The sequence below is a fragment of the Brevundimonas subvibrioides ATCC 15264 genome, from assembly GCF_000144605.1.
GTDB lineage: Bacteria > Pseudomonadota > Alphaproteobacteria > Caulobacterales > Caulobacteraceae > Brevundimonas > Brevundimonas subvibrioides.
This window is the reverse complement of sequence record NC_014375.1, coordinates 497,209-1,390,443: the sequence shown is the minus strand read 5'-3', so window position 1 is coordinate 1,390,443 and position 893,235 is coordinate 497,209. Positions and strand designations below refer to the sequence as shown.

Annotated in this window: 897 protein-coding genes, 9 tRNA genes, 1 other RNA gene, 1 pseudogene, 1 riboswitch and 1 other annotated feature (1 of these 910 only partly in view); of the genes and pseudogenes, 437 read left to right on the top strand and 471 right to left on the bottom strand. The window is 68.6% G+C overall.

Annotated features, from left to right (window positions below):
- Positions 1-90: 90 nt before the first annotated feature.
- From BRESU_RS06910 to BRESU_RS06760, 34 genes are all read right to left on the bottom strand, one after another.
- Positions 91-1,563, bottom strand: coding sequence for an SGNH/GDSL hydrolase family protein (locus BRESU_RS06910; protein ID WP_013268815.1), 1,473 nt, complete (start codon positions 1,561-1,563; stop codon positions 91-93).
- On the bottom strand, positions 1,563-1,718 hold the full coding sequence (locus tag BRESU_RS17355) for a hypothetical protein (protein ID WP_013268814.1): 156 nt from the start codon (positions 1,716-1,718) through the stop codon (positions 1,563-1,565). The genes BRESU_RS06910 and BRESU_RS17355 overlap by 1 nt, the downstream gene beginning before the upstream one ends.
- Positions 1,715-2,350 (bottom strand): hypothetical protein, encoded by a 636-nt coding sequence (locus BRESU_RS06905; protein ID WP_013268813.1) that lies wholly within the window; start codon positions 2,348-2,350, stop codon positions 1,715-1,717. The genes BRESU_RS17355 and BRESU_RS06905 overlap by 4 nt, the downstream gene beginning before the upstream one ends.
- Before the next feature lie 2 nt (positions 2,351-2,352).
- Positions 2,353-2,985 (bottom strand): hypothetical protein, encoded by a 633-nt coding sequence (locus BRESU_RS06900; RefSeq protein ID WP_013268812.1) that lies wholly within the window; start codon positions 2,983-2,985, stop codon positions 2,353-2,355.
- Between the two features lie 51 nt (positions 2,986-3,036).
- Complete coding sequence (locus BRESU_RS06895; RefSeq protein WP_013268811.1) at positions 3,037-3,312, bottom strand: hypothetical protein; 276 nt, start codon at positions 3,310-3,312, stop codon at positions 3,037-3,039.
- Complete coding sequence (locus BRESU_RS06890) at positions 3,309-3,746, bottom strand: hypothetical protein (RefSeq protein WP_013268810.1); 438 nt, start codon at positions 3,744-3,746, stop codon at positions 3,309-3,311. The genes BRESU_RS06895 and BRESU_RS06890 overlap by 4 nt, the downstream gene beginning before the upstream one ends.
- A 185-nt stretch (positions 3,747-3,931) precedes the next feature.
- Positions 3,932-5,782, bottom strand: a complete 1,851-nt coding sequence (locus BRESU_RS06885) for a hypothetical protein (RefSeq protein ID WP_013268809.1) — start codon at positions 5,780-5,782, stop codon at positions 3,932-3,934.
- Positions 5,775-6,167 carry a DUF6950 family protein gene (locus BRESU_RS06880; protein WP_013268808.1) on the bottom strand — a complete coding sequence of 131 codons (393 nt, stop codon included), beginning with the start codon at positions 6,165-6,167 and terminating at the stop codon, positions 5,775-5,777. Before BRESU_RS06880 ends, BRESU_RS06885 begins: the two co-directional genes overlap by 8 nt.
- Positions 6,167-6,763 carry a hypothetical protein gene (locus BRESU_RS06875; RefSeq protein WP_013268807.1) on the bottom strand — a complete coding sequence of 199 codons (597 nt, stop codon included), beginning with the start codon at positions 6,761-6,763 and terminating at the stop codon, positions 6,167-6,169. The genes BRESU_RS06880 and BRESU_RS06875 overlap by 1 nt, the downstream gene beginning before the upstream one ends.
- On the bottom strand, positions 6,753-7,382 hold the full coding sequence (locus BRESU_RS06870; protein ID WP_013268806.1) for a hypothetical protein: 630 nt from the start codon (positions 7,380-7,382) through the stop codon (positions 6,753-6,755). The genes BRESU_RS06875 and BRESU_RS06870 overlap by 11 nt, the downstream gene beginning before the upstream one ends.
- Positions 7,382-9,724: a hypothetical protein gene (locus BRESU_RS06865; protein ID WP_013268805.1), complete on the bottom strand. Its 2,343-nt coding sequence runs from the start codon at positions 9,722-9,724 to the stop codon at positions 7,382-7,384. Before BRESU_RS06865 ends, BRESU_RS06870 begins: the two co-directional genes overlap by 1 nt.
- Positions 9,721-9,861: a hypothetical protein gene (locus BRESU_RS17350; protein ID WP_013268804.1), complete on the bottom strand. Its 141-nt coding sequence runs from the start codon at positions 9,859-9,861 to the stop codon at positions 9,721-9,723. Before BRESU_RS17350 ends, BRESU_RS06865 begins: the two co-directional genes overlap by 4 nt.
- Before the next feature lie 251 nt (positions 9,862-10,112).
- Entirely contained in the window at positions 10,113-10,571 is a 459-nt protein-coding gene (locus tag BRESU_RS06860) for a hypothetical protein (protein ID WP_013268803.1), read from the bottom strand.
- Positions 10,568-11,533, bottom strand: a complete 966-nt coding sequence (locus tag BRESU_RS06855) for a phage tail tube protein (protein WP_013268802.1) — start codon at positions 11,531-11,533, stop codon at positions 10,568-10,570. Before BRESU_RS06855 ends, BRESU_RS06860 begins: the two co-directional genes overlap by 4 nt.
- Positions 11,534-11,789: 256 nt before the next feature.
- A complete protein-coding gene (locus BRESU_RS06850) occupies positions 11,790-12,032 on the bottom strand; it encodes a hypothetical protein (protein ID WP_013268801.1) in 243 nt (80 codons plus the stop codon).
- Positions 12,033-12,093: 61 nt separating this feature from the next.
- On the bottom strand, positions 12,094-12,567 hold the full coding sequence (locus BRESU_RS06845; protein WP_013268800.1) for a hypothetical protein: 474 nt from the start codon (positions 12,565-12,567) through the stop codon (positions 12,094-12,096).
- The gene (locus tag BRESU_RS16885; RefSeq protein ID WP_013268799.1) at positions 12,564-13,292 is read right to left on the bottom strand and encodes a DUF6441 family protein; all 729 of its coding nucleotides are present in this window, start codon (positions 13,290-13,292) and stop codon (positions 12,564-12,566) included. Before BRESU_RS16885 ends, BRESU_RS06845 begins: the two co-directional genes overlap by 4 nt.
- Positions 13,289-13,633: a head-tail joining protein gene (locus tag BRESU_RS06835; protein WP_013268798.1), complete on the bottom strand. Its 345-nt coding sequence runs from the start codon at positions 13,631-13,633 to the stop codon at positions 13,289-13,291. The genes BRESU_RS16885 and BRESU_RS06835 overlap by 4 nt, the downstream gene beginning before the upstream one ends.
- A 64-nt stretch (positions 13,634-13,697) precedes the next feature.
- Positions 13,698-14,777 carry a major capsid protein gene (locus BRESU_RS06830; protein WP_013268797.1) on the bottom strand — a complete coding sequence of 360 codons (1,080 nt, stop codon included), beginning with the start codon at positions 14,775-14,777 and terminating at the stop codon, positions 13,698-13,700.
- A 99-nt stretch (positions 14,778-14,876) separates the two neighbouring features.
- The gene (locus BRESU_RS06825) at positions 14,877-15,275 is read right to left on the bottom strand and encodes a head decoration protein (RefSeq protein WP_013268796.1); all 399 of its coding nucleotides are present in this window, start codon (positions 15,273-15,275) and stop codon (positions 14,877-14,879) included.
- 56 nt (positions 15,276-15,331) lie between these two features.
- Positions 15,332-16,894 (bottom strand): S49 family peptidase, encoded by a 1,563-nt coding sequence (locus BRESU_RS06820; protein ID WP_013268795.1) that lies wholly within the window; start codon positions 16,892-16,894, stop codon positions 15,332-15,334.
- A gap of 9 nt (positions 16,895-16,903) precedes the next feature.
- A complete protein-coding gene (locus tag BRESU_RS06815) occupies positions 16,904-18,580 on the bottom strand; it encodes a phage portal protein (protein ID WP_013268794.1) in 1,677 nt (558 codons plus the stop codon).
- An 8-nt stretch (positions 18,581-18,588) separates the two neighbouring features.
- Positions 18,589-18,801, bottom strand: a complete 213-nt coding sequence (gene gpW, locus BRESU_RS06810; RefSeq protein ID WP_013268793.1) for a gpW family head-tail joining protein — start codon at positions 18,799-18,801, stop codon at positions 18,589-18,591.
- Positions 18,801-20,888, bottom strand: a complete 2,088-nt coding sequence (locus BRESU_RS06805) for a phage terminase large subunit family protein (protein ID WP_013268792.1) — start codon at positions 20,886-20,888, stop codon at positions 18,801-18,803. Before BRESU_RS06805 ends, gpW begins: the two co-directional genes overlap by 1 nt.
- A gap of 2 nt (positions 20,889-20,890) precedes the next feature.
- Positions 20,891-21,523 carry a hypothetical protein gene (locus tag BRESU_RS06800; RefSeq protein ID WP_013268791.1) on the bottom strand — a complete coding sequence of 211 codons (633 nt, stop codon included), beginning with the start codon at positions 21,521-21,523 and terminating at the stop codon, positions 20,891-20,893.
- A gap of 225 nt (positions 21,524-21,748) precedes the next feature.
- Positions 21,749-22,315 carry a transcription termination/antitermination NusG family protein gene (locus BRESU_RS06795; RefSeq protein ID WP_013268790.1) on the bottom strand — a complete coding sequence of 189 codons (567 nt, stop codon included), beginning with the start codon at positions 22,313-22,315 and terminating at the stop codon, positions 21,749-21,751.
- Positions 22,316-22,558: 243 nt separating this feature from the next.
- Complete coding sequence (locus BRESU_RS06790; protein ID WP_013268789.1) at positions 22,559-24,403, bottom strand: hypothetical protein; 1,845 nt, start codon at positions 24,401-24,403, stop codon at positions 22,559-22,561.
- Positions 24,400-25,641, bottom strand: coding sequence for a DUF7146 domain-containing protein (locus tag BRESU_RS06785; protein ID WP_013268788.1), 1,242 nt, complete (start codon positions 25,639-25,641; stop codon positions 24,400-24,402). The genes BRESU_RS06790 and BRESU_RS06785 overlap by 4 nt, the downstream gene beginning before the upstream one ends.
- Positions 25,641-26,033 carry an ASCH domain-containing protein gene (locus tag BRESU_RS06780; protein ID WP_013268787.1) on the bottom strand — a complete coding sequence of 131 codons (393 nt, stop codon included), beginning with the start codon at positions 26,031-26,033 and terminating at the stop codon, positions 25,641-25,643. Before BRESU_RS06780 ends, BRESU_RS06785 begins: the two co-directional genes overlap by 1 nt.
- Positions 26,033-26,791, bottom strand: a complete 759-nt coding sequence (locus BRESU_RS06775) for a hypothetical protein (protein ID WP_245528613.1) — start codon at positions 26,789-26,791, stop codon at positions 26,033-26,035. Before BRESU_RS06775 ends, BRESU_RS06780 begins: the two co-directional genes overlap by 1 nt.
- A 56-nt stretch (positions 26,792-26,847) precedes the next feature.
- The gene (locus BRESU_RS06770) at positions 26,848-27,519 is read right to left on the bottom strand and encodes a hypothetical protein (RefSeq protein ID WP_041761395.1); all 672 of its coding nucleotides are present in this window, start codon (positions 27,517-27,519) and stop codon (positions 26,848-26,850) included.
- Positions 27,520-27,548: 29 nt separating this feature from the next.
- Positions 27,549-27,674 carry a hypothetical protein gene (locus tag BRESU_RS17740; RefSeq protein WP_013268784.1) on the bottom strand — a complete coding sequence of 42 codons (126 nt, stop codon included), beginning with the start codon at positions 27,672-27,674 and terminating at the stop codon, positions 27,549-27,551.
- 204 nt (positions 27,675-27,878) lie between these two features.
- Positions 27,879-28,223 (bottom strand): hypothetical protein, encoded by a 345-nt coding sequence (locus BRESU_RS06765; protein ID WP_013268783.1) that lies wholly within the window; start codon positions 28,221-28,223, stop codon positions 27,879-27,881.
- The gene (locus tag BRESU_RS06760) at positions 28,220-28,672 is read right to left on the bottom strand and encodes a hypothetical protein (RefSeq protein ID WP_013268782.1); all 453 of its coding nucleotides are present in this window, start codon (positions 28,670-28,672) and stop codon (positions 28,220-28,222) included. The genes BRESU_RS06765 and BRESU_RS06760 overlap by 4 nt, the downstream gene beginning before the upstream one ends.
- 53 nt (positions 28,673-28,725) lie before the next feature.
- Here BRESU_RS06760 and BRESU_RS06755 point away from each other — a divergent pair, with 53 nt between their 5' ends.
- Both BRESU_RS06755 and BRESU_RS06750 read left to right on the top strand, forming a co-directional pair.
- Entirely contained in the window at positions 28,726-28,965 is a 240-nt protein-coding gene (locus tag BRESU_RS06755) for a hypothetical protein (RefSeq protein ID WP_013268781.1), read from the top strand.
- 215 nt (positions 28,966-29,180) lie between these two features.
- Positions 29,181-30,131: a LexA family transcriptional regulator gene (locus BRESU_RS06750; RefSeq protein WP_245528612.1), complete on the top strand. Its 951-nt coding sequence runs from the start codon at positions 29,181-29,183 to the stop codon at positions 30,129-30,131.
- Here the strand turns inward: BRESU_RS06750 and BRESU_RS06745 are convergent.
- A complete protein-coding gene (locus BRESU_RS06745; RefSeq protein ID WP_013268779.1) occupies positions 30,128-31,198 on the bottom strand; it encodes a type I restriction endonuclease in 1,071 nt (356 codons plus the stop codon). The genes BRESU_RS06750 and BRESU_RS06745 overlap by 4 nt on opposite strands.
- 204 nt (positions 31,199-31,402) lie before the next feature.
- On the opposite strand from BRESU_RS06745, the gene BRESU_RS06740 reads away from it, so the two are divergent.
- The 12 genes from BRESU_RS06740 (at position 31,403) to BRESU_RS06690 (ending at position 39,526) form a co-directional block, all read left to right on the top strand.
- Entirely contained in the window at positions 31,403-31,837 is a 435-nt protein-coding gene (locus BRESU_RS06740) for a hypothetical protein (RefSeq protein ID WP_013268778.1), read from the top strand.
- Positions 31,834-32,385 carry a hypothetical protein gene (locus tag BRESU_RS06735; RefSeq protein WP_013268777.1) on the top strand — a complete coding sequence of 184 codons (552 nt, stop codon included), beginning with the start codon at positions 31,834-31,836 and terminating at the stop codon, positions 32,383-32,385. Before BRESU_RS06740 ends, BRESU_RS06735 begins: the two co-directional genes overlap by 4 nt.
- A gap of 103 nt (positions 32,386-32,488) precedes the next feature.
- Positions 32,489-34,918 carry a ParB/RepB/Spo0J family partition protein gene (locus tag BRESU_RS16880; RefSeq protein ID WP_013268775.1) on the top strand — a complete coding sequence of 810 codons (2,430 nt, stop codon included), beginning with the start codon at positions 32,489-32,491 and terminating at the stop codon, positions 34,916-34,918.
- 92 nt (positions 34,919-35,010) lie between these two features.
- Positions 35,011-35,346, top strand: a complete 336-nt coding sequence (locus BRESU_RS06725) for a hypothetical protein (protein ID WP_013268774.1) — start codon at positions 35,011-35,013, stop codon at positions 35,344-35,346.
- A complete protein-coding gene (locus tag BRESU_RS17535) occupies positions 35,343-35,489 on the top strand; it encodes a hypothetical protein (protein WP_013268773.1) in 147 nt (48 codons plus the stop codon). The genes BRESU_RS06725 and BRESU_RS17535 overlap by 4 nt, the downstream gene beginning before the upstream one ends.
- A gap of 67 nt (positions 35,490-35,556) precedes the next feature.
- Positions 35,557-35,811, top strand: coding sequence for a hypothetical protein (locus BRESU_RS06720; RefSeq protein ID WP_041761394.1), 255 nt, complete (start codon positions 35,557-35,559; stop codon positions 35,809-35,811).
- A complete protein-coding gene (locus BRESU_RS06715; protein ID WP_013268771.1) occupies positions 35,804-36,073 on the top strand; it encodes a hypothetical protein in 270 nt (89 codons plus the stop codon). The genes BRESU_RS06720 and BRESU_RS06715 overlap by 8 nt, the downstream gene beginning before the upstream one ends.
- Positions 36,073-37,200 carry a DUF5131 family protein gene (locus tag BRESU_RS06710; RefSeq protein WP_013268770.1) on the top strand — a complete coding sequence of 376 codons (1,128 nt, stop codon included), beginning with the start codon at positions 36,073-36,075 and terminating at the stop codon, positions 37,198-37,200. The genes BRESU_RS06715 and BRESU_RS06710 overlap by 1 nt, the downstream gene beginning before the upstream one ends.
- Positions 37,197-37,472 carry a hypothetical protein gene (locus BRESU_RS06705; protein WP_013268769.1) on the top strand — a complete coding sequence of 92 codons (276 nt, stop codon included), beginning with the start codon at positions 37,197-37,199 and terminating at the stop codon, positions 37,470-37,472. Before BRESU_RS06710 ends, BRESU_RS06705 begins: the two co-directional genes overlap by 4 nt.
- Positions 37,469-37,738, top strand: coding sequence for a hypothetical protein (locus BRESU_RS06700; RefSeq protein WP_013268768.1), 270 nt, complete (start codon positions 37,469-37,471; stop codon positions 37,736-37,738). The genes BRESU_RS06705 and BRESU_RS06700 overlap by 4 nt, the downstream gene beginning before the upstream one ends.
- 223 nt (positions 37,739-37,961) lie before the next feature.
- Positions 37,962-38,336, top strand: coding sequence for a helix-turn-helix transcriptional regulator (locus BRESU_RS06695; protein ID WP_013268767.1), 375 nt, complete (start codon positions 37,962-37,964; stop codon positions 38,334-38,336).
- Positions 38,318-39,526, top strand: a complete 1,209-nt coding sequence (locus BRESU_RS06690) for a tyrosine-type recombinase/integrase (protein WP_013268766.1) — start codon at positions 38,318-38,320, stop codon at positions 39,524-39,526. The genes BRESU_RS06695 and BRESU_RS06690 overlap by 19 nt, the downstream gene beginning before the upstream one ends.
- Positions 39,527-39,614: 88 nt before the next feature.
- Here BRESU_RS06690 and BRESU_RS06685 read toward each other — a convergent pair.
- A tRNA-Lys gene (locus BRESU_RS06685) sits at positions 39,615-39,691 on the bottom strand.
- 73 nt (positions 39,692-39,764) lie between these two features.
- Positions 39,765-41,507, bottom strand: coding sequence for an ATP-binding protein (locus BRESU_RS06680; RefSeq protein ID WP_013268765.1), 1,743 nt, complete (start codon positions 41,505-41,507; stop codon positions 39,765-39,767).
- Between the two features lie 149 nt (positions 41,508-41,656).
- Here BRESU_RS06680 and BRESU_RS06675 point away from each other — a divergent pair, with 149 nt between their 5' ends.
- The 3 genes from BRESU_RS06675 (at position 41,657) to BRESU_RS06665 (ending at position 48,047) form a co-directional block, all read left to right on the top strand.
- Positions 41,657-41,911, top strand: coding sequence for a hypothetical protein (locus tag BRESU_RS06675; RefSeq protein ID WP_013268764.1), 255 nt, complete (start codon positions 41,657-41,659; stop codon positions 41,909-41,911).
- Between the two features lie 125 nt (positions 41,912-42,036).
- Positions 42,037-43,803, top strand: coding sequence for an autotransporter assembly complex protein TamA (locus BRESU_RS06670; protein ID WP_013268763.1), 1,767 nt, complete (start codon positions 42,037-42,039; stop codon positions 43,801-43,803).
- Entirely contained in the window at positions 43,800-48,047 is a 4,248-nt protein-coding gene (locus tag BRESU_RS06665; protein WP_013268762.1) for a translocation/assembly module TamB domain-containing protein, read from the top strand. Before BRESU_RS06670 ends, BRESU_RS06665 begins: the two co-directional genes overlap by 4 nt.
- A 102-nt stretch (positions 48,048-48,149) precedes the next feature.
- Here BRESU_RS06665 and BRESU_RS06660 read toward each other — a convergent pair whose 3' ends face one another.
- Positions 48,150-48,668: a hypothetical protein gene (locus BRESU_RS06660; RefSeq protein ID WP_013268761.1), complete on the bottom strand. Its 519-nt coding sequence runs from the start codon at positions 48,666-48,668 to the stop codon at positions 48,150-48,152.
- A gap of 94 nt (positions 48,669-48,762) precedes the next feature.
- Between BRESU_RS06660 and BRESU_RS06655 the strand changes: the two genes are divergently transcribed.
- The 6 genes from BRESU_RS06655 to BRESU_RS06630 are packed head-to-tail and all read left to right on the top strand — an operon-like array spanning position 48,763 to position 55,725.
- On the top strand, positions 48,763-50,013 hold the full coding sequence (locus BRESU_RS06655) for a hydrolase (protein ID WP_013268760.1): 1,251 nt from the start codon (positions 48,763-48,765) through the stop codon (positions 50,011-50,013).
- Positions 50,013-51,020 carry an arginine N-succinyltransferase gene (locus BRESU_RS06650; protein ID WP_013268759.1) on the top strand — a complete coding sequence of 336 codons (1,008 nt, stop codon included), beginning with the start codon at positions 50,013-50,015 and terminating at the stop codon, positions 51,018-51,020. Before BRESU_RS06655 ends, BRESU_RS06650 begins: the two co-directional genes overlap by 1 nt.
- Before the next feature lie 7 nt (positions 51,021-51,027).
- Positions 51,028-52,491, top strand: a complete 1,464-nt coding sequence (gene astD / locus BRESU_RS06645) for a succinylglutamate-semialdehyde dehydrogenase (protein ID WP_013268758.1) — start codon at positions 51,028-51,030, stop codon at positions 52,489-52,491.
- On the top strand, positions 52,488-53,819 hold the full coding sequence (astB, locus tag BRESU_RS06640) for an N-succinylarginine dihydrolase (protein ID WP_013268757.1): 1,332 nt from the start codon (positions 52,488-52,490) through the stop codon (positions 53,817-53,819). The genes astD and astB overlap by 4 nt, the downstream gene beginning before the upstream one ends.
- Before the next feature lie 44 nt (positions 53,820-53,863).
- Positions 53,864-54,439: a GNAT family N-acetyltransferase gene (locus BRESU_RS06635; protein ID WP_013268756.1), complete on the top strand. Its 576-nt coding sequence runs from the start codon at positions 53,864-53,866 to the stop codon at positions 54,437-54,439.
- Complete coding sequence (locus BRESU_RS06630) at positions 54,436-55,725, top strand: MFS transporter (protein WP_013268755.1); 1,290 nt, start codon at positions 54,436-54,438, stop codon at positions 55,723-55,725. Before BRESU_RS06635 ends, BRESU_RS06630 begins: the two co-directional genes overlap by 4 nt.
- Here BRESU_RS06630 and BRESU_RS06625 read toward each other — a convergent pair.
- From BRESU_RS06625 to hspQ, 3 genes are read right to left on the bottom strand one after another with little or no spacing between them, the layout of a single operon-like run.
- On the bottom strand, positions 55,722-56,087 hold the full coding sequence (locus tag BRESU_RS06625) for a hypothetical protein (RefSeq protein ID WP_013268754.1): 366 nt from the start codon (positions 56,085-56,087) through the stop codon (positions 55,722-55,724). The genes BRESU_RS06630 and BRESU_RS06625 overlap by 4 nt on opposite strands.
- Entirely contained in the window at positions 56,084-56,959 is an 876-nt protein-coding gene (phhA, locus tag BRESU_RS06620; protein WP_013268753.1) for a phenylalanine 4-monooxygenase, read from the bottom strand. The genes BRESU_RS06625 and phhA overlap by 4 nt, the downstream gene beginning before the upstream one ends.
- A gap of 58 nt (positions 56,960-57,017) precedes the next feature.
- Positions 57,018-57,332 carry a heat shock protein HspQ gene (gene hspQ / locus BRESU_RS06615; RefSeq protein ID WP_013268752.1) on the bottom strand — a complete coding sequence of 105 codons (315 nt, stop codon included), beginning with the start codon at positions 57,330-57,332 and terminating at the stop codon, positions 57,018-57,020.
- A gap of 148 nt (positions 57,333-57,480) precedes the next feature.
- On the opposite strand from hspQ, the gene BRESU_RS06610 reads away from it, so the two are divergent.
- Positions 57,481-58,596, top strand: coding sequence for a Ppx/GppA phosphatase family protein (locus tag BRESU_RS06610; protein ID WP_013268751.1), 1,116 nt, complete (start codon positions 57,481-57,483; stop codon positions 58,594-58,596).
- Here BRESU_RS06610 and BRESU_RS06605 read toward each other — a convergent pair.
- The 5 genes from BRESU_RS06605 to purE form a co-directional block, all read right to left on the bottom strand.
- On the bottom strand, positions 58,563-59,453 hold the full coding sequence (locus tag BRESU_RS06605; protein ID WP_013268750.1) for a peptidylprolyl isomerase: 891 nt from the start codon (positions 59,451-59,453) through the stop codon (positions 58,563-58,565). The two genes, BRESU_RS06610 and BRESU_RS06605, sit on opposite strands and share 34 nt — an antisense overlap.
- Positions 59,450-60,331 carry a peptidylprolyl isomerase gene (locus tag BRESU_RS06600; protein ID WP_041761391.1) on the bottom strand — a complete coding sequence of 294 codons (882 nt, stop codon included), beginning with the start codon at positions 60,329-60,331 and terminating at the stop codon, positions 59,450-59,452. Before BRESU_RS06600 ends, BRESU_RS06605 begins: the two co-directional genes overlap by 4 nt.
- Positions 60,332-60,338: 7 nt before the next feature.
- Positions 60,339-60,821: a pantetheine-phosphate adenylyltransferase gene (gene coaD / locus BRESU_RS06595; protein ID WP_013268748.1), complete on the bottom strand. Its 483-nt coding sequence runs from the start codon at positions 60,819-60,821 to the stop codon at positions 60,339-60,341.
- A gap of 69 nt (positions 60,822-60,890) precedes the next feature.
- Complete coding sequence (locus tag BRESU_RS06590) at positions 60,891-61,985, bottom strand: 5-(carboxyamino)imidazole ribonucleotide synthase (protein WP_013268747.1); 1,095 nt, start codon at positions 61,983-61,985, stop codon at positions 60,891-60,893.
- A complete protein-coding gene (gene purE / locus BRESU_RS06585) occupies positions 61,986-62,477 on the bottom strand; it encodes a 5-(carboxyamino)imidazole ribonucleotide mutase (RefSeq protein ID WP_013268746.1) in 492 nt (163 codons plus the stop codon). It lies immediately after the preceding gene.
- Between the two features lie 129 nt (positions 62,478-62,606).
- Between purE and BRESU_RS06580 the strand changes: the two genes are divergently transcribed.
- Complete coding sequence (locus BRESU_RS06580) at positions 62,607-63,203, top strand: GGDEF domain-containing protein (protein WP_013268745.1); 597 nt, start codon at positions 62,607-62,609, stop codon at positions 63,201-63,203.
- A 156-nt stretch (positions 63,204-63,359) separates the two neighbouring features.
- On the opposite strand, the gene BRESU_RS06575 is transcribed toward BRESU_RS06580, so the two are convergent.
- From BRESU_RS06575 to BRESU_RS06565, 3 genes are read right to left on the bottom strand one after another with little or no spacing between them, the layout of a single operon-like run.
- Complete coding sequence (locus tag BRESU_RS06575) at positions 63,360-63,584, bottom strand: YdcH family protein (protein ID WP_013268744.1); 225 nt, start codon at positions 63,582-63,584, stop codon at positions 63,360-63,362.
- A 39-nt stretch (positions 63,585-63,623) separates the two neighbouring features.
- Positions 63,624-64,154 (bottom strand): TIGR02444 family protein, encoded by a 531-nt coding sequence (locus BRESU_RS06570; RefSeq protein WP_013268743.1) that lies wholly within the window; start codon positions 64,152-64,154, stop codon positions 63,624-63,626.
- Positions 64,151-64,771, bottom strand: coding sequence for a UbiX family flavin prenyltransferase (locus BRESU_RS06565; RefSeq protein WP_013268742.1), 621 nt, complete (start codon positions 64,769-64,771; stop codon positions 64,151-64,153). Before BRESU_RS06565 ends, BRESU_RS06570 begins: the two co-directional genes overlap by 4 nt.
- A 125-nt stretch (positions 64,772-64,896) precedes the next feature.
- Here BRESU_RS06565 and BRESU_RS06560 point away from each other — a divergent pair, with 125 nt between their 5' ends.
- Entirely contained in the window at positions 64,897-65,070 is a 174-nt protein-coding gene (locus BRESU_RS06560) for a YdcH family protein (protein ID WP_013268741.1), read from the top strand.
- Positions 65,071-65,128: 58 nt separating this feature from the next.
- Here the strand turns inward: BRESU_RS06560 and BRESU_RS06555 are convergent, their stop codons facing one another.
- Together BRESU_RS06555 and BRESU_RS06550 are read right to left on the bottom strand one after the other, a co-directional pair.
- Positions 65,129-66,256: a mechanosensitive ion channel family protein gene (locus BRESU_RS06555; RefSeq protein ID WP_013268740.1), complete on the bottom strand. Its 1,128-nt coding sequence runs from the start codon at positions 66,254-66,256 to the stop codon at positions 65,129-65,131.
- Positions 66,257-66,312: 56 nt separating this feature from the next.
- On the bottom strand, positions 66,313-67,965 hold the full coding sequence (locus BRESU_RS06550) for an electron transfer flavoprotein-ubiquinone oxidoreductase (RefSeq protein ID WP_245528629.1): 1,653 nt from the start codon (positions 67,963-67,965) through the stop codon (positions 66,313-66,315).
- A gap of 195 nt (positions 67,966-68,160) precedes the next feature.
- Here BRESU_RS06550 and BRESU_RS06545 point away from each other — a divergent pair, with 195 nt between their 5' ends.
- Positions 68,161-68,946: a uracil-DNA glycosylase gene (locus BRESU_RS06545; protein WP_013268738.1), complete on the top strand. Its 786-nt coding sequence runs from the start codon at positions 68,161-68,163 to the stop codon at positions 68,944-68,946.
- 146 nt (positions 68,947-69,092) lie between these two features.
- Positions 69,093-70,838 carry a lytic transglycosylase domain-containing protein gene (locus BRESU_RS06540; RefSeq protein ID WP_013268737.1) on the top strand — a complete coding sequence of 582 codons (1,746 nt, stop codon included), beginning with the start codon at positions 69,093-69,095 and terminating at the stop codon, positions 70,836-70,838.
- On the opposite strand, the gene BRESU_RS17735 is transcribed toward BRESU_RS06540, so the two are convergent.
- Both BRESU_RS17735 and BRESU_RS06535 read right to left on the bottom strand, forming a co-directional pair.
- Entirely contained in the window at positions 70,839-70,973 is a 135-nt protein-coding gene (locus tag BRESU_RS17735) for a hypothetical protein (RefSeq protein WP_013268736.1), read from the bottom strand. It lies immediately after the preceding gene.
- Between the two features lie 84 nt (positions 70,974-71,057).
- Positions 71,058-71,726 (bottom strand): glutathione S-transferase, encoded by a 669-nt coding sequence (locus BRESU_RS06535; protein WP_013268735.1) that lies wholly within the window; start codon positions 71,724-71,726, stop codon positions 71,058-71,060.
- 140 nt (positions 71,727-71,866) lie between these two features.
- On the opposite strand from BRESU_RS06535, the gene purB reads away from it, so the two are divergent.
- From purB to BRESU_RS06515, 4 genes are all read left to right on the top strand, one after another.
- Complete coding sequence (gene purB / locus BRESU_RS06530; RefSeq protein WP_013268734.1) at positions 71,867-73,162, top strand: adenylosuccinate lyase; 1,296 nt, start codon at positions 71,867-71,869, stop codon at positions 73,160-73,162.
- Between the two features lie 13 nt (positions 73,163-73,175).
- Complete coding sequence (locus BRESU_RS06525; protein ID WP_013268733.1) at positions 73,176-73,514, top strand: hypothetical protein; 339 nt, start codon at positions 73,176-73,178, stop codon at positions 73,512-73,514.
- 120 nt (positions 73,515-73,634) lie between these two features.
- Positions 73,635-74,123 carry a DNA-deoxyinosine glycosylase gene (locus tag BRESU_RS06520; protein WP_013268732.1) on the top strand — a complete coding sequence of 163 codons (489 nt, stop codon included), beginning with the start codon at positions 73,635-73,637 and terminating at the stop codon, positions 74,121-74,123.
- A gap of 103 nt (positions 74,124-74,226) precedes the next feature.
- Positions 74,227-74,850, top strand: a complete 624-nt coding sequence (locus BRESU_RS06515) for a fasciclin domain-containing protein (RefSeq protein WP_013268731.1) — start codon at positions 74,227-74,229, stop codon at positions 74,848-74,850.
- A 152-nt stretch (positions 74,851-75,002) separates the two neighbouring features.
- Here the strand turns inward: BRESU_RS06515 and BRESU_RS06510 are convergent, their stop codons facing one another.
- Positions 75,003-75,326 (bottom strand): DUF1476 domain-containing protein, encoded by a 324-nt coding sequence (locus BRESU_RS06510; RefSeq protein WP_013268730.1) that lies wholly within the window; start codon positions 75,324-75,326, stop codon positions 75,003-75,005.
- A gap of 300 nt (positions 75,327-75,626) precedes the next feature.
- Here BRESU_RS06510 and purC point away from each other — a divergent pair, with 300 nt between their 5' ends.
- From purC to BRESU_RS06490, 4 genes are all read left to right on the top strand, one after another.
- Positions 75,627-76,385 carry a phosphoribosylaminoimidazolesuccinocarboxamide synthase gene (gene purC, locus BRESU_RS06505; protein WP_041762193.1) on the top strand — a complete coding sequence of 253 codons (759 nt, stop codon included), beginning with the start codon at positions 75,627-75,629 and terminating at the stop codon, positions 76,383-76,385.
- Complete coding sequence (purS, locus tag BRESU_RS06500) at positions 76,385-76,621, top strand: phosphoribosylformylglycinamidine synthase subunit PurS (RefSeq protein ID WP_013268728.1); 237 nt, start codon at positions 76,385-76,387, stop codon at positions 76,619-76,621. The genes purC and purS overlap by 1 nt, the downstream gene beginning before the upstream one ends.
- Positions 76,608-77,096: a hypothetical protein gene (locus BRESU_RS06495; protein ID WP_013268727.1), complete on the top strand. Its 489-nt coding sequence runs from the start codon at positions 76,608-76,610 to the stop codon at positions 77,094-77,096. The genes purS and BRESU_RS06495 overlap by 14 nt, the downstream gene beginning before the upstream one ends.
- Positions 77,097-77,169: 73 nt before the next feature.
- Complete coding sequence (locus tag BRESU_RS06490) at positions 77,170-77,634, top strand: YbhB/YbcL family Raf kinase inhibitor-like protein (RefSeq protein WP_050762479.1); 465 nt, start codon at positions 77,170-77,172, stop codon at positions 77,632-77,634.
- Positions 77,635-77,636: 2 nt separating this feature from the next.
- On the opposite strand, the gene BRESU_RS06485 is transcribed toward BRESU_RS06490, so the two are convergent.
- On the bottom strand, positions 77,637-78,830 hold the full coding sequence (locus tag BRESU_RS06485) for a carbohydrate porin (RefSeq protein ID WP_013268725.1): 1,194 nt from the start codon (positions 78,828-78,830) through the stop codon (positions 77,637-77,639).
- 188 nt (positions 78,831-79,018) lie between these two features.
- Here BRESU_RS06485 and BRESU_RS17690 point away from each other — a divergent pair, with 188 nt between their 5' ends.
- From BRESU_RS17690 to purQ, 3 genes are all read left to right on the top strand, one after another.
- The gene (locus BRESU_RS17690) at positions 79,019-80,890 is read left to right on the top strand and encodes a methyl-accepting chemotaxis protein (protein ID WP_013268724.1); all 1,872 of its coding nucleotides are present in this window, start codon (positions 79,019-79,021) and stop codon (positions 80,888-80,890) included.
- Between the two features lie 107 nt (positions 80,891-80,997).
- Positions 80,998-82,215 carry an MFS transporter gene (locus tag BRESU_RS06475; RefSeq protein WP_013268723.1) on the top strand — a complete coding sequence of 406 codons (1,218 nt, stop codon included), beginning with the start codon at positions 80,998-81,000 and terminating at the stop codon, positions 82,213-82,215.
- 134 nt (positions 82,216-82,349) lie between these two features.
- Positions 82,350-83,012, top strand: coding sequence for a phosphoribosylformylglycinamidine synthase subunit PurQ (gene purQ, locus BRESU_RS06470; RefSeq protein ID WP_013268722.1), 663 nt, complete (start codon positions 82,350-82,352; stop codon positions 83,010-83,012).
- Here purQ and BRESU_RS06465 read toward each other — a convergent pair.
- Positions 83,009-83,227, bottom strand: coding sequence for a hypothetical protein (locus BRESU_RS06465; RefSeq protein ID WP_013268721.1), 219 nt, complete (start codon positions 83,225-83,227; stop codon positions 83,009-83,011). The genes purQ and BRESU_RS06465 overlap by 4 nt on opposite strands.
- A 145-nt stretch (positions 83,228-83,372) precedes the next feature.
- On the opposite strand from BRESU_RS06465, the gene BRESU_RS06460 reads away from it, so the two are divergent.
- Both BRESU_RS06460 and purL read left to right on the top strand, forming a co-directional pair.
- Positions 83,373-84,182, top strand: a complete 810-nt coding sequence (locus BRESU_RS06460; RefSeq protein ID WP_013268720.1) for a hypothetical protein — start codon at positions 83,373-83,375, stop codon at positions 84,180-84,182.
- Positions 84,183-84,231: 49 nt separating this feature from the next.
- Complete coding sequence (purL, locus tag BRESU_RS06455; protein ID WP_013268719.1) at positions 84,232-86,430, top strand: phosphoribosylformylglycinamidine synthase subunit PurL; 2,199 nt, start codon at positions 84,232-84,234, stop codon at positions 86,428-86,430.
- Between the two features lie 3 nt (positions 86,431-86,433).
- Here purL and BRESU_RS06450 read toward each other — a convergent pair whose 3' ends face one another.
- Complete coding sequence (locus BRESU_RS06450; RefSeq protein ID WP_013268718.1) at positions 86,434-86,865, bottom strand: hypothetical protein; 432 nt, start codon at positions 86,863-86,865, stop codon at positions 86,434-86,436.
- Between the two features lie 131 nt (positions 86,866-86,996).
- Complete coding sequence (locus tag BRESU_RS06445) at positions 86,997-87,449, bottom strand: hypothetical protein (protein ID WP_013268717.1); 453 nt, start codon at positions 87,447-87,449, stop codon at positions 86,997-86,999.
- Positions 87,450-87,746: 297 nt separating this feature from the next.
- On the opposite strand from BRESU_RS06445, the gene BRESU_RS06440 reads away from it, so the two are divergent.
- Positions 87,747-89,309: an alkaline phosphatase D family protein gene (locus tag BRESU_RS06440; protein ID WP_013268716.1), complete on the top strand. Its 1,563-nt coding sequence runs from the start codon at positions 87,747-87,749 to the stop codon at positions 89,307-89,309.
- Here the strand turns inward: BRESU_RS06440 and BRESU_RS06435 are convergent.
- Entirely contained in the window at positions 89,299-89,550 is a 252-nt protein-coding gene (locus tag BRESU_RS06435; protein WP_013268715.1) for a helix-turn-helix domain-containing protein, read from the bottom strand. The two genes, BRESU_RS06440 and BRESU_RS06435, sit on opposite strands and share 11 nt — an antisense overlap.
- A complete protein-coding gene (locus BRESU_RS06430; protein ID WP_013268714.1) occupies positions 89,550-90,158 on the bottom strand; it encodes a DUF2975 domain-containing protein in 609 nt (202 codons plus the stop codon). The genes BRESU_RS06435 and BRESU_RS06430 overlap by 1 nt, the downstream gene beginning before the upstream one ends.
- A gap of 46 nt (positions 90,159-90,204) precedes the next feature.
- On the opposite strand from BRESU_RS06430, the gene BRESU_RS06425 reads away from it, so the two are divergent.
- Together BRESU_RS06425 and BRESU_RS06420 are read left to right on the top strand one after the other, a co-directional pair.
- Positions 90,205-91,170, top strand: coding sequence for an MBL fold metallo-hydrolase (locus tag BRESU_RS06425; protein WP_013268713.1), 966 nt, complete (start codon positions 90,205-90,207; stop codon positions 91,168-91,170).
- Between the two features lie 81 nt (positions 91,171-91,251).
- Positions 91,252-91,701 (top strand): DUF305 domain-containing protein, encoded by a 450-nt coding sequence (locus BRESU_RS06420; RefSeq protein ID WP_013268712.1) that lies wholly within the window; start codon positions 91,252-91,254, stop codon positions 91,699-91,701.
- 3 nt (positions 91,702-91,704) lie between these two features.
- Here the strand turns inward: BRESU_RS06420 and BRESU_RS06415 are convergent, their stop codons facing one another.
- From BRESU_RS06415 to BRESU_RS06395, 5 genes are all read right to left on the bottom strand, one after another.
- Positions 91,705-92,529, bottom strand: coding sequence for a TIGR00282 family metallophosphoesterase (locus tag BRESU_RS06415; protein ID WP_013268711.1), 825 nt, complete (start codon positions 92,527-92,529; stop codon positions 91,705-91,707).
- A 6-nt stretch (positions 92,530-92,535) separates the two neighbouring features.
- Positions 92,536-93,069 carry a 5-formyltetrahydrofolate cyclo-ligase gene (locus BRESU_RS06410; RefSeq protein ID WP_280990778.1) on the bottom strand — a complete coding sequence of 178 codons (534 nt, stop codon included), beginning with the start codon at positions 93,067-93,069 and terminating at the stop codon, positions 92,536-92,538.
- A gap of 20 nt (positions 93,070-93,089) precedes the next feature.
- Positions 93,090-93,311, bottom strand: coding sequence for a hypothetical protein (locus BRESU_RS06405; protein ID WP_013268709.1), 222 nt, complete (start codon positions 93,309-93,311; stop codon positions 93,090-93,092).
- Between the two features lie 361 nt (positions 93,312-93,672).
- Positions 93,673-93,993, bottom strand: coding sequence for a cell division protein ZapA (locus BRESU_RS06400; RefSeq protein WP_013268708.1), 321 nt, complete (start codon positions 93,991-93,993; stop codon positions 93,673-93,675).
- Positions 93,993-94,247 (bottom strand): hypothetical protein, encoded by a 255-nt coding sequence (locus BRESU_RS06395; RefSeq protein WP_013268707.1) that lies wholly within the window; start codon positions 94,245-94,247, stop codon positions 93,993-93,995. The genes BRESU_RS06400 and BRESU_RS06395 overlap by 1 nt, the downstream gene beginning before the upstream one ends.
- A gap of 138 nt (positions 94,248-94,385) precedes the next feature.
- Between BRESU_RS06395 and tkt the strand changes: the two genes are divergently transcribed.
- The 4 genes from tkt to BRESU_RS06375 all read left to right on the top strand — a co-directional run bounded on the left by tkt (position 94,386) and on the right by BRESU_RS06375 (position 98,074).
- Positions 94,386-96,335 carry a transketolase gene (gene tkt, locus BRESU_RS06390; RefSeq protein WP_050762545.1) on the top strand — a complete coding sequence of 650 codons (1,950 nt, stop codon included), beginning with the start codon at positions 94,386-94,388 and terminating at the stop codon, positions 96,333-96,335.
- A gap of 3 nt (positions 96,336-96,338) precedes the next feature.
- Positions 96,339-96,815: a group II truncated hemoglobin gene (locus tag BRESU_RS06385; RefSeq protein ID WP_013268705.1), complete on the top strand. Its 477-nt coding sequence runs from the start codon at positions 96,339-96,341 to the stop codon at positions 96,813-96,815.
- Positions 96,812-97,198 (top strand): VOC family protein, encoded by a 387-nt coding sequence (locus BRESU_RS06380; protein WP_013268704.1) that lies wholly within the window; start codon positions 96,812-96,814, stop codon positions 97,196-97,198. Before BRESU_RS06385 ends, BRESU_RS06380 begins: the two co-directional genes overlap by 4 nt.
- Positions 97,199-97,270: 72 nt before the next feature.
- On the top strand, positions 97,271-98,074 hold the full coding sequence (locus BRESU_RS06375) for a hypothetical protein (protein ID WP_013268703.1): 804 nt from the start codon (positions 97,271-97,273) through the stop codon (positions 98,072-98,074).
- A 14-nt stretch (positions 98,075-98,088) separates the two neighbouring features.
- Here BRESU_RS06375 and BRESU_RS06370 read toward each other — a convergent pair whose 3' ends face one another.
- Together BRESU_RS06370 and BRESU_RS06365 are read right to left on the bottom strand one after the other, a co-directional pair.
- Positions 98,089-99,384, bottom strand: a complete 1,296-nt coding sequence (locus tag BRESU_RS06370) for a S41 family peptidase (RefSeq protein WP_050762478.1) — start codon at positions 99,382-99,384, stop codon at positions 98,089-98,091.
- Positions 99,385-99,436: 52 nt separating this feature from the next.
- The gene (locus BRESU_RS06365) at positions 99,437-100,087 is read right to left on the bottom strand and encodes an EF-hand domain-containing protein (protein WP_013268701.1); all 651 of its coding nucleotides are present in this window, start codon (positions 100,085-100,087) and stop codon (positions 99,437-99,439) included.
- A 126-nt stretch (positions 100,088-100,213) separates the two neighbouring features.
- Between BRESU_RS06365 and BRESU_RS06360 the strand changes: the two genes are divergently transcribed.
- From BRESU_RS06360 to fba, 5 genes are all read left to right on the top strand, one after another.
- Complete coding sequence (locus BRESU_RS06360) at positions 100,214-100,933, top strand: response regulator (RefSeq protein WP_013268700.1); 720 nt, start codon at positions 100,214-100,216, stop codon at positions 100,931-100,933.
- On the top strand, positions 100,930-102,513 hold the full coding sequence (locus tag BRESU_RS16875; protein WP_013268699.1) for an ATP-binding protein: 1,584 nt from the start codon (positions 100,930-100,932) through the stop codon (positions 102,511-102,513). The genes BRESU_RS06360 and BRESU_RS16875 overlap by 4 nt, the downstream gene beginning before the upstream one ends.
- Before the next feature lie 105 nt (positions 102,514-102,618).
- Positions 102,619-103,626, top strand: a complete 1,008-nt coding sequence (gap, locus tag BRESU_RS06350; RefSeq protein ID WP_013268698.1) for a type I glyceraldehyde-3-phosphate dehydrogenase — start codon at positions 102,619-102,621, stop codon at positions 103,624-103,626.
- A gap of 184 nt (positions 103,627-103,810) precedes the next feature.
- Complete coding sequence (locus tag BRESU_RS06345) at positions 103,811-105,007, top strand: phosphoglycerate kinase (RefSeq protein WP_013268697.1); 1,197 nt, start codon at positions 103,811-103,813, stop codon at positions 105,005-105,007.
- A gap of 77 nt (positions 105,008-105,084) precedes the next feature.
- Complete coding sequence (gene fba / locus BRESU_RS06340) at positions 105,085-106,167, top strand: class II fructose-bisphosphate aldolase (protein WP_013268696.1); 1,083 nt, start codon at positions 105,085-105,087, stop codon at positions 106,165-106,167.
- A 72-nt stretch (positions 106,168-106,239) separates the two neighbouring features.
- On the opposite strand, the gene BRESU_RS06335 is transcribed toward fba, so the two are convergent.
- Positions 106,240-107,952 (bottom strand): alkaline phosphatase D family protein, encoded by a 1,713-nt coding sequence (locus BRESU_RS06335; protein ID WP_013268695.1) that lies wholly within the window; start codon positions 107,950-107,952, stop codon positions 106,240-106,242.
- A 73-nt stretch (positions 107,953-108,025) separates the two neighbouring features.
- Positions 108,026-110,362: a TonB-dependent receptor gene (locus BRESU_RS06330; RefSeq protein ID WP_013268694.1), complete on the bottom strand. Its 2,337-nt coding sequence runs from the start codon at positions 110,360-110,362 to the stop codon at positions 108,026-108,028.
- A 102-nt stretch (positions 110,363-110,464) separates the two neighbouring features.
- Here BRESU_RS06330 and BRESU_RS06325 point away from each other — a divergent pair, with 102 nt between their 5' ends.
- Together BRESU_RS06325 and rpoH are read left to right on the top strand one after the other, a co-directional pair.
- Positions 110,465-111,469, top strand: coding sequence for an RluA family pseudouridine synthase (locus tag BRESU_RS06325; RefSeq protein ID WP_041761384.1), 1,005 nt, complete (start codon positions 110,465-110,467; stop codon positions 111,467-111,469).
- A 291-nt stretch (positions 111,470-111,760) separates the two neighbouring features.
- Positions 111,761-112,648, top strand: a complete 888-nt coding sequence (gene rpoH, locus BRESU_RS06320; RefSeq protein ID WP_013268692.1) for an RNA polymerase sigma factor RpoH — start codon at positions 111,761-111,763, stop codon at positions 112,646-112,648.
- A 28-nt stretch (positions 112,649-112,676) separates the two neighbouring features.
- Here the strand turns inward: rpoH and BRESU_RS06315 are convergent, their stop codons facing one another.
- The 8 genes from BRESU_RS06315 to BRESU_RS06280 all read right to left on the bottom strand — a co-directional run bounded on the left by BRESU_RS06315 (position 112,677) and on the right by BRESU_RS06280 (position 122,670).
- Complete coding sequence (locus tag BRESU_RS06315; RefSeq protein ID WP_013268691.1) at positions 112,677-113,483, bottom strand: response regulator; 807 nt, start codon at positions 113,481-113,483, stop codon at positions 112,677-112,679.
- 76 nt (positions 113,484-113,559) lie between these two features.
- On the bottom strand, positions 113,560-114,855 hold the full coding sequence (locus BRESU_RS06310; protein ID WP_013268690.1) for an adenylosuccinate synthase: 1,296 nt from the start codon (positions 114,853-114,855) through the stop codon (positions 113,560-113,562).
- 80 nt (positions 114,856-114,935) lie between these two features.
- Positions 114,936-116,090, bottom strand: a complete 1,155-nt coding sequence (locus tag BRESU_RS06305) for a phosphoserine transaminase (RefSeq protein ID WP_013268689.1) — start codon at positions 116,088-116,090, stop codon at positions 114,936-114,938.
- Between the two features lie 2 nt (positions 116,091-116,092).
- Positions 116,093-117,010 (bottom strand): DnaJ C-terminal domain-containing protein, encoded by a 918-nt coding sequence (locus tag BRESU_RS06300; RefSeq protein ID WP_041761380.1) that lies wholly within the window; start codon positions 117,008-117,010, stop codon positions 116,093-116,095.
- 101 nt (positions 117,011-117,111) lie between these two features.
- Complete coding sequence (locus BRESU_RS06295) at positions 117,112-120,801, bottom strand: baseplate multidomain protein megatron (RefSeq protein ID WP_013268687.1); 3,690 nt, start codon at positions 120,799-120,801, stop codon at positions 117,112-117,114.
- Positions 120,801-121,259 carry an NlpC/P60 family protein gene (locus BRESU_RS06290; RefSeq protein WP_013268686.1) on the bottom strand — a complete coding sequence of 153 codons (459 nt, stop codon included), beginning with the start codon at positions 121,257-121,259 and terminating at the stop codon, positions 120,801-120,803. The genes BRESU_RS06295 and BRESU_RS06290 overlap by 1 nt, the downstream gene beginning before the upstream one ends.
- Positions 121,256-121,897, bottom strand: coding sequence for a baseplate hub domain-containing protein (locus tag BRESU_RS06285; RefSeq protein WP_013268685.1), 642 nt, complete (start codon positions 121,895-121,897; stop codon positions 121,256-121,258). Before BRESU_RS06285 ends, BRESU_RS06290 begins: the two co-directional genes overlap by 4 nt.
- Positions 121,898-122,031: 134 nt before the next feature.
- A complete protein-coding gene (locus tag BRESU_RS06280; protein ID WP_013268684.1) occupies positions 122,032-122,670 on the bottom strand; it encodes a DUF2460 domain-containing protein in 639 nt (212 codons plus the stop codon).
- 89 nt (positions 122,671-122,759) lie between these two features.
- Between BRESU_RS06280 and BRESU_RS06275 the strand changes: the two genes are divergently transcribed.
- Entirely contained in the window at positions 122,760-123,446 is a 687-nt protein-coding gene (locus tag BRESU_RS06275) for a DUF805 domain-containing protein (RefSeq protein WP_013268683.1), read from the top strand.
- 6 nt (positions 123,447-123,452) lie between these two features.
- On the opposite strand, the gene BRESU_RS06270 is transcribed toward BRESU_RS06275, so the two are convergent.
- The 3 genes from BRESU_RS06270 to BRESU_RS06265 all read right to left on the bottom strand — a co-directional run bounded on the left by BRESU_RS06270 (position 123,453) and on the right by BRESU_RS06265 (position 124,625).
- The gene (locus tag BRESU_RS06270) at positions 123,453-123,989 is read right to left on the bottom strand and encodes a phage tail length tape measure protein (RefSeq protein WP_013268682.1); all 537 of its coding nucleotides are present in this window, start codon (positions 123,987-123,989) and stop codon (positions 123,453-123,455) included.
- A gap of 152 nt (positions 123,990-124,141) precedes the next feature.
- Positions 124,142-124,318, bottom strand: coding sequence for a phage tail assembly chaperone (locus BRESU_RS17125; protein WP_013268680.1), 177 nt, complete (start codon positions 124,316-124,318; stop codon positions 124,142-124,144).
- The gene (locus BRESU_RS06265; RefSeq protein ID WP_013268679.1) at positions 124,311-124,625 is read right to left on the bottom strand and encodes a GTA-gp10 family protein; all 315 of its coding nucleotides are present in this window, start codon (positions 124,623-124,625) and stop codon (positions 124,311-124,313) included. The genes BRESU_RS17125 and BRESU_RS06265 overlap by 8 nt, the downstream gene beginning before the upstream one ends.
- Positions 124,626-124,635: 10 nt before the next feature.
- On the opposite strand from BRESU_RS06265, the gene BRESU_RS06260 reads away from it, so the two are divergent.
- On the top strand, positions 124,636-124,995 hold the full coding sequence (locus tag BRESU_RS06260; RefSeq protein WP_013268678.1) for a hypothetical protein: 360 nt from the start codon (positions 124,636-124,638) through the stop codon (positions 124,993-124,995).
- On the opposite strand, the gene BRESU_RS06255 is transcribed toward BRESU_RS06260, so the two are convergent.
- From BRESU_RS06255 to BRESU_RS06235, 5 genes are all read right to left on the bottom strand, one after another.
- Complete coding sequence (locus tag BRESU_RS06255; protein WP_013268677.1) at positions 124,992-125,402, bottom strand: phage major tail protein, TP901-1 family; 411 nt, start codon at positions 125,400-125,402, stop codon at positions 124,992-124,994. The genes BRESU_RS06260 and BRESU_RS06255 overlap by 4 nt on opposite strands.
- Positions 125,403-125,559: 157 nt before the next feature.
- Positions 125,560-125,967, bottom strand: a complete 408-nt coding sequence (locus tag BRESU_RS06250; protein WP_013268676.1) for a DUF3168 domain-containing protein — start codon at positions 125,965-125,967, stop codon at positions 125,560-125,562.
- Entirely contained in the window at positions 125,964-126,275 is a 312-nt protein-coding gene (locus BRESU_RS06245; protein ID WP_013268675.1) for a phage head completion protein, read from the bottom strand. Before BRESU_RS06245 ends, BRESU_RS06250 begins: the two co-directional genes overlap by 4 nt.
- The gene (locus tag BRESU_RS06240) at positions 126,272-126,538 is read right to left on the bottom strand and encodes a head-tail connector protein (protein WP_013268674.1); all 267 of its coding nucleotides are present in this window, start codon (positions 126,536-126,538) and stop codon (positions 126,272-126,274) included. Before BRESU_RS06240 ends, BRESU_RS06245 begins: the two co-directional genes overlap by 4 nt.
- Before the next feature lie 202 nt (positions 126,539-126,740).
- Entirely contained in the window at positions 126,741-128,003 is a 1,263-nt protein-coding gene (locus tag BRESU_RS06235) for a phage major capsid protein (protein WP_013268673.1), read from the bottom strand.
- A 160-nt stretch (positions 128,004-128,163) separates the two neighbouring features.
- On the opposite strand from BRESU_RS06235, the gene BRESU_RS06230 reads away from it, so the two are divergent.
- A complete protein-coding gene (locus BRESU_RS06230) occupies positions 128,164-128,715 on the top strand; it encodes a hypothetical protein (protein ID WP_013268672.1) in 552 nt (183 codons plus the stop codon).
- Between the two features lie 489 nt (positions 128,716-129,204).
- Here the strand turns inward: BRESU_RS06230 and BRESU_RS17120 are convergent, their stop codons facing one another.
- The 5 genes from BRESU_RS17120 to copM all read right to left on the bottom strand — a co-directional run bounded on the left by BRESU_RS17120 (position 129,205) and on the right by copM (position 133,597).
- Positions 129,205-129,519 carry an STAS-like domain-containing protein gene (locus BRESU_RS17120; protein WP_169308013.1) on the bottom strand — a complete coding sequence of 105 codons (315 nt, stop codon included), beginning with the start codon at positions 129,517-129,519 and terminating at the stop codon, positions 129,205-129,207.
- Between the two features lie 14 nt (positions 129,520-129,533).
- Positions 129,534-130,598, bottom strand: coding sequence for a hypothetical protein (locus BRESU_RS17345; RefSeq protein ID WP_156796123.1), 1,065 nt, complete (start codon positions 130,596-130,598; stop codon positions 129,534-129,536).
- 310 nt (positions 130,599-130,908) lie between these two features.
- Positions 130,909-131,577, bottom strand: a complete 669-nt coding sequence (locus tag BRESU_RS06225) for an MBL fold metallo-hydrolase (protein ID WP_013268669.1) — start codon at positions 131,575-131,577, stop codon at positions 130,909-130,911.
- A gap of 10 nt (positions 131,578-131,587) precedes the next feature.
- Positions 131,588-133,027: a YncE family protein gene (locus tag BRESU_RS06220; protein ID WP_013268668.1), complete on the bottom strand. Its 1,440-nt coding sequence runs from the start codon at positions 133,025-133,027 to the stop codon at positions 131,588-131,590.
- 3 nt (positions 133,028-133,030) lie between these two features.
- A complete protein-coding gene (gene copM / locus BRESU_RS06215) occupies positions 133,031-133,597 on the bottom strand; it encodes a CopM family metallochaperone (protein WP_280990774.1) in 567 nt (188 codons plus the stop codon).
- On the opposite strand from copM, the gene BRESU_RS06210 reads away from it, so the two are divergent.
- Complete coding sequence (locus BRESU_RS06210; protein ID WP_013268666.1) at positions 133,547-134,425, top strand: LysR substrate-binding domain-containing protein; 879 nt, start codon at positions 133,547-133,549, stop codon at positions 134,423-134,425. The two genes, copM and BRESU_RS06210, sit on opposite strands and share 51 nt — an antisense overlap.
- 138 nt (positions 134,426-134,563) lie before the next feature.
- Positions 134,564-135,760, top strand: a complete 1,197-nt coding sequence (locus BRESU_RS06205; RefSeq protein WP_013268665.1) for a TDT family transporter — start codon at positions 134,564-134,566, stop codon at positions 135,758-135,760.
- 311 nt (positions 135,761-136,071) lie between these two features.
- Here the strand turns inward: BRESU_RS06205 and BRESU_RS17340 are convergent, their stop codons facing one another.
- From BRESU_RS17340 to BRESU_RS06200, 3 genes are all read right to left on the bottom strand, one after another.
- On the bottom strand, positions 136,072-136,689 hold the full coding sequence (locus tag BRESU_RS17340) for an MAE_28990/MAE_18760 family HEPN-like nuclease (protein ID WP_013268664.1): 618 nt from the start codon (positions 136,687-136,689) through the stop codon (positions 136,072-136,074).
- Positions 136,690-136,694: 5 nt separating this feature from the next.
- Positions 136,695-137,753 carry a DUF262 domain-containing protein gene (locus BRESU_RS17115; protein ID WP_013268663.1) on the bottom strand — a complete coding sequence of 353 codons (1,059 nt, stop codon included), beginning with the start codon at positions 137,751-137,753 and terminating at the stop codon, positions 136,695-136,697.
- A gap of 297 nt (positions 137,754-138,050) precedes the next feature.
- On the bottom strand, positions 138,051-138,323 hold the full coding sequence (locus tag BRESU_RS06200; RefSeq protein ID WP_156796122.1) for a hypothetical protein: 273 nt from the start codon (positions 138,321-138,323) through the stop codon (positions 138,051-138,053).
- A gap of 51 nt (positions 138,324-138,374) precedes the next feature.
- On the opposite strand from BRESU_RS06200, the gene BRESU_RS06195 reads away from it, so the two are divergent.
- Complete coding sequence (locus BRESU_RS06195; protein ID WP_041761376.1) at positions 138,375-138,680, top strand: hypothetical protein; 306 nt, start codon at positions 138,375-138,377, stop codon at positions 138,678-138,680.
- Complete coding sequence (locus tag BRESU_RS06190; RefSeq protein ID WP_013268661.1) at positions 138,641-139,609, top strand: hypothetical protein; 969 nt, start codon at positions 138,641-138,643, stop codon at positions 139,607-139,609. Before BRESU_RS06195 ends, BRESU_RS06190 begins: the two co-directional genes overlap by 40 nt.
- 401 nt (positions 139,610-140,010) lie before the next feature.
- Here the strand turns inward: BRESU_RS06190 and BRESU_RS06185 are convergent, their stop codons facing one another.
- Positions 140,011-140,583 (bottom strand): recombinase family protein, encoded by a 573-nt coding sequence (locus tag BRESU_RS06185; RefSeq protein ID WP_013268660.1) that lies wholly within the window; start codon positions 140,581-140,583, stop codon positions 140,011-140,013.
- A gap of 146 nt (positions 140,584-140,729) precedes the next feature.
- Here BRESU_RS06185 and BRESU_RS06180 point away from each other — a divergent pair, with 146 nt between their 5' ends.
- On the top strand, positions 140,730-141,005 hold the full coding sequence (locus tag BRESU_RS06180; protein WP_156796120.1) for a hypothetical protein: 276 nt from the start codon (positions 140,730-140,732) through the stop codon (positions 141,003-141,005).
- A gap of 324 nt (positions 141,006-141,329) precedes the next feature.
- Here the strand turns inward: BRESU_RS06180 and BRESU_RS06175 are convergent, their stop codons facing one another.
- From BRESU_RS06175 to BRESU_RS06130, 9 genes are all read right to left on the bottom strand, one after another.
- A complete protein-coding gene (locus BRESU_RS06175) occupies positions 141,330-142,907 on the bottom strand; it encodes a primase-helicase family protein (protein WP_013268659.1) in 1,578 nt (525 codons plus the stop codon).
- Positions 142,908-143,149: 242 nt separating this feature from the next.
- On the bottom strand, positions 143,150-143,722 hold the full coding sequence (locus BRESU_RS17110) for a bifunctional DNA primase/polymerase (RefSeq protein WP_083777531.1): 573 nt from the start codon (positions 143,720-143,722) through the stop codon (positions 143,150-143,152).
- A 271-nt stretch (positions 143,723-143,993) separates the two neighbouring features.
- The gene (locus BRESU_RS06165; protein ID WP_041761368.1) at positions 143,994-144,452 is read right to left on the bottom strand and encodes a hypothetical protein; all 459 of its coding nucleotides are present in this window, start codon (positions 144,450-144,452) and stop codon (positions 143,994-143,996) included.
- Between the two features lie 7 nt (positions 144,453-144,459).
- On the bottom strand, positions 144,460-144,699 hold the full coding sequence (locus tag BRESU_RS06160) for a hypothetical protein (protein ID WP_013268656.1): 240 nt from the start codon (positions 144,697-144,699) through the stop codon (positions 144,460-144,462).
- A gap of 203 nt (positions 144,700-144,902) precedes the next feature.
- Positions 144,903-145,262: a hypothetical protein gene (locus BRESU_RS06150; protein WP_013268655.1), complete on the bottom strand. Its 360-nt coding sequence runs from the start codon at positions 145,260-145,262 to the stop codon at positions 144,903-144,905.
- Positions 145,263-145,514: 252 nt separating this feature from the next.
- Entirely contained in the window at positions 145,515-147,218 is a 1,704-nt protein-coding gene (locus BRESU_RS16870; RefSeq protein ID WP_013268654.1) for a recombinase family protein, read from the bottom strand.
- Between the two features lie 17 nt (positions 147,219-147,235).
- The gene (locus tag BRESU_RS06140) at positions 147,236-147,628 is read right to left on the bottom strand and encodes an HK97 family phage prohead protease (protein WP_041761362.1); all 393 of its coding nucleotides are present in this window, start codon (positions 147,626-147,628) and stop codon (positions 147,236-147,238) included.
- Between the two features lie 62 nt (positions 147,629-147,690).
- Positions 147,691-147,918: a hypothetical protein gene (locus BRESU_RS06135; RefSeq protein ID WP_013268652.1), complete on the bottom strand. Its 228-nt coding sequence runs from the start codon at positions 147,916-147,918 to the stop codon at positions 147,691-147,693.
- Positions 147,918-149,087, bottom strand: coding sequence for a phage portal protein (locus BRESU_RS06130; RefSeq protein ID WP_013268651.1), 1,170 nt, complete (start codon positions 149,085-149,087; stop codon positions 147,918-147,920). Before BRESU_RS06130 ends, BRESU_RS06135 begins: the two co-directional genes overlap by 1 nt.
- Positions 149,088-149,491: 404 nt before the next feature.
- On the opposite strand from BRESU_RS06130, the gene BRESU_RS17105 reads away from it, so the two are divergent.
- The 4 genes from BRESU_RS17105 (at position 149,492) to BRESU_RS17730 (ending at position 151,047) form a co-directional block, all read left to right on the top strand.
- Positions 149,492-149,671, top strand: coding sequence for a hypothetical protein (locus tag BRESU_RS17105; protein WP_013268649.1), 180 nt, complete (start codon positions 149,492-149,494; stop codon positions 149,669-149,671).
- A gap of 233 nt (positions 149,672-149,904) precedes the next feature.
- The gene (locus BRESU_RS06125) at positions 149,905-150,084 is read left to right on the top strand and encodes a hypothetical protein (protein WP_013268648.1); all 180 of its coding nucleotides are present in this window, start codon (positions 149,905-149,907) and stop codon (positions 150,082-150,084) included.
- Positions 150,085-150,187: 103 nt separating this feature from the next.
- Positions 150,188-150,814, top strand: coding sequence for a class I SAM-dependent methyltransferase (locus tag BRESU_RS06120; protein WP_218915402.1), 627 nt, complete (start codon positions 150,188-150,190; stop codon positions 150,812-150,814).
- A gap of 98 nt (positions 150,815-150,912) precedes the next feature.
- Positions 150,913-151,047: a hypothetical protein gene (locus BRESU_RS17730; RefSeq protein WP_013268646.1), complete on the top strand. Its 135-nt coding sequence runs from the start codon at positions 150,913-150,915 to the stop codon at positions 151,045-151,047.
- Here BRESU_RS17730 and BRESU_RS06110 read toward each other — a convergent pair.
- The 4 genes from BRESU_RS06110 to BRESU_RS06095 are packed head-to-tail and all read right to left on the bottom strand — an operon-like array spanning position 151,044 to position 153,486.
- Entirely contained in the window at positions 151,044-151,763 is a 720-nt protein-coding gene (locus BRESU_RS06110) for a hypothetical protein (protein ID WP_013268645.1), read from the bottom strand. The two genes, BRESU_RS17730 and BRESU_RS06110, sit on opposite strands and share 4 nt — an antisense overlap.
- Before the next feature lie 2 nt (positions 151,764-151,765).
- The gene (locus BRESU_RS06105; RefSeq protein WP_013268644.1) at positions 151,766-151,948 is read right to left on the bottom strand and encodes a hypothetical protein; all 183 of its coding nucleotides are present in this window, start codon (positions 151,946-151,948) and stop codon (positions 151,766-151,768) included.
- A 25-nt stretch (positions 151,949-151,973) separates the two neighbouring features.
- A complete protein-coding gene (locus BRESU_RS06100; RefSeq protein ID WP_013268643.1) occupies positions 151,974-152,255 on the bottom strand; it encodes a spike base protein, RCAP_Rcc01079 family in 282 nt (93 codons plus the stop codon).
- A gap of 22 nt (positions 152,256-152,277) precedes the next feature.
- Complete coding sequence (locus BRESU_RS06095) at positions 152,278-153,486, bottom strand: DNA-packaging protein (RefSeq protein ID WP_245528610.1); 1,209 nt, start codon at positions 153,484-153,486, stop codon at positions 152,278-152,280.
- Here BRESU_RS06095 and BRESU_RS17335 point away from each other — a divergent pair.
- Positions 153,485-153,943: a hypothetical protein gene (locus BRESU_RS17335; protein WP_156796119.1), complete on the top strand. Its 459-nt coding sequence runs from the start codon at positions 153,485-153,487 to the stop codon at positions 153,941-153,943. The genes BRESU_RS06095 and BRESU_RS17335 overlap by 2 nt on opposite strands.
- Before the next feature lie 74 nt (positions 153,944-154,017).
- Here BRESU_RS17335 and BRESU_RS06085 read toward each other — a convergent pair whose 3' ends face one another.
- The 3 genes from BRESU_RS06085 to BRESU_RS06075 form a co-directional block, all read right to left on the bottom strand.
- A complete protein-coding gene (locus BRESU_RS06085) occupies positions 154,018-154,401 on the bottom strand; it encodes a response regulator transcription factor (protein ID WP_013268641.1) in 384 nt (127 codons plus the stop codon).
- A complete protein-coding gene (locus BRESU_RS16865; protein WP_013268640.1) occupies positions 154,398-157,145 on the bottom strand; it encodes a PAS domain-containing protein in 2,748 nt (915 codons plus the stop codon). Before BRESU_RS16865 ends, BRESU_RS06085 begins: the two co-directional genes overlap by 4 nt.
- Before the next feature lie 69 nt (positions 157,146-157,214).
- Positions 157,215-157,664 (bottom strand): YcgN family cysteine cluster protein, encoded by a 450-nt coding sequence (locus BRESU_RS06075; protein ID WP_013268639.1) that lies wholly within the window; start codon positions 157,662-157,664, stop codon positions 157,215-157,217.
- Between the two features lie 81 nt (positions 157,665-157,745).
- Here BRESU_RS06075 and BRESU_RS06070 point away from each other — a divergent pair, with 81 nt between their 5' ends.
- The 7 genes from BRESU_RS06070 (at position 157,746) to BRESU_RS06040 (ending at position 165,291) form a co-directional block, all read left to right on the top strand.
- Complete coding sequence (locus BRESU_RS06070; RefSeq protein ID WP_083777583.1) at positions 157,746-158,006, top strand: endonuclease domain-containing protein; 261 nt, start codon at positions 157,746-157,748, stop codon at positions 158,004-158,006.
- 197 nt (positions 158,007-158,203) lie between these two features.
- Positions 158,204-160,024, top strand: coding sequence for an ABC-F family ATP-binding cassette domain-containing protein (locus BRESU_RS06065; protein ID WP_013268637.1), 1,821 nt, complete (start codon positions 158,204-158,206; stop codon positions 160,022-160,024).
- Between the two features lie 646 nt (positions 160,025-160,670).
- Positions 160,671-161,705, top strand: a complete 1,035-nt coding sequence (locus BRESU_RS06060; RefSeq protein WP_013268636.1) for an ABC transporter substrate-binding protein — start codon at positions 160,671-160,673, stop codon at positions 161,703-161,705.
- Positions 161,698-162,447 carry an ABC transporter ATP-binding protein gene (locus BRESU_RS06055; RefSeq protein WP_013268635.1) on the top strand — a complete coding sequence of 250 codons (750 nt, stop codon included), beginning with the start codon at positions 161,698-161,700 and terminating at the stop codon, positions 162,445-162,447. Before BRESU_RS06060 ends, BRESU_RS06055 begins: the two co-directional genes overlap by 8 nt.
- Positions 162,444-163,205, top strand: coding sequence for an ABC transporter permease (locus BRESU_RS06050; protein ID WP_013268634.1), 762 nt, complete (start codon positions 162,444-162,446; stop codon positions 163,203-163,205). Before BRESU_RS06055 ends, BRESU_RS06050 begins: the two co-directional genes overlap by 4 nt.
- A 77-nt stretch (positions 163,206-163,282) precedes the next feature.
- Positions 163,283-164,179, top strand: a complete 897-nt coding sequence (locus tag BRESU_RS06045) for a hypothetical protein (protein ID WP_013268633.1) — start codon at positions 163,283-163,285, stop codon at positions 164,177-164,179.
- A complete protein-coding gene (locus BRESU_RS06040; RefSeq protein WP_013268632.1) occupies positions 164,176-165,291 on the top strand; it encodes a DUF2336 domain-containing protein in 1,116 nt (371 codons plus the stop codon). Before BRESU_RS06045 ends, BRESU_RS06040 begins: the two co-directional genes overlap by 4 nt.
- Here the strand turns inward: BRESU_RS06040 and BRESU_RS06035 are convergent.
- The 3 genes from BRESU_RS06035 to BRESU_RS06025 all read right to left on the bottom strand — a co-directional run bounded on the left by BRESU_RS06035 (position 165,288) and on the right by BRESU_RS06025 (position 166,944).
- Positions 165,288-165,710, bottom strand: coding sequence for a hypothetical protein (locus BRESU_RS06035; RefSeq protein ID WP_013268631.1), 423 nt, complete (start codon positions 165,708-165,710; stop codon positions 165,288-165,290). The genes BRESU_RS06040 and BRESU_RS06035 overlap by 4 nt on opposite strands.
- A gap of 113 nt (positions 165,711-165,823) precedes the next feature.
- Positions 165,824-166,570 (bottom strand): DUF6456 domain-containing protein, encoded by a 747-nt coding sequence (locus BRESU_RS06030; protein ID WP_013268630.1) that lies wholly within the window; start codon positions 166,568-166,570, stop codon positions 165,824-165,826.
- The gene (locus tag BRESU_RS06025; protein WP_013268629.1) at positions 166,567-166,944 is read right to left on the bottom strand and encodes a helix-turn-helix domain-containing protein; all 378 of its coding nucleotides are present in this window, start codon (positions 166,942-166,944) and stop codon (positions 166,567-166,569) included. Before BRESU_RS06025 ends, BRESU_RS06030 begins: the two co-directional genes overlap by 4 nt.
- 287 nt (positions 166,945-167,231) lie before the next feature.
- Between BRESU_RS06025 and ctrA the strand changes: the two genes are divergently transcribed.
- Positions 167,232-167,945, top strand: a complete 714-nt coding sequence (gene ctrA / locus BRESU_RS06020) for a response regulator transcription factor CtrA (protein ID WP_013268628.1) — start codon at positions 167,232-167,234, stop codon at positions 167,943-167,945.
- An 86-nt stretch (positions 167,946-168,031) separates the two neighbouring features.
- On the opposite strand, the gene BRESU_RS06015 is transcribed toward ctrA, so the two are convergent.
- Positions 168,032-168,670 (bottom strand): SOUL family heme-binding protein, encoded by a 639-nt coding sequence (locus BRESU_RS06015; RefSeq protein ID WP_013268627.1) that lies wholly within the window; start codon positions 168,668-168,670, stop codon positions 168,032-168,034.
- 98 nt (positions 168,671-168,768) lie between these two features.
- Positions 168,769-168,939, bottom strand: a complete 171-nt coding sequence (locus BRESU_RS17330) for a hypothetical protein (protein ID WP_013268626.1) — start codon at positions 168,937-168,939, stop codon at positions 168,769-168,771.
- A gap of 134 nt (positions 168,940-169,073) precedes the next feature.
- Here BRESU_RS17330 and BRESU_RS06010 point away from each other — a divergent pair, with 134 nt between their 5' ends.
- Positions 169,074-169,637, top strand: a complete 564-nt coding sequence (locus BRESU_RS06010) for an ATP-dependent Clp protease proteolytic subunit (RefSeq protein ID WP_041761353.1) — start codon at positions 169,074-169,076, stop codon at positions 169,635-169,637.
- Here the strand turns inward: BRESU_RS06010 and BRESU_RS06005 are convergent.
- From BRESU_RS06005 to BRESU_RS05985, 5 genes are read right to left on the bottom strand one after another with little or no spacing between them, the layout of a single operon-like run.
- Positions 169,634-170,686: an endo-1,4-beta-xylanase gene (locus BRESU_RS06005; protein WP_013268624.1), complete on the bottom strand. Its 1,053-nt coding sequence runs from the start codon at positions 170,684-170,686 to the stop codon at positions 169,634-169,636. The genes BRESU_RS06010 and BRESU_RS06005 overlap by 4 nt on opposite strands.
- Positions 170,683-171,093 carry a flagellar FliJ family protein gene (locus BRESU_RS06000; protein WP_013268623.1) on the bottom strand — a complete coding sequence of 137 codons (411 nt, stop codon included), beginning with the start codon at positions 171,091-171,093 and terminating at the stop codon, positions 170,683-170,685. Before BRESU_RS06000 ends, BRESU_RS06005 begins: the two co-directional genes overlap by 4 nt.
- A gap of 13 nt (positions 171,094-171,106) precedes the next feature.
- A complete protein-coding gene (gene fliI, locus BRESU_RS05995) occupies positions 171,107-172,447 on the bottom strand; it encodes a flagellar protein export ATPase FliI (protein WP_013268622.1) in 1,341 nt (446 codons plus the stop codon).
- A 50-nt stretch (positions 172,448-172,497) separates the two neighbouring features.
- Positions 172,498-173,799: a sensor histidine kinase gene (locus tag BRESU_RS05990; protein WP_425358218.1), complete on the bottom strand. Its 1,302-nt coding sequence runs from the start codon at positions 173,797-173,799 to the stop codon at positions 172,498-172,500.
- A gap of 51 nt (positions 173,800-173,850) precedes the next feature.
- Positions 173,851-177,102, bottom strand: a complete 3,252-nt coding sequence (locus BRESU_RS05985; RefSeq protein WP_013268620.1) for a PAS domain S-box protein — start codon at positions 177,100-177,102, stop codon at positions 173,851-173,853.
- Between the two features lie 336 nt (positions 177,103-177,438).
- On the opposite strand from BRESU_RS05985, the gene cysK reads away from it, so the two are divergent.
- The gene (cysK, locus tag BRESU_RS05980; RefSeq protein ID WP_013268619.1) at positions 177,439-178,425 is read left to right on the top strand and encodes a cysteine synthase A; all 987 of its coding nucleotides are present in this window, start codon (positions 177,439-177,441) and stop codon (positions 178,423-178,425) included.
- 183 nt (positions 178,426-178,608) lie between these two features.
- On the opposite strand, the gene BRESU_RS05975 is transcribed toward cysK, so the two are convergent.
- Entirely contained in the window at positions 178,609-179,022 is a 414-nt protein-coding gene (locus tag BRESU_RS05975) for a hypothetical protein (RefSeq protein ID WP_013268618.1), read from the bottom strand.
- Between the two features lie 155 nt (positions 179,023-179,177).
- On the opposite strand from BRESU_RS05975, the gene BRESU_RS05970 reads away from it, so the two are divergent.
- Positions 179,178-180,395, top strand: coding sequence for a DUF2336 domain-containing protein (locus tag BRESU_RS05970; RefSeq protein ID WP_013268617.1), 1,218 nt, complete (start codon positions 179,178-179,180; stop codon positions 180,393-180,395).
- Between the two features lie 170 nt (positions 180,396-180,565).
- Complete coding sequence (locus BRESU_RS05965; protein ID WP_041761350.1) at positions 180,566-180,997, top strand: Ros/MucR family transcriptional regulator; 432 nt, start codon at positions 180,566-180,568, stop codon at positions 180,995-180,997.
- A gap of 145 nt (positions 180,998-181,142) precedes the next feature.
- On the opposite strand, the gene BRESU_RS05960 is transcribed toward BRESU_RS05965, so the two are convergent.
- Positions 181,143-181,568 carry a SufE family protein gene (locus tag BRESU_RS05960; RefSeq protein WP_013268615.1) on the bottom strand — a complete coding sequence of 142 codons (426 nt, stop codon included), beginning with the start codon at positions 181,566-181,568 and terminating at the stop codon, positions 181,143-181,145.
- Positions 181,569-181,757: 189 nt separating this feature from the next.
- Between BRESU_RS05960 and BRESU_RS05955 the strand changes: the two genes are divergently transcribed.
- Positions 181,758-183,500, top strand: a complete 1,743-nt coding sequence (locus tag BRESU_RS05955) for a sensor histidine kinase (RefSeq protein WP_013268614.1) — start codon at positions 181,758-181,760, stop codon at positions 183,498-183,500.
- Positions 183,501-183,703: 203 nt separating this feature from the next.
- Entirely contained in the window at positions 183,704-184,150 is a 447-nt protein-coding gene (locus tag BRESU_RS05950; RefSeq protein WP_013268613.1) for a BLUF domain-containing protein, read from the top strand.
- Between the two features lie 28 nt (positions 184,151-184,178).
- Here the strand turns inward: BRESU_RS05950 and BRESU_RS05945 are convergent, their stop codons facing one another.
- Entirely contained in the window at positions 184,179-185,051 is an 873-nt protein-coding gene (locus BRESU_RS05945) for a hypothetical protein (RefSeq protein WP_050762476.1), read from the bottom strand.
- Between the two features lie 56 nt (positions 185,052-185,107).
- Here BRESU_RS05945 and BRESU_RS05940 point away from each other — a divergent pair, with 56 nt between their 5' ends.
- Positions 185,108-185,440, top strand: a complete 333-nt coding sequence (locus tag BRESU_RS05940) for a DUF1491 family protein (RefSeq protein ID WP_013268611.1) — start codon at positions 185,108-185,110, stop codon at positions 185,438-185,440.
- Positions 185,441-185,546: 106 nt separating this feature from the next.
- Positions 185,547-185,927 carry a hypothetical protein gene (locus BRESU_RS05935; RefSeq protein WP_013268610.1) on the top strand — a complete coding sequence of 127 codons (381 nt, stop codon included), beginning with the start codon at positions 185,547-185,549 and terminating at the stop codon, positions 185,925-185,927.
- A 57-nt stretch (positions 185,928-185,984) separates the two neighbouring features.
- Here BRESU_RS05935 and BRESU_RS17525 read toward each other — a convergent pair whose 3' ends face one another.
- Positions 185,985-186,143: a hypothetical protein gene (locus BRESU_RS17525; RefSeq protein WP_013268609.1), complete on the bottom strand. Its 159-nt coding sequence runs from the start codon at positions 186,141-186,143 to the stop codon at positions 185,985-185,987.
- Positions 186,144-186,324: 181 nt separating this feature from the next.
- Between BRESU_RS17525 and BRESU_RS05930 the strand changes: the two genes are divergently transcribed.
- Together BRESU_RS05930 and BRESU_RS05925 are read left to right on the top strand one after the other, a co-directional pair.
- A complete protein-coding gene (locus BRESU_RS05930) occupies positions 186,325-187,971 on the top strand; it encodes a peptide chain release factor 3 (protein ID WP_013268608.1) in 1,647 nt (548 codons plus the stop codon).
- Between the two features lie 53 nt (positions 187,972-188,024).
- Positions 188,025-188,747 (top strand): hypothetical protein, encoded by a 723-nt coding sequence (locus BRESU_RS05925; RefSeq protein ID WP_013268607.1) that lies wholly within the window; start codon positions 188,025-188,027, stop codon positions 188,745-188,747.
- 37 nt (positions 188,748-188,784) lie between these two features.
- Here the strand turns inward: BRESU_RS05925 and BRESU_RS05920 are convergent, their stop codons facing one another.
- On the bottom strand, positions 188,785-190,962 hold the full coding sequence (locus BRESU_RS05920) for a putative bifunctional diguanylate cyclase/phosphodiesterase (RefSeq protein WP_156796118.1): 2,178 nt from the start codon (positions 190,960-190,962) through the stop codon (positions 188,785-188,787).
- A gap of 206 nt (positions 190,963-191,168) precedes the next feature.
- Complete coding sequence (locus BRESU_RS05915) at positions 191,169-192,266, bottom strand: alkene reductase (protein ID WP_013268605.1); 1,098 nt, start codon at positions 192,264-192,266, stop codon at positions 191,169-191,171.
- Positions 192,267-192,449: 183 nt separating this feature from the next.
- Here BRESU_RS05915 and BRESU_RS05910 point away from each other — a divergent pair, with 183 nt between their 5' ends.
- Entirely contained in the window at positions 192,450-193,700 is a 1,251-nt protein-coding gene (locus BRESU_RS05910) for a hypothetical protein (RefSeq protein ID WP_041762161.1), read from the top strand.
- A 17-nt stretch (positions 193,701-193,717) separates the two neighbouring features.
- Here the strand turns inward: BRESU_RS05910 and BRESU_RS05905 are convergent, their stop codons facing one another.
- From BRESU_RS05905 to cysQ, 3 genes are all read right to left on the bottom strand, one after another.
- Positions 193,718-194,080, bottom strand: coding sequence for a response regulator transcription factor (locus BRESU_RS05905; RefSeq protein ID WP_013268603.1), 363 nt, complete (start codon positions 194,078-194,080; stop codon positions 193,718-193,720).
- A complete protein-coding gene (locus BRESU_RS16860; protein WP_013268602.1) occupies positions 194,077-195,651 on the bottom strand; it encodes a PAS domain-containing sensor histidine kinase in 1,575 nt (524 codons plus the stop codon). Before BRESU_RS16860 ends, BRESU_RS05905 begins: the two co-directional genes overlap by 4 nt.
- Positions 195,652-195,813: 162 nt before the next feature.
- Positions 195,814-196,596, bottom strand: a complete 783-nt coding sequence (cysQ, locus tag BRESU_RS05895) for a 3'(2'),5'-bisphosphate nucleotidase CysQ (RefSeq protein WP_013268601.1) — start codon at positions 196,594-196,596, stop codon at positions 195,814-195,816.
- Between the two features lie 64 nt (positions 196,597-196,660).
- On the opposite strand from cysQ, the gene chpT reads away from it, so the two are divergent.
- From chpT to recA, 8 genes are all read left to right on the top strand, one after another.
- A complete protein-coding gene (gene chpT, locus BRESU_RS05890; RefSeq protein ID WP_013268600.1) occupies positions 196,661-197,329 on the top strand; it encodes a histidine phosphotransferase ChpT in 669 nt (222 codons plus the stop codon).
- 91 nt (positions 197,330-197,420) lie between these two features.
- Entirely contained in the window at positions 197,421-197,792 is a 372-nt protein-coding gene (locus BRESU_RS05885) for a response regulator (protein WP_013268599.1), read from the top strand.
- Between the two features lie 32 nt (positions 197,793-197,824).
- Positions 197,825-198,640, top strand: coding sequence for a CheR family methyltransferase (locus BRESU_RS05880; RefSeq protein ID WP_013268598.1), 816 nt, complete (start codon positions 197,825-197,827; stop codon positions 198,638-198,640).
- A gap of 81 nt (positions 198,641-198,721) precedes the next feature.
- The gene (locus BRESU_RS05875) at positions 198,722-200,608 is read left to right on the top strand and encodes a M20/M25/M40 family metallo-hydrolase (RefSeq protein WP_013268597.1); all 1,887 of its coding nucleotides are present in this window, start codon (positions 198,722-198,724) and stop codon (positions 200,606-200,608) included.
- Between the two features lie 45 nt (positions 200,609-200,653).
- Positions 200,654-201,346, top strand: a complete 693-nt coding sequence (locus tag BRESU_RS05870) for a class I SAM-dependent methyltransferase (RefSeq protein ID WP_013268596.1) — start codon at positions 200,654-200,656, stop codon at positions 201,344-201,346.
- Positions 201,347-201,418: 72 nt separating this feature from the next.
- Positions 201,419-202,198, top strand: a complete 780-nt coding sequence (locus BRESU_RS05865) for a DUF1223 domain-containing protein (protein ID WP_013268595.1) — start codon at positions 201,419-201,421, stop codon at positions 202,196-202,198.
- An 80-nt stretch (positions 202,199-202,278) separates the two neighbouring features.
- The gene (locus BRESU_RS05860) at positions 202,279-203,088 is read left to right on the top strand and encodes a DUF4344 domain-containing metallopeptidase (protein WP_013268594.1); all 810 of its coding nucleotides are present in this window, start codon (positions 202,279-202,281) and stop codon (positions 203,086-203,088) included.
- 194 nt (positions 203,089-203,282) lie between these two features.
- On the top strand, positions 203,283-204,365 hold the full coding sequence (gene recA, locus BRESU_RS05855) for a recombinase RecA (protein WP_041761345.1): 1,083 nt from the start codon (positions 203,283-203,285) through the stop codon (positions 204,363-204,365).
- A 282-nt stretch (positions 204,366-204,647) separates the two neighbouring features.
- On the opposite strand, the gene BRESU_RS05850 is transcribed toward recA, so the two are convergent.
- Positions 204,648-204,944 carry a hypothetical protein gene (locus BRESU_RS05850; protein ID WP_013268592.1) on the bottom strand — a complete coding sequence of 99 codons (297 nt, stop codon included), beginning with the start codon at positions 204,942-204,944 and terminating at the stop codon, positions 204,648-204,650.
- A 152-nt stretch (positions 204,945-205,096) separates the two neighbouring features.
- Positions 205,097-205,465: a thiol-disulfide oxidoreductase DCC family protein gene (locus tag BRESU_RS05845; RefSeq protein ID WP_013268591.1), complete on the bottom strand. Its 369-nt coding sequence runs from the start codon at positions 205,463-205,465 to the stop codon at positions 205,097-205,099.
- A gap of 132 nt (positions 205,466-205,597) precedes the next feature.
- Between BRESU_RS05845 and BRESU_RS05840 the strand changes: the two genes are divergently transcribed.
- The 3 genes from BRESU_RS05840 to BRESU_RS05830 all read left to right on the top strand — a co-directional run bounded on the left by BRESU_RS05840 (position 205,598) and on the right by BRESU_RS05830 (position 210,359).
- A complete protein-coding gene (locus tag BRESU_RS05840) occupies positions 205,598-205,789 on the top strand; it encodes a hypothetical protein (protein WP_013268590.1) in 192 nt (63 codons plus the stop codon).
- A gap of 81 nt (positions 205,790-205,870) precedes the next feature.
- The gene (gene alaS, locus BRESU_RS05835; protein WP_013268589.1) at positions 205,871-208,516 is read left to right on the top strand and encodes an alanine--tRNA ligase; all 2,646 of its coding nucleotides are present in this window, start codon (positions 205,871-205,873) and stop codon (positions 208,514-208,516) included.
- 61 nt (positions 208,517-208,577) lie between these two features.
- On the top strand, positions 208,578-210,359 hold the full coding sequence (locus BRESU_RS05830; RefSeq protein WP_013268588.1) for a DUF885 domain-containing protein: 1,782 nt from the start codon (positions 208,578-208,580) through the stop codon (positions 210,357-210,359).
- Between the two features lie 18 nt (positions 210,360-210,377).
- On the opposite strand, the gene BRESU_RS05825 is transcribed toward BRESU_RS05830, so the two are convergent.
- The 6 genes from BRESU_RS05825 to BRESU_RS05800 all read right to left on the bottom strand — a co-directional run bounded on the left by BRESU_RS05825 (position 210,378) and on the right by BRESU_RS05800 (position 218,021).
- Positions 210,378-210,920 (bottom strand): DUF2939 domain-containing protein, encoded by a 543-nt coding sequence (locus BRESU_RS05825; protein ID WP_013268587.1) that lies wholly within the window; start codon positions 210,918-210,920, stop codon positions 210,378-210,380.
- Positions 210,917-211,501: a DUF2939 domain-containing protein gene (locus tag BRESU_RS05820; protein WP_013268586.1), complete on the bottom strand. Its 585-nt coding sequence runs from the start codon at positions 211,499-211,501 to the stop codon at positions 210,917-210,919. Before BRESU_RS05820 ends, BRESU_RS05825 begins: the two co-directional genes overlap by 4 nt.
- Before the next feature lie 117 nt (positions 211,502-211,618).
- The gene (locus BRESU_RS05815; protein ID WP_013268585.1) at positions 211,619-212,839 is read right to left on the bottom strand and encodes an NADP-dependent isocitrate dehydrogenase; all 1,221 of its coding nucleotides are present in this window, start codon (positions 212,837-212,839) and stop codon (positions 211,619-211,621) included.
- Positions 212,840-213,945: 1,106 nt separating this feature from the next.
- Entirely contained in the window at positions 213,946-216,321 is a 2,376-nt protein-coding gene (locus BRESU_RS05810; RefSeq protein WP_013268584.1) for a TonB-dependent receptor, read from the bottom strand.
- A gap of 91 nt (positions 216,322-216,412) precedes the next feature.
- Complete coding sequence (locus BRESU_RS16855) at positions 216,413-217,369, bottom strand: FecR family protein (protein ID WP_013268583.1); 957 nt, start codon at positions 217,367-217,369, stop codon at positions 216,413-216,415.
- A gap of 97 nt (positions 217,370-217,466) precedes the next feature.
- A complete protein-coding gene (locus tag BRESU_RS05800) occupies positions 217,467-218,021 on the bottom strand; it encodes an RNA polymerase sigma factor (RefSeq protein WP_013268582.1) in 555 nt (184 codons plus the stop codon).
- Positions 218,022-218,274: 253 nt separating this feature from the next.
- Between BRESU_RS05800 and BRESU_RS05795 the strand changes: the two genes are divergently transcribed.
- From BRESU_RS05795 to BRESU_RS05785, 3 genes are all read left to right on the top strand, one after another.
- Positions 218,275-219,237 (top strand): glucosamine inositolphosphorylceramide transferase family protein, encoded by a 963-nt coding sequence (locus BRESU_RS05795; protein WP_013268581.1) that lies wholly within the window; start codon positions 218,275-218,277, stop codon positions 219,235-219,237.
- 1 nt (position 219,238) lies between these two features.
- Positions 219,239-220,402, top strand: coding sequence for a glycosyltransferase family 4 protein (locus tag BRESU_RS05790; protein ID WP_013268580.1), 1,164 nt, complete (start codon positions 219,239-219,241; stop codon positions 220,400-220,402).
- A 67-nt stretch (positions 220,403-220,469) separates the two neighbouring features.
- Positions 220,470-221,060: a class I SAM-dependent methyltransferase gene (locus tag BRESU_RS05785; RefSeq protein ID WP_050762473.1), complete on the top strand. Its 591-nt coding sequence runs from the start codon at positions 220,470-220,472 to the stop codon at positions 221,058-221,060.
- A gap of 5 nt (positions 221,061-221,065) precedes the next feature.
- On the opposite strand, the gene BRESU_RS05780 is transcribed toward BRESU_RS05785, so the two are convergent.
- The 3 genes from BRESU_RS05780 to BRESU_RS05770 form a co-directional block, all read right to left on the bottom strand.
- Positions 221,066-222,355 carry an MFS transporter gene (locus tag BRESU_RS05780; RefSeq protein WP_013268578.1) on the bottom strand — a complete coding sequence of 430 codons (1,290 nt, stop codon included), beginning with the start codon at positions 222,353-222,355 and terminating at the stop codon, positions 221,066-221,068.
- The gene (locus BRESU_RS05775) at positions 222,355-223,797 is read right to left on the bottom strand and encodes a dicarboxylate/amino acid:cation symporter (protein ID WP_013268577.1); all 1,443 of its coding nucleotides are present in this window, start codon (positions 223,795-223,797) and stop codon (positions 222,355-222,357) included. Before BRESU_RS05775 ends, BRESU_RS05780 begins: the two co-directional genes overlap by 1 nt.
- Positions 223,798-224,239: 442 nt before the next feature.
- Positions 224,240-224,917, bottom strand: a complete 678-nt coding sequence (locus BRESU_RS05770; RefSeq protein ID WP_013268576.1) for a sugar transferase — start codon at positions 224,915-224,917, stop codon at positions 224,240-224,242.
- 645 nt (positions 224,918-225,562) lie between these two features.
- Here BRESU_RS05770 and rfbC point away from each other — a divergent pair.
- Entirely contained in the window at positions 225,563-226,180 is a 618-nt protein-coding gene (gene rfbC, locus BRESU_RS05765; protein WP_013268575.1) for a dTDP-4-dehydrorhamnose 3,5-epimerase, read from the top strand.
- A gap of 11 nt (positions 226,181-226,191) precedes the next feature.
- The gene (rfbB, locus tag BRESU_RS05760; protein WP_013268574.1) at positions 226,192-227,250 is read left to right on the top strand and encodes a dTDP-glucose 4,6-dehydratase; all 1,059 of its coding nucleotides are present in this window, start codon (positions 226,192-226,194) and stop codon (positions 227,248-227,250) included.
- Between the two features lie 104 nt (positions 227,251-227,354).
- Here the strand turns inward: rfbB and BRESU_RS05755 are convergent, their stop codons facing one another.
- From BRESU_RS05755 to BRESU_RS05715, 10 genes are all read right to left on the bottom strand, one after another.
- Complete coding sequence (locus BRESU_RS05755) at positions 227,355-228,629, bottom strand: hypothetical protein (protein WP_156796117.1); 1,275 nt, start codon at positions 228,627-228,629, stop codon at positions 227,355-227,357.
- 81 nt (positions 228,630-228,710) lie between these two features.
- Positions 228,711-229,832, bottom strand: coding sequence for a hypothetical protein (locus BRESU_RS05750; RefSeq protein ID WP_156796116.1), 1,122 nt, complete (start codon positions 229,830-229,832; stop codon positions 228,711-228,713).
- Positions 229,833-229,939: 107 nt separating this feature from the next.
- A complete protein-coding gene (locus tag BRESU_RS17100) occupies positions 229,940-231,058 on the bottom strand; it encodes a glycosyltransferase (RefSeq protein WP_013268571.1) in 1,119 nt (372 codons plus the stop codon).
- A 5-nt stretch (positions 231,059-231,063) separates the two neighbouring features.
- Complete coding sequence (locus BRESU_RS05740; protein ID WP_013268570.1) at positions 231,064-232,176, bottom strand: glycosyltransferase; 1,113 nt, start codon at positions 232,174-232,176, stop codon at positions 231,064-231,066.
- Entirely contained in the window at positions 232,177-233,322 is a 1,146-nt protein-coding gene (locus tag BRESU_RS05735) for a glycosyltransferase family 4 protein (protein WP_013268569.1), read from the bottom strand.
- Positions 233,319-234,338: a glycosyltransferase family 2 protein gene (locus tag BRESU_RS17095; RefSeq protein ID WP_013268568.1), complete on the bottom strand. Its 1,020-nt coding sequence runs from the start codon at positions 234,336-234,338 to the stop codon at positions 233,319-233,321. The genes BRESU_RS05735 and BRESU_RS17095 overlap by 4 nt, the downstream gene beginning before the upstream one ends.
- Before the next feature lie 79 nt (positions 234,339-234,417).
- Positions 234,418-235,542 carry a DUF1972 domain-containing protein gene (locus BRESU_RS17090; RefSeq protein WP_013268567.1) on the bottom strand — a complete coding sequence of 375 codons (1,125 nt, stop codon included), beginning with the start codon at positions 235,540-235,542 and terminating at the stop codon, positions 234,418-234,420.
- On the bottom strand, positions 235,539-236,405 hold the full coding sequence (gene rfbA, locus BRESU_RS05725) for a glucose-1-phosphate thymidylyltransferase RfbA (protein WP_013268566.1): 867 nt from the start codon (positions 236,403-236,405) through the stop codon (positions 235,539-235,541). Before rfbA ends, BRESU_RS17090 begins: the two co-directional genes overlap by 4 nt.
- Positions 236,402-237,304, bottom strand: a complete 903-nt coding sequence (rfbD, locus tag BRESU_RS05720; RefSeq protein WP_013268565.1) for a dTDP-4-dehydrorhamnose reductase — start codon at positions 237,302-237,304, stop codon at positions 236,402-236,404. Before rfbD ends, rfbA begins: the two co-directional genes overlap by 4 nt.
- The gene (locus BRESU_RS05715; RefSeq protein WP_083777528.1) at positions 237,297-237,728 is read right to left on the bottom strand and encodes a GDP-mannose 4,6-dehydratase; all 432 of its coding nucleotides are present in this window, start codon (positions 237,726-237,728) and stop codon (positions 237,297-237,299) included. The genes rfbD and BRESU_RS05715 overlap by 8 nt, the downstream gene beginning before the upstream one ends.
- Positions 237,729-238,254: 526 nt before the next feature.
- Here BRESU_RS05715 and BRESU_RS05710 point away from each other — a divergent pair.
- Positions 238,255-239,076, top strand: a complete 822-nt coding sequence (locus BRESU_RS05710) for a metallophosphoesterase family protein (protein ID WP_013268563.1) — start codon at positions 238,255-238,257, stop codon at positions 239,074-239,076.
- Positions 239,077-239,248: 172 nt separating this feature from the next.
- Here the strand turns inward: BRESU_RS05710 and BRESU_RS05705 are convergent, their stop codons facing one another.
- The 7 genes from BRESU_RS05705 to BRESU_RS16845 form a co-directional block, all read right to left on the bottom strand.
- Positions 239,249-240,361 (bottom strand): cell wall hydrolase, encoded by a 1,113-nt coding sequence (locus tag BRESU_RS05705; RefSeq protein WP_013268562.1) that lies wholly within the window; start codon positions 240,359-240,361, stop codon positions 239,249-239,251.
- Positions 240,362-240,485: 124 nt separating this feature from the next.
- Positions 240,486-241,781 (bottom strand): O-antigen ligase family protein, encoded by a 1,296-nt coding sequence (locus tag BRESU_RS05700; protein WP_245528608.1) that lies wholly within the window; start codon positions 241,779-241,781, stop codon positions 240,486-240,488.
- 79 nt (positions 241,782-241,860) lie between these two features.
- The gene (locus BRESU_RS05695; RefSeq protein ID WP_013268560.1) at positions 241,861-244,116 is read right to left on the bottom strand and encodes a GumC family protein; all 2,256 of its coding nucleotides are present in this window, start codon (positions 244,114-244,116) and stop codon (positions 241,861-241,863) included.
- A gap of 40 nt (positions 244,117-244,156) precedes the next feature.
- Positions 244,157-245,437 (bottom strand): outer membrane beta-barrel protein, encoded by a 1,281-nt coding sequence (locus BRESU_RS05690; protein WP_245528607.1) that lies wholly within the window; start codon positions 245,435-245,437, stop codon positions 244,157-244,159.
- A 90-nt stretch (positions 245,438-245,527) separates the two neighbouring features.
- Complete coding sequence (locus BRESU_RS05685; protein ID WP_013268558.1) at positions 245,528-246,004, bottom strand: hypothetical protein; 477 nt, start codon at positions 246,002-246,004, stop codon at positions 245,528-245,530.
- A 170-nt stretch (positions 246,005-246,174) separates the two neighbouring features.
- Positions 246,175-246,732: a hypothetical protein gene (locus BRESU_RS05680; protein WP_013268557.1), complete on the bottom strand. Its 558-nt coding sequence runs from the start codon at positions 246,730-246,732 to the stop codon at positions 246,175-246,177.
- A 24-nt stretch (positions 246,733-246,756) separates the two neighbouring features.
- Positions 246,757-247,785: a transglutaminase-like cysteine peptidase gene (locus tag BRESU_RS16845; RefSeq protein ID WP_013268556.1), complete on the bottom strand. Its 1,029-nt coding sequence runs from the start codon at positions 247,783-247,785 to the stop codon at positions 246,757-246,759.
- Positions 247,786-248,003: 218 nt separating this feature from the next.
- On the opposite strand from BRESU_RS16845, the gene BRESU_RS05670 reads away from it, so the two are divergent.
- Positions 248,004-248,588, top strand: coding sequence for a polysaccharide biosynthesis/export family protein (locus tag BRESU_RS05670; RefSeq protein ID WP_013268555.1), 585 nt, complete (start codon positions 248,004-248,006; stop codon positions 248,586-248,588).
- 285 nt (positions 248,589-248,873) lie between these two features.
- A complete protein-coding gene (locus BRESU_RS05665) occupies positions 248,874-249,362 on the top strand; it encodes a VanZ family protein (RefSeq protein WP_050762541.1) in 489 nt (162 codons plus the stop codon).
- Positions 249,363-249,440: 78 nt separating this feature from the next.
- On the opposite strand, the gene BRESU_RS05660 is transcribed toward BRESU_RS05665, so the two are convergent.
- Positions 249,441-250,424 (bottom strand): NAD-dependent epimerase/dehydratase family protein, encoded by a 984-nt coding sequence (locus BRESU_RS05660; RefSeq protein WP_013268553.1) that lies wholly within the window; start codon positions 250,422-250,424, stop codon positions 249,441-249,443.
- Positions 250,425-250,729: 305 nt separating this feature from the next.
- Here BRESU_RS05660 and BRESU_RS05655 point away from each other — a divergent pair, with 305 nt between their 5' ends.
- From BRESU_RS05655 to BRESU_RS05645, 3 genes are read left to right on the top strand one after another with little or no spacing between them, the layout of a single operon-like run.
- Positions 250,730-250,942 carry a hypervirulence associated TUDOR domain-containing protein gene (locus tag BRESU_RS05655; protein ID WP_013268552.1) on the top strand — a complete coding sequence of 71 codons (213 nt, stop codon included), beginning with the start codon at positions 250,730-250,732 and terminating at the stop codon, positions 250,940-250,942.
- A 36-nt stretch (positions 250,943-250,978) separates the two neighbouring features.
- The gene (locus tag BRESU_RS05650) at positions 250,979-252,079 is read left to right on the top strand and encodes a DUF1176 domain-containing protein (protein WP_013268551.1); all 1,101 of its coding nucleotides are present in this window, start codon (positions 250,979-250,981) and stop codon (positions 252,077-252,079) included.
- Entirely contained in the window at positions 252,076-252,987 is a 912-nt protein-coding gene (locus BRESU_RS05645; RefSeq protein WP_013268550.1) for an NAD(P)/FAD-dependent oxidoreductase, read from the top strand. The genes BRESU_RS05650 and BRESU_RS05645 overlap by 4 nt, the downstream gene beginning before the upstream one ends.
- Before the next feature lie 14 nt (positions 252,988-253,001).
- On the opposite strand, the gene BRESU_RS05640 is transcribed toward BRESU_RS05645, so the two are convergent.
- On the bottom strand, positions 253,002-254,843 hold the full coding sequence (locus BRESU_RS05640) for a M61 family metallopeptidase (RefSeq protein ID WP_013268549.1): 1,842 nt from the start codon (positions 254,841-254,843) through the stop codon (positions 253,002-253,004).
- 48 nt (positions 254,844-254,891) lie between these two features.
- Positions 254,892-256,721: a DUF885 domain-containing protein gene (locus tag BRESU_RS05635; protein WP_013268548.1), complete on the bottom strand. Its 1,830-nt coding sequence runs from the start codon at positions 256,719-256,721 to the stop codon at positions 254,892-254,894.
- 359 nt (positions 256,722-257,080) lie between these two features.
- Between BRESU_RS05635 and BRESU_RS05630 the strand changes: the two genes are divergently transcribed.
- A complete protein-coding gene (locus tag BRESU_RS05630) occupies positions 257,081-257,956 on the top strand; it encodes a LysR substrate-binding domain-containing protein (RefSeq protein ID WP_245528606.1) in 876 nt (291 codons plus the stop codon).
- Here BRESU_RS05630 and BRESU_RS05625 read toward each other — a convergent pair.
- On the bottom strand, positions 257,953-258,411 hold the full coding sequence (locus BRESU_RS05625) for a DUF3617 domain-containing protein (RefSeq protein ID WP_013268546.1): 459 nt from the start codon (positions 258,409-258,411) through the stop codon (positions 257,953-257,955). The genes BRESU_RS05630 and BRESU_RS05625 overlap by 4 nt on opposite strands.
- A 268-nt stretch (positions 258,412-258,679) precedes the next feature.
- On the opposite strand from BRESU_RS05625, the gene rpmB reads away from it, so the two are divergent.
- Both rpmB and BRESU_RS05615 read left to right on the top strand, forming a co-directional pair.
- Complete coding sequence (rpmB, locus tag BRESU_RS05620) at positions 258,680-258,976, top strand: 50S ribosomal protein L28 (RefSeq protein WP_013268545.1); 297 nt, start codon at positions 258,680-258,682, stop codon at positions 258,974-258,976.
- A 100-nt stretch (positions 258,977-259,076) separates the two neighbouring features.
- Positions 259,077-260,765: a M1 family metallopeptidase gene (locus BRESU_RS05615; protein WP_013268544.1), complete on the top strand. Its 1,689-nt coding sequence runs from the start codon at positions 259,077-259,079 to the stop codon at positions 260,763-260,765.
- A gap of 3 nt (positions 260,766-260,768) precedes the next feature.
- Here the strand turns inward: BRESU_RS05615 and BRESU_RS05610 are convergent, their stop codons facing one another.
- From BRESU_RS05610 to BRESU_RS05585, 6 genes are all read right to left on the bottom strand, one after another.
- Positions 260,769-261,569 carry a transglutaminase-like domain-containing protein gene (locus BRESU_RS05610; protein WP_013268543.1) on the bottom strand — a complete coding sequence of 267 codons (801 nt, stop codon included), beginning with the start codon at positions 261,567-261,569 and terminating at the stop codon, positions 260,769-260,771.
- Between the two features lie 109 nt (positions 261,570-261,678).
- Positions 261,679-263,019 carry a sulfite reductase subunit alpha gene (locus BRESU_RS05605; protein ID WP_013268542.1) on the bottom strand — a complete coding sequence of 447 codons (1,341 nt, stop codon included), beginning with the start codon at positions 263,017-263,019 and terminating at the stop codon, positions 261,679-261,681.
- Positions 263,016-263,999, bottom strand: a complete 984-nt coding sequence (locus tag BRESU_RS05600) for an FAD:protein FMN transferase (protein ID WP_013268541.1) — start codon at positions 263,997-263,999, stop codon at positions 263,016-263,018. Before BRESU_RS05600 ends, BRESU_RS05605 begins: the two co-directional genes overlap by 4 nt.
- Before the next feature lie 86 nt (positions 264,000-264,085).
- The gene (locus BRESU_RS05595; RefSeq protein ID WP_013268540.1) at positions 264,086-264,922 is read right to left on the bottom strand and encodes a DUF4198 domain-containing protein; all 837 of its coding nucleotides are present in this window, start codon (positions 264,920-264,922) and stop codon (positions 264,086-264,088) included.
- Positions 264,923-264,933: 11 nt separating this feature from the next.
- Entirely contained in the window at positions 264,934-265,452 is a 519-nt protein-coding gene (locus BRESU_RS05590) for a DUF2271 domain-containing protein (protein ID WP_013268539.1), read from the bottom strand.
- A gap of 11 nt (positions 265,453-265,463) precedes the next feature.
- Entirely contained in the window at positions 265,464-266,129 is a 666-nt protein-coding gene (locus tag BRESU_RS05585) for a PepSY-associated TM helix domain-containing protein (RefSeq protein ID WP_013268538.1), read from the bottom strand.
- 293 nt (positions 266,130-266,422) lie between these two features.
- Between BRESU_RS05585 and BRESU_RS05580 the strand changes: the two genes are divergently transcribed.
- The 21 genes from BRESU_RS05580 to BRESU_RS05480 all read left to right on the top strand — a co-directional run bounded on the left by BRESU_RS05580 (position 266,423) and on the right by BRESU_RS05480 (position 287,005).
- Positions 266,423-266,806 carry a response regulator transcription factor gene (locus tag BRESU_RS05580; RefSeq protein ID WP_169308012.1) on the top strand — a complete coding sequence of 128 codons (384 nt, stop codon included), beginning with the start codon at positions 266,423-266,425 and terminating at the stop codon, positions 266,804-266,806.
- Positions 266,807-267,105: 299 nt separating this feature from the next.
- A complete protein-coding gene (locus tag BRESU_RS05575; protein WP_050762471.1) occupies positions 267,106-268,758 on the top strand; it encodes an ATP-binding protein in 1,653 nt (550 codons plus the stop codon).
- A gap of 223 nt (positions 268,759-268,981) precedes the next feature.
- On the top strand, positions 268,982-270,049 hold the full coding sequence (locus BRESU_RS05570; protein ID WP_013268535.1) for a sensor histidine kinase: 1,068 nt from the start codon (positions 268,982-268,984) through the stop codon (positions 270,047-270,049).
- Positions 270,042-270,653, top strand: coding sequence for a response regulator transcription factor (locus BRESU_RS05565; RefSeq protein ID WP_013268534.1), 612 nt, complete (start codon positions 270,042-270,044; stop codon positions 270,651-270,653). Before BRESU_RS05570 ends, BRESU_RS05565 begins: the two co-directional genes overlap by 8 nt.
- Positions 270,654-270,918: 265 nt before the next feature.
- On the top strand, positions 270,919-271,629 hold the full coding sequence (locus BRESU_RS05560) for a TorF family putative porin (protein ID WP_013268533.1): 711 nt from the start codon (positions 270,919-270,921) through the stop codon (positions 271,627-271,629).
- Positions 271,630-271,659: 30 nt separating this feature from the next.
- Entirely contained in the window at positions 271,660-273,954 is a 2,295-nt protein-coding gene (locus BRESU_RS05555; protein ID WP_013268532.1) for a methyl-accepting chemotaxis protein, read from the top strand.
- On the top strand, positions 273,954-274,247 hold the full coding sequence (locus BRESU_RS05550) for an STAS domain-containing protein (RefSeq protein WP_013268531.1): 294 nt from the start codon (positions 273,954-273,956) through the stop codon (positions 274,245-274,247). The genes BRESU_RS05555 and BRESU_RS05550 overlap by 1 nt, the downstream gene beginning before the upstream one ends.
- Positions 274,244-274,609 carry a response regulator gene (locus BRESU_RS05545; RefSeq protein WP_013268530.1) on the top strand — a complete coding sequence of 122 codons (366 nt, stop codon included), beginning with the start codon at positions 274,244-274,246 and terminating at the stop codon, positions 274,607-274,609. Before BRESU_RS05550 ends, BRESU_RS05545 begins: the two co-directional genes overlap by 4 nt.
- Before the next feature lie 11 nt (positions 274,610-274,620).
- Complete coding sequence (locus BRESU_RS05540; RefSeq protein WP_013268529.1) at positions 274,621-276,762, top strand: chemotaxis protein CheA; 2,142 nt, start codon at positions 274,621-274,623, stop codon at positions 276,760-276,762.
- A 2-nt stretch (positions 276,763-276,764) separates the two neighbouring features.
- Positions 276,765-277,241: a chemotaxis protein CheW gene (locus BRESU_RS05535; protein WP_013268528.1), complete on the top strand. Its 477-nt coding sequence runs from the start codon at positions 276,765-276,767 to the stop codon at positions 277,239-277,241.
- Complete coding sequence (locus BRESU_RS05530) at positions 277,238-278,098, top strand: CheR family methyltransferase (RefSeq protein ID WP_013268527.1); 861 nt, start codon at positions 277,238-277,240, stop codon at positions 278,096-278,098. Before BRESU_RS05535 ends, BRESU_RS05530 begins: the two co-directional genes overlap by 4 nt.
- The gene (locus tag BRESU_RS05525) at positions 278,095-279,126 is read left to right on the top strand and encodes a protein-glutamate methylesterase/protein-glutamine glutaminase (RefSeq protein ID WP_013268526.1); all 1,032 of its coding nucleotides are present in this window, start codon (positions 278,095-278,097) and stop codon (positions 279,124-279,126) included. The genes BRESU_RS05530 and BRESU_RS05525 overlap by 4 nt, the downstream gene beginning before the upstream one ends.
- Complete coding sequence (locus BRESU_RS05520; RefSeq protein ID WP_013268525.1) at positions 279,126-279,515, top strand: response regulator; 390 nt, start codon at positions 279,126-279,128, stop codon at positions 279,513-279,515. Before BRESU_RS05525 ends, BRESU_RS05520 begins: the two co-directional genes overlap by 1 nt.
- Entirely contained in the window at positions 279,515-280,063 is a 549-nt protein-coding gene (locus BRESU_RS05515) for a chemotaxis protein CheD (protein ID WP_013268524.1), read from the top strand. Before BRESU_RS05520 ends, BRESU_RS05515 begins: the two co-directional genes overlap by 1 nt.
- A gap of 7 nt (positions 280,064-280,070) precedes the next feature.
- The gene (locus BRESU_RS05510; RefSeq protein ID WP_013268523.1) at positions 280,071-280,430 is read left to right on the top strand and encodes a hypothetical protein; all 360 of its coding nucleotides are present in this window, start codon (positions 280,071-280,073) and stop codon (positions 280,428-280,430) included.
- Positions 280,424-281,035 (top strand): response regulator, encoded by a 612-nt coding sequence (locus BRESU_RS05505; RefSeq protein ID WP_013268522.1) that lies wholly within the window; start codon positions 280,424-280,426, stop codon positions 281,033-281,035. Before BRESU_RS05510 ends, BRESU_RS05505 begins: the two co-directional genes overlap by 7 nt.
- Positions 281,032-281,514, top strand: a complete 483-nt coding sequence (locus BRESU_RS05500) for a hypothetical protein (protein WP_013268521.1) — start codon at positions 281,032-281,034, stop codon at positions 281,512-281,514. Before BRESU_RS05505 ends, BRESU_RS05500 begins: the two co-directional genes overlap by 4 nt.
- Before the next feature lie 713 nt (positions 281,515-282,227).
- Positions 282,228-282,959 (top strand): hypothetical protein, encoded by a 732-nt coding sequence (locus tag BRESU_RS05495; protein WP_013268520.1) that lies wholly within the window; start codon positions 282,228-282,230, stop codon positions 282,957-282,959.
- A gap of 218 nt (positions 282,960-283,177) precedes the next feature.
- Positions 283,178-283,744, top strand: coding sequence for a hypothetical protein (locus BRESU_RS05490; protein WP_013268519.1), 567 nt, complete (start codon positions 283,178-283,180; stop codon positions 283,742-283,744).
- A gap of 59 nt (positions 283,745-283,803) precedes the next feature.
- Entirely contained in the window at positions 283,804-284,283 is a 480-nt protein-coding gene (locus tag BRESU_RS17325; RefSeq protein ID WP_013268518.1) for a hypothetical protein, read from the top strand.
- 67 nt (positions 284,284-284,350) lie between these two features.
- Complete coding sequence (locus BRESU_RS05480; protein WP_013268517.1) at positions 284,351-287,005, top strand: fimbrial biogenesis outer membrane usher protein; 2,655 nt, start codon at positions 284,351-284,353, stop codon at positions 287,003-287,005.
- On the opposite strand, the gene BRESU_RS05475 is transcribed toward BRESU_RS05480, so the two are convergent.
- From BRESU_RS05475 to BRESU_RS05460, 4 genes are all read right to left on the bottom strand, one after another.
- Complete coding sequence (locus BRESU_RS05475) at positions 287,006-287,461, bottom strand: hypothetical protein (protein WP_013268516.1); 456 nt, start codon at positions 287,459-287,461, stop codon at positions 287,006-287,008.
- Positions 287,462-287,624: 163 nt separating this feature from the next.
- Complete coding sequence (locus BRESU_RS05470) at positions 287,625-288,185, bottom strand: HNH endonuclease (protein ID WP_013268515.1); 561 nt, start codon at positions 288,183-288,185, stop codon at positions 287,625-287,627.
- A gap of 128 nt (positions 288,186-288,313) precedes the next feature.
- Entirely contained in the window at positions 288,314-288,982 is a 669-nt protein-coding gene (locus BRESU_RS05465; protein WP_013268514.1) for a trimeric intracellular cation channel family protein, read from the bottom strand.
- A complete protein-coding gene (locus tag BRESU_RS05460; protein ID WP_013268513.1) occupies positions 288,979-289,671 on the bottom strand; it encodes a DNA-3-methyladenine glycosylase family protein in 693 nt (230 codons plus the stop codon). Before BRESU_RS05460 ends, BRESU_RS05465 begins: the two co-directional genes overlap by 4 nt.
- 93 nt (positions 289,672-289,764) lie before the next feature.
- Here BRESU_RS05460 and gluQRS point away from each other — a divergent pair, with 93 nt between their 5' ends.
- Entirely contained in the window at positions 289,765-290,613 is an 849-nt protein-coding gene (gene gluQRS, locus BRESU_RS05455; RefSeq protein ID WP_013268512.1) for a tRNA glutamyl-Q(34) synthetase GluQRS, read from the top strand.
- A 29-nt stretch (positions 290,614-290,642) separates the two neighbouring features.
- Here the strand turns inward: gluQRS and BRESU_RS05450 are convergent, their stop codons facing one another.
- Positions 290,643-291,266 (bottom strand): HAD family hydrolase, encoded by a 624-nt coding sequence (locus BRESU_RS05450; RefSeq protein WP_013268511.1) that lies wholly within the window; start codon positions 291,264-291,266, stop codon positions 290,643-290,645.
- Between the two features lie 138 nt (positions 291,267-291,404).
- On the opposite strand from BRESU_RS05450, the gene BRESU_RS05445 reads away from it, so the two are divergent.
- On the top strand, positions 291,405-292,307 hold the full coding sequence (locus BRESU_RS05445; RefSeq protein ID WP_013268510.1) for a DMT family transporter: 903 nt from the start codon (positions 291,405-291,407) through the stop codon (positions 292,305-292,307).
- A gap of 29 nt (positions 292,308-292,336) precedes the next feature.
- Here the strand turns inward: BRESU_RS05445 and BRESU_RS05440 are convergent, their stop codons facing one another.
- On the bottom strand, positions 292,337-292,540 hold the full coding sequence (locus tag BRESU_RS05440) for a cold-shock protein (protein ID WP_013268509.1): 204 nt from the start codon (positions 292,538-292,540) through the stop codon (positions 292,337-292,339).
- 175 nt (positions 292,541-292,715) lie between these two features.
- Complete coding sequence (locus BRESU_RS05435; RefSeq protein WP_013268508.1) at positions 292,716-293,510, bottom strand: extensin-like domain-containing protein; 795 nt, start codon at positions 293,508-293,510, stop codon at positions 292,716-292,718.
- A 121-nt stretch (positions 293,511-293,631) separates the two neighbouring features.
- Between BRESU_RS05435 and ppk2 the strand changes: the two genes are divergently transcribed.
- The 4 genes from ppk2 to BRESU_RS05415 are packed head-to-tail and all read left to right on the top strand — an operon-like array spanning position 293,632 to position 297,619.
- Complete coding sequence (gene ppk2 / locus BRESU_RS05430) at positions 293,632-294,378, top strand: polyphosphate kinase 2 (RefSeq protein WP_013268507.1); 747 nt, start codon at positions 293,632-293,634, stop codon at positions 294,376-294,378.
- Positions 294,379-294,430: 52 nt separating this feature from the next.
- Positions 294,431-295,315: an alpha/beta hydrolase gene (locus tag BRESU_RS05425; RefSeq protein ID WP_156796246.1), complete on the top strand. Its 885-nt coding sequence runs from the start codon at positions 294,431-294,433 to the stop codon at positions 295,313-295,315.
- A gap of 55 nt (positions 295,316-295,370) precedes the next feature.
- Entirely contained in the window at positions 295,371-297,269 is a 1,899-nt protein-coding gene (uvrC, locus tag BRESU_RS05420; RefSeq protein WP_013268505.1) for an excinuclease ABC subunit UvrC, read from the top strand.
- Positions 297,270-297,307: 38 nt separating this feature from the next.
- Positions 297,308-297,619, top strand: coding sequence for a YdeI/OmpD-associated family protein (locus BRESU_RS05415; protein WP_013268504.1), 312 nt, complete (start codon positions 297,308-297,310; stop codon positions 297,617-297,619).
- Between the two features lie 34 nt (positions 297,620-297,653).
- Here the strand turns inward: BRESU_RS05415 and BRESU_RS05410 are convergent, their stop codons facing one another.
- The gene (locus BRESU_RS05410) at positions 297,654-298,394 is read right to left on the bottom strand and encodes a single stranded DNA-binding domain-containing protein (RefSeq protein WP_156796115.1); all 741 of its coding nucleotides are present in this window, start codon (positions 298,392-298,394) and stop codon (positions 297,654-297,656) included.
- A gap of 142 nt (positions 298,395-298,536) precedes the next feature.
- On the opposite strand from BRESU_RS05410, the gene BRESU_RS05405 reads away from it, so the two are divergent.
- The 4 genes from BRESU_RS05405 to BRESU_RS05390 all read left to right on the top strand — a co-directional run bounded on the left by BRESU_RS05405 (position 298,537) and on the right by BRESU_RS05390 (position 301,011).
- Positions 298,537-299,160 carry a carbonic anhydrase gene (locus BRESU_RS05405; protein ID WP_013268502.1) on the top strand — a complete coding sequence of 208 codons (624 nt, stop codon included), beginning with the start codon at positions 298,537-298,539 and terminating at the stop codon, positions 299,158-299,160.
- A gap of 38 nt (positions 299,161-299,198) precedes the next feature.
- On the top strand, positions 299,199-299,834 hold the full coding sequence (gene pgsA, locus BRESU_RS05400) for a CDP-diacylglycerol--glycerol-3-phosphate 3-phosphatidyltransferase (RefSeq protein WP_013268501.1): 636 nt from the start codon (positions 299,199-299,201) through the stop codon (positions 299,832-299,834).
- Between the two features lie 173 nt (positions 299,835-300,007).
- Positions 300,008-300,721 carry an EAL domain-containing protein gene (locus tag BRESU_RS05395; protein WP_245528604.1) on the top strand — a complete coding sequence of 238 codons (714 nt, stop codon included), beginning with the start codon at positions 300,008-300,010 and terminating at the stop codon, positions 300,719-300,721.
- 74 nt (positions 300,722-300,795) lie between these two features.
- Positions 300,796-301,011 (top strand): DUF4287 domain-containing protein, encoded by a 216-nt coding sequence (locus BRESU_RS05390; protein WP_013268499.1) that lies wholly within the window; start codon positions 300,796-300,798, stop codon positions 301,009-301,011.
- A 1-nt stretch (position 301,012) separates the two neighbouring features.
- On the opposite strand, the gene BRESU_RS05385 is transcribed toward BRESU_RS05390, so the two are convergent.
- From BRESU_RS05385 to BRESU_RS05375, 3 genes are all read right to left on the bottom strand, one after another.
- Positions 301,013-301,558, bottom strand: a complete 546-nt coding sequence (locus tag BRESU_RS05385; protein ID WP_013268498.1) for a GNAT family N-acetyltransferase — start codon at positions 301,556-301,558, stop codon at positions 301,013-301,015.
- Positions 301,555-303,678: a S46 family peptidase gene (locus BRESU_RS05380; RefSeq protein WP_013268497.1), complete on the bottom strand. Its 2,124-nt coding sequence runs from the start codon at positions 303,676-303,678 to the stop codon at positions 301,555-301,557. The genes BRESU_RS05385 and BRESU_RS05380 overlap by 4 nt, the downstream gene beginning before the upstream one ends.
- 185 nt (positions 303,679-303,863) lie before the next feature.
- Entirely contained in the window at positions 303,864-305,948 is a 2,085-nt protein-coding gene (locus BRESU_RS05375; RefSeq protein ID WP_013268496.1) for a S46 family peptidase, read from the bottom strand.
- A 180-nt stretch (positions 305,949-306,128) separates the two neighbouring features.
- Between BRESU_RS05375 and BRESU_RS05370 the strand changes: the two genes are divergently transcribed.
- The 3 genes from BRESU_RS05370 to BRESU_RS05360 are packed head-to-tail and all read left to right on the top strand — an operon-like array spanning position 306,129 to position 309,131.
- On the top strand, positions 306,129-307,301 hold the full coding sequence (locus BRESU_RS05370; RefSeq protein WP_013268495.1) for an ABC transporter permease: 1,173 nt from the start codon (positions 306,129-306,131) through the stop codon (positions 307,299-307,301).
- A complete protein-coding gene (locus BRESU_RS05365; RefSeq protein WP_013268494.1) occupies positions 307,298-308,092 on the top strand; it encodes an ABC transporter ATP-binding protein in 795 nt (264 codons plus the stop codon). The genes BRESU_RS05370 and BRESU_RS05365 overlap by 4 nt, the downstream gene beginning before the upstream one ends.
- Positions 308,093-308,114: 22 nt before the next feature.
- Positions 308,115-309,131 carry an HlyD family secretion protein gene (locus BRESU_RS05360; protein WP_013268493.1) on the top strand — a complete coding sequence of 339 codons (1,017 nt, stop codon included), beginning with the start codon at positions 308,115-308,117 and terminating at the stop codon, positions 309,129-309,131.
- Positions 309,132-309,196: 65 nt separating this feature from the next.
- Here the strand turns inward: BRESU_RS05360 and BRESU_RS17520 are convergent, their stop codons facing one another.
- Entirely contained in the window at positions 309,197-309,349 is a 153-nt protein-coding gene (locus BRESU_RS17520; RefSeq protein ID WP_013268492.1) for a hypothetical protein, read from the bottom strand.
- Between the two features lie 151 nt (positions 309,350-309,500).
- Between BRESU_RS17520 and BRESU_RS05355 the strand changes: the two genes are divergently transcribed.
- Together BRESU_RS05355 and BRESU_RS05350 are read left to right on the top strand one after the other, a co-directional pair.
- The gene (locus tag BRESU_RS05355) at positions 309,501-309,716 is read left to right on the top strand and encodes a DUF1289 domain-containing protein (RefSeq protein ID WP_013268491.1); all 216 of its coding nucleotides are present in this window, start codon (positions 309,501-309,503) and stop codon (positions 309,714-309,716) included.
- Between the two features lie 105 nt (positions 309,717-309,821).
- Entirely contained in the window at positions 309,822-310,343 is a 522-nt protein-coding gene (locus tag BRESU_RS05350; protein ID WP_245528603.1) for a TIGR02281 family clan AA aspartic protease, read from the top strand.
- A 125-nt stretch (positions 310,344-310,468) separates the two neighbouring features.
- On the opposite strand, the gene BRESU_RS05345 is transcribed toward BRESU_RS05350, so the two are convergent.
- From BRESU_RS05345 to dusA, 3 genes are all read right to left on the bottom strand, one after another.
- The gene (locus BRESU_RS05345; protein ID WP_013268489.1) at positions 310,469-310,882 is read right to left on the bottom strand and encodes a hypothetical protein; all 414 of its coding nucleotides are present in this window, start codon (positions 310,880-310,882) and stop codon (positions 310,469-310,471) included.
- 404 nt (positions 310,883-311,286) lie between these two features.
- Positions 311,287-311,988, bottom strand: coding sequence for a hypothetical protein (locus BRESU_RS05340; protein ID WP_013268488.1), 702 nt, complete (start codon positions 311,986-311,988; stop codon positions 311,287-311,289).
- A gap of 38 nt (positions 311,989-312,026) precedes the next feature.
- The gene (dusA, locus tag BRESU_RS05335) at positions 312,027-313,052 is read right to left on the bottom strand and encodes a tRNA dihydrouridine(20/20a) synthase DusA (RefSeq protein WP_013268487.1); all 1,026 of its coding nucleotides are present in this window, start codon (positions 313,050-313,052) and stop codon (positions 312,027-312,029) included.
- Between the two features lie 238 nt (positions 313,053-313,290).
- Here dusA and thrC point away from each other — a divergent pair, with 238 nt between their 5' ends.
- Together thrC and BRESU_RS05325 are read left to right on the top strand one after the other, a co-directional pair.
- The gene (thrC, locus tag BRESU_RS05330) at positions 313,291-314,691 is read left to right on the top strand and encodes a threonine synthase (protein WP_013268486.1); all 1,401 of its coding nucleotides are present in this window, start codon (positions 313,291-313,293) and stop codon (positions 314,689-314,691) included.
- A 403-nt stretch (positions 314,692-315,094) separates the two neighbouring features.
- Complete coding sequence (locus BRESU_RS05325) at positions 315,095-315,421, top strand: endonuclease domain-containing protein (RefSeq protein ID WP_050762539.1); 327 nt, start codon at positions 315,095-315,097, stop codon at positions 315,419-315,421.
- 78 nt (positions 315,422-315,499) lie between these two features.
- Here the strand turns inward: BRESU_RS05325 and thrB are convergent, their stop codons facing one another.
- A complete protein-coding gene (thrB, locus tag BRESU_RS05320) occupies positions 315,500-316,438 on the bottom strand; it encodes a homoserine kinase (protein WP_013268484.1) in 939 nt (312 codons plus the stop codon).
- 3 nt (positions 316,439-316,441) lie between these two features.
- A complete protein-coding gene (locus BRESU_RS05315; RefSeq protein WP_013268483.1) occupies positions 316,442-318,178 on the bottom strand; it encodes an amino acid kinase family protein in 1,737 nt (578 codons plus the stop codon).
- Positions 318,179-318,611: 433 nt separating this feature from the next.
- A riboswitch (SAM riboswitch) is annotated at positions 318,612-318,729 on the top strand.
- 78 nt (positions 318,730-318,807) lie between these two features.
- Between BRESU_RS05315 and metX the strand changes: the two genes are divergently transcribed.
- Positions 318,808-319,845 carry a homoserine O-succinyltransferase MetX gene (gene metX, locus BRESU_RS05310; RefSeq protein WP_013268482.1) on the top strand — a complete coding sequence of 346 codons (1,038 nt, stop codon included), beginning with the start codon at positions 318,808-318,810 and terminating at the stop codon, positions 319,843-319,845.
- Entirely contained in the window at positions 319,842-321,035 is a 1,194-nt protein-coding gene (metB, locus tag BRESU_RS05305) for a cystathionine gamma-synthase (protein WP_013268481.1), read from the top strand. Before metX ends, metB begins: the two co-directional genes overlap by 4 nt.
- Before the next feature lie 65 nt (positions 321,036-321,100).
- Here the strand turns inward: metB and BRESU_RS05300 are convergent, their stop codons facing one another.
- From BRESU_RS05300 to BRESU_RS05280, 5 genes are all read right to left on the bottom strand, one after another.
- Positions 321,101-321,319 (bottom strand): DUF5961 family protein, encoded by a 219-nt coding sequence (locus BRESU_RS05300; protein ID WP_013268480.1) that lies wholly within the window; start codon positions 321,317-321,319, stop codon positions 321,101-321,103.
- A gap of 115 nt (positions 321,320-321,434) precedes the next feature.
- On the bottom strand, positions 321,435-322,421 hold the full coding sequence (locus tag BRESU_RS05295) for a protein-L-isoaspartate O-methyltransferase family protein (RefSeq protein ID WP_013268479.1): 987 nt from the start codon (positions 322,419-322,421) through the stop codon (positions 321,435-321,437).
- Positions 322,418-324,997 (bottom strand): hypothetical protein, encoded by a 2,580-nt coding sequence (locus BRESU_RS05290; protein WP_013268478.1) that lies wholly within the window; start codon positions 324,995-324,997, stop codon positions 322,418-322,420. Before BRESU_RS05290 ends, BRESU_RS05295 begins: the two co-directional genes overlap by 4 nt.
- A complete protein-coding gene (locus tag BRESU_RS16840; RefSeq protein WP_013268477.1) occupies positions 324,994-325,881 on the bottom strand; it encodes an alpha/beta fold hydrolase in 888 nt (295 codons plus the stop codon). Before BRESU_RS16840 ends, BRESU_RS05290 begins: the two co-directional genes overlap by 4 nt.
- A 311-nt stretch (positions 325,882-326,192) precedes the next feature.
- Positions 326,193-327,014: an LD-carboxypeptidase gene (locus tag BRESU_RS05280; protein ID WP_013268476.1), complete on the bottom strand. Its 822-nt coding sequence runs from the start codon at positions 327,012-327,014 to the stop codon at positions 326,193-326,195.
- 43 nt (positions 327,015-327,057) lie between these two features.
- Here BRESU_RS05280 and BRESU_RS05275 point away from each other — a divergent pair, with 43 nt between their 5' ends.
- Together BRESU_RS05275 and BRESU_RS05270 are read left to right on the top strand one after the other, a co-directional pair.
- Positions 327,058-328,467 (top strand): UDP-N-acetylmuramate--L-alanine ligase, encoded by a 1,410-nt coding sequence (locus BRESU_RS05275; protein WP_013268475.1) that lies wholly within the window; start codon positions 327,058-327,060, stop codon positions 328,465-328,467.
- Positions 328,468-328,472: 5 nt separating this feature from the next.
- A complete protein-coding gene (locus tag BRESU_RS05270; protein ID WP_013268474.1) occupies positions 328,473-330,494 on the top strand; it encodes a TonB-dependent receptor in 2,022 nt (673 codons plus the stop codon).
- A 174-nt stretch (positions 330,495-330,668) separates the two neighbouring features.
- Here BRESU_RS05270 and BRESU_RS05265 read toward each other — a convergent pair whose 3' ends face one another.
- The 11 genes from BRESU_RS05265 to BRESU_RS05215 all read right to left on the bottom strand — a co-directional run bounded on the left by BRESU_RS05265 (position 330,669) and on the right by BRESU_RS05215 (position 344,055).
- On the bottom strand, positions 330,669-331,349 hold the full coding sequence (locus BRESU_RS05265; RefSeq protein ID WP_013268473.1) for a Fe2+-dependent dioxygenase: 681 nt from the start codon (positions 331,347-331,349) through the stop codon (positions 330,669-330,671).
- A gap of 1 nt (position 331,350) precedes the next feature.
- The gene (locus BRESU_RS05260) at positions 331,351-333,645 is read right to left on the bottom strand and encodes a TonB-dependent receptor (RefSeq protein WP_425358224.1); all 2,295 of its coding nucleotides are present in this window, start codon (positions 333,643-333,645) and stop codon (positions 331,351-331,353) included.
- 322 nt (positions 333,646-333,967) lie between these two features.
- Positions 333,968-334,744 carry a proteasome-type protease gene (locus BRESU_RS05255; RefSeq protein WP_013268471.1) on the bottom strand — a complete coding sequence of 259 codons (777 nt, stop codon included), beginning with the start codon at positions 334,742-334,744 and terminating at the stop codon, positions 333,968-333,970.
- Positions 334,745-334,831: 87 nt separating this feature from the next.
- Complete coding sequence (locus tag BRESU_RS05250; RefSeq protein WP_013268470.1) at positions 334,832-335,674, bottom strand: transglutaminase family protein; 843 nt, start codon at positions 335,672-335,674, stop codon at positions 334,832-334,834.
- Between the two features lie 4 nt (positions 335,675-335,678).
- A complete protein-coding gene (locus tag BRESU_RS05245) occupies positions 335,679-336,617 on the bottom strand; it encodes an alpha-E domain-containing protein (protein ID WP_013268469.1) in 939 nt (312 codons plus the stop codon).
- Positions 336,617-338,020: a circularly permuted type 2 ATP-grasp protein gene (locus tag BRESU_RS05240; protein WP_013268468.1), complete on the bottom strand. Its 1,404-nt coding sequence runs from the start codon at positions 338,018-338,020 to the stop codon at positions 336,617-336,619. The genes BRESU_RS05245 and BRESU_RS05240 overlap by 1 nt, the downstream gene beginning before the upstream one ends.
- Before the next feature lie 130 nt (positions 338,021-338,150).
- Positions 338,151-338,945 carry an exodeoxyribonuclease III gene (locus BRESU_RS05235; RefSeq protein WP_013268467.1) on the bottom strand — a complete coding sequence of 265 codons (795 nt, stop codon included), beginning with the start codon at positions 338,943-338,945 and terminating at the stop codon, positions 338,151-338,153.
- Positions 338,946-339,341: 396 nt separating this feature from the next.
- The gene (locus BRESU_RS05230; RefSeq protein ID WP_013268466.1) at positions 339,342-339,977 is read right to left on the bottom strand and encodes a LolA family protein; all 636 of its coding nucleotides are present in this window, start codon (positions 339,975-339,977) and stop codon (positions 339,342-339,344) included.
- A gap of 233 nt (positions 339,978-340,210) precedes the next feature.
- Entirely contained in the window at positions 340,211-342,613 is a 2,403-nt protein-coding gene (locus BRESU_RS05225; protein WP_013268465.1) for an FtsK/SpoIIIE family DNA translocase, read from the bottom strand.
- Positions 342,614-342,669: 56 nt separating this feature from the next.
- Positions 342,670-343,203 carry a group I truncated hemoglobin gene (locus BRESU_RS05220; RefSeq protein WP_013268464.1) on the bottom strand — a complete coding sequence of 178 codons (534 nt, stop codon included), beginning with the start codon at positions 343,201-343,203 and terminating at the stop codon, positions 342,670-342,672.
- Positions 343,204-343,206: 3 nt separating this feature from the next.
- The gene (locus tag BRESU_RS05215; RefSeq protein WP_245528602.1) at positions 343,207-344,055 is read right to left on the bottom strand and encodes a DUF3034 family protein; all 849 of its coding nucleotides are present in this window, start codon (positions 344,053-344,055) and stop codon (positions 343,207-343,209) included.
- Positions 344,056-344,425: 370 nt separating this feature from the next.
- Between BRESU_RS05215 and BRESU_RS05210 the strand changes: the two genes are divergently transcribed.
- The 15 genes from BRESU_RS05210 (at position 344,426) to BRESU_RS05140 (ending at position 359,573) form a co-directional block, all read left to right on the top strand.
- On the top strand, positions 344,426-344,929 hold the full coding sequence (locus BRESU_RS05210; protein WP_218915401.1) for a cupredoxin domain-containing protein: 504 nt from the start codon (positions 344,426-344,428) through the stop codon (positions 344,927-344,929).
- A 1-nt stretch (position 344,930) separates the two neighbouring features.
- Positions 344,931-347,237 carry a putative bifunctional diguanylate cyclase/phosphodiesterase gene (locus tag BRESU_RS05205; protein ID WP_013268461.1) on the top strand — a complete coding sequence of 769 codons (2,307 nt, stop codon included), beginning with the start codon at positions 344,931-344,933 and terminating at the stop codon, positions 347,235-347,237.
- Positions 347,238-347,294: 57 nt separating this feature from the next.
- A complete protein-coding gene (locus BRESU_RS05200; RefSeq protein ID WP_013268460.1) occupies positions 347,295-347,615 on the top strand; it encodes a YerC/YecD family TrpR-related protein in 321 nt (106 codons plus the stop codon).
- Positions 347,616-347,625: 10 nt separating this feature from the next.
- Positions 347,626-348,507, top strand: a complete 882-nt coding sequence (hisG, locus tag BRESU_RS05195; protein WP_013268459.1) for an ATP phosphoribosyltransferase — start codon at positions 347,626-347,628, stop codon at positions 348,505-348,507.
- Positions 348,507-349,829: a histidinol dehydrogenase gene (hisD, locus tag BRESU_RS05190; protein WP_013268458.1), complete on the top strand. Its 1,323-nt coding sequence runs from the start codon at positions 348,507-348,509 to the stop codon at positions 349,827-349,829. Before hisG ends, hisD begins: the two co-directional genes overlap by 1 nt.
- Positions 349,830-349,995: 166 nt before the next feature.
- On the top strand, positions 349,996-351,423 hold the full coding sequence (gene hisB, locus BRESU_RS05185; protein WP_013268457.1) for an imidazoleglycerol-phosphate dehydratase HisB: 1,428 nt from the start codon (positions 349,996-349,998) through the stop codon (positions 351,421-351,423).
- Positions 351,420-352,022: an imidazole glycerol phosphate synthase subunit HisH gene (hisH, locus tag BRESU_RS05180; RefSeq protein ID WP_013268456.1), complete on the top strand. Its 603-nt coding sequence runs from the start codon at positions 351,420-351,422 to the stop codon at positions 352,020-352,022. Before hisB ends, hisH begins: the two co-directional genes overlap by 4 nt.
- Positions 352,019-352,753: a 1-(5-phosphoribosyl)-5-[(5-phosphoribosylamino)methylideneamino]imidazole-4-carboxamide isomerase gene (hisA, locus tag BRESU_RS05175; protein ID WP_013268455.1), complete on the top strand. Its 735-nt coding sequence runs from the start codon at positions 352,019-352,021 to the stop codon at positions 352,751-352,753. Before hisH ends, hisA begins: the two co-directional genes overlap by 4 nt.
- The gene (gene hisF, locus BRESU_RS05170; protein ID WP_013268454.1) at positions 352,750-353,517 is read left to right on the top strand and encodes an imidazole glycerol phosphate synthase subunit HisF; all 768 of its coding nucleotides are present in this window, start codon (positions 352,750-352,752) and stop codon (positions 353,515-353,517) included. Before hisA ends, hisF begins: the two co-directional genes overlap by 4 nt.
- A complete protein-coding gene (gene hisIE / locus BRESU_RS05165) occupies positions 353,514-354,140 on the top strand; it encodes a bifunctional phosphoribosyl-AMP cyclohydrolase/phosphoribosyl-ATP diphosphatase HisIE (RefSeq protein WP_013268453.1) in 627 nt (208 codons plus the stop codon). The genes hisF and hisIE overlap by 4 nt, the downstream gene beginning before the upstream one ends.
- 37 nt (positions 354,141-354,177) lie before the next feature.
- Positions 354,178-355,632 (top strand): glucose-6-phosphate dehydrogenase, encoded by a 1,455-nt coding sequence (gene zwf, locus BRESU_RS05160; RefSeq protein ID WP_013268452.1) that lies wholly within the window; start codon positions 354,178-354,180, stop codon positions 355,630-355,632.
- Positions 355,625-356,326 (top strand): 6-phosphogluconolactonase, encoded by a 702-nt coding sequence (gene pgl, locus BRESU_RS05155; RefSeq protein ID WP_013268451.1) that lies wholly within the window; start codon positions 355,625-355,627, stop codon positions 356,324-356,326. Before zwf ends, pgl begins: the two co-directional genes overlap by 8 nt.
- Positions 356,326-358,215, top strand: a complete 1,890-nt coding sequence (edd, locus tag BRESU_RS05150) for a phosphogluconate dehydratase (RefSeq protein ID WP_013268450.1) — start codon at positions 356,326-356,328, stop codon at positions 358,213-358,215. Before pgl ends, edd begins: the two co-directional genes overlap by 1 nt.
- Positions 358,212-359,198, top strand: a complete 987-nt coding sequence (gene glk / locus BRESU_RS05145; RefSeq protein ID WP_013268449.1) for a glucokinase — start codon at positions 358,212-358,214, stop codon at positions 359,196-359,198. Before edd ends, glk begins: the two co-directional genes overlap by 4 nt.
- Positions 359,199-359,282: 84 nt before the next feature.
- A complete protein-coding gene (locus BRESU_RS05140; protein ID WP_013268448.1) occupies positions 359,283-359,573 on the top strand; it encodes a hypothetical protein in 291 nt (96 codons plus the stop codon).
- 64 nt (positions 359,574-359,637) lie between these two features.
- Here the strand turns inward: BRESU_RS05140 and BRESU_RS16835 are convergent, their stop codons facing one another.
- Complete coding sequence (locus tag BRESU_RS16835; protein WP_013268447.1) at positions 359,638-360,309, bottom strand: glutathione S-transferase family protein; 672 nt, start codon at positions 360,307-360,309, stop codon at positions 359,638-359,640.
- Between the two features lie 5 nt (positions 360,310-360,314).
- On the bottom strand, positions 360,315-360,878 hold the full coding sequence (locus BRESU_RS16830) for an ester cyclase (protein WP_013268446.1): 564 nt from the start codon (positions 360,876-360,878) through the stop codon (positions 360,315-360,317).
- Positions 360,879-360,999: 121 nt separating this feature from the next.
- On the opposite strand from BRESU_RS16830, the gene BRESU_RS16825 reads away from it, so the two are divergent.
- A complete protein-coding gene (locus tag BRESU_RS16825; protein WP_013268445.1) occupies positions 361,000-361,575 on the top strand; it encodes a TetR/AcrR family transcriptional regulator in 576 nt (191 codons plus the stop codon).
- Between the two features lie 4 nt (positions 361,576-361,579).
- On the opposite strand, the gene BRESU_RS05120 is transcribed toward BRESU_RS16825, so the two are convergent.
- Positions 361,580-362,386: a DUF1295 domain-containing protein gene (locus BRESU_RS05120; protein ID WP_013268444.1), complete on the bottom strand. Its 807-nt coding sequence runs from the start codon at positions 362,384-362,386 to the stop codon at positions 361,580-361,582.
- A 355-nt stretch (positions 362,387-362,741) separates the two neighbouring features.
- Here BRESU_RS05120 and BRESU_RS05115 point away from each other — a divergent pair, with 355 nt between their 5' ends.
- The 7 genes from BRESU_RS05115 (at position 362,742) to BRESU_RS05090 (ending at position 368,469) form a co-directional block, all read left to right on the top strand.
- Positions 362,742-363,875 carry a CobW family GTP-binding protein gene (locus BRESU_RS05115; RefSeq protein WP_013268443.1) on the top strand — a complete coding sequence of 378 codons (1,134 nt, stop codon included), beginning with the start codon at positions 362,742-362,744 and terminating at the stop codon, positions 363,873-363,875.
- Between the two features lie 11 nt (positions 363,876-363,886).
- Complete coding sequence (locus BRESU_RS05110) at positions 363,887-364,570, top strand: SDR family NAD(P)-dependent oxidoreductase (protein ID WP_013268442.1); 684 nt, start codon at positions 363,887-363,889, stop codon at positions 364,568-364,570.
- 10 nt (positions 364,571-364,580) lie between these two features.
- Positions 364,581-365,567: a WD40 repeat domain-containing protein gene (locus tag BRESU_RS05105; RefSeq protein WP_013268441.1), complete on the top strand. Its 987-nt coding sequence runs from the start codon at positions 364,581-364,583 to the stop codon at positions 365,565-365,567.
- 54 nt (positions 365,568-365,621) lie between these two features.
- On the top strand, positions 365,622-365,753 hold the full coding sequence (locus BRESU_RS17725) for a hypothetical protein (protein ID WP_013268440.1): 132 nt from the start codon (positions 365,622-365,624) through the stop codon (positions 365,751-365,753).
- Positions 365,750-366,460 carry a monofunctional biosynthetic peptidoglycan transglycosylase gene (gene mtgA / locus BRESU_RS05100; protein ID WP_013268439.1) on the top strand — a complete coding sequence of 237 codons (711 nt, stop codon included), beginning with the start codon at positions 365,750-365,752 and terminating at the stop codon, positions 366,458-366,460. Before BRESU_RS17725 ends, mtgA begins: the two co-directional genes overlap by 4 nt.
- A gap of 129 nt (positions 366,461-366,589) precedes the next feature.
- Complete coding sequence (locus BRESU_RS05095) at positions 366,590-368,263, top strand: TadE/TadG family type IV pilus assembly protein (protein ID WP_169308010.1); 1,674 nt, start codon at positions 366,590-366,592, stop codon at positions 368,261-368,263.
- Entirely contained in the window at positions 368,260-368,469 is a 210-nt protein-coding gene (locus tag BRESU_RS05090) for a hypothetical protein (RefSeq protein ID WP_013268437.1), read from the top strand. Before BRESU_RS05095 ends, BRESU_RS05090 begins: the two co-directional genes overlap by 4 nt.
- Before the next feature lie 324 nt (positions 368,470-368,793).
- Here the strand turns inward: BRESU_RS05090 and BRESU_RS05085 are convergent, their stop codons facing one another.
- Entirely contained in the window at positions 368,794-369,489 is a 696-nt protein-coding gene (locus BRESU_RS05085) for a winged helix-turn-helix transcriptional regulator (protein WP_013268436.1), read from the bottom strand.
- 99 nt (positions 369,490-369,588) lie between these two features.
- Here BRESU_RS05085 and BRESU_RS05080 point away from each other — a divergent pair, with 99 nt between their 5' ends.
- From BRESU_RS05080 to BRESU_RS05060, 5 genes are all read left to right on the top strand, one after another.
- Positions 369,589-370,020: a VOC family protein gene (locus BRESU_RS05080; protein ID WP_013268435.1), complete on the top strand. Its 432-nt coding sequence runs from the start codon at positions 369,589-369,591 to the stop codon at positions 370,018-370,020.
- Between the two features lie 119 nt (positions 370,021-370,139).
- Positions 370,140-370,487 carry a DUF1428 domain-containing protein gene (locus BRESU_RS05075; protein ID WP_013268434.1) on the top strand — a complete coding sequence of 116 codons (348 nt, stop codon included), beginning with the start codon at positions 370,140-370,142 and terminating at the stop codon, positions 370,485-370,487.
- A 109-nt stretch (positions 370,488-370,596) separates the two neighbouring features.
- Positions 370,597-372,747 (top strand): TonB-dependent receptor, encoded by a 2,151-nt coding sequence (locus BRESU_RS05070; RefSeq protein ID WP_013268433.1) that lies wholly within the window; start codon positions 370,597-370,599, stop codon positions 372,745-372,747.
- A gap of 4 nt (positions 372,748-372,751) precedes the next feature.
- Entirely contained in the window at positions 372,752-373,861 is a 1,110-nt protein-coding gene (locus tag BRESU_RS05065; protein WP_013268432.1) for a PepSY-associated TM helix domain-containing protein, read from the top strand.
- Positions 373,858-374,061 (top strand): hypothetical protein, encoded by a 204-nt coding sequence (locus tag BRESU_RS05060; RefSeq protein ID WP_013268431.1) that lies wholly within the window; start codon positions 373,858-373,860, stop codon positions 374,059-374,061. Before BRESU_RS05065 ends, BRESU_RS05060 begins: the two co-directional genes overlap by 4 nt.
- Positions 374,062-374,077: 16 nt before the next feature.
- Here the strand turns inward: BRESU_RS05060 and BRESU_RS05055 are convergent, their stop codons facing one another.
- The 3 genes from BRESU_RS05055 to BRESU_RS05045 form a co-directional block, all read right to left on the bottom strand.
- Entirely contained in the window at positions 374,078-375,559 is a 1,482-nt protein-coding gene (locus BRESU_RS05055; protein ID WP_013268430.1) for a SulP family inorganic anion transporter, read from the bottom strand.
- A gap of 34 nt (positions 375,560-375,593) precedes the next feature.
- Positions 375,594-375,656, bottom strand: a sequence feature (sul1 is cis-regulatory element that is thought to sense ions involved in sulfur or methionine metabolism; They are found in Alphaproteobacteria).
- A 174-nt stretch (positions 375,657-375,830) separates the two neighbouring features.
- Positions 375,831-376,109, bottom strand: coding sequence for a hypothetical protein (locus BRESU_RS05050; RefSeq protein WP_013268429.1), 279 nt, complete (start codon positions 376,107-376,109; stop codon positions 375,831-375,833).
- A 381-nt stretch (positions 376,110-376,490) separates the two neighbouring features.
- A complete protein-coding gene (locus tag BRESU_RS05045; RefSeq protein ID WP_013268427.1) occupies positions 376,491-377,321 on the bottom strand; it encodes a hypothetical protein in 831 nt (276 codons plus the stop codon).
- A 337-nt stretch (positions 377,322-377,658) separates the two neighbouring features.
- Between BRESU_RS05045 and BRESU_RS05040 the strand changes: the two genes are divergently transcribed.
- The gene (locus BRESU_RS05040; protein ID WP_013268426.1) at positions 377,659-378,165 is read left to right on the top strand and encodes a hypothetical protein; all 507 of its coding nucleotides are present in this window, start codon (positions 377,659-377,661) and stop codon (positions 378,163-378,165) included.
- A 235-nt stretch (positions 378,166-378,400) separates the two neighbouring features.
- Here BRESU_RS05040 and rpoD read toward each other — a convergent pair whose 3' ends face one another.
- Positions 378,401-380,359 (bottom strand): RNA polymerase sigma factor RpoD, encoded by a 1,959-nt coding sequence (gene rpoD, locus BRESU_RS05035; RefSeq protein ID WP_013268425.1) that lies wholly within the window; start codon positions 380,357-380,359, stop codon positions 378,401-378,403.
- A 92-nt stretch (positions 380,360-380,451) separates the two neighbouring features.
- Positions 380,452-382,323, bottom strand: coding sequence for a DNA primase (gene dnaG / locus BRESU_RS05030; protein WP_013268424.1), 1,872 nt, complete (start codon positions 382,321-382,323; stop codon positions 380,452-380,454).
- A gap of 103 nt (positions 382,324-382,426) precedes the next feature.
- Here dnaG and BRESU_RS05025 point away from each other — a divergent pair, with 103 nt between their 5' ends.
- Both BRESU_RS05025 and BRESU_RS05020 read left to right on the top strand, forming a co-directional pair.
- Positions 382,427-383,560: a patatin-like phospholipase family protein gene (locus tag BRESU_RS05025; protein ID WP_013268423.1), complete on the top strand. Its 1,134-nt coding sequence runs from the start codon at positions 382,427-382,429 to the stop codon at positions 383,558-383,560.
- 185 nt (positions 383,561-383,745) lie between these two features.
- A complete protein-coding gene (locus tag BRESU_RS05020; RefSeq protein ID WP_013268422.1) occupies positions 383,746-384,012 on the top strand; it encodes a hypothetical protein in 267 nt (88 codons plus the stop codon).
- Between the two features lie 6 nt (positions 384,013-384,018).
- On the opposite strand, the gene BRESU_RS05015 is transcribed toward BRESU_RS05020, so the two are convergent.
- The 6 genes from BRESU_RS05015 to BRESU_RS04995 are packed head-to-tail and all read right to left on the bottom strand — an operon-like array spanning position 384,019 to position 389,422.
- On the bottom strand, positions 384,019-385,158 hold the full coding sequence (locus BRESU_RS05015) for a patatin-like phospholipase family protein (protein WP_013268421.1): 1,140 nt from the start codon (positions 385,156-385,158) through the stop codon (positions 384,019-384,021).
- A 44-nt stretch (positions 385,159-385,202) separates the two neighbouring features.
- Positions 385,203-386,159: a hypothetical protein gene (locus tag BRESU_RS05010; RefSeq protein ID WP_013268420.1), complete on the bottom strand. Its 957-nt coding sequence runs from the start codon at positions 386,157-386,159 to the stop codon at positions 385,203-385,205.
- Between the two features lies 1 nt (position 386,160).
- Positions 386,161-387,330, bottom strand: coding sequence for a glutamine-hydrolyzing carbamoyl-phosphate synthase small subunit (gene carA, locus BRESU_RS05005; RefSeq protein ID WP_013268419.1), 1,170 nt, complete (start codon positions 387,328-387,330; stop codon positions 386,161-386,163).
- 45 nt (positions 387,331-387,375) lie between these two features.
- Positions 387,376-388,548, bottom strand: a complete 1,173-nt coding sequence (locus BRESU_RS05000; RefSeq protein ID WP_280990777.1) for an amino acid permease — start codon at positions 388,546-388,548, stop codon at positions 387,376-387,378.
- A 3-nt stretch (positions 388,549-388,551) separates the two neighbouring features.
- Positions 388,552-388,713: a hypothetical protein gene (locus BRESU_RS17685; RefSeq protein ID WP_245528600.1), complete on the bottom strand. Its 162-nt coding sequence runs from the start codon at positions 388,711-388,713 to the stop codon at positions 388,552-388,554.
- A 10-nt stretch (positions 388,714-388,723) separates the two neighbouring features.
- The gene (locus BRESU_RS04995) at positions 388,724-389,422 is read right to left on the bottom strand and encodes an SDR family NAD(P)-dependent oxidoreductase (protein ID WP_013268418.1); all 699 of its coding nucleotides are present in this window, start codon (positions 389,420-389,422) and stop codon (positions 388,724-388,726) included.
- A 199-nt stretch (positions 389,423-389,621) separates the two neighbouring features.
- Here BRESU_RS04995 and BRESU_RS04990 point away from each other — a divergent pair, with 199 nt between their 5' ends.
- Positions 389,622-390,317: an HAD family hydrolase gene (locus tag BRESU_RS04990; protein ID WP_013268417.1), complete on the top strand. Its 696-nt coding sequence runs from the start codon at positions 389,622-389,624 to the stop codon at positions 390,315-390,317.
- A gap of 61 nt (positions 390,318-390,378) precedes the next feature.
- Here the strand turns inward: BRESU_RS04990 and BRESU_RS04985 are convergent, their stop codons facing one another.
- Positions 390,379-393,360 (bottom strand): TonB-dependent receptor plug domain-containing protein, encoded by a 2,982-nt coding sequence (locus tag BRESU_RS04985; protein ID WP_169308009.1) that lies wholly within the window; start codon positions 393,358-393,360, stop codon positions 390,379-390,381.
- 509 nt (positions 393,361-393,869) lie between these two features.
- Between BRESU_RS04985 and BRESU_RS04980 the strand changes: the two genes are divergently transcribed.
- From BRESU_RS04980 to BRESU_RS04960, 5 genes are all read left to right on the top strand, one after another.
- Positions 393,870-397,034, top strand: a complete 3,165-nt coding sequence (locus BRESU_RS04980) for a TonB-dependent receptor domain-containing protein (protein WP_013268415.1) — start codon at positions 393,870-393,872, stop codon at positions 397,032-397,034.
- A 222-nt stretch (positions 397,035-397,256) separates the two neighbouring features.
- Positions 397,257-397,532: a ribonuclease E inhibitor RraB gene (locus BRESU_RS04975; protein WP_013268414.1), complete on the top strand. Its 276-nt coding sequence runs from the start codon at positions 397,257-397,259 to the stop codon at positions 397,530-397,532.
- A 12-nt stretch (positions 397,533-397,544) separates the two neighbouring features.
- Positions 397,545-400,847, top strand: a complete 3,303-nt coding sequence (gene carB, locus BRESU_RS04970; RefSeq protein WP_013268413.1) for a carbamoyl-phosphate synthase large subunit — start codon at positions 397,545-397,547, stop codon at positions 400,845-400,847.
- A gap of 1 nt (position 400,848) precedes the next feature.
- Positions 400,849-401,139: a DUF1294 domain-containing protein gene (locus tag BRESU_RS04965; protein ID WP_013268412.1), complete on the top strand. Its 291-nt coding sequence runs from the start codon at positions 400,849-400,851 to the stop codon at positions 401,137-401,139.
- 176 nt (positions 401,140-401,315) lie between these two features.
- On the top strand, positions 401,316-401,792 hold the full coding sequence (locus tag BRESU_RS04960) for a hypothetical protein (RefSeq protein ID WP_156796113.1): 477 nt from the start codon (positions 401,316-401,318) through the stop codon (positions 401,790-401,792).
- Between the two features lie 61 nt (positions 401,793-401,853).
- On the opposite strand, the gene BRESU_RS04955 is transcribed toward BRESU_RS04960, so the two are convergent.
- Positions 401,854-402,330 (bottom strand): hypothetical protein, encoded by a 477-nt coding sequence (locus tag BRESU_RS04955; RefSeq protein WP_156796112.1) that lies wholly within the window; start codon positions 402,328-402,330, stop codon positions 401,854-401,856.
- Positions 402,331-402,518: 188 nt separating this feature from the next.
- Here BRESU_RS04955 and BRESU_RS04950 point away from each other — a divergent pair, with 188 nt between their 5' ends.
- From BRESU_RS04950 to BRESU_RS04935, 4 genes are all read left to right on the top strand, one after another.
- Positions 402,519-404,396, top strand: coding sequence for a vWA domain-containing protein (locus tag BRESU_RS04950; RefSeq protein ID WP_013268410.1), 1,878 nt, complete (start codon positions 402,519-402,521; stop codon positions 404,394-404,396).
- 218 nt (positions 404,397-404,614) lie between these two features.
- The gene (locus BRESU_RS04945; RefSeq protein ID WP_013268409.1) at positions 404,615-404,962 is read left to right on the top strand and encodes a hypothetical protein; all 348 of its coding nucleotides are present in this window, start codon (positions 404,615-404,617) and stop codon (positions 404,960-404,962) included.
- Positions 404,963-405,007: 45 nt separating this feature from the next.
- Positions 405,008-405,646, top strand: coding sequence for a hypothetical protein (locus tag BRESU_RS04940; protein ID WP_013268408.1), 639 nt, complete (start codon positions 405,008-405,010; stop codon positions 405,644-405,646).
- Between the two features lie 290 nt (positions 405,647-405,936).
- The gene (locus tag BRESU_RS04935) at positions 405,937-407,343 is read left to right on the top strand and encodes a PAS domain S-box protein (RefSeq protein ID WP_013268407.1); all 1,407 of its coding nucleotides are present in this window, start codon (positions 405,937-405,939) and stop codon (positions 407,341-407,343) included.
- Positions 407,344-407,891: 548 nt separating this feature from the next.
- Here the strand turns inward: BRESU_RS04935 and BRESU_RS04930 are convergent.
- Positions 407,892-408,743, bottom strand: a complete 852-nt coding sequence (locus tag BRESU_RS04930; RefSeq protein ID WP_013268406.1) for a DUF6065 family protein — start codon at positions 408,741-408,743, stop codon at positions 407,892-407,894.
- Positions 408,744-408,867: 124 nt separating this feature from the next.
- Positions 408,868-410,169 carry a dicarboxylate/amino acid:cation symporter gene (locus BRESU_RS04925; RefSeq protein WP_013268405.1) on the bottom strand — a complete coding sequence of 434 codons (1,302 nt, stop codon included), beginning with the start codon at positions 410,167-410,169 and terminating at the stop codon, positions 408,868-408,870.
- A gap of 78 nt (positions 410,170-410,247) precedes the next feature.
- Here BRESU_RS04925 and BRESU_RS04920 point away from each other — a divergent pair, with 78 nt between their 5' ends.
- Positions 410,248-411,552, top strand: a complete 1,305-nt coding sequence (locus BRESU_RS04920; RefSeq protein ID WP_013268404.1) for a glycosyltransferase — start codon at positions 410,248-410,250, stop codon at positions 411,550-411,552.
- 154 nt (positions 411,553-411,706) lie between these two features.
- Here the strand turns inward: BRESU_RS04920 and mnmH are convergent, their stop codons facing one another.
- Both mnmH and selD read right to left on the bottom strand, forming a co-directional pair.
- Complete coding sequence (gene mnmH, locus BRESU_RS04915; protein ID WP_013268403.1) at positions 411,707-412,771, bottom strand: tRNA 2-selenouridine(34) synthase MnmH; 1,065 nt, start codon at positions 412,769-412,771, stop codon at positions 411,707-411,709.
- Entirely contained in the window at positions 412,768-413,811 is a 1,044-nt protein-coding gene (gene selD, locus BRESU_RS04910) for a selenide, water dikinase SelD (RefSeq protein WP_013268402.1), read from the bottom strand. The genes mnmH and selD overlap by 4 nt, the downstream gene beginning before the upstream one ends.
- Before the next feature lie 93 nt (positions 413,812-413,904).
- Between selD and BRESU_RS04905 the strand changes: the two genes are divergently transcribed.
- The 5 genes from BRESU_RS04905 (at position 413,905) to BRESU_RS04885 (ending at position 416,731) form a co-directional block, all read left to right on the top strand.
- Positions 413,905-414,126 carry a hypothetical protein gene (locus tag BRESU_RS04905; protein WP_013268401.1) on the top strand — a complete coding sequence of 74 codons (222 nt, stop codon included), beginning with the start codon at positions 413,905-413,907 and terminating at the stop codon, positions 414,124-414,126.
- A 65-nt stretch (positions 414,127-414,191) separates the two neighbouring features.
- Positions 414,192-414,857, top strand: a complete 666-nt coding sequence (locus tag BRESU_RS04900; protein WP_013268400.1) for a glutathione S-transferase family protein — start codon at positions 414,192-414,194, stop codon at positions 414,855-414,857.
- Positions 414,858-414,904: 47 nt separating this feature from the next.
- Positions 414,905-415,135 (top strand): hypothetical protein, encoded by a 231-nt coding sequence (locus BRESU_RS04895; protein ID WP_013268399.1) that lies wholly within the window; start codon positions 414,905-414,907, stop codon positions 415,133-415,135.
- A 139-nt stretch (positions 415,136-415,274) separates the two neighbouring features.
- Positions 415,275-415,748 (top strand): transcription elongation factor GreA, encoded by a 474-nt coding sequence (greA, locus tag BRESU_RS04890; protein ID WP_041761297.1) that lies wholly within the window; start codon positions 415,275-415,277, stop codon positions 415,746-415,748.
- A 47-nt stretch (positions 415,749-415,795) separates the two neighbouring features.
- A complete protein-coding gene (locus BRESU_RS04885) occupies positions 415,796-416,731 on the top strand; it encodes a mitochondrial fission ELM1 family protein (RefSeq protein ID WP_156796111.1) in 936 nt (311 codons plus the stop codon).
- Here BRESU_RS04885 and BRESU_RS04880 read toward each other — a convergent pair.
- Positions 416,728-417,102 carry a hypothetical protein gene (locus BRESU_RS04880; protein WP_013268396.1) on the bottom strand — a complete coding sequence of 125 codons (375 nt, stop codon included), beginning with the start codon at positions 417,100-417,102 and terminating at the stop codon, positions 416,728-416,730. The genes BRESU_RS04885 and BRESU_RS04880 overlap by 4 nt on opposite strands.
- A gap of 92 nt (positions 417,103-417,194) precedes the next feature.
- On the bottom strand, positions 417,195-417,518 hold the full coding sequence (locus BRESU_RS16820) for a hypothetical protein (protein ID WP_013268395.1): 324 nt from the start codon (positions 417,516-417,518) through the stop codon (positions 417,195-417,197).
- Positions 417,519-417,582: 64 nt separating this feature from the next.
- Between BRESU_RS16820 and trxB the strand changes: the two genes are divergently transcribed.
- Positions 417,583-418,590 (top strand): thioredoxin-disulfide reductase, encoded by a 1,008-nt coding sequence (trxB, locus tag BRESU_RS04870; protein WP_013268394.1) that lies wholly within the window; start codon positions 417,583-417,585, stop codon positions 418,588-418,590.
- A gap of 28 nt (positions 418,591-418,618) precedes the next feature.
- Here the strand turns inward: trxB and BRESU_RS16815 are convergent, their stop codons facing one another.
- From BRESU_RS16815 to BRESU_RS04845, 5 genes are all read right to left on the bottom strand, one after another.
- On the bottom strand, positions 418,619-419,122 hold the full coding sequence (locus tag BRESU_RS16815; RefSeq protein ID WP_013268393.1) for a BLUF domain-containing protein: 504 nt from the start codon (positions 419,120-419,122) through the stop codon (positions 418,619-418,621).
- The gene (locus tag BRESU_RS04860; RefSeq protein ID WP_013268392.1) at positions 419,119-419,526 is read right to left on the bottom strand and encodes a response regulator; all 408 of its coding nucleotides are present in this window, start codon (positions 419,524-419,526) and stop codon (positions 419,119-419,121) included. Before BRESU_RS04860 ends, BRESU_RS16815 begins: the two co-directional genes overlap by 4 nt.
- 72 nt (positions 419,527-419,598) lie before the next feature.
- Positions 419,599-421,134 (bottom strand): sensor histidine kinase, encoded by a 1,536-nt coding sequence (locus tag BRESU_RS04855; protein WP_013268391.1) that lies wholly within the window; start codon positions 421,132-421,134, stop codon positions 419,599-419,601.
- 76 nt (positions 421,135-421,210) lie between these two features.
- Complete coding sequence (locus BRESU_RS04850; RefSeq protein ID WP_013268390.1) at positions 421,211-422,425, bottom strand: cell wall hydrolase; 1,215 nt, start codon at positions 422,423-422,425, stop codon at positions 421,211-421,213.
- A gap of 97 nt (positions 422,426-422,522) precedes the next feature.
- The gene (locus BRESU_RS04845) at positions 422,523-423,005 is read right to left on the bottom strand and encodes a Dps family protein (RefSeq protein ID WP_013268389.1); all 483 of its coding nucleotides are present in this window, start codon (positions 423,003-423,005) and stop codon (positions 422,523-422,525) included.
- 216 nt (positions 423,006-423,221) lie between these two features.
- On the opposite strand from BRESU_RS04845, the gene BRESU_RS16810 reads away from it, so the two are divergent.
- Entirely contained in the window at positions 423,222-426,827 is a 3,606-nt protein-coding gene (locus BRESU_RS16810; protein WP_050762467.1) for a PAS domain S-box protein, read from the top strand.
- Between the two features lies 1 nt (position 426,828).
- On the opposite strand, the gene BRESU_RS04835 is transcribed toward BRESU_RS16810, so the two are convergent.
- Entirely contained in the window at positions 426,829-427,188 is a 360-nt protein-coding gene (locus BRESU_RS04835; RefSeq protein ID WP_013268387.1) for a DUF6481 family protein, read from the bottom strand.
- A gap of 229 nt (positions 427,189-427,417) precedes the next feature.
- Positions 427,418-427,600, bottom strand: coding sequence for a hypothetical protein (locus BRESU_RS04830; RefSeq protein WP_013268386.1), 183 nt, complete (start codon positions 427,598-427,600; stop codon positions 427,418-427,420).
- 513 nt (positions 427,601-428,113) lie between these two features.
- Here BRESU_RS04830 and BRESU_RS04825 point away from each other — a divergent pair.
- On the top strand, positions 428,114-429,178 hold the full coding sequence (locus tag BRESU_RS04825; RefSeq protein WP_013268385.1) for a cell wall hydrolase: 1,065 nt from the start codon (positions 428,114-428,116) through the stop codon (positions 429,176-429,178).
- Here BRESU_RS04825 and BRESU_RS04820 read toward each other — a convergent pair.
- From BRESU_RS04820 to nadA, 5 genes are all read right to left on the bottom strand, one after another.
- Entirely contained in the window at positions 429,151-429,384 is a 234-nt protein-coding gene (locus BRESU_RS04820; protein WP_013268384.1) for a hypothetical protein, read from the bottom strand. The genes BRESU_RS04825 and BRESU_RS04820 overlap by 28 nt on opposite strands.
- 120 nt (positions 429,385-429,504) lie before the next feature.
- On the bottom strand, positions 429,505-430,374 hold the full coding sequence (gene nadC / locus BRESU_RS04815) for a carboxylating nicotinate-nucleotide diphosphorylase (RefSeq protein WP_013268383.1): 870 nt from the start codon (positions 430,372-430,374) through the stop codon (positions 429,505-429,507).
- The gene (locus tag BRESU_RS04810; protein ID WP_013268382.1) at positions 430,371-431,882 is read right to left on the bottom strand and encodes an L-aspartate oxidase; all 1,512 of its coding nucleotides are present in this window, start codon (positions 431,880-431,882) and stop codon (positions 430,371-430,373) included. Before BRESU_RS04810 ends, nadC begins: the two co-directional genes overlap by 4 nt.
- On the bottom strand, positions 431,879-432,724 hold the full coding sequence (locus tag BRESU_RS16805; RefSeq protein ID WP_013268381.1) for a metalloprotease: 846 nt from the start codon (positions 432,722-432,724) through the stop codon (positions 431,879-431,881). The genes BRESU_RS04810 and BRESU_RS16805 overlap by 4 nt, the downstream gene beginning before the upstream one ends.
- On the bottom strand, positions 432,721-433,797 hold the full coding sequence (gene nadA / locus BRESU_RS04800) for a quinolinate synthase NadA (RefSeq protein ID WP_013268380.1): 1,077 nt from the start codon (positions 433,795-433,797) through the stop codon (positions 432,721-432,723). Before nadA ends, BRESU_RS16805 begins: the two co-directional genes overlap by 4 nt.
- Before the next feature lie 210 nt (positions 433,798-434,007).
- On the opposite strand from nadA, the gene ilvA reads away from it, so the two are divergent.
- Positions 434,008-435,528: a threonine ammonia-lyase, biosynthetic gene (ilvA, locus tag BRESU_RS04795; protein ID WP_013268379.1), complete on the top strand. Its 1,521-nt coding sequence runs from the start codon at positions 434,008-434,010 to the stop codon at positions 435,526-435,528.
- A 59-nt stretch (positions 435,529-435,587) separates the two neighbouring features.
- Here ilvA and BRESU_RS04790 read toward each other — a convergent pair whose 3' ends face one another.
- The 6 genes from BRESU_RS04790 to BRESU_RS04765 form a co-directional block, all read right to left on the bottom strand.
- On the bottom strand, positions 435,588-436,187 hold the full coding sequence (locus BRESU_RS04790) for a methylated-DNA--[protein]-cysteine S-methyltransferase (RefSeq protein WP_013268378.1): 600 nt from the start codon (positions 436,185-436,187) through the stop codon (positions 435,588-435,590).
- A complete protein-coding gene (locus BRESU_RS04785; RefSeq protein WP_013268377.1) occupies positions 436,168-437,274 on the bottom strand; it encodes a bifunctional transcriptional activator/DNA repair enzyme AdaA in 1,107 nt (368 codons plus the stop codon). The genes BRESU_RS04790 and BRESU_RS04785 overlap by 20 nt, the downstream gene beginning before the upstream one ends.
- A 182-nt stretch (positions 437,275-437,456) precedes the next feature.
- Positions 437,457-438,605, bottom strand: a complete 1,149-nt coding sequence (locus BRESU_RS04780) for a DUF1700 domain-containing protein (protein ID WP_013268376.1) — start codon at positions 438,603-438,605, stop codon at positions 437,457-437,459.
- A gap of 25 nt (positions 438,606-438,630) precedes the next feature.
- Positions 438,631-438,930: a PadR family transcriptional regulator gene (locus BRESU_RS04775; protein WP_050762537.1), complete on the bottom strand. Its 300-nt coding sequence runs from the start codon at positions 438,928-438,930 to the stop codon at positions 438,631-438,633.
- Between the two features lie 114 nt (positions 438,931-439,044).
- A complete protein-coding gene (locus BRESU_RS04770) occupies positions 439,045-439,254 on the bottom strand; it encodes a helix-turn-helix transcriptional regulator (RefSeq protein WP_013268374.1) in 210 nt (69 codons plus the stop codon).
- A complete protein-coding gene (locus tag BRESU_RS04765; RefSeq protein WP_013268373.1) occupies positions 439,247-439,927 on the bottom strand; it encodes a hypothetical protein in 681 nt (226 codons plus the stop codon). The genes BRESU_RS04770 and BRESU_RS04765 overlap by 8 nt, the downstream gene beginning before the upstream one ends.
- A 123-nt stretch (positions 439,928-440,050) precedes the next feature.
- Between BRESU_RS04765 and BRESU_RS04760 the strand changes: the two genes are divergently transcribed.
- Positions 440,051-442,732 carry a M14 family zinc carboxypeptidase gene (locus BRESU_RS04760; RefSeq protein WP_013268372.1) on the top strand — a complete coding sequence of 894 codons (2,682 nt, stop codon included), beginning with the start codon at positions 440,051-440,053 and terminating at the stop codon, positions 442,730-442,732.
- 154 nt (positions 442,733-442,886) lie between these two features.
- Here BRESU_RS04760 and BRESU_RS04755 read toward each other — a convergent pair whose 3' ends face one another.
- Positions 442,887-443,066, bottom strand: coding sequence for a hypothetical protein (locus BRESU_RS04755; RefSeq protein WP_013268371.1), 180 nt, complete (start codon positions 443,064-443,066; stop codon positions 442,887-442,889).
- A gap of 97 nt (positions 443,067-443,163) precedes the next feature.
- Between BRESU_RS04755 and BRESU_RS16800 the strand changes: the two genes are divergently transcribed.
- A complete protein-coding gene (locus tag BRESU_RS16800; protein WP_013268370.1) occupies positions 443,164-444,072 on the top strand; it encodes a hypothetical protein in 909 nt (302 codons plus the stop codon).
- A gap of 70 nt (positions 444,073-444,142) precedes the next feature.
- Here BRESU_RS16800 and BRESU_RS04745 read toward each other — a convergent pair whose 3' ends face one another.
- The gene (locus BRESU_RS04745) at positions 444,143-444,889 is read right to left on the bottom strand and encodes an extensin family protein (protein ID WP_013268369.1); all 747 of its coding nucleotides are present in this window, start codon (positions 444,887-444,889) and stop codon (positions 444,143-444,145) included.
- 155 nt (positions 444,890-445,044) lie between these two features.
- Here BRESU_RS04745 and uvrB point away from each other — a divergent pair, with 155 nt between their 5' ends.
- Positions 445,045-447,420: an excinuclease ABC subunit UvrB gene (gene uvrB, locus BRESU_RS04740; RefSeq protein ID WP_013268368.1), complete on the top strand. Its 2,376-nt coding sequence runs from the start codon at positions 445,045-445,047 to the stop codon at positions 447,418-447,420.
- 40 nt (positions 447,421-447,460) lie between these two features.
- Here uvrB and BRESU_RS17785 read toward each other — a convergent pair whose 3' ends face one another.
- Both BRESU_RS17785 and BRESU_RS17080 read right to left on the bottom strand, forming a co-directional pair.
- On the bottom strand, positions 447,461-448,063 hold the full coding sequence (locus BRESU_RS17785) for an RloB family protein (RefSeq protein WP_013268367.1): 603 nt from the start codon (positions 448,061-448,063) through the stop codon (positions 447,461-447,463).
- Positions 448,060-449,370 carry an AAA family ATPase gene (locus BRESU_RS17080; RefSeq protein ID WP_013268366.1) on the bottom strand — a complete coding sequence of 437 codons (1,311 nt, stop codon included), beginning with the start codon at positions 449,368-449,370 and terminating at the stop codon, positions 448,060-448,062. Before BRESU_RS17080 ends, BRESU_RS17785 begins: the two co-directional genes overlap by 4 nt.
- A 165-nt stretch (positions 449,371-449,535) precedes the next feature.
- On the opposite strand from BRESU_RS17080, the gene BRESU_RS04735 reads away from it, so the two are divergent.
- Together BRESU_RS04735 and BRESU_RS04730 are read left to right on the top strand one after the other, a co-directional pair.
- Positions 449,536-449,778 carry a DpnI domain-containing protein gene (locus tag BRESU_RS04735; RefSeq protein ID WP_013268365.1) on the top strand — a complete coding sequence of 81 codons (243 nt, stop codon included), beginning with the start codon at positions 449,536-449,538 and terminating at the stop codon, positions 449,776-449,778.
- A gap of 517 nt (positions 449,779-450,295) precedes the next feature.
- Positions 450,296-450,820, top strand: coding sequence for a hypothetical protein (locus BRESU_RS04730; protein ID WP_013268364.1), 525 nt, complete (start codon positions 450,296-450,298; stop codon positions 450,818-450,820).
- 227 nt (positions 450,821-451,047) lie between these two features.
- On the opposite strand, the gene bamJ is transcribed toward BRESU_RS04730, so the two are convergent.
- Positions 451,048-451,575 carry a BamJ family beta-barrel-assembly machinery protein gene (bamJ, locus tag BRESU_RS04725; RefSeq protein ID WP_013268363.1) on the bottom strand — a complete coding sequence of 176 codons (528 nt, stop codon included), beginning with the start codon at positions 451,573-451,575 and terminating at the stop codon, positions 451,048-451,050.
- Positions 451,556-452,758 (bottom strand): threonine ammonia-lyase, encoded by a 1,203-nt coding sequence (locus BRESU_RS04720; RefSeq protein ID WP_013268362.1) that lies wholly within the window; start codon positions 452,756-452,758, stop codon positions 451,556-451,558. Before BRESU_RS04720 ends, bamJ begins: the two co-directional genes overlap by 20 nt.
- Before the next feature lie 118 nt (positions 452,759-452,876).
- Between BRESU_RS04720 and BRESU_RS04715 the strand changes: the two genes are divergently transcribed.
- The 3 genes from BRESU_RS04715 to BRESU_RS04705 all read left to right on the top strand — a co-directional run bounded on the left by BRESU_RS04715 (position 452,877) and on the right by BRESU_RS04705 (position 454,279).
- Positions 452,877-453,383, top strand: a complete 507-nt coding sequence (locus BRESU_RS04715) for a hypothetical protein (protein WP_013268361.1) — start codon at positions 452,877-452,879, stop codon at positions 453,381-453,383.
- Between the two features lie 48 nt (positions 453,384-453,431).
- Positions 453,432-453,956, top strand: coding sequence for a BA14K family protein (locus tag BRESU_RS16795; RefSeq protein WP_013268360.1), 525 nt, complete (start codon positions 453,432-453,434; stop codon positions 453,954-453,956).
- A 125-nt stretch (positions 453,957-454,081) separates the two neighbouring features.
- Entirely contained in the window at positions 454,082-454,279 is a 198-nt protein-coding gene (locus BRESU_RS04705) for a hypothetical protein (RefSeq protein ID WP_013268359.1), read from the top strand.
- Here BRESU_RS04705 and BRESU_RS04700 read toward each other — a convergent pair.
- The 3 genes from BRESU_RS04700 to rplU form a co-directional block, all read right to left on the bottom strand.
- A complete protein-coding gene (locus tag BRESU_RS04700) occupies positions 454,276-454,809 on the bottom strand; it encodes a GNAT family N-acetyltransferase (protein WP_013268358.1) in 534 nt (177 codons plus the stop codon). The two genes, BRESU_RS04705 and BRESU_RS04700, sit on opposite strands and share 4 nt — an antisense overlap.
- 166 nt (positions 454,810-454,975) lie before the next feature.
- Entirely contained in the window at positions 454,976-455,260 is a 285-nt protein-coding gene (gene rpmA / locus BRESU_RS04695) for a 50S ribosomal protein L27 (RefSeq protein ID WP_013268357.1), read from the bottom strand.
- 64 nt (positions 455,261-455,324) lie between these two features.
- Positions 455,325-455,870 carry a 50S ribosomal protein L21 gene (gene rplU, locus BRESU_RS04690; RefSeq protein ID WP_013268356.1) on the bottom strand — a complete coding sequence of 182 codons (546 nt, stop codon included), beginning with the start codon at positions 455,868-455,870 and terminating at the stop codon, positions 455,325-455,327.
- A gap of 202 nt (positions 455,871-456,072) precedes the next feature.
- Between rplU and BRESU_RS04685 the strand changes: the two genes are divergently transcribed.
- From BRESU_RS04685 to BRESU_RS04665, 5 genes are all read left to right on the top strand, one after another.
- Positions 456,073-457,398, top strand: a complete 1,326-nt coding sequence (locus tag BRESU_RS04685) for an SAM-dependent methyltransferase (protein WP_013268355.1) — start codon at positions 456,073-456,075, stop codon at positions 457,396-457,398.
- A 27-nt stretch (positions 457,399-457,425) separates the two neighbouring features.
- On the top strand, positions 457,426-458,886 hold the full coding sequence (locus BRESU_RS04680; RefSeq protein WP_013268354.1) for an alpha/beta hydrolase: 1,461 nt from the start codon (positions 457,426-457,428) through the stop codon (positions 458,884-458,886).
- Positions 458,887-458,978: 92 nt separating this feature from the next.
- Positions 458,979-460,568 carry a hypothetical protein gene (locus BRESU_RS04675; protein WP_013268353.1) on the top strand — a complete coding sequence of 530 codons (1,590 nt, stop codon included), beginning with the start codon at positions 458,979-458,981 and terminating at the stop codon, positions 460,566-460,568.
- A gap of 18 nt (positions 460,569-460,586) precedes the next feature.
- Complete coding sequence (locus tag BRESU_RS04670; protein WP_013268352.1) at positions 460,587-461,246, top strand: hypothetical protein; 660 nt, start codon at positions 460,587-460,589, stop codon at positions 461,244-461,246.
- 10 nt (positions 461,247-461,256) lie between these two features.
- The gene (locus BRESU_RS04665; RefSeq protein WP_013268351.1) at positions 461,257-462,246 is read left to right on the top strand and encodes a cation diffusion facilitator family transporter; all 990 of its coding nucleotides are present in this window, start codon (positions 461,257-461,259) and stop codon (positions 462,244-462,246) included.
- Positions 462,247-462,250: 4 nt separating this feature from the next.
- On the opposite strand, the gene BRESU_RS04660 is transcribed toward BRESU_RS04665, so the two are convergent.
- Together BRESU_RS04660 and hmgA are read right to left on the bottom strand one after the other, a co-directional pair.
- The gene (locus BRESU_RS04660; RefSeq protein ID WP_013268350.1) at positions 462,251-462,610 is read right to left on the bottom strand and encodes a hypothetical protein; all 360 of its coding nucleotides are present in this window, start codon (positions 462,608-462,610) and stop codon (positions 462,251-462,253) included.
- Positions 462,611-462,612: 2 nt separating this feature from the next.
- A complete protein-coding gene (hmgA, locus tag BRESU_RS04655; protein ID WP_013268349.1) occupies positions 462,613-463,920 on the bottom strand; it encodes a homogentisate 1,2-dioxygenase in 1,308 nt (435 codons plus the stop codon).
- Positions 463,921-464,034: 114 nt separating this feature from the next.
- On the opposite strand from hmgA, the gene BRESU_RS04650 reads away from it, so the two are divergent.
- Genes BRESU_RS04650 through BRESU_RS04635 form a run of 4 tightly spaced genes read left to right on the top strand, consistent with a single transcriptional unit; the run spans position 464,035 to position 466,032 of the window.
- A complete protein-coding gene (locus BRESU_RS04650; protein WP_013268348.1) occupies positions 464,035-464,562 on the top strand; it encodes a 6-pyruvoyl trahydropterin synthase family protein in 528 nt (175 codons plus the stop codon).
- A 47-nt stretch (positions 464,563-464,609) separates the two neighbouring features.
- A complete protein-coding gene (locus BRESU_RS17680; RefSeq protein WP_013268347.1) occupies positions 464,610-465,290 on the top strand; it encodes a DUF4870 family protein in 681 nt (226 codons plus the stop codon).
- A gap of 9 nt (positions 465,291-465,299) precedes the next feature.
- Entirely contained in the window at positions 465,300-465,692 is a 393-nt protein-coding gene (locus BRESU_RS04640) for a membrane protein (RefSeq protein WP_013268346.1), read from the top strand.
- A gap of 55 nt (positions 465,693-465,747) precedes the next feature.
- Positions 465,748-466,032 carry a GNAT family N-acetyltransferase gene (locus BRESU_RS04635; protein WP_013268345.1) on the top strand — a complete coding sequence of 95 codons (285 nt, stop codon included), beginning with the start codon at positions 465,748-465,750 and terminating at the stop codon, positions 466,030-466,032.
- Here the strand turns inward: BRESU_RS04635 and BRESU_RS04630 are convergent.
- The gene (locus BRESU_RS04630; RefSeq protein ID WP_013268344.1) at positions 466,029-467,018 is read right to left on the bottom strand and encodes an SDR family oxidoreductase; all 990 of its coding nucleotides are present in this window, start codon (positions 467,016-467,018) and stop codon (positions 466,029-466,031) included. The genes BRESU_RS04635 and BRESU_RS04630 overlap by 4 nt on opposite strands.
- Positions 467,019-467,107: 89 nt before the next feature.
- Between BRESU_RS04630 and BRESU_RS04625 the strand changes: the two genes are divergently transcribed.
- Complete coding sequence (locus BRESU_RS04625; RefSeq protein WP_013268343.1) at positions 467,108-467,758, top strand: DUF4126 domain-containing protein; 651 nt, start codon at positions 467,108-467,110, stop codon at positions 467,756-467,758.
- Here the strand turns inward: BRESU_RS04625 and BRESU_RS04620 are convergent.
- From BRESU_RS04620 to BRESU_RS04605, 4 genes are all read right to left on the bottom strand, one after another.
- A complete protein-coding gene (locus tag BRESU_RS04620) occupies positions 467,730-468,047 on the bottom strand; it encodes a hypothetical protein (RefSeq protein ID WP_013268342.1) in 318 nt (105 codons plus the stop codon). The two genes, BRESU_RS04625 and BRESU_RS04620, sit on opposite strands and share 29 nt — an antisense overlap.
- A 116-nt stretch (positions 468,048-468,163) precedes the next feature.
- Positions 468,164-470,020: a monovalent cation:proton antiporter-2 (CPA2) family protein gene (locus tag BRESU_RS04615; RefSeq protein ID WP_013268341.1), complete on the bottom strand. Its 1,857-nt coding sequence runs from the start codon at positions 470,018-470,020 to the stop codon at positions 468,164-468,166.
- A 65-nt stretch (positions 470,021-470,085) separates the two neighbouring features.
- A complete protein-coding gene (locus BRESU_RS04610; RefSeq protein ID WP_013268340.1) occupies positions 470,086-470,859 on the bottom strand; it encodes an exodeoxyribonuclease III in 774 nt (257 codons plus the stop codon).
- Between the two features lie 5 nt (positions 470,860-470,864).
- A complete protein-coding gene (locus BRESU_RS04605; RefSeq protein WP_013268339.1) occupies positions 470,865-471,689 on the bottom strand; it encodes an alpha/beta hydrolase in 825 nt (274 codons plus the stop codon).
- Between the two features lie 47 nt (positions 471,690-471,736).
- Here BRESU_RS04605 and BRESU_RS04600 point away from each other — a divergent pair, with 47 nt between their 5' ends.
- From BRESU_RS04600 to BRESU_RS04590, 3 genes are all read left to right on the top strand, one after another.
- Positions 471,737-471,991, top strand: coding sequence for an Lrp/AsnC family transcriptional regulator (locus BRESU_RS04600; RefSeq protein ID WP_013268338.1), 255 nt, complete (start codon positions 471,737-471,739; stop codon positions 471,989-471,991).
- A 71-nt stretch (positions 471,992-472,062) separates the two neighbouring features.
- Positions 472,063-473,241: an acyl-CoA dehydrogenase family protein gene (locus BRESU_RS04595; RefSeq protein WP_013268337.1), complete on the top strand. Its 1,179-nt coding sequence runs from the start codon at positions 472,063-472,065 to the stop codon at positions 473,239-473,241.
- 4 nt (positions 473,242-473,245) lie between these two features.
- Positions 473,246-474,367 carry an acyl-CoA dehydrogenase family protein gene (locus tag BRESU_RS04590; RefSeq protein WP_013268336.1) on the top strand — a complete coding sequence of 374 codons (1,122 nt, stop codon included), beginning with the start codon at positions 473,246-473,248 and terminating at the stop codon, positions 474,365-474,367.
- Positions 474,368-474,394: 27 nt separating this feature from the next.
- On the opposite strand, the gene folB is transcribed toward BRESU_RS04590, so the two are convergent.
- The 3 genes from folB to BRESU_RS04575 all read right to left on the bottom strand — a co-directional run bounded on the left by folB (position 474,395) and on the right by BRESU_RS04575 (position 476,134).
- The gene (folB, locus tag BRESU_RS04585) at positions 474,395-474,778 is read right to left on the bottom strand and encodes a dihydroneopterin aldolase (protein WP_013268335.1); all 384 of its coding nucleotides are present in this window, start codon (positions 474,776-474,778) and stop codon (positions 474,395-474,397) included.
- 2 nt (positions 474,779-474,780) lie between these two features.
- Positions 474,781-475,551: an SDR family oxidoreductase gene (locus BRESU_RS04580; RefSeq protein ID WP_013268334.1), complete on the bottom strand. Its 771-nt coding sequence runs from the start codon at positions 475,549-475,551 to the stop codon at positions 474,781-474,783.
- 262 nt (positions 475,552-475,813) lie between these two features.
- Positions 475,814-476,134 (bottom strand): hypothetical protein, encoded by a 321-nt coding sequence (locus tag BRESU_RS04575; protein ID WP_013268333.1) that lies wholly within the window; start codon positions 476,132-476,134, stop codon positions 475,814-475,816.
- A 49-nt stretch (positions 476,135-476,183) separates the two neighbouring features.
- Here BRESU_RS04575 and BRESU_RS04570 point away from each other — a divergent pair, with 49 nt between their 5' ends.
- The 5 genes from BRESU_RS04570 to BRESU_RS04550 are packed head-to-tail and all read left to right on the top strand — an operon-like array spanning position 476,184 to position 479,515.
- A complete protein-coding gene (locus BRESU_RS04570; RefSeq protein ID WP_013268332.1) occupies positions 476,184-476,654 on the top strand; it encodes an NUDIX domain-containing protein in 471 nt (156 codons plus the stop codon).
- A gap of 10 nt (positions 476,655-476,664) precedes the next feature.
- On the top strand, positions 476,665-477,114 hold the full coding sequence (locus BRESU_RS04565) for a DMT family transporter (protein ID WP_013268331.1): 450 nt from the start codon (positions 476,665-476,667) through the stop codon (positions 477,112-477,114).
- Positions 477,115-477,172: 58 nt separating this feature from the next.
- A complete protein-coding gene (locus BRESU_RS04560) occupies positions 477,173-477,628 on the top strand; it encodes a YkgB family protein (RefSeq protein ID WP_013268330.1) in 456 nt (151 codons plus the stop codon).
- Positions 477,629-477,660: 32 nt separating this feature from the next.
- Positions 477,661-478,683: a UbiA family prenyltransferase gene (locus tag BRESU_RS04555; protein ID WP_013268329.1), complete on the top strand. Its 1,023-nt coding sequence runs from the start codon at positions 477,661-477,663 to the stop codon at positions 478,681-478,683.
- Positions 478,684-478,696: 13 nt separating this feature from the next.
- Positions 478,697-479,515 carry a DUF3298 and DUF4163 domain-containing protein gene (locus BRESU_RS04550; protein WP_013268328.1) on the top strand — a complete coding sequence of 273 codons (819 nt, stop codon included), beginning with the start codon at positions 478,697-478,699 and terminating at the stop codon, positions 479,513-479,515.
- A gap of 1 nt (position 479,516) precedes the next feature.
- Here the strand turns inward: BRESU_RS04550 and BRESU_RS04545 are convergent, their stop codons facing one another.
- The 4 genes from BRESU_RS04545 to BRESU_RS04530 all read right to left on the bottom strand — a co-directional run bounded on the left by BRESU_RS04545 (position 479,517) and on the right by BRESU_RS04530 (position 481,533).
- Positions 479,517-480,455: an alpha/beta fold hydrolase gene (locus BRESU_RS04545; protein WP_013268327.1), complete on the bottom strand. Its 939-nt coding sequence runs from the start codon at positions 480,453-480,455 to the stop codon at positions 479,517-479,519.
- Between the two features lie 32 nt (positions 480,456-480,487).
- The gene (locus BRESU_RS04540; protein WP_013268326.1) at positions 480,488-480,685 is read right to left on the bottom strand and encodes a helix-turn-helix transcriptional regulator; all 198 of its coding nucleotides are present in this window, start codon (positions 480,683-480,685) and stop codon (positions 480,488-480,490) included.
- Positions 480,685-481,086, bottom strand: coding sequence for a hypothetical protein (locus tag BRESU_RS04535; protein ID WP_013268325.1), 402 nt, complete (start codon positions 481,084-481,086; stop codon positions 480,685-480,687). Before BRESU_RS04535 ends, BRESU_RS04540 begins: the two co-directional genes overlap by 1 nt.
- Positions 481,087-481,164: 78 nt before the next feature.
- Positions 481,165-481,533 carry a lysozyme inhibitor LprI family protein gene (locus tag BRESU_RS04530; RefSeq protein WP_013268324.1) on the bottom strand — a complete coding sequence of 123 codons (369 nt, stop codon included), beginning with the start codon at positions 481,531-481,533 and terminating at the stop codon, positions 481,165-481,167.
- Positions 481,534-481,602: 69 nt separating this feature from the next.
- Between BRESU_RS04530 and BRESU_RS04525 the strand changes: the two genes are divergently transcribed.
- Positions 481,603-482,049 carry a fatty acid desaturase gene (locus tag BRESU_RS04525; protein ID WP_083777522.1) on the top strand — a complete coding sequence of 149 codons (447 nt, stop codon included), beginning with the start codon at positions 481,603-481,605 and terminating at the stop codon, positions 482,047-482,049.
- 78 nt (positions 482,050-482,127) lie between these two features.
- Here the strand turns inward: BRESU_RS04525 and BRESU_RS04520 are convergent, their stop codons facing one another.
- Complete coding sequence (locus tag BRESU_RS04520) at positions 482,128-483,681, bottom strand: M61 family metallopeptidase (RefSeq protein ID WP_013268323.1); 1,554 nt, start codon at positions 483,679-483,681, stop codon at positions 482,128-482,130.
- A gap of 211 nt (positions 483,682-483,892) precedes the next feature.
- On the opposite strand from BRESU_RS04520, the gene BRESU_RS04515 reads away from it, so the two are divergent.
- The 3 genes from BRESU_RS04515 to BRESU_RS04505 all read left to right on the top strand — a co-directional run bounded on the left by BRESU_RS04515 (position 483,893) and on the right by BRESU_RS04505 (position 486,321).
- Positions 483,893-484,237, top strand: coding sequence for a hypothetical protein (locus BRESU_RS04515; protein WP_013268322.1), 345 nt, complete (start codon positions 483,893-483,895; stop codon positions 484,235-484,237).
- Between the two features lie 96 nt (positions 484,238-484,333).
- Positions 484,334-485,626, top strand: a complete 1,293-nt coding sequence (locus BRESU_RS04510; protein WP_218915400.1) for an ABC1 kinase family protein — start codon at positions 484,334-484,336, stop codon at positions 485,624-485,626.
- Positions 485,627-485,658: 32 nt separating this feature from the next.
- Positions 485,659-486,321 carry a class I SAM-dependent methyltransferase gene (locus BRESU_RS04505; RefSeq protein ID WP_013268320.1) on the top strand — a complete coding sequence of 221 codons (663 nt, stop codon included), beginning with the start codon at positions 485,659-485,661 and terminating at the stop codon, positions 486,319-486,321.
- Here the strand turns inward: BRESU_RS04505 and BRESU_RS04500 are convergent.
- Complete coding sequence (locus tag BRESU_RS04500; RefSeq protein WP_013268319.1) at positions 486,314-486,916, bottom strand: type 1 glutamine amidotransferase domain-containing protein; 603 nt, start codon at positions 486,914-486,916, stop codon at positions 486,314-486,316. The genes BRESU_RS04505 and BRESU_RS04500 overlap by 8 nt on opposite strands.
- A gap of 101 nt (positions 486,917-487,017) precedes the next feature.
- Between BRESU_RS04500 and BRESU_RS04495 the strand changes: the two genes are divergently transcribed.
- The 4 genes from BRESU_RS04495 (at position 487,018) to BRESU_RS04480 (ending at position 490,743) form a co-directional block, all read left to right on the top strand.
- Positions 487,018-487,368, top strand: a complete 351-nt coding sequence (locus BRESU_RS04495) for a hypothetical protein (protein ID WP_156796107.1) — start codon at positions 487,018-487,020, stop codon at positions 487,366-487,368.
- Positions 487,369-487,444: 76 nt separating this feature from the next.
- Positions 487,445-488,299, top strand: coding sequence for a KPN_02809 family neutral zinc metallopeptidase (ypfJ, locus tag BRESU_RS04490; protein ID WP_013268317.1), 855 nt, complete (start codon positions 487,445-487,447; stop codon positions 488,297-488,299).
- A gap of 42 nt (positions 488,300-488,341) precedes the next feature.
- Complete coding sequence (proB, locus tag BRESU_RS04485) at positions 488,342-489,481, top strand: glutamate 5-kinase (protein WP_041761286.1); 1,140 nt, start codon at positions 488,342-488,344, stop codon at positions 489,479-489,481.
- Positions 489,481-490,743 (top strand): glutamate-5-semialdehyde dehydrogenase, encoded by a 1,263-nt coding sequence (locus BRESU_RS04480; protein WP_013268315.1) that lies wholly within the window; start codon positions 489,481-489,483, stop codon positions 490,741-490,743. Before proB ends, BRESU_RS04480 begins: the two co-directional genes overlap by 1 nt.
- Here BRESU_RS04480 and BRESU_RS04475 read toward each other — a convergent pair.
- The 3 genes from BRESU_RS04475 to BRESU_RS04465 form a co-directional block, all read right to left on the bottom strand.
- The gene (locus BRESU_RS04475) at positions 490,740-491,684 is read right to left on the bottom strand and encodes an aspartyl protease family protein (protein ID WP_013268314.1); all 945 of its coding nucleotides are present in this window, start codon (positions 491,682-491,684) and stop codon (positions 490,740-490,742) included. The genes BRESU_RS04480 and BRESU_RS04475 overlap by 4 nt on opposite strands.
- A 60-nt stretch (positions 491,685-491,744) precedes the next feature.
- Complete coding sequence (amaB, locus tag BRESU_RS04470) at positions 491,745-493,241, bottom strand: L-piperidine-6-carboxylate dehydrogenase (RefSeq protein WP_013268313.1); 1,497 nt, start codon at positions 493,239-493,241, stop codon at positions 491,745-491,747.
- A 98-nt stretch (positions 493,242-493,339) separates the two neighbouring features.
- Complete coding sequence (locus BRESU_RS04465) at positions 493,340-493,744, bottom strand: hypothetical protein (protein ID WP_013268312.1); 405 nt, start codon at positions 493,742-493,744, stop codon at positions 493,340-493,342.
- A 213-nt stretch (positions 493,745-493,957) separates the two neighbouring features.
- On the opposite strand from BRESU_RS04465, the gene BRESU_RS04460 reads away from it, so the two are divergent.
- From BRESU_RS04460 to BRESU_RS04450, 3 genes are all read left to right on the top strand, one after another.
- Positions 493,958-494,353, top strand: coding sequence for a CBS domain-containing protein (locus BRESU_RS04460; protein ID WP_245528599.1), 396 nt, complete (start codon positions 493,958-493,960; stop codon positions 494,351-494,353).
- 90 nt (positions 494,354-494,443) lie between these two features.
- Positions 494,444-495,028, top strand: a complete 585-nt coding sequence (locus BRESU_RS04455) for a hypothetical protein (protein WP_013268310.1) — start codon at positions 494,444-494,446, stop codon at positions 495,026-495,028.
- 121 nt (positions 495,029-495,149) lie between these two features.
- Positions 495,150-497,528 (top strand): PAS domain-containing sensor histidine kinase, encoded by a 2,379-nt coding sequence (locus BRESU_RS04450; RefSeq protein WP_013268309.1) that lies wholly within the window; start codon positions 495,150-495,152, stop codon positions 497,526-497,528.
- 6 nt (positions 497,529-497,534) lie between these two features.
- Here the strand turns inward: BRESU_RS04450 and BRESU_RS16785 are convergent, their stop codons facing one another.
- From BRESU_RS16785 to BRESU_RS04365, 17 genes are all read right to left on the bottom strand, one after another.
- Complete coding sequence (locus BRESU_RS16785; protein WP_013268308.1) at positions 497,535-498,059, bottom strand: periplasmic heavy metal sensor; 525 nt, start codon at positions 498,057-498,059, stop codon at positions 497,535-497,537.
- Positions 498,056-498,484, bottom strand: a complete 429-nt coding sequence (locus BRESU_RS04440) for a hypothetical protein (RefSeq protein WP_013268307.1) — start codon at positions 498,482-498,484, stop codon at positions 498,056-498,058. Before BRESU_RS04440 ends, BRESU_RS16785 begins: the two co-directional genes overlap by 4 nt.
- 20 nt (positions 498,485-498,504) lie before the next feature.
- Complete coding sequence (locus BRESU_RS04435; RefSeq protein ID WP_013268306.1) at positions 498,505-499,065, bottom strand: RNA polymerase sigma factor; 561 nt, start codon at positions 499,063-499,065, stop codon at positions 498,505-498,507.
- A 60-nt stretch (positions 499,066-499,125) separates the two neighbouring features.
- Complete coding sequence (locus BRESU_RS04430; RefSeq protein ID WP_013268305.1) at positions 499,126-499,764, bottom strand: EF-hand domain-containing protein; 639 nt, start codon at positions 499,762-499,764, stop codon at positions 499,126-499,128.
- A gap of 97 nt (positions 499,765-499,861) precedes the next feature.
- The gene (gene arsC, locus BRESU_RS04425; protein WP_013268304.1) at positions 499,862-500,287 is read right to left on the bottom strand and encodes an arsenate reductase (glutaredoxin); all 426 of its coding nucleotides are present in this window, start codon (positions 500,285-500,287) and stop codon (positions 499,862-499,864) included.
- Positions 500,287-503,178, bottom strand: a complete 2,892-nt coding sequence (locus BRESU_RS04420; RefSeq protein WP_013268303.1) for a bifunctional [glutamine synthetase] adenylyltransferase/[glutamine synthetase]-adenylyl-L-tyrosine phosphorylase — start codon at positions 503,176-503,178, stop codon at positions 500,287-500,289. The genes arsC and BRESU_RS04420 overlap by 1 nt, the downstream gene beginning before the upstream one ends.
- Positions 503,175-504,587, bottom strand: coding sequence for a sensor histidine kinase (locus BRESU_RS04415; protein WP_013268302.1), 1,413 nt, complete (start codon positions 504,585-504,587; stop codon positions 503,175-503,177). The genes BRESU_RS04420 and BRESU_RS04415 overlap by 4 nt, the downstream gene beginning before the upstream one ends.
- Before the next feature lie 9 nt (positions 504,588-504,596).
- Positions 504,597-505,268, bottom strand: a complete 672-nt coding sequence (locus BRESU_RS04410) for a response regulator transcription factor (protein ID WP_013268301.1) — start codon at positions 505,266-505,268, stop codon at positions 504,597-504,599.
- Positions 505,269-505,337: 69 nt separating this feature from the next.
- Entirely contained in the window at positions 505,338-506,900 is a 1,563-nt protein-coding gene (locus BRESU_RS04405; protein ID WP_041762047.1) for a Do family serine endopeptidase, read from the bottom strand.
- Between the two features lie 108 nt (positions 506,901-507,008).
- A complete protein-coding gene (locus tag BRESU_RS04400) occupies positions 507,009-507,518 on the bottom strand; it encodes a cytochrome c-type biogenesis protein (RefSeq protein ID WP_013268299.1) in 510 nt (169 codons plus the stop codon).
- On the bottom strand, positions 507,515-509,509 hold the full coding sequence (locus tag BRESU_RS04395) for a heme lyase CcmF/NrfE family subunit (RefSeq protein WP_013268298.1): 1,995 nt from the start codon (positions 509,507-509,509) through the stop codon (positions 507,515-507,517). Before BRESU_RS04395 ends, BRESU_RS04400 begins: the two co-directional genes overlap by 4 nt.
- On the bottom strand, positions 509,506-509,997 hold the full coding sequence (ccmE, locus tag BRESU_RS04390) for a cytochrome c maturation protein CcmE (protein WP_013268297.1): 492 nt from the start codon (positions 509,995-509,997) through the stop codon (positions 509,506-509,508). The genes BRESU_RS04395 and ccmE overlap by 4 nt, the downstream gene beginning before the upstream one ends.
- Positions 509,998-510,067: 70 nt before the next feature.
- Complete coding sequence (gene ccmI, locus BRESU_RS04385; RefSeq protein WP_013268296.1) at positions 510,068-510,880, bottom strand: c-type cytochrome biogenesis protein CcmI; 813 nt, start codon at positions 510,878-510,880, stop codon at positions 510,068-510,070.
- A gap of 17 nt (positions 510,881-510,897) precedes the next feature.
- Positions 510,898-512,286, bottom strand: a complete 1,389-nt coding sequence (locus BRESU_RS04380; protein WP_013268295.1) for a hypothetical protein — start codon at positions 512,284-512,286, stop codon at positions 510,898-510,900.
- Positions 512,287-512,366: 80 nt separating this feature from the next.
- Positions 512,367-513,797, bottom strand: coding sequence for a sensor histidine kinase (locus tag BRESU_RS04375; RefSeq protein ID WP_013268294.1), 1,431 nt, complete (start codon positions 513,795-513,797; stop codon positions 512,367-512,369).
- The gene (locus BRESU_RS04370) at positions 513,794-514,474 is read right to left on the bottom strand and encodes a response regulator transcription factor (protein ID WP_013268293.1); all 681 of its coding nucleotides are present in this window, start codon (positions 514,472-514,474) and stop codon (positions 513,794-513,796) included. Before BRESU_RS04370 ends, BRESU_RS04375 begins: the two co-directional genes overlap by 4 nt.
- Before the next feature lie 15 nt (positions 514,475-514,489).
- Positions 514,490-514,777: a hypothetical protein gene (locus tag BRESU_RS04365; protein WP_013268292.1), complete on the bottom strand. Its 288-nt coding sequence runs from the start codon at positions 514,775-514,777 to the stop codon at positions 514,490-514,492.
- A gap of 200 nt (positions 514,778-514,977) precedes the next feature.
- Between BRESU_RS04365 and BRESU_RS04360 the strand changes: the two genes are divergently transcribed.
- Complete coding sequence (locus BRESU_RS04360; protein ID WP_013268291.1) at positions 514,978-515,343, top strand: hypothetical protein; 366 nt, start codon at positions 514,978-514,980, stop codon at positions 515,341-515,343.
- A gap of 61 nt (positions 515,344-515,404) precedes the next feature.
- Here the strand turns inward: BRESU_RS04360 and BRESU_RS04355 are convergent, their stop codons facing one another.
- The 17 genes from BRESU_RS04355 to ybgC form a co-directional block, all read right to left on the bottom strand.
- Positions 515,405-516,211 (bottom strand): PhzF family phenazine biosynthesis protein, encoded by an 807-nt coding sequence (locus BRESU_RS04355; RefSeq protein WP_013268290.1) that lies wholly within the window; start codon positions 516,209-516,211, stop codon positions 515,405-515,407.
- Positions 516,211-516,792, bottom strand: a complete 582-nt coding sequence (locus BRESU_RS04350) for a nucleotidyltransferase family protein (RefSeq protein WP_013268289.1) — start codon at positions 516,790-516,792, stop codon at positions 516,211-516,213. The genes BRESU_RS04355 and BRESU_RS04350 overlap by 1 nt, the downstream gene beginning before the upstream one ends.
- A complete protein-coding gene (gene thiD / locus BRESU_RS04345; protein WP_013268288.1) occupies positions 516,789-517,598 on the bottom strand; it encodes a bifunctional hydroxymethylpyrimidine kinase/phosphomethylpyrimidine kinase in 810 nt (269 codons plus the stop codon). Before thiD ends, BRESU_RS04350 begins: the two co-directional genes overlap by 4 nt.
- Positions 517,595-518,404: a dihydropteroate synthase gene (folP, locus tag BRESU_RS04340; RefSeq protein ID WP_013268287.1), complete on the bottom strand. Its 810-nt coding sequence runs from the start codon at positions 518,402-518,404 to the stop codon at positions 517,595-517,597. The genes thiD and folP overlap by 4 nt, the downstream gene beginning before the upstream one ends.
- Positions 518,401-519,000 carry a YdeI/OmpD-associated family protein gene (locus BRESU_RS04335; protein WP_013268286.1) on the bottom strand — a complete coding sequence of 200 codons (600 nt, stop codon included), beginning with the start codon at positions 518,998-519,000 and terminating at the stop codon, positions 518,401-518,403. Before BRESU_RS04335 ends, folP begins: the two co-directional genes overlap by 4 nt.
- 77 nt (positions 519,001-519,077) lie before the next feature.
- The gene (gene ftsH, locus BRESU_RS04330; protein ID WP_013268285.1) at positions 519,078-521,018 is read right to left on the bottom strand and encodes an ATP-dependent zinc metalloprotease FtsH; all 1,941 of its coding nucleotides are present in this window, start codon (positions 521,016-521,018) and stop codon (positions 519,078-519,080) included.
- A 58-nt stretch (positions 521,019-521,076) separates the two neighbouring features.
- Entirely contained in the window at positions 521,077-522,411 is a 1,335-nt protein-coding gene (gene tilS, locus BRESU_RS04325) for a tRNA lysidine(34) synthetase TilS (protein WP_425358223.1), read from the bottom strand.
- Positions 522,408-523,265, bottom strand: coding sequence for a tetratricopeptide repeat protein (locus BRESU_RS04320; protein ID WP_013268283.1), 858 nt, complete (start codon positions 523,263-523,265; stop codon positions 522,408-522,410). The genes tilS and BRESU_RS04320 overlap by 4 nt, the downstream gene beginning before the upstream one ends.
- 45 nt (positions 523,266-523,310) lie before the next feature.
- Positions 523,311-524,417, bottom strand: a complete 1,107-nt coding sequence (locus BRESU_RS04315) for a DUF3667 domain-containing protein (protein WP_013268282.1) — start codon at positions 524,415-524,417, stop codon at positions 523,311-523,313.
- Between the two features lie 288 nt (positions 524,418-524,705).
- A complete protein-coding gene (gene pal, locus BRESU_RS04310) occupies positions 524,706-525,260 on the bottom strand; it encodes a peptidoglycan-associated lipoprotein Pal (protein ID WP_013268281.1) in 555 nt (184 codons plus the stop codon).
- Positions 525,261-525,342: 82 nt separating this feature from the next.
- Positions 525,343-526,743: a Tol-Pal system beta propeller repeat protein TolB gene (tolB, locus tag BRESU_RS04305; RefSeq protein ID WP_013268280.1), complete on the bottom strand. Its 1,401-nt coding sequence runs from the start codon at positions 526,741-526,743 to the stop codon at positions 525,343-525,345.
- Positions 526,744-526,885: 142 nt separating this feature from the next.
- Positions 526,886-527,089 (bottom strand): hypothetical protein, encoded by a 204-nt coding sequence (locus BRESU_RS17515; protein ID WP_013268279.1) that lies wholly within the window; start codon positions 527,087-527,089, stop codon positions 526,886-526,888.
- A gap of 77 nt (positions 527,090-527,166) precedes the next feature.
- Positions 527,167-527,718: a hypothetical protein gene (locus BRESU_RS17600; protein ID WP_041761279.1), complete on the bottom strand. Its 552-nt coding sequence runs from the start codon at positions 527,716-527,718 to the stop codon at positions 527,167-527,169.
- 2 nt (positions 527,719-527,720) lie between these two features.
- Complete coding sequence (locus BRESU_RS04290; RefSeq protein WP_013268278.1) at positions 527,721-528,182, bottom strand: ExbD/TolR family protein; 462 nt, start codon at positions 528,180-528,182, stop codon at positions 527,721-527,723.
- A 1-nt stretch (position 528,183) separates the two neighbouring features.
- Positions 528,184-528,951 (bottom strand): protein TolQ, encoded by a 768-nt coding sequence (gene tolQ, locus BRESU_RS04285; RefSeq protein ID WP_013268277.1) that lies wholly within the window; start codon positions 528,949-528,951, stop codon positions 528,184-528,186.
- A 92-nt stretch (positions 528,952-529,043) separates the two neighbouring features.
- Positions 529,044-529,454 (bottom strand): hypothetical protein, encoded by a 411-nt coding sequence (locus tag BRESU_RS04280; protein ID WP_245528598.1) that lies wholly within the window; start codon positions 529,452-529,454, stop codon positions 529,044-529,046.
- A gap of 89 nt (positions 529,455-529,543) precedes the next feature.
- Positions 529,544-529,990 (bottom strand): tol-pal system-associated acyl-CoA thioesterase, encoded by a 447-nt coding sequence (ybgC, locus tag BRESU_RS04275; RefSeq protein ID WP_013268275.1) that lies wholly within the window; start codon positions 529,988-529,990, stop codon positions 529,544-529,546.
- A 98-nt stretch (positions 529,991-530,088) separates the two neighbouring features.
- Here ybgC and def point away from each other — a divergent pair, with 98 nt between their 5' ends.
- The 3 genes from def (at position 530,089) to BRESU_RS04260 (ending at position 531,641) form a co-directional block, all read left to right on the top strand.
- Entirely contained in the window at positions 530,089-530,673 is a 585-nt protein-coding gene (def, locus tag BRESU_RS04270; RefSeq protein ID WP_013268274.1) for a peptide deformylase, read from the top strand.
- Complete coding sequence (locus BRESU_RS04265) at positions 530,673-530,891, top strand: hypothetical protein (RefSeq protein ID WP_013268273.1); 219 nt, start codon at positions 530,673-530,675, stop codon at positions 530,889-530,891. The genes def and BRESU_RS04265 overlap by 1 nt, the downstream gene beginning before the upstream one ends.
- A 78-nt stretch (positions 530,892-530,969) precedes the next feature.
- On the top strand, positions 530,970-531,641 hold the full coding sequence (locus BRESU_RS04260) for a bifunctional 4-hydroxy-2-oxoglutarate aldolase/2-dehydro-3-deoxy-phosphogluconate aldolase (protein ID WP_013268272.1): 672 nt from the start codon (positions 530,970-530,972) through the stop codon (positions 531,639-531,641).
- Positions 531,642-531,791: 150 nt separating this feature from the next.
- On the opposite strand, the gene BRESU_RS04255 is transcribed toward BRESU_RS04260, so the two are convergent.
- Both BRESU_RS04255 and BRESU_RS04250 read right to left on the bottom strand, forming a co-directional pair.
- Positions 531,792-534,632 (bottom strand): M16 family metallopeptidase, encoded by a 2,841-nt coding sequence (locus tag BRESU_RS04255; protein WP_013268271.1) that lies wholly within the window; start codon positions 534,630-534,632, stop codon positions 531,792-531,794.
- Between the two features lie 84 nt (positions 534,633-534,716).
- Positions 534,717-535,259 (bottom strand): OmpA family protein, encoded by a 543-nt coding sequence (locus tag BRESU_RS04250; RefSeq protein WP_041761277.1) that lies wholly within the window; start codon positions 535,257-535,259, stop codon positions 534,717-534,719.
- Positions 535,260-535,544: 285 nt separating this feature from the next.
- Here BRESU_RS04250 and BRESU_RS17510 point away from each other — a divergent pair, with 285 nt between their 5' ends.
- On the top strand, positions 535,545-536,423 hold the full coding sequence (locus BRESU_RS17510) for a hypothetical protein (protein ID WP_013268269.1): 879 nt from the start codon (positions 535,545-535,547) through the stop codon (positions 536,421-536,423).
- Between the two features lie 2 nt (positions 536,424-536,425).
- On the opposite strand, the gene BRESU_RS04240 is transcribed toward BRESU_RS17510, so the two are convergent.
- The 4 genes from BRESU_RS04240 to BRESU_RS04225 all read right to left on the bottom strand — a co-directional run bounded on the left by BRESU_RS04240 (position 536,426) and on the right by BRESU_RS04225 (position 541,500).
- Positions 536,426-537,130 (bottom strand): hypothetical protein, encoded by a 705-nt coding sequence (locus BRESU_RS04240; RefSeq protein ID WP_013268268.1) that lies wholly within the window; start codon positions 537,128-537,130, stop codon positions 536,426-536,428.
- Between the two features lie 120 nt (positions 537,131-537,250).
- Positions 537,251-537,790 (bottom strand): YcxB family protein, encoded by a 540-nt coding sequence (locus BRESU_RS04235; protein ID WP_013268267.1) that lies wholly within the window; start codon positions 537,788-537,790, stop codon positions 537,251-537,253.
- A gap of 41 nt (positions 537,791-537,831) precedes the next feature.
- Positions 537,832-541,173 carry a S41 family peptidase gene (locus tag BRESU_RS04230; RefSeq protein ID WP_013268266.1) on the bottom strand — a complete coding sequence of 1,114 codons (3,342 nt, stop codon included), beginning with the start codon at positions 541,171-541,173 and terminating at the stop codon, positions 537,832-537,834.
- A gap of 81 nt (positions 541,174-541,254) precedes the next feature.
- Positions 541,255-541,500 (bottom strand): hypothetical protein, encoded by a 246-nt coding sequence (locus BRESU_RS04225; RefSeq protein WP_041762034.1) that lies wholly within the window; start codon positions 541,498-541,500, stop codon positions 541,255-541,257.
- 123 nt (positions 541,501-541,623) lie between these two features.
- Here BRESU_RS04225 and BRESU_RS04220 point away from each other — a divergent pair, with 123 nt between their 5' ends.
- From BRESU_RS04220 to BRESU_RS04210, 3 genes are read left to right on the top strand one after another with little or no spacing between them, the layout of a single operon-like run.
- A complete protein-coding gene (locus BRESU_RS04220; protein ID WP_218915399.1) occupies positions 541,624-542,163 on the top strand; it encodes a TetR/AcrR family transcriptional regulator in 540 nt (179 codons plus the stop codon).
- Positions 542,160-543,851, top strand: a complete 1,692-nt coding sequence (locus BRESU_RS04215; RefSeq protein WP_013268263.1) for an MFS transporter — start codon at positions 542,160-542,162, stop codon at positions 543,849-543,851. The genes BRESU_RS04220 and BRESU_RS04215 overlap by 4 nt, the downstream gene beginning before the upstream one ends.
- Positions 543,852-543,867: 16 nt before the next feature.
- Positions 543,868-544,980, top strand: coding sequence for an HlyD family secretion protein (locus tag BRESU_RS04210; protein WP_013268262.1), 1,113 nt, complete (start codon positions 543,868-543,870; stop codon positions 544,978-544,980).
- Between the two features lie 15 nt (positions 544,981-544,995).
- Here the strand turns inward: BRESU_RS04210 and BRESU_RS17630 are convergent, their stop codons facing one another.
- Positions 544,996-545,709, bottom strand: a complete 714-nt coding sequence (locus BRESU_RS17630; RefSeq protein ID WP_218915398.1) for a hypothetical protein — start codon at positions 545,707-545,709, stop codon at positions 544,996-544,998.
- A 167-nt stretch (positions 545,710-545,876) separates the two neighbouring features.
- The gene (locus BRESU_RS04200) at positions 545,877-547,628 is read right to left on the bottom strand and encodes an ATP-binding protein (RefSeq protein ID WP_013268260.1); all 1,752 of its coding nucleotides are present in this window, start codon (positions 547,626-547,628) and stop codon (positions 545,877-545,879) included.
- 217 nt (positions 547,629-547,845) lie between these two features.
- Here BRESU_RS04200 and BRESU_RS04195 point away from each other — a divergent pair, with 217 nt between their 5' ends.
- The gene (locus BRESU_RS04195; protein WP_245528597.1) at positions 547,846-548,778 is read left to right on the top strand and encodes a protein NO VEIN domain-containing protein; all 933 of its coding nucleotides are present in this window, start codon (positions 547,846-547,848) and stop codon (positions 548,776-548,778) included.
- 512 nt (positions 548,779-549,290) lie between these two features.
- Here BRESU_RS04195 and lepA read toward each other — a convergent pair.
- Positions 549,291-551,099: a translation elongation factor 4 gene (lepA, locus tag BRESU_RS04190; protein WP_013268258.1), complete on the bottom strand. Its 1,809-nt coding sequence runs from the start codon at positions 551,097-551,099 to the stop codon at positions 549,291-549,293.
- Between the two features lie 223 nt (positions 551,100-551,322).
- Here lepA and BRESU_RS04185 point away from each other — a divergent pair, with 223 nt between their 5' ends.
- Together BRESU_RS04185 and BRESU_RS04180 are read left to right on the top strand one after the other, a co-directional pair.
- A complete protein-coding gene (locus tag BRESU_RS04185; protein ID WP_013268257.1) occupies positions 551,323-552,468 on the top strand; it encodes an efflux RND transporter periplasmic adaptor subunit in 1,146 nt (381 codons plus the stop codon).
- Positions 552,469-552,471: 3 nt separating this feature from the next.
- A complete protein-coding gene (locus BRESU_RS04180) occupies positions 552,472-555,681 on the top strand; it encodes an efflux RND transporter permease subunit (RefSeq protein ID WP_013268256.1) in 3,210 nt (1,069 codons plus the stop codon).
- A gap of 361 nt (positions 555,682-556,042) precedes the next feature.
- Here BRESU_RS04180 and BRESU_RS04175 read toward each other — a convergent pair whose 3' ends face one another.
- Both BRESU_RS04175 and nhaA read right to left on the bottom strand, forming a co-directional pair.
- On the bottom strand, positions 556,043-558,655 hold the full coding sequence (locus BRESU_RS04175; protein ID WP_013268255.1) for a TonB-dependent receptor: 2,613 nt from the start codon (positions 558,653-558,655) through the stop codon (positions 556,043-556,045).
- A gap of 216 nt (positions 558,656-558,871) precedes the next feature.
- Positions 558,872-560,101, bottom strand: a complete 1,230-nt coding sequence (gene nhaA / locus BRESU_RS04170; protein WP_013268254.1) for a Na+/H+ antiporter NhaA — start codon at positions 560,099-560,101, stop codon at positions 558,872-558,874.
- 205 nt (positions 560,102-560,306) lie between these two features.
- Between nhaA and BRESU_RS04165 the strand changes: the two genes are divergently transcribed.
- Together BRESU_RS04165 and BRESU_RS04160 are read left to right on the top strand one after the other, a co-directional pair.
- Positions 560,307-561,710 (top strand): protein adenylyltransferase SelO, encoded by a 1,404-nt coding sequence (locus tag BRESU_RS04165; RefSeq protein ID WP_013268253.1) that lies wholly within the window; start codon positions 560,307-560,309, stop codon positions 561,708-561,710.
- Between the two features lie 269 nt (positions 561,711-561,979).
- The gene (locus BRESU_RS04160; protein WP_013268252.1) at positions 561,980-562,426 is read left to right on the top strand and encodes a DoxX family protein; all 447 of its coding nucleotides are present in this window, start codon (positions 561,980-561,982) and stop codon (positions 562,424-562,426) included.
- On the opposite strand, the gene BRESU_RS04155 is transcribed toward BRESU_RS04160, so the two are convergent.
- Positions 562,386-562,589: a DUF2256 domain-containing protein gene (locus BRESU_RS04155; RefSeq protein ID WP_013268251.1), complete on the bottom strand. Its 204-nt coding sequence runs from the start codon at positions 562,587-562,589 to the stop codon at positions 562,386-562,388. The genes BRESU_RS04160 and BRESU_RS04155 overlap by 41 nt on opposite strands.
- A gap of 81 nt (positions 562,590-562,670) precedes the next feature.
- On the opposite strand from BRESU_RS04155, the gene BRESU_RS04150 reads away from it, so the two are divergent.
- The 3 genes from BRESU_RS04150 to BRESU_RS04140 all read left to right on the top strand — a co-directional run bounded on the left by BRESU_RS04150 (position 562,671) and on the right by BRESU_RS04140 (position 566,281).
- Positions 562,671-563,153, top strand: a complete 483-nt coding sequence (locus BRESU_RS04150; RefSeq protein WP_013268250.1) for a MerR family transcriptional regulator — start codon at positions 562,671-562,673, stop codon at positions 563,151-563,153.
- Between the two features lie 4 nt (positions 563,154-563,157).
- Complete coding sequence (locus BRESU_RS04145; protein ID WP_013268249.1) at positions 563,158-564,939, top strand: acyl-CoA dehydrogenase C-terminal domain-containing protein; 1,782 nt, start codon at positions 563,158-563,160, stop codon at positions 564,937-564,939.
- Between the two features lie 178 nt (positions 564,940-565,117).
- Complete coding sequence (locus BRESU_RS04140; protein WP_013268248.1) at positions 565,118-566,281, top strand: acyl-CoA dehydrogenase family protein; 1,164 nt, start codon at positions 565,118-565,120, stop codon at positions 566,279-566,281.
- A 72-nt stretch (positions 566,282-566,353) separates the two neighbouring features.
- On the opposite strand, the gene BRESU_RS04135 is transcribed toward BRESU_RS04140, so the two are convergent.
- Positions 566,354-566,689, bottom strand: coding sequence for a GIY-YIG nuclease family protein (locus BRESU_RS04135; protein WP_013268247.1), 336 nt, complete (start codon positions 566,687-566,689; stop codon positions 566,354-566,356).
- A 126-nt stretch (positions 566,690-566,815) separates the two neighbouring features.
- On the opposite strand from BRESU_RS04135, the gene BRESU_RS04130 reads away from it, so the two are divergent.
- Together BRESU_RS04130 and BRESU_RS04125 are read left to right on the top strand one after the other, a co-directional pair.
- On the top strand, positions 566,816-567,529 hold the full coding sequence (locus tag BRESU_RS04130; protein WP_013268246.1) for a 16S rRNA (uracil(1498)-N(3))-methyltransferase: 714 nt from the start codon (positions 566,816-566,818) through the stop codon (positions 567,527-567,529).
- 1 nt (position 567,530) lies between these two features.
- Positions 567,531-567,971: an ion channel gene (locus tag BRESU_RS04125; protein ID WP_013268245.1), complete on the top strand. Its 441-nt coding sequence runs from the start codon at positions 567,531-567,533 to the stop codon at positions 567,969-567,971.
- A 59-nt stretch (positions 567,972-568,030) separates the two neighbouring features.
- Here the strand turns inward: BRESU_RS04125 and BRESU_RS04120 are convergent, their stop codons facing one another.
- On the bottom strand, positions 568,031-568,624 hold the full coding sequence (locus BRESU_RS04120) for a hypothetical protein (protein WP_013268244.1): 594 nt from the start codon (positions 568,622-568,624) through the stop codon (positions 568,031-568,033).
- Between the two features lie 76 nt (positions 568,625-568,700).
- Between BRESU_RS04120 and BRESU_RS04115 the strand changes: the two genes are divergently transcribed.
- The 7 genes from BRESU_RS04115 (at position 568,701) to BRESU_RS04085 (ending at position 575,424) form a co-directional block, all read left to right on the top strand.
- Positions 568,701-570,056: a glutamate--cysteine ligase gene (locus BRESU_RS04115; protein WP_013268243.1), complete on the top strand. Its 1,356-nt coding sequence runs from the start codon at positions 568,701-568,703 to the stop codon at positions 570,054-570,056.
- A gap of 73 nt (positions 570,057-570,129) precedes the next feature.
- Positions 570,130-570,777 (top strand): hypothetical protein, encoded by a 648-nt coding sequence (locus tag BRESU_RS04110; RefSeq protein WP_013268242.1) that lies wholly within the window; start codon positions 570,130-570,132, stop codon positions 570,775-570,777.
- Entirely contained in the window at positions 570,774-571,844 is a 1,071-nt protein-coding gene (locus BRESU_RS16780) for an OmpA family protein (protein WP_013268241.1), read from the top strand. Before BRESU_RS04110 ends, BRESU_RS16780 begins: the two co-directional genes overlap by 4 nt.
- Complete coding sequence (locus BRESU_RS04100; RefSeq protein WP_013268240.1) at positions 571,841-572,590, top strand: DUF72 domain-containing protein; 750 nt, start codon at positions 571,841-571,843, stop codon at positions 572,588-572,590. Before BRESU_RS16780 ends, BRESU_RS04100 begins: the two co-directional genes overlap by 4 nt.
- Positions 572,591-572,663: 73 nt before the next feature.
- Positions 572,664-573,722 (top strand): NAD(P)-dependent alcohol dehydrogenase, encoded by a 1,059-nt coding sequence (locus BRESU_RS04095; protein ID WP_013268239.1) that lies wholly within the window; start codon positions 572,664-572,666, stop codon positions 573,720-573,722.
- Positions 573,723-573,858: 136 nt separating this feature from the next.
- On the top strand, positions 573,859-574,584 hold the full coding sequence (gene phbB, locus BRESU_RS04090; protein ID WP_013268238.1) for an acetoacetyl-CoA reductase: 726 nt from the start codon (positions 573,859-573,861) through the stop codon (positions 574,582-574,584).
- Between the two features lie 159 nt (positions 574,585-574,743).
- Positions 574,744-575,424 (top strand): DUF4908 domain-containing protein, encoded by a 681-nt coding sequence (locus BRESU_RS04085; protein ID WP_245528596.1) that lies wholly within the window; start codon positions 574,744-574,746, stop codon positions 575,422-575,424.
- Here the strand turns inward: BRESU_RS04085 and gloB are convergent, their stop codons facing one another.
- The gene (gloB, locus tag BRESU_RS04080) at positions 575,425-576,153 is read right to left on the bottom strand and encodes a hydroxyacylglutathione hydrolase (RefSeq protein WP_013268236.1); all 729 of its coding nucleotides are present in this window, start codon (positions 576,151-576,153) and stop codon (positions 575,425-575,427) included.
- A gap of 47 nt (positions 576,154-576,200) precedes the next feature.
- Between gloB and BRESU_RS04075 the strand changes: the two genes are divergently transcribed.
- From BRESU_RS04075 to BRESU_RS04055, 5 genes are all read left to right on the top strand, one after another.
- On the top strand, positions 576,201-576,965 hold the full coding sequence (locus BRESU_RS04075; protein WP_013268235.1) for a class I SAM-dependent methyltransferase: 765 nt from the start codon (positions 576,201-576,203) through the stop codon (positions 576,963-576,965).
- 11 nt (positions 576,966-576,976) lie between these two features.
- Positions 576,977-577,489, top strand: coding sequence for a SixA phosphatase family protein (locus BRESU_RS04070; RefSeq protein WP_013268234.1), 513 nt, complete (start codon positions 576,977-576,979; stop codon positions 577,487-577,489).
- Complete coding sequence (locus BRESU_RS04065) at positions 577,486-577,836, top strand: DUF952 domain-containing protein (RefSeq protein WP_013268233.1); 351 nt, start codon at positions 577,486-577,488, stop codon at positions 577,834-577,836. Before BRESU_RS04070 ends, BRESU_RS04065 begins: the two co-directional genes overlap by 4 nt.
- Positions 577,833-578,864, top strand: coding sequence for a quinone-dependent dihydroorotate dehydrogenase (locus BRESU_RS04060; protein WP_013268232.1), 1,032 nt, complete (start codon positions 577,833-577,835; stop codon positions 578,862-578,864). Before BRESU_RS04065 ends, BRESU_RS04060 begins: the two co-directional genes overlap by 4 nt.
- 70 nt (positions 578,865-578,934) lie before the next feature.
- On the top strand, positions 578,935-580,866 hold the full coding sequence (locus BRESU_RS04055) for an ATP-binding protein (RefSeq protein ID WP_041761272.1): 1,932 nt from the start codon (positions 578,935-578,937) through the stop codon (positions 580,864-580,866).
- A gap of 56 nt (positions 580,867-580,922) precedes the next feature.
- On the opposite strand, the gene BRESU_RS04050 is transcribed toward BRESU_RS04055, so the two are convergent.
- Positions 580,923-581,408, bottom strand: coding sequence for a peroxiredoxin (locus BRESU_RS04050; RefSeq protein ID WP_013268230.1), 486 nt, complete (start codon positions 581,406-581,408; stop codon positions 580,923-580,925).
- A gap of 137 nt (positions 581,409-581,545) precedes the next feature.
- On the opposite strand from BRESU_RS04050, the gene BRESU_RS04045 reads away from it, so the two are divergent.
- Positions 581,546-582,115: a YqgE/AlgH family protein gene (locus BRESU_RS04045; RefSeq protein ID WP_013268229.1), complete on the top strand. Its 570-nt coding sequence runs from the start codon at positions 581,546-581,548 to the stop codon at positions 582,113-582,115.
- 15 nt (positions 582,116-582,130) lie between these two features.
- Here the strand turns inward: BRESU_RS04045 and BRESU_RS04040 are convergent, their stop codons facing one another.
- The 11 genes from BRESU_RS04040 to coxB form a co-directional block, all read right to left on the bottom strand.
- Positions 582,131-583,798 carry a putative bifunctional diguanylate cyclase/phosphodiesterase gene (locus BRESU_RS04040; protein WP_013268228.1) on the bottom strand — a complete coding sequence of 556 codons (1,668 nt, stop codon included), beginning with the start codon at positions 583,796-583,798 and terminating at the stop codon, positions 582,131-582,133.
- A 16-nt stretch (positions 583,799-583,814) separates the two neighbouring features.
- Entirely contained in the window at positions 583,815-584,411 is a 597-nt protein-coding gene (locus BRESU_RS04035) for a GNAT family N-acetyltransferase (RefSeq protein WP_013268227.1), read from the bottom strand.
- 79 nt (positions 584,412-584,490) lie between these two features.
- Complete coding sequence (locus BRESU_RS04030) at positions 584,491-585,702, bottom strand: M16 family metallopeptidase (RefSeq protein ID WP_156796104.1); 1,212 nt, start codon at positions 585,700-585,702, stop codon at positions 584,491-584,493.
- A gap of 50 nt (positions 585,703-585,752) precedes the next feature.
- Positions 585,753-586,469: an SURF1 family protein gene (locus BRESU_RS04025; RefSeq protein WP_013268225.1), complete on the bottom strand. Its 717-nt coding sequence runs from the start codon at positions 586,467-586,469 to the stop codon at positions 585,753-585,755.
- On the bottom strand, positions 586,462-586,857 hold the full coding sequence (locus BRESU_RS04020; protein ID WP_013268224.1) for a DUF983 domain-containing protein: 396 nt from the start codon (positions 586,855-586,857) through the stop codon (positions 586,462-586,464). The genes BRESU_RS04025 and BRESU_RS04020 overlap by 8 nt, the downstream gene beginning before the upstream one ends.
- An 8-nt stretch (positions 586,858-586,865) precedes the next feature.
- Positions 586,866-587,735 (bottom strand): cytochrome c oxidase subunit 3, encoded by an 870-nt coding sequence (locus tag BRESU_RS04015; RefSeq protein ID WP_013268223.1) that lies wholly within the window; start codon positions 587,733-587,735, stop codon positions 586,866-586,868.
- Between the two features lie 60 nt (positions 587,736-587,795).
- Complete coding sequence (locus BRESU_RS04010) at positions 587,796-588,356, bottom strand: cytochrome c oxidase assembly protein (protein WP_013268222.1); 561 nt, start codon at positions 588,354-588,356, stop codon at positions 587,796-587,798.
- On the bottom strand, positions 588,356-588,535 hold the full coding sequence (locus BRESU_RS17300; RefSeq protein ID WP_156796103.1) for a hypothetical protein: 180 nt from the start codon (positions 588,533-588,535) through the stop codon (positions 588,356-588,358). The genes BRESU_RS04010 and BRESU_RS17300 overlap by 1 nt, the downstream gene beginning before the upstream one ends.
- Entirely contained in the window at positions 588,517-589,503 is a 987-nt protein-coding gene (gene cyoE / locus BRESU_RS04005; protein WP_013268220.1) for a heme o synthase, read from the bottom strand. Before cyoE ends, BRESU_RS17300 begins: the two co-directional genes overlap by 19 nt.
- A 67-nt stretch (positions 589,504-589,570) precedes the next feature.
- Positions 589,571-591,253 (bottom strand): cytochrome c oxidase subunit I, encoded by a 1,683-nt coding sequence (ctaD, locus tag BRESU_RS04000; RefSeq protein ID WP_013268219.1) that lies wholly within the window; start codon positions 591,251-591,253, stop codon positions 589,571-589,573.
- An 18-nt stretch (positions 591,254-591,271) separates the two neighbouring features.
- Positions 591,272-592,282, bottom strand: coding sequence for a cytochrome c oxidase subunit II (gene coxB, locus BRESU_RS03995; RefSeq protein WP_013268218.1), 1,011 nt, complete (start codon positions 592,280-592,282; stop codon positions 591,272-591,274).
- Positions 592,283-592,544: 262 nt separating this feature from the next.
- On the opposite strand from coxB, the gene BRESU_RS03990 reads away from it, so the two are divergent.
- The 4 genes from BRESU_RS03990 (at position 592,545) to tldD (ending at position 595,893) form a co-directional block, all read left to right on the top strand.
- On the top strand, positions 592,545-592,901 hold the full coding sequence (locus BRESU_RS03990; RefSeq protein ID WP_013268217.1) for a PadR family transcriptional regulator: 357 nt from the start codon (positions 592,545-592,547) through the stop codon (positions 592,899-592,901).
- Positions 592,898-593,491, top strand: a complete 594-nt coding sequence (locus BRESU_RS03985; protein WP_013268216.1) for a DUF1700 domain-containing protein — start codon at positions 592,898-592,900, stop codon at positions 593,489-593,491. Before BRESU_RS03990 ends, BRESU_RS03985 begins: the two co-directional genes overlap by 4 nt.
- A complete protein-coding gene (locus BRESU_RS03980) occupies positions 593,488-594,276 on the top strand; it encodes a GIN domain-containing protein (protein ID WP_013268215.1) in 789 nt (262 codons plus the stop codon). The genes BRESU_RS03985 and BRESU_RS03980 overlap by 4 nt, the downstream gene beginning before the upstream one ends.
- Positions 594,277-594,462: 186 nt before the next feature.
- A complete protein-coding gene (gene tldD, locus BRESU_RS03975; protein WP_013268214.1) occupies positions 594,463-595,893 on the top strand; it encodes a metalloprotease TldD in 1,431 nt (476 codons plus the stop codon).
- A gap of 110 nt (positions 595,894-596,003) precedes the next feature.
- Here tldD and BRESU_RS03970 read toward each other — a convergent pair whose 3' ends face one another.
- Entirely contained in the window at positions 596,004-596,939 is a 936-nt protein-coding gene (locus BRESU_RS03970; RefSeq protein WP_169308008.1) for a TraB/GumN family protein, read from the bottom strand.
- Between the two features lie 187 nt (positions 596,940-597,126).
- On the opposite strand from BRESU_RS03970, the gene BRESU_RS03965 reads away from it, so the two are divergent.
- From BRESU_RS03965 to BRESU_RS17295, 3 genes are all read left to right on the top strand, one after another.
- Positions 597,127-597,612, top strand: a complete 486-nt coding sequence (locus tag BRESU_RS03965) for a hypothetical protein (RefSeq protein WP_013268212.1) — start codon at positions 597,127-597,129, stop codon at positions 597,610-597,612.
- A 137-nt stretch (positions 597,613-597,749) separates the two neighbouring features.
- Positions 597,750-599,804, top strand: coding sequence for a TonB-dependent receptor plug domain-containing protein (locus BRESU_RS03960; RefSeq protein WP_013268211.1), 2,055 nt, complete (start codon positions 597,750-597,752; stop codon positions 599,802-599,804).
- Between the two features lie 122 nt (positions 599,805-599,926).
- Positions 599,927-601,960 carry a TonB-dependent receptor plug domain-containing protein gene (locus BRESU_RS17295; RefSeq protein WP_013268210.1) on the top strand — a complete coding sequence of 678 codons (2,034 nt, stop codon included), beginning with the start codon at positions 599,927-599,929 and terminating at the stop codon, positions 601,958-601,960.
- 42 nt (positions 601,961-602,002) lie between these two features.
- Here the strand turns inward: BRESU_RS17295 and BRESU_RS03950 are convergent, their stop codons facing one another.
- Complete coding sequence (locus BRESU_RS03950; protein ID WP_013268209.1) at positions 602,003-603,937, bottom strand: peptide MFS transporter; 1,935 nt, start codon at positions 603,935-603,937, stop codon at positions 602,003-602,005.
- A 313-nt stretch (positions 603,938-604,250) separates the two neighbouring features.
- On the opposite strand from BRESU_RS03950, the gene BRESU_RS03945 reads away from it, so the two are divergent.
- The gene (locus BRESU_RS03945; RefSeq protein WP_013268208.1) at positions 604,251-605,372 is read left to right on the top strand and encodes a hypothetical protein; all 1,122 of its coding nucleotides are present in this window, start codon (positions 604,251-604,253) and stop codon (positions 605,370-605,372) included.
- A gap of 65 nt (positions 605,373-605,437) precedes the next feature.
- On the top strand, positions 605,438-606,208 hold the full coding sequence (locus BRESU_RS03940) for a hypothetical protein (protein WP_156796101.1): 771 nt from the start codon (positions 605,438-605,440) through the stop codon (positions 606,206-606,208).
- Between the two features lie 12 nt (positions 606,209-606,220).
- Here BRESU_RS03940 and mscL read toward each other — a convergent pair whose 3' ends face one another.
- The 5 genes from mscL to aroA all read right to left on the bottom strand — a co-directional run bounded on the left by mscL (position 606,221) and on the right by aroA (position 611,051).
- Entirely contained in the window at positions 606,221-606,634 is a 414-nt protein-coding gene (gene mscL, locus BRESU_RS03935; RefSeq protein WP_013268206.1) for a large-conductance mechanosensitive channel protein MscL, read from the bottom strand.
- Positions 606,635-606,651: 17 nt separating this feature from the next.
- The gene (locus BRESU_RS03930) at positions 606,652-606,942 is read right to left on the bottom strand and encodes an integration host factor subunit beta (RefSeq protein WP_013268205.1); all 291 of its coding nucleotides are present in this window, start codon (positions 606,940-606,942) and stop codon (positions 606,652-606,654) included.
- A gap of 230 nt (positions 606,943-607,172) precedes the next feature.
- A complete protein-coding gene (rpsA, locus tag BRESU_RS03925; protein ID WP_013268204.1) occupies positions 607,173-608,876 on the bottom strand; it encodes a 30S ribosomal protein S1 in 1,704 nt (567 codons plus the stop codon).
- 152 nt (positions 608,877-609,028) lie between these two features.
- The gene (cmk, locus tag BRESU_RS03920; protein ID WP_013268203.1) at positions 609,029-609,685 is read right to left on the bottom strand and encodes a (d)CMP kinase; all 657 of its coding nucleotides are present in this window, start codon (positions 609,683-609,685) and stop codon (positions 609,029-609,031) included.
- 49 nt (positions 609,686-609,734) lie between these two features.
- The gene (gene aroA / locus BRESU_RS03915; RefSeq protein WP_013268202.1) at positions 609,735-611,051 is read right to left on the bottom strand and encodes a 3-phosphoshikimate 1-carboxyvinyltransferase; all 1,317 of its coding nucleotides are present in this window, start codon (positions 611,049-611,051) and stop codon (positions 609,735-609,737) included.
- A gap of 133 nt (positions 611,052-611,184) precedes the next feature.
- Here aroA and BRESU_RS03910 point away from each other — a divergent pair, with 133 nt between their 5' ends.
- From BRESU_RS03910 to BRESU_RS03895, 4 genes are all read left to right on the top strand, one after another.
- The gene (locus BRESU_RS03910) at positions 611,185-611,646 is read left to right on the top strand and encodes a TIGR02300 family protein (protein ID WP_013268201.1); all 462 of its coding nucleotides are present in this window, start codon (positions 611,185-611,187) and stop codon (positions 611,644-611,646) included.
- 171 nt (positions 611,647-611,817) lie between these two features.
- Positions 611,818-611,893 (top strand) — tRNA-Ala (locus tag BRESU_RS03905).
- A gap of 146 nt (positions 611,894-612,039) precedes the next feature.
- Positions 612,040-612,453 (top strand): Hsp20 family protein, encoded by a 414-nt coding sequence (locus BRESU_RS03900; protein WP_013268200.1) that lies wholly within the window; start codon positions 612,040-612,042, stop codon positions 612,451-612,453.
- Positions 612,454-612,554: 101 nt separating this feature from the next.
- Positions 612,555-612,809 (top strand): DUF1150 family protein, encoded by a 255-nt coding sequence (locus BRESU_RS03895; protein WP_013268199.1) that lies wholly within the window; start codon positions 612,555-612,557, stop codon positions 612,807-612,809.
- 19 nt (positions 612,810-612,828) lie between these two features.
- Here the strand turns inward: BRESU_RS03895 and BRESU_RS03890 are convergent, their stop codons facing one another.
- The 3 genes from BRESU_RS03890 to rpoN all read right to left on the bottom strand — a co-directional run bounded on the left by BRESU_RS03890 (position 612,829) and on the right by rpoN (position 615,624).
- Entirely contained in the window at positions 612,829-613,293 is a 465-nt protein-coding gene (locus BRESU_RS03890) for a PTS sugar transporter subunit IIA (RefSeq protein WP_013268198.1), read from the bottom strand.
- Positions 613,294-613,390: 97 nt separating this feature from the next.
- On the bottom strand, positions 613,391-614,050 hold the full coding sequence (gene hpf / locus BRESU_RS03885) for a ribosome hibernation-promoting factor, HPF/YfiA family (RefSeq protein ID WP_041761266.1): 660 nt from the start codon (positions 614,048-614,050) through the stop codon (positions 613,391-613,393).
- Between the two features lie 71 nt (positions 614,051-614,121).
- Positions 614,122-615,624, bottom strand: coding sequence for an RNA polymerase factor sigma-54 (rpoN, locus tag BRESU_RS03880; protein WP_013268196.1), 1,503 nt, complete (start codon positions 615,622-615,624; stop codon positions 614,122-614,124).
- Between the two features lie 168 nt (positions 615,625-615,792).
- Between rpoN and BRESU_RS16775 the strand changes: the two genes are divergently transcribed.
- Both BRESU_RS16775 and lepB read left to right on the top strand, forming a co-directional pair.
- Positions 615,793-616,530, top strand: a complete 738-nt coding sequence (locus BRESU_RS16775; RefSeq protein ID WP_013268195.1) for a DUF805 domain-containing protein — start codon at positions 615,793-615,795, stop codon at positions 616,528-616,530.
- Between the two features lie 89 nt (positions 616,531-616,619).
- Complete coding sequence (lepB, locus tag BRESU_RS03870; RefSeq protein ID WP_013268194.1) at positions 616,620-617,387, top strand: signal peptidase I; 768 nt, start codon at positions 616,620-616,622, stop codon at positions 617,385-617,387.
- Here the strand turns inward: lepB and BRESU_RS03865 are convergent.
- The gene (locus BRESU_RS03865; protein WP_013268193.1) at positions 617,384-617,716 is read right to left on the bottom strand and encodes a hypothetical protein; all 333 of its coding nucleotides are present in this window, start codon (positions 617,714-617,716) and stop codon (positions 617,384-617,386) included. The genes lepB and BRESU_RS03865 overlap by 4 nt on opposite strands.
- 108 nt (positions 617,717-617,824) lie before the next feature.
- Positions 617,825-618,886, bottom strand: coding sequence for an SDR family oxidoreductase (locus BRESU_RS03860; protein WP_013268192.1), 1,062 nt, complete (start codon positions 618,884-618,886; stop codon positions 617,825-617,827).
- A 184-nt stretch (positions 618,887-619,070) separates the two neighbouring features.
- Here BRESU_RS03860 and BRESU_RS03855 point away from each other — a divergent pair, with 184 nt between their 5' ends.
- Complete coding sequence (locus BRESU_RS03855) at positions 619,071-619,646, top strand: manganese efflux pump MntP (protein WP_013268191.1); 576 nt, start codon at positions 619,071-619,073, stop codon at positions 619,644-619,646.
- Positions 619,647-619,655: 9 nt separating this feature from the next.
- Here BRESU_RS03855 and lptB read toward each other — a convergent pair whose 3' ends face one another.
- The 5 genes from lptB to BRESU_RS03830 all read right to left on the bottom strand — a co-directional run bounded on the left by lptB (position 619,656) and on the right by BRESU_RS03830 (position 622,395).
- The gene (lptB, locus tag BRESU_RS03850) at positions 619,656-620,447 is read right to left on the bottom strand and encodes an LPS export ABC transporter ATP-binding protein (protein ID WP_013268190.1); all 792 of its coding nucleotides are present in this window, start codon (positions 620,445-620,447) and stop codon (positions 619,656-619,658) included.
- Positions 620,448-620,469: 22 nt separating this feature from the next.
- Positions 620,470-620,964, bottom strand: coding sequence for an LptA/OstA family protein (locus BRESU_RS03845; protein WP_013268189.1), 495 nt, complete (start codon positions 620,962-620,964; stop codon positions 620,470-620,472).
- Position 620,965: 1 nt separating this feature from the next.
- A complete protein-coding gene (lptC, locus tag BRESU_RS03840) occupies positions 620,966-621,625 on the bottom strand; it encodes an LPS export ABC transporter periplasmic protein LptC (RefSeq protein WP_013268188.1) in 660 nt (219 codons plus the stop codon).
- On the bottom strand, positions 621,622-622,236 hold the full coding sequence (locus BRESU_RS03835; RefSeq protein WP_013268187.1) for a ribonuclease D: 615 nt from the start codon (positions 622,234-622,236) through the stop codon (positions 621,622-621,624). The genes lptC and BRESU_RS03835 overlap by 4 nt, the downstream gene beginning before the upstream one ends.
- A gap of 72 nt (positions 622,237-622,308) precedes the next feature.
- Positions 622,309-622,395 (bottom strand) — tRNA-Leu (locus tag BRESU_RS03830).
- Between the two features lie 201 nt (positions 622,396-622,596).
- Between BRESU_RS03830 and BRESU_RS03825 the strand changes: the two genes are divergently transcribed.
- The gene (locus BRESU_RS03825; protein WP_013268186.1) at positions 622,597-623,586 is read left to right on the top strand and encodes a complex I NDUFA9 subunit family protein; all 990 of its coding nucleotides are present in this window, start codon (positions 622,597-622,599) and stop codon (positions 623,584-623,586) included.
- Between the two features lie 34 nt (positions 623,587-623,620).
- Here BRESU_RS03825 and BRESU_RS03820 read toward each other — a convergent pair whose 3' ends face one another.
- Entirely contained in the window at positions 623,621-624,562 is a 942-nt protein-coding gene (locus tag BRESU_RS03820; protein ID WP_041762015.1) for an isopenicillin N synthase family dioxygenase, read from the bottom strand.
- A gap of 232 nt (positions 624,563-624,794) precedes the next feature.
- On the opposite strand from BRESU_RS03820, the gene BRESU_RS03815 reads away from it, so the two are divergent.
- The 3 genes from BRESU_RS03815 to BRESU_RS03810 all read left to right on the top strand — a co-directional run bounded on the left by BRESU_RS03815 (position 624,795) and on the right by BRESU_RS03810 (position 626,895).
- Positions 624,795-625,469, top strand: a complete 675-nt coding sequence (locus BRESU_RS03815) for a YiaD family glycine zipper/OmpA-like lipoprotein (protein WP_013268184.1) — start codon at positions 624,795-624,797, stop codon at positions 625,467-625,469.
- 91 nt (positions 625,470-625,560) lie between these two features.
- Complete coding sequence (locus BRESU_RS17290) at positions 625,561-625,728, top strand: hypothetical protein (RefSeq protein ID WP_013268183.1); 168 nt, start codon at positions 625,561-625,563, stop codon at positions 625,726-625,728.
- Positions 625,729-625,767: 39 nt separating this feature from the next.
- Positions 625,768-626,895 carry a DegT/DnrJ/EryC1/StrS family aminotransferase gene (locus BRESU_RS03810; RefSeq protein ID WP_013268182.1) on the top strand — a complete coding sequence of 376 codons (1,128 nt, stop codon included), beginning with the start codon at positions 625,768-625,770 and terminating at the stop codon, positions 626,893-626,895.
- 7 nt (positions 626,896-626,902) lie between these two features.
- Here BRESU_RS03810 and BRESU_RS03805 read toward each other — a convergent pair whose 3' ends face one another.
- Positions 626,903-628,456: a capsule biosynthesis protein gene (locus tag BRESU_RS03805; protein WP_013268181.1), complete on the bottom strand. Its 1,554-nt coding sequence runs from the start codon at positions 628,454-628,456 to the stop codon at positions 626,903-626,905.
- 411 nt (positions 628,457-628,867) lie between these two features.
- A complete protein-coding gene (locus tag BRESU_RS03800) occupies positions 628,868-630,016 on the bottom strand; it encodes an OmpA family protein (RefSeq protein ID WP_013268180.1) in 1,149 nt (382 codons plus the stop codon).
- A 196-nt stretch (positions 630,017-630,212) separates the two neighbouring features.
- Here BRESU_RS03800 and BRESU_RS03795 point away from each other — a divergent pair, with 196 nt between their 5' ends.
- Entirely contained in the window at positions 630,213-631,118 is a 906-nt protein-coding gene (locus BRESU_RS03795) for an SDR family NAD(P)-dependent oxidoreductase (RefSeq protein ID WP_013268179.1), read from the top strand.
- Positions 631,119-631,221: 103 nt separating this feature from the next.
- Positions 631,222-632,424: an acetyl-CoA C-acyltransferase gene (locus tag BRESU_RS03790; protein WP_013268178.1), complete on the top strand. Its 1,203-nt coding sequence runs from the start codon at positions 631,222-631,224 to the stop codon at positions 632,422-632,424.
- 171 nt (positions 632,425-632,595) lie between these two features.
- Here BRESU_RS03790 and BRESU_RS03785 read toward each other — a convergent pair whose 3' ends face one another.
- Positions 632,596-633,297 carry a helix-turn-helix transcriptional regulator gene (locus BRESU_RS03785; protein WP_013268177.1) on the bottom strand — a complete coding sequence of 234 codons (702 nt, stop codon included), beginning with the start codon at positions 633,295-633,297 and terminating at the stop codon, positions 632,596-632,598.
- 107 nt (positions 633,298-633,404) lie between these two features.
- Here BRESU_RS03785 and BRESU_RS03780 point away from each other — a divergent pair, with 107 nt between their 5' ends.
- The gene (locus tag BRESU_RS03780; protein ID WP_013268176.1) at positions 633,405-634,019 is read left to right on the top strand and encodes a glutathione S-transferase family protein; all 615 of its coding nucleotides are present in this window, start codon (positions 633,405-633,407) and stop codon (positions 634,017-634,019) included.
- 6 nt (positions 634,020-634,025) lie between these two features.
- On the opposite strand, the gene BRESU_RS03775 is transcribed toward BRESU_RS03780, so the two are convergent.
- Genes BRESU_RS03775 through otsB form a run of 3 tightly spaced genes read right to left on the bottom strand, consistent with a single transcriptional unit; the run spans position 634,026 to position 638,019 of the window.
- The gene (locus tag BRESU_RS03775; RefSeq protein WP_013268175.1) at positions 634,026-635,450 is read right to left on the bottom strand and encodes an alpha,alpha-trehalose-phosphate synthase (UDP-forming); all 1,425 of its coding nucleotides are present in this window, start codon (positions 635,448-635,450) and stop codon (positions 634,026-634,028) included.
- The gene (locus tag BRESU_RS03770) at positions 635,447-637,249 is read right to left on the bottom strand and encodes a glycoside hydrolase family 15 protein (RefSeq protein WP_013268174.1); all 1,803 of its coding nucleotides are present in this window, start codon (positions 637,247-637,249) and stop codon (positions 635,447-635,449) included. Before BRESU_RS03770 ends, BRESU_RS03775 begins: the two co-directional genes overlap by 4 nt.
- Positions 637,246-638,019, bottom strand: a complete 774-nt coding sequence (otsB, locus tag BRESU_RS03765) for a trehalose-phosphatase (protein WP_013268173.1) — start codon at positions 638,017-638,019, stop codon at positions 637,246-637,248. The genes BRESU_RS03770 and otsB overlap by 4 nt, the downstream gene beginning before the upstream one ends.
- Positions 638,020-638,153: 134 nt before the next feature.
- Here otsB and BRESU_RS03760 point away from each other — a divergent pair, with 134 nt between their 5' ends.
- Entirely contained in the window at positions 638,154-639,131 is a 978-nt protein-coding gene (locus tag BRESU_RS03760; protein WP_041762011.1) for a KpsF/GutQ family sugar-phosphate isomerase, read from the top strand.
- A gap of 157 nt (positions 639,132-639,288) precedes the next feature.
- The gene (locus tag BRESU_RS03755; RefSeq protein WP_013268171.1) at positions 639,289-640,557 is read left to right on the top strand and encodes a glycosyltransferase family 4 protein; all 1,269 of its coding nucleotides are present in this window, start codon (positions 639,289-639,291) and stop codon (positions 640,555-640,557) included.
- On the opposite strand, the pseudogene BRESU_RS03750 reads toward BRESU_RS03755, so the two are convergent.
- Together BRESU_RS03750 and ppa are read right to left on the bottom strand one after the other, a co-directional pair.
- A pseudogene (locus tag BRESU_RS03750) lies at positions 640,558-641,558 on the bottom strand (LLM class flavin-dependent oxidoreductase).
- Positions 641,559-641,592: 34 nt separating this feature from the next.
- Positions 641,593-642,171, bottom strand: coding sequence for an inorganic diphosphatase (gene ppa, locus BRESU_RS03745; RefSeq protein ID WP_013268170.1), 579 nt, complete (start codon positions 642,169-642,171; stop codon positions 641,593-641,595).
- Positions 642,172-642,277: 106 nt separating this feature from the next.
- Between ppa and BRESU_RS03740 the strand changes: the two genes are divergently transcribed.
- On the top strand, positions 642,278-642,979 hold the full coding sequence (locus BRESU_RS03740) for a DUF599 domain-containing protein (RefSeq protein ID WP_013268169.1): 702 nt from the start codon (positions 642,278-642,280) through the stop codon (positions 642,977-642,979).
- Between the two features lie 260 nt (positions 642,980-643,239).
- On the opposite strand, the gene BRESU_RS03735 is transcribed toward BRESU_RS03740, so the two are convergent.
- The gene (locus tag BRESU_RS03735) at positions 643,240-644,115 is read right to left on the bottom strand and encodes an N-formylglutamate amidohydrolase (RefSeq protein ID WP_013268168.1); all 876 of its coding nucleotides are present in this window, start codon (positions 644,113-644,115) and stop codon (positions 643,240-643,242) included.
- Positions 644,116-644,240: 125 nt separating this feature from the next.
- Between BRESU_RS03735 and cpdR the strand changes: the two genes are divergently transcribed.
- Both cpdR and BRESU_RS03725 read left to right on the top strand, forming a co-directional pair.
- Entirely contained in the window at positions 644,241-644,600 is a 360-nt protein-coding gene (cpdR, locus tag BRESU_RS03730) for a cell cycle two-component system response regulator CpdR (protein ID WP_013268167.1), read from the top strand.
- 112 nt (positions 644,601-644,712) lie between these two features.
- A tRNA-Val gene (locus BRESU_RS03725) sits at positions 644,713-644,787 on the top strand.
- A gap of 40 nt (positions 644,788-644,827) precedes the next feature.
- On the opposite strand, the gene BRESU_RS03720 is transcribed toward BRESU_RS03725, so the two are convergent.
- The 3 genes from BRESU_RS03720 to BRESU_RS03715 form a co-directional block, all read right to left on the bottom strand.
- Positions 644,828-645,619: a tryptophan 2,3-dioxygenase gene (locus BRESU_RS03720; protein ID WP_218915410.1), complete on the bottom strand. Its 792-nt coding sequence runs from the start codon at positions 645,617-645,619 to the stop codon at positions 644,828-644,830.
- Between the two features lie 122 nt (positions 645,620-645,741).
- Positions 645,742-645,888 (bottom strand): hypothetical protein, encoded by a 147-nt coding sequence (locus BRESU_RS17285; protein ID WP_013268165.1) that lies wholly within the window; start codon positions 645,886-645,888, stop codon positions 645,742-645,744.
- Positions 645,889-646,027: 139 nt separating this feature from the next.
- A complete protein-coding gene (locus BRESU_RS03715) occupies positions 646,028-648,823 on the bottom strand; it encodes a TonB-dependent receptor (RefSeq protein WP_013268164.1) in 2,796 nt (931 codons plus the stop codon).
- A gap of 232 nt (positions 648,824-649,055) precedes the next feature.
- Here BRESU_RS03715 and BRESU_RS03710 point away from each other — a divergent pair, with 232 nt between their 5' ends.
- Entirely contained in the window at positions 649,056-650,492 is a 1,437-nt protein-coding gene (locus BRESU_RS03710) for a CehA/McbA family metallohydrolase domain-containing protein (RefSeq protein WP_013268163.1), read from the top strand.
- 9 nt (positions 650,493-650,501) lie between these two features.
- Here BRESU_RS03710 and BRESU_RS03705 read toward each other — a convergent pair whose 3' ends face one another.
- From BRESU_RS03705 to BRESU_RS03695, 3 genes are read right to left on the bottom strand one after another with little or no spacing between them, the layout of a single operon-like run.
- Positions 650,502-651,128, bottom strand: coding sequence for a hypothetical protein (locus BRESU_RS03705; RefSeq protein ID WP_013268162.1), 627 nt, complete (start codon positions 651,126-651,128; stop codon positions 650,502-650,504).
- Positions 651,125-652,657, bottom strand: coding sequence for a succinyl-CoA:acetate CoA-transferase ScpC (gene scpC, locus BRESU_RS03700; RefSeq protein WP_013268161.1), 1,533 nt, complete (start codon positions 652,655-652,657; stop codon positions 651,125-651,127). Before scpC ends, BRESU_RS03705 begins: the two co-directional genes overlap by 4 nt.
- Before the next feature lie 30 nt (positions 652,658-652,687).
- Positions 652,688-653,521, bottom strand: a complete 834-nt coding sequence (locus BRESU_RS03695; protein WP_013268160.1) for a universal stress protein — start codon at positions 653,519-653,521, stop codon at positions 652,688-652,690.
- A gap of 117 nt (positions 653,522-653,638) precedes the next feature.
- On the opposite strand from BRESU_RS03695, the gene BRESU_RS03690 reads away from it, so the two are divergent.
- Positions 653,639-654,013, top strand: a complete 375-nt coding sequence (locus BRESU_RS03690) for a c-type cytochrome (RefSeq protein WP_013268159.1) — start codon at positions 653,639-653,641, stop codon at positions 654,011-654,013.
- 103 nt (positions 654,014-654,116) lie between these two features.
- The gene (locus tag BRESU_RS03685) at positions 654,117-654,878 is read left to right on the top strand and encodes a helix-turn-helix domain-containing protein (RefSeq protein WP_013268158.1); all 762 of its coding nucleotides are present in this window, start codon (positions 654,117-654,119) and stop codon (positions 654,876-654,878) included.
- 83 nt (positions 654,879-654,961) lie between these two features.
- Here BRESU_RS03685 and BRESU_RS03680 read toward each other — a convergent pair whose 3' ends face one another.
- Positions 654,962-655,267: a hypothetical protein gene (locus BRESU_RS03680; RefSeq protein ID WP_013268157.1), complete on the bottom strand. Its 306-nt coding sequence runs from the start codon at positions 655,265-655,267 to the stop codon at positions 654,962-654,964.
- 129 nt (positions 655,268-655,396) lie between these two features.
- Here BRESU_RS03680 and BRESU_RS03675 point away from each other — a divergent pair, with 129 nt between their 5' ends.
- Positions 655,397-656,455 carry a sensor histidine kinase gene (locus tag BRESU_RS03675; RefSeq protein WP_013268156.1) on the top strand — a complete coding sequence of 353 codons (1,059 nt, stop codon included), beginning with the start codon at positions 655,397-655,399 and terminating at the stop codon, positions 656,453-656,455.
- A 2-nt stretch (positions 656,456-656,457) separates the two neighbouring features.
- Entirely contained in the window at positions 656,458-657,144 is a 687-nt protein-coding gene (locus tag BRESU_RS03670; protein WP_013268155.1) for a VIT1/CCC1 transporter family protein, read from the top strand.
- A gap of 57 nt (positions 657,145-657,201) precedes the next feature.
- On the opposite strand, the gene BRESU_RS03665 is transcribed toward BRESU_RS03670, so the two are convergent.
- The 3 genes from BRESU_RS03665 to BRESU_RS03655 all read right to left on the bottom strand — a co-directional run bounded on the left by BRESU_RS03665 (position 657,202) and on the right by BRESU_RS03655 (position 659,151).
- Entirely contained in the window at positions 657,202-657,852 is a 651-nt protein-coding gene (locus tag BRESU_RS03665; RefSeq protein ID WP_013268154.1) for a YoaK family protein, read from the bottom strand.
- Positions 657,853-658,105: 253 nt separating this feature from the next.
- Positions 658,106-658,501, bottom strand: a complete 396-nt coding sequence (locus BRESU_RS03660) for an ArsR/SmtB family transcription factor (RefSeq protein ID WP_013268153.1) — start codon at positions 658,499-658,501, stop codon at positions 658,106-658,108.
- A complete protein-coding gene (locus tag BRESU_RS03655) occupies positions 658,498-659,151 on the bottom strand; it encodes a peroxiredoxin (RefSeq protein ID WP_041761261.1) in 654 nt (217 codons plus the stop codon). Before BRESU_RS03655 ends, BRESU_RS03660 begins: the two co-directional genes overlap by 4 nt.
- A gap of 259 nt (positions 659,152-659,410) precedes the next feature.
- Between BRESU_RS03655 and BRESU_RS03650 the strand changes: the two genes are divergently transcribed.
- The 6 genes from BRESU_RS03650 to BRESU_RS03625 all read left to right on the top strand — a co-directional run bounded on the left by BRESU_RS03650 (position 659,411) and on the right by BRESU_RS03625 (position 664,138).
- The gene (locus BRESU_RS03650; protein WP_041762001.1) at positions 659,411-660,337 is read left to right on the top strand and encodes an MBL fold metallo-hydrolase; all 927 of its coding nucleotides are present in this window, start codon (positions 659,411-659,413) and stop codon (positions 660,335-660,337) included.
- Positions 660,337-660,780, top strand: coding sequence for a YeeE/YedE family protein (locus tag BRESU_RS03645; protein WP_013268150.1), 444 nt, complete (start codon positions 660,337-660,339; stop codon positions 660,778-660,780). Before BRESU_RS03650 ends, BRESU_RS03645 begins: the two co-directional genes overlap by 1 nt.
- Positions 660,777-661,229, top strand: a complete 453-nt coding sequence (locus BRESU_RS03640; RefSeq protein ID WP_013268149.1) for a DUF6691 family protein — start codon at positions 660,777-660,779, stop codon at positions 661,227-661,229. Before BRESU_RS03645 ends, BRESU_RS03640 begins: the two co-directional genes overlap by 4 nt.
- A 218-nt stretch (positions 661,230-661,447) precedes the next feature.
- A complete protein-coding gene (locus BRESU_RS03635) occupies positions 661,448-661,642 on the top strand; it encodes a YgaP family membrane protein (RefSeq protein ID WP_041761259.1) in 195 nt (64 codons plus the stop codon).
- A gap of 37 nt (positions 661,643-661,679) precedes the next feature.
- Entirely contained in the window at positions 661,680-663,338 is a 1,659-nt protein-coding gene (locus BRESU_RS03630; RefSeq protein WP_013268146.1) for a bifunctional protein tyrosine phosphatase family protein/NAD(P)/FAD-dependent oxidoreductase, read from the top strand.
- Positions 663,335-664,138: a sulfite exporter TauE/SafE family protein gene (locus BRESU_RS03625; RefSeq protein WP_013268145.1), complete on the top strand. Its 804-nt coding sequence runs from the start codon at positions 663,335-663,337 to the stop codon at positions 664,136-664,138. The genes BRESU_RS03630 and BRESU_RS03625 overlap by 4 nt, the downstream gene beginning before the upstream one ends.
- 228 nt (positions 664,139-664,366) lie before the next feature.
- Here the strand turns inward: BRESU_RS03625 and BRESU_RS03620 are convergent, their stop codons facing one another.
- Positions 664,367-665,419 carry a mechanosensitive ion channel family protein gene (locus BRESU_RS03620; RefSeq protein ID WP_013268143.1) on the bottom strand — a complete coding sequence of 351 codons (1,053 nt, stop codon included), beginning with the start codon at positions 665,417-665,419 and terminating at the stop codon, positions 664,367-664,369.
- Between the two features lie 94 nt (positions 665,420-665,513).
- Between BRESU_RS03620 and BRESU_RS03615 the strand changes: the two genes are divergently transcribed.
- On the top strand, positions 665,514-667,289 hold the full coding sequence (locus BRESU_RS03615; RefSeq protein ID WP_013268142.1) for an SLC13 family permease: 1,776 nt from the start codon (positions 665,514-665,516) through the stop codon (positions 667,287-667,289).
- Between the two features lie 126 nt (positions 667,290-667,415).
- Positions 667,416-668,429, top strand: a complete 1,014-nt coding sequence (locus BRESU_RS03610) for a 2-hydroxyacid dehydrogenase (RefSeq protein WP_013268141.1) — start codon at positions 667,416-667,418, stop codon at positions 668,427-668,429.
- Positions 668,430-668,493: 64 nt separating this feature from the next.
- Here BRESU_RS03610 and BRESU_RS03605 read toward each other — a convergent pair whose 3' ends face one another.
- From BRESU_RS03605 to BRESU_RS03595, 3 genes are all read right to left on the bottom strand, one after another.
- Entirely contained in the window at positions 668,494-668,940 is a 447-nt protein-coding gene (locus BRESU_RS03605; protein WP_013268140.1) for an OmpA family protein, read from the bottom strand.
- Between the two features lie 417 nt (positions 668,941-669,357).
- Positions 669,358-669,630 carry a hypothetical protein gene (locus BRESU_RS16765; RefSeq protein WP_013268138.1) on the bottom strand — a complete coding sequence of 91 codons (273 nt, stop codon included), beginning with the start codon at positions 669,628-669,630 and terminating at the stop codon, positions 669,358-669,360.
- Positions 669,631-671,467: 1,837 nt separating this feature from the next.
- Positions 671,468-671,544: transfer RNA gene (locus tag BRESU_RS03595), tRNA-Arg, on the bottom strand.
- Between the two features lie 169 nt (positions 671,545-671,713).
- Here BRESU_RS03595 and BRESU_RS03590 point away from each other — a divergent pair.
- A complete protein-coding gene (locus tag BRESU_RS03590; protein ID WP_013268136.1) occupies positions 671,714-673,468 on the top strand; it encodes a gamma-glutamyltransferase family protein in 1,755 nt (584 codons plus the stop codon).
- Here BRESU_RS03590 and BRESU_RS03585 read toward each other — a convergent pair.
- Complete coding sequence (locus BRESU_RS03585; protein WP_013268135.1) at positions 673,465-674,958, bottom strand: sensor histidine kinase; 1,494 nt, start codon at positions 674,956-674,958, stop codon at positions 673,465-673,467. The genes BRESU_RS03590 and BRESU_RS03585 overlap by 4 nt on opposite strands.
- Entirely contained in the window at positions 674,955-675,677 is a 723-nt protein-coding gene (locus BRESU_RS03580; RefSeq protein ID WP_013268134.1) for a TVP38/TMEM64 family protein, read from the bottom strand. Before BRESU_RS03580 ends, BRESU_RS03585 begins: the two co-directional genes overlap by 4 nt.
- Positions 675,678-675,812: 135 nt before the next feature.
- Here BRESU_RS03580 and rpmH point away from each other — a divergent pair, with 135 nt between their 5' ends.
- The 6 genes from rpmH (at position 675,813) to BRESU_RS03550 (ending at position 681,877) form a co-directional block, all read left to right on the top strand.
- Positions 675,813-675,947 carry a 50S ribosomal protein L34 gene (gene rpmH / locus BRESU_RS03575; RefSeq protein ID WP_013268133.1) on the top strand — a complete coding sequence of 45 codons (135 nt, stop codon included), beginning with the start codon at positions 675,813-675,815 and terminating at the stop codon, positions 675,945-675,947.
- 168 nt (positions 675,948-676,115) lie between these two features.
- Positions 676,116-676,532, top strand: coding sequence for a ribonuclease P protein component (rnpA, locus tag BRESU_RS03570; protein ID WP_013268132.1), 417 nt, complete (start codon positions 676,116-676,118; stop codon positions 676,530-676,532).
- Positions 676,533-676,537: 5 nt separating this feature from the next.
- Positions 676,538-678,382 (top strand): membrane protein insertase YidC, encoded by a 1,845-nt coding sequence (yidC, locus tag BRESU_RS03565; protein ID WP_013268131.1) that lies wholly within the window; start codon positions 676,538-676,540, stop codon positions 678,380-678,382.
- Positions 678,379-679,020, top strand: a complete 642-nt coding sequence (gene yihA / locus BRESU_RS03560; protein WP_013268130.1) for a ribosome biogenesis GTP-binding protein YihA/YsxC — start codon at positions 678,379-678,381, stop codon at positions 679,018-679,020. The genes yidC and yihA overlap by 4 nt, the downstream gene beginning before the upstream one ends.
- 32 nt (positions 679,021-679,052) lie before the next feature.
- A complete protein-coding gene (gene cobT, locus BRESU_RS03555; RefSeq protein ID WP_013268129.1) occupies positions 679,053-680,936 on the top strand; it encodes a cobaltochelatase subunit CobT in 1,884 nt (627 codons plus the stop codon).
- Positions 680,933-681,877 carry an esterase-like activity of phytase family protein gene (locus BRESU_RS03550; RefSeq protein ID WP_013268128.1) on the top strand — a complete coding sequence of 315 codons (945 nt, stop codon included), beginning with the start codon at positions 680,933-680,935 and terminating at the stop codon, positions 681,875-681,877. The genes cobT and BRESU_RS03550 overlap by 4 nt, the downstream gene beginning before the upstream one ends.
- Here the strand turns inward: BRESU_RS03550 and BRESU_RS03545 are convergent, their stop codons facing one another.
- The 6 genes from BRESU_RS03545 to hppD all read right to left on the bottom strand — a co-directional run bounded on the left by BRESU_RS03545 (position 681,878) and on the right by hppD (position 686,576).
- Positions 681,878-682,885, bottom strand: coding sequence for a fumarylacetoacetate hydrolase family protein (locus tag BRESU_RS03545; protein ID WP_013268127.1), 1,008 nt, complete (start codon positions 682,883-682,885; stop codon positions 681,878-681,880).
- Positions 682,886-682,930: 45 nt separating this feature from the next.
- Positions 682,931-683,647, bottom strand: coding sequence for a hypothetical protein (locus tag BRESU_RS17595; RefSeq protein WP_013268126.1), 717 nt, complete (start codon positions 683,645-683,647; stop codon positions 682,931-682,933).
- A 122-nt stretch (positions 683,648-683,769) separates the two neighbouring features.
- The gene (locus BRESU_RS03535) at positions 683,770-684,048 is read right to left on the bottom strand and encodes a hypothetical protein (protein WP_013268125.1); all 279 of its coding nucleotides are present in this window, start codon (positions 684,046-684,048) and stop codon (positions 683,770-683,772) included.
- Entirely contained in the window at positions 684,045-685,109 is a 1,065-nt protein-coding gene (locus BRESU_RS03530) for an isoaspartyl peptidase/L-asparaginase family protein (RefSeq protein WP_013268124.1), read from the bottom strand. Before BRESU_RS03530 ends, BRESU_RS03535 begins: the two co-directional genes overlap by 4 nt.
- A gap of 167 nt (positions 685,110-685,276) precedes the next feature.
- Complete coding sequence (locus tag BRESU_RS17720) at positions 685,277-685,411, bottom strand: hypothetical protein (RefSeq protein WP_013268123.1); 135 nt, start codon at positions 685,409-685,411, stop codon at positions 685,277-685,279.
- A gap of 52 nt (positions 685,412-685,463) precedes the next feature.
- Positions 685,464-686,576, bottom strand: a complete 1,113-nt coding sequence (gene hppD / locus BRESU_RS03520) for a 4-hydroxyphenylpyruvate dioxygenase (RefSeq protein ID WP_013268122.1) — start codon at positions 686,574-686,576, stop codon at positions 685,464-685,466.
- A gap of 147 nt (positions 686,577-686,723) precedes the next feature.
- Between hppD and BRESU_RS03515 the strand changes: the two genes are divergently transcribed.
- The 6 genes from BRESU_RS03515 to BRESU_RS16760 all read left to right on the top strand — a co-directional run bounded on the left by BRESU_RS03515 (position 686,724) and on the right by BRESU_RS16760 (position 690,889).
- The gene (locus BRESU_RS03515) at positions 686,724-687,365 is read left to right on the top strand and encodes an exopolysaccharide biosynthesis protein (RefSeq protein ID WP_013268121.1); all 642 of its coding nucleotides are present in this window, start codon (positions 686,724-686,726) and stop codon (positions 687,363-687,365) included.
- Positions 687,366-687,407: 42 nt separating this feature from the next.
- Positions 687,408-687,938 carry a disulfide bond formation protein B gene (locus tag BRESU_RS03510; protein WP_013268120.1) on the top strand — a complete coding sequence of 177 codons (531 nt, stop codon included), beginning with the start codon at positions 687,408-687,410 and terminating at the stop codon, positions 687,936-687,938.
- Positions 687,916-688,500, top strand: coding sequence for a demethoxyubiquinone hydroxylase family protein (locus tag BRESU_RS03505; RefSeq protein WP_013268119.1), 585 nt, complete (start codon positions 687,916-687,918; stop codon positions 688,498-688,500). The genes BRESU_RS03510 and BRESU_RS03505 overlap by 23 nt, the downstream gene beginning before the upstream one ends.
- A 72-nt stretch (positions 688,501-688,572) precedes the next feature.
- Positions 688,573-689,115, top strand: coding sequence for a CcdC protein domain-containing protein (locus BRESU_RS03500; protein ID WP_013268118.1), 543 nt, complete (start codon positions 688,573-688,575; stop codon positions 689,113-689,115).
- Positions 689,116-689,149: 34 nt separating this feature from the next.
- Positions 689,150-689,938, top strand: coding sequence for an energy transducer TonB (locus BRESU_RS03495; protein WP_050762459.1), 789 nt, complete (start codon positions 689,150-689,152; stop codon positions 689,936-689,938).
- A gap of 135 nt (positions 689,939-690,073) precedes the next feature.
- Positions 690,074-690,889 carry a hypothetical protein gene (locus BRESU_RS16760; protein ID WP_169308007.1) on the top strand — a complete coding sequence of 272 codons (816 nt, stop codon included), beginning with the start codon at positions 690,074-690,076 and terminating at the stop codon, positions 690,887-690,889.
- Here BRESU_RS16760 and BRESU_RS03485 read toward each other — a convergent pair.
- Positions 690,873-691,919, bottom strand: a complete 1,047-nt coding sequence (locus BRESU_RS03485; RefSeq protein ID WP_013268115.1) for an LLM class flavin-dependent oxidoreductase — start codon at positions 691,917-691,919, stop codon at positions 690,873-690,875. The genes BRESU_RS16760 and BRESU_RS03485 overlap by 17 nt on opposite strands.
- Positions 691,916-692,854, bottom strand: a complete 939-nt coding sequence (locus BRESU_RS03480) for an ATP-grasp domain-containing protein (protein WP_218915396.1) — start codon at positions 692,852-692,854, stop codon at positions 691,916-691,918. Before BRESU_RS03480 ends, BRESU_RS03485 begins: the two co-directional genes overlap by 4 nt.
- Before the next feature lie 229 nt (positions 692,855-693,083).
- Here BRESU_RS03480 and BRESU_RS03475 point away from each other — a divergent pair, with 229 nt between their 5' ends.
- On the top strand, positions 693,084-693,998 hold the full coding sequence (locus BRESU_RS03475; protein WP_013268113.1) for a hypothetical protein: 915 nt from the start codon (positions 693,084-693,086) through the stop codon (positions 693,996-693,998).
- A gap of 30 nt (positions 693,999-694,028) precedes the next feature.
- Here BRESU_RS03475 and BRESU_RS17275 read toward each other — a convergent pair whose 3' ends face one another.
- Both BRESU_RS17275 and BRESU_RS03470 read right to left on the bottom strand, forming a co-directional pair.
- On the bottom strand, positions 694,029-694,175 hold the full coding sequence (locus BRESU_RS17275) for a hypothetical protein (protein ID WP_013268112.1): 147 nt from the start codon (positions 694,173-694,175) through the stop codon (positions 694,029-694,031).
- A 163-nt stretch (positions 694,176-694,338) separates the two neighbouring features.
- Positions 694,339-694,686 (bottom strand): hypothetical protein, encoded by a 348-nt coding sequence (locus BRESU_RS03470; RefSeq protein WP_013268110.1) that lies wholly within the window; start codon positions 694,684-694,686, stop codon positions 694,339-694,341.
- A 230-nt stretch (positions 694,687-694,916) separates the two neighbouring features.
- Between BRESU_RS03470 and BRESU_RS03465 the strand changes: the two genes are divergently transcribed.
- From BRESU_RS03465 to BRESU_RS03450, 4 genes are all read left to right on the top strand, one after another.
- A tRNA-Leu gene (locus tag BRESU_RS03465) sits at positions 694,917-695,001 on the top strand.
- Positions 695,002-695,080: 79 nt separating this feature from the next.
- Complete coding sequence (locus tag BRESU_RS03460; RefSeq protein WP_013268109.1) at positions 695,081-695,392, top strand: energy transducer TonB; 312 nt, start codon at positions 695,081-695,083, stop codon at positions 695,390-695,392.
- Positions 695,393-695,475: 83 nt separating this feature from the next.
- Positions 695,476-696,726 carry a multidrug effflux MFS transporter gene (locus BRESU_RS03455; RefSeq protein WP_013268108.1) on the top strand — a complete coding sequence of 417 codons (1,251 nt, stop codon included), beginning with the start codon at positions 695,476-695,478 and terminating at the stop codon, positions 696,724-696,726.
- A gap of 53 nt (positions 696,727-696,779) precedes the next feature.
- Positions 696,780-698,750 carry a M1 family metallopeptidase gene (locus BRESU_RS03450; protein WP_013268107.1) on the top strand — a complete coding sequence of 657 codons (1,971 nt, stop codon included), beginning with the start codon at positions 696,780-696,782 and terminating at the stop codon, positions 698,748-698,750.
- A gap of 186 nt (positions 698,751-698,936) precedes the next feature.
- Here the strand turns inward: BRESU_RS03450 and BRESU_RS03445 are convergent, their stop codons facing one another.
- Positions 698,937-699,368 (bottom strand): DUF488 domain-containing protein, encoded by a 432-nt coding sequence (locus tag BRESU_RS03445; RefSeq protein ID WP_013268106.1) that lies wholly within the window; start codon positions 699,366-699,368, stop codon positions 698,937-698,939.
- A gap of 105 nt (positions 699,369-699,473) precedes the next feature.
- Here BRESU_RS03445 and BRESU_RS03440 point away from each other — a divergent pair, with 105 nt between their 5' ends.
- The gene (locus BRESU_RS03440) at positions 699,474-701,141 is read left to right on the top strand and encodes an amidohydrolase (RefSeq protein WP_013268105.1); all 1,668 of its coding nucleotides are present in this window, start codon (positions 699,474-699,476) and stop codon (positions 701,139-701,141) included.
- Between the two features lie 58 nt (positions 701,142-701,199).
- Here BRESU_RS03440 and BRESU_RS03435 read toward each other — a convergent pair whose 3' ends face one another.
- The 3 genes from BRESU_RS03435 to BRESU_RS03425 form a co-directional block, all read right to left on the bottom strand.
- A complete protein-coding gene (locus BRESU_RS03435) occupies positions 701,200-703,875 on the bottom strand; it encodes a TonB-dependent receptor domain-containing protein (RefSeq protein ID WP_013268104.1) in 2,676 nt (891 codons plus the stop codon).
- 80 nt (positions 703,876-703,955) lie between these two features.
- A complete protein-coding gene (locus BRESU_RS03430) occupies positions 703,956-705,455 on the bottom strand; it encodes a hypothetical protein (RefSeq protein WP_013268103.1) in 1,500 nt (499 codons plus the stop codon).
- 271 nt (positions 705,456-705,726) lie between these two features.
- Positions 705,727-706,557, bottom strand: coding sequence for a type II secretion system minor pseudopilin (locus BRESU_RS03425; RefSeq protein WP_013268102.1), 831 nt, complete (start codon positions 706,555-706,557; stop codon positions 705,727-705,729).
- A gap of 103 nt (positions 706,558-706,660) precedes the next feature.
- Here BRESU_RS03425 and BRESU_RS03420 point away from each other — a divergent pair.
- Positions 706,661-706,734, top strand: a tRNA-Gly gene (locus tag BRESU_RS03420).
- Between the two features lie 89 nt (positions 706,735-706,823).
- A complete protein-coding gene (locus BRESU_RS03415; protein WP_013268101.1) occupies positions 706,824-708,203 on the top strand; it encodes a DUF6880 family protein in 1,380 nt (459 codons plus the stop codon).
- Between the two features lie 18 nt (positions 708,204-708,221).
- Here BRESU_RS03415 and BRESU_RS03410 read toward each other — a convergent pair whose 3' ends face one another.
- The 3 genes from BRESU_RS03410 to BRESU_RS03400 form a co-directional block, all read right to left on the bottom strand.
- A complete protein-coding gene (locus BRESU_RS03410; RefSeq protein ID WP_013268100.1) occupies positions 708,222-709,211 on the bottom strand; it encodes a TerC family protein in 990 nt (329 codons plus the stop codon).
- 71 nt (positions 709,212-709,282) lie between these two features.
- Entirely contained in the window at positions 709,283-709,474 is a 192-nt protein-coding gene (locus BRESU_RS03405; RefSeq protein WP_013268099.1) for a DUF465 domain-containing protein, read from the bottom strand.
- 206 nt (positions 709,475-709,680) lie between these two features.
- Positions 709,681-710,535 carry a LysR substrate-binding domain-containing protein gene (locus tag BRESU_RS03400; RefSeq protein ID WP_013268098.1) on the bottom strand — a complete coding sequence of 285 codons (855 nt, stop codon included), beginning with the start codon at positions 710,533-710,535 and terminating at the stop codon, positions 709,681-709,683.
- Positions 710,536-710,649: 114 nt separating this feature from the next.
- On the opposite strand from BRESU_RS03400, the gene BRESU_RS03395 reads away from it, so the two are divergent.
- Positions 710,650-711,621 carry a sodium-dependent bicarbonate transport family permease gene (locus tag BRESU_RS03395; RefSeq protein WP_013268097.1) on the top strand — a complete coding sequence of 324 codons (972 nt, stop codon included), beginning with the start codon at positions 710,650-710,652 and terminating at the stop codon, positions 711,619-711,621.
- A 24-nt stretch (positions 711,622-711,645) separates the two neighbouring features.
- Here BRESU_RS03395 and BRESU_RS03390 read toward each other — a convergent pair whose 3' ends face one another.
- Both BRESU_RS03390 and BRESU_RS03385 read right to left on the bottom strand, forming a co-directional pair.
- Entirely contained in the window at positions 711,646-712,323 is a 678-nt protein-coding gene (locus BRESU_RS03390) for a DUF2490 domain-containing protein (protein WP_013268096.1), read from the bottom strand.
- A gap of 72 nt (positions 712,324-712,395) precedes the next feature.
- Positions 712,396-713,007: a hypothetical protein gene (locus tag BRESU_RS03385; RefSeq protein WP_013268095.1), complete on the bottom strand. Its 612-nt coding sequence runs from the start codon at positions 713,005-713,007 to the stop codon at positions 712,396-712,398.
- 166 nt (positions 713,008-713,173) lie between these two features.
- On the opposite strand from BRESU_RS03385, the gene BRESU_RS03380 reads away from it, so the two are divergent.
- From BRESU_RS03380 to BRESU_RS03365, 4 genes are read left to right on the top strand one after another with little or no spacing between them, the layout of a single operon-like run.
- Entirely contained in the window at positions 713,174-714,265 is a 1,092-nt protein-coding gene (locus tag BRESU_RS03380) for a sensor histidine kinase (RefSeq protein ID WP_013268094.1), read from the top strand.
- Between the two features lie 2 nt (positions 714,266-714,267).
- Positions 714,268-714,888, top strand: a complete 621-nt coding sequence (locus BRESU_RS03375) for a response regulator (RefSeq protein WP_245528595.1) — start codon at positions 714,268-714,270, stop codon at positions 714,886-714,888.
- Positions 714,885-716,816: a sensor histidine kinase gene (locus tag BRESU_RS03370; protein WP_013268092.1), complete on the top strand. Its 1,932-nt coding sequence runs from the start codon at positions 714,885-714,887 to the stop codon at positions 716,814-716,816. Before BRESU_RS03375 ends, BRESU_RS03370 begins: the two co-directional genes overlap by 4 nt.
- On the top strand, positions 716,813-717,247 hold the full coding sequence (locus tag BRESU_RS03365; RefSeq protein WP_013268091.1) for a response regulator: 435 nt from the start codon (positions 716,813-716,815) through the stop codon (positions 717,245-717,247). Before BRESU_RS03370 ends, BRESU_RS03365 begins: the two co-directional genes overlap by 4 nt.
- A 109-nt stretch (positions 717,248-717,356) precedes the next feature.
- Here the strand turns inward: BRESU_RS03365 and BRESU_RS03360 are convergent, their stop codons facing one another.
- The 5 genes from BRESU_RS03360 to BRESU_RS03340 all read right to left on the bottom strand — a co-directional run bounded on the left by BRESU_RS03360 (position 717,357) and on the right by BRESU_RS03340 (position 720,922).
- The gene (locus BRESU_RS03360; RefSeq protein WP_013268090.1) at positions 717,357-718,325 is read right to left on the bottom strand and encodes a TraB/GumN family protein; all 969 of its coding nucleotides are present in this window, start codon (positions 718,323-718,325) and stop codon (positions 717,357-717,359) included.
- A 59-nt stretch (positions 718,326-718,384) separates the two neighbouring features.
- Positions 718,385-718,975: a hypothetical protein gene (locus BRESU_RS03355; protein WP_013268089.1), complete on the bottom strand. Its 591-nt coding sequence runs from the start codon at positions 718,973-718,975 to the stop codon at positions 718,385-718,387.
- Positions 718,972-719,175, bottom strand: coding sequence for a helix-turn-helix transcriptional regulator (locus BRESU_RS03350; protein WP_013268088.1), 204 nt, complete (start codon positions 719,173-719,175; stop codon positions 718,972-718,974). Before BRESU_RS03350 ends, BRESU_RS03355 begins: the two co-directional genes overlap by 4 nt.
- A gap of 4 nt (positions 719,176-719,179) precedes the next feature.
- On the bottom strand, positions 719,180-719,590 hold the full coding sequence (locus BRESU_RS03345; RefSeq protein ID WP_245528594.1) for a hypothetical protein: 411 nt from the start codon (positions 719,588-719,590) through the stop codon (positions 719,180-719,182).
- 108 nt (positions 719,591-719,698) lie between these two features.
- Positions 719,699-720,922 carry a DNA recombination protein RmuC gene (locus BRESU_RS03340; protein WP_013268086.1) on the bottom strand — a complete coding sequence of 408 codons (1,224 nt, stop codon included), beginning with the start codon at positions 720,920-720,922 and terminating at the stop codon, positions 719,699-719,701.
- 147 nt (positions 720,923-721,069) lie between these two features.
- On the opposite strand from BRESU_RS03340, the gene BRESU_RS03335 reads away from it, so the two are divergent.
- Positions 721,070-723,046: a hybrid sensor histidine kinase/response regulator gene (locus BRESU_RS03335; protein WP_169308006.1), complete on the top strand. Its 1,977-nt coding sequence runs from the start codon at positions 721,070-721,072 to the stop codon at positions 723,044-723,046.
- 70 nt (positions 723,047-723,116) lie between these two features.
- Here BRESU_RS03335 and BRESU_RS03330 read toward each other — a convergent pair whose 3' ends face one another.
- Positions 723,117-725,288 (bottom strand): M3 family metallopeptidase, encoded by a 2,172-nt coding sequence (locus tag BRESU_RS03330; protein WP_013268084.1) that lies wholly within the window; start codon positions 725,286-725,288, stop codon positions 723,117-723,119.
- A 194-nt stretch (positions 725,289-725,482) separates the two neighbouring features.
- On the opposite strand from BRESU_RS03330, the gene BRESU_RS03325 reads away from it, so the two are divergent.
- Positions 725,483-726,334 (top strand): glutamate racemase, encoded by an 852-nt coding sequence (locus BRESU_RS03325; protein ID WP_041761252.1) that lies wholly within the window; start codon positions 725,483-725,485, stop codon positions 726,332-726,334.
- Here the strand turns inward: BRESU_RS03325 and ahpD are convergent.
- Together ahpD and BRESU_RS03315 are read right to left on the bottom strand one after the other, a co-directional pair.
- The gene (ahpD, locus tag BRESU_RS03320; RefSeq protein ID WP_013268082.1) at positions 726,331-726,864 is read right to left on the bottom strand and encodes an alkylhydroperoxidase, AhpD family; all 534 of its coding nucleotides are present in this window, start codon (positions 726,862-726,864) and stop codon (positions 726,331-726,333) included. The genes BRESU_RS03325 and ahpD overlap by 4 nt on opposite strands.
- Positions 726,865-727,071: 207 nt before the next feature.
- The gene (locus BRESU_RS03315) at positions 727,072-727,626 is read right to left on the bottom strand and encodes a peroxiredoxin (RefSeq protein ID WP_013268081.1); all 555 of its coding nucleotides are present in this window, start codon (positions 727,624-727,626) and stop codon (positions 727,072-727,074) included.
- 152 nt (positions 727,627-727,778) lie between these two features.
- On the opposite strand from BRESU_RS03315, the gene BRESU_RS03310 reads away from it, so the two are divergent.
- Positions 727,779-728,666 carry a hydrogen peroxide-inducible genes activator gene (locus BRESU_RS03310; protein ID WP_013268080.1) on the top strand — a complete coding sequence of 296 codons (888 nt, stop codon included), beginning with the start codon at positions 727,779-727,781 and terminating at the stop codon, positions 728,664-728,666.
- Positions 728,667-728,726: 60 nt separating this feature from the next.
- On the opposite strand, the gene acnA is transcribed toward BRESU_RS03310, so the two are convergent.
- A complete protein-coding gene (acnA, locus tag BRESU_RS03305) occupies positions 728,727-731,420 on the bottom strand; it encodes an aconitate hydratase AcnA (RefSeq protein ID WP_013268079.1) in 2,694 nt (897 codons plus the stop codon).
- A 196-nt stretch (positions 731,421-731,616) separates the two neighbouring features.
- Here acnA and ccmA point away from each other — a divergent pair, with 196 nt between their 5' ends.
- Entirely contained in the window at positions 731,617-732,240 is a 624-nt protein-coding gene (gene ccmA / locus BRESU_RS03300) for a heme ABC exporter ATP-binding protein CcmA (protein ID WP_013268078.1), read from the top strand.
- Positions 732,237-732,902, top strand: coding sequence for a heme exporter protein CcmB (ccmB, locus tag BRESU_RS03295; protein ID WP_013268077.1), 666 nt, complete (start codon positions 732,237-732,239; stop codon positions 732,900-732,902). The genes ccmA and ccmB overlap by 4 nt, the downstream gene beginning before the upstream one ends.
- A gap of 6 nt (positions 732,903-732,908) precedes the next feature.
- Here the strand turns inward: ccmB and BRESU_RS03290 are convergent, their stop codons facing one another.
- Complete coding sequence (locus tag BRESU_RS03290; RefSeq protein WP_013268076.1) at positions 732,909-733,220, bottom strand: hypothetical protein; 312 nt, start codon at positions 733,218-733,220, stop codon at positions 732,909-732,911.
- 189 nt (positions 733,221-733,409) lie between these two features.
- Here BRESU_RS03290 and BRESU_RS03285 point away from each other — a divergent pair, with 189 nt between their 5' ends.
- From BRESU_RS03285 to BRESU_RS03275, 3 genes are all read left to right on the top strand, one after another.
- On the top strand, positions 733,410-735,470 hold the full coding sequence (locus tag BRESU_RS03285) for an AsmA family protein (protein WP_013268075.1): 2,061 nt from the start codon (positions 733,410-733,412) through the stop codon (positions 735,468-735,470).
- Positions 735,471-735,553: 83 nt separating this feature from the next.
- Complete coding sequence (locus tag BRESU_RS03280; protein WP_013268074.1) at positions 735,554-736,426, top strand: alpha/beta hydrolase; 873 nt, start codon at positions 735,554-735,556, stop codon at positions 736,424-736,426.
- 116 nt (positions 736,427-736,542) lie between these two features.
- Complete coding sequence (locus BRESU_RS03275; RefSeq protein WP_425358222.1) at positions 736,543-737,988, top strand: AMP nucleosidase; 1,446 nt, start codon at positions 736,543-736,545, stop codon at positions 737,986-737,988.
- Positions 737,989-738,035: 47 nt separating this feature from the next.
- On the opposite strand, the gene BRESU_RS03270 is transcribed toward BRESU_RS03275, so the two are convergent.
- Complete coding sequence (locus tag BRESU_RS03270) at positions 738,036-738,782, bottom strand: SAM-dependent methyltransferase (RefSeq protein WP_013268072.1); 747 nt, start codon at positions 738,780-738,782, stop codon at positions 738,036-738,038.
- Between the two features lie 109 nt (positions 738,783-738,891).
- Here BRESU_RS03270 and BRESU_RS03265 point away from each other — a divergent pair, with 109 nt between their 5' ends.
- The 5 genes from BRESU_RS03265 to BRESU_RS03245 are packed head-to-tail and all read left to right on the top strand — an operon-like array spanning position 738,892 to position 742,535.
- Positions 738,892-739,464 (top strand): hypothetical protein, encoded by a 573-nt coding sequence (locus BRESU_RS03265; protein WP_013268071.1) that lies wholly within the window; start codon positions 738,892-738,894, stop codon positions 739,462-739,464.
- Positions 739,465-739,486: 22 nt separating this feature from the next.
- A complete protein-coding gene (locus BRESU_RS03260; protein WP_013268070.1) occupies positions 739,487-740,110 on the top strand; it encodes a hypothetical protein in 624 nt (207 codons plus the stop codon).
- 2 nt (positions 740,111-740,112) lie between these two features.
- On the top strand, positions 740,113-740,418 hold the full coding sequence (locus tag BRESU_RS03255) for a winged helix-turn-helix domain-containing protein (RefSeq protein ID WP_013268069.1): 306 nt from the start codon (positions 740,113-740,115) through the stop codon (positions 740,416-740,418).
- A gap of 42 nt (positions 740,419-740,460) precedes the next feature.
- The gene (locus BRESU_RS03250; protein ID WP_013268068.1) at positions 740,461-741,240 is read left to right on the top strand and encodes a tyrosine-protein phosphatase; all 780 of its coding nucleotides are present in this window, start codon (positions 740,461-740,463) and stop codon (positions 741,238-741,240) included.
- Positions 741,237-742,535 carry an anthranilate synthase component I family protein gene (locus BRESU_RS03245; RefSeq protein WP_013268067.1) on the top strand — a complete coding sequence of 433 codons (1,299 nt, stop codon included), beginning with the start codon at positions 741,237-741,239 and terminating at the stop codon, positions 742,533-742,535. The genes BRESU_RS03250 and BRESU_RS03245 overlap by 4 nt, the downstream gene beginning before the upstream one ends.
- A gap of 4 nt (positions 742,536-742,539) precedes the next feature.
- On the opposite strand, the gene BRESU_RS03240 is transcribed toward BRESU_RS03245, so the two are convergent.
- Genes BRESU_RS03240 through BRESU_RS03230 form a run of 3 tightly spaced genes read right to left on the bottom strand, consistent with a single transcriptional unit; the run spans position 742,540 to position 744,046 of the window.
- Positions 742,540-743,085: a TadE/TadG family type IV pilus assembly protein gene (locus BRESU_RS03240; RefSeq protein WP_013268066.1), complete on the bottom strand. Its 546-nt coding sequence runs from the start codon at positions 743,083-743,085 to the stop codon at positions 742,540-742,542.
- Positions 743,082-743,621, bottom strand: coding sequence for a TadE/TadG family type IV pilus assembly protein (locus BRESU_RS03235; protein ID WP_013268065.1), 540 nt, complete (start codon positions 743,619-743,621; stop codon positions 743,082-743,084). Before BRESU_RS03235 ends, BRESU_RS03240 begins: the two co-directional genes overlap by 4 nt.
- Positions 743,622-743,626: 5 nt before the next feature.
- Complete coding sequence (locus BRESU_RS03230; protein ID WP_013268064.1) at positions 743,627-744,046, bottom strand: pilus assembly protein N-terminal domain-containing protein; 420 nt, start codon at positions 744,044-744,046, stop codon at positions 743,627-743,629.
- A 356-nt stretch (positions 744,047-744,402) separates the two neighbouring features.
- Here BRESU_RS03230 and BRESU_RS03225 point away from each other — a divergent pair, with 356 nt between their 5' ends.
- From BRESU_RS03225 to BRESU_RS03180, 10 genes are all read left to right on the top strand, one after another.
- Positions 744,403-744,570 carry a Flp family type IVb pilin gene (locus tag BRESU_RS03225; RefSeq protein ID WP_013268063.1) on the top strand — a complete coding sequence of 56 codons (168 nt, stop codon included), beginning with the start codon at positions 744,403-744,405 and terminating at the stop codon, positions 744,568-744,570.
- 223 nt (positions 744,571-744,793) lie between these two features.
- The gene (locus BRESU_RS03220) at positions 744,794-744,961 is read left to right on the top strand and encodes a Flp family type IVb pilin (protein ID WP_013268062.1); all 168 of its coding nucleotides are present in this window, start codon (positions 744,794-744,796) and stop codon (positions 744,959-744,961) included.
- A 131-nt stretch (positions 744,962-745,092) separates the two neighbouring features.
- Positions 745,093-745,605, top strand: a complete 513-nt coding sequence (locus BRESU_RS03215; protein WP_013268061.1) for an A24 family peptidase — start codon at positions 745,093-745,095, stop codon at positions 745,603-745,605.
- Between the two features lie 107 nt (positions 745,606-745,712).
- Positions 745,713-746,645: a Flp pilus assembly protein CpaB gene (gene cpaB / locus BRESU_RS03210; protein ID WP_013268060.1), complete on the top strand. Its 933-nt coding sequence runs from the start codon at positions 745,713-745,715 to the stop codon at positions 746,643-746,645.
- 8 nt (positions 746,646-746,653) lie between these two features.
- Complete coding sequence (locus BRESU_RS03205) at positions 746,654-748,231, top strand: type II and III secretion system protein family protein (RefSeq protein ID WP_050762456.1); 1,578 nt, start codon at positions 746,654-746,656, stop codon at positions 748,229-748,231.
- An 8-nt stretch (positions 748,232-748,239) separates the two neighbouring features.
- Positions 748,240-748,908 (top strand): CpaD family pilus assembly protein, encoded by a 669-nt coding sequence (locus tag BRESU_RS03200; RefSeq protein ID WP_013268058.1) that lies wholly within the window; start codon positions 748,240-748,242, stop codon positions 748,906-748,908.
- A 6-nt stretch (positions 748,909-748,914) separates the two neighbouring features.
- Positions 748,915-750,435 (top strand): CpaE/TadZ family protein, encoded by a 1,521-nt coding sequence (locus BRESU_RS03195; RefSeq protein ID WP_013268057.1) that lies wholly within the window; start codon positions 748,915-748,917, stop codon positions 750,433-750,435.
- 3 nt (positions 750,436-750,438) lie between these two features.
- Positions 750,439-752,070, top strand: coding sequence for a TadA family conjugal transfer-associated ATPase (locus tag BRESU_RS03190; RefSeq protein ID WP_013268056.1), 1,632 nt, complete (start codon positions 750,439-750,441; stop codon positions 752,068-752,070).
- A 5-nt stretch (positions 752,071-752,075) separates the two neighbouring features.
- Entirely contained in the window at positions 752,076-753,056 is a 981-nt protein-coding gene (locus BRESU_RS03185) for a type II secretion system F family protein (RefSeq protein ID WP_013268055.1), read from the top strand.
- Positions 753,057-753,080: 24 nt separating this feature from the next.
- Complete coding sequence (locus BRESU_RS03180; protein WP_013268054.1) at positions 753,081-754,082, top strand: type II secretion system F family protein; 1,002 nt, start codon at positions 753,081-753,083, stop codon at positions 754,080-754,082.
- Between the two features lie 3 nt (positions 754,083-754,085).
- Here BRESU_RS03180 and BRESU_RS03175 read toward each other — a convergent pair whose 3' ends face one another.
- Together BRESU_RS03175 and BRESU_RS03170 are read right to left on the bottom strand one after the other, a co-directional pair.
- On the bottom strand, positions 754,086-754,514 hold the full coding sequence (locus BRESU_RS03175; protein WP_013268053.1) for an SRPBCC domain-containing protein: 429 nt from the start codon (positions 754,512-754,514) through the stop codon (positions 754,086-754,088).
- Between the two features lie 86 nt (positions 754,515-754,600).
- Positions 754,601-755,908, bottom strand: coding sequence for an MFS transporter (locus BRESU_RS03170; RefSeq protein WP_013268052.1), 1,308 nt, complete (start codon positions 755,906-755,908; stop codon positions 754,601-754,603).
- A 119-nt stretch (positions 755,909-756,027) separates the two neighbouring features.
- Between BRESU_RS03170 and BRESU_RS03165 the strand changes: the two genes are divergently transcribed.
- Positions 756,028-756,420, top strand: a complete 393-nt coding sequence (locus tag BRESU_RS03165) for an SRPBCC family protein (protein ID WP_013268051.1) — start codon at positions 756,028-756,030, stop codon at positions 756,418-756,420.
- A gap of 3 nt (positions 756,421-756,423) precedes the next feature.
- On the opposite strand, the gene BRESU_RS03160 is transcribed toward BRESU_RS03165, so the two are convergent.
- Positions 756,424-756,777 carry a hypothetical protein gene (locus BRESU_RS03160; protein ID WP_013268050.1) on the bottom strand — a complete coding sequence of 118 codons (354 nt, stop codon included), beginning with the start codon at positions 756,775-756,777 and terminating at the stop codon, positions 756,424-756,426.
- A 96-nt stretch (positions 756,778-756,873) separates the two neighbouring features.
- On the opposite strand from BRESU_RS03160, the gene BRESU_RS03155 reads away from it, so the two are divergent.
- Entirely contained in the window at positions 756,874-758,187 is a 1,314-nt protein-coding gene (locus BRESU_RS03155) for an amidohydrolase (protein ID WP_013268049.1), read from the top strand.
- Between the two features lie 2 nt (positions 758,188-758,189).
- Positions 758,190-758,408, top strand: coding sequence for a hypothetical protein (locus tag BRESU_RS03150; RefSeq protein ID WP_013268048.1), 219 nt, complete (start codon positions 758,190-758,192; stop codon positions 758,406-758,408).
- A 257-nt stretch (positions 758,409-758,665) separates the two neighbouring features.
- Here BRESU_RS03150 and dapE read toward each other — a convergent pair whose 3' ends face one another.
- Complete coding sequence (gene dapE, locus BRESU_RS03145) at positions 758,666-759,853, bottom strand: succinyl-diaminopimelate desuccinylase (RefSeq protein WP_013268047.1); 1,188 nt, start codon at positions 759,851-759,853, stop codon at positions 758,666-758,668.
- Between the two features lie 48 nt (positions 759,854-759,901).
- Here dapE and BRESU_RS03140 point away from each other — a divergent pair, with 48 nt between their 5' ends.
- Positions 759,902-760,378 (top strand): cupin domain-containing protein, encoded by a 477-nt coding sequence (locus BRESU_RS03140; protein ID WP_013268046.1) that lies wholly within the window; start codon positions 759,902-759,904, stop codon positions 760,376-760,378.
- 13 nt (positions 760,379-760,391) lie between these two features.
- Positions 760,392-761,657 carry an MFS transporter gene (locus BRESU_RS03135; protein WP_013268045.1) on the top strand — a complete coding sequence of 422 codons (1,266 nt, stop codon included), beginning with the start codon at positions 760,392-760,394 and terminating at the stop codon, positions 761,655-761,657.
- 152 nt (positions 761,658-761,809) lie between these two features.
- Here the strand turns inward: BRESU_RS03135 and BRESU_RS03130 are convergent, their stop codons facing one another.
- The gene (locus tag BRESU_RS03130) at positions 761,810-762,832 is read right to left on the bottom strand and encodes a 2'-deoxycytidine 5'-triphosphate deaminase (protein ID WP_013268044.1); all 1,023 of its coding nucleotides are present in this window, start codon (positions 762,830-762,832) and stop codon (positions 761,810-761,812) included.
- Positions 762,833-763,005: 173 nt separating this feature from the next.
- Between BRESU_RS03130 and apaG the strand changes: the two genes are divergently transcribed.
- Positions 763,006-763,410, top strand: coding sequence for a Co2+/Mg2+ efflux protein ApaG (apaG, locus tag BRESU_RS03125; protein WP_013268043.1), 405 nt, complete (start codon positions 763,006-763,008; stop codon positions 763,408-763,410).
- A 382-nt stretch (positions 763,411-763,792) separates the two neighbouring features.
- Here apaG and gcrA read toward each other — a convergent pair whose 3' ends face one another.
- Both gcrA and BRESU_RS03115 read right to left on the bottom strand, forming a co-directional pair.
- Positions 763,793-764,308: a cell cycle sigma 70 cofactor GcrA gene (gene gcrA / locus BRESU_RS03120; RefSeq protein WP_013268042.1), complete on the bottom strand. Its 516-nt coding sequence runs from the start codon at positions 764,306-764,308 to the stop codon at positions 763,793-763,795.
- Positions 764,309-764,495: 187 nt separating this feature from the next.
- The gene (locus BRESU_RS03115) at positions 764,496-765,722 is read right to left on the bottom strand and encodes a PQQ-dependent sugar dehydrogenase (RefSeq protein WP_013268041.1); all 1,227 of its coding nucleotides are present in this window, start codon (positions 765,720-765,722) and stop codon (positions 764,496-764,498) included.
- Between the two features lie 180 nt (positions 765,723-765,902).
- On the opposite strand from BRESU_RS03115, the gene BRESU_RS03110 reads away from it, so the two are divergent.
- Positions 765,903-765,979 (top strand) — tRNA-Met (locus BRESU_RS03110).
- 10 nt (positions 765,980-765,989) lie between these two features.
- On the opposite strand, the gene BRESU_RS03105 is transcribed toward BRESU_RS03110, so the two are convergent.
- The 4 genes from BRESU_RS03105 to BRESU_RS03090 all read right to left on the bottom strand — a co-directional run bounded on the left by BRESU_RS03105 (position 765,990) and on the right by BRESU_RS03090 (position 767,737).
- The gene (locus BRESU_RS03105; protein ID WP_013268040.1) at positions 765,990-766,364 is read right to left on the bottom strand and encodes a helix-turn-helix domain-containing protein; all 375 of its coding nucleotides are present in this window, start codon (positions 766,362-766,364) and stop codon (positions 765,990-765,992) included.
- Positions 766,351-766,623, bottom strand: a complete 273-nt coding sequence (locus tag BRESU_RS03100; protein WP_013268039.1) for a hypothetical protein — start codon at positions 766,621-766,623, stop codon at positions 766,351-766,353. The genes BRESU_RS03105 and BRESU_RS03100 overlap by 14 nt, the downstream gene beginning before the upstream one ends.
- A 402-nt stretch (positions 766,624-767,025) precedes the next feature.
- Complete coding sequence (locus tag BRESU_RS03095) at positions 767,026-767,403, bottom strand: MarR family transcriptional regulator (RefSeq protein WP_013268038.1); 378 nt, start codon at positions 767,401-767,403, stop codon at positions 767,026-767,028.
- Positions 767,390-767,737: a hypothetical protein gene (locus BRESU_RS03090; RefSeq protein WP_013268037.1), complete on the bottom strand. Its 348-nt coding sequence runs from the start codon at positions 767,735-767,737 to the stop codon at positions 767,390-767,392. Before BRESU_RS03090 ends, BRESU_RS03095 begins: the two co-directional genes overlap by 14 nt.
- A gap of 228 nt (positions 767,738-767,965) precedes the next feature.
- On the opposite strand from BRESU_RS03090, the gene BRESU_RS03085 reads away from it, so the two are divergent.
- Positions 767,966-768,289 carry a hypothetical protein gene (locus tag BRESU_RS03085; RefSeq protein WP_245528592.1) on the top strand — a complete coding sequence of 108 codons (324 nt, stop codon included), beginning with the start codon at positions 767,966-767,968 and terminating at the stop codon, positions 768,287-768,289.
- A 19-nt stretch (positions 768,290-768,308) separates the two neighbouring features.
- Here BRESU_RS03085 and BRESU_RS03080 read toward each other — a convergent pair whose 3' ends face one another.
- Positions 768,309-768,866: a TlpA family protein disulfide reductase gene (locus tag BRESU_RS03080; RefSeq protein WP_245528591.1), complete on the bottom strand. Its 558-nt coding sequence runs from the start codon at positions 768,864-768,866 to the stop codon at positions 768,309-768,311.
- 157 nt (positions 768,867-769,023) lie between these two features.
- Between BRESU_RS03080 and argH the strand changes: the two genes are divergently transcribed.
- The 4 genes from argH to BRESU_RS03060 are packed head-to-tail and all read left to right on the top strand — an operon-like array spanning position 769,024 to position 772,155.
- Entirely contained in the window at positions 769,024-770,391 is a 1,368-nt protein-coding gene (gene argH / locus BRESU_RS03075) for an argininosuccinate lyase (RefSeq protein WP_013268034.1), read from the top strand.
- Entirely contained in the window at positions 770,388-770,627 is a 240-nt protein-coding gene (locus tag BRESU_RS03070; RefSeq protein WP_013268033.1) for a hypothetical protein, read from the top strand. Before argH ends, BRESU_RS03070 begins: the two co-directional genes overlap by 4 nt.
- Before the next feature lie 13 nt (positions 770,628-770,640).
- Positions 770,641-771,915 carry a diaminopimelate decarboxylase gene (gene lysA, locus BRESU_RS03065; RefSeq protein WP_013268032.1) on the top strand — a complete coding sequence of 425 codons (1,275 nt, stop codon included), beginning with the start codon at positions 770,641-770,643 and terminating at the stop codon, positions 771,913-771,915.
- Between the two features lie 33 nt (positions 771,916-771,948).
- Entirely contained in the window at positions 771,949-772,155 is a 207-nt protein-coding gene (locus BRESU_RS03060; protein ID WP_013268031.1) for a hypothetical protein, read from the top strand.
- Between the two features lie 30 nt (positions 772,156-772,185).
- Here the strand turns inward: BRESU_RS03060 and BRESU_RS03055 are convergent, their stop codons facing one another.
- Positions 772,186-773,076 carry an alpha/beta fold hydrolase gene (locus BRESU_RS03055; RefSeq protein WP_013268030.1) on the bottom strand — a complete coding sequence of 297 codons (891 nt, stop codon included), beginning with the start codon at positions 773,074-773,076 and terminating at the stop codon, positions 772,186-772,188.
- A 99-nt stretch (positions 773,077-773,175) separates the two neighbouring features.
- Here BRESU_RS03055 and BRESU_RS03050 point away from each other — a divergent pair, with 99 nt between their 5' ends.
- On the top strand, positions 773,176-773,688 hold the full coding sequence (locus BRESU_RS03050) for a surface-adhesin E family protein (protein WP_013268029.1): 513 nt from the start codon (positions 773,176-773,178) through the stop codon (positions 773,686-773,688).
- Between the two features lie 66 nt (positions 773,689-773,754).
- On the opposite strand, the gene BRESU_RS03045 is transcribed toward BRESU_RS03050, so the two are convergent.
- From BRESU_RS03045 to BRESU_RS03030, 4 genes are all read right to left on the bottom strand, one after another.
- A complete protein-coding gene (locus BRESU_RS03045) occupies positions 773,755-775,932 on the bottom strand; it encodes a 3-hydroxyacyl-CoA dehydrogenase NAD-binding domain-containing protein (RefSeq protein ID WP_013268028.1) in 2,178 nt (725 codons plus the stop codon).
- Positions 775,933-775,945: 13 nt separating this feature from the next.
- On the bottom strand, positions 775,946-777,151 hold the full coding sequence (locus tag BRESU_RS03040) for an acetyl-CoA C-acetyltransferase (RefSeq protein ID WP_013268027.1): 1,206 nt from the start codon (positions 777,149-777,151) through the stop codon (positions 775,946-775,948).
- A gap of 168 nt (positions 777,152-777,319) precedes the next feature.
- Complete coding sequence (locus BRESU_RS03035) at positions 777,320-777,823, bottom strand: YciE/YciF ferroxidase family protein (RefSeq protein ID WP_013268026.1); 504 nt, start codon at positions 777,821-777,823, stop codon at positions 777,320-777,322.
- A 77-nt stretch (positions 777,824-777,900) separates the two neighbouring features.
- Complete coding sequence (locus BRESU_RS03030; protein WP_013268025.1) at positions 777,901-778,608, bottom strand: Crp/Fnr family transcriptional regulator; 708 nt, start codon at positions 778,606-778,608, stop codon at positions 777,901-777,903.
- 102 nt (positions 778,609-778,710) lie between these two features.
- Here BRESU_RS03030 and BRESU_RS03025 point away from each other — a divergent pair, with 102 nt between their 5' ends.
- Positions 778,711-778,911 (top strand): hypothetical protein, encoded by a 201-nt coding sequence (locus tag BRESU_RS03025; protein WP_013268024.1) that lies wholly within the window; start codon positions 778,711-778,713, stop codon positions 778,909-778,911.
- On the opposite strand, the gene thrS is transcribed toward BRESU_RS03025, so the two are convergent.
- From thrS to BRESU_RS03015, 3 genes are read right to left on the bottom strand one after another with little or no spacing between them, the layout of a single operon-like run.
- Positions 778,912-780,831, bottom strand: a complete 1,920-nt coding sequence (thrS, locus tag BRESU_RS03020; protein ID WP_013268023.1) for a threonine--tRNA ligase — start codon at positions 780,829-780,831, stop codon at positions 778,912-778,914. It abuts the gene before it with no gap.
- Positions 780,828-781,115, bottom strand: coding sequence for a membrane protein insertion efficiency factor YidD (gene yidD / locus BRESU_RS17065; RefSeq protein ID WP_013268022.1), 288 nt, complete (start codon positions 781,113-781,115; stop codon positions 780,828-780,830). Before yidD ends, thrS begins: the two co-directional genes overlap by 4 nt.
- Positions 781,112-781,567, bottom strand: coding sequence for an iron-sulfur cluster assembly scaffold protein (locus BRESU_RS03015; protein ID WP_013268021.1), 456 nt, complete (start codon positions 781,565-781,567; stop codon positions 781,112-781,114). The genes yidD and BRESU_RS03015 overlap by 4 nt, the downstream gene beginning before the upstream one ends.
- 145 nt (positions 781,568-781,712) lie before the next feature.
- Here BRESU_RS03015 and BRESU_RS03010 point away from each other — a divergent pair, with 145 nt between their 5' ends.
- Positions 781,713-782,282 (top strand): DUF4168 domain-containing protein, encoded by a 570-nt coding sequence (locus tag BRESU_RS03010; protein ID WP_013268020.1) that lies wholly within the window; start codon positions 781,713-781,715, stop codon positions 782,280-782,282.
- Between the two features lie 3 nt (positions 782,283-782,285).
- On the opposite strand, the gene BRESU_RS03005 is transcribed toward BRESU_RS03010, so the two are convergent.
- On the bottom strand, positions 782,286-783,113 hold the full coding sequence (locus tag BRESU_RS03005) for a tetratricopeptide repeat protein (RefSeq protein ID WP_013268019.1): 828 nt from the start codon (positions 783,111-783,113) through the stop codon (positions 782,286-782,288).
- Positions 783,114-783,193: 80 nt separating this feature from the next.
- Between BRESU_RS03005 and BRESU_RS03000 the strand changes: the two genes are divergently transcribed.
- A complete protein-coding gene (locus BRESU_RS03000; RefSeq protein WP_013268018.1) occupies positions 783,194-784,591 on the top strand; it encodes a leucyl aminopeptidase family protein in 1,398 nt (465 codons plus the stop codon).
- On the opposite strand, the gene BRESU_RS02995 is transcribed toward BRESU_RS03000, so the two are convergent.
- Complete coding sequence (locus BRESU_RS02995; RefSeq protein WP_013268017.1) at positions 784,555-785,058, bottom strand: hypothetical protein; 504 nt, start codon at positions 785,056-785,058, stop codon at positions 784,555-784,557. The two genes, BRESU_RS03000 and BRESU_RS02995, sit on opposite strands and share 37 nt — an antisense overlap.
- A 137-nt stretch (positions 785,059-785,195) precedes the next feature.
- Between BRESU_RS02995 and BRESU_RS02990 the strand changes: the two genes are divergently transcribed.
- Positions 785,196-785,993, top strand: a complete 798-nt coding sequence (locus BRESU_RS02990) for a C40 family peptidase (RefSeq protein WP_013268016.1) — start codon at positions 785,196-785,198, stop codon at positions 785,991-785,993.
- 54 nt (positions 785,994-786,047) lie between these two features.
- Here BRESU_RS02990 and BRESU_RS02985 read toward each other — a convergent pair whose 3' ends face one another.
- Positions 786,048-786,761, bottom strand: a complete 714-nt coding sequence (locus BRESU_RS02985) for a c-type cytochrome (RefSeq protein WP_245528590.1) — start codon at positions 786,759-786,761, stop codon at positions 786,048-786,050.
- Between the two features lie 172 nt (positions 786,762-786,933).
- Here BRESU_RS02985 and BRESU_RS02980 point away from each other — a divergent pair, with 172 nt between their 5' ends.
- The gene (locus tag BRESU_RS02980) at positions 786,934-787,668 is read left to right on the top strand and encodes a 3-deoxy-manno-octulosonate cytidylyltransferase (RefSeq protein WP_013268014.1); all 735 of its coding nucleotides are present in this window, start codon (positions 786,934-786,936) and stop codon (positions 787,666-787,668) included.
- Positions 787,669-787,877: 209 nt separating this feature from the next.
- Here BRESU_RS02980 and nudC read toward each other — a convergent pair whose 3' ends face one another.
- Positions 787,878-788,798, bottom strand: a complete 921-nt coding sequence (gene nudC, locus BRESU_RS02975; protein WP_013268013.1) for an NAD(+) diphosphatase — start codon at positions 788,796-788,798, stop codon at positions 787,878-787,880.
- A gap of 75 nt (positions 788,799-788,873) precedes the next feature.
- Here nudC and ffs point away from each other — a divergent pair.
- From ffs to recR, 6 genes are all read left to right on the top strand, one after another.
- An RNA gene (gene ffs / locus BRESU_RS17030) (signal recognition particle sRNA small type) lies at positions 788,874-788,967 on the top strand.
- Positions 788,968-789,195: 228 nt separating this feature from the next.
- Positions 789,196-790,050, top strand: a complete 855-nt coding sequence (locus BRESU_RS02970; protein WP_013268012.1) for an oxidoreductase — start codon at positions 789,196-789,198, stop codon at positions 790,048-790,050.
- Positions 790,051-790,114: 64 nt separating this feature from the next.
- Positions 790,115-790,522 (top strand): DUF3597 domain-containing protein, encoded by a 408-nt coding sequence (locus BRESU_RS02965; RefSeq protein ID WP_013268011.1) that lies wholly within the window; start codon positions 790,115-790,117, stop codon positions 790,520-790,522.
- A gap of 47 nt (positions 790,523-790,569) precedes the next feature.
- Positions 790,570-792,408 carry a DNA polymerase III subunit gamma/tau gene (locus BRESU_RS02960; protein ID WP_013268010.1) on the top strand — a complete coding sequence of 613 codons (1,839 nt, stop codon included), beginning with the start codon at positions 790,570-790,572 and terminating at the stop codon, positions 792,406-792,408.
- Positions 792,409-792,440: 32 nt separating this feature from the next.
- Complete coding sequence (locus BRESU_RS02955; RefSeq protein WP_013268009.1) at positions 792,441-792,770, top strand: YbaB/EbfC family nucleoid-associated protein; 330 nt, start codon at positions 792,441-792,443, stop codon at positions 792,768-792,770.
- 1 nt (position 792,771) lies between these two features.
- Complete coding sequence (gene recR, locus BRESU_RS02950; protein WP_013268008.1) at positions 792,772-793,374, top strand: recombination mediator RecR; 603 nt, start codon at positions 792,772-792,774, stop codon at positions 793,372-793,374.
- Positions 793,375-793,377: 3 nt separating this feature from the next.
- On the opposite strand, the gene ppc is transcribed toward recR, so the two are convergent.
- Entirely contained in the window at positions 793,378-796,086 is a 2,709-nt protein-coding gene (ppc, locus tag BRESU_RS02945; RefSeq protein WP_013268007.1) for a phosphoenolpyruvate carboxylase, read from the bottom strand.
- 286 nt (positions 796,087-796,372) lie between these two features.
- Between ppc and ffh the strand changes: the two genes are divergently transcribed.
- The 3 genes from ffh to rimM all read left to right on the top strand — a co-directional run bounded on the left by ffh (position 796,373) and on the right by rimM (position 799,135).
- Entirely contained in the window at positions 796,373-797,929 is a 1,557-nt protein-coding gene (gene ffh, locus BRESU_RS02940) for a signal recognition particle protein (protein WP_013268006.1), read from the top strand.
- Positions 797,930-797,950: 21 nt separating this feature from the next.
- A complete protein-coding gene (gene rpsP, locus BRESU_RS02935; RefSeq protein WP_013268005.1) occupies positions 797,951-798,538 on the top strand; it encodes a 30S ribosomal protein S16 in 588 nt (195 codons plus the stop codon).
- 72 nt (positions 798,539-798,610) lie between these two features.
- Entirely contained in the window at positions 798,611-799,135 is a 525-nt protein-coding gene (rimM, locus tag BRESU_RS02930; RefSeq protein ID WP_013268004.1) for a ribosome maturation factor RimM, read from the top strand.
- A 43-nt stretch (positions 799,136-799,178) separates the two neighbouring features.
- On the opposite strand, the gene BRESU_RS17060 is transcribed toward rimM, so the two are convergent.
- Positions 799,179-799,355, bottom strand: coding sequence for a YegP family protein (locus BRESU_RS17060; protein WP_013268003.1), 177 nt, complete (start codon positions 799,353-799,355; stop codon positions 799,179-799,181).
- 152 nt (positions 799,356-799,507) lie between these two features.
- Between BRESU_RS17060 and BRESU_RS02925 the strand changes: the two genes are divergently transcribed.
- Complete coding sequence (locus tag BRESU_RS02925; RefSeq protein WP_013268002.1) at positions 799,508-800,212, top strand: glutathione S-transferase N-terminal domain-containing protein; 705 nt, start codon at positions 799,508-799,510, stop codon at positions 800,210-800,212.
- Between the two features lie 56 nt (positions 800,213-800,268).
- Positions 800,269-800,700 carry a pyridoxamine 5'-phosphate oxidase family protein gene (locus BRESU_RS02920; protein WP_013268001.1) on the top strand — a complete coding sequence of 144 codons (432 nt, stop codon included), beginning with the start codon at positions 800,269-800,271 and terminating at the stop codon, positions 800,698-800,700.
- Between the two features lie 33 nt (positions 800,701-800,733).
- Here the strand turns inward: BRESU_RS02920 and BRESU_RS02915 are convergent, their stop codons facing one another.
- Positions 800,734-801,531: an enoyl-ACP reductase FabI gene (locus tag BRESU_RS02915; RefSeq protein WP_169308033.1), complete on the bottom strand. Its 798-nt coding sequence runs from the start codon at positions 801,529-801,531 to the stop codon at positions 800,734-800,736.
- 199 nt (positions 801,532-801,730) lie between these two features.
- Between BRESU_RS02915 and BRESU_RS02910 the strand changes: the two genes are divergently transcribed.
- Complete coding sequence (locus BRESU_RS02910) at positions 801,731-803,383, top strand: M28 family peptidase (RefSeq protein ID WP_013267999.1); 1,653 nt, start codon at positions 801,731-801,733, stop codon at positions 803,381-803,383.
- 53 nt (positions 803,384-803,436) lie between these two features.
- Here the strand turns inward: BRESU_RS02910 and fabB are convergent, their stop codons facing one another.
- The 3 genes from fabB to BRESU_RS02895 all read right to left on the bottom strand — a co-directional run bounded on the left by fabB (position 803,437) and on the right by BRESU_RS02895 (position 805,926).
- Entirely contained in the window at positions 803,437-804,666 is a 1,230-nt protein-coding gene (fabB, locus tag BRESU_RS02905) for a beta-ketoacyl-ACP synthase I (RefSeq protein WP_013267998.1), read from the bottom strand.
- 53 nt (positions 804,667-804,719) lie between these two features.
- Positions 804,720-805,253, bottom strand: coding sequence for a 3-hydroxyacyl-[acyl-carrier-protein] dehydratase FabA (gene fabA / locus BRESU_RS02900; RefSeq protein ID WP_013267997.1), 534 nt, complete (start codon positions 805,251-805,253; stop codon positions 804,720-804,722).
- A 97-nt stretch (positions 805,254-805,350) separates the two neighbouring features.
- The gene (locus BRESU_RS02895; RefSeq protein WP_245528589.1) at positions 805,351-805,926 is read right to left on the bottom strand and encodes an SH3 domain-containing protein; all 576 of its coding nucleotides are present in this window, start codon (positions 805,924-805,926) and stop codon (positions 805,351-805,353) included.
- Between the two features lie 63 nt (positions 805,927-805,989).
- Here BRESU_RS02895 and BRESU_RS02890 point away from each other — a divergent pair, with 63 nt between their 5' ends.
- Entirely contained in the window at positions 805,990-806,976 is a 987-nt protein-coding gene (locus BRESU_RS02890; RefSeq protein WP_013267995.1) for a 2-hydroxyacid dehydrogenase, read from the top strand.
- Between the two features lie 132 nt (positions 806,977-807,108).
- Positions 807,109-807,600 carry a hypothetical protein gene (locus BRESU_RS02885; protein ID WP_013267994.1) on the top strand — a complete coding sequence of 164 codons (492 nt, stop codon included), beginning with the start codon at positions 807,109-807,111 and terminating at the stop codon, positions 807,598-807,600.
- A gap of 68 nt (positions 807,601-807,668) precedes the next feature.
- Here the strand turns inward: BRESU_RS02885 and BRESU_RS02880 are convergent, their stop codons facing one another.
- Entirely contained in the window at positions 807,669-807,923 is a 255-nt protein-coding gene (locus BRESU_RS02880) for a GlsB/YeaQ/YmgE family stress response membrane protein (protein WP_013267993.1), read from the bottom strand.
- A 194-nt stretch (positions 807,924-808,117) separates the two neighbouring features.
- Here BRESU_RS02880 and BRESU_RS02875 point away from each other — a divergent pair, with 194 nt between their 5' ends.
- Both BRESU_RS02875 and hisN read left to right on the top strand, forming a co-directional pair.
- The gene (locus BRESU_RS02875) at positions 808,118-808,504 is read left to right on the top strand and encodes a helix-turn-helix domain-containing protein (RefSeq protein WP_013267992.1); all 387 of its coding nucleotides are present in this window, start codon (positions 808,118-808,120) and stop codon (positions 808,502-808,504) included.
- A 94-nt stretch (positions 808,505-808,598) separates the two neighbouring features.
- Entirely contained in the window at positions 808,599-809,384 is a 786-nt protein-coding gene (gene hisN, locus BRESU_RS02870) for a histidinol-phosphatase (RefSeq protein ID WP_013267991.1), read from the top strand.
- 4 nt (positions 809,385-809,388) lie between these two features.
- Here the strand turns inward: hisN and BRESU_RS02865 are convergent, their stop codons facing one another.
- The 3 genes from BRESU_RS02865 to BRESU_RS02855 all read right to left on the bottom strand — a co-directional run bounded on the left by BRESU_RS02865 (position 809,389) and on the right by BRESU_RS02855 (position 812,242).
- Positions 809,389-810,399, bottom strand: coding sequence for an alpha/beta fold hydrolase (locus BRESU_RS02865; protein ID WP_013267990.1), 1,011 nt, complete (start codon positions 810,397-810,399; stop codon positions 809,389-809,391).
- Complete coding sequence (locus tag BRESU_RS02860) at positions 810,396-811,259, bottom strand: class I SAM-dependent methyltransferase (protein ID WP_013267989.1); 864 nt, start codon at positions 811,257-811,259, stop codon at positions 810,396-810,398. Before BRESU_RS02860 ends, BRESU_RS02865 begins: the two co-directional genes overlap by 4 nt.
- Positions 811,260-811,417: 158 nt before the next feature.
- Entirely contained in the window at positions 811,418-812,242 is an 825-nt protein-coding gene (locus tag BRESU_RS02855; protein WP_013267988.1) for a class I SAM-dependent methyltransferase, read from the bottom strand.
- 250 nt (positions 812,243-812,492) lie between these two features.
- On the opposite strand from BRESU_RS02855, the gene BRESU_RS02850 reads away from it, so the two are divergent.
- Positions 812,493-812,957 (top strand): Hsp20 family protein, encoded by a 465-nt coding sequence (locus BRESU_RS02850; RefSeq protein WP_013267987.1) that lies wholly within the window; start codon positions 812,493-812,495, stop codon positions 812,955-812,957.
- A 57-nt stretch (positions 812,958-813,014) separates the two neighbouring features.
- On the opposite strand, the gene BRESU_RS02845 is transcribed toward BRESU_RS02850, so the two are convergent.
- The 3 genes from BRESU_RS02845 to BRESU_RS02835 all read right to left on the bottom strand — a co-directional run bounded on the left by BRESU_RS02845 (position 813,015) and on the right by BRESU_RS02835 (position 817,766).
- On the bottom strand, positions 813,015-814,262 hold the full coding sequence (locus BRESU_RS02845) for a pentapeptide repeat-containing protein (protein WP_169308005.1): 1,248 nt from the start codon (positions 814,260-814,262) through the stop codon (positions 813,015-813,017).
- Between the two features lie 2 nt (positions 814,263-814,264).
- Positions 814,265-815,536 (bottom strand): pentapeptide repeat-containing protein, encoded by a 1,272-nt coding sequence (locus BRESU_RS02840; protein WP_013267985.1) that lies wholly within the window; start codon positions 815,534-815,536, stop codon positions 814,265-814,267.
- 109 nt (positions 815,537-815,645) lie between these two features.
- Positions 815,646-817,766 carry a M13 family metallopeptidase gene (locus tag BRESU_RS02835; protein WP_013267984.1) on the bottom strand — a complete coding sequence of 707 codons (2,121 nt, stop codon included), beginning with the start codon at positions 817,764-817,766 and terminating at the stop codon, positions 815,646-815,648.
- A gap of 163 nt (positions 817,767-817,929) precedes the next feature.
- Between BRESU_RS02835 and BRESU_RS02830 the strand changes: the two genes are divergently transcribed.
- Both BRESU_RS02830 and BRESU_RS02825 read left to right on the top strand, forming a co-directional pair.
- Positions 817,930-819,762 (top strand): cation:proton antiporter domain-containing protein, encoded by a 1,833-nt coding sequence (locus BRESU_RS02830; RefSeq protein ID WP_013267983.1) that lies wholly within the window; start codon positions 817,930-817,932, stop codon positions 819,760-819,762.
- 178 nt (positions 819,763-819,940) lie between these two features.
- Positions 819,941-820,597, top strand: coding sequence for a TetR/AcrR family transcriptional regulator (locus BRESU_RS02825; RefSeq protein ID WP_013267982.1), 657 nt, complete (start codon positions 819,941-819,943; stop codon positions 820,595-820,597).
- A 155-nt stretch (positions 820,598-820,752) separates the two neighbouring features.
- On the opposite strand, the gene BRESU_RS02820 is transcribed toward BRESU_RS02825, so the two are convergent.
- Positions 820,753-821,865, bottom strand: a complete 1,113-nt coding sequence (locus tag BRESU_RS02820) for an aromatic ring-hydroxylating oxygenase subunit alpha (protein WP_013267981.1) — start codon at positions 821,863-821,865, stop codon at positions 820,753-820,755.
- Positions 821,866-821,999: 134 nt separating this feature from the next.
- Between BRESU_RS02820 and BRESU_RS02815 the strand changes: the two genes are divergently transcribed.
- The 3 genes from BRESU_RS02815 (at position 822,000) to BRESU_RS02805 (ending at position 825,806) form a co-directional block, all read left to right on the top strand.
- Entirely contained in the window at positions 822,000-822,983 is a 984-nt protein-coding gene (locus BRESU_RS02815; RefSeq protein WP_013267980.1) for an alpha/beta fold hydrolase, read from the top strand.
- Positions 822,980-823,588 (top strand): class I SAM-dependent methyltransferase, encoded by a 609-nt coding sequence (locus tag BRESU_RS02810; RefSeq protein ID WP_013267979.1) that lies wholly within the window; start codon positions 822,980-822,982, stop codon positions 823,586-823,588. Before BRESU_RS02815 ends, BRESU_RS02810 begins: the two co-directional genes overlap by 4 nt.
- 136 nt (positions 823,589-823,724) lie before the next feature.
- Positions 823,725-825,806, top strand: coding sequence for a transglycosylase domain-containing protein (locus BRESU_RS02805; RefSeq protein WP_013267978.1), 2,082 nt, complete (start codon positions 823,725-823,727; stop codon positions 825,804-825,806).
- Between the two features lie 22 nt (positions 825,807-825,828).
- On the opposite strand, the gene BRESU_RS02800 is transcribed toward BRESU_RS02805, so the two are convergent.
- Positions 825,829-827,991 carry a primosomal protein N' gene (locus BRESU_RS02800; protein WP_013267977.1) on the bottom strand — a complete coding sequence of 721 codons (2,163 nt, stop codon included), beginning with the start codon at positions 827,989-827,991 and terminating at the stop codon, positions 825,829-825,831.
- Between the two features lie 30 nt (positions 827,992-828,021).
- Between BRESU_RS02800 and fsa the strand changes: the two genes are divergently transcribed.
- The 4 genes from fsa to BRESU_RS02780 all read left to right on the top strand — a co-directional run bounded on the left by fsa (position 828,022) and on the right by BRESU_RS02780 (position 831,383).
- Positions 828,022-828,675, top strand: a complete 654-nt coding sequence (gene fsa, locus BRESU_RS02795) for a fructose-6-phosphate aldolase (RefSeq protein WP_013267976.1) — start codon at positions 828,022-828,024, stop codon at positions 828,673-828,675.
- A 31-nt stretch (positions 828,676-828,706) separates the two neighbouring features.
- Positions 828,707-829,420 carry a DUF484 family protein gene (locus BRESU_RS02790; protein ID WP_013267975.1) on the top strand — a complete coding sequence of 238 codons (714 nt, stop codon included), beginning with the start codon at positions 828,707-828,709 and terminating at the stop codon, positions 829,418-829,420.
- Complete coding sequence (locus BRESU_RS02785) at positions 829,402-830,346, top strand: tyrosine recombinase XerC (protein WP_013267974.1); 945 nt, start codon at positions 829,402-829,404, stop codon at positions 830,344-830,346. The genes BRESU_RS02790 and BRESU_RS02785 overlap by 19 nt, the downstream gene beginning before the upstream one ends.
- 65 nt (positions 830,347-830,411) lie before the next feature.
- On the top strand, positions 830,412-831,383 hold the full coding sequence (locus BRESU_RS02780) for a retropepsin-like aspartic protease (protein ID WP_013267973.1): 972 nt from the start codon (positions 830,412-830,414) through the stop codon (positions 831,381-831,383).
- Here the strand turns inward: BRESU_RS02780 and BRESU_RS02775 are convergent.
- On the bottom strand, positions 831,380-831,718 hold the full coding sequence (locus BRESU_RS02775) for a hypothetical protein (RefSeq protein WP_013267972.1): 339 nt from the start codon (positions 831,716-831,718) through the stop codon (positions 831,380-831,382). The two genes, BRESU_RS02780 and BRESU_RS02775, sit on opposite strands and share 4 nt — an antisense overlap.
- Positions 831,719-832,054: 336 nt before the next feature.
- Between BRESU_RS02775 and BRESU_RS02770 the strand changes: the two genes are divergently transcribed.
- Positions 832,055-832,882, top strand: coding sequence for an aspartyl protease family protein (locus tag BRESU_RS02770; RefSeq protein ID WP_013267971.1), 828 nt, complete (start codon positions 832,055-832,057; stop codon positions 832,880-832,882).
- 7 nt (positions 832,883-832,889) lie between these two features.
- On the opposite strand, the gene lpdA is transcribed toward BRESU_RS02770, so the two are convergent.
- The 5 genes from lpdA to BRESU_RS02745 all read right to left on the bottom strand — a co-directional run bounded on the left by lpdA (position 832,890) and on the right by BRESU_RS02745 (position 839,799).
- On the bottom strand, positions 832,890-834,314 hold the full coding sequence (lpdA, locus tag BRESU_RS02765; protein WP_013267970.1) for a dihydrolipoyl dehydrogenase: 1,425 nt from the start codon (positions 834,312-834,314) through the stop codon (positions 832,890-832,892).
- 127 nt (positions 834,315-834,441) lie between these two features.
- Positions 834,442-834,945, bottom strand: coding sequence for a hypothetical protein (locus BRESU_RS02760; RefSeq protein WP_013267969.1), 504 nt, complete (start codon positions 834,943-834,945; stop codon positions 834,442-834,444).
- 43 nt (positions 834,946-834,988) lie between these two features.
- The gene (locus BRESU_RS02755; RefSeq protein WP_013267968.1) at positions 834,989-835,480 is read right to left on the bottom strand and encodes a hypothetical protein; all 492 of its coding nucleotides are present in this window, start codon (positions 835,478-835,480) and stop codon (positions 834,989-834,991) included.
- A 64-nt stretch (positions 835,481-835,544) separates the two neighbouring features.
- A complete protein-coding gene (locus tag BRESU_RS02750; protein ID WP_013267967.1) occupies positions 835,545-837,386 on the bottom strand; it encodes a PAS domain-containing sensor histidine kinase in 1,842 nt (613 codons plus the stop codon).
- Between the two features lie 187 nt (positions 837,387-837,573).
- Positions 837,574-839,799, bottom strand: coding sequence for a TonB-dependent receptor plug domain-containing protein (locus tag BRESU_RS02745; protein ID WP_013267966.1), 2,226 nt, complete (start codon positions 839,797-839,799; stop codon positions 837,574-837,576).
- Between the two features lie 232 nt (positions 839,800-840,031).
- On the opposite strand from BRESU_RS02745, the gene BRESU_RS02740 reads away from it, so the two are divergent.
- The gene (locus BRESU_RS02740; RefSeq protein ID WP_013267965.1) at positions 840,032-841,132 is read left to right on the top strand and encodes a phytase; all 1,101 of its coding nucleotides are present in this window, start codon (positions 840,032-840,034) and stop codon (positions 841,130-841,132) included.
- A gap of 32 nt (positions 841,133-841,164) precedes the next feature.
- Complete coding sequence (locus tag BRESU_RS02735) at positions 841,165-841,578, top strand: hypothetical protein (protein ID WP_013267964.1); 414 nt, start codon at positions 841,165-841,167, stop codon at positions 841,576-841,578.
- 100 nt (positions 841,579-841,678) lie between these two features.
- On the opposite strand, the gene BRESU_RS02730 is transcribed toward BRESU_RS02735, so the two are convergent.
- Both BRESU_RS02730 and BRESU_RS02725 read right to left on the bottom strand, forming a co-directional pair.
- A tRNA-Gly gene (locus BRESU_RS02730) sits at positions 841,679-841,753 on the bottom strand.
- Positions 841,754-841,873: 120 nt separating this feature from the next.
- Entirely contained in the window at positions 841,874-842,656 is a 783-nt protein-coding gene (locus BRESU_RS02725; RefSeq protein ID WP_013267963.1) for an SDR family NAD(P)-dependent oxidoreductase, read from the bottom strand.
- A 56-nt stretch (positions 842,657-842,712) separates the two neighbouring features.
- On the opposite strand from BRESU_RS02725, the gene BRESU_RS02720 reads away from it, so the two are divergent.
- The gene (locus tag BRESU_RS02720; protein WP_013267962.1) at positions 842,713-843,123 is read left to right on the top strand and encodes a YkvA family protein; all 411 of its coding nucleotides are present in this window, start codon (positions 842,713-842,715) and stop codon (positions 843,121-843,123) included.
- 43 nt (positions 843,124-843,166) lie between these two features.
- Here BRESU_RS02720 and BRESU_RS16755 read toward each other — a convergent pair whose 3' ends face one another.
- The 3 genes from BRESU_RS16755 to BRESU_RS02705 are packed head-to-tail and all read right to left on the bottom strand — an operon-like array spanning position 843,167 to position 845,648.
- Complete coding sequence (locus BRESU_RS16755; RefSeq protein WP_013267961.1) at positions 843,167-843,928, bottom strand: 2OG-Fe(II) oxygenase; 762 nt, start codon at positions 843,926-843,928, stop codon at positions 843,167-843,169.
- Complete coding sequence (locus tag BRESU_RS02710; protein ID WP_013267960.1) at positions 843,925-844,650, bottom strand: 2OG-Fe(II) oxygenase; 726 nt, start codon at positions 844,648-844,650, stop codon at positions 843,925-843,927. The genes BRESU_RS16755 and BRESU_RS02710 overlap by 4 nt, the downstream gene beginning before the upstream one ends.
- Positions 844,647-845,648 (bottom strand): NADPH:quinone oxidoreductase family protein, encoded by a 1,002-nt coding sequence (locus tag BRESU_RS02705; protein WP_013267959.1) that lies wholly within the window; start codon positions 845,646-845,648, stop codon positions 844,647-844,649. The genes BRESU_RS02710 and BRESU_RS02705 overlap by 4 nt, the downstream gene beginning before the upstream one ends.
- Positions 845,649-845,789: 141 nt before the next feature.
- Between BRESU_RS02705 and BRESU_RS02700 the strand changes: the two genes are divergently transcribed.
- The 3 genes from BRESU_RS02700 to BRESU_RS02690 all read left to right on the top strand — a co-directional run bounded on the left by BRESU_RS02700 (position 845,790) and on the right by BRESU_RS02690 (position 850,975).
- Positions 845,790-846,680, top strand: coding sequence for an isoaspartyl peptidase/L-asparaginase family protein (locus BRESU_RS02700; protein WP_013267958.1), 891 nt, complete (start codon positions 845,790-845,792; stop codon positions 846,678-846,680).
- A gap of 77 nt (positions 846,681-846,757) precedes the next feature.
- The gene (locus BRESU_RS02695; protein WP_013267957.1) at positions 846,758-849,592 is read left to right on the top strand and encodes a M16 family metallopeptidase; all 2,835 of its coding nucleotides are present in this window, start codon (positions 846,758-846,760) and stop codon (positions 849,590-849,592) included.
- A gap of 192 nt (positions 849,593-849,784) precedes the next feature.
- Complete coding sequence (locus BRESU_RS02690) at positions 849,785-850,975, top strand: acyl-CoA dehydrogenase (protein WP_013267956.1); 1,191 nt, start codon at positions 849,785-849,787, stop codon at positions 850,973-850,975.
- Positions 850,976-851,307: 332 nt separating this feature from the next.
- Here the strand turns inward: BRESU_RS02690 and BRESU_RS02685 are convergent, their stop codons facing one another.
- Together BRESU_RS02685 and BRESU_RS02680 are read right to left on the bottom strand one after the other, a co-directional pair.
- Positions 851,308-851,766 (bottom strand): nuclear transport factor 2 family protein, encoded by a 459-nt coding sequence (locus tag BRESU_RS02685; RefSeq protein WP_013267955.1) that lies wholly within the window; start codon positions 851,764-851,766, stop codon positions 851,308-851,310.
- A 73-nt stretch (positions 851,767-851,839) separates the two neighbouring features.
- Complete coding sequence (locus BRESU_RS02680; RefSeq protein WP_013267954.1) at positions 851,840-852,619, bottom strand: DUF3313 family protein; 780 nt, start codon at positions 852,617-852,619, stop codon at positions 851,840-851,842.
- 104 nt (positions 852,620-852,723) lie between these two features.
- Between BRESU_RS02680 and BRESU_RS02675 the strand changes: the two genes are divergently transcribed.
- The 4 genes from BRESU_RS02675 (at position 852,724) to BRESU_RS02660 (ending at position 857,054) form a co-directional block, all read left to right on the top strand.
- Positions 852,724-853,563, top strand: coding sequence for a response regulator transcription factor (locus BRESU_RS02675; RefSeq protein ID WP_013267953.1), 840 nt, complete (start codon positions 852,724-852,726; stop codon positions 853,561-853,563).
- 4 nt (positions 853,564-853,567) lie between these two features.
- Entirely contained in the window at positions 853,568-855,001 is a 1,434-nt protein-coding gene (locus BRESU_RS02670) for a sensor histidine kinase (RefSeq protein ID WP_013267952.1), read from the top strand.
- A 28-nt stretch (positions 855,002-855,029) separates the two neighbouring features.
- Entirely contained in the window at positions 855,030-856,364 is a 1,335-nt protein-coding gene (locus BRESU_RS02665; protein WP_013267951.1) for a trypsin-like peptidase domain-containing protein, read from the top strand.
- A gap of 351 nt (positions 856,365-856,715) precedes the next feature.
- Entirely contained in the window at positions 856,716-857,054 is a 339-nt protein-coding gene (locus BRESU_RS02660; RefSeq protein ID WP_013267950.1) for a DUF2794 domain-containing protein, read from the top strand.
- A gap of 60 nt (positions 857,055-857,114) precedes the next feature.
- On the opposite strand, the gene BRESU_RS02655 is transcribed toward BRESU_RS02660, so the two are convergent.
- Entirely contained in the window at positions 857,115-857,864 is a 750-nt protein-coding gene (locus BRESU_RS02655; protein ID WP_013267949.1) for a Bax inhibitor-1/YccA family protein, read from the bottom strand.
- A gap of 144 nt (positions 857,865-858,008) precedes the next feature.
- Here BRESU_RS02655 and thpR point away from each other — a divergent pair, with 144 nt between their 5' ends.
- The 4 genes from thpR to mmcB all read left to right on the top strand — a co-directional run bounded on the left by thpR (position 858,009) and on the right by mmcB (position 860,173).
- Complete coding sequence (gene thpR / locus BRESU_RS02650; protein WP_013267948.1) at positions 858,009-858,545, top strand: RNA 2',3'-cyclic phosphodiesterase; 537 nt, start codon at positions 858,009-858,011, stop codon at positions 858,543-858,545.
- An 8-nt stretch (positions 858,546-858,553) separates the two neighbouring features.
- The gene (locus BRESU_RS02645; RefSeq protein ID WP_245528588.1) at positions 858,554-859,090 is read left to right on the top strand and encodes a GNAT family N-acetyltransferase; all 537 of its coding nucleotides are present in this window, start codon (positions 858,554-858,556) and stop codon (positions 859,088-859,090) included.
- A 68-nt stretch (positions 859,091-859,158) separates the two neighbouring features.
- Entirely contained in the window at positions 859,159-859,686 is a 528-nt protein-coding gene (locus tag BRESU_RS02640) for a lipocalin family protein (RefSeq protein WP_013267946.1), read from the top strand.
- A gap of 43 nt (positions 859,687-859,729) precedes the next feature.
- Complete coding sequence (gene mmcB, locus BRESU_RS02635) at positions 859,730-860,173, top strand: DNA repair putative endonuclease MmcB (protein ID WP_013267945.1); 444 nt, start codon at positions 859,730-859,732, stop codon at positions 860,171-860,173.
- Positions 860,174-860,231: 58 nt separating this feature from the next.
- Here the strand turns inward: mmcB and BRESU_RS02630 are convergent, their stop codons facing one another.
- Both BRESU_RS02630 and BRESU_RS02625 read right to left on the bottom strand, forming a co-directional pair.
- Positions 860,232-860,798, bottom strand: a complete 567-nt coding sequence (locus tag BRESU_RS02630) for an ActR/PrrA/RegA family redox response regulator transcription factor (protein WP_013267944.1) — start codon at positions 860,796-860,798, stop codon at positions 860,232-860,234.
- Between the two features lie 77 nt (positions 860,799-860,875).
- On the bottom strand, positions 860,876-862,342 hold the full coding sequence (locus BRESU_RS02625) for an ActS/PrrB/RegB family redox-sensitive histidine kinase (protein WP_050762453.1): 1,467 nt from the start codon (positions 862,340-862,342) through the stop codon (positions 860,876-860,878).
- 55 nt (positions 862,343-862,397) lie between these two features.
- Between BRESU_RS02625 and BRESU_RS02620 the strand changes: the two genes are divergently transcribed.
- The 3 genes from BRESU_RS02620 (at position 862,398) to BRESU_RS02610 (ending at position 865,220) form a co-directional block, all read left to right on the top strand.
- A complete protein-coding gene (locus tag BRESU_RS02620) occupies positions 862,398-863,021 on the top strand; it encodes an SCO family protein (RefSeq protein WP_013267942.1) in 624 nt (207 codons plus the stop codon).
- Positions 863,022-863,260: 239 nt separating this feature from the next.
- Positions 863,261-864,541, top strand: coding sequence for a polyhydroxyalkanoate depolymerase (locus BRESU_RS02615; protein ID WP_013267941.1), 1,281 nt, complete (start codon positions 863,261-863,263; stop codon positions 864,539-864,541).
- On the top strand, positions 864,495-865,220 hold the full coding sequence (locus tag BRESU_RS02610; RefSeq protein ID WP_013267940.1) for a M48 family metallopeptidase: 726 nt from the start codon (positions 864,495-864,497) through the stop codon (positions 865,218-865,220). Before BRESU_RS02615 ends, BRESU_RS02610 begins: the two co-directional genes overlap by 47 nt.
- On the opposite strand, the gene ligD is transcribed toward BRESU_RS02610, so the two are convergent.
- The gene (gene ligD / locus BRESU_RS02605) at positions 865,217-867,796 is read right to left on the bottom strand and encodes a DNA ligase D (RefSeq protein ID WP_013267939.1); all 2,580 of its coding nucleotides are present in this window, start codon (positions 867,794-867,796) and stop codon (positions 865,217-865,219) included. The two genes, BRESU_RS02610 and ligD, sit on opposite strands and share 4 nt — an antisense overlap.
- Positions 867,797-868,048: 252 nt before the next feature.
- Here ligD and BRESU_RS02600 point away from each other — a divergent pair, with 252 nt between their 5' ends.
- Positions 868,049-870,898 carry a M16 family metallopeptidase gene (locus tag BRESU_RS02600; protein ID WP_013267938.1) on the top strand — a complete coding sequence of 950 codons (2,850 nt, stop codon included), beginning with the start codon at positions 868,049-868,051 and terminating at the stop codon, positions 870,896-870,898.
- A 128-nt stretch (positions 870,899-871,026) separates the two neighbouring features.
- A complete protein-coding gene (locus BRESU_RS02595) occupies positions 871,027-871,254 on the top strand; it encodes a DUF3072 domain-containing protein (RefSeq protein WP_013267937.1) in 228 nt (75 codons plus the stop codon).
- Here the strand turns inward: BRESU_RS02595 and BRESU_RS02590 are convergent.
- On the bottom strand, positions 871,251-871,673 hold the full coding sequence (locus BRESU_RS02590) for a metallopeptidase family protein (protein ID WP_013267936.1): 423 nt from the start codon (positions 871,671-871,673) through the stop codon (positions 871,251-871,253). The two genes, BRESU_RS02595 and BRESU_RS02590, sit on opposite strands and share 4 nt — an antisense overlap.
- Positions 871,674-871,724: 51 nt before the next feature.
- Between BRESU_RS02590 and BRESU_RS02585 the strand changes: the two genes are divergently transcribed.
- The 6 genes from BRESU_RS02585 (at position 871,725) to BRESU_RS02560 (ending at position 881,299) form a co-directional block, all read left to right on the top strand.
- On the top strand, positions 871,725-874,088 hold the full coding sequence (locus BRESU_RS02585; protein ID WP_013267935.1) for a sensor histidine kinase: 2,364 nt from the start codon (positions 871,725-871,727) through the stop codon (positions 874,086-874,088).
- A 117-nt stretch (positions 874,089-874,205) separates the two neighbouring features.
- Positions 874,206-875,066 carry an HAD family hydrolase gene (locus BRESU_RS02580; protein WP_013267934.1) on the top strand — a complete coding sequence of 287 codons (861 nt, stop codon included), beginning with the start codon at positions 874,206-874,208 and terminating at the stop codon, positions 875,064-875,066.
- Positions 875,067-875,087: 21 nt separating this feature from the next.
- Positions 875,088-876,038: a glutathione synthase gene (gene gshB, locus BRESU_RS02575; RefSeq protein WP_013267933.1), complete on the top strand. Its 951-nt coding sequence runs from the start codon at positions 875,088-875,090 to the stop codon at positions 876,036-876,038.
- Between the two features lie 295 nt (positions 876,039-876,333).
- Positions 876,334-877,923, top strand: coding sequence for a YifB family Mg chelatase-like AAA ATPase (locus BRESU_RS02570; RefSeq protein ID WP_013267932.1), 1,590 nt, complete (start codon positions 876,334-876,336; stop codon positions 877,921-877,923).
- Positions 877,924-877,982: 59 nt separating this feature from the next.
- Positions 877,983-879,557, top strand: coding sequence for a response regulator (locus BRESU_RS02565; RefSeq protein ID WP_013267931.1), 1,575 nt, complete (start codon positions 877,983-877,985; stop codon positions 879,555-879,557).
- Between the two features lie 53 nt (positions 879,558-879,610).
- Positions 879,611-881,299: an AmpG family muropeptide MFS transporter gene (locus BRESU_RS02560; protein WP_013267930.1), complete on the top strand. Its 1,689-nt coding sequence runs from the start codon at positions 879,611-879,613 to the stop codon at positions 881,297-881,299.
- Between the two features lie 4 nt (positions 881,300-881,303).
- Here BRESU_RS02560 and BRESU_RS02555 read toward each other — a convergent pair whose 3' ends face one another.
- Entirely contained in the window at positions 881,304-883,670 is a 2,367-nt protein-coding gene (locus BRESU_RS02555) for an NADP-dependent malic enzyme (RefSeq protein ID WP_013267929.1), read from the bottom strand.
- A 214-nt stretch (positions 883,671-883,884) separates the two neighbouring features.
- Here BRESU_RS02555 and BRESU_RS16750 point away from each other — a divergent pair, with 214 nt between their 5' ends.
- Positions 883,885-885,018, top strand: coding sequence for a hypothetical protein (locus BRESU_RS16750; protein ID WP_013267928.1), 1,134 nt, complete (start codon positions 883,885-883,887; stop codon positions 885,016-885,018).
- A 116-nt stretch (positions 885,019-885,134) separates the two neighbouring features.
- Here the strand turns inward: BRESU_RS16750 and pyrF are convergent, their stop codons facing one another.
- Positions 885,135-885,869: an orotidine-5'-phosphate decarboxylase gene (gene pyrF / locus BRESU_RS02545; RefSeq protein ID WP_013267927.1), complete on the bottom strand. Its 735-nt coding sequence runs from the start codon at positions 885,867-885,869 to the stop codon at positions 885,135-885,137.
- Between the two features lie 85 nt (positions 885,870-885,954).
- Between pyrF and BRESU_RS02540 the strand changes: the two genes are divergently transcribed.
- The gene (locus tag BRESU_RS02540) at positions 885,955-886,653 is read left to right on the top strand and encodes a MarC family protein (protein WP_013267926.1); all 699 of its coding nucleotides are present in this window, start codon (positions 885,955-885,957) and stop codon (positions 886,651-886,653) included.
- Between the two features lie 11 nt (positions 886,654-886,664).
- Here BRESU_RS02540 and neuB read toward each other — a convergent pair whose 3' ends face one another.
- The 6 genes from neuB to BRESU_RS02510 all read right to left on the bottom strand — a co-directional run bounded on the left by neuB (position 886,665) and on the right by BRESU_RS02510 (position 890,431).
- Positions 886,665-887,687: an N-acetylneuraminate synthase gene (neuB, locus tag BRESU_RS02535; protein ID WP_013267925.1), complete on the bottom strand. Its 1,023-nt coding sequence runs from the start codon at positions 887,685-887,687 to the stop codon at positions 886,665-886,667.
- Positions 887,684-888,352, bottom strand: a complete 669-nt coding sequence (locus BRESU_RS02530) for an acetyltransferase (protein WP_013267924.1) — start codon at positions 888,350-888,352, stop codon at positions 887,684-887,686. Before BRESU_RS02530 ends, neuB begins: the two co-directional genes overlap by 4 nt.
- Positions 888,353-888,399: 47 nt before the next feature.
- Entirely contained in the window at positions 888,400-888,612 is a 213-nt protein-coding gene (locus tag BRESU_RS02525) for a helix-turn-helix transcriptional regulator (RefSeq protein ID WP_013267923.1), read from the bottom strand.
- Entirely contained in the window at positions 888,605-889,030 is a 426-nt protein-coding gene (locus tag BRESU_RS02520) for a hypothetical protein (RefSeq protein WP_013267922.1), read from the bottom strand. The genes BRESU_RS02525 and BRESU_RS02520 overlap by 8 nt, the downstream gene beginning before the upstream one ends.
- Positions 889,031-889,110: 80 nt before the next feature.
- Entirely contained in the window at positions 889,111-889,911 is an 801-nt protein-coding gene (locus BRESU_RS02515) for an SDR family NAD(P)-dependent oxidoreductase (protein WP_013267921.1), read from the bottom strand.
- A gap of 25 nt (positions 889,912-889,936) precedes the next feature.
- Complete coding sequence (locus BRESU_RS02510) at positions 889,937-890,431, bottom strand: Rrf2 family transcriptional regulator (RefSeq protein WP_050762451.1); 495 nt, start codon at positions 890,429-890,431, stop codon at positions 889,937-889,939.
- Positions 890,432-890,610: 179 nt separating this feature from the next.
- Here BRESU_RS02510 and BRESU_RS02505 point away from each other — a divergent pair, with 179 nt between their 5' ends.
- Together BRESU_RS02505 and BRESU_RS02500 are read left to right on the top strand one after the other, a co-directional pair.
- The gene (locus BRESU_RS02505) at positions 890,611-892,569 is read left to right on the top strand and encodes a potassium transporter Kup (protein WP_013267919.1); all 1,959 of its coding nucleotides are present in this window, start codon (positions 890,611-890,613) and stop codon (positions 892,567-892,569) included.
- A gap of 10 nt (positions 892,570-892,579) precedes the next feature.
- Positions 892,580-893,235, top strand: the 5' portion of a protein-coding gene (locus tag BRESU_RS02500; protein ID WP_013267918.1) for an RsmB/NOP family class I SAM-dependent RNA methyltransferase. Its footprint extends 736 nt past the window's final position; only the first 656 of its 1,392 coding nucleotides appear in the window; the start codon lies at positions 892,580-892,582; its stop codon lies off the right edge, out of view.

The window sequence follows — 893,235 nt, the reverse complement described above, 5'->3', positions numbered from 1 at the left end:
GCTTGCACCCGGGAATTGTCGGACATGGTTAAGGTGAGTCCTGACAGGAGAGAGCCACACCCCCCCACATTTGGATCAGGGGCGTGGGGTCTAGCTCTTCCGCATTATGGCGGCGCGGCTGATGTCCACGGTGACCGAACCGCCCGCTTCCAGGAACACCCGGACGCTGGCGTGCAGGTAGCGAACCGGCTCCGTCAGGGTCGGGATCACCAGATCGGGCGTCTTGAGATGGAGAAGCGGCGGGGCGAAGTCCGAGCCGACGCCATAGGTGCCATTCGTCGGGAAGTTCAGGGCCGTGGCGTACTGAGGCTGGAGGGTCGTCGTGTACAGTTCGAGAATGAGCAGCGCGCCCATCCCCTTACCGGCCGTCAGGGCTGAGAACTCAAGGTCGGCTTCCGCGAAGAACACGTCCCCCGCCGCCGGCATCTTCTGACACAGCCAGATGGCCGTGCCGCCGTCGACGACCGTACCGCCCTCCGTTGTCGGCCAGGTCGGTTCGGTGTTGCTGGACGTGCCGGGCTTGACGCAGAGGTAGATGAAGCCGTTCGGCGTGGTCGGAAGGCGGCGCTCGCCCAGAACGCGCGTGGCGGACGCGTTCCAGGTCAGGTCGTAGCGACCCGCGCTGAGCGTGTTGCCGATCCCTCCGAAGTAAAAGTATCCGGCGTCATAGTTGGCCGCCGCCGTGATCTCCATTCGGGCCTTGCTGTCGCGCCGCCACGAGCCGGTGCGAGCGACCTTGGACGCGACGACGGTGGCGGTGTTTCGGCGAATGATCTGGCAGGCGTCCGGCCCGGTCCCGCTGATCCCCGACGCCGCAGGAAACGCAAAGCCGTTCGTCCCGCTGGCATTGTCTCCGTTCATCGTCGGGTTGGCGCTGTAGTTCGTCCAATCGCGCGCCGTGGCGGGGTAGATAACGGGCGGTGGCGCGATCTTCGCCAGGACGTCCGCATAGCAGCGCCCTGCGATCATCGCGCCGCGCGCGTTCATGTGAAGGGTGTCGGCCGAGGCGTCGGCGTACATATAGCCTGTTGCCGGGTCGGTCAGCGCGAACGCCAGATCGACCAGATAGACGCCGCGCGTGGTCGCAACGTACTGCTTCAGCAGCCGGTTGATCGTGCTCTTGCGCGTGATCTCGGCATCGGTTTCGCTGCCGGACGTTCGGAGGAAGACGGTCGAGAGGACCACGACGCTGCCGTTGGCCTTGTGGGCCTCGCACATGGCAATGACCGTCGCGGCCGTGACCGTGGCCAGGGTTGGTTGGCCCGTCCCAGCGTCCGTGCTCTGATTTTGACCCGCAAGCAGGCAGACGACGTCCGCCTTGTAGGCCAGAGCGGCGCTCAGGCGCATCGCGATCTGCTCAGCGCTCTCGCCTGCGACGCCGAGGTTGGCCGCGATATTGAACGGGTGGCCCAAAAGCGAGTTGGCGACTTCGAAGAACCCCTGCGCCGTCGTTTGGCGATAACCGGCCGCGTTCGCTTGGCCGAGGGCGGTATGACTGTCGCCCTCCAGCAGAACGCTCAGGCCCAGGCGGTAGTCGGTCGGCGAAATCAGGCGTCCGGCCATCAGGCCCTCCCATAGAGATACTGGCCGTCACGGCCTTGAAGCGGCGCGCTGTCGCGACCGAAGAGCAGGGTGAGCGTCTGACCGCTGACGATGATGGTGTCTGGAGCCCCCCCGCCCTTGTTCAGGGTGGCAACACGTCGGGTCAGTCGGCTCATGCCACGCCTCCGCCCAGAACGGCTGCAGCGGCGGTGCCGCCGATATTGGCGCGCACGCGCAAGCTCATCTCGCCCCATTGACCGGGCGATTTCAGACCAGCCTGGGCATTCACGGTCGCGCCTGCGCCGGCGGCCACGGTCACCAGCCCGGCCCCTGTCTGCGACAGGATGCAGTTGAACCCGACCGCCAGCGTGTTGGGCACGGTGACCGTGACGGCGGCGGCGTTGTTCAGCTCGACCACCTTGCCGGCGTCACTCGCCTGCAGCGTATAGGCCGTGCCGGTCTGGGTGTTGATCGTGTCGAGGATGGCCGCCTTGGTCCCGACCGTGGTCACCAGGGCCGCCAGCGCGCCTTCGTCGGCGGCCAGGGCGTCCGCAATCTCCTTGAGGGTATCCAATGCCCCCGGCGCGCCGTTGACCAGGGCACTGATGGCCGTGGTGATCGCCGTCGACACGTCGGCACTCGACGGCTTGGCGGCGATCAGGTCGCTCAGCTTCTTCAGCGTATCGCCGCTGCCGGCGACGCCGCCTTTCAGTGCGGTGATCGCAGCGGCGATGGAATCCGCCACGGCCGTAGCGTTCGGAACACCGAGGGCGTCCAGGGCTTCGGATAGCTGGATGGGATCGGCCATTCTTAGATCTCCGCGATGACGGGCTGGCTGCCGAAGAAGATCGGCGCGCCTGAAAACTGCACGAAGCCCAGGCCCAGCTGGGCCAGCACCACGGCATAGAGGGAGGCGATGGCGTCGTTGACGTTGTCCGCGCCCAGTTGGGTCGCCGTGTCGTCGAAACTGACCAGGGCGGCCTCGTTCGGGCCCTGAGGGCCCACCGGCCCCGCCCCGCCCCTCACGACGCTCACCACGCTCTGCCGGCTGACGACCACGCTGCCGACTGCGGACCCATCGCCCACCAACACCGGCCCGGAGGCTGGCTCGGCGACCAGGTCGCTGACGCCCCGGACGAGCCTCAAGCTGAACACCGCAGCATCGTCGATGGCCGCATCGTCGATCCGGCGGACCTGGGCGGAATAGGTTCCGATCGGTCGGTCCGCCCATGCGCCTGCCGGGATCCGGATGGCGCAGGCCGCTTCCGACGTTGGCGAAGCCGCGATGACTTCGAAGGTGCAGACCGGGGCCCCCTGCCGGGCAAAGGCGATACGGACCTCGGATCCCGTCCAGTCCTCGGCCGGGAACATCAGATCGAAGGCCCAATCCGCATCGGTCCGGGCGACGGGCACGAGGGTCGAGGGAATCAGGGCAGCCGACATCGACGTCTCCGGGTCAGAGTGTTTCGGGGCCCGGCGCACGGCGTGCGCCGGTTACTCGGCCGGCTTCTGGGCCAGCTTCAAGGCCTCGTCCGCCCGGGCATTGGCTTCGCTGGCACCCTTCGATGCGTTGAACAGGAACCCGATCGCGGCGAGGAACCCGGTCAGGACGACGGCCTGGGCGATGGCCTTGAAGAACTCGCTGGGCTCCTGACCGAGAGCAGGCCGCGACCACCAGAGGATGGCGGCCGTCAGAACGAACAGGCCGATCAAGGCACCGCCTCGCGTGTCCGGCCACCACCAGGGGGCACGAGAAATCGGGTCGGTCATGGGTGGCTCACCTTTACATCGCCGTCGGCCATCTCGATCAGGGCTCCCGACAGAACACCGCCCGGCCGGGTGGCCTGGGGATCGCGCAGCTGGCGCATCAGACTGTCCAGCTTCTGCTCGAGCTGGCGGGCGGCCTGGCGCAGAGCTTCGCCCTCCGCGCGGCATTCGACGTTTTCGGCCTTCAGGTTCTCGATCTCGGCTTCCAGCCGCTCCTGATTGGCGATCAGATCCGCCACCGTTCCCTTGGCCGCATCGTTCAGGGCGACCTGAAACGCGGCAGCGGCGGTCACAAGGTCAGCCGCGTCCTTGGTGGACGAGGGCCGCCCGGCCCGCTTCTCGATCCAGATCTGCGCGACGCGGAACGCCAGCGCACCGACGCCTCCCCCGATGCCGACCAGGGTGAGGCCCTCCGCCAGGGGAGCAGTGTTGGGCATAAGGCGATACTCCGCGCCTGGGTCACAGGAAGGATTGGGCGGCCGACGCGCGTGGTTGGGCGGGCCGAGCGTGATAGTGGGACCGGGTCGGGCGAGACATTTTCGTTCGCCGGGGCCTGTGCGCCGCGAGGGGGTGACGCCCCACCGCCCGACACGGCAATCGGACGCGAAGGCGCGGGCGAGGCCTAGGGGGCGTTCATCGTGATCTCGCCAGAACCGCCCCAACCTCCGGGCGGATCGGCCGGCGGATCGAACACGCCGCCGCCGTCCGGCGTGGTCTGGAAGCCGATGAACAGCCAGCCGCCCGAAGCCTTGTAGTCCGGCACGTCGGCCAGAGGGACGGCGGTATAGCCGTCACCGTCCCGGTAGAAGACGCCATAGGCGGTCGATGGGTCCAGACCGGCGATGTCCTCGGCCGGAAGCGTCTTCACAGAACCGTCCGGCAGCACGGCATTGAAGGCCGACACGCTGATCGTGTCGCTCAGGGCCGAGGTCGGGAAGGTTACGTCGCGCGAGATCGGCGTGATGGCGGGCTGCTGGCGGCCCGGCACGAACGAGGGCGCGCCAATGGTCGGCGGCGGGGTTGCCTCGACTGTCTCGTCGTCGTCGATGGTTGGATCAGCCAGGATGACGTCGAAGACGACCTCGGCGTTGGCGAAATCGACCTCGACGTTCATCACCTCGACCACGACGTCGGCCATGGACGACAGCTCCGGGTTTTGCACCCGGATGAACCGTTGCCCGAGGCCGTTCAGACCATAGATGCTTGCGCGCACCGATCCTCGCCGCGGGGCGGCCAGCCGGATCATCTTGCGGCGGGCCAGGCGCATGGCCTGCGTCGGGCGGTCCACCCAGGTCAGCTGCAGGGGTTCCGATCGGACCTTGCCCCGGGCCGCGATGTCGCCGTCGTCGGTATATGTCCCGGCCTCCACCTCGGTGAAGTCGTGGTCGGGCGAGACGTAGGACACCACCAGTTCGTTGATGGCCTCTTCGTCGGTCTGGAACGCCCGCCAAGAGTAGCCGCGGATATGCTCCGGCGGCAGGGTGAAGGTGGGGGCTTCGTAGCGCCCGGCCTTGATGACCAGGCAGCCCTTGCCATCGACCGACAGCCAACCGTCGAAGGTGGCCAGCAGCGCTTCACGGACCGCCTGGGGCTCCAAAGTGATCGGATAGTTGCCGGCGCAGCGGTAGCGGGTCTCTCCGTCCACCGTCCCGTCGCAATAGTTCGCCTCGGCCGTCAGGTCGGACAGGACCGGGGCGATGCATCGATCCCAGTTCCGGCCGTGCCGATACCATTCGACGAACACCAGCCAGACGACCGGGTTGGCACAGGCCTGCCAAGTCGAAGGATCTTCTCGATCCTGCCCGGTGTCGCGCCAGTCGTAGCAGACCGGCGTCCCGACGACGGACGGGATCGGCTCGCCATTGCGGAAGTGGCGTGAGAAGCTCTCGCGGCTACGGTGTTGCGCCAGAAACGCCAGCGATGCGATCCCGTCGCCGCGCGAAGTTGTCGGCCACACGGAGCCGAAGTCGGCCGTCAGAAAGCTGTAGTGCGTCTCGGTCGGCTCCCCCAGCCGCGTCTCCAGCCGCACCAGATCGCCGGAGCCGTACAGCTCCCCATCCATGCCCTGGACGAACCCGCCGGACACGGTGACGACGTCGTCGTGCAGATAGACGGCGTCGATCGACGCCAGCCGGCCGTCACACAGGGCGATAACCACGCCCAGCTTGTTCCCCTTCGACTCCCTCAGCATGTAGGGCCCCGACATCCGCGACGGACCTCCGATGGCGTGATAGCGGACCGGGCGAGGCTGTTTCCGCGTGACCTTCTGGCCTTCGACGTTCGGAACCTGAGACTGCGCGACGGCTGTCAGCCCCACAGTGATGGCGGCCGAAATCCCGACATAGGCGGCCGCATATGCAATGGCGTACACGGTCTGGGCGACGACCAGACTGGTGGTGCTTGTGGCGGTGATCGTCGCTGCAGTCGCCCAGGATGCGAAAGCGGCTGCGGCAGCACTGATCGGATCAGCCATGGGGCACCCTCCAGGCAAAGATCACGGAGTCGGGGAAAAAGACGTCGACGCCACGAGACGATTTCACGGCCCAGCGCTGACCGGTACAGATCCCCGCCAGCACCTGGCGGCCCATTCTCAGCGTGCCGACATCGCCCCGCGCCGGCTGTGAAGCCGGACGGAGACCGGCCAGAAGGGCGCATTCGGCCACAACGGCATGCAGCCCGCCTTTCGCACGCACCAGTCGCTCGCGCTGTAGGGCAGTGCTGTAGCGCCCTCTCAGGTGGGAGGCCGGGTCAGGAAACCCCGTGGCGACCATTACCCAGTCGGCCAGCGTGAGGGCGCAATCGCTCTCGCCGTCGACGAAGGGCGTTGCGGCCATGGTCTCCAGAAATGCGTCCAGCATCAGGTCGGGGCGGGCCAGGTGATGGTGCTCTCGACGGTGTAGCGGGACACGCGAGTGCAGAAGGTGTCGGTCGGGGACCGGCGGCGCTGGTCCGCGTCCGTGTAGTACGACAGCTGCGGCCGGGTGCGGTCTGTGAAGGCAGACCCGACCGACAGGCTCACGCGACGGGTGATCTGTTCCTCGCTGGCCTGACGGTCGACGGCCGGCACGTCGGCGGTCCCGTTCCACAGCCAGGCGACCGGATCGACGGCCTGCCAGTCCGTCCCGAAGAAGACGATCCCGACGTGAACCGGGGCGTTCCGGACCTCCTCGGCCGATCCGTCTGCGAGCGAAAGGGTCTGCTCGTCCGCTCCGTTCAGCGTGAACTGGACGCGTTCGGCCAGCCCGCCCACCAGCTGGCTCAAGGCCGGGATGTCACCGACCAGGCCGATGCCCAGATAGGTGCCGCCGACCGTGTCTACATCGTCCGCCGGCAGCGGATAGTCGCCGACGCCCAGCCAGGCCCGCACCGGTCCGGACGCGGCCTCCATGTAGAAGAACAGCGAATAGTAGGGCGCGCCCATCGCCGACATCGCCGCTGCCTGATCAGGCAGCATCGAAGCTCTCCACCCAGACGGGATTGGCGACGCTGGTGTGCAGTCCGTCGATGGCGTCGAGGAAGTCGTCCGGATTGGCCAGACGCATCTGACAGGCGGGCGTGTCGAACTGGGCCGAGACGTTAGTAAGAACCGCCTCTCGAAGGGGCGGCCGGATGGTGACGGTTTGGACGCCGCCGACCGCCGACACGATCGAGGCGACCCGATAGAGCCGATACCCTTTGCCGGGGTGGAACATGGAGAAGTCTTCGCCGCCCTTTAGGTTTTGGGTGGTGACGTTGCCGTAGTTCTTCAGGACCAAGGTCGTGGCGCGGAGGGCGGCCGGGGCGTCGGTGAAATAGCTGTGCGACCCCGGTCCCGGCTTGGTGGCACCGGTGAAGGCGAACACGATGGCCGGACGAGAGCCGCCGTCCAGCGCCGCCATCAACCGTCGGGCCTCCTTCAGCTGCTCGGTTTCGTAGAGGTCGATCTCCGTCTGTTCGCAGACCCAAAAGCCGCCGCCGTCTGTCCGGGCAAGGCCGGGCGCTCCCGCGACAGGCACGCCGCCGCCGATCGTGCTGCCCGCGATGCGCCAGCGCTCTTTGGTGGGCACGAAGAGGTAGGGATTGAAGACCTCCATCAGGTAGTACCCAGGCGACGCTGCCGCCCCTGAAGACCCGGGGCGGAGCGACGGGCGATGTCCGTAGCTTGTGCAACGGCCTCCTGGCGCGCCCTGTTCGCCCGGGCATCCATGCCCGCCATGAACTCGGCTGTCGTCACGGCTCCTGCGAAGTCGTTGTGGTAGTGATGTTGGTGCACCGTCGTGGAACCGGCTCCAGTACCGCCGTCGCCCATTCCCTGCAGCATCGCGGCCGTGTCACGCGCGTTGAAGACCTGACCGCCCGTGCCGAACAGCGCCAGCTCGGGGCCATGCTCCGCCATGCCGTAGCGGTAGCCTGATTGCAGACTTCCGCCGGCGGCGCGGCCGCCCCCGAAAAGGGTCTTGCCGAAGCTGATGGCGGCGCTCAGGTACCCGCCTCCTCCGCTGCCCTGGCCGCTGCCCGCGCCACCCATCATGTTGAACAGGGCATCCAGCGCGCCATCGAGGAGGCGCTGCTTCAGCTGATCGCCAATGTATTCGCCGATGCGCCCATCTTGGATCGCGTCCACGACCTCGCGACCATAGTCCTTGAACTGTTCGCGAAGCCGATTCTGCTCGTTCACATCAAATAGTGCGACCTCGGCCGCCTGACGCTGATCGAGCCGCGCGAGGCCGTTCCGCTCATAGCCGGTGACTTTGCCGTCAACCTTCGCTTCGGCCGCGAGCGTGGCCCGCTCAAGCGCCTGCTCGGCAAGGAGGATGCGGCGGCCGATCTCGAATCGCTCGCGCGCCGTCGTCGCCATCTGCTCTTGGATGGACAGAAGGTCGATCGCGCTCTGGTCGGCGGATTGCTCATCCTTCAAACGCTCAGCCGCCAGCCGACGACGCTCTTCGAGGATCACAGCCCTGTCTCGGTTCGCCGCCAGTTCGTCCTGAGCGTCTTTCAGTTCGTTGAGCCGTACTTCGACGATCTCATCCAAGGCACCGGCCTTCTCGAGCGAAGCACGAAGGGCCCCGCGAGCAGCCTCCTGAGCCGCTTGCGCGATTTCGATGTTGGCGAGTTCCAGATTGGCGGCGTTCTCCTCGGTGCCCCCGGGGCCAAAGCGGGCGCGGATACGGTCACGTTGGGCGTCGAGCTCCTGACGTTGGAGGTCGCTCAGCGCGCGCTCGCGTTCGCGCTGCCGCTGTTCCGCCGCCCGCGCGGCCTGTGCCGCGGCCGTCGATCGCGAGGTCGATCCGCTCCGGGTCGTATGGCCCTGCGTTTCAAAGCCGGGACGGGTGTCGGATTGGCGAAGCCCCGCCAGAAAGGTCTCGCTGCTGATCGAGACAGGCGCGGGGGCGGCCCCTCGACGGCCTCCGCCGGTGACGATACCGGCTACGGTCCCGGTGAGCCCACCGGCATTGAAGGCGGTTTGGCGAATACTCGAGGCGAGGGCCCCGCCCACGGACTGCAGAGCTCTCACCCAGCCAGGCGCATCAGCCTCGACCTTTCCGAACTCAACGATCAAGGCTGTGACCGAGGCGGCCGCATCGCCCAAAGCTTCTGCCAGCGGTGACAGGGAGACCAGCCTCAGGGTGTCCATCTGCTGGCCGGTGATCTCCATCTGCCGGTCGGCCGCGTCCAGCTGGGCCCGGACTTCGTCATCCAGCACGATGCCCAGCTCGCGGCTGCGGTCCCGGAGATCCGCAATCCCGTCGGAGCCAAGCCGCAGAAGCGGGAGCAACTCCTCGATCCCGAGGGACCGGGACAGCTTCACCTGTTCGGTCCGGTCTCTGACCTGACCGAGGGTATCGGCCAGCCGGTCCAACAGTTGATCGGACGTCTCGACGTTCGCCAGCTGCTCAGCCGTGATGCCCAGCTCTTCGAAGACCGGGCGAAGTTTCGCGTCACCGATCCCCAGCTTGAATGCCCCGAGGACACCGTTCAACTTTTCGAGGCCGGCGTCGAGGCTGCCGGCCGACACCCCCGCGTCTTCCGCGGCGAACCGCCACTCCTGCAGGGCCTCGGCGTTCACGCCGATGCGATCCGCCTGGTCCGTCAGGTCTGCGGCGTCACGCATGGCCTGAAAGGCTCCGGTGGCCGCGATCGCAACCGCCCCGAGAACGGCCCCCACGGCTACGCCCGCCGCGCCAAAGGCCCCCAATACGGCGCCGGCCGAGCCGGTCTCGGAGGCCAGACCGCGAATGCCGGATTTCGCCTCACCCACGCCAACCGAAAGGGCCCGGATGGCGGGGTTGGCAGCCCTGTCGCCGAGGGCGATCTGGGCCCACATCTTCTTGCCGCTGTCGGCAACCTGATCGAACGTCCGCCGGACGACTTCGCCGCCCTGGACGAAAAGCCGGATCCCGACACCGCTCTTTCCTCCGCTTGCATCCGTCATTCGGGATTGTCCTCGGCTTGGCGGTTGGCCCGGCTGGCGGGCTTCCTTCGATCCTCAGCCACCCGCGCGGCATCCAGGGCGGCGGGCTCGAAGGCGTCGATCAGACTGTCCACGATCCAGCCGGGCGCATCCGGCATCCTCGCCCTCACCGCAGATCGATCGACCCGACGGGGCGACATGCCGCCACCGGACCAACCGCCCGACCGTGAGACGGCATCCCAGACCGCCCGGCCTTCGAACGTCGAACACGCGTGCTCGACCTGGGGGCATTGTTTGCCGGCGACCGTCAGTCCCCTTGCGCAGGGCTGGTTCGTCTTCACACAGTTGCTGCAGTACTCGGGGCCCACGCCATCGTCCCGGGCCCCGAAGAGCCAGGTGGCGAGGCCCCTTAGCGCTCCCCCTCGACGAAAAGGATCCTCGCGGCTTGATCCAGTTGGGTCGTGATCTGGTGGCTCAGCGCCTCGTCCAGCATCAGGGTCTCGATGATCTCGCGCTCGACCGCCGCGGGCTTGCCATCTTCGCCCAGGATGCCGGTCCATTCGGAAATCCCACGGACAGCGCACTCGACCGCGCCCAGCCAGACGCCGATGCCGGACAGGAAGGCGGCGTACGCCATCACGTCCTTGTCCTTCATCCGCTTCCAGGCCTTCACCCCGCCCTCGGGCAGAAGGTCGTGCTTGACCAGCAGGTTCAGCAGCTCGGCATCGTTCCGCAGGATCGCCTGGGCCGCCTGTTGGGCCTCTCCATAGTGGGAGGTGGTCAGGCGTTTCAGGGTGACGGTCACGTCGCCATAGGGAGGACGGAGCGTGACCGTCACGGGCTCACGGTTCGTGCCGATGCGGATCATGCGTAGGCCGTCACGTCGTTGACGATGGCGATGGTCAAGGCAGGGGTAGAACCCGTCTGGAACGGTGCCCAGTTCAGCGTCCGCTCGATCGTGCCCGGTCCAGAGATCGGTAGCGGGCTCGGCTGCAGCAGGGCCGTAGCGTGCTCGAACCGGATGAAGTGATCCGCCACGACCCCGTAATAGTTCAGCTGGGCGCTGAACACCGTGTCGGCCTCTTCCATCGTGTCGAAGACGGCGCCGATCGCGCGGAAGGTCGCCGAGCCCGAATGCGAGCCGCCGTTCGGACGCAGCGACGACACCGTCGGCGCGGCGCTCAGGAACACGCCCTCCTGCAGCTGGCGATCCCAGCTGAGGGACGACGACAGCATGTTGCCGGCGGCGACGTTATCGACCGAGAAGATCGCCCTCAGGATCGGTGCCTCGGCCGGACAGGCGGTAACCGTGCCGGTCGGCCAGGACGTTGCCTTGGCGCGGCTGAGGCCCAGCAGGCTCAGGTTGATGTTGAAGTCCTGCGTGTTCTCGCCGGTGTTCTGGATCGAAAGCTGCGAAAGCGTCAGCCCCTGATAGATCCGGAAATCGCTGGCCCCGACCTTCACCACGATATCGAAATACTGCTCGGTCTTCGCTCCCGACGCGAAGGTGTGAAGGAAGAGGGCAGATGCCGTCGTGGTCGTCGGCGAGCCCATGGCATGACGCAGCCACAGCGGCAGGGACCGGGTGTCGGCATCCAGAACGACCTCGGCGCTCTCGCGGTAGAAGCCCTTGCGCGGCTTGATCGGATCCAGCGTGTTCACCCGGGCGGCCGGGTTGCCCAGCTTGGGCCGGTCGCGCCATTCCTGCGTCGGGTTGACGGTCAGGCTCATGAACTCGACGGACTGCCAGGTCGTGGGCGGGGTCGTCGCGTTCGCGCGCTTCCCGATCCGCGTCTCGCAGTCGGCACCGTACCAGATATCCGTGGGCATGGGGGTTCGCTCCTCGGCGAGGGTGGATCAGAGAGAGCCGCTCAAGCAGCGTGCGAGCGCGTCGCGCGCGGTAGCGGCAAGGGATGCAGCGCACGGCGTGCGCCGCCAGATTGGGGAAAGGTCAGGAGCCCGCCGGCGCGCGGGGCTAGACGCACCGGCGGGAAACACCGCCGTCGGAAAGCCGGAAACGACGGCGGCGAATGATAGCCCTCAAGCAGCGCGAGACCGCGTCGCGGGTGTTAGGGCACAAACAGCTTCAGCGTTCGTCCTCGTGGACGCCCGCGATCTCGAAATCGCGCTCGGTAGCGGCCCGAGCTTTCCCGGCATCGATGGCTGAGCGCCCCTTGGTGGACGCGACGCGCTCCAGGCCGGTCAGCGGACGGACGATCCAGATGGGCTTCTGCGCCTTCGGACGGCGGGCCCGGTTGGGTTTGGGGGCACCGGCGGACGCTGCGCTGGCGACAGGCTTGGCAGCGGCAGTAGTGGGCGCGTCAGTCATCGGTTTCTCCTCAGAAAGGTGCGTTGCGGCAGCAACCTGCCGCGTAATGAGGCGTCTCGGCCTACTCGCTCATGCCCAGAGGATCGCCGGAACGGACCCTCAGGACGAAGGTCAGGAAAGTGGCAATGCCGTTCGGCGGCAGATCCTCGTCGGTCATCTCGCCCATCAGAAAGCGCTCGACCGTGCCGCCCAGCGTCGGATCCTGCTCGGGCAGCATCGCCAGGGCAGACAGGGTCTCGAGATCGACGGCCAGCCGGGCTTCGCGGTTCGGCCCGGCCAGAGCCAGCTCCAGGCGGCATTCCCGCTCGACGACGTAGCGCCGCGCGCCAGCCGGGCGACCGACAGCCTGTCGCGCGACATAGGTCCGGACCTTAACGAGGGCGGCGGCGCTGACACGATCCGTCTCATCTCCGGACGGTTCGAAGGGCGATTCCGGGTCGATCTCCAGCACCGCCGTGTCGGGCATGAACAGGGTGGCCCGCAGCGTCTGTTCCAGCCGTTCGGCCAGGGTGGCATAGGCGGTTTCGATGCTCATGCCTGCGACGGGCCTTCCAGCTGAAGCGGCAGATCCGGCTGCGCAAAGTATCGGACGAACCGCTGCTCGACGCCCCGGTCGGCGTTCTGCCGCGCGCGGTCCCGGATCACCCGACCGCGAAGCAAGCGAGGCAGACGCGCCTCGCGTACTAGGAAAAAGACGACGATTGTGACCAGGCCGCGCCCCGTGCGCTGGGCCGTGGCGCTGGCCCGGCGGAACGTTCCGGGACGGGCAGCGCTTTCGCGCACCTCCGCGACCAGCAGCGACGCCTTTCCGGGGCGATAGACGAAGCGCAGCTTTCCGAACCTCTGCTCGGCCAAGGCGATGGTGTTGGATCTTTGCCCGCCATTCCGCTTCGGCCGGGCGACCCGTCCGCCGGGCCAGACGTCCGGGTTTGGAATGGGCAGATAGAAGCCGCTCTTGGAACGGATCACGGTGTTGGCCTCAAAGGCCCGCTGAATGATCGGAAAGTTCGAATAGACCAGGACGGCGGGGTTCAGCCCCTGGTTCTTGTACCTGCGCAGCCGGATGGTCTTCGTCAGCGCACCGGCGTTCCGAAGGCCGGACTGGCCGATGTCCTGACGCCACTTGCCCTGCACTTCGTCGGCCGCGAAATCCCATAGGGCGGCCTGCACCGATCGCTCGACCCGCGTTAGCGCTGCCCGCTCCTCGCGGTCGAAATCTCCCTGCAGTGCGGCGCGCAGCTGGAGCCCGAGCTCACTCACGCGTCAACGAGTCCCAAAGGCTCCACCTCCGCCCGCCAATGACGGCCATCGCCTGGCCGCTTGGGCGCTTCCGCGATCCGCCATCCCGTGAAGGGAGCCACGGCACCGACCAGGACACAGTCGCCCTTGACCAGAACCGGAACCGAAGAAATTGAAATCTCGACCCACGGCCGGGAGCGCTCGATCCCTGCCCCGATCAGCCGATCGGTCTCGCTGGGATGCTCGATCGCGATCCGCGCGGACACGTCCGGCCCGCCCGCCTTCGGACGAATCCACCCGTCGTCGCGCAGGTGGGCGTCGATGGCGGCGTCGAGCCCAGCCAGATGGCGGGAAAAGTCCATCACGGCCCCCTGTCATAGCCAAAACGGCACCGGGGCGCACACCGTGCGCCCCGGCTTATCATAGTCAGGGTGCGGCGGCAGCGGTCACCTTGACCAGGGTCGCCGGGCGACGCCACAGAGGCAGGGCGTTCATCTGACCCGACCATTCAAGGCCACGACCGTGCTTCAGCATTTCCTCGCTGATGTGGATCAGGTCTTCGTCCGAGCCGCCTTCGGCCGGTTCGCCGTCCAGCTCGCGGATGTCGAGCGGCGGGGCGGCATAGGTGACGTGGCTGTCCAGCGTGCCATCGGGATAAGCGATACCGGTGTCGCCGGGGAAGGGCGTGTAGAGCGACTTGTCCGCCATCGGAATCTTGGCGTTGTACTCGCGGAACAGCACCCCGCCATGCGCAAATTCGCGGGGGCGGTACTGCCCGTCGTCGCTGCGCACGATCGCCGCCAGGGCCAGGGCGTTCGCCGTATTCAGGTACAGTTCCCTGACGGACTTGTGCGCGACCAGCTTGTTGAAGAACCCCGGCGAAACCCGCGCCACGACGCCGTTCATGCTTTCGTCGTTCAGGTTCTGACCGATGATGTCGATGACCTCACCGCACTTCGCGTTCACGTCGGTGTTGGCATTGGCGAGGTCGAAATAGACGATCGACTGGACGACGTTGAAGGCGGTGAACAGATCGTAGACCTCGCCGCCGCCCCCATCGACGATCTTGCCCGCAAGGGCGGAGACGCGCAGCAGCTCGAGCGTCAGGTCGAACTTGCGACGGAGCTTCTCCAGACGCTTGTTGACCAGGTTCACCAGCGTCTCGGGCCGACGGGTGCGCTGGGCCGCGGCCAGCCAGTTTCGGATGTCGTTGGCCAGCACACTGTCTTCGTGGGTGATGTTCGGGATCTTGAAGATCAGCGACTGGCCCTTGTCGCGGCGGGCGATCGTGGCCGGCCGACCCTCGTCGGTGATCGGCAGGGCGTAGATCGCGCCGCCTTCCGACACGATCTCGATATAGGCCGAAGCCAGCGGCTCGATCGGGAACATCCCGTCACGCGCCATCTGCCCGAACTGGGGCGGCAGGGTGTTGATGGACTGGGTCAGTTCCACCGCCGTGAACGGCAGGCGCAGGCCGGAGTCTTGGTTGACGACGGTCGTCGGCATGGGTCGATTTCCTTTTCGGGGTTTCGGTCGCGGGCCGAGGGCCGTCAGCGAACCGGTGAGTTCAGTCGGTGAACGCCGGCCCGCTTCCGGGCCGCTGAGTTAGATGCCGGTCTTGGCCAGGATGCCTTGAGCCAGGAGGGCGGCGAGCGCCGTGGCCTTCTGGTTGTCAGTGGCACCCGCAGGCCAGACCAGGCTTTCGGCGTGGATGATCGCGGGGCCGCGTCGCAGGTACTTGATCTCGCCGTCGACGCCATCGGCCGCTTGGGCAGGCAACAGGCTGACGCCATAGGCGACGTTGGCACCGCCCGATCCTGCGAAGTCGATCGTCTGCAGCTTCTTGCTCGCCGTGACCTGTGCGATGACGGTGAACTGGTCGATCACCCGCGCGCCGCCGGAGCCGGCCAGCAGCACGCCGTCTTCGGTCGTGAAGGTCGGATTGACCTCCCAGTGGATCAGATCGCCGAGCGTGCCCGGCTGGTTCGTTTTGATGACCTGCATGGCAGGATCCTTTCAGAGAAGCGCCGGTGCCGACCCGGCCAAAAGGCGAGGAGAGGTCAGCGACCCCGCTTGGAGGCGTCGCGGCGGCGCTGGGCGTCCGCGACCAGGGCGCCGCCCATGCCCTGGCTCCCGGCTACGGGAGCGTCCGGGGTCAGGCGGCGAGCGCCGGTCATGGCCGCGTCGAGACGCGACGGCCGATGGGCGGGACCGGCCGCGCCGGCGGAGGCCTTGAACTGGCTCAGGCTCATCCCGCTGCGAATGGCGGCCAGCGCCAGCGCCGGATGGGACGCCGCCTCGGCCGATGCCGCGATGGCCTTCGCCTCGTCGTCGTCCTCATCATCCGCATCGGGATCGGTTTCGTCGCCGGGCTCGTCTTCGCCAGGCAGCGCTGCCTCGTCGGTGCCGCTCTCGGGCGCATTGTCGTCTTCATCCTCAGCCGGGTCGGCCGCGTCCGACGCCTGCACCCTGGCCAGATTGGCCTGAGCGAGTTTCATCGCCTTTTTCGCCTGAGCGACTTGAGCGGCGCGGGTCGGCTTGCCGCCCGCATGGGTTTTCGTGGCCATTGGCCTCTCCTTCGGGGTGGAAGCCGTGCGCGCCCCTGGCGCAGCGGCGAGGGCAGGATCCGCAGGGGCGGAAACGTGATCGACCAGGGCGGCGAACGCCGCCTCCTCGGTCGCGATCTCATCGGCGAGACCGAGTGTGACGCCCGATCGAGCGGGGTCCGTGTGTTCAGCCATGAAGGCGTCGGCGCGCATCGCCAGCATAGCTTCCCGGTCCAGACCGGGCCGACCGGCCGCGACGTCCGCCAGGAACATCTCACCCACCTGGTTGATGTCGGACTGAAGCGCGGTGCGGCCACCCTCGCTGAGCGCCTTCCACCAAGCCCCCTCGGTCTTCACCCCGCCATCGGGAAACTCGATCGACGTGATGGCGACGCCATCCTGCTCAAGAGCGCCCGACCAGTCCTCGTGGACCATCACGGCACCGATAGAACCGACGTAGCCGACGCTGGGTGCCAGGATCCGGTCGGCTTGCGCAGCGATCCAGTAGCCAGCCGAGCAGGCCATGTCCGCGTAGACCCAGATGGGCTTGCCCCCGGCGCTTTCGCGGGCCTCGCGCATGAACTGGGCCAGGGCGGGTAGTCCGCCGCCGACCACTCCGCCCGGCGTGTCGAGGCGCAGGAAGATCCCGCGCACGCGGGCGTCGGCCATCGCCTCGCGCATTGCGATCAGCAGCGTGTCGTAACCGTGCCAGACCATGCCGCAGAATTCGTCACCCCGCTCAACCAGCGGCGTGTCGCAGCAGATGAGCGCGACACCATCCTTCAACGACCAGCAGAACCCTGTGTCTTCGACGTCGCCGAGCCAGCGCGGCGAATAAGCGAGCTGTTCGTCCATCGGAACGGCGGGGATGCCATCGTCGTCCATCGCCGAGATTCGAGGACGCTTGCCACCGTCGGCGAGGCCGACCCGGCGCAGGAAGGCACCGACGCGGGAAGGGCGTTCGAACGCGCGGCTGTCGATCTGCCGGACCCGGTTCGCGAGGTCGCGTGCCGCTGTTGGCGTCAGCAGAAGGGGACGTCCCGCATAGCGGGACGCCAGAAGCTGGACATCTTGCATGGTTTGTCCTCAGGCGCCGGAGCGCTGGTCGAGAAAGGCGGCGTGCTCGGGCGACCGGGCCGTCGAACGCACCCTGGCCAAAGCCCCGGGTCGGGCGTTTGCGGCGTCTTCCGCTTCGGTCTGGGTCAGCGGCGCGGTCTCGGGAGGAGCCGCTGGGTCGGGAAGTTTGAGATCGATCCGACGCTGACGCTCGCGCGCCTGTTGGTCGAGAACCTCCTCCCAATCCTTGCCCTGGTCGGCGCATTCGTCTTCCAGGGTCGAGAGGCCCGCCTCGATGCGCGCGGCGGCGGCGTCGATTTCCTTGACTGGATCGATGTAGCCACGGCCGGGGCCGATCCACTTGGCCTCGGCGTAGGCGTCGACGGCGTCGTAAAAGTCCGGTGCCCCGGCGGGCATCGACAGATACCCCCGGTCGAACGCCTCCTCGAGGAATGCGACGTAATAGGGCCTGACGATCTGGGCCTCGACGATTGAAGACAGTGACTGCGTTTCGGCCCACGCATGAACCATGGCGGCGCGCGCGGACGAATAGTTCGTCTGGCTGTAGTCCATCGACAGCTCTTCGTAGGTCACGCCTAGGGAAGCGGCGATCAGCCGGATGTTGGCGCGGACGAAGGCGTCGAAGCTGGCCACATCACGTGAGGCCGTCTGCATCTCGATCTCGTCGCCGAACGGCAGAACGGGCATGCGCGCCCCGCCGGCGAGGGAGACGGGATTGGATTCGTAGAAGCTCTCGCGCGAGGTCTCGAAGCCTTTCAGGTCGTCGACCTCCAGGAACTCGCTGACCGCTTCCGGCCCGGCGCTCGACTTCACGAACGCGACCATCAACGCGTTGATGGTCGCCGCCTGCAAGGTGGCGTCGGAGAACTTCGCCAGCGACCGGAAGCTCTTCAACGAGGCCGCGAAGCGCGAGACGCCACGGGTCTGTTCCGCGCGCTGCGGGTCGAAGGCGTGAAGCACCTGGGGGCGACCCCAGGCGGTGAAACGATCATAGCCGGTCCAGGTGAATCGCCGGCCATCCACCCCCAGGTCGGCCGGATGCCGTTCGCGGAACCAGTATCGAACCGGGACGCCGACCTCGTTGCGTTCAATGCCGCCGCGCAGGTACCGGTCATCCATCCGACCTGTCGGGTTGGAGAGCCTGTCGGGATCGACAAGCCGCAGGCGGGTCGAGTAGCGAGTGCCCTCGCCCTCGGCCCATTCGACCAGGGCGGGGCCGTCGCCGTCAACCATCAGGTGGGCCGTCGTGACGCGCAGCAGCTGCCCGAAGTTCAGTCGGCGCTCCGCATCGATCTCGAATGCGTGGCCATAGGCATGCGACCGGAACTCGACCTCCATGGCAGCGCCCAGCTCGCGCGCGACGATGGGATCGATGCCGAGGGCCCGGGCATTCGGGCGGGCCGACAATCGCCAGCCTCTGCCGATCGCCGCGTTCTGGCGGCGAGCGACGGCCGAGGCCCCAATGGGATCGTTACGAACCACGTCTCTGGCGCGCGCGACCGAGGGGTTTCGGTTCGGCAGCCACTCCATGTCCGCTGAACGGATCTGGGCGAACCAGTCCGCCATGATCGGCCCGCAGGCTCCGCCTGAATCGTAGGACCCGAAATCGAAACCTCCAGCCAGGGCGTTGGCGCGGGGCTTGTGCGAAGAACTGATCGGTCGTCCGGTGGCGTCGAGCAAGGTCATGCGGTCTCCTAGAACGTGAAGCCGATGGCTCCGCCGCGGCGGCGGCGGCTGCGCCGCTCGAGGCTGGCGATCGTCTCCTCGACGCGTGACAGACTGGCCTGGTTGAACTCTACCGAGCGCCCGCCCGAGGTCACTTTCGAAACTTTTTGTCCCGAGATCAGGTCCAGACGGACGCTCTTGAGGAGCACGAGCTCAGCCGTCTCTTCTGGAGTCAGCGCCATCACAAAACCTTCCGCATGGAATGCCAGCCCAGATCAGCGGGCGGCTCGGCTTCTTCAGGGCGCACGGCGTGCGCCGGTCGGGGACTTGCCGCGAAGATGTCTGCCTGGTTGCTCTGCGGGGCGCGGTTCGTGGAGAGGGCCTCCCAGTCGCAGGCCTCGCCAGTTCCATCTTTCCTCGGAACGCCCACGCCGAGGTTGAAGGCAAGGGCTCGGCATCCGACCCAGATGTCGACCCACTCGTTGCGTTCGCGCAGCTTTTTCCACCAGCGCTTCGTTTCGCCCGTGCGCTTGTCCTTCTCCTCGGCCAGACCCTCGGCCGTGATCTGCATGGCCCAGGCTTCGGTCTCGTTCTGGGACCAATGACCCCGACCCGACAGCGGCGTGGCGTAACCGGCCTCGACCGAAATCTTGAGCGACCAGGCCAAAGCGGCCTTCAGCTCCCAGGTGCCGGTCGGATAAAGTTTGACCCTGCCCTTGACCCGCCCGTTCTCGATCACGCGTTGCGGCTTGGGCTTGCCGAGCGCCGGCTTCTTCCAGCCTGGCTGGCCGTCCATCGCCTTGACGTTCGGCCGCCCGCGGCAGAAGGCATAGACTTTTTGGGTCCTGAACCCGGTATCGACGCCCCACTCAACGTCCAGCTCGCCGCCATCCTGATGCGGATAGGTTTTGCGGGTGATGACGTCCAAGGCCTGCCAGACCAGATCACCGGAGGTGTCGCCTTCGACGATGCCGCGATCGACCACCCACCATTCCGCGCCGGGGCCCCAGCCGATCACGCCCCATTCGAGGTAGCCGCCCTGGACGTCGCAGAAGCCGGTCAGGACCCCCGCGCGAGTTGGGACGGTCCCGAGGTCGTAATCCTCGCGGATCCGGTGCAGATCCTCCCAGGCCATGGCCTCGACTGACGGATCCCAGGCACGACCGTAGACCTGCTGCTCTAGCGCCTTCAGGTCGGCCGGCGTCTTCGCATCGGCGATCGTGCCCGCGATCTTCGACCAGCTGATGAGGCCGCACATGGCCTGCCAGATGTAGTAGCTGGGCTCGCGGCCCTCGCAGTCCCGCGACGACACCCGGTAACGACCATCGTCCGACGGCAGCAGCCAGCGGTCCAGCGCCTCTCGCGTGACGAACGCTGCGGGCGCGGGGTTATCCGGATCGTCCGACGGGAACGTCGGCAGCCAGAACCCGGCCTTGCGGAAGGCGGGCATGTCCGCCTCTTCCAGGACGCCGCCGCAGCCGCCGCCCTCTGGCGGACAGACGAAGTGGTGCGGGGTCCCTGCCCGGTCGCCGGTCTTGAAACCCTCGGGCGTCAGATTGAAGTGGCCGAAACACTGCTGGCATTCGCCATAGAAGCGCCGGCGGTCGCCTGCCTCCTCGGCCTTGGTGATTTCGCAGTCGCCCAGCTCGGCCGGGGTGGAAAGCATGGCCTCTTTGGAGCCCAGGACCGAATAAGCCGCCTGGCGTTCGCGGGCTTGTTTGACCGGAGCGCCGCGGGTGCCGACTTCCTTCAGGGCGTTCCCGACTTCCTCGAGGACCAGGTTGCCCGCCGAGATCATCTGAAGCTCTTTGGGCGAGGCCAGGTTGAACAGGGCGATCGTCGCCCCTGTCATCAGCCGTTTCTTTCGCATGCTCGAGCCTTCGCTCGATTTGGTCGAGACCGGCTTCACGCGGCGGCGCAGCTCCGGGCTGTCCTCAATGATCGGCGCAAGCTTGGCGTCGTCGTATTTCGGAATCTCGGCCGCCGACGGCAGGCCGATGGCGAAGGGTGCCGGACGGTTCACGATCGACCAGGCGATCCACAGTTGCCCGATCGAGGACTTGGCCGACTGGGCCCCTCCCCTGACCGCCACGCGCGTGCAGGGATCGTCTGGGTGAAGCCGGTCCAGCGGCTCCCGCAAGTATTCGACGCCGTCGAAGCCGAACGGCACGGGGCCATTCTGAGCCAGCGGGGAGCCGGTCCTGGCCGAGAGCATCACATGCCCCTGCTCGACCCATTCCGAGATGCTGACATCGGCCGGCGGCGCGAAGTCTTGGGCGACCGAGGCGACCACCAGCAAGGCGGCCGCCGAGAGTGGCGACGCGAACATGGTCAGGCGGCCTGGACGTCTTCGTCGACGGACGGACCGGGGTCCATTTGCTGGCCTGCAGCCTCGATCATGCGGTTGACGGCGGCCATGCGTGCCGCCCGATGGGCCTTGCGGATCTGCATGCCGATTTCCCGGCCCAGTTTCGCGGTCAGCTGGCCCTCCTGACGCGCCAGCTCGGCGGCGTAGGCTTCCAGCATGCCGGTGCAGATCGTCCGGACCTCCTCGGCGTGCACCAGCGCGCCGGTCTCGAGGGCTTCCTCGCGAAGCCGCTTGCGCAGTTCGATCTGCTTGAGCTCGAGGTTTGCGTTCGCGATGGCCGAGCCACCCGACACGGGGGCATCTTCCTCAAGATCCGCCATCTGGACGACGGCGCGACCGAGCGGAACGTGCTCGGGCGCATCGAGGTCGCGCGCTTGGCGCTTGTCCGCGACGTACAGCGACGTGTTCCGGTGCGCCTTCAGTGCGACCAGATCGACGTAGCGAAACTTTCCGACCTTCTCCTGCCCAATGTCAGGGTTGCGGGCCAGATATCGCGACACGTTCGACGCATCGATCCGATCTCCTGCCTCGGTCAGCGCCGCCGCAGCTGCGACGACGGTCACCCACCCCTGACGGGGCGCGTTCCGTGCGCTCATGCATGCAGTTCCGTGCGATGAAGTCTAACCGTGCGCGGTCCGTGCTACGCCGCAGGATTAGGCTGATTTTTGAACGTACACGCCCAGAGTTGCCGTATACGGAAGCGACCCCCCGGAAGGACCCGTGGCTTCGCAAGCTACTGATAGGTAAAGACAAACCCGCCGAGCGCGAGGCTGGCGGGCTTCTCAAGAATGGCTGGGGCTGGATGGCTACCGCACTGCGCGTCAGTCGTCTGACGGCAGCGAAATCACCTGGCGCGAATCAACGCCCATGAGCGTGAATACGACCTCCGCACGATTCCCGTCAACCATCTGCTGGAACACCACCTCGTAGTCGGCGGTCGGGCCATGCCAGCGCAGCTTGTCGCCCTTCTTGAACCGGCAGGCCACGGGCGCAGGCCCGGCCTTGCGCGCTTCCGGCAGGATCACCAGGCCATTGACCTCCCGCGCGCGGATCTCTTCGATGAAGCGGGTCGGGATCGCCCGAGGCCGACGCCCTTCACCAGTGCCCGACGAGATGACCTCGCTCACGCCGAACGTCGAATAGATCGCAGGCCAGCCCGGCTGGTCCAAGTCGACCTGGACGAACAGGTAGCGCGGGATCATGGGCCGGACCGAAGGCGGCACCCCGTTGCGCATGCGGGCGCGAGGCGACGGCGGCACCATCGGCATGTAGACCGCATGGCCCTGGCGCTCGAGCTGGTACTTGGCCAGCTTCTCCTGGTTCACGTGAGTGATCACCACGAACCAGGGCGCGGCGGGCTTCGTGTCTTCGACCATGAGGGCGGTCACAGGCGGGGTCCTTTCAGGGCAAGGGTCCGCCCAGTCAGGCCAGAGCGCGCCGTCCCGCCCTGTCCCGGTTTGGCGTCCCGGTTATTTCTTTGGTTCACTTGAGAAAAAGAGAGAGTGGGACGCGTGGGACGCATGGGATGCACCTGTGGCGTCATGTGCATCCACGGGTGCGCGCCTGCACAGGAGGGCGGCGGATCAAGCGTCCCAACCGTCCCATCGTCCCGAATCACCCTGAAAGCCCCGTCAGTCATGGCTTTCCTCATGGGACGCAGGACGGGACGCAGGGCCGAACCGGGCGTCCCAATCGGGTTCGTCGAAGGGGGACGCAGCCCTGGGGTCCACCCCCACGGCGACGGGCTTCCCTAACCAGGGGGTCAGGGGGACGGCGATCGCGCGGCTCTGGTGAAGCCCGAACCGCTTGGCCGTCGGCAGATGTCGTGGCGCATAGGCGTCGCCCAAGTCGGCCAGGTGCTCGAGCACCCCGCGCCAGTTGGCGTACTGGGTCCCCGCCAGCCCCTTCACGAGGGCGGGATGATTGGTCGAGATCAGTAACCACGGCCCCGGCCGCTCGGCATTCGCATGCCCATTCTCGACGATCAGCCCGAACGTCTTCAGGACCTTGTCGTGATACCCCGGAGAGGTTGCCTCTTCTTCGATCATCTCCCCGATCGTCAGGTGTCGATCTTTGACATGCTGCCCAGAGTTCATGGCCCAGATCCGCGAGATACAGCCCTGCCCCGGGTTCTGCGCCGACGACGTCTCCTCCCGCCCCTGGATCAGTGCTGACCACAGGCGCACCTCGTCTCGCGCCCCCTCGAGCGACAGAGCCTCGTCGCTAAGCAGAAGCCTTCGCCCGGCCGCCAGGGCCGCGATCAAGTCGGCCGCGCGCGGCAGCGAGCCACCCTCGCCCAACGCCGTCTTCAGCATCCCGGCATCGGCCTTGAAGCGATCAGCCAGGCGCACGGCGCGCGCCAGCAAAGCGGGCGACGCCTCCCGCGCCCAGTCGATGGCGGCGCTTAAGTCGCCGTCCGCGCCGCCCTTCGCCTTGCCCAGCGGCCTCAACCGGACCTCGACCATACGGGTGGCCATGGCGTCGCCTAAGGCCACCGGGAAGATGCTGGCCAGATAGGCGCAGCCCACGGCCGTGGTCGCGACGGTCCTGCCGCCGACGTCGCCCTTGCGCCCCGACGACCCGTCGCCGGTCGACATCCGGCGTAGCACTTCCATGACCCGCTCGACCGGCCCCTGTCCGTCCGGACTGGGCTCGGCCTCGTCCATGTAGAGGCCCCTCGCCTCCCCGGTCAGGCTGTTCTTGATCCCCGCCTCGGTGAAGGTGTCGAGCAACTCGCCGGCATTGGCGCTCCCCGCTGCCTGCATCAGGCGCGACAGGGTCGTCTTGCCCGTCCCTGCCCCGCCGCTGACCGAGATATGCGGTCGGAAACTCGGCACCCCGCCCAGCAGCGCGACCCCCTGCCAGCCCATCAGGACGTCGGCCTCCGACAACCCGCCAGACCCCATGGGCGCGAAGGCCCACCGGTCCAGATGGCCCCTCAGGGTCTCGCCGTCCGCGACCGTCGCGGGCTTGCCCGGGCGGGGGACCGGGGGCCGCAAAAGCCAGATGGGTCCCGATCCGGTTTCGCGCAGCGCCGTCGCGACCGGCTTCCAGTCGTCCTTTCGGAACGGGGCCCGGCCGACCGCGTCGCCGGCGTGGACGATCGGCCCCTCTGCGCTGGGCCAGACGCCGTATCCACGCTTCGGCCGGTTGTCGTCCCATCGCCCGGCTTCGCGACAGGCGTTCACGAACCACTGGGCCGCAAAGTCCCGCTGAAACCTACCCTCGCTGTCGCGCCAGTGGATCAGGAACTGTCGCCCGGCCTTGGAGACGTACAGGTCGGTCTTCAGCATCGCCGGGATCTTCGCCGCCGGCTCCTCGCGCAGCTCGCCCTCAGGCAGGGCGAAGACGACCTTGCCGCCATAGAAGCCCAGGGGGATCACGGGCGAGGTCGCCGGATCCACCTCGACCCACAGCGAACCGGCCTTCAGCTCGGTGTCCGGATCCGCATCCGGCATGTCATAGGATTCGCTCACGCCATCGCCCCCGTCTCGCCCGAGGCCGTCGCCTTCAGCACATCATTGAAATCCAGCCCCAGCGGCGACCGCGTCGCCTTGACGACCGTCCCGCTGTCCGGGGCCAACCGCCGACGCCAGCCTGCGACCCCCAGGGCACCACACACCCGCGCCCGTTCGGCCGAATGCCGCTCGAACGTCGTCAGCTTGGTCTTTTTCTTTCCGGCCCAGCCCTTGACCTTGACCGGGCTCATGTCCCCGTCGGTCGCGACCTCGACCAGGCCGAACGGGTGGGCCGGATCTTCCGGCCAGGTGAAGGGCGGGCGCAGCGGGTCAGGCGTCACCGACCAGACGTCCCGCGCGCCCGTCTTCGGATCGGTCACCTCGAACCCGGCCAGCCGGTCTAGCGACCCTGCGGCCGCGGCTCGCACAGGCAGACTTAGATCACCGGCCAGCAGCATCGCCCGTGACAGGGCGTTTTCGATCCCCTCCGCGACCACCAGAGGACCGGGCGCGTCCGGGCGCGTCAGCCAGATCCCGCCGGGCACGGACATGGTGTCGTCGCCGACCGCGACGCGGACGCCCTGCGGACCCCACATGCGCTTGGCGGGGTCCCGGTGCGTCTTCCGCTTCCCGTCTGGGCTCAGATAGGTGACGTGCACGCCGCCTGTCGGACCGAACTCGGTCATGATCAGACCGATCATCGCAGGCAGGCGCACGCCGTGCGTCGGGTCGCCGCTGTGATAGGCGGCGGGGTGGAACCTCAGCAGGGCCAGGGCCCGCGCCGCCACTGGCCCGCGGATCGCCCGCGCCTCGAGATAGGTCTGCGCCGGAGATCCCAGCGCCGCCCCGGCTTCCCGCCACAGGCTCCGCGCCAGCTCCGTCTTCCAGGCCGCATCGGCCATGGCCTCTTCTTCGGCCTGTGCGCGTGCCTTCGATCGACGCTCGCGGCTTTCCGCGCTCTCTTCCTGGGCCACCCCGCCGACCAGACGCCGGGCAGCATCGGCCAAAGTATCAGAGCCGCTGGAATACAGACGATGCTCCAGATCGACGACGTCGCCACCCTTGGGATCGCAGGACCAGCACTTCCAGCGGCGGCCGCTGTCCAGCACCGCGAAGGGCTGAGCCTTCGAGTTCGCGCCGCAGCCGTTCAGCGGACACACGCCGCGCCCCTTGCGCAGCACCGTGCGCCCGCCCCGTTCCGCCACGTCTTCGCAGGACACGGCGGCGCTGGCGCGATCGAACAGGCTGGCGTCCATCAATCCATCACCAGGCTGTCGGCCGTCCACTGGATCAGGATGCCCTCAAAGGCATCGAGACCGGGATGCTCCTTGGCCCAGAACGCAGCCAGGTCACCCCAGTCCGCGAACCCGTCGGATCGCGCAAAGTGATCAAGGCCGCCGGGACAGGTCGTCACCCCGATACCATGCAGATCGATCGACGGATCCTCACCGAACCGGAAGCGGATCGTCGACACCTTCAGGCAGGTCGCCGTGGCCAGCAGCTTGCACGACCGCGTCCGCATGCCGGTGTAGAGCTGCAGCGTCTCCCCGGCCCGCGCATGCCGCTTGCGGTCGGCCCGCACCGTCTGCGTCTTCACGCCCGACCGGATCAGAGGTCCGAACCGCGCCTTGAACGAATACGCGACCATCAGCTCAGCCCCGCCAATTCAAGCTGGGCCGACGGAGCCTCGCCGGCGAACGTCTCACGATCGTGGGGGCGCGAAAGCCGATCGCATGTTCCCGGCGGGATGAGCCGCTCGAGGGTCGCGTCCATCGCCCAGGCGGCCTCGATCGCGTGGCGGAACGGGCTGTCCGCCAGCGCGACAGGATGCATCCAGACGAACCAGGCATAGGCGGTCGCCGAGGACAGGTCGGGGTCCCAGCTGCCCAGCTGCATCGGGACCCGCTCGGCGAACGGGGCGGTGACCGCCTTGCGCAGCATCAGCGGGTATCGGCCAACACTCTCAGTGAACGCCAGACGGCAAAGCACGGCGACGCCCCGTCGCGCCACCTGCAGACCACGCTGGACGAAGGCTTCGGCCTTGGCGAACGGAGGGTTCGTGACCACCCAGTCGACACCTGCACCCTTCACGGACGGCAGGGCGCCGCCAATGGCTGACGGATCGAGAAAATCCCGCACGACGTTCCGGCCATAGGCGTGCACGTCCGAAGCGAACACGTGATCGAAATAGGCCTCGAGCGGCAGCGCCATGTGCAGCTCGCCGCAGGCGGGCTCCCAGACCGTCAGGGGTTCGGCTGGGGACGGGTCCAGCATCCGGACCAGTTCGCCGCCGGCCCGCGCCGCCCACGGCGGTGTGGGGAAGAAGTTCAGCTCGCGATACAGCGCCGTCTGCGGATCATCGCCTGCGATCAGCGCTCCGGCCCGACCCTCCATCCCAAAGGGCAAAGAGGGCGCCGACGGCGCCCCATGTCTCGGATGCTTGGCCCCTGTGATCGCCCGGCTCATGCCGCCACCGCATCGATCAGGCCGTCGGGATGCACGCCGAACAGATCCGCGACCTCCTCGGCCGTCCAGATAGGCGAGGCCAGGAACCAGCGGGCCCAACGGGCGATGTCCGTCGTCACGGGCTTCAGGCGCACGACGTGCGCAGGCTTCATCGGCTTCGGCTGCGCCGACGGAGGCCGCGGTGCTGGCAAGGGCCGGGCGGCCCGATCCGGCGTCGGATGCGGCCTGGACCGCGCGCAGCTCAGGTTGTCGGGCAGTCCGACAGGGCGGGGCGCGCTGGCCTTCGGAGCCTTGCGCTCCCGCGGAACGAAGGGCGGGGGCGCGGCCGGGTTGAGGCCCCCCGTGATGGCCCGGACAGGCGCGGGCGGCGACATCGGCCGGACTTCGACAGTGGCATCTACACCGTCCAGCGCCTCGACCACGCTCAGCATGTCGTCGGTTGTGATCCCGGCTTTCGCGAGCATCGACGGAGCCAGTTCCGGGCCGTGAAGGGTCAACCGTTCGGCCAAGGCCAGGTTCGCGGTCCCGAACCGCGCATGCAGGGCGGCACCGGCCAGCTGACGCGCACGACGGCCATCCAGACCCCTGTCGTTGACCTTGCTGGCATCGACGCCGCGCAACCGGCAGGCGGCCGTCACGGCAGCCGCGACGATCGCGTCTGACGGCATGACACCGCGACCGGGTTTCACGGCGCCGCTCACAGTTCGGCCTCCGACAGCATGCGCGCGATCCGCGCCGGACCGGGCGGCGGCGGCTCGCCGCTGAGAAGATCGAACTCGTCGCGCAGCGCCTCCACCCTCTGCCGCTTGACGGCCTCCCTCACCGGACACACTCCCGGGCTTCGGGCTTCGGGCTTCGGGCTTCGGCGCGGCCGCTTCGACGGCCTGAACCGGGGGCGTGGGGGCCGCGCCTTCCAGGTCGCGCCGCATTCGAACGACCCATCCGACCGAACGCCCCAGGATCAGGCCGCAGCTGGCGTCGCTCATGCCGGACGTCAGGGCGCCCATCTGCTGATCGGTCAGACCCCTCATCCGTCGATGTCCTTGCGAAAGGCCGGGGCATTGGCCCCTTCGTGCGCGGTCAACGCCGTGTCGGCACGCCGCGCGGCGGAGGCCAGATCGCCCTGGATGTCACTCCGGCTGGCGGCGTTCGCCTCAGCATAGCGGCGGGCTGTCTGGCCCAGCACGAAGAAAGGATTGCCCGCCGCTTCCGCACCCGGCGCAGGCACCTTGGCCGCGCGCTTGGCCTGCCGCGCCAGCCCGGGCGCGGGCTGCACTGCGGGCCCGCGCGCCGCACGCTCGGCCAGCCGGATCAGGCCGCGCCAAAAATCGAGATCCTCCGGCGTGATGATCGCCCGTTTGGCCCGGTTCATCCTGCACCCCGCGAACCGGTTTTGCCCGGTTTAAGGCGGGCGGCCGCGTCGGCCGCCTCCTGGATCTCGCGCAGCGCCTTCTGGGTGACGTGCTGGACGTTCCGGATTTCCGCCTCGGTCCGCTCGCCGTCGGCCTCCATGGCGTGGACGGCCCCCAGGGCCTCGGCCGCGGCCTGGACGGCGTCGACGACGGCCGCCGACAGGGTCTCGTCTTCCTCGCCCTCGATGGCGCGCGCGGCAGCGCCCGTCACGATCGGCGAACCCGCCACCGCCTCCAGCGTCAGGATCTGGCGGAAGCTGGGCATGTCCGGCGCGTTGATGTTCTGCAGCAGGCTGACGCGCTGATGCTTGCAGGCAAGCTCGACCCCGCACGCCTCGACCCCGCCGCAGGCCTTCACCAGCTGGCGGAACAGGGCCTTGATCTCCCCGTCGGTCAGGGCGCGGCTCATTGCAGCGCCTCGCCGACTCGGGCTTTCGTTTCGGCCCAGGAAACGGACAGCGCATGCCACAGTCGGACAATCAGCGGATCGCGGACCTCGAGCGCCGCTTGGGCACGCTCGAAGAGGAAGCGGGCGCACTGTGGCTCATCATTCGGGTGTTGGCCCAGCGCCGGACAACCGAGACATCCCTTGAGCTCGCGTCCGTTATTCAGGCCTGTGCCGCAGCGTCTGCACCATTCCCGGTCGCCTACGACGCGCTCACCAACCTGCTCGACAGCATCGAGAACGCCCCCCGGCTGTAAGGGGCCAACATCTCCCTTCCGGCAGGTCAGCCTCACGTCCACAGAGACAAGATCGAGCTTTGCCCCTACCCCGCGAGCACCGGGCTTTGGAAGGAAGCGGACATCCAGCGCCCGCACTTCGGCCGCGATTGTCATTGCAAGGCTCCGGATTTTGCACCGGCGCCAGCGGGCTCGGTCGGCGCCATGGATGGGGCCTCACCAGAAGGGGCCGCCTCATGCTCACGACGCTCAACCCGACTAGCAGCGGCGACCGCCAGATCGCTCAACGTGGCGACCCCCTGCTCGGCCAGAGCCTTCCAATAAGGGGCTGGAATGCTGTCGTTTCGACGCCATTGCTTGATCGTCCCGGCCGAGGCCGAGACGATTTTGGAAAGAGCGGATGGCCCGCCGGCGTCGCTGATGATCGAGGCATGAGTTCGCATGGTGGCGAACGGTATGAATTATACCCGATTCGTGTCAACTCATCTGGCAGGTCTTATACCCAATCGGGCGGTATCTTTTGTGCCATGTCCGAACGACACGACCGACTCCGCAAGGCCCGTATCGACGCTGGATTTGTTTCCCAGGCAGAAGCGGTGCGTCGGTTCGGCTGGAACGCCAACACCTACAAAAGCAACGAGAATGGCAACGCCCCCTTCTCGTTTGATCAAGCCGTCATTTACAGCAAGGCATTCAAGGTCCGGGCGGAATGGCTCTACTCCGCGCACGGGTCCATGAGGGCCGACAGCCAGATTCCCATAATCGGGCGGGTCGGCGCAGATCCAAACGGTCGCATTATCCGCACCGCGGGTCAGGCCGCTAACGACACGGTACCGCAGCCAGTCGGGGCTACGTCCGATTCAGTCGCAGTGGAGGTGGATGGTCACTCCATGCGAGGTTTTGCCGACGATGGTGCCCTGGTCTACTTCGAAGATCAAAGCACACCACCCACAGAGGACATGATCGGCGAGATCGTGGTGGTTCAGGTTGCAACGGGCGAAGACCCCAGCGACGACGAAGACATCCTCATCAAGCGCCTGCAGCGCGGCAGCCGGGACGGTCTCTTTGACCTCGAGAGCATCAATGGCCCGCCGATGCGGGACGTGAGGATCCGCTGGGCGGCCGAAATCATTCAGATCACGCCTCCCCGACAGGCGCGTCGCCTGATCCGCCGAGGACTGGCCTAGCCTCCGCCCGCGTCGAGTTCGGCGATCCGCGCTTCGATCAACGTTGCGAACTGGTAGATTTCGGTCAGGTCGCTGATGAGGTGGCGCTCTTCCGCCTTATCCTTGAACGTGCCGATATACTTGGCCGTCAGCCCGTTGAAGTGCAGGCGCGCCAGAGTCTTTCGATTGTTGTCGTCGAGCAGGATCGCGCAATAGGACTTGGCATCCCGCATCACTACACGCTTGGGCGATGTGACCTTGGACGCGATAGCCTGGATGATGTGAAACCCCGACACCTCTTCGGCTGTGGTCACCACTGCGTCCTGCCCATCGGCCTCGGGCGGAACGCCATCATCGGCATTGGCCACGGCCGAGGTTGCGTTGAGCGCAGACGAAAGCCGATCGTTTACGGAGTCGCGGACGATCGCAGAGAAGGTCGCGGCGATCATTTTCCCAAAGCTGTCACGAACCTGCGCAGTGATCCGCCCTTCGTGCACACGGGGTGCCAGGAGCTTGACGAGATCGTCTGACGGCTCGGCCATCTCCCGCTCGAGCTCCTTCCGCAGGAGCGACTGGGTTTTCAAGTGGCCGGCTTCGCGCACGATGTTCTCGATGTCGAAAGCGCCTTTAGTGAACTTCTCGATGGTGCGCGCGTCGCCGGGACGAATGCTGTCCATGCTGAAGGTGAAAAACGGACGCTCGTCCATGCGGTTGGCCGCTTCTACGTCGGTATAGAACTGATAGACCACGCCATTCGTGAGCACTGCCAGGCGAGCGTCGGTGACGCCGAAATATCGGAACAACTGGCTGGCGTGGTTGACGTTAAGGGCGACCGAACTCGGTTTGCATTCGATCAGTATCTTGACCTTGCCACCCTCGCAGATGGCGTAATCAACCTTCTCACCCTTCTTGGTTCCAACGTCGGCCGTAAACTCTGGAACCACCTCGGCAGGATTGAAGACGTCGTACCCGAGGGCTTGGATGAACGGCATCACCAGCGCCGTCTTGGCGGCCTCCTCCGTGAGTAGCACTTCCCGGTGCTGAGCCGTCCGCGCTGCCAGTTCCGTCAACTTCGCCTGAATGTCCACTTAGCACCCTCCCTGATTGCCGAGACGCTACGGGGGCAACCCCGGTTGTGTCGAGAGTCATCCGGCCTTCGGACCAATCGGGTATTATTTGTACCTTTCTTATTGACGTAATAAGGTATGTTTTATACCCTTATGCCGTCCCGCACCGGTCGGGGCGATGAGCGAGCCGATCGGTGCGGGCGCCCTTTTCACAGGAGCGCCCGCGTGTCCCAGACCCCCATCCCCCTGTCCGCCGACCCGGCGCACGCCGTGCGCCGTCCTATTCTTCACCCCGCCGACGACCTGTTCGCCGAGATCATCCACGCCCTGAAGGCCGGCCCCCTGCTGGGCTTCGACATGGGCTCCGCCGCCGTCGTCGGGGCTTCGGGCGTCGAGGGTCGCGTCTGGATCCGGGTCGGCGATGCCCGCGCTCAAGCAGCGAGCGGCCGCGCCGCGAGCGATAGCGCACTGCCCATGCGCACATTCACCCTGACGACGCTGGACGCGTCCCTGCTGGCTCTGCTCATCCGGCTGGACGCCATGCGCGGCGCAGACCTTTTCGCCGATGCCTTGGTGTGCGGCTCGATCGATGCCGAGCGCCGGGTCGAGGCCATCCACCGCTGGTCCGGCCGGATCCGCCCGACCGAGGACGCGGAATGAGCACCGCGACCACCCACGTCTCGACCGTGCGCACCCTCGCGCCACCGGCGACGGTTGATGTCGATGCCTTCGGCGATCAACCCGCCGGGGCCGACGCCTTCCGGCCACTGGCCGAACAGCTGGCCGACCCCTGCGTCATCACCGAGTACCGGCCGGGGTCGTGCAGCACGGCCCGCACCGAATCCTTCGGCGGCCCCATGGGGCCCCTGCCGGTCGAGGTCGCCAAGACGATCCTGCGCTGTCTGGACCGGCGGCCCGAGGCGGTCCTGTGCGACCCCGACCCCGCGGGCGTGCCGAACCGGGCCTATGTCACCGACGGCCAGGGCGCGCCCTTGGCCCGCGTCACCGGCCTGACCCCCGACCAGTTCAACGACGCCCTGCTGTCCCTGGCCGTCGGCGGCTGGGAGCCCGGCCGCAATCGCGAGGTCGTCCGCCCGATGACGGCGATCGCCGCCGACCGCATGCCCGCCGGGCGCGTCGGACCGGGAGGTCCGGAACGGCCGACGACCGCGCCCCACCAGCCAGCCCGTCAGTCGAGGTTCCTGTGATGCGGCGCGGCCCCCTGCTGTCCGACCGTGGCCGCCAGTGGGCGGCCGTCATCCTGACCGCCCTCGCCGCCCTGGCGATGGCCCTGCTTTGCGGAGATCCGTCGTGATCGAACCCAACATCCTCGCTTTCCAGAACGCCGAGCTCCTGCAGGCGATCGAGGACGCACCCCTCGGCCAATGGACCAAGCGCGGCCTGGCCGAGCATCTGAAACGGGACGAGTCCAACCTCGGTAAGACGCTCACGCGCCTGACCAGCGAGGGCATCCTCGCAGATCCGCCGCTCTCTGGCCTGACCGACGAAGGCCGCGCGCAGCTGGCGGCGTTCAAGCGGGCCCGGCACGGCGGCGAGCGCCGGAAGGCGAAGGGGCGCTGGCCTCTGGACAAGTTCCGGCGCAACCCGTCGAACCGCCGCATCGATCCGGAGGCCGTGCTGGGGCTCGCCGACGCCATCGCCGGCGTGGGCGACATCCTGGTCCCGCTGATCGCATCCATGCCCGACGACGACGGCATCCGCACAATCTGGGCGGGCGAACGCCGGTGGCTGGCGGCCACGCGTCTGGCCCAGACCGATGGCCTGCCCTCCGCCCTGCTGGAAGGCCTACCCTTCAACGAACGCGAGGCCGACGCCGGCGAGGCCGCGCTGATCACCCTGGTCGAGAACGGGGCCCGGTCGGACCTGACGCCTTGGGAAGACGCGAAACAGCTGCGCCTCGCCGCCGACGCCACGGGCCTGAACGGCACCGAACTGGCCCGCCGCATCGGCCGGGCCCGCGAGGGCGATCGCGGTGGGGTCCGCGACGTCCAGACGAAGCTGAAGGTGGCCCGAGAAGCGAGACCCGACGCCATCGCCGCCTATGAGGCCGACCCCGCGGCACCCGGTGCCTGGGAGACCTTGCGCAACAGCGTCGTCGACCGCTCGGGCAACAGCATCGTCACGACCAAGGCCCAGCGCCTGGCGCTGGCCGAGCTGCTGCACAAGGCGGGCGGCCACTCCGGTCAGGCCGTCGCCATCCTGCCGGCAGGCCACGCGGGCGACGGGCAGCGCCTTGTCCAGTACGGCCTTGCCATCCTGACCCGCGCGGTCACTGGCGACACCGCCCAGGTGACCCGGGTAGGCGTCGACTATCTGCAGGCCGAGGGCCTGACCGGAGGGATCGAGTACGCCCGCGAGAAGCTCGGCTTCCCGGGCGGCTACGGCATCGCCCGCTATCGCACAGAATGGCTGAACACGGCGGCGGCGACGACGGCACCATCGACCCGTCCGGATCCCGAGGTCGCAGCGCTGGCGGGCATCGAGCCGATCACCGTCAGCCCGCTGATCGGCTACACGCCAGGCCAACCCTACCCCCGGCGCTTCGATCGTCACAATCCGGCGACGAGGGTCCGCGACTTCGTCCCCGCCTTCGATGATGCCCTGCCGCTGTCAGAGCAGATCGACCAAGGCTCGCTGGAAATCTTCACCCTTCCCCATTCGTCCGCGAAACAGGCGCAGTACGCGAATGGCTATCCCCGGGCGCAAATCAAGATCGCGCGTTTGGCGGGTGGCGACGCCTGGATCTATCGCGCGGGGTACAGCACGACCGCTGCCGGCCATCACGAGGACCTGGAGCGGGTCTGGGCCAGCCAGGAGGCTTTCCCCGATCGACGCACGGCGCTCGAGGCCGGCGTCGACCTGATCGCCGACTCCCTCGGCAGCATGATGCGCGGGACGCTCCCGGTCGACATAGCGACATGGCTCGCTAACCCAAAGGTCGCCAGCCCGCATGTCGTCCGGGGCGTCGATCATCTGAACGCCGCGCGGGCGGGCGAGGCGAGGCGTGCGGCTGGACTTGAGAAAACGCACGCCAATTATGGCAGCGGCGACAGCGCACGCCGTGCGCCGAGCCAGCAGGGCGTCCTTCAGGAAATGACCCGGGCCGCCATGGCCGAGGGCGAGCAACCCAGTGCGGACACCCCCTCGCTGGAACAGCCGGAACCAGAAGCCGCAGACGCAGACGCCGGCAAGGCGGCCGAGACCCTTGCCCAGGTCCGCGCCTTCGTCGCCGAGGACGGCTTGCGCCAGGCCTTCGGCGGCTGGCGTTTCCGCCAGCTCGCAACGCCAATCGGGCTCACGGGCCCGTTCGTCTCCTCCGGATCCGGCGGATCAGATGACCCCGAGGAAGCTGGTATCGTCTGGACCTGCGATGGGTCCGCGATCGCGACCTGCGACCCGACGGGCGAATGGGCCGTCGACCATGCCGAGGCCCAGGCCGAACTGGTCGCCTATGCCCTGAACGTCGCCGGGGCCATGGCGCCCAGCCTGGTCCCTGACTTCGCGATCGACTGGCCGGACGAGCCGAAGGACGAAAGCCCGGATCAGGCCCTTGCGAGGATCGGCAACCTGGTCCTGCAGGTGCTGTCCCACAACGCCACGACCGTGGCGGGCAGCGAGGATGTGCTGGTCGAGATCGCTCGCCAGTTCACCCGGACCGTCCGCGCCGCCGAGGACCGCCTGCGCCGCGCCGTCGATAGCAGCACCCAGGACGCCGCCTGATGCCTCGGCCCTGGATCGAATCCGCCGCCCTGCTCGCCTTTACCCCGCCGGGGCCGCCGCCCCGCCCCCGCCTCAAATATCGGAGACCCCGCATGAACGACCTTCGCTTCGCCCTGATCCGCCAGGGCCCGGCCGACCTCGACACCACCCCGATCGGCCAGCCCGACCTGTCGTCCCTGGCCCGCGCCATCGAGCGCGAGCGCAAGGGCCGCACGATCGAGCTGGTGCAACGCGACGACTTCGAGTTCGAGACCGATCGCGAACTGCACACCGTCGTCGAGGTCTGGACCCTCGACATGGGCAACAGCCGCGACAGCCGCATCGCCGTTGCCTGGCTGAACGAAGGCGGCCGCGAGAGCCTCGAGCCCGCCCTGCTGGCTGCCCGCACCGACCGCCCGCGCGCGCAGCCCCGCCAGAGGGCCGCATGACCGCCTTCGATCCCATCCCCGGTCGCCACCCGCGCCTGCCTGTCTGGGCCGCCCACTTCCGGCGCAGCGGATGGTCGCTCGCCCGGGTCGCCGCCCTTTTCAACATCGACACCATAGAGCTGACCGATGCCGGAGTGCGCTGATGCTGGTGCGGATCGGCGACGCGATCCACCGCCTGCTCCTCAGGGCGCGAGGCTGGGCGCGCCTGCTGTGACCGACCTGATGCCCGAGGGCCGCTGGGCGAAGATCCTCGACCTTGCGTCCGATCGCGCGGTCCGTCGGCCCGAGATCTACCACGCCACCCGCAGCGGGCGTCACCCGGGCAAGCTCGAGCGCGTCAAGATCTGGCGCGCGATCGGCAACCTGACCCGCGCCGGCCTTCTCACCCACACCCGCCAGGGCTTCCTCGCGACCGACGACGGCCGCCGGGCCCTGCGCGAAGCCCACCGAGGCCAAAATGGCTGAACCGATCGAGCCCCAGCACCACAAGATGATGAACGATCTCGCGCACGAGCTCGACGGCCGCTTCAACCCGCCGATCCTGCCCGGCCTTCCACGCGGCGAGCGCAAGACCGGCTTCTTCCTCGCCGTCTTCGACTTCAACACGAACGGCGAAGGTGGCCGCTTCAATTACATCAGCAACGCCGACCGGCTCGATGTCCGCGTCCTGCTTCGAGAGATGCAGGCCCGGTTCGAGGGTCAGGCCCAGACCTCAGGGAGGGCCTGATGGCCGACAGCACCCACATCGAATGGACTGACGCGACCTGGAACGTCGTGACCGGCTGCAGCGTCGTCTCGCCTGGATGCACCAACTGCTACGCCATGCGCCTCGCCGGCGGCCGGATGCAGCACCATCCAAGCCGCGCGGGCCTGACGATCGAGACCAAGGCCGGGCCCGTCTGGAACGGCCAGGTGCGGTTCAATGAGGCGTGGCTCTATCAGCCGCGTTCCTGGAAGACGCCCCGACGGATCTTCGTGGCCGCCCACGGCGACCTCTTCCACGAAGGCGTGAGCGACGGCCAGCTGATGCGCATCATGTCGGTGATCGCCGAGACGCCCCACCACACCTATCAGATCCTGACCAAGCGCCCGGAGCGGGCCCGTGATTTTCTCCGGCAGTTCGCGGACGTCGCCGAAGGCAGTGGGTTCGTGGGCGCACGGGGACCGGAAGCGACCCGGGCGGCGCACAAGGATGGCAGGGGCCAGCTCTTCGCCGACATGCTCGAGGCCATGGGAACGCCGCCGGAGGGCTGCGCCTATCCGACCTACGACTGGATGAACGGGATGCAGAGCCTGCCCGACTTTTTGCCGAACATCTGGCTCGGAGTTAGCGTCGAGGATCAGGTCCGGGCCGATGAACGCATACCGATCCTGCTCGACACGCCGGCAGCCGTCCGCTGGATCTCGGCCGAGCCGCTGTTGGGGCCGGTCGATATATCGAAATGGCTGTTCGGTCGATCCGAGCCATGTGCGCAATGCCCAAAGGATCTGGACTGTGAATGCGGCTGGGCTGGACGCCAGATCCTGGAGGGCGAGGCCGCGTTACATTGGGTGGTCGTGGGCGGAGAGAGCGGGCCCGGCGCGCGCCCCATGCACCCGGACTGGTCTCGTCAGATCCGCGATCAGTGCGCGGCGGCCGAGGTCCCCTTTCTGTTCAAACAGTGGGGAGCCTGGGAGCCACGCGCCGCGTGGTCGCCCGGGCCCGTCACCCAGCGCGCGATCATGCTCGATGGCTCGCCGTGCCCCGACGATGTCGCTCCCCAGGACGTCGGCGCGCACCGCTTCGTCTCGGTCGGCAAGAAGGCCGCGGGCCGCCTTCTCGATGGCGTCCAGCACGACGGCTATCCCCAATGACGGCCGTCAACGAACCCGTTCGCCGGGAACTCTTCATGCAGTTCCAGATGGTCGCCACCGGGCACCCGGCGATCGACGCCCTGGCCGCGTGCTACGACCTGACCGGAGCCCTGACCGCCTTTTGCTGCGACACGCCCGAAGAGGCGGAGCGCGTACTGCGACAGACGGCCGACGACATGATCCGCGACGTCCGGGCGAACTGGGCGACCTCGCGCGAACAGCGTGCGCAGAGCTTCGTTTCCTTCAACGGCGGAAGGACGGCCCGGGTATGATCGTCGTCAAGGTCGAACTCTGGAGCGCGATCGACGGCTCGAAGACCGAGCTCGCGCGCATGCACATCTGCAATGACGGCCGCCGGACAATCGCGAACCCACGTCTCGGCGACTACACCGGCCAGACCTTCGTCGGCCGCGACACCGCCACCCTCGACAAAGGCCGCGTCTCGAAGTCGGGCGAGGTCCGAGACTGGCACCGTCACGACTTCCACGTCTGGAACCTCGTTCGACGCATGCTGGCCAGCATGGGGTACGACAAGTGACCCGCCCCAGCTGCAGATCCTGCCTCTTCGCTGGCCTCGAGCCCGCGACTGAGGCCGACGCCTGGCGGCGCGGCGGTCGCTTCATTCGGACCTGCGCCTTGGGCAAACGCCCGGCCGCCTGCCCCCAGGGCTGCGCCAGCTGGGCCGCGGATCCCGGCGAATCCATGCCGCCCGCCGCCTTCACCCGCGCCGTCCACCACGCAAGACAGCTCCGCCCCGGACCATGACCGCCTCGCCCACCGCCGGAGATCCGCGACGCATCCCGGAGGCCTGGCCTCTGATGCTCAGCCGCGACCAGCTGTGCGCCTATATCGGCGTCTGCGAGTCGACGCTGATCCGGATCTGCCCGGTTCGCCCCCGCGACCTGGGGGCGAACGTCGTGCGCTACGACCGCCGGCAGATCGACGCCTGGGTCGAAGGCCTGCCGCCCCGGTTGATGACGCCCCGGACAGCGGCCTTGCCCAGTGAGACCCAACCGAGTCAGGATGAGGCCGCGCCCGATCCGGCGCAGGATCAAGAGGATCGCGCCGCCGCCGCGCTCGAGCGGGCCAGGGCGCGAGCCTCCGGAGGGCGAAGCCAATGGCGCAGGACGGGGTGAAGGACGATCCGGAGACTGTCCGCGTCCCCTTCGTCCAGCGCGTCCGCAAGCCCAATGGAGACGTCCACCTCTACTTCCGTCGGGGAGCATTCCGCGAAGGACCGCTGAAGAGCCCGGACGGGTCGCCCGAGCTCAAGGCCGAGATCGACGCCATCCTCGAGCGGGTCCGCAAGGCCAGCGACGCGATCGCCCGGCCTGCCGCCGGCACGGTCGGCGGAATGCTCAAGGCCTACAACAAGTCGGCCGAGTTCCTGTCGCTCGCCCGGATCACCCAGCGCGGCTACCAGGACTATATCGACGAGCTGATCGCCGACACCGGCGACCTCTTGCTGTCGGAGGTCACGCGCAGCTGGGTCATCGGCATGCGCGACGCCTGGGCGTTGCGCGGCCACAACGCCGCGAACAAGCGGATGCAGGTGCTCAAGAACGCCCTGATGCCGGCGATCGAGGACGACACCGACCAGCGCATCCAGGGCGACCCGTTCCACAAGGTGCGCAAGGTCCGTCGGCCGCACGACGCCGGCGAGGCGCATCCCGCCTGGGAACTGGCCGAGGTCGAGATCGCCATCGAGGAAGCCATCCGTCGCGACCAGCCGGGGCTCGCGCGCGCGATCGCGCTCGGCCGGTATGGCGGCTTCAGGCGCGGCACGATCGTGTCGATCCCGCTGAACGCACGCACCCTCGGCCGCGACGGCCGGGGCGAGCCGGAGACCCGCCTCGTCTGGATCACGTCCAAGCGCCAGGTGCTGTCCGACAAGCGTGAGGATGCCCGGCTCGCGGCCGTCATCGCTCGGACCCCGAACCGCGCCCTGACGATCGCCTACAACAAGCGGGGCGATCCGTTCAGCGTCCGCCAGTTCGACCAGGCGCTCGAGCGCCTCCTCGATCGCCTGGCGGCCGACGGGAAGATCCGCGCGACGATCAAGCGAACGTCGGACGGCCGCGACGTCGTCGTCTGCCCGCTGACCATCCACGGCCTGCGCCACGCCCGGGGCGTCGAACTGGCCGAGGCAGGCGCGTCGGATGCCGAGATCATGGCCCAGCTCGAGCACGCGTCCGACGCCGCGGCGAAGATCTACCGCCGCCAGGCCCAGCGCCGGAAGATGGCCGACGCCGGCCAGGACCGGATCGACAATGTGGTGAAGCTGAAGGCGCGTCAGGCGGCCCGAAAGGCCCGGAACGGCGCATGAACGCCGACTGTAAACCGGGGTGTAAATCGGCTGTAAACGCCCCCGGATGCAGCGGCCTATGCTGCCACCTAAGGCATTGAAAAGGCGATGGTACGTCCTCTCGGGCTCGAACCGAGGACCCTCTGATTAAAAGTCAGATGCTCTAACCAACTGAGCTAAGGACGCATATCGCGGCTGAACGGCTTGCCGTTTCGCGGTTGCGCCTTCTGGTGCATCGCGCCCGCCGGGTCAAGGGCAGTCAGGCCACGTTCTGGACGACCGTGTCGTTCACGGCTCCGGAACAGGCCTCCGCCAGGGTTTCGGCCAGCAGGACCGGGTCGATCGGCTTGGTCAGGAAGGCGTGGACGCCCGTCGCGTCCCAGGCGGCCCGATGAACGTCCATGGCGTTGGCCGTGAGCGCGATCAGGGGCGTCTGGCGGTTCAGCCCGTGGAGACGGATCTGGGCCGAAGCTTCCAGCCCGTCCATGACCGGCATCTGCATGTCCATGAGGATGGCGTCGAACCGCTGGGCCGCGGCCGCCTCGACCGCCTCGGCGCCGTTTTCGACAAGGACGATGCGGCAGCCGTGCGGCTCCAGCAACAGCGTCAGGATCCGGCGATTCACGGCATGATCATCGGCGGCCAGGATCACCTTGCCCGCCAGGGCGTCATCAGCCATCGCCCGCCGTTTCGGTTCGACGACCGACGCCTCGGCGACCTCGACCGGCAGGCTCAGGGTGAAGACGGAGCCCTCGCCCTCGACGCTTTCGGCCGTCAGGCGACCGCCCATGATCTCGGCCAGGCGTCGACTGATGGCCAGGCCCAGGCCTGTGCCTCCGTATTTGCGCGTCGTGCCGGCGTCGACCTGTTCGAAACTGTCAAAGATGTGCGCGAGCCGATCAGCGGGAATACCACAGCCGGTATCCGCCACGGAGACGATCAGGCGACCGTCCTCGGCCCGCCAGTCGACGGCGATCGAGATCGTGCCGTCCTCGGTGAACTTCACGGCGTTGGACAGCAGGTTGAACAGCATCTGTTGAAGGCGCAGCGGGTCCGTGCGGATCCGGGCGGGTGCCGCGTCGTCGATCAAGACTTTCAGGCGTACGCCATTGGCGCTGGCCTTGGGCTCCCACAGACGGATCAGCGATCCGATCTTGTCGCGCAGATCGATGTCCTGGGCTTCCAGCTGCATCTTGCCGGCCTCGATCTTGGAGAAGTCCAGAACGTCGTTCAGAAGCCCCACCAGCACATCGCCGGCGTCCAGCAGCATCGACACGTGCTCGCGCTGTTCGCGGTCCAGCCGCGTCCGTCGCAACAGGTTGGCGGCCGAGATGACGGCATTCATGGGCGTACGGATCTCGTGGCTGACCACCGCCAGGAAATCGGACTTGGCCGCGCTGGCCACTTCGGCCTTTCTCCGCTCGGCTCGCGCCTCGTCGTTGGCGTCCTGCAGGGCGCGCGTGGTCATCGAGCTCTGACGAACCGCGACGATCAGATGGGTCATGTAAAGAACGCCGCCGATCGCGATCAGCACGTCCTGCGGCTGACCGTCCAGAACCGCGCCCATGATCGGTAGGCCCAGAAAATAGAGGCTGTGCGGAACGACCGCCGACAGCAGCAACGGGCGCACATGGTGCATGTGCAGGCTGACGTGCAACAGACCGCCCGCGACCTGGATGATGGCGAACAGCCGCCCGGCCTCCCCGCCCGTCATCCAGAGGTAGGCCGAGATGGCCGAGTACACGACCACGTTCAGGGTGGTGGTGAGGCACATGACCACCCGATACGCCCGTGACAGCGGCATCTGAGTGTTCAGGCGCGTGGGGCGAAACACCAGCCAGTCGATGAACTGCGTGACCACGACGACGGCGAACCAGCCGATGGGCCAAAGCCCTTTGGTCAGAAACCAGGCTGTTCCGGCAATGAACAACGCCAGTCCGACGCGCGTCTTCAGTTCGCGAAAGCGAACCTGCGCGATCATGGCATAGCCGTTGGTGGTCATGGGTGCCCCTCTTCACCGAACAGCATGCGCCGAAGAAACAAAGGATTGGTTTCCGTCAGGCCGATCCGACGTGACCACGCGCGTGTGGCGCGTTATGGAACGGCGAGGCGCACGGTGCGTTCGAACGCCGGATCCCGGGGGAGATGTAGATGAAGTCGTTGATGATTGTTGCAGCCGTCGGCGCTGCCCTCGCGCTGTCGGCCTGCGACGAGCCCTATCAGGAGCAGACGGAAATCGCTCCGCCCCCGATCGAAGAACCCGTGGCCCCCTCGGCAGCGGATCAGACTGCGCCGGTTGCCGACACGACCGCCCCCACGACGGCCCCGTCGACCACGACCCTGCCGGCCGATGAGCGGTCTTCTGAACAATCGGTCCAGCCGGAAAGCGAAACCCTGTTCTATTGAGCCCTCGCCCCAACCTCGTCGTGATTGGGTCGCACAAGCCGCGCCCGTCGGTCATCGGGATCGATGATGAAGGATCGGGAGTGAGGGTGCGTCGTTACCGTTGCGCCTCGTTTGGTCTGGCTGCGATGGGCGCTGCCTGCCTGTGGCTGGGTCATCCGGAGGCCGCCAGGGCCGATCCGCGTGCCGAGGTCCGCGGCGATCTTTCCGCCGATCTGCGCACGCGTCTCGTGCAGGCGATCGGCGAGACCGACGATCCGCCGGCGAACCGCTTCGAGGCGCGACGCCGCGCCCGGGCCGCGATGGAATCGGCCGAGGCCGTGCTGCGGTCGGAGGGCTACTACCAGTCCATCCTCGAGGACATCGTCGAGGGTGAGGAAACGCCCGTCGCCATCGTCAGCGTTCAGTCGGGCACCCGCTTCGCCTTGGCCCCGGCCACGATCCAGTGGGTCGCGCCAGAGCCGGAGACCGAGGTCATCCAGACCGCCCAGGCCGACATCGGGCTGACCCCCGGCGATCCAGGGCGCGCCGCAGAGGTCGTCGCCGCCGAGGGGCGGATCATCGCGAGCCTGACACGGGAAGGCTATCCGGACGCCGCGACCCGGCCCCGGCGCGTCGTGGTGGATCACGCCGCCATGACGGTGCAACCGACCTTCAACATCAGCTCCGGCGCCCTTGTGCGACTGGACGGCGTGCGCGTGCAGACCCGCGGACCGACCAACCCCGACTGGGTCGCCAATCTGGCACCCTGGAGCCCGGGGCAGCGCTACGACCCCGAACTGGTGGGCGAACTGGAACGGCGTCTGCTGGAGACCGGCGTCTACGACGGGGTCGCGGTGGCCCTGACCGGCCCGGACCAGACCACAGCCGACGGCAACCGCCCGATCGTGGTGACCCTGACGGATCGACCCCGCAAGATTCTGGAGGCGGGTGCCACCTTCTCGACCGCCGACGGGTCGGGCGTCGAGGGTCTGTGGACCTGGTACAACCGGTTCGGCCGGGCCGACACCCTGCGATTCCAGGCGCGTATCGCCAACATCGACAGCCGGATCGGGGCCGACCTTTCCCTGCCCCACTGGCGCGCGCCGGGCCAGACCCTGGCCCTGTCGTCCGCCGTGGTGAACGAGGATACCGACGCCTACATCCGCACCGCCGGGGTGCTGTCGGCCGACCTGCGACAGCGTCTGGGCAAGACGTCCTGGTACAGCTACGGCGTCGGTCTGGATTTCGGGCGGTATAACGAGAGCCGTTTCGATCCGGTGACCCAGCTGCCAGTCAGCCTGGACCGCGATCTGGCCATCTTTACCGGTCGCGCCAGCGCCTACATCGACCAGTCGAACGACCCGCTCAACCCGACGAACGGCTGGCGGCTGACGGTCAACATCCAGCCGACCGCCGTGGCGGGCGAAGACACCATCCTGTTCCTGCGCAGCGAGGCCCAGGCCACGACGTATCGGTCCCTCGACTCTCGCGCCAGGACGGTCCTGGCCGGACGCATTCGGCTGGGATCGATCATCGGGGGCAGCGAGCTCAGCGTGCCGTCGGACCGCCTGTTCTATTCCGGCGGCGGCGGATCCGTCCGCGGCTATCAGTACCAGGGTGTGGGCCCGCGTCTGCCCGACAACACTCCGCGCGGCGGCATCTCCCTGTTCGAGGTGTCCGCCGAGGTGCGGCGGGATCTGGGCAGGAACTTCGGGGCCGTGGCCTTCGTCGACGCCGGTGCGATCGGGTTCGACGAAACGCCAGACTTCTCGAACCTGCGTTACTCCGTGGGCATCGGCGGGCGCTACAACCTGTCCTTCGGCCCGATCCGCGCGGACATCGCCATTCCGCTGGACAAGCGTGACGGCGACGCCAGCTTCCAGGTCTACGTCAGCATCGGCCAGGCGTTTTGACCGACCCGACCCCCGACACAGCCGAGGTCGAAACGCCGGCGAAGGCCGAGAAGCGCCGTCGCACGCGACTGCAGGCCTTCGGCTTCATCGCCGGTTTCGTGCTGGTCGGACTGGCCGCCCTGGCCCTGATCCTGGCGATCGGCGGGCGGATGTATCTGGTCTCGGGTCCGGGCCGCGACCTGGTCACCAGCTTCATCGCCGGCAAGAAGATCAGCCGCTACGGCCGCATCAATGTCGAAGGCCTGTCGGGGGACCTGTTCGACGACTTCACCCTGGCGCGCGTGACGATCACCGATCAGGACGGCGTATGGCTCGAGGCGCGCAACGTCCGGGTCGACTGGGACTACTGGCCGCTGGTCACCCGGCGTTTCCACGCGACCGACATCAGCGCGCAGTCCATCCGCCTTCTGCGCCGTCCCACGCTGGATCCGCCGGACGGCAAGCCGCCCCAGCCCAGCCCGATCAGCGTCGACATCGACCGCTTCTCCGCCAACGTCGAACTGCTCGAGGGATTCTCGAAGGAATACGGCAAGTGGCGGTTGACGGGTGACGCCCTGATCCCTCGTTTCGGCAACAAGACCGCCTCGCTGAACGCCTACAGCCAGAACCGGCCCGGCGACTATCTGCGGGTGACGACGACCTTCGGCGGGAAGGTCGAGGACCTGCGCCTGAACCTCCAAGCCAGCGAAGCCCAGGGCGGCCCCCTGGCGGGATCGCTGGGCTACTCGCCGGACCAGCCCTTCTCCGCCGTCGCCCTGGTGAACGGCGAGATCGTGAATGCCACGGTCCGGACGGGCGAGTTCGTGCCTCTCACCGTGCGCGGCCGGTATGGCGTGGGCGGCTCGCGCATCTCCGGCTATTTCGACTTCAGCGGCTCGGACCTGCTGGAACCCTTCGTCCAGCGCATCGGCCGGACGGCCCGGTTCGGTTTCGCGTCCGTGCCCACGGCCGACAACAAGGATGTTCAGGGCCTCGCCTGGCGGCTGATCTCGGACAATCTGACGTCCAGCGCGCGCGGGGTGATCGACCTCAAGAACCAGACCGCCGACGACGGCGTCGCGGTGTCGGTCTCCACGGGATCCGTGACCCGGCTGGTCGGGACACCGGTCGGCGGCGCGGCGACCTACTCTGCCATCTTCAAAGGCTCTGCGAAGACCTGGTCCCTGGAGGGAGACATCCGCCTGTCGAACGCCGACGTCGCCAGCTATGCGGCCAGCCAGGTATCCGGCCCGCTGAATCTTTCCGCCGACGATGGACGGTTCGCGCTGAGCGGCGACCTGTCGGTGGCGGGCGGTCGCAGCGCCGGAATCATCGGGGCCCTGCTGGGGGCCCAGCCCCGCTTCAAGTTCGCGGCCGCCCGGGCGAAGGACGGCGCGCTCCTGCTGGAGGACATCGACGCACGGGGGCAGGCCCTCACCCTGACCGGGTCGGGAGGGCGCAATCTGCTGGGCGGTCTGGGTTTCCGGGGTCGTGCCGAGATCACGGACGTCAGCCGGATCCGGCCCGGCGCGCGCGGGACCTTCGGCGGACCAATCCAAGCCTCGATGGCCCGGACCGGAGCCCCGTGGCGACTGACCTTCGACGGCCGGGCGGCGCGTCTGGCCACCGGCATGGCCGAACTGGATCGCCTGCTGGGAGCCACCCCTCGCCTGCAGCTGGCCGGGGCGCTGAACGGCGGCCGGATCGAGGTCGAGCAGGGCCTGCTGACCGGTGCCGCCGGCCGGGCCAGCGCCCGCGGCCTGATCGAGCCCGCCGGTCGCCTGCGGCTGGCGCTCGACTGGAATGCGCAAGGCCCCTTCGGCGTCGGACCGGTGGCGATCGACGGTGCCATGACGGGCAACGGAGCCCTGACGGGAACCCTGGCCCAGCCCCGCGCCGACCTGACCGCCACCTTCGCCAGCGTCGCGGCCGGTCCGCTGACCCTGACCGACACGAACCTGATCCTCAGCTTCCGGAAGGGCACGGACGCCTCTGACGGCCGGGTCGTCCTGACGGCCGGATCGAACTATGGTCCCGCGACCGCATCGGGGAACTTCTTCCTTGGCGGCAACGCCCTGCGCCTGACCGATGTCGATCTGAACGCGGGCGGGATCACCGCCCAGGGCGCGCTGGCGCTGAACAACAACACACCGTCCAGTGCAGACCTGACCTTCACCGCACGCCCCGGGGCCTTCCTGACGTCGGGGACGGCAGACGGCCGCATCCGCCTGACCGACGGCCCGGGCAACGAGAGCGCGATTCTGGACGTCACCGGGCGGGACCTGCGGTTCTCGGGTTCGCCCTATGTGATCCGTCGCATCAGCCTCGACGGGCGCGGCACGCTGGACCGCCTGCCCTTCAGCATCGTGGCCGATGTCGGGGGACCGACCCCGGTCTCGTTCGATGGCACCGGCGTCTACGCGCGCCAGGACACGGCCCAGAGCGTGACTCTTTCGGGCAACGGTCGCGTACGGGAAGTCGCCTTCGCCACCCGCAGCCCGGCCGTCGTCGCCCTGGCCGGGGACGGTCGCGTGGTCCGGGTCGACATGACGGTCGGCGGCGGAGTCCTGCTGGGCGAGATGCGTCAGGACGCCGACGCCGCCGTGATCCAGGCCGACCTGACCAGCGTCGAGCTGGGCTCAATCGCGCCCGATCTCAGCGGTCGCGTCACGGGGCGGGTCTCCCTGCGCGGATCGGGCGACGACCTTTCGGGGTCCGCCAACGTGACCCTGGCCCAGCTGCGCAGCGTCGACGCCCCGCGCGGCCTGTCCGTGGACGGCACCGTCAACGCGACCCTGGTCAACAACACCCTGCGCATCCAGGCCAATGCCGCCGGCACCGACGCCGTGCGCGCGACGGCCGACGTGACGCTTCCGGTCGAGGCCTCCGCAGCGCCGTTGCGGCTTGCCATCAACAAGACGCGGCCCATGTCGGGCGAAGTCGTGGTCAATGGCCAGATCCAGCCGATCTGGGATGTCTTCTTCGGGGGTGAACGCACACTGGCGGGTCAGGTCGACGGCCGGGCCATCCTGAACGGCACGATGAACGCGCCCCTGATCACCGGTCGCCTGAACCTCGCCCAGGGCCGTTTCCGTGATAACGGGACCGGTCTGGTGCTGAACGACGTGACCCTGGCCAGCCGGTTCGACGACACGACCGCCCTGATCCAGACCTTCACCGCCACCGACGGCTCGGGCGGCACCGTGTCCGGCGACGGCCGGATCGGCCTGCGTCAGGGATCGGGATCCAGCTTCGAGCTGGCCCTGACCCGCTTCCAGATCATCGACAACGACATCGCCCAGGGGCGCGCCACCGGCCCGCTGACGGTCACACGCGGCACCGACGGCAACATCCAGCTGGCCGGTCAGATGACGATCGACGAAGCCCGGATCGAGGCCAACCCCCCGGTGCCCAGCGGCGTGACGGCCATGGACGTTGTCGAGATCAACCGCCCGGGCGGCGACCCGGCCGAGACCGAAGAGGCGACGAGCAGCCGCGGTCCCCAGATCGGTCTGGATATCCGCCTGCGCTCGACCGGCAACGATGTCCGCGTGGTCGGCCGCGGCCTGAATGTCTATCTGAGCGTCAACGCGCGCGTCCGTGGCACGGTGGCGCAGCCCGTCCTGAGTGGGACGGCGCGCATCGTGCGCGGCGATTACGATTTCGCCGGCAAGCGCTTCGTGTTCGACGACCGGGGCACCGTCGCCCTGTCCACCGATCCGACCCGCATCCGGCTGAACCTGTCGGCGGTGCGCGAGGACCCGGCCCTGACCGCCACCATCCGGGTCACCGGCACGGCCGCCCTGCCCGTCATCGTTCTGACCTCGACGCCGCAACTGCCCCAAGACGAGATCCTGTCCCAGGTGCTGTTCGGCCGGTCGGCCTCCCAGCTGTCGCCCTTCGAGGCGGCGCAACTCGCGGCGGGGGTCGCTTCACTGGCGGGCGGTGGGGGCTTCGACGTGATCGGCAACCTGCGCGAACTGGCCGGTCTGGACCGTCTGTCGTTCGGTGGAGAGGCCTCGGCCCTGACGGTCGCGGGCGGTCGCTACATCACCGACGACGTCTATCTGGAGATCATCGGCGGCGGAGAGGGCGGAGCCGCCGTCAACGTCGAATGGCAGGTCCGCAGGAACGTCGCCATCAGCTCGCAGTTCGGCGGTCAGGGCGACGCCACCCTGTCCATCCGTTGGCGGCGGCAGTCCCGGGTGCCGGGCGCGGCCGCCGGTGAAGACGACCGCCGCCCGAACCGGCGCGCGACGCCCTGAAGCCTGATCGGCACGAAAAGGATCAGGCTCCGGGAACAGGCGAAGGCTTGATTGACGCTTTCGGTGGACCCACGGAGTGGGTCCACCTCAAACGATCCAGCTCTAGCGGGCGCCTTCCATCTGCAGCCGGTCCAGCCGGCTGATGCCGCGCAGGCCCGCGATCAGCAGGATCAGCTGCACGGCCATGACGACCAGCGAAAGCGCGATCTGCCACATCGGCGTCACCGGGATGTTCGGCATCGCGCCGGCGATCAACGGGGTGGCCGCGGTCGACACGATGCCGAACAGCACGAGCACCAGGAACAGGATCGCCAGCAGCTTGCCGGGGTTGCGCCACTGGACCAGGCCTAGGATCAGCTGAAGTACCGCCAGGCCCCCGGCCAGCCACAGTCCGACCTGGGCACCCGCCGCAGCGGCGGCGGCGGCGTCGGGATTGGCCTGGTTGACGCTGTCGAGCGCCGCCTGGATCTCGCCCGGATTGGCCAGCGTCCACACGACGCTGACGACGCCGACGGCGGCTCCGATGAACATCGCGACCGCACTGGCGCGGGCCGCGCCCTCGGCCTCCGCCTCTGTGGTGATCGGGCTGGTGGGGTTAAAGGCCTTGATCCAGTCGCTCATCGTTCGTCCTCCCAAAATGACAAGCAGGCTTTACACTCAGTCCGGGCGTACCGCAAGCCTTCACCTTTCCGGTCGACCCGTCTAAGGTCTCACAATGCGGATTCTCCCACAGGATCATGCCGCCCTCGACCTGGTCGGGCGGGGCGAGGCGATCCTGATCGACCGCGCGGTTGCCTGGTCGAACGTTAATTCCGGCAGCGACAACCCCGACGGCCTGAACGCCATGCTGGACCTGCTGGAGGCCGAGGCCGCCCGCCTGCCCGCCGAGGTGATCCGGGTCCAGACCCAAGGCTTCTCCACCGTCGCCGACGACGGCACCGTCCGTCCCCAGTCGCGCGCGGATGCGTTGAAGGTCACGGCCCGGCCTGACGCCCCCATCCAGGTCGTCCTGACCGGCCACTATGACACCGTCTATCCGGCCGACAGCGCCTTCCAGACCGTCGCCCACCGCCTCGACGGGGCCCTGAACGGCCCGGGCATCGCGGACATGAAGGGCGGCATCTCCGTCATGCTCGGCGCGCTCGAGGCGTTCGAGACGCATCCCGACCGTGCCAATGTCGGCTGGACGGTCCTGCTGTCTCCCGACGAGGAGATCGGATCGCCCGCCTCTGCCCCCCTGCTGGCCGAGTTGGGCGCGCGCGGCCATGTCGGCATGACCTATGAACCCGCCCTCGCCGACGGCACCCTCGCGGGGGCGAGAAAGGGCAGCGGCAATTTCCACCTCATCGTCAGGGGTCGGGCCGCCCACGCGGGTCGCGCTTTCCACGAGGGCGCCAATGCCGTCGCCGGGGCAGCGATCGTCGCGGCGGCCCTGCACGGCCTGAACGGGCGTCGCGAGGGCGTGACCGTCAACGTCGCGCGCATCTCCGGCGGTGGAGCCCTGAACGTTGTGGCCGACAACGCCGTGGTCCGCTTCAACGTCCGCGTTCCGGACGCCCAGGCGGCCGCCTGGATCACGGACGCAATTGCAGAGATCGCCGCGACGCCCCCGTTCGACGGGCTGATGCTGGACCTGCACGGCGGCATGACCCGCGCGCCCAAGCCCATGGACGCCTCCCAGACCGCCCTGTTCGAGGCCGTGCGCGAGACGGGGGCCCTGCTGGGCCAGACGATCGCCTGGTCGCCCAGCGGCGGCGTCTGCGAGGGCAACAACCTGCACGCCGCCGGCCTGCCCAACATCGACACCCTGGGCGTGCGGGGCGGCCTGATCCATTCCCCCGAAGAGTTCGCCTGGCCCGAGAGCTTCGTGGAGCGGGCCCGGCTGTCCACCCTCATGCTGTGCAAGATCGCCTCGGGCGAGATCGACGCGCAGCGCCTGAAACGCCTGCGTCTGGAGACCCTGTAGTGCTCGTCGTCCGCCCCGCCGGCCCCGCCGACCTGGATCACCTGCTGGAGCTGGCCATCCTGTCCGGGCCCGGTTTCACCAGCCTGCCGGAAGACCCGGACCAGCTGTCCGAGCGCCTCGACATCAGCCGGGACAGCTTTGGCGGGACCCTGGCCCCGCAGGCCCGCTGGTACACCCTGATGATGGAGGAGACCGACACCGGGGACGTGGACGGCATCGCCTCGGTCAAGGCGGCGGTGGGCCTGAACCGCCCCTTCTTCTCGTTCCGCGTCGTGAACAACGCCTCGTCCTCGCCCTCGCTGGACATCAAGCTGGAGCACCAGACGCTGCAGCTGGTCAACGAATGCACGGGCTGGACCGAGGTCGGCTCGCTGTTCCTGAAGGCGGACCGGAGGAAGGGCGGCGCGGGGCGGCTGCTCAGCCAGTCGCGCTACATGCTGATCGGGGCCCAGCCCGATCTGTTCGCCGAAACCGTCTTGGCCGAGCTGCGCGGCGTCTTCACGCCCGACGGGGCCTGCCCCTTCTGGGACCACGTCGCGCACAAGTTCTTCCCCATGCCGTTCGACCAGGCGGACATGATGACGGGCTCGACCGACAAGCAGTTCATCCTCGACCTGGCTCCGCGCCATCCCATCTACATCGAGCTGCTGCCCGAGCCCGCCCGCGCCGTGATCGGCAAGGTCCATCCGCAGGGAGTCGCCGCCATGGCCCTGCTGGAAAGCGAGGGATTCCGGCCGAACGGACTGGTGGACATCTTCGATGCGGGGCCGACGGTCAGCTGCCCTCGCGACCATATCCGCACCGTCCGCGACGCCCGTCGGCTGACCGCATCCATCGTCGAGGACGTCGAGGCGGAACTGCCGTCGCTGGTCTCGACCGACAGTCTCGACGGCTTCCGGGCTGTTCGGGCCAAGGCCGCGATCGACGGCGACACCGTGCGCCTGCCCGCCGAGGTGGCCGACGCCCTGAAAGTTCGCACGGGCGACACCGTGCGCGTGAAATCCTGAGGCACCCATGACCGACGGCAAACTTTACATCGACGGCCGCTGGACCGACGGCGAGGGCGACGGCTTCGCCTCCTTCGACCCGGCGACCGAGGCCCGCGTCTGGCGCGGCAACGAAGCCTCGACCGGCCAGATCGGCGCCGCCGTGGAGGCCGCCCGCGCCGCCTTCCCCGACTGGGCCGACCGCCCCCGCGCCGACCGTATCGAGGCGATGAAACGCTATCAGGCCGCGCTCAAGGCCCGCGCCCCCGCCTTCGCCGAGGCCATCTCCAGAGAGACCGGCAAGGCCCTGTGGGAGACGACCGCCGAGCTGGGCTCCATGGCCGGCAAGGTCGACCTGTCGATCCGGGCCTATGACGAGCGCACTGGCGAGCGCACGGCCGAGACCGCCTTCGGCCACGCCACCCTCCGCCACCGCCCGCACGGCGTGGCGGCCATCCTCGGCCCGTTCAACTTCCCCGGCCACCTGCCCAACGGCCACATCGTCCCCGCCCTGCTGGCCGGCGACACCGTGGTGTTCAAGCCGTCGGAGGAGACGCCCCACACCGGCCAGCTGATGGCCGAGGCGCTGCAGGAGGCCGACCTGCCCGCCGGCGTCTTCAACCTGGTCCAGGGCGGCCGCGACGTCGGGGCCGCCCTGCTGGACCAGCCGATCGACGCCCTGATGTTCACCGGCTCGGGCGCAGCCGGGGCCCATTTCCGCAGGAAGTTCGCGGACGATCCGCACGTCATCCTGGCGCTCGAGCTGGGCGGCAACAATCCTCTGGTGGTCTGGGATGCTGCGGATGCCGAGGCCGTCGCCAGCATCGTGGTTCAGTCCGCCTTCGTCACCACCGGCCAGCGCTGCTCCTGCGCCCGTCGCCTGATCGTGCCGGAAGGTCCTGCCGGGGACGCCGTCCTCGAGGCGGTCATGGCCCTGATGGACCGTCTGACCATAGGCCCATGGAACAGCACGCCCGAGCCCTACATGGGTTCGCTGATCTCGGAACGCGCTGCCGACCTCGTCCTGGGTCAAGCCGTCGAGCGCTGCAATGCCGGGGCCCGCGTCCTCAAGACCTTCGGTCGGGTGGATATCCACAGCCGCGCCTTCGTCCACCCCGGCCTGATCGACGTGACGGGCGTGGATGTCCCCGACGAGGAGATCTTCGGCCCCATCCTGTCCGTCACCCGCGTCCCGACGTTCGAGGCCGCCATCGCCGCCGCCAACGCCACCCGCTACGGCCTGTCCGCCGGCCTGGTCAGCGACAACCCGGCGAACTGGGATCACTTCATCCGCCGCATCCGCGCGGGCGTCGTCAACTTCAACCGTCCGACCACAGGTGCCGCCGGCGACATGCCCTTCGGCGGCCTCGGCGCCAGCGGCAACCACCGCCCCAGCGCCTACTACGCCGCCGACTACTGCGCCTATCCGGTCGCCAGCTTCGAGGCCGGGGCGGTGAGGAACATCGAGGGCGAGATCCGGGGGCTCAAATGAGCGCCGTCGAAGCCAATGCCGATGGTCTGATCGGGCCGACGCACTCCTACGCCGGGCTCAGCCCCGGCAATCTCGCCTCCAGTCTGAACAAGGGCGAGGCGTCGAACCCGCGCGCGGCGGTCCTGCAGGGGCTCGACAAGATGAAGCGGCTGGCCGACCTCGGCCTGCCGCAGTTCGTCCTGCCCCCGCACGAACGCCCCGACATACCGTTCCTGCGCTCGCTGGGTTTCACCGGCTCCGACGCGCGCGTGCTGGAACAGGCATGGAAGGAGGCCCCCAGCTTCGCCGCCGCCGCATGCTCGGCCAGCCCCATGTGGGCGGCCAATGCCGCCACCGTGACGCCCAGCGCGGACAGCGCCGACGGCCGCGTCCACTTCACGCCCGCCAACCTGCACACCAACCTGCACCGCAGCCTCGAGCACGCCCAGACGAAGCGATCGCTGGACGCCCTGTTCCCCGATCCGGCCCGCTTCGCCGTCCACCATGCCCTGCCGGCAGTGGGTCACCTGGCCGACGAGGGGGCCGCCAACCACGTTCGCCTGTGCGCCGAACACGGCGCGCCCGGCGTCAACCTGCTGGTCTGGGGCCGTGATGCGTTCGAGGCCTGGGATGGGTCGTTCCCCGCCCGCCAGACGCGTCAGGCTTCCGAGGCCGTCGCCCGCCGCCACGCCGCTTCGGGTGCCGTCCTGGCCCAGCAGTCCCGCGCGGCCATCGCCGGAGGCACCTTCCACAACGACGTGGTCTGCGTGGGCGCGCTGGACACCCTGTTCCATCACGAGCTGGCGTTCGAGGACACCGCCGCCACCCACACCGCGATCCGCGCGGCGGCGCAGGGCTTCGAGCCGATCTTCGTCGAGGTCTCGTCTGGCGACCTGCCCCTGGCCGACGCCATCTCCAGCTATCTGTTCAACTCCATGCTGGTGCAGATCCCGGGCGAGGACCGCCTGACCCTGATCTGCCCGACCGAGACCCGCGACAACCCCCGCGCCCACGCGGTCGCGCAAGGGCTGACCGCCTCCAACGGCCCGATCGGCCGAGTGGAGTACGTCGATGTGCGCCAGTCGATGCGTAACGGCGGCGGCCCCGCCTGTTTGCGCCTGCGCGTCGTCCTGACGGAGGCGGAACTGGCTGCGACCAACCCCGCCATGCGCCTGACCGACGCCCTGCACGCCAGTCTGTCGGAATGGGCGAACAGGTGGTACCGCGACACCCTCGCCCCCGCCGACCTCGCCGATCCGGCCCTGATCGACGAGACGCGTGGGGCCCTCGACGCCCTGACCGGTATCCTGGATCTCGGTCCCGGCTTCTATCCCTTCCAGCGGGGCTGACGCGGTTCCGAAGCCTGCTAGGCTGTCCCCCAATGGAGGCGATCATGGATGACTCACGGCCGGACATCGCGCGAGCGACCCTGAGCCACCGCCTCGCCACCGAAGCCGACATCCCCGCCCTGCACGCCCTGATGGAGGCTGCCATCTCGGGCCCTCTGGCTGCCTTCCTGACCCCGGAGCAGGTGCAGGCGAGCCGTGCCATCATGGGCGTCGACAGCCAGCTGGTCACCGACCGCACCTATTTCCTGATCATGGCAGACGGCGTCCCGGCCGGCTGCGGCGGCTGGTCCCACCGGATCACCAGCTACGGGGGCGACCACACCCCGGGCCGCGAACCCGCCCGACTGACCCCCGGCGTGGACGCCGCCCGGGTGAGGGCCATGTACACCCACCCCGCGTTCGTGCGGCGCGGCATCGGCCGGATGATCCTCGACCTGTGCGAAACCGCCGCCCGCGACGCCGGCTTCGACCGGGTCGAACTGGTCGCGACCATGGGCGGCGAGCCCCTGTACCGCGCCGCCGGCTACACCGACATCGAGGCCTTCGAGGACGACCGCGGCGGCGTCCCGGTGCCGCTGATCCGCATGGGCAAGCCCCTGTCCAAGGGATTTCCTGCATGACCGACGTCCCCATGACCCCTGCTCGGCGCCTGAAGAACATCGTCGGCGGCTCTGCCGGCAATCTGGTCGAGTGGTTCGACTGGTTCGCCTATGCCGCCTTCACCGTCTATTTCGCCCCGGTCTTCTTCCCGGCGGGCGAGCCGACGGCTCAGTTGCTCAGCACCGCCGCCATCTTGGCGGTCGGCTTCCTGATGCGCCCCGTCGGGGCCTGGGTCATGGGGGTCTATGCCGATCGCAAGGGGCGCAAGGCCGGCCTGACCCTGTCGGTCAGCCTGATGTGCGCCGGGTCGTTGCTGATCGCCTGCACCCCAGGCTATGCGACCATCGGCCTGCTGGCCCCCGCCCTGCTGCTGCTCGCCCGCATGATGCAGGGCCTGAGCGTCGGCGGCGAATACGGCTCCAGCGCTACCTATCTGTCCGAGATGGCCACCGCGAAGCATCGGGGCTTCTGGTCCAGCTTCCAGTACGTCACCCTGATCTCGGGCCAGCTGCTGGCCCTGATGCTGCTGATCGTCCTGCAGCGGACGCTGGGCGAAGACGCCCTGTCCGACTGGGCCTGGCGCATCCCCTTCTTCGTCGGGGCGGCTCTGGCGGTCGTGGTCTTCTGGCTGCGCCGGGGCCTGGACGAGACCCGCGCCTTCAACGATCCGGCAACCCGCGCCGCGCCCAAGTCCAGCGCGCTGGAGCTTATCCTGCGCCATCCGAAGGAGGCACTGATCGTCATCGGTCTGACCGCCGGGGGGACCCTCGCCTTCTATACCTATACGACCTACCTGCAGAAATTTCTGATCAACACCTCCGGCTTCACCAAGGCCCAGGCGACCGAGATCTCGGCCGCCGCCCTGTTCCTGTTCATGCTGCTTCAGCCTGCCGTGGGAGCCCTGTCGGACCGGGTCGGCCGAAAGCCCGTGATGATCACCTTCGGCGTCCTGGGGGTGGTCTGCACCGTGCCGATCATGAGCGCGCTCGCCGTCACGACCGATGCCTTGACCGCCTTCGCCCTGTCCCTGTCGGCGCTGGTGATCGTGTCGGGCTATACCGCCATCAACGCCGTGGTGAAGGCCGAGCTCTTCCCGGCCCACATCCGGGCGCTGGGCGTCGCCTTGCCCTACGCCCTCGCCAATGCGGTGTTCGGCGGCACGGCCGAATACGTGGCCCTGTGGCTCAAGGACCGGCAGGTCGAGAGCCTGTATTTCTGGTACGTCACCTCCATGATAGGGGTGTCGCTGATCACCTATGTGCTGATGCGCGACACCCGGACCAAGAGCCTGATCGTCGAGGACTAGGCGGCCGGCGGCGTCTTCTCGGGCAGGGCCTCGTCGGCATCCGCAGACGGAGACGGCGGCACGGTTGATGGGACCTCCGCAGGGGTCGCGGCATCCTCGTCGTCGGCCAGATAGACCACCCGGCACTCACCCTCGACCGTGGTGTAGCGGCCGTTGGCGGCATCGACGAACGAGACCCGTCCGCCGTCGTCGTACTCGACCTTGCCGGTCGAGCGACCCCGGAAGTTCTCGGTGCCATAGGTCCAGCAGGTGATGTCCGCGGGCTTGTCGCCCCAGGTCGCGGCGTTACGCGCCCGCTTGCTGTCGGTGCAGCCGGCCAGAGCGAGGGTCGAGAGGGCCACAGCCCCGATGATCATCTTCATGCCGCGAATCTCCCGCCCTTGTCCGCATAGGTCTGGGTACCGCGGGTTATGACCCGGTCATAGGGCTGGATCGCCGTTATCCCGATGTCGCTCTGCCCCTTGAGCCGGTCGTAGATCGGGCCGAAGTCCTCCAGCGTCGCGTCATTCAGTGCCTCGATCGAGGGGATGACGAAATAGACCTGCTGGAAGTCGTCGATGCGGTAGTCGGTGCGCATGATCCGCTCCAGGTCGAAGGCGATGCGGTTGGGCGACGGATCCTCGACCGCGAACACGCTCTCGGAGGCCGACGACACGATTCCCGCGCCATAGATGCGCAGGCCGTCGCCCTGGTCGATCAGGCCGAACTCGACCGTGTACCAGTACAGCCGGGCCAGATTTTTCAGCATGCCCAGCGACTGGGCCCGCTGCCCGCCCTTGCCGTAGGCCTGCATATAGTCGGCGAAGTCGGGGTCGGTCAGCATCGGCACATGGCCGAAGACGTCGTGGAAGATGTCCGGTTCCTGCAGATAGTCCAGCTGGTCCGGGCGGCGGATGAACTGGCCCGAGGGGAAGCGACGGTTGGCGAGGTGATCGAAAAAGACCTCGTCCGGCACCAGGCCGGGCACGCACACCACCGTCCAGCCGGTCAGGGCCTTGAGTTTCGGATTCATCAGGGCGAAGTCGGGGATGCCGCCGGTGTTCAGGTCAAGCGCCGACAGTCCCTTCAGGAAGGCGTCCGAGGCCCGGCCCGGCAGGATCTCCATCTGGCGCGCATACAGGGTGTCCCAGGTGTCGTGCTCGACCTGGGTGTAGGCCCGCCAGTTCTGGCTGATCGTCCAGTCGGCGGCCGCGCCCTCGGGCGGGCTCTGAAAGACGTGCTCGAAATCGGCCATGGCGATACTCCCTTGGCGTCAATCTAGAGGCGGCCCGCCGTCTGTCCAAGCGCGAACGTCAGTGGATCGGCTGGGCCCGGGGCGCGCGGTGGCCCGCATCGTCCATGGTGAACCACTGTGCCTGGTCCGCGTCCGTCAGGGGCGCGACGTCGGGGTCGTGCTCCAGCACGGCCTCCGCCGCGTAGACGAGGAAGCCGGTGTCCTCCCCCATCGCCAAGACCCGGTAGAAGGGCTGGTCGCGGTGGTCCGGGCCGGGCTCGTTGGACGGGCCGGCATAGGTGGCATCGACGTCGACGACCACGCCGCGGAAGGAATCCTCGCGATGGCGGACGATCTGGCCGAGGCCGAATTTGGCAGTCAGGGACTGGGTCATGGCGAACGATTACGCCCCCGGGCCTGAGCGGGACGCCGTACGACCTGTTCATCTTCGCGTCAGATAGGCTTGGCGCGGACGATCAACGCGCATTAGGTTGATCGGGACGGGCGCCCGTCCCGGTTGCGCCCATGCGAAAGTTCGGCCCATGCCGGCACCCGAGGGCGCGCCCCGGCGGCGCGACGAACGGTCCCGGGTCCAGCGGGCGTCGAGGGGGGAAACGTCGGGTCGCGACGGTCCCGTCTATGGCGCGCTTGATCTGGGGACCAACAACTGCCGCCTGCTGATCGCGCGCCCGGCGCGGGACGGCTTTCGTGTGGTCGACAGCTTCAGCCGGATCGTGCGCCTCGGCGAAGGCCTGTCGCGCACGGGGCTTCTGGACCAGGCCGCCATGGACCGGGCCTATGACGCCCTGGCCCTGTGCGCCGAGCGGGTCGTCCGGCGCGGCGTCGACTCGACCCGGCTGAGCGCCGTCGCCACCCAGGCCTGTCGGCAGGCCGAGAACGGGGCCGCCTTCGTCGAGCGGGTCCGCATCGGCACCGGTTTGAAACTTCGGATCATCGACCCGGTCGAGGAGGCCCGTCTGTCGGTCGAGGGGTGTCTGAACCTGTTCGATCCGGGGGCCGAGGCCGTGCTGGTCATCGACGTCGGCGGCGGTTCGACCGAACTGTCCTGGTTGCGCAAGTCAGGGGCCGAAATGAAGACCGTGGCCTGGCTGTCGGTGCCGCTGGGCGTCGTCACCCTGGCCGAGCGCCACCCCGAGCCGGAAGCCTCGGGCGAGGCCTGGTACGAGGCGATGGTCTCGGACATGACGGCGGCCCTGGCCGCAGGCAGCTTCAACGACCCGGAGTTCCGCCGACTGTATTCAAGCGGCAGGGGCCATCTGGTCGGGACGTCGGGCGCGATCACCTCGCTGGCGGGCGTGCATCTGAACCTGCGCCGCTATCAGCGGGATCTGGTCGACGGTCTGTGGATGACGCGGGACGAATGCGACGCCGCGGCCGCCCGGCTGAAGGCCATGGGCCCGAGGGGCCGCGCCGCCGAATCCTGCATCGGTCCGGACCGCGCGGATCTGGTGCTGGCGGGCGCGGCCATCCTCGATGCCGTGCAGCGGGCCTGGCCCAGCGACCGGGTCCGCGTCGCCGATCGGGGGCTGCGCGAGGGACTGCTGCTGCAGCAGATGCGTCAGGCCCGGCGGCCGGTCCGCCGCCGTCGCGGACGCAACCGGTCTCAGACGGCCGGGGCGGCCGGTCCCGAGACCTGAACGGGCAGGTCCACGTCGCAGATCGAGAAGTCCGCGCCGCGCGCCGTCCGCACGCCGTCGACCAGGGTGCGGAACGCCGCCGAGGACGCATCCATGACCTGGATCACCGGCCGCTCGGTATCGGGCAGGTCCGAGGCGATCCGAACCCGCGTCATGCGGTCCGGATCGGCGGTGACCATGCCGTTCTCGCCGTCGCCGACCTTGATCGCCCGCACCACGTCCAGCCCCGACACGACGCGACCCCAGATGGTGTAGCGCTTGTCCAGCGCGGGATAGGGCTGGCGCATCAGGAAGAACTGGCTGTTGGCGCTGTCGTTCGCCTCGTCGCGCGCCATGCCGGCGACGCCCGGACAGTAGGTGCCCCAGCCGTGGACCTTTCCGTCGGCCGTGGTTGCCATAAGCGCCGTCGGCTGGGTCTGGATCGGCAGGCTGTTGAGGAAGCCCAGCGCCGCCCCGGCCGGGGCCGCGACCTCGGCGAACGGGGTCTCGGGCGCCCGCCGGAAGGTGAACTCGGCCTTCAGGTCGGGGTACGGGCTCTGACCCTCGCCGGTGCCCAGCGGATCGCCGGTCTGGGCCATGAAGCCGTCGATCACGCGGTGGAAGACGATCCCGTCGAAGAACCCGCGGCGGGCCAGCACCCGCATCCGCTCGACATGCAGGGGCGCGGCCTCCGGCGTCATCTCGACCAGGATGCGGCCCCGGTTCGTGTCGATGACCAGCAGGTTCTCGGCCGGGACCGTGCGCCAGTCCGTGGCGACGGCCATCGGCGCGTCGGCGGCCAGGGTCGCCGCCTCCTGGGCCTGGGCGGTCGACGCCCCGGCCAGCAACAGCAGCGCGAGCGCCGACAGACGGATCATGGCGCGACCACCTCGGTTACCGGCTGGACGTCGCAGACGCTGAAGGCCGTGCCCTTGGCCGCCCGGGTCTCGGCCACATGGGCCTGGAAGGCGGCCGAGCGCGGATCCAGCACCCGGACCGACGGGCGTTCGGCGTCCGGCAGGGTCGAGGCGGTGCGGACACGGGTCATGGTGTCGGGGTTTGCGCCCACCTTGCCGTCTTCGGCCTCGGGGCCCGACTTCAGGCGCGACACGACGTCGAGCCCGGACACGACCCGACCGAAGATGGTGTAGTTGCCGTTCAGCGTGTCGTTGCGTCCCATCATCAGGAAGAACTGGCTGTTGGCGCTGTCGGGGCTGCCGGCGCGGGCCATGCCCAGGACACCGCTGCAGAACAGGCCCGTGGCCGGGGTCTTGAAGTCCGCCGTGACCATCATCTGGGCGTCCGGCTGGGTGACCACCGGGATCGAATGGATGAAGCCCACCAGGCCGGTGCCCCCGCCCTCGACCGGGGCGAAGCCGGCGTCGCGTCCCCGGCGGAAGGTGAACTCGGCCGGGACGTTGGGCAGCTCGGAGCCGCCCGCGCCGGTGCCCAGCGGATCCCCGGTCTGGGCCATGAAGCCGGTCAGGACCCGGTGGAACGTCAGCCCGTCGTAGAAGCCCTGGTCCGCCAGGGTGCGCACGCGCACGACATGGTTCGGGGCGACCAGCGGATCCAGCTCCACCAGGATGCGGCCCTTGGACGTGTCGATCACCAGCAGGTTCTCGGGCGCGATCGTCCGCCAGTCGGTCGCGGCGGGCGCGGTCTGGGCGGTGGCGGTCAGGCCGGGCGCCAGGGCGGGCATCAGGACCGACAGGGCGGCGGCGACGGCGAACGGCGTGAGCTTCAAGCGGGGCATCCTGGGGTTAGCGTTTGACTCTGGCGCGCACGGCGGCGGCGACGGCGGGGCTGACGAAGCTGTCGATGTTTCCGTCCAGCCGGGCGATCTCCTTGACCAGCCGCGAGGCGATGGCCTGGTGGCGCGGATCGGCCATCAGGAACACGGTCTCGATGTCGTCATTGAGGCGCTGGTTCATGGCCGTCATCTGGAACTCGTACTCGAAGTCCGCGACGGCGCGCAGGCCCCGGACGATGACGTTGGCGTCCAGATGCTCGGCGAAATGCATCAGCAGGGTCGAGAAGGGCTGGACGTCGATGTCGCTTCCCAGTCCGGCGACCTCGGCCCGCACCATCTCGACGCGCTCGGCGGTGGTGAACAGGGGCCCCTTGTCGTCGTTCTGGGCGACGCCGATGACCAGCCGGTCCACCAGCTTCACGGCCCGGCCGATGATGTCCAGATGCCCGTTGGTGACGGGATCGAAGGTGCCCGGATAGAGCCCGATGCGCATGGCGTTATGTTCTCCCCGGACAGGCTGATCTAGCACCCGCCCGCCGATCCGGTCCAGATGAAGACGAGGTCAGCCGAGCGGCCGCACCCGGTTGACGTGACCCATCTTGCGGCCGGGCCGGGCGTCGGTCTTGCCGTACAGATGCAGGCGCTGGTCCGGCCGGGCGGAGACCCGGGACCACTGCTCGACCTCGTCGCCCAGCAGATTGGTCATCTCGACCCGGGCATGGGCCGCCGTCGGCCCCAGCGGCCAGCCCGCGATGGCGCGGATATGCTGCTCGAACTGGTCGCAGACGCAGCCGTCCTGGGTCCAGTGTCCGGTGTTGTGCACGCGGGGCGCGATCTCGTTCACCAGAAGCCGGCCATCGCCGAGATCGAACAGCTCGATGCCGATGACCCCCACATAGGCCAGCCCGTCGAGCACGGCGGCGGCGATGGCCTTGGCACGACGCTCGGTCTTCGCATCGATGACGGCCGGGGCCTGGGTAGTCCGCAGCACGCCGCCCGCATGGCGGTTCTCGCCCAGCGGATAGACCGCCACCGATCCGTCCCGCCCGCGCGCCGCGATGATCGAGAGCTCGCGGATGAACGGGGCTTTAGCCTCCAGGATCGCGGGGCGCCCGCCCAGCGACGCCAGCGCGGCCCCGGCCTGTTTCGCCGACTTGATCCAGACCTGGCCCTTGCCGTCGTAGCCGTCGCGGCGGGTCTTCAGCAGCGCGGGCAGGCCCAGCGCCTCCAGCCCCGCCGTCAGGTCGTTCAGCCCGTCGACGGCGACGAAGCCGACGGTGGGCGCGCCCACGGCGTTCAGGAAGGTCTTCTCGTCCACCCGGTCCTGGGCCACGGCCAGGGCCGTCGGGCCCGGCGCGACCAGGGCCCCGGCCTCGGCCAGCCGTTCGACCGAGCTGGCCGGCACGTTCTCGAACTCGAAGGTGACCACGTCGCAGACGCGGCCGAAGACGGTCAGGGCCGTGGGGTCATCGTAGGCGGCGACGATCTGGCCGCGCGAGACCCGTCCCGCCGGACTGTTCTCCTCCGGGTCCAGGATGACCACGTCGAAGCCGAGGCGCGAGGCGGCCTGCGACAGCATCCGGCCCAGCTGTCCGCCGCCCAGGATGCCGATGGTCGACCCGGGGGCCAGGGGGGAGACGTCAGCCACGGCGCGCAATCAGTCCTCGACCGTTTCGTGCACGGCCTCGGTCTGGGCCTCCAGGAAGGCCTCGAGCCGACCGGCCAGCCCTTCGTCGGACAGGGCCAGGATCTGGGCCGCGAGGATGCCGGCGTTCTTCGCGCCCGCCTCGCCGATGGCCAGGGTCGCCACGGGCACGCCGCCCGGCATCTGGACGATGGACAGCAGGCTATCGAGCCCCTTCAGCGCCTTGGACTGGACCGGCACGCCCAGCACCGGCAGGGGCGTCATCGAGGCCGCCATGCCGGGAAGGTGCGCGGCCCCGCCGGCGCCCGCGATGATGACCTTGTAGCCCGTCGCCCTGGCCGTGGTCGCGAAGTCGAACAGGCGTGCGGGCGTCCGGTGCGCGGAGATCACGCGCGCGTCCCAGGCGACCCCCAGACGGTCCAGCGCGTCGGCCGCGTGTTTCATCGTCGGCCAGTCCGAGCGGCTGCCCATGATGATCGCCACCGGCGCGGTCGTCGTCGTCATGGTCTGGAAGGCCCTTGGCTACGAAAGCGGCCGGTTACAGCACGCACGTTGCGCCCGCAACTCACGGCGTTAGCCTAGCGGTGTGCCTCACCTGTGTGAGTCGCGCACCCCCCGGAGCCCACGCCCCTCGTGACCGACGCCGCCGAAATCCACAGCGCGAGCGATCCCCATGCCGAGATCGCGCGCCTGCGCGCCGAGGTCGAGGCCCTGCGGGCCCAGACGATTGACCTTGCCAGGAGGGCCGAGGCGGCCGAGGCCGCGGCCGATCACGACGTCCTGACGCCCGTCCTGAACCGGCGCGGCTTCGTCGCGGCCCTGCAGCGGGCCATGGCCTACTGCACCCGCTACAAGGTGCCCGCGGTCCTGCTGTATCTCGACCTGGACGGGTTCAAGGGCGTCAACGACAGCCTGGGCCATGCGGCCGGCGACGCCGCCCTGGTCCGGGTGGCCGAACTGCTGCTGGAGAATGTGCGCGCCACCGATGCCGTGGGCCGGCTGGGCGGCGACGAGTTCGGCCTGCTGCTGCTCAACGCCGGGATCGACGAGGGGCGGGAGAAGGCCGCCGGTCTGAAGGCGGCGCTGGCGCAGGCAGACTTCCGCTACGAGGGCCAGCCCGCGCCCCTCGGGGGGTCGTTCGGGGTGCGGGCCTTCACCGGCCAGGCCGATGTCGAGACCTGGCTGGCCGAGGCCGATGCGGCGATGTGGGTGCGCAAACGCGGCCGATAGTCTTTGTTTATCAGATGGATAGCGACGCTAGTGGCGTTTTCGCCCGAGGTCGCCGACGCGTCGAAATGGACTCTGAAAAACCGAGTCCAACGTGTGCAATGTCAAAGATTTCAATCGCTTCTCTGAAATCCGTTGGACTCATGGAGTCCAACGGGTTCAGGCGATGATGTCGGGCAGGATCCGGCTCTCGATCTTCACGATCTCGTCGCGCAGAAGCAGCTTCTTGCGCTTCAGGCGCGCGATCAGCAGCTGGTCCGGGATGGGCATGTGCGAGAGGGCCTCGATCGAGGCGTCGAGGTCCGAATGCTCCAGCCGCAGCAGCTTGACCTGGGCCTGCAGCGCCAGTTCGTCTTCGGACAGAAACGGTTGGTCGTCGTTCATCGGATACCCTGCGCGCGCCGGCTTATACCGCTTCGCCCCTCACGCCGGAAGCCGTTCGGCGAGCGCGATCAACGCGGGCCGGGGCACCACGCGGCTCCAGACCCGGGCCACGGCGACCAGGCCTTCGATCGCCGGACGGCGCGGGCCGTCCGGCGTCGGCGTCAGGGCCTCGAGCCCCGCCAGCAGATGCCGTTCGGCGGCCAGTTCGACGGCCTTGACCTGATCCCGCAGGGTCTCGCGCGCGGCATCGTCGATGTCCGGCACCGGCAGTTTCAGCGTCCTGCGCATGGCGCGCAGCGGGGTCACCGCGACCCGGTCCCAGGCCCGGGCGGCATCGCAGCCCGCCTCGATCGTGTCCTCGTCCAGCGACCGGCCCGAGGTCGCGGCCCAGGCGGCCCAGAGCAGCAGCGGGACGTTCTGGCCGTTCACGTCCTGGAGACTGAGGCAGACGTCCGCCACGCCCTCTGCGCGGTAGGCCTTCAGGGCCCAGGGCCAAAGGGCCTGTTGGGCGCTATCGCTCGCGACACGGTCGCTCCCTGCTTGAGCGCGGCTCGGGGCGTCTTCGCTCATGCGGGGTCGGTCGCCGGGCCCTTGAGCCCGTCCCAGCGCCGGACCGATCCCCAGTCGAGACCGAACAGGTCCAGCGCCCGGCCCACCGACTGGTCGACGATGTCGGCGATGCTCTCGGGCCGCGCATAGAAGGCCGGCAGCGGAGGCGCGATGATCGCCCCCATCTCGGTCAGGGCCGTCATGGTCCGAAGGTGGCCCAGGTGGAACGGGGTCTCGCGCACCATCAGGACCAGCGGCCGGCGCTCCTTCAGCACCACGTCGGCGGCGCGGGTCAGCAGGGTCGAGGTCACGCCCGTGGCGATCTCGCTCATGGTCCGCACCGAACAGGGGGCCACGATCATCCCCAGCGTCCGGAACGAGCCCGAGGCGATGGTCGCGCCGACGTCGTTCAGCTTGTGAACCACGCTGGCCCGGGCCGTCAGCTGGTCGGGCGTGAGGTCGGTTTCCTGCGACAATGTGAGCAGGGCCGCGCGGGTGACCACAAGGTGGCTTTCGACCCCGAGTTCGTTCAGCGCATCCAGCACGCGGGCGCCGTAGATCACGCCCGATGCCCCCGCAATGCCGACCACGAGGCGGCTGGGCGGGTTCCGTACGGCTCCGTTCACATCATGGTCCATATTGGTGGTCAGGCTGCCCGCGTGTCCGGGAAATTAACGGTCCGTTGACGTCACCGAACCGTGATTTCACAGACCGCAATTCCGGGCGCTCACTGTGTGGTCCCTTAGACATGGAGGCGCAAGCCATGACCATCGAAGCTCGTATCCGCGAACTGGGAAATCGTCACCGCCAGCTGGACGAGACGATCCAGCGGGAGTTCGGACGGCCCGCCGTGGATGAGTTGCAGGTCAGGGAGCTGAAACGAAGGAAGCTCCGCCTGAAGGAGGAAATCACCAGCCTGGAGGCCAGGGCAGGCTAGTCCCGGTCTCCGCCAAAGAAACGAACGGCCCCGGGAGCGATCCCGGGGCCGTTTTTCGTCAGGCGGGGCGGGGCGACCCGGCGGTCTCGAGGGCCCGGGCCCGGTCCAGCGTCATGCGATCCCGCGGCAGGGCTTCGGGGCATTCATCGCGCATGAAGGCCAGCATCTTCTCGCGGATCTCGCAGCGCAGATCGAAGGCGACGGGGGCCGAGCGCGCGCTGGCCAGGCAGCGGACCTGGGCGACGCGGTCGGTGATGTCGGTGACCTGCAGGTTGACGACGTCGCCGTCCCAGAGAGGCGACGCGCGGCAGATGCGTTCCAGCTCGGCGCGGAGCCGGTCCATCGGGGCCTCGTAGTCGACGTACAGCATGGCCGTGCCGATCAGGCGTGAGGTCTCGCGCGTCCAGTTCTGGAACGGGGTCTCGATGAAGTAGCTGAGCGGCAGGATCATCCGCCGCCAGTCCCACAGCTTGACCACCACATAGGTCGAGGTGATCTCCTCGACCGTGCCCCACTCGTTCTCGACGATGACGGCGTCCTCGATGCGGATCGGCTGGGCGGTGGCGATCTGGATGCCGGCGATCAGGTTCTTCAGCACCGGCTGCAGGGCCAGACCGGCGATGATGCCGACGACCCCGGCGGAGGCGAGCAGCGAGATCCCCCACTGGCGCACCGCCCCGATGGTCATCAGCGCCAGGGCCACTGTCACCGCCCCGATCAGGATGATGGCGGCGCGCTGCAGGATGCGGGTCTGGGTGATGTGCTTCCTGGCGACGAGGTTGTCCTCGGCCGCCATGTTGAACTTCCGCATGTAGACGATCGCCCACATGTCGACCGCGCCGGCGACGATCCAGCCCAGCACCAGGATGGTCAGGAACAGCAGGACGGCGCGGACGCTGGCCGAGGGGTCCGGGTCCAGCGGCGAGACGGTGATCGAGAAGCCGATGGCGATCAGGATGATCAGGATACGCAGCTTCTGGCGCGCCCGTTCGACCACGCCACGCCAGAACAGGTCGCGGTTCTTCACCAGCCGACGCAGGATCGAGAACACCACGCGGTGCACGAGCCATCCCGCGCCGGTGAAGACCGCCACGACGATGGCCACGACGGCCCATTCGGGCAGCCAGTAGAACTGTCGCCAGAGGACGGCGATCCGGTGGGTAAGGTCGACGATTTCAGGGGGCATCCGGTCACAAACGCACGGCCACGCTTATGGTTCGAACGCGACCGCCGACGTGTCCCCTACATGTTCGGGTAGTTCGGGCCGCCGCCGCCCTCGGGCGTGGTCCAGACGATGTTCTGCGACGGATCCTTGATGTCGCAGGTTTTGCAGTGGACGCAGTTCTGGGCGTTGATCTGGAAGCGCGGGTCCGACTTCGTCGCCTCGTCGGCGTACAGCACCTCGTACACCCCGGCCGGGCAGTAGAGCCGCGCGGGTTCGCCGTATTTCGGCAGGTTCACGCGGATCGGCACGGACGGGTCCAGCAGCTTCAGGTGCGCGGGCTGTTCCTCGGCGTGGTTGGTGTTGGAGATGAACACCGACGACAGCTTGTCGAAGGACAGCTTTCCGTCCGGCTTCGGATAGGTGATCGCCGTGTGCTTCGAGGCCAGTTCGGTCGAGGCGGCGTCGGTCTTGCCGTGCTTCTGGGTGCCGAAGACCGACAGGCCGAACAGGTGGTTGGTCCACAGGTCGAAGACGCCGAAGGCTCCGCCCAAGGTCGTGCCGAACTTCGACAGCAGGGGCTTGGCGTTGCGGACGCCCTTCAGCTCCTTGAACACCCAGCTGGCCTCGTAGGCGGCCTGGTATTCGACCAGTTCGTCCCCGCTGCGGCCCGCGATGACGGCGTCATAAGCGGCGTCGGCGGCCAGCATGCCGGTCTTCATGGCGTTGTGGCTGCCCTTGATCCGGGGCACGTTCACGAACCCGGCCGAACAGCCGATCAGGGCACCGCCCGGGAAGGCGAGCCTGGGCACCGACTGCCAGCCGCCCTCGGTGATCGCGCGGGCGCCGTAGGAGATGCGGGTGCCGCCCTCCAGATGCTCGGCGATGGCGGGGTGGTGCTTGAAGCGCTGGAACTCGTCGAACGGCGACAGGAACGGGTTCTTGTAGTTCAGGTGCACGACGTAGCCGATGGCCACGTAGTTATCGCCGAAATGGTACATGAAGCTGCCGCCGCCGGTGTGCTCGTCCAGCGGCCAGCCGGTGGTGTGCTGGGCGAGGCCCGGCTGGTGCTTCTCGGGCGGGACCTGCCACAGCTCCTTCAGGCCGATGCCGTATTTCTGCGGCTCCTTGCCGTCGGCCAGCTTGTGGCGGGCGATGATGGTCTTGGCCAGCGAGCCGCGGACGCCCTCGGCGATGAAGACGTACTTTCCGTGCAGCTCGATCCCGGGCTGGAAGTCGCCGGTCGGCTGGCCGTGCTTGTCGATGCCGAAGACGCCGGCGACGACGCCCTTCACCCGGCCGGTCGGCTCGTCCCAGACCACGTGGCTGGCGGCCATGCCGGGATAGACCTCGACGCCCAGGGCCTCGGCCTGCTCGCCCAGCCAGCGGGCGACGTTGGCCAGGGAGGCAATGTAGCAGCCGTCGTTGTGCATCATGGGCGGCAGGGCGAACATGGGCAGGCTGACCTGGCCCATCGGCCCGAGCACCATGAACCGGTCCTTGGTGACGGGCGTCTCCAGCGGTGCGCCGCGTTCCTTCCAGTCGGGGAACAGCTCGCGCAGGGCCTTCGGATCGATCACGGCCCCGGACAGGATGTGCCCGCCGACCTCGGCCGATTTCTCGAGCACGGCGACGCTGATCTCCTTGCCGTCCTTTTCCGCGCGCTGCTTCAGCCGGATGGCGGCGGACAGGCCGGCGGGGCCGCCGCCGACGATGACGACGTCGTATTCCATGACCTCGCGCTCGACGCCCTGGAGCGCTTCCAGCGGCGGCAGGTTGTCGATGATGGCTTCCTGCGCCGCGGTTTCGGCGCCGCCTTCGACAGCTTGTTCGGCCATGGGGTCGGGAATCCTTGGTTTTGTCTGTGCACCCGCCTTATCGGAAGGTGACGCGAGGGCGGTCAAGGCCTATCCCTGACGCATACGACCATGAACGCCCAGCCCCGTGAAACCGCTGCGATCGAAAGCCTGCTCGCCTTCTGGCGCGACGCGGGGGTGGACGCCTGTTTCGAGGATGCGCCGCAGGACCGGACGATCGTGGTGGCCCCGGCGCTCAAGGCGGTCACCAGGGCCACGGCCTCGGTCATGCCCGTGGTCGACATGGGCGACGCCACGGCCGACGCGCGCCGACTGGCGAACGGCGCGGACACGATGGAGGCCCTGGAAGCCGCGGCGGCGAGCTTCAGGGGCTGCGAGCTGGTCGGCATGGGCGCGCGGGGCTGCGTCTTCGGGCGCGGCGACCCGCATGCCCCGGTGCTGGTCATCGGCGAGGCACCCGGCGCGGAGGAAGACGCCACGGGCCAGCCGTTCGTGGGACAGCCCGGCAAGCTGCTGGACAAGATGCTGGCCGCGGCGGGTCTGGCCGACAAGGTGTTCATCACCAACACCGTCTTCTGGCGGCCGCCCGGCAACCGGACGCCGACGCCGCAGGAACAGGCCGCCTGCGCGCCGTTCGTGGAGCGGGCCTTCTTCCTGATGAAGCCGCGGGCGGTGCTGCTGCTGGGGGCGGCCGCAGCGCGGTCGGTGCTGCGCACCGAGGACGGAATCATGAAGGTCCGGGGCCACTGGCGCGAGTGGCGGCTGACCGAGGGCGATGTGACCGCCCCCGTCATCGCCACCCTGCATCCCGCCTTCCTGCTGAAACAGCCGCAGGCCAAGCGTCAGGCCTGGGCGGACATGCTGGAACTGGCCGCGCGGCTGGAGGCGGACGCCTGAGGAACCGGCGTGTTCTGACGGCTGACGTCGATGTGATTGATGCAGCGCACGGATTCCGGCATAGTCCCTGCTTGACGACCGATCGCAGACCGCGCGTTTGATCCCGAATTGAAACGGGGGACGCGTCGCACGAGGGGGCCGCCGCCTTGTTCAGTTTCCGCCGCCGCGCGTACCTCGCGCCGACGTTCGCCCTCGTTCTGGCCGCCCTGTCAGGCGTCGCAGCGCCGTCGCTGGCTGCCACGGACGCCGCTACAGGACCTGAAGGCGCCGCATCCGGCGCGGATGACGAGAACGGCCCGCGCATCACCCCGACCGCGCTGTCGAACGCCGACCGGCTGAGCTACACCACCGCCTTCGACGCCCTGCGGCGCGGCGACCTGGCCACCGCGCGGGCCGCGGCAGCGGCCGCGGGCGACCACGTCCTGGTCGGTCAGGTCGAGTTCGAGCGCCTGTTCCACCCCGACTATACCGCCACCTACGAAGAGCTGGCGACCTGGCTGCAGACCTATGCCGACCTGCCCTGCGCCCAGAGGGTCTATGCCCTGGCCATGCGGCGTCGTCCCGACGGGGCCGAGGAACCGCGCCGTCCGACCGGCACCTTCTTCAGCCGCACCTGGGATGCTGTGGCCGCAGGCGGGGGAAACTCCGAGGCCGATCCGGCCAAGGCCGCGCGCGTCGCCCTGAACCACGACGACCTGACGAGCGCGCTGACGCTGGGCGAACAGATCGGCGACTGGTGGACGGTGGGGCTCGCCGCCTGGCGAACCGAGGATTATTCGCGCGCCTTCACCGCCTTCGAGCGCGTTGCCAACGATCCGACGGAGGACGCCTGGACCCGCTCCGGAGCCGGCGTCTGGGCCGCGCGCGCCGCCAGCCGGTCCGGCCGCCAGGACCGGGTCCGCGAGTTTCTCACCGTCTCGGCCCGCTGGCCGGCGACCTTCTATGGCCAGATCGCCCTGCGTCAGCTGGGCGAGGAGCCCGCCGTGCTGAACGGCGGCCCGGTCCCCTACTCCGCCGTGGCCCAGGCCATCTCGGTCTCGGACGAGCCGGTCGGCATCAACCAGCGCGAACTCGACAACTTCGTGCGGAACGACCCGCGCGCGCGGCGCACCGTGGCCTTCTTCGAGATCGGCCGTCGCAGCGACGCCCAGGACGAGCTTCGCAACGGCCTGCGCACGGCGACCGACCGCTCGCGCCGGCTGTGGACGGGCCTGGCCCGCGTCATGGCACCCCGGATCATGGGATCGAACGGCGGCGACGTCAGCCGGATCAATGCCGAGAACTATCCGATGCCGGACATCGTGCCGGAAGGCGGATGGACGCTGGAACGCTCGCTCGTCTATGCGATCGCGCGCAAGGAAAGCGGGTTCAACGCCCAGGCGAGGTCGCCCGTGGGGGCCTACGGCCTGATGCAGGTCATGCCGACGACGGCGGCCGAGATGACCGGCGACCGCAGCTTCGTGTCCAGCCCGCAACAGCTGTTCCAGCCGGCGACCAATGTGCGCCTCGGCCAGACCTATGTGAACCGGATGCTGGCGCGACCCGAATTCCAGGGCGACCTGCTGCGCGCCGTGTCCAGCTACAACGCCGGGCCGGGTCCGATGCTGGGCGCGCTGCGCCGGCTGGGCCCGGATGCGGATCCGCTGCTGCTGATCGAGATGATCGACGTGCCGCAGGCCCGCGAATACGTCGAGAAGGTCGTGGCGGCCTACTGGATCTATCAGCGGATGACGGGCGGGCCGCTGAACACGCTCGATGCCCTCGCCGGCGGCCAGACCCTGATCCCGATCAGCCTGGACTATGTGGCACCGCCGCCCCAGCCCCTGGCCCCGCCGACGACGCTGGAGGCCGTGCTGATCGCCTCGGCCAACACGCCGACCGGAACGCGCTGACTACAGCAGGCTGCCGACCAGCGAGGCGCACAGGCAGCAGCCGACAAGAATGAACATCGCATAGCTCATCAGCGTCGGACGACGCTGGGCGACCGGCGGGCTCAGGTTCGGAACGACGGACGACGGCGCGGACATGAGAACATCTCGTTGAGCGGCACACGATAACGGCGTTCCCTTAAGGTCGGGTTCGCAGGTCTCGTTAATGCAGGTGACGTCCGCTCAAGGCTGCTTCGTGGCCGCCAGTTCCGTCCACTCCAGGAAATCCGGCTGTCGTAGCAGTTCGGCCACATAGCTGGCCGCCGTGCCGTCGTCGCCGAAGGCGGACAGGTCGAACTGGTAGTGACGGAAGCGGGTCGCCACCGGGGTCAGGAACGCGTCGGGCATCGACCATTCGCCGAACAGATACGGCCCGGCCGCGCCGAACCGGCCGCGCATCGTGCGGATGATCTCGACCAGCCGTCGCACATCGGCCGCGACCGCCTCCGACGTCGGGGTCGGGGCCCGGTCGGGGCCGACCATGGTGTGGATGACGCCGCCGGCATCGGGCCCCATGCCGCATTCGGTGCGCAGGGCCATGAAGGACGAATGCATCTCGCAGGCCACCGAGCGGGCGAGCCAGCGGGCGTGACGGTCGGACGGCCAGAGCGCGGCGTCCGGAAACATCTCCGACGCCCAGACCGAGATCGCCATCGAATCCCAGATCGTCTCGCCCTCGACCTTCAGCACCGGCACCTTGCCGGTCGGCGAGTGCTGGGCCAGCAGCCGCGCCGAGTCGGGGCCGTAGAGCGGCACCTCGGTGGTGGTGAAATCCGCCCCGCAGCGCTTCAGCACCAGCCAGGGCCGCAGCGACCAGGTCGAGAAGGCGATGTTGCCGACGATCAGTTCCATGGACGCTCTCTTCCTGTGAGTGTGGCCCCATCCTGTACCCCGGAAACGACCGGGGTCGAGAGGGAGCCCCCTTGTCGCGCGATAAGGAGAGTTGCCGCGCGGCTTGACTCCCATGCCGGTGCGACCGACACGCACGGCCCATGATCACGCGCTATTCCCGCCCCGAAGCCGTCGCCATCTGGTCCTCCGAGACCAAGTACAAGATCTGGTTCGAGATCGAGGCCCACGCCGCCACCAAGATGGCCGAGCTGGGCGTGATCCCGACCGAGGCCGCCGAGGCCATCTGGGCCAAGGGCGAGCACGCCGCCTGGGACAGCGACCGGATCGACGAGATCGAGCGCACCACCAAGCACGACGTCATCGCCTTCCTGACCCACGTCTCCGAGACCGTCGGTGAGGAAGCCCGCTTCCTGCACCAGGGCATGACGTCGTCGGACGTGCTGGACACCTGTTTCGCGGTCCAGCTGGCGCGGTCGGCCGATCTGCTGATCGCCGGCACGGACCGGGTCCTGGCCGCGCTGGAAGCCCGGGCGAAGGAGCACAAATACACCCCGACCGTCGGCCGCAGTCACGGCATCCACGCCGAGCCCGTGACCTTCGGCCTGAAGCTGGCCGGCTATCACGCCGAGTTCCAGCGGGCAAAGCGCCGCCTGATCACCGCCAGGGAAGAGATCGCCACCTGCGCCATCTCGGGCGCCGTCGGCACCTTCGCCAACGTCGATCCGGCGGTCGAGGAATACGTCGCGGAGAAGATGGGCCTTCAGGTCGAGCCGGTCTCGACCCAGGTGATCCCGCGCGACCGCCACGCGGCCTTCTTCGCGGCCCTGGGTGTCGTCGCCTCGTCGATCGAGCGGCTGGCGGTCGAGATCCGCCACCTGCAGCGCACCGAGGTCCTCGAAGCCGAGGAGTTCTTCGACAAGGGCCAGAAGGGTTCGTCGGCCATGCCGCACAAGCGCAACCCGATCCTGACCGAGAACCTGACCGGCCTGGCCCGTCTGGTCCGCTCGGCCGTGACTCCGGCGATGGAGAACGTCGCCCTGTGGCACGAGCGGGACATCAGCCATTCGTCGGTCGAGCGCGGCATCGGCCCGGACGCCACCATCCATCTGGACTTCGCCCTGAACCGCCTGGCCGGGGTGATGGAGCGGCTGCTGGTCTATCCGGACAACATGCAGAAGAACCTCGACAAGCTGGGCGGCCTTGTCCATTCGCAGCGCGTCCTGCTGGCCCTGACGCAGCTGGGGCAGTCGCGCGAGGACAGCTATGCAGCCGTCCAGCGCAACGCGATGAAGGTCTGGCGCGGCGAGGGGAACTTCCTCGACTTCCTGAAGGAAGACCCGGAGGTCATCGTGCCCGACGCCGACCTGGAGGCCCTGTTCGATCTCGGCTACCATACCAAGCATGTGGACACCGTGTTCCGGCGGGTGTTTCCCTAGATAAGGAACCGCGATGCTAAGCCTGGCTGCCATCCTGCTGGCGTCGCTCTTGCACCCCGCTCAGGACAGCCAAAGTCCCGAAGAAGGCATTGAGCTGACCCGGGACATCAACTCCGCCGAACTGACCCGCTGCATGGGCAACATGGTCGGGTTCCGGAACATCCGGGTGACGTGCGTCGTCGGGCCGGACGGCGTACCCGAACAATGCCAGGTCGTCTCGACCAATCCGACGGTGCTGCGATATCGAAGCCGATTCGAATGCATGGGCAGGGCGATGCGGATCACGATGCCCGACGGCTCGTCTGCCGCCGGCCGAAGGTTTTCCTTCAGACTGCAGGGCAGATCGGGATGACGACGCCTTGCCGAACCGCATGAGTCGGATCACGGGTGGCCCGGATAGGTCCCTGCGGTCAGGACAGACGAGACGCGCTAACCGACCCTGCTTTCCCTGCGCCCCCTGCCCGGGCGTCGTATGATCAAACGGGCCTTCCCCCCGGTCGTCGACGCCGACACGCGCCTGCTGATCCTGGGCAGCCTGCCCGGCGACGCCTCCCTGGCCGCACAGCAGTACTATGCCCACCCGCAGAATGCCTTCTGGCGGCTGGTCGGGCGGGTCGTCGGGCGGGATCTGGTCGCCCTGCCCTATCCCGAGCGTCTGGAGGCCCTGCAGGCGGCCGGCATCGGGCTGTGGGATGTCATCGCGGGCGGGGAACGCAGAGGCAGTCTCGACGCCGCGATCCGGAACGCCGAGCCCGCCGACCTGAAGGCCCTCATCAGCACGCTGCCAGCGCTTCGCGGCGTGGCGTTCAACGGGGCCCTGTCGGCGCGGAACGGGCGGCGGTTGCTGGGCGAACGCGCCGACCTGACGCTGATCGACCTGCCCTCGTCCAGCCCCGCCCATGCCCGCCCGTTCGAGCAGAAGGCGGCGATCTGGGACCGTCTGGCGGTCACGCTGCGGTAACCTGTCGCGCCGGAAAACGTGATCGGGCAGGCATCCTTTATGTCCCCCAACCGTCTTTACCCCGGAGCCGCGACGCAAGCGGCAATCCTCAGGAGAAGACGCCATGAACACCCGCATGCTGACCCTTACCGTCGCCTCGGCCGCCCTGCTGGGCCTCGCCGCCTGCAACAGCGGCGCCGAGACCGAAGCCCCGGCCGCAGACGCCACGGCCACCGACACCGCCGCCATGGCACCCGCCACCACCGACCCGATGGTCGGCGGCGCGTCCATGAGCCCCAACGAAACCATCGTCGCCAACGCCGCCAAGGCCTCCAACCTGACCACCCTGGTCAGCGCCGTCCAGGCCGCCGGTCTGGCCGAGACCCTTTCGGGCACCGGCCCGTTCACGGTCTTCGCGCCTGACAACGCCGCCTTCGAGAAGATCCCGGTCGCGACGCGCGAATCGCTGATGGCCCCGGCCGGCAAGGCCGATCTGACCAAGATCCTGACCTATCACGTCGTCCCGGGTCGCCTGACCGCGGCTGATCTGGCCACCCAGGCCCAAGCCAACGGCGGCAAAGTCGCGCTGAAGACGGTTGAAGGCGACGAGCTGACCGTCACGGTCAACGCCGATGGCTCGGTCACCCTGACCGACGAGAATGGCGGTTCGTCCAAGGTCACGCAGGCCGACGTGCTGCAATCGAACGGCGTCGTGCACGTCATCGACACCGTGGTCATGCCGGACTGATTTTCCGGTGAACCTTTCGCGTCGTCCCGCATTCTGAAGGGGCGCTCAACACGCGAAGCCGTCGGGTGAGGCTATCCCCCCAGCCCCCGACAAAGGAAGGGCCGCAGTTCCCCCACTGCGGCCCTTTTCTTTTGGCTGGTTTTCGAGGCGGCCTATTCGCCGGCGCGGACCTGGTCGCGGGCCATGGATGCCAGTTCGTCCATCTTGGAGCGGATCTCGCCCTCGGACACCGTCAGGCCGGAGCCCTTGAAGTCGCCGGCGATCTTGCGGAACACGTCTTCCTCGCCCGGCTGCTCGAAGTCGGCGCGGACGACGGCCTTGGCGTACTCCTCGGACGAATCGGCGCTCAGACCCATCTTCTCGGCCGCCCAGAGGCCGAGCAGCTTGTTGCGGCGGGCCATGGCCCGGAATTCCTGGTCCTGATCGAGTGCGAACTTGGACTCGAAGCCCTTTTCCCGATCGTTGAAGGTCGTCATCAGTCGTCAATCGCTCCGTCGCGGGACGAAACACAGGGCATCCCGCGTCGGTGATCTACAGCCGCGCCCCGTGCGAACGCAACGAATAACGGCGCGTGTCGTGCTCGCCCGCGACGGGAAGTTCGGCCCTGTGGCTGCGATGCGCCTGCGGCCTGCCGTTTGTGTCGCATGCCGATTTCCGTTATGGGACCAGCAACAAATCTCCGCTCAGCTCGAGGCCGGATCGCGCCGCCCAGACGTCCCTCTGGCAGCGCGATTTTCGTTTCTGGCGAAGGCCTCATCCCGTCAGGGACCACGATGATGAATTCGAAGCGCAAGAAGATCTACGAAGGCAAGGCCAAGATCCTGTACGAAGGGCCGGAGCCCGGCACCCTGATCCAGTACTTCAAGGACGATGCCACCGCCTTCAACGCGCAGAAGAAGGCGACCCTGGAAGGCAAGGGGGTCATCAACAACCGCATCAGCGAGTTCGTGATGAGCCGCCTGAACGGGATCGGCGTCACCAACCACTTCATCAAGCGGCTGAACCTGCGCGAGCAGCTGATCCGCGAAGTCGAGATCATCCCGCTGGAAGTGGTGTGCCGCAACATCGTCGCCGGATCGCTGGCCACGCGCCTGGGACAGGAAGAGGGCACGCCCCTGCCCCGCTCGATCATCGAATTCTATTACAAGAAGGATGAGCTCAACGATCCGATGGTGACGGAAGAGCACATCACTGCCTTCAACTGGGCTAACACCCAGGAGATCGACGACATCCTGGCCACCACCGTGCGCGTGAACGACTATCTGTGCGGCATGTTCGGCGCCGTCGGCATCACCCTGGTGGACTTCAAGATCGAGTTCGGCCGGGTCTGGGAGAACGACTTCAGCCGGGTCATCCTGGCCGACGAGATCAGCCCGGACAGCTGCCGCCTGTGGGATACGGCGACCGGCGAGAAGATGGACAAGGACCGCTTCCGCCGCGACCTGGGCCAGGTGATCGAGAACTACACCGAGGTCGCGCGGCGTCTGGGAATCATGAAGGACATGCCGACCGTCATCCAGGGGGGGCTGCACTGATGGCCAAGGTCAAGGTTCACGTCTTCCTGAAGCCCGGCGTGCTGGACGTTCAGGGCAAGGCCGTCGAAGGCGCGCTGAAGGGTCTCGGCTGGGCCGGCGTCGCCAACGCCCGCGTCGGCAAGCTGATCGAACTGGACCTGGATGGCGTGGACGATCCCGCCGCCGAGGCGAAGAAGATGTGCGAAACGCTGCTGGCGAACACGGTGATCGAGAGCTACCGGGTTGAAGTGGCCTGAGGCGGTCATTCTTCTGACGATCGGCGGGGCCGCCGCGCTCGGCGCGTGGTCGGCTGAGAGACCCGGCGTGCCGCTGCATGAGTGGCAGTCGCTGGATTGCTCCAAGGGCTTCGAAGCCTTGGTTGCCAAGATCAAATCAGAACCTGGCACGCTGGACTGGGGATCTGACGATGAACCGACCCGACTGATTCAGCAGTTCGGCAAGGAGCAATACTACATCGTCACCAACCCCACCCACCCGGCCCATCCCGCGATCATTCACCGCGGGCCGCTCGTCTATTCGGAAGGGGTCGGGATGATCCTCGAAGGCTGTGCCTTCGGTGACCGGGCGGCGCTGGACGACGACTTGCGGGCCTACGAGCGCATGGACCAGGCGATGGATGCGGAGTTCAGCTGCGCTCTCTGCTCCCCGCGATGGCGTTCCCCCGCACTCCTGCGCAATATCGAGTCCCACGCGACCCCGCCGCCGCTCTAGGGCCTTCGCTTTGCATAAGGCGCAACGGCGTCGCGCACGACGCGTTCAAATGCCCTGTCTTGAGGAGCGCACCATGACCTTCACCCTGACCTCGAACGACTTCAAGGATGGCGACACCCTGCCGGATGCGCAGGTGCAGTCGAAGGGCGATACCTCGCCGCATCTGGCCTGGTCCGGCGCACCGGAGGGCACGAAATCGTTTGCCATCACCGTCTTCGACCCGGACGCGCCGACGGGCTCGGGCTTCTGGCACTGGACCGTGGCCAATATTCCCGTCGACGTCACCGAAATCCCGGCGGGCGGCCCGCTGCCCCAGGGGGCCGTGGAGGGTCGCACCGACTATGGCGAGCCCGGCTTCGGCGGGGCCGCGCCGCCGCCCGGCCATGGACCCCACCGCTATGTCTTCACGGTCTTCGCCGTGGACACGGACCGGCTGGAGGTGACGCCGGAGGATTCGGGCGCGAAGTACGGGTTCAACCTTCATTTCCACACCCTGGCCAGGGCGTCGATCACGGCGACCTACGAGAACAGGGGCTGAGGCTAGCGGACCGTCCAGATGAACCGCACGCCGGCGATCAGGATGGGGTCGCGGTCCTGCTCGCCCCCCGGATGATGGATCCACTGCAGGTCCGGCTGGATGGTGAACGGACCGAGGGTGTCGGCATAGGTCAGTTCGATGCCGCTTTCGGCGCGGGCGAAAGCCGTGCCCGCGTCGACGGCGTTGGCGCGGGCCTTGTCCGACAGAAGGCCCTGGTGAACGCCCAGGGACAGGGCGCTGTCGGGTCGCCCGGGCATGACCGAGTCCAGTCGCAGGCCCGCCTGCCAGCCGCCCCTGAAGTCGGTGGTGTCGCCATCCGAGACACCGACACGGGCGAAGGCTCCGAGCGTGCCGCCCTGGGGCAGGGTCACGACCGTGCCCTCGGCGAGCAGATAGGCTCCCTGGGCCCGGCTTCGCGCGGGATCGCCCGAGGGCGCGAGACGGCGGATATCCGGCTGGGTCTCGCCATAGCGCCAGACGCCGGCGGCGATCCGCACCGGACCTGACCGGCCCGCCTCGGCCAGATACAGAAGCCCGTCATCGAGCGTCGTATCGACGCCATCGACATCCCCGATCGTTCCGGCGCGGGCATTGACGGCCGCCACCTGAACATAGGTCGCGTCGGCCGCACCGACCCGCAGCCGGACGGCGAGCGCCGTGGACGGGAAGATGGCGGGGCCGTTGGGACCGGTCGAGGCCAGTTCCGACCCTGTGCCGAAGGGTGGCGCCAGAAGCAGGTCGGAGGTGCCGGTGACGTAGAACTCGCTGTTGACGTCGTAGAGCCCCGCCAGCACCGACCCCGCCCCGGCGACGTCGTGCTCGACCCAGGCCTCGTAGAGCCGCACCTTCTGGGCGGCGACCTCGATGTTGTCATAGCCCTGAAGGGTGCCGGCGACCGCGTTCGGCTCGCCGCCGTGGTTGGCCAGAAAGCTGAAATGCACGCGCGTGCCGGTCCAGCCGAACTGGCGTTCCAGATCGCCGTCCACGCCCACGGAGAGATCGTCGAGGTACCGGCCCGCGCGCGGCGCGTCGCCGGCCACGACCCCGATCACGTCGGCCGTATAGGCGGCGTCCCAGACCCAGGCGGGATCGATCCCGGCGTCCTGGCCCCCGGCCAGAGCGGGGCTCGCTGCGGCCCCGACCGACATCGCACCAAACCAGATCAGACGCCGTACGTCATCAAGCCTGAACATCATGTCAGCCTCTACTGCCGCCCGTCGCGGCATCGCTCCGCGCCCTCGTGAAGCGTTCCCATTGTCGACAGCAGGTCTGAACAGCCCATCAATAACAACACCCCTATATCATAGGTATTACCACGTACTAGAGACTTGATATTGTTGTTAACACTGGATTGCCATGATGACAGCTGAACCGGGAGCCAAAGATGCTTTTGACGATCCGATCCAAGGTCCGTTTTGCCGGACTGTTCATGGCGATGCTGTGCACCCTCGGCCCCGTTGCAGGCCTGTTGGTGGCCGGGGCCCTGAGCCAGGCCATGGAGGACTCCGCGGCCGGCGCATCGATCATGCGCAGCCATATGGAAGCCGACATGATGCACGACGCGCTGCGCAGCGACGTGCTGGCGGCCCTTCTGGCGGCCCAGCAGGGCCGGCAGGATCAGATGCCGGCCATCCAGACGGTTCTCGACGAGCACTCCGAGACCTTCCGCGCGGCCATCAGGCGCAACCAGGAAACGGCCGTCGATCCCGACATGGTCGAGGCACTGCACACGGTCGATGCGCCCCTCGAGCAATACATCGTGGCAGCGCACGCCCTCGTCGATCTCGCCGGGCGCGACGGGGCGGCGGCCGAGGCGGCCCTGCCGGGTTTCACCGCCGTCTTCACCGAACTGGAAGGCCGGATGGCCGCGGTGTCGGAGCGGATCGAGGGCGCCCTCGCGGCCAGCAAGGCCCGCGCCGATTTCCTGGCCGTGGCCGGGATGGTCGTCATGGCGGGGGTCATCCTTCTGGGCGTCGTGATGAGCCTGGTCATGATGCGGGTCTCGGTCCGCGCGGTCACGGCCCCCATCGGCGTCCTGGATGACGAGATGGCCGCCCTCGCCGAGGGCCGGACCGACGTGGTCCTGACCAGCGCGGACCGGGCCGACGAACTGGGCGCGGTCGGCCGTTCGGTCGTGGCCCTGCAGGCCCTGATCGTCGAACGGGCGCTGAAGGAGGCCCGGCAGCAGGACCATGCACGCGCCGAGTCGGCCGAGCGCGACAGGGCCGAGGCTGCGGCGCGGGAGGAGCAGCGACAACGGACCGAGGAGGCCCAGCAGGCCGCCGCGCGCCAGCAGGCCCTGGTGGTCAACGCCATGGCCGAGGGGATGGATCATCTGATGCGGGGCGACCTGACCCACCGCATCACCGAAGCCTTCCCCCACGGCTACGAAAAACTGAGGGACGATTTCAACGCGGCCCTGCAGGGCCTCGAGCAGACCCTGGCGTCGGTCGACGCCAATGCGGTGGCGATCCGTACGGGCGCCGGAGAGGTGGCCCAGGCCGCGGACGACCTGTCGCGCCGCACCGAGCAGCAGGCGGCCAGCCTGGAAGAGACGGCCGCCGCCCTGGAAGAGATCACCGCGACCGTGCACCGGTCGGCCGAAGGGGCCAGGGCCGCCGCCGATGCCGTGGGCGAGACCCGCAAGGAGACTGAAACCAGCGGCCGTGTGGTCGGCGAGGCGGTCTCGGCCATGGACGCCATCCATGCGGCGTCGAACCAGATGAGCCAGATCATCAGCGTGATCGACGAGATCGCCTTCCAGACCAATCTGCTGGCGCTGAACGCGGGGGTGGAGGCGGCGCGCGCGGGTGACGCCGGCCGCGGGTTCGCCGTGGTCGCGTCCGAGGTCCGGGCCCTGGCCCAGCGCTCGGCCGAGGCGGCCAAGGAGATCAACACCCTGATCTCCGACTCCGGCCGTCAGGTCACCCTGGGCGTCGATCGCGTGCGCGAGGCCGGCTCGACCCTGGACCGGATCGCCCGCCGCGTGGCCGACGTGGGGGCCCTGATCACGGAGATGGCCGCCGCCAGCGCCGAACAGTCCACCGCCCTGCGCGAGGTCAACACCGCCATCGGCCAGATGGATCAGGTCACCCAGCAGAACGCCGCCATGGTCGAGGAAACCACGGCCGCCAGCCACGCCCTGGCCCAGGAGACCGAAACCCTGAGCCGCTCGGTCGGTCGGTTCCGCCTGTCGGACCGTGGCGGCCAGCGGTCCAATCGCCTGCGTTCATCGATGCCGCAGGTTGCCGCCTGACGAGTCCCGTTAGCAAAGCGTGATCGAGCACCGGGGACGTTACGGTTGAAGGTAACCGGCGATAACCTATCTTGCAGTGCAGCAATTCTCTGCCCTTCGAGATCCCCATGCCGACCGATACGACCTGCAACGCCGGGCCACCGCCCGCGCTGACGATCCGCGCGCCCAAGGCCGTCCCGCTCGTTCTGCTGGCCCTGGCCATGGGCGGGTTCGCCATCGGGGTGACGGAGTTCGCGGCCATGAGCGTGCTGCCGGACTTCGCTACGGACCTGGGCGTCGATACCCCGACCGCCGGCCATGCGATCAGCGCCTATGCCCTGGGCGTCGTCATCGGCGCGCCGGTTCTGGCCGTCCTGGGCGCGCGGGTCGCGCGCTGGAAGCTGCTGATCGGCTTCATGGCCCTGTTCGCCATCGGCAATGGCCTCAGCGCCCTGTCGCCGAACTTCCAGTGGATGCTGGCGTTCCGCTTTCTGAGCGGCCTGCCGCACGGGGCCTATTTCGGCGTGGCGGCCCTGGTCGCCGCGTCGATCGTGCCCCTGGCCTGGCGGACCCGGGCCGTGTCCTCGATCCTGCTGGGGCTGACGGTGGCGACGGTCATCGGCGTGCCCGTGGCCACCGCCATCAGCCACAGTTTCGGCTGGCGCTGGACCTTCGCCATCGTCTCCGTCCTGGCCCTCGTGACCATGGCCCTGGTCGCCCTGTTCGCCCCGCGTGATCCAGCCCTGGCCGACGCCAGCCCGATGCGGGAACTGGGGGCCCTGAAGCGCCGACAGGTCTGGTTGACGCTCGGCATCGGCGCGATCGGCTTCGGCGGCATGTTCGCGGTCTATGCCTATCTGGCCTCGACCCTGACCGAGGTCACGGGCGTGGGGCCGGCATTGATCCCCTGGGTCTTCGCCGTGTTCGGTTGCGGCATGCTGGCGGGCAACCTGATCGGCGGCTGGGCGGCGGACCGGTTCGGCATGAAGGCCGGGGCCGTGATGCTGGTGTGGAGCGTCTTCGCCCTGATCGGCTACTTCTTCGCCGCTCCGCACCTGTGGGCGGTGCTGGCGGTGATCGTCCTGATCGGCACCGGCATGGGCCTGGGGCCGCTGCTGCAGACCCGGCTGATGGACGTGGCCGGCGACGCCCAGACCCTGGCGGCGGCGCTGAACCATTCGGCCTTCAACACGGCCAATGCCCTCGGTCCCTTCCTGAGCGGCCTGGCCCTCCTGGCCGGGTTCGGTCTGCCCTCCACCGGCCTGGTCGGGGCGGCTCTGGCCTTTGGCGGCCTGCTGATCTGGGCCTGGGCGATGTGGGACGCGCGACGCAACCCCGCGGCATGAGCGACAGACGGCCCGCGAGCGCTCGCGGGCGTCCACTCTTCAGCGGATCGCCCTGGCGCAGGGTGGTGCGCAGGCGGCCAGGCGGCGCAGGTGGGTCCTGACATCCGGCGCGAACCCTGCTAGACGCCCGCCGCATGAGCGCAGCCGTCATCGTCTTTCCGGGGTCCAACTGTGATCGTGACTGCAAGGTCGCGATCGAACGCTCGACCCACGAGCGGGTCGAGATGGTCTGGCACCAGGAGACGACCCTGCCCGACGGGCTGGACCTGATCGTGCTGCCGGGCGGTTTCTCCTACGGCGACTATCTGCGCTGCGGGGCCATGGCGGCCCAGTCGCCGGTGATGCAGGCGGTCAAGAAGGCGGCGGACGACGGCGTGGCCGTGCTGGGCATCTGCAACGGCTTCCAGATCCTGTGCGAGGCCGGCATGCTGCCGGGCGCCCTGCTGAAGAACGCCGGGCTGAAATACGTCTGCAAGCCGATCAGCCTGGAAGTCGCCAACGGCCAGACCCGGTTCACCGCCGGCTATCAGGGCCAGCGCGAGGTGGTCATGACCCAGGGCAATGGCGACGGAAACTACTTCGCCGACGCCGAAACCCTCGCCCGGATCGAGGGCGAGGGTCAGGTCGTGTTCCGCTATGTGGACAATCCGAACGGCTCGGTCGGCGACATCGCCGGCCTGCAGAACGCGCGGGGCAATGTGCTGGGCATGATGCCCCACCCGGACCGCGCCTTCGAGGCCGAACTGGGCTCGGCCGACGGCGCGGTCCTGTTCCGCTCGATCTACGCGGCCGCCTAGATCGAGGGATCCCCCTGGACCGCCGTGTCGCGGTCGATGGGGTCTTCGTCGCCCTCGCCCTCATCCTCGTCCGGCGTGACGATGCCGCCGGGATCGCGCTGGGCGGCCAGTTCGCGCGCGCCGACGCCCAGGCCCTGTTCCATGGCCAGATTGGCCTCGACGTCGCTGGTCTCGAAGTGGGGGGTTTCGGTCGGGGTCTTGGCTTCGTCGGCCATGGTCGTCTCCTGGGTTGAACCAGAAGAACAGGGGCCGGGCCGCGCGGTTCCGCCGCGACGATTTCCGGTGAACGATCCCGCCGTCCGCGCGTACTGTCGGCTGCAATGCTGAAGCTGGACTTCAGCGACCTGTCAGAGACCGCTCATGTCCTCCATCGTCCGGGCCACGCCCGCCCAGAAGACCCGCCGCCTGATCGTCCTCGGCGCGACCGCCTTTGCCGTGATCGCGGGCCAGCTCCAGCAGTTCGGCAACATCGGCCAGAGCCCGGCCGAGTTCTCGGCCGACAGCGACGCGACGCTGCGGGTCGTGGGTTGGGCCTTCGCCATCTGGGGACCCATCTATCTGGGGCTGATCGCCTATGCGATCCGTCAGGTCCTGCCCCAGACGGGCGAGAGCGACATGATCAACCGGTTCGGCTGGCCCTCGATCCTGGCCCTGTTCGCGATCGGCGGCTGGATCCTGGCGGCCGCGGTCGACGCGGAGCTGGCGACCATCGTCCTGATCTTCGGGGCGCTGAGCGTGCTGATCATCCCCCTCCTGACCAATGCGCGGCTGATTCGAAGCCTGCCGCGCTGGGACCGCGACCGCTGGCTGGTGGCCTGGCCGCTGGGCGCCCTGGCCGGCTGGCTGACGATCGCCTCGCCGGTCAATCTGCTGACCGTCGCCACCGGCAATGGCGACCTGCCCGCGACCCTGGCCCCGACCGTCTGGGCGCTGATCGCCGTGGTGGCCGTCGCCGCCTTCGCTCTGTTCGTGACCTGGGCGACGCGCCTGCTGGCCTACCCCCTGCCGGTCGCCTGGGGCCTGCTCGGCGTGTTCGCGGCCGAGCAGGAGAAGGGCAATGTGACCTTGGCGTTCGGTGCCCTGGCGTTCTCGCTGATCGTGCTGGGTGCCGCGCTGTGGATCACGCTGGGCCTGCGGCGGGACATCGCGCGAGAAACCGTAGCCGCCTGATCCGGGGGCGGGCTGACAGTCCGGCCGATCACGGCTAGAAGCGCGGCCCATGAGCGCCCCGCAAAAGACCACCGCCGAACTCGCCGTCGAATACGGCCTGGCCCCCAACGAGTATCAGGTGATCCTGGACCGGCTGGGGCGCGAGCCGAACCAGCTGGAGCTGGGCGTCTTCTCGGTGATGTGGTCCGAGCACTGCTCCTACAAGTCGTCCAAGATCCACCTCGGCAAGTTCCCGACCACCGGGCCCCGCGTCATTTGCGGCCCGGGCGAGAACGCCGGCGTCATCGACATCGACGACGGCGACGCCTGCATCTTCAAGATGGAGAGCCATAACCACCCGTCCTTCATCGAGCCCTATCAGGGCGCGGCGACGGGCGTGGGCGGGATCATGCGCGACGTCTTCACCATGGGCGCGCGACCGGTGGCCCTGCTGAACGCCCTGCGTTTCGGCGATGTCGGGCACGAGAAGACGAAGCGGCTGGTCAAGGGCGTGGTGTCCGGGATCGGCGGCTACGGCAACTGCGTCGGCGTGCCGACGGTGGCCGGGGAGACCAATTTCCACAAGGGATACAACGGCAACATCCTGGTCAACGCCATGTGCGTGGGCCTGGCCAAGTCCGACAGCATCTTCTACTCGGCCGCGCCGGGACCGAACATGTCGGTGGTCTATTTCGGCTCCAAGACCGGCCGCGACGGCATCCATGGCGCGACCATGTCCTCGACCGAATTCGACGACGAGTCGGAATCGAAGCGCCCCACGGTGCAGGTCGGCGACCCCTTCGCCGAGAAGCTGCTGATCGAGGCGACGCTGGAGCTGATGGCCTCGGGGGCCGTGGCCGCCATCCAGGACATGGGCGCGGCCGGCCTGACCTCGTCGTCGGTCGAGATGGCCGGCAAGGGCGGCGTCGGCATCGAGCTCAACATGGATGCGGTGCCCCAGCGCGAAGAGGGCATGTCGGCCTATGAGATGATGCTGTCGGAAAGCCAGGAGCGGATGCTGGCGGTGCTGAAGCCGGGCCGCGAGCAGGACGGCTACCGCATCTTCGAGAAATGGGGTCTGGACGCCGCCGTCATCGGCATGACGACCGAGACGGGCCGTCTGGTGCTGAACCACCATGGTCAGGTGGTCTGCGACGTGCCGCTGGCCCCGCTGTTCGACGACGCGCCGCTGTACGACCGGCCCTGGGTCCAGCCGGACCTGCATCCCCGCCTGTCACCCGGAGAGGTGCCGGCCCCGACCGTGTGGGAAGACGCGGTGCTGAAGGTGCTGGCCTGCCCCGACATGGCGTCCAAGCGCTGGATCTGGGAGCAGTACGACCGTCACGTCATGGCCGACACCCTGCAGGATTCGGCCACCGGCGCCGATGCCGGCGTGGTCCGGGTCCACGGAGCCGACAAGGGTCTGGCGGTCACATCCGACTGCACGCCCCGCTACGTCCAGAACGACCCCTATGAAGGGGGCAAGCAGTGCGTCGCCGAAGCGTGGCGCAACCTGACCGCCGTCGGCTCGCGTCCGATCGCCATCACCGACAACCTGAACTTCGGCAATCCGCAGCGGCCAGAGATCATGGGCCAGATCGTGCGCGCCATCGACGGCATGGCCGAGGCCTGCCGCGACCTGGACTTCCCGGTCGTGAGCGGAAACGTGTCGCTCTACAACGAGACCAACGGCGTCGCGATTCCGCCGACGCCGACCGTGGGCGCGGTCGGCCTGCTGCCGAACTATGACGTCGTGGCGGGATTCTCGACGATGGCCGAGGGCGACACCCTGGTGCTGATCGGCGAGACGGTCGGCGAGCTGGGCGCGTCGCTGTACCTGCGCGAGGTGCTGGGCCGCGAGGACGGCGCGCCCCCGCCCGTGGACCTGAAGCTGGAGCGCCGCACCGGCGACTTCATCCGCGGCGAGATCGAGGCCGGGCGGCTGACCTGCGTCCACGACCTGTCCGACGGCGGCCTGATCGGGGCGGCGGCGGACATGGCGCTGGCATCGGACGCCGGCGTGGTGCTGGACGCGAGCAGCGAGGCCCACGCCCATGTCTTCCTGTTCGGAGAGGACCAGGCCCGGTATCTGGTCGCGGTCCCCAATCCGCAGGAGGTCCTGGCGGCGGCGCGCGAGGCCGGGCTGCATGCCTCGGTGGTCGGGCATGCGAAGGGCGACGCCTTCGCCTCGACCGGCCTGTTCAGCATTCCCCTGAAACACCTGCGCGAGATCCACGAGGGGTGGATGCCCGGCTGGATCGAGGGCTAGGCCCTATTCCATGAAGGCGACGACGACCGGGACGCCCTGGGCCGCATCGCCGACGGCCCCCACGTGGATCCTGTAGGTGCCGCTCTGGGCCGTGTTCCAGTTCACCCGGGGGTTCAGCCCGTCGGTGTCGTCATTGCAGTACCAGCGACCGTTCGGGGCCTGGACCACCAGGCTGGTGTCCATCTCCGAATAGGCGCTGATGACCAGCGGGCCGCCATAGGCGGTGAAGGACAGCGTCACCTGGGGCGTCTCGCCCACCATTCCGGCGCATGTGGTGGCGATGGATGAGCCGTCGATATCCCCTCCGGCATAGGCCGTGACATTGTGCGACTCGGGACCGAAGCCGCCGGTCAGTTCCACATATTCCTGGGCGGCGGCCGGGCTGACGAGGCAGAGCGCAAACGCGACTCCGCAGATGGCGGTGACGTAGCTCACAGGGGATCTCCTGCCTGTTGGTTGAATGCGGCCATAGCCACCCCGGTCGATCCGCGCCGACGTTGCGACGGCGCGGACCGGACGGACCTGAACCGTCACCCGCCCGGGGCGGGGGACGGTCCGCGGCCGGATCAGGGCGTCTCGGTGATGTAGAGGGTCGCCGACGCGGCATCGCCGACGGCACCGACCCAGATGTCGTAGGATCCGCTGCCGGGACGGCCCCAGGTCAGTTCGGGGTTCAGGCCGTTGGTGTCGTCGTCGCAGTACCAGCGGCCGTCGGGGCCGTTGATGATCAGGCTGGTATCGCCCTGCGACCGGACCTGGAAGCTCAGCGGGAACGACCCAGCGGTGTAGGTGAACTCATAGTCCGGCGCGCCGGCGATCATGCCGACGCAGGAGCCTCCCAGGGTATCGGATGCGTCGATACCACCACCGGAATAGACGTTGACCGTGATCGGATCGGGCGTGAAGCCGGCGTTCTTGCGGCTGGCCCCGCCGGCATTGGCGCTCGGGTCCTGGGCGGCGGCGGCGCCGGCGGCCGAGAGGGCGGCGATGACGGCCACGATGGAAAGCACGTTACGCATGGAAATCTCCTGACGATTTTCAGCCCGCTCGGCGCTGAGGCGGGATGCGGTGTGGTGGGTTTGAAAGACGAGCTTCAGGCGGACGCGGAACCACCGCATCGCATCGGCGCGACACCGAAAGCGATTGAAAAACAGTCGTTTCTCATTGGCCCCTCCCAAGGCAAAGCAGCCCCCGCTGCCGTCTGTCGAACATGACTCGGTCAAGCCCGGGCACACAACCCTCTTATTTCTGACGCGCCTTCGACGAACCGTCACAGGCAGGCGATAGTCAGGTCATCCGATCCCGTGAGGCCCGATATGTCGCTATTGCTTTCCCGACGCTCCCTGCTGGCCAGTGCCGGTCTCGGTGGAGCGGCCTTCGCCGTCGGTCGCCCGGCCCTGGCCCAGGCGGTGTTCGAAACCAACCCGTTCCAGCTGGGCGTCGCCGCGGGCGATCCCCTGCCCGACGGCTTCGTGATCTGGACCCGGCTGTGCCCGCGCCCCCTGGAGCCCGATCACGGCATGCCGTCCCAGCCCATGGCCGTGACCTGGGAGGTCGCGGCCGACGCCGGCTTCGGCACCATCGTCCGCACCGGCGAGGTGGTCGCCCGGCCCGAACTGGGCCATGCGGTCCATGTCGAGGTCGCGGGGCTGGAACCCGCCCGTCCCTATTTCTATCGCTTCAGGGCGGGCAGCGAGCGCAGCGGCGTCGGCCGGGCGAAGACCACGCCTCTGGTCGGGGCCTCAACGGCACAGGTCAAATTCGGCGTCGTCGGCTGCCAGGCCTTCGAGAGCGGTTACTACACCGCCCACCGCAAGATCGCGGCCGAGGACCTGGATTTCATCTTCTTCTACGGCGACTACATCTACGAGGGTCGCGGCAACCGGATCTACGGCACCACGACGCCGAACGAGAACCTGCGGGTCCACGAGGGCGGCGAGGTCTACACCGTCACCGACTATCGCCAGCGCTATGCCCAGTACACGATGGACGCCGACCTGCAGGCGTCGCGCCAGTCGGCCGCCTGGTTCACCGTCTGGGACGACCACGAGATCGACAACAACTGGGTCGCAGACCTGGACCAGGACGGCACCGATCCGGCGGTCTTCGCCCTGCGCAAGGCCGCGGCCATGCAGGCCTTCTACGAGCATATGCCGCTGCGGCGGTCGTCCTTCCCGCGGGGATCGGCGATGCAGCTGTATCGACGGGCGACCTATGGCGACCTGCTGGACGTGCATCTGCTGGACACCCGCCAGTACCGCAGCGACCAGCCCTGCGGGGACCAGTTCAACGCCGGCTGCGACGCCATCAACGCGCGTGAGGCCCAGGTGCTGGGCGAGGCGCAGCAGGCCTGGCTGTTCGACGGCCTGAACCGGTCGCAGGCCACCTGGAACACCCTGGCCCAGCAGATCATGGTCATGGATCTGGACCGGAACCCGGGTGATGACTACGGGGTCAATCCCGACAGCTGGGCCGGCTACCGCGTGCCCCGCGCGCACCTGCTGGAGCACATCCGGGACCGCCGCATCGACAACGTCGTCGTCCTGACCGGAGACGAGCACCAGAACTATGCCGGCGAGCTGCATATCGACGGGCGCAATCCCGAGGGCGAGCCGATCGCGACCGAGTTCGTGGCGACCTCGATCAGCTCGGGCGGGGACGGGGTCGACCAGCGCCCGGACATGGCGCGCATCCAGGCCGCGAACCCGCAGCTGAAGTTCAACAACTCCCAGCGCGGCTATGTCCTGTGCGACGTGACGCCGGAACGCTGGCAGACCGAGTTCAAGGTTCTGGACCAGGTCCAGAACCGCAACGGGGTCCTGACGACGCGCGCGAAATACGCGGTGGAGGCGGGCAAGCCGGGGCTGGTCAGCGCCTGACGGCCGCCTTCGCGGGCACGACCTGCTCCACCTCGCCGTCGGGGACGAACTCCAGGATGTCCGCCGGCGCGCAGTCCAGGTAGCGGCAGATGGCGTCGAGGGTGGCGAGGCGCAGCCCCCGCACCTTGCCGGACTTCAGGAGGCTGAGATTGGTCTCGGAGATGCCGATGGCGCGCGCCAGCACGTTCGAGCGCACCTTGCGCCGGGCCATGACGACGTCGAGGCGGACGATGATCGGCATCAGACGAACCGCGAGGCGTCGTCGGCGACCTCGGCTCCCCAGCGCATGACCCGGGCCATGACGAACAGCACCAGGCCGAGCCCCAGCGCCTGCAGGCTGTCGAGCCTCAGCCATCCCTCGTCGTCGAACCCTGCCGCCTCGACGACATAGTGTCCGAGGGTCGGGGCCACGGCATAGGCCACCAGCCAGCCCGCGATCAGGCCGATGATCCGCGCGTTCTCCGACCCGAGGATCGTCCCTGATCCATAGAGCCGGAACAGTCGCCGCAGCTGCCACAGGATTGCCAGCGCCGGCACGATCATCAGGCAGGCAGAGGTCGCCAGGGCGATCTTCCGGATCGGGGGAATGACGCCGACCGTGGTCCAGCCTGGCGGAGGGGGCGGCACAACGGCCTCGACATAGATCTGCATGCCACCGGGCCGGATTTGCAGCCTGTCGCCGGCGTAGGCCAGCACGGCGACCACGGCGATCGCCAATAGCACGGCCCCGACGACGAACAGGCCCGTGAACAGCCACTCCAGCGGCCGACTCAGCCGCCGGATACGTCCCAGCAGGGGAGCGTCCCCGGGAAGAGGCGGCGGGAACGGGATCACCTGATTGACAGACATATTTTTATGTATTTCGATATGACCATTCTGGCAAGCGGGGTGAGCGATGCGACCGATCCTTTCACGACGCACAGGCCGTGTCGCCCTGTGCGCTGCGGTTCTGGCCAGCGTCCTCTCGGCCTGCGCCACCCCGGCCAGCCACCATCCGACCCTGCCGTCCGATCTCGGCGTCGCGTCGACCGCAAGCGCGCTGGAGCCCAGTCTGGCGAAGCCGGGCCTCGTGACCTTTCGACGAATCCGGTTCGCCACCTGGACCGGGGGCCGGGGCAGTTTCATCGACCGCGACGATCCGCGAACGGCGGCGGTTCCGGCCGGGACGGAAGAAGCCACGATCTATGCCTACGTCATCGATCACCCCACCCGGGGACGGTATCTGATCGACGCGGGCGTCTCGGCCGGGCTGGAGCCGCAGCTCAACTGGGTCATGCGCCGGGGTCTGGCCGAGATGAACGTCCGCATCGCCCAGACCACCGCGGCGTGGCTGACAGGCCAGGTCCAGCCCCGGGGCGTCTTCCTGACCCATCTGCATTTCGACCATATCGGCGGGCTGATCGACCTGGAGCCGGGCGTCATGATCCACGGGGGTCCCGGCGACGCGGCCGAGCGAAGCTGGACCAACACCCTGGTCGGGCATCCGGCGGACGTGATCCTTCGGGGCCATGGGCCGCTGAGGGAATGGGCGTTCCGGGCCGATCCCGACGGGCGGTTCGCCGGCGTCCTCGACATCTTCGGCGACGGATCGGTCTGGGCCCTGCACGTGCCCGGGCATTCGCCGGGTTCGACGGCCTATCTGGTCAATGCGATCGACGGACCAAGGCTGGTCGTCGGCGACGCGGTCTCGACCCGGCTGGGCTGGGACGACGCCATGCCCCAGCCGGTCCCGGCGGCGGCGCGGGCGGATGCGGAGACCTCGGCCGAACGGCTGCGCCGGTTCGCCGCCGACCATCCGGCGGTGGAGGTCTTCCTCGGCCACCAGTCGCGCGCGGGACAGGCCGAGGCGGAGATACGCTGACCGCTGCGGCATCATCAGGGGCAGACCGGCGACGGGCTTTGCGGCAAAGGAAGTGCCTCGCCTTCCCTTCGGACCCTGCCCATGACCCTGCGCCGCCTCGTCGTCCTCGCCGCCCTGCCCCTTCTGCTCGCCGCCTGCGACGGCGGGGGGGATCCGGTGCAGCAGGCCCTGCTGGAAACGTCGTCCAAGAACCAGTCCGCGACGGTCGTGGAAGGAGAGGTGTCGGGGCCGAAGGACCATTCGGCGCACGGCTCCGCGACGCCGGGCGCGACCCCGGGCGCGGGCGATGAGGCCTTCGCGGCCTCGGAGGCGGAGATGCATCGACTGATGGGCGCGGCGTCCGGCGCGACGGTCGACGAGGCCTATGTCGCCAAGATGATCGCCCATCACCAGGGTGCCATCGCCATGGCCGAGGTCGCCCTGCGCGAGAGCCGCGACCCGGAGGTCCATCGCATGGCCCAGGGCGTCGTCGCCGCCCAGACCGCCGAGATCGCCGAGATGCGCGACTGGCGGCCGGCCACCGCCGACTGAGCGTCAGGCCGCTTCCGGGATCGCCTGTTTCAGCCGTCCGCCGACCCGGATGGGCTCGATGCGCACCGCCAGACCGGTCTTGTCGTCGGTCTCGACATAGACGCCGCAGATCGTGGCGGGGCCGTGGGCCGGCGTGTAGCGCCCCTGCGAGATGCGGGTGGTGAACCGGCGCAGCGGCTCTTCCTTCTCGTTGCCGATCACCGAGTCATAGTCGCAGCAGCCGCCCGCGTCGGTCTGATAGGCCGTGCCGCCAGGAAGGATCTGGGCGTCGGCGGTCGGGACGTGGGTGTGGGTGCCGACCACCAGCGACGCGCGGCCGTCGCAGAAATGGCCCATGGCCATCTTCTCGGAGGTGGCCTCGCAGTGCATGTCGACGATCACGGCGTCGGCGACGTGACCCAAGGGGGCGGCGTTCAGCTCGCGGTCGACCGCCCCGAACGGATCGTCGACAGCGTCCATATGGATGCGGCCCAGCACGTTCATGACCAACACGGTCTTGCCCGACGGGGTCTCGAACAGATTGGCCCCCGCCCCCGGCGCGTCCATCAGCCGGGGATAGTTGGCCGGGCGGATCAGGCGGGGTTCGCGCACGATATAGGTCAGGGCCTCGCGCTGGTCCCAGGAGTGGTTGCCCAGCGTCAGGCAGTCGGCCCCGGCCATGAACAGCTCCTTGGCCGTGTTCTCGGTGATGCCGAAGCCGCCGGCGGCGTTCTCGGCATTGACCACGACGAAGTCGAGTTTCAACACCCGCTTGAGGCCGGGCAAATGGTCGGACAGGCCGTCGCGACCGGACTTGCCGATCACATCGCCGAAGAAGGCAAGACGCATGGGGAGTTAGACCTTTCGGGCGGCGGTATAGCCGACCTCGGTCAGAACGCCATGCAGGCGCACGTCGTGCGACTCCATGGGCAGCCGCTCCACCCGCTGACCGGAATAGCCAAAGCCGATCCGGATGACGCCAGGGCGGGCCGCAAAGGTGCGATCGTAGAAACCCCCGCCCTGTCCCAGCCGGCCGCCGTAATCGTCGAAGGCCAGCAAGGGCGTGAGGATCAGGTCGGGATCGACGACCTCCGCCAGAGGCAGGGGGGCAGGGCACCCGGCGGCATCCTCTTCCAGAGGCTCGCCCGGCGACCAGCAGCGAAAAATCATCGGGGCGTCGCGCTCCAGCACCACCGGCAGACAGGTTTTGACGCCGGCAGACCAGAGGGCCTGAACGAGCGGTTCGGGATCCATCTCCGATCCCATGGCGCGGTATACGGCGACGACAGTGGCGGGCGGCAGCTCGGCGGCAAAGACTGCGGCACGCTCGGCGGCCAGCGGTTCGCACCCGGCGAGACGACGGCGGGCGTTGCGCGCTTCTGCGCGCAGAGTGGGTTTGTCAGGGAGGGTCAGACGCCTGTCCGGGCGTTCTTGTCGTAGGTCCGGGCGATCACGACCAGCAGGAGCGCGATCTCGACCAGCATGAGGGCCCAGCGCCAGACTGGATCATCCACCAGATAGCCCGTCACGCCCATGGCCAGAACGAACACGCCGATGACGGCCCAGCCCTCCGCAGTTGCAGGCGATGCGCCCCAACCCCACCGCTTCGGACCGAACCAGCCGCGCTTCATGGCCTGCTCCTATCTGCATCGCAGACTAGGCCCGCAGTCTCGCGCGCTCAAGCAAAACCGGCGGCGCACTCCACGCGCTCGATCAGTCAGCGACCGCGTCTGGAGCTCTGATGAGGGAAGAGGTTGGCGGCGCCGTAAGAGCCGTGAAGGACGGTTTAAATCCTCTCGAGCCTGGGTAGCCAGGTGGGCTCCGTGTACCCGACCCCACGAGGTCAGACAGGGACAGATCCCTTCGAGTGAATTAAGGCCGCGAGGATATGTTGCCTTCGACGTGAGCCACAGCATGACCCGCCGCTCAGCAAGATAGGCGTCCCATCGCGCTTCGGCAATGGCGGCCCATCGCGCCTTGCGCATCCGGCCTCTAGATCGCCTGCGCGATCTTCTCGATCCGGGCCGCGACCGCGTTCAGCGCCTCGGCCACGCCGGTCTCAGAGGCCGCCGCGGCCGGGGTCGGCAGCGCGACCTCTCCAGCCGTGCCCAGCCGGGCCTCGTGCAGTTCGTCGGCCAGGACCAGCGCCGCCATCAGGAAAAGACGCAGGTCGCCGACATGACCGACGTCGGCCGCGACCTGCCGGACATTGTTGTCGAACTGTCTGGCGAGGACGCGAACACGGTCTTCCTGACCGTCGGCACAGCCCACCGCATAGGGGCGTCCGTTGATCTCGACCGTGACCGTGGCCATCAGTCGGCGCTCTCGGAAAGAACGGCCCGAACCGCTTCGGCGGCCTGCGCCAGAGCGCGCGACGCCTCCTGCCCGGCCGCCTCCAGTTCCGCGATGCGGGCCTTGTCGGCGGCCAGTCCAGCGGGCGACGGCGGCAGGGCGAACAGATCGTCTTCCGGCGCGACGGGCGCGCCCTTCAGGTCGTTGATCCGGCGTTCGAGCAGGGCCAGGGCCTGATCGATCCGGTCGCGCGCGGCGGTGGTGGCGTCGGCCATCGGTCGCTTCCTCCAGTTTTCGTATAGAACCCGCCCACGCCGCGCGGTAAAGCGCAGCGCCCGCCTTTTCCGCCCCCAGACGAAAGATTTCCCGTGGCCGAAGCCAAGACCGCCCCCGACAAGGCTACCGTGAAACAGATGGCCGACGCCATCCGCGTTCTGGCGATGGACGGCGTGGAGAAAGCCAACAGCGGCCACCCCGGCATGCCCATGGGGATGGCCGATGTGGCGACGGTCCTGTTCTCGAAGTTCCTGAAGTTCGATGCGAGCCGCCCGGACTGGGCCGACCGGGACCGGTTCATCCTTTCGGCGGGCCACGGCTCGATGCTGATCTACGCCCTGCTGCACCTGACCGGCTACAAGGCCGCGACCGCCGAGCAGCTGTCGAACTTCCGCCAGTGGGGATCCAAGACCGCCGGCCACCCCGAGTACGGCCATATGCCGGGCGTGGAGACGACCACCGGCCCCCTGGGTCAGGGCCTGGCCAACTCGGTCGGCTTCGCCATGGCCGAACGGCATCTGGCGGCGAAATACGGTGACGATCTGGTCGATCACCGGACCTGGGTCATCGCCGGCGACGGCTGCCTGATGGAAGGGGTCTCGCAGGAAGCGATCGCCCTGGCCGGTCGCTACGGGCTGAACAAGCTGACCGTCCTTTGGGACGACAACGCCATCACCATCGACGGGGCCGTGGCCCTGTCGGACGCCACCGATCAGAAGGCGCGCTTCAAGGCCGCCGGCTGGGCCGTCAAGGCGATCGACGGTCACGACACCAAGGCCATCAAGTCGGCGCTGCAATGGGCGACGAAGCAGGACAAGCCGACCCTGATCGCCTGCCGGACGAAGATCGGTCGCGGCGCGGCGACGATGGAAGGCAGCCACAAGACCCACGGCGCGGCACTGGGCGCGGCCGAGATCGCCGCCACCCGTCTGGGCCTGGCCTGGGACCACGAACCCTTCGTCATCCCCGAGCCCGTCGAGAAGGCTTGGCGCAAGGTCGGCAAACGCGGCGGCAAGGATCGCAAGGCCTGGGAGGCGCGCCTCGCTGCCTCGTCCCAGGCCCTGGAGTTCACCCGCGCGATGGCGGGCGACCTGCCGGAGCGGGCCTTCGACGCCCTGAACGCCGGCATCGCCCAGCTGGTCGTGGACCAGCCCGCCCAGGCGACGCGGCAGTCGTCCGGCGCGGCTCTGGAGACCCTGTTCGGCGCGGTACCGGAGATGATCGGCGGCTCGGCCGACCTGACCGGATCCAACAACACCTTCGTCAAGGGCACGCCGATCTTCGACGCGCCCGGCTATGAGGGGCGCTATGTGAACTGGGGCATCCGCGAGTTCGGCATGGCCGCGGCCATGACCGGCATGGCCCTGCACGGCGGGATCATTCCCTACGGCGGCACCTTCATGGTGTTCTCGGACTACAGCCGCCCGGCGATCCGGATGGCGGCCCTGATGGGCGTGCGGGTCATCCACGTTCTGACCCACGACTCGATCGGCCTGGGCGAGGACGGCCCGACGCACCAGCCGGTCGAGCATCTGGCGGCCCTGCGCGCGATCCCCAACCTGCTGGTCTTCCGCCCCGCCGACACGGTCGAGGCGTTCGAGTGCTGGCAGCTGGCCCTGCAGCACAAGACCACGCCCTCGGCCATGGCCCTGTCGCGCCAGAAGACGGCCGCCGTGCGCACGACCGCCTCGGACGACAACCTGTCCGCCCGGGGTGCCTACGAACTCAAGACGGCATCCGGAGAGGCCCGGGTTACCCTGTTCGCCACCGGCACCGAGGTTCCCCTGGCCCTGAAGGCGGCGGCGACGCTGGAGGGCGAAGGCACGCCGACTCGTGTCGTTTCGGTCCCCTGCTTCGAACTGTTCGAGCAGCAGGACGCCGCCTACCAGGCCTCGGTCATCGGGCGGGGTACGGTGCGTGTCGCCGTCGAGGCGGCCATCCAGCAGGGCTGGGAGCGGTTCATCGGCGAGGACGGTGCCTTCGTCGGCATGACCGGCTTCGGGGCCTCGGCCCCCGCGGAGACACTCTACCGCGAATTCGGCATCACGGCGGACGCCGTCGTCGCCGCCGTCAAGGCACGGCTCTAGGCGATGGCGGGCACCCCCAGCCTCTACGACTGGCTGGGGGGCCGCGACGCCCTCGTGACGCTGACGACCGAATTCTATCGCCGGGTCGCGCTGGACGAGGTCCTGTCGCCCGTCTTCGCGCACATGGATGCCGACCATCCGGACCACGTCGCGGACTTCATCGGCGAGGTGCTGGGGGGACCTGCGCTCTATGACCCCTCGGGCGACGGCCACGTCCGGATGATCGGGCACCATCTGAACCGGCACCTGAACGAGGCGCAGCGACGCCGCTGGTTCGACCTGCTGCTGACGACTGCCGACGACGTCCATCTGGCCGACGATCCCGAGTTCCGCTCGGCCTTCGTGGGCTATCTGGAATGGGGATCGCGGCTGGCGGTGATCAACTCCCAGCCCGGCGTGCCGCTGCCGTCGTCCTCGCCCATGCCGAAATGGACGTGGGGCGCGCCGGGCGGCCCCTATATCGCGGGGGCGGAAGGATGAGCCGTCTCGGCTCGGTCAGCCTGCTGGTCCGCGACTATGACGAGGCCATCGCCTTCTTCGTCGGCAAGCTGGATTTCGGCCTCGACGAAGACACCGACATGGGCGGCGGCAAGCGCTGGGTGCGGGTCACGCCGCGCGGTGGCGACACCTCCCTGATCCTGGCGCGGGCCACGACGCCCGCCCAGATCGCGGCCGTCGGCGCGCAGGCCGGAGACCGCGTCTGGCTGTTTCTCGAGACCGACGACTTCGCCCGCGACCATGCGGCCTGGCGGGCGGCCGGGGTTCACTTCCGCGAAGCGCCGCGCCACGAACCCTATGGCACCGTCGCGGTGTTCGAGGACCTGTACGGCAACGCCTGGGACCTGATCCAGCCCGCCGGCTGACGATCGTCAGGTTCGAAGACTGGCGATGATCGGCCACAGGGACCAGGGTCGACCCCTGTACCGGGGGACCCCATGACCGTCAGAACGACCACTGCGCTCGGCCTCACCGCCCTCGCCGGCCTCCTGCTCGCCGCCTGCGGTTCGGGCGATGCGGCCCGCGCCGGCGCCCCGCCGACCCAGACCACTGACGCGGTCACCTTCGTGGCGAAGCCGGCCCTGTCGCCGATGGCGGAGGCCCTGCCCCGGCTGGCCGGCGACAGCATCCAGATCCGCAGCATCAACGCCGACCTCGACACGGTCGACGCCCTGGACGCGGGCAATCTGACCGACTGCGATGGCGGAGACGGCGAGTGGAACCGCGCCGTCCTGAAGCCCATGACCGGCCCGGGCTACGTCACGTTCTCCATCGCACAGGACTGGTATTGCGGCGGAGCCTATCCGGCGAACAGCCAGACCGCCCTGACCTATGATCTGGCCACAGGACAGCGGATCGACTGGGCCCGGGCGATCCCGGGGCTCAACCTGACGACCGACGCGCTGGAAGGGCTGCCGGACGGCTATGTCGTGAATGTTCACTCGGCCGCCCTGGCGGGGTGGTACGGGCCGAAGATGCTCGCCGGCTCCGATCCGGAATGGGTCGAACAGTGCGCCTCGACGTTCGCGCCGGACATGCTGGCCGATCAGGGCTTCAAGATCTGGGCGGATGCGGAGAATGGCGGCGTTTCGGTCGCCCCCGACTTCCCGCATGTCTCGCAGGCCTGCGCCGAGACGGCGACGATGACCGCGGACGACCTGAAGGCCTTCCGCGCCGATCCGAAGCTGATCGAGGCCATAGACGCAGCACATGCGGCGCAAAACTGGGTCAGCGCGGAATAGGCGGAGGCGCTGGACTACAGGTCGGGTCGCCGGGCGGCGGCCTGGGCGCGCTGCACCGCGTCCGGCTGGGCCAGGGCATGGATGGCGGCGTCCAGCGCGGGGTCGCGTCCGGCGCGGAGGTCTTCGGTGGAGCGCCGCGCCACGATGTCCGGCTCGACGCCGTTCTTCTCCAGGCGCACCCCGCCCGATGTGATGTAGTCGGCCCGACTGAGGGTCAGCCGCCCGCCGTCCGGAAGCCGCATATCCTGTGAGATCAGGACCGCCCCCGCCGTGTGCTCCCCGATCACCAGGGCCCGCCCGGCCTCCTGCAGGGCGGCAGGCGTCAGCTCGGCGGCGCTGCGGCTGTTGCCATCCACCAGCAGGGCCACATCGTTGGCGATCGGGGCCTGCAGGGGCCCGCATCCCGGCATGACCGACAGCGTTACCGGCCGCCCCGATCGTGAAATCCGCGTCGCCCAGTCCTGCCGCGCGGGCAGGAAGCACGACAGGGTCGCGTCGGCCTCGAGCAGAAGGCCGCCGGGGTTGCCGCGCAGATCGAGGATCACATCCGTCTCGGGTGACAGTCGGGCCAGTTGCTCGCCCAGCCAGCGGCCCAGGCCGGGTTCGAAACCCTCGGCCCGCAGCACGACCACGCCCGGTCGGCTGTCGTCCAGGCTGAAGGCCGGAATAGGCTCCATCTCGCGCGGGACGACGGTGACGGTGTGCAGCGCGCCCGCCTCGTCGGTGAGGTCCAGGCGCAGCGGACGACCGTCCTCCACGGCGAAATCGACGCCCCAGGACTGGCCATCCACGCTTTGCAGCCGCCATCCCGGCTGGATGCCGGCCTCCTCTGCCGGCGACCCGGCGCGAACCGTATCGACGCGCCAGACATCCGAGGTCTCGCGCGACAGCACGACCCCCATCACCGCCCGTCGCGTCCGGGCCACGTCCTGACGCCGGGCCATGGCGGGAGAGATCGCGCCCGCGTGCTGGTCATCCAGCAGATCCAGCATCTGGCCGATCGCGCGGTACAGCAGGCGATCGTCCGTCGCGGCCAGGGCCATCGGCCGATAGGTCCCGCGCGCCTGGTGCCAGTCCACCCCGTGCAGCCCGGGGTCGTAGTACTGGCGACGGACCGTATTCCAGACCGTGTCGAACACCCGGGCGTTCATCCGCGCCCGTGCGCGCGGCATCGGCACCGGAGCTGCGACCACCTCATCGACCGCGACGTGCGCCGATGCCGGGACAGCGGCCGTCAGGCCGAAGGCCAGCGCCAGCGCCACGGCGAGACCTCTGGCTGTCGAACGCGGGTGGCGGGCGGGGAGCGTCATCCCCGCCAGCCTAGACCGGGGCAAGCCCGCCTCTCAAGTCGTGATGCCGCGCTCAGTTCGCGGGGGCAGGCGGCGGTGGCGGCGGGCCGTGCGGCTCTTGGCGGTCGTCCAGCGCGCCGTCACGATCTTCGTCCATCGAACGGAAGGCCTCCCGCATCGGGGCGAGGAACTCGTCCTCCGAGACCTTTCCGTCGTTGTTGGCGTCCATCGACCCGTGGCCGTCGGGGCCGCCGAAGCGCCGGATCTCGATGCGTCGCTCGCCGGGTCCACCGGGACCGGGCGGCGGACCGCCCTCGGGGCCGCCCTCGCGGCGGAACATGAAGACCCGGGCGTCGTCGCCTTCCCGTCCACCCCTGAAAACCATGGGACCACCACCCGGGCCACCCGGTCCGCGCATGGTCATCACATGAACCCCGGGCCCATCAGGGCCCTCTTCACCGGGACCCGCCGCCAGTTCCTCGGTCGTCAGACGCCCGTCGCGGTCGGCGTCCAGGCGATCGAAGGCCGTCGCCATGGGCGCGGAGAACTCCTCGCGCGTGACCACGCCGTCGCTGTCGGCATCGAGACGCCCGGGACCGTGGCCCTCCGGTCCACCCAGGGTGACGATGCGGACATCCGCGCGCGTCTCGGTGCGCGGCGCGTCCTGGTGCAGGACGGGAATGCCGCTCAGGGCGGCGACAAGGGCGATGGCGGCGATGGTCATGGAGGCGGGTCCTCGTTTCTGGTTCCCCGCTTGGACCATGCGAGGCTTGCAGCCGTATTTCACGCCGCGTGCGGATTGTTTCAGCGTTGAAATGACGCGGCGCCGTTGGGATGGCATCAAGGCGGTATGAGCGACACGCCCGCCCGCATCCTGGTCGTCGACGACGACCCCGGCATCCGCGAGGTGCTGTGCGAATACCTCGGCCAGCACGGCTATGAGGCGCGCGGGGCCGCCTCCGCCGCCGAGATGGACCGGGCCCTGGCGTCCGGGCCCACGGATCTGATCGTGCTGGACCTGATGATGCCGGGCGAGGACGGCCTGTCGGTCGTGCGCCGCCTGTCGGGCACCCCGCCGGTCGTCATGCTGTCGGCCATGGGCGAGGACACGGACCGGATCGTGGGGCTTGAGCTGGGGGCCGACGACTATCTGGCCAAGCCCTGCAATCCGCGCGAGCTGCTGGCCCGGATCCGGGCCGTGCTGCGCCGCCCCCGCGACGACGACACGCCGGCCGAGGCGGCCCTGACCTTCGACGGCTGGACCCTGGACCTGGTGCGGCGCGAACTGAAGCGGTCCAACGGCGAACCCGTCCAGCTGTCGGCCGGGGAGTTCGGCCTGCTGCGGGCCTTTGTCGAGCGGCCCGGCCGGGTCCTGACCCGCGACCAGTTGCTGGAGGCGGCCCGCGGCACCGAGGCCGACGTCTTCGACCGCGCCATGGACGTCCAGATCAGCCGCCTGAGAAAGAAACTCGACGACGGCTCCGGCCGCGACCTGATCACCACCATCCGGGGCGAGGGCTACCGGTTCGACGCCCGCGTGCGAAAGGCCGAACGCGGTGGCCGGGCATGAAGAACCCCCTGTCGTCCCTGTCGGTCCTGGTCCAGGTCGCCTTGCTGGCCGTGTTCGCCGTGATCGCGACCCAGGCCGTGACCTTCGCCGTCGTCCTGCTGGCCCCGGCCCCGCGACCGGCCGGGTTCAGCATCTCCGCAGCCGCCGATGCGCTGCAGGGCAAGCCGGCGGAAACGTCGGACGGGCGCACGCTCAGGCGATCGGTGTCGGCGCAGCCGGGCGTGACCGAGGTCGGCCCGGGACCGATCGAAACCGGCATCACCATGGCGCTCGCTCAGCGGCTGGGGGTCCCTGTCAGTGCCGTAAAGGTCCGCCTGGCCCCCGAGCGCACCGAATTCGGCAATCAGAGGCGAGGCCCCGGCCCCCGATTGCTGGACGGTCAGCGCGACGGACGGGTCGAGATCGGCGAACGCCGCATGGAACGCTTCGTCATCACTCAGGCACCGGGCCAGGTGCCGCCCGGACCGCCGCCGACGCCCCCCGACCGTCGGGCCCTGGAAGAAGCCCTGGGACGCGCCCTGATCCGGTTGGAGCCTCTTTCGACGGGCCAGGCCGGGCCAAACGCGACGCCGCCGGAGGTTACGGTTCAGTTGGCCGCACCGGGCGATCGCCAGACCCGGTTCACGGTTCTGGCCGACCGGCTGACCTTCACGCCCTTCGCCGCCTCGCTGCGCCTGCCCGACGGGCGCTGGGCGACGGTGGAGCCGCCGCATGGCCTGATCGATCCCTGGCAGATGCGTCTGCTGATCGCGCTCGGCATCACCGCCCTGCTTCTGGCCCCGCTCGTCTGGCTGATGGCGCGTCGGCTGACCCGGCCGATCCGCGTGTTCGCCCAGGCGGCCGAGCGTCTGGGGGCCGATCCCGATGCCCCGCCCCTGACCCCCGCCGGGCCCAGCGAGGTCCGCACCGCCATCACCGCCTTCAACGACATGCAGGCCGCGATCCGTGGTCATATGCGCCAGCGCACCCAGACCATCGCCGCCATCGCCCACGACCTGCGCACTCCGCTGACCCGTCTGAGGTTTCGCGCCGAACAGGCACCCGATGCCCTACGCGACAAGATGGCGTCGGATGTCGAAGAGATGGACGCCCTGATCGCCCAGGCCATGGCCTTCGTTCGCGGCGAGGCCCAGACCGAGCGCCGCGAGCCGCTGGACCTCGCCGCGATCGCCGAGACCTGCGCCAGCGGGTTTGCCGAGACCGGAGCCGCGGTCGCGTTCGTCGGCGGCAAGTCCCTGCCGGTCACGGGCGACCCGGCCGCGCTGCGACGGGCCGTCGCCAACCTGATCGACAATGCCGTGAAGTTCGCCGGCACCGCGCGCGTCGAGGCCAGTCGACAGGGCGACCGTGCGGTCATCACCGTCTCCGATGGCGGCCCCGGGCTGGCCGACGACGAACTGGACGCCGTGTTCGAGCCCTTCCACCGAGGGGAACGCTCGCGCAATCGCCAGACGGGCGGCGCGGGTCTGGGTCTGGCCGTGGCGCGTCAGGCGGCGCGGGCGGCAGGGGGCGACGTGACCCTGTCAAACCGGCCGGGCGGGGGTCTGGAGGCCAGGCTGTCGGTGCCGCTGACCGGCTGAGCGATACAATCCTTCACGCCATGTGACGCCTGCGGGGTTGATCCCCGCGCCCTTGGGTTCCATTGAAGCGCCAACCGGAAAACACCGCTTCAGGAGACCTCGCCCATGACCGTCCGCGTCGCCATCAACGGTTTCGGCCGCATCGGCCGCCTCGTCCTGCGCTCCATCGTCGAGCATGGCCGTCGCGACATCGAGGTGGTGGCGATCAACGACCTGGGCCCGGTGGCGACCAACGCCCACCTGCTGAAGTACGACAGCGTCCACGGCCGCTTCCCCGGCGTCATCAGCCACGGCGACGACTGGATCGACGTGGGCCTGGGCAAGATCAAGGTCACGGCCGAACGCGATCCGGCCAACCTGCCGCACAAGGACCTGAACGTCGACATCGCCTTCGAGTGCACGGGCATCTTCACCGCCCGCGACAAGGCCGAGGCGCACCTGAAGGCCGGCGCCAAGCGCGTCCTGATCTCGGCCCCCGGCGACAACGCCGACAAGACCATCGTCTACAAGGTCAACCACGACACCCTGACGGCCGAGGACATCATCGTCTCGAACGGCAGCTGCACCACCAACGCCCTCGCGCCCGTCGCCAAGGTCCTGCACGACCTGTTCGGGATCGAGCGCGGCTACATGACCACGATCCACTCCTACACCGGCGACCAGCCGACGCTGGATACGATGCACAAGGACCTGTACCGCGCCCGCGCCGCGGCCCTGTCGATGATCCCGACCTCGACCGGTGCCGCCAAGGCGCTGGGCCTCGTCCTGCCGGAGCTGAAGGGCAAGCTGGACGGCTCCTCGATCCGCGTCCCGACCCCGAACGTCTCGGTCGTCGACCTGAAGGTCGTCGCCGGCCGCGAGGTCACGGTCGAGGAAATCAACGCCGCGCTCCAGGCCGCCGCCGACGGCCCGATGAAGGGCGTCCTGGCCACCACCGACGAGCCCCTGGTCTCCCACGACCTGAACCACATCGCCGCCTCCTCGACCGCCGCCCTGCCCCAGACCCAGGTCGTCGACGGCAAGCTCGCCCGCGTCCTGACCTGGTACGACAACGAGTGGGGCTTCGCCACGCGGATGGCCGACACCGCGCTGGTGATGGCGAAGCTGATGTAGACCGCGTCTCCTCCCCGTCGCCTCCTGGCGATGGGGAGGGGGACCGCCGCGCGCTTGCGCGGGGGTGGAGGGGCTCTTGACGCCTCTCCGAACTCCGGGGTGAAGAACCCCTCCGTCACGGCGCAAAGGGCGCCGCGCCACCTCCCCATCGCCTGCGCCGACGGGGAGGAGACAGGAGCAGACCATGACTTTCCGCACCCTCGATGACGCCGGGTCCCTGGCCGGCCAGACCGCCCTCGTCCGCGTGGATTTCAACGTCCCGATGGAGGGCGGCAAGGTTACCGACGACACCCGCCTGCGCGTCGCCCTGCCGACGATCAACAAGCTGCGCGATCTGGGCGCCAAGGTCGCCCTGCTGGCGCATTTCGACCGGCCCAAGGGCAAGGTCGTCCCGTCGATGAGCCTGCAGCCGGTCGTCGACGACCTCGAGCACCTGCTCGGCGCTCCCGTCCGCTTCGCCACCGACTGCATCGGCGACGAGGCCAAATCGGCTATCGCCGACCTCGACGCCGGCGGCGTGGTCCTGCTGGAGAACGTCCGCTTCCATGCGGGCGAAGAGGCCAACGACCCTGCCTTCGCGCAACAACTGGCCGACCTCGGCGACCTCTACGTCAACGACGCCTTCTCCGCCGCGCACCGGGCCCACGCCTCGACCGAGGGCCTCGCCCGCCTGCTGCCCGCCTATGCCGGCGAATCCATGCGCCGCGAGCTCGAGGCGCTGGACGCTGCCCTGGGCAATCCGAAGAAGCCGGTCATCGGCATCGTCGGCGGGGCCAAGGTCTCGACCAAATTGGATCTGCTGAAGAATCTCGTCGGCAAGCTGGACCGGCTCGCCATCGGCGGCGGCATGGCCAACACCTTCCTGTTCGCACAAGGGGTCGACATCGGCGGCTCGCTGGCCGAACGCGACATGGCCGACACCGCGCTGGAGATCATCGCCGAGGCAAAGACCAAAGGCTGCGAGATGCTCCTTCCCGTCGACTTCGTCGTCGCCACCGAGGTCAAGCCGGGAGCCGCCAGCCGCGTCTTCATGGCCGGTGATGCCCTGTCCGCCGACGACAAGATCCTGGACGCCGGTCCCGCCACCGTCGCCCGCCTGGTCGAGGCCCTGACGGCTTCGAAGACCCTGATCTGGAACGGCCCGCTGGGCGTGTTCGAGGTCCCGCCCTTCGACACCGCCACAGTCGCCGTCGCCCATCACGCGGCGGCCCTGGCCAAGGCGGGCGTGCTGGTCGCGGTCGGCGGTGGCGGCGACACCGTCTCGGCTCTCAACCATGCGGGCGTCGTCGACGACATGACCTTCGTCAGCACCGCGGGCGGGGCCTTCCTGGAATGGATGGAGGGCAAGCCCCTGCCCGGCGTCGAGGCGCTCCGCGCCTGAAACGCATGTAACACGGCGTGACTTGAGCGCGTGCGCCCGCTAAAGGCTGGGCAAAACACAGTCTCAGGGGATTTCTCATGGCGCGCATCACGCTGCGACAGCTTCTCGACCATGCGGCCGAGAACGACTACGGCCTGCCGGCCTACAATATCAACAACATGGAACAGGGCCTGGCGATCATGGAGGCGGCCGAGGCCGTCAACGCGCCGGTCATCATCCAGGCCAGCCGCGGGGCGCGCTCCTACGCCAACGACATCGTCCTGGCCAAGCTGATCGACGCCCTCGCCGAACTCTATCCGCACATCCCGGTCTGCATGCACCAGGACCATGGCAACGGCCCCGCGACCTGCGCCACCGCCATCCAGTACGGCTTCACCTCGGTGATGATGGACGGCAGCCTGAAGGAAGATGCCAAAACCCCCGCCGACTACGACTACAACGTCGACGTCACCCGCCGCGTGGTCGAGATGGCCCACAGCTGCGGTGTCTCGGTCGAGGGCGAACTGGGCGTGCTCGGCAGCCTTGAAACGGGCATGGGCGAGGCCGAGGACGGCCACGGCTTCGAGGGCGTTCTGGATCATGCCGCCCTGCTGACCGACCCCGATCAGGCCGTCGATTTCGTCAGCCGCACCAAGGTCGACGCCCTGGCCATCGCCATGGGCACCTCGCACGGGGCCTACAAGTTCAGCAGGAAGCCCGACGGCGAAGTCCTGGCCATGCACGTCATCGAGGAAATCCACCGCCGCCTGCCGGACACCCATCTGGTCATGCACGGCTCGTCCAGCGTGCCTCAGGACCTGCAGGACATCATCAATGAGTACGGCGGCCAGATGCCCCAGACGTGGGGCGTGCCGGTCGAGGAAATCCAGCGTGGCATCAAGCACGGCGTGCGCAAGATCAACATCGACACCGACAACCGCATGGCCATGACCGGCGCGATCCGGAAGGTGCTGGCCGAAAAGCCCGGCGAGTTCGACCCGCGCGCCTATCTGAAGCCCGCCAAGGAAGCCATGCGCAAGCTCTGCGCGGAACGCTTCCAGCAGTTCGGCTGCGAAGGCCAGGCCTCCAAGATCCGCCCCATGTCCACCGCCCAGATGGCCAAGCGCTATGCCTCCGGCGCGCTCGATCCCGTCTATGGTCGCGAGACCGTCGCGGCCTGATCCAAAAACACGAAAGGCGGCCGATTTCGCATCGGCCGCCTTTTTCCTGAACGCCTCGCGTGTGTCGGACCGTCAGACCTGGACCAGATCGCCGAACTGGCCCCGGCCCTCGGCCCGGACCTCGTACCGGCGCACCACCGTGGTCGTGTAGGGCTTGGAATCGATCGTCGAGACGCCGATCAGTTCCGCCCGGACGGTTTCGGGCGTCAGGGTCAGGGCGATATAGCCGCGCGGTCCGAAATCGACGTACTCGACCTCTTCGTTCTGGGCCGCCATGACCTGAGCCAGCTGGGCCTCGGGCAGTCCCAGGAAACCGGCGGGACTGGGGCTGGTCACGCCCGTCGTGCCGAACTCGATCCCGGCCTTGGCCCCTGACGCATCCTTCAGCGCATCGACCCAGAAGGTGTGGCTGTCACCGGCCAGAACCACCGGGCGTGCCCCTGCCCGCTTCAGGGCGGCATACAGCCGCTCGCGCTCGGCCGGATAGCCATCCCAGGCGTCCAGATTGAAGGGCACGTCCTGACCAAACAGGGCGACGATCTGGCGTACCCTTGTCTGGATGCCGGGAGCCAGGGTGGAGATCGCCGCCTCGATGGTCTCTGCCGGGACCATCGCGCCGATGTTGGGGCCCTTGACCCGCGCCATCACGACCTGATTGCCGATCAACTGCCAGGCGCAGCCCGCATCGACAGCGGCCTTGGCGTCACGCTCGATCCAGCTCAGCTGTCGGTCGCCCAGCAGACGTCGCTCGGGGTCGTTCAACCTGGCGAAGAAGGCGTCGCGGTCCGGGGTCGGCTTGCCGTCCGCGCCCGGCACATAGAAGTCGGCCGCGTAATCCAGCTGTTTTGTGCGGGCCAGCAGGCGCGTCTCCACCATGTGCAGCGAGGCTGCGCGCCCGAAGCGGAAGCTGCGTTCCGTCGCCTCGGCCAGGCCCTTGCCGGCCTCGGGTTCGCGGATCGGCATCCATTCGAAATAGGCCTGAAGCGCGACGGCCTTGCGCGTCGACCAGTCGGCCTCGCCTGCCTCGTTGTTTTCGGCCCCGCCGTCATAGCTGTCGTTTGCGGTCTCGTGATCGTCAAAAACCACGATCCACGGTGCCCGCGCATGGGCGGCCTGCAGGTCCGGGTCGGCCTTGTACTGGGCGTGACGGGCCCGGTAGTCGGCCAGGGTCAGGATTTCGTGGGCGGGCTCGGGGATACGGTTCAGCCTGCGGCCGTTAGCCATGCCGTAGTCGTTCTCGCCCGCACCATATTCGTAGATGTAGTCGCCCAGGTGCACGACGGCATCCAGACGTTCCATGTTCGCTATGGCGTCATAGGCGTTGAACAGGCCGTTGGGATGCAGGGAGCAGGACGCCACCGCCAACACAACCGGGGCGACCGATGATGCGGCCGGCAGGGTCCGCGTTCGACCGACCGGCGAGGTTTGGCCGCCGTCCGACACGAACCGATAGAAATAGTCCCGGCCGGGCTTCAGCCCCCCGGCAATCACCTTGACCGTGTGGTCTCGCGCCGCCGACGTGGTCGTCGTGCCGCGCGCGACGATCGTTTCAAATCCCTCGTGCTCGGCGACCTGCCAGTCCAGATCCAGGGACGGCCGCTCCGTTCCGACCCGCGTCCACAACAGCACCGAGGTTTCGGACGGGTCCCCCGAGGCCACGCCGTGGTCGAAGGTGACGGTCTCGGCCTGGCCGCCCGCCATGGCCGACGCGCCGGTCGCGGCATAGCCGGAAGCCCCCGCTCCGACGCCCAGCAGACGAAGGACTTTACGGCGATCAATGGCCATGACGGAGCTCCACAGAATAGATGTCGGTGTGTCGTCCGCGACCGGTCCGTGCGGACCGGTCGCGGCCGTGGCGTCAGTAGCTGACGGAGAAGCCAACGCCGTAGTAGCGCGGCTCACCGGCGATGAAGGTGGCGATACCGAACGCATCGCCCGTATTCCCGGCGTCCTTGATGTACTCTTCGTCCAGAAGGTTCGATCCGAAGGCCGATACCTGCCAGTTCGCATTGTCCGGCGTGTAGGTCAGGCGCAGGTTCATCAGACCATAGGCGTCCTGGAACTCGTCAACGATCCGGTCCGCGCTCTGCAGATCGGTGCGGTCGTTGTTGTTGTCGAAGAAGACCTTGGACTGCCACGTATAGGTCGGGGTTGCCGCGAACTCGCCTCCGAGAGCCTTGGCCGATACCCGGGCACCGACCGAATAGGAGTGATCGGGCGAGAGCCGGAACCGGTTGCCCTCAAACGCCCCGCTGTCGAACCGCGAGTGGTTGTAGGCATAGGTGGCGAAGGCGGTGAACATGTCGCTCGGCCGCCAGGAGCCCTGACCTTCATAGCCGTAGGACGAGGCTTCACCCGCATTGATGGTGATAAACTGCACGCCGTTGCGGCCCGTGGTCTGGAAGTTGGAGTAGTTGTAGTCGTAGGCCGAGCCCTCGATTGTGAGGGTACGACCGAAGAACTCGCCCTTGGCTCCGATCTCCAGGCTCTCGACTTCCTCGGCGGGCAGTTCAGTGAACCGGACATTGCCCCGAGGTGCCGTAGGGCCGGCCACCGACAGAACCTTCGGCCGACGCCCCGTCGCATAGGACGCATAGACGTTCAGCGTATCGGCCAGCTCATAGCGGGCCACGGCGCGATAGGTCACACCGTCGTCCTCGAGCGACTGGTACTGGGCCAGCCCGTTGAGAGTGGGCTGGATGATCAGGCCCCGCGCAACCGTGGACGTGCTTCCGCCGGCCACCGAGCCACCGTTGTTCAACTGGGCTCCGTATCCGGATTCCTTGTCCTCGCTCGTGAACCGCACACCGGCCGTCAGCTCCAGCCGGTCGGTCACAGCCCACGTGGCGTCGGCAAAGAGGTCGATCGCCTTGGTCTCACCGTAGTTTGTGTAGGTCTCGGTGTGGTTCGTCTTGAGCGGTGCCAGGGTGGGGATTCCGTTGACGAACGGCATCGACAGACCATTCGGCCGCGGCAGGCCACCGCTATTGAGCAAGGCGAACAGCCGCTCATTGGTCCGCAGCGGCACGCTCTGCGAACCTTTTTCCCAGAAATAGCTGGCACCGGCGAAGGCCGTGATCGTGCCGCCGTTATCGTAGTTCAGGCGCAGTTCCTGGCTGGCCATCTCGGCCTTGGCCGTTTCGGCGAAGACCAGAACCGGCAGGGAGAAGCCGTCGGGATCGAACACCTCAGTCCCGTCGAACTGGCGGAAGGCCGTGATCGACGACAGGCTGAAAGCGTCGTTGATCTCAAAATTCAGCAGCCCGGTCACGCCATAGACCGAACGGTCCAGTCCCAGCGGCTGGTCGTCCTCGAAACCGGCCGCCGTTGTCAGCGCCGCTCCCGAATTGCGTCCCAGGTCGCCGATCACCGCACCCGTATCGGGATTGGTCGGAGCGTAGGTCAGAGATTTGAACGACGTGCCGCTTGGGTCGTCGAACTGCACGTTGACGATGACGTCGGCCGTCAGACGGGGTCCCAGCTGTCCCCGTAAGGCGGCGCGAAACGCCAGCGTGTCCGTGGAGTTGAAGTCCTCACCGCCCAGCAGGTTCTCGACAAAGCCGTCGCGCTCTTTGACGCGGCCGGCCAGCCGCAGCGCCAGGCCCTCGCCCAGCGGTACGTTCACCGCTCCGCCCATCATGTAGTAGCCGTAGTTGCCGACCTCGGCTTCAGCGTTCCCGCCGAGCTCATCCAGCTGCGCCTTGTTCTGCACGACGTTGACCGCGCCGATCAGGGCGCCACGGCCGTACAGGGTCGATTGAGGGCCCTTCGCAATCTCGATCCGTTCATTGTCGAAAAGCTCGATGTAGGAGCCGCGCGAACGCGAGATCGATACGCCGTCCTGAAAGACCGACACGCGCGGCTCGTTCGTAGCCTCGCCCGAATCCGAAGTGATGCCTCGGATCACGAAGCCGGGGTTGTTGGGCGACTGGTTCTGAACCTCGAAGCCGGGGACGAACAGCGACAGTTCCTCGAACTCCTGAACCCCGATTTCCTTCAGGAACTCGCCCGAATAGGCGGTCAGGGCGATCGGCACCTCTTGCGACGACTGCTCGCGCTTCTGGGCGGTCACGATGATCTCGGCCAGATTGGTAGGGTCCTGATCGGTGGCCTGCGCCATGGCAGGAGCCGCGGTTGAGAGGGTCAGAAGGCTGGCGAAGGCCAGCAAACCGGATTTCGAGTTCTTGACGATCATGGCGTATGGTTCCCCAGCCCGGATGGGCTCCAACGGCGCCGCTTAGGGGCTGGCCACGTCACGCACACGACGCATCGATGAACTCAAGACGAACGATTGACGATGGATTTGCCCGATCTTGATCCCATTACAGATGATCAGGTGATCGTCGTTCACCTCGACGCTGGCATGGTCGGCGACCGGCTGGACAAGGCATTGGCGCGTGCCCTGCCCACCTTGTCCCGGGGGCGGCTCCAGGCCTTGCTGGCCCAGGGTGCCGTGTCACATGACGGCGCTGTCGTCACGGACGGGTCGTCGCGGGCGATCCCTGGCGACTATGACATCACCGTTCCGCCGGTCATGGCGGCCGAACCCCGGGCCCAGGCCATCCCGCTGACGGTCCTCTATGAAGACGCCGACCTCATTGTCATCGACAAGCCTGCCGGCATGGCCGCGCACCCCGCGCCGGGCACGCCCGATGGCACTTTGGTCAATGCCCTGCTCCATCACTGCGGCGCGACCCTGTCGGGAATCGGCGGCGTGGCGCGGCCCGGCATCGTCCACCGGCTGGACAAGGACACCTCCGGCGTCATGGTCGCCGCCAAGTCCGACCGCGCCCACGCTGGACTGTCCGCCCTGTTCGCGACCCATGACATCGAGCGCACCTATATCGCCCTGACCCGTGGTGCCCCGTCCCCCACCCTGGGCCGAATCGAAACCCTGATCGGCCGCTCGTCATCCGACCGAAAGAAGATGGCGGTGCTGAAGTCGGGCGGCCGAAATGCCATCACCGACTATGTGGTCCAGGCACGATACGCCGTGCCCGCCAAGCCGGGTGCCGCTCCGCTCGCCGCCCGTGTCGCCTGCACGTTGCAGACCGGCCGCACCCATCAGATCCGGGTGCACATGGCCTCGAAGGGGTCTCCCATCCTCGGGGATGCGACCTACGGATCGGGCAGTCCGGCCCTCAGCGTACGCGCCGCGATCGAGCAGTCGGGACTGACCCGCCAGGCCCTGCACGCGGCTGTGCTGGGCTTCGTCCATCCCGTGACGGACGAGGCGCTGCGTTTCGAGACCTCGCTGCCGGCGGACATGGCCCGGCTTGAAGGATTGCTGGCGGCCCTCTGAATGCCACGCGCCGCCGGTAACCGGGGCGACGGCGCCGGCGAACATGACTTCGGAACAGGTCGCGCAGACCGGACGGCCTAGTAAGTCTTGATTAAGGACGGACTATCCGCTATACGAGCCTTCGAACGGTGCAAGTGGCGCCTGGGTCACGGTCGCAGGTCTCTGTGACGATCCGCCTCTGACAAGTGCGGCAACCCATCGCTATCTGTCCGGTTGAGGGGTGAGGAGACGGTGCACATTCGGTGGCCGCCTGCGTCGAGCCTGCTCTTTCTAGGTTCGGAGGGACCAAACATGGCTGCAATGAAATCACTCGCGGTGATGTCGCCTGAACAGGGGCTGTCGCGCTATCTGACGGAAATCCGCAAGTTTCCGATGCTGACCAAGGACGAGGAGTTCATGCTCGCCAAGCGCTGGTCCGAGCATCAGGACTCTGAAAGCGCCCACCGCCTGGTCACATCCCACCTTCGTCTCGTCGCCAAGATCGCCATGGGCTATCGCGGCTACGGCCTCCCGATCGGCGAGGTGATCTCCGAAGGCAACGTCGGCCTGATGCAGGCCGTGAAGAAATTCGATCCGGACAAGGGCTTCCGCCTGGCGACCTACGCCATGTGGTGGATCCGCGCCTCGATCCAGGAATACATCCTGCGCAGCTGGTCGCTCGTGAAGATGGGCACCACCGCCGCGCAGAAGAAGCTCTTCTTCAACCTGCGCAAGGCCAAGAGCCAGATCTCGGCCTTCGAGGAAGGCGACCTGCGCCCTGAGCATCTGGCCGCCATCGCCACCAAGCTGGGCGTGTCAGAGGAAGAGGTCACCAACATGAACCGCCGCCTCGGCGGGGACGCGTCGCTGAACGCGCCCCTGCGGGTCGACGGGGAAAGCGAATGGCAGGATTGGCTGTCGGACGACAACGCGGTGTCCCAGGAAACGGCCCTGGCCGATTCCGAGGAGAAGTCGCTGCGCATGGGACTGCTTCAGGAAGCCATGGGCGAGCTGACCGAGCGCGAGAAGCACATCCTGACCGAGCGCCGTCTCAAGGACGACCCGGTTACTCTGGAAGAGCTGGCCGGCCAGTATGGCGTCAGCCGCGAACGCGTGCGTCAGATCGAGGTCCGGGCCTTCGAGAAGCTGCAAAAGGCCATGCGTGCCGCGGCCGAGGAACGGAACCTCGTGGACGCCTGACAGCGTCCAGGCAGCGGATGAAACCTGCCTAACCCGCCCGGGCCAGCGTCTCGGGCGGGGCCAGCGCCAGGATCGCGCTGATCGGCGCGGCGAGACCGGCCTTGGTCGGGGCCCCTTGCGCCAGATAGCCTTCGAGTCCGGCGGCCGCGACCGCGAGGCGCGCGTCCGACGTCTTCATGGCCAGCGCCTTGAGCGTCTCGGCCTGCTGCTTGACAGCCCTGGCCGCCTGCATCGGGTCGTTGTCGAACTGGGCCAGCGACGCTGCCAGAATGCGAAATGCCTGGTCCTTCACGGCGACAGCCGCCTGGGCCGCCGTCGCCGGCTTGTCCGCCGTCCGCTTCTGGGGTCCCGCATATTCGCCCGAGTTGAATCGGCGCCGGTCCGGCCCGACATAGCCCACCGCCTCGATCCAGTCGCGCGGCTTCAGCGCCACGTTCTCGACCCGCTTGAACAGGTCGGCGCTGGTGAAGGGCTTGCGCAGAAACTCGTGAATACCGGAATCGCGCGCGCCCTTGATCGAGCTGGCGGTGGCATCGGCCGTCATCATGATGATCGGCGCCCGGCGACAGGCCAGGTTCGAGCGGCGGATCCGCCTCGCCAGCTGCTCGCCGTCCAGTCGCGCGCCGCTGCGCTCGGTGAAGATGAGACCCGGTTCCATTTCGCGCGCGTGGTCCATCACCCGGTTCTCGTCGGACTCGGTCACGACCTCGCGAGCCCCCAGGCTCTTCATGATGTCCAGCAGCAGGCGAGCGGAGGCCATGTTCGGATCGGCGATCAGCACGCGGCGCACCACGGGCTCGATCCGGCTCAAGGTCTTGGCGTCAGCAGCGAACACTCGGCGGCTCCGGAAAGTCTGGAGCCAAGTACGTAAACGGTGCCGGTTAAGGCCACGTTGAACCGAAACGGGATTCTCAGCCCAGGAACGGGTCCCGGATCATGATGGTATCGTCACGCTCGGGGCTGGTCGACAGCAGGGCCACCGGTGCCCCGATCAGCTCCTCGATCCGCCGCACGTACTTGATCGCATTGGCGTTCAGGTCCTTGAAGCTGCGCGCCCCCGCGGTCGTCTCGCTCCAGCCCTCCAGCTCCTCGAACACCGGCTCGGCGGCCGCTTGGGCGTGGAGGCTCGACGGCAGGTAATCCAGCACCTCGTCGCCGACCCGGTACCCGACGCAGATCTTCAGCGTCTTCAGCCCGTCCAGAACGTCCAGCTTGGTCAGGGCGATGCCGTCGATGCCGTTGATCGCCACAGACTGGCGCACCAGCACCGCATCGAACCAGCCGCACCGCCGCGCCCGTCCCGTGTTGACGCCCACCTCGCGCCCCACGGTCGCAAGATGCACGCCGACCTCGTCGCTCAGCTCGCAGGCGAACGGCCCCTCTCCGACCCGCGTCGTGTAGGCCTTCACGATCCCCAGCACATAGCCGACGCCGCGCGGCCCGATTCCGGACCCCGCCGCCGCCTGCCCCGCCACCGTGTTCGACGATGTGACATAGGGATAGGTGCCGTGGTCGACGTCCAGGAACGCGCCCTGCGCGCCCTCGAACAGGACCCGCTTGCCGGCCTTCTGGGCCTGGTCCAGCACCCGCCAGGCAGGCTTCACATAGGGCAGAATCTTCGGCGCGATCTCCAGCAGTTGCGCCAGAAGCGCTTCCGGATCGATCGGATCCAGACCCAGACCCGCGCGCAGCGGATCGTGATGCGACCGAAGCCGGTCGATCTTGACCCTTAGGTCATCGGCATTGGCCAGATCGCAGACCCGGATGGCCCGGCGGCCCACCTTGTCCTCATAGGCCGGACCGATGCCCCGCCCCGTCGTCCCGATGCGCGCGCCCACGGCGTTCGCCGCCGCCTCGCGCGCCACATCCAGAGCCGGATGAATGGGCAGGATCAGGCAGGCATTGTCCGCGATGGTCAGGATGTCCGGATTGATCGACACGCCCTGCGCCTCGATCTTCTCGATCTCCCCGACCAGATGCCAGGGATCCACGACGACGCCGTTGCCGATGATCGAAGGTTTGCCCTGCACCACGCCCGAAGGCAGCAGGGCCAGCTTGTAGACCTTGCCGTCCACGACCAGCGTATGGCCTGCGTTGTGCCCGCCCTGGAACCGCACGACCATGTCGGCGCGGTTCGACAGCCAGTCGACGATCTTGCCCTTGCCCTCGTCGCCCCACTGGGCTCCGACCACCGCCACGTTCGCCAAAGGATTCGTCTCCGCTGAATGCGGGGAGGGCTATAGCCGGGGAATGGGCGAATGTCGTCCCGGCCGGGACGATTAAACCGTCACAGCTCTGCGGCCGCCGCCTTGAACGCCCAGTCCAGCCACGGCGTCGCGGCCACCACGTCCGCAGTCTCGACCGTGCAGCCGCACCACAGCCGCAGCCCCGCCGGCGCGTTCCGATGGCTCTCGACGTCGAACGCCGCGCCCTCGGCCTCCAGCAGCCCCTTCATCCGCTTCACGAAGGCCTGCCGCCCGGCCTCGTCCAACGCGGTGACGCGGGGGTCGACGATCTTCAGGCAGACCGACGTCGTCGACCGTGTCGCCGGGTCGACCGCCAGGCTTTCGATCCAGTCCGTCCGCTCGACCCAGGCCTGCAGCGCCGCGGCATTGGCGTCGGTGCGCCGGATCAGCTCGGTCAGGCCACCGACACGTTCAGCCCACTCCAGCGCGTCGATCCAGTCCTCGAGCGTCCACAGCGAGAAGGTGTTGATCATCGACCCCGTGGCCAGAGCCCGGTCGAACCCCTTGCCGTCCCGCAGCCGCAGCACCTTGGGCACGGGTCGGGGGGGGACATAGCTGTCGAGCCGCTCGACCGCCCGCGGCGACAAGGCCGCCACGCCGATCCCGGCCTCTCCGCCCAGCGCCTTCTGGAAGCTGAAGGTCACCACATCCAGCCGTGAATAGTCGATCGGCATGGCGAACGCCGCCGAGGTCGCGTCGCAGATCGCCAGTCCCGTCCGGTCCTTCGAGATGAAGTCCGCGTTCGGCACCCGCACGCCCGACGTCGTGCCGTTCCACGGAAACACCAGGTCCTTGTCCGGATCGACCCGGCCCAGGTCCGGCAGCTCGCCCCACGGCGCTTCCAGCAGCTCAAGGTCGTCCAGCTTCAGATGGTCCTTCGCGTCGACCGCCCATTGCTTGCCGAAGTTCTCGAAGGCCATGACCTGGACCGGCCGCTGACCCAGCATCGACCACATCGCGGCTTCGACGGCGCCCGTGTCCGACCCCGGCAGGTAGGCCAGCACCCAGTCCTCGGGCACTTCCAGCACGGCCTTGGTCAGGCGCAGGCCATGCGCGAACCGCTCGACCACCTCCGGCGCGCGGATCCCGCGCCCCAGCAGGTTCTGGGGCAGCCCTTCAGACGACCAGCCCGGCCGCTTGGCCGTCGGCCCGGCCGAGAACCACGGCCGCTCGGGCTTCACACTCGGCTTGTCCACGTTCAGCTCTTCCCGGGCCTGTAGGGACGGCTGTTGCGCCAGTCCTCCGCGATCCGTTGCAATATCGGATCGACGGTCTCGGGCAAGGTCACGATCAGTCGCGCCTTCAGGTCGCCGCGCGATCCGCCCGCAAAGGCCCCCTTGCCCTTAAGCCTCAGCGTCTGGCCCGAGTTCGAACCCTTGGGCACCGTCACCGACACCGTCCCGTCCGGCGTCGGGCACTCGACCTTGCCGCCCAGCACCGCGTCGGGCACCGAAATCGGCAGGTCCATGGTCAGGTCCGCACCGTCCACCTTGAAGACCGGATGGGTCGCGATCTTCAGTTCGATCAGGGCATCGCCCGCCTCGGTCCGTCCCGGCGCGCCCTGTCCGCGCAGCCGGATCGTCTGGCCGCTGGTGGCTCCCTTCGGGATGGTGACGTCCAGCGTCCGCCCGTCCGAGAACTGGATCCGGCGCGTCGCCCCGCCGATGGAGTCCTCCAGGCTGATCTCCAGGGTGGCGCGCACGTCCTGCCCGCGCCCCATCCCGCGACCCGGTCCCCGCGCGGTTCCACCGCCGCCGAACCGGCCGAAGATTTCCTCCAGGTCGATGTCCTCGAACGCGGCCCGTCCGCCGGGTCCGCCTGCGCCGAAGCCGCCGAAACCGCCGCTCGATCCGCCCGGAGCGCCGCCGCCATAGCCGCCGCCGTATTTCTGCTGACCGTCGGCATCGATCCGGCCGGCGTCGTACTGCGCCTTCTTCTCGGGATCGCTCAGGATGTCGAAAGCCGCCGACGCGCGCTTGAACCGTTCCTCGGCCTTGGCGTCGCCGGGGTTCTTGTCGGGATGCAGTTCCTTGGCCAGCTTGCGGAACGCGGCCTTGATCTCGGCGGCGCTCGCCCCCCTGGACACGCCCAGTTCCTTGTAGGGATCACCCGCCACGCCGTTCGCCGCTCCGTCCGAGAGTAAATGACGGCCCCGCCGCACCGCGCCGAGGCCTCTTCCTGTCAGTTAGGGCATGGACCGCGCTGCGCAATCGTTTTTCAGGGCGCGAGGCTGCAAACCGCCTCCCGGCCCCAGCCCCAGGCGGCCCCGTATTGCGCCACGGCCAGCCTCGCGCCCGCCCCCGGCCCGTCCGGAAAGTCCGCCGTCAGATCCGCCGCGGCGTAGAGCGTCGACAGCCCCTCGACCTCGAACACCCGCCGTTCGACGCCACTGTCCAGCACGCGCACCCGGAACCGGCGGACGTCCACCTCGGCCGGCTCGATGTCCCACCGGTCGCCCCCGATTCGCACGCGCGGCAGCCAGCTGACCCTCAGCCCGCCCTCGGCCGGCGCGACCTGCAGGCCTGCCGGACTCCAGGGTCGATCGGACACGCCCTCGAACCGGAACGCCACCTCGGCAAAGGCCGTGCCGCCGCTCGCCGCCCCCACCGGCCCGACCCGTGCCACGCGATCCAGCCGGCGCTCGGCGGAGTCCAGATCGAACCGCGCGGCCTCCCCCTTCAGCATGACCACCGTCCCGCCGGCCTCGGCACCCGCCTCGGCCTCCTGTTCCGTCCCCTGCCGCCCCCGCAACAGTCCGCCCAGACGCCACACCCCGGGTCCGACCAGCGCCGCCTCGCGAAACGACAGGATCTCCCAGCCCGCCGGGCCCTCGACCGCCAGCAGGTTTGCGCCGCCCAGGACCGCCGCCTCACTCGTCGCCATCGGCGCGGTGCCCTCCAGCGCCACGACCAGCGCATTCACCTCGTCCCACCGATCCACCGGGCCTGCCCCCAGGGGCGCGACCAGCCGACCGACGGTCGCGGGCGTCTCGATGACACCGCGCTGCGTCACCGACTCGGCTGTCTCGCCGACATGAACCGCCATCGGCCGCCAGGGATCGCCCGCCGCGATCACGACCGGTCGTCCATCGGTCTCGGCCCCCGGCAGTCCGGGCAGATCGAGGATGCGCACGCACGGTGCCCCCGGCGGTTCGATACCCTCGGACGGCCGCGTGGGCCCGTCGTCTTCGTCCACGACGCCGACCGCCCGCCGCATCAGCCTTGCCGACGGCGTCTCGTCCAGCGACAGGCGCTCGACTCGCCACGCCCCGGTCTCGCCCTCGACCGCGACGGTGTCGCCCGGCTCCAGCCGCAGCGCCTCCAGCGGCCCGATCGCCAGCGTCAATCGGTCCGCCCCGTCCGCCGCCAGAATCCGTCCTGCCAACGCCCCCGCCAGCCCCGACCCGCTTACCGCCGGCAGGTCCAGATCGACCCCGCCACCCCCGGTCGCCTGATCGGCGCGCACGACGACGGTACCGGTCTGGTAGTCCGCACCCTCGTCGATGAAGCGCACCCGCGCCGCTTCGGGCGGTGCGTCCAGCACGCGCTCGCGTACCGGCCCCGACGCGTCGTCCCCCAGCGCCAGCGCCTCCAGCCCGAGGGTCGCGCTCGCCGCCTCGACACCGATCAGCGCCACCTGCCCGTCCCGTTCCGCCCCGACCATGTCGAAGGCGTCCAGAAGCGGCTCCAGGGCATCGCGCGTCCGCATCGGCCGGTCGATCACATAGCCGGCCAGATGGCCCACCGGCTGCCCGACGTCGAATGCAGCCTCGTCCAGCCCGCCCCGCCGCAGGATCGCCGACAGCAGCCCCTTGGCATCGCCGCCCAGCCTGCCGTTCAGCCAGTGGCCGGCCCGCCAGCTCCCCGCATCGGCCCAGACATCGCGCAAGCCCGGAAACGCCGGGTAAGGCCGAGCATCCCAGCACCAGGCATCCGCGGCCTCCAGCATGGGCCCGCCATAGACGTCCGACACGGGATTGTTCTCAACCGTTGCGAAATGCCCCAGCAGCGCCTCCAGCGCCCGCCGCTGCATGACGTCGTCCCGCGCCGCCGTCGAAAAGGGTGGCAGCGCACTCTCAGCTGACTTCGGATCCTGGAACAGGTTCGGCGCATTGCCGCCCCGGTCCACGGCGGCACAGCCGAACTCCGCCAGCCGGATCGGCTTCATCCCCGGCACCCAGGCCGTCGGCGTCGCCGACCGCACGCCGCCCGGCCGGTCATGGTGCGCATTCGCCCACCAGCCCTTCAGGTCCTTGGCGCGAAACACCCAGTTCTCGCCGTGCGCCGTGTCGACGATCGGCGTCCGGACCTGGTCCGCCCGGTCCGCCTCGCCCGCATAGAACCAGTCGAAGCCGTCTCCACCGGCAACCTGCGCCGCCAGATAGGCGGGATCGTCCGGCCCCGCGAACGCCTCCGCATCCACGCCGCCGTCCCCGTCCCTCCAGTCCCCCAGCGGCGGATACCAGTCGATGCCGACGCAATCGATCGCTGCGTCAGCCCACAGGGGATCGAGGTGAAACACCACGTCCCCGGACCCGTCGTCCGGTCGATGCCCCGAATACTCCGACCAGTCCGCCGCATAGGACAGGGCCACATCCGGCCCTGCGACCGCCCGGCATTCCGCCGCCAGCGTGCGGTACTGCGCCACCGCGGGGTATCCGCCGGCCGCGTCCCGCGTCCAGGTCAGCCCCCGCATCTCCGATCCGATCAGCAGGCCGTCGCATCCGGTCTCGGCCGCCAGCCCGGCATAGTGCAGCGCCAGCCGACGCAGACCCCAGTCCTCCGCCGTCCCGAACACCGCCGCGACCTCGGCCGCCGCGCCGGCTCCATCCTCGCCCTTCACCCGCCCGCGCCACGGATAGCCTTCGATGTCCATGAAGAGGAAGGGATACAGCGTCACCGCCCACCCCCGCGCCTTCAGGGCCGCCACCGCCTGCCGCACCGTGTCGTCCGTCGGCGTGCCGCCATAGGCGGGCGCTCCATCGACCTCCGAGATCAGGTGCGCATCCTCCCGTCCCAGCCCGGCGACCGACCAGGTCAGCGGCTCGGTCGGCTTGTCGCGCCGCTCCACCCCCGGCTTGACGACACAGTGCCCGGCCCTCAGGTCCGTCCCGAACCAGCCGATCACCAGACTGACCCGCTTCAGATTCGGCAGCTGCGCCGCCAGTTGGTCCAGCGAGGCGATCAGGTCCGTCCGCCCGTCCCCCAGATGCACATTCTCGGCCTTCGTTCGCGTCAGCCCCTCGCGCCGCATCACCGGCTCGGTCGCCAGCACGAACTCCCCGGCCCCGGGGATCAGGCAGACCCCCTCCAGCATCGTCTCCAGCCCTTCGCCCCCGGGCCGGCGAAACACCTCGAAACCCAGCTGCGGCATCCGATCGCCCCAGGGGCCCAGCAGCAGGTCCTCGAACACCACATAGGCCGTCCCGCGATAGGCCGGTGCTGCCCCATCCACGGCTTCGATCAGCGGATCCGGCGTCTGGTCTTCGGTTCCTCGATAGACGCGCATCGCCACGCCCGTCTGGTCCATCGGCTGCCCGTCGGCCCAGATCCGCCCGATCCCGTCGATCGGCCCCTCGCACAGCGCCACGGCGAAGCTCAGCGAATAGCCGTAGTCGACCGTCCCTGGCCCACCCTTGCCGCTCCCGCTCCGGTTCCGCTGCTCCAGGAACCGCGCCGCCCAGATCACCTGCCCCGTCACCCGCGCCCGCCCGAATACGCAGGCCATGGGCGCGCCTTCCGCCGTCGACTGGATCTTCAGCGTTTCCAGCCTCGGGCCCACCTGCCGGGCAGGGGTCAGCGCCCCGAGCAACGCCCGGTCTGCCACGCCCCCCAGCGCCGCGCCGATGCTGCGCCCCAGACCGCCGCCGATCGCCTGTCCGATCCCGCCGAGAACGACCTGCGCCATCAGTGATCCCCCTCTCCACCCCGGCCTTGAGCCGGGACGGGCCAGCCGAAGACGGCCACCAGCCGCCTCCGCCACCACGGCCCCATCCAGCTTTCGACCACCGCCCGCCCCCAGTAGGCATGGATGATCCGGGGCTCCGGCGGCCCCAGCGCGCTCAGGATCGCGCAATGCTTGACCATCGCCCCGTCCGCCATCCGGAACAGCAGGACGTCGCCCGGCTGCATCTCGCCCGGCGGCTTGGCCACCAGCCACCGCCCCGCCGCCTCGAGCAGCGTCTCGACCCCGCCGACTTCGGCCCAGTCCGGCGCATAGGCCGGCAGGGCCTCGGGCTCCTCCCCCACCACTTCGCGCCAGACCCCGCGCACCAGGCCCAGACAGTCCGCCCCTGCGCCCTTCGTGCTCGCCTGATGCCGGTAGGGCGTCCCCAGCCAGCCGCGCGCCGCCTCGACCGGCGTCACCTTTTGCCCCCATCGTTCCGCGCGCCCGTCGCCGGATAGGCGGTCAGGAAGTCGTCGCCCGGAATCGCCGGAAAGCCCTGGAAGTTGATGCCGTTGGCGAAGACCCCGACGCAGGTCGCCCACCGCTTGTCGCAGGTCCGCCCCGCCGGCTCGGCCCGACAGCGCCCGTCGCCCAGCACCGCGTCGCAGCTGCGCCCATAGGTCCGCCCCACGACCCGCTCCAGCGCCGCCAGAGGCCCCTCGACCTCGGCCGTGAAGCCCGCTCCTTCGCGACGGATCGTGCCCAGCGTCCCGACCCCCAGCCTCACCTTCAGGTCCGGCCGCCGCCAGTTCACGCGCCACACCTCGACCCGCGCCCGGTCCCACAGCCCCGCCGCGATATCGGCGTCCGCGATCCGGTCGTCGTCCAGCACGCCGGCGACCGCCAGCGTTCCGCCGCCCAGCCCCGTCGAGGCGTCCATCGCCCCTTGCGTCCAGCCGCTCCCGGCCGCGCAGACCACGCCATCGACGTCCAGGTCGCGGTCATGGTCGCTGAACCCCATCCGCGTCCCGTCCGCCCGCGCCACGATCCAGGCATGGCACAGCGTCGCCGCCCCGCTCTCGATGCGGGCGGCCAGTTCTGTCGGTATGTCCCTCATAATCCTCCCCCGTTGGGGGAGGGGGACCGCGGAGCGGTGGAGGGGGCCAGCCCCAGACACCCTGCCCGCCGCAGGCCCCCTCCGTCACAGCGCGAAGCCACGCCGCGCCCCCTCCCCCAAGGGGGAAGGATTTCTCAGATCCTGATCTCGATCAGCGGCACGGCCGCCATCCGCCCGGCATCGAAGCTCTCCAGCGTCATCTCCAGCCGGTCCGCGTCGAACCGCACGGGCGTGTCGAACAGAAAGCCCGCCGTCACCGTCGCGCCCCCGCCCGGCGCGACGTCCAGTGTGACAAGGCCCGTCGTCGCGTCGACCGAAAAGCCGCCCGACACCTCGACCCCATCCACGGCGAGCCGCACCGACCCCTCGACCGGCTTGGCGATGGGCCGTTCCACAGCCTGCCCCGGACCCGATCCGGGGTCTCCGTAAGCCTTCATCAGGGGAAACACCGTCCGCACCCCGTCGCCGGTTCCCAGCGGCTGGTCGGTTGCCGCCGGTGTCCCGCCCGGCGCGCACGAAGCGAAGTCCGCGAAGTCCCGGAACCGGAACCCGAACAGCCGCCCGCGCCGCGCCTCGAAGAAGGCGGTCAGCTCAGCCATGTCCGCCAGCGACCTCAGGTTCGCCCCGATCAGATACCGCCTGCGCCCCATCGCCCAGGGACTGTTCCGCCGCTCGAATCCGGACGCCAGCGTCACGATCGCGGTCCGCCGCTCCACCCCGCCCGTGGACCCGAACGCCAGCCGCGCGGGCAGACGCACCTCGTGAAAGGCCATCACCTGTCTCCTGTTTAACTTGTCGCCAGCCGCCGCCTCGTCCAGTTTGCAGACGGGCCGGTTCAGGGCCCGGGCAGGGGAACCAACGGATGCGCGGTCAGATTCTCAGTTTCGATCCGACGGCGGGTTCCGGCCTCATCAGCGGCGACGACGGCATCCGCTATGCGTTCAACGCCGACCAGGTGACGCCGCCCTCGAGCATCACCGCCGGTCTGCGGGTCGATTTCGTGCCTGTGGCCGGCGAGGCGACCAACATCATGCTGCTGGCCGCCGCCATCCCGGCCTCCGGCCCCTCGGCCACGCCGGGCGTGCCGGTCGACACCTTCGATTTCCAGAAGGTCCTGTTCTCGTTCGAGGGCCGCATCCGCCGCCAGCATTTCTGGCTCGGCTGGCTCATCTGCCTCGGCATCGGCGTGGTGCTGGGCTGGATTCCCTTCTTCGGCGCGCTGCTCTCCATCGCCCTGATCTGGCCGAATCTCGCGATCACCGTGAAGCGGCTGCACGACATGGGGCACACCGGCTGGCTCGCCGTCATCCCCTGGATCGCCGGCGTCGTCGGTATCGGGGCCTTCATCGCGACAGTGGGCCTGACCGCCATCGCCAACAGCGGCAACTGGGAGTCGGACGACCCGGCCATGGTCTGGGCGATCATGGCCCCGGGCTTTGGCATCTTCGCGATCGTCTGCCTCATCCAGCTGGGCTTCCTGCTCTGGATCGGCATCGCCGAAGGCCAGCCCGGCGACAACCGCTTCGGACCGAACCCCAAGGTCCGCTAGGTTTCCTCACAACCGCCGCGCCCCAAGCGCGGCGGCCCGGGCCAGCATCTGCGCGATCTGCGCCTCGGACCTGAGCAGGGCCGGGGCCCCGCCGTCGACGCTGACGTTCACCGTCACGCCCGTCCCGCCAGCGCCGCCTTCGATCACGCCCGCGCCGGCAGGCCGGAACACCTCCGGCCCCCGCTCCCCGACCAGATAGGCTCCGCCGCCCAGCACCGGGCCGCCGTCGGCCCGCGCGCCGCCGAACCCCGCCGCGCCGGCCACCGCCTTGGCGATGGCTTCGCCCAATCCTCCGGAAAGCGGGCCCCCGGATCCTCCGACCCCCGCACCGACCGCGCCCAGCACCGCCCGCGCCAGTTCGGACAGCGAAACCTCTCCGTCCGCCGCCGCCCGCGCCAGCGACCGCGTCAGACTGGCCCCCGCCCGCCCGAACGCCTCCTCGATGCTCGTGGCCGCCCGCTCCGCCGGCTCCCGCAGGGCCTCCAGCGCCGCCCCCGCCTCGGCCGCCTTCACGGGGATAATGTCCAGTGTGTCGTCAGTCATAAGTCCTCTCCAGAAGCGAAGCGCACGGGGGAGGGGGACCGCGACGCGCCTGCGTCGTGGTGGAGGGGGCGACCTTGGACCCGGTGCCCGCTTCCGCCCCCTCCACCGCTTCGCGGTCCCCCTCCCCCGCCAGGCGCGGGGGAGGATTCATCTCAATCCGGCCACGCCGTCATCAGCGCCTCGACCTCGCGTCGCCCCATCGGCACCGCACCCGGTGCCACGGCCGTCAGCATCCGCCATTCCTTCAGCGACAGGCGCCAGAAGCGGTCGGGCGATACGCCCAGCGCCACCGCCGTGCGCAGCATCGCGCCCCAGCCCGTCTCAGCCATCGGCCGACGCCACGAACGCCGCCGCCACCGCCTCGGCCGCATCGACCGGCGACACCGCCGCCCCGTCCAGCGCCCGCGCAAAACGGCCCTCGCCCCCGCCCCGCAACAGGGCCGCCAGCACCGCCATCAGATCCCCCGCCGACAGGGTCCGCATCCGCGCGCCCAGCGCCTCGATGCCCGCCGCGCCCAGGGCCGTCTCGATCTCCGCCAGCGCCCCCAGGGTCAGGCACAGCCGTCGCGGTTCTCCCGCCAGCACGGCCACCGCCTCGCCACGGGCCGCGTTACAACCGATCCGGCGTTCAGGCATTCTCGTCTCCATGACCCGCACCCTGACCGCCCTCGCCGTCGTCTGCAGCCTGGCCGCGTGCGCCACGCCGCCTGCGCCCGATACCGTCGGATCCGACCCGAACGGCTACGCCCTCGCCGATCATGTCCCGTCGGACGCACCGGCCCTGGCCCGCGAGGCCGCCGCCGGTGGCGACCATCGCCTGATCGGGTTCATCGGTTTCGCGCTGGTCTTCCCCGGAGCCGACTCCGCCGCCGCGGACCGTCTCGGCTATCGCGTCATCGATGCCGGCGGCGACAGTTTCACCACCGAGGAACAGCGTCTGCGCTCGGACCGCGCCTACGGCTTTGCCGAGCAGTGGAACACCACCATTCTGGCCGTCAGTCCCTAGATCGCGCTGAAGGCGACCGCCCCCGCGCTGGCCAGGCTGATCGCGAACGTCGCCTCGCCTTCATGGTCGCCGGCATACTCCAGCGCCGAGACCAGGAACGGCCCTTCCAGCACGCCGAAGTCCGGAACGATCAACCGCCAGGTCTTCAGCCCCTGATCGAAGAAGGCCTCGCGGATCGCTGCGTCGGACGCGGCATCGCGAAAGATGCCCTGCCCCGACACCGCGGCCGACTTGACGCCGGCCCCGCCCAGCAGTTCGCGCCACCGCCCGGCCGAGTCCGCGTCGGTCGCGTCCACCGTCTTCGCATTGAGAGAGATCGTCCGAGCCCTCAGACCCGCGACGGTCGTGAACACGCCCGGAGCCCCCTCGATTTTCAGCAGTATGTCCTTGCCCCGTTGAGCGGCCATGTCGTGATCCTCCCTCGTGAAGCGCAGCGAAACGGGGGCGGGGGAACGCGACGCGTTTGCGTCGTGGTGGAGGGGGCGACCTCAGACCTGGTGCCCGCTTCCGCCCCCTCCACCATGCTGCGCATGGTCCCCCTCCCCCGCCAGGCGCGGGGGAGGATCAAATCTCTTCCGTCACCGCGCGCACCCGCACGACGCCCCAGATCCGCTTCTGGTCGTTCGACCGGAACACGTCGGCATAGATCGCCCGGATCGACACGGTGCGAACCCCGTCCGCCTCCAGTGTCGCCTCGTGCAGCGCTGCCCGCACCGCGGCCAGAACGGCCCTGGCCTCTTCCGTCCCCGAAAACAGCGAGGCGCAGCGCAGGCTGAGCGTATGCTCCACGCCGCATCCGTCGGCCGCCACCGGCCGGCTTTCCGACCGCCCGACGGCCAGCCACGGCCAGTCCACGTCCCGGGGGGCCTGGTCCCAGACCCTTGCCGGCTCGCCCAGCAGGGCCCGGATCGCCGAATCCGCCCGCAGATGCGCGATCAGCGCCTGCTGCAGCGCGCTCTCGTGATCCCTCATCGGCTGCGCTCCAGGCCCAGGCGCGTGCGCCCCGGTCGTTCCGGGTCGGCATCCACCGCCGCGATCGTCCAGTCCGCCCCGCCGAACCGGATCACCCGCCCCTCGGTCAGCCGCGGATCGGTCCGCGTCTCGCCCGTGGCCACCTCGATCGCCGAGGTCACGCCCGCCTCGGTCCGTTCCCGCCGCCGCCGTCCTTCCAGCCTCAACCAGACCGACCCCAGCGGCTCGAACGACACCGATCGGCCGCCATACGGCGTCTCCGCCTCGATCGGCTCCAGCAGCTGGGCCAGGACGCGAAACCCGCTCACAGCCGGACGACCCGATAGGGCGCGATCCAGGCCTCGACCGGCCGGATCGACATCTCCACCTCGCCCCGCTCATAGGCCCGCAGCGCCAGCATCAGGATCGCCAGCCTCAGCGGCGCCGCCGACGTCGAGGTCAGGCCCAGACCCACCTCCCCCTCGACCCGCGCCTGGGCGGCATCGATCAGCGTCTGGATCAGACCGTCCTCCGCCGCGTGCTCGACGCGCAGGAACAGCTTCGCCTCCGTGAGCGTCACGGGTGCGGTCATGGGAAATCTCCGATGTCAGATGATCAGGTCTCCTCCCTGTCGCGCAGCGATCGGGAGGTGGCGCGGCCCTTCTTCAGGGCCGTGACGGAGGGGTTCTTGACGCAGAGTCGATGTCGGGGCGTCTAGAGCCCCTCCGTCTCTCCGCTACGCTTCGAGCCACCTCCCCATCGGCCAAGCGGCCGACGGGGAGGAGACCGTGAGCTCAGCTCACGCTGAACTTCATCACCTTGATCGCGTCAAAGTTCTGCACCCCGCCGCCGACCCGCTTGGTCGTGTAGAACAGCACATAGGGCTTGGCCGAATACGGGTCCCTCAGCACCCGCACCCCCGCCCGGTCGACGATCAGATACCCGCGCTGGAAATCGCCGAACGCGATCGCATAGCTGTTGGCCGCGATGTCCGGCATGGTCTCGATCTCGGTCACGGGATAGCCCAGCAGGCTCGCCGTCTCGCCCGGCCGCGTGGCCGGCACCCAGATGTAGTTGCCGTCCGCGTCCTTGAACTTGCGCACGGCCGAGACCGTCTTCCGGTTCATCACGAACCGCCCGTTCGGCCGGAACTGGGCCTTGGGCGCATAGATCAGGTCCAGCAGCCTGTCCGTGGGACTGGAGGCCGAGAACGCCCCGGCCGCGCCCGACGCCACATAGCCGATGTCGCCCCAGGCATGGCCCGCGTCCGCCACGATCGAATAGCCCAGAAAGCCCCTCGGCTTGTTCGTCCCGTCGCCGTTGACGAAGGCCTGGGTCTCCTGCGCGGCGAAGGCGTCCTCGACCTCGCCCGCCAGCCATTCGTCCAGATCGACCAGGGCGTCGTCCAGCAGGGCCTGGGTCGCTGCCGGATTGGCGTAGAGATCCGCCGCCGGAAACTCGAGCAGGGCCAGCGTCGCCGGATCCGTCTCCGGCCGCGCGGCCGTCTCCGCCACCCAGCCGCTCGCGATCCCCGCCGTCGACACGGGCTTTCTGAACACGCCCGAGGCCACGGTCCGCACCGTGGCGATCTCGCGCATCGGACTGGTCGCCATCAACCGCCGCTCGATCGCCCGCTCCGTCTCGGTCGGCACGATGTAGCCGCCCGAGGTCGGCGCCGAACTCAGCCCCGCCTTCAGCTCCAGCCCCAGTTCACGCCCGGTCCGCACATAGCCGTCGAACGCCGATTTCGTCTCCTCCCCGTCGCGCAGCGATGGGGAGGTGGCTCGACCGAAGGGAGAGACGGAGGGGTTCTCGACGCCGCCGAGCTGCGGCCGCCGCGCCTCGCTCAGCGCCCGGTCCAGACGCGCCTGCGCCTGCCCCACCGCCTGGTCGATCCGCGCCACCTTCTCCTCCAGCAGCGTGTCGGCCGAGGCCTTCTTCTCGATCTCGTCCAGCCGGGCGTCGTTGGCCCCTTTGAACGCCTCGAACGCCGCCATCATCTCGTGCATGGCAGCGCGCGCCTCCGGCGAACCGGACGCGGTCTTGGTCTCTTTCATGGTGTTCCCTTCATGATCCCCTCTCCCGGCGGGAGAGGGCTTGAGCACACGACCGCCTGCGGTCGTCCCTTGTGCGAAAGGGCGAGGGGTCGGCCCTGCCGGCTTCCCCCGGACACCCGTTCGCGCCACTCTCCCGGTCGCAACCTCGGAGATGTCTTCAATGCGCCCGACGATCCTCGCCGCCGCCCTGCTGCTGTCCTGCGCCGGTCCAGCTTTCGCCCACACCCCGCCCCCGGCGGGCCAGACCGCACAGGCCCCGGCCGCCACCGACGTCGCGAGCTCCGACGCGATCGTCGCCGCCCTCTACGACGTCATCTCCGGTGACGCGGGCGTGCCCCGCGACTGGAACCGCTTCCGCAGCCTGTTCCATCCATCGGCGAAGCTGATCCCGATCGGTACGCCCGCCGAAGGCCCGTCCACGGCCACCTATCTCAGCCCGGACGACTACATCGCCCGCGCCGAGCCCTTCCTCATGCGCGGCTTCCACGAGCGCGAGGTCGTCCGCCGGGTCGAGACCTTCGGCCACATGACCCACGTCTTCTCCACCTACGAAAGCCGTCACGCCGCCCCCGACGAAGCCCCCTTCGCCCGCGGCATCAACTCCATCCAGCTGTTTGACGACGGCACCCGCTGGTGGATCGTCAGCGTCTACTGGCAGGGCGAAACGCCCACGATCCCGCTGCCGGCGGGGTATCTGACTACCAGATACTAAACTGTCTTGAGCTCAATGACCGGGTTATTTTCCACGTTCATGACTATAAAGCCGCCACGACCATAGGTCGTCTGCGATTCGGTGAACGTGCTGATGCAATCGGATCTCTGATGCTCGCATTGCATCTATTTCTCCCTGGCTTATCGGCACACCGAAATGGGGATCAGCAAATCTCAGGTTGAGCGCATATAGAGCGAATGTAGTTTCAAGTGCAGAAAACTGTGCATGCCCCCCAATCGCTCGCCTCAACTTAAGTATAATTGACGAACGATCGGCCATAACGGTTGCCGCTTTTCCAATGTCAGGCACACCGCGAATGATCGTGTGCATTACACCCTCAGCATCATGAGAAGTGGTGTCTATCAGAGATAGGGCTGATCGAATATCGGAAGCTCGACCGGAAAGACGGCCCAAAAACCATTTGAGCCCGAAGCCTGCACTAGCAAAAAACAGTGCCTTCGTGATTTCAATCGAGAGCGACACTTTTCGTTAATGAATGACGGCCTTGGCCGCATCCTCGATATAAAACCATACCTCAGACACCAAAGAAGAATCGGTATTCGAAACAACCTTCAGCAGCCGCCTCAGTTCTTCCACGGACAGCCCTTCACGAACCAGCCCCCCAAAAGCTTCTTCCAAAAAAGACGCCGCAAGGCCGCGAGCATCAGACAGATCGACCAAAACTGACTGACCATTCAAAAGAAGCGGTAGGAGTTTTTCGTTTCGAAAGCGCGCACCATTAAATGGGCCGTGCGATTCATAACGTCCGAACGGAAACTCGCTGAAATCTTTGGCGATGTTCACAACAGCGTCCATTTTCAAGCCTCTGCCGGCAGCAAGCTAGACCGTCCAACCTTCCAAAGTATCAACGTCCCCGCCGCTTTCGATCGCAGGGGTATAATCATTTCGTTTATCATGCGTTCCCCAGGCCGCGTAGCGTCCTTGTCTAGCAGATAGATCCCGTTTCCTGACACGATCCACAGTGTCCCGCTTTTTGCCCGATCACGGATCAAGGACACCATCGTGGGCATGCCCTTTCCGTGCTGAGGCAGCCCTGTTCTGCTTCGACCTTCTTGGGAGATGACGTGCCATATAATCATGGCGTCATTCCGTTGCACTGGCGTGGCGAGATAGGCTTGAAGGCCTTTGTTTTTGGCGGGAGCACTCACTGGGATTCCGACCCCGAGATCCAAGGCAAGAAACCATGCCTCTCCAGATCCGGCCTGTGAGAAACCCGCAACCCACCACCGTCCGCTCTCGCATGCCTCGCCAGCGTTCTGCGTCAGATTAGGGTCGTAGGCGTGCATCAGAACATTGGTCATCGCCTCATTCAGCGCGCCATGTATCCGGTCAGTGAAAGCTTGGTCATGCCAAAGCTCCAGTGTAAGCCCGGCCACCTCTCCGAGCTTTGATGAGAGGTTCTCGGTTTCGCCTGTACCGGTCTGGATTTGCACCACGCCACGCTGAGGCAAGATACTCTCTTCGACCTCGACCCCAATAGCTTGGTGAAACCCGAACATAGACAGAGTCCGAAGAGCGACTGGGTTCGTAGGGCTGTAGCCCGACACATGGTCTGGTTTCACAAAGTTGCATCGCTCGATTTCGGCTGCGAGCAACAAAACTCCAACAGCTCCCACCCTACGGCACATGCGCAGATCGACGATTACCTTCTGGCCGAGCAGTATAGTCCTAAATCGAAGCTCTTCGAAAAAGGCGTACAAGGCGTTGATGTCGTCGATCGGCCCAAAATCTAATATCGACGGTGCCTGCAAAACAAACTCCTGCAGTGCTGCTGGGAGGTTAGGTTGAGACGTGGCTCTTGCAATCTGGGCAGGGCGTTTCCAGCGTTTTGCCTTTTGCGGCGGCATTTGTTTTCGAGCCATCCCGCCAAGTTAAGGGGTTTGGCGGCCCGCGCTAGTGATCAAAGACCACCCTGAACCGCGCCCCCGGCAGCATCGGAAACGTCACCACGTTTCTACGGCTAATACACATTCAGGCACCGCCTAAAGCGGACTCTCCGAACTTCGGCTGAGGGTGGTTAGCGGACATTGCCTTTGCAGAGGCGCAGCGGCCCTCAGAGCGCCAGAAGCGGAAGTTGAACTCGCGCCAGGAAGGCGACGTCACATGTGCAACTGACCAAGATAAATCTGCGTGGTCAGGCGAAGCCGATGGAGACGGAGGCTTCGTCAATCGTCATTGGTCGGCGACGTCAAACCCGTCTCCGGGCGTCATCGGCCGGTGCAGCTTAATCCCGACTTTGTCCAGATAGGGCTCGTAGACGTCGTAACGCTGCTTGAGGAAATAGTCGCGCGCGTAGCCGTCATGGACCGGCATGACAGATTTCGGCTTCATCCGCTTGGCGAAGGCATGGACGGTGAGCTCGGTCAGAAAGGGCGCCATCACCGGAAGGGCCAGCACCTCCACGCCCACGAATCGATCCAGACGGCTGTCGAAACTGTCGCCCGGGTTGAGGAAAACGTCATTGACGAGGAAGGCGGTCAATTGCGGGCTCTCGTCCGACAGGATGGGCTCATGCGCGACCGCCTGAGCCTGCAGTCGGAACGCGCCGAAGATCCGTTCACCCTCCTCGAAGACCGTGACCGACAGGCCCTTCTCGCTGAGCTTGTTGGCGACCTCGCCGTTGCCGACGAGCGTTGCGCCACTCGCCTGCACGATCCTGCCCAACGCATCAGGGTCGATGTGATCCGGATGGCCGTGCGTCAGGACGATCGTCGAGACGTCCGAAAAGACAGCGGGATCGACCCGTCCGTCGACGAACGAGAATTTGCCCGGATCGAAGAGCAGTCGATCTGCACCGACCGTCAGGCGCAGGCAGCTATGGACGAACTTGTCGATACGCATGCGGCCGGTCCTATTCCGACTGTCTCTGGACGACCGGGCCGATCGCCTCGGGCGAGCCCGAGGCGATGACCAGCCAACGGCGGGGTGCGCCGGCGTCGGCGGCGACCACCTGACGGATCGGGCCCACGGCATTGACGACCGCGGACCCGGCCGGATTGGTCATGAACTTCGCCAAAGGCTGCAGCATCCCCGATCCGTCCGCCGTCTCGGCGAAGGCGATGACATAGGGCTTGCCGGGTTCGAGGCCTGCGGCGGCGATCTGCAGCATCTGCACCTGCCCCTGCTCGAACAGGGTAGCCTGCGACCGGGCGTCACCGTCGCCCGTCAGGACGAGTTGACGCGAGGCGCGGGCGGTGCCCAGGGGCATGAGGTTGGCCTTGCCGTCACCCTCGGTGACCGCACGCGGCACATAGGTGACGCCCTGCGGTCCTTGGCCGATCGGCACGGTGGCGATCACGCGGTTGGCCAAGGTGTCGATGACCGCCACGCCGTCGCCATTCTCCAGCCCGACATAGATCCGCGAGCCGTCGCCGGAAGGCCACAGACCATGCGGCAGCGACCCCACCGCGATCTCGGTCACGGGGTCGAAGGTGTCGGTGCGGAAAACCTTGACGACGTTCTCGGTCCCCACGGTGACATAGGCGAACTGACCATCCCGATTTCGCACGATGTTGACGTGGTTGGTCAGCGGGCCGGTGTCGAGCGTCTGAAGCACGGCGAATGGCGGACGGGCGTCGAACACCATCGTCTTGCCCACGTCCTTCAGCGTCATCCAGACCTGGCTCCCATCGGGCGTGGCGGCGATGTCTGGGCAGAACGGACTGGCCTGGGCCACCCGACCGACGATCTCACGGGTCGCAGTCTCGACCACGACTGTCTCGGGGCTGAAGCTGGAGCAGATGTAGGCATAACGGCCGTCCGGCGAGAAGATCGTCATGCCCGGCCCGTTGGGCGTCTCGACCCGGGCGGTCTCCTGATAGGTCGCGGCGTCCAGCACCGAAACGTAGGCCTCGCCCCGCACCGTGACCCAGACCTCTTTGCCGTCCGGTGTGAAGAAGGCCTCGTGCGGAGAGCGTCCGACATAGGTCGTGTGTTTGACGGTGTTGGTGGCCGTGTCGATGAAGCTGACCGAGTTGGACCCGATCGAGACCACGGCGATCGTCTTGCCGTCCGGCGCCGCGCCGATGCCGTGGACCAGCAGCTGACCCCTGTAGAGCGGGCTGAGGTTGGCCGGGGTCGGCTCACCGAGGGAGATCACGCCCAGAAGGCTGTTGGTCGAGGGATCAACCACCGAGACCGTGTTTGAGAACTGGTCGGCCGAATAGAACCGGTCCTGCCCGGTGATCGGGATCGCGGGCGCCGCCGCCGCGCCCGGAACCTGATCGGCGAGAACCGGGGACGCCATCAAGGCCAGGGCCATGGCGAAGGGCGTTTTCGAAACGAAAGTCATGGGTCAGTGTCCGATATGAGGTGCGGCGGGCGCGTTGGGCGTCGGGCGGGTGGCCGAGCGGTCGAGGAAGCCTTGCATTAAGGCGATCTCCTGGGTCTGTTCGACGATGATCCCCTGGGCCAGACGGCGCATCGGCTCGTCCTTGCCGTAGGCGAGTTCGATCCGCGCCATGTCCACCGCGCCCTGATGATGGGGGATCATCATGGCGGCGAAGTCCCGGTCGGGATCGCCGATCGGCGCGATCATCATCGCGGCGTGCATGCGCGACATGGCCTCGGCCATTTCCGTATTGAAGGGGGAGCGGGGTGCCTGGGCGAAGGCCATAAGCACAGCCCCGGCGAGGGCTGATCCGGCCATGAGCGCAATGAGTTTCAGCGGTGAGGTCATGCGGCGGTCATCCATGATCGCTTGATCCTGGACGCCGTTCACGCCCGCCGCCAACGCGAAGTTCCGCTCGGAACGTTCGTCGCCATCGAACGATCCCTGTGCTTGGACCGGCGGACGCCTTAGGCTTCCGATATGACGCTCGACCAGCTCCGCATCTTTGTCGCTGTCGCCGAGCGGCAGCACGTCACCCGCGCGGCCGAGGCTTTGAACCTCACCCAGTCGGCCGTCAGTTCGGCGATCACTACGCTGGAGGGGCGGCATGGCGTGGCCCTGTTCGACCGCGTCGGCCGCAGCATCGTCCTGAACGCGGCGGGACAGGTCTTTTTGGAAGAAGCGCGCGCCGTCATCGCTCGCGCCTCGGCGGCAGAGGATGCGCTGGATGATCTCGGCGCGCTGAAGCGGGGCCGGCTGTCGATCCAGGCGAGCCAGACCATCGCCGGCTGGTGGCTTCCCGCCCGTCTGGCAGACTTCCACGCTCGACATCCCGGCATCCGCATCGACGTCGCCATCGGCAATACCCGGGACGTGGCCCAGGCCGTCATCGACGGACGGGCGGAACTGGGGCTGGTCGAGGGCGAGGTGGACGAAGCGGTCCTGACACGCACGGTTCTGGATCACGATGAACTGGTGCTGGTCGTCGCCGCCGATCATCCCATGGCCCAGGACGGCGCCGGTCCGCCCGACCTCAAGACCCTGTCCTGGGTCCTGCGCGAGCCCGGCTCGGGCACCCGTTCGGCCTTTGAGGCGGCTCTGGCCGAACGCTGCCTGACGGTAGAAGATTTGGACATCTCCATGACGCTGCCGGGCAACGAAGCGGTGGCCGCCGCCGTCGCGGCTGGTGTCGGGGCGACCGTCGTATCGCGAACGGTCGTCGCCGCCCGATTGCGCTCAGGCGAGCTGGCGTTATTGCCGCTCGATCTGCCCGCGCGCCCTTTCTGGCTGCTACGCCACAAACAGAGATATCGGTCAAAGGCGGGCGAGACCTTTCTTGGCCTGCTCCCGACCTCTTGAGCTGCCGAAAACCGTTCGCTCTGGCCGATCAATCAATTCGCATCATTCCGTTGGAACACCCGAGCGCTGGCGCTCATTGTCGGCTGGCAGCGCACGCTCCTGATCGAGGACGCGGGTCGCGCTTCGGAGTTCTGCCCAATGGTTCACGACACCCACGCCCGCGACGTCGCCTTCGGCCTTCATCCGTTCGCAAATCTGCAGTCCCCTGCCGAGGTCGTGCGTCAATTCACGCCGAACTGGTTCGCCGCCACCATGGGAACCGGGATACTGGCGCTGGCGCTGAACCAGCTGCCCGTCACGATCCCCGGCGTGAAGATCGTGGCGGAGGGGCTGTGGCTGTTCAACATCGGACTTTTCGTCCTGTTCAGCGGTCTCTATGCGGCCCGCTGGATCTTCTTCTTCGACGGCGCGCGACGGATTTTCGGCCACTCGGTGGTGTCTATGTTCTTCGGCTGCATCCCCATGGGGCTGGCGACGATCATCAACGGGCTGATGGCGTTCGGCCTGGCGCGCTGGGGCGACGGGGTCGCGCCCTGGGCCGAAACCCTGTGGTGGATCGACGTGGCAATGGCCGTCGCCTGCGGGATCGCCATCCCCTTCATGATGTTCACGCGCCAAACCCATACGATCGACCAGATGACCGCCGTCTGGCTCCTGCCCGTCGTCGCAGCAGAGGTCGCCGCCGTGACGGGAGGGTTGATCGCGCCGCATCTGGCCGATCCTTCTTCGGCGCTGGATGTGCTGGTGGTCAGCTATGGCTTGTGGGCCCTGTCGGTGCCGCTGGCGATGAGCATACTGGTCATCCTGGTGCTGCGCATGGCCGTCCACAAACTGCCGCACGCCAGCATGGCGGCATCCAGCTGGCTGTCTTTGGGTCCAATCGGGACCGGCGCTCTGGGGATGCTGGTGCTGGGTCAGGCCGCGCCCGCCATCTTCGCCGCAAACGGCCTTGGCCAGTATGGCGACGCTGCGCGCGGGATCGGGCTGATCGGCGGACTTCTGTTGTGGGCATATGGCCTGTGGTGGGCGGCGATGGCCGTCCTGATTACCCTGCGCTACCTGCGCCAGGGTCTGCCGTTCAACCTGGGTTGGTGGGGCTACACATTCCCACTGGGCGTCTTCTCCGTCGCGACCCTGAAGCTGGGGACGCTGCTGCCGATTGCGGCCTTCAACATCCTCGGCCTCGGACTGGTCGGGGCGCTGTTGGTTCTCTGGCTCGTCGTCGGCGCTCGAACCCTGCGCGGCGCCTGGAGAGGCGACCTGTTCGTCGCGCCCTGCCTGTTGGACGCCGCCTCGCGAGACATTCCCTGCGAACGGTCGGCGCCTCCGGCTTGACGCAGGTGTCAGACCAATCTTCGTTTGAAGCCGGTAAGCAGACGTTCCGGAGGGCTGAGATGAGCCAGACTCGGACTTAGAGACTCAAGACTGCGAATGTCCGCAATGGGTCGGAAGCAGTCATTGTTTTAAGACCCGAAAGCGGGCTTCGGGCAACGCTGGAAACGTAACGACGTTTTTGCGCCTAATACACGGGGACTCGCCCCCACCTTGAACCGTTGACCGCCGTTTGACTGTCAAGGACGCTTGACAATGGAACGCGTTCACCTCGCCATTCCGTCTACGGCAGGCTTAATGCATTTGTTGGCCGCTTAGTATTTTGACGCTCTGTCGACAATAGCAAGGGCAAGTTCATACATAAGTGCACTAGTGGCGTCCTCATACTCCCGGTAATAGGTGAGGTCTTTGATGAACACCTTCTGCCCATGAGCAATATCATTTCGACGAGCGACCAGGGTCTTAATTAAAACTGGACTTGGCACGACGTCGTAAGATTGAAGATCAAGATCACTAAGAATATTCTGTAGCAAATCGGGCCACAGGTTACTTTTTGTCTCGACGATACCCACAGGAGGCGGGGCCTGCCTTAAGGCCTCTACGGTTACTCGAAAGAATTCATATGCCTCGGCAGTAGCCATAGATTTGGCCTGTCGCATACTTTTATCATGAACAAAGAGAAAAGTACTGTGAGGAAGCGAAGCACAGTCGGGAAGTCCCTGAAGGAATTCAGCCATCAGCTGAAGGGAATACTTACAGAATCCTTCATAGTGCGCGTATAGGATCGCCCATGCGCCCCGGAATAGCACGCGACGGCGAATGCCAGTTCCGGCATCACGCGTGAGCAAATCCCGGAACACGGCCAACTCAGCATGACGCCAATCCAAATCTGCTTCGATCTGGCTGGAGAGTTGGGCGACAGTCAGAGCCATGGAGGCTACGCCAAGGCGGCAGCTACGAGATCGATCCGACCGTTCAACTTAGGTATTGTGTTAGCTCCGGGCCCCGTTACTTCCTTGAACGCCTCAGAGGCATAGACGCCGTAAAGGCGCCGCTTCAGCTCGTCAGCATCAAAAGCAGCGGCTCCAGGTAGTGAGCGCAGCGTCCCGCCGACAGCTGCTTCGAAATACGCCGGAGCGAGCCGTCCTGTTCCTTCGCCGTTCTTGGTCCGAGCAAAAGCATCTCTACCAAAATTTGCAGCTATAAAATCAAAGACATCTTGGAATGACTGTGTTTCGGCGGCAGTATCAAAGGCCATCCTGCCAAAAATTACCTGTTCCATATAGGCGTCGAGCCACTCCTCGACGTTACCCTTATATCCATCTTTAAAGTTCTTCACTGCGAAGAACCGGAGAACCAACTCCTCATCGCCCTTCTGTGCCTTATAGGCATCTGGAAGCCTGTCGATCGCTGCTTGGAAAGAGGGATAGGCTGCTAATCCCTGAATTGTTCTATAGAATTCTTCCCCGCCAGCGATCATTCTAGATGAGCAATTTCTGATTTCCTGAGGAGAAAGAAGCGCGCCTCCGGTGTTCAGACGCTTGAACAGCTCATACTTTACAAGTTCTTCGCCGGACTTTCTTATGATCACCGCTCGTATAGCAGTCCTCTTAATCCGAAGTCGATCAGTCAGCGAAAGGTCGTCAAAACACTTTCCATTCAATTGAGGTATAAGATCACATCCTGCGAGAATAAGCGGGTCTTTGCCTATGTCTGCCGGGCTTAGGAATTGTATAACAGAACTTACGCGCTGAAGACCGTCAATAAGTTCTAGTATCCCGTCCTCTCCCTCGATAAGAAAGATTGGCGGGATGGGGAGTTCAACTAAAATTGACTCAATCAACCGAGACTTTTGCTCATCGCTCCAGCGAAATAACCTCTGATATTCGGGGGAGATGATGATCTCCCGGTCATTATGCAGATTTACGATCTCGCCGAATGAAAAATCGACTGCATCCGTCCGCAGTTGCCGACTCAGAACTTCCTGATTGACCATCCCTATACCCTTGCAACCTCGACGGCGCCGCACAAGTCGTCAGCGCTCTCATATCGGCGTGCTTACCATGCCTTCCCATCCTAAGGCGATGCAACGATTGCGGGCGCGGGAGAAGCCGGTGTCGCCGAACGTTAGTTTTTGACCATCCGATCAACAAGCCGATGCTCGGAGGCAGGCACGACCAGCGTGTCGTCGGCGGGAACCAGAGCGTCGAGGTCCGCACGCTCGCGCGAGTGGACGATCGTCACATGCAGTTCTTTCTAGGCACCCTGGAGAATCGTTAGGGAGTAGCTCGGGTTAGTCGCGCGTCTCAGCGCAGACCGCCAAGCCGGCTCCCCTGTCATACCGACAAGCACGGCCGCACTCATAGGCCCCCACGCCTACGCGGCCGAAGGCGGCCAAGGTCTTCACGGCGCCGGCCCTGCATTGCTCGAAGGTTTCGAAGCGGCCGATCTCAGCACTGACGGTAAGGGTGTCGGCGTCGGGATAGACGAAGGCGGTCCACGGAGCCGGACGCTCGCAGCCCGCCAGCAGCAAGACCACCGCGCCCAGGATCATGCGTCTCGCCATCGTCATTCCCTGCCCTTGTCTGTTAGGTTTCCTCGATAACACGGGATTCCCATGACGCGCTTTCAACGTCTCCTCATAGTGCTGGCGGTCGCCAACGCCGCGACGACCTGGTGGGTCATCAGCACCGGCCGACAGGCCCAGGCGGCGCGCACCGATCTCCTCGCACATCTAAACCGAACATACGGGTCGCCGCTGGCCGAAACTGCGATGTCGAGCCGTGAGGCAATGTGGGTCAACTCAACCGCAGCTTGGGAAGCTAATGCACTGCGCTGGGCGTTGATCGGATATGCGGCGACCGCCGCCATCCTGATTATCGCATGGGTCGCGCGCGGCCGGCCTTCGGCGATGCCGACATGATCCTTACCGCGCAGGACGCTGGGCCGGGCTCCCACGTCTGGTACGGCAACATGGTGGCGCCAGATGTTTCAGAGGCGGGCGCCGAGTTCCGGGACAGGTGCGAGAACGCCTATGCGCAGCTTGCCCCGTGGCTCGATGCGAACTTCGTCAAACGCTTCCGCACCACGACGCCCGACGCGGTGTCAGAGATGTTCTTCGCGTTAGCGCTTCAGCATTCAGGTTGGACTTTGACGCAGGATCGCGCCCGTCGCTTCGACTTCGCCTTCACGCGGCCCGATCACCCAGGCCGTCTTTTGGTCGAGGTCGTCACGCCGTCCGTCACTGACTGGACGGCATGGGAGGAGAGTGAGTTCGGTGATGGCGGTGTAATCCGTAGCTTCGATGAGCGGAGCCGAGACGCGGCCATGCTCCGTCTGTCCAGCGCCCTTCACGACAAGGCCAAGGTCATCGGGGAGTCCATCGCCTTGGGTGATGTTCGGCCCGACGACTACCGCGTGGTGGCGATTTCTGGGGTCAGGCTCTCCCAGGAGATGCACCTTTCCCTCTCTGCCGGTGGAATGCCCCCCGACTACGCCAGGGCGTTTCTGCCGATCGGCCCAATGGCGGTCTCAGTCACGGTGCCAAAGGACTACAGCCGGCCGCCGGAGTTCGGCGAAGCCCACCACGTGCAGAGCGATACGATGACGAAAACGACCGGCGCCCAGGTCCAGCGGGCGGCATTCGCAACCGATGCCTACCCTCACGTCGATGCTGTGATGTTCTCGCCGGTCTCGATTGCCGGCTTCGAGCATCCGGCAGCTCAGACCACCGCCCTCCACAATCCATACTCGGACTATTCCGGGCCGGTGGTGCGTACCGGGCTCGCAGCAGACTACCGTCTCGCCATCTGCGACACGCACCTGACCCTGTCTATCGACAAGTCCGGCTAGGTAGACTGAGAGACATTCCCAACGGCTTTAGCTTAACTCGCTGTCATAATGGCAGAGCCAAAGTATTGAGGATCTCGGCGGGCCGGCTCTATAAAAAAATGTGAATTAAAAAATTTCGACCTAGCTTTACTCAGTTTCCAGAACGCGACCTGGAAACATAACTCGGCTTCAAGTCGAAGCCCTGTTGCTCAATTTGGTCCGCAGACGGCAGGCACCCAGTCCGTTAACATTAACAACAGGGGGCCTTGGGTCCCATTCCCTTACAAATCGGAGGGGACCGGCGGGGGCTTTGGCTCGGATGGGGTCTGAACGATTGCTTGTGGTTTCGTCATCAACGCCGAACGGTGGTCACATCAAGAGGGCGATCACCACCACCGCGACGACGACGCCGATCCACCGGCTCATGACGGAGCCGGTTCGGCATCCGCCAGGATGCGATAGACCGAAGCCCTGCCGATCCCAAGGTCTCGGGCAATGGCGGCGGGCTTCGCACCTTCCGCCTTCAGACGGCGAACCTCGCCGGCCTGCTTAAGCGCAGTCGGCGCGCGGCCCTTGTAGCGCCCAGCCGCCTTAGCGGCTGCAATACCGGCACGTTGGCGTTCGAGCATGAGTTCGCGCTCGAACTTCCCCACGGCCGCTAGCAGGGTCAACATGAGTTCGCCGGTTGCCGTGGAAGTGTCTATGTCCATCGACAGTATCCGCACTGTCACGCCGCGCGCCTTGAGGTTGCTGACGATCTGCAAGAGGTCTGCCGTAGAGCGCGCCAGACGGTCAGGCTTCGTAACCACAAACGTATCGCCTTTACGGCAGTAATTGAGGGCCTCGGCTAGCTGAGGCCGGGCGGCATCTACCGCCGAAACTTGTTCGGAGAAGACCTGAGTGGCCCCGGCGCGCTCAAGTTCTGCAATCTGATCGGCGAGACCCGCTTGCTGGTCTTGGGTGCTGGTGCGGCCATAGCCGACGATCTCGGACATTTTAGTCTCCCTAGGTTCTTAGGACATTGTAAGAATATCTAGTGTTCTGTCTCATACGGAGTCAACCCTACTTGTGTGAGACACTTTAGAGGTGGTGCATCCGATCCCACGAGGGCTTGCCTGTGTGAGACGATGATCTGAGCTCGGTGCCTGCCCTGAACGGCGACCGTGCGACATCCAACGACCACCAGGACGGCGGCGCCGATCTGGGCGGCGAGGCTCACGGCGGTGCCGGCGGTCCGGATCAGGTCCACGGCGGCGCCGATCTGGGCGGCGCGGGTCAGGTTCACGGCGGCGTCGGTCTACCGGATGATGTCCACGGCGGCGACGATCTCGCCCACTCCCGCTGCAATACGCAATCCAGTCTAATCGCTCGCGCGCTCATATCGAGACGAGTCAAGGTTGAATCTAAAATGACCTAGCGTTGAATCAAGTCGCGCGTGGTTCAACGTCGATCCGCTGGTGTCCAGGATGTCCAGGTGTCCAGGTTCCGAACCCACTTTAGCGGACTCTCGGATTTCGCGCCTGGAATGGGCCACCCAAAGGCGGGGATCCACCGTTTGTACCCGTGTTTCCTTCTCTCAAACGAAAGTGAGAAATAACCGGGACAACCTGGACAATAGCCGAAAAAGCCAACGGTGGCAGGGATTTGCGGTGTCCACGTAGCCAGCGCCAAACCAGGACGCCACCGGGACACCGGGACAGGTGTCCAGGTTCCCGGAAAGAGCACCTGGACACCAGAGGCCCTAGATCGGCAGGGACACCGCGTTGGCGGCGCGGTGCGCGACAAGGTCGTAGACGTCAGCCGGGCCGATCACCGGCGGCTTGGCGGCGGGCGCGTCGGCCTCTGCGTCGAAGGCCTCAGCTTCCGGCACCAGCTCAAGGCCGGGGTGCGCCTTCATCATCAGCGCCAGCGCCTCGCGTCGCGGCGGCAGGCGATAGCAGTTCACACGGCCACGGAACGGCACCGTCACCTTAATCGATTCCAGGGCCTCACCAGCGAGGGCCTTGCGGAGGAAGCGCCCCAGCCCCTCGGGCGACGTGGGGCCGCCGAAGGTCCGCCCTGCCGCCTGCTGGAGCGACGCCAGCAGATGCGCGCGCTCGACGGTGAACGGCGAATCGAGGTTCCACTCGGCGTCTGCGCCCTCGGCGGTGCCGGCCGGTGCGTGGGTGAAGGGGATCACGCCCGTGGTCAGGATCGACGACCACCACCGCTCATCCGGCTTCAGTGACAGGCGCACCTGATCGGCGAGGCCACGGGTCACAGGCGGCTTAGACCAGTCGCGCTTCGTCAGGTCACGCTTCAGAAGGTCCAGGAGGAGAGTCTTGAACCCCCCCGCCTCAAGTTCCTTCCACATGTCGGCGAAGAACTCGCTATCGCCCTTCCGGTGGTCGGCAACATCAGCGACGGCGAAGCGACGTTCGCCAGGGCCGCTTGGCACGACATGCTCAGCATTAGCCGTCATGCAGATGCGGAAGTACGCCGGCTGCATGGTCGTTGCGCCGTGCTTCTCCTCAACCGGGAGTCGTGGCGAAGTGACAAGGGACTTGAGACGCGCCTCGGATGCTAGGTCGCCTGCGAAGTAGGCTTCTTCGACCACCAGCAGCATGGCGCGAGAGAAGGTCTGACCTGCGAAGCGGCCCGTCAGGCCTTGTGCGGAGTCGATGACGGGACAGTATTGCTCTCCGATCAGCCGCGCCAGCACGTTAGAGAACGTGCTCTTGCCCGAACCCTTGCTCCCGCGAAGGATCAGCATCACGGGCGGGCGCTTCGTCGGGTTCAGGAAGATGTCGGCCATGAAGTCCCACATCCATTCCGAAAGTTCCACGTTACCGCCGGCAAGATTCTGGTTCACGTGTTCCTTGAACTTACTGTAGTCGCCGCCGAATGCCGTCTTGGTCGTGAAGCCCTTGAACAGGTTCAGAGCGCCATCTGGAAGGCCGAGAGCCTGACCACCGGGACGGAAGGGGAGGAAAACCTTCTCCGTATACTGGCGACGGTCTGACTGTGCGCACCACCAGCGGAACAGCGGAACCGACTTTGCCACCGGGACGCGCTTGCCATTCTGAAGTTCGTACGCCAGAAGCAAAACAGACTCATGCGCCATGATAGTCGCCATGTCGTCCTTATGGTAGAGCATTACATCGCGGTCGGTCTCGTCGATGAAACGGACCTTACCGTGATCCTTAAGCTGAGCAATTCGGCCGTTTGCATACTGCATGGCCTTCTGTTGTGAACCAGCGATCTCACGAAAAAGCTTGGGATGGCTGTCGCGAATCTTTAGTAGCGGGGACTCGATTCCCGTGTTATTATTGTAGGTCATAGATACCTTGTGAGCCTCGGCCGTCTCAGCGGTCGGGGCTTCTTCTTGTGATTTAAGGATACAGGCGCGTATTCTCGCGCCCGGCGGGCTGCTACTGCTAAGCTAAGTCTAGGAACTAACGCCCGGCCTGTAGGGCAGCGGGACTTGCTAAGCCGGCTTCGGTGGCGCCGGTGGTCGTGACACCCGGTGTCGCGGAGGCTTACGCCGATGGCGGTCGTGCCCGGCCGGGGCCGCGCGTCGCCTTAGTGGAACCGGCGAACGGTAGGCGTTGGCGATGCGGCGGCGGCCTGCGCAGCCGCCTGTACGGCGACGACCCACGTCGGGCTGATCAGCATGAAGTCGAAGCGGTCATCGTCCGGGGGCTGCGTCCAGGCGCTAAGGCGGGCGTAGGCACCATCGGCGAGAAGGCGGACGCCGGGCGCGATGTCGAGGCACGTCGGAAGGCTGCGCAGGCCCGCAGGGACACGCATCCACAGGCGCAGGCGGCCCTCGCGCGACAGACTGCGCACCGTCGCGGCGGGGAGCGCTCCGAACGCCTCCTCTGCGGCCGCGAGAGCGTCGTCATCGTCGGCCTGAACGACCACCAGACCGGTGCTGACGCCAGTGCGCAGCGCGAGGTCCGCATGGGGATATGACCGCGCCCATGCGGCGAACGCGGCAGGCGAATCGGACGCGCGGCGCTTCCAGTTGTTCGGAGCCCGCCCGCCGCCGCCTGACATCGCAAACGCCCGCAGACGGCCACGGAGAGACGAAGGTGCCGCAAGCGTCGCCAGCGTCCGGCGATACGCACAGGGCGACGACATCGTCGGCGCCATCGGCGAGGGTCCGGTCGGCAGCGGGGCGTAGTCCACGGCCGCTACCACAGACGACACCACGCCATGGGGAACGAGCCATCGCCCTCCAGGACCTCCTCTAGGCGCGTCGGGAGGGGGCGACCGGTAGGGGCCACGGGCGGCGAGATGATCGGCGCGGGCGACGGCGATGGCGCAACCGGCGGCGAGCGGTCGCCCGGCACCGGCCAGGTCCAGCACCAGCGCGATCCGCGACGGCCGCAAGCGGTCACGCCCGGCGGCAGGCGACGCGTCCTCACGAGCGAGGACCCGTGCGGCGATCAGGCGCCGGCGGGGCGGTAACGACGGCGGCGAGCGCGGAGGCGAGAACCTCAACGATACGGCGTCCGGCGCTGTCGATCTCCAGGGGAGTCACGTTACCGGAGATGCGAAGGGCGCGGGGCGTCATGCTTACGGCGATCTCCACCGTGCTGCGCGGGTTGCTCACCAGGATCGCCAGGGGAAGGCCTTCCGCATCCACATCCAGGCTGACGCTAAGGCCGACGTGAAGACGGCCCAGGGCCACGTCGGCGACCTGGATCAGGGCTTCCAGGCGGCGCTCAGGCGAGCACAGGCCGCCAAGCCAACGCCCGCTGAGATCGCCCAGCGATTGGCGATGCCAGTGATGCTTCCACGCAGACGTGATGCCGTCTTCGATGGCGCCAGCGGCGGCGGTGAAGGTCATCGGCAGCTTGCCGTCGACGTCCAGGGTCAAAGGGTTGTCAGTCGAAGGAGTCATTAGTCGTTGAGGTCTCTTCTTGGGTTTCGGGTTGGCGCGAGGCCTTGGCCTTGCGCAGGATGTTGACGACGGCGGCGCGCTTCCACTTGGGGGCACCGGGCCATGCGTAGACGGCGGGCGGGGCCTCGGCGGCCCACTCCTGCGGGGAGAGGCCGGCGGCGGCGAGCAACGCTGCCAGTTCGATCCGGCCGACGTAGCGGGTCTTGCCTACGGAGCCGCTCATGCGGGCACCTCCAGCGGTGCCCACAGGCGGTCAAGGTGCTCTTGAACCTTCGCCGCAGGCCAGACCATGCGAGAGGACTTCGAAAAGCGAGTCCCCGCCGGAAAACGGCCAAGCTGGGATTCGCGAACCACCGTTCTGTAAGTGACCCCCGGCAGGCGCTCTTTGAAGTCCTCGAACTTCCAGAGTTGCTGATCCTGCATAGCTTAGGCCTTGCCAGCCGGGCGGCGGAACGGGGCGTGGCCGTTCGCCAGCGACAGACGCTCATCGGCAGACAGGCTCTTATCGACCGGGGCCTTTGCCTTGGCGACGACGGGGGTCGGCGTAGCCGGCGGCGAGAACAGATGCTCTGCCGTGGGATCGGCCTTCAGCGCTTCCAGCCAGTCGCGGACGCCGGTTCCGCTGGGCATGGTCAGCAGTGGCACGCCGCCCGTGACGAGAACCGCCGTGCCGCCCTCGTCGCTAAATCGACGCGAGAGATCAACGCTGACGGCATAGCCGAAGCCAGCGGCCATGAAATGGTTTGATGCGGCGAGGCTAGCAGCCTCGGCGTCGTTGATAGTCATGTTGACGAATTGTCCTGAGTGGTAGGCGCGGCTTGAAAGCCTCGGCGGATTTGTAAAGGAATGGGCTTGCGCTATCTGGTGAACCTGCTAGAACGGGCTCATAAGGGAAGCTACGCCTAAGCCCTTGCGGTTAACGCGCAGGCTCGTCGGTGTTAACCTTTTTAGCCCGCTTTGTCAACATCCACCGCGTGGTTCGGCGCGTTAATTTTGCATGGTCAGTGGGCACACAGCCAATCGGCTAAGTATGCTTTGCTATCCCTGGACCGCGACCAGATTGCCGGGCGCGACCCGCACCTGACCGAAGTCGGGCGCGCCGGCTGTCATCTCCCACCGGATCAGACCGCCCTCGGCACCATAGTAGAGAGGCTTCCTCTTCCCGCCTTTAGGATCGGTGGTTGAGAAACGAGCCGTGAGATACCCCTCGTCCAGGGTGAATCCACCGGGCACGGCCTGTCCGATCAGGACGTTCAGACGCGAACGCAACTCGTATAGTGCGCTGCCTTCAGCGGCCTGCATCTGGGCTTCAATCTGCGCCAGTCGGGCGCGCCAGTCCGGAGCCGCTGCAATAGCCCGCTCGCGCGCCGCCTCGGCCTTCAGGATCGTTATCCTGTCAACCAACGCAGCCCGCTCGCCCTCGCGCTGGCGTAGACGTTCTCCGACGCTCTCGCTCTTATCTCGCTGGTCCTGTCCGCTTTCTAGGTGATCCACCAGGAGGCCGATCCGGCGTTCAAGGTCTATAAGAGCGGTTTCTGCTACGGCTAGAGCCACCGCCGCGTCCGTGGGCGCTGATGACTCAGTCGCTGGCAACCCCGCCAGAAACGGCAGCAGTTCCGCCTCGACCCTTCCATAGTTCAGCCGACTACGGTTATCGCAAGTGCCCCGATAGACGTTCGGACAACGCAGTGCGGCGGATCGCTGCCCGTCTCGCAGGCGACCCGACGCCAGATAGCCGACAACTCCGCCACAACGACAACGAACGTGGCCAATCAGCAGGTTTCGGAACTCAGATGATCGCGGTTTGGCGTTCGGGTTCTGACGCAGAGCGATGGCGGTGTGCACCCGGTCGAACTGCTCAGGCGTGATAATCTGCGGGTAGAACCCCGCAATCGGCGCGCCATCTGGAATTCGTGGGCCCGCTCTACGGTGTCCGACGTGTGGCGCATACTCGCCAAGAACCGTTCGGCTTGCGATCAACTCGCCCACGGTGGCCTCGGTCCAGATGCTGGTCGGACGGCCCTCTGCATCGCGCCGTGGACGCGGTGTAGTTTCGCCGCGCGAGTTCAGCCGGCGACAGATGGCGGCATAGCCCAGGCCTTCCTCCTTGGCGTCAAATATCTCCTGCACCACCGCAACACGCTCAGGTATCTTGACCCAGCGACCACCTGCCCGCCGGCCGGCGTCGTCGCGAAGCGGCTCCAGGCGCAGCCAATGTGGTCCAACTGGTGTGAACGGCGTGAGGTCCTCGCGGGCGCGGTGACGCTCCCGCGCTCGGGCCGCGCCGACCTTCCGGCCTTTCTCTCGGCTCTCCTCATGGCTCCTACTAAGTTCCATGAGCGCGTACATGAGCTCCATAAGGCCGGCGGAGGCGTCCTCGTAGCGCCGGCCATCGTTGAGGGTCACCACGACGACGCCTCGCGTCATGATACCCGTAAGTAGGTGGATGGCCCGAGTGACGCGCTCACGCGTCAAACGATCGAAGCTGTCGATCAACAGGTAGGAGCCGGGAGCGATCTCGTCGGCATCGATCTTCGCCAGGAACGCCCCTAGGGCACCGTCCTCCCTATGGCGCCCCCTGAATGCGCTGACGCCTTCGTCGCGCATCGTGTCGTCGAGGATCAGGCCGTGGGCTGCGGCGTACTCTGCGGCGGCGGTGGTCTGCCGACGCCTCGAGTCCCCCGCCGCCTGCGTAGGGTTGGAGAACCGCAGATAACTGAATGCCGTCGGAGATGAGCTCATCACCCCGCGATAATGTATTATCCCGGAAAGGTCACAAGCGACACCTCCCACAGCTCCACGCCCGACAGCACCCGCAGCCGCCCGTCCCGCCTGGCCCGCGCCGCCCGGAAGCCGATCGAAAGCCCGTCCAGCGCCCCGGCCCGGCTCAGCGCCCGGGCATAGCGGGCCTCGGCGGACCAGTCGGCGATCCGGCCCCGCACGAACAGGCCGCGGTCGTCCTCGACCATCTCGTCCCACACGCCCACGACCGCCCGGCTTTCGTGCTGGTGCAGCATCCCCACCCCACCGGCCCCGGTCCGCATCAGGCTGTCGGCGAACGCGCCCTTCGCCACCACATCCCCGTTCAGGTCCGCCACGCCCCACAGGGAGGCGTAGCCCTGGATGGTCAGGGTCGACGGCCGAGGGTCCATGGTCGAAAGCGACCCGTCCTCGTCCTTGCTTCCCTCGGCTCTCGTCCCTCGACCCTCGACCCTCACGTCTTATCCTCCAGCCGCTTCTCGATCCGTTCGACCGCCGCCCGGGTGGCGATGCCCTGTTCCTCCAGCCGCGCCAGCCGCTCGGCCACCAGCCTCTGCTCCCCGACCCGGTCCTCCAGCGTCGCGATCCGCGCCGCCGCGCCCCCGGCCCAGACCAGCCCGCCGATCGTCTGCACCACCAGCGCCACCGCCAGACCCGCGGCCATCTTCTTCAGATCGTCCATCACGCCCCCACCCCTGCCATCCGCCGCCGTTCCTCGTCGGTCAGGAACCCCGCCCCGGACAGCCGTGCCCACAGGGCGTCGCGCTCGGGCTGCAGGGCCGGCACCGCGTCCAGGTCCGGCTCGATCCGCACGTCCGCGAACCGCCCGCCCAGCCAGCCGCCCAGCGCCCCGGCCGTCTTTCGGGCCAGCGGCACCACCGTCCCGCGCCAGAAGGCGGCATTGGCCTCGCGATAGTTGGCGTAGGTCGCGTCGCCGGGGATCCCCAGCAGCTGCGGCGGCACCCCGAAGGCCAGGGCGATCTCGCGCGCCGCCGCATGCTTCCCGGCGATGAAGTCCATGTCCGCCGGGCTCATCGACATCGGCTTCCAGTCCAGCCCGCCCTCCAGCACCATGGGCCGTCCAGCGTTCCCCGCCCCCGCATGCGCCTCGCCCAGCTCGGCCTTCAGCAGGGCGAACTGCGCCTCGGTCAGCCGCTCCCCGTCCACGCCCCTGAACACCAGCGCGCCCGAGGGCCGGGCCGCATTGTCCAGCAGCGCCTTGTTCCAGGCCCCCGAGGCATTGTGCACGTCGATGGCCGCAGCCGCCGCCTCGAGGGGCGAAAACCCGTAGTGGTCGTCGGTCGGGTTCCACAGCTTCAGCTGCATCACCGGCATCCAGCCGTCGGCCTCGCGCCCGATCCGCACCGAGCGACCGCCGACGGAATACTCATAGGCTTCGGGCCACCCCGCCCGCCCGGGCACCACCTGCACCCGATCGGGCCGCAGCGACCACAGCTCCCCGGGCCCGGCCTCGTCCCCCCGATCCGGGCTGACCGCCTCGACATAGGCGTTGCCCGCCGTCTGCAGCGCCCCGTACAGCCCCTCCAGCCACTCGGCCCCCGACTGTTCGGGATTGGGCCGGCGCAGCAGACGGGCCACCGGATGGTCGTCGGCGCGGACCCCGCCCGCGAACACCGCCAGGGGCGTCGCCGCGCAGGCCTCGGCGATCATCCGCACGCAGCGATAGGCCACCGCGTTCCGCGCGAACCCCTCGCGCGCCAGGTTGCCATAGTCCCGCGGCGTCCACCGCGGTCGCCCCGCCGCCGTCAGGGCGATCAGCGGCCCCGCGCGGCTGTCCTTGGTCTCGGACACAGGGGTTCGCCGGCCGAACAGCCGATCCTGCCAGTTCATGATCGTATCCTTGTGAAATCGAGCCGGTCGCCCGGCCGGCCTCCCCGCCTCCGGATCGGGGGCTTGGGGTGACGGCCCGCATTTGATCCAGGGTGGGACGTGAATTTCGGCGCCTGACGTGGCATAATACAGGCGGCTCTCCCCAGCCGCAGGATCTCTCATATGCTGTACGCTGCGCTCGGCCTCTGTGCCGTGATCGCCATGTCGTTGGCTTGGATGGGCCTCGACGAATGGCTGAACCTCTCGGACCGACTGCGCCGACTGTTCCGGCGCAAACGGCGCAAGGCCCGGAGTTGGGAGACATGATCCAGGCCCCGATGTCGCGGATCGCCGCCTGAGGCGTCTTCCTTCCCCCGAATAGGGCGTGGGCTGGCGCGCCTGCGGCGGCGGTGTAGGTTCGCCTTATGCTGAAGCTGACCTGTATTCTGATCGCCGCCGGTGGCCTCCTGCTGGCCTACTGGGGTCTCGACGCCCGGTTTCACCTGGGACACAGGCTCAGGAAATGGCGGCACCGTCGCTTCTGGCGACAGCGGAACGCGCGCGAACAGCGCCACCGCAAGCTCGCCCCCCGGGCACCCGACTGACGCAGCGGCCTGTGCGATCCGCATGAGGCGACCGCCCCCCCCGCGACGTCGTTCCAATGTCGGACCGGGGGGTGAAGATGTTTGGCCAGGTTATCCATGCTGCGCACCGGGCACGACGCCTCCTGGTCGTCGCCATGCCTGTCGCCGCCTTCGTCATCTTCGCCGCCTTGCGAAGCTAGGGTGGCACCGGTCATGACCATGGCGCGCGCCCCGCGGCGGCTTGGGCTCGCCTCATGCTGACGCTGACCTGCCTTCTGATCGTCGCCGTTGGCGTGGGGCTGGCCGGCTGGGATCTCGACGCCCGGTTCCGCCTGAGACGCAAACTCAAGAAATGGTGGCACCGTCGCGCCAGGCGACAGCGCCCCGCGCGCGCCCAGCATCGCCGGAAGATCGAGGCCAGGTTACCGGACTGATGCAGGGGCGTGGGGGGGCAAAGTAGGCTCTCGCCAAGGGGTGAAAGTCTTGACTTGCTGGCTACGAACTTCCCAATGGCGCAGAGCCTCGGGGAACGCGGATATGGTCGCAGCTTCGGATTTCCTCCCGCCTATCTTGGCGAAGGCCGCCCGAAAACTGGTGTCGCCGGCTAAGCCCGCGTCGCTGTTCGATGGGTCGGACGAGATGTTCAGACGCGAGGCCAGCAGATCGAGGGTCTACGGCGAGTACGGCATGGGCGCTTCCAGCCGATGGGTCTTGTCAAACACCGATGCCCTGGTGCTTGCGGTGGATACATCAGAGGAGTGGGTGTTGTCGGTGCGAAGCGCCTTCGCTGACGAGCCTCGGCTCAGAGCGCAATGGGTTGATGTCGGCCCGGTTGGTGAATGGGGCCGACCAGTCAGCATGGCCAAGCGAGACGCTTTTCCAAGCTACCTGTCGTCGATCTGGGATCATGCCGAGCAGCCGGACCTCGTTTTGGTAGACGGCCGGTTCCGGGTCGCCAGCTTTCTGACCAGCCTCCTACGGGCGAAGCCCGGCACACGCATCATCTTCGACGACTACATGAACAGGCCGCATTATCACGTGGCAGATGAGGTTCTGCCGTCCATTGAGCACTGCGGAAGGCAGGCGCTCTTCGTCGTGCCAGAATGGATCGACCGACCGGTAATTGACCGGCTGCGCGACCGATTTATCTTTGTAATCGACTGAACCGGCCCCGTGGGGGGCGAGATCACAAGATCGGGCGTCTTGAGATGCCGGGCCGTGGGAGGGTCGTCCCTCGCGTACCGCCGTGCTACGGGTGCGCCATGATGTTCGGCAGCGAGAATGATTTCGAGGGCGAGCCTCACGAAACCAACCGGGATCGCGGGGGCCTGCCGGTCATCGCTATCGCGGCCCTGCCAACGCTTATTGGCGTGGTTGTGCTGATCCTGCAGCGCTAGGCCAGTTCAAACACCCCGACGAACCAGATGTTCGAGCCGGGATAGTTGCTGTCGGAAATCTCCGGCGCGGTGATGATGCCTCCCGGCAACGTGCGAGTCAGCGCAGCCTTCATTTCAGTGGACGCTGTCGTTTGCTTTACTCCGGTCGCTCGGTCGAAGAATGAGAGGATGGTTTGGGCGGGCGCAATCGACGAGCCAGCCGAGCTGAACCCGGCGTCCAGCACGTCGGAACGGGAAGTCACCGACCCAACGACGTTGCCGGTGTTGGCGTGGGTGAGCGTCAGGTTTCCGCTGGTGAAGGTGCCGATCGTGAACTTGTTGAGCAGGCTAGTGAACGCCGAGCCGCTGTAGCTAATGTAGTCAGCGATAGTCTGATCAGCCCTAGCCATCCGCAGCGTTGCGGCTGTCGGCGTGACAGTAGCTCCGACAGTTAGCCCTGCCTGGGCAAGAACCTCATCAGGCCCGGCTACGAACGAAATAACCTTCACAGCGCCCAGCGTGGCGTAGTTGATAACGATCTCGCCGCTTAGGCTACTGACGCTATCAACGTTCATCTCGGTATGGGTGGCGTTGATAATCAGCTCCCAACCAGAGCCGGCGTTTTTGATGACGCCAGCAACTATGCCGTAGCGCTTTCCGGTTTCGCCCTGAAAGGCACCAAAGGCCTTCTGGACAATCGCGCGGTCTGCGGGAGCGTCGGTAAAAAGATCAGCCATGGTCAGGCCCCCGTAGGAATGACGATGCGCGGCGCGAAGCTGTCGCTGCCGACACGCACGAGTTGATTGGATGAGGCGGAGCCGATGCGGAGGAAGCCATAACCGGCAGGTGCCACCCCCCCGCCCTGCGTCAGCGCCAGCGCGGCTGATGCATAGCTCAGCGGCTGGCCAAGGCTCAGTCCCATGACGCGCCCTCCTCGATCCCCGCCATCAGTCGAACAGCGCGACCAGGCTCTGCGCCGTCGTCCCGGTCTGCAGCACACGGCTGCACTGGATCGGCAGATAGCCGACCGGATGATTGGAGAAGGTCACGGCGGCCCCGCCGGGCGCGGCCACGGGCACCACCCGCACATGGCCGGCGACGCCGACATACAGCGCCTTGGCCACCGCGTTCAGGTCGGTCGTGTCGCTGGGCGTCACCGCCTCGGCCCGCCGGGCCGGGGACGCGGGCGAGGGATCGCGCGACGCATAGGCGTCGGTCGGGTTGGGCATCACGGCCTCCTTGTTGGTGAACTCAGACCAGCCGGATGCGCGGCCCCGCGGGCCGGTCCAGCAGCAGTTGCGAGACGGCCCAGACCAGGGCGTCGGCCCGGTCCGGACTATGTCCGGGCGCTTCGCTGCCCAGGCTCATCAGCTCTTCTTCCAGGGCGTTGAACCGTCCGCAGTGGACGACCCGGCCCTGTTCGTACAGCGCCGCGACCGGCTCGGCCCGGGCCCGCTTGCCGCGCGTGGCGTGCACCAGCTTGATCCGGGTCTCGCACCCGGCCTGCTGCAGCACGGTGCGCACCATTTCCCCGCCCTGGTTGGCCTCGGCCACGATCTGGTCGGCCTCCACCAGCCGCGCGGTCTCGACCACGCGCCGGGCCCAGCCCAGCGGCGTCAGACCCCGCGCCGACCGGTCGGCCAGCACACAGGCGATGGCGACGTCGGCATTCCCGCGCAGGCGGGACCGCCCGGCCGCCACGATGCCACAGGCGTCGCCCGTGGCCGTGACCGGCGGATCGACGGCGACGATGATCTTCTCCAGACGCTCCGGCCGTTCGCCCCGCGCCGCGGCGATGTCCTCGGCCCGGAACAGGGCCCCCTCGCCCTCGACGACCAGCCCCTCCATCTCCTGCGCCTCCAGCCGCGTCCCGGCATAGAGATCGCGCAGGTGGTCCAGATAGATCGGCGGCAGGTTCGCCGCATTGTCCCGGGTCGCCCCGCGCGTGGTCCGCGTCCCCGGCTCGGCCAGCAGCGTCCTCAGCGCCGCGATCGGCCGGGGCGTCGTGGTCACCACCAGCTGCGGGTCCGGCCCGCGTCTCAGGCCGAACCTCAGGTTCGACAGCACCCGCTCCGGCGCGCGCCAGGCACAGAATTCGTCGGCCCAGGCGGCGTGGAACTGCGGGCCCCTCAGACTGTCCGGATCCTCGGCCGAGAACGCATAGGCCACCGCCCCGCTGTACGGCCAGACCAGCCGCTTGCGCCCGGCCTCCCAGCGCGGCCGGTCGGCGCCCTCGGCCATGGCCTTCAGCCCCGACGGCCCCTCGACCATGACCTCGCGCACGTCATGCAGCGCGGGTCCGACCAGGGCGAAGGTGAAGTTGTTCCGGATCGCCAGACTGTGAAGCCAGAACGCTCCGGCGAAGGTCTTGCCCGATCCCCGCCCACCCAGCATCACCCAGGTCCGCCACGGCTCTTCCGGCGGATTCTGATGGAGCGCCAGTTTCGACATCGCCATCATGATGGTCTTCCAGCCGTTCTCCGGCGCGTACGTCGCGATGAAGGCCAGTCGTTCCTGCCATGACCTGCAGTCGGTCCATGCGGCGGGACAGTTCGGCCCGGTATCGATCGACGATCGCGGGGTCCGGTCTGGCATCGTCGTCCCCCTCGTCGCCGCGCGTGTCGTCCCGCCGTGCGTCCTTCAACATCCGCTGTGCCGCGGCCTCAACGGCGGCGACCGCGCGGGCCAGGCTGGTGATCATCCGCGTTTTCCGGTCGGCGGCCGCGACGTCGCCCGGGGCGACCGTCACCGCGCGGACGAAGTCGAACTGTTCGTCGGCCATGCTCCGCAGGTCTTCCATGCGCGCATCGATCCAGGCGGTGTGCGCCGCCACCCCGCCCCGCCGTTCTTCGCCATTTCCCGCCATGCCCAAACTATAGGGGACCAGCGTCACAAGGCGCGTTCGGACGCTCGTTAAACACCACGCCCCTTGATCGGAAACGGCTTTTCAGCGCCGTCGCGGACAACTCGGGACCGCCGGGCGGACACCGGTCAGATCATCAGGGGGGACATGGGCTGCTTCAGGGCCCGGCGGACGCGGTCCACCAGGCTCCCCGGGCTGAACGGCTTGGCGACATAGCCGACGCACCCCAGCGCCACGGCCTCGCGGACGGTTCGGCTCTGGCTGTCGGCCGATACCATCAGCACCGGCGGGGCCTCGACCAGTCGCCTCATGGCGGCCATGACGTCCAGCCCGCCCATCCTGGGCATGTGGACGTCCAGCAGCATCAGCGCGAAGCGCGACCGTTTCACCATGGCCAGGGCCGCCTCGCCGCTCGACACCACCGCCACCTGGAACCCGGCCTGGGTCAGGATGGCGTGGATGACCTCGCGGATGTTCTCGTCGTCGTCGACGACCAGGATCGAGGTCTTCATGCAACGGCCCTTGCGTTGGAGGGGATGGAGGGGTGGAGCGCTTTCGTCATGGCCTCGATCAGGGCGGCGACCTCGATCGGCTTGCCGACGTGGCCGTCCATGCCCGCGGCGTGGCAGGCCTCGACCTGCTCGGGCTGGACGTTGGCGGTCAGGGCCAGGATCGGCGTCGTCGCCGCCTTGCCGTCCAGGGCGCGAATGGCGCGACAGGCGTCCATCCCGTCCATCACCGGCATGTGGATGTCCATCAGGATCAGGTCATAGTCGCCGGCGACCACCGCCTGGACGGCCTCGGCTCCGTCGCACACCGTCGTCAGATCGACCCCCCAGGCGTCCAGCAGCACCCGCACCAGCTCGCGGTTGGCCGGGGCATCGTCGGCCATCAGGACCCTGAGCCCCTCGGGCAGGCCCTCCACGGCGTCCTCGACCATGGCATCCAGCGGCTCGGCCGCGATCATCGGGACCTCGAACCAGAAGGTCGATCCGTGCCCCGGGCGACTGGTCGCCCCGATCTCGCCGCCCATCATCTCGATCAGGCGCCGGCAGATCGCCAGCCCCAGCCCCGTCCCGCCATAGACCCGCGTGGTAGAGGCGTCGGCCTGTGTGAACCGCTCGAACAGGGCGTCGATCTTGTCCGCCGCGACGCCGATGCCGCTGTCGGTCACCGCCACCCGCATCCGCCCGTCGACGCTGCCGACATCCAGCCGGATCTCGCCCGTATTCGTGAATTTGACGGCGTTCGACAGGAAATTCAGCGTCACCTGCCGCAGCCGCCCCTCGTCGCCCATGATCGCTCCGGGCAGGTCGTCCGCGGTCGTGATCACCAGGCTCAGCCCCTTGGCCTCGCACTGGGTCTCGACGATGGAGGCGGTCGCCCGCGCCATGGCCGTCGGATCGAAGGCGACGGGGTCCAGCCCCACCGCGTCCGCCTCCAGCTTGGAATAGTCCAGGATGTCGTTGATGACGCTCAGCAGGGCCTCCGACGAGGTCGCGATCCGGTCGGCATAGCGGCGCTCCGCCGCGGGCAGGGCCTCGCTGGACTGCAGCAGGCCCGAAAAGCCGATCACGCTGGTCAGGGGCGTCCGCAGCTCGTGGGACATGTTGGCCAGGAACTCGGACTTCGACCTCGCCGCCGCCTCGGCCACGTCGCGCGCGGCGATCAGTTCGTCCTCCAGCCGCTTGGTCTCGTTGATGTCGCGCACCACGTCGTGGAACTGGACGACGCGGCCGTGGTCATCGCGGATCAGCGTGGTGCGCGCCTCCATCCAGCGGATCTCCCCCGACGCCATCCGCGCCCTGTAGACGACTCCCGGCTGGACGGTGCCCGGCCCGGCCCGGACCATCTCGCGGAAACGCTGCGACAGCGCCGGCACGTCCTCGTCGAGGATCAGATGCGTGACGGGACGCCCGACCAGATCGCCCGGCGCGATCCCCGTCGCCGCCTCGACGCTGGGCGAGATGTACTGGATGAGTCCGTCGACCCCGTAGGTCACGATCACGTCGCTGGCCCGGTCCGCCAGCAGCCGGTAGCGCGCCTCGCTGGCCTCGATCCGCTTCTGGCTGCGGACGCTGTCGGTGACATCCTGAAAGACGCCGAACAGCGCCGTGGTCACCCCCGCGTCGTCGCGCTCGGGACGGCAGCGCGACCGGACGATCCGCTCTTCCCCGTCCTCGCGGACGATCCTCAGCTGGAATTCCTTCGCGTCGCCGGTCCGGATGGCCTCGTCGCACGACGCCGCGACGGCCGCCCGGTCGTCGGGATGGTAGCAGCTCACGGCGTCGTGCAGGCTGGGATCGAAGGTCTCGCGGGTCTTGCCGTGGATCCGGTACACCTCGTCCGACCAGGTCACCCGGCCGGTGGCGACGTCCAGACGCCAGCACCCGACCCCGGCGAGGGCCTCCGCCATGCCCAGGGTCTCGACCAGCTCGGTCTGGGCCCGCGTCGCCCGCGCGGCCTCGGTGACGTCCTGGAAGACCCCGAACAGGGCCACCACGGCCCCGGTCTCGTCGCGTTCGACCCGGGCCTGGGTCCGCGTCACCCGCTCCTCGCCGTGCCGCGTCAGCCGCATCAGCCGGTCATAGCCCTCGCCGGTTTCCCTGGCCCGCTGCGCCAGCGCCCAGCCGGCCGCCTGGTCCTCGGGATGGTATTGTGCGCTCAGGCTGTGGAAGGTGGGATTGACCGATCCCGGCTCCAGGCCGTGGATGCGGAACACCTCGTCGGACCAGGTGATGACGCCGGTGGTCAGGTCACAGTGCCAGTGCCCCACCCCGGCCATGGCTTCGGACATCTCCAGCATGTCCGTGTGTTTGGCCTGTTGCCTCAGCGTGCGCGTACGATCGATTTCCTGGCCCGCCAGCCGCGCCAGCAGCCTCAGGCTCTCCATCTGCGCCGGGGTCGGGGCATCGCGCGGCACGGTGTCGAGCACGCACACGGCGCCATCCTGCCCCCCGTCGGCCGTCGTGATCACCGCCCCGGCATAGAACCGCACACCTTCTTCGGTGACCAGGCGATTGTCGGCGAAGCGGCCGTCCCGGGTCGCATCCTCGACCACCAGGGTCGTCCCGGCCTCGGACCCGACCATATGGCGACAGAAGGACTCCCCGGGCGTCGTCTGATCGGCCCCGAAGCCCTGGTTGGATCGGAACCACTGGCGCTGGTCGTCGATGGCCGTGATCAGGGCGATCGGAGCGTCGAACACCGCCGCCGCCAATTCGGTCAACCGATCAAACGCGTTACTCTTCGGCACGACCGATCTCCACTCAGGAGCTCACGGTTAATCAGCCCTTCCGAACAAAGGATTACCGTGTAATCGGTTTCAACCGCGCTCCTCCAGCCACTCGATCGCCTCGTACTCGACCGCGTCCTCGGGCCGGGCCAGATCCAGTTCGCTGATGGTCTGTCCGCGGATCGACACGCCTGCCGTGTGCACGGTCTCCGGATCGCCCGAAATCAGGGGATGCCAGTTCGCAAGCCCTCTTCCTTCATGCAATCGGCGATAGGCGCACGACAGCGGCATCCATCCCAGCGCCTCGATGTTCCACGGCGTCAGCTTGATGCAATCCGGCACATGATCCTTCCGATTCGCATAATCGGTGCAGGCGCATTTCTGCCCGTCGAACAGCTTGCAATGGACCTTGGTCGGGAACACCTCGCCCGTATCCTCGTCCTCGAACCGGATCAGGCAGCACAGTCCGCACCCGTCGCACAGGCTCTCCCATTCGGCACGGGTCATCTGCTCCAGACGCTTGGTCTGCCAGAATGCCATCACTCCTCCCCCGCCACTTCGCGGGGGAGGGGGACCGCGCGAAGCGTGGTGGAGGGGGCGGAAGCGTGCGAGATTTCAATCATGAGAGCGCCTGTCCTTACCCAGAAACGCGCAAGAAGTCTCCGTAAGGATATGACACCCCCCGAAGCCGCCATGTGGCTTCGCCTTCGCCAGCGTATTCACGGCAGGCCGAACTTCCGGCGTCAGCACGCCGTTGGACCGTTCGTCCTCGACTTCTATTGCTCCGCCCTGAAGCTGGCGGTCGAGATCGACGGCCAGATCCACTCCCTTGATGACAATCCGGACAGGGACGCCCGTCGAACCGCCTGGCTGAACGCTTAGGGCATCGAGGTCCTTCGCCTTCCGGCCGCCTCGGTCCTTCAAAATGCTGACGAAGCCGCAGACTACATCTGGCACGTCGTGGCGACACGTCTGGCAAGTCGGCCTCAAATACCCTAGATCAACGCCGCTTCCGCCCCCTCCACCACGCTTCGCGCGGTCCCCCTCCCCCGCTTCGCGAGTGAGGATTTAGGTATTCCATGGCTCCCCGCTCTTCTCCGAGACCCCCTCTCGTCGCCCTGAAAGACGTCCGTCTGCAGGACGGCACCCGGCCCCTGTTCGAGGGCGTCGACCTGGCCATCGAGCCCCGCACCCGCTCCTGCCTCGTCGGCCGCAACGGGGCCGGCAAGTCGACCCTGATGAAGATGGTCATGGGGCTGATCGAACCCGACTCAGGCACGCGCTCGATCCAGGGTTCGGTGCGCTTCGCCTATGTGCCGCAGGAGCCGCTGATCGCGGGCGACACCCTGCTGGACTACGCCACCTCCAACGACGCCGAGAGCTGGACCGCCGAGGCCTGGCTCGAGACCTTCGGCATGGACCCGAACAAGTCCACCAAGGGCCTGTCGGGCGGCGAGATCCGCCGCGCCGCCCTGGCCAAGGCCTTCGCCGAGGAGCCCGACCTGCTCCTGCTGGACGAGCCGACCAACCACATGGACATTCTGGCGATCGAACTGCTGGAAAACGAGATCATCAGCGCCAAATGCGCCGCCCTGATCGTCTCCCACGATCGCGCCTTCCTGAATCGCGTGACCCAGTCCTGCCACTGGCTGGAGGGCCGCCGCGTCCGCACCCTGAACAAGGGCTTCGACGATTTCGACGAATGGGCCGCCAAACAGCTGGAAGAGGAGGCCATCGCCTTCCAGAAGCTGACCAAGACGATCGAGCGCGAGACCGCCACCTTCTACAGCTCGATCACCGCCCGCCGCAGCAGGAACGAGGGCCGCGCCCGCTCCCTCGACGCCCTGCGCGCCGAACGCGCCGAACAGGCCAAGGACCGCCCCCGCGAGCTGAACCTCGGCGTCGATTCCGGCTCCACCTCCGGCAAGCTGGTGGCCGACCTGAAGGGCGTCACCAAATCCTTCGGCGACCGCATGGTCATCAAGCCCTTCACCAGCCGCATCCTGCGCGGCGACCGGCTCGCCATCGTCGGCCCGAACGGCGCCGGCAAGACCACCCTGGTCAAGATCATGCTGGGCGAACTCGCCCCGACCGAAGGCACGGTCAAGCTGGGGGCCAGCCTCGAGACCGTCTACCTCGACCAGTCCCGCGACGGTCTGAAGTCCGACACGACCCTGTGGGACGCCCTGACCCCCGGCGGCGGCGACTCCATCCTGGTGCGTGGCATCTCCAAGCACGTCGCCGCCTACGCCAAGGACTTCCTGTTCCAGGAGGGCCAGCTGCGCCAGCCGATCTCGACCCTGTCGGGTGGCGAGCGCAACCGCCTGCTCCTGGCCATCGCCCTGGCCAAGCCCGCCAACATGCTGGTCCTCGACGAACCGACCAACGACCTCGACATGGACACGCTCGACAAGCTGGAAGAGCTGCTCGAGGCCTATGACGGCACCCTGATCCTGGTCAGCCACGACCGCGACTTCGTCGACCGCCTGGCCACCTCGACCATCGGCATGAACGGCCGCGGCGACATCGTCGAGACGCCCGGCGGCTGGACCGACTTCATCCGCCAGAACCCCGGCTTCCTGAAGCCCCAGGCCGCCGGTTCCGCCCCCGCGCCCAAGGCCCCCGAGCCCGCCCCGCAACCGGCGGCCCCGGCCACCAGGCCCGGCAAGCTCTCCTTCAAGGACCAGCACCGGCTGAAGGAGCTGGACGCCCTGATCCACGCCCTGCCCGCCGACATCGCCGCCCACGAGGCGACCCTCGCCGACGTCAACTTCTACGCCCGCGACCCCTCGGGCTTCGCCAGCACCATGAAGGCGCTGGACGGTGCCCGGGCCAAGCTGGAAGCCGCCGAAGAAGAATGGCTGGAGCTGGAAGCCAAGCGCGAGGCGATGGCCGGCTGAAGAGATTCTGTGGACAAGCCATATGGCTGATCGAAAAGCCGTAATCTCATCCGTCCACAGAGGTTAACGGCCTTGTCCACCGAACGACGGTCCATGTTGCACAGCGGCAGGGAATCCACCGCTTGCCGCATCCGGAAATCGGAGCGAACCTGATTTTGCCGAGGGACACGGCGGCGCGGAAATCCAGGGAGACCGGGATTTCAAGCGGGTCGGTCCGGCTCTCTGACCAAGGGTTCCAACCCCACTTCGGTGGCAGCGGAAAGACCGGGCAGGGTCCAGGCTCCCGACACGGAACGCTTCGGCGGGAAAGGTCGCGGGGAACCGGACCGGGACTGTGGACTACGGAAGGGTCAAAAGCCCGGACGAGACGCCAGGGTTCAGGGGTCGCCAGGATACAGCCGACCGTCGCCGGGTTCGCCCGCCGGCGCTGACGCCAGGGTCCGAAACCTCAATGGCCAAGTCCCAACCCGGACTTGGTGGGGGGACGTAAGCACCGGTTCGTCCGGACTTGCGTCCCCTCGCTCAATTCCGGGGTGTCGCTACCGCTCGCAACGCGGTCGCTCACGGCTTGAGCCCCGTTTCGCGGTGTTTCCCTGCGGCGACGCTCCGCTTCCCATCCCTCCGTCATCGCCCTAGTTTGCCGCGCATGAAGCCTTGCGCGACTCAACCCGTCGTCAGCCGCCGTCTCGTCCTGGCGGGGGGCGTCGCCGTCACCGCCATGGGGCTGGCGTCGTGCGGCAGTTCCGAGGCTCCCGTCGACGACCAGGGCCGGGTCCGGATCCGTTTCGCCACCGACTGGCGCGCCCAGGCCGAGCATGGCGGCTTCTACCAGGCCCTGGCGTCGGGGGCCTACGCGCGGCGCAATCTGAACGTGGAGATCATCCAGGGCGGCCCGGGCGTGAACGTGCCCCAGCTGCTGGCCGCCGGCGCGGTCGAGCTGGGCATGGGGTCCAACTCCTTCATCCCCCTGAACCTGGTCGCCGAGGGCGCTCCGGTGAAGGCCGTCGCCGCCTTCTTCCAGAAGGACCCCCAGGTCCTGATCGCCCACCCCGACGACGCCCTGACCGGCATCGCCGATCTGGCGGGCCGCCCCTTCCTGCTGGCCGACGCCTCGATCACCGCCTTCTGGGTCTGGCTGAAGGCCCGCTACGGTTTCACCGACGACCAGGTCCGGAAATACAACTTCAATCCCGCCCCCTTCATCGCCGACGAAAGGGCCGTCCAGCAGGGCTATCTGACCTCCGAGCCCTACACGATCGAGAAGACGGCCGGGTTCGAACCGCGCGTCTTCCTCCTGGCCGACGAGGGCTATCCCTCCTACGCTACCATGGTCCTGTCGCCCGACGGCTTCGCCCGGGACAACGCCGCGGCGCTCCGCAGCTTCATCGCCGCCTCGGCCGAGGGCTGGCGCGACTATATGCGTGGCGATCCCAAGCCGGCCGATGCCCTGATCCGGACCGCCAACCCCGACATGACCCAGGACATCCTGGACCAGGCCCGCGCCAAGCTGAGCGAATACGGCATCGTCGATGCGGGCGACGCCGCCCTCTATGGCCTCGGGGCCATGACCGAGGAGCGCTGGAAGGCCTTCTTCGACGTCACCAGCCAGGCGGGCGTCTATCCCCCGAACCTGAACTGGCGCGACGCCTTCACCGACAACTTCCTGCCCGGCCGTGGGTGAAGCGGCGGTCGCGGGCCTCTCCGGGGCCGTTGTCCAGTACCCCGGCCGCCCCGCCCTCGGCCCCCTCGACCTGACGGTCGCTTCCGGCGAGATTCTCGCCCTCGTCGGAGCCTCCGGCGCGGGCAAGTCGACGGCGCTGCGGCTGCTGGCCGGACTGGAACGCCCCGCCTCCGGCCGGGTCGAGCGGCCCGCCGGCACCCGCACCGCCTTCGTCTTCCAGAGCCCGACCCTGATGCCCTGGGCCGATGCCCGCACCAACGTCGCCCTGCCGCTGGAACTGTCCGGTGTGCCCGCCCCTGAGGCCCGCCGCCGCGCCGATGTCGCCCTGGCCGCCGTCGGTCTGGGCGAGCGCACCACCGCCCGGCCGCGTCAGCTGTCCGGTGGCATGGCCATGCGCGTCTCCCTCGCCCGCGCCCTCGCGGTCGAGCCCGACCTGCTGCTGCTGGACGAGCCGTTCGCGGCGCTCGACTCCATCACCCGCCGGGGCCTGATCGAGGACCTGCACCGCATCGCCACGACCCGCTCAATCGCCATGGTCTTCGTCACCCACGATGTGGAGGAGGCCGCCTATCTGGCCAGCCGCGTCGTCGTCCTGTCGGCCGCGGACGGCCGCGCCGTCGGCGATGTCGCCATGCCCGGCCCCCTGCCCCGCCCCGAGGGCTGGCGCGCCGACCCCGCCTACCGCACGGCCGTCGAGACCGTCGCCGAGGCTCTGGCCGCGTCGATGCGGGTCGCGGCATGAAGCGGCTGACCGACGCCCTGCCCGCCCTCCTGCTGATCGCGCTGCTGCTGGCCGTCTGGGAGGCCGCCTGCCGCCTGATGGAGGTGCCCGTCTATTTCCTGCCGCCGCCCAGCGCGGTGGTGCTGGCCCTGATTGACAATGCCCCGGTCCTTGCCGGATCGGCGGCGCAGACCTTCTGGATGGCGTTCAAGGCCCTGATGGTCGCCGTGGTCCTCGGCGGCGGCCTCGCCGTCGCGGTCTCGCTGAGTTCCACCGCCGAACGCGCCGTGGCCCCGCTGGCGGTCACGCTGCAGGTCACGCCCGTCGTGGCCATCGCCCCCCTCGTGCTGATCTGGGCGGGCCTCGACCACGCCGACCGGGCCGTGACCGCGCTCGCCGCGGCCGTCGCCTTCTTCCCGGTCTTCTCCGGTGTGCTGACCGGCCTGAAGTCCGCGGATCCCGATCTGGAGCGGCTGTTCGACCTGCACGGGGCCTCGGCCCTGCAGCGGCTGTGGCGGCTGCGTCTGCCGTCCGCGCTTCCGTTCATGCTGGAGGGGATCCGGGTCGCGGCGGGGCTGTCCATCGTGGGGGCCGTGGTGGCCGAGTTCGTCTCCGGATCGGGGGCGACGCAAGGTCTCGCCTGGCGTCTGCTGGAGGCCGGCAACCGGCTGCGCACGCCCGACCTGCTGGCCGCCCTGCTCTGCCTGGCCGCCATGGGGCTAGCCCTCAACGCCGTCACCACCACGATCCAGCGACGGATTCTCAAGGCCCTGTCCTGAACCTTTATCGGGCGTTAGCGCGGGGTTAAGCCGCGCCGACCTAGGCTTCGCCGGAACGATCCACCGGAGCCGCGCCCTTGTCGACCCGCGCATCAAAAGCCGTGATCCTGCTGTCGACCGCCGCTGTCGCCTGCGGGCTGGCCGCTGCCGCACAGGCCCAGACGGCCGCAGGTCCGCGCTACATGTCCTGGGCCGGTCGCCCCGCCAACACCACCCCCGCCGATGTCGCCGCCGGTGCCGCTGTCGAGGCCCAGGCGCAGGCCCAGGCCCAGGCCCGCAGCGGCATGATCCCGCGCCGTGTGGCCCCCAGCCAGGCGGTCTCGCGTCCAATGATGCAGCCCGCGCCCACGTTCCAGCCCGCCTCGCGCGGCCTGACCCCCGCCAGCGCCTGGCTGGGTCCGCAGCCGGTGTCCGGCTTCGCCCCCGGATCGCCCGATCCCCTGGCCTATACCCGCGAGATGACAGCCCCCGTCATGGCCCCTGCCCTGCCTCCGGTCATGGCTCCGGCCCCGGTCGTGGCGGCCCAGCCGAGCCCGCCACCATCCCCCCGCCGGCTCCAGGCGGCGGACTTCATGTCCGACGCCGACGCCCCGCCGATGACCGCGGCTGTGCCCGTCCAGCCCGCGCCGGCCACCGTCGCCGATCCCATGGCCCCGCGCGCCGACGCCCTGATCTTCCGCCTGCGGCCGCAAGGCCCCACCCCACCGGCTGTCGGGGCCGCCCAGCCCGCGCCCCAGGTCTATGCCGAGGCCGCCGCGCCGACGGAGGCCCAGCCGGGCCAGCAGAGCAGCCGCTACTATTCGGTCCACCGCGACGCCGGCCGCACGCCCGACCGCACGCCCCTGCCCGAAGCCGTCTTCTTCGACAGTGTTGCGCTGGATCTGGCCGAACCGCCGGAGACCCAGGTGCCCCAGCGCGACGCCCAGGGCCGCCTGCGCGCGCCCGTCCGCAGCGACGATCCCGAACGCCCATGAGCGAGACCCTGACCCCGCCCGCTCCCGCCGATATCGGCTCGCGCCTGCCTGACCTGATCGCCCTGGCGCAGGAGACGTCCAGCGAAAAGCGCCGCGCCCTCCTGCGCGAACTGACCGACCATTTCTTCGGGGGCGCCGTCCGCACGGCGGGCGAGGACGCCCTGTACGATTCCGTCCTGACCGACCTGACCGCCGAGATGGAGACCGCCGTCCGCGCCGAACTGTCGGCCCGGTTCGCCCTGTCGCCCGACGCGCCGCGCGGTCTGATCCGGCGACTGGCCAATGACGAGGTCGCCGTGGCCGACGCGGTGCTGCGCGCGTCCACCGTCCTGACCGACGACGACCTGCTGGGCGTCGTGCGCTCCAAGGGACAGGGCCATCTGCGCGCCGTCTCCGAACGCGCCAGCGTGTCCGAGGCCGTGTCCGACGTCATCGTCGAACGCGGCGACGACGTGACCCTGGGCACCCTGCTGCGGAACGACGGCGCCATCCTGTCGCGCGCGGCGTCGGAGACCGCCGTCGAGCGGGCGAAGTCGAACCCCGCGCTGCACGCCCCCACGGTCGAGCGTCAGGCCCTGCCGGCCGACCTGCTGAACGACATGTATTTCGTGGTCGAGGCGCGTTTGCGTCAGCGCATCCTGGAACAGAATGCCGCCATGGACCCGGTGCTGCTGGAGAGCGCCCTGGCCGCCGGTCGCGCCCGGGTCGCGTCCAACGACGGGGCCCTGCCCGCCGACTATTCGGAATGCCTGGCCTATGTCGAGGAGCTGAAGGCCGCCAACCAGCTGACGCCGACCATGCTGGCCCGCTTCCTGCGCTCCGGCTCCAGGACGTCCTTCCTGATCGCCCTGGCCCAGCTGGCCGATGTGGATTTCCATACCGCCAGCCAGATCGTCGAGCGCCGCGAGCTGGACGCCCTGTCGGTCATCTGCAAGGCGGCAGACCTGGACCGCGCCCTGTTCCTGACTTTCGCCGTGGTCATTCTGGGGTCCGAGGATAATGCCATGGGCAAGGCCCACGGCTATGCCAAACTCTACGCCGACCTGACCCGCGAGGCCGCCATGCGGACCCTGCGGTTCTGGCGCATGCGTCGCGGCTCGGCGGCGGCCTAGGGCCCCAGGTCCGCGATCGCCGCCTCGATCCTGGCGGCATCCTGCGGGCGCCGGGCTTTCAGCGCGTCGCCATCGGCGACGACCGTGTCGCACCGGTTGTCTTCGAACGCCTGGTCGATCTGGGCCCGGCGTGCGTCGTCGAAGGGCTCCTCGCCGCCAAAATGGATGCAGATTTCGGCGCGCTCGATCACGCCGGCCACGGGATCGGCGGCCGCGCGCGCCCTCTGGGCCGCCAGCTCCTGCTGCTGAATCTCTTCCATCTCTTGGGCCTGGCCCGGCGACGCGGCGTCGACCTCGTTTGCCGGGGCGACCTGCGCCGATCCTGCCGACGACGGGTCAGCCGTCTGATCGGCCTGTCCGCATGCGGACGCGGAGGCTCCGGCCGCGACAATGAGAAGTGCAACGACGGCGGACTTCATGGGGCGGGCCTTCGGTTCAGCGTTGAAAGAGCAGCCAGGATCGGCAGACCACTCCAGGCCGTCAGGCGCAACCGTCGAAACCTGTCGGTGCGGAGGCCGACAGAGCGGCGGCGTCACCCGATCCCGTAGTGCTTCGCCAGCGCCTGCAGACCCGCCTTCAGCAGCCACTTGCCTTCCCGCCGCGGCACGCCCAGCGCGCGTTCGGCCGCCTGCAGCGCCGTGTCGTGGATACAGGCCTGTTCGACGAAGGCGCGGCAGCGGGGCCCGCAGGCGTCCAGCGCCCGGGCCACGCGGCCGCCGGCCGCCAGGACGCGGTCGCCGGGCTCCATCCTCGCCGCCGAGCCCCCGCGCGCGCGCGGCAGGGCGTCCCATCGCATGGTCAGCGACGGGCCCGATCTCGCCAGTTCCGCGTCCGCCCTCAGGCGCAGGGCCGCCGCCAGCTCGGCCGGAGACAGCCAGGGCCGGCCCTCCGAATCCTTGCGCCGCGCCAGCCAGGCGATGGGGCTTTCGGTGAGGTTCGCCCGGAAGGTCAGCAGGCGACCGTCCGTCGCCATCACGGCGCGTTCGCCCACGATCCGGCCGGGCACCGCCGGCGGGGCGGGGGTCGGGGCGGCCTGCACCCGTCGCGCGGTCCAGCCGCCGCCCGGACGCGCACGCAGGCCCGGGACCTCGACCAGAGCCCGGAAGGCGGCTTCCTCCAGCATCAGGATCGGCCGCGTCCGGCGATCCGCCGTCAGCCGCAGCCCGTATCGACCGGGCGCGATCTCGCCCAGCCAGGCCCCGGGCCGGGCGAGGATCCGCCGGGCCCGCGCCACCAGAGCCGAGTCCCCGGAGACCGTCTCCTGACGCCCGCCGCTCATGCCGCCACCGTCGCGCCCGGTGCGTCCGTGTCGGGCTCCGGCTCGCCCACGATGGCGTGGATGGCCCCCTCCAGCTCGTCGAGCAGGGCATTCAGTTCGGCGTTGTCCCGCGCGTCCTCGATCCGGCGACAGGCCGTCGAGGCGGTCTGGCGGTTGACCGCGAAGACATGCCCGACCCGCTCCTGCGCCCAGCCGAACGACACATAGGCCAGGTACATCGCCACGCGACGCGCCCGAAGGGCCTTGGGCGCCGGCCGCGTCTCGTGGGTGATCGCCGCCACGGGCACCCCGAACCGCAGGGCGACGATCTGGATGACCAGATCGGCCCGCTTGCGGTCCTGCTCCGACACGACGACGCGATACCCGCTCCGCATGATGATCTCCCCTGCCTGGTCAGGGTATGGCCACCCTTCCGAATCTAGGAACTTAGTCCTACGTTACGTCAGGATCGGTCGCAGGGTCCGGCGGGCATCGAACCCTTCCAAAATAATTCGAATCGTTGACTCGCGGACTCTCGACGCCGAATCGCAAATCAGCCTAGATTCGCCTTCATGGGGTGCTGTTAACGGTTCTTAAGGTTTTGGCCGGTTAACTCTCGAACAAGGTTACCCGGAACTGTTAAACCGGGCCAAATGGTCAAGCTTAGCCTGGAGGGGCTCGAATGCGCGTTCTGCTTATCGAAGATGATCACGCGACCGCGCAGAGCATCGAGCTTATGCTGAAGTCGGAAGGCTTCAACGTCTACACGACCGACCTGGGCGAAGAAGGCATCGATCTGGGCAAGATCTATGACTACGACATGATCATGCTGGACCTGAACCTGCCGGACATGAGCGGTCTGGAAGTCCTGCGCCAGCTGCGCGTCGGCAAGATCAACACCCCCGTCATGATCCTGTCGGGCTCGACCGAGATCGAGACCAAGGTGAAGACCTTCGGCGGCGGCGCCGACGACTACATGACCAAGCCCTTCCACAAGGACGAGCTGATCGCGCGCACCCACGCCGTGGTCCGTCGCTCCAAGGGTCACGCCCAGGCCATCATCCACACCGGCGAGATCGCCGTGAACCTGGACGGCAAGACGGTCGAGGTGCACGGCCACCGCGTCCACCTGACGGGCAAGGAATACCAGATGCTGGAGCTGCTCTCGCTCCGCAAGGGCACGACCCTGACCAAGGAAATGTTCCTGAACCACCTGTACGGCGGCATGGACGAGCCCGAGCTGAAGATCATCGACGTCTTCATCTGCAAGCTGCGCAAGAAGCTGGCCACGGCCGCCGGCGGCAAGCACTACATCGAGACCGTCTGGGGCCGCGGCTACGTCCTGCGCGATCCGTCGGAAAGCACCATGCCCTCCCCGGTCAGCGCCGCCGCCTGAAAGGGCGAGGACGGCTAGACATTCAGACGCCCGCCGGGAAACCGGCGGGCGTTTTGCTGTTCGCGATCCCGGCGTCCGGAGATGGCCTATCTGGGCTCGACCCTGACGGCCACCTCGTTGCGCCGGAGCGGCGGCAGCGTCCAGGGCGGGTCGTAGAACCAGACGACCGGTTCGGCGACCGCCCGCCACGGGCCCGGTGCCAGCTGTGTCATCAGAGTCTGCTTGTGGGCCTCAACCGCGCCGGTCGATCCCACGCCGCTGAAGCGCAGCACGGCGAAGGTCTCTCCGGGAACCGCGACCAGTTGCACCGTCGGGTCATTGGGAACGGGCAGATCGGCCAGCGCGTATTCTGCCGGCATGAAGAACTGAATGGTCCAGCGATCCGGTCCGGCCGGCATCTGGGCCACAGGGGCGGTCATGGCGATCTTTTCCGAGCCGGGCGCACTGGCCTGGGCGACCGGGGCCGTCATGGCGATCGAGGCCCGGGTCGCATTGCCGCCGAAGATATATCCGGCCAGCCTCTGGAAGCCGCGATTGCGGGCTGCGCCGTCGTCGCCGGAGACGACCGTCTGGGCCGCGATCCTGTCGCCGTAGCGCCGAACCTCCAGATCGTCGACGCGGCTCACCACCTGGTACGACGGTTCCTCCGTCCCGGTGCGCACACCCACCGTTGAGCAGGCGGCCGACATCAGGGCCGCCCCCATCCCCACAAGCGCCTTCATCATGATCGCTCCCTTCGCAGGCCGATTGGCCCGGTCCGCCTGTCAGAGATGATGAGACGACGCTTCAGGCGCAATGCCCGCGTCCAGGCGCGTCCCTCCGCTCACTCGCCGTCGGTTACGAGCGCCTCGGGCGCGCGGCCGACCGGCGGCCCGCTGGTGATCTTGCCGATCAGGGTGACACCCGACTCGGCCAGGGCCCGGGCGAGGTTTTCCTTGCGCTCGAACTCGGCCTCGGCGGCGAGAATGGCGTTCTTCTGGTCCTTGTCGATCATCGCGCCTGAGATGCGACGCCCGCGCGCAACCTTCAAGCGAGACCATTGAAAAATGGGGTGAAAAGGTGTCGCAGCACGGAACCGCCCGGCCCGGCCCGCGCTGACAGCAGCCCACAGCCACTTTGATGCCGCCCATGCCCGACCTGACCGCCCGCGACTTCGCCCGGCCCGCCATCCTGCTGGGCGGAGACGTCGACTACGCCATGTACTGGAACTTCCGCGCGCAGCTGGACCAGGCACCGGCCACGGGGCTGATCGTCGTGGAGCTGTCGACCCTGGGCGGGGATCCGGAGGTCGCGCGGATGATGGGCGAGGACATCCGCTTCCAGTCGGACATGAACCAGGAGCGCCGGTTCGTCTTCCTGGGCAAGGCCATCGTCTATTCGGCGGGCGCGACGCTGATGAGCTTCTTCGCCCCGGAAAACCGGTATCTGACCCGCGGCACGCGGTTGATGATCCACGAGCGCAAGATGGACAAGATCCTCGACATCAAGGGCCCGCTGACCAGCTGCGTCGCCACGGTGACGGCCATGCTGCACGAGCTGGAACATTCCATCCAGATCCAGCGCGAGGGGTTCCAGAACCTGATCGTCGGGTCGTCGGTGAGCCTCGAGGAACTGGAGCGCCGCGCGCCCGCGAACTGGTACATCGAGGCCGCCGAGGCCGTCGAACTCGGCCTCGTCACGGCCGTGATCTAGGCGGGCCGGATCGCCCCGGCCACCGCGGCGAACATCGGGTTCGGCAGGCCGCCGGCATCGAACAGCAGGGGGCTGTCCTTGCCGTCGTCGCGCGCATCGCGCCGCAGCCAGCTGTCGGTGTCGCGCATCCCCCAGACGGTGAAGGCGAACCGCTGGGCCGGCGGCAGGGACACGAAGGCCTCGGTCAGTTCCGTGACGCGGGCGGTCTGCTGGTCGATCTTCTGGCGGGGCGAGCGGGTGTCGATGCGGCCCTCAGCACGCAGGGATGCGTCCAGCTCCGACACATGGATCGGCAGGCCGAACTGCGCGGCCTCGCGGAAAAAGGCGCGGGTCTGGTCGGCGGGGATCTCGATGTCGAGGTGCGACTGGGTGCCGATGCCGCCGACGGGGACGCCCGCCTTCAGCAGACGCTCGATTAGCCGCAGGAAGGTCGCGCCCTTCACCGGATTGTTCTCCAGATTGTAGTCGTTCAGGAACAGGACCGCGTCCGGATCGGCGATCTTCGCCTGCTCGAACGCGCGGGCGATATAGCCTTCCTGCCCCAGGGCGTCGGACCACAGGCAGGACCGCAGGCCGTTGCCGTCCTCGGCCACCGCCTCGTTGACGACGTCCCAGCCCGTGGCCCGGCCGCGGTAACGTCCGGCGACCTCGGCGATATAGCGGTCGTACTCGCGCCGGAACCGCGCGGGGTCCAGCGACCGGAAGAAGGCACTGTCCTGGGAGTACCAGATCAGGGTGGTGCCGAAGAGTCGAAGCTCATGGGCGGTGCAGAAGTCGGCGATCCGGTCGGGGGCGTCCCAGCGATAGTCGCCGGTCTCCGACAGGATGTACTCCATCTTCATCTCCCACTCCGGCGTGAGCTGGGAGACGTGCGTCAGGGCCAGGGTCACCCAGGCCGGATCGTCGAACTGACCGCTCATGGCGGCCGTCCCGATGGGGAAAGGCGCGATGGATTTCAGGGGCGTGGCGTCGATCGCCGACGCGGCCTCGGTCTTCCCGCAGGCGGCCAGGGCGAGGGAGGAGGCGAGAAGGGCTCGCCGGTCGATCACCCGGCCCGCTTCCTCAGACCCATCTCGTCGAACGCCGCCGTCTCGCGCTTGCCGGCGGCGATGAGGGCGTTGAGGCGGGTAGTCTCGGCGACGTGCTCGAATTTCTTCAGCTCGGAATAGGCGCCGGTCAGGGCGTCGCGAGCCCCCTCCTCCTCGGCGTCCAGCGTGACCAGGTCGCCCTCGGCGGCGCCCTTCCTGGCCTTCCAGCCGGCCAGATAGGCCTGCAGCATCATGCCGGCCTCGGCGTCCATGCGGGCGCGCTCGCGCTCGACCTCGGCCTCGGCCTCCAGCACAGCCAGCCGCATCTCGGCCGACGCCTTCTTGGAGGTGATCTCGGCCAGGCGCTTCTGCAGCGTCTCGACCTCGTAGTTGGAGATACGGATCAGGGAATGGGCCCAGGCGGTCATCGATAGTCTCCGGTCACTGCAGCAGACCTTGGTTCAGAATGCTTTCCAACCGGTTGAAGGAATCGGCCATCCGCGTGACGTCGTCCTTGTCCTGGCCGAGGAAGGCTTCCAGCGCCGGATTGAGGGCGATGGCGCGGTCGGTGATGGGGTCGGCCCCGGCGCGGTAGGCCCCGATCTTGATCAGTTCCTCCATGCTGGAATAGGCGCTCAGGCACTGGCGGGCCCGCCGGTTCAGCTCGCGCTCCGGCGGCGTCTGACAGCCCGGCAGGGTGCGGCTGACGGACTTCAGCACGTCGATGGCGGGGAAGCGGCCGCGCTCGGCGATCTTGCGATCCATCACGATATGGCCGTCCAGGATCCCGCGCACGGCATCGGCGATCGGCTCGTCGTGGTCGCCGCCGTCCACCAGCACGGTGAACATCGCCGTGATCGGCGCCGCCGTCGTGCCATCCGGCCGGATCGGACCGGGGCCGGCCCGCTCCAGCAGCTTGGGCAGTTCGGAAAAGACGGTCGGGGTATAGCCCTTGGTGGTCGGCGGTTCGCCCGCCGCCAGCCCGATCTCGCGCTGGGCCATGGCGAAACGCGTCACCGAGTCCATCAGGCACAGCACCTCCAGATCCTGATCGCGCAGGTATTCCGAGATCGCCATGGTCATATAGGCCGCCTGGCGCCGCTTCAGCGCCGGCTCGTCCGAGGTCGCCACGACCACGATGGCGCGCCGCAGCCCCTCCTCGCCCAGGGTCTCCTCGATGAACTCGCGGACCTCGCGGCCCCGTTCGCCGATCAGTCCGACGACCACGGCATCGCAGGTTGCCTGGCGCGCCAGCATCGACAGCAACACGGACTTTCCGACGCCCGATCCCGCAAAGATGCCCAGCCGCTGGCCCCGGCAGGTGGTGGTGAAGACGTCCATGGACCGCACGCCCAGATCCAGCCTTTCGCCCACCCGGCCGCGCGAGTGGGCCGCGGGTGGAGCCGCGCGCAGCGGATAGGGGGCAGGCCCCTGGGGCAGCGGTCCCTTGCCGTCGATCGGCTGGCCGAAGGCGTCGATGATCCGGCCCAGCCAGGCCGTGGTCGGATAGACGGCGGCCGCCTGGCCGATGATGTGGATGTCGGCCCCCGGGGCCACGCCCTCGACCGGCCCGAACGGCATCAGCAGGGCCTTGGAATCGCGGAAGCCTACGACCTCGGCAGGCAGCGGCGTCGTCCCCCGCCGCCCGATCTCGGCCCGGGCCCCGACGGCCAGCCGGCTGAGCCCGCCCTTGGCCTCGATCAGCAGCCCGGACACGCCCGCGACCTTGCCGGTGACGACCAGCGGATCGATGGCTTCGACGGCGGCGACCAGGTTGCGCATCGAAAGAGGGATGCGGGATCGTGGTTAACGAGCGGTGAAGCCGGCCCGGTTCATCCCCCGCCGGGCGCTGTGATCACCAGGCGCGTGCCGGGGCCGACGGGTCGGTTCTCCAGCGTGCCGTCGATCTGGCGCACCAGGCTGTCGATGACCCTCAGGCCGAGGCTGCGGCTGGTTCGGGCCGTGTCGAGGTCGAAGCCGCGGCCCTGGTCGCTGATGGTGACCTCGATCCGGCCGTCGCGGACGCGGCCCTCCACCGATACGGGCCCGCCTTCGTCGCCATAGGCGTACTTCAGCGCGTTGGTGACCATCTCGTTGACCACCAGTCCCAGAGGGATGGCGATGTCGGCCGGGACCGCGACGTCGTCGGCCTCGCAGCGCACCGTGTGATTGGGACTGCCGTCGGCCACGGCGTCCACCAGGCTGCACAGGAAGTCCGACAGCATCACCGACTGGACGTCGGCCCCGCGCCACAGCTGGTCGTGCACCTTGCCGATCGCCAGAATGCGCGCCCCGGCATCCGTCAGGGCCGCCTTGACCTCGTCCGAGGACGACCCCCGCGCCTGCATGTTCAGCAGGCTGGAAATCAGCGTCAGGCTGTTCTTGACCCGGTGGCTGACTTCCCGGGTCAGGAGGGCCTGATGCTCGATGGCGGCCAGCAGACGGGCCTCCGTCGACTGCCGGGCCAGGGCCGCGCCCAAGGCGGCGGCGAAGGCATCGAGGAACAGGGCGTCGCGGGCATCGAACTGGCCCTCGTCGGGACTGTCGACCTCAAGCACCCCGAAGGGTTCGCCGTCGATCTCGGGACGGATCAGGACGTTGATGGCCCGGCGGATGCCGTGATCGGCCAGCAGTTTGGGCGTGTGGAACTGCTGTTCGTTCTCCAGATGGTTCGAGATCAGCGGCTTGCCGGTCTGGAAGGCATAGCCGGCGGGCGAGTCCAGCTCGACGCTCAGGGACGCCTTGCCCTCAACGTCCCCGCGCCAGCCCACGCCGGCGAGCAGGACCAGGCGATCGCGCGCCTCGCTGTGCACCAGCACCTTGGAAAAGGGCGTCTCCAGTCCCTCGGCGCAGAGGGCACAGGCGGTGTCCAGCAGCATCTGCCTGTCCCGCTCGCGCAGGGCGAACTCGCCGAACCGGGCCAGCAGGGACTGCTGTCCCAGACGGTATCGCAGTTCCTCGGCCAGCGGCCGGCCGGGTGTATCGGCGTGCCCGGGCGGGGTTTCGACCTTCGGAGGCACGACGACGTCCATCTGCGTGCGGGTGGGCGCTTCGGCGTCCGCACGCACCTCCGCGACCAGCTCGGCGATGTCGGGGGTGAGGACGATTTCGGATTCAGGCGTCTGGGACAACACGGCTCGTTCGGTCTGGGTTGGAGGCCTAGTTAGGTGGCTGCACCCGGAAAGTTAAGCGCCGCCCGGCCCTTCGATCATGTCGTGGACCTTGGCGGCCAGGTCGCCCATGACGAAGGGCTTGGTCAGGACCTCCATCCCCGGCGCCAGCAGGCCGTTGCCGACGGCGGCGTTCTCGGCATAGCCGGTGATGAACAGCACCTTCAGATCCGGCCGGGTCACGCGGGCGGCATCCGCCACCTGTCGCCCGTTCATGCCGCCGGGCAGGCCGACGTCCGAGACCAGCAGGTCGATGCGGCGGTCGCTGCGAAGAATGTCCAGGCCGGACGGTCCGTCGGGCGCCTCGATGACGTTGTAGCCCGCCTCGCCCAGGACCTCGGCGACCAGCATCCGCACCGTCTCCTCGTCGTCGATGACCAGTACGGTTTCGCCATGGCCGCCCTCGACGACGGCGGTGGCGGCGACATCCTCTCCGGCCTCCACGCTGCCCTGATAGCGGGGCAGGTACAGGCACAGCGTCGTGCCCTTGCCCAGTTCGGAATAGATGCGGACCTGCCCGCCCGACTGGCGCACGAAGCCGTGGATCATCGACAGGCCGAGCCCCGTCCCCTGCCCCAGCGGCTTGGTGGTGAAGAAGGGGTCGAAGGCCTGGGCCTGGACCTCGGGGGTCATGCCCGATCCGGTGTCGGTGACGCACAGGGACACATACTGGCCGGGGGCCAGCTCGCGTTCACGCGCCGCCCGTTCGTCCAGCCACTTGTTGGAGGTCTCGATGGTCAGTCGGCCGCCGTCCGGAGCCATGGCGTCGCGCCCGTTGATGCACAGGTTCAGCAGGGCGTTTTCCAGCTGCGAGGGATCGACCCGCGTGGCCCACAGCCCGCCCGCGCCGACGACCTCGACCTCCACGTCGGGACCGACGCTGCGCCGGATCAGGTCCTCCATGCCGTTGATCAGACGGTTCACGTCCGTCGGCTTGGGATCGAGGGTCTGGCGACGCGAGAAGGCCAGCAGTCGCTGGGTCAGCGACGCCGCCCGCTGGGCCGAGCCCTGCGCGGCGTCGATATAGCGCTCCATGCCGTTCAGACGGCCCTCGGACAGCCGCTTGGACAGCAGTTCCAGCGCCCCGGAGATCCCGGCCAGCAGGTTGTTGAAGTCGTGGGCGATACCGCCCGTCAGCTGGCCCACCGCTTCCATCTTCTGCGACTGGCGAAGCGCCTCCTGGGCCTGGGCGAGGGCGGCCTCGCGGGCCTTGTCCTCGGTCATGTCCCGGCCCACGGCGATGAAGTGGACGCCGTCGTCTTCGGGCGTGACCGTCCATCCCATCGGGGTCCAGACGCCGGATTTCGACAGGATGCGGTTCTCGAACCGGATCGCCTGCCCGCTCTCTCCCATCCGGGTCAGGGCGGTCAGGGTCGCGTCCGCGTCATCGGGATTGATGAGGTTGGCATAGGGATTGGTCAGCAGTTCCTGCTCGCTCCATCCCAGGATGCTGGTCCAGGCCGGGTTCACGGCCACCAGCCCCCCGGCATAGTCCGCCCGCGCCAAGGCATCGGCCGACAGGGTCCACAGCCGGTCGCGCTCGGCCTTGCTGCCCGCCAGCAGGATCTCGAGCTGGGCGTTCAGGCCACGGATGTCGTCGATGTCGCTGTTGGCGCCGACCCAGCCGGTGATCTGGCCGTCCGCGTCCCGGACCGGCGTGGCGCTGACCGTGAACCAGCGCCACGCGCCGTCCGCACGGCGTATCCGGAACTCCGCCCGATAGGGCTGGCCCGTGGTCAGGGCAACCCACCACGCCTCGGCTGCGCCGGGCGCGTCATCCGGATGCAGGACGCCGGCCCAGGCATCGGTGCCGTCCAGGTCTCCGATCGCGTGGCCGGTGTAGGCGTAGACCTGGTCGTTGTACCAGTAGATCTCGCCGTCGGGACGGCTGGCCCAGACATGGTTGGGCACGGCCTGGGTGAAGGCGCGGAACTGGGCCTCGCTCTGGCGCAGGGCCGTCTCGGCGGCCTTCCTGGCGGTCAGGTCCTTGAACAGGACCGCGACCTGAAGCCGTTCCGGCGGTTCGATACGGAAGGCGGCGACCTCCAGCCAGCGACCGGACGCCTTGAGCTCGTGCTCGACCCGGATGGGTCGGCCGGTGCGCAGAACCTCTTCATACAGGGCGACCCAGTCTGCGGCCTCATCCCCCAGAAGGTCGCGCACGCTGCGGCCCTCCACGCCGGCCAGACCCGCGTGTTTGGCCGCGGCGCGATTGGCGGTGATGTGGACATAGTCGCTCAGAGGTCCGTCCGGGCCGTCGACGAACTGGATGATACAGAAGCCCTCGTCCATGGCGTCGAACAGGGTGCGATACCGGCCCTCGCTGTCGGCGAGTTCCGCAGCGGTTCGCGCCCGTTCCGTCGCCGTACGGACCCGGGCCTTGATTTCCCGCATCAGGGCCAGTTCGGCCGGGGTCCAGTGCCGGGGCCGGACGTCGCCCACGTACATGATGGCGACCAGCTCGCCCTGCTCGATCAGGGGGATATTGACGGTGGAGCCGACGCCCAGGTGGCGCATCGCCTCGAGCGAACCGGCCGTGCGGGGATCGGTCGCCACGTCGTCGATCACGACGGCCTCCCCCTTCAGCAGTTGCGGAAAGAAGGTGCCGTAATCGGCCAGAGCCACCACCCCGGTCAGGCTGACCGCATCGGCCGGCCTGTAGTCCCTCTGGATATCGACCGTCCCCGCCGCCGCGTCGACCAGGCCATAGCCCGCGCGGGTGGTGCCCAGGGCCCGGGCGAGGATACTGGCCCCCGCATAGGCGATCTCGCCGGCGTCGGTCAGGTCGCGAAACGCGTCGTTCAGTTCCAGCAGAGCCGCCTGCCGGGCCTGCAGATGGTTGCGCTCGGTGGTTTCGGTCACGGTGCAGATGACGCCGGCGGGCGCGCCGCTTTCGTCGGGGACGGGCCAGTAGTCCAGGTCCATCCAGACCTGTTCGGGCCACCCGTGCCGATGCAGGGTCAGGGCTTGGTCGCGATAGGCCAGGGTGCCGCCGGCGAGTCCCACCTTCATGACGTTGTCGTTGAAGTCGGCGACCTCGGGCCAGCCTTCGCGGACCTTCGAACCCAGCAGATCCGGATGCCGTCCGCCCGCGAAGACGGAATAGGCGTCGTTGTAGATCATGACGCCGTCCGCCCCCCACAGCATGACCATGGGGATGGGCGAGGCGACCAGCAGGCCGGTGGCGGTCCTGAGACTCTGCGGCCAGGCGGAGATCGGACCCAGAGGGGTCGCGGCCCAGTCGAAGGCGCGGATCCGCCCGGCCATCTCGCCGGACCCACCAGGAAACGCCGCCGTCGATCCGGACAGGGAAGGCTGTTCAGTCAGTGGTCCGCTCCCCCCGGCCCGATCTGTCGCGGTCCGATTTGACCCAACGCGGTGACGCTTGAAGGGTTTCACGCAAAACCTTAGCCGTTTCCCCGCGAAGATCGACGACGAAATCTTGGGGCGCGGCCCAGCAATAATGCCTTGTGCGTCCGGGTGCCGGACCTATGTCTTTCGTGCACGCCCGCATCCGCCTCGCCGCATCCCGGCGATCCGCGAAATCGGCACGATGTGCACGCAGTGCCCTCTGCTTCTATGCGACCAACCGGAGCCGCCCCGATGTCCGACCTGCCACCCGCCTACGACACCGTCCGTCACGCCACCCACGGCCGGGGCAAGGTCTATGACAGCATCGTCGACACCATCGGCGACACGCCGATCGTCGGCCTGCCGCGCCTGTCGGCCGAGTATCAGCCCAAGGCCCGCGTCCTGGCCAAGCTGGAGTTCTTCAACCCGACCTCGTCGGTCAAGGACCGCATCGGCGTGTCGATGATCGAGGCGCTGGAGGCGGCGGGCCGCCTGACCGCCGACAGCGTGATCATCGAGCCCACCTCGGGCAACACCGGCATCGGCCTGGCCTTCGTGGCGGCCGCCAAGGGCTATCGCCTGATCCTGGTCATGCCGGAGTCGATGTCGATCGAGCGGCGCAAGATGCTGGCCCTGCTGGGGGCCGAACTGGTCCTGACCCCCGCCGAGAAGGGCATGAAGGGAGCCATCGCCATGGCCGCCGACCTGCTGGCCCGCACGCCCGGGGCCGTCAGCCCGTCGCAGTTCGAGAACGCCGCCAACCCTTCGATCCACCGCGTCACCACAGCCGAGGAGATCTGGAACGACACGGCTGGCACCGTCGACATCGTCGTCTCCGGCGTCGGCACCGGCGGCACCATCACGGGCGTCGGTCAGGGCCTGAAGGCCAAGAAGCCGTCGGTCCGCATGATCGCGGTCGAGCCGACAGCCTCGCCCGTGCTGTCGGGCGGCGAACCCGGTCCGCACAAGATCCAGGGCATCGGCGCGGGCTTCATCCCCGCCATCGTCGACCGCTCGGTCATCGACGGCGTCGAACAGGTCTCGAACGAGGACAGTTTCGAGATGGCCAGGAAGGTCGCCCGCGTCGAGGGCATCCCGGTCGGCATCAGTTCCGGTGCCGCCCTGACCGCCGCCTTCCGCCTGGCCGCCCTGGACGAGAACGCCGGCAAGACCATCGTCGTCATCATCCCCAGCTTCGCCGAACGCTACCTTTCCACGGCGCTGTTCGAGGGGCTGTAAGGGACAAAGCGGGCTGACGGTCGAACGGTCGGGGGCCCAGAGCTCATCGGCCCAGTCGGAAGGGTTTCCAAACGCTTCAGCAGCGGCGTCAGCGCTCGACATTCGACTGACGGGATCAAGAACGCGTCCCATCTATGCCTCTCGGTCGCACCTCCAAAGTCGACCGTCGCGGCCGAGAAGTCCTCATTCCCGCCCAACCTGCATTTCGTAGGGGTCAGGGTACCGGGCCAGCTGCCCTTCATGCCAGAAGGCCGACACGCTTACGGGGCCATCGATCTGGGTTCTCGTGCCCTGAATTTCCAGATTCTCGCTGTTACCCCGGCAAACGAAGCGCTGGGCCACCATCCTGCGCATGGGTGCCAGCCAGGTGTTCCACCGTGCCAGTTGTTCTGCCGAAGCCTGACCCGCCGCCCCCGAATAGGACAGGATCGACACTCGATCATCATCGACGCGAACCCTGAAGAGAACCTCCTGCTCTCCGCAGACAAAGCGCGACTGGGTCTCGCCCGATTGCGCCGGCAGATAATGGATCAGCGGGGCGGGCGGAGTTTGCGGACCGGTCACACCAAGAAAACCGAGAAGGATAATCAGGGACATGCCGCACCTAGGGTTTAGTCGCCCGACTCCTGCGTGCCCACGGAATCCAGGTCGGCCCTTAGGGTCGGATCCGCAAACATTCCCGTCAAGCGGGTCGCGAAATCTTGCGGTTGCGTCACCGCCGGTTAACCCGCTGACGGCTAGTCTGGCCCTGCATGTCCGATCCGGCACCCGTTCCGTCGCCTGACGCCCCGCCGCCGGTGTTCCGCGCGCGTCATGCGCTGCTGAAACGACTGGCCGACGTCGTGTCCCTGCCGGGCAGCCGGGTGAACGCCTTCGAACGGTCGGTGGTCGGTGATCTGCTGGTCGAGATGCTGCGGCTGGCGGCCCCGCGCGAGCGTCAGCGCGTGGCCCAGCGACTGGCCCCGCTGGCCGAACTGCCCAACAGCCTGGCGCGCATGCTGCTGCGCGACGAACCGGCCATCGCCGGCTTGCTGATCGAGGGCTGCGCCTCCCTCAGCGATGCGGACCTCGTCGCCTGCGCCCGCGACACCGGCATCGACCACCGCTTCCTGATGGCCAGCCGCCGCGGCCTGTCGGAGGTCGTGACCGAGACCCTGATCGCCTTCGACGAGGCCCCGGTGATCGAGGCCGTGCTGCGCAACACCACGTCCCGTCTGTCCCAGAACGGCGTCGAGGAGATCGTCAGCCTCAGCCGGAACGCCCCCGAACTGTGCGGCCACCTGTTGCGCCGGTCCGAACTGCGTCCGTCGGGGGCCTATGTGATGTTCTGGTGGTGCGGGGCCGAGGACCGCAAGACCATCCTGCAGCGCTTCGCCGTGTCGCGCGAAGTCATGCAGGAGGTGGTCGAGGACGTCTTCGCCATGGCCGCCGAGGAAGGCTGGCAGGACCCGGTGTCCAGGAAGGCGCTGCAGTTCATCGAGCGTCGCCAGCGGAACCGCGCGGCCATCGAGAAAAGCCCCTACACCAGTCTGGAACACGCCATCGCCGAGGCCGCCAAGTCCGGCCTGGGGCGCGAGGTGGCGGCCGAGATCGCCTATCTGGCGGGCATCAAGCCCCTGACCGGGGCCAAGATCCTGGGCGACGTCGGCGGCGAACCCCTGGCCATCCTGTGCAAGGCCACGGGCCTGTCGCGCGTCGACCTGCAGAACCTGTGGCGTTCGGTGCGCCGGCCCGAGACCCGGGCCGACGGCACGGTGCATCCGGACTGGGAGCGGGTCCAGATCACCTATGAGATGCTGGCCGTCGACCGGGCCCAGACCGTTCTGCGCTACTGGAACTGGTCGCTGTCGTCCGCCCTGTCGCCCGCCCTGCTCAAGGCGATCCGGGACGGCGACGATCAGGACCTCGACGACTATTCGGCCCCGGAACGCGCGGCGATGATGGCGCTGGCCGAGAACTTCGGCCGCTGATCTCTGACGACGCCGGCCGCGACTATAGTCAAGAGCGATCCCGGACAGCTTGTCTCATCAAGATGACGGGCCGATGCATTGCTTTCGGTACGGAACATCACTATTCCCCGGAATCACAATCGCCAAAGCGCGACAAGTCGAGGCAGGGAAAAACGATGGATACGACAAGAATGGACGAACGGTCCGAGCTTCTGGAGATGACGGCAGACATCGTCTCGGCCTATGTCGGCAACAACAGCGTCTCGGCCAACGACCTGCCGTCGCTGATCTCCAATATCCACGCCGCCCTGAGCCAGGTTTCGACCGGCGTCGTCGAGGTCGAGCCCGAGGTCAAGGAACCGGCCGTGCCGATCCGCAAGTCGATCAGCCCCGACTTCCTGATCTGCCTGGAAGACGGCCGCAAGTTCAAGTCGCTCAAGCGTCACCTGCGCACCAAGTACGACATGAGCCCCGAAGAATACCGCGCCAAATGGGGTCTTCCGAAAGACTATCCGATGGTCGCCCCCAACTATGCCAAGGCCCGTTCGGACCTGGCCAAGCAGATGGGTCTGGGCCAGGGCGGTCGCAAACCCGCCCGCGCGCCGCGCGCCGCCAAGAAGTAACAATCCTCCCCCGCTTCAGCGGGGGAGGGGGACCGCGATGCGCTTGCGTCGGGGTGGAGGGGGCGACCCCGGACACGGTGATTGATTTCGCCCCCTCCACCGCTTCGCGGTCCCCCTCCCCCGTGAAGAACGGGGGAGGATTTCTTTATTCAGCCGCCAGGGCCTCCTGACGGATGCGCCCGACCATGGCGTTCAGCCCGTTGGCCCTCTGGCGGGTCAGGGCCTGGGGCAGCCCGAGACGATCCAGCGCGGCCTTGGCGTCGAAGGCCAGGATCTGGTCGGCAGGACGACCGGAATAGAGTTTCAGCAACAGCGCCACATTCCCCTTCGAGATCGCGCTGTCGCTGTCGGCGCGGAACGTCAGCCGGTCTCCGTCCTGCCCGCTGGCCAGCCAGACCTGCGCCGCGCAGCCCGGCACCTTGTTCGCCTCGAGGCGGTCGGCCTCCGGCAGCGGGGCCAGGTCCTTGCCCAGGTCGATGACGTAGGCGATGCGTTGTTCCCAGTCCTCCAGGACGTCGAAGTCCTCGATCAGCTCAGCCAGGGTGTCGTCGATCGTGCCGGATTCGGTCATGGCGCGCAGATAACCCCGGCATGGGTTAAGGACAACGGGGCGGATCGTCCCCAGAAGCGCGCATCATCGTCCCCTCAAGCGTTCGCCCTACGCGGGTGCGGGCTTTGGACGACTCAAGCGGGGGGCTAGTATCCGGGCCGGTGCGCCTCCCCTGCTCCCGCCTTTCGCCCGAAGGCTTCGGACCCACGCTTGACCTCTCCCGCCTCCTCATCGTCGCCCGACGCGAACGGGCCGGTCAAGGACACGGCGTCTCGCCCGGCCGTCGCCGAAGGCGTGCCGGCTCTGGCGGCCTGGCACGGCGCGTGGACGGCCGCGGTGATGGTCTCGACCCTGGGCGGCATCTGGCTCGGGGCGCTGAGCGGACCCGCGGCGTTCGGAAGCCTGGCCATGCTGGTGCCCGGCCTGGCGGGACTGGCGCTGATCCGCCGGGACGGCACCGGCGAGCGGGCCCTGGTGCTCGTCGTCTGGACCGTCTGCGCCCTCGCCGCGGCCGTGCTGTCAGGCGGGCTGGGCGGGCCGCTGACCGGCTTCGTCACCATGCCCTTCGTGGCCGGACTGGCCCTGGGCGGCCCCCGGCACGGGGTCAGACTGGCGCAGGGTGGTGCCCTGGGCGCGGCCATCGCGGCGGGCAGCGGGCAGTTGTCGGCCTGGCTGATCGGAGCCCCTCGCACCGTTATCGGCATGGCCACTGTCTCGGCCGTGCTGGCGGCGGTCGCGGCCGTGCTGGCGGTGCGTCTGGCCTGGCGCATCCGGGAGACGCGACTGGCGATCGCCGAGGAAACGACCCGGCGAGTCGAGGCCCTGCTGTCGAGCCAGCCCGGACTGACCCTGGTGCTGGACGCCTCGGGCCGGGTTTACGGGGCCTACGGGTCCGCGCCGCCCGCGCTTCTTGTCGATGCCCTGTTCGAGCAGGGACTGATCGCGGCCGTGCATGCGCCGGACCGCCGACCGATCCTGGACGCGTTCGACGCGGCCCTGAAGGGACAGCCGGCCCAGATCAGTTTCGCCCCCCGGCAGGCGCTCGACCGCCGCGTCACCCTGATCGTGCGCCGGGCCGACGACGCCGCCGGCCATCCACGCCTGATTGCCCAGGCCTTCGACGGCACCCGCCAGTTCGCTACGGAGATCGGTCTGGAGGCCGCCCGCGCCGAGGCCGAGGCCCAGAACGCGGGCAAGACCCGCTTCCTCGCCAATATGAGCCATGAACTGCGCACGCCGCTGAACGCGGTGCTGGGGTTCTCGGACGTCATGCGCCAGCGCCTGTTCGGGCCCCTGTCGCCCAAATACGCCGAGTACGCCGACAACATCCACGAAGCAGGATCCCATCTGCTGGACCTGATCGGCGACGTGCTGGACGTGTCCAAGATCGAGGCCGAACGCTATGAGCTCAGCCGCGAACCGTTCGACGCGCGCGAGGTCGTGTCGGCCGCTGTCGCCCTGGTGCGGGGCACGGCGACGGACGGGGGCGTAACCCTGGCCAGCCTGCTGCCGGACGATCCGCTGGCCGTCGAGGCCGACCGCCGGGCCTTGAAGCAGATCACGCTGAACCTGCTGTCCAACGCCATCAAGTTCACGCCCTCGGGCGGGTCGGTGACCCTGACGCTGGAGACGATCGGGCCGTATCTGGAAATGGTCGTAGCCGACACCGGCGTCGGCATCGCCGCGCGCGACCTGAAGCGCCTGGGCCGTCCGTTCGAACAGGCGGGCGAGGCCGACCAGCGGGCCAAGGGCACGGGTCTGGGCCTTTCGCTGGTCCGCGCCCTGGCCGAGCTGCACGGCGGCCGGATGAGCATCGAGTCGACGCTCGGGGAAGGCACGGCGGTCACGGTTCGTTTGCCCGTGGTCGCGGTCTCGCAGGCCGCAGCCGTCGACGGCGGGGCAGAGATCATCCAGCTGAACGCCGGGGGCGCAGGACCGTCGCCGACCGTCTGATCGTCGGACCCGGCCGACGCGTTCCGGCATCCGGCGAGCGATCGTTCCGGAAATGACTATTTCCGCCTCGACGACCTTTGTTCGTGCTACGGTTTCGCCAAGGCCCGCAAGGTTTTGGTTTCATCGCCCCTGCGTCGGTCCCGGATGCCTCCCCGAATGACCGATCAGCGGACCGCGTCGCAGCGCCCGGCGCGCGTACGCCCGTGAGCGCCGCAAACCTGGAGCAGCTGGTCTACGTCAGCACCTCGGCGGTGCCGCTGCGCTCGATCATGGATGTGTCGGACATTCTGGAGGAATCCGCCCGGCACAATCCCGCGAACAACATCACCGGCGCCCTGGCCTTCACCCAAACCCGGTTCGTCCAGCTGCTGGAAGGCTCCGCAGGGTCGATCGACGTGCTTCTGCTGCGGTTGATGATCGACCCCCGGCACGCCGACCTGGTGGTGATAGACCGCATTCCGGTCGAGACGCGGAGCTTTCCCGACTGGCACATGATCTCGCCGCTGTTCACGCCGTCAGGTCAGGCGCGGCTGGATGTCCTCGTGGCCAATGAAATGCTGCCGATCGAGGCCTTCCGGCTCCTGCTGCTGGAGATGATCGCCGAGCAGGCGCTGCCCGCGATCGCGCCGCGGCGACGGCGCAGGACCTGACGCAGGGCCCTTGTGCCGCAGAAGGTCGTCAGACCGTTCCCAGCCCCACGAACGCCCGCGCCGCGGCGAAGTCCCCGGCCTCGAAGGTCGTGGTCGCGACGCTGCCGTCGCGGAACAGGAACTGGACCAGGAAGGGCTCGCGCGGGTCGAGCGCGGCGAGCGCATCGGACCCGGTCTGGGGGAAGCGCCAGATCTCGCCCTGGCGACGGTCGGCGGCCAGAAGGGTCGGAGCGGCGGGCGCGGTGCCGGCGGACCAGATTTCCTTCCTCGCGCTTTCGGGCGGCAGGACGGCCGATCCCGCGGCGGTCAGCCAGGGACGCGGGGCCAGCGCCGGATCGCGCATGACGATCCGCGCCGCATAGGGACGGGGTCGACCGACGAAGGACACCACGGCCGACAGGGCGCTGTCGGCGTTCGGCATGGCGCTGAGACCGAACCGGACGGGCGAGGCCCCGACCACCGAGGGCTGGACCAGACGCCACGCGGCGTCCTCGCGCCGGACGCGGTCGGCGGTCCAGGTGGCGCGGTCGCCGATGAAATCCATACGCGGGATGCGCTGCCAGCCGGCGAAGGCATGGGCGACCCGGTCCCGGACCGTTGTCAGTTCGGGGTTGGCGCAGTCGACCCGCGCGGCGCGGTACCGGGCCCGGGCGGCGGTGGCGTTCAGCGTCGCCTCGGCCACGCCGCCCCGCAAGGCGGCCCCCCGCGACTGCAGGGTGGCGGCGTTCAGGGCCCCGGCCACCGGGCCCCGGAACAGGCCGCATTTCTGGTCGGCGGCGAGGACGAAGGTCCGGTCGTAGTAGGTCCCGCCGCCCTCGGCCGAGGCCAGGACGGGCGACAGGGCCATCACGGCACCGATCATGACGGCGCTGGCGATACGGGGGAAACGGCCTATCCTCATGCGACCGACCGTAGCGCCCTGACGTTCCGGTCCCGTTTCCGAGCAGGGTTACCGATTTGCTTCTGAACTCAGACCTGTGGGTCGGTGCCCTGATCCGCCGCGCCCAGATCGAGGGGGCCAGCGCGACCGTGGTCCGCCGGGGCGACGCGCGCGCGGGCACCGTGATCGTGAAGGCCTACAACACCTCGGAACGCTCGGCGCGCGCCTATGCGGAGGCGTTCGGCCAGGACGGCGATCGCCTGTGGATCCAGCCCGTGACGGGTACGGAGAGCGACATCGACGCCTACATCCAGCGCCAGGCCGGCTACGACCCCGACATCTGGGTCGTCGAGATCGAGGACCGCCAGGGTCGGCATTTCATCACCGAGAAGGTCGCCGACGAGGCCTGAGCCCCGGTCGCAAATCCTTAAGGACGTTCGGACACCGAACCGAAAACCAACCGGGTGCATGGTCCGGATGTCGACAGAACCGTCGGCGCCACCGGGTGCCTTCCCTATGCTCTTTCTCCTGAACGACGTGGTGTTCGACCTGGACGAGGCCTCTCCGGTCACGTCGGCGGATGCGCGCCGTTTCGAGAAGCTGGGGTTCGATTACCTGATGGAGCTGGGTTGCGAGCTGTTCGCCGAGGACCCGCTGCTGCACCGGAACGATCCGGAACGGGCGCGTCGCCTGGCCTGGCTGATCCACGACCGGTCGCCCGAGGTCAACGCCGCCCTGTTCGCCGCGCCGGAGTTCGATTGCGACCCCGCCCTGGTGGAGCCGCGCTTCTGCGTGCTGCCGGAGGCGGTGCTGAGCCGGCTGAAGGTCAAGAGCGGCAAGGGCCGTCTGGACGCCGTCGCGGCGGACCGCGCCGTCTGGGGCCGCATGGCCGCCTGATCGCCCGGCTCCCGACGGTAACGCCGCGACGCGAGCGGCCGTCGCTCTGGGGTCTGACTAGAGCAGCGCCGCCATGGTGACGTGCACCAGCAGCGCCATCGCGACGATGAACCCGAAGCCCGAAACCAGGCAGATCGACGGGTGAATGCCGCTCTTCGTTGCCGTCCGCTCCTGCCGGGCGGCCGAAACGCGGTGTGCTGAATCCAGCAAGGCCATGGTCGTCTCCTTCTTCCCTGCGGCGTCAGGCTCGCGTCCATGACGTCTCGCGAAAGGAGGATGACTCCGATAGTCCCGGTTGGCGAGGGGTTTCTGCGGCGTTTATCGACACTTCTTCGAGAGCGCGTGCCTCCGGCGTCCACGTGACTTTGCGCCCCGCCCGCGCTACCTCCGCCGCCGCATGTCCAAACTGACCCTGAACGAGGAGGCCGCCCGCCGGCGGACCTTCGCCATCATCGCGCACCCGGATGCGGGCAAGACCACCCTGACCGAGCATATCCTGCTGTCCGGCGGGGCCATCCGCGCGGCCGGGGCGGTTCGGGCGCGCGGCGAGAACCGGCGCACCCAGTCCGACTGGATGAAGATCGAGAAAGAGCGCGGCATCTCCGTCTCCGCCTCGGTCATGACCTTCGAGCACACGCCGGCGGACGGCATCGCCCGGATGTTCAACCTGCTGGACACCCCGGGGCACGAGGACTTCTCGGAAGACACCTATCGCACCCTGACCGCCGCCGACTGCGCCATCATGGTGCTGGACGCCGCCAAGGGCATCGAGCCCCAGACCCTGAAGCTGTTCGAGGTCTGTCGCCTGCGCGACATCCCCATCATCACCTTCATCAACAAGCTGGACCGCGAGGCCCTGGACCCGCTGGAACTGCTGGACGAGATCGCCTCCAAACTGCAGCTGGACCCCGCCCCCGTCTGGTGGCCGGCCCAGAGCGGCAACCGGCTGCGCGGCATGGTCGAGATGGGCACCGGCCGGTTCCAGCCCTATGCCCGCAAGGTCCCCGGCGCGGTCGAGGACGCGGGCCATCCCCCCGCCCTGCCCCTGTCGGAGGCGGCGCAGTATTTCGAGCCCGGCGAGCAGGAAGAGCTGATGGAGGCGGCCGAACTGGTCACCGGCGGCTATCCCGCGTTCGACCGCCAGTCCTTCCTCGAGGGCCATATGACGCCGGTGCTGTGGGGCTCGGCCCTGCGCCACTTCGGCATCGACGAGCTTCTGGCCGCCATCGGCGAATGGGCGCCCCCGCCGAAGGTCATGCCGGCCCGCAAGGAAGCCCCGCCCGAGACCCGCAACGCCCCGGCCCCGGTCGAACTGTCGATCCAGCCGGGCTCGGACGAGGTCACCGGCTTCGTCTTCAAGGTCCAGGCCAATATGGACCCCAACCACCGCGACCGGATCGCCATGTTCCGCATGGCTTCGGGCAAGTTCCAGCGCGGCATGAAGCTGAAGGTGCAGAACACCGGCAAGTCGCTGTCGGTCAACGCCCCCATCATGTTCTTCGCCAGCGATCGCGAACTGGCCGAGGACGCCTTCGCCGGCGACGTGATCGGCATCCCCAACCACGGGGTTCTACGCGTGGGCGACAGCCTTTCCGAAAGCGGCATGATCCGCTTCGCCGGCCTGCCCAACTTCGCGCCCGAGATCCTGCAGCGCGTCCGGGTCAAGGATCCGCTCAAGGCCAAACACCTGAAGAAGGCGCTGGACGGCCTCGCCGAGGAAGGCGTGACCCAGCTGTTCCGCCCCGAGATCGGCGCGGACTTCATCGTCGGGGCCGTCGGTCAGCTGCAGTTCGAGGTCATGGCCGACCGGCTGGGCGAGGAATACGGGCTGGAGGTCATCTTCGAGCACAGCCCCTATGCCGAGGCCCGCTGGATCGACGGCGACAAGGCGGACGTCGAGGATTTCATGGGCAAGTACCGCGGCCAGATGGCCCGTGACATCGACCAGGCCCCTGTCTTCCTGGCCAAATCGAGCTGGGAGACCGGATATGTGACCGAGCGCTTCCCCAAGGTCGCCTTCACCAAGACGAAAGAGCGCGGCTGACCGTCAGATTTCGTGCCATTGTTCTGTCGCGTCCGCGTGGTCCAACGGCGATCATGAACGCACGATCGCACGCTCTCGCACACGTTTTGACCCTGGCCGGCGGAGCCCTTCTGATCGCCGCCGGAGCTTCGGCCCAGGACCAGGGCAATGCCACGACCCGGTCGCTGAACACCGGCCCGGCGCAGTCGGTGATGACGCCGCGGCCCAATGCCCAGCCGCCGCTGGCCACGCCTCCGCAGGCCAAGCCCCCGCAGGCCCGACCCGCACCGCCGCCGTCGCGGACCCTCGAAGACCTGCTGGGCGAGACCGACACGCCGGACGACGCCGGGCCGACCACGGATGAGGCCCCGACCGAGGGCGTGATCCTGGCCGAAGGCGAGACCGAGCCGGAGCCGATCCCGCTGGCGCTGGGCTATTATGCCCGGGGCGACACGGACTGCGCCCAGGTCTGGCCGGGCGACGGGGATCTGGCCTTCGCCACGCCGACCTCCTTCACCATCGACTTCGGGGGCTGCGAGCCCGGCCAGTGGCTGCAGACCGGGCCGAACCGCTGGCGCGAGGACCAGCGCTGCCAGACCGAGCTGGGCGGCGACGCCGGGGCCTATTCGATCACCTACGAGGTGATCGACGCGGGCACCCTGAAACGCACCGCCCGCCTGGCCATCGATGGCAGCGTCGAGGAAGACCAGTGGAAACACTGCGAGGCCGACACCGTGCCGGAGAACGCGCGGTTCGCCTCCGATGGGGACACCGGCAGCGCGCAGGACGACGGCTAGACCCTGCTGACCGGGCCGGAGGTCGCCCGGCGCCGGATCAGGCCGCGGCCATCCGGTGCTCGGGCGCGAAGCGGGCGTCCTGGCCCACGACCTCGACCCGCTCGCCGGCATAGATGCGGTCGATGACGTCGGCCGACACGGGACGGCTGGCAAGGTAGCCCTGGAACTCGTTGCAGCCGACCGCGGCCAGCCGCAGCCACTGGTCGGGCGTCTCGACGCCTTCGGCGATGACCCGCATGTTCAGCGAACGGCCCAGCTGCAGGATGCTGGAGACCAGCACGTCGGCGCATTGGGAGCGGCCCATGTCCACGACGAAGGACCGGTCGATCTTGATCTTCCCGATCGGGAAGCGGCTGAGGTACGAGAGGCTCGAATAGCCAGTCCCGAAATCGTCGATCGCGATCGAGAAGCCGGCGTCCTTCAGGGCCGCCAGACGGGTCGAGGCCCCCTTGCCCCGGTCGATCAGAACGCCTTCGGTCAGTTCGAGCTCGATGCCGGACGGGCTGACGCCGGTCTCGGCCGCGATCGCCAGGATGCGGTCGGGGAAGCCCGGATCGCGCAACTGGAGGGCCGAGATATTGACCGCGGTCTTCAGGTCGGGCCAGCGCAGGCTGTCCTCGAACGCCCGCCGGAGCGTGAAGGCCCCCAGAGCCTCGATCATTCCGCACTCTTCGGCCAGGGGCACGAACACGGCGGGCGAGACGGGTCCGAACTCGTCGGAGTCCCAGCGGACCAGGGCTTCGACCCCGGTCATGGTGCAGTCCCGGTCTACCTGGGGCTGGTAGACCATGTGAAGGGCGCCGGCCTGCAGATCCCGGCGCAACGCGACCTGAAGACCACGACGCCGGCGCAGCGTCTCGTCCATCGCCGGGTCGTAGATGGCGAAGCGCGCCCGGCCCTCGCGCTTGGCCGAGACCAGGGCGAGATCGGCCCGGCGCAACAGATCGCCGGCTTCGTGATCCGCCGCGTCCTGAAGGCTCGTGCCGATACTGCCCGTCAGGGTGAAGCGGCCGACCGAGAGCGCATAGCGCTTCGCCAGCGTCTGGAGCATCTGCTCGGCGAAGGGCACCGCCTCGTCGCCGGTCGTGATCGGCTGAAGGACCGCGAACTCGTCGCCATCGAGGCGGAAGCACATCTCCGAACTGCCGGCGATCCGGCGCAGTCGCCGGGCCGCAATCCGCAGCAGCTCGTCGCCGACCGCGTGACCGCTGATATCGTTGACTTCCTTGAAGTTATCCAGGTCGATGCAGTGCAGCGCATAGCGCGGACCGCCGGCCGACCCGGGCTCGAAAAGGCGGTCCAGTCGTTCCTCCAGGGCGCGACGGTTGCCCATTCCGGTCAGCTTGTCGTGATAGGCGATGTGCACGGCGCGCTGCTCGCTGGCCACCACAGCCCGGGTCGCGGCATGGGCCTTGCGGTAGGCCAGAAGCGCGAGGGCCAGCAGACCGGCCAGGAGCGCCAGGGTCATCGGCATGAACTTGCGCAGAAGCGAGCCGCCCGGGCGCTGGGGCGTCCAGTCCAGGGTCGCCACGACCGCGCCGGCCGGGTTGGCGATGCCGACGTGGGCCTGATCCGGCTCCGAGCGGGCGTCGACCATGTGGAGATGGGCGTCGCCGAGCATGTAGCGCTGGCCGAAGCCGTCGATGAAGGTCTGATCCACCCTGTATCCGGTGACGACGACCGGCGCGCGGCGGCCCTGGATCCGGGCCTTGCCGAAGTCAGGCTGCACCAGGGTCGCGGAGAGGACATAGAGGTCGGACCCGACCAGATCGGTCGTGTTGGCGACGATCGCCGACTGAGGTGTCGTGGCCTCGTCGGTGGCTGCGGCCGCGCGGATGGCCTCCCGCTGTCGCACCGTGGCGAGAATGCCGGATACGGACTTATCGAGGACACCGTAGGCGGATGGCGGCGCGTCTGCGCCCTCGACCATCCCGTAGACTGGCCGGTTTTCGGCATCGAGGACCCACGACAGCTGGAACCCGTTCGTGACCTGCAGATAGGTGCCGATGTTGTCGCGGGCCCAGGCCCTGTCGAACCGGTTGTCCAGATTGACGACCGCGTCGTCCCAGACGACCTGGGGCACGACAGAACGGCCGATCTCGTCGACGCGCGACGCCAGGCCGTTGTCGACGACGACCTGTTCCCGCTCCAGCGCGACCCGGTCGAAGTCGTCCGACATGCGCAGCAGCGTCGCGCCGAGCAGCGCGATCGCCACGCCGCCGCCCGCCGCGACCGCCCAAAACAGATTTCTCGCCTTTGCGCGCTGCGGCAACGGCCTTCCCCCGGATTCGAGAGATACCGTAGCGCTTGAGGCCTAACGCCGTTCTTTCAGGAATGGTGAACGGAAAGAAAAGCTCCGCATCCGCGGCGGGCGGGTCGGACGCTGACCGCTCGCAAGGCGCGAGCGATCAGCATCGGACGTCAGGCCGGGGCGCTCTCCAGCGCCGGATAGTCCGTGTAGCCCCTGGCCCCGCCGCCGTAGAATGTATCCTTGTCGGGTGCGTTCAGAGGCGCGTCGGTCCGCCAGCGCTCGACCAGGTCGGGGTTGGCCAGGACCGGCACGCCCGAGCTGACCAGGTCGGCGCGTCCGTCGTCCAGCGCCTGCTGCGCCAGCGCCTTGGTCAGACCGCCGTTCAGCATCAGGGGTCCGCCGAAGGCCGCCCGGATTTCGGCGGCCAGTTGCGGGGCGTCGAACTTGATCGACATCGGCGTGCCCGGCTCGCCCTCGATCAGGTGCAGGTAGGACAGGCCGAACGGCTTCAGCGCCTTCGCCACGTACAGGAAGGTCGAGGCGGGGTCGCTGTCGCGCGATCCGTTGGCCCCGTTCGAGGGCGAGATGCGCACCCCCACCCGGTCGGCGCCCCAGACGGCGACGACGGCGGCGACGACCTCAAGCAGGAACCGCGCCCTGTTCTCGACCGATCCGCCATAGCGATCGTCGCGCTGGTTGGAGCCGTCCTTCAGGAATTGGTCGATCAGATAGCCGTTGGCGGCATGGACCTCGATGCCGTCGAAGCCGGCCTTTTTGGCCATCTCGGCGGCGTGGACATAGTCGGCGACGATGCCGGCGATCTCGTCGGTGGTCAGGGCCCGGGGCACCTGGAACGGCGTCATGCTGAAGTCCGGCTTCATCGCCTGGCCCTCGGCGGCGATGGCGGACGGGCCGACGGGCGCGCCACCGTCGGGCTGATAGTCGGAGATGGAGATCCGGCCGACGTGCCACAGCTGGGCGACCATCTTGCCGCCCCGGGCATGGACGGCGTCCAGGATCGGCTTCCAGCCGGCGACCTGGGCATCCGTGAAGATCCCCGGCGTGTTCGGATAGCCCTGGCCCTGACGGCTGATCTGGGTAGCCTCGGAGATGATCAGGCCGACCGAGGCGCGCTGGGCATAGTATTCGACGGCCAGCGGGTTCGGCACTTCGCCCTCGACGGCCCGGCTGCGGGTCAGGGGGGCCATGGCGATCCGGTTGCCGGCATGGATCGCGCCGAGGTCGATGGGGTCGAAAAGAGACGTCATTGGAAACACCTGGTGTTGCGGTCACGATCAGGTGGGGACGGCACCCGGCGACCGCCAGTGGTCCAGCGCGTTGAACTTTTCGCGACGGGGCTGGAACGCCCGGGCGGCGTCGTGCTTGCTAGGAGGGGTGCAGAAGCGATGGATCGGTCCCGGAGCGGGACGGATGGAGACAGCGACGTGGCCATGTTCGAGTTCGGCAGGGATCTTCGGAAACTCTTTGGCGAGGCGCGCGACAGCGACGATCTCGGCTGGCTGGAGCTGATCGGCGTCGAACTGCTGGCCGTCGAGGCCCGGGCCCTGACGACCGACGGCGGACGGGTGTCGTGCCGGCAGCCCGCGCGGACCTGGCTGCGGGCCTCCGCCCTGTGGCGCGAGCATGCGCGACGGACGGGACAACGGGACAGCATCGCCAAGGCCCTGGCCACCGCCGACGACGCCGCAAGAGCATCGACCGCCGACGACGATCTGGCCCGGGCGGGTCTGGCGCGCGCCTCGGCGCTGCTGACATCGTTCGACCTGTTCGGGGACCGTGACGCCTTGGACGAGGCGGCTTCGGCCGCGCGTGAAACCACCCCGCGGCGTCTGGCTGTCCTGGCGACCAGCGCGGGCGTCCATGCCCGCATCCGGGCCCGGCAGGCGCGGCTGAGCGAGACCACCGCCGACCGGCTGGACGCCGCCGCGCTGATGGATGCGGCCCTGCATGCGATCACGAAACACAATCCGGTCGAGGCCGACGATCTCCGGCTCGACAACGCCGCCCTGGCCCTGGAAGGCGGCATCGTCCAGCGCGACCCCCGTCTGCTGGACCAGGCCGGCCGCGATCTGAAGGCTCTGGTCGAGGCGTCCTCTGCCGATACCCGGCCCCTGACCCGCGCGCGCGCCCTGGCCCTGTGCGGGGCCGGGCTGTCGGCGCTGGCGGCCATGGCCGACGACGCCGGGGCCGTCGAGGCGGGTCACGCGATGTTCGACGCCGCCGCCGACCAGTTCACCCCCGACCACAGTCCGATGGACTGGGTCGCCATCCAGGTCGCCCGCGCGATCGATCCGGCCAGCCCGATCGAGCCCCTGATACGGGCCGAGGCCCTGACCGGCGGTCACGGCACCCTCCTGGGCGGGCTGGCCCGGGACCTGCTGGTGGCGCGCGAGATCGAGCGGGCGCTGGATACGGGCGACCTGATGGCCCTGACCCGGATCGAGACCCGCGTCCGGCGTCGCCTGGCCGAACGCGTCGGTCCGCCGTCCGCCGTCGAATGGGCGGTCGACCAGCTCGGCATGGCACGCGTCATGATCGCGCGGGGCCAGTTGATGGACAGCGCGCCCGATCAAGCGGCCTTCGTTCTGTCGGAGGCCGCCGAAGCCGCCCGCGACCACGGCGTTCCGGTGCTGGCCGACCGGGCCAGGGCGCTGATGCTGGGGCTGTCCCTGCGGGTCTGATCGACCGCCAGACGACGCTAGTAGGCGAGGCCGACAAGCACCTCGATCAGGCGCTGCGGCGCGAACGGCTTTTCCAGAACCAGCATCGCGCCGGCCTCCGTCGCGCGCGCGACCAGGTCGCGGTCGGCGTGACCGGTGACCAGGATCACGTGGACGGGCACGACCCGCGCCCGCAGGGCCCGCGCCACCTCGATGCCGCTCAGGCCCGGCATGCGGATATCGCACACCACACAGGCCGGCTGGTCCTCCGGAAGGGCGAGCAGGAAGGCCGCCGGATCGCCGTGGCTCGTGACGTCGAAGTCATGCGCCATCAGAGCGAAGGCCAGGCTGTCGCGGAACGGCGCGTCGTCGTCGACGATGTGAATGGCCAGTCCGGTCATGACGCGTCCGATTCCGTCGCCGCCAGCGGCAGGGTGAAACTGAAACAGGCACCGCCGGCCGCAGCCGGTTCAACCCAGATCCGCCCATGATGGGCTTCCACGATCGTCCGGCAGATCGCCAGTCCGACGCCCATGCCCTGGGTGCCCTTGCTGCTGACGAAGGGCTCGAACAATCGGCCTTCAACGTCCGGCGCTATTCCAGGGCCGTTGTCGGATATGGAGATCATCACCATTCCGCCGTCATGCGGTCCGGTCGTGACGTGCAGGCGTGGCTCGGTGACCAGTGCCGTCGCGTCCAGCGCATTGCGGATCAGATTGTGGATGACCTGGTTGATCTGGACCGCGTTTACGCTGACGACCAGATCGAAATCCTGATGCTCAGTGGTCAGGCGAACGTCTTTCGACAGGGCCCCGAGCATCGCAAAGGCGCACGCCTCGTCGACGAGGGGAACCAGGGTCATGGGCTGACGGACATTGTCTTCCGTCGAGACGAACGACCGCAGATGGCGGATGACATGGCCGGCCCGCAGCGCCTCCTCGACCGCCTTGTCCAGGTGCGGCAGCAACGGGCTGTCCGGTGTCTGTCCGGCCAGCATGCGTCGACAGCCATGCAGGTAGTTGACGATCGAGCCGAGCGGCTGGTTCAGCTCGTGGGCGAGGGCCGCGGCCATCTCGCCCATGGCCGACACGCGTGAATCGCGACGAAGCCTTGCCTCAAGCTGCTTTCGCTCGGTGATGTCGACGGACATGCCGACCAGCCCGGTGACAGCCCCTTCCGCATCCCGCATCGGCGTCTTGGTCGACAGCCACACGCGGACGCCCTTCACGGGGTGTTCCACGACTTCTTCCAGTTCCAGCGCCGCGCCGCCGTCCATGACAAGGCGATCATGTCTCATGATCGTCTCGGCATTGGCCGCGTGATTCAGGAACTCGGCGTCCGTCCTACCCTCCACCTCGGCCCACGGCTTGTGGATCAGGTCCAGGGTGGCCTTGTTGGCCAGCAGCACCCGGCCGGCGAGGTCCTTGGCATAGATGAGGCCGGGCGCCGTTTCGACGATGGTGCGCAGCAAGGCGTTCGACCGCTCCTGCTGCTTCATGGCGATGCGCAGTTCGCTTTCGGTATCCTCGACCCGCACCGCCAGCGCCGCCCGCGCGGCGTCGAGCTCGTCGACCGTGCGGCGGTGGGCCTCGATCTCGGCCTGCATCGCCTGGGGCGAGGGCAGGAAAATCAGCTTGGGCACCAGCCGATACAGGGCGATTGCCGTCAGGACCAGGATCACGGCCGCGGCGACCTTCAGCCAGCTTTCGGTGAGGTACAGCGGAACCCAGAGGACGAGGATGCTGGCCACATGGGTCAGGCCGCAGAACCCGATGAAGGCCGCAAACAGAAGGGCGACGCGCCGATGGCCATCTTCCAGATCCGGCCGTCCCCCGACGAACCGCACGATCCCGAAGGGAATGACGAAATAGGCGGCCGCGATCGCGGCATCCGAGGCGATGTGGAGGAACATCAGCTCCGGTCGCGACAGTAGGTCCACGCCGTGCGGCATGACCTCCCCGATCTGGGCCATCCAATCCATAAGTCGCCCCGTCAAGCGCCGACCCCGTATCGGGCAAACCACAGACAGGGGCCGGAGGAGACAATGGCGGTCGACGCACGCGGAATGCAACCGATGAGGCGCGAACCCCCGGCGTGCCGGCGTGCAGACCCCGGTCGTGACCGGCTTATAGTCCTAGCCCCCCATCGCCACGAAGCCGCCGTTGGCAAAGCCCGGCTTGCCGTAGGCCAGGGGCGACCCGTCCGCCGCGAGAACACGCCCCCCGGCCGCCTCCAGCACCGCCTGACCGGCGGCTGTGTCCCACTCGGACGTCGGGCCGGTGCGGGGGTAGGCGTCGAATCGACCCTCGGCGATCAGGCAGAACTTCAGCGATGAGTCCGTCCCCTGCCATCGGGTGCAGCCGTGGCGGGCGGCGAGGCGGGTCGCCTCCTCGTCGGTGACGCTGTGGCTGAGCAGGGCGATGCCTTCGTCGGGCCGGTTGCGGACCTTGATCGCCCGCCACGGCTCGCCGAAGCGGCGCATCTCGGCCCCGCCGCCGACAGCGGTGCGCCAGGTGGTCGCGGTGGCCGGGGCGGTGACCACCCCGGCGACGGGGCGGTGGTCCTGGATCAGGGCGATGTTGACGGTGAAGCTCTCCTTGCCCGCCACGAAGCCCTTGGTGCCGTCCAGCGGATCGATCAGCCAGAACACCGCCTCGGCGCTGGCGGGGCGACCCTCCGCCTCGGACTGTTCCTCGGCCACGGCCTGGACGTCGGGATACAGGGCCGAAAGCCGCGACAGGATCAGGGCCTCGGCCTGCTGATCGGCCAGGGTGACCGGGCTGGCGTCGGCCTTGGTGAACACCTCGCCGCCCGCCCGCCAGTAGGGCAGGATCACGCGGGCCGCGTCCTCGGCGATCTCGGCGATGTGGTCGTGCAGGGCGCCGGAGGCGAGGTCGGCAATCAGGGAAGCGGTCATTTCGCGGGGGATAGACCATGGGGGGTGGTTTCGCGAAGGGGCAAATCACCCCAGCTTCGCGCCCATGACCGATGCCGCCTTCGACACCCCGCTCGACAGCCTGCCGATGGACGGCCCCGAACTGGCCAGTCTGATCGCGGCCAAGCTGTGCCACGACTTCATCAGCCCGTCGGGCGCGATCGTGTCGGGCCTGGATTTGCTGAACGACCCGACCGCCCAGGACATGCGCGACGACGCCATCAGCCTGATCACCGACAGCGCGAAGAAGATGGTCGCCCTGGTCCAGTTCTGCCGCGTCGCCTTCGGGGCCGCGACGACGGCCGAGCGGTTCACGGGCGAGGAGCTGAGGGCCTTGGTCGACGGCGTGACCCACGGCGGGCGGGCCACCCTGGACTGGCGGCTGGAGGTCGCGGACTTTTCGAAGCCCCAGGCCCGGGCGATGGTGAACCTGGCCTATCTGACCGTGGCGGCCCTGCCGATGGGCGGACAGGCCGTGGTCACGGCACGAACGCAGGGCGCGGGGATCGTCCTCGAAGGTCTCGCCGAAGGGGCCCGCGCGCGGCTGAAACCCGAGGCCGCGACCGGTCTGGCCGGACAGCGGCTGACCGAGGGACTGGCCGGTCAGTGGGTGCAGCCCTACTGGCTCTGGCTCACGATCCGGCAGGCGCACGGGACCTTGAACGTCGAGGCCGTGGAGGGACGCGTCGTTTTGACGGGCACGATCCCGTCTTAATCCAACCCACCAACGAGTCGTTAACCGCCCGAGCCTGATTATGGGGTCGAAACGGCGAGCCTGATTCCGACCGTTGGGAGAACGACACACCGTGGATGTCCGGACCTGCCTCATTGTGGACGACAGCCGGATCATCCGGAAGGTCGCGCGCCGCATCGTGGAAGGTCTGGGATTCGAGGTCGACGAGGCGGCCGACGGCGTCGAGGCCCTGTCCTACTGCGCCGGCCTGATGCCCGATGTGATCCTGCTGGACTGGAACATGCCGGTCATGGACGGTCTGACCTTCCTCAGGCGTCTGCGCGCCCAGACCGGCGGCGACCACCCCAAGGTCCTGTTCTGCACCATCGAGACCGCGCCCGAACGGATCTCGGAAGCCCTGAGCGCCGGGGCCAATGACTACATCATGAAGCCGTTCGACGGCGAAATCCTCCATTCCAAGCTTTCGGAAGTCGGAGCCGTCTGAAGCCCAGCCATGCCCACCCCTGTGACCCGGCCATGACCCAGGACGACTTCGATCGTCTGCAGGCGTTGCTCGTCTCGCGGGCCGGCTTTCGGCTGGGTCGTGACCGGATCCATCTGGCCGAGCATCGCCTGGCACCGGTCGCCCGGCGCGAGGGCTTCGACAGCGTCGATGCCCTTCTGGCCACCCTGTGGGTCAAGCCGGTGGCCTCGCTGGGCTGGGCGGTGATCGAGTCCCTGCTGAACCCCGAGACCTGGTTCCGTCGCGACCGCGCCGTCTTCGACACCTTTGCCCGCGAGCTGCTGCCCGCCATCGGCCGCGTCCGGCCCGAAGGCCGCATCCAGGTCTGGTCGGCCGGCTGCTCCAGCGGCCAGGAGGCCTATTCGCTGGCGATGGCCGGTCTGGAGTCCGGGGCCAACATCGACATCGTCGCCACCGACCTGTCGCAGCGCGCGCTGGACAAGGCACGGGCGGGAGTCTTCAGCGCCTTCGAGGTCCAGCGCGGCCTGTCGGCCCACACCATGCTGCGCTGGTTCGAACCGGCCGAGGATGCGTGGGCCGTGCGACCCGAGCTGAAGAACGCGGTGCGCTTCGCCCGCCACAACCTTCTGGACGCTCCCACCGACGACGCCCGGTTCGACATCATCGTGTGCCGCAACGTGCTGGTCGAGATGGACCCGGCCCGGCGCGGTCAGGTCGTCGACTATCTGGAACGCCGCCTGGTCGACGACGGGGTTCTGGTGCTGGGTGCCGACGAACGCATCGAGGGCGACACCATCGCCTTCCGCCCCGTCGGCGGTCGGCGCGGCCTGTATGTGAAAGCCCCCTCGGCGCTGAGCCGGGCGGCCTAGGGCTGACATCGCCCGCGCGTTTGAGCATCGACACCGGCCGGTTTCGCCCCCTATCCTGACCGCGTGTCGGGGATGACAATCATGCGGTGGGCTCTGTTTCTGGGATCCTTGGCGCTGGCTCTGGCGATCGGGGTCTGGGCCCTGCAGGTGCCGGCGCCGCGCGACACGGGCACGCCCGCCACGGAATTCTCGGCCGCGCGCGCCATGGCCGACGTGCGCCAGATCGGGGTCCGTCCCCACCCCGTCGGATCGGCGGATCACGCGCGGGTCCAGAGCCATCTGGTCCAGCGGATGACGACCCTGGGGCTGAACCCCGTCCTCCAGTCCGGTGCCTTGTCGCCCGAGGCCATCGCGCGCCTGACCCGCTGGGGCGGCGATCCCGCCGCCGCCGGCAACGCCGCCGTGGACATCGTCGGCGTTCTGCCCGGGCGCGATCCGGGCGCGGCGGCGGTCGTGCTGATGGCCCATTACGACAGCGCCTGGGACTCGCCGGGCGCAGCCGACGACGGCGCGGGCGTGGCGGCGGTGCTGGAGGCGGTCCGGGCCATCAAGGCGCGCGGCCCGGCGGAGCGGACCCTGGTCGTCCTGCTCACGGATGCGGAGGAACTGAACCTCGACGGGGCGCGCCTCTTCTTCTCCGAAAACCCCCTGCGCGACCGGATCGGGGCCGTCGTCAATCTCGAGGCGCGCGGCGGGGGCGGCCGGGCCATGATGTTCGAAACCGGGCGCGGCAATGCCGAGACCATCCGCCTGTTCACCCAGGCCGTCAGGAAAGCGGACGGCGGGGCGACGTCCAATGCCCTGTCGATCTTCGTCTATGAAAACATGCCCAACGGCACCGACTTCACCATTCCGAAGAACCGGGGCATCGGCGGGGTGAATTTCGCCTTCATCGGTCGCCCGTCCCAGTATCACTCGCCGACCGCCACGCCCGACAACCTGGATCAGGGCGCGCTGCAGCACATCGGATCCCAGGCGCTGGAAGCGACCGACGCCCATCTGCGCGCCGACGCCCTGCCCGTCGCGGGATCCAACGTTGTCTATGGCGACATTCTGGGGCGGGTCTTCATCGTCCATTCGACCGGACTGGGCTGGACCCTGCTGGTCCTCGCCGCTGGCCTGCTGGCCTTCGCCGCCTGGGGCGCGCGCCATGCCACGGGGCTCAGCGCCGCCGACGTCGGGCGGGGCCTGCTGTCGGGCCTGTGGCTGCTGGCCATGGGGATCGTGGTCACGCACGGGGTCCGCGCCCTCGCCGGACCCTCAGCGGCGCGGGCCGAGTCGGCCGAGGTCTACTACACCCTGCTGCGCCGCCTGCCCTGGATGGAGGCGGGCGCGGGTCTGGCGGTCGTCGCGGTCGCCCTGGCCGCCCTGGCCGGACGCGCGGCCCTCGGCCCCCGGCTGCTGGCCGGCGTGGTGATCGCCAGCGTGGCGGCCATCCTCGTTCTGGGCGGCCCCGACTATGCGCTGCTGGGCGCGGGGGGCGTCGCCATCGCCCTGTCGCTCTGGAGCCAGACGGCCCCGAAGACCGTCTGGGGCGGATGGCTGGGGCTGATCGCCCTGGTCCTTGTTCTGGGCTGCGTGGCCCAGGCCCTTGCCCCCGAAGCGGCCCTGATCTTCGTCTGGCCCGGCCTGCTCGCCGCCGGTGCGGCCGCGGCCTGCGCCCTCGTCGGGGCCCGCCTCCACAGCGCGCCGTCGCTGGTGCCGGCGGCGCTGGCTACCGTGCTGGGAGGGGCCTGGATCGTGACCCTCGCCCACCCCGTCTTCCTGGGCGTCGGCATGGAGCTTCCCGGCGTGCTGGTCCTGATGGCGCTTCTGGTGCTGCTGTTCGCGCGACCGCTGGCACCGGAGCACACCCGGGCGACCCTAGCGGCGGGCGCGGCGGCCTGCCTGATCCTGGCCTGCGGGGTCTCGCTGACCGCGCGCTATGCCGAGCCGATGGGCGTGCCGGCCGTCGGCGGGCCGACCTGATGCGCCCTTAACCGGGCAGCAAACCCGGGCGTGTAGCGTCCGTCCATGAACCTGATCCACGCCCTGCAGGACTCCACCGATCCGAACTCGCTGGTGTCGCGGTTCCGCCGTGCCCGCGCGCGCCGCATCGTCGGCCTGATCGAGCGTACCCACGCCGCGAAGGGGTCGGTCCGCATCATCGATCTGGGCGGAGAGCCGGACTACTGGAACCTGTTCGACCGGGCCTTCCTCGACGCCTCGAAGGTCCACATCACCGTCGTGAACCCCGGCGGCGTGGACGAGGACTACGATCCCGCCCTGTTCGAGGTGATCGACGGCGATGCCTGCGACCTGCCGCAGTTCGCCGACCACGCCTTCGACCTGGTCCATTCCAACTCGGTCATCGAGCACGTCGGCGACTGGGAGCGGATGGAGGCCTTCGCCGCCGCCTGCCGTCGCCTGGCCCCGGCCTACTACGTCCAGACGCCCTATTTCTGGTTCCCGGTCGAGCCGCATTTCAGCGCGCCCTTCTTCCACTGGCGCTCGGAGCAGAGCCGGGCGCGGGCCCTGCTGAAACGCGGCCACGGCTTCTCGCCCAAGGCTCCCGACATGGGCCAGGCCATGCGCGACGTTCAGCACGCCCGACTGCTGGACAAGGGGCAGTTCCGTTTCCTCTATCCCGATGCCGTCCACCACGACGAGGTCGTCGCCGGCCTGACCAAGTCGCTGATCGCCGTGCGCGAGCCGACATCGCACTGACATCGACCCCGCGGTAACCTCCATGGCGGTCCCGGCGAAGGCCGGGGCAGATCGTTCACGGAGATATCCGCCATGGCACGCCCTGCCCGCACCGCCGTCCTGAACCCCGACGTGCGTCGTCGCCTGGCGCTGTTCGCCAGTCTCGGTGTCGTCGCCGCCGCCCTGCTCGCCGGTCGCGGCACGGCGCGTCCGGCGGACGCCGCCCCCATGCCCTCCGCTCCTCCGGCCGCGTCGGGACTGACGGTCGTGGAGCTGTTCACCAGCCAGGGCTGCAACTCGTGCCCGCCCGCCAACGCCAATCTGGTCACCCTGTCGACCCGGCCCGACATCCTGGCCCTGAGCTGGAACGTCACCTACTGGGACGGCCTGGGCTGGAAGGACACCTTCGCCCAGGACGCCTTCACGCGTCGCCAGCGCGACTATCAGCGCGGCCTCGGCACCGACAACGTCTGGACGCCCCAGGTGGTCGTCGACGGCCGCGACCACGTCGTCGGCCAGCGCATGGCCCAGATCCAGGGCCTGATCGACCGGCACCGCCGGTTCTCCGGGCCGGCCGTGGAGTTCCGCGACGGGGCCGTGGGTTTCGCCGGCGGTGCCGCGCCTTCCGCCCCCGCCGACGTCTGGCTGGTGCGTTATGAGCCCCGCCCCATCGATGTGCCGGTCGAGCGCGGCGAGAACGGCGGCCGCACCCTGCCCCACGCCGCCGTCGTGCGCGAGCTCGTCCGTCTGGGCGACTGGCGCGGGCGGACGGTCGGCTATCGCCTGCCCGCCGCGACCCGCCCCGGTCTGGCCACGGCCGTGCTGGTCCAGGCCCCCGACGGCGGCCCGATCCTCTCCGCCGCCAGGGCCTGATCTGACGTCGTCTGACGCGGTGCCTCGGAGCCGTTGCGGACCGCTCCGCCACGGCTAAGGTTCGCGTCAGGGGGACGTATATGAACCAGACCAACACGAGCCGCACCCGCGGCATCGGCCTCGCCATTGTGGCCGCCGCCATCATCGCGCTCGGCGCGTGCACCAGCGCGAGCGAGGCCGCATCCAGCGAGGATCGGGGCGACTTCGTCGTCCGCCCGGCCGAACTGACCAGCGACGACTACACCGAACTGGCGGCCCAGCTGTCCGAGGAACGCTGGCTGGAAGACGTCGCCGATGTGCTGAACGAGAGCCTGATCCTGCCGGTCGATATCGGCCTGCGCTTCGCGGAATGCGGCGAGAACAACGCCTACTATGTGCCGGACGATCGCGAGATCCAGATCTGCATCGAGATGTTCGAGGGGGAGCGCGAGACCTTCGCCGCCTATTTCGAGACCGATGAGGAGATCGAGGAGGCGGTCAACGGATCGTTCCTCTTCACCGTCTTCCACGAAGTCGGGCATGCCCTTGTGGACGTCCTGGAGATCCCTTTCACGGGCCGGGAAGAGGACACCGCCGACAGCCTGGCCGCCTGGTGGCTCATCGACGGCGACGATGGCGAGGAATCCGCCATCTCCGGTGCGCTCAGCTTCTATACCGACCCGTCCGAGGCGGGCGATCTGGAGGAGAGCGACTTCGCGGACGAGCATTCCCTCAGCCAGCAGCGGTACTACACCCTGACCTGCCTCGTGTACGGATCCGACCCGGACAAATACGCCAACCTTCTCGAGGAGGAATGGCTGACCCCCGAGCGCGCCGAACAGTGCCCGGGCGAGTTCGAGCGGCTGACCTCCACCTGGTACACCCTGCTGGACGCCCATCTCAAAGACTAGACGCCCCGGAGGCGGTACGTCAGAATCGGACGTACCGCCCTCGCCGAACCGCGCGTTCCGGAAAGAACATATTGGCAACCGGAACAAACCGTGCACATAGTCCGGCTCACAGGGAGCGGGTCACGGTCATTGGACCGAAGGCGGGCCTCTCCCCAAAGGCTTAATCGGGAATCATGGCAAGGGAGAGTGGCAAGGTGGCATCGCAGGCGGCATTGAAATTGGTGGGCAAGGACGACGGCGACAAGCAGCGCGCGCTTGAGGCGGCGATCGCACAGATCGATCGCGCCTTCGGCAAGGGCTCGGTCATGAAGCTGGGCAAGGGCGGGATCGCGGACGTGATCCCCTCGGTGTCCACCGGATCGCTCGGCCTCGACATGGCGCTCGGCATCGGCGGCCTGCCGCGCGGGCGGGTGATCGAGGTGTTCGGTCCGGAATCCTCGGGCAAGACCACCCTGGCCCTGCACACCGTGGCCGAGATCCAGAAGTCAGGCGGCACCGCGGCCTTCGTCGACGCCGAGCATGCGCTCGACCCCGGCTATGCCCAGAAGCTGGGCGTGAACCTGGACGATCTGCTGGTCTCCCAGCCCGACACGGGCGAACAGGCGCTCGAGATCGTCGACACCCTGGTGCGCTCCGGGGCCGTGGACATCGTGGTGGTCGACTCCGTCGCCGCCCTGACGCCCCGCGCCGAGATCGAGGGCGAGATGGGCGACAGCCTGCCCGGTCTTCAGGCCCGCCTGATGTCCCAGGCCCTGCGCAAGCTGACGGCCTCCATCTCCAAGTCCAACTGCATCGTCCTGTTCATCAACCAGATCCGTCACAAGATCGGCGTGATGTACGGCAGCCCCGAGACGACGACGGGCGGCAATGCGCTGAAGTTCTACGCCTCGGTCCGTCTCGACATCCGCCGCACCGGCGCGATCAAGGACCGCGACGAGGTCGTGGGCAACACGACCCGCGTCAAGGTCGTCAAGAACAAGGTCGCCCCTCCGTTCCGCGAAGTCATCTTCGACATCATGTACGGCGAGGGCATCTCCAAGCTGGGCGAGATCATCGACCTGGGCGTCAAGGCCGGGATCATCGAGAAGTCGGGCAGCTGGTTCTCCTACGACTCGACCCGCATCGGCCAGGGCCGCGAGAACGTGCGCGCCTTCCTCAAGGCCAACCCCGACATGGCCGCGGCCATCGAGGACAAGGTCAGGAAGTCCACCTCCAAGATCGCCGATGAGTTGCTCGGCACGCCGGAGCCGGACGAAGGCCAGGATCTCGAAGGCTGATCGGACAATCCTCCCCCGCCGCTTGGCGGGGGAGGGGGACCGCGAAGCGGTGGAGGGGGCGACCCCGGACACGGTGCGTGGTTCCGCCCCCTCCACTCCGCCGCAAGCGCGTCGCGGTCCCCCTCCCCCGTTCGCTTCGCTCCTGGGGAGGATTTCAGGACACTCCGCCCGGCTGGTCCCTGCGACCCGCCGCCGACCCCCGCGGGGATCGGGCCGGACGGAGTCGGGCCGCCCGGTGAAAACCGGGCGGCCCATTTTGCCGTTTCGCTGTGGCGGTGTGTCTCAGAAGTCCGGCGGCAGGTAGGGCCCTCCGCCCGAGCACACGAAGATCTGCGTCTGATCGTAGTAGGGCGTGGGGATGTAGGGGCGGATCACATAGACATAGCTCCCGCTCTGTCCGCATCGATCCGAGGCGTAGCCAAGGACCTCAGTCTTCGCCTCATCCGCATAGTACACATAGGAATAGGCGATCAGGTCCGGATCGTAGGACTGCACCGCCAGGGCCTGGGCCGGGCCGATGGCGGCAGAAAAGGCCGCTGCGGCGGCCAGTGACAGTACAGCTCGCTTGAAAGTCTTCACTTTGAACGCTCCCTCTACTCATGCGCGGGACTGCGCTCTCAAACGATGCAGCGCGCAACTCCGGGTCGCAACTCACAAATCCGTGCAATCTCAAGGTAAACGCGCCGGAAACCGTAACGCGCGCATCGCAACCGCGCTGGCCCCGGCAACGGCTAGCCCGTGCGAGCCGTCCCGGATCCCCGCGCCCATCGCTGCAGCGCGGGCCGCACCTTCAGAAAGGCCAGATAGAGTCGCTCCATCACCCCCAGCACGTGGCGATTGCGCGCCAGTCGCCCGAACGGGGCCAGCACGGGGATGGCCCGCCACATGGCCGCGAACGCTTCCGCGCCCGACACCATCCGGCCGTCCTCGCGCGCGTGAAACCGCGCCAGCAGTTCGGCCCGGTCCATCGGGCAACTGCCCTGACCGGAGGCGACATCGGTGAAGACGATGGCGCCCCGCCGGTCGAGCCTGCGCATCAGGTCGATCTCCCGCCGACACAGCGGGCAATCTCCATCGAACCAGACTTCCACCTCGGCCATGGCCCGTCATAGACTGCCAGAGCTCCGCCGTCCCCGCGCTCCGACGCCGCGCATCGCGCGCCTTGCCGCAGTCGCGCCCCCTTCACGCGCTTCATGCGTTGAATCGCCCTCTCTCCCACACGGAACCCTCCCATGGCCGAAGACGACATCCAGACCCTGACCCAGTTCAACCTGGCGGAAACCGACCACGGCTACGTGCTCGAGATCGGCGGCGACGCCGGCGGTCTTCTGCGCGTCGCGGCCAGCGCCGAACAGCTCGACGCCATCATCGAAGCCCTCGACGCCCTGCTGTCCGACGAGGACGACGCCGTCGACGATGCTTGATGCCGCGCGGGTGATGCCAGCGCCCGCGAAAGCCTATATGAGGCCCCTTCCCGTTCGCCGCTCGCCTGAAGACTGATCGCCATGTCCAGCCTGAAACAGATCCGTTCGACCTTCCTCGACTTCTTCGCGGCCGACGGCCACACGAAGGTCCACTCGGCCCCGCTGGTGCCGCAGAACGATCCGACGCTGATGTTCGTCAACGCGGGCATGGTGCCGTTCAAGGACTATTTCACCGGCGCGGCGACCCCGCCGTATCCCCGCGCGACCTCCTCGCAGAAATGCGTGCGCGCGGGCGGCAAGCACAACGATCTCGACAACGTCGGCTACACGGCCCGGCACCTGACCTTCTTCGAGATGCTGGGGAACTTCAGCTTCGGCGACTATTTCAAGGAACACGCCATCGAGCAGGCGTGGAAACTGGTCACCGAAGGCTACGGCCTCGACGCCAAACGCCTGCTGGTCACCGTCTACATCGACGATGATGAAGCGGCCGCGATCTGGAAGAAGGTCACCGGCTTCGGTGACGACAAGATCATCCGCATCGCCGGCTCCGACAACTTCTGGGCCATGGGCGACAACGGACCCTGCGGCCCCTGCACCGAGATCTTCTGGGACTACGGCGACCATGTCGCGGGCGGCCCTCCCGGATCGCCGGACGAGGACGGCGACCGCTACGTGGAGATCTGGAACAACGTCTTCATGCAGTTCGAGAAGGAGAACGACGAGATCGTTCGCAGCCTTCCCAAGCCCAGCGTCGACACCGGCATGGGCCTGGAGCGGATGACCAGCGTGCTCCAGGGCAAGAACTCGGTGTTCGACACCGACCTGTTCCAGACCCTGATCGCCGCCTCGGAAGACGCCACCTCGACGAAGGCCGAGGGGGACCGCGCCGCCAGCCACCGGGTCATCGCCGACCACCTGCGGTCCTCTTCCTTCCTGATCGCCGACGGGGTCACGCCGTCGAACGAAGGCCGGGGCTATGTGCTTCGCCGCATCATGCGCCGCGCCATGCGCCACGCCCACCTGCTGGGGGCCGCTGATCCCCTGATGCACCGCCTCGTCCCCACGCTCGTCTCCGAGATGGGCGAGGCCTATCCCGAACTGGCGCGCGCCCAGGCCTCGATCGAGGAAACCCTGAAACAGGAAGAGATCCGCTTCCGCACGACGCTGGGCCGCGGCATGGGCCTGCTGGAGGACGCCACGCGCGACCTCGGCGAAGGCGGCGTCATCCCCGGCCAGACCGCCTTCACCCTTTACGACACCTATGGCTTCCCGCTGGACCTGACCCAGGACGAAGCGCGGCGGCGCGGCTTCACCGTTGATACCGACGCCTTCGATGCGGCGATGGAGCAGCAGAAGACCCGCGGCAAGGCCAACTGGAAAGGCTCGGGCCAGACCGCCTCGACCGGTGAATGGCTGGCGTTGAAGGACCGTCTCGGGCCGACCGTCTTCACTGGCTACGACGCCGTCGACGGCTCGGGCGAGGTGCTGGCGATCCTGAAGGACGGCACGGCTGCCGACAGCGTGGAGACCGGCGAAACGGCCGAGGTCCTGTTCGACCAGACTCCCTTCTATGGCGAGGGCGGCGGCCAGGCCGGCGACAAGGGCGAGATCGAGTGGGCGGGGGGATCGGCCCGCGTCCTCGACGTGCTCAAGCCGACCGGCGACCTCTATGCCCATACGATCGAGGTGACCTCGGGCACCCTGGCCATCGGCACGCGCGCCCAGCTTCGCGCGGCGCCCGACGCCCGCCTGACCACCCGCGCCAACCACTCCGCCGCCCACCTGGTGCATGCGGCGCTGAAGAATGTGCTCGGCCCCCACGTCGCCCAGAAGGGCCAGCTGGTTGATGCCGAACGCATGCGTTTCGACTTCAGCCACAACGCCCCCCTGACCGAAGATGAACTGGCGCGTATCGAGACGGAAGTGAACGCGGTCATCCGCCAGAACCTGCCGGCCGAGACCAAGCTGATGGGCCCGCAGGAGGCCATCGAAGCCGGGGCCGTCGCCCTGTTCGGCGAGAAGTACGGCGACGAGGTCCGCGTCCTGACGCTCGGCAAGTCGCTGACCAGCGACAAGCCCTATTCGGTCGAACTGTGCGGCGGCACCCACGTGGCCCGCACGGGGGACATCGGCCTGTTCAAGATCACGTCCGAGACGGGCATCGCCGCCGGCATCCGCCGCGTCGAGGCCCTGACCGGCGAGGCGGCCCGCCAGTTCCTGCTGGCCCAGGCCGGCGTCGCCAGATCCCTGGCGCAGACCTTCAAGGTCCAGCCGCTGGACGTCCCCGCCCGCGTCGAGGCCCTGAGCACCGAACGCAAGGCGCTGGAGAAACAGGTCGCCGAGCTGAAGAAGCAACTGGCCCTCGGCGGCGGCGGCTCGGCCAATGCCGCGCCCGAGGAGATCAACGGCGTCAAGCTGATCGCCCGTGTGCTGGACGGCGTCGACGGCAAGGGCCTACGCGGCGTGGCCGAGGATTTCCGCAAACAGGTCGGCAGCGGCGTCGTCGCCCTGATCGGCGTGACGGACGGCAAGGCCGCGGTCACCGTGGCCGCGACCTCGGACGTCACCGACCGGGTGAACGCGGCCGATCTGGCGCGCGCGGCGGTCATCGCCATGGGCGGACAGGGCGCGGGCGGCAAGGCTGACTTCGCACAAGGCGGCGCGCCGGACGGATCAAAGGCCGAGGCCGGCCTGGCGGCGGTGCGGGCGGCGCTGGCAGTCTGATCGCCGCTTGACGGACGGGGTGGTCTGTCGCCCCATGCGGCCCTCGTTTCGGGGGCACGCCATGAAGACCATCACCGCCGGGCTCGCCGCCCTGCTGCTGTCAACGGCGGCCCTGTCGGCAGCCGCCCAGACCCCGTCGGCACCCCCGGCGGCCGAAACGTCCAACCCGGTCCTGACCGGCCTGCTTTCCGACTACGAGGCCTTCCTCAAGGCCAATGACCCGATTTCGGCCGGGCTGGAGGGCGATCAGGCCGCCAAGTCGCGCCTCCCGGACGCCTCGCGCGCGGCCGAGGTCGCTCGCCGGGCTCCGCTGCAGGCGTTTCTGGACCGCGCCCGGGCCCTGCCGTCCGACGGCCTGTCGTCCGAAGACGCGCTGAACCGCGACTTCCTGATCTGGGTACTGAACCGCTCGATCGAGGCGATCGGCTACGATTCGGGACGCCTCGCCTTCGACTCGGAGGGCGGGCCGGGCCAGACGGCCAACTACCTGGCCTCGGTCACGCGGATCGCGACGGCTGCCGACGGCGAGGCCTGGCGGTCGCGGCTGGAGGCCCTGCCTAAATTCTATGACGACCAGCTTGCCAACGCCCGGCGCGGGCTGGAGACCGGCTTCACCCAGCCGACCTCGGTGGTCGAGAGCCTGCTCGTCGCGCTTCGGAACGAGGTCGCCTTCACGCCCGAGACCGACCCGCTGCTCAAGCCGTTCGCCGCCCTGCCCGCGTCGATGCCTGCTGCGCAGCAAGCCGACCTGAAAGCGCGGGCCGCGGCGATCGTGGCGACGCAGATCGTGCCGCGCCGGCAGGCCTGGTTGGCGTTCGTCCAGAACGACTATCTGCCCGCCGCCCTGCCCGAAGTGGGGATCGGCTCGCGGCCGGGCGGGCGCGACTACTACGCCTTCCAGGCCCGCAGCTACACGACCACCGACCTGACGCCGGATCAGATCCACCAGATCGGTCTGGCCGAGGTGGCCCGCATTCGTGCGCGCATGGAGGACGAGATGCGCGCCTCGGGCTGGACCGGAGACTTCGCCGGCTTCCTGACCCACCTTCGGACCGACCCGCGCTTCTACGCCACCTCGCGCGAGGACATGATCGAGAAGGCGTCCGAGATGGCCAAGCGGGCCGACGGCGGTCTGCCCGCCCTCTTCCGCACCCTGCCGCGGCTGACCTACAACGTCCGACCCGTGCCGCTGGACATCGAGGACACCTATACGACCGGCCGGTACAACGGCGGCTCGCTGACCGACGGGGTGCCGGGCGGCTACATCGTCAACACCGGGCGGCTGGATCAGCGGCCGCTCTACGAACTGCCCGCCCTGACGCTGCACGAGGCGGTGCCCGGGCACCATCTGCAGATCGCCCTGCAGCAGGAGGCCAGCCAGGGCCCGTATTTCCGACGCAACGTAGACGTCACCGCCTTCACCGAGGGCTGGGGTCTGTATTCGGAGTTCCTGGGCGAGGAGATGGGCTTCTACCGCACCCCCGAGGAGCGGTTCGGTCGGCTGTCCTACGAGATGTGGCGCGCCTGCCGCCTGGTCGCCGACACCGGCATGCACTCGATGGGATGGACCACCGAACAGGCCCGCCAGTGCTTCACCGAAAACTCGGCCCTGTCGCCGCACAACATCGAGACCGAGTTGCAGCGCTACATCGGCTGGCCCGGTCAGGCCCTGGCCTACAAGATCGGCGAAATCCGGCTGAGGGCGATCCGGACCCGCGCCGAAACCGCTCTGGGCGACCGGTTCGACGTCCGGACCTTCCACGACGCCCTGCTGGTCGACGGCCCCCTTCCGCTGCACCTGCTGGACCAGCGGATGGATCGCTGGATCGCCGGCCAGCGCTAGGGCCGACCGGGCCTGGGCCTAGCCCTCGGGCAGATCGATGCCCGTCAGCTTCCAGTCGAACATCCCCTGCCGCGTCAGCAGCAGCTTCAGCGTCTGGTTCGGACGCTCCACATCGGTCAGGCGGACCGCGAAGGTGTTCATGTCGCGATAGCCGTAAGTCTGGCGGATATCGGCACCGCGGTCCTCGGCCGCCGGCGTGGGCTCCCGATCCGTCGGATCGGGCACTTCGGCCGTGCGGACCATGGCCGCGACCGTCGGCGCATTGACCAGGGCATCCACAGCCCCGCCCACCAGCATGGGACCGAAGATCATGCCGAGACCGCCCAACCCGCTGTCGCGCACGCGGGGATCGGCCTGGGCCTCCGCCATCAGCCGGGCAGTCAGTTCGTCCTTCAGGCTGTCGCGAAACGCCGGAAAGTCGACCAGCCGCTCCAGTGCCGGCTCGTCGCCCGTCTCCGCCGCCGCGACCAGCGCCCGGACGGTCAGGAAGGGCGAGCCGAAATAGGCGACCAGAAAACCGAGGATGGCCAGGCCGATCAGCCCCTTGAACAGGCCCTTCATCGTTTCGTCTCCGGCGTCGTCGTGGGGGTGGGTGTCGTGGGCGGGGTGGAGCCGTCTGGCAGGCCGACGTGGACCAGTTTCCACTCGAACGGCCCCCTGCGCTCGAAGGTGAAGACGGTGGCGGATCCGCCCTCATCCGTCACGGCCATGCGGGCGCGGTTGACGCCCCAGTAGGCGGGCCGGGGCCATGGCGCGGGCGTGGCGTCGCTGCCCGGCGCGGGCATCCGGAGGGCGGCATAGCGCCCCTCGCCCCGTGTCAGGCCGTCGATCGCGTCGGGAGTCAGATAGGCGTCGGGGTTCGGGCCCTGGGGCGCGACCGTGTCCTCGAACTGGCGGCGGAAGGCCCCGATCGGGTCGTTCATGAAGGACGGCGGCGGGGTCATGGCCTCGGGCCGGTTCGAGAGCTGGGGCCGCAAGGACGCGCGCACCGCGTCGAAATCCACCAGCCGCTGCAGGCCCGCGACGTCGTCCGACTGCGCGGCCGAGCGTATGCCGAAGAACGCCACGGCCGGTGCCGCGAAGAACGACACGACCGTCAGCGCGATGGCGACCAGCACCAGCCTGCCCAGAATGTTCTTCACGCGGTGGTCTCCCCTCCTCCGGCGCAGGCCGCATCATGCACGCTCGGAGCCACGGCTCAAACGAAACCCCGCCGGAGAAGCTCCGGCGGGGTCGAAATAATCCGGACGCTGTTGGCTTTAGCCGAGGTCGGGCAGTTCAGCCTTCAGGTTCTCGGCCACCTTGTCGAGGAAGCCCTCGGTGGTCAGCCAGCCCTGCTGGTCGCCGACCAGGAGCGCCAGGTCCTTGGTCATGAAGCCGGCCTCGACCGTCTCGACCACGACCCGCTCCAGGGTGGCGGCGAAGGTGGCCAGTTCGGCGTTGTCGTCCAGCTTGGCCCGGTGAGCGAAGCCGCGGGTCCAGGCGTAGATCGAGGCGATCGAGTTGGTCGAGGTGGCCTCGCCCTTCTGATGCTGGCGGTAGTGGCGCGTCACGGTGCCGTGGGCGGCTTCGGACTCCAGCACCCGGCCGTCCGGGGTCAGAAGGACCGAGGTCATCAGGCCCAGCGAGCCGAAGCCCTGGGCCACGATGTCGGACTGGACGTCGCCGTCGTAGTTCTTGCAGGCCCAGACGAAGCCGCCCGACCATTTGATGGCCGCGGCCACCATGTCGTCGATCAGGCGGTGCTCGTAGGTCAGGCCCTTCGCCTTGAATTCAGCGGCGTAATGCTCGTCGAACACGGCCTGGAAGATGTCTTTGAAGCGGCCGTCATAGGCTTTCAGGATCGTGTTCTTGGTCGACAGATAGACCGGGTAGTTGCGCTGCAGGCCGAAGGCGAAGCTGGCGTGGGCGAAGTCGGTGATCGAGTCGTCGAGGTTGTACATGCCCATGGCGACGCCCGCCGAGGGGAAGTCGAACACCTCATAGTTCTGCTCTTCGCCATTCGCGCCGACCCACTTCATGGTCAGCTTGCCGGGACCGGGGACCAGGAAGTCGGTGGCCTTGTACTGGTCGCCGAAGGCATGGCGGCCGACGACGATGGGCTGGGTCCAGCCGGGCACCAGGCGCGGCACGTTCGAGCAGATGATCGGCTCGCGGAAGACCACGCCGCCCAGAATGTTGCGGATCGTGCCGTTGGGCGACTTCCACATCTTCTTGAGGCCGAACTCCTTCACCCGGGCCTCGTCCGGGGTGATGGTGGCGCACTTCACGCCGACGCCGTGCTTCTGGATCGCGTGGGCGGCGTCGATCGTCACCTGGTCGTCGGTGGCGTCGCGATTCTCCATCGACAGGTCGTAGTAGTCGAGCTTCAGGTCGACGAACGGGAAGACCAGCTTGTCCTTGATCCACTGCCAGATGATGCGGGTCATCTCGTCGCCGTCGATGTCCACGATGGGATTGGCGACCTGGATCTTGGCCATGGGAAGGGTCCTTGGATGCTGGATAGTCAGGGAGGTGGCGGGCGGTATAGCGACGCGAAAGCCGGGTGGCAAAGGTGCCAAACCGAAAAGGCTCTTCCTAGATACAGCAGCGCCAAAGTTCTGCGTACTGGCCAGCCGCACCAGCCTTGATCGAGGCCGGTGCGACACATGGCGAAGGGTCTCTGCCCACGCCCCCCCGAGCCAGCAGGCCCAGCCACAATCTGAGCAGTTCAGCCTCCACCATGGAGGCTGTCCTTTGCCGGTTTCCGGGGTTCTGGGGCTCGGTTATCAGTGGGCCCGCAGCGTCTTTCTCTTGGGTGACGCGAGAAGAATTGAACGCCACCTCCGCCTAATACACCAAAACCGGGGAAACCTTCCCGCGCTCGCCTGACAGCGCCGCCTCTCGACCGCTACGAATGCAACCAAGATCCCATTCGCCGTGCAACTTTTGAGAAACCAACAGCTTGTTGCGAATTTTCGGCGGCAGTCCGAATCTCGATCACAACAGCTTGGCCGGAACCCCGATCTGGAATTAAACTGACGGGGTCAGGTAGAGGATAACGCCGCTCTAGTCATTATTGGATCTAATCCGAAACGGGCTAAGGATTTTAGCGAGCCAGTATTTGAGAAAGCCTTGGCTTGATTTGCCGCTCCAGACTATCGGACTGTGATAATATGCCGAAGCACATCGACGAACCGCAGCGACGCTCCGGAATGTGGCGTCGTCCCCCGCGATGCTAAAGAAGCTGCCTCCTGGGTTGAGGCTGGAGCGCTTGCATCCTTGGGGATCCCAGCGCGATGACACGTCGTAGTCACGAGCAACGATCTTAAGGACATGCCTGTCTCCGTGACGACCAACAAATGTGCCGGTTTCGACTGTCACACCCGCGTAGTCACTCATCGCCATCCCGCACGCCCCCCCACAGAGTATCTAAACATTAATGAGAATTCAGGATGACTTCAACGTTTACTATTCTGCGTGATGCCGCTCCTGGGCAGGGTGTTTTCGGGTCACTGCGCCAGGTCCCAAAGGCCCATATCCCGCATGACCTGGGGCAACGCAGGCAGTTCTGATGGATGTTGTTGCCGGCGAAGGCCGATTCCTCTTACCGCCGCAAGGTCAGGGTCACGCCCCCGGTGATCGGCCGGAGCGGGGTGCTGGCCAGGGCCTCGGGCAGGCGGAACGGATCGCCGTAGGAGAAGGTGTTGGCCTCGGTGTCGAAGGGGTTTTCGACATAGGCTGTCGCCGACCAGCGCCTGGACTCCACACCGATCGACGCGCGGCCGGTGACGTATTCGCCCATCCGGTAGCGCCGGGCCGCGTCGAAGGTCAGGCGGGATTCCCCGACATAGGCCACGGTCGCCTGGCCGATCAGGTCGAGCCCGAGACCGATTGGCCGGCGGTAGTCGGCAGAGAGGTTGGCCGAGCTTTCGGGCACGCCGGGCAGGCCGGCGTTAAGGCGCGAGTTGAACCCGGGGCTTGGGCTGGTGACCTCGGGACGGGCAAACAGGCCATTGGCGTGGATGCGCAGATGGTCCGTGGCCTGCCAGTTGACCTCCACCTCCAGCCCCGCGTTCCGCCCGTCACCCACATTGACCGCATACGACAGGCCGCTGGGCAGGAACTGGTCGCTCTGGATGTCGCCCCAGTCGGCGAAGAACAGGGTCGCCCGCGCCTGGACCCGGCCGTCCCAAAAGCGGCTTTTAGCCCCCAACTCGTAGTTGGTCAGGGTGTCCGGCGAATACCGCCGTGCCGGATTGCCGGCGAGTCCGTCGAACCGCTGGCCAAAGGGGCCGGCTGTATTGAAACCCCCGGTTCGCCGGCCCTGGCTGACGAGGCCGTAGAGATTCAGGGTGTCGTCAGGCTGCCAGGTGATGGAGATCATGGGCGACACCGTCGTCGCGCGGTCGTCACCCTCGAACGGGCGAAACGTCCCCCTGTGGCCGACCACAGACGCGACCTGATGGTCGAACGTGGAGACCCGGGCCCCGCCGGTCAGGGACCAGGCGGGTGTCAGCTGATAGCTGGCCTGGCCATAGGCGGCGATCTCGCTGGACCGGTCACGCCGGATTTCACGGTAGATGGTGGTCTCGACCGTGCGCAGGGCCTGCACCTGGCTGTCGGCGCGGGTCGTGCCACTGGAGTAGAAGGCACCGCCCGTCCAGCGCCAGCGACCGAGCGGCCGCGACGCATAGGTGACGTCCACCGTCGTCAGGTCGGTGTCCTGAACATCGTCGAGTGCGCCCAGGGTAGCGCCGGACCCGAACGTGCGCAGCGCGCTGGAGGCGTCGTATCGGCTCATGAACTTGTGGCGAACCGTCGCCACGGTCGCATCGAGCTGGCCCCAGTCCCCCGTCCCGCTGACGCCCGCGTGCAAGACCTCGAAGGTGTTCCGGTGCGGTTCGCGCACCAGGTTGGCGCGCGTCAGCCCGCCCAGGGTGCGATAGATGTAGTGGGTGTCCTCGGTCTGGATCGTCTGGCGGACCATACCGATGGTGGCGGACCAGTCGTCGTTGAGGCGACGGGTCAGCGACAGCCGCCCTCCCCGCCGCGCGCCCTCGTTGACCCGTGGCATGGCCAGGCTGATGTCATTGATGTAGCCGCCGAACCGCTCCTCGTAGACGACGCCGCGAAGAGCCAGATCGCCATCGAACAGCGGCAGGTTGGCGAAGAGCGACTCGTCGCGGTTCTCCCCGCCCTGACGCGTCCACGACCGGCTGAGCGACAGCCCCAGGTCGAAACGGGAGGCGTCGGGGCTCCGCGGCACGATGCGGACGATGCCGCCGATCGGGCCGGTCCCATAGAGTGTCCCCTGCGGTCCCCGCAGGACCTCGACGCGATCGACGTCGATCAGCTTCAGGTCCGGATCCGGCGCGCTGTAGGTCAGTGGAACCCGGTCGAGGTAAAGGCCCACGGTCGAATGGGTCAGGCCGGTGAAGGTGCCGTCCGACATGCCGCGCAACAGGATCTTGTTGCGGCCCGACCCCAGGTTAGTGACCGTCATGCCGGGCACCAGCGCATCCAGACCGATCATGTCCGTCACCCCGGCCAGACGCAGTCGATCCTCGTCAACGGCACTGAGACTGGTCGCGGAGACCTGGGCCCGGCCGATCCGGCGTTCCGCCGTGACGACGACGTCCGACACCGCGACCTCTGTCTCCAAGGGTGCGGGCGCCGGCGCCGTCGGCGGTGGCGGCGACGGGCGCGGCGGCCGGGGCGGCACGCCGGGGACGTCGGCGGCCGACACCCGGCGGATGATGACGGCGCCGCTGGATGTCAGGGTCCAGCGACAGCCCGAACCCTGCAGCACACGGTTCAGCGCCTCTTCCAGCGTCATCCGGCCCTGGATGCCGGGACTCACGGACCGGCATGTCGCGATGTCGCCGCCCAAGGAGCGACGCGACTGGAGGGCCAGTTGCATCAGGGCGTCGCCGACCCTCTGGCTACGGATGTTGAACGTATGGACAGGACTGGGCCGCAAGGAGGCCTGCGCGGACACCGGCCCTGCGACCGATGCGGTCAGGAGGACGGTGAGACCGAAAACCCGGGCGATCGGGCGTGCACCCCTGCCCTCAGCCCTCGCCACGCGCGGTCAGGCGGACCTCGGTCGAGGACCGGCTGACGCGGATCGGTAGAAGATCCTCCAGCTGCCTCGCCATCGTCGCCTCGTCTCCGACCTGCAGCACCCCGGTGAACATCACGCGTTTTGCAGGATCACCAACGATAACAGGCTTGTCGAGATAACGCGACAGGTCGTCGGCGACGGTCGAAAGAGACGCATTGCGGTAGATAAGCGTACCCTGGGTCCAGCTCGTCGCGGCGTCCGGCGATATCGTGGACAGCACCGGCGGCGCCAGCCCCACACGCTCGATCGACTGTCCGGCTCGCAGCCGGGTGTCGTCATGCCCCGCCCCTGCATCGACGGCCACGGCACCGCGCTGGACCGCGACGCGGTAGCGGCCCTTGTGGCTCAGGACATCGAAGGCTGTTCCCAGCACCCGCACGGACTGCTCGCCGGACCGCACGACGAAGGGACGGTCCGGCCGGTGCACCACGTCGAAAGCGGCTTCGCCCTCGTCCAGGGTGACCATGCGCTGGTCGTCCGTCATGCGCACCGACATCCGGCTGTGACGATTGAGATGCACGCTGGATCCGTCGTCCAGCACCACCACGCGCGTCGCATCGGTGGTGACGAAGGTCTGCGGCCGGCCGGACAGGTTCAGCCACAAGCCCGCGGCCAGCACCAGCGAGGCCGCGATGGCGAACGCCGGGACCAGGCGTCGCGTGACGGACGGGCGTCCGGACGGGCGGGCCCGACGGGGGGACGGCGACGGCGCGACAACGTCCGGCGCGGCCTCAGCCTCGTCGAGATCCAGCCACATCCGTTCGACGGCATCATATGCGCGCGGATGATCCGCGTCGGCTTCCAGCCAGCCCTGGAAGGCCAGCCACTGGCCTTCGTCGGCGGACTCGTCGCGAAGGGCGACGAACCACCGGATAGCCTGGTCGTGGACGGAGACGTCGGTCATGGGTGCCGTGGGCTGGGGAGACGGCCGGATGGCGTTCGTTGGTAGGACGTCACCGCACAGCGGCAACCTCCAGAGTTTGCATCGGCGAGCATCGACATCATGCTCCGCGCCCCGACGCCAGCCGCCGCAACGCTTCCATCATGTGTTTTTCAACCGAACTGCGCGAGATGCCAAGTGTCGCAGCCACTTCGGCATAGCTGAGCCCGTCGAACTTGTGCATGCGGAAGATCGATCGTGTCCGCTCCGGCAGTGTGTCCAGGGTTGTGAGAAGACCCCGCAAGCGCTGGCGATCCATGACCGCCGTTTCCGCCGAGGGGCTGTCGTTGACGTCTTCGGCCCCCTCGCTGTGATGGGCGACCTGTCTCCAGGCCGTGTCCCTGACACGGGCGCGGCGGCCCGATCTGGCCCGGTCCAGGAGCAGGTTCGAGGCCAGCCGATACAGGAAGGCGCGGGGTTCAGTGACCGCGTAGTCGGGGTCCAGGGACACGATCTTCAGATACAGATCCTGAAGCAGGTCCTCGATGTCGGTGTCGCTGCCGAGGCGGGCGCGCAGAAAACGGGCCAGGGCATCGCGCTGTTCCAGATAGACCGGGATCAGGACATGCTCGGGCTCGGCGGCCAAATCTTTTGTTCCCAAGGGCGCGGCGACCACGGTCGGACGGCCTGCACGATGAACATGGGCGGTTAATGCCGCGTGCGCGTGGGCCACGCAAGTACGCGCAACCCGCTGGATTCCCGTCGATATGACCCTGCGGCGCTCTCCGGCTCCGGCAGACCGGTGAGGTTAAGCCGCACCGGAGGCGTCTCACCTTCAGACCGCCTTCAAGGCGGCGGGGGTTAGCGTTTGCGTCACGGCCGTCTCCATGACCCGTCGAACAGCACACTCGCGCGGGGGATCTCGCACGATGTTTGACCTGTGGCGTTCGGGCTTCGTGCGCCGGTCGCTGACCAGCGTGGCGGCGTCGGGTCCCACGGCGGACGAGATCGTGTGGCTGCCCGACGATCCGGCGGGGTTCCGTTATGTCGCCGATCCGTTCGCGATCCTGCGCGACGGTCGCGTCACGGTCTTCGTCGAGGCCTTCGACTATCGCACCCGTCGCGGGGAGATCCATTACTTCCAGTATGACGAGGGGGACCGGCTGGTCGGCCAGGGTCAGGCTCTGGCCGAGCCGTTCCACCTGTCCTACCCCTGCCTGATCGCCGACGGCGACGACCTGTATATGCTGCCCGAGGGGCACAAGAGCGGGTCGCTGAACCTGTATCGCTGCGTGCGCTTTCCAGACCGCTGGGAGAGGCTGCCCGAGCCCATCATGCCGGTACCGGCCATCGATGCCTCGGTGGTGCGTCACGGCGGCCGGTGGTGGATGTTCCATGCCCTTCCCGGCCCCGGCGACCGCGCCATGCGCGAACTGCACGTGGCCCATGCCGACGCCCTGACCGGACCGTGGACGTCGCACCCGGCCAACCCGGTCGCCAGCGGTTTCGACAAGGGTCGGCCGGGCGGCACGGTGTTCGAGGCCGATGGTCACCTGCATCTGCCGATCCAGGACTGCGCGCACACCTATGGCGCTGCCATCAATCTGATGCGTATCGACACCCTGACCCCGGAGGCCTTCGGGGCCACGGTCGTGAAGCGGTTTGAGCCCGGCGGTATCCTGACTGGATATGGCGACGGCCTGCACACCCTGTCGGGGGACGACACGGTCGCCTGCATCGACGTGAAATCCATCCGCACCTCCCCCGCCGAGGGGTGGATCAAGGCCCAGTTCAAGGTGCGCCGACTGCTGGGCCTGAACAGGCCGGGTCGGGCCGCGCTGCGGTCCTCCGGGCCGAAATTCCCTTCCTCCCTCGTCGCTGGAGCCGCCTGAGATGCGCGTCGCCGTCGTCATGCCCCGTGGGTGCGCCATGTCGCTCGACAGGGCGAACTCCATGGAGACCGTCGCCCGCACCCTGGCGGAAAGCAGCCGCTGGAAGGGCTCGCTGAAGATCATCTGCGACGAGGGGACCGCGCCCGTCCCGCATCTGGACCTGCTGACCGTACCCGCCGACCTGGGGCGCAAAGCCCGCACCGAAGCCGTCGCCCGCGCCATCGCGGCCTTCGATCCGGAGATCATCGAATATCATCAGCAACTCGGCCCGGCCGAGCTGCTGGCCCGCCGGTTCCCGGACCGGATCAACGTGCTGCACCGCCACACCCGCATCAAGCCGCCGACGAACCCGCTCGATCGCTATCGCTACCGGCATCGACTGTCCGCGTTCGACCGCCTGATCTTCGTCAGCGCGGCGGCAGAGCGCGAGTTCGCCGCGGACTATCCATCGCTGGCCAACCGCGCATCGGTGGTCTGCAACCCGCTGGACATGGCCGGATGGAAGAACCCGGCGGGTCCGCGCGAGAACCTGATCCTGTTTTCGGGTCGCGCCATGGCCGAAAAGGGTCTGGACAGCTTCTGCGCCGCCCTGGGCCAGGTGCTGGACGAACGCCCCGACTGGCGCGGGGCCCTGCTTTTGGGCGACTGGGACCGGCATGCGGACTGGGCCGCGCCTCACGTCGCGGCGCTGGCGCGGTTCGGCGATCGCGTCGAGGTCCATGCCTCGGCCGGCATGGACAGGGTGCGGTCGGTGACCCGTCGCGCCGCCATCGCCGTGACGCCGTCGCGGGTGGCCGAGGCCCTTGGCCTGACGGCGCTGGAAGCCCATGCGGCCGGGGCGGCCCTCATCTCGTCCGGACGCGGAGGGCTTACCGAGGCCAGCGGCGAGCACGCCCTGTACAGTGATCCCGACGACGTCGGCGGAATGGCCGAGGCCATGAAAGCGCTGATCGATCAGCCGAAGCTTCGTCTGCGAATGGCGCGGGCGGCGCAGGCCCGGGTCGAGACCGACTATGCGCCCGGCCTGTGGTCCGGCCGGCTGGACGATCTGCGCGAACGTCTGGTCGATCGGACGATGACGATCGGGCCCGGGCCCAAACCCCGACTTGGGGACCTCATGGCCGGCCTGCTCTCGCGCCCGCGCGAGACCCCCGTCGCGAACTGACGCCCTCCCCGCGGGCCGCCGCGGTTGGCCTTGAACTGGGCCCCGAAACGGGAGCAAAGACGTGGCTATGCCGCCTTTTCTGGCCAGACTGTTGTTCGGGGACAAGGCCGCGCCGCGGATCCGGTCGCGCGGGGCCAATGCGATCGTCGGCCTGCCCGACCGCGTGCTGATGGCCCAGGCCTATATCCCCGCCTTCGCCGCCGACGGCGGGCGCATCCTGGCGGTCGGGGTCCGCGCCTATAATCTCGAGGACCATGCGCCGCTGCAGGCGCAGGGGGCCGAGCTGTGGACCACGGACATCGACCCCCGCGCGGCCCGTTGGGGGATCGCCGGGCGCCACCGGACGGGCGACGCCTGCGACCTGGACACGGTCTTCGGCGACATGACGTTCGACGCTGTCCTGTGCAACGGCGTCCTGGGCCATGGGGTCGATGCGCCCGACCAGCAAAGGCGCACGCTCGACGGGATCGCGGCTATCCTGCGGCCCGGCGGACGCCTGCTGCTGGGCTGGAACACCGGGCGCATCGACGATCCGGTCGCGGCCGGACTGACCCGCGCCTTTCGGTCGGAGCCCTATGCGGGTCATCCGGAACGCGTGCAGTTCGATACCGTCGATCACGTGTACGACCTGATGGTGCGCGTCGGCCCGACATCCTGATCGGTTCAGCCGGGGCTGGACCTCCGGGGCGCGGTCTCGGGCGACAGCCAGAAGATGGGCACGACGGCCAGCGCGACGAGCGCGATCAGGGCCCCGGGTGCTACGTCCCACCCCGTCCGCGCGACCAGAAGTTCGGCCACCCAGGGCGTAAAGCCGCCGAAGACGGCCGTCGCAGCCGTCGCCCCCAGCGCCAGCCCGGTCAGGCGCCCTTCCCCTGGAAACTGCTCGGCCGTCGCCACGGCCCCCACGGCGCTGACCCCGCCTGCGACGCCAGCCAGAACGACCGCCCCCAGCAGCGCCCGTGCGGTCGAACCCTCTCCCATCAGGGCGAACATCGTCATGGGCAGGACAGCGGCACACACAGCCAGACCGATCAGTACGGGCTTTCTGCCGATCCGGTCCGAAAGCATGCCCGCCAAAGGCGTCACGGCGATGACCACGACCGCCGCGATGGTCGCCAGCCAAAGCGCCTCGGTCTCCCCGAACGCTCCGACCGAGGTCAGGAAGGCCGGCACATAGGTGATGCCGACATAGTAGGTGATCGACCCGAGGGCGGAGATGGCGAAGGCCCGCGCGATGCCGACCCGGTGGTGGGTCAGGGTGTGCAGGATCGGTCGGGTCGGCACGGTGCCTTCCGCCTTTTGGCGCTCGAAATCCGGAGACTCCTGCATCGTCGACCGCGCGATCCAGACGCTGCCCGCCAGGGCCGCCCCGACCAGGAAGGGAATCCGCCAACCCCAGCCATCGAGGTCCACCGGGCTGAGAAGGTGGACCGTCAGGGCCGAGACGCCCACGGCCAGCAGGGCCCCGATCTCGCTGGCGGCGGACGCCGACGAGGCGATCAGGCCGCGGCGATGCGTCGGTGCGCCTTCCAGCAGATACGCGACGACGCCGGTGTATTCGCCACCGACCGAGAACCCCATGACGCAGCGGATCAGGAGCAGCAGGAGACCGGCCGCCGGGCCGATCTGGGCATAGGTGGGCAGGATCGCCGTCGCCAGCATGGCCGCCGTCATCAGGGCGACCGACAGCAGCAGGGCGCGCCGTCGGCCCAGCCGGTCGCCGATATGGCCGAACACCAGCGCCCCGATCGGACGCATCAGATAGGCCACGGCGAAGCCGCCCAGGGTGACCAGCAGCGAACCCTCTCCGCCCCCGAAGAAGACCCGCGAAAGGACGGTGGCCAGATAAAGATAGAGGGTGAAGTCGTACCATTCGACCACAGTCGAGAAGGCCGCGATGGCCATCGACCCGCGCGACATGGGCCGCGTGACATGAGGAACGGTGTCGGCCATCAGTCTTTCGCCACCACCAGATCGTCCCCCGGACCGGCGGCCGGATCGGGCACGGCGGCCAGGGCGCGGGGTTGGCCGTCGAGGGCCTCGCGCAGGGCGTCGCGGTCCAGCTCGCCCTCCCAGCGCGCGACCACCAGGGTGGCCACCGCATTGCCGATGAAGTTGGTCAGGGCCCGGCATTCGCTCATGAACCGGTCGATGCCGAGGATCAGCGCCATGCCCGCGATCGGCACCGAGGGGACCACCGCCAGCGTCGCCGCCAGGGTGATGAAGCCTGCGCCCGTGATGCCCGCCGCCCCCTTGGAGCTCAGCATGGCCACCAGCAGCAGCAGGATCTGGTCCTGCAGGCTCAGGTCGATGTTCAGCGCCTGGGCGATGAACAGGGCCGCCATGGTCATGTAGATGTTGGTGCCGTCCAGATTGAACGAATAGCCGGTCGGCACGACCAGCCCGACCACCGACTTGGACGCCCCGGCCCGCTCCATCTTCTGCAGCAGGCTGGGCAGGGCGGCTTCCGACGAAGAGGTGCCGAGCACCAGCAGCAGTTCCTCCTTCAGATAGCGGATCAGCTTGAAGATCGAGAAGCCGTTGGCGACCCCGACCAGACCCAGCACCCCGATCACGAAGATGGCGGCGGTCAGATAGAAGGTGGCGACAAGCGCGATCAGATTGGCGACCGTGGCGATCCCGTAGGCCCCGATGGTGAAGGCGAAGGCCCCGAACGCCCCGATCGGCGCGGCCTTCATGACGATGGCGACCAGCTTGAAGAAGGCGCTCGAGACGGCCTCGAGGAAGGTCAGGACCGGCTTGCCCGCGTCGCCGACGCCGGCCAGGGCGATGCCGAACAGCACCGAGACGAACAGCACCTGCAGGATGTTGCCGGTCGAGAAGGCGCTGACGAAGGTGTCGGGGATGACGCCCAGCAGGAAACCGATGATCGTCGTCTCGTGGGCGGCGGTCGAATACTGGGCCACGGCGGCCGGATCCAGGCTGGCCGGATCGATGTTCAGGCCCCGGCCTGGCTGGACCAGATTGCCGACCACCAGACCCACGATCAGGGCCAGGGTCGAGAACACCAGGAAATAGCCGAAGGCCTTGGCCGCCACCCGGCCGACCCGGCCCAGATCGCGCATGCCGGCGATGCCGGTGACGATGGTCAGGAAGATCACCGGGGCGATCACCATCTTGACCAGCTTGATGAAGCCATCGCCCAGCGGCTTCAGGCTCTCGCCGAACGCCGGGAAGAAATGGCCGATCAGACCCCCCAGCAGGATCGCGCCCAGAACCTGAACATACAGGTGGCGGTACCAGGCGCGTGGCGGGACAGGGGCTGCAGGTGGCGCTGGCTGGGAGGGCGAGGGCGGCGGCGTCGCGGCGGCGCTGGCCCGTGGCTTGCGAACGCGTTTCACCGGGGACGCGGCGTCCGGGATGGGTCGTGCCAAGGGGGTCTCCTGATCGTCTGACCCTTTTGGAACACGATCCGTGGCGAAAGCGCCATGCTCTTCCGCAGAAAGATCAGCCTCGCGTCAGCTCCGCCCGGTGCCAGGCCAGGGCGCTCCATTGCTGCCGATCCCGCTTTGCCACCACGCCGCAAGGCGGGGAATGCCGTGGGCGAGGTGGATCTCCGGCTGGTAACCGGCCCAAGCATCCCGCTTGCCGAGGCCTGACACGACGCTTCCTTCTCGTGGGAACGGACACGACTGAGGCTGCAGGACCGGATCGCTGTGACTGTGGTGGTTTCAGCTGAGCAACGCGCGCAACGCGAAGCGGCCGCCGTGATGATTTATGCGGTCGATGCCGCCCGATCGGAAGACGGCTCTGGCATCCGTGCCCCAAAAACGACGATCAACAGCTGAGGCCAACCAGGCCAGGCGGGCCGCCCATTCAATAGGCGTTGGTCCGGGATATGAGAACCGGCAAGGTCCGCAAGATGATCGCCAGGTCGTCGGGGAACGACCACCCCTTGGCATAGTCGACGTCGGCCGAGACCCGTCGCGACATGCACTCCAGCTGATGGATCTCGCCCCGATGGCCCTGGACCTGAGCCAGACCCGTCAGACCGGGGCGGACGGCGAAACGGTCACTGTATTGAGGGATCAGCGCGCCGTAGTGGAGGTCATGCGCCACCGCGTGCGGTCGCGGGCCCACCAGTGACATGTCGCCCCGGATCACATTCAGCAGCTGTGGCAGCTCATCGAGGCTGGTTTCGCGAATGAAGGCTCCGACCCGGGTGATGCGGGCATCGGCGCGCGTGGCATGAACGATGGTGTCGCCGTCCTCGGCGACGAACATGCTGCGGAACTTGTAGATGGTGAAGATCTTGCCGTTCAGGCCCGTGCGCCGCTGGCGGAACAAGACCGGACCGCGCGTCTCCACCACGATGGCGAGGGCGATGAAGGCATAGGCCCAGGCCAGGAGGACCAGGATTGCAGTGGCCACCACGATGTCGAAGGCCCGCTTGAGCGAGCCGCACACCGGTGTACGCCGAACCATGGGAAACCAGCCGCCGCCTGCGCTGGAGTCCGCCACTACGGGGCGGCGCTCGTGATAGCTGTCGAACATCCCCGAGCCCCCACCAGGCCTGACAGAGCCCTTAACGAGAGGTAAACCGCGAGCGCTGCCGCAGCGCAACAGAAATCGACCGGCGTTACTTTGCCGTTGGAAACCTAGTAGCCAAACCGCAACAGTTACGCTTGTGACGTGCGTTGTTAACCGCGCGTGTTCATCGATCGCTGAGATCGTTGCGCGATGGTTGCGCCATGGCCTTCACCCCTCCCGTCTCCGCTGGTTTCAGTTCGGCCGCCAGGCGTCGCTCTGTCTCGCATGCCAAGCGAGCCGCGCCTCCTCGAGTGGTGGCTTATGCCTTGGCCGGTGCGTGCTCGCTGGCCACATGGATAGCCTTGATTTCATGGCTGATGAGGGTCGCCGCCTGATTTGAGCGGCGTGCCAAGCTCTCGCTGCTCCTGATCGGGGCCCGAGGCTTCGCTGTCCCAGCGCCGTTAGACGAAAGCGAACTTGCTCGTGCGGTCAATGGCCACGATCGTCAGCGACTTAACCCGTCGCATCCTGATCGAGGCGATGTCGACGTGGAAGGCTCGTTCGCAAACGAAAGCCGCCCAATCGAAAAACCCCCTGCCTTGTGCATTGCAATATACGCCGGCCTGACTTCAAGGTAGAGCTCTTCGCCGACGGGGGTCGAGCGCATGTATGGCGTTCATCCCCGAGTCCATGTCTCAGAGGTCGGGCTTGCAACAACCATCCTCACCGTTCCTGTACGAAAGCCGTCGGTTCGGCGACGATCGAGGCTGGTTCACGGAAACCTATTCAGAGCGTGCCCTGGCGGACCGCGGCGTCTCCGACAGGTTCGTGCAGGACAATCAGTCCCTTTCGATCGCTCCCGGCACCGTGCGAGGCATTCATTTCCAACGACCGCCATTTGCCCAGGCGAAGCTGGTCCGCTGCTTGCGGGGTCGGATCATGGACTATGCAGTGGACCTTCGGCGGGGCTCGCCTACCTACGGCGATTGGGTGTCGGCAGAGCTGACGGCTGACAACGGCTTACAGCTGTATGTCCCTGTGGGCTACGGCCACGCCTTCGTCACGCTAGAGCCCCGGACGGAGGTCGTGTACAAGGTCAACGCGGTATACGCTGCCGATTGCGATGGCGGGATCGTTTGGGATGACCCGGACATCGGGATTGAATGGTCCCTTCCGCCTTCGGGGCCCTTGCTTTCCGAAAAGGACCGGCAGTTGCCGCGACTGGCCGACTTCGACAGTCCTTTTGACTATGACGGTCGGCCGCTTGAGCCGCTGCCCCCCCTCTGACGGAGACGATCATGCGCATCCTGGTCACTGGCGGTGCCGGTTTCATCGGCTCGGCCCTGGTCCGACGGTTGATCGAACATTCCGATCATGAGGTCCTGGTCTTCGACAAGCTGACCTATGCCGGTGTGCTGAGCTCCCTTGAGCCGGTCGCTGCCAGCGACCGCTATGCCTTCGTGCAGGCCGACATCTGCGATCCCGACGCCGTCGCAAAAGCATTGAAGGACTTTCGTCCTGACGTCGTCGCGCACCTGGCGGCTGAAAGCCATGTCGATCGCTCGATCGACGGCCCGGGCGCATTCGTGCAGACCAATCTGGTCGGCACCTTCGTCATGCTGAACCAGACGCTGGGCTATTGGCGCGGTCTGCCCGATGTCGAGAAGGCCGCGTTTCGGTTCCATCATATCTCGACCGACGAGGTGTTCGGCTCGCTCGGCGAAGATGGTTTCTTCACCGAGACCACGCCCTATGATCCGCGCTCGCCCTATTCGGCTTCCAAGGCGGGATCGGATCACCTGGTTCGCGCCTGGGGCCATACCTATGGGCTGCCGGTCTTGGTGACCAACTGTTCCAACAACTATGGTCCCTACCATTTCCCTGAAAAGCTCATCCCACTCATCATCATCCGGGCACTGAACGGCGAGCCCCTGCCCGTCTATGGCGATGGCTCCAATGTGCGCGACTGGCTGTTCGTCGACGATCACGCCCGCGCCCTTCAGGCCGTATTCGAGACCGGTACGCCGGGTGAAACCTACAATGTCGGCGGCAACGCCGAGCGAAGGAACATCGAGGTCGTGACGGCGATCTGCACGATCCTGGATCGCCTGAGGCCGAGGGCGGACGGCAAGGCTTACGCCGACCAGATCACCTTTGTCGCAGACCGCCCGGGCCACGACCACCGCTACGCCATCGACGCGTCCAAGATCCGCAACGATCTGGGCTGGACCCCGTCGGTGACCTTCGAGCAGGGCATCGAGCAGACGATTGCCTGGTACCTCGAAAATAAGACGTGGTGGCAGGATATTCTGGACGCTCGCTATGCGACCCAACGTCTGGGCGTCGCCGTGGGCTGAGCCGGGACACATCCTGGTTCCAGGCGGTGCCGGCCAGGGTGGTCTCGAACGGCAGTCCATCGCTCGGCCCGCGGTCGTTCACCGGCACTCGGCGCGGATGATTTCTAGCCCGCGGCTGAATAGCCAGGTTCACGCGTGACTCGGTGGAGCTGGGACGTCTGTCGCTGCGAAATCCACCCCACGAATGATCCGACGAACAGCGCCCCAAGCGCACCACTCGTGGCCCCGACATAGCTTGGCGCGAAAACGCTCCATACCGCCATCGCGCTCGCAGTGAGTGTTAGCGCTTGACCAACAGGACCCACGAACGGCGTCCGATCAAAGCGGTCCATCGCGATCAATCCGGCGATTGTAGTCAGGCAGTAAAAAATGACTCCGCCCACCCCATAGACGAACACCACCCCTACCAGCCCAATATCCGAAGGATAGAATGTCCGGCTGCTTGTCATGGCGACATAGCCAGCCCCGCCACTGGGAACGCCGGCGCCGAAAAGCCAGAAGTCACCAATCTTGGCTTGAGCGATATCGAATGATTGGGCGCGCACACGCTCGGAGGTGTCCCGAGCAATCGGGCTTAGAAGGTCGAAGTCGGGGTTGAATGCCACAAGCATCGAGACAACCATGATCACGCCAAAGGCTGCCAGCGCTCCGCGTGCCACGAGCGTAGAACTTCTGGTCAGTAGAAATGCGATGGCAGTGACGACCGTGATCGCCGATATGAGTCGGCTGTCGGCAAGAACAAGACACGTCGCAAAGAGCGCCAGCGCAGCGGCGGGAGCCAGACCCGGCTTGCGCAATAGCTCGGCAAGGGCCCACATCAGTCCGAAAACGATATAGGTCGTTGCGAGGGTAAGCCTCACCTTCCTGCCTATCAGGTCGTCCGCACCGATAGCGATAAAGGTCTGCTGCGTAATCCTCAGTATTCCAGCCTGCATGGCCAATGCAGCGATAATGTAAATCACGCCATATATGAGCGTTAGAATGTACAATTTGTGGATCACAGCCGGCAGCTGGCCACTTTTATAGACCAGCAAAAACAGCGCAGGTAGCCCGGCTGCAAAATACAAGCCTCCGGCTGTTACAACAAACGGCTGACCAAATCGGAAAGAGTATACAGCCAGGGACAGCCAGATCGAAGCCAGAATGGTCGTGGATGCTAAGGCGGAAAAAAAGTATCCTCTGACAAAACATCCTGCAATTCCCAATATGGCGCACATAAGCACGATTATGATCGCTACTGCGCGGATGGCTTCCCCTCCTGGAAGGAGCTCGATAAGGCGCCCGAATATCATCAGATGGGCCGTCAGTGCTATAAGCGCGCCCCAGGCGAACAGGTCGAGCCTATTCCCCCTGGACATATCTGATGCCAACGACTTCATACGATTGCCCGATACTGGCTGAATACGAGGTAGTGATGATTGAACCATAGAAGTGAGCTTCGGCGATTGAGATCCACGACTCTATATCCCGCCGGCGAGCATCAAGATACACAACGCCAAGCCAACGACCGACACGATGACCAAGCCTCGTGTCCGGAGACCAATGCCGCACCAAGCGGCGGTCAAGAACTGTGAGCACATGAGGGCGGCAAGATAGTTGGAAACCGAGGGGCTTCGCGAGAGCATGACAAACGCCCCGAGGCTAACCAAAACGTCCGTGACACTTTTGCCGATAATCGTTCGATGGAGCCTCAAAGCGTTGACTTCACGCAGCGCGATGGGCGGAGCTCCAATGGTTAGCATCCAGGCCAGACCCAAGACGACATCCGCCGCGGGGCCTTCGGGCGACACTCTCGCAATCAGCTGGGCGCAAAAAACCAAAACAAGGCCAATGGCCATCGCAATGGTAACGGCCGGGATCCACGAAGAGCGTTCTTCTCCCCACTGATAACGCTTGATCAGAACGGCATTGATGCCAAACCCGACGACGGCATTACCGATGCGGGTAATCAGGAACAGAAAGGTCGTCGTGCCGGCTGCAAGGCTCGACATTATGCTCAGGTACAGCGGGGGTATCAACGTGGAGGTTATCGCTCCGATGCCCAGACCCAGAGCATGCAGCGCGAATGTGCGAGGGGCTTCCGGCCGCTGGACATCGGCGGCGACCCGCAGCGCGTCGAAGCGCGTCCTCGGCAGGATGACGGCCATACATAGGTTCGCTACGGCCCATAGTAGCGAGGGCGCGACGAGACCGATGGGAGGCAGCGAGACCAGCCGCGTCAGCGCAATCCCCAAAAGGATTCCCAGGCTACCAGGGACACTGATGGCCACCAGCCAGTAGGCATTCCCCGCCAGAGCCTTCCGCACCGCGAATACGCCCGCATAAGCGAGACCTGCTCCACCGATTGCGCAGGCACCAAAAACACCCAGGGCAAGATGATTGCCGTCGCTGAGCTGCGGATAGGTCACAGCCGCGATAAAGGTTATAATGAGGGATGCCATCGAACATAGCAGCGCTGCCGTTCGCCACTTAGAGAAGCGCGGACGTCCGACAAGCAGGGTGTAGAGAACCCCGCTGACAATGCCGGCGAATGCGCTGCTTCCAGCCTGAAGACCGACGGCATAGATGTCGGAGACAGCCAAGCCCAACAGCGATAGGGCGAACAGGGAAATGGCGGAGATCGCTTGGGAGATTGCTGTCGCAAGGACGACACCCCCGTACTTCCTTCCGACCTCTGCAATGCGTGGATTTAGCCGAACCACATCCACCTCGCAGCCTCAAGGCGTCCGTCCTTCAGTGGCAACGTGGAACGTATTGTCTCGTGTCGGTCCTCTCTGGTGACAGCGTATGTCAGAGCAGCGACAAAGTCGGCGTCCGGCTGGTCCGCGTGAAGGACGGCGTGACCGCGCTGACTCAACCACGCCGCCAGACCTGTGTCCGAAGTGGTGACGATTTCACACCCGTGAGCAAGCCCTTCGAGGATCGGGAGGCCGACCTGCTCTTTCCAGAAGCCTTCGCTCTGCGAGAGCATGACGACCACCTTGGCCCGGCTGAGCAACGCATCAATCTCTTGCTTGGAGCGCTGTCCCATAATCGATACATCGGTGCGATCTGCGCTCCAGCGCGCAACGTCTTGCTCCATCTCACCACTGCCGACGATCGAGAGGCAGGTCCCAGTATTCAACGAGACCGTCGGCCAGATTCGCATAAGTCGGCGCAGTCCCTTCCGCCCCTCTAGAGCTCCAACAAACACAACGCCGCTTCGGTCACCGGAAGGGCGAGGTCCTGTATAAGGCGGCTGCAGGAATTCGAAGACCCGCACTTTCGATCCGGACATCGCATTGCCGAATGCTCTCATGTAGTTGTCGAGCGCATCCTGGGTCCCGAAGGCCATTCTTTCCGTATTGCTCAGGATGTAACGCCCCACCGCTCGAGCCACTGCACAGTAGAATGGTCCGGCGATGACCGACCTTCGATGGAGCAAACGATAGACGTCAGCGTTTTCGATCGCATAGCTGACGATTTCGGGTTTTTTGGCAAACAACCCCCGGATGTTAGCCGCGGCCAAGGCGACTAGGATCCTCGGATAGGCCCGCAAAAACAGCGGCTCATTTATTTCAAGAATCTCATAATCTCGCTTCAAGACGCAGACGAACGTGCCAAGGAGGCCTGCGATCTTATAGCGAACTCGAGGAGGTATTTCGCAGTCGGGGTAACGATCTGCAAATATCAGCTCAGTCCTCGCATGGAATCGATCGAACCGCTCCATGTCCGCTGTTCGCGCGCCCGTATAGACCGCCAGAACGGCCACGCGATTGGTGGCCGTTAGCTTCTTAACATTGTCGCGTGCAGGCACTTTATCAACCAATGACACTAGCTCCATAGCCAGCCAGATGCCGCGACACGGCCATCCAGGTTGGGGAGAGAGTCCAGTATGATTTTCACGCGGCTCGGACGATCGAGTGCTTCGACGACGGCTGAGACAATCTCAACGTCCGAGTTTCGCATATCGAGCACCTGGTGGCCTTGGTCACTCAGCCAAGGCGCTATCGACGTGTCTGTCGACGCAACGACCTCGCACCCGTGAGCCAACCCTTCTAGCAGCGGCAGCCCAATTTGCTCTCTCCAAAACCCATCGGGCTGAGAGAGAAGTATGAGCACCTTGGCCCTGCTGAGTATTTTGTGAACCTCGGCTTGGGGAAGCTGCCCGTGGATCCGGACATTTTCATAATTGCTGCCCCAGCGCAGGACTGAAGGCTCGAGATATCCTCCTCCTATGATGTCGAGACTGGTATCTGTTGCCGCGGACACCGAAGGCCAGATCGACATCAGGCGTTCTATGCCCTTTCGAGGTTCCAGCGCGCCCAGGAAAACCGCTCCCGTCCGGTCTCGATCAAGCGCACAGGACCGACACGCCGAATTTAGCGGAGAAAATAGCCGCTGCGCCTTGCCTGCCGCCTGATCCTTGAAGAGCCGACGATAGTTGGCCAGTGCGGCATCGGAACCGAATGCCGTCTTGTCCATGCTCCGGAGAGCGACCGTGGCGACGAGAGCGATAGCCGATCGCGCCAGCCAACCGAGCGAGCCGCCTTTCAGCTCAGCGATTGCGAACACGTCGGCGTTCTCTATAGCATAGGTGACAAGCCTCGTGTTGCGGCCCATCAGGCGAGCAAGTACGACGGCCAATATACTAGCGAAAATCCGAGGCAGAGCGCGAACAAAGAGGGGCTCGTTAACCTCGACGACATCGTACCGATTGGCCAGGATATGGATTGTTGATCCAAAGGGGCTCCGCTGGAACGTCTTGACATCTGCGCCCCCCTCAAAATCAGCATATGTGCGCCCGTACAGCATTGTGCATTCGACGCCGCTTGCTTTGATCCGATCGACATGCGCGGTGCGGGCGACTTCGTAGTTGATCAAGACTCTGCGGGGATTAGACGAATGATCAACTTCTTCGGCTTCCGCAGCCAGGTCAGGGCGCATCTAGTGCTCCCGTCTTGCGGTTGCAGCGTCGTAGAGGCGAACCGTATCGGCGCCAATCTTCAGCCAACTCCTATCAGAGAGCACTTTGCGCCGCGCCCGCTGGCCTAATTCGTCCAAATTCACATGTGTCTGGACCAGGCGGTCGAGCGTTACTGCCAAATCGACTGGATCTTTTGTCCTGAAACTTACGCCTTCGGTACCGACAGTTTCCAGCAACGGAGGCAGGTCGCTGTAGACCACGCACCGTCCAAATGTCATGGCCATGATGGCGACGCCACTTTCGTATATTCTAAGGTACGGAAGGACAACGATATCAGCGGCCGCGTAGTAATCCGCGATAGCGTTGTCGTCGATCCATCCGGCGTCGATCCTTAGTCGCCCTGCGAGCTCACCCGCTTCTAAGGCGCGGAGCCCCGCTAGATCATTCTCTTCGATGCGACCTGCCACCAGAACGAGCAGGTTTTTGTTTTGTACAAGCCGCAGCGCCTCAAGAAGAATGTCGAGGCCCTTTTCGCTCCTGGGGTTGCCGAAAAACAGCGCTACTGTCCGGTCCCCAGGAAGGCCGAGACTTGTCCTGGCCGCTGCACGCGACACGCTGTCCCCCCAGCGATCGGCATAGTGACCGTGGGGAATGACTGCGACCGGAGCGCGCCCCGGCGGCGCGCCGGCCGGGTTCAGAGCCACGCGGGAAAACTCATTGTGCACGACCAGCCCGTCGGCAAGGGCCGTGATCGCTGACCTACCGGCCTTTCCAGACGAAGAACCGAAACTATCGATATCGTGCAGAGTGACGACGAGTTTGAACCCCAGCAGCCGGCTTAGACAGGCGGCAATGAGTTCACGCGCGTCGTAATGGAACGAGTGCATGTGGACGATTTCAAGCCGTCGGGCCCGCGCATCGACAAGGGCCCTCGTCAGAAATCCTAGATACCGCAAAGCCCGCAGCCATTTACTCGCCGGTCCGTACAGGTCTTTGAAGGCGCTTTGGCGCAGATATTTGGCCGTGGGTTTCGGCGCCAGATCGTAGCCATAAAGCACGACCCGGCGGCCCGCGTGAGCAACTCCCTCCGCCAGGCCGTCGGTGTAATAGTGGAACCCGCCATGACTGCCCAAGGGGTCCAGAATGGCTATTCCCTCGCGCTTCACTGATCACCCCCAGAGGGCATTGGTCTGACTGCGCGCTCACCACGGGCCCAATCGACGACCGCTGAGACCACCGCCTTTGCGCCGGCCCGGTCCCGTGCCGCCAGATATCGGGTGCCCCGCGCCACGACCCTGCCAAGAGCCGTGACCAGCGAGAGCGGCTTGTGGATTTGCGAAAATCGCAGCATCGCCCTGTTCATATAGTAGATCGAGGCGTCGCCTGGACGACCGCGACCCTTGGTGCCTATGGATCCGCCTTCCTTATGGTAGACGACCGATTGGCTCGTGAATGCGATATCGAAGCGACCTGCCGAGCGCAGGGACCAATCCATCTCCTCGAAGTAGAGGAAATACTCTTCGCACATAGGTCCCACCGTCTCGTAAAATGGTCGACTTACCAACATTGATGCTCCGACTACGTAGTCGATATCGTGAGAACCAATGGTGCTATCCACTGAACCAGCCGTTAGACCATTGCCGACTTCGCGGCCTTTGTGCGTGAGAAGCGAATACTTCCCGCCGCACGCTTGAACAGTGTCGGGATCGTCATAGTAGAGAAGCATCGAACCCGTCAGGCCCGGCCGCAACTGCTGGTTTGAAAAAGCCTCCAAGGACGAAAGCGCGTCTGGGTCGACAATCGTGTCGCTGTTCAAGAGCCATGCTGCGGATACAGACGGATCCGCGAACGCCTTCGCCATTCCAACATTATTCGCTGCGGCGAAGCCCGCGTTCGTACCTAACGGGCACCAGTACACCGATCTGCTTTCCAGCGAGATCTCGGCTGAACCGGCCTTCAGGTTTCGGCGGGTCGCAGTTCTGATCGAAGACCACGCTGTGCCGTTCATTGGAGCATCCAGCCGATGGTCGATCCACTGGAATAGCTTTTCACGCGTTCCATCCCGCGAGTCGTTGTCGCAAATTATGACGCAAAACGACTCGTGCTGAAGGCGTGAGAGTGATTCGAGACACTCAATCAAATCACCAGCGCTGTTCCATGTAACAATGATAACAGCAATCATGACTACTTCAGGCCTCAAGAAAGACTGGCTAAGAGAACTCTTTTACGAAATCGGAATATGTGCGAGCCGGGTTCAATGGCTAATTGACGCCGGATGCCGTGTCGGCACGCACCAAAACGTCTTGATACTGGCCTAATACACGACCCCAAGTCAGTTCGTTTCTAAATCGATCTCTGGCCCGGAAGCTCATATTTGCACGACCCTCCGGTTCGGATTGGATTAATTCTATTAGCCCACCAAACTCGTCTTCATCTGTAAAGTACAGCTGATCTTCACCCGCAACCCATCGATTGTATTTGTTTTCGTGTGCTATGACGCAATTCCCCGCCCCCAAGGCTTCGACTAAGGAAGGATTGGTGCCCCCCACGGTGTGACCGTGACAGTAGGCGATAGCATGGAAGCGAAGAGCGCGAAGAATATTTTGATCATAAACTGGGCCAAGAAACACGACATCGGGGCTGGCGGCATCCAGGACTGCCCTGTGGTAATCATTCTCTTGTGGATTTAACTTGCCGACACAGACAAATTTTAGATTTCTCTTCGCCCTTGAGAACCCTCTGATCATGGTCAGCGTGTTGTTTTCCGGCTCTACGCGACCGACGGAGATGACGTAAGAGCCAGGAACCAGCCGCAATCCTCTAACTGCATCGTCAGCTTCAGCAACAACTTCGTCCGCTCCGTACGGGATCATTACAATATCGCGGGCATTGCGCCGCCGTGAAAGATGCACGGCGATTTCCGGGTGATCCGCAATCAGAAGATCAGACGTTAGTGATCCAATCCATTCATTCAGATAAAGCCACAGCCTGCCATGCCAAGGCCATTTGGCTCGCTTCCACTCAATACCATCCATGTTAGTCAGCAAGGGGTTTGAGGTCAGTCTTAGCGCCGCAGTAAAAATTGCTGTATTATATCCTAATGCAAGCATCACGCCGCGCTCTTTCATCGCGTGACTGACACAGGCAAAATCGAACCGCATCGTGCCAAGTGCGTCAAATCCTGCGCCGAAGGTGACGCGCCTGACGCCTCTCCAATCATCGATCACAGGCGCACTCGCGGGACGATCTGATTGACAATAGACTGTAACTGACCAGCCTTTCTCCACCATATGTAGGGCAAGGCGTTCTGCGAACGTTTCGAATCCCCCGTGTTCTGCTGGTATGCCTCTTGTGCCGAGAATGTATAAAGCTCGGCTCCCGTTCATTTCAGCACCGTGGTGCGCAGGTACCGACCGTAGTCGCTCTTGCCCAGGGCCGAGACGATCGCCTCCAGCTGGGCGGTGTCGATGAAGCCCTGGTCGAAGGCGATTTCCTCGGGGCAGGCGATCTTGAAGCCTTGGCGCCGTTCCAGCGTGCGCACGAACTCGGCGGCCTCCAACAGGCTGTCCGGCGTGCCCGTGTCCAGCCAGGCGAAGCCGCGTCCCATGATCTCGACCGACAACCGGCCGCGTTCCAAGTATGCGCGGTTGACGTCGGTGATCTCGAGCTCTCCGCGCGGCGACGGCCTCAGGTTGGCGGCGATGTCCACAACCTGCTCGTCATAGAAATACAGGCCTGTGACGGCCCAAGGCGATTTCGGGACGGGCGGTTTTTCCTCGATCGACACGGCGCGCATGTCGGCGTCGAACTCGACGACGCCATACCGTTCGGGGTCGTTGACGTGATAGGCGAAGACGGTCGCGCCCGTCGGCCGTGTCATCGCACTCTTGAATAGGTTGCTGATGCCGTGGCCATAGAAGATGTTATCGCCCAGGATCAGCGACGACGGGCCGCCGGACACGAAGTCCGCGCCGATGACATAGGCCTGGGCCAAGCCGTCGGGGCTGGGCTGGACGGCATACCGGATGTCCATGCCCCATTTCGATCCGTCGCCAAGCAGGGCCTGAAACGAGGGCGTATCGCGCGGGGTGGAGATGATCAGCACCTCGCGGATGCCGGCGAGCATCAGGGTCGACAGCGGATAGTAGATCATCGGCTTGTCGTAGACCGGCATCAGCTGCTTTGACGTGACCAGTGTCATCGGATGCAGGCGGGTGCCCGACCCTCCGGCGAGAATGATGCCCTTCATGGCGTAGGCTCCTGATGGAGTTCGGCGACAATCTCGGCCACGGCATCCTGCCAGGGCCGAGGCGTCACGCCGTAATCTCGGGTGATCTTGAAGGTAGAGAGGCGTGAGTTCGCAGGGCGGAGCGCGGGCGTCGGGTACTGGGCGGTCGTGATGCCCTCGACCTCGGCGGACGGACCGCCAAGCACGGCGCTGAGCGTGAAGATCTCACGCGCCAATCCGGCCCAGGTGGTCGAGCCGGCGTTGACGAAATGATAGACGCCGGTCGGCGCCTCTGGGTCCGCGATCATCTTCAGGGTGATGGTGGCCAGGGTGTCGGCTATGTCCCTGGCGGAGGTGGGGCTGCCGGTCTGGTCATCGACGACGCGCACGAGCGGACGATCGGCGGCGAGACGCAGCATGGTCTTGAGGAAGTTGGCGCGGTGCGGGCTCAGCACCCAGGCGGTTCGCAGGACGACCGAGCGCGGGTTGCCGGTGCGGACGGCGACTTCGCCGGCCAGTTTCGATGCACCGTAAACGCCCAGCGGACCGACCGGATCGCTTTCGGCGTAGTGGGCCTCGCCCAAACCGTCAAAGACATAGTCCGTCGAGACCTGGACCAAGGGAATGCCCGCCGCCTTGGTGACCTCGGCCAGGATCGCGGGTCCCATGGCATTGGCGGCGAAAGCGTCGGCGACCTCGCTCTCAGCCTTATCCACGGCCGTGTAGGCACCGGAGTTGATCACCGCCTTGAACGGCGTCGCGGCGAACAGGGCGCGCACGGCGTCCGCATCGCCCAGATCGAGTTCGCTGCGCGTCGGCATGTAAAGGCACACGCCGCCCGGCCACGAGGTTCGGGCCAGCTCGCGGCCTACCTGCCCTGCCCCCCCTGTTACCAGAATGTCTACGATGTCCTCAGCCATGGGCAACGACGGGCCGTTCCGTCTTGTAGCGGCCGTCCAGCATCGCCTGCCACCAGCCGCGGCTTTCGAAGTACCACCGCATCGTCGTCTGGATGCCCTCTTCGATCGTCGCCGGTGGGGTCCAGCCTAGCCCGTCACGGATCTTGGTCGCGTCGGTCGAGCGGTTGACGTGACTCTTGGCGGACAGGTGCGTGATCACATCGGGCCTGGAGTCGGCCAGCGCCGCCGCGACCGCCACCGGATCGCAGATGTCGGCCTGGACGACGCCATGAGGGTTGCTGGTCGAGGCTGGCTCAAGCGAACACGGGAGGCTCGCAGAAGTCAGCTTGTCGAACACCGGGACCTCCTCGCTGGTGGCGCGAATGAGGCGACGAACCAGCGCCGAGCCGATGAATCCGGCAGCGCCGGTGACCAAAACAGGCACCTTATGGCTTCAACAGCGCTGTGGGATGACGCAGGAGGAATACCAGGGCCAATGACGAGCCTCGGCTCGCTTGAGACCGATCAGCACGGACTGTTGACGAAAAAATCTCGAAGCGCGTGCGACTAAGACGCGGACCGTTGACCCCGACCATCTGCCCCCCGACAGCTCAAGCGTAACCGTTCGCACCCTACAGCAGCTAAGCTACCCAAGCGAGAAAATTGTGCAGGCGCGAACAAAGTCGTCATCTGCAGCGTCGTGGCCCTCAAACCCACGGTCCTGATACGCGGCTTGCCGAACGCGCCATCAACTCAGCCGTCCCAGCTCTGAGGGCTTGCCCCTTCTTCCGACGGCGATCCGGTCAGGTGGGGGCTGTCAGCCGAAAAGCTTATGCGCCGTCTTCCACGCGCCGTATCGCTCCGGCAGATCCCTGCCAAGGGTCCTGCCGCTCGGTACCGCTCTTTGATTTACCGCGATGAACCCGCGCGCCCGACTTGAATGACATGCGGCCACAAGGCATGGATTGACGATGTTTTCGCGCCTGTTCGCCAAACGCACCGAACGGCCCCCGTCACGCACACCGCCGGACTGCGTGATCTGGGCGGTCGGTGATATCCACGGCCGATCAGACCTGGTGGACCGTCTGATCCAGGCCATCCGCGCGGATCTTGCGGCGAGCCAATCCGCCCGAAAGGTCATCGTCTTTCTTGGCGACCATATCGACCGCGGTCTCGACTCCAAAGGCGTGCTGAATCAGCTCTGCAATTTGGAGGCGGATCCGTCGCTCGAAGTACACTTCATCCGCGGCAATCACGAAGATCGGATGGAAGCCTTCCTCGTCGATCCATCTGTCGGTCCTGGCTGGTGCGAGTACGGCGGCCGCGACACTCTCGTCTCCTATGGGGTCAGCCCGCCCCAGATGCGCGGTGACATGGACGGATGGGCTGAGACGTCGCGTGCCCTGGGCGAGGCCCTCCCCGACAACCATCGCCGCCTTTTGAACCTCCAGAAGCATTCTGTGAGCATCGGAGATTATTTCTTCTGCCATGCAGGAGCGCGCCCTGGCGTCCTTTTGGCAGAGCAATCGCCCGAAGACCTGATGTGGATCCGCCAGGCCTTCCTCGATCACCCCTCACCCTTCGAACAGGTTGTGGTGCATGGACACACCCCGACGGACACGGTTGTGTCCGACGCGCGCCGTATCGGGGTGGATACAGGTGCCTATGCCACGAACATTCTGTCGGCGGTTCGGCTTGCCGACGAGACGCGCGTCATCCTCCAGGCTACGGGTCGATCCGGTCGCGTCATGCTCTCGACGGCCTCGCCCCAGGCGGGACCGCGTCGGATCTGAGCCCGCTCCGCCACCGGCGCACCGTCCACGCCCTGCTTCAAAATGAATGACGTATGGGCGTACGAAATCACTGAAGCCCTCATAGGCTCGCGCGTCTTCCCAGCCTCGAAAACCTCGCAGAGCACTCACAAGTCTAGTGATCTAGTTTACGGCGAGCAGATCAGTCCTTCGTCTAGTTGCGCGGCACGGCAAGCCGAGACCGCCGCGTCGGCGCCGAAACGCTGACCGGGGCCAACGGATTGGCCATGACAGGCGGCGGTGCCGGCGGAGAAACCACGGCCGTCTGGACCGGCACCTGAGGCTCAGGTTCTGGAACGGGGGCTTCGGTCGCAATCTTGGGCGCCGGCGCGAGGTCGATTGGCGGGCCGACCTCAAGCGGGGTCAGGACCAGGTCGACGAGCGGGGGTGGAAGTTCTTCGACATAGGTCGCCAAGCCCGCCAGTTTTTCGATGATTGGCTCGTCCCCTGTATGCTGGCCGGTAAAGGCTCCGGGCAGGCCCCACCCCCCCGTCCAGCGGTAGAAGATGTGGGTCCCGATTTGGCGCATCTTGACCAGGCGCTCCGCCCAGTAGGGTGCGACCCAGTCAGTATGATAGTGGGTGGCCATGCCGACCTCGGCCGCCACGGATCCGTTCAGCGCACTTGCCGCCACGGCGCGGGCTCGAGCCCAGCCCCCTGCCGACGGGAGGCGCGCCAGGGCACCGTCGCACGTGAAGCTGAACTGACAGCCGGTCGTGCGTTCCTGGCCCTGAAACACGACGCCGCAGACCGTCTTTGGGAAGGCAGGATGACGCATGCGATTGAGAACGACCTGGGCCACGGCCGCCTGACCCGGCCCTGTCTCTGAGGCTGCCTCGTAATAGACCGCCGCCGTCAGGCAATCGAGCGCCCGTGCATAATCGGCCAGCTTGTCGGGGGCCATGATGAAGGGCCGCGCCACCTGGATCGGAAGGGTCGAAAAGGGAATGCCCGCGTTCCAGATCCGGGCCTCGTCCATCGAAATCGGACGAACTGCGTCCGGTGACAAGGTAAAGTCCAGGGGGGCTACGACGGGCGGACCGGTCGATGCCGAAACAGCGGACGCGGCAAGCGCACGGGCCTCAGCCAACTCGGCCAGCCGTGCCTGAACAATCAGACCGCCACTGGTCGCCAGAATCCCGATGACGGCAAAGATGGCGATGAGGCTCGGCGTCCAGGTGCTGAGGGCTGCCGCCAGGGCATAGGCGCGGATCTTCGCCAAGAGGCGAAGCCCTTGCGGCCACATGGGCACGGTCTCGGCCGTCATGACGAAGCCTTGCCGCTTGGCGACGGAGATGTTCCGAGGACCTTGAGGCCCGGCCAAGCGTAATGCGGGGCCACACGGGTCAGCGGCGGGCTCTCAAAGCGGGACATACCAAAGCATGTTGCCATCACGCCCCCCTTCCCTGTCCGAATGCGAACTGCAGCCCAAGAAGAAAGGCCCAGAAGCCTGCGATCGATGGGACCTGAAGGGCATAGTCGGTCAGGCCGTGCAGGAGAATGACAAGATTGGCGCATAGGAGCCCGTGCTGCAAGGTTCGTGCCCGCCCCCCAAACCCCCGGCGCAAGGCGAAGCCAAGGACGACGGCCATCAAGGCGAACATGGGCATGGCCCCGATCAGTCCGGCCTCCTCCAGCCATTGCAGGTAGACGTTGTGCGTCGCACGTATCGGCCACAAGGCGGTGGCAGAGTCCGACGTCATGGCCTGAACATTCACGGTGTCGAAACTGCCGAGCCCGTACCCAAACAGAGGCGAAGCCAGGAACGCGTCCCAATGCACCGAAAATATCTGGGCGCGCACATCCACATCGCCATCGAGACTGCCCACGCGGGTCCATAGCAAGCTGTTCCCCCCTATCGCCAGGCCGCCGGCCAAACCCAATAGAAGCAGAGCGGCTATACCGATCGCCATACGCCCCCTGGATGCCGATCCCAGTTCCCAAACGAGGAGGACCGCCACACCCGACAAGGTGGACACGACCCCCATTCGCGATGCGGTCAAAAGCAGGCAGACGGTCGTCAGGGCCAGACAGGCCAGGGGTGCGGCGACGGCGGTGACACGTTGTGAGAACCCCACTCCGCTCTTTCGGCGCCACGCCCGCAGAAACACCGCCAACCCAAGGACCGTCAGGACGCCGAAGACGGTGGCCCCATTGTTGAAGCTCATGAATCCACCCGAGAGGCGTCCGCCTCCCTGAGCGACCTGGGCTCCTGACAAGAAGGCCAGCAGGGAGATCGCCGCATAGACGCCGCCGGCCCAGACCACGGCTTCGACTGTCGCTTGGGCGCGATCGCGGCCGACCCCCTGGAGTGCACCCACGAGAAACACACAGGCAAAGGCCAGGAGCTTGACCAGCTCGATGAGGGTCGCGCTGCGATCGATGGTCAGCGATCCAGGAGCGATCCCGGCCCAGGCCCAGATCGGATGGGGCCCACCCAGTCCCCAAGGGGTCAGGCTCAGGAGACCGACGCCAAGGATAATCAAGAAGAGCCCCGCCAGGGGCCAGACGGGCGTCACGTCATGAAGTCCGGCACGAAGACGCGTAAACAAGACCACGGCCAGCGAGACGGCGAACATGGCCGACAACCAAAGCGCGGCAGCCGGCTGGTTTGCTCCGAACGCGAGATGGGCCAGACAGAAAAGCACTGGCAACACGGCCAAGCCCGCGCGCGTCCCCAGTGACACGCGCGCTCCACGGGCCCCGCTCGGGCCGAACGAGGAGCTGCGCCGGCGACGGGTCTCCACGACCGGAGCGCTCATCGGATCAGGCCGCGTAGTATTTCTTGTAGTCGCCGTAGTAGTAGCCTGCGTCGCCATAGCCGTAGCGGGCCTGGGCCTTCATATCGACCTGGGTCATACCCACGCCCGCGATATGGGCTCCGGACTGCTCGAGGATGCGGATGCTCGCTGAAATCGCCTTCTCGGGCGTCTTGCGCCAACGGGCCAGGAAGACGACGGCATCCGACTTGGCCGCCACCAGACGCGTGTCGGAGACCGCCAGCACTGGCGCGGTGTCGAGGATCACGAGATCAAACTGGGCGCGTAGATGCACCAACAGTTCATCCATGGCAGCAGTTCCGAACACGTCCTTGGGTGTGAAGCTGTTCTTGGCCAGGGGAAGAATCCGTGCACCCGAGGGCTCGTCGAGCAGCGTGGCCTGATCCAGGCTGACGGTACGGTTCAGGACCTCGACAAGCCCCGACTCGGGCTCCACGCCCAGTAGCCGATTGACGTTGCGACGGCGCAGATCGCAATCGACCAGAATAACCCTCAGCCCAGACTGGGCGGCGACCCGGGCCAGGCAGAGCGCCGTCGTGGTTTTGCCTTCTGAGGGAAGGGCCGAGGTCAGGGTGATGACCTGGATGGTGTGACCGATCCGGGAGAACAGGATGGAGGCGCGCATGGCCCGTACCGCCTCGGCGAAGCTCGAAAGCGGCTTCTGTATGATGTAGTCCGCCGGTGTTTCGTCACGGTCCTGCGGATCGGCGACCGAAGACAGCAGCGGCACCGAGCCCAGGTGGGGCAGGCCGAACTTGTGCTCGATGTCTTCGCCCGTGATGATGCCGGTGTCGAGCATGATGGCCAGAACAACTGCGGCGAAGCCGGCCCCCATGGCCAGGACAAGACCGAGCGTCAGATTGAGCGGCACATTGGGAGAACTGGCCCGCGTCGGGATCGCGGCGGGCGACACGATACGGGCGTCGGACTCCTCGATTCCTTCGGAACCGGAGGTTTCCTGAAAGCGACCCAGGAAGCTCTCATAGAGGGTCTTGACCGATTCCGCATTGCGTTGAAGTTCGTTCAGCCGAACGCCGGCCGCATTGTTGGCCGCCAAGGTGCCACGGGCAGAGCCGAGGCTTCCCGCCATGGAACCCGTACGCTCGCGCGCAACCTGCACCTGAGCTTCGAGGTTGGAGATGATCCGGCGAATCTCGGCCTGGATCTGCGCGTCGATGTCGGCCAGCTCCCGCTCAGCCCGCAGCATGTCCGGATGGCGCGGTCCGTAGCGGCTGGTCAGATCGGCCACGCGGCCGGACACCTCGGCGCGCTGGGCCCGCAGCTGCTGCACCACTTGCGAGCCGAGCGCCTCGCCGACGTCGTCGCCGTTCGATCCGGCGGACAACTGCGCGCGCGCCGTACGCAGACGCGCCTCAGCCTCGGCCTGGGTCGCGCGAACTGTCGCCAGTTGCTGGTTGTAGGTCGAAATTTCCTGCTCGGTCAGAGTGGCACCCGACGCGCTGAGAAGGTTGTTGGCTGTGCGATATTGTTCGACGGCTGCCTCCGCCTGCTGCACTTCGCCGCGCAGTTCGCCCAACCGGGTGTTCAGCCAGCTGTTGGCCTGACGGGTTGCATCGAACTTGGCCTCGAGCTGCTCCAGCAGATACCGCTCAGCGAAAGTATTGGCGATGCGTGCCGCCTTGGCTGGATCCCTCGAAGTGAAACCGACATTCATCACATAGGTCAGCCCTGAGCGCCGGACCGACAGGCGGCCCAGTACATTGTCGACGACCCGTTCTTTCTGTTTCTGGGCCTGGACCGCAGTCAGCTGAGCGCGCGCGGCGTCGGGTGCTGCGGCCCCGAACAGGGTGCCGATGCCGCCGACGACCGAGGCGATCGGCCCGGGCTCGGCGAGGGCGGGGTTGAACTCAGCGTCGTCTTCGAGCTTGAGAGTTTCGACCACGCGCTGGGCGAGTTGGCGCGACTTCAGGATCTCGATCTCTGTATCGACCACGCCGGTGTCCGCCGACAGTCCGGACAACACCGCCTGAGCGTCGACCACGGTCTCGGTCCGGGTGTTGATCATCAGGCTGGAGGTGGCGGTGTAAAGCGGCGTGGAGCGCACCGTGACGATCACTGCCCCCACCATGACCACCAGGCCGACAGCCAGAAACAGCGGCAGTCGACGCCGGAACAGGGCAATCAAGCGCTGCAGATCGACTCCCTCTGGAGCCGCGCCGTCCATGTCACCGGATTGGGCCGGACGAGCGCCGGGAGCGCGAATGGGCATCAGATTGTTCATCGCACTCTCAAGCGTACACGGTCGGGATGGCGTCCCACCCCTAGAATTGCGCGACCAGGGATAGGCTTACCCGGTTCACATCGAAGTCGCTGCCACCGGCCACGCCGTCCGACGCCTGCTCGAAATGGCTGGCCGACAGTGTTACGCCCAGGTTTCGATTGACCAGATAGGTCCCGCCAGCCGACACCTGCAGCCGATCGTCGTTGCGATCGATGCCTTCGTACTCGTCCTGGGAATACGTCAGGTTCGCGTTCAGGAGGACGTTGCGAAGAAGCTCGTGGTCGACCCGCACACCGACCGCCGACGACAGATAACCGCCCGAGCCGGCGATACCTGCATCCTCGATGGTTCGCGACGCGGTGCCGGTTACCGTCGTTAGCTGGGTGGGGAACCACTCCAGTTGGGCCCGCGTCCCGAAACCGCTGATCTCGTCATAGGCGGCGGCATCGAAGGTTTGAGAAATATAACCCACGGCGACCTCGCCGCGCGCCACGGCACCAAGCTCGAAGTTGGCGCCCGCGAGGAACTCGTAACCGTCGGAATCGCGCGCAGGAAGCAGAACCGACGTGGCTGTGTCGTAGTCGCGCTTGTTCCCTGTCACCTGAGCGAAGACGGCCGTCGCAGGGCTGACCGCATAGTCGCCCCGCGCCGTCAGGCTGGTAATGGTCCGGTCCCGATTGTCCTGATCGACAACGACCCCGCCAAGCGTCAGGCCGTCTTCATAGTTGTATTCGCGAATGTCGGCCCGCCCCGACAGCTTGACCCGCCCCCCGACCCGCGTTCCCGCGACGAACCCGGACGTCAGTTCGTACTGGATCGGTTCGCGCGTGGACGCCGGCGCATTGGAAGAGGTCCGAGGCTCCGTGACGCTGGCGTAATCTACACCACCCGCAAGGTTGGCCGCACGGGTGAAGTCCAGCCGGCCAGAAGCCCCCACCCCGTAGTCTTCGAAGTTCTCGTTGCTGAAATCCTGGTAGCGCGCGATGTCGGCGCGGGCGTAGGCCGCCAGGGCGTGGCGCGACCAGCCGGACTCAAGCTGAACTTCCGGCTTGACGTGAACGATCCAGTCACCGTCCGCTCCGTTCGACACCGCAAAGACATTGTCGGTGTACTCGGCGTCGATCTGCACGCTGGGGAAGGCGGTGAAGGTCCCGACCGGCATCCCCAGGGCCTCGTAGTCGGGCCGCGGCCGATCCCGGACCGGGATACTCCGGTCGCGAGCGAAGAGGTCGCCAGACTGGGCCGCGGCCTGGTTGAGCGATCCCGTTGTCGACTGGGCATGTGCAGCGCCGGCAACCGCAGAAGCGCTCAGGGCAATCATACAGGCCAGACGCGTCTTAAGATTGGACATAGATCCCCCGTGGGGCGAACTGGCCGACCCCGTTATTCAATCGCAGTGAAACGCCGGCCGTCAGGTCGCCGGACGATAATCCGAACCGCCACCACCGCCGCCGCCCGACGACGCGGGAGCGCCCAGAGGCGCGCCGCCGGTCTGTCCGCCGGAGGCGGGAGCCCCGCCCGGGTTCGAGGCCGAGACGACTGACTGGACATTACCAACGGCTGCGGCGGCAGCGGGCGATAGCTGGCCGTTAGCCGTTAGGTTCGCGCGGGCTGCAGCCAGAGCCTGGGCGACAACCGCCGGCGACTGACCACTGCTGGCGACGACAGCCTGGATGGCAGCCTGGATGACCGCGGCAGGGTCCGACGCGCCGGAAGCGGCTGCCTCGGCCTGAGCCTGAACGATCGCCGCCTGAAGGCTGGCGGTCAACGCTGCAGTTGCGTCCTGCACGGCAGCCTGTGCCACGACGGGAACAACGGCGGCGGTCGACAGCACGCCGAGGGCGACCGCAGCACGGCAGACCGCACCAAGAAACGTCGTCTTCAACATGGAAAGCCCTCCTGAAAGATGAACCAAGCGTTTACATTGCAGAGCAGCAAAAGCAAAGCTTGGCTTCCTCCATGGTCGAGAGTCAGCGTTTTTTGACGTCCGGTGTGCTGATTGAGTGACGCTCGGCTACGCTTTCGGCATGTTTGTGATCCAAAACACCCCAACGAGCGTCACTTATCCGGTTCAGCAATGACCGCTTGCCGTGTGAGGGCGAAGGCGAGCCGACCGGCGGGGTCGGTGATCTCCCGCTCCGCGGCATAGACAACCCCCGGTCGATCACGGATCGCGACCCGCAGCTCCGCGGTCGCCTGGCGCCGCAGGTCCGGCGTGAGCGCGGCCCAGCGGCCGTAAGCAAACCGCAGTCTCCAGGCCGTAATGTCCGGCCCATAGGGCGCGACCACATAGGTCCGGTCGAGGGCCACAAGGGCATCCGCCACGCGCCCTTGCCGGTCGGCAATCCAGGCCAATCGTCCCCACGCGGCGGCGTCGCCCGGCTTCTGGCGCAATGTCTTCAGGGTTTCTGCGCGGACCTTGTCGAGGCTCGGGGGTTGCACCTCTGCCGCCGCTTCGGCACGGCCCTCCGATACGGCTACGAGCGGGATCCGGTCGGCGAGGCTTTCGTTGGGAGAACTCAGGGAGACGGCGAACGCCCCGGCAACGACGAGCGTCGCGGTCGCCAGCACGACCGCGCCTGCTAGCCGGAAACGATAGATCTGGCGAGCGGACATGGGCAGAACCTCCGGGCCAGGTGACTAGAGGGCGGTCGCCACCCAGTCAAAGGGCTGGCCCGGCAGCTGACGCTCACGCCAGGCATAATCCACGCGGTCCCAGCGAGACACCCAGGGGGTCAGGCTGTCCAGAACGTATTCGCCCTGGTCTGACGCCAGGAGCAGCACAGCATGGGTTTCGCCCCAGCGGGTCTCGACGATGGCGATGGACAAGGCCTTGGCCGGCACGCCCTCGGCGATCAGCGCCTGGCGTTTGGCCAGAACATAATCCTCGCAGTCACCCCGAGCCCGGTTCCCGTCAGGCACCGACCAATAGTCATCGACCCCGTACTGACGCACATCCGCCAGCTGCCGGATCGACCGGTTGATCCGTCGATTGACGGCGTTGACGACGGTCCAACCTCGCCGGTCCAGAGCAAACACGCTGGGAGCAACAAGGAGGGAGGCGTCCGTTTCGGCCGTCACGATCGCTTCGGCTCCGTCGTCCGCGACCTCGCCAGCCGCCTCGGTCCATCCCGCCCTCAGGGCCCCGCCCCCCGTCTCGATGGCCGGGGCAGCCGCATCGTCCGCCGCCATCGCTCCCATTTCGCTCGCACCCGCGATGAGGGCTGGCACCGCGGCCATAGCAACCGGCGGCGGGACGGCGTCGTCCGACCGGCCCCGCTCGGGGCGCGCGAGGCGAAAGATCGGCGCGGACGGCGCTGTCCGCCGCGAGGCGGCAAAGACTTGGGACCAGTCATAACGGGCGTCGGCCGCCCCAGCCGCGGGTGCCGAGGCGCGCCGGGCAAAGGCGTCGGCCCAGAAGCGCTCCATGGCGGCGGCACGAACCTTTACCAGATCTGGCATGGGGGCACCCGGCACCGCGCACACGGCCGGCGAGCGTTCGCAAACATCCAGAAAGGCCACGGGTGGCGCGGCGCGCGCGCTCATCCGCATGATCGGGGCGGCCTCACTTCGTTCGCCGGGCGCGGCCTGTGCCACGCCGGCCTGGCACGCCAGCACCAGAGCGGCCGCGATGGGCCCGATCCGGACAATGGTTTGACTGTTGAGCATGACGCCCCCTCTTCATGGGAGCATCATGCTGATCAGCTGGTAATATCACTTCTACAGACACAGTTGCTGAAGACTTGAGCAACGCGGTTTCTATGCCGGTAAGGTTAACGTCAGTAAAGCCGATTTTCTCCGATCACCGGCACCACCGTTCGGCGAACCCTCTGGATTGTGCGATGCATTATAGGGTAGATGAGCCCTCAACTCTCGGGGAGCGATCCATGTTCATCGGCTTGCGGACTTTGCTGGCTTGCCTCGCCATCGCCTTTGCCATCTTCGGGTGCGCCCAGGCTCCGCTCTCGGTGGATCCCGCGGTCGCTCTTCAGGAGGGTGCGGTGCGCACCGTGCCCGAATACCGACTGGGACCGGCGGACAAGGTTCGGGTCAATGTGTTTGGCGAGGAGGCCCTGACAGGCGAGTTCACGGTGGGCGGTTCCGGCCGCATCTCCCTGCCCCTGATCGGTGAGGTGCAGGCGCAAGGCCTGACCATAACCCAGCTTCAGGAAAGCATCGCCCAGGCGCTGCGTCAGGGCTTCATCAATGAGCCGCGCGTCAATGCCGAGGTTCTGAACTACCGGCCGTTCTATATTCTCGGCGAGGTCAACAAACCCGGCGAGTATCCGTACACCGCCAACCTGACGGTCCTGAACGCCGTCGCCACCGCCGAGGGCTTCACCTACCGGGCCGACACCCGTCGGGTCTACATCAAGCGGGCAGACGGGGCGTTCGAGCAGGCCTATCCCCTGACCACAGCGACACAGGTCGCTCCGGGCGACACAATTCGCATTGGCGAACGCTTCTTCTGACGACAGAAGACCGCCATCTGGAAGGCGGTCAGACCGGTCCATTTCGCGATACGGGCGGCGCTTCCGTTGCCGCAGGTGCATCTGTGCGGATTGACGTGACAGCGGCCCGCCCCCTGGCGACGCCAGGTGAAGCGCTGTTCGTCCCCGCCGGCCGGAGCCCTTGCGAAAGATCTCGCACGGGCGCCGGAAGGTTGGGGGGAACTTGAGAGTTTGGATACCGTGTCCCTTCATCGGGCCTTGGGGGGTGTGGGCTAACGGTCAGGCTTCGCTATGGAGCCTTCCATCTTGTCCACGCCTCGCCAACTGGTCTTCTGGTTTCGCATCGTCGCCGCGCTGGCCCTGGCGGCGCTGACGGTCGTGCTCCTGGGCCCGTTCCAGGGGCTCGAGCGCGTCGTGCATCTCAGCGACAAGGAGGCCCACGCCCTCGCCTTCTATGGCGTTACCCTGGGGCTGTTCGCGACGCTTCCGGGATGGCGGCGAACGGACCTCGCGCTCGCCGCGCTGAGCTTCGGCGCACTGATCGAGATTGGCCAGGGGCTGACCGGGCGCAGCCTTTCGCTTGCGGATTTCGGATGCGACTCCCTGGGAATCCTGGCCGCCGTGTGCCCCGGCCTGATCGAGCGCCTTCGCCATCACTGGCGGACCTGCCCCGACATCGGGTTCGCCGCCCTCAGGGAGCAGGATCGTCGTCGCAACGGCGTATGGCCAAGCCTGGTTCGCATGGCAGCCTCGCCCCCGGCACGCGCCGACGCACCGCCTGTCTCCGGCGTTTGAAGCGAAACTCGGCCGGTTCGTTGAACGGCAAGCTCGCCGCGCCGGCGCCGCCGGTCATCCGCGCGGCGTGCGGGTCGGTCAGGGACGCCCTGCGGCACCGCCGTTCCAGGTGCGCCACCAGTCCACGAAGCGGGGCAGGCCGTCGGCGAGTTCGACCTTCGGCTGATACCCTGTCAGGGCGTGCAGCTTGCTGATGTCGGCATAGGTGGCCGTCACGTCGCCGGGTTGCATCGGACGCATGATCTTGATGGCCTCGCGACCCAGGGCCTTCTCCAGCAGGTCGATCATCTCCATCAGGCCGACGGGTCTGGAATCGCCGATGTTGTAGATCTCGTGGCCCCCGGCGGTCGGGGGATTGACGAGCACGCCCAGAATGCCGTCGACGATATCGTCGACATAGGTGAAGTCCCGCGCCATTCGACCCTCGCCGTAGACCTCGATCGGATCGCCGCGCATGATCTTCTCGGTAAAGCCGAAATAGGCCATGTCCGGGCGGCCCATCGGCCCATAGACGGTAAAGAACCGCAGGCCGGACTGGGGAAATCCATACAGCGAGGCATAGCTGTGGCTGAGCAACTCGCAGGAACGTTTGGTGGCGGCATAGAGCGACACCGGGGAGACCGCGGGGTCGTCCTCGCGAAAGCCGCGGCCATCCAAGGGCCGGTCGCCGTAGACCGAGCTGGACGAGGCATAGACGAGGTGTTCGACCCCGCCGTGACGGCAGGCCTCCAGGATCGACAGATGCCCGGCCAGGTTGGACCGCTCATAGGCGAAGGGATTGTCGATCGAATACCGCACACCCGCCTGGGCCGCCAGATGGATGACCTGTCTGATACCGTGGTCTCGCACGATCGCGGACATCAGCGCGGGGTCGGCGATATCGGCTTCGATCATGCGGAAGCCACCGTGGGTCGCGAGACGCCGGGCCCGGAGCCGTTTCAACGCGGGATCGTAGTAGGCGTTGAAGCTGTCGATGCCGATCACGGCCTGGCCCTCGTTCAGCAGCCGTTCTGCGACATGCATGCCGATGAAGCCTGCGGCCCCGGTGACGACAACCGTCATTTATCCCTCAAGAAGAACTCAGCGCGCGCACCTGCGGCCCGCGACAGTAGCGGGGAATCGCGGCGCGGACGACACGCTAGACCCGGAGACGTCCGTGTTCTGCCAAAAAAAGGGTCCGTTGATCTGCCGCCAAGCTGAACCCGGACCGCCGGAATCGGTTGTTGCACCATGTCCGTTACAACGACCGATGACACGAATGAACTGATCCAGCGGTGGATCGTCGCCTTCTGCGAAATGCCTGTTCTGATCGATCCCGACCTGATGCGAGCGGTTCTGGATGACAGGCCCCAACCCGGAGAAACGCCATGACGGAAAAGACGTTCAAGGCCGGCGATACGGTCGCATGGGACCACAGCCAGGGCACCTCAACGGGCAAGGTCGTCCGCAAACTGACGTCGCCCACAAAGATCAAGACGCACAAGGTTGCGGCATCGAAGGATAACCCTGAATATCTGGTCGAGAGCACCAGGACCGGTGCCAGGGCGGCTCACAAGCCGTCGGAATTGCGCAAGGCCTGACGGCGGCCTGCGCCTTTCCTCTTGGGGGGGGTGACAATGCGGCTGTTCGGACTTGTGGTCACGGCGATCGCCGTGACGGCGTGTGGCGAGGGATCGGCGGCGAAGAGCCCCGAACCGGATGTCGGCAGGACGGACGAGGCGAAGGCCAGTCCGATCCCGGATCGACCCGGCGAGCGCACGTTCCGGGACTGGTATGCCGTCTGCGACAACGCCAACGGCTGCTACGCTTTCGGCCGGGCCAGTGAAGGCGTCGGTTGGGTGCGTATCGCGATTGCGGCCGGGCCCGATGCCCAGCCCGGGGTCGTCGTCGGATTCTGGCCCGAGAACGGCAGTTTCGGCGGACCGCTCACGGCCCGGGTCGACGGCACGGACCTGATCGCGGCGACCGATGCGGTCGGCGACGAGGACGACTATCCGGCGGCCACCGTTCGCGCAGATCAGGTCACCCGGCTGATCGATGCCATGGGCCAGGGCGAGGCGATGACGCTCGCCGCGGGCACCGAGACGGTGACCATCTCGCTCAGCGGCGCTGCGGCCTCCCTGCTCTGGATCGACGAACGTCAAGGACGCCTGGGGACGTCCATGGCCCTGATCCGCAAGGGCGATCGCACGGCGTCCAGTGTGCCGGCCGGACCCACGGTGCCAGAGGTCACGCCCGCGCCCGCCGTGTCGCAGGGGCGGTATGGCGACCAGGAAGGCCAGACCCTGCCGGCGGCCGTCGCGGCCCTGCCCGACGTCGTCCAGTGCCGCGCGGACACCGATTTCAATCCCGACCTGCAGGCCGCGATCGTGTCGGCGAAGCTGGATGCCAACACCGTGCTGTGGGGTGTCCCCTGCGGAGCCGGGGCCTACAATTTCGCCAATGCCTGGTTCACCACCCGGCCCGACGGGTCCAACCCGCGCCGCCTGACCTTCCCCAGCACCGGCGAGCCGCTGGATCTGCTGGTCAACGCCGCCTACGACCCGGCCACGCGCGTGATCGATGCCTTCGACAAGGGCCGCGGTCTGGGGGATTGCGGCACGGCGTCCAGCTGGACCTGGACCGACCGGGGCTTCGTCCTGAGGTCCAGCACGGCCATGCCCGACTGCTACGGCGTGCCCAGCGAGTACTGGCCGACCTTCTGGGTGACGCGTTGAATCGCGACGCGGTCGATGTGCTGATCGTCGGCGCAGGCCCGGCCGGTCTGACGGCGGCCACCTATCTGGGCCGGTTCCGGCGCTCGGTCCTGGTCGCGGACGGAGGTCAGCCGCGCGCCAGCTGGATCCCGCTCAGCCACAACATGCCTGGCTTTCCGGCGGGCATAACGGGCGATGCGATCCTGACGCGGATGCGCGAACAGGCGCAGGAGTACGGCGCGGTCATCGAGCCCGGACGCGTCGAGGCGCTGAGCGCCGTCGACGGGGGTTTCGAGGCCAGCCTGAACGGTCGGACCATCACGGCGCGCGCGGTCCTGATGGCGACCGGGGTGGTGGACAACCACCCCGAGCTGCCGGGGGTGGAACGGGCGATCGAGCGGGCCCTGATCCGCATCTGTCCGATCTGCGACGGGTTCGAGGCCACGGACCAGCGCATCGCGGTGATCGGCGACAGCGACATGGGCGTGCGCGAGGCCGCATTCATGCGCTCCTATTCCGACCGTGTGACCCTGATCCACACCGGTCCGGCCGAGGCGCTGACCGAGCGTGCGGCGCTCGAGCGGCTGGGCATCCAGCTGGTCGAGACTGCGATCGAAAACGTCCGGCTGGAGGGCGACCGGGTGACCGCCCTGTGCTGGAACGGCGAATACAGTGCCTTCGACACGGTCTATTCGGCGCTGGGCACGGTGGCCAACGCCGACCTGCTGTCCGCCATCGGTGCCCGCCTGTCCGAAGAGGATGGGCGCGTCGAGACCGACCTGCACCAGCGCACCAGCATCGACGGCCTCTATGCCGCCGGCGACGTCGTGCGGGGGCTGAACCAGATCGCCGTTGCGACGGCCGAGGCCGCCGTGGCCGCGACCGACATCCACAATGCCCTGCGGCGTGAGGAAGGCCTGACGCTGTAAGCCGACCCCGGCCCCTATTCGGCGCCGAGCCAGGCCTCACGGAAGGCCTTCTGGCCGTCTGTCAGGGTGCCCCCGGCCGCCTCGGTGCGAACGATCTGCAGGGCGGGATCGGCGGCGAGGCGTACGGGTGCCGTACGATCGACGCCACGCTGGCGGAAGCGGATCTGGACCACATCGCCCGGCCTGTGGGCCTGAAGCATCCCGGCCCAGGCGGCGTCGGACTCCATCGCGGTCCCGTCGACACTGACGATCTGGTCACCGCGATCCAGCCCGGCTTCGTAAAGCGGCGTCTGCGGTGCCGGGGCACCCGCCACCATCAGCGCCGTCCCCGTGGCACGAACCTGCGCTGAGCCGGCCCAGGCCGCCTCCGGCCGGGCCGGCTTCAGAACGAGCCCGGCCTGGGCCAGCAGAGGCGCGAAATCCGGCAGGGCGCTGCCGTCGATACTGGTCGCGAAGAAGGTGTCGGCAAAGGCCTGGTCGCCTGTCACGGCTCCGAGCGCGAGACGCAGGTCATCGGGCGTATAGGGCCGCTCGGTGACCCCGTGGACCTGCCACATCCGGCGCATGTAATCGTCCAGCGTCACCCCCGGGAACCGCTCGCGCAGGGTCAGGTCCAGCGCCAGGGCGATGATCTGGCCATACGGATAGTAGGAGGTGAAGATGTTGGGATTGGTCGGATCGATGGCCGTCGCGGCGTCCACGAACGGGGCACGCAGGCTCATCTCCTGCGGAGACCCGTAGGCTCGCCCCGGCGCATTGACGATCCCGTTCAGCGTGCCCGAAAAATCTGCCAGAAAGGCGTCGACGGTGGACTCACCGGCCCGCCGGATGGCCAGGGGTCCATAGTAGCTCGTGAACCCTTCGGCGAACCACAGCGAGGGCGTGGGATTGGCGCGGGTGAAGTCGAACGGCTCCAGCTCGGCCGGGCGGATCCGCTCCACGTTCCAGGCGTGGAAGAACTCGTGGCTGAGCGTGCCCAGCTGGCTGAAGTTCGCCTCCTGGAAGGACCGGGTGTTGCTGATGATGGTGGAGTTGCGATGTTCCATGCCGTCGCCGCTCACATGCGGCAGGTAGTCGGCGATGAAGGTATAGGTGCCGTAGTCGAAGTCCGGCACATCCCCGAACACGGCGATCTGCTGGTCGACCACCTTCCTCGCACTGGCGGCAAAGGTATCGACCTCGGCGTCCGTGCCGGCGTGGTGCACGGTCAGCCGCATCGTGCGCGCCACACCGGCGTCGTCGACCTGCCACTCGCGCAGCGCGTGGCCGCTGAGCTCGGTCGGGCTGTCCATCAGATACTGCAGGCCCGGGGCCGTGAAGGTGTCGGCCGCGTCCGTCGGGGCCAGCTGGGTCGCGATGGTCCAGTCCGGCGAATAGGGCCGGAAGCGCAGCCGGACCGGACGGTCGTCGAAGCCCGTCGCCCACATCAGGGTCGCCGGCATGTTCAGATGGGCGTGGGTCGCGTCGATCTGGGAATAGGTCCCATCCGCCCGATCCGCGTACAGGGTGTAGGTCAGCACGACCGTGCCGTCGTGTCCCGGAACCGTCCAGCCGTAGGGATCGGTCCGCTCGAGGGACAGCGCCCGTCTCGCCCCGTCCGTGGCCGAGACGGAATAGACGTTCTTGGCGAACTCATGCAGCGCGTAGCGGCCGGGCGAGGACCGCGACATCTGCACGCGAAGCGGCTGGTCGCCGATCCCGCGCCAGGTCGCCGTGATCCGCGCCTCATGGTGCACGGCATTGTCGAACCGCAGGTCATATTCGACGGGCGCGCCCGCCCCCGTGGTCTGGGCCTGGGCCACACCGCTCCAGCCCGCCAGAATTGTCGCCGCCAGCGCCCATGCGGTGGTTCGCATCGTACTCATCTCCTTCAGGGCCTGCCGGCCGCGGATTTCATTGGCCGGTCAGGCCGCCTGCGCCGCGATCCATTCGGTCATGACCCGGTCCAGCACCGTCAGCGGCACGCCGCCGGTGTTCATGCCGGCATCATGGAAGGCCTTGATGTCGAAGCGGTCACCCAGCGTCGTCTGGGCGCGGTTGCGCAGCTCGACCCATTTGTTGTGCCCCAGCTTGTAGGAGCAGGCCTGGCCCGGCCACACGCAGTAGCGCTCGATCTCGGTGGTCACGGCCGAGGGTGAATCGCCCAGCGCCGTGGTCATGAACTCGATCGCCCGTTCACGGCTCCAGCGTTTGGCGTGCATGCCACTGTCCACGACCAGCCGTGTCGCGCGGAACATGGCCGACTGGATATAGCCGATCTTGCCGATGGGATCGGTCTCGTACATCCCCATCTCGTCGGCCAGCTGTTCGGCATACAGGGCCCAGCCCTCCGAATAGGCCGAGAAGCCCAGCACCTTCATCAGCAGCGGCGTGTCCGCCTTTTCCTGGGCGAGACTGATCTGGTGGTGGTGGCCCGGAACCGCCTCGTGATAGGTCAGGGTCGGCAGCTGCCACTTGGGCCATTCCGACGTGTCGCGCAGGTTGATGTAGTAGGCCCCGGGACGCGATCCATCCAGCGAGGGCGAGTTGTAGTAGCCGCCCGGCGCGCCGGCCTCGATCGCTTTGGGCACCCGCCGGATCTCGACGCCGGAGGTGGGCAGGCGGCCGAAATACTCGGGCATGCGGCGGCGGACCTCGATGACCTGGGCGTTCAGGTCGGCCAGCAGGGTCTCCTTGGCCTCGTCGGTATTGGGATAGAGGTATTTCGGGTCGTCACCCAGGGCGGCGATCCGCTCGCCGACAGACCCCTGCGTCATGCCCTGCTCGCGCAGCAGGACATCGGCGCGGGCGCTCAGTTCGGCCAGCTGGTCCAGACCGATCCGGTGGATCTCGTCGCCGCTCAGCGTCGTCGTCGTGTAGCTCTTGATGCCGTAATCATAGAAGGCCTCGCCGTCTGGCAGACGCCAGACGCCGGCGTCGTGGGTGGCCCCGGCCTGACGCGCCTTAAGCCCATCGGCCTGGCGGGCCAGCGCGGGGAAGACGGCGTCGTTGACGATGGCCTCGGCCCGGCTGCCCCAGTCGCCGGCGATGCCCTTCTCGGCCGTGCGGCGCACGATGGACTGGACCAGGGTCGTGGCGGCCGCGCCCGGCTGCATCGCGGCAGTCATCTGGGTCAGGGTGCGCTCGATGACGAAGTCCGGCGGCACGGCACCGGCGGCGAAATCGCGCTGCATCCGCTCCGTCTCCTGATCCAGAGCGGTCGCGAAGGCCGAGACGCGGCCGAGATAGGCCTCGGCATCCTCGGCCGTTTCGATGGAATGCTGGCTGTCGAGGAAGTCCGGGATCGACTGATAAGCGCCCGTCAGCTGGCTGATCGTATAGGGCGAGGGGCCGACCCCCCCACCGCCATAGCCGAAGCCGTACCCTTCGATCGCCGTGTCGCCAAAGAACTCCAGCGTGTCGAAATAGACCTTCTCGTCGGCGTTCAGCGCGGTCCGGTCGACCGCCTTCAGATCGGCGATGTGAGCCCGGAACCGGACCTGGTCGGCCTCGATCTTGGCCTGCGACCGGTCATCCAGCTTCGCTTTCATCGGCGCGTTCGGCCCCTTGTCGAAGCCGAGCTGGGTCAGCAGCTCCGGCGACGTCATCAGGGTTTCCTGAACGATGGTGTCCATGACCGCCTTCAGCGCGGCCGACGCGGTGATCGCGGCTTGGGGCCGGGCGATCGCCTGGCCGGTCGCCATAAGGCTGGCCCCGGCGGCGGCAGTGAACAGCAGGCGGCGACGGTCGATCATGGCGGTGGCTCCCATAGCGTTGCCGCATTGGCCATCAACCGCGCGTCGCCCACAAGGCGTCCGGGATTACAAAACCGTCAGGCAGTCCGGTGAGGCAGGGTTCGGGTGGCCAATCTTGCCGCAGCCGCGGGGGTCAAACCCGGCGTGGGCCCGGATCCACGGGCCGCGGCCTTGAGCAACAGATCGAACCATCCGAATGGAACGTCCTTATGGGTTCGAAACGCCTCCTCCCTATCGACCTCCTGCCGACACACACATCGTGACCTGAGATATCGGCTTGACAGACGCCGTTCGCAAACCAGTAGTAGGCCCGCATTGCCCTAGGTGAACTTATGTCTGATCCCCTATCCGGATTACCGTTGTCCTCGATCCGGGTGTTCGAAGCGGCGGCGCGTCTCAACAGCTTCACCCGCGCGGCGGAGGAACTGGGCATGACCCAGGCGGCGGTCAGCTGGCAGATCAAGGCGCTGGAGACGAAATTGGGGATCAGCCTGTTTCGCCGCCTGCCGCGAGAGGTGCGGCCGACCGAACCGGGCGAACGACTGTCGCGCGCGGCGACCGAGGCCATGACCCTTCTGCGGCGCGCATTCGCCGAGGTGACCGAGACCGATCAGGGTGTCCTGACCATCACCACCCTGACGACGCTGGCGACCCAGTGGCTGGCCCCCCGGCTGGGCGCGTTCCAGCTGGCCAATCCGGGGCTGGCGGTGCGGCTGGATACCAGTCCCCACATCGTCGATCTGGCCCGCTCCAACGTCGATGTGGCCCTGCGATCCGGCAGCGGCGACTGGCCGGGGACCGAGGCGGCGCTCCTGATGCCCAGCGTGTTCGTGCCGCTGTGCAGCCCCGCCCTGTGCGCGACCCTGAAGCTCACCACGCCTGCGGACCTGCTGGACGCGCCCCGGGTCGGCGATGAGAAGGAGTGGGCCGCGTGGTTCGCCAGCGCGGGCGTCAGCACTCCGACCACGCCCGCCACCCAGTTGCGCGCCGATATCCAGGGGCTGGAGGTGGCGGCGGCCCTGGGCGGTCAGGGCGTGGCGCTGGGATCCCCGATCCTGTTCGCGCGCGAGATCGCAGCCGGCCTGCTGACCCGGCCGTTCGCCCACACAGTCACCCTGTCGAACGGCTACTGGATTGCGTGGCCGGAGGATCGGCGGCGATCACCCAAGATCGCGCGGTTCCGGGATTGGCTGCTGGCCGAGGCCGCAGCCGATCCGGCCATCGCGGCCGGCTAGAAGTACTCGGCGCCCGCCGGACAGACGGCGGCGAGACGACGCGCGGTGATGCTGGCCGGCAGAAACGGCGTGCCGCGCGCGAGCTGGGCCCCGCCGCTGAACCGGAAACTCTCGGTCTGATAGGGCCCCCGCAGGCGAACGTTGACCCGGCGGCCCCGCGGATCGGTGCAGGTGCCTTCGAAGCGCGCATTGCCGTTGCCGACCTCGCGCGTCGGATAGACACAGCGCCAGCGCCGCGTGGACAGGCCGCCGAAGAAGCGGTTGATCTCGCTGGGCCGCACGCATTTCTGTTCGGTGCTGCGGATGCCCACGGCGTTGGTCGTGTATTCCCAGTAGCCGGGCAGAGGCTCGCCGCCGGGGGCCTGGGCCGATGACGGCGCGGCCAGCAGGACGGCTCCGGCCACGGCGGGCGCGGCGACGGCCAGGGTGCGGAGGACGAAGGCGGACACGGTCATCGGCGATCTCTCGTTCGGGGCGGCGCGACGGGCTGAAGCGTTGACCCGATTAGCTTAAGCATTGGATGGTGGCGATTGAACGACGCATGAACGATGAGACCATGCTCCGGTTTCATGTCCCGCCAGCCTTGACGGCGCGCGATCGCTTCCTCTATACGGCCCCCTCTCGCGCGGGGAGCCACCCCGCGCGCATTTGTTTCATGCGTCCCCCACGCTGCGATCCCAGGATCAAGGAGGGGTGTGGACGCCGTGCCCTAAGGAACTGACGATGTCACGTCGTTGCGAACTCACCGGTATCGGCCCGATGGTCGGTAACCTGGTCAGCCACTCGAATGTGAAGACCAAGCGCCGGTTCCTGCCGTCGCTGAAGAAGGTCAAGCTGGCTTCGGAAGCCCTGGGCCAGTCCTACACCCTGCGCATCTCGAACGCGGCGCTGCGGACCCTGGACTTCAAGGGTGGTCTGGATCCGTTCATCGTCAAGGCTGACGACGAGAAGCTGTCGGTCGCGGCCCAGCGCATCAAGCGTCAGGTCAAGGCCAAGCTGGCCGAGCAAGCCGCCGCCTGATCTTCGGCGCATCACGATTTCGGAAAGGGCCGGTGGAAACACCGGCCTTTTTCAATTCCGCCCCACCGCGTAGGCTTTATCCTCGTTCCGAGGAGTCCCGATGCGATCCGTTCTGTCCGTTCTTGCTGCGACCCTTCTGGCCACCACCGCAACCGCACAGGACGCCTCGTCCCGCGAGTCGACCGCCTTCACCCTGCTGACCGACCAGCCCCGGACGGCCGAACAGGAGGCGGTGCGAATCGACCTCGTGGATCTGTCGATCAAGGTCATCCCGGACGACAAGGCCATCGATGCCGTGGCCGAATTGACCTTCACCGCCACTGCCCCCGTCGCTCGACTGGTGGTCGAGCTGGATACCCTGTTCGACGTCTCGGCGGTGTCGGTCGACGGCCTGGCCGCCGAATGGACAAATCCCGAAGGCCGGATGACCGTCGCCCTGCCCCGCCCGTTGGCGGCGGGCGACACCACCACCCTGCGCATCGCCTATGCCGGACAGCCGCGCGTGGCCCCCAACGCGCCCTGGGACGGCGGCTTCGTCTGGTCGACGGCGCCCGGCGGCGAACCCTGGATCGCCACCGCCATCCAGGGCGAGGGCTGCGACCTGCTGTGGCCCTGCATCGACAGCCCTCTGGCCGAGCCGGCCCGCGTCAACCTGCACATCACCGTGCCCACCGGCCTGTCTGCCCCGTCCAACGGCCGGTTCTTGGGCTCGGAGGACCACGGCGACGGCTGGACGACGTGGAACTGGAGCGCCGCCAACCCGAACACCTATGCCATCGCCCTAAACATCGGGCCGTACGCGGAGCTGCGGGCCGACTATCGCAGCCGGTTCGGCAACACCTTCCCGATGCATTACTGGTACCTGAAGTCGGACGACCCGGCGCAGGCCGCCGCCCTGTTTGCGGAGTTCCCGCTGCAGCTGGACTTCTTCGAGGCTACGGTGGGCCCCTTCCCGTTCGGCGACGAGAAGATGGGCGTGGTCGAGACGCCCCACCTGGGCATGGAGCACCAGACGATCAACGCCTATGGCAACCAGTATCGGCTGGACGGCAGGGGGTACGACTGGCTGCTGCAACATGAACTGTCACATGAGTGGTTCGGCAACCAGCTGACCAATGCCAACGCCGATGACATGTGGCTGCACGAGGGTCTGGGCACCTATATGCAGCCGCTCTATGCCCGCTGGCTGAACGGCGACCGGTACATGCAGACCGAACTGGCCAAGATGCAGCAGGATCTGCGCAACCAGTTCCCCGTCGTGTCCGGCACGCTCAAGAGCGAGGACGAGGTCTACAAGGGCGAGACCGGCCCGGGTAACGACATCTATTTCAAGGGCGCGCTGATCGCCCATTCCCTGCGGATGCTGATCGGAGACGCGGCGTTCCACGAGGCCGTGACGACGCTGGTCTATGGGAGGCCCGATCCGCAGCCGGGCAATTTCACCACCCTGTATCGCTCGACGCCCGACTTCCTGCGGATCGTCAACGACGTGACGGGCCAGGACTACGGCTGGTTCTTCCGCGGCTATCTCTACAATGCCGCCCTGCCCGTGCTGGCCGAGACGCGCGAAGGCGACACTCTGGGCCTGTCGTGGACCACCGGCGACGGCGGCGTCTTTCCCATGCCTGTGGAGGTCGAGATCGATGGCGTCGTCCAGACCGTCCCGATGACCGGCGGGCGCGGGTCGATCGCCGTCCCGGCCGGGGCGCACGTCCTGGTCGATCCCGACAACAAGGTCCTGCGGCGGCTGGACTTCGTCGAGGCCTGGCGCGCCCGACCCGGCCGGTAGGGCTCAGGCGGCCTTGAGGCTGTCCGCATCCCCCGCGACGGCCGTGATCGACTGACGGACCAGTTCGCAGGTCCCCTGGGTCGACAGGAAGGCGATGTCGGCCGCGTCGCGCCCGCAGGCGATCCGTACGAGCCCTTCGATCGGGGCCAGCCCGGTCGGATCGACCAGCCACCAGCCGTTCGACAGCCAGACCTCGAAGATCGCATGGAAGTCCGGCGGGTTCAGCTGATGGGCAAAGGCACTGACGGCGCGGGCCGGGATGCCAGAGGCCCGGCACAGGGTGATGCCCATATGGGTGAAATCGCGGCACACACCGGCCCGGTCGATGAAGGTGCGCGAGGCCGTCGTCTCCGAATCCGACACGCCCGCCTCATAGTCGATGTTCTCGGTGATCCAGCCCAGGATCGCCAGGACGCGCTCGCCGCCGGCGGTGTCGCCGAACTGGCGTTCCGCGAACCGGCCGAACTGATCCGACGGGCAGTACCGGCTGGGCCACAGATAGGTCAGGACTTCGGCCGGCAGGTCGTTCCAGTCGTGCTGGGTCGCGCCCGGCGGCAGGCCCATCAGGGTGCCGTTGTCGACCAGGGCCTCATAGGTGACCGCCACCTCGCCCGACAGACGCGCGCGCAGGGTGCGGGCCCCGAAGTCGGCGTCCTCGTCCTCGTGAAAATCCTGCGGCGGGTTGGTGACCAGCCGCTCCTCGATCACGGTCTGACCCGGCCAGTGCGCGACCTGAATCTTGTAGATCGCATCGGTCGGGGGATCGAACCGATAGACGAGGTCGGCGCGGACGCGGATCTTCATGGAGGACCTGATGACGGAGTGCACGATCCGGCAACGTCGCGCGGGCGCGTGCGTTCCGGGCCCCGTCCTCTAGCAGATGGATCGGGTCGGGATAGGGGCGCAGGCGTCGCTAGTAGACGTCGCGGCGATAGCGGCCGGTTTCGACCAGATCCCGAAGGGCCGTGGTGCCCAGCACGTCCTCGAGCGCGACGTGTACCCCGCCCGCCATGCCCTCCAGACTGCCGCAGATGTAGAGGGCCGCGCCCCGCCCGATCCAGTCGCGGACGGTGTCGGCATTCTCTGTGATCAGCGCCTGCACATAGCGCCCGTCGCCGGGATCGCGCGAGAAGGTCCGGTCCAGCCGGGTCAGGGCACCGCTGGCCAGCCAGCCCTGCAACTCGGCGTCATGGAAGGCATCGTGTTCTGCCGTCCGCTCGCCGAACATGAGCCAGGTCTGGGCCGATCCCGGTTCTGACGCGCGGGCCTTCAGGTGCGATCGCAGGCCCGCCAGGCCGGTGCCATTGCCGATCAGGATCATGGGCGTGGAGGACGGCGGCGCGCGGAAGGCGGCATTGACGCGAAGACGCATCGGCACGGCGTCCCCGACCTTCAGCGGGCCCGTCAGCCAGCCCGACACCAGACCCGGCGTGCCGTCGGGACGATGCATGCGGCGCACCAGCAACTCCACCCGACCGTCCGACGGCAGGGAGGCGACGGAGTATTCGCGCAGGGCCAGGCCGTCGTCGGTCGAGGGTCCAACCAGCTCGACGATGTCGCCGGCCTGCCAGTCGAGGCCGGCAGCCGGCGGTTCGAAGCCGAGGTGCCAGGCCGCCTCGCCCGGACTGCCCGGGTTCAGCAGGCAGCGCTCGACCAGCCGCCAGGGGGCATGATCCGGCGCGGTCCATTCTGCCGTCGCGACCCCGCCGGTCAGCGCCGCGAGTTCGCCCTGCCAACGCCGGATGGCCGACGCGTCGCCGTTGTCGACCTCGACCGTTTCGAACAGGGCGACGGCCCCGGCCCCCTTCAGCCAGCCGTCGAGGGCCCGACCGAAGCCGCAGAAATCGCGGTACGACCGATCGCCGAGCGACAGCAGGCCATAGGATACGCCCGACAGGTCGACCCCGGCCGCCATGGTCCTTCGCACGAACCGGGCAGCGCTGTCGGGCGCATCGCCCTCGCCGGTCGTGGAGGCGATAAAGAGGACGCGGCGCGCGGCGATCAGGTCGGCCGCCTCAAGCTCGGACAAGGCGGCGACCCGCGCGGACTGGCCCGCCTCGGCCAGCATGCGGCGGGCAACCTCGGCCAATTCGTCGCCGAACCCCGTCTGGCTGGCCACCGCGATCAACAGGTTGCCCCCTTCGCCTCCGGTCTCGGGCCGCCGGCGCGCGCGCCAGATGATCCAGCCGGTCAGGATCAGCCAGACCGCCACCACGGCCGCCGCCCACAGCCACCGCACCGGGTCCGCGCTCAAGCCTCGTCGTCCAGCATCGCCGCAAAGGCCGGGCTCAGGACCTCGGTCACGCCTTCGGAGGTCCGGGTCAGGATCTGGGCGGCAATGCCGTGGGCCCGGGCGAGCGCCAGCCCCTGTTCCGGGCCGCTGACGGTCAGGGCCGTGGCCCAGGCATCGGCCAGCATGGCGCTGGCGTGGAAAACGGTCACCGAGGCGACGCCGTTCGCCACCGGCCGACCGGTCCGCCCGTCCAGCGTATGCGGGTACAGGATCCCGTCGAATTGGAAGGCCCGTCGCCAGTCGCCGGACGTCGCCACAGCGATATCGACCAAGCCCGCGACCGAGCGGGGGATCATCGCACCGGGCGGAGGCTCCAGCCCGATCCACCACGGCTGGGCATCCGGCTTGACGCCCGTGCCGCGCATCTCGCCACCGATCTCGACCAGGTGAGAGTTGCAGCCCAGCGCGGTGAGGGTGTCGGACACCCGGTCCACGGCGTGACCCTTGGCAATGCCGGAAAAGTCCAGCTTCAGCCCGCCCGGCTGCATGGCCGCCCGCGCGTCGCGGTGCAGACGCAGACCCTGCCAGCCACTGACGGCCAAGGCAGTCGCGATTTCGGCTTCGGACGGTAGCGGGTCGGTGTCCGGTCGCGGTCCCGGCGGGCCGAATCCCCACAGGTCGACCAGGGCCCCCAAGGTGGGATCGACCGCGCCGTCGGTGTCGTCCGCCAGGTTCATGGAGGCGTCGAGCACAGACCACAGGGCGGGCGACAGCGCCCACATGCCGGGCGGGGCGGCGTTGAAGCGAGCGATTTCGCTGTCATGCGCCCAGGGACTGAAGACGGCGATGACGGCGTCCAGGTCGGCCTGGATCGCGGCTTCGACAGCGGCCTGCTCCAGCCCCGACGGCGCGACCAGCCGGACCGACCAGGTCGTGCCCATGGTGTCGCCGTCCAGCGACCAGATCCTGTCGCCATTCGGACGCGCCGGCGGGCGATCCATCGGCGGGAGCAGGACACGGGTCGCCGACCGCTCGCCCGCGTCGCGCAGGTCGAGCGGCGGCGGGGCTCCGCGCGAGCCGCGGAGGCTCAGGGCAGGACCTGCAGCACGGCGGTGTACTGGGCCGAGGCGACCGGGGGTCCGCCGCGGCCTTCACCCTCGACCGGAGCCGGTGCGGCCGGGTCGCGCCAGCTGGTGTTGACCCAGTACATGCCGGCCTCGGGCCAGGTGATCGAGACCTTGCCGTCGGCGTCCGTCCGGGCGGTCATTTCCTCGGGATTGTCGCGGTACTGCAGGCCGCCCCGCGCGACGATGACGTCGGCGTTGGCATAGGGGGCGCCGTCCTTCAGGAACTGGAAGGTCGCCGCTTCCTCGGCCACCAGGTCGTTGGGGTGGGTCACCGGCACCATCTCGATGCCGACGCCGGTCGGGGCGAAGACCGAGGTCGTCGGCTCGCCCAGGGTCACGAAGGTTTCGAGGCGGCTGGCGCTGGGGGCCGAGACGACGTCGGTGGCCCCGGCCGGGACGTTGGCGGCCATGTCGGCGGCCGGACCGCGCCAGCGACCGGGCGTGCCGTTCAGGATCCAGGCGGCGTTCATGCCGGCGGAGGCATTGGCGATCTTCCAGGTGCCGGGCTTGTTGATCTCGACGTCGAAGGTCGAGCGATAGGCGCCCTGCATCAGGTTGGCGACGACGCCCGCCGCACCGTCGGGTGCGAGGACGCTGAGGGTCTGGGGCGACAGGCGCAGGGGGGCGTGGTCGGCGATGAAGACGCCGTTGGAGGCCGCGGCGTCGAATGCGACCCAGGCGCGCTCGCCCGACAGGACGGTGCTGGACGGCATCAGCCAGCCACGGTGCGCGCTGGCCGAGAACGGTGCGGCCACGGCGGCCAGCAGGGCGATGGCGGGCAGGATCAGCTTCTTCATGTCAGAGATTCCTATCGGGTGACGGCGACGCGGACGGCGCCCAGTTCGGAGGTTCCGGCGGCCGAGCCGGACGACGCGGCCCCGCCCCAGGTGAAGGGCACGCGCACCAGTTCGCGGCCGCCCTGCTCGCGCGCCGCCTCGACGACGACGTTGTACTGACCGGCCGGCAGGCTCGCGAGGCGCGCGCCAGGAACGGTCACCGTCTGACGGCCCGGGGCCCGGGTCGGGCCGCTGACACCGCTGATCGGCACGGTCATGGCGCGACCGCCCTTGCGCCACCAGGTCCGGATATCTTTCAGATACTGCGCGCCGTCGCCGTCGCCGCGCGCGGTTTCGCCCGCCTCGTACCAGAGGGCGATGGTGCGAACGGCGGTCTGGTCGGGCTGTTCGATCCAGATCGCGACATAGGGGCGATGGTAGGCGGCGGTGCGGACCGTCGGCACCTCGACCGTCACGGTCAGGTCAGCGGCCAGGGCCGGGGCAGCAACGGATCCCGCCGCGACGGCCAGGACGACAGGCAGGGTACGCATGGGCAAACTCGTCAGTGGATGAAGATCAGGGCGATGATGACCGGCACCGCGATCCCCAGCCCCACGAGGGGCCAGGTCGAGGCGCGGTTCCGGGCGTGCAGCCACAACAGGGTCAGGCCGGTCACGGCGAAGACGATGCAGGCCACAGCGAATACGTCGATGAACCAGTACCAGACCGGACCGGTGTCGCGGCCCTTGTGCAGGTCGTTCAGATAGGCGACCCAGCCGCGGGTGGTCGTCTCGCGCACCGCCTCGCCGGTCGCCCGGTCGATGGTCAGCCAGCCGTCTTTTCCAGGCCCCTTGAGCGCGACATAGATCTCGTCGGGCGCCGTCTCGGTCGGCAGCCCCCCCACGGAGGCGTCCAGCGCATCGACCGCCCAGCGCGCCACGGCGTCGGGCACAGGGTCGGTCGTCTCGTCCGGAAAGTCGGACAGGCGCGCCAGCAGCGGCGCGGGCAGTGTCGCCGAGGTCTCGACCGTGACGGGCTCGGCCGGGATCTGCGCCGCATGGTTCAGGGTGATGCCGGTGATGGCGAAGAGCAGCATGCCCGCCAGCGAAAGCCCGGCCGAAATCCAGTGCCAGCGGTGCAGTTCCTTCAACCAGAAGGCGCGGGCACCGTTCAGGGTCGAGCCGGGGGCGGCCTTGCGGGCAGGAATGTCGGAGGCAGCGTCAGTCACGTCTCGCCTGTGCCACACATTGCGAATGACTTGCAAGAACTTCTGGCGAGACGGAAGGGGTTGCCGCCTCACAGCGCCCGGCGAACCGCGTCGCGGGGCTGGCCAGCACCACCGATCCAGTCCCGCCGCCGGATCGATGCGAGGCCCCCGGGCGCCATTCGCCGCCGAGCCATAGGTATTTTTGCTTAACTGTTCGAACCCAAACAGACTGAATAAGTAAAAATGAGGATTACTCGACGCAAGCCGGGCCCGGATCGAAAACACAACCGAAGGCGTCGTCGATGAAGCGGGTCGTGATCATCGACGACGACGTGGTCGTGATGGAGTCTCTGGAAGCGCTGTTCCTGTCGGCCGGCTATGAGGTTCAGGCCTTTGGCCTGGCCACGGATTTTCTCGCAGCCCTCGACGGCCTTCAACCGGCCTGTATCGTCTCGGACCTCAGGATGCCGGATATGGACGGCCTGGCACTGGCGCGTCGGTTGAAGATCGAGATGGGCCTGGCATGGCCGCTCATTCTCATCAGTGGACATGCCGACGTCGCCCATGCGGTGGCCGCCAGGAACGCCGGCGTCGTTGATTTTCTGATCAAACCGTTTCCGCCGCAAAGTCTTCTGACCCTGGTGAACACCTGCTGTGACGCTTTGCTTCGGTCGGAAACGGACGACCAGACCGGGTAGGATACAGGGCTGATGCGGTGCAAGGCGCGTACGCAGATCCCCCTAGATGCGGCCTGAATGCGTCATCCGGCACCGCGAGGTCGCCCTGACCGTAGGTACTAATGGCTAGTTAACGACGGTGAAAGCGTCCCTAGGTTCTCTTGACCCACGGCGAGACCCCATGGTCGCGCCATCGGCGCAGAACGGCGCATCTGGAGCCATCCATGTCCTTCGTGGCTGCATGTCCCAACGCTCGCGAAACGCTCCTCGAAGCGGTCAGCGCGACCATGACGAAACGCGTTCGGCAGCGTCGGTCCCGGATGCTTTTCGCCGTCGCCAGCGTGGCGATCTTCTTCCCGCTGATCGGCCTGGCCTCGGCCGCGATCTGGCTGGCGGCCTTCCTGCTGATGCAGCTGTGCGAGATCGTGGCATTTCCGCAGGGCCAGGTTCGCGACCAGCGCGCCGCCCAATGGGCCTTCGCCCTGTTCCTGGCCAACAAGCTCATGTTCAGCCTGATCGCCATTCCGCTCGCCGTCAGCGGCGAGCACCTTGGCGTCGCGATCGGAATGGTCGTCCTTGCCGGTGCGCTGATCCACGCCGTCGCAGCCAGCGGCAGTTCCAGACTGATGGCCGGCGCGGCGGCAGGACCGCCGCTGATCGTGCTGGCATCGCTGATCGGGATTCTGCTGGGGAGCGGTGGCGACCAACGTTCCACCCTGATGCTCGCCAGCTCCGCCCTTCTGCTGTGCCTGGCCGCCTTCGGGGCCTGGCGACGGGTGTCCGAAGACATGTGCACCCTGAATGCCGCCCGGGAGGCTTCGGAACTCGCCAGCCAGGCCAAGAGCGACTTCCTGACCATGATCAGTCACGAAATCAGGACACCCTTGAATGGCATGATGGGCATGGCCCAGTCGCTCGTCGGGGATCCGCTCACACCCGTGCAGGCCGAGCGGCTGGAAACCCTGATCACGTCCGGCCGCGGGCTTCGCGACCTGATCGCGGAGGTGATCGACCTGGGCGGGATCGAGGCCGGTCTGCTCGAGATCGAGGCCGTCACCTTCAGCCTGCGTGATCTGGTCCAGCGCTCGATCGAGCCTTTCGAGGCGATCGCCAAAACCAGAAATCTGGAAATCTGTGTCAGCCTCTGCCCCGGGCTCGCGTCCGCCTATCTCGGCGATCCGGTCCGGATCCGCCAGGTTCTGCACAACATGGTCGCCAATGCGGTCCAGCTGACGGACACGGGCGGCATCCTGGTATCGGCGTCACGCGACGTGGACGGCGTGAGACTGTCCGTGTGCGATTCAGGGCCGGGCGTGCCCGATCATCTCCTGGCCGGGATCTTCGACAAGTACGCGCGTCTGGATCCGGCCATTCCGCGAGCCGACGGGAGCATGGGCCTGGGGCTCGGCCTGTTCATGGCCAACCAGCTGGTCCAGCGGATGGGCGGCTCCATCACAGCGACAAACAGGATCCCGAGCGGGCTGTGCCTGACAGCCGCCCTGCCCCTGCCCATCGCCGAACCCATTGCCGCGCGGTCGCCCGGGCCATCCCAGCCCCGGCCGGTCACCGGTTCGCTTCGCGTCCTGGCCGCAGAGGACCATCCCGTGAACCGCAAGGTCCTCGCGCTGCTGCTGGAGCAGATCGATGTCGTGCCGACCCTGGTCGAGAACGGCATGCAGGCCGTGGAGGCCTGTCGCGAGGGCGATTGGGATATCGTTCTGATGGACATCCAGATGCCGGTCCTCGGCGGGGTCGATGCGGCGCGCATGATCGTCGAGGAAGCCCGGACGGCGGGCCGAACGGCACCCCCGATCGTCGCGGTGACCGCCAATGTGATGCAGCATCAGCTCAAGATCTATTCCGAGTCCGGCATGGAGCACTGCGTCCCCAAGCCGATCGAGGCCACGACTCTGTTTGACGTGATGCAGACTTCCTTGAATAGATCTGGCCAAACAGGGTATACAACTGCCTGACCACGAGGCCGGACATAGATGCGATTGCATTTCGCTCGCAATAGCCCCGAGTATTCTCGCGAAAGTCTTGTGCGCATGAAGATTTCGGTTGTATGACAGTCTGAGCGCCCCTCAGGATTGAGAGAATTCCTCCCCGAATTCAAACCGATCGCGTGGGCGCAGGATTCGGCGCAACGTCGTCGGGGAGGGCAGAGGCTTGGAAGCATCGTTCGCCAGGAGCATCTTGGTTGACGCACCGATGGCGGTCGTCGCGATCGATGCAGCGGGAACGATCAGAAGCGCCAACACGACGGCTGACGCCTTCTTCGGGCGCGCCATGGTGGGAGACCCGCCGCTTCATATCGCCAGCCTCATTCCCGAGCTCGACGTTGCCGCCCTCCAGGCCCCCGGAGGTCTGGCGGATCTCAATGCCACGAGCCGCAGCGGGGGAAGCGGCGTCCACCTGACGGCCCTGCGTCACGACGGCCGCTGCGCCTTCGTCGACGTCCAGGCCGCGCAGTTCTCGGCGAACGGCGAGGACTTCCTGACCCTGTTCATTCAGGACGTCACCGGCGTTGTCGCAGCCGAAACGGCGGCCCAGGATCTGCGGCAGCAGATTACCTACAACTGGCGTCTGAACTCCCTCGGCGAACTGGCGTCCATGGTCGCCCACGAACTCAATCAGCCCTTGTCGGCCATCCTGAATTTCCTCGATGCGGCCACGACCCTGATTTCGCGCCCCGAGATCGATCGCGCCAAGATCACAAAGTACGTCGAATCCGCCGCCGGTCAGGCTGAACGGGCCAGCGACGTCATCCGACGACTGCGCACCTTGATGTCCCGCGATACCGGTTTCCACAGCCAGGCGAACATGGCTGAGATCGTCGACGAAATCCTGCCGATCCTGAGAATCAACGCCAGGGAGGTCGACGCCATTCTCACGGTGAGGATCCCGCCGGACGGCTGCGCGCTGTGCGACCGCGTCCAGGTCCAGCAGGTCGTCCTCAATCTGGTCCGCAACGCCCTGGATGCGCCCTCCGACGGTCAGCGACGTCGGGTTCTAATTTCCGGCGATCAGACTGACCAGCACTATCGGGTGACGGTCGAGGACAATGGCCCGGGCGTGCCCGAGGCCGTGGCGGGCGGCCTGTTCGATCCGCTGATCAGCACCAAGGCGGGCGGTATGGGAATGGGTCTATCGATCTGCCGGACGATCGTCGAAGCGCACGGCGGAAAGATCGAGCATGTCACCAGTTCGCTCGGGGGTGCCGGCTTCGCCTTCACTCTCAACAACAGGAGTGCCAATGTCTAAGGGCCACGTGTTCGTCATCGATGACGATGCCGCCGTTCTGGCATCGATCGAGGCCATGCTCTCTGTCGCGGATTTCGAGGTCACGGTCTTCGCGTCCCCCACGGCCTTCCTGTCCGCCTCGGAGTCCCTGCCGTTCGGGTGTGTCGTGACCGATGTCCGGATGCCCGAAATGTCGGGTCTCGCCCTGGTCGAGCGCCTTGCAAAGACCGGCAGGCAAGAGTGGCCCCTCATCGTCATCAGCGGCCATGCCGATGTGCCCATGGCCGTCGCGGCGATGAAGGCGGGCGCCTCCAACTTTCTGGAAAAGCCGTTCGGATCCGGTGCCCTGGTTCAGGCCATCGCCGATGCCTTCACGGCCTGCGGGCCGGTGGACACAGCCAGCACCGAGTTCGGGGATGCCCGCCGGCGCTACCAGACGCTGTCTCCGCGCGAACGTGAGGTCCTGTCCCATCTGGTCAACGGGGCCAGCAGCAAGGTCACCGCCCTCGTCCTCGGGATCAGCCCCCGGACGGTCGACGTCTTCCGCGGCAACATCCTGCGAAAGATGCAGGCCCCGAACATCGCGGCGATCGCAACTATGGTTGGGCGCGGCCTCGCGGCCTGACAGACCAGCTTAACCAGTTGCATCAATGCGGGTCCGCCCCGCCGCGCCCCTTGCTGTCACCGGTGTCTCACGCGGCTCCGCCCTAGGTAAAACAGCGTACGACGAAACGGGCGCGCGACGCCATTGCAGGCCTCGCTACGTAGTACAACGTAGCGATAAACCAAGCGATATCAACATCTTGGTGACCTGCAGTCTTTAAGTCTCCGACTATCAGAATGATCAGACGGGCGTGGTCCGTCGGCGTCCGAAGTCGGGGACTACAAACTTGAAAACTTCCATCAAACAGGCCCGGTCGGCCCTGTACCTCTCTTCCGCACTCGTCGCAGGGGCCACTGCCCTGACCTGTGCCGCACCGGCCCTGGCCGACCCGATCACGGGTCAGGTCGGCATCGCCAGCCAGTACATCGGCAAAGGCCTGGGCAAGAGCGACGAGGAACCCGCCGTCTTCGGGTCGGTGCGCTGGTCGGCCAACGGCTTCTATGTCAGCGCTTTCGAGTCCGAGGCGGCCTCCAGCAAGGGCGCCAATGCCGAAGTCATCGCAACCGCCGGCTACGCGACCGACATTCAGGACTGGGGCATCGACGTGCAGGTCATGCACCGCCAGATGATCGGCGAAACGAACGGTGTCGACAGCGGCTACGTCGAGTTCCAGGGCGACATCTCCCGTGACCTGACCGATCACATCAGCGCCCGCATGCGGGTGAACTATTCTGCAGACACCTACGGCAGCGGCGAGGCGGCCTGGTGGTCGGAAGCCCAGGCCTCGCTGAAGCTGACGTCCACGGACAAGCTGAGCATCGCCTACGGCATCCGGCGGGTCGACAACGGTTCCGACTACAACGCCTGGAATATCGGCGTGAAGCACAAGTTCAGCCCGGCCATCGCGGGCGACCTGCGCTGGTACGACACCGACGAGCATGACCTCGGCAGCCGGTACGAAGGCCGCCTCGTCGCCTCGATTTCCTACAGCTTCTAAGCCGCCCGCCGCGCTCAAAGGGACTGAATCATGAACTTCTCAAACTGGAAAATCAGCCGAAAGCTGGCCGCCGGGTTCGGCTTCCTGGCGCTGGTGACCGCCCTTTTCGGAGGCTTCGCGGTCTTTGAACTGCGAAACATCGAGACGGCGCGAGCAACCCTCGAGGCCGAAACCGCGTCGGCCGGCAGCCTGCGTCAGGCGCGCTTCTATCTGGCACGCCAGGAGAACGCCTTCCGTGGCTTCCTGCTGAGCGGCGACCGCTACTATATGGAGCGCCTCGCCAGCCACCGCGAGAATTTCGAGAAGAACGCGGCGGCTGCGATCGAGGCCTATCCCCATCCCCTTTCCGCAGAGGTGCAGACAGGGTTTGATACGGCCACGGCGGCGTCCACCGCCTGGTATCGACTGGTGGAAGCCGAAGGCAATCGCATCCTTGCGGGCGGAGACCGGGGCGCGGCAGCGAGCTTCGTGGGCCGCGACGGACCTTCGGACGCCGCTATCGGACCAGCCGAAGACGCGATTGACGGGCTCGTTGATAACGTCGTCGCGCTGCGCGAAGCGACGAATGTGCATCTGACCGAAGCGGTGCAGAGGGCCACCATCGCGTTGATCATCGGCGCCATCCTGTCCGCGATCGCGGCTGTGGTGATCGGACTGATGATGACCCGCGCGATCAGCAAACCCCTGGTTTCGCTGACGGACGTCATGGACAAGCTCGCGGCCGGAAACATGACCGTCGAGGTCGGCAACCTGCAGCGTCGCGACGAGATCGGCTCGATGAGCCGGGCGGTCCAGATCTTCAAGGAACAGGGCATCGCCCTGGAGAGCTCCTCCATCGCCGTCCGTGACGGCCAGAACATGATGGTCGGCGCCAACCAGGCCATGGGCATCGTCGAGTTCGACCTGAGCGGTAACGTCATCAAGGCAAACGAGAATTTCCTGAAGATCATGGGCTATTCCCTGGCTGAGGTTCAGGGCCGCCACCACAGGACCTTCTGCGATCGCGACTACGCAGCGTCGAGCGAATACGCCGACATGTGGCGCCGGCTGGCGGCCGGCGAAGGCGTCTCCGACCGGTTCACCCGCTATGCGAAGGACGGCAGGAAGGTGATCCTGGACGGCCGCTACAATCCCATCGTCGGCGCGGACGGCAAACCCTACAAGATCGTCAAGTTCGCCTCGGATCAGACCGCCCTTGAACTGGAGCGCGAAGAGAGGGCCGAGCGGGATGCGATCGCCGTCCGCGAACAGGCCGAGATCGTCAACGAGACGGCTGCGGGCCTGAGCGCCCTGGCCGCCGGCGACCTGGCCCACCGCATCACCCGGACCTTCCCCGGCGAATACGCCCGCCTGCAGGTCGACTTCAACGCCGCCATGGACAAGCTGGAAGAGGCGATGGGTGTCATCGGCACCAATGCCTCGGCGATGCAGTCCGGGGCCGGCGAGATCAGCCAGGCCGCCGACGACCTGTCGCGCCGGACCGAACAGCAGGCTGCCACGCTGGAAGAGACGGCGGCTGCGCTGGACGAGATCACCGCCACCGTCAAACGCACGGCTGAAGGCGCAGAGCGCGCCGGCACTGTCGTCGTGGGGGCCAAGGCCGCCGCCGAGCAGAGTGGTGTCGTGGTCGGTCGCGCCGTGGCCGCCATGGGCGAGATCGAACGGTCCTCGGACCAGATCAGCCAGATCATCGGCGTGATCGACGAGATCGCCTTCCAGACCAACCTGCTGGCCCTGAACGCCGGGGTTGAGGCGGCCCGGGCCGGCGATGCGGGTCGCGGCTTCGCGGTCGTCGCCTCCGAGGTCCGGGCCCTGGCCCAGCGTTCGGCGGAAGCGGCCAAGGAAATCAAGACCCTGATCGCGGCCAGCAGCGGCCACGTGAAGGACGGTGTCGGCCTCGTCGGCGAGACGGGTCAGGCCCTGACCGCCATCGTCGAGCGCGTCTCGGAGATCAACGGCCTGATGGCCGAGATCACGGCCTCCGCCCACGAACAGGCCACCGCGCTGAGCCAGGTCAACACGGCCGTCAACCAGATGGACCAGACGACCCAGCAGAACGCCGCCATGGTCGAGCAGTCCACCGCGGCCAGCCACAACCTGTCCCAGGAAGCCGAGGAACTGGCCATCCTGGTCGGCAAGTTCCACGTCTCCGAGGACGGCCGCGCTCCGGCCCGGGCGGCGCGCGCAAAGCCCAATGCGGTGCGTCAGGCCCAGTCCCGGATCGCCGACTTCGCACGGCAGTCCGCACCGGTTCCGGTCCGGCGCGCCGCCGGCGGCGGGGCCGCCCTGGCCCAGAGCAACGAACCGCAGTGGGAGCACTTTTGATGACCGGCCACGGCCCTGAAGTCTTCGTCCTTCCGGGACGGATGGATGCCTCGACCTTGCCCGAAACCCACGCCGACATCGTGCGCCGTCGTGGCAACGACCTGGATCTCGAGGCCTCCCAGGTCGACCGGTTCGGCGCGCAGGCGCTGCAGCTGATGCTGTCGAGCTTCGCGACCTGGCGTGAGGACGGTTTTCGCCTGCGCCTCCTGGACCCCAGCCCCGCCGTCCGGACGGCCTTCGACCAGCTGGGCTGCGCCCCGGTCCTGGATCAGCAAGAGGAAATAGCCGCATGACCATGTGCATCCTGACGGTCGACGACTCTCGCACGATGCGGGACATGCTGAGGCTGGCTCTGGCGGGGGATGAGTTCGAAGTGGTCCAGGCGGTCGACGGCCTCGACGGCCTCGACGTTCTGGGTCGCAATGAGCCGGACGTCATCATTACCGACATCAACATGCCCAACCTCGACGGCTTCGGCTTCATCGAGGGGGTCCGGCGCACCGAACGGCATCGGTCGACACCCATTCTGGTCCTGACCACCGAGAGCGACAGCGCCAAGAAGCAGCGGGCCCGGGATTCCGGCGCGACCGGCTGGATCGTCAAGCCGTTCGACCCCGTGAAACTGATCGACGCCATCCGTCGCGTCGCAGCCTGACGGATCAGATCATGGATCCGATGGAAGCCATCAAGGCCACATTCTTTCAGGAATGCGACGAGCTGCTCGGCGATCTGGAAGCCGGCCTGCTGACGCTCGAAACCGGTGGCGGCGACGAGGAAACGGTGAACGCCGTCTTCCGCGCGGTGCACTCCGTCAAGGGTGGCGCGGGTGCGTTCGGACTGGAACCCCTGGTGCGCTTCGCCCACGTCTTCGAAACGACCATGGACGCCGTGCGCAGCGGCTCCCTCGCCCCGGAACAGCACGTCATCCAGGTGCTCCTGCGCGCCGCCGACCATCTCGCCGACCACGTCAACGCCGCCAAGTCCGGCGGGGCCCCCATGGGCGACGGCGAGGCCATGATCGTGGCCGAGCTGGAAGCGCTGGTGGGCGGCGGCGAGCCCGGCGCGGGCCCGGCCACCGAGGCCACGCTCCCGGTCGCGGACGAATTCGGCTTCACGCCGATGATGCTGTCGCTGGATCCCGAGCCGGAGGCCGCGCCAGAGAGCGATCCGGTCTGGTGCGTGCGCTTCACGCCCAAGGACGTGATGTATCGCAACGCCAACGACGCCCTGCCGCTCATTCGCGAGCTGGCCCGTCTCGGTTCGCTGTCGGTCACCTGCGACATGAACGTGCCGCTGCTGGACGCGCTCGATCCCCTCGGAGCCTATCTGACCTGGACGGTCACCCTGACGACCGACGCCACCCGCGACCGGATCGTCGATGTGTTCGAGTTCGTGGATGGCGACTGCCTGTTCGAGGTGGAACCCGTCGCGCCCGAGCCCGCGCCGGCCGCCGTCGAGGACGAGATGCCCGGTTTCACGCCCGTCGCCGCCGCGATCACGCTGGACCCGGAGCCGACCGCGCCCGCAGCGGCACCCTCGCCCGTCCCGGCCGCGGCCCCCGAGGCTGCGGCGGCCAATGACGCCAAGAGCGCCGATGCCCAGGTTCAGGCCACGATCCGCGTCGAGCTCGATCGCGTCGACCGTCTGATCGACCTGGTCGGCGAGCTGGTCATCAACCAGGCCATGCTGGCCCAGCGGGTCATGGAGTCGGGCGTCGCCCGGTCGTCCAACATCGCGCTGGGCCTGGACGATCTCGAACAGCTCACGCGCGAGATCCAGGACAGCGTCATGGCCATCCGCGCCCAGCCGGTGAAGTCGGTGTTCCAGCGCATGCCGCGCCTGGCCCGCGAGGTCGCCGCCATGACCGGCAAGCGGGTCCGCATCATCACCGAGGGCGAAGGCACCGAGGTCGACAAGACGGTCATCGAGCGCCTGGCCGAGCCTTTGACCCATATGCTTCGCAACTCGATCGATCACGGTCTCGAGACGCCCGAGGAACGCCGCGCCGCCGGCAAGCCCGAGGAAGGCGTCGTCAAGCTGGCGGCCATGCATCGTTCCGGCCGCATCGTCATCGAGATTTCGGACGACGGGCGGGGCATCAACCGCGAACGCGTGCGCGACATCGCCATCCAGCGCGGCCTGATCGAGGCCTCCGCCGTCCTCAGCGACGAGGAGGTCGACAACCTGATCTTCGCGCCCGGCTTCTCGACGGCCGCGACCATCTCGGACGTGTCCGGGCGCGGGGTCGGCATGGATGTGGTCAAACGCTCCATCCAGGCGCTCGGCGGCCGGATCACCATCCTGTCGCGTCCGGGTCAGGGCTCGACCTTCACCATGAGCCTGCCGCTGACCCTCGCCGTCCTCGATGGCATGGTGGTGACGGCGGGCGAGCAGACCCTGGTGGTCCCGATCACCGCCATCGTGGAATCCCTGCAGCCGAAGGCCGGCGACGTCCAGGCGCTGGGCCCGTCGGGCCACGTGCTTTCGGTCCGGGGGGCCTACGTTCCGATGATCGACGTCGCGGAGTCCATGGGCTGGACCGAGACTCCGGCCGTCGGACCGGGCGTGACGCTGCTGGTCGAGAGCGGCATGGGCGGCCTCGCGGCTCTCCGCGTCGACGCGATCCAGGGCCAGCGACAGGTCGTCATCAAGAGCCTCGAGCTGAACTACCAGCAGGTCGAGGGCATCGCCGCCGCCACCATCCTCGGTGACGGCCGCGTCGCCCTGATCCTCGACGTCGACGCGCTGATCAACCTGCGCAAGCGCGCCGCACCGTCTGCCCCACCCCAACTGGCCATAGCGAGCTGATCATGTCCGCGACCCCCGTCCCCTCCTCCTCCTCGACCGCCGAACGCGAACTCGTCGCCTTCCGAATGGGCGAGCAGGAATACTGCGTCGACATCCAGTCGGTCCTCGAAATCCGTGGCTGGGCGCCCGCGACCCCCCTGCCCCAGTCGCCCTCCTATGTGCGCGGCGTGATCAACCTGCGGGGCACGGTCCTGCCGATCATCGACCTGGGCGCGCGTCTGGGCCTGCCGGTGACGCCCCCGTCGGCCCGGCACGTCATCATCGTCGCCCGGATCGGCCTGAAGACGGTCGGCCTTCTGGTGGAGGCCGTGTCCGACATCCTCACCGTGGGCGAGGACCTGATCCAGCCGACGCCCGACATCTCGTGCGAGACCGTGCGGGCGTTCGTGAAGGGCATCATCGCCATCGATGGCGAGATGATCAGCCTGATCTCGCTGGATGGACTGCTGCCCGAAGAGATCGTGCAGGAGGCGGCATGACTGCGGCCCAGCGGCGCACGGACGACCAGGCCGGCGACGGGGAATTCCCCTTCACCACGGCCGACTTTCGCGCGATCGCGGACCTGCTCTACGCCGCGTCCGGCATCCACCTCGCCGACGCCAAGGCGACGCTGGTCTACTCGCGCATCGCCAAACGCGTTCGAAAGCTTCGTCTGGACAGCTTCCGCGCCTATTGCGACCTGCTGCGGTCGGACCCGGACCACCCGGAACACGCGGCGATGCTCAGCGCCCTGACCACGAACGTCACGCGCTTCTTCCGCGAGCCGCATCACTTCGAGCATATGACGACGGACCTGCTGCCGTCCCTGATCGCCAAGGCCCGCGCGGGCGGACGCGTGCGGATGTGGTCCGCCGGATGCTCGGCCGGCCACGAACCCTATTCGATGGCCATGACGCTGCTGGACGCGTTCCCCGAAGCCGCCCGACACGACATCCGCATCCTGGCCACCGACATCGATCCCCTCGTCGTCGATCACGCCCGGCGCGGCATCTACAACGACGGCGACGTCGAGCCGATCGCCGCCGGCCTGCGCTCGAAATTCATGACCCGGGTCGAGGGTGGGAACTGGAAGGTCACGCCCGCCCTGACCGAGATCCTGAGCTTCGGGACGATCAACCTGATGGAGGACTGGCCCATGCGCGGCAAGTTCGACGCCATCTTCTGCCGCAACGTCGCCATCTACTTCGACGAGCCGACCCAGACCCGTCTCTTCACGCGGTTCGCCGATCGGCTGACGCCGGAGGGACGGCTGTACATCGGCCACTCCGAGCGGTCGCTGATCCCGCAACTGGTGTCGGCCGGACTCACAATCTACCGTTTGAAGGCCTCCTCATGAGCCGCACGATCAAGGTCCTGGTGGTCGACGATTCCGCGACGATGCGGGCGCTCATCATCGACTCGCTGCGGGCCGATCCCGAACTGCAGGTCATCGGCCAGGCCGCCGATCCGATCGAGGCGCGGGCCGCCATCAAGGAACTGAATCCCGACGTCGTGACCCTCGACATCGAGATGCCCAACATGAACGGCCTCGACTTCCTGGAACGGCTGATGCGGCTCCGGCCCATCCCGGTCGTGATGGTGTCGACCCTGACGCAGCGCGGCGCCGACATCTCGATTGCCGCGCTCGAACTGGGAGCCGTCGACTGCATCGGCAAGCCGGTCGTCGGCGGCGGCGAGGGCTTTCGCGACCTGGCCGCCAAGGTCAAGGCCGCGGCCCATGCCCGGGTGCAACCGGTCACCGCGCCCGCCCCGCCCCCCGCTCCGGCGTCCAACTACGCGCCGTCGGGTGCCGTCATCGCCATCGGCGCTTCGACCGGCGGCGTGGAGGCCCTGATCAAGGTCATCTCCGCCTTCCCCGCGAACTGCCCGCCGACCGTGATCACACAGCATATGCCGGTCACCTTCACCGCGAGTCTGGCGGCCCGGCTGGATCGCCTCGGTGCGCCGTCCGTCAGCGTGGCGAATGAGGGCGATGAGCTGCGCGTGGGTCACGTCTATCTGGCCCCCGGCGACCGGCACCTTCGCGTCACCGGCGGTCGCACGTTGCGCTGCACACTCGGCGACGACGGCCCCGTCAGCGGCCACAAGCCGTCGGTCGATGCCCTCTTCGCCTCGGTGGCCAGCACGGCGGGGTCCCGGTCCGTCGGCGTGATCCTGACCGGAATGGGCAAGGACGGCGCAGCCGGCCTGCTGGCCATGCATGACGCGGGTGCCGCTACGATCGGCCAGGACCAGGACACCTGCGTGGTCTTCGGCATGCCGCGCGCGGCGTTCGAGATCGGCGCCGTGGACCGCCAGCTCCCCCTGAGCCGCATCGCACAGGCGACGCTTTCCGCTGCCTCGACAACCCCGGGAGCTCGCTGATGCCTGCCGCCTCAAGCCTTCGTGTCCTGGTCGTCGACGACCAGCAGACGATCCGGTCTCTGGTCCGCATCGGCCTCAAGGAGATCGGGATCACCGATGTCGAGGACGCCGTCGACGGCGAGGACGGCCTGCGCGCCCTGCTCACCCACAAGAGCAATCTGGTCATCTCGGACTACAACATGCCCAAGCTGGACGGGCTGAACTTCCTGCGCGCGGTCCGCGCCACGCCGGCCCTGAAGAATACCGGCTTCATCATGCTGACCGGCCGGGCCGACACCGATCTGGTGCAGCGGGCCCAGCAGTTCGGCGTCAACAACTACCTCGTGAAGCCCTTCACCGTGACGACCCTGCGGCAGAAGATCGAGGCGGTCTACGGGGTGCTCACCTGATGACGTCCGACCTGCAGCCCATCCAGGAACGGCGTGTTCACGTCGGCCAGGGCTCGCACCAGGTGAGCGGTGATCGATCCGTCGTCTTCTCGACGATCCTCGGATCCTGCGTCGCCGCGTGCATCCGGGACCCGGTGGCCGGCATCGGCGGCATGAACCACTTCCTGTTGCCCGAGGCACCGGGAGGGGGCGCAGGAGATCGCCGCTACGGGGCCCAGGCGATGGAGCTGCTGATCAACGGCCTGCTGGCGCTCGGCGCGCGGCGCGATCGGCTCGAAGCCAAGGTCTTCGGTGGCGCACGCATGACGACGAGCTTCAACGACATCGGCGGCAAGAACGCCGAGTTCGTTCGTCGCTTCCTGCACGAGGACGGCATCCCGATCATCAGCCAGAGCCTGGGTGGGACGCTGGCGCGACGGATCCACTTCACGCCTTCGACCGGCGCGGCGGCCCAGCACCTGGTGCAGGACGCTGCCGTGATCGCTCGCGAACGCGTCGTGGTCACCGCACCCGCCCGGGACACGGGCGCGGTCGAACTTTTTGATTGAGAGCATCATGGCCACCGATCACACGCTCGAAAATCTGTTCCTGGGCCTTTCGGATGAACTGGCCTGCTGGGCCCTGGCCGGTGAGGGTCTTCAGCATCTCGCCGGTCAGCTGCTCGCAACCCATCCGAGGCCGCACGAGACCCTCGTCGAGGTCCAGCAGCTGGACGCTCTCGTCCAGCATATCGAGCAGATGGCCGTGCTCTGCAGCCGGCTCTCGACCGCGGCGGCGGCGAACGGTGGAATCCTCGACATCGGTCTGGTGAAGAGCGCGGCCGAAGCTTCGACGCTGAGCGGCCTGGCACAGCGGTTTCACGCCGGTGGCCGGACGGCCGTCGCGGCCTCCAGTGGCGAGTGCGAGCTATGGTGAGCCCCGCGCCATCACCCGCGCCGGTCCGGATCAACCTGCGGTCGCTGAAGGCGCTGTGCGTTGATGCGAACCCCATGGGGCTGGACATCCTCAGTCAGACCCTGCTCGGCTTCGGCGTGGACCGCATCTTTCGCGCGCCCAATGTCGAGGAAGCCAAGGCGATCCTGAAAAAAGATACGATCGACATGATCCTGTGCGATGCGCAGCTGGGCGAGGAGAGCGGACCCGACTTCGTGCGCTGGCTGAGGACGTCCCGGCTGGATCCGAACTGCCACGCGCCGATCTTCGTCATCACCGGTCACGCCATCGAGCCGGAGGTGGTCAACGCCCGCGATTGCGGATCGAATTTTATCATCACCAAACCCCTTTCGCCGGCGATCCTGATGCAGCGCATCCTCTGGGTCGCGGGCGCGGACCGGCCCTTCATCGAGTCGGACCACTACACGGGCCCGGACAGACGCTTCAAATTCGAGGGTGTGCCGACCGAACTGGCGGCGGGACGCCGCAAGAGCGACGGAAGCAGTACACTGGGCGAGCCCACCGGTGCGAACATGAGCCAGGAAGAACTCGACGGCATGGTCAAACCGCAGAGGCTGTCGCTATGACCGTGATCGTCCGAAGGGTGAAGACGGCGCTTCAGCGCGAGTATCGCAAGGCCGGCGGCATTCTGGTGTCGGAAGCAGTCGCCGGGGCCGAAGGGAATCTGGGTGAGCTGTCCGCCGCGGGCATGGAGCAGATCGACCTGACGCTCGAACGGGTCTGCGCCCTGACGGCGAACCCGTCGCGACGACCGACGCCCGAGGAGCTTCGGCAGATCCACGCTGCGATCAACGAGATGCTGTCGTTCTGCGCCACGGTCCGGATCGAGGGCTTCGCCGAGACCCTGCATGCCGCGGCCCGTCTCGTCGGCGCGCTGATGGAAGCCGACGTCTGGCTGGATGGGTCGCTGACGCCCGTGGCGAACCTCCTGAGGCTCGTGCGGCGGGGCGCTGTGGCTCCCGAGAACGTCGGCGTTCTCATCCTTGGCCTCGACCAGTGCGCGGCCAGGGTCCGGTCTCACGCGCGGACAACCGACCCTCAGTGACGGTTCACAAAGATCCCCGCCAAGGGGCCTGAGCCGACCCGGGTCACGACACTCCGCGACGGAACGCACCGTCGCGCCCTGCGCCGACGTTTCCCGGCCAGGCCGGCGACGCCCAACCGATGTCGCCGTTTTTGATCATCCTGCCTGTTGATCCCGCAAACCGCTCAGTGCGGCTGCAGGAGTCCTGCCGCGGGCACCGGCGGGTTTTGGGCCTGCGCCCGGGATTTCGGTCAGCCGGCGGCCAACCCTGCCGAGCGTCCCCCCGACCCAAGCTCTGAACAGGACTCGCCAACGGGGCGAACTTTGCAACCCGGGCAAGAACGCCGATCGAATAGCGGGGATCATCTAATCAATGTTGAGGACGCTTAAGGTTTTAGTAACCGCCATAAACCCCGTCGGTTGAGACAGCGGGGGAGCGCTAAACACACGAATAGCCATGAAAACGTCAGAACCGACCGGCCTCGGGCCTGTGTGTTTCTGGCGCGGAAGGCGCCGTTCGATTGGTGACGCACGATCCGCCTGATCGCACTCCCTCTCAGGACCGCGCTGCCGACGGGAGCATCCGTCCCGATGCCCCCGTTCGGACCCGGCCTTCATGCCGTTCGTCGGTCAGCATTCGGCATCGAGCGCCGGCGATCGATCCGGTCGGATCCGTCGCCCGTTCGCCGAGGCAAGCCATCGTGAAATGCGCCTGAAGTATGGAAGCGAGTAAGATGCGTAAATGGCTGGTGGCCCTTGGAGGGCTGCTCCTGACGTCAAGTCTGACTGCAGTCGCTGGACCCGCGTCCGCTCAACTGGTCGTCGACAAGCTTTGGATCGATCTCGACACGACCTCCACGGGGCGAGCCGATGTCGTGCTGAAGAACGAGAGCGCCGATCGCTACTACATCTCGGTCGCGCCCGTTGAGATGCTTCACCCCGGCACGACCGAAGAGCAACGCATAGCGCGCTCCAACCCGGAGGAGCTCGGCCTGCTCGTATCGCCCAGCCGCCTCGTCCTCGACCCAGGCGCGACGCGCGCCATCCGGATCGTGTCTATCAACCCCGAACTGGCGGCAGAGCGGGTCTACCGCATCCGCGTGACGCCCGAAGTCGGAGAGGTCCAGGCCGGCGAAGCCAGCGGAGATGAGCGAGGCATCAGCCTGAAGGTCCTCACCGCCTATGACCTGCTGGTGGTGGCGCGACCCGCCCAGCCCGAGTCCCGCCTGGAGGCCGTCCGGGGCGACGAAGAACTGGTCCTCACCAACGAGGGCAACACCAACACCCTGCTACTCGACGGCAAGACCTGCGTCGCTGCCCCCGAAGGCGAACGCTGCGCTCCCCTTGAGGATCGGCGCCTGTACGCCGGGGCCCAGTGGCGGATCGCCCTGGACTCGCCCGACGCGCAGGTCCGGTTCCGGGAACGCACCTCAGCCAATGGCGAGGACCGATTGATAGAGTTCTAGAGGACTTCAGCGACTCTGGGGTAAAAACATCAGTATATTAGCTTCATTGATCCGCTTAGGCGGATTGCTTTACTGTATTCTGATGAATTAATACTAATTAATTACTATCTTGTGTTCGAATTGTGCTTGACGCGCCAAATATTAACGGCTCATTAACAGCACCGAAGCCTTTGGCATACCGCCGTACGCGCTTCGCCAACCTTCAAAGAGATATCAGCATGATCAAGAAAATCCTTCTCGGCTTTGCAGCCACCGCCCTGCTCGCCGGTGCCGCCCAGGCACAGGACAGCCAGTACGGCGCGACCTCGCAGGACACCTTCAACCTGACCGCAACCGTTGATCCGGTCGTGCGCGTCTCGGGCCTCACGGACCTGACGTTCAACATCGGCGCCGCTTTCCTGAACAGCAGCAACCCGAACATCACCCAGCGCCCGAACTACTGCGTTTACTCGAACGTCACGAGCGCCGGCACCTATGAGCTGGAAGTCACGGGCGTGGCCTTCGGCACGGGTTCGGACAACCGCTGGAAGCTCTCGGGCCCGAACGGCGCGCTGGCCTATACGGTCAACAACACCGCCGGTGCCGTCTCGCGCCAGATGGGCCCGAACGACAGCTTTGCCTTCACGGCAGACGCCAAGACCGGCACGCGCCCCAACACGGGTGACTGCTCGGATATCGGTGGATCCAACAACCAGTTGATCGTCGCCTTCAGCCGCGCCGACATCCTGGCCGCCAGCGCCGGCACCTACACCGGCGTCGTGACCGTGATCGCCAAGGCGATCTGATCCAACGGGACGGAGGTCCACCGCTGGACCTCCGTCCCGCCCTTTTCACGGAGCTGATCATGATCCCGCGACTTGCGATCTGCGGCTCAGTCCTCACCCTGACCAGCATGGCTGGAGCGGGTGCTGCATGGGGCCAGGACGCGATTGCGCCCGCCACCGCGAGCGTCTCAATCCCGAACGGCACCACAGCAAGCCTCAACTGGAATGGCCGCGGCCAATCACGTGACGGCGTGCCTGTCTGTGTCAGCAGCCCGACGGGTCGCTACGAGATCAGCATCCGGACCGCGAGCGGTCTGGGCCTGGTGGGGCGCCAGGCCGTCCCCTACGTCGTGGCTTTCGAGAGCGCCGGAACCAGCAGCTCGGCCGTTCTCTCGGGTACGACATCCGTCGCACGCTTCGAGGGCGTGGTGGATCCTGCGCGTACCTGCGCGAGCGGACCAAACGCACGGATCATCGTGTCGCTGGACACCATGGCGGCCACGGCCGCGACGTCGGGCAACTACAGTGACCAGGTGACCATCGCGGTCGAACCACGCTGACGACAGTCCAACGGCTGGCCCGCCCGACGGAACCCAGAACGATGCGCGGCCTTTGGAACCTTGCGGCATGACCCAACAGATTTTGGAAACGCCGCGCCACCGCGCAACGTTTCGCCATTGGCTGTCATCGGCAGCCAGCCTTGCCCTGCTGGCCAATCTTCTGCCGCTTGAGGCATGGGCCGCGATCCCGCGACAGGATGATGTGTCGATCCCTGGACCGGTGAATGCATCGGACGCTCCGATCCGCACCGCCCCCCCTGTTCTGTCCGGTGCAGACTCGGATCTGACCCAGGCCGCCCAGGTTCAGGCCGCGGCACCGCCGGGGTTCGAAGATCTGGACGGCCCCATCGAGACCCTGTTCGACGTCTTCTATCAAAGCCGCCGCATCGGTGCCTTCAACGGCCGCCTCGAGAACGGCCAGATCGTCCTGATCGATGCGGCCGGCCTGTCCACCCAGATCCCGGGGGCGGACCCGGCCCTTGTCGCGGATCTTCTGGCCAGGCCGCTCGCCTCGAACGAGAACCTGCGCTGCCTTCCCAACGAGACACTCGCCTGCGGCGTTCTTCCGAGCGGCGTCAGCGGCGTGATCGTCAATCCTGATACCTTTCGCGTCGACCTCTTCCTCGGCCGAGAATACCTGAGCGCAGGGGAACCGAGCGGCCGACGGCTGGGCATGCCGATTTCAGGACCCTCGCTGATCCAGAATTTCAGCGGGACGATCTCCGCCGACGAGTCCGGCGGTTCCCGTCTTCGCTACGGCTTTGGTCTGGACACGCTGGGGAGTATCGGACGCACGTCTGCCGTCAGTCGCATCTTCGCCAACGAAGATCGCGGCATGCAGCTGGAAGAAGGCTACCTCCAGCAGTATCGGGACAACGTGCGTCTGGCAGGCGGTGTGTTGCAGACCCAGAATTCGCTGACCCTGACGAACCTGCGGTTCTTCGGTGCGGAGGTCTCGTCGTTCAACGGCGGACAGCTCGATCAGGATCAGTTCGCGGCCACGCCGATCGACGTCGTTCTGCCGCGGGCCAGCCGCGTGGAAATCTACCGGAACGGAGCGCTGGTCTCAGCCGCTCAGTACAGTGGCGGCCTTCAGTTGATCGATACCAGCCGCCTGCCGGGTGGCAGCTATCCGATACGGATTGTCGTGCGCGACGCCAGCGGCGTCACGCTGGACGAAGTCCGGACCTTCACGCGAGCCGCAGACCTTCCGCCTCCAGGTCGCACGATTTTCAGCCTTCGCGCCGGAGTGCGGGCGGCGGACAACTTCAACAGCCTGCTCGCCGTCGACGAGCGGCGCCCCTTCCTGCCCGACAGCACGGGTGAAGCCATCTTCAGCGCCAGCGCCAGCCGGCGCGTCGGGCGGGCGGCAGGCGTGACCCTCGGCTTCACCTCCGTCGACGGCGAGTTCTATCCCGAAGCGGCCCTGCAGATTTATCGCGGCCAGATCCGCGCCGCTGCCGGCGCTGCCCTGGGACCAGAGGGCCAGTACTCGGCGATCCTGGGCACGAGTTTCCAGTTCAGAGCCATCACCGGATCTGTCAGTCTCCGGTCGGTCAAGGCGATCCCGCTCGATCTGACGACTCTCACTCGCTCGCAGCGCTACCGACCCTTCCTGCAATCCGAGAACAGCGTCTACGCGAGTTTGCAGGCACCGTTCGCGGGGGGGTCTCTCGGCGGACGGATTGGCGTCTCCGACACCGAACTGTCTGGCGATCGATACACCTACGCGGTGAACTATAGCCGGCCGGTCATTGCCACCCGTCTAGGCACCGGCTTCATGACCGTGGACGCCGTCGCGTCCGACATCGAAAACCGCATCGGCATCCGCTTCACCTTCCTGCGCGGAATGGGCCCGCGGGCGTCGGCCACGACCAGCCTGGGTGGCGAGTACATCTCGTCCCGCACACCCAGCGGTGACGAGCGCGATGGCCTCTATCCGGTCGCAGTGGCGGGCTACAGTCGTTCGGCGCAGTTCCGGGAGGCTGAACTGACCGGATCGGCCAGCGCCGGCATTTCCAACGGCGATGTGGGGCTGCAGCTCTCCGGGACCGCCGCCTCCCGCGTAGGCGACGCGGACGTCTATGTGGGCGTCAGTCGTTCCCGCCTGACGGACGAAACGGACACCTTCTTCACCAGTAATGTTCGGACCGGCTTCCTGTACGGCGGAGGTGTTCTTCAGCTGGGCTCGCACGGTATCGGCGACGCGGCGGTCCTGGTGGACCTGGAAGACACCGTGGATCAAGGCGACAGCGACGGCCGTTTCCGGGTGGTCATCGACGATCTGCCCTATCAGACCATCCGTGTGAACCAGCGTGCGGCGATCGCCCTGCCGGCCTTCACGCGACCGCGCATTGGCCTGGTGCCAGAGGCGGCCCCACCCTTCGATATCGACCTGACGCCGCGTGAAGTCCCGCTCTATCCCGGCAACGTCGTGCGACTGGAATGGAGCGCGACGCGCGTCGTGACCGTCTATGGGCGCCTGGTCGACAGCGCCGGCTTCCCGGTTCCGGGTGCGCGTATCGAAAGCGGCGCCGACGTTACGGTGACCAGCGAGGACGGCTATTTCTCGATCACCGGACCGGGAGGCGCGCCGCTGACGGCGACACTCGCAGGAAGAACGTCCTGCGGCACGATCGCGACGATCGCCCTGCCTGAGAACCGATCAAAACGCGGTGTCGTGGCGCTGGGAACCCTGACCTGTTCGGTTCCGCCGCTCTGATCAGAGCCCGGCGAACACGACCTGCAGGGGCGTTGCCGCGCTCTGCGTCGACACCGGCGTCGGCAGGAGATAGTTGACCTGCACCAGATTGGCTCCGGCCACGGTGCCGGACGGCGTCATCGCGACATCGCCTCCCTCGCCCGCCACGCTCAAGGTGAACCGGTTGCGATCACTGCGATAGACGGCAAGCGGTGCGCTGGCCACGACAGCGGAATCTGCTGCCGCATCGGCTGACGTCGCGGGCTCAACCGTCTCGGGCAGATTCACGAGAAAGCCGCCGGCGGACGTCAGAACCGTCCAGTCGCCAGCCGCCCCGCTTTGGCGCGCGGAAATCGCCTCTGCAAACGGAGGGATGGTGACTGTGATCGTGAAGCTGGCGCTATCGGCCGCCGCTGCGGTTGCGAGGCTGGTCGAGGCCATCGCAAAAAACGCTGCCGTGATCTGCTTCGGGGTCATGTTCAACTCCAGTTCCGGACGCAGATTGGACCACAAAGATTCAAGTTAGAGCGAACAGACGCGATCAACAAAACCTGAAAATCACCGGTTGCCGAAAACACTCAATGTCCGCGTGGACTGGAGATGAGGCCGGCATGGACATTCTCGGAGGGCCGAACGAACCCTAGGGCTCGAGCTCGATGTCCCAGTACAGGTAATCCAGCCAGCTGCGGTGGAGATAATGCGGCGGGAACCGTCGGCCGGCGTCCTGAAGCTGGTAGGCATTGGGCCGATGCGGCGCGCGGCGAACCGGCATGTGGGCCTGCTGCGGCGTCCGTCCGCCCTTCTTCAGATTGCAGGGCGAACAGGCCGCGACGATGTTTTCCCAGGTCGTGCGTCCGCCGCGGCTGCGCGGGATGACGTGGTCGAACGTCAGTTCGGCGGTGTCGCCGCAGTACTGGCAGGTGAAGCCGTCGCGCAGGAAGACGTTGAAGCGGGTGAAGGCGGGACTGCGGTTCTGGTCGACATAGGATTTCAGCGCGATCACGCTGGGGATCGCCATCTCCATCGACGGGCTGCGTACGACCTTGTCGTAGACGGACACCACGTCGACGCGGTCCTGATAGACCGCCTTCACCGCCTCCTCCCACGGCCAGAGCGACAGCGGATAATAGGACAGCGGGCGAAAGTCGGCGTTCAGCACAAGGGCTGGAAAGCCGGAAGGCGGCTTGTGGAGCACCTGCATCAGGTCCTCCCGCTCACGCCGGGATTGATCGAGGAATGCGGACTGAAGACGCGTCTCCTTCGTTCTGTGCGGTCAGCCTATCCCCGATTCGTGCGCACCGCCATGACGGGCTTGCATCGGTTTCGTGACTAGCCCTTCCGGACAAGACCACCGGGAAAGGCCGGCAGGCTCCAGCCCCAGAGCAACGCCCCGCCCCGCAGAAGGAACCCCGCGGGGGCCGCGATGGCGGCGGCGGGCCACTGGTCCAGCCCCGCATACCGCGCGACGACATAGACGGTGGCCGCCAGCAGGGCCGCCGAGACCGTGATCTCCCGGCGCAGCAGGATGGAGGGCTGGCCGGCCAGCAGATCGCGCACGATGCCGCCGAAACAGGCCGTCAGCGCCCCCATGACGATACAGATCAGGGGCGGCACGCCGAAGGCCTCGGCCTTGGCCGCGCCCAGCACGCCATAGGCCCCCAGCCCGACCGCATCCAGCCACAGCAGCGCCCGGAACCGCCACGCCCCAGCGCCGATCATCCAGACCACCGCCGCGCTGGTCAGGCAGACGGCGATGTAGCGCCAGTCCTGCACCCAGAACACCGGGGCATCGATCAGCAGGTCCCGCAGCGTCCCGCCGCCGACCCCCGTGATCGCGGCGAAGAAGCCGAAGGTGACCAGGTCATGCTTCTCGCGCGCGGCCGCCAGGGCTCCCGTCGCCGCGAACACCGCCACGCCCGCGAAATCCAGCGCGCCCAGCACGGTTTCCGGGTGCGCCAGGGCGGGCGACAGCAGGGCCGGATCGACGAGGGCGCTCATGCGGGATCACCCAGCACGATCTCGCCCTTCTTCACGCCGGTGTACCAGGCCCAGAGCAGATGGGTGGCCACCCCGCGCCAGGGGCGCCAGATCTCGGCCCGGGCATAGGCCCCTTTGGTGTCCGGTCGGGTCTCGGTGCCGTCCGCCCATTTGATCGCCTCCTGCAGCGCCACGTCCCCGCCGGGGAAGACGTCCGTCCGACCCTCGCACAGCAAGAGATAGGCCTCTGCCGTCCAAAGGCCGACGCCCTTGAGTCTGACCAGGGCCTCGATCGCCGCCGCGTCGTCCAGCGTCGCCAGATGCTCAAGATCGATGGTGCCCTCGATCTGCGCCCGCGCCATGCCCTGCCCGTAGGTCGCCTTCTGCCGCGACAGGCCCATGCCCCGCAGACTGTCCAGATCGTGGGCCAGAAGGCCGGCGGGCGTGATCTCACCCAACCCGGCCTGCAACCGCGCCCAGACCGAGGCCGCGGAGGCCACCGACACCTGCTGCTCCACGATCATGCGGAACAGGCCGACGAAGCCGCCCTGGCGCACCCGCCATTCGAACGGCGGCGTCTGGGCATGGGCGCGGGCCAGGGCCGGGTCGAGCCGGGCCAGGGTCTCGCGCGCGGCAGCCAGGTCTTCGGGCGTGAGGGGCATGAGGTCCTTGTCGACAAGCGCGGCCGTGGAGCGGTAGCGTCCGGCCATGCCCAGTCTGGACGATCTCGCCGCGCCGATCACCCCCGTGTCTGCCGCTTCAGACGACGGGGGCCGGAAACCGCCGAGTCTGCGCGTCTCTCGATGAGCTTCGTCACCCGTTTCGCCCCCTCTCCCACCGGGCTTCTGCATCGGGGCCATGCCTACTCCGCCCTGACGGCCTGGACCTCCGCGCGTGAGGCAGGCGGGCGCTTCCTGCTGCGGATCGAGGATACCGACTTCACCCGCTGCCGGGCGGAGTACGAGACTGCCCTGCTCGAGGATCTGGCCTGGCTGGGACTGGACTGGGAGGGACCGGTCCGGCGCCAGTCCGACCACCGCGCGGCCTATGACGCGGCTCTGGAGCGTCTGCGCGATCAGGGGGTGCTCTATCGCTGCTTCCGGACGCGCAAGGAACTGATGGCCCTCGCCGGGGTGGCTCCCCATGCCGACGACCCGGCCGACGCCCAGGCCTTTGCCGGCGGCCCGCTCGATCCGGCCGAAGAGACCGAACGGCTGGGGGCCGGTCAGCCCTTCGCCTGGCGATTGTCGCTGGCGGCGGCGCGTGAGCGGCTGGGTGGATTCGGCGCCCTGACCTGGGTCGAGGAAACCGCCGATCCCGGGATCAGGACCGCGCGCCCCGAGGCGCTGGGCGACATGGTTCTGGGCCGCAAGGATATCGGCGCGGGCTATGTGATCGCTTCGGTCGTCGACGATGCGCTTCACGGCGTGACCCATGTCGTGCGGGGCGAGGACCTGATTCCGGCGACCGGGGTCCAGCGCGTGCTCCAGGCCCTGCTGGACCTGCCCACCCCGATCTACCGGCATCACCCCCTGCTGCTGGGCCCGGACGGCAAGCGCTACGCCAAGCGGGACGGATCGGTGACGATCATGGCGCTGCGCGAAGCCGGGGTGACGCCTGACGAGCTGAGGGCGGAGCTGGGGTTCGCGTGACGGCCCGGCGCGTTGTCGGCAAGGCGTGGTCAGACGACCTCGCCACTGGGATGCATCAGCGCAGGAAGCAGCGTCGGAAGTGAAGCGCCCGAGGTCCAGAGCGCGGCTTGCCAGCCTCTTTCACGCGCGGCCTGCACGTTCCTTTCGCTGTCATCGACGAAGGCGATGGCCGAGCCCCGCCGCCCGACCCTCTGTTCCACGGCGGCGTAGAACGCTTGAGACGGTTTCGATGCGCCCAGGTCCGCAGCGTAATGCATGTCGTCGAAATGATCGCGAAGGCCCAGATCATTCCAGAGCCAGGCCGCGCGCTCGTGCTCCTGCACGGTCGCCAGGTGCACCGCGACGCCCGTCGCGCGGACTGTCGCAATCTGTGTCAGCAGGTTCGCATCGAGTTCCGCGTCCCCGTGGAACCAGTATCGGATCAACGTCTCGCAACTGACGTGTGGAGCGATCTCTGCCAGCACGCCGGCCAGCCTCTCGCGAAGTCCGGCGCGGCCATGGATGACGTCGGCCCAATGGACCTGGAAAAAGCGTGACTGAAGCGCGGCGGCGGGGATCCCGAGATCGCGTTCGATTTCCGCCGACCAGCCCAAGGGATTGGCGGGGCGAACAACGACGCCATCCACATCCACCATCAAGATCGCAGGTTTCATGGGAGGTTCCGTCCCGACGTCGCAAGGCCAGGGTCACATCAAGCGCCATGGACCGCAATGGGTCGTCGGCCACCCGGGGCGGCAACGGGCCTCCGATCCCTCTCCCGCCAGGAGAAGGAAAGGTCTAAGCGACCCCGGATGACGCCCCCCGCCCCCCGCCTGATTCCCCTGCTGGTCGTCCTCGCCTCCGCCAGCATCCTCGGTCTGGCCCCCATCCTCGTGCGGCTGACGGAAACAGGGCCTGCGGCAGCCGGGTTCTGGCGCTTTGCCTTCGCCCTGCCGTTGCTGGCCCTGATCCTGTCCCGGCCCGGCGGTGAGGGCGTGGCGCGACCGTCGAAATGGATGCTGCTAGCCGGGCTGTTCTTCGCTCTGGATCTCAGCTTCTGGCACTACGGTATCGTCATGACCTCGGTCGCCAATGCCACGGTGCTTTGCAACCTGACGCCCGTCGTCGTCACCCTGATCGGCTGGTTGTTTTTCAAGGAGAAGCCCGCCCGCCTGTTTCTCCTGGCGCTCGCCCTCGCCATGGCGGGTGCGTTTGCGATGGCGGCGGCGGCGAAGGGCGGTCAGGGCACCAACCCGATCCTCGGCGACCTGCTCTCGCTGACGGTATCGTTCTGGTACGCGGGCTATTTCCTGATGGTGAAGCTGGCGCGGACCACCGCGGGCGCGCTGTGGGTCACCTTCTGGGCGACGCTGGCCGGGCTGCCGCTGATGGGCGGTGTGGCCCTGTTGCTGGGCGAGGACATGATCCCGGCGACGGCGGCGGGCTGGGCCGCCTGCGTCGCCATGGGGCTGATGCATGTGGCGGGACAGGGGGGTGTGGCCTGGGCGCTCGGCCGGCTGCCCGCCTCGATCACGGCGGTGACCATCCTGATCCAGCCTCTCGTGGCCGCAGGCCTGAGCTGGCTCGTCTTCGGCGAGACCCTCGCCCCGATCCAGGCGCTGGGCGGAGCCCTCGTGCTGTGCGCGATCGTCCTGGCGCAATGGTCGTCCAGAACGAAAACGGGCGCGACCCCCGAAGGTGTCGCGCCCGCCTGATCACATCGGTGTCTTTGATCCTGGAAGGATCAGAGAACCTTCAGATCGATCGCGGAGGTCTTGCCGCGCTGGGATTCCAGCTCGTACTCGACCTTGGCGTTCTCATCGAGGCCCGTCAGGCCAGCCTTCTGAACGGCGGTGATGTGAACGAACACATCGGCACCGCCGCTGTCGGGCTGGATGAAGCCGAAGCCCTTCGTGGGGTTGAACCACTTGACCGTACCGGTCGCCATGTTTGCGTCTCCATAAACGCGCTTTTCCAGGCGGACGCCCTGACGAGGGGGCCCGACAACCCATCTGGACAGCTCGTTCAGGCGAAGGAGCGAAACGCAGGTTTGGACCCCACGCGAAATCCGGATTGCGCAGGTGTTTTCTCGCGGACTCAAGGCGCGGTCAACCCGAAACGAATCATCCCACAGGCGAACCCGCAATGCGGGTGCCCGAGACACAAAGCGACCGGGGCGCGCCATCCAGATGCAGGTGGTCTCTATGCGCCGCGTTGTAGTCGGGTGTCAGCACCGTCGAGAACACCCGACAGGCCCCGTCGCGCAGCCGCTTCAGGAACACCGAACCCGCCGCTCCCTGGGGTCCCTCGCCGCTCCAGTCGGCCTCGACCGACACGGTTCGCCCATCCGCCAGGGTGACGGAGGCCACGTCCAGCGCATTGGCGCGGGCGTGTTCGCTGGGTCTGTCGGCCACGTCGGTGGAGCCGTAGATCCGGCGGCAGGAATAGGTGCCGTAGTTGTTCACCGCCACGGCGCGCGAGCCATAGACGGCCTGGGCCGACGGCTGCAGCACCTGCCGGTCCCAGATCACATAGCGAACCGCCAGGGGGCACTGCATGGTCAGGCCGCCGGGCTTCAGGGGCGTCACCGCCCCGCCCGTGATCGTGACCGCACCGCGCACCTGACAGAAGCCGCCGTCGTCGCGATCCTCGGCCCGGCGCACCTCCACGCCGGCGTCACGCAGGGTTTGCAGACAGGCGTCGGTGGCCCCTTCGACCTCCTCGGGCGCCGCGGCCGGCGAGACGGTGAAGTCGGCGACCTTGGCCGCCGTCGCCTGACCGACCGGCCGGTTCAGATCCAGCGGTTTCCAGAACAGATCCTGCGGCGGCGCGAAAGCGTTCAGCAGCGCGAAGGCGGCGCACAGACCGAGCGCCGCCTCCCACATCAGGTTCCAGAAATCGGCAAAATCGCGCTTCATGCCCGATGACAATGAACGGCAGGACGAAAGGTAACAATCGCGCGTGCGGTGTTTCGCGTCCTGCGGCCTCGACGCGGCCCTCAAACTGCCCGAACCTGAGACCGAATACGGAGGATCCCGCATGGGCAAGAAAGACGATTACGAGGAGGCGCTGGAAGCCTTGCAGGTCGAACTGGTCGCGACCCAGGCCTGGGCGATCGAGCAGGGGCTGAAGGTGCTGATCGTGTTCGAAGGACGCGACGCGGCGGGCAAGGACGGGGCGATCAAGCGCATCACCGAATACCTGTCGCCGCGACAGACTCGCGTCGTCGCCCTGTCCAAGCCGACCGAGCGCGAGACCGGCCAGTGGTATTTCCAGCGCTATGCCCCTCACCTGCCGGCCGCGGGCGAGATCGTCCTGTTCAACAGGTCCTGGTACAACCGGGCGGGCGTGGAGCCCGTCATGGGATTCTGCACCCCGGCCCAGTACGAGCAGTTCCTGAACGACGCGCCGCATTTCGAACGGATGCTGACCGGGGCGGGCATCGTCCTGATCAAGTTCTGGCTGGACATCAGTCGCGACGAACAGGCCAAGCGACTGGAGGAGCGGACCTCGGATCCCCTGAAGCGGTTCAAGGTCTCGGCCCTGGATGCGGAGGCGCAAAAGCGCTGGAGCGACTACTCCAAGGCCCGCGACCGGATGCTGGAAGAGACCGGCGCGCCCCATTCGGAATGGACGGTCGTGGCCACCGACGACAAGAAGGCGGCGCGGCTGAACATCATCCGCCACATCCTGCATCGCGTCTGCCGCCCGGGCGCCAAGGTCGACCGTCCGGACAAGGACATCCTGTTCCCGGCGCAGAAGGCCAAGGGTCGACTGCAGCCGTAGCGCCGACGGAAACGCCGCAACCGTCCGTTCAGGTCGAAGGCCCATGGAGATGATGGTGACGCGCCTTTCCCGCCGCACGATCCTTTTCGCCGCCGTCGTGCTGGCGGGCGGTGCAACCTCCGCCGCCGCCCAGAGCGCGCGGGGCGGCCTGCGCCATCGACGGTCCGGGAGCGGCCAGGCGGACGCGGCGGCTCCGCATGAGCGGATCCCGGTCGGCGCCGACGACCGTCAGGCCTACGACCTGTACCGGCCGGACGCCGCGGGTCCCATCCTGGCCTATGTCCACGGCGGCGGCTGGGCGCATGGCGACCGGAGCATGGTCCATGCCTTGCCGGACTTCGCCGAACGCCATGGCCTGGTGCTCGCCTCGATCGGCTATCGGCTGGTGCCGGAGGTGACGCCGCGCGAACAGGCCCGGGACGTGGCCGCGGCCCTGGCCGATCTCGTCCGACGGCATCCCGGCCGCGACCTCTATCTGATGGGTCATTCGGCCGGGGCCCACCTCGCCGCCCTGGTCGGCGTCGATCCGGTCTATCTGGCCGAGCATGGCCTCGCCCCCTCGGACCTCGCGGGCGTCATCCTTCTGGACGGGGCCGGGTACGACGCCACGGGAGACCGCGGGAACGGCTTCGCCGGACGAATTCTGACCCGGCTCTACGACGAGGCCTTCGGCGACCAGGCCGCGGCCCTGTCGCCGACCCTCAGGATCGCGCCCGGCGTCCCGCTTCCGCCGTTCCTGATCTTCTACATCGCCAGCCGGGCCGACTCCCGGGCCCAGAGCGAGGGGCTGGCCCGCGTGCTTCAGCAGGCCGGGGGTTCGGCAGAGGTCATCGTCGCGCCCGGGGACAGTCATCGCGAGATCAATGTCGGCTTCGGCCAGCCGGGCGATCCCCAAGGCGAACGGGCCGCCCGCTTCATCGCCCAGGCTCGCCGATAGACAGCGGCGCAGACAGGCATCGCCGCGTGAACGCCGGACGCCTATATCGGCGTCAATGACCGAGGAATCGAATCTCGAAACGCCGATCCACGCGGGAGCCGACCTGATCCGCGACGAGGCCCGGCGCGCGCCGGACAAGCCGGGCGTCTATCGCATGTACGGCGAGGACGGGACCTGCCTCTATGTGGGCAAGGCGCGGTCGATCAAGAAGCGCATCCTTCAGTACGCGCAAGGGCGGTTCCACACGCAGCGCATCGGCCTGATGGTCTCCCTGACCCGGTCGATGGAGCTGGTGGTCACGGCGTCCGAGACCGAGGCCCTGCTGCTCGAATCCAACTTCATCAAGAAGCTGAAGCCGCGCTTCAACGTGGTCCTGCGCGACGACAAGTCGTTCGCCGAGCTGATGATCCGCAAGGACCACCGCGCGCCCCAGGTCCGCAAGCACCGCGGCTCCCACACGACCCCCGGCGACTATTTCGGGCCGTTCGCCTCCACCTGGGCCGTGAACCGGACCCTGAACACCCTGCAGAAGGCCTTCCTGCTGCGGTCCTGTTCGGACAGCGTCTACGAGACCCGCACCCGTCCCTGCATGCTGCATCAGATCAAGCGCTGCTCGGCCCCCTGCACCGGCCTGATCTCGCTGGAAGACTATGCCGGGCTGGTCGAGGAGGCCTCGCTGTTCCTGCGCGGCAAGTCGCGCGCGGTGATCAGCCGCCTGTCGGGTGAGATGACCGCCGCCGCCGAGGCGATGGACTTCGAACAGGCCGCCCGCGTCCGGGACCGCATCCGCGCCCTCTCGGCCATCGCCATGGAGAATTCCGTCAGCGCCGACAGCGTGGCCGAGGCCGACGTCCTGGCCGTGTTCAGCGAGGGCGGCCAGGCCTGCGTCCAGGTCTTCTTCTATCGCGGCGGCCAGAACTGGGGCGGCCGCGCCTATTTTCCGCGCGTCGACAAGTCCGACACCGATGCCGAGATCCTGTCGGCCTTCCTGGGCCAGTTCTACGAGGACAAGCCGGTCCCGCGCCTGATCCTGTCGAACGTCGTCCCGTTCGAGAAGGAACTGCTGGAAGAGGCCTTCTCCATGAAGGCCCGGGAGGTGGACGGCCGACGCGTCGTCTCGATCGAACGGCCCCTGCGTGGCGACAAGCATGCCCTGGTCGACCACGCCCTGACCAACGCCCGCGAGGCCCTGGGCCGCAAGATGGCCGAGGGCTCTGCCCAGGGCAAGATCCTGGCCGAGGTCTGCGAGGCCTTCGGACTGGACGGCACGCCGGAGCGGATCGAGGTCTACGACAACGCCCACATCCAGGGCACCAATGCCGTCGGCGGCATGATCGTCGCCGGACCCGAGGGGTTCCAGAAGTCGCAGTACCGCAAGTTCAACATCCGCGGCGTCGATCTGACCCCCGGCGACGACTACGGCATGATGCGCGAGGTGATGCGCCGGCGCTTCAGCCGTCTGGTCAAGGACGAGGAGGAAGGTGCCGAAGAGGTGGTCCGCCCCGATCTGCTGCTGATCGACGGCGGGGCCGGCCAGCTGGCCGAAGTCCAGGCGGTGCTGGCCGATCTGGGTCTGGACGACATCCTGGCCGTCGGGGTGGCCAAGGGACCGGACCGGGACGCGGGGATGGAGCGGTTCTTCGTGCCCGGCAAGCCGCCCTTCATGCTGCCGCTGAAATCGCCGGCCCTCTACTACATCCAGCGCCTGCGCGACGAGGCCCACCGGTTCGCCAACGGGGCCCACCGCACCCGTCGCTCGATGGACATCAAGAAGAACCCGCTGGACGAGATCGAGGGCGTGGGTCCCGGCCGCAAGAAGGCGCTGCTGCATGCTTTCGGCTCGGCCAAGGGGGTGGGCCGCGCCGCGGTCGTCGACCTTGAAAAGGTCGACGGCATCAACCGCGCCCTGGCCGAACGGATTTATGGCTTCTTCCATCCGCAAACCCAGCGGTAGGGTGGCGACGTCAGGCCGGTCAGTCGCGGGAGGGTCCGTTGAGCGCGTTTCTGCAGGGCGTCGTCCACACGGCCGGCGCCGACCTCGAATCCGCCGTGCGATCCGACCCGGCCGTCTTCGCTCTGTGGCAGAGGCTGACGCCACTCGGTCGCAATGAGTTCATCTGCTGGGTCGACGACGCGAAACAGCCCGCAACCCGCGAGCGCCGCATCCGGCGGACCGGGGAGGAACTGCTTGAGGGCAAGTCCCGCCCCTGCTGCTGGGCCGGTTGCATCCACCGCACCGACAAGTCGCCCAGCCGCTGGCAGCAGGCCGTCCTGATCGACGGGAAAGCCCGCCGGGGGTCATAGGCGCGCCGCGGCGGCGGACGCTGTCCGCCTGCGTCTACATCGGTGGCGTCACGCCGTCCTTGCCCATCGCCAGGAAGCCGGCCGACGTCGTCCCCTGCGGGATGACGGCGTAAACCTTCTGACCCGCCGCCAGCGACGACCGTTCGGTCGGTTCGAACCGCACGATCGGCGTGCCCTCGGGAATGGCGACGTCCGCCGTGCCGCCCTCGTAGGCGATGTTGAGCACGAGGCCGCCGGTCGAGGCGTCACGGCCGGCGACCGTGCCGTTCGTCATGGCGCTCTGGGCCGGAGCCGTTCCGGCGGTCGGCGCACTGCGGCTTTCGACCGTGCCGTTGGTCATCGCGCTGGACTCCACCGCGCCGCCCCCGCGCGATGCGACGACGCCCGGGATGTCCCACGGATAGTGGCCCTCGCCCGTCCCGCGCATCGATTCAGGAAAGATCACCAGTTCCAGCGCGCGCAGCGCCGTCTTCGGACCCGTGGTCGCGGTCCCGACGAAATCGCCGTCCTTGAGGGTCGAAAGGCTGGAGGAGACGACCCAGACGAACCGCGTCGCCTCGGCGATCGGCACGGCGACCGTCCGGCCGTCATAGGTCTGAACCGTCATCGAACCGTCCGACACGGACTGGACCGTGCCCCGCACCCGCACCGTGCTGCTGGTCGCGTCGACGGCCTCGGCCTGGGCGGCGGGGCTCGCCGGCTCGGGGGCGGAGCATGCGGCCAGCATGGCCAGCACGGCGGAGGCGAGCATCAGGCTTCTAATCTTCGTCATCATGCATCCGTTCGTCAGCAAGGGTGGACGTTCGACGCCGGGGTCGGTTCGAATAAAGCACGTTAATGGCGGCGCTTGCCATGGTCAGGTAGCGGGCCGGACCGGCGTATTTTGCTCCTCCGGCCGAAGGGCTACAAGCAGGCCCATGTCTGACGATTCCCTCGACCCGCTCATCTCCGGCTACCGCCGCTTCCGCGCCGACCACTGGCCGGCCGCGCGCGCCGAATACGAGGCCCTGGCCGCCGGCCAGACGCCGCACACCCTGATCGTCGCCTGTTCCGACAGCCGCGCAGACCCGGCCCTGATCTTCGACGCCGCCCCCGGCCAGCTTTTCGTCGTGCGCAACGTCGCCAACCTCGTGCCGCCCTATGAGCCGGACGGCCAGCTGCACGGGGTCTCCGCCGCGCTGGAGTTCGGGGTCAAGGTGCTGAACGTGTCGCGCATCGTCGTCATGGGCCACGCCCACTGCGGCGGGGTCGCCGCCATGCGCGACGGCGCGCCCGACACGGTGAAGGATTTCGTCGCCCCCTGGATCGCCCAGGGCACCCCCGTCGTGCGCCGCGTCGCCGAGGCCGTCACGCCCGCAGAGGTCGAACAGGCCTCGGAGGAAGCCGTCGTGCGCCTGTCGCTGGACAACCTGCGCACCTTCCCCTGGATCGCGGAGCGGGAGACCGCCGGCACCCTGACCCTGACCGGTCTGCATTTCGGCATCGCCGAAGGGATGCTGCGCGCCCTCACTTCGGCTCCGCGGTTTGAACCGCTAAGCTAGAGGCGCGTTCGCCTCATATCGCCGCTCCGGATCCCTGAATGCCCCACACTCACCACGCCAATCCGATCCCCAACATCCTGACCGGCCTGCGGCTGATCGCGGGGGTCGTGATGTTCCTGATCCTGGCGGGTGCCACCGGGGGGGTGCCGATCCTGTCGGCCTATCTGAGCCCTGAAGACCAGTTCGGCCTGTACCGCGCGGCCTTCTACATCTTCGTCGTCGCCGCCTCGACCGACTGGGTCGACGGCTATCTGGCGCGGCGCTGGAAGTCCGAGACCCGCTGGGGGGCGATCCTGGACCCCATCGCCGACAAGATCCTGGTTACCGGGGCCATCCTGGGCGTTCTGACCAGTGGATCGGTGCCCCAGATCGCCATTCCCTGCGGCCTGATCCTGTTCCGCGAATTCGCCGTCTCGGCCCTGCGCGAGACCATCGCCGGCCGGGTCACGCTGGAAGTCACCACCCTGGCCAAATGGAAGACCACGGTCCAGCTGGTCGCTCTGGGAGCCCAGCTGTTCGCCCGCAACTGGGACGGGTTCGGTCTGGACTTCGAGTTCCTGCCCTGGTTCCAGCTGTTCGCCGACAGCCTGATCTGGTTCGCCGCGATCGCCACCGTCTGGACCGGCTGGCAGTATTTCGAGACCGCCAGGCGCTCGCTGAAGGAAAAGGACTAGCCGACGGTCCATCCCGGCGAGGCCGGTCCGCGCCGCCGTCTCGCTGAAGCCACCCCCGCAGCGTCGCGCGGTGTGGTTGTTAATCTATCACGCCCAGATTGAGGGGCTGATGGAGCGGTGGCATGTCGTGCATAGCGTGTAAGGACGGGGTGGGCTTCGACCTACCCATCACCATGGCGTTCCAACCGATCGTCGACATCCGGACCGGGACGGCCTTCGCCTATGAGGCGCTGGTTCGTGGCAAGGACGGTCAGGGGGCCGGCCATGTGCTGGCACAGGTGTCGGCCGACAATCGCTATGCCTTCGACCAGCTCTGCCGCACGACCGCCATCGAACTCGCGGCCGGACTGAACATGGCGTCCGACGCCGCGCACCTGTCGATCAACTTCCTGCCGAACGCCGTCTACGAGCCCAAGGCCTGCATCCGCGTGACCCTGGCGGCGGCGATGCGCACCGGTTTTCCGGTGAACCGGATCATCTTCGAGTTCACCGAGGCCGAGGCGATGGACAGTCATCACATCCTCAACATCCTCCGGTCCTATCGGGCGATGGGCTTCAAGACCGCCATCGACGACTTCGGTGCCGGCTATTCCGGTCTCGGCCTGCTGAGCCAGTTCCAGCCGGACATCGTCAAGCTCGACATGGCGCTCATCCGCGACATCGACACCGACAAGGTGAAGCGTACGATCGTCCGCAACACCCTGTGCATGCTGCGCGATCTCGACATCGAACCGGTCTGCGAGGGCATCGAGACCCTGGCGGAGCATGACGTCCTGCGCGATTTCGGCGTCTCGCTGATGCAGGGCTATCTGCTCGCCCGACCCGAGGTCGAGGCCCTGCCGGCCATCCGGGGGCGTTCGAGTGAAAGCGTCCCGCGACGGGCATGAACTGAACACGACGGGTCTTGCAGCGAACCGCCCGGGGTCGTTCAATCCCCTTCGAACAGCCGCAGGAGCGCGTCGTGACGGCAGAACGGATCAAGGGGCCCGCTTCGTACTTCCCGTCGATCGAGAAGACGTACGGCCGTCCGGTCTCCGACTGGAAGGCCATCGTCCGCGGCCATTATCCGGCAAGGCATGGAGCGCTGGTCGCCATGCTCAAGGACGAACACGGACTGGGGCACGGTCACGCCAATGCGATCGTGGCGCACACCCTGGCCGAAGACGGCCTGAAATAGCTCAGGCCAGAGTCTTCTCCAGCACCAAGAACTCCAGGTCCTGCCGTCTCGGCAATCCGAAACGTTCGTCGCTGAGCGGGAAGGGTTCGGTTTCTCCGGTCAGGGCATAGCCCCGTCGTTCGTACCAGGCGATCAGCTCGGGCCGCTGGCGGATGACGGTCATGCGCATCGTCCGCGCACCGAAGCGGGCTACGGCCTCGGCCTCGGCCGCCGCGATCATGAAGCGCCCGAGCCCCCCCGCCTGGCGTTCGGGCTCGACCGACAGCATGCCCAGATAGGCCGTGCCGGCCCCCTCATCGACCAGCTGGAGACAGGCGACCAGCGTGCCGGCCTCCTCGCCCACCAGCATGACGCGCGCGGGGTCGGTCAGGATGTCGGTGAGCTCGGCGACATCCGTGCGCTGCCCGTCCAGCAAGTCGGCCTCGTTGGTCCAGCCCTTCCTGGCTGTCTCGCCGCGATAGGCGCGTTCGATCAGGGCATGCAGGGCGGGCAGGTCCTCGAGCGTGCCCGCCCGCGTGCTCAGGGCCGGAGTCGCCAGTCCGCTCAACGCGCACCCAGCTCCTCGACCAGACGGCCCATGTCGTAGACGTCGCGCAGAGCCACGGTCACGGCCCCGGTGGTCACGATCACGCTGCGGTTGACGTTGCGGTCATAGCCATAGGCATTGCGCTGGGTCAGGACGGTGGAGTCGAAATTGGCCCCCACCATCTCGCCCGCCGCCGTCACCACGGGCGAGCCGGACGAGCCGCCGATGGTGTCGGACGACACCGTCATGTTCAACACTGCATCGCCGTCGATCCGGTCCCTGGCCGCCAGCAGCTTCGGCGCCACGTCGAACGGCGCAGCCCCGGTCGCCCGGTCCCACAGGCCGGCGAAGGTGGTGAAGGGCCCGAACCTCTGACCCGGCACGTCCGATCCCTCGATCAGGCCGTAGGTCAGGCGCAGGGTGCCGGTCGCGTCGGGATAGACGCTGTCGCCATAGGCTTCGAACCGGGCCGTCGCCAGCCGCTCCGACGCCTGGTCGGTCGGGGCCTGGACCCGCGTCTCCCAGTCGGCGCGGATGGCGCGGGTCTCGTCCTGGATCGACAGCAGATACTGGATCATCGGATCGTCCGAGGCCTGGATGGCGGCGAGACCGCCCTCCCACAGCGCGCGACGCACGGCCGGGTCGGCCAGTGTCGTGCCCTCGACCAGACGGGCCGACAGCTGTTCGGGCGATTCCTGACCCAGCAGGCCGCGCACCGCCGGATGGTCGACCGTCAGCCACTCACGCGTCTTGGACAGCCACCATTCCATCCGCACCTGCTCCAGCCCCGGATAGGTCGGCCGTTCGGCGAACAGGGCCGCCTGCACCGACGACAGGCGGGCATCGCCGAACTCCGGCAGACGCTCGGACGACGGCTTCTCCCGCTCCTGCGCGCCCCGCACGAGGGTGCGCGCCCAGGCGAACAATTGTGACCCGCCGGCGACCGACGTCGTGCCGACGCCGGTGCCGCCTTCCAGCAGCGCCATGGCGGGATAGAGCTCGCGGGCGATCGGCTGAACTTCGCCCAGGGCCCGCCACGGATCGTCGGACCTCAGCTGGACGGCGACGCTGCCGGGCGCGGCTTCCACGCGCGCGCCGCGAACCTCGACATCGGCACCACGAACGCGGCGCTGGAAATCGGTCTCCGCCTCGGCGCGCCTCGTCATGAAGCTGGCATCGGTCAGGGCCCGCATCCGGCCCAGGCCGCGCTTGTAGGTGTTCTCCAGACCGACGATCGGGTCCATGGCGATGAAGGCGTTCTCCTCGCTCTCCTCGCTGAAGCGGATCAGCCGGCCGCGCAGCTCCGAGGCGATCAGCTGGTCCATCGGCAGGACGACATCACGCACGGTCGCTAGCTGGTCCATCGTCAGCAGCCGCTGGGTCGCGCCGGGCGAACCGGCGACGAACACCGGCGTGCCCTCCACGGGTTTGTCGGCGTTCCAGGTGAAATGGGTCGGCGTCTGCGCCGGCGCGTCGTTCTCGTACAGACGGATGAAGGCCGCATCGATGGCGAAGCGCGGGAAGCTGAAGTTGTCCAGATCGCCGCCGAAGGTCGCCGCCCGATCTTCCGGCGCGAAGGCCAGGCGGACGTCGGTGTATTTCTTGTAGGTGTAGAGCTTGAACTGCCCGCCCCGGTACAGGGTCACGACCTGGCATCGTTTGTCCGTGGCCGTGCCGCAGGCTTCCTGCTCGATCCGGCCGATCTCGGCGTCGCGGGCCTGATTGAAGGCGAGGCCGGTCTTGCCCGCCGCCGCCGCCCGCACCCGCTCGGTCACGTCGCTGATGTCGGTCAGGATCTCGGCCGTGCCGCCGGGGCATTTCGCCTCCTCCTCGCGATTGCGGGGGGTGAAGCCGGTCTCGGCGTAGTTCCGCGCCTGGGTCGACAGATTGGCCACGCAGGTGGCGACGCAGTGGTTGTTGGTCATGACCAGACCGGCGTCCGACACGATCCCCGCCGAACAGCCGCCGAACCGCACGGAGCTGAGACGCACCCGGTCCAGCCAGGCCTGGTCGATCGAGGTCCCCAGCGTCGCATTGGCCCGCGCGATCGGGAAGTTGTCGAACGTCCACATCCCCTCTTCGGCGCGCGCACCGGTCGCGGCGACGGTCAGGGCGGTGGTGAGGGCGAGGATCAGGCGCATGGGGGCTCCTACATTGCGTCTCCTCCCTGTCGCCGCTTTGGCGATGGGGAGGTGGATCGACGGCGCTTGCCGTCGAGACGGAGGGGTTCTTCAACCGGACTCAGCGGTGGGGCGTCAAGAACCCCTCCACCGCTTCGCGGCCCCCTCCCCGTCGCCAAGGCGCGACGGGGAGGAGACTTTGTCGCCTACTCGACGCCCAGCTCTGCCAGCAGGCGCGGCTGATCGTAGACGTTGCGCAGCGCTTCGGTGATCGCCGCAGTGGACACGCTGACCGTCCGGTTCAGCTCGGCGTCGTAGCCAAACGCGCCGCCCAGCGAGTGGATGTTGCCGTCGAAGGCCGCCCCGATCACCTCGCCGGCGGCATTGATCACGGGCGAACCCGAGTTGCCGCCGATGATGTCGTTGGTCGAGGAGAAGTCATAGACCGTCTCCTTGTTCACCTTCGCCTCGTTGTCCGCGAACGCCTGCGCCAGCACGAACGGCTGCGATCCGGTCGCCCGGTCGTACAGCCCGCCCATGTAGGTGAAGGCCGGGACCTGCGTTCCGCGATAGGTCCAGCCCTGAACCTGGCCGTAGGACAGGCGCAGGGAGAAGGTCGCGTCGGGATACTGGTTCGAGCCGAGGACCGCGAACCGGGCCTGGGCCACCTTTTCGGCAGCGCGCGCGGTCGGGCCGGAGACACCGGCTTCCCAGCCCGCCCGCAGGGCCTGGGCGGCATCGTCGTTTCTCAGGACCAGCTCGATCATCGGGTCGCCCGATGCGGCCAGCTGTTCGGGCGTCATGGCCAGAAGCTCGCCCCGCCGGGCCGGATCCGCCAGCCCCGTTCCCGACACCAGTCGGGCGGCCAAGGCTTCCGGGCTTTCGCGACCCAGCAGCCGCTGGACGTCGGCATTGTCGACGGTCAGGTATTCGCGGGTCTTGGACAGCCAGAAGGTCAGCTGGATCTGGTCCAGATCGGTCGCGATGGGAAACGCCTGCGTCGCCCGTCGCGCCAGATTGGCGAGGTCGCCGTCGGAGTAGCCGGCCCGCCGCTCGTTCGCCGGCTTGGCCCGTTCCTTCGACGCCCGCACGATCTGCTTGGCCATGCTGTAGAGGGTCGAGCCGCCGCCGGCCGAGGCTTCCAGCTGGCGATAGGGCAGATACAGTTCGGTCGCGCGCGCCTGGATCGCCTCGAGGTCGGCCCAGGGATCGCCGATGCGCGCCGTCAGGTCCGGGTCGGCTTCGACAGCGCCACGGATACGGGCTTCCTCGTCGCGCTTCACCTGCATGAAGTCGGGATCCAGAAGCGCCTGCTGCTGGCCGTAGGTGGCCTTGAAGCTGTTCTCCAGACCGAAGATCGGATCGACCGCGACCCGCGCGGCTTCCTCGTCGGTGAAGGAATACTGGGTCATCCGCCCGCGCAGTTCCGACTGCTGGATCAGGGTCAGGGGCTGGACCTGATCGCGCAGACGCTCCAGCTGGCTGATGGTCAGCAGCCGCGAGGTCGACCCCGGATTGCCCGCCACGAAGACCGGATCGCCTTCCTTGGGCGCATTCGGGTTCCAGGTCAGGTGATTGGGCGTCTCGACCGGCTTGCCGTCCTCGTAGATGCGCAGCATGCCGAAATCGAGCGCATAGCGGGGGAAGTTGAAGTTGTCGGGGTCGCCGCCGAAGAAGGCCGCCTGGAACTCGGGCGCGAAGGCCAGCCGCACGTCCTCGTATTTGCGGAACTTGTACAGGGCGTACTGGCCGCCGCGGTAGAAGCTGATCACCTGGCACGTCAGCTTGACGTCGTCGCCGCAGACCTCCTGCTGGATCGCCTGGGTCTCGGCACCGCGCGCCTGGACGAAGGCCGCGCCTTCGAGACCCGCGCCGGCCGCCAGAACGCGGTCCGTGACATCGGTGATCTGGGTCAGGATTTCGGCCGTCTGGCCGGGGCACTGTTTCTCTTCCTCGCGGGTGGCGGGCATCCAGCCGTTCTTGACGTAGTCGTTCTGCGCGTCCGACAGGTCCTGGACGCAGCCCACCACGCAGTGATGGTTGGTCAGGATCAGGCCTTCCCCCGATACCAGCGAGGCGGAGCAGCCGCTGATCCGCACGGCGGCATTCTGGATCCGGTCCAGCCAGGCCTGGTCGATGCTGGTGCCGTAACGCGCGTTCACCGCCGCGATCGGGAAATTGTTGAACGTCCACATGCCTTCGTCGGCGCGCGCGGGCGTTGGCTGGATGCCGATGCCGGCGATGGCGAGGGCGAGCACCGAGGTGGCGGCGCTGAGGGTACGCAGGCTCATGGATCGTCTCCCGTTCGCCGTCCGGACCGGCGGCTGTCGTTGCTTTGCGGTAGCTAGGCCCCGGCACGGGCCGCTCGCAAGCGTGACCGTATCGAGGCCATTGTCTTACCCCGATTTAACTTGGAGCGAACAGCGCTCGGCCTCACACAGGGTCACAAGTCAGGGGACCTTCGAGACACAATGTCGCTCGCGCTTTCAACGCTGCTTTTCGAGTGGCGCCGCTACATGGCCGCCGTGATGGCGCTGGCGCTGTCCGGCCTGCTGGTGCTGGCCATGACCGGCGTCTTCATCGGTATCGGCAAGGGGTTCACCGCCACGATCGAGCGGTCCAGCGCCGACATCATCATCATGCAGCCGGGGGCCAAGTCGCTGATCGGCGGGCCGTCGGGCGTGCCGCGTCGCTTCATTCCCCTGGCCTACAACCACCCCGAGGTGGTCGAGGTGAAGCCGCTGGACGGCTCGCAAGGCACCTTCCAGAACATCAAGGACGTGGACCCCACCATGTCCCAGGCCGACAAGGCCAAACAGGGTGCCGCCCGCCAGAAATTCGTCCAGGTCAGCATCGTCGACACCACGCCCGGTGCCGTGACCATCCCGACCGACTATTCCCCCGAACTGGTCGACGCCCTGCGCCAGCCCTTCGCCGTCGCGGTGGACGAAACCGCGCTGACGACCCTGTCGGTCAAGCTCGGCGACAAGGCCCTGTACAACGGCCAGACGGTCACGGTCGCGGCCGTCACGCGCGGCTATCCCAACATGATGCAGCCCTCGATCGTCATGTCGCGCGACACCCTGCGGATGCTGGGTCAGGCCGACACGGGTCCGCGGGTCGGCCCCCTGATGGTCAAGCTGCGCGATCCGGCACGCGCCCAGATCGTGGCCGGTCAGCTGAACACCTTGGGCAACGGCCAGTGGAAGGCCTGGACCCGTCAGGAACTGGCCGATGCCAACGCCGGTGCCATGTTCGAGGAAGGCATCCTGATCATCATCATCGGCGGCTGCGTCGTCCTGGGCACCATCATCGGCATCGCCATCACCTGGCAGACCCTGCAGGGCGCGATCATGGCCAACATCAAGGAGTTCGCCTCGCTGCGCGCCCTGGGCGTCGGCATGGGATCGTTGAACCGGATCGTGATCGAGCTCAGCTTCTGGGTCGGGCTGGTGGGCGTCGCCGCCGCGATCGGGCTGACTTGGCTGGTCTCGATCTTCGCCATGGCCAATGCGGTCATCATCTCCCTGCCGCCCATCCTGCTGCTGGTGGTCGGCGGCGGCCTCGTGCTGATCGCCATGGCATCGGGGCTTCTGTCGATGGGCGTTCTCAAGAACAGCCAGCCTGCGGACCTGCTGCGATGATGGATTTCACCCCCGACGCGCCGGTCGCAAAGTCGGCGACCGTCCACACCAAGGTCCACGGCAAGCACGGCGATTTCGCCATCGAGGCCAAAGGCCTGGTCAAGCGGTTCAAGTCCGGCAAGGGCTATGTCGAGGTGCTGAAAGGCGTCGATTTCGATGCCCGCCACGGCGACCTGACCATGGTCATGGGCCCGTCCGGTTCGGGCAAGTCGACGCTGATCGCCGCCCTGTCCGGCCTGCTGAAGCCCGAAGAGGGCCGGGTCGACTGCCTGGACGTCGACGATCTCTGGAAGCTGTCGAACGGCAAGATCGACAAGTTCCGGCTGGACCACTGCGGCTTCATCTTCCAGGGTTTCAACCTGTTCCCCGCCCTGACCGCCCTGCAGCAGGTGACCACGGTCCTGAAGTTCCAGGGCCTGTCCCCCGGGGCCGCGAAGAAGCGCGCCACCGAAGCCTTGGCCGAGGTCGGCCTGGGTCATCGCCTGAACCAGCGGCCGTCGGCCCTGTCGGGCGGCGAGAAGCAGCGCGTCGCCATCGCCCGTGCCCTGGCCAAGGATCCCAAGATCCTGTTCGCCGACGAGCCCACATCGGCGCTGGACGGCGAGAACGGGCAGGTCGTCATCCGCCTGCTGCGCCGCGCCGCCACCGAACACGGGGCCGCCGTGATCTGCGTGACCCACGACCCCCGTCTGGAAGCCTGGGCGGACCGGGTCATCAAGATCGAGGACGGCATCATCGCCTCCGACGAACGCCGCATTCCCGACCCCACCGCCACTCTCGCCTCGCACTAAGACCGCTCAGGACCGCACCCTCATGCCCGCCTTTCTCAAGAACAAATGGACCTGGATCGGCGTCCTGCTGATCATCGTCCTCGTCGTCGGCTTCCTGATGTTCAGCAAGGCCGGAGCCGCCAAGAAGGCCGAAGAGGAGAAGGCCGAAGCAACCAAGGTCGAGAGCCCCTACGCCGCCATCGCCAACGGCAAGGTGGACGTCGAGGGCGGCATCATCTCCGTGGCCGCGCGCCGGGGCGGGATCATCCGGGAAGTCCTGGTCCAGGAAGGCGACCGCGTCACCGCCGGCCAGATCCTGGCCCGTCAGGAAGACGACGAAGCCCGTCTGGCCGTCCAGTCCAGCCGCGCCGCCGTCAACCAGGCCGAAAGCCAGCTGGCCGCGATCCGGGTCGACATCAACACCGCCCAGCGCGAGTACAACCGTCTGGAACGCCTGGTCGACACCAACTTCGTCGCCGCCCAGCGTCTGGATCAGGCCCGCGACTCGATCGCGACCGCCCAGGCCCGCATGAGTTCGGCTTCGGCCGCCGTCCAGACCGCCCGCGCCCAGCTGGCCCAGGCCGAGTACAACCAGGAACTGACCGTCATCCGCGCGCCCACGGCTGGCCGGATCGCGCGCCGCTATGCCAACCCCGGTGCCGGGGCCTCGACCCTGAACGTGTCGGCCATGTTCGACCTGGAGCCGGATGCGCCCCGCATCGCGCGGGCCGAGATCGTCGAAAGCGACCTGCCCAACGTCTCGGTGGGTCAGGCCGTCGAGATCACGCCGGAAGGCGATCCCAGCAAGGTCTACGTCGGGTCGGTCCTGCGCCGCGCGGCCGTGTTCGGGGCCCGCAAGCTGGCCTCCGACGATCCGTCGCAACGCTCGGACGAGCGGGTCGTCGAGGTCGTGGTCGCCGCCGGCGACGCGCCCATGCTGATTGGCCAGCGCGTCCTGGTGAAGTTCATGAAGCCGGGCGAGACCGCCGGCGCGCCGCGGACCGCGACCACCGGCGTCCCGGCCACGCGGTCCATGCAGACGCCGTCGCCCCGGGCCTGATCCGGACCTCTGACAAGCGAAAGCCCCGGCCGACGGCCGGGGCTTTTTGCATTCGGAGCCGAACGTCAGTCCTTCTGGCCGAACCGGAAGGGCACGAAGTTCGACGGATGGCTGACCACGCGATCGTTGGCGCGCGGGCTCTTGGTGTTCACCAGCATCCCGCCCCAGAGGGCGAAGGACATCATGGCGTGTTGCAGGTTCTTGTCTCGGTCGTTCATGGTGGCGTCTCCTTTCGCTGAACGATGAAAAGAGACGCGTCGTGCTTGCAGGGGATTGCACCCTCTTAGTCGTTTCGCGTCGATGACACCTTCGCACAGTCGGCGGGGATTGCAAGTTTTTTAGTCCGGTTGCGGAGTATATTTCGTAAAGATGTCGCTCACTGTCGCACAGCCGCCACGCCCGATCGCGACGCCCTGCATCAAGGTGTGCGTGGTCGACGGAGCCACCAGCCTCTGTCTCGGCTGCTATCGGACCCTGGCCGAAATCGCGGAATGGAGCCGGCTGGACGACGGGCAACGCGCGGATATCATGGCAGAACTGCCCGCTCGCCGCGACCGGATCGACCCGGCCCTGCGCGGAGCCTGAGGCGTTAACCCGCCGTCAGCCATCTCGGTTCACCGCATCCCAACGCGGGCCATGCAGGATGGAGACAGGCCGCAGAAGCGGTGGGTCCGTGTAGGTATTCCTCTGGTGCGTTTCGACCTGCAGTCCGCGATCGTCATGGGCATGGCGACGGTGTCGTCGCTCGCCGTCGCCTGGGTGCTGAGCCATCAGTCCCCGCGCGCGGCCGAGGCCGCGACTCCGGTTCAGCCGATGGCGCAGTCCGTCATCGTTCCCGTGACCGGTCAGCCCGCCCAGATCGCCAAGAGTGCCGACGGCCATTTCTGGGCCGAGGCCGACATCGACGGCCGCGCCATCCGCGTGCTGGTCGATACCGGTGCCAGCGTCGTCGCCCTGACCCGGGATGACGCCCTCAGGCTGGGCCTGCGCCTGACCCCCGCCGATTTCAACCGGACGGTGGAGACCGCGTCGGGCCCTGCCAAGGCCGCTGCGATCCAGCTGGACCACGTCGCGGTGGCCGGCGCGCGGGTCGAACGGGTCCAGGCGCTGGTCGTCGAGAAGGGCCTGCCCCACTCCCTGCTCGGCATGAGCTATCTGGGCCGCCTGTCGGCCTTCGAGGCACGCCCCACGGGCCTCACGCTGAGACCCTGAGGGTCCAGACCATCGACCCGGTCGGACGGCCCGTCAGGCGTGTCCGAGGGCGTATGAGATCAGCGCGATGATCGCCGCACAGACCAGGGCCGCCAGCAGCACCTCTCGTGCCAGCCGCGCGGCGTCTATGGCATCGGGAGATATTTCCCGGTTCCCGAGGACGGCTCCTCGGCGTCCAGACCCGGGCAGGACTGGGCCAGGACCAGCAGCCACCTGAAGGTCTTCTCCGGCGACTCCAGCGCGGCCATACGACGGGCTTCCCGGATCCGGAACACGGCGTTGTCCAGATCCCAGGGCGCGACCAGGTCCAGGTACTGCCGTTCGATCTCGTCCCAGTTCAGCACCAGGATATCGCTCGTCGACGAGCGGATCGGCGGGAAGGCCTCCTCGAAGACCTTCTGCTCTTCCGTGATCTGCCGGACCTGCGGAGCCCGCAGAGGCGGCACGTCCAGGGGCCGGATCGTCGGGCGCGATCGCCGGGGATAGAATTCCGGGAGCGCCGGATCGGTCGAAGGGGAATTCGTCTTCGGCGAGATCATCGGTCGGTCCTCGTTTCGAGGCACGATCCAACGGGATGGTCGAGGCGGACAGGCCCAGTGCTTGGGCCCCCCAATCCTTGAGGGGGTCACGCCCGGCCTCATGCGCCACCAGCATGCGCCCGGCGTGAAACCGGTCGACGGCCCCGAGCTTGTTTTTCAGGGCCTTGAGGCGATCGTCGATGGTGTGCGGCGACCGCGAGACCATGGGCGCCATCTGCTTCGAACTCAGTCCGACGGCCGCCCCGCGCAGCAGGACGCGGTCGATTTCCGACAGGGTTTCGAACGACTTGGCAGGATCGGCGGCCGTGGAGGACATGCGCGGACGCTATGGCGGTGACCCCGCATTGGCAATGCGCGTCGGCACCCCTCGGCGAAGCAATTTGCCGCGATCGCGCTGTCCCCCCCTAGAACCGGACGGTGGCCCCCAGCTGGACGACGGGAAACAGGCCCCGGTCCTTCGCATCTTCCTGAATGTCGGCGGCCTCCTGATCGAGGCGGGCGCGGAAGATCGGGTCGTTCGACAGGGTGCCGCCCGTCGAGTCGAGGCCGACCTGCGGGTCCTCGCTGTAGGCGACGCCGACGATGCCGCGGAAGCCCCAGCGGCGGTCGCGATAGAAGCTGTCGTCATAGCCGATGCCGAGGAAGGGCGCGGTATCCGACAGCTTGACCCGGCCGCTCAGCGTCCCGACCTGGGCCGGCGTGAAGGTCGCCCCGCCGATCTCGACCGGGGCGGTCGGGGTGGCGTTCAGGTCGATCGTGCGATCCCCGACATAGACCCCGCCCGAGATCAGGAAGGCGTTGGCGAAGGGGTGCAGGTCGACGAAGGCGGACACGGTGTCGAAGTCGAACCGGCCCTTGTAGTCCACGTCGCTGTAGCTCTGGTCGAACTGGACGCCCAGGGTATCGAGGCCGCCGCGCAGGACGAAGACGGGGCCCAGCGACAGCTGCGCCTCGACGCCCACGCCGGGCGTGCCCAGGTTCAGGGCCGCGGTGATCGGCGAACGGCCGCGACCCTGGGCTTCCGCGGATCCGGCGGCGAGCGCGGTCAGGGCCGAGGACAGGGACAGGGCGATCAGGAGGGCGCGTTTCATACGGCCCAGATGCATCGAACAGGCTTAATGCACAGTTTACCCTGATGCCGGCCTCAGGCCGCCTCGCCCACCCGCTCGCGGCGGGCCTCGGCCTCGCGGACCGCGTCGAGGGCCCGATCGACCACCTCCAGCCCCGCGCCCGGCCGGATGGCCTCGACGGTCAGGATGCGGCGGAAGGCGCGGGCCCCCGGGCGGCCGTGCATCAGCCCCAGCATGTGCCGGGTCATGGCGTGCAGGCCCCAGCCCTCCGACAGGCGCGCCGCCAGATAGGGTTTGTAGCGCTCGACGGCGGCGAAGGGGTCGACGTCGCCGGTGCCCTCGCCGAACAGCCGGCGATCGACCTGACCCAGCAGGGCGGGTTCGTGATAGGCGGCGCGTCCCAGCATGACGCCGTCCAGGGCCACGCCGTCGGTGTCGTCCAGATGGGCCTCGGCCGCGTCCAGCGAGGCGATGCCGCCGTTGATGCAGATCGTCAGATGCGGACGCTCGCGCTTCAGCCGGCGGACCAGTCCGTAGTCCAGCGGCGGCACATCGCGGTTCTCCTTGGGCGACAGGCCGCTGAGCCAGGCCTTGCGCGCATGGACGATGAAGGTGGTGACCCCGACCGCGGCGGAGGCGTCGACCGTTGCGAACAGGCTGACCGCCGGGTCCTGGTCGTCGACCCCGATCCGGCATTTGACCGTGGCGGGGATATCCACAGCCCCCTTGATGGCGGCCATGCAGTCGGCGACCAGTTCCGGCTCCTTCATCAGACAGGCCCCGAACCGGCCCGACTGGACCCGGTCCGAAGGGCAGCCGACGTTCAGGTTGATCTCGTCATAGCCCATGGCCGCGCCGATCCGGGCGGCCTGCGCCAACTGCTCCGGGTCCGAGCCGCCCAGCTGCAGGGCCACGGGATGCTCGACCGGATCGAAGCCCAGCAGCCGCTCGCGGTCGCCGTGCAGCACCGCCGGGGCCGTGACCATCTCGGTATAGAGCAGGGCGCGCGTGCTCAGCGCACGGTGGAAGGCCCGGCAGTGCCGGTCGGTCCAGTCCATCATGGGGGCCACCGAGAGGCGGTGGGCGGGGGCGGCGGTCATGGCGATCAGTCTAGAGCAGGTGGGAGGCAAAATCAGGGTCGAGAAGGATCGACGGGAGGCGGTACCCGACCGAGCGTGAAAAACACCGTCCGACCCGTCCGACCCGTCCGACCCGTCCGGATTGGCGTGTCGGAAAAGGGGTGTCTAGCACGCCCTTCCGTCAGGATCGGACGTACCGCCTGCCAAACGTCCAGAAATCGGATGACGCACCCCGCCGGGCTGGCTAACCAGAACAGCGATGGCCCAGCATCCCGATACCTATGTCTCCACGCGCGGTGGCGCGCCCGCGACGGATTTCGCCGAGGCCCTGCTGCGCGGCATGGCCCCGGACGGCGGCCTCTACATGCCCGCCGCCTGGCCGAAGGTGAGCCCCGACGCCTGGACCACCGGGCGCGGCTATGCCGGGATCGCCCAGACGGCCATGGCCCCCTTCATCGGCGACGCCCTGCCCACCGGAGCCCTGGACCGGGCGCTGGAGCGGCTGGTCGCCGGTTTTGGCCCGGCCGAGGTCACGCCGCTGGTCCGGCTGGAGGACGGGCTCTATCTGCTCGAGCTGTTCCACGGCCCGACGGCGGCCTTCAAGGACCTGGCCATGCAGCTGGCCGCGTCGCTGGCGTCCGAGGCGCTGGCCGCGTCGGGCGAGACCCTGACCCTGGTCACGGCGACCAGCGGCGACACGGGCGCCGCCGCCGTCGCCGCCTTCGCCAACCAGCCCCGGATCCGCCTGATCGTCCTGCATCCGCACGAGCGGGTGTCCCCCGTCCAGCGCCGCCAGATGACGACGGTGGAGGCCGACAATGTGCTGAACCTCGCCGTGCGGGGGGATTTCGACGACTGCCAAAGGCTGGTGAAGGGCCTGCTGGCGGACGAGACCCTGCGCGCCCACGGGCGGTTCAGCTCGGTCAACTCGATCAACTGGGCCCGGCTGGCCGGACAGATCCCCTACTATGTCTCGGCCGTGTCGCAGCTGGCGGCGATGGGCGAGACGCGGCCGCCGGTCTTCGTCGTGCCCACAGGCAATTTCGGTGACGCCTTCGCCGGGATCGCCGCACGGAAGATGGGCCTGCCCGTCGCGGGCTTCGTGGCGGCGGTGAACTCGAACGACGCCCTGGCCCGCGCCATCAATGAGGGGGTCTATGCCCGCAAGGCCGCCGTCGAGACGGCCAGCGTCAGCATGGATGTGCAGGCCCCGTCGAACTTCGAGCGGCTGGTGTTCGAGGCCTCCGGGCGCGACGCCGCCCTGACCAGGGGCCTGTTCTCGGACTTCGCCCGGCACGGCACCGTCACCCTGCCCGCCGACCTCCTGGCCGCGATCCGCGCCGAGGTCTCGGCCGTCTCAGTCGACGAAGCGACCACGCGGGCCCAGATCGCCCACGCCCACGCCACCTGGGGCCAGGTGGTCTGCCCCCACACCGCCGTAGCCCTGTCGGCGGCGCGCGGCGTCGATCGCGCGACGGGTCCCGTCGTCGCCCTCGCCACCGCCCACCCGGCCAAGTTCGGCAAGGACGTCGCCCCGGTTCTCGGCTTCGACCCGGACCCGCCGAAGGTCATCCGCGACCTGGGCGACCGGGCCGAACGGTTCGAGGTGATCGGGGCGGATGCGGCCGAAGCGCTGGCGGCGGTGCGGGGGTTCGGATGATCGTCGCCTGCGCGGTCTGGCTCATCGGTATAGGGCTGGGCCTAGCAGGCCTCTGGGCTTCGGACATCCCGGTCTGGGCCCGGTTCGTCGGGATGGCGGCGTTCCTGTTGAGTGGTGTCTTTGCCAGCGAAGTGCGTCACCGGACGTGCGGCAAGAAGCTGCTTGAGAACGAAGAGTTTGCTTCAAGGATGGCGAGTTGGGGTCGCGGCAAACCGAGGTTCGAACTTCCTAGCCGGACCTGCTTCGGATGCGGCCGGGATCGGCTTTGGGCTTGGCCGACATTTCGAAAGGCCCGATATTAACCTGTCTCCTCCCCGACGCCCAGCGGTGGGGAGGTGGCTCGGAGCGAAGCGGAGAGACGGAGGGGCTCTTCACGACGCAGGGCGCCGTGAGCCGGGCGCGAATGCTTCGTCGGACGCTGACGCCGCCGGAGGCGCGGCTGTGGATGTACTTGCGGCGGCGGGCGCTGGGAGGCCTGAAGTTTCGCCGCCAGCCCCCGGTGGGGCCGTACGTCCTCGACTTCTATTGTCCTGAGGCTCGGGTGGCGGTCGAGGTGGATGGCCAACATCATGCCGATCCGGAGCAGTTCGAGAAGGATGAGGCCCGGACGGCATGGCTAGCCAAGCAAGGCATCGCGGTGCTGCGCATCGCCGCCGAGCGGGTGCGCACCGATCTGGAGGGCGTGCTGGGCTGGGTCAGGACGAATGCCGAGGAGCGGGTGCGGCTTTAAGAGCCCCTCCACCCCCCGCCAAGCGGCGGGCGGTCCCCCTCCCCATTCGCAAGCGCGAACGGGGAGGAGACGCGGTTGTTACGCCGTCTCCCGCCACCACGCCGCCCGCCTGAAGAAGGCCCCCGGATCCTTCGGTGTCACCAGCTTGGTGGGGTCGTGGAAGATGCGGTCGTGCAGGCGGGTCAGGGTGAAGCGGATGGCGGCGGCTTCGCCCAGGCGCGGCAGGGCGGCCGCCTCAGGCGGCGTCAGGGGACGGACGGCCTCGTAACCGCGCCGGAAGGCCTCGACCGCGCCCGGTATCGGCGTGCCCGCGCCGTCGAAACCCCAGGCGCTGAGGGCGATGGCGAGGTCGTAGACCAACAGGTCGGTGCAGCCGAAATAGAAGTCGATGACGCCCGAGACGGCACCGTCCTCAAACAGCACATTGTCGGGGAAATAGTCGGCATGGATGGGTCCGCGCGGCAGATCGTCCGTCCACGGATCACCGAGGCGCGACAGGGTGTCCTCGACGCCGTCCAGGATCGCCCGGTCCTCGCCGGTCGCCGCGCTCTGGCAGCGATCGGCGAGGGCGCGCCAGATGACCGGACCGACGGGATTGGCGCGTTCGACCGCGAACCCGTCGGCCTGCAGATGCAGGCGCGCCAGCATGGCCCCGGCCGCCTCGACCTCGGTGGGTGACGGGTCGCGCAGCCACGCTCCCGACAGCCATTCGATCACCGCCGCCGGGCGTCCGTTCAGCGTCCCGACCCAGTCGCCGTCGCGGTTTCGCACCGGCCGGGGGGCCGGAAACGCCCGGCCCGCCAGGTGGTCGGTCAGGCCGAGGCAGAACGGCAGGGAGGCCGCATCGGTGCGCGCCTCGAACAAAGTCAGGACGTGGACGGCCCCCTCGGTCTCCAGCCGGTAGTTGGTGTTCTCCACGCCCTCGGCGATCGGGTGGAGCGAGCGGAAGGTGCCCAGCTCGTACGCGTTCAGAAACGCCCGCGCCTGATCGTCCGAAACCGGAGTGAAGACGGCCAAGGGCTAGTGATGCCCCAGCGACGCATGCCGCGCCCGCACGATGTCGGCGAGGTCGGCCAGCACGCTTTCGGTCGTCGGCCAGCGGCCGGCGCCGCGCCCCTTGCACGACCAGACCCGCCCGTCCTCGCCATAGACCTTCAAGCCGTTGCGCTCCCCATCCAGGGCCTGGAAGAACGGATCATCCAGCCCGACGTCAAGTGAAACCGACGCCTTCAGCCCGTCGCCTTCCTTGAAGCACGCCCCGATCTGACGCACCGGCCCGGCCGGATGGAAGGCGTCGGACAGGACGGCGCAGGGCACGTCGGCCTCGGCCGGCGTCCGGCCGAAAGCCTCGAAGGCCAGCAGGCGGACCTTGGCGGCCGAGTCGCGGCCCTCCAGATCGGACGACGGGTCCTCCTCGGCGAAGCCCGCGACGCGGGCGTCGGCCAGGGCGTCGGCGAAATCGGCCCCGGCCTGCAGCCGGGTCAGCATGAAGTTGACCGTGCCGTTCAGCACCGCCTCGAACCCCTTGACCGGGCCGGCGGATTTGGCCGCGCGCAGGGTCTCGATCATGGGCGCGCCACCCCCGACCGCGGCGGAATAGGCCAGACGGGATCCATGGGCGCGGGCGGCGTCGGCCAGACCCTGGGGATCGCGGCTGATGGCCTGTTTGTTGGCGCTGGCCACGTCGATGCCGCGTTCGAGGGCGCACCGGATCAGGTCGTGGCCGGCCCCCCCCTCGGACAGGGCCTCCAGCAGGATGTCGGGCTTGAGCGCCAGCAGGGCCTCGCGATCCGACGTGAACAGGTCTGCGGGGGCCTCCACGTCGCGGGGCTTGGACGGATCGCGGACCAGCACCCCCACGACCTGGAAGCGCGCGTCCTTCTGCAGCCGCGCCAGCAGCCCGCCGCCGACCACGCCGCAGCCGGCGATGGCGACCTTCAGCGGGGCGTCGGGGACGGACGGCCCGGGGGGGGCCGAGGCGTCGCCGACCACCGTGCAGTCGGCGCGCCCGAGGGCGGCGACCTCGATCTCGACCAGGCGCTCCTGACCCAGATCGATGGCGTCGTGCTGGACCAGGGCTCCGCCGTGGCGGCGGGCGTCGTCCCAGCTGGCGCGGCGGTAGCGCAGCGGTTTGCCCGAGGCCGAGGCGGGGTCGCGGTCGTACAGTCCGTCCACGTCCTTCACCAGCCGGACGCGCTTCAGGCCCAGCTCGGCGGCCAGGAAGACCGCCGTCAGATCCGATCCGCCCCGTCCCAGAAGCACGACCTTGCCGCTCGATCCCACCGCGCCGAAGCCGGGCACCACCACGACCTGATGATCCGCCAGCGCCTTCCTCAACGCCTCGCTGCGGAGCGAGACGGGATGGGCGTGCTCCGACGGTCCCTCGGCCACGATGCCCAGTTCGCGCACCGACAGGGCCGAGGCGTCCAGCCCGATCCGGTCGCAGGCGATGGCCACCAGGGCCGCGGCCTTCTCCTCGCCCAGCGCCACATAGGCGGGCAGCAGGTCGTTCTCGTGATCCAGCCCCAGCTCGCGCGCCTCGGCCAGCAGCCGGTCGGTGTGCCCGCCGAGCGCCGAGACCACCGCGATCACCTTCCGGCCCGCCCGGACGTGGCCATAGACCTCGGAGGCGACGGCGGGGGCGCAGGACCGGTCCTGGAGGATGGAGGAGCCAAACTTCAGCACCACGACCTCGGTGGCGGGCGCGGGGTCTGGCTTCGGTTTTTCGACGACGGCAAGGTGGGGGGCGTTGGGCATCGGGGTGGTCCGTTCGGGTTCTGAATCTGGGTGATCGGGCAAAGGAAAACCCGCCTGGCCGGGGCCGGGCGGGTCTGGGTTGGCTGAAGGTCTTTCGATCCCCGTGCGCTAACCTGTTCCCGCCCGCGAGGGGCCGGTGATGGTCATACCGGTGGTGGTCGAAATGAGAGTCGCGAGCGTCATCGACCGCGCCCCGAGAGCGGCGGTGGAGGTCGAAACGGCGAGGCGGCCGAGACGGGACACGGGCGAAACCTTGTTGAAATTCGTTGGTCTGAGGGTGTCTGGACGGAGGGCGGCCGTCAACCCGTCTTGCGCATCTTTTTTGCGTCAGACGTCAAACGACGGCGCATTTGACCTCTCTACCCCTATAACGGAAATGAACGAGGCAGATTTTTTCTCTTGACCGGCGGCCTTCGCGGTCGCAACGTAATGTCACTCATCAAGACCGACCGAGGGATAGGCCCTTTGACGTCGGGGCAACCATCGGTTTCCAGCCGAACGGTGCCAACTCCTGCGAGGACCCGTTTCGGCGGTTCCGCGAGAGATGAGTGGAGCGTCGACGAGGCGACGTCTCCACGATCTGTCATCGCATCCGGAGCCTTGCTGGGCGGGACGATGCAGACGACACCATGGCTTTCGACACCCAGACCCTCTCCCCCACCGAACCCCTCTGTCGCCGGGTCGCGTATCTGGCCGGTCGCGGCAACGAGGCCGCCGACATCGCGGTCGCCATTCCCGCCGACTTCCGCCTCGCTTCGGGCGAGCGGCTGGGTCAGGGCCGGATCACCGGCCGGCTGCACGGCCGGGTCGGCGCGCCGCTGATCGTCGTCGCCGGCGGCATCTCGGCGGGACGGTTCGTGCACCGGACGGAGACCAACGGCCTGGGCTGGTGGTCGGGCGCGGTGTCGATCCGCGGCCCCATCGACCTCAGCCGGTTCCAGGTCCTGGCCTTCGACTATGCGCCCGAGGCGGCGGAGGGTTCGAGGCCCGTGACCATCACCACCCACGACCAGGCGCGGCTGCTGGGTCTGATCCTGGACCAGATCGGCGACCCGGTCGTTTCGGCCTTCGTCGGCTGTTCCTATGGCGGCATGATCGGGCTGGCCTTCGCCGAACTGTTCCCCGACCGCGCCCGGCAGCTGGTCGTCGTCTCCGCCGCCCACCGGGCGCATCCGCAGGCGACCGCCTGGCGCGGCATCCAGCGCCGGATCCTGCAGCTGGCCGAGGCCGCCGGTCGGCCCGAGGACGGCGTCGCCCTGGCCCGCGAACTGGCCATGACCACCTATCGCACCGCCGAGGAGTTCGCCGACCGGTTCGAGAGCACCGCCCCGGCCGCGGCCGGCCAGGCCTATCCGGTGTGCGAATACCTGACCGCGCGGGGCAAGGCCTACCGCACCCACACCACCCCGGCGCGCTGGCTGTCGCTGTCGGACTCGATCGACCGCCACGCGGTGACTCCCGAGGCCATCCGCACCCCCGTTACCCTGGTCGGGTTCGCGTCCGACCGGCTGGTGCCGATCGACGACATCCGCGAGCTGGCCGCCCGCCTGCCCTCCCTGTTCCGTCTGGTCGAGGCCCCGTCCCTGTACGGCCACGACGCCTTTCTGAAGGAGGACGAGGCGGTCGCCGCCATCCTCCGCGCCGCCCTGAAGGATATCGACCAATGAGCCACTCGACCGGCAAACGCCCCCACGACGTCCGCACCACCTGCGCCCGCTCGGGCGTCGATACCGACACGGCCCACGGCTCGGTGATGCCGCCGCTGTATCTGTCGTCGAACTATTCGTTCGCCGGCTTCGAGCAGAAGCGGAAATACGACTACAGCCGCTCGGGCAATCCCACGCGCGACGTCCTGGCCGAGACCCTGGCCGAGCTGGAAGGCGGGGCGGGGTGCGTGGTCACGGCGACGGGCATGGCGGCGGTCGACCTGCCCCTGACCCTGCTGGAGCCCGGCGACCTGCTGATCGCCCCGCACGATTGCTACGGCGGCACCCACCGGCTGCTGTGCGCCCGCGCGAAAAAGGGGCATTTCGAGGTGCTGTGGGTCGATCAGGGCGATCCGGTCGCGCTGGACGCGGCCCTGGCCCTGAACCCGAAACTGCTGCTAGTCGAGACCCCGTCCAACCCCCTGCTGCGCGTCGTCGACATCGCCGACATCTGCACCCGCGCCCACCGCGTCGGGGCCAAGGTGGTGGCCGACAACACCTTCCTGTCCCCGGCCCTGCAGCGGCCGATCGAGCTGGGGGCCGACATCGTCGTTCACTCGACCACCAAATACATCAACGGCCATTCCGATGTCGTGGGCGGGGCGGTGATCGCGGCCGATCCGGCGGATCACGCCGAGCTGGCCTGGTGGGCCAACTGTCTGGGCGTCACCGGCTCGCCGTTCGACGCCTATCTGACCCTGCGCGGGGTGCGCACCCTGTTCGCCCGGATCGAGCGGCAACAGACCACGGCGGGCAAGGTCGCCGCCCTGCTGGAGGCCCACCCGGCCGTCTCGGCGGTCCACTATCCGGGGCTGACGTCCCACCCCAATCACGCCCTGGCCGCGCGCCAGCAGCAGGGGCCGGGGGCCATGCTGAGCTTCGAGCTGGCCGGAGGCGTCGACGCGGTGCGCCGGCTGGTCGAGACGCTCGACACCTTCACACTGGCGGAGTCGCTGGGCGGGGTCGAAAGCCTGATCGCCCACCCGGCGACCATGACCCATGCCGCCATGACGCCCGAGGCCCGCGTCGTCGCCGGCATCACCGACGGCCTGCTGCGGCTGTCGGTCGGACTGGAGCACGAGGACGACCTGATCGCCGACCTGGTCCAGGCGCTCGATGCTCTGGTGGTAGCGAAGGCGGAGGCGGCCTGAGGCGGTGGTTCGCTGGATGCACCGTGCTGGCCGCGATAAACCTTCCAGCCCAAACCCCCTACAGCCTAGCCGCAGGCTTCGACCGCCTCGGTGTCGAGGTGGATGACGAAGCAATGCTCGGGTCCGCCGTCCTCGGCCTGGACGATGACGCGCAGAGCATCGTCTTCGGCCCAGGGGGCGTGGGCCTCGGCGAAGGTCAGGGCCGCGTCCTCGAAGCTGCGGGCTTCCAGAATATGGCAGTGACCGGACTCGGTATGGGCGACGTAACGGGCGGCTTGGGTCATCGGGGCTTCCTGAGCGGCGGTCCGAACAGGCTGAACGCGTCACCGGGGAAATGGATTCAATAGCGCTCGCGCCGGCGGTCAGGGTGCCATTGGCCCCGCGTGCTTCAGCCATCCGCTAGGCCGGTCTGGCCTGGGTCTGCATCGCGCCCGTCATCGGGATGAAGAACACGCCGACGTCGCGGCGGCTGCGGACCCGGCCATCGGCGTCCTTGGTGTAGACATACAGCACCTGCCCGCGGCGGAACGGCTGGCCGATCGGGATGATCAGCTTGCCGCCCGGCTTGAGCTGGCGGAACAGCTCGGGCGGGGCGTACTGGGCGACGCAGGTCAGCATGATGGTGTCGAAGCCCTCGGTCACCTCGGGCCAGCCGAAATAGCCGTCGCCGACCTTGCCGTGGACGTTGTCGTAGCCGAGCGGCGCGAAGATCTGGTCCACCGCCCGGCCGATCGGCTCGATGATCTCGATCGTATAGGCGTCGCGGACGATGCGGCTGAGCAGGGACGACTGGAAGCCCGATCCGGTCCCGATCTCCAGCGTCACATCGGTCGGCTTGGGGGCCGCCAGCTGGGTCATATAGGCCTGGCCCAGATAGTCTGAGAGGACACTCCCGTGGCCGATGGCCCAGGGCTTGGGGTTGGCCTCATAGGCCTGGTAAGCGGTCGAGGCCCCGGCGGCATAGGCGTAGTGGAAATAGTCGCGCGGCACGCTTTCGAAGGCCTGGACCACGTTCGGATCGGCCGCGCCGAACCGCCCGTCGAGGTAGGTCCTGATGCGCTCGATGGCGGCGGGTTTGCGCGCCTGGATCTCGGTGAACTGGGCCTCGGTCAGGGTGTGGGGGCGCCTGGAAGCCTCCATCGCCGCATTGAAGCGGGCGAAGGTCCAGGGCTCGCCCGGCATCCGGACCGTCTGCGACACGGCTGAGGCCTCGGCGGCGGCGGCCTGGGTCGGGGCATTGGCGGCGACGCCCGATCCCCCGGCCGCCTGCGTCGGATTCAGGCGCGCCTGGATGGACGTCATCGTGGCCTCGTCGCAGGCGGCCAGCGTGGTCAGGGCGGTGCCCGCTGCGGCGGTCAGCAGGGTGCGGCGGTTCAGCTGGGTCATGCGGGGCTCGTCTGGCTCTGGCTGACGGGAGGCGGACGGTCTGTGTCCGGAAAGGGGTCGAGGCGGGCGGGTGCGGGCTCGGGCAGGCCGGCGAACGGGTCCTGCGGCAAGGCCGGCTCGAACAGGGGCACGGTGCGCGCCCGGGTCGCGGCGACCGGCAGGACGAGGAAGGCCAGGGCATAGAGGCCGGCCGCCACGATCAGCAGGGACGAAAAGCCGATGTCGCGGCTCATCAGATTGGCCAGCGGCGTGGCGACGACCGAGAAGGCCCCGTTCAGCCCCCAGGCCCACGGCAGGGCCCGGCCGTCGCCGACCTGGATCAGGCCCAGCGGGAACGGCAGGCCCAGCGCCAGCGACACGGGCGCGGCAGCCAGCGCCACCAGTCCGGCCCTGACGGCCCAGGACTGATCCAGCGTCCGCATCATGAAGTCTTCGGCCCCCATCAGCATGGCGCCGATCCAGGCCAGGACGACGATCAGGGCGATGGCCGAGGCCGCCTTGGGCATCCGCGCGCATCGGCCGGCGATCATGCTGCCGAGGCCGGAGAAGATCAGCATCGAGGTCAGGACGATGGCGAAGGCCGACGAATAGTCGTTCAGGTAGAAGGCCGCCCGGTCGATCAGCAGGATCTCGATGAACAGGAAGCCGAGACCCAGCGCGGGGAAATAGAGCGCGGGCCACAGGCGCCGGGGCTCCTTCACCCCGCCCGCGCGGCGACGGAACAGGGCCGGCGTGGCCAGGACCAGCAGGGCGATCACGATGGCCTGGGCCAGAACGGCCAGGTTCACCAGCGCGCCGATCTCGGCCTGGGGCAGGACCTCCAGCCGGCGGATCAGCGTGCCGGGGTGCTCCAGCATCAGCGACGAATAGAAGGCCGGGCGGTCCAGCGTCGCCGGGCGGATGTGGAAGGCCTCCGACGACGGCGAGGCGCGGCCGGCCAGCACCGCCGCTACCTCGTTGGCGATGGCGTCGTCGGGACCGTTCGACGTCATCTCCCCGCTCTCGAACGAGACGCTGGGCAGGTCGTTGAACAGGCGCGCGCGGGCGGCGGTGACGTCCAGACCGGGATGCCAGGACACGTCGAACGACCGGGCGGCACAGAAGGCCTGGAGCGCGGCGATGTCGGCCGCCGACCACGGCGTCGGGCTGATCAGGATCCGCGCGTTCCAGGCCGAGCGATAGACCATGACATGGGCGGACGGATCGGCGACGCCCTGCCCCCGCAAGGCCTCACGCGCGGTCGCAAGCACCCGCAGGGCATAGACCGGGAAGTCGCGGATGGAGACCGAGATCGACACCGCCCCGCCCGGCTTCAGCGCCGCCAGATAGGCCTCCATCGCCTCCACCGTGACGCCGGTGACGTTGGCCGGGGCGGCGTCGACGAAGTCGGCCGAGACGTCGACGATGTCATAGCTGCCCCGCCCTGCGCGCCAGGCCGCATTGATCGGCCCGCCCTCCAGCAGGCGCACGCGCGGGTCGCGCGCCAGGGCGGGTGACGGGCCCAGCCCGCGCACCAGGGCGTCGCGCAGCACGGGTTCGCTCTCGACCCCGTCGACACGGGCCGCGCCCAGCGTCAGGGCCTCGGCCACGCGATAGCCGCCGGAGAGGCCGACCAGCAGGACGTCCGCGCCCGGACGGATCACATAGGGTGCGGCCGACAGGGCGCTGGGCGCATAGGCGGCGTCGAGGGGGCCCGCCATCGGCAGGGAGGCGATGCGGTTGCCGTCGCGGTACAGGCCATAGGTCTTGGGCGGCCCCGCAACGCCCATCATGCCGGCGTTGTTGGACACGTCGGCGTCCACCCGCTCGGTGAAGTCGTCGAGCAGCAGATAGTGGCCGCGCGGCTGGCGGATCTCGGCGACGACCACCGCGCCGGGTGTGTTCAGCGGCGCATAGATGGCCTTGAACTCCGAGAAGGCCGGCGGGGCGCCGAGGAACAGGATCGCCTCGCCCGCCACCAGCGCCGCGCCCGCCAGACCCCCGCCCAGCCAACTCAGGCGGCCGGGCTGGAACAGGACCGACATCGCCAGCGGGATCAGAAGCACCGGGGCCAGCAGGAAGGGATGCACCACGAACATCAGCCCCAGCGCCACCGCCGACCCGACCCCGGCGCCGATCAGGTCGTAGCCATAGACCCGGCCGATCTCGCGCGGGTTCAGGACGAAGATCAGGCTGATGTAGAGACCCGCCAGGAAGAAGAAGGGCAGCAGGGCGGCGTAGTACATCCCGATGTTGCGCACCTGATCGGGCCAGGTCGTCGGGTTCTGCAGCTGCAGCGGATTGAAGGGGTTCTGCGTCACCCACTGATAGCCGAGCGCGGCCGCCAGGGTCATGGCCCCCGGCAGGATCGCCCGCAGCAGCACGCCGTGGCGCTGGACGGTGTCGCGCAGCAGGGCCACGACGACGCCAGACAGGGCGAACCCGGCCAGGACGATGGAGATGATCCAGTATCCGTACTCGGACCATTTCGCGACGGCGAAGTAGCGGGTCAGGGCATTCTCGATCCCGACCACACCGAGGGCGATCAGGAACAGCGGGATCAGGGCCGCGCGGGTGCGTTCGGCGGGCGCGGTCAATGGACCGTCTCGCGCGCCGCGACCGGGCCGTCGAGGAAGTCGGTCAGCAGGCGGTTGAACCGCTCCGCCTCGTCCACGAACAGGGCATGACCCGCGTCCTCGAACACGTCCATGCGCGCATCGGCATGGCTGCGGACGAGGTTTTCACCCTGCTCGCGCCAGCGGGGTCGCACGACGTACAGCACCGGCCGGTCGGTCGAATGGACGGCCGCCCGCCAGTATTCGCGCGGCACGTCATAGGCCAGCAGGCGACGCTCGTCCTCGGGCGCCATCCTCAGGGCCTGATCGGTCAGCCGGGCGCGATAGTCGTCCCCGGGATCACGGGCGAACATCGAGGCGACGAAGGCGGCCCGGCGATCGTGGCGCTCGGTCTCCGTCAGGACCGCCGGCCCGGCGGGGCGGTCTCCCCCGGCGGCGCGCGGCGCGGGTTCCTCGCCGATGGAATTGTCGATCAGCACGAGGCCGGCGAGACGGTCGTCGCCCGCGCCCGCGACCCAGGCCAGCGTATCCAGCACGCCCAGCGACCAGCCGACCAGAACGATCCGCCCGGTCGCGGCGTGGTCGATCAGCTCGCCGATGTCGCGTCCGCGGCGTTCATGGGTATAGCCGAAGCGGGTGACCTCGCTCTCGCCCTGGCCGCGCGGATCCAGCGCAAGGACGTGAAACCGGTCCGATAGGGCGTCGATCTGGGCCTGAAAGATCCAGCCCGGCATGGTCCACCCGGGCACGAACAGAACGGTCCGGGCTTCCGCAGGGCCCGCCTCCAGATAGTGAAGACGGGCCCCGTCGGAAGTGATGAAGCTGCGGCTCTCCGCCGCCTCGACCGCGTCCCCCGACACGGCCGTCGCGCTTGCGAGAACGGCGACACCCAACACGCCGACCATGGCCGCCCGTGTCCATGCCGGCAGGGTTGTCAGACCGTTACGCCCCATCGACGGGCATCTGACCCGGACCGGCGTTCGCTGTCGACCGGGTTCGCCGCACGCGAGAGCGACTGGGTTAACGGCGTGGCCCGAACGGCACTAATCCTCCCCCATGGGGGGCTTGCGGTCGGCTCGTATACGAGCCGATCCTCAAGGCGCGGCGCGGCTTCGCGACGTGACGGAGGGGGCCCACCCACACGCCATCATTCGTGGCCTGCCCCCTCCACCCCAGCGCAAGGGCGCTGCGGTCCCCCTCCCCCGACGGGGGAGGATTATCTCGCCCCGAACGGCACGACCTTGTTGTCCCCGTCATGGGCGATGTCGGCGGTCCCCAGGTAGGGGATGCCGGATCGTTCGCACCAGTATTCGACGATCTGCTCGCCCGTCATGCCGAAGTCCGGCACGTTCGGCGTCACGTCGGTGAACCGCCCGGCGCGGATGCCCGCCACGCGCCGGATCGAGGGGGTCGAGGTCAGGTGGAACATCATCCGGTCGATGCTGTAGGCGGCCTCCGACACGTCCTCGAGCATCAGGACATGGTCGCTCAGGTCCGGCTCCAGCGGCGTGCCCAGCAACTGGTCCAGCACCGTCAGGTTGAAGGCCACGGCCGGACGTGGATCGTCGTGCAGCGACGGCTCCCACGACGACGAGGAGCCCTTCCGCAGCCAGTTCAGGGCGCGCATGGCCGTCTCGTCGTAGCGCACCGCGTCCGACGCCATCGGCCCGTGCGCCAGATGCGGGAAGCCGGCCTTGTACAGCGTGGCCAGCAGCGACCCGACGTCGGAATAGCCCAGATACCGCTTGTTCCGCGCCACCTCGGTCAGCTGCGGCAGCACCGCCTCGGCGATCCGGCACGAGCCGTAGCCGCCCCGCGCGAACCAGACGGCGTCGATCTTCGGGTCATTGGCGTACTCGACGAAGGCGGCGGCCCGGGTTTCGTCATCCCCGCTGAAATGGCCGGACTTCTTCAGCGACGAGGGATGGATGACGACCGCCACCTCCCGCTTCGGAAAGTGCGCCTCCATCCAGGCCTCGATGGCCAGGGCCCGGTCGCGGGCGAAGCGCGAGGAGACCGCGACGATACCGATCTTCATTCTGCTGTAGCCTCCCGCTCGTCTCCACTTTAGTCACCGGACAATGAGCGAACCATCCTATTTCTTCTGCGGCATCGGTGGCTCCGGCATGCTGCCCCTGGCGATGATCGTCCAGGCGCAGGGGACCGCGATCGAGGGGTCGGACCGGGCGCTGGACCAGGGGCGGACGCCCGAGAAGTTCGACTGGTTGCGCGCCCACGGCGTCACCCTGCATCCGCAGGACGGATCGGGGATCCGGGCGGACATGACCGTCGTCGCCACCGGTGCGGTCGAGGACACGGTGCCCGACATCGGGGCGGCGAAACGGCTGGGCGCGACCATCGTCACCCGGCCCGAACTGCTGAGCTGCATCTTCAACGCCGCGCCGACCTCGGTCGGGGTCGCGGGCACCAGCGGCAAGTCCACCATCACCGGCATGATCGCCTGGATCCTTCAGCAGGCCGGCCGCGACCCCACCGTCATGAACGGCGCGGTGATGCGCAACTTCGCCGACGCCGACCATCCGTTCGCCAGCGCCCTCGTCGGCTCCCCCGACCTGTTCGTGGCCGAGGTGGACGAGTCCGACGGCTCCATCGCCCGCTACGATCCGAGCGTGGCCGTGGTGTCCAACATCTCGCTGGACCACAAGTCGATGGAGGAGCTGCGCGACCTGTTCGGCGGCTTCACCGGCCGGGCGCAAACGGCGGTGCTGAACCTCGACAACCCCGAGACGGCGGCGCTGGCGCAAGGCTTGGTCGACGACGGCCGGGGCGAGGCGGTCCTGACCTTCGCGCTCGGCAACGACGCGGCGGACCTGTCGGCCCACGACCTGGTCCCCCTGCCGACCGGCATGACCTTCGCCCTGACCGAACGGGCCGGCGGCGCGCGGATCGCGGCCACCCTGAACGTGCCCGGCGCGCACAATGTCGCCAACGCCCTGGCCGCGCTGGGGGCCGTCCGGGCCCTGGGCGTGCCGCTGGACCAGGCGGTCGCATCGCTGGAAACCTTCGCCGGGATCCGGCGCCGGATGGAGGTCGTCGGCGCGGCGAACGGCGTCACCGTCATCGACGACTTCGCCCACAACCCCGACAAGATCGCCGCCACGGTCAAGACCCTGCACGCCTTCGACGGGCGGCTGCTGATCCTGTTCCAGCCGCACGGTTTCGGACCGCTGAAGCTGATGAAGGCCGAGTTCATCGATACCTTCGCCGGCCTCCTGCGGCCCGACGACGTGCTGCTGATGCCCGAGCCCGTCTACTACGGCGGCACGACCGACCGCAGCGTCGGGTCGGAGGACATCGCCGCGGGCGTCCGCGCGGCCGGGCGGACGGCCGAGGCGCTGTCCGACCGCGCGGCCTGCGGCGACCGGCTGATCGACCTGGCCCGCCCCGGCGACCGGATCATCGTCATGGGCGCGAGGGACGACACCCTGTCGCAGTTTGCGGCGGAGCTTCTGGACAGGCTGCGCGCTTAGGCCGGATGCTTCAGGACGCCCCCGCCCCCCTCGCCGACGTGGTCGTTACCGCCGCGCGCCTCCCCCCCGCCGCCGGGGAGGCCGCGTTTTCGGTCATCCGGCTGGATCCGGACCGGCTGGAGCGCGCCACACGCCTGGACGAGGCCCTGGCCACCGTGCCGGCCGTCAGCCTGTTCCGTCGCACCTCCAGCCTCGCCGCCAATCCGACGACGCAGGGAATCTCGCTGCGCGCTATCGCCCCGTCGGGGGCCGGGCGGACGCTGGTGACGCTGGACGGCGTGCCGCTGAACGATCCGTTCGGGGGCTGGGTGCTCTGGTCGCAGGTGCCGACCGAAAGCCTGTCCGGCCTCGACATCGTGCGCGGTGCGGGAGCGGGTCCCTACGGCGCCGGGGCCCTGACCGGGGTCATCGCCCTGCGCGAGCGCGAGACGACCGGCGGGGTGCTGGACCTGTCCGGCGGCGAATACGGCGGCCAGAGGCTGGCGGCGGCCACCACGCTGAGCACGGGGCGGCTGGCCCTGACCGGGACGGTGCAGCGCGAGCTGTCGGACGGCTATGTGCCGGTCCGGGGACCCCGGGCCGGAGCGGCCGACGTGCCGCTGGACCTCGCCACCCTGTCCGGCGCCATCCGGGCCGATGTCGCCCTGACCGACGCCACCGCCCTGTCGCTGCGCGCCTCGGCCTATGAGGAGGATCGCGGGGCGGGCCTGCTGGGCGCGCGTTCTTCGGCGACGGGCCAGAGCTATGCCGCCACCCTGTCGCGCACCCCGTCCGCCGACCGCCTGGGCTGGCGCGCCCAGGTCTGGCGGCGCGAGAGCGACTTCGCCAACACCTCGGCCGCCGTGGCCGCCGACCGCTCGGGCACCACGCCGGCCAACAACCAGTTCGCGACCCCGGCCGAGGGCTGGGGAGCCAATCTCGCGGTCCGTCGCACGGCCGTGCCCCTGGGCGGCGGATCGCTGGAGTGGGAGCTGGGGGCCGACGCCCGCTTCACCGAGGGCGAGACCCGGGAACTGTTCCGCTACATGGCCGGAGCCTTCACGCGCGACCGCGTCGCGGGCGGCAGGACGTCGGTGATCGGGGCCTATGGCGAGGGGTCGTGGACCGCCGGACCGTGGTTGGTCGCCGGGGGGCTGAGGGTCGACGGCTGGAGCAATTCGGACGGTCGCCGTCTCGAGCGGGACCGCGCCACCGGTCTGGCCACCCTGGACGAGACCGATCCCGATCGCTCGGGCGAGGTCGTCAGCGCGCGCCTTGCGGTCCGCCGCGAGCTGGCCTCGGGCCTCGCCGCCCGCGCCGCCGCCTATTCCGGCTTCCGGCCCGCGACCCTGAACGAACTGCACCGGCCGTTCCGCGTCGGCAACGACCTGACCGAAGCCAATGCCGGCCTCGTGCCCGAGACGCTGCAGGGCCTCGAGACCGGCCTGTCCTGGCAGGGTCCGGCGACCACGCTCACCGGCACGGTCTTCTGGAACCGGATCGAGGACGCCATCGTCAACGTCACCATCGGCACCGGCCCCGGGACCTTCCCCCGCGCGGGGTTCGTCCCGGCCGGCGGCGTGCTGCGCCAGCGCCAGAACGCGGGCACGATCGATGCCACGGGTCTGGAGCTGACCGCCGAGCACCGACTGGGCGAGCGGGTCTCTCTGGACGGGGCCCTGTCCTGGACCGACGCCGAGGTCGACGGCGGCAGCGCGGCGGCCCAGCTGACCGGCCTGCGCCCGGCCCAGGCCCCGGAATGGAGCGCCACGGCCGGAGCCGACTGGCGCGCGACCGACCGGCTGAGCCTGATCGGGCGGGTTCGCTATGAAAGCGCCCGGTTCGAGGACGATCTCAACAGCCGGACGCTGGACGCGGCGATCACCGCCGATGCCCGGGCCGAATACCGGGTGCGCGACGGGGTGGTCGTCTACGCCGCCGCCGACAACCTGTTCGACCAGGACGTCGAGGTGTCCGAAACCGGCGACGGCATCGAGGGCTTTGGCCCGCCGCGCACCCTGCGGGCCGGGCTGACGTTGAGCTGGTAACCGCGTCGCCCGCGCGACGTCGCGCAGGCAAGACGGTTCATCACAGCGAGCACGGCGAGCCACAGCGAACACGACGAGAGCGCCGATGGCTCGCGCACGGTTTCGTCGTGCCCGCCGTGACTTCGCTGTGGCCGCTGTGATGAACCTGCCGGGTGGCAACAGTCCTGCGGCCCGCTAGACTTCGGTCCACCGCCGCAGCAGGTTGTGATAGACGCCGGTCAGTTCCAGCACGGCCTGATCGGAAGGTCCGCCGCCCACCGCCACGCGCTGCGTCGCCACGTCCAGCTGGAACAGGGTCTCGCGCGCCGCGTCGTCCTTCACGAGGCTCTGGATCCAGAAGAAGCTCGACACTCTTGCGCCCCGCGTCACCGGCGTGACCCGGTGCAGGCTCCTGGACGGGTACAGCACCATGTCCCCGGCCGGCAGCTTGACGCTCTGCGGGCCATAGAGGTCCTCGATGACCAGCTCGCCGCCGTCGTAATCCCCGGGCTCCGACAGGAACAGCGTCGCCGACAGATCCGAGCGGATGCGCAGGCCAGAGGGGTGCACGCGAATGGCATTGTCGACATGGGCCGCGAACGCCTGACCGCCCTCGTAGCGGTTGAACAGCGGGGGAAAGACCGTGTGCGGCAGGGCGGCGGAGACGAACATCGCGTTCGCGGCCAGGGCCTGTTCGACGATCGCCCCGACCTCCCGCGCGGCCTCGCTGTCCTGCGGCAGCTGGGTGTTGTCCTTGGCCCGTGCCGACTGATGCCCCGAGGTCGCATTGCCGTCGGCCCAGGGACCGGCGTCCAGGATCGCCCGCAGGCGGGCGACCTCGTCCTTCGAAAAGACCTCGGGGATGTGGAGCAGCAAATCAGAACCTCAGATTCAGCGCCAGGGTGGCCGACCGAGCCGGGGCGACATCGGCATGATGCACACCGTTGGTGCGGATGATGTAGGCCTCGTCGCCCGCATTCTGAACGTTCAGCTGCAGCGACGTCCGCGGATTGATGTCGTAGGACGCGAACAGGTCCACCCGGGTGTATTCCGGCGCATAGATCCGGTTGGTCCCGCCCCCCGCGCCGCCCTGGTTCCCGCCGAACGACGTCGAGACATAGTAGACGCCGCCGCCCACGCTCAGCGCCGGGATCACCTGATAGGTCGTGAACAGGCTGAACGAATGCTCCGGCGTATTGGCCAGGGGGTCGCCCTGGTTCACGCCGGTATAGGCCCCGCGCACCAGTTCGGACTCCATCCAGGTATAGCCGCCGAACACCTGCCACTTGTCGGTGACGTTGCCGGACGCGCCCAGCTCGATGCCCTGGACCCGCGCCTCGCCAACCTGGGCGAAGACGTTCGGTTCGATCAGGATGGCGGCGTTCTGGCGCTCCAGCCGGAAGGCGGCGGCCGACAGGATCAGCTGCTCGCGGAAGAAGGTCGCCTTGGCCCCGATCTCGTAGTTGGTCGTTTCTTCCGGATCGAGCACGACATTGGCCAGGTTGCCGGTGCCGGTGCCGCCCGCCGTGTTCTGGTCCCCGGCCGAGATCGTCGGCGGCGTCGAGGCGGTGGCGTAAGAGGCATAGACGCTGGTGTTGCGGGTCGGCTTGAACACGAGGCCGGCCTGATAGTTGGTGAACGTCCATTCGCGCCGGGGCACCTCGACGATCCCGGGCGCGAGCGTGCTGCCCGCTGCGGGAACCTGCGGATTGATCGTCCAGACGCCCGCCGCCTGGGTCGCGTTCACCGTGGTGCCGTCCACCGCATACTGGTCCCAGCGGACGCCCAGATTGAGGATCAGCCGGTCGGTCAGGCTGATGCTGTCGAAGGCGGAGACGCCGATCGTCTCGGTCGTCGACCGGCTGGTCGGCCCCCGATTGATGACGCCGGTCCAGGCATCGTCAGGCGTGGGCGCATAGACGCGGGTGCAGTCACCGGCCCCCAGGGCCCCTGCCGCCGTGGGATAGCTCCCTGACACCGTGGTCAGTCCGGTCGGGCAGGCCGCGCCACCGGTGGTGTAGGTGGAATAGCTGGCGTTGCGATTGACCTCGCGGGTCAGTTCCAGCGCGACGTCATAGCTGTGGCGCAGGCCGCCGGTGGCGAACACGCCCGACAGGTCGGTGACGTTGGCCCAGGTCGTGACCGGGTTCCACCGCGTCTTGGTGCCCCGCTTCATCCAGTAGGTCCCGTCCGCCGCGCGGCCGACATAGCCGCCGTCGCCGGGGTTGGTGACGATGTAGTCGTTCAGCGTCTCCGAGAACCGGCTGACGGACTTCAGGATCGCGGCGTCTGAGAAGCGGTGGGTGATGTCGAAGGTGAAGGCATCGACCGTGTTGGTCAGATAGTCCCGCGCGGTCAGGCCATAGAAAGCGTCGCGCGGCACATCCAGCACGCCCGACTCCGTGGTCCGGACCCCGATCTTGGTGAACAGCGGGATGCCGTAATCGGGCATCTGGTCGGATGTCAGGTGGTAGTAGCTGGCCGTGGCGTGGGTGTCGGTGCCCAGCCCCGCCGCCAGCGAGATCAGTGCGCCCCATTTGTCGTAGTCGACGGCCTCGCGACCGGCCACGTCGCCCCGGTTGCCCATCAGATTGATCCGCAGGGCGGCCGTGTCCCCGAGGGGCGCGTTCCAGTCGACCGTGCCGCGCAGATAGGCGTCGGTGCCCGCGCCCAGAGAGACGGTGGTGAAGGGCTCCAGCCGGGGCGTCTTGGAGGACAGGTTGATCGAGCCCCCGCCGGACCCGCGCCCGGAATAGACCGAGTCCGGGCCCTTGATGACCTCGACCTGTTCCAGGGCGAAGACCTCGCGCTGTTGCCCGCCGGTGTCGCGGATGCCGTCGAGGAAGACGTTGTTGCCCGAGGCCTGTCCCCGGATGAAAGGCCGGTCAGCCAGGGGCTGGCCGCCCTCCCCCGCCCCGAAGGTGATGCCGGGCGAAGTCCGCAGCAGGTCCTGAAGCGAGGTGGCACCGGTCTGTTCGATCACCCGCTGGGGGATCACGGTCACGGCGCGGGGGGTGTCGACCAGGTCGGCCACGAACTCGGGCGAGCGCGGCTCGGGCCGGTGGCGTCGGCCGTTGACGTCGACGGTCGACAGGGTGGTCTGGGCGGCCGGATCGTTGGGGTCGAGGCCCGTGTCGGGATCCGCGGCCAGCACCGGCGTCGCGCACAGCATCCCTGCGGCGGTCGAGGCGGACAGAAGGGCGCGAAGGACAGAAGCTTGAGACTGGGACACTTGGGCGATCCGGTGTTTGAATTGCGACTGGCTCGCAATATCAGACCGGCACGGCATGGCAAGGCTAATTGAGAATTGGTCTCAATATCATTCGCAGTCTCTCTCCCTCCCCGCAGGGGGAGGGTGGTCGTAGCGCAGCGGAGACCGGGTGGGGGCGGCAAGGCAGGGCAGCAAAGATCGGAGGCCGGATCGCCGGTCCTTCCCACCCCGCCGATGCTTCGCATCGACGACCCTCCCCCGGGGGGCGGGAGAAGGTCGGTCCTTACCCCACCACCGTCATCGACGGCCGGAACGGGGGCACCTCCGCCATCCAGGGCGGGTCGGGCATGGCGCGATGGGCGTTGGCCAGGGCCTCGGACCAGCGTCGGCCCAGGTCCTTGAAATAGGGATCGTCGGTTTCAATCCGGCGCTGATCGCCGTGCAGGCTGTTGCGGGGAATGACGATCATGTCGAACGGCGGCCCGACCGCGATGTTCGAGCGGATGGTGGAATCGAAGCTGATCAGCCCCAGCTTGACCGCCTCCGACATCGGCGTGTCGGGGCGCAGCGCCCGGTCCAGAATGGGCTTGCCGTACTTCAGCTCGCCGATCTGCAGATAGGGCGTGTCGGTGCCGCACTCGATGAAGTTGCCCTGGGCATAGATCAGGTACAGCCCCATCTTGCCGCCCTTGACCTGGCCGCCCAGCAGCATGGAGGCGGTGATCTTCAGCGCGTCGGCCTCGACCGTCGGCTGCAGGTCCTGCCGCACCTGGTTCAGGCAGTAGCCGACCAGTTGGGCGGCGCGAAACAGGGTGGGCGCGGTCTCCAGGGTCTCGGGCGTGTCCGAGCCCGGCATCCGCACGCCCTCGGCGACCATGGCCAGGGCCGTCTGGGTCACCGACAGGTTTCCGGCCGTGGCAATGGCGATGACCCGCTCGCCCGTGACCTCGGTCACATGCAGCTTCTTGTAGGAGGAGATGTTGTCGACGCCGGCGTTCGTGCGGGTGTCGGCGATCATCGCCAACCCCTCATCCACCATCATGCCGACGCAGTAAGTCATGTCAGAAGACCCGGCCCGAACCGGACCGCCACCCCTCAGGAACGGGAACGGTAACAGATTCGATTAACAGGACGACCCCTGAACGGATCATGACCAGCTCTGGCTTTGCTGTTGCTGCTGGGTCTGTTGCATCTGGCGCACACGCAGCGCCACCGTCATCGTCTCGCGCCCGCCGCCATAGCTGGTGCCCCGGATCGGCGAGGCCCCGAGCGCGTCCAGCCCGCAGGCGACGCGGACATAGTGTTCGGTCGGGCTGATGCCGTTGGCGGCGTCGAAGCCGACCCAGCCCAGGCCCTCCACCCAGGCTTCGGCCCAGGCGTGGGCGGCGTCCTGGTTCTCGACCCCGTCCGAGCGGTGCAGGTGGCCGGAGACATAGCGCGCCGGAATGCCCATCCGCCGCGCGGCCGAGATGAAGATCTGGGCGTGGTCCTGACAGACGCCCTGCTTCTGGGCATAGGCGTCGGCGGCGGTGTGGTCGGCGGTGGTCGAACCGACCATGAAGGCGACGGTGCCGTGGATCGTGGCCATCAGCCGGTGCAGACGGGTCAGGGGGTCGCCCTGATCGCCCACCTCGACGGCCAAGGCCCGCAGCGCGGCATCGGCATGGGTCAGGGGCGTGTCGCGCAGGAAGACCAGCGGCGACAGACGCTCGGGCGTGCCCCGCAGGACCCCGCCGGTATCCACCGTCGCGACCTCGCCGGTCACCCGCACCATCAGGCCGTTCGTGGGCCGCTCGGTATAGAGGGTGTGGACGATGTTGCCGAAGGCGTCCTCGGACCGACGCAGATGGGCGTCGACGTCGGTCTCGATGCGCCAGTCGCGCACCTGCTGGCCCTCGGTCGAGCGCGGCGTCAGGCGCAGCACCTGGACGATGAACCGCGCGGCGCGGTCGTAGGCGTAACGGGTTTCGTGGTCGATCCGGATGCGCATCAGGTCACACCAGGTACTGATCGTGGACGGCGGCAGCCAGGGCGTTGTTCTCGCTCAGGAAGGCCAGGATGTATTCGTGCAGCCCCGACTGGAAGATCTCTTCGATATTGGTCTCGTTGAACCGCGTCAGCCGCGCCGAGGCGATGCGCTGGGCGGGTCCGCGACGCCCGTAGTCGGTCGCCAGACGATCCAGATAGCTGACGATCATCCCCTGACAGCTGGCCAGGGACCGCGGCATCTGGCGGTTCAGCACCATCAGGTCGGCCACCAGCCAGGGCCGCACAGATTCCCGATACACCCAGCGATAGGCGGTCAGGGCGGACACCTCGCGCAGCAGGGTCGTCCACTGGAAATAGTCCAGCTGACCCCCGACCCGCTCGCCGGCGGGCAGCAGCAGGTGATATTTGACGTCCAGCAGGCGCGCGGTGTTGTCGGCCCGCTCGATCGCCCCGCCAAGGCGCAGGAACCAGTAGGCGTCGTTGCGCAGCATGGTCCGCGACGAGGCCCCCTCGACCGCCAGCGACACGCCCTTCACCCACTCCAGGAAGCGCACGAAGTCGTCGCGCTTGGACGGCTCGCCGAACTCGTTCAGCCCGTTCCAGGCCCCGTTGATGGCCTCCCACAGCTCGATGGTCAGGGCGGTGCGGACCGAGCGGGCATTGGTGCGCGCGGCGGTGATGCAGGCGCGGATCGAGGACGGATTGTCGGGCGAGAAGGCCAGGAACTCGCGCACCGACTTCTCGGACGGCGTGCGCCCCGAAGCGGCGAACTGGCGCGACACCCCGGCCGAGGCGATGGCGCTGGCCCAGGCGGTGGCGGCCGCCCCGTCGCGCGCCGGCAGGGCGGCCAGACGCACGGCCGCCTCCAGGATGCGGGCGAGGAAGTCGGCCCGCTCCATGTAGCGACCGGTCCAGTACAGACTCTCTGCGGTACGGCTCAGCATCAGTCGTCCAGCACCCAGGTGTCCTTGGTTCCGCCGCCCTGGCTGGAGTTGACGACCAGCGATCCGGCCTTCAGCGCCACGCGCGTCAGCCCGCCCGGCGCGACGCGAACCCCGGCGGGGCTCGACAGCACGAACGGACGCAGATCGACGTGGCGCGGCGACAACGATCCGCCGTCCAGCGTCGGCGCGGTCGAAAGGGCCAGGGTGGGCTGGGCGATGAAGTCGTCGGGGTCGGCGATCAGCTTGGCCCGGAAGGCCTCGATCTCGGCCTTGGTCGAGGCGGGCCCCACCAGCATGCCGTAGCCGCCGGACCCGCCGACCTCCTTGACCACCAGTTCGGGCAGCTTCTCCAGCACCTCCTTCAGCGCCGCGGGCTCGCGGCAGCGCCAGGTCGGCACATTGCCCAGGATGGGGTCGCCGCCCGAGAAAAACTTAATGATCTCGGGCATGTAGGTATAGACGGCCTTGTCGTCGGCGACGCCGGTGCCGACCGCGTTCGACAGGGTCACATTGCCCGCCATATAGGCCGACATGATGCCGGGCACGCCGACGGTGGAGTCCGTGCGGAACGTCAGCGGATCCAGCCAGTCGTCGTCGACGCGGCGGTAGATCACGTCGACGCGCCGGGGCCCCTCGGTCGTGCGCATGAAGACGATGTCGTCGTTGACGAACAGGTCCCCGCCCTCGACCAGCTCGACCCCCAGCTTGTCGGCCAGGAAGCTGTGCTCGTAGTAGGCCGAGTTGTAGGGCCCTGGCGTCAGGACGACGATGTTCGGATCGGCCCCGGCGTGCTCGGGCGCACTGGCCCGAAGGCTGGCCAGCAGCATGTCGGTATAGGTCTCGACCGGGCGGATGCGGTGCTCGGCGAACAGGTCGGGGAACAACCGCATCATCATCTCGCGGTTCTCCAGCATGTAGGAGACGCCGGAGGGCGTGCGGCAGTTGTCCTCCAGCACCACGAACCCGTCCTCGCCCGTGCGGACCAGGTCGACGCCGCAGATGTGGGTCCAGATGTCGCCCGGCGGCCGGCGGCCCTGCATCTCGGGCCGGTAGTGCGGATTGGTGAAGATCAGCTCGGCCGGGACGATGCCGGCCTTGATGCATTCCTGCGGGCCGTAGATGTCCTTCAGGAAGGCGTTGAGGGCGGTGACCCGCTGCTTCAGGCCCTTTTCCAGCTGCTCCCATTCAGCCGCGCCGATGATGCGGGGCACAACGTCGAACGGGATGAGCCGCTCGTTGGACTCGACGTCGCCATAGACGGCGAAGGTCACCCCCATGCGGCGGAAGAACAGCTCCGCCTGACGCGAGCGCGCCTGCAGCAGATCGGACGGCGCGGCCTCCAGCCACCGGGCCAGGGTCCGGTAGCTGGGACGAACCTGATCCGATCCGGCATGGCCTGACATTTCGTCGAACGTGACGGTCGCTCCCGCGCGCTAGGGTGAGGGGTCAGCGTGGACCGGCGGCGCGATGATGCGCAACAGTTTTGTTGCGGTGCGGGACGGGAACTTTTCCGCCAGTCCCGCGTGAGGCCGATCAGACGTCCAGATCGACGGTGATCGGACAGTGGTCACTGGGCTGGGTCCAGGCCCGCACCGGTTCGTGGATGGTGGCCGATCCGGCCACCACGGCGGGCGTCAGGCCGGGCGAGGTCCAGATGTGGTCGAGCCGCAGCCCGCGCGCCGACTTCCTGAAGTCCTCGGCGCGATAGCTCCACCAGCTGGCCAGCTTCTGCGGTTCCGGAAACGCCTCGCGGACCACGTCGGTGAAGGCCCCGGCCACCTGCAGCCGGTTCAGCGTCTCCACCTCGATCGGGGTGTGGCTGACGATCTTCGACATATAGCGGTGGTTCCAGACGTCGAACTCCGACGGCGCGATGTTGAAGTCCCCGCACATCAGCAGCGGGCGCGAGCGATCCTGCGCCGCCACCGTCGCCGTCAGCTGCTCGTAGAAGTCCATCTTGTGATCGAACTTGGGGTTCAGCTCGCGGTCCGGCACGTCGCCCCCGGCCGGAATGTAGAAGTTCTGGATATCCACGCCCGCCACCTGAACCGACACGCACCGGGCATGCCCCAGCTTGCACGACTGGAAGGTCTCGCTGGGTTCGATCGGCCGGCGGCTGGCGATGGCGACGCCGTGCCAGCCCTTCTGACCCGCGATCTTCAGATGCGGCAGGCCCATGTCGGCGAAGGCGTTCCGGGGGAACTGGTCCTCCAGGCATTTGATCTCCTGAAGACACAGGACATCGGTGCCGCTTTCGGCGACGAAGCGCGCGACCTGGTCGATGCGCAGGCGGACGGAGTTGATGTTCCAGGTGGCGACGCGAAGCATGTGGCGGGTCTTAAACGGCGCGCCCGGTTTCGTCTCCTCCCCGTCCGAAGGATGGGGAGGTGGCGGCGAGCGCTTCGCGAGCTGACGGAGGGGTTCTTGAAGCGGGCAAGATCCGTGGGGGTGTGAAGAGCCTCTCCGTCACGGTGCCGAAGAAGCACCGCGCCACCTCCCCCCTCGCTTCGCGCCGGGGAGGAGACAAAAAACCACCCCCGGCAGGGCATACCGGGGGTGGAAGTGGATTTCTCTCGCAGCCGTCGGGAGGGGATGACGTCCGAAGGCGAAGGACCGCCGAAGCCGTCCTGTGCCCAAAGTGTCACTCCTCATCGAAATAGTCAAACGATCATCAAAGCGGTTTGCCTGTGATCGTCCGAACACGGTCAAGGATTCGCAAAACCGTCAGTTGCGGCCCGGACGGCGGGTCGGATCGGTCAGGCGGAACAGGCTGGCGGACAGGCCCGACGCGGGCGTCAGGCTGGTCAGCTGGGTCCGGGTGCGGGCCCCGGACGCCTCGGTGATCGTCCACTCCTGCAGCCGCATCGGATTGCCCGCGAAGGCCAGGATGACCGAGCCGTCGTTCGGGCGCGAGGAATCGCGCACGGTCAGGGCAAAGGCCCCCGACTGCATCCGCGTGACGCGGTCGATCCGCACGCCCTGGTCCAGCCGCACGTTGCGGGCCAGGAAGGTGGACAGGGGCGTGGCGCCCAGCGGCACCTGACGGAAGACATTCAGGCGCGGATCATAGCGCTTCACGTTCGAGCCGTCCGACACGACCAGCAGGCCCGCGGGGTCGGTGTACTCGAACCGCATCCGGCCGGGACGCTGCAGCCAGAACCGCCCCGAGCGTCGCTGCCCGCCGGCACCGGTCTCGGTGAAGGTGCCCTGGGCCGAGGTCAGGTTCTGCAGATAGGTCTGGGCCGTCGCCAGGGTGGCGCGGTCCTCGGCCGACAGGCCCGACTGGGCGGCGGCCGGCAGGGCGGCGAGCGAAGCGATGGCGGCGAGGCCGAAGCCGAGGTCTCTGCGAGACAGGGTCATGAGGGTCTTTCTCCCGTTCGGGATGTTTGTCGATCGTGCCGTTATGGCGGCCCGGCGCGGCGCGGCGATGACGGCAGCTAGACCTTATTCCGGCGGCGAGATGAAGCCCTGTTCAGGTGGGAAGGTTCCCGGGGAGGCAGTAGGCAGTAGGCAGTAGGCAATAGTTCGATCAAGCGTGGCGGAGCGCCTGTCTCGAATCCTACTGCCTACTGCCTACTGCCTACTGCCTCTCCTCACGCCATCGGCGGCGGGCCCGCCAGGATATCGCGCTTGCCCGCGTGGTTGGCGGCCGAGACGACGCCTTCCTGTTCCATCCGCTCGATCAGGGAGGCAGCGCGGTTGTAGCCGATCTGCAGGCGACGCTGGACGTAGCTGGTCGAGGCCTTGCGGTCGCGGGTGACCACGGCCACGGCCCGGTCGTACAGGTCGTCGCCCGAGGAGGCCCCGCCGCCCTCGTCCATGGCCCCGTCGCCGTCGCCGTCCGGATCGTCGGTGATCAGGTCCAGATAGTCGGGCTCGGCCTGGCTGCGCAGGTGCTTGCAGACCTCCTCGACTTCCTGGTCGGTCACGAACGGCCCGTGCAGGCGGGTGATGCGGCCGCCGCCGGCCATATAGAGCATGTCGCCCTGGCCCAGCAGTTGTTCGCCGCCCTGTTCGCCCAGGATGGTGCGGCTGTCGATCTTGGAGGTGACCTGGAAGCTGATCCGGGTCGGGAAGTTGGCCTTGATGGTGCCGGTGATGACGTCGACCGAGGGGCGCTGGGTGGCCATGATCAGGTGGATGCCGGCGGCGCGGGCCATCTGGGCCAGGCGCTGGACCGCGCCTTCCACGTCCTTGCCGGCGACCAGCATCAGGTCGGCCATCTCGTCCATGACCACGACCAGATAGGGCATGGGCTCGGGGCGGATCTTCTCGGACTCATAGACCGGGCGGCCCTGGTCGTCGAAGCCGGTCTGGACCGTGCGCTCGAAATGCTCGCCCTTCTTCTGGGCCTCGATGGCGCGCTCGTTGTAGCTGGCGACGTTGCGCACGCCGAGCTTGGACATGCGGCGATAGCGGTCCTCCATCTCGCGCACCGTCCATTTCAGGGCGACGACGGCCTTCTTCGGATCGGTCACGACAGGGGCCAGCAGGTGCGGGATACCGTCATAGACCGACAGCTCCAGCATCTTGGGATCGATCATGATGAAGCGGCACTCGGCCGGGCTCAGCCGGTACAGGATCGACAGGATCATGGCGTTGACCCCGACCGACTTGCCCGAGCCGGTGGTGCCCGCGATCAGCAGGTGGGGCATGCGCGCCAGGTCGGCGACATAGGGCTCGCCGCCGATGGTCTCGCCGAGCGCCAGCGGCAGCAGGTGGGCGGGCTTGCCGTATTCGGCGCTGGCCAGCAGGTCGCGCAGATAGACGGTCTCGCGCTTCAGATTGGGCAGCTCGATGCCGATGGCGTTCCTGTTCGGCACCACCGAGATGCGGCAGGCCCGGGCGGACATGCTGCGCGCGATGTCGTCCGACAGGGCTACGACGCGGCCGTGCTTGACGCCCGGAGCCGGCACCAGTTCGTACAGGGTGACCACGGGGCCCGGGCGGATCTGGTCGATGACGCCCTTGACGCCGAACTCGGCCAGCACGCCTTCCAGCATCTTGGCGTTCTGCTTCAGGGCCGTCTCGTCGACGGTGCCGACGCGGGCCTGGGGCTTGGCCAGCATGGCGAGCGGCGGCAGGTCGAAGTCGCCTTCGGGCCGCACGAAGTCGAAGGCCACCTGGCCGTCGTCGACGGCCTTCTTCGAGGTCTTGGCAGGCTTGGGCGCGGCCACGCGCGGTTCGACGGCCGCGCGGGCGGCCGGCAAGGTCGGCTCGGCGACCGGCTCGTCCCACGGCAGGGGCGCGACGGCGTCGTCGTCCTCGGGCAGTTCGAGCCGACCCGGTTTGCGGGGGGCCTTGGTTGCGGCGATCTCCGGCTCCAGCTCCGGCTCGGGCCGACGACGCGCCGGCCGGGGCGCGGGCGGGGGCTGACGCCGCAGCCCCGAGGCCCAGGCGATCCCCTCGCCGAAATCGGAGATGCGCAACCCCACCGCATAGCCGCAGGCCCAAAGGCCGGCCGTCAGGAACAGGACACCCCCGATGATCCCGCCGCCGGGCACGCCCAGGGCACGGAAGGCCGAGGCGAACAGACCGATCACCGCATCGCCCCACAGCCCGCCCAGCCCTGCCGCCAGCGGCCAGGCCGAGGGCGCCGCCAGAGCCGAAAGCGCGGCCGACAGGGCCAGCACGCCGCCGGTGGCGGCCAGCGCCTTCAACGGCGTGGGCTTCAGTCGCTGCTGGATCGCGTCGCCGATCGCGGCGGCCAGACCGAAGGCGACCGTCAGGGCCGAAGCGGGCCATGCGGCCAGCCCCAGTGACTGCATGAACAGGTCGGCGAAGATAGCGCCATTGGTCCCCAACCAGTTGGTCGCGCCATTCGAGGAGGCCGCATTCAGGCTGGGATCGGCGGGGTTCCACGACACCAGGGCCACGACCAGCAGGGTGGCCAGCAGCGCTTGCAGCACCCCGCGAAACCGCACCACGAACGGCGCGTCCCACAGGATGAGGGCGCTCATGAAGGCGCGCTGGCTGATGGCGAGGGCGGCGGACATCGACGGCTCCGGACGAACTGGCGGTCAGTGTCGCAGGAACGGGGTTAAGAGGCTGTTTACCTCGTGACGACGTCCGGCTTCATCGGGGCCAGTTTGGCGAGGAACCGGTTCTGGGCCGGGAAGCTGATGCCCTCGGCCTGCATGGCCGCCTGCAGGTTCTCGACCAGCGCGCCCATGTCGGCGGCCTGCAGTCCCAGATCGCGGTGGCTGCTTTCCATGTCGCGGCCGGAATAGGTGACCGGACCGCCGAGGATGTAGCCGAACTGTTCCTTCAGGGTCCGGCGCAGGCGGATCAGATCGTGGCTGACGAACGTGCCCGCGATGCGGGGGTCCGCCACGTTGCGGGCCACGAAGGCGTCGACGATCCGCGACACGCCCGCCTCGCCGTGGAACGCCTCCCACATGGCCGTGCCCTGAAACGGGGTCGCCCCGGCGTTGGCATCGGAGCGCTCATAGGCGTCGACCGCGATCTCGCCCGGGTGCTCCGTCGACATGACGACCGGGGGCAGCTCCAGCGGCGCGTCGGCGTCCTGGGCGAAGGCGGGCGTGTTTAGTGTGGCGAGCGCAGCGGCGATCAGGAACAGGCGCATGATTCAGAACCCCGCTTGGAGCGACAGATAGAGGCCACGCTGGTTCTCGAAGGTGGCGATGGAACCCAGGTCGACCCAGGCGGCCGTGACCGACAGATGCTTGTTGATGGCCCAGGCCGCATAGACGTCCAGCCAGTCGTCCTCGCCGGCGAAACCCAGGTTGTCCGGCTTGGTGCGGACTTCGGCCCCGACCACGAGGTTGCGGCTCAGCAGATAGCCGACCGAACCCTCGAACTGCGGCTCCAGGTCGTCGTTGCGGTCGCCGCCGAAGCCCAGCAGGCCGGTCTGGTTGGCATCGGTCCAGCGCACGGTGCCGGACACCAGCAGCGACTGCGCCAGAAACAGCTTTGTGGCGGCGACATAGGCTTCGGTGCCCTCGTCGTCCTTGCCGCCGACGGCCGTGATGATCGCGCCCTGGTCGTTGGTCTTGTGCTGCAGCCCCACCGCGACCTGGGGCATCCAGCCGGCCTGGTCATAGACGGCGTCGCCCAGCAGCCGGACCTTCACACCTACGATGTCCTGGGTGAAGGTGAATCCCTGCCCCAGACCGAGCGCCGCGCCCGTGTCGCCGGTGTCGAACTCCTGCCGGGCGACGGACAGCTCGACCCGGTCCCACAGCCCCACGGCCGCGCCCCAGGATCGCAGTTCATAGTCCGGCAGGTTGACCCAGGTGGCGTGCACATTGCCGCCGATGCCGTCCTCGGCCCCGTATCCGGTCGTGGTCGCCCAGGTCGCCATGCCCCCGCCGCCCGAGCCCTCGAGGGTGGAGACGCCGCCGGTCAGCAGCAGCTTCCCGCCGGTCCGGCTCTCGGGGACCCAGTCGAACGCCTGGGCAGACGCCGGGCAAGACACGCACCAAAGCGCGCTCCCGACCGCGGCACCGGCCAGCCAAACCCACGATCGAGACACGACGAACCTCCGGCAGTGCATACTGCCGGGCGCTGCTAGGGCGGACAGGGTTAACCGCGAATAAAAATGATTGGATTTCGAGTTAAGCGCATGCGTTGGCGGTTACAGGACATCAACGCTACTTGAAAACCGCCTACCATCTCTGGTTGCGTGACCGTTTACTTCGATTTCACGGACCGCTGCTTAGAGAGCATTGATGCGCTCTATACTTTTTGCCCTGCTATTCGTTATTTCCGTTCATGGAACAGCGTTCGCAGGAGATCTGACCATCAGCGTCCGAAATGCCGCCGGTCAGCCGGTGCGTGATGCGGTCGTGACCGTCCGACCCAACGCCGGCGTCCCGTCCGGACCGATCCGCTTCTCCTGGCCGCTCCGCGTCGTCCAGCAGAACGTCCAGTTCCAGCCCTACGTCCTGATCGCACCGGTGGGCGCAACGGTCTCTTTCCCCAACCTCGATCGGGTCCGCCACCACGTCTACTCCTTCTCGCGCGGCAACCGGTTCGAGATCGAGCTTTTCGGCCAGGACCAGACACGCAGCCACACCTTCACCACCGCCGGCGTCGCGGCCCTCGGCTGCAACATCCACGACCAGATGCTGGCCTTCGTCCGCGTCGTCGACACGCCCTGGGCCGGCAAGACCGACGCCAGCGGCAATGTCACCATCCCGGCCATCCCGGCGGGGGCCGCCTCGCTGCGGGTCTGGCACCCCCAGCTCAACGTGCGCGGCAACGAGACGGCCTATCCGGTGACCATCGGCGCCGGCGCGGGACGTCACACCATCGCCGGCGACTTCTCCGGCCGGGCGGCGGTGCGCTGACGTGCTGAGGTTCCGCACCCTGCGCACCCGCATGACGGTGCTGTATGCCGGTCTGTTCGGCATCGCCCTGATCCTGGTGGCGACCGCGGTGTTCACGGCGATCACGGGCAGCGCGCGCGGCCTGGTCCGCGACGAGCTCACCGCATCGGGCGCCGTCTACGGCCAGCTGTGGGAATCGCGCTCGGCCCAGCTGCACCAGGGGGCCTCGGTCCTGGCCCAGGATTTCGGATTCCGCGAAGCCGTGGCCACCGAGGACGAGCCGACGGTCCGGTCCGCCCTCGACAATCTCCGCGCCCGCCAGCAGGTGGATGGAGCCCTGATCCTGGGCGTCGACGGCTATGCCACCGGCGCGGGCCTGACGCTCGATGAGGCGGCCACCGACACCCTGTGGCAAGGCCTCAACGCCGGCGGCATCGAGGCCGGGGTGCTGACCGTCGACGGCCAGCCCTACCAGGCCGTGGCCGCGCCGATCATGGCCCCGGTCCTGATCGGCTGGGTCGTCTTCGTCGAGCGCCTGGACCAGGCCCAGATGCGCAAGCTGGAGACCCTGTCCGCCATTCCCCTGACGGCTTCGGTGCTCACCTCCTCAAACGCCGGCTGGCGCGACATGGCCGGGCCGACCAGCGCCCTAGACGGCGCGATCGACCAGGCCCTGACCACCCCCCGCGGCCGCCCGATCGAGGCCCGGCTGGACGAGGGCGAAGCCATGGTCCTGGCCAAGCCCCTGCCCAGCTTCGATGCCGACGCCCCCGCCGTCCTCACCCTCAGCTATCCGATGGCGCGCGCGCTCCGCCCCTATGCGCCGATGTTCTGGGCCCTCGGCGCCATCGCCCTGGCGGGGTTCGGCCTGCTGCTGGGCGGCACCTGGTTCCTGTCGCGCGGCCTGACCCGTCCCATCACCGATCTGGACCAGGCCGTGCACCGGCTGCAGGCCGGCGAGCACGCCGAGGTGACCGTCTCGTCGCCCGACGAGATCGGACGGCTGGCACAGAGCTTCAACGCCATGGCCGGGGACATCCGGGACCGGGAAGCGCGCCTGACCCACATGGCCCTGCACGAACAGGAGACGGGCCTGCCTAACCGCCTCTGGCTGGAACAGCAGGTCGCCGTCCATACGGACGGCTTTGTCGTGGTGCTCGGCATCGACCGGTTCCCCATCGTCCGCAACGCCATCGGCTACGACGCCATGGGCCAGCTGCTGTCGGCGCTGGCGACCCGCATCACCGAGACCGCCGGCGGCGTGAAGGTCGCGCGGGTCTCCGCCGGGGTCGTCGGCATGGTCCTGACCGCCGCCGATGCCGCCGAGGCCCTGGCTCTGGCCGAGCGGCTCTGCGCCGTCGCGGACCGGCCGGTCAAACTCATCGGGGCGACCGTGGACGCGACCCTGCGCGCCGGGGTCGCCAGCGCCGTGGACGTCACGGGCGGCGTGGACTCCCTCATCGACCGCGCCGCTATCGCCCTGGACCAGGCCCGCGACGGACACCGCAAGGCCGCCCGCTTCGACGCGACGGCCTATGGCGACCCGGTCGGGAACCTCAGCCTCATCAGCGACCTGATGGGCGCGCTGGAGAGCGACCAGGTCTGGATGGCCTATCAGCCCAAGTTCGACCTGCGGGCCAACGCCATCACCGGCGTCGAGGGCCTGATGCGCTGGAACCACCCGCGTCGCGGCTTCGTCTCCCCGGACCTGTTCATCACCATGGCCGAAGAGACGGGCCAGATCCGCGAACTGACCGAATGGGGCCTGCGTCGCGCCATCGCCGACCAGAAGACCCTGGCGGCCGCCGGACACGCCCTGACCATGTCGGTCAACATCTCCGGCCGGCTGCTGACCGACGAGAGCTTCGCCGACCATGCCCTGGCGGAGGTCGCGCGGGCGGGGGCCGACATGATCTTCGAGATCACGGAGACGGCCGTCATCGACAACCCCGCCATGGCGCTGGGCATCGTCGACCGGTTCTCGGCCGCAGGGATCCGCGTCTCGATCGACGACTACGGCTCGGGCCTGTCGTCGCTGTCCTATCTGAAACAGATCCGCGCCGACGAGTTGAAGATCGACAAGGCCTTCATCCTGACCCTGGACGAGAGCGCGCGCGACGCCCTGCTGGTCAAGTCGACCATCGACCTGGCCCACAGCCTGGGCCTGAAGGTCACCGCTGAGGGGGTCGAGACCGCGACGGCGCTGGCCCTCCTCCGCGGCATGGGCTGCGACACCGCCCAGGGCTATTTCATCGCCAGGGCCCTGCCGATGGCCGGTCTGATCGAACGCCTGGGTCAGCCGGCCGTCGAAGAGGTGAAGGCGGCCTGACGTCCGGCACGCAACCCCTTGACCGTTCCACTGTTACAGCATAGTGGAACGCACTCAATGACCGACACCCTCTCCCGCAAGGCCGTGAACAAGGCCGCCGACGACCGGATGGCGCTGTATGACGCCTTCCTGTCGCTGAAGACGCGCGAGGAGATGGACGCCTTCCTGTCGGACCTCTGCACCCCCGCCGAACTGCGGGCCTTCGCCGAGCGCTGGGCCGTGGCCCGGTTGCTGGACCAGAAGTCCAAATCCTATCGAGAGATCGCGATCGAGGCCGGGGCCAGTCCCACGACCGTCGTCCGCGTCGCGCGCTTCCTGCGCGAAATGCAGCATCAGGGCTATCGCCTGGTGCTGGACCGCCTTTCCCGGAAAGACTGAGCCCCACATCATGAGTACCGTTCAGGGGCGACTTCGCATCGCCGTGCAGAAATCCGGCCGTCTGGCCGACCGCAGCCTCGACCTCGTCCGCGATGCGGGCCTGCGCGTCGTCAAGGGCGCCAACGACCTGCTCTACAAGGTCGAGAACTATCCGATCGACCTGCTGCGGGTCCGCGACGACGACATCCCCACCTTCGTGGCGGACGGCGTCTGCGACCTCGGCATCGTCGGCGAGAACGTGCTGGAAGAGGGCAAGAACGGCGGGGCCAATGCGTCCGTCGTCATGCCGCTGGGCTTCGGCAAATGCACGCTGAAGCTCGCCTGCCCGCCGATGCTGGACTACGCCGGACCGGCCTCGCTGCAGGGTCTGCGCATCGCCACCTCCTATCCCAAGATCCTGCGTCGCTATCTGGACGAGCAGGGCATCGGGGCCGACATCGTCGTCATGCGCGGCGCGGTCGAGGTCGCCCCGCGCCTGAAGCTGGCCTCGGCCATCTGCGATCTCGTGTCCACCGGCGCGACGCTGGAGGCCAACGGCCTGGTCGCCAAGGAGACCGTGTTCGAAAGCCAGGCCGTCCTGATCCAGTCGCCGGTCGCGCCCGAGCCCGGCCTGCAGCACCTGCTGGAGTCGATCATCGAGCGCATGGCCGGCGTGGTGTCCTCGCAGGGCGCCAAATACGTCATGCTCAACGCGCCCCGTTCGGCGCTGGACGCCATCACCGCCATCCTGCCCGGAGCCGGCGCGCCCACCGTCATGCCCCTGATGGGCCGCGACGACGCGGTCGCCGTCCACGCGGTGTGTCAGGAAGCCGTCTTCTGGGAGACGCTGGAGAAGCTCAAGGCCGCCGGGGCCTCGGCCATCCTGGTCCTGCCGATCGAGAAGATGATGTGATGACCACGCTCGACATCAAACGCATCGACTGGGCGAGCCTCGACGGACAGGGGCGGTTCGACGCCCTGGCCCGCCCCTCGCGCCGCAGCGAACGCGACGTCCAGGACGTCGTCAGCGGCATCTTCGAACAGGTCGCCCTCTCGGGCGGCCTGGCCGTGACCCAGTTCGCCGAGCGGATCGACGGCTTCAAGCCGCGCCGCATCGCCATCACGCCAGAGGCCGTCGCCGCCGCGCGTGACGCCCTGCCCCCCGCCGACACCCGCGCGCTCAGAGTGGCCGCCGAGAACGTCCGCGTCTTCCACCAGGCGACCAAACCCGAGGACACCGCCTTCGTCGAGACCACGCCCGGCGTGAAGTCGAAACTGGTCTGGCGGCCCATCGGTGCCGCGGGAATCTACGTCCCCGGCGGCACGGCCCCCCTGTTCTCGTCGCTGCTCATGCAGGCCATCCCGGCCGAGGTCGCGGGCGTCACGACCCGGGTCGTGGTCACCCCGCCCGCGAAGGACGGCAGCGTCCACCCCGCCATGATCCTGGCGGCGGCGGAAGCCAACCTGGATGCGATCTGGCTGATCGGCGGAGCCCAGGCCATCGCGGCCCTGACCTATGGCGCCGTGCTGGACGACGGCGAGATCCCCGCCTGCGACAAGCTGTTCGGGCCGGGCAATGCCTATGTCGCCGAGGCCAAACGCTATGCCGCCGCCCTGCCGAACGGTCCCTCGGTCGACATGCCGGCCGGGCCGTCGGAGCTGCTGGTCATCGCCGACCGCTTCTGCGACCCCGAGATCGCTGCCGCCGACCTGCTCAGCCAGGCCGAGCACGACGCCGACGCCCAGGTCATCCTGGTCTGCGAGCGTGCCGCCACGATCGACGCCATCCTGGCCGAGGTCGAAGAGCAGCTGACCACCCTGCCGCGCGCCGACATCGCCCGCGCCTCCCTGTCCGAAGCCCGCGCCATCCTCGTGTCCGACATGGCCGAGGCCTGCGCGGTGTCCAACCTCTATGGCCCCGAACACCTGGCGATCCAGGCCGAGGACGCCGAGGCGCTGGTCGCCTCCATCCGGGCCGCCGGAGCGGTGTTCGTCGGTCGCTGGGCCGCCGAGACGCTCGGCGACTACGCCGCCGGCCCCAGCCACGTCCTGCCCACCGACGGCGGGGCGCGGACGCTCGGCGGCATCACCACCGCCAGCTTCATGACCTCCATGTCGGTCCAGACCGTGACCGAGGCCGGAGCCGAACGCCTCGGGCCCATCGCCGCACGCCTGGCCCGGCTGGAAGGGCTGGAAGCCCACGCCAGGGCGGCCGACCTGAGGAGTGTCGCGTGAGTTCGCTGTCTTCAATCCTCCCCCGCGTCGGCGGGGGAGGGGGACCGCGACGCGCTTGCGTCGTGGTGGAGGGGGCGACCCCAGACACCCTGCTTGCTTCCGCCCCCTCCACCGCTTCGCGGTCCCCCTCCCCCGTTCCGCTGCGCTTCTCGAGGGAGGATTCTCGATGACCCTGCCCGCCCCCTATCCGCCGCTGGTCGCCGGTGGCGAAGGCCTCGACGCCTATCCGGGCGATCCCTCCGCCCTCGCCGCCCGCATGGCCCAGGTCTATGGCGTCGCCCCCGACCAGGTCCTGCCCGTCCGCGGCCTGACCCACGGGCTGGAACTCGCGTTCCGTCTCGCCGCCCGGGACGGCCGTTCCATCGAGGCCCCCGATGCCGAGCCCTACGCCGGCCTCGCCCGCATCTACCGCGCCGGCGACGGCGAGCGCGCTGCCGTGGTCATCCGCGCCCTCGGCTCGGCCGAGGCCGTGGCCGAGATGGCCGAGCGCGTCGCCCCCGCCCTGCTGGTCGTCGACGAGGGCCTGGTCGAGTTCGCCGACGCCCCTTCCGCCGCCACCCTGATCGGGGACCACGCCAATCTGGTCATCCTGCGCAGCCTGTCGCTGGCCTATGGCCTGGCCGGAGCCCGCGTCGGCGCGGCCCTGGCCCTGCCTGCGACCTTGGCGCGACTGACCGAGGTCGTCGAACCCTACGCCCTGCCCGAACCGCTGGTCCGGCTGGCCATGCAGGCCCTCGATCCATCGCGCATGATCGAGACCGCCGAACGCATCGCCGCCGTCCGCCGCGAGCGCGAGCGGCTGGTGCGCGAGATCGGCCGCGTCATGGTCGTGGAGACCGGCGTCGGCCCCATCCTGATGGCGCGCCCGTCGGACATCGGGGCGACCCTGGCCGACCTGTCGAAATACGGCATCGCCGCTGACCGCTCCGGCGACCGCGTCCGCCTGCCGGTCTCCATCAAGGCCGAGGTCAACGACCGGCTGCTGACCGCGCTCGGCCTCACGCCCGCCAAGTCCCGCGCCCACCGCGTGGGACAGGCCGTGCGCGACACGAAAGAAACCCGGATCGTCTGCGCCGTCGATCTGGACGCGACCGGCCCGATCCGGATCGAGACCGGCGTCGGCTTCTTCGACCACATGCTGGAACAGGTCGCGGCCCACGGCGGCTTCTCCCTGCGGCTGCAGTGCGAGGGCGACCTGCACACCGACCCGCACCACACCATCGAGGACAGCGCCATCGCGCTCGGCCAGGCCCTGAAACAGGCGCTGGGCGACCGGCGCGGCATCCAGCGCTACGGCTTCGTCCTGGCCATGGACGAGGCCCAGGCCAATGTCGCCATCGACCTGTCCGGGCGTCCCTATCCGGTGTTCGAGGGCAGCTTCGCCACCCCCTTCATCGGCGAGTACCGCACCGACCTGACCGCCCACGTCTTCCGCTCGCTGGCCGAGCACCTCGGGGCCGCGATCCAGATCTCGGTCAAGGGCGACGACGACCACCACAAGACCGAGGCCGTCTACAAGGGCTTCGGTCGCGCGCTCCGTCAGGCCATCCGCGTCGAGGGCGACGCCGTACCCAGCACGAAGGGCGTGCTTTGACCCATACCGCCATCGTCCACCTGGGCGCCGGGAACACCGCCTCGGTCCTGTTCGCGCTCGAGCGGCTGGGAGCCGACGCCCGCATCACCGCCGATCCGGTCGAGATCGCCGAGGCCGAACGTCTGGTCCTGCCCGGCGTCGGCGCGGCCGGCTATGCCATGGAGCAGATGGCGGCGCTGGGCCTCACCGACATCATCAAGGGCTTCGAGCGCCCCCTGCTGGGCCTGTGCCTGGGACAGCAGCTTCTGTTCGCCGAGAGCGAGGAGAACGGCGGGGCCTCCATGCTGGGCTTCATCCCCGGCCGGGTGACCCGCATGCCCGTCCGCGACGACCTGCCGGTGCCGCACATGGGCTGGTCGCAGCTGCATAACCTGGAAGACGACCCCCTGCTGCAGGGCGTGGTCGAGGGCGACTATGCCTATTTCGTCCACTCCTACGCCTGCCCCGATACCCCCGCGACCATCGCCTGCGCCGACTATGGTGCCGAGGTCCCCGCCATGGTCCGGACCGGCAACCGCTGGGGCTGCCAGTTCCACCCGGAGCGGTCGGCCAAAGCAGGGGCGCGGATCCTGAAGAACTTCCTCGAGCTGCCCGCATGATCATCTATCCCGCCATCGACCTGCGAAACGGCGTCTGCGTGCGGCTGATGCACGGCCGGTTCGACCAGGTGACCGAGTACGACACTGTCCCCGCTGCGCGTCTGGCCGCCTTCGTCGCCGAGGGCGCGACCTGGGTCCACATCGTCGATCTGGACGGGGCCGAGGCCGGACGCGCGGTCCAGCACGCCCTCATCGGCGAACTGGCGGGCAGCCTGTCGGTCGCCATCCAGTCGGGCGGCGGCGTCCGCACCCTGTCCGACGTGCAGAACCTGCTGGACGCCGGCGTCAGCCGCGTCGTCGTCGGCTCCCAGGCTGTGACCCAGCCGGACGTGGTCTCCGCCTGGCTGGCCGAATTCGGGGCCGACCGGCTGACCCTCGCCTTCGACGTCCGCGTCGGCGAGGACGGCGTCCCGGTGCCCTCGCTCAAGGGCTGGACGGAGGCCGCGCCGGTCGACCTGTGGACCGCGCTCGACCGCTATCCGTCGGGCACGGTGGAGCATGTCCTGATCACCGACGTGGGCCGAGACGGGGCCCTGACGGGTCCGAACCTCGACCTGCTGGCCGAGGTCATCCGCCGCCGTCCCGACCTGAAGGTCCAGGCCTCGGGCGGGGTGTCCTCGCTGGAAGACCTGAAGGCGGCCCGGGCCATCGGCTGCGACGGGGCCATCGTCGGCCGCGCCATCTACGAGGGTCGTTTCAGCGCCCGCGACGCCATAGAAGCCTGCGCATGACCGCCCGCCGTATCATCCCCTGCCTGGACGTGAAGGACGGCCGCGTGGTCAAGGGCGTGCGGTTCGAGGGCCACGTCGACATGGGCGACGCCTCCGAACTGGCCGCGCGCTATCGCGACGAGGGCGCCGACGAACTGGTCTTCTACGACATCACCGCCTCGCCCGAGGGCCGGACCCTGGACTACGGCTGGGTGCGCGACATCGCCCGGCTGCTGGACATCCCCTTCTGCGTCGCGGGCGGCATCCGCACGGTCGATCAGGCCGCGGCCTGCCTCGACAACGGCGCCGACAAGGTCTCGATCAACTCCCCGGCGCTGGAACGCCCCGAACTGATCACCGAAATGGCCGAGCGCCTCGGCAGCCAGTGCGTCGTCGTCGGCGTCGATTCCCGCCGCGAGGACGGCGAATATGTCGTGCACAAATACACCGGCGACCCCGACAGCCGCCGTCTGGCGGGACGCCTGACCATGGACTGGATCGTCGAGGCGCAGGAGCGCGGCGCCGGCGAGATCGTGCTGAACTGCATCGACCAGGACGGCGTGCGTCAGGGCTATGACACCGCCCAGCTGTCGGACGCCCGCAGCCGCCTGACCATCCCCCTGATCGCCTCGGGCGGCGCCGGGGCCAGGTCGCATTTCCTCGACGTCTTCGACCGCGCCAATGTGTCGGGTGCCCTGGCCGCCAGCGTCTTCCACTCGGGCCAGATCGCCGTCCCGGACCTGAAAGCGTTTCTCGCCGGTGCCGGCGTGGAGGTGAGGCAATGAGCGTGAACCCGGACCAGCTCGATTTCGCCAAGGGCAACGGCCTGATCCCCGCCGTGGTGCAGGACGCCGACACCCTGCAGGTGCTGACCCTCGCCTATATGGACCGGGCGGCGCTGGACGAGACGATCGAGAGTGGAGAGGCCACCTTCTTCTCCCGCTCGCGCGGCGGACGGTGGCGGAAGGGCGAGACCAGCGGCAACCGCCTGACGGTCGTCTCCATCACCCCCGACTGCGACAACGATTCCCTGGTCCTGGCCGTTCGCCCGATGGGTCCGGCCTGTCACCTCGGCACCACCAGCTGCTTCGGGTCCGAGGACGCGCCGGGTCTCGGCCGGATCGCCCGTCTGGAGGCCACGATCGCCGAACGCGCCGCCGCCGATCCGTCCACCAGCTGGACCGCCCGCCTGCTGGCCGAAGGCCCCAAGCGCGTGGCCCAGAAGGTCGGCGAGGAGGGCGTGGAGACCGCCCTGGCCGGAGCCGCCGGTCCCGACGAGGAAGTCGCATCCGAGGCCGCCGATCTGGTCTATCATCTGCTGGTTCTGTTACGGGCGCGTCAAATGTCGTTTCAGGACGTTCTGGACGTGTTGGCCTCGCGCGCGCGACCGGCCACACACGCAGACTGACTGTCGAGGGCCTGCCCTCGCGATTTGAGGAATAGGCATGACGGCTCTGGTCCTGTTCGGCGGCGGCGGCGATCTGGCGATGCGGATGCTTCTGCCCTCGCTGTATTTCCTCGAGCACGACGGCCTGCTGCCCGACGGCCTGAAGATCATCGGCGCCGCCCGCTCCGAGGAGACCCCCGAGGAATACATCGCCAAGGTCCGCACGGCGGTCGAGTCGAAGGCCGACGGTCACTGGTCCGACGACGCCTGGAGCCGGCTGGAGGCCCGCCTCGACTACCTCGCCGTCGACGCCACCTCGGCCGAGAGCCTGAAGCCGCTGAAGGACAAGGTCGGCGACGGGGCCTGCACCAGCTTCCTCGCCGTCTCGCCGTCCCTCTATGCGAAGATCGTCACCGCCATGCGGGCCGCCGGCCTGGCCGAACCGGAAGATCGCGTCGTGCTGGAAAAGCCGGTCGGCCGCGATCTGGAGAGCTTCCGCGCCATCGACGACGCCGTGGCCGATGCCTTCTCGGAGCACCAGGTGTTCCGCATCGACCACTATCTGGGCAAGGAGACGGTCCAGAACCTGATCGCCCTGCGCTTCGGCAACGTCATCTTCGAACCGCTGTGGAACAACCTGTCGATCGACCACGTCCAGATCACCGTGGGCGAGACCGTCGGCGTCGGCGACCGCTGGCCCTACTACGATGAGTACGGCGCCCTGCGCGACATGCTGCAGAACCACATGCTGCAGCTTCTCTGCCTGGTCGCCATGGAGCCGCCCAGCGATCTCGACCCGGACTCGGTGCGCAACGAGAAGGTCAAGGTGATCCGCTCGCTGCGCCCCATCACCGACGAGGACGCCGAGCGCACCACCGTGCGCGGCCAGTACGTCTCGGGCACCGTCGATGGGAAACGCGTCCCCGGCTATGACGAGGAGCGGGGGTCGGACAGCGACACCGAGACCTTCGTCGCCATCCGCGTAGACATCGACAACTGGCGCTGGGCCGGGGTGCCCTTCTTCCTGCGGACCGGCAAGCGCCTGCCCGAGAAGCGCACCGAGATCGTCATCCAGTTCAAGCCCGTGCCCCACTCGATCTTCGGCCAGGACGCCCGCGACGAGGACGCCGCCAACCGGATGATCATCGAGCTGCAGCCCGAGGAAGACATCTCCCTGACGGTGATGAACAAGAAGCCGGGGCTGGATCAGCGCATGCAACTGCAGCCGATCAAGATGAGCCTGTCGTGGGGGGTAGGCGGCAAGGGCGACGCCCCGCCGCGCCGCCGTATCGCCTACGAGCGCCTGCTGCTGGATGCCCTGAACGGCGACTCCACCCTGTTCGTCCGCCGCGACGAGGCCGAAAAGGCGTGGGAATGGGTCGACGGCGTGTCCCAGGCCTGGGTCGACGGCAACGTCAAACCCCTGCCCTATCGCGCCGGTACCTGGGGGCCCGACGCCGCCGACATGCTGATGGCGCGCACCGGCCGGGACTGGAACACCAGCGATGCTTGAGACCTTCCCCACCCTCGACACCTGGGCCGCCACGATCGCGGCCCGGCTTGAGGAGACGCTCGCCGCCGCCGTCCTCGCCAACGGCCGCGCCCTGTTCGCCGGGCCGGGGGGATCGACCCCGTCCCCCGTCTACGCCCGCCTCGCCCAGGCCGACATCGGCTGGTCGAACGTCGCGGTCACCCTGGTCGACGAGCGCTACGTGCCCGAGACCTCGCCGGAGTCGAACGCCCGGCTGATCCGGGACGTCCTGCTCCAGGGCCCCGCCGCCGCCGCGACCTTCATCCCGCTGTATCACCCCGAGGTCACCGTCGACCGTGCGGCGGCCAAGGCCGCGCATGCGCTCGCCGGTGCCGGCGGCCGGTTCGACGCCGTGCTGCTGGGCATGGGGGAGGATGGCCACATCTGCTCGATGTTCCCGAACAGCCCGACGCTGAAGACCCTGCTGTCGCCCGGCCTCAAGCCGACCGTGCTCGGCGTGCCCCACGGCCGTGACGGCGCCGCCCCCAGCCTCGAGCGGCTCTCGATCAATCTGCCGTATCTGATATCGGCCGGCCGGGTCATTCTGGGCCTGAAAGGTGCCGCCAAGCGTTCGGTCTTCGAGCGCGAGGCGGACGGCGACCCGGCCACGCAACCCATCGCGGCGATGATCGCGGCGAAGGTCCCCCTCGAAGTCGTCTGGACGGAAGCGAACTGATGGCCCTTCACGCCCCCGCGCTGCATCCGGTCGTGGCCGAGGTCACGCAACGCATCGTCGAACGGTCGAAAGACACCCGCGCCGACTACATCCGCCGCATGGACGCGGCCCGCGACAGCGGCGTCGGCCGCGCCAAGCTCAGCTGCGCCAACTGGGCCCACGCCTTCGCCGGCCAGACCATCGCCGACAAGCTGACCGCCATGACCGGCAAGACGCCCAACGTCGGCATCGTCACCGCCTACAACGACATGCTGTCGGCGCATCAGCCGTTCGAGCGCTTCCCCGATGTGATCAGGAAGGCCACCCGCGAGGTCGGTGCCACGGCCCAGGTCGCCGGCGGCACGCCCGCCATGTGCGACGGCGTCACGCAAGGGCGCCCCGGCATGGAGCTGAGCCTGTTCAGCCGCGACGTCATCGCCATGTCGGTGGGCGTCGCCCTGACCCACGACGCCTTCGACGCCGCCATGATGCTGGGCGTCTGCGACAAGATCGTGCCCGGCCTGTTCATGGGGGCGCTCGCCTTCGGCCACCTGCCCGTGGTCTTCGCCCCCGCCGGCCCCATGCCCTCAGGCATCCCCAATGCCGAAAAGGCCCGCGTCCGCGCCGAATACGCGCAAGGCAAGGTCGACCGGTCCGTCCTGCTGGCCAGCGAGATCGGCAGCTATCACTCGCCCGGCACCTGCACCTTCTACGGCACCGCCAATTCCAACCAGATGATGATGGAGCTGGGCGGCTTGCACATGCCCTCCACCGCCTTCGTCCATCCGGAGACCGGCCTGCGCGACGCCCTGACGGCGGCGGCGGCCAAGCGGGCGGTCGAACTGGCCCAGTCCGGCGAATGCCGCATGGCCGACGTCGTCGACGAGAAGTCGGTCGTCAACATGATCGTGGCCCTGCTGGCCACCGGCGGGTCGACCAACCACGCCATCCACCTGGTCGCCATGGCGCGGGCGGCGGGCGTGCTGATCGACTGGACCGACATGGACCAGCTGTCGTCCGTCACCCCCCTGCTGGCCCGGGTCTATCCCAACGGCTCAGCCGATGTGAACGCCTTCCAGGCCGCCGGCGGCGTGGCCTTCGTGGCCCGCGAGCTGGCCCAGGCCGGCCACATCCACTCCGACGTCACCACCATCATGGGCAAAGGCATCCACCCCTATTTCCAGGAACCGGCGATGATCGACGGCGAACTGGTCTGGAAGGACGGCGTGGCCGAAAGCCTCGACCGCGACATCCTTCGCCCCGCCTCCGACCCGTTCGACACCGAGGGCGGCCTGCGCCTGGTGCAAGGCAACCTCGGCCGCGCGGTCATCAAGATCTCGGCGGTCAAGCCGCAGCACCGGATCGTGGAGGGCCCCGCCCGGGTGTTCGACGCCCAGGAAGACGTCCTGGCCGCCTTCCAGCGCGGCGAGCTCGACACCGGCGGCGTCATCGTCCTGCGCTTTCAGGGCCCCAAGGCCAACGGCATGCCGGAGCTGCATTCCCTTTCGCCGCTGATGAGCGTGCTTCAGGACCGCGGCGTGCCCATCGCCCTGGTCACCGACGGCCGCATGTCCGGGGCCTCCGGCAAGACCCCCGCCGCCATCCACGTCACGCCCGAGGCGCTGGAGGGCGGCCCGCTCGCCTATGTGCACGACGGCGACATCGTCCGTCTGGACGCCGAGGCCGGGGTCCTGACCGTCGCCGCGGACCTGTCGAGCCGCGATCGCGCCCGGCCGCTGTCGGTGCAGAGCTGGGGCTATGGCCGCGAGCTGTTCGGGGCCTTCCGCTCGGTCGTGTCCGCCGCCGAACAGGGCGCCTCGGTCTGTTTCGTGGCCGAACCGACAACGCAACAACCAGAGATCCGCGATGTAGCGGACGCGAATGTACAGAACAGGGCTGTGGACGCATGAGTGACAGCAAGACGCTTCTGGTAGGCCCCCTCCTTGTTGGAGACGTCGGCGGCACCAACGCCCGCTTCGCCCTGGCCCGCATGGAGGGTGGCCAGATCGTGCTGGACCACCACGAAAGCTTCCCGGCCGAGCAGTATCCGACCTTCCTCGGCGGGGTGAAGGCCTTCATCGACGGCTGCGAGACCAAGCCGTCCGGCGGGGTGATCGCCGTGGCCGGACCGGTCGAGGACGGCGCCATCGACCTGACGAACAGCCCGTGGGCGGTGTCCGAGACCGAGCTCCAGACCCTGGGTCTGAACCCGGTCAAGCTGATCAACGATTTCGAGGCCCTGGCTTGGGGTGCCCCCGTGATCCCGTCCGAGAACCTGGAAAGGCTGGGCGGACCCGAGGCCGGCGATCCCCATGCCACCATCGCGGTGCTCGGCCCCGGCACCGGCTTCGGCGTCTCGGCCCTGATCCGCGACGCCCACGGCCAGGAAATGGCCATGCCGTCCGAGGGCGGGCACGCCTGCTTCCCGCCCGGCGACACGGTCGAGGACGAGATCCTGCGCATCCTGCGCCGCCGTTACGACCGCGTGTCGATCGAGCGGCTGATCTGCGGCCCCGGCCTTCTGAACATGCACCGCGCCCTGGCCGAGATCGACGGGCGCGAGACCCATATCGAGGATCCGGCCGAGATCACGAAGACCGCCCTGGCCGACCCCGACAGCCCGTGCGGCGCGACGCTCGCGCGGTTCTGCGCCATCCTGGGGGCCGTCGCCGGTGACATCGCCCTGACCACCGGCGCGCGCGGCGGCGTCTATATCGCCGGCGGCATCGCCCCGCGGATCCTGCCCTTCCTGAAAGCCAGCCCCTTCCGTCAGCGGTTCGAGCGCAAGGGCCGGTTCAAGGACTATATGGCCGACATCCCGACGTGGGTGATCACGCACAAGCATGCCGCGCTTCTGGGGGCCGCGCGGGTCGCATTTGCCGAAGCGGGATAACGGCGTTCGTATTTTCCGGTCACGTCCGCGTGAACCTTCCGTGAGCCGCGGCATTTTCTCGGCTCAACTGAGGAAGGGACTACCATGCGTAAACTGATCATCGCCTCCGCCGCCATCGCCCTGGCCGGCTCGCTCGCCGCCTGCGGTGAATCGGCTGCCGACAAGCAGGCCGAAGTGCAAGCGGACGCCCTGGAGCAACAAGCCGCTGCCGCCCCGACCGAATCTCAGGAAACCGCCCTGAACGCCGAGGCCGACCGCATCGAGCAACAGGCCGGCAACGCCGACGGTGGCATGACCACCTCGAACACGCCGAACACCTCGCCGTCGGCTCCGGAAGGTGCCATGGCCCCGGTCACCACGCCCCCGGCCAACTAAGCCCTATCCGGCTTGAAGACCGATCGGCCCCCGTCGCGAAAGCGGCGGGGGCTTTTCGTTGTCCTCAGTCCGGCGGCAGTCCGAAGTTCGGGATCGGCACCTCGGTCGACGTCACGGACGGACGCCGGACCGCCTCGGTGAACCACGCGGACAGGCCCGGTCGTTCCGCCATCAGACCGCGCCCCGCCTCGGCCAGCGACAGGTTCTGGATCATCGGGACAAGCGCCGCATCGGCCAGACCGAACCCGGGCCCGCCCATGAACGGACCACCCGACAACCAGATCAGGGTCTCGACCACCGACTCGATGGCCTTCAGCGGCTCCACCGTCGCCTCCACCGCCGCCGCCAGCCGGTCGGCATCCACCCGGCCGCCGTTGGCCAGGATGTAGGCCTGGTTGAAGAACACGCCCATCACCGCCGTCGGATAGAGATAGTGCCCGGCCGCCGCGACCACCGCCGTGGACAGGGCGTCCCGGTACGGATCGCCGCTCTTCAGCCTGGGCCCGTCGAAGGCCGCGTCGACATAGTCGAGGATGGCCACGGTTTCGAACAGACGACGCCCGTCGTGCTCCAGGACCGGCACCCGGCCGAACGGGCTCAGCGCCCGCCCCTGCGGGGTCGCCAGGTCGGGCAGGGCCAGCGGCACATGGTCATGCGCCACGCCCTTTTCGTTCAGGGCGATCCGCACGGCGCGGACATAGGGGCTGAAGGCCCACCCATGGGTCTTGACGCTCATGCCGCTCACCGGTCGTAGGGCTGTTGAGCGACGGCGTAGAAGGGCGCCGGAAGGCCCTGCACGCCCAGCTGGACGAAGGCGCGCGGCCAGTCGAACTGGTCCCAGTGCTCGTAAAGCTGGCCGTCGCGGACCGTCCAGGTGTCGATCACGTCGAACTCCAGCTTTTGCCCGGCCGGCGCGACGCCCAGGAAGCCCTCGCCCGTCAGGGTGCCGGTCCAGGTCCATCGCGTGACGACCCGGTCCTCGGTCGCATAGACGTCGCGCAGGATGAACCGCGCGTCGGGCATGGCCTGATAGATCACGGGGATGAAGTCGATCAGGCCCTGCCGCCCCTCGGGCACCAGCGGATTGTGCTGGATGTAGTCGGTGGCCACGATCCGGTTCAGGATCTCGATCCGCTTCGCCTGCGAGCGCTCATTGAGCAGCACCTCGGAAAAGCTCCGCCCCAGCCAGGTGTTGTAGGCCACGGTGCCCGGCGCCGCGGGCGGGTCGGTGAATTCCTGCGCTGTCGCGTGACTGGCGGCGAGGACGAGGGCCAGGGTCGCCCCGGTGAACAGGTACTTCAACATGGTGGTCAGTCCCGATGAAACGCCGCGATCGGCCGCGACCCGACGCAATTATTGATCGACCGATCAATAACAAGAGGCGGAGAGGACTTTTTTTGATCGAGCGATCCACTATCTTGTCCGGATGAGCCGTCCCCGCGCCTTCGACATCGACGCCGTCACCGAACAGGCGATGCAGGTCTTCTGGCAATCCGGCTATGCGGCCGCGTCCATGGCCGACCTCTATGCCGCGACGGGCCTGAAGCCCGGCAGCGTCTACGCGGCCTTCGGGGACAAGGAGCGGCTGTTCCAGCGTGCCTTCGAGACCTATGCCGCCCATTTTCGCGCGACCCTGCCGCAGGGCCTGACGGGTCTCGCTGCCATCGAGGCCTGGTTGGGGGTCCAGGCGGACCTGTCGGTCGCGGACCCGGAGCGCAAGGGATGCCTGATCGTCAACACGGTCGCCGAACGCCACGCGCATTCGGCCCGGACCCATGCGATGGCGCAAGCCCGCATGGACGAGATCCGCGCCTTCTTCCGCACGGCCCTCGATCAGGCGGCCGCGGCAGGCGAGCTGCGGCCGGACGCCGATCCGGACCTCTGGGCCGACAGCCTCACGGGCACGGTCGTCAGCCTGATGACGCTGGGCCGGGCGGGTGCCGAGGAACGGACCATCCGCAACGTGGCCACCGCCGCCCTGGCCGGCCTGCCGCGCGCCTGAACCGTCAGTCCTTCTTCGGCGGCATCGGGATGAAGGCGCTGGTCCGACGGATGTAGTCGGCATACTGCGGCTTGGTCTTGGCCGTCGATTTCTCGGTGATGCCGATGCCCGACCATTTGGTCAGGGTGAAGGTCAGGAAGACCGGACCCAGCACCGAGGCGATGCCGATCCAGCCCGTCTCCGCCGCGATCAGCCACAGCCCCCACCAGACGCAGGCGTCGCCGAAATAGTTCGGGTGCCGCGTATAGCGCCACAGGCCGGTGTCCAGCACCTTGCCTTTGTTCTTGGGGTCCTTGCGGAAGGCCGACAGCTGGGCATCGCCGATGCTCTCGAAGGCGATGCCGACGACCACGATCACCGCCCCGATCCAGCCGATCGCCCCCATCGCCGGCACGGGCGACACCTGCCCCAGCTGCACCGGCAGGCAGGTCAGCCAGGCCAGGAAGGCCTGCGGCAGGAAGACGAACAGCAGCGCCGTCTTGCCGAAGCTCCAGCCGTGGTTCTTCTCCTGGTGCTCGACGATGTCGGTATAGCGCCCGTCCGCCCCGTGCCCGCGCCAGCGGTGCAGCAGGTGCCAGCCCAGCCGGATGGCCCAGACCGCGCACAGCCACAGCAGCAGGCCCTTGCGCACCGGATCCCCGTCCGTCCGGGGAAAGGTGATCAGCGCCAGGAACAGCATCCCCAGCGGCCACACCCCGTCGATGAAGCTGACGTCCTTCAGCCGCAACGACAGGGTCCACAGGCCCAGCATCACGGCGACGATAAGCACCAGGTTCAGGCCCAGCAGGCCGGCGAGTTCGATCAGCGTCATAGGTCTCTAACGAGCCTATCGCCCGTCCGGACGCAAGCCGAGATTCCATAGCCTGGCGAGGTCGGGTTCATCACAAAGGGCACGAAGGAAAACCACAAAGGCCACGACGGGTTCTGCGAGGTCGCTCAAGCCGGGCCCGCCGTCTCACAGGATCGATGCGGCGTACGCCGCGAGTAAACCTCAGCCCCGAAGGCATCGACCCCAACACGGCTCGGCTGTCTTCGTGTCCTTTGTGACCTTCCTTCGTGCCCTTTGTGATGAACCTGCCCACCCCCCACGTCTGGTCTGCAGGTTCAGGACAATCGATCTGGTCCCTCCCCTTCCCCTTCGCGCCCACAGCCGCCATCTAGCGCCCATGACCGACACACGCATTCCCGTCACCGTCCTCACCGGCTACCTCGGCGCGGGCAAGACCACGCTCCTGAACCGCATCCTCACCGAGGACCACGGCAAGCGCTACGCCGTCATCGTCAACGAGTTCGGCCAGATCGGCATCGACAACGATCTGGTCGTCGGCGCCGACGAGGACGTGTTCGAGATGAACAACGGCTGCGTCTGCTGCACGGTGCGCGGCGACCTGATCCGCGTGGTCGCCGGCCTGATGAAGCGCCAGAAGCCCGGGGCCCCCGCCTTCGACGCCATCATCGTCGAGACCACGGGACTGGCCGACCCCGGCCCGGTGGCCCAGACCTTCTTCGTCGACGAGGACGTCAAGGCCAAGACGAAACTGGACAGCGTCACCGCCCTGGTCGACGCCCACCACGTCATGGCCCGGCTGGACGACTCCAGGGAGGCCCGCGAGCAGGTCGCCTTCGCCGACCGCATCATCCTGAACAAGGTCGACCTGGCCACGCCGGAAGAGCTGTTCGCCGTCGAGGCCCGGCTGCGGGCCCTGAACCCCCTGGCCCCCATCCTCCGCGCCGAGCGGGCCAACGTTCCGCTGGACCAGGTCCTGGGCCTGCACGGCTTCGACCTGGAGCGGATCCTCCACATCCACCCCGAGTTCGCCAACCCGGCGCACGGCGAGGCCGGCCACGTCCACGACGAACACTGCGGCCACGACCACCACGCGCACGATCATGACCACGATCACGACCATCACGGGCACGACCATGCGCACACCCCGAACGGGTCGGACGGGTCGGACGGTGTTTCGACGCCCGCCGAGGGCCCCCGGGGGCACAGTCATGCCGACGACATCAAGGGCATCTCCCTGTCGCTGGATCGCCCCATGAACGGCGCGAAATTCACCCAGTGGCTGGATCAGCTGCTGGGCCAGCAGGGCCAGAACATCCTGCGCGCCAAGGGCATCATCGACGTCCAGGGCGAGGACCGCCGCCTGGTCTTCCAGGCCGTCCACATGATCCTCGAGGGCGACCTGCAGCGGGAATGGGGAGCCACCGAACGCCGCTGGAGCCGCGCCGTCTTCATCGGCCGCGACCTCGACGAAACCGCTTTGAAAGCCGGCTTCGAAGCCTGCGCCGCCTGAAAGATCCTGTCATGACCCAGACCATCCTCATCGTCGGGGCCTCGCGCGGCCTCGGCCTCGGCCTCGTCGCCGAACACCTGAAGCGCGGCTTCGACGTCATCGCCACGGTCAGGAAGACCGGGGACGAGCCGGCTCTGAAGGCCCTCCCCGGGTCCGACCGCCTGACGATCCATCATCTGGACGTGACGTCGGACGCCGACATCGCCCGCCTCGCCGCCGCCCTCCCGGACCCGATCGACGTCGTCTTCATCAACGCCGGGATCAGCGGGCCGAAAAGCGTCGTCGCCGCCACGGCCGACGAGTTGAACGCGGCGATGCAGGCCAATGTCTTCGGACCCATCCGCCTGGCCCATGCCCTCGCCGACCGGGTGCGCGAGCAGACGGGCGTCCTCGCCCTGATGTCCAGCATCATGGGCTCGATCGCCGAAAACACCTCCGGCGGGATGGAGGTCTACCGCGCCACCAAGACGGCCCAGAACAGCTTCGCGCGGTCGCTCTGGCTGGGGTCGCCCAGGGCCCGCGGCGTGACGGTGCTGTCGGTCCATCCGGGCTGGGTGAAGACCGACATGGGCGGCGCGGGGGCCGACATCGACGTCGACACCAGCGTCTCCGGCATCGCCGACCAGCTGAAGGCCCACGCCGGGTCGCACGCCCATCGCTTCATCGACTACAGCGGACGCGAGATCGCGTGGTAACGCACCCGGCATGACCACCTTCTCCTTCGACGCCCAGGTCACCTCGGCGCATTTCGATACCGCCGGCGCGATCTTCGCCCTGGGCGACGGCTCGGTCCGCTTCGAGGACCGGACCTTCAACGCTGTGCATGACGGGGCCATCCTGTGCGCCACCGTCCACCCGTCCGGCGAGGGCCTCGTCACCGGCGGCGACGACGGCCGCGTGATCTGGAACCGCCGCGGCGAGGCCGGCGTGCTGGCCACCGCGAAGGGCTCCAATGTCGGCGGGTGGATCGACGCCATCGACGCCTCGCCCGAGACCAAGCTGATCGCCTTCTCCTCGGGCAAGACCCTGTCCGTCATCGACGCGACCGACATGGGCTTTCGCCGCGACTTCCAGCACGAGCGCACCGTCTCCGGCGTCGCCTTCGATCCCAAGGGTCGCCGCGTCGCCACCTCGACCTACGGCGGGGCCTGCCTGTGGTTCGCCCGTATCGCCGAGCAGAAGCCGACGAAACTGGTCTGGGCCGGTTCGCACACCGGCGTCGCCTTCTCGCCCGACGGGGCCTTCGTGGTCACCACCATGCAGGACATGCAGCTTCACGGCTGGCGGCTGAAGGATTCAAAGAACATGCGGATGGGCGGCTACCCGTCCAAGGTCCGCTCCATGGCCTTCCTGTCGAAGGGATCGCTTCTGGCCACGTCGGGGGCCCAGGGCGCGGTCCTGTGGCCCTTCACCGGGTCGAACGGCCCGATGGGACGCGAGGCCTCGGAGATCGGCTTCGACGACAGCACCACGGTCACCCTGGTCGCCGCCGCCAACCCGCACGGGCGCCTGGCAGCCGGCCTCGCCGACGGCCGCGTCTGGGTCGCCGATCCGGCCGGTCAGGGCCTGAACTTCGTCAAGGCCGGGAAGGGCGCCCCCATCGTCGCCCTCGCCCTCAGCCCCGACGCCGCCCGCGTCGCCTGGGCCGACGAGGACGGCCAGGCCGGGGTGTCCGACGTCGTCATCGACTGACCCTCGACAGCCCGGTTCGCCCGCGCCTATCGTCGGGGGGAACGAGGGGTCGGGATGCGAAATCGCAAGGGACGCGGGGGATCGCCGCGCACGGCCTTCGGATGTCTGGCCGTGGTCGTGGTCCTCGTCGTCGCGGTGGGCGCCTGGCTCGTGGTCTTCCTCTGGGACGTGAACCTGCCGAAATGAGCGAAACCCAGCCCCCCGTTCCGCCAGGGCCGCGCCGCCGCAAGGGCCGCCCGATCCTGACCGCCCTGGTGGTGCTGGCCCTGCCGCCGTTCGGCGCGGTGCTGATCCACCGGTTCGTGCCGGTCCCCTACACGCTGCTGATGATCCGCGAGGGCCTGGCGGGCAACGGTCTCGACTATCGCTGGAAGCCCCTTCGCGACATCTCGCCCAACCTCGTCGCCTCGGCCATCGCCGCCGAGGACGCGCGCTTCTGCAGCCACGGCGGCTTCGACTTCGAGGCGATCGAGAAGGCGCTGAAGGACAACGAACAGGGCCGTCGCATCCGGGGCGGGTCGACCATCAGCCAGCAGACGGCCAAGAACGTCTTCCTCTGGCCCGGCCGCGACTGGGTCCGGAAGGGCCTGGAGGCGGGCTATACCGTCCTGATCGAGACCGGCTGGGGCAAGCGCCGCATCATGGAGGTCTATCTGAACGTCGCCGAGATGGGGCCGGGCGTCTATGGGGCCGAGGCCGCGGCCCGCCACTGGTTCGGCAAGTCGGCCGCCGACCTGACCCCGCGCGAGGCCGCCCGCCTCGCCGCCATCCTGCCCAGTCCGCGCCGCTACGACGCCGGAACGCCCGGCCCCTATGTCCGCCGGCGGGCGTCGCGCATCCAGGCCTCGGCCCGGGTCGTCCGAAACGAGGGTCTGGCCGCCTGCGTCCTCTGACCGAACGCCGATCGATCCCGGGCCGTTAACCCTCGCCCTCACCGATCCCTTAACCGCGCCTTGGTACATCAGGTCGATTGCGGACCCCTCGCGGGCCGCCAAAGACCATGCGGGTGGGCCATGCGGATCATGAAGCGGACAGTCTCTGCCCTGAAGACCTTCGGGACGCGTTTCTCCGACGACAGGCGCGGCAACGTCGCCATGATGTTCGCCCTGGCCCTGCCGCCGATGATGCTGATGACGCTGGGCGGGGTCGACATCGCCCGCGTCTCCACCGTGCGCATGAACGTCCAGGACGCCCTCGACGCCGCCACCCTGGCCGCTGCCCGGTCGCAGTACACCGACAACCCCCGGATCAACGCCGTCGGCCTGGCCGCGCTGCAGGCCAACCTGGCCCCCTATGGCGACGTCACCCTGGACACCACCCAGACGAACTTCCGGCTGAACACGGCCACGGGGGCGGTTGAGGCCGATGCCAAGGTCAACGTCCGGGCCCTGGTCGCCAACATCTTCCTGCCGCCCTATGGCCAGTTCTTCGACGACCAGTTGCCGGCCAACGCCCATTCCGAGGTCCTGCGCTCCAACAACCGGATCGAGGTCGCGCTGGTGATCGACAACACGGGCTCCATGGACGGTGCCAAGCTGACCAATACAAAGACCGCCGCCATCGACCTGATCAACCGGCTGGAGGCCGCCGACGGCCGATCCATCGAGCAGGACGCCATCAAGATCTCGCTGGTGCCCTTCTCGATGACCGTCCGCGTCGCCCAGGGCGGGACCAACACGCCGCCCAGCTTTATGTCCAACGCCGACACCCACACCGGTGGCGGCGCCTGGAACTCGGGATCCAATCCCTACAGCGCGTTCGACACCGCCGTTGGCCGTTTCACCCTCTTCGGCCGCCTTAACACGACTTGGGGCGGGTGCGTCGAAAGCCGTCCGCAGCCCTACGACATTCGCGACACCGCGCCGTCCAGCGGCACCCAGGCGACCATGTTCGTGCCCTATTTCGCGCCCGACGAGCCGGACAGGGCCGACTATCCGAACCATTCGACGTGGCAGAACTGGCAGTATGAGGGCAACGACTACCTGGACGATGGTCGGCCGGGGTCTAACGCCAACAGCCCCTTTGCGAACACCGCCGCGCGCACGACCGAATGGTTTGCGCGGGTCCGGTCCGTCAGCCGCTACAGCACCACTCCGCGCAACACCCTGAACACAGGCTTCGGCCCGAACCGCGGCTGCGACCTGCAGCCCATCATCCGCCTGACCGACAACTACACGGCGCTGCGCACGGCGGTGAACAACATGATCGCGTCGGGCAACACCAATGTGCCGCTGGGCACGATGTGGGGCTGGCACACCCTGTCGCCCAACGCGCCGTTCGGTGACGGCCGGCCCTACGGCACCGAGCGGCTGAAGAAGATCATCATCATCATGACGGACGGCGCGAACGTCATGTCCGACACCACCAGCCCGAACGACAGCACCTACAACGGCCTGGGCTATATCTGGCAGAACCGGCTGGGCATCGTCTCGGGCAACGATACGACCCGGCGCACGCGGATGGACAACCGTTTCGACCACGCCACCGCCGCGACCGAAGACATGTGCGGCAACATGAAGGACAAGGACATCGAGGTGTACACCGTCGCTGTCCAGGTCGACTCGACGGCCCAGACCCTTCTGCGGCGCTGCGCCACCGACACCGACCACTATTTCCCGGTCGACAGCGCCGCCGGCATCGGGGCCGCTTTCGACCGCATCGCGGGGGCCATCGAGAACCTGAGGATCAGCCGGTGATCGCCGGTTCGATCGCGGCCAGCGGCATCGCCTCGGCCATGGCCCGGTTCGACCAGAGCGCGGCCCGTACCGCCGCTGCGCCGCTGGACGACCTCGCCGGCGAAATGGTCGAACGGATGCAGGCCAAGGTCGCCGTGTCCGCCAATGTGGCGGTCCTTCGCACCGCCGACGACATGACCGGCACCCTGCTGGACATGCTGGCCTAGAGACGTCGTCCGCTGGGTTGAGCCGGAGGGGCACCGTCTCGGGTCAGGCGCGCAAGAGTTTCATCACAAAGGGCACAAAGGGAGCCACGAAGGACACGACGGGAGCGGAGCCGCGTTGGAGAGCTCCCTCTTCACGGGTGCGTTTACTATCGCGGCGTACGCCGCATTGATCCAGCGAAGACGGGCGCGGCTCGGGCAACAGGACAGGTCCCGTTGTGCCCTTTGTGATCCTCTTTGTGCCCTTCGTGATGAACCAGCAGCCCCGGACAAGGACACGGCTCCCGGGCGTCAACTCAAACGACGAAAGGTCCAGACCCCCGATCGCTATCCGGCCGCAGGGACAGGCGGGCCGGCGACCTTGGGCGGCAATTCGAACAGGCCGGCGAACCGCGCCAGAACGTCCGGGTCGCCCTCCAGATCCAGCAGGCCCTCGGCCTGAAGCGCCGCCAGCGGAACGCCGCCATAGACGAGGCCCGCCAGCGCCGGGGGCTGGCCGGTCACGACCGCATCGGCCTCTTCCGCGACCCCACGCTCGACCGTGAACCGGCCGTCGCGGACCGTGCCGCGAAACCGGTCGTCCCCGAAGATGAAGTTCAGGGTCAGGTCGATCCCCTTCGCCCGTTCGGCGCGGAACATCGTCTGGAACGACATCATCATCGAGATGGCGCTCAGCGGCAGGGTCGGGTCGTGCCGCGGCGACCGGGCCGCCCACATCCCCAGCATGCCGAACACCGGGTGGAGTTCCCGTCCCCAGTCGGTCAGGTCATAGACCTGGACCGAGGCGGGTGGCGGCAGCCTCCGGCGCTCGACCACCCCGGCCGCCTCGAGCGCTTCCAGCTTCTGGGTCAGGACATTGGCGCTGATCCCCGGCAGGCTGGTGCGCAGTTCCCCGAACCGGCGCGGGCCGAACATCATCTCGCGGATGACCAGTAGCGCCCATCGTTCGCCGACCAGGTCCAGCGCATGCGCCGCCCCGCAGGCGTCCTCATAGCGACGCGCCGACCGCGCCGCCCCCTCCATAGTTACTTTTTCTAACTTCATAGTTGCCATATATAACTTCGGTGGGTAGGCTTCACAACGTCAATGGCGCATCCAGACGCCTCACAGGAAGGAAACCCGATGTCGCGCCTGATCTTCATCAATCTGCCTGTCGCCGATCTGGCCCGGTCCGTCGCCTTCTACGAAGCCGTCGGGGCCACGAAGAACCCGGCCTTCAGCGACGAGACGGCCGCCTGCATGGTGGTGTCCGACACCATCTTCGTGATGCTGCTGACGCACCCGAAATTCGCCAGCTTCACCGCGCGCCCCATCGCGGACCGCTCGACGGTGGAGGCCCTGTTCTGTCTGTCGTGCGACAGCAAACAAGCGGTGCTGGACCAGCTGTCCGCCGCCACCGCGGCCGGCGGCAGGCCCGACCCCACGCCCGAACAGAACTACGGCGGCTTCATGTACGGCCGCAGCTACGAGGATCCGGACGGCCACATCTGGGAGATCATGTGGATGGACCCCGCGGCCGCCGCCCAGGGGGCCGCCGCCCTCGAACCCGCCTGACCCGACGCCTGCCCGCCGATCTCGACCCGGCGCTCAAACAATCAACCCACCTGCCAACCCGGCCTCAAGCAGCGAGCGCCCACGGCGCGAGCGGTAGGCCCTCCGAAGGAGCAAAAAGAATGCCCTACGTTTCCGGCTTCCTGACCCCCGTGAAGGCACAGGACAAGGACCGCTACATCGCCTCGGCCGCCAAGAGCTGGCCGGTCTTCCAGAAATACGGCTGCCTCGAACAGGTCGAGACCTGGGGCGTCGACGTGCCCCCCGGCAAGGTCACCGGCTTCGACCTGGCGGTGAAGCTGGAACCCGGCGAGGTCGTCGTCTTCTCGTGGCTGAAATGGCCGGACCGGGCCACCGCCGACGCCTGCTTCGCCACCATGGAAACGGACCCGGCCTGGAAGGACATGGACATGCCCTTCGACGGCAAGCGCATGATGTGGGGCGGCTTCGAGGTGATCTTCGGAGGCTGAGACGGCCCGCTGCGCGGCCGCATGACGCGGGGCGGGCACAGGGCGCGGGGTTGCGGCCGGAGATTGCGTCGGTTACTGCGACGCGTTCTCATTCTCAGGTCTACGCCCCATGCTCCGTGCCCTCGCCCTCACCACCACCGCCCTGATCGCCTTCGCCGCCCCGGCTCTGGCCCAGGACGCCGCCGCCGACCGGCTGGAAGAGGTGATCGTCACGGGCTCCCAGGTCCGCATCGCCGCCCCCTATGCCGGCGGTCAGGTCGCGCGCGGGGCGCGGGTCGGCCTGTTCGGCACGCTGTCGCAGCTCGACACTCCCTTCGCCGTCACCGCCTATACCGAAGAGCTCGCCCGGAACCAGCAGGCCCGCAGCGTCGGCGACGTGCTGCAGAACGATCCCGCCGTCCGCGTCTCCAAGGGCTTCGGCAATTTCCAGGAGCTGTACGTCATCCGGGGCTTCCCGGTTTACTCCGACGACATGACCTACAACGGCCTGTACGGCATCCTGCCGCGCCAGTTCGTGGCCGCCGAGTTCCTTGAGCGGGTCGAGGTCTTCCACGGGGCCACCGCCTTCCTGAACGGCGCGGCCCCCGGCGGGTCCGGCGTCGGCGGGGCCTTCAACCTCACGCCCAAGCGGGCCGGCAACGAGCCTCTCACCCGCCTGACCCTGGGCCTCGAAGGCGGGCGCGAGGGCTATGCCGCCGCCGACGTCTCGCGCCGCTTCGGCACCGATGGCGACACCGGTCTGCGCCTCAACGTCGCCCGTCGCGACGGCGAGGGCGCGATCGACGATCAGTCCCGCACCCTGAGCGTCGTCGGTCTGGGCCTCGACCGACGCGGCGAGCGCGCGCGCCTGTCCGCCGACCTGGGCTGGCAGGACCACCGCATCGACGCCCCGCGCCCGACCGTGACCCCGACCGGGGCTGTCCCCGCCGCGCCCGACGCCTCGGGCAACTTCGCCCAGCCCTGGACCTATACCGACGAGGAACAGCTGTTCGGCGTGGTGCGCGGCGAGCTGGACCTGACGCCCGACGTCTCCGCCTGGGCTGCCTTCGGGGGCCGCAGCGGCGAGGAGTCCAACGTCCTGGCCAATCCCGCCGCAGCGCCCGACGGTACCACCAGCGCCTACCGCTTCGACAACACCCGTGAGGACACCGTCTGGTCCGGCGACGTCGGCGTCCGCGCCGACCTGACCACCGGCTCCGTCGACCACCGCCTGGTCGCCTCGGCCTCGCAGGTTCGGTCGAAGTCGGAGAACGCCTATGCCTTCTCGAATTTCGCCGGCTTCGCCTCCAGCCTGTCGAACCCCGTCGCCGTCGCCCCCCCGGTCCCGGACTTCTTCGTCGGCGGCGACCTCGCCAACCCCGGCGTCACCGAACGGGTGGACAACACCAGCGTCGCCCTCGCCGACATGATGACCTTCATGGACGGCCGGCTGCTGCTGACCGTCGGGGCCCGCCACCAGTCGATCGAGACCCGGACCTACGCCTACGGCTCCGGCGTGCCCGCCCCCGCCTATGAGAGCGACGCGGTCACCCCCGTCCTGGCCGTGGTCTACAAGCCGAGCGAGTGGATCTCGCTCTACGCCAACTACGCCGAGGCCCTGGTCCCCGGCCAGATCGCCCCGGAGGTCGTCGGCGGCGTGCAGATCGACAACCGCGGCGAGGTGCTCGACCCCTTCCTCGGCGAGCAGATGGAAGTCGGCCTGAAATACGACGTCGGCCGCTTCGGCGGCTCGGTCAGCCTGTTCCGCACCACCCTCCAGAGCGCCTTCGTCGAGAACGGCCGCTTCGGCACCAATGGCGAGCAGCGCAACCAGGGGCTGGAGATCGCCTTCTTCGGCGAGCCCCGCGACGGCCTGCGCGTCCTCGGCGGCTGGACCTTGCTCGACGCCGAGCTGACCGAGACGGCCGGCGGGGCCCTCGACGGCCGCGCCCCCATCGGCGCGCCGGAGCTCCAGGGCAACGTCAACGTCGAGTGGGACGTCCCCGCCGTCACCGGCCTGACGCTGGAAGGCCGCCTCGTCTACACGGGCGAGCAGGAGGTCAACGCCACCAACACCGTCCAGCTCGACAGCTGGACCCGCCTCGACGCCGGCGTCCGTTATGCCTTCGAGGCGTCGGGCCGCCCCCTGACCGTCCGCGCCCGGGTCGAGAACCTCGCCGACGAGGACCAGTGGGTCGCCGTCGGCGGCTTCCCGGGGGCCAACTACCTGACGCTCGGCGCGCCCCGCACCCTGTCGCTGTCGATCTCCGCGGAGTTCTGAGCGGGTGAGCCCGGCCACGATCCGCGCCTGGTCCTGGACCCACCGCTGGTCCAGCCTGGTCTCGACCCTGTTCCTGCTGATGCTCTGCATCACCGGCCTGCCGCTGGTGTTCAGTCATGAGCTGAACGAGGTCCTGCTGGACGAGCCCTGGACGGCCGCCGCCCCCGACGGGCCGAACCTCAACCTCGACCGGGTCCTGGCCACCGCCCTCGCGCGCCAGCCCGGCGACGTCCCCGCCTTCATGAGCTTCGACGAGGACCGGCCGGTGGTGAACGTCACCAGCCGCGCCCCGGACGCTCCCGCCGGCCAGTACAACTTCCAGCCCATCGACCAGACCTCGGGCGAGCCCGCCCCCCTGGTCGCCGGCCATCCCGTGGTGGAGTTCCTGCTCCAGCTGCACACCGACATGTTCCTGGGCCTGCCCGGCATGCTGTTCCTCGGCCTGATGGGGCTGATGTTCCTGGTGGCCGTCGTCTCGGGCGTGGTCCTGTACGCCCCCTTCATGCGCCGCCTGCCGTTCGGCACCCTGCGGGTCGAGAAGACCGCCCGCACCCGCTGGCTGGACTGGCACAATCTGCTCGGCATCGTCACCGCCGCCTGGGTGGTGGTCGTCGGCCTGACGGGCGTGGTCAACACCCTGGCCGTGCCCATCCTGGCCCTGTGGAAGGCCGACGCCCTCGCCGGCCTGACCGCGTCCGCCACCGACGCCGCCCCCGTCCCCGTGTCCGAGCGCGCCTCGCTGGACGCCGCCGTCGCCCGCGCCCGCGCCGCCCTGCCGGGGCTCAAGCTGCAGTTCGTGGCCTTCCCCGGCACGGAGTACACCACCGACCACCACTATGCGGTCTTCTTCCACGGCGACACGCCGCTGACGACCCACCTGACCACCCCGGCCCTGATTGACGTCCGCACCGGAAACCTCGCGGCCATCGCCCCCATGCCCTGGTATGTGAAGGCGCTGGGTCTGTCCCAGCCCCTGCATTTCGGGGACTACGGCGGCCTGCCGCTCAAGATCGTCTGGGCCCTGCTGGACCTGGCCACGATCGTCATCCTGCTGTCGGGCCTCTATCTGTGGCTGGGCAAGCGCCGGCTCGCCCGCCCGGGGACGCGCCCGTGATCGCCCTCGCCCACCGCCAGTCCCTGGCCGCGATCTTCGCCCTGCCCCTGCTGCTGGCCGCCCTAGTCCTCACCGGCCTGATCGGCGCCCTGCTGGCCGACGGCCTGTGGGACGGGATCGGCGCGGCCCTGATCGCGGTGCCGGGGGTGGCGGTGGTGTGGGCCCGGGTAGCGGCCGCGCGGCGGGTGCGCGGCGGCTGACAGGCCCCGGCGGTCGCTAGTGGGCCGCGCCGGCCGGCAGGTGATCCTTGTCGTGCCGACCGACCCGGTCGATGAGCGATTGCCCCGCCGCGTTCATGCCCACGACGGTGACCGCCGCGCCCTGACGGCGGTATCGGAAGACCACCTTGTCGACGGCGGCGACCCCGGTCAGGTCCCACAGATGCGCGCCGGTCATGTCGATCTCGACCCGCTCCGGCTGGCCGTGATGCTCGAAGGCGGCGGCGAAGACGTCCGCCGAGGCGAAGAACAGCTGGCCGGTCACGCGATAGCGCAGCACGCCGGGTGCCCCGGTGGGAATCTCCTCGACCACGACGGTCTTGCCGACCTTGCGCATGAAGAAGACCGCCGAGAGGATCACGCCCAGAACCACGCCCTTGGACAGGTCGTGCGTCGCCACCACGGTCGCCGTCGTCGCGATCATGACGACGGACGACTGGATCGGTGTGGACCGGATCGCCAGGACCGACCCCCAGTCGAACGTGCCGACCGAGACCATGATCATCACCGCGACCAGGGCCGCCATCGGGATCCGGGCGACCCAGTCCTGCAGCACCAGGATCAGGAACAGCAGGAACAGCCCGGCCCACAGGGTCGACAGCCGGCCGCGCGCGCCGGACGTGACGTTGATGATCGACTGGCCGATCATCGCGCAGCCCGCCATGCCGCCGAACAGCGAGGCGGCGATGTTGGCGATGCCCTGCCCGCGCGTCTCGCGGTCCTTGTCGGACGGCGTGTCGGTGATGTCGTCGATGAGGTTGGCGGTCAGCAGGCTTTCCAGCAGTCCGACGAAGGCCAGCGTCGCCGAGATCGGCCCGATGATCACCAGGGTCTCCCACGTCAGCGGGACCGCCGGGATGTGGAACGCCGGCAGCGTCGATGGCATCTGCCCCATGTCCCCGACGGTCCGTACGTCCAGCCCGGTCCAGATGACGAACCCGCTCAGCAGCACGATCGCGACGAGCGGCGACGGCACCGCCTTGGTCAGTCGCGGCAGGCCGTAGATGATGACCAGGGCGGCGGCGACGAGGGCGAAGGTCTGCCAGTTCGCCCCGATCAGCTCCGGCATCTGGGCGAGGAAGATCAGGATCGCCAGCGAGTTCACGAACCCGGTCATGACCGAGCGCGAGACGAACCGGATGTACCGGCCGAGGCGGAACAGCCCGACGGCGATCTGGAAGACGCCGGTCAGCAGCGACGCCGCGAACAGATATTCCAGGCCATGATCGCGGACGAGCGTGACCATCAGCAGGGCCATGGCTCCGGTCGCGGCCGAGATCATGGCGGGCCGACCGCCCACGAAGGCGATGGTCACGGCGATGACGACGCTGGCATACAGCCCGACGGCCGGGTCGACCCCGGCGATGATGGAAAAGGCGATGGCTTCCGGGATCAGGGCCAGCGCCACGACGGTCCCGGCCAGAAGGTCGCGACGCGGATTGGCGAGCCATTGCTGGCGCGCGGATGCGATTATGGACATTTGATTTTCAAGCGCGTGAGCCGCCTGGCGGCTCGATTTCCTGACGGATAGGCGGTCAGGATAGCCACCGCCTCCCGCAGGGCGGGGCCGGTCCGAAGCGAAGGCGGCCTCATGCCTTCAACCGGCCGCGGAGGCAAGACCTCATGTGCGCGACGGATCGGCGGCGCAGGATCGCGCAAAGCCGGAAAGCCCGCACGCAGGGCGATGCCGCCGGGTGACCTGGGGGTCGATCCGCGTGGGGCGAACGTCTGACGCCTGGGCGTCGGGGTCTTCAGTGCCGCGTCACGAGCGCCTGGACGACCGGATCCATGAGCGACGCGTTGACTTCGAGGTCGAACGCCTCCTCGGCGGACTCCAGGCGGGCCAGGACGCGCTGCTGGTTCGGCCTGAGGGTCGTGAGCCGGTAATGGCTCGCCCGGACGGTGCCCAGGGGGGTCACCTCCTCGACCAGGGTCAGCCGCACGCCGGCCTCGGTTTTCAGTTCCGTTGTTCTGGACGGCATACCGGCAATGCCCCTCAGCTTTCGCAGCGTCGACCCCTGACGGCCCATGCCTCTGACCTTCAGCTCTGGAAGGCGACGAAGACGAACAGGGCGGCGAGGGCCGTCAGGACAACGGCCAGCCACCGTCTGGCCCGGTGTGCGGCAGTGATCACCTCGCCGAACATGGTCGCCCTCGACACAACGCGCCCCGCTTCGACGCCTGTCGGCCCGGCCTCGCATGAAGGCTGCGGTTTCATCACGGGGCCGGGCCGACAGCTGACGTCCGGGGGGAACCGCCAGCCCCGGCACTCTGACATTCCCGTTCGCCGAGCAACAATACCCAGAATAAGGGACATTTCGGGCGACGCTCCCGCTCGCATGGGACAGGCCGAAACGTCGACCATCGGTCGAGGGCGGCCCTCGACGCCGGGTCGGACGCGCCCCGGGCGCTCACGAGAGCCACGCCCTCGGCCCCTCCGTCACGGGGTTCGCCTCGCCCTCGCCCTCCGCCTCCCCCTCCGTCTCCCGCCAATGCGCCTGGAGCCCCCATGGATCGAGGTCGCCGTCCCTCATGGCCCGGGCGGCCTCGCCGAAGGGCAGCAGACGCCCATCGGCATCGTAGAAGTCGGTGGCCAGGCCCTGGGCCTCGCACCGGCGCCGGTCGTGTTCGGCGACCTCGGAGCCCAGCTGGGCGGCCCGCCATTTCAGGGCGAACAGGGTGTAGTGGCCCCGGTTGTCGAAATTGGTGTCCAGCAGCCGCTGCACCAGATCCTCGGCGCGACGCTCGACCGCGAAACGCACCATCTCGAACATCACGCCCTGCTGCTCCTGACGCTCGGCCTCGGCCTGCGCCGGGTCCATCGGCCCGGCCGCCGGGACCTCCGTGATCCGCCCCAGCGCCTCGGCGGCCTTCAGGATCGCGCTGGCCTCCGCTGCCCGGCCCTCGCCCAGAAGCGCGGCGGCCTGGGCGATGGCCCGCGCGCGGGCCTCGACCGGGTCGGCGACGACGACGTCCGCGCACCCCGGTCCCGCCCCCGGCCCCGCCCCCAGCAGGCGCGGCTGGGTGGCCAGGATCAGGGGGTCGCTCGCCGCAGCCGCCGCGCGGCGGGTCCAGCCCTCCCGCATGGCCTTCTTGCGCAGATTGGCCAGGCCGACATCGAACCGGCGGGCCAGCTGGGGGCCGGCCTCGCCCGCCACATAGGCCTCGCGCACCCGCTCCCAGACCTCCGGCCCCCGGTATTTGCGCAGTCGGAAATGCTCCATGCCGCCATTATGGAACATCGGTACGTCAGAATCGGACGCGTGGTCGTCGGTGTCGTCGAAGTCCCCTCCGGCCAGGTCCGAAGTCTCCGTCCGGGCGTGGTCGAATTCACCGGCGGAACCGGGGGTCTGGCCGCGTCCCGCACGCGGCGGTTTGCGGTCGAAAATACGGCCAAGGTTAACTCGACCTCATGACAGAGCTCTAAGTTGAAGACCGCCGTTCGCCCGGACTAGATCGCGCCGTCGGCGGGGCAAGGTCCCGACCACATCCCATCCCCGAAACGCTCCGGCTGTCCGGTGCGTGGCCCCGGCCGCGCGCCCCGGCGGAGCCCTGTCCAGACCTCAAAGGAGACCTGTCATGATCCACCACCTGTCCGTCGCCGCCCGCGATCCGAAAGCGGTCGCCGACTTCTTCGCCGAGCTGATCGACGGCGTCACCGTCGACTTCGCCCCCAACCCCGGCAGCTATATGGTGTTCAAGGCCGACGGCCACGGCACCGCGATCGAGATCTATCCCGCCGGCACCGTCATGGCCCCCAACGGCGATCCTGGGGCCGTCTTCCTGACCCGCCCGACCGAGCCCGTGGACCGCTCGCCCACCCATTTCGCGCTCAGCGTGGACCGCAACGCCCCGACCATCCAGGCGATGGCGGCGGCGCGCGGCTGGGACTGTTTCGTGTGTGACCGCGGCGGCCATTTCCATGTGGTCGAGGTCTGGATCGAGAACGCCTGGCTGGTCGAGGCCCTGCCCCCCGCCTTCGCCGCCGAATACCTCGACTTCGCCGACGCCGTCGGCCGCATGGCCAACCCCACCGGCGTCCTCAACAGCCACGCGCCGCAGGTCAGGACGCTGGAACGGGCATAACCTCCCCTCTCCCGGCGGGAGAGGGCTTGAGCACACGATCACGCAGTGATCGTCCTGGTGCGAAAGGGTGAGGGGCAGCCCTCACCCGTCGACAGAAGCCCCTCACCCTTTCGGCTGGCGCATCGCTACGCTCTGCGAGCCTCAAGCCCTCTCCCGCCGCGAGAGGGAAAGAAAAAGGGCCGCCCCCTCCCGGAAGCGACCCTGATCCCTACTGCCTACTGCCTACTGCCTGAACTCAGCTGTCCAGGAAGCTCCGCAGCTTCCGCGACCGGCTCGGATGCTTCAGCTTGCGCAGGGCCTTGGCCTCGATCTGGCGGATCCGTTCGCGGGTGACCGAGAACTGCTGGCCGACCTCTTCCAGCGTGTGATCCGTGTTCATGCCGATGCCGAAGCGCATGCGCAGGACGCGCTCCTCGCGCGGCGTCAGGGACGCCAGCACGCGGGTCGTGGTCTCGCGCAGGTTCGACTGGATGGCCGCGTCGATGGGCAGGATGGCGTTCTTGTCCTCGATGAAGTCGCCCAGGTGGCTGTCCTCCTCGTCGCCGATGGGCGTCTCGAGGCTGATGGGCTCCTTGGCGATCTTCAGGACCTTGCGGACCTTCTCCAGCGGCATGGCCAGCTTCTCGGCCAGCTCTTCCGGAGTCGGTTCGCGGCCGATCTCGTGCAGCATCTGGCGGCTGGTGCGGACGATCTTGTTGATCGTCTCGATCATGTGGACCGGGATGCGGATGGTCCGCGCCTGGTCGGCGATCGAGCGCGTGATCGCCTGACGGATCCACCAGGTCGCATAGGTCGAGAACTTGTAGCCGCGGCGGTACTCGAACTTGTCGACCGCCTTCATCAGGCCGATGTTGCCCTCCTGGATCAGGTCCAGGAACTGCAGGCCGCGGTTGGTGTATTTCTTGGCGATGGAGATCACGAGGCGCAGGTTGGCCTCGACCATTTCCTTCTTGGCCTGACGGGCCTCCCGCTCCCCCTTCTGGACGGTCTGGACGATGCGGCGATAGTCGTCGATCGGTAGGCCGGCCTCGACCGCCACGGCCGCGACGTCATGGCGGATGGTGGCGATCTGGGTCGCCTCGTTGTCGCTGAACTTGGTCCAGCGCACGCCCATGTCCTTGACCCGCGTGGACCAGGTCGGATCCAGCTCGGCGGTGAAATAGGCCTTCAGGAACTCGGGGCGCGAGATGCCGTAGCTGTCGGCCAGGCGAAGCAGCCGGCCTTCCAGACCGATCAGGCGCTTGTTGATCGCGTACAGCTGCTCGACCAGGGCTTCGATGCGGTTGTTGTTCAGCTTCAGCGTCTTCAGCCGGCCCGAGATGGCGGCGGACAGGGTGTCATAGGCCTTGCGGTCCTTGGCGCTCAGCTCCTCGCCCTTCAGCCGGCTCTCGACCAGCTTCTCCTGCAGTTTGCGGAACGCGTCGAAGTCGCCGGCGATCGCGTCCAGGGTCTCCATGACGCCGTCGCGCAGCTCGGCCTCCAGCGCCGAGATGGACATCCCGCCGCCATCGTCGAAGTCCTCGTCCTCCTCGTCCTGCTCAGCCTTGTCCGCCTCCGCTTCCGCGCCGGGCTCGGGTTCGGGCTTGGGCGGGATCGGCTGGCCGGGGATCGGCGGCTGGGGCTGGTTGTGCGGCAGGGACGACGGGTTCAGCACGCCGTAGGTGGCGTCCAGGTCGATGACCTCGCGAAGCAGGATGCGGTTGTTGGCCAGCTCGTCGCGCCACACCATGATGGCCTCGAACGTCAGGGCGCTCTCGCACAGGCCGCTGATCATGGCGTCGCGACCGGCCTCGATCCGCTTGGCGATCGCGATCTCGCCCTCGCGGCTCAGCAGCTCGACCGAGCCCATCTCGCGCAGATACATCCGCACCGGATCGTCGGTGCGGTCGTACGTCGGCTTGGCATCGCCCTCGGTAACCGAAGTCTCTGCCTTCTCAGCCAGCTCCCCACCGGTCGATTCCGCAGCGTCCTCTTCGGCCTCGACGACGTTGACGCCCATCTCGGACAGCATCGCCAAGGTGTCCTCGATCGCGTCGGGGGTCACCTCTTCCGACGGCAGGACCTTGTTCAGCTCCTCCATCGTCACATAGCCGCGCGCCTTGGCCTGTTTGATGAACTTCTTGACCCCGGCGTCCGTGAGGTCGAGCAGCGGCCCGTCGGTGGTGGCTTCGGGCGCTTCCTGCGTATCGCTCATTACGTCTTCTTCTCCGGCCGAAGGGGAGGATCAGGCCCCTTGGCAAAAATGCAACATCCGTTCCAAAACAGAACGCCCAGACACGCAGTTCGTTACGAAACCGCCGCGTCGTCCCAGATCGTCCCGGTCTTGATGGCCCGCCGCAACGCATCACGCTCCGCCTTCAGGCGACTGAAGGCCGAGGCATCGAAGACGTGATCCGCCCCCGACTTCGCTGACGCCAGCGCCGCGTCCAGACCCGCCACGCGGGTCAGGGCATCGAAGCCTTGCGACCACCGGACCCTTGCTTCGGCGAGGGGCGCATTCGCGGCCAGGAAAGGCGCGCCGGACTTTGCCGCCGCCTTCTCGACCTCGCGCACTAAAGCGTCGTGTCCGGAGGACGCGAGATGGCGACGCAGGGCCGCGCTGTCAAGCGTCTGGCCCCCGAAACGCAGCCTCACGAGCTCCTGCGCCAGCCCATCGAGCGCCGGATCGCCAAAGCCGTGGGACGCGATCGCCTCGAGATGATCGTCCATCCGCTCGGGGTCCTCGATGGCCCCGTGCGCCAGGGCCGCCGCGACCGGCTCGATCGAACGGTTCAGCGCCTGCATGGCCTGCGCCCCCTCGGCCGTCTGTCCGAGCTTGGGCGGGGGACCGGGACGCCAGCGACCGCCGGACTGCTGGGGCCGCTGCGGAGCCTGCGCCCGGGATGGAAACAGGGCGTCGAACCGTTCGAACAGCTCCCGCCGGTACTGTTCCGCCAGATCCTTGTCAGCGATGGCCCCGGCGGCCGTGCGCAGCCGGCCCTTCAGGCCCGCGCGGCGTTCGGGCGTGTCCAGCGGCTCGACCTCGGCCTCGCGTTTGAACAGCACCTCTGCGAACGGCCGGGTCTCGGTCATGGCCTGACGCAGCGCCGGGGCCCCCTTGTCGCGCAGGATGTCGTCGGGGTCCTGACCGCCCTCCAGCAGGGCGAAGCGGAACGATCGGCCGGATTTCAGCAGCGGCAGGGCCCGCTCGATCGCGCGATAGGCCGCCCTCTGCCCCGCCCCGTCGCCGTCGAAACACAGGATGGGCTCGGAGGAGACGCGCCAGAGCAGGGCCATCTGATCCTCGGTCAGGGCCGTGCCCATGGGGGCCACGGCCGGCAGGCCCGCGCGCTGGCAGGCGATCACGTCCATATAGCCCTCGACCACGATCACGCTCTGGGTCGACTTGCTCTCCGCCCCCAGGATCCGCCGCGCCTCGGGCAGGCCGTAGAGCGTCGCGCCCTTGTGAAACAGCGGGCTTTCGGGACCATTGAGGTATTTGGCCCGGTCATCGGGGTTCATGGCCCGGCCGCCGAAGCTGACCAGCCGCCCGCGCGCATCCAGGATCGGGAACATCAGCCGGTCGCGGAACCGGTCATAGGGTGCCCCGCCGCCTTCGGGCGAGATCAGCATCCCCATCTCGACCAGGTCGCCGGGCTTGGCCCCGCGCTGCACCAGCGCCGATTTCAGGCCCTCGCGGTCGTTGGGCGCATAGCCCAGGCCGAACCGCTCCCACTGATCCTCGGGAAGGCCGCGCCGCTCCAGATACTCGCGCGCCGCCTTGCCGGTCGACCGTCGCAGATTGGCCGCGAACCATTTCTGGGCCAGGTCCATCCAGTCCGACAGGCCCTGCTTCTTCGCCTCGCGCTCGGCCGCCTGGGGGTCCTCGGCCGGCAACTGCATGCCGGCCTCGGCCGCCAGACGCTCGACGGCCTCCGGAAAGCTCAGCCGCTCGGTTTCCTGCAGGAAGGAGATGACGTCGCCGTGCTTGCCGGACGAGAAATCGTGGAAGAACCCCTTGTCGTCGTTGACGAAGAAGGACGGCGACTTCTCCTTCGAGAAGGGGCTCAACCCGACCCATTCCCGTCCCTGACGCTTGAGCTTCACCGACCGGCCGATCACGTCGGACGGGCGAAGGCGAGCCTTCAGTTCTTCCAGGAAGCGGTCATCGAAACGCACCCGTAATCCTTAACGCCATTGCGGCCCGGCGCGAAGCAATGGCGCGTCCAAGACGGTGGATAGCGTCACCGACCCCTGATATGGCGGTTGGCAGGGAGCAGACATGATACGTCGTGCCGTCGCGATCGCAGGCCTGATCGGCGCACTTCTGGCGGGTGGATGCCAGACGGTGTCGCGAGCGGCCTTCACCTACGATGACATCGCCACCGCCAGCCCGGACATCCGGCTCGACTTTCACGGCCCCACCGACCGCGAGCGTTACGTCGCCGGCACCAACGCGGCGGTCCTGGCCGCGCGCGACGGGCATTTCGACCTGCTGGCCCTGTCGGGCGGCGGCGCGGTCGGGGCCTACGGTGCCGGCCTTCTGGTCGGGTGGACCCGGCGCGGCGATCGGCCGGTGTTCGAGGTGGTCACGGGCGTGTCGACCGGGGCGATGATCGCGCCCTTCGCCTTCATCGGCAGCGACGGCGACGCGGCCCTGCAGGCCGCGTTCACCGACGGACGGTCCGACCGGCTGCTGCAGGCGCGCTGGGCCATGTCACTGGTAGGCCCGGGGCTGTTTCGACAGCGCCCCCTGCGCGATCTGGTGGCCGCCTCGGTCACCGACGACCTGCTCGCCCGGGTCGCCGAAGGGCACCGGGCCGGGCGAAGGCTGTACGTGGCCACCACCAGTCTCGACACCCAGGGCCAGGTGGTCTGGGACATGGGGGCGCTGGCGGCGTCCGATCGCCCGAACCGGCGAGAGGTCTTCATCGACATCCTGACCGCCTCTGCCAGCATTCCGGGCGTGTTTCCGCCGGTGTTCGTGGCGCTGGAGGACGATGGCCACGTCGTTCGCGAACTCCATGCCGACGGCCGGACCACCGCCAATTTCTTCATCGCGCCCGAGCGGCTGATGCTGGATCCCGCCCTTCTGGCCAATGGCTCGGACGGGCGGATCTGGATCGCCATCAACGGCCGGCCCGACGCGCGGTTCAGCGTGGCGTCCTACAGCGGGGTGGGAGTGGCGTCGCGGGGCCTGGATACGATGATGAAGGCATCGACCCGGATGAGCCTGGTGGCTGCGGACCAGTTCGCCCGACTGCGCGGTCTGTCCCTGTCCGTCGCCATGGCCCCGGTCGGATCCGACAACAACCTTCGCTTTGACAAGCTCTGGATGCAGGGTCTGTTCGACCAGGGCCTTCAGGCGGGCCTGGGCGGCGAGGCGTGGGCGGGCACGCCATCAGCCCGCGATTAATCTCTCGTTAACCACACGGGCGAAACCGTGTCCGTAACCATCTGATTTTGGGCCAATTTTCGCGGTACTTAGGGAACAATCCACAGGGTTTGTGGATTAACCATACCGAACGCCCCAGAACGGGGCGTCCTCGCCCGCCCCGGCCGCGCTGCGCGACGGGCGGCCCTGCTTCGGATTTGCCCACCATGTTCATCGCCATCGCCCGCCCGGCGGTGGAACCCATCGGTCCCGACGCCGTCGCCGTCCCCGGTTCCCCCGCCATCCATGATCTGACGCCCCGCGCCCTGCATGCGCGCCTGCTGGAGAACGCCGCCCAGCGGCGTCTGCGTGGCGTGGAGCGAAAACGGGCTGACCGGCATGAGGATGCCGACTACTGGCTCCATGCCGCGCCGGTGGCGGTCAGGAAGGCCTGCGCCCTGCGCGAGGAACGCAGCTTCGCCCCCCTGCCGTGAGCAAGCCTAACGCCAGGCGGTGCCGTCGATCGCGCCCTGGCGCCCGATGTCGTACACCGCGCTCATCGACTCCACGCTGAAGTCCAGCGCCGAGGCCTCCGAGTCGTCCGGCAGGGCCGCATAGCGAAAGAACAGGTCGTTGGTGTCCGCGAAGGCCCGGTTTCCGGCCAGGGTCGTGATGATCGAAGCCCTCAGCAGAATGTCGATACTGCGGCCCAGCACGCGCTGCGGCGTGTCCCGGGTGATCTCGAAACTGGGATTGGTCCGGCCGTTGATGACGACGTAGAAGCGCGCGGCCCTCAGGGTGCCGGAAGGCTCGCGGAAGGACCACAGCGTCTCGGGTACAGCCAGGAAGGGCGTCGTCACGCCGCCGTCGACATGCATCTCCTCGAACTGCAGCCCGGCATTGTCGGACTGGATCAGCACAGGCGGGAACGCCCCGGGAATGCTGGCCGAGGCGACCAGCACGCTGCGGAACAGCTCAAGCGCCTCGGGCGTGCCCTGGGTTGCGATGGCTCCGAGATCCCAGCTGACGCCGCGCTGCGAGTCCAGATCGGTGGTGGCGACCAGCAGGACGCGGCCCTTGGCGTACTCCGCCGCGACGGCTCGCAGGAGGGCCGCATCGACGTAGCGATCAACGAGGGCTCGCAGCGGTTGCGGCTTGTAGATTCCCGAGCCGAAGAAGGCCCCGATCCCCTGCGGCTGAAGCAGGCCCGCCGCCGCGCCGCCCGTATAGGCTTCGGCCAGCTCGTCGTCGTAGTCGGCCCCGAGGAACACGAAGGGGGCTGCCAGCGCGCCCGTGGATACGCCCGTCACGACCTCGAAATCCGGCCGTTCGCCGGTCTCGCTCCAGCCCTTCATCAGACCGGCCGTGAAGGCGCCGTTGGAGCCGCCGCCGCTGAGCGCGATGAAATCAAGCACACCGTCGGGTCCGAGGGGGACGCCCTCGCGAAAGGCCTGCTGGAAAAGGGCGGCGCGATCTTCCGCATCCAGATAGACGCGGATGGGATGGCCGGTCCGGGCCACCAGCCCCATCGGCCGGGCCCCGTCGCGATCCTGAAGGTCAAAGCTGGTTCGCGCACCGCTGGCGCAGGCTCCAAGAGCCATGGCGAGACAGGCGGTCAGGGACAGGACGAGTGCGCGCATGTCTTCCCTCTACCACGCCCGCGATCACGGAACGATTACGGCGTTCAGCGGGCCTCGGGAAGCCGACGCGCCAGGGACTGTTTCATGCGCCGCAGTCGGGACGACACCGTCCGCGGCGTCACACGCTCGCGGGCCTCCAGCCCGACCGCCCAGCGGCCACGCACGGCGGCTGCCAGCAAGGGGTGCCGGTCGTGCTGATGCACAATGGCGCTGATCGAGCCATCGGGATTGATGACCTGTCCATCCCGAAAGGCGAAGTCTGCGGCAGCCTGCAGCCCGATGGTCGCCACCCGCCCGTAGTTGGCCCGCACTTCGGCCTGCACCAGCCCCATGTGGATCGCCATGTTGCAGGCGGCCTGGTCCGCCCCGAAGCTGCCGCCCATCTCCGAGCGAGGCACCGCGGCCAGCATCAACACCGTGCGACAGAACCGGACCATGTCGGCGCGGGGCCCCAGGATCGTCCCGACACAGATCGCCGGCGCGAGCCCCAGGGCGTCGGCAATCCCGTCCCCGGCCAGAGCCCTGAGATATTTCATGTCGAAGGCATGATCCTTCAGCCGGTCGCCTTCGAGAAACACCTCAAGTCCATCGGGCGCGGGCTCGAACGGGGACTTCTGGAAGATCACGTCGCGGACGTCGGTCAGCAGGACGTTGCGGATATCCGATCGCGCGGTCAGGTGGGCATCGACAGCGGCGAACCGGGCCATGACGGGATGCGGCTGCCAGCCCTGTGTGTCCGGCTGGGTCAGGAAGCGGACGTCGTGATCGGCGAACAGGGCCTCCACATCGGGCCGGGCATCGGCTGCCAGGGCGATCTCGCCGTCGAAGACGCTGCGGAGCGACCGCACGAAGGGGGCGATATGGTGGGCGTCATAGCCGGTGGCATAGCCGGCCACGAGGTCCCGGGTGCCAACTTCCGCCCCGGTCTCGACCCGCACGCTCCCCAGCGCCTGCGCCAGCCAGTGCAGATAGTCCGACCGGGCGCTGGGTGAAGACGCCAACCTAGGCGTCCATCAGGGCCTGGAAGCGGTCGAACAGGTACAGACTGTCCGTCGGTCCGGGCGAGGCCTCGGGGTGGTGCTGGACGCTGAAGACCGGCCGGTCCTTCAGCTGGATACCGCAGTTGGTGCCGTCGAACAGGCTGACGTGCGTCTCGACCACCGCGTCCGGCAGGCTGTCGCGGTCGACGGTGAAGCCGTGGTTCATCGACACGATCTCGACCTTGCCGGTGGTCAGATCCTTGACCGGATGGTTGGCCCCGTGGTGGCCCTGTTCCATCTTGACCGTCTTGCCGCCCAGCGCGAGGGCCAGCATCTGGTGCCCCAGGCAGATGCCGAACACCGGCTTGCCGCTGTCGACCAGCTTGCGGATCTCGGGCACCGCGTAGTCGCCGGTGGCCGCCGGATCGCCCGGGCCGTTCGACAGGACGATGCCGTCCGGATTGCGCGCCAGGACCTCTTCGGCCGTCGTCGTTGCCGGGACCACCGTGATCTTCGCGCCCGTCGAGGCCAGGGCCCGCAGGATGTTGCGCTTCACGCCATAGTCCAGAACCACGACCGACTTGCGCCCATGGGTCTTCGGATGACCTTCCGGCCACTCCCACAGGCCTTCGTCCCATTCGAACGCCTGCAGCGTCGAGGCCGGCTTGGCCAGGTCCAGGCCGACAAGGCCGGTCCAGCCCCGGGCCTGCGCGACGAGTGCCTCCAGATCGAACCGGCCTTCGGGATCGTGGGCGATCACCGCGTGGGGCGCGCCGTGGTCGCGGATGCGCTGCGTCAGCGCCCGTGTGTCGATGCCCGACAGGCCCACGACGCCGCGTCGCTTCATCCAGACGTCCAGGCTGGCATCGCTGCGCCAGTTGGCCGGATCGGTCGGCAGGTCGCGGAAGATCGCGCCCCGGGCCGAGGTGTCCGATCCGCCGCCCATCTGCTCGATGTCTTCCACATTGGTGCCGGTGTTGCCGACGTGCGGAAAGGTGAAGGCCAGGATCTGGCTCATGTAGGACGGGTCGGTCAGGATCTCCTGATACCCGGTCATGGCGGTGTTGAAGACCACCTCGCCGAGGGCGGCGCCGGTCGCGCCGACGCCGATGCCCTGGAAGATGGTGCCGTCGGCCAGGGCCAGAACGCCGGTGCAGCCGGGAAGAAGCGCCGGAAAAGAAGTCTGGGTCATGGCCGTTCCCTTACACCGAATCCCGGCGAACAAACGGCTGCGTGACTAAACAGATGGCCCGATCGGGTCAACGCGCCGTTCCGGGGCGTTTCGCACCCAAACCCACCCCACGGAAGCCACGGCGAACAGGACGATGGCCGGCACGATGTTTCCCGGAGCCGCCGCCACCACCGCGCCGATCGAAAAGATCAGCCCGACGACCGACAGCACTCGCCAGCCCGGGGCCCGGCTGGCCCGGAACAGGCTGATGCAGCACAGGGCATACAGGCAGATGGTCAGGACGGTGCAGGCCCCGATCAGCAAGGCGAACTGCCCGGCCAGGGTCGGCTGGGAGGTCATGACGACCAGCCCAGCCATGATCGCCCCGTTGATCAGCGGATTGGCCAGGGGCAGTCGCCCCGGCGTCGCGGCCGATCCGAACCAGCGCGGCAGATAGCCGGCCTCGCCCGCGCTCCGCGCCGTCTCTCCGCCGAGGATGGTCCAGCCCGCGATGGTGCCCAGGGCCTTGATCACCGCACAGGCGGCCACGAAGCCGGCCACCGAGGCCCCGAACACCCGCGCCGCCAGGTCGGCGAACGGGCTGGTCGAGCTCGCCAGCTCCCCGGCCGGGATGACGCCGAACACCGCCACGCTGGCGGCGACATAGACGACCAGCGCCAGTCCCACGCCCGCCACGCTGGCCCGGCCGACATCCTGGGCCGGGTTTCGTACCAGCCGCGACAGGGCCGCCGCGCTCTCCAGCCCCAGGAAGGACCAGAAGATCACGACCAGCGAGGCCGGCACGCTCTGAGCCAGCGGCAGGCCCTGCGGGGACCAGGAGGCGGCGAAGGTCGTCCCGCTGAAGGCGACGATCCCGGCCACGATGGCCAGCACCAGCGGCAACAGCCCGATCACCAGCGTCACCGCCCCCAGCCGTGCCGCGATGCGGGCTCCGGCCGCATAGGCTGACGTCGTCACGCCGATCAGCACCAGATTGCACAGCATGGCCGGGATCGGCTCGGCCAGGACCGGTGCGAAGAAGGCCAGATAGCCCGTTCCCGCCAGCGCCACCGCAACATTGCCGGTCAGGCAGACGCCCCAGTAGGCGATCGCGGTCTGGTAGCCGACGAAACGCCCCAGTCCCCGGCGCGTGAAGTCGGTCAGGCCGTCGGCGTCCGGCTGGAACCGGCCGAGGCCCGCGAACACCGCCGCCAGGATCATCGCCCCCGCCCCGCAGATCAGCTAGCCGATCAGGCTGGACGATCCGGTCGAGGCCAGGGCCACGGGGGCCAGATAGACGCCCGAGCCGATCATGTTGCCGGCCACCACCAGCGCCGCCAGGCCCCAGCCCAGTTTGCGGCCGCCGTGCTGGGCCTCAAGCGGAATCGTTTCGGTCTGGCTCATGCGCCGACGCTTAGGCCGGAATGCGCGCTCCGTCCCATGCGAAAACACCACCGCTGTCGGCGGGTGTCAGCCCGTCCAGCACCGACAGCAGCCGCTCGGCCGAATAGGCGGGCGTGAACAGCTTTTCCGGCTTCACGCCGCGCTGGAACGGCTCGCTGAGCCCCGTGTCGACCGTTCCGGGATGCAGCCCCGCCACCACCGCCTGCGGGTGCGACCGCCCCAGTTCCAGCGCCAGGTTGGTCAGGATCATGTTGAGCGCCGCCTTGGACGCCCGATAGCTGTGCCACCCGCCCAGACGGTTGTCGCCGATCGATCCGACCCGCGCCGACAGCGCCGCGAACGCCGCCCGCCGGTCGCGCGGCAGCAGCGGCGCGAAATGCTTGGCGACCAGCGCCGGCCCCACGGTGTTGACCCGGTAGTCCCGGAGCAGGTGCCCGGCCGTCATCGCCTTGTAGGATCGCTCCGGCTCCTCGCCGTGATGCAGGACCCCGGTCGCGACAAAGAAAAGGGTCGGGACAGGCCCTTGGGCCACGCGGGCGGCGGCGGCCGAGAGGGTGCGCTCGTCCTCGAGATCGATATGCGCCTCGCCGGCCATCGACCGCCCGAACCGGTGGACGGTCCCGAAGGTGCCGCCGGCCTCGAGCGCCTCGGCGACGGCAAACCCGATCCCCCCCGAGGCCCCGATCACGACCGCCGCTCGATCCGTCATATCATCGCTCCCATAGCGTCACCCCGGTTCCGGTCCGAAGACCGGCCCGTCCGCAGCACAGACCTAGACGGTTCGCCCTCGCAGGTCCGTGCGACGCTTCCGCTCACGACCGCCCCGGCGTTCGGCCGGATCGGGTCCGGGGATGACGCGCCGCGAAGGTCTGCGCTACTGCACGCACACCCCCTGCCGGAGCGCCCCCATGCCCATCACCACGGTCGGTCTCGATGCCGACGACACCCTGTGGCACAACGAGACCATCTTCCGCCTGACCCAGGCGCGGTTCCTGGACCTGCTGTCCGCCCACGCCGACACCGCCACCACAGAAGCGCGGCTGGCCGAGGTCGAACGGCGGAACCTTCGTCTCTATGGCTACGGCATCAAGGGGTTCACCCTGTCGATGATCGAGACGGCGATGGAGCTGTGCGACGGCGAGGCCCCGGCCCCGGTGGTGCGCGAGATCCTGGCCGCCGGGCGCGAGATGATCGCCCACCCGGTCGAGACCCTGCCCGGCGTGGACGAGACCGTGGCCGCCCTGGCCGAGCGCCACCGGCTGGTCCTGATCACCAAGGGCGACCTTCTGGACCAGGAACGCAAGCTTGCGGCCTCGGGGCTCGGCGAGCTGTTCGCCGCCGTCGAGATCGTCTCGGAGAAGGACCGCGGCACCTACGACCGGGTCTTCGCCCGCCATGGCACGGGCGCGGACGAGGCGGTGATGGTCGGGAACTCGATGAAGTCCGACGTCCTGCCCGCGCTGGAGGCCGGGGCCTTCGCCGTCCACATTCCCTATCACATTACCTGGGCCCACGAACTGGCCGACGCCCCGGACGGTCACGCCCGCTACGGCACGCTGGACACCATTGCCGCCCTGCCCGCCTGGATCGCCGAGCGGGCATAGAAAAAGGCGGCCCTGCGGAGGGGCCGCCTTTCCCTTCGTCATCCGGTGCCGGTCGGGGGGATCAGCGCCAGGCGAACAGGCTGCCGAGCGAGCCCAGCTTGGCGGTCGCGCCGACATAGAAGTAGCGACCCAGCGCGCTGACCGGATAGGATTCCGATCCGGGAGCGGGCTGCTCGTCGGTGAAGTTGTTCACGCCGGCGTAGACGCCCAGACCGTCGTTGACGTCATAGGCCACGCGGAAGTCGTGAACCTCGCGCGCCGGGAACCGGCGGTACTGGGCTTCATAGGCATCCGGGTTGTTGACCAGACCCTGGCGGCTCTGACGATCGACGGCGTTGAAGTAGCTGAAGCCATAGTTGGCCGACAGCGCCTTCCAGTTCCAGGTCACGTCGAAGGTGGCCGTGTACTCGGGCGAACCCGGACGGTTCTGGGAGTTGATGGGGTCCGCGCCGGACACCTCGGTGAAGGTCAGGCTGTCGAGCAGGTTCGCAACCAGATTGAAGTTGAACGTACCGATGTCGCGCTCGATGCCGAACATGGCCGGGTCCAGACGGTACTGGGCGTTCAGATCCCAGCCGGAGGTTTCGTAGCTGGCCAGGTTTCCGGGGATCTGGTTGAAGCTGACGATCCGGCCGGGGTTTCCACCGACGGTGCCGCGCTCGATGAGATCGCAGAACTGGTTCGGCCGCGGGAGGTCGTAGCAGTTGTTGACGATCGTCTGCGAGGAATAGGCCTGGATCGCGTCGCTGATCTCGATGTTGTAATAGTCGAGCGACAGCGACAGCCCGGGAACATCGGCCGGCGTGATCACGAAGCCGAAGGTGTAGGTGTCGGCGCTTTCCGGGCTCAGGTCCGGATTGCCCTGAACGAAGCCACCGACCGATTCCGAGCTGGTGTTCTGATACCCGCCGGCACCGACCGTCAGTCCGAACGTCGCGAGGTCGGCCTGGCAGTTCTGGAGACGCAGGGTCGGGTTCTCGCCTTCCGTCAGGTTTTCCCGCGAGCAGGGGTCGGCGAAGGTGCCGAAGGTCTGCTGACGCCCTTGGAACAGATCCACGATGTTGGGGGCGCGCACGGCGCGGGCCACGGTCGCCCGGAAGGCCAGGGTGTCGTCGATGTCCCAGCGTCCGTTGACGTTCCACGTGTCGGCACCGCCGCTGGTGGAATAGTCGGAGTAACGATAGGCGGCGGACAGCTCGACCGACTTGGCAAAGGGCAGGTCCTTGACGATCGGCACCGACACTTCGGTGAAGAATTCCGCCACGTCGAACTCGCCCTGGGTGCGCGAGGCGCGGCCGACGCCCGTCAACGGATACTCCAGCGCGTCCGCCAGCAGCTGGATATCGGACGGCCGCGAGTCGCTGCTTTCCTTGCGGTATTCACCGCCGACCACGAAGCCGACGGGGCCACCCGGCAGGCGGAAGAAGCCCGTCGTGTCACCAGAGACGAACGCGTTGACCACGTGCTGCTCGATGGTGGCTTCTTCGGTGTATTCCCCGGTGATCCAGTCGATCGCCGTCTGGGAGTTCAGGCCTTCGCCGAACAGGTTCAGCGGCTGACACCCGGAGTTCGCGCCGGGCGTGAAGGTCGCGCCGAACGCCGCGGCGGGGAACTGGAACTGACCGAACACGTCGCCAACCGGAACCGCGGTCGGATCGATGTTGGACCGGCAGACCGGTTGTCCACCCGACACGATCACGTCGCTGGCCGCAAAGAAGCGGTCGTTGATGATGACGTTCTTGGCGGTCTGTTCCTGATCCGCGCGGCCATAGACGTAGGAGGCCTCGAACGCGATGTTGTCCGTCAGGTCTCCGGACAGGCCGACCACGGCGCGGTAGGTCTCACGCGTGATGTCGTAGTTCTGGGTGCCCAGATCGAAGTTGTCGCGGGCCAGCAGAACAGCGCCGTCGGACAGACCGAGGCCGCCGGGCGTCAGGGAATCCGCGCGGGCCGAGGCCGGGATGAACGGGTTGTCGAGCGGAACGAACAGCCCGTAGACATAGCTGGGCTGGGCGAAGAACTGCGTCTGGCTCTGCGTGTATTTCAGCTCGGTGAACGCGCGCAGACCGGGCGTGATGTCGTATCGGCCGGTCAGGCTGAGCGTCCCGCGCTCCAGACCGGGCAGCAGATCGTCGTTGAAATCGTCCAGCGGGCTGCCGCTGCCGCCGATGGCCGTGAAGCCGCCGGCCGAAATGCCGTCGACGAACGGGTCGCCGTTACCCAGGAAGCTGACGCCCGAGCCCGTCGTCGCCGTTGCGAAGTTGGTGTAGATCGAGCCGCCCCGCGACGTGTCGATGTAGCGGACATTGTTCGACAGGATCAGGTCCGGGATGCCGGGGGTCTGGGCACCGCCGAAGGTCTCCGGATCGTCGGGGTTGTTGATGAAGATGAAGCGGTTGCCCGAGCGGGTGTACTCGCGCTCCGAGACCTTCAGGGCCTCGTCCTTGTTGTATTCGAAGCCCAGCGTGACGTTGCCGCGTCCGTCGGCGAAATTGTTGCCGAGCAGCAGGCTGGCGAAATAGTTGTCGGCGCCGCCTTCGTCCGAAGTGCCGTACTGGGTGCGGAAATCGACGCCCTCGAAATCGTCCTTGAGGATGAAGTTGACCACGCCGGACACGCCGTCCGCGCCGTACACGGCCGAAGCACCGCCGGTCAGGACCTCGGTCCGCTCGACCAGGGCGACGGGGATCGAGTTGACGTCCACCGACGGCGTACCGGGGCTGGACGAGATGTGGCGGCGGCCGTTGACCAGGACCAGGGTCCGGTCAGTGCCCAGACCGCGCAGGTTCAGCAGGTTGAGGCCGGCCAGGCCGGGGGTGGTCGTATCCGCGCCGTCTTGAAGGGTCACGGAGCTCGACAGCGCCGGAATGTCGGTCAGGAACTGGGTCAGGTTGGTCTGGCCCGAGTTCTCGATGGTCTCAGCGGTGACCGAGGTCACGGGGTTGGCGGCGACATAGTCCTGCACCCGGATGCGGGTCCCGGTGACGACGACTTCATCGAGCGACGTCTCCGGATCCTGCGGCTCCGGTGCCGTCTGCGCCAACACAGGCGTCCCGATCAGTGCGAAGGCCAGGATGCCTCCTGCAAGGGCGGAAGAGTGGCGCAAACGGAAGCGACTGACCATGGAGACTACTTTTCACTGACTGGAAAAAACTGACGGCGACCTACCGTCTGTGGTGCCCGTATCGCAACACACACACGACCGAACCATGTCACTTTCGCCTCATTCTCACACGATTGTGAGAATTTTCGATGAGGTTGGGACCGCTCGGCGACGTCTTTTCTGTCTGGCAGTCTCTACCGCGCGCTGACGGTCGGCGCGTGGGGACGTGTCCATCCAGCAAATGCAGATCCCGGCTCGGCGTTCCGGCGGGCCCACCTTTCTCCCCCTTGGCAGGCCATGACGCCGCATCGGGCCGAAAGCTTGACCGTGACTAAAGCGCGACACATTCCGGACATAATAGTTACGCGGCATTTCGCGGCTTGCGTAACGACGGTCGCCGCAAGAACCATCCCTGTCTGAGGCTGATTTTTATTCCAGGGGAACGATTCATGCGTACGGCGAAGCTATGGCTGCTGGGGTCCGCAGCGACCTTTCTGATGGCGGGGCCGGTTCTGGCCCAGTCGGCTGATCCGCAAACGCCACCCCAGGAAGCGGATCAGGTCGACGAAATCGTCGTCACGGGCTCGCGTCTGTCGTCAGGTTCCGTGCTGCAGGCCCCGCAACCCGTGCAGGTCGTGACGGCCGAGGTCATCGCCGCCAAGGGCACGGTCGCCATCTCGGATCTCCTCGACACCCTGCCGGCCCTGATCAGCTCGACCAGTTCGGCCCAGGCCAACGGCGGTGCGGCGACGCTGAACCTGCGCAGCCTGGGCGGCAACCGCACACTGGTTCTGGTCAACGGCCGCCGTCACGTTTCGGGCGTTCCCGGCTCCTCCGCGGTGGACATCGCCTCGATCCCCTCCGGTTTGATCGATCGCGTCGACGTGCTGACGGGCGGTGCCTCGGCCGTCTATGGCTCGGACGCCGTCACGGGGGTCGTCAACTTCATCATCAAGGATGACTTCGAGGGCTCGCAGTTCACCATGCAGGCCGGCCTGTCGGGCGAGGGCGACGGCAACGAGATGTACGGCTCGTTCCTGTTCGGCACCAACTTCGGCGAAGGCGACCGCGGCAACATCACGGTGTCGGTCGAGGGCTACGATCGCCAGGCCGTCTTCTACGGCGACCGGGACTTCACGCGCGACAACTTCCTGGCCGACAACTATCCCAACCCCGACCTGTTCTTCCAGATCGGCGATCCCATCCCGGCGGGTCAGACGCGTGCGCTGGGCCGCACCATCCTGGTCGGTGGCAACCCGCGTTTCGCCGGCACGGATCCGGCCCTGGTCGCGCGGGCCCGTGCCGCCCGGGCCCAGACCTTCATCAACCGCCCGACCTTCGATGTGTCCAGCACCAGCGGCCTGATCGGCTTCGATCTGGACGGCAGCGGTTTCTCGACGCCGGCGCGCTTCTTCTCGACGACCCAGGACCTGGACGGCGACGGCATCAACGACTGTCAGGAAAGCCGCGCCGGCCGCGAAGGCTACGGCTGCTACGTGGTCGATCCCGTGACCGGCCGCGTGCGGCCGTTCGTCGACGGCATCTATGCCGGCGGCATCAACCAGTCGGGCGGCGACGGCGCTGGCCAGACCTTCAACGGCACGTCCCTCGTCCCGGACGAGACGCAGATCGCCGCCAACGTCTTCCTGAACTATGAGGTCAACAGCGCCTTCCATCCCTATGCGGAGCTGAAGGCCGTCCGCACCACGTCGACCACCTACAATCCGTACAACACCTTCGACGACTCCATCCCGATCCAGCTGGACAACCCCTTCATCCCGGCTGACATCCGCCGCTACATCAATGCAGAGATCGCGGCCGATCCTTCGATCGCAGGGGTCGCCAAGGTGCTCCTGGGTCGCGACAACATCGACCTGTTCGATCCGCGGGCCGAGGAAGAGCGCTCGACCTATCGCGCCGTCATCGGCGCCCGGGGCGAGCTGGGCTGGAACCTGTCCTACGACCTGTCGCTGAACTACGGCCGGACCGAGGGAGAGGCGCGCAGCGCCGTGCGTCTGGAAGATCGCTACTTCGCGGCCATCGACGCCGTGACCGCGCCGAATGGCCAGGTCGTCTGCCGTTCGACGCTCGACCCCACCGCCCTCCCCAGCAAGGGACAGCTCGGCCCCAATCCGGGCGGCACCATCCCGTTCAACACCTTCACGCCCGGCGCAGGCTCCGCCTGTCGCCCGCTGAACCTGTTCGGCCTCAATCAGGCCAGCCAGGCGGCTCTGGACTTCATCGCCTACACGGCCGTCGACCTGTTCACGATCGAGCAGACGGTGGTGACCGGCGTGCTGACCGGTGATTCCGCGCCCCTGTTCTCCCTGCCCGGGGGCCCGATCGGGTTCGTCATCGGCGGCGAGTATCGCAAGGAGAAGAGCGACTTCAACGGCGACGATTTCGTCAACCAAGGCTTCAACTTCGAAAGCCGCATCACCGCCGATGTCAGCGGCGAGTTCGACGTACAGGAAATCTTCGCCGAACTGCGCGTCCCCTTGCTGGCCGACATGCCGTTCTTCGACGAACTGACCGTGACGGGCGCGGTACGGGCCGGCGAATATTCGACGGTCGGTTCGACCACCACCTACAAGTACGATGCGGTCTGGGCGCCGATCCCCGACATCCGCTTCCGCGGAGGGCAGGCCAAGACGGTTCGCGCGCCCAACATCTCCGAGCTGTTCTCGCCGATCACCTCGTTCAACGCCCGGCCGATCGACCCGTGCGACGAGAACAACATCGGTCTGGGCAACAACCCGGCCAACCGTCTGGCCAACTGCCGGGCCGACGGCATTCCCGCCGGCTTCACCGACCCTCTGACCAGCCAGTTCGCCGGTCGGACCGGCGGCAACCCGAACCTGCAGGAAGAGGAATCCGACAGCTTCACCTACGGCATCGTCCTGCAGCCGCGCTTCGTTCCGGGCCTGGCGGTCACGGTCGACTACTACAATATCGAGATCACCAACGCGATCCAGGCGGTCACGACCCAGGACATCGTCGACAGCTGCTATGACGGCCCCGACCTGACCAACGTCTTCTGCGGTCAGTTCACGCGGAACCGAAATGCATCCTCGCCGACGTTCCTCGGCTTCAACTCCATCACCACGACCCAGCTGAACTTCGCCGGGCTGGAGGCGTCGGGGATTGATTTCAACGTCAGCTACGCCTTCGACTTCGCCGCGCTGGGTCGCCCCGCCTGGGGCGACATGTCCCTGTCGGTCGGCGGCACCCACGTGGAAGATCGCAACGACTATCCGTTCGCCACCAACCCGACCCAGGCCAACCCGGTCGAGCTTCAGCTCAACAATCCGGAACTGTCTCTGAACGCGGGCATCCGGTGGACCATCGGCGACTTCACCATCAACACCGGCCACCAGTACATGGGCGAACAGGCCCTGCCGGGCGTGGAGATCGAGAACGCCGACAACTTCGCGTTCGCCTTCGCCGACGAAATCTGGATCCACGACCTGTCGGTGCGCTGGGACGCCGACGACTACGCCGTCACCTTCGGCGTCAACAACGTGACGAACGAGGAGCCGTTCATCGCCTCGGTCGCCACCCCGGTGTCCAGCGTCGGGCGCTACTTCTTCCTGCGGTTCGCCACCACTTATTGAGCCGCGGCCGATCGACAATGGAGGGGGCGGTGCCGAAAGGCGCCGCCCCTTTTTCCTGTCTGGCGTCCGGCACCTTGCACGCCTGCCACGCTCTCTCTAAACCGGCCGCTTAACCGACAACCCGAACGCCCCCGGCCGCGAATCCCGCTGCGCCGGACGTTCGCGCGCGAGCGAGAGACCGCCCTGGACGACGATGCCATCCCTCACGAAGAGCGGGACGCCATGGTGCGGGCGTCGCTGGCGGCCCATGGCGACAGCGGCATCACGCCCCGCCACACCCTGTTCTATTTCTACGGTGAGGGCGACCACGACGACCTGAACGAGGTCGCCCGCCGCGCCGGCTTCCTGACCAAGGGCCAGGACGACGCCACCATTCTCGAGACGACCATGGCCGTGGACGAAGACAGCTTCGCCCCGGTCAGCGCGATGATGCAATCCTGGGCCGCGGCCTTCCAGCTCGATTACGACGGCTGGGAGTGCGCGGTCGTGACGAACTAGAGGGAGGCTGAGATGCCCAAACGTACGGACATTCAGTCGATCCTGATCATCGGGGCGGGGCCGATCGTGATCGGTCAGGCGTGCGAGTTCGACTATTCGGGCGTGCAGGCGTGCAAGGCGCTGAAGGCGGAGGGGTACCGGGTCATCCTGGTGAACTCGAACCCGGCGACGATCATGACCGATCCGGACATGGCGGACGCGACCTATATCGAGCCGATCACGCCCGAGTTCGTCGAGCGGATCATCGCCAAGGAGCGCCCCGACGCCTTGCTGCCTACGATGGGCGGCCAGACCGCGCTGAACACGGCCCTGGCGCTGGACGCGTCGGGCGCACTGGCCAAGTACGGCGTCGAGATGATCGGGGCCAAGGCGGACGTCATCGACAAGGCCGAGGACCGGCAGAAATTCCGCGACGCCATGGACAAGCTGGGCCTCGAGTCCCCGAAGTCCAAGGCGGCGCACACGCTGGACGAGGCTCTTGACGGGCTGGAGTTCGTCGGCCTGCCCGCCATCATCCGCCCCTCCTTCACCCTGGCCGGCACCGGCGGCGGCATCGCCTACAACCGCGAGGAGTTCGAGGAGATCGTCCTGCGCGGCCTCGACCTGTCGCCGACCACCGAGGTGCTGATCGAGGAGAGCGTGCTGGGCTGGAAGGAGTATGAGATGGAGGTGGTCCGCGACAAGGCGGACAACTGCATCATCATCTGCTCCATCGAGAACATCGACCCGATGGGCGTCCATACGGGCGACAGCATCACCGTCGCCCCGGCCCTGACCCTGACGGACAAGGAGTACCAGCGCATGCGCACGGGCTCCATCAACGTCCTGCGCGAGATCGGCGTCGAGACCGGCGGATCGAACGTCCAGTGGGCCATCAACCCCGCCGACGGCCGGATGGTCGTGATCGAGATGAACCCGCGCGTATCGCGCTCGTCCGCGCTGGCCTCCAAGGCCACCGGCTTCCCGATCGCCAAGGTCGCGGCCCGTCTGGCGGTCGGCTACACGCTGGATGAGCTGACCAACGACATCACCATGGTGACGCCGGCCTCGTTCGAGCCGTCGATCGACTATGTCGTGACCAAGATCCCCCGCTTCGCCTTCGAGAAATACCCCGGCGCCGAGGCCACCCTGTCGACCTCGATGAAGTCGGTCGGCGAGGTCATGGCTATCGGGCGGACCTTCCAGGAATCGATGCAGAAGGCCCTGCGCGGGCTGGAGACCGGCCTGTCCGGCTTCGACGAGATCGAGATCGAGGGCACGGTCGACGTCGAGGACGACGCCTCGGCCCGCGCCGCCGTCGTGCGCGCGCTCGGACAGCCCACGCCCGACCGCATCCGTGTCATCGCCCAGGCCTTCCGCCACGGCCTGTCGGTCGAGGAGGTCAATGCGGCCTGTTCCTATGAGCCCTGGTTCCTGCGCCAGATCGCCGACATCGTCCGCACCGAGGGTCATGTCCGCGTCCAGGGCCTGCCCGCCGACCCGACCGAGTTCCGCAAGCTGAAGGCCAAGGGCTTCTCCGACGCCCGGCTGGCCCAGCTGACCGGGTCCACGGAACGCGAGGTCCGCCACGCCCGTCGCGCCCTGTCGGTCCGTCCGGTCTTCAAGCGGATCGACACCTGCGCGGCCGAGTTCAAATCCGCCACTGCCTATATGTATTCGACCTATGAGACCGGGGCGCTGGGCCAGGTCCCGCAGTGCGAATCCGAACCGACCGACGCGAAGAAGGCCATCATCCTGGGCGGCGGTCCGAACCGGATCGGACAGGGCATCGAGTTCGATTACTGCTGCTGCCACGCGGCGTTCGCCTTCGCCGACATCGGCGTCGAGTCGATCATGGTCAACTGCAACCCCGAGACGGTCTCGACCGACTACGACACCTCCGACCGGCTGTATTTCGAGCCCCTGACGGCCGAGGACGTGCTGGAGTTGATCGAGGTCGAGCGGTCGAACGGCAACCTGATCGGCGTCGTCGTCCAGTTCGGCGGCCAGACCCCGCTGAAGCTGGCCCATGCCCTGCACGAGGACGGCATCCCGATCCTGGGCACCTCGCTCGACTCCATCGACCTGGCCGAGGACCGCGAGCGGTTCCAGGTCATGCTGAATGACATCGGCCTGATGCAGCCGCCGAACGGCCTGGCCCGCTCGGCCCAGGAAGCCGCCGACAAGGCGGAGGAGGTCGGCTATCCCGTCGTCCTGCGCCCCTCCTATGTGCTGGGCGGGCGGGGGATGATGATCGTCCACGACCGCGAGCAGCTGGACCGCTACGTCGGCGAGGCCATGCGGGTGTCGGGCTCCGATCCCGTCCTGATCGACCACTATCTGAACCGCGCCACCGAGGTGGACGTCGACGCCCTGTGCGACGACGAGACGGTGTTCGTGGCGGGCGTGCTGGAACACATCGAGGAGGCCGGGGTGCATTCGGGCGACAGCGCCTGTTCCATGCCGCCCTTCTCCCTGTCGGCCGAGATCGTGACCGAGCTGAAGCGCCAGACCGAGGCCATGGCCCGGGCCCTGAAGGTGCGCGGCCTGATGAACGTGCAGTTCGCCATCGAGGAGCCGCACAGCGACAACCCGCGCATCTTCGTGCTGGAGGTCAATCCGCGCGCGTCCCGTACCGCCCCCTTCGTGGCCAAGACCATCGGCCAGCCGGTCGCCGCCATCGCGGCCAAGGTCATGGCGGGCGTTCCCCTCGCCTCCTTCGGCCTGAAGGACGTCCCCTACGACCACATCGCGGTCAAGGAGGCGGTCTTCCCGTTCGCCCGCTTCGCCGGGGTCGACACCATCCTGGGCCCCGAGATGCGCTCGACCGGCGAGGTCATGGGCCTGGACTTCAAGCGTCCGGGCGAAACCGACATGGCACCGGCCTTCGCCCGCGCCTTCGCCAAGTCCCAGATCGGCGGCGGGACCACCCTGCCCGTCTCGGGTTGCGCCTTCGTGTCGGTCAAGGATGCCGACAAGCCGTATGTGGCCGAGGCCGTTGCCCTGCTGCTGAAACAGGGGTTCGAGGTCATCGCCACCGGCGGCACCCACGCCTATCTGGTCGAACAGGGCCTGACCGTCGGCTACGTCAAGAAGGTGCTGGAAGGCCGCCCCAACATCGTCGACGCGATGAAGAACGGCGACGTCCAGCTGGTCATCAACACCACCGAGGGCAAGCAGTCGCTGCAGGACAGCTTCTCCTTACGCCGCACCGCCCTGATGATGAAGATCCCCTACTATACGACGTCAGCGGGGGCCCTGGCCGCGGCCCAGGCCATCGGGGCGATCCAGGCGGACGCGCTGGACGTCCGGCCGATCCAGGACTTCGCGCACTGAGATGGGGCTGGGCCGGATCGATCTGTTCCTGATCGTTCTGGCCCTGGCCAATGCCAACGCCTTCCTGCGGTTCTGGATCGACAAGCGGGCGGCCGTGGCCGGGGTCCGGCGCACGCCGGAACGGGTGCTGTTGTGGGCGGCGATGTTCGGCGGGTTCGGAGCCTGGCTGGGCCAGCACCTTCTGCGCCACAAGACCCACAAGGCGCCGTTCCGCACCCGTCTGGGCATGGTGATCAGGCTGCATCTGGTGGTGGTCGCGGCGATCGTGTGGGTGTTGCTCCGCAGCCCATGACGAGCCTGGGGTCGAAGACGAACGACGCCCACGCCCTGCTGCGCGACGCCGCGGCCCTCGACGAGCCAAGGTGGTCCGCGCGGTGAGGGGTCTAGTTTACGCGTCAACGCCGATGACCGCTCTCGACCCATTACGGACATTGATTTTGTCGTGGGACAAAACCCGGCATGACATACATGAACACGTCCCCCGACGTTCAGATTTTGGCGCGGTTCTCAGCTTTAAAAGTGCTGGGGGTGTGCGGGGTGGCGACCGCAGCCGCCGTGCTCACATGGACGCTGTTGCCCGCCCTAGATGACTATCAGGGACGTCGGTTCTCGCCGGAAACCGCCAGGTTCCTGCTGGTTTCGTCGAGTGTCATTCTTACTGCGGTTTTGCCGCTTTGGGGTTGGAACATCTGGAATTTCGTCACCCGTCCCGGAGCCCTATACATTTCTGGCGGGCGTCTCTTCATTTACTGGGCGTATCTCCAATCCGTCCCAGTCAAAGACATTACTGCTGCCATCGATTTAGGTCGCGCTGGACCGTTGGGCGACATCGTTCGCCTTTCGGTGAGTGGTCGCCGCGACGTCGAGTTTCAAACGACATTCATGGCGAAGAGCGGCAGTGGAGTCGTTGCGTCGATTAAGCAAGTCGCGGCAATCACGACCTGAGAGCGAAGGTCCGCTTTCGCCTGGAAGGCTATGACCGGTCCCGACCCATAGCAGATATTAGCTACCTCTCAGTATCCACTGATGCTTCATACGACCGGATGACGCCGCTGCTCTTTAGAACCTCAAGCAGGCTTCGCGGTACTGCGTCGCTGGCGGTAACGCAGTCTGCGTGGAAGTTGTCATACGCGCCGAAGGCGAGTCTCCCTTCTTTCTCGATTTGAGTGTGAATGATGCCGTCGTGGGCCAAGTGGTCAACCTTGGACACCGTTTCCCAAATTAGAGGCTGTGTTTCCGCTGTCAGCGGCAGAACCACGAAGTCGAGTTCAGGGGTCAAGGTCTGCCGTCGAAGGGAGGTTTCACCTTCCTCCACTCCGCTCACCCCGTTCCAGTCGATGCCTTGCAGGTCTCCCTCAAAGGAGATGTACGCTCCGCCAGCCAACTCTCGCATCATCGCTATCAAGAGCCCGGGCTTGTCGCGGGCGACGATATGAAACCATTGCTCTGACATCATGCCTTTAGAGCCATCGAAGTTGCGCAACGCAACGTCCGCTTTCCACCCATAGCGGACCTTCAGAGAGTCCGCTTTCCGGGGCCGCCGCGCGCAGGCCGATCCGCGACCTGGAAGACACAGTCCGCCACGCCTTATCCCGGGTCGATACACGCCATAGTTTTGCCGAACGGCAGTCCGTCTCTGGGGTCAACGAGACATAACCCCGGGAGGACGCGATGCTGGTCACCATGCTGAAACAGGGGGTGGCCGCGGTCGTGGGGTTGAGCCTCGCGACGCCGATCGGTACCGCCGGCCCGAGCCCCCAGGTCCGTCCGGCGTATGCGCCCGGCGATGGCGCGGTCAGTGCCGCGGCGTGCGCGGCCGTCGGCATTCCCCTGAGAGACGACAGCCGGGTGGACGAGATCATCCTGAGCGGGACGAGAACCGGTGCCTATGCCCCGCCACCCCCGGTCACCCTGCCCATCCAGCCGACAACGAAGGAGGATCGCGTCGCATACGGGGCACCGCCCCCGCCGCCCCCTCCGCCTCCACCTCCGCCTCCCGCGCCTGCCGCGCTCGTGCGACCGCCTGTCGTCGTCACGAATGCCGCCGGCCAGACGACCGTGGACGGCGTGGTCGTGCCGGGCCGGCCCGGCACGCGCGTCGACACCGAACGCTATCCGGACGCCACGCCCAACCCCGTCCGGCGCGTGGCGGACGAACCGGTGTCCACCTTCTCGATCGACGTCGACACCGCCGCCTATGCCAACGTCCGACGTTTCATCTCCGAAGGCCAGACACCGCCCCGTGACGCCGTCCGGGTCGAGGAGATGATCAATTACTTCGACTACGGGTACGCTCGGCCGGGTCGCGCGGACGAACCCTTCGCCGTGTCGACCGCGGTGGCGGCCTCGCCCTGGTCCGCCAACGCCGGAGCCGGAGGGCGCCAGATCGTCCACATCGGGCTGCAGGGCTATGAGCTGCCCGCCGGCGAGCGCCGGCCGCTGAACCTGACCTTCATGGTCGATGTGTCGGGCTCCATGCAGTCGCCGGACAAGCTGGGTCTGGCGCAGCAGACGATGAACCTGATCATCGACAGGCTGCGCCCCGAGGACCGGGTCGCGGTGACCTACTACGCCTCCGACGTCGGCACGGCGGTGGGACCGACGCCGGGGTCGGAGAAGCTGAAGCTGCGCTGCGCCGTGGCCGCGCTGAACGCCGGCGGATCGACCGCGGGGGCCCAGGGGATGGTCAACGCCTATGAGCAGGCCGAGGCCGCCTTCAGTCCCGACAAGGTCAACCGGATCCTGATGTTCACCGACGGCGACTTCAACGTGGGCGTCACCGACGACAGGCGGCTGGAGGACTATGTCGCCGACAAGCGCGGCACCGGCATCTATCTGTCGGTCTATGGCTTCGGGCGCGGCAACTATCAGGACGCCCGGATGCAGACGATCGCCCAGGCGGGCAATGGCGTCGCCGCCTATGTCGACGACCTGGACGAGGCGCGGTGCCTGTTCGGTCCGGCCTTCGATCGCGGGGCCTTTCCCATCGCCGACGACGTCAAGATCCAGGTCGAGTTCAACCCGGCCCGGGTCAGCGAATACCGGCTGATCGGCTATGAGACCCGACTGCTGAACGAGGAGGATTTCGCGAACGACGCCATCGACGCCGGAGAGGTCGGATCCGGGGCCAGCGTCACCGCCCTGTACGAGATCACCCCCGTCGGCGGGGCCAGCCAGATCCCCGAGCGCCGCTACGAGGCCAACCGCGCGGGCGATGCCGGGGGCGACCCGACCGGCGAGATCGGCTTCGTGCAGGTCCGCTACAAGCTGCCGGGCCAGCCGACGTCGCGCCTGATCCAGCAGCCGATCTCCGGCACCACGGACGGGCCCGGATCCGCCCGTCTTCCCGAGGCGACGCGGTGGGCCATGGCCGTCGCCGGCTTCGGCCAGAGGCTGCGCGGCGATCCGTGGATGGGCGCGGACTTCGACACCGCCGCCATCCTGGATCTGGCCCAGGGCGTGCGGGGGGAGGACCCTTATGGCGACCGCGCGGCCTTCGTGCAGATGGTGCGGGCCGCCGAAAGCCTTCCGCGGCGGCGCACGCCCTGACCGGGGCCTGAAGCGACGGGATCGGCGCGGATTTCAGGGCCGGCCACTTGCCGAGGATTTCGACCAGTCGGGGGCCGCCGGAGCCGGAGGCTGGGTTCGACGCAGGCGGCCGGACGCGCGCCCGCTTCCGGTTTTCCGGTGGCATCAACCTTGGCCTTTCGGAACGAACCGACGGCCAATCGGCTTCGACTGGGGCAACCTTGGAAGGGAATGCATCCATGTTGAGAACCATCGTCGCCCTGTCGGCGACATCCATCCTGCTGACCGCTTGCGGAAACAGCGACACGGCCGAGGCGCCCGTCGAGGGTCCTGCGGTCTCCACCGCCGAAGCCCCCGCCAACCCTGCCATCGACACCCAGGACACCTCGGAGAAGGCGGCCGTGACGCCGGGCGCCAACTCCTTCACCGAGGGCCAGGCCAGGGAAGCGATCGAGAAGCAGGGCTATACCGTCTCGGGACCCCTGACCCAGGATGCCCAAGGCATCTGGATGGGCCAGGCCTCGAAGTCGGGCGGAGCCGCCACGACCGTATCGGTCGATTACAAGGGCGTCGTCTCGGCCTCGTAAGGCGCGCGCACCCCCTACCCAGTAACAGTATTCAAGGAGCCACTCATGGCCACCGTCACACGGCTGTTCGACAGCCATACCGAAGCCCTCCAGGCCGTCGCCGAACTCGAGGCCGCCGGGGTTTCCCACGACAAGATCAGCATCGTCTCGAACAATGCCGACAACTGGCATTCGGGCGACAAGGGCGGCTCGGCCGGCCCGCTGGGCGATCGCAACGGCGATGGCGAGAATGACGTCGCCGACGGTGCCGGCAAGGGCGCGACCACCGGCGGCCTGCTGGGCGCCGGCGCAGGCGTGCTGGCCGGTCTGGGCATGCTCGCCATCCCGGGCCTCGGACCCGTTGTCGCCGCCGGCTGGCTGGCGTCGACGGCGGTCGGCGCGGCGGTCGGCGCGGCTGCGGGCGGTGCCACCGGCGGACTGCTCGGCGCGCTCAAGGAAGCGGGCCACAGCGACGATGAAGCCAACGTCTATTCCGAAGGCGTCCGTCGCGGCGGGACCCTGGTGAGCATCAAGGCCGATGGCGACGAGAAGGATCGCCTGGAAGCCATTCTGAACGGCCAGCGCGGCTTCGACGCCTCGACGCGCGGCGAGGCCTATCGCCAGGCGGGCTGGTCACGCTTCGATGCCGACGCCCAGCCCTATTCGACCGATCAGATCGCCCGGGAACGCGCGCTCTATCGCTAGGCGACGGCCGTCCGATCTCTCGTGATCGGGCGTCGTGATCTCTTCCAGCGGCCCGGCGTCACGTGACGCCGGGCCGTTTCGGCGTCTGAAGGCGCTGACTGACGGTCTGCTGGCCTCCCTGCCCATGCCTGGCGGTCAGGGACATCGCCCACGCGAGCGTCCGCCGCATGCGCGCCCGTCCTCCGATCCACGCCGCCGCCAGATCGGGGGTAGCGTAACGCCGTTGCCACGTGGGGGACCGTTGACTACGGTCTCGCTGCGCCCGTGGTCATCCGGACCGGAATCCCAGAATGTTCAGCAGTACAGGGGTCAGCAGTGCCCGCCTCGGCCGCATCGTCGAGGAGGCGGCCAGCGAAGTCTATGTCTTCTCGGCCGAAGATTTTCGCTTCCGGCTCGTGAACAAGGGCGCGCGCGAGAACCTGGGCTATTCCATGCAGGAACTGGGCGAACTGACGCCGTGGGACCTCAAGCCGGAGATCACGCGCGACGCCTTTCTTCAGCTGCTGGAACCGTTGCAGTCCGGGCGGATCGAACGTCTGGACTTCGACACGGTGCACCAGCGCAAGGACGGGACCTTGTACAACGTGGCCGTCAAGCTGCAGCTGTTCGACGAGCAGGGCGACAGGGTCTTCTACGCCGCCATTCAGGACACGACCGTCAACCGGGCATCGGAAGCCGCCTTGCGAAGGGCGTCCGGCCGGCTGGACGCCATTCTGGCCAACACCACCATGGCCGTCTTCCTGATCGACGAGCGCCACCACTGCGCCTTCATGAACAGGGCGGCCGAAGAGCTGACCGGCTTTGCGTTTGACGAGACCATCGGTCGCCCCCTGCACGACGTGATCCATCACACCCGACCGGACGGATCGCCCTACCCCATGTCGGAATGCGCGATCGACCGCGCCTTTCCCGAGAACGCCCGGGAACAGGGCGAGGAGGTCTTTGTCCGGAAGGACGGGACCTTCTACCCGGTCGCCTATACGGCGAGCCCGGTTCACGACGACGGGTCGCGGGTCGTGGGCACCATCATCGAGGTGCGCGACATCTCGGCCGACAAGCGCAGCGAGGCGGCGCGCAACCTGCTGATGCGCGAGGTCGATCACCGGGCGCGCAACGTGCTGGCCATTGTTCAGTCCCTGGCACAGCTGACGCCGGCACCGGATGTCCAGAGCTACAAGGCGGCGCTTTCCGGGCGGATCAACGCCCTGGCCCGCGCCCAGACCTCCTTGGCCAGTCGTCGCTGGGAGGACGGCATCCTTGTGGATGTGGTGCGCGACGCGGTGCTGTCGCTCTGCCCGGACCTGAATGTCGCCCTCGACGGACCCGAGGTCGTCCTTGCCGCCGATCAGGTCCAGCCGGTCAGCATGGTGATGCATGAACTGGCCACGAACGCGAACAAATACGGCGCCTGCAGCCAGGAGGGCGGCAAGGTCACGATCGACTGGGTGGTGCGCGACGGGCTGATCCATCTGGGCTGGCGAGAGACCGGAGGCCCGGCCGTGGTCGCCCCCGGCACCACGGGTTTCGGTTCAAAACTGACCGCCAGCCTTGCGCAGCAGTTGAACGGCAAGGTGCGTATGGACTGGGATCCGGGCGGACTGTCTGTCGCCCTGACCTTCCCCCTGCGCGGCGGCGGCGCGTCGCTGCCGGATCGTTCGCCTGCGACCACGGTGGATGCAGTCGGTCTCGCTCACTGACGGCCGCGTCGGCAGACCGCCCGGCGTGTCATCAGGAACGTCCGCCTTCGGCGAGTGAGTGAACAACCGTTCCCGACACGTTGTGGACATAGGCTTGGTGGGGCACCCTGCGTAGATGAAGCGTCCATTGCACCATCGGGTGATCGCCGTCGTCGCCACGGCAATGGTAGTGGGCATCACGCTTCTGGGGCTGAGCTTTACGCCCGTAGCGACCGCCGCACTCGCAATGTATGGCTGCTTGATCCAAGGGATTTGCATCTAACGGAAGTCCGCTTCCCTCCCTTTGCTGACGGTCCGCTCTCGACCCTCTGGAGACGATCGCGGGGGGTCTCCTCCCTGTCGCGAAGCGATGGGGAGGTGGCACGGCGCGCTTGCGCCGTGACGGAGGGGCTCTTCACCCGAGGCACTGTTGCGGGGCCCAGAACCCCTCCACCGCTTCGCGGTCCCCCTCCCCATCGCCAAGCGGCGACGGGGAGGAGACGCCCCCGCCAGCGTCCGCTTTCCACCCTTGGCGGACCCTGCCCACGGCCGCTTCCGGCCTCGCCGCCCTACCCCTTCTCTCCCTCCCCCCGTCCCGCGGGACAGACGCGGCGCGAGCCGGTCTGGCGGAAGGGGGAGAGGCGCAGTTTGGACTCGTGGTCGGCGGGGCCGGGCGTGCCGTCGGGATGCAGGCCCCGGTAGTAGAGCTTCTGCCACTGGTCGGCAGGAGTCTTTGGCTGGGTCCGCTTGACCCAGTCCTGGAAGTCCAGCCGCGCCTGTCGCCAGGCGTCGAAGGAGGCCAGCAGCTCCGGGTCGTCCTCCATCGGGCGCAGTTCGGGCTTGAGCCGCTCCAGCACGCCGCGCGGGGTGGGGAAGAAGAAGCAGAAGGGCTCGTTCTCCTCGAACCGGATCCAGACGTCGGGCCGGGTGAAGCGCCAGTTCATGGTGAAGGTGTAGGGCGACCAGTCGGTCTCGATCACGCCGCTTATCGGGGCGATGCCGTCCTTCATGGCGTTGGGCGGGCCGCCGACCCACAGGTTCCAGCCCTCGGACGTGCGGAAGATACCGTCGACGTGAAACGTCAGCGTGCCACTGCCGAACAGGGAGGTCGGTGCCTTGGCCGGGTCGACGCCGTCATCCAGCACGATCTCGACCGCGCCGACGTGGTCGCCGCCATGCCAGCGCGCCTTGAACCCGCAGGGACTCAACACGTCCCAGCCGTGTGTGTTGGCGACGGCCAGGGGCAGGCAGCGATAGGCGAAGCTGTCAGGCGTGGCGTTCATCCAGTCGCGGCGCGGCGAGGCGGGCGCGATGCGCGGGGTCCAGCCGTCGCGCACATGGCAGATCAGCTCGGTCTCGGCCGCCCGCAGGGGCGCATCGGGGCGGCGCGCCGGGGCCGATCCCTTCAGCCGTTTCCGCATCTCACGCCCCCGTCGTTGTGGTTCGGGCCTTATGGCATGGGGCGCACGGGGCCGTAAGCCGGCGTGCGTCCTGCGGGGCCGGGCAGGTTCATCCGCCGGCGCCGGGGCGCGACCCGGACGGCGATCAGATGCCCGAGGCCGCGTCGGGGTCCGCGGTTGCGTCGCGGCCCTCCACGATCCGCGCCGCCGCCAGGTCGGCGGTGACGTTGCCGACGGTGCGGAAGATGTCGGGCACGACCTCGACCGCCAGCAGCAGGGGCAGGACCTGCAAGGGGATGCCCATGGCCAGGCAGATGGGGCCGATGGAGGCGAAGAAGCTGACCTGGCCCGGCAGGCCGACGGTGCCGACGCTGATGGCCAGGGCGGCGACGCTGCCGGCCAGGAGGACCTGGGGCGACAGGTCGACGCCGAACAGCTTCGCGCAATAAATGGCGACGGCCAGGTTGGCGACGGTCGAGGTGATGCGGAAGACCGCGACCGCCAGCGGCAGGACCAGACCCGCGGTCGGGGCCGAGACCCCCAGCCGCGTCGTCGCCCGCTCCACCATGACGGGCAGACAGGCGAGGGACGACTGGGTCGAGAAGGCCACGACCTGGGCCGGGGCGACGGCCGAGGCGAACCGCGACAGGCTGATCCGGCCGAAGACCACGGCGATGACATAGGTCAGCAGGATCAGCCCGATCAGGCTGAGCACCACCAGGGCGATGTAGTGGCCGAGCACGCCCGCCGCGCCGAGCCCTGCCCGCAGGCCTACGCCCATGGCCAGGGCGAAGACTCCGAGGGGAGCGACGGCCAGCACCCACTGGACGATGACGATCATGGTCTGGGCCACGGCCTCGAAGAAGACGGCGACGGGCTGGCGCAGGCGTTCGGGCAGCTTGGTGGTGGCGAACCCAAACGCGATCGCGAAGACCACGATGGCCAGGATGGCGTCGTCGGCCGCGGCCTTGATCGGATTGGACGGGGCGAGGCCCGTCAGGAAGGCCTCGAACCCGCCGCCGGTGACGTTGCCGGCGACCTCTCGCGCCGCCTCGGGCGGGGCCCCGGCGATCAGGGCCTGGGCCCCGACAGGGTCGATCGGCCAGAGGGCGTACAGCCCCAAGGAGGCGGCGACGGCGTACACCGTGGCGAAGATGAGCAGGGCCGCGAACACCAGCACCGCCTTCAGCGCCAGCCGCCCCGACGCGGCCGCATCGGCGATGGAGGCGATGCCGGTGACCAGCAGGCTGAACACCAGGGGGATGATCGTCATCCGCAGCGCATTGAGCCACAGCTGTCCCAGGGCATCGACGACCGCGATGGTCCCCGTCCCGCCTGGGATGCCGTATGCCTGCGCCGCCGCGCCCGCGGCCACGCCCCCCACCAGGGCGATCAGCACCCACAGGCTGAGGGAGGTCAGGACGGCACGGGTACGGGATCGGGTCATGAGGGGACGCTAGCACAGGGTTTGGTCTTGTCTCCCTCGCGGTGGTGCCGTGCGTCGCGCGCGTGCTAGGGCCGGCCCATGCCTCCTCGCCGCATCGTCCTCGCCACCGCCGGATCGCTCGGGGACCTGCACCCCTTCATCGCGCTGGGTCTGGCGCTGCGGGCCCGCGGATTTCAGGCCGAGATCGCCTCCTCGCCCGAGTATGCCGACAAGGTGCGGGCCGAGGGACTGGTGTTCCATTCCGTCGGGCCGACGCTGGCGGAGCTGGAAGCCCGGACCGGGCTGGACCGGGTGGCGCTGACCCGCGCGATCGGGCGGTCCACCGTCTTCCTGTTCGAAAAGCTGCTGCTGCCCCATCTCGAGGCCGCGGCGCGGGAGACGATCCGGGTGGCGGAGGGGGCGTCCGCCATCGTGGGGTCGACCTTCGCAGCCGGCGCGGCGATGGCGGCCGAGCGCCTGGGGGTGCCGTTCGTGCCGGTGGCGCTGCAGCCGGCGATCGTCTTCTCGGCCTATGACCCGCCCCGGCTGCCCACCGCACCCTGGCTGCGTCCGGCGCGCGCAGGGCTCGGCCTGGCCCTGAACCGGCTGACCATCGCGGCCGCCCGCGCGACCACCGCCCGCTGGACCGGCCGCGTCGATGCGATCCGCGCGGCCCTCGACCTCCCGCCCGAGGAGCGCAATCTGCTGCTGGACGGACTGGAGGGGCGTGACCTGTCGCTGGGCCTGTATTCGCCCCTGCTGAGCCCGGCCCAGCCAGATGCGCCCGAGGGCTTCGCCGTGGTCGGTCCGGCGCACTACGACAGCGAGGCGGGCGGACCGGTCGCCCTGTCCCCGCCCCTGTCCGCCTTCCTGGCCGCCGGCCCCGCGCCGCTTGTGTTCACCCTGGGCAGCGCGGTGGTCAACGATCCCGGCGACTTCTACGCGCAGAGCCTTGTGGCCGCGCGTCGGCTGGGTCGGCGCGCCGTGCTGCTGGTCGGGCCGGAGGGCGACGCCTCGGTGGCCGACGGCCCGGACGCGATCGCCCTGCCCTACGCCCCCTTCTCCCTGCTGTTTCCGCGCGCCGCCGCGGTCGTCCACCAGGGCGGGGTGGGCACCACTCAGCAGGCGCTGCGCGCCGGGCGGCCCCAGCTGGTCGTGCCCTATCTGGGCGACCAGTTCGACAACGCCGCGCGGGTGGTTCGTCTCGGGATCGGCGCGAGCCTGGGCCGGGGCGGCTATCGGGGCAGGCGGGTCGCGGCGGCGCTGGAGCGGCTGCTGAGGGATCCGACGGGGGTGGAGACGGCGGCGCGGCTGGGTGGGGTCGCGGCGCAGGAGGACGGGGCGGCGGTGGCGGCGGAGAAGATCGTCGATCTGCTCTCCCTCTCCCGGCGGGAGAGGGCTTGAGGCTCGAAGAGCGCAGCGATGCGCCTTGGCCGAAAGGGTGAGGGGCTCCCACTGAAGTCGGCGTGAACCGTGTCTCGTGCGACGGCTCACGCCGAAGGCCAGATCCGCCCCTCACCCTTTCGCGCAAGTCCGCTCGCCTGCGGCTCTCGGGCGCTCAAGCCCTCTCCCGCCGGGAGAGGGTGGCGGCCACCATCCCCGCCGCCCGCTCAAGCTCCCCATCCGACACATCCACCATCTCCACCCGCCCCAGCAGGGGTCGGGCCCGCCGCGCCGACATGCGGCGGTAGGCGGGGTCGTAGTGGTCGGCGATCAGGGCGGCGGCGAGGGGCGCGAACGCGCGCTCGCGGGCCATGGCTTTCCAGGCGGCGACGGTCTCCTTCGAATGGTGCGGCGGCAGGCGGGTAAGCGCGGTCTCCAGAGCGTCGGCATCCGCCGCGATGTCGGCATAGACCCGGGCGGAGAAGGCGGCGCGGGCCTCCACCGGGGCCGACAGTTCGATCACGCTCGCCCGGCCCATGGCGGCCCACAGGGCGGGCGGGACGGTGCGCGCGCCGACGCGGCTGCTCTCGGCCTCGACCACGACGGGCCGGTCCGGGTCGAGCCCCTCCAGCGCCTCGAACAGGCGGCTCTCGAACAGTTTCTGCGACGGCTGGGGACGGTCCTTCAGCGCGCCGAACAGGGAGCCGCGGTGGGCGGCCAGGCCCTCCAGATCGACGACCTGGACTCCGCGATCCGCCAGCCGGGCCAAGAGCGCCGTCTTGCCGGAGCCGGTCCCGCCATCCAGCAGGACCACGTCCAGCCCCGTCCCGTCGCCGTACAGCGCCGCCTGGACCCCGCGCCGCCAGGTCATGTAGCCGCCGTCCAGCACCGTGACCGGCCAGCCGATCTGGTCCATCACCGCCGCCATGGCTCCCGACCGCTGCCCGCCGCGCCAGCAGTGGACCAAGGGGCGGAAGCTGCCGTCGCGATCCTTCAGGGGCCCGTCCAGATGGGCGGCGATGTTGCGGGCCACCTTCGCCGCGCCGATGCGCCGGGCCAGGAATTTGGATGACTGGACATAGATGGTCCCGATCTCGGCCCGTTCGGCGTCGTCCAGCACCGGCAGGTTGATGGCCCCGGGGATGTGGTCCTGCGCGAACTCGGCCGGGCTGCGCACGTCGATGATGGCGTCGAAGCCTGCGCAGGCGGCGGCCGACAGATCGGTCGTGCGCCGGATCAAACGACCTGCACCCCGGCGCCCTCGACCACCCGCCCGACGATCGCCGCCCGGGTGAAGCCCGCCGCCCGGACCTGGTCGAGGACCCGACCGGCCGCGTCCGGGGCCACGGCGACCAGCAGGCCGCCCGAGGTCTGGGGGTCCGTCAGCAGGTCCCGCCGCCAGCCGTCGAAGCCGTGCGGCAGCGACACGCCCGCGCTGTAGCTGTTCCAGTTGCGGCCGGACGCCCCCGTCCGAACGCCGTCACGGGCCAGCCCCTCGACCCCGTCCAGCAGCGGCACTGCATCGGCCTGGATGTCGACAGCCAGTCCCGACCCGCGCGCCATCTCCAGCGCATGGCCGAGCAGGCCGAACCCCGTGACGTCGGTCATGGCATGCACCGCGTCGACATCGGCCAGATCGGCCCCGACCGCGTTCAGCTGCGTCGTCGAGCCGATCATCGTCGCATAGCCCGCGTCGTCCAGCCGTTCCTGTTTCAGCGCCGCGCTGAGCACCCCCACGCCCAGACCCTTGGTCAGGATCAGGACATCGCCCGCCTGTGCGCCCCGATTGGTCCGCACCCGGTCGGGGTGGACGAGGCCGAGCGCGACGAGGCCGTAGATCGGCTCGACGCTGTCGATCGAATGGCCCCCCGCCACGGGGATCCCGGCGTCGGCGCAGACGCTCGCTCCGCCCGCGAGGATCCGGCCGATCGTGTCCGTGGACAGGAGGTTCACCGGCATCCCGACCAGGGCCAGGGCCAGGATCGGCCGCCCGCCCATGGCGTAGACGTCGGACAGGGCGTTGGTGGCGGCGATCCGGCCGAACTCGAAGGGATCGTCCACCACCGGCATGAAGAAGTCCGTGGTCGCCACCAGCGCCTGGGTGTCGTTCAGCCGCCAAACGGCCGCGTCGTCGCTGGTCTCGGTCCCGACCATCAGATTGGCGAAGGCAGCCGCCTGCGGCATTCCGGCCAGGATGTCGCGCAGGACGCCGGGGGACAGCTTGCAGCCGCATCCGCCGCCGTGGGCGAGACTGGTGAGGCGGGGTTCGGACGTGCTCATGGGTCATGGTGTGGGCGAAAGCGCGCAGGGTTTCAACGCCGGTGAACCTGAGCCGCAGATGACCGTTCTGATGCCGAACCGAGGAGAACGACCATGGCCCTATCCCGTATCGCCACCGCCCTGGGCGGTCTTCTGCTGTCGCAAGGGGGCCGCCGCTTCGCCGGACGGCACGCCGGCAAGCTGGCCTTGGCCACACTGGCCTATGAGCTGTGGCAGAGCCGCCGGACCGGCGTGGCACCGACGATGAAGCCGGGCGCGCGGCAGACCCAGGGCCAGGCCCATCCGCGCAAGCGCTGGAGCGGACGCCCGTCCTGACGCCGGGCTTGCGCTCCGTCACGTCAAGGCGGCTATGGTGAAGCCGTAGCCAGCGGAGCCGTGCCATGATCATCGTCCATCACCTGAACAACTCCCGCTCCCAGCGCGTGCTGTGGCTGCTGGAGGAGATGGGCCTGCCCTATGAGGTGAAACGCTACGAGCGGGACGCGAAGACGATGCTGGCCCCGCCCGAGCTTCGCGCCATCCACCCCCTGGGCAAGTCGCCGGTGATCCAGGACGGCGACATTGTCGTGGCCGAGACGGGCGCCATCGTGGAGTATCTGCTCGAGGCCTATCCGGGACGGGGTCTGAAGCCTGCGCCCGGCACGCCCGACGGTCGCCGCTTCACCTACTGGCTGCACTATGCGGAGGGGTCGGCCATGACGCCCCTGCTGCTGAAGCTGGTTTTCGGGGCCCTGCCGACGCGGTCGCCCGGCCTGATCCGGCCGCTGGTCAAGGCGATCTCGAACAAGGCGCAGACGGGGTTCATCGATCCCCAGATCGCCAGCCACACGACATACTGGGAGGCCGAACTGGGCAAGTCCGCCTGGTTCGCGGGCGACAGCTTCAGCGCGGCGGACATCATGATGAGCTTTCCGCTGGAGGCCGGGGCCAGCCGCGCGCCCTATGGCCCGGACAAGCCCCGGCTGACGGCCTTCCTCAGCACCATCCATGCGCGGCCGGCCTATCAGCGCGCGCTGGAGCGCGGGGGTCCCTACGCCTACGCGTGACGGCCGCGCGGCAGGCAACCTTGGCGAGCGGCAGGCGTTAACAGGCCATGCGCCTGAAAATGATCCATATCTGTGCGGCCCTGGCCGCCGCCGTCGCCCTGTTCCTGGCCTTCATCGCCATGGGCATCGCGGTCATGTCGGGTCTGGCGGCGCTGCTCGCCGCCGGTCTGGTCGCCTGGATCGTCTATCGCGTGACCCGCAATGCGCTGACCCGCAACCGGACACCCGCGCCGGTCGCCCGGTCCGAGCCGGATGCCCTGCACCCGCCCGCCACCTGACGCACCTTGAGTTTCGGGCCGGGGTGGCCTAGTTTCTTCGGCCGGTCGCGCGCGCCCAGCGATCCAGTGCATTCGCCAGAGTTTCTCTTCAGTCCCTTCTCCGGTTTACCGGGCGACAACCCAGAAAAATCACGACGACATGGAAAAAGTGCCGATGACGGCCGAGGGCTACCGCTCCCTCGACGATCAGCTTAAGCAATTGAAGTCGGTGGAACGTCCCAGCGTGATCGCGGCCATTTCGGAGGCCCGCGAGCACGGCGACCTGTCCGAGAACGCCGAATATCATGCCGCGAAGGAGCGTCAGGGCTGGATCGAGGGCTCGATCGCGGAGATCGAGGACAAGATCAGCCGCGCCCAGGTGATCGACGTGTCCAAACTCAGCGGTGACCAGGTCAAGTTCGGTGCCACGGTGACCGTGGTCGACGAGGACACCGAGGAAGAGGGTCGCTACCAGATCGTCGGCGAACACGAAGCCGATGTGAAGAAGGGCAAGATCTCGATCTCCTCGCCCATCGCGCGCGCCATGATCTCCAAGGCCGTCGGCGACACCGTCGAGGTCAACACGCCCGGCGGCGTGAAGGCCTACGAAATCCTCAAGGTCGAGTGGAAGTAGGCTCCGGCCCTCTTCGCATCCAGGTCGTCTCCGACGGCCGCGTCGGCATGGAAAATCAGGCGCTGGGTCTCGCCGAGGCGATCGCGCGCCTGACGCCCGCCGACATCACCGTGAAACGCTTCCGGTGGCGGCGCGCGTTCGACTGGCTGCCGGTCCGCCTCAAGGCTCTGTGGATGCTGGATCCGGCCGGCGATGCGCCGTTCCCGGACGTCTCCGGGCCCTGGCCCGATCTGTGGATCGCCACCGGCCGGGCGACCCTGCCGCTGTCGCTGGTGGCTCGGCAACGCAGTGGAGGCCGGACGTTCGTCGTCCAGACCCAGGATCCCCGCATGGACCCGGCCGCCTTCGATCGGGTCGTGGCGCCCGCCCACGACGGCCTGACCGGGCCCAACGTCGTCGCCATCACCGGGTCGCCGCACCGGATCACGCCGGACACCCTCGACGCCGCGGCGCCGGACTTCGCCGGGCGCCTGTCACCCCTGCCCCGGCCGCGCGTGGCGGTCCTGATCGGCGGCACGTCCCGCGCGTTCGACCTGACCGAGGATCACGCCCTGGCCCTGGCCGACCGGATCGAGGCGGCGGTGCGGGAGGCCGGGGGATCGCTGATGCTGACCTTCTCGAGACGCACGCCGGCCGTGGCGCGGTCGGCGATGAGCCTGCGCCTGTCGGACCTGCCCGGCTGGATCTGGGACGGCACCGAGCCCAATCCGCTGTTCGCCTTTCTGGAAGCGGCCGATCACATCCTGGTCACGGAGGACAGCGCCAACATGGCCGCCGAGGCCGCCTCGACCGGCAAGCCCGTGCACGTCCTGCCCATGATCGCGCGCAGGGCCCCCGGCAAGTTCGCGCAGCTTCACGCCGATCTGCAGGCGCGCGGGGCCGCGCGACCGTTCGACGGGACGCTGGAGACCTGGTCCTATGCGCCGCTGGCCGAGACCGACCGCGCCGCGCGCGCGGTGCTGGCAGGGATGAAGCGGATCTAGTTTCCGCCGCCGCTGTCTCCGCCGCCCCCGCCGCAGTCCGCCCCCGCGCCCATGTCGAACGAGGTCCCGCTGTCCACGGCGCAGGTGGCATCCGCGGACGTCTCGGACGCAGGGGTGTGATGCGCCGCCATCAGTCCGGCCGCGCCGATGCCGAGGTGATGCGGAAAGGGATCATGCAGGCCCGTCGCCGGCTGACCCGTTCCCTGTTGTCGCGATGTCGGGCTCTTGCCGCGCACCGCCAGGCCGATGACGCCGCCCAGCATCAGCCCGCCGGCCACGCCCCCGAAGATGTCGCCCAGAGCAACCCCCAGCGCGCCGCCCAGCAGCCCGCCTCCGATGGCGCAGATCGCCAGCCAGTTCCTGCCCGCCATGTCGCCCTCCAGCGTCTATGGCAAAGCTTCATCCCGATCCGCCGGGTTTGGCAAGGCTGCGGACCTGACGCTTTCAGACCGCGGGGCGAGGCTCAGTCGCCCCCGCCGCCGCCACCGCCGTCTCCGCCGCTGCCGGAGGACCCGCCGTCGCCGTGGCCGTGGCCGTGGCCGTGGCCGTCGCTGCTTGTTCCGGCCCCCATGATCAGGGGAAAGACCGCGGCGTCGCCGTCGTCGCTGCTGCGCCGGCGGGCGGCGCTGCGCTTGCGACCCCGGGCGTCCAGCGCCACGCCCACGGCGATCCCGAGGGCGAAGCCGATGATCAGACCGATCAGGATGCTGCCGACGGCATAGCCGATCCCGGCCCCGACCGCCGCGCCGAGGGCGATGAAGATCCCGATGTAACTGCGTCCCTGCATGCGACGATCCTTATCTACACCTGCGGGCATCGCGCCCGGCGGAATCAGCGACTAGATAGCACTCATGAGCCATCCACAAACCACCCGCGTCGCCATCATCGGTTCCGGCCCCGCCGGCTGGACCGCCGCCATCTATGCCGCGCGCGCCAGCCTGAACCCCGTCGTGATCGCCGGCATCCAGCCGGGCGGCCAGCTGACCATCACCACCGACGTCGAGAACTATCCCGGCTTCGCCGAGTCCATCCAGGGCCCCTGGCTGATGGAGCAGATGAAGGCCCAGGCGATCCACGTGGGCACCGAGATCATCGAGGACATCGTGGTGTCCTGCGACCTGTCACAGCGGCCCTTCCGCCTGAAGCTGGACAGCGGCGCCGAGATCCTGGCCGAGACCGTGATCATCTCCACCGGGGCCCAGGCCAAGTGGCTGGGTCTGGAGTCCGAGGCGAAATACCAGGGCTTCGGCGTCAGCGCCTGCGCGACCTGCGACGGCTTCTTCTATCGCGGCAAGGAGGTCGTGGTGGTCGGCGGGGGCAACACGGCCGTCGAGGAGGCGCTGTTCCTGACCAACTTCGCGTCCAAGGTGACGGTTGTGCACCGGAAGGACGAGTTCCGCGCCGAGAAGATCCTGCAGGACCGGCTGTTCGCCAATCCCAAGGTCGAGGTGGTCTGGGACCACCAGGTCGACGAGATCCTGGGCCACAACGACGGCGTGGCGTCGAACGTCACCGGGGTGCGGCTGAAGAACGCTAAAACCGGCCAGACGCACGAGCGCGCCTGCGACGGCGTCTTCATCGCCATCGGCCATGCGCCGTCGTCAGAGCTGTTCCTGGGCCAGCTGGAGACCAAGCAGGGCGGCTATCTGGTCGTGAAGCCGGGGACCACGTCCACGAACGTGGAAGGTTGCTATGCCGCCGGCGACGTCACCGACGACGTCTATCGCCAGGCCGTCACCGCCGCCGGCATGGGCTGTATGGCCGCTCTGGAAGCGGTCCGCTTTCTGGCCGAGGAATACCACGCCCGCGCCCACAATCCGATCAGTCACCATGAGGCGGAGAAGATCGGGGCCTGGTGATTCCGCGACCCCGGCGGCTGTATCTGGTCTAGCCGGTTGCCTTCGGCGGCCGGCTGGACTGATGCCGGACGTCGGGGGTGATTGTGGTGAAGCCGTGCCGCGGACGACGTCCCTCCAGGACCGCCTCCTGATGGCGGACCGCCGATGTCAGGACCCCGGCGTAGTCGTCGATGCCCGCCTTGTCGTTCTCGAGCAGCAGGGTCATCAGGCCCAGCTCGGTGGGCGCAAGGCGCGGACTGACCATGTCCCAGTCGCCGAACTGTCGGGTTTCCGCCGTCCTGCGATCCAGCACGGTCAGGGCGCGATGGCGGGGATCCCGGACCAGCCGGTCCAGCAGGTCGTCGATCGCCTCGGCCGGGCCTTCGACGATCTGAACGAAGCGGCCGCCCACGGCGGTCAGGATACCCGTGATGTCGCTGCGGGCGTTGTTCGGACGCGCCTCGACCAGGATGTCGGACATCTGCAGGGCGCTGTCGGCCCCGATCAGGCTCTCGCTCCGGTAAAGGAGCTGGGTAATGGACGACGAACTCACGCGAACAGCTGCAGCTCCGGCGGGGCGTACTCGACCGGCCGCCCCTGGCGTCGGCGCAGGGCGTAGTCGACGGCCGTCTGGACGGCGCGCTCGTCGGTCGGCTTGGTCAGGACACCGATCGTGCCGGCCACGCCGTCACGCACCATGCCCGGGTTTGCCGTCATGAACAGAACGGTCACGCCCTGTTCCTGGCCCAGCTCGCGGCCCAGCTCAATTCCGGTGGGCCCGTCCTGAAGGTGGATGTCGACCAGGGCCAGATCGATGTCGGTCTCGGCCGCCATGGCGCGCGCGGCGCGGGCATCGGCCACGGTTCCGATCACGTCGTGACCCAGGTCCTCCAGCACGAAGCGGAGTTCCATGGCCACAAGGGCCTCGTCCTCGATGATCAGGATACGCGCAGTCATGGCCTTTTTCGTTTCAGTTCCGGTGTCAAATGGTCAGGTGCCGCGAACGAACGTCCAACGGCGTTATCGGTTTCAAGCGAGTTTGAGGGCGGCCCTGCGTCTTGATAGCGCAGTGGCGGGAAGATCGGCCTCCACAACCAAACCCTCCGGTCGCCAGCTTCGTTCCAGCCTTCCACCCAATTGACCTTCGACCGACAGCGTCGCCAGAGACGATCCAAAGCCGACCCGGGTCGGCTGGCTGACGACCGGGGGGCCTCCGACTTCCTTCCAGCACAGGATGAACCGGTCGTCCTGGGCCCGCGTGTGCAGCAGGATCCGGCCGTCCTGCGTCGACAGCGCGCCATATTTGGCGGCGTTGGTCGCCAGTTCGTGGAACAGCAGGGCCACCGAGGTCGCCGCCTGGTCGTCGAAGACGGCGTCCTCGCCCTCGATCAGCACGCGGGGCTGGCCGCTGTTGTCCGCATACGGCTTGAACAGCGCGTTCAGGAAGGTGTGCAGCGTGGTGTCGCCCACCGTCGGCCGCGAGACCTCGGAATGGGGCCGGACGAACTCGTGCGCCCGGGCGAGCGCCCCGATGCGGTTGCGCACCGCGGCGGCGAAGGCCTTGGCCTCGGGATACTCGCGGGCGGACAGGGCGATCAGGGCCGAGATCACGGCGAAGATGTTCTTGATCCGGTGGCTCAGTTCCTGGCTGACCAGGTCCTTGCCCTGCTCCATCTTCTTCAGATCGTCGATGTCGGTGCAGGTGCCGAACCAGCGGACGATCTGGCCCTCGGCGTTCCGGATCGGCGTCGCCCGCCCCAGGGTCCAGCGATAGACGCCGTCGGCGCGGCGCAGGCGGTACTCGATCTCGTACAGATCGCCCGTCCTGAGCGAGTGTTCCCAGGCCTCCCAGGCCCGTTCCTGATCCTCGGCGTGGAACATGCCGTTCCAGGCCTCGCCGTCGGTCGAGCCGGGCGGGACGCCCGTGAACTCGTACCAGCGGGCATTGTAGTAGTCGTGAAAGCCGTCGGGCCGGGTCGACCAGACCATCTGGGGCATCGAGTCCGCGATGGCGCGGAATTTGGACTCGCTTTCGGCCAGGTCGGCGATGCCCTTGTCGCGCTCGCGGACCGTGCGCCTGAGCTCCAGCAGCGACATGACCTGCCGCGCCAGGATCTCCAAAGTCTCTTCCTGACGCGGGGTCAGGCCCTGCGGCCGGGCCTTGGTATCCAGCACGCACAGGGTCCCCAGAACGTAGCCGTCACGACTCTTCAGCAGCCGCCCGGCGTAGAACCTCAGTCCCCCTTCCGGGCTGACGAGGGGATTGCACTCGAACCGCGGATCCAGGGTCGCGTCGGGCACGACCATGCCGTCTTCCTGCAGGAGGGCGTGAGCGCACAGCGACGTCTCGAGCGGCGTCTCGCGCACGCCCAGCCCGACCTCCGCCTTGAACCACTGCCGTCCGCGGTCGATCAGGTTGACCACCGCGATCGGCGCGTCACAGACGGCCGACGCCAGTTTGACGATGTCGTCGAAGCCCTGCTCGCGCTCGCTGTCGAGAATGTCGTAGGCGCGTAACGCAGCCAGGCGCTCGGTCTCGTTTGCGGGCAGGTCGGCTGCGGTCAAGTTACGTTCCAAGCTGGGCCGTCTGGCGGAGGGCCTTAAAATGCGTGACGTCGCGGGCGGTTGCACCGCCGGACGGTCAGCCGGCCGGCCGGCCGACTTCCTCGACATCCATCCGGGTCACCCCGGCGGGAGCCGGTGCCAGCGGCGCGGGCGCGATGGCGGGGGCCTCGAAAGTGGCCAGTCGGGCGTTGATGGCCGCGATCTCGTCCGCCGTCCCGGGCCGGCGACCGCCCAGGCTGGCCACGCCGACGACGCGGGTGTGGCCGTCGATCTCCACGGTGCGCAGGTTGGCGCCGCCGGTCGCGAGGACCGCGGCATCGGCGGCGCTGAGGTCGCCCTCGGCCAGTTGCGTTGGCGGGGCGACGAAGCGGGGGCGCGAGAAACGGGCCTCGTCGATCACCGGCTCACGCCCGGCATAGCGCTGCTTGAAGGCAGCGGTCTCGCCGTAGATGCCCTTCCAGCGATAGAAGATGTGCGCGCCGATCTGGGTGATCTTGGCGAGCGTCGGCGACCACCAGGGGTGGACGTAGTCGGCATGATAGTGGGTAGCGGTGCCGACGGCGTCGGCGACATGACCGGCCAGCGCCCGCTCGGCCACGCTGCGGGCTCGGTTCCACGCCCAGCCGACCGGGGCCTGGGCCAGGGCACCGTCGCAGGTGAAGCTGAACTGGCAGCCGGTCGTCCGCTCCGCGCCCTCGAACACCACGCCGCAGACGGTGTTGGGATAGTTGGGATCGCGCACGCGGTTCAGGATGACCTGGGCCACGGCCTCCTGGCCTTCGGTGCTTTCCAGCGCGGCTTCGTAGTAAACGCCCTGGGTCAGGCAGCGCAGCGCCCGCTGACGGTCGGCCTCGGTCGCCGCGTTGAAGACGAACGGCCGGGCTTCGCGCAGCGCGCCCGTGGTCGCCGGCATGGCGGCGTTCATGCGCTGGGCCTCGAGCCCGTTGGTGCCGAGCTCCAGCGACGGCTTGCCGGCCAGTGTCAGGCTCTCCCAGCCCGGCGTCAGCCCGAGCAGGGCCTGGTGGCGCGCGTTGGGGTCGGACCGGATCGCCAGGGCCAGCTGGGCCGGATCCATCCGGGCCGACAGCGCGGCCAGACCGCGTGGCGTCAGATCGCCCCCGGTCACCCTCGCCACCGCCTCGGCCGTGCGATCATCGTCGGAGCGCACCGTCGACCCGGCCGCCATGGCCACGCCCAGGGCCGCCAGGGCTGCAGGCAGGGCCGCCACATAGCGACGGGCACGGGTCTTGACCCGGGTCCAGTCGATCGGTGTGGCGAAGGATATCGGCATAGGGCTTTCGGTCTGAGGCGCGAACGCCGCGAGAACGGGGGTTACCCATCCTTCGCGGCGCTTTTCGGGCCGGGGATTACGGTTCGGTCAGCGGTGCCTATCGGCCGCCGAGGGTCGACCGCAGCATCCAGGCGAACTTCTCGTGCGCCGCCAGACGCTGCGTCAGCAGGTCGACCGAGACGTCGTCGCCGTCGTCATCGGCGATCGTCAGGGCGGCCCGGCAGGTGGCGATGACCGTCTCGTGGTCCTTCATCAGCTCCTTCAGCATCGTCGGCGCGTCCTTCTCGGGATCGCCGTCCTTGATGGAGGTCAGGTTGGCGAAGGCCGAATGGGACTGAGGCGCGAATTCGCCCAGGGCGCGGATGCGTTCGGCGATCTCGTCCAGCGCATTCCAGATGTCGCGATACTGCTGCTCGAGCAGGTTGTGATAGGTGAAGAACTCCGGACCGCGCACGTTCCAGTGATAGCCGTGGGTCTTCAGATAGACCGCGAAACTGTCGGCCAGAACCTTGCTGAGCTCCTGGGTCACATTGGTGCGTTCGGCCTTGGTCAGGCCGGTGTCGATGGTGGCGGCGGTCATGGGATCTTCCTTTGGCGGACGTCGGGGACGGCGTTGAATTAGGCATTCGCGCCCGGCGCGCCAACCCGTGGCACGGGACCGGACCGAAAATGCCACGCTTGCGATCCGACGGGAACGCCCGGACCGTCAAAGCGTTGCGGCAGATCGCGCGGATGCGCGGACGGGGGTTTGATGGGCGTCGCTGGGGGGACGGGTCGTGGATGGCAGCCGGAGGCGATGATCGCCCGACTCGCCCGCGTCGGCGCGCGCCCCTGGTGGCAGGCCGTTCTTCTGGGCCTCGGTTTTGCGGCCACGGGTCTGACCCTGCGCTGGGCCGGCAGGGCCTTCTACGGCGAGGTTACGGGATTCATGATCCTGCTGCCGGCCGTCATCCTGGCGGGGCTGGCGGGGGGACGGATCGCCGGCGTCGCGGCGGTTCTGGGCTGCCTGTTCGGGGGCTGGATCATCGCCGGGCCCGATGCGGTCGGCGTCGGCATCGCGTCGCGCATGGGGCAGGTCGCGACCTTCAACTTCGTCGTCGTCGGTCTGTTCGCCACGCTGGTGGGGGCGGCCCTGCGCAAGACGCTGGCGCGCCTGGACAGGACCGTCGCCGATCTGGGCCATAGCGAGGCCCGCTTCCGCACGGCGATCGATGCCGTCCGGGGCATCCTGTGGACCAACACGGCCGATGGCCGGATGGAAGGGGATCAGCCCGGCTGGGCCGCCCTGACGGGTCAGTCGCGTGAGGACTATCAGGGCTACGGCTGGTCGAACGCCCTCCATCCCGACGATGTCCGCCCCTCACTGGAGGCCTGGAACCAGGCCGTGGCCGCCCGGACCGTGTTCGAGTTCGAACACCGCGTGAAGACCGAGGCCGGCGTCTATCGTACGTTTGCCGTCCGGGCGGTGCCGACCCTGGATGCCTCGGGCGACCTCGTCGAATGGGTGGGCGTCCATACAGATGTAACGGATGCTCGCGCGGCCGACGCCGCCCTGCGCCGCAACGAGGCCGAGCTGAAGGCCATGGTCGATCAGGCGGCGGCGGGCATCGCCAAGGTCGGGCTGGACGGCCGGGTCGTCAGCGCCAACGCCCGGTTCGCCGAGCTGCTGGGGTTGACCGAACAGAGCATCATCGGGGTCTCCACGGGCGACGCCAGCCACCCGGACGACGTGGAGGCCACGTTGAACCTGCTGTCCGACGTCCTGTCGGGGGGCGACGGCAGCCAGATCGAGAAACGCTACATCCGGCCCGACGGCGCGATCGTCTGGGCCCTGACCAGCCTGCGGGCGCTTCTGGACGACAGCGGCAAGCCGGACGGCTTCATCGCCGTCGCCGTCGACATCACCGATGCCAAGGCCGCCGAGGTCGCTCTGCGCGAAAGCGAGGAGCGGTTCCGCCTGATGGCCGACACCGCCCCCTCCCCCGTGTGGCTGACCAATGCGGCCGGAGAGGTCGAGTTCGTCAACGCGGCGCTGGTCAGCTTTTACGGCAAGCCGGCGGACAGCTTTCTGGGGCTGGCCTGGAAGGCCTCCGTCCATCCCGACGACATCGACGGCGTCAACGCCATCCAGGCCGAGGCCCGGCTGGACTTCAGCCCCTACGGGTTCGAAGGCCGCTTCCTGCGCCACGACGGCGTCTGGCGCTGGATGCGGGTGTCGGTCAATCCGCGCTTCGACGGATCGGGCGCGTTCCAGGGCTATGTCGGCCTGTCGTTCGACGTCACCGAAACGCGGGAAGCCCTGGACGCCCTCGCGCGTCAGGAGCGCCGCCAGCGCTTCCTGCTGGAGCTGGCCGACGGGGTGCGCGAACTGGAAGACCCGCAGGGCATCATGGACCATGTCCAGAGCGTGCTGGGCCGGATGCTGGGGGTCTCGCGCGTCGGCTACGGCGAGCTTTCCGAGGACCGACTGACCGCCACCCACATGCCGGACTGGGTCGAGGGCGTACCCAGCGCGGCGGGCACCTTCCGATTGTCGGAGTTCGGCGGCGGTCTGGAGCCGGACCTGCAACTCGGCCGGACGGTCGTCGTCAGGGACGTCGCGACCGACGGGCGCACGGCGTCGTCGCGCGCGGCCTTCGATGCGCTGTCGGTCGGCAGCCTGATCGTGGTGCCCCTGTTCCGGGGCGGGGACATGCGCGCCTTCCTGCAGATCCATTGCCGGACACCCCGCGAATGGACGCCTGAAGAGATCGCCCTGATCGAGGACGTGGCGGAGCGCACCTGGTCCGACGTCGAACGGGCCCGCGCCGAACTGGAGGTCCGCGACAGCGAGGCCCGCTTCCGCGCTGTGGCCGACACCGCGCCCGTGCTGATCTGGGTCACCCAGCGCGACCGTACCCGGTCCTTCGTCAACCAGGCCTATGTCGACTACATGGGCGGGGACTACGAGACCGTCCGGACCGCGGACTGGCGCAGCTATATCCACCCCGAGGACCAGGCCCGGCTGGTGGAGGAATCCGTCGCGGGCGAGGCCACCCGGCAGCCCTTCGCGCTGGAGGCTCGCTATCGGCACCACAGCGGGGAGTACCGCTGGCTGCGGTCCTTCTCGCGACCGCGCCTGACCCTGCACGGCGACATCATCGGCTTCGTCGGCGTGGCCTTCGACGTCACGGACGCGCGCCGGGTCGAGCAGGACCTGAAACGCATCAACGAGCTGCTGGAAGACCGGGTCGGCGAAGCGCTGGCGGAAAAGGCCAAGGCCGAGGCGGACCTGATGCATGCCCAGCGGATGGAGGCGGTCGGCCGCCTGACCGGGGGCGTCGCCCACGACTTCAACAACCTGCTGACGGTCGTCATCGGCGCGCTGGACCTGATCCTGAAGTCGCCGGACGACGCCGCGCGCCGCCAGAAGTTCGGCGAGGCCGCCCTGTCGGCCGCCCGGCGCGGCGAGCGGCTGACGCATCAGCTGCTGGCCTTCTCGCGTCGGCAGGCCCTGCGCCCCGAGGCCATCGATATCAATGCCCTGATCCGCGAGAGCGACCCGCTGCTGCGGCGCGCCGTCGGTGAGGCGGTATCCTACAGGCTGAAGCTCAAGCGGGGCGGCGCGCGCGTAATCGTCGATCCGGCCCAGTTCGAGGCCGCGCTGCTGAACCTGATCGTCAACGCCCGCGACGCGGTCGCCGAGCGCGCGGCACCGGACGGCGGCACGATCACGGTCCAGACCCAGGCCTGCGACGTCGAGGCCGGACACGTCACCGAGCTGGCCGCCGGCCACTACGTCTGCATCACCGTTTCGGATACCGGCGTCGGCATGGCTGCCGAGACCCTGCGGCGGGTGTTCGAACCCTTCTTCACCACCAAGTCGGTCGGCAAGGGCACGGGTCTGGGCCTCAGCCAGGTCTACGGCTTCGCGCGCCAGAGCGGCGGCGGGGTGCGTATCGAGTCCACGGTCGGTCAGGGGACGCAGATCACCCTGTATCTCCCGCCCCTCGCCGCCGAGGAGGCCGTGACGGCGGTGCCCGTGCCGCCGCAGGCGGACATCTCCGGCCAAAGCCTGCTGCTGGTCGAGGACGACACCAGCGTGGCCGTCATCGCCGTCGATCTGCTGGGGGGCATGGGGCTGGAGGTCGAGGCGGTCGAGACCGGGCCGGACGCCCTGGCGGCCCTGGCCAGACGCCGCTTCGACATCATGCTGTCCGACGTGGTGATGCCCGGCGGGATGACGGGCTTCGAACTGGCCCGTCAGGCGGCCGACCAGTATCCCGGGATGCGGATCGTGCTGACGTCGGGCTATGCAGGCGACGACGTCGATGCGGCCCTGGCCGAAGCCCCCTGGCCCTTCATCCGCAAACCGTATTCAGGCGAGCAGCTGGCGGCCGCGCTGGGCCGCCAGGAGCGGTAACCTACCGCCGCGCCTTGCGGGCGGCGTAACGCGCGTCGCGCGCGGCCTTCTGCTCTTCCTTGGTGAGCTGCTTGCGCTCCTTGCGCGCGGCCCGCTTCTCGGCCTCGATGGCTTCCTCGCTGTTGCGCAGCTCGGCCAGGCGCGCTTCCTCGCGCTCCTGCTTGATCCGGCGTTCCTCGGCCTTGGCGGCCTCGTGCTGCAGGCGCAGCGCTTCCTTTTCCGCGGCCCGCTTCTCGGCCAGTCGGTCGAACTCGGGGTCGGTCACGGTCGGCTTGGGCTTGAACTTGGCCAGCAGAGCCTTCTTGGCCTCCTGCTGCGCCGTGATACGGTCGTTGAAGCCGGTCTGTTTCAGATCTCTCATGCGAGCGGTCGGTCGTCCTTCGAAGGGTTGGGTCGCCCGTCCGGACAAACCGGACGCAGCGATCGGGAGGCTCCACGGCGTCCGGCGGTCGGCAAACCCGAATCTGCGCCGGAAATCAAGCGCGCAGGCCCGGTATTCGCCAATCCGGGCCGTTATTGGGGTCTATCGTCGCGTCAGGGCCGCACGCGGATTACGCCATATGGGGACGATCGCGCGTCGATCCAGCCCCTCAGTCCGGCTTGGCCGCCTGTCCGACGGCCGTACCGGCCGCGCCGCCGACCGCCGCCCCGACCGGACCGGCCACGATGGCCCCGGCGACGGCCCCCGTCGCGGCGCGCTGTTCGATGGTCTGTCCGCAGGCGCCGAGCGCCAGGGCGGTGAGGGCGAGCGTGGCAAGGGCGGTGCGGCGCATGGCTGGAGTCCTGTCGATGATGATGAGATCGGAACGTGGCCGTACGGCACAGGTTCCGCATCCTCCCGCGCCCTGAGCATGACGGCCGGTGTCGCAGGCATCAATTACAGTATATCGGCCCGCCCAGAGTGCGTATCGGCGCCCCTATAATCTTTTGTGACGCTGCCTGTGCATCCGGATACAGTCTTCGCATCGAAAGCCCCGTCCGGAACATGACGTGGTGGTTTCCGTGCTCTATATTCGGCGCAAGCCTGCGACGAATGCTGCACTGCAGCGCGAATTTGCGAATCAACCACATTGGCGCCATAAACGGATGGCTTAAGGCGCTTTCTTCGACGGTCTCGCGTTCACCGAGCCTCGATTCGCAAACCGGCCCGCGACACACCCTGTCGCCCGGTTCTGCAGACGACCAAGGGGCAGCTTCCCGCCCTGCTGAATAGGACGACGCCTTTGTTCCATCCCTCGCAGACGCGTGCGATATCGCGCGCCGATCGTGTGGCCCGTATCCGGCCCATGACGGCAGCTGCGGTGTTCGGCGGCGTGCTGGGGCTGGGAATCGGCTGCGCCTATCTGGGCGGGACCGTCGCCAAGGCGACGACCGTGCGCGCCCAGGCCGAACGGCTGGAGGGCGCCACCTCCGCCGGCTTCACCGAGGAAGCGCTGGCCGCCGCCGCCGGGGGGCTGGACGCCAGCGCCCTGACCATCGCGCGCCGCCACGATCCCTATACCGTCGCCGGGTCTGCCCAGCGCGACCGCCAGACCGAACTACTGACCGCGCGGCTGGAACAACTGCGTCCGCAGGGGGCCGGCTCCGACCTCCGCCGCGCCAGCCTGACCACCCTGTCCGACGCCGCCCGCCCCTTCCATCTGGGCAGCGCGCTGGACGACAGCCGCGACCTCGAATGCCTGACCCAAGCGGCCTATTACGAGGCCCGCGGCGAAGGGGCCGACGGCATGCGCGCCGTGGCCCAGGTCGTACTCAACCGCGCCCGCCATCCCGCCTTCCCGAACAGCGTCTGCGGCGTCGTCTTCCAGGGGGCCGGCCGCCGGATCGGCTGCCAGTTCAGCTTCACCTGCGACGGTTCGATGCGCGCCCCGGTCAACCGCGCGGCCTGGAATCGGGCCCGCACGGTGGCCTCCGCCGCCCTGTCAGGGTCGGTCTACGCCAGCGTCGGCAACGCCACACACTTCCACACGACGGGCGTCTCCCCGTCCTGGAGGAACTCCCTGCTGCGGGTCAGCCAGGTCGGCAGCCACGTCTTCTATCGGTTCGGCGGCCGTTCGGGCTCCAGCACCGCCTTCGCCTACCAGACCCGTCCCTCGACCGGCGGCGACATCCAGCGCGCCGTCTACGCGGGCATCGACCCCCAGACCACGATGCGCCAGGCCGGCGAGGCGATCGCCTATACGGCGCTGGTGGCCCAGGAAAACCTGACGGCGGCATCCGCTGCGCCGACGGAGACGACCCGGCCGGCCCCCGCACCGACCGCCCAGTCCGTGCCCGCGGCCCCGCAGGTCCAGACCGCGCCCCTGTCGGCGTCCTCCACCGATCAGGCGGGCTCGACCCCCACGGCTTGATCGTCGTCCGGGACCTGGTCGTCCCGCACCGTCCAGCGGTTCATCCGGTTGTCCTTGAGGGTGCCGTAGTCCGGCGAGACCTCGCGTTCCGCCTGATCGCTCGCGCCCGGCAGGCCGGTGAAACCCGCCGGCAGCCCGCTCACCGACAGCTCAGGTACCGCGACCGTATCGTCCCGGGTTTCGGGGGGCTCGCTGGATCGATCCATCGTCTGGCCTTCATCACGCCCCGCGTGGGAAACGCCCCGGTGCACCCTCCGTTCCGGGAGGGGGCGGGGGTGCCGGACAGCCGGCGCGTCAGGGCCAGGGGCCGATCGCGCGCTGCGGGGTCAGACGGCGTCGAGGCCGATATCCAGAACCGATGCCGAATGGGTGAGCGCACCCACCGAGATCACGTCCACGCCCGTTTCGGCGATGGCGCGCACGGTCGACAGATTGACCCCGCCCGAGGCCTCCAGCACCAGCCGGTGCCCACCGTCCCGCGTCCGCCGCACGGCCTCGGCCAGCCTCGCGAGGTCGAAGTTGTCCAGCATGACCACGTCGGGCCCCTCGCCCGCCGCGACCATGCCCAGGGCGACGTTCAGCTGCTCCAGCCCGTCCACCTCGACCTCGACCTTCATCAGATGGCCGACGTGGGCCCGCGCGGCGCGGACCGCCGCCTCGACCCCGCCGCAGACGGCGATGTGATTGTCCTTGATCAGGATGGCGCCATCCAGACCGAAGCGGTGGTTGATCCCGCCGCCACAGCGCACCGCGTGCTTCTCCAGGGCGCGCAGGCCCGGCGTGGTCTTGCGGGTGTCCGCGATCCGGGCTCCCGTCCCGGCCACGGCCTGCACATAGTCCCGCGTCAGGGTGGCGATCCCGCACAGCCGACCCAGCAGGTTCAGCGCCGTCCGCTCGGCCGACAGGAAGGCCCGCGCCTCCGCCTCGACCTCCGCCAGGACGGCCCCGGCCTCGAAGGCGTCCCCGTCGCGCATCCGCAGGTCGATCGACGCCTTCGGATCCATCTCCAGCACCGCCAGCCGCGCGCAGTCGATCCCGGCCAGCACGCCGGGCTTGCGCGCCGCGAACACGGCCCGCATGCGCGCAGCCTCGGGGATGCAGGCCGCAGCCGTCACATCGCCCGCCCGCCCCAGATCCTCGGCCAGGGCGGCGCGCACGATCGGCAGAATCAGGACATCGGGAAGCGACGGGATCATGCCGCCGCCATCGCCTCGATCCCGACGCGACGCAAGCGGGTGTGCCGCGCCACACTGGCCGTGTCCGGATAGTCGCTGCGGTAATGCCCGCCCCGGCTCTCGTGCCGGGCCAGGGCCGCCTCGACGATCAGCCGCGCGGCCACCAGGGCCGGGGCGGCGCCATGCGCGGCTTCCAGCCGGTCGATCAGGGCGATCTGACGCCGCAGCCCGTCACCGTCGCGCACCACGCCGCAGTCCGCGCTCATCCCGACGCGCATCTCCAGCAGGGCCGCGGCGGGCAGGTCGTCCATCACCGCCCCGACCACGACCGGCCCGGTGGTGGCCGTCATCGTCGCCGCCAGCCGTCCCGTCCGCCGGCCGAAAGCCGCCGCTTCCAGCAGGGAATTGGACGCCAGACGGTTGGCGCCATGCACCCCGGTCGCGGCGCATTCGCCGACCGCGAACAGGCCGGGCAGACTGGTCCGGCCGTCCGGATCGGCCGCGATGCCCCCCATGTGATAGTGGGCCGCCGCCGCCACCGGGATCGGGGTCACGCGCGGGTCCAGGCCGGCCTTCATGCAGGCGGCGAAGACGGCCGGGAACTCGGTCGGGAAATGCGCGCCGATGGCCTTGGTCGCGTCCAGCAGGGCCCCGCGTCCCGCCGCCCGCGCCGCATGCACGGCCCTCGCCACGATGTCGCGCGCCTTCAGGTCCGCGTCCGGCGCCTCGCCCAGCAGAAAATGCCCGTCGCGATCGATCAGCCGCGCACCGTCGCCGCGCAACGCCTCGGTCGCCAGCGGCATGGGATCCAGACCGACGTCGATGGCCGTGGGGTGGAATTGCACGAACTCGGGATCCAGGATCTCGGCCCCCGCCGCCCAGGCCAGGGCCATGCCCTCGCCCTTCAGCGCGGTCGGGGTCGTGGTCGCCCCGAACAGCCCGCCCGCGCCGCCGGTGGCCAAAACGACGGCCGTGGCCAGAACCTCGACCAGCGTCCCGCCCGGATGTTCGATCACCGCGCCGCGCACCCGGCCCGTCTCGTCCTGGATCAGCGACCGCAGCCGCGCATCCTCCCAGACCGTGATGTGACCGGCGGCCCGGACCGAGGCGACCAGGGCCGACAGGATCGCCCGCCCCGCCCCGTCGCCGCCGACGCGCGCCACCCGCGCCATCGAATGTGCGGCCTCGAGACTCACGGAGAATTCGCCCGCCGCATCCCGGTCGAACGGCGCGCCCAGCGAGGCCAGCCATTCCACGGTGGAGCGCCCCTCGTCGGTCAGGACCTCGGCCGCGTGATGGTCGACCAGACCGGCCCCGGCCGCCTCGGTGTCCTTGAGGTGGAGCGCCGGCGCATCGTCCCTCGACAGGGCCGCCGCCACGCCGCCCTGGGCCCAGGCGCTCGACGCGGCCTCCAGCAGGGGGGCCGGGCTGATGACCAAAACCGGTTTCGGAGCCGCCGACAGCGCGGCCGACAGGCCCGCCAGGCCGCCGCCGATGATCAGCGGGCCGTCGTGCACGATCCGGCTCATCGGTCGAAGCCGATGAAGCGGGCGGCGATGTTCAGGGCCTCGGTCGGAGAGCCTTCGGCGATCGGCAGCAGCACGCCCAGACCGGCCGCCGCGCAGGCCGCGCCGGTCAACAGGAACAGTCCCAGCGACTTGCCGGCCTGTGGCCAGGTCAGCTTCTGCTCGCCCGGTCGCCAGGGCCCACGCTGCAGCGCGCCGAAGACGGAGATTCCGAGGAAGACGGCGAGGATCCAGCGGCCGGTCGAAAAACCCCACCACACCACAAGGGCTCCGACCGCGATCAGGGCCACCTTTTCGACCATGGGATCGATCCGCGCCAGCACGGGGCCCAGCGCCTTGGACCCGTCGAGAGGCGGCGCGGGGGCCAGGTTCACCAGGTTGATCATGGCGATGATGAAGGCACCCAGCATCCATTCCGGGTCGCCGGTCACCAGCCACACACCGACCATCGGCAGCACGGCCAGCAGACCGAACGCCGGCCCCGCCAGCGATACCAGCACGCCGTGCCATTCGCTGTCCGGGTTCCGCTGCCCGCGGGCCAGTCCGCCCAGGAACGGGATGATGTAGATCTTCGCCGGGCCCATCCCCAGACGGTTCATTGCCAGCACATGGCCGTACTCGTGCACGAACAGACCGAAGATCGCCGCCACCGCGACGATCCAGCTGCCCGACGTCAGCCAGATGAAACCACCCAGCAACAGCGTCGATCCGATCGCCCAGGGCAGGCTCTGGCCCTTGTCGATCGACGGCGCGCCGGGGCTGGAGGCGGGCACGGCCGTCGTCGGCGACGCGGCCGGTGCCGTGACGCGCCCGTCGCGCGAACCCCAGGGACCGATGTCGCTCATATCAGTTCCACCGACACATGGTGCCGGGCCTTGATCATGTCATAGCGGGCCGGCACCAGCGGCGGCGGCAGGTCGATCATCCGCTGCACGGCCAGGGCCGCCGGGGCGATCATCTCTTCCGGCACCGTGACCTCGAAGCGCATGTCGCGCAGGCAGTCGCGGATGTTCTCCAGCGTGATCCGCTTCATGTAGGGGCACAGGTTGCACGGGCCGATGAAGTCGACCTCGGGCACGTCGCCCTTGATGTTGGCTGCCATCGAGCATTCGGTGATCAGCACCACCTGACGCGGCTTCTTCGCGGTGATGTAGTCGGTCATGGCCGCGGTCGAGCCGGCGAAGTCGGCGGCTGCCAGCACATCCTCTGGGCATTCCGGGTGGGCCAGGATCTCGGCGCCCGGATAGGCCTGGCGCATCTCCTCGATGTCGGCGGCGCGGAACCGCTCGTGGACGATGCAGCGACCCTTCCAGGCGATGATGCCGACAGTCGTCTGGGCCGCCACATTGCGTGCCAGGAATTCGTCGGGGATCAGGATGACCTTGTCGACGCCCCATTCCTTCGCCGCCCACTCCACCACCTGGACGGCATTGGCCGAGGTGCAGCAGATGTCGGTCTCGGCCTTCACATCGGCCGTGGTGTTCACATAGGTGACGACGGGAATGCCGGGGTAGCGCTGCTTGATCAGCCGCACGTCCGCCCCCGTGATCGCCTCGGCCAGCGAACAGCCCGCCTTCAGGTCGGGGATCAGCACGGTCTTGTCGGGCGACAGGATCTTCGACGTCTCGGCCATGAAGTGCACGCCCGCCTGCACGATGACCTTCGCGCTCGAACGGGCTGCTTCCTTGGCCAGACCCAGGCTGTCGCCGACATAGTCGCCGACGCCGTGGAAGATCTCGGGCGTCATGTAGTTGTGGGCCAGGATGACCGCGTCGCGCTCCTTCTTCAGGGCGTTGATCTCGGAGATCAGGCGCGCCTGGTCCGGCCACTCCATCGGCGTGACGAAGTCCTTGACCTTGGCCCAGACGGGCGCGGTTTCCTCGGCGATCTTGCGATCCAGCTGCAGACTGACGACCAAACCGGCCTCCCCACACTTATGCTCAAAGTTAGCATAACTGGAGGCAATATAGGCCGATGGCGGAGGCGTGCAAGGGCAGGGCGAGAGACAATAGCGCGCGCCGCGCGCCACGAAGGCCGACGCCGGATCGAGACCGATCGGCAAAAGACGGTCGCAAAAATCGCGTCTGTGGGATAGTTCGTTCTATATCTGCCGCCAGACGTCATCTTCATGCAAGAAACACTCCGTCGCATCCTGACCGCCCGCGTCTATGACGTGGCGATCCAGACGTCGCTCGACCACCTGCCCGGCCTGACCCGCCGGCTCGGGCGCGCGGTGCTGCAGAAGCGCGAGGACCTGCAGCCGATCTTCTCGTTCAAGATCCGAGGGGCCTACAACAAGATCGCCACCCTCGATGCCGGACAGCTGGCGCGTGGCGTCATCTGCGCATCGGCCGGCAACCATGCGCAGGGCGTCGCCTTCGCGGCCCGCAAGCGCGGGACCACCGCCACCATCGTCATGCCGGTCACCACCCCGCCCATCAAGGTCGCGGCCGTGCGCGCGCTCGGCGGCCACGTCATCCTGCATGGCGACGCCTTCGACGAGGCCTTCGCAGAGGCCAGCCGCCGGGCGGAAACCGACGGCGCGGTCTTCATCCACCCCTTCGACGATCCCGACGTCATCGCCGGGCAGGGCACCGTCGGGCTGGAGATCATGCGCCAGCATTCGGGTCCGATCGCCGCCATCTTCGTGCCCATCGGCGGGGGTGGCCTGGCCGCAGGGGTTGCCGCCATCGTCAAATTCCTGCGTCCCGGGACCCGCGTCATCGGCGTCGAGCCGGTCGACGCGGCCTGCATGCAGGCCGCGATCGCGGCAGGCGAGGTCGTGACCCTGCACCAGGTCGGCCTGTTCTGCGACGGGGTCGCCGTGCGCCGCGCGGGCACCGAGACCTTCCGCCTGTGCCGGGACCTGCTGGACGAGATCGTCACTGTCGACAACGACGCCATCTGCGCCGCCATCAAGGACATCTTCGACGACAGCCGCGCCGTGGCCGAGCCGTCCGGGGCGCTGGCGCTGGCGGGCCTCAAGGCCTGGGCCGCCGCCCATCCCGATACGGGCGAAGGCGCGCTGATCGCCGTCAACTCCGGGGCCAACGTCAACTTCGACCGCCTGCGCCACATCGCCGAACGGGCCGAGATCGGCGAGGGCACCGAGGCCCTTCTGGCCGTCGCCATGGCCGACGACCGCGCCGTCTACAGCCGCTTCCTGTCCGCGCTGGACGGCCGCTCGGTCACCGAGTTCAACTACCGCTGGTCGGGCGAGGGACGCGCCCACATCTTCGTCGGCGTGGCGCTGAAACAGGGGCCGCACGAGAAGGACGACCTGATCACCGCGCTGCGGTCCGGCGACTACGACGTCGAGGACATGAGCGACAACGAGACCGCCAAGCTGCACGTCCGCCACATGGTCGGGGGCCGCGCCACCGGCCTGCCGCACGAGCGGATCCTGCGTTTCGAATTCCCCGAGCGGCCGGGGGCCTTCCTGCGCTTCCTGAACAGCCTGAAACCCGCCTGGGCCCTGACCCTGTTCCACTACCGCAACCACGGCGACGATGTCGGCCGCGTGCTGGCCGGGATCAGCGTCCCGCCCGCCGAACAGCCCGCCCTGACCGCCGCCCTGGCCGAGCTGGGCTATCCCTATGTCGACGAGACCGACAACCCGGCGACCAGGCTGTTCCTGGAAGCGGTGTAGCAATCCTCCCCCGTTGGGGGAGGTGGCGCGACGCGTCTTCGCGGCGTGACGGAGGGGGCTTACCGCAGACTCGGTGTGCGGGTCCGGCCCCCTCCACCACTTCGTGGTCCCCCTCCCCCGACGGGGGAGGATTGCACGCCCTCATGCGCCAGCAGCCAGCGCTTGCGCTCCAGCCCGCCCGCATAGCCCGTCAGCGTCCCGTTCGCCCCGATCACCCGGTGGCAGGGCACGATCAGGGCCACCGGGTTCTGCCCGTTCGCCAGCCCCGCCGCCCGCACCGCCTTCGGCGACCCGACCGCCGCCGCCAGCTGGCCATAGCTGCGCGTCTGCCCCGCCGGAATGGCCCGCAGCGCGGCCCAGACCGCGGTCTGGAATGCCGTCCCCGCCGTCTTCACGACGAGCCCGTCCAGGGCCCTGGCGTCTCCGGCGAAATACCGCTCCACCGCCCCCCGCACCGCTTCCGGCGTACGGCCCGGCACCAGGGTCGCCGCCGGCGCATGCCGCCCCAGCAGCCGCATCATCCGCGGCTCGAAATCCACGAAGTCCAGCGCCCGCACGGCTCCGTCCGCATCGGTCACCAGCAGCACCTCGCCCACCGGCGTGGCGATCCGGTCCAGGGTCAGGGTCAGGGTCAGGGTTTCAGGCTGCGCGTTTTTCATCGTCTCTCTCCATCAGGTCCGCGCCCGTGATCCCGGCCAGGCCGAGATACAGCGCCCCATAGGCTCGCCAGGGCCGCCAGGCTTCCGCCCGCGCCGCCAGCCCCTCATCCCCCAGCCGGTCGGAGGGCGCGTCCTCGCCCGCGTCGACCCAGGCGCCCGGCAGCCGCAGCCCCGGCCGCGCCTCGACCAGGGGCCGCAGCACCGCATCCGCCGACAGGTCCCGCGCGATGGCCTCCGGGTCCGCCGACAGGTCGAATACCCGCCGGACCCGCGCCAGCACCCCCGGCAGGGCCTTCAGGTCCGAGGCCTCGACCCGCACGTCCAGCCGTCCCGGCTGGCCCGGCGTCGCGGTCACCGTGCCGGTCGCCCCGTCGACCGGCAGCGCGAGATCGCGCGACCAGACCCGACCCGTGACCCGGTCCCCGCGCGCGACCAGCGCCTCGAGCATCGCCTCCCAGTCATAGGGCGGGCGATAGCTGAGGCTAAGCTTCACGCCCCCGTCCGACACCCGGTCCCGGCGCCGCCGCAGCTCGGAGGGGGCCCGCCCGTACAGGGCCTGAAACGTCTCGTTGAACCGCCGCACCGACCCGAAGCCCGAGGCCAGCGCCACCTGCGCCATCGACAGGTCGCTCTCCTGGATCAGGGCCTTGGCCAGCAGGACGCGCCGCGTCTGGGCCACGCTGACCGGGGCCGCGCCCAGATGCTGGCGGAACAGCCGCCGCAGCTGCCGCTCGCCGACCCCCAGCCGTCCGGCCAGGGCGTCGACATCGCCCTCATCCAGCGCGCCCTGCTCGATCAGGCTCAGCGCCCGGCTGACGGTGTTCGAGGTGCCGCGCCAGGCCCCCATATCGGGGGCCGTCTCGGGCCGGCAGCGCAGGCAGGCGCGGAAGCCCGCCTCCTCGGCCGCCGCCGCCGTGACCACGAAGATCATGTTCTGGCGGTTCGGGGTCCGCGCCGGGCAGACCGGCCGGCAATAGATCCCGGTCGTCTTCACGCAGCCGAAAAACCGCCCGTCGAACCGCGCGTCCCGCGTCAGGGCCGCGCGGTAGCAGGCCTCCTGATCCAGCGTGTCGGCGCGCGTTTCCATGCCGCGAAGATGCCTCCGGACGCGGCCGAAGTCTCGCGGTTTTCGGACTTATCCTCCCCCGCCCTTCGCGGGGGAGGGGGACCGCGACGCGCTGGCGTCGTGGTGGAGGGGGCGGCCCCCGACACTGTGCGGGCGTCCGCCCCCTCCACCGCTCCGCGGTCCCCCTCCCCCGTTCCGCTGCGCTACTCGGGGGAGGATCGGAACAACCGCCCGAGGCTCGTGACCGCGCTCCAGACCAGGCTCAGTCCCATGAAGGCCAGCACCCAGGTGCCCACGATCGACAGGGTCGAGGCGATGCCCGCCACGTCGCGCGGCCCGTCGCCCAGGGTTCGCACCAGATCGAAGTCCAGCAGCGCCAGATCGCCGGCGATCCTCGCGCTGTCGGTCCCGGCCGACAGGATGAACCAGTCGCCGGCCTGGAAGATCGTCCAGGTCAGCCACAGGCCGAACCCGGCGACCAGGAGGGTCAGCACCGCCCGCATCCTGACCGCCTGCGGCTGGAGGACGGTGAAGATCGCCACCCCCATCTGCGCCAGCGCATAGGCGAGGATCGGCACGAACAGCGCGGTCCAGATCGGAGCGGGGCTCAGCCGCGCGGTCTCGCCGTCCAGCGCCATCACGCCGATGCCGGGGAAGTGGACCGCCCCCACCCACCACAGGGCGAACATCCCCGTTGCGATGAAGGTGAAGGCCGCGTCACCCACCACATTGGTCTGGCGCATCCGCAAGGGGCGAACGCGCAGCGGCTTCGTGCTCGCCTGGGCCTGCATCCGCTCGCCCGCCGACTTCGCGGCCATGCCCCAGGTGGAGGGATCGGACAGGCCGAAGGCCCCCAGATCCTTGACCCGCCAGTCGGTCAGCCATTTCGGCCGGATCGCGTAGTGCTCCATGACCGCGCCCGCGACCGTCAGCGACCCGATCAGGGTCAGGCCCGCGCCGAAGAAACCGTGGAAGGCCTGGGCGATATCCTGTCCGAAGTTCGCCGACCCGCCGATCAGACGGATCACCAGCCCGAGCGCGAACACCGCGCCCAGGATCAGCAGCCCCGCCTTGGCCCCGTACAGCCAGTACGGAAACAGCTCCGGCCCGATCAGACTGTCCGGACCCTTGCGGTAGCGCGCCGCCACGACCAGCGGATGGCCGATCTCCTTCAGGATCGCCTCGCGCTCGTCATCGGTCAGCGACCGCCCCGTCTCCTCCTCGCGCGCCTCGACGCGGCTCAGGATCAGGTCCTTCAGCTCGGCGATGATGTCGTCGCGTTCCTCGACCGGCAGCTGGGCGGCGACGGCCTCCAGATAGCGATCGATCATGTCTTCGGTCTTGTCCGTCATGACGGCCCCCTCAAATCCCGGAATGTCAGAGAATCTTGTCGAGCGAGGCGTTGATCGCCCGCCACTCGTCGCCCAGCCGGGCCAGCAGCTGCACCCCCAGGGGCGACAGCACATAGAAGCGCTTCTTGCGCTTCTCTTCCTCGCGCCATTCGCTGTTCAGCAGGCCTTGGCTCTCCAGCCGGCGCAGCAGCGGATAGAGGGTTGATTCCTCCATCTCGAGCCCGTCGGCGGCCAGGGCCTGGCGCAGCGTATAGCCGTACCGCTCGGTCCGCAGGCAGGCGAGCACCGCCAGCACCAGCGACCCGCGTCGCAGTTCCAGCCGCATCGATTCAAACAGGTCGGCGTCGACGGTCACGCGTTCGGTCCTTCACGTCACATAGTGTGTGACGCACAGTGTATGCCGCATACTGTATGAGGGAGTCAACCGTGAGGGTGCCGGTCACTCCACGAGGTAGAAAAGCCCCTCCACGGTGGTGCCCAGCGCCCGCGCCAGCGACAGGGCCAGAAGGGTCGAGGGCACGAAGACGCCGTTCTCGACCGTGTTGATCGTCTTGCGCGACACCCCGGCCCGGTCGGCCAGCTCAGCCTGGGTCAGGCCGGCCTCGGTGCGGATTTCCTTCAGCCGCGACCCCAGACGCGGATCACCCATCCTTGCCGGCCTCGCGGTCCAGCCAGACGAACCGGATTGCGGCCGTCGCGCCTGCGGCCGACAGGACCAGCGGCAGGGAGACGATCCCCAGCTCGGGCCGCCACAGGCCGACCCCCAGCGACACCGTCACGCCGGCCATCAGGGCGATGAAGGCCCACGCCATGGCCCGCGCGCGCAGCACCCGCGTCAGCTCGTCCTCGAGAAACTTCCTTTCCTTCCGGGACTGCCCGTCCCACCCCATCGCTATGGCCGTCGCGAGCCAGGCGTAGAGAACGGGCAGCAGCATCTGCACAAAATCGCCGGTGTCCGCCGTCCGATCGATGATGTTGCCGACGGCAGGGATGGCCTGGATCAGAAAGAAGGCCGTGAGAACGGGAAAGACCCACAGCTGGCGGGACCGCTGCGTCTGCAGCCGCTCACGCTTGGCCGCACCCCCCGGATCGTCGCCGATCGCTCGCGCACCCCGGGTGATCCACAGCATCACCAGAGCGGCCCCGGCGAAGGCGATGCCCATGCCGGCCAGAATGCCAAAGTTGGTGGCCGTGTCGCCCTCAGTGCCCCATCCACCTGCGAACCCGACCGTCGCTGCAGCGACGCCCGCCGCAAGCAGCACCGCCCATTTGCGGCCCGATCCGTCGTCTTTCGTCGTCTTTCGCGTGCCGTCCCTGACCATCGAAGCCTCCTGAGCGCCTTGTCACCTTGGGGTTACATATCACCTATGGGTTACATCGGGTCAAGCCCCGGTTTCCTTTTTCGCCGGCCCGGCTAGGGTGACCGTTCTTACGGGGATCCATCCATGCCATCCGCCTTCCGCCGCCTTGCCGGTTCGTGCCTCGCGCTCCTCGTCGCCCTTGGCGGCCCCGCCCTGGCCCAGACCCCCGGCATGACCCCTGCCCCCGTCGCCGCTCCGCCCCTGATCTCGGGCGCGACCTTCGATCCGGCGGTCCCGACCCTCCGGTCGGTCCTCGGCTATGACAGCGGGGACTGGATCACCCGCCCGTCCGACGTGCGCCGCTATTTCGAGGCGCTCGCCGCCCAGTCCCCCGACCGGATGGCCATCGGCGAATACGGCCGCACGCACGAGGGCCGCCCCCTGTGGTGGGCCGCCGTCGGTTCGGCCCGCAACATCGCCCGGCTGGACGCGATCAAGGCCAATGCCCGCGCCCTGTCGGACCCGCGCGTCACCTCGCCGGCCCAGGCCCAGGCGATCATCGCCGACCAGCCGGCCGTGGTCTGGATGGCCTATTCGGTGCACGGCGACGAGATCAGCCCGGCCGACGCCGCCATGGCCGCCGCCCACCATCTGCTGGCCAGCCGCGATCCGGCCGTCCAGGCCTGGCTGGCCAATACGGTCGTCGTCTTCGTCCCGACCCAGAACCCGGACGGGCGCGACCGCTTCCTGAACAGCTTCTACGGCGGCTTCGGCACCACGCCGAACCCCGACGCCCTGTCGGCCGAGCGCGACCAGCCCTGGCCCGGCGGCCGCTACAATCACGACCTGTTCGACCTGAACCGCGACTGGTTCATCCAGACCCAGCCGGAAACCCAGGGCCACGCCGCCCTCGTCCTCGACTGGCGCCCCCAGGTCCTGGTCGACAGCCACGAGATGGGCACCGACGAGAGCTTCTTCTTCCCGCCCGAGGCCCAGCCCCTCAATCCCCTGATCTACCCGGCGACGCTGGAAAGCCGCGAGATGATCGGTCGCAATACCGCCCGCCGCTTCGACGCGGCCGGCGTCGACTACTTCAACCGCCAGGTCTACGACGCCTTCTACCCCGGCTACGGCGACGGCTGGCCCGCCTATCTGGGCGTCGTCTCCATGACCTATGAGCAGGGGTCCGCGCGCGGGCTGGCGGCGCGACGGTCATCGGGCGAGATCCTGACCTACCGCGACACCGTCCGGCACCACCTGATCGCCTCCCTGTCGACGATCGAGGCCACCAGCGCCAACCACGACCGGCTGCTGAACAACGCCTATGCCTTCGGGCGCGACGGCGTCGAGGGCGGGCGCGGGGCCTTCATCCTGTCGGCCAATCCGTCCGATCCCGGCACCGTCGACCGGCTGGCCGGGCTCCTGACCCGTTCGGGCCTGGAGGTCGGTCGGGCTTCCGCCGCCTTCACCGCCTGCGGCCAGTCGTATGCCGCCGGATCCTATGTCGTGAACCTCAGCCAGCCGCGTCGCCGCATGGCCGAGGTGCTGCTGTCGAGGGACGTGCCCGTCCCGGCCGACTTCCTGGCCGAACAGGAGCGCCGGCGCGCGCGGGGCCTGGGCGACCAGATCTATGACGTCACCGCCTGGTCCCTGCCCCTGATGTTCAACGTGCCCTCGGCCCGCTGCACCGGTGCCCCCTCGGTCGCCACAACTCCCGCCGGTCGCGACCTGGTCCGTCCTGCGGCCATCGCCGACGCCTCGGCCGCCTTCGGCTATCTGGTCGAGCCGGGTTCGGCCGGGCTGAAGCTGATGGCCGCGGCCGTCCAACGCGGGATCGCGCTGCGTTCCATGGAGCACGGCTTCACCAAGGACGGTCGTACCTGGCCGTCGGGCACGATGGTCATTCCCCGCGCCGGCAACCCCGCCGACCTGACGGAGACCCTGACCACCCTCGCCGCCACCACCGGGGCCCGCGTCACCGGCGTGGCCGACAGCTGGGTCTCCGACGGCCCCAGCTTCGGCTCGGGTGACGCGATCCTGGTCCGCGCGCCCCGCGTCGCCCTGGCCTGGGACGACCCCACCGATGCCTCGGCCGCCGGGGCCACCCGCTATATCGTCGAGCGCGAGTTCGGTTATCCGGTCACCGCCATCCGCACCGCCAACCTGTCGTCCGCCGACCTGTCGGCCTTCCAGGTCCTGATCCTGCCGTCCGGCGGCGGCTATGCATCCACCCTGGGCGAGGACGGCATCGCCGCCCTGCGCTCCTGGGTCGAGCGGGGCGGCACCCTGATCTCGCTGGGTCGCGCCACCCGCCTGCTGACCGCCGAGGACTCGAAGATGCTCGCCTCGCGGCGTCAGGATGCGGCAGGCGAGGAGGCTTCGGACGACGAGGCCGACTCCGCCGTCATCGCCGACGACCACGACTATCAGGCCCTTGTTCTGGCCGGTGGCGGCCCGCCCGACAGCGTCGCGGGGGCCCTGCTGCGCGCCGAGGTCGACCCCGAGCATTGGCTGTCGGTTGGCATGGCCTCGAGCGTCAGCGTCCTGGTCCAGGGGGGCGACATCTACACCCCGCTGACCCGCGGCCAGGGCACCAATGTCGTGCGCTTCTCCGGCCTCGACGATCTGGTCCAGTCCGGCCAGATCTGGGACCAGAACCGCCGCCAGCTGGCCTTCAAGCCCTTCGTCATGAGCGAGAGCCTGGGCAGCGGCCAGCTGGTCGCCTTCACCCAGGACCCGACCGTGCGCGGCTACCTCGATGGCCTCAAGCCCCTGCTGATCAACGCCATCTTCCTGGGACCGGCGCACAGCTCGCCAAGGTGGTGAGAGGTTAATCCTCCCCCGCCGGGGGGAGGTGGCGCGGCGCGCCTTCGCGCCGTGACGGAGGGGGCTCACCGCCAACAGGGTATGCGTGGCTAGCCCCCTCCACCCCCGCGCAAGCGCGCGGCGGTCCCCCTCCCCCGACGGGGGAGGACCAATCCTACTTGTGCGTCCAGGGCCGGTTGGCGCCCGGATTGACGCCCGCCGCCTGAAGACGTTGAAATTTGCCGCCCCGTGGCGGCTTGGGCCGCGCGTCCAGTCGCGCCTGCTTCAGCCGCAGGGCCTTCTGGGCCGGAGTCTCGCCTGCGGGGGCCGCCGGATCGTTCGCATCGTCGGTCATCGGCACAGCCTACCACAGCCTGACCCGTCGCGAGGCAACCTTAACCGCCCGACACCGTTCTCTTGGCCAGACAGGGCCAGACCCCGGAGAGAACCCCATGACATCGCTGAAGACCTTCACCGCCCTCGCGGCCGGTACCCTCGTGCTCGCCACCGCCGCCGGTGCCTCGGCCCAGACCCCCTACGGCCAGACCCAGTCGCAGTACGGACAGCCCTCCACCGGCCAGCAGGTCTTCGGCCAGATTCTCCAGCAGCTGCTGGGCGGCCAGACCACCGGCACGGTCGACGCCGAATGGAGCCGCGGACGTCGCCCGCTGGCCACGCAGCAGTCGGCGTTCAACACCCGCCTGGACGCCCAGATCCGCTCGGGCGCCATCCAGTCCTACAGCGGCGACCGCATCCGCTCGGACTATGACGCCCTGGTCCAGCTGGAGGCGTCCTATGCCCGCGACGGCCGCTTCACGACGCAGGAACGTCAGGACCTCACCACCCGCTACAACGCCCTGACCCTGGCGGTCGACGAGGGTGGCTATGGCGACGACGTGGGCGGCTATCAGTCGGTCGCCGACGGCCGCCGCGAGTTCGAGGCCCGCGTCGACGCCGCCGTCAGCGCGCGTCGCCTGACCCGCACCGAGGCGACCCGCCTGCGCAGCGACTACGCCGCCCTGGTCCAGGTCGAGGCCGGCTATCAGCGCGACGGCCTGACCGCCCGCGAGCGTCAGGACATCGAGACGCGTCTGGACGCGCTGGACGCCCGCGTCGGCGACGTCGGCTACGGCAACAACAACGGCGGCGGCTATCAGCAGACCCCCCGCGATCGGCTGACCGCCATCGAGCGCGCCCTGTACAGCCTGCCGCGCACCGAACAGGCCGCCGTCCGCGTGCAGTTCGACGACCTCACCCGCCTCGAGGCCGCCTACAGCCGCACCCAGCCCTCCAGTGACGACCGCGCCTACCTCGACCGCCGCCTCGGCGAACTCGAGGTCCAGGCCCGCATCCGGCGCTAGTCCCGCACCCCGCTGGACGCCTGGACAACAGAAGCCCCGCACCGCCCCGGCGTGCGGGGCTTTTGCGTGCCTACCGGCACAGCCGCCCCTGCTCCGCCTCCAGGTGCAGGTGGTCGAAATGGACGGCGTTGTAGTCGGGGCTCAGGACCGTACCGAAGACGCGGCAGCCCTCGTCGCGGATGCGGTGCAGGAACCGCGCCTCGGGTGTGCCGTCGGCCCAGTCGCCCGCCACGGTGATCCTGCGCCCGTCCCTCAGCCGCACGCCCGAGAAGTCCAGCGCCGCCGCCCGCGAATGGGCGCTGGCCCGGGACGTCGAGCCCGCATCCGTCCGCACGCCCCGGCAGGCATAGACCCCCATATGCTCGATCTGGACCACGTCCGAGCCGAGGATCTCTCGCGCCGCCGGCTCCACCGACTGCCTGCGCCACACGCTGACCGCCGCCGCCAGGGCGCAGGTCATGGTCACGTCGGAGGGGGCCATCCGCGCCGTGGTGCCGTAGTCCGCCCCCAGCACGCCCGCGTCCGTCAGGCCGCAGGTCGCCGAGTTCACCCGGTCCGGCGTGGGCGAGAAGGTCACCCGCGCCGCCTCCAGCTCCGCCACGCATTGGCCGAGGCTGGCCGTCGCCCGCCCCAGCCGCGCGAAGGTCCCCCCGTCGATCGCCGCGTCGATCACCCCGGACCCGGCCGGGCGGACCGGCGTCTGCGGCGCGCCGCCCGGCTGTACCGGATAGTAGGGCGTCGGCCCCGGCGCATCCGGGATCAGCCGGCCGCAGCCCGCCAGCAGCAGGCACAGAATGATGACGGGGGCGGAACGCATGCCCTCTAGTGCCACGATTCGACGGCAGCCCTGTGGCGAGGAGGACCTGCTGCCACCCCTCGTCATCCTCCGGCTTGACCGGGGGATGTCAGCAGCCTTCTGCCGCGACCGCGCGTTGACTGGCATCCAGCCTCCCTGCGACCTACATTCCGTTCATGAACCGTTCCTCCACGCCCAAGGGCTCGGCCCCCGTCATCCAGAAGCCGGTCCATATCCCGAACAAGGGCCTGGCCGAGGCCCCGTCGGCCTTCATCCGGGACGGGTCCGCCCCCCTGCCGAAAGCCATGTCGAACCTGCCGATGTTCGCCCCGGTCACCGGGCCGCGCCTGACGCCGGAGGAGGCCCCGACTGCGCCCGGCGACTGGACCCCGCACCGTCCCGACCGTCCGGCCAAGTCCCTGACCGGCCGCCAGAAGCACCGCTTCCGGCTGGAGACGTCCTACACGCCCGCCGGCGACCAGCCCGCCGCCATCGCCGAACTGGTGTCCCAGGCGTCCCAGGGCGACCGCGACCAGGTGCTGCTGGGCGTCACCGGCTCGGGCAAGACCTTCACCATGGCCAAGGTCATCGAGGCGACCCAGCGCCCGGCCCTGATCCTCGCCCCCAACAAGACCCTGGCGGCCCAGCTCTACAGCGAGTTCAAGGCCTTCTTCCCCGACAACGCGGTCGAGTATTTCGTCAGCTACTACGACTACTACCAGCCCGAAGCCTACGTCCCCCGGACCGACACCTACATCGAGAAGGACAGCTCGATTAACGAGCAGATCGACCGGATGCGGCACTCGGCGACGCGGTCGATCCTCGAGCGGGACGACGTCATCGTCGTCGCCTCGGTCTCCTGCATCTACGGCATCGGGTCGGTGGAGACCTACACGGCCATGACCTTCGACCTGAAGGTCGGGGACCAGATCGACGAGTCCAAGCTGCGGGCCGACCTGATCGCCCTGCAGTACAAGAGGAACGACGTCGCCTTCGAGCGCGGCATGTTCCGTAAGCGCGGCGACACGGTCGAGATCTTCCCCGTCCACCTCGACGACCGGGCCTGGCGCGTCAGCCTGTTCGGCGACGAGATCGAGTCGATCGCCGAGTTCGACCCCCTGACCGGCAAGAAGACCGCCGAGCTGAAGGAGGTCACCGTCTATGCCGCCAGCCACTACGTCACCCCCCGGCCCACGCTCAACCAGGCGCTCGGCGGCATCAAGGCCGAGCTGAAGGAGACGCTCGACTGGATGATCGAGAACGGCAAGCTGCTGGAGGCCCAGCGGCTGGAACAGCGCGTGCGCTTCGACCTGGAGATGATGGAGGCCACCGGCTCCTGCGCCGGGATCGAGAACTATTCCCGCTGGCTGACCGGCCGCGCCCCCGGCGAGCCCCCGCCCACCTTCTTCGAATACATCCCCGACAACGCCCTGCTGTTCGTGGACGAGAGCCACGTCACTATCGGCCAGATCAACGGCATGTTCCGGGGCGACTACCGCCGCAAGTCGACCCTGGCCGAGTACGGCTTCCGCCTGCCCTCCTGCATCGACAACCGCCCGCTCAAGTTCGACGAATGGGAGGCCATGCGGCCCCAGACGGTGCACGTCAGCGCCACTCCCGGCCCGTGGGAGATGGAACAGACCGGCGGCGTCTTCGTCGAACAGGTCATTCGCCCCACCGGCCTGATCGACCCCCCGGTCGAGATCCGCCCCGTCTCCGGCACGACCCGCAACCAGGTCGACGACGTCATCGACGAGGTAAAGGCCGTGGCCCGCGCCGGCTACCGCTCCCTGGTCACCGTCCTGACCAAGAAGATGGCCGAGGACCTGACCGAATACATGCACGAACAGGGCGTGCGCGTCCGCTACATGCACTCCGACGTCGACACGATGGAGCGGATCGAGATCATCCGCGACCTGCGCCTCGGCACCTTCGACGTCCTGATCGGCATCAACCTGCTGCGCGAGGGGCTCGACATCCCCGAGTGCGGCCTGGTCGCCATCCTCGACGCGGACAAGGAGGGCTTCCTGCGCTCCGAGACCTCCCTGATCCAGACCATCGGCCGGGCGGCCCGCAACGTCGACGGCCACGTCATCCTCTATGCCGACCGCGTCACCGGCTCGATGGAGCGCGCCATGGCCGAGACCAACCGCCGCCGCGAGCGCCAGGAGGCCTACAACGCCGAACACGGCATCACGCCCGAGAGCGTGAAGCGCGACATCAAGGAGATCCTGAATAGCCCCTATGAGAAGGACCGCGTCCTGATCCCGACCACGGGCGTCAAGGAAGACGCCCGCCCCTTCATCGGCAACAACTTCCAGGCCACGCTCAAGGACCTCGAAGGCAAGATGCGCGAGGCCGCCTCCAACCTCGAGTTCGAGGAGGCCGGCCGCCTGCGCGACGAGATCAAGAAGCTGAAACTGCTGGACCTGGAGTTCGCCAACGAGATCATGACCGGGGCGGGCGAAGCGGTGGACAAGGCGGCGCCGAAGAAGTGGCGCGCGGAGGCGGCGGCGGAGAAGGCGGAGGCGTTCCGGAAGGGGCGGTTGTAGGGGGGTACAACGGTCGAAAGAGCGTTAACCGACCCTGCTTCTACTCTGGCAAGCCGATACCTGCAGCGCGCGCCTCGTCAACAAAGCTCTGCACAAGATAATCTACGTCTGTAGCAGGGTCAGAGACATCTTGGGCTCGGAGCCAAGCTGCGTTAGCCAAAGCGACCTGAGTCAGTGGAAAGAGCTGTCGAAACGGCGCTATCTTCAGATCCTTCGCGTAGTCGGGAATGAACTTCCGCACGTGAGCGACTGCAGATGCCCCGCAACTCAGATGGTTTGCGTGCTTCCCATAGTGCAGCCCAATCCACACTTCAAAACAGCGCTTTGACATGCACAACGTGATTTGGTTACGCCCAGCGAGGCCGACAGCTTTTACAATGTCGGCGGCAGGGGCATCGTCAATATCGCAGACACACCAAACCTCGTGGAAGCTGCCTTCTCTGCCCTTAAGCCGTATAGCTGCCCGAACCGCTCGCAGCGGATTTCCGCCGCTGCGAACTAACTCGTTGCGTATAACTAATCGAGACGGTCCGAGAACGGATCGCCAGTTTCGAAAATAGTCGGCTTCTGTTCTTTCCCCGTCGCAGACAACGAGAATTGATTTCTGCTTTCGCGGCTCTCGATAGCTTACTTTACGCTTCATCGGGGGCTAGGGTCGTGACTGAGCATACTGCTCAGAAAAGCGGCACCAACACTTCGGCTTGGGACAGCTCCAAATCTACCCCTCAGATAGCCGGATTGTACGTTTTCATCTTTCCGCGTTTTGAAATCTACTAAAGAATAGAGCGCCGAATTGCCGCGCTCCTTTTCCACAAACCATACCTGGTCACGCCGAAGATGATCATCGGAAAGTAGACCAACATCATGAGTAGTAAATATTAGCTGGGCCCCGTTGGGATTTGTTGTCTTGTTTTGAAACAGATCTACCAACTGAGATGCTATGTGGGGATGAAGGCTGGATTCCAATTCATCGACTACTAACACCTCTCCGAAGTGCAAAACGCATGCAACAGTTGAAGAAAGCGCATATACCTTTTTCAGACCCTCTGATTGCATCGAGAGGGGGAGAACAAATCGATCCGCACCATCGCCGAATCCGAAAGAAACCTCATATTTTCTGTTTTCGGCAACGAAGTCTCTGAGATTTTCAGGCATATCTTCAGCCCAATCATCATCCACCGCCACCTCACGATCCGACTCACTTACTTGTATGTCCGTGAGGGAACTATCTGCGCTCAAAATAATAGACTTTATCAGGGGCGAATTTTCTGAACTTTTGTTCAGTAGACGGCTTGTGAACCCGTTATCATCACCATCCATTGGGGAAATATGGATGTTCAGACTAGAGTAAAACCATTTATAGATCAGGCTACACTCTGCTTGATTCTCTTGCGCTGCTACTGACAAAAAGAGGCTATTCGTGCGCGTTCGACGACGGAATGATTGATGATCCCTGTCCGAACCAGATAAGTTTTCACCGAAATTTATTGAGGACGGGTCTGACCCCACGTCTGCTGAGTAGCGATGAAAAAGCAATCTTTCGCGCTTTTTCGGGTATGCATATAGCCACTCCTCATGGAACTCTTTTATGTCTTGCATGAACCCGTAGCGATATCGAACACCTTCGATTACGCACTCGATTTCATAAACTGACGGCATCCGAAACTGGCGTGCGTGAGGAATATTTAACGTACCCCCCGAAGGTGCCCAATGCTGCAAAGACAGGACTACCGCGTCACGGAAATAGTCGAGAGCTTTAAGCACGTTCGTCTTCCCAGAGGCGTTCGGGCCATATATCGCCGCCGCCGCGAGCAAGGGGCCGTCGGATCCGGAAGCTGACGCCTTGATCAAGGCACCTTGAATTTCTTTGTGGGGAGCATGTGCGACTAGGCTGAGCGTTTGTCGGTCAGGGAATGACCTCGCGTTCGCGAAGGTAAAAGATGCGAGCATAGCGTTCCTCTTTAGAGGCCCTTATGCCGTATTTTGTGAAAAATCCACAAATTATGTCGACAGGATCGATCGACGGTTGGGCGACAGCTTGTTTTACATGCGACGAGATTCTCGTCTTCACGCGCGGTAAGGGCTGACTAACCAACGCACGGCCATGCTGCCCACATGGCCGAAGACGACGCTCCCTGGAGCAATTTCGGCTTCGCCGAAGAGGCGGCGGTCTTCAAGGGGCCGACCCAGAACGCTCGCGTCCTGAGCGAGGGCTGGGTCGCCGCCAACGCCTTCTGCCCAAGCTGCGGCGCGACGCCCCTGACTGCCTTCGCCGCCAATTCGCCGGTGGCCGACTTCCATTGCGGCGTCTGCGCCGAGGAATACGAGCTCAAGGCCACCAAGGGCCGCACCGACTGACCTGCTCCCTCTCCCGGCGGGAGAGGGCTTGAGGCTCGCAGAGCGGAGCGATGCGCATAGCCGAAAGGGTGAGGGGCTGGCCTGGCCGTCGGCCTGAGCCGTCGCAGGGACGGCGGACGTATCTACCCCTCACCCTTTCGCGCAAGGACGACGGCTAGCGCCGCCGTGCGCTCAAGCCCTCTCCCGCCGGGAGAGGGAGCGTGTTTGCTGTCTCCTCCCCGTCCCGAAGGGATGGGGAGTTGGCGCGGCGCCGCTTCGCGCCGTGACGGAGGGGTTCTTCAATCGGGACGGCCTGTGCGGCGGGAAGCGCCCCTCCACCCCCGCGCAAAGGGCGCGGCGGTCCCCCCTCCCCTCCTTCGGACGGGGAGGAGACCCACCCACCCACCGTCGAGTTGTCCGCGCTGGCCCCGAATTCCCCCGCCTTTTCAACACCCGTACTCCACAAGCAGCGTCGAACCGAGCACACCCTGAACCTGGTTTACAATCCTCCCCTTTTTCACACGGAGGAGGACGACCGATGGCCGAGGGATCGCAGAGGGGGGTGGCGGCGCCGCAGGCGGTGTGGGCGCAGGTGCGCGAGGACTATCTGGCCGGGCGGTCGGCCAGCGAATGCTGCCGGATCCACGGGGTCGGGCTGACGGCGCTGCGGGGGCGGGCGGCGCGCGAGGGGTGGCGGCGCGCCGACCAGCCCTGGACCCCGCCGACCCGGCTGGACCCCTGGGACGAGGGGGTGGCGCTGGAGGAACGGATCGGCGGCGACCTCGACCGGGTCGAGTTCGGGTCCCTGGCCTTTGTCGCCCACCGACGGATGATGCGGGCGGTGCTGCGCGGCGACGCCATGGAAGCCCTGCGCTGGCGCAGGGTGCGGCTGATGATAGACGCGGAGGCCGCCGAAATCGCCGAACTGACCGCCCGCGACGAGGCGGAGGCCTGGCACCGCGAACAGGAGGCGCTGCGCGAGGCGATGCAGGCGAACAGGTCGGACGGGTCGGACGGGTCGGACGGTGTTTTTGCAGACCGCGCGCCCGACGGCCGGGGATGAGTCGAGGTCGAACCGACGGCGCGGACCGCAGGTCCCTCCCTCGCCCTCGAGGCCCTGACGGCCAGGAGGTTCATCACAAAGGACACGAAGGGATCACGAAGGCCACCAAGGGGCCGGGCCCGCCGACCCATCGACGGCCCCTTCGTGCCCTTTGTGCAACCTTGGTGCTCTTTGTGATGAACCCCTTCACCCGCCGCACCAGAAACAGGAAATTCGGCCTGCGGCCCCTAGCCGGTGGCGAGGCCCACGCCGCGACCGCCGCCCGGAACCGGGGCGACATCGAGCAGCTTGACCCGGAACACCAGCACGGCGTTCGGCGGGATGTCGCCCTGGCCGCGCTCGCCGTAGCCGAGGGCGGGCGGGAGGTAGAGCATCCACTCGTCGCCGGCCTTCATCAGCTGCAGGGCCTCGGTCCAGCCGGGGACGACCTCGTCGACGTGGGTGGCGAAGGGGATGCCCTTGGCGAAGGAGGAGTCGAACACCGTACCGTCCGTCAGGGCGCCCTCGTAGTCCACGCGGACCAGGTCGTTGCGGTCGGGGCTGACGGCGCCCGAGGGGCCCGAGGTCAGGACCTTGTACTGCAGGCCCGAGGCCGTGGTGCGGACGCCCTCGGCGCGGGCGTTGGAGGTCAGGAAGAACTCGGCCGCCTCGGCGTTGGCCTCCAGATCCGCGCCCGGGGCGACGTCGCCCCGGTTGCAGGCGGACACGGCCAGGACCGCGACCAGAGCGAGAGGCCTAACCCATCCGAAGCGCATAACCCTGGTCCTTCAATGCCTGTCCGATCTCGTCGGCGTGGGCGCTATCGCGCGTTTCGACCATGATGTCGAACTCCGCCCCCTTGGCCGGCACGTCCAGCGCCAGACGGTTGTGGACGACGTCGATGATGTTGCCGCCGACGTCGCCGATCACCGCCGCCATCGCCGAGAGGATGCCCGGCCGGTCGTCCGAAAGGATGCGATAGACGATCAACCTCCGTTCACGGACCATCTCGCGGTTCAGGACCACGGCCAGCATCCGGGCGTCGATATTGCCGCCGCACAGGACGAGGCCGACCTTCATGCCCCTGAACCGCTCGGGGTTGGCCAGCAGGGCGGCCAGCCCCCCGGCGCCCGCCCCTTCGGCGACGGTCTTTTCCAGGGTGGCGAACAGGGAGACGGCGCGCTCGAAATCCTCCTCGGCGCAGACGATGACGTCCTCGACCAGGGGGTCGGCCAGGGCGAAGGGGATGTCGCCCACGGCCTTGATGGCGATGCCCTCGGCGATCGTCGCCCCGCCGCAGACCGGCGGCAGGCCCGCGCGCCGGGCGCTGAAGGAGGGGTACATGGCCGCCTCGACGCCGAAGATGCGGATGTCGGGCTTCATGGCCTTGGCCGCGATGGAGCACCCGGCGATCAGCCCGCCGCCGCCGATGGGGATGATCAGGGCGTCGAGGTCGGGGGCGTCCTCCAGGAACTCCAGGCCGCAGACCCCCTGCCCCGCCACGATGCCTTCGTCGTCGAAGGCGGAGATGAAGACGAAGCCCTCGGCGTCCCTGAGGCGGTGGGCCTCCTCGGTCGAGGCGGTGAAGTCCAGGCCGTGGATGACCACGTTGGCCCCGTGGCTGCGGGTGCCGTCGACCTTGGTGAAGGGGGTGCCCTCGGGCATGACGATGGTGACGGGCACGCCCAGCCGGCCGCCGTGATAGGCCAGGGCCTGGGCATGGTTGCCGGCGCTGGCCGCCACCACGCCGCGCCGCCTCTCGTCGGGCGTCAGCGACAGCAGCCGGTTCAGGGCGCCGCGCTCCTTGAACGAGCCGGTGAAATGCAGGTTGTCGAACTTGACCCAGACCTCGGCCCCGGTGGCCTGGGACAGGCGGCGGGAGTGGCGGACGGGGGTGCGGTCGACCTGGCCGGCGATGCGATCCCGGGCGGCCTGGATGTCTTCGAAGGTGACGGTCATGAGGTCGTTGTGGCGCCCGGAGTCCGGTCTCGCAACCTTGACCTTATGGCTGCGTTAGGGGTCTTGTGGCGGTCGCCTGTCGGGCGATTTGCGCGTGTCCGTTCAGGGGAGCCTGCCGATGTCGATCCGATCCTTCATGGCCGTTGCAGCCATCGCCACCGGCCTGGGGGCCTGCGCCTCCACCGTGGGTGCCGGGCCGATGGGCTATGGTCCGCCCGCCGCCTTCAGCGTCGCCGACTTCGCGCCGTCCGCCCGGGTCGGCAATGCCGCGATCGAGGGCCGCGTCGCCTATGGCCGCGACGGCCAGAGCTTCGCCTGCACCGGCTCGGTCGCCCTGACGCCGGACACGCCCTATACCCGCCAGCGGTTCCAGACCCTGTACGGCTCGACCCAGCAGGCAGCGGTGCCCGAGGCCGTGGTCCGCGCCCGGACGGTGCCCGATCCCAACGCCGACTACCGCTCCTACGTCCGGTCCCAGACCTGCCGCGACGGCCGGTTCCGGTTCGACGACCTGCCCGCGGGCGGCTGGTTCCTGATCACCCCGGTCAGCGCCGGGGCCGACCGGATCATCCTGATGCGCCACGTCGTCACCCGCGCGGGCGCCACCGCCAACGTCACCCTGTAAGCGTCCCCTTTCACGGCGGCCCGACCCGCCCAGCCCGAGGCGTTCACCATGAAGACCGCTGCCCTCGCCGCCGCCGTCCTGGCCCTGGCCGCCCCGGCCGCCGCCCAGAGCTGGAGCTATCCGGATCAGGTCCGGAGCTGGTCGAGCTACGGCCGGAACGGCTATGACACCCATGCTCAGAGGGACCGGCCGGGCGACTACCGCTGCGACTCCTACTGGGACCGGGGGCGCGGCGACTGCGGGGCCTCGTGGCGCGACCAGCGGTCCTATGGCGGACAAGGCTACGGCCACCGGCGCTACAGCTCGTACGGCCACGGCTACGGCAATGGCCAGGGCGGGGGCTATGTCTACCAGCCCTACAACCAGGGCACCCAGTACTACGGCGCCTACGGGCGGCCGGACCAAGTCTATCCCGGCGGGGGATACGGCGGTCAGGCCGGAGGCTATGGCGGCGCGTACGGCGGATATGCCGACCGCGACCGGTCGTCGTGGTGCGCGGCCCGCTATCGCTCCTACGATCCGCGCAGCGGCTATTACCGCGCCTACTCCGGCCAGCTGGTCTACTGCGGTTGAGCGAGCAACGATCGATCGATCACGAGACGGTGCATAACCACCGTTCGCCATCTTTCCGACGCAGCCCGGACGCCTTAGCTGCTACAGGTCCGGTCCGGGCCAGTCTCAGTTCGGGGAGCGCGTTCATGTCCCAGCACAACATCGTCGGTTCGGAAGCGTTCGACCGGTCGCCGTTCGTCATCATCCGCAGCGTACGGACCGGCGGCATGCGTCGCCGCCAGACCCGCACGGCCTTCGCCTTCATCGCTGGGGCCGCCGCCGCCGTGATCGGTGGCATCGTCGCGGCCGTGGTCGCCTTCGGACCCGGTCTGGCCGGCGGTTAAGCCAGCCAGACCATCCGGCGCGTCTCGACCGGAGCGCCCCGGGCCTTGCTGAACTGACGCCGGACCTCGCCGGTGTATAGGAAGCCGGCCTTTTCCAGCACGCGACCCGAGGCCGGGTTGTCGGCGAAATGGCCGGACATCAGGGCCCGTCTGCGCCAGCGCTTGCCTGCCCAGACCAGGGCCCCTTCCAGGGCCTCGGTGGCGAAGCCCCGCCCCCAGAACGGCCGGCCGATCCAGTAGCCGATCTCGGGAGCCAGATCGCCGTCCTCGAACAGGCCGATGACCCCGACCGCCCCCAGATCCTCGTGCTCGATCAGGAAGGTATTGGCCCGGACCGGGTTCTGGGCGGCCACGTCCGTCACGAACGCCTCGGCGTCGGCCGGACGGTAGGGATGGGGCATCCGCAGGGTGTTGCGGGAGATCGCCTCGTCATTGGCCAGGCGCGCGATCGCGGGCACGTCCTGGGGTGCGGGCGCGCGCAGCAGCAGGCGCCGGGTCTCAATAACCGGAGAGGTTTCGATGACGCACATGTTTCCAGCCTTGTCTTCGGTCCGCCTCCTTGGAGGGCTCGGGCGGACTTCGAGGCGGGAACGCAAACGGGGAGCCTGGCGATCCAGACTCCCCGCGGAAAACATTTCCCTGGTCCGGATCGGCTGCTTTTCGAGGAAGCAGCGCGATCCGAAATCCGGTTTCGCGCTACTCGGCGGCGATCGCCTGGGTGTCGTCGTTCGCCGGAAGGATGGACACGTAACAACGGCCGTTGGCTTTCTTGGTGAACTTCACCTCGCCATGCTCGAGCGCGAACAGGGTGTGGTCGCGACCCATGCCGACGTTGCTGCCGGGGTGGAAGGTCGTGCCGCGCTGACGCACGAGGATGTTGCCGGCCAGCACGTTCTCGCTGCCGTATTTTTTCACGCCGAGGCGTTTGGAATGGGAGTCGCGACCGTTACGCGACGAACCACCGGATTTTTTGTGAGCCATCTGGGCGCTCCTGCTTTCCTGCTGCGCTACCGGCCGTTCGGCCTAGGTGAGCGCGCTACTGTTCTTAGGCTTCGTCGGTCGCGGCGGGCTTTGCAGCCTTCTTCGCCGGAGCCTTCTTTGCCGGTGCGGAGGATTCGACGACCACGGCATCGACATGGGCACCGTCATGATCGGTGACGACCGTCGAGGTCGAGCCCAGATCCGACGAGGCGTCGCGCTTGGCCAGGCCACGGGCCCGCAGATTGATCTCGGCCTTGGTCATCAGGTCGACCTTGCCGTCCCACTTGGCGGTCTCGCCGGCACCTTCGATGCCGGTGATGCGCAGCACCGATTCGTGCTGGCGGTGACCGTTGGTCCGGCGATAGCCCTGACGGCGGGTCTTCTTGAAGATCTTGACCTTCTCGCCCTTGCGGGTCTCGATCAGGGTCGCGCCGACGAAGGCACCGTCGATCAGCGGCGCGCCGAGCGTCACGCCGTTGTCGCCGCCCAGCATCAGAACGCTGTCGAACTTGAGCTCGGAGCCGGCATCGCCGGCCAGCTTTTCAACGACAATCGTGTCGCCCGGTTGGACCCGGTACTGCTTGCCGCCGGTCTTGATCACCGCGTACATCTTGAAGCCTTGGCTAACGCAAAAAAGAATGCGCCCGCCGGGAGACCCCGCGGGCGAAGAGCGGCGACATATACGGATGGTGCCCTTCGAGTCAACGCGAAAGGCACCGGAAATGCCGTGCGGCGCTGATTTACGCTCGCGATCTAGCCCTCATCGGACCCGACGTGCAAAGACGAAGCGACGTTCCAGACAGAGGCCCTCGATGACCCAGACAGAAGCCGGCGGCACGACCGACCGCCGCGTGACCGCCGCCCGCCGCATCGTCGCCCATGTCGCCGAACACCTGCAGGCGGACCTGTCCCTGCGCCTGTGGACCGGCGAGGTCCTGCCGCTGGGTCCCAATGCGCGCGACGACATCCAGATCGTGGTGGCGCGGCCGTCGGCCGTGCGTCGCCTGCTGCTAAAGCCCGGCCTGATGACGCTGTTCGAGATGTTCGGCACCGGCGACGTCCGGGTCGAGGGAGGCAGTCCTCTGGATGCCGCCGACCGCTGGGACCACGGGCGCGCCGTGCATCTGGCCTCGCGGCTGGATAAGGTGCTGATGGCCAAGGAGGCCCTGCCCTTCCTGATGGGGGGATCGGACGCCGAGGCGACCGAGCTGCCGGCCTGGGACAGCAGCGGCAACGACGGCATCGGGGCCGACAAGGCCGGACGCAGCGACCAGGACTTCATCCAGTTCCACTACGACGTGGGCAACGACTTCTATGCGCTCTTCCTGGACCCGGAGATGGTCTACTCCAGCGCCTACTTCACGAGCCACGACGCGACGCTGGATGCGGCCCAGGAAGAGAAGCTGCACCGCATCTGCAAGAAACTGCGGCTGCAGCCCGGACAGAAGCTGCTGGACGTCGGTTGCGGCTGGGCCGGCCTGTCCTGCTGGGCGGCCAAACACTATGGCGTGACGGTGCACGGCGTGACCCTGTCGCAGGCCCAGCTGGATTTCGGCCGCGCCAAGGTCGAACGCGAGGGTCTGTCGGACCGGATCACCCTTGAGCTCAAGGACTACCGCAACGTCGAGGGCCAGTATGACGCGATCAGTCAGGTCGAGATGTTCGAGCACGTCGGATTCGCCAACCACGAGCGCCACTTCCTGGAGATGAAACGCCTGCTGAAGCCCGGCGGCCTTTATTTCCACCAGGCCTCGGTCCGGCGCGGCGGCACGGACCCGATCAAGCCGACCGACACGACCAAGGTCATCACCCGCTTCATCTTCCCGGGCGGGGAACTGGACACCATCGGCATGACGGTGACCAACCTGGGCCGGCTCGGCTTCGAGACCCTGGATGTCGAGGACATGCGCGAGCATTTCGAACTGACGCTGAAACACTGGGAAGACCGGCTCTATGCCCGGCGCGAAGAGGCCTATGCCATGGTCGGCGAGGCCCGCACGCGGCTGTGGCTGATCTATTTCGCCCTGTTCAAGAAGGGCTTCGAGCGGGGGTCGGTGCTGGTCTACCAGACCGTCGCCCAGAAGCGCCGTCCGGGTCCGAGCGGCCTGCCGCTGGATCGGGCCAGCCTGTACGCCTGATCCGCCCCAGCCCCGCCGGAGACCGCCATGCTGAAGACTCTTCTCGCCGCCGGTTTCGCCCTGCTGGGTCTGGCCACCGCCGCTCCCGCCTCGGCGGCCGATCCGGTCTATACGGTCAAGCCGTGCCCGGCCGACTGGCCGACGAGCGGACGATCCGTCGAATGCGGCACGCTGACGGTCGATGAGACGCGGGGTGATCCGGCGACGCGACGCATCGATATCGCGGTCGCCCGCGTGCGGGCCTCCGATCCGTATCGCGATGCCAGCGGCCAGACCCTGCCGCCGGTTGTGGTCTTCCATGGCGGGCCGGGCGGGTCGCTGGTCTCGGGGGTGGGACGCCGGCTGGGCGTCTATGCGGCGCAGCCGGACCGGGCCGGCCCCCTGGCCGCGATCGATCAGGACTGGATCTATTTCGACCAGAGGGGCGGGGGGCTGGGCAATCCGTCGATGGACTGTCCGGGCGCGCAGCTGACCGACGCGGGTCCGCCGACGGATGAGGACGCACAGAAACTGATCGCCTGCCTCAAGGGCTATGCCGACGCCGGGGTGGACCTGTCGCAGTACAATGCCGCCGTGATCGCCGCCGATGTGGCCGACGTGGTCAAGGCGATGGACCTGAAGCAGATCGATCTGTTCGGTGGATCCTATGGCCCGCGCATCGAGGCCGCGGTCATCACCCATGCGCCGCAGGTCGTGCGGGTGGCCGTGATGGATTCGCCTTGGCCGCCCGAGGGCAACTGGGCCGTCCATACGCCGGAACAGGTTTCCACCGCCGTGCGGACCATCCTCGGCAAATGCGCGGCGCAGGCCGAGTGCAACGCCCGCCACGCGGACCTGCAGACCCGCTTCGAGGCCAATGCCCGCGCCTGGCTGGCCGGACCGCAGACGGACAAGGACGGCGTGGCCTTCTCGGTCGACGATCTGGCCGCCTTCCTGATGGACACCACCTATTCCGCCACCGGAGTCCGCAATCTGCCCGCAGATCTGGAGAAGATCATCGCCGGCGACCTGTCGCCGGTCGCGGCTATCGCCGAGGACAGGACCTATTATTTCGAAGGTCAGCACATGACCCACCTGTGCAAGGAGGAGATCCCGTTCGAATCCAAGGCCGCGCTCGCGGCCGGGGCGGCGGGCGATCCGGTGGCCGAGGTCTCGGTGTCCAGCCTGTCGCGCCTGTTCGACGTCTGCGCCGCCATCGACGTGGGGGCCGCCGATCCGGTGGAGAACCAGCCGGTGCGCACGACCATCCCGACCCTGTTCATCGCCGCCGAAATCGACCCCGGCTGCCCCCCGCCCCTGACCCGAGCGGCCGCCGCCCACTATGAGGGCAGCCAGGTCATGATCGTCACCAACGCCACCCACGGCGTGACCGGTCAGAACCCCTGCGCCGCCCGCGCCGCCCGCGACTTTCTGCGCGATCCGACCAAGGCCGTGGACCAGAGCTGCCTTCCCGCCGCCGACACGCCGCTGGTATTCACCGAGAACTAGGCGTGCGTTCGATCTGATCCGGCGGGTTCGCCCCACCCTCGCCACAACCCGCCCGTCACTGTCACAACGGTGAAGCTTGTCAGGGCGGTCGAATGCTGAAGTTGCTTGTCGTCGTCCTCGCCCTGGCGGTTCTGGCTCCGCGCGCGAATGGGCAGGCGGTTCCGACCGCCCGGGCCGTCGCCGTGCGCGAAGGCGCGGGCGTCGTGGTCCGCTATCACCTGCCTGCGCCGGTCCGGCGCGTCGCCTTCTCGCAGCGCGACACGATCCGCGAGCTGTGGACCGTCACCACCCCCGGCCTGACCCTGGTCGACGGCGTCGTCTCGGGCGAAGCCCCGTTCGAAGGATTCGAACTGCTGATCCGGCCCGACGCCGTCGAGGTCGACCGGGTCTATATGGGCCTGACTCTGGCGGGGGACGGCCGCGTCCTGTTCGGCCCCGCCCTGATGCTGGAAGGCCTGGGCACCACCCTGTCCGTCGATCTGGCCGCCGGCGAAGCCGTCCTGCCCGCAGGCGGCCAGATCGACGGTTATGCCTATATCGGCCTCGCGACGGATATCATGGCCGACGCGCGCGGTGCGGTCGTCGCCGGCTCCAACATGCCGGCCGAGCTGACCGATCTGCTGCGCCACAGCTTCTTCGATTCCATGGCCTTCTACGAGGGCCGCCTCGGCGTCGGCCTGCCCTTCCGCCCGACCCTGATCGGCAGCGTCGACAGCCCGGGGCCCGCGGCGTTTCGCGGGGACGTGACGGACACGGGCGTCATCTCGGTTCGGTTCCACGGCGACGCCTGGCGCGACGAGAGGGAGGCCGTCGGCCCCTTCGTCTGGCATGAGACCTTCCATCTGTGGAACGGTCACAGCGTCAAGAACAGGGACAGCGAGGCGGCCCCCTGGCTGCACGAAGGCGGTGCCGACTACGCCGCGATCGTCGGCGCGATCTCGAGCGGCGCGATGGGCGAGGCGGGGGGACGGCTGCGCATCATGCGCCGGGTTAACGGCTGTCGGCGCCTGCTCGGCTCCGACGACCTCGACCCCACCCGGCTCCAGTCCGGTAACGGGCCCTATGACTGCGGCGTCCTGATCCAGTGGCTGGTCGATCTCGAGGCCCGCAAGGCCGGGACCGGCGATGTCTTCACGGTCTGGAGGACCCTGCTGGCCGGGGACCGCAGCGGGCCGGACGGTTACGGCGTCAAGGCGTTCCGCGCCCTGATCGGTCCCGACAGCGCGGTGTCGGTCCTTCTCGACGGCCCCGGCACCACGCGCTGGGCCACCGTCAGGAGCCGCCTGGCCGATCTGGGCGTCAGCCTGGAAAACCGCCCCGGCGATCGGGACCTTCGCGGTGCGGCATTGAGGCACGTCGCGGGCCGCAACTGCTCCAGTGCCTACGGCTTTTACGACAACCCCGGCGCGCTGCAGCTGGACGGAGCCGACTGCGGCGTCCTGTCCGGCGAGCCGGTCATCGATACCGTGGAGGGTTATGACCCCCAGACGACCAGCCGCGCCATGTTCGACGCGGTCATGGCTCGCTGCGCCGAGGGCATGCCGGTCCGCTACGCCACGCGCGACGGCCGCGTGCTGGAAGCCATCTGCGACCGGCCTCTGGTCGAGCCGGAAGTCTGGGCCATCGCCGACGCGCCGGCCCTCGCCCTGGGTGACGAAAACCTCTCGACCGTTATAAAGTAACACGCTATAGGGCGATCAATGTCGCCGCTCGCTTTCGAACAGCCGGTTTTGTGGTCGCTTCTCGGCGGGGGGTTTGCGGCTGCGTTTCTGCACGCGGCCCTACCGACCCACTGGCTGCCGTTCGTGCTGGTCGGGCGGGCGCAGCGGTGGAGTCTGACGCGCAATTTGCTGGCGGTAACCGCGGCGGGTCTGGCCCATATCGCCACCACGGCCGTGGTCGGCAGTCTGATCGTCGCGGCGGGGCTGGCGCTGGACGAGATCGTCGCCGGCCTGCTGCCGCACCTGTCGGCGGTGCTGCTGTTCGGCTTCGGGGGCTTCTATCTGGTCAAGTCCGTGATCCGTCGCCCGGCGACGGCGGGGGGGCCGCCGCTGGATCTGGCCGAGCCGACGGTGTCGCATTCCGCCGCCTTCTGGGGCCTGGTGGCGGTCATGGCCCTGTCGCCGGGCGAGGTGTTGCTGCCGATCTACATGTCCTCGGCGCAGGAGGGCGCGATGGCCCTGGGTCTGCTGACGCTCGTCTTCGCCGTCGGGACGATCCTGGGCATGGCGACCTTCACGACGCTGGCCCGCGCAGGAGCCTCGGTCCTGAGGCTGGAGCGGTGGGCGCGCTACGAGGGCGCGATCCTGGGCGTCGCCCTGATCGCGATCGGGCTTCTTATCGTGACACACCAGCATTAAGGCTGGGCGCATGGCCCACCCCGCGCACGATCATCACGACCATGACCACGGTCACGCCGGGCACGCGCACGGCCATGGCCATTCGCACGGCCACGGCGGGCACAGCCACGGCGGACATGGCCATGCGCACGGCCCGGTGGACACCGGCGACTGGCGTTACGGAGTCGGGCTGGTCATCAACCTGGCCTTCGTGGCCTGCGAGTTCGGGGCCGGGCTGTTCAGCGGCTCCACGGCCCTGCTGGCCGACGCGGGGCACAATCTGTCGGACGTGCTGGGCCTGGCGATGGCGGGCGGCGCGGCCGTGCTGGCCCGGCGGGCGGCCGGGAAGCAACTGACCTATGGCTTCGGCAAGGCGACCATCCTGGCCGCCCTGGCCAATGCGCTGCTGCTGATCTTCGCCTGCGGGGCCATCGCCTTCGAGGCGGTGCAGAGACTGTCGGAGCCCGCGCCGGTGCAGTCGGGCGTGGTCATGATCGTGGCCGGCATCGGCTTCGTCATCAACCTGGCCACGGCGCTGCTGTTCATGCGCGACCAGCATTCGGACCTGAACGCGCGCGGGGCCTATTTGCACATGCTGGCCGATGCGGCCGTGTCGATCGGGGTGGTGATCTCGGGCGGGATCATCCTGCTGACCGGCTGGTCGATCCTGGATCCGCTGGTGTCCATCGTGATCGTGGCGGTGATCCTGTGGGGGACCTGGGGTCTGCTGAAGGATTCCGTCGGCCTGGCCATGGACGCGGCCCCGGCCCCGGCCTCGGTCGACGTGGCGGCCGTGCGCGCGGCGCTGGCCGGGCTGCCCGGCGTCACGGCCGTGCACGACCTTCACGTCTGGGGCCTGTCGACGACGCAGACGGCCCTGACCGCCCACCTCGTCCACGAACGCGGAGACCCGCGCGCCCTGCTTCAGGAAGCCCAGACCGTGGCGCGCAGCCGTTTCGGCATCGGCCACACGACCCTGCAGCTGGAAACCGACGTCATGCCGGACTGCCCGGACTGCTGACGTCTCAGTCGATGCAGAGGGTCGGGGTCGGCTTGCCGTCCTCGATGCTAGTCTGGCAGCCGAAGCGGTTGCTGTCCGCCTGACAGACCCCGGCCAGCGGGGCGTTCGGCACGAGCGCCAGGGCGTCGCCCTCGAAGCGGCAGTCGCCGGCGCACTGGTCGCCGTCGGTGCAGCGTTTGCCGGCATCGGCGTAGCGAACCACGCACTGCAGCGTCTGCAGACGACCGACCCGCTGCATCGTCCCATTCTGCGCGGCGCAGGCGGCCTCGGCGGTCTGGCCCGGCACCGTCCCGCCGGGGGCCTGGCCGGCCATCGGCGAACAGGCGGAGACCATCAGGGCGAGGGCGGCGATCAGGAGGCGCATGGTCAGTCCTTGGCTTGGCGGCCGACGTCGCCCTTTGCGAATCCGGTCCAGACGTCGTCGTAGTCGAGCTGCATCGTCGGGGTCGTTTGCGCCCATTCCGTGGTGCGGATCGGGAAACGCGTCTCGAACATGAAGGCCAGGGTGTTTTCGAGCTTGTGAGGCTTCAGCTCGGCGGCGACCGCCTTGTCGTAGCTGGCCTGGTCCGGACCGTGGCCGCTCATGCAGTTGTGCAGGGACGCGCCGCCGGGGGCGAAGCCGCCCTCCTTGGCGTCATAGGCCCCGGTGACCAGCCCCATGAACTCGCTCATGACGTTCCGGTGGAACCACGGCGGGCGGAAGGTGTCCTCGGCCACCATCCAGCGCGGCGGGAAGATGACGAAGTCGCAGTTGGCCGTGCCCGGCGTGTCAGACGGGCTGGTCAGGACGGTGAAGATCGACGGGTCGGGGTGGTCGAAACTGACCGTGTTGATAGTGTTGAACCGCGCGGTGTCATAGCGGTAGGGCGCATGATTGCCGTGCCAGGCCACCACATCCAGCGGGTTGTGATCGAAGGTCGTGGTCCACAGCCGGCCGGCATATTTCTGGATGCACTCCGTGGGACGATCGACGTCCTCGAAGGCCGCGACCGGGGTCTCGAAGTCGCGGGGATTGGCCAGGCCGTTCGAACCGATGGGACCGAGGTCCGGCAGGCGGAAGGGTGCCCCGTAGTTCTCGCAGACATAGCCGCGCACCGGTCCGGCCACCTCGACGCGGAAGCGCACGCCGCGCGGGATGACGACGATGTGTCCGGGCGCGGCGTCGATGCGGCCGAACTCGGTGACGAAGGTCTGGTGCCCCTCCTGCGGCACGATCAGCAGTTCGCCGTCGGCGTCGTAGAAGACCCGGTCCACCATCGAGAGGTTGGCGGCATAGAGATGGATGCCGACGCCGGTCTGGGCCTCCGCATCGCCGTTGCCGCCATAGGTGACGAGGCCCTCGACCCAGTCGGTCGGGGCGGAGGGGATCGGCAGGGGGTCCCAGCGCATGCGGTTGGGGCTGGGCGGCGCGTCGTGAAAGGGGCCCGAGCGGAGCAGGCCGTTGGCGAAGGGCTGGTAGGCCGGATGCTGGGCGGAGGGCCGCAGGCGGTACAGCCAGCTGCGGCGGTTCTCGGACCGGGGCGCGGTGAAGGCGGTACCGCTGAGCTGCTCGGCGTACAGACCCATCGGGGTCTTCTGCGGCGAGTTGCGGCCGATGGGCAGGGCCCCGGACACGGCCTCCGTCGCGAAGTGATTGCCGAAGCCGGAAAGGTAGGTCGCGCTGTTCAGCGTCATGCAAGATCTCCCGCTGCCCCTCTAGCCGGTCTGCCCCTGCGGGTCGAGCAACGGGCGCGCTCCGGGCGGCCCGGGTTGCTTTAGGCCGTCATAAGCACGACATAGCGCGCTTCCATGCCCCAGGTTCGCTTCACACGCCGCTTTTCCATGGCCCACCGTCTGCTGGCGGATGCGGGGTCCCGCTGCGCCGTGCCCCACGGGCACAACGAATTCGTCACCGTCACCCTGGCCACGGACGCGGCGATCGACTTCGGCGGCTCCAACTATGTGGCCTCGTTCGAGACGCTGAAGAAGCGCTGGCACGGCTTCATCGACGGGGCGGTGGACCACGCCTTCCAGGTCGGCTCGGCCGACCCCCTGCTGGACTGGTTCCGGACGCACGAACCGCACCGGCTGGGCCAGCTGATGGTGTTCGAGGGCGACCCCACGACCGAAGCCTTCGCCATCGCCCTGCGGCGCAAGCTGGACGCCTTCCTGGCCGACGACGGCTCGCCGTATCGCTGTGTCGAGCTGGCGCTGGAAGAGACCCCGACGAACACGATCGTCATGGGCGAGCACCTGAGCGCGGCCGAACGCGGCTGGGCGGCCGGCAGCTGGATGGATCGGCCCGACATGAGCATCAACGACCTCTCGCTTGCCTAGGGGCAGGCGGACCGCCATTGTCGACGCACCTGACCCCGAGGATTCCGATGGCCGAACCCGGCGATCCAGACGCGCCAAAGCCGACCGATCCGGCCGTCGATCATGACGACCTGATCGGCTTTTCCTCGGCCGCCGCCCTGCAGGGCCGGTCGCGCATTGTGGCGGAGCCCGAACCCGCGCCGGAGCCTGCGCCGTCGGCCAGGCCGGCAAGGTCCCCCGCTCCCGAGCCGGAACCGGATCTTTTCGCACCCGTCGACCCTGCGCCCGAACCGGAGCCGACCCCGGCCGTGACGACCGCACCGCAGCCGGAACCGGTGCCAGGCTGGGCGATCGAGTCGCCCCGCGCGCCAGACCCCGTTCGCATGAACCGGCATGCCGTCGTGCCGCCGAAAGAGGTCGCCAACAGCACGGGGCTCTATGCCGTCTATGCCCTGATCCTGTTCGCCGTGCCCACGCTGGGCGTTTCGGCCCTGATCGCCCTGCTGGCGGTCACCGGTCGGCCCGGCCCCAGCGGCGCGGTGGCCGCCAGCCATTTCGTGTTCCAGCAGCGTACCCTGTGGACCGCCGCGGTCGCGGCCCTGCTGGGAGCCATCCTGATCGCCGTGGGCCTGGGCGTGTTCGTCCTGTTCGTCGTGGCGGTCTGGTTGATCCTTCGGGGAGCCAGCGGCGTTCTGACCCTGAAGGCCGGACGGCCGGTCCGCGATCCACGCGGCTGGTTCCTGGCCTAGGAGACCCGAATGTCCGATACGTCCCAGCCCCGCCTCGCGCCCGGTCACGAGGCCGAGGGCAAGCCCGCCGCCCTGATCGCCTGGGGCCTCTACATTTTGTCGATCCCCAGCGCGAACGTGCTGGTGCTGGTCGGACTGGTCGTGGCCTACGCCGCACGGGGCAGCGCCACGGGCCTGCCGCGCCAGCATATCGAGGCGCAGATCGCCCTGTTCTGGTCGGTGTTCTGGTGGACCATCGCCACCTGGGTCCTGATCGTCATCAGCGCCTTCGCCTCGATCGTGCTGATCGGCATCCCGTTCCTGCTGCTGTTCCTGGCGCTGTGGTTCCTCCTGAGCGTCTGGTTCACGGTCAAGAGTGTGCTGGGCCTGCTGGCGCTGCTCGGCGATCGTCCGCCGGCCTGAGGCGGAACGACCGCACCCGGCGCGGGTTTTCCCGTTTCAGCCAGGAGCGCATCGCATGTCGGACTTTCAGGACCTCGCCGCCGATCAACGCTACGAACAGACGTTCGAGGACGGCACGACCACGGGCCGCGTCTGGGCCGACTATGCCGACAGCTCGGGCGGCCGCGCCATCCTGCACGTCGAGGCCGAGGACGCGTTGCGCGGATCCGGTGCGGCCGGAAAGTTTATGCAAAGCCTGGCGGACCACGCGCGCGAAAACGGCACCCGGCTGATCCCGCGCTGCAGCTATGCCGTCGCCTGGTTCAAGCGCCACCCTGACCAGGCCGACGTGCTGGCCTAGCCTCCCGCATAGCCCCCGATGATCGGCAGGACCTCGCCGGTGATGAAGCTCGACATCTGGGGGGAGGCCAGGAAGACATAGGCGGGGGCGATCTCTTCCGGCTGGGCCGGGCGTTTCATGACCGTGTCCGCCCCGAACGTCGCCACGTCTTCCGCCTGTTTGTCGGCGGGGTTCAGAGGGGTCCAGACCGGGCCCGGCGCGACCACATTCACGCGGATGCCGCGCGGCGCCAGATGGGTGCCCAGCGATCGCGCGAAGGCATGGATCCCGCCCTTGGTCATCGAGTAGTCCAGCAGGTCCTTGTTCCCCAGCAGGCCCGTAACGGAACCGGTCATCACGAACGATCCGCCCGACTTCATGTGCGGGACGGCCGCCTGGGCCAGGTTGAAATAGCCGTAGAGATTGGTCTTCAGCGTCCGGTCGAAATGCTCGAACGTCAGATCCTCGAAGGCCTCCACATGCTCCTGGAAGGCCGCGTTGGGCACCACCACGTCCAGCCGCCCGAAGGCCTTGATCGTTTCGGCCACCGCCATCTTCGAGAACGCCGGATCGGCCACGTCGCCTTTCAGCACGATGGCTCGACGGCCCTCGGCCTCGACCGCGCGCTTGGTCTCGGCGGCGTCTGCGTCCTCATCCAGATGGCAGATGACGATGTCGGCTCCTTCGCGCGCGAACAGCACCGCGACGCCCCGGCCGATCCCGGAGTCCGCGCCGGTGATCAGGGCTGCGAACCCCTCCAGCTTGCCCGACCCCTTCCAGAACGGCGCATCGTACAGGGGCGCGGGGTCCAGCGCCGCCTCGTCGCCCGGCTTGGTCTGGTGCTGCTTCGGGAAAGGCGGTTCGGGATACTTGCGGGCGCCCGCCTGGACCGCGCCGCCCGAGGTGTCGTCGCCCCGCCCTTCCCTGGCTTTCGCGTCGATCCCGGCCTGAATGGCCCGTTCGTTTTCGGCGGTGTCTTCGGCGGCGGGGGTGAAGCGGTCGTCCATGGGGCTCTCCTGGGTCTGACCCCCAGAAAGTCTGCGGACCCCCGGCCGGTTCCGGCGCATTATGGTCACAGCGAACGAGAGGGCTCCCCATGAACGGCATCGACATTCCCGATCTGGGCGCGGCGGCAGGCCCCTTGCAGACCTGGGTCCTGCCCGCCCTGCTGGGCCTCGGGCTGGCCTCGGCGACGGGTCTGCGGACCTTTCTGCCCCTGCTGATGCTGGCCCTGGCCGCCCGATTCGGGCTGTTCGGCATCGATCTGAACGACCAGATGGCCTGGCTGGCCGACTGGCCAGCCATCTCCGCGCTCGGCATCGCGGCGGTGGTGGAGTTCGCGGGCGACAAAATCCCCGTCGTCGATCACGGGCTGAACGTGCTGGGATCTTTCACGCGGCCGGTCGCCGGCGCAGTCGCGGCGGGCAGCGTCTTCGCGGGGCTGGACCCGACGACGGCGGCCATCGCCGGGGTCATCGTGGGAGCCCCGACAGCCTTCGCCTTCAATGCGGCCCAGGGCGGAGCGCGGCTGACCTCGACCGCGACCACGGGCGGCATCGGCAATCCGGTCCTGTCCCTGATCGAGGACGTGCTCAGCTTCGCGACCGTGATGCTGGCGTTCCTGGTGCCGGTCCTGGTGCCGGTGCTGATGGTCGTGCTGGCCGTGCTGGTCTTCCGCCTGGCGAAACGGCTGCGCGCGCGCCTCTATGCCGATCCGGTCAGATCGCCCGGGACACGATCGCCTTGATGCTCCCGGCCTTGGACGGCAGGTCCTCGGCCAGGCGGGAGGCGATCTCGCGCGCTCCGACCGGATAGGCGTCGCCGCCCTTGGCGATTTCCTCGGCCATGGTCGCGGCCTCGAGCAGCAGGCGTTCCAGCGCCTCGACCTGTTCGACGGCAAGGGCGCGGGCCTCGGCCTGCAGCCGCTGGACGCGTTCGGCCGTCGTCTGGGGCGCGCGCATCATGTCGTAGATCTCAGCCTCGGCGGACACCAGGCGAAGGTCGGGCTTCTTGGGGGTGTTCGTGGTCTTGGGCATCGTCTGTCTCCTGACCGAAAAACGAACAGGCCCCGTCCGGGTTTCACGGTTACGCCGGGCGGCCACGCTTCTCGATCAAGCTGTGCCGAAACCGCCACAGTCAGGGTTGCGGCCGGTCAGCCCTGTTCCTGCTGGCGCTCTTCCATTTCCTCGGCAGTCATCATGCCGGCCGCCTCCTCGTTCAGCGCGCGGCCCTCGCGGCGGGGCTTCACATAGGGTGCCGGTTCCGGCGTCGTGGCGTTGCCGCGCGACAGGTCGCGGCCCGCTTGGATCCCACCCGCGACCTGCAGGGTCAGCCGTTCATAATCCCGACGACGCGCATCCTCGACGGCTTCCCGCGCCTCCTCGTCCGAGAAGCCCAGGTCCATCAGGACGTGCTCGCTGAACGCCAGCGCGCTCTCGAAGGTCTCGCGGATATGGTACTCCACGCCCGCCTTGATCAGCCGGATCGAGTGACCCCGGTCATAGGCGCGCACGAACAGCTTGGTCAGCGGGAACTCGGACTGGACCAGTTCGACGATCCGGTCCGCCGTCTCGGCCTTGTCGACGCAGACCAGGATACTCTCGGCGTCCGCCGCGCCCGAGGACCTCAGCACGTCCAGCCGCGCCCCGTCGCCGTAGTAGACCTTGAAGCCGAAGTTGCCGGCGGCCTTGATCATGTCCACGTCGATGTCGACGATCGAGACGTCGACGTCGCGGGCCAGCAGCGGCTGACAAACGACCTGGGCGAAGCGGCCGAAGCCGATGACCAGCACCCGCTCCTGCAGGTTGCGCGCCTCCTCGACCCCCTCCAGAGACACCGTCTCGCGCGACTTCAGCCGGTCTGCGACCAGCATTCTCAGGGGTGTCAGCGCCATCGACAGGATGACCACGGCCGAGGCGATGGCCCCGGTGCGGGCGTCGAACAGGCCGGCGGCCAGCGCCGCGGCATAGAGGACGAAGGCGAACTCGCCCCCCTCGCCCATCAGCGCGGCCCGCTTCAATGCTTCCGGATGACCGGCCTTCATGAACCGGGCGACCGAATAGACGCCGATCATCTTGGCCCCCATGAACGCCACGACGCCGCCCAGCACCAGCGGCCAGTCCCGCGCGACCACGCTCAGGTCCAGCGACATACCGACGCTGAGGAAGAAGAGGCCCAGCAGGATGCCCCGGAAGGGCTCCACATCGGCCTCCAGCTGGTTGCGGAAGGTCGATTCCGACAGCAGCACCCCGGCGAGAAAGGCCCCCATGGCCATCGACAGCCCGCCCAGGTCCATGGCCCAGGCCGCGCCCAGCACCACCAGCAGCGCGCCAGCCGTCATCACCTCGCGCCCGCCGTACCGGGCCAGCAGACGGAAGGCCGGGTTCAGCGCCCAGCGTCCGATCACATAGACCGCAGCCACGGCCGCGATGGCGAAGCCCACGGTCATCCAGATCGGCTGGGGGTCCTCGATGGCGGTGCCGAACTGGCCGGCCAGGATGGCGACGACGGCCAGCAGCGGCACGATGGCCAGATCCTCGAACAGCAGGATGGAGACGACCCTCTGGCCGTCGTTCTCGTTGTTCTCGTTCCGCTCTTCCAGCAGCTGCATGACGATGGCGGTGGACGACAGGGCGAAGCCCGAGCCGATGATCAACCCGGCGTACCAGGGCAGGCCGAAGGCGATGGCGGCGGCGGTCAGCAGGCTGGCGCAGACCACGACCTGCAGGGCGCCGAGACCGAAGATCTCCTTGCGCAGGCTCCACAGCCGGGCCGGGCGCATCTCCAGCCCGATGATGAACAAGAACATGACGACGCCCAGTTCGGCGACGTGCAGCACGGACTCCGTGTCCTGGATCATGCCGATGCCGAACGGGCCGATCACCAGGCCCGCCGCCAGATAGCCGAGCACGGCGCCCAGCCCGAAACGCTTGAACAGCGGCACGGCGAACACCGTGACGGCCAGCAGGGCCACCGCCTGCCCCAGACCCATTCCCGTCGGTTCCGCCATCGTCCGCCCCTGCTGCGAAGCCCTATAGTGGCGTCACAGTGTCGCGATTGCGAGGGGCGGCCCGGTCAGTTGCGCAGTTCGATCCAGGCGGGCGCATGATCGCTGGCCTTTTCGCGGCCGCGCACCCCGGCATCCACCCCGGCATCGACCAGTCGTCCGGCCGCCTGAGGGTTCAGCAGCAGGTGATCGATCCGCAGTCCCGCGTTGCGGCTCCAGCCGTCCCGGAGATAGTCCCAGAAGGTGTAGACGGCCTCGTGCGGAAACCGTTCGCGCAGGGCATCGGTCCAGCCGTCGTCCAGCATGCGGGCAAAGGCGGCGCGGCTTTCGGGCTGCAGCAGGGCGTTCTTCTTCCACGACCGGCTGTCGTAGATGTCGGCCTCGGTCGGCACGACGTTGTAGTCGCCGGCCAGCACCACCGGAGCCTCGGTATCGAACAGGGTGCCGGCGTGGGCGATCAGCCGCTCGAACCAGGCCAGCTTGTAGTCGAACTTGGGCCCCGGCTGCGGATTGCCGTTGGGCAGGTACAGGCAGCCGACGAGCACCCCGTTGACGGCCGCCTCCAGATACCGGCTCTGGACGTCCTTGCGATCGCCCGGCAGGGCGCGGCGAGTGACCACGGGCGGACCGTGGCGGCTCAGGATGGCCACCCCGTTCCACCGCGCCTCGCCCACCCAGGCGGCGTGATAGCCGGCCTCTTCGATCGCGCCCTCGGGAAACCGGTCCTGCGGCGCCTTCAGCTCCTGCAGACAGGCGACGTCGGGCTGCGTCCCGGCCAGCCACTCCAGCAGGTTCGGCAGCCGGCTGTTGATGCCGTTGATGTTGAAGGTCGCGATCCGCACAGGCCCTAGCCCGCCCGGGCCAGGTCCACGATCCGCCGGACCAGCGCGTTGTCCGGATCGGTGAGCGGCTCCAGCACGGTGAAATGGTTCAGTCCGGGCGGGGCCTCGAACCGGGTCTCGACACCCTTCCCGCCCCAGTGGTCGGCCATGGCGCGCGACTGGCGGATGAACTCGGACGTCTCCGCCCCGCCGACCACGCAGTCCAGCACCGTGCCGCCCGGCGTCGATCCGTCGGGGGCCGGCCAGTGGATCGGGGACAGGGCCGCCGCCTCGCGCGCATCCAGCCGCAGGGCCGCATTGATCGAGGTCGGGATCAGGGGGGCCAGGTCGAACACGCCCGAGATCGCCACCGCCGCCGAGGCCCGCCCCTGGCTGAGCAGACAGGCCGCCAGATGGCCGCCGGCGGAGTGTCCGAAGACCACGGGCCGCCGCCCTCCGCGGGCGCGGATCAGATCGGCCACCGCCTCCATCTGGCGCACGATCGCGCCCAGCCGGACGTTCGGGCACAGGTCGTAGGACGGAACAGCCAGGCTGACCCCGTGGGCCAGAAAGGCCGGGGCGAGCCCGCTGAACCAGTCCTTGTCCAGCGCCTGCCAGTAGCCGCCGTGGATGAAGACGACGATCGGGGCGTCCGGGCCTGCCTCGAACAGATCCATGACCTCGCGGTCGCCCAGCCCGTAGGCGACCGTCGTCGGGGGATGGGCCGCGCGGGCCGCCTCGGCCGCCGCCTTCCAGCGGCCCATAAGCACGGGGTGGTCGGGTACGGCGGCCCGGTTGTTGTACTCGGCTTCAAGCCATTCAGGCGAAGAACTGGGGGGCTTATCGGTCACGCCTGCATCCGCTACGACACCCGCGAACAGCCGGGAGCCTTTGCGCCATGATGACCGCCATCTTCGTCTTCATCAAATGCGAGCTGGGCCACGCCAACGACGTTGCCGCCGACATGGTCGACAATGTCGAGAACGTCTCGGAGGTCTATTCGACCTCTGGCCAGTACGACCTGCTGGCCAAGTTCCAGCTGCCGAAGGAGATGGACATCGGCACCTTCGTGACGAAGTCGGTCCAGACCCGGCCGCACATCCGCGACACGTTTACCGTCATCACCTTCTCGCCGTTCCTGCCGTCGAAGTGACGCTACGTCAGCGCATTTTCTTTGCTAACCTGATCGCCTGAGACGCACCCGAAGACGTCAGGGAGACGACCATGGCCGATCTGGACACCTTCCGCAGCGAAACGCGCGCCTGGCTGGAGGCGAACTGCCCGGCCGAATGCCGCGGCCCCATCGACAGCGACGAGGACCGCGTCTGGGGCGGGCGCGACGCGACCTTCAAAACCCCGGCGCATCGGCGCTGGATGGACGTCATGGGCGAACGCGGCTGGACCGCGCCGGAATGGCCGACCGAATACGGCGGCGGGGGCCTGAGCCGCGAGGAGGCCAAGGTGCTGGCCAGCGAGATGCGCCGGATCGACGCCCAGTCGCCGCTGTCGTCCTTCGGCATCTGGATGCTGGGCCCGGCGCTGCTGCAGTTCGGCACCGAGGCGCAGAAGAAGCGCTTCCTGCCCGAGATCGTGCGCGGCGAGATCCGCTGGTGCCAGGGCTATTCCGAACCGGGTGCTGGCTCCGACCTCGCGGGCCTGCAGACCCGGGCCGAGGACAAGGGCGACCACTGGATCGTCAACGGCCAGAAAGTCTGGACCTCTTATGCCGACAAGGCCGACTGGATCTTCTGCCTGGTCCGCACCGACCCGGAGGCGCCCAAGCATCTGGGCATCTCTTTCGTCCTGTTCGACATGGCCACCCCCGGCGTGTCGACCAGGCCGATCACCCTGATCAGCGGCAAGTCCCCCTTCTGCGAGACCTTCTTTGACGACGTCCGGGTGGAGAAGGAGAACCTCGTCGGCACGCTGAACCGCGGCTGGGACGTGGCGAAGGCCCTGCTGGCCCACGAACGCACCATGATCGGCGGCATGGGCGACATGGGCCGTCCCATGGGTCACGTCGCCGTCGACTCCATCGGCCTGGACGACGCGGGCCGCCTCGACGAGCCGATGCTGCGCACGAAGATCGCCGAACTGGACATCGATGTCGCCGCCTTTCGCCTGTCGATGGAGCGGGTCGGCGACCAGGTGAAGGCCAAACAGGTCTCGCCCGCCATCGCTTCCATGCTGAAATACTACGGCTCGGAGCTGAACAAGCGCCGCCACGAACTGGCCATGGCCGCCGGGGGGTCGGACGCGCTGGAGTGGGAAAGCGACCGGTCGCGCAAGGGCACCGCCGCCCGCGACTGGCTGCGCACCAAGGCCAATTCCATCGAGGGCGGGACCAGCGAGGTTCAGCTGAACATCATCGCCAAACACCTGCTGCAGCTGCCGGGAGCCTGAGCCCATGCCTCTGATCCTGACCGAAGAGCAGACCATGCTGAAAGAGGCCACCGACGGCTTCCTCAGCGAAAACGCGCCCATCGCCCACCTGCGCCAGCTGCGGGACTCCAGGGACGCCGACGGCATTTCCCGCGACCTGTGGAAGGCGTTCGGAGAGATGGGTTTCGCCGGTGTCATCATCCCGGAAGAGCACGGCGGCTCGGGCCTCGGCGCGGTCGAGGCGGGCATCGTGGCCGAGGGGCTGGGCCGGACCCTGACCCCGTCTCCCTTCTTCGGCTCGTCCATTCTGGCCGCCCGCATCCTGATCGACGCCGCCTCGGCCGAGCAGCAGGCGGCCTGGCTGCCCCGGATCGCGGCGGGCGAGGCCATCCTGTCGCTGGCGCTGGACGAAGGCCCCAAGCATCAGCCGTCGCGCATCGCCACCACCGCCGAGCGCAGCGGCAACGGCTTCAGACTGAACGGGGCCAAGGGCTTCGTGCTGGACGGCCATATCGCTGATGCCCTGATCGTCGCCGCGAAGACCGAGGCGGGCACGACCCTGTTCCTGGTCGATGCGAAGACCTCGGGCGTCGAGATCGAGCGCACCGTGATGGTCGACGCCCACAACGCCGCCCGTATCGTCCTGACCGATGTCCAGGTCGATGCCGACGCCGTCATCGGCGCGGTCGACGGCGGCGAGGCGGCTCTGGACGGCGCGCTCAACCTCGGCCGCGCCTGCGCTGCCGCCTGTCTGACCGGCGCGGGCGATCAGGCCTTCCTGTCGACTGTCGAATACCTGCGCGGGCGCAAGCAATTCGGCAAGGCGATCGGCGAGTTCCAGGCCCTGCAGCACCGCGCCGCCCACCTGTTCACCGAGCTGGAACTGGCCAAGGCGGCGGTCATCGGAGCCCTGCAACGCCTCGATGCGGGGGCCGACAAGGCCGACCTCGCCGTCTCCGTCGCCAAGGCCAAGGCCGGCAAGGTCGCCGAGCTGGCGGTCCAGGAGGCCGTCCAGATGCACGGCGGTGTCGGCATGACCGACGAGTACGACGTCGGCCTCTATATGAAGCGCGTCCGGGTGCTGAACGAGCTGCTGGGCGACGCCGGCTTCCATGCCGAGAAACTGGCCCGGGCCGGCGGCTACTGACCCCCGGGCAGCCTCGGCCCGGACCGTCTAGCGGACGTAGCGAAGCTCGCAGCCGGCCCCGGCGGCCGCGTCCAGCGCGCCCGGCTTGTCGACCCGCACCGTGACCGCCCGCACGCGCGGGTCGGTCAGGCAGTCCAGCGCCAGCCGCTCTGCGAAGGTCTCGACCAGGCCGACGTGCCCCTCCGCCACGATGCGCCGGCAGGCGTTGGCAACGGTCTCGTAGTTGATGGTGTCGGACAGGCCGTGCACCTCGACGGGGCCCAGCTCCAGCCGCACGTCGATCAGCAGGGTCTGCAGCCGGCCGTGCTCGTGGTCATAGACGCCGATCCCGGCGTCGACCTTCAGACCTTCGACGAAGATGGTCAGACCCTCGCGGCGGGGCGCGGACGAAGGCTGGGGGGACTGGGACACGCTCAGGACTCCGGCAGGATATCGGGCGTCTGCCACGCCAGGTGCTGGCCGCCGTCGACGGCGATCATCTGGCCCGTTACGGAGCGGGCCTTGACCAGATAGAGGACGGCCTCCGCGATCTCCTCGGGCGAAGCACCGTGACCCAGCGGGACGGCCGCGGCCTCGGCCTCGAAGTCGGCGTCCGACTGGTGGATCGATTTCAGGGTGGGGCCCGGTCCGACGCCGTTCACGCGGATGCGCGGAGCCAGCGCCTGGGCCAGGGTGCGGGTCGCCCACCACAGGCCGTTGCGGGAAATCGCATAGGAGACGAAGCGCGGATCGGGTTTCAGGACCCGCTGGTCCAGCAGATTGACGATGGCCGCGCCGTCGGGGGCCTGGGCGGCAAAGGCCTCGGCCAGCACGACGGGCGCACGCAGGTTGGTCTCAAGGTGGATGTCCCAGGTCTCTCGCGTCAACGATCCTACACGGTCGTCCTCGAACACCGAGGCGTTGTTGACCAGGACCGACAGCGGTCCCAGAGCGGCCGTGGCGGCGGGGATCAGGGCGCGGACCTGGACCTCGTCCGTCAGGTCGGCAGAGACCACGGTCGCCCGACGACCCAGCGCGCGCACCTCTGCGGCGACGGCTTCGGCGTCGTCCTTCGACTCGCGATGATGGATGGCCACGTCATGGCCACGGCAGGCGAGCGCCAGCACGATGGCGCGACCGATGCGGCGCGCGCCGCCAGTGACCAGCGCCGCGCCCGGGACCGCCCCCTGGGGCGTGTCAGTCAACCCGGCCGAACTCGAACGCGTTGATGGCGGCGAGGACGACGACGAAACCGATGATGATGCCGAGGGCGATCATGGAACTCTCCTGTTCAGCGGAGCCATAGAGCGAGGACGCCGATGGTTCAAGGCGGCACAACAGCCCGAACGGTCAGGCGGGCTGCGGCGTTCCCCCGCCCTCGATGCGCGCGAGCAGCGCGTTACGGCAAGACTGCGATCAACGCCGTTGTGAAGGCAGGGTCCGGGTGAGTCCGTCCGGCCGTTTCCATCAGCGGGCGACCTGGGACCACGTGAGGACAAGGCAGGCGACCGGCCAGGCGGCTGCGACCATCGCGGCCCAGTAGCGGCGTCGGGCGTGAAGGACCCAGGCCATGATCGGGCTGATCACCAGACCCACATAGCCGAGGGTGACAGTCCAGTACCACGCCCCTGACATCTCGCCGTTGCGGAATGCGTCCTGGGCGAAGAGCACGGCCAGACTGCCGACACACACTCCGCCGACGGCGAGAAAGGTCGATAGCGCCAGCCAAAGCGTGGCCACTTCGCGATAGTTCGCAGGATCGCTCAGCGTCCGGAACACAGCGGGCACGGCGGACTCCGAATGGCCAAGTGACGACGACCTCGATACACCCGATTCCATGGCCTGGCGCACCCGAATCGAGCCGTTTACCCGTCCGCTGTTCTTCGCCTTTTCTCGGGCGACACGGGGCATGACCTTGGGCGTGCGGGCTGTCGCCGTCGACGACCGGGGTCGGGTCATGCTGGTGAAACACACCTATCTTGCGGGTTGGTGGCTGCCGGGGGGCGGAGTCGACCGGGGCGAGACCTGTCTGGACGCCGCCGCCCGCGAACTGTTCGAGGAGACGGGTCTGCGGGCCACCGAGCCGGGCCGGCTGCTGTCGCTGCATTCCAACGAGCGGTTCTTTCGCGGGGATCACGTCGCGGTCTATCGCTTCGAGGCCTTCACGCCCGGTGACCTGACCCATCACGGCGAGATCGCCGAGACCGGCTGGTTCGATCCGCTGGACCTGCCCCACGACGCCCACCGGTCCACCGTCGCGCGCATGGCCGAGATCTTCGGCGGCGCGCCCGTCGATCCGAACTGGTAGAGGCCCCGCCATGAACTTCGCCCCCTATATCGCCATGCTGGCCGTCGTCCTGGCCGGCGGCGCGACGGCGCTGCAGGCCCCGACCAACGCGCGGCTCGCCCAGGCCGTCGCCAGCCCCGTCAATGCGGCCTTCATCTCCTTCGCGGTCGGGACGGCGGCGCTGGGGATCGTAGCGGCCATCCTGCACACGCGGCCGGACATGGTCGCGACCCGGGGCCTGCCCGCCTATGCCTGGTTCGGCGGACTGTACGGCGCGATCTTCGTCGTGGCGGCGGCCTGGGCCGTGCCCCGGCTGGGGGTCGCGATGACCATCACCCTGATGGTGGCGGGCCAGTTGCTGCTGAGCCTGGTGCTCGACCATTTCGGCGCCCTGGGCGTGCCGCAGAACCCGATCAGCCTGACGCGCGTCGCCGGGGTCGCCCTGGTCATCGCCGGCGTCCTGCTGGTCCGGCGGGGCTGAGGCTGTAACCCTTTCGCGGGTCGGGACGTAGCGGGGCTGACCTGTCCGGAGCCCGCCCATGACCACGCCGTCCGCCCTCGATGCCCGCGCTGCCCTGCGTGTGGCGGTCGTGCTGATTTTCCTGGTCTTCGGCTACATGAAGTTCCTGCCCTATGAGGCCGAGGGCGTGCAGGGCATCGCCGCCACCTACTGGCTGTTCGGCTGGATGTATCCGCTGCTGGGGGTCCAGGGCGCGTCGAACGTGATCGGAATCCTCGAGGTCTCGGCCGGGGTGCTGATCGCGCTGGGCGGCCGGTTCCCGCTGGCCGGGCTGGTCGGCGGGCTGATGGGGGTGGCGACCTTCCTGGTCACCCTGAGCTTCTTCTTCACCGCCCCGGGCATCGTCGAGCCGGGCTATGCCTTCCCGGCGCTGGGCGGGACGGGTCAGTTCCTGGCCAAGGACATCGGCCTGCTGGCCATCTGCGTGTTCCTGGCGCTCGACGCGCGGCAAAGACTGACACAAGCGACGACCTGACGAAGCGGCGCGGGGATGCTATCGCGCGTCCCATGTCCACGCCCCTTCCCGATGCCGGTCGAAACTGGGTCGATGCCCGCGCGCCCGAGGCCCTGAAGCCCTGGCTGAAGCTGGGCCGGTTCGACCGGCCGATCGGCATCTGGCTGCTGTTGCTGCCGGGCTGGCAGGGGATCGCGCTGGCGCTGGCGCATTTTCGGCTGGTTCCGTCCACGTATGTTCTGTGGCTCATCGTCGGCTTCGGTCTCGGGGCTTGCCTGATGCGGGCGGCAGGGTGCGCGTTCAACGACATCGTCGATCGCGACATCGATGCGCGGGTCGCCCGCACGGCGGCGCGGCCGATCCCGTCGGGCCGGATCAGCGTGAAACAGGCCTGGGCATTCCTGATCGCGTGCAGTCTGATCAGCCTCGTCATTTTGCTGACGTTGGACTTGGCGGCGCTGCTGCTGGGAATCGGGTCGTTGGCGCTGGTCGCGGCCTACCCGTTCATGAAGCGGATCACCTGGTGGCCGCAGGCGTGGCTGGGGCTGACGTTCAACTGGGGAGCGCTGATGGGCTATGCGGCGGCGACCGGCGGTCTTCCTATGGCAGTCTGGGCATTCGAAGAACTCCGGCTTCCGGAGGGTCAGTTCTTCTACGAGTACGGAGCGGCGCAAGGGTTTACGGGCGACATGACCGTGGCAGCCGTCCTGCTCTACCTCGGCGGCGTGTTCTGGACGCTCGGCTACGACACCATCTACGCCCTGCAGGACATCGAGGACGACGCCATGGTCGGGGTGAAGTCCACCGCCCGGCGGCTGGGCAAGGACGTCCGGCGGGGCGTGGCGCTGTTCTATGGGCTGGCGACCCTGTGCGCGGCGGCGGCGGGGCTCGCGGCCGGGCTCGGCGCGGGCTTCTTCGTCGTACTGGTCGCCTATGCCGCCCACCTCGCCTGGCAGGTGCGGACGCTCGTGCCTGAGGACGGAGCCCTGGCCCTCCGGCTGTTCAAGTCCAACCGCGAGGCCGGATTGATCCTGCTGGCGGCGATCGCCGCGGGTGGGCTAACACTCTCGCTCTGAACCGGAGATCGTCATGACCGTCCCCATCCGTGTCCTCGTCATCAGTCTGGCCTTGAGCGCCACCCTGGCCGGGTGCAATCGCGACAAGCCCGCCGAGACCGCCGCCACCGCGCCCGCCGCCGGGGCTCTGGTCACCCCGGCCGAGGCGGCCGCGCCGATGGCCTATGAGTCCAAGACGCCCTATGCCGAGGTCAGCCTGAGCCTGCCCGTCGCCCTCAAAACCCAGCCCGACCTGCACGCCGCCCTCTATGCCCGCACCGTCGCGGACCTGCGCGAGTTCACCGAGGGTGCCCAGGCCGACCGGACCGAGGCCGGGGGCGATCCTGGCATGGGGCCCTACGACAAGTCGATCGAGGTCACGCCGGGGGCCGAGACCGGCAAGCTGTTTAGCCTGGTCCGCACCGACAGCGAGTTCACCGGCGGGGCACACCCCAACGCGTCCTTCCTGTCGATCCTGTGGGACAAGGCGCTGAAGCGCGAGATCACGGTCGCCGACCTGTTCACCAAGGGAGCCAATCTGTCGGCGCTCGACACCGCCCTGTGCGCCGCCATCAATGCCGAGAAGAAGAAGCGCGATCCGGCGGCCCAGACCGTGTCCCTGACCGGCGGCGACTGGACCTGCCCCAGGGCCGCGACCACGCCCTTCGTGCTGGCGCAAGGCGTGACGCCGGGCAAGGCGGGCGGCCTGGTCTTCCTGATCGCCCCCTATCTGGTCGGCCCCTATGCCGAGGGCACCTTCGAGATCACCGTGCCGCAGAGCGCGTTCCGCGGCCTGGTCGCCCCGGCCTATGCGGATGAGTTCGGCGGCGAGCCCAAGCCCGCCGCCGCCTGAACTATTTCAGAAAATCATCCACCAGCTGATCGAACCGCGCCGGCTGGTCGGCCATGATGAAGTGGCGGCTGCCGTCGACGGCAATCAGGGTGACGCCGGGCAGGCTCGCGTATTCCTGCGTCCACAGGCCCTGCGCCATCGCGGGCGGCGGGCCGCCGTCGGCGTCGGTGGCATAGACCGCCGTCACGGGCGTGGCCATGTTCGCCAGCCCAGGTCGGGCGTCGGTGGTCATGACGTCGGTCAGGGCCGCCGCCAAAGCCTGACGGTCGCTGGCCATCGACCATGCGACCATGGTTTCGCGCATGGCCGGATCGCGGGCCAGGCCCATGGCGGACTGGGCCTGCTGCGATCGGAACGTGGCGTCGTCGGCGGCGAGCATTCCCGAGGCGAAGCGCGCCGCGAACGGACGGGCGGATTCGGCCGTCGCCGTCGGGCCGAAGATGGCGCTGTAGAACGGCAGGGCATCGACGATCATCAACCGGCCGACGCGGTCCGGATGCTGCTGGGCCAGCAGCAGGCCCGACAGGCCGCCCATGGAATGGCCGATGACGGCGGGACGGTCCAGACCGGCCTCGGCGATGTAGCGGGCCAGGTCGTCGACCTCCGGCTGGACGAACGGTCCGTCGCTATGGCTCCAGGGCTCGCCTGCGAACCCGGCCAGCTGGACCAGATGCACCCGGTGCGTCGCGGCCAGCCGGGTGGCCAGGGGCCGCCAGACCTCGCGCGAGGAGGCCAGCCCCGGGATCAGGATGACGTCGGGTCCGGTGCCGATCACCTCGACCGACAGCCGGTCGGAGCTGAAGGGGGCCGTCTGGGCGGCCCGGAAGGGTTCGGCCTTCGCCTCGTGCTGGCCCACGCTGCAGGCGACGACGATGGCGACGATGACCGGGAACCAGGCAAGGGGGCGCCGGCACCGCGGAAAGGCGGTCTGAAAACGCATGGTGATGTCCTTCGGGGTTAGCCTGACGGGTGTCAGGCGTGGGGATTGTCGAAGATGGCCTCGACCGGCTGGCCGAAGACCGCGGCGATCCGGTAGGCGAGGTCGAGGGAGGGGTCGTGTTTCTCGGTCTCGAGGGCGTTGACCGCCTGTCGCGAGACGCCCAGCGCCTGACCCAGCTGTTCCTGGGTCCAGCCCCGCGACGTGCGAAGGTCTCTCAAGGTGTTCCTCATCAGCGCGTGTTCTTGATGAAGGGGGAGATCAGGCCGAACAGGCCCCAGAACAGGATGTAGACGATCCAGCCCGGCGCGTGCGGGGCACCACCATAGCTCTCCATGAAGCCCCAGCCGGCGAACAGCGCCATGGCCAGGCCCGAGGCGACGATGAACCGCTTGGCGGTCAGGGCGCGGACGAACTCGTCGCTTTCGTTGATCAGCGACAGGGTGGCCCAGACCTGCCCCGCGACCGGGGCGGCGACGATGAGGCCCAGCGCCAGTCCGGCGGGCTTGCCGATGATCTCATCGAACGCCCCGAAGATGGCGGCGACGTTGACGGCCACATACCCCGCCATGAAGCAGTTGGTGCGGATGACATAGCGTTTGTGGGCGGGATCCCAGGTCTTGGGCAGTTGCATGATCGCTCTCCGATGTAAGGCCTACCTTACATCGGACTGATGTCATGTCAACCTGACTTTTGTCAGGTCAGGCTGACGTCAGAACGGCCCTTGGCGGACGACCGTCTGGAACACCGCCTCCAGCCGCTGGGTCCGCGCGCGGTAGGACCGGGCGATGCAGGTGACGTTGCCGCCGCACCGGCCCCGCTCCCGCAGCCAGGCGGTCTGGCTGTCGCGCAGGTCGCCCCGCATGCCCATGCCGACCAGCTGGAGGACCAGGGTGTAGGTCGTGCTCATCCTCACGTCGGCGTCTTCCAGCGCACGATTGCCGCAGATGGCGACCTCGTCGGCCCGGCGGGCGCGGGTACAGTCGAAACTGGCCGCCTGGGCACCCGGCCCGACCGGCACCAGGGCCCCCGCCCCCATGACGCCGGTAAACAGGACAACTGCTGCAAGACCGCTGCGCATGATCGAGGCTCCATGGGTCGCGCCAGCCCGACGCTTTGACGATCTGGCCACGGGGCCTAATCTGGGTCAATGGCCGCCGCCCCCCGCATCTCGCCGACCGAGCTGTTCTCGCCCGGGGATTGGGCCCCGTTCCGGGAGAAGTCCGCCTGGAAGGGGCCGAGCCTCGCCGCGGTCTGGCGGGCCTATTTCGCGCTGTGGCTGCTGCCGATGGCGACCTGGTTTCCGCTGGTCACCCGCCTGAGGAACATCGCCGAGCACGCCTGCGTCGAGAACTCGGCCACCGACCCCTTCCGCGCCGCCCGGACCACGCGCGCCGCCTGGTGGGAACGCGCCTTCATCGCCCCCTACTGGGTCAATTTCCACGCCGAGCACCACCTGTTCATGCACGTCCGCTGCGACAGGCTGCCGGCACTGCACCGGGCCCTCGTCGAGAAGGGCCATGGCGACCGCATGGAGATCGCGCCCGGCTATCTGTCGGTGCTGCGCGAAGCGACGGCGCGCAAGCGGACGCTCTGAAAGTCCATCAGGACGGGAAGCGGTCGTCGCTGGAGGATGGTCTCCTTCGCGCCGCAGCCTCGCACGGAGGATTGGGCCCTACCATCCGGCGAGCCCTGGCCCGCCGCATCCCCGGCCGGCCTGCGCCGACACGATCCATCGGTACCCCTCGATCGGCGCGCCCGCGTTTTCGTAGATTGCAGGTTCGGCGGCCAGGCAGGGGGCCAGCATTCCGGGCGGCGGGATGAGCGTCTCAGTGCCCTGCAACACGACGGCGTCGAACCGGGCGGCGGACCCCGGGCCCGCTTCCCGCTCAACGATTTCGCGCCAGGCCGTATTGTCGAAGCGTTCGCCTGCGTCGCGGCGGACGAAGACCTCGCGCATCACAGTATCCAGATCGCGCCGGCCGTCCGAATACGTCCGGACCCGGGCGTCCAGAGCCGCGAAATACAACTGGCCACGCACATACGGCAGGCGGCGGACCCGGGGGTCGTCGAAGCCGACCGAGGCGATCCGTTCCGCCGACCAGTTCCGGGCCGGGTTGGTGTAATACTCCTCCGCCGCCTGGTTGATCTCCCGCACATAGCCCTCGAGCGTGATGTAGCCACCGCGCAGCTGCAGCTGCGAGGTGTAGTGGGACGTGAGCCCCTCGGCGAACCAGCCCTGCTCCCACCGGGGCCCCTCGATACCCCCGACGAAGCCGTGGATCATCTCATGGACGAGGGTCCGCTTCGGGACCTCGACCACCTCGTCGGAGCGGAGCGGTCCGCGCGAGAACAGGAAGCTGTTCGTCATCGCCGTGCCGCCGCCGAAGGGGGGTGTCGCCAGCACCCGCACGAAGACACGATAACGGGGGGCCTCTGTCTGAAAAAAGCGCGCGAGGTCCGCGTAGACCCGCCCCGACCAGGCCATGGTGTCTTCCACATCCCACGGCGGACGCCCTAGCCAGGTGGCGCTGAAGCCGTCGGCATCTCCGGTCGCGGGATATCGGCCCGCCGGGCCCGCCATGTACCAGCCCTTGAGCAAAGCGTCGGGCGCGCCCGCCAGGTCGAAGTCGCCGTCTCCAAACGAGGAGGCCGCAAGGGACCGGGCGTCAAAGCCTCCGAGCTCCCAGTGGATACGGCTCCGACCGACCCCGGCATTGTCTGGCAGCAGCAGGAAAGACGATCCGGCCCCGCTGACGCCACCCGCGGACGGCCGAATGCCGAGGGGAGGCCCGCCGCGCGCGCCGGCTGGCTGCACAAGGGCGGAGTAGGAGACCCTGACCGGGAAGCGGACGCCGCGATCCGCGCGCCAGCGTCGATAGTAGGGAGACCCGCCCGGCGCGACGGGATCGTCGAAGACGGTCAGGACGACGGGGCCGTCAGCGTCCTCGACCTTCAGGTCGATCATCCGATCCGCGATGCCCTCGACGGTGTCGTAGACCACGGGGGCGACGAGGCTGAACGCCTCGCCCGCCGGCAGGACGCCGTCCTGGATGACATAGCGGACTTCTATCGCCTCGACCTCGCCGCCGGACAGTCGGGGCCTCAGAACCGCCGAGAGGGTTGGGGTCGTGCTCACCGAAACCTGGACCGGAACCGACGTCGCGCAGCCGCCGATCAGGGCCATCAGAACCAGGACCAGGGCAGACAGGCTCGCTGATCGGGTCATGACGCTTACTCCAGAATGACGGTCTGTCATGGCCGTGAGGACGCGTCCACCTCGCAGCGCGTCCCCGCGGCCGATCGGGCTTGCAGGCCACCTGCTGGAACCTGACACGCCCCCGCCGGGCGGTTGCCGCCTGGCTCCGGGCGGCGAATAGTGAGGGGACCGGGGGCGATGTCGACGTCCCGGGAGCCGCCAGCAGCAGGATGCCGACCTTATGACCCCGACTTCCTTCGCCACCATCGAAGATGCCGTGACCCGATGCCAGCAGGGCCCCGTCGGTCTGTGCGCCACCCTGTCGGTGGAGGGCGACGACGCCCTCTGGGTCCAGTACGTCGACGGCCAGGCCAATATGGCCTCTCACGCCACCGACTGGCCCGACGGACTGGTGGCGTCGCTGGGCGGGGGCACGATCGTGGCCTTCGAGCCGCGCCAGTATCTCACCGTCGACCTGGCCGTCACCCACGCCGCCGGGATCGCCCGCTGGATCGAGGCCTATTTCACCCAGCGCCTGGGCGTCGGCGACGATGCCGTGATCGTGGCCAAGGTCGAACAGATCTGACCGGCTGACCGACCCGGCGGTCATGCCGCATTCCGGTTCGCCCGCGCTCGGCCCATCTGTGCGTCCATGCGAGCGCCTTCATCAGCCCCACGCGGAATGGCCGTCCCCAGCGGGCGCCTGTCCCGTCTCGCCCGCTTCGGCGGGCTGGCCTCGGGCGTGGCCGGCGGCATGCTGGCCGAAGGGGCCCGGCAGTTCAGCCAGGGCCGGCGACCGACCGTCGGCGACCTGCTGCTGACCCCCGCCAACGCGGTGCGCGTGACCGAACAGCTGGCCCAGCTGCGCGGTGCGGCCATGAAGGTGGGTCAGCTGATCTCCATGGACGCCGGCGAGATGCTGCCGCCCGAGTTGTCCGACATCCTGTCGCGCCTGCGCGCCGACGCCCGGCCCATGCCCCAGGTCCAGCTGAAGGCGGCCCTGAACCGCCGCTGGGGCCGGGGCTGGGAGGCACGCTTTCATCGCTTCGACTTCGACCCCATCGCCGCCGCCTCGATCGGCCAGGTGCACCGCGCCCTGACGCTGGAGGGCGAGGACCTGGCCATCAAGGTCCAGTATCCCGGGGTCCGGAACAGCATCGACAGCGACGTCGACAATGTCGCCACCCTGCTGCGGATCTCGGGCCTGCTGCCGCGCGAGCTGGACGTCACCCCCCTGCTGGGCGAGGCCAAGCGTCAGCTGCACGAGGAGGCCGACTACGAGCACGAGGGCCGGCATCTGGCGCGCTTCGGAACCCTGCTCGCCGGCCATGCGGACTTTGCCGTCCCCCGGCTGCACGCCGACCTGACCCGCCCCGACGTCCTGGCCATGACCTATCTGGCCGGGGGCCCGGTCGAGGACCTGATCGCCGCGCCACAGGCCGAGCGGGACCAGGTGGCGACCGCCCTGATGCAGCTGCTGCTGCGCGAATTGTTCGAGTTCGGCCTGATGCAGACCGATCCGAACTTCGCCAACTATCGGCACGACTCCACCACGGGACGGATCGTCCTGCTGGATTTCGGGGCGACGCGCGAGATCCGGCCGGAGGTGGCGGAGGGCTATCGCATCTTCCTGAGGGCCGCGCTCGACGAGGACCGCGACGGGGCCATCGAGGCGGCGCGGCGGATCGGCTTCTTCGACGAGCGGGCGCTGAACAAGGATCGCGCGGGGCTGGAAGCGATGTTCGATCTGGCCATGGCCCCGTTCCAGTCCACCGAGCCCTTCGACTTCGGTGACACCGCCGTGGTCGGCCATCTGCGGACGCGCGGCATGACCTTCGCCGAGGACCGCGCCGTCTGGCACATCCCGCCGATCGACACCCTGTTCATCCAGAGGAAGCTGGGCGGGATCTATCTGCTGGCCGCCCGGTTGAAAGCGCGCGTCGACGTCCGCGCGATTTTGCGGCCCTGGCTCTAGCCCGGCCCGGCTCGAGGGCGCACAGGCTGCGCATGGCCATCGCCGACCCGTCCGCCTTCATCCTGGCCAACACCCGCCTGCAGGCCGTGCCGCACACGCCGGAGATCCGGCTGTGGCTGGCCGACGAGATCACACCCATCTGGCGCATGACCGAGGAAGAGCTGGGCGAGCTCGGCCTGCCTCCGCCGTTCTGGGCCTTCGCCTGGTCGGGCGGACAGGGGCTGACGCGCTGGCTGCTGGACACCCCGGACGAAGTGGCCGGCAAATCCGTGCTGGATTTCGCCACCGGTTCGGGACTGGTCGGCATTGCCGCGATGAAGGCGGGGGCGACCCGCGTCCTGTGCGCCGACATCGATCCGTTCTGCGGCGCGGCGGTCGCGCTGAACGCGCAAGCCAACGGCGTCGAGGTGGCCTTCACCGAGACCGATCTGCTGGATGTCGATCCGCCGGAGGTCGACGTGATCTGCGCGGGTGACGTCTGTTACGAAAAGCCGATGACGGATCGGGTCATGGCCTGGCTGAGGCAGGCCCGGCGGCAGGGATCGCGCGTCCTGATCGGCGATCCCCACCGGACCTACTTCCGCGCCGAGGGCCTGACCTTCCTCGCGGAATATCAGGTCCCCACGACGCGGGAGCTGGAAGACTTTGCCATCAAGCGATGCTCGGTCTTCAGCCTGGATGCGACCTCTAGCTGAAGCTGGCCGCAGGGGTCCGGTCGCTGGACCGGCTCGCCCCGCCATGGCCGTGGCGACCCTCAGCGATCTCCTCGATCATCTTGGCGTTGAAGGCGGGCAGATCGTCGGGGCTGCGGCTGGTCACCAGCCCGTCGTCGACCACGACCTCCTCGTCCACCACCTCGGCCCCGGCGTTGCGCAGATCGGTACGGATGGTCTTGAAGCTGGTCAGGCGACGCCCCTCGACCACGCCCGCATCGATCAGCAGCCAGGGCGCATGGCAGATGGCGGCAACCGGCTTGCCGGCATCGAAGAAGGCGCGGATGAAGGCCAGCGCGGTGTCATCGACCCGCAGCTGGTCGGGGTTGGCCACGCCGCCCGGCAGCAGCAGGGCCTGATAGTCGGCGGCGTCGGCGTCCGACAGCGGTCTGTCGACGGGAATCTTGTCCCCGGGCGTCAGGTGGTTGAAGCCCTGAATGGAGCCGGCCTTGGGCGAGATGACCTCGACCGTCGCACCGGCGGCCTTCAGCGCCTTGACCGGGTCGAGCAGCTCGATCTGCTCCACGCCGTCGGTCGCGAGGACGGCGACGCGCTTGCCAGAGAGGGACTGGGACATGGATTGGCCTTTCCGTTGAATGAGGCCGGTGAAACAGGCGTCGGTGCCCAAGGTTGCGGCCACGCTTGGCGTCTGCGGCCTTCGGACCCATGTTTCCTTCCATGAAGACGCTCCTGCTCCTTCCCGCTCTCGCCCTTCTGACCGCCGCCGGAGGCACCATGGCCCAGACACGCATCCCCGGTCCCTTCGCGGGTGCCTCGGTCGCGGACCAGCATCGCTACGAGACCGAACGGCTGCGACAGCGGTCCCAGGATCAGGCGGCCTTCGCGCGGCAAACCCAGCTCGGCGCCCGGCTGACGCAGCAGGATCTTCGGGCCGCCCGGGCCCCCGAACCCTACATTCCCCTGCAGCCTCTGGTCCCCCAGACGCCAGAGGCCGCCCGTCGCGATCGCGAGGCCACGGTGTCGGGCGTGACCCAGATCGACGACTGGCTGGCGCGCACGCCTCGATAGTCGCGTCCGGCGACTGCATCCCTTCCCCTTCGCCTGCGTTCCGGCCTAGCTTGGGTCAGGAAATCGGGAGGCGAACATGCGCTGGCAGGGTGGACAACGCGGGGGCGGAAACGTCGAGGATCGGCGCGGCCTGGGCGGCGGCGCGGTCGCGGGCGGCGGGATCGGCGTCGTCGTTCTCAGCCTGATCGGCTATTTCGTCTTCGGCATCGACCCTTCCACGACCCAGCAGGTCGCCAGCCAGTTCGGCGGGGCAGGCTCGGCCCAGGAAGGCACGCTCGGCACGCCCGAGGATCAGGCCGGTCAGTTCGTCGACATCGTGGGCGGCAACATCAACCAGGTCTGGGCCTCGAAACTCGACGGCTATACCCCGCCCGCGAACATCGTCATCTACACACAAGGCACCCAGACCGGCTGCGGTTACGGCCAGTCGGCCATGGGTCCCTTCTATTGCCCCGCCGACCGTCAGGTCTTCCTCGACCTGTCATTCTGGGAAGAGATGGAGACCCAGCTGGGGGCCTCCGGCGCCGACTTCGCCCGCGCCTATGTCCTGGCCCACGAGATCGGCCACCACGTCCAGACCCTGACCGGGGCCTCGCAGCGCGTGCAACAGGCCCAGGCCCGTGCGTCGGGCGAGGCCGAGGCGAACCAGTATTCCGTGGGGCTGGAGCTCCAGGCCGACTGCTACGCCGGGGTCTGGGCCGCCAATGCCGCCTCAGTGTCCAATGGCGAGGTCGCCGTCGAGCAGGGCGACCTTGAGGAGGGGGCCAAGACCGCCGCCGCCATCGGCGACGACACCCTGCAGCGCCGCTCCGGCGGACAGGTGAACCCCGACGGCTTCACCCACGGCACCTCGGCCCAGCGGGTCGAGGCCCTGCGCCGCGGGTACCAGTCGGGCGACCCCGCCTCCTGCGACGGCTACACCGACGTCTGATCGCGTGTTGCGGTGCACGCGGGGTGACGCCATTGTCACGCTGTGACTGCCTCCCCGCCTGCCACCGCCGCCGAAGCCCTTCGCCATGCGCGCCGCGTGGTGGTCAAGGTCGGCTCATCCCTGGTCGTGGACGGGGACACGCGCGCCGCCGCCCTGCCCTGGCTGGCGGGCCTGGCCGAGGACATCGCCGCGTTGCGGGCGTCCAAGCGATCCGTGATCGTTGTCTCGTCCGGAGCCGTGGCCTTGGGGCGCGGCCGTCTGGGGCTGGAGAAGAACGCGCGGCTTGACGAGAAACAGGCAGCGGCGGCCGTCGGCCAGTCGCTTCTGATGCAGGCGTGGGAGGCGGCGCTGGCTTCGCGCGGCATGACGGTGGCCCAGGTGCTGCTGACGCGCGACGACACCGAACGCCGCCGACGCTGGCTGAACGCCCGTGCGACGCTGGAGGCCCTGCTGAAGCTCGGTGTCGTGCCGGTGGTCAACGAGAACGACACCGTCGCCACCGAGGAGATCCGCTACGGCGACAACGATCGCCTGGCCGCACGCACGGCCCAGCTGGCGCGGGCGGACCTGCTGGTCCTGCTGTCGGACGTGGACGGTCTGTATACGGCCGATCCGCGCCGCAACCCGGACGCCAGCCATCTGGATCGGATCGATGCCCTGACGCCGGATGTCCTGGCTATGGCGGGCGGCGCGAATGCCGAGGCCTCGGTCGGGACCGGCGGCATGACGACCAAGCTGGAGGCCGCGCGGATCGCGCGGTCGGCCGGGTGCGCGACCCTGATCGTCTCGGGTCTCGTCGCGCGCCCCCTGTCGGCGGTCACCCACGGGGCCCGGGCGACCCTGATCACGGCCCCGGCCAGCCCCATGCAGGCCTACAAGTCCTGGATCGCGGGCAGTCTGGAGCCGGCGGGCTCGATCGAGATCGACGCCGGCGCGGCCGACGCCCTGGCCGGCGGGCGCAGCCTTCTGGCCTCGGGCGTGCGCCGCATCGAGGGCCGGTTCGACCGGGGCGACAGCGTGCGGGTGCTCAGCGCGGGTACCGCCGTCGGCGTCGGCCTGGCAGCCTATTCGGCCGAGGAGATGGCCCTGATCCTGGGTCGCCACTCGGGTGAGATCGAGGCCATCGTGGGCTACAAGGGTCCCGGCGTGGCCATTCACCGCGACGATCTGGTGCTGACCTGATGACCGATATCGACACCGACATGCTGGCCATGGGCCGTCGCGCGCGGGCCGCCGCGGCCGCTGTCCGCACCGCGCCGGCCGACGTCCGCAGCCGCGCCCTGTCCGCCGCCGCCCGGTCGCTGCGTGCCCGGGCCGATGCGATCTTGGAGGCCAACCAGATCGACCTGAGCCGGGCGCGCGTCAGTGGCATGAGCGAGGCCTTGCAGGACCGTCTGGCCCTGACCCCGGCCCGGATCGCCGCCATGGCGGACGCCGTGGATGAGGTCGCGGCCTTCGCCGATCCGCTGGGCGTCGTGACCGAGCGCTGGACCCGGCCGAACGGCCTGGCCTTCCAGCGGGTGCGGACGCCGCTGGGCGTGCTGGCCATCATCTACGAGAGCCGCCCCAATGTGACCGCCGACGCTGCGGCCCTGTCGATCCGGTCGGGCAATGTCGCCATCCTGCGCTGCGGCTCCGACTGTCTGGACAGTTCGCGCGCCATCCATGCCGCCATGGTCGAAGGTCTGGTCGAGGCCGGTCTGCCGGTCGATGCGGTCCAGCTGGTGGACACGCCCGACCGCGCCGCCGTCGGGGCCCTGCTGACGGGGCTGGAGGGCAACATCGACCTGCTGATCCCGCGCGGCGGCAAGAGCCTGGTGGCGCGGGTGCAGACGGATGCGCGCGTCCCGGTGCTGGGTCACCTTGAGGGGCTGAACCACACCTATCTGCACGCCTCGGCCAATCCGGCCATGGCGGTGGACGTGGTTGTCAACGCCAAGATGCGGCGCGTGTCCGTCTGCGGCGCGACCGAGACGCTGCTGGTGGACCGGGCGGCGGCGGAGCGGCTGCTGGTGCCGGTGGCAGCGGCCCTGACGGCGGCGGGCTGCGCGATGCGCGGCGACGCGGAGGCCATGGGCCTGGTGCCCGGCATGGCAGCGGCGGAGGAGGCCGACTGGTCGACGGAATATCTGGCCCCGATGCTGTCGGTGCGGATCGTCGACGGGCTGGACCAGGCCATCGAACACATCGCCACCTATGGTTCGGGCCACACCGAGGCCATCGTGGCCGAGGACGCCTGGGCCGCCGCCGCGTTCCAGCAGGCCGTCGACAGCGCCATCGTGCTGTGGAACGCCTCGACCCAGTTCGCCGACGGCGGCGAATTCGGCTTCGGCGGCGAGATCGGCATCTCGACCTCGCGGCTGCATGCGCGTGGGCCGGTGGGAGCCGAACAGCTGACCAGTTTCAAATATCTGGTGACCGGCACCGGGCAGACCCGGCCCTAGCGCACCGTCAGATCCATCGGCCGCGAGGTGTGCAGGGCCGTGCCCCCCAGGTCGAGCACCAGCCGCTGTCCCTCGAACGCCTCCATCCCGACCAGCGCCTGCGGGAAGCCCGGCAGGGCGACGTCGGCATAGATGGCAGTCTCCACGTCTCGATACAGCTGATCGCCGACGGTGACCGTCCGGGCACGGACCAGTTGCGAGGCGATGGCCCCGCCCAGCACGATACTGGCGCCCCGTCGCACGGTGCGTCCGTCCAGCAGACCCGCCCCCTCTGCGGTTTCGCGGCCCAGGGCGAGCAGGGCGGACGCGCCGGTATCGACCACGGCCCGCACGCGCGCGCCCTCGACCGTGACCTCGGTCTCGAGGGCCCCGCGGGACTTGCCCACCGTGACCGGCAGGACGTCGGGCGGCAGGACGTGGCTGGTCCGGTCATGGAACCGCAGCCGGTGCTCGACGGTGTCCAGCTCCAGAATGGACTCGCCCAGCACATCCTGACCCAGGATCAGCGGGGCCGACAGTCCCTCTCGCATGGCCAGGGGGCCGAGGGTCAGGATGGCGGCGCGCAGGTTGGCGATCCGCATGTCCCCCAGCGCGATCTGCAGCGTGGTCCCGCGACCCATCTGCGCGCCGCCGCCGACGCCATACGCCACCAGTGGCAGGTCGAAGGTGCGGGTCAGGCCCAGCGCGTCGAACAGGCCGCTGTCGATCACCGAGAACTGCGCCCCGGAATCGATCAGGGCCCGGACTGTCTGCCCGGCGATGGTGACGAGGGCGGTCGGTGTGGCGGCGCGCGGCTCGTCATACGGCTTCCAGCCGCTGGTCCCGTCCGGCCCGAACGTCACGGCCGGATCGCGCCACAGGACATTGTCGCGCAGCCACCAGGCGCCGCCCAGCCCACCGGCGAGCAGCGCGGCCCGGGTCAGGAGGTCACGACGGTTCATGACGGATACAATGGGGACCCGCGGCCTCCGCGTCGAGGCGCGGTGCTGTCGCGGGCCTCCCTAGACTTCGAAGGTCACGCCCTGGGCCAGCGGCAGGTCGGCCGAGAAATTCACCGTCTGGGTCTGACGGCGCATGTAGGCTTTCCAGGCGTCGGAGCCGGATTCACGCCCGCCGCCAGTCTCCTTCTCGCCCCCGAAGGCCCCGCCGATCTCCGCGCCGGAGGGACCGATGTTGACGTTGGCAATGCCGCAGTCCGACCCCCAGGCCGACAGGAAGGCCTCGGCCTCGCGCACGCTGTCGGTGAAGACGCAGCTCGACAGCCCCTGAGGCACGTCGTTCTGCAGGGCCACCGCGTCGTCGAAATCCCGCCAGGTCAGGACATAGAGGATCGGGGCGAAGGTCTCGTGCCGGACCACCGCGCTCTGGGCCGGCATGCGGACGATGGCCGGGCGGACGTAGCTGCCCTCCCCCCGCGTCCCGCCGACAACGACCGTGCCGCCTTCGGCGACCGCCTGGGCCAAGGCCGCTTCGAAGCCCTTCACGGCATCCTCGTCGATCAGGGGGCCGACCAGGGTGCCGGGCGCGCGCGGATCGCCGACCGGCAGGGTCGAATAGGCGCTGGCCAGCCGCGCGATCAGGGCGTCGGCGACGTCTTCGTGCACCAGCAGGCGGCGCAAGGTCGTGCACCGCTGCCCGCAGGTGCCGACGGCCGAGAAGGCGATGGCCCGCACGGCCATGTCCATGTCGGCCGACGGGGTGACGATCATGGCGTTGTTGCCGCCCAGCTCCAGCAGCGACCGGCCCAGCCGGCCGGCGACCGTCGTCGCCACCGCCCGGCCCATTCGGGTCGACCCCGTCGCGGACACCAGGGCCACGCGCGGATCGGCGACCAGGGCCTCGCCCACGTCGCGTCCGCCGACCAGCAGCTGAAGCAGGCCGTCGGGGGCGTCGCCGAAGCGCGCCAGCGCCCGCTCCGCCACCGCATGGACCGCCAGGGCCGTCAGCGGAGTCTTCTCCGATGGCTTCCAGATCACCGGATCGCCGCAGACCAGGGCCAGGGCCGCGTTCCACGCCCAGACGGCCACGGGGAAGTTGAAAGCCGAGATCACCGCGACCGGGCCCAGCGGCTGCCAGGTCTCGCGCATGTGGTGGCCGGGACGTTCACTGGGCAGGGTCAAACCATAGAGCTGGCGCGACAGGCCGGTGGCGAAGTCGCAGATGTCGATCATCTCCTGCACCTCGCCCAGCCCCTCGGACGTGATCTTGCCGGCCTCCAGCGTGACCAGCATGGCCAGGTCGGCCTTGGCCGCGCGAAGCTCCTCGCCCAGCAGCCGGACCAGTTCGCCCCGGCGCGGGGCCGGCACGCGACGCCAGGCGGCGAAGGCTCCCGCCGCCGCGGACAGGGCGGCGTCGACATCGGATCGATCGTGGACGCGGACGGGGGACCCGGCCGAGCCGTCGACGGGGGAGCGGCACGGCAGCCCTCCGGTGGAGAACGCCGTATCGGGCACGCCGAGACGGGCGAGGATCAGGCGGGCGTCGTCGGCTGCGGTCATGGTCGGCTCCGGTTTCGCGCCGGGGCATAGCCCTGCGTTCGACAAAGCAAAAGGGCCGCCTCCCTTCGGAAGCGGCCCTTCTTTAGCTCAGCGTCGGATCAGTACCGGTCGCGCCAGCCGCCGTCGCGGCGGTCCTCGCGCAGCGCGCGGCCGATCCGGTCGAGGCGGTCCTCCAGGTCGCGACGCTCCCAGCGGCTCAGGCCGTCGCGGCGGTACTGCCACTCGACCCGCTGGTACTCGCTCAGCTGCCAGCGCAGGTCGCGGGCCTCGCGGCGGCTGATGCGGCCGGTATAGGCGGCGCGGTCGATGCGCTGGGACAGGCGGGCCTGGTCGCCGTTCAGGCCCCCGCCGTTCCAGCCGCCGTTGTAACCCTGGCCATAGCCTCCGCCATGGCCGCCACCGTGGTGGCCCCCATAGGACTGGGCCAGCGTCGGGGTCGCGATCGCGACCGCCGACGCCGCCAGCAGCGAAAGCAGGGCTTTCTTCGTCAGGGCGGTCGTCATGATCTTCTTTCCTCTTCACCCGCCCCTGATTGGGCGGCGAGGACCAGAAAACCACGGTGAAGCTGACACGCGTCTGAGCCGCCTGTTGTCAAACAGACAGCTAGATGAACGGCCACGCTTGTCGCGCGGCCACCGGGAACGCGGTCGTGCGCGGCGGGTTCTGACGGTTCAACGCAGCAGACCCGGAGTTCCGTCGTGAAAATCAAGGATGTGATGAGCAGGGACGTACAGGTCGCCCGGCCCGCCGATCCGATCCAGGAGGTGGCGGCGCGCATGGGTGCCGGCGATTTCGGATTCCTGCCCGTCTCTGACGGCACCGCCCTTGTCGGCACGATCACCGATCGCGACATCGCCGTGCGGGGCCTGGGTCAGGGCAAGCCGGGGTCGGCCCCCGTCAGCGAGGTGATGACGTCGACCGTGACCACGGTGCTGGACAGCGACGATCTGAAGTCCGCGCTGGACCTGATGGCGTCGGCCCGGATTCGGCGCCTGCCCGTGCTGGACCGTCACGGCAATCTGGTCGGCGTCGTCTCACTGGGCGACCTCTCGGCACGGGTAAAGGAGAAATCCGTGGGCGAAACGCTGGAGACCATCTCCAGAGCCGGCTGATCGCCTTCACCCCCGCTTCACCCTGTCTGGACACCGTGCGTCAACGGGCTGTCCGGCAGGGTGGACGGGAACGATCGAAGGTTAGCCGGTATGGCGCGTGCGCAGTTTCAAAAGGGCCAGAAGGTCTGGGTCGAATGCGTCGGCGCATGGGCCCAGATCGAAAAGGTGCAGCCCGTCTGGGCCAAGGGGTTCGAGGAACCCGTGCGCGTCACCTACGACGTCGGGCTGGGCCGCGAGTTCCAGGCGGGGGAACTGACCCTGCCCGTCGAGGATGACGCCGATGGCCATCTGGGCGCATGGCGACTGCTGCGGGCGCGCAACAAATGGCAGTCGGCCGAGGACGTCCCGCATCACCCCTACCCCGGGACCTATCCGGTCGTCGTGACCGACGAGGCCGACTGGGGCGGCTGGCGCGTGCCCGGCGCGGAATACGACCGCGACCCGCAGAAGATCGAATATCAGGGCCGACTGATCGTCGCCGCCCCGCGCCTGATGCAACTGGCCCAACGGCTGATCGACGCGGTCGTCGAGAACCCGGATGACGCCCCGCCCGAGAGCCTGGCCCTGGCCCGCGAGGCCCGCGACATCCTGAAAGGCGTGACGCAGACCCTGGTCTCACAGTCGGACGGGCAGGCCGCGCCGGCTCCGTCATTGCCCAGCCGGGCTGCCGCCTAATCTTTCGTTAACCAAGACCTCGACAGGATTCCGCGACGCAGCTTAGATTCCAGGGCGTCGTCACGAAACGCGCGCACCCGGCCCCGCCGGACAAGGCCGCGACCGGACCGGGGAGAGCGCCTTGCGGGGCAAAGAGCGCCGCATTCAGCAGCCGGGCCGCCGTGCGGCCGACAGGCCCGACGGCCTGCCCGCGTGGGCCCGCGTGCTGGTCCTCGCCCTGACGCTGGGCCTCGCCATCTATGTTCTCATGTTCGCGCGGGAGAGCACGCGCCCCGCCCGCGAGGCCACCCTTCTGCGTGAACAGGCGCTGGTGACCGAGGCCGAGCTGGCCGCGGCCCGACTGGATGCGGCTATTGGGCGGGCCCAACTGGGGCTGGACGTCGTGGCGGGACGGCTGGCGGGCGCGCCGGAGCGATCGCTGGACGCCGTCGAGGCCGGCCGCGCCGTCGCCCCCGAAACGGCCTTCCTCGTGACGGCCGCCGACGGCACCCGCCTCGCTTCCAAGGGTGCCGCGGCCGAGGATTTCGTCGTCGACAACCGGGGCATCCTGCGCCAGCGCGCGGTCGGCGGACAGATCGTCATCGCCCGGACGGCCCTGCCCGCCAGCGATAACGTGCTGGTCGTGGGTCCGGATGGCCGCGTGCTCGGCATGACCACGACATTGAAGGCGAGACTGGGCGTCGAGCCGCGCGCGCTTGTCGGGACCGAGACCCCGCTTGCGGGGCGGATCGCCGACAAGCGGGTCACGGCTGCGGGCGCGGCGGTCGGCGAGACGGGACTGGTCGCCGTGGCGTGGCGTCCTCAATCAACCGGCGCGGCCGCACTCATCAGCGACCTGTGGCTGATCATGGCTCCCATCGGGCTGGGCGTCCTGGTGCTTGGACTGGCGCTGATGCAGGGCTGGCGCCAATCCCGCGCTTCCCGGGTCTGGGCCGAGAGCGAGCACCGCTTCCGCGTCGCGGTCGAGGCCGCGCGCTGCGGTGTCTGGGAATGGGATCTGGACCGCGAGACGGTCGATGTGTCCGACTATATGGCCGCCCTGCTGGGGCTGCCGACAGGTGGATCGGTGACCAGCGCCGCCGTGATCGAGCGCATCCACCCGCGCTATCGCGATTTGGTCGAGCATGCGCTGCGTCAGGCCGCCACCTTCGGTGCCTTCGAGGTTACGTTCGCGGTCCCCCTCGAAGGCGGCGGCGCACGCTGGATCGACGCGCGCGGTCAGGCCCGGGGCCGTCGCGGCGACGACGGCTATGGCATGATCCTGGGCGTCGCCATGGACATCACCGAGGCCCGTCGCGCCCGGGCCCAGCTGCAGGCGGCCGAAGGGCGACTGCGCGACGGGATCGAGAGCGTGTCCGACGCCTTCGTGCTGTTCGACAAGCACGGGCGGCTGATCCTGTGGAACCAGGCCTTCAAGGACGCCTTCGGGTTCGCCGACGAGGCGGTCCGCAAGGGGGCCCAGAAGGACGAGCTGAACCGCATCGCTGCCCTCGCGATCAAGGCGGACCGACCGTCGCCGGAGGGCCGTGCGGGGGCCCGCGAGGTGGAATTGTACGACGGCCGGGTGCTGCAGCTGGCCGAGCGGTTCACCGGCGACGGCGGCACGGTCATCACCGCGGCCGACGTCACCGCCATCCGCCGCCAGGAGGTCGAGCGTCAGCGGTCGGCCGACAGTCTTCGCAAGACCGTCGACGAGCTGGAGGCCAGCCAGGAAAAGCTGTCCCTGCTGGCCCGCAAGTACGAAATCGCCATGACCCGGGCCGAGGCCGCCAACCAGGCCAAGTCCGAGTTCCTGGCCAATATGTCCCACGAGCTGCGCACGCCGCTCAACGCGATCAACGGCTTCTCCGAGATCATGGCCGGCGAGATGTTCGGGCCGCTGGGGCATGAGAAGTACAAGGGTTACGCGCACGACATCCTCAAGTCGGGCCAGCATCTGCTGAGCCTGATCAACGACATCCTGGACATGGCCAAGATCGAGGCCGGCAAGATGACCCTGCACTACGAGGCGGTGTCGTTGACAGAGCTGTGCGAGGACGCGATCCGGCTGATGCGCGGCAAGGCCCAGGACTGCGGCCTGACCCTGAGCCTGGAAGCCGGCGATGTGCCCGAGATCGAGGCCGACTATCGCGGGCTGAAGCAGGTGATGCTGAACCTGATCTCCAATGCGGTGAAGTTCACGCCCGAAGGGGGAGAGATCACGGTCTCGGTGACGCGCCAGAATGCCGTCACGATGCGGATCGCGGTGACCGACACCGGCATCGGCATCGCCGCGGCCGACCTCGCGCGCCTGGCACAGCCGTTCGAACAGGTCGAGGGCCAGCATTCCAAAACGACCCAGGGCACGGGTCTGGGCCTGGCCCTGACCAAGTCGCTGATCGAGTTGCACGGCGGCGAGATGACCATGGTCAGCGAGCCCGGCGAGGGCACCACGGTCAGTTTCGACATTCCGATCCGGCGCCCGGTCCAGATCGAGCAACAACAGGCGCGGGCGGCCTAGAGCCGGTCAGGTCGCGGGCTGGTCCGCCTTAAGGGGCCGGGCGTCCCCGCGGTCCCGGTCGCGGCCTCCGCCCCGGCTCCGGCCGTTCAGCATCTGGGCCATGACAGCGCGGTCCGCCGGTCCCAGGGTGCCGAGGATGGCGATGGCGTCGGCTTCCAGCATCTCGCGGCCCCGGACCTCCGCGGCGCGCGACTGATCCAGAAGGGCGGCGACACGGGCGGAATCCAGCTGTTCGGCGGAGGCGGCGGCGATGGCTTGCCGGCGCGCGTCGCGCGAGGCCTGAAACTCGGGACGGGCGCGCTGGGCCGCGGCGCGCAGGGCCTGCCGGACCGGCTCGCGGGCCTCGGGGCTAAGGTTGCCGATCATCTCGCGGCTCGACGGGCGGCGCTGCGGCTCGCCATCGCCCTGGCGTCGGTCGCCGTGCTCCTGACGGGACATCACTGAATAGGCGGCTGTCCCGGCGAACAGGTTCACGCCCACGGAGACAGCCAGAGCCGCGCCCAGGACGATGGCCAGGGTCCGTGTCTTCATCCCAGCACCATCGTGTCGTCCATGCCCGCGACCAGGGCCTGCTCCAGCACCAGATCGGTCTGCTGCTCGGCCGCCATCTGGCTGCCGAGAGTCGTACCGAAGACGATGCCGGCACAGGCCGCGGCGGCCCAGCCGACGCCGCCGATCCAGAACAGTCGTTTCAGCGCTGCCGACAGGCCGTCGCGTGCCTTCAGCCCCGCCGCGCCCGAGGCGGCGATCACCCGGTCTCGCAGCGCCATCGACACCTCCGGCCGCGGCGAGGCTGCCAGCGCCGCATCCAGCTGCCGCGCCTCGAACAGGGCGCGGTCGGCCGGGCCGGGATTGGCCACGGCCCATGCGCGCGCCGCCGCGGCATCGGCCACCGGCCAGCGGCGCAGATCGCCGCCCCAGATATCGGCCAGTTCCTTGACCCTCGCCTCGTCCATCTCACCTCTCCTCATGCCCGTCACGGTTCAGCTCCGGGCGCCAGATCCGACAATGTCTGGCGCAGGGTCCGGCGGCCCCGCGACAGAAGACTTTCCAGTGCCTCGACACTGACCGCCATCACCCCGGCGGCCTCGATGTTGCCGAGCTCCTGGTAATGACACAGCACGATCGCTTCGCGCTGGCGTTCCGGCAGGGCCGCGAGCGCCCGGTTGACCCGCTGACCCAGTTCTACGACCAGCAGACCCCGGTCGGGGGCGGGGCCCGGATCCGGCCGATCCGGCGGCGTTTCGGTCGGGACCTCGCGCCGCTTGCGCAGACGGTCGTAGCAGAGGTTCAGCGCGACCCGGTGCAGCCAGGTATCGAACTTTGCCTTGCCCGGCCGCCAGCGGGGAGCCTGTTTCCAGGCCCTCAGCATCGCGTCCTGGGCCACGTCCTCTGCCTCGACCGCATCGCCCAGCATCCGCTGCGCGAGCGCCAGCATGCGTGGCAGTTTCTTCGCCACCATGGCCTGGATCGCCGCCGGATCGCCCTGACCCACGCGACGCACCAGTTCCTCGTCGGGGTCGACGATCGCAGCCAATCGGTCCCTTTCCGGACAGGAGAGAGAGTCGGACGCGTTCCGTCGACCCCGCCATGAACCCTACTCCGAAGGCGCCGTAGAAGGCGACGGCGTTCCAGCGGTGCGATTGGCCATTCGCCCGGCGCGACGCTCCTGCCGGGCCTCGCGCATCTCGCCCCGGGCGGCCTGACGCTCCTGGGCGGTCACATAGCCGTCGCCGTCCTTGTCCAGACGGGCGAAGGCGGCGGTGGTGCGGGCCTCGACATCGGCGATCACCACGGGACCCCGCGCGCCGCGCTCGGCACCGCCCGCCCGCGCGCCGCGCCAGCCACCATGCTCTCCGCCTCGGCCGTGCCCGCCGCGACCGGCCCGCTCGCCGCGTTCACCGCGGGCCGAAACGAATTCCTCGCGGCTCAGCATGCCGTTGCCGTCGGCGTCGGCCGCGTCGAAGCGGGCCGAGGCCTGCTGGTTGCGGCGGGTGTCGATGCCCGAGCGCCTTTCCTCGGCCGAGACCGATCCGTCGCGGTTGGCGTCCACGGCCGTCAGGCGCGCGATGCGGCCCTGCACGAACTCGTCACGGCTGATCCGGCCATCGGCATCGGCATCGGCGCGCATCCCGTGCGGGGCCCGGGCCGTCTGCGTCGCCGTCTGGGCGACGGCTGCGCCGGCCAGGATCGCGAGGACGCCTGCGGCGCCCGCCGCCAGAAGAGTCTTTCTCATGATGTCGTCTCCGAAAAGGGGCGCACCCGCGCCGCCCCGTTGTGCCCACCGTTCAGGTTCAACGCGGATCCGTCCGGAGTCCGTCGCGGAACGGTCGTCAGGACCGGACGCGGCGTCCCGCGGCATCGACCACGACCTCTCCGTCCTCCTTGGTGAAAGGCTGCAGGCCTTCGGCGGGCAGGAGGTCCAGCACCGTTTCCGACGGGCGACACAGCCGGACGCCGAGAGGCGACACGACGATCGGACGATTGAGCAGCACCGGATGGGCCTCGATCGCGTCGAGGAGGCGGTCGTCGCCCAGCCCGGGATCGCCCAGCCCCAGATCGGCGAACGCGGCTTCCTTCTCGCGCAACAGGGCGCGGAGCGGAACGCTCGCCCTCGACGCCAGCTCGGTGATCAGGGCCCGGCTCGGCGGGGTCCTCAGATACTCGATCACATGGGGCTCGATCCCGACGTGGCGGATCAGGGCCAGGGTGTTGCGGGACGTGCCGCAACCCGGGTTGTGATAGATGACGACGTCCATCAGGTCGCGCTCCCTCGCGGCGGTGGCAGGGCCTTGTCGAACGCCTTGCGCGCGGTCGTCCGCGTGCGCTCCAGCCGCCGCACCAGCGCCCTGAAATCCGTCTCGCCGGCCGCCGTGGCCAGCCGGGCGTGGAAAGTGGCGGGCTCGGCCTCGACGTCGGCGCGGTCGTCGAAGGCGCAGGCCAGCAACTGTGACAGGCCCTGCTGCAACGCCCAGGCGTCGTGAAGCGCCTTGTCGGTCGCCAGCTGATCGAGGGTCGAGACGCTGAGCGCACCCCCCTTCGCCGCCGCCTGAAGCTGCCGGAACTGACCGACGAACTCGGCGTCGACCAGCCCGCCCGGAACCAGCTTCAGGTCCCAGAACCCCGAGGCCCGACGTTCGCGCTCCATCAGGTCGCGCATGGCCCGGACCTCGGCCGCCACCTTCACGCCCGGACGCGGGCGGCGCAGGGCAGCCTCGATGGCGGCGGTGACCCGGTCCCCGAAGGCGGGATCGCTGGCCCAGGCGACCCGGGCGCGGGTCAGGGCCATGAACTCCCAGGTCGCGGCCTCCTCGGCATAGTAGGCGCTGAACCCCGACAGCCGCACCGACACCGGCCCCTTGGAGCCGGAGGGGCGCAGGCGCATGTCGACCTCATACAGCCCGCCCTCGGCCGTGTGCGCCGACAGGGCCGAGATCAGCCGCTGGGTGAAGCGGACATAGAAGGTGTCGGCCGACCAGCCCTTCGTCTCCGACACGGCGTCGGCGGGCGCGTCATAGACGGTCATCAGGTCCAGGTCCGACCCCGCCGTCATCTCGCCCGACCCGGCCTTGCCCAGGGCGATGACCGCGACCGCGCCGGGGAAGCCACCGCCCAGCCGCTCGGTCTCGGTCAGGGCGGCGGCCGACAGGGTCCGCATCACGGCATCGGCCAGGTTGGTGAACCCCCGCCCCGCCGCCTGGGGTCCGACCCGGCCGGTCAGGGTCTGCATGCCGATGCGGAAGGCCTGTTCGCGGTGCAGGCGGCGCACGGCGTTCATCGCCCCTTCGAAGTCGCCGGCGGCCCGGGCTTCCTCGTCCATCTGGTCGAACAGGCCGGTGTTGACGCCCAGCTCGGTCTCGAACCGGGCGTCCAGCATGGAATCCAGCGCGGCCGGATAGCGCCCCAGGGTCCGGGCCAGCCGGGGGGCGAAGGCCATGACGCCCACGATCCGCTCGAACAGCTCGGGCTGGTTCAGGAACAGGGCCTGGATCTGCACCCCCGCCGACAGGCCCGAGAAGAAGACCGAGAACCGCCGGAAGGCCGCATCCGCCGACCCCGCCCGCGCCAGGGCCGTCAGCAGGCGCGGGGCCAGCCGGGTGAACAGCTCGCGCCCCCGGACCGACCGCGTCGCCGGGATCCGCCCGTGGTGCCAGGACCGGATGGTGTCGGCGACGTTCGCGGGGTCCGAGAACCCCATCCGTCCCAGCGTCGCCAGGGTCTCCGGGTCGTTGTCCACTCCGGTGAAGACCAGGCTGCCGAACGGCGAGGACAGTTCCTCCTCCCCCTCGAACAGCGCCCCGTAGCGCTGGTTGACGCCCAGCAGGATCGCCTCGACGCCCGCGTCGAAGATCGCCAGGTTCGCTTCCCCCGCCAGGGCCGCGACGGCGGCGCGACGGGTGGGGTCGGCGGGCAGGACGTGGGTCTGCTCGTCGTCCAGCATCTGGACCCGGTGTTCCAGCCCGCGCAGCTCGACATAGGCCTCGGTCATTTCGGCCGCGACACCGGCCGGAAGGTGGCCTTTGGCGACGAGGGCGGCGAGGGCATCCACGGTGCGCGGCGATCGCAGCGAAGGGTCCCGCCCTCCGAGGATCAGCTGCTGGGTCTGGGCATAGAATTCGATCTCGCGGATGCCGCCGCGCCCCAGCTTCAGGTTCGCGCCGGCCGCTTCCAGCCCCTCCCCCGTCTTGTGGACGTGGATCTGGCGCTTGATCGACTGGATATCCAGCACGGCCTGATAGTCGAGGCTGCGCCGCCAGACGAAGGGCACCATGTCCTTCAGGAAAGCGGTCGCAGCGTCGAAATCGCCGCAGATGACACGGGCCTTGATGAAGGCGGCGCGCTCCCAGTTCTGACCGACGGACTCGTAGTAATCCAGCGCCATGGGCACGGCGACGACCGGCGGCGTCGACGACGGGTCCGGCCGCAGCCGCAGATCGACGCGGAAGACATAGCCGTCCGCCGTCCGTTCGCTCAGCAGGGCCGCCACCCCCTGCGCGACCCGGTTCATCAGCCCCTGCGCCTCCGTCCCCTCGGCCAGCACGGGAGCCAGGCGCTCGGGATCGAAGAACAGGCTGAGATCGATGTCGGAGGAATAGTTCAGCTCGAACGCCCCGTGCTTGCCCATGGCCAGGCCGAACAGGCCGGGGATGGGCCCGCGCGTGTCGGCGGCAGGGGTCAGCAGCTTGCCGCGCCGGCGCAGGTCCTCGGCGACGCCCGACAGGGCCGCGCGGGACGCGACGTCGGCGAACCGGCTGAGCGCCCCCGTCACCTGATCCAGGTCCCAGACCCCGCCCAGATCGGCCAGGGCCGTCAGCAGATGCAGCTCGGCCTTCAGATGCCGCAAAGGCCCCCGCATGTCGTCGGCTCCGCCCGTCAGGGCGATGGTGCGGGCGATGACGTCTGCGAGTCGCGCCTCGACCGGATCACGCAGCACGGCGTGCAGGATGGCGGGCCAGCGCCGCGCCAGACCGAACAGATAGGGCGAGGCGGCGAACACCGGGCACAGCGCGGGCCAGGCCGCGTCGAACGTCTCGCCCCAGCCGCCCTCGGCCGCCAGGGCCGCCAGCCGCTCCCGGGCACGCTCGGCGACCGCCGCATCGACCACGGGGCCGCAAGAGGCGATCCGCCGACCCAGCGGCAGGTCGCTCACGCCGCGCTCGCGGGCGGCAGGATCAGGGCCACGCGCAGGCCGGGACCGAAACCACCGTATTCGCCCGGTCCCTCATCCAGCTGGATACGGCCCAGGTGAGCCTCCATGACCGCCCCGACCAGCGACAGGCCGAGGCCCGATCCGGCCTCGGTGCGGCTGTTGTCCAGCCGCACGAACCGCTCGATGACCCGTCCGCGATCGGCCTCCGGCACGCCCGGGCCGGTGTCGGTGACCGAATACTCGATCTCGCCCGAGGAACGCCGCCGCGCGCGCAGCATCACCGCGCCGCCGACCGGCGTGTATTTGATGGCGTTGTCGATGACGTTGGCCAGGGCCTGAGCCAGGAAGGGCCGCCCGCCCTCGATCATCAGCCCGGTCTCGATCTCGGCCGAGAACTCCAGCCCCTTGTCCTCGGCGGCGGGCTCGTACAGCTCGGCCATGTCGGCGGCCAGATCGGCGGCGTCGAACACGGCGGCGTCCGGGATCCGCCCCGCCGCCGCCTGCAGCCGGGCGATGGCCAGGACGGTGTTGAACGTCTTCAGCAGGGTGTCGGCCTCGTCCAGCGCGATGCCCAGGGCCTCGACCCCGGTGACCTTGCCGTTGTCGGCGTCGATCAGGGCGACCTCCAGCTTGGCCCGCATCCGCGTCAGGGGCGAGCGCAGGTCGTGGGCGATGGCGTCGCCGGCGTGCCGGATCGAGGCCATCGACCCCTCGAGGCGGTCCAGCATGTGGTTCAGGCCGCGGCCCAGTTCATCCAGCTCGTCGCCGGTCGCCTTGACCGGCACCCGCGCCTTCAGATCCCCCTCCTCCACCGCCGAGACGACGCGGTTCAGCCGCGCCATCGACCGCTCCAGATTGCGGCTGATCAGCAGGCCGCCGCCCAGCCCCAGCAGCAGCACCATCCCCATGGCCGCCCACAGAGCCTGGGTCAGCCGGTTCAGATAGGCTTCGGTGTCGCCCAGGCTCTCGCCGACGATCAGGGTCTCGCCCCCCGACAGGCGGGAGGTCACCGCCCGCACCTGCGGCCGGATCACGCGGCCTTCGGCATCGGTGTCGGTGAAGGGAAAGGTCGTCCAGTCGCCGTCCTTGGCCGTTGGCTCGAACGGGCTTTCGCTGAGGCTGCCAGTGATGAAGGCCCCGTCCTTGTCCATCAGCCGGTAGACGAAGGCGCTGCGCGTCAGGGTCCGGTCGATGACCGCCATGTTCAGGGCGTCGAAGCCGCGGCTGTCATAGATGCCGCGCAGCGCCTGGAGCTCGCCGGCCACGTCCGCCTGCGCCTTGGCCTGCGCCTCCGCCGCCGAGGCGATGTAGACATAGGCCAGGATCGCGCTCGCCGCCGCCGCGAACAGGGCGAGGAACAGCAGCGTCAGCCGGAAGGGCGTGCGGCGGAAAAGGGAGGGGAGTGTCATCGAGGCCGCTTACGCCTCGAGCCGATACCCCGCGCCCCGGACCGTCTGCAGCATGGCGCGGTCGAAGCCCTTGTCGATCTTGGAGCGCAGGCGGCTGATGTGGACGTCGATGACGTTGGTCTGGGGGTCGAAATGGTATTCCCAGACCTTCTCCAGCAGCATGGTGCGCGTCACCGATTGCCCGGCGTGGCGCATCAGGAACTCCAGCAGCTGGAACTCGCGCGGCTGCAGGTCGATCTCGGAGGTGCCGCGATGCACCGTGCGGGCGATCAGGTTCATCTCCAGGTCGCCGACCTTCAGCACGGTCTGCACCCCGCCCGTCTCGCGGCGGCGCGACAGGGCCTCGACCCGGGCGATCAGCTCGGCGAAGGCATACGGCTTGACCAGATAGTCGTCGCCGCCCGCCTTCAGGCCCACGACGCGGTCTTCGACCTCGCCCATGGCCGACAGGAACAGGACCGGAGTCTGGTCACCGTCCTTGCGCAGGGTCTCGACCATGCCGATGCCGTCCAGCCGGGGCATCATGCGATCGACGACATAGACGTCGTATTCGCCCTTCTGCGCTTCCAGCAGGCCATAGGCCCCGTCGATGGCGTGGGACACGGTGTGCCCGCCCTCGGTCAGGCCGCGCACCATCGCCTGGGCCGCCTCGGCGTCGTCCTCGACAACCAGAATCTTCATCGGCCCGTCTCCCGGATACAGAATCGCCGCCGACGGTAGCCCATCGGCGGCGATCTTGGGAGTTACGGCTTATTCAGGCTTGGAAAGCTCAAGAACCACCGGAGCATTCCCCTCCGGGGTCCTGACGAGGAGGAACAATCCCTCGCGGCCCGCGGACCGCGCAGCCGCCACGGCGGCGCGGAAGTCGGCAACGGTGCGAACGGGACGCCCATTGGCCTGCTGGATGACGAACCCGGGTTGATAGCGATCCCGTGCTGCCTGCGATGTGCTGGCGACGGCTGTGACAACCAGCCCTTCGATGCGTTCCGGAATCGAGAAGCGCGTCCTCAGGGCATCCGTCAGTGGCGTGAGGGTCAGGCCCTCGACCACTTCGCCGGCCGGGGCCACCGGACGCTCGGGATCCGGGCTGGTCTCGTCCTGTCCGCCCTGCGCCGTGGCATTGATGTCTGCCGGACGTGTCCCGGAGCGGATGTTCAGCGTCTGACGCCGTCCTTCGCGGAAGATTTCGAGACGAAGCTCATCCCCGGGCGCAGCCTGACCCACCTGCCGGGTCAGCGCGGTCGACGTCGTGATATCGTCGCCGTTCAGCTTGACCACGATGTCACCGGCGCGAAGACCTCCGCGATCTCCAGGACCGCCTGCCGTTACGTCCGCGACATAGGCGCCCTCGGTGTCTGCCGGCAAATCGGACGCTGCACGCTGTGCGTCGCTGAGGGTGGTGATCTGGACGCCCAGATAGCCGCGCTGGATCGCCTGGCCGCTCATCAGGCGGTCGGTCACAGACTTGGCGATGTTGGCCGGAATGGCGAAGCCGATGCCGACCGAGCCGCCCGTCGGCGAGAAGATCGCCGAGTTCACGCCGATCACCCGGCCATAGATGTCGAACGTCGGGCCGCCCGAGTTGCCCCGGTTGATGGCGGCGTCGATCTGCAGATAGTCGGTGTAGGGTGTCGAACTGTCGCCGATCTCGCGGGCACGGGCCGAGACGATGCCGGCCGTGGCGGTGCCGCCCAGACCGAACGGATTGCCCACGGCGATGACCCAGTCGCCCACGCGCGGATCGGCCGTTTCCTCGAAGCTGACGAACTTGAAGTCGTTGCCCTCGACCTTGATGACGGCCAGGTCGGTGTCCTGATCGCGCCCGACCAGACGGCCCGCCAACTCACGGCCGTCGGACAGCTTGACGGTGATCTTGGTGGCGTTGGCCACGACGTGGTTGTTGGTGACGATGAAGCCGTCCGCCGAGATGAAGAAGCCGGACCCGGCGCCCTGCGCCGTGCGGGGCTCCTCTTCCTCGCCCGGCTGCTGCGTGTCCGGGGCCTGGAAGCCGAACCCGGGCAGGCCGGGGATGGGGATGACGCCGCCGCGCGGACGTTCCACGGGCGTTTCCACGTCGATCTGCACCACGGCGGGGGCGACCTGCTCGAAGATGTCGGCGAAGCTGAGCGGCGCGCCCTGCGGCGGGGCGAAGGCCAGGCCGGCGGCCCCGGCCGATGGGATCAGCCGTCCGGCGGCGGTGGGCCGTTCGGCGGCGTTGGCGCCCGGCCAGTCGATCACCCCCCCGGCGGTCGCCGCGGCGGCGAAGGTCAGGCCAACGGCGGCCCCCAGGATGAATTCCTTGCGCTTCATCATCGGTCTGTTGCGATCCTTCATTGGACCCCTTGCGGGCATCCGTTTCGCCTTTGGATATAGGACGATGGCGGCTTTCGCCAACCATCGCTGTTCGACGCTTCTACCTGCCTAGCGCCCGTCGTGAGGCGCGGTTGCGTCAGGATCAGGGCGAACCGTTTCAGACTGGAGAAGATCGGCCAGCCGGCGCTCCTCGTCCGGCGAAAGCGGTGCCGACTCCACAGCCTTGCGCCGCCCGAAGGCGATCAGGGCCGCCGCGCCCAGCAGCACGAGCAGCAGGGGGCCGAACCACAGCAGCCATGTCCCCCCGCGCACCGGCGGGGTGAACAGGATGTAGTCGCCGTACAGCCGCACCAGGTCGTCGCGCACCGCAGCGTCGGTATCGCCCGAGGCAATCTCCTCGCGGATCCTCTGACGCATGTCGCCGGCGATGCCCGCGGGACTGTCGGCGATCGATTCGTGCTGGCAGACGACGCAGCGCACGTCCTTGAACAGGGCCTGGGCGCGGGCCTCCTGCGCGGCATCGGGCAAGGGGCGATCGGGCGCGGCGGCCGGTTCGGCGGCGAAGGCAGGGCTGGCCAGAAGGGTCAGGGCCGCAAAACCGGCCAGCAACGTCCTCATGCCGCCACCGCCTTCCTGCGCCCTCCGATGGCCAGCCGCAGCCGACGGTCGAACAGGCTCAGCACCCCGCCCAGCGCCATGATGAACGGCCCCAGGAAGATCAGCCGCGCCCAGGGATTGAAGTACACCCGCACGCTCCAGGCGTTCTGGCCCTGCGCGCCCGCCCGGCGCTCGCCCATGACCACATAGACGTCGTCCAGCCCCCGGAAATCCAGACCGACCTCGGTCGTCGTCTGGCCGCCCGCCGGGAAGAAGCGACGCTCGGCCGTGACGGTCCGGGCCGCAGGACCGGGCCTGACCGGGGACACCGTCAGCGTGCCCTGCTCCGCCAGATAGTTGGGCCCCTCGACGACCTCGACCTTGTCCAGCGACACGCGCCACGGCCCGGCCGTCACGGTCTGGCCGATGGAGATGGGCGCAGCGGCCTCGACCTTGAACCCGGTCTCGATCACGGCCCCCAGAACGAAAACGCCCAGCCCGGCATGGGCCAGCGTCATGCCCCACGCCCCCAGGGGCAGGCCCCGCGCGCGGCGCAGGACCTCGCCCAGCGGGACCTTGAACAGGCGCACCCGCTCGATCACCTCGGCCAGCGCGCCGAAGATCAGCCAGGCCCCGATGGCGAGACCTCCGGCGGCCAGGGCCTTCTTCGGCTCGAAGGCCAGCCAGCCGACGAACCCGGCCCCGATGGCCAGGGCCCCGGCGACGGCCAGACGCTGGATCGCGCCCTTCGCGTCGCCCCGCTTCCAGGCCAGCAGAGGCCCGGCCGGCAGGATCAGGAAGGCTACGAGCATCAGGGGCGTGAAGGTCAGGGCGAAATAGGGTGGGCCGACCGAGATCGTCGCGCCCGTCGCCGCCTCGAGGATCAGCGGATACAGGGTGCCCAGCAGCACGGTCACGGCCGCCACGGTCAGGAACAGGTTGTTCAGCACCAGCGCGCCCTCGCGGCTGACCGGCGCGAACATGCCCCCGCCCTTCAGTTGCGGCGCGCGCCAGGCGAACAGGGCGAAGGCGGACCCGGCCGTGAAGCCCAGGATGCCCAGCAGCATCATGCCGCGCTCGGGATCGACGGCGAAGGCGTGGACGCTGGTCAGGACGCCGGAACGGACCAGGAAGGCCCCCAGCATGGAGAAGCTGAAGGCCAGCAGCGCCAGGAACACGGTCCAGCCCGCCAGCGCCCCGCGCCGCTCGGTCACCACCGCCGAGTGCAGCAGGGCCGCGCCGGCCAGCCAAGGCATGAAGGAGGCGTTCTCGACCGGGTCCCAGAACCACCAGCCGCCCCAGCCCAGTTCGTAATAGGCCCAGAAGGCCCCCAGAGTGATCCCGCCGGTCAGGAAGACCCAGCTGGCCAGGGCCCAGGGCCGGACCCAGCGGCCCCATGCGGGCCAGAAGCCGGAGAAGGCCTTGCCCTCGATCAGGGCGGCGACGGCCAGGGAGAAGGTCACCGAAAACCCGACGTAGCCCATGTAGAGAAGCGGCGGATGAAAGGCCAAAGCCGGGTCCTGCAGCAGCGGGTTCAGCGACGCCCCCTGGATCGGGGCGGGGTCCAGCCGGCTGAAGGGGTTCGAGGTGAAGACGGCGAACGCCAGGAACAGCGCGCCCAGGGCACCCTGCACCCCCACGGACGAGGTCTTGAGGCCGAACGGCAGGCCGCGCGCCCGCGTAAGGGCGGCCCCGAATACGGTCATGACCAGGCACCACAGGACCAGCGACCCCTCGTGGCTGCCCCAGGCGGCGGCGACCTTGTAGAGCATCGGCTTGTCGGTGTGGCTGTTGGACGCCACGTTCGCGACCGAGAAGTCGGACGTCGCGAAGGCGAAGATCAGCGCGCCGAAGGCCAGGGCGACGGCCCCGGCGGCGGCGAGCGCGGCGCCTTCCGCCCCCCCGGCCAGCAGCGGGCTGCGCCGCATGCGTCCGGCGGTGGACAGCCCCGTCTGCAGCACCGACAGGGCCAGGGCCAGGACCAGGCAGAAGGACCCGAATTCAACGATCACAGGCTGCTGGACCCCGTCGGTGCCCGGGCCGGGGCCTCACCCTCGGGCCGCCATTCGCCGTCGGCCTTCAGCCGGTCGGAGACCTCGCGCGGCATATAGCGCTCGTCGTGCTTGGCCAGGACGGTGTCGGCGTGGAAGGTCCGGTCCGCCTGGAAAGACCCTTGCGCCACGACCCCCTGCCCCTCGCGGAACAGGTCGGGCAGGTCACCGCGGTAGATGACCCGCGTGGTCGCCTTGTTGTCGGTGACGGCGAAGCTAACGTCGGCCCCGTGCATCTGGACGCTGCCGGTCTCGACCAGGCCACCCAGCCTGATGACCCGGCCGGTCGGGGCCTTTTGCTCGGTCACTTCCGACGGCGAGAAGAAAAAGGTGACGCTGTCCTGCATGGCCCATAGCGACAGGCCGACGGCCAACGCCAGCACGGGGGCGGCGGCCGCCACGACCCACAGACGACGCCGGGCCTTGGGCGATTTTGGAAGCCAGCTCATGGATGCGCGATACCGGTCAGATCACAACAGGATGCCGCGTATAGACCCGCCCGCGCCTGGCTCCAACGGGTCATCCCGCCGCTGCCAGCTGGGCCGCGAGACCCGCCCGACGGGGGTCGGCGGGGTCGAGCACGGCGATCAGCGGCCCCCACATTTCCTGCGCCAGGGCCTGGTCGCCACGCGCCAGGGCCGCCTGGCCCAGGAAGAAGCGCGCGCCCAGCTGATCGGGGTCACGGCGCACGGCCTGCACGAAAGCGGCCTCGGCATCGGAGCCCACCGTACCGTCGTTGGCGCGGACCAGACTTTCGCCCAGCCGGGACCAGCTCTGCGCATCGTCCGGCCGGATCTCCAGCGCCCGGCGGAAGGCCGAGGCCGCGCCGATGGGGTCCTCGGCCTGGAAGCGCGCGGCCCCCAGCATGGTCAGGGCGGTGTGGTTGCCGGGATCGCGCTTCACGGCGCGGGTCAGGACGGCCGCCATCTGGGCTGCGTCCAGCGTCTCGGGCGAGGCGGTCCATTCGTCGATCCGGCGTTCATAGGTCTGGTCCGGCAGGCCCGGCGCGCCGAACACGAAATAAAGGCCCAGCGCCACCGCGGCCGTAACCACCAGCGCCGACATCACGATGGTCCGGTCCCGGCCCCCGACCTGGATGACCGGCTCGGGTCCCGCATCGGCCAGAAGGCGACGACCAGCCTCGGCACGGGCACTGGCATAGGCGTCGTCGTCAAGCAGGCCGCGCCCCTTCAGCCGGTCCAGCTCCGCCAGCTCAGCCGAGGCCGTGTCGGACGACGCGGGAACCGTCGTCAGCCCCTGTCGGGCGGCGGTCAGCACCAGCCAGCCCGCGAGCGCCGTGGCGAGCCCGGCCAGCGTCCAGAAAACGATCATGCGAGCGGCTTAGCGGATCACGCCGCGCGGGGCGAGGTCTCAGGTGTCGCGGCGGTCAGGGCGGCGCTGGCGGCGGCCGCCCTGCGACGCGCGGTCTTGGCCGCGTCGGTCGCATCGATCAGCAGCAGCAGGCGCGCCAGGGTCTCGATCAGGTTCAGCGCTGCGCGGTTGTCCGGTGCCTCGCCCGCATTGATGACCTCGACGACCAGATCGACGTAGATGGTGACCCGCTCGATCACCGACTGGACCAGCTGGTAGCGCAGGGACTCGCAGCCGAAGACCTGGGCCGAGCTGCGGATGGCACCGACCAGCGTCAGCATCACGCGTGCCGTCTCGACGGCTTCCGGTCCGGCCAGCTGGTCCAGGGCGGCGACCTCGCGCGTCATGCGCCCGGTCGTCTGGACCCGGCGGGTCGGCATGATCTTCTCCAGCGCCTTCTCGGTCGACTTCAGCGTGGCCGACAGGGTGCGGTTGATGCGGATCCGCGCCTCCCGCGCCGACTTGCCCCACGCGCCGTCGGGATCCAGCTGGAAGGTCCGGTCAAGCTCGGCCAGGGTCTCGCCGCACCAGGCGATGTCGGCCTTCAGGCCGGCCTCCGGGGCTGCGCCGGCGCGTCCGGGCCTAAAGGCGGCGATCCGGGCCACCCGGGCCTCGACCTCGCCGATCAGGCGGTCCACGAAGACGGCCATCTCGGATTCCGACAGCACGCCTTCCTTGCCCGCGGCTCGGGACGAATGGATCACCAGACGCAGGATCAACGCCGCCTCGCCCAGATGGGCGAACAGGATCTCGAGCAGGCGCGGTCCGCCGTCGGGCGCGATCTCGGCGCCGTCGCGGATCATCAGACGCAGCTCGGCCAGCTGGTCTTCGCTGGGCCGCAGGATCAGGGCCGGAAGCGCCACGATGCCGCGGCGCGCCAGGACGGCCAGATCGAAACAGGCCGCCAGTTCGCGCAGACCCTCGTCGCGCGCGGCCGGATCCCATCCCGCCGCCGGCCAGATGATGTCGGGCTGATCGCGGATCACGCCGGAAGCAGCCACGCAGAAGCGGTTGGCCACGGCCACGACATCGGCGTCCTGTTCGCGGTACCGGATGTCGTCGAAGCGGGTCAGCAGCGCCGGCTCCTTGGCGGCGGCGGCCTTCCACAGCCGGGGCAGCACCGCGGAGGGGAAGGTCAGCGACGCGACCCCGTCGGGGCGCGGTCGGAACATCGGCAGCATGGGGGCGAAGGCGAATGCGCGGCGGCGCCGGTCGGTCGTCTCGTCGGCAAGCATCTGGCTCAGCGCGCGGGCCCGCTCGCCCGGCATCTGGCCAACGGCCATCGACAGCGTCTTCAGGACACTGTCGGGCACCCGCTCCAGCATCTGGGCGAGCACGGCACGATGGGCGACCGAGAGTTCGGCCATTCTGATCTCCGACGGACAGGACGAACCCCGCCTTCGCAGCACGGTGAATGCTCTAGGTTAAGAATCCGGAAGCGACGATGTCACGCCTCGGCGGCCGGCAGTTCGAGCACCGCCTTCAGCCCGCCCAGGTCGCTCGCCGCCAGCGTCAGGCGCCCGCCATAGGCCCGGGTCAGGTCCTCCACGATTGCCAGGCCCAGGCCTGACCCGGGAGCCTCCTCGTCCAGTCGGGCACCGCGCTTCATGACCTCGTCGCGCTGGTCGGCGGGCAGTCCGGGACCGTCGTCCTCGACCACGGCGATCATCTGGCCCAATCCGCTGCCCCCGGCGGAGACACGAACCCGGCGGTTCGACCATTTGCAGGCGTTCTCCATCAGATTGCCCAGCACCTCCTGCAGGTCCTGGCGCTCGCCGAGGAAGGCCAGTTCGTCCGGGGCGCGCCAGTCGATCTCGACGCCCTTGGACTGGAACACCCGCTCCAGCATCACGGCGAGTTCGTCGATGACCTCGCCGACGGGGGTGCGTTCGCCCAGACCCTGGGCCCGGGCGGCCGCGCGGGCGCGGCGAAGGTGGTGGTCGACCTGGCCCTTCATGATCTCGGACTGGCGGCGCACGACACCGGCCAGCGGGGTCGGATCGCTCTCCGCCTCGGCCAGCATGACCGACAGCGGCGTCTTCAGGGCATGGGCAAGGTTGCCGACGTGAGTCCTCTGGCGCTCCACCACTTCCTGATTGTGGTCCAGCAGCCGGTTGACCTGTTCGGCCAGGGGCTGGATCTCGGTCGGATAGTCGCGCGCGATCCGGGCGGCGCGGCCCTTCCGCACGTCGGCGATCTCGTTGCGCAGGTCGAACAGGGGCCGCAGGCCGATCTGGACCTGCAGGAACACCGCGATCACCAGCCCGATCCCCAGGATCAGCAGCGCGGTCCATGTGAAGGTCGCGAACTGGCGCGTGTCCATCTCGATGTCGGACCGGTCGATCCCGGCCATGAAGACCAGGGGCTGGGTCCGCCCCGGCAGGGTCTTCATGCTGGCCGCGATCCGCAGGGGCTGGCTGCCGTCCGGCAGGACGCCGGGGTCGTTGTAGCTCACCAGCGCCCCCAGCGATGCCTGCAGACGCGCGGGCAGTTCGCTGTCGGCATAGAGGCTCTCGCCCGCCAGGGAGGGGGACCGCACCAGAACCCGCATCCGCCCGTCCGCGGTCAGTTCGGCGATCTGCCAGTATTTGCCCGACAGCCCCCGCAGCGTGCGTCCGTCCTTGATCTCGGCCACCGTGACCCCCTCGGGCGCGGCGACGCTGGCGATCACGACGTCGTCGATGGTGTTGGACAGAACGTTGCCCAGCCGCCGGAAGGCGCTTTCCTGATACTGACCGGTCAGCATCCAGCCGGTCAGCATCAGGGCCATGACGATCCAGCCCGAGGCCAGCCAGATCAGCCGTCGCGTCAGGCTGCGGCCCGGTCGGCCGAACCAGCGACCCCAGGACGGTGTGTCGACCCCCGGCTCGGGGCTCACGCGGCCTCGGACTCGCCGGTCAGCGGCGTCAGACGATAGCCCAGCCCGCGCACGGTCTCGATCCGGTCGGACCCGACCTTCTTGCGCAGACGGCCGATGAAGACCTCGATCGTGTTGGAGTCGCGGTCGAAGTCCTGGTCGTACAGGTGTTCGACCAGCTCGGTCCGGCTGATGACGCGGCCCTGATGCATCATCATGTAGTGCAGCAGACGGTACTCCAGCGACGTCAGACGCAGCGGCTCGCCGTTCACGGTGGCGCGCGCCGCCTTGGGATCCAGCCGCAGGCCGCCGCACGACAGGGTCGCCGAGGCGATCCCCGCCGAACGCCGCAGCAACGCCCGCAGACGCGCCAGCAGCTCCTCGGTATGGAACGGCTTGGTCAGATAGTCGTCGGCCCCGGCGTCGAAGCCGGACACCTTGTCCGACCAGGCTCCGCGCGCCGTCAGGATCAGCACCGGCGTCGTCTTGCCGTCGCGCCGCCAGCGCTCCAGCACCGACACCCCGTCGATCTTGGGCAGGCCCAGGTCCAGAACCACGACGTCATAGGGTTCGGTATCGCCCAGGAAATGGGCTTCCTCGCCGTCGGCGGCGTGATCGACGGCATAGCCGGCGTCGCCCAGCGCCATCTTCAGCTGGCGCGACAGGTCGGCGTCATCCTCGACAAGCAGAACACGCATCGTTTCGTCCTATTCTCAGCCGCCGGCGTCGACGGAGATGTCCATGACACGACCGTCGCGCTCGAAGCGGAATACATGGCTGTTGCCGCGCTGGCCCATATAGCCGACGAAGCGGGCACCGCCCGCCCGGCCCTGGGCGATCGATTGCGCTTCGGTCACGCTCATCTGGCGGCGCTCGCGCATCTCGCCGCGATCGCCGTTACGATCGCGATCGCCGCGGAAGCCGCCACGATCCTGTGCGGCCGCGCTCAGGGGCGCTGCGGCGATCAGGGCGGCAAGGAGGATGGCGGAGACGCGGGACATGGGACGCTATCTGACGGATCGCCCGTGAACGGCGGCTGAACGCGCAGCTTAGACAGGTTTAACCGCACGCGAAACCGTCTGCGCCTCGCGGATGAACGGTCCCTGACACGGGCCGTTCAGAACCCGCTCAGCCGCGATCAGCTTTCATCAGGTCAACGCAGCCAGTCCGGTTGCGGTGATTTCAGTGACGGAGTGATCCCATGAAGAAGCTGCTCGTTCCCGCCCTCGTCCTGGCCGCCGTCTCGGCTGCCGCCCTGCCCGCCGCCGCCCAGTCCCACGGCCGTCCGGCTCCGTACGCCAATGCCGGTTACGGCAACTGGCAGGCGATCAACGCGCGTCAGGCCAACCTGGACCGCCGCATCGACCAGGGCGTGCGCAACGGTGCGCTGAGCCGTCGTGAGGCCACCCGCCTGCGCAGCGACTTCAACGGCCTGCTGCGCCTGGAGGCCAACTATCGCCGTGGCGGCCTGACGGCCTGGGAGCGCTCGGACCTCGACCGCCGCTTCGACCGCCTGTCGGCCCAGATCCGCATCGAACGCCGCGACCGCGACAACCGTCGCGGCTGAGGCGGACGGTTTCGATGAACAGGGGCGCGATCCGCAGGGGTCGCGCCCTTTTCCGTGCCCGTCAGAGCCGCAGCACGCTCTCCATCACCGTGACGGCCTGCCCCCGGATCAGCACACGGTTCCCCGCCAGTGCGCATTCGAACGTCGCGCCCCGCCCCGGAAAGGCCTGCAGGAACCGCACCGTCTGCCGACCCAGCCGGTTCGCGAACAGGGGCATCAACCCGCACCGCGCCGAGCCCGTCGCCGGATCCTCTTCCACGCCGCAACCCGGGCCGAAGAAGCGGTCCACCACATCGACGTCGCTCCGGTCCGACAGCGCACAGGCGATCACCTGACCTCGCTCCAGCGCCCCGTCTCCGAACGCCAGCAGCGCCCGGCTGTCGGGCGTCAGGGTGCGCACCGTCTCCGCATCGGCCATGATCGCCATCAGATACCGGCTGGCCCAGACCTCGACCGGCTCGGCCCCCAGGGCCTCGGCCAGACCCGGCGGCGTGTCGACCTGCGTGACCGGATCGACCGGAAAGTCCATCTCGTAGCCGTCACCGCGGCGGCGGACCGTCAGGGGCCCGGCGGCGGTGTCGAAGGTCAGGGTCCCGGCCTGCGATCCGAGCTCGGCGAACAGCACATGGGCGGCGGACAGCGTCGCGTGCCCGCACAGCGGCACCTCCGTCGCCGGGGTGAACCAGCGCAGGTCGAGCCGCGCCGGATCGGCGCTCCGGCGCAGAAAGGCGGTCTCGGAATGATTGTTCTCGGCGGCGAGCGCCTGCATCCAGCCGTCGTACGGCCAGGCCTCGAACGGCTCCACCACGGCGGCCGGGTTGCCCGTGAACGGGCGGTCAGCGAAGGCGTCGATGGTCCACTGGCGCATCAGGTCGCGTCTCCTCCCCGCACGGTCAGTTCAGGCCACCGCGTCGTCAGCTTCTCGACCACCCGGCCCCAATCCTTCGCCACGCCCCGGTTCGGATTGGGCCGTAGGATCAGGCCGAACATGTCCTCGAGGCCCAGCGGCGCGGCGATGCTGATCGTGTCGTCCGGTTCCAGCCGGATGCCGACCGCGAACGCGGGGGCCACGAACCGCTCCAGCGCCTCGTCGGTGCAGGCGATGGGGTCGTAGGGCTCGCCGAAATGGGCGGGAAACCAGATCGGCACCCGGGCCTGGTTGCGCACCTCGACGGTGCTGGCGAAAGGCTGGTCGAAGGCGGCGGCGATCCGTTTGATGACCACGTCCTCGGCATCCCACGACGTGTCCGGGTCGAAATAGCCGAGGTCGAAATCCTTGCGCCCATAGCCCGCCGGGCGTCCGGTCAGGGTGTTCCACACCGCCTGATAGACCGCACCCGAAAAGATCCGCCAGTCCGGCAGATCCTGCGCCCGCACCACGGTCAGCACATGCATCAGTCCGTTGTCGGCGCGGACGATCGCGGCCAGCCGGGCCTCCAGATCGCTCATCGCCCGCCCCGGGCCATCGCGTCCCGCAGCGGCCATCCGTGGTCCAGCGGCCCGTGCCCGCGGCCCAGTCCCGGGGCGCGCCGGATCGCCTCGGCGACATAGGCCCAGCCCTCCGCCACCGCGACCTCCAGCGGCCGCCCCAGCGCCAGCCCGGCCGCGATCGCGCTGGCCAGGGTGCAGCCCGTACCGTGCGTCGAGGTCGTGTCGACGCGCTCGCCCTCCAGCAGGGTCTCGCCGCGCGGCGTCAGCAGCAGGTCGACGACGGTCTCGCCCGGCACATGCCCCCCCTTCATCAGCACCGCCCGCGCGCCGAGCGTCAGCAGCGCCTCGCCCGCCCGCCGCTGCCCGTCCAGATCGACGACCGGAAGTCCGGTCAGGGCCTCGGCCTCCGGGGCATTGGGCGTCAGCAGGCCCGCGCGCGGGATCATCAGCGACCGGACCGCCTGGACGGCATCCTCGTCCAGCAGGGCCGCGCCGCCCTTGGCCACCATGACCGGATCGACCACGGCGACCGCGTCGCTGCTGTCCAGGATCGCCGCCACACGCTCCACCACCGCGACCGATCCCAGCATGCCGGTCTTGATCGCATCGGCCCCGATATCGTCCAGCACGGCCCGCGCCTGGGCCTCGATCAGATCCAGCGGCAGAGGATGGACGCCGTGGACGCCCAGGGTGTTCTGCACCGTGATCGCGGTGATGGCTGTGGCCGCATAGCCGCCCAGGGCGGTCACCGCCTTGATGTCGGCCTGGATGCCGGCCCCGCCGCCGGAATCGGACCCCGCGATGATCAGGACCCGGCCCCTCACGACGCCGCTCCCCCGATCGCCGCCTGCATGGCCAAAGCCTGGACCGTCTCGCGCACGTCGTGGACGCGGACGATTGAGGCCCCCCGTGCCGCCGCGTCGAGCGCGATGGCCAGCGAACCGCCCAGCCGGTCCCCCGCCTCGACCGCCGACGGGTCGATGTTCCGGATCATCCGCTTGCGACTGGCTCCCATCAGCACCGGATAGCCGGTCCGGACCAGGTCTCCCAGCCCGGCGATCAGCGCCAGATTGTGCTCGATCGTCTTGCCGAACCCGACCCCCGGATCCAGCGTGATCCGGCCCCGCGACACGCCCGCCGCCTCGGCCACCCGGGCCCGTTCGGCCAGATAGGCGGTCACCTCGGCCACGACGTCGTCATAGCGCGGCTCGACCTGCATCGATCGTGGCTCGCCCAGCATGTGCATCAGCACGACCTCGCACCCCAGGTCGGCCGCGACCGCCGGGCTGTCGGGAGAGAAGGTCAGGGCCGTCACGTCGTTCCAGATCGTGGCCCCCGCCGCCATGGCCGCGCGCGCGACCTCGGGCTTCATCGTGTCGATGCTGATGGGGCCATGCCAGCGCGCGTGCACCGCCTCGATGACCGGGAGTGTGCGCGCGATCTCCTCGTCGGCCGGGACCGGCTCCGCCCCCGGACGCGTCGACTCGCCCCCGATATCCAGGATGTCGGCCCCGTCCCCGATCAGCTTCATCGCCTGGGCCAGCCCGCCCTCGACGGAGGCATGCCGCCCCCCATCCGAGAAACTGTCGGGCGTGACGTTGAGGATGCCCATGACGCGGGGGCGAGTCATTCGGATTTCGCCTGCGGATGGATGGTCTCGCCGCGCCCCAGCATGGCGACGAACCGCGCGATGGCTTTCTGCCGCCCCGCCTCGGTCTTGAGGCTGCTGGTGCGGTGGATCAGGGCGAACCGGTTCTGGGACGTCAGGGTCTGGAAGGTCGCAAGCGCAGCGGGATCGGCCGCGATGGCCGTCATCAGATTGTCGGGGACGGTGGCGTCCTTCACCCGATAGGTCTTCTCCCAGCGGCCGTCGGCCTTCGCCGCCTCGACGTGCTTCAGGCCTGCAGGCTGCATCCGCCCTTCGGCGATCAGGCGCTCGGCGTGGGTTACATTGATCTCGCTCCAGCTGCTTTTGGGGCCGCGCGGGGTGAAGCGCTGAAGGAAGCTGGCGTCGTCCAGGCTCTTGCGCACCCCGTCGATCCAGCCCCACGTCAGGGCGACCGGGATTGCGTCTTTCCACGTCACGCTGGGGGTGCCGGACGCGACCTTGAACACCCGGATCCAGACCTCGGGCTCAGTAGCGTGGTGATCGCCCAGCCAGTCGTGGAAGGCCTCCGCATCCGTGAAGGCCCGCACCCGGCCGGGATCGACAACCATCGGCGCCATGCGTTTACGGTCCGTCCAAAACGAAAAAGGGGGCGCGCCCGATGCGGACGCGCCCCCTCTCTTAGCGGATTCGACGCTCAGTGAACCGTCGGATGCTGGTCCGAGGCGACGACCGTCACGCCTTCCGACACCGGCGTTACCGGCACCGAGACCGAGGGCCCGGCGTTGGGGAAGTTGTTCTCGTCGCGGTTCGGGGCCGCGCCCTTCTCCAGCAGGTCCTTGATCTCCTCGCCCGACAGGGTCTCGTACTCCAGCAGGGCCTGGGCCAGCTTTTCCAGGTCCTCGGCCTTGCGGGTCAGGATCTCGCGGGCCTCGTCCCAGCCCGACGTGACCAGACGCTTGACCTCGGCGTCGATGGTGCGGGCGGTCTCTTCCGAGATGTTCTGGCTGCGGGCGACCGAGTGACCCAAAAAGACTTCCTGTTCGTTCTCGCCATAGGCCACCGTGCCCAGCACGTCGGAGAAGCCCCACTGGGTCACCATCCGCTTGGCCAGCTTGGTCGCCTGCTGGATGTCGGACGATGCGCCGGAGGTGATGTTCTCCTTGCCGAAGATGATCTCCTCGGCCACGCGGCCACCGGCCATGATGGCGATCCGGTCGACCATCTGCTGGTACTTCATGGAATAGCGGTCGCCTTCCGGCAGCTGCATCACCATGCCCAGGGCCTGGCCGCGCGGGACGATGGTCGCCTTGTGCACCGGGTCGGCCATCTTGACGTTCATGGCGACGATGGCGTGGCCACCCTCGTGATAGGCCGTCAGGCGGCGCTCCTCCTCGTTCATGGCCATCGACTTGCGCTCGGCGCCCATCATGACCTTGTCCTTGGCGTCCTCGAAGTCGCGGTGCGTGACCATGCGACGGTCCTTGCGGGCCGCCATCAGGGCGGCCTCGTTGACCAGGTTGGCCAGGTCGGCGCCGGAGAAGCCCGGCGTACCGCGCGCGATCGTCTTGACGTTGACGTCGGCGGCCAGGGGCACGTCCTTCATGTGGACGCGCAGGATGCGCTCGCGGCCCGAGACGTCGGGGTTCGGCACCACGACCTGACGGTCGAAGCGGCCGGGACGCAGCAGGGCCGGATCCAGGACGTCGGGGCGGTTGGTGGCGGCGATCAGGATGATGCCTTCGTTGGCCTCGAACCCGTCCATCTCGACCAGCAGCTGGTTCAGCGTCTGTTCGCGCTCGTCGTTGCCCCCGCCCAGGCCCGCGCCCCGGTGACGACCGACGGCGTCGATCTCGTCGATGAAGATGATGCAGGGGGCGTTCTTCTTGGCCTGTTCGAACATGTCGCGAACCCGCGACGCGCCGACGCCGACGAACATCTCGACGAAGTCCGAGCCGGAGATGGAGAAGAAGGGTACGCCCGCCTCACCCGCGACGGCGCGGGCCAGCAGGGTCTTGCCGGTGCCGGGGGGGCCCACGAGCAGGGCACCCTTGGGAATCTTGCCGCCCAGACGCTGGAACTTGCCCGGGTCCTTCAGGAAGTCGACGACCTCCTGCAGTTCTTCCTTGGCCTCGTCCACGCCGGCGACGTCCTCGAAGGTCTTGCGACCCTTGTGCTCGGTCAGCAGCTTGGCCTTGGACTTGCCGAAGCCCATGGCCCCGCGGGCCCCGCCCTGCATCTGGCGCATGAAGAAGACCCAGACGCCGATCAGCAGCAGGATCGGCAGCAGGCCCAGAAGGGCGCTCATCCACACCGACTGACGGATCGTCTTGGCACCGACGTCGACGCCGGCGGCGTCCAGACGGGCGGCCAGCTGGTTGTCCGAGATCGGAACGACGGCGGTGAAGCGGTTGTCGTTCTTGTACAGGCCCGTGACCTGATCGCCGGAGATGACCACCGACTTGACCTCGCCCTGCGCGACCTGGTCGTTCAGCTGGGAATAGGTGATCGTCACGGGTCGGGCGGCCGAGGCGGTTCCGCCAGGCATGGCCATGCCGTTGTTCTGGCTGATCGCGGCATAGACGGCGAGCAGGCCCAGCAGGATCACGCCTCCGATCGCCATATTACGCAGGTTCATCGCTTCGATTTCCTAGGTCGCCGGACAGGGATCCGGCCGGGGTTTGACGTCTCGAAATTCAAAATAGGTCAGGCGGCGGGGTTTCGCCATGGATCGTTCCGTGAAGGTCGCATTCCTGCGTCGTTTCGCCCAGAGCCAATGACAGGCGGCGCGGCGCAAGAGCCCGGACCTCGGCCTCGCGCCATGCAAGAACCGGCGCATCCGATCCGTCCCGGATCAGGACCGGCAGCGCGCCCCGGCCCCAGGGGGGCACGGTGTCGGCGAGAGCGCGGTCGGCCTTCGACAGCCGGTTCAAACGCCCGAGCGCCGGAACGACACTCCAGCCGGCCGCACAGGCCGTGATCTCATAGCGGCCGTCCCAGACGGCGGGGGTGTCCGTATCAAGGGCCAGCGGCCCGGGCGGCCGCCGCTTAAGCTCACCCGCCTCCCGGCCGATGATCATGCGATCGGGCGAAGCCTCGATCCTCGCCCCCGCCAGGGTCGCTGTGAAAGGGTCGCCTCCGGCCAGCCGGTCCGCGAGGGCCGCCAGCCGCTCGCTCCGGGGCAGACGATCGTGCCCCGCCGCGCAGAGCAGGTTCATGGCCAAAGCTTCGCCTGCCCAAATGAATCCCTCTCCCAGTGGGAGAGCGCTTGAGGCTCGCAGAGCGGAGCGATGCGCCTTCAGCCGAAAGGGTGAGGGGTTACGGTGCGACCCGGCAAGGGCCAAACCCCTCACCCTTTCGCGTTCCCAGTCGCTTCGCTCCAGGACGCTCAAGCCCTCTCCTTCTGGGAGAGGGAGCAGTGCACGACGAGCTTTGCCCCTCCCAAACCCTTCATTCCCTGGATCCTCGATCCAGCCCTCGCCGGCGGACCGCAGCCAGCCCCGCAGGTCCTCCCGCCGCTCATTCACCATGGGCCGCAGCAGCATCAGACCCCGCCCCTCCGGCCACGCCGGGCTGGGCGACCACTCCCGCAGACCTCCGAGCATCGTCCCCCGCGCCCGCATCCAGTCGCTCTCGGCGATGTCGTTGGCGGTATGGGCGATCAGCACGACCTTCGCGCCCGCGTCGCGCGCGGCCTCCGCGATCAGGGCATGGCGGGCGTGGCGGGCGGCGGCGGGCAGGCCGGTGGCGGGCTTGTCCCCCTCCCAGCGGCGCTCGACCCAGTCCGCCCCGACGGCCCGCGCCGCCTCCGCGCAGCGACGGCTCCAGGCCGCGGCATCCGGGTTCAGGCCGTGATCCACGGTGATCGCCAGCAATCGTCGTCCGGCCGCGCGTGCCCAGCCGGCCGCGATGTGGAGCAGGGCCATGGAGTCCCCGCCGCCGGACAGGGCCAGGACGACCGGGGGGTCGACGTTCCGTTCCAGCCGCGCGTCGAGCCGCGCCCCGACCCGCGCGTCGAGGCTGTCGGTCAGCGGCAGTTCGCCGCCCGGCCGGTGTCCGCCGCGATCTGGCGCAACGCCGGCGTGGACGTCGCCGCATAGCGCCGGGTGTATTCGCCCAGGGCCGCGCAGGCCTGCGGATCGCGGTTGGTCGCCTCCAGCCCGCGCGCGAGCTTCAGCGTCACCTCGCCGGCCCAGGCCTGGGTCGGCCAGCCCTGCAGGGCCTGGGCATACTGCTGCACCGCCCCCGCCTGATCGCCGCCCGCGCGGATGACGTCGCCGACCCGCCACAGGGCTTCGCGCGCCGAAGGGGTGTCGGGCCAGTTCACCGTGACCGCCTCCAGCGCCGCGCGGCCGCGTGCCGGGTCGGCGCTCAGCAGCACCCTGGCCGCCGCCAGATCGGAGGCGGCGTCGCCGGTCGGGGAGCGGGGCTGGGCGGCTTCCGCCTCCGCCGCTTCCTGCGCGGCGCGGGCTTCGGTGGCCGCCCGCTCCAGCGCCTGGAGGCGCCCTTCGGCGTCGGCCAGACGGGTCCGCAGGGCGGCGTTGTCGCGGTCGCTCTCGTCCTGGCTGAAGGTCATCCGCTCCAGATCGCCGTTCACGCGCTGGACCGTGGCCTCCAGGTCGCGCAGCCGCCGGTCCATGACCCCCACCCGTCCCTGCAGGGCGACGACCTCGGGATCCGGCTCGACCAGCACGGGCTCGCCCTGGCTGTTCCGCTGGGTCAGGGCGCGCTCCAGACGCCGGACGTTGCGGTCCAGCGTATCGAGGCGGCGGTTGTCCCATTGCACCGGCGGCAGGGGCTGGGTCTGGGCCACGACGGCCCCTCCGACCAGCAGGCAGCCGACGACGGCCAGGGCGACATTTCGAACGGTAAGCAGGCTCTTCATGACGCTACAGCTTTCATCGATTTGGGGCCGCCGCAAGGCCGCGGATCATCCCGTCAGGCCCATCAGCACGATCGCGGTCAGGAACAGGCCGATCGTGATGGTGCAGAAGTTCAGCAGGACGACGGTGCGCCACAGGGCCGAGAAGACCGACAGGCCATACGTTCCCTTCAGCTGGGCGAACATGTGCACGGGAATGGAGAAGAACAGCAGGACCCCCAGGAGGCCGGTGAACCATCCGTCCCACCGGCCGAGGACACCGATCATCATGGTCAGGATCGAGATGAAGGTCAGGGAATACAGCACGAACACCCCGTGATCGTACCAGGTGAACCCCCGCTTCCACGCGAACAGCAGCCACACGAACGGGATCGACAGCGGGATCAGGAGGAAGGCGAATTTATAGGCCGTCTGCTGGATCTTGTAGACCGCGAAGTCGGGGTTCGCGAGCTTGTGCAGGATCTTCTCCTTGGTCTTCTTGTCGCCGAAACCGATCTTGACGTTGCCGTTGTGGACCGCGTCCGCGACCGACGCCTGCCAGCTCCCCGGCTCCAGCCCGTCCGCCCGGGGCCCGGCCGTCCTGGCTTCTTCCAGCCGTTGAAGGCTGCCTTCCGCGCCCGCGACCGCGCCCCGGGCACCGGCCACGATACCCTCGCGGCCGGGGGTGTCGGCCGGCGTCTCGGCCTCGACGGTCGCCAGGGCCTGACGGGACTCGACCACGGCCGTTCGCGCGGCGGCGATGCGCACGTCCAGCGGTTCCTCGTCGACCACGGGCGCGCCCCCGAAGCTCAGGGCGAAGAACATCAGGAAGACGGTGAACAGGAAGATGGCCAGGGGCGAGACGTAGCGCGTCCGTTTCCCGTGGATCCATTCGCGCGTCAGCTTGCCGGGGTTCAGCAGCAGCAGCGGCAGGGTGCGCCAGATGCGGGCGTCGAAATGCATGACGCCGTGCAGCAGTTCCTCGCCCAGATGCAGCAGGGACCGGTGCACATGGGTCGGCTGACCGCAGTTGGCGCAGAAGTTGGCCGTGACCGGCTCGCCGCAATCGCTGCAGGTGTGGGCGTGGCTCTCGCCGGCGTGACCCGTCGGCTTTTCGACCGCGCCCGCGATCATGCCGCCGGTAATCAGACCACCGGTCGCTTCGATATCCACCATGAGGTCCCCCAGACCGTGCAGTGCACAATCTGACCGGCAGGCGGAGCCGAGGCAAGGGTCGAGGCCGAAGTCTCCTCCCCGTTCGCGCAGCGAATGGGGAGGTGGCACGGCGCGCCTTCAGCGCCGGGACGGAGGGGTTCCTGAAGAGGGCAAGGTCGGGGCCTACAGAGCCCCTCCACCCCTCGCCAGGAGGCGGGCGGTCCCCCTCCCTATCGCCGAGGGCGACGGGGAGGAGACAACCTGCGCTCAAGCAGCGAGCGACCGGGTCGCTCGCGTTCGCGCTCTAACTCAGTTCGCGCCGGTGACGATCGCGGTGTGGCCGTTACGGTTGCGGGCCCAGGCGTCCTCGTTGGCACCCTGGGCGATCGGGCGTTCCTTGCCGAAGCTGATGGTGTCGATCCGGCCGGCGGGGACGCCCCGGTCGATCAGATAGTTGCGGATCGATTCCGCGCGGCGGGCCCCCAGCGCGAGGTTGTACTCGCGGGTGCCGCGTTCGTCGGCATTGCCCTCGATCCGGACCTGGACCTGCGGATAGCGCTGCAGCCAGGCGGCCTGGGCGTCCAGGCGCGGATAGGCCTCGGGGCTGACCTGATAGCTGTCGAGGTCGAAATAGATCCGGTCGCCGACGTTGACGACGAAGTCCTGCTCCGAACCCATCGCCGCCGGACCGGTCGCGCCGCCGTCGATGCCGCCGTTGCCGGGCCCCGGATAGACCGGATTGTTCGCCACGGCCCCGCCGGTGCCGTCCGTCGCGCCGGTGACCGGGCGACGCGGGGTGCAGGCGGCCATGGACAGGGCAGCCAGGCCGACCAGCGCGATCTTCACTACAGTGGACTGGGACATTCTGTGGGTTCCTTCGTCTGTTCCGGGCCGTTTGCGAACCTTACCACAAGGCTGCGACGGCGATGGGTTTCGTCAATAAATATCAGGTCGGGCAGCTGTCGGCGCCGCCGGTGCCGAGGTTCTGCGGCGCAGTGTCCAGCAGCGGCGACCAGGCCGGATCGCTGCCCCGGCCCTGATAGCCCGACTGGGCGATGACCCGCCCCGACAGGTCCACCATCCACAGGTTCGTGTTTCCACCGCGCGTCTGACGCGAGAACATCAGGTAGCGGCCGTTGGGGGCCCAGGACGGGCCTTCCTCGAAATAGGACCGGCTCAGCATCCGCTCGCCCGAGCCGTCGGTCGCCATCACGCCGATGCCGAACTGTCCGCCGCCCGACTTGGTGAAGGCGATCAGGTCGCCGCGCGGGCTCCAGGCCGGGGCCGTATAGCTGCCGCCACCGCGGCTGATCGGGCGCTGGTTCGATCCGTCGGCGTTCATCACATACAGGCGCGGCGTGCCGGTCCGGTCGGAGTTGAACACGATCCGGCTGGCGTCGGGGCTAAACGACGGCGAGGTGTCGATGCCGGGGTCCGAGGTCAGGCGCGACAGCTGCCGGGTGCGCAGGTTCATCACATAGACGTCGGTATTGCCGCCGCGGATGATCGAGAAGGCCACCTTGGTGCCGTCCGGCGAGTAGCGCGGGGCCAGGGCCTGACCGTCGAACTCGCCCAGGCTTTCGCGCCGCCCGGTCTGCAGGTTGTAGAGGTAGATCCGGCTGTAGTCCTCGCCCAGCGCCATATAGGTGATCTCGTTCGGATTGGACGAGAAGCGCGGCGTCAGGATGATCTCGCTGCCGTCGGTCAGGAAAACGGGGTTGTAGCCGTCCTGATCCACGATCGCGAGGCGGCTGAGCCGGTTCAGCTCGGTGCCGCTCTCGGCGACATAGATGATGCGGGTGTCGAACACGCCGCTCTCGCCGGTCATCCGGGCATAGACGACGTCGGCGATCTTGTGCGCGATCCGGCGCCACTGCTCGGGCGTGGCGGTGAAGTTGTAGCTGACCAGCTGGCACTGCCGGTACGGATCGTACAGCCGGAAGCCGAAGTCGTTGCGCCCGTCCGGACGCGGCGTCACTGAGCCGTACAGCACCGCCTGGGCCCCGATCTGGGTCCACTGCGGAAAGTTCGGTGCATTGGCGAGTGTCAGGCCCGTCTCGATGAAACTGCCGGGATTGATCGGCTCGAAGAAGCCCGAGCGGCGCAGGTCGCCGGACAGGACCTCGGTCAGGGACGCACCGTTCTGGCCGCTGAAGGGGGCCACGGCGATCTGGAACGGGCGCAGCACGCCCTGGTCGATCTCAACCTCGATCGGCTCGCCCGTCTGGGCCGGCTGGGCCTGGGTCTGCTGACGGCTGGGTCCGTTCAGGCCGGAGGTCTGGGCCTGGAGCGAGGTCGCCAGGATGCCGAGGGCCGCCACGGTGCCGAGAAGCAGGTTCGGACGCATCGATGTCTCCTTGAGGCGCAGGCGAGAGTGTCCCGGTCCTTATCGCCAGACCGTGTGACAAACGCCAGCTTGCGGGGGAATGGGGCGACTTTCGGGACGGCAATCCTTGCCGGGGCGGGTGTCAGGGTTTGTCAGGGCCCGGCTAGCGGTTCCGGCACGCCCGTTCGGTCACGAACACCGGCCGGAACGCCCCGCCGGGGAACCCCTGCGGCACGTCGAACGGGGCGGTCTGGCGGATGGCCCGGAGCGCGCCGTCGGCGGCGGCGCGATAGACCGAGTCCGACCGGCTGTTGCGCAGCGTCGGCCCTGAGACGATGCGCCCGTCGGCCGACAGGGTCACGTCCATCTCGATCCGCAGGGCGTTCGCGCCGGGGATGTCGCAGGGCAGGGTCCAGTTCGGATAGACCTGGTTGAAGATGGCCGTCAGCTGCGGCCCGGTCGCCTGGGGTGCGCGGCCAGCCCCCTGCTGGCCGGTCGCCGCACGGGGTCCCGGCGTGGCGGCCGGGCGGCGTGGCCCGGCCAGGCTGTCCAGATCCAGTGACGGTGTCTCGCGCGGCGGGGTGGCGGCCGGACGGGTCGGCGGCGTGGGCCGGGGCGGGGTCGGACGCGGCGGCGCGGGCGTCGGCGGGGTCGGACGCGGCGGGGTGGCCGGGGCGGCGTCGGGCGCGGGGTCGGCGTCGGGGCCGGACGCGGCGGAGGCGGCGCGGGGGTCGGGGGCGTCGGCGCGGGCGGAGTCGGGGCGACCTCGGCCTCGACCGGCGCGGTGGCGGCCTCCTCGGTCACCAGTTCCTCGGACGGATTGTCGGCCGCGGCGGCCTCGACCACCTGTTCGGACACGATCGACACCGGCACCGAGGACACCATCGGCACGATGTCCTCTTCCGCCTGCGGCCAGCGCAGCAGGAACAGGGCCGCGACGCCCGCGTGCAGCAGGAGCGCGCCCAGGATCGCCGGTGACGGTGCCCGCGCGGCCATGCTCAGCTTTCCGCCGCCGTGTCCGTGATCAGGTTCAGCTTGGTGAACCCGGCCGCCGACAGCCGCGCCATGACCCGCGCCACGGCCTGATAGGGCGCGCGCCCGTCGGCCCGCACGAAGATCGACAGTTCTTCCTTGTCCGTGTCGCCGGCCGCGTCGGTGACCCGCTCGATCAGGGCGTCATAGGCCGTCTCGTCGCGCGCCACGAAGATCGCGCCTTCCTGATCGATGGAGACGGTCACCGGCGGCTTGTCGGTCTCCACCGCGCTGGCCTCGGTCTTGGGCAGCTCGACCGGCACGCCCACGGTCAGCAGCGGGGCCGAGATCATGAAGATGATCAGCAGCACCAGCATCACGTCGACCAGCGGCGTGACGTTGATCTCGCTCAGCGGCTTCTTGCGCGCGCGGCGTCGGCCCCGGCCGCGACCGCCGCCTCCGCCGCCGCCGCCTCCACCCATCGCCATCTCAGACGCTCCGGCGGTAGGCGATGTCACCCGACGGGGCCGGCGGCGGGGTCACCGGCGCGGGCGTGCTGGACCCCAGCCGCCGTGCCACGGCCGCCTGCAGATCGTCGGCGAAGCTCTCCAGCCGGCCGGTGAACTTGCCCGCGTCGATCGAGAACTTGTTGTAGGCGATATAGGCGGGAATGGCCGCCGCCAGGCCCACGGCCGTGGCGAACAGGGCCTCGGCGATGGCCGGGGCCACGGTGGTCAGGTTGGTGTTGCCCGCCGCCGCGATCCGCCCGAAGGCGTTCATGATGCCCCAGACGGTCCCGAACAGGCCGATGAAGGGCGAGGCGGTGGCCACGACCGACAGGACCCCCAGACCCTCCTCGATCCGTTGGCCTTCGCGGGCGATCAGGGAATCCAGCGCCCGGTCGATACGGCTGACCAGCAGGTTGCCCTGGGTGTCGGTCATCGGTCCCTTCTGGCGCGTCTCCTTCCAGTCGCCCAGCGCGACGACCAGCATGCGCGGCAGGGCGTGGGTCGGCTGGGGCCCCGCCTGGGCCGCGACGTCTTCCAGCGACCGGCCGGACGAGATCGCCGCCTCGAACGCATCGGCCTGGCGGTTCAGGGCGGTGAAGCGGACCGCCTTGTCGATGATGATGGTCCAGGACCAGACCGAAGCCACGGCCAGGCCCACCATCACGCTCTTCACGACCCAGTCGGCGGTCATGAACAGGGTGACCGGGTTCATCATGGAGGCGTCGGTGGCCACTTCGGCAACGGTCATGCGGGAATCCTGAGTGCGTCTTTCGCCCTATCGAGCGACGGGCGGTGGCGGTTCTATGGCAGGGTAGCGGAGGACGGGCGGTTCGGGACCGCCTATTCCTGACGACCGCCGGTCTGTGGCTGTACCGCCACGGACACGGGCGTGCCGACCGAGACGATCACGCCCTCGTGGCCTTCCTTGGCGATGGAATAGGTGGCCGCGTCCCGCAACAGCTGGTTGATGCATTCGCGGTCGTTCGTCAGCCCCACGTCCTGGCACCCGCGCTTGGCCGCGTCGGCCCAGCCGCGCACCCGGCGCGTCGCCGCCTCGGCCCGTTTGATGGAAGCCTCGTCCTCGGCCGCCGCCTGGGCGATCAGGGCCTGGCGCGCGCCCTGCTGGTATTGCAGCTCGGCCTGGCCGGCCATCTTCCGTTCCCAGACCTTGTAATAGGGACAGCCCACCAGCCCGCCGCCGATCAGCAGCACGAACAGCAGGAAGGTGACGATCACCGCGCTGCCGCTCATTTTCATGTCCGACGACGACGTCATCGCATTCTCCCCCACAGTCCCGTCGAGTCTAGCGGTGCCGCCCCGCGCGGCAAGTTACGAAACCGTCAGGCCGACGCCAGCCACGGCGCGACCGCCTCGACCAGGGCCTTCGTCGGTCGGCGGGGCCGTCCGTCCAGGTGGATGCAGACCGCCGTCACCTCGGCCCGGCACAGCGTGTCGCCGTCCCGCTCGATGACCTGGGAGATCATCAGCCGCGGCCCCTTCACCGCGTCATAGGTGGTCCGCACGGTCAGGGCGTCGTCGATCCGCGCCGGTCTGACGAAGTGCAGTTTCATCTCCGCGATGACGAAGGCCATGGGGGCCTCGCCCTCCAGCAGCTGCGCATGGCCGATGCCGATGGCGCGCAGGAAGTCCGACCGCCCCCGCTCGAAATAGCGGACATAGTTGGCGTGATAGACCACCCCGGTGAAGTCGGTGTCCTCGTAATAGACCCGCACCGGCAGCAGGTGCGCGCGGCCGTCGAAGCGGCCGACGGTGGGCTGGTCGGTCATGATCGATCTCCCTTCGCGGTATGGGCTCCCTCCTACAGCACACCCGCGCGGCATGCGCCAAACTTGACCCTTCGCCCCCCCACGCCTACCTGACGGCCATGGCCATCCGACGCATCCTGACCATCGACAACACCGCCGACCTGGCGATCCTGAAACAGGTGTCAAAGCCGGTCGCCGTCGTCGACGACGCCGTGCGCGCCCTGATGGATGACATGCTGGACACCATGTACGACGCCCCGGGCATCGGCCTGGCCGCCGTGCAGATCGGCGAGCTTCAGCGCGTCGTGGTCATGGATCTGGGCGACGGCCCGGCACCCGAAGCGGCTGAAGCCGCCGCCGAAGACGAGGAGGGCTCGGAAGAGACCCGCGTCCCCAATCCCCGCTTCTTCGTCAATCCGGAAGTCATCTGGGCCTCGGACGAGACCTTCTGCTACGAGGAAGGCTGCCTCTCCATCCCCGAATATTTCGACCAGGTCGAACGCCCCGCCCGCGTCCGCGTCGCCTATCTGGACCGCACCGGTGCCCGCATTGAGGGAGAGATCGAGGGTCTCTATGCCGTCTGTTTCCAGCACGAGCTGGACCACCTGAACGGCGTCCTGTTCATCGACCACCTGTCGCGCCTGCGCCGCGACCGCGCCATGTCCAAGGTCAAAAAGACCATGCGCCTGAGAGAGGACGCCTGATGGCCCGCGCACGATCCCGCATCATCGATTCCTCCGGCCGTCGCCGCCTGACACGCTCGGAAAAGATCGGCATCGGCTCCGTCGCCACCCTGGTGGGCGTCGCGGCCCTCGGTGTGCTGGCCGGCGTCCTGCTGGACCGCCTGCTCGACTTCGACGACGCGCTCGATGCCGGGGGCGAATGGGACGAGGGCGGCGGCGTGGGAACGCGCTGGCAGTAGGCCGGAAGCTGCAACGCAACGTCACTTGACGGAACGGCGCGTCCGGACGATTCCGGCTCAGCCTTTCCGGAGCCCGACATGCCGCACGACCGCCTCTCCGTCCTGACCGCCCTCCAGGCCCAAGGCGTCTGCCCGGTCTTCTACCATGCGGACCCCGACGTCGCGCTGAACGTCATCCGCGCCTGCGCCCGGGGCGGCGCGCCCGTGATCGAGTTCACCAACCGGGGCGACTTCGCCGTCGACCTGTTCGCTGACATCGCCCGGGAGATCGCCCGCACCGACCCGGACATCATCCTGGGCATCGGCTCGGTGCTGGATGCGGGCACGGCCGCCATGTTCCTGAACCGCGCCGCCCGCTTCGTGGTCAGCCCGGCCCTCGTCCCCGAGGTCGCCCAGGTCTGCAACCGGCGCATGGTCGCCTACTTCCCCGGCTGCGGCTCGGTGCGCGACATCACCGAAGCTCACGCCCTGGGATGCGACATCATCAAGCTGTTCCCCGGCGCGTCGGTCGGCGGCCCGGACTTCGTCAAGGCCGTCATGGGCCCCATGCCCTGGACCAAGATCATGCCGACCGGGGGCGTCGACCCCGACGCGGCCTCCATCGCCAAATGGTTCGGCGCGGGCATCGTCGCCGCCGGCATGGGCTCCAAACTGATCACCGACGCGGCCGTCAAGGCCGCCGACTGGGCCGGCATCGAGGCCTCGGTGCGCTCGGCCGTGGACGCGGTGAAGGCCTTCCGCCAGGCCTGATCGTCTCCTCCCTGTCGCGCAGCGATGGGGAGGTGGCAGCGAGCCCTTCGCGAGCTGACGGAGGGGTTCTGGCCGTACGCAGACCCCCTCCGTCTCCTCCGCCTCGCTACGGATCCACCTCCCCGCGCCTTGCGCAGGGAGGAGACCGTCTCACAGCCCCAGGGTCGGGCTCCCCAGGTCCAGATCGGCGGCCGGGATCAGCATCAGATCCGGGTGCGCCGCCCGCATGGCGTCGATGAAGATGCGGCTGTCGCCGACCACGACGACATAGGCCTGGTCGCTGTTCAGCAGCCCGGTCGCCGCCGCCATGGTCTCCGGCGTCGTCGCCGTGACCCGCTCGGCATAGGCTGCGGCCTCGTCCAGAGGCAGGCCGACCGTCACGGCCTCCGCCAGCACCCCGCCGAGGCCGCCTGTGGTCTCGATCGAACGCGAGAAGTTTCCGGCAGCGAAGGTCTCGCGGTCGGTGACCTGGGCTGCGGTCGGGGCCTCGGTCCGCACGCGGTCGAACTGGGCCAGCACAAGGTCCAGCACCTCCAGCGCGCTCTCGTTCTTGGTCTGGGTCGCGGCCGTGATCAGCCCGGCCTCGGACCGCGCGCCCAGCGACGAGGCGGCCCCGTAGCTCAGGCCGCGCTTGGCGCGCACTTCCTGGAACAGATAGCCGCCCTGTCCGCCGCCCATGACGGCATTGGCCACGGCGAGGGGATAGAAGCTCGGGTCGGCCCGGTTGGGTCCGCGCACCGCCGCCGCCACGGCCGCCTGTCCGGAACCCGGCAGGTCGACGACGACGATGCGCGGCGCCGTCGCGGATCCGGCCCGGTTCGCCACGGTCGGCACCGCGCCCGCAGGCCTGGCCCAGTCCCCCAGGGTCCGTTCGGCGAAGGCAAAGCCTTCCTCCGCCGTCATGCCGCCCGTCACGATCAGGGCGGCGTTGTCGGGCCGCCACCAGCGATCGTGGAAGCCCTCGATCTCCTCGCGGGTCAGGGCGCGCAGCGACGCGGGCGTACCCGTTCCCGGTGCCCCGTAGGGGGCCGCGCCATAGGCGATCCGGGTCAGCACCTGGCTGGCCAGCGGACCCGGCTGGCGCAGCGCCACTGTCAGGGCGTTGACCGTGCGCGTGCGCGAGCGTTCCAGCTCGGCCGGCGCGAAGTCCGGATTCTCCACCACGTCCGACAGGATGTCGCCCACCACCGCGGCCGAGGCGATCGGGGCCGAGACGGCCAGGGTCGAGGAATCCGCGCCCGCCCCGCTGTTCAGGTTCGCGCCCGCGCCTTCCAGCGCCCGCGCCATCTCGGTGGCCGAGCGGCCGCCCGCGCCCTGTGACGCCAGACTGGCGGTGAAGTCGGCCAAGCCGGGCCGGTCCGCCGGATCGGCGCTCGAGCCGCCGCCGATGACCAGCTGGGCGTTCATGATCGGCAGATCGGTCGACCGGGCCACAATGACCCGCAGGCCGTTCGACAGGGTTCGTTCGGCGATCTCCGGGGCCGCCTTGGGGCGAGCCTCGCCCGGGGCGGGCGGGGCCTGACGCTGCCCCTCGGGCAGCAGTTCGTTCGGGGCCTGAAGGGCGGGCGGCACGCTCAGATAGGTCGGCACGGTGGCCGGGTTCTTCCAGCTGTCCTCGGAGACGCCCTCGGGCCGCTGGCTGTCGTCCAGATAGCGGATGGAGACCCGTGCGTTTTCGTCCAGATATTTCTGCGCCACGCGCTGCACGTCGGCGATCGTCACGGCGCGGATCGCCGCCACAGCCTGGTCCGGCGCGCGCGGATCGTGTTCGGCCACGATGGCCTGACCCAGCATGAAGGCGCGGCCAGACGACGTCTCGCGCTGGCGCAGGTCCGAGGCCAGCAGTTCGGTCTGGGCCTCGGCCAGTTCCGCCGCCGTCACCGGCTCGTCGCGGATGCGGGCGATCTCGGCGTTCAGGGCGGCCTCGGCCTCCTCCACGGTCTTGCCGGCGGCGACGGTGACCTGGGCGGTCACGACCCCGGCCTCTTCCTCGACGTTCGATCCCATGAAGGCGTTGGCCGCGACCTGCTTGTCATAGACCAGCGACCGGTACAGCCGGCTGCTCTGCCCGCGCGACAGGATGGCCCCCATCACGTCGAGGGCGGCGTTGTCGTCGCTGGACGCGTCCGGTCCGGGGAAGATGGCGGCGATGGCCGGCAGCGGCACATTGGGGGCATAGGCGGTGACCAGACGCGGCTCTGTGCGCGGGGCCGAAACCGGCCGCTCCAGCACCGGCAGCGGCCGCTCCGGGTTCTCGATGCCCGCGAAATACTGATCGACCCAGCGGTCCAGCTGCGCCGGATCGAAATTGCCCGACACAATCATCGTCGCGGTGGACGGCCGGTAGTAGGCCTCGTGGAAGGCCCGCGCGTCCTCGATCCCGGCCGAGTCCAGCTCTTCGATCGAGCCGATCACCGCCCGGCGATAGATCGACTGGTCATAGGAGTTGTCGCCGATGACGAAGACGCCCAGGCGGCCATAAGGGGGCGCATAGACCCGCTGGCGCAGCTCCTCCTTGACGATGTCGCGCTCGGCGTTGAACACCGCCTCGTCGACGACGGGGCGCGCCATGCGCTCGGCGTGGGTCCACAGCATCGTCTCCAGATACTGGGGCGGCACGGTCTCGTAGTAGTTGGTGAAGTCCTGGCCGGTGGAAGCGTTGCGCGACCCGCCCGCGTTCTCGACGATGGTCGAGATCTGGCCGTAGGGCAGGTTGATCGTCTTGCGGCTGAGGATGTGTTCGAACAGGTGGGCGAAGCCGCTGCGGCCTTGCGGATCGTCCTTGCCGCCGACATCGTACCACAGGGTCACGGTGACGGTACCGGCCGTCGCGTCCGGCATCGCATAGACGTCCAGCCCGTTGGCCAGTTCGCGGTGCGTGAACTCCAGCGGCGGCGGGGCGATGTCCGGACTGTTCTGGGCGGAGGCCGCCATCGGCGCGGCGGCCAGAAGCACGGCGAAAGACGAACCCAGAAGCAGCGAACGCAGCATGACGACCTCGATCAAAACGGACGGCGCGACCCTAGGCCGGTCGCGCCGCCGTCTCAAAGTTACGAGGTGGTAATGTGGCCGGGATCAGCTCAGGACCACGATCGCCACGCGCCGGTTCTGGGCGCGGCCTTCGGGCGTTGCGTTGTCAGCCACGGGGGCCTCCTCGCCATAGGAGATGGTCGCCATCCGGTTCAGCGCGATGCCCTGACGGCTCAGCGAGCGACGCACGGCCTCGGCCCGGGCCTCGCCCAGGGCGTCGTTATAGGATTCCGGACCCGCCGCATCGGTGTGGCCCTGGATCTCCAGATAGACGTTCTTGTTCTCGGCCTTCAGCCGCTGGGCCAGTTCGGCCAGGCGCTGCTCGGCCTCGGGCGACAGGGCGTCGCGGTCCGACGGGAACTTCACCGAGTCATCCGACAGGACGACCTCGTACATGAACTTGCCTTCGGCCAGGACCTGGGCGGCGTTGGCGCGCTCCAGCGCCTGACCGGCCGTGCCCTCGACCTGGGCCACGCGCTGGTCGGTCGCGTCGACGCGTCCGTCCACCACCGCGACCTGGTCGCGCACGAAGCCGCGCGTGGCGCAGCCGCTGGCCAGAAGTCCCAGCGACAGGACGACGCCGGTCATCAGGACGGGCCGGGCGCGAAGGGCCAGCCGGGGGGTCGAGGATACGGAAAGGGTTTGCAAGGAAAGTCTCCTGAGGGGGCCGGGGCGCCAGTCCCGAACGTCGCGCGAGGCTGATTGGACGCAACGGCTGGGCCATCGCATGGCCCGCATGGGGCATGATTCCGGCAGCTTGGCCGTAAGCGGCGCGCCCTGACACGACCCCCGGCGTGCCATCGTCCTGACGCGTCCGGGTGGTCTGCAGGCGGCTCCCCCGGCGCGTCCTGCGTCGCCTCCGCGTGCCCCGCCTTGCCGTCAGGTGCCGAAAATCAAACGCCGAATCCGGAGAACGCGCCCTCCGTCCCGTCCCGCCGACGGCGTCGCGACCGCGCCTGGGCGACCGGCGCGATCGTCAGCGCCCTGGCCCATCTGGCCCTGCTTCTGGTGCTGCTGGCGACCCGACCCGCCCCGCTGATTTTTTCAGACCCCGCCCCCGCGAACGTGGTCCAGATCACCCTCGAGCCGCCGCCGCGCCCCGTGATCCCGCCCGAACCGGCGCCGGAGCCCGACCCTGGATCGCTCTCGGAACCGGCGGCGGCCACCGTCGATCCGGCCCCGACGCCGACGCCGCCCCGACCGACCCCGCCACTCCCCCGACCGCGACCGCCCCGCACCCCGCCGCCGCCGCAGGTCGAGCGGCTGGTCGCGTCCGTGACCCCCGCCCCCCCGGCCTCCAGGGCGGTCGGCCTGACGGCGGGACAGCTGGTCGGCGCGGCTGTGGCCGGGTCCGGTTCGGGCGATGCGTCCGGCTCCGGATCGGGCACCGGCTCGGGCTCGGGGTCCGGCGACGGCTCGGGCGGGCAATGCGACATGATCCGGCGCATCCAGGACGCCATCCGCGAGGACGCCGACGTCGTCGCCGCCGCCACCCGCGCCCAGGCCACCCTGCCGTCGGGCGCCCGTGCCCTGCTGGTCTGGAACGGCGACTGGGTCCAGACGCCGGGCGAGGCGGGCCGGGGCCTCGCGGGCGTCCGTCAGGCCATCGCGCTGGAGATCGCCTTCGCCCCCGCCGCCTGCCGCCGCCAGACCGTCACCGGCCTGGTCCTGCTGACGCTCGGCGACGGCGGCCCGCGCCTGGCGCTGGGCACCGGCCGGTGGCGCTGGTCAGACCTGACCGGGGCGGGGTGAGCCTAGGCGGGATTGACCAGGCCGCAGAAGGTGTCCTCGTCCCGCAGGTTCCAGGCCGTGGTCATGAACGCGCCCTGATACCAGCCGTAGGCGGCGGGATCGGCCCCGAGCGCGGCATAGTTGGACTCGAAATAGGTATGGGGGTCCTGGCCCGCCGGCACGGGATCGGGCAGGGCATTCAGGAACCCGGTGAAGTTGGCCACCCGGTCGGCGATCGCCGCCTTGCCTTCGGGCTCCAGCGACCAGAAGGCGATCGCGATCCGGTTGGCCAGAATCTCGTTGGTCCAGGAGTCCTCGCGTTCCAGCCGGCCATCCAGCTGGGCGACGTAGTGACCCAGTTCATGCGGCACGAGCAGACTGTTGAAGATCTCGCCGAACTGACCCTCGGGCGACAGGCCCAGCGTGCCCGCCTCGGCCCAGGCCGCGACCAGCCCCTGGATCTCCGGCGGCATGTCGGCCCAGCTGGACTGCTGGACCAGATGGCGCTCCGTATCGTAGGACACCAGGGTCGAACTGGACACCATGGCCACGCCCGGTACGAAGGGGGGCGTGAGACCGCACGCGCGGATCGCGGCATCGAAGCGATCGATTATGACCTTGGTCGCCGCCTCCGCCGGATCGACCGCGTCCGCTCCCGTCTGCGCCTGAGCCCCGACCGCAATGGCCAATCCCAGCATGGCAACCACGCCCAGAATCCGCTTCCGCATCGTCATCATCCTTTCGTTCAGGGCTTGGCTATCACGGATACCCGAGCTCTGGAATGTGGATGCGCGGCGCGCCGATGCTGATGCTTTGGAGCGGTTAGCCGCGCCGCCGCCGCGCGGGACTTACGGTGCCAGGGCGTCGCGACTTCTCGCCCGCGCCGGCTCCGTCATTCGCGACATCGCGTTGGCAATAAAGGTGCGTTCGACTTCGGGCGTGGAAAAGAACCGCCGCGGAAGGACAATGGCGCTGCTCTGCACCAGAAACACCCAGTGCTTTCGGGTTCGAAACAGGTCCGTGACGCACGCCCAGCGCGCCGTCATCGTCACGTCGCCGAGATCATAGACCAGAGCGTCCTGCGTCAGCCGAAACGTGACGTCGATGACGTGTCCTTGTCCCCGCGCAGCGAGCGCCTTGCGCATGGCCGGTCCGGCCAGGGCACGTGCTAGAACGAGGCCAACAACGAGTCCGACGACGGCGAACTCGGCCGTCACGATCGCCGACAGCCACGATCCCGAAATCCATCGTCCGACGGGGATGGCGACGAGCAGCATGCAAACGACCAGCGCCAGTTTCATCTGACGTGGGGACATGCCCCGGCGAGCCTTGGCATAGACCATCGCGGCCTCGCTTTCGCCGACCACCAGCTCGCCCGAAACGTCCATGCCGTTACCGATCTCGCGTCATCTGCCTCGGGGACCCAGGGCTACCGCTGCGGATACACCGGATAGGGCGGCAACCGCGGCTCGACCGGCGGCGCGGCCTCGAGGGCCTGCAGGGCGATGGCCACGGCCGCGTCCAGCTGCGGGTCGGCCCCGTCGGCCACGGCGCGCGGGTCCTGATCGACCATCACGTCCGGTGCCACGCCGGCGTTCTCGACCTCCCATTCGCCTTCCGGGTTGAAGAAGCCGACGTTGGGCGAGGTCACCTGACCGCCGTCCATCAGGGGCGGCATGCCGCCGATCCCGACCAGACCGCCCCAGGTTCGCTTGCCGACCAGGGTGCCCAGCTGTTCGCGCTTGAACATCCACGGCAGGGCGTCGCCGCCCGAGCCCGCGACCTCGTTGGCGATCATCACCTTGGGCCCCAGGATGGCGTGGGCGGGCGTCCGGTCGATGGAGCCGTAACGCGGCGCCCACCAGCTCTGCAGCCCTCGCCCCAGCACCTCGATGATATAGTCGGCCATTTGGCCGCCGCCGTTGAACCGCTCGTCGATGACCGCGCCCTCGCGGTCGCTCTGGGCGAAATAGTAGCGGTTGAAGCTGGTGAACCCGCCCTGCCCCGTGTCGGGCAGATGCACATAGGCCAGCCGCCCACCCGACAGCCGATCGACCCGCTGGCGGTTGCCCTCGATCCAGTCGAGGTAGCGCAAGCGCGTCTCGCTCGCGACCGGCTGCACCGTCACGTCGCGCCCGTTGGCGCCCGAGGATGCTCCCAGCCTCAACGTCACCATCCGGCCCGCCGTGCCCTCCAGCGCGGACTGGATGTCCATGTCGGCGCTGACCGCGCGGTCGTCGACCGACAGGACGCAGTCCCCGACCCTCGCGTCCACCCCCGGCTGGGCCAGCGGCCCGGTCACGTCGGGCGAGAAGGCCGTCGGGCCATAGATCTTGGTGATGCACCAGCGTCCGCCCTGGATCGCATAGTCGGCCCCCAGCAGCCCGCCCGGCACGCGCCGCGCCGACGGGATCGTCCCGCCCGAGCCCCTCAGGTGCCCGACCGACATCCCGGTCAGGGCCTCATGGAACACATAGTTCAGGTCGGTCCGCGACAGGATGGAGTCGGCATAGGGCTGCAGCCGCGCCTGGACGGCGGTCAGGTCCGATCCGTGGAAGTTCGGGTCGTAGAAATAGGCCCGCTGCATGCGGAACAGCTCGCGGTACATCTGGGCCCACTCGGCGCGCGGGTCGCTGCGGACGTCCAGCTGGTCGAACGAGACCCCGCCCTCGCCCGCCTTAACCGGGGCATTGGCGGGCACCACCGCATACGACGGCGGACGCGGCGGCGTGCCCGGCGCGGCCTCGCCCCCACCGGAGCGGGTCGAGATCAGCATCTTCTCCCCGTCGGCCGACAGCTCGAAACGAACCACCCGCTGGGCCAGCACCTCGACCTTGCGGTCCTTCAGGGTGAACCGGTTCAGCGTCATGTCGGCCGGGCCCGTGGCCCCCGCCGGACTGGTCTGTTCCATGAAGAAGATGACGCCCGTCTTGCCCGCCGTCAGCTCGGAATAGGCCCGGACCGGCACCGGCAGGGCGACCGTGCGCCGCTGGATCTGGTCGGGCGTCATCCCGCCGATGTCGATGGCCCGGGCCGCCGTGCGGGCCCCCGGCATGTCGTCGTCGCCCGTCGTCTGATCGCCGGACTCGACCTCTTCCTCATCGCTCTGCGGCGCGACCGGCGAGGCGACGCCGGCGCTCAGCGCGACGGCATAGATCGAATGGGTCGGCGTGAAGAGGTTGCTGGTCATGTCCAGCCCGTAGGTCTGGCCGCCCGCGTTGTTGCTGGCGACGTAGTACAGGTAGTCGCCGCCGGCATCGAAGGCCGGGTCGCGCGCGTCGCCCAGGTTCGAGGTCAGGGCCGTCGAGGACCCGTCGGCCACCGAATACAGGTTCAGCACCGTCAGCCGGTTGGCCCCGTTGCGCGAATAGACCAGAAATTTCGAATCCGGCGACCAGGCCATGTCGGTCGACTGCACGGTGAAGCCGCCGTGCGTCTGGGCCGTACCGACCTCGCTGAGGCGCCCGGTCGTGGTGTCTAGCACCCAGTTGCGCAGATGGTTGTCCGAGAACGCGATCTTCTTCGAGTCCGGCGACCAGACCGGATTGGCGTAATAGGTCGGCTCGGCCGCCAGCGGGAATTTGCGCACCGCGCCCTCGCCGTTCTGCGGCGCGACGTGCAGGGCATACAGGCCGGACTCGTCCGAGAAATAGGCCACGCTCTGGCCGTCGGGGCTCCAGGCCGGGCTACGCTCCATCACGCCGGGCGTATTGGTCAGATTGCGCACCGATCCGCGCGTGACCGGGGCCGTCAGGATCTCGCCCCGCGCCTCCACCGCCACCCGTGCCGCCGAGGGCGACAGGCTGACCGTCTGCACCTGGTCGGCGACATTGACGATGCGCGCCCGGGCCTCGGGCATGTCGCCCGCCACATCGACGCTGAGGGCTTGGGGCTGCCCCCCCGGAACCAGCGTCGACAGCGCCCCCAGCCGGTCGAAGATCAGGGTCCGCCCGTCCGTCGACAGCGACCGGATCGGCGACCCGTCATTGGCCCACACCGGTGCCACGGCCCGGGTGGCGGGATCGTAGCTGTAGATCGAAATCGGTCCGTCGCGGTCCGACAGGAAATAAATCTTCCCGCCCATCCAGACTGGCGACAGGTCGTTGCTGCCCTCGGCCTGCGGCACCTCCACGGTGGCCAGCCCGTCCAGCGTCGTCACCTTGATCGTGGACGCCCGCCCGCCGCGATAGTTGCCCCAGGCCGTATAGTTGCCGAACTCGAAGCCGAACGCCGGGGCGAAGGGGCTGTAGGCGACGGCCCGCCCGTCCGGCGACATCTGGCCCGAATGGGCATAGGGCAAAGGCATGACGTCCGGCGCGCCGCCTTCGGCGGAGACCGAGAAAAGCTGGGTGTAGCGGCTGGCCGCCGACCGGTTCGACCGGAACAGGACCCGGCTGCCGTCCGGCGACCATCCCACGGCCGCGTCGTTGCCGGGATGCCAGGTGATCCGCCTCGGCTGGCCGCCCGTGGCCGGCACCGTATAGACGTCGATATTGCCGTCATACTCGCCGGTGAAGGCGATGCTGCGCCCGTCCGGCGAGAAGATCGGCGCGCTCTCGATCCCCACGCCGATGGTCAGACGCGCGGCCCGCCCGCCGCTGCGCGCCACCGTCCACAGGTCGCCGCCATAGACAAAGGCCACCTGGTCGGCGCTGATCGCGGGTTGCTGCAGAATCTGGGATTGGGCGGCGGCCTCGCCGGCCAGCCCTCCCGAGACCAGTGCGCTCGATGCGAGCAACAGCGCCATCCGGCGACCCAGACCCAGGACCATCTTCAACCCCCACAAACAGGCGGGGATACTCCGTCAGCGGATCGACGCTGGCAAGGCCGCAAGACCCGGCGGCATCGGGCGTCAGGCGTCGAACATCTCCGGCAACCGCCCCGCGCGGAAGATGATCGTCGGGCTCTCGTCGTAATCGCCCATCTCTGTATCGGCCGAGACCGAGAACGCCACTACGCCCAGGCGCAACGGGGCCAGTCGTTCGGCCTTGCGCCGCGCTTCCTCGGCATCCTTGCAGCCGACCTGCGGCTCGGCCTTCAGCCCGCTGCCCCGCCCCTGGACATAGGCCTGCACGATGAAAACGGTCTCGGTCGCAATGCGCGCGACAGGGGCCTGTTCGGGCCCGGGGTCAAGCCCCGTCACCGCCGGCGGATTTCGTTCTGCGGCCCCCTTGAAAAAGTGGACACGCGTGTCCATTTGTTGCCGACCATGACCCGCCCCTTGCGAAAAGATGCCGCCGACCGCCGCGCCGCCCTGCTGCGCGCGGCCGCCGACGTCTTCGCCGAGGAGGGCATCGAGACGCCGCTGGACCGGATCGCCGAACGCGCCGGCGTCGGCCGGGCGACCCTGTATCGCAACTTCGCCAGCCGCACGGAGATCGCTCTGGCCGTCCTGATGGCCGAGGTCGACGCCCTGGGCGACCGCTTCGCCGCACCGGACGGCCCCGAGGCCTTCCTCGATTTCCTGTCGGCCCTGTCGGCGACGCTGGAACGCAACGCTGCCCTGGGTGGCGTGGTCCGGGCCGCGCCCTCGCCCGACCTGCTCGATCCGCTCCGCGCCGCCCTGCTGAAGGCCGCCATGCCGTCGCTGACGGTCTCCCAGGCGGCGGGCGTCGTCCGCCCCGACATCGGCTCCGCCGACATCCGCATCCTGTCCGCCATGCTGGGCTCAGCTCTCCACAACGCCGCCCCGGCCGAGCGGAACGCGATCGCCGGCCGAACGCTCAAGCTTGTCATCGACGCTGTCCGAGCCCGACCGTGAGCCGCCAGAACTTCACCCTGCCCTGGGATCAGTACGTCGAGACGCTGAAGCCGCACGAGCGGCCCATGCTGCCCGGCTCCCCGGCCACCCCCGACCACACCCTGCGCTACCGGCTGGCCTATGCCGCCATCGGCCTTCTGGTCACCGCCACCGGCGGCATCGGCTCGGCCATGATCAGCGCCAATACCCAGCAGCTCGCCGGCGCGCTCGGCGTCTCGATCGTCGAGGCCGCCTGGCTGCCCGTCGTCTTCGTGATGACCAACGCCTGCATGAACCTGCTGCTGATCAAGTTCCGCCAGCAGTACGGGCTTCGCCTCTTCGCCCAAATCTTCCTGATCGCCTACGTCGTGATCGGCGTCTTCGGCTTCTTCTTCGAGACCTACACCTCGACCCTGATCGTGCGCGGCTTCGCCGGCATGGCCTCGGCCGCCCTGTCCTCGCTCGGCATCCTCTATCTGATCCAAGCCTTCCCCGCCGCCCACCGGCTGAAGGGGCTGGTCATCGGCATCGGCGCGTCCGCCCTGGCCATCCCGGCCGTGCGCCTGTTCTCCGGCCAGCTGGTCGAGATCAGCGAATGGCGCGGCTTCCATGCCTTCGAACTGGGCCTCAGCCTGCTGTCGCTGGCAGCGGTCTTCGCCCTGCGTCTGCCGCCGTCGGAAAAGCTCAAGGTCTTCGACCGGCTCGACTTCGTCACCTTCGCCCTGTTCGCGCCCGGGATCGCCCTGCTGTGCGCCGTCCTGGGTCTGGGCCGCCTCGTCTGGTGGACCGAGGCCGCGTGGATCGGCTGGGCACTCGTGGGCGCGATCGTGCTGCTCACCGCGGCCCTGATTCTCGAGTACAGTCGCGACACGCCGCTTATCAATCTGAAGTGGATGGCCGGCCCGGACATCATCCGCCTGGCCCTCGCCATCGTCGGCCTGCGCATCGTGCTGTCGGAACAGACCGCCGGCGCCGTGGGCCTGATGACCCAGCTGGGCGTCGGCCCGGACCAGCTGCACGGCCTGTTCGCCATCATCCTGATCGCGACCGCCGCCGGGACCCTGATCAGCGCCTTCACCCTCAACGTCGCCAAGCTGAACAAGCCGATCGCCATCGCGCTGGGCCTGATCGCGGTCGGGGCCTTCCTCGACGCCCACGCCACGGTCCTGACCCGCCCGGCCCAGCTTTATGTCAGCCAGGCCATGCTGGCCTTCGCCGCCGCCTTCTTCATCGGCCCGGCCCTGATGCAGGGCATCGTCCAGGTCCTGCAGAAGGGGGCCCAGAACCTCGTCAGCTTCATCGTCATCTTCGGCATCGGCCAGAACCTCGGCGGCCTGATCGGCTCGGCCCTTGTCGGCACGCTGGAAACGGTGCGCGAGAAATACCATGCCAGCCAGCTGTCGGAATCGATCACCTTGGGCGACCCGCTGGTGGTCCAGCGCCTGCAGCAGCTGTCCGGCGCCTATGGCCGCGTGCTGACCGATCCGGCCCTGCGCACCGCCGAGGGCCAGGTCCTGCTGCAGCAGCAGATCACCCAGCAGGCCCACGTCCTCGCCTACAACGACGTCTTCCTCCTGATGGCCGGCTTCGCCGCCGTCGGCTGCGTTTGGTTCACCTTCAACCATGTCCGCAGCGAGCGGGCCGCCCGCCGCGCCGCCCGTCCCCCCGAAACCGCCGACGCCGCCTCGGCCGTCGCCGCCGTCGAATAGCCCCCGAAGAACCGCCATGACCGACACCACCGCCCCGACCCCTGCCGCCCCCGCCCCCGCTCCCGCTCCGGCCGCCGCGCCCGCGACGCCGCCGAAGAAGCGCGTCCTCTTCACCGTCCTCCTGGGGCTCGCCGCCCTGATCGTCGGCGTCCTGATCCTGTGGGCGTGGAAACTGCCGCCCTTCACATCGGGCGTGCAGAACACCGACAACGCCTATGTCCGGGGTCAGGTCACCGTCGTCGCGCCCCAGGTCACCGGCTATGTCACCGCCGTGAACGTTCAGGACTTCCAGGACGTGAAACAGGGCGACCTGATCGCCACCATCGACGACCGCATCTACCTCCAGCGGCTGGAACAGGCCCGCGCCGCGCTGCATGCCGCCGAGGCCCAGCTGGCCAATTCGGCCCAGACCCAGACCTCGGCCCGCGGCTCGGTCGCCCAGACCGAGGCCTCCATCGCCGGGGCCCAGGCCAGCGTGACCAAGGCCCAGGCCGACTTCAACCGCGCCCGGACCCTGTTCCAGGGCGGCTGGGTCGCCCAGGCCCAGGTCGACGTCGCCCGCACCGCCCTGCGCGCCTCGGAGGCCCAGCTGGCCGCCGCGCGGGCCCAGCAGGGCATCGCCGAGACCGGCGTCACCACCGCCGTCATCGGTCGCGGCGCGCTCGAGGCCCAGGTCGAAAGCGCCCGCGCCGCCGTCCACCTGGCCGAGATCGATCTGGCCAACACCCGCATCACCGCGCCCCGCGACGGCCGTCTGGGCGAGATCAGCGTGCGTCAGGGCCAGCAGGTCGCTGTCGGCACCCAGCTCGCGGCCCTGGTCCCGGACCGCATCTGGGTCACCGCCAACTTCAAGGAAAACCAGCTGACCGACATCCGCCCCGGCCAGCCGGCGACCCTGTCGGTCGACGCCCTGGGCGGACGGACCCTGACCGGCCGCGTCGAGCGCATCGCCCCCGCCACCGGCTCGGAGTTCAGCGTCATCCGCCCGGACAACGCCACCGGTAACTTCACCAAGGTCGCCCAGCGCGTGCCGGTCCGGATCGCCCTGGACCCGGACCAGTCCGGCCTCGACCGGCTGGCCCCCGGCATGTCCGTCGTCGCCCACGTGGACACCACGGCGGGACGCTAGGCCGCCTGACAGGCCTCAGGGGCGGGAAGGCCCCGGACCGGCCTCCGCCTCGTCGCCCGAGGCCCCAATGCCGCCCATGCCGCCTCCGCCCATGCCGCCACCCATGCCGCCGCCACCCCCGCCGTTGCCACCGCCACCGCCACCGCCCCGACCCTCGCCGCCGCCGCCCCGCCCGCCCGCACCCGACGGCCGCGTCGGCCCCTGACGGGGAATGGCCAGACCGGCCGGGATCGGCTCCAGATCCAGCGCCTTTCGGATGAAGTCCCGCAGCGACACGACCAGGGCGTCGGTGTGCACCGGCCGCCCCTCGACCAGCTCGACCGCCGCCGCCTGCGCCAGCCGCACCTGTTCGTCGGTGCCCAGCAGGATGATGTCGGACAGCGCCGCCTCCACGGCATCGCGGATGCGCCGGGCCCGGTCCGAGCCTTCGCTGCCGTCCACCGGCGGTACAGCCGCGCCGCCCGCGCCCGCCATCCCCGCCGCCCTCAGATCGCGCATGTGCCGGGGATCGACCGCCAGATTGCCGGTGAACGACCCGCCCAGCACCTTGTAGGCCGCCATCAGGGTCTTCAGCCGCTCGTTGATCTGCCGGTTGGCGCGCTGCTGCCGCTGCTGGAACGTCATCATGGTCACCAGCCGGATGCCCACCCCGATCAGGGCGAACAGCGCCAGACCGATCACCGTCGTCAGGGCCGACTGCCAGGAACTCAGGTCCAGACCGCGCATCATTCATCCCCACTGCCATCCGCCGACGGCCGGCGCGCCCGTGCCCAACGCGCGTCCCCCGGTTTGGCCTCAGGACACTTCGACCGTCCGGCGATGTGTGTCGCACCGGCGCGGACAACTCGACGCTGCGGGCCGGACACCGACCGTGCGGACGGTGCCTCTACCACCCGCTAGGCCGCCGCCCGCTCCGTCTCCGGCGCCGTCGCCCGATGCAGCGCGTCATACAGTCTGTGCGGCTCCAGCGGCTTGGCCAGCCAGTCCGTCATCCCCGCCGCGCGACAGGCCGCGATCTGGGCCGCCTCGGTGCCGGCGCTGAAGCCGATCACGGGGATGTCGGCGTTCGGACCGCCCGAGGCCCGCAGCCGCCGCGTCGTCTCGTTGCCGTCGATGCCCGGCATGTTGACGTCCATCAGCACCACGTCGAACGCCTGACGCGCCAGCAGGTCCAGCGCCAGCATCCCGTCCGACGCCGTGGACAGGTCCACGCCCAGCGGCTGCAGCACCAGCGCCAGGGTGCGCCGGTTGATCTCGTGGTCGTCGACCGCGAGAATCCGCAGCGACGGCCGCAGGTCCAGCGCGGTCGTCGCCGTCGCCTCGGCCTCGGTCACCGGCGCGCCGGCCGCCAGACGCACCGACAGGGTGAAGGCCGCGCCCTGCCCCGGGGCGCTGTCGACGGTCAGGTCGCCGCCCATCAGCCGCGCCAGATCCCGGCTGACCTTCAGGCCCAGCCCGGTGCCGCCATAGGTGCGCGCGACCTCCGACGATCCCTGCGCGAACGGGGTGAACAGCCGGTCCATGGCCTCGGGCGCGATCCCCGCGCCCTCGTCGCGGACGGTGATCGTGACCGCGCGCTCGCCGGCCCCGACCGGCGTCACCGCGACCTCGACCGAGACCTCGCCCTGCGCCGTGAACTTGATCGCATTGGACATCAGATTGTTCAGGATCTGGCGCAGGCGATACGGATCGCCGCGCAGCCACTGACCGGGCTCCAGCACGGTGGCCTTCAGGACCAGCCCCTTCTCGGCGACCTGCGCCCGCCAGAACCGCTCGGTGTCGCCGATCATCCGCGACAGGTCGAAATCGCGGCTCTCCAGCGACATCGCCCCGGCCTCCATCTTCGAATGGTCCAGCAGGTCGTTCAACATCCGCGTCATCAGGGCGCTGGCGTCGACGATCAGCTCCGCCGTCTCCTGACGCTGCGCGGGTGCCGCATCATCGCGGATGACCTGGGCCCCGGCCAGGATGGCGCTGACGGGGGTGCGCAGTTCGTGGCTGATGATGGCCGCCATCGCCGCCCGGTCGGCCATCGCGCCCTGTGCCTGCTCGACCCGCATCTCGGCCTCGGTCAGGGCGCCGAGCTCGGCGACCCGGGCCGCGTGCACCCGGCCATAGACGTTGACGATGGCCCCGATGAACAGGATCGACCCCAGACTGGTCAGGACCGGATCCCCCGACGTCGATCCGGCCATCGCCATCAGCGGCATCGCCACCAGGGCGACCAGATAGGGGGCGGCACCCACATAGAAGATCGACCGTGCCTCGATGCCCGAGGCCACATTGGTCAGCAGCCCGCCGGCGATGATCAGCATGGCGAAGCCTTCCAGCCCGCGCCCGTCGATCGCCCAGATCGCCACCGACGTCCCGGCGAACAGCGCCGCCATCGCCATCGTCGAGGTCAGGGCCAGAACGACATCGGCCGCGCCGGGGCGGGCGTCCGCCCTGCGGAAGCGGAACATGGCCACGATCTCGAAGCCCTGGATCGCCGCGACCGCGGCCAGCCAGGCCCCGATCCACGCGCCCTGCCCGGCGCTGTACAGCGCCCACGCCACCAGCAGGGCCAGCAGGATCCGCACCGGAACCTGCCTGCGCCGCTCGTGCGCCGTCGCCGACAGCAGGGCTCCCAGACTCGTCAATCGATCCATTCGCGCTCTCCACTACCGAAGCTAGAGCGCGAACCCGAACATCCGGTGAATCACCGATCGATGAGCGGGGGTGCACAAGCGTGGATCCGTCCAACCCGTCTCCTCCCCGTTCGCCCCTTGGCGAATGGGGAGGGGGACCGCGGAGCGGTGGAGGGGTTCCTGACGGCCCCCCGTTTCCGGCCTGGTCACGCTCCCTTCTCCATGCCACGCTCGCTTGGTGGCCCTGATCCCCAATGAACGTAGCGACTGGACGGCCGAAGAGAACGACCTGATCGTCGCCGACTATTTTGCGATGCTTGGTGCAGAGTTATCTGGCGAAGACTATGTGAAGGCCCGCCACGCCCGCGCGCTAGATCAGCACATCGGGCGCGGACACAAGTCGATCGAGTTCAAACACATGAACGTCTCGGCCGCCTTGGCCGAGCTCGGCCTGCCGCACATTCGCGGCTACCGCCCAATGGCCAACTATCAGCGCGCCCTCTTCCCCGCGCTGGAGCGTTATCTCGACGCCCATCCGAACGCGTGGACGCTCGGCCAGAACCTTCCGACAGCCGCGGTCCTCGGCGCGGCGCAAGCCGAGCAACCAGCGAATCCCACAGATGGCGTCGAGAACGCTGGCACCCACTACGTCGGACCACAGGTCCAGGCTCCTGCCTTTTCGAGCGTCGTCATCCCCACCCATCTACCGCCCTCGGCCACACCGCGAAGACCCCGCCCAGACGGCCTTGTTCGGCTCGTCCGCAAATATGATCCCGCCACACGCGACAACGCCAATCGAGCGCTCGGCCGATTGGGCGAGCAGCACATTCTGAACCACGAAATCGCGCGTCTGGTCGCCGCTGATCGTATGGACCTCGCCAAGAAGGTTGAATGGACCGCCGACGTTCACGGTGATGGCGCTGGCTACGACATCCGCAGTTTCGAACCCGATGGCTCCGACCGGCTGATCGAGGTGAAGGCCACGCGCGGCGGCCCGACCACGGACTTCTTCCTGACCCGTACGGAGCGGGAGGTTTCAGAGGAACGTCCGGACGCTTGGCGCCTCTACCGCCTCCACACCCTGCCTGTCACACCCCGCCTCTTCGTCCTACCCCCGCCGCTGGAAGCCTCGGTCAGGCTTGAGGCCGAGAACTGGCGGGCCGCGTTCTGATCGGACGTGGCTCGAAACGGATTAGGTCGTGCTTCTCGGCAAACCACGCGACGAAGGCTGAGGGCTCTTCCCCGTCCCGCCAGTATCGAGTCAGCTCGGCATCATCCAAGCCAGCATCGGCGGTGTTGATGCACCAGTCGCGCTTCATGAGGCGGTCGACAGTCTGAACCCAACGCTTTTTGGTCATGAGGCGCCCCCAAGGGCTGAAGGTTGGCCTGGATTCGCGGAATGCGCCAGCAAGCTGATCTTCGGCCTCCAATAGCCAGACGTCCCCAGTTCCCCGCGCGACGATGAAGGCATCCTGCCGAACCTCATCCCTCCGCCGATCGCGGTCGTCAGGACCGGAGTTCCACCAGACGCTCGCCGTCCTCGAGTCGCTTCAGGACCGCTGGCCGGTTCGCCTCGATCATGGCCAGCAAGGCGGCGTTGGAACAGTTGCCGACGCGTATCCAGACTAGTCGCGCTCAGGCAGCGAGGCTCCGCGAACCGGGCGGTAGCGCCCCAGCCTGCCCTCAATCGTCATCCATCTTCAACGCCGCGATGAACGCCTCCTGCGGGATCTCCACCTTGCCGAACTGGCGCATCCGCTTCTTGCCGGCCTTCTGCTTCTCCAGCAGCTTCTTCTTGCGCGTCGCGTCGCCGCCGTAGCACTTGCTCGTCACGTCCTTCCTCAGCGCCCGCACGGTCTCGCGGGCGATGATCTTTCCGCCGATGGCGGCCTGGATCGGGATGACGAACATGTGGGGCGGGATCAGGTCCTTCATCTTCTCGACCATGCCCCGGCCGCGCGTCTCGGCCCGGCCGCGGTGGACCAGCATCGACAGGGCGTCGACCGGCTCGGCATTGACCAGGATGCTCATCTTGACCAGATCGCCGACCTTGTAGTCGGTCAGCTCGTAATCGAACGAGGCATAGCCCTTCGAGATCGACTTCAGCCGGTCGTAGAAGTCGAAGACCACCTCGTTCAGCGGCAGCTCATAGACCACCAGCGCCCGGGTGCCGACGTAGGACAGCTCGATCTGCGAGCCGCGCCGGTCCTGACACAGCTTGATGACCCCGCCCAGGTATTCGTCAGGCGTCAGTATGGTGGCCTTGATCCAGGGTTCCGAGATGGTCTCGATCTGCATCACGTCGGGCAGGTCGGCCGGGTTGTGCAGGTCCAGTTCGGAGCCGTCGCGCAGCCCGATCTTGTAGACCACCGACGGCGCCGTCGCGATCAGGTCGAGGTTGAACTCGCGGCTGAGGCGCTCCTGGATGATCTCCAGATGCAGCAGCCCCAGGAAACCGCAGCGGAAGCCGAAGCCCAGCGCCGCGCTGGATTCCATCTCGTAGGTGAAGGAGGCGTCGTTCAGGCGCAGGCGGCCGATGGCGGCGCGCAGGTCCTCGAAATCGGCGGCGTCGACGGGGAACAGGCCGCAGAAGACCACCGACTGGACCTGTTTGAAGCCCTTCAGCGGCTCGGTCGTCGGCTTCTTCTCGTCGGTGATGGTGTCGCCGACGGCGGCGTCGGCCACCTCCTTGATCTGGGCGGTGATGAAGCCGACCTCGCCGGGCCCCAGGCTCTCCACCGGGGTGTTCTTGGGCAGAAAGACGCCGACCCGGTCGATCAGGTGGGTCGAGCCGTTCTGCATCATCTTGACGCGCATCCCGGCCTTCAGCGTGCCGTCGAACACGCGGACCAGCACCACGACGCCCAGATAAGGGTCGTACCAGGCGTCGACCAGCAGGGCCTTCAGCGGGGCATTGGGGTCGCCCTTGGGGGCCGGCAGGCGGGTGACGATGGCCTCCAGCACGTCCTCGATGCCGATGCCGGACTTGGCCGAGCAGAGGACGGCGTCGGAGGCGTCGATGCCGATCACGTCCTCGATCTGCTGGCGGACGCGTTCGGGCTCGGCGGCGGGCAGGTCGATCTTGTTCAGGACCGGCACGATCTCGTGGTTGTTGTCGATGGCCTGGTAGACGTTGGCCAGGGTCTGGGCCTCGACGCCCTGCGACGCATCGACCACCAGCAGCGAGCCCTCGCACGCCGCCAGAGAGCGGCTGACCTCATAGGCGAAGTCGACGTGCCCCGGGGTGTCCATCAGGTTCAGGACGTAGTCGAGCCCGTCCTTGGCCTTGTAGTTCAGGCGCACCGTCTGCGCCTTGATCGTGATCCCCCGCTCCTTCTCGATATCCATGTTATCAAGGACTTGCGCCGACATTTCCCGCGCCGTCAGGCCTCCGGTCACCTGGATCAGGCGGTCGGACAGGGTCGATTTGCCGTGGTCGATATGGGCGACCACGGAGAAGTTGCGGATTCGGTCGATGGGGGGCGTCGTCATGGTGCGGCGCGGTTAGCATGGTCAGGGCCGTCGCGCCAACGCGCCACAGGGTCTCGGTGGCGAACGCGCCGCAAGGTCAGGCGGATTACTTTGCAGTAATGGCCACGGCAGGCGGTAGGAGCCGAACCGCGAACGCGTTATGAGGACCGGCCAGGGGACATAGCGCCCCCCCGCGCGACCAACACCAGGGCGCTCCACGCCCTCTCGAACGACAGGACCTCCCGTGGCTGCTACGCCCTCGACCCATCGCCTGCTTCGCGTGCCCGCCATGGCTGCCGCCCTCGGCCTGACCCTGCTGACGGCCGCTTGCGGCGGCTCCGAGGGCCAGGAGGCCGAGGCTCCGAACGCGGTCGGCCAGGCCGTGACCGCCGTGACGGTCAGCTCCAGCGACCTGCCCCGGACCATCAACGCCTCCGGCACAGTGGCGGCCTGGGAAGAGGTCCCGGTGGGGGCCGAGACCGGCGGTCTGGTCGCTACCGCCGTCTATGTCGATGAGGGCCAGTACGTCCGCCAGGGCCAGGCGCTGGTTCAATTGAACGACAGTCTTTTGCGGGCCCAGCTGCGTCAGCAGCAGGCGGCAGTGCAGACGGCACAGGCCAATCTGGCGCGCGACGAGGCGGCCCTTTCCCGGGCGCAGGAGCTGAAGGAGCGCGGCTTCCTCTCCCAGGCCTCGCTTGACACCGCCCTGGCCAACCAGCGCGCCGCCTCGGCCAATCTGGCCTCCGCCCAGGCTTCGCTCAGCGAGACCCAGACGCGGGTCAACCAGGCCACGATCCGCGCTCCGGTGTCGGGCCTGATTTCCAGCCGCAGCGTCACGCGAGGACAGATCGTCGCCGCCGGTACCGAGCTGTTCCGCCTGGTCCGGGACGGCCGGTTGGAGCTGAACGCCGAGGTGCCCGAGGCCGAGCTGGCCCTCGTCCGCGCCGGCATGTCGGCGACCATCATCTCCGACCAGGCCGGTCAGGCGTCCGGCACCGTGCGCATCGTGACACCGCAGGTAGACCCCGAGACCCGACTGGGCATCGCCCGTGTCGCCCTGACCGGTGGAACGGCGTTGCAGCCCGGCATGTTCGCCCGAACCGAGATCAATGCGGGGACCCAGCCGTCGCTGACCGTTCCGGCGGCCGCCGTCGTGTTCCGGGAGAACCGCGCGGGTGTCTATGTCGTCGGTACCGACTCGACCGTTCGCTTTGTCCAGATCACCGAGGGCGGGCGGACCGATGGCCGGGTGGCGGTCGCGACCGGCCTGACGGCGGGGCAACGCGTTGTGGTCGAGGGCGCCGGCTTCCTCGGCGAGGGAGATCAGGTCCGGGTGGTGCCTTCCATTGCCGCCCAAGCCGCCGCCACCCCCGCAACCCAGGCCCGCTGAGCCATGAACTTCAACAACATCTCGTCCTGGTCGATCCGGAACCCGATTCCGATCGTCCTGCTGTTCATCGTGCTGACGGTGGCGGGGATCATCAGCTACGGCCGCCTGCCGGTAAACAACTTCCCCAATGTGGACCTGCCGGTCGTGGCGGTCACAGTGGTCCAGTCGGGCGCTGCACCGACCGAGCTCGAGACCCAGGTCACCCGCCTGATCGAAGATGCCGTCGCAGGTCTGGGCGAGGTCGATGACATCAACTCGACGGTCAGCGACTCCGTTTCGACGACCTCGGTCACCTTCAATCTCGGCGTGGACCTGGAAAAGGCGACCAACGACGTGCGCAACGCCGTCGCCGGTGTGCGCCAGAACCTTCCCGCCGATGTTCAGGAGCCGATCGTCCAGCGCATCGAGTTCACCCAGGTCCCGATCGCCACCTATGTGGTGCGGGCCCCGGGAATGAATCCCGAGGAACTGAGCTGGTTCGTCGACAACACCATCGCCAAGCGCATGCTGTCGGTCCAGGGCGTCAGCCAGGTCAGCCGCGACGGCGGCGTCAGTCGCGAAATCCGCGTGAAGCTGGATCCCGAGAAGCTCGCCGCCCAGGGCGTCAGCGCTGCGGCCGTATCGAACCAGCTCCGCGCGGCCAACATCAACCTGCCGGGCGGCCGGGGCGAGATCGGCGGCAATGAACAGGCCATCCGCACCCTCGGTTCGGCCCCTTCGGTCGAGGCGCTGGCCGAGACCCTGATCCCGGTCGGGGGTCGCACCGTACGCCTTGGCGATCTGGGCGAGGTCACCGATGAATGGTCCGAACCCCGTGGACGCGCCCGTTTCAACGGCGGCGAGGTGGTCGCCTTCTCCATCAGTCGCTCCGTCGGCTCGTCCGAGCTGGACGTCTATGAGCGGACCCAGGAAGAGATCGAGGCGCTGGACGCCGAGCTTGGCACCGTCACCATCGAGGAGGTGACCAACACCACCCAGGACGTGATCAACAACTTCCATGCCTCGGTCGAGGCCCTGCTGTTGGGCGCGGGCCTGGCCGTGCTGGTCGTGCTGGTCTTCCTGCGCGACTGGCGGGCGACCCTGATCGCGGCCGTTGCCATGCCGCTGTCACTGATCCCGACGTTCCTCGTGATGGACCTGATGGGACAGTCGCTGAATGTGGTCACCCTGCTGGCCCTGTCGCTGACGATCGGCATCCTGGTCGATGACGCCATCGTCGAGATCGAGAACATCGTCCGGCACATCCGCGACGGCAAAGCGCCCTATCCAGCGGCCATCGAAGCGGCCGACGAGATCGGCCTGGCCGTCATCGCCACCACCGCGACCCTGATCGCCGTTTTTGCGCCCACCGGCTTCATGCCCGGGGTGGTCGGCCAGTTCTTCAAGAGCTTCGCCATCGCCACCTGCGTCAGCGTCTTCTTCTCGCTGGTCGTGGCGCGTACCCTGACACCCTTGATGAGCGCCTATCTGCTGAAGGCCGATCAGGGCAAGGAGCACGGGGATCCAGCGTGGATGACCGCCTATCTCAAGGTGTTGCGCTGGGGCATGGGGCACTCCGGCTCCGAGCGACTGAAGGCCGAGCGGGCGACGAAAAGGGGCAGTTTCGCAAGGCGGCACCTGCTGTGGCGCGTGCTGGACCACCGGGTCTGGGTGATGGGCCTGGGCCTGCTGTTCTTCATCGGCTCCATCGGGCTCGCCTCGCGTCTGCCGTTCGAGTTCATTCCGGTCGAGGATCTGTCGCGCTCGAACGTGACCGTGCAGCTGCCGCCCGGCGCGACCCTGGCCGAAACCGACGCCGTGGTTCAGCAGGTCACCAATTCTCTGATCGCGCGCCCCGAGGTCCGCTCGGTCTATGCTTCGATCGGCTCGGCCACGACCAGCTTCGGCGGCGGCGGCGGCGGCTCGGCCGGCGAGGTCCGGCGGGCGTCCATTACCGTGAACCTGGTCAAGAAGAGCGAACGCGACATCCGCCAGCAGGCGTTCGAACAGGAAATGGGTCCGGTCCTGCGCCAGATCCCGGGTGCCCGCGTCCAGTTTGGTCAGGAAGGCGGGGGCGGGGGTCAGGTCTCGATCTCGCTCGTCGGCGACGACGGCGAGGTGCTGGAGGATACGGCGGCGGCGGTTGAGCGTGAGATGCGCGGCGTTCCGGGCCTGGCCAACGTCATCTCCACCGCGGCCCTCGTCCGCCCTGAAATCCTCATCACGCCCAAGGGCGACGTGGGCGCGCTTCAGGGCGTGTCGGCCTCGGACATCTCGTCCGTGGCCCGGGTGGCCACTCTGGGCGACGCGGACCAGCTGCTGCCCAAGTTCAACCTTGGCGACCGTCAGGTCCCCATTCGGGTCATGCTGACCGAACAATCGCGCACCGATCTGGGCCTGATCGAGAACCTTCAGGTCCCGACGGCTTCGGGTGCGACCGTCCCTCTGTCCTCGGTGGCCGACATCACCTTCGGGGCCGGGCCCAACCAGCTGACCCGTCTGGATCGCCGGCGGGTCGCCAGCCTGACGGCCGAGCTGAACGGCATCACCCTTGGCCAGGCGTCCGAGCGGGTGGATGCCCTGCCAGCGATGCAGAACCTGCCGGCGGGGGTCACCCAGGCCGTGTCGGGGGAGCTGGAGAACCTGCAGGAGACGGCGTCCGGCTTCATCTTCGCCATCGTGACCGGCATCCTGCTGATGTATGTGGTGCTGGTCCTGCTGTTCAAAAGCTTCTTCCACCCGGTCACCATCCTGGCGGCACTCCCGGTGTCGTTCGGCGGGGCCTTCTTCCTGTTGCTGGTGACCGGCAAGGCACTGTCGATGCCCGCCCTGATCGGCATCATCATGCTCACCGGCATCGCGGCGAAGAACTCCATCCTGCTGGTCGATTATGCGATCATCGCCATGCAGCGCGGGATGAGCCAGTACGACGCAATCATCGATGCCGCCCACAAGCGGGCCCAGCCCATCATCATGACGACCCTGGCCATGGGGCTGGGCATGCTGCCGATCGCCATGGCGTTCGGCGAGGGCACCGAGTTCCGATCGCCCATGGCGATCGCGGTGATTGGCGGCCTGATTACATCCACGGCCCTGTCCCTGATCTTCATTCCAGCGGCATTCAGCCTGATCGACGGCGGCAAGCGGCGGATGGAGAGGCTGCTGGGCCGCACCTTCGACGGCCAGCATGAGGCTGTAGCGGCCAGCCCGGAAACCCCCAGGCCCGCAGAGTAGGCGGCTGGAGAGTCGCAGAAGCGCGTCCCCGTCCCATCCGGGGGTCTTTCGCCAGTGGGCTCATCGACCGTGGTGGGTGCCCACTGGCGCCCCTGCGGCTTGAGGCCGGACAACCGCGACCGCACATCGCAAACAGGGTCGCGAGCGGCGCGCGGACGCGTGGCGCTGGCGCTGGCGCGGCCTTGTGGCTCTTTCCGCAATGGGCCCATTGGCCCTGGAGCGCTTCAGCCGCGTGTCTGCGCCCGAGGTCGGTCGTGCGAAGAAACCATCGCGCCCCGGCCAGCCCCGCACGTCGGGCAAAGAAAAGGCCGGTCGGGGACATCCCCGACCGGCCCGGTCACTCCGGCCTGATGGCCGAAGATCAGTACTTGATGCGCAGGGTCGCGCCGTAGGTGCGCGGGGCACCCAGGAAGGCGTCGATGGTCTGGGTGTCGCCGGCCGGGTTGTAGAAGGTGCCGTTCGGCTGGACCGTCGACTGGAACGCGCCGCCTTGCAGGAAGCCGTTGTAGGCGACCTGGACGTACTCCTCGTCCGTCAGGTTCTGGGCCCAGACTTCCAGCGCCCAGCGCTCGTCTTCCGAGCCCAGGGTGATGCGGCCGTTCAGCGTGCCGAACCCGTCCTGCGCCTTGAAGGGCAGCAGGTCGGAACCGGTGTTGTAGTCGGTCATGTACTTGCCCGACAGGCTGAAGCCGGCTTCCAGGCCATAGCCGATCGACCGGTTGAAGTTGATCGACGCGACATACGACCATTCCGGCGCGAACGACGGACGGGCACCGGGCAGCAGCGACAGCTGGCCGAAGTTGCCGGGGTTGGCCAGTTGCGACGCCGTGAACACACCGAACTCGGCGTCCGTGTAGGTGACGCCGCCGCCCAGGGTCAGGCCTTCCAGCGGGGTGAACCACAGGAAGTCGGCATCCACGCCGCGCGAGGTCAGCTCGGGGATCGACTCCACCACGAAGGCGGTGCCGAGGAAGGTGTTGAGCTGGAAGTTCTCGAACGTTTGGTCGAAGTAGGTCGCGTTCAGCAGCATGGAGCGGTTGAACAGGGTCGTCTTGACGCCCAGCTCATAGCTGTCGACGTCTTCCGAGGGGAAGAACAGCGACGGAGCCGGGTTGATCGGCAGCGGGAGCGCCGTCGTCGCGACCTGCACACGGTCCTGGTTGTAGCCGAAGCTCTTGTAGCCGCGGGCGTAGGACGCATAGACCAGGATCGACTCGTTCAGGCGATAGGCGGCCTTGACGGTGCCGGACAGGGTGCCGTCGTTGACGCTCTCGCTGATGCCGCGGTTGGCATAGAAGGGGTTGGTCCAGGGCAGGCAGAAGCGCGACAGGAAAGCCCCGCCGTTCGCCGTACCCAGAACCCCGACGATCGCGCCTTGGTTTGCCAGGGCTGCAGCGCAGGTGAACTGGTTGTTGCCGACGTTGTTCTGCGAGCCGATCAGCCGCTTCTCGTCGTAGGTGTAGCGCAGGCCCAGCGTCAGCTCGAAGGCGTCGGTCACCTTGTAGGTGTTATTGGTGAACAGGGCGATCGAGTCCGAACGCTGCAGGTAGTTGTCCCGCAGCGACTGACCGGCGGCGATCGTCGGTCCGCCCCCAAACACGGCACCGCCGCTGCCCAGGCACTGGCCCAGCTGAACGGCCGTCTGGGCCGTCCGCGTGAAGCAGGGGATGATCGACGGGCTGACCGGGATCGCCGGGTTGGCGGCGTTGAGCGCGGCCGACAGCTGGAACGACAGGACCGGCGCGTAGTCGGCGCCTTCATAGAAGCTGTCGCGACGGTTGACGTTCTCACGCGTGGCGAAGAAGCCGACCAGCCAGTCCAGCTTGTCGGTGGCACCCGCCAGGCGGAATTCCTGGGTGATGTTGCGCACCGAGGCACCGAACTCGCCGTCCGGCAGACGGTAGGCGATGTCGGAACCGGTGAAGTCCGCGTCCTGACCGTTGGTGGTCGACCAGTTCCGCCACGAGCTGATCGAGGTCAGCGTCGCGTTCCAGGCATCGATGTCGATGTTGGCTTCGGCCGACACGCCCATGTCCTCGATCTCCTGATCGGTGACGCGGTTGGCGAAGGCGGTACGCGAGAACGGAAGGGCGCCGAAACCGGCGGCCGGGGGACGCTGGCCCGTGCCGTTCGACGTTCCATCGATGAACGGATAGGTCTGGCCGGTCCGCACCTGCACGCCGACGCAGCAGAACTCGTCGCGGCGGGTGTAGTCGGCGATCAGGCGGATCGAGGCCGAGTCGTTCGGCAGGACCAGCAGCTGGCCGCGGACCGTGAAGAAGTCCTGCGTGCCGTCTTCCGTCAGGGTGCGGGGACCGTCGCCCAGGTCGACGTCGTAGAAGCCTTCACGCTCGCGGTGCGCGGCGTACAGGCGATAGGCGACCTGGTCGTTGACCGGGCCGGTGATCGAACCGGCGACGCCCCATTGGCCATAGTTGCCCAGCGTCAGCTCGGCCGAGCCGCCTGGCGTGAACGACGGCGCTTCGGTCAGGATGTTGATGACGCCGGCCGAGGTGTTCTTGCCGAACAGGGTGCCTTGCGGTCCCTTCAGCACTTCGATGCGGCTCAGTTCGCCGAGGTCGCCGAAGCCGACGCCGTTGCGCGAGCGATAGACGCCGTCGATGACGACGCCGACCGAGCTCTCCAGACCGGGGTTGTCACCCACGGTGCCGACGCCGCGGATACGGGCGGTGGTCGAGGCTTCCGACGTGGTCGAGGTGACCGTCAGGCCGGGGGTCAGGATCTGCAGATCCTTGATGTCGCGAACGCCGGCGTCCTGCAGCACTTCGGCCGACAGGCTGGTCACCACGATCGGCACGTCCTGCAGGCTCTGCTCGCGCTTCTGGGCGGTGACGACGATGTCGTCGACCGACGACGCCTGGTCCTGGGCGGCGGCGACGCCGGCCCAGCCGAACACGGCGGTTCCGACCACGGCCGCGGAGGCGGTGCAGCGGAGGAAATTGGTAAGACGCATGAATGGCTCCCGGCTCATGTGCCGGACACCCCCATGCGGGGTGAGTCGCGGCGTTTCCTGATTCCCAGACCGCGCCCTTCTTACGAGGCGTCGGATTCTCGAACTCGTGGGTTAGTCCAAGCCGGGTCCAGCGACAAGCGACCGCACGCAATCACGACATGTTTCAGCCCCGCGACCGCTACGTGTGTGACGCAAAAGCGACAGACAACGATGACCTTAGGTCAATATTCGCGTCGCGGGATCAGTATTCGTTAAGGCCGCAGCTTCGGAACGGCGTCGACGACTGGCCGATACCGCCAGAACGGCGGCCCCGAGGGACGCCGACAGCACCGAGCCCAGGATCACCCCCAGCTTGACCTCGACCTGTTCGGGCGCATCGATGGCGCCGGGGAAGGCCAGTATTCCGATGAACAGGCTCATGGTGAACCCGACGCCGCAAAGCAGACTGACTCCGTAGATCTGCAGCCACGTCGACTGGGCCGGCCGGGTGCCCAGCTTCAGGGCGGTGGTCAGCCAGGTCGCGCCGAAGACGCCGATCTGTTTGCCGAAGAACAGACCGGCTGCCACCGCCAGAACCAGGGGGGCGAACATCTGGTCCAGGGATAGCCCCGCGAACGACACCCCCGCCTTGGCGAAGGCGAACAGCGGCAGGATCAGGTAGGCGACGTAGGGGTGCAGGTCGTGCATCGCTTCCTTCAAGGGGCTCTGCCCGTCCCTGGCGCGCGGCGCGACCGGCACGATGGCGGCAAAGGCCACGGCGGCCAGCGACGTGCTGAGCCCGGCCTGCACGCTCAGCCACCAGATCGCCAGGAACCCCATGACCCAGAAGGGGGCTGCTATGGTGCGGCGCGAGACGACCGCGCCCACGGCAAGCAGCCCGGCGGCCCAGGCCAGGGGCATCCAGTCGATCCCGCTGCTGAACAGGACCGCGATCAGACCGATGGCTCCCAGATCATCGACGATGGCCAGGGTCAGGAGGAAGACGCGCAGCGATGAGGGCAGCCCCCGACCGGCGATGGCGAACACGCCAAGCGCAAAGGCGATGTCGGTCGCCAGCGGCACGGGCCATCCTCCCGGCGGGCCTCCCGTAATCCGCGCGACCAGAAGATAGACGATCGCCGGGGCGACCATGCCGCCGAGCGCGGCGATGACGGGCGTGGCCAGCTTCCTCGGATCGCTGAGTTCGCCGCGCAGGATCTCGTATTTGATCTCCAGCCCGACCACGAGGAAGAAGACCGCCATCAGGCCCTCCTTGATCCAGTCGGACACCGTCAGCTCCAGTCGCAGCGGACCGGCCTGGAACAGCTGCTCGCTCTTCAGCCAGGCGAAATAGGCTTCCGACAGGGGCGAGTTGGCGACCAGCAGCGCCGCGACGGCCGCGAGGCTCAGCACCGCGCCGGATGCCGCTTCGGTCTTCAGGAAGTCGAGTGTCAGTCTGCGCGCCACGGCGGCCTCCGGTCCGGGGGTCTGTATTCCGTGACGCCCGGTTATCGACGGGCATCTGACCGGGTTCGCCCTGGGGCGCCGGCCTGGTCCCGGGGCATGCCCGGACCTGATCGCTGGGGCCATGATAGCCGCAAGCGTCGCACTTTCAACTGGAACCGCCATACAGGCGGTTGCGCCCGGCCGAGGCAGACCGCATCTCCGATCAATGCCTGTCAGCCCTCCCTACCGCCCGGAACCCCGCTTCTTCGACCTCGGGTCCGAGTTCGGCGACGCGGTGCGGCCCGCCGACTTTCCCCGGACGATCCTGCGCTTCCGGAACGACCGCGCTGCGGCGAGCGTGGGGCTGGACAGCCTGACGGACGCCGAATGGCTCGACCATTTCGGCCGGTTCGCCCCCCTGCCCGGCCAGCCGGGTCCGGTCGCCATGCGCTATCACGGCCACCAGTTCCGCACCTACAATCCCGACCTTGGCGACGGGCGCGGGTTTCTGGCCGCCCAGATGCGGGATGATGCAGATCGCCTGCTGGATCTGGGCACCAAGGGTTCGGGCACGACGCCCTGGTCGCGCGCCGGGGACGGACGTCTGACGTTGAAGGGCGGGATGCGCGAGGTTCTCGCCGCAGCCCTGCTCGAAAGCCAGGGGGTCCCGACCAGCCGGGCCCTCAGCCTGATCGAGACGGGCGAAGCGCTGGAACGCGGCGACGAGCCCTCCCCCACCCGGTCTGCCGTCCTGGTCCGGCTGCAGCACAGCCACGTCCGCTTCGGCACCTTCCAGCGCGCCGCATACTTCGAGCGGGCCGACCAGATCGAGACCCTGGTCGAGCATGTCCGCAGCCTCTACCACCCCACGGTCGCCCCGGGGGACGCGCCTGGACTGCTGGCCGCCATCGTCGCCGCCTCGGCGCGGCTGACGGCCCGCTGGATCGCGGCGGGCTTCGTCCACGGCGTCCTGAACACCGACAATCTGAACGTCACGGGCGAGAGCTTCGACTACGGACCCTGGCGGTTCCTGCCATCCTATGAGCCGGGCTTTACGGCGGCCTATTTCGACAGCAGCGGCCTCTATGCCTTTGCGCGCCAGCCCGAGGCTGTGTTCTGGAACCTGACCCAGTTGGCCGGCTGTCTGAAGCTGGTGGCCGACGCAGCCCCCCTGACCGAGGCGCTGAACGGCTTTGGACCGGCCTATATCCGCGAACTGCGCGCCGCCTTTCTGGAACGGCTGGGCGTCAGAAGTCTGGGCGAGGCGGCCGATCAGCGCCTGCTGGATACGACCCTGGCCCTGCTGCGGGAACAGGGCGAGGCCATTCGCTGGGAGCCCCTGTTCCACGACTGGTTCGCCGGCTTCGCCTCCTCGGCCCGCGCCCTGTCGGGACCCCGCGCCAGGGCGTGGCAGGGGGAGACGTTCGACGCCTTCCGCTTCGCCCTGTTCGAGCACGAGCCCGACCGGCCGGAACGACTGGAACACCCGGCCTTCGCCGTCCCGGAGCCGGAAGAGCTTCTGATCGACGAGGTCGAGGCGATCTGGGCCGCGATCGACCACGCGGACGACTGGTCGCCGCTGACGCAGAAGCTCGATCGCCTTGAGGCCAGCCGGCAATCCCGCGCCTGACGTCGCCCGCCCGACATTAAGTCATCAATTGTTGTCCACGGCTGATGACAAGCGTTGCAGGGCGTGCCATACGGGTTGCGCAGGCCGCGGCCCGCTGGATTACCGATCTGTATGCATACCGCCACGGTGCCGCCGCGTAGTTGCGGCACAGCTTGTTCATCACAACCGGTTACGGTGGGTCTTCACGGCCCTTGCGAAACCGGTCCGCCTATCTGATCTAGCTACTGTTACAAATCCTCCCCGTCCTCCCCGACGAAACGAAAACCGAAATGTCCACCACCTTCGCCCCGCCCGCTTCCGCTCGCCCGACCTTGTCGGCAGCCCAGATCCGCAACCGTGCCGCCTTCCGGAATCTCACCCTCTGGACGCTGCAGGGCTGGGTGGCGATGTTCTTCGTGGCCGCCGGCTACGCCAAGCTGACCGAGTCGATCTCCAACCTGACGGCCCTGATGAGCTGGCCGGCCCTGGTCAGCGAAAGCTTGGTCCGCGGCGTCGGTATCGTCGAGATCGTTCTGGCGCTGGGCATGGTCGCGCCGCTGGTGTCTTGGAAGCTCGGGCGCTGGCCGCTGCTGGTTTCGGCCGTGGGTCTGATTGCGGTGGAAACCGCCATGCTGGCCGTGCACGCCATCGGTCTGGATCTGGGGCTCGCCCTGACCAACGCCCTGCTGCTGGCGATCACGATCCCGGTGCTGCTGGGCCGTCGCGTTTCGCGCTGAGTTTCTTCGCCGACCGGCATCGGTCGGAGCAGACGGTGATCGTGCCCCAGTCGCGCGCCCATTTGGCCCGCCAGGCGAACGGACGCTGACACACCACGCAGGTCTTTTCCGGCAGGTCGCCCTTCTTGGGCGACAGGCCCTTGTTGACGTGTTTGCGCGACATGCCGTGCGGTATCCGCCCGCGCGCGGCGCTGCGTCAACCTGAAAGCTTCCCTTTACGTCCGCGTCAAGTTATGACGTCTGCATGGCGACCGCAGACGACCATCGCACCTATTCGATCCGGCAGTTGTGCCGCGAGTTCGGCGCGACCGCGCGTGCCCTCCGGTTCTATGAGGACAAGGGTCTTCTAACCCCGGCGCGCAAGGGCCAGACCCGGGTCTATGACGCCCGCGATCGGGCCCGTCTGAAGCTGATCCTGCGCGGCCGCCGCATCGGCTTCACCCTGACCGAGATCCAGGAGATGCTGGATCTTTACGACCGCAACGACGGCAACACCCATCAGATGGCCATCGCCCTGCGCCGCCACCGGGCGCAGATCGAAGCCCTGAAGCAGCAGCGCGAGGATCTCGACGCCGCCATCCAGATGGCCGAGGAAGCCTGCGCGGCCATGGAAGAGCGCCTCACCGACCAGCGCCCCGACCTTCTGCCCGGCGCCGAGGAATATGCCTCGGTGCTGCGCGAACACCTCGACCATCACCATCATCATCCGTTCAAGCTGAGAGCCTGACCCCATGGCCTACAAGGCGCCCGTCCGCGACCTGACCTTCATCCTGAACGAGGTTCTGGAGATCGACCGCTACACGAACCAGCCGGGCTTCCAGGACGTCTCGTCCGACCTGGTCCAGCAGGTGCTGGAGGAAGGCGCCAAGTTCGCCGAAGAGGTCATCGCCCCGATCAACCACTCGGGCGACAAGGAAGGCTGCCACTGGGACAACGGCGTCGTGACCGGTCCCAAGGGCTGGAAGGAAGCCTATCAGGCGATGGTCGAGGCCGGCTGGCCGGCCCTGTCGGCCGATCCGGCCTATGGCGGCCAGGGCATGCCCGCCGTCGTCGGCATGGCGTTCGGCCAGTTCACCGCCGGAGCCTCGGCGGCCTTCTCGATGTATCCGGGCCTGACGGCCGGGGCCTATGCCGGCATCCACGCCAATGCCTCGGAAGAACTGAAGACCAAATACCTGCCCAAGATGGCCACCGGCGAGTGGGGCGGGACCATGAACCTGACGGAGCCCCAGTGCGGGACCGATCTCGGCATGGTGCGGACCAAGGCCGTGCCGCAGGGCGACGGCACCTACAAGATCACCGGCCAGAAGATCTGGATCTCCGCCGGCGAGCACGACTTCACCGACAACATCATCCACACCGTCCTGGCCCGCGTCGAAGGCGCGCCGGCCGGCATCAAGGGCCTGTCCCTGTTCCTGGTGCCCAAGGTGATGGTCAACGACGACGGCTCGCTGGGCGAGCGCAACTCGCTGCAGTGCGCCGGGCTCGAGCACAAGATGGGCATCCACGGCAACGCCACCTGCGTGATGCAGTATGACGACGCCACCGGCTGGCTGATCGGCGAGGAAGGCCGGGGCATGAACAACATGTTCGTGGTCATGAACGAGGCCCGCCTCGGCACCGGCCTGCAGGGTCTGGCCATCGGCGCCGCCGCCTACCAGGCCGCGCTCGAGTTCGCCAAGGACCGCATCCAGGGCCGCAGCCTGACGGGACCCAAGAACCCGGACGCCCAGGCCGACAGCATCATGGTCCACCCTGACGTGCGTCGCATGCTGCTGGAGGCCAAGGCCTTCGTCGAAGGCGGCCAGGCCTTCGTCCTGTGGACCGCGCTGCAGGCCGACCTCGAGAAGTCCGCCGACGAAGCCACGGCCACCAAGGCCAAGGACTACATGGGTCTGCTGACCCCCGTGCTGAAAGCCTATCTGACCGACAAGGGTTTCCACGTCGCGTCGCTGGGCATGCAGGTGCACGGCGGCTCGGGCTACACCGAGCATTTCCAGGCCTCGCAGTATCTGCGCGATGCCCGGATCACCATGATCTACGAGGGCACCAACGGCATCCAGGCGCTGGATCTGGTGGGCCGCAAGCTGCCGTCGAACGGCGGCCGCGCGATCATGAGCTGGTTCGCCGACATCGACGCCTTCGTCGCCGAGAACGGCGCGGATACGCCCATCAAGCCCTTCGTCGACGGCCTGACCGACGCCAAGAAGAAGCTGCAGGAAGCCACCATGTGGCTGATGCAGAACGGCATGCAGAACCCGGACAACGCCGGTGCCGCCTCGACCGACTATCTGAACCTCTTCGGCCTGACGGCCCTGGCCTACATGTGGGCCCAGATGGCCAAGGCGGCTCAGGCCCAGATCGACGCCGGCTCGGACGATCCCTTCTACGTCACCAAGCTGCAGACCGGCCGCTACTTCGTCGAACGCATCCTGCCAGACGCCCACGGCCACCTGGTCAAGCTGAAGACCGGCGCCGAGGTCCTGATGCAGATGCCGGCGGAGGCGTTCTGACGACACATTGATCTCTCCCTCCCCCTCGGGGGGAGGGTGGACGTCGCGCTTCGCGACGGCCGGGTGGGGCGGGCAAGGCAAGCCGCACCCGGATTCGAGCTGTATCGCCTTGCCGTCCCCACCCGGTCGCGACGCGACCACCCTCCCCCCGCGGGGGGGGCATAAGATCGAGCGAGCCATGAACGTCATCGACACCCCCTCCCCCGACTTCATGCTGGAAGAGGACATCGTCATGTTCTCCGACAGCGTTGGCAAATGGATCGACGAGCACGCCCCGCCCGAGGCCGTCCAGTCCTGGATCGCCAACTCCAGCGTCCCGCGCGAGCTTTGGAACAAGGCCGGCGAGGCGGGCCTGATGGGCCTGTCCCAGCCGGAGGAATGGGGCGGCATGGGCGGCGACTATCGCCACGAGGTCGTGCTGATGCGTCAGCTGGGCTGGAAGGGCGCCGACCATTTCGGCGTGTCGCTGCATAACGCCATCGTCGCCCCCTACATCTGGCACTACGGCACCGAGGAGCAGAAGGCGCGCTGGCTGCCGCGCCTGGTCACCGGCGAACTGGTCGGCGCGATCGCCATGACCGAACCCGGCGCGGGCTCGGACCTGCAGGGCGTCAAGACCACCGCGGTGAAGTCCGGCAACGGCTATGTCATCAACGGGTCCAAGACCTTCATCACCAACGGCCAGCTGGCCAACTTCATCATCGTCGTGGCCAAGACCGACCCGGCCGCCGGGGCCAAGGGCACCTCGCTGATCGTGGTCGAGACCGACGGAGCCGAGGGCTTCGAGCGTGGCCGCAACCTCCACAAGATCGGCATGGAGGGCAACGACACCTCCGAACTGTTCTTCAACGACGTCCATGTCCCGGCCGACAACATCATCGGCGGCGAGGAAGGCCGCGGCTTCATCCAGCTGATGCAGCAGCTGCCGCAGGAGCGCCTCAACATCGCGGTCCAGGGCATCGCGGCGGCCGAGCGCGGGCTCCAGGAGACCCTGGCCTACGTCAAGCAGCGCAAGGCCTTCGGCAAGTCGGTGCTGGAGTTCCAGAACACCCAGTTCAAGCTGGCCGAGGTCAAGACCAAGCTGACCGTCGCCCGCGTCTTCGTGGACCACTGCATCGGCCTGCACCTCAAGGGCCAGCTGGATGCCGTCACCGCCTCGATGGCCAAATACTGGGTCACCGATCTGCAGGGCGAGGTCATCGACGAGATGCTCCAGCTGCACGGCGGCTACGGCTATATGAACGAGTATCCGATCGCCCAGCTGTACAAGGATGCACGCGTTCAGCGCATCTATGGCGGGACGAACGAGATCATGAAGGTCTTGATCGCGCGCAGCCTGTAGCGCTCGCCATCCTGGACGCGGTGCATTTGTCATCCCCGACGAAGCGCAGCGAAGATCGGGGACAAGAACGGGCTAACTGTGAGGCCCGGTCGGCTCCGCCGAACCGGGCCCACGCCTGAGTCTGACTTCGCCGTACAGATCCAGCCACCTCGGATTGTCCTTCTCGACCAGCGCGAACTTCCATTCCCGCAGCCAGCGCTTGATCCGCTTCTCACGGACGATCGCCTTGTCGATATATTGGTGGGCCTCGTACCAGACCAACTGATCGATCCTGTGCTCGGACGTGTATCCCGGGATCAGACCCTCCTTGTGCTCCGCGACCCGCCGCACAAGGTCGTTTGTCACGCCCACATACATCCACCCGCACGGCCCGCTCGCGAGCAGGTAAACGTAGAAAATCTTCGCCATCACCATCCTCCCGGCTCAACCCTTGCGGGTTGACCGGGAGTGTTCAAGGTTGTGCGCCTTCTGTCCCCGATCTCCGCTTCGCTGCGTCGGGGATGACAAGGCTCCCACGCAGACTACAACACAGGGATGATCCGCCTTCACGTCACCCAGCCTCTCGCCCCCGGGGCCGCCGTCGCTCCGACGCTGGACCAGTCGCGATACCTGACCCAGGTCATGCGCCTGAAGCTCGGGGACGACCTGCTGGTGTTCAACGGTCGCGACGGCGAGTGGCGCGCCACCCTCGTCGAAATTCTCAAGAAGGGCGTCATCCTCCGGGCCGAGGACCAGGTCCGCCCCCAGGCCTATGGCCCGGACCTCGAGCTGATCGTCGCCGTGGTGAAGAAGTCCCGCGTTGAGACCATCGTCGAGAAGGCGGCCGAACTGGGCGCGGCCCGGGTCCGCCTGACCATCACCCAGCGCACCAATGTCGACCATGTCCGCCTCGACCGCCTCGACGCCATCGCCATCGAGGCCGCCGAACAGACCGGCCGCCTCGACGTGCCGACCGTCGACGATCCGCAGAAGCTGGGTGCGCTCCTGGACGGCTGGGACCCGTCGCGCCGGCTGATGTTCTGCGACGAGACCGGCGGCGCGCCCGTCGCCTCGGCCGTCACCGAATCCGGTCCCTGGGCCATCCTGATCGGGCCGGAGGGCGGGTTCTCGCCCGAGGAACGCGATCGCCTCCGCGCCCTGCCCTTCACCACGGCCGTATCCCTGGGCCCCCGCATCCTGCGCGCCGACACCGCCGCCATCGCCGCCATGACCCTGTGGCAGGCCGCGGTCGGCGACTGGGAGCGATAGGGTGTTCGCCGAACTCGCCATCGCCACCGTCATGGTGCTGATCACCGTCGTCCTTCACGGCGGCGGGCTTCTGATCCTCGGGCGGCTGATGGAATGGCGCGAGCGGTCGACCGGCCAGTCGCGGGTCAGTCCGCTCTCGTTCGAAGGGGCCCTTGTCGCCGTCCTCTCCGCCCTCGGCCTTCTGGTTCTGCATGGCCTCGAGATCTGGCTCTACGCCTTCCTCTATCGCGGGATCGGCGCGGTCGAGCCCATGCGGGACGCCGTCTATTTCTCGACCATCGCCTACGCCTCGATCGGCTTCTCGGACGCCGCCATGGCCCCGGAGTGGAAGCTGCTGGGCGCGCTGGAGGGCATCAACGGAGCCCTGCTGCTGGGGTGGTCGGTGGCCTTTTTCGTGACCTTGATGACCCGGTTCCTGCCGGCGCGGCACCACGGCCACTGAGCCGCCGAAACAGGGACAGGATCATTCTCCTGGTTCGTCCTCGACACCGTTGGCTTGAGTCACCCGCTTTCGGCCGGACGGCGGCCGTACCGCGTCGCGGACAAGGTCGCCGAGACGGCGCACGCCTTGCTGTCGATCCAGCCGGCCGCGCGCATCGCGGTCCGCACCGCCGCCTCCCCGAAGACGGCCGCCCGGCCCTTGTCGTGAACGATCCAGACCGGCGACGGCGCGCAGGCGGCGACCGCCTCCGCGGCCTCCGGCCCGGTGACGCGGGCGACGCCCAGCACGGCCTGCTCGGGCGTGACCGGGACGACGCCGGTCAGGGCCTCGACCAGTTCGGACCCTTCGAAGGGTCCAAGGGTCCACACCGCCAGCCCCGGCCTCAGACCCATCTTGGCCGCCAGGGTCGGCAACGGCCGGTCCAGGTTCGCCTTCCATTTCAGCGCCTCGCCGGCCCCGAGCGACAGGCGGAACGGGCCCTGATCCGCCTGTCCGGTCAGGTCTCCGCCCTCGACCGCCAGCGCGCGGATCGACGCCCGCGCGATGGTCATTCCCACGGGGCGGCGGGCGATGATCCCCTCGGCTTCCAGCAGGACTTTCGCCTTGCCCGACCGGCCCGCGTACGAAACCTCCGCAAACGCTTCGCGTCCCATGCCTCTCTCCCCTTGAGACCCGCCGCAATCTCGCCCATCTAGCCGCAACGGGCCAGTCGCCCGCGACGGGGCTCCCATGACCGATCCGATCACCTTCGACGACCTGGTCGGCGTGATGACCAAGGGCATCAAGCCCAGGTCCGAATGGCGCGTGGGGGCCGAGCACGAGAAGTTCGGCTTCGACAAGTCGACCCTGCGCCGTCCGACCTACGACGGCCCGAACGGCATCCTCGCCATGCTGACCGGGCTGCAGCGGTTCGGATGGTCCCCCGTCGAGGAGGCCGGCCACGTCATCGCCCTGGAGCGCAGGAACGCCGACGGCTACGCCGCTTCCATCAGCCTGGAGCCAGGCGGCCAGTTCGAACTCTCGGGCGCGCCCTTGAAGGACATCCACGAGATCTGCGCCGAGACCGGCCAGCATCTGATGGAGGTGAAGATGGTCGCCGACGAGCTGAACCTCGGCTTCCTCGGGGCCGGCTTCGACCCGATGTGGCGACGCGAGGACGTACCCGTCATGCCCAAGGGCCGCTATGACATCATGCGCGCCTATATGCCGAAGAAGGGCAACCTCGGCCTCGACATGATGCTGCGCACCTGCACCATCCAGGCCAACCTCGATTTCGACTCAGAAGCCGACATGGTGGCCAAGTTTCGCACCAGTCTGGCGCTCCAGCCCATCGGCACCGCCCTGTTCGCCTGCAGCCCGTTCACGGAAGGCCGCCCGAACGGCTTCCTGTCCGCCCGGGCCAACGTCTGGACCGACACCGATCCCGACCGCACCGGCATGCTGAACTTCGTCTTCCAGGACGGTTTCGGCTTCGAGACCTATGCCAACTATGCGCTCGACGTGCCGATGTATTTCGCCAAGCGCGGCGACCGCTACATCGACGCCTCGGGCCAGTCGTTCCGCGACTTCATGGACGGCAAGCTGCCCGCCCTGCCCGGCGAGCGGCCGACGCTGAAGGACTGGGGCGATCACCTGACCACCCTGTTCCCGGAAGTCCGGCTGAAACAGTATCTCGAGATGCGCGGCTCGGACGGCGGCCCGTGGAGCCGGATCTGCGGCCTGCCCGCCCTGTGGACCGGCATCTTCTACGACGCGCCGTCGCTCGCCGCCGCCTGGGACCTGTGCAAGGACTGGGACATCGAGGACCACGAACGCCTGCGCCGCGACGTGACTCGTCTGGGTCTCCGCGCCGAGGTCGCCGGCCGGTCGGTGCGCGACATCGCCGTCGACATGGTCGCCATCGCGCGCCAGGGTCTCAAGAACCGCGCCCGCTTCAGCGGCGGCATGGTCGACGAGCGGGGCTATCTGTCGGAGCTGGAAGACATCGCCGACACGGGCGTGACGCCGGCCGAACGTCTTCTCGACCTCTACCACGGCGAATGGCAGGGCGACGTCAGCCGGATGTACCGGGACTTCGCCTATTGATCACGGTCCGGTGAACAGGCGAGCGAGCTCTGCGTTACAATCGCTGATCGAAATCGCCGCTTGTGAGCTTTGCATGCCCGTTCGCCATCCCAACCGCCTGCCGATCGTCGCCGCCGTCGCCGCCGGCCTTCTCGCCACCGCTTGCAGCCAGGGGGGTGATGAAGAGACCGCAGCGGGAGCGTCCGGCGATCAGACCGCACAGGCCCCCGTGGGAGCGCCGGTCGCCGTCAGCGCAGCCGCAGACGGGACCTCGACACTCTGGGCCGGAGGCCGGTCCGTGCCGCTGGACATCCAGGTCGCCCACCCCAACGGTGTGGTGCTGCAGCTCACCTCGGTGCAGTCGCGTGCGGCCGAGACGGCCGTCGGCATCCGGGTGCTGAACGGTCGCGACCGCGAGGTCCATCTGAACCGGTTCAACAGCCGCAACGGCTACATCATCATGGACACAGGTGAGCGCATCTACCTGTCGCCGCCGGCCGGCAACACCGACCTCGCCCTGCCCGCCGGTCAAACGCTTGAAGGTGAACTGGTCTTCCTGGGACGTCTGCCCCAGGGGCGAAGCGCCATCCTGATCCTCAACGAGAACGCCACGACCGACAACGAGCATTCGACCAGCCCGGGATTCCGCATCAACCTCCCGCTCGACCAACTGGCCTCGGGTGCGGCGGCCCCGGCCACGGCCGCGCCGGCCGCTGTCCAACCGGCCGGGCCCGCCCAATGAGGCGCACGGGTCTCGCGGCCCTGGCCGCCCTTGCCGTGGCCGCCCTTGCCGTGGCCGCCTGCGACGGTGGAGCCGGAGGCGGACGCGGTATGGAAGGGGCTCCGCTCGATCTCCAGGTGGTCCATCCGAACGGGGTCGTGTTCCAGGTCGCCTCCATCCAGGCCAAGCCCGATGAAACCGTGGTCAACCTCACCGTCCTGAACGGCCGAACGCGGGAAATCGAACTTCTGTCGGGCAATGAGGACCGCAACTTCCTGATCGCCGACAGCGGCGAGAAGCTGTTGCTGGCTCCCCCCGCCGGCAACACCCGCCTTTCCGTCCCGGCCGGGCAGACCGTCGATGTGCGCCTGGTCTTCAGCGGCGAACTGCCCCGAACGGAGCGCGCGACCGTCGTGCTCAACGAGAGCGGGTCCGGCGACAACCGATCCACCAGCAACCCCCGCTTCCAGGCGATGCTGCCGCTGGACGGTGCATTCGGGGGTGGCACGGCCCTGGGGGCCAGCCAGATGTCCGGGATGCGTCCCGTCGCCGTCTCCACTCTGCGCACTTCGGCCGGCACAGGCTCGCTGGCGGGCGGAGCCGGCGTGGCCACCAGCAGCCTCGCGACCGTGCAGGCTCTGAAGTCCGATCTGGGTGCCATCGAGACAGACCGGGGCACGGTCGTCGCCCTGTCCGGCGACGTCACCTTCGATTTCGATCAGGCCACCATCCGTCCGGACGCTCGACCGACGCTCGATCGCCTGGCGGAGCTCATTCAGGCGACCGGCGGTACCGGCCGCATCGCCATCGAAGGCCACACCGATTCCGAAGGCACGGACGCCTACAATCACGACCTTTCCGAGCGTCGGGCCGAGGCCGTGAAGGCTTATCTGGTCCCACGCGGCACGAGCGGCGACCGTCTCGAGGCCATGGGCATTGGCGAGGCCCGCCCGGCGGTCGCCAACGACGATGACGCCGGCCGCCGTCGCAATCGCCGCGTGGAGGTGATACTGCCCGGCTCGATTTCGGCCAATCCCGTGCGCCCGCGCCCGTCGGGCGGCACCTCAACCCTGACGCCCGTCCCATGACCCATCCCATCCACATCGGTGTCGGCGGCTGGACCTATGAGCCGTGGCGCGGCGTCTTCTATCCGGACGATCTGGTCCAGAAACGCGAGCTGGAATATGCGTCGCGCGCCCTGACCTCGATCGAGATCAACGGCACCTACTATTCGACCTTCAAGCCCGACAGCTGGATGAAGTGGCGCGACGAGACGCCGGACGGGTTCGTCTTCTCGGTCAAGGCCAGCCGCTACTGCACCAATCGCAAGATCCTGTCCGACATGGGCGAGTCGATGGAGCGGTTCCTGGGCCAGGGGATGACGGCGCTGGGCGACAAGCTGGGGCCGATCAACTGGCAGTTCATGGGCACCAAGAAGTTCGACGCCGACGACTTCGAGGGCTTCCTGAAGCTGCTGCCGAAGGAGCGCGACGGACTGCGGCTGCGCCACGCCCTCGAGGTGCGAAATCCGACCTTCGACACGCCGGCCTTCCATGATCTGGCCGCGAAATACGGCGTCGCCATCGTCTATGCCGAGGACGACGAGGAGCCCACCTGGCCCCGCATCGATCAGCCGACCGCCGACTTTACTTACGCCCGCCTGATGTCCAGCCGCGAGGATGAGCCGACCGGCATGTCCCCGGCCGATCTCGACGCCATCGCCGACCGGACCCGGGCCTGGGCGAAACGCGGCGAGGTGTTCGCCTATTTCATCGCGGGGGCCAAGGTCAGGAACCCGGCGGCGGCCCAGGCCCTGATCACCAGGCTCGCCTGACCAAAAGCGGCGCGAACCGTTGCGGTTTGCAACGACAGACCACACCTAGGCCCATCCCATTCAGGAGCCGCCCATGCCCATCGCCACCCGCGCCTTCGCCGCCACCACGTCCACCGCGCCGCTGACGCCCTATGCCTTCACGCGCCGCGATCCGGGTGCGGACGATGTGGCCATCGACATCAAGTTCGCGGGCATCTGCCACTCCGACCTGCACATCGTGAAGAACGACCTGGGCAACACGGTCTATCCGATCGTGCCGGGTCACGAGATCGCGGGCATCGTCACGGCGGTCGGCGCGAACGTGACGAAGTTCAAGGTCGGCGACCGGGTCGGCGTCGGCTGCATGGTCGATAGCTGCCGTGTCTGCGGCCCCTGCAAGGCAGGCGACGAACAGTACTGCGTGCCCGGCATGACCGGCACCTATGGCGCGCCCGACAAGCACGCCGACCAGTCCGGCGAGACGATCACCCAGGGCGGCTATGCCGACAAGATCGTGGTGGATCAGGACTTCGTCGTCACCATCCCGGACTCCATTCCTCTGGATGCCGCCGCGCCGCTGCTCTGCGCCGGGATCACCACCTATTCGCCGCTGAAGCACTGGGGCATCAAGCCGGGCTCGAAGGTCGCCGTCATCGGCCTGGGCGGGCTGGGCCATATGGCGGTCAAACAGGCGGCCGCGATGGGGGCCGAGGTCACCGTCCTGTCGACGTCGGACCGCAAGAAGGCCGATGCCGAGCGGATGGGGGCCAGACACTTCCTCATCAACTCCGACAAGACGGCGATGAAGGCGGCGGCCGAAAAGTTCGACCTGATCATCAACACCGTCTCGGCCACGCACGAGATCGCCGGTCACCTGCAGCTGCTGGCCCACGACGGCACCATGGTCATGCTGGGCCTGACGACCGAGGCCCTGCCCGTCTTCGCCATGCCCCTTCTGTGGCGTCGCCGTTCGGTCGCCGGTTCGCTGATCGGCGGGATCCGCGAGACCCAGGAGATGCTGGACTTCTGCGCCGAGCACGGCCTGGCCTCCGACATCGAGGTCATCGCGCCTTCGCAGATCAACGAGGCCTATGCGCGGCTGGAGAACTCCGACGTCCGCTACCGCTTCGTCATCGACATGGCGCAGCTCTAGGCACCGGACGTCGGCAGCGCAGGGTCGGGACGTCGAAGTTCGCACGGCGACGCTCGACCCTCGACCCTCGCGCCGCTACACCTGAACCCGAACAGGCTGCGCGTCAGAAGCGGCCGTCAGGGAACAGGACACGCATATGGCTCGAGTGGCACTGGTCACGGGTGGAACCCGCGGCATCGGCAAGGCGATTGCGCAGCGTCTGAAGGAAGACGGCATGGCCGTCGCCTGCGGCTATTCCGGAAACGCCGAGGCGGCCGAGATGACGGCCCGCGAACTGGGCGTCATGGTCGTCAAGGGCAACGTCGGATCCTATGACGACTGCGCCCGCGCCGTCGCCGATGTGGAGGCCGAACTGGGCCCGATCGATGTGCTGATCAACAATGCCGGCATCACCCGCGACGGCTTCTTCCACAAGATGAGCGCCGACCAGTGGTCCGACGTGATCCGCGTCAACATGGACAGCGTGTTCAACATGACACGCCAGGTCATCAACGGCATGCGCGACCGGGGTTTCGGGCGCATCGTCAACATCAGTTCGATCAACGGCCAGAAGGGCCAGATCGGCCAGACCAACTATTCCGCCGCCAAGGCCGGGATGATCGGCTTCACCAAGGCCCTCGCCCTTGAAAATGCTCGCAAAGGCGTGACCGTCAACTGTATCGCGCCGGGCTATATCGACACCGAGATGGTCGGGGCGATGGACCAGAAGGTGCTGGATTCCATCATCGCCCAGATCCCTGTGGGCCGGCTGGGCAAGGGCGAGGAGATCGCCGACATGGTGTCCTGGCTGTCGGGCGAGCGTGCCGGATATGTCACAGGCTGCACCCTGTCGCTGAACGGCGGTCAATACCTCGTCGGCTGACCGCCCGGCTGCCCAAAATCCGCCGCGCACCCGGCGCAACCGTTGGCCATGAGTTCGAAGGTCCGGGTCGAGACGGCAAGAAGGCCGATCGCCACGGCGATGGCCCTTGCCGTCGCCGTGGCGGCAACCCTTTTTGAGTCGGGCAGCGCGGTGGCGCAGGTGCGTAGCAACGCACAGGCGGAACAGAGTCGAACCCTCGGCATCCGACCTTCGGTGGCCGGTCTGCCGCCATCGGGCCGATATGTGTCCGAGAGCGGTGAGTCCTTCATCTTCGACGGCTCGGGCTCGCGTCCCCTGTTCCGCTTCGAGCGCAGGGCTGAGACCTGGGTCCTGCGAACCTCGCCCGCTCCGCGCGGCGACGTCATCTATCGTAATGACGCGGGGGCCCAGATTCTGCGGGTAACGCCGGGAGGTGGGGTCACCCTCTACACTACCCGCGCGCCCAACGGTTCGCCTGCCGCGGTGGCCGGTCCAGCCGCCCCCCTCAGCCTGCCCCAGATCACGCCCACGCAGTTGATCACCTTCTCGATACAGCAGAGCGGCCGGATGAGCGCGGCCCTGGGCCATCTGGTTGCCGTCAACATCGAACTGGACCGCCCGGGATCGGAGCCCGTCGTCGCCGAGACCATCAGCGTGGTCACCGAGGCCGTGCTGCGCATGTCTCGCTCTGCGACCGTTCGGAACCAGGTGGCCCAGGTGCGCCGCATCCAGATCGAGGAAAGCAATCGTGCCTCCGTCTCTTTCTCCAACGGCGTCCTGACCATACTTTTCGTGGGTAATCAGGGCTTGGCCGGACGCCCGTCCTCGGCCCGGATCATCCGTGCGGTGTCCGGCGGCTGATCAGCCCTGAAAGCTGTCCTTGGCCGCGCGCCGCCGGGCGAACTCGACCGCATCCCCCGCCGTCAGGAAGGGGTTGAAGGCCCGCTCCACCGCCATGGTCGTCGGCACGGTCGGCTCGCCGCGCTCCCGCGCCGCGAAGATCGTGTCCGCATGGGCTGCCACTTCGGCCCGGTCATCGACGCTGAGGGTGAACCGGGCGTTGGCGGCCGTATACTCGTGGGCACCGTAGAGCACCGTCTGGTCCGGCCAGGCCAGCAGGCGGGACAGGCTGTCCCACATCTGTTCGGGCGTGCCCTCGAACAGCCGCCCGCAGCCCAGCGGAAACAGGGTGTCGCCGGTGAAGGCGATGCCGTCCTCGACCGACCGGAACACGACATGGCCCAGCGAATGACCGGGCGTGGCCGTGACATGCAGCCGGGTCTGGCCGATCGTCACCAGGTCCCCCTCCTCCACCACGCGGTCCAGCGGCGCGACCTTGCGCACCTCTTCCGGCCCCCAGATGTCGCAGCCGGTCTCGGCCTGCAGCCTCGCATTGCCCTCGGTGTGATCGGGGTGCCAGTGGGTGTTGATGATCCGGTCCAGCCGGCCCCACCCCAGCGCGGCGATACCGTCCAGGATCACCTGGGCGTCCGGCGTGTCGATCGCCGCGACCGTGCCCGTCGCCTCGTCCCGCGCCAGAAAGGCATAGTTGTCCGTGCGCGCCGGAAACAGGTGAACGGTCAGGGGCATGGGGTCGTCCTTGGATCGCGGGGCCTGATGGCCATATAGTCCTCGACATGCGCCGCGCCATCGAAGACCTGCGAACCTTCTACGGCGAACCCACGGGCGCGCTGGTCCGCCGCCTGCTGGCCAAGCGCCTGGACGACGCCTGGGGCGAGGCGATCGGCTGCGACGTCCTGGGCATCGGCTATGCCACACCCTGGCTGGATGCCTTCGTGGGTGCCCGCCGGGTCATCGCCGCCATGCCGTCCGGACAGGGGGTCGAGCTGTGGCCCGCCGCCGGTCGCAACCGCACCCTGCTGGTCGACGACCGGCGTCTGCCGTTCGCAGCCGGGTCGTTCGACCGTGTTCTGCTGGTCCATGCGCTGGAGGAGGCCGACGACCCCGCGCTGCTGCTGAGCGAGGCCGTCCGCGCGCTGGCCCCGACGGGACGCATCATCCTGGCCGCCGCCGCCCGGGGCGGACTGTGGGCGCGCGCGGAGGCGACCCCCTTCGGTCACGGGCGACCCTTCACGCGGGGGCAGCTGGAGCGGCTGGTGCGCGCCGCAGGCCTCGAGCCCACGGCCTGGTCCCAGACCCTGTACGTCCCGCCGTGGCCGCCGCTTCTCGGGCTGGCTGATGGCTTCGAACAGGTGGGCCGCCGCATCGCGCCGGGCTTCGCGGGCGTCATCCTGCTGGAGGCGACGCGTCAGGCCTATGCCCGCATCCGCCCGACCGGCGTGGCCCAGCGCGTCCGGGCCGAGGCGCGCGGATTGCAACCCCAGTCCGCGACGCGCGTCCCGACCGCAACCGGACTGGATACGGACCGCGAACCGCTTTAAGCCGCTGGGCCATGCACCGCCTGATCCTGATGCGCCATGCCAAGACCGAACGCGCCGCCGCGTCGGGTCTCGACCGCGACCGTGCCCTGACCCCGCGCGGGCTCGAGGACGCGATCCTGATGGGCGGGATTCTCGCCGACAAGGGTCTCCGCCCCGACCTCGCGCTCGTCTCGCCCGCCGTGCGCACGCGCCAGACCTGGGACGCCGTGCAGGAAGCCCTGGGGGACGTCGAGGTACGGATCGAGCCGCGCCTGTACGACGCCTCGCCCGAGACGATCCGCCGTCTGGTCGAGGATGCCGAGGAACAGGCCGGGTGCCTGCTGGTGATGGCGCACAACCCGGGCGTCCACACCCTCGCCATCGACTATCTGACCGAAAGCGCCGCATCGCCCTCGGTCATGGACCGGATGGCCGGCGGATTTCCCACCGGAGCCGCCGCCATCTTCGAAGTCGATGTCGCCGGACGCTGCGCCTACGACGGCTTCCTGACGCCCAAGGCCTTCGGCGGCGGCGCGGACGAATGAACGACGGGGTCGCTTTCAAGATCATCGACGCGGCCGAATGGCGACGGGCCTTGGCCGAAGGGACCTATGACGGGTCCGAAGTTGATCTGGCCGACGGCTTCATCCACCTGTCCACCGCTGAACAGCTGCCGGGCACGGCGGAGAAACACTATGCGGGCCGGTCGGACCTCATGCTGCTGGACGTCGACCTGACCGCCCTGGGCGACACGGTCCTGTGGGAGCCGTCGCGGGGCGGGGCCCTGTTCCCCCACATCCACGGGCCGCTTCCGACCCGGGCGGTGACGCGCGCCCGCGCCTGTTCCGTCTCGCCCTCCGGGCAGTTCGTCTTCGAGGGCGGCGCAGCGTGATCCCCGACCTCGGCACGGTCGCGCTGCGGCTGCTGGACCCCGAGACGGCGCACGGCCTCGCCATCGCCGCCCTGAAGCATGCGCCCCTACCTCGGGCGGAGCTCGATGATCCGATCCTGGCCACGCGGATCGCGGGGCTGGACCTGCCCAATCCGGTCGGGCTGGCCGCGGGTCTGGACAAGAATGCGGAAGCGCTGCACGGCCTTTCGCGCCTCGGTTTCGGCTTCGTGGAATGCGGCTCGGTCACGCCCCTGCCCCAGCCGGGCAATCCGAAGCCGCGCCTGTTCCGGCTGACCGAGGACCGGGCCATCATCAACCGGATGGGGTTCAACAACGCGGGCCTCGAGACCTTCGCCGGTCACCTGCGGGCCCGTCCGTCGGCCACCGTCGTCGGGGCCAATCTGGGGGCCAACAAGGACAGCGAGGACCGGGCCGCCGACTACGTCACCGGCCTGCGCCGCCTCACCGGCCTCGCCGACTATTTCACGGTCAACATCTCCTCGCCCAACACGCCGGGCCTGCGCGCACTGCAGGGCCGTGACGCCCTGGACGACCTGCTGGGCCGGGTGGCCGAGGCGCGGACCACGGCGGCCCCGGTCTTCCTCAAGATCGCGCCCGACCTGACCGCCGCAGAGATCGCCATGATCGTGGAGGCGGCCCTCGCCCACCGCGTCGACGCCCTGATCGTGTCCAACACCACGCTTGACCGGCCCGACGGCCTGCGGTCGTCCGACAGGACCGAGGCCGGCGGCCTGTCCGGCGACCCGCTGAAGGCCCGCGCCCTGACCGCGCTTCGCGACGCGGCCGCGGTCGCCGCGGGCCGCATTCCCCTGATCGGCGTGGGCGGCATCGCCTCGGGTCAGGACGCCTGGGACCGTATCCGGGCCGGGGCCTCGGCCATCCAGATCTATTCGGCCCTGATCTACGAGGGCCCTAGTCTGGTCGGCCGGATCAAGCGCGATCTGGTCGCCCGTCTGCGCGCCGAAGGTTTTTCCTCCGTCTCGGACGCCGTTGGCGCTTCGCGTTGACGGAGCGTTAGGCCCGATCTGCCATGGTCTCCGCATGCGGGACCAACACCGCCAGTTTTCGGGGGTGAGCATGTCGGAGGCCAGCACGGACACGTCCAGAAGCTGGGCCCCTGCGATTCGCAGCCGTCGCCAGGCCCTCATGCAGCGTCTGGGCATGGGCGCCGCCACCGCCATGATCTTCAGCCCGATGTTCGGTTGGAAGTTCAGTGCCTTCTGGGTCACCGGCTACTTCCTGATCCAGGTGCTGGAGATGCTGGTCTTCGCGCCGATCACCAGCGGCCAGTCTGCGCGCATGGGACCGGCGCGGACCATCGCCGGATGGGTGCTGCTGTTCTCCAACGCGGCGGCTTTCGGCAGTCTGTCGATTCCGCTGTGGCTGACCGGCGGCCCCATGGGCGGGGTCTGCGCCGCCATCCTGTGCGCCTCCGGTGCCATCTACGGCACGATCAATTCGCCCGGATCGCGCGCGGTCCTCGCGGTGACCATCACGCCGCATTTCCTCTACATGTTCGCCACGCCGTTCTGGATGTCGTGGTACGGCGCGTCGCCGTCGTTCCTGACCGCGGTCTGCGTGGCCTATGCGGTGTTCGGGACCTACTGCCTGTCCACCTGGAAGAGCATGGACCGGGCCGCCCAGGCCGAGCAGGCCGCGCGTCTCGACGCCGATCGTCGCCGGGCCGAGGCCGAGAGCGCCATGGCCGGTCGCGCCGCCTTCCTGGCCGCCGTCGGCCACGACCTGCGCACCCCGATCAGCGCCATCATGACAGGCGCCGCCGAGCTGGAACGTGGCGCGGTCGACGGGGCCGCCCGATCCCAGGCCGCCCTGATCACCGACGCCGGCATCATGATGAAGGCCCTGCTGGACGACCTGCTCGACCACGCCAAACTGGGCGCCGGCCGGATGACGGTCGAGGTGGTGGATTTCAACCTGCGCAGCCTGATCGCCCAGACGGTGATGTTCTGGCAGGGCGAGGCCCGCGCCAGGGGTCTGACCCTGCGCGTGGAGGGTGCCTCCACCGTACCGGCCGCCGTCCGGGGCGATCCGATGCGACTGCGCCAGGTGCTGAACAACCTCATCTCCAACGCCATGAAGTTCACGACCGAAGGGTCGGTCACCCTGAACCTCAAGGTCTGGATCGAAGAACCCGCCAACTATGCCGTGCTGATCGAGGTGGCCGACACCGGTCCCGGCATGACGGCCCAGCAGCTGGACCGGCTTTTCACACCGTTCGACCAGACCGAGGACGGCGTCAGCGCCCGCCACGGCGGCACGGGTCTGGGTCTGTCGATCAGCCGCGATCTCGCCCAGCTGATGGGCGGCCGCCTGACGGCCCGCAGCCTGCCCGGTCAGGGGGCCGCCTTTACCGTGTCCCTGATGCTGCCGCAGGGGGACGCCGGCGCGATCGCGCCCCGGACCCTCAGCGACGACAGCCGGGGCGACATCGTCCGCAGCCTCGCCCCACGGATCGCGGGCAGCCGGACGGCGCGGGAGGTGGTGGACCTGCCGGCGACCGAACCGGTCCTGCGCCAAGCGCCGCAGGCTGAGCCCGAGCCCGTCGACGCCGCCGGCGAGGCGGACGCCGAGCGTCCGCTGCGCGTTCTGGTCGTCGACGACCACGACATCAATCGCCGGGCCGTGGAGCTGATCCTCGCGCCGCTGGGCTGCGATATCTGCACGGCCGCCGACGGACTTGTGGCCCTGGCCCGATGCGAGGCGACGGTCTTCGACGTCATCTTCATGGACGTCCGCATGCCCGAGCTGGATGGTCGCGAGACCACGCGTCGGCTGCGCGCGGGCGGCGGCATCAATGCCGACGTCCCCGTCATCGCCGTCACCGCCGACACATCCCCGGACGACATCGCCGCCTGCATGGCCGCCGGCATGACCTATTTCGTCTCCAAGCCCCTGACCCCCGCGGCCCTGCTGGGCGCGCTGAGTCATGTGCTGTCTGGAGAGGCGGACGAGACGGCCCCGGCCGAAGCCGAGACCGCCGTCGCCTGAGACCGGCCCTCGCTCAGGCGAGTGTCCTTCAGCCGGGCGTCAACGCCCCGGGCTTTTCAGAGCTGCGCCAGCAGGTGCTCGGCCGACGAGACCTTGAACTCGCCGCCCTGCTCGATGTTCAGCTGTTCGACCACGCCGTCCTTGACCAGCATCGAATAGCGCTGCGACCGCTCGCCCATGCCGAAGCCGCGCGCGTCCAGCGTCAGACCCAGGGTCCGCGTGAAGTCGCCCGAACCGTCGGCCAGCATGACCACGTCGGCCTCGGTCAGGCTCTGGCTCTCGGCCCAGGCCTTCAGCACGAAGGCATCGTTGACCGACAGACAGGCGATCGTGTCGACGCCCTTGTCCGCCAGGGCCGACTTGTTGTCGACGAAGCCCGGCAGGTGGCGGGCCGAGCAGGTCGGGGTGAAGGCCCCGGGAACGGCGAACAGGGCGACGGTCTTGCCCTTGAAGAACTCGTCGGTCTGGACCGGACGCGGACCATCGGCGGTCGGGGTCATCAGCGTGGCCGAGGGGATGCGGTCACCGATCTGGATGGTCATGGGCAGGCTCCGGAAGATCTTTGAATGCGGCGACGCGCGCCAGTGGGCGTCAGATAGGCGGACCGGGACCCGACGCCAAGCGACATCGTGATGCGGCACGGCTTGCGTCGCGCCCTCTCCGACCCGATCATTCACCCATGACCGCTTTTGAACCCCTGACCGGACGCCTGCTGGTCGCCATGCCGGGCATCGGCGATCCGCGGTTCGAGCATGCCGTCATCCTCGTCTGTGCCCACGATCCCGACCATGCCATGGGCCTGCGGATCGACCGCCCCGCCCCCGGCGTGGCGCTGAAAGGGGTCCTGACGAAACTGGACGTCGCCGCGCCCGACCGGACGGCGGCCACGCCGGTGCTGGTCGGAGGGCCCGTGGAGCGCGAGCGCGGGTTCGTCCTCCACACCGACGACTGGATGGTCGATGACAGTTCGTCTCCGGTGTCCGAGGGTCTGGCCCTGACCGCGACGCGCGAGGCCCTGGCCGCCATGACCGATCCCCTGGCGGGTCCGCGGCGCGCCGTCCTTCTGCTGGGCTATGCCGGCTGGGGCGAAGGCCAGCTGGAAGAGGAACTGGCCGAGAATGTCTGGCTGACCGCCGACGCCGATCTCGATCTGCTGTTCGATACGGACTTCGACACCAAATGGGCGCGCGCCCTGGCCGGGATCGGCGTCGATGCCGCCCGGCTGTCCAGCCAGAGCGGCCGGGCCTAGTCCGGCCGTCGGGGACTAGGCCGAGCGCGCCTTGAGCGGCGCGGCCCCGTCGGACAGGCTTTCGTTCAGATAGACCTCGGCCTCCTGCGCCGGCAGGGCGGGGGCATAGCCGAAGCCCTGCCCGTAGTGGCAGCTGGCGTCCAGCAGCAGCTTGGCCAGGGTCGCGTTCTCCACCCCCTCGGCGACGACTTCCAGATTGAGGTCGCGCCCCAGGTTGACGACCGACTTGACGATCTTGGCCGAGCCCTCGTCCTTGTTCATCGTCAGCACGAAATAGCGATCGATCTTCAGCGTGTCGAAGGGCAGGCGCGCCAGGTACGACAGCGACGAGAACCCGGTGCCGAAGTCGTCCAGCGCCAGCGAGGCCCCGACGTCCTTCAGCTTCTGCAGGATCACGGCCGCCGTCGCCGTGTCGCGCATGATGTCGCCTTCGGTGACCTCCAGCTTCAGCGCGCCGCGCGGCAGGCCGGTCTCTTTGATGACCCGGGCGACGTCCTCGACCAGGTTCGGCCGCTCGATCTCGCCGACCGACAGATTGACGCTGCAGAACAGCTTTCCGGCCATGGGGTGGCGCTGCAGCCAGTCGGCCAGCTGCCGTGCCGACTGGGTCATCATCATCAGACCCAGATCGTTCATCAGGCCCATCTCGTCGGTCAGGCCCAGGAACTCATCCGGCGGCACCAGGCCGCGTTTGGGGTGACGCCAGCGGGCCAGGGCCTCGAACCCGGCCACCGCGCCGGTGTTCAGGTTCACGATCGGCTGGAAGAAGGGCTCGATCTCGCCGCGCACGAAGGCGTTCCTCAGGTCGGCTTCCAGCGCCAGCCGGGACAGGCTGTCGCTTTCCAGCGCCCGGCCATAGACGGCGACCCCGCCGCGTCCGACCTTCTTGGCCGACCCCACGGCCAGCTCGACCCGACGCAGCAGCTCGGCGGCATCCGGCGCATCCGGGCCGCCTTCGCAGGTGACCGAACCGATCGAGACGGTCGGATAGATGTCGAATCCCGCGACCCGCAGGGGCTGCTCCAGCGCCTCGCGCAGGCGGTCGGCGGCATTGCCGATCCCGCGCGGCAGGATCGCGGCGAACTCATCCTCCCCGATGCGGGCGGGCGAGGCCTCGTTCGAAAAGGCAGCGGACATCCGCGACCCCAGGGCCGAGATCACCATGTCCGTCCGTTCGTGGCCCAGGGCCTCGTTCAGACGACGCAGCCGGTCGATGTCGGCGACGACCATGTCGTATTCCCCGGGGGCCGTCAGGGTCTCCGCCGCGCGGGTCAGGAAGGTCCGGCGGTCCAGCAGGCCGGTCAGGGCGTCCTTGTCCGAGCCGGAGATCTTGGCCTCCACGGCCACCATGCCGGCGGCCCGCAGGCCGTCTTCCAGCCACACCCCGCGCCACAGGCAGGTCTCGGACCCGCGCATGCGCAGGCGCACGGCGATCTCGGTGCCTTCCTCGGCCGGCTTCAGGATGCGCTCGGCCAGCGACCGGTCCTGGGGCAGGGACAGGGCGATGAAGGCGGCACCCGAACACTCGGGGGCCAGCGGGCCCAGGCCCAGGGATCGGGTCGCCCCGGTAAAGCGGATGGAGTCCTCGGCCGGTGTCCAGATCCACAGGGCGGAGTCGGCGGCGGCCAGCGCCTCGATCGCCGTCGTCGCGTCCCAGGTCAGGGTTCTGGATCGCGCGTTCAAGGCGGTCACTGTTCCTTCAGGCGTGGGTCCGGACCACGGGATCGTCGCACACCAGACCGAACAAAAGATGGTCTGCCCATGTGCCGTTAATTTTCAGATAAGCCCGGGCCTCGCCCTCCTTCACAAAGCCCGCCTTTTCCAGCACCCGGCGAGAGGCCAGGTTCGTCGGCAGGCACGAGGCCTCCAGCCGGTGCAGGCGCGCGGACTGGAAGGCGAAGCGGGTCATCGTGCGGACCGCCGCTGTGCCTATGCCCTGCCCCGCGAACGGCTGGCCGATCCAGTAGCCCAGCGTGCCCGTCTCCGCGACGCCGCGCCGGACGTTCGACAGGGTGATCGCGCCGTGCAACGTGCGCCCCGAAGGATCGAGGATGAAGAAGGGCCAGGCGTGGCCCAGCTCCATCTCGCGCGCATAGACCCCGAGCCGCCGCCGGAACGCCGCCTTGGTCAGGTCGTCATCGGGCCAGGACGGCTCCCAGGGTTGAAGATAGTCCCGCGACTGTTCGCGCAGCTCGGACCAGGCCGCATAGTCGCCCGCCCGGGGCGGCCGCAGCAGCACCCCCTGGCCCTCCACCACGGGACCGGTTGCATCCGTCATCCAGTCCAGCAGGGCCATGGGTTGAGAGACTAACTCACGGTCGGCACGGATGGCGAGATTAAATCCTCACTCGGGAGCGGAGCGAACGGGGGAGGCCTCAGCGGGCCACGCGTTCCAGGAAGGCCTTGCCGGCTCCGGCCGCAGCCCTGGGCCCCAGCACCGCCGTCGCGGCCAGGCCGGACGCCAGAACCCGCGCCCCGACAGCCCTCAGGTCCCCGGCCGACACCGCCTCCAGCCGCGTCACGGTGTCGTCGGACGCGACGGGTCGGCCGAACATCAGGGTCTGGGCCGCGTTGCGCCCCGCACGGCTGGCGGGGCTTTCGTCGGACATCCACACCCCGCCGCGCAGCACGGCCTTGGCGCGGGACAGCTCGGCGTCGGTCGGCCCCTTGTCGGTCAGGTCACGCACCTCGTCCGCGCAGACCTCGGCCAGCTCGACCGAGCGATCCGCCGCGGCGCCCGCATAGATTCCCAGCACGCCGGTATCGTCATAGGGCTCATGATAGGCGTCGATGGCATAGGCTAGGCCCCGGTCTTCCCGCGCGCTCTGGAACAGGCGGGAGGCCATGCCGCCTCCCAGGATCTCGCTGAATAGCCGCATCGCCGGCATGGCCGCGTCGTGGACCGGGATGGCCGGCAGCTGGAACACCAGATTGGCCTGTTCGATCTTTCGGCCCAGCGTCGCCACCCCGCCGGTGAAGCGCGCCGGCTCCGGTGCATCGGCGGGCATGGCCACGGCATCGCCGAACCAGCGCTCGGCCAGGGCCAGCAGTTCGGTCTCGTCCACGGCTCCAGACACGGCGACTACCATCCGGTCCGGCGAATACAGCCGTGCGCGCCAGGCCTCGATGGAGGCGCGGTCGACGGGTTTCAGGCTGTCGACCGAGCCCAGGATCGGCCGTCCCATGGGCTGGCCGGCAAAGGCCATGGTCTGGGCCATCTCGAAGACGTGGTCGTCGGGGGTGTCGAAGGCCTCGGCGATCTCCTGGGCGACGACGTCCTTTTCTCGCTCGATCTCGGCGGGATCGAGCGCGGGGCGAAAGACCAGATCCGACAGCACCTGCATGGCCAGGCCCAGAGACCCGTCCAGGGCCCGCACCTCGAAACTGGTCCGCTCATAGCCGGTGGCGGCGTTGATCGATCCCCCCTCGGCTTCGATGCGTTCGACGATCTCGCGCGCGCCCATGTCGCCCGCGCCCTTGAACACCAGATGTTCGAGCAGATGCGACCAACCGGACCGGCTCTCGCTTTCCCACCGCGTTCCGCCCCGCACGGCGACCGTCAGGGCCAGGGTGCGCAGGCCCGGCATGGGATCGCAGACGACGCGAACGCCATTGGACAGGGTGTGGATCGTGGCGGTCAGGAGGGCGTCTTTCTGGTTCGACGGACGAGCACGGCCACATAGAAACCGATCAGGGCCAGCGCCAGTCCGAACCAGGTCAGGGCATAGCCGAGGTGGTTGTTCGAGAACGCCGCCGGAGGCGCGGTGGCGATCAGGGCGGGGATTTCCGGATTGGGCGAGCTGACGGCGTACAGGGTGAACTCGGACGGGCCGGCGGCCCCGAGAGCGGCCGCCATGGCCGCATTGTCCCGACCGAAGAAGCGGCCCTGGGACGGCGCGGGCACCATCGGACCCGGGGGCGGCGTGCGACGCAGCTCCACCACCATGGCCAGCGGCAGGGTCGAGGCCATCACGCGCGGCCGATCGCTCACGGCCTCGGGCAGGAAGCCGCGGTCAACGAGGAAGGTCTGCGTCATGCCCTCGGGCACGCAGGCCGAGACCAGGCGCCGGCCCGGCTCGCCGTCGTGGATGGACTGCAACTCGACGAAGGCGGCGGTCGGCAGGCCGCGACAGACGACCAGAGCCTTGCGGAACTCGGGATCGGGGGCGGTCAGAACGTCCGTCAGGGGCGCAGGAGCCAGGGCCGCGGCCGCGTCCGCCTGATCCATCAGGCCTTCCTTCCACTGCAGCCGCTGCACCTGCCAGGTGCCGAGCGCGCAGAGGATGACCACGCAGACGGCGATGAAGGCCGTGAGCAGGATCGGAAACCGTGTCGTCGTCGGCCCGTCAGTCATCGCGGCTCGCCTGTCCCGCCTTGTTGCGCATCTGCAGGGCGATCATCGCCCCCTTGCCCGGCCGCATCAGCCCCAGCGACAGGATCAGCACCAGCGGCAGGAAGATCACCAGGTGCACCCACATGGGCGGCGAATAGGCGATCTCGACGAACAGGGCGGTGAAGACCACGATTCCGCCCGCGATCTGCATGACGAAGATGGCGGCCCCGTCGCCGGTGTTCAGCCGGGTGAAATCGAAGCCGCAGACGGCGCAGGTGTCGACCACCTTCAGGAAGCCGGAAAACAGCCTGCCCTTGCCGCAGTTCGGGCACCGGCAAAGCAGACCGGCGCGGATCGCATGGATCCGCGCCGGCTGGGTCGCATCAGGTTTGATAGGGCCTTCGGTCAATCCCGGCCTTAGCCGAAGATCACGTAGACGAAGGCGAACAGGAACAGCCAGACCACGTCCACGAAGTGCCAGTACCAGGCCGCCGCCTCGAAGCCGAAATGCTTCTGCGGCGTGAACTGGCCGGCCAGCAGGCGTCCCAGGCAGACCGCCAGGAAGATGGTCCCCATCAGGACGTGGAACCCGTGGAACCCCGTCGCCATGAAGAAGATATTGCCATACAGCTTGGAGTTGCCGGCGTCGGCGTTGAAGAACTCCTGCGCGTGCAGGATGTGGTAGTATTCGTAGACCTGGACCACGGTGAAGAAGAGGCCCAGGGCCACGGTGATGATCAGTCCCAGACGGGCACCCTTGCGGTCACCGATCTGCAGCGCGTGGTGCGCCCAGGTGACCGTTGTGCCGCTGAGCAGCAGGATCACGGTGTTCAGAAGCGGCAGCTGCCACGGGTCCAGGGTGTTGATGCCCTTGGGCGGCCAGGTCGACCAGGCGGCGGCGGTGTCGGCCCAATTGCCGATCTCGGGGATATGGGCGCGCGCCTCGTTGAACACGGCCATCTCGAAGAACATCCAGAAGAAGGCCGCGAAGAACATGACCTCGGACGCGATGAACAGCGTCATGCCGTAGCGCAGGCCGATCGACACGACCGGCGTGTGGTCGCCGCGGCGGCTTTCCTTGATGACGTCCGCCCACCAGCCGAAGCTGGCATAGAGCACGCCCGCCAGACCGGCGAAGAACAGCCAGCTCGTGCCCTCGGGCATGCCGAACACGCCCTTCATCCAGGCCACGGCACCGACCATCATGATGGTCGTGGCGATCGAGGAGATCAGCGGCCAGGGGCTGGGATCGACAAGGTGGTAATCGTGATGCGGAGCGTGGGCCATGCGTCTTGCGGTCTCTGAATCGTCAGATCGGGAGGATGGTGTGGGCTATAGCGTCGGGGATCAGCCCGCGCCAGTGGTGGCGGGCTTTTCGTCTTCGGAGACGGGATAGAAGGTGTAGCTGAGCGTGATTTCCTGCACCCCGCGGGTTTCCGCATCGGTGGCCATTTCGGGGGCGACGAAATACTGGACGGGAAACTTGCGGGTTTCCCCCGCCGCGATCGTCTGGTCGTCGAAGCAGAAGCACTGAAGCTTCTGGAAATAGGCTCCGGTGCTTTCCGGCACCACGTTGTAGGCGGCGCGCGCCTGGATCGGCTGGTCCGACGTGTTGGTGACGTCGAAATAGGCCAGGCCCGTCTCGCCGACGCGGACCTGCTGGGTCACCTGTTCGGCATGGAAGGTCATCGGCAGCTTGCGGACGTTGGTATCGAAGCGGACGGTGACCATCCGGTCCAGGATCTGATCGGGGGCGGCGTCCGCGCGGCGCACGGTCCCGTCGAAGCCCGTGACCTGACAGAACATCTTGTAAAGCGGCACCGCCGCGAACGCGGCGCCTGTCATGGTCAGCACCAGGCCGGCGCAGACCAGGGCGATGGCGTTGGCGGACTTCAGCTTGAGGCCCATCAGCGCGCCCGCTCCGCCACGACCTGCTGCTGGGCCGTGCGTTCCGCCAGGTTCCGCTGCATGCGCAGGAAGGTGGTCGAGAAGATCAGCACCACGAAGGCCGCGAGACCCAGCGCGATCCAGAGGCTGCGCTTGTTGCGGGCGGCGAGTTGGTCGGGCGTCAGGAACACAGGGTGCATCCTCCGGTAATGCCAAGGCTCTCGACCAGAAGGGCCGCGAACAGGGCCATCAGATAAAGGATCGAGAAGGCGAAAAGATTGCGGGCCGGTTTGGCCTCCGCGCGCACATCATACAATGCGGCCTCTCGCCCCACAGCCTCGGCCTTGTCGGGCGCGTCACCCGCGCGCGAGCGCCAGATCCGCACCGCCAGGGCCAGGAACAGCGCGCCGCCGCCGATCGACACGGCCAGATAGACCGGCCCGCCCATGCCCGTGAATCCGGGCGCGATCGCGATCGGCACGAGGACGAGGCTGTAGAGCAGGATCTGCAGCCGCGTGGACTTCGCGCCGCGCGCCACCGGCATCATCGGAATGCCCGCCTTGGCGTAGTCGCCGGTGGAATAGAGGGCCAGGGCCCAGCTGTGCGGCGGGGTCCACAGGAAGATGATCAGGAACAGCAGCCACGCCTGCCACGGGGCCGAGCCCGTCGCCGCCGCCCAGCCGATGACCGGGGGGAACGCCCCCGCCGCGCCGCCGATGACGATGTTCTGCGGCGTCCGGCGCTTCAGCATCAGGGTGTAGAAGACCGCGTAGTAGAGAATGGTCATGAGCAGCAGCCCGGCCGCGAACCAGTTGGTGTTCATCCCCAGCAGCATGACCGAGAACACCGACAGGACGACGCCGAACGCCATGGCGTCGTTCTTCTTCAGCCGGCCGGCGGCCACGGGCCGACCGCGCGTGCGTCGCATCAGGGCGTCGGTGTCGCCCTCCAGCGCCATGTTGAACGCCCCCGCCGCCCCGGCGCCGATGGCGATGCACAGGACCGCGATGGCCCCGACGAACGGATTGACCGAGCCCGGTGCCACGACCAGCCCGGTCAGCGCCGTGAACACCACCAGCGACATGACGCGCGGCTTCAGCAGCTGAAAGAAATCCTCCGGCTGGGTGGTCGAGACGGTGGGGGTGGCGGTCACGGGGGTCTGTGTCATTTCAAAATGTGAGAGGGCCGCCCCCCGGTCGGGAGACGGCCCTCGTCCTATCACGAACGGGACGGGTTTAGTGGCTGTCGGCCTTCACCACCGGCAGTTCGTTGAACTGGTGGTGGGGCGGAGGCGAGGACAGGGTCCACTCCAGGGTCGTGGCGCCTTCGCCCCAGGGGTTGGCGACGCCCTTGCGACGACGGATCGCTGCTTCGGCGAGCATGACCAGGAACACCACCACGCCGACGGCCGTGATCGCATAGCCCCACGAGGACACCAGGTTCCAGAAGGCGAACGCGTCGGGATAGTCGACGTAGCGGCGCGGCATGCCCTGCAGACCCAGGAAGTGCTGCGGGAAGAAGACGATGTTCACGCCGACGAACATGATCCAGAAGTGCAGGCACCCCAGGAACTCGTTGTACTTCACGCCGAACATCTTCTCGAACCAGTAGTAGAAGCCGGCGAAGATCGCGAACACGGCACCCAGCGACAGCACGTAGTGGAAGTGGGCGACCACGTAGTAGGTGTCGTGCAGGCTGTAATCGATACCGGCGTTGGACAGGACCACGCCGGTCACGCCACCGACCGTGAACAGGAAGATGAAGCCGATGGCCCACAGCATGGGGGTCTTGAAGCTGACCGAACCGCCCCACATCGTGGCGATCCAGCTGAAGATCTTCACGCCCGTCGGCACCGCGATGATCATGGTCGCGGCGATGAAGTAGGCGCGCAGGTTCACGCTCATGCCGACCGTGTACATGTGGTGCGCCCACACGATGAAGCCGACGAAGCCGATCGCGACCATGGCGTAGGCCATCGCGAGGTAGCCGAAGACGGGCTTCTTGGAGAAGGTCGAGACGATGTGGCTGATGATGCCGAAGCCCGGCAGGATCAGGATGTACACTTCCGGGTGACCGAAGAACCAGAACAGGTGCTGGAACATCACCGGATCGCCGCCGCCGGCCGGGTCGAAGAAGGCGGTGCCGAAGTTGCGGTCGGCCAGCAGCATGGTGATGGCGCCGGCCAGGACGGGCAGGCTGAGCAGCAGCAGGAAGGCGGTGACCAGCACCGACCAGGCGAACAGCGGCATCCGGTGCAGGGTCATGCCCGGCGCGCGCATGTTGAAGATGGTGGTGATGAAGTTGACCGCACCCAGGATCGAGGAGGCACCCGCGACGTGCAGCGAGAAGATCGCCAGGTCCATCGCCGGGCCGGTGTGGCCGATGGTGGAGAGCGGCGGATAGATGGTCCAGCCGCCGCCGAAGCCCTTGCCCGGCCCGCCGTCGACGAACAGCGACAGGCACAGCAGGATCCAGGCGGCCACCAGCAGCCAGAACGAGATGTTGTTCATCCGCGGGAAGGCCATGTCCGGCGCGCCGATCATGATCGGCACGAACCAGTTGCCGAACCCGCCGATCATGGCGGGCATGACCATGAAGAAGATCATGATCAGGGCGTGGGCGGTGACCACGACGTTGTAGCCGTGCTTCGTCTGCTCCACGAGGCCCATCAGGGCGACGCCCGAACCCTCGGTGAAGATCTGGATGCCCGGCTCGGCCAGTTCCCAGCGGATCAGCCCGGAGAGCAGGCCACCCACGATGCCCGCCATGATGGCGAACAGCAGGTACAGGGTGCCGATGTCCTTGTGGTTGGTCGACAGGAACCAGCGGGTGAAGAAGCCCGGCTTGTGGTCATGCTCGGCGTGGGCGTCATGCCCCGGAGCGTGCGCGATGTCGTCTGCGGTGATGTCGGTGGCCATGTCTGTCTCGGGCTCGCGTTACTGGGCGGCCGGTGCGGCGGCGGCGGGAGCCGGCGTCGTGGAAGCGGTCGGGGCGGAAGCGGTCGAAGGCGCGGCCGGGTTCGGGGCCTCGGCAACGGCCGGGGTCGCGGCGTCGGCGGCGGCCGGGGCCACCGGAGCGGCGGCAGCGGCGGGGGCAGCCGCGGCCGTGGCGGCCGCATCGGCGGCGGCGGTCATCGATCCGCCCTTGGAGGCGACCCAGGCCGCGAACTCGGCCTCGGTCACGACGTTGATCTGGATCGGCATGAAGGCGTGGTCGACGCCGCACAGCTCGGAGCACTGGCCGTAGAAGACGCCGGTGCGCTCGGCCTTGAACCAGGTCTCGTTGACCCGGCCGGGCACGGCGTCGGTCTTGAGGCCGAAGGCCGGCATGGCGAAGGCGTGGATCACGTCGGCGGCCGTCACCAGCACCCGGACGGTCTTGCCGACCGGAACGACCAGGGGCTCGTCGGCGGCCAGGCGATAGGGAACGCCGCGCGCGATGGCCTCGTCTTCGGGCAGCATGTTGGAGATGTATTCCGACACGCCCTGGTCCGGGTACTCATAGGCCCAGTTCCACTGGTTGCCCGTGGCCTTGATGGTCAGGTCGACGGGCGGCGTGTCGTGATAGGCGAACAGCAGGCGGAACGAGAACAGGGAGATGCCGACCAGGATCATCACCGGCAGCACCGTCCAGATGATCTCGACGACGGTGTTGTGGCTCCACTTGGCGGGAACCGGATTGGACTTCTCGTTGTAGCGGATCACGATCCAGGCCAGCAGGCCCAGCACCAGAACGCAGATGCCGACGATGATCGGCATCAGGATCACGTTGTGGAAGAAGATCGCCTCGTGCTTCAGCGGCGAGGCGGCCGGCTGCAGGTCGATGCCGCCCGGTGTCGGCTGGCCCATCAGGTCCTGCGCCCACGTCGGGGTGGCGAAGAAGACGGCGAGCGAAGCGGCACCCAGGAGGTGTCCGGTCTTGCTCAGGGCTCGCGTGCCCAGTCCCATGCGAGAGTTCCTCTTATACATCTGCCAATGGGCCACGCAGGACGCCGCCCCGCCAAGCCTCTGGGGAGGGACCCGGCGATTTCAAGCGCGGTCCATATCGGGTCACTTCCCCCTTGCCAAGCGATACGGGCGCGTTGCGTCGCCGCATGTGGCGAATGAGGTGTTCAAACCTCTAGGTTAAATCGCTGTCATGTTTGGACAGCTACCTTGCAGCGCATGATACCTTGCGATAGCCTCCAGTCATCAAAGGAGGTGTTCGGACATGCCGGAAACCATAGAGATACAGTTGAAGAAAGGGGTGCTGGGCCTGTGCGTCCTGGCGCTTCTGGCCCGTGCCGACAGCTATGCCTACGAGATCGCCAGCCGCCTGTCGGACGCGATCGACATGGGCGAGGGCACGATCTACCCCCTGATGCGCCGCATGCAGACCGACGGCCTGGTCGAGACCTATCTGGTCGAATCCTCGTCGGGTCCGTCGCGCAAATACTATCGGCTCAGCCCGGCCGGCCGCGACGCGCTCGCCGCCCAGTCCGCCGAATGGACCCATTTCACCCGCGCCGTGGATGCGATCGTCGCCGACGATTCGCCCGTGACGCCTGCTCCGGGAGAAGCAGCATGACCCGCGCCGAATTTCTCAGTCGTCTGAAGAAGGGTCTGGTCGGCCTGCCGATCTCGACGGCTTCGGACATCGTGAACGACTACGAGACCCACTTTACAGACGGTGCCGCCGCCGGGCGTACGGACGCGGAAGTCGCCGCCGCCCTGGGGGATCCCGACCGTCTGGCGCGCGAGCTGCGGGCCGAGGCCGGTGCCCAGCGCTGGCATCAGGAGAAGAACCCCTCGGCCGCCGCCGGGGCCGTGTTCGCGGTCCTGGGTCTGGGGGCCATCGACATCCTGATCCTGCTGCCCATCCTGATGGGCGTGATCGGCACCCTGTTCGGGGTCGGGATCGCCGTCATCGCCCTGTTCGTCTCGGGCGGGGCCATCATGGTGGCCGGGCCGTTCGCCGACATGCCGGGCGGAGCCTTCGCCTCCATCCTGGCGGGTCTGGGCCTGATGGCCGCCGCCGCCTCCGCCGGTGCCCTCCTGGCCATCGTCACGATCTGGCTGGTCAACGGCATCGTCTGGTTCGCCCGCCTGCACTACCGCCTGCTCAAGCCCGCGCTCGAGCCCCAATCCAGCAACACCGCCGTGGGAGACCCCGCATGATCCGGACCCTGTTCATCATCGCCGCCGCCGGCCTCGTGCTGGCCACGGCCTCCCTCGGCGGCGCCTTCGCGCTGGGCGGCCGCGACATGGCCCGCCACGGCTGGTCCTGGACCTTCCGCGACCCGGACGGCGACACTGTGCGCTTCCAGCGGGCCGACGACACCCGCACCCCGGAAATCACCCGCCAGATCGCCTGGACCGGCGGCGACACCCTGACCATCGATCTGGCGGCCGACGTCGACTACGTCCAGGGCGACACCGCGGGCGTCACCGTCACCGGTCCGGCCGACCTGGTCGAGAAGGTCCGGCTGGTCGACGGTCGCCTGACCTGGACCGCGGACGACGCCGACGGCCCGAACCACGAGACGGTCGTCTTCGGCCGCAACCGCGACGGCCACGGCATGTGGGCCCACTCCGAGGCTGTCCACATCGTCGTCACCGCCCCGAACGTCTCGACCTTCAACCTGGAAGGCTCCGCCGACCTGACGCTGAAGGACTACGACCAGGACACGCTCGCGGTCGACATCTCCGGCTCCGGCGAGGTCTGGGCCAGTGGCAGGGTCCGGGCTCTGGAACTCGACATCTCCGGCTCGGGCGACGCCGACCTGGCGGGCCTGTCCGCCACCGACGCCAATGTCGCCATCGCCGGTTCGGGGGATGCGACCGTCGCCCCGACCGGTCGGGCGGACATCTCGATCTCGGGCTCGGGCGACGTGGACGTCACGACGCGGCCCGCGACGGTCAACCAGAACGTCTCCGGCTCGGGCGACGTGAGCGTGGGGTAAGGCCGCAAGTCTCCTCCCCGTCGCCGAAGGGCGATGGGGAGGTGGCAGCGAGCCCTTGCGAGCTGACGGAGGGGTTCTTGGCGTCGCAAGACCCCCTCCGTCTCCTCCGCTGCGCTACGGATCCACCTCCCCATCGCTGCGCGACGGGGAGGAGACAATCAGCCTCCTCCTCCCTATCTTCCGTCCATGACCGTCCACATCCCCCCGCCGCCCCTGCTCGAATCCTCGGGCGTCGATCCGTCCGAGGCCCTGTCCATCCTCAAGGGTGCGCTCCACGGGGCCGACGACGGGGAGCTGTTCCTGGAACGCTCGGAATCCGAATCGCTGGTCTTCGACGACGGTCGCCTGAAGGCCGCCGCCTATGACGCCACCGAGGGGTTCGGGCTCCGCGTCGTCGCCGGGGAAACCGCCGGCTACGCCCACGCCAACGAAATCAGCGCGGCCGCCCTGCGCCGCGCCGCTGACAGCGCGTCCCTGGCCAAGTCGGGCCACGCCGGCACCACCGCCGAAGGGCCCCGCGCCACCAACCAGAAGCTCTACGACGCGGTCGACCCCCTCGCCTCGCCGGCCTTCTCCGACAAGATCGCCCTGCTGCAGGAAATCGACGCCTGGGCCCGCGCTCGCGATCCGCGGGTGGTCCAGGTCTCGGCCTCCATCGTTGGCGAGCGCCGTGCGATCGAGATCCTGCGCGCCGACGGCCTGACGGTGAACGATGTACGCCCCCTCGTCCGGCTGAACGTCTCGGTCACGGTCGAGAAGGACGGCCGCCGCGAGACGATGTCGTCGGGGGCCGGCGGTCGCGCCGGGTTCGAGACCTGGATCCAGACCGAGCGCTGGCAGGCCCAGGTGGACGAGGCCCTGCGCGGCGCCCTGGTCAACCTCGAGGCCGTCGACTGCCCCGCCGGTGAGATGGACGTCGTCCTGGCCGCCGGCTGGCCCGGCGTGCTGCTGCACGAGGCCATCGGCCACGGTTTCGAGGGCGACTTCCACCGCAAGGGCTCGTCCGTGTTCAGCGGCATGATGGGCAAGCGCGTGGCCGCCCCCGGCGTCACCATCGTCGACGACGGCTCCATCGCCGGACGTCGCGGTTCGCTGTCGGTGGACGACGAGGGTACGCCCACCTCGCGGACCGTCCTGATCGAGGACGGCATCATGGTCGGGCTGATGAACGACCGTCTGTCGGCGCGTCAGCTGGGCCAGCGCGCGACCGGCAACGGCCGGCGCCAGTCCTTCGCCCACATGCCCATGCCGCGCATGACCAACACCTTCATGGAGGGCGGGTCAGCCAAACAGGCGGACATGATCGCGAGCACCAGGCGCGGCCTCTATGCGGCCAACTTCGGTGGCGGTCAGGTCGACATCACCAACGGCAAGTTCGTCTTCCAGTGCACCGAGGCCTATCTGATCGAGGACGGCAAGATCACCGCGCCTGTCCGGGGCGCCACCCTGATCGGCGACGGCGCGACGGCCCTGACCAACGTCTCGATGATCGGCGACGACTTCGCCTTCGACCCCGGCGTCGGCGTCTGCGGCAAGTCGGGCCAGGGCGTCCCCGTCGGCATCGGCCAGCCCAGCCTCAAGATCGGCGGCCTGACGGTGGGCGGGACCGCCGTTTAGGGTGCGACCGGATTTGACGTGGCGATGCTCTAGCCTCGGTCTTTTCGGTCTTTGACATCGTCATTCAGCACGATCACCCCGAACGGGTCGGACGGGTCGGACGGTGTTTTTCAGTCCGCCTGACTGGCCTTCCAGTCCGGACCGCGGACCTCGAAGCCCTGCGCCTCCAGCCCGTCCAGCACGCCGCCCGGTTCGGCCAGCAGCCGCAACGGGGCGACCGCCAGCGTGGTCCCCGGCTGATCCAGCGCCCCGGCGATCGCCGTCAGCCACTGGCTGCGCAGCTGCGGCCCGATCTCGGGATCGCCCCACGGCCAGCACTGGCCCAGGGCGATATCCAGGGGGTTCTCGATCACGTCCGGCACCCGCAGGGCCCGCCAGTCCTCTGCGCGCGCCACGAACCCGTCCGGACCGCCCTCCGCCGCCACGATCCCGGCCGCGATACAGGGCACATAGTCCTGCGGCGCCTGGGTGATCAGGTTGTCGACGATCTCGTCGCCGCGAACCTCGCCCACCGTCTCGCCCTCGATCCGGGCCCGCCGGGCCGAGCGGCGCACCACGTCATCGGCGTCGTCCCCGCCGCTGCGATAGCCCGCCTTGTCCTGCATCAAGTCGAAGCCCAGAAAGACGAAGCTCTTGCGCCGCCAGTCGTCGCCTTCGTCGGCCATCACAGTCTCCAGTCGCGCCTGGGTCGCCGCGTCGAGATAGTCCGCGCTGGTCGTTTCGCCCGGCAACCGGCCGATCGTCCGCGCTCGCCAGATCACGCGAAGCAGGTCCGAGGCCGAAACCCGACCGACGGGCGGATATAGGATGCGGTCCGCGCGCGCAGTGGCGGCTTCCAGCCCTGACGGGTTCCATTCGAAGCCGCGCGGCAGGCCCCGGATACTGCCGACCAGGATCAGCGAGTCGTCCCCGCGACTGACCTCCCAGATCGGGGTCTGGGACCGGCGGGCGACGACGATGATGTCGTCGACCCTGTCCTCTGCGGACTCCTGCGCCATCCCCGGCGTGGCGCCGAGGAGCGCGAGGGCGCTCAGCCCGATCAGCATTTGTGAACGCAAAGCCGTGCCCCTCCACCCCGCCATGAGTAAAGGAAACTTGTCTTCGATTGTGGCGCGAGCGTGGCCGCAGGCCGCAGGGGGAACTGCCGTGGCGCCGCCGTGTTTGCACCCACGTCACCCTCGGGAGCGCGTCGTGGTTCAAGGCTCATCATCCAGGTCCCGCGATTCCCGTCGCATGGTCGCCGTCGGCGGCATCGTGGCGGCCGCTGTCCTCGTCGGAATCGGGGCCTGGTCCCTGGCTCCCCGTGCGGTCTCGGTGCCGACCAACGCCGGACCCCGCCTGGCGATCGCCGTCGTGGCGCCGGTCGAGCCGGTCCCCGTGGCCGGCGACATCCTTGAGGTCGGCACCCTGAACGACGGCTTCGACCGGGCCGCGCTGGACCGACCGGCCGGGATGACCGGCGCGGACGACATGCCCCCCGACGCCTATGCCGGCGAGGACTGGGGCCCGCCGGAACCGGTCATCGCGCCCCGACCCGCCTACCAGGGGCCGGTGCCCGCGAGCGTCGCGACCGTGACCACCACGGATCCTCTGCAGGATGGGTCGCGCCTGTTCGGCTTCGATCGACGCCCGGCCCGGACGCCCGCAGCACCGCCCCCCGCAGCGGACACCGCTATACAGTCGGAGCCGGCAAGGAACGTCGACACCTTCTTTGAATAACCGCAATTGTGAAACTTTAGACAGCATTACGCGGCCGTAATGCTGTATTCGATTTAATGCACCTGTCCGGCTTGTAACTGGAGATCGGCTCGGCCCACCGCCAAACCTGCCCTCACAAACGAGGGGAACCCCAGGCGATGACGAAGACGATCCTGCTGGCCACGACGGCCATCCTGTTGGGCGCAGGCGCGGCCCAGGCCCAGACCGCACCCGCTACGCCCTCGGCCCAGACCGCGGCGCCGGTGGCCGAGGCCAGCCAGCAGGGCGTCCTCGTCTTCACCCCGGACTTCTTCACCGACTACCGGCCCAATACCGCGCTGGACATGGTCAGCCGGGTGCCCGGCTTCTCCACCCAGGACGGCGACGGATCGCGCGGCTTCGAGGGGGCCGTCGGCAACATCCTGATCAACGGGGCCCGCCCGGCGTCCAAGAACGACAGCGGATCCTCGGTCCTCGGCCGCACCCTGGCCGCGCAGGTCGAGCGCATCGAGCTGGTCCGCGGCGGTGCCCCCGGCATCGACATGCAGGGCTATTCCGTCGTCGTGAACGTGATCACCAGGAGCCAGTCCAGCCGCCAGTCGGTCGTGACGTGGAACGCCTTCCTCTTCGACGGCGGGCAGGACGTCTACAACGGCTCGTACCAGTTCACGGCCCGGGACGGGGAACGGTCCTGGGGCATCACCCTGTCCGACGGGGTCAGCACCAGCGATTCCAACGGATCCGGTCAGGTCATCCGACGCGATGCCAACGGGCTGATCCTCCGCGACGAGTTCTACATCAACGACCAGAAGGGCGGCGGCCAGGCCATCCGGGGCAACTATGCCGACGCCTTCCTGGGCGGGAAGATCGATCTGACGGCGCGGATCGGCCAGAACGACTATCGCAATTTCAGCCTGCAGACCGCGCCCGGGATCCGCCGCGACAACGGCTACAGCGAAGACGGCACCAGCGGGGAGATCGGAGCCGTCTATACCCGCCCGGTGCGTGCCGGCCTGACCAGCGAGACGCGTTTCATCCGGGAATGGAGCGACTTCGACGGGGCCTCGACCTCCGCCAGCCAGATCGGCGGCACGACGAGCCCCGAGCAGCGCTTCACCTCCGTCGGCAACGCGTCGGAGACCATCCTGCGCTCGCTGCTGCGCTGGGAGCGGTCGCCGTCGATGACGATCGAGGGCGGGGCCGAGGTGGCCTACAACATGCTGGAGACCGATCAGGCCTTCACCGTCGGCGGCACGCCCGTGCCTCTCCCGTCCGCCTCGGTCACGGTCGAGGAGACGCGCGGCGAGGCGTTCTCGAAGGCGACCTGGCGCATCCGCCCGGACCTGACGCTGGAGGGCGGGCTCCGACTGGAGGCGTCCACCATCACCCAGTCCGGAGATGCGGATCAGGAGAAGTCGTTCTATTTCGCCAAGCCCCGCTTCCAGGCCACCTGGACACCCATGGCCAACAACCAGGTCCGCTTCCGCTTCGAGCGCGAGGTCGGGCAGCTCGACTTCGGCGACTTCGCCGCCTCGGCCGAGCTGGAAGAGGACAATGTGTTCGGCGGCAACGTCGACCTCGAGCCCGAGCAGCGCTGGGTCACCGAACTGGTCTACGAGCGCCGCTTCCTGGGGGACGGCATCGTGTCGGTGGGCTATCGCCACGATGAGATCACCGGCGTCATCGACCAGTTGCCTCTGCCCGGCGACCTGTCGGCGGTCGGCAACATCGGCGACGGCACGCTGGACCAGCTGGCGGTCAACATCTCGGTTCCACTGGACTGGACCGGCTTTTCCGGCGGCCAGTTCACCTTCGAGAACGAGTGGAACAAGACCCGGGTCACCGACCCGACGACGGGCCAGAGCCGGCCCATCTCGGGCGTGCGGGCCTCGCAGCCGGCCTTCACGATCAGCCAGGACATCACCAGCTGGAAGATCAACTGGGCGGCCACCTTCCTGGCGTCGCTGCGTCAGTATTCCTACGATCCGGACCAGACCTCGGGCTTCTACGGCGACGACTATTTCCAGGGCTTTGTGGAGTACAAGCCGACCACGTCGATCTCGATCCGGGCCCAGGTCACGGTGTGGAACGACTTCAACGTCGAACGCACCGTCTATGCCAGTCGCACCGGCGGGCGGCCCGTCGCCTTCGTCGAGACCCGCGACATCGACCCCAACACCTTCTACCAGATCACCCTCAAGAAGACCTTCTGACGGGGTCCGCAGCACCCGATGCGCCGAATGCCGCGGAACCTGACACAGATTTAATCCTCCGGTCGTGCGTGTCGTTGTAGGCGGACCCGGCCATCCGATCCGGTGGCCGGGGGGCGCATTTCATGATCACCAGAGCGCTGCTGCTCGCCACGTCCGCCATGCTGGTCATGCCCCACGGGGCAGCGGCGCAAACCGTGGACGCCGCCGGGGCGAGCCAGCAGGGTGTGCTGGTCTTCACCCCGGACTTCTTCGCCAGTTCCAGCCCGAACACGGCGCTGGACATGATCGGTCGCCTGCCCGGGTTTGGGCTCGACAGCGGCGACAACGACACGCGCGGGTTCGCCGGAGCGGCGGGCAATGTGCTGATCGACGGCGACCGTCCCGCGACCAAGAGCGAAGAACTCGACTCAGTCCTGCGCCGCATCTCGGCCGACAGCGTCGAACGGATCGAGCTGATCCGGGGCGGCGCGCCGGGCATCGACATGCAGGGCCGGGCCGTCATCGCCAACGTCGTGCTGAAACGCACGGTCCAGATCGAGCGGGTGGTCGAGCTCAACAGCTATCTGTATCCCGACGGCTACCTGGGGCCGTTGCTGAAGGGCTCATGGTCGCGGCGCGAGGGCGACGACCAGCTGGAGGCCTCGTTCAGCGCGAGCTCGGACCGTACCGGACAGACGGCGACCGGCTATCGTCGCCGGTTCGACGCGGCCGGCAATGTCACCCAGGACGCGGACCTGGACCTTTGGGACCGATACCGGAATGTCGAGGCCACGGTCGGCTGGCAGGGCCGGGTCGGAGGCGGCAAGCTACGGATCACGGGCGTGGGCGGCTGGTTCGAGACGGCGAACACGATCGACACCCGCATCGTCTCGGGTGCCGGTTCGGACGAGCTGAGCACCGGCGACTTCAGCAGCGTCGAGGGCGAGGTCGGGGCGAACTGGTCGCGGCCGCTCGGCCAGCGCGCCGAGATCGAACTGATCGGCCTGCAGACCTATGAGACCGAAGACAGCCTGTCGGGGTCTCGCAACGCCGGCGGCCGGTCCGACTTCGGGTCCGACGCCACCGCGGGCGAGAGCATTGCCCGGGCCGTCCTGCGGTTTCGCCCCAACGACCGGTGGGCGTGGGAAGGCGGCGGCGAGGCGGCCTACAACTTCCTGGACAGCACCACGACCTATGCCGAGGACGGCGTGCCGGTCCCCCTGCCCTCCGCTTCGGTCAAGGTCGAGGAGCTGCGGGGCGAGGCCTTCGGTCAGGCGACCTGGCGCCCCGACCCAAGGCTGACGGTCGAGGCCGCGCTGCGGGTCGAGGTGTCCGACATCCGCCAGTCCGGCGACAGCGACCTGTCGCGGACCTTCGTCTATCCCAAGCCGCGCCTGCAGCTGACCTGGACGCCCATCGCCAACCAACAGGTCCGGCTGCGGCTGGAGCGCGAGGTGGGCCAGCTGGATTTCGAGGACTTCGTGGCCTCGGCCGACGTCGATCTGAACCAGGTCGAGGGCGGCAATCCCGAGCTGGAGCCCGAAAAGAGCTGGATCGTCGAGGCCGTCTACGAGCGGCGGTTCTGGGGCGAGGGCGTGCTGACGCTGACGGCGTCGCACCGCGAATGGGAGGACATCGTCGACGTCATTCCCCTGGTCGGCGGGTTCGAGGCGGTGGGCAACATCGGGTCGGGAACGTCGGACTTCCAGCAGATCCAGCTGGCCCTGCCGCTGGACCGGTTCGGCCTTCCCAACGCCCGGTTCAACGGTCGCTACAGCTGGGATCAGTCGAGCGTGATCGATCCCCTGACGGGAGAGACGCGACGCTTCAGCGGGCAGCTGGCGAATGGATGCGGCGTCAGTTTCGACCAGGATCTGCGCGGCGGACGCTGGTCGTACGGCGGGCATCACGGCTGCAACGTCGACGACTCGCTGCAGTACCGGATACGCGAGGTCCGGCGCACTGAGACCGACCCCGATCTGACCTTCTTCGTCCAGTGGAAGCCCCGGCCGGAGCTGACGCTCCGCTTCGACGCGGGCAACGCCAGCGATCTGGAGCGGCGGCGTACCCGCTTCGTCTATGCCGGGCCGCGGGACAGTTCACCGCTGGCCTTCCGCGAGGATCGCGGGACGCGCCAAGGTCCGTTCGTCTTCCTGCAGGCCCGTCGGACGTTCTGACGGCAAACAGGGGCGGCGCCTGAAACGCCGCCCCTTTCTTTATCAGCCCGGAGTCGAGGTCTGCGGCGCGGCGATGTTGCCGTCTTCCTTGCCGCCGTCCGTCAGGGTCGGCCCGGGGTGGTTGGACGCGTCGTTCGCCCCGTTCGACCAGCCCTTGATGACGAAGCTGAGCAGGATGAAGACGACGCCGGCCGCGATGCCGGCCCAGCCCAGTTTCTCGAACACGCCCAGCGACGTGCGCAGCGCCAGACCGGGGTCCAGAACCTCGCCGCCGACCGTCTCGGTGCCCGCGAAGCCGGCGATGATTCCGCCGACGAACTGGGCGATCGAGGAGGCCAGGAACCAGACCGCCATCATGAAGCTGACCACGGCGGGCAGGCTGAGCTTGGTGATCTCCGACAGCCCCACCGGCGAGACGAACAGCTCGCCCGTGGTGTGTAGCATGTAGAGCAAGCCCAGCAGGATGATCGGCATCTGGAAGGCCGAGTTCGCCATCCCGGCACCCCACACCACCACCATGAAGCCGAGACCGACCTGAAGCAGGCCGAGGCCGAACTTCATGGTCGGATCCGGATCCATCTTGCGACGGCCCAGGCCGGCCCAGAGGGCGGCGAAGATCGGCGCGAAGATCAGGATGAAGCCCGAGTTGAACGACTGGGTCTGGGACGACGTCATGGTCGTGTCGATCCAGCCGGCTCCCGGTTGCAGACCGGCCGCAGCCAGTTGCTCCGGTGTGCCGAAGGTCAGGCCGAAAGCCTGCACGGCCTGCGGGAACAGGGTCAGGTCGACGTTGCGATCGGCGAACAGGTTCAGCGAGCTGCCGGCCTGTTCGAACAGGGTCCAGAAGATCACCGCGCCGACGATCAGCACGACCGCGAGCATCATGCGCTGGCGCTCCGCCCAGGTCTTGCAGGCGACGGCCACGATCCAGGCGATGAAGGCCAGCGACGCCACGGTCGACAGGCTGAGGGCGGTCCCGACGATGGCATTGTTCTGGATCAGGAAATAGACCGGAATGACGCCCAGGATGCCGCCGATGTAGATCAGCCATTCGCGGTTCAGCGGGCCGATGAAGGGCTTCTTCAACAGTTCGGGGTTGTGGGGTTCGGCCTTGCCCAGCAGGTGCTTCTTGCCGAGGACGAAGACCACGAACCCGGCCGCCATGCCGAGCCCGGCGAGACCGAAGCCGTACTGCCAGCCGAAGTTCTGTCCCAGATATCCACACAGGATCGCGGCCCAGAACGAGCCCAGGTTGATGCCGTAGTAGTAGAGGGTGAAGCCGGAATCGCGCCTGGGATCCCCCTGCGGATACAGCTGTCCCACGATGGTCGAGATGTTCGGCTTCAGGAAACCGACGCCCATGATGATGAGCGACAGCGCCAGATAGAAGACGTTCAGGCCCAGCTGATCGGTGTCGGTCGTCAGCTGGTACGAGCCGGGTGCCAGGGTCTGGGGCAAGGGTGCCGAGGCCGGCAGGTCGGTGATGGCCAGGCCGCCGCCCTCTCCGCCGCCAAAGGCGTATTTCTGGCCGTCGACGACAATGCCGACGTCGCGGGCCGCGCCCCGGCCTTCGGCCTGGATTTCGTAGGATTGGCCCGCATAGGTCAGGGTCTGGGTCGATTCCCGGCCTTCGTAGGCCATCATGCCATGACCGGCGACCAGGAGCAGGGCCCCGAAGGCCACGGCCTTGCGCGTGCCGATGAACCGGTCGGCCAGGATGCCGCCCAGCAGGGGCAGCAGATAGACCAGCGAGGTATAGGATCCGTAAGTCGAGCCCGCCCGGGCATCGTCGAACAGGAAGTGCTGGGTCAGGAAGAAGACCAGCAGGCCGCGCATGCCGTAGTAGGAGAACCGCTCCCACGCCTCGGCGAAGAACAGGATGATCAGGCCGCGCGGGTGGTTCTTCAGGATCTGCAGCAGCACCGGCAGGCCGGTGGCGAAGGTGATGAGCAGACCGGCCAGGATGACGATGTTCACGACGCCGTCCCTCCGACCGTCGTGTCCCCGGTTCTGCGCGGCCGATCCGCCGCGCGCGCCCTGTCCGTCCTGATCAACGCCATACTCCCATCCACGCGCCTGTATGGGCGCTTCGTTGCGGCATAAGCAGCACGGCGGGCAAGGCCGGACAAGCCTTATGGATAACGAAAGCGTCACGAAGGCCGGGAAAGGACACGACCCCGGGTCCCGGCCGGCTCATCCCCCGGTTCTGTCCTGGCGCGCTTCGTGTGGCCCGATGTCTGCAGCGGCTTGCCATCAGGAAGGGCGACTGTGTCGCCAAGGGACTACCCGGATGAGCTTTTCCGTTCGCACGATCGAAGACGACGACCATGAGGCACTGAACCTGCTGCACCGATCGGTCGGCTGGCCGCAGCGCTCGGCGGCCGGCTGGCGCTGGCTGGCCGGGAACCCCGCACGGCTGGAGTCGGGTGCTCCGGCGGGCTGGCTGCTCGAGGCGGACGCCGACGGCGAGGCGTGCGGCATGACCGGCAATTTCGTCCAGCGGTTCCATCGGGGCGAAGAGACCCTGTATGGCGCGACCGGCTTCTCGATCATCGTCACGCCCCGCGCGCGGGGCCGCAGCCGCAAGCTGCTGCGGACCTTTGCCGAACAGCCGGGCGTGTTCGCCCGCTACACCTTCAACGCCAATCCGACGTCGAGCCCCCTGTACAAGCGCTTCGACATGGTCGCCTGGCCGCCGACAACCCACGATCTCAAGCTGTCATGGCGGATCGACACCCTGGCCTGCGCCGGGGGCCGGTTGTGGCGTGAAGTGGACAGGCGCGCGCCTCACCTGATCGATCCGGCCCAAGAGCGGCTGCTTAACGGGCGGCTGGGGGATGCCGTGTCGCTGTCGCTGCCCGCCGGCGTCTCGGTGCTGGCCGATCTGGCCGACCGGTCGCCCTATGCCGATTTCTGGAGCGCGCTGAAGGCCGAGGGTCGGCTGATCGCAGACCGCAGCCCGACGACCATCCGCTGGCGATTGAGCGATCCGGACCTGACGCTCCGGCCGTTGCTTCTGGCGTTCGGCGCGGGCGAGTCGATCACCGGTTTCGCCATGGCGACGATGTCCAAGGGCAATCCGATTGAGCCACCCATGCTGGAGATCCTGGACCTCGTGGCCCTGAAGAACGAGCCGCGCGCCATCCCCGCCCTGATGGAGGCGCTGCTGAAGAACGCGCGGGCTCTGGGGGCCGCCAAGGTCCGCATCCAGACCGTCAACGCGCATCTGCTGAAGCGCCTCGGGCCCCTCGCGCAGACGGCGAAACGCGAAGGCGGCTGGGGCCACTGCCACGTCCGGTTCGAGCCGGATACCGCAGGGGTCGACACCTGGGCCCCGACACCGTTCGATGGAGACTACGGGATCTGCCTACGGCCGGTGCCCGTGCCCGCACAGACGAGGGACGCAGCCTGAAGCAACGCCCTGTTGACGGGTCGCCAATCGGCGATACGTTTGTGGGGGAGGGTCTGCGATTGAAATTGTCCGCACCGCTTTCGGTCGTGCTCGCCCTTGCCTGTCTGGGAAGCACCAACCCTGCGTTCGCCCAGACCGACGATGACTGGGACCTGTCCACCGCGCCAGATCAGCAAACCACCGTCGCGACCGTGGATTACTCGAGCGGCGTCTCCATCGTCGTTCTGTGCCGCGCGGGCACTCTGCGGACCGCGATCCTGCGCCTGCCGCCCGCATCTCCGGGGTCTGCCTGGTACGATCTGCGGCTGGGGACCGGGCAGACAATGCGAAAGCTCTGGGAGCGGCGATCTGACGGCACGACCGTCGTGGCGGACAGCGATGACCGTCTGGTTCGTTTCCTGAAAGCGGGTGGCCCGCTCTCGATACGTTCGGACACCGAGGCGGACGCACCCTTCCGTATGGAGGTCGATTTGCCGACCAGCTCGACCGGCCTCGACGCCGTGCTCGGGGCGTGCGGCTATCCCACGACGAACGACCGGGATCGTGCTCCGCGCCTCGACGACCTCCTGATCGAAACGCCCGTGGTCATCATGCCCGATCGCGTGCTCGAACGCAGGGTCTCGCGGACATCGACGTTCCAGGTGTCGATCAGTTGCCTTGTCTCGAACGGGCGATACACCGCCTGCCGCTCGGAACATGAAGTTCCGGCCTATCCTGCTGACGGGCAGCTGGTGGCCGCAGAGCTCGAAGGCGTTCCCGTGCGCGCGTCCGACATGGCCGCCGCAGAGGGCCGTCTGCTGGACATGGTCGTCACGGGCAGCCGCAGGCGTCGCTGACGGGCCCTCGCTTCAACGGCGGGCCTTCAGCTCGTCGCGGATCTCGGCCAGCAGGACCTCCGACGCCGTGGGGACGTGCGGGGCCTCGGGGGCGGCGGCCTCGGCGCGTTTCAGCCGGTTGATCGCCTTGACCATCAGGAAGATGACAAAGGCCACGATCAGGAACTGGATCACCGTATTCAGGAAGGCCCCGTACTGGATGGCCACCTGTTCGACCTCTTCGGTGGCCAGGTTCTCGGGCCGAAGCTCCCACTGGAGGTGAGAGAAGTCGACGCCGCCCAGCAGAAGTCCGATCGGCGGCATGACCACCTGCTCGACCAGGCTGGTGACGATCTTGCCGAACGAGGCCCCGATGATGACGCCGACCGCGAGGTCGACGACATTGCCGCGCGCGATGAATTCCTTGAACTCGGAAACCAGACCCATCGATCGTGTCCTCGGACTCAGGCGTCGCCGCTGGCGTTCAGCCGCTCGCGCAGCTCCTTGCCGCTCTTGAAGAAGGGTACGGCCTTGGCAGGCACGTCCACAGTTTCACCGGTACGCGGATTGCGGCCCGCGCGCGCCGGCCGTGAGCGCACGGAAAAGGCCCCGAAGCCGCGCAGTTCGACCCGGCCGCCACTGGCCATGGCGTCGGTCATGCGACCGAGCACCACGTTCACGACGCGCTCGACCTCGGCGTGGGTGAGATGCGTGTTCTCAGCCGCCAGCTTCTCGATCAGCTCAGACTTGATCATGTCCAGGCCCCCGCCCTTTCCTGCCCTGAAGAGCAAATACGGGTGCAACTTCAATCCCGTTGCGAGGCCACCCTAGCCTTCGCTCGGCGCGCGAAAAAGAGGGTTTGAACAGTTTCCGCCGGGGAATGATCGTTAATTTTCCGCAACCGTACACGGACTCAGAGACCGCGCACGAAAACGGGCGGCCGGATCGCTCCGGCCGCCCGCCATTCCGTAGACGGATCGAAGGATCAGTCCTGCTTGGCTTTCTCGCGCAGGGCCGCACCCAGGATGTCGCCCAGCGAGGCGCCCGAATCCGAGGATCCGAACTGTTCGATGGCTTCCTTCTCGTCGGCCATTTCGAGGGCCTTGATCGAGACGGAGATGCGACGGGTCGCCTTGTCGATGCTCGTGATCTGGGCATCGACGCGGTCGCCGACGGCATAACGCTCGGGGCGCTGCTCGTTCTTGTCGCGGCTGATGTCCGACTTGCGCACGAAGCTGGTGATCGGCGCGTCGTCCTCGCCGAACTTGACCTCGATGCCGCCCGACTCGATGGAGGTGACGGTCACGGTGACGGTCTGACCCTTCTTGTAGGTGTCGCCGTCGCCGACGGGATCGCCGCCCAGCTGCTTGATGCCGAGCGAGACGCGTTCCTTCTCGACGTCGACGTCCAGGACCTTGGCCTTGACCATCTCGCCCTTGCGGTAGCGCTGGATGGCTTCCTCACCCGAGACCGACCAGTCGAGGTCGGACAGGTGCACCATGCCGTCGATGTCGTTGTCCAGGCCGATGAACAGGCCGAATTCGGTGGCGTTCTTGACCTCGCCCTCGACGGTCGAGCCGATCGGGTTGGCAGCGACGAAGGCATCCCACGGATTGTCCTGGGCCTGCTTCAGGCCCAGCGAGATGCGGCGCTTGGAGGCGTCGACATCCAGGACCACGACGTCGACTTCCTGCGAGGTCGAGACGATCTTGCCGGGGTGGACGTTCTTCTTGGTCCAGGACATTTCCGAGACGTGGACCAGGCCCTCGACGCCGGCTTCCAGCTCAACGAATGCGCCGTAGTCGGTGATGTTGGTGATGCGGCCCGTGTACTTGGCGCCCGGCGGGTATTTGGCTTCGACGCCATCCCACGGGTCGGACTGCAGCTGCTTCATGCCCAGCGAGATGCGCTGGGTGTCCGGGTTGATCTTGACGATCTGCACCTGGACGGTGTCGCCGACGGCGAGCACCTGCGACGGGTGGGAGACGCGCTTCCACGACATGTCGGTGACGTGCAGCAGGCCGTCGATGCCGCCCAGGTCCACGAACGCGCCGTAGTCGGTGATGTTCTTGACGACGCCGTCGCGGACTTCACCCTCTTGCAGCTGGCCGACCAGCTCCGTGCGCTGTTCGGCGCGGGCTTCTTCGAGGATCGCACGACGCGAGACGACGATGTTGCCGCGCGGGCGGTCCATCTTGAGGATCTGGAACGGCTGTTCCTTGCCCATCAGCGGACCGACGTCGCGCACCGGGCGGATGTCGACCTGCGAGCCGGGCAGGAAGGCGGACGCGCCGCCCAGGTCGACGGTGAAGCCGCCCTTGACGCGACCGACGATGGCGCCGTTGACCGGCACGCCTTCGGCGAAGACGACTTCCAGACGGGTCCAGGCTTCTTCGCGACGGGCCTTGTCGCGGCTGATGACGGCCTCACCCAGGGCGTTCTCGACGCGCTCCAGATAGACTTCGACGTTGTCGCCGACCTTGGGGACCACGGAGCCTTCGCCGACGGCGAATTCACGGATCGAGATGCGGCCTTCGGTCTTCAGACCGACGTCGATGATCAGGATATCCTTTTCGATGCCGACGACGCGGCCATGAACGACCTGGCCTTCGCCGAGATCGCGGCCTTGCAGTTGTTCGTCGAGCAGCGCCGAAAAGTCGTCGCGCGTGGGGTTCAGGGTATCAGACATATAGCTCTGGTGTTTCCGATAGGGCTGGGGCGCAAGACCGGACGGCCCTGCGCGAGGTGAAGTTCGAAGATGTCAGTCAGGTCGTCGAAAGCGAGGCGATCGGTGCCAGAACGCCCGCGGAAGCCGAGGATGGGAGCGTTGGATTTGTCCGGTCAGGCCAGAAAGCCGTGTCGGACGCGCGCCGCCTCGACGATACGGCGGGCCGCATCGAAGGCACTCTCTATATCCATATCGGTCGTGTCCAGCAAGACGGCGTCGTCGGCCTGGACCATGGGGGCCGAGCCGCGTCCGGCGTCGCGTTCGTCCCGGCGCTGGATGTCGGCCAGCATGGCCTCGTAGGTGATGGTGTCGCCGCGTCCGCTCAACTGCAGCCAGCGGCGGCGCGCCCGGGTCTCGGGCGTGGCCGTCACGAACAGCTTGGCGGGAGCGCCCGGGGCGATGACCGTGCCGATGTCGCGCCCGTCCAGCACCGCGCCGGCGGGCTGGCGGGCGAAGGCCTGCTGCAGGTCCAGCAGGGCGGCGCGGACGCCGGGGTGGCCGGCGACGCGACTGGCCGCCTCCCCGGCCTCGCCGGTCGTCAGGGCGGCGTCTTCGGCCACGCGGGCGGCATCGAGGGCGCGCGCCGCTGCTTCGGCCGCGACCGGATCGCCGAGATCACCGCCGCCGGTCAAGACGTCGAGGCCCACCGCCCGGTACAGGAGGCCGGTGTCCAGGAAGGGCAGGCCGTAGTGCGAGGCCAGCCGGGAGGCGATCGTGCCCTTGCCAGAGGCGGCGGGGCCGTCGACGGCGATGACGAAGGGGCGGGTCATGATCTGGGCAGGAAGCACAGTCGCGGGGACCGCACCAGTGAACCTGTGTTCACAATAGATCTCCGCCCAGGGCGCGCATCATCTCTACGAAACCGGGGAAGCTCGTGGCGATCATGTCGGGTTCGTCGACCGTGATGGGCGCGGCAGCCGCCAGGCCCAGCACGAGATGGCTCATGGCGATGCGGTGGTCGTGGGCCGTATGGACGGTCGCGCCGCCGGGGACCGCGCCGCCGGTGACGATGAAGCCTTCCGGCTCCTCGTCCACCCCCACGCCACAGGCACGCAGGCCGTCGACCATCAGGCGGATGCGGTCGCTTTCCTTGACCCGCATCTCGCCGACGCCGCGCATCACCGTCGCGCCCACCGCGAAGGCGGCGGTGGCGGCCAGGATGGGGTATTCGTCGATCATGGAGGCGGCCCGGCTCTCGGGCACGACGACGCCCTGCAGCGGTGAATGGCGGGCCGTGATGTCGCCGACGTCCTCGCCGCCCGAGACACGGCGGTTGGCGATGGTCAGGTCTGCGCCCATCTCAAGCCAGGTGTCGAACAGGCCGGTGCGCAGCGGGTTCAGCATGACGCCCTCGACCGTCACCTCCGAGCCCGGCACGATCAGGCCGGCGGCGAGGGGGAAGGCGGCGGAGGAGGGATCACCGGGGACGGAGACGGTCGTGCCGGTCAGGGGCTGCCCCCCGCGCAGGCGGATGACCCAGCCCTCGCCCTGGTCCTCGACGTCCACGACGGCACCGAAGGCGCGCAGCATCCGCTCGGTGTGGTCGCGGCTCTTTTCCGGCTCGGAGACAGACGTCGTGCCGCTGGCATTCAGACCGGCCAGCAGGATGGCTGACTTGACCTGGGCCGAGGCGACCGTCTGGACATGATCGATGGCGTGAAGCGCGCCCCCTGTCAGGGTGGCCGGCAGCAGGCCGGGCTTTCCGCTCCAGGCGAAGGTCGCGCCCATTCGGGTCAGATGGTCGGTGACGCGCCCCATCGGGCGGCCGCGCAGCGAGGCGTCGCCGTCGAAGGTGGCGGCGATCGGATAGCCGGCGGCGGCCCCCATCAGCAGGCGCACGCCCGTGCCGGCATTGCCGCAGTCGATGACGCCCGTCGGGGTCTGGAAGCCGCCGCGCCCGGTCACCCGCCAGCGTCCGCCGCCGAGCCGTTCGACCTTGGCACCGAAGGCCTCGGCCGCGCGGGCGGTGGCGAGGACGTCGTCGCCTTCCAGCAGGCCGTCGATCTCGGTCACGCCGGAGGCCATGGCCCCCAGGATCATGGAGCGGTGGGAGATCGACTTGTCGCCGGGGGCCCGCACGGTCCCTCGCAGGGGATGGCCGGGACGTGCGGTCAGATGGGGGGCGTTGGAGGCCACGCGGGCTCCGTAGACTGCAGTGTGGGAGGGAGCGGACCGCGGCCACGCTGAACACGGCTTTTGACAGCGCCCCCCCATAGTGGCAAGGGACGCGGCCGAAATCCCCTCCTCCATCCAAAGGTCTCCATCACCCGTGGCCGATCCCAAACTTGGCGCCAAGCAGGTCTGTCCGAACTGCCAGGCCAAATTCTACGACCTTCAGCGCCGCCCGGCGCACTGCCCCAAATGCGACACCGAATTCGATCCCGAAGAGGCGATCAAGCTGCGCAGCCGTCGCGGACGCCCGGGTGGCTATGCCGCTGACGACGCAGAAGATCAGGTCGTCGAGAAGAAGGCGACCGACGACGACGATGAAGAAGAAGAGGTCGTCACGCCGGAGATCGATCAGGAGGGTCACGAGCCGATCCTGACGCCGGACGACGAGGACGACGCCGTGGCCGACCCCTCCGAGGAAGCCGGCATGGGCTCGACCGAGGGCGACGACGACGTCCTGGCGGACGACGACGACGACGATTCCGTGCCCTTCATCGAGGACGAGGACGACGACGCCTTCGGCGACGACGTCGTCAAGGGCGGCAAGGATGACGATCTGTAGGACAGTTCCGGGGGGCGGATTCCGGTCCGCTCCCCGCATCTTTCGAAGGTCGAAAATAAACTGCGGAACCGGGTTGATCCTGCAAAGGGCCTGACATAGGTTCCGCCGCCTCGCCGGGGGCCACACCAGACCCGGCGGACCAGACCCGAAGGCCGAAAGGCCTCAAGGTTCGGGGCTTTAGCTCAGCTGGTAGAGCGCTTGCATGGCATGCAAGAGGTCAGCGGTTCGACTCCGCTAAGCTCCACCACCGAAGGCCGTCCGGACATCCGGGCGGCCTTCGCCAATTCAGGCCCGGCTTGATGCCGGGCGACCGCATCCCATATGGGTTTCGACGCAGGGCCTTGCCGGTTTCGGGAGGCTTCCGCGCAGTCGCTTGATCGAGGACTGAAGACCATGACCACCCGCCCCGTGCTGTTCGACAGCCCGTTCCTTCTCGGCTTCGACCAGACGCGCGCCCTGATCGACCGGGCCGCCAAGGCGGCGGCCGAGAGCTATCCCCCCTACAATGTCGAGCAATTGGGCGAGAGCGCGGTCCGGATCTCTCTGGCCGTCGCCGGGTTCGCACCGGACGACCTGGCCATCACGCTGGAAGGTCGCCAGCTGACGATCGCCGGCAAGCGCGAGCCCGCTCCCGACCAGGCCTTCCTGCACCGTGGCATCGCCGCGCGCGGGTTCGTCCGCAGCTTCGTCCTGGCCGATGGTTTGGAGGTCGAGGGTGCCCAGCTGGAACACGGCCTGCTGCACGTCGATCTGAAGCGCCCCGAACAGGCCCAGACCGTGCGTCGGATCCCGATCAGCATCGGCTGATCCCGAACCCTATTCGCACGTCCCATCGTGACGCTTCGACGCGGCGGCGAACCCGCCGCGCGATCGGGCGTTCACATTAGTTGAACAAGGAGGCGGTCTTGATGACGCCGATGATGACCAAGGAAGATTTCGCCGGCCTGGGGGCACCCGACCTCGTCTATGTGCGCGAGATCAGCGCCGCCGACGTGCTGGCCGATACCCCGACCGGTGAAGCCAAGGGACTGATGATCGACCCGGACCAGACCCTGTACGCCGTACACAGCGCGGACGGAGAGCGGCTGGCCGTGATGCTGGACCGCGAGACGGCCTTTGCCGCCGCTGTGGCGCACGAACTGGCTCCCGTGTCGGTGCACTAGCACCGGGAACCTGAGGCGCTCAGGCGGCCGTGGCGGCCGTGTCGCGAACGAACAGGGCATGGACGGCATCAACAGTGCGCGCCTGACGAAGCTGTTCACGAAGTTCGGGTGAGCGCATCGCCCGCGAGACCGCAGCCAGGGCGCGCAGATGGTCGGCCCCGCTGCTGGGGGGCGCGAACAGGGCGAACATCAGGTCCACCGGACGATCGTCGAGGGCATCGTAGGCGACAGGTGTATCCAGACGCACGAAAACCGCCCGCACGCCGCCGAGACCCGGCAGGCGCGCATGGGGCACGGCGACACCGGAGCCCAGACCGGTCGATCCGAGGACCTCGCGTTCCATCAGGGCGTCGAAGATCACGGATTCCTCGATGCCCAAGCACTGGGCAGCCGTGGCGGCCACGCTGTGCAGGGCTTGGCGCTTTGAGGACGCGCCGCTTTTCAGAACGATACCGTCCCGGACCAGCAGTTCACCGATATCCATGATCGTGGCGACTCATACTCGAGTGTTGCAGGGCCCGCCGGATCGTCGGGACCGGGGCGCGCACCGTCTAGACGGTTCGCGCCCCCGTTGGAAAGGCTTATGCGCCCGAACCGTTTACAGAACCATGTCCGTTCAAAGACACTGTGCGCTCGGGGTCGATCCAGCCCACATTTCCGTCTGGACGACGATAGACGACCGACAGGCCACCGTGGGCCGCATTGCGGAACAACACGACCGGATAGCCCGTCATGTCGAGTTCGAGGACGGCGCGACCCACCGTGATGGTGCGGATCTCGGACACGCTCTCGGCGATGACCATGCCCACCGGCGGCGGGCCGTCCTGTTCGGTGTCGCCAAAGGTCTCGTCCTCGACACTGTCGGGGTCGCGCAACACGATGCTGCGGGCGACCTCGCGGGCGGCATCCTCGGTCTTTTCCGGGGACAGGCCCTTGGGACCGATGTGATGATCCTTGAGCCGGCGCTTGTAGCGGCGGACCCGCTTCTCGAGCTTCTCGAGACTGTCGGTGAAGGCGGCATGGGCATCGCCACCGAGACCGGTGGTCACAAGGGCCTGGCCGGAGGCGAGGCGGACCCAGCAGTCCACCTTGAAGCCATAGCCATCCTTGGACACCACGACCTCGGCGTTTTCACCGCCGCGTTCGAAGTATTTTCCGACGCCTTCCTGGAGTTCCTGGGAGATGCGCGAGCCTAACGCTTCGCCGACATCCACGTGCTTGCCGCTCACTTGCACTTGCATGGAGATAGAACGCGACCGGGCGGCAAAGGTGTCAACGGCGAACACCGATTTCACGGTAACGCTTCCGCGATTTACCCCGTCTTCAGCAGTCGCCGGCGCTCGACCGAAGACGGAATTCTGAGAGCTTCCCGATACTTGGCAACCGTGCGTCGGGCGATGTCGATCCCCGCCTCTTTCAGGATCTCGACGATGCGGTCGTCCGACAGGACGTCGCCGTCGCGACCCTCGTGGTCGATCATCGACTTGATCCGGTGACGGACGGCTTCGGCCGAATGGGTCGCGCCGCCGTCCGTGGCCTGGATCGCGGCCGTGAAGAAGAACTTCAGCTCGAACACGCCGCGCGGGGTCGAAACGTATTTGTTCGAGGTGACGCGACTGACGGTCGATTCGTGCATGCCGATGGCGTCGGCCACCGTCTTCAGGTTCAGGGGCCGCAGGAACTCGACGCCGAAAGCCAGGAAGGCATCCTGCTGCCGGACGATCTCGGACCCGACCTTGAGGATGGTCTTGGCCCGTTGATCCAGCGACTTGACCAGCCAGTTGGCCTGGGCGGCGCAGTCGGCGACGAAGGCCTTCTCCGTCTCGCTGCGGGCCGCCGCCGAGACAGTGGCGTGATAGCGTTTGTCGACCAGGAGGCGCGGCAGGGTGTCGGTGTTCAGCTCGACGCGCCAGCCGCCGGCGGGGTCGGGACGGACATGGACGTCGGGGATCACCGTCTGGGCCACCTCGCCCGCGAACCCGGCCCCGGGACGCGGGGTGAGCGCCTTGAGCTCCGAGATCATGTCGGCCAGGTCCTCGGCATCGACGCCGCAGGCGGCCCGCAGGGCGACCAGGTTGCGGCGGGCCAGAAGCTCGAGGTTGTCGAGCATGATCGCCATGGCCGGATCGAAGCGGTTTCGTTCGATCAGCTGCAGCTTCAGGCATTCGGGCACGGAGCGGGCCATCACCCCGGTGGGCTCGAACCCCTGGCAGATGGCCAGCACCGCCTCGACGCGGGCCAGGTCGCAACCCAGCCGGTCAGCGATCTCGGCCAGTTCGCCGCGCATGTAGCCGCCGTCGTCGACCCCGTCGATCAGGCTCAGCGCGATGGCATGGTCGGTCGTCGAGAAACCGGCCGTCGAGGCCTGGGCCTGCAGATGTTCCCACAGTGTCGGGTCGTGACGGTCGGGGCGTTCGCCGCCGTCACCGTCGTTGAAGGATCCGCCCTTGCCCGCCGCCGACCAGTCGGACAGGCCGGGCTGTTCGGCCGCTTCGTCCGACAGCCGGTCGGACGTCCGCTCTCCGGGCGTGGCGTCGCCATAGACGTCGTCCTCGCGGGCATCGACGGTCGAGGACCGGTCCGGGGCTTCGGCATCGGAGAAGCTGAGTTCGGTGGCGTCGGCAGGGGCCTCCCGGCCCTCGTCCGGCGTGCCTTCGGCTTCCTCACGCTGGAGCAGCGGGTTCTTTTCGAGTTCGGCGTCGACGTATTCGTCCAGCTCCTGGTTCGAGAGCTGCAGCAGCTTGATGGCCTGCTGCAGCTGGGGCGTGATGACCAGCCCCTGCCCCTGCCGAACCTCAAGCCTCTGACCGATCACCCGAGCCACCCCTGACCGCCCGGACCACCGTGGCCCGGAACTTGCTGTCAGGATGAAGGCGAGCGGTTAACGGCGGCTTTCGACGGTCGTCGCTTAACCAACTCCGTTCGCCGGGTTTTCATGCCGGGCGTGCCACGGTGCCGGATCGACGACCGCGACGAGCGCGCCATGATCCTGTTTCGCCCGCTGATCCGCTATGCCGACTTCAAGGGCCGCGCGAGCCGGGCCGAGTACTGGCTGTTCGCGATCTTCCAGGCTGTCTGGTACGGATTTTTGGTCGCGCTGGCGGCCGTGGCGGCCGGCCAGGCCGATACGGCCGGGGTCGCGCCTGGCGTGCTGGTCGCGCTGGCGCTGATCGGCGTCAGCGTCGTCGGGCTGATCGTCCCCAACTATTCCGTGCTGGTGCGGCGGCTGCACGACACGGGCCGGGGCGCGGTATGGCTGGTTCTGCTGGCACCCGGCCTCGCCAGCGCCTTCCTGACATGTGTCACCCTGGGCACGGCGGCGGGATCGGTGGGCTTGGGGGCCGGCCGCGAGGTGTTCGTGGGCACGATCCTCGCGGGCCTCGGGACCGCCGGACTTCTGGGCCTGGTCGGCATGCTGGGCCAGATGGTGATGGGCGTTCTGATGCTGTTGCCCGGGACGCGCGGCGAGAACCGGTTCGGTCCCGATCCGCGCGATCCGGCAGCCCGCTACTCCAGCGGTGGTGGTGGCGGGACCGTGTACGATGACGCCCGGCTGGAGGCCCTGTTCGCCGAGGCGAAACGGGCGAACGCAGCCGGCGAAGATCCCGGCCGGCCGGTGTTCGATTTCGGGCCCGGACCCACCCCGATCGCTCCGTCCGGGTGGCACGCACCGGCTCCGGGAACAGCCCCTGCCCCCACCTTCGGGCGTCGCGGCACCTAGGGCGAAAGGCGGGCGTCCGGACACGATTTCGCGGCCGTCCGGACAGGTCTCCGATTGCCCGCAGCGGCCACGCGGCCTGTCTGGGCATCATGACCCTGACCCCGAACCCCCTCCCGCCCCGCCATCCCGACTGGCGCGCCGAAGTCGTCGACCTCGGCCGAACGGTCGCCCTCGGCCTCGCCGGTGCCCTCGTCCTGCACGCCGCCCTGTTCCAGCCGTTCACCATCCCCTCGTCGTCGATGGAGCCGGGGCTGGTCACAGGCGACTACATCGTCGTGTCCAAATTCGCCTATGGCTGGAGCCTGGCGTCGCCCTCGATCCGCCTGCCGCTGGCGTCCGGTCGCCTGTTCGGTCGCGATCCCGCGCGCGGCGACGTGGTCGTGTTCCGGTTGCCGCGCGATCCGGCGCAAATCTGGATCAAGCGCGTCATCGGCCTGCCCGGCGATCGCGTCCAGGTCTCGGGCGGGCACATCCGGGTGAACGGACAGTGGCTCTCCCAGACGCCTCTGGCCCCGGTGCGCGACCACGACCGGCCCGAGCGGATCGTCGTGCCGACCCTGGAGCGCCAGTCGGCCGGGCGGACCTATCTGACCTATGACGGCGGCCCCGGATTTCCCGGCGACGACACGGGGGTGATCATCGTGCCGGCGGGGACCTATCTCGTGATGGGCGACAACCGGGACAATTCGCTGGACGGCCGGTTCCCGCGCGAGACCGGCGTCGGGCTCCTGCCCGCCGGGAATCTGCTGGGCCGGGCCGAGGTGATCGTCGCGTCCTGGAAGCCCGGAGCCTCCCTGTTCAAGCCGTGGACCTGGCCGAACCTGCAGCCGGACCGGTTCTGGCGACGCATCGTCTAGCGGGCCGCGAACTCCGCCGCGGTCAGCAGGCCGTCATGGTCGCGATCCAGCCGGGCGAAGCTGGACGCGCCCATCGCCGTCTGGGCGACGGACGGTGCGGCGGCCGCGCCCACGACCAGCCCCGCGATCCCCGCCGCCACCGCCGAGACGAGGCCGAGGCTCGCGCGGCGCGCGCGACGGCTGCGGCCCTGCCCCTCGATGAAGGTTCTAACCGCGTCGCTGGCCGTCACGCCCTCACGTCGGCATCGGGCCATGAAGGCGCTCTTGGCGGCGTGACCCAGTCGGATTTCGAGGGTCTCGGTCTTCTTCTCGGCTCTGGCGGCGGGCATGCGGCGCTCCCTGGGATCGACCCGGCCAGAAGGCCGCCATCCGCACCGTCCCGCCAGTGAAATTTTCGTCAGGTGTTCACCCCGGCATCGGTGCCCTGCCCGATACCATCACGGGATCAGGCGCTCGGCGCGCAGCTGGGCGAACAGGTCGAAGAAGGCGTCGTTGGTCGGTTCATAGGCCGTGAAGCCGAGGCGGCGGCTCTTGCCCATGTCGGTCATGACCTCGATCGGCCGGCCCAGGTCGGCATCGGTGTGCCAGGGCGAGGCCAGCCGCGCCAGGTCCGGCTCGACGAGCCCCTGACGCGCGGCGAGGGCGCGCCAGACCGGGCCGTCGTCCTTCATCTGGACCTCCAGCGGCAGGACCGAGCCGTCGAAGGGCGCGGCGTCGATGCCGAACCATCCGGCGATCCGCCCCCACATCCAGCTCCAGCGGAAGACGTCGCCGTTGACGACGTTGAAGGCCTCGTTCGCGGCCGCCGGCGTCGTCGTCGCCCACAGCAGATGGCGGGCCAGCTGACGGGCGCTGGTCATGTCGGTCAGGCCGTCCCACTGGGCCTGCGAACCCGGAAACCGGAACGGGCGACCGGTATCGCGGCACAGGGTGGCATAGGCGGCAAGGGTGGTGCCCATGTTCATGGCGTTGCCCACCGCCTTGCCGATGATTGTGTGTGGCCGGTGCACGCTCCAGGCAAAGCCGTCGCGGGCGGCCGCGGCGAACACCTCGTCCTCCTGGGCGTAGTAGAAGTTGTCGATGTCCAGGCGGGCCTGGTCCTCGCGGAACGGGGTCTGGGGCAGGGTTCCGCGTCCGTAGGATTCGAACGGGCCGAGGTAGTGCTTCAAGCCGGTGACCAGAGCGACATGGGCGACCGATTCCGCCGGCCGGACCGCGTCCAGCACGGTACGGACCATGGCGGCATTGACCCGGATGTTCTCCGCCTCGGTGGCCTGGCGCGACCAGGTGGTGAAGAAGACGGCATCGGGGCGGGCCCCGGCGAGAGCCGATTGGGTCGCCGCCGGATCGTGCAGGTCGGCAGCGACCGGCGTGACGCCCGCCTGATCCGCCGGCCGACGGGCCAGGCCCAGCACGCTCCAGCCCTGCTCCGTCAGCAGGGACGCCGTCGCGCTGCCCGCGATTCCGCTCGCTCCGACCACCAGCGCCGTTTTCGTCATCGTCGTCTCCTGCACACTCAAGCGGTCTTAGATGGGGTCGACGGGGCGTCCTGCCGGGTACGGGACGACATTTATTGTCCGGGGGGCCGTATTTCCCGCTTTCGGAGCCAGACAAAACCGCCGTCCCGCTGCGGCACCGGTTCAGTCTGGCCTAACAACCGGTGCGGTCGCTAAGGCGTGCCGCATGACCCCCGGAACCATCGCAATCCTGTCCCTGAGCATGTCCACCGACGCCTTCGCGGCCGCAGTCGGGCGCGGCGCGTCCCACCGTCCATCGTGGAAGGGCGCCGTCAGGGCCGGGATGGTGTTCGGCGTCATCGAGGCCATCACGCCGCTGATCGGCTGGACCCTCGGGCTGGTCGCGGCCGGGTTCGTGCAGGAGGTGGACCACTGGATCGCCTTCGGACTGCTGGGCGTCGTCGGCGGCAAGATGATCTGGGAGGCGTGCAAACCGGTCTCCGCTGACGCCGCCGACCGTCTGCCGTCACGGTCGGGAGCCTGGGCGCTGGTGGCGACCGCCGTCGGCACCAGCATCGACGCGGCGGCGGTCGGCGTCGGCCTGGCCTTCCTGGGAGCCAACATCTGGCTCATCGCGGCCTGCATCGGCCTGACGACCTTCGCCCTGACCACGATCGGCATGCTGATCGGCCGCGCGGTCGGGGTTCGCTTCGGCAAGATAGCGGAACTGATCGGCGGTCTGGCCCTGATCGGGGTGGGGACGACGATCCTGGTGGAGCACCTGGGCCTGCTCGCCGGCTAGCCCGTCGTATCAGCCGTAAAGGTCGCCCAGATAGACCCGCCGCACTTCGGGGTCGTGGATGACCTCGTCGGCGGTGCCCTCGAACAGGACGGCCCCGTTCGAGATGATCGAGGCGCGGTCGATGATGTCGAGGGTCTCGCGAACGTTGTGGTCGGTGATCAGGACGCCGATCCCCTCGCCCGCCAGATAGCGGATGACCTGACGGATATCGGCGATGGCCAGGGGGTCGATGCCGGCGAAGGGTTCGTCCAGCAGCATGAAACTGGGCTTGCCGGCCAGGGATCGCGCGATCTCGACCCGGCGACGCTCGCCGCCGGACAGGCCGGTAGCAGGCGCATGGCGCAGGTGCTGGATGTTTAGCTCTTCGAGCAGGCGGGTGGTCTCGACCTCGATGGCCTTGCCGCTCTCGCGCAATTCGACCACGGACTTGATGTTGTCCTCGACGGTCATGCCGCGAAAGATCGAGGCTTCCTGCGCCAGATAGCCGAGGCCCATGCGCGAGCGCTGGTACATGGGCTGGGCCGTGATGTCCTCGCCGTCCAGCCAGATGCTGCCGCTGTCGGGCGGGATCAGGCCGGTGATCATGTAGAAACAGGTCGTCTTGCCGGCGCCGTTGGGGCCCAGCAGACCCGCCACCTCACCCCGCTGCACCGTCAGGGACACGTCCGCCACGACCTGGCGCGCGCCGAAGGCCCGGGCGATGTTCTGGACCCGCAGGCCCCGCGCGGGAACGGCGGCCGGCGCGATCGGCGCGGCCTGACGGTCGTCCAGGTTGAGGGCGGAGAGTTCCTTGCGGGCCATGCGGGTTCGCGAGCCTTCAGGCTCAGTTCGATCCTTCGGGATAGAAGACGCCGCGCACGCGACCGTCGTTGGCCCCAGCGCCACCGCCCTGGATGCGGGCCTCGCCGGTGTCGACGTTGTAGGTCAGGCTGCCACCGGTCAGGACGTTCTGGCCCTGGGTCAGGATCACGTCGCCGGTCACAACGACCGTCGCATTGGTCACCGTATAGACCGCGCGGTCGCCGCGGATCGTCTCGTTCGGGGTCACGTAATAGACGTCGCCCGACGCCTCGATCCGGGTCAGGCCGCCGGACGCGTCGCGGGCCCCCTCGATGGCGTTGGCGCGCAGCCGGGTCTGGCCCTGCTGGATCTCGGCGCGGCCGCGCAGGGACACGGCGGTATTGGTCAGCTCTCCGGAATCCGCGCCGTAGCCGATCGGCTGGTTCGAGGTGTTGGGACGGGACTGGGCCACGGCCATACCGCCGAGCCCGAGGGCGGCGACGGTCGCGCCGATCGCGAGAATGCTGGTCGTCTTCATGTCATCCACCGGAAGAAGGGCTGATCGTGCCCTGCACCTTGTTGTCGCCCGAACCCCTGAACACGACCCGTCCGCCCTGTTCATAGATGGCATAGGACGTTGCCGAGATGGTTCCAAGGGGGCCGCGCCCCTGGACGCCCTTGTCGCCGGTCACGATACCGGTCGCGGTGTCGACCACGGCCTCCGGCGTCGTCAGGGTGAAGCCGGATCCGCCGTCGGAAATCTTCACGTTCGGGCCGATCGTCACGCTGCGCGCGGTCTCGTTGTAGATCCCGGCATCGGCGGTCAATTCGGTGATCTTGGTGCCACCGAGGTTCAGCCGGAGCACCGGCCCGTTCAGGCGGAAACGGCCAGTCGCCGGATCGCGCACCGCTCCCTCGGCCCCGATGACGAAGCTGCGCCCCTGGGCGTCCTGGCCATGGAACATGGGGTTGTCGAGACTGATTTCCCGGGACTCGCTGGCGCTGCGCTCGACGCCGGACATGACGGTGCGGAACACGGTCCAGGTCAGGGCCCCGCCCGCCAGCACCACGATCAGGATCGGCAGCAGGCGGCGATAAAGCTGGACCCGCCGCGAACGCGCGCGCCAGCGACCGGCCTCGGCGGCCAGCCGGGCTTCGTCGGCGGTGTTGCGATCGTTCGCGGGGGCCGGGTCGGTCATGTGTGGGCGAAGATGTCCATCTCGTCCCAGCCACGCAGGTCGAGGCGCGCGCGGACGGGCAGGAAGTCGAAACAGGCCTGGGCCAGCTCCATCCGGCCTTCGCGCACCAGCATCTCGTTCAGGCGGCGCATGATGACGTGCAGGTGCAGGACGTCGGAGGCGGCATAGTCCAGCTGGGCCTGGGACAGTTCGGCCGCGCCCCAGTCGGACGACTGCTGGGCTTTCGACAGGTCGATCCCCGCCATCTCGCGCGCGACGTCCTTCAGACCGTGCCGGTCCGTGTAGGTGCGGGCCAGTTTGGAAGCGATCTTGGTGCAGTAGACGGGGCCGGTCTCCACCCCCAGGTGCAGCTCGACCATGGCGATGTCGAACCGGCCGAAGTGGAAGATCTTGAGCACATCCCGGTCGGCCATCAGGCGCTTCAGGTTGGGGCAGTCGTAGTCCGGACGGCTGAGCCGGACGACGTGTGCGTCGCCGTCGCCGGACGACAGCTGGACCACGCACAGCGGGTCGCGGCGAAAGCGCAGGCCCATGGTCTCGGAATCGACGGCGACCTCCGGCCCCAGGTCCAGATCGTCGGGCAGGTCGCCTTCGTGGAGGTAAACGGTCATGGGCTTTTCCTAGACCAGTGAGGTCCAAAACGAAAACGGCGCCGCACCTTGCGATGCGACGCCGTTCGAAACTGGTGCCCAGGAGAGGACTCGAACCTCCACGACATTTCTATCACTGGCACCTGAAGCCAGCGCGTCTACCAATTCCGCCACCTGGGCCCCGTTCGAATGCGACAAAGCTGTCGTGTTCGACCGGAAGGCGCGGACCCTTAAGGCAGTGATCCGGTGCGGTCAACACGGTTTTGGCGGGTTTGGCAGCGACTGCGCCCAAGGCTCGCGTTGCGACCCGGCCGCCCATCGTCTATCCCCGCCCCACAAGGCCCCCGCGGGCTTTTCAAAGACGCTTCAGGATCGCTCCCCATGTCCGAATTCTCTCCCGGTCTGGTCACCGTGTTCGGCGGTTCCGGCTTCGTCGGGACCCAGGCCGTCCGCGCCCTGGCCAAGCGTGGCTGGCGCGTTCGGGTGGCTGTCAGGAAACCCCATCTGGCGCAGGACCTGCGCATCCTCGGCGACGTGGGCCAGATCCAGCCGGTCCGCTGCGACATCACCCGGCCCGCCGACGTGGCCGCCGCCCTGAAGGGGGCCGACGCCGCCGTCAACCTGGTCGGCCTGCTGTTCGAGGCCCCGGGGCGCGGCTTCGACGCCGCCCACGTCGAGGGCACCCGCAACATCGCCGGGGCCTGCGAGGCGGCCGGCGTCGCGCGCTTCGTGCATGTGTCCGCCATCGGAGCCGATGTGAACTCCGAAGCCGACTATGGCCGCTCAAAGGGCGAGGCCGAGGCCGCCGCGCGAACGGTCAAGCCGGACACCGTGATCCTGCGGCCGTCGATCGTCTTCGGGACCGGCGACGGCTTCCTCAACCGGTTCGCCGCGATGGCCGGCACCGCGCCCGCCCTGCCCCTGATCGGCGGCGGAAAAACGAAATTCCAGCCCGTCTGGGTCGGCGACGTGGCCGAAGCCATCGCGCGGTCGGTGACGCGGATCGATGCAGCCGCTCGGACCTTCGAGCTCGGCGGGCCCGAGGTCTGGTCGTTCAAGGACATCCTGAAGTATATCCTGCGCGAGACCGGCAAGTCGCGCCTGCTGGCACCCCTGCCCGTCTTCGTGGCCGCGACCATGGGCCGGGTCATGCAGCTGTCCAGCCTGGTCGGCATCGCGCCGGTCCTGACCCGCGACCAGGTGCTGATGCTGAAGGTCGATAACGTGGTCGCCCCGGGTGCCGAGGGTCTGGCGGCCCTGGGCATCGAGCCGACGGGACTGGAGGCGATCGCCCCCTCCTATCTGTGGCGCTATCGCCGGGGCGGGCAGTTCGCCGCCAATCCCCCGGCGATGCGCGAAGAGGCCGCCTAGGACTACCTCTCCCGGCGAGAGGGGGCGGACGCTCCTACAGCAGCCGGATTTCCTTGAGCCGCTGGGTCAGGAAGTCCTCGGCCATGATCGACTGGCCCGCATAGCGGTCCGGGTTCGCGTCCGTGATCGTTGACGGCAGGGTCTCGATCACGAAGTCCGGGTTGAAGTGCAGGAAGAAGGGCGTCGAATAGCGGGCGAAGCCGCGCCGTTCGGGGGCGGGATTGACCACCCGGTGCGTCGTCGACGGCAGGACGTGGTTGGTCAGCCGCTGCAGCATGTCACCGATGTTGACCACCAGGGCTCCGGGTGGCGGCGCGATGTCGAGCCATTCGCCGTCTGCATCCTTCAGCTGCAGACCGGCCTCTTCGGCCCCCAGCAGCAGCGTGATGACGTTGATGTCCTCGTGTGCCCCGGCCCGCACGCCCGGCGCATCGGCCGGCACCGGCGGATAGTGCAGCATCCGCAGCACCGAGTTGCCGAGCTCCACCTTGTCCTCGAAATAGTCGTCGCCGAGGTCCATGTAGCGGGCGATCGCCCTCAGAATCCGACGGCCGAGGGCGTCCAGCGCCTCGAACATACCGTACAGGTGATCCCGGAACCCTGGCACCTCGGTCGGCCACAGGTTGGCGCGCATATATTGTCCGTAGGCATGACCCGCGGGCAGTTCGCGGCCCGTGTGCCAGAACTCCTTCAGATCGACCGCCTTGGCGTCCTTGGCCGCCTCGGTGCCGAACGGCGTCAGGCCGCGTGCGCCGCCGGTCCCCGGCTGGTGATAGGCGCGCTTGACGGCCTCCGGCAGGGCGAAGAAGGCCTTGGCATCGGCGATGGCGGCCTCGATGACCTGTTCGTCCAGCCCGTGGTCCGACACGACGGCAAAGCCGTAGCGCTTGAACGACGCCCCCAGGTCGTCGCTGAACCCCTGGAAGTCGGTGTCGTAGCGCGACATCGACACGGGGGTGATGCCCCGGTCGGTCAGGGTCGAGGTCGGGTGGTCGAGGGTTGCCGTCACGGAAATTCGCCTTTCGGAAGCATCGGGCCGCGCACCGTTTTCCGGAACGCGGGTCGCTGTCATACGCCTTGCCGCTGGAAATTGGCAGTTTCGCGTCGCCGTCCCGGATTTGAATGCCACGTTCATGCCGTGGTCAGGTCGGAACCTTCACCGTAAGGCGACGTTCCCCCGCCACTGAATTTTCAAGAAGGCCAAAACCATGCGCACCAATCTGATCGTCACGAGCCTGGGCGTCGTCGCCATGCTGGGGGCCTCGGCCTGCACCACCATGGACCCCTACAGCTCGACCCCCCAGCGGAACAACACCGCCAGCGGGGCCCTCTACGGCGCTCTGGGCGGGGCCGTGCTGGGCTACCTGACCAACACCTCGGACGGTGAACAGGGTCGGCGCAACGCCCTGATCGGGGCCGGCGTCGGGGCCCTGGGTGGCGCGGCCGTCGGCAACTACATGGATCGCCAGCAGCGCGCCCTCGAGGCCGAACTGTCGGGCACCGGTGTCGGCGTGGCGCGTCAGGGCGACAACCTGGTCCTGCGCATGCCGTCTGATGTCACCTTCGCGGTGAACCAGTCCAACATCGAGCCCCGCTTCGACGCCGTGCTGTCGGACGTGGCGGGCGTGCTTCAGGAGTATGACCGGTCGGTCGTGGACATCGTGGGTCACACCGACTCCTCGGGCGGCGACGCGATCAACCAGCCCCTGTCGGAGCGCCGCGCCCTGTCGGTCGCCGACGCCCTGATCGCGCGCGGCGTCATCCGCGAGCGCCTGTTCGTCGCCGGTCAGTCGTCGCGCGTGCCCGTCGCCTCGAACGCCACGCCGGAAGGCCGCGCCCAGAACCGCCGCGTCGAGATCCTGATCCGTCCCTTCACGGGCTGATCCGACACACGACGTTGAAAACACACGGGTCCGTGACTTGCGTCGCGGGCCCGGGTGTGGTCCCTGAGTCCGGACGACTCGGGGGAGTGATATGGATCAGGACGGCGATTTCGGCATCGGGGCGCGGTTGGTCCTGACCGCGTTCGTCTCGGCCGTGTTCAGTGCGACCCTAGTCATCGCCATCGGCCAGTCGATCCTCGAGCGCACTCCCGACGCCCCGGCGCAGGACCAGCCCGCCCTGATCCGCACAACCGGCTGACGCCTTGCGGGAATCGGGCCATCGGCGTCTGCTGGTGGCATGAGGCGTATTCCCCTTTCCGCTCCTGATCTGGGTCCAGACGATCGGGCACGATTGATCCAGACGTTCGACGACGGCTGGGTCTCGTCCGCCGGCCCGGTGGTCGAGGCGTTCGAGCAGGCCTTCGCGGATCATGTGGGCCTGGCCCACGCCACTGCGACATCCTCGGGCACCGCCGCCCTGCACCTGGCGCTGCACATGCTGGATCTCAAGCCCGGCGACGCGGTGATCGCGCCCACCCTGACCTTCATCGGTGGTGTGGCTCCGATCGTCCATGCCGGGGCCCGGCCGCTCTTCGTCGATTCCTCCCCCGACGACTGGAACCTCGATCCGGCCCTGCTGGACGCAGCGTTCGCAAAGGCAAGGACCGAGGGTCTGACGGTGCGCGCCATCGTGCCGGCCGACCTTTATGGCCAGGGCTGCGACATCGGCGCGATCGGTGCCGTCGCCGCGTCGCACGGCGTGCCGGTGATCCTGGACTCGGCCGAGGCCGTGGGGGCCATGGTCGGGGGGCGCCACGCCGGCCACGGTGCCTCGGCGGCCGGCTTCTCGTTCAACGGCAACAAGATCATCACGACGGGTGGCGGCGGCATGCTGGCGTCGGATGACGGGGCCCTGATCGCGCGGGCGAGATCGCTGGCCGCGGCGGCCCGGATCCCGGCCGTCCACTACGAACACGCCGAGGTCGGCTTCAACTACCGGATGCTCAGCCTGTCGGCCGCGCTGGGACTGTCACAGCTGCCGACCCTCGAAGCCAAGGTGAACCGCCGACGCGCGATCTTCGATCATTATCGGGGTCGCCTCGGTGGCCGCTATGGCGTGGATTTCGCCCCGGAGGCCCCCGGACGCCGTCACACGCGCTGGCTCAGCGTCATGGTGATGGACCGCGAGATCACGGGCGTGAGCCCCGAACGCCTGCGTCTGGCCCTCGCGGCTGCCGATATCGAGGCCCGCCCGGTCTGGAAACCCATGCACCTGCAGCCGGCCTTCCGCGATGCCCCCGTCCTTCAGAACGGGGTGGCCGAGACCCTGTTCGCCGGCGGCCTGTGCCTGCCGTCCGGCAGCAGCCTCACCGGGGCCGATATCGACCGGGTCTGCGACGTCATCGAGGCCACCCTCGACGCCTGACGCTGCCCTACCCTGTGGTTTCGAAGCGTGTTGCGACGGCTTTTGCGGTGGGTTTGAGGGCCTTGGGTTCGTGGTAGTTTCCGTTGACCTGTGTCTGGTCGATGACGTGGGCGCGGAAGCGGACGAACAGGTCGGGGTCTGGGGTCCGGGGGCGGGTCCAGAAGGCGTCGATGGTCTGCTGGTCGGTGAGGCCGTCGAAGTCGAAGAAGGCCTCGCCGAGGACCTTGACGGGGGTCTTGAAGCCCAGGGCCGACAGGGCGGCCGAGGAGTTGTTGACCACCATGCCGGCGGAGGCGCGGCACAGCTGGGCCAGGTTGCCGCCGTCGATGAAGTCGACCCGGTCGGCGATGCCGCGTTCGATGGCCAGGACCCGGGTCATGCGGCGCAGGTCGACCAGGCCGGGATCCAGCGGATGGTTCTTGACCACCAGCCGGGTGCCGTCGGGGGCGTGTTTCGCGAACGAGGTCAGGACCTCGGCCAGGAAGGCGGTGTTGTCGGCATAGTGGGAGTAGCGCAGCAGCTGGGCGTCGCCCTCGCGCTGCAGGCAGGCGATGAAGAAGGGCCCGCGCGCGCGGATGACCCCGGCGTCGGCCTCCTGGGAGGACCGCAGCATCAGGCCGAAGTAGCGCCGGATATGGCTGGCGCACTGCAGCCAGGCCGGGGTCGTATAGGGCTGGGCATAGCGGCGGAAGGCGAACGGCCGGACCAGGAACTGCAGGAAGTGATACAGGCTGATGTTGGCCACATGGTGCGGCAGGGCGCGTCCGACGGGCCGGGCCGGCACGATCTCGGGGATGGGCGGGTCATAGGCCGCCCGCGCGCGCGCCAGACCGGAGCGGGCGTTGACCCCGTCCTGCTCGACCGTGATCCAGTCCGGCCGGAAGTAACCGTTCTCGAGGACCCAGATTCTAAGGGCGCTACCGCTCGCGCCGCGGGCGCTCGCTGCTTGAGCGCGTTCCTGGGTCGCCGCACCGCCAACGCCCGGCTCGCGGAGCCTCGCTGCCTGGGCGGGGGAAGAATCAGAGGAAGCGTCGACCGCCAAAGCCTTGAGGGCGTCGGCCTGGGTCAGGACGGCCTGGTTGTAGGGGCCGCCCTCGCCGAACACGACCAGGTCGGTCAGGCCGTGGGCGGTCACCAGTCCGGCCAGCCGGGCGGGCCAGTCGCGCACGTCGCCGTCGAAGGTCAGGCCGCCGGGGCGACGCCAGTAGACCAGGTCGCCGATGTTGAAGATCATGCGCCGGACCCGGGCGCCCCTGGCCTCCAGCTCGGCCGCCAGCACCCGGCCGAACGGGCCGAACGGCGCGGTCACGATCAGGAAGTGGCGGCCTTCCAGCGGCAGGGCGCTATCGCTCGCAGGATGCAGGGCGCTACCGCTCGCGACGCGGTCGCTCGCTGCCTGAGCGCGGGAGTGTTGCAGAGGGGCGTGGGCCGGGTCCAGCGCGGTCGGGGCCGGAACCGGCGTCAGGACGGGGGTGGTGTCGTTGGCCACGCGACGGTCCGCCACGACGCGGCGGTCGACGGGCGGACGCGGCCGGCGCGCGGGAATGCGGACATCGGCCATGCTCAGGCGTGGCTCGCACGGACGGCGAAGGCGGCTTCGGTCGGAGAGACGATCGTCGAGGCGCAGCGCTTTGACATGGGTCTCCTTGTCGCGCCGTGATCCGCCGGGATCAACCGGCTTGTCCGGAAAAGCGATCGGAAACGACCCGTTTCACAGAACCGCCGGATAATCGTGGGTTGTTCGACACATATCGTCAGCCCCCGGACGGTGTCGCCGGAGAGGCGACGGAGAGGCGCCGGCGCTCACGACGCGGCCGCTCGCTGCCCCGCCTTGATCCCGGGATCCTGAGCGCAAACAAAACCGCCGGGCCCCTCGCGAGGCCCGGCGGTCAAGTGTTTCGTCCCATCGGCGACCGTTCACCGGGCACCGGACCCGGATCGTGAGATCCGGGCCGGGCCGTGGAAGCGGTTCTTAGAAGTTGATGCCGATGGTGGCGCGACGGTTCAGAGGCTCGCGAACGCCGTCGGCGGTCGGACGGGCCAGGTTGGTTTCACCCTTGCCGTCGAGAGCGATCACGCCGCCGTTGACGCCGTTGGACACCAGGGCGTCAGCCACGGTGCGGGCACGACGGTTCGACAGGCCCACGTTGTAGGCGGCCGAGCCGGACGTATCGGCATAACCGACGACCAGAACGCGCGTCGGACGACCCGACTTGGCGTAGGTGGCGGCTTGCGTCACGACCGAGCGGGCTTCCGCCGTCAGGTCCGAGCGATCCCAGTCGAAGTACACCACGAACTCACGCGCCGTCGGGGCCGGAGCCGGCGGAGGCGGGGGAGGCGGCGGCGGGGGCGGAGGAGGCGGCGGGGGCGGGGGCGGCGGGGGCGGAGGTGCCATCGGCGCTTCGTCGGCACCGAACGCATAGCGCAGGCCCAGCGTCACGGTGTGCGACTGGTCGTAGTCGCCTTCGAACGTGCCCTGGTTGCGCGTGACCGGAGCCGACACGGTGTCGAACTCGGCATCGCCCGTCAGGTAACGGTAGGTCAGGTCGATGTTGGCGCGGTCGCCGACAGCGTAGCTCAGGCCGGCGATGGCCTGGGCGGCGAACTTGGTCGACGAGTCGTCGGCCACGATCGAGCCGGCACCCTGGCGGTAACGGCCGGCGAAGTCAGCGGCGACGCGGTTCACACCGACGCCCAGACCCACGAACGGACGAACGCCCCAGTACTCGCCACCGATGTCATAGATGACATTGGCCATCAGCGTGGTGGATTCGATGTCGCCTTCCGGGGAGAAGCAGGGACCCGTGGCCGGCGTGAAGTTGCAGATGCCGTTCGTGCCCGACACGGCGCGAACCGTGCCGATGTCGCCCGAGCGATAGCCGCCCTCCAGCTCGACGCGCCAGTTGGCGTCGAAACGGTAGCCCAGGCGCGCAAACGCAGCCCAGCCGTCGTTCACTTCAAAATTGAAGTTCTGACCCGTCACCGAAGACTCGGCGTTGATGTCGTCGATGATCTGGTAACCGGCGTCTACCGCACCGTACCAGCCGTCCGGCTCAGCCGATGCAGCACCAGCGGCCATAAGCCCCATAGCTGCGACGCCGGCGAGAAGTTTCAGCTTCATGTCGTCCTCATTATTGATTGATGCCCTAGGGCCACGCATACACGTGACACTCGGGAAGCCGAACGGCAGACTGCAGTCCCGGTTCCACATTACGGTTCGCAATGTGGCGACTGTGGCGCCGTTTCAACACATCTCACCCCCTTGGCGAAACGCGGCGGCCTGATATCAGGCTGACGGAACAAGGGAGTCCAGTTCGATGGCAATTCGGTTCGACGGCAAGGTGGCGATCGTCACGGGTGCGGGCGGCGGTCTGGGGCGGGAACACGCCCTGGCCCTGGCAGCGCGCGGTGCCAAGGTCGTCGTGAACGATCTGGGCGTCGCCCGCGACGGATCGGGATCGTCGCACAGCCCGGCCGAGGCCGTCGTGGCCGAGATCCAGGCCCTGGGTGGCGAGGCCATCGCCAGCGGCGCGTCCGTGACGGACTTCGAGGCCGTGAAGGCCATGGTCGCCGACGCCACCGCGAAATGGGGCTCGGTCGACATCCTCGTGAACAACGCCGGCGTCCTGCGAGACAAGTCGTTCGCCAAGATGGACGTGGAGGATTTCCGCTTCGTCGTCGACGTGCACCTGATGGGCGCGGTGAACTGCACCAAGGCGGTGTGGGACGGCATGCGCGAGCGCAACTATGGCCGGATCGTGATGACGACCTCGTCGTCGGGCCTGTACGGCAACTTCGGACAGGCGAATTACGGCGCGGCCAAGATGGCGCTCGTCGGCTTCATGCAGACCCTCGCGATCGAGGGGGCCAAGAACGACATCCGGGTCAACTGCCTCGCCCCCACCGCCCATACCCGCATGACCGAGGACCTGGGGGCCGCCCTGCCGCTCGAGGCGCTGGGACCGGAGCTGGTGTCGCCGGGCCTGGTCTATCTGGTCAGCCAGGACGCGCCGACACGCTGCATCCTGGGCGCCGGCGCCGGCGGGTTCGAGCGCGCCTATGTGACCCTGACCCAGGGCGTTCGGATCGTCGGCGACGACGCCGCCGATCAGGTCGCCGCCCGCTTCGACGCGATTTCGGACCGCACGGGAGAGATCGTGCCGGACATGGGCGCGGCACAGGGCATGATCGAACTGACCAAGGCGCACAAGGCCCATTCCTGATCGTCGACGTCGCGTCATGGCTTGCCTTGACGCGACGTCAGGCGCCTAGGTTCGATGCCAGCCAATCGACAATGACGCGCAGTCGTCAGCCAGGGAGAGAACTATGCGTGAAGCGGTGATCGTCTCGACAGCCCGGACCCCGATCGGGCGCGCCTATCGCGGGGCGTTCAACGACACCGCGCCCCAGCAGCTGGGGGCGCACGCGGTCAAGCACGCCGTCGCCCGCGCCGGCGTCGATCCGGCCGAGATCGAGGACGTGATCATGGGTGCGGCCCTGCAGCAGGGCGGAACCGGCACCAATGTCGCGCGCCAGATCGCCCTGGCGGCAGGCCTGCCGTCGTCGGTGCCCGGCATGACCCTGGATCGGCAATGCGCGTCCGGCCTGATGGGCATCGCCACGGCCGCCAAGCAGGTGGTGTTCGACCAGCAGAAGATGGCGGTCGGCGGCGGGCTGGAGTCCATCTCGCTGGTCCAGAACCAGCACATGAACCTGTTCCGGATGAAGGACGAGGCGCTGCTCAAGCTGTCGCCCCACATCTATATGTCGATGCTGGAGACGGCCGAGGTCGTGTCGCGCCGCTATGGCATCTCGCGCGACCGCCAGGACGAGTACGCCCTGCAGTCGCAGCAGCGGACGGCGGCGGCCCAGGCGGCCGGACATCTGGACGCCGAGATCGTGCCGATGACCACGACCATGCAGGTGATGGACAAGGCCACCGGTCAGGCGTCGGCGAAGGAAATCACGCTGTCGAAGGACGAGGGCAACCGCGCCGACACCACGCTGGAAGGGCTGAAGGCGCTCAAGCCGGTGTTCGGGGGCGGCGAGGAGATCCAGCAGGGCGAGTTCATCACCGCCGGAAACGCCTCGCAGCTTTCGGACGGCGCGTCCGCCTCGGTCATCATGGAGGCGGGCGAGGCGGTCCGGCACAATCTCGTGCCGCTGGGTGCCTATCGGGGCATGGCCGTGGCGGGCTGCGAGCCCGACGAGATGGGCATCGGCCCCGTCTATGCCGTGCCGAAACTGCTGAAGCGCCACGGGCTGACGATGGACGACATCGGCATCTGGGAGCTGAACGAGGCCTTCGCCTCGCAGGTGCTCTACTGCGCCGATACCCTGGGCATCCCGATGGACCGGCTGAACCTGTCGGGCGGGGCCATCTCGATCGGCCATCCCTACGGCATGTCGGGCGCGCGGATGACCGGACACGTCCTGATCGAGGGCAAGCGGCGCGGGGCCAGATATGGCGTCGTCACCATGTGCATCGGCGGCGGCATGGGCGCGGCAGGCCTGTTCGAAATCTACTGAGAACGGCCGTAAGCCGCGCCCAAAGCAAGAGCGATCCGAAACGCCAAGCGTTTCGGGGCGGCGCGGCAGGCCTGTTCGAAATCTATTGAGAACGGCCGCAAGCCGCGACCAAAGCAAGAGCGATCCGAAACGCAAAGCGTTTCGGGGCGGCGTGGCGGGTCTGTTCGAGATCTAATGATCCGGCACGCCGTACTGCTCCCGGAGGTAGGCTCGCCAGCGCGCGCGCAACGCGGCGGGCCGGGCGGGATAGCGGTCTTCCAGCACCTCGGCCGTCAGAACGCGGTCGGCCCTGAACATGCGGAAATCGTCGCGGGTTTCGCACCAGGCGACGACGATCCGGGTGGTCTCGCGATAGGCGACCTGGAACGGCCAGACCGTGCGGCGGGTCTCGACCTCGCGTTCGTCCCGGTAGTGCAGGGCTACCTTCCGCGCGCTGTGAATGGCCCCCCGGATGTCGGCCATATCGATGGCCTCCGGAAGCACGTTCCAGCCGCCTACGCTGGCGACCGCCGGTTCCAGCACCACCGGCCTCAGACGCTCGGGCACGGTGGCCGCGATCTTGGCGATCAGGTCGCGGGCGGCGCGGGCCAGGGCCGGGTCTCCCCTGCCCGCCACCCACTGCGCCCCCAGCACGGCCGCCTCGATCTCGTCCGAGGTCAACATCAGCGGCGGCATGTCGAACCCTGAGTCGAGGACGTAGCCGATGCCCGCCTCGCCCCGGATCGGGACGCGCTGGGCCATGAGGGCGGCGATGTCGCGATAGACGCTGCGTTTGGACGTCTCCAGTTCGGTCGCGATTCGATTGGCCGTGAGCGGTTTGCCACTGCGCCGGAGCAGCTGGACGATCTGAAAGAGCCTGTCTGCGCGCCTCATGGGATCACCGTCCTGCATCGATGCTGACATCATGCTGTCAGCAGGGTGGCAGTAGTCAATCCTCCGTGGCCAGGGCGACGTCGCCGCGGCCCCATGGGAGAGGTTCAATGCTGACGCTGTTTCACGCCCCGCAGTCGCGGTCGTCGCGGATCATCTGGCTGATCGAGGAACTCGGGGCCGATGTCCGGATCGAATACTGCGCGATCGCCCATCGTCACGGGCAAAAGGTCGGGGAAGCCGACCCGAGAAACCCGCACCCCGACGGCAAGGTTCCTGCGCTGAGCCACGATGGCATCGTCATCACGGAGTCGGCCGCTGTGGCCCTGTATCTGACGGATCTCTTCCCGGAGGCCAGGCTCGGCGCGCCGGTGGGGTCCAGCGAGCGGGGGGCCTATCTGACCTGGCTGACCTGGGCGGCGGGCGAGCTGGAGCCGGCGATGTGGGGCCAGATCATGGGTCAGACCGAGACCGATGCGTTCGCGCGCGCCCGCTATGATGCGGCGATGGAAAGGCTCACGGAGGCGCTCTGGGCCGGCCCGTGGTTGATGGGCGAACGCTTCACGGCCGTCGATGTGATGATCGGCGCGGCGCTGGGATGGGGTCGCCAGCATCTGCCGGACAACCGCGTATTCGACGCCTATCAGGCCCGGCTGGCCGAACGCCCCGCGAAAGTGCGTGCCGACGCCCGCGACGGTGACGTGAGCACCCTGCGGGCGGCCTGAGTCCGGTCAGGCGGCGTCGGCGTGGCCGTGGAAGGGTGCGTCGCCGTCGCCGATGATCTCCACCCCTTTCAGGGCGTCGACATAGGTGTCGCGCCAGATCGAAACATCGGTGTCGCGCACCACCTGCATCAGGGCCTGCCACTTCCGGACCCTTTCGGCCAACGGCATCGTCAGGGCCTTCTTGATGGCGTCCGACAGCTCCTCGCGGCTGAACGGATTGACCAGCAGGGCCTCGCACATCTGCTCGGCGGCCCCGGCGAAGCGCGACAGGATCAGGACGCCGGGGTCTTCCGGATTCTGGGCGGCCACGAATTCCTTGGCGACCAGGTTCATCCCGTCACGCAGCGGCGTCACCAGACACACCCGCGCGGCGCGATAGATCCCCGCCAGCTGATCGCGGCGATAGCTGCGGTTCAGATAGCGGATCGGCTGCCAGTCCATGTCGGCATATTCGCCGTTGATCCGGCCGGCCAGGGCATCCAGCCGGGCGCGGATGTCCTGATAGGTATCCACGTCATCGCGCGAGATCGGCGTGACCTGGACCAGGAAGACGTCGCCACGCATCTCGGCATTGTCATGCAGAAACTGCTCGTAGCCGAGCATCCGCTCCTCCAGACCCTTGGAGTAGTCGAGCCGGTCGACGCCGACCATCATGGAGCGGAAGGCGGAAGATGCCGCCATACGGTCGTAGGTCCGGGCCCCCTGGGGCGAGTTGCGGGCGTCGATGAACCCCTGGACATCGATGCCGATGGGGAAGACGCCGACGCGAACACGGCGATCGAACGCCTCGAGACCGCCATAGCCCGCCAGCTCGCCCCGCGCCTCGGAGATCACATAGTCGCGGAACAGGTCCAGCCATTCCTGGGTCTGGAAGCCGATCAGGTCGTAGGCGAACAGGCTCTCCACCAACCGGCGGTGATGCGGAAGGGTCACGAGAAGCTGACGCACCGGCCAGGGCGTATGCAGGAAGAAACCGATCCGGTTCTTGACGCCCAAACGGCGCAGGTCCCGCGCCATCGGGATGAGGTGGTAGTCGTGGATCCAGATGATGTCGTCGGGCTGGATCAGGGGTGCCAGAACCTCGGCGAACCGGCGGTTCACCCGCTCGTAGCCCTCGCCATAGGACCGCTCGTAGGCCGTCAGGTCGACCCGGTGATGGAACAGCGGCCACAGCGTCTTGTTGGCATAGCCGTTGTAGTATTCCTCCACGTCCTGCGCTTCCAGATCGACCAGGGCGACGGTAACCCCCGCCCGATCCTCGTACTTCAGCTCCCCGGTGAACTGCTCCGTCGTTTCACCCGACCAGCCGAACCACAGGCCGTCGTATTTCCGCAGCGCCGCGGACAGCGCCATAGCCAAGCCACCGGCAGAGCCGGCCGCTGGATCGACGGGAGCCGAGACCCGATTGGAAACGACGATCAGGCGGCTCATCGCACGTCCGTCCAGGACCGGCTGAGCAGGACGGCGCAGTTGATGATGCCGACCAGCGAATAGGTCTGCGGATAGTTTCCCCAGAGCTCGTCGTCGCCCAGCGAGATATCCTCGCTCAACAGGCCCGCATTGGTGCGACGGCTCAGCATCTGGTCGAAAATCTCGCGTGCTTCCTGATCCCGGCCGTTCTGGTGCAGGGCCTCGATGAACCAGAACGTACAGAAGTTGAATGCGGTTTCCGGCTCTCCGAAATCGTCAGGCTCGACGTAACGGAACAGATAGGGCCCCTTCTTCAGATCCCGCTCGATCGCATCGAAGGTCGCCACCTGGCGCGGGTCCGCGGGGTCGAGGAAGCCCAGATCGACCATCTGGAGCAGCGACGCATCCAGTTCCTGTCCGCCGAAGCTGGCCGCGAAACGTCCTTCTTCGGGCACGAAGGCCTCCTCCTCGATCCGGGTCCGGATGATGGCGGCGCGCTCCCTCCATACCGAGGCGCGATCCTGCAGCCCCAGACGGTCGGCGGCCTTGGCCAGCCGGTCACAGGCGGCCCAGCACATGACGGAGGAATAGGTGTGAACCCGCGCGATAGTGCGGAACTCCCACAGGCCGGCGTCGACCTGGTCGTGCATGGCGAAGGCCCGGTCGCCGACCTTTTCGAGGGCATAGAAGTCATCGATCGTGCCGGCACGCAGCAGGCGACTGTCGTAAAAGCTCTGAACCAGTGGCAGGACGATCTGTCCGTACACGTCGTGCTGCAGGTGCTCCCGGGCCTGATTGCCGACGCGGACGGGCTTCATCCCGCGATAGCCGGCGACGGACGTCACGATCCGCTCGTCGATATCCTCCTCCAGACCCACGCCATAGACCGGCTGCACATGCCCCCCGGCGGACGAGTCGACGAGGTTGCGGAGATAGACGAGATAGTTCTCGAGGATGTCGACCGCCCCGAGGCGGTTCAGCGCCCGCACGGTGTAATAGGCGTCGCGGACCCAGCAGTAGCGATAGTCCCAGTTGCGGCCGCTTTCCGGGAACTCCGGCACCGAGGTGGTCATGGCCGCCACGATCGCTCCGGTCTCCTCGAAGACGCAGAGCTTCAGCGTGATGGCCGCACGGATGACGGCCTCCTGGTAGTCGAGCGGGATGTAGAGGCTGCGCACCCAGTCGCGCCAGTAGGCGACGGTCCGCTCCAGCGTGGCCCCGATGCCGGGTCCGACCTCCTGATCGTAGCCTTCGTCCGGCCCCAGGAAGAAGTGCAGGGGCGACTCCAGCCGGAACGCGCGCTCGTCCAGCACGTGCGAGACGGGGCAGTCGGTCGTCAGACGCAGGGTGATATCCGTGCACAGATAACGGATGTGGTTCGATCCGGACGTCACGGCCGCCCGACGCGCCCCCCAGTCGGCGGCGGGGCGCAGTCGGATGCGGATCCGCGGCGTTCCCGACAGCGGCCGGACGATCCGGGCGAAGGCCAGCGGGCGATAGGTGCGGGCGTGCTTGGCGTGTCGCGGCGCGAAGTCGATGATCTCCAGCGCCGATCCGTCGTCGGCCGTCAGGACGGTGCGCAATACGGGCGTGTTGCGCACATACGCCTGACTGACCGAGGCGAGGTTCTCGAGCTCCACGGACCAGAAGCCGTGCTCGGGGGCATCCCCGTCCATCAGGGCGGAAAACACCGGGTCGCCATCGACACGGGGTGCGCAGGCCCAGACGAAGCGCCCCGCCCGGTCGATCAGGGCCGAGATGGCGCAGTTGCCGATGGGGGCGAGATCCAGCGACGGGCGGTTGGGGGAGAGATCGGTCATGCGGGCTGAGCCTCCATCGCGACGGCTTCAAGCCAGGTCAGAACGGCCTCCACATCGGCCAGTCCATAGCGTGCCGCCGTTTCTCGCGGCGCTCCTACCAGGATGCCGAAGCCGCCCAAGGCCTCGGCGGCCACAAAGCCGGCTTCGTCCGTCAGGTCGTCGCCGAGCATGACGGGCATGGTATCGGCGAACGCAGGCTCGCCCATGAAGGCCGTCAGGGCGGTGCCCTTGTCGGCCCCGGGTGTCTTCAGCTCGACCACCAGCTTGCCGGGCTGGGCGACCAGTCCGGCTCGCTCGGCCCAGACGTCCGCCAGGGCCAGCGCCTCGGCCTCGACATGCGGTACGGCGCGGTAGTGCAGACCCGCAGAGACGCCCTTGTCCTCGACGATCATGCCCGGGTGGGTCTCAGCAAATGCGCGGAAAGCCTCGACGGCCGCCGCGACACCGGCGGAGGGCTCGATTGTCGCCGTCGACCCGTCACGGCGTCTGCGCTGGAGGCCGTGCACGCCCGCGGCCGAGCGCGCAGCCCCTCCGGTGATCCGGTCGATTTCAGACAGGGTCCGGCCGCTGATCACGGCGAGACGGCCGTCCAGCGCGCGATCGAGCGTCTGCAGGATCCGCGTCCGGCGCGGATCGGCGACAACTGCGTCCGGCGTGCTGGCCATGGGTGCCAGAACCCCGTCCAGGTCGAGAAACAGGGCAAGCCCCGCCGACGCATGGACCGAGGCCTGCGGCAGGCATGGGATGAGGGTTCCGGCGTTCGACGGCATTCTGTCCAGACTGTGTTTTTAGGTGCCCGTCGTACCAACGCGTCACTGCGGCAAAGGTTGACCTCACCGCGGTGAACTTGCGTTACAACCACCCGGCTCGCTAAACCGTCGCCATGTCGCTGGATGCCAAAAACATGTCGTCTCCCGAAGCCATCGGCGAGATGACCGAGCACGCCCGATCCGTCATTCGCCTGAATATTGAGGCGCTTCAGGCCCTGGAACGGACGGTCGATGCCAGCGTGGCGCGAGCCTGCGACATCATCCTGTCGCGGCCTGGCTATGTTGTGGTCACGGGTATCGGCAAATCGGGCCACATCGGCGGCAAGATCGCCGCGACCCTGGCGTCCACCGGGACCAACGCCTTTTTCGTGCATCCCGCCGAGATGAGCCACGGCGACCTCGGAATGCTTCGGCACGACACGACGCTGCTGGCCATCTCCAACTCGGGCGAGAGCCGCGAGCTCCGCGATCCCCTGCTCTTCTGCCAGCGCAACGGCATCCCCGTGATCGGCATGACCCAGCGCGGCTCGTCCTTCCTCGCCCGCATGTCGGCGGTGGCCATGGTCATGCCCAGCGTGGCCGAGGCCTGTCCGAACGGCCTTGCGCCCACGACATCGACCTTGATGACGCTCGCGCTCGGCGATGCCCTGGCCATGGTGCTGATGAACCGGCGCGGATTCTCGGCGGAAGCCTTCGGCATGCATCACCCCGGCGGGGCCCTGGGCATGAGTCTGCAGAGTGTGCGCGAATGGATGGGCGACAATCACGCCCCACCGCCCACCGTGCCGCTCACGGCCAGTTTTGCGGATGTCGTCGCCTCCATCACCGCCGGCCGCAAGGGCGCGGTCGCCGTGCTGGACGACGACGGGAAGCTTGCGGGGATGATCACCGACGGTGACGTGCGCCGGGCTTTCGCAGCCGACGTGACGGGCGTTCGGGCGGACGATGTCATGAACCGGCAGCCGATCACGGTCAGCCCCGATCAGCGCATGAGCGACGTCGTCGATCTGCTGACCGCAAACCGCATCTCCAACCTTTTCGTGGTGGAGGATGACCGGCCCCGGGCGATCGTCCATGTCGCCGAACTGATGCAGGCAGGCTACCTGTCCTGACGCCGGGCGGCCGATTGACCGGTGCAGGCCGAAGGTCTACGCCGATGAGCGCCAACTACGCCGAAGGGCCGGATTTGACTGGATTTCCAGAGGTTTCTTGGCCAGAGCGGACGCCCCTCCGCCGCGCCGCAGGCGTGGTGCCGAACGATGGGGATGCATGACCATTTCCGTCCTGTTTGACGCCAGTCGTCTGGTCAGCCGGGCCGAGCGCACGGCGCCGACGGGCGTGGATCGCGTTTGCCTGGCCTATGCGGAATGGCTGCTGTCGCGCCCGGATCTGTCGGTGACCCCGGTCAGGACGCGCAAGGACCGTCTGGTCGCTCTGGACCCGGACTGGTTCCGGGCCTGCGTCGCGACCCTGCGCGCCCGCTGGACCGGCGGCACCACCGAGCGGGCCCTCACGGGCGATGAACAGCGACTGGTCGCCGCCCTGAAGACGCCCGGCCGGGCCACGGAGTCGGTCATCGGCACGCCGCCCGCGCCCCAGACCGCCAGGCCGGCCCCCCTTTCGAAGCTGTGGCGATTCCTGCGCGAGCCGCGCGGGGCGGGTGCCCTGCCGGACAGCGCCTTCTACTTCAACGTCGGCCACACGGGTCTGGTCGACGACGTGATCCTGTCTGCGCTGGCGACGCGGGGGGTCCAGCGCATCGTCATGCTGCACGACCTGATTCCCATCACCCATCCGGAATTCTGCAGGCCGGGGGACGGAGACAAGCATCGCGATCGCGTGCTGAGCACCCTGCGCCACGCGTCCCGCATTGTGGTGAACTCCCGCTACACGGCCCATGAACTCTGCGCGTTCGCGGCGCGGGAGGGGCTGACCCCGCCGCCGATCGACGCGATTCACCTTGGCCTCGAACCGTCCTTCGAACGGATTCGTCCCACCGATCGCAAGGGTCGCTATTTCGTCCACGTCGGTACGATCGAGGCGCGCAAGAACCTGGCCTTCCTGCTGACCCTGTGGCGACGGCTGGCTGAACAGATGGGCGCGGAGGCTCCCCAGCTGGTGCTGGTGGGGCGCTATGGGTGGGAAAACGAGGCGGTGCTGGATCACCTCCAGCGCTCGCCGCCCCTGCGCGGCCTCGTCCACCAGGCGTCCGACCTGCCCGACAGCGCCCTGGCTGATCTGATGACGGGGGCCTGCGCCGTGCTTGCGCCCTCGTCCGTCGAGGGGTTCGACCTGCCCGCTGTCGAAGCGTGCGCCCTTGGGGTCCCGCTGATCGCGTCTGACATCCCGGCGCACCGTGAGCTGGTGCCCCATGCCCGCCTGGTCGATCCGCTCGATGGACAGGGCTGGCTTCAGGCGATCGAGGAGACGATGCGGCAGCCGCCGACGGTCTCCGACTTCACACCGCCGTCCTGGCCGGATCATTTCGTCGCGCTGTCGACGCGACTGGGACTGGACGGGACGGCGGCTCGCGCCTGATCAGCCTGCGAGGGCCATGGGCTGCATGACGTCGGCCAGAAGGTCGTAGGAGCGCACACGTGCGGCGGGGTCCCAGATCTGGCTCGTGACCATCAGTTCGTCGGCTCCGGTCCGGTCGACGAAGGCCTGGACCGCCGCACGCACCGTGGCGGGCGATCCGACGGCCGAACAGGCCAACGCCTGTCCGATCATGGCGCGTTCCCCCTCGCCCAAGGTGTCCGCATATCCCGGCAAGGGCGGCGGCAGCTTGCCGGGCCGTCCGGACCTGAGATTCACGAAGGCCTGCTGGACCGACGAGAACAGGGCCTGGCCCTCGGCGTCCGTATCGGCGGCGAAGACGTTGAACCCCAGCATGACATAGGGTTTGGCCAGGCGTGCGGACGGGCGGAACGTCTCGCGGTAGATCCGGATCGCGGACATCATCTCGGTCGGCGCGAAATGGCTGGCGAAGGCGTAGGGCAGGCCCAGGTGGGCCGCCAGCTGGGCCCCATAGGTCGATGAGCCCAGAATCCAGACCGGCACCGACTGGCCTTCGCCCGGGTTGGCACGGATGCGCTGATCGTCGGCGGCCGGCTCAAACCAGTGCAGCAGTTCCATCACGTCCTGAGGGAAGCTGTCGCCGTCGCCGGCCAGGGTGCGACGGAGCGCCCTCGCGGTCGCCATGTCCGAGCCCGGCGCGCGGCCGAGCCCCAGATCGATCCGGCCCGGATAGAGGGCATTCAGCGTGCCGAACTGTTCGGCGATCACCAGAGGCGCGTGATTGGGCAGCATGACCCCGCCGGCGCCGACCCGGATGGACTTCGTCGCCGCGGCCACGGCCCCGATCACGACCGAGGTCGCAGCCGAGGCGATGCCGGCCATGTTGTGATGCTCCGCCAGCCAGTAGCGGTTGTAACCAGCCGTTCGGCGTGGCGGGCCAGGTCGATGGTGTTGGCCAAAGCCTGCGAGACGTCGGAGCCTTGGGGCACCGGCGCGAGATCGAGAACGGAGAGCGTCGTCATACCCGCCATATGGGGATGACGGGCCCGGCGGCAATCAGGCGGCGTTCGCAGCCTTGCCCTTGGCCTTGGCGGCCTTCTCGGCCTGGGCGTCCTCATGGGCGCGCATGCCGATGGCGATCAGTTCGGCGGCCTCGCCGGCATCGCCCCAGCCCTTGACCGTGACCGACTTGCCCTTTTCCAGATCCTTGTAGCGGCTGAAGAAGTGCTCGATCTGCTCGACCAGGATGGTGGGCAGCTGCCGATAGCTGGCGATGTCGGTGTAGTAGGGGTTCAGCTTGTCGACCGGCACGGCCAGGATCTTCTCGTCGCCGCCCGCTTCGTCGACCATCTTCAGCACGCCGATCGGGCGCGAGCGGATGATGCAGCCCGGCACGACCGGCGTCGGGTTCAGCACGATGACATCGCAGGGGTCGCCGTCATCCGACAGGGTGTGCGGAATGAAGCCGTAGTTCCCCGGATAGTACATCGAGGTGTGCAGGAAGCGGTCGACGAACAGGGCGCCGGACGCCTTGTCCATCTCGTACTTGACCGGCAGGCCGCCCTGCGGGATTTCGATGACGACGTTGATGTCCCAAGGCGGGTTGGGACCGACGGGAATGGCGTCGAGGTTCATGCCGGGCTCGATTGTGCATCTGCGAAAGAGTGGCAGGCGTGATAAGGCCTGCGAGGCCGCACGGCAAGCCGGGATGGCGCGCAGTGCCAAAGGAGACAGCTGAGCAATGACGGCGATGGACGGGCTGGGACTGGCGCTCTTCTTCCTGTGCTGGCTGGGATACGACCCGCTGCTGCGCGTGCTCGCCCACCGCAGCGGCTCGCTGAACACCGACATGCTGACGATTCGTCATGCCTGGATGACGGCGATGACGCACCGGGAAATCCGCCTGCTGGACAGCCAGCTGCTGGGCCATTCGATCAATTCGGGGTCCTTCTTCGCCTCGTCCAACCTTCTGCTGATCGCGGGCGTCGGCGGCATCCTGTTCGGTGGCGACCAGGCGTTGCAGGGCTTCACCGCCGTTGGGGCCGAGGACGTGCCGGTCCAGCTGCTGGAGGCCAAGCTGGGCCTGGTGCTGCTGTGCCTGGCGCGGGGTCTGCTGGATTTCATCTGGTCCATCCGCCAGATGAACTATGCCCTCGCCCTGATCGGGGCCGCGCCCGAGGTGCATTCCGAGGGCGACAAGATCGCGTTCGGCGAGGCCACGGCCCAGGTTCTGAACCCGGCGCTCGCCGCCTTCAGCCAGGGTGTCAGGGGCTATTACTTCGCGCTCGCCGCGGCCGCCTGGCTGTTCGGGCCCCTGTGGCTGGCGGCCGGCGTGCTGTCGGCGTTTTCCCTGCTGGTATGGCGTCAGTCGGCCTCACCGGCGGCGCGGGCGATCCGGACCGCCAGACGGCTTATCGAGGTCAATCGGGAGCGCGAAGCCTGACCATTTCGCGCTGCAATATGATCAACGATCAGGAACGCGCACGTTTTTTGCCATGAAATCGCTTACATCAAGGCAGGCGCGCATTTCGGTTGGTAACAAGGCGTGATCGCAGCGCGTTAAACCTTGCTTGACGCATTGTGCATCGCAACCTAACTTGATCTTCGACGCCTCCGGGCGTCTTGCCCTTCCTGGGCGTTTCCTCCCTATAGACTTTATGCCGCGCCTTCGGGCGCGGCTTTTTTTCGTCTGGTGACTGGGGTTCAGCGACCCAGATCGCCCGCCAGGCCAGCGATCACGGCCGCCAGCGCGGCCTTGAATCCCTCATAGTCCGCGGATGGCTCCAGCGTGCGTTCATCCAGATAGAGGGCCCGGTTGATCTCGACCTGGAGCGCCTCGAATCCTGCGCCCGGCCGGCCCCAGTGCTGGGTGGCGTAGCCCCCGGCATAGGGCGCGTTCAGCCCGACCCGCCAGCCCTGGGCCTCGAACAGGGCCCGCGCCCTTCGCGACGTCGCCGACCGGCAGGCCGCGCCGTGCCGATCCCCGAGAATGATGTCCACGGACCGCTGCCCACGCGTCGGCACGCCTGCGGCGCGCGATGGCATCGAATGCCAGTCGACCAGCAGGGCTGTGCCGTGGCGATCCCGCGCCTCCGTCAGCAGCCCGGCCAGGGCGGCGTGGTACGGCACGTGCACCCGCGCGATCCGGCGCCCGGCCTCGTCCAGAGACAGGCGACGGTCGTAGAGCGACGTGCCGTCGCCGGCGCGACGCGGCACCACCCCGAAACCGGCTGCGACCTTCCCGGTCGGCTCGGCCGCGGGCACGTCCTCGATCAGGACCGGGTCGAGCTCGGACGGAGACCGGTTGAGGTCCAGATAGGCGCGCGAGATCCGGGCGGTCAGAACCGGGACGCCGTGATCGGCCCCCACGGCGATCAGGCGATCCACGGCCACGTCTTCGGCGCTGCGCAACGTCAGCGGTGAAAGGCCCGCTGCCGGCCGCATGTCGTCGGGGCTGTGTCCGCCGGAATGGGGCGAGGCAAAGATCAGACGGCCGGCCGCTTCCTTCGGCCATGCGATATCGAAGACGTCGCCGGACGGTCTCGAGACATCGGGTTCGGGGGTCGGTTCAGCGGTCACCCGATCCGCATAGACTGTTTTCGCACGTCATCCACAGCCCGCAGGATCGCCGGATCGATGAATTTCATGGCCGGTTTACGGTTCCGGGCCTAGCGTCACCGTCTTAACCGGGGGACGACCGAAGCATGGCGCGCATTCTGCTGGCCGAAGACGACGCATCGCTGCGCGGGTTCCTCACCCGCGCTCTGGAGCGGGCGGGGCATCAGGTGATCGATTGCGAAAATGGCGACGATGCGATCGACGCGCTGGAACACGGTCCTTACGACCTGCTGCTAACCGACATCGTGATGCCGGGCGCCGACGGTATCGAGGTCGCCCGCGTGGCGGCCGCCCGTCAGCCGGGCCTGCGCATCATGTTCATCACGGGCTTCGCCGCCGTGGCCTTGAGCGCGGCCCAGGCCAGCCCCCAGGCCAAGGTCCTGTCCAAGCCCGTGCACCTTCGCGATCTGGTGGCCGAAGTCGACAAGATGTGCACGGCGGCATAGCGCCGTTTCCGCAATGCCTACAAAACGCCCCGGATTGGCCCTTGCAGGGGTCGCAGGGGCTGGGGTATAGACCCCTCCTTCCCGTTCCGGACCCGTCTGGAACCGTCTTGGCGGATGCGTAGCTCAGCGGGAGAGCACCTCGTTGACATCGAGGGGGTCACAGGTTCAATCCCTGTCGCGTCCACCATTCCTTCCCTACCAGACAGCAGGCCTGACCACCCGCCCGGTCAGAGTTTGGTCCGCAGCGACCAGAGCTCGGGGAAACAACGCCGCTCCAGCGTCGAGGACAGGTAGCCGACACCATCGGTACCGCCTGTGCCGCGCCGGCGGCCGATGATCCGCTCGACCGTCACGACGTGCTTGTGCCGCCAGGTGACCAGGGCGTCGTCCAGATCGACCAGCTTTTCGGCCAGTTGGTACAGCTCCCACCAGCGGCCGGTGTCGCGATAGACCTCCAGCCAGGCGGCCTCGACCGCCTCTTCCGGCACATAGGGCTGGCTGACGTCCCGGGTCACCACGGCCGCCGGCACCGGCAGGCCCGCGGCCGCCAGTTGCGACAGGGCATCGTCATAGAGGCTGGGTGCTGACAGGGCCGCCGATAGGGCGGCGTGGGCCTCCGGCCGGTCCTCCTGGAACACCAGGAATTTGGGATCCTTGAGGCCCAGCATGGTCTCGAGCCGCCGGAACTGGTCACTCTGGAAGCCGGAGCTGGACCCCAGCACGCCCCGGAACATCAGGTAATCGGCGGGGGTCATCGTGGCCAGGATGTCCCAGCTCTGGGTCATCACGGCCTGGATGCGGCTGACGCGGGCCAGGCTCTTGTAGGCGGGGACCAGATCGCCGGCCCGCACCAGGCTCTTGGCCAGGCCGACCTCATGCAGGATCTGCTTGAGCCACAGCTCCTTGGCCTGATGGATGACGACGAACAGCATTTCGTCGTGCTGGTCGCTGATCGGGTTCTGGGCCGACAGCAGCTGGTCGAGGTCCAGGTACCGGGCATAGGTCATGTCGGCGGGCAGCGCGGACGCGGGGGGCGTATCGGTCATGCGCGCTGTATCGACCCCCGGGGCCCGGACCTCAACCCATCAGAACGGCGTGGGCGTCGGACGAGGCGATGCCGTCCGCCGGCGCGCGCCGCGGCCTAAAGGATGTGGTCGGAGCGCAGGCCGGCATTCGGGTGTCGCCCTCGCGGCAGGGCCGTCCAGGCCGCGGCCCCGCCGACCGTGACGATGAAGAAGGCGAAGAAGGTGATGATAGCGCCGACGAAGGGAATGGCTGAAGCGGGCATGGGGCGATCTCCTTGATCACCCCACACTGGCCGATCTTGCCCCCGCCGCCTTTGACCGAAATCAAATCTCGAAAGACGCCGCAGCGTCCGGTGGATCCCGGCGCAGCAGAAGCATCCGCCACGCCGGGACCCCGGCGTTCTAGAACGTCGCCCGGAGGCCGAGGTTGTAGCTCGGGCCGTATTCCTGGACCTGGAACGGACGGTCCTCATTGCCCTGATAGACGGCCTGGCGTTCGTCAGCGATGTTGGTGCCCTCCGCGAAGATCTGGAAGGTGTCGTTGACCTGCCACGAGGCACCGAAGTCCAGCGTGCCGAAGCCGTCGGCGACGATGGCCGCGTTCTTGTCGATGACGGCGTTGGAACCCGGCGTGATGTTGCCGTTGGCGGTGAAGTCCGAACGGTAGGTGTAGCTGAAGTGGATCTCGAACGGCCCCCGCTCGAAGAAGGGGCTGATCGAATAGCTGGTGTCCGAGACGCCCTGGAGACCGGCGGTGGTCAGGGTGCCCGGCGTGGCTTCGATCTCGGCCTCGGAGTCCGTGAAGGTGGCGCTGGCGGCGAGGCCGAAGCCCCAGTCCATCCTGTACGAACCGCCGAACTCGATGCCCTCGACCGTGGCGTCACCGATGTTCTGGGGACGGGTGATCAGAAGGTCAGCAGTCAGGGTCTGGCCGGCCTGGGTGGCGAACAGGATCTGTTCTGTCCGGGCGATGCCGCCGATGAAGTCCGAGATGTCCTTCTTGAAGACGGCGCCGTACAGGGCGCCGAAATCGTTGAAGTACCACTCGAGCGAGGCATCGTAGTTCACCGAGGTGTAGGGGCTCAGTTCCGGATTGCCGCCCACGCCGACCTTGGCACTGGCGGTGGCCGCATCGAGCGCGGTCTGGCCGTTCAGGAAGACCTGGGTGATCAGCGAGGAGTTCGGCACCACGGCGGTGCGCAGGTCGGCCAGTGACGGACGCGTCAGGGTGCGCGAGGCCCCAACGCGGAGCATCAGGTTGTCGCGCAGGTTCAGGTTGATGTTCAGACTGGGCAGGAACTCTTCGTACGAGCCCTCGAAGGTCTGCGGATTGACGACCGTGGTGACGGCCCCGGCCGAGTTGCGGCCGGCGGTCAGGAGCGTGCCCTTGACCAAGGTCTCGGTAGAGACCCAGCGCAGACCCAGGTTGGCCTCCAGCGGCATGGAGCCGAGGTCGGCCGAGAAGTCGGCGCGCCCGTAGAAGGCGGTGATCTCCTCGTCCACGCCGTAGGACTGCTGCAGGTCGGCTCCGGTGGCGACCAGATCTTCCGACTGGGCGTTGGTGTCGTTCGCCTCGTTCGGGATGACGTAGGAGATGCCGAACAGGGCGCGGTTGTAGGTCAGCCCCATGTTGTAGAGGTTGCGGATCGCCTGGTCGAAGGCGTTCGTGGGCAGCTGCTGGTTCAGGTACTCCGGCGTGTTGACGTTGGCGCCCGGACGGGCCGTCAGCACGCGGTCGCGACGCTGGTAGTCACGCGAACGGTCGGTGTACTGACCGCCGAAGGCGATCGACGACAGGGTGATCGCGCCGAGGTCGGCGTCGAAGTCGCGGCCGACGTTCAGCAGGGCGGTGGTGTCGTTATCCTCCGAGTTGATCGGACGCGTGCGATAGGCGCTGACGGTCGTCGAGGTCGGGCTGCCCAGGTCCAGATTGGTCAGGAGCGAGGCGTACTCGCGGTTGCCGACGGGATCGTCGCCGAAATCATAGCTGTAGGTGAGGCCGGCCGGGTTCTCGGCCGTCGCACCGCTGATGCGCTGGAGCGGCACCGGCAGGAACGACTTCGCCTCCGAGTAGCTGATCGACGGCGTGAGGGTCCAGCCTGCGACGTCCCAGTCGACCTGCCCGCGGATCGAGATGTTCTCGTGCTGCTGTTCCGAGTATTCGGCGTTCCGGTCGATGCGGCCGCCGTTGATCTGGCCTGCGTACAGGATGCCGTTCACGACCCGGGCGCTCGACGCCACCAGGCGGGTGGAGAAGTCCGCACGACCGCCGAGGCCGAAGCTGATCCGGTCCTCGTCGATGGTGTTGTTGAACCGCGAGTACAGCACGTCCATGCGGGCGGCGAGGGCGTCGGTCGGCCGCCACGACAGGCCGGCCATGGCGCTGACGCGCGCACGCTCCTCGCGCTCCAGGGTCAGCTGGATCTCGTTCGGCACCGCCACGGTCACGCCGTTGACGAGGCGGTTGGTGTAGCCGGTGGTCTGGACGCGATCGAACTGCACGTCGCGTGTGGCCAGGGACACGCCGGCGATGATGCCGAAGGTGCGGTCGGCGTTGCGCCAGCCGGCCGACAGCGAGCCGTTCGGCGTGTTCTTCTCGGTGCGGGTCTCATAGTGGGTGTAGAGGCGCGCCGTCGCGAACGGCTCGGTGTCCAGGGCATCGGCGGTGCGGATGTCGATGTTGGCACCGATGCCGCCGTCCAGCAGATCGGCGGTCGGAGCCTTGGTCACCACGATGGCCGAGATCAGGTCGGCCGGAATGACGCGGAACTGGAACTGGCGGCCGCTCTGGTCGGAGTTGCGGATGTTCTCGTTGTAGGCGATCGGCGAGCCGTTCAACGTCACCGACTGGAAGTTGGGGCCGAGGCCCCGGACGCTGACAAACTGCCCTTCGCCGGCCTCGCGCGAGATCGAGACGCCCGGAACGCGCTGCAGGGCCTCGGCGACGTTGACCGCCGGGAAGTTGCCGATATCGGAAGCCGAGACGACGTCGGAGATGGAGTCGGCGCGACGCTTGATGACGAGGGCGTCGGCCAGGCTGGTGGCGAAGGAGCCCGTGACGACGATCTCGTCCAGGGCCGTTTCCTCCTGGCGCTCGGTCTGCTGGGCGGCCGCGGGCGCGGCGACCGTGGCCAGGGCCACGGCGGCGACACCCGCCATCAAGGCGACGCGTGTATCGATCTGGGTAAGGCGGATCATGAAATTGCTCCCGGTGTCAGGAGAACGCCAGCCCCATGCCCGACGCGCCCTCCCCACACGCGGCGCCGTGTAGCCACCACGAACGACACACCTCAATCTAATCAGATGAGGATCGCAAATAATTCACACGATACACAAAAGGTTCGCGGAAACGACCATTTCTTTTGTAACGATTGAATCCTGCACGTCACATACTTCTGTATTCAGGGTACGGAAGAATGGAGCGCAGCCAATGACATCGTCGATCGCCTGGGGACTGGCGCTGGCCCTGACGTCCAGCCTCGCGTTTGCCCAGACCGATAGTGGCGCGAACGACGGCCGTCGCTGGCTGGCGGGGGATCACCACGTGCACAGCCGGTTCAGCGCCCGCTACACACCCGACCCGACCGCGCCTGGGGCACCGCCCGTGCCGCAGCTGGGCGGCGACGGAAACCACACGATCATCCAGAATGCCGAGGCGGCGCAGCGCTACGGCCTGTCGTGGATGGTCTCCACCGACCACGGGGGGCCGCTTCACGCCCGGCTGAACGCCGAACAGGCCTGGCCTGAACTTTTGCGCGCGCGGGAAAGCGTCCCCGGACTGATCCTGTTCTACGGCATGGAGTTCGACACGCCCGGGGCCGAGCACTCCAGCCTGATCATCCCCCGGTCGACGCATGAGCGGGAGGACCTGCTGCGGATCGAGAGCCGCTACGGGCGTCGCCAGCCCTGGCCCGAGGATCCAGGCCGTGACACCGAGGCCTTCATGCTGGAGGCCCTTCGCGACATCGCGACGATGGATCCCCGCCCTGTCATGGTGACCAACCACCCGTCGCGCTCGGCCACGAGTCTGGGCGAATACGGCGAGGTCCGCCCGCACCAGCTGCGGGACTGGAGCGAGATCACGCCACGGGTCGTCATCGGCATGGAGGGCGCACCGGGTCATCAGGCCGACGGGCTGTTTGCCGACGGACGGCCTGATCCGGCCGGTTCGCGCGGGATCTATCGGCGCTTCCCCACCATGGGCGGGTTCGACCAGATGACGGCCCGGCTGGGCGGCGTCTGGGACAGCCTGCTGGGTGAAGGCCGGCGCTGGTGGATCACGGCGACCTCGGATTCCCACACCCATATCAGCGAGGGCGGCGACGACTTCTGGCCCGGCGAATACGCCAAGACCTATGTCATGGCCCGCGCAGACGGCGCCGACATCCTGGACGGGCTGCGCGAGGGCCGCGTGTTCGTCACGACGGGGGATCTCATTTCCGGGCTGGATATGACGGTGACGGCCGGCGACCGGACGGCGACGATCGGCGGCGCCCTGGCCGGCGGCGGGGAGGATATCGTCGTCACCCTGCGCGTGCGCGATCCCAGGGCCGCCAACGCGGGAGGACGGACACCGTCGGTCAACCACATCGACCTGATCGTCGGCGACGTGACCCCGCCGGGGGGCGACCGCGATGCGGACACGAACCCGACGACGCGGGTCGAGCGGCGCTTCACCGCCGCAGACTGGACGGTCGAGGGCGAGGTCCTGACCATGACGCATCGGCTTCCGGCGTCGGGCGGGCCCCGCTACCTGCGGGTCCGGGGCACCAGCGGCACAGAGCCTGAACCGCTTGTCGACACGCCCGGCGAGGATCCCTGGTCCGACCTGTGGTTCTACGGGAATCCGGTGTTCCTGACCGAATGACAGGCCTGTCTAGTTCCCGATCCCCGTCGTCGACGGCTCGGTCCGCAAGGCCGCTCTCAGCCGGCTCAATCGATCCCGGTATCCCTCGGCGTCCCCGTATTCGACAAAGTCCTGGTAGCGTCGGTGGGGGCTGGTGACCTTGAGCGCATGCTTGATGGGGCACCAGTACTGCTCGGTGCGGCTGGCGATCTCGCGGACGTAGGCAGCGACGCCGTTGGCGTATTCGCAGAACCAGCAGTTCAGCCGCTCTATCCAGTTCAGATAGGCGAGGGCCTCGCGGTCGAAAACGAGATAGTCGCGCCGGCGAACCCGGGGCAGCCGGTAGGCCCGGAAACAGACCGCCTGATAGGCCGAGGCCCACAGGTCGATCAGCGCCAGCGGCAGGATCAGGGAATAGATGACCGGCGAGGTCAGCACCGTCGCGGGCGGCGCGCTGGCGACGAAGGCCGCGGCGCTTCTCCTGAGGCGTCGATGCTCCATGACGACGCCATGCTCGAACTCGACGAACCCTTCATGAAGTCGCCAGCCGAGAGCGTCCCGGCGCTTGAAGATCTCGCGGTCCAGCTCCCCCTGAAGCCGGACGATCTCGGACGCGATCTCCTCGATCCGCGCATGGATCGGCACAGGCGGGGTCATCCTGCGCCCCCCGGACCGAACGCCATGGACCCGGTCCGCACGAACCGGGAATGCCAGGACAGGGCCTCGTCCAGCAGCGTGGGCGTCTGCAGACCCCACGAGCCGGCGAGGGCGCGCGCGTAATAGTCCGCCAGCATGGGCCGATAGGTGGGATGGGCGCAGGTCTCGATCACGGCCCTGGCCCTCTGTTTCGGCGACAGTCCCCGAAGGTCCGCGAGCCCCTGTTCGGTGACGAGGACCTGGACGTCCTGATTGATGTGATCGACGTGCGAGGCATGCGGCACGATGGTCGAGATCGCCCCGCCCTTGGCCGTAGAAGCGCTCATGAAGATCGAAATATAAGCGTTCCGCGCGAAGTCGCCGGAGCCCCCGATACCGTTCTGGATGCGCGAGCCCATGACGTGGGTCGAGTTGACGTTCCCGTAGATGTCGGCCTCGATCATGCCGTTCATGGCGATGACGCCCAGACGGCGGATCAACTCGGAATGATTGCTGATTTCCTGCGACCGCAGGATGATGCGGTCGCGATAGTCGCCCATGCTTCGGTTGACGCGCTCGCTGAGCTCCGGGCTGAGACTGAGCGCGGTCGAGGATGCCATCCGCAGCTTGCCGCTATCCAGCAGGGCCATCATCCCGTCCTGGATCACCTCGGTCCAGGCGGTCAGGTCGTCGAACGGGGCGTCGATCAGTCCGGTCAGAACCGCGTTGGCGGTATTGCCGACGCCGGACTGGAGCGGAAGGAGCGACGGCGGCAGACGGCCCTTTTTCACCTCGTGCTCGAGGAACTCCAGCAGGTGGCCCGCGATCGCCAGATCGTCAGCGCCCGGCGTGGTGAACCCGGCATTCCTGTCGGGCCTGTCGGTCTCGACGATGGCGACGATCTTGTCGGGATCGCATCGGAAGCAGGGCTCGCCGATCCGGTCGCTGGAACGGATCAGGGGGATGGGCACCCGGTTCGGCGGCAGGGCGGCACCATAGTAGATGTCGTGCATCCCCAGCAGGTCGGGGTTCTGCCAGCGATTGACCTCAAGGATCACCTGGCTTGCACGGTCCAGCCAGGTCTTGTTGTTTCCCACCGACGAGGCGGGGATCAGCGCCCCGTCCTCGCGGACACCGGTGACCTGGATGATGGCGGTGTCAAGCGGCCCCAGGATGCCCTGCCAGGCGGCGGGCGCGACCTGGCTCAGGTGCATGTCAAAATACTCCATCTGGCCGCGATTGATCTTGTCGCGGCAGGTGGGATCGGAGTTGTAGGGCAGCCGGAATTCGATGCCGTCGGCCTTGGCGAGGGCCCCGTCCAGCTCCGGCCCCGTCGAGGCTCCGGTCCAGATGCGCAGCCTGAACGGTCGCCCCGCCGCGTGCTCGGCCTCGATCCGGGCGGCGAGGGCGAGGGGCACGGCCGTCGGATAGCCGGAGGCGGTGAAGCCGCTCAATCCCACGGTCGTGTCGGGCGCGATCAGGAGAGCGGCGTCCTCTGCCGACATGACCTTGGCCCGGTGGCCAGGGCTGGCGATGCGGGACCTATCCACGGCGGAACCGCGCGACGCCGAAGGGATGGGTCAATGGCTCAGCAACAGGCAGACCGGCGAGCGATCCAGCAGTCCGTGGGTCACTCCGCCCATCACCCATTCGCGCAGCCGTGCGTGGCCGTAGCCCCCCGCCACGATCAGTCCCGCGCCGTGGTCCTGTGCGAACTCGATGATCTGGTCTGCCCTCGGCCGGCCGTCGCCTTTCACGGTCTGCGCGCTGGCCACGATGCCGTGCCGGCGCAGGAAGACCGCCACGTCGTCGACGCGGTGCCGGGCTTCGTCGGCCTGTTCGGCCGCGCAGACCTCGATCAGGTGCACCGTCGACGATGCGGCCAGGATCGGCAGGGCCGCGGCGACGGCTCGCTGGGCTTCGCGACAGTCCTTCCAGGCGACCACGGCCGGGGTGCCGATCGGTCCTTTCGCAAGCTGAGGCGGCACCACGAGGAGCGCGCGGCCGGCGGCCATCAGGACATCCGCAGGGTCCGGCGAGCGCGCCGGCGAGCGCACCGGATCGCGGCGACCGAGGACAGCGATGTCTGCGGCCCGCAACGCCTGCACGACCAGATCGGAGGGATAGCCGACCTGGCCCCGCCACTCGGCCTGCTCCGCGTATCCGCCAACCGCCTCCTCGAACAGTGTCTGGGCCCGACTGACGTCCGCCTCCGCGATATCGCGGAACAGGCCCAGCATTTCGCCCAGCATGGCACCGCCCGCATACGGGTCGATCTGCGGAGCCTCCGGCATGCTGGCGGCGAGGCCGATGACGTGAGCCTTCGAAAGCGCCGCGATCGAACAGGCCAGTGCGACGCGCGCCGTCGCCTCCGGACCTTCGTCGACATAGACCAGGAGACTGGCAAGGCGCATGGCATCGGATCCGGTTCGCCCCGATGAGAGCCTCAATGCCGTGCCCGCCGCCTTGATCAGGATCAAAGATCGGGACGGATCGACATGAGAGGCTGGCCACCGATCAGGAGCCCCTCCATGAGACACCCGGCCGCCATCGTCCTGCTGCTCGTGTTGACGGGATGCGCGGTCAGACCCGTCGATCCCTTGACCGGAGCCATGTCGGGCGAAAGCGGCGGGTCGACCCTGGCCGCAGAGGACCGGGGAGCGGCCTACGCCCAGGCGAACTGTGCCGGCTGCCATGCCGTCGGCCTGTCGGGCGAGAGCCCCCTGCCCGCTGCCCCGCACTTCAGGGACCTCGGCCAGCGCTATCGTGTCGACGACCTGGCCGAGGCCTTCGCCGAAGGGATCAATACCGGCCACGCCGCCATGCCCGAATTCGTCATGTCGACGGAGGAAAACTCAGATCTGATCGCCTATCTGAAAAGCATTCAGACCCCATCCGGAAACTGATCCGCAGGGCCAATGGCCACTGAACCTGATCTCTTTCGGAATTCATTTGCTGCCGACCAATAAACTGGCTGGGTAATATTCAGCTTCGGGCGCACACTGCGGCATGGTCGTTGCCCTGAAGCCTTCGCTTGCGCCGCGCCCACTCCTTTCGCCGGACCGTGCCGATCGCTCGATCCGCAGCGACTGTGAGCGTTGCAGCGCGCGAACGATCAGCGTCTGTGGTGCCGTCGATGACCCGGACCTGCAGCGCCTGGGGGCACTGGCCGAGGTCATCAAACTCGAGCCCGGAGCCGTGCTGATCCGCGAAGGCGAGCCGGCACCGCACGTCTTCAACATCACCGGTGGCTCCCTGCGCGTCTACAAGCTGCTGCCGGACGGCCGACGGCAGATCACAGGCTTCCTGTTCGCGGGCGACTTCCTCGGCCTCGCCATTGGCGAAACCTATGTCTTCTCGGCCGAGGCCATGGAGGTCTCGACCGTCTGCCGCTTCCGGAAGGGTCCGTTCCGCGCCCTGGTCGCAGGCTCGCCGCCGCTGGAGCACATGCTGCTTCACCGCACCTCTCACGAACTGGCCGCGGCGCAGAACCAGATGCTGCTGCTGGGGCGCAAGACCGCGATCGAGCGGATGGCGTCCTTCCTTCTCGACCTGCCCGGACACGATCCCTCGCGCCCCACCGCGCCCGGCCACGTCCGGCTGCCCATGAAGCGTGGCGAGATCGCCGACTATCTGGGCCTGACGATCGAGACGGTCAGCCGCGTGCTGACACGGATGAAGGTCAAGGGCCTGATCTCCATCCCGTCGCAGAACGAACTGATCGTCGAGCGACCCGAACGTCTTCGACAGCACGCATCGGGCGAGGTCTAGGCAAGCGCCTCAAGGCCGGGGTGCCGCGTCCTATGGACGTCGCGGGCCCCGGCGCGGTCAGCGTCGAGGCCCACCCGTCCGGGTCAGGCCTGCGAGAGACGGACCAGGACGAAGGTCGCCAGCAGGGCGACAACCGCGCCGGCGACGACGCTGGTGCTGACCGGATAGGCGCGGACAGTCTCGGACATCTGGGCACGCGTGGTCGCTGCCGAGTTCTCTGCTTCGTCACGAAGGCGATCGGCGGCGCGGCTGATCGCCTTGCTCGATCGGGCGAGCGCCTCGCTGGCGTCCGTCCCCGTCTTCCTCGCCGCGTCCTTCAGATGGTCGCTCGCTTCGTCAGCGAAATCATGGAGGTCGCGGCTCAGGGTCTTCAAGGTGGCGTGGGTCATGGGGAGGCTCCTTTTGATGGTGTCCCATCCAACCCCATCGGCCGGGCGACGTCGGTGATCTGGATCAAGGCCGACGCGATACATCCTCCCTAGGGTCCGACGATGCGGTCCCGCGGGGGTGGACCATCCATGCCAGCATCGCTCACGCCGCCCTCCGACATCGCCCTCAACCTGGCGCTCTCGCTGATCTCCGCCTCTGTCGCGCCCGTCCTCCTGCTGGACGGCGATCTGTCGATCGTGGCTGCGAGCCAGAGCTTTCTCGACGCTTTCAATGTCTCTCCCGGCGACATCCCCGGAGCGCGCCTCGCCGACCTTGGTGATGGGGAATGGCACGTGCCGCAGCTCTGGTCGTCGCTGGTCGCGGCGACCTCTGGCGGGGCTTCCAATCGCAGCTACGAGATGGACCTGAACGCCCGCCATGGCGTGCGACGCCTCATCCTGGACGTCCAACGCCTCGACCATGGCAACGCCGACGGAATCCGGTTGCTTCTGTCCATCCAGGACGTCACCGATGTCCGCGCGAAGGAACGGCAGAACGGTGAACTGATCCGGGAAAAGGCCATGCTCGTCCAGGAAGTCCAGCACCGGACCGCCAACAGCCTGCAGATCATCGCCAGCGTCCTGATGCAGGGCATGCGAACGGTGGGGTCTGACGACAGCTGTGCCCATCTCCGCAGCTGCGCCCATCTGCGCGACGCCCACCAGCGGGTCCTGTCCGTCGCCGCCGTGCAGCATCAACTCGCGCGATCCGAACTCGGCGACGTCGAACTGCGCGGCTACATCACCGACCTGTGCCGCAGCATCGGCGACTCGATGATCCGCGACCACAATCAGATCACCCTGGGCGTGACTGTGGACGACAGCGTGGCCTCCTCGGGCCAGTCTGTCAGCATCGGCCTGATCGTCACGGAGCTGGTGATAAACGCCCTCAAGCACGCCTTCCCCGGCGATCGCGAAGGGCGGATCGACGTGGAGTACGGTGCCAGGGGCCAAGGCTGGGTCCTGAAGGTCCGCGATGACGGCGTCGGCATGCCGACCGACCCGACGACGGCCAGACCGGGACTGGGGACCGGCATCGTCCAGGCCCTTGCACGTCAGCTCGGCGCGGTGCTCACCTGCACGGATGCCGCGCCCGGTGCGTGCATCTCGATCGTCTGCGCCGCACCCTCCAGCCACGGAGCACAATGACCATGCATCGGGAACGTCATATCGGCGATCGGGTCGGCTGGCTCCGCGCGGCGGTGCTGGGAGCCAACGACGGGATCGTCTCCACGGCCAGTCTGATCGTCGGGGTCGCGGCGGCAGAGGCCGGCCGCAGCGGCATCCTTGTCGCGGGCGTGGCCGGTCTGGTCGCCGGAGCCATGTCGATGGCAGCGGGGGAATACGTCTCCGTCAGCTCGCAAGCCGACGCGGAGAAGGCCGACATCGAGCGGGAGCGTGCGGAACTGGCGGCGTCTCCCGACTCCGAGCTGCGCGAGTTGTCCGGCTTCTACACCGCGCGGGGGTTGACGCCGGACCTGGCGGACGAGGTCGCCCGGCAACTGACGGCGACCGACGCGCTGGCGGCGCACGTCCAGGACGAGCTGGGCATTTCCGGGACCTCGATCGCCCGCCCGATCCAGGCCGCCTTCGCCTCCGCGGTATCGTTCTCCATCGGCGCGGCCGTGCCGCTGATCGTCGCCATCGCCGCGCCACTGTCACTTACACTGTCGACGGTGACGGCGGCGGCTGTCCTCAGCCTTGCCTTCCTCGGTGCCGTCGGCGCGAAGGTCGGGGGCGCACCGATCCTCAAGGCGGTGCTCCGGGTCACGATCTGGGGCGTCGTCGCCATGGCGATAACCGCCGGAATCGGCAAGATGTTCGGCGCAGTCGTGTGACCGGTCGTGACCCTGCAACGGCGCTGCCCGCGCCCTCCGGCCCGGGCGTCGCGCACCCTAGCGCTGAGGCTTGAGATCGGGGCCCAGCAAGAGGGTCACCACAGTCAGCACCGCCATGACAACCACCGCTCCGACGAGGGCGTTCACACCGAAGGCACCATAGGCCAGAGCGCCCGCGACGGCGCCCGCCAGCAGCCCCGACCAGAGCATCAGAAACGGCACCCATCCGAACCGGTCGCCACCGAGCAGGGCGGCGGTCAGGCGCTTGCCCAGCTTGACCAGGGTTCCGCTCATATAGGTCAGCCCGATCCGGACCTCGCCGTCCTCCGCGAAGACCGTGTTCTCGGCCCCCATGGCGAGCACCATCGGGATCGCCACGAACACGCCGGCTCCCAGCGCATGCAGGGCCACGGCCGACGCCAGCAGACCGGTGACCAACGCCAGAACCGCCGGTCGCCGGTGGGTCCTGGCGATCCGACCGACGACCGTACCCAACATCACCCCAACCACGAAGGTCACCAGCAGGGCGGCGGCAAAGACCGTGCTTGGCGACCCCTCCGCCAAGCCGATCCCAAGGCGGGTCGAGTTCCCGCTCATGAAGGACACGAAGAAGCCGCCCGTCATCAGGAATCCGATCGCGTCGACATAGCCCGCGACGCCCGAGAAACAGGCCGCCAGCACGCGGATACGGCGATCATAGCGAAGCATGGTCGGGCCTTCCCGAAGCCTCAGGGCGGATGAACAACAGGATAACCACCGGCCGGCCGCCGACGTCGAGATGTCCGCCCGCGACGCTGCCTCTATCGGTCATGGTGCGCCCTTGTGGTTCTCAATCCTTGAGATGGATCAAGGCAGGCCCGCGCGGGGTGGGCCGGGAAAGCGCCCGGCCCCGCAGGTGCGCGTCTCGCCGACCGGCCTCGGAGCCGAGGCTTGCCCCGGTCGCATGGCCGGAGGCGGACGGTCAGCCGATGCGTGCAAAAGTGGCAGCACCTCGATTTCGGTCACCTGGACGGTTGGATTGGGTACCGGCAAGTGCCGCTGACAGGGCGTCGGCAGCATTGGAATTGCCGCCGAACATGGCCTCGATCCCCCTGACGCACGTCACCACGTTTTCATCGGCCAGGCGGTAGTAGACCTGTTTGGCTTCGCGGCGCGTCTTGACCACATCTGCCCGCCGCAGCTCGGCCAGTTGCTGGCTCAGCGCGGGTTGGCCGATGCCGGTGGCCTCGTCGATTTCGCTGACAGTGCGCTCGCCCTCGATCAGGCGCGACAGGATCATCAGCCGCTGGGGCTGGGCGTAGGTCTTGAGCCTTTCGGCCGCGGCGTCTGCGGCGGAACGCGAGGCATAGAGGGTCATCCGGCGTCCGCCTGTGTGCGGTGGAACCACGCCATGTCGTGGCCCGCGAGAACCGCCTGCTGATCCTGCGGTGCCGTTGCAAGAAGATCGCCGCCCGGACGCCATCCCTCAGGGGCCAGAACGTCATCACCGGCTGTCCGCTGGAGCGCCGCGACCATGCGCAGCATTTCCTCGACCGAACGGCCGACGTTCAGCGGATACCAGGTCATGGCGCGAATGACGCCGTCGGGATCGATGAAATAGGTCGCGCGCACGGCGGATGAATCGGCGGAGTCCGCGTCGATCATCCCGTAGGCACGGCCGATGGCCATGGATGGGTCCTCGACGATGGGGAACGGGATGGTGACGTCGAAGCCGTCGCGGATCGCCCGGACCCAGGCCAGATGAGAATAGAGACTGTCCACCGACAGACCCAGCAGCCCGCAATCCAGCGCGGCGAAGGCCTCGGCGGCCCTGGCGATCGCCACGAACTCACTGGTGCAGACGGGGGTGAAGTCGGCCGGGTGGGAGAAGAACACCAGCCATCTGCCGCGATAGTCCGACAGCTTCACGGGCCCGAGCGTTGAGCGGGCCTGAAAGTCGGGCGCGATGTCGCCCATCCGTAGCGGGCGCTGGTCTGTGGTGGCGGCGGGAACGGGGGAATCCATCATCACCTCTCGTTGGCATCCTGGCCCGGTTGACGCAACTCATATACATTCTTACATATATCATGTAATCATGAGATTGAGGCCAAACCGCCGTGACCGTTTCCGCTGACCAACTGTGGATCCCCACCTCCTGGCAGGAGCGCCGGTCAGCAGTTGATCTGCGTCAACGATCGAGGGCGGGAACCCCTGTCTGCTTCCCGGTCACCCTGGGCGAGGGCCGCCGATGAACATCACCGCCTTTCCCAGTCAGTTGGAGTCCACCATGACCGATGCACACCTCGACGCGGCGACGACGATCATCGAGCAGGCCCGGAGGGGATCGCGTCAGGTTCCGGTCGTCCAGAGTTTCTTCGACGAGCCGACCAATACGGTCAGCTACGTCGTCCACGATCCGGCGACGCGCGAGGCCGCCGTGATCGACAGCGTGCTGGACTATGACGCCGCGGCGGGCCGGACCTCGTGCGCCTCGGCGGACGCCATCATCGCCCATGTGAAGGCCGAGGGCCTGACGGTCACATGGCTGCTGGAAACCCATGCCCACGCCGATCACCTTTCGGCCGCGCCCTATCTGAAGGACCATCTGGGCGGTCAGCTCGCGATCGGTCGCGAGATCATCCACGTCCAGAACGTCTTTGGTAAGATCTTCAACGAGGGCACCGAGTTCGCCCGCGACGGGTCGGAGTTCGACCGGCTGTTCGAGGACGGCGACCGGTTCCGCATCGGCGGGCTGGAAGCCATCGCCCTTCACGTGCCTGGTCATACGCCGGCGGACCTGGCCTATGTGATCGGCGACGCTGTGTTCACTGGCGACACCCTGTTCATGCCGGACTACGGCACGGCGCGCGCCGACTTCCCCGGCGGCGATTCCCGCCAGCTGTATCGCTCGATCCGTCGCCTGATGGCGCTGCCCGAGCAAACGCGACTGTTTCACTGCCACGACTACAAGGCCGCCGGGCGCGATACCTACGCATGGGAGACCACGGTCGGAGCCCAGCGCGCGGGCAACGTCCATGTCCATGAAGGCGTCGGCGAGGATGAGTTCGTGGCCATGCGCGATGCACGCGACGCCACCCTGTCCATGCCCAGGCTGATCCTGCCCTCGATCCAGGTGAACATGCGCGGCGGTCATCTGCCCGAGCCGGAATCGAACGGCACCCGCTACCTCAAGATTCCTCTGGACGTACTGTGATGGGCGACCTCTTCGCCAATGCCATGCCGCTCCGGGGCCTGATCGGCGGTCTGATGATCGGCACGGCCTCGGCCATCATGCTGCTGGGTCTGGGTCGGATCGCCGGCGTCAGCGGTCTGGCGGCGCGAGCCACCGGCATCACTGTGGACGGAGCACCCCGGCCGCTTGCGATCGCCTTCGTGGTCGGACTGCCCTTGGGCGCCCTGCTGGTCACCCTGATCCTCGGCCCCGTCGAGGCGCGGTTCGAGCAGGGTTTCGCCGCCCTCGTCATCGGCGGTCTGGTGGTCGGGTTCGGCACCCGACTGGGCAGCGGCTGCACGAGCGGACACGGCGTCTGCGGCATGTCCCGACTGTCGGCGCGGTCGCTGGTGGCGACTGCCACCTTCATGCTCACCGGCTTCGCGACGGTCGCGGCCATGAATGCGATGGGGCTGGGACAATGAAGCACCCGATCGTCTTCGCCCTGATCGCGGGTGCCCTGTTCGGGGCCGGCCTGGCCGTGTCGGGGATGGCCGACCCGCAACGCGTGCGGGGCTTCCTCGATCTGTTCGGTGCCTGGGACCCGACGCTCGCCTTCGTCATGGGCGGAGCCCTGATCCCCATGGCCATCGCCTGGCGGATCCAGCAGCGCATGCCTTCGCCGATGGCGGCCGAGCGGTTCGCCCTGCCCACCGCACGCGATCTCGACCCTCGCCTGATCGGCGGGGCCGCCCTGTTCGGCATCGGCTGGGGGATCGCCGGCCTGTGCCCCGGCCCCGCCATCGCCGACCTCGCCGTCGCCCCTGTCCCCGCCGCCCTCTTCGTCGTGGCCATGCTGGGCGGGATGATCCTGCACCGCCTGCTGCCCGCCGCTCCGGCGAAGCAGCCGTCCCTGGAGACATCCAATGTCTGAAATCCAGCACCCAACCCGCGCCGGTTGGCAGCCGGGTGATGCCGCCATCGTGTCTCCGCCGAAAAGGGTCGGGGGCGCCGATGCCCGCGAGGACGAAGGCTTCAAATACACTGACTGGTCTTTCTCGACCCGGCCGACCGCCGCCTGAGGTCGCAATACGGCGCGGTCGCATCGGCCGCATCGCCCCCTCTAACCGTAGGAGTCTCGCCGTGAAGAACATGGGAACGATCGACCGGGTTATCCGGCTTGTCGCCGTCGCCGCCGTCATCGGGGCCTATGGCCTGGGATGGATCAGCGGAACGCTCGCCCTCGTCCTCGGGGCCGTCGCCGTTGTCCTCCTGCTGACCAGCCTGACCGCGACCTGCCCGGCCTACATGCCGTTCGGCCTGTCCACGCGGCCCCGGCGGCGCTGAGCCTGTACCCGAACATCCCCGTTCAAGGACGATCGTCATGCCGTTCAAGGCCCTCACGCCCTCCCTCTCGGTCTCGCCCCAACTCAGCGAGGCGGACGTCGCCCAGGCGGCCCGCGACGGGTTTCGCGCGATCATCGACAACCGGCCCGACGGCGAGGAGCCGGGACAGCCGAGCGCGGCCGAGATGCAGGCCCTGGCCGCGTCCCATGGCATGGGCTTTGCCCACGTCCCGACAGTCGGCGGCAAGATCAGCGACGGCGACGTCGCCGGCATGGCCGACGCCCTGATGCGGCTCGACGGACCCATCCTCGCCTATTGCCGCACCGGGACGCGCTCGACGACGCTGTGGGCTCTGACCCAGGCCGGGGCACAGCCGGCGGACGCCCTGATCGCGACCGCCGCCGGGGCGGGCTATGATCTCTCGGCGCTGCGGACCCGCCTGGAACCGCGGATCACCGACCCGACGGGCGCGCAGCCCGAGCGCGCCGACGTCGTCATCGTTGGCGGTGGATCGGCGGGCCTGGCCACCGCGGCCTCTCTTATGGAGCGCGATCGCAACCTCGACATCGTGGTGATCGAGCCGCGCGAAACCCACGACTATCAGCCCGGATGGACCATGGTCGGCGGCGGCGTGTTCGACGTAAAAGACACTCGAAGGGCCGAGGCCTCAGTGATCCCGGCGGGCGTGCGCTGGATCAAGGGTGCGGTTTCCAGCTTCGAACCGGAGCGGGATCAGGTCACGCTGGAGGATGGCAGCACGGTCGGCTACCGCGCCCTCGTCGTGGCTCCCGGCAACACCCTGGACTGGGCCGCGATCGATGGCCTGCCCGAAACGCTCGGCCAGAACGGCGTCACCTCGAACTACAGCTACGAGACCGCGCCCTACACCTGGGAGCTGGTGCAGACCCTGAAGGGCGGGACCGCCCTGTTCACCCAGCCGCCCATGCCCATCAAATGCGCCGGCGCGCCGCAGAAGGCGATGTATCTGTCCTGCGACCACTGGCTGCGGAGCGGTGCCCTCAAGGACATCGATGTCCAATTCCACAACGCGGGCGCGGTCCTGTTCGGGGTGAAGGAGTTCGTGCCGCCGCTGATGGAGTACGTCAGCCGCTACGGCATCGATCTGCAGTTCGAGTCGACCCTGATTGCTGTCAACGGCCCCGACCGCACCGCCACCTTCAAAGAGAAGTCCGGCGAGGTCACGAAGGCCTTCGACATGATCCACGTCACGCCGCCTCAGAAGGCACCGACCTTCATCGCCCACAGCCCGCTGGCCAATGAGGCGGGCTATGTCGACGTCGACCAAGCGAGCCTTCAGCACGTCCGTCATGCCAACGTCTTCGGCCTCGGCGACGGCGGTTCGACGCCCAACGCCAAGACGATGGCGGCAGCGCGCAAGCAGGCGCCCGTCGTGGCCGAGAACCTGATCGCGGTCCTGGCCGGAAAGGCCCCGACCGCTGTCTACGATGGTTACGGCTCCTGCCCCCTGACGGTCGAGCGCGGCAAGATCCTGCTCGCCGAGTTCGGCTATGGCGGCAAGCTTCTGCCCAGCTTCCCAAGCTGGATCATCGAAGGCACCAGGCCCCAGCGCCTGTCCTGGCTGCTGAAATCCGAAGCCCTGCCGTGGATCTACTGGAACGGCATGCTGAAGGGCCATGAGTGGATGGCGCAACCCCAGCACAGTGACGCAGCGTGACCCTCGAACCCATCCAGTATCTGCTGGGGGCTTTGTCCGGCAGCCTGGTCGGCTTCACCCTGGGACTGGTCGGCGGCGGCGGATCGATCCTGGCCGTGCCGCTGATGGTCTATCTGGTCGGCGTGCCCAGCGCCCACGTCGCGATCGGCACCAGCGCCCTGGCCGTCGCCGCCAATGCGGCGGCGGGGCTGATGAACCACGCCAGGAATGGCACCGTGAAATGGCGCTGCGCGGGCATGTATGCCGGTGCGGGCGTCGCCGGGGCCTTTGCCGGTTCGACCGTCGGCAAGGCGTTCGACGGCGGGAAGCTGCTGTTCCTGTTCGCCATCGTCATGGTCGTCGTCGGCGTCCTGATGCTGCGCGGGCGCGGCGATGTCGGCAATCCGGGCGCGGAGTGCAATCGCGAGAACGCGCCGAAAGTCCTCGGTTTCGGGCTGGGCACCGGGGTGTTCTCCGGCTTCTTCGGAATCGGCGGCGGCTTCCTGATTGTGCCAGGTCTGGTCGCCTCGACGGGCATGCCGATCCTCAATGCGATCGGATCATCGCTGGTCGCGGTCACGGCCTTCGGCCTGACGACAGCGCTCAACTATGCGTTCTCCGGCCTGATCGACTGGCCCCTCGCCGGGGTCTTCATCCTCGGGGGTCTGGCCGGCAGCTTCGGCGGGGCGCTGGTGGCCAAAAAGCTGTCCGGCACGACCGGCCTGCTGACGACCGTCTTCTCGATCCTCATCTTCGTGGTCGCGGCCTATATGCTCTGGAAGAGCGCGGGCGCAGTCTTCGGGACGGCCGCCGGTGTTTGATCATCTCGCCCCCTGAACGACCCCGAGGAAGAACAAGATGACCGCCTCCCGGACTGACACTCCCGAGGCCCCGCAACCCGAGGACTGGGCCGGCGAGATGGGGGCCCGCTGGCTGGCGGGCATTGACCAGTTCGTCAGGGGCGCGGCGTCGTGATGCCGGGCAAGGTCTGGCTGGTCAGCGCAATCGCCTAGCGTCGCGCCAGATGGCTCAAGCGCAACCGGATCGGGTCATGTCCCACTCCGGATGCCACCCGACGGGGCTCCGTCGTCATCCGTGAAATCGGGGGGCGTCAGGAGTTCCTCGGCCGCATCGTTGGTCGTCTCCTGCGGCGCGTGACGGTCTTCGGTACGATCGGGCCCCACCATCCGCTTGCCGTCCTGACCGAGCCCCAGGGCCTGGATGGCGTCCTCGCCCTCCCGTCCGAACAGGCTTCGGAGCCGCACGTCCGTCTGGGGGAAAGGCACTTCGATCCCGGCGGCGTCCAGGGCGTCCGCGATCAGCCAGGTGTAGGCAGCATGCATGCCCGCTGGCCGCTTCACCGAAGCCTGGGTAGGCCAGACCAGCAGTTCGAAGTCGAGGCCGCGCTCGCCGAAGGCCACCAGCCAGACCTGGCTCTTGCGTGCCTCCGTTTCCGGCAGGGTGAACGGGCTGGCGCGAGCCGCCTCAAGCACCGCGTCACGGACCCGGGCGCGGTCTGCGCCATAGGCGACGCTGAACGGGACATGGATGCGGCGGGTATCGCCCTTGAGCGTCCAGTTGGTGACCCGGTCCTCGATGAAGGCCGAGTTGGGGACGATGATGTTGACGTTGTCGTTGGTGCGGATGCGCGTGGCCCGTGGACCGATTTCCATGATGGCGCCCCGCACCCCGGCCTCAAGCTCCACATAGTCGCCGACCGAGATCATGCGATCGAAGATCAGGAACAGGCCCGAGACGAACTCCTTCACCACGCCCTGCAGGCCCAGCCCGATGCCGATACCGACGGCACCGGCGAACACCGCCAACGAGGACAGGTTGAGGCCGGCGGCCGAAAGCCCTGAAGCGACACCCAGGATGATCAGCCCGTAGCCGACGAGCTTCTCCAGCAGATAGAGCGCCGCCGTCGACTTCTGGGGCGACCGTTCGCGCATCCGGCAGAGCGCGCGGCTGACAAGCTTCGACAACAGCAGGGCGACGACGATGATCACCCCGCCGGTGACCAGCCCCCCGACCGTGACGGCCGAGCCTCCGAGCGCGAACAGTCGGGTGTCTTCGAAGTGGGCAAGATCGGGGAGCGCCATGGCCTGAGGAGCGTGCGGCGGCCGGATACGGTTCCGCTTGCATCCGATTGGCACGCGCTGGCGTTGAACTGCCTCTACTGAGGGGGCTCCGGGCGTGACACTGCAGCAGGGACTGGCGTTCGGACTGATTGCGCTGACGATCGCCGCCTTCATCTGGGGCCGGTTTCGTTATGACCTCGTGGCGCTCGTCGCCCTGGTCGCGGGCCTGGCCCTGGGGATTATTCCGGCCGAAGCAGCCTTCGACGGTTTCAAGAACGACGTCACGGTCATCATCGCCTGCGCCCTGATCGTCTCGGCGGCCTTCGCGCGGTCCGGCATTGTCGAACTGGCCATGCGTCGGGTCCTCCCGCTGCTGAAGACCGAGCAAAGCCAGGTGCCCGTCCTGACCGGCGCGGTCACGCTGCTCTCGATGGTGACCAAGAACGTCGGCGCCCTGGCGATCATGATGCCCGTGGCCCTTCAGGTGGCGCGCCGGACCGGCTCTGCACCGTCCCGACTGCTGATGCCGATGGCCTTTGGCGCCATGGCGGGCGGTATGGTCACCCTCGTCGGGACGGCACCCAACATCATCGTCGCGGAGGTCCGGCAAGAGGTCATGGGCCAACCGTTCGGCATGTATGATTTCGCGCCCGTGGGCCTGGCTCTGACGGCCCTGGCGCTGGTCTTTCTGGCGTTCGGCTATCGTATTCTGCCGAAGAACAGGCAGGGGGCGACAAGCCTCAACGCCGCCCTGGCGGCAAATGCCTATTCCACGGAAGTCAGCGCGCCTGATGACTGGCCACCCGGCTCGATGACCGTCTCTGCGCTCGTCGACTGTGGGGACAGGGAGGTCCGGATCACGGCGCTCATCCGGGATGGTCAGCGCCGGACGGGTCCTCGCGGCAATGTGGTGGTCAAGCCCGGCGATGTCCTCCTCGTCGAAGGAGAACAGCAGGCACTCGAAGCGTTCATCGCTCGGTCCCGGCTGAAGCTGATCCGCGAGAACCGGCCGATCGCCATCGATAATGGCGCAGAGGACATCGCGATCGTCGAAGCGGTCGTCGGCCGCAACTCTCCGCTTCGAGGCCAGTCGATCAAACAGGCCGATCTCTACGGCCAGCACGGAATCAACCTGCTTGGCGTCTCGCGCAGCGGCTACGAGCTGACCCAGCAACTGCGGACGGCGAAACTGTCGCCGGGTGACATCGTTCTTCTACAGGGTGCCGAGCAGGGGCTGCCGACCGCGCTGAAGGCACTCGACCTGCTGCCGCTCGCGGAGCGCGAAGTCCGCCTGGGAAGCGGCCGCAAGCAGTTCCTGCCTGTCGTGGTCCTGACGATCGCGATGACGCTGGTCGGGTTCGGCGCGGTCCCGGTAGCCGTAGCCTTCTTCGGTGCGGCCGTTGTCATCGTCGCCCTCGGCGGTCTGAAGATCCGCGAGGCCTACTCGGCCCTCGACGGACCGCTGCTCGTACTCATCGCCGCCCTGATCCCCGTCTCCGATGCCATCCAGCAGACTGGCGGGTCTGATCTGATTGCCGGACTTCTCCGCAATCTCTTCGTCGGGCTGCCGGGCATCCTGGCCATCGGCGGGGTCATGCTGGCGTCGATGGCGGTCACACCGTTCCTGAACAACGCCGCGACCGTCCTCATCGTGGCCCCCATCGGAGCGACCCTGGCCCGGCAACTGGGCTTCAACCCCGACCCCTTCCTGATGGCCGTGGCCGTCGGCGCGGCGTGCGATTTCCTGACCCCCATCGGACACCAGTGCAACACGCTCGTCATGGGACCGGGCGGTTACAGGTTCTCGGACTACCCCCGGCTGGGCGCTCCGCTGAGCCTTCTGGTCTTGCTGGCGGGGCCGCCACTCATCGTTCAGATTTGGCCACTCTAGGGCCGTCCCCTCCTCATGAGCGTGAAGGCGCCTTCAGGCCCGGAGGTCCGGGAAGAGCTGCAGCGACAGACTTCCACGCTTCCCGTACTCTGTAACTTCCTGACCTCTCACCGATGCGGATAACCCATGCGGACGGCCGTATTCTCGACGAAGGCATACGATCGTTGCTTCCTGCAGAACGCCAATGCGGACCACCGACACGAGCTGGCGTTCTTCGACGCGCGGCTTGATCGGACGACGGTCGCGCTGGTGGAGGGCTTTGAGGCAGTCTGCGTTTTCGTGAACGACACCCTGGACGCCGACGTGATCCACGCACTGGCGGCAAAAGGCGTCACGGCCATCGCCCTGCGTTGCGCCGGCTACAACAATGTCGATCTCGTCGCGGCCGAGGCCACCGGCATCGCCGTTCTGCGCGTACCAGCCTATTCACCCCATGCCGTGGCGGAGTTCACTGTCGGCCTGCTGCTGGCGCTGGACCGTAACATTCCCCGCGCCTGCGCCCGCGTCAGGGAGAACAACTTCTCGCTCGACGGCCTGATCGGGCGCGACCTTTCAAGCCGCATCGTCGGCGTGGTCGGCACAGGACGGATCGGGGCGCTCGTGGCCCGGATCCTGAAGGCCGGGTTCGGCTGCGACGTCATCGCCCACGACCTCGTCCCGGATGCGGCGCTGGTCGCGCTGGGCGTCCGGTATGTCGACCGCGAGGCTCTTTTCGCCCAGGCCGAGGTGATCAGTCTGCACTGCCCGCTCACACCGGAATCCCGCCATCTCATCAATGCCGATACGCTGGCCCTGGCGCGTCCGGGGGTGGTGATCGTGAATACCAGTCGAGGCGCGTTGATCGACACGGCCGCCCTCATCGCCGCCCTCAAGACCCGTCACGTCGGCGGCGTCGCCCTGGACGTCTACGAACAGGAGGGCGATCTGTTCTTCGAGGACCTGTCCAGCGAGATCGTCGATGACGACGTGTTCCAGCGCCTCCTCACCTTCCCGAACGTCCTGGTGACGGGCCATCAGGCCTTCCTGACGGAGGAGGCTCTCACGGCGATCGCGGAAACGACGCTGAGCGGCCTGTCGGCGCTGGAGACGGGACAATCCCCGCCCAACCTCGTGACCACCGACAGGCTGGTGCCCCGCTGACACGGGGTGCGATCGCAGGGGTCAGGCCCTCGATCACGCGGCCGGCGGGCGGTCGTGAAGGGCGTTACGCGGGGTCTGAAAGACTGAACTCGATATGCGTGCGGCGACGGAGCGGTCGCTCGATCGAGCCGGTCATCGCGTCCTCCTGCCCGAGGGCTTCCGTGGTGATCAACCCGGCCGGCACCCCCAGCTCTGTTATCCTGGCCGCCACCCGGTCAGCGCGGCGCTGTGACAGGGCTTGATTGCTTTCGGCAGTCCCCGTGAGCGCGTCGGCCAGTCCCACGACGCGCACCGACACGATACGGCAGGTCAGCGCCGACGCCACATCGAAGCGAAGCGCGGTGTCAGCCGCCGGGGAGAGCGCATCCTGCTGGTCGGCGAAATAGATCTCGACGGCCCGGCTCTGACAGGGCGAGGCCAGATTTGACGCGACACCGGCGTCCTGTGCCGGTTGCGAGGCGCACGCCGCCAGCACGCTCAGGGCCGCGCCGATGATGGCCGGTTTCAACATGGTTCAAAGCTCGCGGTACTAGGAAAAATCGGTTCGGAACCCGCCTGGCTCGCACAGGCGGAGGATCGAGGGGCATTGCCAGTCTGCACCATGGTAGACGTCAGCGCCCGCGCGGGGCGATCAGCGGGCGGGCTCCAGCCACAGCACTTCCCCCGATCCGCTGACGCGGCAGGTGTAGCGCGTCCAGCCCGCGGCCATGGTCAGCTCATATTCGTTGCGACCGAGTTCGCGCATGCCGACCGCCACGCTCGACCCCGACGGCCGGTCTGTCTGTCGGTCGGCGCGCTCGCCGCAAGCCCGCTGGGCGGCATCAGGGACGCCGCGCATCCAGCCGCTGCTGGCGTGACGACGATTGGAGCTCTCGCGTTCCCCCGCGAGAAAGCCTTCGTGATAGCCCTCGCTCTCGTGGCGATCATCCTAGTTCGAGCCGTAGAGCGCCGCCTGGTAGCCGCGCTCGTATTCGCGGTCGTGGTCGGCGTCGGCGTCGTTGTGGCGATCCCTGTGCGAGGCGAGGGCCGCGGCGAGGCCGACCAGCGCGACGCCGGCGACGATCGCGCCCGTGTTGGACGACGAGCCCCCGCCGCACTCGGCGCGACCGGCCTGATTGATCGAGTCATAGCGTCCATCGCGGGTCAGGATGGACACGCAGTCATTGCCGCGCCGCCAGTAGGTCATACGGCCATTGCCCATGGTCTCGCTGCGATCGGTGGCCTGATAGCCCCGTCTGACCGGAAGTTCACCAGCACCAGCGCCTACCCGCGCCCGACCCCCATATCCCTTATCTGCCCGTCTAGCTGCGCATCCGTCTGATGCAGCGCACCAGCGGGCAGTCGCGGTCGGGCAGGCCACCATGCTCGCGCTAGCGCGGGCCATAGCGCTGGGGCGGCGCTAGGAGTGGCTACAGCGCGAACCCTGCTGGTTCGGGTACACGAGCCCGCGCAGGACCGCGAGAACCCCCTGCTCGCGCTGCTCGGGGGACAGCAGGGGTGGGAAGAGTTTCAGGCCGAAGTTGAGGAAGGCATTGCCGCTGGCCGCTATGACAGCCGAGACATGCCTGCGGTCGTTGAAGCGCTTAGGGGGTGGTTATCCAAGCCGCTAGACGGCAAATCCGTCACTGGCAGTACGTAGTCGATCCTACCACCGAGCACGTGCGTGTAGTCCCGTTCGGTCCGCGAATGTAGGTCGTGTTGCCAATGGTGCTCGCCGTAGTACCATTCGAACCGTAAGTGGTGTTGCCGATCGTCGAAGATGACGTGCCGTTCGAGTAGTAAGTTGTGTTCCCAATCGTCGAGGAACTGACGCCATTGTTTCTGTATGTCGTGTTTCCGATCGTGGAGGCCGTGCTACCGTTAGACCCATAGGTCGTGTTCCCGATGGTGGAATAGCTGACCGGAGGTGCCGGACGGGCTGGTTGGCCGTAGGAGCTTCCGTAGCTGCTTCCTTGTCCGTAACCGTATGTCTGAGCCGATGCGCCGGTGGCTAGCGCAGCCAAGGCGACGGCACCGATGATTGTGCGGATGGACATTGAAGAGCTCCCTGTTGCAATCACGCTCGCAGAACGTTGCTAGTCAGTCAACATTGGGTTGAAAGCGAGCCTCGCGATGCACCGACGCCTGCGGTTGTCGCGTCGCTCAGAGCGCGGCTTGAAGCGTACCATTGACGTCGTCGGGTCTCTCAACAGATGCTTCCGAATGGCAATCACCAAACTTCCGCCTGCACAGCTTCTGGCGCTGCTTCAGTCTGCAATCGAGGAAGCACCACCCTTCGAATATCAAACGGCGCTCACCAATGAAGAGATTCGATGGCTCGGTAGGGCGGACGCCCTGCTAGACGCCGCGAATGCCACACCAGCGATTGTGGCGTTCCGAATGGCTCGCACGGCTCTGGGCAGCTACTCCCACAGCCGAGCTAACCTGCTAATCCCACTTCACGATGCATACAGTCGAATGGAGTTGCTGGCACCAACTTCAATGCGAGGCTCATTTATCGCGGGCGGTGACACTTGGAACGGTTACGCCGCGCTCGTTCGGCTGATGCAGACCGATTGCGACAACATGCTAGTGGTCGATCCATATCTAAACTCATCAATCTTCACCGATCTCGCACCTCATGCAGCGGCTCGTGTTGGCCTTAGGTGTTTGGCTGTAAAGCGCGCGGAGTATGACCCCGGCCTCAGGGCGTCGGCCACTAAGTGGGAGAGTGACCCCATCTCTGCGAGAGTGAGGGTTGAGGTTCGGTATTCCCCACCAGGTGCGTTACACGACCGGCTTGTGATTGTTGACGGCCGAGAGGTTTGGCTCATTTCGCAATCGTTTAAAGACATTGCGAAGCGGTCACCGGCGTCAGTCTCCAAGTTTGAGGGAGAGCTCGCGAGCGACAAAATCGAGCATTACGAAACCCTCTGGCAGCAAGGCGAGGCAATGACTGCCTAACCGTGGAGCTTACGAAGCCCTTATCAGCACCACAGCCTCCCCAAAACAGGCCCTCGGGCGAGGGATATAAAGTACTGTTATTGTTGGGAGAAAAATGGCGCGCCCGGAACGATTCGAACGTCCGACCCTCAGATTCGTAGTCTGATGCTCTATCCAGCTGAGCTACGGGCGCGCACAGGCCTTTCGGCGAGGGCGGGTATCTAGCGGGTCGATCCGGGGGACGCAACCCGGATTTCCAGCAAAGTGCGCGATGCGCGCGCGGCCGGGGGGTTGGCGGGCGGAACCGCCGGGCCTAGGTCGGTGGGGTGCGCCGCCCGGCACACGCGTACCAGAGGGTTTTCATGCCGACATCGCCGATCCGCGCCTTGCTGACCTTCCTCGTCGTGGCGAGCCTCGTCGGATGTCAGACGCTGCCGGCCGCTCCCACACAGAGGGTGGACGGCGGACCCTCCGCCCCGGCCACCCCGGTGCCGTCAGCGCCGGCGCGCGGTCCGTTCGTGACGGCGGCCAATCCGCTGGCGGTGGAGGCGGGTCTGGCGATCCTGAGGCGCGGCGGGTCGGCGGTCGATGCGGCCGTGGCGATCCAGGCGGTGCTGGGGCTGGTCGAACCCCAGTCCTCGGGGCTGGGCGGCGGGTCGTTCATGATGGTGTACGACGCCACCACGAACGCGGTCACCGCCTATGACGGGCGCGAGACGGCTCCGGCGGCGGCCACGCCGGAGCTGTTCTACGAGAACGGACGGCCCCTGCCCTTCCTCGACGCGGTCCTGAGCGGACGCTCGACCGGGGTTCCGGGCGCGGTCGCCATGCTGGGACTGGCGCAGAAGGATCACGGTACCCTGCCCTGGTCGGCGCTGTTCGACGAGGCCGAGCGGCTGGCGCGCGACGGTTTCGTGGTCAGCCCGCGACTGGCCGGCATGATCGCCCTGACCGGCGGCCAGGCCCGGACGGCCTGGGCCGATGCCTATTTCACCAAGGCCGACGGGACGCGCTACGTCGCCGGCGACACCCTGCGGAACCCGGCCTATGCCGCCACGGTCGCGACCCTGGCGCGGGAGGGCGCCGGGGCCCTGTATGCCGGGCCGCTGGCGCAGGCCATCGTGGACACGGTGCATGAGGGCACGCGGCCCGGGACTCTGTCGACGGCCGATCTGGCCGGCTATCGCCCGATCGCGCGCGAGGCCCTGTGCCGGCCGTTCCGGATCTATGTCGTCTGCATCCCGCCGCCGCCCTCCAGCGGGGTCAGCCTGCTGCAGCTTCTGGCCATGGCCGAGACGCCGGAGGCGGCGCGGGCCCTGGCCGGGGGCGAGACGAGCGCCGGGGCCTGGACCACATTCGCCCAGTTGCAGCGGCTGATGTACGCCGACCGGGACCGCTACGTCGGCGATCCGGCCTTCGTCGGCGTGCCGGTGGCGGGGCTGCTGGACCCGGACTACGTGGCCAGCCGGGCCGCGCTGGCCCCCGGCCTGACCGGGGCGGCCGTCGCCGGCACCCCGCCGGGGGGCATCTTCCGCGCGCCCGATGCGACGCGGGAGCCGGCCGGCACCTCGCACTTCGTCGTGGTGGACGCCCGGGGCAATGCCGTGTCGATGACGACGACGGTGGAGAGCGTCTTCGGATCGGGACGCATGGCCAACGGCTATTTCCTGAACAACCAGCTGACCGACTTCTCGTTCACGCCCACGACGGCCGAGGGACAGCCGGTCGCCAATGCGGTGGCGGCGGGCAAGCGGCCGCGTTCGTCCATGTCACCGGTCATCATCCTCGACCGCCAGGGCCGGCTGGTCGGGGCCATGGGATCGCCCGGCGGCTCTTCGATCCTGGCCTATGTGGCCAAGGGGCTGATCGCCACCCTGGTCTGGGACCTCCCGGTCCAGGCAGCCTTCGACCTGCCCAATCTGGTGGCCAAGGGGCCCGGCTTCGGGGCCGACACGGCGCGGTTCGGGCCGACGCTGGAGGCCGGGCTGGAGGCCAATGGCATCGTCCTGGCCCCCAACACGTCCGAGAACTCGGGCCTGCATGGCGGCATCTGGCGCGGGGATCACTGGGACGGGGGCGCCGACGACCGCCGCGAGGGCGTGGCGCGCACGGACTAGGCCTGGCCCGGAAGCCTCAGCTCGAACGTCGTGCCCGTCGGGCCGGTCTCGACGAGGCGCAGCTCCCCGCCGTGAGCCGCCGCGAGCTCGCGCGAGATGGTCAGGCCCAGACCCGTGCCGTCGGCCCCCGCCCCGCTGACGAAGGGTTCGAACAGCCGCTCGGACAGGCGTAGCGGAATGCCCGGACCATCGTCGATCACCCGGATGACGGACCAGTCGGCCTGGATTTCCGCCTCGATCAGGACCGAGCCGAGGGCCGCCCCCTTGCGACGGCCGGCGCGGCTGGCGTCGCCCTCGATGGCCTGACGGGCATTGCGCATCAGATTGACCAGGATGCGGTGCAGCTGGTCGCCGTCGGCGTGGACGACGAACCGGGCCGGGATGGCCTTGACCAGTTTGACGCCGGTCGCTTCCAGGCCCGCATCCTCGGCCGCTGCGGCGACGGCGGGGGCGAGGGCCAGACGGTCGAGCACCGGCGCGGGCTCCTCGGACTTGCCGTAGTCGAGCACATTGCGGGTCAGGGCGGCGGCGCGGCCCAGCGCCCGCTCCAGCCGCGGCAGGGCCTTGGCGACCTGGGGGTCGGCGGAATCCGCCAGACGGTCCGAGGCGATCTGGGCGGAGGTCAGCATGTTGCGCAGGTCGTGGTTGATCTTGGCCACCGCCTCGCCCAGCGCGACGAGGCGGGACCGCGAGCGCAGAGACAGGCGGACCTCCTCCTGCATCCGGGCCAGTTCGCGTTCGACGCGGCCGATCTCGTCGTGGCGGTCGGACGGCGGATCGGCCGCAGCGTTGGGGTCGGCGGCGAAGCCTTCGATGGAACGGGTCACGCGGCGCAGGGGCCGCAGGACGAGGAAGGCCAGACCGGCATAAAGCAGGCCCCCCGCCACCGCCGAGATCAGCAGCGACACCAGCAGGCTGTTCAGCAGGAAGGCCTGCAGTTCCTGCTTCAGGGGCTCGGCAGGGGCCACCACGTCGATGAAGTCGCCGGACCGATAGCGCGGGGCCGCACGGACGCGGATGGACCGGTCGGCGGGGGCGAACAGGGTGCGGACGGGGTCGACCAGGCGCGCGCCGCTGTTCTTGCGCCTCAGGTCGATGAAGTCGGGGGTCCGGGGCAGGTTGGGCGCGCGCAGCAACTGGCGCATGACGCCCTGATCGCTGATGGCCACGGCCGACACCCCGCCGATGCGCAGCAGCTGATCCGCCGTCTTCTCGTCCACGGCATTGTAGGGCAGGGCCTCGACGCCCACGGAGGCCAGTTCCGCCGCCTGCAGCCGGTCCAGCAGCCAGCGCTCGTGGAAGGAGGCGGCATTGGGTCCCAGGATCAGCGCCTCCACCACCAGGGTGAACAGGACGGTCAGAAGGAACAGGCGCGACGAAAGGCCGTCCGGGGCCTGGGGCCGGAATCGCGTTCTCCAGTCGGCCGGAAGCCGAAGTCGGTCGCGCAGGCGATCCAGCGGGCCGGGTGTACGGACGTCCGGCACGCTCATGGCGTCGCGACACCCGGCAGGCGGCGCTGGACGGCCTTCAGCCCCAGGGGCAGGACGACGGCGAGAACGAAGACGCCCGCCATCGGCATCCAGAACTGGCCGAACAGGGCCTGGAAGTCAGGATCGGGGTTTTCCGCCAGCAGCTGGTTCAGCCGCGCCCCGATCCAGCAGTAGATGATGTGGGCGGGCAGCAGGCCGATCACCGTGGCGATCGTATAGGGGATCAGCCGGACCGACATGATCCCGGCGGCGACGTTGATCATGTGGAAGGGCACGACCACAGCCAGGCGCGAGGCCAGGACGTACCAGAAGGTGTCGCGGTCGATGGCGGCGCAGACCTTCTTCAGCATCCCCTGATCGCGCTCGGCCTTGTTGCGCAGATCGGTGCCCAGCGCCGAGCGGGCAACGGCATAGACGATCAGGGCGCCGACGGTGGCGGCGATGGCGGTGGAGACGCCCCCGACCCAGGGACCGAACAGATAGCCGGCCGTGATGGTGACGAAAAAGACGCCCGGCACCACGCTTGCCGTCAGGATCGCGAACACCGCCATCAGGGCCAGCAGGGCCAGGACATAGTTCTGTGCCGCATAGGCGCGCAGATCCGCGCCGTGGTCTCGCAGGGTGTCCAGCGACAGATAGCGGTTCCAGCCCATGGCGAAAATCAGGGCGATGACGCAGGCCAGGACCACCAGGGGCAGATATTTCTTGATGCGATCCATCGTGCCTCAACGCTCCAGCGACGTCCGGGAGCCCTTCCCGGCGTTGACAGCCGAAGCCTGCCCCCTTATACGCCCGCCCTTCCTGCGAAGGACGCTTTTGTCCTTGCGCATCACTCATAACCCCTGGAGCCGACCGTGAAGCGGACCTATCAGCCGTCGCGACTCGTGCGCAAGCGCCGTCACGGCTTCCGTTCGCGGATGGCCACCAAGAACGGACAGAAGATTGTTGCGCGCCGCCGCGCCAAGGGCCGCAAGAAACTGACGGCCTAAGCAGCTATTCTCCACCGCGTAGCGGGGGAGGGGGACCACGGCGCGCTTGCGTCGTGGTGGAGGGGGCGACCCCAGACCCGGTGCTCAGTTCCGCCCCCTCCACCCCGTCGGCCAGGCGGCCTCCGCGGTCCCCCTCCCCCGTTTCGCTTCGCTGCACGGGTGAGGATGATGACAGACACCCCCAAGATCCAGCGCCTGACCAAACGGCCCCAGTTCCTGGCGGCCGCGAAGGGCGTTTCGCTGGCGCGGGGCGCGGTGGTGGTTCAGCGGCTGGAGCGGAACGACGGGGATCCGGCCATCGGGGTCGGGTTCACGGCGACGCGAAAGGTCGGCGGGGCGGTCGATCGAAACCGCTGCAAGCGTCGGCTGAGAGAAGCCGCGCGGGCCATGGTACCCCTGCACGGACTGCCCGGCAGCGACTATGTGCTGATCGCACGGCAGGGCACGGCCGACCGGTCCTGGGACCGTTTGCTTGACGATGTGAAATCGGCGCTTACAAGGCTGGCGACCACCCCCGGCCCCGGCCGGTCCGGCAAGGCCGACGACGGCCCGACGACCCCCGATACGCCCCCTCAGGACCCCTGACCCGCATGAAGAACGAGAACACGCGCAACATGGTGATCTTCGCCGTGATGACGGCGATCATCCTGATTGTGTACCAGATCTTCGTGATGGGCCCGCAGGCCGAGCAGCGGAGGGCCGCGCAGGAGGCTGCCGCCGCCCAGGCCCAGGAACAGCAAGCCGCCGCGGCGGGCACGCCCACGGCGGGCATCCCGGCGTCCACCGGCGCGACCGGCCCGGTCACCTTCGTCACCGACCGCACCAAGGCCCTCGGCAACGTCGCGCGCATCCCGGTCTCGACGCCCACGCTGCAGGGTTCGATGTCGCTTCAGGGCGGGCGGATCGACGACCTGTTCCTGAAGAACTATCGCCAGACCATCGACCCGACCTCGCCCTATGAGGAGCTGTTCCGGCCGCAGGGCATGGAGCACGCCTATTTCGCCCAGTTCGGCTGGACCGGGCCGAACGTCCCCGGTGGCGTTCCGGGCGCCAACACCGTCTGGCGGCTGACGGCCGGATCGACCCTGACGCCGGCGACGCCGGTCACCCTGACCTGGGACAACGGTCAGGGCCTGCGCTTCACCCGCGTGCTGTCGGTCGATGACCGCTACATGTTCACCGTGACCGACACGGTCGCCAACCTGGGCACCGCCCCCATCACCATCGCCCCCTATGGCCGCGTCGAGCGCCAGGGCGTGCCGCCGGCGCTGGGCAAGACCCAGATCCTGCACGAGGGCGGCATCGGCACCTTCTCCAAGGGGGACGGATACGTCACCAGCCAGCTGAAGTACGGCGACTGGGCCAAGAAGCCGCGCCAGGAGCACGAGTCGACCGGCGGCTGGCTGGGCATCACCGACAAATACTGGATGGCGGCGCTGATCCCGCCGCAGGACGAGGCCATCCAGGCCGAGTTCCGCGTGACCGACGCCGCCACCTACGACATCCACGAGGCCCGGATGCTGGGTGCCGCCCGCACCATCCAGCCGGGCCGTCAGGTGACCGAGGTCCAGCACCTGTTCGCCGGGGCCAAGCGCAACGAAATCCTGGCCGACTACGAGAAGCAGTTCGACCTGCCGCGCTTCATCTATGCGATCGACTGGGGCTTCCTGTTCTTCCTGACGCGGCCGATCTTCCTGCTGGTCGAGTTCTTCTACGGCCTGGTCGGCAACTTCGGCGTGGCCATCCTGCTGCTGACGCTGACGATCAAGCTGATCATGTTCCCGCTGGCCAACAAGAGCTACGAGAGCCTGTCCAAGATGCGGAAACTCCAGCCGCTGATGGAGAAGATCAAGGAGCAGAACAAGGACGATCCGCAGGCCCAGCAGAAGGCCACGATGGAGCTGTACCAGAAGGAGAAGATCAATCCGCTGGCGGGCTGCCTGCCCATCCTGGTCCAGATCCCGGTCTTCTACGCCCTGTACAAGGTGCTCTACGTCACCATCGAGATGCGGCATGCGCCCTTCTTCGGCTGGATCCGCGACCTGTCGGCCCCCGATCCCACCAACATCTGGACCCTGTTCGGTCTGATCCCTTGGGATCCGTCCAGCGCGCCCCTGATCGGCGGGCTGATCGGGGTTCACACCGGTGGCGGCTTCACCCTGGCGCTGAGCGTCCTGGCCATCCTGTACGGCTTCACCATGTGGCTGCAGCAGGCCATGAACCCGCCCGCGCCCGATCCGGTCCAGCGTCAGATCTTCGCCTTCATGCCGATCATCTTCACCTTCATCATGGCCAGTTTCCCGGCCGGTCTGCTGGTCTACTGGGCGTGGAACAACATCCTGTCGATCGCCCAGCAGTATTTCATCATGCACCGCTTCGGGGCCGAGAACCCGATCGACGACTTCATCGGCAAGCTGAAGAAGGCTCCGGCTTGACCGAGTATACCGACGAGGAGATCGAGGCCGCGCGCGTGCTGTTCGCGCGGCCCGCGACCTTCGTCATGGGGGCCGCCAAGATCGAGCAGCTGCCAGAACCGGATCTGCCCGAAATCGCCTTCGCGGGTCGTTCCAACGTCGGCAAGTCCAGCCTGATCAACGGGCTGGTAGGCATGCACAAGCTGGCGCGGGCGTCGAACGAGCCCGGCCGCACGCGCGAGGTCAACTTCTTCGACCTGGACGCCAAGCTGCGGCTGGTCGATCTCCCGGGCTACGGCTGGGCCAAGGCGTCGAAGTCGACCGTGCGCCAGTTCCAGAATCTGGGCCGCGACTACCTGCGTGGCCGCGTCACGCTGAAGCGGGTCTATCTGCTGATCGACGCCCGCCACGGGCTGAAATCGGTCGACACCGAGGCGCTGGACGCGCTCGATCTGGCCGCCGTCAGCTATCAGATCGTTCTGACCAAAGCCGACAAGATCAAGGCCCACGAGCGCGATACGGTCCAGGCCGCCACGCTGAAGGCCATCTCCAAACGCCCGGCCGCCTTCCCCGCGGTCGCCGTGACCTCGGCCGAAAAGGGCCTGGGCCTGCCCGAGTTGCGCGCCGAGATCATGCGCACGACGGGAGCAGAGCTCTAGCCTCTGGCGGCCTGACGGCCTAACTGCACACCATGCCCCCCGCCGACACCCCTGCCGAGGTCTTCAAGCGCGCGCTGGCCCATGCGGCGCGCGCGCTGGCGGAGCAGTCGGAGCTGGAGGTCGTGTTCGGATCGGAAGGCCCGCGCCTGAACGGGGGCGTCCTGACCCTGCCCCATCCGCCCCGCAATCCGTCGGATGGCGACACCGCCAATGTCCGGGGCCAGGCCGACCGGCTGGCCCTGCGGCTGGCCAATCACGACCCCGCGGTGCACGCCACCCTGCGCCCGCTGGACAGCCGGGCCGCCGAGGTGTTCGAGGCCGTCGAACAGGCCCGGATCGAGGCCCACGGCTCGGCGGCGCTGGCGGGCGTGCGCGCCAACATGAACGCGGCCCTGCTGACCCGGCTGGAGAAGATGGGCGCGCTGCGGGTCGCCCAGGCCGATCGCGTGCCGGTGGCCGAGGCCGTCGCCCTCCTGCTGCGCGAGCGGGTCACGGGCCAGCGCAGCCCGGACGGGGCCGGGGCCATGCTGGACCTGGTGCGCGAGGGTCTGGAGGCGAAGGCAGGCGGGGCCCTGGACCGGCTGGCCCTGACGGCCGGCGATCAGGCGGCCTTCGGGGCGGCGCTGAAGGACGTGCTGCGCGACCTCGATCTGGACCCCGGCGACGGGCGCGGCGACGAGGCCAACGACGATCCGGGCGAGGACGAGCCTCCGCCCCAGCAACCCGACGAGTCCGAGGACCAGGACGACGAGGAAGACGAAAGCGGCGGCGAGGGTGGCCAGTCGATGGACGGCGCGTCCGAAGACCCGACCTCCGAGCAGGACCGCGACGCCCGCCCTGACGGCTCCCCGGCCCAGCACGAGGGCGACGCCGCCGACGACGGCCCCGACGTGTCCGAAGGGGCTCTGCCGAACCGTCAGGACAACGCCGACGACGGCCGCGTGATCGACGCCTACCGGGTCTTCACCACCGCCTATGACGAGGTCATCGACGCCGCCGACCTGTGCGACCCGATGGAGCTGGAGCGACTGCGCTCGCTGCTGGACCAGCAGCTGACCATCCTGTCCTCCGTCGTCGCCCGCCTGGCCAACAAGCTACAGCGCCGGCTGATGGCGCAGCAGAACCGCAGCTGGGCTTTCGACCTCGAGGAGGGCGTGCTGGACACCGCGCGCCTGACCCGGATCATCACCGACCCGACCAGCCCCCTGACCTTCAAGGCCGAGTCAGAGAGCCCGTTCCGCGACACGGTCGTGACCCTGCTGCTGGACAACTCCGGCTCGATGCGCGGGCGGCCGATCATGGTCGCCGCCGTCTGTGCCGACATCCTGGCCCGGACTCTGGAGCGCTGCGGGGTCAAGGTCGAGATCCTGGGCTTCACCACCCGCGCCTGGAAGGGTGGACAGGCGCGCGAGGCCTGGATCACCGCAGGCAAGCCGCCCATGCCCGGCCGGCTGAACGACCTGCGCCACATCATCTACAAGGCGGCGGACGCCCCGTGGCGCCGGGCCAAGAAGAACCTCGGCCTGATGATGCGCGAGGGCCTGCTGAAGGAGAACATCGACGGCGAGGCCCTGACCTGGGCGCACGACCGGCTGAAGGCCCGGCCCGAGGCGCGGCAGATCCTGATGGTCATCTCCGACGGGTCGCCGGTCGACGATTCCACCCAGTCGGCCAATGCCGCGCTCTATCTGGACAAACATCTGCGGGCCGTCATCGAGCGGATCGAGACCCAGAGCCCCGTCGAGCTGATCGCCATCGGCATCGGCCATGACGTGACCCGCTGGTACCGCCGCGCCGTCACCATCGTCGACGTCGAACAGCTGGGCGGGGTGATGATCGAGAAGCTGGCCGAGCTGTTCGAGGCCGCGCCCAAGGATACCGGCAAGCGCGGACGACGGCTCAAACGGGCCGCATGATGCGAACGGCGATCCGGCTGGTCTGCGCCGCGGCGCTGATCGGAGCTGCGGCGTGTGCGGCCGTGGCGACCAGCCTGACCGGGCCCGTCGCGGGGCAGGACACCCCCATCCGCCTCGAGGCGCGACGCGTGCCGCTGGGCATCGGGGGCGCGACCCTGGCGCCCGGCGTCACCTGGGCGGGCGGGCTGGTCCTGCGCGGCCCGGGCCTGCACGGTCTCTCCGATCTCAAGATGGAGGGCGACCGGGCCTGGGTCGTCAGCGACTTCGGCCAGCTGATCCGGTTCACCCTCCGCCTCGATGACCGGGGACGACTGACCTCGGCCGACGGCGCGCTGGCGAGGCCTCTGACGGGGCCGGACGGATCGGTCCTGGCTCCCAAGGCCAATGCGGACTCGGAGGGGCTGGCGATCCTTGCGGATGGGCGGGTGCTGGTCGCTTTCGAGCGGGATCATCGCATCTGGTCCTACGGCCGGAACGCGGTCGATCGTCCCGTGGCGCTGGCGAGCCCCGAGACGGCGTTTCCCGACAACGCGGGGATGGAAGGTCTGGCGGCGGCCCCCGACGGTGGCTGGCTGGTTCTGGGAGAAGGTGGCGGGGCCTGGGTCTGCCATGCGAGGTGCGTGGCGCCGGGGACTGCCCCTGTGATGCCGGCCGACGGCTTCCGCTTCACCGGGGCGGACGTGGATCCGGCGGGCGGCTGGTTCGTGGTCGAACGCTACTGGAGCCCGCCGCTGACCATGGCGGTCCGCGTCCGGAGGCTGTCGGCAGACGGCGTCCTGTCGCCTCCGCTGATCCAGCTGCGTCCGCCTGCCTCGACCGACAACTTCGAGGGCATCGCGGCGGTGGCGACGCCGACAGGGACGCGCCTGTATCTGCTCAGCGACGACAACGACAACCCGCTGCAGAAGACCCTTCTGCTGGCGTTCGATGTGAGCCGGTAGTCAGACCGGTTCGACGACCTGTTCGATGGCCCCGAAGATCGAGTGGTGGCGGCCGTCCAGCATCTCGATCCGCACGGTGTCGCCGTGTTTCAGGAAGGGCGTGACCGGGGCACCGGTGGCGATGGTCTCGACGGTACGGACCTCGGCGATGCAGGAATAGCCGAGACCGCCCTGGGCGACCGGCTGGCCGGGACCGCCGTCTGCACCCTTGTTGGACACGGTGCCCGAGCCGATGATCGAGCCGGCGACCAGCGAGCGGGTCCTGGCCAGGTGGGCGATCAGCACGCCGAAGTCAAAGGTCATGTCCACCCCGGCGTCGGCGCGGCCGAACTCGGCCCCGTTCAGCTGGACCGACAGCGCCCCGTGCAGCTTGCCGTCCATCCACGCGTCGCCGAGCGCATCAGGCGTGACGAAGACGGGGGACAGGGCGCTGGCGGGCTTGGACTGGACGAAGCCGAAGCCCTTGGCGAGCTCGCCGGGGATCAGGTTGCGCAGCGACACGTCGTTGACGAGGCCGACCAACCGGATGTGAGCGCGGGCATGTTCGGGCGTGACGCCCTGGGGCACGTCGCCGGTCACGACGACGATCTCGGCCTCCAGGTCGCAGCCCCAGCTCTCGTCAGCCAGGGGGATGGCATCGCGGGCCCCGAGGAACCGGTCGGAGCCGCCCTGGTACATCAGGGGATCGGTCCAGAAGGTGTCAGGCATCTCGGCCCCGCGCGCCTTCCGCACCAGTTCGACGTGATTCACATAGGCCGAGCCGTCCGCCCACTGATAGGCGCGCGGCAGGGGAGCGGCGGCGTCGCGTTCGTGGAACCGGCCGCGCGGCACGGCCTCGTGCTCGAGGCTCTCGGCCAGGGCCCGCAGCAGAGGCTCGCAACGATCCCAGTCGTCGAGCGCCGCCTGCAGGGTCGGGGCGATCAGGAAGGCGTCGGTGAACCAGGCGAGATCGTTGGAGACGATGACCAGACGACCGTCGCGGCCGTGCTTCAGTGAGGCGAGTTTCATGGACACAGGTCTAGGGGGTTTTCACTTGCTGCGAAACCGCCGACGTCACCGGCGGGGCGCGGAGAGCTCGCGGTGGGCAGCCTCGATCTCGGCGATCCGGACCTCCTTGAGCCGCCAGTGGTCGTTCAGGTCGGACACGGCGTGGCGGATGGCCTGCCGGCGTTCGGCCTCGGTGGGAGCGGGTCTGGGCCGCGGCCTGTCGTGCCCCGGCGCGGGGGTCGGGGCCGGCGCATGAATGACGACATGCCGGGCGCGTTCGATCACCACGGTCGAGCCGGAGGCGTCGATTGCGGCGTCTTCGGGCTCGTCGTGATCCCCGGCCGGGTGGACGGGCGCGTGGGGATCGTCATGCCCCCCGCCGTGCCCGCCATGCCCGCCATGCCCGCCATGCCCGCCATCATGCGGAGCCTCGTCCAGGGCCGCGTCCAGCGCCTCGAGGGCGGTCAGCCCGCCGGTCAGGGTCAGCGTCTTGCCCAGCCGGGTCTCGATTGTGCGGGTCAGGGCGCGGGCCTTGTCGCGCAGGGAATCGGAATGGGCGGTCATGGCCGCGCGGATGGCCTCGTCGATGTCCTTCCAGATGGCGGCGGCGGCGCTGGCCGAGGTCGGCTGACGGTGCCGGGCCAGCCTCCAGCCCGCATAGCCCGCCAGCAGCAACAGCAGCAGGCCGATCCCCAGCATCAGCGGGGGCACGTCCAGGATCAGACCGTCGGCGGCGGGGGTGAAGACGGCCTCGGCGGGCTGGAAGTCCTGCGCATAGCTCATCCTGCCCTCCGGTCGCTGACTTGACCGATCATGGATCAGCGACCCGCGTCACGCCAGTGAAAGGTTAATGGCAGGCCCTGTTTGTGGGCTGACGGTCGCGGCGAGGGCCCGACAGGCTCTGCCTAGCCCGGCGCATGCAGGATGGCGCGCGCTTCGACGCCGGTTCGGGCCGAGGCGTCGCGCACCTCCACCTCGACCACGATGGCCCCTTCGGGATCGACCGCCCACAGATAGCGGCGCTCGACCTCGACCGTACGGCCGGACGGCGCGAAGCCCTCGAAGCTGTCGCCCCAGGGCGTGATCCGCTTCAGCTCGGGCCAGGTCAGCGAGCAGGCGGCGTTCAGCTCCTCGGTCGCCATGGCGGTCAGTTCGTCGCCCGGAGTTCCCGTCGCCCCGGTCATCGTTCGTCCGCATAGATGGCGACGGTCGCGGGGCTGTCGGGACCGATCCGGCCCCGATACATGCCCGAGGTCGTCATGGCGAAGGCGGGGACGCCTTGCGCATCCATGACGATGACGCCGCCGGAACCGCCCAGCGACAGGGCGTCGTCGACCTCGGCCTGGGCCGCCGTCTGGCCGGAGGCACCGCCAGCGATGCGGGCGCAGATGTCCCGGGCGACCGAGGCGCGGATATAGTATTCGCCGTCGCCCGTCGCGGAGACCGCGCAGCCGTCGCGGTTGGAGGCATAGGTGCCCGCGCCCAGCACCGGCACGTCCCCGACCCGGCCCCAGCGCTTGGCGGTCATGCCGCCGGTCGAGGTGCCGGCGGCCAGATGGCCGGCGCTGTCCAGGGCCACGGCCCCGACGGTACCGAACTTGCGCTCGTTCAGCGGCGGCATGCCCGGATCGTTCGCCGCCAGTCCGCCGACCGGGGCAGCCGGCGCGCCTTCGGGCCTGTCGGGGATCGGCAGATTGTTCTGGCGCAGAGCGCTCTCCAGCCCCTGCCAGCGGCGCTCGGTGAAGAAGAAGGACGGATCGACCTGTTCCAGCCCGACCGAGGCGGCGAAGGTGTCGGCCCCCTCGCCGATCAGCATGACGTGGGGCGAGCGCTCCATCACCGCCCGGGCCGCGGCGATCGGGTGGCGGGTGGTCGTCAGGCCCGCGACCGCCCCGGCCGTCAGGTCCGCGCCGTTCATGACGGCGGCATCCAGTTCGTTGCGACCGGCGGCCGTGAACACCGCACCGCGCCCGGCGTTGAACAGGGGGTCGTCCTCCATCAGCTGGATCGCCGCCTGAACCGCATCCAGGGCCGCGCCGCCGTTCCGCAGCACCTCGGCCCCGGCCTCAAGCGCGCGCGCCAGCGACGCGCGATAGGCGGCGTCCTGCTCGGGCGACAGGTTGGCCCGCTCGATCACGCCGGCCCCGCCATGGATGGCGAAGGACCAGACCGGCCGGTCCTGGGCGGCCACGGGCGTGCCGAGGGCGAGCGCGGCAAGGAGGGCAGCAAGGGCGCGGGTGATCATCGGGGCGTTCCTGACTTCAGAGGCAGCCGTCATCCTGCGGTACGGTCGTCGACCGGTCCAGCCGAGGCCCGATCGAAAAACACCGTCCGACCCGTCCGACCCGGTCGGATGGATCGGTCGAGGAAAGGCTTGTCTAGCACCTGCCTACGTCAATAACGGTCGCAGGCTCAGGGCTCTCGCTTGTGATGCGACCACTTCCACACGCGATACGCCACGATCGGCGCGAAGCCGCCGACCAGGGCACAGCCCAGTACGATCCAGAACCCGCCGCCCAGGCCGAACTCGCCCACCAGCCCGCCCACGATCGCCGCCGCCAGGGGACCGAGGAAGGGCAGCCAGTGGGGGGGCGCGACCCTAATGGGCGTCGACCTTGATGACGCCGCGACGGATCTGGTCCAGCTCGATGGAATCGAACAGGGCCTGGAAATTGCCGTTGCCGAAGCCCTCGTTGCCCTTGCGCTGGATGATCTCGAAGAAGATCGGGCCGAAGGTGTCCTGGGTGAAGATCTGCAGCAGCAGGCCGTCCTCGTCCGAACCGTCGATCAGGATGCGGTTCTTGCGCATCCGCTCCACGTCGTGCCCGTGGTTGGGCAAGCGCTTGTCGATCAGTTCGAAATAGGTCTCGATCGTATCCTGGAACTGGACGCCACGGTCGCGCATCGCCTCGACGGTGGCGAAGATGTCGTCGGTGGCCAGGGCGATGTGCTGAATGCCCTCGCCGTTGTAGCGCTTCAGAAACTCCTCGATCTGGGAGTTGTCGTCCTGGCTCTCGTTCAGGGGGATGCGGATGGCGCGGTCGGGCGCGATCATGGCCTGCGAGAACAGCCCCGTCGCCTTGCCCTTGATGTCGAAATACTTCTGCTCCTCGAAGGCGAAGACGTCGCCGTAGAAGCCGGACCAGGTCCGCATCTGCCCGCGCTTCACATTGTGGGTCAGGTGGTCCAGCAGGTGCAGGCCGACGTTGTTCTTGCGCTCGGCCTCCTCCCAGCCCTCGATCTCGTCCCAGCTGTCGTAGAGCGAGCCGGTCTCGCCATAGGCGTCGATGATGTAGAGCAGGCTGCCGCCGATGCCGCGCAGCACATAGGCCCCCTCGCCCAAGGCCCCGCCGTCGTGGGCGTCGGCCGGATGGGCCCCGCGCGCCACGGCGCTGTCGAAGGCGGCCTTCGCGTCGTTGACGCGGAAGGCCATGCCGTTGGCCGACGGGCCGTGGTCGCGGGCGAACTCGCCGGCGTGACCCTCGGGCTTCGTGTGGACGAGGAAGGTGATGTCGCCCTGCTTCATGCGGACGACGCCGTTCTTCGGGTTCACATGGGTCTGGACGAAGCCCATGACCTCGATCTGGCGGATCATCGCCTGGGGGTCGGGGCCGGTGAACTCCACGAACTCGAAACCGTCGACGCCCAGCGGATTCTCGTAGGCGGGGATGGTCGCGTCGGGCGTGGAAGCGTGCGCGGTCAGGTCGTCCATGGTGCGTCTCCTGAAGGTCGGGGTGACCGGTCTCGCCGGTCGATTGGCGCGGAACCTAGTGTCGCGGACGCCACAAGCCAAGCGGCGGTCGCGCAGGCGTGAAGCGGCGCTCGCATCGCGGCCGGGATTTGGCTAGGGGCTGACGGCATGAGCGATACGATCAACCGGCACACGGACGACCACCGCCAGGGCTTCATCGGCCTGGTGGCCGGTCTGGCCGAGGTCTCGGGCCCGGACGGCCTGACGCTGCGTGAAATCCGCGACCGGCTGGACGAACGGGCGTTCGGCCTGATGATCCTGATCCTGGCCATCCCCTGCCTGGTCCCGGCCCTGTACGGCGTGCCCCAGATCGTCGGCATTCCGATCCTGCTGCTCGCCGGCCAGATGCTGGTGGGGCGCGAAGAGCCGTGGCTGCCCGAGGCGCTGCTGAAGCGGACCGTGTCCAAGGCCATGCTGGACCGGATGGCCGATTTCGCCGTGAAGCGGATGGGCTGGTTCGAGCGGCTGTCGCGGCCCCGGCTGACGATCTTCACGCGGGGCATCGCCGAACAGGCGGCGGCCGCCTTCATGATCCTGGCCACCGTCACCATCGTCCTGCCCATGACCAACACCGTCCCCTCGGTGGCGCTGAGCCTGCTGTCGGTCGGATTGATCCAGCGGGACGGCCTGTTCGTCGCCGCCGGGGCCGCTGTGGCGACCGGCTGGGCGACGGCCCTGACCATCGTGGCCGTGGGCTTCTTCGTCGGGGCGGGATGGGCCGTCGGGCTGATGGCGCACTTCACCGGTTGAGCGGGATGGCGCGGCGCCACGGCCCCGGTTAAGAACGACGTCATGAGCGCCTATCGTGTCCTGACCCGCTGGTGGACCGCCTTCGCCCTGGCCATTTCCCTGGCCATGCTGGCGGCCGCGCATGCGTTCGAGCGGTTCGCGGGCCTCAGCCCCTGCAACCTGTGTCTCAAGCAGCGCGAAGTCTACTGGGGCGCGGTCGCCGTGGCCCTGATCGCCACGGCCTGGGCCATCATCAGCCAGGCCCGGCGCGGGACGCCGCGGATCGCCGCCTTCCTGCTGTTCGCCATCTTCGCGACCGGCGCGATCACCGCGGGCTTCCATGCCGGAGGCGAGCTGAAATGGTGGAGCCTGCCGGCGACCTGCGCGGGCGGCGGCGTGGCCGATCTGGAAAGCCTGACGTCGCTGGCGCTCGGCGTCGGGGACGCGCCGCGCATCGCCATGTGCGACGCGGTGACGTGGAGCTTCCTGGGCGTGTCCATGGCAGGGTGGAACGCGCTGATCTCCGCCGCATTGGCGGTGTTCAGCCTGCTCGCCGCCAAGAGACCCAAGGATGCCAGAGCCCCGAAACACTAGTCCGCGTCCCGTGCCCCTGCCCCGTCCGGGCCGTGGACAGACCCGTGCGCGGCTGGCCGAGATCCTGCGCGTCGATCACGCGGGCGAATACGGCGCGGTCAAGATCTACCAGGCCCAGGCGGCCGTGTTCCGGAATGCGCCCGGCAAGGCAGCGGTGACGGCCGACATGGAGGCGATGCAGGCCGGCGAGGCGGTGCACAAGGCGCGCTTCGACGCCCTGCTGACCGAACACCGCGTCGCCCCCACGGCCCTGCTGCCCCTGTGGTCGCTGGCCGCCTCGGGTCTCGGCACCGTCACGGCCCTGATGGGCGAGAAGGCGGCCCATGCCTGTACCGAGGCGGTCGAGAGCGTGATCGAGCAGCACTATGCCGACCAGATCGCCGAACTGGCCGAGCGGGAGCCCGAACTCGCCGCCGAGCTGACGCAGTTTCGCGAAGAGGAACTGGATCACCACGACCACGCCATCGAACACGGCAGCCGCGAGGCCCCCGCCTATCGCCTGTTGAGCGCCGTCATCAAGGCGGGCTGCAAGGTGGCGATCAAGGTCAGCGAGCGGGTGTAACCCAGGCGGTCGGAACGCGCTTGCCGCACGCAGAGGTCGTGATAGCGTGCCCCTGAAACCGGGGGACGGGCCATGACACCACAACAGTACGGTCCTCTGATCGGGATCGGCATCGCCCTGGTCATCATCCTCCTGCGCAACCAGAAGCCCCGCCCCCTGCGGATCCAGTACATGTGGGTGGCCCCCGTGCTCGTCGCGCTCGGCATCGGGTTCGGGCTGTGGGGCATGTCGCAGGCTCCCGGCGCGGGCCACGCCGCCTTCGGTCCGGGGGCCTGGGCGATCCTGGCGGGCGGCGTGATCCTGGGCGCGGCCGCCGGCTACCAGCGCGGCCGGATGACCACGATCGAGCGCACGCCCGAGGGAGGCCTGCAGGCCCAGGCCTCGCCCCTCGGCATCATCCTGATCGTGGCGCTGATCGCCAGCCGGTCGTTGCTCCGGCCGTGGCTGGAGACCCACGCGGGGGCGTGGCACCTGAACGCCCTGGCCGTCCAGGACGCCTTCCTGCTGTTCGCCGCCGCCATGGTGATCGTCCAGCGCGTCGAGATGGTCATCCGCGCCCGCCGCATCCTGGCCGGCAAGCCCGACGATCACGTCGAGGCCGCGCCGGCGGTCTGATCCCGCCCCCGTTTTCCACCGTCCGTGAGTTCAGATGATGCGTCACCGCACCCTCGCCGCCCTGCTGATCCTGGGCACCGCCGCGCCGGCCCTGGCCCAGGACGCCCAGGAGGACTGGGATCTCATCCGCCAGCCGGAGCAGAAGACGACCCTGGCCTATATCCCCACGACCACGGGCCTGGGCATCGGCTTCCGCTGCGTGGACGGGGTCTTCGGCGCCGTCATCGCGGGTCTGCCCGCGGCGGGGGGCAACGACCGGACCCGCATCCTGCGGATGAAGGTCGGCGACGATGAGCTGGCGGACTCGGTCTGGAACGTCACCACCGACCGGACGGTGGCCCTGGCGGACTATCCGGCCTCACTGGCCCGCGACATGCGCGACGGCGGACCGGTGACGATCGTCATTCCGCGCGGGTCGGAGGACGGGCGCAACATTCGTCACGAACTGCAGTTGCCGGGATCCAGTGCCGCGATCGACGAGACGCTGACGGCCTGCGGGCGGCCGCTGGTCGATCCACGCGACGCCCTCCTGCCCGAAATCGGCGAGGGCGGGCTGCCCGAGGGCGTCACCTGGGCGCGGCCCCCGCGCCCCCGCTATCCCCTCACCCAGTATCTCGAGGGCGTCGCGGTGGTGACCTGCGTGCTGCAACCCGACGGATCGCTGGATCAGTGCGCGGTGGAATCGGAGTTTCCGGTCGATGGCCGGTTTGGCCGGGCCGCCCTGCGAGGTGTCGATCGCGCCCGACTGACCAGTCCCGCCGAGGTGGAAGGCGCCTATCGGCCCCGCATCATCGGCTTCCGGACGATTTTCACGATGCAATAGGCGGCGGACGCGAAAGCGGTTGCGCGCGAACATTTTTCTATAGCAGATTGCATCCAGGGCATCGGGGGAGAGCCATCCATGAGTTCAACATCGCGACCGGTTCTTGGTCTTGCGGCGCTTGCCCTGGCGAGTGCTTTGGGGGGGCTCGCGCAGGCCCAGACGCCCGATACGGTGCCGCCGGCGGACGACTGGACGTTGGCCGATCGCGCAGGGATAACCGCCGCCTATGTGCGGTTCGACAGCGGCATCGATATCGTCGTGCGGTGCAAGGGCGAGAGCGACAGTATCGAGACCCTCATCATGGGGCTGCCCGCCGGCGAGGGGCGATCGCGACCGCTGCGCGTGTCGCTCGGTGACCAGCCGCTCCAGGAACGAACCTGGTATGTCGGAGACGAAGCCACGACGGCCATCAGCGGCTCGCCGGCCCGTTTCGCGCGCACACTGCGCAATGGCGGTGTGGTCAACATGGTCGTGCCGGGCGGCGCGCAGAACGGACGCAACCTTCGCTACATCCTGAATCTCCCGGCGTCCTCGTCGGCGGTCGATCAGGTTCTGACGGCCTGCGGCAAGCCGCTCGTCGATCCAAGAGACCTGCAGATCGAGGAGGTTCCCGAGGGCGGCCTGCCGACCGGCATCGCCTGGGCCCGCCCTCCTCTGGCGATCTATCCGGAAGGCTTCCGGACCTACGCCTGGGGGTTCGCAACCATCACCTGCCTGTCCCAGCGCGACGGAAGCCTCGATAGCTGCGAGACCGAGGCCCAGTATCCGCTCGACGGCGGATTCGGCGCGGCCGCGCTTCGCGCGATGCGCCTCGCCAAGGTGCAGGTGCCCGATCAGCCTGACCAGCCCGTGCCGCGGCGTCTGGTGTCCTTCACCCTGCGATTCGTCGTGCCGGACGTCGGTTCCACCCTGCGGCCCGAGACGGGATCCCGGATCAGGCCGGCCGGCTGATCACCTGGGCCGAGAACCGCTCCATCTCTTCCTCCTGGGGCGACATCTGCAGCAGGACCAGGTCCAGACCGGCGGCTTCGAACTCCTCGATCCGTTCACGGACGGTTTCGGGCGTGCCGACGAAGCCGGGACGCAGGCCGCGGTTGGAGACGCTGTATTCGCGGATCTTCAGCTCGCGCTCCAGCTCGGTCCCCGACAGCCATTGGTCGAAATTGGCGAAGCCGGCGGGGGGTGAGCCCTCGGCCAGTCCGGGGATGGTCGTGATCCGCTCCAGCTCCCGGTCGGCCTCTGCTTGCGTGTCGCGCACGATCGCATAGCCGGCCATGCCGTATTGCATCGGCGGCAGGCCGAAGGCCTCGCGCCGGGCCTTCATGTCGGCGACCTTGGCGGCGATATGCTCCGGCTCGTCGCCATGCATGACATAGGCGTCGCAGTGTCTCGCGATCAGGGTCTTGGCGGCCTCGGACTCGCCGCCGGCGTAGATGACCGGGCGCGGGCGCTCGGGCGTGGAGGTCGGCTTGGGCTCCACGATGGCGTCCTTCAGGGTGTAGTAGCGGCCCTCGAAATCGACGCGTTTCTCGGTCCACAGCCGGTCCAGCACCTGCAGCCATTCGGTCGTCCGCGCATAGCGGTCGTCGTGCTGGTCGAACTGCAGGCCGTAGCTTTCGGCCTCCTTGGCCCACCAGGACGAGACGACGTTCAGCGCCAGCCGTCCGTTCGAGATCCGGTCGATGTTGGCCGCCTTCTTGGCGAACAGGGCGGGCTGGTGAAAGTTCGGGCGGACCGCCACCATCAGCTCGATCGTCTCGGTCACCGCCGCCAGGGCCGCCGCCGTCGACCAGGCGTCGAGGGCCGGGGCCTCGATCCCCTTGATGTCGTTCAGGTTCAGCTCGGCGATTAGGGTCAGGTCATAGCCCAGGGCCTCCGACCGCTTCACCAGCCGGGAGGCGTTGTCCCACGAGGCCTCGCGCTCGTCGGCGACGTTGCGCAGCCAGCCGCCGAAGACGGGGGCCCAGTATCCGTACCTCATGCGCGCTTCGCCTTTTCTTCCGCCACGATGCCCTTGAGCCAGTCGACCAGATCGTCGTGCGGGTCGAAGCCCAGCACCTCGACCGGCCTGGCCACGAAGTTCGACAGCCCGTTGATGTCATAGAACAGCGCGCTGCCGTCCCGGTCGTCGATCAGATATTCGACCCCGCCCACCTCGAGCCCGCCCGCCACGGCCAGTTTCTCGACCGCTTCGATCAGCTCGGGCGGCGGGGTGGTCCTGGTCATGGTCAGGGTCGGCGCGCCCGGCCGCACCAGACAGGCGTCGGCGGGGCACAGGTCGAAGGCGTCGCCCGGGCTCTCGATGTCGATGGCGTAGAGGTATTTGCCGTTCAGCGTCTCGACCCGGGTGATCTTGCCGTCCCGGCGCGGGGCATATTCCTGGACCAGGGAGATGCCGTTGACGCCGACCGGGCACCACGTCTCGCCGGCGGCCTCGGCGAGGGCCTCGGGCGTCTCGTAGCGGGTGATGCCGGCCCCGGCCCCGCCGATGTCGGCCTTGACCAGCACCGGATAGCGCAGGCCCTCGGCTGCTGCGGGAATGTCCGCCTGGCGGTGGGCGACCCGGGTCGCCGGCCCCTTCAGACCCAGCCGCGCGATCAGCGACATCTGCCGCGCCTTGGAGGTGTCGATGTTCAGGGCCGAGGCGTTGACCACCCGGGTCCCCTGCCCCTGCCAGTGCTCGAACAGGCTCTGGGCGTAGAAGATCGGGTGTTCGGGGTCGCGCAGGAAGGACGACATGGCCACCCGGCTGAACACCACGGTCGCGGGCGCGGGGGTGGCGGCCGGATCGAAGGTGCTGCCCGCCAGCGGCACCTTCACATAGCTGACGCCGTGCCGGTCCAGGGCCGCGAACAGCGGCTCGAACCAGTCGGGATGCTCATAGACGATCGCCAGGTCGGGCAGGGGTTCGGTCATGCAGGCGCACATGCGTTACACCACGCTGGAACGCAAGCCCTCGGGCCGGAATCGTGGCGCGCCGGGGACAACGGGACGCGGGGGAGCCGGGCGCACGCGGGCCGGACGATCCGCGACGAGGCCGTCATCGCAAGCTTGAGCTTTCCAGGCCTGGCCGTTATCGCCAGATCGGCAGCGGGGGGCCGACGCCGTCCTCTCTTGCTGCGCCCAAACACCTGGACGGCAAGTCATGCCAAAGCGCACCGATGCGGCCCGTGCGGCCTGGCTCAACGAGCGGCTGGCGCTGAGCTTCATCCGAACCTCGCGCACCTGGATCGACGATGATCTCCTTTCGGCTCTCCTCGTGGCGGGGGTGCTGAGCTCGAACGTCGAACCGGCCGGCGCGACCACATCCGACGTCACGGAATCCGGCGCGCTTTCCGACGATCTGCGACGTCCGGTGAACGCCATGAGCGTGGCCCAGTCCCTCGGAATGGCGGACGAGACGGCGCGGAGCAAACTCGCCGCTCTGGTCCGGAAGGGCACGCTGCAGAAGCAGGGCGACGGTCTGATCCTGAGCGCGGCGACCGTATCGTCGCCCCCGCTGGGACAGGCGATGGGAGCCTTCGGCGCGGCGGTCGCCCAGTTCGTCGCCGGCCTTTCGAATGCGCGCGTCTATGAAATGGAGACCCGGGAGCTCGCGCCGCTCAATCCCGTTCTGGGCGGTCTCGCCGTCAGACTCTGCACGGCCCACATCCTGCGCTGGATCGAGCACGCCCGAAGCCTGAACCCGTCCATCGGACTTCCCGGTCTCTATGTCCTGCTGTCGCTCGGCCATGCCGTCGGCGGCAGCCTTCGGCTCCCGGCGACCCATTCACGCGTCGCCGATGGATTGTCGCCCACGCCCGGGATGGAAGCCGTGACGATCGCCAGCGTGGCCCGCGTCACGGGGCTGCCGCATGAGACCCTGCGACGCCACGCGCTGAAACTTCAGGCTCTGGGCCTCGTCACGCGCGAGGGACATCGCTGCGACCTCGCCCTGGAGAACCCCGCGGTGACGAAGGACTGGGCGGCGTTGAGGGACCAGACCGGTGCCCGCTGCGAACACCTGGTGACCAAACTCGGCCTGGCCGGCATCGTCGTCGAACGCGACAGGGCTACCTGAAGGCTGGTCAGATCCGTCGATCGTCCGGGGTCAGCCGAAGATCAGGACAGACAGCATGGCCGTGGCCGACGCCGCGATCAGGGTTGCGGTCCAGATCGTCATCGCCCGGCGATGGCGGTGCAGAAAGAAGGCCAGCCCGCCGCGAGCCGACACCTCGTGGTGGGGGCGGCCGCTCACAGGCGCAGATCCTGGGTGGCGAACCATCGCATGAACGCCCGGAAGATCGGCCCCCCGGGGGGCGCTTTTCGGGAGTCGGGGTCCATCTCCATCACGATGCCCTCCCTGACCCTGCCGACGGTCCTGGGGCTTTGCCCGCCCGAACGATTCCCGGGGCCCACGCTCAGCGCCCCACGCCGGCGATGGGGGCACGATCGGCAAGCCGGACCTTGCAGGCCTCGGTCAGGGCCCAGCGGTAGGTGCCGGGGCCGAAGGGCGTGTGAAGGAGTGGCGCGGGACGCCGTCGCGTCGCGGCCGACATGTAGGTCTGGAAGGCATTGAAGACCGCGTCGCGCTCGGCCGCTGTCGCCCGCACGTCGCGCCCGGCGCGCCGACGGGCGATCCAGTGGGCGACATCCTCCCGGTGGGCTGCGCCCCCCAGACTCCGCAGGGCATCGACGATGTCGGCCACGGCCGGATCGATACGCCGCGTCTCGGCCTTGAAGGCCGCATAGCTGATCACGTTGTTCACGTTCGATGCCCCCACCGCTCACGGGGAGAATGATACCGGTGGCAGGTCGGCCCAAAAAGATCGTGAGGCCCCGAAATGGGGATTTGGGTGAGGCCGGGCGGCGGCCGGGAAGCCCCCCCCCTGACCGTCAGATCCGGGTCCCGCGCGCAGCGCGGCCCCGGCCGGAACGAAGCCACGGTTGAAACCGGGACCGGGCGCTTGTAGACCACGCGCTCTCTGCGCCTGCGCAGGCCCCTGTGGTGGAATTGGTAGACGCGCCGGACTCAAAATCCGGTTCCGAGAGGAGTGTCGGTTCGAGTCCGACCGGGGGCACCACCGATTTGCGGGCGGCGACGCGGGTCGTGGAACGCAGTCCTTTCCGAAACATTGATGAGCCAGTGAAAAGGTTCGTCCCATGATCGCTCTCGTCATCGCCCTCGCCCTGTCCGCCAACCCCGGTGTCACCAGGACCGCCGACAGCCTCGCCGCGCCCCGCGTCCAGCCCGTCGTCATGATGGCCGATCCCGCGCCGGTCCTGGCGGGTGTGGCCGTGACGCTGGAGTGCACCGCCCATACCGACGGCAAGGTCGACGGTTGCTCGGTGCTGGGCGAGACGCATCCGGGCATGGGGTTCGGGGCCGCCGCCATCGCCCTGATGAACGGCAGCGAGGTCGAACCCGGCCCGCGCGACGTTCAGTTCGCCCGGACCATCCAGTTCACGCCCTGATCCACCACCGCTTCATCTCGCAGTTGCGAAAAGTGAGCGGCCAGAGGGTTGCGACACCGCCCCGGTGACCGCATCTGGTTCCGATGACCCAGCCTGACGCCGCACAGCCCGCCAAGGGGCCGGGTTTCCCCGAATTCGTCTGCATGATCGCCCTGATGATGGCGCTGAACGCGCTCGCGATCGATGCCATGCTGCCCGCCCTGCCGCAGATCGGCGATGCCCTCGGCGTCGCAAACGCCAACAGCCGGCAATGGGTGATCACCGCCTATCTTCTGGGCTTCGGCGCGCTGCAGATCGTCTACGGACCGCTCGCGGATCGATACGGCCGCAAGCCGGTCATCATGATCGGGGTCGGCGTCTATGTGGTGTTCAGCCTCGTCGCCATGCTGGCCCCCACCTTCGAGACCCTGATTCTGGCCCGCATCGGTCAGGGCATGGGGTCGGCCGCGACGCGGGTTCTGGCCGTGTCGATCGTGCGCGACCGCTATTCCGGCCGGACCATGGCGCGCGTCATGAGCCTCAGCTTCCTGGTGTTCCTCGGCGTGCCGATCATCGCCCCGTCCGTGGGTCAGGCGATCCTGCTGGTCGCGCCGTGGGAAGCGATCTTCGGCGTCCTGGCCTTCGCCGGGGTCGCGCTGATGATCTGGACGGGCCTGCGACTGCCCGAAACCCTGGCTCCCGCCGATCGTCAGCCGATCGAGGCGCGTCGCATCGCCGGGGCGTTCCGGGAGGCGCTGACCAACCGCATCTCCATCGGCTACACCCTGGCCATGACGGCGATCACCGGGGCCCTGTTCGGCTTCATCAACTCGTCCCAGCAGATCTTCTTCGACGTCTTCCACGCGCCCGGCCTGTTCACGACCGTCTTCGCCTGCATCGCCGGCGGCATCGCCGTGGCGTCGGTCGTCAACGCGAAGCTGGTCGAACGGCTGGGGTCGCGCCTGATCGGCCACACGGCGCTGCTGGGCTTCATCGGCTTCGGGGCCCTGCACATGGCCGTGACGCTGAGCGGGCACGAGACCATCTGGACCTTCGGCATCCTGCAGGCCTGCACCATGTTCTGCTTCGGCCTGCTGGCGGGGAATTTCGGGTCGATGGCGATGGAGCCTATGGGTCACATCGCGGGCACGGCCTCCTCGGCCCAGGGGTTCATCTCGACCATCATCGGCTCCCTGACCGGCTTCCTGATCGGACAGCAGTTCGACGGCAGCGTCGTGCCCATGACAGTGGGTATCACCGCGTGCGGCGTCGCCGCCCTGCTGTGCGTGCTCTATGCCGAGCGGGGCCGGCTGTTCGTCGGGCGCAATCCTCTGCCGGTGCCGGCGGCCTCTTGATCTTTGCGGGCTTTGGGGGCTCCTTCGCCACCCCACGTCCCGGAGTTCGCCTGATGTCCCGCGCCCGCCTGATCGGCATGGTTTCCATGATCGCCGTCGCCACCGCCCTGTCCGCCTGCGCCGGAAACGATCCGAAGTCCGACATGCCGCCCCTGCCCGCCACCGCGACCGCCCCCGTGACCTACGAGCGGGACATCCATTCCTATGCCCAGCCCCAGATCGCGCGGGTCCGGCACGTGGCCCTGGACCTGACCACCGACTTCGAGACGAAGACCCTCGCCGGGACCGCGACCCTGGACGTCACCGGCCAGGCCGGGGCGACCCAGGTCATCCTGGACACCCGCAACCTGGAAATTCGCTCGGTCGCCGACGACCGGGGCAATCCGCTGCAATTCACGATCGGGGCCGAGGACCCCATTCTGGGCCAGGCCCTGACCGTCACCCTGCCCGCCCTCGAGGAGGGCAAGGTCCAGAAGATCGTCATCGGCTATGCCACCCGGCCCGACGCCGCGGCCCTGCAGTGGCTGACCCCCGCCCAGACGGCGGGCGGCCAGCAGCCGTTCCTGTTCAGCCAGGGCCAGGCCATCCTGACCCGCACCTGGGTCCCGACCCAGGACAGCCCCGGCATCCGCCAGACCTACTCCGCCCGCATCACCGTGCCCGAGGCCCTGAAGGCCGTCATGTCGGCCGAGATGCTGACCCCCGAAGGCGAGAAGGCCGGCGACGGCGCGCCGGAGGGCTCGCACACCTATCGCTTCCGCATGACCAATCCGGTCCCGCCCTATCTGATCGCGCTGGCGGTCGGCGATCTGGCCTTCGCCAGCGAGGGCGACCGCGTCGGCGTGTGGACCGAGCCCGGCCGACTGGACGCCGCCAAGGCCGAGTTCGCCGAGATGGGCCAGTTCGTCGATGCAGCCGAGGCCCTGTACGGCCCCTATCGCTGGGGTCGCTACGACCTGCTGATCCTGCCGCCGTCCTTCCCGTTCGGCGGGATGGAGAACCCGCGCCTGACCTTCGCCACGCCCACGGTGGTCGCGGGTGACAAGTCGCTGGTCAGCCTCGTGGCGCACGAGCTGGCGCACTCCTGGTCCGGCAATCTGGTGACCAACGCGACCTGGGCCGACATCTGGCTGAACGAGGGCACCACCACCTATTTCGAGAACCGCATCATGGAGGCGGTTTATGGCCGCGACCGCGCCCTGATGCTTCAGGTCCTGGGCTGGGCCGACCTGCAGTCCGCCCTGGCCGAGATGCCCGCCGCCGACACGCGCCTGCACACCGACCTGACCGGACGCGATCCGGACGCGGGCCTGAACGACATTCCCTACGAGAAGGGAGCCGCCTTCCTGCGCACCATCGAGCGGATCGTCGGGCGCGAGACCTTCGACGCCTGGCTGAAGGGCTATTTCGAACGCCACGCCTTCCAGCCGATGACGGCGGTCGGCTTCCTGGCCGACATCCGCGCCAATCTGGTCAAGGGCGATGCGGCGCTGGAACAGCAGCTGCAGCTGGACGCCTGGGTCTATCAGCCCGGCCTGCCGTCGAATGCGGTCGCGCCGGTGTCGGCCGCGCTCACGGCCGTCGACGGGGCGGCCCAGGCCTTCTTCGCCGACAAGGGTCCCGCCTCGGCCATCCCCTGGGCGCGCTGGTCGACGCAGGAGCGGCAGCATTTCCTGAACTGGCGCCCCGAGGGTCCGGCGGCCGGCCGCGACTGGCTGACGCCGGCCCAGCTGGCCGATCTGGAGACGACCCTGAACCTGCGCGCCGAGGGCAATGCCGAGGTCCTGTTCAGCTGGCTGCAGATCGCGGTCGCGCATCGCTACCAGCCCGCCGTGCCGACGCTGGAGCGGTTCCTGACCTCGCAGGGACGCCGCAAATTCGTCCTGCCGCTGTTCACCGCCCTGTGGGCCGAAGGCGACTGGGGCCGCCCCATCGCCACCCGCATCTATGCCGAGGCCCGGCCGGGCTATCACCCCGTCACCACCGGATCGGTGGACGACGTAGTGGGCGTTCCCGCGGCGTAGTTCGTCTCCTCCCTGTCGCGCAGCGATGGGGAGGTGGCAGCGAGCCCTTCGCGAGCTGACGGAGGGGGCGACACTGTCTTGCCCGTCGCCCCTCATCTGACACGTCCCCTCGCCCCCTCCGTCACGGCCCTGAAGAAGGGCCGCGCCACCTCCCCATTCGCCAAGCGGCGAACAGGGAGGAGACGGCTACAGGTTCACCACCTCGAACCCGTCCTCGGCCGCCAGCTGCTCGGCCAGGACGGCGCGGTGGCAGCCGGCGTGGTCGGCCTCGAAGCACAGCAGGGCCACGCGCCTGTCGGCGGCCAGCGCCCTCAGCTCGGCCAGCTGGAGCTGCGACGCGGGCTCGGCCAGATGATCGGCGAAGATCGCCCGCATCTCGCGGATGTATCCCTTCTTCGCAGCTTCCCGTCCGGCCTTGGGCGTGCCGAGCGCCCGCAGGTGCCGGTATTCGATCCCCTCGGCGTTCAGGCTCTGGCCCAGCAGGGTCTTGGAGAAGCCCGCCCGGCGTGACGCCGCCACGGCGCGCACGTCGACCAGGGTCTCGACACCCGCCGCCTTCAGCCGCCCGATGACATCGCCTTGCGTCGCCGCTTCATATCCGATCGTGAACAGTTTCATCGCCGCCATATGGGGAGCGATTGGCCCGCGACCAGCGGAGCCTTGACGCGCCGGGCCGGGCGCGGTCGAACACGGGGTCCGATCTCCGCCAGCCCCGGTGTTCCCATGCTTCGCGTCTTCCTGACCACGGCCGCCTTCGCCGCCCTCGCCCTGCCGGCCAACGCCCAGGATCTGGTCATCCGGGGCGGCACGATCCACACCGGGGTCGAGGCCGCGCCCACGGCCGAGGTCGTCATCGCGCGGGGCGGCCGCATCGCCTATGCCGGATCGGCGGCCGACGCGCCCCCGGCCGAGGGCCTGCCGGTCATCGACCTGAAGGGCGCGACCCTGTTCCCCGGCTTCACCGACGGTCATGCCCATCTGGACGGCATCGGCTGGCGCGAGCTGACCCTGAACCTCGAGGGCTCCACCTCGGTCGTGGACGCCATGGCCCGGCTGACGGCCTGGGCGGAGACCCACCCCGAGGGCGTCATCGTCGGGCGCGGCTGGATCGAGACCCGCTGGCCCGAGAGCGCCAACGGCGCGCGCTTCCTGACCGCCGCCGATCTCGACGCCGCCGCCCCGGGCCGGATCGTCCTGCTGCAGCGCGCGGACGGTCACGCCTCGGTGGCCTCCACCCCCTCGCTGGAGCGGCTGGGCATCACGGCCCAAACCGAGGCACCGTTCGGGGGCGAGATCCTGAAAGGTCCGGACGGCCGGCCGACCGGCCTGTTCGTCGACGCCGCCGAGCAGCTGCTGGCCCCGCTGATGCCCCAGGCCGATCCGGAGCAGACGCGGGAGGCCTACCGCGCCGGGTTCCGCGTCGAGGCCGCCTACGGCTGGACCGGGGTGCATTTCATGAGCGCGCCCTGGCGGGACATTCCCCTGCTGGAAGCCATGGCCGAGGCGGGCGAGGCCCCCTTGCGGATCTACAACAGCGTCACGCCCGACGGGGCGCAGGCCCTGTTCGCCTCGGGCCCGCGCCAGACGGCGGACGGCCGGATCATCACCCGCGCGGTCAAATACTATGCCGACGGGGCGCTGGGATCGCGCGGGGCCGCGCTGTTCGCCCCCTATTCCGACGCGCCGGAGACCACCGGCCTCATGCAGATCACGTCCGACCAGATCGTGCCCCTGTACGAACAGGCCCTGCGCTCCGGCATCCAGATCGCCACCCACGCCATCGGCGACCGCGGCAACGCCTCGGTGGCCGAGTGGTACGCGGCGGCGCTGAACGCGGTGCCTGCGGCAGAGCGACCGGACGGGGCCGACGTGCGGCTGCGGATCGAGCACGCCCAGATCCTGCGGCCCAGCGACTATCACTGGTTCAAGGACCTGCCGATCATCGCCTCGATGCAGCCCAGCCATGCCATCGGCGACTTCCATTTCGCCCCGGCGAGGCTGGGCGACGCCCGGCTGGACGGGGCCTATGCCTGGCACAGCCTGGTGGACCTCGGCGTCATCGTGGTCGGCGGGTCGGACGCCCCGGTCGAGCGCGGCGATCCCCTGATCGAATTCTATGCCGCCGTCGCGCGGCGCGATCTGGAGGGGGTCCAGCGTCCGGACTGGCGGCCGGACGAGGCGGTGGACCGCGCCACGGCGCTGAAGATGTTCACCCTGTGGCCCGCCTATGCCTCGTTCCGCGAGAACGAACTCGGGACGATCGAGGTCGGCAAGCGCGCGGACTTCACCGCCTTCGACATCGACCTGATGACCGTGCCGGAAGCCGACATTCCGAAGGGGCATGCCGTCCTGACCGTGGTCGACGGCCGGGTCGTCTATCAGGCCGACTGAAACGAGAAAGGGCCACCCCTCGGCTGAGGGGCGGCCCGATCCGTAGACGGATGACAGCCTAGAAGCGGGCCGTCAGGCTGACCGAGGCGCTGGAGCCCAGGTCATAGGTGTTGATGCGGATCTTGTTGCCGTCGAGCTCCTGATACTCGTCGAACTCGGTCCCCAGTAGGTTGCGCAGCTCCAGGGCGAAGCCCAGATCGCGGTCCGCCACCGTGAAGTCCTTGCGGTAGACGAAGTCGAGGAACACGCCGGGATCCTGGAGATAGTCAGGCTCGCGATTGCCGGCGGCGCCGGCACCACGGGCCGTGATCCGCTCGGACACATAGTTGACGATGATCGTGGCCTGCGACCGGGCCGTGTCGTCTTCCCAACCCAGCTGGAGGTTGGCGACGTGCTTGGACTGACCCTGGAGGCGGCTGCCGTCGGCGATGAAGAAATTGGCCGGCTGCGCCGTCGTATTGCCCGGGCTGACGACCGTATCACCGGCGTCCACACGCACTTCCGAGTCGGAGTAGGTGTAGTTGGACTGCACCAGCCAGCGCTTGTTGGCGATGAACGATGAGCCGCTGTCAGGCCATTCGAAGTATTTCTTGGCCTCGATCTCGGCCCCGTAGATCACGGCCTGGGGCGCGTTGATGAAGGACTGCTGGCGGGTCGTGTCGTTGGTGTTGACGATGGTCGACTCCACCGGCTTGTCGAGGTCCTTGTAGAACACGCCGAAGGTCACGAACTGCTGGCGGGCGAAATACCACTCGTAGCGCGCATCCAGGTTCAGGATCTCCGTATCCACCAGGAACGGGTTGCCGTTGAAGGTCCGGTCGCTCTCGGGATCCGTATAGGGCTGGGCGGCGAGCTCGCGGAACTGCGGGCGACCGATGGTCTGGGACGCGCCGACCCGCAGCTGCATGTCCTCGGCGAAGTTCCAGGTCGCCGTGAAGGCGGGCAGGAAATACTCTTCCTCGAGACGGGTGGCGAGGACGGGCGTCAGGTCGCCCGACAGGTTCCGCGTCGAGACCGATTGCTCGGCCTGCTCGTAACGGACGCCGACCGTGGTGGTGATGAGCGGAAGGATCTCGGCCTCGACCGAGACGTAGGCGGCGTTGACCTGCAACTCGCCGTCATAGGCGGCCGCGCCGTTCTGGCCGGTGATCTCCGTCAGGATCAGCCCGTTCGGGCCGATGTTGAAGTCGGAGGTGAAATAGTCGACGCGCGACTCCAGCTGGTCCTGGGTGAGGGCGGTGCCGTTCGTGAACTGCAGTTCGCGGCGCTCGGAGTTGCGGCTGTTGTCGAGGAAGGCCACGCCGCCGCTGAAGACCGCCTCGCGGAGATCGGACAGGGGGAGCGTGTAGCGGACATCGGCCCCGGCCGAATAGACGTCGTCGTCCAGCTCGCTGAACGCGATCAGGTTTCCGCCGCTGCCGGTGCGATGCGACAGGTTGCCGGCCGCGTTGAAGGCGTAGCCGAACTGGGTCTCGTACGGCGCATCGCGCGAGGTCGTCGCATAGGCCGCGCGCCAGTCGAATTCGAGGGCGCCGTCCAGGAAGTCATGCTCGCCGGCCAGCTGGGTGGAATACAGCTGGCGAACGAACCACTCGGTGAAGTCGTCACGCTGGATGGAGCCGCCGGCACCGAACACGGATCCGATGCGCGAGCGGGCCTCCTTGGTGGTGTTGCGAACGAAGAAGTTCGTCCACTTGAGTTCGTGATTCATGCCCGAGAGCGAAAGGCCGCCCAGCAGATTCAGCTGAACGTCGTTCTGGTTGGAGGCGAAGGTGAAGCTGTCGAGCGGCACCAGGGCGCCCCCGTCGAAGCCGCCGTTCTCCTGGAACCCCTCGCGAACCTGCCAGCTGTTGTCGTAGCCGGCGACGGCGATGACACCCAGGGTCCCCAGGGGGGTTTCGTTGGAGAAACCTCCGGACACCTCGAGGCCGACGTCGACCGGGTTTTCCTCCCGCTGCAGAAGCCGCAGGGGCGCATTGATCAGCGACCGGCCGAGCTGCTGGAGCTGGCGATCCGTATAGGCCGCGCTGCCGATCCGGTTGCCCGAGCGGAACGCCAGGTCGATCTCGCCCGGGAGATCCCGCGTCCCGTCATCGAAGCCCAGGAAATCGGTGCGCGAACCGTAGTAGGTCAGGGCCTTCTTACCGGTCGTTTCCGTGTTTCCGCCCACCCCGACCTGCATCGAGAAGAAGGGCTCATTTGGCGCATCGATGGTCTGGAGATCGATGACGCCGCCGCCGAATTCGCCGGGGAAATTGGCCGAATAGGTTTTCTGGACAGTGACGCTGTCCAGCACATTGGCGGGGAACAGGTCCAGGGGCACGACGCGCTGCAGCGGCTCGGGGCTGGGCAGGGGCGACCCGTTCAGCAGGGCCGAGGAGTAGCGCTCTCCCAGACCGCGAACATAGATGAACCGACCCTCGACCACCGACAGGCCGGTCACGCGCGTCAGGGCGGCGGCGGCGCTGGAGTCTCCGGTCCGCTGCAGGTCCTCGGCGGTGACGAAGGCCGCAACCTCGGAGCTCGCACGGTTCGGCTCGGGGATATAGCGGCCGAGGACGACGATCTCGTCCAGCGACGACTCCGGATCGGCGGCAGGCTGTTCGGCCTCCGGCGCGGCCAGTTCGGCCGGGGTCTGCTGGACGGGAGCGGTTTGAGCATAGGCCAGCCCCGGCGCGATCATCGCGCTGGTGGCCAGCAGGACCCCGGTGAGGGTCATGGAAAGCGTCTTCATGATCTGCGCGCCTTGGTAGGGTTCAACGGAAATGGCGAAAGCCGGCGGCAGCCCCCGAAGAGGCTGCCGCGCCTCCGTCGTCAGCAGGTCAGGCCGGCGGTGATGCCGCAGGTCCAGCCCAGGTACCAGGTGTCGGACGTGTTGCGCACGGCACCGATATAGGGGGTGGCCACGAAGAACGAGTAGACCGAGTTGGCGTTGACCGGCGTCACGGCGGTTTCGTTGGCGCCGTTGATGAAGGCCAGCGACTGGTTGGTGATCGTCGTGCCGGAGGCGGGTGCCGTCAGGGTCGAGGTTCCGGCGGCCGTGTTGTTCGTGCCGCTGGTGAAGGCGGCGCTGGTGCCGGCCACGGCGGCGGTCGCGTAGGGTGCCGAGCAGGCGAAGAAGACCGAGGTGAAGGTCGGCGTGCTGGTGATCGTGTCGGCGCTGTTGATGTCGAGGCAGGCCGCGACCGAGGTCGTGGGGTTGGTGAACACCGAGTTCAGAATGGTCGCGTCCGTGCCGGAGTCGAGGCGGATGAGCGAGTCCGCAGCCACCGCGGCGTTGCGGCCGACGATGGTGAAGTTCGACACCTTCGGCTGCGACAGATAGCGGGTGGCATAGGGCGTCGTGGTCGGCGCGGACGACCACTCGAAGCCGCGGCCGCCGCCCGTTTCCGTCGTCGGGCGCTGGGTGACGATGCCGAACTGGGCACCCCCGCGCCAGCCCGTGTCGGTGTCCAGGCCGTCGTCGTCGGCCCCGTTGATGACCAGGTAGGACAGGTTGGCGTTGCCGCCGAAGATCTCGATGCCGTCATCCGAGCTGTTGTAGACCTGGATGTGGCTGAGGGTCGTGCCGGACCCGGCACCGGCCAGGGTCAGACCCTGCAGCTCGTTGCCCGCGGAGACCTGGAAGCCGGAGTAGCGGATCTGGATGTAGCGCAGCCGGCCCGAGCTGTCGGTCGGGGTGTTGCCGCCGTAGAAGACCGACAGACCGCCCTCGACCGTGCCGGTGCAGGCGACGGGCGCGGTCAGCTGGCAGTTCGCCTGGGGCGCGCGGCCGGCCAGGATGATGCCGCCCCACTGCCCTTGCGACGTGGCGTTGGTCTGGCCTTCCACGTTCTGGCGGCTGGTGAAGATGATCGGGTTGGTCGAGGTGCCCTCGGCGAAGATCTGCGAGCCGCGGTTGACCACCAGGGCGTCGCCGCCGCCCGAGGCGAAGACGCGGACGCCGGGGTCGATCGTCAGGATGCCCTGGGCACCGCCGGTGCCGTCGATGCCGCGGTCGACGCCGACCTGGGTGGCACCGGCGATGGCGTAGATGGTGCCGGCGCGCACCGACAGGCTGAGGTTACCGGTGATGACCGCGGGCAGCTGGCAGGCGCGGAGCGTGCCGCCGGCGACGAGACCGATGTTGGACAGGCCGGTCGGGCAGTCGGCGGCCGGGGTGCCGGGGGTCGGGGTCGTGGGGGTCGTGGGGGTGGTCGGGGTCGTGCCGCCGCCGAAATCGCCCTCTCCGGGGGACGCGACTTCGGCGGAGCCGCAGGCGGCCAGCGCCATCACGGCCGCACCGGCCATCAGTACCTTGGTCAGACGAAGCATCGGGCAGTCCCTCGCGTTGAATGTGCGGGTCGCCACGCGTCCGAACGACATCGTCCCAGCAACCCCGACGGCGGCTTTAAGGCGCGATTGCGATGCGTCGGTGACAGAAAATCGATGGAATATTACAGTTCGTCCCGACACGGATCGAACGAATACAGATCGGTCACACGACCGTCTTCGCGACGTCTCAAACGGCTCAGATGAGGTCGCGATTCACACTGTTGATCCGACACAGGGCCGCCAGGTGTGCTCTGACGGTCTCAGGGCGTACTCAAACGCCCGACCGTCGCCCCACCACGGTGACGTCCACCCGCCCTGCCCCGCGCGTCCGCGACAGGCGACTGGTCACGACCTGATCGACGTCGCCGACGGTGACGGCCGTGACGGTCCGGAAATGGTCCGAGGTGAAGCCGAGCCCCGTCGACGAGGCCCCGACCCCCGCCAGTTCGGCCGGCGTCAGATAGCCGACGCGGTCACGCTGCCGGATCAGGGTGCGGGCCGCCGCAGGATCGCGCAGCACCAGGGCCAGCAGGGTTTCGTCGACGGTGTTGACGTTCAGCAGCGCCGCGGGCGGCAGGAGGGTGGTGAAGGGCTCCAGCAGGGCGATCTCGTCCCGCGTGACCCCTGCCGCGACCAGCAGGCGGCTGTCCGACAGGGGGCCGGCGACGCGGACCACGGTCGCGATCCGGATCAGGGTCTCGGGCGCGACGCCGGCGGCCTCGCCGATCCGCTGGAACAGGCTGATGGCCGCCGGATCCGCATTGACCATTCCGTTCAGGTTGAACCGGGCCTGTTCGTCCTCGATGGTCAGGGCGAAACGGCCTCCGGGGACCGCGACCGGCGTCTGGCCCAGGGCCGCCCAGGGCTCGGCGAGATTGTCGGTCCCCGCCGCGACGATGCCGTCGCGCCTCAGGCTGGTGACGGCGGACAATTCGCCGGCCCGCGCATAGGCCCCGGCCTGGGCCACGTCGCGCAGCCGGGCGCTGCGCTGGATCTCGATGTCCTGACCGGCGACCATGATGAGGACGGTGACGCTGGCCATGGCGACGACCAGCAGCACATTGAGCAGGATCATGCCTTCGCGGTCGGGGCGGCGCGCCATGGGATCGTCTCCTGACCGGGCCGACTAGACCCGACCGCTGGCGGCGGCAAGCCGTCTTTGGCCTTGAGCGCCTGCCGCAATCCGCTAGGTTGTCGGCGCTTCCGCGGGCGTGATGTAGTGGTAGCCTGAAAGCTTCCCAAGCTTTTCGTGCGGGTTCGATTCCCGCCGCCCGCTCCAGCTCCCACTGATCCGACGTCGGCGACATCCGCCCACCCGGACCGGAAGCGGGTTGTTGATCTGCAGGCGTGGCGCTCTACGCTCTTCGCATGGCCCCTCGATCCGCTGCTTCGCGCAAGGCGCTCAATGCGTCCAATCTCGCCGGACTGGGGGCCGACACGCTGGCCCGTCTGCTGGTCGAGGCGTCGGCGGGCGACGGGGGTCTGAAAAGACGGCTCAAGCTGGAGCTCGCGGCCGAGGTGGGGAGCGCGGACCTCGCGGCGGAGATCGATCGCCGCTTCGCCGCCCTGGCCAACAGCCGCACCCGGGTGTCCTGGCGAAAGCGCCCCGAGCTGCTGCGCGACCTCACCGTCCACCGCAGGATGATCGTCGAGCGCCTCCTGCCGGTCGAGCCCGTGCTGGCGCTGGACCGGCTGATGGCCTGGTTCGATCTCTATCCGGGCCTGGCCGGGCGGGTGAAGGACCCCAAGGGCGAGCTGGCGCTGCTCTATTTCGAGGCGGCCGCCGATCTCGCAGAAGCCGCCAACGCCACGGGGCCCGCCGGCGTCGCCCCACTGGTCGAGGCCCTGCAGACCCGTCAGTCCGAGTGGAGCAACTGGATCGGCCGTGCCGCGCCGGACTTCCGCACCGAGATCGCCCAGGCCCTGCTCGACAGCACCCGCGAGGGCCGGGCGGCGCCGACCGGGCGACTGGCCCTCGTCGTGCGCAAGCTGGCCGACCGCTGCGGCGACGTCATGGCCTGGGCCGCCGCCATCCCGAAGGAGGATGCGGTCAAGCCCGACATCGGCGCGGAGATCGCCCGGCGGTTCGCGGAACGCGGCCATGCCGCCGAGGCCCGGGCCGCGCTCGAGGCCGCCCGCCCGCGCGCCCCCGAGCCGGCGCGCTGGACGCGTCGCAACGCGCCTGCGCCCACGCCCGAACCGTCTCCCGCCTGGGACAGCGCCGAGATCGCCGTGCTCGAGGCCGAGGGCGAGACCGCCAGGGCGCAGACCGCGCGGTGGGCCGCGTTCGAACGCACCCTGTCGGGCGCGCACCTGGACGCCTTCGTGTCGCGCCTGGCCGATTTCGACGATGTGGAAGCCCTCGATCGGGCGCATGCGATCGCCGCCCTCTGGCCCGACCCGGCGGCCGGCCTGGCGTTCCTGATGAACCGGGGCGCTCTGAGGGACGGGGCCGCGATGGTCCTCGCCCGCAGCGAGGCGCTGACCCTTTCGGAAGAGGACACCGCCCTGTGGGCCGGCCGGTTCGAAGGCCGGTTCCCGGCCGCCGCCCTGGCGCTGGTGCGACGCCGGGCGACCGGGCTGGCGCGGGCGGGGCTGGGTCGATCCGAGGTCGTCCGCGCCCTGTCGGCCGAGGCCGCGCGGCTGGCCGAGCTGCCGGGAGCGGTCGCCACCCTGGAAAGCCACGCGGCCTTCATCGACGGTCTCGAACGCCTGTCGCCGACCGCATCCGGCCGCGGCTGGCGCTGACGCGCGCGGCCGCCCCCGTCACGCCGGCGTCCCGTCCGTTCGGCCGCGCGTCCGCCACAGCGACCAGACGATGCCCGCGGCGAGGATCGCGAAGGTCACGCCCAGCGACACGGCGGGCGGGAACTTCTCGAGGCCGAACAGGTCGGCGAGGAAGATCTTGGAACCGATGAAGACCAGAAGGACGGCCAGCGCCTGTTTCAGATAGGCGAAGCGGTGCAGCACCGCCGCCAGGGCGAAATACAGCGCGCGCAGACCCAGGATGGCGAAGATGTTGGAGGTGTAGACCAGATAGGGGTCGGTGGTGATGGCGAAGATCGCCGGCACCGAATCCACCGCGAAGATCACGTCGGCCACCTCGATCAGCACCAGCGCCAGGAACAGCGGGGTGGCGTAGGCGACCGGCTTGCCGGTCCCGGGGTCCGGGGCCCTGACGAAGAAGCGCTCGCCGTGGAGCTGGTCGGTGACCCGCAGCCGCGTCTTCAGCAGTTTGAGCAGGGCGTTGTCTTCGAGGCCGTGCGTCTTGTCGGCCATGACCAGCATCTTGAGCCCGGTCAGGATCAGAAAGGCCGCGAAGACATACAGGACCCAGCCGAACTCGCTGACCAGGGCGGCCCCGCCGGCGATCATGACGGCCCTCAGGACGATGACGCCCAGGATGCCCCAGAACAGCACCCGATGCTGATAGACGGCCGGGATCGAGAAGTAGGCGAAGATCATGGCGATGACGAAGACGTTGTCCATCGCCAGCGACTTCTCGACTACGAAGCCGGTCAGATACTCCAGCCCCGACTGCTGGCCGAGGCTGAACCAGACCCAGCCGCCGAACCCCAGGCCCAGCGTCAGATAGCCCGCCGACAGGACCAGGCTTTCGCGCACCCCGATCTCGCGATGCTTGCGGTGAAGAACGCCCAGGTCGAGCGCGAGGAGGACGGCGACGATGCCGAGGAACATCGCCCACATCCACACGGGTTTGGTCAGAAAGTCGGCGGTCAGCCAGTCGAGCGGCATGATGAGGTCTCGCAAAAAGGCGCCGCGGCCGTCGACCGGCCGCGGCGTGAAGGATCAGACGATGCGGAAGGTCAGGCCGCGAGGCCCTGGGTCGCCAGCTTCAGCTCAAGGGCGCGCAGCCGGTCGCGCACCAGCAGCTTTCGCTTCTTGATGTCGGCGATGCGTCGATAGTCGGGTTTGGGCCGACGCATCTCCTCGCCGAGCGCGTCCTCGAGCAGCGCGTGGCGGCCGTGCAGGCGATGGATGAGATACCGTGTGATCATGGTTTGCTCCTCTTCGAGAGGAGCGCGCCCGATGGACGTCCGGGGGTGGGGGAGATCGGACCCTGCACCGAGCGCGCTCGATGCGGTCCGACATCACGATCACCATGATCGTCAGAGGGGCCCGGGCCGCTGGATCAGACTGCCGCGACCGCAGCGATCCCGCCAGTTTATAAGATTTATCTCGCTCATAAGCGATGCATATCCAATCAGCCGCCGGTCGGACCGCGTTCGAGCGCGCGCAACACTTCCTGGGCCAGAAGCTCGGCGGGCCCGCCACCGCTCCGGCTGGAGACAAGGGCGATCTCGCTGTCGCTGAGGGGCGGCAGCCCCGCATGCAGCACCGACAGGTCCCGGGGGGCCATGGCGGCGGGCAGGACGCCGACGCCGAGACCGGCTCGCAGCGCCGCCATCTGGCCCGACAGACTGGGCGAGGTGAACGACGCCCGGTACGACAGACCCGCCGCATCCAGCGTCCCGAGCGCCCGCTTGCGATAGATGTCCGGCGCGGGCGCGACGATCAGGGGCAGCGGCGAGAGCTCCAGGATCGACGCATCCAGCGCCACCCAGACCAGCGGCTCGCGCCAGACGCGGACACCCAGGTCGGGCCCCATCGGCTCGCGCTTGATGAGCGCCAGATCCAGCATGCCCCGCGACATCTGGTCGAGCAGGTTGCTGGTATAGTCGCACGTCACCGCCAGTTTGATGCGCGGGTGAGCGCGCGCGAAGGCTCCCAGGATGCCCGGAAGGTGCATCGTCGCGATATCCTCGGGCGCGCCGAAGCGGACCTCGCCCTCCAGATCGCCTTCGCCCATCGTCGAGACGATCTCGTCGTTCAGCCGCAGCAGCTTGCGGGCCTGGGGCAGCAGCGACGCCCCCTCCGTGGTCAGGGTGACGCTCCTGCCGCTGCGATCCAGAAGCGGCGCGCCCATCTGCTCCTCCAGCCGCCGGATCTGCAGGCTGATGGCGGGCTGCGTGCGTCCCATCAGGGCCGCGGACCGCGTGAAGCTTCCTGTCTCGACCACGGCCACGAAGGTCCGCAGGAGGTCGATATCCAGATTCATCGGTTGCCCCGTATGTCATCAGGTTTGCTTATGAGCAGCATCAGTCGAATAAACTGGCTGCGATCCGGCGTCGAGGCCAAAGGCGCTGCTCGTTCCTCCCCCCCCGGACCCGTCATGCCCGATCTCGCCGCCAGTCTGGCGCTTCTGACCACGCCCGCGATCCTGTTCTTCTTCGTGGGGGCCCTGGCCGCTTTCGCGAGATCCGACCTCGCCATCCCGGAGCCGGTCGGCAAGGCGGTGTCGCTGTATCTGATGCTCTGCATCGGCTTCAAGGGCGGGGTCGAGGCTCGCGCGGCCGGGCTGGACGGGGGCTTTTTGACGGCGGCCGGGCTGGGAATCGGACTCAGCGCCCTGCTGCCGCTTCTGGCGCTGGCTGTCCTGCGCCGGCTGCCCGGGCTGGACCGGGCGACCGCCTGCGCCCTGGCCGCGACCTACGGCTCGGTCTCGGTCGTGACCTTCGCGGCGGGACAGGATCACCTGGCCTCGGTCGGGCTCGCGCCCGGGGGCTACATGGCTGCGGTCCTGGCCCTGATGGAGACCCCCGCCATCCTCACGGCCCTGCTGCTGCTGAACGGGGCGGGCCGGACCGGGCCGGTGCAGGGCCGCGCGGTCCTGAGAGAGGTCTTCGTCGGGGCGGCGACGGTGATGCTGCTGGGCAGTTTCGGCGTCGGCCTGATCTCCGGGACGGCGGGCCTGGCACGGCTGGACGTGTTCGTGGGTCCGCTTTTCCAGGGGGCGCTGTGCTTCTTCCTGCTGGATATCGGCCTGATCGCCGCCCGCAGGCTCATGGACGGCGGCCGCAAACTCAGCCCCGGCGTCGTCGCCTTCGCCCTGGGATTTCCGCTCCTTTCGGCAATCATCGCCCTGGGGCTGTCGCGCCTCGCGGGCCTTGGAGCGGGCGACGCCGCCCTGCTGACCATCCTGGCGGGATCGGCGTCCTACATCGCCGTGCCCGCTGCCATGCGGCTGGCCGCGCCACAGGCGGACGCGGGCGTCTACGTCACGGCCTCGCTCGCCATCACCTTCCCCTTCAACCTCACGGCGGGGATCGCGCTGTACACGGCGGCCGTGCAGTGGCTCTGGTGACGACGGCGGCGGTTCGCGCGGGGCCTAGAAGGTGGTGAACCCCGACAGGACCAGGTTGTCGTTCTTCCGGTCCGGGGCCGAACCGCCGTTGATGCGCTGGTGCATGTAGCCGCCTTCCAGCCGGAACGTCGGGGTCACCTGCCAGCCCACGCCCGCGAACGCGCGGTTCTGGTCATAGCCGTCGCCCTGTCCCCAGTCGGTCTCATTCAGGCCGACGAAGGTCTCGTTCGACAGGACCACGCTCACGGCCGGCCACGCGACGGGGCGGCTCCAGCGCACGAACTGACGAACCCGCCAGCCCGTGTCGTCGCCCCCTTCGCGGAAGCGTTGCTCGATCCGGGTGCGTCCGGTCAGGCGGCCGCCGGCGATCCCGGCGATGGGATAGGTCGCCTGTTGCCAGGCGCGGTGCTCCTCCCCGTCCGGTCCGGGGCGGCGCAGGGTGACGTGGGCATAGCCCGCCCACAGATCCAGGCGCGGCGACACCCTCCAGCCCACGCCGGGGCGCAGGATGGTGGTGTCGAGCCGATCGCCCTCCTCCCGGAACCGCGCGTGCGCATCCCACCAGACGAGGACCCGCCCGCCGTCGCGGACCGGCCCGCTGGCGAAGGCGGCGGCCCACGCCTGGGTGTCGGTCTGCGCGGCGGCGGGGGCCGCCGACACCGTGGCGACCATCGCCACGGCCAGGGTCGTGAAGGGCTTCATGAGAACATCGCAACAGGACAGATCGGGAAGTCGACGGCCGGCCACGGAGGCCGGCCGTCTTCAGGCGACGCTTCAGTCAGCGTCGTACGGCAGCGACGAGTGGTGCAGAACGATGCGCAGCGACCCGTTGGCATCGCGCACCCAGCCCCAGGTCTTGTTGACCGTGGTCACCTCGCCCTTGTCGTTGGTCAGCATGACGTTGCCGGTCGAGATGGCCGTGTTGCCGTTGAGGACGATGGCTGCGTTGTCGATTTCATAGGCGCGCCAGCCCTTGAGCGCGAAGCCGGTGTCTTCGGCGAAGCGCGCGTTGCCGCCCACGAAATAGGCCAAGGCCCCCTCGCGGGTGGTGCGGAAGGTGGTGTCGCCCGAAGCGAGGGTCGGCTTGAACGCCACCGGGCCCAGATTGTAGCCGTAGGCGGCGTCCAGCACCTCACCGGCCAGGCGGGTAGCGGCGGCCTGGCCGTTCGTCTTGTATTCGGTCGCGATGGACACGAGGGCCTCGCCCCAGGCGCGCTGGGCGGCCTCGACCTCGGCCACGGTGATGGGGGCGGCGGCCGGAGCGACCGGAGCCAGGTTGGCGACGGCGTAGGAATCGCTGGCGTTCGGGGTCGCTGCTGGACCCGCGGCGTAGGCGGGAACGGCGAGGAGGGCGGCGAGGCCGGCGAGGGCGAGGGTCTTGCGCATGGGGGCGTCCTTTCATCTGGGCCGCGGTGCGGCGACCCGTTCAAGATGTCGGGGCGGTGACGCTTGCGCATCGGCGCCCTGGCGCGCCGACCGGCCTATGCCGTTCGGCATATGACGCCACGGCCAAGGTCGGTTAGGAAGTCAGCCCAAGCCGGAGATCGACCGCGTGCCCCCCGACGCCGCCTTCACCACGGATCTGCGATCCCTGTTCCGAGATTCCGAGGCGCGCGCCGCGCGACTGAAGCTCCTCATCGGCGTGAGCCGTGACCTTGCGGCGGCGGACGGCAGGGAGGTGGAACAGGCGGTCGATCGCGCGACCAGCAGGGCCGCCCTGTTCGCCGGCTATGCTCGCGGTGCCGTCCAGCGGACGGCGGAGGCGAACCCGGAAGATGCGTTCGTGATCCCGCTGGAGGCCCTGGCCGGGCAAGGGCGTCCGGGGGTCCGCCTCGTCTTCACCGCGCCGCTGAACCCGGGCGCGATCTCCACCCAGGACGATGCGGAGACGCTGCGCCTGCTGGTCGAGATGATCGAAGCCCGGCTGACGGTCGATCTGCAGCAGCGCCGCGAGACGGAACTGCGCGGCCGGCTGGAGCGACGCGAACGCGAACTGGAGCAGGTCCTGTCCCGGGTCGTCACCGCCCAGGAGAGCGAGCGAGCCGCCATCTCCGCCGATCTGCACGATGGCGTGGCCCAGCAGGTCGCCGCCCTTCATCGTCGGCTCGAGCTGCTGCGCCTGGATCTGGAGGGTCAGGCGCCGGACGGGACGACAGCCGAGATGGACGCCCTGATCGGCGTGGCGCGCCAGTCGGTGGCGGACCTGCGCGGCGTGATCTCGGGGCTTCGTCCGACCAGTCTGGACGACCTCGGGGTGGTCGCCGCTTTGAAGGACGAGGCGCGCCGGCTTGAGGCGGCGGGCCATGCGGTCACCGTCTATGCCCGGTTGCCGGGCCGTCTCCCGGACTGGCAGGAAACCCTCCTGTTCCGCATCGGTCAGGAGGCGTTGAACAACGTCGCCAAACACGCCCCGGGCGCGAGCGTGCGCCTGGACATCGGGACCGATACCGAGCGGGGCGACGTGATCCTGAGCGTGGAGGATCGCGGCGGACCGGTCGCGACCGGCGTGACCCAGGCCGGCACGCCCCGCTTCGGCCTCGAGATCATGCGCGAGAGGCTCGCCGCCGTGGCGGGCACGCTGGAGGCCGCTGCGACCGCCACGGGTTTCCGCATTCGCGCCACCGTGCCCTCGGCCCGAAGATGAGCATGCGGATCCTCATCGCCGACGATCATGAACTGACCCGCGCCGGGCTGCGCGCCGTGATCGATCGCGAGCCGGACATGGTCGTCGTCGCCGAGGCCGGTACCGCCGAGGCCGCCGTCGAGCGGAGCCTTGCGGGCGACATCGATCTGGCGATCCTCGATATCCGCTTCGGTCCCGGGATGAACGGGCTGGAGGCGGCGGGACGCATCCTCGAACGAGCTCCGACCCGGATCCTGCTTCTGACGCTTCATGACACGCCGGAATATGTACGCAGCGCCCTCGCGGCCGGGGCCACGGGCTACGTCTTGAAGGACGCCGGGCGGGAGGAACTGCTGCATGCCATCCGGGCGGTCGGCGCCGGACGCAGCGCCCTGCCCGGCGACCTGCTGCGCAAGGCCATGGCCCCGACCGTCGGTCCCAGACCCGATGACCTCGACAGGCTGACACCGCGCGAGCGCGAGGTCCTCGAGTCCGTGGCCCGGGGGCTGACCAACAAGGAGATCGCGCGGGACCTCGGCATCGGGCCCGGCACGGTGAAGGCGCATGTCGAGAAGCTGATCGCCAAGCTCGGCGTCGCCGACCGGACCCAGGCGGCGGTCTTCGCCGCGCGGGCCCGCCCTTGAGCCGACTGTCGCCATGGTCGCGCGCGGCGCGGGCCTGGGCCGACCTCGGCCTCGGCTCGAAGGGCCTGATCGTGCTGGCGCTGCCTTTGGCGATCCTTCTGTCCGGCATCGGGGCCCTTCATCTGTCCGGCCGGGCGGAGGCCGAGGCCGAGGCGCGCGTCCGGCTGACCTTCGCCATCCAGCGCGACATCCATGAGGTGCATGCCCTGCTGGCCGAGGCGGCCAGCGGCGTGCGGGGCTATCGCCTGACGGGTCGCCGCGCCTTTCTGGAGCCCTACATCAAGGCCGAGGCCCTGCTGCCCGAAACCCTGGCGCGGCTTCGTCAGACGACCCGGGACCCCGAGATCCGTCAGCGGCTGGCGCGCGTCGATACGCTCGTCGTTCAGAAACGACGCGGACTGGCCCAGCTCGCGGCGATGCCGGGAGCCGGCACGGCGGAGGGCGTGGAGGCGCCGACCGTGGCCGGGGCGCTGGTCGCCAACAAGGCGGTGCTCGACGCGCTGCGCGCCGAGATCGACGCCATGCAGCGCCGGGAAAGCCAGCTGCTCGAGCAACGCCAGGCGAAAGCCGACGCCGAGCGACGCAGGACCTGGACCCTCACGGCGGTCCTGGCCGGGATCGGCCTGCTGGGCGGTCTGGCGGCGGCCCAGCTGCTGTTCACCGGCATCGTGCGCCGCGTTCGGGGACTGGAACGGGACGCCGAGCGTCTGGAGCGGGGCGAACCCCTCAGCCTCGCCGACGAGGCCCAGGACGAGATCGGGCGACTGGCGCGTCGCCTGGTTCAGGCCGGCGACCTGCTGCGCTCGCGCGAGGCCGCGTTGCGCGAAGGCGAGGAGCGCTACCGCCGCGTGATCGAGGGCGTCCGCGACTATGGCATCTTCGCCCTGGACCTCGAGGGTCGGGTGGTCAGCTGGAACACCGGGGCCGAAAGGATCAAGGGCTGGACGGCCGACGAGATCCTCGGCCAGCACTTCTCGACCTTCTATCCCGCGGAGGCCCGCGCCGAGACGCCCATGCGACTGCTGGAGGCCGCCCGGCGCGACGGCCGTGTCGAGGACGAAGGCTGGCGCGTTCGCCGCGACGGCGGGCGGTTCTGGGCCAATGTCGTCATCACCGCCCTGCACGACGAGACAGGGACCCTGACCGGCTTCTCCAAGGTCACGCGCGACGTCACCGAGCGACGCCAGGCCGAGGAAGCCCTCGGGCACGCCCGGGCGGAGGCGGAACGGGCCAGCCGCGCCAAGAGCGACTTCCTGTCCCGGATGAGTCACGAGCTGCGCACTCCCCTGACGGCGATCCTCGGCTTCAACCAGCTGCTGGGCATGGATGGCGAAACCCTGACCGACGACCAGCGCCATGGCGTGGACCAGATCTCCAGGGCAGGCGGCCATCTGCTGGCGATGATCGAGGAGGTCCTGGACATCGCCCGGATCGAGGCCGGCGGCCATGCCCTCGCCCCGGTGCCTCTGGATCCGGCCCCCCTGCTCGCGGATGTGCGCGATCTGATCGCGCCCCAGGCCCAGGCGGCGGGCGTCGAGGTGCGGATCGAGGGCGACGCGGGACTGTCGGTGTTGGCCGACCGCCGCGCGACCGTGCAGATCGTGCTCAACCTGCTCTCCAACGCGATCAAGTACGGGCCGGCGGGGGGCGTGGTGACGGTCACCCTGGTCGGGGCGTCCGGTCGCGTCCGGATCGAGGTCCGCGACGAGGGCCCCGGCGTGCCCCCGGAGCTGGTCGACCGGCTGTTCATCCCCTTCGACCGGCTGGACGCCGAACGCTGGAGCGGGGCCCAGGGCTCCGGGCTCGGCCTGGCCCTCTCCCGCGGCCTGGCCCGCGCCCAGGGCGGCGAGGTCAGCTACCACCCGCCCGGCGCAACCTTCATCCTCGAGCTGCCGGCCTCGCCGTCGCACGGACAGAAACCGTCATGAAGATCACCCCCCCCGACCCCCCGCTGAAAGCCGCGCGGATCATGGCCGTCGATGACGAGCCGGCCAATCTCAGCCTGGTCGAACGGGCCTTCCACCGCGAAGGCTTCCAGGACGTGGCGACCTTCCTGGATGCCCGGGACGCGCTGGCGGAATTCGCGGCGCGGATGCCGGACCTGGTCCTTCTGGACCTGATGATGCCCGGGGTGGACGGCTACGAATTGCTGGAGAGCTTCCGGCGGCTGACCCCCGAGACCGACTATCTGCCCATCCTCGTGCTCACGGCGGATTCAACGATGAATGCGAGGCTGCGCGCCCTGTCGCTGGGGGCGAACGACGTCCTGCTCAAGCCCTATGATGTGGCCGAAATCCTGATGCGCAGCTGGGTCCTTCTGGACACCAGACGCCGCTTCAAGGCGGTCAGCGCTCGGTAGACCGGCCGCGTCAGAAGCAGACGTCGCTCCAGGGTCGGCCCAACCGCCGCGTTAACAACGAAAGAGGCCCGGCGCATAGCCGGGCCTCCCAGTGGATCGCGGGCTGGTCCTACTCGCGCGTGACCGCGACCCCGCGCTGTTCCAGGATGGCCTGGACGCTGTCGTCACCCGCGAGGTGCGCGCTGCCGACGGCGATGAAGACGGTGCCCGACCCCTCGAGCAGGGTCTGGATCTGGCCGGCCCAGTCGGTGTTCCGGCGCACCAGCAGGGCCTGATAGATCTCTTCGGACTGGTTGCGCATCTCCGTCACCCCCAGCCGCTCGATCGAGGCGACGTCGCCGGTCGCCCAGGCGCCGACCAGGGCGTCGAGCTCCGCCGTCGCGTTCTCGACCTTCTCAAGCGTCGCCCGCAGAAAGGCCAGCTGGGTCTCCTCGGACAGGCCCGCCAGGATCGAGACCTGTTTGTCGATGGTCTCGAAGCCGGAGATCGGCTTGCCCGCCGCCTCGGCCCGCGCCTTCAGGATCATCTCGACGCCGGACTGCGGGTCGTAGCCGGCCTTCACCAGCGGGGCGATCGACAGCGACAGGCCGACCAGCCAGGGACGCAGGGGATCGAGCTGGGCGGCCGTGGCGCCGATGGTCTGGGCCGCCGCGTCCAGGCGGGTCAGCTCGGCCGGGGTCAGCAGGCTGGACAGGGGCCGGTCGGGCGAGAGGCCGTACTGCTGGATCAGCGGCTGGATGGCCGCCTGGTCGTCGGGGTTGGAGATTTCCAGGATGACGCGGTCGGCGCTGTCGAAGGCGGCATCCACCCTGGCCGTGCCCCAGGCCGTCTCGGGGCGCAGGACGTGGACCGTGCCGAACAGATACAGGGTCGAGTCCGCGTCGCGGACGACCCACAGCGCCGGGCCCTGGCCCTGGGCCTGGACCACCGTGCGCGGGGCGGCGGGCGCCGCGGCCTGGGCGAAGGCTTGTCCGGGAACGCTCAGCAGGCTGACGGTCAGGCCGAGGCCGAGGGCCGTGCCGGTGGCCAGGCGGGCAATCTGTCCGATGGAGGTCTTGAGGTAAGAGGCGAGCGTCATGGTCCGATCCTTTCGATCAGCGTGAAACAGAGAAGAAGAGAGTGAGCGGTCGTCGGGCGTCAGTTGATGCCGCGGCGGGCGGCGGCGGCGATGGACGCCACCAGATAGACGGCCATCAGGATGCCGGTCAGACCCCAGCCGCTGATGGTATCGACCAGTCCGAGGCGCTCGGCGGCGGCATAGAGGAACAGGGCCGTCTGCAGCACCCAGAAGGCTATGGCGCTGGTCTCGGCCATGACCTGTCGCAGCATCTCGTCGGCGGCGCGCCACAGCATCAGATTGGCGACGCTCTGGACGATCAGGAGCACCACGATCCCCCCGAAGACGACGTCGGCGTTGAACCAGGCCGGGCCGTAGATGGGCGCGAGGAACATCACACCGGCCAGAAGGAAGACGGTGATCTGAAGAATGCCGCAGCCCTTGGGGACGGTCGAGGGACGCAGGACCATGGTCACGCCGCTGAGCACGGCGATGGCGAGCAGCGCGACGGCCATGGCCAGCGCCAGGCTGTCGGCCCAGGACGCGCCCTGCTCGGCCTCCATGATGCTGGCGAAGCCGAAGCCGGTCAGGGCCCCCATGGTACCCAGGGCGAGGATGCCGAGGATCTTGACCACGAGCGGCTGGTTGTTGGGTTCTGAACGGGACATCATGCCGAGGCTCCTGCGTCCGAAAAGATGGATTCGATGGGTTGTTCGAAAACCCGGGCGATCTTGAAGGCGAGCGGAAGGGACGGGTCATAGCGACCGGTCTCCAGAGCATTGACGGTCTGGCGCGAAACCCCGAGCGCGGCGGCCAGATCGGCCTGGCTCCAGTTCCGCTCGGCGCGGAGGACCTTGAGACGATTGTTCATCGGGTCACCGCCGCTGCAGCCACCAGACGGCCCAGGCGATGCTGTAGCCCAGCGTCTGGGCGAGCCCGATCAGGGCCGCCCCGCCCAGCAGCAGGTCGTCGGGTGCCGCGGTCAGCACGGACGGCGTTCCATAGGCCAGGGTGAACAGCGCGACCGTGCCGATCGCCAGACCAAAGGTGGAGCCCCACCACCAGGCCCACTTGTGCGCTTCCTGGGCCGCTTCATCGAGGCCGCGCCACCAGCGGGCGCAAACCCAGAGGACGGCGGCCATCGCAAGGCCGACCGAGGCGGCCACGATGATCGGACCGGCCCCCGACCGATCGCCGAACGCGGCGGAGACCCCGCCCGCGATCGCACCGGCGAGCATGCACACGGCCATGAGCGCCCCGTAGCGGCGCAAGGGATGTTCAGACACCCGCATCTCCATAGACATGACAACTGACCCCGTCTTTTTGACAAGGGTGTTTTACACCCCAAATCGACGTTGTCAAGCGACCTTGTCAGCAAGCCGGGGACGCGTCAATCAGCTCCGGCTGGACGTATCGTGGACGAGTTCGGGCCGTGTCACGGGGCGCGGCGATTGATCGATCGCGGTCAGGCCGGGCAGCTCCTTGCCCTCGTGATCGACCTGCAGGTCTTCGAACCGCCTGGCGGACACCATGACCTGGCTCTCGAGCGAACCGACGAACTGGTTGTACTTGCCGACGGCCTGTTCCAGCGCGCGCCCGACGCCGAACACGTGGCCGCCCATGACCGACAGCCGCTTGTAGAGCTCCTTGCCCAGCCGGGCGACCTCGTCGGCGTTCCGCGACTGTTCCTCGGCCCGCCAGCCGTAGGCGACCGCCTTGCACAGGGCGAACAGGGTCGAGGGGGTGACGATGATGACCCGCCGGGCCATCGCATCGGTCATCAGCTCGGGCTCCCGGTCGAGGGCCGCCGACAGGAAGGCGTCGGACGGCACGAACAGGGCGACGAAATCGGGGCTGGGCTTGAACTGGTCCTGATAGGCCTTGGCCGCCAGATCGCGGACGTGGTTCTTGATGCTGGCGGCGTTCCTCGCCGACATGGCGGCGTCGCGGGCCTCGTCGTCCGGTTCGGAGGCGTCGGGAAAGGCCAGGGGCACCTTGGCATCGATCACGAACAGACCGCCGCCGGGCAGGCGGACGAGGAAGTCCGGCCGCATCTGGCGGCCCTCGTCATTGGCGCTGGACGACTGTTCGTCGAAATCGAACCGGCCCGCCATGCCGGCGGCCTCCAGCACGTTGCGGCAGGTCTGCTCGCCCCAGCGGCCCCGCCGGCCGGTGTTGCCGCGCAGGACCTCGGTCAGGCGGCGCGCCTCGTCGCGCGTCGCGCTGGAGGCGAGCATCAGGGCCGACAGCTGTTCCTTGAGCGTGCCGGTCTCCTCCGCACGGGCCTTCTCCAGCGCCGCGACCTGGGTCTCGAACTTGGCCAGGGTCTCGGCCACGGGCTTCAGCTGGGCCTCCATCCGCTCGCGGGCCACGCGATCCTGCGCCTGAAAGGTCTCGGTGGCGCGGGTCACCATCTGGTCCGCCACCGCCTGCGCCGACTGTGCCGCCTGCGCTTTCAGAAACTCGCCCATGGTGACGCGGCTGTCCTCGATCAGGGCGATCTTCTCCTGGGCCGCCAGGACCGTGCCCTTGGCCGCCTGCCAGCCCAGGAAGGCCCACACGAAACCCGCCGCCAGCAGGACGGCGAGGGCCAGAAGGATGAGGGACAGCGTGTTCATGCTCCGTTCCTAGACAGAGTCGAGGGACCGGCAAACCCCCTGCTTTCCCCGGCGAAAACTTCGTACGAAAAATTGCGTAAGCGCGGACGGACGTTCACGGGTTTGAAGAGACTTACGGTCAAGCTTGGGTTCATGATGAACAGTCCCGTGCCCGCTTCCTCCGTCGACCCCGACAGCCAGGCCATAGCACTGGCGGCGCTGGAGAGCTCCGGCGCGGGGTGGTGGCGGGTGCGCGACACCCAGACGGCCTGGTGGTCGCCCCGGATGTTCGACCTTTTCGGCATGCCGCAGACCGCCGAGGTCCCGACGATCGAGGCCCTGTACCGGATGTATCATCCCGACGACGCCAGTCTGGCGGCCCGAAGCTTCATGGCCCTGTTCGCGTCCGAGGCGCCGGTCACGCTGCGATACCGCGTCGTTCACCCTTCGGGGGCGGTGCGCCATCATCTGACGTGGGGCCGTCGCCAGCCGGCCGACGCGAACGGCGAGGTCTGGCTCATCGGTATGGTCATGGACGTGACCGATCACGTGGACGATGCCGTCATGTTCGAGGCGGAACGCGCGTTCCGGTTCGTGGCCGGGCATACCTCCGACATGGTCGTCCGGCATCAGGTCGGGGTGGGGCTGACCTATGTCTCGCCCGCCGCGAAGACCGTCCTGGGCTATTCGCCGCGCGAGATGCTGGGCCGTGCCCCCGGAGACTTCGTCGCCCCCGGGGATCTGCAGCGCGTGCGCGGCATCGTGCACGGCCGGATCGCGCGGCGCGAGACGGTCTCGACCGAGGGCTATGAGTATCGCGGCATCCACAAGGACGGCCACGAGGTCTGGCTCGAAGCCAATCCGAGGCTGGTAATCAACGGGGCGGGCGAACTGTCCGAGGTCGTCGACGTCGTGCGCGACATCACGGCGCGACGCGCCGCGCAGGCGGAGTTGCAGTCGGCCCGGCTCCTCGCCGAGGCGGCCTCGCAGGCCAAGAGCGAGTTCCTGGCCAATATGAGCCACGAGCTGCGGACGCCCCTCACCAGCATCCTGGGCTTCTCGCGTCTGATCGGCGCGGGCGGAGACCTGTCCGCCAGCGACCGGGGCTATCTCGACCTGATCCGCAGCGCGGGTGAAACCCTGCTCACGGTCGTCAACGACATCCTGGATTTCTCCAAACTGGAAGCGGGCGCCCTGGCGCTGAGCCCGGAGCCCTTCTCCGTTGCGGCCCTGGGAGAGGGCGCGACCGCCCTGTTGCGCGAACAGGCCGAGGCCAAGGGCCTGGTCCTGAGTTGCGAGATCCTGGGTGCAGGCCCGGCGGGAGACGCGCGGCTGGTGGGCGACGTCACCCGACTGCGCCAGGTCCTGCTGAACCTCCTCGGCAATGCCGTGAAGTTCACCGAGCGGGGGAACGTGAGGCTGAGCCTGTCGGTCGAGCCGGCTCAGGACGGGACGGCCACCCTGTCGGCCTCGGTGACCGACACAGGGCCGGGCCTGGCCGCCGGCCAGATCGAACAGATGTTCGAACGGTTCACCCAGGCGGATGGATCGGTGTCCCGCCGGTTCGGCGGCACGGGTCTCGGCCTGGCCATCTCGCGCCGGCTGATGGACGTCATGGGCGGCGAGATCGGGGCCCGGAGCGATGGATCGACGGGATCGACCTTCTGGTTCCGCACCGTCCTTCCGGTGGCGGAGACCGCGCCGGACGCCGCCGGTCGCGACAGCGACGGTCAGCCCGACGGCCCGCTGCGCATCCTGCTGGCCGAGGACAATGCGGCCAACCGGACCCTGATCACAGCCCTTCTGGCGTCGTTCGACGTGGCTTTGGACATGGTGGAGAACGGCCAGGAGGCCGTGGCCGCGGTGACCGCCCGCTCCTACGATCTGGTCCTGATGGACATGCAGATGCCGGTGATGGACGGCCCTACGGCGACGCGGGTCATTCGCGCATCCGGCGGGCCAGGCCACGACACGCCGATCGTGGCCCTGAGCGCCAATGTCCTGCCCGAACAGATCCGGCAATGCCTCGACGCCGGCATGCAGGGCCATGTCGCCAAACCCGTCGATCCGCGGGCTCTGATGGCGGCCCTGATCGAACACGCACGCCCCCGCGCAGAGAGGGCCGGCGGGGTCGACGCGGCCTGAGCCGCGTCGACACGATCGGATCGGTTCCTGGCGACGTTAACGACGCCGCCAGGCCGGTTCGGCGTTCGACCTAGCTGACCGGGAAGCCCCGCACCTTCAGCAGCGCCGTGACGTCCACGTCGCGTCCCCGGAACTGCCGATAGGCGTCCGCGCGGTCGGTGGTGTTGCCCGGCGCCAGGATGATCGACTTGAAGCGGCCGCCGATCTCCGGATTGAAGACGTCGCCCGACTCCTCGAAATAGGCCCAGGTGTCGGCGTCCATCGTCTCGGACCACAGGTAGCTGTAGTAGCCGGCCGAGTAGGCGTCGGACGTGAACAGGTGATTGAACTGCGGCAGGCGGTGCCGCATCACGATCTCCTTGGGCATTCCGATCCGGGCCAGCGAGGCCTTTTCGAAGGCGTCGATGTCGGTGGGCGGCGTGGCCTGGGTGTGCAGGTCCATGTCGACGATGGCCGAGGACAGATAGCTGACCGTGGCATAGCCCTGGTTGAAGGTGGCCGCCGCCTGGATCTTGTCGACCAGGGCCTGGGGCATCGCCTCGCCCGTCTGGTAGTGCTTAAGATAGCCGTCGAGGATGGGGCGGCTGAGCACCCAGTGCTCGTGCACCTGCGACGGATATTCCACGAAGTCGCGCGGGGTGTTGCCGTACGACGGATAGGTCACCACCGAGCTCAGATAGTGCAGGGCGTGGCCGAACTCGTGGAACATGGTCTCGGCGTCGTCCAGCGACAGCAGGACCGGCTCGCCGGGCTCGGGTTTGGTGAAGTTGTTGTTGTTCGAGGCCAGGATGACCTTGGATCCATCCAACTGCGAGAACGACCGGTAGGTCGTCATCCAGGCCCCGGAACGCTTGCCCGCACGGGCATAGTCGTCGGTGTAGTAGAGGCCGATCAGACGGCCCGTCGCCTTGTCGTGAACCTCGTAGGTGACGACGTCCGGCTCGAAGATCGACACCGCTCCCTTGGGCATTTCGGTGAAGGTGAAGCCGTACAGCCGCTCGGCCATGTAGAAGGATCCGGCGCGGACCGCGTTCAGTTCGAAATAGGGTTTCAGCTCGTTCTGATCGAGGTCGTACTTGGCCTTCCGGACCTTCTCGGCGAAGTACAGATAGTCCCAGGGCTCGATGTCGAAGCCGGCGATGGCGCGCATGTCGGCCACTTCCTCGGCCACCCGGGCCCTGGCCGGGGTCCAGACGCGGTCCATCAGACGCTGCGCCGCGGCCGGGGTCTTGGCCATCGTGTCCTGCATCCGCCATTCGGCGTGGTTGCGGTAGCCCAGCAGTTTCGCCCGTTGATCGCGCAGGCGGACGATCTCGGCGATCGTCGCATTGGTGTCGTTGGCGTCGCCGTTGTCACCGCGACCGACGAACTTCTTCCAGACCTGCTCGCGCATGGCCCGGTCGTCGGCGAAGGTCAGGAACGGATCCACGCTGGAGCGCGTGTTCATGATGATCCAGCCGTCGATGTTCTTGGCTCGGGCGGCCGAGGCGGCGGCGGCCTTGTTGGACTCCGGCAGGCCCGCGACGCCCGCGGCGGTCGGGACGACGGTCCAGGCGTTCTCGTCGGCCACGACCTTCTGTCCGAAGCGGGTGAAGGCCGTGGAGAGGGCGGTGTTGATCCGGCCCAGTTCGGCCTTGCCGGCGGCATCCAGGTTCGCGCCGGAGCGGATGAAGCTGTCGCGGCTGCGCTCGGCCAGCCGCTTCTGCTGGGCGTTCAGGCCCATGGCGTCGGCGTTGTCCGCGACCGTCTTCACGCGCTGGAACAGGGCGTCGTTGAAGTTGATCTCGTCGAAGAAGGCCGACAGCAGCGGCGACATCTCGGTGTCCACCGCGTCATAGGCCTCGCCGCCGATGTTGCCGGTCATCACGCCGTAGATGTTGACGACCTGGTCCAGCGGCGCACCCCACAGCTCCATGGCGACCAGGGTGTTGGTGAAGGTCGGCGGTTCGGGATTGTTCGCCACGGCGGCCACGTCGGCGCGCGCCAGATCCATGGCCTCCACCATCGCCTCGCGCAGTTTGGCGGGCGTGACCTTGTCCCAGGGCGGGGTGCCGTCATAGGCGCCGGTCCAGGGCTGGAGCAGCTCGGCGCGCGGCGTCTGGGCCGGCAGGATGGCGCGGGCCATCTGGGCCTCCTGCGCCGGGGTCATGGCGCTGGCCTGACCCGCGCCGGAGCCGGCGGTGGCGCATCCGGTGAGGGCCATCAGGCTCGCGCCTCCGATAAGGACCTGGCGTCTGTGCATGGGGATTTCCTGTTCATCGTTTCCGGCTTCGATCACAGTCTAGGGCCTGGCGACCTGACCGTCACCTGAACAGGGTCTAATCCCGTGGGACGACAAGGCAAGCGTTCATGCCCCGGTCCCCGGCCCTGCCCGGGCCCGGGCCCGGGCGGAAAACCGCTTACACTTTTGCAGGCCAGGGCTTAAACGCCGCACCCATGGCCATAGGCGTATTTGACTCAGGCGTGGGCGGTCTGACCGTCCATCGGGAACTGACCCGGCGTTTTTCGACGCGCGATCTCGTCTATCTGGCCGATCAGGCCAATGCGCCGATCGGCTCCAGGAGCGGCGAGGAGATCGTCGAGATCACCCGCAACGGCTGCGAGCGTCTGTTCCAGGCCGGTGCCAGTGTCGTCGTCCTGGCCTGCAACACGGCCTCGGCCGTGGCGCTCCGCCGGCTGCAGCAGACCTGGGTCGCCGAGGCGGCGGTCCGGCACGGCCGGCCGCTCAACGTCCTGGGCATCATCGTGCCGACGATCGAGGCGGCGACCGGCCTGCCCTGGACCTACGAGGCCGAGCGGCTGGGGGACAAGGTCGAGGCCATCGACATCACCGGGGTGTTCTGCACCGCCGCCACCGCCATCAGCCGGGTCTACGAGATCGAGATCGACAAGCGGCGCGAGGACCTGGCGGTCTTTTCAGAACCCTGCCCGGGCCTGGCCGGCCTGATCGAGCTGGGGGCCCCGACCGAGGAGCTGCGGGTCGTGGTCGCGGACCACGTCGATGCCCTGCGCCGACGGATCGGTCGCCATCCCGACACCGCCATCCTGGGCTGCACCCACTACGAGATCGTCGCCGACCTGTTCGCTGCCGCCCTGCCCGACGGCACCACCCTGATCCATCAGCCGAGCGCGGTGGCCGATGCGCTGGAGCGGTATTTCGCCCGTCACCCGGAGTACGCCCTGGGCGACAGCGGGCGGCGCACCTTCCTGACGACCGGCAAGACCGGACCGCAATCGGACCGGGTCAGCCAGTTCTGGGGTGCGCCGCTGAGCTTCGAGGCGGCTTAAGCCGCCAGCGCCGTTTCCGAGGCCACGATTCGGCTGGCAGCGTGGACCACGGCACCGATGCGCAGGGCTGTCTGGACCTGCTGGGCCGGGACACCGTGCTTGCGCAGTTCGCCTTCGTGGGCGTCCAGGCACGCGCCGCAGCCGTTGATGGCGCTGACGGCCGTCGACCACAGCTCGAAGTCCATCTTTTCCACGCCCGGGTTGGCCAGGATGTTCATCCGCAGGCGCGCCGGCAGGGTCGTGTACTCGTGGTTCTTCATCAGGTGCAGCGAGCGGTAGTAGATGTTGTTCATGCCCATGATGGCGGCGGCCGCCTTGGCCGCGTTCAGCGCCTCGGGCGACAGCTTCTCGGCGGCGGCCGCCTCGATGGCGCGGACGACCGGGCCGACGCCGACGGCGTGGGCCGAGGCGAGGAAACAGCCCCACTTCTGCTGGTCGTTCAGCACGGCCTCGGAGGCCAGCGACGACAGGTTCAGCGAGATGTCCTTGGCATAGGCGGGCATCAGGTCGCGCAGGGTGTCGATCGACATTCTTGGTTTTCCTTCGGAAAAGGGCGGCTACCGCTCGCGCCGCGGGCGCGCGCTGCTTGAGCCGCAAAAGTCAGGATGGAGCGACGCGCACGTCCGCGCTCATGCAGCGAGACGCCGTGCGTCGAGCGTTCGCGCCCTGAAGAAACAAGCGAGCGCCGAAAAGGCGGCGGCACGAATGCCGCCGCCTCCGGATCTCAAGCGCCGACTTTACGCCGCGAGCGTCTCGCCGCCGACCGGGCGGTTGCAGGCGCACAGTTCATCGGTCTGCAGCGCGTCGACGACCCGCAGGGTGTCGGCGGGGGCGCGGCCCACGTTCAGGTTGGTGACGTAGACGTGCTGGATGACGTTGTGCGGATCGACGACGAAGGTGGCGCGCAGGGCGACACCCTCGGCTTCGTCGAGCACGCCCAGGGCGCGGGCCAGCTTGCCGCCGTTGTCGGCGAACTGCCAGATCGGCAGCTTCGACAGGTCGGCGTGGTCGCGGCGCCAGGCCAGCTTGACGAACTCGTTGTCGGTCGAGCCGCCCAGGACGACGGTGTCACGATCCTCGAAATCGCGCGCCAGCGAGGCGAACTCGGCGATCTCGGTCGGGCACACGAAGGTGAAGTCCTTCGGGTAGAAGAAGATGACCTTCCACTTGCCTTCGAACGACGCGTTGGTGATCGGCTCGAACGCGGAGACGCCGTTCTCCTCGTGGCTGTTGAAGCCGGGCTTGACGCCCATGATCTTGAACTCAGGCAGTGTCTGACCGACGCCGAACATGGCTGTATCCCTTCCGGATGAAATCGAATGTCTTGGAGCGGCGCCGGGGAGGGCCGACCGCATGTGCGAAATGGCGGTTGCACTGCACAAAGTCAATGGATAGAAGATCAGGCGTCCATAGATAATATCTATGATATTGAGAGGTCGCGCCTATGCTCCCCACCTTGCGTCAGCTTCAGTATCTGAAGCTTCTGTCCGAGCATGGATCGTTCAGCCGGGCGGCCGAGGCCGCGCACGTCAGCCAGCCCGCCCTGTCGTCCGGCGTCCAGGAACTGGAGCGCGTCCTGGGCGCGCCCGTCGTCGAACGCACGCGGGGCAATGTGCAGCTGACGGCCGTCGGAGCCGAGGCCTGTCGGCGGGCGGAGGACGTTCTGGCGCGGACCGAGGACCTGGTCGAGGCCGCCCGCAACGCCGGCAAGCCGCTGTCCGGGCGTCTCCGGCTGGGGATCATCCCGACCGTGGCCCCCTTCCTGCTGCCCGCGACCCTGCCCCGGCTCAAGGACGCCTATCCTGCCCTGCGTCTGTTTATCCGCGAGGACCTGACGCCGCGGCTGATCGCCGGGCTGAAGGCGGGCCAGCTGGACTGCGCGGTCATCGCCCTGCCCTATGACGCGCCCGGCATCGAACACGCCCGGATCGGCGACGACGAGATCCTGGCCGTCGCTCCCGTGGGTCATGCGCTGGCGGCGGCGGGTGACATCCAGCCGGGCGCGCTGAAGGCCGAGGACCTGATCCTGCTGGAGGACGGCCACTGTCTGCGCGACCAGGCTCTGGCCGGCATCGAAATGGAGGCACCGCGCGGCGAGGACGTCTTCGCCGCCACGTCGCTGCACACCCTGGTGCAGATGATCTCGTCAGGCCTCGGGGTGTCCTTCCTGCCCGCGATGGCGGTGCGCGCGGGCCTGGCCGACGACAAGGGGGTCGTCATCCGCCACTTCGCGGCCGAGGCCCCCAGACGCGAGATCGTCGTCGCCTGGCGTTCGGGCTCGAGCCGGGCGGCGGAAGCGCGCCTGCTGGCCGAGGCGATGCGGCTGGATTGAGCCCAAAGAAAAAGGGGCCGGCGCTTGCGCGACCGGCCCCCGTTTCACGAAGCGAGCCTATCAGCCCGCCAGGTTGCGCAGCACGTACGGCATGACGCCGCCGGCCTTGAAGTAGTCGAGCTCGGTCTGGTTATCGATGCGGCAGCGGACCGGGAAGCGGGCCATCTTGCCGTCCGACGGACGGAACAGCTCGACCCACAGGTCCTGACGCGGCCGCAGGCGACCGACGTTGACGTCGGACAGGCCGCGGATGGTGACGATCTCCTCGCCGGTCAGGCCCAGCTTGGACCAGCCGTCCGCCTTGAACTGCAGCGGCACGACGCCCATTCCGACCAGGTTCGAACGGTGGATCCGCTCGTAGCTCTCGGCGATGACGGCGCGGACGCCCAGCAGGCGCGTGCCCTTGGCCGCCCAGTCGCGCGACGAGCCGGTGCCGTATTCCTTGCCGGCGAAGACGACCAGCGGCCGGCCCTCCGACTGGTAGCGCATGGCGGCGTCGTAGATCGACATCGTGTCCTGCGACGGGAAGTGCTTGGTCACGCCCCCCTCGATGTCGGGGGTGATGCGGTTGCGGATGCGGATGTTGGCGAAGGTGCCGCGCATCATCACCTCGTGGTGGCCACGCCGCGCGCCGTAGGAGTTGAACTCCTCGGATTCGACACCCCGGTTGGTCAGGTACTGACCGGCGGGCGAGGTCTTCTTGATCGAACCGGCCGGAGAGATGTGGTCGGTCGTGATCGAGTCGCCGAAGATGGCCAGGACGCGGCCCTCGACGATGTCAGTGACCGGCGTCGGCTCCATCGACAGGCCCTCGAAATACGGAGGGTTGGCGACGTAGGTCGAGGCGGCGTCCCATTCGTAGGTCTGGCCGCCCTCGACCGCGATGCCCTGCCAGTGCGCGTCGCCCTTGAAGACGTCGGCATAGCGTTTGGCGAACATGGCCGAGGTGACGGCCTTCTTCTGGATCGCGGCGATCTCGGCGGTCGTGGGCCAGACGTCCTTCAGGAAGACGTCATTGCCCTTCTTGTCCTGGCCGATGGGCTGGGTCGTGATGTCGATCCGCATCGAGCCGGCGAGGGCATAGGCCACGACCAGCGGCGGCGAGGCCAGATAGTTGGCCTGGACGTCCGGGTTCACGCGACCTTCGAAGTTGCGGTTGCCCGACAGGACCGAGGTGGCGACGATCGCGTTGTCGTTGATCGTCTGCGAGATCGCCGGGTCCAGCGGACCCGAGTTGCCGATGCAGGTGGTGCAGCCGTAGCCGACCAGGTTGAAGCCGAGCGCGTCCAGCTCCTTCTGCAGGCCGGCGGCCGTCAGATAGTCGGTGACGACCTGCGAGCCGGGTGCCAGCGAGGTCTTGACCCAGGGCTTGGTCTTCAGACCCAGCTTGTTGGCCTTCTGCGCCACCAGGCCGGCGGCGATCAGAACCGAGGGGTTGGAGGTGTTGGTGCACGAGGTGATGGCAGCGATGACGACGTCGCCGTCGCCGATGTCGAAGCTCTGGCCCGCGACCGGGAACCGCGCGGCGTCGGTGGCGCGGTTGAAGACCTCACCCAGCGCCGTCTCGAACGACGGCGCGGCGACGGTCAGCTCGACCTTGTCCTGCGGGCGCTTGGGTCCGGCCAGCGACGGCACGACGGTCGAGATGTCCAGTTCCAGCACGTCGGAGAAGACGGGATCTTCCGACGTCTCGTCGATCCACAGGCCCTGGGCCTTCGCATAGGCCTCGACCAGGGCGACGCGCGCCTTGTCGCGGCCCGTGGCGGTCAGATAGCCGATGGTCGCGGCCGACACCGGGAAGAAGCCGCAGGTGGCGCCGTATTCCGGAGCCATGTTGGCGATCGTGGCCTGGTCCTCGATCGTCATGTTGGGCAGGGCCGGGCCGAAGAACTCGACGAACTTGCCGACGACGCCCTTCTTGCGCAGCATCTGGGTGACGGTCAGAACCAGGTCGGTCGCGGTCGTGCCCTCGGGCATGGTGCCCGACAGCTTGAAGCCGATGACCTCGGGGATCAGCATCGGGATCGGCTGGCCCAGCATGGCCGCCTCGGCCTCGATGCCGCCGACGCCCCAGCCCAGCACGGCCAGGCCGTTGATCATGGTGGTGTGGCTGTCGGTGCCGACCACGGTGTCGGGATAGGCGACGGTCGCCTTGCCCTCGGGCGCGGTCCAGACGGTCTGGGCCAGGTTCTCGAGGTTGACCTGGTGGCAGATGCCGGTGCCGGGGGGCACGACGCGGAAGTTGTTGAAGGCCGACGAGCCCCAGCGCAGGAACTTGTAGCGCTCGATGTTGCGCTCGTATTCGCGCTCGACGTTCTGGCCGAAGGCGGCCGTGGTGCCGAAGTTGTCGACCATGACCGAGTGGTCGATGACCAGGTCGACGGGGACCAGTGGGTTGATCTTGGCGGCGTCGGCGCCGAGCTTGGCCATCGCGTCGCGCATGGCGGCCAGGTCGACCACGGCGGGCACGCCGGTGAAGTCCTGCATCAGGACGCGGGCGGGGCGGAAGGCGATCTCGTGCTCGACCGAGCCCTTGTTCTCGATCCAGGCGGCGACGGCCTTCAGGTCCGCTTCGGTGACGGAGACACCGTCTTCGTTGCGCAGCAGGTTCTCGAGCAGGACCTTCATGGAGCGCGGCAGGCGGTCGATCCCGCCAAGACCGGCTTCCTGCGCGGCGGGAAGGCTGTAATAGGCGTATTTCTTGCGCCCGACGGTCAGGTCCCGGCGGGTGGAAAGGCTGTCGACTGACGGCATGGAGTTTTCCTCTGGTCAAAGCCGCCCGAAGATCCGGTCGCGCCGTCTCGCGGCAAACGACGGGGCGCACAGGTCCCCGGCGCGCGCGGCGACAGCCTGCTGCGGCGACGCTGGCTATAAACGCGGGGGACGGACTCGTCCATGTATCCACGATGGCTGTGGGGACATTGAGAATGGATCGCAAGAGGCTCGCAACATGATCTCGGCCCTGACGATCGCCGGCCTGACCCTCGCGCGCGGCGAGCGGACCCTGTTCAGGGGGCTGGATCTCGCCTTGGGGGCGGGCGAGGCGCTCGCCCTGACCGGGGCCAACGGGGCCGGCAAGACCAGCCTGCTGCGCGCCATCGCGGGCTTCATCCGCCCGGACGCGGGCGAGATCGCCTTCGCTGACGCCGACGCGAACGCCGTCGAAGCCTCCGAGGCCCGGGCGCATCAGGTGCACATGCTCGGCCACCTGGACGGGCTCAAGGGCGGCCGGCTGGCGCGCGACGAACTGATGTTCCAGTCGCAGTGGCTGGGACGCAGCCATGACGGCATCGACGAGGCCATCGAGACCCTGCGGCTGAAGCCCCTGCTGGATCTGGAGGTGCGCAAGCTGTCGGCGGGCCAGCGACGACGGCTGGCGCTGGCCCGCCTGATCGGGTCGCCGCGCGCGCTGTGGCTGCTGGACGAACCCCTGTCCCCGCTGGACGGCGGGTGGCGCGAGGCGGTCGGGGCGATGATGGCGCGTCACCTCGCGGGCGGCGGCCTGATCGTCGCGGCGGTGCACGATCCCCTGCCCATCGCGGCGCGCGGATTCGATCTGGGGGCCCGGTCGTGAGCGCCGTCGGCGTCCTGTTCCGGCGCGAACTGGCCCTGGCCTGGGGCGGCGGGGGCGGACCCTTGCTGGCGTGCGGCTTCTTCGCCTGCCTTACCACCGTCGTGCCGCTCGCGGCGGGCGGCGATCCCTCGGTGCTGAGGCCGGTCGCCGCCGGCATCGCCTGGCTGGCCCTGGCGCTGTCCAGCCTGCTGTCGCTGGAACGTCTGTTCGAGCGCGACCTCGACGACGGGGCGCTGGACCTTCTGGCCACCGGCCCCCTGCCGCTGGAAGTGGTGTTCGCGGTCAAGGCGATCAGCCAGTGGCTGGCGACCGGCCTGCCTCTGGCCCTGACGGCCCCCATCGCGGCGCTGGCCCTGGGTCAGCCGATCGACCTGGCGCCGCTGACGGCGGCGTCGGCCCTGATCGGGGGTCTGGGGTTCGCCTTCACCGGCGCGCTGGGCGCGGCCCTGGCGCTGGGCGCGAAGCGGGGCGGCCTGCTGATCGCGGTCGTGGTGCTGCCGCTGTTCATTCCGCCGGTGGTGTTCGGCTCGGGCGCGCTGGATCGGGCGGCGGCGGGGCTCAGCCCGATGTCGGCTTTGGCCCTGCTGACGGCCTATGTGCTGTTCGCGATCGTGATCGCGCCCCCGGCGGGCGCCGCAGCGATCCGCAGCGCCCAGGGGTAGCCAGACCTAGCGGACGGCGGCGTAGCTGTTCAGCGTCTGGGTCAGGCGGCCGTGCTCGCGCGCGGTCATGCAGCGCGGCGTGGCCCAGACCTCGCCCGTAGCGCGGGCGCGCAGGGCCTGGTCGGCGGTCACGAAGACCGGCCGCGAACCGAAGTCCCGGCGGTAGGCTGCGCGCGTGGCGACGTCGGAATCGCACAGCATGACGACGCGCTGGGCTCCCACGGGGGCAGCGGTCGGCAGGGCCTGTTCGGCGAAGGCCGGCGCGGACGCCGAGGCGGCGAGGGCGATGACGGTGGACATGGCGGCGAAACGGTTCATGGCGGGCTCCTCCCAAGCCTGAAAGATGTCAGGGTTCGGAGCATTAATGCGCCACTTTCCGGCTATGTAAAGAAAATAAGACAACTGGACCGACGGCGGATCAAAAAAGCGGGTCGGCACCCCGCTGCGGCCGCGCATGGCCCCCGGAGCCCCGTTCGCGCGTTGAGACCGGTTCGTGGAGCGCGCGCCTTGTCCAGATCGCTGAATTTGAAATCCCTCTGGCAGGACATCCGCACCCGGGGCGTCGCACCCGCCGGCGCGCGGATGGGCCAGTGGCGCGACTGGGTGGTCGAGAACGATCCGGTCTACGGCTCCTTTCGCAGGCCCGGTCGCACCGAAAAGATCGCGGCCTCGGTGGTGCTGGTCCTGATCGCGGCGATCGTCATCTTCCTCCTGCTGTTCGACTGGAACTGGCTGAGGGGTCCGATCGGGCGCTGGGCCTCGGCCAAATACGACCGCGAGGTCGCGCTGCAGGGCGATCTGGACGTCAGGCTGTTCAGCTGGACGCCGTCGGTCATCGTCAACGACCTGAAGTTCGGCGGCCCGTCGTGGGCGACAGAGGCCGACACGGCGAACGTCGAGCGGATCGAGGCGCAGTTCCGGCTGCGGAAGCTGTTCGTGGGTCAGGTCGAGATGCCGCTGCTGTCGATCACCCGGCCACGGGTCGTCCTGATCGCGACCGAGGACGGCCGGCAGAGCTGGGATCTGGAGCCGGACAAGCCCGACGACGGAGAGGGCGCGAAACTGCCGCTGATCAATCGCCTGGTCATCACCGACGGCCGCCTGTCGGTCGACGAGCAACGCCGCGACCTGACGCTGGAAGCCGCCGTCACGGCCCAGGAGGCGGCCTCCGACGCGGACGGCCAGAGCGGCTTCGTGCTGGAGGGCGAGGGGTCGATCAACGGGTCGCCCCTGACGCTGAAGATCGAGGGCGGCCCCTTCATCAACATCCGGCGCAATCGCCCCTATGGATTCAAGGCGACGCTGGCCGGGGCCGGATCCCGGCTGGTCGCGGACGGGGCGATCACCCGCCCGTTCGATCTGGGCCAGTTCACCTCCACGCTCAGCCTTCAGGGCCAGAACCTGAATGATCTGTATCTGCTGACGGGCGTCACCCTGCCCAACACGCCGGCCTACCGCCTGGCGGGCGCACTGACCCGCGACGACAACATCTGGACCTTCAACGACTTCAGCGGTCGGGTCGGGGCCTCCGACCTGGAGGGCGATGTGCGCGTCCAGGGAGGTGGCCGGCTGAAGGTCGATGCCACTCTGAGCTCCCAGCGGCTCGACATCGACGACCTGACGACCATCCTCGGCGGGCGGGCGCAGACGAATGCCGCGGGCACGGACACCACGACCATCAGCACCGGCGGGACCGTGGGCAAACTGCTGCCTGACGCGACCCTGCAGGTGGAGCGGCTGCGGGCGATGGACGGCACGATCAGCTATCGCGCCGCCAGCGTGAAGGCGAACGACATGGATATCCGCCGGGTCCAGCTGGGCGGCGACCTCAAGGACGGGGTGCTGAACCTGGATCCCGTCGCCTTCACCTTCAATCGCGGCACCCTGACCGGCACCGCGACCATCGATGCCAATCCCGAGGTCCCCTACAGCAAGATCGACTTCCGGCTGGCGGGCTATCCGCTGGAATCCATCATCCCGGCCAGGGATGGCGTGGCCCCCGTTTCGGGCGCCGCGCTCGGCCGCGCCCGGCTGGAAGGATCGGGGAATTCGATCCACCGCTTCGCCGCCGCCTCCAAGGGCTCGCTGAGCCTGGTGGTGCCCCAGGGCCGGATGCGCGCGGCCTTCGCCGAACTGCTGGGCATCAACGCCAGCGCCGGCCTGCTGAAGCTGCTGCGGGGGGACGATTCCCAGAGCACCATCCGCTGCGGCGTAGCCGATTTCGACGTCGCCAACGGCATCGCTCGGGCCCGGACCCTGGTGGTCGATACCGATGTGGTCCTGGCCAGCGGCACGGGTTCGATCAATCTGGGCGACGAGACCATGAACCTGAAGATCGACGGCGAGAGCAAACGTCCCAGACTGCTGCGCCTCTGGACCCCGATCCTGGTCTCGGGCCCCCTGACCGCGCCGCGCGTGGGCGTGGACACCAGCCAGATCATCGGTCAGGGCGGGCTTACCGCCCTGCTGGGGGCCGTGGTCGCCCCGGTGGCGGCGCTGTTCGCCTTCGTGGATCCGGGTCTGGCCGAGGATGCCAACTGCGGCTCCCTGATCGCCAACGCGCGCTGAATCGGTCGCACCAGGACGATTGAGCCGAATCCCGCATTCGCGCGTATCTGACGGCAACGCTGTCCCAAACCGCCAGAGACCCCATGACCCGCAGAGGCCTGCTCGTTCCCGCGCTCGGCGCGCTCGTCGCCTCCATGGCCGCCGCCTGCAGCCCCCTGGCGGTGCTGAACGCCGTGGCTCCGCGCGATCCCGGCGTCCGGCGGGTGGCGCGCGACCTGCCCTACGGAGACGATCCGCGACAGCGGTTCGACATCTTCGCGCCGGCGGCCGTGGGCCAGGGGGCACGCCTGCCCGTGCTGGTCCTGTTCTACGGCGGCGGCTGGGATTCCGGGTCCAGGGACGTCTACGGCTGGGCGGCCCAGGCGCTCGCGGCCCAGGGCTTCGTCGTCGCCCTGCCCGATTACAGGCTGGTGCCGGAAGTCCATTTCCCGACCTTCGTCGAGGACGCCGCTGCCGCAACCGCAAGTGTGGCCGAGATCGTCGCGACCTATGGCGGGGACCCGGCCCGTCTGGGCGTCCTCGGTCATTCCGCCGGCGCGCATCTGGCGATGATGATCGCGCTGGACGCCCACTATATGGCCGACCTCGGCCAGCCGGGGCTGATCAAGGCCGCGGCGGGGCTGGCGGGCCCGTATGATTTTCTGCCGTTCGACGTGGCCTCTTCGATCAACGCCTTCGGCCGGTGGCCGGACCCGCGCGAGACCCAGCCCCTGACCTATGCCCGGGCCGACGCTCCGCCCCTGTGGCTGGGACACGGCACGGCCGACGTCGTCGTCCACGACGAGGACACCATCCTGCTGGATGCACGGATGCGCGAGCTCGGCGGCCGCTGCGAGGCGAAACTGTATCCCGGGCTGAACCACGCGGACCTGATCGCCACCTTCGCCCCCCTGTTCCGCAAGAAGGCCCCCGTGCTGACCGACGTCAGCGCCTTCTTCCATCGCGAACTGGGCTGATCCCGGCGCTGAACGGACTCAAGCCGTGAGCGACCGCGTCGCGCGCGCCAGCCTTCCAAGCTAGGCCGTCTCGCCAACGCCACGATCCTCCGCTAGGGGAAGTCATGACAGAACACATGACCGGGGCGCTGTCGGCGCCCGAGGCGCTGGATCGCCTCGAAACCCTCTACACCCAATCCGTCGCCGCCCTGCGCGAGGCCGTGCGGACCTTCATCGCCACCGGCGAGCGCGCCGACATGGAGGCGCGGGCCGGCGGCCTGTTCTCCTATCCCCGGCTGCGGGTCAGCTGGTTCGGCGATCGCCCCGAGAACCTGGCCCAGCGCGCCTATGCCCGCCTGTCGCGGCCGGGCGTCTATTCGACGACGGTCACGCGCCCCGACCTCTTCCGGGCCTACATCGGCGAACAGCTGGCGCTGCTGGAACAGGACTACGGCGCGACGTTCGAGGTCGAGCCGTCGGATCAGGAAATCCCCTTCCCCTATGTGCTGGACGGGTCCGACGTGTCGCTGGACCGGACCATGACGGCCGCCATCGCCCGCTATTTCCCGACCACCGACCTGGCCCATATCGGCGACGAGATCTCCGACGGCCTGTTCGATCTGGCGGAGGAGTTTCCGCTGTCGCAGTTCGACGGGCTGCGGACCGACTTTTCGCTGGCGCGTCTGCGCCACTACACGGGAACGCCGGTGGAGGACGTGCAGTCCTATATCCTGTTCACCAACTACCATCGCTACGTCGACGAATTCGTCCGCTGGGCCTGCGCCCAGCTGGCCGATCCGAACTCTGCCTATGAGACCCTGTCGTGCGCCGGCGGCGTGGTCATCACGCGCGACAATCCGGATCCCGAGCTGGCCATCCTCGACACGGCCTGGCGCCGCCACCAGATGCCCGCCTACCACCTGACCGCGCCGGGCCATGACGGCATCACCCTGGTCAACATCGGGGTGGGGCCGTCGAACGCCAAGACCATCTGCGACCACCTGGCCGTCACCCGGCCCCATGCCTGGATGATGATCGGCCACTGCGGCGGGCTGAGGCCCTCTCAGACCATCGGCGACTACGTCCTGGCCCACGCCTATCTGCGCGACGACCATGTGCTGGACGCGGTGCTCCCGCCGGACATCCCGATCCCCTCGATCGCCGAGGTCCAGCGCGCGCTCTACGACGCGGCCAAGCAGGTGTCGGGCATGCCCGGCGAAGACGTGAAGCGCCGCCTGCGCACCGGCACGGTGGTCACCACCGACGACCGGAACTGGGAGCTGCGCTATTCGAAGTCGGCGCTGCGGTTCAACCAGAGCCGGGCCGTCGCCATCGACATGGAGAGCGCTACGATCGCGGCCCAGGGCTACCGGTTCCGGGTGCCCTACGGCACCCTGCTGTGCGTCTCGGACAAGCCCCTGCACGGCGAGATCAAGCTGCCGGGCCAGGCGAACCGCTTCTACGAGGGATCGATCTCGGAACACCTGCAGATCGGCATCCAGGCGGTGGACCTGCTCCGGAAGGAAGGCTCCAGCCTGCACTCCCGCAAGCTGCGCGCCTTCGACGAGCCGCCTTTCAGATAAGCGGCGCTATCGCTCGGCTCGCGGAGCCGCGCGACTTGAGCGCGGGGTCATGCCTTGCGGAACAGGTACAGCCCGAAGCCCAGATAGGGCCGCCCGAAGTCGAAGGTCGTCCTGATCTGGTCGGCGCGGGCCCGGATGGCGGCGGCCTCCGGGGCTTCGGGGTTGGCCTCCAGCCAGGTCCGGACCCGGGCGTCGGCTCCCCCGAAGAAGGCGTCCCAGTCCGCGTCGGAAGACACCTCGGCCACCACGCACTCGAGCCCCGCCTCGGCGGCCGCCGAGCGCCAGCCGTCATCGGTGGCATAGTCGCCGGTCATGCCGATGATCTGCCGCAGGGGCGCCGGCGGATCGCCCCGCCAGAACAGGTCTCCCCACAGGATATGGCCCGGTCGGCGCAGGTGGGCCGCCAGCCCGCCAAGGATGCCGGCCGGATCGCGCACTCCCCGCCCCGCCGCTTCGGTGGTGCCCAGGGCGACGATCAGATTTACGGGCGACAGGCGATCGAGGGCGCTGGCCGAATCCTCGCAGACGACCTGCAGGCGATCCTCGAGACCCGGTTCCGCCGCACGCGCCCGGATCATCGCCGCCATCGCGGGATCGCGCTCGATCGCGTGAACCGTCAGCCCGTGCGTCCGCGCCATCGCCACGGAGACCCCGCCTGCGCCCGCCCCGATGTCCAGGGCCACCGCGTCCGGCGCCAGATCGGCCTGGGCGATCATGGCGAGGACGCGGGACAGGGCCACCGGATTGGCGACCTCGAAACCGGCGTAGGCGATGCGATGATAGGTCGGCGTCATGGGACCGGTTTACCCCGTCCGGCCCGGGATTGAACCCGCCCTGCAGAAAGTACTTTACATTCCAAAGTCAGTTCGCCATGGTTCAGCCATCGATTGACGGAGAGACCCCATGACGGCCGCAACCCTGGACCTCGTGACCCCCGCACACCGCGCGCCGACGCTGGCCGTCGCGGCCGGACGCAACCTGATCGCCGCGGGCGCCATCTTCGGCCTGGCCAACCTTGTCCAGTGGAGCATTCTCGGCGGCGTCCTGCCCCTGCACCCGGCCCTGCTGTCGGTGACCTGGCCGATCGCGGTGACGCTGTTCATCGTCATCCTGCGCCGGTTGCGGAACGCCGGAGGGCCGGCCGCCGTGCGCGCCGCCGGCTGGTCGCGCGGGGCCATCCTGCTGCAGATCGGGGCCGCCCTGACCCTCGCCGGGGCCTCGGCCCTGACGCAGGACTGGTCGCTAATGATGTGGATGTCGCCGATCGGACTGGGCTTCTACGCCGTCGCCTGGCTGATCGCCGCGATGCGGGGTGGAGCACCATGGATGACCGCCGTGGGCGTGGGTGCCGCGGCGGCCGCCGGAGGCGTCGCCCTTCTGGTCGGGACGCCGGTGCAGTATCTGGCCTATGGCATGGGCCTGATCGTGTTCGCGCTTGTGCCCGGCCTGGTTCTGGCCACCGGCCGCGGCCGCTGATTTTGAGAGAGGGGATCTCCGCATGACCGAGAGCCGTGACGACACCGCCGACATCGCCTGGATGCGCCGACTGGCGGAGGAAGGCGGTCAGGCCCCGATGCGCGGGGCCGCGATCCTGATGGCCGCCGGTCTCATCTATGGCACGGCCGCCCTGCTGCACTGGTGCATCGCCGCCGGCCTCTTCACGGTGCCGGCCGTGGCCTTCAACACGCTCTGGCTCGTCGCCACCGTCGCCTTCCTGATCGTCGTCACCGTCGTCAGCCTGCGGCTGCGCGACCGTGGCGGCGTTCATACCACCGCCAACCGCGGGGCGAGCGCGGCCTGGTCTGCGGTGGGCTGGGGCATCTTCGCCCTGTTCACGTCGCTGGCCGTGATCGGCTCGCGAAGCGGCGACGCCGCCGCGGTGGCCATGCTGCTGGGCATCGTGCCGTCGATCATCATGGTCTTCTACGGCCTGGGCTGGTCGGTGACCGCGACGCTGCAGAAGTCGCGCCCCCTCGGCGTTCTGGCGGTCGCCTCGTTCCTGGCGGCCCCCGTGCTGGCGCTGATGGCCGGGATGACGGTGCAGTACCTGGCCTACGGCATCGCCCTGTTCGGCCTGATGGCCCTGCCCGGCTTTCTGCTGATGCGGACGGCGAAGGCCTGACCGTGCCCGACGATTTCGACATCGGACGCATCGACGACGTCATCCACGGACGCGTTCGGCTGGGGATCATGGCCGTGCTGTCGGGGGCCGAGAGCGCCGACTTCAACACGCTGAAGGCCCGTCTCCAGACCACGGACGGCAATCTTTCGGTCCATCTGCGCAAGCTGGAGGAGGCCGGGTTCGTGGCCGTGACCAAGCGGTTCGTCGGTCGCAAGCCCCTGACCGAAGCCTCCATGACCGCGGCGGGGCGAAAGGCGTTCGTCGCCTATCTGGACGCCATGGCCGGGCTGGTCGGCCCGCGCGGTTAGGCCCCCTGTCGCTCTGTTGCAGGAGCGTTCTATAGGGAGGGCATGACGTCCCGCATCCATGCCTTCGAGGCGCTCGACAACTTCCGTGACTACGGCGGCTATGACACGGCGGCCGGCCGGGCCCTGAAGGCCGGACGGCTGTTCCGGTCGGCGCACCAGGCCAGCGTGACCGACGCGGATCTGGAGCGGCTGGCGGCGCTGGATATCGGCACGGTGATCGATCTCCGGCGGCCCGTGGAGCGGCGTCGCCAACCCTCGAAGCGTCCCGCGGGCTTTTCCGGCCAGGTGATCGAGAGCGACCTCGACGAGGCCGGCGAGGCCCCGCACATCACCTTCCTGAAGACCGCCGACCTGACGCCGGACAGCGGTCGCCGGTTCATGACCGACACCTATCGCCAGCTGCCGTTCGCCCCCGCGCATCTGGATCTGTTCGCCCGCTACTTCCGGGCCCTGGGCGAGACGGACCGGCCGGTGCTGATCCACTGCGCGGCGGGCAAGGACCGGACCGGGATGCTGGCGGCCCTGACCCATCACCTGCTGGGCGTCGGTCGCGACGATCTGGTCGACGACTATCTGCTGACCAATACGGCGGTGGATCTGGCCGGGCGGGCCCCGGCCATCGCCGAGCAGCTGAAGGCCATCACCGGCCGGACCGCCTCGCACGACGCGGTCGTGGCCTTCATGGGGGTGGAAGAAGCCTATCTGGACGCGGCGATCGCCGCCATCGAGGCGCGCCACGGCTCGATCGACGGCTATCTGGAACAGGCGCTGGGCGTCGACACGGCGCTGCGCGACCGGATCACGGAGCGGCTGGCGGGGTGAGCACGTCCGATCGCTTCGTCCTGACCCTGCCATGGGCGCCGCCGCTGGCCGTCGCGGGCGGTCTCGCGGCGCGCGACGGCGCCCTTTGCCTGCTGTCGGACGGCGGGCCGAACGGGCGCGTGTCCTGGGTGGGGGCCGAGCCCGACGTCGCGGGGATCGGTCCCGTCGACGACGCGGACCCGTTTGCGGCCCTCCGGCAGGCCGGGTGGGATCGCCATGTGATCGGCCTCGCGGCCTATGACGCCGGCGCGCGCCCCGCCACCGGCGAACGGGGCCAGGCGGCCGGCGACTGGCCCGACCTGATGGTCGCGCGCTATCCGGCCCTGCTGCGGTTCCACCATCCGACGCAGACCATCCAGGCCATCGGCATCGGCCCCGACGCACCGGCCCAGGCCCGACGCGCCGCAGACTGGATCGCCTCGGCCAGACCCCCGTCCCAGCCCGCGCCACCGGCCGGGGAATTCGGGGAAGAGACACCGGAGACGACGTATACGGCAGCCGTCGCCGACGTCGTCGAACGCATCGGGGCGGGCGAACTGTTCCAGGCCAACATCGCCCGGGCCTGGGGCGGGGCGCTGGAACCGGGAACCGATCCGTTCGACGTCTTCGTGCGCCTGGCGACCGGGGCCGCGCCCTACGGGGCGTTCTGGAGGCTGGGCGAGCGCGTCCTGGTGTCGAACTCCCCCGAACTGTTCCTGACCTTCGACCCTGCCGACGGCCGGATCGAGACCCGGCCCATCAAGGGCACGCGCCGCCGCGACGCCGATCCCGTCCGCGACGCCGCGAACGCCGCCGATCTGGTGGCCAGCGCCAAGGACCGGGCCGAGAACCTGATGATCGTCGATCTGATGCGCAACGATCTGGCGCGCGTCTCCGTCCCCGGATCGGTCCGGGTCGAACGGCTGTTCGCGCTCGAGAGCTTCGCCACCGTGCACCATCTGGTGTCGACGGTGGCGGCCACGGCAGCGGAGGCCACCGGTCCCGCGGATATCCTGAACGCCACCTTCCCCCCGGGCTCCATCACGGGGGCCCCCAAGCATCAGGCGATGAAGGTGATCGCGGCGCACGAGCCGCCGCGCGGCCCCTGGTGCGGCTCGCTGTTCCTGCTGGACGACCGGGGCCGGATGACGGCGTCGGTCCTGATCCGGACGGCGTCGTTCTGGCGGGAAGAGGGCCAATGGCGGTTTCGCACCCTGGCGGGCGCCGGCATCGTCGCCGACAGCGACCCCCGGTCCGAAAGCGCGGAGACGGACGCCAAGATCGTGGCCATCCGGCGCGCCCTGACGGGCACCTGACCCTTCAGCAGTCGCTGCAGGTCACCTTGTCCACCAGCCGGGGCCGCAGATAGAAGGTCTGGCGGAACTGAATGGCGTTGGGCAGCAGGTAGCGCAGCGGCGAGACGTAGTCGTAGGTCGCCTCGCTCAGGATCACGCTCTCCCCATTGGCGATCATGCCGGCCGGCACCGTGACCACCGCGCCCGTCCCCAGGGCCGTCATGCCCGATCCCCGACTCCAGTCGATTTTGGCCACGCCGCTGGCGTTCCGCGTCACGCCCGACACCCGCATCTTCAGTGGTGTCGTCGGGAAGGGCGACATGATCAGTTGAGCGACGGCCAGGGTGTCGTCCAGCTCGTCGCGGGTGACGACCCCGTCCTGGGACGTGATGTCGGCGACCTGCGACGTCGCATGGTCCATCCGCTTCTGCGCCATGAAGCCCTGGCAGAACTCCGCGCTGCCGAAGTAGAGCGCGATCATGACCGGGGCCAGGAGCGCGAACTCCACGGCCGAGACGCCGCTCTCGTCCCGCCAGAAACGGCGCAGTCCGACGCGCGCGCGCGCGATCACGAGTAGGGCTCGCTGCGGAAGGCGGTCGTGACGCTCAACAGGGTCTCGCCCGTCGACAGCCGGGACATCGCCTGGAACATGGTCGGCGCGATCAGGGGCTGTTTGTACCAGACGCGGATCAGGATCAGGCTGCTGGCGGCACCGTTGGTGTAGGGCGGGGACGTCGGCAACTGGCCGTTGACCACCGGGTCCGGCAGGGTCTGGTTGCGGAATTGCGTGATCGTCCGGACCTCGACCGTGGCCCGGCCGGCGCATTCGCCCGAGAAGACGCTCATGCGCGAACACAGCTCGGTCTTGAACTGGGCCGGGGTCAGGTTGCGGGTCGAGGCCTCGCCCGTCCGGATCAGCCGGGCCGCCTGGAGCGTCGCATTCTCGAGCACCGAGTCGACCACGAACAGCAGCCCCAGCTGCATCACGGCGAAGATCATGAAGAAGAACGGCAGGGCGACCATGGCGAACTCGATCGCCGCGACGCCCGACCGGGGGGGCCGTCGCGGTCCGGCCGTTCGCGCCGAGGGGAGCGAGCGCGGGCGCATGGCGGTCAGGGGGTCGCGGTCGTCGCGGCCGCATCATTGCGAATGCTGGCCGAGCAGGACGCCGCGCACGCCAATTCCGTGGCCCGGGCGCCGCGCCAGACGCGGACGGACCCGGTCGATCCCCCGCTGACGATAACCTCGCCCTGGTAGATGGTGCGTCCCAGGCCGTCCACGGCGATGACCTCGGTCACGCCATAGCCCTTGCCCGTCACGAACAGGGTGTTGGCATCGACCACGGTCACGTCGGCGATGGCGGGGTTGCCGACGATGACGGAGGCCGCCGAACCGCGCAGGGCCACCCGGGCGGAACGGTCGATCCCGACGTTCAGCGACTGGGCCTGGGCCATACCTGCGGCGAACAGGCAGGTCACGCCGGCCAGGACGGCGGCGGAGCGGGCGGCGATGGAGACGCGGCGGCCGGCCATGATCGGCATTCCCTTGAGGTTCGACGCAGGCGCGGGCGTCACGGCCGCAGGATCGCCGTCAATCCTCAAGAAAGTCTGAAATCGCGTGCGGATCGCAGGATCCGGTTCATCCCGGTTAACGAACATCAAGACATCGCGAGCGGTTGTTCGCGACACTATATAGTCAATCGACTGTCAGACGGCCGCTCGGCGCAAATCATCTTGGATATTTACAGTAAATATCCGGGTAACCATGACTTCTGACCCGCCCTTAACCCGCCCCGGGCATTGTCCTCCTGTGTTTGGGGGTCAAGCGGGCGACCGGAGCCTCCAGCCAGAGTCGCTCGCTTAACAGATTTTGCAAAAGGAAGACCATCATGACCAAGTTCATCACCAAGTTCGCTCAAGACGAGTCGGGCGCCACGGCCATCGAGTACGGCCTGATCGCTGCCCTGATCGCCGTCGTCATCATCGGCGCGATCACCACGCTCGGCACCAAGATCACGGGCACCTTCACCAAGGTCGCCAACGCGATGCCGCAGTAAGACCCGGTCACACGGTCTTGCAGTCGGGGGCCGGAGCGGGAAACCGCTCCGGCCCTTCGTCGTTTGGCCCCTGCCCGTGTTCGGCAGTAACCGGGTAACCAGAATTTCTGACGTGGCCTTAACCGGTTCCAGCGATCCTGCCTGTGCATCGGAGGTCGAGCGGGCGACCGAAGTCCTCCAGCAGCGCCGCTCGCCTACCCATCATGCCAGGAGGAAGACCACCATGACCAAGTTCATCACCAAGTTCGCTCACGACGAGTCGGGTGCCACGGCCATCGAGTACGGCCTGATCGCAGCCCTCATCGCCGTCGTCATCATCGGGGCCATCACCGTGCTCGGCGAAAAGATCACCGGGACCTTCACCAAGGTCTCCACCGCGATGCCGCAGTAAGACCCGAGCCGAACGGTCTTGTTGCCGGGGGCCGGAGCGGGAAACCGCTCCGGCCCTTCGTCGTTCGGCGGGTCGATATCAGGGCCACGCCGGAAACCGGGGCTTAACCCGGGCGCGCTAGGGTGGGGGTCATGGACAGTCTCACCCTTCTGCTGCTCAGCGTGCTGCCCGCGCTCGTGATCGTCGCGGCCCTGTCGGACCTGACGACGATGAAGATCCCGAACTGGATTTCGGGCCTGCTGATCGTGGGCTTCTTTCCGGCCGCCTTCGCCGTCGGCCTGTCGCCGGCCGAGGTCGGCCTGAACGTCGCCGTCGCCGTGGGGGCGCTTCTCGTCGGGATGGGGCTGTTCGCCGGCAGGATCATCGGCGGCGGGGACGCCAAGGTGATGGCCGCCACCTGCCTCTGGCTGGGCTTCGGCGGCGCCGGCATGTTCCTGCTGTATACCGGCCTGTTCGGAGGCCTGCTGTGCCTGGCCCTGATCGCCGCGCGAAAGTCCGTCGTCCTGCCCGCGCACGCCACGCCGGGCTGGGTCGCCACCCTGATGGAGCCGCGCGGAGACCTGCCCTATGGCGTGGCGATCTGCGCCGGAGCTCTCGCGGCCTTCCCGTCCAGCCCGCTGCTGCTGACCTACGCGGCAGGGTAGGCGCGCCGCGGGCGCTTAGGCCCGCGTTAACCCGCGCCCGGCATGGTCGTTAACGGTAGGCCTCCCGCGTTTCGAATCGCGTGCGTGGTTCTTGCCGGAGACCCTGGATGAAACCCGCCCGCATCGCCGTCATCTGCATCGCCGCCGTGTCCGCCATCGGTCTGGCGTTCGTGGTTCGCGCCATGGGTTCCCCCTCCGGCGAGCCCACCGCCGTGGCCACCGCCGCGCCCGCGCCCACCCGCCCCATGGCCAAGGTCCTGGTCGCCGCGCGGGATCTCGCGCCCGGACAGCGTCTGGTCGAGGCGGATCTGGAGTGGAAGGACTGGCCGGTCGACGAGGTCAATCCCGCCTTCATCACCGACGGCTCCGTGCCGGTTCCGGCCGCGGCCGCCCCCGAGGGCGAGGCGGCCCCCGCCACCACCGACACCACCGCCGAAAGCGCCGTCGCCCGCGTGACGCGCGCCGCCAACGACCTGACGACCGGCGGGGCCAAGGCCGACTATTTCGGCTCGGTCGTGCGCGAACCCATTCTGGCGGGCGAACCCATCGTCGGCCGCAAGATCGTCCGCGCCGGCGACAGCGGCTACATGGCCGCCTATCTGGAGCCCGGCATGCGGGCCATGGCCATCGGCGTCTCGGTCGAGAGCGCGGCGGGCGGCTTCATCCTGCCCGGCGACCGGGTCGATGTGATCGTCACCGTCGAACAGCAGGCCGGCAATGACGACGACGCGGGCCGCGCCAAATTCGCCAGCCGCATCGTCATGCAGAACGTCAAGGTTCTGGCCATCGACCAGTCGACCCGCGCAGGCGACGACCAGCAGGCCGTGGTCGGCGCCACCGCCACCCTTGAGGTCGCCCCCCAGGACGCCGAGGTCGTGGCCCTGGCCAAGGCGGCCGGCACCCTGTCTCTGGTCCTGCGGTCCTATGCGGACACGTCCGGCCCGTCGGGGCGCGTCTCCATGCCGCCCCGCGCCTCCGAACGCTCGACCGCGATCCGCGTCTTCCGGGGCGGAGAGCCCGAAGTGGTCAACGTCCCATGAGCCGGCCCATGAGCGCACGCCCGATGACCTCGCCCCTGACCCGCATCGTCGCCCTGGCCACCGCCGCCCTGATGGCCGCGGCACCCGTGACCCTGCCCTCGGCCGTGCTGGCCCAGGACCATGCGGGCAGCCAGACCGTGGCGGCCGGATCCGGCCCGCGGCTGATCAACCTGCCCCGCGGCACGTCCTTCGCCGTCGACCTGCCGGCCGATGCGCGCGACGTGATCGTGTCCAACCCGGCCGTCGCCGAGGCCAATGTCCATTCGCCGCGCCGCATCACCGTCATCGGCATCGCGCCCGGCGAGACCGACGCGGTCTTTCTGGACGCCGCCGGGCGATCCATCCTGACCCTGCGGGTCCGCGTCGATGCGGGCGTAACCGCGCTGCAGGACACCCTGAGCCGCGTCGCGCCGGGGGCCCAGGTCCATGCCGAGGCCGTCAACGACAGCATCGTCCTGACCGGCCTGGTGACCAGCGCCGCCCAGTCCGAACAGGTCGCCCAGGTGGCCCGCGCCTTCGTCTCCGCGCCTGAAAAGGTGCTGAACATGCTGACCATCGCCGGGTCCGACCAGGTGACGCTGAAGGTCCGCATCATCGAGGTGCAGCGCAACGCCATCAAACAGCTGGGCTTCGACACCGCGGCCGCGCTCGGCCGGGTCGGCGACACCCAGTTCCTGCTGAGTCAGGCCGCCAGTTTCGGCGTCAACGGCAGCCTGCTGGGCGGCATCAGCGCGGGCGTGTCGCGCAACACGACGCAAAACTTCCAGCTACAGGGTCCGTGCGGGCCCGGCTTTCCGGCGGACAGCCTGTGCCCCTTCACCGTCGACGGCCCCGAGGACGCCTCCAACTGGGATACCGCCCAGCCGGGCACCGGTCCCGGGTCCGACGACCTGAACAAGGGTAACGCCATGATCAAGGCGTTCGAGCGGGTCGGCCTGATCCGCACCCTGGCCGAGCCCAACCTGACGTCGGTCAACGGCGAGAGCGCCAGCTTCCTGGCGGGCGGCGAGTTTCCGGTGCCGACCGGCCGCGACCGCGACGGCAACGTCACCATCGAGTTCAAGCCCTATGGCGTGAGCCTGGGCTTCCGCCCCATCGTCCTGTCCGAGGGCCGCATCAGCCTGCAGATCTCGGCCGAGGTGTCCGAGCTGACCCAGACGGGCGGCATCACCCTGGGCGCCGGCACCAGCACCGCCCTGAACATCGCCGGCCTGAACGTCCGCCGGGTCCAGAACACGGTCGAGATCCCCTCGGGCGGATCGATGATGATCGCGGGCCTGCTGCAGGAATCCACCCGCCAGGCGATCGACTCCCTGCCCGGTCTGGGGGGCTTGCCCGTGCTGGGCCAGCTGTTCCGCTCGCGCGACTATCTGTCGGGCGAGACCGAGCTGGTCGTGATCGTCGAACCCTACATCGTCACGCCGACCTCGCCGAACCGGCTGCAGACGCCCGCCGACGGTCTGCGGATCGCGACCGACGCCCAGACCATCTTCTTCGGCCAGTTGAATCAGGCCTATGGGTCCCCCGCCCCGACCGACACCGCCTCGGCCGGCTGGCAGGGCCCTGTCGGCTATGTGATCGAGTGAGCGCGCCCATGATCCGTTCCCTTCTCGTCGCCTCGGGGGCCCTGGTCCTGACCGGCTGCGTCGGCCTGCCCGCCGAGGGTCTGGACCCCGCGCCGCTGAACCCGAACTCGCGCTACAGCCTGCAGGTCGAACCGGGCATCGAACGCGTCGCCCTGGCGGTGCACGACACCGGCCTGTCGGCCAACCAGACCCGGGCGCTGGAGGACATCGCCGGCCGCTTCTACGCGGAGGGCGCCCCGGTCCTGCGGATCGAGGCCCCGTCGGGGAACGATCCCGTGGCCAGCGAGATGGCGTGGCGGATCAAGGGCGCGCTGGAGGCCTCGGGCGTCTCGTCCTACCAGGTCCAGGTCGTGACCTATGTCGCGCCCGACCCGCGCGCGCCCGTCCTGGTCGGCTTCGACACGGTGCGCGCCGTGGTGCCGCAGTGCGGGACCGGCTGGACCAACCTGACGCGGACGGGTTCGAATGCGGGCTACGGCAACTTCGGCTGCGCGGTGAATGCCAACCTGGCGGCCCAGATCGCCAATCCGCGCGACATCGTCCAGCCCCGCACCATGACGCCGGTCGACGCCGGTCGCCGGGCGGTGGTCTTCGACAACTATCGCCAGGGCGAACAGACGGCCGCCCCCCAGGAAGACCTGGTGGCGCGCACCCAGGTTTCCCGTGCGGTGGACTGAGCGATCATGAGCAACGCCTTCGCCCCGCGCGCCTTCGACACCGTCGACGACGAGTTCGATGCGGACCTGGACTTCGTCGTGGTCGAGCCCACGCTGGACGGGGACATCAATCCGCGCGAGCCGCTGCAGTTCACGCCTCCGGCCGGGATGGTCCCCGCGCCGCAGACCGGCATGGTCGTGAGCCATCCGGGCGCCGCCGTGGGCCCGGGCCAGGCGGGTCTGCCCGCGGCCGGCTACAATCCGGTCGGCGACATGGTGGCCGGCGCCGCGATGGCCCTGGCGCCCAGCGCCGCCGCCATGGCCGCCGAGGTCAACGTCCCCCGCATCGCCATCCACGTCTTCGGCGAGCGCCAGGACACCCTGGCCGCGGCCGAACGGGCCGGCCAGGACCGGCGCATGTCGCGCGCCACCACCCAGATCCGCATCGGCGGCATCCCCGCGGCCGTCGAGGCCTACAGCCACGAGCCCACGCCGCCGCTGATCGTGGTGGAGTGCCTGCAGGATCCGCAGACCCTGCTGTGGCAGGTCGACCGTCTGGCGGAATGCTGCGACGCCGGCACCAAGGTCGTCGTCATCGGCGCGACCAACGACATCATCCTGTTCCGCGAGCTGATGAAGCGGGGCGTCAGCGAATACATGGTCGCGCCGGTCCAGCCGCTGCAGCTGATCGCGGCCATCGGCGGACTGTTCTCCGACCCGGCCCAGCCGTTCGTCGGACGCTCGATCGCCTTCGTCGGCGCACGCGGCGGGGCGGGATCGTCGTCCGTGGCGCACAACACCGCCTATGCGATGTCCGAGAAGATCGGCGCCAACACCGTCATCGTCGACTACGACCTGCCGTTCGGCACCGCGGGACTGGACTTCAACCAGGACCCTCTGAGCGGCGTCGCCGACGCCCTGGGCCAGCCCGACCGGCTCGACCCCGTCCTCCTGGACCGGATGATGGTCCGCTGCACCGACAAGCTGAGCCTGTTCGCGGCCCCCGCGACCCTGGACACCGACTGGGAGATCAGCGCCGACGCCTTCGAGGAGGTCACGACCCAGATCCGGGGCACCGCGCCCTTCGTGGTGCTGGACCTGCCCCACCTGTGGTCCGGCTGGATGCGCAAGACGCTGATCGCGGCCGACGAGGTGGTGGTGGTCGCGACTCCCGATCTGGCTTCCTTGCGCAATGCCAAGAACATGATCGACCTGATCCGCTCGGGCCGCCCGAACGACGCGCCGCCGCGGCTGGTGCTGAACCAGGTCGGCGTGCCCGGACGTCCGGAAATCCCGGCCAAGGATTTCGGCGCGGCCCTGGGCATCCATCCGTGCCTGTCGATCCCGTTCGACGCCAAGCTGTTCGGCGCGGCCGCCAACAACGGCCAGATGATCCTGGACGCCGGGGCCAAGTCCAAGTCGGCCGAGGCCTTCCAGACTCTGGCCCAGATCGTGTCGCGCCGCGAAATGCCGTTGCTGGCCGCGCCCGGCAAGGCGAAGGGCGAAGGCAAGTCGATCTTCGCCAACCTGTTCAAGAAGAAGACCTGAGGCGTGTTCGGCAAGCGTACAGGTCAACCCGGCGGCGTCGACGCGGCCCCGCGCCCGGCCCCGGCCCCGGCGCCCGCGCCGTCCTTCGACGCCGGTGCGGCGCCGCAGCCGGCCCAGGGCCACCAGACCCAGGCCTTCGCCTACAGCGCCGAGACTGCCGCGCCGCAGGGCGGCTTCGCCCACAGCAGCGGCCGTCCGGCCGATGCGCCGACCTCGCCCGCCGCCGACCGGCTGGATGCCCTGGCCCAGCGCCCCCGCCCCGCCGCCGCGCCGCCGCCCGGCACGGGCCCCGGGCCCAAGTCCACGCCCGGCTTCGAGCAGCTGAAGAAGGCCCAGGCTGTCGCCGAGATCGTCCGCGAACAGAGCGACTACTACCACGCCACGAAGACGACGATCTTCAACGCGCTGATGAACACCATCGACCTGGCCCAGCTGGCGCAGCTGGACACCAAGGCCGCGTCGGAAGAGATCCGCGACATCGTCGCCGAACTGGTGGCGATCAAGAACGTCTCCATGTCGGTGGCCGAGCAGGAGCACCTCGTCCAGGACATCGTCAACGACGTCCTCGGCTACGGTCCGCTCGAGCCCCTGCTGAACCGCGACGACATCGCCGACATCATGGTCAACGGCGCCGGCCGGGTCTTCATCGAGGTGAACGGCAAGGTCCAGCTGACCAACGTCCGCTTCCGCGACAACACCCAGCTGATGAACATCTGCCAGCGGATCGTGTCGCAGGTCGGCCGCCGCGTCGACGAAAGCTCTCCGATCTGCGACGCCCGCCTGCCCGACGGCAGCCGCGTCAACGTCATCGCCCCGCCGCTGGCCATCGACGGCGCGACCCTGACGATCCGGAAGTTCAAGAAAGACAAGCTGACGATGAAGAACCTGGTGGAGTACGCCTCCATCAGCCCGGAAGGGGCCCGCGTCCTGGGCGTCATCGGCGCCTGCCGCTGCAACATCGTCATCTCGGGCGGCACCGGCTCGGGCAAGACGACGCTGCTGAACACCCTGACCGCCTTCATCGACCCGACCGAGCGCGTCATCACCTGCGAGGACGCGGCCGAACTGCAGCTGCAGCAGCCGCACGTGGTCCGACTGGAAACCCGCCCGCCCAACCTCGAGGGCCAGGGCACGATCACCATGCGGGATCTGGTCAAGAACTGTCTGCGGATGCGGCCCGAGCGGATCATCGTCGGCGAGGTCCGCGGCCCCGAGGCCTTCGACCTGCTGCAGGCCATGAACACCGGCCACGACGGCTCGATGGGGACGCTGCACGCCAACTCCCCGCGCGAGGCCATCAGCCGGATGGAATCGATGATCACCATGGGCGGCTACGGCCTGCCGTCGCGGACGATCCGCGAGATGATCGTCGGCTCGGTCGACGTCATCATCCAGGCCGCGCGCCTGCGTGACGGTTCGCGCCGCATCACCCACATCACCGAGGTGGTCGGGCTGGAAGGCGATGTCATCGTCACCCAGGACCTGTTCGTCTACGAGATCACGGGCGAGGACGAGAACGGCAAGATCGTCGGCCGTCACCGCTCGACCGGAATCGCCCGGCCCCGCTTCTGGGACCGCGCCCGCTACTACGGCCTCGAGCGCGAGCTGGCCGAGGCCCTGGACGCGGCGGAGTAGGCGCGATGCTTCCCATCCTCGCAGCCGTCCTGGCCTTCATCACCATCGCCGGCCTGGGCTGGGTCTTCGTCGGTGGCGACGATTCGAGCGCCCAGGCGATCAAGCGGGCCGAGGGTTTCACCTCCGGCACCGTCCGCACGGCGCGCGCCAAGGCCGCCAAGGTCGAGGCCAACACGCCCGAAGCCCGCAGGAAGGCCATCGAGCTTCAGCTGAAGGAGGCCGAGCGCAAGGAGCGCAAGGCCCGCATGACCATGAAGGCGCGCCTGAAGCACGCCGGCATGTCCATGGGCATCCGGACCTTCTGGATCATTAGCGCATGCCTGGGGGTCGTCGCCTTCCTGATGCCCCTGGTGTTCGGCCTCAACATCTTCGTCGCCATCGGCATCGCCCTGGTCGTGGGCCTGGGCCTGCCGCGCTGGGTCGTCGGCTTCATCGGCAAGCGGCGTCTGAAGAAGTTCTCGCTGGAGTTCGCCAACGCCGTCGACGTCATCGTGCGCGGCATCAAGTCCGGCCTGCCGGTCCACGACTGCTTCAAGATCATCGCCCGGGAGAGCCCGGCCCCGGTCGGCCCCGAGTTCCAGACCCTGGTCGAGGGCCTGGGCGTCGGCCTGACCCTGGGGCAGGCGCTGGAGAAGATGTACGAGCGCATCCCCACGCCGGAGCTGCGGTTCTTCACCATCGTCATCGCCATCCAGCAGAAGACCGGCGGTAACCTGGGCGAGGCCCTGTCCAACCTGACCACCGTGCTGCGCGCACGCCGGATGATGGGCGAGAAGATCAAGGCCCTGTCGTCCGAAGCCACCGCGTCCGCCGGCATCATCGGCTCCCTGCCCCCCGTCGTCATGACCCTCGTGGGGCTGACGACGCCCGCCTACATGGGCCTGATGTTCACCGACTTCCGGGGTCAGGTGATGCTGCTGGGATCGGCCATCTGGATGGGGATGGGGATCCTGATGATGAAGAAAATGATCTCGTTCAAGTTTTAGGGGGAGGGCGACGTGGAAGAGTTCATGCGCGCGATCGTCGAGCCCCGGACGCTGATCAGCATCGTCGTCGGCCTGCTGGTGTTCGCCACCATGCTGACCCTGCTGAGCTCGATGGGCGGCGGCGTCAGCCTGGACAAGCGGATGCAGGCCGTCTCGGTGCGCCGGGACGAACTGAAGCGCCGCTCGCGTCAGGCCATCGCCAACGGACAGGGCGGTCTTCGCCACACCGACGACGGCTTCAAGAAGCGGGTCGTCGACCGGTTGAACCTGGTGAAGCTGCTGGAGGACCCCAAGGTCGCCGAACAGATGATCCAGGCGGGTCTGCGGGGCCCGCGCCCCCTGACCACCTTCTACTTCTTCCGCTTCGCCACCCCGTTCATCTTCATGTTCGCGGCGGTGCTGTACGTCTTCGTGATGAACGACTTCGGCCTGTCGGTGACGGTCCGGCTGGGCATCGTCATGTTCGCGACCGTGGCCGGTTTCTATGGCCCCAACATCTTCCTCAAGAACCGGATCGCCAAGCGGCAGCTGTCGATCATGCAGGCCTTTCCCGATGCGCTGGATCTGCTGCTGATCTGCGTCGAGGCGGGGATGTCGATCGAGGCCGCCATCGTGAAGGTGAGCCAGGAGATCGGGACGACCTCGGTCGAGCTGGCCGAGGAACTGGCCTTGCTGTCGGCCGAGCTCAGCTATCTGCCCGAACGGCGCATGGCCTATGAGGGGCTGGCCAAGCGCACCAACCACCCCGGCGTGCGGTCCGTCTCCACCGCCATGATCCAGGCCGAACAGTACGGCACGCCCCTGGGGTCGGCCTTGCGGACCATGGCCAAGGAAAACCGCGACCTGCGCCTGTCGGCGGCGGAAAAGAAGGCGGCCGCCCTGCCGGCGCAGCTGACCGTGCCGATGATCATCTTCTTCCTGCCGGTGCTGTTCGTCGTGATCCTGGGACCCGCGATCATCAACATCCAGGATACGCTCAAGGCCAACAACCGGGCCTCGGCGGCCACGGCGGCCGCGCCGCAGTAGCGCCTAGGACTCGGCCGTCGCGCGCAGGGCCTCGGAGATGCTCTCGCACGCCGTACGCAGCGTCTTGCGATGCTTCTCGTAGAAGCCCTCGCCCCGGAAGCCCGAGAAGATGAAGCCGTTCGAGACGATGCAGCTGCCGACCTCCAGCTGGTCGATCTCGTAGTAGCGGATCACGTTGAACAGGAAGCCGCGACGCTCGATCCAGACCAGCCGGGCGTCCGGCTGCCAGTCCCCGACGCGCGCCGTGTAGGTCCGCTCGGGCAGACCGGGAACGGCCTCGGTCAGGGTGATGGTGCCGCCGAACGCGATGGTGCCGGACAGGTCGGTATCGACGGGGTTCCAGGCGTTCCAGCCCGGCAGGTCGGCGATGACCTCCCAGATCCGTTCGGATGTGGCGCGGACGCCGATGCGTTTCTCGACCTTGAAGTTCATGGTTTCCGATGTCGCAAGCGACCGGGCCGAACGCAAGCCGGGCCGTTCGCGCCACGCATCGTCGAGCCGATGCGCCGCACCCGGGCTCAGCTGTTGCCTTCGGGCCCCGGCTGCGACGCCGGAGCCATTTCCGGCGCGGGGGCCTCGTCGTCCACGCGGGCGGCCAGGGCCTTCAGCGCAGGGCTGATCCAGGCGACCACGACCGCCCCGGCCAGCAGCAGCGCATTGCCGAGGAAGGGCGCAAACTCGCGCAACTCGTACAGGGCCACGCCGGCGACCGGCGGCCCGAGGAAGCTGAGCCCCGCCAGCGCCATCATGAGCCCCGCCACCGCCCCCTGCTCGTGCGGCCCGACGGCCAGGGACGATCCGGCGGTGAAGCCCGGGCGCGCGAAGCCCACGCCCATCGACACCACGGCATAGCCGACCACGACCCCGAAATAGCCCGGCGAGGCGATGCTGAGCAGGTTGCCGACCAGGGCCAGGGCCGCCCCCCAGCGCATCAGCTCGGGCGGGCGCAGCTTCAGCAACGGGATCAGGCCCCACTGCACCATCAGGGTCGCCAGGGCACCGGCGAACATGGCCAGACCGATGAAGGGCTGGGCCGCCCGCGCGTCCAGCCCCGTGGCGGCCATCTCGTCGATGATGTGGAATCCCAGCACCGAGATGTTGACCGCCTGGGCCCCCGTGACCAGCAGGCCGAACAGCAGGAAGTCGCGCACCCGGGGATCGCGCCACAGCCCCTTGGCGACGTCGGGGGCGCCCGCCCCCCTCTGGCCGGTCGGGGACGGGGTGCGCACCACCTCGCCGGACGGCAGGAACCGCAGGACGATGACCAGCACGATCAGGCCGAACAGGGCGAACACATACATCGGCCCCGCCAGCCCCACGAACGGCAGGATGAAGAAGGGCGACAGGACCGGCCCGATCACCGTGCCCAGCCCCTGGGCCGAGGCCAGCAGGGACATGGCCTGGGTCCGCTCGGCCGGCCCGGTCCGGTCGGCGACATAGGCCTGGGACGCGATCGGCGCGGCCGATCCGAACACGCCGTAGATGGTGCGCGCCGTGGCCATCAGGGTGAAGGCGAAGATGGCCCCCAGCCAGCCCTCGATCCCGGAGGTCGCGGCCAGGCCGAAGCCGAGCATCGAGACGACGAAGCCCGTCATGCCGATGAGGATGACCTTCTTTCGTCCCAGGCTGTCGGACAGCCGGGCCCAGAACGGCGAGGCGAAGGTCCACATCAGGGCCGAGATGGCGAAGGCTCCGGCCACCAGCGTGTCCGACAGCTGAAACTGTCGACCGATCGCGGGCAGGACCGACTGCAGTCCCATGTTCCCCGCCGCCGCGATCAGGCTGACGATGAACAGGATCATGAAGGCGGGGGATCTGGGCGACATGAGACCGGCTTAGCCCCGAAGCGACATCGGGTCACCCGCCGCGGTGATGCGGGCCGAAAAGCGCCAGACCCCGGCTGCCCGCCTGATATGGAAAAGCCGTATCCGAAGGAGAACACGCCATGGCCACCCTTCACATCGAGCGGACCATCCAGGCCCCGGCCGACACGGTCTGGGACGCCCTGCGCGACTTCGGCGCGCTTCACACCCGGGTCGCCCCCGGGTTCATCCTCGACACCGTGGTCGAGGGCGACGTGCGGACGGTCACCTTCGCCGGTGGCCTGGTCCTGAGGGAAAGGCTGATCGCGCTCGACGACGACCGCCGCCGCATCGCCTACAGCATCCTGTCGGACACCTTCGAGCACCACAGCGCCTCGAACACCGTCATCGCCGAGGGCGACCGCTGCCGGTTCGTCTGGGTGGTCGACTTTCTGCCGGACGGACCGAAAGACCGGATCGAGGCGATGATGAATGCGGGTGCGGACGCCATCAGGGCGTCCATGGAGCGGGCCTGACGCCTAATCCTCGCCGACCACCGTCAGCGTGGGCTTCAGCCGTCGGCCGTCGTCCAGACCCAGCCGGGCCTTGACCTCGAACAGGTCAGCCCCCGTGGGCACGATCAACAGGGCCTTGGGGTTTGAGGCGTTGATGGCCACGACGGCGTTCTTGGGACAGATGTCGAAACAGCCGGTCTGGATCACGGCCAGCTCGGCCTTGCGGCCCTTGCCGTCGCCGGGCCGCAGATAGGTCTTCAGCGCCTTCTTCAGGGTCTTGTCGCCGTCGGGCCCGAAGCCGCCGTCGAGCTTCTTCTGGCATTTCTTGCAGACCAGGACGACGTCGCGCCATTTCGTCTTTGCGGTCTTGATGGCCATGCGTCCTACATCGGACGCGTCGCGCGGCACCGCAAGACGCTTGCGTCGCCTTGACGCCTGCCCTCATCATCGGCCCACCGCTTCCGGAGACCGCCGATGATCCGCCCTGCCCTCCTCGCCGCGCTCCTGACGCTGGCGGCCTCGCCCGCCCTGGCCCAGACCGGCCCGGTCAGCGCGGCCGAGGTCGCGGCGGCGGCCGAAGGCGTCAATGCCGAGGTCGTCGCCTGGCGCCGCGACCTGCACCAGCATCCTGAGCTGGGTCTGGCCGAAACCCGCACGGCCGCCTTCGTCGCCGAACGGCTGAAGGCCATGGGGATCGAGGTGCGCGAGGGCGTCGGCCGTACGGGCGTCGTCGGCGTCCTGCGCGGCACCGGCACCGGGCCGCAGCGTGTCGTCGCCCTGCGCGCCGACATGGATGCCCTGCCCGTGCTGGAGGCGACGGGGCTGCCGTTCGCCTCGACCGCGACCGGCACCTATCAGGGCGCGACCGTGCCGGTGGCCCATGCCTGCGGCCACGACGCCCACGTCGCCATGCTGCTGGGCGCCGCCGAGGTCCTGAGCGGGATGAAGGACCGGTTCAGCGGCACGATCGTCTTCCTGTTCCAGCCCGCCGAGGAGGGCGTGCCGCCGGGCGAGCCGCTGGGCGGGGCGCGGCTGATGATCGAGGCGGGCGCGCTGAAGGATCCGAAGGTCGAGGCCATCTTCGGCCTGCACGTCGTGCCGGGCGTCCCGGGGACGATCTTCTATCGGCCGCAGGGCTTCATGGCGGCGTCCGACCGGGTCGACATCGTCCTGCACGGTCGCCAGACGCACGGGGCCTGGCCCTGGCGCGGGGTCGACGTGATCGCCGTGACGGCCAATGTGATCCAGACCATCAACACCCTGACGGCCCGCACCGTCGACCCGACCACCACCCCGACGGTCTTCACCATCGCCACGATCGACGCGGGCGTCCGCTACAACATCATCCCCGAGGAGGCGACGCTGGCGGGCACGCTGCGGACCTTCGACATCGCCCAGAGGGACGCCCTGGTCGCCCGGGCCGAGGCGGCGGTCGACCACGTCGCCGAGGCCTATGGCGCGACCGCCGACTTCTCGGTGCGCCAGAACGCGGCCCTGGTGTTCAACGACGAAACCCTGTCGGCCTGGCTGGCCCCGGTGCTGACCGAGGCGGCCGGCGAGGGCAAGGTCAACCCGGCCTCGCCGCCGACGACCGTGGCCGAGGACTTCTCCTACTTCCAGGGCGAGATCCCGGGCGTCTTCTACCACCTCGGGGCCACGCCCGACGGGGTCGATCCCGCCACCGCCGCGCCCAACCACTCGCCCCAGTTCGACGTCAACGAGGCCGTGCTGCCGGTCGGGGTCCGCGCCCACGTCCTGAGCGCGCTGCGCTTCCTGGAGCGGTCCTGACCATGGCCGATGCCGAATTGGAGCGGTTCCGGGCCACCCGCGCCACCGCGATCCACCGCCTGGACCTGATCGCGAGGGGCGCGCAGATTTCCTACGAGGACGGCACGCCCATCGACATGGCGTCGGAGAAGGCGCGGCTGGAACAGGTCGTCACCGACATGGATCGCCGCATCGCCCGGGCCGAGATGATGGCCGCGGCCCCGACCGGTCTGCCGAACTAGGGCGACCGGGCCGACAGGTTCATCACAAAGGGCACGAAGGGAGCCACAAAGGACACGAAGGCAGCGGAGCCGGGTCGACGCCAATGTCTTTCGGGGTTGATTATGATCGCGGCGTACGCCGCATTGATCCAGAGAGACGAAGCGCGCGGTGCTGAAGACCTCACAGGACCCGTCGTGTCCTTCGTGCCTCCCTTCGTGCCCTTTGTGATGAACCTGCCGTCGTAGCGGACGGCGCGTCAACGCCAGCCACGCACCGTCTAGCCCTGACCCTGCACCGTCTCGATGACGCGGCGGTAGGCGGCGGTCAGGGCCACCAGTTCGGCGACCGGCACGCGCTCGTCGACCTGGTGCATGGTCTGGCCCACGAGACCCAGCTCCAGCACCGGGCACATGGCGCGGATGAAGCGGGCATCGGACGTGCCGCCCGTGGTCGAGGCCTCGGGCCGCACCCCGGTGGAGGCCTCGACCGCGTCCTGGACCGCCGTCACGAAGGGGCCGTGCGGCGTCAGGAAGGCCTCGCCCGAACACATGTGCTCCAGGGTGATCTGCAGCCCCGTCTCGGCCTGGACCCGCCCCGCCTCGCGGTTCAGCCAGTCGATCAGGCCGTCACCGGTCTGGGCCGGGTTGAAGCGGATGTTCAGCCGGGCCCGCGCCTCGGCGGGGATGACGTTGGTGGCCGGGTTGCCGATGTCGATCGTGGTGATCTCGAGGTTCGACGGCTGGAAGGCCTCATACCCCTCGTCGAGGACATGGGCGTCCAGCGCCGCCAGCAGCCGCACCAGGACCGGGGCCGGATTGGCCGCGCGGGCGGGATAGGCGACGTGCCCCTGTTTCCCGTGGACCGTGATCCAGGTGTTGAGCGAGCCGCGCCGGCCGATCTTGATCATGTCGCCCAGCTGGGTCTGCGAGGACGGCTCGCCGACCACGCAGGCGTCGATGACCTCGCCCTCGGCCATCAGGGCCTCGACCACCTTCTTGGTGCCGTGCAGGGCGGGACCTTCCTCATCGCCGGTGATCAGGAAGGACAGGGATCCGGCCGGCTCGCCGTCCGCGAGGATCTGCGACACCGCCGCGACCCAGGCGGCGATGCCGCCCTTCATGTCCACCGCGCCCCGGCCGTAGAGCAGCCCGTTCCGCACCTCGGCCTCGAACGGATCGGACGACCAGGCGGCCGCCTCTCCCGTGGGGACCACATCGGTATGGCCGGCGAAGCACAGGTTGGGACTGGCGGTGCCCCGGCGGGCGTACAGGTTCTCGATCCGGGCATCGGTCGCGGCCCCCGTCGACCCTTCGAACGCCATCCGCCGACAGGTGAAGCCCAGGCCAGTCAGCACCCGCTCCAGCGTGTCCATCGCCCCGGCGTCCACCGGCGTCACCGACGGCCGCCGGATGAGGTCCCGGGTCAGTTCGACAGGATCGATCACAGGAGTTGATGCAGTGCCCATGGTCCTATGCTTTAGGGAGATCACGCCGAGCCGGAAAGGGGAGCGACCGTGCCGAAGATCGACATCGATGCCGCACCGACCGGCCACGGCACCGCCTACCCCGACGACCACGCCGGCCCCTGTCTGGCGCGTCGCCGCTGGAGGCTGGGCGATGCGGCGGGCCTGACCCAGTTCGGCGTCAATCTGCTGCGGCTCCCGGCCGGAGCCTGGTCCAGCCAGCGCCACTGGCACGCCACCGAGGACGAGTTCGTGACCGTCCTGGCCGGCGAGGTCGTGCTGGTCGAGGAGGACGGCGAGACCCTCCTGCGGGCCGGGGATTGCGCGGGCTTCAAGGCGGGCGTGCCCAACGGCCACAAGATCGAGAACCGATCGGGCGCAGAGGCGCTTCTGCTGGAAGTCGGCACGCGCTCGCCCACGACCGACGCCTGCGACTATCCCGACATCGACATGGTCCTGCCCGCGGGCGCGGACCGCTACTTCCACCGAGACGGAACGCCTTACCCCAAACATGACCGACGCACCTGAGGCTCCCGAGCCGATGACCGGGCCGAATGCCAAGGCGGCGCTCGAGGCCCACGGGACCAATCCGTGGAAGATCAACGACTTCCGGCTGATCTGGCTGGGCCGGATCGCGGCCGTCCTGGCGATCCAGATCCAGTCCTCGGCCCTGCTGTGGCAGGTCTATGAAATCGCCCGCCGGGACCATCCGATCGCCGAGGCCAGCCTGTATCTGGGCTTGGTCGGTCTGGCCCAGTTCATTCCGCTTCTGGCCCTGACCCTGCCGGCGGGCGAGATGGCGGACCGTCGCGACCGCAAGCGGACCGTCGCCCTGGCCATCGTCGCCGAGGGCACCTGCGCCGCCACCTTCCTGGCCATGGCGATCCACGGCAACCCGCCCCTGTGGGGCCTGCTGCTGGTCGCCGTCGGGTTCGGGGCGTCGCGCGCGTTTCTCGCCCCCGCCAGCCAGGCCTTCCTGCCCATGGTCGTGGGCCGCGCCGCCCTGCCCCGCGCCATCGCCGCCCAGTCCATCGCCTTCCAGACCGGGGCCATCGCCGGTCCGGCCCTGGGCGGGGTGATCGTCGGCCTGTCGGTGCCCCTGGCCTATGGCACGTCTCTGGCGCTGTTCTTCCTGGGTCTGGCCTGTTTCCTGATGATCCGGACCAGCGGCAAGCCGGCCCCGATCGAGGGGGGCGTAGGGCGCTGGCAGGCGGTCAAGGACGGGCTGAAGTACGTCTGGGACACCAAGATCGTGCTCGGGGCCATCTCGCTGGACCTGATCGTGGTGCTGTTCGCCGGCGTCGCCCTGCTGACCCCCATCTTCGCCCGCGACATCCTGCATGTGGGCCCCGAGGGCTTCGGCCTGCTGCGCGCCTCCTTCGGCGGCGGGGCCTTCCTGATGGCCCTGGTGCTGGCCCGCTATCCGATCCCGGGCAGGGGGGGCCTGCTGATGTTCGCCTCCGTCGCCGTGTTCGGCCTCTGCACCATCGTCTTCGGCCTGTCGAAGATCGTCTGGATCAGCGCCATCGCCCTGTTCATCGGCGGCATGGCCGACATGGTCAGCGTCAACATCCGCCAGACCCTGATCCAGCTGTCGACGCCGGATCACATGCGCGGGCGGGTCTCGTCGGTCTCGATGCTGTTCATCGGCGCCTCCAACGAACTGGGCGAGGCCTATTCCGGCGTCATGGTCCGGTTCCTGGGCCCGATCGGCGCGGCGGTGTTCGGCGGCGTCGGGGCGCTGACGGCGACCGGCCTGTGGGCCAAGCTGTTCCCGGGCCTGAGGAAGGCCGACAAGCTGGTCTGATCCTCACCCGGAGCGAAGCGAACGGGGGAGGGGGACCGCCGCCCGCTTGGGCGGGGGTGGAGGGGGCGACCTCAGACACGGTGGGTGTTTCCGCCCCCTCCACCACGACGCAAGCGCGTCGCGGTCCCCCTCCCCCGCTGCGCGGGGGAGGATTACCCCCAAGCCCTGAAGTGCTTCGAAAGCTTCAGCCCCTGCCGCTGATAGTGGCTGCCGCCCTCGCCGTAGAGCCGGGTCGGCCGTTCGGTCAGGGGCTCATAGACCAGCCGGGCGACGATCTGGCCGTGTTCCAGCAGGAAGGGCGTGTCGTGGGTTCGCACCTCCAGCACCCCCTTTGACCCGGCCCCGTGCGCTTCGTCGGTGCCGAAGCCGGGATCGAAGAAGCCGGCGTAGTGGACGCGGAACTCGCCGACGCTGGGGTCGATCGGCGTCATCTCCGCCGCCTGCATGACCGGGATCTCGACCGCCTCATTCGAGGCCAGGATGTAGAATTCGCCCGGGTCCAGCAGCAGCTCGCCCCGGCGCAGGCTCAGAGGCTCCCAGAAGTCCTTGGGATCATGGCCGTCGATCTTGTCCAGATCGACCACGCCCGCATGCCGGCGACCGCGGAAGCCCACGATGTCGCCGCCCTGCAGATCGACGCCGACGCTGCGGGTCTCCAGCTTGGGCGGTTCGCCCGCCTTCAGCCGCAGCTGATTCAGCCGGGTGCCGGGCCGGACCAGGATGGAGAAGGTCTGGGGTGCGATCTCCAGATACAGCGGCCCCTCGTAGCCCTCGTCCACATCGTCGAACGAGCCGCCGCGATCGGTCAGCAGGCGCACGAAGACGTCGACCCGGCCGGTCGAGGACTTGGGATTGGCGCGGGCGATCAGACCCTTGGGCAGGCTCAGCCGTTCCTGCAGCTCGGCGATATAGACGCAGCCCTTTTCCAGCACATAGCCGCCGGACAGGTCGATCGAATGCATCGACACGTCGGCGATCCGGTCGGCGACCAGCCTCTGTCCGGGCAGGAAGGAGGCCCGCACCCGCCAGGCGCGGTCGGACAGGCGCAGGTCCAGACTGGCGGGCTGCACCTGATCGGCGTCGAACGGGGTCGCGGAGGTGATCGCGCCGCCGGCGATCAGGGCCTCGATGGACTGGCAGGGCAGGATACCGGGGACGGAGGATTCGAAGGTCATGCCGAACGCCTTACACATGGATGTCGCCGGACGCACGTCCGGGCGAGGGCCCTGTCGCCCGCGCCACGGTCGCGCGCTGCTTGAGCGCAGCCTTTGGGCGCTATCGCACGCGACGCGGTCGCGCGCTGCTTGAGCGCGCTTGAAACCGCCTTTTTGCCGGGCGACGATGGGGGATGCACGATACCCGACCCTATGAAGCCGAAACCGATGGCGTGATCGTGCGGGTCCGACCCAGCTATCTGGCCGGTCAGTCCGATCCCGACGAGGGGCGCTGGGTCTGGGCCTATCGGGTCGAGATCGAGAACCGGGGCTCCCAGGCCGTCCAGCTGATGGCGCGGCGCTGGATCATCACCGATGCGACCGGCCATGTCGAAACAGTGCGCGGCGCGGGCGTCGTGGGCGAACAGCCCCTGATCGGGCCGGGCGACAGCTATTCCTATGCCTCGGGCTGCCCCCTGCCGACGCCCTCCGGCTCGATGGAAGGGGCCTATATGATGACCGACGCCACGGGCCGTCAGTTCGAGGCCGTGATCCCGGCCTTCAGTCTGGATGTCCCTGGCGGCCGCGTTCTGAACTAGAAAATCCTCCCCCGGAGCGAAGCGAACGGGGGAGGGGGCCCGCGAAGCCGTGGAGGGGGCGACCCCAGACACGGTGCTTGGTTCCGCCCCCTCCACCCCGACGCAAGAGCGTCGCGGTCCCCCTCCCCCGCTGCGCGGTGGAGGACCAAGAGGTGTGGGGCTGCGTCAACCCGGATAACCGCAGCCCCGCCCCGGTCTCGCCGGGAAGCCCGGCGAGGCGGATGCGGCCCCTTAAGGGGCAACCGTGACGACAGCGCGACGCTGCCGGATCCAATTCTGCCCCGCGCTCAAGCAGTGAGCGACCGCGTCGCGAGCGGTAGCGCCCTTCAAGAGAGGCGCTCAAGCCGTGAGCGACCGCGTCGCGAGGGGTAGCGCCCTTCGACTAGATGTAACGCCGCAGGCTGCGGGCCAGCTCTTCCTTGCCGCCGCGCTTCATCTGCGGCTGGTAGGCGACGCGGGCGTGTTCCTGGCAATAGACGCCTTCCGAAGCGCGGCGGCCGCAGAAGCTGAACTCGGTCGAGGACGGGTCCCCGATCGGCCATTTGCACATGTGCGCGCCCAGGGTCATGACCGTGGCGGTGCCGGGCATCTCGGCCACGGCGGGAAGGCTGGGCGCGGCCACGACGGGACGGGGCGCCGGCTGGGCGGCCTCGATCCGGCGCGGGGCCGAGGGCTGGGCCGGCGGCGTGGTGCGCGTGCGGGCCGGGCGGAAGGTCGAGGTGCGGGCGGGCTGCGACGGGGTCGCGCGACCCGACAGGCCGAGGCGGTGCACCTTGCCGATCACGGCGTTGCGGGTGACGCCACCGCCCAGTTGCTTGGCGATCTGCGAGGCCGACTGGCCTTCCAGCCACAGCTTCTTCAGCGCGCCGACGCGGTCTTCGGTCCAGCCTGCGGTCATGACACCCTCCGGGTCGAGCGATTCAAGATGTGGCGCCTGAGATCCCCCTCGGGTCCCCGCTGCCACAACTAATCGTAAACGACCCCTTAACAGACGCAAGATGTGCGAATCACTCCGTCCACAGAAACCACATCTTGAATCGGTGTTCGGCGAGGCCGCCGGGTGACGCGGCCTCGCCTGACCGGGCCTATTGGGCCGAGATGCGGATCAGCTGGCCGTCATCCTCGTCGGTGATGGCCCACACCGCCCCGTCGGGCGCCACGGCGATGTCGCGGATGCGCTTGCCGAAGTCGGCGATGAGCCGCTCCTCGCCCACCACCCGGTCGCCCTCGAGCACCAGACGGGTGATCGACTTGCCGCCCAGGCCCGCGATCAGCAGGTCGCCGTCCCAGCCGGGGAACATGGCTCCGGAATAGAAGGCCTGTCCGCCCGGCGCGATCACGGGATCCCAGTAGTAGACCGGCTGCTCCAGCCCGTCGCGCGCGGTGATGCCTTCGTTGATGGGCCCGCCCGCGTATTCGACCCCGTAGGCGATGACCGGCCAGCCGTAGTTCTTGCCCGCCTCGGGCCGGTTCAGCTCGTCGCCGCCGCGCGTGCCGTGCTCGATCGTCCAGACCGCGCCCGTTCCCGGCTGGACCGCCACGCCCTGGACGTTGCGGTGACCCAGCGACCAGATCTCGGGCCGTGCGCCGGTCTGGTTGACGAAGGGATTGTCGGCGGGGACCGACCCGTCGGCATTGATGCGGATCACCTTGCCCATGTGCGAGCCCAGGTCCTGGGCCTGGGGCCGCATCGGCCGGTCCGATCGCTCGCCCAGGGTGATGAACAGGTGCCCGGCCGGATCGAACGCCAGCGCCGAACCGAAATGCTTGTCGCCGTCATAGACGGGCAGGGCCTGGAAGATGACCCGGACGTCCCCGACCGAGGCGCCGTCGTCCGACAGACGGCCGCGCGCGACCGAGGTCGCGTTCCCGCCCTCGCGGGGCTCGGCATAGCTCCAGAAGATCGTCCGGTCGGTCGCGAACGACGGCGACAGGACCACGTCCAGCAGCCCGCCCTGCCCGCGGGCGTCGACGGCCGGCAGCCCGGTGATCGGCTGGCCGACCTCACCTTCGGCGGTGATGATGCGCAGACGGCCCTCGCGCTCGGTCACCAGCCAGCGGCCGTCGGGCAGAAGGGCCAGTCCCCAGGGATGCGACAGGCCCGACGCGACCACGCGGGTGGTCAGGGCCTGCTCGGTCCGCACGCCCGGCGCGCGGGTCTGGCCGGCAAACGCCGGCGTCTGGCTCGCGCCGTTGGCCGGCCGGGTTTCGAGGGGGGCGCCCGCGGTCGGGGTCTGGGCCTGTCCGCTGGCCTGGCAGGCGGCGGCCAGAACCAGAACGGACGTCGAAGCGGCGAGCAGAAGCGGACGCATGGTGTTCTCCGGGTCGTTGAAGGGTGTGTTCCTGTGTGCCCCGAACGGCGGTCGGGCTCCAGCGTTCCGGTGTCGCGGACGATCAGGGCGAATGCCGACTTGAACCGAAGGGGTGCGGACGATATACGCACGCCTCTCGCGCGCGGCCCCGGCCGTCCGCGCTCTGCCCCTCGGGCCAGAGGCTGGGTAGCTCAGATGGTTAGAGCGGTGGATTCATAACCCACAGGTCGGCGGTTCGATCCCGCCTCCAGCCACCACTTCCATGGATCACGACGGTTGCAGGATCGGCCTTGCCGCGCGGATCAGGTCGTCAAGCCGCGTCAGCAGCGCGCGCCCCGCATCGGTGGCATAGAGGTGTCGCGACGTCGCCTCCCGGCCGTTTGACGCCATCAGCAGCCAGCCTCGACCGGGAGGCAGGGCACCGCTGTCGCCGGGAGTCAGCAGGGCGCGCGAGGCCCGGGACGCCGTGGCGTTCGTCGTGTCCATAAGGATCGCCAGTTCCTTGACCCGGATGCCCGGGTTCTCGGCGACATAGAGGAACGCCAGGAGCTCTGACACGGTGACGTTGGGAGCCTGCTTTCGGATCATCACGAGGCAGGCCAGGACGCTGTTCCTGCGTCGGCCGTCTTCAGTCATCGACATAGGGCGCGATCCGGACCGGAGCCACCGCCCGGGGACGGGTCCTGGGCTTGCGTTTACGGAACGCCAGCTCGGCCCTCGGAAGGCTGCGGCTCAGGATCTGGTGTTGCACGACGATCTCGTTCGTGGCGCGCTCGAGTGCGACCGGATCATCGGCTTCGATGTCGATGACGATGGTGGCGCGGACGCGCAAGGGGGCCGCGGACGGTCGGCCGTCCGACGGTGACAGCCTCCCCGGCCTGAAGTTGTCCCGCAGCGTCATGCCCCCCCCCTGTGTCTCCGTTGGCCGGCACCTCCAGTATCTCGACCTGAGGATCAGCAACCGGGACGCGATTGGCTCACCCATCGCCCCCTTCAGACAACGGTCAATACCGTGACGCCAGCGCGTTCCGAAACATAACTAAATTTAATGTCTCGGAATTACTTGTCGATATTGCGAATATAAGTCCGACCACCCACGATCGACTGCAATCCAGGGCTCGTGCCCTTTGAGGGACGGCCGCGCGCGCATTTGATTACATATACGTAACTCGAAACACGGACGCGAGGGAGGGTCCCGTGCCGCGTGTCGGCTGACCGCCGCTTTCGAATGCGCGGCAAAAAAGTCGAGGGTGGGGCAACCTTCACCGTAATCTGTGTTTGATCGGCGCGCTCGACCGACTTTTCAGCCGGGCGCGCGGATCGGCCGGGCGCTTTCGATCAGAACGTCGAGCCGGGCACACAGATCGACGCCGGACTCGGTCAGGTACAGATGCCTCGACACCGCCTCGCGGTCGTTGGCGGCCATGAAGAGCCATCCGCGCGCGGGCGGCAGCACGCCGGGATCCTCTGCTCTCAAAAGCGCGCGCGAGGCGCGGGACGCCGTCGCCGCGGTCGTCTCCATCAACGCGGCCAGCTCCTTGACGCGGACGCCGGGGTTCTCGGCCACATAGAGAAGCGCCATGATTTCGGACATCGTGATGCCCGGCGCCATCCGCCGCAGCAGCACCAGACTGGCCAGAAGGGTGTTGCGACGACGCCCGGTGGCGTCAGTCGTCGGCATAGGGCGTCACGACGATCGTCGGCGCGGGCGGTCGGCGCGTCGCCCTGGGCTTGCGCCGCCGGACGTCCAGGAGGGCGTCCGGGAAGCGGCGTCGGAGCGCCTGATACTGCTGCTCGACGGCTCCGAGCTCGTGGTCGGCGCCGGACTGGTCCGCCGCATCGACGTCGATGGTGATGGTCGCCCGCAGCCGGAGCGGGGCCTCGGAATCGGGTGCGGCCTGGCCTGGCTCGCTCCTGAGCTTCTTCTCGATACCCGCAGCCCGCACGGCCAGGAACGCCCACCCTATGCTGGACTGGACGAGCAGCAGCAGTTCGGAACGAAACGGGTTGATCATGTACCGTACCTCCCCTGCCGCGGCCCGCCGTAATGCGGCTTCGTGGTGCGTGCCAGGGCATCATGTCGCAAAAGAAGCGGTGCGTTAAGTGCACATCGCCGGTCGGAGCCGCCGCTGTGATAACGGGTCGCAGGTCCGCGACGGCGACGGGGACGGGGCCGCCCGCAACCGATCGATCCAGATGGCGTTTACGGCAAAGGTTCATCCCTTCTCGAGGACAAAATGATCATGCGCTCTCCCTCCCTGCTGGCCGTTCTGGCCGTCGCTTCCCTCGGCATCGCCGCCTGCACCCAGGCCGAGCAGGAACAGACCGAAGTCCGGGCGGACGCCGCCGGCGACCAGGCCGAGGTCGCGGCGTCGCAAGCCGGTCAGGAGCTAAAGGAAGGTGCCGCCGCCGCCGGTGAGGTCATCGAATCCGGTGCCATGAAGGCGGCGCAGGCCGTCGAGACCGGGGCCGGCAACGTGGCCGACCGCCTCGAGGCCGAGCAGGCCGAAGCCGCGGCCCAGGGCCGTCCCGGTGCCGTGGATCCCGCCACCGACGAACGCCAGTAGGTAGGGACCCGGCCGCGCGCTACGACGCGCGTTCGGCCCGGACCGCGTCGATCAGGGCCCTCGCCTGGGGGCTCGACCAGTCCGCCTCGCCGGCAAAGGCGGCGCGGATCCGCCCCTGACGGTCCAGCAGGATCGTCTGGGGCATCTTCCCCTTGCCCGGAAACTCGAACGGCAGCTGGAATTTCGGGTCGCTGTAGAACGGCAGGGGGTCGTGGACGTCGATGAAGCTGCGGGCATCGGCCAGGGCGTCGGCCCCGACGTCCACATTCACCGGCACGACGACCAGGTCGCCATCAGGATAGGCCTTGGCCAGCGCCGCCAGCGTCGGCATCTCGGTCCGGCAGGGGGCGCACCACATCGCCCACAGATTGACCAGCACCACCTTGCCCCGGAAGTCGGCGAAGCGGACATCGGCCCCCTCCCGGGTCTTGAAGATGTAGTCCGGAGCCGTCTCGAGCGCGGCGGGCGTCTCCAGGGTCGCAAGCGGGCCGACCGCGAACCGGGAGAGGGGGCTCTGAGGCAGATCGGCGGGTGATGTCGCAGCCGTGACGACGTCACCCCGGCCGCTCAAATTCATGCGCCAGACAGTATAGGCTAGGCCGACGACGGCGAGAGCGATAAGGCCCGCGACAATCGCCCTGGTCCGTCCGCCCTTTTTGCCCGAGCCACTCATGTCCGACGCCATCCCTGATGATCCCTCGACTAAGGCCGCGACCCCGGCTCAAGGTCAAGGCATGTGGGGCGGCCGCTTTTCGTCGCGGCCGGCCGACATCATGCAGGCGATCAACGTCTCCATCGGCGTGGACCGGCGATTGTGGGCCCAGGACCTGGCCGGGTCGCGGGCCCACTGCCGCATGTTGATCGACCGGGGGATCGTGACCGCCGCCGACGGCGCGGCCATCCTGTCGGGCCTCGACACCATCCAGTCGGAGATCGAGGCCGGGACCTTTCCCTTCCGCGACGAGTACGAGGACATCCACCTGAACGTGGAGGCGCGGCTGTCCGAGCTGATCGGCGAGCCGTCGGGCCGGCTGCACACGGCCCGCAGCCGCAACGACCAGGTCGCCCTGGATTTCCGCCTGTGGGTCCGCGACGCCTGCGACCGGACGATCGCCCAGCTGTCGGCCCTGCAGCACGCCCTTCTGGCCCGCGCCGAACAGCATGCCGGCGACCTGATGCCCGGCTTCACCCATCTGCAGACCGCCCAGCCGGTGACGCTGGGCCACCATCTGATGGCCTATGTCGAGATGTTCGGCAGGGATGCGTCGCGCTTCACCGACGCCCGCGCCCGGATGAACGAGAGCCCGCTGGGGGCGGCCGCCCTGGCCGGGTCCCCCTTCCCCATCGATCGCCATGCGACGGCCCTGGCGCTGGGCTTCGACCGGCCGATGGGCAATTCGCTGGACGCCGTTTCGGACCGGGATTTCGCGCTTGAGACCCTGGCCGCCGCCTCGATCACGGCCGGCCACCTGTCGCGGTTCGCCGAGGAGATCGTGGTCTGGATGACGCCGATGTTCGGCTTCGCCTCCCTGCCCGACGACCTGACCACCGGCTCGTCGATCATGCCGCAGAAGCGCAACCCCGACGCCGCCGAACTGGTCCGGGCCAAGACCGGCCGCATCCTGGGGTCGTTCGTCGCCCTGTCGACCGTGATGAAGGGCCTGCCGCTGGCCTATTCCAAGGACATGCAGGAGGACAAGCCGCCGGTGTTCGAGGCCATGGACGCCCTGGACCTGGCCCTGACCGCCATGACGGCCATGGTCACAGCCTTCACGCCGAACATCGCCCGCATGGCCGAGGCGGCCGGCTGGGGCTTTTCCACCGCCACCGACCTGGCCGACTGGCTGGTGCGCGAGGCCGACCTGCCCTTCCGCCAGGCGCACCATGTGACGGGCGCGGCGGTCAAGCGGGCCGAGGCGCTGGGCGTGGGTCTGGCGCAACTGCCGCTGAAAGAACTGCAGGCCCTGCATCCCTCGGTGACAGAAGCGGTTTACAAGGTGCTGACCCCTGAGGCTTCCTGCGCCAGTCGCCAGAGTTTCGGGGGCACCGCGCCGGAACAGGTCCGCGCGCGCATCGCCGAGTGGAAAGAGCGTCTCGCATGAAAAAGCTGATCGTCGCGGGCGCGCTCGCCCTGACCGCCCTCGCCGCCGCCGGCTGCGGCCGGATGGCGGACCTTGAGACCCCCGGCCCGCGCGAGACCGAGCGCGCACCCCGCGACGCCCGTGCGCCGGACCTGCCCGATCCCGCGACCGTCAACCGCCCGTCCAGCCAGATCCCGATCGACGGCGGCCCGTCGAACCCGTTCGGCTCTCCCGCCGCCGCGCGCGACCCGCGCTAGGTCGGCAAGCGCCTTGGATCACTTCCAGCTCCGGGCAGGCACCCTTCACGCCGAGGACGTGCCGCTCGACACCCTCGCGGCCGAGGTCGGCACGCCGGCCTATGTCTATTCGACCGCGACGCTGAGCCGGCACTACGGCGTGTTGCGCGAGGCTGTCGACGCCCATCCGGCCGCCTTCGGCGACGCGCTGATCGCCTTCGCGGTCAAGGCCAACTCAAACCTGTCGGTGCTTGCGACCCTGGCCCGTCTGGGGTCGGGGGCGGACACGGTGTCGGAGGGCGAGATCCGCCGCGCCCTGAAGGCGGGCATTCCCGCGGCCCGGATCATCTTCTCCGGCGTCGGCAAGACCGATGCGGAACTGGCCTATGCGCTGGACGTCGGCGTGCGCCAGATCAACGTCGAGAGCCCGGCCGAGCTGGACCGCCTGATCGCGGTCGCCGCCGAGAAGGGTGCCTGCCCCGACATCGCCATCCGCGTGAACCCCAAGATCGGTGCGGGCGGCCACGCCAAGATCACCACGGGCGGCGAAGGCGACAAGTTCGGCATCCCTGCGGATGAAGCACTGGCCCTGTATGCCCGCGCCGCGGCGAGCCCGCATGTGACCCCCGTCGGCCTGGCCTGCCATATCGGCAGCCAGATCATCGACCTGACGCCGCTGGAGGCCGCCTTCCGCCTGCTGCGCGAGATGACGCTCACATTGCGCGGACAGGGCCTGTCGGTGACCCGGCTGGACCTCGGCGGCGGTCTGGGGGTGCCCTATTCCGGTGGAGCCGAGACCGCGTCGGTGGCCGACTATGCGGCCATGGCGGCGGGGGTGCTGGAGGGGCTGGAAGTCGAGGCCGCGTTCGAGCCGGGCCGCCTGCTGGCCGCCAATGCCGGCGTGCTGCTGGCCCGCGTCATCCAGATCACCGAGCGGGCGGACGGGCGACGCTTCCTGGTGCTGGACGCCGCCATGAATGACCTGGTCCGCCCGGCCATGTATGACGCCTTCCACGAGGTGAAGCCCGTCACCCCCCGCGACGGCGACCTCATCGCCTACGACATCGTCGGCCCCGTCTGCGAGACCGGCGACACCTTCGCCCGCGGCCGCGACCTGCCGCCGCTCCAGGCCGGAGACCTGGTCGTGTTCACGGGGGCCGGGGCCTATGGCGCGGTCATGTCGAGCGAATACAACAGCCGTCCCCTGGTGCCCGAGGTGCTGGTCGACGAGGCCCGCTGGGCGGTGGTGCGCGGACGGCCGACCTATGATGAGATGTTGACGCGGGAAACGGTGGCAGGCTGGCTGTAGCCCGCCCTTTCCGGGTTTCGGATGGAGAGAGCCTTGGGAAAAGCGTTCGGGCTCTCGTTACTCGCCTTCATTCTGGCGTTCGCCATCGGCACGGTACGAATCGGCGGGCCGCTTCAGCTGTTCGTCGGCATGGGGTTGATCGGCGTCATGCTGGCGGCGCTCGCCGCTGCCGGCGTCACGTTCGTCGCCGTCGTCATCACGACCGTGGCGGAGCGGCAGTCCCGCAGGCGCGATCCATAGCTGTCCGGGCGGGACCGTCCCGGACCGGGCTCACCCCAGAAACCGCGTCACCGCCGCCAGGAACCGCCCCGGCTGGTCGATCATGACCATGTGCTCGGCGCCCTCGATCCGTTCGAAGCGGGCGGGCCGGGGCAGGTTGCGGTATCCGGCCTGGAACAGGCCATCCAGCTGTGACCGGGGCGAGCGGTCGTCGGCGCTCCAGCCATAGACGACGGTAACGGGGGCCGTGATGTCGGGCAGGCGGCTGCGCAGGTCGGTGGTCATGACCTCGTACAGGCCCTGGGCCAGAACCTGGCGGTCGCCGCCCTGCCAGCCCACGGCGGAGAAGACGCTGTCCGAGGCCCCGCCGAGCTGGTCGCCCAGGGCGGACCCCTGCATGCGCAGGGCCTCGTCGCCGAGAAACAGCAGGGCCTGATAGGCGATGCGGGCGATCGGCTCGACGTCGCCGACCGTGGCCCCCGGGCTGATCAGGGACGGAAAGAAGGGTGTGGCGTCCACCACCATGACCCGGCCGACGGTGCCGCCCCGCCGGTCACGCCCGGCATCGGCGGCGGCTCTCAGCGCCACCAGACCCCCCATCGAATGACCGATGAGGGCGGGTCGGTCCAGTCGGGTCTCGGCGATATAGCGGCGCAGCTCTGATGCGACCGGCGCGACCAGGGCCCCATTGGTATTGGCTCCGGACGGCACGTCGCCGAAGCCCCTTACGGAAACGATGTGGACGCGGTGACCGTCGTCGAGCCGGTCCGCCGTGCGCCGCCAGACCTCGCCGGTCGAGGCCAGGCCGGGGATCAGGATCACGTCGGGCCCGCTGCCCTGCACGGTCACCACGATCCGGTCGGAGGTGAACGGCCTCGCCTGGGCCACGGCCATACCGGGCAGGGTCAGCAGGGCGAGGATCAGCAGGAGGAAACGGCGCATGTCGAACCCCTGAACGGCTATCGCGGCATTTGGTTGGCGCACTTGAAATCCGCGTCGCACAGGCGTGAAGTGCGCTCAGGAACCTCGGGGGAGGATGCTATGAGAACACGCTATCGGCTCAACACCCTGGCCGCCATGAGCGGCGCCCTGGCCCTGGCAGGGCCCGTGTCGGCGCAGGAGGCCGTGCCCCCTGCCCCCGCCCCGCCGGAATCGTCGACCCAGACGCCTGCGCCCGCCGGGTCGGACTGGTGGGTCTTCTCGCGCTCGGACCAGCGCGGCTATCTGATCGACGTGAACAGCATCGCGCGGACCGGCGACGAACTGACGGTGACCATCGCCCGGGTCCCGCGACAGGGCGATCCGACGGATTACAGCCATACCCGGGATGTGTTCGGCATCCGGTGTGCCGCGCGCGAGACGCATGTCGATCAGGCGATGGACGTGTTCGAGGACGGCGAGCCGACCGAAGCCTACGCCACCGGAGAGCCGTGGGAGGCCATTCGGCCTGGCTCGCTGGACGAAGGCGCCCGGGTGATCGCCTGCGAGGACCGTCGCCCGCCCGGGCCCTCCTATCCCAGCGTCAACGCCTGGATCGACGCCGGCCGGCCCTGAGCCCGGAACGAAAAACGGCCCCGGGATCGCGCCCGGGGCCGGCTTCGTCTCACACGTCCAAAACGATCAGGCCGCGGCCTTCACCCCGGCGAACTTGCCGTAGAAGGTCTCGCCCTTTGCCGCCATGTCGCGCAGCAGCTGCGGCACGCGGAAGCGGTCGCCGTAGCGGTCGGCATAGACGTCGGCCTGTTCCACGAAGGCCTTCAGACCGATCTGGTCGATCATGGTGATGGGGCCGCCGGTCCAGGGCGCGAAGCCCCAGGCCAGGATGGCGCCGACGTCGGCCTCGCGCGGGTCGTCGATGACGCCCTCTTCCCAGCATTTCGCGACCTCGACGGCCTGGCGATACAGCAGGCGGCGCTTCTGGTCCTCGATCAGCTCGGGGGTCGAGTCGTTGATGGTGACGGTCGCCAGGTCCGACAGGCCGGACCAGAGTTTCTTGGGCTTGGTGTCGTAGTCGTAGAAGCCCTTGCCGTTCTTGCGACCATAGCGACCCAGGTCCTCGACCATCTTGCGGACGATCTCGTGGCCTTCGATCGGCACATAGGCGTCGCCCAGATCTTCGGCCGTCTGCTTGGCGATCTTGACCGACAGGTCCAGCGCGACGTCGTCGTGCATTTCCAGCGGCCCGCGCGGCATGCCGGTCATCCGGCCCAGGTTGTCGATCAGGGCGGGGGCATAGCCCTCCTCCAGCATCGCCAGCCCCTCGGCCACATAGGTGCCGAAGCAGCGCGAGGTGTAGAAACCGCGGCCGTCGTTGACGACGATCGGGGTCTTCTTGATCTTGATGATGTAGTCCAGCGCCTTGGCGATCGCCGCCGGGCCGGTCTTCTCACCCAGGATGATCTCGACCAGCATCATCTTGTCGACGGGCGAGAAGAAGTGGATGCCGATGAAGTCCTCGGGCCGGACCGAGGCCTCGGCCAGGCCCGTGATCGGCAGGGTCGAGGTGTTGGAGCCGAACACGGCGCCGGCTTCCAGCTGGGCCTCGGCGCGCTTGGTGACATCCGCCTTGATCTCGCGGTTCTCGAACACCGCCTCGATGACCAGGTCCGAACCCTTGATCTGGTCATAGTCGGTCGTGGCGACGACCGAGGCCAGCAGGGCGTCGAACTTGTCCTGGGTCAGCTGACCGCGCGACAGCCGCTTCTTCAGCAACTCCTCGACATGGGCCTTGCCCTTGTCGGCGGCGTCCTGGTCGCGGTCGATCAGGATGGTCTGGATGCCGGCGAGGGCCTGAACATAGGCGATGCCCGCGCCCATCATGCCGGCGCCGATGACGGTGACCTTCTTGGGGTCCGACTGGGGAATGCCGGCGGGACGCACCGCGCCCTTGTCGAGCTCCTGCTTGGACAGGAACAGGCTGCGGATCATGCCCTGGGCCTGCGGCGTCATCAGGGTCTTGATGAAGTAGCGGGTCTCGATGCGGAGCGCCGCGTCCATCGGCACCTGGGTGCCTTCATAGACGGCCTTCATCAGGTTGGTGACGGCCGGGTAGTTGCCGTACGACTGCTTGCGGATCATCGCATTGCCGACGAGGAAGTTCTGGATGCCGGCCGGGTGGTAGGGGCCGCCGCCCGGCAGCTTGAACGACTTGTCGTCCCACGGCTGGACGGCCTTGCCGCCGCCCTTGATCCAGGCCTTGGCGGCCTCGACCTCGGTGCCCGCGGGCACGACCTCATGCACCACGCCCGCGCCCTTGGCGTCGTTCGGACGCCACGACGAGCCCGAGCTCATCGCCGTCATCGCCGCCTGGACGCCGATCAGACGCGTCAGACGCTGGGTGCCGCCACCGCCGGGGAACAGGCCGACCTTGATCTCGGGCAGGCCCAGCTGGATCTTGGGGCTGTCGCCGACCACGCGGTAGTGACAGGCCAGGGTGACCTCCAGCCCGCCGCCGAGCGCCAGGCCGTTGATCGCGGCGGCGACCGGCTTGCCACAGGTCTCCAGCGCGCGCAGGGCGCCGTTCATCTTCCAGCCGGCGTCGTACGCCGCCTGCAAGTCGCCCGAGCCGGACAGCAGTCCCGACGCCATGTCGCCCAGGTCCGCCCCGGCGCAGAAGCCGGAAGCCTTGCCCGAGGTGATGACCGCGCCCTTGATGGCGTCGTCGGTCTTGATGCGTTCGACCAGGGCCGGCAGCTCGTCCATGACCTTGCCGGTCAGGGTGTTCATCGACCGTCCGGGGACGTCGAAGGTGATCAGGGCGATGCCGTCGGCGTCGACGTCGATCTTGAAGTTTTCCATTGGATCAGTTCCCTCAGACGCGTTCGATGACGGTGGCGGTGCCCATGCCGCCGCCGATGCACAGGGTGATCAGGGCGGTCTCCTTGCCGGAGCGCTCCAGCTCGTCGAGCGCGATGCCGGTGATCATGGCACCCGTGGCCCCCAGCGGGTGGCCCATGGAGATGCCGCCGCCGTTCACGTTCATCTTGTCGTGCGGGATGTCCAGCGCCTGCATGTAGCGCAGCACGACGGCGGCGAAGGCCTCGTTCAGCTCCCACACATCGATGTCGGCGACGGTCATGCCCAGCTTGCCGAGCAGCTTCTTGGTCACGAACTCCGGACCCGTCAGCATGATCGAGGGCTCCGACCCGATCGAGGCGGCCCCCTTGATGCGGGCGCGCGGCGTCAGGCCCAGCGCCTTGCCGGCCTCCAGCGTGCCGATCAGCACCCCGGCCGAGCCATCGACGATGCCCGACGAGTTGCCGGGCGTGTGGACGTGGTTGACGCGCTCGACCTCGGGGTAGCGCTGGTTGATCACGGCGTCGAACGCCATCTCGCCCATCATGGCGAAGGACGGGTTCAGGCCGCCCAGCGACTGCATGTCGGTGTTCGGACGGATCGTCTCGTCGCGGTCCAGATGGACCAGGCCCAGCTGGTTCTTGACCGGCACGACCGACTTGCCGAAGCGCCCGTCGGCCCAGGCGGCGGCGGCGCGCTTGTGCGACTCCATCGAGTAGGCGTCGACGTCGTCCCGGCTGAAGCCGTACTTGGACGCGATCATGTCGGCCGACACGCCCTGGGGCACGAAATAGGTCGGGAAGGCGCTGGACGGATCGACCGGCCAGGCCCCGCCGTCCGAGCCCATGGGCACGCGGCTCATGGCCTCGACGCCACCGCCGACGGCGAAGTCGGCCTCGCCGGACTTCACCTTGGCGGCCGCCATGTTCACGGCTTCCAGGCCCGAGGCGCAGAAGCGGTTGATCTGGACGCCGGCGACGCTCTGGTCCCAGCCGGCCGCGAGGACGGCGGTGCGGGCGATGTCCGCGCCCAGTTCGCCGATCGGGGTCACGCAGCCCAGGATGACGTCGTCGACCTTCGAGGTATCCAGGCCGTTGCGGTCGCGCAGGGCCTCCAGCACCTGGGTCGCCAGGCTCAGCCCGGTGATCTCGTGCAGCGATCCGTCCTTCTTGCCCTTGCCGCGCGGCGTCCGCACGGCGTCGTAGATATAGGCTTCGGTCATCGGGTGGGTCTCCAAAGAGGACGGTTTCGACGCTGGGGCGTCTAAAGCCTACGTTTACGTCAACGTCAAGTAATGGCTGGTCCCATTGAAGGCCAGAGGCGGTGCCCGGGCAAGCGAAAGCCGGCGAGGTCGCCCCCGCCGGCTTCACATTCTCTGGAGGCTTCGACCCTAGGCCGCCTTGCCCTGCATGGCCTCGGCATTGACGGCGGCGTCGGCGATCGCGGTCAGATCCTCGTCGGTCTGGGACTCTTCCTGCAGGGTCTCGTCCAGCAGGGCCGCCGCGTCGTCGAGACCGAGCACCAGGGCCCAGCGCTTCAGCGTGCCGTAGCGGGTGATCTCATAGTGTTCGACGGCCTGGGCCGCCGCCAGCAGTCCGGCGTCGAGGGCCGCCGTGCCCTTGTATTCCTCGGCGATCTCGTCGCCCTCGGCCAGGATGCCCTCGATGGCGTCGCAGGTCTTGCCGCGGGCAGGCTTGCCGATGATCTCGAACACCTGCTGCAGGCGTTCGATCTGGCCCTCGGTCTGGCCCTTGTGCTTCTCGAAGGCCGCCTTCAGCTCGGGCGACTGGGCCGCGCGCTGCATCTTGGGCAGGGACTTCAGGATCTTGCGCTCGGCGTAATAGATGTCCTTGAGCGTGTCGTGGAACAGGGTGTCGAGGGTCTTGTCGGCCATGGGGAGGGCTCCGTTGGTGTGAGCCCCTAGAAGCCACTGCAAGAACGCCGGTTCCTATGTCGTCAAGGCGACTCCGGTCACGCCGCCGCCACATCGTACAGCGCGTCCAGGCGTGGTTTGAGCATGCGGTAGCATTCGCAGGCCGCGGCCTCGAGACCGGGGCGGTCGATGATGCGGATGATGCCCCGGTTGTAGGACACGAGCTTTCGCCGCTTCAGCTGGGAGGCCGCCTCGCTGACGGTGGAACGGCGCGCGCCGATCAGACGCGCCAGCTCCTCCTGACGGAAGGTCATCACGTCGCGGGGGGACAGGTCGTCGGCCGTCAGAAACCAGCGGGCGATCCGGTCGGGCACGGGATGTTCGGCATTGCAGGCGGCGGCCTGCGCGGCCTGGGCCTGATACAGGTCGGTCAGCGCCAGCAGCCGCGCCATGATCATCGGTCGTTCAGCCGCAAGCGTCCGGAGCGCCTGGGCGCTGGCCACCCAGGCCTCGCCCGACGCGCGACACACGATCTCCCACCCGCACGTCAGGTTGGCCATGACGGGAGCCAGACCCGTCAGGCCCTCGCAGCCGATGACGGCGGTCTCGATCGCGCTGCCGTCGGAGAACCGGATCAGGTTGGCGAACTGCGCGTCGATCGGAAAATGGACCTGATCGACGGGCGCGCCCTGGTCCACGACGGTCTGATCCACCGTGACCGATACCCGGCGCAGCAGGGGTTTCAGGGCGGCGGCATCCTCGGCAGCGAGGCCGGATACGAAGCGGTTTTCGACTGGGTCTGACATTCCACCGCAACGCTTCAGGCCCGTCTGCGATCCCTGTGTGCGGCACCGGGCACAGTTCGGGCGAACAGCGTGCTAGTTCACGGTCTGTTCAGGAGCCCGCCCTTGCCGACCTATTTCTGCTTCATCGAGCGCGACATCATGGGAACGCCCCATATGGAGGCGCTCGATGCCGAGAGCGAAGCCGAGGCGCGGGCCCAGGCCGAAGCCCTGCTGCAGACCCACACCAGCGGGATCGCGGCCCATATCCTGCTCGACGACGTCCGCATCGCCACGATCCGCCGACTGGCCCAGGATCGGCGCTGACTAGCGCAGGTCGGGCGGCGTCGCTTCTTCGGTCAGGATGCGGATGGCCTCCTCGACCGAGACCACCGTCTGGGCCTGGGAGCCAAGGCGGCGGATGGCGACCTGGCCCTGTTCGGCCTCGTTGCGGCCGACCACGGCGATGACCGGCACCTTGCCGACCGAGTGTTCGCGCACCTTGTAACCGACCTTCTCGTTCCGGAGGTCGGTCTCGACCCTCAGGCCCGCCGCCTTGAACTTCGCGGCCACCTCTTCGGCATAGCCGTCAGCGTCCGAGGTGATGGTGGCAACCACCGCCTGGACCGGCGCGAGCCACAGCGGGAAGGCTCCCGCGTAGTTCTCGATCATGATGCCGATGAAGCGTTCGAACGATCCCAGGATGGCCCGGTGCAGCATGACCGGCCGGTGCTTCTGCCCGTCCTCGCCGACGTATTCGGCGTTCAGTCGCTCGGGCAGGACGTAGTCCAGCTGCAGCGTTCCGCACGTCCATTCGCGGCCGATGGCGTCCTTGACCACGAAATCCAGCTTGGGCGCATAGAAGGCGCCGTCGCCCTCGGCGATGACCGGATCGACCCCGGCCAGGCGCGCCGCCTCGCCCAGCATGCCCTCCGCCTTGTCCCAGAATTCGTCCGATCCCGCCCGCACGTCCGGGCGCGTCGCCAGGTTGATGTAGGCCGTCTGCATGCCGAGGTCGGCGTGGACGATCCGGGTCAGTTCGATGAACCGGCGCGTCTCCTCCACGATCTGGTCCTCGCGGCAGAAGATATGGGCGTCGTCCTGGGTGAAGCCGCGCACCCGCATCAGCCCGTGCAGGGCTCCCGACGGCTCGTAGCGGTGGCAGGCCCCGAACTCGGCCATGCGCAGCGGCAGCTCGCGGTACGACCGCTGGCCGATGCCGAAGATCTGCACGTGGCCCGGGCAGTTCATCGGCTTCAGGCTGAGGGTCTCGCCCTCCACCGTCTCGCAGACGAACATGTTGGGCCGGTATTTCTCCCAGTGGCCGGAGGCCTCCCAGAATTTGCGATCCAGCACCTGGGGCGTCTTGACCTCGACATAGCCCGCGGCGTCCAGGCGGCGGCGCATATAGGCCTCGATGACCTGCCACAGGATCCAGCCCTTGGGGTGCCAGAAGACCATCCCCCGGCCCTCTTCCTGCATGTGGAAGAGCTCCATCTGGCGGCCCAGCTTGCGGTGATCCCGCTTCTCGGCCTCCTCGATGCGCAGCAGATAGGCGTCGAGATCGTCCTTGGTGGCCCAGGCGGTGCCGTAGATGCGCTGCAGCTGCTCGCGGTTGGAATCGCCCCGCCAGTAGGCCCCCGCCAGCTTGGTCAGCTTGAACGCCTTGCCCACCGACTTCGTCGACGGGAAGTGCGGGCCCCGGCACAGGTCGATCCAGTCGCCCTGCTTGTACAGGGTGATCGTCTGGTCGCCCGGCAGATCGCGGATCAGCTCGGCCTTGAACTTCTCGCCCTTCGCTTCGAAGAAGGTGATCGCCTCGTCGCGGTCCCAGACCTCGCGCTCGAACTTCGCGTCGCGATCCACGATCCGCGACATCTCCTTCTCGATGGCGGCGAAGTCGTCGGTCGAGAAGGGCGTCTCGCGGAAGAAGTCGTAATAGAAGCCGTCCTCGATGGCCGGGCCGATCGTGACCTGGGTGCCGGGAAACAGCGTCTGCACGGCCTCGGCCAGCACGTGGGCCGTGTCGTGGCGGATGGTGTAGAGCGCCTCGGGGTCGTCGCGCATGATCAGGCGGAACGATCCGCCCGTCTCCAGCACACGGTTCAGGTCGCGCTGCTCGCCGTTCAGTTCGGCCAGGACGGCCTTCTTGGCCAGCGACGGCGAGATGGCATGGGCCACGTCGCGCGCGGTCGATCCGGCCGGATACTCACGCGTCGCGCCGTCGGGAAAGGTCAGCTGGATCATCGGTCTTCAGTCTCAAGGGGCGGTGCGTCTTTTGCAGGCACGGGGTCGTATCCCGAACCGCCGAAGGGGTGGCATTTACAGAGCCTGCGCAGCGTCAGCCACCCCCCCTTTCGCAGACCATGCCGTATCAGGGCGTCGCGGCCGTAATCCGAACAGGTCGGCAGGAACCGGCAGGACTGGCCGAAGAACGGGCTGAGCGTCAGCTTGTAGCCGCGATGCGCCGCGCGCACCCCGCGTTCGTACAGGGTGACGGGCGTCTCGAGGGGCGGGCCGTGATCCGTCACGCGGCGCCGGTACGCGGGGCGTGGACGCCCTGAGCCTGGGATACGGCCTCCAAAGTCGCCTCGATGGCCACCATGGTCGAGGCGTGGCGCGCGGGATAGGCGGCGACCTGTTTCAGCGCGCGCAGGCCCTCGAAGCGACCGTCCGGTCCGTCGCCGCCGGACTTCAGCATGGCCAGCATGGCGTCGCGGGCGGCCCGGAGTTCCGCATCGGAGGCCCCGATGACCGCCTCGCCGAGAACCCCCGCGGCCGCCTGGCCCAGGGCGCAGGCCTTCACGTCCTGGGCGAACCCGGCCACGCGCCCGTCGGCGTCGAGGGTGACGTCGACGATGGCGCGCGATCCGCACAGCTTCGCGGTCCGGTCGCCCGTGCCTTCCGGGGCCGTCAGCCGCCCGGCGTGAGGCAGGTTCGCCGCCAGCGTCAGGATGCGCGCGCTGTAAAGGTCGTCGATCATCCGGCCAAGATAGGCGGGGCGGGGCACCGGGAGAAGATGGGCGCGCGGCCCATCGTCAGGAACCGTGCATTTGTCACAGAGTTGAGGGCTGGCTAGCCTTCCTCCGTCCCCGACACGTCTGTCTCGAAACTGCCAAGGAACACCCATGCGCCTGACCCTGATCGCCGCCGTATCCGCCCTCGCCCTGACGGGGGTCGCCACCGGTGCCCTGGCCGCACCCGTGGCCGTGACCCAGGCGACCGAATATTCCGACGCCCAGCTCCAGGCCTTCGGCACGGCGATGAGCGCCGTCCGCGCCGCCGCCCCGACCGACGGCAGCGCGCCGAACGCCGAACAGCAGGCCGCCATGGCCGCGGCGGTCTCGTCGTCCGGCATGGACATCACCGCCTTCAACGCGCTCGCCACCGCCGTCTCGACCGATGAGGTGCTGCAGGCGCGCCTCGCCGTGCTGGCGACCCCGGACTCTCCGGCCGGCTCCGTCGCCGCCTCGGTGACCGACGCCGAGATCGCCCAGTTCGGGGCGGCCATGGTTCAGGTGCGCGCGGCGGCCCCGACCGACGGCTCGGCCCCCACGACCGAGCAGCAGGCCGCCATGGCCTCTGCCGTGTCGGCCTCGGGTCTGGCTCTGGACCGGTTCAACGCCATCGCCCAGGCCGTGTCTTCCGACGAACGCCTGCGCGCCCGTCTGGAGCTGGCCGACGTCAAGGCGGACTGACGCCTACTGGCCCTGCAGCGAGGACCAGGTTCGGGCTGACGCCAGGGCGGTCGTGTCGGACGTCGCGGGCGCGGCCGTCCGGCCCTGGCTGCGCAGCCACTGCAGGTTCCGCTCGGCCGAGGCAGGGGGAAGCTCGCGGCGGATGATCTGCTCCGCCTCGCCCGTCTTGCCCTGGAGCCCCAGAACCATGGCCAGGTTCAGTCGCATCTTCTGCGTCGCGGCCGGCTGGGTGACGGCGCGGCGCAACAGGGTCTCGGCTCCCGGGGCATCCCCGTCGGTGGCCAGGGCCATGGCGGCGTTGGTCAGGACCTCGGGATTGTCCGGCGACAGGGTCAGGGCCGCGTTCCAGGCCTCCCGGGCATCGGCCGTGCGGCTGACCTGCTGATAGGCCACACCCAGCAGCGACAGCGGGCGCCAGTCGGTGGGTGCCAGGCTGCGCGCCTGTTCCAGCGGCGCGATGCCGTAGAAGGCCTGTCCCCGGGCGATCTGGGTGCGCCCGATCTCCAGCATCGCCTCGACGTTCTGCGGCTGGATCACCAGCACCTGCTGACCGACGGTGGTGGCCTGATCGAACTGGCCCAGCTGGCGCAGGGCCTCGACCAGACGGACGCCCGCCACCGGGTCGGCGGGGTTCACCTCCATCTCGCGCGACCAGAACACCGACCGGGCCAGAGGATCCAGGCGGCCGTAGGCGGCCCTCTCCTCGGCCGAGGCCGGCTGGCGCGGCGCGGACGCCGCTGCGGGATCGGCGGTCTGCGCGACGGCCGCGCCCGCTCCGGCGAGCGACAGGGCCGCCAGGGTCATTGAGATCAGGGAGCGATTGCGCGACATGGGTCACCCGGCGAATGTCTTCGACCCGCAGAGTCCGCTCTTCGCGTCAATCATTGGTTAATCCGTATCCAAGGCCCTCCATGTCCGTCGTCGCTCCCGATCCGATCGTCCCCGCCGATGCGCCCGAGGCGGCGACCGCCGTCCCGGTCCGCTTCGTCGGCCCGTCGGGGGAGGTCGCAGCGGAGGGCCGCGCCTGGGCCGGGCGACTGGGTTTCACGGGCAAGCCGGGACAGGTCGTGGTCGTGCCGGGCCCGGACGGCGGCATCGACCATGTGCTGGTCGGCACGGGCAAGACCTTCGATCCGATGAGCGCGCGCGCCCTGTCGGCCCGGCTGCCGGCCGGCCTCTATCGACTGGAGGCTGAACCGGAGCAGGCCCGCGTGGCCGCCCTGGCCTTCCTGCTCGGCCGCTACCGGTTCGACCGCTACAAGCCGCGCAAGGACGAGGACGAGGTGCGTCTGGTCGCGCCGGAGGGCTTCGAGGCCGCCGAGGCGGGCCGCATCGCCGCCGCCTGCGCCCTGGCGCGCGAGATGGTCGACACCCCCGCCGCCGACATGGGCCCCCTGCAGATGGAGACCATCGCCCGCGAGATCGCCGAGGCTCACGGGGCCTCGATCGCGGTCGTGACCGGCGATGCCCTGCTGGAGGAGACCTATCCGGCCATCCATGCCGTGGGCCGCGCCGCCGCCCCGCACCGTGCCCCGCGCCTCATCGAGATCGGCTGGCGGATGGACCGGACCGACCGGCCGCTGATCGCCCTGGTCGGCAAGGGCGTCGCCTTCGATTCGGGCGGACTGGACATCAAGTCCGCGGGCGGGATGCGCAACATGAAGAAGGACATGGGCGGCGCGGCCCACGTCCTGGCCCTGGCCCGTCTGGTCATGCAGGCGGGCCTTGACGTGCGGCTGGTGGTGCTGGTCGCGGCGGTGGAGAACGCCATTTCCGCCGACGCCTTCCGGCCCGGAGACGTGCTGGCCAGCCGCAGGGGGCTGACGATCGAGATCGGCAATACGGATGCGGAAGGCCGCCTGATCCTCGCCGACGCCCTGACGCGGGCCGGCGAGCACGAGCCCGACCTGACGCTGGATTTCGCCACCCTGACCGGGGCCGCGCGCGTCGCCCTCGGCCCCGAACTGCCGCCGCTCTACACCGATGACGAGGCGCTCGCCGCCGACCTTCTGGCGGCCGCGACGGCCGTGCGAGACCCCCTGTGGCGAATGCCGCTGTGGGCCGGTTACCGGGCCGCGATCGAGTCGGACATCGCCGACGTCAGGAATGACTCCGCCGCCTGGGCCCAGGGCGGCTCGATCACCGCGGCCCTGTTCCTGCAGAAATTCGCGCCGACGACGGGTGCCTGGGCCCATCTGGACGTCTTCGCCTGGAACAGCCGCAACCGCCCCGGCCATCCCGAAGGTGGCGAGGCACAGGGCCTGCGCGCCGCCTATGCGATGCTGAAAGCGCGATACGGCATCGTCTGAACACCCCACGGTCGACCGTCTCCGTCGGAGGGGCCTTCCGTCGGTGGGGATGACGATCTGGGCACCCGGCGGGCGCGCGCAGCGCCCCGGCGCGCCATTGTCCGGACAAGACGGGGCACAGCGATCGCCTGGGCCCGGATCGCGCGCAGACCGTTCGTGGCCGCGATGGCACCCGCGATCAGCAGGGCGTCGACGAAGACCCCGACATCGAACAGGGCGAACCATGCCAGCGTGTCGGGGAGCATCAACCCGAACAGCCGCATCCCGTCGGCCTCGAACAGCACCACCAGCCCGACTCCGGCCATGGCCAGAAGGGCGTAGAAGGCGATCCGGCCGCGCCTCAGCCGGTTCAAGCCGCGCGCGGGAGCCTCGACCAGCCAGCGGTTCAGCGCCCGCCCGATCTCCGTGTCCGGAAAGGCTCGCATCACGCCGATGACCACCACCATCCCTGCAAGCACCAGCAGCATCCGTCCCTCCCTGGCCACGCCCGACTGAACTGGCGTTCTCCGACCGGGATTCAAGATATCCGGACTGCGTCGCGCCATTAACGGGACTTTCGCCTTCGTCGGGCAAAAGGGTGGGCCAATCGTCAGGGCCTTCGCGTTTGACCGACCCCTCTGCCACCCTCGATCCGGCGACCACGCTGGCCCGGCCTGATCTGGCCGCGCTGACGCTGGAAGGCCGTGTCCGGGCGCAGGCCTACCGGGCGACCGAGCCGCTGCGCTGTGTCCAGGCCTTGGCCGATATTCACGCCGAGGCCTCGCCGGCCTCGGAACGGGTCGATCAGCTTCTGTTCGGCGAGATCTTCGACGCTCTGGAGCGGCGCGGGGGTCGCGTCTGGGGCCAGGCTCGCCGGGACGGTACCGTCGGCTGGATGGACGCCGAGGCTCTCGGCGGGGCGGGTGCCCTCCCCACCCACCGGATCGCCGCTGTCGACGGCGACCTGCCGCTGAACGCCCTGGTCCGGAGCGGAGAGGCCGCGCAGGCCGGTCTGGTCGAGATCGGCGATTTCGAAACAGACCCGGTCACCGTGGCGGAACGGCTGGTGGGCGTGCCCCATGCGCTCGGCGCGCGGTCGTCCCTCGCCACCGACTGTTCGGGCCTGGTGCAGCAGGCCCTGCTGGCCTGTGGCCTCGCCGCACCGCGCCGCTCGCATCACCAGGCCGAACTCGGCCAGGCCGTCTCGCGCGCCGAAGCCCGCCGCGGCGATCTCGCCGTCTGGCTGAACATCCAGCCGGGCCAGAGCTGGACCGGCCATTCGGCCTTCATGCTGGATCAGGCGCGCGTCCTGCACGCCACCGGCCATCACGGCGCGGTGGTGGTCGAGGCCTTCGCCGAGGCGGACGCCCGGTATCTGGCCGACGGCTTCCAGCCGGCCGTCTTCCGCCGCCTGACCCCCTGAACGCAAACAGGCGGCCCGAAGGCCGCCTGTCCGAAGTCTGTCCGAGACCGCCGATCAGGCGTTCGGCGGAGCCGGGCTGTCCGCCGCAGGCGGAGCGGCCGGGGCTTCCTGGACCGGAGCCGTGCCCACGGTGCCATCCGTCGGGGCGGCGGCGCCTTCGCCCTGGACGGCGGCGGCGCCGTCGGCGGCGGGGGCGGCCCCCTCGGCCGGCGCGGCGGCACCGGGTTGACGGGTCGGATCGGGCGCGGGGATCGCATAACCGCCCGAGCCTTGGCTGCGCAGATAGGCGATCAGGTTCACGCGCGCTTCCGTGTCCCGCAGACCGGCGAACGACATCTTGGTGCCCGGAACATATTTGGCCGGGGCGAGGAGGAACTGATCCAGCTCGTCATAACCCCAGGTCGGGGCCTCGGCCTTGTGCGCCGCCATGGCGTCCGAATAGGCGAAGCCCGCGGCATGCATGACCGGACCACCGACCACGCCGTACAGGTTCGGGCCCGTGCCGTTCGCGCCGCCCTGGGCCACGTTGTGGCAGCCCTGGCAGCGCGCGAAGGCGGCCTCGCCGGCAGCCAGGTCGGCGACCGGCAGGACGGTGCCCCAATCCGGCATCAGTTCGACTTCCTCGGCCCCGGCGGCGGCTTCTTCCGGCGCGTTGACGAAGTAGCCGGCCTTTTCCGGTGTCTCGGTCGTATAGACCGCCTGGGACACCTGCTGGACCATCAGGATCGCGAACGCCGTCGCCAGGCCCGCACCGAAAATCTTGTTCAACTTCAGATCGCCGCTCATCGCGTCGTCGCATCCCGTCTTCTAGAGGCCCGTTGCACTGCAGCAATCCGGGCGAATTTCTTGCGTGGGGGTCTCTGACACGCTAGCGCCGCCTTCGCAACCGGCCCGGCCCCTGTTCGCGGGTGTCGGTAAGTCGCAGCCAGGAAACGCATCGATGACGCCTCTGATCCTGATCCCCACCCGGATGGCCGCCACGCGCCTGCCCGGCAAGCCCCTGGCCGACATCGGCGGCCGGTCGATGATCGTGCGGGCCTGGGAGCGGGCGATGGATTCCGGCCTGCCGGTGGCGGTGGCCGCCGGGGATCCCGAGATCGTCGCCGCCATCGAGGCCGTGGGCGGGCGCGCGGTCCTGACCGACCCGGACCTGCCCAGCGGGTCCGACCGCGTGCTGGCGGCGCTGGAGACGCTGGATCCCGACGGCGAGTATGACGCGGTCATCAATCTGCAGGGCGACATGCCCTTCGCCGATCCGGGCATCGCCACGGCCTGCGCGGCCCTGCTGCACGGCGAGCCCTCCTGCGACATCGCCACCCTGGTCGCGCCCGAAAGCGAGCCGTCGGACCGGACCAACGTCGATGTGGTCAAGGCTGTGCTGGCTCTCGAAGAGGGTCACCGCCACGGGCGGGCGCTCTATTTCACCCGCTCGACCCTGTACGGAGACGCGCCCGTGTGGCGCCACATCGGCGTCTACGGCTATCGCCGCGAAGCCCTGAAGCGGTTCTGCACCGCCCCGCCCTCGCCTCTGGAGAAGCGCGAGAAGCTGGAACAGCTGCGGGCGCTGGAGATGGGCCTGTCGATCTGGGCCGCCGTGATCGCCGAGGCCCCGATCTCGGTCGACAACCCGGCCGATCTGCAAGCGGCGCGGGCGCTGGCCGCGACCGCCGGCTGATCCCCCCGGGGCACCTGCTTCCAAACCCCGACCGGCCTTTCGGTCCGTTGGACTCACAGAGTCCAAACGAGTGCAATTGAAGGGCAAGAAATTCAGCGACTTGCACTCAATGGACTCGGTTTTTCCGAGTCCATTTCCGTATGGGCGAACATCTAGGGCGATGGCCAGACAAATCGCCATATGATGTTGTTTTTACTGGATTTTATCCATCATTCACTGCTGCCTGCCCAGTGCTCCAGAAGCGTCCGGGCGATGGCGAACTTCGGCGGGGCCTTCACCTCATGGGCGCCCGCCAGCACCGCCCGTGCCTCATCCCGGGTCAGCCAGCGCACCTCCTCCAGTTCCGTCTGGTCCGGCGTCGCGTCGTCATCGCTGACTTCCGCGATCAGGCCGATCATCAGCTGCGACGGGAAGGGCCAGGGCTGGCTGGAATGGTAGGTGGTGGCCGTCACCGTCAGCCCCGCCTCTTCCTTGATCTCGCGGGCGCAGGCCTCCTCGATCGTCTCGCCCGGCTCGAGGAACCCCGCCAGGGCCGACATCCGCCCCGCGGGCCATGACGCCTGCCGGCCCAGCAGGCAGCGATCCCCGAACACCGGCAGCATGATCGTCACCGGATCGACGCGCGGAAAGTGTTCGGCCGTGCAGGCCGGGCAGATCCGCTTCCACCCGCCACAGGCCGTCTCGGTCTCGTGTCCGCAGTTGGCGCAGAAGCCGTGGCGACGTCGCCAGTCGAACAGCGACTTGGCCCCGCCCGCGATCGCCGCATCGCTCGCCGACAGCACCGCCGCCGCCTCGCGCATCTCGGTGAAGGTGCCCAGCCCCCGAACCGGGCCCGTCGCCGGATCGGCCGCGCCGCCGAACTCGATCGCGAAACACGGCGCCCCCTTCCACAGGCCCAGGAACAGCTCGCGGTCCTCGTCCCGGATCATCTCGCGCGCATGGGTCAGGGCCAGCCAGACGAGGCGCGGCCCATCGGCGTGGTCCTCCAGCAGCGGCTGTCCGTTCCAGAAGACACAGGCCAGGGCGTCGGGGTTCGCCGCCTGTTCGTCCAGCCAGTCGGGACTGTTCCTCTGGTCGCCGGCGCGATCCAGCGGGTTGCCGGCGAAGGTATTCAGGACGGGGAGGACCATGACGGCTTCCTAGCCGGGTTCGCCGGGCCTTGGGAGGGGTCCCTTGATCTCGAACCCGTCCGGAGCGATATAGGCCTCGGAGATCGCGGGCGAAGGCTTCGCCAACCTGGTCAGGGCCGGAAGGCAGCAGCCACAACGAATTCCCCTTCGGGTCGCGGTCTCCACTCTCCTCATCTTGGTGCGCTAACGCTCGGCTCGCGGAGCCTCGCTGCTTGAGCGCATTCCTCCCCCATTGGGGGTGGAGGAAGGATCGCGTGCGATCCGACGACGGGACCGCAGCGCGCTTGCGCTGGGGTGGAGGGGGCCAGACGCGCACCGTGACTTCGCGGCGCACGCCGTGCTTGCGATCCCGCCCGCGTCCCCCACCTGAACGGGTCCCCCGATACGGAGCGCGCCCATGGCCGATCACGATACCCCCGTCTGGTTCATCACCGGATGTTCGACTGGCTTCGGCCGCGAGCTGGCCACGGCCCTGATCGACAAGGGCTACCGCGTCGTCGCCACCGCCCGGAACCCGGAGGACGTCGCCGATCTGGTGACCCGGGGCGGTGACCGGGTGCTCGCATTGAAGCTCGACGTCACCGACCGGGCTCAGGCCGAGGCCGCCGTGGCGGCTGCGACGGAGCATTTCGGCCGCATCGACGTGCTCGTGAACAATGCCGGCATCGGCTATTTCGGCGCGATCGAGGAGAGCGACGAGGACGAGGTCCGTCGCATGTTCGAGATCAACGTCTTCGGTCTGGCCCGCATGACCCACCTGGTGCTTCCCCAGCTGCGGGCGCGACGGTCGGGGACCATCGTCAACATCTCGTCGGTCGGCGGCCTGCGCGCCTCGGCGGGCGTCGGCTACTACAACGCCACCAAATTCGCCGTGGACGGCTGGTCGGAAGCCCTGGCGGCCGAGGTCAATCCGCTGGGCATCCATGTGCTGATCGTCGCGCCCTCCGGCTTTCGCACGGACTGGGCCGGACGTTCGGCCAACGAGATCAAACAGCCGATCGCCGACTATGCCGACACGGCCGGGGCCCGGCGCACGCAGATCCGCGGCTGGTCCGGGGCCCAGCCGGGCGATCCCAAGCGCGCCGCCGCCGCCATCATCGATGCGGTCGAGGCCGAGGACCCGCCCCTGCGCCTGCTGCTCGGCAAGGCGGCCCTGGCCGGCGCGCGCGGCAAGATCGATCTGCTGAAGAAGGACTTCGACGCCTGGGCCGAGGTGACCGAAGGGGCCGACTTCCCCGAGGGCGAAGGCTGACGCCAGCCGGGAACCTTCGCCGTCCCCGCCCGCTCCGGTGGCTGACCCCACCGGAGCACCCCGCATGAGCATCCTCGGCAACATTCTCGGCAAGATCTTCAAGCGCAAGGACGAGCCCAAGGCCCCCTCGGCCCCGTCGCAGCCTGCCCCGACGTCCACGCCCGTCCAGCCCCAGGTGACCGCGGCCGCCGCCACCGCGCCCCAGCCCGCCCCGGCCGTCGACGTCGCCGGAATTCTCGATTTCATGAACGAGCAGCGCGACCAGAAGCTGAACTGGCGCACCTCCATCGTCGACCTGATGAAGCTGTGCGGCATGGAAAGTTCGCTGGCCGAGCGCAAGGAACTGGCCGACGAGCTGGGCTACACCGGCGACAAATCCGACTCGGCCTCGATGAACATCTGGCTGCACAAGCAGGTGCTGCAGAAGATCGTGGACAACGGCGGGCAGCTGCCCGGCGATATGACGCCTTAAGCGCACAAGGACTCTACGGAGCGTCCTACACGCGGTAAGACGCTCCCATGACCGACGTCGACCTTGATTCCGGCGATCCGCCCTGGGCGGAAGACGATGTGCCCGAGCGCGATGAGAACACCGACGACATGTTCGGTGCGCCTGCAGCCGCGCCCCCGCCGGAGGGGGTGACGGACACGCCCAAACCCGCGCCGATCGTCGACGATACCCACCAGAACGACGGCGAGGCTTATACGGTCCTCGCGCGCAAATACCGGCCCCGGACATTCGAGGACCTGATCGGGCAGGAAGCGATGGTGAGAACCCTCACCAATGCCTTCGCCACCGGCCGGATCGCCCACGCCTTCATGCTCACCGGTGTCCGCGGGGTCGGCAAGACCACGACAGCCCGCCTGCTGGCCCGGGCCCTGAACAACGAGACCGACGTCATCGACCGGCCCTCGCTGGAGCTGACCGCCCATGGCCGCCACGATGCGGCGATCATGGCCGGCCAGCACATGGACGTGATGGAGCTGGACGCCGCCAGCCACACCGGCGTCAACGACATCCGCGACATCCTTGAAAGCGTCCGCTATGCGCCGGTCGAGGCCCGCTACAAGGTCTATGTGCTCGACGAGGTGCACATGCTGTCCAACCAGGCCTTCAACGCCCTGCTGAAGACCCTGGAAGAGCCCCCGCCCCACGCCAAATTCATCTTCGCCACCACCGAGATCCGCAAGGTGCCGGTGACGATCCTGTCGCGCTGCCAGCGCTTCGACCTGCGCCGCGTCGAGCCCGAGATCCTCGTCGAACACCTCGGCCGGATCGCGACCAAGGAGGGGATGAAGGTCGAGGACGACGCCCTGGCCCTGATCGCGCGCGCCGCCGAGGGCTCGGTCCGCGACGGCCTCTCCCTGCTCGACCAGGCCCTGGTGCAGGGCGAACGGGGCGAGCCGGTCGCGACCGACACGGTGCGCGACATGCTGGGGCTGGCCGATCGCAGCCAGACCATCGCCCTGTTCGAACAGATCATGGCCGGCCGCACGCCCGAGGCCCTGGAGACCTTCCGCACCCTGTACGGCTACGGCGCCGATCCGGTGCAGGTGACCAACGACCTGCTGGAACACTGCCACGCCGCCTCGGTCGCCAAGATGCTGGGGCCGAACGCCACCCGCCTGCCCAACGACCAGGCCCAGCGGCTGGCCGCCATGGGCTCGCAGGTGTCCGCCGGCACCCTGTCGCGGACCTGGTCGATGCTGCTGAAGGCGCTCGACGAGGTCCGGCGCGCGCCTTCGCCCGCCGACGCGGTCGAGATGGCCATCGTCCGCCTCGCCTATGCCGCCGACCTGCCCGGGCCGGAGGAGGCGCTGAAGCGGCTGCAGTCCGGCGAGCCCCTGTCCGGGGGATCGGGCGGCGGTGCGCCGCGCGGCGGCGGCGGCGGAGGCGGAGCCTCGGCGCAGATGGCGCCGCGTCCCATGGCCGCGCCCGCCTACCCCGACCCCCAGACCTTCGAGGCCGTGGTCGCCCTGATCGGCGAGAGGCGCGAGATCGCCCTGCAGATGGACGTGCAGCGCTACGTCCGCCCCGTCTCGTTCAAGCCGGGGGCCCTGACCTACGAACCCGTCGAGGGCGCGCCCGCCAACCTCGCCACCCGGCTGTCGTCGCGCCTCAAGGAGTGGACCGGACGCCCGTGGTTCGTGGTGGCCAACGGCCAGGGGGGTGGCGAGACCCTGATCGAACAGGAGAAGAAGGCCACGGCCGCCCTTCGCGCCGAGGTCGAGGCCGATCCCTTCGTCGTGGCGGTCATGGCGGCCTTCCCCGGCGCCGTCGTCGGCGAGATCAAGACCCTGGCGCCCGCCGTCGAGATGCCGGCGATCCCGGACGAGATCGAGGACGATCAGGACTAAAATTCGCGCGGGAAAGGCCCTATCTAGATCCCATGAAAGATCTCAACGCCCTGATGCAGCAGGCCCAGGCCATGCAGGAGAAACTCCAGCAGGCCCAGGCGAAGATGGCCGAAACCACCGCCGAGGGCACCTCGGGCGGCGGTCTGGTGACGATCACCCTGAAGGGGGCCGGGGAAATCACTGCGGTCAGGATCGACGACAGTCTGATGGCACCCGGCGAAGGGGAAATCCTGTCGGATCTGATCGTCGCCGCCCATGCGGACGCGAAACGCCGGCTGGACGCCATCAACGGCGAACTGATGCGCGAGGCCGCCGGCCCGATGGCGGGGATGAACATCCCCGGCATGCCCAAGCTGTTCTGACTTGGCGGCCTCCGCCGGACCCGAGATCGAGCGCCTGATCGCGCTCCTGGCCAAGCTGCCGGGGCTGGGCCCCCGGTCGGCCCGGCGTGCGGCCCTGGCCCTGCTGAAGAAGCGTGAGCAGCTGCTGGAGCCGCTGGCCGCATCGCTGGCGGAGACGGCGGCCAAGGTGGTGTCCTGCTCGATCTGCGGCACACCCGACACCCGCGACCCCTGCTCGATCTGCTCGGACGGCGCGCGCGACAACGGCCTGATCTGCGTGGTCGAGGAGGCCGGTTCGCTGTGGGCCATGGAGCGGTCCGGGGCCTTCCGCGGCAAGTATCACGTGCTGGGCGGATTGCTGTCGGCTCTCGACGGCGTCGGGCCGGAGGCGCTGCGCGTCGCCGAACTGGTCGGCCGCGTGAAGGGCGGCGAGGTGCGCGAGGTTGTGCTGGCCCTGCCCGCCACCGTCGACGGCCAGACCACCGCCCACTACCTCGCCGAACGGGTGGCCGGGAACGGCGTGGAGGTCACGTCCCTGGCGCGCGGCGTCCCCGTCGGCGGCGACCTCGACTGGCTTGACGACGGCACCATCGTCCAGGCCCTGCGGGCCCGGCGACCGGCCTGAGCCCTAGCCGCTGTTGCGCAGGCCGGCGGCCACGCCATTGATCGTCAGCAGGATGCCCTCGCGCACGCGGGGATCGTCGTCGCCCGAGCGCCGCCGGCGGATCAGCTCGATCTGCACGTGGTTCAGCGGCTCGACATAGGGCATCCGCAGCCGGATCAGCCGGTCCAGCTCGGGCTGGCCGCCCAGCAGGTCGGACTGGCCGGTGATGGCCAGGACCGCGTCGCGGGTGCGATCCCATTCGGCCCGCAGGGCCCCGAAGATGGAGGCGGCCAGCGCCTGGTCCGGCACCAGCCCGGCATAGCGCCGCGCGATGGTCATGTCGGACTTGGCCATGATCATCTCCATGTTCTGGAGCAGGGTGCGGAAGAAGGGCCAGTCCGCGGCCATGGCGCGCAGCTCCTCCATGTCCCGCCCCCGAACGGCCGAGCCGAAGCCGAACCAGCCCGGCAGCATCACGCGCGACTGGCTCCAGCTCAGCACCCAGGGGATGGCGCGCAGGTCCTCGATGGCGCTGGAGGCGGTCCGCGACGTCGGCCGCGAGCCGATCTTCAGCTCGGCGATCTCGTTGATCGGGGTGGCCGCCCGGAAATAGTCGACGAAGCCCGGCGTCTCGTAGACCAGCGCCCGGTAGGCCGCCATCGAGGCGACCGACAGGGCCGAGGCCGTCGCGCCGTGCTTCGCCGTCATCGCCTCGTCCGGGGGCGGGGCGAGCGAGGCGATCAGGGTCCCGGCCGTCAGGGCGTCCAGATTTCGGCGCGCCACGTCGGGCTCGCCGTATTTGTTGGCGATCACCTCGCCCTGTTCGGTGATGCGGATCCGGCCCGCGACCGTGCCCGTGGGCTGGGAGATGACCCCGGCGAAGCTGGACCCGCCGCCCCTTCCAACCGCGCCGCCCCGGCCGTGGAACAGCTGCAGCCGCACGCCGACCGCCTCCGTCACGCTCAGCAGGGCGCGCGAGGCCTCGTGCAGCTCCCAGGTCGAGGTCAGGTAGGAGCCGTCCTTGTTGGAGTCCGAATAACCGATCATCACCTCCTGGACGCCCCGCGCCCTGGCGACCGCGAGGGCGGAGGGTTCCTGCAGCAATCGGCTGAGGGTCGGTTTGGCGGCGCGCAGGTCGTCGATGGTCTCGAACAGGGGCGCGGCCTGGATCGGGCAGGTCGCCGGATCGTCATGGCGATACAGACCGACCTCCTTGAGCAGAAGGTAGACCTCCAGCAGGTCCGACGCGGCGTCGGTCTTGGACACGATATGGGTGCGGATCGCCTGGGGCCCGAAGGTACGCAGCGCCTCGGCCGCGGCCTGGAGGATGGCCCGCTCCTTCAGCACCTCCGGATCGTAGTCTTCGTAGGGGCTGAACAGCAGGCGGGGGGCCGCCAGCTCGGCCGACAGCAGGGCGATGCGCGCCTCCTCGTCCAGGGCCGCATAGTCGGGACAGACCCCGGCCACGCGCAGCAGGTGTCCGACCACCCGCGCATGGACGTCCGAGTTCTGGCGCAGATCCAGCGTCGCCATGTGGAAGCCGAACACGTCGACCGTGGCGATCAGGCGCGACAGGCCGTCGTCGGCGAAGACCGCGCCGTGGCTGGCGACCAGGCTGTCCTGCAGGACCGCCAGATCGTCCCGGAAAGCGTCCGGTCCGTCATAGGGCGGGGCGGCGAAGGGCGCGGGCCGGGGCGCGGTCTCTCCGGTCAGCAGGGGATGGGTCGCCGACAGCCGGGCATAGATCTGGCTGAGCGCGCGGCGATAGGGTTCGTCGGCCCGGTGGGGCGAGCCGTCGCCGGAGCTGGCGGCCAGGGCCTGCAAGGCCGGGCTGACGGCCGCGAGCGAGCCCGACAGGCTGAGCTCGGCCCCCAGGGTGTTCACCGCCTCCAGATAGTGGCGCAGCACGGCCTTGGCCGGCGTGGCGAAGGCGGCGCGCAGGGCGGCCGCGTCGACGTTGGGATTGCCGTCCCGGTCGCCCCCGACCCAGGCCCCGATGCGGATGAAGGGCTTGAGGTCGGGCGCATTCAGCCGTCTGCGCCAGTCGATCAGCTGTTCCGGCGCGACCTTCAGGAACACCCGTTCCAGGAAGGAGACCACCGTGTCGATCTCGTCCTGAACCACCAGGCCCGTGGTTCGGACCAGCCGCGTCGCCCACAGGATCACCGTCTGTCGACGCAGGCCGTTGACCATCACCTCGGGTGCGCAGGCCAGGTCGTCCCGGTCGCAGGCGTCCAGCAGGTCCGACACGGCGGCGATCCGGTCGATGACGCTCTTTCGGCGCACCTCCGACGGGTGGGCGGTCAGGACCGGCGAGATCAGGGCCTCGGACAGCAGCGTCCGCGCGTCCTCGACGGAACGACCGGCCTGGGCCAGCCGGGCCAGTGATCCCTCGGGCGTATCGGGCCGCGCGCCCTCGGCGGTCTGACTGCGGGCCCGACGCTTGCCGGCCCGGTCCTCGGCCACATTGGCCAGCAGGGAGAAGACCGCGAACCCGTGCGCCAGACCCACCGCGTCGTCCAGCGACAGGTCCGACAGCAGCCGCTCCAGCTCCGCCGACCCGCGCGCGCCGGAATGGCGGTGATAGCCGACCGAGGCCACCCGCACCGCTTCGATCCGGTCGTAGAGGTCCTGTCCACCCTCGTCGCGGATCACCTCGCCCAGCAGGCCGCCGAGCAGGCGAACCTCCTCGCGCAGGCGATCGTCGGCGGCGGGTTCGGCGGAAACGGGCATGATCATCTCGGGCAGCGGGGAGGCTGGGACCGAACCGTATCAGGGGTTTGCCGCCCCGCCATCGCAAAGCCGGACGCTGAAACGGAAAGTGCATCGCGCGGCCGGAGTCGACAAACCGCCCCTTTTCCCGCATAAGCCCGCGCTTCCGGCGCAAGTGAACCTCGCGTCTCCACCATCACGACCCCGGTTTCGACCGGACGAGGATGGCGAGAACCCCCTGCCGACGTGATCGTCGCCAGGGGCCGTTGTCGTATGGAGCCGCGTCACCCGCCAAAATGAGGTGTGTATGTTCGAGGCTCTGAACGAGCGGCTGACAGGCGTTTTCGACCGGATCACCGGCCGCGGTGCCCTGTCCGAGAAGGACGTCTCCGAGGCGATGCGCGAAGTGCGCGTGGCCCTGCTGGAGGCCGACGTCGCCCTGCCGGTCGTCAAGGACTTCATCGCCTTCGCCACCGAGAAGGCCACGGGCGAAGAGGTCATCCGCTCGGTCCGGCCCGCCGACCAGGTCATCAAGATCGTCTATGACGGTCTGGTCGAGATGCTGGGCGGCGAGGAGCCGACGCCGCTCAACCTGAACGCCACCCCGCCCGCCGTGCTGCTGATGGCCGGCCTGCAGGGGTCGGGAAAGACGACGACCTCCGCCAAGCTGGCGCTTCGTCTGACGAAATTCGATCGCAAGAAGGTCATGATGGCCTCGCTGGACACGCGGCGTCCAGCGGCCATGGAACAGCTGGCGCAGCTGGGCAAGCAGATCGAGGTCGCCGTCCTGCCGATCGTGGCGGGCGAGAGCGCGGTCCAGATCACCCGGCGCGCCCTGACCTCGGCGAAACTTCAGGGCTTCGACGTCCTGATCCTCGACACCGCCGGCCGCATCACGCTCGACGAAGGCCTGATGAACGAGGTGGCCGAGGTCGCCGCCATCGCCACTCCGGTCGAGACCATCCTGGTCGCCGACAGCCTGACCGGCCAGGACGCGGTCCGCACCGCCAAGGCCTTCCACGAACGCCTACCCCTGACCGGCCTGATCCTGACCCGCGCCGACGGCGACGGGCGGGGCGGGGCCATGCTGTCGATGCGGGCGGTCACCGGCCTGCCGATCAAATACATGGGGTCGGGCGAGAAGGTCGACGCGCTGGAGGTGTTCGACGCCCGCCGCGTCGCCGGACGGATCCTGGGCCAGGGCGACATCGTCGCCCTGGTAGAGAAGGCCGCCACGGAACTGGACCAGTCCAAGGCCGAGGCCATGGCCAAGAAGCTGGCCAAGGGACAGTTCGACCTGAACGACCTGGCGGCCCAGCTGCAGCAAATGAAGAAGATGGGCGGTCTTCAGGGCATCATGGGCATGCTGCCCGGCGTGGCCAAGATGAAGGCCCAGATGGCCGAGCAGAACATCGACGACCGGATGATCCTGCGCCAGGAAGCCATCATCTCCTCGATGACCAAGGCCGAGCGCAAGAAGCCCGACCTGCTGAACGCCAGCCGCAAGAAGCGCGTCGCCTCCGGCGCCGGCGTCGAGGTCCAGGACATCAACCGCCTGCTGAAGCAGCACCGCCAGATGGCCGACATGGTCAAGTCCCTGTCCAAGGGCGGCCGCGGCAATCTGCAGAAGATGGCGGCCATGATGGGCGGCATGCCCGGTGGCGGTGGCGGGGGCATGGGCGGCGGTCTCCCTGGCATGGGCGGCCCCGACATCTCGCGCCTCAAATCCCTCGGCGGCGGGCGGATGCCCGAACCGACCGAGGACGAAATCAAGGCCCTTCAGGACCGGCTCTCCGGCCTGGGCGGCGGATCACTACCGGGGGGCCTTCCGGGCCTGCCCGGCCTCCCCAAGAAACCCAACTGATCTCCCTGAAAGAAGATTGAAATGCTGAAGATTCGTCTGGCCCGTGGCGGCACCAAGAAGCGCCCCTACTACTACATCGTCGTCGCTGACTCGCACTCGCCGCGCGACGGCAAGTTCCTGGAGCGCGTCGGCACCTACAACCCGATGCTGCCCAAGGACGGCGACAAGCCCCGCGTGACCCTGAAGCAGGAGCGCATCTCGGAATGGCTCGGCAAGGGTGCCCAGCCGACCGACCGCGTCGCCCGCTTCCTGAGCCAGGACGAAGCCCTGGCCGGCAAGGTCAAGTGGACGCAGGGCAACAACCCGAACAAGGGCCAGCCGGGCAAGAAGGCCCAGGAACGCTCGGCCGAACGCGCCCAGCGCGAAGCCGACCGCGCCGAGGCCGAAGCCGCCGCCAAGATCGAGGCTGCCGAAGCCGCCGAACGCGCCAAGGAAGAAGCGGCTGCCGCCGCCGAAGCCGCCAAGAATGCGCCGCCGGTTGAAGAGGCTCCCGCCGAGGAAGCCGCTGCCGAGGAGGCTCCCGCCGCCGACAGCGAAGGCTCCGCCGAGGTCAGCGTCGAGGACGCTCCGGCCGAAGGTGCTGCCGAGGAAGAGAAGACCGAGGCCTGATCCGCTTCGTCTGAATGGACTATGGGAGGGGCGGCGTCGGATGGCGCCGCCCTTCTGCTATCGGAGACCGTGATGACCCAGCCCAAACTCATCCTCGTCGGCCATGTCGCGGGCGGCTTCGGCGTCAAGGGCGAGGTCAAGATCACGGCCTATACCGCCGATCCGCTGGCCCTGACGGCCTACGGGCCCCTGCTCCGCGCGGACGGATCGCACGCCCTGACCGTCCTGTCGGCGCGGCCGACCAAGGACGGCATCGTCGGACGGGTGAAGGAAGTCGCCACCAAGGAAGAGGCCGACGCGCTGCGGAACCTCAAGCTCCACGTCCCGCGTGACCGGTTCCCGGAAGCCGACGAGGACGAATTCTACCTCGCCGACCTGATCGGGGTCGAAGCCCGCGATCCGGACGGCGTCGTCCTGGGCACGGTGAAGGCCGTGCAGAATTTCGGGGCCGACGACATGCTGGAGATCGCGCCCGCTGCGGGCGGTCCGACCTGGTTCCTGCCGTTCACCCGGGCCTGCGTGCCCGACCTGCACCTGTCCGACGGCTGGCTGCTGGCTCTCCGCCCGGACGAGGTCGGCGAGCGCGAGCCCGACTGAGACCCCGTTTTCCCTCCCCCGAGGGGGAGGGAAAGGCTTCGGACTATTCGATCTCGACGGTTTCCGCGTCGCCGACGTGCTTCTTGATCGACTCGATCGCGCGCTTGGCGCCGGACTTGTCCGAATAACCCTCGGTCGAGAAGATGACCTCGGAATTGTATTTGAACCGGACGCGGAACTCGCCGGCCTTGTCCTTGTAGACTTCGAACTTGTGGGCCATCGGGCGCCTCCTGAGTTGCTGACGGCCGATATGGCGACGCTTCCGGCCGAACGACAAGCCGACGAAGTCTGACGGCATCCGCAGGCGACGCCTCTTGCGGCCCCAAGGTCGTCACCCGACATGCAGGACATCAGCAACCGACACGGTGTCCTATGGCCGACCTTTCCGCCTTCCCGATCACCCGCCAGTTCCCGGCCCGCCACCCCGACCGGCTGCAACTCTACTCCCTGCCCACCCCCAACGGGGTGAAGGCCTCGATCATGCTGGAGGAGATAGGCCTGCCGTATGAGGTCCATCTGGTGGACATCATGAAGAACGAGACCTGGACGCCCGAGTATCTGTCGCTGAACCCGAACGGCAAGATCCCGGCGATCCTCGACCCCGACGGCCCGGGCGGCCAGCCGCTGGCGCTGTGGGAATCGGGAGCCATCCTGGTCTATCTGGCCGAAAAGACCGGCAAGCTGATCCCGACCGATCCGGCGGCCCGATACGAGACCCTGGCCTGGGTCTTCTGGCAGATGGCGGCCGTGGGGCCGATGTTCGGGCAGCTGGGCTTCTTCCACAAGTTCGCGGGCAAGGACTACGAGGACAAGCGACCGCGCGACCGCTACCTCGCCGAATCGAAACGCCTGCTGGGCGTGCTGGAGGACCGGCTGAAGGATCGCGCCTTCATCATGGGCGACGACTTCACGATCGCCGATGTCAGCCTGATCGGCTGGGTGCGGAACCTGGTCACCTTCTACGAGGCGGGCGAGCTTGTGGAGTACGGGTCGCTGACCGCCGTGCCGGCCTGGGTCGAGCGGTGTCTCGCTCGCCCGGCGGTCGCGCGCGGCCTGACCATCCCCGCGCGGTCCTGACGCGGGATCATCCGGGCGGGTTGAGGGTTTGGTCGGGGCAACGTCACGGAGCCCCGATGAAACTGATCCTCAAAGAGCTGTCGAAGAAGATGCGCGCCATCGACTTCACCATGCTGACCACTCGCACCGAAGGCGGGGCGCTGGCGTCGCGGCCGATGAGCAACAACGGCGAGGTCGACTACGACGGCGACAGCTGGTTCTTCACCAGTGACGACACCCGGATGGTCGCCGACATCACCGCCGACCCGATCGTCAGCCTGACCCTGGCGGGCGACAAGGGCCTGCTCGGCAAGCCAGGCATCTTCATCGCCATCGAAGCGCGCGCCGAACTGATCCGCGACAAGGCGCAGTTCGCCGCGCACTGGACCAAGGGGCTCGATCGCTGGTTCCCGCAGGGCGTCGATACGCCGGGCCTGGTCCTGATCAAGGCCCATGCCTCGCGCATCGCCTACTGGGACGGCGAGGACCAGGGCGACCTGAACCTCTAGATCAGGCCTCCTCGTCTCCGGCCAAGAGGGCGTTCAGCCCTCGTCTTCGCCGGCAAGCCCCATCATGTGGAAGCCGGCGTCGACGTGGATGACCTCGCCGGTGGTGGAAAAGCCCAGGTCCGAGCACAGCCACAGGGCGGCCCCGGCGACGCCCTCCATCGAGGTGTCCTCCTTCATCGCCGACATCGCGCGGCCCTGGGCGATCATGCCCCGGCCGCCGGAGATCCCGGCCAGCGACAGGGTGCGCATGGCCCCGGCCGAGATGGCGTTGACGCGGATACCGCGCGGACCCAGATCGCGGGCGATGTAGCGGGTCGCCGCCTCCAGCGCTGCCTTGGCCACGCCCATGGTGTTGTAGTTCGGAATGGCGCGCTCCGAGCCGAGATAGGTCATGGTCACCATCGACCCGCCGTTCGGCATGATTTTCGACGCGCGTCGCGCCACGTCGACGAAGCTGAAGCAGCTGATGTTCATGGCCAGCAGGAAGCTGTCGCGGCTGGTGTTGTCGATGAAGGAGCCCTTCAGCTCGTCCTTGTTGGCGAAGGCGACCGAGTGGACGACGAAGTCGATGGTGCCGAACTCGGCCTCCAGCGCCGCGAAGGCGGCATCCATCGAGGCGTCGTCGGTGACGTCGGCCTGGATCAGCAGCTTGGCGCCCACGCTCTCGGCCAGCGGCCGCACCCGGCGCTCCAGCCCCTCGCCCATATAGGTGAAGGCCAGCTCGGCTCCCTGCGCCGCCAGCTGCGAGGCGATCCCCCAGGCGATGGAGTTGGCGTTCGCCACCCCCATGATCAGGCCCTTCTTGCCCTTCATGAGTTCGCCGGTCGGCATGTTCCAGCTGCTCTCGCTCGCCATGATCTCGTCTCCTCAGGTCCCGGCTTCAGCCGAGTTGTTCATCGCGCGGAGGGTTAGCAGGGGCGGCCCGCCGCTGCAAAGAGCGGCGGCCCAGGCGCTCGACCGGTCGGCACCGTCGCGCTGGACAGGGTGTGCCGCCTCTGGGACGGTGGACGCTGTCCCGTCGGAGTGTCCCATGTCCCCCCACCGTGCCCGCGGCCGGCTTTCGCAAGCCCTCGCCCTGCTCGTCCTGACGGCCGGCCCGGTCGTCGCCCAGACGCCGGCGGCGCCGCTGCTGGACGCCGCGGCGATCAAGCGGGACGTCCAGATCCTGTCCAGCGACGCCTTCTTCGGACGCGGCCCGGGCGAGGCGGGGGAGACGGCGACGCTGGACCATCTGGTCGGTCAGTTCCGCGCCGCCGGCCTGCAACCGGGCGGCGACAACGGGACCTGGCTCCAGGACGTCAACCTGACCCGATACGATCGCACCGGGGCCGAGGTGGCGATCCACGTCAACGGCCGGCCCCTGCCCCTGGCCCTGGCCGACGACATCAGCGTGACCTCGATGCATGTGGGCTCCAACGCCATCGCCGATGCGCCCCTGGTCTTCGTCGGCTTCGGCGTGGACGAACCCGGCCTGGGCTACGACCAGTTCGCGGGCATCGACCTGACCGGCAAGGTCGCGGTCTTCCTGATGAACGACCCGGACTATGCGTCCGAGACCGGCCCGTTCAACGGCCGCAATCGCAGCCCGCAGGGCGGGCTGGGTGCCAAGAAGCGGGCCGCCTTCGCGCGCGGCGCGGTCGCGGTCCTGCAGATCCACCAGTTCGAGACCGCAAGCTGGCCGTTCCAGCAGATCCGCAACGCCGACCCCGATCCCAAATTCGTCCGCGGCCCCGCCCCCGAGCGCGGCACAGACCTGTCCGGCTCGATCCGGTTCGAGGTGGCGAGCGACCTGTTTGCCCGGGCAGGTCTCGACCTGCCCGCCCTGGCGCTCGCGGCCCGCACGCCCGGCTTCCGGGCGGTCGAGGTACCGGGCGCGACGATGAGCGCGGCCTTCACCATCGCCGCTTCGCCGATGCTGACCCACAACGTCGTGGCCATGCAGCCGGGCACGACCCGGGCGGACGAGACCGTCATCTATGGAGCCCACTGGGACGCCTACGGGATCGGCCCGGCCTATCCCGACGGCGACACGATCCGCAACGGAGCCGTCGACAACGGCATCGGCACGGCGACCCTGCTGGAGGTGGCCCGCCACTATGCGGCGGCCCCGGCCCCGGAGCGCACCGTGCTGTTCATCGCCTATACGTCCGAGGAGGGCGGCCTGCTGGGCGCCTATGAATACGCCTTGCGGCCCCTGCGCCCCCTGGAGACCACGGCGGCGGTGCTGAACCTGGATCCGCATCTGGCCCTGCCGATGACGCGGTCGCTGGAGCTGATCGGGGCCGGACGCACGGATCTGGAGGCCGACCTGGCGCGTGTCGCGGACGGACAGGGCCTGTCGATCGAGGCCGAGCACGATCCGGCGGCGGGCTGGTACGGCCGGTCGGACCATTTCGCCTATGCCGAACAGGGCGTGCCGGTGATCTATTTCCGCGCCGGGGCCGATCTGGTCGAGGGCGGGACCGAAGCGGGCATGGCCCGGATCGCCACCTATAACAGCCACGACTACCACCAGCGGTCCGACGCGTTCGATCCGGCGTGGGACCTGGTCGCGGCCGCCCAGGAAGGGACGGTCGCCTATCTGCTGGGCCGCGAGATCGCCGACAGCGGTCGCTGGCCGGGCTGGAACGACGGCGTGGCCTACAAGACGCTCAGGGAGGCCAGCGAGGACCGTCGTCGCTGATTTCTGGAGCGCGATCTCACCCGAGAACCGCTGACATTTTTCGGGATCGCGCTCTAGACCTTCGAGAAGATCACCGTCCCGTTGGTGCCGCCGAAGCCGAAGCTGTTGGACATGACCGTGGTCAGTTCGACGTCCCGGCGTTCGCGCAGGATCGGCATGCCCTCGAACTCGGGGTCGAGGTTTTCGATATGGGCGCTTTCAGCGGCGAAGCCGTTCTCGAGCATCAGCAGCGAATAGATCGCCTCCTGCGCGCCCGCCGCGCCCAGGCTGTGGCCCGTCAGCGACTTGGTCGAGGAGATCAGCGGCATGTCGGCACCGAAGACATTGCGGACCGCGCCCATTTCCTTGGAATCGCCGACGGGCGTCGAGGTGCCGTGCGGGTTCAGGTAATCGATCTTTCGGCCGCCGGCCTGGGCCATGGCGATCTTCATGCAGCGCTCTGCGCCCTCGCCCGAAGGCGCGACCATGTCGTAGCCGTCCGAGTTGGCGCCGTAGCCGACCACCTCGGCATAGATCTTCGCGCCCCGGGCCATGGCCCGCTCGTATTCCTCGAGCACCACGATCCCGGCCCCGCCGGCGATGACGAAACCGTCGCGGGCGACGTCATAGGCCCTGGAGGCCACCGACGGCGTCGCGTTGAAGTCGGACGACATGGCCCCCATGGCGTCGAACATGTTGGACATGGACCAGTCGATGTCCTCCACGCCGCCGGCGAAGACGACGTCCTGCTTGCCCCACTGGATCTGCTCGGCGCCCGCGCCGATGCAGTGGGCCGAGGTCGCGCAGGCCGAACTGATCGAATAGTTGACGCCGCGCATCTGGAACCAGGTCGCCAGCACGGCCGAGGGGCCCGAGGCCATGGCCTTGGGCACGGCGAACGGCCCGATCCGCTTGGGCGCGCCCTTCTCGATCGTGGTCTGGGCCGCCTGCAGGATGACCTGGGTCGAGGGACCGCCCTCGCCGACGATGACGCCGATACGGTCGTCGCGGATCTCCTCCGGCGTCATGCCGGAATCCTTCAGGGCCTCTTCAAAGGCGATGTGACCCCAGGCGGTGCCGTTGGCCAGGAAGCGCGCCGCGCGGCGGTCGACCAGCGGGGCCCAGTCCTCGGCCGTCACGCCCAGCGATGGCGGGGCCCAGACCTGGGAGCGGAACCCGTGCTGAATGTGATCCGGCGCGGCGACCACGCCGGATTTCGCAGAACGCAGGGACGCCGTGACCTCATCCCGGCCTGTGCCGATGGAGGAGACGATACCCAGACCCGTGACGACGACACGCCGCATGCAGTTTCCTTCTCTCAACTCTTGTCCGCGTTGACCGCGGTATCTGTGTGGTTTCAGGCTTCGACGGGCTTCTCACCCGCCTGGAACAGTCCGACGCGCATGTCGGTTGCGGTATAGATAGGCACGCCGTCGGCTTCCATCACCCCGTCGGCGATTCCCATGACCAGGCGACGGTTGATGACCCGCTTCAGCGTGATCTTGTAGGTCACTTTCTTCACATCGGGCTGGACCTGGCCGGTGAACTTGACCTCACCGACGCCCAGCGCGCGCCCGCGCCCCGGGCCGCCGATCCAGCCCAGGTAGAAGCCGACAAGCTGCCACATGGCATCCAGACCCAGGCAGCCCGGCATGACCGGGTCGCCGATGAAGTGGCACTGGAAGAACCAGAGGTCGGGATGGATATCCAGCTCGGCCTCGACATAGCCCTTGCCGTGCTCGCCGCCGTCGCCGCTGATCTGGGTGATCCGGTCGAACATCAGCATCGGGGGCGCGGGCAGCTGGGCATTGCCCGGCCCGAACAACTCGCCCCGGCCCGAGGCCAGCAGGGCGGCGTGGTCGAAGGACGACGGGTATTGGGATGTGTTCAAGGCTGGGCCGCTCCGGCAACTTCGTTGGGGCTAACGCGCGGTGGCGCTGCTTGAGCCCGCGTGTGGCCGTGGGGTTACACGACGCTTGCCGACAGTTCTAGCCCGTCGGGACCTCGCCCGCAGGCCGACGGGCATCGCACTGGGCGGTCGGCTGGGTGCCGAACACCGCGCCCTCCGGCAGCCAGCCCTTCAGCTTGCGCGCGCGAACGCGGCACCAGCCGTCCTTGCAGTCATCGAGCGCCACGATCGAATGCGCACTGAACCGGGCGCGAACGGGGGACTGGGCGTTGCGAGCGGCGTGAACCGCCACCTCGGCACCGGTGTCGTTGAAGACCCCGCGCCGCCCCGAGACCACGCTGCGGTTGATCCAGGCGACACCGAGCTCGGGATCGCAGATCTTTCGCCATTCCCGCGTCTCGGCGATCACCTGCACCGGCAGGCCAGCGGCGCGGTATTCCCACAGGATGCGGTAGTCCAGTCCGGGCCCCTGGCGGGCGCGGACATGGGACGACTTCAGCGAGACCCAGCGCGGCACGTCCAGCCCCGTCGGCGTGGGCCGGCCATCCGGCATGGTCGCCCCGCCACCCGCCGCCACAGCGCAGGCCAGCACGGCAACGACGCCCGCGATCCGGCGCGAGAGGCTTTGGAAGCGGCCGCGAGACTTGCTAGACACCGGATAAGACCCGTCGCAGGCGGGCGGACCGGCTCGGTCGCCCTCAAAGAACCCAAGGCTCCTATGTCCAACCCCCGCCTTAAGGTCGTCTTAACCAGAAGATTGCCGGACGCGGTCGAGACCCGCATGCGCGAGCTGTTCGACGCCGAGCTGAACCTGAAGGACGTTCCGTTCGACCGCGCCGCGCTGGAGGCGGCCGTCCAGCGGGCCGACGTTCTGGTGCCCACCATCACCGACGAGATCGACGCCAGCCTGATCGCGGGCGCAGGCGACCAGCTGAAGATGATCGCCAACTTCGGCGCGGGCGTGGACCACATCGATATCGACGCGGCGGTCGCCCGCCAGATCATCGTCACCAATACGCCGGGCGTCCTGACCGAGGACACGGCCGACCTGGCCATGAGCCTGATCCTGGCCGTCAGCCGCCGCATCGTCGAAGGCGCCCAGGTGGTGGCCGAGGGCCGGTTCGAGGGCTGGACACCGACCTGGATGTGCGGTCGCAAGCTCTGGGGCAAGCGGCTGGGGATCGTCGGCATGGGCCGGATCGGCCAGGCCCTGGCCCGCCGCGCACGCGCCTTCGGCCTTCAGGTCCACTATCATAACCGCAAGCCCGTCAGCCCCCGGATCGAGGAGGAGCTGGGCGCGACCTACTGGGACGATCTGGACCAGATGCTGTCGCGCATGGACCTGATCTCGCTCAACTGTCCGGCGACGAAGGACACCCATCATCTTCTGTCGGCCGAACGGCTGGCGCGGCTCCAGCCCCACGCGATCCTGGTGAACACGGCCCGCGGCGAGCTGATCGACGAGGCCGCCCTGTCCGACGCGGTGGCGCGGCGCGGGATCGCCGGCGTCGGACTGGACGTCTACGAGCACGAGCCGGCCATCCATCCGGGGCTCCTCGGGCATCCCAATGTGGTCCTGCTGCCGCACCTCGGCTCGGCCACGCTGGAGGCCCGCCAGGACATGGGCGACCGCGTCATCGCCAACGTCATGACCTTCCAGAACGGCCACCGGCCGCCGGACCGGGTCATCCCGGCGATGCTCTAGAGGCCGGAATCCATCGTGATTGGGGCAAGTCGGACCATGTCGGGGTCATTTGGGGGCAAGCGAAACAAACCGTAACGGAGTGTGCATTATGGATCTGCGGGCACACCGGTCCGCGCAAATCAGGTCCTACTGATGATCCGCAACACCCTGCTGCTCGCCGCCGCTTCCGCCGCCCTGATGGCCGCACCCGCCCTTGCCCAGGACGCGACCGGCCAGACTCCGCCGCCCGCCTCGACGCCTTCGACTGCCCCGGCTCCCGCCTCGGGCACGCTGCAACTGCAGCCGGGTGCCAACGTGAAGGGCTCCGACGGTTCGGTGCTCGGCACGCTGGAGGGCGTCCGCAACAATGACGCCGGCGAACAGGAACTGACCGTGCGCGGCACGGATGGCCAGCTTCGCGGCGTGCCGCTGGGCGGTCTGACCCAGGAGGGTGCCGACGTGGTCGTCGGCTGGACCTCGACCGAATACCAGGCCGCCCCCGCGATCGCCGGCGCGCCCCCGGCTCCGGCGTCGTCCCCCGCCGCCGCCCCGCCGGCCTCCGATCCCGGAGCCACACCGCCGCCGGCACCGGAAAGCGACCCCGAGGCTGAGGCGGAGGCTGAACCGGCCGATCCCCAGGCCTGACCGGTTCGAAAACGAAAAAAGGGGCGGCCCGACGGGCCGCCCCTTTCTTTTGTGTCGTCAGACGACGCTTAGGCGCGACGCTTGACCAGTCCCAGCAGGAACAGCAGCAGGACGGCACCACCGAACGCGACCAGCAGGGTCACGATATTGAAGCCACCGACCGGGATGCCCAGCAGGTTGCCGGCGATCCAGCCACCCAGAAGGGCACCGACGACGCCGACGATCAGGTTGGTGAGCAGGCCGTGATTACGACCCATGACTTTTTCAGCCAGCCAGCCGGCGATGATGCCGATGACGATCCAGCCGATGATTCCGAGACCCATGTTTCTAGTCCTTCCAAAGCAGAGGTGGCCTGATAATGCGCTGCGGCATCGCTGGTTGCGTCGCACTGCAGAATGTCGGTCTCCCGGATCGGCACGGTCGCTCGCCCGTCACGCGAAGGCGGCATGGTGATTGCGGCATCCCTGGCGAGCCGTGCCGCTTTGGCACAGCCCGCTAGATCAAGGGGACTGGGCAAATGGCCACCGATATCGACCTTCACCTGGGGCGCCGTCTGCGTCGTCGTCGTCGCCTGCTGGGTCTGACGCAGCAACAGCTGGCCATCCAGGTCGGCATCCGCTTTCAGCAGATCCAGAAATACGAATGCGGCGCGAACCGCATCTCGGCCGCCCGCCTGTGGCAGCTGTCCGAAGCGCTGGAGACGCCGATCAGCTATTTCTACGACGGTCTGGCCGAGGCGATGGAGCGCCGGGAGACCGCCAGCGCCAATGGTGGCGAGATGTTTTCCAGGAAGGAAACCCTCGACCTGATCCAGGCCTACTACCAGCTGGGCGAACGGCCTCGCCGTCGTCTGCTGGACCTGGCCAAGTCGCTCCACAGCGAGGGGGACGCCGTCGCGTCCTAGGCAATAGGCGTCAGGCAGTAGAAGGCGAGGTTGGTGAAGCGGCGCGTGTCGGTCGCTTGACTACTGCCTACTGCCTACTGCCTAAGCCCTTCCTATGACCGAATTCGAATCCTTCGCCGTCGAACTGGCTGCCGAGGCCGCCCGCGTGACCCTGCCCTTCTTTCGCGGCGACTATGCCGAGGAGAACAAGGCAGGTCCCGGCGCCTTCGATCCGGTCACCCAGGCGGACAAGGAGGCGGAAGCCGCGATCCGCACTTTGATCGCGGCCCGGTACCCCGACCACGGGGTCATCGGCGAGGAGTATGGCGAAGACCGACCGGACGCAGAACACGTCTGGATCCTGGACCCCATCGACGGCACGCGGGCCTTCATCGCGGGTCTGCCGATGTGGACGACCCTGATTGCACTCCGGGTCGGTGGACGATCGAGCGTCGGTGCCATCTCCCAGCCCTATATCGGCGAACTGTTCCTGGGGGGACCGTCCGGCGCGGTCCTCACGCGCGGGGGCCAGACGCGGCCGATCCGGGTTCGGGCGTGCGAAAGGCTGACGGACGCGGTGATCGCGACCACGGCTCCCGAGATCTTCACTGCCCCCGAACTGGGGGCCTGGACGCAAGTGATGGCGGCCGCGCGCCTGGCCCGCTACGGCTGCGATGCCTATGCCTATGCCATGCTCGCCATGGGGCGGATCGACATGGTGGCCGAGACCGGGCTCAAGGTCTGGGACTGGTCAGCCCTGATCCCCGTGGTCGAGGCCGCAGGCGGCGAGGTCACCAACTGGGCCGGCGGACCCGTCAGCGGCGATGGCCGGATCATCGCCGTCGGCGACCCCCGCGTGCGCGACCAGGCCCTGGTCGCCTTCCGCCGGGGCGCGCAGTAACGGTTCAGTCGGCCGGGACGGGAGCCAGATCGTTCACCGGCGACACATAGTCCGCCATGGCGTCGAACTCATGCAGGAAGACGGCGCGCAGGTCGTCGGTCTCCATGATGATCTCGTGCCGGGCCCCCGCCACCTCGACATAGCGTCCGCGGCCCAGCCGCTTGGCTGCCCAGCGGTTGGTCTGTTTCCAGACCCGGTCGTCCTCGCCCGACTGCACGATCGTGCAAGGAATGGTCACAGACTTCAGCGCCTTGGGCTTCAGCGAACGCTCACCCGCGTCGATGCCGAAGGCCAGCCAGCCCCAGGTCGGGCCACCGACGGCCAGATGCGGGCAGGCATAGAGCTGCTGGCGCCACATCTCGTAGCGGCCCTCGTCGGACGTCAGGGCGTCCTTCTCGAAGGTGTGGTCGAAGGGATCGTCGGGATCGTCCAGCACGAAGTCGCCCGCCTTGCCGTGACGGACGTTCCAGCGCACCGCCAGCTTGACCGACCACATCGACCGCTTGCCGGTTTTGATGCGCAGCATGGGGCTGGACAGGATCGCGCCCGCGAAACGGCTTTCACCGGCCTCGAGGCTCAGCAGATTCAGCGTCCCGCCCATCGAATGGCCGACCGCGATCCACGGCTTGGGGGCCCGCGTCTCGAAGGCGTCCAGCAGCCGCGAATAGTCGTCGAGGAACTCCTCGACCGCCCGGGCGTGACCCTTCAGGCGGTCGGGCAGAAGGCGGGCCGACAGGCCCTGACCGCGCCAGTCGTGGGCCAGGACGCACCAGCCCCGCGCCAGGAAGTTGCCGATGACCTCGAAATATTTCTCGATCGGCTCGGTCCGGCCGGGGCTCAGGATCACCGTGCCGCGCGGCCGGGCGGCGACGAGGGTGGACGGGGTCCAGAAGGCGGCGCGCAGGCGAAGGCCCCCGGCACCGCGGAACCAGTCGCCGGTCCCTCCGGGCGGGGCGGCGGCACCGGGAACCCCCATCAGGGGCGCATTGGCGGCAAAGGCGGCGGCGCGGTTCACTCTGGCTTCCTGAACTTCAAGGTCATGCGATCGCTCTCGCCGATCTCACGGTATTTGGCATTGTCGAAGGTCGGGTCGGGCGGGCTGCCGGGCGCGGCGGTCGCCAGACGCGGGGGCAGGGTCTCGACGCCGAAGGGGTGGTCCTTGGTGTCGTCCTCGTTGGCGTTGACCTCGGACGCCGCCACGAAGATGAAGCCGGCCTCGGCGGCCAGCTGTTTGACGAAGGCCTCCTGGACATAGCCGTTGGCGGCGGCGGGATCCTGGTCCTGGTCGGGGGCCAGGCGGTGTTGCTCGATTCCCAGCGTCCCGCCGGGGCGCAGCGCCGCATGGGCGTCGGCGAAGGCCTTTTCGGCGATGCCCGCGGCCATCCAGGCGTGAATATTGCGCATGAACAGGACCATGTCGGCCTCGCCTGCCGGACAGACTGGCCCCGTCGTGGCCCCGAACTGGCTGAACTGGACCTCGCCGTATAGGCGCTCGTCGGCGCTGAAGCGACGCTCGAAATTGGCGTTCAGCGCGATCTGGGCCGGATCGGCCCCAGGGCCGGTCGCGAATCCGGCGGCGTAATACGTGCCCTTGCCCTCGTGCAGATAGGGCGCGAGGATTTCGGTGTACCAGCCGCTGCCGGGCCAGAACTCGACCACCGTCATGTCGGGCTGCAGGCCGAAGAAGCGCAGGGTTTCCAGCGGATGGCGCCACACATCCCGGGACCGGTCGGCCGCGCGCCACGATCCGGCGATGGCCCACTCCAGCGACCCTTCGGGCGGCCCGGCCGGCACTTCGGGGTCTGTCTTGGTCTCGGCCTTCCGGCCGCAGCCCGCCAGGCCCAGCATCGCGACGACGCCCACGCCGGACAGCATCGCGCGTCGCGACACGGCCGATGATCGAGGGGTCGTCCGATCCTGCATCAACTATCCGCGCCCCGCCGCCCCGACCGAAACGTGCCGGGAGCCGCTGGATTAGAGGGCTTCGCCAGGCACGTCAAAGGCTTGAGCATGCCTGGCGAAACGGGTCTCGATCAGGCCGGCTTGCGGAACCGCAGGGTCATGCGGTCGCTCTCGCCGATGGCGTCCAGGGCGGCGCGTTCGGCCTCGGTCAGAGGCGTCGGGCGGTCCGTGGCGACACCGTCGCGGGGCGCGCTGACGCGCACCGGCGGAAGGCTCCAGACACCGTAGGGGTGGTCGTGATCGTCCTTGGGATTGGCGTTCAGTTCGCTGCGCGCGTCCAGCACGAACCCGGCGGCCTGCGCCGCTTGGATCACATAGCTTTCGGAGACATAACCGGTGGGGGCCGTCACCGCCGCGTTCAGACCCTCGTCCGCCCGGTGCTGTTCCACGGCCAGGATGCCGCCGGGCTTCAGCGCCTTGAAGAAGGCCTCCAGGTAGGGACCGGTGCGCGAGGGATTGGACCGCTGCCAGTTGTGGAAGGCGCGGGCCACCACGATCAGGTCGGCCGATCCGTCCGCCACGCCCATGCTCTCCAGCGGGCGGTTCACGGCCGTATAGGTGCCGCCCGTCGACGCCGCGTAGGGCTGGAGGATCGCGCTCCACCAGCCGCCCCGTCCGGGCTCGATCTCGACGATGCTCATCCCCGGCGTCAGGCCCCAGAAGGTCAGGGTCTCATAGGGGTGGCGGAAGGGATCGCGCGCCACGTCGGCGGCGGGGCGGGCGGCGGATCCGATCGCGGCCTGGAGCTGTTCGTCCTCCTGCAGCACCGGCGGGGCCATTGCCTCGCGACGCGCGACCCGCTGGGCCTGGGTCTCGCCCAGGCTGGGCAGGGACTGGGCGGCGGCGGATCCCGCCATCAGGGCGAGGGCGGCGAGGGTCAGCGGCAGGCGGCGCATGGGCGTCTCCGGGAGATTCAAGGGTTGGCGCACCTTACGGAGGCGAGGCGAACCGGCAAGTGACGATCGCGCCATCGCACCGCCCCTTGACGTCGCAGGGCCCGATCCCATTTTTCTGTTCGAGAGCGCCGGTCACCGGGCTCTCGCAGGCCATTCGGTGCCCCTCGGGGGCCGGACGGACTGATCCCCACCGCCGGCCCGGGCACAAAACGCGGGACGGTTCCATCTTGCTGATGATCAGGAGATCGACATGCGTACCATCGACTTTACCCCCCTCTATCGTTCCGCCGTGGGCTTCGACCGCCTCGCGGGTCTGCTGGAAACCGCGGCGCGGACCAGCCAGGAAGGCGGCTGGCCGCCCTACAATATCGAGACGACGGGCGAGAACGCCTACCGGATCGAGATCGCAGTCGCCGGCTTCAAGCCCGACGAGCTGAACATCGAGGTCAAGGAAAACCTGCTGACGGTCACGGGCCGCAAGACGGCCAATGACGATGCGGGTGCCGAGCGCACCTATCTGCATCGCGGCCTCGCCGAGCGCGACTTCGAGCGCCGGTTCCAGCTCGCCGACTATGTGGTCGTGACCGAGGCGGGCCTCGACAACGGCCTGCTCTCCATCAGCCTGAAGCGCGAACTGCCCGAGGCCCTGAAGCCCCGGCGTATTGAGATCGCGACGGGCGGATCGGCGACGCTGATCGAAGGCAAGGCGGCGTAACCCGCTCGCCTCCGCAACGGAACGGGGCGGTCCTTCGCGGGGCCGCCCTTTTTCGTGTCAGGCGGCCTTCGACGCCACGACCAGACCGGTCGCCCGGTCGAGGCAGGCCTCCGTCAAGTCCGCGCCGTCCATGGCGGCGAACGTCAGGTCGGCGCCGGACAGATCGGCGCTGACCAGGACGGCCTGCGACAGGTCGGTCTGGCGCAGCACCGCATAGCGCATCCGCGCGCCGGTCAGGTTGGCGGGCACGGAGCGCGTCGGCCCGAGGGGAAGCGGGCTAAGGTCGGCCCCGGACAGATCGACCTTGGTCATCAGGGCGCCGCCGAAGCGCGCGCCCCGCAGATCCGCCATGCCCATCCGGGCTCCGCGCAGGTCGGCCTTGTCGAAGGCGGCACCCTGAAGCGCGACGCCGCGCAGATCCACACCCGCCAGACAGGCTCCGCGGGCGCTGAGCGCCGACAGCGACAGGCCCTTGAGCCGATCCCCGAGGGGCCGCAGATCCTCGCCGTCCATGTTCGCCGGTCCGCCGAGGGCACCCCCGCTCTCGACCCAGGCATTGGCGTCCAGTGCCATCTCGTACAGCACTTCGGCGCGGGCGATGGTCGCCGCATCGGGCTCGCGCAAGGAGCCGGTGGTGTCGGTCCGGTCCAGCCGGGCGCGGCCCATCTCCACGCCGGTCAGGATCGCCCCGCACAGGCGCGCCCCGGCCAGATTGGCTCCGACGACGTCGGCTCCCTCCAGGAGGGCCCCCGACAGGTCGGCGTCCTTCAGGTTCGCGCCGTTCAGGATCGCGCCGCGCATCGAGCAATCGGTGAAATCGGCCTTGCAGGCGCTGACGCCGTCGAACCGCGATCCGTCCAGCGTGGCGCCCGAGAAGGTCGCGCCGTCGGCGATGCCCTGGCGCGTCTCGTGCCGGGCGGAGGCCAGGCCCCGGGTTTCATGCGGGACGGCGATGACGCCTTCCCGGAAGTCGGCCTGCGACAGGTCCGCTTCGGACAGGTTCGCCCCCTGCAGGCAGGTGCCGCGGATGTCCGCTCGACGCAGGCAGGCCCGCGTCAGGTCGGCCCCACGCAGGTCGCACCCGAACAGGACCGCCCGCTCCAGCCGCGCGTTGGCCAGATTGCAGTTCTCCAGCACGGAGCCCGAGAAGTCGGCGTCGTCGAGAACCCGATGCGCCATGTTGACGCCGGTCAGGTCAACGAACTTCAGCGACAGCTTGCGGCCGCCCGGCTTGCCGGCGACGAAGCGTTCGTGGGCCGCGGCGAACAGGTCGAAGTCGCCCTGGCCCAGACGTCTGCGAACCATGCTCATGCGGTGTCCCCCTGGTGTTCGTAACCCCTGACCCCGGCCATCACCGCGTCGGTCAGGACAGCGTATCGCGTTTGCGCCCCATGCAGGCTGGCGCGTGTCAGATCGGCCCCGACCATGACGGCCCGGCGGAGGTCGGCTCCCGTCAGATCGGCCGAACGCAGGATGGCTCCGGTCAGGTCGGCGGGCAGCAGCCGGTCCGGCCCGATCATCAGAGGGCCCAACTGGGCTTCGCGAAGATCGGCCCCGTTGAGCCGCGCGCCCGTCAGCCGGGCACCGCGCAGATCGGCGCGCTTCAGATTGGTGGAGCGCAGGTCCGCCCCTTCGAGGCGTGCGCCCTGAAGCTGCACCCCCTCCATGTTCAGGCCGTAGAAGACCGCTCCCCGGGCCGACAGCGCCGTCAGGTTCAGGCCCGTGATCGATCCCAGACCGCGCAGGTCCACGTGATCGAACACCGACGGCTGACCTTCCGCCCCGCCGCTCTCGCACCAGATGGCGTGTTCGTGCAGCATCTCGGCGGCGGGCAACTGGGCCACCGGCTCTCCGGCCGAGCGGCTGTCGGTCAGGGCCCCTTCCAGGTTGGCACCATCGGTCCGCCACATGGACGAGGTCACGCCCACCAGCACCGCGTCGCGCATGTCAGCCCCGGTCAGGTCGGCCCCCGACATGTCGGCCCCGGCCAGATCCGCCCCCCGGAAACAGGCTTGTTTCAGGTTCGCGCGGACCAGTTTGCAGTCCTTCATGATGGCGTCGGAGAAGTCCGCCGACTGGGCCGCAATGCCCGACAGGCGCGACCTCTGCAGATTGGCGCCGACCAGACTGGCCCCCTGCGCCTGGGTCGTGTTGCGCCCCTGGGCCTCCACGATGCGGAACCCCGCCGTCTTGTCGGCCGAGGCGATGGCACCCTCGCGCAGGTCGGCTTCGAACAGGTCCGCGCCCGACAGATCGGCTCCGCGCAGGCAGGCCCCCCGCAGGTCGGCCCGGCGCAGCGAGGCGTCGACCAGGATCGCGTCCTGCATGTCCGCGCCGAAGAAGGAGCCGTTGTCCAGCCGCGCCCCCGTCAGGTCAGCCCCGATCAGACAGGCGGCGGAGAAGTCGGCGTCGGCGAGATTGCGGCCCTTCAGGTTCAGGCCCGACAGGTCCATCCAGGCGAACACAGCGCGGGCACCGCCGGGCCGCGCCTGCCACAGGCGGTCGTGCCGGGCGCAGATCGCGTCCAGCTCCTGCTGGTTGATGCGACGCCTGACGACGCCCTCTGAAACCCCTGCCATGGTCCCATCTTGGGACAGTCGGCTTAAGACGGGGTTTCAGAAACCGGGGTTTCAGAAGTCCGTGCCTCTCCCCACCGCCGTGCGGCGATGGGGAGAAAACGGCGTCCGACTACCAGATGCGGACGCGGTCCGCCGGTGCCAGGTAGTAGGCGGTCCCCGGCTGGACGTCGAAGGCGTCGTACCAGGCGTCGATGTTGCGCAGCGGGCCGATGACGCGGAACTCCGCCGGGCTGTGCGAGTCGGTGGCGACCTGTTGCTTCAGGGCGTCGTCGCGCGACTTGGACTGCCACACCTGCGCCCATCCGAGGAAGAAGCGCTGGTCGCCGGTGAAACCGTCGATGACGGGGGCCTCGGCCCCGGCCAGCGACAGGTGGTAGGCTTCCAGACCCACGGCCGTGCCGGCCGCGTCGCCGATGTTCTCGCCCATCGTCAGCCCGCCCTGCACCTTGTAGCCGGGCAGGGGTTCAAACTGGTCGTACTGGGCTCCCAGGCGGGCGGTCAGGGCCTCGAAATTCGCCCGATCCTCGGTCGTCCACCAGCTGCGCAGCACGCCGTTGCCGTCGGACTTGGAGCCCTGGTCGTCGAAGCCGTGGCCGATCTCGTGGCCGATGACGCCGCCGATACCGCCGTAGTTGACGGCCGGGTCCGCGTCGGGATCGAAGAAGGGCGGCTGCAGGATCGCGGCCGGGAAGACGATCTCGTTGTTGGTCGAGTTGTAATAGGCGTTCACCGTCTGGGGCGTCATGCCCCACTCGGTCTTGTCGACCGACTGGTTCAGGCGGTTCAGCTGGTAGTTCCACTGGAACAGCCCGGCCCGCTCGCCATTGCCGAACAGGTCGTCGGCCCTGATTTCGAGGGCCGAATAGTCCCGCCACTTGTCGGGATAGCCGATCTTGACGGTGAACTTGGCCAGCTTGTCCTGCGCGGCCGCCTTGGTCTCGGCGCTCATCCACTCATAGGTCTCGATCCGGGCCGCGAGGGCCAGGCGGAGGTTGGCGACCAGCTCGTCCATCTTGGCCTTGGACTCGGCCGGGAAGTAGTCGGCGACATACTGGCGACCGACCGCCTCGCCCAGCGCGCCCTCGGCGAAGCTGATGCCGCGCTTGTCGCGGGTGCGCTGCTCGGGCTGGCCGGACAGGTCGCGCGAGCGGAACTCCCACTGGGCGTCCGAGAAGCGGCGCGAAAGGCGCGGCGCGGCCTCGTCGACGCTGTGGAAGGCTTCCCACGCCTGAAGGGTGGCGACCGGGGTCTCGGCATAGATGGCCGCGATCTTCGGCATGGCCGTGTCCTGGCGCACGATGATGCGCGGCACGTCGCCCAGCTGGGCCGCCGTGTAGTACCCGACCCAGTCGAAGCCGGGGGCTTCGTCAACCAGGCGCTGGATGGTGTATTCGTTATAGGTCCGGTCGCGGTTGCGGTTCTCGATCGGGGTCCAGTGGGCCTCGGCGATGCGGGTCTCCATGGCGACGATGGCGGCGGCCGTCTCGACCGGGTTCTCCCAGCCGATCATCTCCAGCATCCGGGCCACATAGACCTGATACTTCTCTTTCTTGTCGGCATAGAGCGGCGACAGATAGTAGTCGCGGTTGGGCAGGCCGATGCCCGCCTGGCCCGTGGAAACGACGTAGCGATCCGGGGCCTTCTGGTCGGTGGTGATGCCGGTGCCGAAGATCGAGGCTCCGATGCGGCCGTTGGTGCCGCCCATGTAGGCGGCCAGCTTATCGTGGGTATCGGCGGCGCGGATCGCGGCGAGATAGGGTTGCAGCGGCTGGGCATCCAGCTGCTCGATGCGGTCGGTGTCCATGTAGGAGCGATAGGCGTCGGCGATCTTCTGCTCGTCAGAGCCGGCGACCAGATCGGTGCGGGCCGCCAGGCTCTCGATCATCACCTTGAGCCGGTTGTCCGACAGTTCGCGCAGCAGGGCGAAGGAGCCGTAGCTGGTGCGGTCCGACGGGATGACCAGACGGTCCAGCGCCGCGCCGTTGGCATAGCGCATGAAGCTGTCGCCGGGCGACACCGAGGTGTCCATGCCCGCGGTATCGAAGCCCCAGGTGCCGTATTTCGGCGCGTCGATGCCCTGATAGCCCGTCGCACCCTCGACCGCCGGCACGTCCTGGAACAGCGACATGACGGTGCAGCTTTCGTCCAGGCAGGCGTGCTCCTGTGCCAGCACAGTGGACGCGGGAAGAAGCAGCGCGCCGACAGCGGCGCCGATCAGAAGTCTGTTCATGGGATTTCCTGGGTTTTCCGTCAGCGGATGAGCGCCATGACGGCGACTGGGGCGAACCCTACGCCGGGTCCGCGACGTGTCGCCTTAAAAAAAGTTCATGAAAGGCGCGCCGCACCGGCGTGACGGGTTAGGCTAGGCTGAGCCGTATCGGCGAGGAGGGCGGATGACGGGCGGGCACGGCGGCGGGGAATACAAGGATCTGGTCGTCTTCCTGGCGGCCGCCGGCATCGTCGTGCCCCTGTTCAGTCGCTGGAAGATCAGTCCGGTGCTGGGCTTTCTGGCGGCAGGCGTGCTGCTGGGTCCCGACGGCCTGGCGCGCCTCGCGCCGCTGATCCCCTGGCTGGCCTGGCTGACGATCGACGACGCCGACCAGCTGTCGCAGCTGTCCGAGCTCGGCGTCGCCTTCCTGCTGTTCATGATCGGTCTGGAGCTGTCCTGGGAACGGCTGAAGGCGATGCGCCGGTTCGTCTTCGGCTTCGGCCTGATGCAGGTCGGGGTCTGCACCGTCGTTCTGGGCGGGGCCTTCATGCTGATGGGCCAGTCGCTGGCCTCCGCCGCCGTGCTGGGCATGGGGCTGGCCCTGTCATCGACCGCCGTCGTCCTGCCGGTCATGGCCGAGCGGGGCCGGATGAAGGGCGTGGTCGGACGGGCGACGTTCGCGGCGCTGCTGGCCCAGGACCTGTCCGTCGCCCCCATTCTGATCACCGTCACCGTGCTGGCGGCGCTGGCCGCGAGCGGCGGCGAAATGACGCCGTCCGTGCTGGGTCCGGCCCTGCTGACCCTGGCCCCCGCGGCCGTCGGTCTGGCCCTGATCGTCGTGATCGGCCGGCTGGGGTTGCGCCCCCTGTTCCGGTCGGTCGCCAAGAGCCGGAAGAAGGCGGCCGGCGGCAGTCAGGAACTGTTCGTCGCCCTGTGCCTGCTGGTCGTGGTCGGCGCCGGCGTCGCGGCCCAGGCGGCCGGTCTGTCGATGAGCCTCGGGGCCCTGATCGCCGGGATCCTGCTGGCCGAGACCGAGTATCGCCGCGAGATCGAGATCAATATCGAGCCGTTCAAGGGCCTGCTGCTGGGCGTCTTCTTCGTCGGCGTGGGACTGGGGCTGGACCTCGACGCCGTGGCCGCCGATCCGGTCGGCGTGTTCGGCCTGGCCCTGGCGCTCACGGCGATCAAGGCGGGCGTGGTCTTCGGGCTGGCGCGCCTGTGGGGCCTGTCCAGCCGGGCCGCTGTCGAGACGGCCCTGGTGCTCGGGCCGGCCGGAGAATTCGCCTTCGTCATCCTGACCACCGGCATGGTGGAAGGCATCGCGGACCAAGGGTTCACCCAGGGGGTGCTCGTGTCGGCGACCATCTCCATGTTCACCGTGCCCCTGATGGCGATGCTGGGCCAGAGGCTGGCCCGGGTGGCGGTGCCCGGCCCCGCCCTGACCCTGCCGGAACCGGAGGCGCGATCCGGCGACGTCCTGATCGTCGGCTTCGGTCGGGTCGGGCGGCTGGTCGCCGAGATGCTGGCCGAGCATGGCCAGAGCTTCATCGCCCTGGACACCGATCCGGCCGCCGTGGCCAGCGGTCGCAGGGATGGCTTCGACGTCTCCTATGGCGATGCGGGTCGACCGGAGCTGCTGTCGCTGTGCGGCATCGAGACGGCCCGGGCCCTGGTCGTGACCATGGACGCGCCGGGCAAGGTCGACGAGGTCGTGACTGTGGCCCGGGGCCTTCGGGACGATCTGATCGTCATCGCCCGCGCGCGCGACGACCGCCATGCGGCCCGGCTCTATGCCCTCGGCGTCACCGACGCGGTGCCTGAGACGACCGAGGCCAGTCTGCAGCTGGCCGAGAACCTGCTGGTCGATCTGGGCGTGCCGATGGGGCTGGTCCTGGCCTCGATCCACGAGCGGCGCGACACCTTCCGCGCCATCTTCCAGGCCGCCGCGCCCCAGGATCGACGCGACCGTCCGACACGGGCTCTGAGGGCAAGAATGACGTCGCCCCCGGCCCCTTAACCCAAAACACGACCCATTTTGGTCATCGTTGCGTGATGAAAGCCACACCTCCCCTGGGGCTCAGCCTTGGCTGGGTCGTGGCGCTGCGTCCGGTATCGGGCCACCCGGACCCGGTCGCTGCCCTGCCGTCCCTTGTTCCGCACCGCGCTCGCGGGCGTCATACAGAGTAATCGTGTTCATGCGTGAGTCCGCGTCGACCGTCGTTTCCCCCGCCGCCGAAGCCCAGGGCCAGCCCCGGATCAACCGTCGCCAGGCCGCCAAGGTCCGGACCCGCCAGAAGGTTCTGGACGCCGCCCGCGGCCTGTTTGCGGAGCGCGGCTACGAGCCCGCCACCATCCGCGACATCGCCAAGGGCGCCGGCATGTCGACCGGCGCGGTCTTCGCCAACTTCCAGGACAAGGCCGAGCTCTTCGAGGCCGTCCTGACCGAGGACATGGCCGGCCTGGCCGACGTCATGAAGAACGGGGCCGGCGACGGCACCACGCGGGGTCGCCTCGTGAACGCCCTGTCGGCCGGTTACCACGGCTCGATCGACCAGCTGCCGCTGTTCCAGGCCATCGTGGCCCGGTCGTGGTTCCAGCCCGTCGCCGCCGAGACCCGCCAGCGCGCGGCGACGGAGGGCCTGACGGGCGTCATCTCCGACATCCTGCGCTCCGGCATCGGCGCGGGCGACCTCAAGCAGGATGCGGACATCGCCCTGCTGACCGAGCTGACCTGGGACGCCTATCTGTCGAACTACCGCCGCGCCGCCTACGACGGCTGGTCGGTCGAGCAACTGGCCGACCACATCGGTCGCCAGGTCGACACGCTTCTGGCGGGCGTCAGCACACGCTGACCGTCTCCTCCCTGTCGCGCAGCGATGGGGAGGTGGCAGCGAGCCCTTGCGAGCTGACGGAGGGGTTCTTCGTGCACGCAGAAAGAACCCCTCCGTCTCTCCGCTGCGCTACGAGCCACCTCCCCATCGCCACAGGCGACGGGGAGGAGACACTTTTAGCTCTTCCACCTCAGCACCGCCGGCTTGACCGGGTTTGAGAAGTCGCGCCCCTCGGCGCGGCTTTTCTGCCATTCGCGCTTCAGCTGCTGGTACCATTTCGCCTGTTTGTCGGCGTCGTCGATCCAGATCAGGGCGGGGTCGTAACGCAGCCCCTCGTTCTGCAGGTTCACCATCCCGCCGTCCTGTTTCAGGAAGGCGACGACGCCCATCCGGAGGAAGGGCTTCGCGAGGCTGAACACCCAGTGATCGGACCAGAAGATCTGGGTGATCCTTGTCCTTGTCTCCGTCACCGGCGTCAGGCAGGTCAGGGCCAGCACCTGTTTCTCGCCCACCTGGATATGCTCCCAGCGATAGCCGGGCAGGCGGAAGGTAATCTCGGTCGCGGGGGCCCCGCCCAGGATCTTGTAGGCCCGGCTGTTGGACGACGGCGCGTGGCGGACCATGGCGAAGCCCAGGTCGCGCGGCTCGAAAGCCTTGGCCTTTTCGTGCATCGAGTGCTCGGACCGCCACCACCACTGTTGATGCACATAGGGCCCGTGGGCCGGGTCCATCAGGCCGACGACCGCGTGGTCGATATGGCTGTCGAAATCCATCCATTCGACCAGCTTCGCCTCGCCGCCGACCACGCCGGGAAAGGTCGGAGGCGGATGGTCGGGCGCGGCGTCCGAGCGGGGGTCTGACCGGACATAGACGAACACCATCCCCTGGCTCTCGGCCACGGGATAGGACCGGACCCGGATGCGGTCGGCCTCATAGGGCTGGTCGTCCACCAGGGACGGAATGGCGGCGCAGACCCCGTCGGTGCCGAAGCGCCAGCCGTGATAGGGGCATTCCACGGCCTCGGGTTCGCCGGGCTTCTGCACCAGACGGCCGGCCGACAGCGGGGCCGCGCGGTGGGGGCAGATGTCGCGCATGGCATAGACCTGGCCGTCCCGCCGGCGTCCGACCAGCACCGGCTCGCCCAGCAGCTCGTGGCGCTTCAGCGACGCCACGGCGACGTCGCGCGACAGGGCGACGAAATACCAGGTGTCGAGCACGAGCCCCCTGCCGAAGGCGGCGGGCGGGGCCTTGGCCTCGGGGGACGGGATCGGAGCGCTGTCTGCGGGCATGGGCATGATCCTAGAGCCCCCTCCGCCGTTCGTCATCCTCCGGCCGAGCGGAGCGCAACCCCGGCGGATGACGATCTCTCTTGCCAACTGCATCCAATCGCACGACCTGTGGCGACAAGGGACCAGATGGCCGGATGGTCCGGCTCGGGGAAATACGCATCATCAACAGCCAGCTTCTCACCGGCGTCATCGCCGCCCTCGGCCTGATGGCCAATTTCGGGCTCGTCGGGGACGTCCGGGCCCAGGAGGCACACGGCGACCACGGCCACCACCACGCCGCGTTCGAATCCGACCGCCTGCACGTCCGCGTGGACGGCGAGCCCGGGCCGGGCGTCCGCGAGATCATCCTGATCCCCGGCCTCAGCTCCTCGCCCGAGATCTGGCAGGGCACGGTCGATCACCTGGCCGAGGCCCCCCGGGGCGAGGGCTGGCGCATCCACCGCATCCACATCCAGGGCTTCGCCGGGGCTCCGGCCGAGGGCAATGCCGAAGGCCCCGTGGCGGCGCCCGTGGCCGAGGAGATCGCCCGCTACATCGCCGAGAACGAACTGGATCGCCCCGTCGTCGTCGGCCATTCGATGGGCGGCACCATCGGCATGATGCTGGCCGCGCGCCACCCCGACGCGATCGGCAAGCTGATGGTCGTAGACATGATCCCCTTCATGGGGGCGATGTTCGGCGGTCCCGGCGCCACGGTCGAAAGCGTGACCCCCATCGCCGACCAGGTCTATGCCGGCATGGCCAACAGCCCGCCCGCCGACTATCAGGCCGCCGCCGCGACCACGGTGACCGGCATGGTCAACAATGACCAGGCCCGCCCGGCCGTCCTGGCCGACACCGCCGCCAGCGACCAGAGGGTCTCCTCGGCCGCCTATCGCGAGCTGATCGTCACTGACCTGACGCCCGAACTGGCCCGGATCACGGTCTCGACCGAGGTCCTGTACGTGAAGTTCAACGATGCCCGGATGACGGCTGAGATCACCGACTCCATCTATCAGGGAGCCTTCGCCACCCTGCCCGGCGTGAAGCTGAAGCGCATCGACGACAGCGCCCACTTCATCATGCTGGACCAGGCCGCCGCCTTCCATGCGGCGCTGGACGCCTTCGTCGCGGAGTGAGCGATCCGGCCCGAGCGGCGGCCGCCGTCGTCGATCTCTATGACCGGCGCGCCGACGACTGGATCGTCGATCGTGGGGTCCAGCTGACGGCGGCCGACCGCCTCTGGCTGGACCGGTTCACCGCGACGCTGGCTCCCGGAGACCCGGTGCTGGACGTCGGCAGTGGATCCGGTCGGCCGATGGCGGCGGCGCTGCTGGAGCGGGGCCTCGACGTCACGGGCGTCGAGACCTCGGCGCGGCTGGTGACGAAGGCGACGCAGGACCTGCCGTCCGGCCGCTTCCTGCAGGCCGACATGCGCACGCTGCACCTGGGCCGGACCTTCGCAGGCATCCTGGCCTGGCACAGTCTGTTCCATCTGACGCCGGAGGATCAGCGACTCGCCCTGCCCCGGCTTCTGGCCCATGCCGCGCCCCGATCGGTCGTGATGTTCTCGTCGGGCCACCGGCTGGGCCATGAGGTGGGTGAGTGGCATGGCGAGCCGCTCTACCACGGCAGTCTGGACGCCGCGGAGTATGACGCGATCCTCGCCGGCGCCGGTTTCAGCGTCGAACAGGGCGTCTGGGCCGACGACGGATCCGTCTGGCTGGCCCGGAGAGATGGATGAGCGTTAACCCCGGCGCCCTCATTTCGGCCGAAAGCCCGATCACGGTGGCGTGAGGTCTTCATGCGCCGTTCACGGGAACGGCGTTTCAGTAGACGGCGCGACCGGCTATGACGGCTGGATCAGCTCGAGGATATTGATGGCGGGTCCGGGTTTCGGGGCGAGAAACGCAGGCGGCGGGGCACAGCGCACGCCTCTGCAGCGCTTCTTTTATTGGTCGTCGGTCCTGGCGGTCTGGGGCCTGATCTTCCTGGTCGTCTTCTTCGCCGTGTTCGCCCGCGGCCTGCCCGACACCTCGGCGCTCTACAACGTCGATCGCCAGCCCTCCATCACCTATCTGGATCGCAACGGGGCCCTGATCGCCACGCGCGGGTCACAGCAGGCCCCGCCCGCCGATCTGGCCGCCCTGCCCGACTATGTGCCCGCCGCCTTCATCGCCATCGAGGACCGCCGCTTCTACTGGCACCCGGGCTTCGACCCCATCGGCATGACGCGGGCCATGGCCCGGAACATGCGGGCCGGACGCGTCGTCCAGGGCGGCTCGACCCTGACCCAGCAGCTGGCCAAGAACCTGTTCCTGACCCCCGACCAGAACATCCGCCGCAAGGTGCAGGAGCTGATGCTGGCCGTCTGGCTGGAGCTGAAGTTTTCCAAGCAGGAGATCCTCGCCCTCTATCTGAACCGCGTCTATTTCGGCGCCGGGGCCTATGGCATCGAGGCGGCGTCGCAACGCTATTTCGACAAGTCGGCCAAGGACCTGACCGTGGGCGAGGCCGCGCTTCTGGCCGGGCTGCTCAAGGCACCCTCGCGCTATTCACCCGTGTCCGAGAGCGAGCGGGCGGCCGGCCGCGCCACCGTCGTGCTGGACCAGATGGAGGCGACCGGCGTCATCACCCCGGCGCAGCGCGCGGCCGCGGTGCTGGAACCCGTCCGGGTGTCGCGCACCCTGGCGACCCAGCACGCCCAGTACTTCATCGACTGGCTGGACAAGGAAATCCGCGGCCTGGTCGGCGAACCGACCGAGGACATGGTGGTCGAGACCACGCTGGACCTGACGCTTCAGACCTCGGCCGAACGGGCGGTGCACCGCATCCTCGAGCGCGACGCCTCGCGCGGCGTGCAGCAGGCGGCGCTGGTGGCGCTGGACGGCGACGGCCGGGTCCGCGCCATGATCGGCGGGGCCTCCTATGCCGACAGCCAGTTCAACCGCGCGGTCGACGCCCGGCGCCAGGCCGGATCGGCCTTCAAGCCCTTCGTCTATCTGGCCGCCATGGAGGCCGGATACACCCCCCAGACGCCCGTGGTCGACGAGCCGGTCCGCATCGGCAACTGGAGCCCGCGCAACTATTCCGGCAACTTCATCGGCGACACGACCATGGCCAATGCCATGGCCCAGTCGATCAACACCGTGGCCGCCTATGTCGCCGACCAGATCGGGCGCGACAGCGTCGCCCGCGCGGCCCGCCGCCTGGGCATCAGCTCGCGCATCGGGCTGGAACCGGCCATGGCGCTGGGGGCGGTCGAGGTCTCGCCCATCGACATGGCCACCGCCTATGACGCCTTCGCCAACGGCGGCCGCCGCGTCGACGCCTATGGCATCAGCCGCATCCGCACGCCGCAGGGTCGCGTCATCTACCAGCGCGCCGGCCGCGATTCTGCCGCCGGTCAGGCCATCAACAATCCGTCGCTCTACTACATGAACCAGATGATGCGCGGCGTGGTCACGGGCGGCACGGCGCGCTCGGTGCAGATTTCCGGACGCGATCTGGCCGGCAAGACGGGCACGACCTCGGACTACAAGGACGCCTGGTTCGTCGGCTACACCGGCGGCTTCGTCGCCGCCGTCTGGGTCGGCAAGGACGACAACACCGCCATGCGCGGCGTCACCGGCGGGGCCGCGCCCGCCGCCATCTGGAAGGCCTTCATGGAGGCCGCCCTGCCGCGCCTGAACGTCCAGCCCATTCCCAACGGCCCGGCCATGCCCGAGGGCTGGGTCTCGCCCGATCCGATCGGCGACCTGATGGGGGCGGTCGAGGACCCGTTCGGCGACGGCACCCCCATTGATCCGGTCGACCCGACCCAGGGCGAACCCTATCAGCCCGAAAAACCCACCCCGGAGCGTCGCGACACCCCGCCCGCCAACCGCCGCGACGACCCGCCGGACCAGCGCCCGGAGCCCGAGCCCCTGCCCGAGAAGCCGGCCAACCCGCTGTTCTTCTGATCCCCGCCCGTCCGGAAGGGGATCAGAGGAAGCTGTAGGGGTCGACGTCGACCGTCACCCGGACCGAGCCTGGCACCTTCACCCGTGCCAGCCAGGCCCGCAGGAAGCCCTGCAGGTCCACGTCGCGGTCGGCCCGGACCAGCAGCCGCTTGCGCCTTCGCCCCCGGATCAGGCCCAGCGGGGCATCCGCCGGACCATAGACCTCCAGCCGTTCGGCATTGGGGATGGCGGCGGCCAGATCGGCGGCGACCTTCTCGACCGCCATCGCGTCGACGCCCGACAGGATCAGCGCCGCCAGCCGCCCGTGCGGCGGCAGGGTCGCAGCCTCCCGCTCCGCCATTTCCGCCTCCACGAAGCCGTCGCGGTCGCCTTTCGCCAGCGCCATCAGCACGGGATGTTCGGGGGTCCAGGTCTGGAGGATGGCCCGGCCCGGACGATCCGCCCGTCCCGCCCGGCCCGTCGCCTGGGTCAACAGTTGATAGGTCCGCTCGGCGGCGCGCAGGTCACCGCCCCTCAGACCCAGATCGGCATCGACCACCCCGACCAGGGTCAGCAGGGGGAAGTTGTGGCCCTTGGCCGCCGCCTGGGTCGCCACCAGGATGTCGATCTCCCCCTCCGTCATCCGCTGGATCAGGGCCCGGGCTGCCCTTGCGTCCGGCACGGTGTCGGAACTGAACACGGCCGTCCGCGCCTCGGGAAACAGCTGGCGCACCTCCTCCTCGACCCGCTCCACCCCCGGCCCGACCGAGACCAGCGAGTCCTCGGCCCCGCAGGACGGACAGATCCGGGGCCGGGCCATGGTGAAGCCGGTCAGGTGGCAGACCAGCCGGCCGGTATAGCGATGCTCGACCAGCCAGCTGTCGGTGTCGGGCGAGGTCATCCGATGCCCGCAGGCCCGGCACAGCACCACGGGCGCATAGCCCCGCCGGTTCAGGAACAGCAGGGTCTGCTCGCCCGCCATCAGGGTCTGGGCGATCGCCTCGCGCAGGGGCTGGGACAGCCAGGTCTGGGGATCGGGAGGGCACTGGCGCAGGTCCAGCAGCTGGATGTCCGGAAGCTGAGCCGCCCCGTGCCGGCTGGACAGCTTCAGCCAGCCGTAGCGCTGGCCTTGCGCATTCCACAGGGTCTCCAGCGACGGCGTGGCCGAGGCCAGGACCACGACAGCCCCCTCGATCCGCGCCCGCGCCACCGCCAGGTCGCGGCCGTGATAGACGAGGCCGTCCTCCTGTTTGAACGAGCCGTCGTGCTCCTCGTCGACGATCACTAGCTTCAGGTTGGGGAAGGGCAGGAACAGGGCCGACCGGGCCCCGACGACGATGCTGCATCGGCCTGCGACCACCGCCTCCCACACCCGGCGGCGCTTCGGCGGGGCGACGCCCGAATGCCATTCCGCCGGGGCCGCGCCGAACCGGGCGGTGATGCGCGCGATCAGGTCCTGGGTCAGGGCGATCTCGGGCAGCAGGATCAGGATCTGGGCGGCCGGGTCGGCGGCCAGGGTCCGCGCCACCGCCTCCAGATAGGCCTCGGTCTTGCCCGAGCCGGTGACCCCGTCCAGCAGGAAGGGCCTGAACCCGCCCGCCGCCGTGGCCGCCGCGATCGCATCCGCCGCCGCCCCCTGGTCGGCGTTCAGGGTGGCCGGCGCATGGGCGGGGTCGGGCGCGTCGAAGGCCGCGTCGGCCAGGGTCTCGATGACCTCCAGCACGCCCTCGTCGACCAGACCCTTGATCACCGCCGACGAGACTCCTGCCGCGCGCGCCAGATCCGGACCGGGCATCGCGGCCTCGCCCAGCGCCGCGAGCACCGCCGTCCGTCCCGCGGTCGGCCGGGCCGGCGTCCGGTCTCCGACGCGCCGCAGCCGTCGCTCGGGCCGGGGTCTCGGCGCGCGCAGCCCCTTCAGGGCCGTGGCCGCCATCTCGCCGGGCGGACTGAGCGTCCAGCGGGCCGCCCATTCGACGAAGTCGACCGTGCCCGGCGGCAGGGGCGGATCGTCCAGCCGCGTCTCGACCACCTTCAGCCGCCGGTTCGAGCCCGTCGTCTCGCGAACCTCGGCGACGATGCCCCGCATCATCCGCGGCCCCAGCGGCACGGCCACCTGGTCGCCGCGCGCGAGCGCCATCGCCTCGGGCACCTCGTAATCGAAGGCTTCGTGGACCGGCAGGGGAATGAGGACGGAGGCGACTTTCACAGGCCCGGCCCGTCGGCTAGAACACGCCGCATGAAACTCTTTCTCGACACCGCCGACGTCGCCGTCATCAAGGACATGCTGCCCACCGGCATGGTCGACGGCGTCACCACCAATCCCTCGCTGATCGCCAAATCCGGTCGCAACATCGCCGAGGTCATCGCCGAGATCTGCGCCCTCGTCGAGGGGCCGATCAGCGCCGAGGCGGTGGCCACCGACTTCGAGACCATGGTCAAGGAAGGCGACAAGCTGGCCGCCATCGCGCCGAACGTCGTCGTCAAACTGCCCCTGACCTGGGACGGGCTGCGCGCCACGCGCACCTTCGCCGACAAGGGCATCCGCACCAACGTCACCCTGTGCTTCTCGACCGCCCAGGCCCTGCTGGCCGCCAAGGCGGGCGCGACCTTCGTCTCGCCGTTCGTCGGCCGGCTGGACGACCACGGGGCGAACGGAATCGAACTGCTGGAAGACATCCGCGTCCTTTACGACGTCCACGGCTTCGAGACTCAAATTCTCGCCGCGTCCCTGCGTCATCCGGGTCACGTCTCGGCCGCCGCGATCGCCGGGGCCGACGCCGCCACCCTGCCGGCCGACACTTTCAAGGCCCTGGTCAAGCACCCGTTAACCGACAAGGGGCTTGATGCCTTCCTGGCCGACTGGGGCAAGACCGGCCAGTCGATCCTGTAATCGCGTCCGGCGCTCCGGACAGGAGTGCCGCGTGACGTCAAAGGACCAGACCGCCGACCTGTTCGCCCCGTCCGAAGGCCTTCACTGGCCCGAGGTGCGCGCCTGGCTGCAGGCCAACCCCCAGACGATCGCCGACGACCGGTCCCTGTTGGAGGAGATCGGACTGAAGCCCCATGGCCGCAACGTCGTCGAGTTCGGCCGCGCCGCCCTGACGAAACTGGAAGAAGCGGCCGAGCGCGAGGCGGACGCCCGAAAACGCATCGAGTCCATCGCGCGCGCCAACTTCGCCGCCCAGACCCAGACCCATGTCGCGGCGCTCGACCTGCTGGAAGCCCGCAACCATTCCGACCTCGCCCGCCGCCTCGACGCGGCGGCGCAGGGCCGGTTCGGTCTGTCCGGGGCCGCGATCGCGGTCGAGAAGCCGGGCAGCGCCCCCTTCGGCTGGAGGCTGCTGGAGGTCGGCGGCGTCGATGGCCTGCTGGGCGACCATGGCCTGACCTGGCTGGGCCCCATGTTCGAGGGGCTGGACCTGTTCGGACCCGCATCCGGCGACATCCGCTCCGTCGCCTTGATCCGCATGGCCCCGACCCTGGGCGGCGAACGCAACGATCAGGCCCGCCACGCCCTCTGCGCCTTCGGCTCGCCCGAGGAGGAGGGCTTCACGCCCGGCATGGGCTGCGAACTGGTCGCCTTCATCGCCCGGGTCGTCGAACGCACGGCCGAGCGATGGCCCATCCTCAACTAGGCGGGCCCGACCTGACCGCCGCCGGGGCGCTCGCCGCCTGGCTGGAGCATCTGGCGCACGAGCGTCGGCTGTCCCCCCGCACGCTCGAAGCCTATGGCCACATCGGCCGCCAGTATCTGGCCTTCCTCGAACGCCATCGCGGCGAGGCCCAGCGCCTGCCGGACCTCGGCACCGTGACCGCCGCCGAACTGCGCGCCCATCTGGCCGAGCGCCGGTCGGGCGACCATCCCCTCAACGCCCGCTCGCTGAGCCAGACCCTGTCGGCCATCCGCACCTTCCATGTCTTCCTCGACCGGCGCTGCGACACGCCGGCCCCGCAGCTGGCCCTGGTGCGCGGCCCCCGGGTCAAGGCGACCCTGCCCCGGCCGGTCAGTGCCGACCAGGCGCGCGGCCTGCTGGCCGAGCCCGGCCTGGACCCCGACGTGGAGCCCTGGGAGGCGTTGCGGGACACCGCCGTCCTGTCGCTGCTCTATGGCTGCGGCCTGCGGATTTCCGAGGCCCTGTCCCTGACCCGGGCCGACGCGCCCCTGCCCGAGACCCTGCGCATCACCGGCAAGGGCGGAAAGACCCGTCTGGTCCCGGTCCTGCCCGTGGTCCGCTCGGCGGTGGACGCCGCCCTGGCCGCCCAGCCCTTTCCGCTGTCCCCTCCGGATGCCCTGTTCCGCGCCCGCCGCGGCGGCGCGCTGAGCGCCCGGCACGTGCAGGCGACGGTGCAGAGACTGCGCGGCCGCCTCGGCCTGCCCGCCAGCGCCACGCCCCACGCCCTGCGCCACAGCTTCGCCACCCATCTTCTGGGGGCCGGGGCCGACCTGCGCTCGATCCAGGAACTGCTGGGTCACGCCAGCCTGTCTACGACCCAGAAATACACCGCCGTCGACGCCGCCCATCTGCTCGGAGCCTACGCGGCCGCCCATCCGAGGGCTTGATTACAACGCCAGAACGCTGTTCTCTCGGCCTGCAACCTGAAGATGGGTTTTCCGGAGAGAACGCCATGCTGGATCGCAGACACCTGATCGCGACGGCCACGGCCGCCGCGGCCCTCTCCCCCCGGTCGTTCGCCCGGGCCGCGACGGCTCAGGAACCCGAGATCGTCGCCCTGCGTCCATCGCGGTATCGCTACGCGCGCATCGGCGCTGCCGTCCGGGTCAACGGTCAGGGCCCGTTCGTCTTCGGCGTCGACAGCGGCAGTCAACGCTCGATGGTGGCCGACAGCCTCGTCGCGCGGCTGGGCTTGGCCGAGACCGGCGTGACCCAGATCAACGGCGTCACCGCGCCGGCCAGCCTGTCGACCGTCGGCCTCCGTGAACTGAGATTCAGCATCCAGACCTACAGTGGCCTGACCCTGCCCGTTGCGCGGCGTGACCTGCTGTCGAGCGACGGGCTGATCGGCCTGGACCTGCTCTCGGAGTTCAAGCTGACCTTTTACATCGACCGGGGCCAGGCTGAAGTCTCCAACCAGGCCATGGCGGTCGGCGATGGCGGTCCGACCGAAGCGACCGGCACGCGCATTCCACCCCGCTGGTTCCGGGCCGGACGCCGGCAAGCCGGCCAGTTGATCGCCCGCGTGGGGCGTGTCGGCGACCTGCCGTTCTGGATCTTCGTCGACAGCGGTGCCCAGCACTCGGTCGGCAACAGCGCGCTTCGTACCCTTCTGTCAGACTCCGCGGGGCCCAGTGTCGGCCCATCGACGCCTGTGGCGATCTATGACACGCCCGGCCTGACCAGACCCGCGACCCGGGCGGCGGTCGAGGGCCTGGAAATCGCGGGTCAGCGCATGGGCGCGACGCCTCTGCTGTTTGCCGATCTGCACGTCTTCGACGTGCTGGATCTCGCCACCACGCCCGCGCTTCTGCTCGGGGGCGACCTGATGGGCCGGTTCCATCGGGTGGTCCTGGATTTCCCCAACGACCGCCTGGCCCTCGAGGCCCTCCGCCCAGAGGGCGCAGGGGCCGCGCAAGGCTAGTGGGCGATCGGACGGTCACCCCGTCCCGGGGCCACGGCCTCACGTCCGAGGGCATTGGATCCCGGCACGCGGTCCATGACCACGATCGGGGCGGGACAGCCGTTCACCCGTCGGTCGAGCAGGCGATACATCCGCACCGGCTCATCGCCCTCGCGCCACATCAATCCGCCACCGGGGGTGACGGCATCGTCCGTGCGGGTGATCGTGTCACGGCATAGCGGTGTCGAAAGGCCGTACATCGGCATCGAGGCCGAGGGCACGCCGGGTGCGGGCGGTGACGGCGGGCGGGCTTCGCCAGAGGCGGTCTGGGCCAGCAGAAGGAGCATCGTCAGCATCGGAACCTCCATCACTGAACGTTCCGGATGATACACGCTCTGAGGGTTTTCCGAAATCCGCACCCGGCGGTTCGCGTCCGCCGGGACCTCCGGGCGGCCTGATGTCACGGCGGCTGGTCAGCCCGATGGGGCCGACCTAGAGTTTGTGCGAGGTCGCGTCAGACGATCGCAGAGGGGCGCGTCATTACACTTGCATCGAGATCACAGCTGGATCGTCGCGACGTCCTGGCGGGGTCGGTCGGCCTGCTGGCCACAGGCAGCGGATTTCAGGCGGCGCCCGCGGGCGCTCCGCCCCTGGATCCCGCGACGGCGCTGTCGATCAACCTGCTGACACGGATGTCGATCGCGGTGCGGATCGAGGCGCGCCAATCGGCCCTGTTCGTCATCGATACGGGAGCGGAGCGCACCGTCCTGTCCACCGAACTGGCCCGCGCCATGGCCCTGCCGCCCGGGCCGCGTACCCTCGTCCACGGCGTGACGTCCGACACGGTCGTCGACACGGTCATGATCCAGACGCTGGAGTTCGGACGCCAGCGGTTCGAACAGATCCTGGCCCCCGTCTTTCCCCGCGCCGACCTGGGGTCCGACGGCCTGATCGGCCTGGATGCGCTCGGCCGGTTCGAGCTCCTGATCGATTTCGTCGCCAACAGCGTGCGCCTGCGACCCAACGACGGCGAGTTCATCAGCTTCAACCGGGGCGAGGCCGCGGCGGGGCGGCTGGGCCGCACGCCCGCCCGCGCCACCAAGGGCCGCTTTGGCCAGCTGCTGCTGCCGACCGAGATCGAGGGCGTCACGGTGGACGCCTTCGTCGACAGCGGTGCCCAGTATTCGATCGGCAACCGCGCCCTGCAGTCCCGCATCGGGCGGGACGGGGCGCGTGGCCCGACCGCGCCGACGCCGATCATTCTGGGCGTCGGGGGCGTGCCGCTTGCAGGCGAGGCCCAGACCGCGGCCAGCCTGCGCATCGCCCGGCGCGCGCTGGGGCCCACGCCCCTGCTGTTCTCCGACCTCAACGTCTTTTCGGCCCTGGGCCTGCAGGACCGGCCGGCCCTGCTGCTCGGGGCCGATATCCTGACCCGGTTCGAGACCGTGGCCCTGGACTATGCCCGGGCCCGGATCACCGTCGGACCGGTCCGGCGTCGCCGCGCGCGACCCGGCCTCTGACCGCTGATCAGGCCTGCATGGTCCAGCCCTCGACGCCCATGGCCGCCTGTTTGACGGCCTCGGAGCGGGTCGGGTGGGCGTGGGAGGTGCGGGCCAGATCTTCCGACGCCCCGCCGAAGGCCATGGCCACACAGGCCTCGCCGATCATCTCGCCGGCCTGCGGACCCATGATGTGGACGCCCAGGATGCGGTCGGTGGTGGCGTCGGCCAAGACCTTGGCATAGCCGTCGGTCTCGTGGTTGATCTTGGCGCGGGAGTTGGCGGTGAACGGGAACTTGCCCGACTTGTAGGCCACGCCGTCGGCCTTCAGCTGGTCCTCGGTCTTCCCGACCCAGGCGACCTCTGGGAAGGTGTAGACCACGCTCGGCACCAGATTGTAGTCGACGTGGCCGGCCTTGCCCGCGATCAGCTCGATGGCGGCGACCGCGTCCTCTTCCGCCTTGTGGGCCAGCATCGGGCCGGTCGTCACGTCGCCGATCACCCAGACGCCGTCCGCGACCTTGAAGTGGTCGCCGACGATCACACCGCGCTTGTCGGTCTCGACGCCCACGGTCTCCAGCCCCAGCCCGGCCGTGTAGGGACGCCGGCCGATCGCGACCAGCACCACGTCGCCGGTCAGGGTCTCGGCCGCGCCGCCGGCCGCGGGCTCGACGGTCAGTTCGACGCCGGCCTCGGTGACCTTCGATCCGGTGACCTTGGAGCCCAGCTTGAAGCTCATGCCCTGTTTGGTCAGGGCGCGCTGGAAGGCCGTCGCCAGATCCGAGTCCATGCCCGGCGTGATGCGCGGCAGATATTCGACCACCGTCACCTCGGCCCCCAGGCGACGCCAGACCGAGCCTAGCTCCAGGCCGATGATCCCGGCGCCGACGACGATCAGCTTCTTCGGCACGGCCGGCAGGCTGAGCGCGCCGGTGGAATCGACCACCTTGCCGTCGACGAACTCGACGCCCGGCAGGGGCGTGGGTTCCGAGCCCGTGGCGATGACAATGTTCTTGGCCGTCAGCGTCGTCTTCGAGCCGTCGGCGGCCTCGACCTCGACCGTGCCGGGCCCGGTGATCCGGCCCTTGCCCTTGATCCAGTCGACCTTGTTCTTCTTGAACAGGAACTCGATGCCCTTCGTCAGGGCCGTCACGCTCTCGCTCTTCTGCTTCATCATCACCGGCAGGTTCAGCTTGGGCGTCACCTCGATGCCGATCTTGGCGAACTCGGTGTTGGCCGACTCGAACAGCTCCGAGGCGTGCAGCAGGGCCTTGGAGGGCATGCAGCCGACGTTCAGGCAGGTCCCGCCCAGGGTGTCGCGCATCTCGATACAGGCGACCTTCAGGCCCAGCTGACCGGCCCGGATCGCGGCGTTGTAACCCCCGGGGCCGCCGCCGATGATGACGACGTCATAGGATGCGGGGGTGGAGGCGGCGGGGGCGGCGTCGGTCATGGAAACCTCTGGGTCGTGCGGGGTCGGGGAACGCGCCGCTGTCGTAGCGGCTGGCCCGCCAGAATCAACAGACGTATCGGTCGAGCACCCCGATATGGGGACGGTCGGGTCCGGCTGCGAGGGCTTTTCAGGCCGCGAGCTGTCCCTGGCCCCGGCGTCGTACCCTCCGGCGCGAGAGGATGACGACCAGAACCCCGACCGCAAGCAGCACGCCAAGGATCAGCCAGGTCGGATCGACCGGCAGGCCGCCCGGGGCCACGACCTCGGCGGATCGCCGGGCCATCTCGCCGCCGGCCATGGAACTGTCCGCCGCGATCGAGGCGTTCTGCGATCCGTTCGACCGGTCGATGGCCAGCCTCAGCACGGCATCGGCGATGAAGCCCAGGAAATAGGCCGCCGCGGCCCGGGGATTGCCCGCCCCGAGCAGGAAGGCCGCAACGACATAGAGCAGCACCGCGCCGATCCACAGGGCCGCCTGCGGGAGGCCGCCTCCGGCCTCGACCATCGCCCGGGCCCGCTCGATGGCGACGTCGATCGGCGCACCCTCCAGAAAGGGCGACAGGAACGGCCACGCCAGCCATCCGGCATAGCCGATCACCGCCAGCATCAGAACGAAGCGAAAGACCTTCATGAGGACCTGCCTGCGGCCAAAGGGATGCGCGATCGCAAGGCCGTCAGGCCCGGGGCGGCAGCCCGGTCCAGACGCGGGTCAGGGCCTCGCCGCTCTGGCCGCGCCAGACGCCCGTGGCCATGATGCAGAGCCCCGATACCAGCAGCGTCGCCAGGCTGAGCGGCGTGGTGTCGACCAGCACGCCGAACGGCCGAAGCGCCTGTTCGGCTCGCGCGGCGAGGTCCAGGGCGGGCGACGGCACGCCGCCCTCGGCCGCGAGGCGCAGACCGATCTCGCCGGCGAAGCCCGCGAAGAACAGGCCCGGTGCCCAGGTCAGGCCCGCCGCCGTCGCGAGGCCGCCCAGTCCATAGAGGGCGATCGTCGCCAGCAGCAGGGCGGCCAGCGCCATGGCCTGGCGCGACCCGTCCGGGGCCAGCGCCTCCCGGACCTGCGCCACCGTCTGGCCGGAAGACAGGGCCTCGACCATCGGCCAGCCCAGCCAGGCCGCATAGGCCAGCACGAGCGCGCACAGACATATCCTCAGTCCCCAAACCATAAGCGCCCCCGCTGAAGATCAGGGTTAACGCCTTAGCACGAACACCGGTCGGTGAGCGACTCGCTCAGGCGGCGGAATCCGCGAGGCGTTGCTCCGCGACCACGCCGGGCAGGGTCAGCACGGCCTCGGCACCCTGGCCCTCGGCACCGGTCAGGGTCAGGGTGCCGCCCCACTGCCGCGCGAACGCATGCGCCTGGGTCAGACCCAGCCCCTGGGCTCCGACGCGGGTGGTGAAGAAGGGTTCCAGCGCGCGCTGGGCGGTCGCCGGGGTCAGACCCGGCCCCGTATCGCGCACCGACAGCCGAATGCCGCCGTCCACGCCGGGCTCCAGCCGCACCGCGATCGATCCCGCCCCGTCCATCGCCTCGGCCGCATTGCGCACCAGCCCCGTCACCGTCGCGTCGAAGGCCACCGGGTCCAGCAGGACGGGCGTCTCCCGCTCCGGGGCCTCGATCATCAGGTCGATCCCCGGACCGGCCAGCGTCCGCAGCCGGGTCTCCAGTCCCCGGACCAGGACGCCCGGATCCAGAACCTGGCCCTGGGCCGCCTCGCCGGCCGAGAACGCCGACAGGCGGCGCGTCAGGGCCTCGCCCCGCTGGCCGGCGATCAGCGCGGCCTGACCCAGACGACGCACGCGGGCCGGGTCGTCGGCGGTCTTCAGCATCATGTCGAGCGCGCTGGTCATGACGGCCAGAAGCGCATTGAAATCCTGGGCCACGCCGCCGGTCAGGCGACCGACGCTTTCCAGCCGGTGCGCCGCCTCGTTCCGCTCGGCGACCTCGGCCCGGGCCCGCGCCGCGGCTGATGCGGCCGCGTCGTGCGCGGCCTGCAGCTCGGCCTGGACCTGGTCCAGCGTCCGCGCCAGCGCGGCCTCCCGCGCGACCGCTGCGGCTTCGGCCGCCCGGGCCAGGGCGACGGCATCGTCTGCAGCGTGGGCCTCGGGCTCCACCACCGGGGCTTCGACCGGAACCTCAACCGCGGGGGCAGCCCCCGGCGTGCCGGCCAGCAGCAGGGCGTCGACGGCTTCGCCCGGTGCCGACAGGGGCAGGATGCGCCAGGTCACGCCGCGCTCGCCACCGAAGCGGGATTCGATCGGATCGGCCTCGCCGGGCGTGGCGGCCAGGGCCGCGCGCAGGGTCTGGCGACCCTCGACCCGCTCTGTTTCGCCCAGGAACTGATCGGCGAAATCGGTGCCGATCACGCCCGCGTCCCGGCCGAACAGGGACAGGGCCATGGGATTGGCCTCGCGGATCACGCCATTGGCCGCGACGACCACCAGGGCGCTGGCGGCGGCCTCGAACACGCGCCGCGTCAGGTCGTCGGTGCCGTTCGGGGCGGGCGCCGTCTCGACCGGCAGGGCGTCCGGCGTCGTCAGCCCCTCCGTCTCCACGATGGCGGCGGTGGAGCCGATGATCTGGCCCAGCGAATCCTCGATCGGCATGGCCGTGACCGAGACCAGCATCTTCCGGCGCGTCGCCGGATTGGCCAGGATGTGCTGGAAGCCCTTGACCGTCTGGCCCCGCAGCGCCCGCGCGCTGGGCAGCAGGTCGGGCGGCACCGGACGGCCGTCGGGATAGGTGATGCCCCAGGTCGCCGAGTGGAACCGCAGCCCGATCAGCTCGGCGTCCCGGCGGCCCATCAGCTGGTGCGCGGCGCGGTTGGCGAAGACGAACTTGCCCCCGCGGTCGGTCTGGACGATGGCGACCGGGATGGCGTTCAGGGTCTCGTACAGGCGCGTCTCCGCCGCCTCGCGCGCCCGGGACACCGCCCCCAGTTCGTCGGCGGTCGAGACGTGGCGGGTTCGGTGGGTGAAGGCATAGACCACGGCCGTGACGGCCAGGATCGAGGTCACCGCCGCGACCAGACCCAGCACCAGAACCCAGTCGACCTCGCCTTCCAGAAACATCCCGCTTCATCCCAATCTGGCACTGAAAAAGCGCCTGTGACGCGAACCGCGCAAGGCCCGGGCCAGCTTTGCGGTTAGGCCGGACCGGGCATCCGGTCCAGTCGCATCTGCGCGATCCGGCGGGGTCGCGGACACGAAAAAAGGGGCCGGCGTCGCCACCGGCCCCTCGGTTTCGTCAGGCGTCGGATCAGAAGGCCAGACGCATCACCAGCTGGACGACCGGTCCGGCCGTCTCGGTTTCCAGCTCGTATTCGTCATAGTTGCGGGCGATCTGGTCGTCCTGATCGGCGAACTTGTCGAACACCTCGTCCTTGGCGCTGTCCAGCAGGTTGATGGCCGTCAGGCGCACCACGGCGTTGTCGAACAGCCGCTTCTCGAGGAAGACTTCCAGGTCGGCGCCGTAGCTTGTCGTGACCTCCTCGGCATAGACGCGACCGAAGGCATCGCCCTGCTTGCGATAGGTTGCGCCGAAGGCGGCCTGCCAGGTCGGGATGTCGTGCGTGAAGCCGACGTTCACGACATAGTCGGACTGGTCGTTGAACCGGCGTTCGCCGAGAACGTCCTCGACCTTGCTGTCGAGCCACGAGGCATTCAGGAACACGCCCGTGTTCTCCATCCCGGCGAAGGTCAGCGACGTCGAAAGGTCGAACTCGACCCCGTAGACCTGTCCGTCGCCGACATTGTCGATCGACTCGATGAAGGTGCCGGCGCCGCCCGAACCCTGCAGGCCCGTGTTGACGTCTTCGATCAGGTTGGTGACGTCGCGGTAGAAGACGTTCAGCCCGACGACCCCGTCGAGCCCGAGGCGACGTTCGATGCCGACATCGGCCCCCCACGCCGTTTCCGGTTCCAGCAGCGGGTTGCCACGGAAGTCGTTGTCGCCGCGCTCCTCTTCCAGCGTGCCCGGCGCCAGGTCATTGAACTTGGGCCGGCGGATGGTGCGACCGGCCGAGACGATCAGGCGGTCGGTGTCGTTCAGGGTGTAGCGCAGGCTGGCCGAGGGCAGCAGCTCGGCATAGTCGTTGTCGATCCCGGCGATGGTGGTGTCGGTGGTTTCGTAGCGCAGACCCGCTTCCCATTTCAGGGCCCCGGTTTCGCCCGACAGCATGACATAGGGATCGATCCGGGTTTCCTCGATGGCATAGGTGCCCTGGGTGAATACGAACGCCGGCTGGACCGGGCGCGGAGCCGGGGTGTTGGGCACGGTGAAGCGGATGCGGGTCGCGAGGTCGGTGATCGACTCGCGGTCCTTCTGCACGGCCTGGACGCCGAACTCGATCTCGGTCGTCTCATTCAGGGGGCGGGTATGTTCCAGGGCGCCCGACCATTCCTCGTCCTGCAGATCGCGGATCTCGAAATCGGCGGTGAACCGGTCCTCGTCGGGGAAGGCGATGGCGTCGCGGAGGTACTCGGCCTCGTTCTCGAACTCGGACTGGTGGTCGTCGAAGCTGGCATAGCCGAGCTTGAAGCGCGTCTCGCCGCCCAGCATGTCGATCTCGTAGCGACCGCGCAGCGACAGGTTGTCGGTCTCGATGTCCACGTTGTTATCGTTGATGGTCAGCAGATCGGCGTTCTGTTCGCGTCCGCCGCGATACTCGATCGAGTCCTCGTCCTGCAGCCGCTCGGTGCGCACGAAGACGCCCGACAGGCTCAGTTCACCGCCACCGACATCGACCTGATAGTCCGCGTTGAACGAATAGTCCGTGCCGCTGCGGACGTCGGTCTGGACCTCGGTATTGTCGAGCGTGCCGCCCGGACGATCGAAGCGCTGGCTGTACTTGTCCTTGGGATTGCGCCGGTCCTGGACGCTGGCCCCGACCAGCAGCCGCCCGCCGAGGGCCTGGCCGCCGTAGACCGCACCGAAGGTGCCGCCCACCTCGTCGTCGGGGAACAGGATCGCCCCGCCCCGGATGTAGCCGCCGTCCAGCGTATAGGCGTCACGCAGCACGATATTGATGGCGCCGGCCACCGCATCGCCGGACCGGTTGGCCGAGGACGAACGGACGACCTCGACGCGCTCGATCAGCTCGGCGGGAATACGGTCCACGAAGAACGACCGGTCGTCGCCGCCGCCGGGCACGCGCTCGCCGTTGATCAGGATCTGGGTGTAGCCGGCGTCGAGTCCGCGCAGCCGCACGCCATCGGATTCCAGCACGTCGGACAGGAAGGTCACGCTCGGCACGCGACGCAGGGCGTCGCCGACCGTCAGCGGCTCGAAGCGCTGAAAATACTCGAGGTCATAGGACAGGGTCGGCACGACGTCGTCGGTCCGGTTGCGGAACACGGGCCGTCCGGTGACGATGACCTCCGCGAGCGCCGACGTGGGCGTCTGCGGGGCGTCCTGGGCCACGGCGACGTCGGCCAGGATGCACGGAAGGAACGCTGCTCCGAGCAGCAGGATGGACTTGCGCATGATGATATCCCCCATGGCGTCCACATTTGCGGTCCGCCGATCGGGCGCCCTTACGCGGCTACGGCAAAGCTGCCTTGACGGATTTGCGACGAAGAAACCGCAGGTTTGCATGGGTTTTTCGACGATCCGTCCTGACCCGGATCAATCGGGATAACGCCGTACGTCCGCCGGCTTGACGGCCCGGGGCAAGCCGTGTTCACGACGCCCCGCCACGCCCCCTCCGGAGCCCGCCATGTCTCGTTCGCTGACCCGCCTCCTGCCTCTGCTGGTGCCGCTCGCCCTGGCAGGCTGCGCGATGCACGAGGTCGACTTCCGGGGCGAGGGCGACGGCGTCGTCGGCGCGGGCGCAGCCGTCTTCGCGACCGCAGAGACCCCCTCCGTCGGCGAGGTCGGCGAGGACGCGGCGGACGACCCCGTCGTCTGGGCGGGCCCCCGCCCGGTGGTGGTCGGTGGCGTGTCGACGCCCGGCATCGTGGTCGGCACCGACAAGAAGGCGGGCCTCTATGTCTATGGGCTCGACGGGGCCGTCCTGCAGTTCCTGCCCGAGGGCCTGCTGAACAACGTCGACGCGGTCGAGGGTCTGACCGTCGCGGGCCGGCCGCAACTGCTGCTGGGGGCCAGCGACCGGACGCCGGGCAAGACGGGCGTGTCGCTCTTTCTGTTCGATCCGGCCGGGACCGGCGACAACGGTATCCGCCCCTGGGGCGCGATCACCACCGATGTGGTCGAGCCGTACGGCTTCTGTTTCGCGCGTATCGGCACCGAGGTGCATGCCGTCCTGGTCGGGCACGAGGGCGAGGTGCGCCAGTTCGTGGTGACGGTCGGGGCCGACGGCACCCCCGTCTCGCGCGAGGTGCGCCGGTTCGAGATCGGCTCGATCTCCGAGGGCTGCGCCGCCGACCCCGCCACCGATGCCCTGTATCTGACGGAGGAGAACGTCGGCCTGTGGCGCTACGGCCTCGGTGCCGGCTCGGGCGATGCCCGCACCCTGGTCCAGCCGATCGCACCGGGCGTCCTGGTCGCCGACGCCGAGGGCCTGACCACGATCACCGACGGCGACGCCCGCTATCTGATCGGGTCCAGCCAGGGCGACTCGACCTTCCCGGTCTGGCGGATCGACGGCGCGGCCCCCGTCTATGTCGGGCGGTTCGTGGTCAAGGACGGGGCGATCGACGGCGTGACCGGCACGGACGGTCTGGCGGCCTGGAGCAGACCGATCGGTCCCTTCCCCAACGGCCTCGTCGTGGTCCAGGACGACGTCAACGACGTGGGCAACCAGAACTTCAAATACATCGACTGGCGCGACATCAGGGCGGCGCTCGCGATCGATTGATCCGGCGCGTCCGCGGCCGCTAGTCTGTCGCCATGCAGGATCAGAACGGCCAGGGCGATTCGGACACCGACGGCGGCGGCTTCGACGCCGAGGACTGGTCGCGCCTGGTGGCCTTCACCGGCCGCGTCGCCACGCTGGACGACGTCCAGGCCCGCCGCGCCGTCTTTGCCCTCGGCGACTCCGAGGACCCGGCCGTGCTCGACATGGACCTGCCCCAGCCGGTGATCTGGTGGGACGAGGACGGCGAACAGGGCGCGGTCGCGGTCCAGGCCGAGGTCCATGCCGGGGCCTTCGGCGAGCCGATGGAGGTGCTGGGCCTGATCCTGCCCGACGGCGATGCCGTGGTCGCCCTGCTGGACGACGTCGATCTGGTCGACGACACCGACCCCCACTGGCGCCGGCTGGTCGACGAGGCCATCGATCCCGCCGCGGCGAACGAAGACTGAAGAGTCTCCCCCTGTCGCGGAGCGATGGGGAGGAGATGCGCGCCACCCGGGCCCCGAAAGCAAAAAGGCCCGGTCTTGCGACCGGGCCTCTTCAATCGACTGGAGCGGGCGAAGAGATTCGAACTCTCGACCCCAACCTTGGCAAGGTTGTGCTCTACCACTGAGCTACGCCCGCACTTCAGTCGGAGGCGGGCTTGTAGCGGAGACGGGCGACGGATCGCAAGTCCCCTGAGCAACTTTCCTTGCGCTCAAGCAGCGAGCCGCCGCGCGGCGAGCGATAGCGCTCTTCCGCGCGTCAGCGCGGCGCCATGCGAATGGCCCCGTCCAGCCGGATGCATTCGCCGTTGATGTAGACGTTGCGGGCCAGCTCCAGCACCAGCGAGGCATAGTCCGACGGCTTGCCCAGACGGCTGGGGAAGGGGATCTGGGCGGCCAGGGCGTCCTGGATCTTCTGGTCCATGCCGGCCATCATCGGCGTCCACATGATGCCGGGCAGGATGGTGTTCACCCGGATGCCTTCCTGGGCCAGGTCGCGGGCGACCGGCAGGGTCATGGCATAAACGCCGCCCTTGGACGCCGAATAGGCCGCCTGGCCCACCTGTCCGTCCTGGGCCGCGACCGAGGCGGTGTTGACGATCAGGCCGCGCTCGCCGTCCTCCATCTTGTCCAGCGTCACCATGCCCAGCGCCGACTGCGACAGGACCCGGAACGTGCCGAACAGATTGACCCGCACGGTGCGCTCGAAGCTGGCCATGTCGTGGGCGCGGATCTCGCCGCTGTCCTTCTTGCGGCTGACGGTCTTCTGGCCCGTGGCGATGCCGGCGCAGTTGACCAGCAGACGCTCCTGGCCGTGGGCGGCGCGGGCCTTCTCGAACCCGGCGGCCACCGAGGCGTCGTCGGTCACGTCCACGGCGCAGAAGATCCCGCCGATCTCGGCAGCGATGGCCTCGCCCTTTTCGGCGTTCATGTCGAACAGGGCGACCTTGGCGCCCGTGGCGGCGATCGCGCGCGCCGTGCCCTCGCCCAGGCCACTGGCCCCGCCCGTGACCACCGCTGCGATGCTGCTGTCGAGTTTCATGGCGTCCGTCCCTATATGTCGTTTGAACTTCTGAAAGTCGGGGGGATTTAGCCGCCATGACCGCAAACGCCAAACCCGCATCGGGCACGATGTCGCCCGAGGACGCCATCGATCCGTCCAAGGCCCTGCTGCCGGCTGTCCAGCGGGTCAACGAGGTGCGGGTCAAGACCGGCTTCTGGCCCAAGGTCGGGCGCGTGGCCGCCCGCATCCCCTTCGCCAACCAGATGATCAGCGTCTATTTCGCCGCCCGCGACCCCGAGACGCCCCTGGCCGCCAAGGGGGTGATGATGGGCGCGCTGGCCTATTTCGTGCTGCCGATGGACGCCATCCCCGACATCCTCGCCGGCATCGGCTTCACCGACGACGCCGCCGTCATCACCGCCGTCATCGCCACCATGGGGGCCAATATCAGGAAGCGTCACCGCGAAGCCGCCGAGCGCGCGCTGGACCGCCTGCGGGATCAGTAGCCGCGCTCAAGCAGCGAGCCGCCGCGCGGCGAGCGACAGCGCCCTAATAGGACTTCACGTTCCCCCGGCTCTGCGGTCCGATCGCGGTGTTCGACCTCAGCCACCCCACGATCGACAGCCGGTCCCGCGCCGCGAAGGACGCCACCTGGGTCACCGCATGACGGGTGGGCACCACGAACAGGTTCAGCGCATTGAACGCCGGCGCCCAGCCGTGCTGGATATGTCCGTCGTCGCCGTAGAAGACCAGGTTCCCGCCCCAGTCCGCCCGCCAGTCGCGGCTGAAGTTCAGCACATAGCCGTACAGCCGGTTCTTGCCCGGGGAGACGTCGTTGTGGCTGGTCAGGACGTGGCCCGGCCGATAGCGCGAGGCCTGGGCGTCGGCCAGGTCGATCCGGTCGTCGCCTGTCACTGTCCGGGCAAAAGCGATGAAGGCCTCGCTGTTCAGCCAGTCCAGCACGGCATCGGCCGCGTCTCCACCGGTCGTGCCATGGTCGCGTTCGGCCGTCAGGCGGCGGGTGTCGAAGATATACTGGGTCAGGGGGCTGGACCCGTCCACGGCCGCCTCGTCCAGCCAGGCCTGTCGGGCCGGATCCTCGGCCAGCCGCCCGTCCAGCGGCAGCTCCAGGAACGTCCCGCCCGCCGCCACCGTCGTCTTCCAGCGCCGCTCCGCCGCCAGCACGGCCTCGACCGCATCGGCGTCCCCGGCCATGAGGATGCCGGGGATATGCAGCCGCTGCCCGCCCGCCGCAAAGGCCCGGGCCAGGGCGGCGGCGTCGAGATCCGGCGACAGGCGCAAAGGAGTCACCCCTGCCCTCCCGGCGGCGGGGTGGTCCGCCACCAGCCGGTGATCGAATGGCGCGGCACGCCCGCGAACGGGGCCACCATCGACACCGCGTGGCTCTGCGGCACCCGGAAGACGTTCAGCGTCCCCGCGCCCGGCAGGAAGGTCTCGACGACCTCGCCCGCCTCCAGGAACATCAGCAGCCCGCCCCACTCCGCCCGCCAGTCCGGCGTCAGATTCAGCACATAGGCATACAGCCGCCCCGCATCGACGTGCTCGTCCGTATGCCGGTTCAGGAAATGGCCGGGCAGATACCGCGTCGCCTGGGCGTCGACATAGGCGATCCGCTCGTCCCCGGTCAGGGCCCGTGCGAACGACAGGAAGGCCTCCGAGTTGAACCAGGCGTGCAGGTCGTACAGCGGCTGCGGGATCGTCAGGCCCATGGCCCGCGCCTGCCCCAGCTTCAGCCGGTCGAAGATGAACTGGAACCCGTCCGTCGCCTCTTCGTGGGCCAGGGCGATCAGCCGGGCCTGTTCGTCCAGCGGCTCGGCCTCGAACAGGGCCACCGGCACCTCGGCGTTCCAGGGATTGTGGATGGCCCGCATCCACAGCATCCCCGGATCGGTCACCGCGTCGTACAGCGCCCCCACGCCGTCCTGCAGCAGGCCCGGCAGGCGCACCCGCGAGGTCGCCGCCAGCCGCTGCGACGCGCCTGCCACATCCAGCGCGGTCGAGAGCGTCGTCACGACTCGACGGTCACCACGACCTTGCCCATGACGGTGCGGTCCGACAGGGCCTGGATCGCCTCGTGCGCCCGCTCCAGCGGGAAGGTCCGCGACACCCGCGGCTTGATCTTGCCCTCGGCCCACCAGGTCATCAGCTGGGCCATATTGGCCTTGTGCCCCTCTGGATCGCGCGCCATGCCCGCGCCCCAGAACACCCCGACCACCGACACCGATTTCAGCAGGGTCAGGTTCAGCGGGAACGACGGAATGCCCGCCGGGAAGCCGACCACCAGATAGCGGCCGTTCCAGTCCATCGACCGCAGGGCCGGCTCGGCATAGTCGCCGCCCACGCCGTCATAGACCACGTCCGGTCCGTCCTTGCCGCAGGCCAGTTTGAACTCGCCCGACAGCTCCTTCTGCGCCGCCTTGTCCATCGCCCCGGACGGATAGATCAGGCCGTTGTCGGCCCCCAGTTCCAGCGCGAACTGGACCTTGTCGTTGGTCGAGGCGGCGGCCGTCACCTGGGCCCCCATGGCCTTGCCCAGCTCGACCGCGGCGGCGCCCACGCCCCCGGCCGCGCCCAGCACCAGCAGCCGCTCGCCCGCCTTCAGCCCCGCCCGGTCCTTCAGCGCATAGAAGGAAGTCCCGTAGGTCATCACCAGGCCGGCGGCCTCCTCGAACGACATGGCGTCCGGCATCTTGATCAGGGTCTGGGCATTGACCGCGATCCGCTCGACCATGCCGCCCCACCCGGTCATGGCGATGACCCGGTCACCCTTGAAGACGCCCTTGACGCCCTCGCCGACCGCCTCGACCACGCCCGAGATCTCGCCGCCGGGCGAGAAGGGGCGGGGCGGCTTGAACTGGTATTTGTCCTCGATGATCAGGGTGTCTGGGAAGTTGACGCCCACGGCCTTGACCTCGATCACCACCTCGCCTGCTTTCGGCGTGGGATCGAGGACCTCCTCCACGACCAGGGACGAGGGACCACCGACGGTCTTGGACAGGACTGCGCGCATTCTTCGGGTCTCGCTTTGCTCGGCGGGCCTAACGCGCGTTCGCGCTGCTTGAGGCCCGCTTGTCAGGGTGGTTCTCGGGTGTGGCCGACGCTAAAGAGCGCCACGCCCGATTGAAAGAGGCGACCGTATCAGGAGACGCTCATGCCCGGACCCGCCCTCATCCTGCACGGCGGCGCCGGGGCGCGGCGGGGTCGCGATTACGGGCCCGAGACCGCCCACATGCGCGAGGTCGTCGAGGCCATGGCGGCCCGGCTGGCGGACGGCGCGGCCGCGCTGGACGTCGTCGTCGAGGCCATCGTGCTGCTGGAGGATTCCGGCCTCTATGTCGCCGGCCGCGGGGCCTCGCCCAATCTGGCGGGCGAATACGAGCTGGACGCCAGCCTGATGGACGGCGGGACCCGCCGCGCCGGGGCCGTCGCCGCCTTCCAGGGCTATCGCAACCCGGTCCGCGCCGCGCGCGCCGTCATGGACCACAGCCCCCACGTCCTGCTGGCCGGATCGGGGGCCTCGGCCTTCGCCGCTGAACACGGCCTCGACGCCATCACCGACGCCGACGCCTGGTTCACGCGCGCCGGTCAGGGCGAGGACAATCATCCCCCCGGCCAGGGCCGGACCGCCGCCCTGTCGCACGGCACGGTCGGCTGCTGCGTGCTGGACCGCGCCGGTCGGCTGGCGGCGGGCACCTCCACCGGCGGCGTGTTCGGGAAACTGCCGGGCCGGGTGGGCGACACCCCCCTCCCCGGCGCGGGCGTCTGGGCGACCGACCGGGTCGCGGTCTCCTGCACGGGCCAGGGCGAATACTTCATCCGCACCAACGCCGCCGCCGGCGTCGACTGGCGGGTGGCCTCGGGCCAGTCCCTGACCGAGGCCACGGCCGCCACCATCGCCGAGATCGGCGCCCTGGGCGGCGACGGCGGCCTGATCGCGCTGGACGCCCACGGCCACCGCGCCGACCCCTTCAACAGCCAGGGCATGAAGCGCGCCTGGCTGACCCCGGACGGCGCGGTCGGGGTCGACGTGTTCGGGCGGTGAACGACATTACACCGCTGTAACTTACACCGCCCGCCAGCCCTGATACGCTCTCGGGGCATTCCCCCGGAGCCCGTGCCATGAAGTCCCGCCTGCTGTCGGCCGTCGCCGCCCTCGCCCTGCTGTCCGCCGCGCCCGTGATGGCCCAGACGCCGAGCCCGGCGCCCGCCTCGATCGAGGTCCCGCCGCTGGGCTTCGTCAAGCGGACCCTGCCGAACGGCATGGACGTCTATACCTCGCGCGACACCTCGACCTCGAACGTGACGGTCCAGGTCTGGTACCGGGTCGGCGGCAAGGACGATCCCGAGGGGCGCTCCGGCTTCGCCCACCTGTTCGAACACCTGATGTTCAAGGCCACCAAGGACTTTCCGGACGAGACCTTCGACCGCCTGACCGAGGACGTGGGCGGCAACAACAACGCCTTCACCAGTGACGACGTCACCGCCTATCACGAGACCATCCCGGCCAATCACCTCGAGCGCCTGATCTTCGCCGAAGCCAGCCGCCTGGGCTCGCTGGTGGTCAATGAGGACGTGTTCGAAAGCGAGCGCGACGTGGTCAAGGAGGAGTACCGCCAGGGCGTCCTGGCCCAGCCCTATGGCCGCCTGTTCAGCCTGTTCGTGCCCGCCACCATCTATCAGGAGAGCCCCTACCGCCGCGGCGTGATCGGTTCGCTGGAAAATCTGGATGCCGCCACCATCGAGGACGTGCGTCGGTTCCACGCCACCTACTACCGCCCCGACAACGCCTTCCTGATCGTGGCCGGCAATTTCGACCAGGCCCAGCTGGACGGCTGGATCGACCGGTACCTGGCGCCGATCCCCAACCCCGAGCGCCCGCTGCCGGTCAACAATGTCGTCGAGCCCGAACCGACCGGCCCGCGCGAGCTCACCTTCCACGCCCCGAACGTGGCCCTGCCCGCCGTGGTCCTGGCCTGGCCGACCGTGGCCTATCGCGACCCCGACCGCATTCCCCTGACCGTGCTGGACGGCATCCTGTCGACGGGCGAGAGCTCGCGGCTGTACCGCTCGCTGGTCTATGAACAGCAGCTGGCGGCCCAGGCCTCGTCCAGCCCCGATTTCGTCCAGCAGGCCGGCTACATGTCCGCCTATGCCATCATGGCCGGCGGCAAGACGCCCGACGAGGGCATTGCCGCCCTGCGCGCGGAGATCGCCCGTTTCCGCGACGAGCCCGTCACCGACGCCGAGCTGGCCGAGGCCAAGAACGAGCTCGTGGCCGACGCCCTGCGCAGCCGCGAGACCATCGACGACCGCGCCAATGTCCTAGGCTTCGCCCTGATCCAGACCAATGACGCGTCCGTCGCCGACCGCGAGATCGCCGAGATCCAGGCCGTCACCGCCGCCGACATCCAGCGCGTCGCCCGCCGCTACCTGACCGACCAGCGCGGCGTCACCATCCGCTACCTGAACGCCGACGACGCCAACCCCGTCAGCGAACAGGTCACCGACGTCACCGCCCCGGTCACCGTCGCCGACCTCGCCCCCGTCGGCGAGATCCTGACCCTGCTGCCGGAAGCCGAGCGGGCGCCCCTGCCCGAGATCGCCGCCGCCGTCTCGCCCGCGACCCCGCCGGTCGCGGACTTCCGCCTCGACAACGGCCTGCGCGTGCTGGTGGTCGAGAAGGAAGGCCTGCCGCTCGTCTCCGCCCGTCTCAGCTTCGACGCCGGCCAGGCGGACGAGGCTCCGGGCAAGGCCGGCGTCGCCTCCATGACCGCCGCCCTGCTGACCCAGGGCACCACGACCCGCTCGGCCCCGGAAATCGCCACCGAGATCGAACAGCTGGGGGCCTCGATCGGGGCCGGCGCGGGGGCCGACTTCTCGAACGTCTCGGCCAATGCCCCCGCCAACGTCTTCCCGCAGGCCGTGGCCCTGATGGCCGACCTCGTGCGCAATCCGACCTTCGCGGAAGAGGAACTGGACCGTCAGCGCACCCAGACGCTCGACGGCCTGCGCATCGCCCTGACCACCCCCGGCCAGGTCGCGGCCCAGGCGGCCGGGCGCGTCGTCTATGGCGAGGCCCCCTATGGCGCGCCGGCGTCCGGCACCCTGACGACCCTGCCCGCCATCACCCGCGCCGACATCGCCGCCTTCCACGCCGCCCGCTATCGCCCGTCGGAGGCGACGCTCGTCTTCTCCGGCGACATCGACGAGATGGACGCCCGCGCCCTGGCCCAGTCGGCCTTCGGGGACTGGACGGCCCCGGCGACCGCCGCGCCCGCCGCCACCGCCCCGGCCGGTGAGCCTCGCCCGACCCGCATCGTCGTAATCGACCAGCCGGGGGCCGGTCAGGCCGCCGTCACCGTGGCCCTGCGCGGCGTGTCGCGGACCGACGCGGACTATTTCCCGCTGACGCTGGGCAACACCCTGCTGGGCGGCAGCTTCACCTCGCGGCTGAACCAGGAAATCCGCATCAAGCGCGGCCTCAGCTACGGCACCCGCTCGTCACTGGGCGTGCGGCGCGACGACGGCCTGTTCACGGCCAGCGCCCAGACCCGCAACGACGCCGCCGCCGAGGTCGCCGACCTGATCCTGGCCGAGGTCACCCGCCTGTCGACCACCCAGCCGACCGCGTCCGAGATCACCACCCGTCAGGCCATCCTGACCGGGGCCTTCGGCAACCAGCTCGAAACCGTGGATGGGCTGGGCGGACTGGTCGCGGGCCTGGCGCTGTATGACCTGCCGATGAGCGAACTGTCGGCCTATGTCAGCAATGTCGAGGCGGTGGACGGGGCGGCGGTCGAGGCCGCCTTCGCCGAACACCTGCCGGTCGACCGGGCCAGCCTGGTCATCGTCGGGGACGCAGCCCAGTTCATCGATGCGCTGCGTGCCAGACACCCCGACGTCGAGGTCATCGCCCTGTCCGACCTCAACCTGGACTCGGCAGCGCTGAAATAGGACGGGTTCGGCCCTGCCCGATCGGGCAGGGCCGAACCGGACTCAGGGAGCCGCGCTCAAGCCGCGAGGCGTAGCCTGGCCTCCGGCCGATCGCAGATCGGACCGGGGGCGAGCCGAGCGGCAGCGCCCTTCCGGCCGCGGCCGTTCTGGCCTAAACGGGCTGGCTGATCCTCCAGTAAAAGAGCCTCTGACATGGCCGACGGCAGCCCGATTTCGACGCAGACCTTCCGCTGGGACGACCCGTTCGACATGGCGTCACGCCTGACGGATGACGAGCGCGCCATCCAGGACGCGGCCCGGTCCTACGCCCGCGAAAAACTGTTGCCCCGCGTCGTCGCCGCCTTCCGCGACGAGACCTTCGACCGCGCCATCATGACCGAGATGGGCGAGATGGGCTTCCTGGGGGCCATGCTGCCCGAACAGTACGGCGGCTCGGGCGTCAGCCACGTCGCCTATGGCCTGATCGCCCGCGAGATCGAGGCGGTGGACTCAGGCTACCGCTCCGCCATGTCGGTCCAGTCGTCCCTGGCCATGTACCCCATCTACGCCTTCGGCAACGAGGAGCAGAAGATGCGCTTCCTGCCCCGGATGGCGGCGGGCGAGCTGATCGGCTGTTTCGGCCTGACCGAGGCCGACGGCGGCTCGGACCCGGCCTCGATGAAGACGAAGGCGGTCAAGGTCGACGGCGGCTACCGCCTGAACGGCGGCAAATACTGGATCACCAACTCCCCCATCGCCGACCTCGCCATCGTCTGGGCCAAGCTGGATGACGTCATCCGCGGCTTCATCGTCGAGCGCGGGTTCGAGGGCTTCACGACCGGCAAGATCGGCGACAAGCTCAGCCTTCGCGCCTCGATCACCGGCGACATCGGCCTGAACGACGTCTTCGTGCCCGAAGCCAACCTTCTGCCCGGCGTGAAGGGGCTGCGGGGGCCGTTCTCCTGCCTGAACAAGGCCCGCTACGGCATTTCGTGGGGGGCAATGGGGGCCGCCGAATTCTGCCTGCACGCCACCCGCGACTACGTCGGAGAACGGATGCTCTTCGGTCGTCCGCTGTCGTCGCGCCAGCTGGTGCAGAAGAAGCTGGCCGACATGCAGACCGAGATCTTCCTGGGCTTCGAGGGGGCCTATGCGCTGGGCCGCCTGCTCGACACCGGGGCCTTCGTGCCCGAGGCCATCAGCCTGATGAAGCGCAACAACTGCGGCAAGGCCCTCGCCATCGCCCGCGAGGCCCGCGACATGCACGGCGGCGCCGGCATCACCGGCGAACTCCACGTCATGCGCCACGCCATGAACCTGGAGACGGTGAACACCTACGAGGGTGCCCACGACGTCCACGCCCTGATCCTGGGCCGGGCGATTACGGGCGAGAGCGCTTTTTAGAGGGCGCTACCGCTCGAAGCGCGGCGTCTCGCTGCTTGAGCGCAAGGTGCGTCATACACCCCCGCCGGACATGCAGGCGTACGGGAAGAATCCGAAGACGCTCCATAGAAGCGCGGCTCGGAGAATAGCGCGCGACCTTCCGCCACGACATAACCCGACGATCAGCGCGGCTGTTGGAAGCAGAGTCGTGCAGATCAGGACGACCAGCGGGCCATAAATGTACCAAATCGCTTGGGTTAAATTGTTCGCTCCGCTCGATGCGCCTGCGAGAGTCCACAAGCCCCATGTAAGGCCGTTGAGGGCGATCAGGACGGCTGTGACGAACATCCAAACTACACCTCGCACCCCGTCGTGCGCTGGTTCCAGGTGATGCCGGCGATGCGCCACACCCCGTCGCGGCGGATCAGGTCGAAATGGTCGGAGCCGCAATGGCTGACCCGTCCGTCGATCTTGAAGACATAGCGGCCCCAGACCATGGCGATGTCGCCGTCGATGGCGACGATCGGATCGGGCATGATCTCCTCGTACCGCTCGGGACCCGGGCGCAGGCCGGCGGCGAAGGCCTCGGCGGCGAGCGTCTGGACGGTGGCGGTGCCGTCCGGGCGCTCGACCGCCACGATCATCCGCGCCTCCGGGGCCAGATGCGGGGCCACGAGGCTGCCGTCGCGGGCAGCGAGGGCGGCGAACACGCCGTTCACCGGCACCATCACGGCGGCCGCCTCGGGCGAGGCCGGATCGGCCAGCACAGGCGTCTGGACCGCGAGCGCAGCCATCAGGGCAAGCATGGACATGACAAGGCCTCCCGACCGGCGCGGGCCTTGCGCCGGTCGGGAGGCTATCACGCCGCCGGACGGCGACAAGCCGTCAGGGACGCGGCGTGTCCTGGGCCGGGGTCGAGCCCGTGTTGACCTGGGGCACATACAGGCCGGTCACCGCGCGGGTGACGAAGCCGACCGGCTGGGTCCGGGGGCCGAACGACAGGCAGGGATCCGGGTTCGGGATGTCGCGCACGGTCCGGTCCGGCTGCGAGATCGTGTCGCCGATCTCGTCGCCCAGCGGCTCGGCCATCTGCAGGGCATCACCGATGCGCGACAGCGACGGCGCGTCGGTGCCGACCGTGTTGGCGTTGCGCGCCCAGGCCAGGGCCGCGACCTGGCGTCCGTCCGGTCCGATCAGCTCGCTCTCCACCGCCAGCCCGCCGGTCGTGCCCGGAACCCGGAAGGTGCCGGGCCCCGGGATCAGGATGTTGGCCACGGCCGCGACGCCCGATCCCACCGATCCCGTCGGGCGCACATCGACCACCCCGGTCCGCAGCCGCGCCACATCGCGCCCTTCGGCGGCCACGGTGAACCGCTCGCTGACTTCGTAGCAGATCTGGCGATCGACCTCGCGCAGCAGCTGGGCCCGCTCCACCTCGGTCAGGTTGCTCCCCGCCGTGCCCACGAACTGGCTGGGCTCCAGATGCACGCGGTCGATGGTGGCCGCGACCGCGTCGTCGCGCCGCTGGCGGATCGACGCGCGGATCGTGTCCTCGCGCGTGACCAGCCCGTCATAGCCGCTGAGGAACTCCGCGTTGGCGACCGGCGCGGTCTGGCAGCCGGTGACGGCGAGCCCGGCGAGGACGAGAAGGGCGGCTTGGCGCATGGGGAACCTCTGCAATGGCCCCTGCAAACGCGGAGCCTGCCCAAGCGTTGCGGTCAGGAACGATCATTCCATGCGCCGTTGTGATTCCGCATCAGGCTTCTATCGTGAACGCCGGTACGGGGGACGAGCGGATGACGACGGTCGAGATCGACACGACGGCGGAGACGGATCCGTTCGCGGCCCTGGCCGAGGTCTTCGCCGGCCGTCGCGCCCTGCTGCTGGAAGACGACCCGGCCCTGGCCGACCACGTCGCCGACCGCCTGCTGAAGGCCGGTTTCGAGATCGTGGACCGCGTCGACGCCGGCGAGGCCGCGCTGCAGATGGCCGGCAGCCATCCTTATGACGTGCTGATCCTGGACCGGATGACCAACGGCCTCGACGGACTGGAGACGCTGAAGCGGCTGCGCACGACATCCGGCCCCTCCAGCGACGCGCCCGCCCTGATGCTGACCGCCCTGACCGGCGAGCGCCAGCGGGTCGAGGGCCTGCTGGGCGGGGCCGACGACTATCTGTCCAAGCCGATCGGCGACGAGGAACTGCTGGCGCGGGTGGCGTCCCAGCTGCGTCGTGTCGCGCGTCGGGCCCGGCCCGCCAACACCGACCTGATCAACGGCCCGTTCCGCCTGTCGCCGGGGGCCCGGACGCTGAAGCTGACGGTCGAGGGGACCGAGCGGCTGATCGACCTGTCGCCGCTGGAGTTCGCCATCGTGTCCGAACTGATGACCGCCCGCGGCCAGCCGGTGACCAAGACCATGCTGTGGGACCGGTGCTGGATCGAGTGGACCTTCCTGCCGGACAATTTCGTCAACATCATCGACGCCCGGATCAGCGCCCTGCGCCGCCGGCTGAAGGAACAGGCCCCCGAGCTGGGCGAGGACCTGCATCCCCTGATCGTCTCGGCCCGCAGCCAGAGCCTGATCTTCCGCGACCTCGACGCAGGCTGAGGGCTTGCGACGCCACTCCACCCCTTGGAACAGCGGGTCCGGCTGGCGGCGCTGGCTGGCGGAGCGAACCTCGACCCAGCTTGCGGCCTCGCTGGCCATCATGGCCGCCCTGGCCCTGACGGGATCGCTTCTGATCACCGGACAGGCGGCGCGGCTGGACCAGCGCCAGCAGGCCGCCCTGGCCGCCCTGGCCGACTTCGCCGCCATCGCCGTGAAGCTGCCGCCGGACGCCGGCGGGGAGCAGATGACGGAGTCCGACGCCGCCTACTGGTCCGCCTTCCTCAGCGCCTTCCAGGACGGGCCCAGCCGGGAGTCCATCACCCTGGAGGAAACCTGCCGCACCGGCCGGGGCGGCGCGGGCGTGCGCTTCATCCGGGCCCCGGTGGGCAAGCCCGCCGGACTGGCGGCGCTGGAGACCGTGCGGGTCGAGCGGCTGTCGCGGCTCGGGTCCGGGGTCTATCTGGTCCGGCTCGCCCCCGGCCAGCTGTGCCCGGCCCGCGCCATCGAGGCGGTGATCGTCAAACGCCCGGTCGGCGCGCTGCAGGTCATCGTCGGCCGGGTGGTCGATCCGGCCGGCGTGGCGTGGCGCTGGGCGGTTCTGTCGGTCGCCCTGACCGGCGCCCTGATCCTGGTGTCGGGTCTGGCCGCCGCGACCTTCGCCCGGCGTCGCCTGACCAGCGCCATCACCGAGGTCAGCGTGGCCCTCGACCGGGCCGCCGTCGGCGACTTCTCGCGCCGCGCGCCCGACGTGGCGGTCGCGCCCGAGCTGACCGCCCTGTCGACCCAGGTCAACCGGACGCTGGACCGGCTCGAGGAGCTGCTGAGCTGGCTGCGGGATTCGGCCGATCAGCTGGCGCACGACTTCCGCACGCCCCTGGCCCGCGCCTCGCTGCGGCTGGACCGGTTGATGGAGGCCGACGACCCGGCCGAACGGGCCCAACTGGGCGAGGAGGCCAAGCAGGATCTGGCCGACATCACCCGCGCCATGAACGAGGCGATGGCCCTGCGCGACGGCGAGGCCTGGCTGTTCGAAAACGTCCGGCTGGACGTCCTGGCCGCGGCCTGCGTGGAGCTGTACCAGCCCATCGCCGACATGCGCGGCATCCGCATCGTCGCCGGGGGCGAGCCCGTCTCCGTCCTGGGGGTCCGGTCCCTGCTGCAAAGGGCGGTGGCCAACCTGGTCGACAATGCGGTCAAGTTCTCGCCCGAGGGCGGCACGGTCACGCTGCGGGCCTTCGCCGCCGACGACGAGGTGGCCATCTCCATCGCCGATCAGGGCCCGGGCATGTCCGGGCCCGTTCCGGCCCGGGTCGAGGGGACCGACAGCCACGGCATGGGGCTGGCCTTCGTGCGCGCCATCCTCCGTCGCCACGGGGGACGGATGACGATTGATGACGCCGCGCCGGGAGCCATCGTCACCGCGCACTTCCCGCGCTAGGCTCCTTTCGAACATTGGGGTTGGACAGATGACACGTGCGGGAATTCTGGCGGGAACGGCGATCGCCCTGACCCTGTTCGGCGCAGGTGCCGCCTCGGCCCAGAGCGGACCCTCGTCCCTGCCCTTCGACGCCCGACGCGGCGTCTTCACCTTTGCGGCCGGGCTGGAACGCTCGCTGCCCGCCGTGGTCCAGGTCACGACCCTCGGCGTCTCGGCCGGGCCGACGACGGGCGAGACCGAGCCGACGGCGGTCTCCAGCGGATCGGGCGTGATCATCGACGCGGCGGCCGGCATCATCGTCACCAACAACCACGTCATCGAGGGCGGCCAGAAGTTCCGCGTGGACATGACCGACGGACGCCTGGTCGACGCGGTCCTGCTGGGGACCGACACGGCCACCGACGTGGCCGTCCTGCAGATCCAGGCGACCGGCCTGTCCCAGGTCGAGACCGTCGACTCCGACACCCTGCGCACCGGGGATCTGGCCTTCGCCGTCGGCTATCCGCTGGGGCTGGACCAGACCCTGACCATGGGCGTGATCTCCGGCCTCGGCCGGTCGGGCATGGGCGACGCCGTCGAGGACTATATCCAGACCGACGCCGCGGTGAACTCGGGCAACTCGGGCGGGCCGCTGCTGGACAGCCGGGGTCGGTTGATTGGCATCAACACCTCGATCCTGTCCGGCGACATGGGCGGCGGCAACGACGGCATCGCCTTCGCGGTCCCCACCCGCATCCTGATGTTCGTCGTCGACCAGATCCGCGCCAACGGCTCGGTCACGCGCGGCATGATCGGCGCCACGCTCGGCTCGCTGACCGCAGAGCGCGCGGTGGAGCGGGATCTGGGCTTCGTACGCGGGGCCATCGTCGAGGACGTTATGCCCGGCTCACCGGCCGAACGCGCCGGCCTGCGGACCGGCGACGTCATCACCCGCATCCAGAACCGGCCGGTCGCCAACGCCGGGTCGGTTCAGGCCACGGTCGGCATCGCCGCTCCGGGCACGCCGCTGACGCTCGTCTATCTGCGCGACGGCCAGAGCACGACCGCCCGGATGACCGTCGAGACCGAGTCCACCGCCGCCGTGCGACTGGGCTCCTCCGCGCTCCAGGCCTACGGGGCCGGCATCCGCTCTCTGACGCCGGCCGACGGCAAGGGTGACGACCCCGGCCTGATCGTCGTCGCGGTCGAGGGGGGCTCACCGGCCGCCCAGCAGGATCTGCGCGCCGGCGATGTCATCACGGCCGTCGCGGGCGAGTCCGTCTCGTCCCTGTCCGACCTGGCCGAAAGACTGGCCGACAGCGGGGCCCTGACAGTGCGTCGTGACGGTGAGGTCGTGGAGCTGGCGATCACCCCCGGCACCTGATCCGTCAGGCCGCAGAGACCGAAACGCCGGGGTCGTCGCCCCGGCGTTTTGCGTTCCGGTCGGGCCCACACAGCAAAACGCCCGCCGTGCCATTGGGGGGAGGGGGGCAGGGCGGACGTCTCGCTTTGGAGGAAGCGCCGGCCCGTCGGAGCCCATACGCTGGAGACATCCAGGGGGGCTGGGGGGGCTGTTCAGGATCCGGGACGCTTCCGAACTCCGTCAGGCCGACGGTCTGTATTTCGCGACCTGATCTGTCCGGCGATGGACCGAAACGGGGCCATTTCGTGACAGCGAATCTTTTCGCTCGGGGCCCCCGCTGGTGTTCGCCGGGAGTGCGCCTAGATTGATCGGATGAGCGCCGACGTGACCCCCCTCGACCCCGGCCCATCCGGCTCCGTCTTCTTCGAGCGGCGGGAGCTCGACCTGATCCTTCGGGTCTATGGCCGCATGGTCGCCCAGGCGGAATGGCGGGACTACGCCATGGTCGGCGGCCGGGAGTCGGCCGAGTTCGCCGTCTTCCGCCGGTCCGGCGACGCTCCCGCCTATCGCATCGAGAAACGCCCGTCGCTGCAGGCCCGTCAGGGCCAGTGGTCGGTCATCGGTGAAGGCGGCGTCGTGATGAAGCGCGGCCGGGAACTGGCGCAGGTGCTGCGGGTGTTCGACAGCCGCAAATTCCAGGTGGTGGAATAAAAAGGCCCCGGCGTTTCCGCCGGGGCCTCCTGATCCGATCGGGCTGGATGCCCGAAAGGCCTAGTTGCGATTGCCGCCCATGAAGGCCAGCAGAAACTGGAACAGGTTCACGAAGTTGATGAACAGGCTCAGGGCACCAAAGCCCGTCGCCACACCCATCGCCGCTTCGTTTCCGCCCAGCTGGTAGTAGGTCATCTTCAGGCGCTGCGTATCGAAGGCGATCAGACCGGCGAAGATCAGAACGCCGAGACCCGAGATGATCAGGTACAGCGTGCCCGACTGCATGAAGATGTTCACGATCGAGGCGATGATCAGACCGATCACGCCCATGATCAGGAACGAGCCCATGGCCGTCAGGTCCTTCTTGGTCGTGTAGCCCACCAGGCTCAGCGCACCGAACGAGGCGGCCGTCACGAAGAAGGTCGAGGCCAGCGAACCGCCGGTGTAGCGCAGGAACAGGATGCCCATGCCCGCGCCGATCGAGGCCACCACGGCCCAGTAGAGCATGTTCACGCCCCGCGCCGTCGGGTTCTTCATGAAGAACATCGAGCCGAACAACAGCACGATCGGCAGGAACTGGACGATCATGCCCAGCATGGTCATTCCGATGCGGCCGTCAGGTGTGGGGGCGAAGAACAGCTGCTGCACCGCCGGCACGTTGCCGGTCAGATAGGCCAGGCCGCCCGCCACGAGCAGGCCCAGGGCCAGCTTGTTGTAGACGCCCAGCATGAAGCTGCGCAGGCCGGCGTCCACGGCCATGTCGGCGTGGGCGGGTGCCGGCGTCGAATAACCGTTTCTGAAGTCGCTCATCGCGAGATCAATCTCCAATAGGCCAGGGAAAAAGCCCCCGGCGACTGCAAGGAATATCGTGTGTCCCCTGTGGTCTTGCAAGCGGCTCGCAGCCGGAAGGGTTCCGACCTTTCGCCGCAGGACCCGCGCCGATAGGCTGATCCCATGCTGCGCCTGTTCACCGCCCTCCCCGTCCCGTTCGATGTGGCCGAAACCCTGGCGCGTCGCCAGACCGGTCTGCCGGGCGCGAAATGGCGGACGCCGGAACAGCTTCACGTCACCCTGGCCTTCTTCGGCGAGGTCGACGAACGCCGCGCCGACGATCTGGCGGCCGAGCTGGCGCGCATCCCGCCCGGCGCGTTCGACATCGAACTGAAGGGCGTCGGCGCGTTCGGCGATGCGCATCGCAGCCACACCCTGTGGGCGGGAGTGGAGCCCGGCGAACGGCTGACCGTTCTGGCCGGGCGCTGCCGGGCGGCTGCGGAGCGCGCCGGGGTCCGGATGGAGCCGCGCGTCTATCGCCCGCACCTGACGCTGGCCTATCTCAAGACCCAGACCAATCCCGACCGGATCGGCGCCTGGATCACCGGACACAACCTGCTGCATTCCCCGCCGATCCGGGTGGACCGGTTCGGGCTGTATTCCAGCGTCCTGTCCGACGGCGGCAGCCACTACGAACTGGAAAGGGAGTATCCGCTTTGACCGGCCCGGTGATTGAGACGGCCCGCCTGCTCCTGCGTCCGCCCGAGATCGAGGATTTCCCCCGCTGGGCCGAGTTTCATCTCGATCCGGAGACGATGCGGTTCCTCGGCGGGGTACAGGCGCCGCCCCAGACCTGGCGGGCCCTGATGGCCGTGATCGGCCAGTGGGCGGCGACGGGCGAGGCGATGTTTTCGGTGATCGAGAAGGACAGCGGCCTGTGGATGGGCCGGATCGGACCCCTGCACCCCTATGGCTGGCCCGGCACGGAGGTGGGCTGGAGCCTGCACCCCGACGCCCGCGGCCGGGGCTACGCGGTGGAGGCGGCGGTGGCGTCCATGGACTACGCCGTCGACGTCCTGCGCTGGACCGACGTGATCCACTGCATCGCGCCGGAGAATTTCGCGTCCGCGCGGGTCGCCGGGCGGCTGGGATCGGTCAATCGCGGACCCGGCCGACTGCCCGAACCGATGCAGGACGAGCGCGTCGACCTGTGGGGCCAGACCGCCGACGAATGGCGCGAGAACCGCAGGCGCTTCGAACCCTAGGCAACCATCGGCGCATCACCTTCGTATCTTCGCGGCCAACGCCGATCACCGAAGAGCCTATGACGCCCATGACCGACGCCCGAACCCTCGCGCTTGCCGCCGCCGCCCTTCTCGCCAGCGCCCTGCCGGCCGCGGCCCAGGCCCCCCGGGTGAACCTCGACCAGTTCGATGGTCGCTGGTTCGAGATCGCGCGCAACGACAACGGCATGCAGCGCGACTGCAGCCGCGCCCAGATCGACTTCAACCCGGCGAACGAGGCCAATCGCTATTCGATCCTCGTCACCTGCACCCGCCGCGAGACGGGCCGGGTCGAGACGCTGCGGGCCAATGCCTCGGTCACCGACACGGCGACCAACGCCAAATTCCGGTTCAGCCTGACGGGCCTGCTCAGCTTCGGCGGTCTGGCGTCCCAGCAATACTGGGTCTGGGATCATGCGCCCGACTACAGCTGGGCGATCATGGGCCTGCCCAACAAGTCCAGCTGGTGGATCTGGCACCGGTCGCAGAGCCCCTCCGCCTCCGTGCGCGCCGCCACGCTGGCCCGGGCCCGCGCCCTGGGCTTCAGCACCACAGAGATCGTTCAGACCGGGGTCTGACGCTCCGCTTGCGAGCGGAACCTAACCGGAACATAGTGCGCGGATGCCCGCCGCCGCGCACCTTGAACTCGTCTTCAGCCGTCCCGAGACGACGCTGGGCGTGACGCGTGGGGCGGCCCGGTTGCTGGCCGACATGGGCTATGCGCCCCTGCTCGAGGTCTGCCTGCCCAACGGGCGGCGCGCCGACGTCATGGCCCTGGGGCGCAAGGGCGACATCGTCATCGTCGAGGTCAAGTCGGGGCCTGACGACTTCCGGGTCGACCGCAAATGGCCCGAGTACGCGCCCTTCTGCGACGCCTTCTATTTCGCGGTCGCGCCGGAGTTTCCCGACGGCATCCTTCCGGACGCGCCGGGACTGATCGTGGCCGACAGCTTCGGGGGGGCCGTGGTCCGCGATGCGCCGGTCAGCCCGCTGGCCCCGGCACGGCGCAAGGCCCTGACCATCGCCTTCGGCCGCCTCGCCGCCATGCGGGCACTCAAGCCCTAGAGCGTGATTCACGCTTTCGGCGGACCCACGCAGTGGGTCCTCCTCAATCGATCAAGCCCTAGCGCGGCGCGCGCTTGGCCAGAATGCGCTGCAGGGTCCGGCGGTGCATGCCGAGGCGGCGCGCCGTCTCCGAGACATTGTGGTCGCACAGCTCGTAGACGCGCTGGATGTGCTCCCAACGGACGCGGTCGGCGCTCATGGGATTGTCCGGCGGCTCGGGCGCATCGCCCGTGGCCATCAGGGCCTTGACCACGTCATCGGCATCGGCCGGCTTCGACAGATAGTCGACCGCGCCGGCCTTGACCGCCGCGACCGCGGTGGCGATCGCGCCATAGCCCGTCAGCATCACGATGCGGGAATCCGCCCGGCGGTCGCGGATGGCCTCGACGATCTTCAGGCCGTTGCCGTCCTCCAGCCGCATGTCCAGCACGGCAAAGGCGGGCTGATGGGTCTTCAGCGCCTCGGTGGCCTCGCCGACCGAGCCGGCGGTCGTCACCTCGAACCCCCGCGCCTCCAGCGCGCGACCCAGTCGGGTCCGCAGCGCCTGATCGTCGTCGAGCAGCAGAAGCGAGCGATCCTCGAGCCCGGCGATGCGGTCTTCAAGGTTGGTGGCGGTCGTCGGCATGGTATTTGTCTCCCTGCAGAGCAGAGTGGGTTCCCGCACAGCTTGGATCAAGCCGTGCGGCGATCCGTCACCTCCGGTCAGGCCGTCGTGGCCTCCAGGGCCCGTCGGGGCCAGCGGACGGTCACGCGGGCGCCCTTGTTCGGGCCTGGACCGCCGTCGCCGTGGCCGACCACCACCTGACCGCCCGTGCGTTCCAGCAGGGTGCGCGCGATGAAGAAACCCAGACCCATGCCGCCCTGGCTGGGGATCACATCCACGATCGGTGGAGCGGCCCGCCCCCGCTTGCCGGGCCGGGCCGCTCCGGCGGCGGACGCCAGCTGAGAGGCCAGGGCCTGACGCGCCTTTCCGTGCGGGCGGCTGGTGACATAGGGCTCGCCCAGCCGGGGCAGGATGTCGGCGGCAAAGCCGGGGCCATCGTCGAGGACCTCGATCGTGATCCACTGCACGTCGGCCGAGCCCAGGACGCGAACCCGAGTCGCCGCGAAATCGGCCGCGTTCTCGACGATGGCGGAAAGCCCGTGGACGACTTCGGCCAGGCGCCGGACATGGGGTGCCGCCATGCCCGGCGGAGTCCGGACCTCCACGGAAATGTCCAGGTCGAACCCGAGATGCGGCTCGACCACCTCGGACAGCAGGGCTTTCAGCCCGACCTCGGTATAGAGCTCATCGCCGTCCTCGGGCCGCTGGGACAGGCGTTTCAGGATGTCGCGGCAGCGATCGGCCTGCAGCAGCATCAGCCGGGCGTCCTCGGCGATCGGCCCGTCGGGGGCGGCGGCGCGCAGCAGTTCCTTGGCCACGATCTGGATGGTGGCCAGCGGCGTGCCCAGTTCATGGGCGGCGGCGGCGGCCAGACCGCCGAGCGCGGCCAGCCTCTGCTCGCGCTGCAGCACGTCCTGGGTTGTGGCCAGGGCCAGCTCCAGCTTCTCCGCCTCGGCCGCGACCCGCCAGGCATAGGCGGCGGTGAAGACCACGCCGGTGATCAGGGCCAGACCCACCCCGAACCGGTACAGGGGCGGCAGTTCCAGCTCGGTCCCCGACTGCCACGGCAGGGGCATGGACCAGAAGAACAGCGCCGTGGTCGAGATCAGCACCATCAGGCCCAGCCCCAGGGCCTGACGCCCGGGCAGCGACGCCGCCGCGACCGTCACCGGCGCGACCAGCAGGAGGCAGAACGGGTTCTCCAGCCCGCCGGTGAAGGCCAGCAGGGCGGTCAGCTGCAGGATGTCGAACCCCAGATGGATCGCCGTCTGGCGTCCGTCCGGCAGGCGGCTGTCCGTCTGGCGCAGCCGCGACATGGCCGACAGGTTCACCAGCGCACTGGCCCCGATGACGCTCAGCACCTGCCAGACCGGCAGGGGGAAATGCAGCATCATTACGAGGACGATGACCGTCGCCGTCTGGCCGGCGATGGCCAGCCAGCGCAGGATGATGAGCGTGCGAAGGCTCAGCCCGCGGGCGCGCCGGGGCAGGTCGCGCCATCCCGACAGGGGGGTCCCCTGCGACGCGTTGGCGGCAAATGACGGGTTGGCTTCGCTCTGGTCCACGACGGGTCTATAGACCCTCGCCGCCCCGATGTCGGCCCCGCCCCATGGAGACACGATGCCACGCCGTTCCGTCCTGCTGTTCGCCGGTGCCTGTATTGCGATCGCGGTCGCTCTGGCGGCCGTGACCGTCGTGGTCGTGACGGGGCGCGAGCAGGCCGCGGCCGTCGCCGAGGGAACGGGCACCGGACAGGCCAGCGTGGGCGGACCCTTCCAGCTGGTGAACCAGGACGGGCAGGCGGTCGACCAGACCCTGCTGAACGGCAAGTGGAGCCTGGTCTTCTTCGGCTTCACCTACTGCCCCGATTTCTGCCCCACCACCCTGCAGGCGCTCGAGGCCACCAAGGCCCGGCTGGGTGCCGCGGCCGATGACCTCCAGATCGTCTTCATCTCGGTCGATCCGGCCCGCGACACGCCCCAGGCGCTGAAGGACTACCTGTCCAGCGATGGCTTTCCCGAGGGCGTGATCGGCCTGACCGGCACCGACGCCCAGGTGAAGTCGGCCGCCGACGCCTATCGCGCCTTCTACCAGAAGGTCGGGACCGGGCCCGACTACACTATGAACCACTCCCTGACCGTCTATCTGATCGGTCCGGACGGCCGCTATCGCTCGGCGCTCGCCCACGACCTGGGCCCCGACCGCTCGGCCCAGCTGATCCAGCGGGTGATGGCGCGGGGGTAGGATGGTAGGCAGTAGGCAGTAGGCAGTAGGCAGTAGGCAGTAGAAGGACGGCATCGACGGCCGTCGTCTGCAAACAGCTTCCGCCGCGCAGCCGACCCGCCCCGCCCCGCCCCTTCCGCGCCATCGCCTACTGCCTATTGCCGACTGCCTACTGCCTCGCTTTCTAGATAAATCCTTTTGCAGTGCAGCGCGTTCTATGGTGCGATGCCCGTCTCGGCGGGGGCCGATCACAGGATTCCATGCTCTACGCACTTCACGAGCTCGCCTATCAGTCGGCGCAGCCTTTCCGCATCGGGGCCCAGATGGCGCGCCGGTTCTGGACCTCGCCGATGAACCCGGCGTCCGACACCGCCATCGGCCGCACGGCCTATGCCTCGGCCGAGCTGTTCGAAAGCGTCACGCGCCGGTACGGCAAGCCCGCCTGGGGCCTGGACGTGATCACCATCAACGACCGGCCGGTGCGCACCACCGAACAGGTCGTGTGGAAAAGCCCCTGGGTCCGTCTGCTGCGGTTCGCGCGCAACATCGGGGACCTCAAGCGCGCCGGAAAGCCGGCCGCGGCCCCCAGCGTCCTGATCGTGGCCCCCCTGTCCGGCCACTATGCGACCCTGCTGCGCGGCACGGTCGAGACCTTCCTGCAGGACCACGACGTCTACGTCACCGACTGGGTCAACGCCCGCCAGGTGCCGATGCTGGAAGGCCGGTTCGACTTCCACGACTACATCGACCACGTCCGCACCATGCTGGCCCAGATCGGTCCGCGCGCCCACGTCGTCGGCGTCTGCCAGCCCGGACCGCCGGTGCTGGCCGCCGCCGCCATCATGGCGGCCGAGAACGATCCCAACCGGCCGGCCTCCATGACCTTCATGGGGTCGCCTATCGACGCGCGCCTGTCGCCCACGGTGACCAACCAGCTGGCGGAGGCCAAGCCGTTCGCCTGGTTCCAGTCGAACATGATTCACACCGTGCCCTGGCCCTATCCGGGCTTCGGCCGCGAGGTCTATCCGGGCTTCGTCCAGCTCTACAGCTTCATGTCGATGAACGAGGCGCGCCACACCGACGCCCACTGGGAGTATTTCCGCGACCTGGTGGCCGGCGACGGCGACGGCGTCGAGAAGCACGAACAGTTCTACGACGAATACCTGTCGGTCCTCGATCTGACCGAGGAGTTCTATCTCCAGACCATCGACATCGTCTTCCAGTCTCACCTGCTGCCGCGCGGCCTGCTGGAACATCGTGGCGTGCCGGTCGATCTGACGAAGATCACCGACATCGGCCTGATGACGGTGGAGGGCGAGAAGGACGACATCTCGGGCGTCGGCCAGACCCAGGCGGCGCATACGCTCTGCACCAGCATTCCCGACGATCGTCGTGTGCTTTACGTCCAGCCGGGGGTGGGCCACTACGGCGTCTTCAACGGGCGTCGATTCCGCGAGGAGATCTACACCCGCACCCGGGACTTCATCGCCGCGAATGAAAAGCTCTGCGCCGTATCGGACCGGTCAGCGGCTGCCGCTTGAGGGTGGGGCCCAGCTTCGGCTGAGCGTCAATCCGCGCGCCCGGCGCATCTCGATCCGCATCGACGCCCGCGCCGGCGAAGCCGTCGCGGTCGCGCCTTCGGAGCGGCGGCTGTCGGATGCCGTCACCTTTGCCCGGTCCAAGGCGGACTGGATCGCCGAACGTCTGTCGGCCCGGCCCTCGGGGACCGCACTGGTCCCCGGCGCGGTCATCCCGTTTCGCGGCGGCACGGCGGTGCTCGAAGCCACGGGCGGCGCGGGCTCGGCGCGGCTGGTCGTGGGCGCCGACGGATTCCGGATCGTCTCGGGCGGCGAGGGTGAGGCTTTCGCCCGCCGGGTCGTCAACCTGCTGAAGCGACTGGCGCGCGAGACCCTGACGGAACGGACCCAGGTCCATCTGACGACCCTCGGCCAGGCGCCGGTGACCCTCGGCATCAACGATCCGACGTCGCGCTGGGGCTCCTGCAGCCCGATGTCGCGCTCGATCCGCTATTCGTGGCGCGTCGTCATGGCCCCGCCCGCCGTGCTGGACTATCTGGCCGCGCACGAGGTCGCGCATCTGGTCCACGCCGACCACAGCCCCGCCTACTGGTCGGTCGTGCACCGGCTGGTCGGCGACCATCGGCCATTCCGCGCCTGGCTGAGACAGCACAGCGGCGATTTGCACGCCGTGGGACGCTAGAGCTTCTTCAACGCCCCCTTCAGGCTGACGGCCGAGACCCGGAAATCCTTCCACGGATCCGGCTTCTTCAGCAGCGCCGGATAGGTACGCAGGCTGAAGGCGGTGGGGTCCAGGCCCGCCTTCACCTGGGTCCAGGCCAGGGGGAAGGCGATGCCCGCGCCGGGCCGGGCGCGCGGCGACCACGGGGCGACGGCGGTCGCCATCCGGCCGTTGCGCAGATAGTCGAGGAAGATCTTCCCGCCCCGCGCCTTCTTGGCCAGGGTCGTTGTGAACCGGTCCGGCGCCTCGGCCCGGATGGCCTCGGACACGCCCTTGGCGAAGGCCTTGTTCTGATCCCAGGTCACGCGGCTCCGGGCGTCGGTTTTGATCGGCACGACGACGTGCAGCCCCTTGCCGCCGGTCGTCTTGACGAAGGGATGAAGGCCCAGCGCCTCCAGCTTTTTCCGCACGACCCTGGCCGCCGAGATCACGTCCTCGAAATCGAGCCCCTCGTCGGGGTCGAGGTCGAAGGTGACCTGGTCCGGGATTTCCGGCTCGCCCGGCGCGCAGCCCCAGGGGTGAAGCTCCAGCCCGCCCGACTGGCCGATGGCGACCAGCCCGCCGACGTCGACGACGGCGACATAGGGTTTGCGTTCATGCACATCGATCAGCTTCAGCCGGGGGTTCGACCCCGGCATGGCGTGGCGCTGGAAGAAGGTCTCGCCGCCCACGCCTTCGGGCGCGCGGATGATCGAGGTGGGGCGATCGGCGACATGGGGCAGGATGCGGTCGGCTGCGGCCTCGTAGTAGCGCGCCAGCTCCGCCTTGGTGATGGCCGGATGACCGTCCCGGGCCGGCCACAGGATCTTGTCGGGATTGGAGATCGTCACCCCGGCGACCACCACCTTGCCCCGGGCCGAGGCGAGCGGCGCGGGTTCGCCCGGCACATGCAGGTCGGTGGCAGGCGCGGCCTTGCCGGTCGGGGTCGGGGTCTGCGGGCGCTCGGTGACCTCGGCGGCCGGCTTGTCCGCCCGCAGGCCCTTGAAGGCGGCCTGTCGCAACGATCCGGATTCGGTATAGCCGCCGTGGGTCACCTCGGCGACGAGGACCGGCTTCAGCCAGTGGATGTCGCGCCCGCCGCGCGGCGCGCCCTTGCCCGCGAAGGGACTGGCGTCCGACGCCGCCGCCTTCAGGGCCGGCAGCAGCGTCTTCATCACGGCCTGCGAATAGCCGGTGCCGACGCGGCCGAGATAGCGCAGGCCTTCACCCTCCCGCACCCCGACCAGCAGGGACCGGAACCGGGTGCCGTTCTCCGACGACCAGCCGCCGATGACGACCTCGTCCCCGCCCCGGCATTTGGACTTGAGCCAGGTGGACGACCGCCCCGCGGTGTAGGGCGCGTCCAGCTTCTTGGAGATCACGCCCTCCAGGTCCATCCGGCAGGCGCTTTCCAGCACCGCCTGGCCGGTCGAGGCGAAGTGGTCGACGTAGCGGATCCGGTCCCGTGCCGCCCTGGACATCCGGTCGATATGGCCGCTGAGCCGGGCCTTGCGGTGGGACAGCGGCTTCTCGCGCAGGTCCTCGGTCCCCTCGGACAGCAGGTCGAAGGCGAAGAAGACCAGGTCGGCGGTCCTGCCGGCCGAGATGGCCGCCTGCAGGGCGGGGAAGTCCGGCATGTGGTCGGGGTCCAGCGCGCACAGTTCGCCGTCGATCACCCCGTCGGGCCAGCGGGCCGCGTCGGCGACGACCTCGGGGAACTTCTGCGACCAGTCGAGGCCGCTGCGCGTGTAGAGCCGGGCCTTGCCGCCGCCCGTCGCGATCTGCACGCGGTAACCGTCGAACTTGATCTCATGCGCCCAGCCGGCTCCGGACGGCGGGTGGTCGGCGACCTTGCACAGCTGGATCGGCGTGAAGGCCGGCGGCTTCGACAGGGTCGCCCCGGACGGCGCCGCCTTCGGTCTGGCGGCAGCCTTGCGTCCCGTCGGCCGTGTCGGGGTCCCCGGCGTCTTGCCCGCGGCGATCTCCGCCAGACTTCGGCCCGTGGTGATCGAGGCATCGATTTCGGCCAGCGCGTCCCCCTCGCCCGGCACGGCATGGGCGTCCTTCTCCTTGAGCAGCAGCCAGTTGGCCCATTTCGAGGGCTTGCCGCGATCCGACTTGAGCCGGACGAGCGCCCAGCCGCCCTTCAGCCGCTCTCCGTCCAGGTCCATCTTGATCGACCCCTTGGCCCAGTCCGCCTCCAGGGTCTCGGGATGCCGGGGCGACCAGGTGCCGGTGTCCCACAGCTGGACCGTGCCCGCGCCATAGTTGCCGTCGGGAATCGTGCCCTCGAACGATCCGTAGTCCAGCGGGTGGTCCTCGACCTCCACCGCCAGACGCTTGACGGTCGTGTCGCGCGACGGGGCCTTGGTCACCGCCCAGGACTTCAGCACCCCGTCGAATTCGATGCGGAAGTCGTAGTGCAGCCGCGTGGCCGCGTGCCGCTGGATCAGGTAGCGCAGGGGCGCGGCCCCCTTGCGGGTGGCCTTGGTGCCCTTCGGTTCGGGGGTCTCGGCGAAGCGGCGCTTGGCCTGATAGGTCTTCAGCTCGCCCTTCATCGTCCGTCCCGTCCCTGCCGCAGACACGGCAACGCTCGGCGCAGGGATTCGATCACTGGCGGCTCAGGCAGCGAGGCTCCGCGAGCCGAGCGGTAGCCGCCCTGAAACATGCGGCTCAAGCAGCGAGACGCCGCGCGTCGAGCGTAGCCGCACCGACATTTGTGACTCTTTGTCCATGTTTGGACGGTCGAGATTGCCAGAAGGCCCGTCGTCGTTAAGGTTTGCGCCGCCCGTCAAAAAAGGACCGTTTTCATGCGTCTTCGCCTCGTCTCGCTGGCCGCCATCATGGCCGTGATCGCCCCGGCCGCCCCCGTGTTCGCCGCCGGATCCGAGCCCGCGCCCGCCGCCGCGTCCGCCACTCTGCCGGTCCAGGCCGCGCCGCTGCAGGCGGCGCCCGTGGCCGATCTGGTCGCGCGCGTGGACATTCCGTGGTCGCGCTTCACCCTGGACAACGGCCTGACGGTCCTGGTCCACACCGATCGCAAGGCCCCCGTCGTGGCGGTGTCGATCTGGTACAACGTCGGCTCCAAGGACGAGCCGCAGGGCTCCACCGGCTTCGCCCACCTGTTCGAGCACCTGATGTTCGGCGGATCGGAAAACAATCCCGGCAGCTATCTGCAGGTCATGAGCGGCGTCGGCGCCACCAGCCTGAACGGCACCACCTGGTTCGACCGCACCAACTACTTCCAGACCGTGCCGACCCCGGCGCTGGAGACGACCCTGTTCATGGAAAGCGACCGGATGGGCTATCTGCTTGGCCAGGTCGGACAGCCGGTGCTCGATCTGCAGCGCGGCGTCGTACAGAACGAGAAGCGCCAGCGCGACAACCAGCCCTACGGCCTGGTCCAGTATGTCCAGCTGGAAAACCTGTTCCCTGAAGGTCACCCGTATCGCCACTCGGCCATCGGCTCGATGGCCGATCTGGACGCCGCCAGCCTGGAGGTCGTGCGCAACTGGTTCCGCGACAACTACGGTCCGAACAACGCCGTGCTGGTCCTGTCGGGCGACATCGACGAGGCGACCGCCCGCACCCTGGTCGACAAGTATTTCGGAGCCATCCCGCGCGGTCCGGTCAACGAACCCGCCCAGGCCGCTGTGCCGACCCTGGCCGCGCCGATCGACCTGACCCTGCACGACCGGGTCGCCAACACCCGGATCACGCGCAGCTGGGTCGTCCCGGGCCTGAACGACGACCAGGCCGTGCCCCTGAGCGTCGGGGCCTCCATCCTCGGCGGACTGGCGTCGTCGCGGCTCGACAACGAACTGGTCCGCAAGGACCAGACGGCCGTCTCGGTCAGCGCGTCGAACGCCGCCTACCACCGCCTCGGCATCTTCGAGATCAACGTGGACGTGAAGCCGGGCGGCGACGTGGCCGCCGTCAACGCGCGCCTCGACCAGATCCTGGCCGACCTGATCGCCAACGGTCCGACCGAGGAGGAGGTCGCGCGCGTGGCCACCAGCTACGTCTCCCGGCGAATCCAGGGCCTCGAGCAGGTCAACGGCAAGGCCTCGGTCCTGGCCGAGGGCCAGCTGTATTCGGGCGACCCGGACAAGTACAAGACGGAGCTGGCCGCCTATGCCTCGGTCACGCCGGCGCAGGTGCGTGACGCCCTCGGCCGCTGGCTGTCGCGCCCGGCCCTGAACATCACGGTCGAGCCCGGCGAGCGCGAAGCCTATACGGAAGCCGCCGCCACCCCGTCCGGCGCCGCCCCCGTCCCCGCCGCCGAGATCCAGCGCGTCGCGCGCGACCCGATGCCCCAGGTCGGCCAGGTGTCCGATCTCGACTTCCCGACGGTGGAACGCGCACGTCTTTCGAACGGCATCGAGGTCGTCTACGCCCGGTCGACCACCGTCCCTGTCACCCGCGTGGCCGTGGAGTTCGATGCGGGCTTCGCCGCCGACAAGCCGGACGCCCTGGGGGCCCAGAGCCTGATGCTGGACCTGATGGACGAAGGCGCGGGCGGCCGGACCGCCGCGCAGCTGGCCGAGGAGCAGGAGCGACTGGGGGCCTCGATCAACCTGGGAGCCTCGATGGACCGTTCGGCCGCCAGCCTGACGGCCGTGACCACCAACCTCGCCCCGTCGCTGGCCCTGCTGTCCGACGTGGTGCGCCGTCCCACCTTCGCCGAAGGTGAGGTCGGGCGTCTGCGGGCCCAGCGCATCGCCGCCCTGGCCAGCGAGAAGACCAATCCCGCCGCCATCGCCGCGCGCGCCCTGCCGCCCCTGCTGTACGGCGAGGCCAGCCCCTATGGCCGCTCCTTCACCGGCAGCGGCACCGAGGCCGCCATCACCGGCCTCGACCGCGCCGAGCTGCAGGCCGAACACGACACCTGGATCCGCCCGGACAAGGCGACGATCTTCGTGGTCTCCGATCTGCCCCTGGCCGAGGTGACCGCCCAGCTGAACACCGCCTTCGGCGACTGGACGCCCCCCTCGACGGCCGCCGGGACCAAGTCCTTCGCTGCCGCCGTGCCCGCGACCACGGGCCGGATCGTGCTGATCGACCGGCCGCAGTCGCCGCAGTCGCTGATCTATGGCGGTCAGGTCCTGCCGCTGACCGGCACGGACGACCTGCTGACGATCAACACGGCCAATGCGGTCCTGGGGACCGACTTCCTGTCGCGGATCAATGCGGACCTGCGCGAGACCAAGGGCTGGTCCTACGGCGTGCGCGGCAACATCAACGCGCTGGAGCACCAGATCCCCTACATCGTCAACGCGCCGGTGCAGGCCAACCGGACCGGCGAGTCGATCACCGCCCTGATGACCCAGTACCAGTCCTTCCTGGGCACCCAGGGGGTCACGCCCGCCGAGCTGACGCGCACCATCAACGGCAATACGCGGGGGCTGGCGGGCAGCTACGAGACCTCGGCCCAGCTGCTGGGGGCGCTGCGTTCCAACGCGCTCTACGGCCGGCCCGACAACTACCAGGAGACGATCGCCAGCCGCACTCGCGCCCTGACGACCGAACAGCTGGACGCCGCGGCCCGCGCCGCGATCGATCCGTCGAAGTTCGTCTGGGTCGTCGTCGGCGATGCTGCGACCGTCCGGCCGCAGCTGGAGAACCTCGGCCTGCCGGTCGAGGTCCGCGAAATCCAGTAGACCGGGTCACGACCCCACGACCCGGGGGGCCCCGCTGCCGGACGGCAGCGGGGCCTCTCGCGTTTCAGGCGATCGGGAACGGACTCGCCGGACGGAACATTATGGCAACTCGATTTCCGGAGCACGCCATGACCGACCCCAATCCCAAGCTCGACCCCGATCCCCCGACCAATACCGAAAAGGACCCCGCCGACTGGGTGTCCGGCGACGATCCCATGACCGGGGCCCAGGCCTCCTATCTGAAGACCCTGTCGGAAGAGGTCGACGAGCCCTCGGCCTTCGCCGCCGACCTGTCGAAGGCCGAGGCCTCGCGGCGGATCGACGACCTCAAGGGGCGTCTGCGCGCCGGCGGCTAGTCGTCGTCCTCGATGGCGTGGATGTCGTCGTCGCTGAGGCCGAAATGGTGGCCGATCTCGTGGATCAGGACGTGGGCGATCAGGTCCGACAGGCCGATATCGCCCCGTTCGCACCACTCGTCCAGGATCGGCCGGCGGTAGAGAAAGACACGCGACGGCTCGGCCGCAGGCCCCAGACTATCGCGGCGGCCGATGTCCACGCCGTGATAGAGGCCGGTCAGTTCGAACGGATCCTCCACGTCCACCGAGGCCAGCGTCTCTTCGTCGGCGAAGTCGTCGATGCGCAGCACGACCTCGCCCGCCGCCGACCGGAACGGTTCGGGCAGGGCGTCGAAGGCGGCGCGGGCGATGGCCGCGAAGTCGTCCAGTGTCGGGGCCGTCCGGTCGGTCCATTCGGCAGCAGGGGCAGTCTGTGACATGCTGCGGATATCGGTTCTGCAGGCCTTCCGCGCAATCGCGGAAATCAGGCTATGCTGGCGAATCGAATCGGCGGGTGGAAGCGAATGGACGGAGCCGAGATCGCGTTTGTGGCGACGGCCGGGGCGACGGGGCTGGCGGTGGCCGTCAGCGCCTGGGCCTGGCGGCTCAAACGCGCCCTGACGCGACGGGAATCCATCATTGAGCAGGGGCTGCGCTCGGCCGAGACCGTGGCGGTCACGCGCGATGCCGCGGTGGCGGCCTTCGGCGACGTGCGGCTGAGCCTCGTCCGCGACGCCATGCCGGTCGTGGTGGGCGACGCCGCCCACATCCAGGCCGCCCGCATCGGGCTGGCGTCCGACGACAGCAGCGACGCGGCCGTCGGCCTCGCCGAGGCGCTGAACGCGCGGCATCCCGAGGCCGTCCGTCTGCTGCTGGACGAGGGCCAGGCCTTCGATCTTCGCGACGGCGACTGGCGCGTCCAGGGCCGTCCCTTCGGCGGCGAGGCCTGGATCGGTCTGTCGCATCTGGTGCCGGCCGAGCGATCGGATGTCGTCCCCGGCGAGGCCCCGGGCGGGCTGGGCGCCGGACTGATCGCCGACGCCTCGCCGTCCCCGACATGGGTGGTGGACGGTCAGGGCCAGCTGGTCTGGGCCAACCACGCCTGGCTGACCGAGGTCCGCGCGCCCTCTCTGGAAGAGGCCCGCGAGGCCGGGGCCGTATTCGATCGCGGGGCCGACCAGCTGGCGGCCGAGGTCTCGCGCATGGGCGTGCGACAGGAAGGCTTCCGCTGGACCGCGGGCGACGGGCGACGGCGCGCCTGGAAGATCATGGCCGAGCCCCTGGCGGGCGTTGGCGGCCCGGTGCTGGTCTTCGCCATCGACATGACCGAGGCCGAGGAGACGCGCGACACCCTGCGCCGTCACGTCACGGCCCATGACGAGACGCTGAACCACCTGGCCGACGCCGTCGCCATCTTCGGTCCGTCGCGGAAGCTGGCCTTCCACAACACCGCCTTCCAGACCCTGTTCAATCTCGACCCCGCCTGGCTGAACGAGCGGCCGACGCACGGCGAGCTGCTGGACCGGTTGCGCCAGCGCCGGATGCTGCCCGAGGTCATCGACTACGCCGGCTGGAAGGCCCAGGAGCTCGAGTTCTACGAGGCGACCGAGGCCGCCCCGGACGACAGCTGGTCCCTGCCCGACGGGCGGACCCTCCGGGTCGTGCGCCAGCCGCACCCGCTGGGCGGCATCCTGCTGATCTTCTCCGACATCACGGGCGAGCTGTCCCTGCGCAGCCGCTTCAATGCCCAGCTGCAGGTCCAGACGGCGACGCTGGACAAGCTGAACGACGCGGTGGCGGTGTTCGGCTCGGACGGACGGCTGCGGCTGCACAACGAGGCGTTCGAGACCTTCTGGGCCGTCTCGGCCGAGCGTCTGGAAGCCGCGGGCGATTTCGACGCGGTGGCCGAGCTGTGCAAGGTCGCCCTGCCCGATGCCGCCCTGTGGCTGGGACTGAAGGCGCGCGTCGCCGATCCCGACCCCGAAAGCCGGGTGGCGGTGCAGGGCGAGGGCCGCACCACTGACGGCCGGATCGCCGCCTGGCAGACCCGGCCCCTGCCCGACGGTGCCACCCTGGTGGCCTTCTCGGACGTCACCGCCCGGCGCGAGCTGGAACAGGCCCTGGCCCAGCGCGAGGCGGCGCTGAAGGAAAGCCAGGCCCTGAAGCGCGAGTTCGTCGGCTCGGTCAGCTACGAGCTGCGGACGCCCCTGACCACCATCGTCGGCTATTCCGAACTGCTGGAAAGCCTGGAGGGCCTGCCCGAGCGCAGCCGCCAGCACGCGGGGGCCATCCGCATCGCGGCCGGGCAGCTGGCCCGGTCCATCGACGACGTGCTGGACATGGCCCAGATCGACGCGGGCGAAATGGAGCTGTCGGTCGGGGACGTGCGCATCCGCGACCTCTTCGCCGAGGCGGTGGAGCGCCACCGGCCCCGGATCGAGGGCCGTGGCGCGACGCTGAAGGCCATGGTGCCGACCGACCTGCCCCCGGTGCGGGCCGATGCGCGGCGGCTGATGCAGGCCGTGGATCATTTGCTGGAGAACGCGACCCGGTCGGTCTCGGAGGGCGGGGCCGTCACCCTGAAGGCCGAACTGAACGGCACCGAGGTCCGGATCCGCGTCGAGGATACCGGGCGCGGCATCCCCTATCACCTTCAGGCCCTGGTGTTCGACCGGTTCGTCAAGCGCGAACGCGGCGGTCCCGGCGTGGGTCTGGCCCTGGTCAAGGCGCTGGTCGAACTGCACGGCGGCTGGGCCGAGGTGGAATCCGAACCCGGCAAGGGCGCGGCCTTCATCCTGCACCTGCCGCTGGAGCCGACGGGCGCGGCCCTGGTGCCGGAACTGGCGCTGGGGTGAGGCAGTAGGCAGTAGGCAATAGGCAATAGGCAGTAGAGGACATGGGCGACGCGTTGTGGCTTGAGCCCAACGCCCCTACTGCCTACTGCCTACTGCCTACTGCCATTCGGAGGCCCCATGGCCGACAAACCTCTCCTCAAGACCGCCCTGATCTACGATTTCGATGGCACCCTGGCGCGTGGGAACATGCAGGAGGTGACCTTCATCCCCTCCGTCGGCATGGGGATCGGCGACTTCTGGGGCGAGGCGGACCGGCTGACCAAGTCGGCCGATGGCGACAATATCCTGATGTACATGCAGCTGATGCTGCAGCGCGCCCGCGAGAACGGCACGCCGATCACCAAAAAGACCCTGCGCGAGCACGGCGAGGACGTGAAGCTGTTCGACGGGCTGAAGTCCGACCTGACCGGCCCGGGCTGGTTCGACCGGATCGACGCCATCGGCGCGAAATACGGCCTGGACATCGACCACTACATCATCTCGGCCGGGCTGGAGGAGATGATCGAGGGCTGTCCGATCCGCGACGCCTTCCACCACGTGTTCGCGTCCAAATTCGCCTATGACGCCCAGGGCGTGGCGATCTGGCCGGCCGTCGGGGTCAACTACACGACCAAGACCCAGTACCTGTTCCGCATCAACAAGGGCGTGCTGAACCACTGGGACCACGAGCGGATCAACAAGTTCGTGCCCGACGACGACCGGGCCGTTCCGTTCGAACGGATGATCTTCCTGGGCGACGGTGACACCGACGTCCCGACCATGAAGATGATGCACACCAAGGGCGGCTATTCGATCGCGGTCTATGACCCGCGGAACTCCGAGAAGGACCAGAAGAAGATCTACAGTCTGATCTCCGAGGACCGGGTGAATTTCGTGGCCGCCGCCGACTATCGCGAGGGCCAGCCGCTGGACCTGATCGTCAAGGGCCTGATCGGCCGCATCGCCATCAACGCCGGCACCATGCCGGCCGTCGACTGATCGACGAAGGACGGAAAACCCATGCTGCGCGTCGCTGTACAAATGGACCCCATCGAGGGGGTCAACATCGCCTCGGACACCACCTTCTTCCTGATGATGGAGGCGCAGCAGCGCGGCCATCCGCTGTGGGTCTATGATTTCCGCACCCTGGCCCTGGAGGACGGCAGCCTGTCGTGCCGCGCCCGCCCGGTGGTGATCCGCCAGGTCCACGGCGACCACGTCACGCTCGGCGACGAGGTGAAGCTCGACCTCGACAAGGACGTCGACGTCATCCTGATGCGACAGGATCCGCCCTTCGACATGGCCTATGTGACGGCCACCTACCTGCTGGAGACGGTCCATCCCCGCACCCTCGTCGTCAACGACCCGGCCGAGGTCCGCTCCGCGCCCGAGAAGCTGTTCGCCACGCATTTCGAGGGCGTCCAGCCGCCGACCCTGATCAGCGCCGACCCGGTCGCCCTGGTCGATTTCCACGAACGGCACGGCGACGTGGTGCTGAAGCCCCTTCACGGCGCGGCGGGATCGGGCGTGGTGCGGCTGAAGGCCGGCGATCCGAACCTGGAGGCCCTGATCGAGATCCACATGGCCGGGTCGCGCGATCCCCTGGTGATCCAGAAATTCATCCCGGCGGTGTCGAAGGGCGACAAGCGCATCATCCTGATCGACGGCGAGCCTGTCGGGGCGATCAACCGCGTCCCCGCCGACGGTCAGGTGCGGTCCAACCTGCGGGTCGGGGGCACGGCCGCGCCGGTCGAACTGACGCCGCGCGACCTGGAAATCTGCGCCATCGTCGGCCCGGCTCTGAAGGAAAAGGGCCTGCTGTTTGTCGGCATCGACGTGATCGGCGACTACCTCACCGAAATCAACGTGACGTCGCCCACGGGAGCCGTTCAGCTCAAGGACTTCACCGGCATCGACGCGGCGGCGATCCTGTGGGACGTGATCGAGGCGAAGTTGAAAACCAACGGTTGATCAGCCATCGTTTCCATATGCGTGTTCCAAAACCGTCTCTGGCTTACAGGCTGGCGTGGCTGTTTCCGCCGGCGGGGTTGCTCGTGTTCGCCTTCGTCGTTGAAGCACCTCGAATTTTTGACATGAGCGAGGGGCGAAACCAGATCGGCGGTTTGGCGTCTTTTGCGTATTTCGCAGTCTACGCCGCCAGCCTTGCCCGTGACGCTTTTACACGTCGGAGTTTGTAAACGAGATACCGTCGGTTGCCAAACACCCGAGTTCATGTTTCGTTCTAGGCGAACTGTGGAGCGGACCCATGCTGGCCAGTATCGCGACGGTGGCTTTCGAAGGGGTGGAGGCCCGCCGCGTCGCCGTCGAGGTGCAACTGGTCGGCAATGAGGGCCCGACCATCTTCTCCATCGTCGGCCTGCCCGACAAGGCGGTGGCCGAGAGCCGCGAGCGGGTGCGCGGGGCTTTCGCGGGCATAGGCCTGGCCCTGCCGGCCAAGCGGATCATCGCCAACCTCGCCCCCGCCGACCTGCCCAAGGAAGGCAGTCATTTCGACCTGCCGATCGCCCTGGCCCTGCTGGCCGCCCTGGGCGTGATCCAGCCCGACGCGCTGCAGGGCTGGGCGGCGCTGGGGGAGCTGGGGCTGGACGGCCGCATCCAGCCGGTCGGCGGCACCTTGCCCGCCGCCGTGGCCGCCTCGGCCATGGGGCTGGGGCTGATCTGTCCCGAAGCCAACGGGCCCGAGGCGGCCTGGGCGGGCGACGTCTCGATCCTGGCCCCCCGGTCGCTGATCGGCCTGATCAATCATTTCAAGGGCACGACCATCCTGCGCGCGCCCGAACCCGGACCGGTACGGTCGGGCACAACGGTGCCGGACCTGCGCGAGGTCAAGGGCCAGGAAAGCGCCAAGCGGGCGCTCGAGGTCGCCGCCGCCGGGGGCCACAACCTGTTGTTCGTCGGCCCGCCCGGCTCGGGAAAATCGATGATGGCGCAACGCCTGCCGGGCCTGCTGCCGCCCCTGACGCCGACCGAACTGCTGGAGACCTCCATGGTCTGGTCGGTCGCCGGCCTGATCGAGCGCGGGGCCCTGACCCGCGACCGACCCTTCCGCAGCCCGCACCATTCGGCCTCCATGGCGGCCCTGACCGGCGGCGGGCTCCGCGCCAAGCCGGGCGAGGCCTCGCTGGCGCACAACGGCGTCCTGTTCCTCGACGAACTGCCCGAATATTCCGCCCAGGCGCTGGACAGCCTGAGGGCCCCGCTGGAGACGGGCGAGATCGTCGTGGCCCGCGCCAACGCCCACGTCCGCTATCCGGCCCGGTTCCAGCTGGTGGCGGCCATGAACCCCTGCCGATGCGGTGTCGGCGGCCCCGGCAAGGGGGCGTGCGGCAAGGCTCCGCGGTGCCAGCGCGACTATCAGAACCGGATCTCGGGCCCGATGTTCGACCGCATCGACCTGACGGTGGAGACCCCGCCGGTGACCGCCGCCGACATGGCCCTGCCCGGCCCTGCCGAAGGCACGGCCGAGGTCGCCGCCCGCGTCGCCGTCGCCCGCGCCATGCAGGAGGACCGGGTGCGGGAGGCCGGTCTCGATCCCGCGCAGGCCCTGAACGCCCGCGCCTCGGGCGAGGTGCTGGAACGCTTCGCCACGCCCGACGAGGCCGGCCGGGCCCTGCTGATGCGCGCGGGCGAGGCGGGGGGCCTGACGGCGCGCGGCTGGACCCGGACCCTGCGTCTGGCCCGCACCATCGCCGATCTGGAAGGCGCGACCGGCGTGCTCCGCCGCCACATCGCCGAGGCCCTGATCTACCGGCGCACGACGGTCGGGGCCCAGGGGGATTTCGAACGCCAGGCCGGGGGCGTGCGGGGCGGGCCGGCGGCGCTGCCGGCCTGGTAGGGCGATAGACCCCGCGTTAACGCTTTTCCCGGCACAGTCCGCCCCGGTTGGAGGCGGGCATGGCACGGCGGACGAAGACGGGCTCAGCGGTCGAACGGTCGTCCGGCGGCGCCTCGCCGGCCGGAGCCGATCCCTTCCTGCGGCTGATGAGCCACGAAATGCGCACGCCCCTGAACGGCGTGATCGGCATGCTGGGGCTTCTGACCCGCACCCGGCTGGACGGGGCCCAGCGCGCCTATGCCGAGGCCGCGCGGGATTCGGCCGAACACCTGCTGGGTCTGGTCAACGACCTTCTCGACTACGCAAGGCTGGAGGCCGGCAAGCTGGAGTTCGATCTGGCCCCCGTCGATCCGGAGGGGCTGGTCCGCGGCGTGGCGGAGCTGTTGAGCCCACGCGCCCACGACAAGGGGCTGGAGATCGTCTGGTCCGTCGCGGCCGATGCGCCCGACATCCTGGCTGACGAGGGCCGGCTGCGGCAGGTGCTGTTCAACCTGGCCGGAAACGCCGTGAAATTCACCGACCAGGGGGGCGTTCGCATCTCCGTCGAACGCGCCGGCGGCAGCGACACCCGTCCGACCCTGGCCTTCGTCGTCGACGACACCGGCCCGGGCATCCCGGCGGAGGCCCGCGCCCGCATCTTCGAGGAGTTCGGCCACGTCGACGCCTCGGACGCCACCCGCCACGGCGGGGCCGGACTCGGTCTGGCGGTCGTCCAGAAACTGGCCCGGGCCATGGGCGGGGCCGTCACCGTCGAGGACCGCCCCGATGCCGGCCCCGACACAGGCGCGGGCGGCGGATCCCGCTTCCGGTTCGAGGCCGCCTTCGACGCGGCCCCCGACGCCACGCCCCGCGCCCGCCCGCTGGACGGCCTGCCCGTCGCGGTCCGGAGCCCCGATGCCTTCGTCCGCGCGGCCGCGGAGGCCCAGATCGTGGCCAGCGGCGGCTCGACCTGGCCCGCCGGCGACCTCGCTCCCGTGACCCTGGTCGACCATGCCGAGACCGTCCGGACCGGCCTGCCCCTCGCCGCCCTGCCCGAGGGCGGACGCGGCATCATCCTGCTGAAGCCGTCCGAACGCGATCTGATCGCCCGCTATCGCGGGGTCGGTTTCGCCGGCTATCTGATCAAGCCGCTGCGGCGGGCCTCGCTGGTCGAGCGCGTCCAGGCCGCCCAGCATGCCGAGGCCCTGCCCGGCGTGCCGCGTCTGGCCGCGCCGGAGGACGACCGCGTCCAGCCCGTCCGCTTCGCCGGCACCCGCATCCTGCTGGCCGAGGACAACCCGGTCGGGGCCCTGCTGGCCAAGACCCTGCTGCGTCGCGAGGGCTGCGTGGTCGAAACCGCCGCCACCGGCGCGGAGGCGGTCGCGGCCTGCAAGCGCGCCCGCTACGATCTCGTCTTCATGGACATGCGGATGCCCGTCATGGACGGCCCCGCCGCCGCCCGGGCCATCCGGGCCACGGGTGACTGCACGCCCATCGTCGCCCTGACGGCCAACGCCTTCGCCGAGGACCGCAAGGCCTGTCTCGAGGCGGGCATGAACGACCATCTGGTCAAGCCGCTGGAGCTGGAAGCCCTGCGATCAGCTTTGAGCAGGTGGACGGCCGGAGACTTACGCGCCAAGGTCGCGACCGGTTAGGGCGAACCGGCGCAAGACCGGCCGCTCGCACGAGAACGAGGCCGCCGCCGTCCATGACGAAGACCACTCCGCCGACCGGGACCACCGTCGTGGCCGCCACCGACCTGAAGCCCAAGGGTCTGGCGGTGCTGAAGGCCGCCTTCCGCGAGCGCCGGACCCTGGCCATGCTGTTGCTGGGGTTCTCGGCCGGTCTGCCCTTCGCCATGCTGATCGGCACGCTGAACGCCTGGCTGACCGAGGCCGAGGTGCCGATCGCCACCATCGGCATCCTCAGCTGGATCGGCCTGTTCGGGGCCTTCCGGTTCCTGTGGTCGCCCGCCGTCAGCTGGACCCCGCCCCTGATCGGCAAACGCTTCGGCCGTCGCCGCAGCTGGCTGCTGGTGCTTCAGGTCATCATCGGCGTGTCGCTGGGCCTGGTCGCCCTGTCGCGCCCCGAATCCGGTGTTCTCGGCCCGCTCGCCCTGGGCGCTGCCCTCGGCGCGCTCGCCTTCGCCACCCAGGACATCGTCATCGACGCCTGGCGCATCGAGGTGGCCGACGAGACCACGCCCATCGACCTGCTCTCGACCATCTATCAGCTCGGCTATCGCACGGCGGCGCTGGCGGGCGGGGCCGGGTCCCTGCTGCTGGCCACCGCGATCGGCTGGCCCGGCGTCTTCGTCACGGCCGGCGTCCTGATGGGGCTGGGCCTGATCGGCACCCTGATCGCGCCGGAGCCGACCCCGACGTCCCAGGCCCATGTCGCGCGCGAGCGCCGCGGCTCGCCCCGGCTGCGTCTGGCCGTTCTGGCCGCCACCCTGCTGGCCTGGGGCTGGGCGGCCTACATGCTGATCAACTTCATGATCGTGGCCCTGACCACCAGCCCGGCCCCGAGCGCGGGCGAGTTCACCGCGGCCTGGGGCCCGTGGATCGTCGGCGCCACCGTCATCCTGCCCGCGGCCCTCGCCGGTCTGATCGTGTGGAAGGGCCGCGGCGCGACGGAGGCCGAGTCGGTTCGCGCGCCGAGGTTCGCCGACACCCTGTACGACGCCATCCTGGCCCCGCTGGTCGAGCTGATGGGGCGACTAGGCTGGGGCGCGATCGTGGTTCTGGGCCTCATCCTGACCTACCGGATCACCGACGGAGTCTGGGGGCCGTTCGCCTTTCCCTTCTACATGGGCGACACCGGCGGGGCGCTCGGCCACACCAAGGCCGAGGTGGCTCTGGCCTCCAAGACCTTCGGCGTCGTCATGACCATCGTCGGCATCGGCCTGGGCGGCTGGGCGCTCCTGGTCATCGGCCGGATGTGGAGCCTTCTGATCGGGGCCATCCTGTCGGCCGCGACCAACCTGCTGATGATGGATCTGGCGATGGGGGCCCCGGTCATCGGGCCCTTCATGTCCGGGACCGGCCTGTATGCGCTGTTCGGGGCCTTCGGCATCCCCGAGGCCCTCGCCCGGCTGATGCTGGCCATCACGGGCGAGAACATCGCCGGCGGGTTCGCCGGCGCGGCCTTCGTCGCCTATCTGTCAGCCCTGTCGAACAAGATGTTCGGCGCGGTCCAGTTCGCGGTCTTCATCTCGCTGGCGCTGCTGATCGGCACCCTGGGCCGCGGGGCCCTGGGCGAGCTGATCGAGGCGCAAGGGTACGCGGCCATGTTCGTCATCGCCGCCTGGCTGGGCGTGGCCGCGATCGTCTTCGTGGTCATCGAATGGATCCGGCTGACGGTCGAGGCGCGCCGGGTCGCCGCCGCCGCGCCCTAGGCCGTCACCGCGTCGGGGGCACCGCCGTCGCCGCCATCGACCGCTCGGCCGCCTTGCTGGGGTGCGGAACCTCGTCCTCGTCCTCCGGCTCGAAGGCGACGCTGCCGCCCTCCTCATAGGCGGCGAAGGTCGCGGCGGTGATGATCTCGGAGACGGACGCCCCCAGGGAGACGATCTGGACCGACTTCTCCAGACCCACCAGCAGGGGCCCGATCACCGTCGCCCCGCCCAGGGCCTGGACCAGCTGGGTCGAGATGGCGGCCGAGTGCAGAGCCGGCATGACCAGCACATTGGCGTCGCGCGACAGCCGCATGAACGGATAGTTGGCCCGCTGGCCCGGATCCAGGGCCAGCTCGGGCGGCATCTCGCCCTCGTATTCGAAATCGACCCCCTTGGCGTCGAGGATGCGGATGGCGGCCCTCACATTGTCGCCGCGCTCTCCGGGTGGATTGCCGAAGGTCGAATAGGACAGGAAGGCCACGCGCGGCGTCCGGCCCAGTTTTCGAACGGTGGCCGCGGCCTGGATGGCGATGTCCGCCAGTTCCTGGGCATCGGGCAGTTCGTGGATCGAGGTGTCGGCCACGAAGATCGTCCGGCCCTTGGCCAGGACGATGGACAGGCCGATCAGGCTGTCCTTCACGTCCAGAACCCGCCGGATTTCCTTCAGCACCATGTTGAAGTTGCGGGTCGTCCCGGTGACCACCGCGTCCGCCTGTCCGCGCGCGACCATGGCGGCGGCGAAATAGTTGCGGTCCTGGTTGATCATCCGCTGGACGTCGCGGCGCAGATAGCCGCGCCGCTGCAGCTTTTCGTACAGCCAGTCGGTGTAGGCGTCGTTCATCTCCGACACCCGCGCATTGACGATCTCGATGCCCATCTCGTCGAACGAAAGGCCCGCCTCGGCCGCGTTCTTGCGGATCAGGTCCTCGCGGCCCAGCAGGATCGGCGTGCCCAGCTCGGCCTGTTTGAAGGCCCAGGCGGCGCGGATCACGGTCGATTCCTCGCCCTCGGCGAAGACCACCCGCCGGTTCGGCGCGGCGCGCACGGCCGAGGAGATCTTCTGCATCAGGGCGGCCGACGGGTCGACCCGCTCGCGCAGCCGGGCGCGATAGGCGTCCATGTCGTCGATCGTCACCCGCGAGACGCCCGTGTCCATCGCCGCCTGGGCCACGAACGGCGGGATGTACCAGATCAGGCGCGGATCGAACGGCGTCGGGATGATGTAGTCGGGCCCGAACCTCAGCTTGCGCCCGCGATAGGCCACGGCGACCTCGTCCGGCACGTCCTCGCGGGCCAGTTGTGCCAGGGCGTGGGCGCAGGCGATCTTCATCTCGTGATTGATGCGCCGGGCCCGGACGTCCAGCGCGCCGCGGAACAGATAGGGGAAGGCCAGCACGTTGTTGACCTGGTTCACATAGTCGGACCGACCTGTCGCGATGATGGCGTCCTTGCGCACGGCCAGCACCTCTTCGGGTGTGATCTCCGGGTCCGGATTGGCCATGGCGAAGATGATCGGGCGCGGGGCCATGGTCGCGACCATGGCGGGCGTGATCGCGCCCTTGGCCGACAGGCCCAGCACCACGTCGGCCCCGACCATGGCCTCGGCCAGGGTGCGCTTGTCGGTGTCGATGGCGTGGACGGATTTCCACTGATCCATGCCCTCGGTGCGCCCGCGGTAGATGACGCCATGCAGGTCGACGACCGTGGCATTCTCGGGCCGGACACCCAGAGACTTCATCAGGCTGAGCGAGGACAGTCCCGCCGCCCCGGCCCCGACCAGGACCATCTTCACATCCTCGAACCTGCGCCCGGTGATGTGACAGGCGTTGATCAGGCCGGCGGTCGAGATGATGGCCGTGCCGTGCTGGTCGTCGTGGAAGACCGGGATGTCCAGCAGGTCCTGCAGTTCGGACTCGATCACGAAACACTCGGGGGACTTGATGTCCTCCAGATTGATCCCGCCCCAGGTGTCGCCGATGTTCTTGACCACGGTGATGAACTCGTCCGGGTCGGTCGTCTTGACCTCGACGTCGAAGCTGTCGACGTCGGCGAACCGCTTGAACAGGACGGCCTTGCCCTCCATCACCGGCTTGGACGCCATGTGGCCGAGGTTGCCCAGGCCCAGGATGGCGGTGCCGTTGGAGATCACCGCGACCAGATTGCCCTTGGACGTATAGTCGTAGGCCTTGTCGACGTCGGCCGCGATCGCCAGCACCGGAATGGCCACGCCGGGCGAATAGGCCAGCGACAGGTCGCGCTGCGTCGCCATGGGCTTGATCGGGGCCATCGAGATCTTGCCCGGCAGGGGCAGCCGGTGGAAATCCAGGGCCTCCTGATCGGAAAACGTCTGTTTGTCGGTCTGGTCTGGCATGGGAGGCGGTCTCGATGAGGGACCGGACTGTCGTAACGAGGGGGCGGGCCGGGGACAACCGCCGAGCCGCTTTCCCGGGGTGCAGACGCCAGCTTGACGCTGGAAACGCGAGATTTAACCACGTCGCGAACGTGTCTCTCCCGCGTCAGGCGCATCCGGAACCGAAGCGTGTTTTGACGCTCTAGGCTGCACGCAACGTGTGGAGTCTCGCCCAGTGAAAACCCTTCTGATCTCGACATTCGCTGCCCTTCTGGCGCTGGCAGGGCCCGCCCTGGCGAGTGACCGCCACGGGCCTCCGGGTGGCGGGGGCCATCCCGGCGGCGGCTGCATGGGCAGCTGCGGCGGCGGCCACCCCGGGGGTGGATACGGCGGCGGCGGTCATCCGGGCGGCGGCTACGGCGGCGGCCATCCCGTTTACGGCGGCGGCAACGTCAACACCAACGTCAACGTCAATGTGAACGCCAGCGCCAGCGCCTCGGCCCGCGCTTATTCCAGCGCCGGCGCGGTGATCAATGCGCGCGGCTATGACGTCGGGGCGATCCGGGGCGGCGGCGGCTATGGCGGGGCGATCGTCTCCGGCAGCGGCTATGGCGGCTGGGATTCGCTGGGATACGGCGGCAGCGCAGGCGCCGTCGTCGTGCGCGGTCCCGGCTATGGCCCCAGCCAGCCGTTCGGCTATGCGGTGCGCGGGTTCGGCCGGCACTATGTGACGACGGATCGCTGCGGCTCCTGCGGCGCGCCTCCGCCCCCGCCCTCGTGCTACGACCGCTGCGGCGGCGGGTACGACGCAGGCTACGACCGGGGGAACCGGTATTCGGACCGCGGCGACCACTACGACCGGCGCGATCAGGGCGGTCACGGCCGACCGGATTGCGACTGTGAGAGCCCCCGTTATGTGGCCCAGCCCTACTATGCCGCGCCGCTGGAGCCGGTCGATGATCGAGGCTACGGCTATCACGGCGGGTACGCCCGGCAGGGCGCCTCGGCCCACAGCTACGAAAGCCGCAGTTACGAAAGCCGGGAGTATACGGCCAGCTATGGGGCCGAGGCCCGGGGCTATGTCTCGTCGCCGGTTCACGTCCAGCCGACCTACGCGCCGCAACCAGTCTACGCGCCCCCGCAGGAGTACGCGCCGCGGCCGACCTATGCCCCGGAACCGCAGTATGCGCCGCAGTATGCGCCGCAAGCCTATGCCGAGCCCATGTACGAACCGGCCCCCTATGCGCCGCCGCCGGTGACCTATGACGTTCCGCCGCCTCCGCCCCCGGCGGACTACTACGGCGACCTGCCTCCCGGCGACGACGGGGTCAGCATGCCCTATCGCCAGGAACCGGGCGAGCGCGGCTAGAGCTCTATGGTTTGAGGCGGACCCACTTGGTGGGTCCGCCGAAAGCGTGGATCAAGCTCTCGCTTATTCCTGGAGCCTGATTCACGGCATCAGCGGAATCGCAAGGCGATTCCACTTCAGCCGATCAGGCTCCGGGCCGCTCCGGCCATCTCGGCGACGATCGCGGCCGCGGCCGCGACGGGGTCCGATGCCGCGATCACGGGCCGGGCGACCACCAGATGCGTGGCCCCGGCGGCCAGGGCGGCGGCGGGCGTGGCGACGCGCTGCTGGTCGCCGACCTCGGCCCCGGCCGGTCGCACGCCCGGCGTGACGATCAGGAAGTCGGGACGGCCCGCCTCGGTCGCGATCTCGCGGACCCGCCCGGCCTCCAGGGGGCTGGAGACGACGCCGTCGACACCGCAGTCCAGCGCCTGACGCACGCGCGTCTCCACCAGGTCTGCGGCCCGGGCGGAATAGCCGATCTCGGCCAGGTCCTGATCCGACAGGCTGGTCATGACCGTGACGGCGAGGATGCGCGTCGCCAGCCCGCCGCGGCCCTTGACCGCCGCCCGCATGACCTGCGGCTCCGCATGGACGGTCAACAGATCGCAGCCGCCCTCGGCCACCGAGCGCGCCGCGCCCTCCACCTGGGCCCCGATGTCGTGCAGCTTCCAGTCCTGGAACACCGACTTGCCCGTCGCCTGCAGTTCGTGGGCGAAGGCGACGCCCCCGGGCCGGGCCAGCAGCGTCAGCCCCACCTTGTAGAAGCTGACGCCCGCGCCGAGGCGATCGACAAGCGTTCGGGCCGCCTCGACCGAGGGCAGGTCGAGCCCGACGATCAATCGCGGATCGGAAAGGACGGGCGAGGTCATCGACGGGCTCCGGCGGACCGGCTAGACCGGACGCGAGGGTTCGCGTCGGGCGACCGGCGATGGCATATGGGCTGAGGGACAGGGAATGGACGCGCTCGATCTGGGGGTCAACCTGTTCGTGGCCCTGTTCGCCCTGGTCGATCCGATCGGCAACATCCCGATCTTCGCCGCCGCCACGGCCGGGGCCACCGCCCGCCAGCGGCTGTCGGTGTCGTTCCTGATCTGCCTGTTCATCGCCGCCTTCCTGACCTTCTTCTTCTTCACCGGCCTGTGGCTGCTGCAGTTCTTCGGCATCTCCCTGGCCGCGTTCCGCATCGCGGGCGGCATCCTGCTGCTGCTGCTGGGGCTGGACATGACGCGCGGCGACTTCCTGACGATGTTCGCCGACAAGGACGCCCTCGCCGATGCCCAGGACGTGCGCGGCTATGCCCAGCGGCGGTTCAAGCGGCTGATCGTGCCCTTCGCCATGCCGCTGCTGATCGGACCGGGAGCGATCTCGACCATCATCATCCAGGCGGGCGAGGCGGCCAAGATCGGCTATGCCGGGACCATCGCGGGGCTTCTGGCCATCGCGGCGGCGGCGGTCGCCACCTTCGTCACCTTCGCCGCGACCGGCCCCATCAGCCGGGTGCTGGGCGACGTCGGCATGGCCATCATCGTCCGGGTGCTCGGCCTGATCCTGTGCGCGCTGGCGATCCAGTTCATCCTGGCGGGTCTGGGCGAGGCCCTGCCCGGCATGTTCGCCACCGGCGTGACCGCCCCCTATCCGGCCGGCGGCCACTGAGCCTTTAGCCGCTAGACCAGGTCGGTCGGCGCCAGCTTCGTCCCCGCGGGCAGGGCCCGCGCCGCCGTCCGGCCCACCACATCCGCGTGCCTCGCCGCCGAGATCCCGTCCCCCGGCCGCAGCGCGATCAGGTCCGCCTCGGTCACCACAGCCCCTGCCGCGATGTCGCGCGCGGCGAACAGGCTGCGGCGGGCCACGGTCATGATCTCGCGCTCGGCCTCGACCGGCCGCTTGATCCCGTCCCCCAGCGACGCCTCGACCGTGCGGAGGCCCGCGATCAGCCGCGCCAGTCCGTCCGGATCCATCGACATGGCGTGGTCCGGCCCGGCCAGGGCGTTGTCGAGGGTGAAATGCTTCTCCACCACCCGCGCCCCCCGCGCCACGGCGGCCAGGGAGACGGCGTCGCCCAGCGTATGGTCCGACCAGCCGACCGGATGCCCGAAGGCCTCGCGCAGCGTGTCCATGGCCCGCAGGTTGGCGTCCTTCGCCGGGGCGGGATAGTTCGACACGCAGTGCAGGATGGTCAGGTCCCGGCACCCCTCGCCCTCGATCCAGCCGACCGCCCCGGCCACCTCGTCGAGGGTGCTCATCCCGGTCGACAGGATGACCGACCCGCCGGCGTCGGCCGCCAGCCTGGCCACGCCGCGCACGAAGGGCGCGTGGGTGATCTCGCCAGACGCCAGCTTGAACTTGGTCATCCCGATCCCGGCCAGGAAGGCGGCGCTTTCGAGGTCGAAGGGCGAGGACATGAACTCGATGCCGATCGCGCGGCAGTGGTCGGCGATGCGGGCGAAATCGGCGCGAGGCAGTTCGAACCCTTTCAGCATCTCCACGGCCGAGGGCGCCCCGGCGTTGGCCTTCTGGTATTCGGCCAGGGGGGCGTCGACGGCGATGACCCTGTCGGTCGTGAAGGTCTGGAACTTGACGGCGTCGGCGCCGGCCCTGTGCGCGACGTCGACCAGCCGCAGCGCCAGGTCGAGGTCGCCGTTGTGGTTCACCCCCGCCTCGGCGATGAAGAAGACCCGCTCGGTCATTGAGCCTCCAGAGGACGGGCGGGGTTGCCGACGACGGTGACGCCGGGCGCGACGTCCTTCGTCACCACGGCCCCCATGCCGATGACACAGCCGCGCCCCAGCACCAGCGGCTTGTCCGGCGTGCCCTGCCGGATCACGGCCCCGGTGCCGACATAGGCGAAGTCCTCGACCACCACATTGCCGTTCAGGCAGACCCTGGGGGCCAGGGTGACATAGTCGCCGATCACGCAGTCATGGGCGACATAGCTGTACAGGTTGCACTGGAACTGCCGGCCGATCCTGGCGTCGGCCGTGACCATGCTGAACGGGGCGAACAGGGCCCCCGGGCCGCAGTCCAGATCGTCGGGCAGCAGGACGTTGTCCGCCCGGAGCGACAGGGGCCGGCACCCGGCCGCCTCCAGCCGGGCCGCGATCGTCTGGCGGACGGCGCCGTCGCCGATGGCGAGGCTGAAGTGCCGGTCTCCGTCCAGGTCCAGGAACTCGGCCTCTGACAGCACCGGAACGCCGCCGACCGGGGCCCCGGCCTCGCGGTCGACGAAGACGATCCGACCGGGCTCGATCCCCAGGTCGGGGTGGTGCCGCAGGAAGGCGCGGGCCACCGGCATCACCTCGCGCGCGAAACCGCCGGTTCCGATCAGTCCGAACGTGGGCCCGTGCCTCGACATGGCCCTATCCTAGCGCCTGATTTGCGACCGGGCTCAAGCGAGCCGGGTCATTCCTTCCACTGGAACACCTCTTCCAGCGGCTTGCCGAACACCCGGGCGATGCGAAAGGCGGCTTCCAGCGACGGCGCGTACTTTCCGGCCTCGATGGCGGCGATGGTCTGGCGGGTGACGCCGATCCGGTCGCCCAGCTCGGCCTGGGTCATCTCCCCGCTCAGGAAGCGCAGGGTCCGGACCTGGTTGTCGATCGGCCCCTCAACCACGCCATCCCCTCCGGTAGCTGGAGATCACCGTGGCGCAGCGCACCACCTCGGACAGGATGAAGGTGGCCAGGGCCGCATGCACGATCTCCCATCCCGCCTGGGTGAAGGGCAGGTAGATGCCGGTGAAGACCAGTCCCGTCATCATCACATAATAGGCCCGGGCCGCGGCGCGGTGGGCGATGGCGCGGTCGCGCTCATCGGGCCGGGCACGCGCCTCGCGCCCCGAGGATCGGCGGATGACCAGGTGACCGACCCCCAGGATCGCCAGCTGAAGCCCCATCGCGGCCGCATAGACGGCCAGCAGGCGCAGGTTCGGCAGGCCCTCGATCGAGCCGCTGTAGGCGACGGCGAAATAGACGGCATAGGACACCAGGATGGCCCCCAGCATCAGCCAGGTGGCCTTCTCGCGATACGGCATCGCCCCTCTCCATGTTTTGTATTCTTCACGTCATGTAAAAAATACCGAACATGGAGTCAAGCTACGATAACACTCAGCCGTCAGATCCGTTTCAGACGCCGCGCGTGACCGGCCACCATGTTCAGGGCGACGGTGTCGGGCAGCAGCTTGCCCAGCGCCGCCAGGACGTTGTTCATCACCCCGGGCGTGACCCGCGGCCGGTCGGCCTCGCAGGCGGCATGGGCGACCCGCGCCACATGGTCGGCCGTCTGCCACATCCAGGCGGGATAGGCCGAGGACACCTGTTCGCGCGATCCGTTGACGTCGTGGAATTCCGTCAGGGTATAGCCGGGGCACAGGGCCGTGACATGGACGCCGGTCCCCCGCGTCTCCAGCCACAGACCCTGCGAGGCCTTGATCAGGAAACTCTTGATCGGCCCGTACAGGGTGTCGCCCCCGGTCGCCGGCATCTGTCCGGCCAGGGAGGCGACATTGATGATCCGGCCGAACCCGCGCTCGACCATGCCGGGCAGGAGCCGCCGAGACAGGGCGACCGGCGCGGACAGCATCACCTGCACCATCGCGGCGTGCTGGGCCGGATCGGTGGCCAGAAAGCCGGTCGTCCGGGAAAAGCCCGCGTTGTTGATCAGCCCGTCGACGACCAGACCCCGTGCCGCGATCGCCTCGACCAGCCGTCGCGGTGCCTCGACATCGGCCAGATCCGCCGCGATCACCGCCACGTCGACGCCGTGCCGGCCCGAGATTTCGGTGGCCAAGGCGTCCAGCGCCGCCTCGCGCCGCGCGGTCAGGATCAGATCCCACCCGTTTTCGGCATAGACGCGCGCCAGGGCCGCGCCGATGCCGGCGGAGGCCCCCGTGATCAGGATACGGCGTCTGGCCAAGGCTCTATGCGCGGCCGGATCGAGGTCAGGCGGGCAGCAGGGCAGCCGCCCGGATGACCTCGGTGCAGGTTCCGTGCACGGCAACCCCGGCGAGGGCGGGCGCGTTCTCGGCCAGCAGATCGGCGATGGTGATGCGGCTCAGCGCCTCGGACGCGGCCCGGTCGGCCAGGGTCAGCACCTTGCCCACCTGCCGGGGAATATGCTCGCCGACCGGACAGCCCTTTGCCCCGGCGGGCGCCGAGCCCAGGTGGGCACAGCCGTTGACGGCCTTCAGCACGACATCCAGCGTGATCTGCTCCGGCCGCATCAGCAGCCAGGATCCGCCCGAGGCTCCGGGCCGGGTGGCGATCAGTCCCGCCTTGGCCAGCAGGGCCGTGACGCGACGGATGACCACGGGGTTGGTCGGGACCGACGCGGCCAGGACGGCGCTGGGTGCCGCGTGCGCGGCATCGAACGCCCCCTTGTGGGCCAGATAGGCCAGGGCATGGGCGGCGACGGGAAAGCGTTGGCTGTCTGACATTTTTGTGCGGTTCCAGAGCTTAAGGTAGGTGCCCGGCGCCGGAATCACAAATCCCGCTTTCCAACGCGTCGAACACGGTGCAACCGAAACCGTTGCCGCGCGATTGAAACCCCCGCGCAATGCGCCTAAAGGCGCTCCGCTTTGATGGGTCCGCGAGGCGCGGTGCCCGGAGGATTTTCATGGCAGGGGACGCATCCCCCGGCGACGGCGCTCCCCCCGCCCCGCTCACCCGTTCCACCGACGGCACGCCCGCGCCCGCGGTCGGTTCCGGCCACGGCAAGGCCGGGTTCTGGGCCCTGACCATCGGCGCGATCGGTGTCGTCTTCGGCGACATCGGCACCAGCCCGCTCTACGCCCTGCGCGAGGCGATCGCCCATGCCCAGTCCGGCGTCGGCGGGGAACTGGCCGTGATCGGCGTCGTCTCCCTGGCCTTCTGGGCCCTGATGATCGTGGTGACGTTCAAATACGTCATTTTCCTGATGCGGGCGGACAACAAGGGCGAAGGCGGGACCCTGGCCCTGATGGCGCTGGCGACCCATGCCGTCGGCCGGCGCAGCGCCTGGATCTTCGCGCTGGGCGTCTGCGGCGCAGCGCTGTTCTACGGCGACGGCATCATCACCCCCGCCATCTCGGTGCTCTCGGCCATCGAGGGGGTCAAGGATGCGCCCGGCGTCGGCACCCGTCTGGACGCCTTCATCGTGCCGATCTCGGCCGCCATCCTGATCGGCCTGTTCCTGGTGCAGTCGCGCGGCACCGCGGGTCTGGCCAAGTATTTTGGCCCCATCACGGCCCTCTGGTTCCTCAGCCTGGGCGCGCTGGGCCTCTATCACATCTTCGACGACATCTCGGTCCTGCGGGCCCTGTCGCCGCATTACGGCGTCATGCTTCTGGTCAACGACGGCTTCCTGGGATTCATCATCCTGGGCAGCGTCTTCCTGGCGGTCACCGGGGCCGAGGCGCTCTATGCCGACATGGGACATTTCGGCAAGGCGCCGATCCGCATGGGCTGGCTGTGCTTCGTCCTTCCCTGCCTGACGCTGAACTATCTGGGCCAGGGCGCGCTGATCCTGGACAACCCCGGCGCGGCCGCCAACCCGTTCTGGTCGATGGTGCCGCAATTCGCCTACTGGCCGATGCTGGGCCTGGCCACGGCCGCGACCGTGATCGCCTCCCAGGCGGTCATCACCGGGGCCTTCTCGGTGACGCAGCAGGCCGTCCAGCTGGGCCTTCTGCCCCGCATCGACATCCGCTTCACCTCCGAGACCCAGGCCGGCCAGATCTTCGTGCCGGCGGTGAACACCTTCCTGATGGTCGGGGTGCTGACCCTGCTGTTCGTGTTCCAGAGCTCGCACAATCTGACGGCGGCCTACGGCGTCGCGGTCACCGGCGTGATGCTGATCAACACCCTGATGGCCTATTCGGTCATCACCCGGAAATGGGGCTGGTCCATCTGGGCCACCCTGGCGGCCCTGATCCCGTTCGGCTTCATCGACAGCATCTTCCTGACCTCCAACCTGCTGAAGATCCCCGACGGAGCCTGGCTGCCGCTGGTGCTGGGTGCGGTCCTGGTGCTGATCATGTGGACCTGGACGCGGGGCAGCCAGATCCTGTCGGCCAAGGCCAAGAAGGACAGCCTGCCGCTGACCGATCTGATCGAGATGCTGCGCGCCCGCCCGCCCCATCGGGCCCCGGGCACGGCCATCTTCCTGACCAGCGATCCCGACGTCGCCCCCGTCGCCCTGATGCACAATCTCAAGCACAACAAGGTGCTGCACGAGAAGAACATCATCCTGACGGTCCGCTCGACCGACCGGCCGCGGGTGCCGGAGAAGGAGCGGGTCACGATGGAACCCATCAACGACGACTTCAAGAAGATCACCCTGTCGTTCGGCTTCATGGAAAGCCCGCAGGTGCCCCGGGCGCTGGGGCTGTGCCGCAAGCAGGGGCTGAAGTTCGACATCATGTCGACCAGCTTCTTCCTGGGCCGGCGGTCCGTCGTGCCGTCCGCCTCGCAGGGCATGCCGCTGTGGCAGGACAAGCTGTACATCTTCCTGATGCGCAACGCCGCCAACCCCACCGACTTCTTCCACATCCCGCCGGGACGCGTGGTCGAACTGGGTGCGCAGGTGTCCGTTTGACGGTGTCGGCATGAGCGGCGGCACGCCCCGGGGCAAGAGCTCGGCCGCCCGCGGTCGACGCATGGCCGACAAGGCGCGCGGCCCGCGTCGCGAGCCGATCCAGCGCCCGGCCGAGGCCGACGGCGCGGCCGACATCGGGGTCGAGGCCCGGATCGCCGCGGGCATCCTGCTGAACGCGGCGCTGGAGCGGCGCAACGGTCTGGACGAGGCCATGTCCCTGCCGGCCGTCGCCGCCCTGCCCGGACCCGACCGCGCCTTCGCGCGCGCCGTGGCCATGGCGGCCCTGCGCCGGCTGGGCGAGATCGACCACATCCTGAACCAGCGCCTGCAGAAGTCGCCGCCCGAGGCCGTGCGGACCCTGCTGCGGATTTCCCTGGCCCAGACGCTGGTCCTGGGCACACCCGCCTTCGCGGCGGTCTCCACGGCCGTGAAACTGGCCGAGCGCGACGCCAAGACCCGGCCCTACAAGGCCCTGGTCAACGCCGTCCTGCGCGGCGTCGAACGCGAGGGGCCCGGCCTGACCACGGCCGAATCCAACCTGCCCGACTGGATCGCCGCGCGCTGGCGTCAGGCCTATGGCCCGGCGACCCTGGCCGCCATCGCCCTGGCCGCGCGCGAGGAACCGCCGACCGACCTCAGCCTGAAGCCCGGCGAGGACGCCGCTGC

Coding starts and splice junctions, on each gene's coding strand:
- BRESU_RS06910 (WP_013268815.1), bottom strand. CDS start 1,563: ATGGCCGGACGCCTGATTTCGCCGACCGACTACCGCCTGGGCCTGAGC.
- BRESU_RS17355 (WP_013268814.1), bottom strand. CDS start 1,718: ATGAGCCGACTGACCCGACGTGTTGCCACCCTGAACAAGGGCGGGGGG.
- BRESU_RS06905 (WP_013268813.1), bottom strand. CDS start 2,350: ATGGCCGATCCCATCCAGCTATCCGAAGCCCTGGACGCCCTCGGTGTT.
- BRESU_RS06900 (WP_013268812.1), bottom strand. CDS start 2,985: ATGTCGGCTGCCCTGATTCCCTCGACCCTCGTGCCCGTCGCCCGGACC.
- BRESU_RS06895 (WP_013268811.1), bottom strand. CDS start 3,312: ATGACCGACCCGATTTCTCGTGCCCCCTGGTGGTGGCCGGACACGCGA.
- BRESU_RS06890 (WP_013268810.1), bottom strand. CDS start 3,746: ATGCCCAACACTGCTCCCCTGGCGGAGGGCCTCACCCTGGTCGGCATC.
- BRESU_RS06885 (WP_013268809.1), bottom strand. CDS start 5,782: ATGGCTGATCCGATCAGTGCTGCCGCAGCCGCTTTCGCATCCTGGGCG.
- BRESU_RS06880 (WP_013268808.1), bottom strand. CDS start 6,167: ATGCTGGACGCATTTCTGGAGACCATGGCCGCAACGCCCTTCGTCGAC.
- BRESU_RS06875 (WP_013268807.1), bottom strand. CDS start 6,763: ATGCTGCCTGATCAGGCAGCGGCGATGTCGGCGATGGGCGCGCCCTAC.
- BRESU_RS06870 (WP_013268806.1), bottom strand. CDS start 7,382: ATGGAGGTCTTCAATCCCTACCTCTTCGTGCCCACCAAAGAGCGCTGG.
- BRESU_RS06865 (WP_013268805.1), bottom strand. CDS start 9,724: ATGACGGATGCAAGCGGAGGAAAGAGCGGTGTCGGGATCCGGCTTTTC.
- BRESU_RS17350 (WP_013268804.1), bottom strand. CDS start 9,861: ATGCCGGATGCGCCCGGCTGGATCGTGGACAGTCTGATCGACGCCTTC.
- BRESU_RS06860 (WP_013268803.1), bottom strand. CDS start 10,571: ATGATCCGCATCGGCACGAACCGTGAGCCCGTGACGGTCACGCTCCGT.
- BRESU_RS06855 (WP_013268802.1), bottom strand. CDS start 11,533: ATGCCCACGGATATCTGGTACGGTGCCGACTGCGAGACGCGGATCGGG.
- BRESU_RS06850 (WP_013268801.1), bottom strand. CDS start 12,032: ATGACTGACGCGCCCACTACTGCCGCTGCCAAGCCTGTCGCCAGCGCA.
- BRESU_RS06845 (WP_013268800.1), bottom strand. CDS start 12,567: ATGAGCATCGAAACCGCCTATGCCACCCTGGCCGAACGGCTGGAACAG.
- BRESU_RS06835 (WP_013268798.1), bottom strand. CDS start 13,633: ATGGACTTTTCCCGCCATCTGGCTGGGCTCGACGCCGCCATCGACGCC.
- BRESU_RS06830 (WP_013268797.1), bottom strand. CDS start 14,777: ATGCCGACGACCGTCGTCAACCAAGACTCCGGCCTGCGCCTGCCGTTC.
- BRESU_RS06825 (WP_013268796.1), bottom strand. CDS start 15,275: ATGCAGGTCATCAAAACGAACCAGCCGGGCACGCTCGGCGATCTGATC.
- BRESU_RS06820 (WP_013268795.1), bottom strand. CDS start 16,894: ATGCAAGATGTCCAGCTTCTGGCGTCCCGCTATGCGGGACGTCCCCTT.
- BRESU_RS06815 (WP_013268794.1), bottom strand. CDS start 18,580: ATGACCTTGCTCGACGCCACCGGACGACCGATCAGTTCTTCGCACAAG.
- gpW (WP_013268793.1), bottom strand. CDS start 18,801: ATGGCGCTGACTCCAGAAGAGACGGCTGAGCTCGTGCTCCTCAAGAGC.
- BRESU_RS06805 (WP_013268792.1), bottom strand. CDS start 20,888: ATGTTCGCGTCGCCACTCTCGGCGGCCGCCTTGCTGGTGGTCGCCTCG.
- BRESU_RS06800 (WP_013268791.1), bottom strand. CDS start 21,523: ATGAGCGCACGGAACGCGCCCCGTCAGGGGTGGGTGACCGTCGTCGCA.
- BRESU_RS06785 (WP_013268788.1), bottom strand. CDS start 25,641: ATGGACGCCAGCCTGTTCGATCGCGCCAGCGCCGCCGTGTCCTGCGAA.
- BRESU_RS06780 (WP_013268787.1), bottom strand. CDS start 26,033: ATGGTCGCGTATTCGTTCAAGGCGCGGTTCGGACCTCTGATCCGGTCG.
- BRESU_RS06770 (WP_041761395.1), bottom strand. CDS start 27,519: ATGCCGTCAGACGCGATCGTCGCGGCTGCCGTGACGGCCGCCTGCCGG.
- BRESU_RS06765 (WP_013268783.1), bottom strand. CDS start 28,223: ATGAACCGGGCCAAACGGGCGATCATCACGCCGGAGGATCTCGATTTT.
- BRESU_RS06760 (WP_013268782.1), bottom strand. CDS start 28,672: ATGAGCCGCGCCCTGACCGACGGGGAGATCAAGGCCCTGTTCCGCCAG.
- BRESU_RS06755 (WP_013268781.1), top strand. CDS start 28,726: ATGCCACAGTCGGACAATCAGCGGATCGCGGACCTCGAGCGCCGCTTG.
- BRESU_RS06750 (WP_245528612.1), top strand. CDS start 29,181: ATGCTCACGACGCTCAACCCGACTAGCAGCGGCGACCGCCAGATCGCT.
- BRESU_RS06735 (WP_013268777.1), top strand. CDS start 31,834: ATGAGCACCGCGACCACCCACGTCTCGACCGTGCGCACCCTCGCGCCA.
- BRESU_RS06725 (WP_013268774.1), top strand. CDS start 35,011: ATGAACGACCTTCGCTTCGCCCTGATCCGCCAGGGCCCGGCCGACCTC.
- BRESU_RS17535 (WP_013268773.1), top strand. CDS start 35,343: ATGACCGCCTTCGATCCCATCCCCGGTCGCCACCCGCGCCTGCCTGTC.
- BRESU_RS06715 (WP_013268771.1), top strand. CDS start 35,804: ATGGCTGAACCGATCGAGCCCCAGCACCACAAGATGATGAACGATCTC.
- BRESU_RS06710 (WP_013268770.1), top strand. CDS start 36,073: ATGGCCGACAGCACCCACATCGAATGGACTGACGCGACCTGGAACGTC.
- BRESU_RS06705 (WP_013268769.1), top strand. CDS start 37,197: ATGACGGCCGTCAACGAACCCGTTCGCCGGGAACTCTTCATGCAGTTC.
- BRESU_RS06700 (WP_013268768.1), top strand. CDS start 37,469: ATGATCGTCGTCAAGGTCGAACTCTGGAGCGCGATCGACGGCTCGAAG.
- BRESU_RS06695 (WP_013268767.1), top strand. CDS start 37,962: ATGACCGCCTCGCCCACCGCCGGAGATCCGCGACGCATCCCGGAGGCC.
- BRESU_RS06690 (WP_013268766.1), top strand. CDS start 38,318: ATGGCGCAGGACGGGGTGAAGGACGATCCGGAGACTGTCCGCGTCCCC.
- BRESU_RS06680 (WP_013268765.1), bottom strand. CDS start 41,507: ATGACCACCAACGGCTATGCCATGATCGCGCAGGTTCGCTTTCGCGAA.
- BRESU_RS06675 (WP_013268764.1), top strand. CDS start 41,657: ATGAAGTCGTTGATGATTGTTGCAGCCGTCGGCGCTGCCCTCGCGCTG.
- BRESU_RS06670 (WP_013268763.1), top strand. CDS start 42,037: ATGGGCGCTGCCTGCCTGTGGCTGGGTCATCCGGAGGCCGCCAGGGCC.
- BRESU_RS06660 (WP_013268761.1), bottom strand. CDS start 48,668: ATGAGCGACTGGATCAAGGCCTTTAACCCCACCAGCCCGATCACCACA.
- BRESU_RS06655 (WP_013268760.1), top strand. CDS start 48,763: ATGCGGATTCTCCCACAGGATCATGCCGCCCTCGACCTGGTCGGGCGG.
- astD (WP_013268758.1), top strand. CDS start 51,028: ATGACCGACGGCAAACTTTACATCGACGGCCGCTGGACCGACGGCGAG.
- astB (WP_013268757.1), top strand. CDS start 52,488: ATGAGCGCCGTCGAAGCCAATGCCGATGGTCTGATCGGGCCGACGCAC.
- BRESU_RS06635 (WP_013268756.1), top strand. CDS start 53,864: ATGGATGACTCACGGCCGGACATCGCGCGAGCGACCCTGAGCCACCGC.
- BRESU_RS06630 (WP_013268755.1), top strand. CDS start 54,436: ATGACCGACGTCCCCATGACCCCTGCTCGGCGCCTGAAGAACATCGTC.
- BRESU_RS06625 (WP_013268754.1), bottom strand. CDS start 56,087: ATGAAGATGATCATCGGGGCTGTGGCCCTCTCGACCCTCGCTCTGGCC.
- phhA (WP_013268753.1), bottom strand. CDS start 56,959: ATGGCCGATTTCGAGCACGTCTTTCAGAGCCCGCCCGAGGGCGCGGCC.
- hspQ (WP_013268752.1), bottom strand. CDS start 57,332: ATGACCCAGTCCCTGACTGCCAAATTCGGCCTCGGCCAGATCGTCCGC.
- BRESU_RS06610 (WP_013268751.1), top strand. CDS start 57,481: ATGCCGGCACCCGAGGGCGCGCCCCGGCGGCGCGACGAACGGTCCCGG.
- BRESU_RS06605 (WP_013268750.1), bottom strand. CDS start 59,453: ATGATCCGTCTGTCGGCGCTCGCGCTGCTGTTGCTGGCCGGGGCGTCG.
- BRESU_RS06600 (WP_041761391.1), bottom strand. CDS start 60,331: ATGCCCCGCTTGAAGCTCACGCCGTTCGCCGTCGCCGCCGCCCTGTCG.
- coaD (WP_013268748.1), bottom strand. CDS start 60,821: ATGCGCATCGGGCTCTATCCGGGCACCTTCGATCCCGTCACCAACGGG.
- purE (WP_013268746.1), bottom strand. CDS start 62,477: ATGACGACGACGACCGCGCCGGTGGCGATCATCATGGGCAGCCGCTCG.
- BRESU_RS06575 (WP_013268744.1), bottom strand. CDS start 63,584: ATGAACGACGACCAACCGTTTCTGTCCGAAGACGAACTGGCGCTGCAG.
- BRESU_RS06570 (WP_013268743.1), bottom strand. CDS start 64,154: ATGAGCGAAGACGCCCCGAGCCGCGCTCAAGCAGGGAGCGACCGTGTC.
- BRESU_RS06565 (WP_013268742.1), bottom strand. CDS start 64,771: ATGGACCATGATGTGAACGGAGCCGTACGGAACCCGCCCAGCCGCCTC.
- BRESU_RS06560 (WP_013268741.1), top strand. CDS start 64,897: ATGACCATCGAAGCTCGTATCCGCGAACTGGGAAATCGTCACCGCCAG.
- BRESU_RS06555 (WP_013268740.1), bottom strand. CDS start 66,256: ATGCCCCCTGAAATCGTCGACCTTACCCACCGGATCGCCGTCCTCTGG.
- BRESU_RS06550 (WP_245528629.1), bottom strand. CDS start 67,965: ATGGAATACGACGTCGTCATCGTCGGCGGCGGCCCCGCCGGCCTGTCC.
- BRESU_RS06545 (WP_013268738.1), top strand. CDS start 68,161: ATGAACGCCCAGCCCCGTGAAACCGCTGCGATCGAAAGCCTGCTCGCC.
- BRESU_RS17735 (WP_013268736.1), bottom strand. CDS start 70,973: ATGTCCGCGCCGTCGTCCGTCGTTCCGAACCTGAGCCCGCCGGTCGCC.
- BRESU_RS06535 (WP_013268735.1), bottom strand. CDS start 71,726: ATGGAACTGATCGTCGGCAACATCGCCTTCTCGACCTGGTCGCTGCGG.
- purB (WP_013268734.1), top strand. CDS start 71,867: ATGATCACGCGCTATTCCCGCCCCGAAGCCGTCGCCATCTGGTCCTCC.
- BRESU_RS06525 (WP_013268733.1), top strand. CDS start 73,176: ATGCTAAGCCTGGCTGCCATCCTGCTGGCGTCGCTCTTGCACCCCGCT.
- BRESU_RS06520 (WP_013268732.1), top strand. CDS start 73,635: ATGATCAAACGGGCCTTCCCCCCGGTCGTCGACGCCGACACGCGCCTG.
- BRESU_RS06515 (WP_013268731.1), top strand. CDS start 74,227: ATGAACACCCGCATGCTGACCCTTACCGTCGCCTCGGCCGCCCTGCTG.
- BRESU_RS06510 (WP_013268730.1), bottom strand. CDS start 75,326: ATGACGACCTTCAACGATCGGGAAAAGGGCTTCGAGTCCAAGTTCGCA.
- purC (WP_041762193.1), top strand. CDS start 75,627: ATGAATTCGAAGCGCAAGAAGATCTACGAAGGCAAGGCCAAGATCCTG.
- purS (WP_013268728.1), top strand. CDS start 76,385: ATGGCCAAGGTCAAGGTTCACGTCTTCCTGAAGCCCGGCGTGCTGGAC.
- BRESU_RS06490 (WP_050762479.1), top strand. CDS start 77,170: ATGACCTTCACCCTGACCTCGAACGACTTCAAGGATGGCGACACCCTG.
- BRESU_RS06485 (WP_013268725.1), bottom strand. CDS start 78,830: ATGATGTTCAGGCTTGATGACGTACGGCGTCTGATCTGGTTTGGTGCG.
- BRESU_RS17690 (WP_013268724.1), top strand. CDS start 79,019: ATGCTTTTGACGATCCGATCCAAGGTCCGTTTTGCCGGACTGTTCATG.
- BRESU_RS06475 (WP_013268723.1), top strand. CDS start 80,998: ATGCCGACCGATACGACCTGCAACGCCGGGCCACCGCCCGCGCTGACG.
- purQ (WP_013268722.1), top strand. CDS start 82,350: ATGAGCGCAGCCGTCATCGTCTTTCCGGGGTCCAACTGTGATCGTGAC.
- BRESU_RS06465 (WP_013268721.1), bottom strand. CDS start 83,227: ATGGCCGACGAAGCCAAGACCCCGACCGAAACCCCCCACTTCGAGACC.
- BRESU_RS06460 (WP_013268720.1), top strand. CDS start 83,373: ATGTCCTCCATCGTCCGGGCCACGCCCGCCCAGAAGACCCGCCGCCTG.
- purL (WP_013268719.1), top strand. CDS start 84,232: ATGAGCGCCCCGCAAAAGACCACCGCCGAACTCGCCGTCGAATACGGC.
- BRESU_RS06445 (WP_013268717.1), bottom strand. CDS start 87,449: ATGCGTAACGTGCTTTCCATCGTGGCCGTCATCGCCGCCCTCTCGGCC.
- BRESU_RS06440 (WP_013268716.1), top strand. CDS start 87,747: ATGTCGCTATTGCTTTCCCGACGCTCCCTGCTGGCCAGTGCCGGTCTC.
- BRESU_RS06435 (WP_013268715.1), bottom strand. CDS start 89,550: ATGCCGATCATCGTCCGCCTCGACGTCGTCATGGCCCGGCGCAAGGTG.
- BRESU_RS06430 (WP_013268714.1), bottom strand. CDS start 90,158: ATGTCTGTCAATCAGGTGATCCCGTTCCCGCCGCCTCTTCCCGGGGAC.
- BRESU_RS06425 (WP_013268713.1), top strand. CDS start 90,205: ATGCGACCGATCCTTTCACGACGCACAGGCCGTGTCGCCCTGTGCGCT.
- BRESU_RS06420 (WP_013268712.1), top strand. CDS start 91,252: ATGACCCTGCGCCGCCTCGTCGTCCTCGCCGCCCTGCCCCTTCTGCTC.
- BRESU_RS06415 (WP_013268711.1), bottom strand. CDS start 92,529: ATGCGTCTTGCCTTCTTCGGCGATGTGATCGGCAAGTCCGGTCGCGAC.
- BRESU_RS06405 (WP_013268709.1), bottom strand. CDS start 93,311: ATGAAGCGCGGCTGGTTCGGTCCGAAGCGGTGGGGTTGGGGCGCATCG.
- BRESU_RS06400 (WP_013268708.1), bottom strand. CDS start 93,993: ATGGCCACGGTCACGGTCGAGATCAACGGACGCCCCTATGCGGTGGGC.
- BRESU_RS06395 (WP_013268707.1), bottom strand. CDS start 94,247: ATGGCCGACGCCACCACCGCCGCGCGCGACCGGATCGATCAGGCCCTG.
- tkt (WP_050762545.1), top strand. CDS start 94,386: ATGGCCGACGCCATCCGCGTTCTGGCGATGGACGGCGTGGAGAAAGCC.
- BRESU_RS06385 (WP_013268705.1), top strand. CDS start 96,339: ATGGCGGGCACCCCCAGCCTCTACGACTGGCTGGGGGGCCGCGACGCC.
- BRESU_RS06380 (WP_013268704.1), top strand. CDS start 96,812: ATGAGCCGTCTCGGCTCGGTCAGCCTGCTGGTCCGCGACTATGACGAG.
- BRESU_RS06375 (WP_013268703.1), top strand. CDS start 97,271: ATGACCGTCAGAACGACCACTGCGCTCGGCCTCACCGCCCTCGCCGGC.
- BRESU_RS06370 (WP_050762478.1), bottom strand. CDS start 99,384: ATGACGCTCCCCGCCCGCCACCCGCGTTCGACAGCCAGAGGTCTCGCC.
- BRESU_RS06365 (WP_013268701.1), bottom strand. CDS start 100,087: ATGACCATCGCCGCCATCGCCCTTGTCGCCGCCCTGAGCGGCATTCCC.
- BRESU_RS06360 (WP_013268700.1), top strand. CDS start 100,214: ATGAGCGACACGCCCGCCCGCATCCTGGTCGTCGACGACGACCCCGGC.
- BRESU_RS16875 (WP_013268699.1), top strand. CDS start 100,930: ATGAAGAACCCCCTGTCGTCCCTGTCGGTCCTGGTCCAGGTCGCCTTG.
- gap (WP_013268698.1), top strand. CDS start 102,619: ATGACCGTCCGCGTCGCCATCAACGGTTTCGGCCGCATCGGCCGCCTC.
- BRESU_RS06345 (WP_013268697.1), top strand. CDS start 103,811: ATGACTTTCCGCACCCTCGATGACGCCGGGTCCCTGGCCGGCCAGACC.
- fba (WP_013268696.1), top strand. CDS start 105,085: ATGGCGCGCATCACGCTGCGACAGCTTCTCGACCATGCGGCCGAGAAC.
- BRESU_RS06335 (WP_013268695.1), bottom strand. CDS start 107,952: ATGGCCATTGATCGCCGTAAAGTCCTTCGTCTGCTGGGCGTCGGAGCG.
- BRESU_RS06330 (WP_013268694.1), bottom strand. CDS start 110,362: ATGATCGTCAAGAACTCGAAATCCGGTTTGCTGGCCTTCGCCAGCCTT.
- BRESU_RS06325 (WP_041761384.1), top strand. CDS start 110,465: ATGGATTTGCCCGATCTTGATCCCATTACAGATGATCAGGTGATCGTC.
- rpoH (WP_013268692.1), top strand. CDS start 111,761: ATGGCTGCAATGAAATCACTCGCGGTGATGTCGCCTGAACAGGGGCTG.
- BRESU_RS06295 (WP_013268687.1), bottom strand. CDS start 120,801: ATGGCGCAGGTCGTTCTCGGCGGGATCGGACAGGCGATCGGCGGCGGT.
- BRESU_RS06285 (WP_013268685.1), bottom strand. CDS start 121,897: ATGAGGGACATACCGACAGAACTGGCCGCCCGCATCGAGAGCGGGGCG.
- BRESU_RS06280 (WP_013268684.1), bottom strand. CDS start 122,670: ATGGCCTTTCACGAGGTGCGTCTGCCCGCGCGGCTGGCGTTCGGGTCC.
- BRESU_RS06275 (WP_013268683.1), top strand. CDS start 122,760: ATGCGCGGTCAGATTCTCAGTTTCGATCCGACGGCGGGTTCCGGCCTC.
- BRESU_RS06270 (WP_013268682.1), bottom strand. CDS start 123,989: ATGACTGACGACACACTGGACATTATCCCCGTGAAGGCGGCCGAGGCG.
- BRESU_RS17125 (WP_013268680.1), bottom strand. CDS start 124,318: ATGGCTGAGACGGGCTGGGGCGCGATGCTGCGCACGGCGGTGGCGCTG.
- BRESU_RS06265 (WP_013268679.1), bottom strand. CDS start 124,625: ATGCCTGAACGCCGGATCGGTTGTAACGCGGCCCGTGGCGAGGCGGTG.
- BRESU_RS06260 (WP_013268678.1), top strand. CDS start 124,636: ATGACCCGCACCCTGACCGCCCTCGCCGTCGTCTGCAGCCTGGCCGCG.
- BRESU_RS06255 (WP_013268677.1), bottom strand. CDS start 125,402: ATGGCCGCTCAACGGGGCAAGGACATACTGCTGAAAATCGAGGGGGCT.
- BRESU_RS06250 (WP_013268676.1), bottom strand. CDS start 125,967: ATGAGGGATCACGAGAGCGCGCTGCAGCAGGCGCTGATCGCGCATCTG.
- BRESU_RS06240 (WP_013268674.1), bottom strand. CDS start 126,538: ATGACCGCACCCGTGACGCTCACGGAGGCGAAGCTGTTCCTGCGCGTC.
- BRESU_RS06235 (WP_013268673.1), bottom strand. CDS start 128,003: ATGAAAGAGACCAAGACCGCGTCCGGTTCGCCGGAGGCGCGCGCTGCC.
- BRESU_RS06230 (WP_013268672.1), top strand. CDS start 128,164: ATGCGCCCGACGATCCTCGCCGCCGCCCTGCTGCTGTCCTGCGCCGGT.
- BRESU_RS17345 (WP_156796123.1), bottom strand. CDS start 130,598: ATGGCTCGAAAACAAATGCCGCCGCAAAAGGCAAAACGCTGGAAACGC.
- BRESU_RS06225 (WP_013268669.1), bottom strand. CDS start 131,577: ATGCGTATCGACAAGTTCGTCCATAGCTGCCTGCGCCTGACGGTCGGT.
- BRESU_RS06220 (WP_013268668.1), bottom strand. CDS start 133,027: ATGACTTTCGTTTCGAAAACGCCCTTCGCCATGGCCCTGGCCTTGATG.
- BRESU_RS06210 (WP_013268666.1), top strand. CDS start 133,547: ATGACGCTCGACCAGCTCCGCATCTTTGTCGCTGTCGCCGAGCGGCAG.
- BRESU_RS06205 (WP_013268665.1), top strand. CDS start 134,564: ATGGTTCACGACACCCACGCCCGCGACGTCGCCTTCGGCCTTCATCCG.
- BRESU_RS17340 (WP_013268664.1), bottom strand. CDS start 136,689: ATGGCTCTGACTGTCGCCCAACTCTCCAGCCAGATCGAAGCAGATTTG.
- BRESU_RS17115 (WP_013268663.1), bottom strand. CDS start 137,753: ATGGTCAATCAGGAAGTTCTGAGTCGGCAACTGCGGACGGATGCAGTC.
- BRESU_RS06200 (WP_156796122.1), bottom strand. CDS start 138,323: ATGGCGAGACGCATGATCCTGGGCGCGGTGGTCTTGCTGCTGGCGGGC.
- BRESU_RS06195 (WP_041761376.1), top strand. CDS start 138,375: ATGACGCGCTTTCAACGTCTCCTCATAGTGCTGGCGGTCGCCAACGCC.
- BRESU_RS06190 (WP_013268661.1), top strand. CDS start 138,641: ATGGGTCGCGCGCGGCCGGCCTTCGGCGATGCCGACATGATCCTTACC.
- BRESU_RS06185 (WP_013268660.1), bottom strand. CDS start 140,583: ATGTCCGAGATCGTCGGCTATGGCCGCACCAGCACCCAAGACCAGCAA.
- BRESU_RS06175 (WP_013268659.1), bottom strand. CDS start 142,907: ATGACCTACAATAATAACACGGGAATCGAGTCCCCGCTACTAAAGATT.
- BRESU_RS17110 (WP_083777531.1), bottom strand. CDS start 143,722: ATGGCGCCGACGATGTCGTCGCCCTGTGCGTATCGCCGGACGCTGGCG.
- BRESU_RS06160 (WP_013268656.1), bottom strand. CDS start 144,699: ATGAGCGGCTCCGTAGGCAAGACCCGCTACGTCGGCCGGATCGAACTG.
- BRESU_RS06150 (WP_013268655.1), bottom strand. CDS start 145,262: ATGACTATCAACGACGCCGAGGCTGCTAGCCTCGCCGCATCAAACCAT.
- BRESU_RS16870 (WP_013268654.1), bottom strand. CDS start 147,218: ATGAGCTCATCTCCGACGGCATTCAGTTATCTGCGGTTCTCCAACCCT.
- BRESU_RS06140 (WP_041761362.1), bottom strand. CDS start 147,628: ATGGACCCTCGGCCGTCGACCCTGACCATCCAGGGCTACGCCTCCCTG.
- BRESU_RS06135 (WP_013268652.1), bottom strand. CDS start 147,918: ATGGACGATCTGAAGAAGATGGCCGCGGGTCTGGCGGTGGCGCTGGTG.
- BRESU_RS06130 (WP_013268651.1), bottom strand. CDS start 149,087: ATGAACTGGCAGGATCGGCTGTTCGGCCGGCGAACCCCTGTGTCCGAG.
- BRESU_RS17105 (WP_013268649.1), top strand. CDS start 149,492: ATGCTGAAGCTGACCTGTATTCTGATCGCCGCCGGTGGCCTCCTGCTG.
- BRESU_RS06125 (WP_013268648.1), top strand. CDS start 149,905: ATGCTGACGCTGACCTGCCTTCTGATCGTCGCCGTTGGCGTGGGGCTG.
- BRESU_RS06120 (WP_218915402.1), top strand. CDS start 150,188: ATGGTCGCAGCTTCGGATTTCCTCCCGCCTATCTTGGCGAAGGCCGCC.
- BRESU_RS17730 (WP_013268646.1), top strand. CDS start 150,913: ATGATGTTCGGCAGCGAGAATGATTTCGAGGGCGAGCCTCACGAAACC.
- BRESU_RS06110 (WP_013268645.1), bottom strand. CDS start 151,763: ATGGCTGATCTTTTTACCGACGCTCCCGCAGACCGCGCGATTGTCCAG.
- BRESU_RS06105 (WP_013268644.1), bottom strand. CDS start 151,948: ATGGGACTGAGCCTTGGCCAGCCGCTGAGCTATGCATCAGCCGCGCTG.
- BRESU_RS06100 (WP_013268643.1), bottom strand. CDS start 152,255: ATGCCCAACCCGACCGACGCCTATGCGTCGCGCGATCCCTCGCCCGCG.
- BRESU_RS17335 (WP_156796119.1), top strand. CDS start 153,485: ATGATGGTCTTCCAGCCGTTCTCCGGCGCGTACGTCGCGATGAAGGCC.
- BRESU_RS06095 (WP_245528610.1), bottom strand. CDS start 153,486: ATGATGGCGATGTCGAAACTGGCGCTCCATCAGAATCCGCCGGAAGAG.
- BRESU_RS06085 (WP_013268641.1), bottom strand. CDS start 154,401: ATGAAGACCTCGATCCTGGTCGTCGACGACGACGAGAACATCCGCGAG.
- BRESU_RS06075 (WP_013268639.1), bottom strand. CDS start 157,664: ATGGCATTCTGGCAGACCAAGCGTCTGGAGCAGATGACCCGTGCCGAA.
- BRESU_RS06070 (WP_083777583.1), top strand. CDS start 157,746: ATGAGAGCGCCTGTCCTTACCCAGAAACGCGCAAGAAGTCTCCGTAAG.
- BRESU_RS06065 (WP_013268637.1), top strand. CDS start 158,204: ATGGCTCCCCGCTCTTCTCCGAGACCCCCTCTCGTCGCCCTGAAAGAC.
- BRESU_RS06060 (WP_013268636.1), top strand. CDS start 160,671: ATGAAGCCTTGCGCGACTCAACCCGTCGTCAGCCGCCGTCTCGTCCTG.
- BRESU_RS06050 (WP_013268634.1), top strand. CDS start 162,444: ATGAAGCGGCTGACCGACGCCCTGCCCGCCCTCCTGCTGATCGCGCTG.
- BRESU_RS06040 (WP_013268632.1), top strand. CDS start 164,176: ATGAGCGAGACCCTGACCCCGCCCGCTCCCGCCGATATCGGCTCGCGC.
- BRESU_RS06035 (WP_013268631.1), bottom strand. CDS start 165,710: ATGAAGTCCGCCGTCGTTGCACTTCTCATTGTCGCGGCCGGAGCCTCC.
- BRESU_RS06030 (WP_013268630.1), bottom strand. CDS start 166,570: ATGAGCGGCGGGCGTCAGGAGACGGTCTCCGGGGACTCGGCTCTGGTG.
- BRESU_RS06025 (WP_013268629.1), bottom strand. CDS start 166,944: ATGCGGAGCGGGTATCGCGTCGTCGTGTCGGAGCAGGACCGCAAGCGG.
- ctrA (WP_013268628.1), top strand. CDS start 167,232: ATGCGCGTTCTGCTTATCGAAGATGATCACGCGACCGCGCAGAGCATC.
- BRESU_RS06015 (WP_013268627.1), bottom strand. CDS start 168,670: ATGATGAAGGCGCTTGTGGGGATGGGGGCGGCCCTGATGTCGGCCGCC.
- BRESU_RS17330 (WP_013268626.1), bottom strand. CDS start 168,939: ATGATCGACAAGGACCAGAAGAACGCCATTCTCGCCGCCGAGGCCGAG.
- BRESU_RS06010 (WP_041761353.1), top strand. CDS start 169,074: ATGCCCGACCTGACCGCCCGCGACTTCGCCCGGCCCGCCATCCTGCTG.
- BRESU_RS06000 (WP_013268623.1), bottom strand. CDS start 171,093: ATGACCGCCTGGGCCCATTCCCTGATCCGTATCTCCAACTACGAGGTC.
- fliI (WP_013268622.1), bottom strand. CDS start 172,447: ATGCGCAACCTGGTCGCCGCCGTCGAAGCCATCGATCCGCTGGTCGTC.
- BRESU_RS05985 (WP_013268620.1), bottom strand. CDS start 177,102: ATGGCCGGGCGGATCCGCGCCTTCGACTGGGCCGCGACCCCTCTGGGT.
- cysK (WP_013268619.1), top strand. CDS start 177,439: ATGTCCGACCTGCCACCCGCCTACGACACCGTCCGTCACGCCACCCAC.
- BRESU_RS05975 (WP_013268618.1), bottom strand. CDS start 179,022: ATGTCCCTGATTATCCTTCTCGGTTTTCTTGGTGTGACCGGTCCGCAA.
- BRESU_RS05970 (WP_013268617.1), top strand. CDS start 179,178: ATGTCCGATCCGGCACCCGTTCCGTCGCCTGACGCCCCGCCGCCGGTG.
- BRESU_RS05965 (WP_041761350.1), top strand. CDS start 180,566: ATGGACGAACGGTCCGAGCTTCTGGAGATGACGGCAGACATCGTCTCG.
- BRESU_RS05960 (WP_013268615.1), bottom strand. CDS start 181,568: ATGACCGAATCCGGCACGATCGACGACACCCTGGCTGAGCTGATCGAG.
- BRESU_RS05945 (WP_050762476.1), bottom strand. CDS start 185,051: ATGAGGATAGGCCGTTTCCCCCGTATCGCCAGCGCCGTCATGATCGGT.
- BRESU_RS05935 (WP_013268610.1), top strand. CDS start 185,547: ATGCTCTTTCTCCTGAACGACGTGGTGTTCGACCTGGACGAGGCCTCT.
- BRESU_RS17525 (WP_013268609.1), bottom strand. CDS start 186,143: ATGGCCTTGCTGGATTCAGCACACCGCGTTTCGGCCGCCCGGCAGGAG.
- BRESU_RS05930 (WP_013268608.1), top strand. CDS start 186,325: ATGTCCAAACTGACCCTGAACGAGGAGGCCGCCCGCCGGCGGACCTTC.
- BRESU_RS05925 (WP_013268607.1), top strand. CDS start 188,025: ATGAACGCACGATCGCACGCTCTCGCACACGTTTTGACCCTGGCCGGC.
- BRESU_RS05915 (WP_013268605.1), bottom strand. CDS start 192,266: ATGACGTCTCTTTTCGACCCCATCGACCTCGGCGCGATCCATGCCGGC.
- BRESU_RS05910 (WP_041762161.1), top strand. CDS start 192,450: ATGTTCGAGTTCGGCAGGGATCTTCGGAAACTCTTTGGCGAGGCGCGC.
- BRESU_RS05905 (WP_013268603.1), bottom strand. CDS start 194,080: ATGACCGGACTGGCCATTCACATCGTCGACGACGACGCGCCGTTCCGC.
- BRESU_RS16860 (WP_013268602.1), bottom strand. CDS start 195,651: ATGGCCCAGATCGGGGAGGTCATGCCGCACGGCGTGGACCTACTGTCG.
- cysQ (WP_013268601.1), bottom strand. CDS start 196,596: ATGACCGCTTCCCTGATTGCCGACCTCGCCTCCGGCGCCCTGCACGAC.
- chpT (WP_013268600.1), top strand. CDS start 196,661: ATGACCGATGCCGCCTTCGACACCCCGCTCGACAGCCTGCCGATGGAC.
- BRESU_RS05880 (WP_013268598.1), top strand. CDS start 197,825: ATGACCCAGGACGACTTCGATCGTCTGCAGGCGTTGCTCGTCTCGCGG.
- BRESU_RS05875 (WP_013268597.1), top strand. CDS start 198,722: ATGCGGTGGGCTCTGTTTCTGGGATCCTTGGCGCTGGCTCTGGCGATC.
- BRESU_RS05870 (WP_013268596.1), top strand. CDS start 200,654: ATGAACCTGATCCACGCCCTGCAGGACTCCACCGATCCGAACTCGCTG.
- BRESU_RS05865 (WP_013268595.1), top strand. CDS start 201,419: ATGGCACGCCCTGCCCGCACCGCCGTCCTGAACCCCGACGTGCGTCGT.
- BRESU_RS05860 (WP_013268594.1), top strand. CDS start 202,279: ATGAACCAGACCAACACGAGCCGCACCCGCGGCATCGGCCTCGCCATT.
- BRESU_RS05845 (WP_013268591.1), bottom strand. CDS start 205,465: ATGGCCGAGGTGGAAGTCTGGTTCGATGGAGATTGCCCGCTGTGTCGG.
- BRESU_RS05840 (WP_013268590.1), top strand. CDS start 205,598: ATGGCCGAAGACGACATCCAGACCCTGACCCAGTTCAACCTGGCGGAA.
- alaS (WP_013268589.1), top strand. CDS start 205,871: ATGTCCAGCCTGAAACAGATCCGTTCGACCTTCCTCGACTTCTTCGCG.
- BRESU_RS05830 (WP_013268588.1), top strand. CDS start 208,578: ATGAAGACCATCACCGCCGGGCTCGCCGCCCTGCTGCTGTCAACGGCG.
- BRESU_RS05825 (WP_013268587.1), bottom strand. CDS start 210,920: ATGAAGGGCCTGTTCAAGGGGCTGATCGGCCTGGCCATCCTCGGTTTT.
- BRESU_RS05815 (WP_013268585.1), bottom strand. CDS start 212,839: ATGGCCAAGATCCAGGTCGCCAATCCCATCGTGGACATCGACGGCGAC.
- BRESU_RS16855 (WP_013268583.1), bottom strand. CDS start 217,369: ATGACCGACGTCTCCGTCCACGACCAGGCTATCCGGTGGTTCGTCGCC.
- BRESU_RS05795 (WP_013268581.1), top strand. CDS start 218,275: ATGTTTGACCTGTGGCGTTCGGGCTTCGTGCGCCGGTCGCTGACCAGC.
- BRESU_RS05790 (WP_013268580.1), top strand. CDS start 219,239: ATGCGCGTCGCCGTCGTCATGCCCCGTGGGTGCGCCATGTCGCTCGAC.
- BRESU_RS05785 (WP_050762473.1), top strand. CDS start 220,470: ATGCCGCCTTTTCTGGCCAGACTGTTGTTCGGGGACAAGGCCGCGCCG.
- BRESU_RS05780 (WP_013268578.1), bottom strand. CDS start 222,355: ATGGCCGACACCGTTCCTCATGTCACGCGGCCCATGTCGCGCGGGTCG.
- BRESU_RS05770 (WP_013268576.1), bottom strand. CDS start 224,917: ATGTTCGACAGCTATCACGAGCGCCGCCCCGTAGTGGCGGACTCCAGC.
- rfbC (WP_013268575.1), top strand. CDS start 225,563: ATGGCGTTCATCCCCGAGTCCATGTCTCAGAGGTCGGGCTTGCAACAA.
- rfbB (WP_013268574.1), top strand. CDS start 226,192: ATGCGCATCCTGGTCACTGGCGGTGCCGGTTTCATCGGCTCGGCCCTG.
- BRESU_RS05755 (WP_156796117.1), bottom strand. CDS start 228,629: ATGAAGTCGTTGGCATCAGATATGTCCAGGGGGAATAGGCTCGACCTG.
- BRESU_RS05740 (WP_013268570.1), bottom strand. CDS start 232,176: ATGCGCCCTGACCTGGCTGCGGAAGCCGAAGAAGTTGATCATTCGTCT.
- BRESU_RS17095 (WP_013268568.1), bottom strand. CDS start 234,338: ATGATTGCTGTTATCATTGTTACATGGAACAGCGCTGGTGATTTGATT.
- BRESU_RS17090 (WP_013268567.1), bottom strand. CDS start 235,542: ATGAACGGGAGCCGAGCTTTATACATTCTCGGCACAAGAGGCATACCA.
- rfbA (WP_013268566.1), bottom strand. CDS start 236,405: ATGAAGGGCATCATTCTCGCCGGAGGGTCGGGCACCCGCCTGCATCCG.
- rfbD (WP_013268565.1), bottom strand. CDS start 237,304: ATGGCTGAGGACATCGTAGACATTCTGGTAACAGGGGGGGCAGGGCAG.
- BRESU_RS05710 (WP_013268563.1), top strand. CDS start 238,255: ATGTTTTCGCGCCTGTTCGCCAAACGCACCGAACGGCCCCCGTCACGC.
- BRESU_RS05705 (WP_013268562.1), bottom strand. CDS start 240,361: ATGACGGCCGAGACCGTGCCCATGTGGCCGCAAGGGCTTCGCCTCTTG.
- BRESU_RS05695 (WP_013268560.1), bottom strand. CDS start 244,116: ATGAACAATCTGATGCCCATTCGCGCTCCCGGCGCTCGTCCGGCCCAA.
- BRESU_RS05690 (WP_245528607.1), bottom strand. CDS start 245,437: ATGATTGCCCTGAGCGCTTCTGCGGTTGCCGGCGCTGCACATGCCCAG.
- BRESU_RS05685 (WP_013268558.1), bottom strand. CDS start 246,004: ATGTTGAAGACGACGTTTCTTGGTGCGGTCTGCCGTGCTGCGGTCGCC.
- BRESU_RS05680 (WP_013268557.1), bottom strand. CDS start 246,732: ATGTCCGCTCGCCAGATCTATCGTTTCCGGCTAGCAGGCGCGGTCGTG.
- BRESU_RS16845 (WP_013268556.1), bottom strand. CDS start 247,785: ATGCTCAACAGTCAAACCATTGTCCGGATCGGGCCCATCGCGGCCGCT.
- BRESU_RS05670 (WP_013268555.1), top strand. CDS start 248,004: ATGTTCATCGGCTTGCGGACTTTGCTGGCTTGCCTCGCCATCGCCTTT.
- BRESU_RS05660 (WP_013268553.1), bottom strand. CDS start 250,424: ATGACGGTTGTCGTCACCGGGGCCGCAGGCTTCATCGGCATGCATGTC.
- BRESU_RS05655 (WP_013268552.1), top strand. CDS start 250,730: ATGACGGAAAAGACGTTCAAGGCCGGCGATACGGTCGCATGGGACCAC.
- BRESU_RS05650 (WP_013268551.1), top strand. CDS start 250,979: ATGCGGCTGTTCGGACTTGTGGTCACGGCGATCGCCGTGACGGCGTGT.
- BRESU_RS05640 (WP_013268549.1), bottom strand. CDS start 254,843: ATGCGAACCACCGCATGGGCGCTGGCGGCGACAATTCTGGCGGGCTGG.
- BRESU_RS05635 (WP_013268548.1), bottom strand. CDS start 256,721: ATGATCGACCGTCGCCGCCTGCTGTTCACTGCCGCCGCCGGGGCCAGC.
- BRESU_RS05625 (WP_013268546.1), bottom strand. CDS start 258,411: ATGACCGTGTCCGCCTTCGTCCTCCGCACCCTGGCCGTCGCCGCGCCC.
- rpmB (WP_013268545.1), top strand. CDS start 258,680: ATGTCACGTCGTTGCGAACTCACCGGTATCGGCCCGATGGTCGGTAAC.
- BRESU_RS05615 (WP_013268544.1), top strand. CDS start 259,077: ATGCGATCCGTTCTGTCCGTTCTTGCTGCGACCCTTCTGGCCACCACC.
- BRESU_RS05610 (WP_013268543.1), bottom strand. CDS start 261,569: ATGAAGATCCGCGTCCGCGCCGACCTCGTCTATCGGTTCGATCCCCCG.
- BRESU_RS05600 (WP_013268541.1), bottom strand. CDS start 263,999: ATGGATCGCCCGCCGGCGCGTCCGAATGGCGACAGGATCTGGTCGCTG.
- BRESU_RS05595 (WP_013268540.1), bottom strand. CDS start 264,922: ATGAAGAAGCTGATCCTGCCCGCCATCGCCCTGCTGGCCGCCGTGGCC.
- BRESU_RS05590 (WP_013268539.1), bottom strand. CDS start 265,452: ATGCGTACCCTGCCTGTCGTCCTGGCCGTCGCGGCGGGATCCGTTGCT.
- BRESU_RS05575 (WP_050762471.1), top strand. CDS start 267,106: ATGCTTTTCGCCGTCGCCAGCGTGGCGATCTTCTTCCCGCTGATCGGC.
- BRESU_RS05565 (WP_013268534.1), top strand. CDS start 270,042: ATGTCTAAGGGCCACGTGTTCGTCATCGATGACGATGCCGCCGTTCTG.
- BRESU_RS05555 (WP_013268532.1), top strand. CDS start 271,660: ATGAACTTCTCAAACTGGAAAATCAGCCGAAAGCTGGCCGCCGGGTTC.
- BRESU_RS05550 (WP_013268531.1), top strand. CDS start 273,954: ATGACCGGCCACGGCCCTGAAGTCTTCGTCCTTCCGGGACGGATGGAT.
- BRESU_RS05545 (WP_013268530.1), top strand. CDS start 274,244: ATGACCATGTGCATCCTGACGGTCGACGACTCTCGCACGATGCGGGAC.
- BRESU_RS05540 (WP_013268529.1), top strand. CDS start 274,621: ATGGATCCGATGGAAGCCATCAAGGCCACATTCTTTCAGGAATGCGAC.
- BRESU_RS05535 (WP_013268528.1), top strand. CDS start 276,765: ATGTCCGCGACCCCCGTCCCCTCCTCCTCCTCGACCGCCGAACGCGAA.
- BRESU_RS05530 (WP_013268527.1), top strand. CDS start 277,238: ATGACTGCGGCCCAGCGGCGCACGGACGACCAGGCCGGCGACGGGGAA.
- BRESU_RS05525 (WP_013268526.1), top strand. CDS start 278,095: ATGAGCCGCACGATCAAGGTCCTGGTGGTCGACGATTCCGCGACGATG.
- BRESU_RS05520 (WP_013268525.1), top strand. CDS start 279,126: ATGCCTGCCGCCTCAAGCCTTCGTGTCCTGGTCGTCGACGACCAGCAG.
- BRESU_RS05515 (WP_013268524.1), top strand. CDS start 279,515: ATGACGTCCGACCTGCAGCCCATCCAGGAACGGCGTGTTCACGTCGGC.
- BRESU_RS05510 (WP_013268523.1), top strand. CDS start 280,071: ATGGCCACCGATCACACGCTCGAAAATCTGTTCCTGGGCCTTTCGGAT.
- BRESU_RS05505 (WP_013268522.1), top strand. CDS start 280,424: ATGGTGAGCCCCGCGCCATCACCCGCGCCGGTCCGGATCAACCTGCGG.
- BRESU_RS05500 (WP_013268521.1), top strand. CDS start 281,032: ATGACCGTGATCGTCCGAAGGGTGAAGACGGCGCTTCAGCGCGAGTAT.
- BRESU_RS05495 (WP_013268520.1), top strand. CDS start 282,228: ATGCGTAAATGGCTGGTGGCCCTTGGAGGGCTGCTCCTGACGTCAAGT.
- BRESU_RS05490 (WP_013268519.1), top strand. CDS start 283,178: ATGATCAAGAAAATCCTTCTCGGCTTTGCAGCCACCGCCCTGCTCGCC.
- BRESU_RS17325 (WP_013268518.1), top strand. CDS start 283,804: ATGATCCCGCGACTTGCGATCTGCGGCTCAGTCCTCACCCTGACCAGC.
- BRESU_RS05480 (WP_013268517.1), top strand. CDS start 284,351: ATGACCCAACAGATTTTGGAAACGCCGCGCCACCGCGCAACGTTTCGC.
- BRESU_RS05475 (WP_013268516.1), bottom strand. CDS start 287,461: ATGACCCCGAAGCAGATCACGGCAGCGTTTTTTGCGATGGCCTCGACC.
- BRESU_RS05470 (WP_013268515.1), bottom strand. CDS start 288,185: ATGCAGGTGCTCCACAAGCCGCCTTCCGGCTTTCCAGCCCTTGTGCTG.
- BRESU_RS05465 (WP_013268514.1), bottom strand. CDS start 288,982: ATGAGCGCCCTCGTCGATCCGGCCCTGCTGTCGCCCGCCCTGGCGCAC.
- BRESU_RS05460 (WP_013268513.1), bottom strand. CDS start 289,671: ATGGCCGGACGCTACCGCTCCACGGCCGCGCTTGTCGACAAGGACCTC.
- gluQRS (WP_013268512.1), top strand. CDS start 289,765: ATGAGCTTCGTCACCCGTTTCGCCCCCTCTCCCACCGGGCTTCTGCAT.
- BRESU_RS05450 (WP_013268511.1), bottom strand. CDS start 291,266: ATGAAACCTGCGATCTTGATGGTGGATGTGGATGGCGTCGTTGTTCGC.
- BRESU_RS05445 (WP_013268510.1), top strand. CDS start 291,405: ATGACGCCCCCCGCCCCCCGCCTGATTCCCCTGCTGGTCGTCCTCGCC.
- BRESU_RS05440 (WP_013268509.1), bottom strand. CDS start 292,540: ATGGCGACCGGTACGGTCAAGTGGTTCAACCCCACGAAGGGCTTCGGC.
- BRESU_RS05435 (WP_013268508.1), bottom strand. CDS start 293,510: ATGAAGCGCGATTTTGCCGATTTCTGGAACCTGATGTGGGAGGCGGCG.
- ppk2 (WP_013268507.1), top strand. CDS start 293,632: ATGGGCAAGAAAGACGATTACGAGGAGGCGCTGGAAGCCTTGCAGGTC.
- BRESU_RS05425 (WP_156796246.1), top strand. CDS start 294,431: ATGGTGACGCGCCTTTCCCGCCGCACGATCCTTTTCGCCGCCGTCGTG.
- uvrC (WP_013268505.1), top strand. CDS start 295,371: ATGACCGAGGAATCGAATCTCGAAACGCCGATCCACGCGGGAGCCGAC.
- BRESU_RS05410 (WP_156796115.1), bottom strand. CDS start 298,394: ATGATGACGAAGATTAGAAGCCTGATGCTCGCCTCCGCCGTGCTGGCC.
- BRESU_RS05405 (WP_013268502.1), top strand. CDS start 298,537: ATGTCTGACGATTCCCTCGACCCGCTCATCTCCGGCTACCGCCGCTTC.
- pgsA (WP_013268501.1), top strand. CDS start 299,199: ATGCCCCACACTCACCACGCCAATCCGATCCCCAACATCCTGACCGGC.
- BRESU_RS05395 (WP_245528604.1), top strand. CDS start 300,008: ATGGCGTTCCAACCGATCGTCGACATCCGGACCGGGACGGCCTTCGCC.
- BRESU_RS05380 (WP_013268497.1), bottom strand. CDS start 303,678: ATGCGCCTGATCCTCGCCCTCACCACCGCCCTGACCGTCGCCGCGACC.
- BRESU_RS05375 (WP_013268496.1), bottom strand. CDS start 305,948: ATGAGCCTGCGTACCCTCAGCGCCGCCACCTCGGTGCTCGCCCTCGCC.
- BRESU_RS05370 (WP_013268495.1), top strand. CDS start 306,129: ATGTCGCTCGCGCTTTCAACGCTGCTTTTCGAGTGGCGCCGCTACATG.
- BRESU_RS05365 (WP_013268494.1), top strand. CDS start 307,298: ATGATGGATTTCACCCCCGACGCGCCGGTCGCAAAGTCGGCGACCGTC.
- BRESU_RS05360 (WP_013268493.1), top strand. CDS start 308,115: ATGCCCGCCTTTCTCAAGAACAAATGGACCTGGATCGGCGTCCTGCTG.
- BRESU_RS17520 (WP_013268492.1), bottom strand. CDS start 309,349: ATGAACGACCGAGACAAGAACCTGCAACACGCCATGATGTCCTTCGCC.
- BRESU_RS05355 (WP_013268491.1), top strand. CDS start 309,501: ATGTCGCTCACTGTCGCACAGCCGCCACGCCCGATCGCGACGCCCTGC.
- BRESU_RS05345 (WP_013268489.1), bottom strand. CDS start 310,882: ATGATCTCGCCGAAGACGAATTCCCCTTCGACCGATCCGGCGCTCCCG.
- BRESU_RS05340 (WP_013268488.1), bottom strand. CDS start 311,988: ATGCATCTGGGCCGTATGAAACGCGCCCTCCTGATCGCCCTGTCCCTG.
- dusA (WP_013268487.1), bottom strand. CDS start 313,052: ATGACCGCCGCCCCCGCCCACCGCCTCTCGGTGGCCCCCATGATGGAC.
- thrC (WP_013268486.1), top strand. CDS start 313,291: ATGGCCCAGCATCCCGATACCTATGTCTCCACGCGCGGTGGCGCGCCC.
- BRESU_RS05325 (WP_050762539.1), top strand. CDS start 315,095: ATGCTTCGTCGGACGCTGACGCCGCCGGAGGCGCGGCTGTGGATGTAC.
- BRESU_RS05315 (WP_013268483.1), bottom strand. CDS start 318,178: ATGCCCAACGCCCCCCACCTTGCCGTCGTCGAAAAACCGAAGCCAGAC.
- metX (WP_013268482.1), top strand. CDS start 318,808: ATGGCTTTCGACACCCAGACCCTCTCCCCCACCGAACCCCTCTGTCGC.
- metB (WP_013268481.1), top strand. CDS start 319,842: ATGAGCCACTCGACCGGCAAACGCCCCCACGACGTCCGCACCACCTGC.
- BRESU_RS05300 (WP_013268480.1), bottom strand. CDS start 321,319: ATGACCCAAGCCGCCCGTTACGTCGCCCATACCGAGTCCGGTCACTGC.
- BRESU_RS05295 (WP_013268479.1), bottom strand. CDS start 322,421: ATGACCCAGCTGAACCGCCGCACCCTGCTGACCGCCGCAGCGGGCACC.
- BRESU_RS16840 (WP_013268477.1), bottom strand. CDS start 325,881: ATGGTCGGCGTGTTGGGTGTCGCCGTTCTCGCAAGCGCGACGGCCGTG.
- BRESU_RS05280 (WP_013268476.1), bottom strand. CDS start 327,014: ATGAAGATCGGTATCGTCGCGGTCTCCTCGCGCTTCGCCCGCGACCGG.
- BRESU_RS05275 (WP_013268475.1), top strand. CDS start 327,058: ATGAGCGAACCATCCTATTTCTTCTGCGGCATCGGTGGCTCCGGCATG.
- BRESU_RS05270 (WP_013268474.1), top strand. CDS start 328,473: ATGCTTCAGGACGCCCCCGCCCCCCTCGCCGACGTGGTCGTTACCGCC.
- BRESU_RS05260 (WP_425358224.1), bottom strand. CDS start 333,645: ATGCTGTGCGCGACGCCGGTGCTGGCCGCGGATCCCGACACGGGCCTC.
- BRESU_RS05255 (WP_013268471.1), bottom strand. CDS start 334,744: ATGACTTACTGCGTCGGCATGATGGTGGATGAGGGGTTGGCGATGATC.
- BRESU_RS05250 (WP_013268470.1), bottom strand. CDS start 335,674: ATGCGCATCCGGATCGACCACGAAACCCGTTACGCCTACGACCGCGCC.
- BRESU_RS05245 (WP_013268469.1), bottom strand. CDS start 336,617: ATGCTGAGCCGTACCGCAGAGAGTCTGTACTGGACCGGTCGCTACATG.
- BRESU_RS05240 (WP_013268468.1), bottom strand. CDS start 338,020: ATGTCAGGCCATGCCGGATCGGATCAGGTTCGTCCCAGCTACCGGACC.
- BRESU_RS05235 (WP_013268467.1), bottom strand. CDS start 338,945: ATGCTTCGCGTCGCCACCTGGAACATCAACTCCGTCCGCCTGCGCATC.
- BRESU_RS05230 (WP_013268466.1), bottom strand. CDS start 339,977: ATGACCCTGTCTCGCAGAGACCTCGGCTTCGGCCTCGCCGCCATCGCT.
- BRESU_RS05225 (WP_013268465.1), bottom strand. CDS start 342,613: ATGTCCGCCGCCCTCGCCATCAGCCAGCGCGCCTTCATGAGCGCCCTC.
- BRESU_RS05220 (WP_013268464.1), bottom strand. CDS start 343,203: ATGCGCCTGTTCCTGATCGCCGCTGCGCTCGCCACACTAAACACGCCC.
- BRESU_RS05200 (WP_013268460.1), top strand. CDS start 347,295: ATGACCGACACCCTCTCCCGCAAGGCCGTGAACAAGGCCGCCGACGAC.
- hisG (WP_013268459.1), top strand. CDS start 347,626: ATGAGTACCGTTCAGGGGCGACTTCGCATCGCCGTGCAGAAATCCGGC.
- hisD (WP_013268458.1), top strand. CDS start 348,507: ATGACCACGCTCGACATCAAACGCATCGACTGGGCGAGCCTCGACGGA.
- hisB (WP_013268457.1), top strand. CDS start 349,996: ATGACCCTGCCCGCCCCCTATCCGCCGCTGGTCGCCGGTGGCGAAGGC.
- hisA (WP_013268455.1), top strand. CDS start 352,019: ATGATCATCTATCCCGCCATCGACCTGCGAAACGGCGTCTGCGTGCGG.
- hisF (WP_013268454.1), top strand. CDS start 352,750: ATGACCGCCCGCCGTATCATCCCCTGCCTGGACGTGAAGGACGGCCGC.
- hisIE (WP_013268453.1), top strand. CDS start 353,514: ATGAGCGTGAACCCGGACCAGCTCGATTTCGCCAAGGGCAACGGCCTG.
- zwf (WP_013268452.1), top strand. CDS start 354,178: ATGACGGCTCTGGTCCTGTTCGGCGGCGGCGGCGATCTGGCGATGCGG.
- pgl (WP_013268451.1), top strand. CDS start 355,625: ATGCTTGAGACCTTCCCCACCCTCGACACCTGGGCCGCCACGATCGCG.
- edd (WP_013268450.1), top strand. CDS start 356,326: ATGGCCCTTCACGCCCCCGCGCTGCATCCGGTCGTGGCCGAGGTCACG.
- glk (WP_013268449.1), top strand. CDS start 358,212: ATGAGTGACAGCAAGACGCTTCTGGTAGGCCCCCTCCTTGTTGGAGAC.
- BRESU_RS05140 (WP_013268448.1), top strand. CDS start 359,283: ATGCGTAAACTGATCATCGCCTCCGCCGCCATCGCCCTGGCCGGCTCG.
- BRESU_RS16835 (WP_013268447.1), bottom strand. CDS start 360,309: ATGAGCGTCAAGACCCATGGGTGGGCCTTCAGCCCCTATGTCCGCGCC.
- BRESU_RS16830 (WP_013268446.1), bottom strand. CDS start 360,878: ATGTTGAAGTACCTGTTCACCGGGGCGACCCTGGCCCTCGTCCTCGCC.
- BRESU_RS16825 (WP_013268445.1), top strand. CDS start 361,000: ATGAGCCGTCCCCGCGCCTTCGACATCGACGCCGTCACCGAACAGGCG.
- BRESU_RS05120 (WP_013268444.1), bottom strand. CDS start 362,386: ATGACGCTGATCGAACTCGCCGGCCTGCTGGGCCTGAACCTGGTGCTT.
- BRESU_RS05115 (WP_013268443.1), top strand. CDS start 362,742: ATGACCGACACACGCATTCCCGTCACCGTCCTCACCGGCTACCTCGGC.
- BRESU_RS05110 (WP_013268442.1), top strand. CDS start 363,887: ATGACCCAGACCATCCTCATCGTCGGGGCCTCGCGCGGCCTCGGCCTC.
- BRESU_RS05105 (WP_013268441.1), top strand. CDS start 364,581: ATGACCACCTTCTCCTTCGACGCCCAGGTCACCTCGGCGCATTTCGAT.
- BRESU_RS17725 (WP_013268440.1), top strand. CDS start 365,622: ATGCGAAATCGCAAGGGACGCGGGGGATCGCCGCGCACGGCCTTCGGA.
- mtgA (WP_013268439.1), top strand. CDS start 365,750: ATGAGCGAAACCCAGCCCCCCGTTCCGCCAGGGCCGCGCCGCCGCAAG.
- BRESU_RS05095 (WP_169308010.1), top strand. CDS start 366,590: ATGAAGCGGACAGTCTCTGCCCTGAAGACCTTCGGGACGCGTTTCTCC.
- BRESU_RS05085 (WP_013268436.1), bottom strand. CDS start 369,489: ATGGAGGGGGCGGCGCGGTCGGCGCGTCGCTATGAGGACGCCTGCGGG.
- BRESU_RS05080 (WP_013268435.1), top strand. CDS start 369,589: ATGTCGCGCCTGATCTTCATCAATCTGCCTGTCGCCGATCTGGCCCGG.
- BRESU_RS05075 (WP_013268434.1), top strand. CDS start 370,140: ATGCCCTACGTTTCCGGCTTCCTGACCCCCGTGAAGGCACAGGACAAG.
- BRESU_RS05070 (WP_013268433.1), top strand. CDS start 370,597: ATGCTCCGTGCCCTCGCCCTCACCACCACCGCCCTGATCGCCTTCGCC.
- BRESU_RS05055 (WP_013268430.1), bottom strand. CDS start 375,559: ATGTCCATAATCGCATCCGCGCGCCAGCAATGGCTCGCCAATCCGCGT.
- BRESU_RS05050 (WP_013268429.1), bottom strand. CDS start 376,109: ATGGGCCGTCAGGGGTCGACGCTGCGAAAGCTGAGGGGCATTGCCGGT.
- BRESU_RS05045 (WP_013268427.1), bottom strand. CDS start 377,321: ATGTTCCATAATGGCGGCATGGAGCATTTCCGACTGCGCAAATACCGG.
- BRESU_RS05040 (WP_013268426.1), top strand. CDS start 377,659: ATGATCCACCACCTGTCCGTCGCCGCCCGCGATCCGAAAGCGGTCGCC.
- rpoD (WP_013268425.1), bottom strand. CDS start 380,359: ATGAGCGATACGCAGGAAGCGCCCGAAGCCACCACCGACGGGCCGCTG.
- BRESU_RS05025 (WP_013268423.1), top strand. CDS start 382,427: ATGATACGTCGTGCCGTCGCGATCGCAGGCCTGATCGGCGCACTTCTG.
- BRESU_RS05020 (WP_013268422.1), top strand. CDS start 383,746: ATGTTCATCGCCATCGCCCGCCCGGCGGTGGAACCCATCGGTCCCGAC.
- BRESU_RS05015 (WP_013268421.1), bottom strand. CDS start 385,158: ATGCGCGCACTCGTCCTGTCCCTGACCGCCTGTCTCGCCATGGCTCTT.
- carA (WP_013268419.1), bottom strand. CDS start 387,330: ATGACCCAGACTTCTTTTCCGGCGCTTCTTCCCGGCTGCACCGGCGTT.
- BRESU_RS17685 (WP_245528600.1), bottom strand. CDS start 388,713: ATGAGCCAGACCGAAACGATTCCGCTTGAGGCCCAGCACGGCGGCCGC.
- BRESU_RS04995 (WP_013268418.1), bottom strand. CDS start 389,422: ATGACGGATCGAGCGGCGGTCGTGATCGGGGCCTCGGGGGGGATCGGG.
- BRESU_RS04990 (WP_013268417.1), top strand. CDS start 389,622: ATGCCCATCACCACGGTCGGTCTCGATGCCGACGACACCCTGTGGCAC.
- BRESU_RS04980 (WP_013268415.1), top strand. CDS start 393,870: ATGCGTACGGCGAAGCTATGGCTGCTGGGGTCCGCAGCGACCTTTCTG.
- BRESU_RS04975 (WP_013268414.1), top strand. CDS start 397,257: ATGGTGCGGGCGTCGCTGGCGGCCCATGGCGACAGCGGCATCACGCCC.
- carB (WP_013268413.1), top strand. CDS start 397,545: ATGCCCAAACGTACGGACATTCAGTCGATCCTGATCATCGGGGCGGGG.
- BRESU_RS04965 (WP_013268412.1), top strand. CDS start 400,849: ATGGGGCTGGGCCGGATCGATCTGTTCCTGATCGTTCTGGCCCTGGCC.
- BRESU_RS04960 (WP_156796113.1), top strand. CDS start 401,316: ATGAACACGTCCCCCGACGTTCAGATTTTGGCGCGGTTCTCAGCTTTA.
- BRESU_RS04950 (WP_013268410.1), top strand. CDS start 402,519: ATGCTGGTCACCATGCTGAAACAGGGGGTGGCCGCGGTCGTGGGGTTG.
- BRESU_RS04945 (WP_013268409.1), top strand. CDS start 404,615: ATGTTGAGAACCATCGTCGCCCTGTCGGCGACATCCATCCTGCTGACC.
- BRESU_RS04940 (WP_013268408.1), top strand. CDS start 405,008: ATGGCCACCGTCACACGGCTGTTCGACAGCCATACCGAAGCCCTCCAG.
- BRESU_RS04935 (WP_013268407.1), top strand. CDS start 405,937: ATGTTCAGCAGTACAGGGGTCAGCAGTGCCCGCCTCGGCCGCATCGTC.
- BRESU_RS04930 (WP_013268406.1), bottom strand. CDS start 408,743: ATGCGGAAACGGCTGAAGGGATCGGCCCCGGCGCGCCGCCCCGATGCG.
- BRESU_RS04925 (WP_013268405.1), bottom strand. CDS start 410,169: ATGACCCGATCCCGTACCCGTGCCGTCCTGACCTCCCTCAGCCTGTGG.
- BRESU_RS04920 (WP_013268404.1), top strand. CDS start 410,248: ATGCCTCCTCGCCGCATCGTCCTCGCCACCGCCGGATCGCTCGGGGAC.
- selD (WP_013268402.1), bottom strand. CDS start 413,811: ATGAGCACGTCCGAACCCCGCCTCACCAGTCTCGCCCACGGCGGCGGA.
- BRESU_RS04905 (WP_013268401.1), top strand. CDS start 413,905: ATGGCCCTATCCCGTATCGCCACCGCCCTGGGCGGTCTTCTGCTGTCG.
- BRESU_RS04900 (WP_013268400.1), top strand. CDS start 414,192: ATGATCATCGTCCATCACCTGAACAACTCCCGCTCCCAGCGCGTGCTG.
- BRESU_RS04895 (WP_013268399.1), top strand. CDS start 414,905: ATGCGCCTGAAAATGATCCATATCTGTGCGGCCCTGGCCGCCGCCGTC.
- greA (WP_041761297.1), top strand. CDS start 415,275: ATGGAAAAAGTGCCGATGACGGCCGAGGGCTACCGCTCCCTCGACGAT.
- BRESU_RS04885 (WP_156796111.1), top strand. CDS start 415,796: ATGGAAAATCAGGCGCTGGGTCTCGCCGAGGCGATCGCGCGCCTGACG.
- BRESU_RS04880 (WP_013268396.1), bottom strand. CDS start 417,102: ATGGCGGGCAGGAACTGGCTGGCGATCTGCGCCATCGGAGGCGGGCTG.
- BRESU_RS16820 (WP_013268395.1), bottom strand. CDS start 417,518: ATGCAGGGACGCAGTTACATCGGGATCTTCATCGCCCTCGGCGCGGCG.
- trxB (WP_013268394.1), top strand. CDS start 417,583: ATGAGCCATCCACAAACCACCCGCGTCGCCATCATCGGTTCCGGCCCC.
- BRESU_RS04860 (WP_013268392.1), bottom strand. CDS start 419,526: ATGACTGCGCGTATCCTGATCATCGAGGACGAGGCCCTTGTGGCCATG.
- BRESU_RS04850 (WP_013268390.1), bottom strand. CDS start 422,425: ATGCCGATATCCTTCGCCACACCGATCGACTGGACCCGGGTCAAGACC.
- BRESU_RS04845 (WP_013268389.1), bottom strand. CDS start 423,005: ATGACCGCCGCCACCATCGACACCGGCCTGACCAAGGCCGAACGCACC.
- BRESU_RS16810 (WP_050762467.1), top strand. CDS start 423,222: ATGATCGCCCGACTCGCCCGCGTCGGCGCGCGCCCCTGGTGGCAGGCC.
- BRESU_RS04835 (WP_013268387.1), bottom strand. CDS start 427,188: ATGAGAGATCTGAAACAGACCGGCTTCAACGACCGTATCACGGCGCAG.
- BRESU_RS04830 (WP_013268386.1), bottom strand. CDS start 427,600: ATGCGCCGCACCGCCCTTGCCACGCTCGCCCTCACCGCCCTGGCGCTC.
- BRESU_RS04825 (WP_013268385.1), top strand. CDS start 428,114: ATGACGGCAGCTGCGGTGTTCGGCGGCGTGCTGGGGCTGGGAATCGGC.
- BRESU_RS04820 (WP_013268384.1), bottom strand. CDS start 429,384: ATGGATCGATCCAGCGAGCCCCCCGAAACCCGGGACGATACGGTCGCG.
- nadC (WP_013268383.1), bottom strand. CDS start 430,374: ATGATCCCGTCGCTTCCCGATGTCCTGATTCTGCCGATCGTGCGCGCC.
- BRESU_RS04810 (WP_013268382.1), bottom strand. CDS start 431,882: ATGAGCCGGATCGTGCACGACGGCCCGCTGATCATCGGCGGCGGCCTG.
- BRESU_RS16805 (WP_013268381.1), bottom strand. CDS start 432,724: ATGAGCGACATCGGTCCCTGGGGTTCGCGCGACGGGCGCGTCACGGCA.
- ilvA (WP_013268379.1), top strand. CDS start 434,008: ATGCAAGAAACACTCCGTCGCATCCTGACCGCCCGCGTCTATGACGTG.
- BRESU_RS04790 (WP_013268378.1), bottom strand. CDS start 436,187: ATGAAAAACGCGCAGCCTGAAACCCTGACCCTGACCCTGACCCTGGAC.
- BRESU_RS04785 (WP_013268377.1), bottom strand. CDS start 437,274: ATGGAAACGCGCGCCGACACGCTGGATCAGGAGGCCTGCTACCGCGCG.
- BRESU_RS04780 (WP_013268376.1), bottom strand. CDS start 438,605: ATGACGGACAAGACCGAAGACATGATCGATCGCTATCTGGAGGCCGTC.
- BRESU_RS04775 (WP_050762537.1), bottom strand. CDS start 438,930: ATGCGGCTGGAACTGCGACGCGGGTCGCTGGTGCTGGCGGTGCTCGCC.
- BRESU_RS04770 (WP_013268374.1), bottom strand. CDS start 439,254: ATGGGTGATCCGCGTCTGGGGTCGCGGCTGAAGGAAATCCGCACCGAG.
- BRESU_RS04765 (WP_013268373.1), bottom strand. CDS start 439,927: ATGGTCAGGGACGGCACGCGAAAGACGACGAAAGACGACGGATCGGGC.
- BRESU_RS04760 (WP_013268372.1), top strand. CDS start 440,051: ATGCCATCCGCCTTCCGCCGCCTTGCCGGTTCGTGCCTCGCGCTCCTC.
- BRESU_RS04755 (WP_013268371.1), bottom strand. CDS start 443,066: ATGACCGACGATGCGAACGATCCGGCGGCCCCCGCAGGCGAGACTCCG.
- BRESU_RS16800 (WP_013268370.1), top strand. CDS start 443,164: ATGACATCGCTGAAGACCTTCACCGCCCTCGCGGCCGGTACCCTCGTG.
- BRESU_RS04745 (WP_013268369.1), bottom strand. CDS start 444,889: ATGCGTTCCGCCCCCGTCATCATTCTGTGCCTGCTGCTGGCGGGCTGC.
- uvrB (WP_013268368.1), top strand. CDS start 445,045: ATGAACCGTTCCTCCACGCCCAAGGGCTCGGCCCCCGTCATCCAGAAG.
- BRESU_RS17785 (WP_013268367.1), bottom strand. CDS start 448,063: ATGAAGCGTAAAGTAAGCTATCGAGAGCCGCGAAAGCAGAAATCAATT.
- BRESU_RS17080 (WP_013268366.1), bottom strand. CDS start 449,370: ATGCTCGCATCTTTTACCTTCGCGAACGCGAGGTCATTCCCTGACCGA.
- BRESU_RS04735 (WP_013268365.1), top strand. CDS start 449,536: ATGGCCGAAGACGACGCTCCCTGGAGCAATTTCGGCTTCGCCGAAGAG.
- BRESU_RS04730 (WP_013268364.1), top strand. CDS start 450,296: ATGGCCGAGGGATCGCAGAGGGGGGTGGCGGCGCCGCAGGCGGTGTGG.
- bamJ (WP_013268363.1), bottom strand. CDS start 451,575: ATGCGCTTCGGATGGGTTAGGCCTCTCGCTCTGGTCGCGGTCCTGGCC.
- BRESU_RS04720 (WP_013268362.1), bottom strand. CDS start 452,758: ATGACCGTCACCTTCGAAGACATCCAGGCCGCCCGGGATCGCATCGCC.
- BRESU_RS04715 (WP_013268361.1), top strand. CDS start 452,877: ATGTCGATCCGATCCTTCATGGCCGTTGCAGCCATCGCCACCGGCCTG.
- BRESU_RS16795 (WP_013268360.1), top strand. CDS start 453,432: ATGAAGACCGCTGCCCTCGCCGCCGCCGTCCTGGCCCTGGCCGCCCCG.
- BRESU_RS04705 (WP_013268359.1), top strand. CDS start 454,082: ATGTCCCAGCACAACATCGTCGGTTCGGAAGCGTTCGACCGGTCGCCG.
- BRESU_RS04700 (WP_013268358.1), bottom strand. CDS start 454,809: ATGTGCGTCATCGAAACCTCTCCGGTTATTGAGACCCGGCGCCTGCTG.
- rpmA (WP_013268357.1), bottom strand. CDS start 455,260: ATGGCTCACAAAAAATCCGGTGGTTCGTCGCGTAACGGTCGCGACTCC.
- rplU (WP_013268356.1), bottom strand. CDS start 455,870: ATGTACGCGGTGATCAAGACCGGCGGCAAGCAGTACCGGGTCCAACCG.
- BRESU_RS04685 (WP_013268355.1), top strand. CDS start 456,073: ATGACCCAGACAGAAGCCGGCGGCACGACCGACCGCCGCGTGACCGCC.
- BRESU_RS04680 (WP_013268354.1), top strand. CDS start 457,426: ATGCTGAAGACTCTTCTCGCCGCCGGTTTCGCCCTGCTGGGTCTGGCC.
- BRESU_RS04675 (WP_013268353.1), top strand. CDS start 458,979: ATGCTGAAGTTGCTTGTCGTCGTCCTCGCCCTGGCGGTTCTGGCTCCG.
- BRESU_RS04670 (WP_013268352.1), top strand. CDS start 460,587: ATGTCGCCGCTCGCTTTCGAACAGCCGGTTTTGTGGTCGCTTCTCGGC.
- BRESU_RS04665 (WP_013268351.1), top strand. CDS start 461,257: ATGGCCCACCCCGCGCACGATCATCACGACCATGACCACGGTCACGCC.
- BRESU_RS04660 (WP_013268350.1), bottom strand. CDS start 462,610: ATGCGCCTCCTGATCGCCGCCCTCGCCCTGATGGTCTCCGCCTGTTCG.
- hmgA (WP_013268349.1), bottom strand. CDS start 463,920: ATGACGCTGAACAGCGCGACCTACCTTTCCGGCTTCGGCAATCACTTC.
- BRESU_RS04650 (WP_013268348.1), top strand. CDS start 464,035: ATGCCCCAGGTTCGCTTCACACGCCGCTTTTCCATGGCCCACCGTCTG.
- BRESU_RS17680 (WP_013268347.1), top strand. CDS start 464,610: ATGGCCGAACCCGGCGATCCAGACGCGCCAAAGCCGACCGATCCGGCC.
- BRESU_RS04640 (WP_013268346.1), top strand. CDS start 465,300: ATGTCCGATACGTCCCAGCCCCGCCTCGCGCCCGGTCACGAGGCCGAG.
- BRESU_RS04635 (WP_013268345.1), top strand. CDS start 465,748: ATGTCGGACTTTCAGGACCTCGCCGCCGATCAACGCTACGAACAGACG.
- BRESU_RS04630 (WP_013268344.1), bottom strand. CDS start 467,018: ATGGACGACCGCTTCACCCCCGCCGCCGAAGACACCGCCGAAAACGAA.
- BRESU_RS04625 (WP_013268343.1), top strand. CDS start 467,108: ATGAACGGCATCGACATTCCCGATCTGGGCGCGGCGGCAGGCCCCTTG.
- BRESU_RS04620 (WP_013268342.1), bottom strand. CDS start 468,047: ATGCCCAAGACCACGAACACCCCCAAGAAGCCCGACCTTCGCCTGGTG.
- BRESU_RS04615 (WP_013268341.1), bottom strand. CDS start 470,020: ATGGCGGAACCGACGGGAATGGGTCTGGGGCAGGCGGTGGCCCTGCTG.
- BRESU_RS04600 (WP_013268338.1), top strand. CDS start 471,737: ATGATGACCGCCATCTTCGTCTTCATCAAATGCGAGCTGGGCCACGCC.
- BRESU_RS04595 (WP_013268337.1), top strand. CDS start 472,063: ATGGCCGATCTGGACACCTTCCGCAGCGAAACGCGCGCCTGGCTGGAG.
- BRESU_RS04590 (WP_013268336.1), top strand. CDS start 473,246: ATGCCTCTGATCCTGACCGAAGAGCAGACCATGCTGAAAGAGGCCACC.
- BRESU_RS04570 (WP_013268332.1), top strand. CDS start 476,184: ATGGCCTGGCGCACCCGAATCGAGCCGTTTACCCGTCCGCTGTTCTTC.
- BRESU_RS04565 (WP_013268331.1), top strand. CDS start 476,665: ATGAACTTCGCCCCCTATATCGCCATGCTGGCCGTCGTCCTGGCCGGC.
- BRESU_RS04560 (WP_013268330.1), top strand. CDS start 477,173: ATGACCACGCCGTCCGCCCTCGATGCCCGCGCTGCCCTGCGTGTGGCG.
- BRESU_RS04555 (WP_013268329.1), top strand. CDS start 477,661: ATGTCCACGCCCCTTCCCGATGCCGGTCGAAACTGGGTCGATGCCCGC.
- BRESU_RS04550 (WP_013268328.1), top strand. CDS start 478,697: ATGACCGTCCCCATCCGTGTCCTCGTCATCAGTCTGGCCTTGAGCGCC.
- BRESU_RS04545 (WP_013268327.1), bottom strand. CDS start 480,455: ATGCGTTTTCAGACCGCCTTTCCGCGGTGCCGGCGCCCCCTTGCCTGG.
- BRESU_RS04540 (WP_013268326.1), bottom strand. CDS start 480,685: ATGAGGAACACCTTGAGAGACCTTCGCACGTCGCGGGGCTGGACCCAG.
- BRESU_RS04535 (WP_013268325.1), bottom strand. CDS start 481,086: ATGCAACTGCCCAAGACCTGGGATCCCGCCCACAAACGCTATGTCATC.
- BRESU_RS04530 (WP_013268324.1), bottom strand. CDS start 481,533: ATGCGCAGCGGTCTTGCAGCAGTTGTCCTGTTTACCGGCGTCATGGGG.
- BRESU_RS04525 (WP_083777522.1), top strand. CDS start 481,603: ATGGCCGCCGCCCCCCGCATCTCGCCGACCGAGCTGTTCTCGCCCGGG.
- BRESU_RS04520 (WP_013268323.1), bottom strand. CDS start 483,681: ATGACCCGATCAGCGAGCCTGTCTGCCCTGGTCCTGGTTCTGATGGCC.
- BRESU_RS04515 (WP_013268322.1), top strand. CDS start 483,893: ATGACCCCGACTTCCTTCGCCACCATCGAAGATGCCGTGACCCGATGC.
- BRESU_RS04510 (WP_218915400.1), top strand. CDS start 484,334: ATGGCCGTCCCCAGCGGGCGCCTGTCCCGTCTCGCCCGCTTCGGCGGG.
- BRESU_RS04505 (WP_013268320.1), top strand. CDS start 485,659: ATGGCCATCGCCGACCCGTCCGCCTTCATCCTGGCCAACACCCGCCTG.
- BRESU_RS04500 (WP_013268319.1), bottom strand. CDS start 486,916: ATGTCCCAGTCCCTCTCTGGCAAGCGCGTCGCCGTCCTCGCGACCGAC.
- BRESU_RS04495 (WP_156796107.1), top strand. CDS start 487,018: ATGAAGACGCTCCTGCTCCTTCCCGCTCTCGCCCTTCTGACCGCCGCC.
- ypfJ (WP_013268317.1), top strand. CDS start 487,445: ATGCGCTGGCAGGGTGGACAACGCGGGGGCGGAAACGTCGAGGATCGG.
- BRESU_RS04480 (WP_013268315.1), top strand. CDS start 489,481: ATGACCGATATCGACACCGACATGCTGGCCATGGGCCGTCGCGCGCGG.
- BRESU_RS04475 (WP_013268314.1), bottom strand. CDS start 491,684: ATGAACCGTCGTGACCTCCTGACCCGGGCCGCGCTGCTCGCCGGTGGG.
- amaB (WP_013268313.1), bottom strand. CDS start 493,241: ATGACCGCAGCCGACGACGCCCGCCTGATCCTCGCCCGTCTCGGCGTG.
- BRESU_RS04465 (WP_013268312.1), bottom strand. CDS start 493,744: ATGACGACCGCCCTGACGAAGAAAGCCCTGCTTTCGCTGCTGGCGGCG.
- BRESU_RS04460 (WP_245528599.1), top strand. CDS start 493,958: ATGAGCAGGGACGTACAGGTCGCCCGGCCCGCCGATCCGATCCAGGAG.
- BRESU_RS04455 (WP_013268310.1), top strand. CDS start 494,444: ATGGCGCGTGCGCAGTTTCAAAAGGGCCAGAAGGTCTGGGTCGAATGC.
- BRESU_RS16785 (WP_013268308.1), bottom strand. CDS start 498,059: ATGAAGACACGGACCCTGGCCATCGTCCTGGGCGCGGCTCTGGCTGTC.
- BRESU_RS04440 (WP_013268307.1), bottom strand. CDS start 498,484: ATGGACGAGGCGAGGGTCAAGGAACTGGCCGATATCTGGGGCGGCGAT.
- BRESU_RS04430 (WP_013268305.1), bottom strand. CDS start 499,764: ATGAGAAAGACTCTTCTGGCGGCGGGCGCCGCAGGCGTCCTCGCGATC.
- arsC (WP_013268304.1), bottom strand. CDS start 500,287: ATGGACGTCGTCATCTATCACAACCCGGGTTGCGGCACGTCCCGCAAC.
- BRESU_RS04415 (WP_013268302.1), bottom strand. CDS start 504,587: ATGACACTCCCCTCCCTTTTCCGCCGCACGCCCTTCCGGCTGACGCTG.
- BRESU_RS04410 (WP_013268301.1), bottom strand. CDS start 505,268: ATGAAGATTCTGGTTGTCGAGGACGACGCCGAGGCGGCCCAGGCGATG.
- BRESU_RS04405 (WP_041762047.1), bottom strand. CDS start 506,900: ATGATGAAGCGCAAGGAATTCATCCTGGGGGCCGCCGTTGGCCTGACC.
- BRESU_RS04400 (WP_013268299.1), bottom strand. CDS start 507,518: ATGAGGACGTTGCTGGCCGGTTTTGCGGCCCTGACCCTTCTGGCCAGC.
- ccmE (WP_013268297.1), bottom strand. CDS start 509,997: ATGAGCTGGCTTCCAAAATCGCCCAAGGCCCGGCGTCGTCTGTGGGTC.
- ccmI (WP_013268296.1), bottom strand. CDS start 510,880: ATGATCGTTTTCTGGACGCTGGCCGGGCTCGCCACGGCGCTCGCGGGC.
- BRESU_RS04380 (WP_013268295.1), bottom strand. CDS start 512,286: ATGGCCGAACTCTCGGTCGCCCATCGTGCCGTGCTCGCCCAGATGCTG.
- BRESU_RS04370 (WP_013268293.1), bottom strand. CDS start 514,474: ATGCGTGTTCTGCTTGTCGAGGATGACGCCGACCTGTCGCGCCAGCTG.
- BRESU_RS04365 (WP_013268292.1), bottom strand. CDS start 514,777: ATGTCCCGCGTCTCCGCCATCCTCCTTGCCGCCCTGATCGCCGCAGCG.
- BRESU_RS04360 (WP_013268291.1), top strand. CDS start 514,978: ATGAAGAAGCTGCTCGTTCCCGCCCTCGTCCTGGCCGCCGTCTCGGCT.
- BRESU_RS04355 (WP_013268290.1), bottom strand. CDS start 516,211: ATGCGCCAGTGGACCATCGACGCCTTCGCTGACCGCCCGTTCACGGGC.
- BRESU_RS04350 (WP_013268289.1), bottom strand. CDS start 516,792: ATGAGCGATCTGGAGGCCCGGCTGGCCGCGATCGTCCGCGCCGACAAC.
- folP (WP_013268287.1), bottom strand. CDS start 518,404: ATGACTCGCCCCCGCGTCATGGGCATCCTCAACGTCACGCCCGACAGT.
- BRESU_RS04335 (WP_013268286.1), bottom strand. CDS start 519,000: ATGGCGCCGATGGTTGTCGATCCCGGCCGGGTGCGGGCCTTCACGGAT.
- ftsH (WP_013268285.1), bottom strand. CDS start 521,018: ATGAACCTGCGTAATATGGCGATCGGAGGCGTGATCCTGCTGGGCCTG.
- BRESU_RS04320 (WP_013268283.1), bottom strand. CDS start 523,265: ATGAAGAGCCTGCTTACCGTTCGAAATGTCGCCCTGGCCGTCGTCGGC.
- BRESU_RS04315 (WP_013268282.1), bottom strand. CDS start 524,417: ATGGTGGATATCGAAGCGACCGGTGGTCTGATTACCGGCGGCATGATC.
- pal (WP_013268281.1), bottom strand. CDS start 525,260: ATGTCCCAGTCCACTGTAGTGAAGATCGCGCTGGTCGGCCTGGCTGCC.
- tolB (WP_013268280.1), bottom strand. CDS start 526,743: ATGCGTCCGAACCTGCTTCTCGGCACCGTGGCGGCCCTCGGCATCCTG.
- BRESU_RS17515 (WP_013268279.1), bottom strand. CDS start 527,089: ATGGACGTGACCCTGTCGGCCGACGGGCGCATCGTCTCAGGGCCGACG.
- BRESU_RS17600 (WP_041761279.1), bottom strand. CDS start 527,718: ATGGCCGCGCGGGCACCGTCACCGGCGATCCTGGGCGCGCTCCTGCTG.
- BRESU_RS04290 (WP_013268278.1), bottom strand. CDS start 528,182: ATGGCGATGGGTGGAGGCGGCGGCGGCGGAGGCGGCGGTCGCGGCCGG.
- tolQ (WP_013268277.1), bottom strand. CDS start 528,951: ATGACCGTTGCCGAAGTGGCCACCGACGCCTCCATGATGAACCCGGTC.
- BRESU_RS04280 (WP_245528598.1), bottom strand. CDS start 529,454: ATGAGCGGCAGCGCGGTGATCGTCACCTTCCTGCTGTTCGTGCTGCTG.
- ybgC (WP_013268275.1), bottom strand. CDS start 529,990: ATGACCGACCAGCCCACCGTCGGCCGCTTCGACGGCCGCGCGCACCTG.
- def (WP_013268274.1), top strand. CDS start 530,089: ATGGCCATCCGACGCATCCTGACCATCGACAACACCGCCGACCTGGCG.
- BRESU_RS04265 (WP_013268273.1), top strand. CDS start 530,673: ATGGCCCGCGCACGATCCCGCATCATCGATTCCTCCGGCCGTCGCCGC.
- BRESU_RS04260 (WP_013268272.1), top strand. CDS start 530,970: ATGCCGCACGACCGCCTCTCCGTCCTGACCGCCCTCCAGGCCCAAGGC.
- BRESU_RS04255 (WP_013268271.1), bottom strand. CDS start 534,632: ATGCTGCGTTCGCTGCTTCTGGGTTCGTCTTTCGCCGTGCTTCTGGCC.
- BRESU_RS04250 (WP_041761277.1), bottom strand. CDS start 535,259: ATGACCGGCGTCGTCCTGTCGCTGGGACTTCTGGCCAGCGGCTGCGCC.
- BRESU_RS04240 (WP_013268268.1), bottom strand. CDS start 537,130: ATGCGGAAGCGGATTCTGGGCGTGGTTGCCATGCTGGGATTGGCCATT.
- BRESU_RS04235 (WP_013268267.1), bottom strand. CDS start 537,790: ATGGACGTTTCGGGCGAGCTGGTGGTCGGCGAAAGCGAGGCCGCGATG.
- BRESU_RS04230 (WP_013268266.1), bottom strand. CDS start 541,173: ATGGTCCTGGGTCTGGGTCGCCGGATGGCGCTGTTGCTCGCATCGAGC.
- BRESU_RS04210 (WP_013268262.1), top strand. CDS start 543,868: ATGACCGACACCACCGCCCCGACCCCTGCCGCCCCCGCCCCCGCTCCC.
- BRESU_RS17630 (WP_218915398.1), bottom strand. CDS start 545,709: ATGATGCGCGGTCTGGACCTGAGTTCCTGGCAGTCGGCCCTGACGACG.
- BRESU_RS04200 (WP_013268260.1), bottom strand. CDS start 547,628: ATGGATCGATTGACGAGTCTGGGAGCCCTGCTGTCGGCGACGGCGCAC.
- lepA (WP_013268258.1), bottom strand. CDS start 551,099: ATGACGACGCCCCCCATCGACCGAATCCGCAACTTCTCCGTGGTCGCC.
- BRESU_RS04180 (WP_013268256.1), top strand. CDS start 552,472: ATGAACTTCAACAACATCTCGTCCTGGTCGATCCGGAACCCGATTCCG.
- BRESU_RS04175 (WP_013268255.1), bottom strand. CDS start 558,655: ATGCGTCTTACCAATTTCCTCCGCTGCACCGCCTCCGCGGCCGTGGTC.
- BRESU_RS04165 (WP_013268253.1), top strand. CDS start 560,307: ATGCCTGTCAGCCCTCCCTACCGCCCGGAACCCCGCTTCTTCGACCTC.
- BRESU_RS04160 (WP_013268252.1), top strand. CDS start 561,980: ATGTCCACCACCTTCGCCCCGCCCGCTTCCGCTCGCCCGACCTTGTCG.
- BRESU_RS04155 (WP_013268251.1), bottom strand. CDS start 562,589: ATGTCGCGCAAACACGTCAACAAGGGCCTGTCGCCCAAGAAGGGCGAC.
- BRESU_RS04150 (WP_013268250.1), top strand. CDS start 562,671: ATGGCGACCGCAGACGACCATCGCACCTATTCGATCCGGCAGTTGTGC.
- BRESU_RS04145 (WP_013268249.1), top strand. CDS start 563,158: ATGGCCTACAAGGCGCCCGTCCGCGACCTGACCTTCATCCTGAACGAG.
- BRESU_RS04140 (WP_013268248.1), top strand. CDS start 565,118: ATGAACGTCATCGACACCCCCTCCCCCGACTTCATGCTGGAAGAGGAC.
- BRESU_RS04135 (WP_013268247.1), bottom strand. CDS start 566,689: ATGGCGAAGATTTTCTACGTTTACCTGCTCGCGAGCGGGCCGTGCGGG.
- BRESU_RS04130 (WP_013268246.1), top strand. CDS start 566,816: ATGATCCGCCTTCACGTCACCCAGCCTCTCGCCCCCGGGGCCGCCGTC.
- BRESU_RS04120 (WP_013268244.1), bottom strand. CDS start 568,624: ATGGGACGCGAAGCGTTTGCGGAGGTTTCGTACGCGGGCCGGTCGGGC.
- BRESU_RS04115 (WP_013268243.1), top strand. CDS start 568,701: ATGACCGATCCGATCACCTTCGACGACCTGGTCGGCGTGATGACCAAG.
- BRESU_RS04110 (WP_013268242.1), top strand. CDS start 570,130: ATGCCCGTTCGCCATCCCAACCGCCTGCCGATCGTCGCCGCCGTCGCC.
- BRESU_RS16780 (WP_013268241.1), top strand. CDS start 570,774: ATGAGGCGCACGGGTCTCGCGGCCCTGGCCGCCCTTGCCGTGGCCGCC.
- BRESU_RS04100 (WP_013268240.1), top strand. CDS start 571,841: ATGACCCATCCCATCCACATCGGTGTCGGCGGCTGGACCTATGAGCCG.
- BRESU_RS04095 (WP_013268239.1), top strand. CDS start 572,664: ATGCCCATCGCCACCCGCGCCTTCGCCGCCACCACGTCCACCGCGCCG.
- phbB (WP_013268238.1), top strand. CDS start 573,859: ATGGCTCGAGTGGCACTGGTCACGGGTGGAACCCGCGGCATCGGCAAG.
- gloB (WP_013268236.1), bottom strand. CDS start 576,153: ATGCCCCTGACCGTTCACCTGTTTCCGGCGCGCACGGACAACTATGCC.
- BRESU_RS04075 (WP_013268235.1), top strand. CDS start 576,201: ATGCGCCGCGCCATCGAAGACCTGCGAACCTTCTACGGCGAACCCACG.
- BRESU_RS04070 (WP_013268234.1), top strand. CDS start 576,977: ATGCACCGCCTGATCCTGATGCGCCATGCCAAGACCGAACGCGCCGCC.
- BRESU_RS04065 (WP_013268233.1), top strand. CDS start 577,486: ATGAACGACGGGGTCGCTTTCAAGATCATCGACGCGGCCGAATGGCGA.
- BRESU_RS04055 (WP_041761272.1), top strand. CDS start 578,935: ATGTCGGAGGCCAGCACGGACACGTCCAGAAGCTGGGCCCCTGCGATT.
- BRESU_RS04050 (WP_013268230.1), bottom strand. CDS start 581,408: ATGACCATCCAGATCGGTGACCGCATCCCCTCGGCCACGCTGATGACC.
- BRESU_RS04045 (WP_013268229.1), top strand. CDS start 581,546: ATGACCGCTTTTGAACCCCTGACCGGACGCCTGCTGGTCGCCATGCCG.
- BRESU_RS04035 (WP_013268227.1), bottom strand. CDS start 584,411: ATGGCCCTGCTGGACTGGATGACGGATGCAACCGGTCCCGTGGTGGAG.
- BRESU_RS04030 (WP_156796104.1), bottom strand. CDS start 585,702: ATGCCGGGCCTGCGCACCCTGGCCCTGACGGTCGCCGTGCGGGGCGGA.
- BRESU_RS04025 (WP_013268225.1), bottom strand. CDS start 586,469: ATGACTGACGGGCCGACGACGACACGGTTTCCGATCCTGCTCACGGCC.
- BRESU_RS04015 (WP_013268223.1), bottom strand. CDS start 587,735: ATGGCCCACGCTCCGCATCACGATTACCACCTTGTCGATCCCAGCCCC.
- BRESU_RS04010 (WP_013268222.1), bottom strand. CDS start 588,356: ATGGGCCTCAAGCTGAAGTCCGCCAACGCCATCGCCCTGGTCTGCGCC.
- BRESU_RS17300 (WP_156796103.1), bottom strand. CDS start 588,535: ATGCACCCTGTGTTCCTGACGCCCGACCAACTCGCCGCCCGCAACAAG.
- cyoE (WP_013268220.1), bottom strand. CDS start 589,503: ATGACACAGACCCCCGTGACCGCCACCCCCACCGTCTCGACCACCCAG.
- ctaD (WP_013268219.1), bottom strand. CDS start 591,253: ATGGCCACCGACATCACCGCAGACGACATCGCGCACGCTCCGGGGCAT.
- coxB (WP_013268218.1), bottom strand. CDS start 592,282: ATGGGACTGGGCACGCGAGCCCTGAGCAAGACCGGACACCTCCTGGGT.
- BRESU_RS03990 (WP_013268217.1), top strand. CDS start 592,545: ATGCCGGAAACCATAGAGATACAGTTGAAGAAAGGGGTGCTGGGCCTG.
- BRESU_RS03985 (WP_013268216.1), top strand. CDS start 592,898: ATGACCCGCGCCGAATTTCTCAGTCGTCTGAAGAAGGGTCTGGTCGGC.
- BRESU_RS03980 (WP_013268215.1), top strand. CDS start 593,488: ATGATCCGGACCCTGTTCATCATCGCCGCCGCCGGCCTCGTGCTGGCC.
- tldD (WP_013268214.1), top strand. CDS start 594,463: ATGACCGTCCACATCCCCCCGCCGCCCCTGCTCGAATCCTCGGGCGTC.
- BRESU_RS03970 (WP_169308008.1), bottom strand. CDS start 596,939: ATGCTGATCGGGCTGAGCGCCCTCGCGCTCCTCGGCGCCACGCCGGGG.
- BRESU_RS03965 (WP_013268212.1), top strand. CDS start 597,127: ATGGTCGCCGTCGGCGGCATCGTGGCGGCCGCTGTCCTCGTCGGAATC.
- BRESU_RS03960 (WP_013268211.1), top strand. CDS start 597,750: ATGACGAAGACGATCCTGCTGGCCACGACGGCCATCCTGTTGGGCGCA.
- BRESU_RS17295 (WP_013268210.1), top strand. CDS start 599,927: ATGATCACCAGAGCGCTGCTGCTCGCCACGTCCGCCATGCTGGTCATG.
- BRESU_RS03945 (WP_013268208.1), top strand. CDS start 604,251: ATGAGCTTTTCCGTTCGCACGATCGAAGACGACGACCATGAGGCACTG.
- mscL (WP_013268206.1), bottom strand. CDS start 606,634: ATGGGTCTGGTTTCCGAGTTCAAGGAATTCATCGCGCGCGGCAATGTC.
- BRESU_RS03930 (WP_013268205.1), bottom strand. CDS start 606,942: ATGATCAAGTCTGAGCTGATCGAGAAGCTGGCGGCTGAGAACACGCAT.
- rpsA (WP_013268204.1), bottom strand. CDS start 608,876: ATGTCTGATACCCTGAACCCCACGCGCGACGACTTTTCGGCGCTGCTC.
- cmk (WP_013268203.1), bottom strand. CDS start 609,685: ATGACCCGCCCCTTCGTCATCGCCGTCGACGGCCCCGCCGCCTCTGGC.
- BRESU_RS03900 (WP_013268200.1), top strand. CDS start 612,040: ATGACCACCCGCCCCGTGCTGTTCGACAGCCCGTTCCTTCTCGGCTTC.
- BRESU_RS03895 (WP_013268199.1), top strand. CDS start 612,555: ATGACGCCGATGATGACCAAGGAAGATTTCGCCGGCCTGGGGGCACCC.
- BRESU_RS03890 (WP_013268198.1), bottom strand. CDS start 613,293: ATGGATATCGGTGAACTGCTGGTCCGGGACGGTATCGTTCTGAAAAGC.
- hpf (WP_041761266.1), bottom strand. CDS start 614,050: ATGCAAGTGCAAGTGAGCGGCAAGCACGTGGATGTCGGCGAAGCGTTA.
- BRESU_RS16775 (WP_013268195.1), top strand. CDS start 615,793: ATGATCCTGTTTCGCCCGCTGATCCGCTATGCCGACTTCAAGGGCCGC.
- lepB (WP_013268194.1), top strand. CDS start 616,620: ATGACCCTGACCCCGAACCCCCTCCCGCCCCGCCATCCCGACTGGCGC.
- BRESU_RS03865 (WP_013268193.1), bottom strand. CDS start 617,716: ATGCCCGCCGCCAGAGCCGAGAAGAAGACCGAGACCCTCGAAATCCGA.
- BRESU_RS03860 (WP_013268192.1), bottom strand. CDS start 618,886: ATGACGAAAACGGCGCTGGTGGTCGGAGCGAGCGGAATCGCGGGCAGC.
- BRESU_RS03855 (WP_013268191.1), top strand. CDS start 619,071: ATGACCCCCGGAACCATCGCAATCCTGTCCCTGAGCATGTCCACCGAC.
- lptB (WP_013268190.1), bottom strand. CDS start 620,447: ATGGCCCGCAAGGAACTCTCCGCCCTCAACCTGGACGACCGTCAGGCC.
- BRESU_RS03845 (WP_013268189.1), bottom strand. CDS start 620,964: ATGAAGACGACCAGCATTCTCGCGATCGGCGCGACCGTCGCCGCCCTC.
- lptC (WP_013268188.1), bottom strand. CDS start 621,625: ATGACCGACCCGGCCCCCGCGAACGATCGCAACACCGCCGACGAAGCC.
- BRESU_RS03835 (WP_013268187.1), bottom strand. CDS start 622,236: ATGACCGTTTACCTCCACGAAGGCGACCTGCCCGACGATCTGGACCTG.
- BRESU_RS03825 (WP_013268186.1), top strand. CDS start 622,597: ATGTCCGAATTCTCTCCCGGTCTGGTCACCGTGTTCGGCGGTTCCGGC.
- BRESU_RS03815 (WP_013268184.1), top strand. CDS start 624,795: ATGCGCACCAATCTGATCGTCACGAGCCTGGGCGTCGTCGCCATGCTG.
- BRESU_RS17290 (WP_013268183.1), top strand. CDS start 625,561: ATGGATCAGGACGGCGATTTCGGCATCGGGGCGCGGTTGGTCCTGACC.
- BRESU_RS03810 (WP_013268182.1), top strand. CDS start 625,768: ATGAGGCGTATTCCCCTTTCCGCTCCTGATCTGGGTCCAGACGATCGG.
- BRESU_RS03805 (WP_013268181.1), bottom strand. CDS start 628,456: ATGGCCGATGTCCGCATTCCCGCGCGCCGGCCGCGTCCGCCCGTCGAC.
- BRESU_RS03800 (WP_013268180.1), bottom strand. CDS start 630,016: ATGAAGCTGAAACTTCTCGCCGGCGTCGCAGCTATGGGGCTTATGGCC.
- BRESU_RS03795 (WP_013268179.1), top strand. CDS start 630,213: ATGGCAATTCGGTTCGACGGCAAGGTGGCGATCGTCACGGGTGCGGGC.
- BRESU_RS03790 (WP_013268178.1), top strand. CDS start 631,222: ATGCGTGAAGCGGTGATCGTCTCGACAGCCCGGACCCCGATCGGGCGC.
- BRESU_RS03785 (WP_013268177.1), bottom strand. CDS start 633,297: ATGAGGCGCGCAGACAGGCTCTTTCAGATCGTCCAGCTGCTCCGGCGC.
- BRESU_RS03780 (WP_013268176.1), top strand. CDS start 633,405: ATGCTGACGCTGTTTCACGCCCCGCAGTCGCGGTCGTCGCGGATCATC.
- BRESU_RS03775 (WP_013268175.1), bottom strand. CDS start 635,450: ATGAGCCGCCTGATCGTCGTTTCCAATCGGGTCTCGGCTCCCGTCGAT.
- BRESU_RS03770 (WP_013268174.1), bottom strand. CDS start 637,249: ATGACCGATCTCTCCCCCAACCGCCCGTCGCTGGATCTCGCCCCCATC.
- otsB (WP_013268173.1), bottom strand. CDS start 638,019: ATGCCGTCGAACGCCGGAACCCTCATCCCATGCCTGCCGCAGGCCTCG.
- BRESU_RS03760 (WP_041762011.1), top strand. CDS start 638,154: ATGTCGTCTCCCGAAGCCATCGGCGAGATGACCGAGCACGCCCGATCC.
- BRESU_RS03755 (WP_013268171.1), top strand. CDS start 639,289: ATGACCATTTCCGTCCTGTTTGACGCCAGTCGTCTGGTCAGCCGGGCC.
- ppa (WP_013268170.1), bottom strand. CDS start 642,171: ATGAACCTCGACGCCATTCCCGTCGGTCCCAACCCGCCTTGGGACATC.
- BRESU_RS03740 (WP_013268169.1), top strand. CDS start 642,278: ATGACGGCGATGGACGGGCTGGGACTGGCGCTCTTCTTCCTGTGCTGG.
- cpdR (WP_013268167.1), top strand. CDS start 644,241: ATGGCGCGCATTCTGCTGGCCGAAGACGACGCATCGCTGCGCGGGTTC.
- BRESU_RS17285 (WP_013268165.1), bottom strand. CDS start 645,888: ATGCCCGCTTCAGCCATTCCCTTCGTCGGCGCTATCATCACCTTCTTC.
- BRESU_RS03715 (WP_013268164.1), bottom strand. CDS start 648,823: ATGATCCGCCTTACCCAGATCGATACACGCGTCGCCTTGATGGCGGGT.
- BRESU_RS03710 (WP_013268163.1), top strand. CDS start 649,056: ATGACATCGTCGATCGCCTGGGGACTGGCGCTGGCCCTGACGTCCAGC.
- BRESU_RS03705 (WP_013268162.1), bottom strand. CDS start 651,128: ATGACCCCGCCTGTGCCGATCCATGCGCGGATCGAGGAGATCGCGTCC.
- BRESU_RS03695 (WP_013268160.1), bottom strand. CDS start 653,521: ATGCGCCTTGCCAGTCTCCTGGTCTATGTCGACGAAGGTCCGGAGGCG.
- BRESU_RS03690 (WP_013268159.1), top strand. CDS start 653,639: ATGAGACACCCGGCCGCCATCGTCCTGCTGCTCGTGTTGACGGGATGC.
- BRESU_RS03685 (WP_013268158.1), top strand. CDS start 654,117: ATGGTCGTTGCCCTGAAGCCTTCGCTTGCGCCGCGCCCACTCCTTTCG.
- BRESU_RS03680 (WP_013268157.1), bottom strand. CDS start 655,267: ATGACCCACGCCACCTTGAAGACCCTGAGCCGCGACCTCCATGATTTC.
- BRESU_RS03675 (WP_013268156.1), top strand. CDS start 655,397: ATGCCAGCATCGCTCACGCCGCCCTCCGACATCGCCCTCAACCTGGCG.
- BRESU_RS03670 (WP_013268155.1), top strand. CDS start 656,458: ATGCATCGGGAACGTCATATCGGCGATCGGGTCGGCTGGCTCCGCGCG.
- BRESU_RS03665 (WP_013268154.1), bottom strand. CDS start 657,852: ATGCTTCGCTATGATCGCCGTATCCGCGTGCTGGCGGCCTGTTTCTCG.
- BRESU_RS03660 (WP_013268153.1), bottom strand. CDS start 658,501: ATGACCCTCTATGCCTCGCGTTCCGCCGCAGACGCCGCGGCCGAAAGG.
- BRESU_RS03655 (WP_041761261.1), bottom strand. CDS start 659,151: ATGATGGATTCCCCCGTTCCCGCCGCCACCACAGACCAGCGCCCGCTA.
- BRESU_RS03650 (WP_041762001.1), top strand. CDS start 659,411: ATGACCGATGCACACCTCGACGCGGCGACGACGATCATCGAGCAGGCC.
- BRESU_RS03645 (WP_013268150.1), top strand. CDS start 660,337: ATGGGCGACCTCTTCGCCAATGCCATGCCGCTCCGGGGCCTGATCGGC.
- BRESU_RS03640 (WP_013268149.1), top strand. CDS start 660,777: ATGAAGCACCCGATCGTCTTCGCCCTGATCGCGGGTGCCCTGTTCGGG.
- BRESU_RS03635 (WP_041761259.1), top strand. CDS start 661,448: ATGGGAACGATCGACCGGGTTATCCGGCTTGTCGCCGTCGCCGCCGTC.
- BRESU_RS03630 (WP_013268146.1), top strand. CDS start 661,680: ATGCCGTTCAAGGCCCTCACGCCCTCCCTCTCGGTCTCGCCCCAACTC.
- BRESU_RS03620 (WP_013268143.1), bottom strand. CDS start 665,419: ATGGCGCTCCCCGATCTTGCCCACTTCGAAGACACCCGACTGTTCGCG.
- BRESU_RS03610 (WP_013268141.1), top strand. CDS start 667,416: ATGCGGACGGCCGTATTCTCGACGAAGGCATACGATCGTTGCTTCCTG.
- BRESU_RS03605 (WP_013268140.1), bottom strand. CDS start 668,940: ATGTTGAAACCGGCCATCATCGGCGCGGCCCTGAGCGTGCTGGCGGCG.
- BRESU_RS16765 (WP_013268138.1), bottom strand. CDS start 669,630: ATGGGCAATGGCCGTATGACCTACTGGCGGCGCGGCAATGACTGCGTG.
- BRESU_RS03590 (WP_013268136.1), top strand. CDS start 671,714: ATGCCGACATCGCCGATCCGCGCCTTGCTGACCTTCCTCGTCGTGGCG.
- BRESU_RS03585 (WP_013268135.1), bottom strand. CDS start 674,958: ATGAGCGTGCCGGACGTCCGTACACCCGGCCCGCTGGATCGCCTGCGC.
- BRESU_RS03580 (WP_013268134.1), bottom strand. CDS start 675,677: ATGGATCGCATCAAGAAATATCTGCCCCTGGTGGTCCTGGCCTGCGTC.
- rnpA (WP_013268132.1), top strand. CDS start 676,116: ATGACAGACACCCCCAAGATCCAGCGCCTGACCAAACGGCCCCAGTTC.
- yidC (WP_013268131.1), top strand. CDS start 676,538: ATGAAGAACGAGAACACGCGCAACATGGTGATCTTCGCCGTGATGACG.
- cobT (WP_013268129.1), top strand. CDS start 679,053: ATGCCCCCCGCCGACACCCCTGCCGAGGTCTTCAAGCGCGCGCTGGCC.
- BRESU_RS03550 (WP_013268128.1), top strand. CDS start 680,933: ATGATGCGAACGGCGATCCGGCTGGTCTGCGCCGCGGCGCTGATCGGA.
- BRESU_RS03545 (WP_013268127.1), bottom strand. CDS start 682,885: ATGAAACTCGCCTCACTGAAGCACGGCCGCGACGGTCGTCTGGTCATC.
- BRESU_RS17595 (WP_013268126.1), bottom strand. CDS start 683,647: ATGAGCTATGCGCAGGACTTCCAGCCCGCCGAGGCCGTCTTCACCCCC.
- BRESU_RS03535 (WP_013268125.1), bottom strand. CDS start 684,048: ATGACCGGGGCGACGGGAACTCCGGGCGACGAACTGACCGCCATGGCG.
- BRESU_RS03530 (WP_013268124.1), bottom strand. CDS start 685,109: ATGATCACCCGCGCCCTTGCTGCCCTCCTTGCCGCGCTCGCCCTCGGC.
- hppD (WP_013268122.1), bottom strand. CDS start 686,576: ATGGACGACCTGACCGCGCACGCTTCCACGCCCGACGCGACCATCCCC.
- BRESU_RS03515 (WP_013268121.1), top strand. CDS start 686,724: ATGAGCGATACGATCAACCGGCACACGGACGACCACCGCCAGGGCTTC.
- BRESU_RS03510 (WP_013268120.1), top strand. CDS start 687,408: ATGAGCGCCTATCGTGTCCTGACCCGCTGGTGGACCGCCTTCGCCCTG.
- BRESU_RS03505 (WP_013268119.1), top strand. CDS start 687,916: ATGCCAGAGCCCCGAAACACTAGTCCGCGTCCCGTGCCCCTGCCCCGT.
- BRESU_RS03500 (WP_013268118.1), top strand. CDS start 688,573: ATGACACCACAACAGTACGGTCCTCTGATCGGGATCGGCATCGCCCTG.
- BRESU_RS03495 (WP_050762459.1), top strand. CDS start 689,150: ATGATGCGTCACCGCACCCTCGCCGCCCTGCTGATCCTGGGCACCGCC.
- BRESU_RS03485 (WP_013268115.1), bottom strand. CDS start 691,919: ATGAGGTACGGATACTGGGCCCCCGTCTTCGGCGGCTGGCTGCGCAAC.
- BRESU_RS03480 (WP_218915396.1), bottom strand. CDS start 692,854: ATGACCGAACCCCTGCCCGACCTGGCGATCGTCTATGAGCATCCCGAC.
- BRESU_RS03475 (WP_013268113.1), top strand. CDS start 693,084: ATGCCAAAGCGCACCGATGCGGCCCGTGCGGCCTGGCTCAACGAGCGG.
- BRESU_RS03460 (WP_013268109.1), top strand. CDS start 695,081: ATGATCGCTCTCGTCATCGCCCTCGCCCTGTCCGCCAACCCCGGTGTC.
- BRESU_RS03455 (WP_013268108.1), top strand. CDS start 695,476: ATGACCCAGCCTGACGCCGCACAGCCCGCCAAGGGGCCGGGTTTCCCC.
- BRESU_RS03450 (WP_013268107.1), top strand. CDS start 696,780: ATGTCCCGCGCCCGCCTGATCGGCATGGTTTCCATGATCGCCGTCGCC.
- BRESU_RS03445 (WP_013268106.1), bottom strand. CDS start 699,368: ATGAAACTGTTCACGATCGGATATGAAGCGGCGACGCAAGGCGATGTC.
- BRESU_RS03440 (WP_013268105.1), top strand. CDS start 699,474: ATGCTTCGCGTCTTCCTGACCACGGCCGCCTTCGCCGCCCTCGCCCTG.
- BRESU_RS03435 (WP_013268104.1), bottom strand. CDS start 703,875: ATGAAGACGCTTTCCATGACCCTCACCGGGGTCCTGCTGGCCACCAGC.
- BRESU_RS03430 (WP_013268103.1), bottom strand. CDS start 705,455: ATGCTTCGTCTGACCAAGGTACTGATGGCCGGTGCGGCCGTGATGGCG.
- BRESU_RS03425 (WP_013268102.1), bottom strand. CDS start 706,557: ATGGCGCGCCGCCCCGACCGCGAAGGCATGATCCTGCTCAATGTGCTG.
- BRESU_RS03415 (WP_013268101.1), top strand. CDS start 706,824: ATGGCCCCTCGATCCGCTGCTTCGCGCAAGGCGCTCAATGCGTCCAAT.
- BRESU_RS03410 (WP_013268100.1), bottom strand. CDS start 709,211: ATGCCGCTCGACTGGCTGACCGCCGACTTTCTGACCAAACCCGTGTGG.
- BRESU_RS03405 (WP_013268099.1), bottom strand. CDS start 709,474: ATGATCACACGGTATCTCATCCATCGCCTGCACGGCCGCCACGCGCTG.
- BRESU_RS03400 (WP_013268098.1), bottom strand. CDS start 710,535: ATGAATCTGGATATCGACCTCCTGCGGACCTTCGTGGCCGTGGTCGAG.
- BRESU_RS03395 (WP_013268097.1), top strand. CDS start 710,650: ATGCCCGATCTCGCCGCCAGTCTGGCGCTTCTGACCACGCCCGCGATC.
- BRESU_RS03390 (WP_013268096.1), bottom strand. CDS start 712,323: ATGAAGCCCTTCACGACCCTGGCCGTGGCGATGGTCGCCACGGTGTCG.
- BRESU_RS03385 (WP_013268095.1), bottom strand. CDS start 713,007: ATGCGCAAGACCCTCGCCCTCGCCGGCCTCGCCGCCCTCCTCGCCGTT.
- BRESU_RS03375 (WP_245528595.1), top strand. CDS start 714,268: ATGCGGATCCTCATCGCCGACGATCATGAACTGACCCGCGCCGGGCTG.
- BRESU_RS03365 (WP_013268091.1), top strand. CDS start 716,813: ATGAAGATCACCCCCCCCGACCCCCCGCTGAAAGCCGCGCGGATCATG.
- BRESU_RS03360 (WP_013268090.1), bottom strand. CDS start 718,325: ATGACGCTCGCCTCTTACCTCAAGACCTCCATCGGACAGATTGCCCGC.
- BRESU_RS03355 (WP_013268089.1), bottom strand. CDS start 718,975: ATGATGTCCCGTTCAGAACCCAACAACCAGCCGCTCGTGGTCAAGATC.
- BRESU_RS03350 (WP_013268088.1), bottom strand. CDS start 719,175: ATGAACAATCGTCTCAAGGTCCTCCGCGCCGAGCGGAACTGGAGCCAG.
- BRESU_RS03340 (WP_013268086.1), bottom strand. CDS start 720,922: ATGAACACGCTGTCCCTCATCCTTCTGGCCCTCGCCGTCCTGCTGGCG.
- BRESU_RS03330 (WP_013268084.1), bottom strand. CDS start 725,288: ATGCACAGACGCCAGGTCCTTATCGGAGGCGCGAGCCTGATGGCCCTC.
- BRESU_RS03325 (WP_041761252.1), top strand. CDS start 725,483: ATGGCCATAGGCGTATTTGACTCAGGCGTGGGCGGTCTGACCGTCCAT.
- ahpD (WP_013268082.1), bottom strand. CDS start 726,864: ATGTCGATCGACACCCTGCGCGACCTGATGCCCGCCTATGCCAAGGAC.
- BRESU_RS03315 (WP_013268081.1), bottom strand. CDS start 727,626: ATGTTCGGCGTCGGTCAGACACTGCCTGAGTTCAAGATCATGGGCGTC.
- BRESU_RS03310 (WP_013268080.1), top strand. CDS start 727,779: ATGCTCCCCACCTTGCGTCAGCTTCAGTATCTGAAGCTTCTGTCCGAG.
- acnA (WP_013268079.1), bottom strand. CDS start 731,420: ATGCCGTCAGTCGACAGCCTTTCCACCCGCCGGGACCTGACCGTCGGG.
- ccmA (WP_013268078.1), top strand. CDS start 731,617: ATGATCTCGGCCCTGACGATCGCCGGCCTGACCCTCGCGCGCGGCGAG.
- BRESU_RS03290 (WP_013268076.1), bottom strand. CDS start 733,220: ATGAACCGTTTCGCCGCCATGTCCACCGTCATCGCCCTCGCCGCCTCG.
- BRESU_RS03280 (WP_013268074.1), top strand. CDS start 735,554: ATGACCCGCAGAGGCCTGCTCGTTCCCGCGCTCGGCGCGCTCGTCGCC.
- BRESU_RS03275 (WP_425358222.1), top strand. CDS start 736,543: ATGACCGGGGCGCTGTCGGCGCCCGAGGCGCTGGATCGCCTCGAAACC.
- BRESU_RS03270 (WP_013268072.1), bottom strand. CDS start 738,782: ATGACGCCGACCTATCATCGCATCGCCTACGCCGGTTTCGAGGTCGCC.
- BRESU_RS03265 (WP_013268071.1), top strand. CDS start 738,892: ATGACGGCCGCAACCCTGGACCTCGTGACCCCCGCACACCGCGCGCCG.
- BRESU_RS03260 (WP_013268070.1), top strand. CDS start 739,487: ATGACCGAGAGCCGTGACGACACCGCCGACATCGCCTGGATGCGCCGA.
- BRESU_RS03250 (WP_013268068.1), top strand. CDS start 740,461: ATGACGTCCCGCATCCATGCCTTCGAGGCGCTCGACAACTTCCGTGAC.
- BRESU_RS03235 (WP_013268065.1), bottom strand. CDS start 743,621: ATGCGCCCGCGCTCGCTCCCCTCGGCGCGAACGGCCGGACCGCGACGG.
- BRESU_RS03230 (WP_013268064.1), bottom strand. CDS start 744,046: ATGGCCGGCCGCCGCGTCTCCATCGCCGCCCGCTCCGCCGCCGTCCTG.
- BRESU_RS03225 (WP_013268063.1), top strand. CDS start 744,403: ATGACCAAGTTCATCACCAAGTTCGCTCAAGACGAGTCGGGCGCCACG.
- BRESU_RS03220 (WP_013268062.1), top strand. CDS start 744,794: ATGACCAAGTTCATCACCAAGTTCGCTCACGACGAGTCGGGTGCCACG.
- BRESU_RS03215 (WP_013268061.1), top strand. CDS start 745,093: ATGGACAGTCTCACCCTTCTGCTGCTCAGCGTGCTGCCCGCGCTCGTG.
- cpaB (WP_013268060.1), top strand. CDS start 745,713: ATGAAACCCGCCCGCATCGCCGTCATCTGCATCGCCGCCGTGTCCGCC.
- BRESU_RS03205 (WP_050762456.1), top strand. CDS start 746,654: ATGAGCGCACGCCCGATGACCTCGCCCCTGACCCGCATCGTCGCCCTG.
- BRESU_RS03200 (WP_013268058.1), top strand. CDS start 748,240: ATGATCCGTTCCCTTCTCGTCGCCTCGGGGGCCCTGGTCCTGACCGGC.
- BRESU_RS03195 (WP_013268057.1), top strand. CDS start 748,915: ATGAGCAACGCCTTCGCCCCGCGCGCCTTCGACACCGTCGACGACGAG.
- BRESU_RS03185 (WP_013268055.1), top strand. CDS start 752,076: ATGCTTCCCATCCTCGCAGCCGTCCTGGCCTTCATCACCATCGCCGGC.
- BRESU_RS03180 (WP_013268054.1), top strand. CDS start 753,081: ATGCGCGCGATCGTCGAGCCCCGGACGCTGATCAGCATCGTCGTCGGC.
- BRESU_RS03175 (WP_013268053.1), bottom strand. CDS start 754,514: ATGAACTTCAAGGTCGAGAAACGCATCGGCGTCCGCGCCACATCCGAA.
- BRESU_RS03170 (WP_013268052.1), bottom strand. CDS start 755,908: ATGTCGCCCAGATCCCCCGCCTTCATGATCCTGTTCATCGTCAGCCTG.
- BRESU_RS03165 (WP_013268051.1), top strand. CDS start 756,028: ATGGCCACCCTTCACATCGAGCGGACCATCCAGGCCCCGGCCGACACG.
- BRESU_RS03160 (WP_013268050.1), bottom strand. CDS start 756,777: ATGGCCATCAAGACCGCAAAGACGAAATGGCGCGACGTCGTCCTGGTC.
- BRESU_RS03155 (WP_013268049.1), top strand. CDS start 756,874: ATGATCCGCCCTGCCCTCCTCGCCGCGCTCCTGACGCTGGCGGCCTCG.
- BRESU_RS03150 (WP_013268048.1), top strand. CDS start 758,190: ATGGCCGATGCCGAATTGGAGCGGTTCCGGGCCACCCGCGCCACCGCG.
- dapE (WP_013268047.1), bottom strand. CDS start 759,853: ATGGGCACTGCATCAACTCCTGTGATCGATCCTGTCGAACTGACCCGG.
- BRESU_RS03135 (WP_013268045.1), top strand. CDS start 760,392: ATGACCGGGCCGAATGCCAAGGCGGCGCTCGAGGCCCACGGGACCAAT.
- BRESU_RS03130 (WP_013268044.1), bottom strand. CDS start 762,832: ATGACCTTCGAATCCTCCGTCCCCGGTATCCTGCCCTGCCAGTCCATC.
- apaG (WP_013268043.1), top strand. CDS start 763,006: ATGCACGATACCCGACCCTATGAAGCCGAAACCGATGGCGTGATCGTG.
- gcrA (WP_013268042.1), bottom strand. CDS start 764,308: ATGACCGCAGGCTGGACCGAAGACCGCGTCGGCGCGCTGAAGAAGCTG.
- BRESU_RS03115 (WP_013268041.1), bottom strand. CDS start 765,722: ATGCGTCCGCTTCTGCTCGCCGCTTCGACGTCCGTTCTGGTTCTGGCC.
- BRESU_RS03105 (WP_013268040.1), bottom strand. CDS start 766,364: ATGTCGATGACTGAAGACGGCCGACGCAGGAACAGCGTCCTGGCCTGC.
- BRESU_RS03100 (WP_013268039.1), bottom strand. CDS start 766,623: ATGACGCTGCGGGACAACTTCAGGCCGGGGAGGCTGTCACCGTCGGAC.
- BRESU_RS03095 (WP_013268038.1), bottom strand. CDS start 767,403: ATGCCGACGACTGACGCCACCGGGCGTCGTCGCAACACCCTTCTGGCC.
- BRESU_RS03090 (WP_013268037.1), bottom strand. CDS start 767,737: ATGATCAACCCGTTTCGTTCCGAACTGCTGCTGCTCGTCCAGTCCAGC.
- BRESU_RS03085 (WP_245528592.1), top strand. CDS start 767,966: ATGCGCTCTCCCTCCCTGCTGGCCGTTCTGGCCGTCGCTTCCCTCGGC.
- BRESU_RS03080 (WP_245528591.1), bottom strand. CDS start 768,866: ATGAATTTGAGCGGCCGGGGTGACGTCGTCACGGCTGCGACATCACCC.
- argH (WP_013268034.1), top strand. CDS start 769,024: ATGTGGGGCGGCCGCTTTTCGTCGCGGCCGGCCGACATCATGCAGGCG.
- BRESU_RS03070 (WP_013268033.1), top strand. CDS start 770,388: ATGAAAAAGCTGATCGTCGCGGGCGCGCTCGCCCTGACCGCCCTCGCC.
- BRESU_RS03055 (WP_013268030.1), bottom strand. CDS start 773,076: ATGCGCCGTTTCCTCCTGCTGATCCTCGCCCTGCTGACCCTGCCCGGT.
- BRESU_RS03050 (WP_013268029.1), top strand. CDS start 773,176: ATGAGAACACGCTATCGGCTCAACACCCTGGCCGCCATGAGCGGCGCC.
- BRESU_RS03045 (WP_013268028.1), bottom strand. CDS start 775,932: ATGGAAAACTTCAAGATCGACGTCGACGCCGACGGCATCGCCCTGATC.
- BRESU_RS03040 (WP_013268027.1), bottom strand. CDS start 777,151: ATGACCGAAGCCTATATCTACGACGCCGTGCGGACGCCGCGCGGCAAG.
- BRESU_RS03035 (WP_013268026.1), bottom strand. CDS start 777,823: ATGGCCGACAAGACCCTCGACACCCTGTTCCACGACACGCTCAAGGAC.
- BRESU_RS03030 (WP_013268025.1), bottom strand. CDS start 778,608: ATGTCAGACCCAGTCGAAAACCGCTTCGTATCCGGCCTCGCTGCCGAG.
- thrS (WP_013268023.1), bottom strand. CDS start 780,831: ATGATCCAGCTGACCTTTCCCGACGGCGCGACGCGTGAGTATCCGGCC.
- BRESU_RS03015 (WP_013268021.1), bottom strand. CDS start 781,567: ATGATCGACGACCTTTACAGCGCGCGCATCCTGACGCTGGCGGCGAAC.
- BRESU_RS03010 (WP_013268020.1), top strand. CDS start 781,713: ATGCGCCTGACCCTGATCGCCGCCGTATCCGCCCTCGCCCTGACGGGG.
- BRESU_RS03005 (WP_013268019.1), bottom strand. CDS start 783,113: ATGTCGCGCAATCGCTCCCTGATCTCAATGACCCTGGCGGCCCTGTCG.
- BRESU_RS03000 (WP_013268018.1), top strand. CDS start 783,194: ATGTCCGTCGTCGCTCCCGATCCGATCGTCCCCGCCGATGCGCCCGAG.
- BRESU_RS02995 (WP_013268017.1), bottom strand. CDS start 785,058: ATGCTGCTGGTGCTTGCAGGGATGGTGGTGGTCATCGGCGTGATGCGA.
- BRESU_RS02980 (WP_013268014.1), top strand. CDS start 786,934: ATGACGCCTCTGATCCTGATCCCCACCCGGATGGCCGCCACGCGCCTG.
- nudC (WP_013268013.1), bottom strand. CDS start 788,798: ATGGTCCTCCCCGTCCTGAATACCTTCGCCGGCAACCCGCTGGATCGC.
- BRESU_RS02970 (WP_013268012.1), top strand. CDS start 789,196: ATGGCCGATCACGATACCCCCGTCTGGTTCATCACCGGATGTTCGACT.
- BRESU_RS02965 (WP_013268011.1), top strand. CDS start 790,115: ATGAGCATCCTCGGCAACATTCTCGGCAAGATCTTCAAGCGCAAGGAC.
- BRESU_RS02960 (WP_013268010.1), top strand. CDS start 790,570: ATGACCGACGTCGACCTTGATTCCGGCGATCCGCCCTGGGCGGAAGAC.
- BRESU_RS02955 (WP_013268009.1), top strand. CDS start 792,441: ATGAAAGATCTCAACGCCCTGATGCAGCAGGCCCAGGCCATGCAGGAG.
- ppc (WP_013268007.1), bottom strand. CDS start 796,086: ATGCCCGTTTCCGCCGAACCCGCCGCCGACGATCGCCTGCGCGAGGAG.
- ffh (WP_013268006.1), top strand. CDS start 796,373: ATGTTCGAGGCTCTGAACGAGCGGCTGACAGGCGTTTTCGACCGGATC.
- rpsP (WP_013268005.1), top strand. CDS start 797,951: ATGCTGAAGATTCGTCTGGCCCGTGGCGGCACCAAGAAGCGCCCCTAC.
- rimM (WP_013268004.1), top strand. CDS start 798,611: ATGACCCAGCCCAAACTCATCCTCGTCGGCCATGTCGCGGGCGGCTTC.
- BRESU_RS17060 (WP_013268003.1), bottom strand. CDS start 799,355: ATGGCCCACAAGTTCGAAGTCTACAAGGACAAGGCCGGCGAGTTCCGC.
- BRESU_RS02925 (WP_013268002.1), top strand. CDS start 799,508: ATGGCCGACCTTTCCGCCTTCCCGATCACCCGCCAGTTCCCGGCCCGC.
- BRESU_RS02920 (WP_013268001.1), top strand. CDS start 800,269: ATGAAACTGATCCTCAAAGAGCTGTCGAAGAAGATGCGCGCCATCGAC.
- BRESU_RS02915 (WP_169308033.1), bottom strand. CDS start 801,531: ATGCCGACCGGCGAACTCATGAAGGGCAAGAAGGGCCTGATCATGGGG.
- BRESU_RS02910 (WP_013267999.1), top strand. CDS start 801,731: ATGTCCCCCCACCGTGCCCGCGGCCGGCTTTCGCAAGCCCTCGCCCTG.
- fabB (WP_013267998.1), bottom strand. CDS start 804,666: ATGCGGCGTGTCGTCGTCACGGGTCTGGGTATCGTCTCCTCCATCGGC.
- BRESU_RS02890 (WP_013267995.1), top strand. CDS start 805,990: ATGTCCAACCCCCGCCTTAAGGTCGTCTTAACCAGAAGATTGCCGGAC.
- BRESU_RS02885 (WP_013267994.1), top strand. CDS start 807,109: ATGATCCGCAACACCCTGCTGCTCGCCGCCGCTTCCGCCGCCCTGATG.
- BRESU_RS02880 (WP_013267993.1), bottom strand. CDS start 807,923: ATGGGTCTCGGAATCATCGGCTGGATCGTCATCGGCATCATCGCCGGC.
- BRESU_RS02875 (WP_013267992.1), top strand. CDS start 808,118: ATGGCCACCGATATCGACCTTCACCTGGGGCGCCGTCTGCGTCGTCGT.
- hisN (WP_013267991.1), top strand. CDS start 808,599: ATGACCGAATTCGAATCCTTCGCCGTCGAACTGGCTGCCGAGGCCGCC.
- BRESU_RS02860 (WP_013267989.1), bottom strand. CDS start 811,259: ATGCTGTCCGGCGTGGGCGTCGTCGCGATGCTGGGCCTGGCGGGCTGC.
- BRESU_RS02855 (WP_013267988.1), bottom strand. CDS start 812,242: ATGCGCCGCCTGCCGCTGACCCTCGCCGCCCTCGCCCTGATGGCGGGA.
- BRESU_RS02850 (WP_013267987.1), top strand. CDS start 812,493: ATGCGTACCATCGACTTTACCCCCCTCTATCGTTCCGCCGTGGGCTTC.
- BRESU_RS02845 (WP_169308005.1), bottom strand. CDS start 814,262: ATGGTTCGCAGACGTCTGGGCCAGGGCGACTTCGACCTGTTCGCCGCG.
- BRESU_RS02840 (WP_013267985.1), bottom strand. CDS start 815,536: ATGGCAGGGGTTTCAGAGGGCGTCGTCAGGCGTCGCATCAACCAGCAG.
- BRESU_RS02835 (WP_013267984.1), bottom strand. CDS start 817,766: ATGAACAGACTTCTGATCGGCGCCGCTGTCGGCGCGCTGCTTCTTCCC.
- BRESU_RS02830 (WP_013267983.1), top strand. CDS start 817,930: ATGACGGGCGGGCACGGCGGCGGGGAATACAAGGATCTGGTCGTCTTC.
- BRESU_RS02825 (WP_013267982.1), top strand. CDS start 819,941: ATGCGTGAGTCCGCGTCGACCGTCGTTTCCCCCGCCGCCGAAGCCCAG.
- BRESU_RS02820 (WP_013267981.1), bottom strand. CDS start 821,865: ATGCCCGCAGACAGCGCTCCGATCCCGTCCCCCGAGGCCAAGGCCCCG.
- BRESU_RS02815 (WP_013267980.1), top strand. CDS start 822,000: ATGGTCCGGCTCGGGGAAATACGCATCATCAACAGCCAGCTTCTCACC.
- BRESU_RS02805 (WP_013267978.1), top strand. CDS start 823,725: ATGGCGGGTCCGGGTTTCGGGGCGAGAAACGCAGGCGGCGGGGCACAG.
- fsa (WP_013267976.1), top strand. CDS start 828,022: ATGAAACTCTTTCTCGACACCGCCGACGTCGCCGTCATCAAGGACATG.
- BRESU_RS02785 (WP_013267974.1), top strand. CDS start 829,402: ATGGCCCATCCTCAACTAGGCGGGCCCGACCTGACCGCCGCCGGGGCG.
- BRESU_RS02780 (WP_013267973.1), top strand. CDS start 830,412: ATGCTGGATCGCAGACACCTGATCGCGACGGCCACGGCCGCCGCGGCC.
- BRESU_RS02775 (WP_013267972.1), bottom strand. CDS start 831,718: ATGCTGACGATGCTCCTTCTGCTGGCCCAGACCGCCTCTGGCGAAGCC.
- BRESU_RS02770 (WP_013267971.1), top strand. CDS start 832,055: ATGTCGATCGCGGTGCGGATCGAGGCGCGCCAATCGGCCCTGTTCGTC.
- lpdA (WP_013267970.1), bottom strand. CDS start 834,314: ATGACCGACGCCGCCCCCGCCGCCTCCACCCCCGCATCCTATGACGTC.
- BRESU_RS02760 (WP_013267969.1), bottom strand. CDS start 834,945: ATGAAGGTCTTTCGCTTCGTTCTGATGCTGGCGGTGATCGGCTATGCC.
- BRESU_RS02755 (WP_013267968.1), bottom strand. CDS start 835,480: ATGGTTTGGGGACTGAGGATATGTCTGTGCGCGCTCGTGCTGGCCTAT.
- BRESU_RS02750 (WP_013267967.1), bottom strand. CDS start 837,386: ATGTTTCTGGAAGGCGAGGTCGACTGGGTTCTGGTGCTGGGTCTGGTC.
- BRESU_RS02745 (WP_013267966.1), bottom strand. CDS start 839,799: ATGCGCAAGTCCATCCTGCTGCTCGGAGCAGCGTTCCTTCCGTGCATC.
- BRESU_RS02740 (WP_013267965.1), top strand. CDS start 840,032: ATGTCTCGTTCGCTGACCCGCCTCCTGCCTCTGCTGGTGCCGCTCGCC.
- BRESU_RS02735 (WP_013267964.1), top strand. CDS start 841,165: ATGCAGGATCAGAACGGCCAGGGCGATTCGGACACCGACGGCGGCGGC.
- BRESU_RS02725 (WP_013267963.1), bottom strand. CDS start 842,656: ATGAAACTCGACAGCAGCATCGCAGCGGTGGTCACGGGCGGGGCCAGT.
- BRESU_RS02720 (WP_013267962.1), top strand. CDS start 842,713: ATGACCGCAAACGCCAAACCCGCATCGGGCACGATGTCGCCCGAGGAC.
- BRESU_RS02705 (WP_013267959.1), bottom strand. CDS start 845,648: ATGCGCGCAGTCCTGTCCAAGACCGTCGGTGGTCCCTCGTCCCTGGTC.
- BRESU_RS02700 (WP_013267958.1), top strand. CDS start 845,790: ATGCCCGGACCCGCCCTCATCCTGCACGGCGGCGCCGGGGCGCGGCGG.
- BRESU_RS02695 (WP_013267957.1), top strand. CDS start 846,758: ATGAAGTCCCGCCTGCTGTCGGCCGTCGCCGCCCTCGCCCTGCTGTCC.
- BRESU_RS02690 (WP_013267956.1), top strand. CDS start 849,785: ATGGCCGACGGCAGCCCGATTTCGACGCAGACCTTCCGCTGGGACGAC.
- BRESU_RS02685 (WP_013267955.1), bottom strand. CDS start 851,766: ATGTCCATGCTTGCCCTGATGGCTGCGCTCGCGGTCCAGACGCCTGTG.
- BRESU_RS02680 (WP_013267954.1), bottom strand. CDS start 852,619: ATGCGCCAAGCCGCCCTTCTCGTCCTCGCCGGGCTCGCCGTCACCGGC.
- BRESU_RS02665 (WP_013267951.1), top strand. CDS start 855,030: ATGACACGTGCGGGAATTCTGGCGGGAACGGCGATCGCCCTGACCCTG.
- BRESU_RS02660 (WP_013267950.1), top strand. CDS start 856,716: ATGAGCGCCGACGTGACCCCCCTCGACCCCGGCCCATCCGGCTCCGTC.
- BRESU_RS02655 (WP_013267949.1), bottom strand. CDS start 857,864: ATGAGCGACTTCAGAAACGGTTATTCGACGCCGGCACCCGCCCACGCC.
- thpR (WP_013267948.1), top strand. CDS start 858,009: ATGCTGCGCCTGTTCACCGCCCTCCCCGTCCCGTTCGATGTGGCCGAA.
- BRESU_RS02640 (WP_013267946.1), top strand. CDS start 859,159: ATGACCGACGCCCGAACCCTCGCGCTTGCCGCCGCCGCCCTTCTCGCC.
- mmcB (WP_013267945.1), top strand. CDS start 859,730: ATGCCCGCCGCCGCGCACCTTGAACTCGTCTTCAGCCGTCCCGAGACG.
- BRESU_RS02630 (WP_013267944.1), bottom strand. CDS start 860,798: ATGCCGACGACCGCCACCAACCTTGAAGACCGCATCGCCGGGCTCGAG.
- BRESU_RS02620 (WP_013267942.1), top strand. CDS start 862,398: ATGCCACGCCGTTCCGTCCTGCTGTTCGCCGGTGCCTGTATTGCGATC.
- BRESU_RS02615 (WP_013267941.1), top strand. CDS start 863,261: ATGCTCTACGCACTTCACGAGCTCGCCTATCAGTCGGCGCAGCCTTTC.
- BRESU_RS02610 (WP_013267940.1), top strand. CDS start 864,495: ATGAAAAGCTCTGCGCCGTATCGGACCGGTCAGCGGCTGCCGCTTGAG.
- ligD (WP_013267939.1), bottom strand. CDS start 867,796: ATGAAGGGCGAGCTGAAGACCTATCAGGCCAAGCGCCGCTTCGCCGAG.
- BRESU_RS02600 (WP_013267938.1), top strand. CDS start 868,049: ATGCGTCTTCGCCTCGTCTCGCTGGCCGCCATCATGGCCGTGATCGCC.
- BRESU_RS02595 (WP_013267937.1), top strand. CDS start 871,027: ATGACCGACCCCAATCCCAAGCTCGACCCCGATCCCCCGACCAATACC.
- BRESU_RS02590 (WP_013267936.1), bottom strand. CDS start 871,673: ATGTCACAGACTGCCCCTGCTGCCGAATGGACCGACCGGACGGCCCCG.
- BRESU_RS02585 (WP_013267935.1), top strand. CDS start 871,725: ATGCTGGCGAATCGAATCGGCGGGTGGAAGCGAATGGACGGAGCCGAG.
- BRESU_RS02580 (WP_013267934.1), top strand. CDS start 874,206: ATGGCCGACAAACCTCTCCTCAAGACCGCCCTGATCTACGATTTCGAT.
- gshB (WP_013267933.1), top strand. CDS start 875,088: ATGCTGCGCGTCGCTGTACAAATGGACCCCATCGAGGGGGTCAACATC.
- BRESU_RS02570 (WP_013267932.1), top strand. CDS start 876,334: ATGCTGGCCAGTATCGCGACGGTGGCTTTCGAAGGGGTGGAGGCCCGC.
- BRESU_RS02565 (WP_013267931.1), top strand. CDS start 877,983: ATGGCACGGCGGACGAAGACGGGCTCAGCGGTCGAACGGTCGTCCGGC.
- BRESU_RS02560 (WP_013267930.1), top strand. CDS start 879,611: ATGACGAAGACCACTCCGCCGACCGGGACCACCGTCGTGGCCGCCACC.
- BRESU_RS02555 (WP_013267929.1), bottom strand. CDS start 883,670: ATGCCAGACCAGACCGACAAACAGACGTTTTCCGATCAGGAGGCCCTG.
- pyrF (WP_013267927.1), bottom strand. CDS start 885,869: ATGACCTCGCCCGTCCTTTCCGATCCGCGATTGATCGTCGGGCTCGAC.
- BRESU_RS02540 (WP_013267926.1), top strand. CDS start 885,955: ATGGACGCGCTCGATCTGGGGGTCAACCTGTTCGTGGCCCTGTTCGCC.
- neuB (WP_013267925.1), bottom strand. CDS start 887,687: ATGACCGAGCGGGTCTTCTTCATCGCCGAGGCGGGGGTGAACCACAAC.
- BRESU_RS02530 (WP_013267924.1), bottom strand. CDS start 888,352: ATGTCGAGGCACGGGCCCACGTTCGGACTGATCGGAACCGGCGGTTTC.
- BRESU_RS02520 (WP_013267922.1), bottom strand. CDS start 889,030: ATGCCGTATCGCGAGAAGGCCACCTGGCTGATGCTGGGGGCCATCCTG.
- BRESU_RS02510 (WP_050762451.1), bottom strand. CDS start 890,431: ATGTCAGACAGCCAACGCTTTCCCGTCGCCGCCCATGCCCTGGCCTAT.
- BRESU_RS02505 (WP_013267919.1), top strand. CDS start 890,611: ATGGCAGGGGACGCATCCCCCGGCGACGGCGCTCCCCCCGCCCCGCTC.